769 protein-coding genes, 7 tRNA genes, 7 pseudogenes, 3 riboswitches and 2 other annotated features (2 of these 788 only partly in view) are annotated in these 922,746 nt (G+C 48.2%); of the genes and pseudogenes, 176 read left to right on the forward strand and 607 right to left on the reverse strand.

Annotated features, from left to right (window positions below):
* Window positions 1–54: the 5' end (the start) of a DUF423 domain-containing protein gene (locus AC506A_RS11310; RefSeq protein ID WP_495461114.1), read on the reverse strand. 327 nt of this gene lie to the left of the window's left edge; 54 of the gene's 381 nt are visible here — the first part of the coding sequence; it begins with the start codon at window positions 52–54; the stop codon falls past the left edge of the window.
* Window positions 55–134: 80 nt separating this feature from the next.
* On the opposite strand from AC506A_RS11310, the gene AC506A_RS11315 reads away from it, so the two are divergent.
* Complete coding sequence (locus AC506A_RS11315; RefSeq protein ID WP_495461115.1) at window positions 135–581, forward strand: hypothetical protein; 447 nt, start codon at window positions 135–137, stop codon at window positions 579–581.
* Window positions 582–639: 58 nt separating this feature from the next.
* Here AC506A_RS11315 and AC506A_RS11320 read toward each other — a convergent pair whose 3' ends face one another.
* The 6 genes from AC506A_RS11320 to AC506A_RS11345 all read right to left on the reverse strand — a co-directional run bounded on the left by AC506A_RS11320 (window position 640) and on the right by AC506A_RS11345 (window position 8,971).
* Window positions 640–1,428 carry a phytanoyl-CoA dioxygenase family protein gene (locus tag AC506A_RS11320; protein WP_495461116.1) on the reverse strand — a complete coding sequence of 263 codons (789 nt, stop codon included), beginning with the start codon at window positions 1,426–1,428 and terminating at the stop codon, window positions 640–642.
* A 66-nt stretch (window positions 1,429–1,494) separates the two neighbouring features.
* Entirely contained in the window at window positions 1,495–4,260 is a 2,766-nt protein-coding gene (locus tag AC506A_RS11325; RefSeq protein WP_495461117.1) for an alpha-mannosidase, read from the reverse strand.
* Between the two features lie 47 nt (window positions 4,261–4,307).
* Window positions 4,308–5,198 (reverse strand): carbohydrate ABC transporter permease, encoded by an 891-nt coding sequence (locus AC506A_RS11330; protein ID WP_495461118.1) that lies wholly within the window; start codon window positions 5,196–5,198, stop codon window positions 4,308–4,310.
* An 18-nt stretch (window positions 5,199–5,216) separates the two neighbouring features.
* The gene (locus AC506A_RS11335) at window positions 5,217–6,173 is read right to left on the reverse strand and encodes a carbohydrate ABC transporter permease (RefSeq protein ID WP_495461119.1); all 957 of its coding nucleotides are present in this window, start codon (window positions 6,171–6,173) and stop codon (window positions 5,217–5,219) included.
* On the reverse strand, window positions 6,170–7,585 hold the full coding sequence (locus tag AC506A_RS11340; protein ID WP_495461120.1) for an extracellular solute-binding protein: 1,416 nt from the start codon (window positions 7,583–7,585) through the stop codon (window positions 6,170–6,172). Before AC506A_RS11340 ends, AC506A_RS11335 begins: the two co-directional genes overlap by 4 nt.
* Window positions 7,586–7,795: 210 nt before the next feature.
* Window positions 7,796–8,971, reverse strand: a complete 1,176-nt coding sequence (locus tag AC506A_RS11345) for a GntR family transcriptional regulator (protein WP_495461121.1) — start codon at window positions 8,969–8,971, stop codon at window positions 7,796–7,798.
* Between the two features lie 213 nt (window positions 8,972–9,184).
* Between AC506A_RS11345 and AC506A_RS11350 the strand changes: the two genes are divergently transcribed.
* The 3 genes from AC506A_RS11350 to yhbH all read left to right on the forward strand — a co-directional run bounded on the left by AC506A_RS11350 (window position 9,185) and on the right by yhbH (window position 12,211).
* On the forward strand, window positions 9,185–10,417 hold the full coding sequence (locus AC506A_RS11350; RefSeq protein WP_495461122.1) for a DUF2157 domain-containing protein: 1,233 nt from the start codon (window positions 9,185–9,187) through the stop codon (window positions 10,415–10,417).
* Window positions 10,410–10,934: a GDYXXLXY domain-containing protein gene (locus AC506A_RS11355; RefSeq protein ID WP_495461123.1), complete on the forward strand. Its 525-nt coding sequence runs from the start codon at window positions 10,410–10,412 to the stop codon at window positions 10,932–10,934. Before AC506A_RS11350 ends, AC506A_RS11355 begins: the two co-directional genes overlap by 8 nt.
* Before the next feature lie 116 nt (window positions 10,935–11,050).
* Window positions 11,051–12,211 carry a sporulation protein YhbH gene (gene yhbH, locus AC506A_RS11360; protein ID WP_495461124.1) on the forward strand — a complete coding sequence of 387 codons (1,161 nt, stop codon included), beginning with the start codon at window positions 11,051–11,053 and terminating at the stop codon, window positions 12,209–12,211.
* A gap of 365 nt (window positions 12,212–12,576) precedes the next feature.
* On the opposite strand, the gene AC506A_RS11365 is transcribed toward yhbH, so the two are convergent.
* Entirely contained in the window at window positions 12,577–13,356 is a 780-nt protein-coding gene (locus AC506A_RS11365; protein ID WP_495461125.1) for an SDR family oxidoreductase, read from the reverse strand.
* A gap of 369 nt (window positions 13,357–13,725) precedes the next feature.
* Here AC506A_RS11365 and AC506A_RS11370 point away from each other — a divergent pair, with 369 nt between their 5' ends.
* The 5 genes from AC506A_RS11370 (at window position 13,726) to cyoD (ending at window position 18,253) form a co-directional block, all read left to right on the forward strand.
* The gene (locus AC506A_RS11370) at window positions 13,726–13,977 is read left to right on the forward strand and encodes a hypothetical protein (RefSeq protein WP_495461126.1); all 252 of its coding nucleotides are present in this window, start codon (window positions 13,726–13,728) and stop codon (window positions 13,975–13,977) included.
* 287 nt (window positions 13,978–14,264) lie between these two features.
* Window positions 14,265–15,299, forward strand: coding sequence for a ubiquinol oxidase subunit II (cyoA, locus tag AC506A_RS11375; protein WP_495461127.1), 1,035 nt, complete (start codon window positions 14,265–14,267; stop codon window positions 15,297–15,299).
* 17 nt (window positions 15,300–15,316) lie between these two features.
* Window positions 15,317–17,287, forward strand: coding sequence for a cbb3-type cytochrome c oxidase subunit I (locus tag AC506A_RS11380; protein WP_495461128.1), 1,971 nt, complete (start codon window positions 15,317–15,319; stop codon window positions 17,285–17,287).
* On the forward strand, window positions 17,287–17,916 hold the full coding sequence (cyoC, locus tag AC506A_RS11385) for a cytochrome o ubiquinol oxidase subunit III (protein ID WP_495461129.1): 630 nt from the start codon (window positions 17,287–17,289) through the stop codon (window positions 17,914–17,916). The genes AC506A_RS11380 and cyoC overlap by 1 nt, the downstream gene beginning before the upstream one ends.
* 1 nt (window position 17,917) lies before the next feature.
* Entirely contained in the window at window positions 17,918–18,253 is a 336-nt protein-coding gene (gene cyoD / locus AC506A_RS11390; protein WP_495461130.1) for a cytochrome o ubiquinol oxidase subunit IV, read from the forward strand.
* Between the two features lie 59 nt (window positions 18,254–18,312).
* On the opposite strand, the gene AC506A_RS11395 is transcribed toward cyoD, so the two are convergent.
* The 3 genes from AC506A_RS11395 to AC506A_RS11405 form a co-directional block, all read right to left on the reverse strand.
* On the reverse strand, window positions 18,313–19,578 hold the full coding sequence (locus tag AC506A_RS11395) for a copper amine oxidase N-terminal domain-containing protein (protein WP_495461131.1): 1,266 nt from the start codon (window positions 19,576–19,578) through the stop codon (window positions 18,313–18,315).
* Window positions 19,579–19,985: 407 nt separating this feature from the next.
* Complete coding sequence (locus AC506A_RS11400; RefSeq protein ID WP_495461132.1) at window positions 19,986–22,358, reverse strand: family 78 glycoside hydrolase catalytic domain; 2,373 nt, start codon at window positions 22,356–22,358, stop codon at window positions 19,986–19,988.
* A gap of 152 nt (window positions 22,359–22,510) precedes the next feature.
* Window positions 22,511–23,746: an MFS transporter gene (locus AC506A_RS11405; protein WP_495461133.1), complete on the reverse strand. Its 1,236-nt coding sequence runs from the start codon at window positions 23,744–23,746 to the stop codon at window positions 22,511–22,513.
* Between the two features lie 161 nt (window positions 23,747–23,907).
* Here AC506A_RS11405 and AC506A_RS11410 point away from each other — a divergent pair, with 161 nt between their 5' ends.
* On the forward strand, window positions 23,908–25,767 hold the full coding sequence (locus AC506A_RS11410; protein WP_495461134.1) for an LTA synthase family protein: 1,860 nt from the start codon (window positions 23,908–23,910) through the stop codon (window positions 25,765–25,767).
* A gap of 98 nt (window positions 25,768–25,865) precedes the next feature.
* Here the strand turns inward: AC506A_RS11410 and AC506A_RS11415 are convergent, their stop codons facing one another.
* The 3 genes from AC506A_RS11415 to AC506A_RS11425 form a co-directional block, all read right to left on the reverse strand.
* Window positions 25,866–27,113, reverse strand: a complete 1,248-nt coding sequence (locus AC506A_RS11415; protein WP_495461135.1) for an ATP-binding protein — start codon at window positions 27,111–27,113, stop codon at window positions 25,866–25,868.
* A gap of 117 nt (window positions 27,114–27,230) precedes the next feature.
* The gene (gene abc-f / locus AC506A_RS11420) at window positions 27,231–29,141 is read right to left on the reverse strand and encodes a ribosomal protection-like ABC-F family protein (protein ID WP_495461880.1); all 1,911 of its coding nucleotides are present in this window, start codon (window positions 29,139–29,141) and stop codon (window positions 27,231–27,233) included.
* Between the two features lie 107 nt (window positions 29,142–29,248).
* A complete protein-coding gene (locus tag AC506A_RS11425; protein WP_495461136.1) occupies window positions 29,249–29,392 on the reverse strand; it encodes an RAxF-45 family protein in 144 nt (47 codons plus the stop codon).
* Between the two features lie 149 nt (window positions 29,393–29,541).
* Here AC506A_RS11425 and AC506A_RS11430 point away from each other — a divergent pair, with 149 nt between their 5' ends.
* Window positions 29,542–30,987 carry a SpoVR family protein gene (locus tag AC506A_RS11430; RefSeq protein WP_495461137.1) on the forward strand — a complete coding sequence of 482 codons (1,446 nt, stop codon included), beginning with the start codon at window positions 29,542–29,544 and terminating at the stop codon, window positions 30,985–30,987.
* Between the two features lie 75 nt (window positions 30,988–31,062).
* On the opposite strand, the gene AC506A_RS11435 is transcribed toward AC506A_RS11430, so the two are convergent.
* From AC506A_RS11435 to AC506A_RS11460, 6 genes are all read right to left on the reverse strand, one after another.
* Window positions 31,063–31,635, reverse strand: coding sequence for a Uma2 family endonuclease (locus AC506A_RS11435; protein ID WP_495461138.1), 573 nt, complete (start codon window positions 31,633–31,635; stop codon window positions 31,063–31,065).
* Between the two features lie 276 nt (window positions 31,636–31,911).
* Window positions 31,912–32,796 (reverse strand): transglutaminase family protein, encoded by an 885-nt coding sequence (locus tag AC506A_RS11440; RefSeq protein ID WP_495461139.1) that lies wholly within the window; start codon window positions 32,794–32,796, stop codon window positions 31,912–31,914.
* Entirely contained in the window at window positions 32,793–33,794 is a 1,002-nt protein-coding gene (locus AC506A_RS11445; protein ID WP_495461140.1) for an alpha-E domain-containing protein, read from the reverse strand. The genes AC506A_RS11440 and AC506A_RS11445 overlap by 4 nt, the downstream gene beginning before the upstream one ends.
* A gap of 27 nt (window positions 33,795–33,821) precedes the next feature.
* Window positions 33,822–35,279 (reverse strand): circularly permuted type 2 ATP-grasp protein, encoded by a 1,458-nt coding sequence (locus AC506A_RS11450; protein WP_495461141.1) that lies wholly within the window; start codon window positions 35,277–35,279, stop codon window positions 33,822–33,824.
* Window positions 35,280–35,507: 228 nt separating this feature from the next.
* Window positions 35,508–35,882: a LytTR family transcriptional regulator DNA-binding domain-containing protein gene (locus tag AC506A_RS11455; protein ID WP_495461142.1), complete on the reverse strand. Its 375-nt coding sequence runs from the start codon at window positions 35,880–35,882 to the stop codon at window positions 35,508–35,510.
* Between the two features lie 174 nt (window positions 35,883–36,056).
* Complete coding sequence (locus AC506A_RS11460) at window positions 36,057–37,955, reverse strand: PrkA family serine protein kinase (protein WP_495461143.1); 1,899 nt, start codon at window positions 37,953–37,955, stop codon at window positions 36,057–36,059.
* A 493-nt stretch (window positions 37,956–38,448) separates the two neighbouring features.
* Between AC506A_RS11460 and AC506A_RS11465 the strand changes: the two genes are divergently transcribed.
* Both AC506A_RS11465 and AC506A_RS11470 read left to right on the forward strand, forming a co-directional pair.
* Window positions 38,449–39,204 (forward strand): DUF2161 domain-containing phosphodiesterase, encoded by a 756-nt coding sequence (locus AC506A_RS11465; RefSeq protein ID WP_495461144.1) that lies wholly within the window; start codon window positions 38,449–38,451, stop codon window positions 39,202–39,204.
* 20 nt (window positions 39,205–39,224) lie between these two features.
* Window positions 39,225–39,545: a Rieske (2Fe-2S) protein gene (locus AC506A_RS11470; protein ID WP_495461145.1), complete on the forward strand. Its 321-nt coding sequence runs from the start codon at window positions 39,225–39,227 to the stop codon at window positions 39,543–39,545.
* An 83-nt stretch (window positions 39,546–39,628) separates the two neighbouring features.
* On the opposite strand, the gene AC506A_RS11475 is transcribed toward AC506A_RS11470, so the two are convergent.
* The 3 genes from AC506A_RS11475 to trmL all read right to left on the reverse strand — a co-directional run bounded on the left by AC506A_RS11475 (window position 39,629) and on the right by trmL (window position 42,135).
* Window positions 39,629–40,825, reverse strand: coding sequence for an aminotransferase-like domain-containing protein (locus AC506A_RS11475; protein ID WP_495461146.1), 1,197 nt, complete (start codon window positions 40,823–40,825; stop codon window positions 39,629–39,631).
* Window positions 40,826–41,269: 444 nt separating this feature from the next.
* Window positions 41,270–41,521, reverse strand: a complete 252-nt coding sequence (locus AC506A_RS11480; protein WP_090981926.1) for an AbrB/MazE/SpoVT family DNA-binding domain-containing protein — start codon at window positions 41,519–41,521, stop codon at window positions 41,270–41,272.
* A 149-nt stretch (window positions 41,522–41,670) separates the two neighbouring features.
* Window positions 41,671–42,135 carry a tRNA (uridine(34)/cytosine(34)/5-carboxymethylaminomethyluridine(34)-2'-O)-methyltransferase TrmL gene (gene trmL / locus AC506A_RS11485; RefSeq protein WP_495461147.1) on the reverse strand — a complete coding sequence of 155 codons (465 nt, stop codon included), beginning with the start codon at window positions 42,133–42,135 and terminating at the stop codon, window positions 41,671–41,673.
* 114 nt (window positions 42,136–42,249) lie between these two features.
* On the opposite strand from trmL, the gene AC506A_RS11490 reads away from it, so the two are divergent.
* A complete protein-coding gene (locus AC506A_RS11490) occupies window positions 42,250–42,978 on the forward strand; it encodes a response regulator transcription factor (protein WP_495461148.1) in 729 nt (242 codons plus the stop codon).
* Between the two features lie 123 nt (window positions 42,979–43,101).
* Here AC506A_RS11490 and serC read toward each other — a convergent pair whose 3' ends face one another.
* From serC to liaF, 12 genes are all read right to left on the reverse strand, one after another.
* Window positions 43,102–44,190 carry a 3-phosphoserine/phosphohydroxythreonine transaminase gene (serC, locus tag AC506A_RS11495; protein WP_475782030.1) on the reverse strand — a complete coding sequence of 363 codons (1,089 nt, stop codon included), beginning with the start codon at window positions 44,188–44,190 and terminating at the stop codon, window positions 43,102–43,104.
* Between the two features lie 192 nt (window positions 44,191–44,382).
* The gene (gene glnA / locus AC506A_RS11500) at window positions 44,383–45,807 is read right to left on the reverse strand and encodes a type I glutamate--ammonia ligase (protein ID WP_475782031.1); all 1,425 of its coding nucleotides are present in this window, start codon (window positions 45,805–45,807) and stop codon (window positions 44,383–44,385) included.
* Window positions 45,808–46,079: 272 nt separating this feature from the next.
* Window positions 46,080–47,141, reverse strand: a complete 1,062-nt coding sequence (aroF, locus tag AC506A_RS11505; protein WP_495461149.1) for a 3-deoxy-7-phosphoheptulonate synthase — start codon at window positions 47,139–47,141, stop codon at window positions 46,080–46,082.
* A gap of 144 nt (window positions 47,142–47,285) precedes the next feature.
* Window positions 47,286–47,798, reverse strand: a complete 513-nt coding sequence (locus AC506A_RS11510; RefSeq protein WP_495461150.1) for a DUF2062 domain-containing protein — start codon at window positions 47,796–47,798, stop codon at window positions 47,286–47,288.
* A gap of 20 nt (window positions 47,799–47,818) precedes the next feature.
* Window positions 47,819–48,769, reverse strand: coding sequence for a 4-hydroxy-3-methylbut-2-enyl diphosphate reductase (locus AC506A_RS11515; protein ID WP_495461151.1), 951 nt, complete (start codon window positions 48,767–48,769; stop codon window positions 47,819–47,821).
* A 70-nt stretch (window positions 48,770–48,839) separates the two neighbouring features.
* Window positions 48,840–50,321, reverse strand: coding sequence for a sensor histidine kinase (locus tag AC506A_RS11520; protein WP_495461152.1), 1,482 nt, complete (start codon window positions 50,319–50,321; stop codon window positions 48,840–48,842).
* A 4-nt stretch (window positions 50,322–50,325) separates the two neighbouring features.
* A complete protein-coding gene (locus tag AC506A_RS11525; protein WP_495461153.1) occupies window positions 50,326–51,018 on the reverse strand; it encodes a response regulator transcription factor in 693 nt (230 codons plus the stop codon).
* Window positions 51,019–51,179: 161 nt separating this feature from the next.
* A complete protein-coding gene (locus AC506A_RS11530) occupies window positions 51,180–52,805 on the reverse strand; it encodes a S1C family serine protease (protein WP_495461154.1) in 1,626 nt (541 codons plus the stop codon).
* A gap of 219 nt (window positions 52,806–53,024) precedes the next feature.
* On the reverse strand, window positions 53,025–53,438 hold the full coding sequence (locus AC506A_RS11535; RefSeq protein ID WP_495461155.1) for a YugN family protein: 414 nt from the start codon (window positions 53,436–53,438) through the stop codon (window positions 53,025–53,027).
* 60 nt (window positions 53,439–53,498) lie between these two features.
* A complete protein-coding gene (locus tag AC506A_RS11540) occupies window positions 53,499–54,164 on the reverse strand; it encodes a response regulator (RefSeq protein WP_495461156.1) in 666 nt (221 codons plus the stop codon).
* Window positions 54,151–55,191, reverse strand: coding sequence for a sensor histidine kinase (locus tag AC506A_RS11545; protein WP_495461157.1), 1,041 nt, complete (start codon window positions 55,189–55,191; stop codon window positions 54,151–54,153). The genes AC506A_RS11540 and AC506A_RS11545 overlap by 14 nt, the downstream gene beginning before the upstream one ends.
* 7 nt (window positions 55,192–55,198) lie before the next feature.
* Window positions 55,199–56,323, reverse strand: a complete 1,125-nt coding sequence (gene liaF, locus AC506A_RS11550) for a cell wall-active antibiotics response protein LiaF (protein ID WP_495461158.1) — start codon at window positions 56,321–56,323, stop codon at window positions 55,199–55,201.
* A gap of 262 nt (window positions 56,324–56,585) precedes the next feature.
* Here liaF and AC506A_RS11555 point away from each other — a divergent pair, with 262 nt between their 5' ends.
* Window positions 56,586–57,881, forward strand: a complete 1,296-nt coding sequence (locus AC506A_RS11555; protein ID WP_495461159.1) for an ammonium transporter — start codon at window positions 56,586–56,588, stop codon at window positions 57,879–57,881.
* 106 nt (window positions 57,882–57,987) lie between these two features.
* Here AC506A_RS11555 and AC506A_RS11560 read toward each other — a convergent pair whose 3' ends face one another.
* The 7 genes from AC506A_RS11560 to AC506A_RS11590 form a co-directional block, all read right to left on the reverse strand.
* On the reverse strand, window positions 57,988–58,368 hold the full coding sequence (locus AC506A_RS11560; RefSeq protein ID WP_495461160.1) for a hypothetical protein: 381 nt from the start codon (window positions 58,366–58,368) through the stop codon (window positions 57,988–57,990).
* Window positions 58,369–58,468: 100 nt separating this feature from the next.
* Window positions 58,469–59,857: a methyl-accepting chemotaxis protein gene (locus AC506A_RS11565; protein ID WP_495461161.1), complete on the reverse strand. Its 1,389-nt coding sequence runs from the start codon at window positions 59,855–59,857 to the stop codon at window positions 58,469–58,471.
* 130 nt (window positions 59,858–59,987) lie between these two features.
* Entirely contained in the window at window positions 59,988–60,116 is a 129-nt protein-coding gene (locus tag AC506A_RS11570; RefSeq protein ID WP_494818435.1) for a hypothetical protein, read from the reverse strand.
* Window positions 60,117–60,192: 76 nt separating this feature from the next.
* A complete protein-coding gene (locus tag AC506A_RS11575; protein ID WP_495461162.1) occupies window positions 60,193–60,711 on the reverse strand; it encodes an RNA polymerase sigma factor in 519 nt (172 codons plus the stop codon).
* Window positions 60,712–60,823: 112 nt separating this feature from the next.
* Window positions 60,824–61,405, reverse strand: coding sequence for a 3D domain-containing protein (locus AC506A_RS11580; protein ID WP_495461163.1), 582 nt, complete (start codon window positions 61,403–61,405; stop codon window positions 60,824–60,826).
* 87 nt (window positions 61,406–61,492) lie between these two features.
* Window positions 61,493–63,430: a threonine--tRNA ligase gene (thrS, locus tag AC506A_RS11585; protein ID WP_495461164.1), complete on the reverse strand. Its 1,938-nt coding sequence runs from the start codon at window positions 63,428–63,430 to the stop codon at window positions 61,493–61,495.
* Window positions 63,431–63,868: 438 nt separating this feature from the next.
* On the reverse strand, window positions 63,869–64,867 hold the full coding sequence (locus tag AC506A_RS11590; protein ID WP_495461165.1) for a putative sporulation protein YtxC: 999 nt from the start codon (window positions 64,865–64,867) through the stop codon (window positions 63,869–63,871).
* 285 nt (window positions 64,868–65,152) lie between these two features.
* Here AC506A_RS11590 and AC506A_RS11595 point away from each other — a divergent pair, with 285 nt between their 5' ends.
* On the forward strand, window positions 65,153–66,268 hold the full coding sequence (locus tag AC506A_RS11595; protein ID WP_495461166.1) for a GGDEF domain-containing protein: 1,116 nt from the start codon (window positions 65,153–65,155) through the stop codon (window positions 66,266–66,268).
* 94 nt (window positions 66,269–66,362) lie between these two features.
* Here AC506A_RS11595 and mqnC read toward each other — a convergent pair whose 3' ends face one another.
* The 4 genes from mqnC to metA all read right to left on the reverse strand — a co-directional run bounded on the left by mqnC (window position 66,363) and on the right by metA (window position 71,244).
* Entirely contained in the window at window positions 66,363–67,502 is a 1,140-nt protein-coding gene (mqnC, locus tag AC506A_RS11600; RefSeq protein ID WP_495461167.1) for a cyclic dehypoxanthinyl futalosine synthase, read from the reverse strand.
* A 439-nt stretch (window positions 67,503–67,941) separates the two neighbouring features.
* Window positions 67,942–69,120, reverse strand: coding sequence for an aminotransferase class I/II-fold pyridoxal phosphate-dependent enzyme (locus tag AC506A_RS11605; RefSeq protein ID WP_495461168.1), 1,179 nt, complete (start codon window positions 69,118–69,120; stop codon window positions 67,942–67,944).
* Window positions 69,121–69,126: 6 nt separating this feature from the next.
* Window positions 69,127–70,287, reverse strand: a complete 1,161-nt coding sequence (locus tag AC506A_RS11610; protein WP_495461169.1) for a PLP-dependent transferase — start codon at window positions 70,285–70,287, stop codon at window positions 69,127–69,129.
* Between the two features lie 39 nt (window positions 70,288–70,326).
* Window positions 70,327–71,244, reverse strand: a complete 918-nt coding sequence (gene metA, locus AC506A_RS11615) for a homoserine O-acetyltransferase MetA (protein WP_495461170.1) — start codon at window positions 71,242–71,244, stop codon at window positions 70,327–70,329.
* 102 nt (window positions 71,245–71,346) lie between these two features.
* Window positions 71,347–71,453: riboswitch (SAM riboswitch) on the reverse strand.
* 478 nt (window positions 71,454–71,931) lie between these two features.
* On the opposite strand from metA, the gene corA reads away from it, so the two are divergent.
* Window positions 71,932–72,867 (forward strand): magnesium/cobalt transporter CorA, encoded by a 936-nt coding sequence (corA, locus tag AC506A_RS11620; RefSeq protein ID WP_495461171.1) that lies wholly within the window; start codon window positions 71,932–71,934, stop codon window positions 72,865–72,867.
* Window positions 72,868–72,925: 58 nt separating this feature from the next.
* Here the strand turns inward: corA and AC506A_RS11625 are convergent, their stop codons facing one another.
* Together AC506A_RS11625 and AC506A_RS11630 are read right to left on the reverse strand one after the other, a co-directional pair.
* Window positions 72,926–73,573: a metal-dependent hydrolase gene (locus AC506A_RS11625; protein WP_495461172.1), complete on the reverse strand. Its 648-nt coding sequence runs from the start codon at window positions 73,571–73,573 to the stop codon at window positions 72,926–72,928.
* A 192-nt stretch (window positions 73,574–73,765) separates the two neighbouring features.
* Window positions 73,766–75,040 carry an MFS transporter gene (locus tag AC506A_RS11630; protein WP_495461173.1) on the reverse strand — a complete coding sequence of 425 codons (1,275 nt, stop codon included), beginning with the start codon at window positions 75,038–75,040 and terminating at the stop codon, window positions 73,766–73,768.
* Window positions 75,041–75,226: 186 nt separating this feature from the next.
* On the opposite strand from AC506A_RS11630, the gene AC506A_RS11635 reads away from it, so the two are divergent.
* The 3 genes from AC506A_RS11635 (at window position 75,227) to AC506A_RS11645 (ending at window position 78,010) form a co-directional block, all read left to right on the forward strand.
* Window positions 75,227–76,129: a LysR family transcriptional regulator gene (locus AC506A_RS11635; RefSeq protein ID WP_494818423.1), complete on the forward strand. Its 903-nt coding sequence runs from the start codon at window positions 75,227–75,229 to the stop codon at window positions 76,127–76,129.
* A gap of 13 nt (window positions 76,130–76,142) precedes the next feature.
* The gene (locus AC506A_RS11640; RefSeq protein ID WP_495461174.1) at window positions 76,143–76,952 is read left to right on the forward strand and encodes a histidinol-phosphatase; all 810 of its coding nucleotides are present in this window, start codon (window positions 76,143–76,145) and stop codon (window positions 76,950–76,952) included.
* Window positions 76,953–77,095: 143 nt separating this feature from the next.
* Window positions 77,096–78,010 carry an EamA family transporter gene (locus tag AC506A_RS11645; RefSeq protein WP_495461175.1) on the forward strand — a complete coding sequence of 305 codons (915 nt, stop codon included), beginning with the start codon at window positions 77,096–77,098 and terminating at the stop codon, window positions 78,008–78,010.
* 7 nt (window positions 78,011–78,017) lie between these two features.
* On the opposite strand, the gene AC506A_RS11650 is transcribed toward AC506A_RS11645, so the two are convergent.
* Window positions 78,018–78,857, reverse strand: coding sequence for a DUF695 domain-containing protein (locus AC506A_RS11650; RefSeq protein ID WP_495461176.1), 840 nt, complete (start codon window positions 78,855–78,857; stop codon window positions 78,018–78,020).
* Window positions 78,858–79,086: 229 nt separating this feature from the next.
* On the opposite strand from AC506A_RS11650, the gene AC506A_RS11655 reads away from it, so the two are divergent.
* Both AC506A_RS11655 and AC506A_RS11660 read left to right on the forward strand, forming a co-directional pair.
* The gene (locus tag AC506A_RS11655) at window positions 79,087–79,395 is read left to right on the forward strand and encodes a winged helix-turn-helix transcriptional regulator (protein WP_495461177.1); all 309 of its coding nucleotides are present in this window, start codon (window positions 79,087–79,089) and stop codon (window positions 79,393–79,395) included.
* Between the two features lie 121 nt (window positions 79,396–79,516).
* The gene (locus tag AC506A_RS11660; protein WP_495461178.1) at window positions 79,517–80,731 is read left to right on the forward strand and encodes an acyltransferase; all 1,215 of its coding nucleotides are present in this window, start codon (window positions 79,517–79,519) and stop codon (window positions 80,729–80,731) included.
* A gap of 418 nt (window positions 80,732–81,149) precedes the next feature.
* On the opposite strand, the gene sdhB is transcribed toward AC506A_RS11660, so the two are convergent.
* The 3 genes from sdhB to AC506A_RS11675 are packed head-to-tail and all read right to left on the reverse strand — an operon-like array spanning window position 81,150 to window position 84,374.
* Window positions 81,150–81,917 (reverse strand): succinate dehydrogenase iron-sulfur subunit, encoded by a 768-nt coding sequence (gene sdhB, locus AC506A_RS11665; RefSeq protein WP_495461179.1) that lies wholly within the window; start codon window positions 81,915–81,917, stop codon window positions 81,150–81,152.
* A 14-nt stretch (window positions 81,918–81,931) separates the two neighbouring features.
* Window positions 81,932–83,677, reverse strand: a complete 1,746-nt coding sequence (gene sdhA, locus AC506A_RS11670) for a succinate dehydrogenase flavoprotein subunit (RefSeq protein ID WP_495461180.1) — start codon at window positions 83,675–83,677, stop codon at window positions 81,932–81,934.
* Between the two features lie 25 nt (window positions 83,678–83,702).
* Window positions 83,703–84,374, reverse strand: coding sequence for a succinate dehydrogenase cytochrome b558 subunit (locus AC506A_RS11675; RefSeq protein WP_495461181.1), 672 nt, complete (start codon window positions 84,372–84,374; stop codon window positions 83,703–83,705).
* 230 nt (window positions 84,375–84,604) lie between these two features.
* Here AC506A_RS11675 and AC506A_RS11680 point away from each other — a divergent pair, with 230 nt between their 5' ends.
* Together AC506A_RS11680 and AC506A_RS11685 are read left to right on the forward strand one after the other, a co-directional pair.
* Window positions 84,605–85,498, forward strand: a complete 894-nt coding sequence (locus AC506A_RS11680) for a LysR family transcriptional regulator (RefSeq protein ID WP_495461182.1) — start codon at window positions 84,605–84,607, stop codon at window positions 85,496–85,498.
* Window positions 85,499–85,537: 39 nt separating this feature from the next.
* Window positions 85,538–85,819, forward strand: a complete 282-nt coding sequence (locus tag AC506A_RS11685) for a hypothetical protein (RefSeq protein WP_495461183.1) — start codon at window positions 85,538–85,540, stop codon at window positions 85,817–85,819.
* 439 nt (window positions 85,820–86,258) lie between these two features.
* Here the strand turns inward: AC506A_RS11685 and AC506A_RS11690 are convergent, their stop codons facing one another.
* The 3 genes from AC506A_RS11690 to AC506A_RS11700 are packed head-to-tail and all read right to left on the reverse strand — an operon-like array spanning window position 86,259 to window position 89,580.
* Entirely contained in the window at window positions 86,259–87,500 is a 1,242-nt protein-coding gene (locus AC506A_RS11690) for a cation:proton antiporter (RefSeq protein ID WP_495461184.1), read from the reverse strand.
* 40 nt (window positions 87,501–87,540) lie between these two features.
* Window positions 87,541–88,203 (reverse strand): potassium channel family protein, encoded by a 663-nt coding sequence (locus AC506A_RS11695; RefSeq protein ID WP_495461185.1) that lies wholly within the window; start codon window positions 88,201–88,203, stop codon window positions 87,541–87,543.
* A 15-nt stretch (window positions 88,204–88,218) separates the two neighbouring features.
* Window positions 88,219–89,580 (reverse strand): TrkH family potassium uptake protein, encoded by a 1,362-nt coding sequence (locus AC506A_RS11700; RefSeq protein WP_495461186.1) that lies wholly within the window; start codon window positions 89,578–89,580, stop codon window positions 88,219–88,221.
* 163 nt (window positions 89,581–89,743) lie between these two features.
* On the opposite strand from AC506A_RS11700, the gene AC506A_RS11705 reads away from it, so the two are divergent.
* Window positions 89,744–91,357 carry a CPBP family intramembrane glutamic endopeptidase gene (locus AC506A_RS11705; protein ID WP_495461187.1) on the forward strand — a complete coding sequence of 538 codons (1,614 nt, stop codon included), beginning with the start codon at window positions 89,744–89,746 and terminating at the stop codon, window positions 91,355–91,357.
* Between the two features lie 370 nt (window positions 91,358–91,727).
* On the opposite strand, the gene uvrC is transcribed toward AC506A_RS11705, so the two are convergent.
* Window positions 91,728–93,683: an excinuclease ABC subunit UvrC gene (uvrC, locus tag AC506A_RS11710; RefSeq protein WP_495461188.1), complete on the reverse strand. Its 1,956-nt coding sequence runs from the start codon at window positions 93,681–93,683 to the stop codon at window positions 91,728–91,730.
* 200 nt (window positions 93,684–93,883) lie between these two features.
* Here uvrC and AC506A_RS11715 point away from each other — a divergent pair, with 200 nt between their 5' ends.
* The 4 genes from AC506A_RS11715 to AC506A_RS11730 all read left to right on the forward strand — a co-directional run bounded on the left by AC506A_RS11715 (window position 93,884) and on the right by AC506A_RS11730 (window position 98,625).
* On the forward strand, window positions 93,884–94,030 hold the full coding sequence (locus AC506A_RS11715) for a YqzM family protein (RefSeq protein ID WP_090982007.1): 147 nt from the start codon (window positions 93,884–93,886) through the stop codon (window positions 94,028–94,030).
* Between the two features lie 407 nt (window positions 94,031–94,437).
* A complete protein-coding gene (gene rsgA, locus AC506A_RS11720; protein ID WP_495461881.1) occupies window positions 94,438–95,559 on the forward strand; it encodes a ribosome small subunit-dependent GTPase A in 1,122 nt (373 codons plus the stop codon).
* An 88-nt stretch (window positions 95,560–95,647) separates the two neighbouring features.
* On the forward strand, window positions 95,648–96,286 hold the full coding sequence (locus AC506A_RS11725; protein ID WP_495461189.1) for a TetR/AcrR family transcriptional regulator: 639 nt from the start codon (window positions 95,648–95,650) through the stop codon (window positions 96,284–96,286).
* 77 nt (window positions 96,287–96,363) lie between these two features.
* On the forward strand, window positions 96,364–98,625 hold the full coding sequence (locus AC506A_RS11730) for an MMPL family transporter (protein ID WP_495461190.1): 2,262 nt from the start codon (window positions 96,364–96,366) through the stop codon (window positions 98,623–98,625).
* 88 nt (window positions 98,626–98,713) lie between these two features.
* Here the strand turns inward: AC506A_RS11730 and AC506A_RS11735 are convergent, their stop codons facing one another.
* The 5 genes from AC506A_RS11735 to AC506A_RS11755 are packed head-to-tail and all read right to left on the reverse strand — an operon-like array spanning window position 98,714 to window position 102,947.
* Window positions 98,714–98,938: a YezD family protein gene (locus AC506A_RS11735; RefSeq protein ID WP_495461882.1), complete on the reverse strand. Its 225-nt coding sequence runs from the start codon at window positions 98,936–98,938 to the stop codon at window positions 98,714–98,716.
* Between the two features lie 21 nt (window positions 98,939–98,959).
* Window positions 98,960–100,024 carry an ABC transporter ATP-binding protein gene (locus AC506A_RS11740; RefSeq protein WP_495461191.1) on the reverse strand — a complete coding sequence of 355 codons (1,065 nt, stop codon included), beginning with the start codon at window positions 100,022–100,024 and terminating at the stop codon, window positions 98,960–98,962.
* Between the two features lie 3 nt (window positions 100,025–100,027).
* Window positions 100,028–100,909, reverse strand: coding sequence for a sulfate ABC transporter permease subunit CysW (cysW, locus tag AC506A_RS11745; RefSeq protein ID WP_495461192.1), 882 nt, complete (start codon window positions 100,907–100,909; stop codon window positions 100,028–100,030).
* A gap of 13 nt (window positions 100,910–100,922) precedes the next feature.
* Window positions 100,923–101,771: a sulfate ABC transporter permease subunit CysT gene (gene cysT / locus AC506A_RS11750; RefSeq protein ID WP_495461193.1), complete on the reverse strand. Its 849-nt coding sequence runs from the start codon at window positions 101,769–101,771 to the stop codon at window positions 100,923–100,925.
* A gap of 27 nt (window positions 101,772–101,798) precedes the next feature.
* On the reverse strand, window positions 101,799–102,947 hold the full coding sequence (locus AC506A_RS11755; protein WP_495461194.1) for a sulfate ABC transporter substrate-binding protein: 1,149 nt from the start codon (window positions 102,945–102,947) through the stop codon (window positions 101,799–101,801).
* Between the two features lie 385 nt (window positions 102,948–103,332).
* Here AC506A_RS11755 and AC506A_RS11760 point away from each other — a divergent pair, with 385 nt between their 5' ends.
* From AC506A_RS11760 to AC506A_RS11770, 3 genes are all read left to right on the forward strand, one after another.
* A complete protein-coding gene (locus AC506A_RS11760; protein WP_495461195.1) occupies window positions 103,333–104,352 on the forward strand; it encodes a sulfate ABC transporter substrate-binding protein in 1,020 nt (339 codons plus the stop codon).
* 485 nt (window positions 104,353–104,837) lie between these two features.
* Window positions 104,838–108,407 carry a bifunctional 2',3'-cyclic-nucleotide 2'-phosphodiesterase/3'-nucleotidase gene (locus tag AC506A_RS11765; protein WP_495461883.1) on the forward strand — a complete coding sequence of 1,190 codons (3,570 nt, stop codon included), beginning with the start codon at window positions 104,838–104,840 and terminating at the stop codon, window positions 108,405–108,407.
* Between the two features lie 83 nt (window positions 108,408–108,490).
* Window positions 108,491–110,035, forward strand: coding sequence for an S-layer homology domain-containing protein (locus AC506A_RS11770; RefSeq protein WP_495461196.1), 1,545 nt, complete (start codon window positions 108,491–108,493; stop codon window positions 110,033–110,035).
* A gap of 54 nt (window positions 110,036–110,089) precedes the next feature.
* Here AC506A_RS11770 and dnaI read toward each other — a convergent pair whose 3' ends face one another.
* From dnaI to AC506A_RS11790, 4 genes are all read right to left on the reverse strand, one after another.
* Entirely contained in the window at window positions 110,090–111,046 is a 957-nt protein-coding gene (gene dnaI / locus AC506A_RS11775) for a primosomal protein DnaI (RefSeq protein WP_495461884.1), read from the reverse strand.
* Between the two features lie 21 nt (window positions 111,047–111,067).
* Window positions 111,068–112,588 carry a DnaD domain protein gene (locus AC506A_RS11780; protein ID WP_495461885.1) on the reverse strand — a complete coding sequence of 507 codons (1,521 nt, stop codon included), beginning with the start codon at window positions 112,586–112,588 and terminating at the stop codon, window positions 111,068–111,070.
* 112 nt (window positions 112,589–112,700) lie between these two features.
* Window positions 112,701–113,573, reverse strand: a complete 873-nt coding sequence (locus tag AC506A_RS11785) for an alpha/beta fold hydrolase (RefSeq protein WP_495461197.1) — start codon at window positions 113,571–113,573, stop codon at window positions 112,701–112,703.
* Between the two features lie 84 nt (window positions 113,574–113,657).
* On the reverse strand, window positions 113,658–113,963 hold the full coding sequence (locus tag AC506A_RS11790) for a YuiB family protein (protein WP_495461198.1): 306 nt from the start codon (window positions 113,961–113,963) through the stop codon (window positions 113,658–113,660).
* A gap of 156 nt (window positions 113,964–114,119) precedes the next feature.
* Between AC506A_RS11790 and hemQ the strand changes: the two genes are divergently transcribed.
* Window positions 114,120–114,866 (forward strand): hydrogen peroxide-dependent heme synthase, encoded by a 747-nt coding sequence (hemQ, locus tag AC506A_RS11795; RefSeq protein ID WP_495461199.1) that lies wholly within the window; start codon window positions 114,120–114,122, stop codon window positions 114,864–114,866.
* A gap of 53 nt (window positions 114,867–114,919) precedes the next feature.
* Here hemQ and AC506A_RS11800 read toward each other — a convergent pair whose 3' ends face one another.
* Both AC506A_RS11800 and AC506A_RS11805 read right to left on the reverse strand, forming a co-directional pair.
* The gene (locus tag AC506A_RS11800; protein ID WP_091221092.1) at window positions 114,920–115,174 is read right to left on the reverse strand and encodes a hypothetical protein; all 255 of its coding nucleotides are present in this window, start codon (window positions 115,172–115,174) and stop codon (window positions 114,920–114,922) included.
* Window positions 115,174–116,367: an NAD(P)/FAD-dependent oxidoreductase gene (locus AC506A_RS11805; RefSeq protein WP_495461200.1), complete on the reverse strand. Its 1,194-nt coding sequence runs from the start codon at window positions 116,365–116,367 to the stop codon at window positions 115,174–115,176. The genes AC506A_RS11800 and AC506A_RS11805 overlap by 1 nt, the downstream gene beginning before the upstream one ends.
* 333 nt (window positions 116,368–116,700) lie before the next feature.
* Between AC506A_RS11805 and AC506A_RS11810 the strand changes: the two genes are divergently transcribed.
* Window positions 116,701–117,702 (forward strand): NAD(P)/FAD-dependent oxidoreductase, encoded by a 1,002-nt coding sequence (locus tag AC506A_RS11810; RefSeq protein WP_495461201.1) that lies wholly within the window; start codon window positions 116,701–116,703, stop codon window positions 117,700–117,702.
* A 362-nt stretch (window positions 117,703–118,064) separates the two neighbouring features.
* Here AC506A_RS11810 and sda read toward each other — a convergent pair whose 3' ends face one another.
* From sda to AC506A_RS11825, 3 genes are all read right to left on the reverse strand, one after another.
* The gene (sda, locus tag AC506A_RS11815; protein ID WP_495461202.1) at window positions 118,065–118,208 is read right to left on the reverse strand and encodes a sporulation histidine kinase inhibitor Sda; all 144 of its coding nucleotides are present in this window, start codon (window positions 118,206–118,208) and stop codon (window positions 118,065–118,067) included.
* Between the two features lie 255 nt (window positions 118,209–118,463).
* Entirely contained in the window at window positions 118,464–119,138 is a 675-nt protein-coding gene (locus AC506A_RS11820) for a YheC/YheD family protein (RefSeq protein WP_495461203.1), read from the reverse strand.
* A gap of 243 nt (window positions 119,139–119,381) precedes the next feature.
* Complete coding sequence (locus tag AC506A_RS11825) at window positions 119,382–119,912, reverse strand: accessory gene regulator B family protein (protein WP_495461204.1); 531 nt, start codon at window positions 119,910–119,912, stop codon at window positions 119,382–119,384.
* Between the two features lie 200 nt (window positions 119,913–120,112).
* Between AC506A_RS11825 and AC506A_RS11830 the strand changes: the two genes are divergently transcribed.
* Window positions 120,113–121,057, forward strand: coding sequence for an aldo/keto reductase (locus AC506A_RS11830; protein WP_495461205.1), 945 nt, complete (start codon window positions 120,113–120,115; stop codon window positions 121,055–121,057).
* A gap of 96 nt (window positions 121,058–121,153) precedes the next feature.
* Here the strand turns inward: AC506A_RS11830 and erpA are convergent, their stop codons facing one another.
* Together erpA and trhA are read right to left on the reverse strand one after the other, a co-directional pair.
* Entirely contained in the window at window positions 121,154–121,516 is a 363-nt protein-coding gene (gene erpA / locus AC506A_RS11835; protein ID WP_495461206.1) for an iron-sulfur cluster insertion protein ErpA, read from the reverse strand.
* Between the two features lie 99 nt (window positions 121,517–121,615).
* Window positions 121,616–122,260 (reverse strand): PAQR family membrane homeostasis protein TrhA, encoded by a 645-nt coding sequence (gene trhA / locus AC506A_RS11840; RefSeq protein ID WP_495461207.1) that lies wholly within the window; start codon window positions 122,258–122,260, stop codon window positions 121,616–121,618.
* Window positions 122,261–122,546: 286 nt separating this feature from the next.
* Here trhA and mqnE point away from each other — a divergent pair, with 286 nt between their 5' ends.
* Window positions 122,547–123,650: an aminofutalosine synthase MqnE gene (gene mqnE, locus AC506A_RS11845; RefSeq protein WP_495461208.1), complete on the forward strand. Its 1,104-nt coding sequence runs from the start codon at window positions 122,547–122,549 to the stop codon at window positions 123,648–123,650.
* Window positions 123,651–123,809: 159 nt separating this feature from the next.
* Entirely contained in the window at window positions 123,810–124,877 is a 1,068-nt protein-coding gene (locus AC506A_RS11850) for an NAD(P)/FAD-dependent oxidoreductase (protein ID WP_495461886.1), read from the forward strand.
* 35 nt (window positions 124,878–124,912) lie between these two features.
* Here the strand turns inward: AC506A_RS11850 and AC506A_RS11855 are convergent, their stop codons facing one another.
* The gene (locus AC506A_RS11855; RefSeq protein WP_090984765.1) at window positions 124,913–125,185 is read right to left on the reverse strand and encodes a YuzB family protein; all 273 of its coding nucleotides are present in this window, start codon (window positions 125,183–125,185) and stop codon (window positions 124,913–124,915) included.
* A 90-nt stretch (window positions 125,186–125,275) separates the two neighbouring features.
* Here AC506A_RS11855 and AC506A_RS11860 point away from each other — a divergent pair, with 90 nt between their 5' ends.
* Complete coding sequence (locus AC506A_RS11860; RefSeq protein WP_090578360.1) at window positions 125,276–125,521, forward strand: NifU family protein; 246 nt, start codon at window positions 125,276–125,278, stop codon at window positions 125,519–125,521.
* Between the two features lie 86 nt (window positions 125,522–125,607).
* Here the strand turns inward: AC506A_RS11860 and AC506A_RS11865 are convergent, their stop codons facing one another.
* The 12 genes from AC506A_RS11865 to AC506A_RS11920 all read right to left on the reverse strand — a co-directional run bounded on the left by AC506A_RS11865 (window position 125,608) and on the right by AC506A_RS11920 (window position 138,229).
* A complete protein-coding gene (locus AC506A_RS11865; protein WP_495461887.1) occupies window positions 125,608–126,396 on the reverse strand; it encodes an SDR family oxidoreductase in 789 nt (262 codons plus the stop codon).
* Between the two features lie 27 nt (window positions 126,397–126,423).
* Window positions 126,424–127,128 (reverse strand): Cthe_2314 family HEPN domain-containing protein, encoded by a 705-nt coding sequence (locus tag AC506A_RS11870; protein WP_495461209.1) that lies wholly within the window; start codon window positions 127,126–127,128, stop codon window positions 126,424–126,426.
* 44 nt (window positions 127,129–127,172) lie between these two features.
* Window positions 127,173–128,099, reverse strand: coding sequence for a COX15/CtaA family protein (locus AC506A_RS11875; protein ID WP_495461210.1), 927 nt, complete (start codon window positions 128,097–128,099; stop codon window positions 127,173–127,175).
* Window positions 128,100–128,260: 161 nt separating this feature from the next.
* Window positions 128,261–128,611: a thioredoxin family protein gene (locus AC506A_RS11880; RefSeq protein WP_495461211.1), complete on the reverse strand. Its 351-nt coding sequence runs from the start codon at window positions 128,609–128,611 to the stop codon at window positions 128,261–128,263.
* A 60-nt stretch (window positions 128,612–128,671) separates the two neighbouring features.
* A complete protein-coding gene (locus AC506A_RS11885; RefSeq protein ID WP_495461212.1) occupies window positions 128,672–130,333 on the reverse strand; it encodes a copper amine oxidase N-terminal domain-containing protein in 1,662 nt (553 codons plus the stop codon).
* Between the two features lie 100 nt (window positions 130,334–130,433).
* Window positions 130,434–132,077, reverse strand: coding sequence for a putative polysaccharide biosynthesis protein (locus AC506A_RS11890; protein WP_495461213.1), 1,644 nt, complete (start codon window positions 132,075–132,077; stop codon window positions 130,434–130,436).
* Between the two features lie 21 nt (window positions 132,078–132,098).
* Window positions 132,099–132,821 (reverse strand): ThuA domain-containing protein, encoded by a 723-nt coding sequence (locus AC506A_RS11895; protein ID WP_495461214.1) that lies wholly within the window; start codon window positions 132,819–132,821, stop codon window positions 132,099–132,101.
* A gap of 19 nt (window positions 132,822–132,840) precedes the next feature.
* Entirely contained in the window at window positions 132,841–133,317 is a 477-nt protein-coding gene (locus AC506A_RS11900; RefSeq protein WP_495461215.1) for a DUF456 domain-containing protein, read from the reverse strand.
* 7 nt (window positions 133,318–133,324) lie between these two features.
* On the reverse strand, window positions 133,325–134,077 hold the full coding sequence (locus AC506A_RS11905; protein WP_495461216.1) for a Cof-type HAD-IIB family hydrolase: 753 nt from the start codon (window positions 134,075–134,077) through the stop codon (window positions 133,325–133,327).
* A gap of 343 nt (window positions 134,078–134,420) precedes the next feature.
* The gene (locus AC506A_RS11910; protein WP_495461217.1) at window positions 134,421–136,505 is read right to left on the reverse strand and encodes a peptidoglycan D,D-transpeptidase FtsI family protein; all 2,085 of its coding nucleotides are present in this window, start codon (window positions 136,503–136,505) and stop codon (window positions 134,421–134,423) included.
* A gap of 25 nt (window positions 136,506–136,530) precedes the next feature.
* On the reverse strand, window positions 136,531–137,709 hold the full coding sequence (locus AC506A_RS11915; protein ID WP_495461218.1) for a transglutaminase domain-containing protein: 1,179 nt from the start codon (window positions 137,707–137,709) through the stop codon (window positions 136,531–136,533).
* Between the two features lie 64 nt (window positions 137,710–137,773).
* Window positions 137,774–138,229 (reverse strand): hypothetical protein, encoded by a 456-nt coding sequence (locus AC506A_RS11920; protein ID WP_495461219.1) that lies wholly within the window; start codon window positions 138,227–138,229, stop codon window positions 137,774–137,776.
* 185 nt (window positions 138,230–138,414) lie between these two features.
* Here AC506A_RS11920 and AC506A_RS11925 point away from each other — a divergent pair, with 185 nt between their 5' ends.
* From AC506A_RS11925 to AC506A_RS11935, 3 genes are all read left to right on the forward strand, one after another.
* Window positions 138,415–139,620 (forward strand): MFS transporter, encoded by a 1,206-nt coding sequence (locus tag AC506A_RS11925; RefSeq protein WP_495461220.1) that lies wholly within the window; start codon window positions 138,415–138,417, stop codon window positions 139,618–139,620.
* A gap of 126 nt (window positions 139,621–139,746) precedes the next feature.
* Window positions 139,747–139,875 (forward strand): hypothetical protein, encoded by a 129-nt coding sequence (locus tag AC506A_RS11930; RefSeq protein ID WP_494818377.1) that lies wholly within the window; start codon window positions 139,747–139,749, stop codon window positions 139,873–139,875.
* 108 nt (window positions 139,876–139,983) lie between these two features.
* Window positions 139,984–140,358, forward strand: coding sequence for a DNA primase (locus AC506A_RS11935; protein WP_495461221.1), 375 nt, complete (start codon window positions 139,984–139,986; stop codon window positions 140,356–140,358).
* Window positions 140,359–140,380: 22 nt separating this feature from the next.
* On the opposite strand, the gene AC506A_RS11940 is transcribed toward AC506A_RS11935, so the two are convergent.
* The 3 genes from AC506A_RS11940 to cyoE are packed head-to-tail and all read right to left on the reverse strand — an operon-like array spanning window position 140,381 to window position 142,800.
* The gene (locus AC506A_RS11940) at window positions 140,381–141,307 is read right to left on the reverse strand and encodes an AEC family transporter (protein ID WP_495461222.1); all 927 of its coding nucleotides are present in this window, start codon (window positions 141,305–141,307) and stop codon (window positions 140,381–140,383) included.
* A 1-nt stretch (window position 141,308) separates the two neighbouring features.
* Entirely contained in the window at window positions 141,309–141,929 is a 621-nt protein-coding gene (locus tag AC506A_RS11945; RefSeq protein ID WP_495461223.1) for an SCO family protein, read from the reverse strand.
* A 10-nt stretch (window positions 141,930–141,939) separates the two neighbouring features.
* Window positions 141,940–142,800, reverse strand: a complete 861-nt coding sequence (gene cyoE, locus AC506A_RS11950; protein ID WP_495461224.1) for a heme o synthase — start codon at window positions 142,798–142,800, stop codon at window positions 141,940–141,942.
* 220 nt (window positions 142,801–143,020) lie between these two features.
* Between cyoE and AC506A_RS11955 the strand changes: the two genes are divergently transcribed.
* The gene (locus AC506A_RS11955) at window positions 143,021–143,443 is read left to right on the forward strand and encodes a cell wall hydrolase (RefSeq protein ID WP_495461225.1); all 423 of its coding nucleotides are present in this window, start codon (window positions 143,021–143,023) and stop codon (window positions 143,441–143,443) included.
* A gap of 45 nt (window positions 143,444–143,488) precedes the next feature.
* Window positions 143,489–144,007: a spore coat protein GerQ gene (gene gerQ, locus AC506A_RS11960; protein ID WP_495461226.1), complete on the forward strand. Its 519-nt coding sequence runs from the start codon at window positions 143,489–143,491 to the stop codon at window positions 144,005–144,007.
* Here the strand turns inward: gerQ and AC506A_RS11965 are convergent.
* On the reverse strand, window positions 143,964–144,281 hold the full coding sequence (locus AC506A_RS11965) for a hypothetical protein (RefSeq protein WP_495461227.1): 318 nt from the start codon (window positions 144,279–144,281) through the stop codon (window positions 143,964–143,966). The two genes, gerQ and AC506A_RS11965, sit on opposite strands and share 44 nt — an antisense overlap.
* A 173-nt stretch (window positions 144,282–144,454) precedes the next feature.
* Between AC506A_RS11965 and AC506A_RS11970 the strand changes: the two genes are divergently transcribed.
* Entirely contained in the window at window positions 144,455–145,441 is a 987-nt protein-coding gene (locus tag AC506A_RS11970) for a metal-dependent hydrolase (protein WP_495461228.1), read from the forward strand.
* Between the two features lie 162 nt (window positions 145,442–145,603).
* On the opposite strand, the gene AC506A_RS11975 is transcribed toward AC506A_RS11970, so the two are convergent.
* On the reverse strand, window positions 145,604–145,834 hold the full coding sequence (locus tag AC506A_RS11975; protein WP_475782101.1) for an alpha/beta-type small acid-soluble spore protein: 231 nt from the start codon (window positions 145,832–145,834) through the stop codon (window positions 145,604–145,606).
* Between the two features lie 117 nt (window positions 145,835–145,951).
* Here AC506A_RS11975 and AC506A_RS11980 point away from each other — a divergent pair, with 117 nt between their 5' ends.
* Window positions 145,952–146,128: a DUF5325 family protein gene (locus AC506A_RS11980; protein WP_495461229.1), complete on the forward strand. Its 177-nt coding sequence runs from the start codon at window positions 145,952–145,954 to the stop codon at window positions 146,126–146,128.
* A 41-nt stretch (window positions 146,129–146,169) separates the two neighbouring features.
* Here the strand turns inward: AC506A_RS11980 and trpS are convergent, their stop codons facing one another.
* The gene (gene trpS / locus AC506A_RS11985) at window positions 146,170–147,159 is read right to left on the reverse strand and encodes a tryptophan--tRNA ligase (RefSeq protein ID WP_495461230.1); all 990 of its coding nucleotides are present in this window, start codon (window positions 147,157–147,159) and stop codon (window positions 146,170–146,172) included.
* Between the two features lie 67 nt (window positions 147,160–147,226).
* Window positions 147,227–147,475: a binding site (T-box leader), on the reverse strand.
* 166 nt (window positions 147,476–147,641) lie between these two features.
* Between trpS and AC506A_RS11990 the strand changes: the two genes are divergently transcribed.
* The 3 genes from AC506A_RS11990 (at window position 147,642) to AC506A_RS12000 (ending at window position 149,212) form a co-directional block, all read left to right on the forward strand.
* Entirely contained in the window at window positions 147,642–148,565 is a 924-nt protein-coding gene (locus AC506A_RS11990; protein WP_495461231.1) for a permease, read from the forward strand.
* Window positions 148,566–148,580: 15 nt separating this feature from the next.
* The gene (locus tag AC506A_RS11995) at window positions 148,581–148,907 is read left to right on the forward strand and encodes a DUF1980 domain-containing protein (RefSeq protein ID WP_495461232.1); all 327 of its coding nucleotides are present in this window, start codon (window positions 148,581–148,583) and stop codon (window positions 148,905–148,907) included.
* Window positions 148,908–149,005: 98 nt separating this feature from the next.
* Complete coding sequence (locus AC506A_RS12000) at window positions 149,006–149,212, forward strand: alpha/beta-type small acid-soluble spore protein (RefSeq protein WP_495461233.1); 207 nt, start codon at window positions 149,006–149,008, stop codon at window positions 149,210–149,212.
* A 71-nt stretch (window positions 149,213–149,283) separates the two neighbouring features.
* Here AC506A_RS12000 and AC506A_RS12005 read toward each other — a convergent pair whose 3' ends face one another.
* A complete protein-coding gene (locus tag AC506A_RS12005; protein ID WP_495461234.1) occupies window positions 149,284–149,694 on the reverse strand; it encodes an O-methyltransferase in 411 nt (136 codons plus the stop codon).
* 248 nt (window positions 149,695–149,942) lie between these two features.
* Between AC506A_RS12005 and AC506A_RS12010 the strand changes: the two genes are divergently transcribed.
* The gene (locus tag AC506A_RS12010; protein WP_495461235.1) at window positions 149,943–151,202 is read left to right on the forward strand and encodes a methyl-accepting chemotaxis protein; all 1,260 of its coding nucleotides are present in this window, start codon (window positions 149,943–149,945) and stop codon (window positions 151,200–151,202) included.
* Window positions 151,203–151,297: 95 nt separating this feature from the next.
* On the opposite strand, the gene AC506A_RS12015 is transcribed toward AC506A_RS12010, so the two are convergent.
* Together AC506A_RS12015 and AC506A_RS12020 are read right to left on the reverse strand one after the other, a co-directional pair.
* Window positions 151,298–151,957: an SGNH/GDSL hydrolase family protein gene (locus AC506A_RS12015; protein WP_495461236.1), complete on the reverse strand. Its 660-nt coding sequence runs from the start codon at window positions 151,955–151,957 to the stop codon at window positions 151,298–151,300.
* Window positions 151,958–151,971: 14 nt separating this feature from the next.
* A complete protein-coding gene (locus tag AC506A_RS12020) occupies window positions 151,972–152,931 on the reverse strand; it encodes an alpha/beta fold hydrolase (RefSeq protein ID WP_495461237.1) in 960 nt (319 codons plus the stop codon).
* A gap of 168 nt (window positions 152,932–153,099) precedes the next feature.
* On the opposite strand from AC506A_RS12020, the gene AC506A_RS12025 reads away from it, so the two are divergent.
* Window positions 153,100–154,026: a polysaccharide deacetylase family protein gene (locus AC506A_RS12025; protein WP_495461238.1), complete on the forward strand. Its 927-nt coding sequence runs from the start codon at window positions 153,100–153,102 to the stop codon at window positions 154,024–154,026.
* Between the two features lie 45 nt (window positions 154,027–154,071).
* Here the strand turns inward: AC506A_RS12025 and AC506A_RS12030 are convergent, their stop codons facing one another.
* The 6 genes from AC506A_RS12030 to AC506A_RS12055 all read right to left on the reverse strand — a co-directional run bounded on the left by AC506A_RS12030 (window position 154,072) and on the right by AC506A_RS12055 (window position 159,890).
* Window positions 154,072–154,860, reverse strand: a complete 789-nt coding sequence (locus tag AC506A_RS12030; RefSeq protein ID WP_495461239.1) for a 3D domain-containing protein — start codon at window positions 154,858–154,860, stop codon at window positions 154,072–154,074.
* Between the two features lie 103 nt (window positions 154,861–154,963).
* Window positions 154,964–155,168, reverse strand: a riboswitch (cyclic di-AMP (ydaO/yuaA leader).
* Window positions 155,169–155,234: 66 nt separating this feature from the next.
* Complete coding sequence (locus AC506A_RS12035) at window positions 155,235–156,374, reverse strand: ATP-binding protein (RefSeq protein WP_495461240.1); 1,140 nt, start codon at window positions 156,372–156,374, stop codon at window positions 155,235–155,237.
* 78 nt (window positions 156,375–156,452) lie between these two features.
* Window positions 156,453–157,082 (reverse strand): TetR/AcrR family transcriptional regulator, encoded by a 630-nt coding sequence (locus tag AC506A_RS12040; RefSeq protein ID WP_495461241.1) that lies wholly within the window; start codon window positions 157,080–157,082, stop codon window positions 156,453–156,455.
* A 139-nt stretch (window positions 157,083–157,221) separates the two neighbouring features.
* A complete protein-coding gene (locus tag AC506A_RS12045) occupies window positions 157,222–157,914 on the reverse strand; it encodes a CAP domain-containing protein (protein ID WP_495461242.1) in 693 nt (230 codons plus the stop codon).
* Window positions 157,915–158,030: 116 nt separating this feature from the next.
* Window positions 158,031–158,981 (reverse strand): HNH endonuclease, encoded by a 951-nt coding sequence (locus AC506A_RS12050; protein WP_495461243.1) that lies wholly within the window; start codon window positions 158,979–158,981, stop codon window positions 158,031–158,033.
* Window positions 158,982–159,008: 27 nt separating this feature from the next.
* A complete protein-coding gene (locus AC506A_RS12055; protein ID WP_495461244.1) occupies window positions 159,009–159,890 on the reverse strand; it encodes an AraC family transcriptional regulator in 882 nt (293 codons plus the stop codon).
* A gap of 99 nt (window positions 159,891–159,989) precedes the next feature.
* Here AC506A_RS12055 and AC506A_RS12060 point away from each other — a divergent pair, with 99 nt between their 5' ends.
* Window positions 159,990–162,020 (forward strand): beta-galactosidase, encoded by a 2,031-nt coding sequence (locus tag AC506A_RS12060; protein WP_495461245.1) that lies wholly within the window; start codon window positions 159,990–159,992, stop codon window positions 162,018–162,020.
* 78 nt (window positions 162,021–162,098) lie between these two features.
* A complete protein-coding gene (locus tag AC506A_RS12065) occupies window positions 162,099–162,935 on the forward strand; it encodes a CAP domain-containing protein (RefSeq protein ID WP_495461246.1) in 837 nt (278 codons plus the stop codon).
* 423 nt (window positions 162,936–163,358) lie between these two features.
* Here the strand turns inward: AC506A_RS12065 and AC506A_RS12070 are convergent, their stop codons facing one another.
* Window positions 163,359–164,237: a helix-turn-helix domain-containing protein gene (locus AC506A_RS12070; protein ID WP_495461247.1), complete on the reverse strand. Its 879-nt coding sequence runs from the start codon at window positions 164,235–164,237 to the stop codon at window positions 163,359–163,361.
* Between the two features lie 157 nt (window positions 164,238–164,394).
* Here AC506A_RS12070 and AC506A_RS12075 point away from each other — a divergent pair, with 157 nt between their 5' ends.
* A complete protein-coding gene (locus tag AC506A_RS12075; RefSeq protein WP_495461248.1) occupies window positions 164,395–165,237 on the forward strand; it encodes a phytanoyl-CoA dioxygenase family protein in 843 nt (280 codons plus the stop codon).
* A 57-nt stretch (window positions 165,238–165,294) separates the two neighbouring features.
* Here AC506A_RS12075 and AC506A_RS12080 read toward each other — a convergent pair whose 3' ends face one another.
* The 3 genes from AC506A_RS12080 to AC506A_RS12090 form a co-directional block, all read right to left on the reverse strand.
* Window positions 165,295–168,132, reverse strand: a complete 2,838-nt coding sequence (locus AC506A_RS12080) for an alpha-mannosidase (RefSeq protein WP_495461249.1) — start codon at window positions 168,130–168,132, stop codon at window positions 165,295–165,297.
* A gap of 217 nt (window positions 168,133–168,349) precedes the next feature.
* Complete coding sequence (locus AC506A_RS12085; protein WP_495461250.1) at window positions 168,350–169,369, reverse strand: Gfo/Idh/MocA family protein; 1,020 nt, start codon at window positions 169,367–169,369, stop codon at window positions 168,350–168,352.
* 28 nt (window positions 169,370–169,397) lie between these two features.
* The gene (locus AC506A_RS12090) at window positions 169,398–170,165 is read right to left on the reverse strand and encodes a sugar phosphate isomerase/epimerase family protein (protein ID WP_495461251.1); all 768 of its coding nucleotides are present in this window, start codon (window positions 170,163–170,165) and stop codon (window positions 169,398–169,400) included.
* 158 nt (window positions 170,166–170,323) lie between these two features.
* Here AC506A_RS12090 and AC506A_RS12095 point away from each other — a divergent pair, with 158 nt between their 5' ends.
* The 3 genes from AC506A_RS12095 to sdaAA all read left to right on the forward strand — a co-directional run bounded on the left by AC506A_RS12095 (window position 170,324) and on the right by sdaAA (window position 172,813).
* Window positions 170,324–171,124 (forward strand): helix-turn-helix transcriptional regulator, encoded by an 801-nt coding sequence (locus tag AC506A_RS12095; RefSeq protein ID WP_495461252.1) that lies wholly within the window; start codon window positions 170,324–170,326, stop codon window positions 171,122–171,124.
* Between the two features lie 103 nt (window positions 171,125–171,227).
* Window positions 171,228–171,923 (forward strand): L-serine ammonia-lyase, iron-sulfur-dependent subunit beta, encoded by a 696-nt coding sequence (gene sdaAB, locus AC506A_RS12100; protein ID WP_495461253.1) that lies wholly within the window; start codon window positions 171,228–171,230, stop codon window positions 171,921–171,923.
* Entirely contained in the window at window positions 171,923–172,813 is an 891-nt protein-coding gene (gene sdaAA / locus AC506A_RS12105; protein WP_495461254.1) for an L-serine ammonia-lyase, iron-sulfur-dependent, subunit alpha, read from the forward strand. The genes sdaAB and sdaAA overlap by 1 nt, the downstream gene beginning before the upstream one ends.
* Window positions 172,814–173,213: 400 nt before the next feature.
* On the opposite strand, the gene AC506A_RS12110 is transcribed toward sdaAA, so the two are convergent.
* The 5 genes from AC506A_RS12110 to AC506A_RS12130 all read right to left on the reverse strand — a co-directional run bounded on the left by AC506A_RS12110 (window position 173,214) and on the right by AC506A_RS12130 (window position 181,550).
* Window positions 173,214–175,307 carry a NosD domain-containing protein gene (locus AC506A_RS12110; RefSeq protein WP_495461255.1) on the reverse strand — a complete coding sequence of 698 codons (2,094 nt, stop codon included), beginning with the start codon at window positions 175,305–175,307 and terminating at the stop codon, window positions 173,214–173,216.
* 96 nt (window positions 175,308–175,403) lie between these two features.
* Window positions 175,404–176,984 (reverse strand): ABC transporter substrate-binding protein, encoded by a 1,581-nt coding sequence (locus AC506A_RS12115; RefSeq protein ID WP_495461888.1) that lies wholly within the window; start codon window positions 176,982–176,984, stop codon window positions 175,404–175,406.
* A 106-nt stretch (window positions 176,985–177,090) separates the two neighbouring features.
* Complete coding sequence (locus AC506A_RS12120; RefSeq protein ID WP_495461256.1) at window positions 177,091–177,987, reverse strand: carbohydrate ABC transporter permease; 897 nt, start codon at window positions 177,985–177,987, stop codon at window positions 177,091–177,093.
* 14 nt (window positions 177,988–178,001) lie between these two features.
* Window positions 178,002–178,949, reverse strand: coding sequence for an ABC transporter permease subunit (locus AC506A_RS12125; protein ID WP_495461257.1), 948 nt, complete (start codon window positions 178,947–178,949; stop codon window positions 178,002–178,004).
* A 198-nt stretch (window positions 178,950–179,147) separates the two neighbouring features.
* Entirely contained in the window at window positions 179,148–181,550 is a 2,403-nt protein-coding gene (locus AC506A_RS12130; RefSeq protein WP_495461258.1) for a helix-turn-helix domain-containing protein, read from the reverse strand.
* A gap of 141 nt (window positions 181,551–181,691) precedes the next feature.
* Between AC506A_RS12130 and map the strand changes: the two genes are divergently transcribed.
* Window positions 181,692–182,438 carry a type I methionyl aminopeptidase gene (map, locus tag AC506A_RS12135; RefSeq protein WP_495461259.1) on the forward strand — a complete coding sequence of 249 codons (747 nt, stop codon included), beginning with the start codon at window positions 181,692–181,694 and terminating at the stop codon, window positions 182,436–182,438.
* A gap of 88 nt (window positions 182,439–182,526) precedes the next feature.
* On the opposite strand, the gene pyrB is transcribed toward map, so the two are convergent.
* The 11 genes from pyrB to AC506A_RS12190 all read right to left on the reverse strand — a co-directional run bounded on the left by pyrB (window position 182,527) and on the right by AC506A_RS12190 (window position 204,548).
* Window positions 182,527–183,447 carry an aspartate carbamoyltransferase gene (pyrB, locus tag AC506A_RS12140; RefSeq protein ID WP_495461260.1) on the reverse strand — a complete coding sequence of 307 codons (921 nt, stop codon included), beginning with the start codon at window positions 183,445–183,447 and terminating at the stop codon, window positions 182,527–182,529.
* 80 nt (window positions 183,448–183,527) lie between these two features.
* Window positions 183,528–184,880 carry a TrkH family potassium uptake protein gene (locus AC506A_RS12145; RefSeq protein WP_495461261.1) on the reverse strand — a complete coding sequence of 451 codons (1,353 nt, stop codon included), beginning with the start codon at window positions 184,878–184,880 and terminating at the stop codon, window positions 183,528–183,530.
* A 144-nt stretch (window positions 184,881–185,024) separates the two neighbouring features.
* Window positions 185,025–192,764, reverse strand: a complete 7,740-nt coding sequence (locus AC506A_RS12150; protein WP_495461262.1) for an immunoglobulin-like domain-containing protein — start codon at window positions 192,762–192,764, stop codon at window positions 185,025–185,027.
* Between the two features lie 122 nt (window positions 192,765–192,886).
* Window positions 192,887–196,813: an immunoglobulin-like domain-containing protein gene (locus AC506A_RS12155; protein ID WP_495461263.1), complete on the reverse strand. Its 3,927-nt coding sequence runs from the start codon at window positions 196,811–196,813 to the stop codon at window positions 192,887–192,889.
* Between the two features lie 518 nt (window positions 196,814–197,331).
* Window positions 197,332–199,302: a glycoside hydrolase family 127 protein gene (locus tag AC506A_RS12160; protein WP_495461264.1), complete on the reverse strand. Its 1,971-nt coding sequence runs from the start codon at window positions 199,300–199,302 to the stop codon at window positions 197,332–197,334.
* Window positions 199,303–199,435: 133 nt separating this feature from the next.
* Window positions 199,436–199,801, reverse strand: a complete 366-nt coding sequence (locus tag AC506A_RS12165; RefSeq protein ID WP_495461265.1) for a hypothetical protein — start codon at window positions 199,799–199,801, stop codon at window positions 199,436–199,438.
* Between the two features lie 172 nt (window positions 199,802–199,973).
* Entirely contained in the window at window positions 199,974–203,345 is a 3,372-nt protein-coding gene (locus tag AC506A_RS12170; RefSeq protein ID WP_495461266.1) for a GH36-type glycosyl hydrolase domain-containing protein, read from the reverse strand.
* Window positions 203,346–203,492: 147 nt separating this feature from the next.
* On the reverse strand, window positions 203,493–204,152 hold the full coding sequence (locus tag AC506A_RS12175; RefSeq protein WP_495461267.1) for an HAD family hydrolase: 660 nt from the start codon (window positions 204,150–204,152) through the stop codon (window positions 203,493–203,495).
* A gap of 122 nt (window positions 204,153–204,274) precedes the next feature.
* Window positions 204,275–204,356, reverse strand: a tRNA-Leu gene (locus tag AC506A_RS12180).
* Between the two features lie 39 nt (window positions 204,357–204,395).
* Window positions 204,396–204,468, reverse strand: a tRNA-Lys gene (locus tag AC506A_RS12185).
* Window positions 204,469–204,473: 5 nt separating this feature from the next.
* Window positions 204,474–204,548, reverse strand: a tRNA-Glu gene (locus AC506A_RS12190).
* A 580-nt stretch (window positions 204,549–205,128) separates the two neighbouring features.
* Here AC506A_RS12190 and AC506A_RS12195 point away from each other — a divergent pair.
* Window positions 205,129–206,181 (forward strand): LLM class flavin-dependent oxidoreductase, encoded by a 1,053-nt coding sequence (locus tag AC506A_RS12195; RefSeq protein WP_495461889.1) that lies wholly within the window; start codon window positions 205,129–205,131, stop codon window positions 206,179–206,181.
* Between the two features lie 54 nt (window positions 206,182–206,235).
* On the opposite strand, the gene AC506A_RS12200 is transcribed toward AC506A_RS12195, so the two are convergent.
* The 6 genes from AC506A_RS12200 to AC506A_RS12225 all read right to left on the reverse strand — a co-directional run bounded on the left by AC506A_RS12200 (window position 206,236) and on the right by AC506A_RS12225 (window position 207,611).
* Complete coding sequence (locus AC506A_RS12200; RefSeq protein WP_495461268.1) at window positions 206,236–206,577, reverse strand: DUF952 domain-containing protein; 342 nt, start codon at window positions 206,575–206,577, stop codon at window positions 206,236–206,238.
* Between the two features lie 76 nt (window positions 206,578–206,653).
* A tRNA-Leu gene (locus AC506A_RS12205) sits at window positions 206,654–206,735 on the reverse strand.
* 36 nt (window positions 206,736–206,771) lie between these two features.
* Window positions 206,772–206,846 (reverse strand) — tRNA-Glu (locus tag AC506A_RS12210).
* Between the two features lie 82 nt (window positions 206,847–206,928).
* Window positions 206,929–207,019: transfer RNA gene (locus AC506A_RS12215), tRNA-Ser, on the reverse strand.
* Window positions 207,020–207,027: 8 nt separating this feature from the next.
* Window positions 207,028–207,103, reverse strand: a tRNA-Asn gene (locus AC506A_RS12220).
* A 28-nt stretch (window positions 207,104–207,131) separates the two neighbouring features.
* Window positions 207,132–207,611, reverse strand: coding sequence for a SprT family protein (locus tag AC506A_RS12225; protein WP_495461269.1), 480 nt, complete (start codon window positions 207,609–207,611; stop codon window positions 207,132–207,134).
* A gap of 144 nt (window positions 207,612–207,755) precedes the next feature.
* Here AC506A_RS12225 and AC506A_RS12230 point away from each other — a divergent pair, with 144 nt between their 5' ends.
* Both AC506A_RS12230 and cmpA read left to right on the forward strand, forming a co-directional pair.
* A complete protein-coding gene (locus AC506A_RS12230; protein ID WP_495461270.1) occupies window positions 207,756–208,109 on the forward strand; it encodes a hydrolase/acyltransferase in 354 nt (117 codons plus the stop codon).
* A 123-nt stretch (window positions 208,110–208,232) separates the two neighbouring features.
* On the forward strand, window positions 208,233–208,367 hold the full coding sequence (gene cmpA, locus AC506A_RS12235) for a cortex morphogenetic protein CmpA (protein ID WP_495461271.1): 135 nt from the start codon (window positions 208,233–208,235) through the stop codon (window positions 208,365–208,367).
* A 102-nt stretch (window positions 208,368–208,469) separates the two neighbouring features.
* Here cmpA and AC506A_RS12240 read toward each other — a convergent pair whose 3' ends face one another.
* The 4 genes from AC506A_RS12240 to uptA form a co-directional block, all read right to left on the reverse strand.
* A complete protein-coding gene (locus tag AC506A_RS12240) occupies window positions 208,470–210,674 on the reverse strand; it encodes a Tex family protein (protein ID WP_495461890.1) in 2,205 nt (734 codons plus the stop codon).
* A gap of 111 nt (window positions 210,675–210,785) precedes the next feature.
* Window positions 210,786–211,421, reverse strand: a complete 636-nt coding sequence (locus AC506A_RS12245; protein WP_495461272.1) for an MBL fold metallo-hydrolase — start codon at window positions 211,419–211,421, stop codon at window positions 210,786–210,788.
* A 1-nt stretch (window position 211,422) separates the two neighbouring features.
* On the reverse strand, window positions 211,423–211,989 hold the full coding sequence (locus AC506A_RS12250) for a thioredoxin family protein (protein WP_495461273.1): 567 nt from the start codon (window positions 211,987–211,989) through the stop codon (window positions 211,423–211,425).
* Between the two features lie 80 nt (window positions 211,990–212,069).
* The gene (gene uptA, locus AC506A_RS12255) at window positions 212,070–212,696 is read right to left on the reverse strand and encodes an undecaprenyl phosphate transporter UptA (protein WP_495461274.1); all 627 of its coding nucleotides are present in this window, start codon (window positions 212,694–212,696) and stop codon (window positions 212,070–212,072) included.
* Window positions 212,697–212,857: 161 nt separating this feature from the next.
* Here uptA and AC506A_RS12260 point away from each other — a divergent pair, with 161 nt between their 5' ends.
* Both AC506A_RS12260 and AC506A_RS12265 read left to right on the forward strand, forming a co-directional pair.
* Window positions 212,858–213,304: a cupredoxin domain-containing protein gene (locus AC506A_RS12260; protein ID WP_495461275.1), complete on the forward strand. Its 447-nt coding sequence runs from the start codon at window positions 212,858–212,860 to the stop codon at window positions 213,302–213,304.
* Window positions 213,305–213,362: 58 nt separating this feature from the next.
* On the forward strand, window positions 213,363–213,674 hold the full coding sequence (locus AC506A_RS12265; RefSeq protein WP_495461276.1) for a dehydrogenase: 312 nt from the start codon (window positions 213,363–213,365) through the stop codon (window positions 213,672–213,674).
* A gap of 126 nt (window positions 213,675–213,800) precedes the next feature.
* On the opposite strand, the gene AC506A_RS12270 is transcribed toward AC506A_RS12265, so the two are convergent.
* The 15 genes from AC506A_RS12270 to AC506A_RS12340 form a co-directional block, all read right to left on the reverse strand.
* Window positions 213,801–214,163, reverse strand: a complete 363-nt coding sequence (locus AC506A_RS12270; RefSeq protein ID WP_495461277.1) for a hypothetical protein — start codon at window positions 214,161–214,163, stop codon at window positions 213,801–213,803.
* A 104-nt stretch (window positions 214,164–214,267) separates the two neighbouring features.
* Window positions 214,268–214,558 carry a MazG nucleotide pyrophosphohydrolase domain-containing protein gene (locus tag AC506A_RS12275; RefSeq protein ID WP_495461278.1) on the reverse strand — a complete coding sequence of 97 codons (291 nt, stop codon included), beginning with the start codon at window positions 214,556–214,558 and terminating at the stop codon, window positions 214,268–214,270.
* Between the two features lie 67 nt (window positions 214,559–214,625).
* Window positions 214,626–216,734 carry an O-antigen ligase family protein gene (locus tag AC506A_RS12280; RefSeq protein ID WP_495461279.1) on the reverse strand — a complete coding sequence of 703 codons (2,109 nt, stop codon included), beginning with the start codon at window positions 216,732–216,734 and terminating at the stop codon, window positions 214,626–214,628.
* 153 nt (window positions 216,735–216,887) lie between these two features.
* Complete coding sequence (locus tag AC506A_RS12285) at window positions 216,888–217,601, reverse strand: PilZ domain-containing protein (RefSeq protein ID WP_495461280.1); 714 nt, start codon at window positions 217,599–217,601, stop codon at window positions 216,888–216,890.
* 127 nt (window positions 217,602–217,728) lie between these two features.
* Window positions 217,729–217,832: riboswitch (cyclic di-GMP riboswitch) on the reverse strand.
* Window positions 217,833–217,863: 31 nt separating this feature from the next.
* Entirely contained in the window at window positions 217,864–218,946 is a 1,083-nt protein-coding gene (locus tag AC506A_RS12290) for an HD-GYP domain-containing protein (RefSeq protein WP_495461281.1), read from the reverse strand.
* A 36-nt stretch (window positions 218,947–218,982) separates the two neighbouring features.
* A complete protein-coding gene (locus AC506A_RS12295; protein ID WP_495461282.1) occupies window positions 218,983–219,669 on the reverse strand; it encodes a GGDEF domain-containing protein in 687 nt (228 codons plus the stop codon).
* Between the two features lie 12 nt (window positions 219,670–219,681).
* On the reverse strand, window positions 219,682–221,352 hold the full coding sequence (locus tag AC506A_RS12300; protein ID WP_495461283.1) for a histidine kinase N-terminal 7TM domain-containing diguanylate cyclase: 1,671 nt from the start codon (window positions 221,350–221,352) through the stop codon (window positions 219,682–219,684).
* Between the two features lie 139 nt (window positions 221,353–221,491).
* Window positions 221,492–222,685: a class I SAM-dependent methyltransferase gene (locus tag AC506A_RS12305; protein ID WP_495461284.1), complete on the reverse strand. Its 1,194-nt coding sequence runs from the start codon at window positions 222,683–222,685 to the stop codon at window positions 221,492–221,494.
* A gap of 17 nt (window positions 222,686–222,702) precedes the next feature.
* Window positions 222,703–223,359, reverse strand: a complete 657-nt coding sequence (locus AC506A_RS12310) for a DUF6483 family protein (RefSeq protein WP_495461285.1) — start codon at window positions 223,357–223,359, stop codon at window positions 222,703–222,705.
* A gap of 35 nt (window positions 223,360–223,394) precedes the next feature.
* Window positions 223,395–224,234 (reverse strand): alpha/beta fold hydrolase, encoded by an 840-nt coding sequence (locus AC506A_RS12315; protein WP_495461286.1) that lies wholly within the window; start codon window positions 224,232–224,234, stop codon window positions 223,395–223,397.
* A gap of 6 nt (window positions 224,235–224,240) precedes the next feature.
* Window positions 224,241–224,798 (reverse strand): spore protease YyaC, encoded by a 558-nt coding sequence (gene yyaC / locus AC506A_RS12320; RefSeq protein WP_495461287.1) that lies wholly within the window; start codon window positions 224,796–224,798, stop codon window positions 224,241–224,243.
* 95 nt (window positions 224,799–224,893) lie between these two features.
* Window positions 224,894–225,478, reverse strand: coding sequence for a GNAT family N-acetyltransferase (locus AC506A_RS12325; RefSeq protein WP_495461288.1), 585 nt, complete (start codon window positions 225,476–225,478; stop codon window positions 224,894–224,896).
* Window positions 225,479–225,495: 17 nt separating this feature from the next.
* Window positions 225,496–226,644, reverse strand: a complete 1,149-nt coding sequence (locus AC506A_RS12330) for a Gfo/Idh/MocA family protein (protein WP_495461289.1) — start codon at window positions 226,642–226,644, stop codon at window positions 225,496–225,498.
* A gap of 81 nt (window positions 226,645–226,725) precedes the next feature.
* The gene (locus AC506A_RS12335) at window positions 226,726–227,484 is read right to left on the reverse strand and encodes a sugar phosphate isomerase/epimerase family protein (protein WP_495461290.1); all 759 of its coding nucleotides are present in this window, start codon (window positions 227,482–227,484) and stop codon (window positions 226,726–226,728) included.
* A gap of 95 nt (window positions 227,485–227,579) precedes the next feature.
* The gene (locus tag AC506A_RS12340) at window positions 227,580–228,209 is read right to left on the reverse strand and encodes a hypothetical protein (protein WP_495461291.1); all 630 of its coding nucleotides are present in this window, start codon (window positions 228,207–228,209) and stop codon (window positions 227,580–227,582) included.
* A 104-nt stretch (window positions 228,210–228,313) separates the two neighbouring features.
* Here AC506A_RS12340 and AC506A_RS12345 point away from each other — a divergent pair, with 104 nt between their 5' ends.
* Window positions 228,314–228,541, forward strand: a complete 228-nt coding sequence (locus AC506A_RS12345; protein ID WP_475782160.1) for a DUF1128 domain-containing protein — start codon at window positions 228,314–228,316, stop codon at window positions 228,539–228,541.
* Between the two features lie 99 nt (window positions 228,542–228,640).
* Here AC506A_RS12345 and AC506A_RS12350 read toward each other — a convergent pair whose 3' ends face one another.
* The 4 genes from AC506A_RS12350 to AC506A_RS12365 all read right to left on the reverse strand — a co-directional run bounded on the left by AC506A_RS12350 (window position 228,641) and on the right by AC506A_RS12365 (window position 233,109).
* Window positions 228,641–229,099 carry a hypothetical protein gene (locus AC506A_RS12350; protein ID WP_495461292.1) on the reverse strand — a complete coding sequence of 153 codons (459 nt, stop codon included), beginning with the start codon at window positions 229,097–229,099 and terminating at the stop codon, window positions 228,641–228,643.
* Between the two features lie 188 nt (window positions 229,100–229,287).
* Window positions 229,288–230,871, reverse strand: coding sequence for a UDP-glucose--hexose-1-phosphate uridylyltransferase (locus AC506A_RS12355; RefSeq protein ID WP_495461293.1), 1,584 nt, complete (start codon window positions 230,869–230,871; stop codon window positions 229,288–229,290).
* A 32-nt stretch (window positions 230,872–230,903) separates the two neighbouring features.
* Window positions 230,904–231,893: a UDP-glucose 4-epimerase GalE gene (gene galE, locus AC506A_RS12360; protein WP_495461294.1), complete on the reverse strand. Its 990-nt coding sequence runs from the start codon at window positions 231,891–231,893 to the stop codon at window positions 230,904–230,906.
* Window positions 231,894–231,936: 43 nt separating this feature from the next.
* Window positions 231,937–233,109 carry a galactokinase gene (locus tag AC506A_RS12365; protein ID WP_495461295.1) on the reverse strand — a complete coding sequence of 391 codons (1,173 nt, stop codon included), beginning with the start codon at window positions 233,107–233,109 and terminating at the stop codon, window positions 231,937–231,939.
* Between the two features lie 191 nt (window positions 233,110–233,300).
* Here AC506A_RS12365 and AC506A_RS12370 point away from each other — a divergent pair, with 191 nt between their 5' ends.
* Window positions 233,301–234,158 carry an AraC family transcriptional regulator gene (locus AC506A_RS12370; protein ID WP_495461296.1) on the forward strand — a complete coding sequence of 286 codons (858 nt, stop codon included), beginning with the start codon at window positions 233,301–233,303 and terminating at the stop codon, window positions 234,156–234,158.
* Between the two features lie 124 nt (window positions 234,159–234,282).
* Here the strand turns inward: AC506A_RS12370 and AC506A_RS12375 are convergent, their stop codons facing one another.
* The 3 genes from AC506A_RS12375 to AC506A_RS12385 form a co-directional block, all read right to left on the reverse strand.
* Window positions 234,283–234,444, reverse strand: coding sequence for a DUF1328 domain-containing protein (locus AC506A_RS12375; RefSeq protein ID WP_495461297.1), 162 nt, complete (start codon window positions 234,442–234,444; stop codon window positions 234,283–234,285).
* Between the two features lie 415 nt (window positions 234,445–234,859).
* Entirely contained in the window at window positions 234,860–235,000 is a 141-nt protein-coding gene (locus AC506A_RS12380; RefSeq protein WP_495461298.1) for a hypothetical protein, read from the reverse strand.
* Window positions 235,001–235,253: 253 nt separating this feature from the next.
* Window positions 235,254–236,540, reverse strand: coding sequence for an asparaginase (locus AC506A_RS12385; RefSeq protein WP_495461299.1), 1,287 nt, complete (start codon window positions 236,538–236,540; stop codon window positions 235,254–235,256).
* 289 nt (window positions 236,541–236,829) lie between these two features.
* Here AC506A_RS12385 and AC506A_RS12390 point away from each other — a divergent pair, with 289 nt between their 5' ends.
* Complete coding sequence (locus tag AC506A_RS12390; RefSeq protein WP_495461300.1) at window positions 236,830–237,009, forward strand: hypothetical protein; 180 nt, start codon at window positions 236,830–236,832, stop codon at window positions 237,007–237,009.
* A gap of 97 nt (window positions 237,010–237,106) precedes the next feature.
* The gene (locus tag AC506A_RS12395) at window positions 237,107–238,339 is read left to right on the forward strand and encodes an NAD(P)/FAD-dependent oxidoreductase (protein WP_495461301.1); all 1,233 of its coding nucleotides are present in this window, start codon (window positions 237,107–237,109) and stop codon (window positions 238,337–238,339) included.
* A 6-nt stretch (window positions 238,340–238,345) separates the two neighbouring features.
* On the opposite strand, the gene cls is transcribed toward AC506A_RS12395, so the two are convergent.
* On the reverse strand, window positions 238,346–239,773 hold the full coding sequence (gene cls, locus AC506A_RS12400; protein WP_495461302.1) for a cardiolipin synthase: 1,428 nt from the start codon (window positions 239,771–239,773) through the stop codon (window positions 238,346–238,348).
* Between the two features lie 156 nt (window positions 239,774–239,929).
* Between cls and AC506A_RS12405 the strand changes: the two genes are divergently transcribed.
* Complete coding sequence (locus AC506A_RS12405; RefSeq protein WP_495461303.1) at window positions 239,930–240,382, forward strand: bactofilin family protein; 453 nt, start codon at window positions 239,930–239,932, stop codon at window positions 240,380–240,382.
* Between the two features lie 174 nt (window positions 240,383–240,556).
* Complete coding sequence (locus AC506A_RS12410; protein ID WP_495461304.1) at window positions 240,557–240,964, forward strand: DUF3221 domain-containing protein; 408 nt, start codon at window positions 240,557–240,559, stop codon at window positions 240,962–240,964.
* Window positions 240,965–241,019: 55 nt separating this feature from the next.
* Here the strand turns inward: AC506A_RS12410 and AC506A_RS12415 are convergent, their stop codons facing one another.
* The 6 genes from AC506A_RS12415 to galU all read right to left on the reverse strand — a co-directional run bounded on the left by AC506A_RS12415 (window position 241,020) and on the right by galU (window position 245,331).
* Window positions 241,020–241,820, reverse strand: coding sequence for an ABC transporter permease (locus tag AC506A_RS12415; protein ID WP_495461305.1), 801 nt, complete (start codon window positions 241,818–241,820; stop codon window positions 241,020–241,022).
* Complete coding sequence (locus AC506A_RS12420; RefSeq protein ID WP_495461306.1) at window positions 241,813–242,751, reverse strand: ABC transporter ATP-binding protein; 939 nt, start codon at window positions 242,749–242,751, stop codon at window positions 241,813–241,815. Before AC506A_RS12420 ends, AC506A_RS12415 begins: the two co-directional genes overlap by 8 nt.
* Before the next feature lie 108 nt (window positions 242,752–242,859).
* On the reverse strand, window positions 242,860–243,102 hold the full coding sequence (locus tag AC506A_RS12425; RefSeq protein ID WP_495461307.1) for a hypothetical protein: 243 nt from the start codon (window positions 243,100–243,102) through the stop codon (window positions 242,860–242,862).
* Window positions 243,103–243,315: 213 nt separating this feature from the next.
* The gene (locus tag AC506A_RS12430; RefSeq protein ID WP_495461308.1) at window positions 243,316–243,822 is read right to left on the reverse strand and encodes a VanZ family protein; all 507 of its coding nucleotides are present in this window, start codon (window positions 243,820–243,822) and stop codon (window positions 243,316–243,318) included.
* Window positions 243,823–243,841: 19 nt separating this feature from the next.
* Entirely contained in the window at window positions 243,842–244,300 is a 459-nt protein-coding gene (locus AC506A_RS12435) for a PilZ domain-containing protein (protein WP_495461309.1), read from the reverse strand.
* Window positions 244,301–244,431: 131 nt separating this feature from the next.
* Window positions 244,432–245,331 carry a UTP--glucose-1-phosphate uridylyltransferase GalU gene (gene galU / locus AC506A_RS12440; RefSeq protein WP_495461310.1) on the reverse strand — a complete coding sequence of 300 codons (900 nt, stop codon included), beginning with the start codon at window positions 245,329–245,331 and terminating at the stop codon, window positions 244,432–244,434.
* A gap of 286 nt (window positions 245,332–245,617) precedes the next feature.
* On the opposite strand from galU, the gene AC506A_RS12445 reads away from it, so the two are divergent.
* Window positions 245,618–245,986, forward strand: coding sequence for a helix-turn-helix domain-containing protein (locus AC506A_RS12445; protein WP_495461311.1), 369 nt, complete (start codon window positions 245,618–245,620; stop codon window positions 245,984–245,986).
* Between the two features lie 63 nt (window positions 245,987–246,049).
* Here the strand turns inward: AC506A_RS12445 and AC506A_RS12450 are convergent, their stop codons facing one another.
* The 30 genes from AC506A_RS12450 to gltB form a co-directional block, all read right to left on the reverse strand.
* The gene (locus tag AC506A_RS12450; RefSeq protein ID WP_495461312.1) at window positions 246,050–249,514 is read right to left on the reverse strand and encodes a polysaccharide lyase family 8 super-sandwich domain-containing protein; all 3,465 of its coding nucleotides are present in this window, start codon (window positions 249,512–249,514) and stop codon (window positions 246,050–246,052) included.
* A 94-nt stretch (window positions 249,515–249,608) separates the two neighbouring features.
* Complete coding sequence (locus AC506A_RS12455) at window positions 249,609–252,041, reverse strand: polysaccharide lyase 8 family protein (protein WP_495461313.1); 2,433 nt, start codon at window positions 252,039–252,041, stop codon at window positions 249,609–249,611.
* Window positions 252,042–252,275: 234 nt separating this feature from the next.
* Complete coding sequence (locus AC506A_RS12460) at window positions 252,276–253,094, reverse strand: WecB/TagA/CpsF family glycosyltransferase (protein ID WP_495461314.1); 819 nt, start codon at window positions 253,092–253,094, stop codon at window positions 252,276–252,278.
* Window positions 253,091–254,167 (reverse strand): NAD-dependent epimerase/dehydratase family protein, encoded by a 1,077-nt coding sequence (locus AC506A_RS12465; protein WP_495461315.1) that lies wholly within the window; start codon window positions 254,165–254,167, stop codon window positions 253,091–253,093. The genes AC506A_RS12460 and AC506A_RS12465 overlap by 4 nt, the downstream gene beginning before the upstream one ends.
* Before the next feature lie 30 nt (window positions 254,168–254,197).
* Window positions 254,198–254,764, reverse strand: coding sequence for an acyltransferase (locus AC506A_RS12470; protein ID WP_495461316.1), 567 nt, complete (start codon window positions 254,762–254,764; stop codon window positions 254,198–254,200).
* Window positions 254,758–255,927, reverse strand: coding sequence for a glycosyltransferase family 4 protein (locus AC506A_RS12475; protein WP_495461317.1), 1,170 nt, complete (start codon window positions 255,925–255,927; stop codon window positions 254,758–254,760). Before AC506A_RS12475 ends, AC506A_RS12470 begins: the two co-directional genes overlap by 7 nt.
* Window positions 255,927–257,477 carry a class II glutamine amidotransferase domain-containing protein gene (locus AC506A_RS12480; protein ID WP_495461318.1) on the reverse strand — a complete coding sequence of 517 codons (1,551 nt, stop codon included), beginning with the start codon at window positions 257,475–257,477 and terminating at the stop codon, window positions 255,927–255,929. Before AC506A_RS12480 ends, AC506A_RS12475 begins: the two co-directional genes overlap by 1 nt.
* Before the next feature lie 22 nt (window positions 257,478–257,499).
* Window positions 257,500–259,095, reverse strand: a complete 1,596-nt coding sequence (locus tag AC506A_RS12485) for a N,N-dimethylformamidase beta subunit family domain-containing protein (RefSeq protein ID WP_495461319.1) — start codon at window positions 259,093–259,095, stop codon at window positions 257,500–257,502.
* Between the two features lie 25 nt (window positions 259,096–259,120).
* Window positions 259,121–260,536, reverse strand: coding sequence for a UDP-glucose dehydrogenase family protein (locus AC506A_RS12490; RefSeq protein WP_495461320.1), 1,416 nt, complete (start codon window positions 260,534–260,536; stop codon window positions 259,121–259,123).
* 15 nt (window positions 260,537–260,551) lie between these two features.
* Complete coding sequence (locus tag AC506A_RS12495) at window positions 260,552–261,514, reverse strand: NAD-dependent epimerase/dehydratase family protein (RefSeq protein ID WP_495461321.1); 963 nt, start codon at window positions 261,512–261,514, stop codon at window positions 260,552–260,554.
* A gap of 48 nt (window positions 261,515–261,562) precedes the next feature.
* Complete coding sequence (locus tag AC506A_RS12500) at window positions 261,563–262,477, reverse strand: glycosyltransferase family 2 protein (protein ID WP_495461322.1); 915 nt, start codon at window positions 262,475–262,477, stop codon at window positions 261,563–261,565.
* 17 nt (window positions 262,478–262,494) lie between these two features.
* On the reverse strand, window positions 262,495–263,781 hold the full coding sequence (locus tag AC506A_RS12505) for an O-antigen ligase family protein (RefSeq protein ID WP_495461323.1): 1,287 nt from the start codon (window positions 263,779–263,781) through the stop codon (window positions 262,495–262,497).
* Between the two features lie 16 nt (window positions 263,782–263,797).
* Window positions 263,798–265,069: an oligosaccharide flippase family protein gene (locus tag AC506A_RS12510; protein WP_495461324.1), complete on the reverse strand. Its 1,272-nt coding sequence runs from the start codon at window positions 265,067–265,069 to the stop codon at window positions 263,798–263,800.
* Between the two features lie 35 nt (window positions 265,070–265,104).
* Complete coding sequence (locus tag AC506A_RS12515; protein ID WP_495461325.1) at window positions 265,105–265,728, reverse strand: sugar transferase; 624 nt, start codon at window positions 265,726–265,728, stop codon at window positions 265,105–265,107.
* The gene (locus AC506A_RS12520; protein WP_495461326.1) at window positions 265,728–266,507 is read right to left on the reverse strand and encodes a YveK family protein; all 780 of its coding nucleotides are present in this window, start codon (window positions 266,505–266,507) and stop codon (window positions 265,728–265,730) included. Before AC506A_RS12520 ends, AC506A_RS12515 begins: the two co-directional genes overlap by 1 nt.
* 331 nt (window positions 266,508–266,838) lie before the next feature.
* Window positions 266,839–267,312: a Calx-beta domain-containing protein gene (locus tag AC506A_RS12525; protein WP_495461327.1), complete on the reverse strand. Its 474-nt coding sequence runs from the start codon at window positions 267,310–267,312 to the stop codon at window positions 266,839–266,841.
* A gap of 135 nt (window positions 267,313–267,447) precedes the next feature.
* Window positions 267,448–268,401: an LCP family glycopolymer transferase gene (locus AC506A_RS12530; protein WP_495461328.1), complete on the reverse strand. Its 954-nt coding sequence runs from the start codon at window positions 268,399–268,401 to the stop codon at window positions 267,448–267,450.
* 185 nt (window positions 268,402–268,586) lie between these two features.
* On the reverse strand, window positions 268,587–269,963 hold the full coding sequence (locus AC506A_RS12535) for a sugar phosphate nucleotidyltransferase (protein ID WP_495461329.1): 1,377 nt from the start codon (window positions 269,961–269,963) through the stop codon (window positions 268,587–268,589).
* A gap of 55 nt (window positions 269,964–270,018) precedes the next feature.
* A complete protein-coding gene (locus AC506A_RS12540) occupies window positions 270,019–271,125 on the reverse strand; it encodes a glycosyltransferase (protein ID WP_495461330.1) in 1,107 nt (368 codons plus the stop codon).
* Between the two features lie 57 nt (window positions 271,126–271,182).
* Window positions 271,183–271,881, reverse strand: a complete 699-nt coding sequence (locus AC506A_RS12545) for a sugar transferase (RefSeq protein ID WP_495461331.1) — start codon at window positions 271,879–271,881, stop codon at window positions 271,183–271,185.
* Between the two features lie 263 nt (window positions 271,882–272,144).
* Window positions 272,145–272,843, reverse strand: a complete 699-nt coding sequence (locus tag AC506A_RS12550; RefSeq protein WP_495461332.1) for a CpsD/CapB family tyrosine-protein kinase — start codon at window positions 272,841–272,843, stop codon at window positions 272,145–272,147.
* On the reverse strand, window positions 272,824–273,576 hold the full coding sequence (locus AC506A_RS12555; protein ID WP_495461333.1) for a YveK family protein: 753 nt from the start codon (window positions 273,574–273,576) through the stop codon (window positions 272,824–272,826). Before AC506A_RS12555 ends, AC506A_RS12550 begins: the two co-directional genes overlap by 20 nt.
* 526 nt (window positions 273,577–274,102) lie before the next feature.
* Window positions 274,103–274,240 carry a hypothetical protein gene (locus AC506A_RS12560; protein WP_495461334.1) on the reverse strand — a complete coding sequence of 46 codons (138 nt, stop codon included), beginning with the start codon at window positions 274,238–274,240 and terminating at the stop codon, window positions 274,103–274,105.
* Window positions 274,241–274,816: 576 nt separating this feature from the next.
* Window positions 274,817–275,767 carry a GDP-mannose 4,6-dehydratase gene (locus AC506A_RS12565; RefSeq protein WP_495461891.1) on the reverse strand — a complete coding sequence of 317 codons (951 nt, stop codon included), beginning with the start codon at window positions 275,765–275,767 and terminating at the stop codon, window positions 274,817–274,819.
* A complete protein-coding gene (gmd, locus tag AC506A_RS12570) occupies window positions 275,749–276,738 on the reverse strand; it encodes a GDP-mannose 4,6-dehydratase (protein WP_495461335.1) in 990 nt (329 codons plus the stop codon). The genes AC506A_RS12565 and gmd overlap by 19 nt, the downstream gene beginning before the upstream one ends.
* A complete protein-coding gene (locus AC506A_RS12575) occupies window positions 276,735–277,874 on the reverse strand; it encodes a hypothetical protein (RefSeq protein ID WP_495461336.1) in 1,140 nt (379 codons plus the stop codon). Before AC506A_RS12575 ends, gmd begins: the two co-directional genes overlap by 4 nt.
* Window positions 277,875–277,917: 43 nt before the next feature.
* Entirely contained in the window at window positions 277,918–279,048 is a 1,131-nt protein-coding gene (locus tag AC506A_RS12580) for a glycosyltransferase family 4 protein (protein ID WP_495461337.1), read from the reverse strand.
* A complete protein-coding gene (locus AC506A_RS12585; RefSeq protein WP_495461338.1) occupies window positions 279,035–279,841 on the reverse strand; it encodes a glycosyltransferase family 2 protein in 807 nt (268 codons plus the stop codon). Before AC506A_RS12585 ends, AC506A_RS12580 begins: the two co-directional genes overlap by 14 nt.
* A complete protein-coding gene (gene murJ / locus AC506A_RS12590; protein ID WP_495461339.1) occupies window positions 279,842–281,404 on the reverse strand; it encodes a murein biosynthesis integral membrane protein MurJ in 1,563 nt (520 codons plus the stop codon).
* Between the two features lie 467 nt (window positions 281,405–281,871).
* Window positions 281,872–286,476 (reverse strand): glutamate synthase large subunit, encoded by a 4,605-nt coding sequence (gene gltB, locus AC506A_RS12595; RefSeq protein WP_495461340.1) that lies wholly within the window; start codon window positions 286,474–286,476, stop codon window positions 281,872–281,874.
* 321 nt (window positions 286,477–286,797) lie between these two features.
* On the opposite strand from gltB, the gene AC506A_RS12600 reads away from it, so the two are divergent.
* Window positions 286,798–288,138 carry an SGNH/GDSL hydrolase family protein gene (locus tag AC506A_RS12600; RefSeq protein WP_495461341.1) on the forward strand — a complete coding sequence of 447 codons (1,341 nt, stop codon included), beginning with the start codon at window positions 286,798–286,800 and terminating at the stop codon, window positions 288,136–288,138.
* A 480-nt stretch (window positions 288,139–288,618) separates the two neighbouring features.
* On the opposite strand, the gene AC506A_RS12605 is transcribed toward AC506A_RS12600, so the two are convergent.
* The 4 genes from AC506A_RS12605 to kapB all read right to left on the reverse strand — a co-directional run bounded on the left by AC506A_RS12605 (window position 288,619) and on the right by kapB (window position 292,533).
* Window positions 288,619–290,637: a YhgE/Pip family protein gene (locus AC506A_RS12605; RefSeq protein WP_495461342.1), complete on the reverse strand. Its 2,019-nt coding sequence runs from the start codon at window positions 290,635–290,637 to the stop codon at window positions 288,619–288,621.
* 130 nt (window positions 290,638–290,767) lie between these two features.
* On the reverse strand, window positions 290,768–291,352 hold the full coding sequence (locus tag AC506A_RS12610) for a TetR/AcrR family transcriptional regulator (protein WP_495461343.1): 585 nt from the start codon (window positions 291,350–291,352) through the stop codon (window positions 290,768–290,770).
* A gap of 113 nt (window positions 291,353–291,465) precedes the next feature.
* Window positions 291,466–292,032: an orotate phosphoribosyltransferase gene (gene pyrE, locus AC506A_RS12615; protein WP_495461344.1), complete on the reverse strand. Its 567-nt coding sequence runs from the start codon at window positions 292,030–292,032 to the stop codon at window positions 291,466–291,468.
* Window positions 292,033–292,140: 108 nt separating this feature from the next.
* Window positions 292,141–292,533 (reverse strand): sporulation phosphorelay system protein KapB, encoded by a 393-nt coding sequence (gene kapB, locus AC506A_RS12620; RefSeq protein WP_495461345.1) that lies wholly within the window; start codon window positions 292,531–292,533, stop codon window positions 292,141–292,143.
* A gap of 185 nt (window positions 292,534–292,718) precedes the next feature.
* On the opposite strand from kapB, the gene AC506A_RS12625 reads away from it, so the two are divergent.
* Both AC506A_RS12625 and AC506A_RS12630 read left to right on the forward strand, forming a co-directional pair.
* Window positions 292,719–293,834, forward strand: coding sequence for an MGDG synthase family glycosyltransferase (locus tag AC506A_RS12625; RefSeq protein WP_495461346.1), 1,116 nt, complete (start codon window positions 292,719–292,721; stop codon window positions 293,832–293,834).
* Window positions 293,835–293,973: 139 nt separating this feature from the next.
* The gene (locus tag AC506A_RS12630; RefSeq protein ID WP_495461347.1) at window positions 293,974–295,560 is read left to right on the forward strand and encodes a stalk domain-containing protein; all 1,587 of its coding nucleotides are present in this window, start codon (window positions 293,974–293,976) and stop codon (window positions 295,558–295,560) included.
* Window positions 295,561–295,726: 166 nt separating this feature from the next.
* Here the strand turns inward: AC506A_RS12630 and AC506A_RS12635 are convergent, their stop codons facing one another.
* The 6 genes from AC506A_RS12635 to AC506A_RS12660 form a co-directional block, all read right to left on the reverse strand.
* Window positions 295,727–296,710 (reverse strand): C40 family peptidase, encoded by a 984-nt coding sequence (locus tag AC506A_RS12635; RefSeq protein ID WP_495461348.1) that lies wholly within the window; start codon window positions 296,708–296,710, stop codon window positions 295,727–295,729.
* A gap of 329 nt (window positions 296,711–297,039) precedes the next feature.
* The gene (locus AC506A_RS12640; RefSeq protein ID WP_495461349.1) at window positions 297,040–297,276 is read right to left on the reverse strand and encodes a KTSC domain-containing protein; all 237 of its coding nucleotides are present in this window, start codon (window positions 297,274–297,276) and stop codon (window positions 297,040–297,042) included.
* A 101-nt stretch (window positions 297,277–297,377) separates the two neighbouring features.
* Entirely contained in the window at window positions 297,378–297,959 is a 582-nt protein-coding gene (locus tag AC506A_RS12645; RefSeq protein WP_495461350.1) for a class I SAM-dependent methyltransferase, read from the reverse strand.
* A gap of 139 nt (window positions 297,960–298,098) precedes the next feature.
* Window positions 298,099–298,581, reverse strand: a complete 483-nt coding sequence (locus tag AC506A_RS12650) for a double zinc ribbon domain-containing protein (RefSeq protein ID WP_495461351.1) — start codon at window positions 298,579–298,581, stop codon at window positions 298,099–298,101.
* Window positions 298,582–298,822: 241 nt separating this feature from the next.
* On the reverse strand, window positions 298,823–300,445 hold the full coding sequence (locus tag AC506A_RS12655; protein WP_495461352.1) for an ABC-F family ATP-binding cassette domain-containing protein: 1,623 nt from the start codon (window positions 300,443–300,445) through the stop codon (window positions 298,823–298,825).
* Window positions 300,446–300,517: 72 nt separating this feature from the next.
* Window positions 300,518–301,453: an MBL fold metallo-hydrolase gene (locus tag AC506A_RS12660; RefSeq protein ID WP_495461353.1), complete on the reverse strand. Its 936-nt coding sequence runs from the start codon at window positions 301,451–301,453 to the stop codon at window positions 300,518–300,520.
* A gap of 186 nt (window positions 301,454–301,639) precedes the next feature.
* On the opposite strand from AC506A_RS12660, the gene AC506A_RS12665 reads away from it, so the two are divergent.
* Both AC506A_RS12665 and AC506A_RS12670 read left to right on the forward strand, forming a co-directional pair.
* Window positions 301,640–302,821 carry a conserved virulence factor C family protein gene (locus AC506A_RS12665; protein ID WP_495461354.1) on the forward strand — a complete coding sequence of 394 codons (1,182 nt, stop codon included), beginning with the start codon at window positions 301,640–301,642 and terminating at the stop codon, window positions 302,819–302,821.
* A gap of 494 nt (window positions 302,822–303,315) precedes the next feature.
* Window positions 303,316–303,451, forward strand: a pseudogene (locus tag AC506A_RS12670) (IS5/IS1182 family transposase); the annotation flags it as partial.
* A 29-nt stretch (window positions 303,452–303,480) separates the two neighbouring features.
* Here AC506A_RS12670 and AC506A_RS12675 read toward each other — a convergent pair.
* The 8 genes from AC506A_RS12675 to AC506A_RS12710 form a co-directional block, all read right to left on the reverse strand.
* On the reverse strand, window positions 303,481–304,263 hold the full coding sequence (locus tag AC506A_RS12675; RefSeq protein WP_495461355.1) for a transglutaminase domain-containing protein: 783 nt from the start codon (window positions 304,261–304,263) through the stop codon (window positions 303,481–303,483).
* Between the two features lie 116 nt (window positions 304,264–304,379).
* The gene (locus AC506A_RS12680; RefSeq protein ID WP_495461356.1) at window positions 304,380–306,386 is read right to left on the reverse strand and encodes an alpha-galactosidase; all 2,007 of its coding nucleotides are present in this window, start codon (window positions 306,384–306,386) and stop codon (window positions 304,380–304,382) included.
* A 111-nt stretch (window positions 306,387–306,497) separates the two neighbouring features.
* A complete protein-coding gene (locus AC506A_RS12685; protein ID WP_495461357.1) occupies window positions 306,498–307,793 on the reverse strand; it encodes an ABC transporter substrate-binding protein in 1,296 nt (431 codons plus the stop codon).
* Window positions 307,794–307,829: 36 nt separating this feature from the next.
* On the reverse strand, window positions 307,830–308,714 hold the full coding sequence (locus AC506A_RS12690) for a carbohydrate ABC transporter permease (protein WP_495461358.1): 885 nt from the start codon (window positions 308,712–308,714) through the stop codon (window positions 307,830–307,832).
* A complete protein-coding gene (locus AC506A_RS12695) occupies window positions 308,715–309,629 on the reverse strand; it encodes a carbohydrate ABC transporter permease (protein WP_495461359.1) in 915 nt (304 codons plus the stop codon). It lies immediately after the preceding gene.
* A 122-nt stretch (window positions 309,630–309,751) separates the two neighbouring features.
* Window positions 309,752–310,768, reverse strand: a complete 1,017-nt coding sequence (locus tag AC506A_RS12700; RefSeq protein ID WP_495461360.1) for a LacI family DNA-binding transcriptional regulator — start codon at window positions 310,766–310,768, stop codon at window positions 309,752–309,754.
* A gap of 405 nt (window positions 310,769–311,173) precedes the next feature.
* On the reverse strand, window positions 311,174–312,178 hold the full coding sequence (locus AC506A_RS12705) for an alcohol dehydrogenase catalytic domain-containing protein (RefSeq protein WP_495461361.1): 1,005 nt from the start codon (window positions 312,176–312,178) through the stop codon (window positions 311,174–311,176).
* A gap of 1 nt (window position 312,179) precedes the next feature.
* Window positions 312,180–313,127 (reverse strand): zinc-dependent alcohol dehydrogenase, encoded by a 948-nt coding sequence (locus AC506A_RS12710; RefSeq protein WP_495461362.1) that lies wholly within the window; start codon window positions 313,125–313,127, stop codon window positions 312,180–312,182.
* 193 nt (window positions 313,128–313,320) lie between these two features.
* Here AC506A_RS12710 and AC506A_RS12715 point away from each other — a divergent pair, with 193 nt between their 5' ends.
* Window positions 313,321–314,145: a helix-turn-helix transcriptional regulator gene (locus AC506A_RS12715; RefSeq protein ID WP_495461363.1), complete on the forward strand. Its 825-nt coding sequence runs from the start codon at window positions 313,321–313,323 to the stop codon at window positions 314,143–314,145.
* A gap of 114 nt (window positions 314,146–314,259) precedes the next feature.
* On the opposite strand, the gene AC506A_RS12720 is transcribed toward AC506A_RS12715, so the two are convergent.
* The 9 genes from AC506A_RS12720 to AC506A_RS12760 form a co-directional block, all read right to left on the reverse strand.
* Window positions 314,260–315,090: a phytanoyl-CoA dioxygenase family protein gene (locus AC506A_RS12720; RefSeq protein WP_495461364.1), complete on the reverse strand. Its 831-nt coding sequence runs from the start codon at window positions 315,088–315,090 to the stop codon at window positions 314,260–314,262.
* A gap of 183 nt (window positions 315,091–315,273) precedes the next feature.
* Window positions 315,274–316,326, reverse strand: a complete 1,053-nt coding sequence (locus AC506A_RS12725; protein WP_495461365.1) for a Gfo/Idh/MocA family protein — start codon at window positions 316,324–316,326, stop codon at window positions 315,274–315,276.
* 23 nt (window positions 316,327–316,349) lie between these two features.
* Window positions 316,350–317,078, reverse strand: coding sequence for a ThuA domain-containing protein (locus AC506A_RS12730; protein WP_495461366.1), 729 nt, complete (start codon window positions 317,076–317,078; stop codon window positions 316,350–316,352).
* A 99-nt stretch (window positions 317,079–317,177) separates the two neighbouring features.
* Complete coding sequence (locus AC506A_RS12735) at window positions 317,178–318,800, reverse strand: ABC transporter substrate-binding protein (RefSeq protein ID WP_495461367.1); 1,623 nt, start codon at window positions 318,798–318,800, stop codon at window positions 317,178–317,180.
* A 66-nt stretch (window positions 318,801–318,866) separates the two neighbouring features.
* Complete coding sequence (locus AC506A_RS12740) at window positions 318,867–319,751, reverse strand: carbohydrate ABC transporter permease (protein ID WP_495461368.1); 885 nt, start codon at window positions 319,749–319,751, stop codon at window positions 318,867–318,869.
* A gap of 12 nt (window positions 319,752–319,763) precedes the next feature.
* Window positions 319,764–320,738 carry an ABC transporter permease gene (locus AC506A_RS12745; RefSeq protein WP_495461369.1) on the reverse strand — a complete coding sequence of 325 codons (975 nt, stop codon included), beginning with the start codon at window positions 320,736–320,738 and terminating at the stop codon, window positions 319,764–319,766.
* A gap of 434 nt (window positions 320,739–321,172) precedes the next feature.
* Window positions 321,173–322,792, reverse strand: coding sequence for a response regulator (locus AC506A_RS12750; protein WP_495461370.1), 1,620 nt, complete (start codon window positions 322,790–322,792; stop codon window positions 321,173–321,175).
* An 8-nt stretch (window positions 322,793–322,800) separates the two neighbouring features.
* Complete coding sequence (locus AC506A_RS12755) at window positions 322,801–324,543, reverse strand: sensor histidine kinase (RefSeq protein WP_495461371.1); 1,743 nt, start codon at window positions 324,541–324,543, stop codon at window positions 322,801–322,803.
* Between the two features lie 133 nt (window positions 324,544–324,676).
* Entirely contained in the window at window positions 324,677–326,629 is a 1,953-nt protein-coding gene (locus AC506A_RS12760) for a sialidase family protein (RefSeq protein WP_495461372.1), read from the reverse strand.
* Between the two features lie 371 nt (window positions 326,630–327,000).
* On the opposite strand from AC506A_RS12760, the gene AC506A_RS12765 reads away from it, so the two are divergent.
* The gene (locus tag AC506A_RS12765) at window positions 327,001–327,471 is read left to right on the forward strand and encodes a heme-degrading domain-containing protein (RefSeq protein WP_495461373.1); all 471 of its coding nucleotides are present in this window, start codon (window positions 327,001–327,003) and stop codon (window positions 327,469–327,471) included.
* A 27-nt stretch (window positions 327,472–327,498) separates the two neighbouring features.
* Window positions 327,499–328,059 carry a GNAT family N-acetyltransferase gene (locus AC506A_RS12770; protein WP_495461374.1) on the forward strand — a complete coding sequence of 187 codons (561 nt, stop codon included), beginning with the start codon at window positions 327,499–327,501 and terminating at the stop codon, window positions 328,057–328,059.
* A gap of 354 nt (window positions 328,060–328,413) precedes the next feature.
* On the opposite strand, the gene AC506A_RS12775 is transcribed toward AC506A_RS12770, so the two are convergent.
* The 8 genes from AC506A_RS12775 to AC506A_RS12810 form a co-directional block, all read right to left on the reverse strand.
* Window positions 328,414–329,679 carry a Gfo/Idh/MocA family protein gene (locus AC506A_RS12775; RefSeq protein WP_495461375.1) on the reverse strand — a complete coding sequence of 422 codons (1,266 nt, stop codon included), beginning with the start codon at window positions 329,677–329,679 and terminating at the stop codon, window positions 328,414–328,416.
* A gap of 14 nt (window positions 329,680–329,693) precedes the next feature.
* Window positions 329,694–330,542 (reverse strand): carbohydrate ABC transporter permease, encoded by an 849-nt coding sequence (locus tag AC506A_RS12780; RefSeq protein ID WP_495461892.1) that lies wholly within the window; start codon window positions 330,540–330,542, stop codon window positions 329,694–329,696.
* A gap of 54 nt (window positions 330,543–330,596) precedes the next feature.
* Window positions 330,597–331,508 (reverse strand): ABC transporter permease, encoded by a 912-nt coding sequence (locus AC506A_RS12785; protein WP_495461376.1) that lies wholly within the window; start codon window positions 331,506–331,508, stop codon window positions 330,597–330,599.
* An 81-nt stretch (window positions 331,509–331,589) separates the two neighbouring features.
* Window positions 331,590–333,308 (reverse strand): extracellular solute-binding protein, encoded by a 1,719-nt coding sequence (locus tag AC506A_RS12790; protein ID WP_495461377.1) that lies wholly within the window; start codon window positions 333,306–333,308, stop codon window positions 331,590–331,592.
* 92 nt (window positions 333,309–333,400) lie between these two features.
* A complete protein-coding gene (locus AC506A_RS12795; protein ID WP_495461378.1) occupies window positions 333,401–335,083 on the reverse strand; it encodes a response regulator transcription factor in 1,683 nt (560 codons plus the stop codon).
* A gap of 8 nt (window positions 335,084–335,091) precedes the next feature.
* Entirely contained in the window at window positions 335,092–336,831 is a 1,740-nt protein-coding gene (locus tag AC506A_RS12800) for a sensor histidine kinase (RefSeq protein ID WP_495461379.1), read from the reverse strand.
* A gap of 192 nt (window positions 336,832–337,023) precedes the next feature.
* Window positions 337,024–338,106 (reverse strand): Gfo/Idh/MocA family protein, encoded by a 1,083-nt coding sequence (locus tag AC506A_RS12805; RefSeq protein ID WP_495461380.1) that lies wholly within the window; start codon window positions 338,104–338,106, stop codon window positions 337,024–337,026.
* 20 nt (window positions 338,107–338,126) lie between these two features.
* A complete protein-coding gene (locus AC506A_RS12810; RefSeq protein WP_495461381.1) occupies window positions 338,127–339,185 on the reverse strand; it encodes a Gfo/Idh/MocA family protein in 1,059 nt (352 codons plus the stop codon).
* A 633-nt stretch (window positions 339,186–339,818) separates the two neighbouring features.
* On the opposite strand from AC506A_RS12810, the gene AC506A_RS12815 reads away from it, so the two are divergent.
* Window positions 339,819–341,009, forward strand: coding sequence for a GGDEF domain-containing protein (locus AC506A_RS12815; protein ID WP_495461382.1), 1,191 nt, complete (start codon window positions 339,819–339,821; stop codon window positions 341,007–341,009).
* A gap of 233 nt (window positions 341,010–341,242) precedes the next feature.
* On the opposite strand, the gene AC506A_RS12820 is transcribed toward AC506A_RS12815, so the two are convergent.
* The 3 genes from AC506A_RS12820 to AC506A_RS12830 form a co-directional block, all read right to left on the reverse strand.
* The gene (locus tag AC506A_RS12820; protein WP_495461383.1) at window positions 341,243–341,875 is read right to left on the reverse strand and encodes a bifunctional 4-hydroxy-2-oxoglutarate aldolase/2-dehydro-3-deoxy-phosphogluconate aldolase; all 633 of its coding nucleotides are present in this window, start codon (window positions 341,873–341,875) and stop codon (window positions 341,243–341,245) included.
* Window positions 341,876–341,943: 68 nt separating this feature from the next.
* The gene (gene mutY / locus AC506A_RS12825; RefSeq protein WP_495461384.1) at window positions 341,944–343,263 is read right to left on the reverse strand and encodes an A/G-specific adenine glycosylase; all 1,320 of its coding nucleotides are present in this window, start codon (window positions 343,261–343,263) and stop codon (window positions 341,944–341,946) included.
* A gap of 40 nt (window positions 343,264–343,303) precedes the next feature.
* Entirely contained in the window at window positions 343,304–344,140 is an 837-nt protein-coding gene (locus tag AC506A_RS12830) for an AraC family transcriptional regulator (RefSeq protein WP_495461385.1), read from the reverse strand.
* 172 nt (window positions 344,141–344,312) lie between these two features.
* Here AC506A_RS12830 and AC506A_RS12835 point away from each other — a divergent pair, with 172 nt between their 5' ends.
* Window positions 344,313–344,657, forward strand: coding sequence for a c-type cytochrome (locus AC506A_RS12835; protein WP_495461386.1), 345 nt, complete (start codon window positions 344,313–344,315; stop codon window positions 344,655–344,657).
* Between the two features lie 64 nt (window positions 344,658–344,721).
* On the opposite strand, the gene AC506A_RS12840 is transcribed toward AC506A_RS12835, so the two are convergent.
* The 4 genes from AC506A_RS12840 to AC506A_RS12855 form a co-directional block, all read right to left on the reverse strand.
* Window positions 344,722–344,946 carry a hypothetical protein gene (locus AC506A_RS12840; RefSeq protein WP_495461387.1) on the reverse strand — a complete coding sequence of 75 codons (225 nt, stop codon included), beginning with the start codon at window positions 344,944–344,946 and terminating at the stop codon, window positions 344,722–344,724.
* An 83-nt stretch (window positions 344,947–345,029) separates the two neighbouring features.
* Window positions 345,030–345,425 (reverse strand): holo-ACP synthase, encoded by a 396-nt coding sequence (gene acpS / locus AC506A_RS12845; RefSeq protein ID WP_495461388.1) that lies wholly within the window; start codon window positions 345,423–345,425, stop codon window positions 345,030–345,032.
* A gap of 61 nt (window positions 345,426–345,486) precedes the next feature.
* Entirely contained in the window at window positions 345,487–346,263 is a 777-nt protein-coding gene (gene modA, locus AC506A_RS12850; RefSeq protein ID WP_495461389.1) for a molybdate ABC transporter substrate-binding protein, read from the reverse strand.
* A gap of 22 nt (window positions 346,264–346,285) precedes the next feature.
* Window positions 346,286–347,509: an SGNH/GDSL hydrolase family protein gene (locus AC506A_RS12855; RefSeq protein WP_495461390.1), complete on the reverse strand. Its 1,224-nt coding sequence runs from the start codon at window positions 347,507–347,509 to the stop codon at window positions 346,286–346,288.
* Between the two features lie 243 nt (window positions 347,510–347,752).
* On the opposite strand from AC506A_RS12855, the gene AC506A_RS12860 reads away from it, so the two are divergent.
* Window positions 347,753–348,451: a putative endonuclease domain-containing protein gene (locus AC506A_RS12860; RefSeq protein ID WP_495461391.1), complete on the forward strand. Its 699-nt coding sequence runs from the start codon at window positions 347,753–347,755 to the stop codon at window positions 348,449–348,451.
* Between the two features lie 8 nt (window positions 348,452–348,459).
* Entirely contained in the window at window positions 348,460–349,011 is a 552-nt protein-coding gene (locus AC506A_RS12865) for a hypothetical protein (protein ID WP_495461392.1), read from the forward strand.
* 264 nt (window positions 349,012–349,275) lie between these two features.
* Here the strand turns inward: AC506A_RS12865 and nadE are convergent, their stop codons facing one another.
* The 6 genes from nadE to AC506A_RS12895 all read right to left on the reverse strand — a co-directional run bounded on the left by nadE (window position 349,276) and on the right by AC506A_RS12895 (window position 353,610).
* Window positions 349,276–350,085: an NAD(+) synthase gene (gene nadE, locus AC506A_RS12870; protein ID WP_495461393.1), complete on the reverse strand. Its 810-nt coding sequence runs from the start codon at window positions 350,083–350,085 to the stop codon at window positions 349,276–349,278.
* Between the two features lie 20 nt (window positions 350,086–350,105).
* A complete protein-coding gene (locus AC506A_RS12875) occupies window positions 350,106–350,540 on the reverse strand; it encodes a BrxA/BrxB family bacilliredoxin (RefSeq protein WP_475782269.1) in 435 nt (144 codons plus the stop codon).
* Window positions 350,541–350,650: 110 nt separating this feature from the next.
* Window positions 350,651–351,043 carry a DUF3905 domain-containing protein gene (locus AC506A_RS12880; RefSeq protein ID WP_495461394.1) on the reverse strand — a complete coding sequence of 131 codons (393 nt, stop codon included), beginning with the start codon at window positions 351,041–351,043 and terminating at the stop codon, window positions 350,651–350,653.
* Between the two features lie 12 nt (window positions 351,044–351,055).
* Window positions 351,056–351,193 carry a hypothetical protein gene (locus AC506A_RS12885; protein WP_495461395.1) on the reverse strand — a complete coding sequence of 46 codons (138 nt, stop codon included), beginning with the start codon at window positions 351,191–351,193 and terminating at the stop codon, window positions 351,056–351,058.
* Window positions 351,194–351,234: 41 nt separating this feature from the next.
* Window positions 351,235–351,906: a hypothetical protein gene (locus AC506A_RS12890; protein ID WP_495461396.1), complete on the reverse strand. Its 672-nt coding sequence runs from the start codon at window positions 351,904–351,906 to the stop codon at window positions 351,235–351,237.
* 12 nt (window positions 351,907–351,918) lie between these two features.
* Entirely contained in the window at window positions 351,919–353,610 is a 1,692-nt protein-coding gene (locus AC506A_RS12895; RefSeq protein ID WP_495461397.1) for a two-component system sensor histidine kinase NtrB, read from the reverse strand.
* A gap of 258 nt (window positions 353,611–353,868) precedes the next feature.
* On the opposite strand from AC506A_RS12895, the gene AC506A_RS12900 reads away from it, so the two are divergent.
* The gene (locus AC506A_RS12900) at window positions 353,869–355,149 is read left to right on the forward strand and encodes a BaiN/RdsA family NAD(P)/FAD-dependent oxidoreductase (protein ID WP_495461893.1); all 1,281 of its coding nucleotides are present in this window, start codon (window positions 353,869–353,871) and stop codon (window positions 355,147–355,149) included.
* Between the two features lie 64 nt (window positions 355,150–355,213).
* On the opposite strand, the gene AC506A_RS12905 is transcribed toward AC506A_RS12900, so the two are convergent.
* From AC506A_RS12905 to AC506A_RS12945, 9 genes are all read right to left on the reverse strand, one after another.
* A complete protein-coding gene (locus tag AC506A_RS12905; RefSeq protein WP_495461894.1) occupies window positions 355,214–356,530 on the reverse strand; it encodes a carbohydrate ABC transporter permease in 1,317 nt (438 codons plus the stop codon).
* A 6-nt stretch (window positions 356,531–356,536) separates the two neighbouring features.
* Window positions 356,537–357,406, reverse strand: coding sequence for a carbohydrate ABC transporter permease (locus AC506A_RS12910; protein ID WP_495461398.1), 870 nt, complete (start codon window positions 357,404–357,406; stop codon window positions 356,537–356,539).
* 78 nt (window positions 357,407–357,484) lie between these two features.
* Entirely contained in the window at window positions 357,485–358,918 is a 1,434-nt protein-coding gene (locus AC506A_RS12915; protein WP_495461399.1) for an extracellular solute-binding protein, read from the reverse strand.
* A 108-nt stretch (window positions 358,919–359,026) separates the two neighbouring features.
* Complete coding sequence (locus AC506A_RS12920) at window positions 359,027–360,655, reverse strand: response regulator (RefSeq protein ID WP_495461400.1); 1,629 nt, start codon at window positions 360,653–360,655, stop codon at window positions 359,027–359,029.
* Window positions 360,633–362,480, reverse strand: a complete 1,848-nt coding sequence (locus AC506A_RS12925; RefSeq protein ID WP_495461401.1) for a sensor histidine kinase — start codon at window positions 362,478–362,480, stop codon at window positions 360,633–360,635. The genes AC506A_RS12920 and AC506A_RS12925 overlap by 23 nt, the downstream gene beginning before the upstream one ends.
* Window positions 362,481–362,653: 173 nt before the next feature.
* A complete protein-coding gene (locus AC506A_RS12930) occupies window positions 362,654–365,155 on the reverse strand; it encodes an alpha-mannosidase (RefSeq protein ID WP_495461402.1) in 2,502 nt (833 codons plus the stop codon).
* 4 nt (window positions 365,156–365,159) lie between these two features.
* Window positions 365,160–366,146 (reverse strand): ROK family protein, encoded by a 987-nt coding sequence (locus AC506A_RS12935; RefSeq protein WP_495461403.1) that lies wholly within the window; start codon window positions 366,144–366,146, stop codon window positions 365,160–365,162.
* A complete protein-coding gene (locus AC506A_RS12940; RefSeq protein WP_495461404.1) occupies window positions 366,143–366,775 on the reverse strand; it encodes a D-sedoheptulose-7-phosphate isomerase in 633 nt (210 codons plus the stop codon). The genes AC506A_RS12935 and AC506A_RS12940 overlap by 4 nt, the downstream gene beginning before the upstream one ends.
* A gap of 243 nt (window positions 366,776–367,018) precedes the next feature.
* A complete protein-coding gene (locus tag AC506A_RS12945) occupies window positions 367,019–368,245 on the reverse strand; it encodes an ROK family protein (RefSeq protein WP_495461405.1) in 1,227 nt (408 codons plus the stop codon).
* A 778-nt stretch (window positions 368,246–369,023) separates the two neighbouring features.
* Here AC506A_RS12945 and AC506A_RS12950 point away from each other — a divergent pair.
* The gene (locus tag AC506A_RS12950) at window positions 369,024–369,677 is read left to right on the forward strand and encodes a transcriptional regulator (RefSeq protein ID WP_495461895.1); all 654 of its coding nucleotides are present in this window, start codon (window positions 369,024–369,026) and stop codon (window positions 369,675–369,677) included.
* Window positions 369,678–370,215: 538 nt separating this feature from the next.
* Here the strand turns inward: AC506A_RS12950 and AC506A_RS12955 are convergent.
* The 3 genes from AC506A_RS12955 to AC506A_RS12965 form a co-directional block, all read right to left on the reverse strand.
* Window positions 370,216–376,413, reverse strand: a complete 6,198-nt coding sequence (locus tag AC506A_RS12955) for an S-layer homology domain-containing protein (RefSeq protein ID WP_495461406.1) — start codon at window positions 376,411–376,413, stop codon at window positions 370,216–370,218.
* 732 nt (window positions 376,414–377,145) lie between these two features.
* On the reverse strand, window positions 377,146–377,547 hold the full coding sequence (locus tag AC506A_RS12960; RefSeq protein WP_495461407.1) for a hypothetical protein: 402 nt from the start codon (window positions 377,545–377,547) through the stop codon (window positions 377,146–377,148).
* A 66-nt stretch (window positions 377,548–377,613) separates the two neighbouring features.
* Window positions 377,614–378,537 carry a DUF1835 domain-containing protein gene (locus AC506A_RS12965; protein WP_495461408.1) on the reverse strand — a complete coding sequence of 308 codons (924 nt, stop codon included), beginning with the start codon at window positions 378,535–378,537 and terminating at the stop codon, window positions 377,614–377,616.
* A gap of 68 nt (window positions 378,538–378,605) precedes the next feature.
* On the opposite strand from AC506A_RS12965, the gene AC506A_RS12970 reads away from it, so the two are divergent.
* Complete coding sequence (locus tag AC506A_RS12970; RefSeq protein ID WP_495461409.1) at window positions 378,606–379,568, forward strand: helix-turn-helix domain-containing protein; 963 nt, start codon at window positions 378,606–378,608, stop codon at window positions 379,566–379,568.
* Between the two features lie 48 nt (window positions 379,569–379,616).
* Here AC506A_RS12970 and AC506A_RS12975 read toward each other — a convergent pair whose 3' ends face one another.
* The 3 genes from AC506A_RS12975 to xylA form a co-directional block, all read right to left on the reverse strand.
* Window positions 379,617–381,347, reverse strand: a complete 1,731-nt coding sequence (locus AC506A_RS12975; RefSeq protein WP_495461410.1) for a methyl-accepting chemotaxis protein — start codon at window positions 381,345–381,347, stop codon at window positions 379,617–379,619.
* Window positions 381,348–381,623: 276 nt separating this feature from the next.
* On the reverse strand, window positions 381,624–383,123 hold the full coding sequence (xylB, locus tag AC506A_RS12980; RefSeq protein WP_495461411.1) for a xylulokinase: 1,500 nt from the start codon (window positions 383,121–383,123) through the stop codon (window positions 381,624–381,626).
* 21 nt (window positions 383,124–383,144) lie between these two features.
* Entirely contained in the window at window positions 383,145–384,458 is a 1,314-nt protein-coding gene (gene xylA / locus AC506A_RS12985) for a xylose isomerase (RefSeq protein WP_495461412.1), read from the reverse strand.
* Window positions 384,459–384,652: 194 nt separating this feature from the next.
* Between xylA and AC506A_RS12990 the strand changes: the two genes are divergently transcribed.
* Window positions 384,653–390,169: a DUF7507 domain-containing protein gene (locus tag AC506A_RS12990; RefSeq protein WP_495461413.1), complete on the forward strand. Its 5,517-nt coding sequence runs from the start codon at window positions 384,653–384,655 to the stop codon at window positions 390,167–390,169.
* Between the two features lie 72 nt (window positions 390,170–390,241).
* Window positions 390,242–391,405, forward strand: a complete 1,164-nt coding sequence (locus AC506A_RS12995; RefSeq protein WP_495461414.1) for an ROK family protein — start codon at window positions 390,242–390,244, stop codon at window positions 391,403–391,405.
* Between the two features lie 30 nt (window positions 391,406–391,435).
* On the opposite strand, the gene AC506A_RS13000 is transcribed toward AC506A_RS12995, so the two are convergent.
* The 4 genes from AC506A_RS13000 to AC506A_RS13015 all read right to left on the reverse strand — a co-directional run bounded on the left by AC506A_RS13000 (window position 391,436) and on the right by AC506A_RS13015 (window position 397,296).
* On the reverse strand, window positions 391,436–391,573 hold the full coding sequence (locus tag AC506A_RS13000) for a hypothetical protein (protein WP_495461415.1): 138 nt from the start codon (window positions 391,571–391,573) through the stop codon (window positions 391,436–391,438).
* Between the two features lie 115 nt (window positions 391,574–391,688).
* Complete coding sequence (locus AC506A_RS13005) at window positions 391,689–392,819, reverse strand: GntR family transcriptional regulator (RefSeq protein ID WP_495461416.1); 1,131 nt, start codon at window positions 392,817–392,819, stop codon at window positions 391,689–391,691.
* A gap of 432 nt (window positions 392,820–393,251) precedes the next feature.
* On the reverse strand, window positions 393,252–395,183 hold the full coding sequence (locus AC506A_RS13010) for an SUMF1/EgtB/PvdO family nonheme iron enzyme (RefSeq protein ID WP_495461417.1): 1,932 nt from the start codon (window positions 395,181–395,183) through the stop codon (window positions 393,252–393,254).
* A 613-nt stretch (window positions 395,184–395,796) separates the two neighbouring features.
* Entirely contained in the window at window positions 395,797–397,296 is a 1,500-nt protein-coding gene (locus AC506A_RS13015) for a DHA2 family efflux MFS transporter permease subunit (protein ID WP_495461418.1), read from the reverse strand.
* Between the two features lie 203 nt (window positions 397,297–397,499).
* Between AC506A_RS13015 and AC506A_RS13020 the strand changes: the two genes are divergently transcribed.
* Window positions 397,500–398,120, forward strand: a complete 621-nt coding sequence (locus AC506A_RS13020; RefSeq protein WP_495461896.1) for a TetR/AcrR family transcriptional regulator — start codon at window positions 397,500–397,502, stop codon at window positions 398,118–398,120.
* 60 nt (window positions 398,121–398,180) lie between these two features.
* On the opposite strand, the gene AC506A_RS13025 is transcribed toward AC506A_RS13020, so the two are convergent.
* Complete coding sequence (locus AC506A_RS13025) at window positions 398,181–399,506, reverse strand: MFS transporter (RefSeq protein WP_495461419.1); 1,326 nt, start codon at window positions 399,504–399,506, stop codon at window positions 398,181–398,183.
* Between the two features lie 43 nt (window positions 399,507–399,549).
* On the reverse strand, window positions 399,550–400,167 hold the full coding sequence (locus AC506A_RS13030; protein WP_495461420.1) for a cysteine hydrolase family protein: 618 nt from the start codon (window positions 400,165–400,167) through the stop codon (window positions 399,550–399,552).
* Window positions 400,168–400,366: 199 nt separating this feature from the next.
* Here AC506A_RS13030 and AC506A_RS13035 point away from each other — a divergent pair, with 199 nt between their 5' ends.
* Entirely contained in the window at window positions 400,367–400,984 is a 618-nt protein-coding gene (locus AC506A_RS13035; RefSeq protein WP_495461421.1) for a YjgB family protein, read from the forward strand.
* 64 nt (window positions 400,985–401,048) lie between these two features.
* Here AC506A_RS13035 and AC506A_RS13040 read toward each other — a convergent pair whose 3' ends face one another.
* A complete protein-coding gene (locus AC506A_RS13040) occupies window positions 401,049–402,119 on the reverse strand; it encodes a GntR family transcriptional regulator (protein ID WP_495461422.1) in 1,071 nt (356 codons plus the stop codon).
* Between the two features lie 153 nt (window positions 402,120–402,272).
* On the opposite strand from AC506A_RS13040, the gene AC506A_RS13045 reads away from it, so the two are divergent.
* The 5 genes from AC506A_RS13045 to AC506A_RS13065 all read left to right on the forward strand — a co-directional run bounded on the left by AC506A_RS13045 (window position 402,273) and on the right by AC506A_RS13065 (window position 407,992).
* Window positions 402,273–403,595, forward strand: a complete 1,323-nt coding sequence (locus tag AC506A_RS13045) for an ABC transporter substrate-binding protein (protein WP_495461423.1) — start codon at window positions 402,273–402,275, stop codon at window positions 403,593–403,595.
* Window positions 403,596–403,684: 89 nt separating this feature from the next.
* A complete protein-coding gene (locus tag AC506A_RS13050) occupies window positions 403,685–404,569 on the forward strand; it encodes a carbohydrate ABC transporter permease (RefSeq protein WP_495461424.1) in 885 nt (294 codons plus the stop codon).
* Between the two features lie 2 nt (window positions 404,570–404,571).
* Window positions 404,572–405,414, forward strand: a complete 843-nt coding sequence (locus AC506A_RS13055) for a carbohydrate ABC transporter permease (protein ID WP_495461425.1) — start codon at window positions 404,572–404,574, stop codon at window positions 405,412–405,414.
* A 31-nt stretch (window positions 405,415–405,445) separates the two neighbouring features.
* The gene (locus AC506A_RS13060; RefSeq protein WP_495461426.1) at window positions 405,446–406,429 is read left to right on the forward strand and encodes a glycoside hydrolase family 43 protein; all 984 of its coding nucleotides are present in this window, start codon (window positions 405,446–405,448) and stop codon (window positions 406,427–406,429) included.
* A gap of 21 nt (window positions 406,430–406,450) precedes the next feature.
* The gene (locus AC506A_RS13065) at window positions 406,451–407,992 is read left to right on the forward strand and encodes an AbfB domain-containing protein (RefSeq protein ID WP_495461427.1); all 1,542 of its coding nucleotides are present in this window, start codon (window positions 406,451–406,453) and stop codon (window positions 407,990–407,992) included.
* 43 nt (window positions 407,993–408,035) lie between these two features.
* Here AC506A_RS13065 and AC506A_RS13070 read toward each other — a convergent pair whose 3' ends face one another.
* From AC506A_RS13070 to AC506A_RS13125, 12 genes are all read right to left on the reverse strand, one after another.
* Entirely contained in the window at window positions 408,036–408,890 is an 855-nt protein-coding gene (locus tag AC506A_RS13070; RefSeq protein ID WP_495461428.1) for a manganese catalase family protein, read from the reverse strand.
* A gap of 152 nt (window positions 408,891–409,042) precedes the next feature.
* Window positions 409,043–410,116 (reverse strand): alpha/beta fold hydrolase, encoded by a 1,074-nt coding sequence (locus AC506A_RS13075; RefSeq protein ID WP_495461429.1) that lies wholly within the window; start codon window positions 410,114–410,116, stop codon window positions 409,043–409,045.
* Between the two features lie 134 nt (window positions 410,117–410,250).
* Window positions 410,251–411,429, reverse strand: a complete 1,179-nt coding sequence (locus AC506A_RS13080) for an MFS transporter (RefSeq protein WP_495461430.1) — start codon at window positions 411,427–411,429, stop codon at window positions 410,251–410,253.
* A gap of 184 nt (window positions 411,430–411,613) precedes the next feature.
* Window positions 411,614–412,051, reverse strand: a complete 438-nt coding sequence (locus tag AC506A_RS13085; protein WP_495461431.1) for a MarR family winged helix-turn-helix transcriptional regulator — start codon at window positions 412,049–412,051, stop codon at window positions 411,614–411,616.
* 292 nt (window positions 412,052–412,343) lie between these two features.
* A complete protein-coding gene (locus tag AC506A_RS13090; protein ID WP_495461432.1) occupies window positions 412,344–412,823 on the reverse strand; it encodes a GAF domain-containing protein in 480 nt (159 codons plus the stop codon).
* A 159-nt stretch (window positions 412,824–412,982) separates the two neighbouring features.
* Window positions 412,983–414,638 carry an extracellular solute-binding protein gene (locus tag AC506A_RS13095; protein ID WP_495461897.1) on the reverse strand — a complete coding sequence of 552 codons (1,656 nt, stop codon included), beginning with the start codon at window positions 414,636–414,638 and terminating at the stop codon, window positions 412,983–412,985.
* 112 nt (window positions 414,639–414,750) lie between these two features.
* Window positions 414,751–415,650 carry a carbohydrate ABC transporter permease gene (locus AC506A_RS13100; RefSeq protein WP_495461433.1) on the reverse strand — a complete coding sequence of 300 codons (900 nt, stop codon included), beginning with the start codon at window positions 415,648–415,650 and terminating at the stop codon, window positions 414,751–414,753.
* Between the two features lie 13 nt (window positions 415,651–415,663).
* On the reverse strand, window positions 415,664–416,638 hold the full coding sequence (locus AC506A_RS13105; protein WP_495461434.1) for an ABC transporter permease: 975 nt from the start codon (window positions 416,636–416,638) through the stop codon (window positions 415,664–415,666).
* A gap of 246 nt (window positions 416,639–416,884) precedes the next feature.
* Window positions 416,885–419,083, reverse strand: a complete 2,199-nt coding sequence (locus AC506A_RS13110) for a helix-turn-helix domain-containing protein (RefSeq protein ID WP_495461435.1) — start codon at window positions 419,081–419,083, stop codon at window positions 416,885–416,887.
* Window positions 419,084–419,563: 480 nt separating this feature from the next.
* On the reverse strand, window positions 419,564–419,737 hold the full coding sequence (locus AC506A_RS13115) for a hypothetical protein (RefSeq protein ID WP_495461436.1): 174 nt from the start codon (window positions 419,735–419,737) through the stop codon (window positions 419,564–419,566).
* Entirely contained in the window at window positions 419,721–420,845 is a 1,125-nt protein-coding gene (locus AC506A_RS13120) for a hypothetical protein (RefSeq protein WP_495461437.1), read from the reverse strand. Before AC506A_RS13120 ends, AC506A_RS13115 begins: the two co-directional genes overlap by 17 nt.
* Window positions 420,846–420,964: 119 nt before the next feature.
* A complete protein-coding gene (locus AC506A_RS13125; protein WP_495461438.1) occupies window positions 420,965–428,470 on the reverse strand; it encodes an immunoglobulin-like domain-containing protein in 7,506 nt (2,501 codons plus the stop codon).
* Window positions 428,471–428,865: 395 nt separating this feature from the next.
* On the opposite strand from AC506A_RS13125, the gene AC506A_RS13130 reads away from it, so the two are divergent.
* From AC506A_RS13130 to AC506A_RS13140, 3 genes are read left to right on the forward strand one after another with little or no spacing between them, the layout of a single operon-like run.
* Window positions 428,866–429,075, forward strand: a complete 210-nt coding sequence (locus AC506A_RS13130) for a hypothetical protein (RefSeq protein WP_495461439.1) — start codon at window positions 428,866–428,868, stop codon at window positions 429,073–429,075.
* On the forward strand, window positions 429,065–430,330 hold the full coding sequence (locus tag AC506A_RS13135) for a DNA polymerase IV (protein WP_495461440.1): 1,266 nt from the start codon (window positions 429,065–429,067) through the stop codon (window positions 430,328–430,330). Before AC506A_RS13130 ends, AC506A_RS13135 begins: the two co-directional genes overlap by 11 nt.
* The gene (locus tag AC506A_RS13140; RefSeq protein WP_495461441.1) at window positions 430,327–430,791 is read left to right on the forward strand and encodes a YhjD family protein; all 465 of its coding nucleotides are present in this window, start codon (window positions 430,327–430,329) and stop codon (window positions 430,789–430,791) included. Before AC506A_RS13135 ends, AC506A_RS13140 begins: the two co-directional genes overlap by 4 nt.
* A gap of 206 nt (window positions 430,792–430,997) precedes the next feature.
* Here the strand turns inward: AC506A_RS13140 and AC506A_RS13145 are convergent, their stop codons facing one another.
* Window positions 430,998–431,987 (reverse strand): SDR family NAD(P)-dependent oxidoreductase, encoded by a 990-nt coding sequence (locus tag AC506A_RS13145; protein ID WP_495461442.1) that lies wholly within the window; start codon window positions 431,985–431,987, stop codon window positions 430,998–431,000.
* 104 nt (window positions 431,988–432,091) lie between these two features.
* On the opposite strand from AC506A_RS13145, the gene AC506A_RS13150 reads away from it, so the two are divergent.
* On the forward strand, window positions 432,092–432,643 hold the full coding sequence (locus AC506A_RS13150) for a TetR/AcrR family transcriptional regulator (RefSeq protein ID WP_495461443.1): 552 nt from the start codon (window positions 432,092–432,094) through the stop codon (window positions 432,641–432,643).
* 321 nt (window positions 432,644–432,964) lie between these two features.
* On the opposite strand, the gene AC506A_RS13155 is transcribed toward AC506A_RS13150, so the two are convergent.
* From AC506A_RS13155 to AC506A_RS13185, 7 genes are all read right to left on the reverse strand, one after another.
* The gene (locus tag AC506A_RS13155; RefSeq protein WP_495461444.1) at window positions 432,965–434,779 is read right to left on the reverse strand and encodes a right-handed parallel beta-helix repeat-containing protein; all 1,815 of its coding nucleotides are present in this window, start codon (window positions 434,777–434,779) and stop codon (window positions 432,965–432,967) included.
* A 193-nt stretch (window positions 434,780–434,972) separates the two neighbouring features.
* A complete protein-coding gene (locus AC506A_RS13160) occupies window positions 434,973–442,646 on the reverse strand; it encodes a S8 family serine peptidase (protein WP_495461445.1) in 7,674 nt (2,557 codons plus the stop codon).
* Between the two features lie 231 nt (window positions 442,647–442,877).
* Window positions 442,878–444,470, reverse strand: coding sequence for a response regulator transcription factor (locus AC506A_RS13165; protein WP_495461446.1), 1,593 nt, complete (start codon window positions 444,468–444,470; stop codon window positions 442,878–442,880).
* A 13-nt stretch (window positions 444,471–444,483) separates the two neighbouring features.
* The gene (locus tag AC506A_RS13170; protein WP_495461447.1) at window positions 444,484–446,205 is read right to left on the reverse strand and encodes a sensor histidine kinase; all 1,722 of its coding nucleotides are present in this window, start codon (window positions 446,203–446,205) and stop codon (window positions 444,484–444,486) included.
* Between the two features lie 29 nt (window positions 446,206–446,234).
* Window positions 446,235–447,836: a type 2 periplasmic-binding domain-containing protein gene (locus AC506A_RS13175; protein ID WP_495461448.1), complete on the reverse strand. Its 1,602-nt coding sequence runs from the start codon at window positions 447,834–447,836 to the stop codon at window positions 446,235–446,237.
* 176 nt (window positions 447,837–448,012) lie between these two features.
* Window positions 448,013–448,954 (reverse strand): DUF4179 domain-containing protein, encoded by a 942-nt coding sequence (locus tag AC506A_RS13180; RefSeq protein ID WP_495461449.1) that lies wholly within the window; start codon window positions 448,952–448,954, stop codon window positions 448,013–448,015.
* The gene (locus AC506A_RS13185; RefSeq protein WP_495461450.1) at window positions 448,941–449,489 is read right to left on the reverse strand and encodes an RNA polymerase sigma factor; all 549 of its coding nucleotides are present in this window, start codon (window positions 449,487–449,489) and stop codon (window positions 448,941–448,943) included. Before AC506A_RS13185 ends, AC506A_RS13180 begins: the two co-directional genes overlap by 14 nt.
* A 588-nt stretch (window positions 449,490–450,077) precedes the next feature.
* On the opposite strand from AC506A_RS13185, the gene AC506A_RS13190 reads away from it, so the two are divergent.
* Complete coding sequence (locus AC506A_RS13190; RefSeq protein WP_495461451.1) at window positions 450,078–452,468, forward strand: hypothetical protein; 2,391 nt, start codon at window positions 450,078–450,080, stop codon at window positions 452,466–452,468.
* A gap of 51 nt (window positions 452,469–452,519) precedes the next feature.
* Here the strand turns inward: AC506A_RS13190 and AC506A_RS13195 are convergent, their stop codons facing one another.
* From AC506A_RS13195 to AC506A_RS13245, 11 genes are all read right to left on the reverse strand, one after another.
* A complete protein-coding gene (locus AC506A_RS13195; protein ID WP_495461452.1) occupies window positions 452,520–454,892 on the reverse strand; it encodes a hypothetical protein in 2,373 nt (790 codons plus the stop codon).
* A gap of 69 nt (window positions 454,893–454,961) precedes the next feature.
* Window positions 454,962–457,034, reverse strand: a complete 2,073-nt coding sequence (locus AC506A_RS13200) for a DUF5054 domain-containing protein (RefSeq protein WP_495461453.1) — start codon at window positions 457,032–457,034, stop codon at window positions 454,962–454,964.
* Between the two features lies 1 nt (window position 457,035).
* Window positions 457,036–459,477: a glycoside hydrolase family 38 N-terminal domain-containing protein gene (locus AC506A_RS13205; protein WP_495461454.1), complete on the reverse strand. Its 2,442-nt coding sequence runs from the start codon at window positions 459,475–459,477 to the stop codon at window positions 457,036–457,038.
* A gap of 39 nt (window positions 459,478–459,516) precedes the next feature.
* Window positions 459,517–460,401, reverse strand: a complete 885-nt coding sequence (locus AC506A_RS13210; protein ID WP_494820279.1) for a carbohydrate ABC transporter permease — start codon at window positions 460,399–460,401, stop codon at window positions 459,517–459,519.
* Window positions 460,402–460,413: 12 nt separating this feature from the next.
* Window positions 460,414–461,325: an ABC transporter permease gene (locus tag AC506A_RS13215; RefSeq protein ID WP_495461455.1), complete on the reverse strand. Its 912-nt coding sequence runs from the start codon at window positions 461,323–461,325 to the stop codon at window positions 460,414–460,416.
* 82 nt (window positions 461,326–461,407) lie between these two features.
* Entirely contained in the window at window positions 461,408–463,114 is a 1,707-nt protein-coding gene (locus tag AC506A_RS13220) for an extracellular solute-binding protein (RefSeq protein ID WP_495461456.1), read from the reverse strand.
* A gap of 82 nt (window positions 463,115–463,196) precedes the next feature.
* The gene (locus AC506A_RS13225) at window positions 463,197–464,882 is read right to left on the reverse strand and encodes a response regulator transcription factor (RefSeq protein WP_495461457.1); all 1,686 of its coding nucleotides are present in this window, start codon (window positions 464,880–464,882) and stop codon (window positions 463,197–463,199) included.
* Between the two features lie 5 nt (window positions 464,883–464,887).
* Window positions 464,888–466,627 (reverse strand): sensor histidine kinase, encoded by a 1,740-nt coding sequence (locus tag AC506A_RS13230; protein ID WP_495461458.1) that lies wholly within the window; start codon window positions 466,625–466,627, stop codon window positions 464,888–464,890.
* A 152-nt stretch (window positions 466,628–466,779) separates the two neighbouring features.
* A complete protein-coding gene (locus AC506A_RS13235; protein WP_495461459.1) occupies window positions 466,780–467,085 on the reverse strand; it encodes a hypothetical protein in 306 nt (101 codons plus the stop codon).
* 27 nt (window positions 467,086–467,112) lie between these two features.
* Window positions 467,113–467,433 carry a hypothetical protein gene (locus tag AC506A_RS13240; RefSeq protein ID WP_495461460.1) on the reverse strand — a complete coding sequence of 107 codons (321 nt, stop codon included), beginning with the start codon at window positions 467,431–467,433 and terminating at the stop codon, window positions 467,113–467,115.
* A gap of 46 nt (window positions 467,434–467,479) precedes the next feature.
* Complete coding sequence (locus AC506A_RS13245; RefSeq protein ID WP_495461461.1) at window positions 467,480–467,941, reverse strand: response regulator; 462 nt, start codon at window positions 467,939–467,941, stop codon at window positions 467,480–467,482.
* Window positions 467,942–468,081: 140 nt separating this feature from the next.
* On the opposite strand from AC506A_RS13245, the gene AC506A_RS13250 reads away from it, so the two are divergent.
* The gene (locus AC506A_RS13250; protein WP_495461462.1) at window positions 468,082–468,969 is read left to right on the forward strand and encodes a LysR family transcriptional regulator; all 888 of its coding nucleotides are present in this window, start codon (window positions 468,082–468,084) and stop codon (window positions 468,967–468,969) included.
* Window positions 468,970–469,050: 81 nt separating this feature from the next.
* Here the strand turns inward: AC506A_RS13250 and AC506A_RS13255 are convergent, their stop codons facing one another.
* From AC506A_RS13255 to AC506A_RS13300, 10 genes are all read right to left on the reverse strand, one after another.
* The gene (locus tag AC506A_RS13255) at window positions 469,051–469,887 is read right to left on the reverse strand and encodes a phytanoyl-CoA dioxygenase family protein (RefSeq protein ID WP_495461463.1); all 837 of its coding nucleotides are present in this window, start codon (window positions 469,885–469,887) and stop codon (window positions 469,051–469,053) included.
* 42 nt (window positions 469,888–469,929) lie between these two features.
* Window positions 469,930–472,017: a DUF5054 domain-containing protein gene (locus tag AC506A_RS13260; RefSeq protein WP_495461464.1), complete on the reverse strand. Its 2,088-nt coding sequence runs from the start codon at window positions 472,015–472,017 to the stop codon at window positions 469,930–469,932.
* A gap of 18 nt (window positions 472,018–472,035) precedes the next feature.
* Window positions 472,036–472,929, reverse strand: coding sequence for a carbohydrate ABC transporter permease (locus tag AC506A_RS13265; protein ID WP_495461465.1), 894 nt, complete (start codon window positions 472,927–472,929; stop codon window positions 472,036–472,038).
* 16 nt (window positions 472,930–472,945) lie between these two features.
* Window positions 472,946–473,836: an ABC transporter permease gene (locus AC506A_RS13270; RefSeq protein ID WP_495461466.1), complete on the reverse strand. Its 891-nt coding sequence runs from the start codon at window positions 473,834–473,836 to the stop codon at window positions 472,946–472,948.
* 74 nt (window positions 473,837–473,910) lie between these two features.
* A complete protein-coding gene (locus AC506A_RS13275; RefSeq protein ID WP_495461467.1) occupies window positions 473,911–475,623 on the reverse strand; it encodes a type 2 periplasmic-binding domain-containing protein in 1,713 nt (570 codons plus the stop codon).
* A gap of 164 nt (window positions 475,624–475,787) precedes the next feature.
* On the reverse strand, window positions 475,788–477,539 hold the full coding sequence (locus AC506A_RS13280) for a cache domain-containing sensor histidine kinase (RefSeq protein ID WP_495461468.1): 1,752 nt from the start codon (window positions 477,537–477,539) through the stop codon (window positions 475,788–475,790).
* A complete protein-coding gene (locus AC506A_RS13285) occupies window positions 477,536–478,927 on the reverse strand; it encodes a response regulator (RefSeq protein WP_495461469.1) in 1,392 nt (463 codons plus the stop codon). Before AC506A_RS13285 ends, AC506A_RS13280 begins: the two co-directional genes overlap by 4 nt.
* A gap of 63 nt (window positions 478,928–478,990) precedes the next feature.
* Window positions 478,991–479,761, reverse strand: coding sequence for a class I SAM-dependent methyltransferase (locus tag AC506A_RS13290; RefSeq protein ID WP_495461470.1), 771 nt, complete (start codon window positions 479,759–479,761; stop codon window positions 478,991–478,993).
* Window positions 479,762–479,866: 105 nt separating this feature from the next.
* Complete coding sequence (locus AC506A_RS13295; protein ID WP_495461471.1) at window positions 479,867–480,181, reverse strand: MocE family 2Fe-2S type ferredoxin; 315 nt, start codon at window positions 480,179–480,181, stop codon at window positions 479,867–479,869.
* A 14-nt stretch (window positions 480,182–480,195) separates the two neighbouring features.
* Window positions 480,196–481,287, reverse strand: a complete 1,092-nt coding sequence (locus AC506A_RS13300) for a fatty acid desaturase (RefSeq protein ID WP_495461472.1) — start codon at window positions 481,285–481,287, stop codon at window positions 480,196–480,198.
* Between the two features lie 104 nt (window positions 481,288–481,391).
* Between AC506A_RS13300 and AC506A_RS13305 the strand changes: the two genes are divergently transcribed.
* Complete coding sequence (locus tag AC506A_RS13305; protein ID WP_495461473.1) at window positions 481,392–482,282, forward strand: helix-turn-helix transcriptional regulator; 891 nt, start codon at window positions 481,392–481,394, stop codon at window positions 482,280–482,282.
* A 54-nt stretch (window positions 482,283–482,336) separates the two neighbouring features.
* Here the strand turns inward: AC506A_RS13305 and AC506A_RS13310 are convergent, their stop codons facing one another.
* From AC506A_RS13310 to AC506A_RS13345, 8 genes are all read right to left on the reverse strand, one after another.
* Window positions 482,337–483,068: a sugar isomerase domain-containing protein gene (locus AC506A_RS13310; protein ID WP_495461474.1), complete on the reverse strand. Its 732-nt coding sequence runs from the start codon at window positions 483,066–483,068 to the stop codon at window positions 482,337–482,339.
* 12 nt (window positions 483,069–483,080) lie between these two features.
* The gene (locus tag AC506A_RS13315; protein ID WP_495461475.1) at window positions 483,081–483,977 is read right to left on the reverse strand and encodes an ROK family protein; all 897 of its coding nucleotides are present in this window, start codon (window positions 483,975–483,977) and stop codon (window positions 483,081–483,083) included.
* 13 nt (window positions 483,978–483,990) lie between these two features.
* Window positions 483,991–485,280, reverse strand: coding sequence for a Gfo/Idh/MocA family protein (locus AC506A_RS13320; protein WP_495461476.1), 1,290 nt, complete (start codon window positions 485,278–485,280; stop codon window positions 483,991–483,993).
* A 67-nt stretch (window positions 485,281–485,347) separates the two neighbouring features.
* Entirely contained in the window at window positions 485,348–487,003 is a 1,656-nt protein-coding gene (locus AC506A_RS13325; RefSeq protein ID WP_495461477.1) for an ABC transporter substrate-binding protein, read from the reverse strand.
* A 67-nt stretch (window positions 487,004–487,070) separates the two neighbouring features.
* The gene (locus AC506A_RS13330; RefSeq protein WP_495461478.1) at window positions 487,071–487,940 is read right to left on the reverse strand and encodes a carbohydrate ABC transporter permease; all 870 of its coding nucleotides are present in this window, start codon (window positions 487,938–487,940) and stop codon (window positions 487,071–487,073) included.
* Window positions 487,941–487,950: 10 nt separating this feature from the next.
* Window positions 487,951–488,901, reverse strand: coding sequence for an ABC transporter permease (locus AC506A_RS13335; protein ID WP_495461479.1), 951 nt, complete (start codon window positions 488,899–488,901; stop codon window positions 487,951–487,953).
* A 190-nt stretch (window positions 488,902–489,091) separates the two neighbouring features.
* Entirely contained in the window at window positions 489,092–491,320 is a 2,229-nt protein-coding gene (locus AC506A_RS13340) for a helix-turn-helix domain-containing protein (RefSeq protein WP_495461480.1), read from the reverse strand.
* 174 nt (window positions 491,321–491,494) lie between these two features.
* Window positions 491,495–492,367 (reverse strand): helix-turn-helix domain-containing protein, encoded by an 873-nt coding sequence (locus tag AC506A_RS13345; protein WP_495461481.1) that lies wholly within the window; start codon window positions 492,365–492,367, stop codon window positions 491,495–491,497.
* Between the two features lie 122 nt (window positions 492,368–492,489).
* On the opposite strand from AC506A_RS13345, the gene AC506A_RS13350 reads away from it, so the two are divergent.
* Window positions 492,490–493,311, forward strand: a complete 822-nt coding sequence (locus AC506A_RS13350; protein WP_495461482.1) for a phytanoyl-CoA dioxygenase family protein — start codon at window positions 492,490–492,492, stop codon at window positions 493,309–493,311.
* 117 nt (window positions 493,312–493,428) lie between these two features.
* On the opposite strand, the gene AC506A_RS13355 is transcribed toward AC506A_RS13350, so the two are convergent.
* From AC506A_RS13355 to AC506A_RS13410, 12 genes are all read right to left on the reverse strand, one after another.
* Window positions 493,429–494,883: a glycoside hydrolase family protein gene (locus tag AC506A_RS13355; RefSeq protein ID WP_495461483.1), complete on the reverse strand. Its 1,455-nt coding sequence runs from the start codon at window positions 494,881–494,883 to the stop codon at window positions 493,429–493,431.
* Between the two features lie 33 nt (window positions 494,884–494,916).
* Entirely contained in the window at window positions 494,917–496,026 is a 1,110-nt protein-coding gene (locus AC506A_RS13360; protein ID WP_495461484.1) for a glycoside hydrolase family 88 protein, read from the reverse strand.
* A 15-nt stretch (window positions 496,027–496,041) separates the two neighbouring features.
* Window positions 496,042–496,947 (reverse strand): aldo/keto reductase, encoded by a 906-nt coding sequence (locus tag AC506A_RS13365; protein WP_495461485.1) that lies wholly within the window; start codon window positions 496,945–496,947, stop codon window positions 496,042–496,044.
* 21 nt (window positions 496,948–496,968) lie between these two features.
* Window positions 496,969–498,825, reverse strand: a complete 1,857-nt coding sequence (locus tag AC506A_RS13370) for a heparinase II/III family protein (protein ID WP_495461486.1) — start codon at window positions 498,823–498,825, stop codon at window positions 496,969–496,971.
* Between the two features lie 114 nt (window positions 498,826–498,939).
* Window positions 498,940–500,493 carry an ABC transporter substrate-binding protein gene (locus AC506A_RS13375; protein ID WP_495461487.1) on the reverse strand — a complete coding sequence of 518 codons (1,554 nt, stop codon included), beginning with the start codon at window positions 500,491–500,493 and terminating at the stop codon, window positions 498,940–498,942.
* An 80-nt stretch (window positions 500,494–500,573) separates the two neighbouring features.
* The gene (locus AC506A_RS13380) at window positions 500,574–501,470 is read right to left on the reverse strand and encodes a carbohydrate ABC transporter permease (protein WP_495461488.1); all 897 of its coding nucleotides are present in this window, start codon (window positions 501,468–501,470) and stop codon (window positions 500,574–500,576) included.
* A gap of 11 nt (window positions 501,471–501,481) precedes the next feature.
* On the reverse strand, window positions 501,482–502,453 hold the full coding sequence (locus AC506A_RS13385) for an ABC transporter permease (RefSeq protein ID WP_495461489.1): 972 nt from the start codon (window positions 502,451–502,453) through the stop codon (window positions 501,482–501,484).
* A gap of 186 nt (window positions 502,454–502,639) precedes the next feature.
* Window positions 502,640–504,979, reverse strand: coding sequence for a helix-turn-helix domain-containing protein (locus AC506A_RS13390; RefSeq protein WP_495461490.1), 2,340 nt, complete (start codon window positions 504,977–504,979; stop codon window positions 502,640–502,642).
* Window positions 504,980–505,211: 232 nt separating this feature from the next.
* A complete protein-coding gene (locus AC506A_RS13395) occupies window positions 505,212–505,499 on the reverse strand; it encodes an L-rhamnose mutarotase (protein WP_495461491.1) in 288 nt (95 codons plus the stop codon).
* Window position 505,500: 1 nt separating this feature from the next.
* Window positions 505,501–506,601 carry an enolase C-terminal domain-like protein gene (locus AC506A_RS13400; RefSeq protein WP_495461492.1) on the reverse strand — a complete coding sequence of 367 codons (1,101 nt, stop codon included), beginning with the start codon at window positions 506,599–506,601 and terminating at the stop codon, window positions 505,501–505,503.
* Between the two features lie 16 nt (window positions 506,602–506,617).
* Window positions 506,618–507,358, reverse strand: a complete 741-nt coding sequence (locus AC506A_RS13405) for an SDR family NAD(P)-dependent oxidoreductase (RefSeq protein WP_495461493.1) — start codon at window positions 507,356–507,358, stop codon at window positions 506,618–506,620.
* Window positions 507,359–507,549: 191 nt separating this feature from the next.
* Window positions 507,550–509,802, reverse strand: coding sequence for an AraC family transcriptional regulator (locus AC506A_RS13410; protein ID WP_495461494.1), 2,253 nt, complete (start codon window positions 509,800–509,802; stop codon window positions 507,550–507,552).
* A 236-nt stretch (window positions 509,803–510,038) separates the two neighbouring features.
* On the opposite strand from AC506A_RS13410, the gene AC506A_RS13415 reads away from it, so the two are divergent.
* The 3 genes from AC506A_RS13415 (at window position 510,039) to AC506A_RS13425 (ending at window position 513,525) form a co-directional block, all read left to right on the forward strand.
* Window positions 510,039–510,956, forward strand: coding sequence for an ABC transporter permease (locus AC506A_RS13415; RefSeq protein ID WP_495461495.1), 918 nt, complete (start codon window positions 510,039–510,041; stop codon window positions 510,954–510,956).
* A gap of 27 nt (window positions 510,957–510,983) precedes the next feature.
* A complete protein-coding gene (locus AC506A_RS13420) occupies window positions 510,984–511,865 on the forward strand; it encodes a carbohydrate ABC transporter permease (RefSeq protein WP_495461496.1) in 882 nt (293 codons plus the stop codon).
* A gap of 67 nt (window positions 511,866–511,932) precedes the next feature.
* Window positions 511,933–513,525: an ABC transporter substrate-binding protein gene (locus AC506A_RS13425; protein ID WP_495461497.1), complete on the forward strand. Its 1,593-nt coding sequence runs from the start codon at window positions 511,933–511,935 to the stop codon at window positions 513,523–513,525.
* A 333-nt stretch (window positions 513,526–513,858) separates the two neighbouring features.
* Here the strand turns inward: AC506A_RS13425 and AC506A_RS13430 are convergent, their stop codons facing one another.
* Complete coding sequence (locus AC506A_RS13430; RefSeq protein WP_495461498.1) at window positions 513,859–522,411, reverse strand: InlB B-repeat-containing protein; 8,553 nt, start codon at window positions 522,409–522,411, stop codon at window positions 513,859–513,861.
* Window positions 522,412–522,786: 375 nt separating this feature from the next.
* Here AC506A_RS13430 and AC506A_RS13435 point away from each other — a divergent pair, with 375 nt between their 5' ends.
* On the forward strand, window positions 522,787–523,950 hold the full coding sequence (locus tag AC506A_RS13435) for a helix-turn-helix domain-containing protein (protein ID WP_495461499.1): 1,164 nt from the start codon (window positions 522,787–522,789) through the stop codon (window positions 523,948–523,950).
* 72 nt (window positions 523,951–524,022) lie between these two features.
* Here the strand turns inward: AC506A_RS13435 and AC506A_RS13440 are convergent, their stop codons facing one another.
* From AC506A_RS13440 to AC506A_RS13450, 3 genes are all read right to left on the reverse strand, one after another.
* Window positions 524,023–524,724, reverse strand: a complete 702-nt coding sequence (locus tag AC506A_RS13440; RefSeq protein ID WP_495461500.1) for a DsbA family protein — start codon at window positions 524,722–524,724, stop codon at window positions 524,023–524,025.
* 205 nt (window positions 524,725–524,929) lie between these two features.
* A complete protein-coding gene (locus tag AC506A_RS13445; RefSeq protein ID WP_495461501.1) occupies window positions 524,930–526,222 on the reverse strand; it encodes a Gfo/Idh/MocA family oxidoreductase in 1,293 nt (430 codons plus the stop codon).
* Between the two features lie 68 nt (window positions 526,223–526,290).
* Window positions 526,291–527,652 (reverse strand): ABC transporter substrate-binding protein, encoded by a 1,362-nt coding sequence (locus AC506A_RS13450; protein WP_495461502.1) that lies wholly within the window; start codon window positions 527,650–527,652, stop codon window positions 526,291–526,293.
* A gap of 265 nt (window positions 527,653–527,917) precedes the next feature.
* Between AC506A_RS13450 and AC506A_RS13455 the strand changes: the two genes are divergently transcribed.
* The 3 genes from AC506A_RS13455 (at window position 527,918) to AC506A_RS13465 (ending at window position 538,703) form a co-directional block, all read left to right on the forward strand.
* Window positions 527,918–528,655, forward strand: a complete 738-nt coding sequence (locus AC506A_RS13455; RefSeq protein WP_495461503.1) for a response regulator transcription factor — start codon at window positions 527,918–527,920, stop codon at window positions 528,653–528,655.
* A complete protein-coding gene (locus tag AC506A_RS13460; protein WP_495461504.1) occupies window positions 528,648–530,444 on the forward strand; it encodes a sensor histidine kinase in 1,797 nt (598 codons plus the stop codon). Before AC506A_RS13455 ends, AC506A_RS13460 begins: the two co-directional genes overlap by 8 nt.
* A 357-nt stretch (window positions 530,445–530,801) precedes the next feature.
* On the forward strand, window positions 530,802–538,703 hold the full coding sequence (locus AC506A_RS13465) for an S-layer homology domain-containing protein (RefSeq protein ID WP_495461505.1): 7,902 nt from the start codon (window positions 530,802–530,804) through the stop codon (window positions 538,701–538,703).
* A gap of 185 nt (window positions 538,704–538,888) precedes the next feature.
* Here AC506A_RS13465 and AC506A_RS13470 read toward each other — a convergent pair whose 3' ends face one another.
* The 16 genes from AC506A_RS13470 to AC506A_RS13545 form a co-directional block, all read right to left on the reverse strand.
* Entirely contained in the window at window positions 538,889–540,298 is a 1,410-nt protein-coding gene (locus tag AC506A_RS13470) for a sugar phosphate nucleotidyltransferase (protein ID WP_495461506.1), read from the reverse strand.
* Window positions 540,299–540,321: 23 nt separating this feature from the next.
* Complete coding sequence (locus AC506A_RS13475) at window positions 540,322–541,707, reverse strand: GNAT family N-acetyltransferase (protein WP_495461507.1); 1,386 nt, start codon at window positions 541,705–541,707, stop codon at window positions 540,322–540,324.
* 14 nt (window positions 541,708–541,721) lie between these two features.
* Window positions 541,722–542,924, reverse strand: a complete 1,203-nt coding sequence (locus tag AC506A_RS13480; protein WP_495461508.1) for a Gfo/Idh/MocA family protein — start codon at window positions 542,922–542,924, stop codon at window positions 541,722–541,724.
* 107 nt (window positions 542,925–543,031) lie between these two features.
* On the reverse strand, window positions 543,032–543,889 hold the full coding sequence (locus AC506A_RS13485; RefSeq protein ID WP_495461509.1) for a carbohydrate ABC transporter permease: 858 nt from the start codon (window positions 543,887–543,889) through the stop codon (window positions 543,032–543,034).
* Between the two features lie 32 nt (window positions 543,890–543,921).
* Window positions 543,922–544,800, reverse strand: coding sequence for a carbohydrate ABC transporter permease (locus tag AC506A_RS13490; RefSeq protein WP_495461510.1), 879 nt, complete (start codon window positions 544,798–544,800; stop codon window positions 543,922–543,924).
* Between the two features lie 76 nt (window positions 544,801–544,876).
* Complete coding sequence (locus AC506A_RS13495; protein ID WP_495461511.1) at window positions 544,877–546,193, reverse strand: ABC transporter substrate-binding protein; 1,317 nt, start codon at window positions 546,191–546,193, stop codon at window positions 544,877–544,879.
* Window positions 546,194–546,213: 20 nt separating this feature from the next.
* The gene (locus tag AC506A_RS13500) at window positions 546,214–547,863 is read right to left on the reverse strand and encodes a protein O-GlcNAcase (protein WP_495461512.1); all 1,650 of its coding nucleotides are present in this window, start codon (window positions 547,861–547,863) and stop codon (window positions 546,214–546,216) included.
* Window positions 547,860–548,597, reverse strand: coding sequence for an SIS domain-containing protein (locus tag AC506A_RS13505; protein WP_495461513.1), 738 nt, complete (start codon window positions 548,595–548,597; stop codon window positions 547,860–547,862). The genes AC506A_RS13500 and AC506A_RS13505 overlap by 4 nt, the downstream gene beginning before the upstream one ends.
* A 1-nt stretch (window position 548,598) precedes the next feature.
* Complete coding sequence (locus tag AC506A_RS13510) at window positions 548,599–549,579, reverse strand: BadF/BadG/BcrA/BcrD ATPase family protein (RefSeq protein ID WP_495461514.1); 981 nt, start codon at window positions 549,577–549,579, stop codon at window positions 548,599–548,601.
* A 274-nt stretch (window positions 549,580–549,853) separates the two neighbouring features.
* Window positions 549,854–553,465, reverse strand: coding sequence for a hypothetical protein (locus tag AC506A_RS13515; RefSeq protein ID WP_495461515.1), 3,612 nt, complete (start codon window positions 553,463–553,465; stop codon window positions 549,854–549,856).
* A gap of 20 nt (window positions 553,466–553,485) precedes the next feature.
* Window positions 553,486–555,219 (reverse strand): S-layer homology domain-containing protein, encoded by a 1,734-nt coding sequence (locus AC506A_RS13520; protein ID WP_495461516.1) that lies wholly within the window; start codon window positions 555,217–555,219, stop codon window positions 553,486–553,488.
* 275 nt (window positions 555,220–555,494) lie between these two features.
* On the reverse strand, window positions 555,495–556,820 hold the full coding sequence (locus AC506A_RS13525) for an alkaline phosphatase family protein (protein ID WP_495461517.1): 1,326 nt from the start codon (window positions 556,818–556,820) through the stop codon (window positions 555,495–555,497).
* Window positions 556,817–557,527, reverse strand: coding sequence for a 2-phosphosulfolactate phosphatase (locus tag AC506A_RS13530; RefSeq protein WP_495461518.1), 711 nt, complete (start codon window positions 557,525–557,527; stop codon window positions 556,817–556,819). The genes AC506A_RS13525 and AC506A_RS13530 overlap by 4 nt, the downstream gene beginning before the upstream one ends.
* Window positions 557,528–557,619: 92 nt before the next feature.
* Entirely contained in the window at window positions 557,620–558,456 is an 837-nt protein-coding gene (locus tag AC506A_RS13535) for an HAD-IIA family hydrolase (protein ID WP_495461519.1), read from the reverse strand.
* Complete coding sequence (locus AC506A_RS13540) at window positions 558,440–559,780, reverse strand: alkaline phosphatase family protein (protein ID WP_495461520.1); 1,341 nt, start codon at window positions 559,778–559,780, stop codon at window positions 558,440–558,442. The genes AC506A_RS13535 and AC506A_RS13540 overlap by 17 nt, the downstream gene beginning before the upstream one ends.
* 143 nt (window positions 559,781–559,923) lie before the next feature.
* On the reverse strand, window positions 559,924–560,508 hold the full coding sequence (locus AC506A_RS13545; protein WP_495461521.1) for a glycerol-3-phosphate responsive antiterminator: 585 nt from the start codon (window positions 560,506–560,508) through the stop codon (window positions 559,924–559,926).
* Between the two features lie 156 nt (window positions 560,509–560,664).
* Between AC506A_RS13545 and sigV the strand changes: the two genes are divergently transcribed.
* From sigV to AC506A_RS13560, 3 genes are all read left to right on the forward strand, one after another.
* Window positions 560,665–561,180, forward strand: coding sequence for an RNA polymerase sigma factor SigV (sigV, locus tag AC506A_RS13550; RefSeq protein ID WP_495461522.1), 516 nt, complete (start codon window positions 560,665–560,667; stop codon window positions 561,178–561,180).
* On the forward strand, window positions 561,173–562,051 hold the full coding sequence (gene rsiV / locus AC506A_RS13555; RefSeq protein WP_495461523.1) for an anti-sigma-V factor RsiV: 879 nt from the start codon (window positions 561,173–561,175) through the stop codon (window positions 562,049–562,051). The genes sigV and rsiV overlap by 8 nt, the downstream gene beginning before the upstream one ends.
* A gap of 90 nt (window positions 562,052–562,141) precedes the next feature.
* Window positions 562,142–563,113 carry a stalk domain-containing protein gene (locus AC506A_RS13560; RefSeq protein WP_495461524.1) on the forward strand — a complete coding sequence of 324 codons (972 nt, stop codon included), beginning with the start codon at window positions 562,142–562,144 and terminating at the stop codon, window positions 563,111–563,113.
* Between the two features lie 59 nt (window positions 563,114–563,172).
* Here AC506A_RS13560 and AC506A_RS13565 read toward each other — a convergent pair whose 3' ends face one another.
* The gene (locus tag AC506A_RS13565; protein ID WP_495461525.1) at window positions 563,173–563,532 is read right to left on the reverse strand and encodes a YuzC family spore coat inner layer protein; all 360 of its coding nucleotides are present in this window, start codon (window positions 563,530–563,532) and stop codon (window positions 563,173–563,175) included.
* Between the two features lie 227 nt (window positions 563,533–563,759).
* Here AC506A_RS13565 and AC506A_RS13570 point away from each other — a divergent pair, with 227 nt between their 5' ends.
* A complete protein-coding gene (locus tag AC506A_RS13570; RefSeq protein ID WP_495461526.1) occupies window positions 563,760–564,500 on the forward strand; it encodes a C40 family peptidase in 741 nt (246 codons plus the stop codon).
* Window positions 564,501–564,575: 75 nt separating this feature from the next.
* Here AC506A_RS13570 and AC506A_RS13575 read toward each other — a convergent pair whose 3' ends face one another.
* The 3 genes from AC506A_RS13575 to AC506A_RS13585 form a co-directional block, all read right to left on the reverse strand.
* Window positions 564,576–564,950 carry a hypothetical protein gene (locus AC506A_RS13575; RefSeq protein WP_495461527.1) on the reverse strand — a complete coding sequence of 125 codons (375 nt, stop codon included), beginning with the start codon at window positions 564,948–564,950 and terminating at the stop codon, window positions 564,576–564,578.
* A 109-nt stretch (window positions 564,951–565,059) separates the two neighbouring features.
* On the reverse strand, window positions 565,060–565,392 hold the full coding sequence (locus AC506A_RS13580; RefSeq protein ID WP_495461528.1) for a hypothetical protein: 333 nt from the start codon (window positions 565,390–565,392) through the stop codon (window positions 565,060–565,062).
* 101 nt (window positions 565,393–565,493) lie between these two features.
* Window positions 565,494–565,970, reverse strand: a complete 477-nt coding sequence (locus AC506A_RS13585; RefSeq protein WP_495461529.1) for a hypothetical protein — start codon at window positions 565,968–565,970, stop codon at window positions 565,494–565,496.
* A 138-nt stretch (window positions 565,971–566,108) separates the two neighbouring features.
* Between AC506A_RS13585 and AC506A_RS13590 the strand changes: the two genes are divergently transcribed.
* The 6 genes from AC506A_RS13590 to AC506A_RS13615 all read left to right on the forward strand — a co-directional run bounded on the left by AC506A_RS13590 (window position 566,109) and on the right by AC506A_RS13615 (window position 574,158).
* Window positions 566,109–567,005 (forward strand): hypothetical protein, encoded by an 897-nt coding sequence (locus AC506A_RS13590; protein WP_495461530.1) that lies wholly within the window; start codon window positions 566,109–566,111, stop codon window positions 567,003–567,005.
* A 557-nt stretch (window positions 567,006–567,562) separates the two neighbouring features.
* Window positions 567,563–568,507: a ribose-phosphate diphosphokinase gene (locus tag AC506A_RS13595; RefSeq protein ID WP_495461531.1), complete on the forward strand. Its 945-nt coding sequence runs from the start codon at window positions 567,563–567,565 to the stop codon at window positions 568,505–568,507.
* 805 nt (window positions 568,508–569,312) lie between these two features.
* A complete protein-coding gene (locus tag AC506A_RS13600; RefSeq protein ID WP_495461532.1) occupies window positions 569,313–570,986 on the forward strand; it encodes a GAF domain-containing sensor histidine kinase in 1,674 nt (557 codons plus the stop codon).
* Between the two features lie 13 nt (window positions 570,987–570,999).
* Window positions 571,000–571,677, forward strand: a complete 678-nt coding sequence (locus AC506A_RS13605; RefSeq protein WP_495461533.1) for a response regulator — start codon at window positions 571,000–571,002, stop codon at window positions 571,675–571,677.
* 157 nt (window positions 571,678–571,834) lie between these two features.
* Window positions 571,835–572,410: an NADPH-dependent FMN reductase gene (locus AC506A_RS13610; protein ID WP_495461534.1), complete on the forward strand. Its 576-nt coding sequence runs from the start codon at window positions 571,835–571,837 to the stop codon at window positions 572,408–572,410.
* Window positions 572,411–572,619: 209 nt separating this feature from the next.
* On the forward strand, window positions 572,620–574,158 hold the full coding sequence (locus AC506A_RS13615) for a DHA2 family efflux MFS transporter permease subunit (RefSeq protein ID WP_495461535.1): 1,539 nt from the start codon (window positions 572,620–572,622) through the stop codon (window positions 574,156–574,158).
* A 444-nt stretch (window positions 574,159–574,602) separates the two neighbouring features.
* Here AC506A_RS13615 and AC506A_RS13620 read toward each other — a convergent pair whose 3' ends face one another.
* From AC506A_RS13620 to AC506A_RS13630, 3 genes and pseudogenes are all read right to left on the reverse strand, one after another.
* Window positions 574,603–575,700, reverse strand: a complete 1,098-nt coding sequence (locus AC506A_RS13620) for a mandelate racemase/muconate lactonizing enzyme family protein (RefSeq protein WP_495461536.1) — start codon at window positions 575,698–575,700, stop codon at window positions 574,603–574,605.
* Window positions 575,701–575,736: 36 nt separating this feature from the next.
* A pseudogene (locus AC506A_RS13625) lies at window positions 575,737–575,883 on the reverse strand (SDR family oxidoreductase); the annotation flags it as partial.
* Window positions 575,884–576,006: 123 nt separating this feature from the next.
* Entirely contained in the window at window positions 576,007–576,672 is a 666-nt protein-coding gene (locus AC506A_RS13630) for a GntR family transcriptional regulator (protein ID WP_495461537.1), read from the reverse strand.
* A 284-nt stretch (window positions 576,673–576,956) separates the two neighbouring features.
* Between AC506A_RS13630 and AC506A_RS13635 the strand changes: the two genes are divergently transcribed.
* The gene (locus AC506A_RS13635; RefSeq protein WP_495461538.1) at window positions 576,957–577,376 is read left to right on the forward strand and encodes a C40 family peptidase; all 420 of its coding nucleotides are present in this window, start codon (window positions 576,957–576,959) and stop codon (window positions 577,374–577,376) included.
* A gap of 12 nt (window positions 577,377–577,388) precedes the next feature.
* Window positions 577,389–578,093 carry a hypothetical protein gene (locus AC506A_RS13640; RefSeq protein ID WP_495461539.1) on the forward strand — a complete coding sequence of 235 codons (705 nt, stop codon included), beginning with the start codon at window positions 577,389–577,391 and terminating at the stop codon, window positions 578,091–578,093.
* A gap of 268 nt (window positions 578,094–578,361) precedes the next feature.
* Here the strand turns inward: AC506A_RS13640 and AC506A_RS13645 are convergent, their stop codons facing one another.
* Together AC506A_RS13645 and AC506A_RS13650 are read right to left on the reverse strand one after the other, a co-directional pair.
* Entirely contained in the window at window positions 578,362–580,968 is a 2,607-nt protein-coding gene (locus AC506A_RS13645) for a peptidase G2 autoproteolytic cleavage domain-containing protein (RefSeq protein WP_495461540.1), read from the reverse strand.
* A 537-nt stretch (window positions 580,969–581,505) separates the two neighbouring features.
* The gene (locus tag AC506A_RS13650) at window positions 581,506–582,399 is read right to left on the reverse strand and encodes an RHS repeat domain-containing protein (protein WP_495461541.1); all 894 of its coding nucleotides are present in this window, start codon (window positions 582,397–582,399) and stop codon (window positions 581,506–581,508) included.
* 500 nt (window positions 582,400–582,899) lie between these two features.
* On the opposite strand from AC506A_RS13650, the gene AC506A_RS13655 reads away from it, so the two are divergent.
* Window positions 582,900–582,983, forward strand: coding sequence for a putative holin-like toxin (locus AC506A_RS13655; protein WP_495461898.1), 84 nt, complete (start codon window positions 582,900–582,902; stop codon window positions 582,981–582,983).
* Between the two features lie 210 nt (window positions 582,984–583,193).
* Here the strand turns inward: AC506A_RS13655 and AC506A_RS13660 are convergent, their stop codons facing one another.
* The 13 genes and pseudogenes from AC506A_RS13660 to AC506A_RS13720 all read right to left on the reverse strand — a co-directional run.
* A complete protein-coding gene (locus tag AC506A_RS13660) occupies window positions 583,194–584,546 on the reverse strand; it encodes an ABC transporter substrate-binding protein (protein WP_495461542.1) in 1,353 nt (450 codons plus the stop codon).
* The gene (locus AC506A_RS13665; protein WP_495461543.1) at window positions 584,539–586,089 is read right to left on the reverse strand and encodes an ABC transporter substrate-binding protein; all 1,551 of its coding nucleotides are present in this window, start codon (window positions 586,087–586,089) and stop codon (window positions 584,539–584,541) included. Before AC506A_RS13665 ends, AC506A_RS13660 begins: the two co-directional genes overlap by 8 nt.
* Entirely contained in the window at window positions 586,086–586,664 is a 579-nt protein-coding gene (locus AC506A_RS13670) for an RNA polymerase sigma factor (protein WP_495461544.1), read from the reverse strand. Before AC506A_RS13670 ends, AC506A_RS13665 begins: the two co-directional genes overlap by 4 nt.
* 225 nt (window positions 586,665–586,889) lie before the next feature.
* Window positions 586,890–587,828, reverse strand: coding sequence for a TauD/TfdA dioxygenase family protein (locus tag AC506A_RS13675; RefSeq protein ID WP_495461545.1), 939 nt, complete (start codon window positions 587,826–587,828; stop codon window positions 586,890–586,892).
* 53 nt (window positions 587,829–587,881) lie between these two features.
* Complete coding sequence (locus AC506A_RS13680; RefSeq protein ID WP_495461546.1) at window positions 587,882–589,240, reverse strand: LLM class flavin-dependent oxidoreductase; 1,359 nt, start codon at window positions 589,238–589,240, stop codon at window positions 587,882–587,884.
* A 36-nt stretch (window positions 589,241–589,276) separates the two neighbouring features.
* Complete coding sequence (locus AC506A_RS13685; protein WP_495461547.1) at window positions 589,277–590,149, reverse strand: ABC transporter permease; 873 nt, start codon at window positions 590,147–590,149, stop codon at window positions 589,277–589,279.
* The gene (locus AC506A_RS13690; RefSeq protein ID WP_495461548.1) at window positions 590,142–591,020 is read right to left on the reverse strand and encodes an ABC transporter ATP-binding protein; all 879 of its coding nucleotides are present in this window, start codon (window positions 591,018–591,020) and stop codon (window positions 590,142–590,144) included. Before AC506A_RS13690 ends, AC506A_RS13685 begins: the two co-directional genes overlap by 8 nt.
* 29 nt (window positions 591,021–591,049) lie before the next feature.
* Entirely contained in the window at window positions 591,050–592,099 is a 1,050-nt protein-coding gene (locus tag AC506A_RS13695) for an ABC transporter substrate-binding protein (RefSeq protein ID WP_495461549.1), read from the reverse strand.
* A 199-nt stretch (window positions 592,100–592,298) separates the two neighbouring features.
* Entirely contained in the window at window positions 592,299–593,567 is a 1,269-nt protein-coding gene (locus AC506A_RS13700) for an MFS transporter (protein ID WP_495461550.1), read from the reverse strand.
* A gap of 24 nt (window positions 593,568–593,591) precedes the next feature.
* Window positions 593,592–594,008 (reverse strand): GIY-YIG nuclease family protein, encoded by a 417-nt coding sequence (locus AC506A_RS13705; RefSeq protein WP_495461551.1) that lies wholly within the window; start codon window positions 594,006–594,008, stop codon window positions 593,592–593,594.
* Between the two features lie 55 nt (window positions 594,009–594,063).
* Window positions 594,064–594,828, reverse strand: a complete 765-nt coding sequence (locus tag AC506A_RS13710; RefSeq protein WP_495461552.1) for a DUF2087 domain-containing protein — start codon at window positions 594,826–594,828, stop codon at window positions 594,064–594,066.
* A 157-nt stretch (window positions 594,829–594,985) separates the two neighbouring features.
* Window positions 594,986–595,171 (reverse strand): ribosome rescue factor BrfA, encoded by a 186-nt coding sequence (gene brfA, locus AC506A_RS13715; protein WP_495461553.1) that lies wholly within the window; start codon window positions 595,169–595,171, stop codon window positions 594,986–594,988.
* Between the two features lie 700 nt (window positions 595,172–595,871).
* A pseudogene (locus AC506A_RS13720) lies at window positions 595,872–596,414 on the reverse strand (MFS transporter); the annotation flags it as partial.
* Between the two features lie 256 nt (window positions 596,415–596,670).
* Here AC506A_RS13720 and AC506A_RS13725 point away from each other — a divergent pair.
* Window positions 596,671–597,717, forward strand: a complete 1,047-nt coding sequence (locus tag AC506A_RS13725) for an efflux RND transporter periplasmic adaptor subunit (protein ID WP_495461554.1) — start codon at window positions 596,671–596,673, stop codon at window positions 597,715–597,717.
* 70 nt (window positions 597,718–597,787) lie between these two features.
* Here the strand turns inward: AC506A_RS13725 and lacZ are convergent, their stop codons facing one another.
* From lacZ to AC506A_RS13750, 5 genes are all read right to left on the reverse strand, one after another.
* Entirely contained in the window at window positions 597,788–600,907 is a 3,120-nt protein-coding gene (gene lacZ / locus AC506A_RS13730) for a beta-galactosidase, LacZ type (protein ID WP_495461555.1), read from the reverse strand.
* 154 nt (window positions 600,908–601,061) lie between these two features.
* On the reverse strand, window positions 601,062–602,234 hold the full coding sequence (locus AC506A_RS13735) for an ABC transporter permease (RefSeq protein WP_495461556.1): 1,173 nt from the start codon (window positions 602,232–602,234) through the stop codon (window positions 601,062–601,064).
* Entirely contained in the window at window positions 602,200–602,931 is a 732-nt protein-coding gene (locus AC506A_RS13740; RefSeq protein WP_495461557.1) for an ABC transporter ATP-binding protein, read from the reverse strand. Before AC506A_RS13740 ends, AC506A_RS13735 begins: the two co-directional genes overlap by 35 nt.
* Window positions 602,931–604,385 carry an efflux RND transporter periplasmic adaptor subunit gene (locus AC506A_RS13745; RefSeq protein ID WP_495461558.1) on the reverse strand — a complete coding sequence of 485 codons (1,455 nt, stop codon included), beginning with the start codon at window positions 604,383–604,385 and terminating at the stop codon, window positions 602,931–602,933. Before AC506A_RS13745 ends, AC506A_RS13740 begins: the two co-directional genes overlap by 1 nt.
* Window positions 604,382–605,194, reverse strand: coding sequence for a hypothetical protein (locus AC506A_RS13750; protein ID WP_495461559.1), 813 nt, complete (start codon window positions 605,192–605,194; stop codon window positions 604,382–604,384). The genes AC506A_RS13745 and AC506A_RS13750 overlap by 4 nt, the downstream gene beginning before the upstream one ends.
* A gap of 127 nt (window positions 605,195–605,321) precedes the next feature.
* On the opposite strand from AC506A_RS13750, the gene AC506A_RS13755 reads away from it, so the two are divergent.
* Window positions 605,322–605,462, forward strand: coding sequence for a hypothetical protein (locus AC506A_RS13755; RefSeq protein ID WP_495461560.1), 141 nt, complete (start codon window positions 605,322–605,324; stop codon window positions 605,460–605,462).
* Window positions 605,463–606,257: 795 nt separating this feature from the next.
* Here the strand turns inward: AC506A_RS13755 and AC506A_RS13760 are convergent.
* Window positions 606,258–607,037 (reverse strand): phytanoyl-CoA dioxygenase family protein, encoded by a 780-nt coding sequence (locus tag AC506A_RS13760; RefSeq protein WP_495461561.1) that lies wholly within the window; start codon window positions 607,035–607,037, stop codon window positions 606,258–606,260.
* A gap of 143 nt (window positions 607,038–607,180) precedes the next feature.
* On the opposite strand from AC506A_RS13760, the gene AC506A_RS13765 reads away from it, so the two are divergent.
* Window positions 607,181–608,068, forward strand: coding sequence for an AraC family transcriptional regulator (locus AC506A_RS13765; protein WP_495461562.1), 888 nt, complete (start codon window positions 607,181–607,183; stop codon window positions 608,066–608,068).
* A gap of 131 nt (window positions 608,069–608,199) precedes the next feature.
* On the opposite strand, the gene AC506A_RS13770 is transcribed toward AC506A_RS13765, so the two are convergent.
* On the reverse strand, window positions 608,200–609,591 hold the full coding sequence (locus AC506A_RS13770; protein WP_495461563.1) for a sugar phosphate nucleotidyltransferase: 1,392 nt from the start codon (window positions 609,589–609,591) through the stop codon (window positions 608,200–608,202).
* A gap of 102 nt (window positions 609,592–609,693) precedes the next feature.
* Window positions 609,694–610,509 (reverse strand): DUF6492 family protein, encoded by an 816-nt coding sequence (locus tag AC506A_RS13775; RefSeq protein ID WP_495461564.1) that lies wholly within the window; start codon window positions 610,507–610,509, stop codon window positions 609,694–609,696.
* Window positions 610,510–610,772: 263 nt separating this feature from the next.
* On the opposite strand from AC506A_RS13775, the gene AC506A_RS13780 reads away from it, so the two are divergent.
* Window positions 610,773–613,508 carry a response regulator gene (locus AC506A_RS13780; protein WP_495461565.1) on the forward strand — a complete coding sequence of 912 codons (2,736 nt, stop codon included), beginning with the start codon at window positions 610,773–610,775 and terminating at the stop codon, window positions 613,506–613,508.
* Between the two features lie 85 nt (window positions 613,509–613,593).
* Here AC506A_RS13780 and AC506A_RS13785 read toward each other — a convergent pair whose 3' ends face one another.
* The 26 genes from AC506A_RS13785 to AC506A_RS13910 all read right to left on the reverse strand — a co-directional run bounded on the left by AC506A_RS13785 (window position 613,594) and on the right by AC506A_RS13910 (window position 648,036).
* Entirely contained in the window at window positions 613,594–614,391 is a 798-nt protein-coding gene (locus AC506A_RS13785; protein WP_495461899.1) for an ATP-binding cassette domain-containing protein, read from the reverse strand.
* A 2-nt stretch (window positions 614,392–614,393) separates the two neighbouring features.
* Window positions 614,394–615,191 (reverse strand): ABC transporter permease subunit, encoded by a 798-nt coding sequence (locus AC506A_RS13790; protein ID WP_495461566.1) that lies wholly within the window; start codon window positions 615,189–615,191, stop codon window positions 614,394–614,396.
* A gap of 11 nt (window positions 615,192–615,202) precedes the next feature.
* Complete coding sequence (gene ssuD, locus AC506A_RS13795; RefSeq protein ID WP_495461567.1) at window positions 615,203–616,348, reverse strand: FMNH2-dependent alkanesulfonate monooxygenase; 1,146 nt, start codon at window positions 616,346–616,348, stop codon at window positions 615,203–615,205.
* A gap of 48 nt (window positions 616,349–616,396) precedes the next feature.
* On the reverse strand, window positions 616,397–617,428 hold the full coding sequence (locus tag AC506A_RS13800; protein ID WP_495461568.1) for a sulfonate ABC transporter substrate-binding protein: 1,032 nt from the start codon (window positions 617,426–617,428) through the stop codon (window positions 616,397–616,399).
* A gap of 1,108 nt (window positions 617,429–618,536) precedes the next feature.
* Window positions 618,537–620,312 (reverse strand): alpha-L-fucosidase, encoded by a 1,776-nt coding sequence (locus AC506A_RS13805; RefSeq protein WP_495461569.1) that lies wholly within the window; start codon window positions 620,310–620,312, stop codon window positions 618,537–618,539.
* Between the two features lie 72 nt (window positions 620,313–620,384).
* A complete protein-coding gene (locus AC506A_RS13810; RefSeq protein ID WP_495461570.1) occupies window positions 620,385–622,118 on the reverse strand; it encodes a type 2 periplasmic-binding domain-containing protein in 1,734 nt (577 codons plus the stop codon).
* 86 nt (window positions 622,119–622,204) lie between these two features.
* Window positions 622,205–623,113 carry a carbohydrate ABC transporter permease gene (locus AC506A_RS13815; RefSeq protein WP_495461571.1) on the reverse strand — a complete coding sequence of 303 codons (909 nt, stop codon included), beginning with the start codon at window positions 623,111–623,113 and terminating at the stop codon, window positions 622,205–622,207.
* Between the two features lie 26 nt (window positions 623,114–623,139).
* Window positions 623,140–624,078 (reverse strand): ABC transporter permease, encoded by a 939-nt coding sequence (locus AC506A_RS13820; RefSeq protein WP_495461572.1) that lies wholly within the window; start codon window positions 624,076–624,078, stop codon window positions 623,140–623,142.
* Between the two features lie 563 nt (window positions 624,079–624,641).
* Entirely contained in the window at window positions 624,642–626,465 is a 1,824-nt protein-coding gene (locus tag AC506A_RS13825) for a cache domain-containing sensor histidine kinase (protein ID WP_495461573.1), read from the reverse strand.
* Entirely contained in the window at window positions 626,449–628,080 is a 1,632-nt protein-coding gene (locus AC506A_RS13830; RefSeq protein WP_495461574.1) for a response regulator, read from the reverse strand. The genes AC506A_RS13825 and AC506A_RS13830 overlap by 17 nt, the downstream gene beginning before the upstream one ends.
* A 132-nt stretch (window positions 628,081–628,212) precedes the next feature.
* On the reverse strand, window positions 628,213–629,322 hold the full coding sequence (locus AC506A_RS13835; RefSeq protein ID WP_495461575.1) for a kanamycin nucleotidyltransferase C-terminal domain-containing protein: 1,110 nt from the start codon (window positions 629,320–629,322) through the stop codon (window positions 628,213–628,215).
* 16 nt (window positions 629,323–629,338) lie between these two features.
* On the reverse strand, window positions 629,339–630,304 hold the full coding sequence (locus AC506A_RS13840) for a GNAT family N-acetyltransferase (protein ID WP_495461576.1): 966 nt from the start codon (window positions 630,302–630,304) through the stop codon (window positions 629,339–629,341).
* Between the two features lie 438 nt (window positions 630,305–630,742).
* Window positions 630,743–631,354, reverse strand: a complete 612-nt coding sequence (locus AC506A_RS13845; RefSeq protein ID WP_495461577.1) for a M15 family metallopeptidase — start codon at window positions 631,352–631,354, stop codon at window positions 630,743–630,745.
* Between the two features lie 146 nt (window positions 631,355–631,500).
* Entirely contained in the window at window positions 631,501–632,229 is a 729-nt protein-coding gene (locus AC506A_RS13850; protein ID WP_495461578.1) for a nucleoside phosphorylase, read from the reverse strand.
* Window positions 632,229–632,903, reverse strand: coding sequence for a sulfite oxidase-like oxidoreductase (locus AC506A_RS13855; RefSeq protein WP_495461579.1), 675 nt, complete (start codon window positions 632,901–632,903; stop codon window positions 632,229–632,231). Before AC506A_RS13855 ends, AC506A_RS13850 begins: the two co-directional genes overlap by 1 nt.
* Before the next feature lie 33 nt (window positions 632,904–632,936).
* Window positions 632,937–633,860: an ABC transporter permease gene (locus AC506A_RS13860; RefSeq protein WP_495461580.1), complete on the reverse strand. Its 924-nt coding sequence runs from the start codon at window positions 633,858–633,860 to the stop codon at window positions 632,937–632,939.
* Window positions 633,844–634,914, reverse strand: a complete 1,071-nt coding sequence (locus AC506A_RS13865) for an ABC transporter permease (RefSeq protein WP_495461581.1) — start codon at window positions 634,912–634,914, stop codon at window positions 633,844–633,846. Before AC506A_RS13865 ends, AC506A_RS13860 begins: the two co-directional genes overlap by 17 nt.
* The gene (locus AC506A_RS13870) at window positions 634,911–636,407 is read right to left on the reverse strand and encodes an ABC transporter ATP-binding protein (RefSeq protein ID WP_495461582.1); all 1,497 of its coding nucleotides are present in this window, start codon (window positions 636,405–636,407) and stop codon (window positions 634,911–634,913) included. Before AC506A_RS13870 ends, AC506A_RS13865 begins: the two co-directional genes overlap by 4 nt.
* A gap of 76 nt (window positions 636,408–636,483) precedes the next feature.
* Entirely contained in the window at window positions 636,484–637,536 is a 1,053-nt protein-coding gene (locus tag AC506A_RS13875; protein WP_495461583.1) for a BMP family lipoprotein, read from the reverse strand.
* A 382-nt stretch (window positions 637,537–637,918) separates the two neighbouring features.
* The gene (locus AC506A_RS13880; protein ID WP_495461584.1) at window positions 637,919–638,521 is read right to left on the reverse strand and encodes a sigma-70 family RNA polymerase sigma factor; all 603 of its coding nucleotides are present in this window, start codon (window positions 638,519–638,521) and stop codon (window positions 637,919–637,921) included.
* Window positions 638,522–638,628: 107 nt separating this feature from the next.
* The gene (locus AC506A_RS13885; protein WP_495461585.1) at window positions 638,629–641,382 is read right to left on the reverse strand and encodes a discoidin domain-containing protein; all 2,754 of its coding nucleotides are present in this window, start codon (window positions 641,380–641,382) and stop codon (window positions 638,629–638,631) included.
* Window positions 641,383–641,394: 12 nt separating this feature from the next.
* Window positions 641,395–642,861, reverse strand: coding sequence for an ABC transporter substrate-binding protein (locus AC506A_RS13890; RefSeq protein ID WP_495461900.1), 1,467 nt, complete (start codon window positions 642,859–642,861; stop codon window positions 641,395–641,397).
* 130 nt (window positions 642,862–642,991) lie between these two features.
* Window positions 642,992–643,864 carry a carbohydrate ABC transporter permease gene (locus AC506A_RS13895; RefSeq protein WP_495461586.1) on the reverse strand — a complete coding sequence of 291 codons (873 nt, stop codon included), beginning with the start codon at window positions 643,862–643,864 and terminating at the stop codon, window positions 642,992–642,994.
* 1 nt (window position 643,865) lies between these two features.
* Complete coding sequence (locus tag AC506A_RS13900; protein WP_495461587.1) at window positions 643,866–644,738, reverse strand: carbohydrate ABC transporter permease; 873 nt, start codon at window positions 644,736–644,738, stop codon at window positions 643,866–643,868.
* 140 nt (window positions 644,739–644,878) lie between these two features.
* Window positions 644,879–646,183 (reverse strand): response regulator, encoded by a 1,305-nt coding sequence (locus tag AC506A_RS13905; RefSeq protein ID WP_495461588.1) that lies wholly within the window; start codon window positions 646,181–646,183, stop codon window positions 644,879–644,881.
* Between the two features lie 26 nt (window positions 646,184–646,209).
* Window positions 646,210–648,036, reverse strand: a complete 1,827-nt coding sequence (locus AC506A_RS13910; protein WP_495461589.1) for a sensor histidine kinase — start codon at window positions 648,034–648,036, stop codon at window positions 646,210–646,212.
* A 283-nt stretch (window positions 648,037–648,319) separates the two neighbouring features.
* On the opposite strand from AC506A_RS13910, the gene AC506A_RS13915 reads away from it, so the two are divergent.
* On the forward strand, window positions 648,320–649,300 hold the full coding sequence (locus AC506A_RS13915) for an aldo/keto reductase (protein ID WP_495461590.1): 981 nt from the start codon (window positions 648,320–648,322) through the stop codon (window positions 649,298–649,300).
* 768 nt (window positions 649,301–650,068) lie between these two features.
* Here the strand turns inward: AC506A_RS13915 and AC506A_RS13920 are convergent.
* Window positions 650,069–652,318, reverse strand: coding sequence for a peptidase G2 autoproteolytic cleavage domain-containing protein (locus tag AC506A_RS13920; RefSeq protein WP_495461591.1), 2,250 nt, complete (start codon window positions 652,316–652,318; stop codon window positions 650,069–650,071).
* 283 nt (window positions 652,319–652,601) lie between these two features.
* On the opposite strand from AC506A_RS13920, the gene AC506A_RS13925 reads away from it, so the two are divergent.
* Window positions 652,602–653,510, forward strand: coding sequence for an amidoligase family protein (locus AC506A_RS13925; RefSeq protein ID WP_495461592.1), 909 nt, complete (start codon window positions 652,602–652,604; stop codon window positions 653,508–653,510).
* 248 nt (window positions 653,511–653,758) lie between these two features.
* Here AC506A_RS13925 and AC506A_RS13930 read toward each other — a convergent pair whose 3' ends face one another.
* The 3 genes from AC506A_RS13930 to AC506A_RS13940 all read right to left on the reverse strand — a co-directional run bounded on the left by AC506A_RS13930 (window position 653,759) and on the right by AC506A_RS13940 (window position 659,603).
* Window positions 653,759–654,709 (reverse strand): DUF5050 domain-containing protein, encoded by a 951-nt coding sequence (locus tag AC506A_RS13930; RefSeq protein ID WP_495461593.1) that lies wholly within the window; start codon window positions 654,707–654,709, stop codon window positions 653,759–653,761.
* Between the two features lie 82 nt (window positions 654,710–654,791).
* On the reverse strand, window positions 654,792–656,090 hold the full coding sequence (locus AC506A_RS13935) for a C39 family peptidase (protein WP_495461594.1): 1,299 nt from the start codon (window positions 656,088–656,090) through the stop codon (window positions 654,792–654,794).
* Between the two features lie 21 nt (window positions 656,091–656,111).
* Window positions 656,112–659,603 carry a S8 family peptidase gene (locus AC506A_RS13940; RefSeq protein ID WP_495461595.1) on the reverse strand — a complete coding sequence of 1,164 codons (3,492 nt, stop codon included), beginning with the start codon at window positions 659,601–659,603 and terminating at the stop codon, window positions 656,112–656,114.
* 607 nt (window positions 659,604–660,210) lie between these two features.
* Between AC506A_RS13940 and spoVB the strand changes: the two genes are divergently transcribed.
* Window positions 660,211–661,758 (forward strand): stage V sporulation protein B, encoded by a 1,548-nt coding sequence (gene spoVB, locus AC506A_RS13945; RefSeq protein ID WP_495461596.1) that lies wholly within the window; start codon window positions 660,211–660,213, stop codon window positions 661,756–661,758.
* Window positions 661,759–661,867: 109 nt separating this feature from the next.
* Here the strand turns inward: spoVB and AC506A_RS13950 are convergent, their stop codons facing one another.
* Both AC506A_RS13950 and AC506A_RS13955 read right to left on the reverse strand, forming a co-directional pair.
* Window positions 661,868–662,572: a phytanoyl-CoA dioxygenase family protein gene (locus tag AC506A_RS13950; RefSeq protein WP_495461597.1), complete on the reverse strand. Its 705-nt coding sequence runs from the start codon at window positions 662,570–662,572 to the stop codon at window positions 661,868–661,870.
* A 135-nt stretch (window positions 662,573–662,707) separates the two neighbouring features.
* Window positions 662,708–663,976: an alkaline phosphatase gene (locus tag AC506A_RS13955; protein WP_495461598.1), complete on the reverse strand. Its 1,269-nt coding sequence runs from the start codon at window positions 663,974–663,976 to the stop codon at window positions 662,708–662,710.
* Between the two features lie 194 nt (window positions 663,977–664,170).
* On the opposite strand from AC506A_RS13955, the gene AC506A_RS13960 reads away from it, so the two are divergent.
* Entirely contained in the window at window positions 664,171–664,623 is a 453-nt protein-coding gene (locus AC506A_RS13960; protein WP_495461599.1) for a cupredoxin domain-containing protein, read from the forward strand.
* A gap of 426 nt (window positions 664,624–665,049) precedes the next feature.
* On the opposite strand, the gene AC506A_RS13965 is transcribed toward AC506A_RS13960, so the two are convergent.
* Entirely contained in the window at window positions 665,050–665,586 is a 537-nt protein-coding gene (locus tag AC506A_RS13965; RefSeq protein ID WP_495461901.1) for a nucleoside/nucleotide kinase family protein, read from the reverse strand.
* Between the two features lie 232 nt (window positions 665,587–665,818).
* On the opposite strand from AC506A_RS13965, the gene AC506A_RS13970 reads away from it, so the two are divergent.
* Both AC506A_RS13970 and AC506A_RS13975 read left to right on the forward strand, forming a co-directional pair.
* On the forward strand, window positions 665,819–666,958 hold the full coding sequence (locus tag AC506A_RS13970; RefSeq protein ID WP_495461600.1) for a GntR family transcriptional regulator: 1,140 nt from the start codon (window positions 665,819–665,821) through the stop codon (window positions 666,956–666,958).
* Window positions 666,959–667,081: 123 nt separating this feature from the next.
* The gene (locus AC506A_RS13975; RefSeq protein WP_495461601.1) at window positions 667,082–669,829 is read left to right on the forward strand and encodes an alpha-mannosidase; all 2,748 of its coding nucleotides are present in this window, start codon (window positions 667,082–667,084) and stop codon (window positions 669,827–669,829) included.
* A gap of 369 nt (window positions 669,830–670,198) precedes the next feature.
* On the opposite strand, the pseudogene AC506A_RS13980 reads toward AC506A_RS13975, so the two are convergent.
* From AC506A_RS13980 to AC506A_RS14005, 6 genes and pseudogenes are all read right to left on the reverse strand, one after another.
* Window positions 670,199–670,462, reverse strand: a pseudogene (locus AC506A_RS13980) (IS110 family transposase); the annotation flags it as partial.
* Between the two features lie 266 nt (window positions 670,463–670,728).
* Window positions 670,729–670,881, reverse strand: coding sequence for a hypothetical protein (locus tag AC506A_RS13985; protein WP_495461602.1), 153 nt, complete (start codon window positions 670,879–670,881; stop codon window positions 670,729–670,731).
* Entirely contained in the window at window positions 670,868–671,374 is a 507-nt protein-coding gene (locus AC506A_RS13990) for a phage/plasmid replication domain-containing protein (protein ID WP_495461603.1), read from the reverse strand. The genes AC506A_RS13985 and AC506A_RS13990 overlap by 14 nt, the downstream gene beginning before the upstream one ends.
* A gap of 111 nt (window positions 671,375–671,485) precedes the next feature.
* Window positions 671,486–672,154 carry a helix-turn-helix domain-containing protein gene (locus AC506A_RS13995; protein ID WP_495461604.1) on the reverse strand — a complete coding sequence of 223 codons (669 nt, stop codon included), beginning with the start codon at window positions 672,152–672,154 and terminating at the stop codon, window positions 671,486–671,488.
* Window positions 672,155–672,635: 481 nt separating this feature from the next.
* Complete coding sequence (locus AC506A_RS14000) at window positions 672,636–678,743, reverse strand: S8 family serine peptidase (protein ID WP_495461605.1); 6,108 nt, start codon at window positions 678,741–678,743, stop codon at window positions 672,636–672,638.
* A gap of 262 nt (window positions 678,744–679,005) precedes the next feature.
* Complete coding sequence (locus AC506A_RS14005; RefSeq protein ID WP_495461606.1) at window positions 679,006–681,369, reverse strand: hypothetical protein; 2,364 nt, start codon at window positions 681,367–681,369, stop codon at window positions 679,006–679,008.
* Window positions 681,370–681,876: 507 nt separating this feature from the next.
* Between AC506A_RS14005 and AC506A_RS14010 the strand changes: the two genes are divergently transcribed.
* The gene (locus tag AC506A_RS14010) at window positions 681,877–682,080 is read left to right on the forward strand and encodes a hypothetical protein (RefSeq protein WP_495461607.1); all 204 of its coding nucleotides are present in this window, start codon (window positions 681,877–681,879) and stop codon (window positions 682,078–682,080) included.
* Between the two features lie 529 nt (window positions 682,081–682,609).
* Here the strand turns inward: AC506A_RS14010 and AC506A_RS14015 are convergent.
* Together AC506A_RS14015 and AC506A_RS14020 are read right to left on the reverse strand one after the other, a co-directional pair.
* Window positions 682,610–683,542, reverse strand: a complete 933-nt coding sequence (locus AC506A_RS14015; RefSeq protein WP_495461608.1) for a manganese-dependent inorganic pyrophosphatase — start codon at window positions 683,540–683,542, stop codon at window positions 682,610–682,612.
* A gap of 134 nt (window positions 683,543–683,676) precedes the next feature.
* Window positions 683,677–684,201, reverse strand: a complete 525-nt coding sequence (locus AC506A_RS14020) for a hypothetical protein (RefSeq protein ID WP_495461609.1) — start codon at window positions 684,199–684,201, stop codon at window positions 683,677–683,679.
* 152 nt (window positions 684,202–684,353) lie between these two features.
* On the opposite strand from AC506A_RS14020, the gene AC506A_RS14025 reads away from it, so the two are divergent.
* Both AC506A_RS14025 and AC506A_RS14030 read left to right on the forward strand, forming a co-directional pair.
* On the forward strand, window positions 684,354–685,205 hold the full coding sequence (locus AC506A_RS14025; RefSeq protein WP_495461610.1) for a helix-turn-helix domain-containing protein: 852 nt from the start codon (window positions 684,354–684,356) through the stop codon (window positions 685,203–685,205).
* Window positions 685,206–685,335: 130 nt separating this feature from the next.
* Window positions 685,336–686,151: a phytanoyl-CoA dioxygenase family protein gene (locus AC506A_RS14030; protein ID WP_495461611.1), complete on the forward strand. Its 816-nt coding sequence runs from the start codon at window positions 685,336–685,338 to the stop codon at window positions 686,149–686,151.
* A gap of 39 nt (window positions 686,152–686,190) precedes the next feature.
* Here the strand turns inward: AC506A_RS14030 and AC506A_RS14035 are convergent, their stop codons facing one another.
* Window positions 686,191–686,574 carry a hypothetical protein gene (locus AC506A_RS14035; RefSeq protein WP_495461612.1) on the reverse strand — a complete coding sequence of 128 codons (384 nt, stop codon included), beginning with the start codon at window positions 686,572–686,574 and terminating at the stop codon, window positions 686,191–686,193.
* Window positions 686,575–686,667: 93 nt separating this feature from the next.
* On the opposite strand from AC506A_RS14035, the gene AC506A_RS14040 reads away from it, so the two are divergent.
* The 8 genes from AC506A_RS14040 (at window position 686,668) to AC506A_RS14075 (ending at window position 694,490) form a co-directional block, all read left to right on the forward strand.
* Complete coding sequence (locus AC506A_RS14040) at window positions 686,668–686,967, forward strand: Dabb family protein (RefSeq protein ID WP_495461613.1); 300 nt, start codon at window positions 686,668–686,670, stop codon at window positions 686,965–686,967.
* 95 nt (window positions 686,968–687,062) lie between these two features.
* Window positions 687,063–687,803 carry a phytanoyl-CoA dioxygenase family protein gene (locus tag AC506A_RS14045; protein WP_495461614.1) on the forward strand — a complete coding sequence of 247 codons (741 nt, stop codon included), beginning with the start codon at window positions 687,063–687,065 and terminating at the stop codon, window positions 687,801–687,803.
* Between the two features lie 603 nt (window positions 687,804–688,406).
* Complete coding sequence (locus AC506A_RS14050) at window positions 688,407–689,081, forward strand: C40 family peptidase (protein ID WP_495461615.1); 675 nt, start codon at window positions 688,407–688,409, stop codon at window positions 689,079–689,081.
* Window positions 689,082–689,197: 116 nt separating this feature from the next.
* Window positions 689,198–689,998 (forward strand): helix-turn-helix domain-containing protein, encoded by an 801-nt coding sequence (locus AC506A_RS14055; RefSeq protein ID WP_495461616.1) that lies wholly within the window; start codon window positions 689,198–689,200, stop codon window positions 689,996–689,998.
* A 15-nt stretch (window positions 689,999–690,013) separates the two neighbouring features.
* Window positions 690,014–691,006 carry a lipoate--protein ligase gene (lplA, locus tag AC506A_RS14060; protein ID WP_495461617.1) on the forward strand — a complete coding sequence of 331 codons (993 nt, stop codon included), beginning with the start codon at window positions 690,014–690,016 and terminating at the stop codon, window positions 691,004–691,006.
* Window positions 691,007–691,070: 64 nt separating this feature from the next.
* Window positions 691,071–691,295 carry a hypothetical protein gene (locus AC506A_RS14065; RefSeq protein ID WP_495461618.1) on the forward strand — a complete coding sequence of 75 codons (225 nt, stop codon included), beginning with the start codon at window positions 691,071–691,073 and terminating at the stop codon, window positions 691,293–691,295.
* 960 nt (window positions 691,296–692,255) lie between these two features.
* Window positions 692,256–693,872 (forward strand): MDR family MFS transporter, encoded by a 1,617-nt coding sequence (locus tag AC506A_RS14070; protein WP_495461902.1) that lies wholly within the window; start codon window positions 692,256–692,258, stop codon window positions 693,870–693,872.
* Between the two features lie 6 nt (window positions 693,873–693,878).
* The gene (locus AC506A_RS14075) at window positions 693,879–694,490 is read left to right on the forward strand and encodes a PadR family transcriptional regulator (RefSeq protein ID WP_495461619.1); all 612 of its coding nucleotides are present in this window, start codon (window positions 693,879–693,881) and stop codon (window positions 694,488–694,490) included.
* Between the two features lie 84 nt (window positions 694,491–694,574).
* Here the strand turns inward: AC506A_RS14075 and AC506A_RS14080 are convergent, their stop codons facing one another.
* The 4 genes from AC506A_RS14080 to AC506A_RS14095 all read right to left on the reverse strand — a co-directional run bounded on the left by AC506A_RS14080 (window position 694,575) and on the right by AC506A_RS14095 (window position 699,104).
* Entirely contained in the window at window positions 694,575–695,786 is a 1,212-nt protein-coding gene (locus AC506A_RS14080; protein WP_495461620.1) for a PQQ-dependent sugar dehydrogenase, read from the reverse strand.
* 136 nt (window positions 695,787–695,922) lie between these two features.
* Window positions 695,923–697,257 carry an ABC transporter substrate-binding protein gene (locus AC506A_RS14085; RefSeq protein WP_495461621.1) on the reverse strand — a complete coding sequence of 445 codons (1,335 nt, stop codon included), beginning with the start codon at window positions 697,255–697,257 and terminating at the stop codon, window positions 695,923–695,925.
* A 123-nt stretch (window positions 697,258–697,380) separates the two neighbouring features.
* Complete coding sequence (locus tag AC506A_RS14090) at window positions 697,381–698,214, reverse strand: carbohydrate ABC transporter permease (protein WP_495461622.1); 834 nt, start codon at window positions 698,212–698,214, stop codon at window positions 697,381–697,383.
* A gap of 2 nt (window positions 698,215–698,216) precedes the next feature.
* Complete coding sequence (locus AC506A_RS14095; protein WP_495461903.1) at window positions 698,217–699,104, reverse strand: carbohydrate ABC transporter permease; 888 nt, start codon at window positions 699,102–699,104, stop codon at window positions 698,217–698,219.
* Between the two features lie 170 nt (window positions 699,105–699,274).
* Here AC506A_RS14095 and AC506A_RS14100 point away from each other — a divergent pair, with 170 nt between their 5' ends.
* A complete protein-coding gene (locus tag AC506A_RS14100; RefSeq protein WP_495461623.1) occupies window positions 699,275–701,119 on the forward strand; it encodes a sensor histidine kinase in 1,845 nt (614 codons plus the stop codon).
* Window positions 701,116–702,864 (forward strand): response regulator transcription factor, encoded by a 1,749-nt coding sequence (locus AC506A_RS14105; RefSeq protein WP_495461624.1) that lies wholly within the window; start codon window positions 701,116–701,118, stop codon window positions 702,862–702,864. The genes AC506A_RS14100 and AC506A_RS14105 overlap by 4 nt, the downstream gene beginning before the upstream one ends.
* A gap of 347 nt (window positions 702,865–703,211) precedes the next feature.
* On the opposite strand, the gene AC506A_RS14110 is transcribed toward AC506A_RS14105, so the two are convergent.
* The 4 genes from AC506A_RS14110 to AC506A_RS14125 form a co-directional block, all read right to left on the reverse strand.
* Window positions 703,212–704,045 (reverse strand): phytanoyl-CoA dioxygenase family protein, encoded by an 834-nt coding sequence (locus AC506A_RS14110; protein WP_495461625.1) that lies wholly within the window; start codon window positions 704,043–704,045, stop codon window positions 703,212–703,214.
* Between the two features lie 134 nt (window positions 704,046–704,179).
* Complete coding sequence (locus AC506A_RS14115) at window positions 704,180–704,953, reverse strand: helix-turn-helix domain-containing protein (RefSeq protein WP_495461626.1); 774 nt, start codon at window positions 704,951–704,953, stop codon at window positions 704,180–704,182.
* 32 nt (window positions 704,954–704,985) lie between these two features.
* Window positions 704,986–705,351, reverse strand: a complete 366-nt coding sequence (locus tag AC506A_RS14120; protein ID WP_495461627.1) for a VOC family protein — start codon at window positions 705,349–705,351, stop codon at window positions 704,986–704,988.
* A 3-nt stretch (window positions 705,352–705,354) separates the two neighbouring features.
* Entirely contained in the window at window positions 705,355–705,492 is a 138-nt protein-coding gene (locus AC506A_RS14125; protein ID WP_495461628.1) for a hypothetical protein, read from the reverse strand.
* Window positions 705,493–705,595: 103 nt separating this feature from the next.
* Here AC506A_RS14125 and AC506A_RS14130 point away from each other — a divergent pair, with 103 nt between their 5' ends.
* A complete protein-coding gene (locus AC506A_RS14130) occupies window positions 705,596–705,886 on the forward strand; it encodes a hypothetical protein (RefSeq protein WP_495461629.1) in 291 nt (96 codons plus the stop codon).
* Window positions 705,887–706,165: 279 nt separating this feature from the next.
* On the opposite strand, the gene AC506A_RS14135 is transcribed toward AC506A_RS14130, so the two are convergent.
* On the reverse strand, window positions 706,166–706,768 hold the full coding sequence (locus AC506A_RS14135; protein ID WP_495461630.1) for a DnaJ family domain-containing protein: 603 nt from the start codon (window positions 706,766–706,768) through the stop codon (window positions 706,166–706,168).
* 175 nt (window positions 706,769–706,943) lie between these two features.
* Entirely contained in the window at window positions 706,944–709,244 is a 2,301-nt protein-coding gene (locus AC506A_RS14140; protein WP_495461631.1) for a discoidin domain-containing protein, read from the reverse strand.
* A gap of 179 nt (window positions 709,245–709,423) precedes the next feature.
* Between AC506A_RS14140 and AC506A_RS14145 the strand changes: the two genes are divergently transcribed.
* The gene (locus AC506A_RS14145) at window positions 709,424–709,747 is read left to right on the forward strand and encodes a MocE family 2Fe-2S type ferredoxin (protein WP_495461632.1); all 324 of its coding nucleotides are present in this window, start codon (window positions 709,424–709,426) and stop codon (window positions 709,745–709,747) included.
* A gap of 20 nt (window positions 709,748–709,767) precedes the next feature.
* Window positions 709,768–711,000 carry an NAD(P)/FAD-dependent oxidoreductase gene (locus AC506A_RS14150; protein ID WP_495461633.1) on the forward strand — a complete coding sequence of 411 codons (1,233 nt, stop codon included), beginning with the start codon at window positions 709,768–709,770 and terminating at the stop codon, window positions 710,998–711,000.
* A 72-nt stretch (window positions 711,001–711,072) separates the two neighbouring features.
* On the opposite strand, the gene AC506A_RS14155 is transcribed toward AC506A_RS14150, so the two are convergent.
* From AC506A_RS14155 to AC506A_RS14330, 36 genes are all read right to left on the reverse strand, one after another.
* Window positions 711,073–711,279, reverse strand: a complete 207-nt coding sequence (locus AC506A_RS14155; RefSeq protein ID WP_495461634.1) for a CLC_0170 family protein — start codon at window positions 711,277–711,279, stop codon at window positions 711,073–711,075.
* A 12-nt stretch (window positions 711,280–711,291) separates the two neighbouring features.
* Window positions 711,292–712,518: a Ger(x)C family spore germination protein gene (locus AC506A_RS14160; RefSeq protein ID WP_495461635.1), complete on the reverse strand. Its 1,227-nt coding sequence runs from the start codon at window positions 712,516–712,518 to the stop codon at window positions 711,292–711,294.
* A complete protein-coding gene (locus tag AC506A_RS14165; protein WP_495461636.1) occupies window positions 712,487–713,608 on the reverse strand; it encodes a GerAB/ArcD/ProY family transporter in 1,122 nt (373 codons plus the stop codon). The genes AC506A_RS14160 and AC506A_RS14165 overlap by 32 nt, the downstream gene beginning before the upstream one ends.
* A 3-nt stretch (window positions 713,609–713,611) precedes the next feature.
* On the reverse strand, window positions 713,612–715,234 hold the full coding sequence (locus AC506A_RS14170) for a spore germination protein (RefSeq protein ID WP_495461637.1): 1,623 nt from the start codon (window positions 715,232–715,234) through the stop codon (window positions 713,612–713,614).
* A 168-nt stretch (window positions 715,235–715,402) separates the two neighbouring features.
* Window positions 715,403–717,571 (reverse strand): ADP-ribosylglycohydrolase family protein, encoded by a 2,169-nt coding sequence (locus tag AC506A_RS14175; RefSeq protein ID WP_495461638.1) that lies wholly within the window; start codon window positions 717,569–717,571, stop codon window positions 715,403–715,405.
* A 138-nt stretch (window positions 717,572–717,709) separates the two neighbouring features.
* A complete protein-coding gene (locus AC506A_RS14180) occupies window positions 717,710–719,527 on the reverse strand; it encodes a cache domain-containing sensor histidine kinase (RefSeq protein ID WP_495461639.1) in 1,818 nt (605 codons plus the stop codon).
* Entirely contained in the window at window positions 719,505–721,115 is a 1,611-nt protein-coding gene (locus tag AC506A_RS14185; protein WP_495461640.1) for a response regulator, read from the reverse strand. The genes AC506A_RS14180 and AC506A_RS14185 overlap by 23 nt, the downstream gene beginning before the upstream one ends.
* A gap of 86 nt (window positions 721,116–721,201) precedes the next feature.
* Window positions 721,202–722,968 (reverse strand): extracellular solute-binding protein, encoded by a 1,767-nt coding sequence (locus AC506A_RS14190; RefSeq protein ID WP_495461641.1) that lies wholly within the window; start codon window positions 722,966–722,968, stop codon window positions 721,202–721,204.
* A gap of 89 nt (window positions 722,969–723,057) precedes the next feature.
* A complete protein-coding gene (locus AC506A_RS14195; protein ID WP_495461642.1) occupies window positions 723,058–723,945 on the reverse strand; it encodes a carbohydrate ABC transporter permease in 888 nt (295 codons plus the stop codon).
* A 16-nt stretch (window positions 723,946–723,961) separates the two neighbouring features.
* On the reverse strand, window positions 723,962–724,993 hold the full coding sequence (locus tag AC506A_RS14200; protein WP_495461643.1) for an ABC transporter permease: 1,032 nt from the start codon (window positions 724,991–724,993) through the stop codon (window positions 723,962–723,964).
* 131 nt (window positions 724,994–725,124) lie between these two features.
* Window positions 725,125–726,546, reverse strand: a complete 1,422-nt coding sequence (locus AC506A_RS14205) for a glycoside hydrolase family 32 protein (protein WP_495461644.1) — start codon at window positions 726,544–726,546, stop codon at window positions 725,125–725,127.
* 205 nt (window positions 726,547–726,751) lie between these two features.
* A complete protein-coding gene (locus AC506A_RS14210; protein WP_495461645.1) occupies window positions 726,752–728,056 on the reverse strand; it encodes a glycoside hydrolase family 140 protein in 1,305 nt (434 codons plus the stop codon).
* Between the two features lie 205 nt (window positions 728,057–728,261).
* Window positions 728,262–728,576 (reverse strand): cupin domain-containing protein, encoded by a 315-nt coding sequence (locus AC506A_RS14215; RefSeq protein ID WP_495461646.1) that lies wholly within the window; start codon window positions 728,574–728,576, stop codon window positions 728,262–728,264.
* Window positions 728,577–728,603: 27 nt separating this feature from the next.
* Entirely contained in the window at window positions 728,604–730,907 is a 2,304-nt protein-coding gene (locus AC506A_RS14220; RefSeq protein ID WP_495461647.1) for a DUF4962 domain-containing protein, read from the reverse strand.
* A 44-nt stretch (window positions 730,908–730,951) separates the two neighbouring features.
* Window positions 730,952–731,719: an SDR family NAD(P)-dependent oxidoreductase gene (locus tag AC506A_RS14225; RefSeq protein WP_495461904.1), complete on the reverse strand. Its 768-nt coding sequence runs from the start codon at window positions 731,717–731,719 to the stop codon at window positions 730,952–730,954.
* A 27-nt stretch (window positions 731,720–731,746) separates the two neighbouring features.
* On the reverse strand, window positions 731,747–733,600 hold the full coding sequence (locus tag AC506A_RS14230; protein ID WP_495461648.1) for a cache domain-containing sensor histidine kinase: 1,854 nt from the start codon (window positions 733,598–733,600) through the stop codon (window positions 731,747–731,749).
* A complete protein-coding gene (locus AC506A_RS14235) occupies window positions 733,597–734,634 on the reverse strand; it encodes a response regulator transcription factor (RefSeq protein WP_495461649.1) in 1,038 nt (345 codons plus the stop codon). The genes AC506A_RS14230 and AC506A_RS14235 overlap by 4 nt, the downstream gene beginning before the upstream one ends.
* 135 nt (window positions 734,635–734,769) lie before the next feature.
* On the reverse strand, window positions 734,770–736,377 hold the full coding sequence (locus tag AC506A_RS14240) for an extracellular solute-binding protein (RefSeq protein WP_495461650.1): 1,608 nt from the start codon (window positions 736,375–736,377) through the stop codon (window positions 734,770–734,772).
* 152 nt (window positions 736,378–736,529) lie between these two features.
* Window positions 736,530–737,405 (reverse strand): carbohydrate ABC transporter permease, encoded by an 876-nt coding sequence (locus tag AC506A_RS14245; RefSeq protein WP_495461651.1) that lies wholly within the window; start codon window positions 737,403–737,405, stop codon window positions 736,530–736,532.
* A gap of 13 nt (window positions 737,406–737,418) precedes the next feature.
* Entirely contained in the window at window positions 737,419–738,303 is an 885-nt protein-coding gene (locus AC506A_RS14250) for an ABC transporter permease (RefSeq protein ID WP_495461905.1), read from the reverse strand.
* Between the two features lie 211 nt (window positions 738,304–738,514).
* Complete coding sequence (eutC, locus tag AC506A_RS14255) at window positions 738,515–739,444, reverse strand: ethanolamine ammonia-lyase subunit EutC (RefSeq protein WP_495461652.1); 930 nt, start codon at window positions 739,442–739,444, stop codon at window positions 738,515–738,517.
* Window positions 739,445–739,465: 21 nt separating this feature from the next.
* Window positions 739,466–740,830 (reverse strand): ethanolamine ammonia-lyase subunit EutB, encoded by a 1,365-nt coding sequence (locus AC506A_RS14260; RefSeq protein WP_495461653.1) that lies wholly within the window; start codon window positions 740,828–740,830, stop codon window positions 739,466–739,468.
* The gene (locus AC506A_RS14265) at window positions 740,827–742,320 is read right to left on the reverse strand and encodes an ethanolamine ammonia-lyase reactivating factor EutA (RefSeq protein WP_495461654.1); all 1,494 of its coding nucleotides are present in this window, start codon (window positions 742,318–742,320) and stop codon (window positions 740,827–740,829) included. The genes AC506A_RS14260 and AC506A_RS14265 overlap by 4 nt, the downstream gene beginning before the upstream one ends.
* Before the next feature lie 6 nt (window positions 742,321–742,326).
* Window positions 742,327–742,899, reverse strand: coding sequence for an ANTAR domain-containing response regulator (locus AC506A_RS14270; protein ID WP_495461655.1), 573 nt, complete (start codon window positions 742,897–742,899; stop codon window positions 742,327–742,329).
* A complete protein-coding gene (locus AC506A_RS14275) occupies window positions 742,874–744,334 on the reverse strand; it encodes a sensor histidine kinase (RefSeq protein WP_495461656.1) in 1,461 nt (486 codons plus the stop codon). The genes AC506A_RS14270 and AC506A_RS14275 overlap by 26 nt, the downstream gene beginning before the upstream one ends.
* 9 nt (window positions 744,335–744,343) lie before the next feature.
* Window positions 744,344–744,802 (reverse strand): EutP/PduV family microcompartment system protein, encoded by a 459-nt coding sequence (locus AC506A_RS14280; RefSeq protein ID WP_495461657.1) that lies wholly within the window; start codon window positions 744,800–744,802, stop codon window positions 744,344–744,346.
* A complete protein-coding gene (locus AC506A_RS14285) occupies window positions 744,799–745,140 on the reverse strand; it encodes a BMC domain-containing protein (protein WP_495461906.1) in 342 nt (113 codons plus the stop codon). Before AC506A_RS14285 ends, AC506A_RS14280 begins: the two co-directional genes overlap by 4 nt.
* Window positions 745,140–745,433 (reverse strand): EutN/CcmL family microcompartment protein, encoded by a 294-nt coding sequence (locus AC506A_RS14290; RefSeq protein ID WP_495461658.1) that lies wholly within the window; start codon window positions 745,431–745,433, stop codon window positions 745,140–745,142. Before AC506A_RS14290 ends, AC506A_RS14285 begins: the two co-directional genes overlap by 1 nt.
* Before the next feature lie 7 nt (window positions 745,434–745,440).
* Complete coding sequence (locus AC506A_RS14295) at window positions 745,441–746,286, reverse strand: hypothetical protein (protein ID WP_495461907.1); 846 nt, start codon at window positions 746,284–746,286, stop codon at window positions 745,441–745,443.
* Window positions 746,287–746,297: 11 nt separating this feature from the next.
* Window positions 746,298–747,077 carry a phosphate propanoyltransferase gene (locus tag AC506A_RS14300; RefSeq protein ID WP_495461659.1) on the reverse strand — a complete coding sequence of 260 codons (780 nt, stop codon included), beginning with the start codon at window positions 747,075–747,077 and terminating at the stop codon, window positions 746,298–746,300.
* Between the two features lie 11 nt (window positions 747,078–747,088).
* Window positions 747,089–747,376: a BMC domain-containing protein gene (locus AC506A_RS14305; protein ID WP_495461660.1), complete on the reverse strand. Its 288-nt coding sequence runs from the start codon at window positions 747,374–747,376 to the stop codon at window positions 747,089–747,091.
* A 34-nt stretch (window positions 747,377–747,410) separates the two neighbouring features.
* Window positions 747,411–748,892 carry an acetaldehyde dehydrogenase (acetylating) gene (locus tag AC506A_RS14310; RefSeq protein WP_495461661.1) on the reverse strand — a complete coding sequence of 494 codons (1,482 nt, stop codon included), beginning with the start codon at window positions 748,890–748,892 and terminating at the stop codon, window positions 747,411–747,413.
* Window positions 748,889–749,203: a BMC domain-containing protein gene (locus AC506A_RS14315; RefSeq protein WP_495461662.1), complete on the reverse strand. Its 315-nt coding sequence runs from the start codon at window positions 749,201–749,203 to the stop codon at window positions 748,889–748,891. The genes AC506A_RS14310 and AC506A_RS14315 overlap by 4 nt, the downstream gene beginning before the upstream one ends.
* Before the next feature lie 19 nt (window positions 749,204–749,222).
* Complete coding sequence (gene eutL, locus AC506A_RS14320) at window positions 749,223–749,897, reverse strand: ethanolamine utilization microcompartment protein EutL (protein WP_495461663.1); 675 nt, start codon at window positions 749,895–749,897, stop codon at window positions 749,223–749,225.
* A 182-nt stretch (window positions 749,898–750,079) separates the two neighbouring features.
* On the reverse strand, window positions 750,080–750,958 hold the full coding sequence (locus AC506A_RS14325) for a carbohydrate ABC transporter permease (RefSeq protein WP_495461664.1): 879 nt from the start codon (window positions 750,956–750,958) through the stop codon (window positions 750,080–750,082).
* Between the two features lie 15 nt (window positions 750,959–750,973).
* Window positions 750,974–751,873, reverse strand: a complete 900-nt coding sequence (locus AC506A_RS14330) for an ABC transporter permease (RefSeq protein WP_495461908.1) — start codon at window positions 751,871–751,873, stop codon at window positions 750,974–750,976.
* Window positions 751,874–751,949: 76 nt separating this feature from the next.
* Between AC506A_RS14330 and AC506A_RS14335 the strand changes: the two genes are divergently transcribed.
* Window positions 751,950–752,222 carry a hypothetical protein gene (locus tag AC506A_RS14335; RefSeq protein ID WP_495461665.1) on the forward strand — a complete coding sequence of 91 codons (273 nt, stop codon included), beginning with the start codon at window positions 751,950–751,952 and terminating at the stop codon, window positions 752,220–752,222.
* Between the two features lie 448 nt (window positions 752,223–752,670).
* Here AC506A_RS14335 and AC506A_RS14340 read toward each other — a convergent pair whose 3' ends face one another.
* From AC506A_RS14340 to AC506A_RS14360, 5 genes are all read right to left on the reverse strand, one after another.
* Window positions 752,671–754,404, reverse strand: coding sequence for a type 2 periplasmic-binding domain-containing protein (locus AC506A_RS14340; RefSeq protein ID WP_495461666.1), 1,734 nt, complete (start codon window positions 754,402–754,404; stop codon window positions 752,671–752,673).
* Window positions 754,405–754,541: 137 nt separating this feature from the next.
* A complete protein-coding gene (locus AC506A_RS14345; RefSeq protein ID WP_495461667.1) occupies window positions 754,542–756,143 on the reverse strand; it encodes a response regulator in 1,602 nt (533 codons plus the stop codon).
* On the reverse strand, window positions 756,140–757,894 hold the full coding sequence (locus AC506A_RS14350; protein WP_495461668.1) for a sensor histidine kinase: 1,755 nt from the start codon (window positions 757,892–757,894) through the stop codon (window positions 756,140–756,142). Before AC506A_RS14350 ends, AC506A_RS14345 begins: the two co-directional genes overlap by 4 nt.
* A 163-nt stretch (window positions 757,895–758,057) precedes the next feature.
* On the reverse strand, window positions 758,058–759,104 hold the full coding sequence (locus tag AC506A_RS14355) for a glycoside hydrolase family 53 protein (RefSeq protein ID WP_495461669.1): 1,047 nt from the start codon (window positions 759,102–759,104) through the stop codon (window positions 758,058–758,060).
* A gap of 126 nt (window positions 759,105–759,230) precedes the next feature.
* A complete protein-coding gene (locus AC506A_RS14360; RefSeq protein WP_495461670.1) occupies window positions 759,231–763,025 on the reverse strand; it encodes a glycosyl hydrolase 53 family protein in 3,795 nt (1,264 codons plus the stop codon).
* 241 nt (window positions 763,026–763,266) lie between these two features.
* On the opposite strand from AC506A_RS14360, the gene AC506A_RS14365 reads away from it, so the two are divergent.
* Together AC506A_RS14365 and AC506A_RS14370 are read left to right on the forward strand one after the other, a co-directional pair.
* Window positions 763,267–763,728, forward strand: a complete 462-nt coding sequence (locus AC506A_RS14365; RefSeq protein WP_495461671.1) for a DinB family protein — start codon at window positions 763,267–763,269, stop codon at window positions 763,726–763,728.
* Window positions 763,729–764,016: a DUF402 domain-containing protein gene (locus tag AC506A_RS14370; protein WP_495461672.1), complete on the forward strand. Its 288-nt coding sequence runs from the start codon at window positions 763,729–763,731 to the stop codon at window positions 764,014–764,016. It begins immediately after the preceding gene.
* A gap of 62 nt (window positions 764,017–764,078) precedes the next feature.
* On the opposite strand, the gene AC506A_RS14375 is transcribed toward AC506A_RS14370, so the two are convergent.
* Both AC506A_RS14375 and AC506A_RS14380 read right to left on the reverse strand, forming a co-directional pair.
* Entirely contained in the window at window positions 764,079–764,828 is a 750-nt protein-coding gene (locus AC506A_RS14375) for a phytanoyl-CoA dioxygenase family protein (protein WP_495461673.1), read from the reverse strand.
* Between the two features lie 142 nt (window positions 764,829–764,970).
* Window positions 764,971–766,059 (reverse strand): AraC family transcriptional regulator, encoded by a 1,089-nt coding sequence (locus AC506A_RS14380; protein ID WP_495461674.1) that lies wholly within the window; start codon window positions 766,057–766,059, stop codon window positions 764,971–764,973.
* 117 nt (window positions 766,060–766,176) lie between these two features.
* Between AC506A_RS14380 and AC506A_RS14385 the strand changes: the two genes are divergently transcribed.
* Window positions 766,177–766,422 carry a hypothetical protein gene (locus AC506A_RS14385; RefSeq protein ID WP_495461675.1) on the forward strand — a complete coding sequence of 82 codons (246 nt, stop codon included), beginning with the start codon at window positions 766,177–766,179 and terminating at the stop codon, window positions 766,420–766,422.
* 34 nt (window positions 766,423–766,456) lie between these two features.
* Here the strand turns inward: AC506A_RS14385 and AC506A_RS14390 are convergent, their stop codons facing one another.
* The 4 genes from AC506A_RS14390 to AC506A_RS14405 all read right to left on the reverse strand — a co-directional run bounded on the left by AC506A_RS14390 (window position 766,457) and on the right by AC506A_RS14405 (window position 769,481).
* Window positions 766,457–767,011 (reverse strand): DNA-3-methyladenine glycosylase I, encoded by a 555-nt coding sequence (locus AC506A_RS14390; RefSeq protein ID WP_495461676.1) that lies wholly within the window; start codon window positions 767,009–767,011, stop codon window positions 766,457–766,459.
* A gap of 31 nt (window positions 767,012–767,042) precedes the next feature.
* Window positions 767,043–767,501, reverse strand: a complete 459-nt coding sequence (locus tag AC506A_RS14395) for a hypothetical protein (protein WP_495461677.1) — start codon at window positions 767,499–767,501, stop codon at window positions 767,043–767,045.
* Window positions 767,502–767,930: 429 nt separating this feature from the next.
* Complete coding sequence (locus tag AC506A_RS14400) at window positions 767,931–768,908, reverse strand: aldo/keto reductase (protein ID WP_495461678.1); 978 nt, start codon at window positions 768,906–768,908, stop codon at window positions 767,931–767,933.
* Window positions 768,909–769,082: 174 nt separating this feature from the next.
* Window positions 769,083–769,481, reverse strand: a complete 399-nt coding sequence (locus tag AC506A_RS14405; protein ID WP_495461679.1) for a hypothetical protein — start codon at window positions 769,479–769,481, stop codon at window positions 769,083–769,085.
* A 311-nt stretch (window positions 769,482–769,792) separates the two neighbouring features.
* On the opposite strand from AC506A_RS14405, the gene AC506A_RS14410 reads away from it, so the two are divergent.
* The 3 genes from AC506A_RS14410 to AC506A_RS14420 are packed head-to-tail and all read left to right on the forward strand — an operon-like array spanning window position 769,793 to window position 773,519.
* Window positions 769,793–771,274: a spore germination protein gene (locus tag AC506A_RS14410; protein WP_495461680.1), complete on the forward strand. Its 1,482-nt coding sequence runs from the start codon at window positions 769,793–769,795 to the stop codon at window positions 771,272–771,274.
* A complete protein-coding gene (locus AC506A_RS14415) occupies window positions 771,271–772,407 on the forward strand; it encodes a Ger(x)C family spore germination protein (RefSeq protein WP_495461681.1) in 1,137 nt (378 codons plus the stop codon). Before AC506A_RS14410 ends, AC506A_RS14415 begins: the two co-directional genes overlap by 4 nt.
* A 26-nt stretch (window positions 772,408–772,433) precedes the next feature.
* On the forward strand, window positions 772,434–773,519 hold the full coding sequence (locus AC506A_RS14420) for a GerAB/ArcD/ProY family transporter (RefSeq protein ID WP_495461909.1): 1,086 nt from the start codon (window positions 772,434–772,436) through the stop codon (window positions 773,517–773,519).
* Window positions 773,520–773,586: 67 nt separating this feature from the next.
* Here AC506A_RS14420 and AC506A_RS14425 read toward each other — a convergent pair whose 3' ends face one another.
* The 10 genes from AC506A_RS14425 to AC506A_RS14470 all read right to left on the reverse strand — a co-directional run bounded on the left by AC506A_RS14425 (window position 773,587) and on the right by AC506A_RS14470 (window position 786,872).
* A complete protein-coding gene (locus AC506A_RS14425; protein WP_495461682.1) occupies window positions 773,587–774,390 on the reverse strand; it encodes a class I SAM-dependent methyltransferase in 804 nt (267 codons plus the stop codon).
* Window positions 774,391–774,882: 492 nt separating this feature from the next.
* Window positions 774,883–776,451 (reverse strand): ABC transporter substrate-binding protein, encoded by a 1,569-nt coding sequence (locus tag AC506A_RS14430; RefSeq protein ID WP_495461683.1) that lies wholly within the window; start codon window positions 776,449–776,451, stop codon window positions 774,883–774,885.
* A 78-nt stretch (window positions 776,452–776,529) separates the two neighbouring features.
* Entirely contained in the window at window positions 776,530–777,411 is an 882-nt protein-coding gene (locus AC506A_RS14435) for a carbohydrate ABC transporter permease (protein WP_495461684.1), read from the reverse strand.
* 30 nt (window positions 777,412–777,441) lie between these two features.
* Window positions 777,442–778,365, reverse strand: a complete 924-nt coding sequence (locus tag AC506A_RS14440) for an ABC transporter permease (protein ID WP_495461685.1) — start codon at window positions 778,363–778,365, stop codon at window positions 777,442–777,444.
* A gap of 201 nt (window positions 778,366–778,566) precedes the next feature.
* Entirely contained in the window at window positions 778,567–779,700 is a 1,134-nt protein-coding gene (locus tag AC506A_RS14445; protein ID WP_495461686.1) for an alpha/beta hydrolase family protein, read from the reverse strand.
* 3 nt (window positions 779,701–779,703) lie between these two features.
* Window positions 779,704–781,830 carry an alpha-galactosidase gene (locus tag AC506A_RS14450; protein WP_495461687.1) on the reverse strand — a complete coding sequence of 709 codons (2,127 nt, stop codon included), beginning with the start codon at window positions 781,828–781,830 and terminating at the stop codon, window positions 779,704–779,706.
* A 169-nt stretch (window positions 781,831–781,999) separates the two neighbouring features.
* Window positions 782,000–784,234, reverse strand: coding sequence for an AraC family transcriptional regulator (locus AC506A_RS14455; protein WP_495461688.1), 2,235 nt, complete (start codon window positions 784,232–784,234; stop codon window positions 782,000–782,002).
* A gap of 117 nt (window positions 784,235–784,351) precedes the next feature.
* Window positions 784,352–785,599, reverse strand: a complete 1,248-nt coding sequence (locus tag AC506A_RS14460; protein ID WP_495461689.1) for an MFS transporter — start codon at window positions 785,597–785,599, stop codon at window positions 784,352–784,354.
* Window positions 785,600–785,739: 140 nt separating this feature from the next.
* Entirely contained in the window at window positions 785,740–786,273 is a 534-nt protein-coding gene (locus tag AC506A_RS14465; protein WP_495461690.1) for a P-loop nucleotide/nucleoside kinase family protein, read from the reverse strand.
* Between the two features lie 20 nt (window positions 786,274–786,293).
* Window positions 786,294–786,872, reverse strand: a complete 579-nt coding sequence (locus AC506A_RS14470) for an LURP-one-related family protein (RefSeq protein ID WP_495461691.1) — start codon at window positions 786,870–786,872, stop codon at window positions 786,294–786,296.
* Between the two features lie 159 nt (window positions 786,873–787,031).
* On the opposite strand from AC506A_RS14470, the gene AC506A_RS14475 reads away from it, so the two are divergent.
* The gene (locus tag AC506A_RS14475) at window positions 787,032–787,430 is read left to right on the forward strand and encodes a LytA/YqiH family protein (protein WP_495461692.1); all 399 of its coding nucleotides are present in this window, start codon (window positions 787,032–787,034) and stop codon (window positions 787,428–787,430) included.
* 336 nt (window positions 787,431–787,766) lie between these two features.
* Here AC506A_RS14475 and AC506A_RS14480 read toward each other — a convergent pair whose 3' ends face one another.
* The 5 genes from AC506A_RS14480 to AC506A_RS14500 form a co-directional block, all read right to left on the reverse strand.
* A complete protein-coding gene (locus AC506A_RS14480) occupies window positions 787,767–788,372 on the reverse strand; it encodes a pentapeptide repeat-containing protein (RefSeq protein WP_495461693.1) in 606 nt (201 codons plus the stop codon).
* A 117-nt stretch (window positions 788,373–788,489) separates the two neighbouring features.
* A complete protein-coding gene (locus AC506A_RS14485) occupies window positions 788,490–789,617 on the reverse strand; it encodes a hypothetical protein (RefSeq protein WP_495461694.1) in 1,128 nt (375 codons plus the stop codon).
* A gap of 58 nt (window positions 789,618–789,675) precedes the next feature.
* Window positions 789,676–790,797, reverse strand: coding sequence for a Gfo/Idh/MocA family protein (locus AC506A_RS14490; protein ID WP_495461695.1), 1,122 nt, complete (start codon window positions 790,795–790,797; stop codon window positions 789,676–789,678).
* Window positions 790,798–790,870: 73 nt separating this feature from the next.
* Window positions 790,871–791,350: an NUDIX hydrolase gene (locus AC506A_RS14495; RefSeq protein WP_495461696.1), complete on the reverse strand. Its 480-nt coding sequence runs from the start codon at window positions 791,348–791,350 to the stop codon at window positions 790,871–790,873.
* Between the two features lie 50 nt (window positions 791,351–791,400).
* On the reverse strand, window positions 791,401–791,967 hold the full coding sequence (locus AC506A_RS14500; protein ID WP_495461697.1) for a GNAT family N-acetyltransferase: 567 nt from the start codon (window positions 791,965–791,967) through the stop codon (window positions 791,401–791,403).
* Window positions 791,968–792,109: 142 nt separating this feature from the next.
* On the opposite strand from AC506A_RS14500, the gene AC506A_RS14505 reads away from it, so the two are divergent.
* Complete coding sequence (locus AC506A_RS14505; protein WP_495461698.1) at window positions 792,110–793,690, forward strand: putative glycoside hydrolase; 1,581 nt, start codon at window positions 792,110–792,112, stop codon at window positions 793,688–793,690.
* 57 nt (window positions 793,691–793,747) lie between these two features.
* Here AC506A_RS14505 and AC506A_RS14510 read toward each other — a convergent pair.
* The 12 genes and pseudogenes from AC506A_RS14510 to AC506A_RS14565 all read right to left on the reverse strand — a co-directional run bounded on the left by AC506A_RS14510 (window position 793,748) and on the right by AC506A_RS14565 (window position 803,345).
* Window positions 793,748–794,306: pseudogene (locus tag AC506A_RS14510) on the reverse strand (histidine phosphatase family protein).
* Window positions 794,307–794,308: 2 nt separating this feature from the next.
* On the reverse strand, window positions 794,309–795,115 hold the full coding sequence (locus AC506A_RS14515) for a metallophosphoesterase (protein WP_495461699.1): 807 nt from the start codon (window positions 795,113–795,115) through the stop codon (window positions 794,309–794,311).
* A 21-nt stretch (window positions 795,116–795,136) separates the two neighbouring features.
* Window positions 795,137–795,694, reverse strand: coding sequence for an AAA family ATPase (locus AC506A_RS14520; RefSeq protein WP_495461700.1), 558 nt, complete (start codon window positions 795,692–795,694; stop codon window positions 795,137–795,139).
* Window positions 795,695–795,716: 22 nt separating this feature from the next.
* Window positions 795,717–796,217: an NUDIX hydrolase gene (locus AC506A_RS14525; protein ID WP_495461701.1), complete on the reverse strand. Its 501-nt coding sequence runs from the start codon at window positions 796,215–796,217 to the stop codon at window positions 795,717–795,719.
* On the reverse strand, window positions 796,214–797,236 hold the full coding sequence (locus AC506A_RS14530; protein WP_495461702.1) for an aminoglycoside phosphotransferase family protein: 1,023 nt from the start codon (window positions 797,234–797,236) through the stop codon (window positions 796,214–796,216). Before AC506A_RS14530 ends, AC506A_RS14525 begins: the two co-directional genes overlap by 4 nt.
* 40 nt (window positions 797,237–797,276) lie before the next feature.
* Window positions 797,277–797,885, reverse strand: coding sequence for a transglutaminase-like domain-containing protein (locus AC506A_RS14535; protein WP_495461703.1), 609 nt, complete (start codon window positions 797,883–797,885; stop codon window positions 797,277–797,279).
* A complete protein-coding gene (locus tag AC506A_RS14540; RefSeq protein ID WP_495461704.1) occupies window positions 797,882–798,814 on the reverse strand; it encodes a phosphotransferase family protein in 933 nt (310 codons plus the stop codon). The genes AC506A_RS14535 and AC506A_RS14540 overlap by 4 nt, the downstream gene beginning before the upstream one ends.
* Window positions 798,815–798,968: 154 nt before the next feature.
* Window positions 798,969–799,994, reverse strand: coding sequence for a stalk domain-containing protein (locus AC506A_RS14545; protein WP_495461705.1), 1,026 nt, complete (start codon window positions 799,992–799,994; stop codon window positions 798,969–798,971).
* 337 nt (window positions 799,995–800,331) lie between these two features.
* Window positions 800,332–801,081, reverse strand: coding sequence for an ABC transporter ATP-binding protein (locus AC506A_RS14550; protein ID WP_495461706.1), 750 nt, complete (start codon window positions 801,079–801,081; stop codon window positions 800,332–800,334).
* Entirely contained in the window at window positions 801,078–801,974 is an 897-nt protein-coding gene (locus AC506A_RS14555; protein WP_495461707.1) for a LysR family transcriptional regulator, read from the reverse strand. Before AC506A_RS14555 ends, AC506A_RS14550 begins: the two co-directional genes overlap by 4 nt.
* A gap of 38 nt (window positions 801,975–802,012) precedes the next feature.
* The gene (locus tag AC506A_RS14560; RefSeq protein ID WP_495461708.1) at window positions 802,013–802,504 is read right to left on the reverse strand and encodes a hypothetical protein; all 492 of its coding nucleotides are present in this window, start codon (window positions 802,502–802,504) and stop codon (window positions 802,013–802,015) included.
* 85 nt (window positions 802,505–802,589) lie between these two features.
* On the reverse strand, window positions 802,590–803,345 hold the full coding sequence (locus AC506A_RS14565) for a hypothetical protein (protein ID WP_495461709.1): 756 nt from the start codon (window positions 803,343–803,345) through the stop codon (window positions 802,590–802,592).
* An 854-nt stretch (window positions 803,346–804,199) separates the two neighbouring features.
* Between AC506A_RS14565 and AC506A_RS14570 the strand changes: the two genes are divergently transcribed.
* Window positions 804,200–806,632 (forward strand): DUF7948 domain-containing protein, encoded by a 2,433-nt coding sequence (locus AC506A_RS14570; RefSeq protein ID WP_495461710.1) that lies wholly within the window; start codon window positions 804,200–804,202, stop codon window positions 806,630–806,632.
* 26 nt (window positions 806,633–806,658) lie between these two features.
* Window positions 806,659–807,033, forward strand: a complete 375-nt coding sequence (locus tag AC506A_RS14575) for a hypothetical protein (RefSeq protein ID WP_495461711.1) — start codon at window positions 806,659–806,661, stop codon at window positions 807,031–807,033.
* Window positions 807,034–807,092: 59 nt separating this feature from the next.
* On the opposite strand, the gene AC506A_RS14580 is transcribed toward AC506A_RS14575, so the two are convergent.
* From AC506A_RS14580 to AC506A_RS14595, 4 genes are all read right to left on the reverse strand, one after another.
* A complete protein-coding gene (locus tag AC506A_RS14580) occupies window positions 807,093–807,695 on the reverse strand; it encodes a mechanosensitive ion channel family protein (RefSeq protein ID WP_495461712.1) in 603 nt (200 codons plus the stop codon).
* A 575-nt stretch (window positions 807,696–808,270) separates the two neighbouring features.
* Window positions 808,271–809,197, reverse strand: coding sequence for an aminoglycoside phosphotransferase family protein (locus tag AC506A_RS14585; RefSeq protein ID WP_495461713.1), 927 nt, complete (start codon window positions 809,195–809,197; stop codon window positions 808,271–808,273).
* Window positions 809,198–809,593: 396 nt separating this feature from the next.
* Entirely contained in the window at window positions 809,594–810,253 is a 660-nt protein-coding gene (locus AC506A_RS14590) for an alpha/beta hydrolase (RefSeq protein WP_495461714.1), read from the reverse strand.
* 72 nt (window positions 810,254–810,325) lie between these two features.
* Window positions 810,326–810,892, reverse strand: coding sequence for a dihydrofolate reductase family protein (locus AC506A_RS14595; protein ID WP_495461715.1), 567 nt, complete (start codon window positions 810,890–810,892; stop codon window positions 810,326–810,328).
* Between the two features lie 218 nt (window positions 810,893–811,110).
* On the opposite strand from AC506A_RS14595, the gene AC506A_RS14600 reads away from it, so the two are divergent.
* Window positions 811,111–812,364 carry an ATP-binding protein gene (locus AC506A_RS14600; RefSeq protein ID WP_495461716.1) on the forward strand — a complete coding sequence of 418 codons (1,254 nt, stop codon included), beginning with the start codon at window positions 811,111–811,113 and terminating at the stop codon, window positions 812,362–812,364.
* On the opposite strand, the gene AC506A_RS14605 is transcribed toward AC506A_RS14600, so the two are convergent.
* The 7 genes from AC506A_RS14605 to AC506A_RS14635 all read right to left on the reverse strand — a co-directional run bounded on the left by AC506A_RS14605 (window position 812,361) and on the right by AC506A_RS14635 (window position 817,165).
* Window positions 812,361–812,990, reverse strand: a complete 630-nt coding sequence (locus tag AC506A_RS14605) for a hypothetical protein (RefSeq protein ID WP_495461717.1) — start codon at window positions 812,988–812,990, stop codon at window positions 812,361–812,363. The two genes, AC506A_RS14600 and AC506A_RS14605, sit on opposite strands and share 4 nt — an antisense overlap.
* 41 nt (window positions 812,991–813,031) lie before the next feature.
* Window positions 813,032–814,300, reverse strand: a complete 1,269-nt coding sequence (locus AC506A_RS14610) for a glycoside hydrolase family 5 protein (RefSeq protein ID WP_495461718.1) — start codon at window positions 814,298–814,300, stop codon at window positions 813,032–813,034.
* Window positions 814,301–814,323: 23 nt separating this feature from the next.
* Window positions 814,324–814,860 (reverse strand): GNAT family N-acetyltransferase, encoded by a 537-nt coding sequence (locus AC506A_RS14615; protein WP_495461719.1) that lies wholly within the window; start codon window positions 814,858–814,860, stop codon window positions 814,324–814,326.
* Entirely contained in the window at window positions 814,826–815,179 is a 354-nt protein-coding gene (locus tag AC506A_RS14620) for a hypothetical protein (RefSeq protein ID WP_495461720.1), read from the reverse strand. The genes AC506A_RS14615 and AC506A_RS14620 overlap by 35 nt, the downstream gene beginning before the upstream one ends.
* Window positions 815,180–815,255: 76 nt before the next feature.
* Window positions 815,256–815,900, reverse strand: a complete 645-nt coding sequence (locus tag AC506A_RS14625) for a class I SAM-dependent methyltransferase (protein WP_495461721.1) — start codon at window positions 815,898–815,900, stop codon at window positions 815,256–815,258.
* Between the two features lie 269 nt (window positions 815,901–816,169).
* Window positions 816,170–816,673 carry a hypothetical protein gene (locus AC506A_RS14630; RefSeq protein WP_495461722.1) on the reverse strand — a complete coding sequence of 168 codons (504 nt, stop codon included), beginning with the start codon at window positions 816,671–816,673 and terminating at the stop codon, window positions 816,170–816,172.
* A 69-nt stretch (window positions 816,674–816,742) separates the two neighbouring features.
* Window positions 816,743–817,165 (reverse strand): hypothetical protein, encoded by a 423-nt coding sequence (locus AC506A_RS14635; protein WP_495461723.1) that lies wholly within the window; start codon window positions 817,163–817,165, stop codon window positions 816,743–816,745.
* Between the two features lie 1,228 nt (window positions 817,166–818,393).
* On the opposite strand from AC506A_RS14635, the gene AC506A_RS14640 reads away from it, so the two are divergent.
* Entirely contained in the window at window positions 818,394–819,941 is a 1,548-nt protein-coding gene (locus tag AC506A_RS14640; RefSeq protein WP_495461724.1) for a M20/M25/M40 family metallo-hydrolase, read from the forward strand.
* A gap of 59 nt (window positions 819,942–820,000) precedes the next feature.
* Here AC506A_RS14640 and AC506A_RS14645 read toward each other — a convergent pair whose 3' ends face one another.
* From AC506A_RS14645 to AC506A_RS14670, 6 genes are all read right to left on the reverse strand, one after another.
* On the reverse strand, window positions 820,001–820,576 hold the full coding sequence (locus AC506A_RS14645; protein WP_495461725.1) for a GNAT family N-acetyltransferase: 576 nt from the start codon (window positions 820,574–820,576) through the stop codon (window positions 820,001–820,003).
* Between the two features lie 27 nt (window positions 820,577–820,603).
* Window positions 820,604–821,050: a GNAT family N-acetyltransferase gene (locus AC506A_RS14650; RefSeq protein WP_495461726.1), complete on the reverse strand. Its 447-nt coding sequence runs from the start codon at window positions 821,048–821,050 to the stop codon at window positions 820,604–820,606.
* Window positions 821,051–821,062: 12 nt separating this feature from the next.
* Complete coding sequence (locus AC506A_RS14655) at window positions 821,063–821,599, reverse strand: RDD family protein (protein WP_495461727.1); 537 nt, start codon at window positions 821,597–821,599, stop codon at window positions 821,063–821,065.
* Window positions 821,600–821,660: 61 nt separating this feature from the next.
* Window positions 821,661–822,230 (reverse strand): YdeI/OmpD-associated family protein, encoded by a 570-nt coding sequence (locus tag AC506A_RS14660; RefSeq protein ID WP_495461910.1) that lies wholly within the window; start codon window positions 822,228–822,230, stop codon window positions 821,661–821,663.
* 473 nt (window positions 822,231–822,703) lie between these two features.
* On the reverse strand, window positions 822,704–823,189 hold the full coding sequence (locus AC506A_RS14665; protein ID WP_495461728.1) for a cysteine hydrolase family protein: 486 nt from the start codon (window positions 823,187–823,189) through the stop codon (window positions 822,704–822,706).
* A gap of 131 nt (window positions 823,190–823,320) precedes the next feature.
* A complete protein-coding gene (locus AC506A_RS14670) occupies window positions 823,321–823,689 on the reverse strand; it encodes an ArsR/SmtB family transcription factor (protein WP_495461729.1) in 369 nt (122 codons plus the stop codon).
* Between the two features lie 156 nt (window positions 823,690–823,845).
* Here AC506A_RS14670 and AC506A_RS14675 point away from each other — a divergent pair, with 156 nt between their 5' ends.
* A complete protein-coding gene (locus tag AC506A_RS14675; RefSeq protein ID WP_495461730.1) occupies window positions 823,846–825,957 on the forward strand; it encodes a heavy metal translocating P-type ATPase in 2,112 nt (703 codons plus the stop codon).
* 66 nt (window positions 825,958–826,023) lie between these two features.
* Here the strand turns inward: AC506A_RS14675 and AC506A_RS14680 are convergent, their stop codons facing one another.
* From AC506A_RS14680 to AC506A_RS14730, 11 genes are all read right to left on the reverse strand, one after another.
* Window positions 826,024–826,521 carry a GyrI-like domain-containing protein gene (locus AC506A_RS14680; protein WP_495461731.1) on the reverse strand — a complete coding sequence of 166 codons (498 nt, stop codon included), beginning with the start codon at window positions 826,519–826,521 and terminating at the stop codon, window positions 826,024–826,026.
* A gap of 36 nt (window positions 826,522–826,557) precedes the next feature.
* Window positions 826,558–827,352, reverse strand: coding sequence for an SDR family NAD(P)-dependent oxidoreductase (locus tag AC506A_RS14685; protein WP_495461732.1), 795 nt, complete (start codon window positions 827,350–827,352; stop codon window positions 826,558–826,560).
* A gap of 29 nt (window positions 827,353–827,381) precedes the next feature.
* Window positions 827,382–828,053, reverse strand: a complete 672-nt coding sequence (locus AC506A_RS14690) for an O-methyltransferase (RefSeq protein WP_495461733.1) — start codon at window positions 828,051–828,053, stop codon at window positions 827,382–827,384.
* 53 nt (window positions 828,054–828,106) lie between these two features.
* Window positions 828,107–828,469 carry a VOC family protein gene (locus tag AC506A_RS14695; RefSeq protein WP_495461734.1) on the reverse strand — a complete coding sequence of 121 codons (363 nt, stop codon included), beginning with the start codon at window positions 828,467–828,469 and terminating at the stop codon, window positions 828,107–828,109.
* A 5-nt stretch (window positions 828,470–828,474) separates the two neighbouring features.
* Window positions 828,475–829,662 carry an extracellular solute-binding protein gene (locus AC506A_RS14700; protein WP_495461735.1) on the reverse strand — a complete coding sequence of 396 codons (1,188 nt, stop codon included), beginning with the start codon at window positions 829,660–829,662 and terminating at the stop codon, window positions 828,475–828,477.
* 214 nt (window positions 829,663–829,876) lie between these two features.
* Entirely contained in the window at window positions 829,877–834,085 is a 4,209-nt protein-coding gene (locus AC506A_RS14705; RefSeq protein WP_495461736.1) for a fibronectin type III domain-containing protein, read from the reverse strand.
* Between the two features lie 357 nt (window positions 834,086–834,442).
* The gene (locus AC506A_RS14710) at window positions 834,443–834,571 is read right to left on the reverse strand and encodes a hypothetical protein (protein WP_495461737.1); all 129 of its coding nucleotides are present in this window, start codon (window positions 834,569–834,571) and stop codon (window positions 834,443–834,445) included.
* A gap of 154 nt (window positions 834,572–834,725) precedes the next feature.
* A complete protein-coding gene (locus tag AC506A_RS14715; RefSeq protein ID WP_495461738.1) occupies window positions 834,726–835,535 on the reverse strand; it encodes an EcsC family protein in 810 nt (269 codons plus the stop codon).
* Between the two features lie 71 nt (window positions 835,536–835,606).
* Complete coding sequence (locus AC506A_RS14720) at window positions 835,607–837,064, reverse strand: serine hydrolase domain-containing protein (protein WP_495461739.1); 1,458 nt, start codon at window positions 837,062–837,064, stop codon at window positions 835,607–835,609.
* A 134-nt stretch (window positions 837,065–837,198) separates the two neighbouring features.
* Window positions 837,199–837,456, reverse strand: coding sequence for a hypothetical protein (locus AC506A_RS14725; protein ID WP_495461740.1), 258 nt, complete (start codon window positions 837,454–837,456; stop codon window positions 837,199–837,201).
* An 89-nt stretch (window positions 837,457–837,545) separates the two neighbouring features.
* Window positions 837,546–838,679, reverse strand: a complete 1,134-nt coding sequence (locus AC506A_RS14730) for an NADH:flavin oxidoreductase (protein WP_495461741.1) — start codon at window positions 838,677–838,679, stop codon at window positions 837,546–837,548.
* A gap of 227 nt (window positions 838,680–838,906) precedes the next feature.
* Between AC506A_RS14730 and AC506A_RS14735 the strand changes: the two genes are divergently transcribed.
* Window positions 838,907–839,458, forward strand: a complete 552-nt coding sequence (locus tag AC506A_RS14735; protein ID WP_495461742.1) for a VanZ family protein — start codon at window positions 838,907–838,909, stop codon at window positions 839,456–839,458.
* Here the strand turns inward: AC506A_RS14735 and AC506A_RS14740 are convergent.
* The 3 genes from AC506A_RS14740 to AC506A_RS14750 all read right to left on the reverse strand — a co-directional run bounded on the left by AC506A_RS14740 (window position 839,432) and on the right by AC506A_RS14750 (window position 841,538).
* On the reverse strand, window positions 839,432–840,208 hold the full coding sequence (locus AC506A_RS14740) for a hypothetical protein (protein ID WP_495461743.1): 777 nt from the start codon (window positions 840,206–840,208) through the stop codon (window positions 839,432–839,434). The two genes, AC506A_RS14735 and AC506A_RS14740, sit on opposite strands and share 27 nt — an antisense overlap.
* Window positions 840,209–840,327: 119 nt before the next feature.
* Window positions 840,328–841,245, reverse strand: a complete 918-nt coding sequence (locus tag AC506A_RS14745) for a phosphotriesterase family protein (protein WP_495461744.1) — start codon at window positions 841,243–841,245, stop codon at window positions 840,328–840,330.
* Between the two features lie 92 nt (window positions 841,246–841,337).
* Window positions 841,338–841,538, reverse strand: coding sequence for a cold-shock protein (locus AC506A_RS14750; protein ID WP_495461745.1), 201 nt, complete (start codon window positions 841,536–841,538; stop codon window positions 841,338–841,340).
* A 280-nt stretch (window positions 841,539–841,818) separates the two neighbouring features.
* Between AC506A_RS14750 and AC506A_RS14755 the strand changes: the two genes are divergently transcribed.
* On the forward strand, window positions 841,819–842,298 hold the full coding sequence (locus tag AC506A_RS14755) for a DUF2975 domain-containing protein (RefSeq protein ID WP_495461746.1): 480 nt from the start codon (window positions 841,819–841,821) through the stop codon (window positions 842,296–842,298).
* A gap of 51 nt (window positions 842,299–842,349) precedes the next feature.
* On the opposite strand, the gene AC506A_RS14760 is transcribed toward AC506A_RS14755, so the two are convergent.
* The 15 genes from AC506A_RS14760 to AC506A_RS14830 form a co-directional block, all read right to left on the reverse strand.
* Window positions 842,350–842,880, reverse strand: coding sequence for a hypothetical protein (locus tag AC506A_RS14760; protein WP_495461747.1), 531 nt, complete (start codon window positions 842,878–842,880; stop codon window positions 842,350–842,352).
* A complete protein-coding gene (locus AC506A_RS14765) occupies window positions 842,867–843,379 on the reverse strand; it encodes a DinB family protein (protein WP_495461748.1) in 513 nt (170 codons plus the stop codon). Before AC506A_RS14765 ends, AC506A_RS14760 begins: the two co-directional genes overlap by 14 nt.
* 221 nt (window positions 843,380–843,600) lie before the next feature.
* Complete coding sequence (locus AC506A_RS14770; protein WP_495461749.1) at window positions 843,601–844,629, reverse strand: stalk domain-containing protein; 1,029 nt, start codon at window positions 844,627–844,629, stop codon at window positions 843,601–843,603.
* 568 nt (window positions 844,630–845,197) lie between these two features.
* A complete protein-coding gene (locus AC506A_RS14775; protein WP_495461750.1) occupies window positions 845,198–845,542 on the reverse strand; it encodes a hypothetical protein in 345 nt (114 codons plus the stop codon).
* Between the two features lie 466 nt (window positions 845,543–846,008).
* Window positions 846,009–846,689 carry a protein kinase family protein gene (locus tag AC506A_RS14780; RefSeq protein WP_495461751.1) on the reverse strand — a complete coding sequence of 227 codons (681 nt, stop codon included), beginning with the start codon at window positions 846,687–846,689 and terminating at the stop codon, window positions 846,009–846,011.
* Window positions 846,690–846,737: 48 nt separating this feature from the next.
* Window positions 846,738–848,075, reverse strand: a complete 1,338-nt coding sequence (locus AC506A_RS14785; RefSeq protein ID WP_495461752.1) for a phosphotransferase — start codon at window positions 848,073–848,075, stop codon at window positions 846,738–846,740.
* A 104-nt stretch (window positions 848,076–848,179) separates the two neighbouring features.
* A complete protein-coding gene (locus AC506A_RS14790; protein WP_495461753.1) occupies window positions 848,180–848,758 on the reverse strand; it encodes a YjgB family protein in 579 nt (192 codons plus the stop codon).
* Window positions 848,759–848,898: 140 nt separating this feature from the next.
* Window positions 848,899–849,171 carry a hypothetical protein gene (locus AC506A_RS14795; protein ID WP_495461754.1) on the reverse strand — a complete coding sequence of 91 codons (273 nt, stop codon included), beginning with the start codon at window positions 849,169–849,171 and terminating at the stop codon, window positions 848,899–848,901.
* 393 nt (window positions 849,172–849,564) lie between these two features.
* Window positions 849,565–850,002 carry a rhodanese-like domain-containing protein gene (locus AC506A_RS14800; protein ID WP_495461755.1) on the reverse strand — a complete coding sequence of 146 codons (438 nt, stop codon included), beginning with the start codon at window positions 850,000–850,002 and terminating at the stop codon, window positions 849,565–849,567.
* A 360-nt stretch (window positions 850,003–850,362) separates the two neighbouring features.
* Window positions 850,363–851,310 (reverse strand): DUF1861 family protein, encoded by a 948-nt coding sequence (locus AC506A_RS14805; RefSeq protein ID WP_495461911.1) that lies wholly within the window; start codon window positions 851,308–851,310, stop codon window positions 850,363–850,365.
* A gap of 38 nt (window positions 851,311–851,348) precedes the next feature.
* A complete protein-coding gene (locus AC506A_RS14810) occupies window positions 851,349–852,140 on the reverse strand; it encodes a phytanoyl-CoA dioxygenase family protein (protein WP_495461756.1) in 792 nt (263 codons plus the stop codon).
* A gap of 99 nt (window positions 852,141–852,239) precedes the next feature.
* Window positions 852,240–853,967 (reverse strand): DUF3502 domain-containing protein, encoded by a 1,728-nt coding sequence (locus AC506A_RS14815; RefSeq protein WP_495461757.1) that lies wholly within the window; start codon window positions 853,965–853,967, stop codon window positions 852,240–852,242.
* A 71-nt stretch (window positions 853,968–854,038) separates the two neighbouring features.
* On the reverse strand, window positions 854,039–854,932 hold the full coding sequence (locus tag AC506A_RS14820) for a carbohydrate ABC transporter permease (RefSeq protein WP_495461758.1): 894 nt from the start codon (window positions 854,930–854,932) through the stop codon (window positions 854,039–854,041).
* A 28-nt stretch (window positions 854,933–854,960) separates the two neighbouring features.
* Window positions 854,961–855,944, reverse strand: coding sequence for an ABC transporter permease (locus AC506A_RS14825; RefSeq protein WP_495461759.1), 984 nt, complete (start codon window positions 855,942–855,944; stop codon window positions 854,961–854,963).
* 35 nt (window positions 855,945–855,979) lie between these two features.
* Window positions 855,980–857,047 (reverse strand): glycoside hydrolase family 130 protein, encoded by a 1,068-nt coding sequence (locus tag AC506A_RS14830; RefSeq protein WP_495461760.1) that lies wholly within the window; start codon window positions 857,045–857,047, stop codon window positions 855,980–855,982.
* 338 nt (window positions 857,048–857,385) lie between these two features.
* Between AC506A_RS14830 and AC506A_RS14835 the strand changes: the two genes are divergently transcribed.
* On the forward strand, window positions 857,386–858,396 hold the full coding sequence (locus AC506A_RS14835; RefSeq protein WP_495461761.1) for a LacI family DNA-binding transcriptional regulator: 1,011 nt from the start codon (window positions 857,386–857,388) through the stop codon (window positions 858,394–858,396).
* 234 nt (window positions 858,397–858,630) lie between these two features.
* Here the strand turns inward: AC506A_RS14835 and AC506A_RS14840 are convergent, their stop codons facing one another.
* The 5 genes from AC506A_RS14840 to AC506A_RS14860 form a co-directional block, all read right to left on the reverse strand.
* Entirely contained in the window at window positions 858,631–859,083 is a 453-nt protein-coding gene (locus AC506A_RS14840) for a hypothetical protein (protein ID WP_495461762.1), read from the reverse strand.
* 126 nt (window positions 859,084–859,209) lie between these two features.
* Complete coding sequence (locus tag AC506A_RS14845) at window positions 859,210–859,428, reverse strand: hypothetical protein (RefSeq protein WP_495461763.1); 219 nt, start codon at window positions 859,426–859,428, stop codon at window positions 859,210–859,212.
* A gap of 26 nt (window positions 859,429–859,454) precedes the next feature.
* Window positions 859,455–860,858, reverse strand: coding sequence for a beta-propeller fold lactonase family protein (locus tag AC506A_RS14850; RefSeq protein ID WP_495461764.1), 1,404 nt, complete (start codon window positions 860,856–860,858; stop codon window positions 859,455–859,457).
* Between the two features lie 16 nt (window positions 860,859–860,874).
* Complete coding sequence (locus AC506A_RS14855; RefSeq protein WP_495461765.1) at window positions 860,875–861,225, reverse strand: hypothetical protein; 351 nt, start codon at window positions 861,223–861,225, stop codon at window positions 860,875–860,877.
* Between the two features lie 265 nt (window positions 861,226–861,490).
* Window positions 861,491–861,676: a hypothetical protein gene (locus tag AC506A_RS14860; RefSeq protein WP_495461766.1), complete on the reverse strand. Its 186-nt coding sequence runs from the start codon at window positions 861,674–861,676 to the stop codon at window positions 861,491–861,493.
* A gap of 112 nt (window positions 861,677–861,788) precedes the next feature.
* Here AC506A_RS14860 and AC506A_RS14865 point away from each other — a divergent pair, with 112 nt between their 5' ends.
* On the forward strand, window positions 861,789–862,187 hold the full coding sequence (locus AC506A_RS14865) for a MerR family transcriptional regulator (protein ID WP_495461767.1): 399 nt from the start codon (window positions 861,789–861,791) through the stop codon (window positions 862,185–862,187).
* A gap of 430 nt (window positions 862,188–862,617) precedes the next feature.
* Here AC506A_RS14865 and AC506A_RS14870 read toward each other — a convergent pair whose 3' ends face one another.
* From AC506A_RS14870 to AC506A_RS14880, 3 genes are all read right to left on the reverse strand, one after another.
* The gene (locus AC506A_RS14870; RefSeq protein WP_495461768.1) at window positions 862,618–862,911 is read right to left on the reverse strand and encodes a DUF3817 domain-containing protein; all 294 of its coding nucleotides are present in this window, start codon (window positions 862,909–862,911) and stop codon (window positions 862,618–862,620) included.
* A 618-nt stretch (window positions 862,912–863,529) separates the two neighbouring features.
* Window positions 863,530–863,760, reverse strand: coding sequence for a hypothetical protein (locus AC506A_RS14875; protein ID WP_495461769.1), 231 nt, complete (start codon window positions 863,758–863,760; stop codon window positions 863,530–863,532).
* 187 nt (window positions 863,761–863,947) lie between these two features.
* Window positions 863,948–864,352, reverse strand: coding sequence for a hypothetical protein (locus AC506A_RS14880; protein WP_495461770.1), 405 nt, complete (start codon window positions 864,350–864,352; stop codon window positions 863,948–863,950).
* A 656-nt stretch (window positions 864,353–865,008) separates the two neighbouring features.
* On the opposite strand from AC506A_RS14880, the gene AC506A_RS14885 reads away from it, so the two are divergent.
* Window positions 865,009–865,332, forward strand: coding sequence for a hypothetical protein (locus AC506A_RS14885; RefSeq protein WP_495461771.1), 324 nt, complete (start codon window positions 865,009–865,011; stop codon window positions 865,330–865,332).
* 122 nt (window positions 865,333–865,454) lie between these two features.
* The gene (locus AC506A_RS14890) at window positions 865,455–866,126 is read left to right on the forward strand and encodes a hypothetical protein (RefSeq protein WP_495461772.1); all 672 of its coding nucleotides are present in this window, start codon (window positions 865,455–865,457) and stop codon (window positions 866,124–866,126) included.
* Between the two features lie 77 nt (window positions 866,127–866,203).
* On the opposite strand, the gene AC506A_RS14895 is transcribed toward AC506A_RS14890, so the two are convergent.
* The 15 genes from AC506A_RS14895 to AC506A_RS14965 all read right to left on the reverse strand — a co-directional run bounded on the left by AC506A_RS14895 (window position 866,204) and on the right by AC506A_RS14965 (window position 879,862).
* Window positions 866,204–867,019 carry a glycoside hydrolase family 16 protein gene (locus tag AC506A_RS14895; protein ID WP_495461773.1) on the reverse strand — a complete coding sequence of 272 codons (816 nt, stop codon included), beginning with the start codon at window positions 867,017–867,019 and terminating at the stop codon, window positions 866,204–866,206.
* A 235-nt stretch (window positions 867,020–867,254) separates the two neighbouring features.
* Window positions 867,255–868,067: a class I SAM-dependent methyltransferase gene (locus AC506A_RS14900; RefSeq protein WP_495461774.1), complete on the reverse strand. Its 813-nt coding sequence runs from the start codon at window positions 868,065–868,067 to the stop codon at window positions 867,255–867,257.
* 255 nt (window positions 868,068–868,322) lie between these two features.
* Window positions 868,323–869,219, reverse strand: a complete 897-nt coding sequence (locus AC506A_RS14905) for a hypothetical protein (protein WP_495461775.1) — start codon at window positions 869,217–869,219, stop codon at window positions 868,323–868,325.
* Window positions 869,220–869,675: 456 nt separating this feature from the next.
* The gene (locus AC506A_RS14910; protein WP_495461776.1) at window positions 869,676–870,392 is read right to left on the reverse strand and encodes a PIG-L deacetylase family protein; all 717 of its coding nucleotides are present in this window, start codon (window positions 870,390–870,392) and stop codon (window positions 869,676–869,678) included.
* Window positions 870,393–870,578: 186 nt separating this feature from the next.
* A complete protein-coding gene (locus tag AC506A_RS14915) occupies window positions 870,579–871,160 on the reverse strand; it encodes a hypothetical protein (protein WP_495461777.1) in 582 nt (193 codons plus the stop codon).
* 78 nt (window positions 871,161–871,238) lie between these two features.
* Complete coding sequence (locus AC506A_RS14920; protein ID WP_495461778.1) at window positions 871,239–872,039, reverse strand: aminoglycoside adenylyltransferase domain-containing protein; 801 nt, start codon at window positions 872,037–872,039, stop codon at window positions 871,239–871,241.
* A gap of 144 nt (window positions 872,040–872,183) precedes the next feature.
* A complete protein-coding gene (locus AC506A_RS14925) occupies window positions 872,184–872,534 on the reverse strand; it encodes a hypothetical protein (RefSeq protein WP_495461779.1) in 351 nt (116 codons plus the stop codon).
* A gap of 151 nt (window positions 872,535–872,685) precedes the next feature.
* A complete protein-coding gene (locus AC506A_RS14930; RefSeq protein ID WP_495461780.1) occupies window positions 872,686–873,357 on the reverse strand; it encodes a DUF4362 domain-containing protein in 672 nt (223 codons plus the stop codon).
* Window positions 873,354–873,746 (reverse strand): hypothetical protein, encoded by a 393-nt coding sequence (locus AC506A_RS14935; RefSeq protein WP_495461781.1) that lies wholly within the window; start codon window positions 873,744–873,746, stop codon window positions 873,354–873,356. Before AC506A_RS14935 ends, AC506A_RS14930 begins: the two co-directional genes overlap by 4 nt.
* Window positions 873,747–874,174: 428 nt before the next feature.
* The gene (locus AC506A_RS14940; RefSeq protein ID WP_495461782.1) at window positions 874,175–874,414 is read right to left on the reverse strand and encodes a DUF7660 family protein; all 240 of its coding nucleotides are present in this window, start codon (window positions 874,412–874,414) and stop codon (window positions 874,175–874,177) included.
* Between the two features lie 109 nt (window positions 874,415–874,523).
* On the reverse strand, window positions 874,524–874,982 hold the full coding sequence (locus AC506A_RS14945; RefSeq protein WP_495461783.1) for an ankyrin repeat domain-containing protein: 459 nt from the start codon (window positions 874,980–874,982) through the stop codon (window positions 874,524–874,526).
* A 194-nt stretch (window positions 874,983–875,176) separates the two neighbouring features.
* A complete protein-coding gene (locus AC506A_RS14950; protein WP_091222570.1) occupies window positions 875,177–875,365 on the reverse strand; it encodes a hypothetical protein in 189 nt (62 codons plus the stop codon).
* Between the two features lie 197 nt (window positions 875,366–875,562).
* Entirely contained in the window at window positions 875,563–877,443 is a 1,881-nt protein-coding gene (locus AC506A_RS14955) for an alanine--tRNA ligase (protein ID WP_495461784.1), read from the reverse strand.
* Between the two features lie 108 nt (window positions 877,444–877,551).
* Window positions 877,552–877,795, reverse strand: a binding site (T-box leader).
* 143 nt (window positions 877,796–877,938) lie between these two features.
* Window positions 877,939–878,928, reverse strand: coding sequence for a tRNA dihydrouridine synthase (locus AC506A_RS14960; protein ID WP_495461912.1), 990 nt, complete (start codon window positions 878,926–878,928; stop codon window positions 877,939–877,941).
* Window positions 878,929–879,322: 394 nt separating this feature from the next.
* Window positions 879,323–879,862, reverse strand: coding sequence for a GNAT family N-acetyltransferase (locus tag AC506A_RS14965; RefSeq protein ID WP_495461785.1), 540 nt, complete (start codon window positions 879,860–879,862; stop codon window positions 879,323–879,325).
* An 86-nt stretch (window positions 879,863–879,948) separates the two neighbouring features.
* On the opposite strand from AC506A_RS14965, the gene AC506A_RS14970 reads away from it, so the two are divergent.
* Window positions 879,949–880,386, forward strand: coding sequence for a pentapeptide repeat-containing protein (locus tag AC506A_RS14970; RefSeq protein WP_495461786.1), 438 nt, complete (start codon window positions 879,949–879,951; stop codon window positions 880,384–880,386).
* Between the two features lie 159 nt (window positions 880,387–880,545).
* Here AC506A_RS14970 and AC506A_RS14975 read toward each other — a convergent pair whose 3' ends face one another.
* Window positions 880,546–881,415, reverse strand: coding sequence for an alpha/beta hydrolase fold domain-containing protein (locus AC506A_RS14975; RefSeq protein ID WP_475784484.1), 870 nt, complete (start codon window positions 881,413–881,415; stop codon window positions 880,546–880,548).
* A gap of 170 nt (window positions 881,416–881,585) precedes the next feature.
* Here AC506A_RS14975 and AC506A_RS14980 point away from each other — a divergent pair, with 170 nt between their 5' ends.
* Window positions 881,586–882,008 (forward strand): DinB family protein, encoded by a 423-nt coding sequence (locus AC506A_RS14980; protein WP_495461787.1) that lies wholly within the window; start codon window positions 881,586–881,588, stop codon window positions 882,006–882,008.
* Between the two features lie 11 nt (window positions 882,009–882,019).
* On the opposite strand, the gene AC506A_RS14985 is transcribed toward AC506A_RS14980, so the two are convergent.
* From AC506A_RS14985 to AC506A_RS15020, 8 genes and pseudogenes are all read right to left on the reverse strand, one after another.
* Complete coding sequence (locus tag AC506A_RS14985) at window positions 882,020–882,385, reverse strand: hypothetical protein (RefSeq protein WP_495461788.1); 366 nt, start codon at window positions 882,383–882,385, stop codon at window positions 882,020–882,022.
* Window positions 882,386–882,827: 442 nt separating this feature from the next.
* Entirely contained in the window at window positions 882,828–883,781 is a 954-nt protein-coding gene (locus AC506A_RS14990) for a phosphotransferase (RefSeq protein WP_495461789.1), read from the reverse strand.
* Window positions 883,782–883,838: 57 nt separating this feature from the next.
* Window positions 883,839–884,126 carry a DUF1048 domain-containing protein gene (locus AC506A_RS14995; RefSeq protein ID WP_495461790.1) on the reverse strand — a complete coding sequence of 96 codons (288 nt, stop codon included), beginning with the start codon at window positions 884,124–884,126 and terminating at the stop codon, window positions 883,839–883,841.
* Window positions 884,127–884,135: 9 nt separating this feature from the next.
* A complete protein-coding gene (locus AC506A_RS15000; RefSeq protein WP_495461791.1) occupies window positions 884,136–884,483 on the reverse strand; it encodes a DUF1048 domain-containing protein in 348 nt (115 codons plus the stop codon).
* Complete coding sequence (locus AC506A_RS15005) at window positions 884,480–884,788, reverse strand: PadR family transcriptional regulator (RefSeq protein ID WP_495461913.1); 309 nt, start codon at window positions 884,786–884,788, stop codon at window positions 884,480–884,482. The genes AC506A_RS15000 and AC506A_RS15005 overlap by 4 nt, the downstream gene beginning before the upstream one ends.
* Before the next feature lie 219 nt (window positions 884,789–885,007).
* A pseudogene (locus tag AC506A_RS15010) lies at window positions 885,008–885,097 on the reverse strand (class I SAM-dependent methyltransferase); the annotation flags it as partial.
* 816 nt (window positions 885,098–885,913) lie between these two features.
* Entirely contained in the window at window positions 885,914–887,095 is a 1,182-nt protein-coding gene (locus AC506A_RS15015) for an alanyl-tRNA editing protein (RefSeq protein WP_495461792.1), read from the reverse strand.
* Window positions 887,096–887,144: 49 nt separating this feature from the next.
* Window positions 887,145–887,975 carry a PPK2 family polyphosphate kinase gene (locus AC506A_RS15020; RefSeq protein ID WP_495461793.1) on the reverse strand — a complete coding sequence of 277 codons (831 nt, stop codon included), beginning with the start codon at window positions 887,973–887,975 and terminating at the stop codon, window positions 887,145–887,147.
* Between the two features lie 1,268 nt (window positions 887,976–889,243).
* On the opposite strand from AC506A_RS15020, the gene tgl reads away from it, so the two are divergent.
* Window positions 889,244–889,948, forward strand: coding sequence for a spore coat transglutaminase TGL (gene tgl / locus AC506A_RS15025; RefSeq protein WP_495461794.1), 705 nt, complete (start codon window positions 889,244–889,246; stop codon window positions 889,946–889,948).
* A 48-nt stretch (window positions 889,949–889,996) separates the two neighbouring features.
* Here tgl and AC506A_RS15030 read toward each other — a convergent pair whose 3' ends face one another.
* From AC506A_RS15030 to AC506A_RS15040, 3 genes are read right to left on the reverse strand one after another with little or no spacing between them, the layout of a single operon-like run.
* Window positions 889,997–890,779 (reverse strand): DUF817 domain-containing protein, encoded by a 783-nt coding sequence (locus AC506A_RS15030; protein WP_495461795.1) that lies wholly within the window; start codon window positions 890,777–890,779, stop codon window positions 889,997–889,999.
* Window positions 890,779–890,988 carry a helix-turn-helix domain-containing protein gene (locus AC506A_RS15035; RefSeq protein ID WP_495461796.1) on the reverse strand — a complete coding sequence of 70 codons (210 nt, stop codon included), beginning with the start codon at window positions 890,986–890,988 and terminating at the stop codon, window positions 890,779–890,781. The genes AC506A_RS15030 and AC506A_RS15035 overlap by 1 nt, the downstream gene beginning before the upstream one ends.
* Window positions 890,989–890,998: 10 nt before the next feature.
* Window positions 890,999–891,481: a DUF2975 domain-containing protein gene (locus AC506A_RS15040; RefSeq protein WP_495461797.1), complete on the reverse strand. Its 483-nt coding sequence runs from the start codon at window positions 891,479–891,481 to the stop codon at window positions 890,999–891,001.
* A gap of 206 nt (window positions 891,482–891,687) precedes the next feature.
* Here AC506A_RS15040 and AC506A_RS15045 point away from each other — a divergent pair, with 206 nt between their 5' ends.
* The gene (locus tag AC506A_RS15045) at window positions 891,688–892,674 is read left to right on the forward strand and encodes an aldo/keto reductase (RefSeq protein WP_495461798.1); all 987 of its coding nucleotides are present in this window, start codon (window positions 891,688–891,690) and stop codon (window positions 892,672–892,674) included.
* 76 nt (window positions 892,675–892,750) lie between these two features.
* Here the strand turns inward: AC506A_RS15045 and AC506A_RS15050 are convergent, their stop codons facing one another.
* From AC506A_RS15050 to AC506A_RS15080, 7 genes are all read right to left on the reverse strand, one after another.
* Window positions 892,751–894,256: a malate:quinone oxidoreductase gene (locus tag AC506A_RS15050; protein ID WP_495461799.1), complete on the reverse strand. Its 1,506-nt coding sequence runs from the start codon at window positions 894,254–894,256 to the stop codon at window positions 892,751–892,753.
* Window positions 894,257–895,081: 825 nt separating this feature from the next.
* Window positions 895,082–895,357, reverse strand: coding sequence for a hypothetical protein (locus AC506A_RS15055; RefSeq protein ID WP_495461800.1), 276 nt, complete (start codon window positions 895,355–895,357; stop codon window positions 895,082–895,084).
* A 15-nt stretch (window positions 895,358–895,372) separates the two neighbouring features.
* Complete coding sequence (locus AC506A_RS15060; RefSeq protein ID WP_495461801.1) at window positions 895,373–895,666, reverse strand: hypothetical protein; 294 nt, start codon at window positions 895,664–895,666, stop codon at window positions 895,373–895,375.
* 101 nt (window positions 895,667–895,767) lie between these two features.
* Window positions 895,768–896,328, reverse strand: coding sequence for a DJ-1/PfpI family protein (locus AC506A_RS15065; RefSeq protein WP_495461802.1), 561 nt, complete (start codon window positions 896,326–896,328; stop codon window positions 895,768–895,770).
* Between the two features lie 138 nt (window positions 896,329–896,466).
* A complete protein-coding gene (locus AC506A_RS15070) occupies window positions 896,467–896,607 on the reverse strand; it encodes a hypothetical protein (RefSeq protein WP_495461803.1) in 141 nt (46 codons plus the stop codon).
* Window positions 896,608–896,662: 55 nt separating this feature from the next.
* On the reverse strand, window positions 896,663–897,196 hold the full coding sequence (locus AC506A_RS15075) for a GNAT family N-acetyltransferase (RefSeq protein WP_495461804.1): 534 nt from the start codon (window positions 897,194–897,196) through the stop codon (window positions 896,663–896,665).
* A 17-nt stretch (window positions 897,197–897,213) separates the two neighbouring features.
* On the reverse strand, window positions 897,214–897,753 hold the full coding sequence (locus AC506A_RS15080) for a GNAT family N-acetyltransferase (protein WP_495461805.1): 540 nt from the start codon (window positions 897,751–897,753) through the stop codon (window positions 897,214–897,216).
* A 142-nt stretch (window positions 897,754–897,895) separates the two neighbouring features.
* Between AC506A_RS15080 and AC506A_RS15085 the strand changes: the two genes are divergently transcribed.
* On the forward strand, window positions 897,896–898,363 hold the full coding sequence (locus AC506A_RS15085; RefSeq protein ID WP_495461806.1) for a DinB family protein: 468 nt from the start codon (window positions 897,896–897,898) through the stop codon (window positions 898,361–898,363).
* A 200-nt stretch (window positions 898,364–898,563) separates the two neighbouring features.
* On the opposite strand, the gene AC506A_RS15090 is transcribed toward AC506A_RS15085, so the two are convergent.
* Window positions 898,564–898,956: a hypothetical protein gene (locus AC506A_RS15090; protein WP_495461807.1), complete on the reverse strand. Its 393-nt coding sequence runs from the start codon at window positions 898,954–898,956 to the stop codon at window positions 898,564–898,566.
* Window positions 898,957–898,993: 37 nt separating this feature from the next.
* Between AC506A_RS15090 and AC506A_RS15095 the strand changes: the two genes are divergently transcribed.
* From AC506A_RS15095 to AC506A_RS15110, 4 genes and pseudogenes are all read left to right on the forward strand, one after another.
* The gene (locus AC506A_RS15095) at window positions 898,994–899,974 is read left to right on the forward strand and encodes a YusW family protein (RefSeq protein ID WP_495461808.1); all 981 of its coding nucleotides are present in this window, start codon (window positions 898,994–898,996) and stop codon (window positions 899,972–899,974) included.
* A 143-nt stretch (window positions 899,975–900,117) separates the two neighbouring features.
* Window positions 900,118–900,513, forward strand: coding sequence for a YmaF family protein (locus AC506A_RS15100; protein ID WP_495461809.1), 396 nt, complete (start codon window positions 900,118–900,120; stop codon window positions 900,511–900,513).
* Window positions 900,514–901,009: 496 nt separating this feature from the next.
* Window positions 901,010–901,441: pseudogene (locus AC506A_RS15105) on the forward strand (NucA/NucB deoxyribonuclease domain-containing protein); the annotation flags it as partial.
* Window positions 901,430–901,690, forward strand: a complete 261-nt coding sequence (locus tag AC506A_RS15110) for an excalibur calcium-binding domain-containing protein (RefSeq protein ID WP_495461914.1) — start codon at window positions 901,430–901,432, stop codon at window positions 901,688–901,690. The pseudogene AC506A_RS15105 and the gene AC506A_RS15110, both read left to right, overlap by 12 nt.
* Before the next feature lie 25 nt (window positions 901,691–901,715).
* On the opposite strand, the gene AC506A_RS15115 is transcribed toward AC506A_RS15110, so the two are convergent.
* The 22 genes from AC506A_RS15115 to AC506A_RS15220 all read right to left on the reverse strand — a co-directional run.
* A complete protein-coding gene (locus AC506A_RS15115) occupies window positions 901,716–902,468 on the reverse strand; it encodes an SDR family NAD(P)-dependent oxidoreductase (protein WP_495461810.1) in 753 nt (250 codons plus the stop codon).
* A 146-nt stretch (window positions 902,469–902,614) separates the two neighbouring features.
* Window positions 902,615–903,499, reverse strand: a complete 885-nt coding sequence (locus tag AC506A_RS15120; protein ID WP_495461915.1) for an NAD(P)-dependent oxidoreductase — start codon at window positions 903,497–903,499, stop codon at window positions 902,615–902,617.
* 475 nt (window positions 903,500–903,974) lie between these two features.
* A complete protein-coding gene (locus AC506A_RS15125) occupies window positions 903,975–904,178 on the reverse strand; it encodes a helix-turn-helix domain-containing protein (RefSeq protein WP_113035934.1) in 204 nt (67 codons plus the stop codon).
* Window positions 904,175–904,648: a DUF2975 domain-containing protein gene (locus AC506A_RS15130; protein WP_495461811.1), complete on the reverse strand. Its 474-nt coding sequence runs from the start codon at window positions 904,646–904,648 to the stop codon at window positions 904,175–904,177. Before AC506A_RS15130 ends, AC506A_RS15125 begins: the two co-directional genes overlap by 4 nt.
* 383 nt (window positions 904,649–905,031) lie before the next feature.
* Window positions 905,032–905,463, reverse strand: coding sequence for an SRPBCC family protein (locus tag AC506A_RS15135; RefSeq protein WP_495461812.1), 432 nt, complete (start codon window positions 905,461–905,463; stop codon window positions 905,032–905,034).
* A gap of 66 nt (window positions 905,464–905,529) precedes the next feature.
* On the reverse strand, window positions 905,530–906,486 hold the full coding sequence (locus AC506A_RS15140) for a sigma-70 family RNA polymerase sigma factor (protein ID WP_495461813.1): 957 nt from the start codon (window positions 906,484–906,486) through the stop codon (window positions 905,530–905,532).
* A 312-nt stretch (window positions 906,487–906,798) separates the two neighbouring features.
* Window positions 906,799–908,028, reverse strand: a complete 1,230-nt coding sequence (locus tag AC506A_RS15145) for a VOC family protein (protein ID WP_495461814.1) — start codon at window positions 908,026–908,028, stop codon at window positions 906,799–906,801.
* Window positions 908,029–908,069: 41 nt separating this feature from the next.
* Entirely contained in the window at window positions 908,070–909,422 is a 1,353-nt protein-coding gene (locus tag AC506A_RS15150) for a helix-turn-helix domain-containing protein (protein WP_495461815.1), read from the reverse strand.
* A 402-nt stretch (window positions 909,423–909,824) separates the two neighbouring features.
* A complete protein-coding gene (locus AC506A_RS15155) occupies window positions 909,825–910,427 on the reverse strand; it encodes an ankyrin repeat domain-containing protein (RefSeq protein ID WP_495461816.1) in 603 nt (200 codons plus the stop codon).
* A 283-nt stretch (window positions 910,428–910,710) separates the two neighbouring features.
* A complete protein-coding gene (locus AC506A_RS15160; protein WP_495461817.1) occupies window positions 910,711–911,076 on the reverse strand; it encodes a hypothetical protein in 366 nt (121 codons plus the stop codon).
* Window positions 911,077–911,188: 112 nt separating this feature from the next.
* Window positions 911,189–911,653 (reverse strand): VOC family protein, encoded by a 465-nt coding sequence (locus tag AC506A_RS15165; RefSeq protein WP_495461818.1) that lies wholly within the window; start codon window positions 911,651–911,653, stop codon window positions 911,189–911,191.
* Window positions 911,654–911,802: 149 nt separating this feature from the next.
* Window positions 911,803–913,290: a ribosomal protection-like ABC-F family protein gene (gene abc-f / locus AC506A_RS15170; protein WP_495461819.1), complete on the reverse strand. Its 1,488-nt coding sequence runs from the start codon at window positions 913,288–913,290 to the stop codon at window positions 911,803–911,805.
* Window positions 913,291–913,630: 340 nt separating this feature from the next.
* Window positions 913,631–916,006, reverse strand: a complete 2,376-nt coding sequence (locus tag AC506A_RS15175; protein WP_495461820.1) for an immune inhibitor A domain-containing protein — start codon at window positions 916,004–916,006, stop codon at window positions 913,631–913,633.
* Window positions 916,007–916,400: 394 nt separating this feature from the next.
* On the reverse strand, window positions 916,401–917,354 hold the full coding sequence (locus tag AC506A_RS15180) for a sigma-70 family RNA polymerase sigma factor (RefSeq protein WP_495461821.1): 954 nt from the start codon (window positions 917,352–917,354) through the stop codon (window positions 916,401–916,403).
* Between the two features lie 118 nt (window positions 917,355–917,472).
* Complete coding sequence (locus tag AC506A_RS15185; protein ID WP_495461822.1) at window positions 917,473–918,456, reverse strand: phosphotransferase enzyme family protein; 984 nt, start codon at window positions 918,454–918,456, stop codon at window positions 917,473–917,475.
* 203 nt (window positions 918,457–918,659) lie between these two features.
* A complete protein-coding gene (locus tag AC506A_RS15190) occupies window positions 918,660–918,986 on the reverse strand; it encodes a nuclear transport factor 2 family protein (RefSeq protein WP_495461823.1) in 327 nt (108 codons plus the stop codon).
* Between the two features lie 72 nt (window positions 918,987–919,058).
* Complete coding sequence (locus tag AC506A_RS15195) at window positions 919,059–919,556, reverse strand: NUDIX domain-containing protein (protein ID WP_495461824.1); 498 nt, start codon at window positions 919,554–919,556, stop codon at window positions 919,059–919,061.
* Between the two features lie 87 nt (window positions 919,557–919,643).
* Window positions 919,644–920,156, reverse strand: a complete 513-nt coding sequence (locus AC506A_RS15200) for a DUF6886 family protein (protein WP_495461825.1) — start codon at window positions 920,154–920,156, stop codon at window positions 919,644–919,646.
* A gap of 28 nt (window positions 920,157–920,184) precedes the next feature.
* Window positions 920,185–920,334, reverse strand: coding sequence for a hypothetical protein (locus tag AC506A_RS15205; RefSeq protein WP_495461916.1), 150 nt, complete (start codon window positions 920,332–920,334; stop codon window positions 920,185–920,187).
* 242 nt (window positions 920,335–920,576) lie between these two features.
* A complete protein-coding gene (locus tag AC506A_RS15210) occupies window positions 920,577–921,767 on the reverse strand; it encodes a glycosyltransferase family 2 protein (RefSeq protein ID WP_495461826.1) in 1,191 nt (396 codons plus the stop codon).
* Between the two features lie 352 nt (window positions 921,768–922,119).
* Window positions 922,120–922,479 (reverse strand): DUF6886 family protein, encoded by a 360-nt coding sequence (locus AC506A_RS15215; RefSeq protein ID WP_495461827.1) that lies wholly within the window; start codon window positions 922,477–922,479, stop codon window positions 922,120–922,122.
* A 106-nt stretch (window positions 922,480–922,585) separates the two neighbouring features.
* Window positions 922,586–922,746, reverse strand: partial view of a YdcF family protein gene (locus AC506A_RS15220; RefSeq protein WP_495461828.1) — the 3' portion only. Its footprint extends 406 nt past the window's final position; only the last 161 of its 567 coding nucleotides appear in the window; its start codon lies off the right edge, out of view — the gene reads right to left on this strand; its stop codon occupies window positions 922,586–922,588.

Below are 922,746 nucleotides of genomic sequence, written 5' to 3' on the forward strand. Positions count from 1 at the left end.
CGCAACGGCAAGTAACGCGTGGATTGCTCCGTATGCGCCATATTTGTTAAACATCTCATTCTCCATCCTTTCCAATGGCTGTAAAATACGTTAAACTGTACGATAGCAAATGATTGATAAAGGAGATCTAATCCATGAATGAAAACGGCAGCGAGAATCAATTCCCGCAAGACGGTTTTACTCCGATACCGGCAGCTTATGAGGAGCAGCCGCCAAAAACGCAATCCAAGCTTGGTATAGCTTCATTTATCATTGGACTCATCAGCATTATCGGCTTTATCGTCGCCATTATTCTTGCAACATCATTTATTATGAACCACAACTTTGCAGACAGCAACACTCTACAGCAGGAAATTGAGGCGAATATAGCAGATATCGATACATACGCGCCGATTATCGGGGCAGGCTTGCTGATCATCGGCTCGATGGGAGCAAGCATTGTAGGGTTGATCCTAGGCATCATCGGCGTCTGCGCCAAGAATAAACGCAAAGCTTTCTCTATCATTGGGATCGTCACAAACGGATTACTCCCCATCGGGTTTATCGGTTTATTCCTGATCGGTCTTGCTATGGGCGGCTAAATACAGGTAAAAACAAAGAGGAAGAGCGCGATCAACGCGGCTCTTCCTCTTTGTCATTTTAACCCTCAAATGGCGGAACTTCATACCCGCTTCCAAATGGTGCATCAGGGCGGTGGAATTCACCCATCAACGCGCGACGAAGCGGTGTTGTTTGTTCAAGGAACGCCTTCGAGTTCTGCAGCCTGTCGGATGCTCTCACCCAAGGCGGACTATAAATATAGTGCATCGTATACCGATCATAGTCGCCATCATGCGCATAGGTGCGATGCCATACCGCATTATGGAATACCAGCACTGAGCCTGCCGGAGCGCAAATAACATGGCCGATCGAAACATCGCCTTTCTCCTTGCGCAGCGCTTCAGGCATCGGAACCAAGCTGCGATGGCTGCCCGGAATAAGCTCCATATTCCCCATTCGCGGCTGCGTTTGATCGGTCAGAAGATAAGAAGCCCTCAGCTGCAATAATGGAATTTGCGGGAAGCTCAACTTCTTGAAATCATACGCGCCCGAGCCATCCTGATGCCAACCGCCCATACCGCCAAACGCAGGCTGCTTCGTATTCCAGCCGGATTGCATAATAAATCGGTCGCCGTACAGCCCTCTGATCTTAGGAAGCACTGCCGGGTGATCCATTAGCTGCTCCAGCGCCGGCTCTGTTTCATAGCCCCGTCCTACCTGTCCGAACCCTTCCGTATTGGCTGCTTGATGAACACGCCTCGAAGCTTCAAGACATTCCTGCACTTCTTCTGCGTTCAGCACATTCGGAATGACAAAATATCCCCATGATTCAAAAATAAAACGATCCGTTTCTGTTAATTCGCCTGGTGACACTACCGGATTCAACATCGAGCTATCGCTCCTTCGTTAAGTTAGAAATGGAATACAATCAATTATCATAACTATATGCTAGTCTTATGAGCCGAATGTCAGCCGGATCGTCTGAATGCGTTTGGCACCAAGCGAAATCGTGATAGCCTCATTCTTCACATGCAGGTCCGTGAAATCTGCAATCGGCTGCTCATCGAGCGAGACGGCTTCTGCCGCCTCGATTGGGCGATCGAACCGTACAACGGCTGTCTCCGCATTCTCCGACGCATTGAACAATCGAATCGTAACGCCATTCGCCAGCCGCTCTGCTTGCTGAAGCGCACTTATCCGGATAGAGCCATTGTCCACTTGGACGTAAGAATGGACTGCAGGCAGGTCGCGCTCCCGCTGCTGCAGCGATTCATAGCGAATGTCATCTCTTCGCACGGTTAACGACTGCAAGCCGGCGGCGAACTGCTCGCGTTCTGCCCATAGAGCCGGCAGCGATACCGACCGTGCATCGAACGGCCTGATGGCATATTCGAAGTTCATCTCGCACAGCAGCTGCCCGCCATCCCCACCGTCGCTCAGCACTTCCTTATCCGTGCTGCGGTATAACGTAAGTGCAGCTGTGCGCGCCTCGTCTTCTTTCATCGCCATCTCATAGAGCCCCTTCGAGTACAGCGCCAATCCCGTTGTATCATCTCGCAAGGCAACAATGCCGTTATACGGCGCATCACCTCGCGCTGTTTCCAAGTGAGCTGCGGCGTCGATCTGCTTTATCGAGCGCTTAACAAGATCAAACGGCGTGCTCGCATAATAATGATCTGTTTGAATCCCAGACGGGAAGAGCAGTTTCAGCCTATGGTTGCGTGCCGTATTGTTCACGATCGTTTTGCAACGAAGCACGGGATCATCTTTGCGCAGCTCCAGGTAGGTGCGAATCGCCAAGCTAGCTTTGTCATCACGCCGGCTTGTATCATCATGCGAAATGCCAGCCGGCACCATAAAGGTAATTTCTACACAAGCGATGCTGACCAACGGCCCGTCTGTAACCGTAGAAATCACAGCGCGGCAGCCAGCGGAATGAAAGATTGAATTATTAGTTGGCGCCACATAATTCCAGCCTTCACCGATATCAGCCGCATCTTCGAACAACAGCAGCCCATCATGAACCTTGCCGGTTTGCAGATCCTTCACTCGAATCGTGCCGTTCTCATTGACACGCATTTCAATAAGACCGTTATTCCACGTCGTCTCATTGACCTTCATCGTCCCCGGAAGACGACGAGGCTGCACGAGCGTTGTCATGCTGTACTCCCCGGGAGCAGGCACCGGAATAACCACTTTCTCAATCGCATAAGCAGCATAGCCGCAGGGCGGAATGCTCCCTTTGAAAGCCAGTTTGAGGCGATCCACCGTTTCCGCGCCCGGAATATCACGGTATTTGCGGATTCGTCTGACTTTATTTCGCGCGATCTCCACGACTTGGCAATCCAGCAATTGCCCGTTCGCATCTCGCAGCTGCAGGAAACTGCCGCCAAGCACGATGGATTTCAGCCCGCCGGCACTGTCGTGCGGGAGCTCCGCATCTACGATGATGACGCCTTCTCCGGCATCCTGAAGGGGATTATACACGACTAGAATATCAGAGCCGACAAGCCCGCTCGGATCGATATGGTTAGCAAAATAGTGCAGCTGCTCGTGATTCATTTGCTGCGCAATGAGGCGGCTTTGATCGAACCGATAGATCATGTCCCGATGGACCTGATCGATGGAACAGCCGCAGATAGAGTCATGCGGATGATTCTGCAGCAGAAATTGCCAAGCCTTCTCCAGAAAGACGCGCGGATAGGCCCTTCCCTCGAGCATCGCAAAGACACCCCATGGCTCGGCCCATTTCTCAAGCAGAAGCTCGCACTGCTGATTAAGCTGCTTCAAGTGGATACGGGACGACAACACGTTCACTAGCACCCAGTTATTGATCCCGTTATAGCCATTGGTTCGCTGTTCACCTTGATACAGCTTCAAGTTGCTGACTTTGCCGCGCAGCGCCTCCAAATATTGCTCCAGCGTGGCATGCATAAATTTGACGCCTTCAAGAGACTCCGCCTCGTTCAGCGTTTGCAGCAACCATGGCAGACGAGGCTCGATTTCAATATGATCCACGCCGTCCATGCCCATCATGATATCTGTCGTTGCCCGTTTGTTCTTATAAGCGAGCATCGACTTGGCCCGCTCGATAAGCTCCGGTTCCTCATAGCGGAACTCCCGGTCAACGAACGGCCAGCGCAGAAAAAAGTAGAAGTCGCCATAGGCTCGGTCTTCATCCAGCTTAAGTCCAAGTACCCGGCTGCCGTCTGCCCCTTCCCATTCCATCTCCGCCGGATCGGCATCACCGTGAAAGCCGCGGAACAACACGGCATTATCGATACCGAACCCGCGCAGCAGCTGCGGAAACTGGCTGTTATGGCCGAAAATATCTGGGATATACCCCGATTTAACGGGCTCTGTGCCAAGCTTGCGCGATTCCCGGAAGCCTGTCTGCAAATTACGAATAAGCGACTCCCCGCTGACCAGAAACTCATCTGGCATAACATACCAAGGCCCTACTCCTATTCGGGACTCCCTTATATATCGCGTCAGCTGCTCCCTGCGCTCCGGGCGGATGTCCAAATAATCGTCAATGACGATCGTCTGACCATCCATCAGAAAATAGCGATAGTCCGGATTCGCTTCCATCGTATCCAGCAGCTCGTCGATCATATAAACAAGTCTTGTGCGAAACCCTTGATAATCCTGATACCATTCCCGGTCCCAGTGGGTATGGGATACGACATAAACCGTTTTAATAGAAGATAACTTCGTCATGAGTTCCTCCTAAACAGACCTAATAGACGCTATTCCGCAGGGAAGCCCTAACCTTTTATCCCCGCCATCGCATACCCTTGAATGAAATTGCGTTGGAGCAGCAAATACACCAGAATCGGGGGCAGTACAACAATCGCAGTCAGAGCAAAGAAATCGGGATATTCCGGCACTTGGCCGCTTTGCATCATCGTCGTAAGCAAGCTGGTGACGCCAGTATTAATGACCTGAATGTTCGGATTGTTGATGGCCACAAGAGGCCACAAATAATCGTTCCAAATGGTAATAAACGTCGTAATGACAATGACTGCAAGGACAGCGCGAACCATCGGAAAATAGATGCCGAATATCGTCCAGAATACGCCGGCACCGTCAATTCGGGCTGCCTCCTCATATTCGAACGGAATGGACTCCATCGTTTGTTTCACAAGAAAAATGGCTGCAATGTTCACAATCCCGCTTCCGAGCAGCAGCGCTCCCCACGTATCGATCATGCCGTGACCGCCTTGCCCCAGCCAATCATTGCCCCCTAGTAAAGGAAAGCGGGCGAACAGCAAATACGTCGGGATGAGCGTCACCTGACTTGGAATCATCATCGAAGTCAAGAAGATGACAAACACCGTGTCGCGTCCTTTAAACCGAAGCTTGGTAAACACATAAGAAGCGATGAGCGACACCAAACAAGTAACCGCGATATAGTAAATACTTCTAAGCGCCGTGTTGATCAAATAACGGAAAATGAGTGAGTTTTGAAAGAGATTGACGTAGCGGTCCAAATTAATTTCTGTCGGGATCGGGAGCAGAATCGAGTCGTAATAATCCTTGTTCGAGCCGATGGAAGCCATCACCTGAAAGAGAAACGGATAGAACATGACGACACTTCCGACAATGAGCAGCAAGTAGATGGCGAAACTTTCAAGCTTGCTTCTTTCATTAACCATGTCTTAGCGTTCCTCCCTCTAGGTTTGGTTTCGCTGTGAAATGCGGTATTGAATCATCGTTAGCGTGAACGTGAACAACAGCACCATGACGGAGGAAGCACTGGCCATCCCCATATTGAAGGACTGGAAGGCATCCTGATAGATCCGATGCAAAATAATATTGGTATGGCCCTGAGGGCCTCCGTGAGTCAGCAGCTGCACCGGCTCGAAGATCTGAAAGCTTGCGATGATGCCCATTATGGCAATGTACATCGTTATCGGACGGAGCGATGGCAGCGTAACGTACAGCATGATTTTGAACCTCGAAGCCCCGTCAACCTTAGCAGCTTCATAAAGCGTCGTATCAATCCCTTGTAAGCCGGCCAGATAGATAATGACCGTTCCGCCGATACCCTTCCATATGGAAATGAGAATAAGCCAGAATGTCATCCAGAAGACGCTTTGCTGAAAGATAATCGGCTCCATCCCGAATCGTTCCATCACTTTGCGCGCTAAACCGGTAACCGGATCAAGAACCGCGTTCGCAATTTGAGCAACGACGGCAAAGGATACGAGGACAGGCAAATACCAAAGCGTTCGGTATAGGCCGACTGCCTTCACCTTCTGATTCAGCAGCAGCGCGATGAAGAATCCGATCGACATACAGCCAACCAGGATAAGCAGCCCGTACATGCCCGCATGCAGCAAGGTAAGTAAATAATCGCCGGTCGTAAAGAAGCGGTGAAAGTTATCAAGAGCCACCCACTTCGGCAGTCCGAGTACGCCATTCCATTCCGTAAAAGCCAAATAAATAACAAATAGAACTGGAAATAAAGAGAATACAGCGAAAAAAACAAACATAGGCGCAAGTAAGGAATAACCGATCACCCCGTCACGGTGACGGTTATAGAAAGGTCTCAGCCGCTGCATGATGGACGAGGAATTCTCCCCGGGCACCGCCCGGGGAGCTTCATTCTTCATCTGGTCCGTTCTCACTTCAACTGTTCCTCAGCTGTTTTCTGTGCATCCTTCAGTGCGTCCTCGATCGGTTTATCTGTTGTCAGCGTAATATCCTGCGCCTTATACCACGCTTCCCAAATTTGTGGACCGTTCTTCGGATAGACCGGAAGCGGAGCGCTTTGCTCGTTGGCTACGATATCGTTGAATATTTGAAGCTCAGGATAGGCTTTGAGCAGATCAGCATTCTTGCCTGCTTCCATATTAGCCGGAAGCCGGCCTGTCGCATTCGCTTCCAGCTCTTGATATTCTTTGCTTGCCAGAATCGTCAAGAACTCAATTGCCGCCTCAGGGTGTTTCGATTGCTTGAGCGCATAGAACAGCGTGTTCCCTACAATGACGTTTCCTGTATGGCCGGCTTCCGGCACCGGCAGCGGAGCGAAGCCGCAGTTTGCGCAGCCCATTTGCTTGCCCCATGCGATATGCCAAGGACCATTAACGGCGAAAGCCACTTTCCCGCTGTTCAGCAGGTTGAAGAATTGACCTTCATCCGTCATGGACGTGGAACCCGGAGGTGCTGTTTTGGAAAGCTCACGAAGGAATGTGAGTGCTTTGACGTTCTCCGGCGAATTGAAGGTCACCTGCGACCAATCCGCATTCGTGAAGTCTCCGCCTGCTTGGCGCATGAACGGTGCAAGGCGGAACGCTCCGCCAAGACCCATGTTCTGAACGATCGAGCCGAAGTATTCGCCTTTGCCTGCGGCTGTCGCTTTCTTGGACATATCGAGCCATTCATCCCATGTTTTCGGCGGTGTATTCGGATCAAGTCCGACCTTCGCCATAACATCCTTGTTATAAACAAGGCTGAATACGCCCGTCATCTGTGCTACAGCATATGGCTTGCCGTCATGCATGGCTGCTTTCATTGGGCCGGGAGCAAGCTGAGCAGCTACATCCTGAGGAACCTCCAGAAGGGCGCCAATACGCGCAAACTCCGGAATGAAGTCCTCACCATCTGCTACATCCGGCGGATTACCGCCCATTACGGCAACCATGATGGCTTGACGAAGCGTATCCGCCCAGCCTTTGTCGATATATTTAATCGTAATGCCTGGGAATTTCTCTTCCATTTTCTTCTGAATAAAATCATAAATCTTCGTTGCAGTCGGATCATTGGCTTCCGGCATCGCATTGGCCACGTTATGGCTCCAAACGGTTAATTCAAACGGCTCTGCTGCCGGAGCAGCTACCGCATTATTACTGCCGTCATTTTCAGACTCCGTCGACGTTGAAGCTGTATCGGAACTGGTTGTGTTGTTCGTTGTAGCTGCTGCGTTATTTTTGTTACCGCTTTCATTTTTATTGCCTGAATTGTCGGAACAAGCTGATAAAACGAGTGTCAACACCACGAAGATGGACAAGATCGAAGAAACCCATTTGCTCCCCTTCATTGACCCAAACCCCTCTCGCCTCTTAGATTGCTTGTGAACCAAACCAATTTCAAATCATGATGTCAGCGGACTGTCGGCTGCACCTCCTTAGATATGTATTATATGATATGTCGATATATTACTCCCAAAGAAAGTTTATTGTCAACGACTTCTTTTGTCGAAAAATTCCATAAAAAAAGAACTCTTCCACATGAAGAGTTCTGAAGGCGGTTATTGTTTGGCGCGAACCGTGCAGGCAGCCGTCGAAACGCTTGAAACGAGGTGAGGCTCAATCAACAGTTTCCGATATTTGTTCTCCTGTTGGTTCATTTTCCCCTTGTCATCCAGTAGTTCGAGCAGTTGCTCTGCCGCTAATCTGCCGACTGTTTCCTCGTGCTGATCGATATAGGTGAAGAAATCGAACTCGCGACTCGGCGATAAATTATCGAACGTCACAATGGAGACATCATTCGGCACTTCGAGTCCGAGATGACGGACGATACGGTACAAATGAAGCGCCATCGTACCGTTCAGCGTAATATACGCAGTCGCAAGACCGTTCTTCACATAACGGAAGAGCGGATGCTGCTCATCGAGCTCGTCCCTCTCGTAATCCACATAGAAATCGGTCAGCATCATGGCCGGATTGATCATTTCCCCGAGTTCTTTGAGCGCTTTCATATAACCGGACAGCCGCTGCTCAATTGAGGTCGTAGACAGTGGAACATCTGAGCAAATGGCAATATCCCGATGGCCGAGCTCGTAGAGATGATTGACAGCCAGTCTCGATGCCTCTACCCCGTCAGAGCCGATGAAATGCGTCTCGATCCCGGTCAAATACCGATCGATAATGACCAGCGGAAACCGCTCGAGCTTCAACCTTAGAATCTCTTCGTTATAGGTTTCTGCATCGACTGGGAAGATAATTAAGCCGGAAGCGCCCATGTACAGCAGTTCGCGGATGGCCGCGGCTTCACGGTCCTTGGAGTTTTCCGACAGCATGAGCACGAAATTGTAGCCGGATTGTTTCAAAGCCTTGGAAATGCCTTTATTCATTCTCATGGAGAAGAAATCGCTTATATTTGGCAAAATAAGTCCAATCACGTTACGGCTCTCTTCTTCCTCAATAGGCGGAATCGTACCAACGACGGAACCAGGCTGCGTCGTGTTTCGCAGCGACAGCGCCATTTCGTGGACATAACTGCCCTTACCTTGAATCCGGTTCAGCCAGCCTTCCTTGGTTAGTCCCGTCAGCGCGTTGGATACTGTAATTCGGCTCACCTCAAATTTCTCCATGAGCTCCTTCTCCGTAAAGATTTTATCGCCCGGCTTCCAAGCGCCTGTCTGAATTTGATTCTTAATAAAGTCTTGTATGACTTGATAGATCGGAATCCTTCCGTCTTGCATGTGAAAACCTCCAATCTGATCGGATAAATCACCGTACTAACTTGTATAGTTGTATTATAACCAATATGACATATTATGCAATAGTATTTCAATCCATGACATAGGTTTCCTATAACACCCAAGGCTTATCGCCGGTACCAGGTAAAGTTAGTACTATGTTTTGAAATATTGTTGACTATACTGAAAGTAAGAAGAGAGAAAGAGGTGCGGCAGATGAGCAGAAAATGGCTGCAGCAAGAGGGTCCATCTTGGACTCGGCAAGGTATCATCACCCCCGAACAATTACAACGCATTCTCGCTTGTTACCCGGAGCAGAAACGCGCCATCGGGATTATCCCTATACTAGGAAGCATCTTGGTCGGCCTTGGTATCCTCAGCTTCGTTGCAGCGAACTGGGGACAAATTCCGCAGCTGATGCGGCTCCTTATTATCGCGGTCATTATGGTTGGATTTTATGGAACCGGAGAAACCTTCCGTCGGCGAGATCATGAGAAGCTAGGTACGGCTCTTATCGGGCTTGGACTGCTTACCTTCGGAGCAGGCATCGTACTCACCGGTCAAATGTTTCATTTGCAAGCCTATGATGTAACCTCATTTATCGTTTGGGGAACGGTCGGCGTGCTGCTCACTTATCTCGTGAAGAGCCGCTATCTATTCCTGCTAAGTTTGCTGATCTTCACTGGTCTACAATGGTACAATTCGACAGAATTCAACCATTTCAGTTACGCAGCACTTGCGATCATGATGCTCGGACTGGGCTATTACTGGCTGAAGCGTCCCAATACACTGCTTGCCTGGTGTCTTGCTGCCAGTTTTACGATTCAGAGCATCCTTCTTGTCACCGTGAATGAATGGGCCTTCTCATGGTTCTTCATACCGATCTGGCTGCTGTACAGCATCATGGATTGGACAAAAGAACGTAAATCCGTTTATCCGTTTCAAGCGATCCCGCTCGTTGCGGCATTTGTACACAACTTGTTTATCGTGCTGTTCTGGAACGACAGTAACGATTCATCCTTCTTAAAGGATCTTTCCGCACAGCCTATTTGGTTCAACCTTGCGCTTGTCGTTCTGCTTGGCATATCGCTTGCCGGCAAATATCGAAATCACCGCCTCATGTCGAGCCCGGATTGGCTGCTGGCCCTCCCGTTCTTCTACCTGACTCAAGGCGCCGATGCCGCTTATTTGATCGTATTGTTCGCTTTCTCCCTGTACTTGCTGTGGAGAGGTTATGCCGAAGAATGGGCCGTCAAAATCAACCTCGGCACGCTGCTGTTTCTTACGAGTACGATGGCGGCTTATGGTAAGCTCGCATGGGATTTTATGGACAAATCCATCTTTTTCATCTTAGGCGGCATCATCTTGCTTGCTCTTAGCTGGTTCTTGAATCGCCGTAAGAAACAATTTCTGGTTGAGCTCCATGAGGAGGAGAAGCCTAATGACTGAGTTAAAACGAGGCCGCAAAGTTTGGCTGATCATTCTCATTGCGGTTCAACTGCTCTTCCTTGGCGGCATCGCCTGCTTTCATTACTCAGCGCTGTGGGTCGGCAAGGAAATCACGCTTCGCACCGTTCCGGTTGACCCCCGCGATCAGCTTTATGGCGATTATGTGCAGCTCAATTATGCGATTAACAACGCTTCTTGGTCCGCATGGAAAGAAACAGGCGACAAGGCTGATAGTGGCGATACGGTGTATGTGCTGCTTGCGCAAGATGGAAACTCATCTACGTACGAAATCAAAAGCATATATGACAGCAAGCCAGCTCGCGGCACAGGTGAGGTCGTGCTGAAAGGGCGCGTGCAGTATACCACAGACGACACGCTCCGGATTACCTATGGACTTGAGCAATATTATGTGGAAGAGAACACGGGCAAAGAGCTGGAGCAGCGTGCAGGTAACCTCATCGTACATGTAAAAGTAGCTCCATGGGGCAGTGCTATAATTGAAAGAATTCAGCCCTAGACTGCCAGATTGCTAGATATGGGCCAATATTGCCTCACATAACCGTCCGAGACTTGAATAGAATGAATAACAATAAGAATCTTTCAAGCTTAATCGGTATGGGGAGGTGCCCAGGCATGGCAGAAAATGAAGGTACGCTTTACACCGTGTCGCGTGAAGACTGGTCACTGCATCGCAAAGGACATCAAGATCAAGCACGTCACCAGCAAAAAGTGCGTGAAGCGATAAAACAAAATTTACCCGACCTCGTCTCGGAAGAAAACATTGTCATGTCCGACGGGAAGCATGTCATCAAAGTTCCGATCCGCAGCCTTGATGAATATCGCTTCGTCTATAACTTCAACAAAAACAAGCATGTCGGCCAAGGCGATGGCGACAGCCAAGTCGGCGACGTGCTCGGTGTTGACCCCGCTTCTGCCCAGAAAGGCGGCAAGGGCGAGAATGCCGGCGATCAGCCGGGAGATGACATCGTGGAGGCTGAGATCAGCCTCGCTGAGCTTGAGACGATGCTCTTCGAGGAGCTGGAGCTGCCGTTCCTGAAACAGAAGGATCGCGATCAGCTGGAGACCAAAGAAATCCGCTTCAACGATATACGTAAGAAAGGGATCATGTCCAACATCGACAAGAAACGGACGATCCTCGAGAACCTGAAACGGAATGCAACGAGCGGTGTGCCTGGCATTCACGGCATTTCGCCGGATGACCTGCGTTATAAGACGTGGGAGGAAATCATTAAACCGCAGTCTAATGCGGTGATTTTGGCCATGATGGACACGAGTGGATCGATGGGTTCCTTTGAGAAATACGTCGCCCGCAGCTTCTTCTTCTGGATGACCCGCTTCCTGCGGCATCAATATGAGAATGTGGAGATCGTGTTTATCGCGCATCACACCGAGGCCAAAGAAGTTACGGAGGAAGAGTTTTTCACCCGCGGCGAGAGCGGCGGCACGATCTGTTCTTCCGCCTACATTAAAGCAATCGATATTATCGACAGCCGCTTCCCTCCGACGCTCTACAATATATATCCGTTCCACTTCTCAGACGGTGACAATCTTACAAGCGACAACGAGCGCTGCGTGAAGCTAATTGGCGAGCTGCTCAAACGGGCGAACTTGTTCGGCTATGGTGAGGTTAACCAGTACAACCGCTCCAGTACGCTCATGTCGGCTTATAAGCATATCAATTTGCCTAATTTCATGCACTACGTCATCCGCGAGAAAGGCGAAGTGTACAACGCACTGAAGTCGTTCTTCCGTAAACGGGAAGTGCTCGTTTGAATTAGTGGCTGCCTGCAAAAGCGTACTTGTCGCTTTTGCGGCAGCCTCTTTTATTGGGCAGCTACAAGCCATTAGTTGCTCTCTTAGAGCCAACTTTAAATCTGTAACGGTTGTGACAGTGGTTATATGGCCTAAAAAGTCTGTTTTTATTTTCTTACGGTTGCCAAAGAGCTTATTTGGACATTTTCCGGTATAAATCAACCATTATTCTGCAAATAACGATGCTCACAACCGTTAGCATTTTATAAGTCGTTCATTTCAATAAATAGCCACGCTGACAACCGTTAAAGAATCAATAGCAATAACCTAAAAAGGAACCGTCCGTTTTTGTAAACGGCGGGTTCCTCTACAATCTGTCGATTGGTTTACTTTGGTGCTCTCAGCATGTTATCCACGGACTTGCTGAGTAGGCCGAAAATAAACTTCGGTGCGATCCGGCTCATGAGCTTTAAAGTGTTGCTTTGCCCAGGCCGAATTTCGAAATGATCCCGCTCCATCCCCCGAATTGCAGTCCTTACCATTGCGGACACGCTCATCGCCTTCGATCCCGCCATATCTTCCGCCTCGAACGCATTCACCAGCGGAGTCTCTGTCAACGGAGGCGCCAGTTCAAACACCTTTACTTTCGTATTCTTGAGCTGCGCCCTTAGCGATTGGGTATACGAATGAAGCCCTGCTTTTGTCGCGCAATATACGGGCGAGATTGGCAGCGGGACGAATGCCAAGCCTGAGGTGACATTCATGATCGCAGCCGAATCTTGCGTTTTCAGATGGCTCAAGAATTGTTTCACCATTCGGATTGGCCCGCTCAGATTCGTTTCGATCTCGCGGTTAAGATCTTCCAGATCAATCTCCTGATCATGCAGATTAATCCTGCGCATGAGTCCCGCATTATTGATCAGCACGTTGAGTTTAGGGAATTGCTTCACCACGGTTTCAAAGAGTGCTGCAATGGCTTGCGGATCCCCCGCATCACTTTGCAACGTATGTACGGTCGGCAGCTTTTTCTTCGCTTCATCCAGCCTTGCTTGATCCCGTCCCGTTATGATGACGGTATTCCCTAGCTCAAGCAGTTGAACTGCCAATTCGAAGCCTATTCCAGATGTGCCTCCTGTAATTAGAATCGTGTTCCCGCTCATTTTCATTCGGTTTCGCCTGTCCTTTCATAACTCTCTATTTTTGACACGATAGTACGACAAAACTTATCAAAATCTATAATGGGAAACAAATAGAACGCAATAATCACATCATAATCCCTAGCCAGCGTTCGGTCCGTTTTTCCCTATATGGTGAAGCGGTAGAGAATATATCTCTTCGCTTTTTTGCGAGGTATGCAATTCATATTTCCTCCCTCCAGCCATTCATTTTACGCGACTACCTTTCATATTTCCAGATGTGTCCGATTTTTGATAAAACAATGAACAAAGTATGAACAAAAGAAGCAAATTGTGTTATATTGGAGATAATTAATTTTTGGATCCATTCATTCTCTCCGAGGAAGTGAATACTACGATATGGCTAATATGGCAGTAAAGCAGCAGACTGAGCGGGACGGGAAATCGTTGTTTTTCGCAATGAAGATCGCTGCGTGGACGGCACTTTGTGTTGGTCTCTTTCTATGTCTGTACAATATCAATGACTTTAGCGACAGTAACGCCGCCTTGATGTCAGGTGTAGGCTTCATGGTAGGCAGCGTGTTTATCTACATTATTGGTACGGCGATGAGCCTAGTGCTCAAGCGCAGCTCCGAATCCGGATCGGAGTAAGACATAAAGATCAACATCTAGTTTGCTGGAATTATCGTTCAGCAACCCCAAATAAGAGGACTGTTTCCATTCAACTGGAAGCAGTCCTCTTCTTCTTTGTCCAATTAAGTCGAACCGTTGAACAGATTATTACAGAAATAAGTCGTTCTCTTGACGCCTTTGTTAACAGCACACACACGGCGCGCAGAACGTGATACTATTTTTTTGAAAAGGTAGTGAATGAAATCACAAACTATTCGCTTATGAGAATCTCGGTGAGCTTAAAGGTAAGTTAGGAGATGAGAGAAATGAAAATTGCAAAGATCATCCGAAGGTTTGCAGGACTCGCTACGATGGCGGGCATTGCAGTGATGACCTCGGGCTGTCAGTCGATCGCCGTTTTCGACCCTAAGGGCCCGATTGGAGCCCAGCAGCGTGACTTAATTTACTTCACCATGCTGCTTTGCCTAATCGTGATGGTGCCCGTGCTGCTGCTAGCGGCATGGATCGTATGGCGCTACCGCGACAAGAAGGATAACAAAGCGTCTTATCAGCCAAAGTGGGAACACAGCACGAAGCTGGAAACCATTTGGTGGGGCATTCCGATAGTAGTTATTGTAGTGCTGGCAATTGTAACGGCACGCTACACCTACAACTTGGATCCGGCTAAGCCGCTTGAATCCGATGTAAAGCCGATTACCATACAAGTAACTTCGCTCGACTGGAAATGGCTGTTCCAATATCCGGAGCAAGGCATTGCGACTGTCAATTATCTGGTCATACCGGAAGACACGCCGATCAAGTTCGAATTAACCTCTGACGGGCCGATGAACTCCTTCTGGGTCCCTCAGCTTGGCGGGATGATCTACACGATGTCCGGTATGTTGACGACGCTGCACCTGCAGGCTGACGAATTAGGTGAATTTATGGGAAGCGGCGCTAATTTCTCAGGACGCGAATTTGCCAAGATGTCCTTCACCGTCAAATCCGTTTCGCAGGATGATTTCGATAAATGGGAAAAACAAGCGGCAGCAAGCGGCAACGCGCTGACAGAGGAAGGTTATCAGAAGCTCGCGAAACCAGGTACATCCGGTCAAGTCACGTATGCCTCGATTCCCGAAGGGCTTTACCATCGGATCGTGCACGATTATTCCATGAATCGCGGCGCACCGGCAGGTATGGGTCAGAAAGCGAGAACGTTAAGCGATGAGCATGCACTGGGTACAGATGGGGAACCGTCAACCGAGGAAAAGCCGTCAACCGATTCGAAATCTCCAACCGATAAAGCTCCGCAAAATAACCATTCCGACCACGACATGTCTGGGATGGACATGAACGAATAATGAAAGGAGGCAGTACCATGTTTGATAAAATCAAATCATTCGTTTCGTGGTTCTTCGTTACCGGCGACCCGCTGATTTATGGAGCGGATATCGCGATCACGCTAACTGCGCTTTCGATTATATGCGTATTAACGTATTTCAAGAAATGGACCTGGCTTTGGCGCGAGTGGCTGACTACTGTCGATCATAAGAAAGTCGGTATTATGTATATCATCGCCTCATTGCTCATGCTGTTCCGCGGCGGTGTCGATGCCTTAATGATGCGGACCCAGCTTGCTTTTCCGGAAATGAAGTTTCTGACGCCGGAACATTATAACGAGGTGTTTACGACACACGGCGTAATTATGGTTCTCTTCATGGCGATGCCGCTCATGTTCGGTTTATTCAATATCGCCGTTCCGCTGCAATTGGGGGCGCGCGACGTCGCATTTCCATTCTTGAATTCCCTTAGCTTCTGGTTATTCTTCATGGGTGCTATGCTGTTCAACATGTCTTTTGTCATCGGCGGCTCTCCGAATGCGGGATGGCTGTCTTACCCTCCGCTTTCGGAGATGACCGGCAGTCCCGGAGTTGGGCAAGACTTCTACATCTGGGGCATTCAGATTTCCGGTATCGGTTCACTGATGACGGGGATCAACTTCATCGTAACGATTGTCAAGATGCGTGCTCCGGGCATGACCTGGTCGAAACTACCGATCTTCACCTGGTCCGTGCTTTCAAGCTGTATCACCATCATTCTTGCATTCCCAGTATTGACTGTGACGCTTGCTCTCCTGTTCTTGGACCGCTACTTAGGCGCACATTTCTTCACGATGGACGGCGGTGGCAACGCCATGATGTACATTAACTTAATTTGGATGTGGGGACATCCGGAGGTTTATATCGTTATCCTGCCTGCATTCGGGATATTCTCCGAAATTGTAGCGACGTTCTCGAAGAAACGGTTATTCGGTTACGCCTCGATGGTATTTGCCATGATGAGCATCAGCCTGATGTCGTTCTTCACTTGGCTCCATCACTTCTTCACGATGGGCTCGGGGGCGAACGTAAATATCTTCTTTGCCATAACAACGATGATTATCGCAATCCCAACAGGCGTGAAAATCTTCAACTGGCTGTTTACGATGTTCCGCGGCCGAATTCGATTCAGTACACCTATGCTGTGGACCATCGCGTTTATCCCCTGTTTCGTTGCAGGTGGAATGACCGGGGTCATGCTGTCGGTAGCCCCGGCAGATTTTCAGTTCCATAACAGCTACTTCCTGATCGCCCACTTCCACCAAGTCTTTATTGGCGGGGTTGCCTTCGGATACTTCGCCGGTCTTTACTACTGGTGGCCTAAAATGTTCGGCTTCAAGCTGAACGAGAAAATCGGAAAATGGGCGTTCTGGATTTGGAACATCGGATTCTATGTCTGCTTTATGCCGCAGTACTTCCTGGGACTTGACGGTATGACTCGCCGCGTCAACACCTACACGTGGGACAGCGGCTGGTGGCCGCTCAACTTCACGTCGACAATCGGCGGATTCTTGATGGGTCTGGGTTTCCTCTTCCAAGTGTGGCAAATCGCACACAGCATTAAGTTTATGGAGAAGGATACGACCGGCGATCCATGGAATGCTCGAACGCTGGAGTGGTCCATTCCTTCACCGGCGCCACTTTATAACTTTGCAATTACACCTACAGTTTCGGATAGAGACGAATGGTGGGAAGAGAAAGAGCGCATCGCTGCCGGTCAAGCACCAAAAGCAACACCGCCGCTCAAGCCGATTCATATGCCGCGGAACTCGGCAATCCCATTCATTCAATCGATCTTCTGGTTTATGATCGGCTTCGGTCTAGTCTTCCATTGGCTCTGGATCGCTATCCCAGGCTTCGTCGGAGTTGCTGCAACAATGTTCGCGCACTCGTTCAATTACAAAACGGATTATTATATCGAAGTGGATGAAATCAAACGCACGGAAGCTGCGGCAAGGGGGACTGTGTAATGTCGACGAATCACGCTAACCATCCGCATTCGCACGCTCTTGCCCACGAGGCAGGTCATGATGGGCATCATGATCTGGAAGAGCTTCGAAAATTCGGATTCTGGATTTTCCTTATAACGGATTGTATTCTGTTCTCGGTGTTATTCGCCACTTATCTTGTCCTGCACCATAGCACGGCTGGAGGACCAGACGCTAAAGAAATTTTTGAAATGCCTGGCGTTATCGTCGAAACCTTTATTCTATTAACGAGCAGTTTCACAAGCGGTCTGGCGGTTCTGGCTATGAATGCAGGCAACCGTAAAGCATTGATTGGCTGGCTGGTGGTTACTGTTCTACTCGGCGCCTGCTTTATCGGGCTAGAAGTGAGCGAATTTGTGAAGCTCGTTCATGAAGGTCATACCATTAGCACAAGCGCATTTTTGTCAGCATTCTTCACGCTCGTCGGAACACACGGGCTGCACGTAACCGTAGGTATCTTCTGGATTACGGGCATCATTATTCAACTTACAAGGCACGGTATAACACCGGTCACTAAGCGTAAAGTAACGATTACGAGCCTGTACTGGCATTTTCTAGATGTGGTTTGGATCTTCGTATTCACGATCGTCTACCTGATGGGGGTGATGTGACATGGCGCAGCACGGCAACAATTTGCAAGGTGAACACGGCGGTCATACAGGAGGCCACGGCTCGCTGAAGGAATATGTCACAGGTTTTGTCCTTTCCATTATTCTGACGATCATTCCGCTGCTTATTGTGTTAAACCACTGGATGCATGGAAAGGCGCTGGTCGCAGTCCTTCTTGGCACAGCGGTACTGCAATTTGTACTCCAGCTCCTATTCTTTATGCATCTGCGTGAAGAACATGGTCCTCGATATAATCTGATGACGCTCATTCTTGGCTTAGTTGTCGTCATTACGATTGTAATCGGCTCGATCTGGATCATGACAAACAACGGGATGTAGTACATTCTTGGTCATATAAAAAAAGTGCAGGGACTCCTCCCTGCACTTTTTTATTTTTATTAAGGAGACACCACTGTTACATTAACGCTCCTTGAACCGCCATCCCACCTTACAGGCAGGCCGAATGCGGCCGTTACCGCACGAATCGGCACGTAGGCTCTGCCATTGCGGATAATAGGCTGCAGGTCCTCGTCAGCCTTTACCCCATCGATCCACAGCTGCGGGCTCCCGCCGGAGGATCCGTTAACCGCCGCTTGCTTCGTGCGAATCAGAACACTTTTTGTTACAGCATCCCACACGACGTTCTCGTTCGACAATGAAGCAATGGCGCGTACGGGCACGAGCGCATGACCGCCTACGAGCAGAGGCATAAGCGACGGATCGGCTGAAGGCACACCGTTCACCGAGAGAAATACGTTCTTCGCCGCAAGCAGTTTAATCCCGGACGTTGAACCTCCGGTTGCTAATCCTACTCCTACTGAAACAATAACCGAAAGCGTACCGTCCCCTGGAAGCAGCGGCTTCAGCGAGCCATCGATTGCTTCACCATAGCCTGGCATCGTTATCTTTATGTCGTAGCGGCCAAACTCCGAAGTTCCTGAATAAATCAGCAATGACGATTTGTAAGGGAAATTAATACCTTTGGGTGATAAGGCCATGTTTCTGTTATTGAGTGATGTCGTCCAGAAGATATGAACGTCGAATGATTCCAGCCAACCGTTGTTTCCGCTGACATGCAGAGGTTCTCCGAAGTGTACCGATTTGGTTGGAGCAGGCGAATTATCAGGCAGAACCTCAAGGCCAATAAAGTCCTTATATGCCTGTGGGTCATGGATGACTAGACGCTGCTTCCCTTGATCAATAGCCAATTTCCCATTCCAAACTTCATATACAGTTATGTAACTGCCATCCGTAAATTGAATATCCATCTGATTCCGAAAATGATGTCCATCCTCAGGTGCCGGCACCGCTTCGGCCTTGCCCATAGTCGCGATTCGCTGCAAAATGCTGCAGACCACGGTTAGAGATTGTTGATCCTCTTTGCGGGCTCCAAACAACGGGATGTAGGTGTTGTCTCCTAAGCTCGAATAAACCTGCTTAATCAAATCCGGCTTGCAGTCAGTGGCCTTCCCGGCCAAGTTGTTACTTTCCAACACTTGCGCGCTAGTGTCTGCATGCACTACTCCGTCCCCAGCCACAAGCGCAGGAAGCGCTAATAATGCAAACAACGCAGTTCCAAGCATAGTGGCACGCCATCCGGCAAATAGCCTCCACGAGCTCCCCTTCCGCGTTTTATTCCGTGTCGCTCGCTCAAATCGTTTCATTTTCAACCTCCCAACATTCCCAGTACATTCATTTCTATCCTCCTATGACGAGTTCAACCGGGAAAAGTTGCGCAGCATTCCGCAACAGCCGCTCGCTTTCCACATACCGTGAAATTCTAACGAATCGTAGAGACGTTATTAGGCGGAATTTCTCGGCTCAGGGAATCTAACGAATTGTAGAGACCTTATTAGGGGATAATCTGCGCCGAACTCTCCCCAATTCGTTAAATAGGGCCGCTACGATTCGTTAGAATTTTCTTGGAGCTATTTTGGGGCAAATAAGCCTTCTACGATTCGTTAGCATTTTCCGCGCGCACAAAAAAGCTGACCCCTCAAGGTCAGCCTCCCATAATCTAGGCATGTTTTCTTCTCCCACGTAAAGACATTCCTCCCTACCTGGCCGACATTCATGCCATAAAGTGCTCGGTTTCCTCTTGCGGGATAATGCGAAGAGGATAATTGGCTTCGGTTTCAATCCGATAGTTTGAAGGTACTTCTGTAGTACCAGTGAGCCCGTTCGGTCCTGTCTTCCACTTGATGGCGATCGATTGACCGCCCGGCAACGGCAGAACAGCTTCAGCCGCATCTACTCCATCATAAGGGGACTTCAGATGAATGACTCCGCTCCCCAGATCGGATAAATCTGCGCCAAGCACAAGCTCATTGAGTAAGTACGCTGGCGAAGCCCCCCAGCCATGGCAAGCGCTGACCGGAATACCCTCTTGCAGATAAGTCGGTGTATGCCCTTGATAAGTGCTCGGAATGGTACAGGCAGGCATCTCCGCATCGAAGGTTTCCCACCAGGTCGTCGCTCCGCGGCTCAGCATCTCACCCCAATAGTTTCGGATGAGTGACAGCGCTTGTTCTCGGCGTCCGGCGTTGCGCAGTACCTCAAGCACGATATGTTGGAAGAAGGGCCCTCTAACCGGCGGGAGTTGTTTAGCAAAATAATAATCGTCTAGGAAACGGTTCGTCTCCTCTTCGGTCATGATGCCGCACCACGCTGCCATGAAGTTCGTTTGCAGCGAATAATTGCCCGACAGCGACTCACCGTCTAAGCAATCTGCGAACAGCCCTTTCTCTTCTACCCACAGATGTGTGCGAATGGCTTCGGCTAGGTTGATCGCCTCGGCTTCGAATTCTGCTTGCTCCGCTCTGCCGTCAGTTGGATCCAGGGCGCGCATGATGTCGCTGTAAGCCTTCAGCGCTTTGTAGCGTAGGAAAGAGATCGCGGCGACCTTATCTCGGCGGTCAATATCGTCCGTCCAATCGATAAAGCACCAATAACCGGGCCGATCTGCCCGCGCAAACAATCCCGTATCGTCGCTTTGTTGCCTGAACCAATCGATCAATCGTTCGGTAACAGGTTGAAGCTCTGCCAGCAGCGACAAATCGCCGGAATAACGCCAATAATCATGCAAGCCGATCAGCCAATAGGCGCAGAAATCTGGCAGCAGCATGCCGTTATGCTCCGGTCCCGTTCCTGGGATTGAACCGTCCGCCAGCTGAATGCGAGCGCCTTGCAGCAAACATTTGCGCAGCAGCGCAGTGTCCGTGAAGTTGGCGTAGATGATTTTGCCCATAACCATAGAATCCACTACCCATAGCGCCTTCTCGCGCCAAGGGCAGTCTTCTGTATGGTCGTGAGAGTTCATTCGCGTCGTATATAAGCTCACCTCATGGATGCGGTTCAGCAACTCATCCGAACTTCCGAACTGCGTCTGCCTGGTGAACGGATAGCCGACTTTCTCGCAGCTGAGCGAAGTAACGGTGACGGGAACAGGAGTCGCCATGAACGTTAGCTTCAAATAATGAAACACGCGTCTGCCAAATGGTCGAAGACGCTGAAAGCCCCGTTTCAATACAAAAGTGTCCACTTCCTGCAGCTCCAGTGATTCTCCATACGCGATTCGGATGACACCGCCTTCCGGAGCGACGACTTCGAGAATCGGCCTGCCGACAACAATTCGGCCGAAATCGAATACGACAGCAGGCATGGAGCCTGGCTTTGATGCATCTGCCTTAAGGGCGGGGGCAGGCTCGGTTCCAGCATGTGTATCCACTGAAGCTGCAAGAAGTGATTCCGGCTCCGTTACATTGCCGAGGTTTAATTCTGTACGTATTATGGCGGTAGCTTGGCAAGCTTCGCTTGCAAGGAATGGGATTTCACGTGCAATCAGGCGCGGCCATGCGCTGTTCGGGTCGCCCCCTTGTCCAAGCTCCTGCGAGTCCGCCCATGCGGAATCATCATAGTGTGGCTGCTGCCATTCGTCCTCTTGATGTGCCAGATAGATTTCTTTGTAGCCACCCCATAAACTGAGGCGTTCATTCGATGTGCGGAAGCGGGGAGTCAGCCTTGATTTCCATGAACTGTCGGTAGTCGAGATGATGGTTGCATCGTCCGCGGACATGAGCTGGGAGATGAAGCCCGCTTCGCCTTGCATTTGGTTCGTAATAATATTGGACTCGCCAAATTGGTAGCAGAGGACCGAAATGACATTATCCCCGACTTGCAAATAACGACCGACTTCATACGAATCGTAATACTGATACTCCGGCGTACATGGCGATGGCCCGCGGCCGACCCATTGACCATTGATCCAAAGATTATACTCTTGCCTTGCCGACAGATGGAGCACCGGTTGTTGCGCAAGTTCCGATGGTTCAAGGTGAATTTCTTTCCGGAAATCAACATATTGGTTTTTGCAATCACCGCGCTGCTCCAGCCATATCCAATTCGCATTCCATCTCACAGCCGATCTCCCCTTCGTAATTCTCATCCTGGCTCACTCCAATTCATGATTATGAATTATAAGTATACTTTAATCGAAATTACGTCAATTTAAAGTATATATAGGAAAATAAAAAAAAACCTCCGTTACCACTTCAAAAGTGGCCACAGAGGTTTCTCTCCAAACGATTCAAACGCCTATTACCTGCCCAGCTCCAGCTTCTGTCCACCTTTACTCCGGTGGTACAGAACGAATGCCAGCAATCCGATGAGACCGAACAATCCCGCCGTGTAGAGAAGCCCCGAAATCGGCAGTGTCTCCGACAACGAAGTACTCAGCAGCGGTCCGATACTGCCACGGATACCGAACAACATCAGATGAAGCCCGAACACAACAGCTTCACGGCCCGGAGCCAGCCGGAACACGTAAGCCAGAAAGCCGATATCCCATATCGCGTCCCCTAAGCCTTGAATGCCGCTGCCAATCATAACGGCCGGCAAATTGCCGAAGATCGCATACAAGATAGGTACGATCGCGAACGCAGCCAACCCATAGGCCACGGTTTGTTTAGCCGACAGCTTGTCGATCACACTGCCGACAACAAAATAGGAAACAAGCAAACAGGTAAAATAAGTCGCACGCGCATAGCCGATCTCCGTATTCGTAAGCTCCAGCCAATTTACTTGGATGATTTGATACAGCGGTTGAGCAATAATGTTACCGAAGCCCGTAAACGTACAGGCAAGGAAAAAGATCGCCAGCTCACGGTTCTGCTTGATGAGCTGCAGCTGTTCCTTAAGCGAAGCACGCTTCGCGGTATGCAGCCTGGACGGCGCTTCCTTACGCGCTTTGACCTTCGAGAAAACGAGAATGGAGATCACGCCTGTAATAGAAGCAAACAAGAGCGGACCGGACGGACCGGAAACATCTGTCCACTTGCCGATCATGAATGCGGTCGGAATCATAATGATTCCCATCGCTACTCTTGTATTACCCATTAGCTTCCCGCGATGCTCAGGCGGATACATCCGAACCACCATTGAAGCATAAGCAGGTGCCTGTACCCCCATCAGCATATGGAAAGCCAGTGCAACGACGACATAAATCAAGGGGACGCCGAAAAAGGCCGGTAAAATAATAAGAGCCCTTGCGATGAAGTTCGGAATGACAATAAACGGCTTCGGATCACCTGAGCGTTCAATCACGCTTGCCCATATCGGAGATAGCAGCAATCCAATTGCTGGAGCCGCTGACAGCAGTCCTACCTGAATATTGGATGCTCCTTGCTGAATCGCCATCGGGATGTAGAACTGGTTGAAAACAACATTAAAGAAACTAAATAACACCGAGGCTGTGGCATCAAAGCAGAAGTTATGCCAAGCTCTTGGACCGAGCTGCAGACGCAGCGTCGAGACTAGCGATCTAATGGCATTCATATTCTATCGTTACCCTTCATATTCAATCATTTTTCAGAGTATAGTATAACACTCATTGCGTCATTTGGCGTCTATTTTCCATTTTGACAAACCATCTGCCTGGGAGCATAATGAACTATTGAGAGATTACCAGATCAAGTTCGTGTTAGGAGGATTTCAACATGCCACTTTGGCGCCTCAAACGGCTGTTTCAGATGAGGCCGTTTATTTTTTTCACCCTTATATTAGTCATCAAAACAACATTAGCATGGCTCGTAATCTTTGACGGAGGTCCATCTTGGACGCTGCTCGTCACGGAGCTTCCATTCTTCTGGCTGCTATTCTGCTTGATTGAATGGTTTGCGACCAAACGTAAGCTGGCTCTGTATGTGACGGTCAATTTACTTGTAACCGCGATATTGTTTGCCGTTATCATGTATTACAAATATTTTGGGATCATCGTGACTTATCATGCGCTGGAGCAGGTCAATCAAGTGACGGCCGTGAAGAGCAGTGTATTTTCACTTCTGGATCCGTACTATTTATTTATTTTTCTGGATATTATTGTGTTTACTGTTCTGCTCATCAGACGTTCGAAATTACAAGGCTGGAAGACCTTCAGTCAAATACCGCTTAGCCGGTCTGTGATCTCGCTTGTCTTCATCATTTCGCTCGCGCTCTGCCTCTTCAATATACTGCCCAATCGAGCGAGCATGAATGAAATCGTGAAAGCAGAAGAAATGGGCATTCTCAATTATGAGATCTACACGATCTTCGCAGATGACAATACACCGAAAACGCCGATGAATGAGATTACCCGTCAGCTAATCGATGAAACGAAAGGCATTACAGAGCCCGCTGCGCCTAAGTACGCAAACATTGCAGCAGGCAAAAATCTCATCATTCTGCAAATGGAATCGTTACAGAACTTCTTGATCGGACTCAAAATAGACGGTCAAGAAATTACGCCGAATATGAACAAATTGGCTCGCGAGCATATGTATTTCCCGAATTTCTATCAGCAGGTTGGCCAAGGCAACACCTCCGATGCTGAATTCGTTGTGAATACATCGTTCTATATTCCGCCACGCGGCGCAGCAACAATGGCTTACAGCGACAAAGAACTGCCAAGCCTTCCTCGTATCTTGGATCAGAACGGCTATCAGAGCGCAACCTTCCATACGAATGTCGTGGAATTCTGGAACCGTATCGGACTTTATAAAGCACTTGGGTTTGACAAATACTATGATCAATCGTTCTTCGGCAAAGAAGACATGGTTTTCTTCGGCCCTTCCGACGAGGTGTTGTACAAGAAAACAGCAGAACAGTTTGATAAGATGCAGCAATCAGGCAAACCGTTCTACGCCCAAATTATTTCTATGTCAGCCCATCACCCCTTCACGATTCCCGAGGGGAAATACAAAATGAAGCTGCCGGAGCGTTATGAAGGTACATTCGTTGGTGATTATATTCGTGCTCAGAATTACGCCGACTATGCACTCGGGTTGTTCGTGGACGATCTGAAGGCTCGGGGAATATGGGATAACAGTGTATTCGTAACGTATGGTGACCACCTCGGTCTGCCGGTCTATTCGCTGGACAACGATGACAAGAAGCTGATGCGCGAAATCTATGGCCATGAATACGGATTTACCGACATGATCAATATTCCGTTAATTATCTCTTCTCCAGGCATTACTAAACCGGCAAAGCTCCCGCAAGTTGGGGGTCAATCGGATATTATGCCAACGATTGCGAATTTACTTGGCATTTCATTAGCTGACCACATTCATTTCGGTCAAGATCTGCTCAATCAAACGTCGAATATTTTGCCTGAGCGTTACTACTTGCCTACCGGATCGATGATTAACGATCAAGAATTGTTTATTCCGGGTACTGCCTACAATGACGGCACACACTATCCGCTGCATGGAAGTGTACAGAATGGATCGACCGTATCTGAGGATCAATACAATCGTGCGCTGAAGCTGCTTCATCTATCAGACAGTTATGTCAGCCAGCTGCCGCCAGTGAAGCCTTAATTACGAATACCACAAATAAAAAAAAGCACTCTTCTCGCCAGACGGCCATTATGCCGCTAATGAGGAGAGTGCTTTTATTATGGTTAGCGATGAATGATCTATCCATACAGCCCGTATTTGATTTCGCATACGGTGCCCTGACCCGACTTGCTTGTGAACAAGATTTGCCCGCCCATGACTTTGACGAGGCTGACAACGACCATCAAGCCCAGCCCAGTCCCTTTTTCCTTCGTCGTAAAGAACGGCATGCCGATTCGTTTCAATTGCAGTTTACTCATGCCTACACCGGTGTCGGAAATTTGAATGCATACCTGCCCATTCTCAATTCGGGTGGAGATCGATAACACGCCGCCTCCAGGCATCGCTTCAATCGCATTCTTCATCAGGTTCAATAGGCATTGCTGGAACTTCTTCGGTTCGCCCAAAATGTAGAAGGCTTGCTCTTGCTGATGCACAATTCGAATCTCGATGCTGGACATGACAGACAGTGGAGATATCCATGGTATGAGTCCCTCAATCTCCGAGATGACATGAATCGGTCTTGCCTCTTCAATCGTCGGTTTGGCATAATTCAAATAATCCGTTATGATGGCGTTCGCATGCTCCACGCCTTCCATCGCATGCAAACGATACCGTTCCATCGATTCACTGTTAATTCCCGGCTTCGCCATCATCTGAAGAAATCCCTGTGTCGTCGTGAGTGGATTTCGGATTTCATGCGATATGGAAGCAGCCAGTTCGCCGATCATATGGAACTTCTCGGCTTTGAAGAGCTCTTCCTGCAGATTCTCCTGACTCCTTACTTTGCTTGCGGTCAGAATGACAACAACAGCGGAAGTGAGCGTTCCAAGGAGTAGGACAGCCATTTGAGCCACCTTCAGCTTATCACTCTCTGGATACACCAGAAGGAACACTACAAAGTGAATCAAGATGAAGAACAGTGCACTACCCATCGTCCGTGAAAGCTTGCTCTTCCAGAGCATACGGTAATGAAACCATAGGCCTAGCAGCAAGAGAATAGCGTTGCTTGCAAGATTCGCTACGATATTCGTACCCACAAGGAATATCCCGCAAACCGTAACTGCCGCGCCTATTATGATTCCGGGCAGTGCCCCTTCAAATACCGATGCGACCATAATCCCAATCGGCATGAGATGAAGGGAATACACAAGCGGATCTATGGGCTCAATTAATTGATAGCATGTAGAAAGTACCGCCAAGATGACAACAATCATCTGCTTTCGCCGACGAGCCGACATCAACACCCTTGGACTTATAAACAGAAACGTGCAGGCTGCTAAAATATAGAGCAAACCATGTAATTCGTACACTAGGATGGCGGACATGGATGGAAAACACGACTCCCTTTAGTAGGTTCGACCATTTGATAGTAGAATATAACTTTTTTACTACCTACTATACCATATAGCTCCGTATTTCATCTCCATTTTTGGAAAAGATGTTCAGTTTGGCTCCATCCATTTTGTGTAAAATTCATTGAGTTGCTCCTGTACTTGCTCCCGTTCACGCCAGCGCAGCTCAAGCTCATCCATGCTGAGCTGCTCCGACTGCTCTGTAAGCTCCGCATCCATTTCAGCCAGTTGAGTTTCCAGCTGTGCGATTAGCTGCTCCAGCTTCGCAGTATTAGGCTTCTGCGCCGAGGATACAGCAGTATCCTCCTCTTGTTTTCGCTTAACCGGAACTGCTTCCTTCACTTTCACAGGCTGCGCGGTTTCTTCAGACCGAAGTTGCTTACGCTTCTCGGCATACTCATCATACGTTCCAAGGTATACCGTGAGCTTAGCCCGATCGAGCTCCCAGACTTTATTCGCCAGTCGATTAATAAAGTAACGGTCATGCGATATCGCAAGAATTGTGCCTGGGAAATCTTCCAGCGCTTCCTCAAGCGCTTCTCTGGATGCGATGTCCATATGATTGGTCGGTTCATCCAGCAGCAGTAAATTTGGTTTCTTCAGGATAAGTAGTGCGAGCCGCAGCCGCGTCCATTCGCCGCCTGAGAGCTGATTGACGTTCTTAAACACATCTCCTTGGGTAAAGAGATACCGCGCCAAATGCGAGCGAGCCTCGCCTTCTTCCATCTCCGCAGCCTCGCGGAAATAAGCGAGTACATTCTTCTTGTCATCCGCAGGATACTGCTGCTGCGCCAGATAACCGATATCCACGCGTGCTCCAATGTCGATCGTCCCGCTGTCCTGTACTTCCGTTCCGAGAATTAACTTGAACAAGGTCGTTTTGCCCGTTCCGTTAGGACCAAGCAGCATAATCTTCTCGCCATACAGCAGCATGCCGTCAACCTCATGCAGCAGCTTGCGGTCGCCGTAACTCTTGCTTAAGCCTTGAAACTCCACGACCCGTTTCCCAGATCGGTCTGCCAGCTGAAGCTGAAACTCCGCCCCTTTCGGATCAAGCACCGGACGCTTCAGCTTCTCCATCCGATCCAGCGCCTTCTGCATCGAAGCCGCCCTGCGGAAAAACTTCTCATTGCCGGCGACTCTCCCCCACTCCTGCAGCTGCTTGATCGTCTCTTTCATCTTCTTGATGACTTTCTGCTGCTCCTGGTACTCGGCAAACTGCTGAAGCAGCTGCGCTTCTTTCTCTATGACGTAGCCACTGTAATTGCTGTGATAAGTGATCGCTTCGCCGTCTTCTATATCTACAATTTTCGAAACAACATGGTCTAGGAACATCCGATCATGGGATACGATCAAGCACGCACCTTCGTAGCCGCTCAGATATGATTCCAGCCACTGAACACCTTGTAAATCCAAGTGATTCGTAGGTTCATCTAGCAGCAGAAGCTCAGGTTTGCTGATTAACTGCGCGGCAAGGCCGATCTTCGTCTTCTCCCCGCCGGATAAAGTACCGTACCTTCTTTCATACATCGCTCGCGGAATTCGCAGCCCCGTTGTAACGGTATCGATCTTCGCATCGAGCTCGTAGCCGCCTTCATTCTGAAACCGCTCCTGCAGGCCTGAGTATTCACGAAGCAGCTGCTCCAGCCGCTTCTCTCCCATCCCCGCCTGATCGGACATTTCCAGCTCCAGCTTCGTCATTTGCGCTTTGCACGCAAGGAGCTCCGCATATCCTGATGCCAGCACATCGTAAACCGTACCCTCATCCCAAGCAACCGGAATTTGGGCCAAATATCCAATCTTCGTATCCTTGCGAATCATGAGCTGCCCTTCGTCTGGTTTAGATAACTTTGCAATGAGCGAGATCAGCGTAGATTTGCCGCTCCCGTTGCGACCGACCAGCCCTACCCGCTCCCCTTCGTGAATTTCAAATGTAACATCTTCAAGTACTAGCTTTGCACCGTAATATTTCTTTATATGTTGACCATTTACAATAATCATCATGGAATCCTCCTAGTTGTTTTGGAAGATCGCCCTATTTCAAAAACCATGAAAAAAAGAGCCGCAGGAAAATGCCCTGCGACTCTTCGGTCTTTACCGATCGAGGTCTAAGGTAGGCGTCTTCGCTTGAGTGATGGTGCCGTATTGGCAAATTTGGACAGACTTCTCCCGTTAGCTCCAAATGCATGCACGATGCCAGCCATTGCAATCGGCAGCTGGCTAATACGGTTGTTCACCATTTCTGAATTCATCCTACCTCACACCTCCTTCCTCATATTTATCTAACCATAACATATGTAACCGTGAAGCCGCAAGGTGACAAAAAAAAGGCTCATATCACTCTCCGCCGTCCCATACATATAGCTATGAAGCACACTCGCATTACAAGGGGGAAGCGAAATTGCACCAGGATGAGATCAAAGCGTTAGAGCGAGCTATTGACGAGATCACTGAGATTGCACAAGGATTTGGCCTCGATTTCTACCCCATGCGGTATGAAATATGCCCAGCCGATATTATTTATACATTCGGCGCTTACGGCATGCCTACCCGGTTCAGCCATTGGAGCTTTGGCAAAACATTCAATAAGATGAAAATGCAGTATGATTTTGGCTTAAGCAAAATCTACGAGCTTGTTATTAACTCCAATCCTTGCTATGCCTTTCTGCTGGATGGCAACTCACTCATACAGAATAAGCTGATCGTCGCGCATGTATTGGCACACTGCGACTTCTTCAAGAACAATGCGCGATTCAGCGCCACGAACCGCAATATGGTGGAAAGCATGTCCGCCACGGCCGAACGTGTGAGTCAGTACGAGATGGAGTATGGCACCGATGCCGTCGAGAAATTTATCGACGCCGTCTTGGCCATCCAGGAACATGTCGACTCTACCATTATCCGGCCGTATAAGCTGGATAAAGCCCATTACATCGAGCTGCTGAGCAAAGCCAATCAAGTCGACAAAGTACCACGCCAATCGCAATATGACGATTTGTGGACGCTTGATGCAGAAGTACAGGCTGAACAAGCCAGCCTCAAAGCAGCCAATAATGAACCGAAGCGTTTCCCGCCTCAACCGGAGAAGGATCTGATTTGGTTCATTGAAGAATATTCTCCGAACTTGCAAGATTGGCAGCGCGACATCATGTCCATGCTGCGCGATGAGATGCTCTACTTCTGGCCGCAGATCGAAACGAAGATTATGAACGAAGGCTGGGCTTCTTATTGGCATCAGCGGATTCTCCGTGAGATGGACTTAACGAGTGCGGAAACGATCGAATTTGCCTCGCTAAACTCTTCCGTTGTGCAGCCTTCACGCCACTCGCTTAATCCATATTATTTGGGGCTGAAAATCTTCGAGGATATTGAACGCCGCTGGGATAACCCGACCAAGGAAGAGCAGGATCGCTTCGGACGCAAGCCAGGTCTCGGGCGGGATAAAATCTTCGAAGTTCGAGAGTTCGACTCCGACATTTCGTTTCTGCGTAATTATTTGACGAAGAAACTGGTAGGCGATCTAGATCTCTACGTCTTCGAGAAGAAAGGCGCAGAATGGAAAATCACCGACAAAGCATGGGAGTCTGTCCGCGACCAGCTCGTGACCTCAAGGGTCAACGGCGGATTCCCGAGCCTCGTCGTATCCGACGGTGACTTTAACCGCGTCGGCGAGCTGTTCCTCTTCCACCAGTACGAAGGGGTCGAGCTGGATTTGAAATACGTAGAGCGTACGCTTCCTCACGTCGTTCAACTGTGGGGCAAATCCGTTCATCTGGAGACGATCGTCGAGGATAAACGAATTGTGTTCAGCTGTGACGGTAAGAAAACAAGCCGGAAATTCATTTGAGCCGTCCCAGCAAAAAAGATCGCATCCCCGAGCAGCCACCAAGGTGACTGCGGGAATAGCGATCTTTTTGTTGATCTATGAGTTTGCCAGACTGAACAGCTTGTTCAAGGGAACATTCAGGTCGGTAAACACGGTGGATTGTATGTTTTCTAGTTCAGTATATAAATTTCTCACCTGATACGCGCCATCTTGAAGCGCATACACATGAACCGTTCGATTGCCGGGATCAACAATCCAGTATTCCTGAACTCCATATTTCTGATATAAATTAAATTTTTCGTTGAAATCCTTTAACGCAGTGGAAGGTGACAGCACCTCAACGATTAGGGTCGGCGCACCGTTACAGCCATTCTTGGAAATCTGATCCTTCGTGCAAACAAGCGATAAATCGGGCTGCGTGACATGATCAGGTGACTCATAATTTTCACTTTCGCTGAAGAACACATCAAACGGAGCTACGAACACAAAGCAATTCCGATTCTGAAAGTAGGTTCGCAGAGCGAAATGAAGTTCTCCGACAATGAATTGATGCACTGATGTAGGGGCTGGCGACATATTATAAGCTTTGCCGTTTATTAGTTCCCATGTTCCATCCCAGGTCAACCAATCTTGATAACTATGAATGTTCTTCTCATCCGGATTTGACATGATGTTCGACCTCCTTCTGATTTTGCCTATCAGTCTTTTTATTAATTGTACCATGATCACACAAAATGTTGTAATCTACCACCTCTGTCACAACACAAAAAAATCGCATCCCTGAGCAGCTTCGGGGATACGATCTTTAATCTATGTACCAGTTGGTAAGCCTGTCCACCGGATCGGATATATCCACGTCAGCACATCCGCCTTCGCACTATATTCCTGCTCGGCCCGAATGTCTGACGGGACATCCTCCGCTGCGCAGTGCCCCGAAAGCCACTACTAAGCCTCGACCTTCCTCACATCCACTTTCACTTCCAAATTCGCTTCGCTTGTCCCTCGATAGACGCCTTTAACAGGTACGATGTCTTTATAATCACGGCCATGGCCCAACTTCACGTAACGTTCGCCGACCAGCGCATCGTTCGTAGGATCGAACCCGCACCAGCCAAGACCCGGCGCATACGCCTCTACCCATGCATGTGAAGCCTGCTCGAAATCCGCATTGCCGCCCCGCAAATCACCAACAAAGTGATAACCGCTCACATAACGGGATGGAACCCCTTTCGAGCGACAAGCCGCGATCATCAGATGTGCAAAATCTTGACAGACACCGCGACGTCTACGCATCATATCGCCTGCAATGGTGTGTACATTGGTCGCTTCCGGATCGTATACAAACTCGTTGCGGATCCGATTGGATACATATGACAACCAGCTGTACACGCCCTGCTCTTTCTCATTCGGATCACTTTGCAGCGGCATTTCCGCAAATGCCGCAACCTCAGGCGTAATGCCTGTATACTCCGTAGGCAGCAAATATTCAGCAAACCGGTTCATCGCTCCATCCGTCGCCAGCCAATCCCATGCTTGCTTAGGAGTCATGCCTTCCTGACCTTCAACCGGCTTAACGGCTTCCTTCGTAACGACCGTCATCTGCGAGCGAATGATCAACTTGCGATGCTGATCATTGACAGAGAAGGCGTGAACGCGATTGCCGAAATAATCGTCATAGCTGAAGAGCGAAGCGTTCGGCTCCACCGAAATGGAATGCTGATAGCACGACTGCTGCTCATTCGTAAATGGCGTCAGCCGGATTTCATTGACACTGTCCATAACCGGATTCATGTACGAATATTGGGTTGTGTGCGAGATGCAAAGCTTCATGCACTGACCTCCCCCATACGAAAAAAGGTATGCGCAAACGACACCCCGAGCTGTCCCGCAACTTGGAGTAAATGTCCCGTGACCCGCCCTTCTTCATCCCGTTGCAAATCCTCCCGCTCCAAGCAAGCAAGCTCCGCCTTCAGCTTCACCACTTGCCGGATGATCCGGTCATGTGCCGTACGAAGCTGCTTCTCCTGCAGCTGAATGCCGCGCAAATGCTCATCGAGCGCATGCAGAGAATAATGGACCGAACGCGGGAACACTTCATTCAAAATCAGAAACTCCATAATCGCTTCCTGCGAGAAGCCATCCGCGTAATACCGCCTGAACGTTTGGTATCCACTGACGGAACGCAGTACCGCTTGTAGGAATGGATACACGTCATTATTGCCGTCCGTATCCGAAGGAAGCATCGTTCTGGACGTCATCGCGGACTGCATAATCCGAAGCGTATTCTCCGTTCGTTCCAAATAGCGGCCGCATTCGATGAAATGAAATTCGTTCTCGCGCGGCATCACCGACTGCGTAATGCCTTGAAAGAGCGCCGTCCATTCTTTAATTTTGCCAAAAAACTGATGAGGAGACTCACGGGTCCAATCCCCTGCCTGTTTTTCGCGCAGCCACAGGTAGAAGCCATTCGTCACATCCCACAGCTCGCTTGGCAGCTTCTCCCGAAGCGTCCGCACGTTATCCCGAGCATGATTGACGCACGTCACGAGGGAGTTCGCATTGTCACGATCCAAGGTGATATAGAGCACAACGTCTTGCTCCGTATACGTGCCGTACTGCGACTCATAAGCATCCCTGCTGCCGAGTGCATCGACGATCCGCCCCCATTTGCAAAGTGATTGGGCTTTCTCGCCTGGTTCTCCTTTAGGTATCGTATGCGAGTCATCTGACTGAAGGTGATAGTGAACATCGATTAGCCGAGCATGGTTCTCCGCCCGTTCCATGTACCGCCCGATCCAAAACAAAGCCTCCGCATTGCGGTTGAGCATCGTCCATCCCTCCGCTTCCTATAATCGTTACCGACTAAGCACCCACGTATCTTTAACGCCGCCGCCCTGCGAAGAGTTCACGACTAGAGATCCTTCCTGAAGCGCAACACGAGTCAATCCGCCTGGAATAACATGTGTTTGCGCACCCATGAGCACAAATACGCGCAAATCAATATGACGCGGCTGCATAGCCCCTCCGAGCATCACCGGCGCCCTTGACAGCTTCATCGTGGTTTGGGCGATGTAGCGCCCCGGATCGCGGCGAATGGCATCCGCGAAGGCATTGATCTCCTTTGTGGAAGCAGCCGGCCCGATCAACATCCCATAACCTCCGGAGAGTGAGGTCTCCTTAACTACAAGCTGATCTAAATGATCAAGCACATACTCACGTTCTTCCTTGCGCGACAAAATGTACGTCGGTACGTTATGCAGAATCGGTTCCTCACCTAAGTAGTAGCGGACCATATCCGGCACATACGCATAGACCGCCTTGTCGTCCGCTACTCCTGTTCCCGGGGCGTTGGCGATGGCTACGTTGCCTGCACGATAAGCATTCATAAGACCCGGCACACCTAGCAGCGAATCCGCTTGGAATGCTAATGGATCCAAGTACTCGTCATCGAGTCTTCTGTAAATGACATCGACTTGGCGCAAGCCGCGCAGATCACGCAAATAGATTTTGTGATCCTTGTATACCAAGTCTCGGCCTTCCACCAGATGGATACCCATTTGCTGAGCCAGAAATGCGTGCTCGAAGTAGGCGGAATTGTAAGCGCCTGGTGTCAGCAGTACAATAAGCGGATTTTGCTTCCCTGATGGCGCCAAGCTGCGAAGTGAGCTTAAGAAGACATTCAAGCTGCGCTCGATATCCGCCACTGCACTATTCAAGTACAAATCGGAGAACAGCTCACTCATTAAGCTTCTCCCTTTATACAAGTAGGAAAACCCTGATGGTGTACGAAGATTATCCTCCAGTACATAATAGCGGCCCTTCTCGTCCTTAATTAAATCTATGCCGGATGCGGTCATATAGACATTCTGCGGCACTTGCAGCCCTGCCATCTCCGGACGGAAATATTTATTACTTATGATCATCTGTCTTGGAATGATTCCGTCATTGACGATTCGCTGTTCATGATAGACGTCGTGGATAAAGGCATTCAACGCCTTAACCCGCTGCTTCATGCCGCGTTCAATACTCTCCCATTCATGCTTAGGAATAATGCGCGGAATATAGTCAAACGGGATGGTACGCTCAAGCGGCTCGTTCTGATTCTGGGTGTAGAGCGTAAACGTAATTCCTTCCTCCAGCATTCGCTGCTGAATGGTCGTGTGACGTGCTGTCAGCTCCGGCGGCTTCATACGGGCGAACGTTCGATGAACACTTTCATAATGCGGACGTACATTAAGATCTTTATCGAACATTTCGTCGTAGAAAGATTGTGAATCGTAAGGATCGAATTGAGATTTCATCGCCATCGACATGTCAACCGCCTCCAAAGCCATCAGTGTCACTATCATGTCAGTTTTTGTGCTTTTTTGTCTACATCATCTAGCTGAAACTTGGATTATATTACCTAGATCATACTCAAAGACGATATCAGTGTCAACTTATATAACACATAAAGGCCCGAAATAAGCGGCCTTTACCGTTTTTTAATGAATATTATTTTCGGTTGCGCTTACATGTTCCTACCATGCTCCTTTACCACATTACGCAGCGGAAGTGCTGTAGGTTACCCCTTCATTTTCTCGAATGATAAGGTGCTTTACTTTGTCGACGTTCGCTCCTGACACAGTGGCATATAAGCCGCTCCCGCATCCGGCGGAATCGTCGAAATAAACATTGCGGTCGACCGGACTGTAGCACACAGCTGCGGCCATATTAACAACAACGTTGCGATCAAGCCGCTCATAGCCGAATGGTCCGAATACGAGTGCCACCTGCTCCATCGTTTGCGGGTACTGATAGCTTGCTCCACTCTTCGTCACGAATTGTGCCCCTTTCGGAGTGTGCGACACGAAGCATATCTGATCCATCGAAACCCACTCACTTTCCCCGTTCTTGTTAAGCAGCAACAACTGCATGTCCAACACTCCTTCAATCCCAAAATAAGAACTTATGTTCCCATTTTAACAGATGATTGGTTTGCATGTACACAACGGACATGAAGTATTCATCACCATCAGCATGCTTGTACCCCCATAATCAAATGAAGGCCGCAATACGCAACTATCGCGTACTGCGGCTCCATTACTACGTTATCGGTTAAGCAGACTTCCTACGTAACGCAGCAGTTCGTTGGAACAGACCGGGCAGTAACCATGCTCATCCATCAACCGCTTTGTTACTTCGTTAATACGCTTGAGTTGTTTCTCGTCCGGTGTTTTGGTCGAGGTCGTAATTTTGACGATGTCCTTCAAATCCGTAAACAACTTCTTCTCGATCGCTTCGCGAAGCCGTTCATGGCTGTAGTAATCGAATTTCTTGCCTTTGCGAGAGTACGACGAGATCCGAATCAATATTTCTTCACGGAATGCTTTCTTCGCATTCTCGGATACGCCGATTTGCTCCTCGATCGAACGCATCAGCCGCTCATCCGGATCCATCTCTTCGCCTGTAAGCGGGTCTTTAATCTTCGCCCAGTTGCAGTACGATTCGATATTATCGAGGTAATTCTCGAACAGCGTTCTTGCGGACTCTTCGAAGGAGTAAACAAACGCTTTCTGAATTTCTTTCTTGGCGAGTCCGTCATATTCTTTCCTGGCTGTGGAAATAAAATTTAAGTATCGCTCCCGCTCTTCCTTCGTAATCGAAGGGTGCTGATCAAGTCCATCTTTCAATGCGCGCAGCACATCAAGGGCATTGATACATTGCAGGTCCTGCTTTATGAGCGCACTCGAAATCCGATTGATGACATACCGCGGGTCAATACCCGACATGCCCTCTTCGATGAATTCCGACTGCATTTCCTTCAGATCTGCTTCCTTGTAGCCTTCGATCTCCTCGCCGTCATACATGCGCATTTTCTTAACGAGGTCCATCCCTTGCTTCTTCGTCTCTTTCAGACGAGTCAAGATGGAGAAGATTGCTGCTGAGCGCAGCGAGTGCGGTGCGATATGAATGTGCTTCATGTCGCTTTGGCCAATAAGCTTCTTGTAAATCTTCTCTTCCTCTGACACCTTCAGGTTATAAGGGATTGGCATGACGATCATCCGAGATTGCAGGGCTTCATTTTTCTTATTGGCGATAAAAGATTTATACTCCGTTTCGTTCGTATGCGCGATAATGAGTTCATCCGCCGAAATCAATGCAAATCGGCCGGCCTTGAAATTGCCCTCTTGGGTAAGAGAAAGCAAATTCCAGAGAAACTTCTCATCGCATTTGAGCATCTCTTGGAACTCCATTAGTCCACGGTTCGCCTTATTCAGCTCCCCATCGAACCGGTACGCACGCGGATCCGACTCAGAACCGAACTCCGTAATGGTTGAGAAATCGATGCTACCCGTCAAATCAGCAATATCCTGCGACTTTGGATCAGATGGACTGAACGTTCCGATACCGATACGGCTCTCTTCGGAAATCAACACGCGTTCGACCTGAACATTCTCAATATCGCCGCCGTATTCCGTTCTTACTCTCATTTGGCAGGATGGGCACAGGTTGCCTTCGATACGGACACCAAGCTCTCGCTCCGCTTCAGGTCGAAGCTCATTTGGAACGAGATGCAGCGGATCTTCATGCATCGGGCAGCCTTTAATGGCGTAGACAGCGCCTCTCTCTGTACGGGAGAACTGTTCTAGACCTCGCTTAAGCATCGTAACAATAGTGGATTTACCGCCGCTGACAGGTCCCATGAGCAGTAAAATCCGTTTCCTCACATCAAGCCGCCGGGCCGATGAATGGAAATATTCCTCTACAAGCTTCTCAACAGCACGATCCAAGCCGAAAATTTCTTGTTCGAAAAACTTGTATTTCTTCGTTGTGCCGCCATCATCCACAACCCCAAACGACTCAATCATTTCATAGACACGAGCATGCGCAGTCATGGCTGGTGTAGGATCTCGCTTCAGCAGGTCGATGTAGTCCTTGAAAGATCCGCTCCAAGCAAGTTTTTCACTTTCCGCCTTATACGCCGATATCCGTTTCAAAATGTCCATGCCGTAACCTCCTATAAGTTTTGCGACTGCAAAACTCACTTCGTAAGCAGATTCACCATCTAACTGATACCACTTTCTAGAACGCCTCATGCATGCGGGTAATAGTTATCCAGCCATCTTAAGCTGCCCGGCATTTTTTATTGAAGTATTACATTTCTATGCACTTTCGCAAGGGAAGTTGCCCTATTTTTTAAACAAGATTCCGCCAAAATCCGCACTCCGCAGACACTTATTTTACAAAATGTTAATTCCCTCAATACGAGCCTCTGCCCGTCTCAATTTAGCAAAAAGCTATACGTATGAAGACTTGGCTTCATCCTCTGAGATCTCTTGAACCACTGTCGAAAAAAGGCGATTGCGACAAAATTCTAGCGTGACCGACACGAATAAAGTTGTGACACCAGATGTAACCTCTAATTAATGGCTTAAGGGGATGTCCAGAATGTGCTATAATCGTGAACAGACTACCCTCCTACGGAATCGAGGCGATGATGTGGCTGTCAAACACGAAACCGAGCTGTATCCGCCAATCAAGTCTTATTTCGAGAAACAAGGCTTTGAGGTAAAGAGCGAAATCATGCATTGCGATCTCGTCGCCATTCATCCGGATACGAATGAAACCATATTGGTGGAAATGAAGAAGACATTCAATCTCGCCCTGCTGCTCCAGGGCATCGAGAGACTGCGCCTGAACGGCCATGTCATTCTTGCCGTTGAGCGCAACCGCAAGAAGGTCGGTGCGCACAATCAGCGCTTCGGCGATCTAACCGAGCTGTGCCGAATGCTCGGCCTTGGCCTGATGACTGTAACCTTCTTCAAGACCAAATCACCGGTGCTGGAGATGCTTTGTGAGCCGGGCGATCCGCCGGTGCGCGGACAACGACGTGTCCGTCAAGCGAGACTGCTCACCGAATTTCGCGAACGCAGCGGCGACTACAACACCGGCGGCAGCAACAACCGTAAGCTCGTCACCGCCTATCGAGAGAAGGCACTTCGTGTAGCTTGGGCACTTAACCAGCACGGCGAGCTTTCCCCTCGCGCAGCCGCGGAGCTGACCGGAATACCGCGAGCCAACCATTTTCTCCAGAAGGATTACTATGGTTGGTTTGAACGCATACGGCGAGGGCATTATAGCCTGAAACCGGACGGAGCTGCCGCGCTAAAACAGTACAACCATATTATTGAAGCTTGGCTGCAGCAGAAGTCTGCACAAGAGTTAAACAACGCAATTATTCCTACAAACAATTGAATAAAGGAGACAGGTTACAGATGAGCGAAACGAACAACTTTAAGGTCATTGGCAATGTAGAGGATTTCCCGGAATTTCCGGCACATGTTAAATTGAACAACCAGCCCTATTATATTGTTGAAGCACCACGCAAGGCGGAAGAAGAACAGCGCTATAATCTGATCTCGGCTATCTGCCCGCACGCTGGAGGCATTGTCAGACCGCATCTAAATGAGCTTATTTGCCCGCTCCACTACTGGTGCTTCGATAAAGCAACAGGCGAATCCACGAACATTCCGGGAGAGCAGCTGGATTGCTCGCCACTCGAAGTTCGGGACGGTCAGTTTTTGCTTCAAGCCTAATAAATACGCAGCAACAAAAAGAAGCCCAGAATCCTCGAAGTGAGGACGCTGGGCTTCTTCTCATGGACGTCGCATCTCATGGATTAGCGGCGAGCCAGAAATTCATTCAGCGCTTCTGCGAAGCGCGAAATACCGGTTGCCATCCGCTCGCCTTGCGTGTACGTAAAGTTCAGACGAGCCGTGTTGCGTGCAGGTTCTGCCGCATAGAAGGATGAGCCTGGAACAAAGGCAACATTCTTCTTCACAGCTGCGCGAAGCAGTGCCTCGGCATCCAGCCCTTCAGGCAGCTCCAGCCAGAGGAACATGCCTCCTTTAGGCTCGATCCATTTCACATCGCTCCAGCCCTGCTGCGTAAGGAGCTTCTGCATTTGTTTCATACGGTCACCGTATGCCTGCCTGATCACCTGAATATGATCATCCAGCGAGAAGTGCCGAAGCAGCTGGTCCAATGTCTGTTGATCGAGTGAACTGGAATGAAGATCGGCAGCTTGTTTCGCTTTCGCCATCATAGAAATCACGTTGCGATTGCCGATTGCCCAGCCCGTGCGAAGAGCAGGCGCTACTGTTTTGGAGAAGGTACTTGTATAAAGGACATTGCCGCCATCCGCTTTGCCATCAAGCGAGAACAAGGTAGGATAATCGGCATTGACATCGAATTTGATATCGCCGTATGGATCATCCTCTAGGATGGGAACACCATAACGGTGACTGAGTTCAAGCAGCCCTTTGCGGCGTTCCATGCTCCAAACTCGACCTGTGGGATTACCGAATGTAGGCACCACATAGATCAATCTAGGTTTATGCTGCTTGATGAGACGCTCCGCTTCCGCAATAATCATCCCGTCCTTATCACTGGCAACCGGAACAACATCCAAACCGCTCAGATTAAATACCTGCAAGCTTGCCAAATAGGTCGGGTTCTCCACCAAGACGATATCGCCCGGCTCCATCAGAACACGAGTAATCAGATCAATAGCTTGCTGTGAGCCGGTTGTCATAATCATTTCATCTGGCTCTACGTGCATGCCCTTCTGTGCCATACGAACACAAAGCTGCTCACGAAGGGGCATAAATCCTTCCGTAAGCGCGTATTGCAGCGTATTCTTTCCGGAACGGAATACCCGCTCTGATGCCTCTCTTACAGCATCGATCGGAAATAACTCTTCTGCCGGCAGACCGCCTGCAAAAGAAATAATTTCTTTTCCTTGCGTTAGCTTCAATATATCGCGAACAGCAGATGATTGCAGCCGCTCGACATGATTCGAGAATCGGTATTCCATTTCCATTCCCCTCCCCATTTCCTTATCACACATTTTACGCGCAAATGGTGATGGGAGCAACTAGAAGAACGCTCTAAAACGTACGGTTTTGCACACTTTCCTACATTAAGTTACAGCGTTCACCAATGAGTTGCATTTTATGTCTGGGGCTCATTTGCTGTAACAACATGTTCACAACTTTGTTCGTTTTCTTTTTGTATCTCGTTGGGTATAATGAAATGTATGTACTGGCAGCATAGGAGGGAATACGAATGACCATTAATTTTCTTATCGTCCTCACTGTCTCGGCCTTGTTCCTGATCGCCATGTGTACGGCGTCTTACAATGACGACAAGACTAAAGGCTTGTAATGCAATAGGACCTCAAAAAAAAGAAGCTTTCAGCGATTGTTAACAATCGTCGGAAGCTTCTTTTTTTGATGCAAAAATGAGGTTCTACACCGAGTTAACCTCGGCGCAGTCCCGCCATCTCTGTCATACATCCCCCACACAGGTAACGCTCCTTAAACTCGCGTACACCATCAAGTGTGCCACAAAAAACACAACGAGGACGATAACGTTCCAAAATGATATGGTCACCCTGGACAAGAATCTCCACGGGGTCGCCTTCATTCATTTGGTATCTTTTACGTAGCGATTTTGGCAATACGATACGCCCTAATTGATCCACTTTACGCACAACACCAGCCGGTTTCACAAATTCACATCTCCTGTAGTCGCATTTTGCAAGTTAACGTCATATGACAGTTTACTCTCTACTAGGTTCGATAATGGCTGGTCAATTCCTGCAATTATTTCGATTTTCTTAGTATTCTGCAATAATATAAGCCTTTAAAGTAAAGGAAGTCAGCTTAATCCAATAAACCCGTTTTGTCGAAACGCCTCGAAGACCACAATTGCAGCAGAATTCGATAAATTCAGCGATCTCACTTTGTCGGTCATCGGAACGCGAATGCAGGTATCGGGATGCGCATCAAGCACATCCTGCGGCAGCCCTTTGGTCTCTTTCCCAAACACGAAGAAATCACCGTCTTGATACTGATGCTCCGAATACACTTTAGAACTTCTTGTGCTTGCGCAGAAGAAACGACCCTCTGGATACAGTTCCTTCAGCTCCTGGAACGAATCATGATAATGAACCTCCACGGCGTACCAGTAATCCAAACCAGCCCGTTTGAGTGTTTTGTCATCTGTGTTAAAACCGAGTGGTCGAACTAAATGAAGAATAGTGCCTGTCGCTGCACATGTACGTGCAATATTGCCGGTATTTGCCGGAATTTCCGGCTCTACGAGTACGATATGAAATGCCATTTGTTATCAAACACCTTTCACTTTTTACATAGCTTTTACGCTTACTTAATCTATTGAGAAAACTTGCCTGTCATAATACAACTATAATGTTGTATGAAAGGGGAACATAAGCGCTTGAAAAAGAAAATATTAATCGTCGATGACGAGCCATCTATCTCCACGTTGCTTGAGTTTAACTTAAAACTTGCCGGATATGAGGTGCGCTGCGCTTCAGACGGAGAAGCTGTATTCGACTTCTTAAAGCCATTTCGTCCTGATCTCATCGTGCTTGATCTTATGCTCCCCAAGATGGACGGACTACAAGTATGCCGCGAGCTTCGTAAGCAAAATAATGTCGTTCCCATTATTATGTTAACTGCACTCCACGATGTAAGCGACAAGATCGCAGGACTCGATCATGGCGCTGACGACTATATGACTAAGCCATTCTCGCCGCAAGAACTGCTCTCCCGCATTCAAGCAATTCTACGCAGAACGCAAGCGCTGCCAGGATCAGGAGAATCAACTACCCATACAATCGGACCACTAACTGTTCTTTCTGAGCAGCGTGAAGTTCAGCTCGAAGGAAAGGCAGTGGAATTGACACCTAAAGAATTTGAGCTCCTTCTTTACTTGTGCCGTCACCGTGGGAAAGTGCTAAGCCGTCAGCAGCTGCTGCACGGTGTATGGGATTATCATTTCCTAGGCGACACCCGAATCGTCGATGTGCATATCAGTCATCTGCGTGACAAAATCGAGAAAAATGCACGTACGCCTGAATATATCATGACTGTGCGGAACGTTGGCTATAAACTTTCCGGACCTGGAGGCAGCACGGCTAGTGCAGACTCTTCATTAGCTTAAGCTTAACGGATCGTACCTGACCATATCCTATATGCACTCAAGAAGACCGCCGACCTTCCACGAATGGAAGAGCCGACGGTCTTCTTGCTTTGCCCTATAGAGCAGTCAGTAACTTCTATGCTGTTAGCCGTTGCGCTTCTGGAAGTCGCCCATGAAATCTGCAAGTGCCTTGCAGCTCTCAAGCGGCACAGCATTGTATGTCGATGCCCGCAAACCGCCAACGCTGCGATGACCTTTCAAGCCAACAAAACCTTGCTGTTCGGATTCCTTCACGAACTGCTTCTCCAGCTCTTCCGAACCGAGACGGAACGTGAGGTTCATGAGCGAACGGCTATTCACGTCTGCAAAGCCGCGGTAGAAGCCGCCGCTGTTATCGATGGTATCGTAGATCAGCTTTGTTTTGTCGCGATTGAATTGCTCCATCGCCGCAACGCCGCCTCTCTCCTTCACCCATTTCAACATGAGGCCAACCAGATATACCGAGAAAGACGGCGGTGTATTGTAAAGGGAATTGTTCTTCACATGTGTATCGTAGCGAAGCATCGTCGGGATCGTTTTCGGGCTCTCCGAAACCAAATCCTCGCGTACGATAACAATCGTTACCCCGGATGGTCCCAAATTCTTCTGTGCACCGGCATAAATCATACCGAATTTGCTGACATCGACCGGACGGCTGAGAATATCACTCGACATATCGCCTATCAGTGTCACATTGCCGGTTTCCGGATAAGCCGCAAATTGCGTGCCTTCAATCGTTTCATTCGACGTAATATGCAGATATGCCGAATTTGTCGGGAGTTGCAGACTGCTTAGGTCTGGAATGCGATTGAACTTATCCGATTCCGATGAAGCTACGATCGCGGTTTCGCCAAACAGCTTCGCTTCCTTGATCGCTTTGTCTGCCCAGCTACCTGTGTTAACGAAGGCTGCTGTTTGGCCTGCATGCAACAAATTCATTGGAATCATAGCAAATTGCGTACTTGCTCCACCTTGCAGGAATAGTACCTTATAATTGCTTGGAATTCCGAACAATTCGCGAAGGAGCGACTGCGCACCGTCATTAACCTCTTCAAAAATGCTGCTGCGATGGGACATTTCCATAATGGACATGCCTGCACCTGCATAATCAATAAATTCCTGTTGCGCCTGCTGCAATACTTCCAGCGGCAACGCTGCTGGTCCGGCATTAAAATTATACGCACGATTCGTCACTGTAGCTCACTCCACTCTTCAATTTGCTTATCCGTATGATAGCAAGTTTCACGCTTTGCATCAAGTGTAAAAAGTCGAACAAAAACCAACAGTTTTATTACGAACATTCGGATTTAGCGTTTTTTATGAATAATGAAAAGCGAGCTCTCCGTGAGAGAGCTCGCTGAAAGTAATTTGTAGAATAAGTTCGGATTAGCAGTCGAAGTATAGGCTGTACTCGTGCGGATGAACACGGATTGCAACAGCTTTCGCTTCAGCACGCTTCAGTTGTACGAAGTTGTCGATGAAGTCTTTGGAGAATACGCCGCCTTCAGTCAAGAACTCGCTGTCAGCTTCCAAAGCGTCAAGCGCTTCATCAAGCGTTCCTGGAACCGAGCGAATTTCTTTCTTCTCTTCTTCAGGAAGATCATAGATGTTTTTATCGAATGGACCATAACCAAGAGCAACCGGGTCCAGCTTGCGTTTGATACCGTCAAGACCTGCAAGCAGCATCGCTGCGAATGCGAGGTATGGGTTAGCTGTGGAGTCCGGTGTACGGAACTCGATACGGCAGCCTTTCGGCGTAACTGCAGCAACCGGGATACGGATTGCAGCAGAACGGTTACCCTTCGAGAATACAAGGTTAACTGGCGCTTCGTAGCCTGGAACAAGACGCTTGAAGGAGTTCGTCGACGGGTTTGTAATTGCGATCAACGCCGGAGCGTGGTGCAAAATACCGCCGATGTAGTGCATAGCCAGTGGGCTCAGGTTTGCATAAGCACCTTTGTCATAGAACAGTGGGGAATCACCGTCAAAGATGGAGGAGTGAACATGCATTCCGCTGCCGTTGTCGCCGAAAAGCGGCTTAGGCATAAATGTTGCAACTTTGCCCCATTGGCGAGCAACGTTGTTGATGATGTATTTGTATTTCATAAGGTTGTCAGCTGTTTTAGTCAGCGTATCGAAACGGAAGTTGATTTCAGCTTGACCAGCTGTTGCAACTTCGTGGTGATGACGCTCAACGCGAAGGCCGGATTCTTGCATGATGCGAACCATTTCGCTGCGGATATCTTGTTGGGAGTCAACAGGAGCAACCGGAACGTAGCCGCCTTTTACAGGAATTTTGTAACCAAGGTTACCGCCTTCTTCTTTACGAGCTGTATTCCAGCCAGCTTCAGCGGAATCCACTTCGTAGTAGGAAGTGTTCATTTTGCTTTCGTAACGAACTTCGTCGAAAATGAAGAACTCGGACTCAGGTGCGAAGTATGCTGCTGTTCCCACGCCGGACTTCTGTAGGAATTCTTCTGCTTTCTGAGCGATGCCGCGCGGATCGCGCTCATAGCGCTCGCCATCTGGCGTATGAATGTTACACATAATATTCAATGTTGGGTGATCTGTGAACGGATCGATGAAGCTGGACTCTGTGTCCGGAATCATAACCATATCAGACTCTTCAATACCGCGGAAACCCGGGATCGAGGAACCGTCAAAAGCTACGCCGTTAACAAAAGTGTCGGCATCTACTTCCGTGGAAGGAAGTGTGATGTGGTGCGCGTGGCCGGAAAGATCCACGAAACGGAAATCTACAAACATGATGCTGTTCTCTTTAATAGTGCTCAATACGTTTTGAACTGACATTAGGTATTTCCTCCATTTCCGAACATTTGCGATGTGTAGGACATTAATTGTTCAACTTCTGATCTGAAACTATGATTGTTATTATAGGGTTTCAAGTTTAATACCGTCAATAGTCATGTAAGGTATTTTTTAAAGCACTTGTTAGATAACTTCACATAATTGTCAGATTGTTGAAATTCCCTGTATTGACGCCAAAAACAAGAAGCTGCAGCCCCCTTAAATGAGAGGTCGCAGCTTCTTATATTCCGATAATTATACAATGGCATGAATTATTATTTGATCCACGTATTGAAATATTCAGCTGGCTCTTTAGGTGTGTCGAAGCGTCTGCCTACTAATTTTCCCAGCTGTTCCAATTCTTTTAGAAGGTTCGCGAATTGGTCAGGGAACAACGATTGAACGCCATCGCCCGTCATGGAATTATCAGGATCTGTATGCATTTCAATGATCAGACCGTTTGCACCCGCAGCAACGGAAGCTTTCGACATCGGCTCAACCAGCTCACGACGACCTGTTCCATGGCTCGGATCCGAAATAACCGGCAGATGGCTGAGTGATTGCAGCACCGGAATTGCGGCCAAGTCGAGTGTATTTCGAGTATAAGTCTCGAACGTGCGTATTCCGCGCTCGCAGAGCATAACGTTCGGATTCCCGCCCGCAAGAATATATTCGGCAGCGTTCAAGAATTCATCATAGGTTGCGCTGAAGCCCCGTTTTAGCAGAACCGGCGTCTTCACAGTGCCCAGCTTCCGCAGCAAATCAAAGTTCTGCATGTTCCGCGTCCCGACTTGCAGAATATCAGCATACTCACAGCAAACATCTACGTATTCCGGCGTCATTACTTCCGTGATCGTGAGCAGCCCATGCTTGCGGCCCGCTTCAGCCATCATCGCCAGTCCTTCCACGCCAATGCCTTGGAAGCTGTAAGGCCCTGTACGTGGTTTAAATGCGCCGCCGCGCAGCACTTGGCCGCCGGCCGCTTTCACCAGTCTAGCGATCTCGTCGATTTGCTCTGGCGTCTCTACCGCACAAGGGCCGCCCATAATGGCAAGATGCTCCCCGCCGATCTTAACGCCTTTAATTTCAATAACCGTATCGTCAGGATGGAAGTCGCGGCTTGCGAGCTTGTAGGACTTCGAGATCTTGATGACATTCTCGACGCCTTTCATTTGACGAAGATGTTCCGCTAGGGTCGGCTCCGCTTTCCCGATGATACCAATAACCGTCCGGTCCGTTCCGCGGGAAACATGCGCCTGCACCCCCGCTCTCTCGATATGTTGTACGATCTCTCCAATCCGTTCTTCCGTTACATTATTTTGAGTAATAACGATCATAAGTTCGACTCCCTCTCTATCACGCTTAGACGCGTGTTCGCTTCGACGCTTTTATGCTGTTAGGCTTTTATGCTTTTAATCGCTAAAGCAAATATACATGAAAAAACCGGCCTCGTCAAGAGACCGGCTTGCTGTCATTCGCATTTATTCCGTGACTGGTTTCACTTCGACGACTGAGAGGCGGCGAAGCTTTCTTTTCTCCTTGCGTTTGTTGGCCACGTACTGCAGCGTCATCTTAACAGGGAAATAGAATAGCGCGCCAAGCACCATACCATCAATAATTCCGCCCACAATCAGCTTTAAATTAACAAGCAGCATATGGTCGAGCCATTCCGGTGCGAAGGGCACCGAAATTTTGATATGGTTCGGAAGCACCCAGCCGCCTACCATACTATTGATAAACGCGACTGGAATAAAGATTATTTTACCAAAAACAAACCCGATCAACGCACCTGCTAAACTGGCATTCATCATATAGATGAGCGGAAATATCAGGAAAAAAGCTAACCCATAGGTCGGTAATGTAAACATCTCGACAAAAATACCGATTGCAAATCCGAGTGCTACAAACGATGGGCCGCCTGGTGCCCGCATAAGCTGCGTATATTTCAATTTAAGCCAACGTTTAATCGAGCGCGGTTTGCTTGAAGTCGTCATTAGAGTAGCGCCCCTTTCACTCACAGCGACGATTTCACTCGCACAGTAGGCAACAGTTTGTTCATGTTGACTGTACGCCGTGCTTCCCAGGTAGAGGAATCCTCGTCGTTAAACTGCTCCAGGTAAGCGATGACTTCCTTCGTTAACGGTGTTGGTGTCGATGCCCCTGAAGTTACAGCTACCCGCTTCTTGCCTTTCAGCCACTCTAGATCAATCTCGCTTACATCCGAGACGCGGTAAGCCGGCACGCCGGCAATCTCTTCCGAAACCTGCGCAAGCCGATTGGAATTGTTGCTTCTAGGGTCGCCTACCACGATACACAATTCGGCTTCACCGGCTTGTGCCGCAACGGCTTCCTGCCGCACCTGTGTCGCCAAACAAATTTCATTGTGAATTTCGGCTGTCGGGAATGTCTTCAGCAGCCTGCTGATCAAATGCCTGATGTCCCACTGCGACATCGTCGTCTGATTCGTAATAATGATTTGGCCGCTGGCTAGCTGCAGCAAATCAATATCGTCTTCGCGTTCTATTAAATGTACATGCTCAGGTGCAATTCCGATGGCGCCTTCCGGCTCCGGATGCCCTTTCTTGCCGATGTAGATCACTTCATAGCCCTCAGAAACCTTCTCCCGGATCAAATCATGGGTTTTGGTTACATCCGGACAGGTTGCATCCACTACCGTCAAGCCTCTCTCCTTCGCGCGTCTGCGTACTTCCGGAGAAACACCGTGCGCGGTGAAAATGACAGTTCCGCTCGAAATTTGTTCCAATATTTCCAAACGGTTCTCGCCGTCAAGCGTAATAATGCCTTCTTGCTTGAATGCCTCCGTCACATGACTATTATGAACGATCATGCCCAAAATATAGATCGGCCTCGGCAAGTCTAAATTTTTAGCTGTTTGCAATGCCAGAACCATAGCATCGACAACGCCGTAGCAATAGCCACGCGGTGAAATTTTCACAATTTCCATACTGCTTGCACCTGCTTTCCTGCTAAACCAGTCTTCACGGACAGGCCTCTTTAAGACCCAGTTCTATTTATTATACTTCATTCGACTTCTCGTGGAAAGCAATTGGAAGCCACACGATAAATGTCGTTCCTGCACCTTCACGTGTCGAAACCTCGACCGAACCGCCATGCTCATCAATAATCCACTTGGCAATCGACAACCCCAGGCCGGTTCCGCTCGTTTCACCACGCGATTCATCTGCACGATAGAAACGTTCGAAGATATATGGAACTTGGTCATGGTCCATGCCGATCCCCGTATCTTTGATGACAATACCGGCTTGATCGCCGGAAAGTATGGCGCGCAGCTCAACGTGTCCGCTAGGTGTGTACTTGAATGCATTTTCGACGAAAATAAAAAACAGCTGACGAAGAAAATCGGCATGCGCATATACTTCTACGTTTGCAATGGCTTCTAAGTTCCCGATTTTCCATTCTGCTTTTCTTGGAAGCAGCTGCGCCTTACGCGCTACGTCCTCGACCAGCGGAAGCAGCGGCTGAATGGACTTCTCCATTTGGTAGCCGGCATCTGCACGCGCAAGCGACAACAGATCATTCACTAAGCTGGACATTCGCTTAGCTTCACCTGCAATATCCAGCATCGATTCGCGGGTCAGCATCATCCGGCTGAGCTCTTGCTCACTTAATTGCGGCTTCCCATCATCGTCCGAGTCAGTCCCCGGCGTTAATGTCGGCAGCCACATCCTCTCCAGCAGCTCAATGTTCCCGCGAATTGTCGTAAGCGGCGTGCGAAGCTCATGCGATGCATCGGAAACAAACCGCCTTTGCGCTTTGTAAGCCTCATTCAACCCATTGTAGGTCGTTTCAATCCGCCCCAGCATGCCGTTTAACGTATCGACCAGCCGCCCAAGCTCATCGTTAGGACCTTCCCTAGGAATGCGAACGCTTAGATCAGAACCATTCTGGATTCGATCGCTCGCACGAATAACATTCTCTATTGGCCGCAGCGCCTGACGCGCAAGAAATAGCCCAATCGTGAAGGCGATTAGCACTACAATAATCAATGATGATATCAACGTCGTCTTCAGTTCAGTCAGGAACTTATCTTCCCTGCCGGAATAAGCCGCAACCTGCAGCAAGCCAAATACCTCATTCTTTTGCTTCAATATATGCCGGTATACGAGAAACGGATAAGGACCTGCCTTTACATGCTCAAACCCTTCGTAGCTGTCGTTGATTTCCTTAACGTCCGGCTTTGGAAGAAGTTGGTCAATTCTGCGCAGATTCGGCGTTGTCTTGACGACACCATTCTTATAATTATCAACTTGGATAAACATCTCGTCATCTCCGATAACGAAATTAGGCGTTTGATAATTACCGAACATATCCAGCGTGGACGTAATATTGATCGCATTGACCTGCTGCTCGATTTTGGCTTTCATTTCTTTGTACGTATTGTAGTTAACAAAGAAATAGATCGCGACCCCAAATGCAATAAGCGTGACGGCCAAAATGACCGAGTACCATATTGTGAGCCTCAAGCGAATCGACATGGAATCAGCCTCCTTCGCCTCTAAGCACGTATCCGGTGCCCCGTACCGTTTGAATCAGTCGCGGGCTCTTGCCGTCTTCCGTCTTCTGGCGCAGCATGGCAATATAAACCTCCAGCACATTCGATTCACCGCTGTAATCAAAGCCCCATATTTTGTCCATAATCGCGTCGCGTGTCAGTACTCGCCGCGGGTTCTGCATAAGCAGCTGAAGCAGATCGAATTCCTTCGCTGTGAGATCAATTCTGCGTCCGGACCGAATCGCTTCGCGTGAATCCAGATCCAGTGTTAAGTCTTCAAACTGCAAGCTGCTCGTATTCTCCTCGATCTTATCAGATTTACGCCTTAGCAGCGCTCGCACACGAGCGAGCAGTTCCTCAAGCGCAAACGGCTTAACCAAATAATCATCTGCGCCTAGATCCAGTCCACGCACACGATCTGTAATATCATCCTTAGCCGTCAGCATCAGAATCGGCACAGAGCTTCCGCCTTCACGAACCCGGCGGCATACTTCCCAGCCATCCACCTGCGGCATCATGACGTCCAGAATGAGCAAATCCGGATCGCTTACGAGCATTTGCTTCAAGCCCTCTTGCCCATTGTTCGCCGTAGCGACCTCGTAGCCCTCAAACGCCAGGCTTCGGCGAAGCAGAGAAGTGATTTTCTCATCGTCATCCACTACTAATATATGCGCTCTCATCGTATTCCCCCATCATCAAACAACTAGTTTTTCTGCCAAAAGCTGCCTTCATATTATAGCGCAACATGTGTTTCCCACGAAACAGCTTGTCCGTATTCTTCCATAAAAGAGGCGCAGACAGTCTTTACGACTGTTTGCGCCCGAGTAACACTGTTCTGTTGCTATTGCTGGCTTGCAAACTCATTCTTGTTGCCTACGGTTACTTTCAGATCCATCTTCTCACCATTGCGAATAATGTTGAGCGTAGCCGTGTCTCCAACCGTTTTTTTCTGGATTTGAGCGATCAAATCTTCACGATTGTTATATTTGGTGCCGTCCAAGCCAGTGATAACGTCATATTGTCTCAGATCAGCCATGTATGCAGGCGATTTGTAAAGAACGCTCGATACGATCGATCCTTCTTTGCTGGAAAGACCCAGTTCTTTGGCGATCTCATCTGTAATCTCAGCCAAGTTAGCGCCGATAAACGGTACAGGCTTCTTCGGAATTTCTTTATTGGCTTTCAGGTTCTCCAGCACTTCTTGAATCGTACTGGTTGGAATCGCGAATCCAATCCCTTGTGCCTGCGAGCTTACTGCCGTATTAATCCCAATTACTTCGCCTTGAAGGTTCAGCAGCGGACCGCCCGAGTTACCTGGGTTAATGGAAGCGTCTGTTTGCAGCAAATGCTCGTATTGACGTGTGCCCTGGGAGTCCGGAATACTGATTGGACGTTCCTTGGAACTAAGTACACCGACTGTTACCGTGTGGTCAAAGCCGTATGGATTTCCGATTGCAACTACCCAATCCCCAATGTTGATCTTGTCGGAGCTGCCAATTGGAAGTGTAGGGAAGTCTGTTCCTTCTACTTTCAATACCGCTAGATCCAAGTTGTAATCAGATCCGAGTTTCTTAGCAACGAGCGGTTTATTGTGACCTTGTACGGTTACTTGAATTTCATCCGCATCGCCGATCACATGTTGGTTCGTTAAGATATAGCCGGTGGAATCAAAGAAGAACCCTGTGCCAATTCCTTCCGGTGTTAATTCGCCGCTGCCTTGATCGGTGTTTCCTTGTCCGGAGCCATCGTCTTGTCCTTGGCCGCCTTGATTGCCTTGGTCACCGAAGAATTGGCTGAAGAAATCATCCATCGAATTCCCCTGCGTGCCGCCGCCGCTGCGCTGCTTCGTGAAGGTTTCGATTTTGACAACGGCCGGACTTGCCTTCTCGAACAGCTGCGCAATATTATTTGGTCTTACTATATCCGCTGCTGCTGACACCTTGCCGTCATCGCCCGCTTTACCAACAGCGGAGCTCGCTTGCTCCGAAGATTGAGAGAGCGTTTGATCGGCAGTGAACCAGTTCTGCTTATCTGACACGAACATCAGTGAACCAACGACGACAACACCTGCGAGGAACGAAGCGAACATCGCCTTAAATGAGCTGCGTTTGGATTCTTTCACTTGCCATCCGCTGCGTGAAGCGGATTGGGATGGTGCGAAAGCGCGAAGCTGTGTAGGCGGGGTTACTTCAACCGAGTTATGCATGCCATCCGCGCTGCCGCCTACTCCGCCTTGTGCAGCAGCTGTGTCGCCGCTAACCGGTCTTTGTGGTTCAGAATCAGATGCACCGGATTTGAAGGGTCCATATGAATAGTAATAAGAGCTCTTGTCGGTACTTTCTTGCGGCTTACCTTCGTTAGCGTTGTAAGGCTGTTCGTTGTTCCGATTATCCTCGTTTTGGTTATTGTGATGTTCATCGTTGAAGAAATCGTCATAACCGTTATTTTTTTTGTTTTGATCGTCCATACTTTATTCCTCCTCAAATATGTTCCCATGTTTGTTAAGTTTTCAATAAGTGCTTTATGCTGTTGCTTGTGATTGTCTTCGCGAATCATTCATCTTTCATAGTTCTATCATGCACAATCTACCTTAAATCAAACTTAAAATTGTTATAAAGTAACATAAAAAAACCGGGCTTGGCTGAATAATCAGCCAAGCCCGGTTTTCGTGTAATCTGCGACTCTCTCATTGCAGCAATCGTTGTTCTACTTCGCCCAGCACTTCCTTCGCTTTAGTCACCCATTTGGACTCGACTTCGGCATCAGGATCAATCGGTTCCTGAAACTGATCAATTAAACTGCCAAGCGCCCTCGGCTGAGCGTGCTTATCCAGACCCTCATTGTACAAATGCTTAAGTACGAACGGCTGCCCCATTTTGATTTTGGCATCAAGGTCCTGTGTGTCACTGTCGATATTGCCGTTAATCACATCAAAAGGCATGCGCAACCACACTTTATGTTCTTCATCCAAGTAGCGGTCAAAATAACCATGCTCATAATCCCAATTCCCGCCAAGCGAGAATTCGTGCTCCTCCAGCATGCTTTTGACTTCCGTAAATTCCTTCTCATTTGATTCCAGCTTGGATTCAAGGGGGATCATCGCTCTATATTCTCCTCCTGGCCTAATGTTTACCGTTAGCTTGCCCGGAGTGAATGCCTGTTATCCCGTCTTTACCCAACCTTTACGATGCGCGAATACGGCAAGCTGTGTTCTATCTTCCAGTTCGCATTTCATTAGCAGGTTGCTGACATGGGTTTTGACCGTCTTGATGCTAATATGAAGCTCTTCCGCAATTTCCTTGTTGGACATCCCCTCAGCGATGAGAAGAAGCACTTCCTTCTCACGATCCGTCAAACCTTCATCAGCCCCTTGCGCGCTTCGCTGACGCAGTCCTCTCGTAAGTGCTTGCGAGACATCATGCGTCATGACTGGCATGCCTTTAGCGGCCCCGTTCAGCGCATATATGAGCTCCTCTGCCGAAACAGTCTTCAGCACATAACTTACCGCTCCGGCTTCAACAGCTGCTACAACCTTCTCATCTTCAAGGAAGCTTGTAAGCATGACGATCTTCAGCTCAGGAAATTCCTTCATTATATGGCGAGTCGCTTCAACACCGTCCATTACGGGCATCATCAAATCCATAAGGACTAGCTGCGGCGGTCCTTCAGCAATGCCTGCTCTTAACATATCGAGCGCTTCTTTACCGTTAGCCGCTTCAGCGATGACCTCAAACTTCGGATCTAACATCAAATACGTTCGCAATCCCGCTCGAACCATATCATGATCGTCGACAATCATTATTTTCCAACTGTTATTTGAACTCATCGCTAAGGTTCTCTCCCTTATTCAAATAATTGGGCAGTGTCACTCTCACTCTCGTTCCGCTTCCCGGCTTGCTAATAATGGAGGCATCTCCGCCGAGCTTGTTGGCCCGCTCCCGCATGGTCGATAAACCATAGGAGCCCCGCTTCACTTGATCCGCCCGGAATCCGGCACCGTCATCCTGCAGCGTCATCACGATTTGCCTCTCGGTCTCTGCTACCGTTAACAGCGCTGTTTGAGCCCCTGCATGCTTCACGATATTCGCCATCGCTTCTTGGACAATCAGGAACAACTGATGCTCCTTCGCTTCAGACAGTTTCTCCCGCACACGCCATTCAAGTACGCCTTGCAGCCCATTCTGCCGGCAGTAGTCCGGGAACCATTTGTCGAGCGCTTCTTGAAGCGACCTGCCCTCAAGCTCCATCGGTCTAAGCTGAGCAATAAACCCGCGCATCTGCTTCTGCGCCATCGACGACATGGAGATCAACTGCTCCATGACATCACTGGCCCGGCTCGGGTTCAGCTCAAGCAGCTTCGGAAGCGAAGATGCCGACATATGTATAGCGAACAGCTGCTGCGAAACCGTATCATGCAGATCACGTGCAAGCCGTCTGCGCTCTTCCAGCACCGCCGCTTCATTCGAAGCCGTTTCCCTCATGACCTGCTCTTCTCCGGAGCGCTGAATCCAGTGCATCCGCTCATCAAGCGATTCCATCATGTCGTTAAACTCGCGAAACGCCGGCGTGAACGCGCCTTCCTCTGGCAGCCTCGAACTGTAATTTCCGTGCGCGGCCTGCTTCAGTCCAAGTACGAGCAGATCCATCTGACGCTGTATCCGCTGCGCTGCCCAGTAGCCGAATACGGCACTGATCAATAAGAAGAGCACAGCAACGCCGATCCACAGCGCCCTGCTGTACCCTTTTGCCGTCAATTCGGTCCCGAACTGCCAGAGGAACACCGAAATCGTCGATGAAGCCAGGAAAAGCAAAATCATATCCCACTTGCTATTGCGAAACAATCGGACCATCATGTGCGCATCAACCTACTTTCGTAACGCGCACATCACCGATAAACGTACTGACGTGGAGCCTGATTTTTTTGTCATTCTCTTGAAAGTGCGGGGTTTCGATATCCATGTTCTTGAAAATCCCGCCCTCTTTATGTTCCAGTACCGCGACATCGCCGATAAAGGCGCTGGAAACGACGTGCACACCGATTTCGTAATCGTCAGGCAGATATACTTTAACGTCGCCTATAAAGGAAGAGATATTTATAGTAGTCTCACCTGGTAATATTTGTGCCTTTGTCAAATCAAGCACCGTATCACCGATAAAATGCGAGATATTCATCGGCTTGAGCTCCCAATAATCTTGGCCCATATAGATATCACCGATAAAGCCGGATCGTGTCTGTACGTTCGGATCATGATTCCACCACTCTACACGGTCATTCCGGTGATGCTGCCTGGCATTTCGTAAATGCTTCTCTCGATGGTCGTTGACCTGACGTGCGTGCTTCTCTCGATGGTCCTTGACATGACTTGCATGCTTCTCGAAGTGTTCTCTCGCTCTGGCTGCTTGCTCTTCCCACTTCTGTTGTTTCGAATACGCGTCATTTGGTTGAACAGGCGGTATAACCTGCTTTCCTCCCACCTTCATCTCCGAACTCGCTTCACTTACGTCCTCCTGAATAGGCACATCCGAAGGCCTCGTCGGATCCGGATGGAGCGGCGGAGCCGGAGGAATGTCTACATTAACTTGACCGTAATTGTAGGCTTTCCAATCATTACCCGGAACCTCTATCTCTTCTTTCTTCTTCGACTTCGGTTTAAGAATCATCCGCAGACCAAATATTATAAGAATTAACGGGCCAACGAATTGCATCACATCGCCGACAGACCAAGCGAACCAATCTAAATTACGCCCCAGAAACACAAAGCCGATAATGAGCATGATCGATGAACCGAAGAATGATCCGCTGCCATAAACCGCTCGCTGGAGCATACCTTGTATGCCAAGGAAGAGCAGCATTAAAGGCCAGTAGGTGGAAACCACCATTCCGATATCAAAATCGACTACGCCGCTTTGTCTTAACATTAAGCCTACGCCCATTACTATAATGAAGAGGCCCCACATAAACCGACTAATAAAATTCCCGTTCATTGCCGCCACCAGCTCCCAATCGCATCTGCAAAGGTTTGTACTCCAAGTATAACAGGTGCCGCAAGCGACATAAAAGGGTCTCTCGGTTGACCCTTACCTACGTCTAGAGACGGAGCAGATGAGAGCCCTATTCGATTTGAAATCATCCATGTGAGGTCTTGTCACTTCACTCGTTGACATCATTAACACGGCACTTATATAATGGGGTTCGGATTGGATTGAGAGATAAAACCTAACATGACATACTAGAGGAGATGAGAGCATGGATTTAGCCACTCTGTCCACCGGGCTGGATACGATTTGGGTCGTGCTTACGGCTGCAATGATTCTACTCATGGAAGGCGGCTTTGCGCTTCTCGAAGCAGGCTTTGTGAGGCAGAAAAATGCAGTCAGCATTATTATGAAGGTTTTCGTGGACATCGCCTTCGGCGCACTAATCTTTTACTTTATCGGATTTGGCCTGATGTACGGGAAAGATTCAGGCGGTTTGATTGGAACAACCGGCTTCTTGCTCAATGGAGACCTTTCTCACATTGCGATTAATATCTCCCATGAGACTTATTGGCTGTTTCAATGCGCGTTCGTCATCGCCGTTATTTCAATTGTTTCCGGCGCCGTTGCAGAACGCATTCATTTTAGAGCTTATATTTTGTATGCGATCGCGATGACAGGTTTGATCTACCCGGTTGCCGGACACTGGGTCTGGGCGGTAGGCGGCTGGCTTGGCAAGCTCGGCATGATCGATTTCGCCGGCTCCGCAGTTATCCACGCATTAGGCGGTTTCGCAGCACTCGCTGCAGCGATCTTCATCGGACCGCGTATCGGAAAATTCACACCTGAAGGCAAAAGCAACATCGTTCCTCCTTCCAACCTGCCGCTCGCATCGGTTGGCGCATTCATCCTTTGGTTTGGCTGGTTCGGTTTCAACTCCGGGAGCACACTGAGCGCTACGAATGGTTCAATTGGCCATATCGCGGTTACAACTATGCTTTCTGCAGCAGCAGGTGGAGCGATATGTATTCTCTTCACCATGATGCGTTATAAGAAAGCGGATCCACCAATGGTCATCAACGGATCGCTGGCCGGTCTAGTCGGAATTACCGCAGGCTGTTCCTTTGTTTCCGATGGCGTGGCCATCTTGATCGGTTCGGTTTGCGGTGTTGCGATGGTCCTTGCAACCGAGTTTCTTGAAAGCAAAGGCGTTGACGATCCCGTTGGCGCATTCGCCGTACACGGCGTCAGCGGCAGTCTCGGCACGCTGGCCGTTGGACTGTTTGCACTGCCTGAGATGACGAAAGGAATCGGACAAGAGTACTATGGTTTGTTCTACGGCGGAGGCTGGAACTTACTTGGCGTACAAGCACTTGGCCTTGTCATCGTTAGCATCTGGGGTTTCGCATTAACATGGGTTGTACTTCTTCTAATTAAACGATTCATGCCTGTTCGTGTCTCGAAAGATGAAGAGCTTATCGGACTTGACGTCGGCATCCACGGCGTACCGGCTTATAACCAAGACCATGATTTCCTTGATCTGGAGCAGCTAAAGGCTCGCAAATAATTAGATTCAACGAAAGACGCCGCCCTCTCTTGGAGTTCATTCTCCGGAGAAGGCGGCGTCTTCCTTATCTAAACAAAAAAACCGCCCACACTTGGACGGTTAACGGTTAATTCATCTCATCATCCATCTCACTGGAGACTTCGATGATATCAGAAGCATGATTGTTATTATGTAGAATAGCACGTGCTTGCTCCACCTCAAGGCGGAGTGTACGTACTTTCTCCATAGGGCGTTTCACATAATGGATGTATTCAACGGCAAGATGATGATCCGGCTTCTTGCCCGTAAGCATCCGGCGAAGTGTCGACATCGACTGATAGGAGCGCTCTTCATGCAGACGACGCTTCTCATATCGTTCTACCATCTGGACAATTTCCGCTATCTCTTGCTCTCTCTTAGCAATATATGTGTTTAGGAAAGGAATAACTTCTGCTGCTTTACGATGCCTCAAACGAGAAGGTGGCGTGTAAGTAATTGGTTCTGTCATGACAACTCCCCTGCCTTCGCATGTTATCATTCATTACACTACTTATCTTACACGATCATTTCCCGTTTGGAAACACCTTTTTCATCAAAATAAATGGCAATTATTTGACGCGTATGTCAGCTCCTACGACACCAATCAAGCGACCTTCGACAGAACGAATTGGAATTGAGATCGTCAAGCAAGGTTTCTTCGTGATCGCGGAGATATACACAGGCGAAGTGAACGCCTTCCCTTCCATAGCCCGCTTCCACCACTCACGACCTTTGGCATTCAGCAAGCCCGCCTCAGGTAGAGAGAAAATAAACGAGCCATCATCTCGATTCGACCATATCGCCTCGATCTCCGGCATCTGCCCAAGCAGTCGTGAAAGCTGCTCTTGATGCGAGGACTCATCAAGCGAGAAGAGTCTTGAATCTGCCGCCAGCTTGCTCAGCTTCTCTAGTGTCCCGCTTACGTTAATCTCGTTTTCTTTCACTTCGTGCTTGATGCCAACCTGCCCAATTGCTTTGGTTAACTCCGAGGATGATTTATGTAAATTAGTGCTGATCCGGTCCAGCTTCTTAATTTGTCTGCGCTGTTTATGTGTAAGCTCAAGTGTCTCGTCTACGCTTCCAAGTGTCTGGTTCACCGCATCTACAACATCCTTTAGCATGCCTGTCGTAGCGTTCATGCTCTGCGTCTGCTGCTTGCTTGCCGTACTGCTCTTGCTGACCAAACGGTCTACTTCATGAATACGCGTGAAAATTAAATCCATGCGGTTCTTTGTTTGCGCCATTTCCCGAATGCCTTGCTCTACTGCTGTTTTCTCCAAATCAACGGAGGCAACGACTTGCTTGACTCCGTTCTCGATCTCTTCAACCAACCCGCTTGAGCGTCTGACTGCTTCATGACTCTGCTCCGCAAGCTTCTTAATTTGCTGAGCGACAATCGAGAAGCCTCGCCCAAACTCCCCTGCATGCGCAGCCTCGATCGAAGCATTCAGTGCAAGCAGCGATGTTTGCGACACAATTTCTTGGATGAAGCTGTTGATCTCATTGATCCGCGAAGTCTGCTCAATCAGCTCACGGATATGACGGTCCATCGTTCCGTTATGCTGCTGCAAATCATTCATCACTTTATCCGTGTTTGTTAACGAACGGCAAACCTCAAGCACGACTTCTTTCGTTTCTTTACTTTCTGTATCAAGCAGCTGCGCCGTATCGCTGATTTGCTCAGCGGATGCGGCTACTTCTTGCAGCGTCGAGAATGTCTCGCCAATGCGGTCCATTGCACGTTCACTGCATAACCGAAGCTCTCCCTCGGTGACTGCAGATTGATCGGCGATATCCGTCAACTGGCCTATTGACTGATTGACTTCTTCTACCGCAGCGGTCAATTGATCCGAAATAACGAATGACTCATTAATCAATTGCGTGAGCACAGCATTCTGTTCTGCTTCTTTTTGCTTATTCGGCGTATCTTGTGTTCGGAAACGCTGCAATAGCGGCATGAAATGATCCCCCTTTTTTCGACAATTGGTCAGAATTAACTAATAGTATAGTTCACTGCCACACAAATGAAAAGAGGGACCCCAAAGGGTCCCTCTCCGTTTGCTGCTTCGCAAAACATGGAAGCTATGTTTATTTTTCCGCTTTCTGTGATGCGGCTTTCGTCGTTGCATTAGCTGTGTTTGCTGCGTTTTCTGAAGCAAATTCTGCGTTGTATTTACTTTGGGCTGCATTAAATTTATTGTTTTTATTTTTCGCCATCCCTGCTCACCTCCCCGTACAACCAATAGTATGGCAAGGCCGGGAACAGTTTATGTAAGCTGGAAATGAATATTTACTAAATCATTTTGTCGCGTAAATACCGCTTCGTTCGGTGGATTCGGGCTTTAATCGTTCCGATCGGAACCTGCATCACTGCTGCAATTTCTGCATCCTTGAAGCCGTAATAAAATTTATAAAGCAGCATAACCCGAGAAGCCGAATCCAACGTATCGAGCAGCTCGTTTATTTCAAGCATTACCGTCGCTTCATCTCGATAACTGGCTTCTTGAGACCTATACATGTACTCCAATTCGCTTGTGGGGCGATTCCGAGCCGCTTTCTTATTCAAGTTCGATGCGATATTGGTTGTGATCACTTTCGCCCATGAATAGAGCTTGCTGCGCTCCCTAAGCGAGTCTTGCTTCGTGAGCATACGCACCCACGCTTCCTGAACCGCATCCTGGGCATCTGACTTATTATGCACTTTCGCATAGGCTACACGAATCATCTCGTTATAGAGCTCAAGCAGCTTGTCCTCATATACTTCTAATTGGGATAATACATAAGGCTCTGTACGGGATGGTTCATCGTTCATGGATATCCGCCCTTATTATGGATGATAGCGCTTTCAACGTGTATTTTAACATACCTTTTCTGCAAAAAAAAGAGAATATTCAACAAATCGCTGAACATTCTCTCTATGTCGATTAGGACTCAAGCAGCTCTCTTGGAATCGTCTTCTCCGCCGTGACTGCTTCATTCAGCTCATTCAGCCAAGCTTCCGTCAGCTTGCCATTACCTCGCCTCAGCACCCGAACAGTAACCTTCCGCTTCCCCCACTGCTTAAATACTTGCTTCCTGGTCTCAAAATACAGATCGATCTTTTTCCCTTTAATCGCAGAGCCGGTGTCGGCAACGATCCCATATCCGTATCCGGGTACATATAAGAGAGTCCCGATTGGGAACACCTTGGGATCTGCGGCAATTGTCGATACAATGCCTCTTCGTACTCGAACTCCTGAGTACGTAATGCCGTATTGCGGATGCCCCGGCCGTTTACCGGTTGATTCTACACCTGCGGTATAGCCTGTGGCTATCACCTGAATAGGCTTGAATGACTTTGTTGCCGGCTTCCGCTTGCTTTCAGGTTGCTGCGAGAAATGTCGTTCAATCTCAGCCCCTACGCTGCACGCTGCCGTACAGTCGGCGAATAAAAGACCGACTATCATCATCATTCCAGCTATACTGATCGTTATTACACGTTGAAACGACAAAAAGCTTGTCATCATCTGGGTTGTTATCCTCCTTAGTTCGAAGGATACCCAAGTGCGACAAGCTTTATGCGCCAGCTGGCAGCATGTGCCAGCTACATTATATTAGATTTGCTTTTGCGCAATTTGTGCTTTAAGCTGTGCGATTAGCTCGGATACAGGCATGGATCCCAGATCGCCTTCACCGCGTTTACGCACGGAGACGGATTCGGAATTCGCTTCATTCTCACCGATTACGAGCATGTACGGCGCTTTCTCCAGCTGTGCTTCGCGAATTTTGTACCCTAACTTCTCATTGCGAAGATCGGATTCAACCCGAATGCCTGCAAGCTGCAGTTTCGCTTCAAGCTCACGCGCATAAGCTTCGTAGGCAACCGAAACCGGGATGATTTTGGCTTGTATAGGCGACAGCCACAGTGGCAGCGCACCAGCGAAATTCTCCAGCAAGAATGCTGTCATACGCTCCATTGTGCTGATAATGCCGCGGTGGATAACGACCGGACGGTGCTTCTTGCCGTCATCGCCGACATACTCCAGCTCGAAGCGCTCCGGAAGCAAGAAATCCAGCTGTGCAGTCGACAGTGTCTCCTCTTTGCCAAGCGCCGTCTTGATTTGAACGTCGAGCTTCGGTCCGTAGAACGCCGCTTCGCCTTCAGCTTCGAAGAATGGCAGGCCTAGCTCTTCAACAACCTCGCGGAGCATACGCTGCGACATTTCCCACATTTCATCATTTTGGAAGTATTTCTCTGTATCCTGCGGATCACGGTAGGATAGACGGAAACGGTAATCCTTGATGCCGAAATCCTCATAAACTTGACGAATTAGCGTAACAACGCGCGCGAATTCTTCTTTGATTTGATCCGGACGACAGAAAATATGAGCGTCATTCAGTGTCATCGCACGCACGCGGTGCAAGCCTGTCAATGCTCCGGACATTTCGTAGCGGTGCATGGTGCCAAGCTCAGCAATCCGAACCGGAAGATCGCGATACGAACGCATATCGCTCTTGAACACCATCATATGATGCGGGCAGTTCATCGGACGAAGAACGAGTTCCTCGTTGTCCATGATCATTTTCGGGAACATATCCTCGCTGTAATGCTCCCAGTGTCCGCTTGTTTTGTACAATTCAACGTTAGCAAGTACTGGTGTGTAGACATGTTGGTAGCCTAGGCTTTCTTCCAAGTCCACAATATAGCGCTCCATTGTTCTGCGCAGACGTGCACCGTTTGGCAGCCATAGCGGAAGCCCTTGACCGACTTCCCGGGAGAAAGTGAACATCTTCAGCTCGCGGCCGAGTTTACGGTGATCGCGTTTCTTCGCTTCCTCCAGGAAATGAAGATGCTCATCCAGCTGCGCTTTCTTAGGGAATGCTGTGCCGTAAATCCGCTGCAGCATCTTATTCTTCGAATCGCCGCGCCAGTAAGCGCCGGCAACGCTAAGCAGCTTGAATGCTTTAATCTTGCCAGTGGAAGGCAAATGCGGTCCGCGGCATAGATCAAAGAACTCGCCTTGATCATAAATTGTAATTTGCGATTCTGCAGGCAGGTCGCGAATAAGCTCTAATTTGAGTGGATCGGCAATTTCAGTGAAGATGGCGATCGCTTCTTCGCGGCTTACGACACGGCGACGGATCGGCAGATCCTCCTGCACGATACGCTCCATTTCTTTCTCGATTTTGACTAGATCCTCAGGTGTAAGAGACTGCTCCATATCGATGTCATAATAGAAGCCGTCTTCGATAACAGGTCCGATCCCCAGCTTCACATCATTGTTGCCAAACAGTCGTTTAATCGCCTGTGCCATCAGATGTGCAGTACTATGACGATACACTTCAAGACCGTCAGCAGATTCAACCGTTACGATTTCGAGAGCAACATGACCCTCAAGCGGTGTATACACATCCACTACTTTACCATCCACTTTACCGGCAATTGCGTTCTTGCGCAGGCCATTGCTAATCGAACCTGCAACTTCTTCAATTGTTGTACCTTGCTCGTATTCCCGAACTGCGCCGTCGGGAAGCTTGACTTGAATCGCCATATCCTTCGTTCCTCCTGGAAGTGGTTCTTGCAGCTGCATCAGAGTGCACTCGCAATACCGAAATTTGCTATCTATGCGGCATGCAGCCAACAAAAAAAGCACGCATCCCGCAAAGGGACGAGTGCTCTAATAGACCCGTGGTTCCACCCTAGTTCAATCAGCACCTAACGATATGGCAACTGATCCTTGTAGACGTCCTATAACGGGAACGGCCCGGTTTAGCTTACTACCAAGCTTCATAATGGAAGCGCGGGTTCAACTACACAGCTACAAAGGGGTATATCGCCGCTGCATCGCGAGGAAATTTCAGCCTAGGTTCCTCTCTCTGAATCGAGCATTGCTGGTGATACATGTCTTTGTCATTGCTTTTACATGTGAATCATTATAAGCTGACACCGACTGACAGGTCAAGCCCATTTTTGCAGTATACATGTCTTCTCATGGAATGACATTGCGTACCCGCTTCTCCGAAACCACATCTGTTGTCTGCACGATTGGCAGCCCTTGGTCATCGAAGAAGTAACTGCAATGGCCGCATGTGCAGCACAGCCGTACCCGATGCTCAAATATCGTTTCTAATGTGCGCATCACAGGCAGCTCAGGCTGCCGAGTATGAATAACGATTTGCTGCGGCGACACCGTAATCAGCGTACTGACAATCATGTCCTCCATGTTCATTTCAGACTCCAGCATTTCCGCTACGATGCGGTCGGCCGGCACCGTTTCCAGCATTTGAAACTCTTGATCGTAGAGCACGAAATCACTGCCTCCCTTGTGCAGCACATGCACGATCGGGAGCTTAACTTCCTGCATCCGAACAAAATATTTCAGCAGCGAGATAAATTCCTGGTATTGCTTATCCATGACATATTCATCAACCGCATAAGCAACGACTTCCTTCAGTTCTTGCCAGTATGCGGCGAGTCTAAACGTTACAAAGCCATCGAGATGCAGACGGGTATTGCTGCTCAGAAATTGCTCAATCTCATCTGCCACTTTCCCCAATCGACGTTCTCTGTCCGAACGCAGCATAGCTGTATCGGTGGCGTCCTCCTGAACGGCTGGGACAGCGGCGCCGTAAAGTATATTTTGGCAATAACGTTCGAGCACTTCGATCTCTTTGACCACTTCATAATGAAACTGCTTGCGTATGATCGCCTTCAGAAGCATAGGCTCAAGCTCAGACATAATGTAGCGGGCAAACGCTGTAGCAGATCTCCGGTACATCCGCGGGCCGTCCGTAGCGAGTTTGAAATCTGCAAGGTCAACAAGACATGAAATTTCCATCGTTTCGTACTCAGGTCTTGTGAAGCTCACGAACGGAACAACGGTATCCTTATCGCTATGTAAATCGACAAATTCCTCGCTCAAACAATGGTGCAGTCGATCAATCGCTTCACGGGAAGCCGAAAGCAAAGAAACAGTGAACAGTTCCATAGGCTCACTCCTAAAAGTTTTTGCGAATAGTGGCCAGCGGTTAAGCGGGCTGAATATAGTGGCCGGCACTCCGGCAGATTGGGCATTAAACGAACAGACGGGAAGGTCATTCAGGGTTATTTTCACATGTAATCCAGAGGTCAAATCGGGCTTCCTTAACAGTATATGGTTCTATAAAAGCATATATACGATGTAGCCATTGGCACAGCTGGTTGGGGATTGGAATGGAAGGGGATTCATGGTATATTTAGTACCAAATGAAGCTGCATACTCGGAGTGAATCCCATGGATTATGAATCGATAAATTACAACAGATCTCGTTGGAATCGCATGCTCCTAAATGGCTTCTGGGCCATCTTGATCATTACGATCGGATTAGAATGTCTATATTTAACCATTACTGAAGTTCCCACTACTCAGTTCATTATCGAATATATGGTTAGACCCTCGCTGCTTCTGCTCGGACTCCTCTTCCTCGCCGAGACAGGGCTTCGCTTATTTAAAGGGAAATATCAAGACTACATACTCATTCTCACATCCACTGTGCTCGCCTTCATCGTTGTTTATGTCCACAACTCCATCAACTACTTACTGATCGCCCTTTTCTTACCCGTCATGGTATCGATATTTTATTTCCAGACCCCAAAGCTCCTATTTGCATTAGCCAATACGCTGACATCGCTATACATGATGTACTGGACGAATGATCTCATGCATACGGACATTTCGCTCGTAGGACTTACGACCATCACCGTCATGTTCAGTGTATTTACACTTGTGGCTTGGGGAATTCTGAGCCGCGGCCGCGAGCTGCTCGATCATTTGAAATCGTATTTCGAATCCAATCAACAGCTCCTCGTAAAGACGATATGGATGGACAAGCTTGCGAAGACGGACGCCTTAACCGACCTGTACAATCACATTACATTCCACGAATACATGGAAAGACTCATTGACCAGCATGAGCGCAATGGACTGCCACTGCAGCTTGCGATCATCGATATCGATAATTTCAAACTCGTCAACGATACGTTCGGCCACCGTGCCGGTGATGCGGTACTCAAATCCGTCTCAGAGCTCATTCGCAGCAAAGCTTGCGCCAATGATTTCGTCGCTCGTTACGGCGGCGAGGAATTCGCAATTCTCTATACGGACAAATCCAGTACCGAATCCTATATCATAACCGAGCTAATTCGAGAAGAAATCGCCAAACTGACTCATGAGACGCTGGGAGCTAACCCTGTCACCGTCAGCGCCGGATTCGCTGAATATTGTTCAGGCGAAGGGAAAGAGCATTTCTTCAATCGTGTCGATTCGGCGCTTTATAAAGCGAAAACCACCGGCAAGAACCGTATTATGGTTTCCAATTTGGAACAGTATCAGCAAAGTCAGCTCGCTTAAGGTGAAACTTAACTTTCTTATATTTCAAACAAACAAAAGCTTCCCGCCAGGAACAATAATTCCTGAAGGGAAGCTTTTTTATTTGGACTGTCTGTTAGTTTTGCATGATAAAGTCGTTCTGCGCCATTTCGGATTCATCGTTATACATCTTCAGAATCTCATAACGAGTGTTACGCTGTGCAGGGATTTTGCCTGTTTCGCGAATCAAACGAAGAATGGAATCGATATTCACCTTATGCGTTGTACCTGCAGCCGAGACGACGTTCTCTTCAATCATCGTGCTGCCGAAGTCATTACAGCCGTAGGAAAGGGAAAGCTTGCCTACATCCGGCCCCATGGTTACCCATGAAGATTGGAAATTATCGATATTGTCGAGTGTAATGCGGCTGATCGCCAATGTCTTCAAGTACTCTTCAGGCGTCGCCTTCTCCCGCTTCATGTTCGTGTTCTCCGGCTGGAATGTCCACGGAATGAACGCCAGGAAACCTTTGGAGTTATAGCCGTTCGAAATGCACTCATCCTGCGCATCACGGACACGAAGCAAATGAAGCGCACGCTCCTCCATCTCTTCGCCGAACCCGATAACCATCGTAGCCGTCGTGTTCATGCCGATGCGGTGAGCGGTCTTCATGACGTCCATCCAGTCCGTCCAAGAGCCTTTCAATCGGCTGATCTTACGTCTTGTCCGGTCATCGAGAATTTCGCCGCCGCCGCCCGGCAGCGAATCAAGTCCTGCGCGATTCAGCTCACGCAGCACTTCTTCAAGCGAAAGCCCGCCTGAGAGGAGCACCATTTTATGAATCTCCGCTGGGGAGAAGGAATGCATCGTAATGCCTGGATAATGCTTTTTGATCTTACGTAATAAGTCCAAGTAATACGTGAATGGCAGCTCTGGATTTACGCCGCCCTGCATCAGAATTTCGGTTCCGCCGACATCCATCGTCTCTTTAATCTTCTGCAGAATGAGTTCATCCGGAAGCACATACCCTTCCTTCGAGCCTGGTGCGCGATAAAACGCGCAGAAACGGCAGTACACATCGCATACATTCGTGTAGTTGATGTTACGTCCGACAACGAAGGTCGTTATTGGATCAGGATGATGCCGAAGCATAATCTGATTGGCCACATGGCCCATTTTCTCAATTTCATCGGATTCAAATAGTGTCACGCACTCCTCAAGTCCAATCCGTTCTCCTTGCAGTGCTTTATCTAAAATGCGATCTACCTGCTGCATAGTGGAGACCTCCTTCTCTATAAACATATCCGTCACTTGCTTAACGTTCAACTAATACTACCACAAACACTAACCAGCGTCATGCACCGTCAACGGCCGAAAAAGCCAGTCTAAACGGCGAAAAACGCGGCTAGTCCGCCGGGACTGCCGCGTATCGCATTATTTGCGCCTTTAGGCGGATTGGTTTCCGTTCGAAGCCAGAGCTTCGAATGGAGCATTCCGCTTTAGGCGGATTGGTTTCCGTTCGAAGCCAGAGCTTCGAATGGAGCATTCCGCTTTAGGCGGATTGGTTTCCGTTCGAAGCCAGAGCTTCGAATGGAGCATTCTGCTTTAGGCGGATTGGTTTCCGTTCGAAGCCAGAGCTTCGAATGGAGCATTCCGCTTTAGGCGGATTGGTTTCCGTTCGAAGCCAGAGCTTCGAATGGAGCATTCTGCCTAATTACCCCTTAAGCGCCTGATCCAGATCTGCAATCAGGTCATCAATATCCTCAAGTCCAACCGAATAACGAAGCAAACCGTCCGTAATCCCACGTTCATGACGAACCTCACGCGGCATCGCCGCATGCGACATCATAGCCGGATATGACAAAATACTTTCAACAGCACCAAGACTTACCGCTACAAGCGGAAGCTTCACGCGGCTGAGAACGGCTTTGGCGCGTTCGCCGTCGCCCACATCGAAGGACACGACTGCACCGTATCCTTTGGATTGTTTCTCGTGCACCTCGCGGCGAGGGTGGTTCGCAAGCCCCGGATAATAAACACGTGTGACATCCGGATTGCTGTCGAGCCATTCTGCCAGCTTGCGAGCGCTGCGTTCGCTATGTTCCATGCGCGCTTGCAGCGTCTTCATACCGCGAATCAGCAGCCATGATTCTTGCGTGCCAAGAACAGTGCCAAGACCGTTCTGCAGCTGCTTCAGCCTGCGGCCGAGGCTTTCTGTTGCCACAACGGCAAGCCCTGCAAGCACGTCACTGTGGCCGCCCAGAAACTTCGTCGCGCTGTGCAGGACGATATCCACACCAAGCTCGATCGGGCGCTGATGGTATGGTGTCATAAATGTGTTGTCCAGCAGTGTAATCAGCTCATGGTCCTTTGCCCAAGTCGCGATTTCACCGATATCGGTTATTTTCAGCGTCGGGTTAGAAGGTGTCTCCATGAATACGGCTTTCGTATTCGGCTGAAGCGCTGCTTTCACGGCTTCGAAGTCCGTCATATCCACGAAGGTGGACTCAATGCCAAGACGGTTCAGCACCGTCGTCAGCAAACGGTAGGTACCACCGTAAACGTCCTCCGTTACAATGATGTGATCGCCCGTCGAGAACAGCAGGAACGCTGTCGAGATGGCTGCCATACCGGATGCAAACGCAAACCCGCGAACGCCGCCTTCAAGCAGCGTAATGTAATCTTCCAAAGCCTGACGCGTCGGATTGCCAGAACGGCTGTAATCGTAAGTCGGCGGATTAAAGATATCATGATGATGGAAGGTGGAAGCTTGATAAATCGGCACGCTCGATGCGCCGGTATGGCTATCGATTTCGGCACCGAAATGAATCAATTTCGTCGCAAATTGCTTGTCGTTCTTGTCCTTGCCCTTGTCTGGATTCTGCTCTGCCATGATGGTTTATGCCTCCCCAAGCTCACGTTTTGCTGCTTCAAAGGCTTGCGCCAAATCCGCGATCAAATCATTCACATGCTCAATGCCGACCGAGAAACGAAGCAGACGGTCATCTACGCCGATTCGCTGACGAATTTCGAGCGGAATATCCGCATGCGTTTGAACAGCCGGATATGTCATCAACGATTCCACGCCGCCGAGACTTTCTGCGAAAGCAATCAGCTTAATATGACGAAGGATCGGCTCTACATAAGCGGCATTCTTCAAGCGGAAAGAGAAGATGCCCGTGTTGCCGGAGGACTGGCGGTTCTGCACCTCATGTCCCGGGTGATGAGGCAGCGCCGGATAGTACACATCCTCTATTGCTTCATGCGTCAGCAACCAATTCGCGATTGCGGTCGCATTCGCTTGATGGCGTTCCATCCGCAGTGCCAGCGTCTTCATGCCGCGCATCAGAAGCCACGAATCCTGTGGTCCAAGAACAGCGCCCAGCGAGTTGTGGAGGAAGCCCATTTCAGTGGACAATTCCTTGCCCTTCGTTACGATCAAGCCTGCCAGCACGTCATTGTGACCGCCAAGGTACTTCGTCGCGCTATGCACGATGATGTCTGCGCCGAGTTCAATCGGACGCTGGAAGAACGGAGTGAGCAGCGTATTATCTACAATGGACAGCAAGCCTTTGGACTTCGCCCATGAACAAACCCGCTCCAAATCCGTAATCATCATCAGAGGATTCGTAGGTGTCTCAATCAAGATCGCCTTCGTAGCTGGGGTAACCAGCTGATTCAACGCATCAATGTCATTCGTATCTACGTAAGAAGCCGATACGCCGAAGCGAGTCATAATACGCTCCAGCAAACGGTATGTACCACCGTATAGATCCAAGGAAACGAGCAAATGATCGCCTTGACCAAACAGCGAGAAAACAGTCGTCAGTGCAGCCATGCCGCTGCTGCAAGCAAACGCAGCGTCACCGGACTCCAGCTCTGCAGCTGCTTCTTCCAGCACGCTGCGAGTTGGACTCTTGGTGCGGGCATAGTCAAAGCCGGTGCTTTCGCCAAGCTTCGGGTGGCGGAAAGCTGTTGCTTGGTACACAGGGAAGCTCACAGCTCCGGTAACAGGCTCTTTAATGGATCCAATTTGTGCTAAACGGCTTTCTATTTTCATCTGAAGGGACTCCCTCTCGTCGATTAATGAATTTCTTATTTAAATGCCTGCACCCAAATCATAAGGGGTTTGCTGATAAACATAGTAATTCAGCCAGTTTGAGAACAACAGATTGGCATGTGCTCTCCAGCTCGACAGCGGAATCTTCGATGGATCGTTGTTTGGATAGTAATTCTTCGGTAAAGCAATATCCATTCCTTTGGCTACATCGCGATCGTATTCGGCCTTGAGCGACAGCGGATCATACTCCGAATGCCCGGTTACGAATACTTGTCTGCCGTCCTTGGAAGCGACCAGATAAACACCAGCCTCCGGCGATTCAGACAGAATATCGAGATCCGATATATCGGCGATATCATCGCGGCGCACTTCCGTATGGCGCGACTGCGGAACAAGGAATAACTCGTCAAAACCGCGTACAAGCGGAACATTGCGCTTCTCAACTGTATGCGGGAATACGCCGAACACCTTTTCCTCCAGCTCGTACTTGGGAATGCCGTAATGGTGATACAGTCCGGCTTGTGCGCCCCAACAGATATGGAAGGTTGACGTTACACGACGAGCCGACCAATCCATAATATCCTTCAGCTCTTCCCAATAGTTGACCTCTTCGAATGGAAGCGTCTCTACAGGTGCGCCGGTGATAACTAAGCCGTCATAATATTCGTGCTTAATATCCTCGAACGTTTTATAAAACGACTCCAAATGCTCGGACGATGTATTCTTCGACGTATGGGTACGTGGATGAAGCAGCACAACTTCCACCTGCAGCGGCGTGTTCCCGATCAAGCGCAGCAGCTGCGTTTCGGTCGTTTCTTTAGTTGGCATTAGATTGAGAATGGCTATCCGCAGCGGCCGAATATCCTGATGATAGGCTACGCTCTCATCCATGAGAAAGATATTCTCATCAGTCAGAACATCTTTGGCAGGCAATTGGTCTGGTACTTTAATCGGCATGTCAATCTCTCCAGTCTGCTTGAATTGTCACTGATGTCACTGAGGAGCGCAATGAAAATAGCCCCTCTCAAAGAGAGGGGCACAAATGTATCGTTCATGCGCCTCTCATCTCTCAGAAACATACGTTTCCGCAAGAATTAGCACCGTACGTTTACACGCCGGTTGCCGGGCTTCATCGGGCTAGTCCCTCCGCCTGCTCTTGATAAGAAAGCTTGCTTATTTAATTAAGGAAATACCTTAGTTCCTACTTTAAATCATTCCGTTATTCCCGTCAAGAAGACCCCCTGCACCATCGGCAAAAAACGCGTAACCATGGGCTTTTCCCTGCATATGCTGATACAGAACCATAGACGCTACTTTCTTCTTGAATGGAAAGACATTGTCGGAGTATACTAGACAAGAATTACGCTTTAAGTAGTGAATAATTGACCACTAAAGGGGTGTTTACGACTATGGAAGGCGACCCGAGGCCTGCGGGCAACCGCACTGATAACCGGTTAACACGGAAGATAACAGGAAGGCTCACGTCATCCAACCCTATTCGCAAACGCGCCGCTTCTAGATAAATGGACTAGGGCAAGCAGCATGGCACAGCGCGCGATATGGCTTGCTTGATGTTTTCGATTCTGTTCTCCTCCTCTTAACCGGCATCCGGGAATTACTGCAACAACGAGAGGAGGAACGCGGATGAAAATCCGTCACGTGAACCAAGGTGTTTTTGCACCGGTTGATGATATTCATGCAGCCGTCGTGCCGCCTGCCGAGGGCTTCTACTGGATTGATGCCGATGTAGATGATCTCGCTGTGCTCCAGCCGATATTCGCGCTGCACGAGCTGGCAGTCGAAGACTGTTTAAGTGAAGAAGAGCAGCGGCCTAAGATTGAAATTCATGAAGGCCATTATTTTATTGTAATTAACAGCATCCGATTTGATGATGAAGAAATTTTTCTACGTGCCTTGAACATTTTTCTCGGCCGCCATTATATTATTACCGTTACGAAACAGAAAATTAACGAGCTTCGCACGTTGAAACCGGTCCTGCTTGAAGAGCAAGTCAGCCGACCCGACCGTTTCCTCTATCATTTGGTCGATATCGTCGTTGATAATTACTTCCTCGTCGGCGATCGGATTGAAGCGCGGATCGAAAGCTTGGAAGAAGATATTTTGGTCCACACCAAGAAGTCGCATCTGAATGAAATCATTGGACTTCGAAGCGAGATTCTCTGGCTCAAGAAAGTACTTGGACCACAGAAAGAGCTTATTGCGACGCTTAATAAGAAAGACCTGAAGCTGATCGACGATCAATTGCAGAAGTACTTCAGCGATATCTATGAGAATGCCGTCAAAATCGCCGAGACCTTCGAGACCTACCGCGATCTGATGGGCAACTTACGAGAGGCTTACCAGTCTTCGCTTGCGAACCGCGCGAATGAAATCATGCGCGTCTTTACCGCGCTAACCACGATTTTCATGCCACTTACCTTCATTACCGGTATTTACGGAATGAATTTCGACTTTATTCCCGGTCTCCATCTGCATGGCGGCTCATACTTGCTGCTCACGTTTATGCTCTTGCTCGGGTTCGGTATGTTTTTCATTTTCCGCAAGAAAGAATGGCTATAATTAGCTAAAATAAAAGCTCTCCCGGGACGCTCGCGGCCTCAGGAGAGCTTTTATTATGTTAGCCGAACGGAAGCTTAAAGGTCTTCTTGGTCAGCGGATACAGCCATTTGACACCGCTTGGCGTTAACGTATCCGCAACAAGATGAGACAGATAGCCGCTTATTGCGGTATAGGCGATTCCTTCGATCTCAAGCTGCTGCTCCAGCCCCCATCCGATCGCCCCCCATGCAACTACCGCCCAAATGGTATGCGTTAACCCCCTGTGGTTCAGCCAAGGCACCCATGCAACGTACACGCCAAGACCGATCAACCAATGATGACCGATCGTATATCCTGCATACACAAGTCCTAAGCCGATACTACTCACAAGCGCATCTCGGATCATACCATTGCGAGAGATGAGACCCAGAAGGAACACTACCGCTGCGGCAATCGTGAGATATGGATAAAACATAGCTTCAAACCAATACAAGTATGCAGCTGCTGCTCCTGCTGCGACTCCGCCCCACAGCATGAGTGCACGGATTACCCTGGCCGGCTTGCTAAGCTTGCTGCTCAGAAGATTCGTACCATCCAAATCCGCGCTTAAAGCGGAAAATGCCGCAACGATGATGAATGCCGCAGCATTTGTCATCGTAATGGGATGTGTTGCAGCAGCTACCACCCCGATTGCGACGCCAATTGCTAAATGTGTCGTACCTTTCATGCCATACCTCCTCTTTCTGACTGACACTGTAGAAGTTGCAGAACGGATCGAACGTCAGTTCGCTTTTCGGTTGATTATACCCTCTTTTGCATACTCATTCAATAGGAACTCCGACATGGAAAAAGGCATCGCTTGAAGTACTTCCAAACGATGCCTTCGTATGATGTCTCCAATGAAAAGGCAGGCAAGAAGTTACACAGTGCCCTCTCCTGCCAGCGCTTCCTTGCGACCCTTGTCAAAATTAACATAAAACAGCAGGATGATGCCTATGATGAAGAACGCGAGCAGCGCCAATATGCCTAAACGACTGGAGCCGGTTATAGTGCCGACAACCGCGAAAACGGCTGGTCCGGCAACCGCTGCAAATTTGCTGGATAAGCTCAGAAAACCGAAAAATTCGGCCGTTCGCGAAGGCGGTACCAAGGTTGCGTATAGTGACCTTGCCGTAGCTTGGCTCCCTCCTTGAACGAAGCCAACCAATATGGCTAGCGCATAGAAATGAAGCGCACTCGTCATGAAGAAGCCAAGCATGACGATCAGAACATACACAAGCAGCGAGCAATACAGCGAATTCTTCATGCCGATACGCGAAGCGAATCGGATGAAGAGCAGTGTGCTCGGATAGCCGACAAATTGGGTGATAAGCAGCGCGGCAATCAAATCACTCGTTTCAATCCCGATGCCGCTGCCATATATGGTTGCCATAACGATAACCGTACTAATTCCGTCGTTGAAGAACCAGAAGGAAGCCATATATTTGAGCAGCTCCGGGTAATGCTTCAGCGTTTTCAACGTATTATTGATGCGCTGCATCCCGAGCCGCATCATATCGCCGAAACCTTCGGAAGTCCCTTTAGCCGTCTCCTTCACATTGCGCATAATAGGAAGAGAGAATAAGATCCACCAAAGCCCAACCGTAACGAAGACGGTCTGCGTTGCAGCTGTTTTATTGGGAAAGCCCACTAATGACCATTTCTCGATCATGACTAAATTGACCAGCAGCAGTAAACCACCGCCTAAGTAGCCCATTGCATACCCTTTATTGCTCACGGCATTGAGTGTCTCCGGTGTCGAAACCTCCGTAATTAATCCATCATAGAACGTGTTGGACGCGGCGTAGCCGATCGTCCCGATGACAACCAGGATTGAGGCAAGCATCCAGTCATTCGTCCCAACCAACGCCATACAGATCGTAGCGATGGACCCAATGAACATGAATACCGATAAGAAACGCACCTTTGAACCAGAGTAGTCTGCAATCGCTCCCATAATCGGACATAGAATGGCTACGAAAATCATCGCGATGGTTTGCGTATACCCCCAGTAATTCTCAGCTGTATTGCCGCTTAAATCTGCGCCTGCCACCGTCTTGTAGTAAATCGGCATCACCGCGGCCATAATGGTCGTGACAAAAGCAGAATTGGCCCAATCGTACATCATCCAGCTGCGCACTGCCTTCGGATTCATCCTTTTCGCTCCTTTATAGCGCGTGAATTGTCACCTTCAACCAACATTCGACAGCCCATCAATTGAATCCTGCTCCAACTCACGAAGGCTTGCCGGCTGTTCGGTACCTTTTGCCGTCGAGCTGATTTTACATTATAATGATATATAGCTGTGATAAAAATCTTTAATCGCTAAAGGAGGGATTCCGTGAATATTAACCAACTTGAAACGTTGTTAACCATCTCACGCACCATGAGCTTTCGCAAAGCAGGAGAGCTGCTTAATCTAACGCAGCCGGCTGTTTCTGCTCAAATCAAAAGCTTAGAGGATGAGTTTAAAACGGTTCTAATTGATCGGAATCAACCCGTCACGTTAACGGACCGCGGACAAGTGTTTCTTGATCACGCCGAGCGCATATTAGCCATCGTAGAAGAATTGAAGCAGAAGCTCTCAGACCTAAGCCAAACGCCGCAAGGTCATATCGTGCTGGGAACAACCTCTTCCATCGCGATTCAAATTTTGCCTCGGGTGCTGTCTTATTTTCAAAACCAATTTCCGCTTATCAAAACAACGATTCACTCCATGCCCTCTTCCGGGGTTATGGCCAGTGTCGAGAATGGCTCCGTCGATATCGGGATCACCTATCTGTCGGAACGCAATCCGAATGTGGAAACGTCCATCCTGTATTATGACACCTATGAACTTGTCGTCGCTCCCGAGCATCCCATGAGCCATTTGAAGCATACTACCGTAGAATCGCTCAAGGACATACCCATGATTATGCTCTCGCCGGACACATTAGGACGACGTTTTCTGGATCAGATTTTCCGCAAATATAACCTGCACCCTAACATCGTGATGGAGCTTTCGAGCAGTGAGGAAGTGAAACGGATGGTCGAGATCAATTTAGGTGCCGCAGTGGTCTCTAAGCTTTCCATTGCCAAAGAGGTACAGCTCGGAACACTGAAGCGGATTAAAGTAAATGAGCTCGATATGAGCCATCCGGTCGGATTAGTTTATAAGTCAGGACGGTATATCAACTCAGCGATGCAGCAGTTTTTGAGCGATTTGAAGGGTATGCCCGAAGATCATTTCATTAGCAGCGAGTAGGAGGAGATTCAGTTTGAAATTCGACTTACATACGCACCACTTCCGGTGTGGACATGCAGACGACAATATCGAGGACTATATCAAAGCTGGAATTAAGGAAGGTCTGTCCGTCATCGGAATTTCGGATCATTCCCCTTATTTCGCAAGCGAAGAGGAACAACCTAGCCCAGGCATAGCAATGGGAAAAAGCGAATTTGCTCGTTATGTCGAGGAAGTGCTGAGGCTTAAAGCCAAATATGAAGGCAAGATCGATGTTCTGCTCGGCGTCGAGTCCGACTTCTTCCCCCAGCATGCGCAGGTCTATCGCGATGTATATGCCGGTTATCCTTTTGACTATATTATCGGATCTGTCCACCAATCGCGAGGTGTCAGCATCTTCAATCGCAACCGTTGGAAAAAACTCTCCGAGGAACAGCAAATCGATGAAAAACGTCATTATTACGATCTTATCGGCCAATCCGCACGCAGCGGCATGTTTCAAATTCTCGGTCATATCGATGCGATGAAAGGGTACTATCCCGCTTTCTCTGCGCTTGCCGCCGATGATGCAATTGATGATTGCCTGAAACACATTGGGGAGAGCAGCGTTTCCATCGAAATCAACACCTCCGGCAAAACAAAAGATGCAGGCGGCTGGTATCCTTCTGATGCGATATTGGAGCGTGCACTTCACTTTGGCGTGACCGTATCGTTCGGGTCTGATGCGCATAAGCCGAGCCGAGTCGGCGAAGATTGGGAGCTTGTTGCGAAGCGTCTCAAAGAAATCGGGTTTACGGAATGGTTTTATTACAAGAACAAGAAGCCGGTTCGTGTGGCTCTATAGATAAAAAAGTGGACCTGCACGCGGCAGGTCCAAAGTCATATATAATCAAAAGGGGGTCTTGGTTACTATAATACCCCTCCAATATGAAGGAACTATAACAGAACCATTTCATTTGTGTAACATTTATTAAAGGTGGAATTGACATGTGGTTTGCAGCAGCCGTCAGCAGTGCAGTACTGTTCGGGCTCGCTGGCTGGTGGATGAAGGTGTCCCAGATGCAGAGCGGTTCCTCCGCTTACCTGCTTCTGGGTCTTTATATTTCCGGGACCTGCGGATTTGGCATTCACGCCGCTCTGGAGCACACGTTGCTGCCATCGCTGGCTGATCCTCGAATTTGGCTCGCAGGCTTGCTCATCGGTGCAGGCTCCGCTCTCGGGAACGCGCTCTTCATGAAAGCGCTGGAATGGGGACCTGCCAGCCTTACATCACCGCTTACAAATATGAATATCATTCTTGTTATTGCGCTTGGCACCTTCGTCTACAACGAGCAACTCTCGAAGACTGAGCTTGGAGGCGTCCTGCTGCTACTGTCAGCAGTAGTGCTTGTCTCCATGCGTGGCAAGGAAAAGGCATTTCGGATAGCGCCGCGATGGTATTTCTACGTGGGCATCAGCATCCTGCTCTTCGCGATTCGCAACGGAGGTCTGAAAGTCACAGGAGACCTTGGACTGGACAGCGCTCCGATCTTATTCGTCGCTTACAGCTTATCTATAGTATGGTTTGCCGGCGTTGCCCGCCAAGAACGAACACGCAGGACATCACTCGGCAGTTTCCGTGCAGGCCAAGAACAAGTTACAACTCTCATGCAGAAGTCGATTCGCGCTTCTTCGATCGGGATGAAGTGGGGGCTTATCGCCGGTCTATTCTCCTACGGCGGACTCCAGCTCTACGCAATCGCGCTCGAGACGGGGCGTGCCAACATAGCTGGTCCCATCTTTGCTGCCAACAGTTTAGTTGTAGCCGCAGGAGCCATCATCTTATACCGTGAACGATTGAATCCTTATCAGTGGACGGCTTTCCTACTTACCATTGCCGGCCTTGTTCTTATCCGTCTATGATTTGGGATTATTCCGAGTTGCGTCTCAGAAACACTTTGCGCACTGCGGATTCAAACACACTCAGGTTCCGGCGTATATAGCGGCGGAACCGCCCCGCAGCGGACAGCTTCATTACTGAGCCCCATCCATCGTAACGCCCGCCACTTCCTGCGAGCAGGGAATGCAGCTCACGTACGCGCTCATTTACGGTATCGAGCCGAACGTCCTCGAAACGGCTAATTACAAGCGGATAAGGGTAGCCCTGATCCGGGTTCCCTTCCTTCTCCTTCTCAATTACATATCCGAGTCCCTTTAGCATCGACTCAATTTCCCTTCGGTCATCGTCCTGACGAAACATCAGCCAGTGATAGACGTTTCTGGGCTCGCCGATATTATCCCCTTTATGAATAAGCGCATAGATCATCTGTGCATTGTGCACAAACAGTTCCTCAAGCGCATCCGGGAGCATGAACGTATAAAATTCCCACTCCGGATCTGCTTTGCGATATACTTGCGCTCTGAAAGTCCAGTTATGATCCAGCCAAGCATGAATGGCGGGAAGATCAGGCATCTCTTCTTTAGTGTAATAATAAAACTCAAGCCGGGTTGCTGCATTGATGCGTCCAATATAAATGGCACCTACAGTACTGTTCAGCCAATGTTCAAGCTTGGATTCCAACTGCTCCAATTGTTTGACAAAATCCCGATTCGAGCGATTATGCGCACGAACCGGATATAAGTTAATCGTAATCGAAAGCAAATTCGTATACGCTGCGAGTGGTGCGGAGTTTCGATATCCGACATTAATTAACACACGCAGCTGCTCCGATTCCGTCCGGCGTTCATAAAATCCCCAGTTGTCCGACATCCGGCACCTCAATATCGTTGTAAGATAATAGCATTTCTACAGCGTCTTAGAATTATTTCGGCAGTGTTTGCAAAGTTATTAAGTCTTTTGGAAAAATACCCCATGTATATCCAACTAACTTAAGTATAGTATATAATGAATCAAAAGCATTTGTCTTCTCTTGGCGAATAGCCCTCCCTTTTGAAAACGTCATGTGCTACAATAGAATCATTGAAAGTGGGGTGATAACGTGGATTATTCCAAGATGTGCCCAAAGTATGAGTGCGCAACTGAGTTACTAGGGAAAAAATGGACTGGCATGATCGTTCGCGTTCTGCTCGGGGGGCCGAAGCGGTTTAAAGAAATGAAAGAGCAAATCCCGGAGATGAGCGACAAGATGCTGACCGACCGGATGAAAGAGCTCGAACAATTCGGTATCATTAAACGTAACGTCTATCCGGAAATGCCGGTTCGAATTGAATATGATTTAACTGAAAAGGGACGGGGATTAGAACCCGTTATCCAATCGATTCAAGATTGGGGAGAGAATTGGTGTTAGAAGCTGCCGTGGCTTACGGCAGCTTTTTCACTTTTTATTAGGTAGTTCCGGTTGGTTTCGGAAGAGGCGGATATGATAACGGTACACTCTTGTTTCTAGAGGGAGGGAGACCGTAAGCAATATGGCCATCGAATCGATTCCCATCGCCGGAACAGTCAAGAAAGAACGGCTGCAACAAATTGAGATGCTTCGTGGAATCGCCATCCTAGGCGTACTTATGGTGCACACTACTTCGAATGCTGTCTTAACGGTTCAAAACTCCATGATTCGCATGGTATATATTTCCCTCAATACCTTCTCGCTTTTTTGCGTGCCTGCTTTTATATTTCTGTCAGGCTTTGTATTGTTCTATAATCACTTTGATACGCCTTTCACTAATGCCCGATTGCGAACGTTTTACCGGAAACGGCTGAAGGATCTCATCATTCCGTATGTGTTCATTTCGATGTTCTATGAGTTGGCGGATTATATCATGAAGCGCAGCGGGACATGGAATACAGGCGAGATGATTATGCTCATTGCTCAGCATGTGCTTACCGGAAAATCATACACGCATCTGTATTATATCTTGCTTGCGATTCAATTGTACGTGCTGTTTCCGTTTCTGCTCCTGCTGTTCCAGAAGGTTCGGATTTCGGTCAGGCTGGCCGTTGTTCTTGGATTTGCTGTTCAATGGACCTTTTATTTATTGAACCGGAACTATTGGCATCTCGCTGCAAAAGGCAGCTGGTCGTTTACGTATTTCGCCGCTTTCTTGCTTGGAGCTTATCTGGGTATGCAAAGCGATACATTCAACAAATGGTTCTCTGTGGGAAAATCGGATAAGAAAACGGTGTCTCCTACACATACGCTGCTCCTTGTTCTTCTATGGCTGGCGTTAACAGCTGGTTTTATCAGCATGCATTACGCCTATCGCACCGGGGGCGTTGTCCCCAAAGGCTACTGGTTTGAAATGGGCTACAACCTGTTCACGTTGCTGACTGTCATTGTTCTGCTTCGCTTCTGTGTGTGGCTGATGCAGCAGCGCGCTGCACGCCTTCTGGTGGCCATCCTTTCGGATATGGGCCTGCTCTCGTTCGGTATCTACCTCATTCACCCCTTCTTCCTGCTGCTGTATCATCGATATCCTCCCGCGTCAGCGGAGCCGCTCATCTTCCATCTGTGGACAGCGGGCAGCTTCCTGTTCACGCTAAGCACATCCGTAATCGTCATTCTACTGGCACACCGCTTTACAAAGCGATCCTGGCTGTTTCTAGGCCCGGTGCCAGCTAAATTCCAAGCCCCAGCCACAGCTACAGCTAACGCTGAAGTACTAATCCCAAGGATAAACGAATAAAGGCGTATCATGGGAAGCCATGACACGCCTTTTTCGTTATTCTCTTGCGCGACCTCGGAGCGCAAGTCTTTGGTCTGCGCGAATTCGGAGCGGTGGTCTTTGGTTTCACGCGACCTCGGAGCGCAAGTCTTTGGTCTACGCGACTTAGGAGCGGTGGGAGCGGCAGCCGCAGGCTGTACGATTAGGAGCGACTTTGGTGCGAAGCACCACGGGAGCGCTGAATCGTACGGCCTGCACGCAGTGCCCCAGCTCGGAAGAGCGTTTCCCCCTGCGAAGCAGCAGGGATAAATAGGGCGACTTTGGTGCGGGAAACGCAGCAACAGCTATTCCGAATTTGAGCGATTTTGGTACGGAGTACCACGGGAGCGCAAATCGGAATAGCTGTGCGAAGTGCCCCACCACGGGAGCCGTATTTACTCTACATCCCCAACCATTTTTTGAACAAATGCTTAGTCGTATCTTTATTAATCGCTGCAATCGAAGTCGTCAGCGGAATACCTTTCGGACAAGAGCGTACGCAGTTCTGCGAGTTACCGCAGCCTTCGATACCGCCGTCTTCCATCAGCGTTTCCAGACGTTCTTCTTGGTTCATCTCGCCCGTAGGGTGAGCGTTGAACAGTCGAACTTGCGAGATTGCCGCAGGTCCGATGAAGCTGTTGCGGTCGTTGACGTTCGGGCAAGATTCCAAGCAGACCCCACAGGTCATACATTTGGACAATTCATACGCCCATTGACGTTTCGTTTCCGCCATACGCGGTCCGGGACCAAGATCGTACGTACCATCGATCGGAATCCAAGCTTTAACGCGTTTAAGCGCGTTGAACATCCGCTCACGGTTGATAACCAAGTCACGCACTACCGGGAACGTGCTCATCGGCTGCAGACGAATCGGCTGTTCCAGTTTATCGATCAATGCGCTGCACGCCTGACGCGGCTTACCATTGATGACCATGGAGCAAGCACCGCATACTTCCTCGAGGCAGTTGGACTCCCAACATACCGGAGCCGTACCTTGACCGTCTTGTTTCTTAGGATTACGCTGGATTTCCATCAATGCGCCGATTACGTTCATATTCGGGCGATAAGGAATTTCAAACTCTTCGGTATACGATCCAGAGTTCGGAGCGTCTTGACGCGTAATGACCAGCTTTACTGTTTTTGTTTTCACTGTCGTCGCTTCCGCCATCGTTATTCTCCTTTCTATTTTTCCTTGGAGTAGTCACGTTTACGTGGTTTGATTAGAGAAACATCGACTTCTTCGTACGAAATTTGCGGGCCTTCCGGCGTCCATGTCGCTTTCGTCGTTTTCAAGAAGTCATCATCGTTACGATCCGGGAACTCCGGTTTGTAATGCGCGCCGCGGCTTTCGTCTCGCATAAGTGCGCCAAGCGTCATCGCTTCGGATAGTTCCATCATGTTCCACAGCTGACGCGTGAAGGCTACGCTTGCGTTGTTCCAACGCGCGGAATCGTTGATATTGATATTTTGATAACGCTGCTTCAGTTCTTTAATCTTCGCGATCGTCTCTTCGAGCTTCTTGTTGAAACGTACAACGGTCATGTTGTTCGTCATCCACTCGCCGAGTTCTTTGTGCAGGACATATGCGTTCTCTGTACCGTTCATGTTCAAGATGCTTTCATACTTGTCGGTTTGCTGTTTCTTCGCACGATCATAGACAGAGGAAGAGATATCTTCTGCCGATTTCTTAAGGCCTTTGATGTACTCGACCGCTTTAGGTCCAGTAATCATGCCGCCATAAATTGCGGAGAGCAGGGAGTTCGCGCCAAGACGGTTGGCACCATGATATTGATATTCACATTCGCCGCAAGCGAACAAGCCGGGAATGTTCGTCATTTGATTGTAGTCAACCCATATGCCGCCCATGGAATAATGAACCGCAGGGAAGATTTTCATCGGAATTTTACGAGGGTCATCACCCATGAACTTCTCATAGATCTCAATGATACCGCCAAGCTTCACGTCCAGTACCTTCGGATCTTTGTGGGATAGGTCAAGGTAAACCATGTTCTCGCCGTTAATACCGAGCTTCTGCTCTACGCAAACATCGAAAATTTCACGAGTTGCGATATCACGCGGAACCAGGTTTCCGTAAGCAGGATATTTCTCCTCTAGGAAGTACCAAGGCTTGCCGTCTTTATACGTCCAGATCCGTCCGCCTTCACCGCGCGCCGATTCCGACATCAGACGAAGTTTGTCGTCGCCCGGAATTGCCGTCGGGTGAATTTGAATGAATTCGCCGTTTGCATAATGAACGCCTTGTTGATATACCGCGCTCGCAGCTGTGCCTGTGTTAATAACGGAGTTCGTTGTTTTGCCGAAAATAATACCAGGGCCGCCTGTCGCCAAAATAACAGCATCCGCAGCAAAGGTATGTACTTCCATGGAGCGAAGATCTTGAGCGGTTACACCGCGGCAAGCACCCTCGTCATCCAGAATGGAACCGAGGAATTCCCAGTGCTCGTACTTCGTTACAAGACCCGCTGTTTCCCAGCGGCGAACTTGCTCATCCAGCGCATACAGCAATTGTTGGCCTGTTGTAGCGCCTGCAAAAGCAGTTCGGTGATATTGCGTACCGCCGAAACGACGGAAGTCAAGCAATCCTTCCGGAGTACGGTTGAACATAACGCCCATCCGGTCCATCAAGTGAATGATGCCTGGTGCGGCATCACACATTGCTTTTACAGGTGGTTGGTTCGCCAAGAAGTCCCCGCCGTAAACGGTGTCATCAAAATGCTCCCAGGTGGAGTCGCCCTCACCTTTCGTATTAACCGCACCGTTAATGCCGCCCTGTGCACATACGGAGTGCGAGCGTTTAACAGGCACAACGGAGAACAGATCGACATGAACGCCTGCTTCTGCCGCTTTTATAGTAGCCATTAGGCCGGCCAGACCGCCGCCAACGACAATAATTTTGTTTTTAGCCATTACATTATCGCTCCTTGTCTCAAACTTAAACGAGATTCGTCAATTGCAGAGCAGCAGAGGCCGCCTCTTTAAATTCATCGCCGCGGAATGCGCCAAGCGACAACAGGAACATCACCGCTACAATGACGAATACACCCATCCAAAGGAACGAGGAGATGCGTTGTGCACGCGGTCCGACTGTAATGCCCCAGCTAACGAGGAATGCCCACATGCCGTTGCTGAAGTGGAACGTTGCTGCAAGAACACCGATGATATAGAGCACGAAGTATAAACCGTTGCTTGTGATGTCATGCATCAGTCCGCCGAGTTCCTCATGCTTTACTTCACCGAGCATCACTTGCAAACGGGTTTGGTAAAGATGCCAGAAGATAAAAATAAACGTAATTACACCGGTTATACGCTGAACAGCAAATGCCCAGTTACGTCCATATTTGAACTGACCGGTATTCAGGTTCGACTGATAAGCAACATATAATCCATACACGCCGTGGAACAACAGCGGCAACCAAATGCCGAACAATTCCAGGAAGAAAACGAGCGGAAGATCATTTAAGAACTTGATGCTATCCGAAAACCCCTGTGATCCACCCTCATAGGCCGAATAGTTTGTAATCATGTGCTCGATGAGGAACAAACCGAGTGGAATTACTCCGAGTAAAGAGTGGATCTTACGCGATAAATACGAATTTCCTTTCATAACTTGTACGTTCTCCTTTCCAAACTGTGGGGTAGCATTCGCCATAATTCGCCAAAACCATTCTCCATTGTAACTCTAGGCCCAGAAGGCGTCAATAAATAATAGATTTACACTTTATGGTGGCACAGTACACATGATACTCCTTTTTCGCTTATAATGGAATTGCTTATTATTCATTAATTGTTATAACTTTTTTGCATATAGACTCAGAGGTACGAGGTGAATTGCTGATGTTAGATGAGTTACACGTTTTTGCCGTTGTTGTGGAGCAGTCCAGTATGAACAAGGCTTCCGCCGCACTAAATCTATCCCAACCGGCTCTCTCCCGCAAAATCGCCAAGCTGGAACAGGATCTTGGCGCCTTGCTCTTCCGCCGAATCGGCAAACGGCTTGAACTGACCCGAATCGGACAGCTAACGTACGAATACGCCATTGAAGCGAGGCAGCAGCATTTGCGCTATCTCAGCCTAGTCGCAGATTATAAGAGCGCGGGCCGTTCCACGTTAACGATTGGCGCAAGTCTTACGACACTGCAGACGACTTTGCCTGATCTCATTCAAGCATTGACCATTCGCAGTCCCGAGCTCGACATCAAGGCCATCACCGGTAAGACCCATGAAATCGTAACCCTCGTCCGTGAACGCAAAGCCGATCTAGGCATTGTCGCTTCGCGCATCGATGACCCACAATTGAGATGCGTGCCGCTGTTTGACGATCACCTTGTGCTGGTGCTGCCCCGCAATCACTTCGTCATGGATAAAGGCTTGCCTGTTATTAGCGATTTAAACGCGCTGCCGATGATATTGTTCTCCAAAGGCACATGGTACCGAATTCTAACCGATGAATTGTTCGAAAAATACCGCCTGCTCCCCGATGTGCGTATGGAGATCGACTCCTTCGAGGCCATTCTTCGGTTGCTGCATACTTGCCGGGCCGCCACGCTGCTGCCCAAATCCTATTTGCGGCCAGAGATGCTGCAGGATAACGATCTCTTAGTTATCCCGATCCGCGAATTAGTGGAGTCCAAGCGAACAACTTCGCTTATTCATGCGCAGTCGGAGAGCTTGAGTCCGGCGGTGCGGCTGTGGATCGACGAAATCGCTACGCATTATAAGCGAGTTTAGCTTGGTGGGGGAGAAGATGCTCCGCGGTTGGTGGTTGGGATGAAGAAGTGGATTGGACTACGTTTAGGGGATCCGTTTCCGTCGCTGTTGAACCCGGGAATATTGAACTTTACACCTCGCGGTGTATTCCCGGTTTCAAAGGCGATCGCTGGCGCTCTCCAACGGATTCCCCTTTCACTTGTCCAACCATCTTCATCCCTTCCCTCCTTCCCGCTGCGCTTCCTTCTTCCACCAGCGTTCAGCTCCGCATATCCTGCTCCGCTGGGCAGCAGGGTTGAGACGCAATCGCTGCCCCCGCAGCTCTGCGGCACATTCTTTTAGAGATCAACCCGAGCCACGCTTAGTACGCGGCGCGATCCTTTAAAGCCCAATTCGGACCACGCACGGTATGTGGCTCCATCTTAAGACAAATTCGGACCACGCCGGGTATGCGGCTCCATCTTAAGGCCAAAATCGGACCGCGCCGGGTATGCGGCGAGGTGAATCTGTTCCCTCCCGCAACAATAAAGGACAGAGCACCGCTTCGGGTGCCGTCCTTTATTGTGGGTTCGGGGGAAGAGGCGACTGGAGAGGAGCGTGACAGCCTGGAGAGTTTACGTCCTGCCTTTAAAACCGTGATCAAACCTCTACCTAACAAGTTCAATGGTGATCACGGGTTTAACAGCAGGCGGAAGGCTGTCACAGCTCAGCAAAAGGAGTCCTCCTCTTCCCGAACTTCCGAACAACAATAAAGGACAGAAGCCGAAACCGGCTCTGTCCTTTATTGTTTGCCATTTTCCGTATCCAATACCATGCCGAGCTTTCTTGCCATCCATGCGGTCGAACTCGCCTGAAGCAGGATCGTGAGCATAATGGCCATAAACGTGATCGAAGCGATAATATCGGCATGTTTGATCCCCATGCCCGAGAGCATACCGGATAACGCCGCAGGGATGACACCTGTTTCGCGAACCCACATCATAAAGGTCATCTCTCGCATAGACCATCGGGAAGTACGATCGGGCCACGCTGATGCAAGAACGGTAGCCGGTCTTGCGATAACCATCAGTACCAGTACAGCTAGTAAGCTTTGCCACCAATACTCGCGAAGCAGCACGAAGCTGACTTGACTGCCTAATAGCACGAAAATAAGCATACGCAGCATGACGGTCATATTTTCCGAGAAGTGATGCATTTCTTCTTGCTTGCCAGTCATATGTAGACCGAAACTGCCCGCATTTCCCCAAATCAAACCAGCAACGAAGGTCGCCATAAAGCCGCTTACATGAAGCAGTTCCCCCGTTAAGTAAGAACCGATAGCCGTACAAAGCATTGCAATCGTCGTATAATTTCGCAGCACGCCAAGCTTCACATGGGATACTAAGAATACAATAACAATGCCAATTACCAAACCAACAGCAATTCCACCGAACGCTGTCTGTAAGAAATCCATTAGAATAATACCCGGTTTAAGCACCGATTGTCCGGTAGCCGCGCCAAGCAATGCAAACATAATGATCGATCCTGTCGCATCGTTGAAGGCTGATTCACTTTCAACGGTTTCGCGAACCCGCTCACGGATTCGCACTTGGCGAAATACCGGAATAATGGAGGCGGGGTCCGTCGAAGCAATGACCGAAGCCGCAAGCAGAGCGTAAAGCCATTCGATACCGAACAGCCAATGAATCGCGGCACCCACGATCGCTACAGTAATGAGTACCCCGGGAACGCTCAGCAGCCCTACGGTCCAGCCAACTTTACGAAGCCCGCGCAACGAAATATTGCGGCCGCCGTCAAACAAAATAATCGACGAGCCTCCAACTAAGATCAATTGATTCGTAAGCGAACTGCTCGGCTCATTAATCCAGTGCAGGCCCGTCCCAATAACCATTCCCGCAATAATAAAGAGCGCGACATCCGGAAGTCTGAGCTTGATCGCAATCGTGCCTGCCACCATACCTGCAATTACGATAACCAACATAAGTATGAAGAAATGATGAATCCATTCGGACGTGTTCTCCATGTGCCAGTAACGCCCCTTCTGTTCAGATCCAGAATTTCTGCTAGCGAATGACTGTATGTTCAAATTCCTCGATCTGTTGATTCGTACCGATGATGACCATAACATCCTTCTCCGCCAGCACATCGTTTCCGGTCGGCGCAATGATGATGCCCTTCGGCTTATTGATCGCTACGATACTGCAGCCGAAGCGAGCCCGCGGATTCAATTCATGCAGCGATACACCGCTCAAACATTTCGGCACGGCTAATTCAGCAATCGTATAGTCCTTCGACAGCTCGATGTAGTCAAGCAGATTCGGAGAAACCAGTTGATGCGCTACACGGATACCCATATCGCGCTCCGGATAGACGACGCGGTCAACGCCGATTTTCTCCAGTACGCGCCCATGAAGCTCAGTCATCGCTTTCGCCACAACTTTTTTCACCCCAAGATCCTTCAGCAGTATGGCTGTAAGTATGCTCGCTTGAATATCGTCTCCTATTGCCACGACGCCGCAGTCGAAGTTTCGAACGCCAAGCGAACGAAGCACTTCCTCGTCTGTTGACTCTGCTGCGACCGTATGCGTAAGCACTTGGCTCATATCCTGCACGACTTCTTCATCTTTATCGATTCCCAGTACATCGTAGCCCAGCTTAATTAACTCGTGAGCCAAGCTCGAGCCAAACCGCCCCAGCCCGATAATTACAAATTGATTGCTTTTCATGGTTGTATGAATCCCCTATCCAATTGTGATTTTGCCTTCCGGATGCCTGTACAGCACTTTTTCTGTCCGCGGCCCTAATGCATATGCCAATGTAAGCGGCCCAAGCCTGCCTGCAAACATCGTGAAACATATGATGATTTTTCCGACTAACGATAGCTCCGGCGTAATGCCAACTGTAAGACCGACTGTGCCAAATGCAGAGGTCGTCTCGAAAAGAATTTTCAAAAAGGCTTTGTCCTCCGTTGTGGAAAGCACCATCGTCACGAAGATCACCAGCGATAGAGAGAGCATGGTAATCGTCAATGCTTTGAATATCCGTTCCCGAGCAAGACGGTAGTTAAATAGGACGATGTCTTCTCTACCTCTAATCATGGCAATAACAGCACCAATCAGTGTCATGAAGGTCGTCGTTTTGATCCCCCCGCCTGTAGAACCCGGTGAAGCTCCGATGAACATTAGGATGATTATAAAGAACTGCGTGGCTTGCCTTAGAGAAGCTAAATCCAACGTATTGGCACCGGCCGTACGCGGCGTGACGGATTGAAAGAACGAAGACAATATTTTGGTCCCCCAATCAAGCGAGCCAAGCGTCTTAGAATTGGAAAACTCGAATATGAATATGACTATCGTACCGATTGCGATCAGAGATCCGCTCATGCTGAGGACTACCTTCGAATGCAGCGACAATCGCTTTTTCTTGCGGTATTCGAGTAAATCGGACATGACGATAAACCCAATGCCGCCAGTAATGATGAGCAGCATCGAAACGATATTCACTAGTGGATCGCTTACATAAGCCGTTAAGCTCGTATAAGGCACCCCAAATTGGCCGAACAAGTCGATCCCGGCATTATTGAAGAACGAAACCGCATGAAAAATGCCAAAATAGATCGCTTTGCCTACCGGCATGTCAAAGGACCAGCGGATGGCAAATAAGAATGCGGCAATCGATTCTATCGTTAAGGAATAAATGATGACTTTGCGAATTAAACGAACAATCCCCTCCATGTTGCTTTGATTGAACGCTTCCTGGAGAATCAGCCTTTCCTTAAGCGAAATGCGTTTGCGTAAAGCAAGCGCGAATAAAGTAGCCATCGTCATGAATCCAAGTCCGCCGATTTGAATCAGCGTCATAATAATAAGCTGACCCGGCACGGAATAGTGACTTCCGGTATCGACTGTCACAAGACCTGTCACGCAGGTTGCCGTCGTCGCCGTAAACACCGCATCGATGAAAGGAGTAGCTTGGCCATCGCTTGAGGCGAATGGCATGGAAAGAAGTATGCCGCCGCACAAAATAATCAGTGCAAATCCTGTTACAAGAATTCTTGGCGGTGACCATTTGGAAATGCGAAACCAGTGTTTCAATGCTTTCATTCCTTTCCTTCCATTGACTACCAATGAATCACATTATAAACCGTACCTTACCTTAATTCCTAGTAGGACAGCACCCGCGCCATGGATAATATTGTCTCATTTATGTTAAGGTAATGAATAATCGCATATTAGATATTCTACTATCCAAGATAGAGGTGTTCAAATGAATACGACGCAGCTCCAGCCCAACTGGAAATTGTTCTCCTGGCTTGCAGGTATAGGCCTTCTTATTTATTTACTCATTCAAATCGTGCCTTCCACTGCGGAATCGTTCTTCGATTCGAACAGCGAAGCCGTCATCACGAAGAGTAAAGCAGAGGCTGCTGCCGCTTCTTTTATACAGAAGCAGTTCCACGCGCACCCCAAGAATGTACATGCCGTGCATCAATCCGACAGCCTCCTCTACGGTTACTTGGAGAAGAATAAGCTAACCAAGAACTACAATAAGAACTATGATACGGATTACCCTACGGACACGTTTCAAGTAACGGCTGAAATGCCGGATAAGAGCGAAATTTTCGTCTATGTGCATATGCAAAAAGGGACTGTAGTCGCGTGGAATCGGTTGAACGAAACGGATGCCACACCTGCCAAAGGCAAAGAGCTTACAGATGCCGCCCTTGCTTTTGCAGCCTCCAAAGGTTTTGCAAAATCATCGCTTTCCCTTTATAAAATGGATGAGGCAAAAGGCCAAATCGTATACAAAGCAGCCGGTACCTCCATTGGCGAAGCCCCCCTCCTTCTTGGCATACGAGGAGAGAAGCTTACGAATGGCAGCTTCCTTATTGCATCCTATAAACCGCAATTCAAAGTCCCTACAGCGTACTCCAGCTATGTGAACAATCAGAAACGCATCGCTAATTATTTGTCGACAATCGGGAGCTTGTTCCTATCGTTTGTCTTGTTTATTCTAGCTATCATTTATGCGTCTCTTTATCGGAAACATACTTCGTTCCTGCGCGGTATCGTATTAACCGTCATCTTCTTGGCTATGTATTTGGCAAATGATTTCAACATGACAGATGGCATTGTGGCCGGCTACGGCGAAATACTGAATGCGGATACGATCGCCTATGTTGCGGTTATCGTTACGTGTTTGATCACCGTTATTATGGCGCTTGCCGTTTACTTCTCCCTCGTTGGCGGAGATGGCTTATGGAAGGGGATGGGCCGGAATTTATGGCCGAGATTCGGTCAACCCGGCTATGGGGAGCATGTTTGGCGAAGCATGTGGCTTGGCTATTTGTGCGCCTTTATGCTGCTTGGTTTACAAACCATCATTTTTATCGTGCTGATGCAAGTGAACGGCTCTTGGTCCACGACTGACGTCACTCAGTCACCTTATAATCTGGCGGCACCCTTGATCTTCCCCGTTCTCGCTTGGTGTGCGGCAATCTCGGAGGAAGCGGTTTTCCGGCTGTTCGGTATCGGTCTCATGAAGCGTTGGTTCAAAAATTCGTTCGTCGCTTCCCTCATCCCCACCGTCATATGGGCGCTCGGTCACGTCACCTATCCGATCTTCCCTTCGACAACGAGGCTGCTGGAGCTAACCATTATCGGACTTATCTTCAGCTTCTTGTTCCTGCGATACGGCTTTATTACGGTATTATTCGCGCATGCGATCTTCGACAGCGTGATGATGGCGATCTCGTTAATGTTCATGGGCTCTGCCAGCAATATTCTGATAGGCATCGTCTACATTGTACTTCCTATTCCAATTGCTTGGCTCATGCGGTATGTGGACAGAAACAGAAGGCCGAAACCGTATGTAGCTTAGCTTCCGCGTTCATATCGTACAATTCTCATCTTGTACTCCATGAAATCTAACGAACCGTAGGGACGTTATTGAGCCGATTTTCGGGGCTTCGAGAATCTAACGAACCGTAGAGGCGTTATTCGGGGATAATTGGCTCCTAACTCCTCCAAAACCTTCAAATAGACCCCCTACGGTTCGTTAGCATGTTTTCAGTGCCAATAATGGGCAAATAAGCGCCGTACGGTTCGTTAGCGTATTCTGGTTGACGAAGACATCAGACTCCCTAGAGTAACACCGAGAACCAACCAAGATTTGGTGCCGAATAACAATCGTTAAATAAAAGGCTCTCCCGGCAAGATTACGATCCGGGAGAGCCTTTTTTATTTGTATCCTACTGTTCTTCTTTCAGCGCCTCGATAATTTGTGATGCGAGCTTCTCGCCGATCGACAGAGGACGGAAATCTTCAATTGCGGCTTCTCTTATTTTCTTAATGGAGCCAAAATGCTTCAGCAGCGCCTTACGCCGTTTCTCCCCAATGCCCGGTATGGAGTCAAGCTTCGAAGCTACCATGGATTTGCCCCGCTGCTCGCGGTGGAACGTAATTGCAAAACGGTGAACCTCGTCTTGAATCCGCTGCAGCAAGTAGAATTCCTGGCTGTCACGCGGCAGCGGCACCACTTCAGGCGGGTCGCCTGTCATGAGCTGCGCTGTTTTGTGCTTGGTGTCCTTCACAAGCCCGCACACAGGTACCATCAAGCCAAGCTCATTCTCAAGAATATCGAGCGCCGCGGAGATTTGGCCCCGCCCGCCATCGACTATAATTAGATCCGGCAGCTGAAGCTCTTCCTTCAGCACACGCTCATAACGGCGACGTATAACTTCCCGCATCGTCCCATAATCATCTGGACCCACGACCGTCTTCACCTTGTACTTGCGATATTCCTTCTTATCCGGCTTCCCATCCATGAAAACCACCATCGCCGAGACGGGATCCGTCCCTTGAATGTTTGAATTATCGAATGCTTCAATACGCCGGACCTGCGGCAGGCCTAATGCTTCCGCCAGCCCTTCCGATGCTTTGAAGGTGCGCTCCTCGTCCCGCTCAATCAGCTTGAATTTCTCATCCAGCGTAACCTTCGCATTATTCACTGCCATCGTGACCACGTCGCGTTTACGTCCGCGCAGCGGCATAAATACCTTCACCTTCAACCACTTCTGGAGTGAATTTCGCAGCTCGGCTTCCACGGTACCTGCTTCCGGCTCGCCCAGCTCATCGCCTTCGGCATGCTGCTCTGCCGGCGCGGCTTCCACCACGTACTCTGCGCCTGTCTCCTGCACGCTCGCAGCCGTCTCCAGCTCCGCTTCCTGCGGTGGTGAAGGCAAGAAGATTTCCTTTGGCAGCGCCGGATTTTCCGAATAATACTGGGTCACGAATGTCATGAAATCATCGTATGCCGCGCCGTAATACGGAAAGGTCGTGGCTCTTCGTTCGATAAGCTTCCCTTGCCGCATGTACATAATTTGTACGCACATCCAGCCTTTCTCGATCGCATAACCAAACACATCGCGGTCCATGGCATCGTTGAGCGTAATTTTCTGCTTCTCCATAACGGCATCAATGGCAATGAGCTGGTCCCTGTATTCTTTCGCACGTTCGAATTCCATCAGTTCCGCCGCCGATTCCATTTTGGCCTGAAGCGTCTTTTTCACTTCGTCATGACCGCCATTTAGGAAACGGGTGATCTCCTGAACCATGTTCTCGTACGTCCCTGGCTCAATGTCGAACTCGCAAGGAGCTATACACTGACCGATATGGTAGTACAAACACACCTTCTCCGGCAGCGTACCGCACTTGCGCAGCGGATACAACCGATCAAGTAGTTTCTTCGTTTGCGCAGCCGCAAATGCATTCGGATACGGTCCGAAATATTTGCCTTTATCTTTCACGATCCGGCGCGTAACCTCGAGCTTCGGATGCGCTTCATTCGTAATTTTAATATACGGGAAGGTCTTGTCGTCCTTTAAAAGGACGTTATAACGGGGATGATACTGTTTAATCAGATTACACTCCAGTATCAATGCTTCCATGTTGCTCGATGTTACAATGTATTCGAAATCGCGGATCAAAGAAACAAGCCGCAATGTCTTTCCGTTATGACTGCCGTTAAAGTACGAACGTACCCGGTTCTTCAGCACCTTCGCTTTGCCGACATAAATGATGGTGCCTTCGGCGTCTTTCATCAAATAACAGCCTGACTGATCTGGCAGCAAAGCCAGCTTGTTGCGGATTCGCTCTTCGGCAAGACGCTTGTCTGCAGGCGATTCCGTTCTCGGTTGATCCTCCATTGTCGTCCTCCTCCCGGCACATGGCTACCGCTTATTGTACCACAACGAGCCTGATTTTGCGGCAGATCAAAGCTCCCGTACGAGTGGCTTTCGGCACAAATTTGCCTCACAATTGTCACGACCTCCGACTTTACAATTATTCTGGAAGTTGGGTATACTAGGGGGAGCAATCGTTGTTGTCTAAGGAGGAAGTTAAAACGATGGAAAATGTAAGAGACCCACGTGAGCATTTGAACGAGGAACCGCGCGACGATCTATTCGACGTTGCACTTGGCTTTGGCGGATTCTTTGGACTGCTGTTCGTCATTTTCGCCGCTGCGGTGATTATCAAATTCATCATTTCGTAATAATGTGGCCTTGCCTCGGATATCCGGGTGCAAGGCCATTTTAATGGAATGAGTTGACAAGGCGCTGCAATACGCATAGAATGACAACTAACGATAACTAAGGAGGCTGATGTCAAATGGTAGCTAATGTCATGAACGTTCAGGAAGTGTCAATAGTCGCATATGCATCGGTCTCAGACGGAGCAAGTACGGGAGTTTACGCAGGAAGCTAAGGATACAGCCCTAGCTTATTTGCGATCATCCTTTCGCCGCCGCAAGAGACCGTAATACGGTTTCTTGCGGTTTTTTTGTATCCGTTTCGGTACGTACAAACGTATCAAAGCGAAGACCGCAGGAGTTTATTTCCTGCGGTCTTTTTTGTTATCCAAAACCAATCCAACTAATAAAGGGGTCCACCAACTTTGAACATGAACCATCCAATGCAAGTAAGCTCCAACACGAACCATCTGCAAGACTTCGGCTGGAACGAACACTGGGAGAACTGTTTTTCCGGTATCGCCGGGAATAGCGCCACAGGAGTAACCCTAGAGCCCGCACGTGTCGTTGCCCAGTTTACGAATCGTTACCGCATTATGACCGCCGGCGGCGAAATCGCAGCCGAGGTCAGCGGCAAGTTCCAATTCCAAGCTGCGTCACGCAGCGAGTTCCCTGCCGTCGGAGACTGGGTCGCTGTGCAATCATTGCCGGGTGAGCAGCGTGCAATCATTCACAGCATCCTCCCAAGGCGCTCGGCGATGATCCGCAGAGCAGCAGGCAGCGTGCCGGAAGAACAAGTCATTGGCACGAACATCGATACGCTCTTCATCGTTAATGCGCTCAATGGCGATTACAACGTCCGCAAGATCGAACGTTACCTCATCGCAGCCTGGGAAAGTGGCGCAACGCCTGTCGTCCTGCTGACGAAAGCCGATCTATGCACCGACACCGAGCGCCGAGTCGCTGAAGTCGAAGCTGCAGCGCCGGGTGTCCCTGTCCATGCGGTCAGCGCACTGGAGAACGAGGGGCGCGAATCCCTCTCACCTTATTTGGTTCAAGGCCGCACCATTGCCGTAACCGGCTCCTCCGGCGTCGGCAAATCGACGCTGCTGAACTGGCTGGCCGGCGGCGACCTGCAGCGTGTGCAGGGCATCCGCGAGGATGACGCACGCGGCCGTCACACGACTACGCATCGCGAGCTCTTCCCGCTTCCGGGCGGCGTCATCATGATGGATACGCCGGGGATGCGCGAGCTGCAGCTATGGGAGGCCGATGATGGTCGGCAGGAAGCCTTCTCCGATATCGAAGCAATCGCAGAGACATGCCGATTCCGCGATTGCCGTCATCAAGCGGAGCAGGGCTGCGCCGTGAAGGAAGCATTGCGCAGCGGCACCCTCGATGAGCGCCGCTACGAGAGCTATAAGAAAACAGGTCGTGAGCTGGCACATCAAACGCGCAAAGAGCAGTCCGTCAGCAAGCGGCAGAAGAAAAGCGCAGATAAACGGATCGAAGCACGAACAAGCTACGCGAAACACAAACTTGAAATCGACTGATTGACTAACGTCATGCTGCGCTGTAAGATCTTAGCAAGTGACTTATCAACTGATAAGCTGATTTAGCAGGAAAGGAATCTTCTTCGCAATGGCAGCCAACAAATCGAATCAATCGCAAGAGACACGCGCCATGATTATTAGAACGGCGAAGGAACTGTTTATGGAGCTCGGTTACCGCGCCGTATCGACAAGGCAAATCGCCGATGCTTGCAGCTTAACCCAACCTGCGTTATATCACCACTTCAAGGATAAACAGGCTTTATATGTGGACGTTATGCGTTCGGTATGCGACGGAACCCGAAATGCACTCGACCGCATAATTAGAAGAGAAGCCGATGTTCGGCACCGTCTGTATCATGTCACCGCCTATATGCTTGCGAATCACCCCGAGGATCTCAGCCGGATGTTTCACGATATCCGGCATGAGCTTGCTCCGGAGTCGCAGCGAATCATCTACGAGCTGTGGCGCAGCGCGTACCTTGCTCCCCTTCTCACCGTCTTCGAAGAAGGGCAGCTTAGCGGGCAATTGCGCAGCTCTGCTCAGTTTGGAATGGATGCCGAGCGATCAGCCCGGCTGTTGATGGGACTGATTAACCAGACATTGGCCTCTGCCTCTACTTTCTCTGCCGTAGACACTGCCACAGAGAAAGATTGGGATGAACAAGCCCAAATGCTCGTCAACGTATTGTTATTCGGACTATCAGCTGCCCCACCGCCAGCGGTGTAAGGCAGCCTAATAGCCCTTTTTTTCTACTCTTCACTTATCACTTGATAAGTAAAATCGAAGGAGATGAACATGTCCACATGATAGGCAGATGGCTCGAAACATTCACACAAGCAGTCGGGGGCAAACGCGGCAGATGGTTAACGCTTGCCGCCTGGATCTTTATTGTCGCACTGCTTAATATGACGCTGCCGAAAGCATCAGAGCTAAAGGACGATACACTGGCCAACTTTGATGCAAGTAAGCCGTCCGTTCAAGCAGAGAACCTGATCACCGAGCAGTTTCCATCCGAAACCGGCATCCCGGCACTCTTGACTTGGTACCGCACAACCGGACTTACGGATGAGGATTTGGCAGGCATTCAGCAACTGGCAAAACAGCTCGCTGCCAGTCCTGTCCCTCACCAAGAAAGTGTTGTCCCACTCGACAAGCTGCCCCTTCCTGCACTGAAACAGCAAATTTCTGAAGATGGTACGACACTGGTTCAGCCCCTACTGTTCAATAAGACAGCGGGCAGTGATGGACTCAAAGAAGGTCTGACCCAATTAGAGAAAGAAACCGCACTGATCTTCAAGGATGCGAATCCGTTCCAAACCAAGCTTAACGGCGATTCCGCCAGCAACAGCAACAGCAACAGCAGCCTTGCCGTTCGAGCATCAGGACCTGTCGGAATCGCAGTAGATGCAACCGGCTTGTTCAAGAGCGCCGATGTTTCCCTGCTGCTGGCTACTGTAGTTCTCGTTTTACTCTTCCTGCTGCTCATCTACCGCTCGCCTGTACTCGCGCTCATTCCGCTAATCGCAGTCGGATTCGCATACGGTGCGATCACACCGCTGTTAGGGTGGATGGCTGACCAGGGCTGGATTGCCTACGATTCGCAGAGCTTATCCATCATGACCGTGCTGCTGTTTGGAGCGGGAACCGACTACTGTCTCTTCCTCATTGCCAGATTCCGCAGTGAATTAAAAGAAGAAAGCCATACGTTCACCGCTTTGAAACGAGCATTCAGCGGATCGTCAGGTGCAATTGCAATGAGCGGTCTAACCGTTGTCTTCTCTCTTCTCGTGCTGCTGTTAGCTGAATTCGGCAGCATCCAGCGCTTCGCAGTTCCGTTCAGCTTAGCCATTCTAATTATGATGATTGCAAGTTTGACTCTGGTACCGGCATTCCTCGGTCTGCTGGGCAGATCCTCTTTCTTCCCGTTCATTCCTAGAACGCTAGAAATGGCTGCTATTAGGGCGAAGAAGAAAGGAAAACCGGCGCCTGTCCCGCAATCGCGCGCAACTCTTGGCGATCGTCTCGGAGAAATCGTTGTACGCAAGCCGAAGCGGATTGCGGTTATCACGACCATTATTCTGGTCATCTGCGTTATTTTCGCCTCTCAAATCAAATACACGTTCGATACGCTCTCTTCGTTCCCGGCTGATTCTCCTTCGCGGGAAGGCTTCACCCTTATTGCGGATCATTTCAATGCAGGTGAGCTCGCTCCCGTACAAGTGTTAGCAATCGCCAAATCAGCGGAGCAGAGCGAAGCGGTGAAAGCGGCTTTGACTTCACTTCCTTTCGTAAAGAAAGTAACCGAACCGGTCAAGGGAACGACGAATACCGATCTGCTCCGCTTTGAAGTTGAGCTCGGCGTAAATCCTTATTCAATCGAAGCGATCGCTCACATCCCACAGCTTCGCCAGGCGGCAGAGGATGCGCTCGCAGAATCCGGCGCTGCCGATGTCGAGCAGCAGGTTTGGATCGGCGGCCAAACCGCAGAGCAGTACGATACCAAGCAAACAACCCGCGATGACGCGAAACTCATCATTCCGGTCATCCTGATCCTCATCGCGATTCTATTGCTTGCCTACTTGCGTTCCTTCGTCGCCATGCTCTATTTGATTGCAACGGTCTTGTTATCCTATTACAGCGCCTTAGGGCTCGGCTGGGTTGTGCTTCACTACTTGTTTGGTACAGAAGCGATTCAAGGACTCATACCGCTCTATTCCTTTGTCTTTATCGTTGCGCTTGGCGAGGATTACAACATCTTCATGATTTCGAGCATTTGGAAGAAAGCACGTCACATGCCGCTGCGCCAAGCGGTGAAAGAAGGCGTCTCGCAGACAGGATCCGTCATCACCTCGGCAGGACTGATTCTGGCTGGTACCTTCGCCGTTCTGGCGACATTGCCGATCCAAGTGCTTGTGCAATTCGGCACGATAACGGCAATAGGCGTACTGCTCGATACATTTATCGTGAGGCCGTTCCTTGTACCGGCGATTACGGTACTATGCGGCCGCGCTGCCTTCTGGCCTGGTGCCGCTTCGAGATCCAAACAGTCCTTATCGGACATCTAAGGCTGCAACCTCCACTAAACAAGCAAAAGCGCCGTGTCACTCGTTATCTACGAGTAACACGGCGCTTCTTTTGTTCACCTATCCTGTTCTATCCGTTAACAGCCTTCAATTTATCGGTGCTGCTTGGTTCCTGTCGTTGCCCAGTTTGCCCGGTTTTGGCAGTCGCCGCATCGAACCGTTTACGTTCTGTACGGTCGATTTGAACCACTCTTCCGTCATGAACCGTAATGAGAACCGAACCATATTCAAGCCCATTTACCTGTGTTGCTATGCGCTCTAACCATTCTTGATCCAGCACGATTGGCTTTGCCATCATAAATCCCTCCCGGACTAATTAAATATGAACTGGCAGCGGATCGATCTTCAGTGGATTCTCCACGATCGTCGCCGTCTTGTCAGTAATAACGTATAAACGGTGAATAAGGACGGATACTTCATCACCCGGCTGAAGCGGCTCTTGATCCAAAGAACGGTGTGCCGACAATCGGTTGCTGCCCACTTCCACATCAAGCTCCAAATGAGCGCCGCGGAAGAAAATATGACGAACCTTGCCTTTCTCAGCAGCAGAAGGGAAAGGAATTTCCCGCTCGCGTCCTACCTCAACAAACTCCGGACGGATGAGTGCTTTAGCGCCTTCAATCAACGAGGAACCGCCGAAGCCGCGCAGGTCGCTTGGCTGCTCCACCACACTGGAATGACCGATGAACCCAGCCACAAATGCGGATTGCGGATCTGTGTAAATATGAACGGGCGATCCTTGCTGCTCCAGCTTTCCTTGCTGCACGATCAGCATTTCGTCAGCCACTTCGACCGCTTCATCTTGGTCATGCGTGACGAAGATGGAAGTGATGCCAAGCGTGCTGATCAGCTGCTTCAACCAGGTGCGAAGCTCCTTGCGCACTTTCGCGTCAATGGCGGCGAAGGGTTCATCCAGCAGCAGCAGATCCGGCTTAGGCGCAAGCGCTCTTGCGAATGCCACTCTCTGCCGCTGACCACCTGAGAGCTGATGCGGATAGCGATGCTCGAATCCTCGCAGCCCCGTCAAGTCAAGCAATTCCCCGACACGTTCTCTGATCTCAGCTTTACTGGCCTTGCGAATCGTCAGTCCAAATGCGATATTATCGAACACCGTCATATGTTTAAACAACGCATAGTTTTGAAATACAAATCCGATGCCGCGGAGCTGCGGCTGAACATCGTTAACCCGTTTCCCGTTAATGAAGATATCCCCGGAATCCGGTGTCTCGAGCCCGGCTAAGATGCGAAGCAGCGTTGATTTGCCGCCGCCGCTCGGTCCGAGCAGACCGATCAGCTTGCCACGTTCAATCGAGAAGCTGACATCGTTTACGGCTTGGTGGCCATGAAAGGATTTATTGATGTTGCGAACCTCGATATGCATCCTTTAGCCCTCCTCTTTCGGGGTTTTCTGAGCGGTTTTCCATTCGATGAAGCTCTTCACGACCAGCGTCACCAGTGCCAGCATGACCAGCAAGGAAGCTACCGCAAACGATGCAGAGAACTGATATTCGTTATACAGAATCTCAATATGCAGCGGCAGCGTATTCGTCTCGCCACGGATATGGCCGGATACGACGGATACAGCACCGAATTCCCCCATCGCCCTCGCATTACAGAGGATGATGCCGTAGAGCAAACCCCATTTGATGTTAGGCAGCGTGACGCGCCAGAAGATTTGCCAGCCTTTCGCCCCAAGGCTCGCGGCGGCTTCCTCTTCTTGTACGCCCTGCGCCTGCATTAGCGGGATGAGTTCACGAGCAACGAACGGGAACGTAACGAATGTTGTCGCAAGCACGATACCAGGCAATGCGAAGATAATTTGGATATTATGATCCGACAACCACGGCCCGAGGAAGCCTTGTGCACCGAACAATAACACGAAGACCAAACCCGATATAACCGGTGATACGGCAAAAGGCAGATCAATCAGCGTAATAAGTATGTTTTTGCCCCGAAACCGGAACTTACTGATCGCCCAAGCGGCGGCAACGCCGAATACCGTGTTAAGTGGTACCGCGATGACTGCTGTCAATAACGTCAGCCTCAGTGCCGACCAAGCATCGGGATCTTTCAGTGCGGCTACATAGACCTCTGTTCCGCGTTTGAAAGCTTCGATAAAGACCGACATCAGCGGCAGCAGCACCACAAGCACCAGGAACAGCAGCGCGACGGAGATGAGTACTATTCGAATGCCGGCAGACTCGTTAATATGTTTCGGACGCTGCGCGGACTTCTCGGTTAGATGAACCGTAACTGCACCAGCCATAGTTTACACGCTCCTATTCCGCAATAACGCGGCGATTGCTCCGCCACTGCAAGTAGTTGATTAACAGAAGAAGCAGGAAGGATGCGACTAACATGACCATCGCTATGGCTGTCGCTCCTTTGTAATCGTACTGCTCAAGCTTCGTCATAATGAGAAGCGGCGCGATTTCGGTTTTCATCGGCATGTTGCCGGAGATGAAGACGACTGAGCCATACTCTCCAATCCCTCTGGCAAAAGCAAGCGCAAATCCAGTAAGCAGCGGCGGGATCAGCTCCGGCAGAATGACCCGTCGGAATGTCCGCCAGCGGAATGCACCGAGCATAACGGCTGCTTCCTCCACCTCATTATCCAGATCCTGCAGCACAGGCTGCACGGTCCGTACCACGAAGGGTAAACCAATAAAGATCAAGGCTAACGTAATGCCAATCGGCGTAAAAGCTACTTTAATACCAAGCGGTTCAAGCAAAGAACCGATCCAGCCGTTTGGTGCATAGATTGCGGTCAATGCAATGCCGGCAACTGCGGTTGGCAGTGCAAAGGGCAAATCAATCAGGCTGTCGACCAGCTTTTTCCCCGGAAATTTGTAGCGTACCAGCACCCAGGCGACGATGAGTCCGAATACGAGATTGATTAGTGCAGCATAGAAGGATGTAAAGAAACTGATTTTGTAGGATGCGATTACCCGTGCATTAGACACCGTATGCCAGAACTGAGCCGGCGTTAAACCGGATGTTTTGATGAAGATACCGGCTAACGGGATAATGACCAGCACGCTCAAGTAGAAAATGGTAAATCCAAGGGAAAGTCCGAAACCTGGCAGTATACTGCGCGGCTTCGCTTTGCTTGAAGTGGAACTTTTCATAAGAAGAGTCAGCTCCTGTCGATTCGCTTATGAGCCCGGAGCGTAGATTTGATCAAATACGCCGCCGTCTGCAAAATGCTTCTTCTGTGCAACAGCCCAGCCGCCGAAATCATCGTTGATCGTCAGCAAGGTCATTTCCGGGAATTGGTCCACGTACTGCTCCGCTACTGATGCCAGCTGCGGGCGGTAGAAATTCTGTGCAACAAGCTTCTGTGCTTCTTCGGTGTACAGGTAATCCAGGTAAGCTTCCGCAACGGTACGTGAGCCTTTCTTATCGACGTTCTTATCGACAACGGCTACCGGCGGTTCTGCAAGAATACTGATCGACGGGTAGACAATATCGAATTTATCCGGGCCAAGCTCTTTCACGGAAAGGAGAGCTTCATTCTCCCAAGCGAGCAGTACATCACCGATGCCCTTCTCTACGAAGGTTGTTGTGGAGCCGCGTGCCCCGGAATCGAGTACGGGTACGTTCTTGAACAGTGCAGAAACGAATTCTTGCGCTTTCGCTTCATCATCATTGTTCTGCTTGAGCGCGTAGCCCCAAGCTGCGAGATAGTTCCAACGTGCGCCGCCGCTTGTTTTCGGGTTCGGCGTGATAACTTCCACATCCGGCTTCACCAAGTCGTTCCAGTCTTTAATCTGTTTCGGGTTGCCCTTACGTACCAGGAACACGATCGTAGATGTATATGGCGCGCTGTTGTTCTCAAATTGCTGCTGCCAATCAGGATCGATTAGCCCTTTCTCAGAAATTGCATCGATATCATAGCCCAGCGCAAGAGTGACAACGTCGGCCTTCAGTCCGTCAATGACCGCCCGTGATTGAGCGCCGGAGCCGGCATGGGATTGTTTGATCGTTACTTTCTGGTTATGCTCTTTCTCCCAATAATCGGCGAACAGTTTATTGTAAGCTTCATATAATTCACGCGTCGGGTCGTAAGAAACATTCAACAGCTCAATCGGCTCAGTGGATTCCGAGTTGGTCGTATTCGTGGCCGCCGGCTCTGTACCCTCAGCATTCGTATTATTGGTTGCACCTGTGTTGGTATTGGTTTGGTTCGTGTTCGCTCCGGAATTCGAGTCCCAGCCACAGCCGGTCAGCGCGAGGGCGAATACGATAAAGATCAACAGCGTGTGGAGCGTTAACTTGGAATTCTTCTTTTTCATGTTTGTCATGTAAAAGCACCTCTCATCATCTTATTTCAGATAACTAACGCTTTCCCACTCCGTGTTGACCGGTAGTTGAAATAGAATTAATCCTACCTGTTTAGTTGGTTATGGGATGATGATAGCAATGGATAAGCTGTCCTGTCAATCCTTTTTTTTAACATTTTTATGAAATAGATTAGTTTTACTTATTTTAATCTCCATTCAAATTCAGAGTTGACAGGTAGGAATTGTCAGCTTATGATAAATCCATCGAGCCCACCGGTCCACCGGAGGCCCCGGCAAGTAACAGCAGCCTGAAGTTTCTCTTCATGGGTGCATTCTGCCTGGGCCTCCTTTTGTTGTCCAATCAGTCAGATCGGGATGGAGCACTATAATAAAGGGAGAGTTGTATATGAAGAAAAAACTGCTACTCACGATCACCGTACTGGCATTAATCTTATCCTTATCCTCAACCAGCTTTGCAGCCGTAACCAAACCGGCGAAACCGGATATCGAGCTGCTGAACGTCTCGTACGATCCGACTCGTGAGCTGTACGTGCAGTACAATAAAGCCTTCGCCTCCTATTGGAAGGCCAAGACCGGACAGAAGGTTACGATTAAACAATCGCATGGCGGCTCCGGTGCCCAAGCACGTTCTGTCATTGATGGGCTGCAAGCAGATGTGGTCACACTCGCTCTCGCTTATGACATTGACGCCATTCAGAAAGTCGGCCTGATCAATGATGGCTGGGAATCACGTTTTGCGAAAAACAGCTCGCCATACACATCCACAATCGTCTTCCTTGTACGTAAAGGGAATCCGAAGAAGATTAAAGATTGGAACGATCTCGTCAAGGCTAAAGTATCCGTTATTACGCCGAATCCGAAAACAAGCGGCGGCGCACGCTGGAACTTTCTTGCTGCATGGGGCTATGCTTTGAAGCACAATAACAACAGTGAGGCGAAAGCAACAGACTTCGTAACGAAGCTGTTCAAGAACGTTCCTGTGTTGGACTCCGGTGCTCGCGGCTCGACAACAACCTTTGTTGAACGCGGAATCGGCGATGTGCTGCTGGCTTGGGAGAACGAAGCTTACCTTGCGCTGAAGGAACACGGCAAGGATTTCGAAATCGTGACGCCTTCCTACAGTATCCTTGCAGAGCCTCCAGTTGCAGTTGTCACGAAGAATGCGGAGAAACACGGTACACGTGAAGTGGCTAAAGCCTATCTCGACTATCTCTACACGAACGCCGGGCAGCGTATTGTTGCTCAAAACTTCTACCGTCCGACAAATCCGAAAATCGCGGCGGAATTCACGAAAAACTTCAAAAACGTTGAGCTGTCGAACATCCGCGATTTCGGCGGCTGGAACAAAGCACAAACAAAATTCTTTAGCGATGGCGCCGTGTTCGACGATATTTACAAACCATAGGCAGCGCTCATCAAATAGACCGCACATCATAATCGATGTGCGGTTTTTTCTATTGTTTCGCTTATTTACAAGAACAGAACAATATCTTTAACCTACCTTAATAGCTTGATTGCTACAATATTCTTATACCAATTGAAAGGTGGAGTTACTAGAAAATGGTTCAAATTCGCAAGAGAGTGTCACGGGCTGCAGTCGCCGCCTCCCTTCTCACAGGCTTCCTGGCATCATCTTATCTTCCAACCCCTGTACACGCGCAAGCTGACCTTGAAGTCGCAATTCATGAGGCTAACGTTGCCGCCGATGATCGGCCATTTACAATATCAAATGCAGCCATGGATACATCAGGCGGAGTTCTGGCAAGTGTCGTCGTAACGCCTTCTATTGTGGGACATGCCGGGGAAGAAACGGTTATTTTTGAACTGTTTGATGGCGCTGTGCCGATCGGAATTACAGCTTTGACGAAGGATATCGTAGGCAGCGAGAAGATGACGGCGCATTTCAATAAGACAGGAAACAGTCTGTCTATCAAAGTATTTGTCGTTGACTCCTACAGCGGATCGCTGACAGAGGTGGGTACTAGTCTTGCTGATCCGATTACCATCGGCTCGACCTTGAAGCTGCGCATCATGGAAACGACGGATGTGCACACCAATTTCATGAACTACGATTACTACAAGGATGCTCCGGCTGAGAACGTCGGGCTTGTCAAAACAGCCGCGTTGGTGAAGCAAGCACGCTCAGAAGCGAAGAATACGCTGCTTGTCGATAACGGTGATTTGCTTCAAGGCACGCCGCTCGGCACGTATATGGCTAAAGTAGCGCCGCTCAAAGACGGCGACGTACATCCGGCCTATAAAGCGATGAATCTGATGGGCTACGATATTGCAACTTTCGGCAATCATGAGTTCAATTATGGTCTAGATTATTTGAATGAAGCTATTGATGACGCAGCATTCCCTTATGTTAACGCAAACGTTTATGTCGATGATCACGATACCGATCAGAGCAACGACGTCAATAAGTATAAGCCGTACATCATAATGGACAAAACGTTTAAGGATGAGAACGGTCAAACACAGACGGTAAAGGTAGGCTTTATCGGACTCGTTACACCGCAAATTATGGATTGGGATAAAGGGAACCTAGACGGCAAAGTCATTACGAAAGACATCGTAGAAACAGCCGAGAAATTCGTTCCTCTTATGCGTGCCGAAGGTGCAGAAGTCGTCGTTGCCCTTACACACTCCGGCTTCAATGGCAATGCCGAGGCAGGCAAAGGTGCAGAGGATGCGGTTTATCCGCTAAGTAAAGTTGCAGGCATCGATGCCATTACGTTCTCCCATACCCATAAGGTTTTCCCTGCTGCCAGCATCAGCGCGCTTGACCCGCTCTTCAAGGATGCGAGCGGCAACCCGCTTCCCGGCGTCGATAATGCAAAAGGAACCATCAATGGCGTTGCTGCCGTACAAGCTGGTTTCGGCGGCGGCAATCTAGGCATCATCGACCTTACCTTGAACAAAACAAACGGTAAATGGCAGGTTAGCAATTCACAATCTTCCAACAAATATATTTATGACAGTGTCAAGAAGCTGCCACTTGTCGATGCAGACCCTGCTATCGTAAATGCGATTAAATCCGAGCATGCAGCGGCAATCGCCTATGCAAACCAAGCGATCGGTCAAACATCTGCTCCTATTTACAGCTATTTCGCGCTTGTACAGGATGACCCTTCCGTACAAATCGTCACACAAGCTCAGAAATGGTACGTGCAGCAGGAATTGAATACGAAGAACTCACCGGATAAGGATCTTCCGATTCTATCTGTAGGCGCTCCGTTCAAAGCCGGCCGCAATGGCCCAAGCGAATATACGGATATTAAAGCAGGCGATCTCGCCATTAAGAGCGCCAGCGATTTGTATCTCTACGACAATACGCTGAAGGCGATTAAAGTAAAAGGTTCGGTCGTTAAAGAATGGCTCGAAATGTCTGCAGGCATGTTCAATCAAATTGATCCGAGCAAAACAACCGAACAGCCGCTGCTGAATCCACCCTTCCAAGTCTTCAACTTCGACGTCATCGATGGCGTTACGTATCAGGTCGATGTAACTAAACCGGCTAAGTACACCAAAGACGGTACAATCAACGATGCCGCGTCCAGCCGGATTGTTAACTTGAAATACAACAACCAACCGGTTGATCCTAACCAAGACTTCATCGTGATCAGCAATAACTACCGTGTGAACGGTGGAGGTAACTTCCCAGGGGTGAAAGGTTCTCCGCTCGTACTGGATTCCGCTAGCGAGAATCGCCAAGTCCTAATGGACTACATCACGGAGCAGGGTACAATTGATCCGGCCGCAGACAACAACTGGTCGATCGCACCTGTTCAAGGTGATGTTAATGTTACGTTCACGACTTCCCCAGTGGCCAAAACATACTTGAGCGCTAATCCGAAGATCACTTCCCTTGAGCGTACCGACGAGAAAGGATTCGGCATCTACAAGTTTGATCTTCATGGTGATGCAACGCAGCCAAGCGAGAATGTGAAGGTACAGCTGCTTGGGATCAATGACTTTCACGGTCAGCTCGACTACTCCACCATTGCCGGAGGCAACGTTCTGGGCGGGGCTGCCTACTTGGCAACTTACCTCAAGCAATACAAAGCAGCAAACCCGGCAAACACCCTGCTCGTCCATAATGGTGATGCAGTAGGTGCAAGTTCACCGGTTTCATCGCTTGAGCGCGATAAACCTACTCTCGATTTCATGGAAATGCTCGGATTCAAAGTCGGGACGCTGGGTAATCACGAATTTGATCAAGGTGTCCCTGCGCTTATGGCTCAATTAAATGGCGAACAGGATCCGATCAATTCGAGCATCACGTATACAAAGACCAAAATCGATTATATCAATGCCAATGTGATCGACAAAGTGACGGGCGAGCCTATCATTGCACCGTACGTCATTGAAGAAGTCGGCGGGGAAAAAATCGGCTTCATCGGTGTCGTTACGATGCTGACGCCAAGTAAAGTTTCACCATCCGCGCTTGCGCCGGTAAACATCGTGGATCAAGCTCCTGTTGTCAATGCGGCAGTTGATGCATTGACTGCACAAGGGGTCAAAGCAATCGTCGTTCTTGCTCACGATCCTGCTTCACAAAGCGGTACGACAATTACAGGCGAGGCAGCAGATCTCGCAAACGCCGTAAGCGACGAAGTTGACGTTATTTTCGCCGGTGACAACCACGCGAAGGTAAGCGGAATGGTCGACAACAAGCTCGTTTTCCAAGCCTACTCCTATGGTACGGCATTTGCCGACGTTGATCTTGAGATCGATCCACTGACGCATGACATCGTGAAGAAGGAAGCGAACATTGTTGACGTCAATCAAGCCGGCATCACACCGGATGCTGAAGTTGATGCGCTGGTACATGCTGCCCTTGGCAGACATCCTGAGCTTTCACAGCCGGTCGGCTCCACTGAGGCGGCTTACCTGAAAGCGAATGCCTATACGCAAGAAATTGCGCTTGGCAGCTTGATCGCCGATGCCATGAAGGATTCCATGCAGTCCGATTTTGCATTTATGAACCCGGGCGGCATCCGAGCCGATTTGCCGCTTGGCAACGTGCTCTATTCCGATCTGTTCCGTATCCAACCGTTTGGGAACCAGCTCATCAAGATGACACTGACAGGCGCGCAAATCAAGACGCTCCTTCAGCAGCAATGGGGAGAAACAGCAGCCAGTACAAAAACACTGCAAATCTCCGGACTCCGTTATACGGCAGATTTCAGTAAGCCAATTGCTGAGCGGGTCATAGCCTTAACGAAAGAGGACGGCACAGCGATTTCGGACACGGCTGAATATACAGCTGTAGTCAATAACTTCATGGCAGCAGGCGGCGACAACTATACAGTCCTAACACAAGGTAAGAATCCCGCAGCCGGTCCGACCGATATCGATGCCTTCTACAATTATGTACTCGACTCGTTCAATCACGGTACGATTACAGCAGCTGTGAAGGGCCGCATCACGAATATCAATACGACGACCCCATAAAAATCAGGTTATACGTCGGTGAACCCGGACGGAGCTGAATCACCCGCTCCGTTCGGGTCACCACATTAGAAAGGAGCATCAAGTTGAAGAGAAAAGCATTCATCTTAACGGCACTGTCATTGTCATTAGCGATTGCTGTGCCTGTCGCAGCTCCATTAGCGGCCTATGCTGATAGTTCCGCCCCAGCAGCTGGCACGACAATTGACGCTGTCTCCAGTGTCTATGCCGGCAATACGGTTTTGATCAGCGGAACGACCAATGCTGCTGAGGTCATCGTAAAGGTCATAAGCCCGGATGGCACCATCCTTTTCTTTGATATCGTGAAATCGGCCGATGGCCGTTATACGACTTTTTTTCAGCTGTCTGGCACTGTGGCAGTCGGCACAAACTATCAAATTATCGCCGGGCAAGGTACTGACGTCTCGACCAAGACATTTACTGTAGCCTCAAACGGCGGCAGTATTCCCACACCTCCTGCAGATAACGGGAATACCGGTGAACCTACTGCTCCGGAGGGGGTTACGACCGTTCATTTCGAGCTATCCGACGTTTCCTCCGCTGCTAATGGCGTAGCCACATTGGATGCCAGCAAGGTTACTTCCGCCAAATCGGACATCCTGCTCCCCGCGTCAGTAGTTCAAACCATTAGCGATAACAGCTTGCGTATTCTCTTTCCGAATGGTGCCGTTACGCTGCCGAAGGAAGTGCTGAGCGCACTCGCAGCGCTAGCCGGTTCCGATAAGGATGCAAGTCTCTCACTTCAATTCAGCAAGTTGACAAGCAGTGAAGCCGCTTCTGCTGTTGAGAAGATCGGTGAAGCCGGTACAGGTCTCAAGCCGCAAGGACAAGTCATCGAGCTGACCCTTGGTATCGAATACAAGGATGGCACCACGAAGAAATTAAGCAGCTTCACGAAGCCGGTCACGCTCCAGTTACAGCTTACCGAAGGCGCGGATGCCCGTCTCACCGGGATTTATTTTCTCTCGGATCTCGGTACGATCGAATATATCGGCGGTACCCTCAAAGGAAATACACTGACCGCCGAAATTGGGCACTTCAGTAAATACGGTGTTTTTTCGTACACGAAGAAATTTGTTGACGTGCCTGCAACTCATTGGGCCGCCGATGTAATCGAGGAATTGACTGCAAAACATGTCGTGCAAGGGATAGCCGCAGACAGCTTCGGCCCCACAGCGAAAGTAACACGTGCCGAGTTTGTCACCATGCTGGTTCGCGCTCTTGGTCTGAAGGCGACTGGTGCCGCACCGTTTAGCGATGTCAAAGCCGGAAGCTGGTACGCCGATGCTGCTGCTGCTGCTTACGAGTACGACATTACATCCGGTACAAGCGCAGGAAAGTTCGAACCGATCAAGCCGATTACACGCGAAGAGATGGCCCTCATGATCACTCGCGTCTATGAGAAACAAAACGGTCAAGCCGGTGGAAGTGCCTCCGACATCGATTCGTTCAAAGACAAGAATGCAATCAGCAGCTGGGCTAAAGACGCGGTTCAAACCGCCGTTCATGCCGGACTTATGGTTGGCAGTGACAACCTATTCTCCCCTCGCAGCAATACAACACGTGCAGAAGCTGCACAAGTTCTATACAACTTACTGTTCCGCGCTTAAAACAAAGAGCCTGCCGACTATGAACGGCAGGCTCTTCTTATTTGTGGCGATCGATTAACGAAGGCCGCGTTTATTGTGGCCCGTCACGTGAACAGGCTGGACGTAAGGCCGAATCCGATCCATCAGTCTCTGTCCCTTGTGCAGCTCATCACCGTCTTTGTTCGTGAAGCTGAAATGCTGTTCAATCGCATCAAGCCCATAATTAGACGTGTAGAATGTCGGCTTACGGTTCATGCGGTAATTCAGAATGGCACCAAGGACATGATCCCGCACCCATGGATTCAAGTTCTCCGCTCCGATATCATCGAAGATCAGAAGATCCGTCTCTTTCATGAGATCGACCGTTTCCTTCAGTTTGCCCTGCTCCAGCATCAGTGACTTCAAGTCTTCCACAAACTCCGGCATGTACACAATTGCGCCTGTGAAACCCGCTTTAGCCAGCTCATGGAGCATGTAACACATGAGGAACGTTTTCCCCGTACCGAACGACCCTGTTAAATAGAGCCCTTCTTTCTGGAGTCCGCTTTCTTTGGTTACGTTAATGTACTTGATAATCTGACCGACGGCTTTCATCCGTTCGATGTCTTTCGAAACGATCTCATCAGCGGAGTAACCTTGCAACAAAGCCCGATCATCCACATAGAAGCTGCGAATGCGGCTGCGGATCTTATTCTCGCTTTGTCTGGCAATCAGCTTCTTGCATGTTACTTTACGGTCGTTCAGTTGAACGCGGCCGCCGATTGTTTCACAGCTAAGCTCCGTATAATGTCCTTCAAAATCATTCGGACATTGGTCGAGCCCCGGACAGTTGCTGCAAATCCGAAATTCTTTCGTGCATTGATAAATTTTATTTAAGTTCAGCCTTATTGTCTCATTATCCAGCTCCGGATATTTGGATCGAAGCTTGCCGACGAGTGGATCGTTAAGCAGTTCTTCCATTAATTTATCCGCTTGCCTTAGTGCGCTTCCGCCACCCGGCATCTGCTTCAGTAAATCGCCCAGCGATTCCATCGACATACATGTTCACCTCAATTACGTCGTTTTCCCATCCAGCTTGCGAGCCATTCGCCGGATTTCCTCCATCTCCTCTGCCGAGAGCTTCGCTCCGCTTGGCGCATCGGGCATGATCGGAATCGCGGGTTTGCGGCGTCCGCGCGGCGCACCGGACCCGCCTCCCGCATTCCCTCTCGGAGCCTGCTGCACGCTGTCGCGGCGGCGTTCCTTCTCGCTTTCGAGCTTCACTTGTTCCCGCACATAGCCGACTGCTTTCTCGAACGTGTCAATTCCTTTTACAAGCATATTGGATGCTACAGCGTCGATATAGGTCTTCGTGACACGCTGTGCATCGTTAAGACCAAGTACATAATGGATGAGTACGTTAATAACAGAACCTTGAAGACGATAATTATGATCGATGACTTCAAATACTCGAATGAGCCACTCTGGAACAGCCCCTGGAAAAAATCTTGAAATGAAGCGTGTATGCGGTTCATTCCGCATCAGCATATTGTACTGGTGAATATCGCAGCGTCCAGCCAGCTGCGTCGGAACCTCCATGTAGTGCTCAGCCTGTACAGCCACTTCATCCGGAGGCTCTTCACCGTCTTCAGAACCGTTCTCCGCTTTCGAAGCAGCGACTCGTCCAACCAAACGCTGCCGCTCATCGGTACGCTTCCGATCTTGACGATACATCTGATTCGCCCGCAGTTGAAGCTCATCAATGAGCAGTTCGCCTTTACTGGAGAAAACATTGTCTTCATCAAGCAGTCGAACTAAATCAACAACGGTTAAATTATATTTATAAGCTACGTAATTCAACTGGGCAACTTTCTCGTGATCACCGCGCAGCCGTTCGACATGATGTCTGTTTGCCGCATTGCGCGGGAAACGCATGATAATATCGCCGTACCCGATACCTGCGGTTTCCAATTGTGGCTTCGGTGCATGCTGTCTTGCCGGTGCAACTTCTGTCAGTGCCTGTTCAAGCTCCAAATCAATGCCTTGCGTATTCAATCGGAACAGCTCGTAGAAAGGTACCGTTATATTATCGCGCTGGAGTTCCACGCTGGCAAGCTCGTCCGATTCCTTAGCATAGAAGGATTCCCTGAGGGCAATAACGGAATGCTTGCCAACCTTATCGCGGAGCAGCAATGTCAAATGGGGACTTCCGAAAAATTCATCCGGTGATAATGGCTTCATTAACTCGTATTCATAGACGACATCGTCATTGTCTGGTACACCAAGCCTGGACACTTGCAGGAGGCCAACCGCTTCCAGCTTAGAAGCTTGATTGACAAGATCCTGCCTGCCGCGTTCGTTCATTTCCAGGCCAAGCCCCAGCAGCAGTTTGCGCTGCGGTTCAAGCGGGGAATAACCGACTCGATCGTCTGGCACCTGCTGATATAGAAATTGATAGAAACCTGCTGCAAACGCTCCGATCATAGATTGATAGATCAATCCGACCATTTTGCGATCAACAGCACTTAGCGAAAAATCGCGAAAGATGTAGCATCGATGATGCTCTGTAAAGTGGTGCAAATTGCCGATCCGCATCTCATTTGACTCCATCCGCCTTTTATTCTTCCTACTAGTTTACCATAAAAGAGGCCTGCATTTGAGGCACAGAAAAAAGAAAATTCCCCCGCTAGAGGGAACTTTCGCAAACCTAATGATGTGAAGTCGCGTTGGCTGCCCCTTCTTGGACACCTTTGCTGATCAACTCACCGAGCAGTGCTTCTCGTTCTTCGAAGGTATCGGCGATTTCAGGATGCTCCTGTTTCGCCAGCCACTGCGTCATGACGAAAGCTGTCGTGACCGGCTCCTTCATTAGAAGCTGCCTCCCGGCTCCAATGATGCCGTACAGCTCGCTGTTTGGCAGTCTGCGTTTGAGCTCGGACGCGTAGTTCTGCCCCGTTTTGTCGCCTGTTCCATATACTACCAGAATAGGTTGCTTAAGTTGAGGAAGCCGCTTCTGCAAGGAACTGTCCAAGCAAGCAGCTGTATATTCCCGCCACTTCGCAGCATCGCCAAGCTTAGCTTCTGCATGCAGCTCTTCGAAGGAGGACTTGCTTCCTGCTTCCGACCAAGCCGCTTTGAAGGCAATGGGTCCTTTCGGGCTGAGAATGCTTGAAATAAAAGCAGCCTGCAGCTTCGAACGCGTTATGATATCCGTATAAGCGGAAGTGCCGGAAACGATCATGCCTCCGATAAATCGATCGGGATAAGCAAGCAATGCTGCAAGAGCCGGAAACGAACCTGCGCCATAGGAGCACACATACGCTTGCTTCACCCCAAGTCCATCGAGCAGTCTTCTCATATCCTCTGCGATTAACGCTAATGTCAGCTTACCGTTTCCTGCTTCGCTGTATCCATGACCGCGCATATCAAAGCGAATAAGAGAAGATCCCGCCAATTTCTCCTGCAAATGTGCGAACAGGCGACTGGTCAAGCATGGCGGATGCAGACATAGTATTGGCGTTTTCCCGGTACCGTCTTGATGATAATGCAGTGCGGTATCGCCAATAGTCAAAAACGGCATGCGCTACACCTCGGCTTTCGTTGTCAGCTTATAGATGCTGATTGCGATTTCCCTTAGTATAGCCATGCCGTTTGATGTTTCATGTTAGAACATTTTGTATCCGCCTTTGCGCAGCGCACGAATGGTCGCACCACTTACATAAGCGCCGATCAGCGCACCGATTGCCGGCAAAATATCTACAAAGGTAAAGGATGTGAAATTGCCTGAGAAGCTCTTCGTATCGTCCCATGTTTGCCAAACAAACAGCGGAACGAGGATAAGTATGAAGGCATAAATCGGCATAAATGTTGTTTTCAGCAGCATATTCAGAATAAATCCGATTCCAAACATCATGACAAAAAACAAAACTGTTGCAATTACTAACTGTAAAATATTAACGTCACCGTTCATCCCGAGTCGTCTACCCCTTTCGCTACGAATAGTGTAGTAGATGGCACATCCGAAGTCAATTCATTCAGGCGTGTTGTCACAAGTCCGTCATTTGCTCTCCTTTGCTGCGTTACGTTACAATGTAATCGACAATGAAACTGACAGGGAGAGATTAATATGAGTGAAGCAGCACAAACGCTCGAAGGCTGGTATGCCTTGCATGATTTTCGCTCGATAGATTGGACAGCTTGGAAGCTGGCGGATGAAGGCGAACGCGCCATTGCACTGGACGAGCTTCAATCCTTCCTTAGCGAATGGCAAACGATTGAAGATAACAAACAAGGCAGCACGGCCTTCTACTCCATCGTTGGCCAGAAAGCGGATTTCGTGATGATGCATCTGCGCGAAACGTTGGAAGAGCTCAATGCCATTGAGAATGCATTTAACAAAACAACCTTTGCCCAATTCACGATCCCGGCTCATTCTTACGTCAGCATCGTGGAATTGAGCAACTATATGGCACCGGCAGGCACCGACCCGATGCAAAATCCGGAAATTCTGGCGAGATTGAAGCCGATTCTGCCAAAATGGAATCATATCTGCTTCTACCCGATGAACAAACGCCGCGAAGGCAATGACAACTGGTACATGCTCAGCATGGACGAGCGCCGCACGATGATGCGCAGCCATGGCATGATCGGTCGTACCTATGCAGGCAAAGTCAAACAAATCATTACCGGTTCTGTCGGTTTCGACAACTGGGAGTGGGGCGTTACGCTGTTCGCGGAAGATGCGCTGCAGTTTAAGAAACTCGTGTATGAAATGCGTTTCGATGAAGTAAGTGCACGCTTCGGCGATTTCGGCGACTTCTATGTCGGCAACCGGATGACCGATGAGAAGCTCCAAGAGCTGTTCTCGATTTAAAATGATAAAAAAGCGGATGAAACGTCTCAGGACGCCTCATCCGCTTTATTTGTTTAGTCTTCGTCGTCCTCTTCGAGGAGACGCTTCGCTTCAAGATACGCTTCCGTCTGACGGTCGCGCTCCCTGCCTTTCTCTTTAAGCCGCTCAATTCCCGGCAAAATGAGAATATCGACTTCCTTCTGCACCGTATATGCCAAGTCGTAACGGTTCTGCGACTCCAAGAAGGAGCCTACTTCCATCAGCGCGTTGTACCGATCCAGTTCATCACGCGTCAGCAAACCACGAACCTGCACGCTGCAGTGTCGCATTACAGGAATTTACCTTTGCGAAGTACCAGTGGAATCCCACCGATGATGTACAGGTAACGAACGTCAATTGCTTTCTTAAGCAATGCAGCTACGCCGCCTTTGTACTTCTTACCGAATGCAAGACCAACTGCTTCGCCTTTACCAAGGGATGCAACTGTACCTTTGTTCTTGAATTCGAATTTCTTGAGCGGTTGGTTACGAATCGAAGCAACCAAGTTGTGCGCGCAAGTTACGCCTTGCTGCATAGCGATCTGTGCAGTTGGCGGGAACGGACGGCCTTCAGGGTTGAACATCAAAGAGTTGTCACCGACAACATAGATGTTCTCGTGGCCTGGTACGCGAAGCGACTCATCCACTTTAACGCGTCCGCGCATCGTTTCGATGCCTGCTTCTTCGATCAAGCGGTTGCCGCGTACGCCGGCTGCCCAAATGACAGTTGCTGCTTTGATTTCTTCGTTGTCGCCAACGATTACGCCATCAGGAGTACATTCTTTGATTGCTGTTCCGATGCGGAATGTAACGCCTTTCTTCGTCAATACTTGCATAGCGTACTCAACGAGCTCCGGATCGAAACCTGGAAGCGCCGTTGGAGCGGCTTCAATGTTATATAGTTTAACAAGCGAAGGATCCACGTCGTTTTGCTTGCAAAGCTCTGGAAGACGATCAGCAAGCTCGCCCACGAACTCGATGCCTGTGAAGCCGGCGCCGCCGACAACAAAAGTAAGGTAATCTGTGCGGTGTGGTTCGCGTTTGTAACGTGCAAATTGGTACTCAATATGTTCGCGGATTAAACGAACAGAGTTGATGCTGCGAATATTCATTGCATTTTCAAGCATACCTGGAATTCCGAACGTTTCCGGCTCGCCGCCAAGGCCGATTACAAGGTAATCGTAGGAAAGCGTACCATCTTCAAGAATAACTTTCTTGTCTTGCGTGCGGATTTGAACAACCGTCGATTTAACGAAATCGATTTTGAATTCGTCAATCAGCTTGGAGATGCTCACGCGCGCGTTTTCGGTTTTGTCCGTACCTGCTGCAGGCATGTGCAGGTGTGTTGTAAAGTAGTGGTAGTCATGCTTGTTTACAAGCGTTACATCGGCTTCATTGTAGTTCAGTTCTTTTTGAAGACGCAGTGCTGTCAAGATACCGCCGTAACCGGCACCAAGAATAACAATTTTCGGTATGTTGCTCATCGCAGGATCCCATCCATTCGTAATTTCTTTTTCTTTACAGACTTTGTGAAAAATTACACAAACACAGACAATGAATAATGTTAGTGTGTGACCCCTAGCCTACTTTTATGAATAGTCCGTGTCTATTTTCGACAAATCGATTACTAATACCTCACATATTACAAACTTTTCAACTAAAGTTCAAGGGTAATTTATACGAAAATATTTAGAATAACATCCAATTTTCTTATTTCCTCTTAGCTTGTCGAACAGATATAATGTACAAGAAGATTCATCCATGTGTAAGGCAGCATGTGCTCGTTCATTTTGTTACCTTTTTTGGAGGTGTCAACGATGTCCCACTTAGCTAATCCCCAGCATGTCGATATTGCGATTATCGGCGGCGGCCCTGCCGGTATGTTTGCTTCATTCTATGGCGGTATGCGCCAGGCATCAGTCAAGATCATTGAAAGTATGCCTCAATTGGGAGGCCAACTAGCCGCTCTATACCCGGAGAAGTATATATATGATGTGGCTGGATTTCCGAAAGTAACCGCAGGCGAGCTTGTCGAGCAATTGAAGAAGCAAATGGAATTGTTCAAACCGGACATTCACCTGGAAGAGAAAGTCGTCAATGTTATTAAGCACGATGAACGCTCTTTCGAGATTGTGACGGACAAAACTTCGCATTTTGCCAAAGCCGTTATTATTACAGCCGGAGTCGGGGCTTTCGAGCCGCGTCGGTTGGATCTAGAGCAAGCAGCCCAGTACGAGAAGAAAAACCTGCATTATTTCATTAGCGATTTGAATCAATTTCAAGGCAAGCATGTGGTGGTCACAGGCGGCGGCGACTCGGCCGTTGATTGGTCACTTATGCTCGAGCCAATTGCCGCAAGCGTTACGCTTGTGCACCGCAGAGATAAATTCAGAGCTCATGAGCACAGCGTTGAAAATTTATTAAACTCCACTGTCCGTATACTTACACCATATGAAATTACCTCCTTGCACGGTACAAACCGCATTGAACGCCTTACACTGCAGCATGTCAAAACATCCGCTTTCACTGAACTTGCAGTCGTGGATGCCCTCATCGTGAATTACGGCTTCGTCTCTTCCCTTGGTCCGATTGCCGAATGGGGACTCGAGATCGATAATGGTTCCATCGTTGTAGACTCACGAATGGAAACGAGTATTCCCGGAATATTCGCCGCAGGCGATGTCACTACGTATCCCGGCAAGCTGAAGCTTATTGCAGTTGGATTCGGCGAAGCGCCGACAGCCATTAACAATGCCAAGGTTTATGTAGATCCTTCCGCTAAACTCTCACCCGGACACAGCAGCAATATGAAGCTTTAGCTTCGAAATTCAGCACGTATTACAAATCAAAAAAGGGTATCCTAGTCTTTAGCCTGACATGCTGATTTACATCGCAATGGCAAAGGAGGGTACCCTTATCTATGTTATGTCCCATCTGCAATGGCTTGGAGCAGCTTACGGCTATCTGTCCGGTTTGCTCCCTACAAACTGATGATTACGGACGGCTCGAAGACTTTGCCGGTCCCTATGCGCCTTATCAGCCTGACACGTATACAAATAACGAGACGATTCCTTCATTGTCACAATTGGAACAAAGCTGCGGACATATCGTATATTGCTCAAACTGTGTGAAGACATTTGAAGTAATTGTTTCTAAGTGGCACTGAAACGGGGGACGTGTTCTAGGCAGTTATGCGGTATTTATCCGGATTGAGTTGTCTGCGTTTCAGCTCCGCGCTCAGCAATAGAATAAATTCCGGATCTAATTCGAACTTGTGTGCAGCGTCGAAAGCATCGAGCAAAAGGTCGTCTGACAGCTGATCCATATTCTCCACTCCTTCCCTCTTTATTCCAAATTCATCTTAGCATGTCCAAATAGGAAGGAACAAGCGTTCCGATTATCCACAATCACATGTGGACAGCATGTTGGTAAGATGTGGGTAATCGTCGAATAATGAGGAAATACGGATGAGGATATTGTGGATACGGTTATACACAGCCCGACAAAATGCATTTTTGATAAAAAACTTTAATGGCACTCTATCAACCTATTAATCTATTATATTACATCAGGTTAATTACTATTGTGGCCTCGTATTCACTTCAAAAATCCAGATTTTCCCGTTTCTATCAATACCATAATCGAAGCCTAATTGCCCAATCCCCGGAAACCGTCCTTCGAGCACCTCTGTGGAAAGTTGAGTCAGCAGCCGCATTTCACGCTTCTTGGAGCCAACTGCACGACTGGAGAACGATCTTCTAATTCCCTCAGAACCGCTGAGCAGTGTTCCGCCTCGGCAAATATTCGTGACGAATAAGCCAGGTTTAGCTAAGCGCCCAACGATCGCCGTAATCGCCCATTGCCCGGTTGCCTGTTTCACGTACTTCACGCGGTAATCGATTGGTCTGCCGCTGATTGTAGCCAGACTGATCCCTTTCTGAATCAAATAACGACGGGAACTCTTCTTCGACAGCAATGACTGATACATCCCGTCAAACGTACTGAAACGGCTTGTTTTGGAATAGTAGGTATACTTGTAAGTACCTGCTTCTCTGGACACTTTAATGACGCCGTTGCCGCCCGCTCCGCAAACCGGCTTGATGACAACCATCCCATGTGACTGCAGCATGCTGTTCAAATTCACTTTGGAAAACATTCGTGTTGGAGGTATGTGCGGAGCAATGCGACTATGCGATAACAAAGCCTCCGTTTTCGCCCATTTACTCGCCAACTGCCTGCCTTGTTCCGTACTCATTCAGTAATCCCATCCTTTCCTTTTCTACTGTCCTATAGTTCACAGCATATGCCTCGCAGACATCTATCTCTTGGATGATTGTTAGGGTCAACTCGCCTTATTTAATAGGCTGATAGAGCAGAAATCGTGCCCGGTATTACCCGGGCAATGATTGTGGAGACATTTGCCGCATGAAAAACACCCGGTATGGACGCTGGAAGCACGTCTTACCGGGTGTTTGACTGGATGGAATCGTTATAGCGATCAGGACTCTCCTTCTAGCTGCTTACTCTTAAAAGGCAGGAAACAGGATTGAACGGCAAATGCGAGAGCCAGCATCTCTGAGCCGAACCAGAAATTCGATGCCACAATCAGACAAGCGATTACCTTCATGAGCGGATAATAGTTGGGCGAAATTGTCGCATATTTGTCGTAGTTTGCTGGAGCAAAAACAGCCATCATTATGAGCGAGGCGGCAGTAAGAGCGTACATCCCTATCTCCGGAATCGCGATGTGCGGGAGAACTGATAATACAATCGTGGAAGCCGCAATGCAGCTGACATTCGTAGGCAGATGGTAGCCGCCGGATATAAACCGGATCACTGCAAAGACGACCAGCAGCCCGCCTGTCTTGAGTGGCTCCCCGCTCACAAGTCCAATGAGGAGCACAAACGTCGCGATCGAGACCGTGTTCAACATGATTTCAAGAAAATAGACGATAACAGGGACTGATGGCGCTATCGCCCCGCTCTCGGTCATTTTGGCGTGCAGTGACGCGGCTGTTTTCTGAAGCATCTTCACGTTCCTCTCGGGCAGGGGTTACATGTGATGGAGGTCTGGTTAGCCATTTCATTCTAATGGTTACTAGTATAGCAGAGATGCTTCTACCGCAAAATCACAATCCGATCTAAATATCAAGCAGCCTGACGTTCTTTCTTCTTGCTCACCGGTTCATTATAATGGGAATGTAACCCAAATGAAGGAGTGAATCCACGATGAAGTATCGTAAGTTAGGCAAGAATGGTCCTGAGATCTCCGTGATCGGCTTTGGCTCATGGGCAATCGGAGGCGCCGGCTGGGCGAGCGCTTGGGGCAATCAAGATGATGCTCAATCCGTGGACAGCATCCGCGCAGCACTTGATGCAGGTATTAATTTCTATGATACAGCAGCCGTTTATGGGCTTGGACATTCCGAGGTCGTACTAGGAGAAGCGCTGCGGGGCGATCGTGATAAAGTCGTTATCGCGACCAAATGCGGCTTGGTTTGGGATGAGGCTGGGACGATTACGAAGAGCGGCGCTTACGATTCCGTCATCCGGGAAGCGGAAGCCTCACTGAAGCGGCTCGGTACAGATTATATTGATCTTTATCAGATGCATTGGCCGGATAGCGAAGTATCTGCCGAAGAAACAATGCGCGCGATGGACAAGCTTGTACAGGACGGCAAAGTCCGATACGTTGGCGTCAGCAACTACAATATCGAGCAATTGGAACATTCGCTCACGGTTAGACATGTTGACTCTCTGCAGCCTCCCTATTCGATCTTGCGGCCGGCAGCCGAGCAAGAGCTGCTCCCATTCTGCTTGGCTAACGGCATCGGCGTAGTCGCATACAGCCCGCTGACTTCCGGTTTGCTGTCGGGCAATTATACGTATGACACCAAATTCGGCGAAGATGATTGGCGTTCACGCAATAAAGCACATACAGGCGAAGGCCTCCGCAGCAATGTGGACAGAGCCGAGAAGCTCAAAGTGATCGCGGCGCGCTACGATATCACACTGCCGCAGCTGGCTGTCGCTTATGATCTCGCGCACCCTGCGCTCACAAGCGCTCTCGTCGGCGTGCGCAAGCCAAGCCATATTCTCAGTGTCCTTCCGGCCATTGATGTGGTACTCGATGAAGCAGTTATGACGGAGATCCGCGCTATCGCAGTTGGGTAATGATGTGAATTGAGAGCGGTATAGCTGCTCTCTTGTTGCCAAAAACAAAAAACCTCCTGGAGCAAAGCTCCAGGAGGTTTTCTCATTCTTAAAACCTTAGCATTCGCCGGCTTCAGCCGGTTTACCTGCATCTGTTGCTGTACGGAACGACGAGCCACATCCGCATGTTGCAGATGCATTCGGGTTGTTGATGGTGAAGCCGCCGCCCATAGCGGATTCTTTATAGTCAATTTCGAGGCCGTTCAGGTATCTCAAGCTGTCATTGTCCACGACAACCTTCAATCCGCTGAACTCCATTGTTTTGTCCGTATCTTTAAGCTCATCATCAAAGCCCATGCCGTAAGAGAATCCGCTGCAGCCGCCTTCCTTCACGCCAATGCGCAGGAACAACTCAGGTGACTCTTCAGCCTCCAGCATTTCCTTGATTTTCTCATTCGCTGTCTCGCTTATATTAATCATGGTATCCCTCCTGTAATATTGCAATAAACTCACTATATATTTTATAGTATACTCCACTTCGCGGAAGGACTCAATACACGTACAACCCTATTGTGGCGGTTACGCAGGCAGCACATACAGCAGAATCGCGAAGAAATGCAGCACCGAGCCGCCCAGTACAAACAGATGCCAAACGGCATGATGATACTTAAAACTCCGCCAAACGTAGAACAAGGTTCCAACCGTATACAGTACGCCGCCGATAATAAGTAGCTGCAAACCACCCTGCGCCAGATGTGCTTTAAGCGGCCCCCATGCAAAAACGATGATCCATCCCATTCCGATATAGAGCAGCGTAGACGTGAAGAGAAACTTAGAGGCGTAGAATGCTTTAAACACGACCCCGCATAATGCAAGTCCCCATACAATACCAAACAATGTCCAGCCCGCTGCCCCTTGCACAATATGAAGCACGATCGGGGTATACGTTCCGGCTATGAACAAATAAATGCAGGAATGATCCATTATTTCAAAAACGTTCTTCGCTTTCCCTTCCGGAAAGCTGTGTACGAGTGTAGACGAAATATACAGCAGCAGCATCATGGAACCATAAATAGTAAAACTGACTACATGTGATGCATTTCCTTTAATTGCAGCAAATACGATTAGCAGCACCAGTGCAGCAACACTTAATACAGCACCTAAGCCATGCGTGATCGCGTTAGCTACTTCTTCCCTGCGAGAATACGTATATGTATTCGCCATGAAGTTCACCTCATTTTTATTGAACTGTTTCGCTCTGCTCCCTATTGTAACCTAAATTGCACGGCATCAAAAGGAAGCAGCCTCCTCTTTCTTCCAGCCATTAGGTCCTCTGGCATGACTTAATAGTTGCCGCTGTTCATGATGAGGTTTATAATAAGGGAAGTTATTTGTGTGGGGTTTTTGGAGTTAGGGTAAGTAATTTTTTTCACAATGTTGTTTTTTTTCAATTTATACATTATACACCGGACCTGTAAATGAGTGCCCGGCGAACTGGGAGGATGCTCTTATGAATGTCGTAATACCTACAGATGCTACACGCATGCAAGCCATAGTCGAGAAAGTTCATGCTGGCGAACGACTCAATCGGGAAGATGGAGAATTTCTGTATCGTTCCGACGATTTGCTCACCATCGGCCAAATGGCGAACGAAGTCAACTTGAGGAAGAACGGACGGAAAGTATATTTTATCGAGAATATGAGCTTATACTTCACAAATGTTTGTGAAGCTCATTGTGCGTTCTGCAACTTCCGCAAAGATGAAGGCCAAGAAGGTGCTTATACTCTTACCGGCGCACAAATGATCGAATATGTGGAGAAGCATATTCATCCCGATGTACGCGAATTCCATATCGTCGGCGGCCATAATCCGCATGTACCTTTCCAATACTACGTTGATTCGCTGCAAGCGTTGCATGATCGTTTCCCTAATGTGGCGCTCAAAGCGTATACAGCTGCTGAAATCGACTTTTTCTCACGAATTAGCGGCCTGAGCTACAAGGAAGTTATTCAAGAACTTATGAAGGCCGGCCTGCAAAGCTTAACCGGCGGCGGCGCTGAGATTCTGTCTGATGAATACCGCAAGAAGATGCGTGTAGACAAAGCCGATGTTTCCCAGTACCTGGAAGTACATCGCACGGCACATAATCTTGGTCTTAAAACACACACAACGATGCTCTACGGATCTGTCGAGAAAACCGAAGACCGCGTCAACCATATGCTTCAAATTCGTGATCTTCAAGATGAAACGAACGGTTTCCAAGTGTTCATCCCGCTTTCCATGCAGCCAATCAGCCCGAAAGCGAGCATCCGCCGCCGCAACTCCGCCTTTGACGATTTGAAGGCTATTGCGATCAGCCGCTTGCTGCTTGATAATTTCCAGCATATTAAAGCGTATTTCATCAACATCGGTACACAGCTTACGCAAGTTGCGCTTACAATGGGCGCTTCCGACGTACACGGTACGATGGTGAAAGAACGGATTAGCCATGCAGCGGGTGCACTTACGCCTGAAGGCATAACACGCGAAGATCTGATCTGGCTCATTAAAGGTGCCGGTCGTATTCCGGTTGAACGCGATACGTTCTACAACGAAGTGAAGGTTTTCGAATAAACAGGTATTGCCATGGCTTTGATTAGGACAAGCACTGATGGCTAAGGTCGCGGAGGCATATACTACGGGTAAGAGCAAACAGCGGACGCCGGCCTCCGGCGCCGCTTAACGAATGAAATGCAGAAGATTTTATTGCACACAGAGAAGGTTGGGATTTTGATGAAGCGTTTTGTCATTCTTGGCGGCGGTTATGGAGGTCTTACAGTCGCCCATTCATTGCTGGAGGGTGAACTTCCTGACGACACGATTGTCGTTCTAATTGACCGTATGCCTTTTCAAGGGTTAAAAACGGAGTATTATTCTTTAGTGGCGGGAACAGCTGCAGATATCGATCTGCGTGTTGCCTTCCCTTCGGATCCTCGTCTAATTGTAACCTACGGCGAAGTAACCGATATCGATCTGGACGCGAAGCATATCCAACTGGCCGGTCAAGATCCGCTTGAATACGAGTGGCTCGTAGTTGCACTTGGCTGTACGGACAAATATCATGGCATTGATGGTGCGGAACTGCACTCCAACAGCATTCAGACGTTCTCCGGGTCGCGTAAAACGTATTTGGCACTGAACGATGTGAAGCCGTACGGACAAATCACAATTGTCGGCGGTGGTTTGAGCGGCGTAGAAGTGGCATCTGAGCTGCGCGAAGGTCGTCCTGACCTCAATATCCGGATAATCGATCGCGGGCCGAGCATTCTATCTGCATTCCCGGGTAAGCTGCAGGAATATGTTTCTTCGTGGTTTATCGAGCATGAAGTGGAGATGCGGGGACATGTTTCGCTGCATAAGCTTGAAGAAGGCTGCCTGTACGATCTGAACAATCCAAGCCCCATTCTGTCTGACGTAACGGTATGGACAGCGGGCATACAGCCGGTTGCGCTGGTACAACGCATGAACTTGCCGAAGGACAACCAAGGTCGTCTTATCATTAATGAGAATCACCAGCTGCCGGATTACAACGATGTGTTCATCGTCGGTGACTGCGCCTCCCTGCCGTTCTCGCCAAGCGCACAGGCTGCGGAAGGACAAGGCAAGCAAGTTGCAGAAGTCATGCAGGCAATATGGAGCGGCAAGACACCCAAACTTGGCAAAATTAAGCTTAAAGGCGTTCTGGGCTCGCTTGGCAAAAAAGCCGGCTTCGGACTTATGGGTCGCACCCCGCTTATGGGCCGCGTACCGCGTGTTCTCAAAAGCGGTGTCTTATGGATGTCGAAGCATCATTTCGGCTAAACTAGTAAGATATGGAACCTAACTGGTAGTATTGGTTACATATCATCGATAAGTCGATCTAATGCTTCACGGTCAGCTTGTTGCTTCACAATGGCCTTCATCATGAGTTCTTCCAGCTCTTCAATGGTTTCACCGGCGATAATCTCGCCATTCACGAGACCAAATGGAGCCAAATAGCATTCACCGCAATTGCCCAGGCAGCCGTATTCGATCACATCATAATCCGGATTTTCCTCTAGCTTCTTCATGAGACGGTCGGTGCCATGGTGCATATTGCTAGCACAAAATTCAATCATAGTTTTTAACATTTTTATTTGTTCACCTAGCCTTGAGTGGTTGATATCCATTTTCAATTGCTCTGCTTTGTACTATAATAGGGGAGAAAGGAGTGGATTGCAATGAGTGAAAATGCACAAAGCACAATGTACGATGAGGTTTTGGATGTTCTTGACAAGCTGCGCCCGTTCTTGCAGCGCGACGGCGGCGACGTTGAACTCGTCGACGTAGAGGACGGCATCGTGAAACTTCGTTTGGTGGGTGCTTGCGGCAGCTGCCCAAGCTCGACAATTACACTTAAAGCAGGGATTGAACGCGCTCTGCTAGAAGAAGTCGAAGGCGTACAAGAGGTTATGCAAGTATTCTAATCTCTTAACCTCTTCACCCATTATTTACAATAAAGAGTCTTGCCATTACCCAGCTTATTAGGCGGGGTACGGCAAGACTCTTTTGTTTAGCTCGATGAAGTTTTAATGGATGTCTTGATCGGATCGAAACCTCCGGTTACGTCCACGATATTCCCTGTCAAATAATCCGATTGTGGTAAGCATAAGAACGTAATGACCCGGGCTACATCCTCTCCGCTTCCGGGACGGCCTCTTGGAGACTCGTCATCTAGTTCACCGGAGACCTCTGCGATCGTCCGCTCCTTGTTCACGCCGCGAATATCGCCCGGGCAGACCATGTGAACCGTAATGCCATTGCCAGCCTCTTCGACTGCCAGCGTCTTCGTGAAAGACACCAGACCCGTCTTAGCCGACGCGTAAACGGCCCTATGAGGCCATGCGCGCCCTTCTCCGGCATGACCGAAGCCAAAGTGAATGATACGTCCCCACTGCCGCTTACGCATCCCTGCAAGCAAGTGGTGATCGAGCAGCATCACGCCAAGCAAATTACCGTTGACTAAGCCGATTATTTCTTCAGCCGTATAGTCCGCGAATAACCGTCGCTCGCGAATGAATGGGCCTGCGTTATTGATCAGAATATCAATACTGCCTGTTTGCGACCAAGCCTGCGCCTCAGCCGCCAGACGGGCTACGTCACCTTGAATAGCGATGTCAGCACCGATTGCTGTTGCGCGAACGCCGAATTGCTGCGTAATTTCCCCCGCAAGCAATTGTGCCTCTTGCTCGCTTGATTTATAGTTCAGCACGATGTCGCAGCCCATCTGAGCCAGCGACATTGCTGTCATTTTGCCTAAACCCTTCGCACTGCCTGTAATTAAAGCCGTTCGTCCTTTCAGCTCCATGGGCACCCTCCCAAGTTCAGATCATTTTCTCATCTGGCGATAAGCATGGTGAAAGGTCAGCTTAAGTGTATCCAGCACCATATCCATCATTTCATCCAGATCGCTCATCTGCTGAGTAATATTCTCCAATTGGTGCTGCTCTGAATATGATTCATGGCTTTGTCTGAGATCATCCTGCATTTCCGAATTCATGAAGTGGATCTCCGTATTCCGCCGTTTGCGGATTCGGTTCATCGTCGGCTTGATAAGCTCCTTGAGCTCGTATAGAGGCAGCGCCAGCTCTGAATATGCCTTCCGCTGCACCATCGTACGCAGAACGGTAAAATACGAGAAATGCGGCTTTACCCGCTCGGTTTGCAATCCAAGATAATCGTTCATCAGCGTCCCCAGCTTATCAAGCAGCGAGAACAGCCGGATAAAGGCATTTTTATCAAAGTACACATAGCGGTGATAGTTCATCTGCTCTTCAGCCGACATCGCTGAATAAGAAGCGGAACTAATCATAGCGCTGAACTTGCGGGCTGCATATTGACTTTGCTCGAGCTCATCCAGTGAAGATATAAGGCCAAGCGTGTAAATTTCGTATTTACGGAGCTTGTGATTCTCATCGTGACTCTGCTCGATTACCTTATTCAGCTTTGCAGCATACTGCTCCATCGCCTGCATCGTTTCAAGCAGCTTGCCATCCGAGACACGCGGTGGTTCACCAAACAGCATTCTAAGCATTAGGCAGTCCTCCCGAAGTTATATCTAGTCTTCTTAGAAATGCATTAACCCCGACCTTCACGCCACTTCCATGCTCGAATCATAAAGTCGCACAGTATCCCGAACAGGATCGATATGATGATATTGTGCAATATACTGGTGAAAACAAACCAATCTTCATTACCGATCGTCTTCGTGAGCAGCCAGCCGCTCAGCACTTGGCTGATAACGAGTATGAAAACGAGCAGTGCCGTGCTGCGCAGCGCTGTGTTACTGCTTGCGACCCGCTTCACATGAACCATTAACCAGGTAATCAAAATAAACAGAACTGCGGCCGCAACGCGGTGGATAAAGACGTAACGAGTGGCACCCTCCATATCGGGTATGAGGTCGCCGTTACAGAGCGGCCAGCCTATACATCCGCCGGATGAATCTGTATGCCTGATAAAGGCACCTAAGTAAATGACGAAATAGCTGTAAATAAGAATAGCCAGCGATAAGTAGAACACGGATTGAGGTACGCGAGCAGCAGGCTTGTCCGTTAGTTCCCCTCTCTTCATCCTCCCTGTCCATAAGAGGAGCAGCAGCGTAAACATGAAAGCCATAATGGAGAAGCCAAAGTGAAGAGCCAGTACGGCAGGTGTCGTTGGCCATACGACCGCGGCAGCGCCGAGCAAAGCCTGCAAGAGAGTGAAAAATCCTGAGCCTGATGCGTAAATAATCGGTTCTTTGTAATCACGGTACCACTTCAGTGTTGCAATAAAAGTCGCAAGCACAAGCAAGCCAATACCGCCGCTAATCAATCGATGCGAATATTCGATTAACGATTCCAGCGTGTAAGCCGGTATAAATTTGCCGTTACAAAGCGGCCAATCCGTTCCACAGCCGCGGCCGGAGTCCGTATTCGTCACAAGCGCGCCGGCAATCAACACCAAAAACATCCCTATGCACGTTACAATAGCAAGCGCACGATATCGATTAGAATTCAACATATCCACCTAACTTCCGGAAAGAATCACCTCCAATTATAACGAACTACGATGGCAAATACCATGTTCAAACTGTGAACACAGACAGCCCTTACCTCTTGATAGAAAAGCCCGCTCTGTGCCGATTTCGGACACATAGCGGGCTTCCCTTACCCGGGTTTTCGTTATGAAGACGGAAGTACTTCCGCCACTTGTACGGCACGGTCCAGAAACTGCTCAATTTCCTCTCGGGACTTGCGCAGCTTGCTGACGAAACGAACCAGTTCCTGCCCTTTCTTGAAGGCGATAAAGCTTGGAATGCCAAGAATGTTCAGTTCGCTGCAAAGATCCGGCAAATCGTCGCGGTCAATTTGCAGAAACTGAATGCGATCCCCATAACTGCTTTCAATATCAGGCATAAATGGCTCAATATAATGGCAGTCCTTGCACCAAGTAGTCTTGAATACTGCTACCGTTACGAGGTCATCGCGGTTAACGGCATCTCGGAATGCTTGTTCAGTTGTAATCATCTGCATCGTAGTTTCGTGCTCCTTTCAATGTGCAAGCCTTGTTCATCGACTTCTTACAAACAACCGTCAAGGCTCGCGTGAAATGACCAGATAGTCATCGTCATAATCGTCTGTATGCCATTGCAGCGTCCCGCCGAGCGCCTTCACGAAATCCCGTGCCGGTACATAAGTGACACCATTAATGACCGTTGGCGGGAAGCTCCACGTCACGTTCTTTCCGTTTATTACAGCACTGCTGCTGCCCGTTCTCATCCCGACAGTCGTGCCAGTCGCATCATCGTATACGACTAGTGTGCCTGCTTCCTTCCGAATACTTGCATGGAATCCATCAACGGTTCGGCGAAGTGGAATCAGCGTTATGCCGGCAGGCGTAATAATCGGCGGATTTGCACTGTACGTCGCATACATCGTGATCTCTTGTTTGCTAATGTGCCCTTGCTCCCGCAGCAGGCCGTATAGGACGGAATCCGGCTCGAGCGTGCGCAGCACTTCGTATCCTTCCATCTCCATCAACTGCTCACCATCAATCGAAAGTCGAGGGGCTACAGGCTTATCCGGCGTAACGCTGCCGTTCACATTCCAGCGGTCTGACGTCACTTTAAGCCATATACCTTCAAATGGCGCGGAATCTTCCAACTCCTCTATATTACCCGCAGAAAGCATTTCTTCACCATCAACTTCTTCCTCGACAGCTCCGGCTGCCTGATCTGCCTGATCTGCCTTATCAGCTGCTGCTGACGCTAATGCTTCAAGATTCGGTTTAATGGATGCCTCGATCACCGACTTGCGTATATCGAGCTTACTGTCAATAAACAGATCGCCTTTCACATACGTGTCTTTGGTAAATATAGAATCGAGCTGCTCTTGCTCTTTCAGCTCGGTCTGAGCGATTTCATCCTTCAGCTCGGTGAGCATTTCCACCACTTCGTCAATCGCTTCCTCCACGCTTTGCCCCTCGACCTCTTCTTCAGGCAGCGATCCGAAAATACTCTCGGCCCCGGTCGATTGCAGTGCATCGCTTTGCGTTTGAACCAGCTCCAGCAATTCGGTTAGCATCGCTTTCAGCCCTTCCTTATCGCTAAGGAGCGCATCCACATACGATTTCGCCCAATCCCATAGCTCTCTGCCTGCCAGCTCCGCATGAATCTTCATGCCATTCACGCTCTCGCCAGCTATTTGCTCTTGTCCAACGTTCACTGACAAATGCTTCGGATTCGGCAAATTATGAATCGCGTAGTCGCCTGCGACATCCATCATCTGTTTGACGGTCTCCGTCAACTTAGCTTCTGTCGCATCGTTCAGCCCGAGGTCGCCTTCTTCCTCCGAACCAGCCAGACTAGCCATATGTAACACGATCGGATGTTTCGCCCCGTCAAGATCAATGACTGTGAGCTTGTCATCCATTTGAGCGTTAAACGCAATGGATTTCTCGCCAAGCGACAGCTTTCCTGTAACGGACATGGCGCCAGCCTGCGCGAGCTTCACATGATCAATCTGCAGCTTGACCGAAGAAATCAAATCGAGCAATGCCTTCTCCTCGTCGGCAGCATCCTCCAATGCGTTTTCCTTCAACAGCAGCTTGAATTCCACCGTCTGACTGCCTTCATAGGAGGTAACCTTTAGCGACTGTTTCAGCATGGCATTGAAATCCACGCCGCCGAGCGCCTGACATCCGGCCATAATTAATACTAGAAGCGATAATAGCAGTAAGCCTGAATTTCTCCACAACCTAGACCCCTTTTTCAACAAAAAAACTCCTCTCCACGGTAAAAAAGACTAAAGTCAATTTTACCATGAAGAGGAAGTTGTGGGAATAACAATCCATTATCTACGAGCGAGACGCAACTCGCATCAGCGGGTTTAGCAGCTTGCGCAGCGGACCTGGGAACTGGCGGACATCTTCGGACTTCACGACACGAAGCAGCACTAGCAGCGCAATATAAAGTCCGAACGAAATGCCTCCTGCAGCGATACAGGATATCGCGAAGGTCACTTTAGCCGGGATGCCCTCGATATAGTGTCTGCACACATAATCGACGAGCCAGCCTGCTCCTGACGCCACTAAGATCGTAACCGCGTAGCCGGCCCAGCGCCGCCCGAGGATAGAGAGCGTAATTTCCTTGCGGATCGCGCGGAAATTAAGCGATGCGATCGTCATAAAGCAAATCGTGGATGACAGAATTAAACCGTAAACGCCCATGAATGGCGCTAGAGCCAGGCTCGTCACTACCTTCACGACGATACCGATCAAGGCATGACGCATCGGTATGTGCGGCTTGTTCATGCTCGTCAGTACGGTATTGCTCGTCATCATTGTAATTTGGAAAATCGTTCCGGCCGTCAATGCAGCAACAGCCAAACTACCGCCTGTATTAGCGAAGAGCAAGCCGTTTATCGACGTAGCAGCAATTGTCATAATGAGCGCAACCGGTACGCCAGTAAAGACAACTATGCGCATCACGAGCGATGCTTGACGCTCCACCTCTGGCATATTACGCACTGAATAAGCGGCGGATATAACCGGAATCATGGATTGACTGAGCGCAATCGCCAGAATCGGCGGAATGCCTGCCAGCGCCTGCGCCTTTAACCCAAGCCAGTCCAGCGTTTGACGTGCATCAGCGACATTGTAATATCCGTGCGTCAGCTTCATGAACAACGAAGTGTCAAAGAAATAAATGAATTGCACGGTCATCGATGTAATGACGATCGGCACTGATATTCTAAACATTTCTTTATAAATCGTCTTAAATGAAAGCGGTGCACGTCCCGACTGAGCAGTCGATTTCGTCTCCACCACAGGAGTTTTTGCTTTCTCAAGCGCATCGTGTCTCCGCAGTTTCCTCGCGTAATACAACATAACGCAGAAAGCACCCAGACTGCCAAACACACTGCCGAATGTTGCTGCAGCCGCAATCCAGCTCTGTCCCCAGCCCCAAGCCAGTACGATATAGGCAAGTCCTACAGCGGTAATAACACGGAGGATTTGCTCAATGATTTGAGAGATGCCTCCAGCTGCCATAAGCTGACGACCTTGGAAGTAACCTCTCATCATCGCAATGATCGGGAAGAACAGAAGCGCAGGCGCAATGGCTCGAACAGCCAAATCTGCACCAGGGTTCTCGGCGATATGCGTCGCATAGAACGGAGCAAATACGAGCAGCAGCACCGTGATCAATACGCCGGTGATCGAACCGAATAAGAGCGCCGCCTTGTAAATTCGCTTCGCCTCATCAGGACGGCCCTGCGCGTAACGCTCAGAGACCATTTTGCTGATTGCGCTTGGGATGCCTCCGGTCGCTACAATAAGAAGCATCAAATAAATATTATTAGCGACGGTAAAGTAACCGCCGCCGTGACTGTCTGTCATATAATCCAGCGGGATGCGCTGGAAGATCCCGAGAAACCGGGCGACCAGCGCTGCCGCTGCGAGTATGATAGTCCCTTTAATTAAAGAATCTTTTTTAACCATTGGATCTCCTGACCACAAACATTATTTCGCTTTGATTACTTCAAGCGGTTGATGGTGACCGCGAACCGGCACTGCCGCATTCGATGGAGCTGCCCAGCGGATACCGTTCTTAATGACTTGAAGGATCGTTTCGTTGTAGTAAGTTGGGTAAGTTTCGTGACCCGGACGGAAGTAGAACACTTTACCTTGACCGCGGTGCCAAGTGCAACCGCTGCGGAAGACTTCGCCGCCTTCGAACCAGCTGACGAATACCAGATCATCCGGCTGCGGAATGTCGAAGTGCTCGCCGTACATTTCTTCACGTTCCATTTCGAAATGCTCCGGAATGCCTGCAGCGATCGGATGAGCCGGATTAACTGTCCAGATCCGCTCTTTCTCATCAGCTTCGCGCCATTTCAGGTCGCAGCCTGTGCCCATGAGTTTCTTGAAGATTTTGGAGAAGTGACCGGAGTGAAGCACGATCAGACCCATGCCGTTCATTACGCGTTTATGTACACGCTCAACGATCTCGTCTTCCACTTTATCGTGAGCCATATGGCCCCACCAGATTAGAACGTCCGTATTCGCAAGCACGTCTTCAGTCAATCCGTGTTCAGGCTGTTCCAAAGTAGCTGTTGCCACTTCAAAGCCGTCCGTACCGATACCTGCTTTAATGGCGGTATGAATGCCATCCGGATAAACCTTAATAACGGCCTCATTGGATTTCTCATGCATAAACTCGTTCCATACTGTAACTTTAATCAACTTCGTCTGCCTCCTCAAATTAGATCCATAGAATAAAAATAATAATCATAGCCGCTTGCATGATGAATTTGGCGACCATACTGGAAAACAATCCAACTACCGCACCGAGTCCGGCTTTGAGGGCCTTGTCCACTTTCGCGCCGGTAAACAGCTCGCCTATCACTGCTCCAAGCAGCGGTCCAAGAATTATCCCGAAGGCAGGGATCACGAATGGACCGACAATCAGTCCGATCGTACTGCCGATAACCGAGGCTCTAGAGCCTCCATACTTCTTGACGCCCCACGCACTGACGGCATAATCCGCGATGAACAGTGCAATGACAATGAGGGACTGGATCGTCCAGAACCAGAAACCAAACGGAGAGAACGAGATAAAGAAGCCATAAACGAAGAATGCCGCGTAGATCGCAAGCGCACCCGGCAGAATCGGATAAATGGCTCCAGCCATACCAATCACAAACAAGATGATGACTAAGATCCAACCGGCTATCTCCATGCTGTACTCATCCTCTCAGCACATAATCCCGAATCACTTGCGCAACCGCATCCTCATTATGATGCACCGTTACGACATCCGCCGCGGCCTTCACTTCATCCTGCGCATTGCCCATCGCAACGCCTAAACCAACCTCGCGAATCATCGCGATGTCGTTTAAGCTGTCGCCCATTGCGGCGACTTGCGACATGTCAATGCCAAGCAAGGTACACAGTTCACGAATGGCAGAAGCCTTCGAAACACCTTCGGGATTCATCTCCAGATTCCACGGCGAGGAGTTCGTAATCTCGAGCCCGCCCCAGCTTGAGGTTTCTCTCAGAATAGCTTCACGCGTTGCCAAGTCCTCGGTGTGATAACCGAACTTCAGCCAGTGATGATTCTCGTAATCGTCAGCAGGCTCGATCCATTGTTCCTTGTTGTAGATGCCCATCGTGGAATAGGCCCAATACCAGCATTCCGGATACGCCAGTGCCACCTGGTGAAGCCGCTTCAAGGTGGATGCCGACATCAGCGTACGCTTATGAAGCACATGCGGACGCTTCCAAATTTCTCCACCGTTTACCGTAATCATCGGTGTATCCAGCTTCAACTGCTCTGCATAAGGCAATGCGCTCGGAAAACCTCGTCCGGTTGCAAAACAAACGGTCACGCCGGCATCCAGCGCTTTGTGAATCCACTTCGCATTCTCACTGCTAATCTCTTGTCGGTCATTGAGCAGTGTTCCATCCATATCGAGTGCGACTAGCTTGATTGTTCCCATGAAGCCCTCCTAATAAAGCAAACTGCAGCTGCTGCAAGCGATCAATGTACCAATATTAGCACATTCTGAACAGAATCCAAACCTCATCTTGCTGTTATACCCCTAGAAGTGTACCGGTTAGAAATAAAATAGCATACAGCAGGCGGCGAATGGCGGCGTGCTTCTTGGAACGGCGCATATGGATCCCCCCTTACGGTATTGGATGGCATCCTTTCCTATTTTATCTTATGCAAAACTGTTTCTCTGGTGCAACTTTCAGCCCTTACAGCCCACATAAAAAGGTTGCCCCAGAAGCCAATTTGACTTCGGGACAACCTCATTTCTTCTAAGAGAACTTTCAACACTATTGCGTCGTGGCAGCATTACCGGTTCCCGTCGTACCGCCGGTAGTCGTACCTGCCGGAGTGCCCGTAGTACCCGTCGTCGGTGCCTTCGCCGGCACCTTTGGCTTCTTCGGCACGCCGTTCAAGCCGATCGCATCGTCGTACGCGTCGAGAATCTTACGCGCGACAGGCGCGGCCCCATAGGAGCCAAAGCCCCCTTCCGGGATAACAACGGCTACTGCAATAACAGGGTCTTCCGCCGGTGCAGATGCGATAAATACGGAGTTCTCAACGGTTGCTCCGCTTACTTGCTGCTGTGAAGTTCCTGTTTTCCGAAGTACCTTGTAGGGTGCGTTGTTGAATTCCGTTACGCTAACATTCAACATGCCATCCTCGATCTCATCCCAATATTTTTCTGGGAAATTAACAGTATTGAGCACTTCAGGCTGGAAGTTCTGCACAACCTTGCCGTCCGCATCGCGGATTTCCTTCACGAACTGCGGCTTCATCCGTTTGCCGTGGCTGGCAAGCGTTGCTGCATATTGCGCAAGCTGCAGCGTCGTATAACGTCCCATCTGACCGAAAGAAGCCAGAATAAGCGCGGACTGCACACTGGCAGCTTCTTTCTCATGGAAGTATCCGATAACGCCTCTGCTCTCGTTATGGAGCCCGCTTTCGGTATCCACGCCAAGGCCAAATTGTTTGACGTAGGAATCCCAGATTTCTACGCCGTTCTTCGAGTCTTTTCTGTAAAGCGCATCTCCGACCATTTTGGCCATGAAGGGGTTGGAGGATTTCGCAATGGCTCTCGCCGGATCCAGCACACCGTACACATGCCCTTTGGCATTCCCGATTCTGCGGCGGGTAGAACCTTCCCGACCGTAATAGAACGAACCGGTATCCGTATAGGTTTGAGTCGTCGTAAACAGCTTCTCGTTCAGCCCAATCAGGATAGACAACGGCTTCTGCGTTGATCCAAGGAAAACAACGGAAGACGGATGCTTGCGCTGCTCCTTCGGATCACTATAAGGACCGATTACCGAACTGATCGTACCGTTCTGCAGCACGTACTGGATGGTATTATAATCATCCTTGCTGATGGTGCCGCCTTCCCAGATGTTCGGGTCGTAGTCCGGCATACTCGCCATCGCAATGATTTTACCGGTTTTGACTTCCATGGCTACCGCGTAACCGGTCTTTGCATTTTTCTCATAGCGATCCGGATCTGAAGTCGTCTGCAGAAAATGCAGCTGATCCATGATCGCTTGCTCCGTTACTTCCTGAACATGGCGATTTATCGTCAGATAGACGTTGTCGCCTTTCTCCGGCTTCGTAATGACCGGCGGACCAATAACTCGGCTTGCAGCGTTTACCGGATATGTCTTCAATCCGTTCTTGCCCCGCAGCACATCTTGGAACATATACTCCAATCCGTCGTAGCCGACATCCTCTTGCTGCAAATATTTCAGCCGCGGATCATCGGTTTTGGCGCGGTCCTTGTATAGATTGTTTTCTGCGCCGCCGCCGAATTTCTTCAAGTAGCCGACCAGTTGGACGGCAAATTTGCTCGTATCGTAGTGGCGAATACTTTCCTCAACGATATCGATTCCCTTGTACAGATCGCGGTTTTCCATGAAGAAGGCGATTTCCTGAGGAGTCAGTCCGCTCTTTATGCGCCTTGGAACGGTTACCGTGTTCTTCCTATAATCAAGATCCATGTTTTTAATAATTTGTTCAAGCGTCACCTGGGTCTTGGGATTCCCGTATTTTTGAAACACTTCAAACAACTTTTGGGCCATTGCGAGGGAATCGGCCTTTTTCGTTCCTGGCTCAATGCTGTAATGGAGCGATTGCGTTGAAGTCGAATAAGCAATCGGCGCACCGCCTGAGTCATAAATATTGCCGCGAATCGGCGGGATAAGCACATCCTTCGAGCCCCTCTTCTCTTCTTCCTCACGCAGAGACGGCCCTTCAACAAACTGCAAAATAGCTAACCGGACAATAAGAACACTGAACACAAAAAACGTAGCAAAAAAGAATAAGTTCAACCGGAACGAAAAATTTCGCCGGTTTACAATCTCCCGCTTCTGCGGATCATCCTGCACCACTTTAAATCTCCTTTCTACACGGTCAAGTTTCCCTTATATGCGTGCTTGAGAACCCAGCCGGGTTAAACCAATCGCCTGAGGAGGCCCATGTTGCGTCAAGCGGAATCCAAGCACCGCTGTTTGCCAGACGTACCTCATTCCAAGCATGCGGTCCATAACTGCCGTTGCCTGTTGCGCCGAGTCCTGTAACAACCCGCACATCAAGCCCGACTGAACGCGCCATCACTGCATATAATCTAGCCACATCTATACAGACGCCTTTTCGGGTATCAAAAGTTTCAGTTGGCGTTTGTTCTTTCCAAACACCGCGCTCTACATAATTATTAGCTTTATCCCAGTCATATGCAATACGCGAGCCGATCCAATCATAGAGAGCCCGCGCCTTCGCCTCGTCATCATCCGAGTGTTTCGTCACTTCTGCCGCCGCAGCCTCAATGTTGGCTGGTACCGCTGCATCAATAACCTCATATTTGCGCTGAAGCACACGTCGAAACTCCGCCTGAACGGCATCGGTAATAACCGGACCACGCTTCAATACGTCACCGGCAACCGGGTCCAGCAGCTCCGCGGCCGTCTTGGCGTAAATCGCAGATGCCCGTATGGCGTCTGCTCCAAGCGCATGCGGAGCAAGCGTGACATACACAAACAAAACGGCAATGACAAGAAAGGCTCGTCCGCCGCCAAGCAGCGCGCCGATCAATGCCCCGGTAGTCCTGCTCGCTGTTCCAGAGAGCTTGCCGTAAGCGGAAGGCCGATTCCGCGGCATACGATCCGCAGGATTCGATGGCTGCATCCATGCATCATAGAGCATGTAGCACAGCGGCTCTAGCAGTCGAAGCAAGTATCGAACAAGCGAATAAAGCACCAGAAACAACACCCCGAACCGAAGCAGCTCAAAGTCGCGCAGGCTGGTCACAACCGTGTACCATAACTCTTTCACCGCACTGAGCTCTTCCTGCGGCACGATGATGTGCCTGGCTTCCAGCCAATCGCGGATTACCGGCGATAGCCGCGAAGCGCCTCTTCCGGCCAGCACAAGTGCAATCACGACCGAAACTGCCTGCCAAATAAAAAAGAAAAGGTGCTTCGCGGATCCCGACGCACCTCTTCTCATGCCTTGAATGAATGAGCCAAGCAGGATAATCAGCACCATGAGCGCAACCGGTTCCGGTTTCAATAAGGGAGCAACCCAAGCATTCATGATGAAGCCTCCTTCCATCGCCTAAACGTAATCAGGCTTGTCCTTAAAGTTGCCTTCGACCAGACTAGACGTTCTTCTTTGCTTGATCAATTAAGGATTGAATTGTCGCATCAATCTTCCAAGTGCCGAGCGGCGTACCGCGGAAGGTCACTTTCACTTCTTTCTCGCCCGGTGTGCCGTCCAGCTCTAAGTTCTTCGTCTTCACTGTAAACGTGCCGTCGCTGTTCGTTGTAAATGTAGCATCCTGCGCTTCGCCGGCCATCGCTGAAATCGCCTCTTGCTTCACGCTGTCCGCTACCTTCGTACCCAGCTCGGATCCGAGATTCTTCAATTCTTCAAGCGAATGTCCGCTATAAAATACGACGCCGGCAAGAATAGCCACGACGATAAGCCATTTCACGACCGTCTTTACAATACGAACGACGATGAACAGCACAACCAGCGCTATAACCAGAAACAGCCATTTGTCCTTGAAGAATTGTACATACGTGTCCAAATCATAGTTAAAATCCACGCCCATCGATTGGTCTCCTCCATTATACCCGCCAAAAAGTCTACATACAAAACATTATAACCCATGACCCTACGAGCGTAAACCAAGCAGGCATCACGAGACATATCACAGCCCGGCCAAGCGTACAAGTAGTAACATACTGTCCACTGCGATATCGATTCGCGCTTATGTATAACCGAAGGGGGATTCCCGTGAAAACTGCGATTTGGCTGTATTTGTTTCTGTTTGTGGCATTCTTTGATTTACATGCCCAGTATCCCATTCTGACTCCATTTGCCGTGTCGATCGGCGCTGCGCCGTCTTTTATCGGACTCATGATGGGACTCTACTCCATCACCCATCTGCCGGGCAATCTCATTGCCGGCTACGGGGTCGACCGTTTCGGCAGCCGATTATTCATCGTCTTCAGCCTTGCTGCGGCCGGCGGCATCCTGCTTCTGCAAGCATTGGTAACGAACCCTTGGCAGCTGCTTGTGCTCCGTTCGATAAGCGGTTTCGTACTTGCCTTTCTGTCCCCGGCCTGTATGGCGCTGCTCGCGCGCATTGCTACAAGCCAAATTCGGCAGCGAAAGCTTATGGCCGGCAATGGCCTCGTTCACACCATCGCCTCCGTTATCTCACCTGCGGTCGGCGCTTATCTCGTTGCGCAGATTGGCTTCACGACTGCTTTCACCGTACTCGGCTGGATTCTTATCGGAACGGCAGCTTGTGCGATGTTCTTTATCCGCGAATTAGCGCCTCTGAAGGCCACTGCGCCGGAGTCCAACGCGCTGGCGGCGCAAGCAAATGCAGAAGCAATTGGCATGCGGGGAGGTACAGATGAGCAGCCGCCACCGATCCCATGGCTGATCTTCGTACTGCCCATTGCGATGAGCTGCGCTCAAGGCATCCTTTCCTTCGAACTGCCGCTCATGTCGACCACAAAGGAAGGGATGATGACAACTGGGCTCTTGTTCTCCGTTGTCAGCCTCGGTGCTTTGTTTACGCTTAGTATGTTGTTTCTCAACAAGCTCTCGCCGTTTCTCCGCTCGCTCTGGGGAGCCTTCATGCTGGCGCTCACGTATTTCGCTATTGCAGCCGGTGTCCCGCTCCCGTTCATGGTCCTGCTGCTATTCGTCGGCATGGCCAAAGGTGTAATCTTCCCGGCCCTCTCCTCGCTCCTCATCGAACGAAGCGGCGGTACGAGGTATGGCCGCATGTTCTCGATCTTATCTATCGCCTTCTCCATTGGAGCATTCATGGGCCCGATGCTTGCCGGGCAGTTGCGCGAGTTTATCTCGCCTTACTATATTGCTTTCCTGAGCCTCATGATCGCCGTTTGCGTGCTCCCCTTCTATGCATCACCTACAAAAGCGGGTGGATCAAGCTCCAGCGCCCATTTTTCAGGAACTGGGTAATTGCACAGGGCTGTTATCACTCAGGGGCATACATTACAGTGTGGCAAGAGGCTAGAATGCTTACTCAGTGAAGCAGAGCCCCAAACGCCCTGATAGACATCATGCGAAAGAGGGGTGACATTCACAATGTCTCAATTCGTAGATGCTGAACGCGGAGGACATGGCCATCATGGCGCATTTACCTCGGCTGGTTCCATCCTGGTGCTTTTCATCCTGCTCGTCATTGTAATTTGCGGCTGTGGCGGCTGGTACTAATCCACACCCCCAGATCACGGACATAACGGCTTGCCTAGCGGCAAGCCGTTTTTCGTTTTTCATCTTTGCGTAGAATATAATAAAATGGCGGAAGAGGTGAGGACTGCGATGGATGATATCGCCATCATTGTAGAGGGCAAGAACGACAGAAGCCGGCTGCGCCGGGTGCTTGCGGAAGAGACGCCGATTTTCTGCACGATGGGCACGCCGGGTGTCAATCAAATCGAGAAGCTTCGCAGACAGGTCGGCGACCGTCATGCGTACATTTTCACCGATAATGATGCCTCCGGCAGACGAATCAGAGGCATGCTGCGGGATGCGTTCCCAAATGCCGACCATATCCATACCCGGCGCGGGTTTCCCGGCGTGGAGAAAACACCGGAGGAATACTTAATTGAGCAATTAGAAAAAGCGGGCCTCCAGGAATACATCGTGTATCCTGCTCAAGGCACCGCCATTTGGAGTAAAGAAGATGGGTTCTAATGAATCAAATCATAGCGAGAAGCTAAACGTTCAGTACGAAGATCACTAGCGTTACGGTTACGATACTAAGGACGGTTGAAGCCAGAACAGCCTGTGAAGCAAATTCCTGCTCGTTGTCGAACTCCACTGCGAGCAGAACGCTTGAGAGCGATGTCGGAACACTTGAGGAGACGATGAGCGCCTTTGCCATCAGCCCCTCAAGTCCAAGCATCCATACAACAACAAACGCCAGCACCGGCCCCAGCAAAAGGCGCATGCTGCAGGAAATGAGTACTTCCTTCACCATAAAGCTGTGAATGGAAAACTTCATGCTCCCCAGTTGTACGCCAAGCGTAACAAGCGCCGTACCGATAAATGCGTTAGCCGAATAGTCAAGCGGTACGGCTAAAGCATGTGGGATAGGCACATGGAAACCTCTCATCAGAAACCCGAGCGGGATCGCATAGATAACCGGTTGTTTGAGGATCGTCCGCACAATCTCCCTGCCGCTGATTCGATGCGCATTGACGCTGTAGATACCGTAGGTGTTCGGCAGGAGCGCCTGCAGCATCATGATCAGCACTTGAATCGATAACGTGAACGGATTCGAGGCGAATACAAGCTCATTGAGCGGGATGCCGTAGTTGGCACTGTTATAGAACAGCACGCTGTTACGCATCGCCCCGCGCCTTCCCCCTGCAATTCCCCGCAGCCGAATGACCGCTTCCACACAGCCATACATAAGCCCCATAAACACAACGAAGAACAGCAGAACCGTCATCGCCGATTTCAACGTCACTTCCGTCGTATACAATAATTTAAAAATAATAGCCGGTGAAAATAAGTAAAAGTTCAGCTTGGATAATGTTTTGATGTCCAAAGAAAAAACCCGATGCAGCGTGATGCCTATAGCAATCATGACTGACAACGGGATGATGTTGTTCCATAATATCGATAAGAATATAACCATGCTACTCTTCAACCAATGCATCTATGACGTTAACAATCTTCTCCGGACTTTGCGTCTCGTCAATCGAGCCTGTTAAATATTTGCGAACGACGCCTTTCCGGTCAACGAACGTGATCGTGTCCGTATGCGTAAATAGGTTTGTTGCCTCATCTTTGAGAAGTCCAAGTCCAAAGTCCTTCATCAGCTGCTTCGTCTGTTCCTCATTGTCTTCACGGAGGAACTTCCAACCGCTCATATCGATGTCAAACTTCCCTGCGAATTTCCGCATCGCTTCTGCCGTATCTCGTTTCGGATCGAAGGTGATCGACATGAATTCCACGTCTTTGCCGAAGGTTCCGCTCTCCTTCAGCTTGTCCTGCACCTGTGTCATCAGATAAGTCGTTGGCGGGCAGATGTCCGGACAATTGGCATAGAAGAAATAAATGACACGCACTTTACCATCTGAATCGTCAAGCGTTACTTGCTTCCCGTCCAAATCCGTCAGTTGAAAGTTTGGCGCCTTCAAATTCTGATCCAAATTCGGTTTCGCTTCCTTCGTTGACGAGAGGTATAAGTAAATCCCCATGACCAAACATAGCGCCAGTACAGCTATCGTAAATCCGTATTTGCGTAAAATAGGCATGAACGCCCTCCTAACCAATGCCGTTCGTATCGACGATCATGACTAGAAATACGATCATCAAATAGTTAATGGAAATAATGAAATTCATTTTAGCCCACTTGTTGTCATCCTGCGCCTTTAGTCCGATCAAGGTATGAATCAGCCAAAACACGCCGCCGACAAGCGATATAATGAGAAACGCGTAACCAACATAGCCATAAGTGAAGAACAAAATTCCGGTTGGAATCAACAGCAGAATGTACGGGTTCATTTGCAGCTTCGTGCGCTGAACGCCTTTGACGACCGGCAGTAAAGGAAACCCTGCCGCACGATATTCTTCCACCCGTCTAATCGCAAGCGACCAGAAATGAGCAGGCTGCCACAGAAACAGCAGTGCGAACAACAGCCATGCACCTGCATCAACCTCACCGGTTACAGCGCAGTATCCGATGACCGGAGGCATTGCACCTGACACGCCGCCAATGGACGTGCTCCAGGTAGAAGTGCGCTTCAGCCACATGGTGTAAATGACTACGTACACGAAAAACCCAAGCAATCCAAGCCAGCCGCTCAGCGCATTCACCAAGGTAAACAGCACTGTAACGCCTGCAACTCCAAGTACGATGCCATACACCAGTACGTTGGTTGGACTCAGTCGATTTGTCGGAAGCGCGCGATTCTTCGTGCGTTCCATCTTCTTATCCAGCTCTCGGTCCCAGTAATTATTAATGACACATGCCGATGCCATCGTGAGTACCGATCCAATCAGCATGTAGAGCAGCAGCAACCAATCAATATCCCATTTGGAAGCGACCCAAAAACCGCCAAACCCCGCGAAAGCATTTAATCGTACCAGGTTCGGTTTTGTCAGGGCCACATATTCTTTAAACACAGCCAGTCTCCCCGCTTCCAATGCCTATGAGCAACAAAATTAACCCATCTTTTTTGTTTTAAAATCGTTCTTTATCATACCGAAAAAACAAGCTGTTGACAATGTTCGCGGTTCTTGTTCATGAATTTGACACCTTATGGAACCATTTTGCCCATTTCTCAATACACTATCAATGTGGTTAATGGCCCATGTGATCGAAAGGAAGTGGAATCCAAGCGATATGGCAGTTATCAAGTCCAACTCCGAAGAAGTCAAACTGCTGGCAAGGCTCCTCCGCGCTGAAGCTGAAGGCGAGGGTAACCAGGGCATGTTGATGGTAGGAAACGTTGGCGTCAACCGTGTGCGCGGAAACTGTATCGACTTCAAAAACATTCGCACCATTCAACAGATGGTATTCCAAAGCCCCGGAGGATTCGAAGCAACACAGAAAGGCTATTTCTATCAAGCTGCAAGGGACAATGAGATTGCGCTGGCCAAACGCGTCATAAACGGCGAACGTTTGTGGCCTTCAACGAACTCATTATGGTACTTCCGTCCCGCCGGCAGCTGCCCTCCAACCTGGTGGGATCAGAAGCTCATCGGTAAATTCAAGGCACATTGCTTCTATTCTCCGAAAGCGAGCGAGTGCCCAGCGGTTTATTAATGAGCCCTTTAAAGTTGATAACGCGAAAGTGAGGAATTAATTCTTATGTCAAACGGTTATGGGTACAACACAGCGGTTAGTCCAGCAAGTACGGGAGGGTTTCCGGGGGGCTATGGCGGCTACGGCTACTACCAGCATCCGACACCGACACCACTACCGGCACCGGTGCCAACACCTTTCGTAGCAGGTGCATCTATGGCTCCGCCTAGCGTACCGAGTGGTGCATTCGTTACACCGGCAGGCGGAAATGTAGTGACCATTCCGGCTACTGAAGAGTCTTACGTAGAGAATATTCTGCGACTGAACCGCGGTAAAATGGCTACCTTCTATATGACGTACGAGAACAACCGGGAATGGAACGCCAAAGTATTCCGCGGTATCATCGAAGCCGCTGGACGCGATCATATCATCATTAGCGATCCGTCGACAGGAATGCGTTACTTACTGCTTACGCTTAATCTCGATTACGTTACATTCGATGGCCCGATCAACTACGAATATACGTTTAACGGCCAGACCATTACGAATACGACGCCTGTGAGTTCGGCGCCGACTGGCCGCTAATTGGCTTAAACGTCCATGCATGGACTTTTGGGCTGCCGCCTGGCACCCACTGTGACATCGCATGCCAAGAAGAACGCTCCCCGCAGCGTTCTTTTTTGATGTCCAGCGCTTCCTGCTCGCTCTGCGCTTCCCACACCTCAACGAACAGCAGCGGCTGATCGGTGCCTTCGTACAGCTTGAACGCTTCACCATTGCCGGGCTTGTCCACTATCCAGCTTCGGTACACGGCTTCATACTCAGGTGCAATATGATACTCCACAAAACAGATATACATGTACCTTCATCCTTTCGACAACAAAGTAAGCTTCATGAAGCCAAATCCGGCATTAACAAATATTTAGTTATAATCGCCCACGATTCAGAAAATACTTAAGCGTACATATAGAAGTATACACAAAATGAGCATTTCCACACCAAGGCTTATGCTTACACGAGGAGGTTCCCGTTATGGATAGCGGAACGCATTTGGTCATGGGACTAGGAATCGCGGGGCTCGCCTCAGTCGATCCGGTCGTCGCCTCTGACCAAACGCTCTATGCCGCCGTTCTGATCGGCTCAGTGCTTGGATCACAAGCTCCCGATCTCGACGGATTGCTGCGTTTCAAGAGCAATGCGGCTTATATTCGAAATCATCGCGGCGCATCGCATTCCCTGCCGGCCATTGGCATTTGGACCGCGCTAATCACACTGCTGCTCCAATCGATATATCGCTTTCAGCTTCCGTGGCTCCATATCGGCGGCTGGATATTGCTCGCGGTCGTCGTCCATGTATTCGTCGACTTGTTCAATACGTATGGTACGCAGGCGATGCGGCCGTTCAATCAGAAATGGATTTCCTGGAACATTATCCATATTTTCGACCCGATTATCTTCGTGGCTCATCTCATTGCGATTGTGATGTGGGGACTTAAAATCGGTAATCCGCAAATTGTGTTCCCGCTGCTCTACGCTTTCTTAATTGTATATTATTGCTGGCGAACAACAGCCCATCACGCACTGCAGAAGCAGCTCGTTCGCATCGATACCGTGCATGAAGCCGGAGACCGCTATATCCTAATTCCAACCATCTCCTTATATGATTGGAATGTCGTGAAACGCCGCGCCGACGACTCCTTCCTAATCGGTGACTATCGACATGGCAAGCTGCGCTGGATGGACCGCGCCAAATGTTCAGACCATCCTGCAGTTGAGAAGTCTAAGAACGACCATTCCATTCGTGCCTTTCTCTACTTCACCTCTTTCGCCTGTGCCGAAGTGCAGGAGCATCCTTGGGGCTACGAGGTTCGCTGGTCGGATGTACGCTATCGTCATCGTAAGCAATATCCTTTTGTAGGGGTGCTGCTGATGGATACCGAATTTAAAACATTAGGTTCATATGTCGGTTGGTTAAGCGAGGATCGGCTGCAGAAGCGGCTGAGAATGAATACGTATTGACTTAGAGAAGCCTCTTCTTGCACAATAGAAGAGGCTTTTCGCTTGTTTAGGAAGCGCAATCGAAAGAAACAATACGGTTAAACACAAAAAAGCAGAAGCTCAAGGCTGCCCTTGAGCTTCTGACTGTTACTTCGGTAATTATTTTGTTACTTTAGCAGCGCTCTAACGGTAGTTGGATTGACCCGATAGTTGCTGTTCCGCAATTTGGACGAGTTTACGAGTGATGTATCCGCCCAATGATCCTGCGTCTCGAGTTGAGACGTTGCCATAGTATCCATCTGAAGGAATTTGAATACCCAACTCTTGCGCTGCCTCAAACTTCATTTGTTGAAGTGCTGCGGTTGCTTGCGGTACGACCAGCGTATTGCTGCTACGAGATTGTTGTCCTGCCATGTGGAAATTCTCCTTTCATCTCTTACGATGGTGTGTTGCAAACTTATTATGATTCGTTTGCGAGAAGAATATGCTAAAGTTTAAAAACAATTTTATAAGGTTAAGGAGAGTGTTCGAATGTCGAAGCCAATGGCCTTGTTTTTCGCGGTTTTGTCGGTATTGCTCATGAGTGCCACAGCTATTTCCATTAGCTATAATGGGTGGGTCGCCGTGCTGATGTTCATTTTAACCATCTGCAGTATCGGTGCCGGGTTTGTCGTTAATGCCAAAATGAAACGCCGCAAACAAGGTTAGATCCCTTGCCTGCGGCGTTTTCTTTCAAACTAGGAGGAGACTTAAGAACGAGGCAGAAGGAAGCCCATTCTCTCTTTCGCATCGCGAAGTGTCTTGTCTGCGATAACCGACACACGCTCTGCGCCTTGCTTCAGAATCTCATGAATTTCACCAGAGCTGCGGATTTCCGCGTAGCGCTGCTGCAGCGGCTCAAGTTTCGCAACAACATGTTCAGCCAGATCCTTCTTAAAGGCTCCGTAACCTTGCCCCTCATAACGAGCTTCGATTTCATCAAGCGTCAGCCCCGCACAGTGCGAGTAAATGCTCATCAGGTTGCTGACTTCCGGCTTCTCGGCCGGGTTAAACTTCACCTCGCGACCGGAATCGGTCGTTGCACGGCTGATTTTCTTGCGAATCACATCAGGCGGGTCAAGCAGCGCAATATAGCTGGCCGGGTTCGGATTGCTCTTGCTCATCTTCTTCGTGCCGTCATCAAGCGACATGATGCGTGCACCGACCTTCGGAATATACGGCTCCGGAATCGTGAACATATCGCCGTAACGCTGATTAAAACGCTGTGCCAAGTCGCGTGTCAGCTCCAGATGCTGCTTCTGATCGTCGCCAACCGGTACAAGGTCCGCATTGTACATGAGGATGTCTGCAGCCATCAGCGTCGGATAAACGAACAAACCGGCACCAACGGAATCTTTCCCTGTTGATTTGTCTTTGAACTGCGTCATTCGCTCAAGCTCGCCCATGTAGGCGAGTGTTGTAAACAACCAGCCAAGCTCTGCATGCGCAGATACATGGGATTGAACGAATACGCTCGCCTTAGCAGGATCAATACCTGCTGCGATGAACAGCGCCGCAACCGATTCCGTTTGCTCTCTTAGAGCCGCGGGCTCCTGAGGTACCGTAATCGCATGCAAGTCTACAACCATGAAATAGCATTCATGGGTTTCCTGCAGTTTAACAAAGTTTTGAATCGCACCGATGTAATTGCCGAGTGTCAATTGACCGCTTGGCTGAATGCCGGATAATACGCGTGGCATAGTCGGTTCCTCCCTTATGGTTGATGTGTGTAATCGCCAAATTTGAACGCAAAAAAAGCCCTCCGCCGCAAGGGACGAGGACCGTGGTGCCACCCTAATTTGTTTACGAACAGCGCATGATCGCAGCTGGCCTGTAAACCTCAAGCTTCCTAACGCGAAGCGAAACGAAGACGCATACGGCAGATCCACTGGGATCGCTTTCCTCATCTCTGCTCCAGGATCCATTCGGCAGTCGGACGCATGCACCGGTTCGCACCACCCACCGGCTCTCTGAAGCATCAATTCCCCGCTTACTTATTCCCATCATTGCATTTACGTGAATTATACTCCCTCCGGGTGAAATGTCAAGAGCGCTCTTAGCCTATTGGGTCACCGTAAAAATGTCGCTGTGCGGCTGTCCTGCTTGGCTCACTTCAAGCATACCTTGTAACGTAGGGAATAGCCTGGCCTATCCCTCGCCCGAAAGGAGAGCTCGAAACGCCATGCATGATTTCCAGCATATCTTCATCAGCATTATTATAGAAGCCTTCCCCTTCATCCTGCTTGGCGTCTTCTTCTCGGCTCTCCTGCAGGTGTTTGTCTCGGACGCGATGATCGTGCGAATTACACCCCGTAATCCGATCGTTGGTGTCTTATTCGGCTGCTTGCTCGGGCTGCTCCTGCCCCTTTGCGAATGCGGCATGATTCCTGTCGTGAGGCGGTTGATACGCAAAGGAATGCCTCCATATATCGGAATGGTATTTATATTCGCCGGCCCGATTATCAACCCCATCGTGTTTGCTTCTACGCTGAGCGCTTTCCGCTCGCAGCCATCCCTGGCCTACTCTCGAATTGGACTTGCATTCGTGGTGTGCACGCTGCTTGGTCTGCTCATGGTTCGTTTCATGAAGCGTAATCCGCTTAAGCTCGGCATTCACTCCTTTACTGGTGGACGCTCCAGCGAATCCGCCTTTGGTCATAACTACAACTACGGCAGCTTAAACAGCGGTTTCCGCGAACGCATTCAAGCCACCTTCAACCATGCCTCCGATGAGTTTTTTGATATCGGCAAATATTTGATTATCGGCGCCTTCCTAACGGCAGTTGTACAATCCGCAGTCGATCAGAGCGTGCTGATTTCACTCAGCGAGCATCCGGCTGCAGCGAATATCTTCATGATGGGAGCCGCATTCGCATTGTCGCTTTGCTCCACCTCGGACGCCTTCGTCGCCTCGTCGTTTCACGGTCTATTCGGCCCCGGAGCGCTTCTTGGGTTTCTGGTGTTCGGCCCGATGGTAGATGTTAAGAGCTTGGTTATGCTCTTCTCCGCTTTCCGCAGCAAAGTCATTATCGCAATCAGCTTGTACTTGGCTGCAGCCGTATGGCTCTTGTCCATCGTGACTGAGAAACTGATATTCAGACAATAAGGAGGAGGCGTGGATATGCTGTCTACCGTGCAGCGCAGAGCTGTCTTCCACCACCTGATTAGATGCTGCATTCTGACTTGCTTCGGTATATTCATTATTTATCTAGTCCGGACAGGAAGCCTTCTTCAATATGTAGAGCCCGCACTAAGCCTTTATGTGAAGTTCTCTGCAATGGGTCTCTTCGCCACGGCCATATACCAGCTTCATTCCGCTTGGGACAGCTGGCGTGGCGTCGATGCAGCCGCTTGTGACTGCAACCATGACCCCTCTTCCTCCACAATTGCAAATGTGTTCTATTATGGCTTGTTCCTGCTCCCGCTTGCACTCGGCTTTTTATTGTAGTTAAAATTGGAAAAAATTACATCCAAAAAGATGTCATCCATTTCGTATAAAAGCTTCCAGTGAATCCATACTAAGGGTACACAAAGGAGGTGATTACGATGGCTTCCAACTTAGTCGTACCTGGGGCTAGCGCAGCGCTAGATCAAATGAAATATGAAGTAGCAAGAAGTCTTGGCATTTCTTTCGCTCAAGACGGATACTATGGCGACATGTTAACTCGTGATGCTGGCTATATCGGCGGAAACATTACGCGTAAACTTGTTGAAATCGCTGAAATGCAATTAGCTGGCAGATCTTCGCGTTAATCGTTAAATCGCCGAATTAGGCAAATAAAAAGCTGCCCCAGAGTGCGAGGCAGCTTTTTGCTTGTGTTCTATTAAGGAGCATCCCGAAAAGCATGCTGTGCAAATTTAGGCGTATAGCGGAACATGCTGCTGGCCATGTTGTAATTGCTCTCGAACAGAATGCTGGCTGACCATGCTCCAGAGCCGGAGCGAACCGAGAAATCATACATAATCTCACCATGTGTCCAGTTCCGCTTGAGCTTGATGGAATCAATTGCCATCTGCCTGAAGGCTTGCACCTGTTCTTGCGTCATGCCCTGCTCTGACTGCCCGATTTGGCCGTTTCTGCTTTCAATCGGATTATGACGAACGCCATATTTGCCGACCGCATTATTTCGAATTTGAATGATTACAGTTCCTGCTTGAGCGTAAAGGAGCTCCTCTTCCAATTGCTTAAAGACGAAGTCCACTTGACGAGTTAAAGGCATTGTATCCAAATTCATAGGTTTCCGCCTCCCAGATCCATATTTAGATGATTTTTCCATGTCATCCAATAGGCCCATTATATGACAAGAATTTCGATCGCACAATAATAATTATACAAAAACATTACAAATTTTTAGTTCATTCGACATCTACCTTACAACAACTTCTCATACTTTCGACATATTCAGCCCGGTGCAGACGATTATAGACAAAAAGTACTGTGGTGCTATAATATAACTATTCCATATAAAGGAGAGCTTCCACGATGCAATGGTTCCATTCCCTATCTATCCGAAATAAGCTTCTTGTCGGCTGCTACACAATTGTTGCTACATTTTCCATCGCGTTATTGCTTGGCCTTGCACTTTCAGGCGGAAGTCTCCTATTAGGATTAGTCATCATTGTACTTGCCGCAGCTGCTACTTTCCCTCTTGTTCGGGTAATTGAGACAGCGCTTACATCATCGATTGATGAAATGACCTCGATCGCATTTAGTATCGCGAAAGGCGATTTCACTAAGAAGGTAGACGTATCCTCCTCCGCATCTCTCGGAGAGCTCGGCCATTCTTTCAATAGCATGGTGGACAAGCTCCGCGACATATTAAAGGAAACATCGACCATTTCACGAATCGTCAACGATACTAGCCGCAGCATATTTGATAAAAATGTTGATTTGAAGAAAGTCATGGAGCAAGTAGCGGCCTCTGCCGGTGAACTTGCAACCGGTGCGAATCAAATTTCCGAGGATGTCGGCGACATGGCTGACTCCATCCGCGAAATTGAAAACAAAGTATCCTCTTACGCGCACTCCACTAAAATGATGAACGAACGCTCTGAACAGACGTTAAGTTTGGTTGAACGTGGACGGCAAGCCGTTGAGAGTCAGTCGACCGGGATGTCCCGCAACGTAGAGGCAACCTCTCAAGTATCTGAAGCGATTGAAGAGCTTGCACGCAAAGCAGCTGGTATCTCCGCTATCACTCGCACCATCTCAGATTTGGCTGAACAAACAAACCTGTTGTCGCTGAATGCCTCCATTGAGGCTGCACGCGCAGGCGAACACGGCCGCGGCTTCGCAGTCGTTGCTCAAGAAGTACGCAAGCTCGCTGAGGAATCCACTTCCTCGACGAAGGAAGTTTTCAATCTAGTTCGCAGCATTGATACAGGCGTTAAACAAGCCATTCAGAATATTAAAGTAAACGAAGAGGTTGTTCAGCTCCAAATGAAAATGCTTCGCGATTCCGAAGTGATTTTCACAGAGCTTGTAACAAGCGTTGAGTTTATTACCGAGCAGATTGCTCAATTCTCCGGGGAAAGCGATCAAATGATGGAGAGCGCCCACAAAATATCAAGCGCTATCCAAAGCATCTCTGCCATCACGCAGCAATCCGCAGCCGGAACAGAGCAAGTATCTGCTTCGATGAATGATCAAATCGGCTCCGTGCAGGCAGTCGTTACGGAAACGGAGAAAATGCAGCAGACGGTTATGCAGCTGCAGCGCACGATATCGATTTTCAAAATTTAATGCTTACATAGAGAAAACCAGAAAAAAAAGACCTCCCGATCCAGCCTTTGCTGGTGTCGAGAGGTCTTCTTCTTGTCTTGCAGCATCAGATTGAACTATAGCCCCTGTGAGTAATCGTAGCCGACCGCTTGCAGGAATGCTCGCGCAAGTACGGCATGCCCCGCTTGACTCGGATGAACGCGATCCCACGCAATTGTTGCCGGGTAGATATGCTCCATTACCCGGTTGAAGGCAGCTTGCGTGTCTACAAACAGCGCATCATGCTTAGCTGCAATATCACGTACAACTGCACCATAGCGATCCATCTGAGCTCTCATCGCATCGTTTGCATTCGGCTCGAGATAGAAAGGCGTCATCAGTACAAGCCCTTTCAGCTTCGGCTTCGTTTGCACGACGAGTTCTTCCAATGTTGCCGCATACTGTTCCAGGTATACATGCGACTCCGTAATGAGAGGTGTATCAAATTGACGCCATACATCGTTGGTGCCGATCATGATTGAGAGCCAATCCGGCTGCAGATCCATTACATCTGTCTGCCAACGCTCCTTCAAATCAAGCACGGTGTTACCGCTCGTTCCTACGTTGACGACGCGAATTCCGCGCTCCGGATAAGCTGCTGTCAACAAGGCATCGACAAGGCCGACATATCCTTTGCCAATGGCATCGAACAGCCCTTCCCCGACAGGCCGCGCCCGGCCGCAATCTGTGATGGAATCTCCAATCATAACAAGCTTATCTTTCACCTCTAACAACATGAACGCAACCTCCCCTATTCTGCTAAGAAAAACTGCATAATTTTATCATTCAAGCCCGGCAGCCCTTCATGGCCAAAGTCCGGGAAAATTTCTAGACGTTTCTTCGATGTAATCTTGTTATAGGCTGCAAACTGTGTGGACGGCGGGCATATCGTATCCATTAATCCCACGCCCATCAGAACCTCACCTTGAATCCGATTAGCCAAATGCTGAATGTCTATGTAACCCAGTTTCGTAAAAATTTCATCCTCACGCACATGCTGCGGATCGAAATGACGGAAGTACGTACGCAGCTCATGGTAGGCGTCCTTGGCCAGATCCATTTCCCATACGCGTCTATAGTCGCTGAGGAACGGGAATACAGGCGCAAGCTTGGATACTCTTGGCTCAAGCGCCGCGCATGCAATCGTTAAGGCGCCGCCTTGCGAGCCGCCCATAGCATAGACTCGGCTTGGATCCACCTCAGGCATGTCCAAGGCGATGCCTGCAAGCTGAGCCGTGTCGAGGAAGATGTGGCGGAACAGCAGTTGATCCGGTTCATCGTCAAGACCACGGATGATGTGACCTTGATGGGTATTGCCTTTCACACTCCCTGAGTCTTCGGATTTGCCGCCTTGACCGCGGCAATCCATGGCGAACACGGAATAACCAAGCGATACATAAGCAAGTCGCTCCGTCCAATCGCCGGCATGGCCGGTATAACCGTGAAATTGAACAACTGCTGGGTGTGGCGCAGTCGCGTTCCGAGGACGCGCATATTGCGCATGAACACGCGCACCTTTGACGCCGGTAAAGTATAAATCGAAGCATTCCGCCTGTGGCGTTTGGAAAGCGCTAGGAATAAGTTCTACGGCAGCATCTGTCTGGCGCATTTCCGCTAACGCGCGCTCCCAGTATGCATCGAAGTCTGCAGGTTTTGGATTGATTCCTGAATACGTTTTCAATTCATGTAGCGGCATATCAATGGCTGGCATGTTCTATCCCCTTTTCAACTTATTCCCTTACATGTTACGTGTTTGAGACTAACGGTGTAAAGAGGGATCTTTCATGCATGATCAAAGGATGGCAGGGCAAAATGAGAGCGACCGGTTTATGAACGGCTATTCAAGTACATTTTCGCAAGGAGCGGAGGGACGAAGAACATGTTCGGGATGCCTGTAACAAAACGGGTGTTAGTGCTGCTGCTTGCCTGGACCGCATTATTAGGCTCCTCGTCGCAAATGCATGCTGACGATGCCACCTCCTCAGCTGACGGCCTGCCGCATGCCAGTGACTCAAGTCGTCATCTACAGCCTGCAGTCAACCCAGAAGGGCACGGGATTAATACCACTGCCAAGCACGCGGACTCCGTGGCCTTCAACAGTGAGCAGAAACGCAGGAAGAAGAAACGCAGTGCGATGTCATGGGTAACGCTGCAGAAGCAGTTTCCCGGTTCTTTCGTTGTTTGGGGACCACGCGGTGTACGAAGAGTGGCGCTAACCTTCGATGACGTGCCAGATCCGCGCTACACGCCTCAGGTGTTGGAGATTCTCGCTCGTTATAAAGTAAGAGCCACCTTCTTTGTTGTCGGCAACCGAGCAGCCAAACACCCAGCCCTTGTAAGGCGCATGCGTAAAGAAGGCCATATCATCGGCAATCATTCGTATGATCATGCGGTATTCTCACGTATTTCCCGTTATGCCTTCGAGCAGCAAATTTGGCAAACCGATTGGATACTGCGCCCTCTTGCCGGATACAGCCCCAAATTCATACGACCGCCTTACGGTGAAATCACCCCTCAGCAAGTCGATTGGCTGAGGCAGCGAGGCTATATTGTCGTCAATTGGGATGTGGATTCCGTCGATTGGAAAAGTCTAGACAGCAATAGCATTCTCATCAATATCAAACGAACACTGCAGCCCGGTTCGATTATCTTGCAGCATGCCGGCGGAGGCGAAGGTCAGGATTTATCAGGGACAATCGCTGCCCTGCCACGGCTGATTCGACTGCTGCGCAGCAAAGGCTATCAGATTGTAACGCTGCCTGAGCTCCTGAATAAACCTGAGGCTCGCGGTACACGGACAAAGTAAAAACAAAACGGCAGCCCGCCGGGCTGCCGTTTGCATTTGTAACTATTATTCTAGAACGAATACTTTCACGTATTGGAAGCCAAACATGCTGGCTTGCTCTTGTGATTGCGGTACGAAAATATCGATACGATCGCCTTTGATGGCACTGCCTGCATCTGCTGCAATAGCCATCATGCCGCCAGCCGGAAGTCCGCCATGGTCATAGCCTGTAACATAGACCTTGCTGCCAAGCGGGATAACGTTCGGGTCAACTGCAATTGTTCCAAGCTTAAGCGGATTACCGAAGTAGTCTACAGCACCCCATGAGCCGTTCTCAGAAGCGGCTGCTGTATAAGCACTTGCTTTTGCTTGAACAACTTCCGAATAGTTATAATTGCTGCTGCCGATTGTGATGATTTCTTCTTCTCTGTCCACAGAGGTCATTTTCATCGCTTTGCCTACTGCAGCTTTAGACGCTGCTTTTACAGCTTTCGGCGCGGCCTTAGCTTTCGCTTTCGGGGCTGCTTTTGCTTCTGCCTTAGGAGCAGCTTTTGCCTTAGTTGCGGCTTTCGCTTCCGCCTTAGGTGCCGCCTTAGGTGCCGCCTTGGCAGTCGTTGTCTTCTTTACAGCTTTCGAAGCTGGGATAACGATGCTAAGCCCTTCATAGATGTTTTGTGGATCGATCATGGGATTAGCTTTCAGCATCTGCTGAAGTGAAATGCCGAATTGCTTGGAAAGCTCCCAGAACGTGTCGCCATCTTTCGCGCTGTAGGTCGATGCTGCGCTTGCCGTGTGTGTAAGAACAGCAAAGCTAAGCGCTGCAATTATCGCGCTCTTCTTCCATACCTGTTTCATCAAGTTGTATTGCCTCCTTTTGATTTACGGATATCATCCACAAGTGTGCGGATTTATTCCGTCATCGCGATGAAGGACACACAGCTTAATAGCGTGTCATAATCTTCCTTATCGCATGCGGCCTGCGAGGTTAGTTGTCGGATTCGGATTGAGGAGTTCAACCCTACGCTTCGTGAACTAAGCGATTCACCCCAGCGCCAAATGCGCGTTCAGCACTGCATTCCACTTAGGCGGAATGTCAGGCCGGAGGGCAGTGATGCCACTCCCTAAAAGATCCCCCGTACGTTAAGTTTCGGCTCGCGTAATAGAATACCATATCCGGCAAGGCGAATCCTACCGGTAAATACAGGAACAGCCCTCAAAATGACCAATAATTATCCATTTCGCGGAAGAAAGATGCTTACGGTAGTCCCTTTCTCAGGGATGCTCGTAATGTCCATTCGTCCATGGTGGCCTTCGATAATTCGATAACAAATCATAAGTCCAAGACCCGTTCCGCTGTCTTTCGTGGTGAAGAATGGCCCGCCCAGTTTAGGCAGCTGATCCTGCGGAATACCGATCCCCTGATCAATGATTTCGACAATCAGCTCGCTTTGCTGCTGCGCCTTCAAGTCGATCGTAATCATGCCCCCGCTTGGCATAGCCTCGATCGCATTCTTGAGCACATTGACGAACACCTGCTTCAGCTGGTTCTCATCACAGAGCAGCTCCGCTGCAGTCGTATCCGTACGCGAGACGATCTGTACATCGCGCAGAATCGCCTGCGTTTCTAGAAGCGTCAATACGCTTTGAATGATTTTGACCAAGTCATGTTTACGGAACTGATTCGCCTGCGGTTTGGCAAGCGCCATAAACTCCTGCACGATCGAATTAATCCGGTCCAGTTCGACAAGCATAATATCAAAGTATTCATGATACTGGTCAATCTTCGTCTTCAGAAATTTAGAGAAGCCGATCAGCGACGTAAGCGGATTTCGAATTTCGTGTGCGATGCCTGCTGCCATTTGGCCGGCGACAGACAGCTTCTCCGACTGAATCAGCGCTTCCTCTTCCTTCTTTCGCTCACGAATATCGCGAAACACGCTTTGCACGACGGTGCCCCTATTCAAGTAATTGCGAATTCGCGTGCTGGACACCTCGACGTCGATGATCTCGCCGCCTTCTGCAATCAGCTTGCAGTCTAGAAATTCATTGGGCTCATCCGTCTGCATAATCGCTTGAATTCGTGCTGCGGATCGCTCCCAATAATCCGGATGTATGTAACGAAAGCTTCTTTGGCCTGTAATCAAGTCGCTTTCTGAAATGTTCAATAGCTTAAGGCCAGCTTGGTTGGCAAACAAAATATCGTTGCCGTCATGCACAAAAATCGGTTCCGGCAAATATTTGATCAAACGTTGGTAATTGTGCATATCAGACCTGGAATCTACATCGTCAACACCATGATTCATCTTTCCGAGCTTCCTCTTCACGTTCACAGCAAGCGACTTGTTACAATAAACGGCTTTACGCCTCATGTTTCAAACCCTCCGGGTGATGAAGTCTACATTAGGATTTCGCCTCTTATTCTTACAAACCCTGCACGTGAGAAAGTTTTAATGTTGTTTCAAACCGCGAATCATCGTTAGAATGCCTTGCTTGAATATAGGCATCGTCCGCTCAAGCAGCTCATCCGTTGGTTCCGCATGTCCACTGTAAGTGCTGATGAAGCCTTGCAGGTAATAAAACAAGATCCGGCCATTGTTCAATGCAGCCTCTTGTCTCGGTTCCACTGACCCTTCAGAGACGGCAATAAAGAGCACCTGCATAATGTGAGCGAACAGTCTGTTGCGGATAACGTTGACTTCGAGCTCTGGCTGAGGATCATCTACTCGTACCGAGGCGGACATAAACAAGACCGTTTGCAAACTGCCGCTCGTCAGGCTGAATCGAACATATTCGCTGCATACGTCGAGCAGTTTATCCAAGGCTGCCGAATCCGGTTTACCGACTATTAAGTCTAACAGCTTCTGTTCCAGCGTGAGCAGCGAAGGAATCGCAATCTGCTGAAGCAGCTCTTCTTTATTTTTGAAATATAAATAAATGGCGGTATGCGAGCAGCCTGCTGCTTTGGCAATTTCGCGCATCGTCACAGATGAGTAACCCTTCTCTGCGAATAAAGCTGCTGCTGCGGCACGAATCGCTGCTTTCATCTCTTCCGTTAATTGTTTTCTTCTTGTGGTCATAGGACAGCACACCTCATGTTTAGACTCAAGTAATTTGGTAACCATCGGTCACAGAATAACCGACGGTTACAGAATCGTCAACTAGAATGCAAAAAAAGAGCAGCCGATGCTCGGCCGCTCTTATCTTAATTATAAAATATTAGGACGTGAATTCTTGTACCCACTCGCCGTTGTAATAAGCAACGCCGATTTTGTTGAAGTTTTTGCTCAAAATGTTCGCTTTATGGCCCGGGCTGTTCATCCATGCCTGCATCACTTCTGCCGGCGTACGTTGACCCTTCGCGATATTCTCACCTGCATAAGAGTAAGAAACGCCATAAGCACGCATCATATCAAACGGCGAACCGTAAGTTGGCGAATTATGATCAAAGTAATTGTTCGTATACATATCCTTAGCCTTATCCAAAGCGACTTTCGTCAAGAGCGTATCGGATTTCAGTGTACCAAGACCTGCGTTGGCACGTTCTTTGTTAACCAGCGTAACGACTTGAGCGGCAAATGTGCTCTTGTCTGTTGTGCTTGTCCCTGTATTCGTGTTCGACGATCCGTTGTTCGAAGTCCCTGTCGTGCTGCTTACGGGAACCTTAACCGTCATGCCCGGCCAGATGATATTCGGGTTAGCGATGGTTGGATTAGCTGCAATTAGTTTGCTTAGGCTGATCCCGTATTTCGTTGCGATTTTGTACATCGTGTCGCTGCTCGTAACCTTATACGTGACGGAACTGTTCACTGTGGCTGCTTCTGCCTTCTGCAGGGCTGCTCCTCCTCCAACCGCGATCAAACCGGCTGCGAGTACGCTAGCTACACCTATACGAAATGGTTGCATCTTCATGAATATTTCCTCCTTGTTATGGTTATCGTGTGTGCCGACCTTTCGACGCCACCCATGTTAACACGGGGAAACAGCAAAAAACACCTCATAAAATATGGAAACACAACGTTCAGATGCTAAAAATCATCGAAAACAAAGTCCAATTTATCAGCCTTTTTCAAGTTGCAGGCCGCGCATGCGCAGACGCAATTTGCCGGAGAAGAAAGCCCTCCCTTTGACTTCGGCAGTACATGGTCAATCGTATCCCCATAACGGCCGCAATACTTGCAAATATAGTCGTCTCGCTGCAGCACCAGCAGCCGGAAATCCGTTTTCGTATAGAGCTTGTGAATCAAGCCCGGGTTGATAATACCAGCGGCACCTTCCTCCACCATTCGTACCGCCATCTCCGTCGGAATATCTGTAGACCAGCGTTTGCCTGTTTCACGGTGACCGCGCAGCCGAATATGTCCACGACCTCGATCATTCAGGAGCGAAGTTTTATATGTAAAAACACCTTTGATAGGATGTATGTTCCGATCCGGCGGGCGCTCTGCAACCTGTTCGACAGCGCTGATTTCAGCTTTTAAATTTTTGATCTTCGCTGCTTTCGATCGTTTATGACGGCGTTTACGTTTACGTTTCGTTGCAGGGACAGAAATTGCTGCAGATTCAACTGTGACAGCGGCAGATTGTGCTTCAGCTGAATCGCTCTTCTCGCTTTGATCCGTCTCTTTACCTGCAGATACCGCTGCAGCCTGTCCACCTTGTACACTGGCTGGCAGCTTGGATGCTGCACTGCGCTTCTTACGGCGACGCTTCCGCTTCCTTGCCGGCTTAGCAGGAGCAGCCTCGTCTATATCCGGCTCCGATCCATACGTCTCTTCATGCTCATCCTCATGTTCGTGTTGCAGATACTGAACAGCCTCTTCCATGCTGTCAAACGCTGCATCTCCCGCTGCTGTTTCCCGCTTGCGCTTGCGCAGACAAGTCCGGCAAATCCCGCGCCGTCCGCTGCTTCCCGCACGTTTCGTAAACGCTGTAAGCGGCTTCTCTATTTTGCATGCCGTGCATGGCTTCATATCCATTTCAATCACTTCCGCTCCGTTTCCTTATCAGGTCGTCGTCAAGCCGTGCAGTTTACGAAACTGCTCCGGTGTAATGCCTTCCGCTTTGCCAAACGCGGCAATGAAGTGGCTGGGATCGCGGTAACCGGATAATTGCGCAATCTCTTTAATCGACCGTTTATCGCCAAGGCTCATCATTTCCTTGGATTTAATCATTCGCAGTCGAATTAAGTAAGCATAGGCCGTAATGCCGAATGCTTGCCGGAATAGTGAATTTAAATAGCGGGAGCTGATTCCAAGCTGTTCCGCCATATCGGTAAGGCTAATATCCGGATCGCCGTAATGGATATCCAGCCAATGAAGCAGCGGGTCCAGCTTCTCCAAATGCTGGAATACGGAGGAACGTCCGCCCTTCTGCCCATATATTTTGATCATCGTGAGAAAACGGTACAGCTGTGCGGAAGCATTCAGACCTGTTCTGTCCTCATCATGCTGCGCTTGTGTAATCATGCTTTCCAGCTGCGAGGTAATTGGCGCGTCTTCATTCCAATTCAGCCACTCTGTGTGCCGAATGCCCAAGGAGGCCAGCATAGATGCTGCCAAAACACCGCCGAACGTGACATACATCGTCGCCCATTTCTTACCCGGCTTGGCCGTATAGAAATGAGGAACATCTGGGAATAAAAGTGAACCGTTGCCTGGCGGAAGCGAATACTTGATTCCGTTCAGCTCAAATTCACCTTCACCCTCTATAGTTTGCAGCCAATGAAAGCACGGATATCCCTTCGTCCGGTCAACCGCCTCTTGGTCTGGATTGATCCCAATACTATCTACATACAGCGGCAGCTCGTACTCACCAAGCGTGAACATGTATCGGCTGCGCTGCTGACCGTCGATGAACCCTTTATTCCGCTCCATGATCTGTTCCATATTATCATATCCTGCCTATTCTTTTTTATATATCTCTAATCCGCATCTTACCATAAAATAAAGCTGTTATCATTCACTTCACTGGAGGAATTTACGAATATGGATACTACGAAACTGCCCAAAATGTTATATGGCGGCGATTATAATCCCGAACAGTGGGATTCCGGCATCTGGCCGGAGGATATGCGCATGCTGGAGCTTGCCGGCATGAACATCGCTACTATTAATGTTTTCTCATGGGCGATGCTCCAGCCAAGCGAAGATACGTATGATTTTGAAACCCTTGATCGCATTATGGACATGCTCCATGCCAACGGTATTTATGCTTGTCTGGCAACAAGCACCGGCGCCCATCCCGCTTGGATGGCCAAGCGTTATCCCGAAGTGCTGCGTACTGATTTTGAAGGACGTAAACATAAATTCGGCGCACGCCACAATTCTTGCCCGAACAGTGAAGTATACCGGACCTATTCCACTCGTCTGGCGTCAAAGCTTGCAGAGCGCTATCAGAATCACCCGGCTGTGCTGCTCTGGCACGTATCTAATGAATATGGCGGCGAATGTTATTGCGATCAGTGTGAAATGGCTTTCCGCGGCTGGCTTCAGAAGAAATACGGCACATTGGACAAACTAAACGAGCAATGGAACACTCGCTTCTGGGGTCATACCTTCTACGAGTGGGACGAAATCGTGCTGCCAAGCGCTCTGACGGAACAATGGTCGTACGATAAGACTTGTTTTCAAGGCATCTCGCTCGACTTTAGCCGCTTTAATTCAGACAGTATGCTTGAGTGTTACAAGCTGGAATATGATGCCATCAAGGCTTACACGCCTGATATTCCCGTTACTACAAATTTGATGGGAACCTATAAACAAATCGATTATTTCAAATGGGCCAAGCATATGGACATCATCGCCTGGGATAACTATCCATCCATGACTACCCCATCCAGCTTTGTAGCGATGACACATGATTTAATGCGCGGCCTCAAAGGCGGAGCTCCTTTCTTGCTGATGGAGCAAACGCCGAGCCAGCAGAACTGGCAAGCTTATAATCAGCTCAAGCGTCCCGGGATCATGCGCCTTTGGAGTTATCAAGCCGTCGCACACGGATCGGACAGCGTCATGTTCTTCCAACTGCGTCGTTCTGTCGGTGCTTGTGAGAAATACCACGGCGCTCTCATTGAGCATGTCGGTCATGAGCATACCCGCGTATTCCGTGAATGCGCACAGCTTGGAGCTGAGATGTCTGCTATGGGTACGAAGCTGCTTGGATCACGACTTCCGAGCCGTGTAGCCATTATGTTTGACTGGGAGAACCGCTGGGCAATCGAGTATTCGAGCGGTCCGACCGTGGATCTGAAATATGTCGATGAAATTCATAAATATTACCGTGCGTTCTATGACGGAGGATACCAGGTAGACATCGTGTCTTTCGAGGACGAGCTCTCCGCTTATGACATCGTTGTCGCTCCGGTCATGTATATGGTTAAGCCAGGCATGGCTCAGCGAATCGAAGCTTTTGTCAGCAGTGGCGGGACCTTCGTGACGACGTTCTTCAGCGGAATCGTGAACGAGAACGACATTGTAACGTTGGGCGGATATCCGGGAGAGCTGCGCCAGCTTCTAGGCATATGGGCCGAGGAAATCGATGCTCTGCTCCCAAGCAGCACCAACTCAATTGTTATGAAAGATACGCTCGGTTCGCTGCAAGGCACTTATCGCTGCACGCTGCTTTGTGATCTCATTCATAGCGAAGGCGCGGACGTAGTCGCAGAATATGGCGATGATTTCTATGCCGGCATGCCTGTTCTTACACGCAATAAGTTTGGCAGCGGCGAAGCCTGGTATGTCGCTTCGAGTCCTGATGAACAATTCCTGCAAGGTTTCGCTGATGTCTTATGTAAGCAGCACGGAATCGCTCCATTGCCAGGCAAGAAGGCTGGCGTTGAAGTAACCCGCAGAGTGATCGATAATCGGGCTTATTTATTCGTCTTAAACCACAATGCGGAGCCAGTCACGATTGAGCTTGGAAACGAATCAGGCATCGACCTTATTAGCGGAAACACACACGCTGGGCAAACTGTCATTAATGGCCGCGATGTCCTTATCCTTGAGCAATTTGCTTGATATTGCCTAGCTCTAAGATCGAATAGCTCCTTTCCCCGCTGAACATATTAGTGTGTGTGAAAGGAGCTTGATACTCAGATGAAAAGATTTTTCGGAACATTATTCGGTATTGTATTAGCTTTTGGCCTTGGCGCTCTTATCTACAATGGGGTGTCAGATCGCGACGTCACGCCAAACAACACCTACCACTCCGCAAGCAGAACGGACCTTAATCATCAGCGACTGAGCATCAAATCTAATGATGATCTGCTGCCGTTGAATACAGGTCATCGCATGCTGCGGGCGAATCAGCCTGGTACCATGAGAGCTCAGAACACGCAGTGGGGCAATATTCCGTGGTATCAGCTTTATTACGGCGGTACTTGGAATCCAGGCGGCAGCGCGGCGAATCCGGGCACCGGCTATCCAAAAGTTACCTATCCAGGCGGCAATACTGGCAATACTGGCAATACCGGTAATACCGGTAACACTGGTAATACTGGTAATGCAGGCAACACTGGCAATGCCGGCGGCTCCACTTCAGCGGACAGTTCATCCATCCAGCAGCAAATATTGCAGCGGGTCAATGCAGAACGCTCGAAAGCCGGCCTGCAGCCGCTAACGCTGAATGCATCGTTGTCTAAGGTCGCCCAAGCCAAATCCAATGATATGCGGGACAAAGGCTATTTTGACCACAATTCACCAACGTACGGAAGTCCGTTTGATATGATGAAACAATTTGGCATCAACTACTCCTATGCAGGCGAGAACATTGCAGCTGGGCAGAAAGGTGTAGATGCAGTTATGACTGCTTGGATGAACAGCCCGGGTCACCGTGCTAACATCCTAAGCGCTAACTTCACCCAACTGGGCGTCGGTTATGCTCCCGGCGGCAACATGAGTCCGTATTGGACGCAGCAGTTTATCAAACCTTAAGCACTTGTCTAAAGCTGTCCCAAAGCCTGTCAATCGACACTTTGGGACAGCTTTTTGTTCAATGGAAGGGTGCCGAGAATGAATGCCGTGGCACGATGTCACGATTCGAAATTTGAAGTTAGTTTGATGTTGCTCTGAGGTGGTGGTGCGTGGTGATGGCGGCGGTTTATGGAGTACTGAAATTCTAACGAATCCTACAGACCTTATTTCAGTCAATTGGGTCGATTTGAAATTCTAACGAATCGTACAGGTCTTATTAGGCACCAGAATGCTCATTCTTGCTCCATTTTCTATAAATAAGACCCTCACGATTCGTTAGAATAAAATCTTATAGATTTTCGAGTGAATAAGGCCCACACGATTCGTTAGAATAGAATCTCGACGCGTATCGGGAGGGGGAGAGAGGCAGCAGGTACGAGCTTGCTATGACTTTCGTTTGCTGCGGTAGCTTCCCGGTGCTTCACCCACTTCTTTCTTGAACGCTTTCGTAAAATGATGCACATCGGAAAAGCCGCAATAAGCGGCAATCTCTTCAATGGTATTGTCGGATCCGGTCAACAGCTCCTGTGCATGGTGAATGCGCAAATGAAGCAAGTACCTGTGCGGCGAGACGCCAAGCTGCTCTTTGAACTTCGCGCTGAAACGCGAAGGCGACAAATTCGCCCTTGCGGCCATTTCGCTGACTGTGAGCGGCTCGGCCAAATTCAATGACAAGAAGGACGTAATCCAATTCATCCGCTGCGGTGCTGCTTTCTCCGTTTGCTTCAAATCCGTGTGATCTTCCAGAATCGTAAGGATCACTTCCGTCCCTAAGGATTGTGCCCGCAGCTGCATAAGCGGATCGCGATGCTGCCAGCACTCTACCATCGCCAGAAACTTGTCCCGCAGCGCAATGGGGTGCTTTGGCCGCAGCCTGACCGGGATTGCAACGCCATGAAAGTCGTTAAGCCTCGGCTGGATGAGATGGCTGTACGGCTCCAGGTCAATCTGACCGCTTCGCGTCGGAAATCGGTCCTCCCTTAAAGAATCGTAGAAGAAGTCCATGTGGGCAAATGGCGTAATCGTATTCGTTTTCCCCTCTAGCACATTCAAGCTATTCGGTTGAATCAGACAAAAATCGCCTCTTCGAAACTCATAGGGGACACCCTCTACTTGAAACACGCACTCCCCTTCTTGAAAATAAACAAGCAAATAATCGAGCAATCGCCGTTCCGCGGATAACCACGGCTTTCGAACGGCATAATCACTCTCTCGGATATAGGGAACAATCGGCTGCCTTTCCATCAATTCGGATAGGTACATTTATACAAGCTCCTTGGCCATAATCGGGCATGATTTGCTTTTATTATATACGAGACGCAGTTGTTTTTGACAAAAGAATTAAGAGATCGAAACAAAGTCAGCAGATGGAGATGTGCTTTATAATAAAAGCATCTTAGCAGTGATAAGGAGATTGATTATGACCATTAGTAATTCATCCAACCTCACCGAGCTTCCGCAGCTTGACAGTGATTATACGTTAACACCAGAGCAAAGCGCTTCCTATCAGAAAAACGGGCATATTCTTCTGAAGAATATTGTATCTCCTGAAGAAATGAGCTGCTACGAGCCGCTAATTGAACAAACGGTACGTGAGCATAACCATAATACGAAACCCGTTGAAGAGCGCGATACGTATGGCAAAGCATTCATTCAAATTTGCAACCTATGGGAAATGAATGAAGGCATTAAACGTTTCGTAATGGCAAGAAGGTTCGCCAAAATCGCGGCCGAGCTTATGGGCGTGGACGGCGTTCGGATCTATCACGATCAAGCGTTGTTCAAAGAACCGGGCGGCGGTCATACGCCGTGGCATCAAGACCAAGTTTATTGGCCGCTTGATACACCAAACACGATTACACTATGGATGCCGCTTGTACCGATTTCCGAGGAAGTCGGCTCGATGACCTTCGTAGACGGATCGCATACTTCCGGCTACATGAGCCGCCAATTCATCTCCGATGAATCACATAAGACGCTCAGCTCTTATATTGAAGGCAAAGGCCTTCCGAAGACAAACTACGGCGCTATGGCTGCAGGCGATGCAACCTTCCATGCCGGATGGACACTGCATTCCGCACCAGGCAATCCAACGGATACAATGCGCGAAGTCATGACGATCATCTATGTCGCAGATGGTGTCAATACGATGGCAAATCCGGACAGCAGTGCACGTGAATCCGATTTGAAATCATGGTTCCCAGGTGTAAAAGCAGGCGAACCCGCTGTTTCACCGCTCAACCCGCTTGTTTATAAGAAATAAGGTAAAGGCTAGCCCTCAAGCATCTTGATGATGCTGGGGCTAGCCTTTTAAGTTCGTTTAGAAATCAATGCGTACCGCAGCAATCGAATAGGCTCCTACTTCCACGTTCAGCTTATCGCCGGCAAGCGTCACCGCGTTATCTCCCGGAATTAGGTTCTCGTTCACATCTACCGCATATGCTCTTACCGCACCTGTAAAGAGTTTAAATGAGGCCGTTGCTTGCTTCCCGTCCGTTTCGTACATCCGAATAATCCAGCTTGCCCCGTTGTTTCCCTCCGGAACTTTAATCGCCGATACGGCAACCGATTCATCCAACTGCTCGATATACCCCGCATCTGCTGGCTTCGAACCGGGCCGCTTCATCCCCGAGAGCACATTCATCGGATGGTTAAGCCGGTACGCCTTCTCAATGACATCTCGGCTTGACGCCGATGCTTCCGCCAAACAAACCGACAGCTTGATGCGATGATGATTGCCAAGCTCCGGATAAGGATCCGGTTCATACGAACCTCGTATGAGCGAGACGGACATCGAGTTATCTGTTCCCCGGAAACCGTATTTGTTACTAGTTACGATGAATAACGTTGGCTTACTCTTGTTATCATTCCGTAGTGCTTGCACGAAGCTGTTGCCCGGCAATTCAATATCTCTGTCTCCCCGCACAATCGTCCCGAACGGAACATCATACTTGTACGCTTCGCTAGCGTAGCCGATTGGAAAATGGAACTGCAGCTGCGGAATTCCAACCTCTCTGCTGCCCGCTTCCTGCCAATCGCATTCCACATTGAAATCAAGACTTGTACTGCCTGCATCAAGGGAAACGGTAACGCGAAGCGATGAAGAAGCCTTAAACTTCATTTCGTAGCTGATCGTTTGCCGGAGATCGCCGGAAACCGTCTTTTTCAATATTACCCGCTCATGGAGGTTGGCGATTTGCATAAAACGACCGACCCACCATGCCGCCATCCCTTTGCTCGGATCCTCCTGAATCAGTCGGAATAACGCTGCCGGCCTCGCCGGATCAACCAGTTCCTCGCCTGATCTCTTATCGATCAAAGAAATTAGAGTGGCATCTTTCGAATCAAAAGCAGCACGAAGACATTCATTCTCCAGAAGATAAGCCTCATCCCGGTCAACCCGCGGATCACCAATAACAATTTGCGAAGAGTAACCTTCCCCTTCAGCAATCGTCAAGGTGCTGTAGCCGCACGCCGGTACCTGAACACGCGCAAGTAATCGCAAATAGTCATGCGACCAATAAGCATTTCGGCCGCTATCTAGAATTTGGCTTGGCACGGTTTCCCCCGCAGCCGTCTTCACTACAATCGCCTTAATAGGACTCTTCCAATCCCATAGCAGGATCTCGACCGTTTCTTCCCTCGTTTGAAGCGAGGAATTAAAGATATGCACAATGCGTGTGCTTCCGGCTCCGCGCTCAACCTGCGTAATCTTGAAATCACGCGTCCCAAAGCCGACACCTGCTCCTTGCGCTGTATTGGCTGCTGTATGGCCAATTTCAATCTCAGAAGTATCAATATCGGCCGCAATTCGCTCAAGTGCGAGCTTTCGGTTCGTTCCGGCGACCGCCATCGTATTCTGAAACAGTCCAAGGGCATGCTCGCGTGTTTCGATGACGCCCGAGCCTGGCAGGATATCATGGAATTGATTAAACAACACACCGCGCCATGCTTCCTCGAACGTGGCTCCCGGATAAACGGCCCCATGTGCAGCGGATGCCACCGAGGCGAACATTTCCGCTTCATTCAGCGCAGCTTCCGAGACGCGGTTTGCATTCTTGATGCGGGTCTGGGACGTGTAGCAGCCCGTAAAGACGACATTCATTTCACCCTTCACTACAGGCAATTGATCCGCGACCCGCTCCACCTCTTTGAAATAATCCGCATAACCGCCGAAGCGAATCGTTGGACAAATCGGCCATTCCTGCATGGCCCGCAGACGATTCAAGTCGCGTCTAGTCGGCCCCCCGCCATGATCCCCGACACCATAGACGTATAAATAGGAATTCAAGCCGGTTTTCCGACAAATGTCCGGTACATAGGATGTGAATACAGGGCGGACAAAATCGTTATACCAGGTCAGCTCACGGTAAACGATGACCGACTTACCCGAAGGACCTTCCCAGCGAATCAGCGGGTATCCTTCAGCCCCACGGCAATGGTAGTAGTATTTCACACCGCCGCTTGCCAATATTTCCGGCACCTGCAAGCTATGTCCGAACGTGTCCGGCTCGAAATCCAAATTCAAGCTGTCCGGGTCGATAGCAAACAAGCTGCTGAGGTATCGCTTTGTGTAGAGTATATGCCGCGCCAAACTTTCTCCGCTTGGCATGTTCTTGTCCGCTTCGACCCAGTGAGAGGCTGTAATTTCCCAGCGGCCTTCCTTCACCCGGCGTTTAATCTCCTCCAGCATGGAAGGCGCGTATTGTTCCACGATTCGGTAAATCGAAGCTTGGGATTGCGAGAACGTAAACTCCGGATACTCCTCCATCAGATTGAGCATCGTCCGGAACGTATCGATGGTGACGGACACCGTCTCATCCCAGCCCCACATCCAGTTCATATCGATATGCGCATGGGACACCGCAATAACATCGTAACTCTTCGCATCAGCAGCAAGGCTTTCCAGCATACGTTCTGCTTCTAGCGCTGCTTGCTTTACGATGGCTCCATTCTCCGCGATGCGCTGTTCTATGTAATCAAGTGTATCTGCAATAACCGCATCATACTTTAGTCCATTCACCTTCGACAGCTCCTGTGCGAAAACAAGCTGCGAGAGAATGCGATCATTCCATTCATTGCGGCCGCTAAATTCTAGGTCATCCCAGTAAGATTGCGGCTCCGGTCCGATCAGTCGTCTAATTCTCGTTTCGTTCATATTCAATTCCTTTCCTCTCTGAGTAGGATTTGAAAAAATCAGCACAAACGGCACAAGTTTAGCATAGCGTTCCAAGCCCACTTCCACAATTAGGAATTCGTAAATTATGATGAGGTAATCTTAGCGTGTTAGGTCGAAAAAATGACCCGCAAGCAGTCACTTTGAATGTTCAAGTGTGCTGCCTGCGGGTCATCGTAGTTGTATGTGCTCGTTCGTATTAGAGAGAAATAACGCGGCCTGTCGCTTGCGATTCGAATGCAGCCAGAATAACTGCAAGCGATTTGCGACCTTCTTCGCCGGAGATGCTTGGTTTGGTGTTTGTCAGAAGCGATTCGACGAACGCATCTACAACGCCGCTTGACTCTTGCTTATCGTTAGTGCTGATTGCACCCACGTTATAGCGTTCAACTGTGCCGTTGCGAAGTTCAACGATGATTTGATCCTTCGGATCTGTGCCGATCTTCATCACGCCGTTCTCACACCAGAATACTGTGGAGTTGTCTTCGCCTTTGTAGTACGTCCAGCTCGCTACAAGCGTACCGATTGCGCCGCTCTTCATACGAAGCAAGCAAGTCGCGTTATCGTCAACATCTGTACCTTCTTTATCAAGCGTACCGATATAGCCTGTTACTTGCGCAACTTCATCATCAAGCAGGTAACGGATCAAATCGGATTTGTGAACGCCGAGGTCGCCCATTGCGCCCATGATCGCTTCTTCTTTACGGAAGAACCAGCTGCCTTTGCCGTCTACGCTCCAGCCTTCAGGACCAGGATGGCCGAAAGAAGTACGGAACGTCAATACGCGGCCAAGCGCGCCGCTTTGAAGAAGCTGTTTCGCTTTCACGTGTGGAGGCATCAAGCGTTGGTTGTGACCCACCATCAAGTAAACGCCGTTCTTGCTTGCAGCTTCGATCATCGCAGCTGCTTCTTCGTCCGTGGAAGCCATTGGCTTCTCCACAAGCACGTGAGCGCCTGCATTTGCAGCTGCAATAGCAACCGGTGCATGCAGATAGTTTGGTGTACAAACGCTGACTGCCTCAGGTTTGATTGCACTAAGCATTTCTTCATAGCTTGCGAATGCTTTTGCCTTGTATTTCGCTGCAAATTCTTCTGCACGTTCGATTACAGGGTCTACGAATGCCACGAACTCTACGTTCGGGTTAGCAGCGTATTCCGGAATATGACGGCGCTGAGCGATCGCACCGCAGCCTACAACGGCTACTTTAATTTTCTTCATGTTAAGTAACTCTCCCTTTGTTCACTAATTATGCTTTATGACCGTTAGCTTTCAGCCAGTTCATGCTAGTTTGTACAGATTCAAGCGGCGGATTAGCGCAGCTGTCCTGTTCAACAACCAGCCATTCAACGCCTGCTTTGTTAGCAGCGTCGATGATATCGTTAAGCGCAAGGTCGCCATTGCCAAGCTCAACCGTATCGATATGGTTGACAGACGTCTCTTTGCGGAAGTCTTTCAAGTGAAGCAGCGGCAGACGGCCGGCATATTTCGCAATGTAAGCAAGTGGATCTTGACCGGAATATTGCACCCAGCCGATATCCATTTCCACTTTAAGCAGATCAGCATCCACTTTCGTGTACATCGCATCGAAGATGTATTCACCGTCAATTTGGGCTGCAAATTCGAAGTCATGATTGTGGTAGCAGAATTGCAGACCTTCTTCGCGAAGACGAGCGCCGAAAGTAGCGAATTTCGCGATCAACTCGCGCCAGAACGCTTCTCCGCCAGCCAATTGCTCAGGGGACAACCATGGGCAGATCACATAACGTGCACCAACGGTTTTCAAGTATTTGATTTCTTCTTCAAGGCTCTCTTCAAGCTGTTGCAGACCAACATGGCTGCCGAATGCTTCAAGGCCAAGCTCTTGCAGCAGGTCGCGCATTTCTTCAGCCGGGATATCGCCATAACCTGCAAACTCTACGCCTTCATAGCCCATTGCAGCTACTTGACGAAGCGTGCCTCTGAAATCCTTTGCTGTATCGTCACGCAGTGTAAACAATTGCAATCCGATTTTCACTAGTGATCTTCCTTTCATGATGACGGATGAACGCCTGAATGGCGTCAAGCCCGGTTAGTTTACCAATCTGACAACCATTATAGTGGATATAGTGGCTTTCGTAGATGTATTATATAACAGTGACATGTACAATTTTGCTGCAAAATGGAGAGAGACCTTTGAATACCGAAATTATGAGCTGCAATTACTCCTATCACTCACAGCCCTTCCAGATTATCAATCGAGACGGCTTGCGCGCCTATGTGTTTCGCTTGCAAATGGATGGAAGCTGCGAGGCGCTCGTCGACGGACGGATGCAGCGAATCGAAGCCGGTGATCTGCTGCTCTTTAAGCCAGGTGACTACTATCAGCTGAACATTGCGCCAAGTCATGATCAAGATGAAGATGAAGCGCAAACCGAGATCTCAAGCGGGGATTACTATGTCATCTGCCGCGGGAGTTGGCTCGACGAGTGGTGGAGCCGCAAGGATCGCCCCCAGCGGGTAAAAGTTGTACCGGATGAGCGCTGGCTGTCGGTTTGGCAGGCACTTATCTTGGAGAAACGGCGCTTTGAAGCAGAGGATCGCGAGCTTTCCGATTATTTGCTGCGTTCGTTATGCCTCTTCATTGACCGCGCGATTACAACGCAGTCTGTTTTTCAAGGGAAATCGTTCGTTGCTACTCGCATGAAAAACTTCATCGACGAGAACGCCGCACGCTCATTTACAATTGCGGAAGTCGCGGAATGCGCTCGCCTTAGTGTTTCACGCACCGTCCATCTGTTCAAGGAATGCTATGGCATGACCATCATTCAGTATACCCAAAATGTCCGTTTATCCATGGCTATTGACCGCATCAAATACAGCACCATGACCTTGGAGCAGATCGCGATTACATGCGGTTTCGGCAGTTATTCTTACTTTTATCGGGTCTTCCGTCAGAAGTACGGCGTGTCGCCTGCAGCCTATCGGCTGAGTTAAGTCCTGCCTTCTCATGAGTTCGCTGCATTGTACTTGGAAACAATATCATATGACCATGGCCTAATTGTCACTACATTCCTACTAAACGGGGGTCAATTGCCACATGCGTTTCAAAGACGTATTTTCTATTATCGGCCCTTCTATGGTTGGGCCCTCCAGCTCTCATACCGCAGGCGCGGTACGAATCGGACTTGTTGCCAGTCAGCTTCTGGGCAGCGTGCCGGATAAGGCGGAAATTATTTTCTTCGGCTCCTTCGCTGCTACCTATCAAGGACACGGAACGGATATCGCGATTGTGAGCGGTCTCCTTGGATTCGGCACGGATGATTATCGCATCCCGCAAGCACTCGACCTAGCGAATGACCGCGGCATCGCAATTTCCTTTGAACAAGGCAAAGGACTCTACTCACATCCCAATACAGTAAAGCTCGTCTTATCTGTCGATCAGCCTGCTCCTCAGCGGCTGTCCTTGATCGGAACCTCCATCGGAGGCGGCAATATCGAAATCGTCGAATTGAATGAGTTCGCTGTCAAGCTAACCGGAAACTATCCGACACTCGTCATTCGGCATGCCGACCGTCCTGGGGTTATTGCCGATCTGACTTCCCTGCTGAAGGCAGAAAGCGTCAACATCGGTCATATGTCCGTTGATCGCAAAGGCCGCAGCGGCGATGCGCTGACGGTCCTTGAGCTCGATGCCGCCCTGCCCGCTCCGCTGCTTGACCAGATTAAAGCTATTAACCATGTGCAGACCATCTATACCGTTGATCTTAGTCAAACAGAGGGGACGGGTACATAATGAATTTTCGGACGTTAGCAGAGCTTGGCGAGTTGTGCGCGCAGCGCGGACTTTCCATAGGCCGATTGATGCTGGAAGAACAAAGCGCAGAGTCGGGCAAATCGCCTGAAGACGAGTTTGCCAAGATGACCGCCTATTACGGCGTCATGAAAGAGGCTGTTCGCCGAGGCTTGCATGAGAATACCACCTCGCGAAGCGGGTTGACCGGTCTTGATGCGCAGCGCGTGTTATCGAAGAGACAAGAGCTTGAGCCAAGCCTCGGCGGATCGGCCAGCGATGCGATGGCGTATGCGCTCGCGGTGTCTGAGGTTAACGCCTCCATGGGCCGCATTATCGCAACGCCAACGGCGGGCTCCTGCGGCATCATCCCCGGCGTATTCGTCAGCACCCAGGAACGATTTGGCTTGGCTGACGAAGAAATGGTCTATGCTTTATTCGCCGCCGGCGCCATTGGCTATGTCATCGCCAACAATTCCTTCGTCTCCGGCGCCGAAGGCGGCTGCCAAGCCGAGGTCGGCTCCGCCATCGGCATGGCGGCCGGCGCGCTAGTGGAGCTGCGGGACGGTACACCCGCGCAAGCGATTCATGCCGTTGGGCTCGCGCTTAAGAATACGCTCGGGTTAATTTGCGACCCTGTCGGCGGGCTTGTTGAAATTCCTTGCATCGTGCGCAACGGCTTCGGCGCCGTTACGGCATTGGCTGCAGCGGATATGGCGCTTGCCGGTGTGCGTAGCGTCATTCCTTCGGATGAAGTTATTCAAGTGATGCTTGAGGTTGGATCAGCCATGCCTGAGATCCACCGCGAAACGGCTGGCGGAGGCTTAGCCCAGACGCCGACGGGTCGCAAAATAATGAGCGATTTGAAGAACAAGAAGAAACCACAGCAATAGCAATAGCAATAGCAATAGCATGGATGGCAGTGGCCGAGTGGTAGCATTCGCCCGCGCTAACGAACCGTAGGGGTCTTATTTGATCAAAAAACATCGATTTGAAATTCTAACGAATCCTACAGGTCCTATTCGCTCCAAACTCGTTCATTTCTATCGATTTCGGTCCAAATAAGGCCTCTGTGATTCGTTAGAATAATTGAAGTGTCTATTTCTCCAAAATAAGACCTCCACGATTCGTTAGCGTGGTGTGGTCGGGCATGAGAGAAGCGTTAGCGTGGTGAGGTCGGGCATGAGAGAAGCGTTAGCGTGGGGGGGGCAGGCGAGAGGTTCTCGTATGCCTCTCGCATCCCACATCTCGCCTCCTCATGGCCTAGCAACCACGGTAACCCCCACTCCCGCTTCACCCCCGCGGAAACGGAAAGCTATCCTTTAAGCCAATGCTGCTCATATCGATTGCTTCCCAGCCAAGACCATATGCAGGCGATGCTGGATCCAGCGTATATTGAACACCGCCGCCTTCCCCTTCCGTGATCAACAACGGATCGCTATTCAAGGTGTGCGCGTCGAATTTGCCATCCAGTACTTGTCGCCATGCCTTCCATGGCACTGGCACCAGCCCTCTCTTATCATCGCCGTAAATCCCGCTCACCGTGGGCTCCTTCGCCTCATTATCATAGAGATTGAAGTCCGCCTCCTGCAGACGATCGTCCTTCCAGTTGACGAAATGATACAGCTGCTCTCCGGAACGAACTGCGATATTGCGCAGGATCGTTACATCTCGATTCGCCTCGCCAGCCATCTCTTGTGTACCGAAGGCTGCCCGCGCATCGTTTTGCACAAGCAAATTATTCTCCATCCGGTTGCCGATGCCTTTGGAGAAAATGACAAACCACAGCACGCCGCTGCCGGCGCTGTACAAATCATGGATCACATTATGCGAGACATGATAGTAATCCGACGCATCGTCCAAATAAATACAGAAGCCGAAGGAGAAATAGATGCCGCTGTGATGAAACCGATTCGCGATAATTCGGTTGCCCGTTCCCGCTCCCCAGGATTCCAGCATCCCTCCGTCCTGACTGTCTTTCATAACATCCCAGATGTTATTGCGAGTAATCAAATTGTTACGTGTATGGCAGAAATCCCAATGATTCTTCCACGTCACCGCCGTGCCGTAATAGGACGACTCCATCGCGCCTTGCCTTAATCCTTTAAGCGAAATGCCGTACCTCGGCATGCCGTGAATTTCGTTGTGCGACACTTCGTTGCTCCCGCTCTGATAGAGCTGAATGCCGGAGCTGTGACCTACAAGCTCACCGCCAAACCGGATCAAATTGTTCGAAATGAGATTCCCTTTACTCACGTCGGCTTGCTCAGCGCTAGAATAGTCGCCATCTCCCGGAGCGAGGCCGATCACATAGATTCCGTTATAGCCGGTATGTTCGATCAGGTTTCCCGTGATTTCATTGTGCTGACAAAGCCCGTTAAGTACAATGCCGCTGAAGCCGCTGTTCCGAAGCCGGCAGCCCCGCACTGCAATGCCGCTAGCATTTTCGAGATAAACGAGGCCCTGTTTGCTCTCTGCGTGTTCGCAGTTGCTATCCGGCATCCGATATTCCTGCGTGAAATCGGAGCACTCGATCGTCAGGCCTTCCAGCACAATGCCCTTCACCGGACTGTTTGGCGAGCTGCCTATCAGCTCAATCACCCGCTTTATAGCTGGAGCAACAATCAACTGCTCCTCAATCGGCAGTTGTCTCGGATAATAATATAGATCGCCGCTAGTCGCATCGAAGTAATATTCCCCCGGCTCTGTTAAGAGTGACAACGCACCCTGAACGCGGTACCGCGAGCCTTTGTCAATGCCCCACGGTGCCGGTTCTTTGAAGGAAACAAGTCCTTCCTCCCACCGAATACAGTCGATCGTTTTGGTTTCCGTAAACCAATTCCATTCGCCTTCCCCAGGCCAAATATGTACCTGTGCACCATGCGCGCCTTGCGCACCTGGCCCATGCTCGAATCTCGGAATGTCATCCTGATGGAATCGAAAGCCGCTTCTCGGATCACCGTCTCCTTTGCCCGCCACGACATGATAGCCCAGCTTCGGGCTTCTAGCCGCCAACGCCCGCATACCGTTCTCATAGAGCGTATATATGGCGTTTCCCGCACCCACTCGAGCTCGATAGAGGTGACCATTATAAGGCTCCCAGTTCGTAATCGCGCTTCCCCCGCTTATCGTGACACCTTCTTCCCCCGGTGCACTGCGGTAAGTCACCGTGCATCCATCAACAGCGGAGTCTCGCTCATCGAAGCGCAGCGGTTCAGACAATTCATAACGCCCGCCGCTAATCCAAACGGTAATGTCCTCCTTATCGGTTTCTCCCAGCATCAATCGCACCAAATCTCTGGCACGCTCTAAGGTTTGAACGGCTTCCTCAGCAGTCGCCCCCGTGTTGGCATCATCGCCATCCTTAACTGAAACAAACAGCTCCATTCGACTAGCCCTCCCATCCCATATAAAAAGAGGCAGAGGTACCGTATTGCTCCCCCTGCCTCTTTGGCTTTGTTATCTACTACGAATTATTCCGTATTATTTCAAGCCCTGCTTAACAAGGAACTCATCCCATTGCTTCTGATACTCTTGGTCGATCTTCTCTTGCCCTGCTGCTTTGAGCTTCTCAATGTATTTCGGCATAATTTCAGCCGGATCTACAGCACCGGATTCCAGTGCAAGCTCATATTCATTATTAACAGCCGTCGTATTCGCAAGCTCCGATTTAATCGAATCTTGGTTGATCGAGAAGCCGTATGATGCTGCAACCAAAGCGCTGTTGTTCAGATCGATCGTTTTTTGCCATACATCTGCAGGCTGTGGTGCTTTCAAGTAGGCATTGAATTGATCCCCGAATACCCAGTCTACATTCGGTGCATAGCCGGAATCCTTAATTGGCTCGATGTAGTCTCCGTCTTTCTTCGTATAGTGTTTGCCTTCGATACCGTAGCAAATCAGGTTATACAAGTACTTGTCTGAATTGAGCAGGTTGATGAACATCAGTGCGCGCTCAGGGTTTTTGGACGTTTTGCTGACTACCTGCATCGCACTTGCAACACCTGTAAAGTACGATTGGGTAATCGGCGCATAAACAACTTCGTTACCGCCGTTGTTGTTCATTTCATCGATTTCGCCGCCCGGTTTCGTTGTGAAATCGATCGCGACTGCCACGTTCCCTTTTTTCTTCAAATCCCCGAAGTTTTTGAGAATCGGAGCATCTTCATTGATGTAGCCGGCTTTATACCATCTGTGCATGGTATCGAAGTATTCTTTCTTGCTGTTAAGTTGCTCTTCCTTCGTTTGAATGCTGAAATCGTCTTTGTTATACGTAACGGCTAAGCCGTTTGTACCAATCCAGTTCGGATCGGAATAGATGCCCCATGAGTTCTGGCCCATACCGAACGGAACGACATCCGGTTCGCCTTCTTTAACCGCTTTCAAGAATGGCTCAATATCTTTGTACGAATGAATCGTGTTAACGTCGAGGTTGTATTTGTCAGCAAAACGCTTCTGAATAACCAAGCTCTTCGTTTGCGCAGCAACTTGATATACCGGGAAGCCATATACTTTGCCGTCATTGGCTTTCATGTCCGGCCAGAACTTATCCGGAATGTTTGCACGAGCCTCTGGTGCGTACTTGGAGATCATGTCGTCGGTCAGCTCCAGCAATGCGCCTTTGTCAATGTTCGCTTGGTAGCTAAGCAGCCAGTACTTGGAGCCCCATGCCACATCAAACTCTTCGCCTGCAGCCATAATTGTGTTAAGTTTCGGATCGTATTCGTCAAAAGAAAGCGGCTTCAAATCAACCGTTGCGTTGATTTTCTCTTTCACATATTTATTGATTTCGTCATTCACTGCTTGTTGATCCGGTCCTGGCGGGTTACTCGGATAGTAGAACGTCAATTTTACTTCCGGCAGCTCTTCTTTGACCGGCTCTTCCGCTGTATTGTTCGCAGCTGTATCCGTTGCCGTATTTGTTGTATCTGTAGCAGCCGTATTATCGGTCGCCGCACTTGTGTTGTTCGCGTTATTCGTGTTGTTATTGCTGCCGCAAGCTGCAATGATACTGAAGCATAGAAGAAGTACACACCATTTAAGCACAGTAGACGATGATTTCATTTTCACTTTGAAAGACACCTCCGTTTTTAGTTAACCCCATACCTTGTATTTAATCAATAACAACTTTACAGTCCGGCTGCCGCTCACCCCCTCTCATAAAATTCCATTATCCTTTCAAGGAACCGACCGTGATGCCTTTCACGAAATACTTCTGGAAGAAAGGGAAGATCACAAGCATCGGTCCCCCTGCCAATAACGCAAAAGCCATCCGTACCGACAAGGTTGGGAAATTCGCGAATTGCAGCTTACTCGCGGCTTCGGCCAGCGGAGAGTTGGCGAGAAACTCAATCTGCGAAATAATCCGAAAGAGCAGCAATTGAAGCGGAACATACTTCTCATTGTCGATAAAGAGCAGAGATGTAAACCAATCATTCCAATAGGCGAAAGAAATGAACAGTCCAAGCGTTGCAAGCGCCGGTGTTGATAACGGCAGCACGATTTGGAAGAAAATCCTTGTTTCGCGGGCGCCGTCCACTTTTGCGGATTCAATAATTTCAAGTGAGATCTTGTCCAGGAAGCCCTTCATAATGAGAATATTGTAGGGACTGAGCAGCAGCGGAATAATGAGTGCACCGAGCGTGTTTTTGAGATGCAAGTACTGTGTCATCAGCATATAGAACGGAATTAATCCGCCGCTGAACAACAAGGTAAAGAACACATAGAAGGTAAGCGGGCGTTGATATCGAAAATCTCGCCGCGACATCGGATAGGCGGTAAGTGCAGTAAGCAGCAGCGCAAGTACAGTACCGATGACCGTAATTGTGATTGTAACGCCGTAGCCGCGGAGAATGACATTAGGCTCCTTAAATACGATCCGAAACGCCTCTAAACTGAACTCTTTCGGTATGAAGCGATAGCCGTTATGAATGAGACTATCCTCTGACGTAAGCGACACTGCGATAACGAGCAGGAAAGGAAGCACAATGAGCACGCTGACAATAATGAAAAATACATTGATGATCCAACTGGAGCTCTGCATGGATTTCGCATTCACATTCGACATAAATACAATTCCTCCTAGAATAAAGCGCTGTCCTTATCGACTCTACGCACCAGATAGTTCGCTGATACTATCGTCACCAAACCGACAATCGACTGAATGAAGCCGACAGCTGCGCCAGAATTAATGTCACCCAGCTTTGTCAGCGCACGATACACATAAGTGTCGATTACATCTGTCGTTGCGAAGTTAAGCCCCACATTATTAGGAACAAAATAATGCAAACCGAAATCTCCGCGGAAGATATTGCCCAGTCCAAGAATGAACAAAATAATAATAAGCGGCTTTAGCAGAGGCAGTGTGATTCGTGTCATCATCTGCACTCTGGAAGCACCGTCGAGCCTGGCCGCTTCGTAATATTCGCTGTTAATGCCCATAATGCCGGCGTAATAGACGAGTGTGGAGAAGCCGACACCTTTCCAAACCGAAACTAAAGGTAAGATAAATAACCATGGTGTCGTTTCAAAATACCATTTGTGCGGCTCCAGCCCGAATGTCTCGAAAATCCGGTTCAAATAACCGCTCTTATGCTCAAGAAAGGCATAGGCAATGTAGCCGACGAGTACAAGCGATATAAAATAGGGCAGAAACATCGCGGTCTGATAGATTTTGACCATTCGCCCTGATACTTCATTCAGAAGCAGCGCGAAGAATAAGGCTGTTATCGTACCAAGTACGATATACACACAGTTGTAGAGCAGGGTGTTTCGAATGATGCGCAGCGCATCCTGCGACTTAATGAGAAACTCAAAGTTGTCGAACCCTACCCACTTGCTGCCGAAGATGCCTTGATCGTACCGAAAGAACTTAAACGCAAGTATTAATCCGACCATCGGAAAATAACTGATCACTAATTTGTAAAGAATGCCTGGCACGGCAAGCAGCAGCAGCTCCCTGTTCTTGCGCAAATGCATCCATTCTCGACTTAGCCAGTTTCCTTTGCTACTTTGACCCGATTTCCTCATGACTTGTGACCTCCTCCTTCTGACCTTCATGTTGCCACGGCGCGACAAACAAATATAGAATACGATTTTCGAAAAGCTGTATCTGGCACGTGTAAAATGTTCGAATTTATGCAGTTTACTTGCCTACAGACACAATAAAACCGCCGATCCTACAGCCTCGAGAGGCTAAGTAGGATCGGCGGTCATAAGACAAGTCCGTTATGAGATGGATTTCTTCATCCGGTATTCCTTTGGCGTACTTCCAAACTTCGCCTTGAACAGCCGGAAGAAATAGCTCGGATTCGAATAGCCGCATTTCTCCATTATTTCGATGACCGTATAATCATCGGTTTCGAGCAGCAGCTGCGCATGCTTTAAGCGAACCTCGTTCATATATTCCGTAATGGACATCGAAGTGCTGTCCTTAAACATCTTGCCGATATAAGCCGACGAGAGCTTCACTGTAGCCGCAATTGACTGCTGACTTAAATTGATGTCTGCATATTTCTGTTCAACCAACTCCTTGATCGTCTCCAGAATCATGTCGTTTCGTTCCAGCGTTGCCGGACGCTGTCCTTCACAGATCCTCGCGCAGAGCGACAGCAGCGCAATGTACATTTCCTCCAGCGTCTCTTTCTCCTGCGTAATATGAGTCGCGTATTCCAAATCGACATCAAACTTAATGACGCGGTTATTGGCAATTTCCGCTGCCGTATTCTTCACGATCCAAGCCAAGTTGGAGACGGCTCTAAGCATATCGTCATACCCGAACGTTGCTAATACAGTGAATGCCTTTTCCAGCTCGCTTCCCGCCTCTGACATTTGGCCTTTCTTCAGCGCCTCCGACAGCTTGCGCTCAGTAACATCCGGGATAGCGGACTGCTTGTTGAGCAAATTCTCCTTAATCTGATCGGGGGTTATCGTGGCCATATGGCCATAGATAATCTTGTAGCTGCATAATTGCAGTGCCTGATTATAAGCTGACGAAATATACGGAAATTGCGGAATAGGGTCGCTTACTCCGCAAGAGAGCGATATTCCGTAGAAATGAAGAATCGTTTGCTGAATTTCTCGCACAATCGGTACAACCTGCTCTGCAAGCGTCGTTGCTTGATCTTGCGTGCTTTCGGCAGTGCCTTTGCTTGTGCTCGGCGTATTACTCGATACAATCAGCACCACATGGTCGCCTCGCAACTCCACCACTTCGCAGAGATACAGCTTAGCCATGATTTCATGCGCGATGTTGACGATCGCAAAGCTGTACATCTTCTTTGCAGCTCCTGTCGTATTCCGGTCAAACGCATGAAATTCATCGATTCGCAGGACGCATACCAGCAACTCATCCTTTACCGAAATGCCAAGCCCATGCTTCTCGATTACTTCGAGCATATCATGGTGCGTAAACAGACTGCTGTCCGTCAGCAGCTTGCGCAAGTAGTATTTGCTCACAATTTGCTCCGAGCTGATTTCCTGCAGCTTATGTGAGAGCCGCAAATAATTGTCGCTCATCAGATGGAGTTCATCACCGTCAAAGCCTGAAGTTTCCTGATCGTTTCTTGGCACTTGCAGGCGAATACGGCGCAGCATCCGTTCAATCGGCGTGTACAGCTTGTAGGACAGCCAAATCGATAAGCCGATAGACAATACCAGGAAAATACCTGTAATGGCAAACGATTTGGTCCGCGTTGAACGTACATCCTTCATCAGCAAATCGTAGGACTGCACGTAGATGATCGTCCAGTTTCGCACTCCGTCATCCATATACGATACAAGTTGCTTATTGCCATCGATCTTCCCGACAACAAAGCCGGATCGCTGCTGATTCATTACTTTATCTCGCTGCACCAGCTGTTTAATTTGGTCTCTCTTGGCCTTGTCCTGATCGGTTACAGCGTCATCAGAAGAATAGAGATGACCCTCCTGATCGGCAATATAAACTTCATTCCCCTCTTTGTCACTGCTGACTGCATCCATCCTTTTCAAACTCTCGAACACCCAATCGGATTTAATGTACAGAATGATGGCCGATTCCGCTCTTGAGAACGGTTTGAGCGAGTTCGTAACGAGGAAGGCGAAGGCGTCGATACCACCGTCTGCCTTCTCCAAGCTGACGGGAATAAGCCGTGAAGTCGGATGCGGCTTCGAGGCGTCGAACAACCACTCCCGGATATTCGCTTTTGTTTTGCCGCCGTCAAGCAGGAAGGCGCTAGTTGTGCCGTAAATTTCATTTTGCGTGTGATTATAGATTGCTATGGAATGTAGGAAGGAAGCGCTGTCCATAATGCTCGACAGTCGTTGATAGCCGCGTATAAAATCCATTTTGGGCAGCTTCTCGTCGAATAGGAGCGTTGCAAGCTGATTGTCTTTATTCACATAGCTGGATAGATGCGTGATGATTTCATTCATGTAGGTGAGATTATATTGAATTTGCGATAATACTTTGAGGTTGGACTGCTCTTGGTTGCGTCTGACGGAGTCTTCCAGCACATACGTGTTCGCTACAGATAATGCCATCAGCACGATGACCATGGACAGCATGATGGAAATTAAGACTCGCTGCAAATATTTTTTCGATTTGTATATACCGAAGCCTTTCACAGTTGCTCCCCCTTTAGCACGCAAACTTCGCTTATCTCCTATTATGGCAAATGTTGAATCAGTCTGCTATATCAATTTCATGCACTGGAGGAACGAGTGCCGTGAAGTCGGTTTCTTTACGAAGGCCGTTTTTTTCATTATAATTAGCCATTAAAGAGGTGTAACATGATCATAATTAAAACCAAAGATGAAATCGAGCATATGCGCAAAGCAGGCGAAATTCTCGCAGCCTGCCACCGCGAAATCGCGGGCATGATTAAACCCGGCATCACTACAAATGAAATTGACCAATTCGTTGAGAAATTTCTGGAGCAGCACGGCGCGAAGCCTGAGCAGAAAGGCTATAAAGGCTACGCGTACGCAACCTGCGCATCCGTCAACGATGTCATCTGTCACGGCTTCCCTTCGGCTACGCCGCTGAAGGAAGGCGATATCGTCACGATCGACATGGTCGTTAATTTGAATGGCTGGCTGGCTGACTCCGCATGGTCGTATGCGGTAGGCAAAGTAACCGCGCAAGCGAAGAAGCTGCTCAAAGTAACCGAAGAAGCGATGTATAAAGGGATCGAGCAAGCCGTTGTGGGCAACCGCATGGGCGATGTTTCGAATGCGATCCAGAAGCATGCCGAAGCAGAAGGCTTCTCCGTCGTTCGTGAATTTATTGGCCACGGCATCGGGCAGGATATGCATGAAGAACCGCAAGTGCCTCACTATGGCCCTGCGGGACGCGGAATCAGGCTGAAAGCCGGCATGGTCATGACTATCGAGCCGATGCTGAATACTGGCGTATGGCAAAGCAAAATCGATTCCGATGGGTGGACTGCACGGACGATGGATGGCGGGCTCTCTTGCCAGTATGAGCATACCATCGCCATCACGGACGAAGGTCCGATCATTCTTACCAAACAATAGAATGTAAAAAAGGCTGTCTCCGGAAAATGCGCTGCGGCGCATTGGTGGAGACAGCCTTTTTTATTTCTGGTGGAAAATTGCCGCTAGGCTAAGAAAAACATTTCTCTACAAGCGCCATCCGAATATACAATCCATTCTGAGCTTGTCTGAAATACGCCGCCCGTGGATCACTGTCCACTTCAGGATGAATTTCGCCGGCTCGTGGGAGCGGATGAAGAATCATCGCATTCGTCTTCATCTCGTCTAACAGCTTTCGGTCAATAATATATTTACCTTCCGCCTTGCTGTACTCCTCCGGCGAAGGGAAACGCTCCTTCTGAATGCGTGTCTGGTAGAACACATCCGCCGTCTTGGCAATGCCGGATAGATCCGTTGTTTCCTCATAGGATATGCCTTTCTCATCCAAGTACTGTTTTACATAGGAAGGAATTCGCACATTATCCGGTGAGATAAAGGAGAGATGCACATCCTTGTAATTGGCCAGCAGGTAGCTCAATGAATGTACGGTTCTGCCATAAGTCAGGTCGCCGATCATCGCAATATGAAGCCCATCGATCCCGCCAAATTCCTTCTGGATCGTATACAAATCAAGGAGTGCCTGGGTCGGATGCTCACCAGAGCCGTCCCCCGCATTGATAACCGGTACATTCGAAACCGCGGCAGCACGTTTCGCAGCCCCAATATCCGTATGGCGCATGACGATGAGATCGCTGTAGCCCGAAATGATTCGGATCGTATCCTCTAACGTTTCTCCTTTAATCGTGGACGAGAATTGGCTCGCATTCTCCGTACCGATTACGCGGCCGCCCAGTCGGTGCATGGCCGATTCGAAGGAGAAGCGGGTACGTGTGCTCGCCTCGAAGAAAAGCGTGCTCATAATTTTGTTTGGGAAACGCTGGTTGCCGCCTTCCCGCGCTACCTGCTCCATCCCTTTCGCTGACTCGAATAGTTCTTCCAGCTCTCCCCGATCAAACTGCTTCGCTCCGAGTACATGATACAATCCACTCATTCTTCGCCATCCCCTTTTGCGCGTTGTCCATTCGATTATAAGCCAGGCCCTATATCACATTCAAATAGGATCCGCAACAGTTATCCGATAATGAGCTTTTCCTCCGGGTACTTAATATCCGGTTTCTTCTTCCCGGAAGTGAACAAGGAGAAGAACAAGAACATCCCGATTCGTCCGATAAACATCAGCAGTATTAAGGTGATTTTGCCAGAGTCATGAAGTGCTCCCGTAATTCCTGTCGACAGTCCGCAGGTGCCGAATGCCGAAGTGACCTCGAACAGCACAGCAGACAGATCGTAACGATGCGCCTCCGCCATAAGTACGGCGAATATGCCAACGATGACGAGCAGCACGGACATGGCAAAGAACACGAAGCTTTTATATACGTCATCTTTGCTAATCGAGCGCTTGAACAAGCGAATCTCCTTCTCACCTTTCGCAAAGTTGATCATCACGATCACAATAACGGCGATCGTCGTCGTTCTGATCCCTCCACCCACGCTCGACGGACTCGCCCCAATAAACATCAATACCGAAATGAGCATTTGTGACGCCTGATGCAGCGAGGACATATCAATGATCGTAAGTCCGGCGCTGCGAGACGTAATCGAGGTGAACAAAGCATTCATTAATTGCTGATGTAATGGCATATTCGCGAACGAATGGCCTGCTTCCGTCAGCCATATACCAATAAACCCGATCAGGATCAGAATGGCGTGCGTGAGCATCGTAACTTTTGTGAACAGAGAAAACCGAAACCGTTTATTCTTATTTCTTGCCCATTCCGTCAACTCGGCAAGAACGGGAAAGCCTACAGCACCAAGCACAATTAAAGCCATCGTTACAATTTGTACGAAGTAGTCGTCTGAATATCGAATGAGCGAATCTCCAAACAAATCAAATCCAGCATTCGTAAATGCGGATACGGCATGGAACAACCCGTTAAATATTGCGCTCCAAATCGTGTCCGAAGCTCCGCTCGTATAGAAATACACGCTGAATAGGATCGTTCCAAGCAGTTCGATCGCAAGCGTGAGCAGCAGTACAAGCCTCATCAGCTGCATAAGTCCTGACAGCTGGTTGCGGTTCTGATCGATCATAATGAGTTTACGCTCCAGCAGGCCGACCCTCTCTCCAAGAAGGAACCAATAGAAGCTGCCGAGCGTCATGATACCAATCCCACCGAATTGAAAGGCAAAGATAAGCACAGCCGCACCGAAGACACTGAACGAATCGCCTGTGCTAACTGTCGTTAGTCCCGTAACACTCACCGCACTGGCGGCAGTGAATAACGCGTCTATAAAGGAAAGGCGGACGCCTTGCTTCCAGCTGACCGGCAGCATAAGCAGCAGCGTAATGAATAAGATCCCGATTACATAAGCGGATACGATGAGCCTTGCAGGTGACATTTTCCGTATGATTGCACGCAGCATGAACCGACTTCTTCCTCTCTTAATCTTCAATAAGTTCAATTTTACCAGTGTAAGCGAACATGCGATACCCCATACCCTAGTCCCCTAAAAGCAAAAAGCAGTACGTGGGGTTATCACGTACTGCTTTTTATTAATTACGAGCAATTAGTTGATCAGTTTTGCATTTTTTAGCAGCTTCTCTACGATCGAAGCTACTTCTGCTCGGCTGATGTTGTTTTGAGGATGCAGGGAGTGCGTTGCATCGCCGTTAACGATTCCGAACTTCACGTTAATGGCTACTGCCGACTTCGCCCACTCGCTAACTGTAGCTTGATCTTTAAAGCCCGCAAGCGCGCTGGAAATACCGCTTGCATTCATTGTTGTGTCAAAGCCAGCCAATTTCATGGCGCGTGCCAGCATAGACATGGCTTCTTGACGAGTTACGTTCTTATTCGGTGCAAATGTGTCTGCAGTTACACCTGTGATGAGGCCGTATTCATAGGCTGCGGAAACTGGATTCGCATACCATACGTTTGCAGCAACATCTTTGAACTGTGTCGTAGTAGTGCTTGCTTTGATACCCAGCGCATTCGCAAGAATCGTTGCGAACTCTGCTCTTGTCATATTGCCGCTTGGATTAAACTTGCCAGCGGATTGACCTTTTACGATCATTCTGGAAGCTAAGTCCTCAATAGCAGACTTTGCCCAGCCGGACTTCACATCACTGAAAGCAGCTTGCTCATTTTGGTTAACAAGTGCGTACATGCTGTTCGTCAAGCTGTTGATTGTCACAACCGTCTTACCGTTTGTCTGTTCGATGAACGTCGGCACTTGACGCATTGTGCCATCTTCGTCGATGACAACACCAGTGGAAACGTGGTTCGTACCGCCCGGGATCACAATGCTGCGCTGTACATAACCATTGAATTTATCCATGATTACATCTTTGCCTTCGTAGGAAGCAACAATGTTAAATGATACAGGTGCTCCTACGATTGTCGTATTGTGATCGGCTGCAGATTTGTCGATCGTTTGCAGTTCTTCTGCAGTAGGCTTCACAATTTGAATCGAGATTTGAATATCGTTCAGATTCAAGCCATTTCCGAGAAGGATCGATGCCGCATGCAGATCCAATTCGGTTGTATCCAGCGTATAAGATGCGCCTGGAGCCGTGAATGCAATCGTCGCTTGCTTGTTAACAAGCTCTTGTACTGTTTGCGCACTTAGTACGGCTTGAGCAACATCGCTCACTTTGTCCGATTTCAGGTTAACGACTACACCGGTTGCACTATTCTTCAGTGCTTCTTGAAGTGCGGCATCGTCTACTTTAACGGAAGTGATCGTGCGGCCTTCTTCTACTGTTTCAGATACTTTGCTTGGCGCATCGATTGCTTTGACTGGATCCGTTGTTGCTCCTGTGTCTCCTCCGCCAATTGGACCGCCGCCAATGCCACCGTTAGCAGGTGCATCTGCTTTAGCAGGGTCATGCAATACAACAACTTTGATTGACTTCTGCAGTGGAGCTGCATCGTTCTTATGCGTTGTTGCTGTTAGCGTGACTTCTGCATCAGCTTGAGATTTAGACGGTCTTGATACCGCTCCGTTCGATGCGATAACAGACGGATTACTCGACGTCCATGCGATGGAAGTTCCATAATTGCCTGCTGTCGGCAGGTTCAAGTCGGTTGTTACCGCTTGTTGATCCGCATTATCCTTCTTGATCAAATTCCATACGATTGCAGCTTGCGCCGCTTGCACGGATTCGCCGTCATTCGTATCCGCACTTCTGATATAGAAGTCGTATCTTTCCCACATGTAGTAGCCGTTCAACGTAAACCTCGCATAGAGGCTGGCACCTTGGTTGCCTTCTTCTGCAGTCGGTCTTGTTACTTTACCCGCTGCGGAGAGGTATGGAGAAGGATCTCCAACTCCGTATCCGTTATCCGATTCCCAAATAATCGTTCCACCGCCATCGAAGGTTGCAGGCAGTACCAAGTCTTGCGTGACATCAATCTCAGAGACGTTCTTGCCAAGCAATTTCTTAACATCAAGTGCTTGAATGGCTCTGCGGATCTGCGTTTCGATTTGTTTGTCCATATCTGCTTTAATGGTCAGATCAAATGTAATCGTCTTCGCAACAGTGCCATCTGTTACTGTCGCAGTCAGATGTACTACTGCGTCCGGTTCACCAAACGTCGGTTTATAAACGATTCCTTCATTCGTCAGATAGTTAGGCATATCTGAGCTCCAAGTAATCGTCGTGCCGTTTGCTCCATGTGCCGGAAGCTTCAGCGCTTCTGTGATATCCGACTCGTCCGCGTTTCCGCCGCGAATCGTATCCCATGTCAGATAAGAGAGATCCTCATCAACAGGGTCAACCGCGTTGAGAGCTGGAACCTTTACAGTGAAAGGCACTGTAACAGACTCCGTTCCTCTTGTAACTGTTGCAGTCAGCGTAACATCCGTATCAACCGCTTGTCTGGTTACCAGACCTTCATTTGAAATGATATTCGGCGTGCTGCTCCAGCTAATCGTGGTTTGAGCAGCTTTGTCATAAGTCGGCAATGCCAGGTTCGTATAAGCCATATTAGGCAGCTCACTATCCGGGTTCTGGCCTTTAATGCGATCCCACGTCAAACCTGCAGCGACGTCTGCTACGATACCCGCATCGGAAGCGTCTGCCCCTGCGAAACGGAATACATCAATATTGAGTACCAATGGATGATTCCCTGTGAACGATGTCTTAGCGTTCGGCATGACTTTGCCGCCGTCAATCTCAAACATGTTATGACCGGGCTTAAGATCCGTTGCGGTAAAGCTGAACGTATGCACGCCATCAGGCTTGCCATCACCATCGATGTCTGCCGTATCCGCGAGCTTCTGAACCAGTCCTTCAGCCTGTAGATCCCATCCGAATGTTTGTATCCATTGATCGCCAAACAAATTCCTATACATATTTCTGTCTTCAATTGGTGTTTCAAGCGTCCATTCTCTGGCTTTATGCCAATCAACCATGAGTGCATAGATATCGCTCACCGGGTCCGTAACAGTTCCTGTAATGGTGAATGTGTCGTCATTGGTGTAATAGGACACAGTATTGGCCGGATCTTTCATAGCACCGTCCAGATCTACCCTTGTCTCGACATTGTCTTTGTACAGATCGATATAAGACACCGATTTATTCCCCATATAGTCAATGACCGTTACCGGAATTTGACTATATCCTTGACCGTATCCGCCCGCATCCCGATAACCTGTTAATTGGCGGTCGAAGAGATAAGTGCCCGCAGGATAAAAAATTTCCTGACCGTTTTGGCTAGCTCTAAAATCTTTTGAGAGATAATAGAGAACAGCCGACTCCTGCTGATCGCCCATTAACAATATCGGCGCAAAATCAGGATTAGGATTCAAAGGATCACTACCATTTGGCGTTGTCAAAGTTCCGGAAACATACGGATCAGATGACTCCGAATGAGCTTCCCTATCCATTCCGTCGAAGTCTACAACCGCTTCATCAGTCGATAGCGTTCCGGCTGCTTTGATTGGGATACTATCAATTAATGTACCGCCATTCATCACATCAACAGTCGCATCATTGACATTGACATTGTAGCTAACGGTGCTTGTATCACCTACAGCGTCAACGACTGTAAATACGAGTGTATGATCGCCTTCGGCCAATTGCACCGGATAACGCAGATTTTCCGGACCGGCGACCGTATGAATAATGCTTCCCATTACGATCGGAGCATCATTATCCACTTGAACGCTTACTTTGTAGCCTCTTGATAACAAGTACTTATCCGTAATCGTCGTATTTAGCATCAACGACACTGGGCTCTCGCCTGGTGTTACGGAATAAGCTCTCGAAGTCGTCGTTCCCGTCTGACCAGCTGCTTGACTCGTGTTCAATGTGATCGTCGGCGCTTCGTTACTTACATAGGTGTCAATCCCGATGAAAGGAACACCCGGACTGTTCCAAACTTCGCCATTCTTAAGGAACACATAGCCCACTCTGTACATATCGGGCGCTAAGTCGCTCGGAATTGCGATATCCGCTTCAACCGAGTACTTCTTCTCGATATGATTCGTTAATGTCGTCGTCGTAAAGGCAACATCGACCGGAGTAGTCTTCAGTACAGAGAACCTACCATCGGCCTCGCCCATGATTACAGCTTGAACTTTTTCAAGCTCTTCTCCATAGGCATCAATGCTTAGATTCACATTGCCGCCCGGCTTTACATTGGCATCCCAGTAAAGGCTCTTGACACCATGATTGTATGACGCCGAGTGGAGATCGATCGTAACGGCGTTCTGGTTATTCTCGATGACAACCGTTTCATCGTTGCTTGCATTACCTGCACGGTCAAATACATAGAGATTGAACACATTTTTGCCGTTCTTCAGCCACGGATCGCCATAGTTATCCTTGCCGGATAAGTCAATTTGATAGGTGCCGTCTTCATTTTTCGTGATCAACGGCATTTCAGCCGGCGTAAGTTCAATACCATTCTGTGCGAGAACGACATTCCCATAATTATTAGGCGTAATACTCTCGTCAGCCACTGTGAAGTTCAGCGTGTAGCCGCCATTAGCCGAAACTTCAGGACTATTGAAATCCTCGTAGCCTTGGTGCTTCAGAATTGTCACCGCAGGTGCGGTCGTATCCTTGAATACAGGCAAATAGACGGTTGGCTGCGGACGAGCACCCGGATAGTCAGCCGTTGCCGTTACGGCAAAATAATATTGACCGTCAGGGACAGGAACGCCTTCATTCGTGCCATCCCAGATCATGTCACTCGTCATAATTGCGGAAGAACCGGATGTATAAGGATCCGCTTTAGGCTGCCACTCATCATCCGTTAAATGCGTGACCGGAGTGTGAGTCTGATCCACAACATCTACATTCAGATGACGTGCATTCCGCAGCAAAGCCAGAAGCGAAACCGGTGCGATTCCCATACGTCGATCGAAGCTAAAGGAATAGAATTTATCTCCCAACGCTTTCTCTTCATCCGTCTCCGGAAGCGGATGGAAGAACGTCCCAATTGGCGTCGCTATGCCGATAGACGTTGGCTCATTATGCGCCCATACGCCGGTTTCGTCTTGCATGATCGGTGTATCGATGATGCTTGGCTCATCCCATTTGCCGTAGAAACCGTTATACGGAACGCTAAGCGTAGGCAAGTTGGCATTTGTCGGCTCAAGCTTGATATATCCTTCAGCAAATGTATTTCTTGTGAAGCTGTTATCAATCGTCAGTGTAACATCGACTTTCGTCTTCCCATTAGCCGGAACGGTAATGGTGGTTACATCATGACCATTCGAAGTAAATTCTACAGTGGAATCCTTCATATTTTTACTTCGGATATTATCTGAACTTGAATCCGACGCATCGTTTAGGATATCCTCCATAACCGTGCCGCTTAGATCATATACGACCGGTAGGTTCGTCAGATTCGTAGCCGTCAATGTGAACGTCGTATCTTCGTCGATTTCTTTCAGACTGATACCCGCCGTTCCATCTTCTCCTGCAACGACTACAGGCGTTTTCACTGCCAAATCCGGACGGATCATACCGGAACCTTGTCGTCTCGGTTGATATTGGGTCATGTAGTCAGGCGCATCCTCGTCCGTTACATAATCACGTACATCCGGGATCGACGTGTTCATCAACAAATTCTTAACGGTTTGCGCAAACGCTCTCGTACCCGGCGTAAAGCCTTTCGTATCGATAAGAGCTTGCATGACGTCTACAACAGCGCCTGCCACATAGGGAGCCGCCATCGATGTACCGCTCTCCTGCTCGTAGGCATTATCAGCACCGTTGGCAATAGCCGGATCCGAAGATCGGATGGATGACACGATAATATGACCTGGAGCCATAATATCCGGCTTCAAGTTCAAATCGCTTGTAGTTCCCCATGATGTAAAGTCTGTAGGGTGACCCGGATTGGACGCTGAGAAAGCCGAGCCTTCCACATCAGAGACGATTTGGAGTGGAATCGCACCATGTTTCTTGATCGCTGGACCCGCTGCAAGTGTCTGAACTGATTGACCACCAATTCCGACATTACCACCGCCGTCGTATTCGTTAAATAGTGCAATAGCCGCTTCTAATACTAAACCATCAGCATTGCTGATGAACGAGAACGGAGTATCATGCATCATCCCTTGCGGTGACGGCGCTTGGTTCTCATCGCTATTATTGTAGACGATAACGCCAATCGCACCGGCATGCTTCGCATTCGCAACCTTATCATTGAATGACAGCGATCCGCGCTTAATCAGAACGATTTTACCTGCAATATCGGATCTGCCTTCAAAATCAGCCTGTACGCCGACTTTATCCGGACCTAACGAAACGATCGTGTTATTATCCGCTCCGAAGCTATCTAAACCCTCGCCTTGGATAACAACGTTCTGCTCATTCTCATCCATGAATTGGAAGCCTATCGTTCTTTTGCTAATCAGATTGTTCGCTGCAGCTACCGTGAACGAATCCGGATACACGCCCGGGGAACCGATTTTGTTCAAATCAGGCGTTTCACCTAAGCGAATCGTCGATTTCAAATTTTTGGATTGCCCGTCATAAGCGTTAGAAGCATTACCCGCTGCAACAACGACGATATGTCCTGCATCCGTAGCATTGCGGATCGCAATACCGATCGGATCTTGAGGATCTCTCTCATCGAATGTGGAGGATGAGCCCAAGCTCATATTGATGGCATCCGCTCCCAAGGAAGCAGCATGATCAATCCCTTTCACGATGTCTTCTTCCAGAGCGCCCGACAAGTAATCGGAGAATACTTTCTCTCCAATAATTTGTGCTTCCGGTGCAACACCTTCCAAGATCGGTCCTGCACCTGCAGCGATACCGGCTACGTGAACGCCGTGCGAGCTCGTGCTTGTCGTAGGTAATTCTACATGCGGAATAATATCATCGTCTTGGTCAGCCCAGTCGTAGCCAGCGACAACTTTTAACGACGTCGTTCCGTCTGCTCTCTTGTACTTCCCTTTCTTGAACTTCGCCTTCGCTAACGCAGCTGCACTCGGATCCGGGAATGCTTCGTGGTTATAATCCACTCCGGTATCCACGATCGCAACGACCATGCCTTCACCTTTGTAGCCAACATCCTTACCTACTGCAGCTCCGCTCCAAATATCTTCGATATTCGTGAATTCATGCTGTTTATTCAGAGTAGTAGCAGCCGGCATAAAGGTACGCTGAAGCGTGACGGATTTAACGCCCGGCAGTGACTTAATATAATCAATATCGCTGAATTTGATATTACTCACGCTGAAACCTTTGAAAACATTTTCATATGTTTGCTTAAAAGTAACCTGACGAGCTCCTGTCTTCGAGCCTGCATTTAATTGCCCTACAGATACGCCTTGTCCGGACAGACCGCTCTGAATGAGGTCTTGTGTGGCTTGAATATCTTCAAGCACTTGATTTCTTGCATTTGTTAGAGCTTGTTGAGTTGGACGCGGACCGCTGGTGGTAGCCGTCATTTGTGAAACGGTCTGTCCATCCAGCTGTACGATCACATTAACGATATCGTCAGGTTTATACGGATTACCATTAGCATCTAGTAGCTTAACCTTCAACTGGCTTTGCACGTAGCGCTCACGAGCAGCATTAAGGCTATCTGCAGCTTGCTGCTTGAAGGCATCAAGCTCAGATTGCGTTAACGATGTATCGGTTGCATAACTTACGGAGATCCCCTTATGGTCATCTTCGGCCGAAGTGTTCTGGAACAAATCTTGCTGACCCGGAACTGGGCTTGGAAGCACCACTCGATCGCCAAATGCAGTTGTCATGTTCGACATCATCAGCGCTGAAACGGACAAAATAGCGATGTTCTTGGTGAGTCTTTTGGAGAATAATTTAGAATAATTCATCTGTTGCAACCCATCCTCTGACTTTTTTTTGCAAAAAAAATACTAGACTAGCGAAATCACTACAATAGAAGAAAGTAAGACGTCAACGTAAATGCCGACGTCTTCTCTCTAGCGTCATACAACTATGCTTTTTTTGGTAAATCCTTTGAAGCTGCTTCGATTTCACCGAATGCCCAGAAACTAGCCGGTACGTCAGACCATGTTGCTTCAGCTGCGCCGGTTACTTTACTGCGACCCATGAAATGATTGATCATCGTTACCGCTTCTGCGCGAGTAAGCGAGTTCAGCGGACGGAATGTTCCATCCTCGTAGCCCTTAATGATGCCTTTGGCATAGACCAATTCGATGGATGCACGTGCCCAGCTTGACGCGATATCTTTGAAATTGCTTGCTGCGGATGCTTCTGTCGAGCCTAGCAATTTCGCGACAATGGATGCCATCTCTGCGCGTGTAATGATTTGACTGCCGTGGAAGGTGCCATCGTTATACCCCTTCATAAGGCCCATCTTCGTAACGGCAGAGATAGCACTCTTCGCCCAGTAGCTTGCATCAACATCTGAGTACGCAATATCTGTACCATTTGCTTCTACTTGAGCGATTTGCGCGATAATCGTCGCTACCTCAGCACGCGTGATCTGAGCATTCGGACGGAAAGTACCGTCTTCATAGCCATTCACATAAGCTTTCTGAGCGGTTCCTTCCGCTAAGTGGTTGTCAACTCCCGGAATCTTCACGATCGCGAACGTACTGAATTTCGTTACCGTAAACGATAGTCCCTTCTGACCGGACTTGTCATATTGCACTACTGTACCGTGGACAAGTTCTTTCGTTCCATCACCATGCTCAATATAGATGGCAATGTCCTTCAAATCTTCCGCATTAACATCGCCAAGCGGCAATACGAGCGTTACAGGTTGTCCTTCAAGATTAGTCGAGATTTCCACAGGCTTACCGATGACTTTCAATTCATTGCCAACGGCTACTGCTTGTACAACTGCCTGTTTAGCGGCAGTTTTCTCAAATCCTGCCGTATCTTTAACAGGATTAATCGTGAATTCTACATCTTCTTTCGCGCTGTTCAATGATGCACTTGGAATTTGGACTTGAACCTTAGTTGTATTGATCGCTACATCAGCTTTAGCTTCTGTCAGCTTCTTAACTGCATCGCTTGGGAGAGTTACGGACTGGCTGGACACTTTGTCCTGCTCATCCGTTAGTGTAATTTCTACGGATTTCTCACCTGCAGTCAATGCTTTCGCTGCATCTTCAGCGGATAGAACTGCCTCGTCCTTGAATGTTCCATCCGATAGCGTTGTACGAGTATTGGTCGCGTCGCCTGCACGCCCAGTCACTTTCGTTTCACCGTTGCCGACAAAACCGCCACCACCACCGCTCGGCGGTGATACTGGGTCCGGTTGTTTGATCAGGTCTAACGTCACCTCTAGTACTTGCTCGTCGGATGCCGGTTGCAATGCTGTTTCTTTAACGCGAACCTTAATTTCATCATCCTCAGCAACATCATTGATTTCTACCGAAGTTCCTGAGATGGCTGTGTAGGTGCCGTCATTTAACGAATATTCCAATTCGCTCGAAACGCCAGTTAACTTCGTAGAGCCTGTGGTTGAACCAATTGCCAATGTGGCAGTCGGCGCTGCAGCCGGCTTAATGTTTGACAATCCGACTACGAGGTCTTGTGCATCCGATGCAGGCTGTCCATTTGCTTGAGCAACTCGCGCAAAAATATGATCGCCTGCGTTAACTGGAATCTCAACAGTTGTTCCTGTGATTGATGTGTAGGTGCCGCCGCTCCCTACTTTGTACTCCATGCCAGCCGTTACGCCGATCAGCGTTGTTGTTCCACCTGTAGTACCTAGTTGAAGAGCTCCTGTTGTAGGTGCTGCAGCAGCCTTAATATCCGCTAAAGCCACCGTCAATGTTTGCACCGGCGAAGCAGGCGCGTCTTCGGTTGCAGGTATGTAGACTTTGATCGTATTGCCGGCATTGACTGGAATGTCGATTGAAGTTACACCTTCAGCAATGGCTTGGTATTCTCCATCGTTTACAGCGTACTGCATCGTTGCATTTACGCCGCTAAGCTTCGTTGTTCCAACTGCCAAGCCCGGCGATAACGTAGTAGATGGAGCGCCAACCGGCTTAATATTCGCAAGTTCAACAGTCAACGTCTGCTCGCTTGATGCCAGGTGATCTACCGTTGCATCTACGTAAACATTGATGGTATCGCCGACTTTAACGGCGATGTTATCGATTGAAGTCACGCCTTCGGCAATGCTTTCAAAAGCTCCACCGTTAACGGAATACTTCATCGTTGCATCTACGCCGCTTAGCTTCGTCGTTCCGGCCGCAGTACCTTGCGATAGTGCTGCAGCTGGTTCATCAGCCGGCCCCATCTCCGCAAGCGTTCTTGCCACGACGGTGAGGTTAAATGTCTTGGAATCAGGAGTTGCCGCACCTCTGGTGATCGTCGCCGTCAAAGTAACCGATTTGTCGCCTTGAGAAGGTTTTGGACGAGTTATCGTACCGTTAGCAGCTATAACCGTTGGGTCACTGGATGTCCAAGCAATTGTAGATCCATCTACGCCGCTGGTTGGCAGCGATATGTTGCTCTTTACTGCGAATGGCGTCTCATCCGTACGGTAGCCAACTGATAAATTGAATTTATCAAAAGCAACCGCATAGGCATCAGTAACTGCTGCTGCGCTGACTTTGTTGATTACAGTACCGAAATCATTTGTATATACGCCATCCAGACTCTGTGAATCCAAACCAAGTACCGTTTTCATTCCGTTATTGGACAGGGTAGGGTTAGATGGTGTTTTACTTACAAGCGCTCCAAGATTATCGAACTTATAAACCGCATCATTCTCCATCAAATAGACGTTACCTGAAGCATCACTTGAAACAACCGGCATCTTGAATGGACCAGCAACCGGCAATGATGCTTTGATTGCATCTGTCAGTGTTCCGTCAGTTAGACCGGTAGTTGTATCACAAACTAAGAAATAACCATTATCCGATGTTATATAAAGTTTCCCGTTGTTAACGGCAATCTCTTTTACTTTGCTTAAAGTAGTTCCAGCTCCTAAATAGTCGCTGCCATCATAAGCAAACCCGGCATCAAGCGTTCCATCCGGGTTAAATCTTTTAATGCTCGTACCTCCAAAATTGATGTAAAGGTAACCTGCTCCATCCACTGCCAGAGCCTGCATAACGGCTTGATCGCTATCTTCTAGACCTAAGTTAACCGGATCGCCTATTGCTGCGGAAGTAAGCAAGTCATATTTCATGGCATAGTTCGTCGCTGCTCCGAATTCTTCTGTACTGGCTACTTTATAAATACCGTATAGCGTGTTGCCTACAACAATAATATTCATAAGACCAATGTCATTAATTGGATATCTCTTGACGAAATTCCCATTGCCGTCGTACTTCTTGACAACCGTATTAGAAGTTCCCGCGCCAGTAAACCAGTCAAAAACCGAGGCTACATCTACAACATACATGTTTCCAGTGGCATCGAAGGCTACATCAGCGGCATACGAGTACTTATTATTCGGACTAGTCCCGCCCCAGCCATATTGCTGAACCCCGTTGTAGTTCGCTGCCTTCACGATAACCTCGAAGGTTCTCGTTTCCGAAACTGCATTCTTCGTAATCAATGCTGTCAAATGCACCACTTGATCAACTGATGGAGGACGGTTGACGTTACCATTCTGATTATTAAAATCACTTGCGCCATACATCTTTATGTAAGTAGGATTGTCTGTCGTCCATACAATCGTAGTTCCTGAAGCGCCTGTAGTCGGCAACAATAGATTTTGTGTAACGGCAGTGATATCAATAGGAGCATTCGATACATATTGAAGTGCCAGTGCCGCTGCATCAGCTGCAACTGCATCTGCGTCCGTCATAACAGCCAAGGGATTCACTACAGCTGCTGCCGCATGCTGCGGAAGCGTTCCAACGACAGGTCCTAACAGCAGAAGCGCTGCCAGAGAACCTTGCATAACTTTATTTCCTACTCGAATCATGGAAATCAGCCCTCACTCTGTGAATTTTATAAATAATGAATTGATGAATCATGATCAAAAAAAAAAAAACAATTCCATTCGCCTGCATAACCAGCGAAGCTGTTGCATGGCTCCCTTCGTTAAATTATTAAATCTTGGAGAATGTTAATATCATATTAATAGGAGCAGTAATCGGAGTAAACTGGGGGAATTTCACGGTTTTTTATCAATCCACTGGTATATTCATCCATTTAATTGAGCTTTAATCCTATGAAAGCAGCAGTAATTTCCGAAGAAAAGTTGTAAATAGATAAGTTCTGAGTGTCTCCTTTTCTAGAGCGATGATGAATAACTCCGACGAGCCACCAGTAAAATGGGGGGAAAAAACGACTTTTTACAAAAAAAATATTATTTCACCCTATTTCGACAGCTAAATATTTAAAAGATTCTCGTATATCCATTTGTTTGAAACTTTCAATTACGGCAATAAAAAAAGGAGCAGCTTCTCAATTTCTTGAGAAGCTGCTCCTAAAACCTTATTAAGCGAATAAATTGGATTCCTTACGCAGCCATACGACCATATCGCCAACCTCACGGTTAGCCCAAGCAAAGTAGGGGACAGCAGTAAAGGTTACCTTCGAGTACTTGGAGCCGCCGGAGCGATAAAGCGTTTGATCCCATTCCACGTTCGAACGGACCGCAGCCTGTCCTTGCAGCATCACAACCGGTACACCGTTAACATCCCACATATCGGACTTATACTGTGGCTCACGCAGAACCGTCATATCAAATAGATTAAAATCATTGTCCGCCGCTTCCAAGCAGTACACCACGGGTCCGCGCATCAGGGCAACCTTGCCTGCACCTTCCGCTACAAGCGGGTTCGCCTCCAACTCAACAACCGGCATCGGGAAGGTGAGCGTCACGCTGCCTCCCGCAATCAAGCTTGCCGGGATATACAAGTAGCCATGCTTCAGTTCGATTCCCGAAGCCAGCGTATTCGTATCGAATACTACATCCCCGTTGATCGAAGCGCTCGGGTTCGTGCACCATCCCGGCATCCGGAACGCGATCGTTGCATCAGGTGTTTGCTCGGCATTCACATGAACAGCTACCGTTTCCGACCAAGGATAATTTGTCGTTTGCCTGACCGGCATGGTACCGGAAGTCAGCTTAATTTCAGCCTTGCTCTGTACATATTGACTGATGTACAGCGTATCCTTCTCCGTCGCATAGATGTACTCGCCAAGTGAAGCGATGAACCTAAAGATGTTAGGCGGGCAGCAGGAGCATTCGAATACACGCTCGCGACGGTAATGCGGGAACAGATTCCGTGTATCATGGATACCTTTCAGAAAATCATTATGTGCCGGGGCAGACTGCAGCGCATTATCATAGAAGAAAGCCCCTCCGTCCAGCGACAGCCCTGCCAAAGCGCCATTATACATCTGGCGTTCAATGATATCCGCATAGCGAGCATCAGGGTGAATCGAGAACAACCGCTGCGCAAAGAACGCCATTGCGATCGAAGCGCATGTCTCCGCGTAGGAGTCCGCGTTCGGAAGAATATAAGCCGCACCGATCGCCTCACCGAAACGTTCCCCGCTCACACCGCCGGTAACGTACATTTTGCGAAGTGTAGCATCATCCCACAGCCGCAGGCAGGCTTCGTACAGTTCTTGATCGTTATACTCCCTGGCAAGGTCGGCCATCGAAGAGTAGAAGTACATCGCTCTTACGGCATGACCTGCAGCTGCTGGGAGTTGACGCGCCGGCGCATCATCCTGCGCATACGTATCGTTATATAATAATTGGCTGTTAAGCGGCGGGCTAGCCGGCCAAGTTCCGTTCTTCACGGAGAAAATACGATCATGCGCCTGCGTACCGCGGATATCAACAAAATGCTTCGAGAGCTCCAAATAACGATCTTCTCCTGTAGCCTGCCACAACCGAACAAGTGCCAATTCAATCTCTTGGTGACCCGGTGCCGAATATTTAGCTGTTCCTTCAAGCTTGAACGCTTTTTCAATGAAATCCGCAAAACGTGTCATAACGTTCAGAAAGCGCTTACTGCCCGTTGAGTAATAGTGAGCAACAGCCGCTTCCATCATATGACCTGCGGTATAGAGCTCATGTGCGGTGCGGTCATTGAAACGATTCACCGGTTCACATGTCAAAAAATACGAATTGAAATAACCATCTTCGTCTTGTCCCTGCTCGATATAGTCAATTACCGTTTCCAGTTTCTTGCTAACCTCATCATCCGGATGGTAGTACAGAATATACGCAGCGCCTTCCATCCATTTGGCCACATCAGAATCCCAGAAAATATGCGGTTTATTGTCCATTCCTTCTTTCCAGTCCAGACGCATGGCATTAATTCTGCCTGTTTCGTAGAACCGGTCATACACCGCATTAACCGTAGAACGGGCATTGGTTTGCTGCCACTTGCCCCAGAAGCCTTCCTCCAACGAAACATCTTTCCAAGTTACCTGTGCAATGTTATGCATGCCAATCTTTCATTCCCTTCTGACTTTTCCAATGTTTAGGTACGGAACTTCCTAAAACATTGTTCGACATGAAGAGGTTAATCCCTTCCAACTGACAAAAAAACAGCCTTCGATATTCCGGAGACTGTCCCTGTTAGGCACGTACAAAATAATAGCTGTTCCCTTCCACCGAGAGGTACTCCGTCACGAGTTTCTCTCGCATCACGTCCATAAAATAAACCGGATCTGCGATGTATACGGTCCCGGATGCCGCGATTTCGTTAATGCGAACCCGGATTAGCTCCATCGCCTGATCGGGAATGTAATAGTCGCCTTCCTTGCAGGATTGGGCCCATTCCCAAACGGTTTGACATAGGCTATATTGCTTTTCCTGCAGCTCCGCTATCGCTTTAAAGTTGCGAGTATCCAGATAATAATCAATTAATGCTTCATGCATGACTGTTGATGCAGCATCATGCTGAATAACGATCTTGTTGCTGCTGCGTGAATATTCCCTCATCACGGATCCCCCGCATTTATTTTGGTAGGACTTCCACACTATTCCTTTTGAACTACCTTATTATCATATATATCACAATTATTAGGATATCGCTACTATTGAAAATTAAAATATTGTCCCATCAAATAAAAAAACACGCGCACCGATAGTGTATATCGGTACGCGTTGTTAGTTACATATAAATTTCAATCACATTCTGATCCGTTCGCAATCCCGCAAGAAGCGTCTCACGGCTAATCCGTACACCGCCTTGACGGTATCGGTTCGCTGTCGGCTGCAGCGAAGCCTCCATTCCATTCAGGGTTACTCTGCGCTCAGCTCTGCCATCCAGATGATAGACGAATCGGATCGGCTGATCCATCAAGCGGAACTCAAACTGCAGCCCATTCAGATGCTTCGGCAGCACAGGGTCGATGACGAGATCGCCGCCCTCTTGGCGAATGCCCAGACAGTTTGAGATGAGCTGGTTCATGTAGATTCCCGGTCCGCTGGAGTACACTCTCCATCCGCCCTTCACTTGAACCTTGCCTTGTCTTAACTCATCGAATCTCTCCTGCGCCTCGTAACGGTCGCCAAATTTGCCGTCGGAACTGCTGAAGTAGGCGTTGCTTTGACGAATTTCCGCATTTGGCACTACGTCGCGCAGACCAACCGGATTAATCATCTGCAGCCCTTTCCACGCCTCATCCTGGAATCCAAGCTTAGCCATCGCTTCGACAAACCGGATATGTGCATGCACATATTGCAAGCCGATTTCCCGTCCGAAGTTGGAAGCCTGCTCTGCACGCTTGAAGCGCGTACTAACGCCGCCGTTATAGGCAGCCGGTTTGTTCATCAGGCGAACGCCATCTGGGAAATACAGCTTTTCCTTAATGATGTCGTAATGGGCATAGGCTTGCTCTTTCGTAAGCAGCTCGCCGATCATACTTCTAGTCATCGGCAGCAGCCGGTACTGGATGCCTGTCTCGTTCTCATCAGGATGAATCATCAGCTTCACCTGTTCCGGATTCTCCATATACAAGAAGCCCGGTATGGTGCCTGTTGGCAGCATATAACGGTTAAAGTCGGCTTGAATGCCCGATGCCAGCACACAAAGCTCTTCTGACAATTCCTTATTGTAATCAGCGAGCGCCGCAGCTAATTGCTTCATCACTTGATAGGTCAAGGATACCGTCCAGCTGCTGACCAGATACTTCTTCAACTGCGCATTAGCCGGCTGCAGCGTATCGTCCCAATCACCGTCACCGTATGAAGACAAGCTCGTGCCATGCAGGAAATGCGCTTTAATATAATCAATTTCTTTGAGCACATGGCCGAGCAGTGAATCCGTCTGCTCCGTAAACGCAAATGTATGCCGGTTCGTATAAGGAATCTGCTCTTCAAGAATGCTGTAGTCTTTCGTCACATTCAAATACTCGCCGATAACCTTAAGCGGCCAAACGATAATGTCGCCATGACTTTCTTCCGATTGCACTTTGATGTACTTATCGTACATAAACCACTGCGGCCAATTGCCGGTGTCCTCATATTGATGTGAAAACACCGTTTGAAGGATCGTCCGAACGACGTCATACTTCTGTGTGGCCATGAAATATTCAACCGGCCCCTGACATACGTCACGCGAGCCCCAAGCGGCCCCACCATATTGTTCAAGGCCGTGCGGCGTTGAGAAATGGACGAGCATATTGTGCGTATACCACCACGCGAGTGTGTTTACCTTGCTCAGCTCGCCTGAGACTGTTCCATCCGCTAGGGAAAGGTCAAATCCATTCATTACTCTATAATAGAAATCACGGTAACGAGCTGCTTCCTCATCCGTATTGCGGACAACAAAAGGTAGCTCTTCCCCATTCAAAAGCCCTTGAATAACTAAGCTCCAATTGGCGGCAGCATCGACTTGCAGCACAACCAATGACGCATCGCCAGGCTGGACATGCTCAGCCAGCAGCCGCTCATCGCCAACGCTCATCGAAGCGCCTGCGAGCTTCATGCGGTAGCATAGATCAGGATAAACAGAACGGCTGTACGAACGATCATCCGCGCGGAATGTAAGGACATCGCCTTCCTGCTCCATGCGGAATGGCACTTCGTATTCGTTATTATCCATCGTCACTTGGTTCGTCACCAAATAGCGATAGGATTTGCCGCTTTCCGAAACGACCTGCAGCTGCACCTCCGGCGTATCTAATGTCGTAAAGCTCGTCACGACGATTTGATCCTCCGGCAATTTATAAACCCACTTGGCATAGTTGAATCCAATCTCGAAGGCGGACGGCAGTGCCAGCAGACGATAGCTCCCTCCGACTTCGACATAGATGCGTTGACCGGATGTCTTCATCATATTGAGCGAGTTTCGGGCATTGGACATCATTTTGTTAAAGGACGTATTGCCTACAACGATATGCGAATTGAAGATACCGTACATGAAGGAAGTCGTTGCCAGAACCTGCTCATTCATCCGATCATTATTGCCTGTCATCATAATATGACCATGCGGACGTTCTACGCGAAGCTCTTTCTCCTTGAGCACAACATGTTCATGCGTAGGCGTAAAGAAGGACAGCAGTGTCTCTCCATCCCATTCTTCCTGTTCACGCGAAGGATAACGCTGCTCAATTTCGGCTTTGGTCAATGATGCAGATACAAGAGGCTGACCGATATTCGCATGCAGCGAAACCTTCTCTACCTCTTGAACAGCTTCCAGCAGCGTCTGTGAATCTGCCCATGCCCAAGCTTCGGCAACCTCGTCACCATATTCAAGCGCGGCAACCGCATCAGCATGATTGTCCTTATACAAACCATAGAATACGACTCGCGCTGTACCGTTCAATTGTATCCGTTCCGATTGCAGTGCCGCATACGCAAACTCGTATTGGTAGACTTCGTTCGCTAATGATGGCTGCTTAAGGCCTGCCGCTTCATTGCTTTCCTTGTAAGACAATCCGAAGAGCTGGAATCCATCTGTGGAGTAGCCGATCGCGCCAGTTAGCGCCCCCTGCTGCAAATACGGGAATTTCCCTTGCTGCGGTTGATTCTGTCTGGAGCAAATGACGTAGCCTTTGCTCGTGTCTTCAAACACCGAATGACCGATATATTGCGATACGTATGCTTCATTAGAACGGACAGCGCCTCGATTGGCAATGCCGATATCTTGTCCATACACAAGATCCGCTTGAACGCCTTCACCGGTTAAGGCAATATCCCAGAACCAGATGCCGCGATCCGATAGCCGGAAAATGACCTTGTAGGAAACGCCCTTCGCCGCCCCCTCCCACACGGCAGCATGATCGGAATAAGCAAAGCGGCTTTGGGATTGAACGCCCAGCAGTGGAAGAACCTCCGTAATCGTTCCATCCTCGTCGAATAGTCTTAGAAACACATTGTTAAACGATCCATCGATGGCATTGGAGAGGACTTGATTGATAAGTACATCCCCATGAGAGGCCTGGTACAAGTCTCCGCTGTTCAAAAAAGTAAACTGCAGGCTTCCCCCACTTAATGAGATTTTGGAAAGAGATTTGCTCGTTTCGGCTGAGTTGTTCACGTTAGTCCACTCTCATTTCAATTTTATTCGATTGGTGAAACGTATCACCAACTATATAATACCATGTTCGATACCACTCTCGCACGATGGAATTGACAAAAAAAGGAGAAGCAACGTCGTAACGTCACTTCCCTATATTCTGATCTATTAGTCGTCACTATGCTCTTTCTCAAGAAACTCATAAAATTCTGCCACATGGTCAAACACGCCATCCGGTAAACTATCATAAACCGAGCTTTGGTACGTAGATAACCAACGCACTGCGTATGTACGAAGCCCCGCAGCCTTACCTGCGAGTATGTCTGCATTGCTGTCTCCAACAAATACAGCACTCGATTTATCTATACCCAATATGTGCAGCGCTTTATGAATACCCTCGGGGTCCGGTTTCGCTTTGTCGACGTCATCACCGGTAATCGCGATGTCAAAAAATTGTTGTAATTGTAAAGCCTCGGATGAGATCACAAACGCACGTCTGCTTTTTCCGGTAATGACGCCGATTTTCACACCTTGCTCCTTCAGAAAATGAAGTAAATCCACCAGCTTCTGCTCATTAGGGAAATTATGATAATGCCCTTTCTCATATAACGAGTAGTAATCCTCTATAGCCTGTAAAACTGAAGCTTTGTCGGTGAAGTTCTCACCTATTATGCCTTCCTCTGTCGGACCAAACATGGCAATAAGTTGATCGTTGGTAACCTCTCTATGATCGTATTGTTTAAACACTGCTTTAAAGGCACTAAACGATAATGGTAGTGTATCGGCGAGCGTTCCATCAAAATCAAATAATACAGCCTTAATTGACATACCAAGACCCCTCCTTGTGTACAACAGGAAATCATAACCATTGTATCAGATTCAACACACGCTGAAAAAACAAAAAACCCGTAATTCCTCATCTTACAAGGAATTACGGGTTTTTCTTGGGATGCGGTCGGAGGGATTTGAACCCTCACGCCTTGTGAGCGCCACCCCCTCAAGATGGTGTGTCTGCCGTTCCACCACGACCGCGAAGTGATATGTGAATTGCCATATCGAATGAGGTAAAAGTGAGCCATGTAGGACTCGAACCTACGACACCCTGATTAAAAGTCAGGTGCTCTACCAACTGAGCTAATGGCTCTTAAATGGTGACCCGTAGGGGACTCGAACCCCTGTTACCTCCGTGAAAGGGAGGTGTCTTAACCACTTGACCAACGGGCCTTATTTTCGTCGTTTTTCGACATGCTTTTCAAACGACAAGTGTTATTATATCTAAACCAAACGGCAATAGCAAGCATTATTTTTCATTTTATTTCTTGAAGCCCTGCGCATCGATACGTTCCCCTAAAACCCTACAAATCATTCCGCATCATGCGTACTGCAGCCCGCATTCTGTAACGAGCAAATTGCGGGATGGGAAGTGCGGCATTGGGGGTGAGTAAAGCGGTAAGGAGTTACGGAAAATTCTAACGAACCGTAGAACGCTTATTCGCTACCAAAATAGCTCTGAAAAAATTCTAACGAACTGTAGAGCCTCTATTTGACGGTTTGTATGTATAATGAAGCCGTTTTTGCCATAATAACGCCTGTACGGTTCGTAACGTTCTCGGAAGAGGTGAATCTGGCCAAATAAAGCCCGTACGGTTCGTTAGAATTTCGAATCACATGATACATGAAGTAAAGTATCAAGTTTCAAGTTCACCTACTAACTATTCCATATTAGCTTGTTTTTCTTTCGCACATCTGAGTACACTAGTACTAATAAAGGAGGAGAAACAAATTGACCACCACTACTGCGAATATGGAAATAGGAATTAGCACTTTCTTAGAAGCAACAAATGATCTTACAACAGGTAAAGCCGTTAACCATGCGGAGAGATTGCGGCATGCGGTTGAAGAAATCGTTCTCGCCGATCAGGTTGGACTCGATGTCTATGGGGTCGGGGAGCATCACCGCTCAGATTACGCCGGCTCCGCGCCTGCTATTGTGCTTGCTGCTGCAGCAGCAATGACCAAACGCATCCGACTCACAAGTGCGGTGACGGTTCTTTCCTCGGATGATCCGGTCCGTGTCTATCAATCATTCTCAACCCTCGACGGCATTTCGAACGGGCGTGCTGAGATTATGGCCGGCCGAGGTTCGTTTATCGAATCATTCCCGCTCTTCGGTTATGACTTACATGATTATGATGAATTATTTGAAGAGAAGCTTGAGCTGCTGCTCGCGATTCGCGCCTCAGAGAAAGTAAGCTGGCGCGGCGGCCATCGCCCGGCCTTCCAAAACCTTGGCGTCTACCCTCGCTCCGTTCAGGAACCACTCCCGGTTTGGATCGCAAGCGGCGGCAATCCGGAATCCGCAGTGAGGGCCGGTATGCTCGGACTGCCAATTGCGTTCGCTATCATCGGCGGCATGCCCGAGAGCTTCGCTCCATTAGTCAAGCTCTATAAAGAAGCGGCAGTTCGCGCAGGTCATGATCCGGCTACTTTGCAAATCGCGACACATTCACACGGCTTCGTCAGCGATACGACGGAACAAGCTGCTAATGCCTTCTTCCTCCCAACCCAAGCCCAGATGAACGTCATCGGGCGCGAGCGGGGCTGGACCCAGCCTTACAGCCGTGCCACTTTCGATGCAGCACGCAGCCTTCGCGGCGCTCTCTACGTAGGCGATCCCGAATATGTCGCAGAGAAAATCATACTGCTGCGTAAGAACTTAGGCGTGACACGTTTCTTCCTTCATTTGAACGTTGGCACGATGCCTCATATTGAAATGCTTCGCGCCATCGAGCTGCTTGGCACCAAAGTAGCACCAATCGTGCGCAAGGAGCTTGCTCGTTTGGAAGCAAAAGAATAACTAAAATGAGCGTGCCTATTCTCGCAATGACTTCTTTGAGAATGGGCACGCTCTCTATTCTTCACCAATAGGTTGTAATGCAACCTCACCATCAACAATGAATTGCACATGATAGATTTCTTTGACTGCATTTAGATTCAAAGCTCCATATAGATGCGGGAATAGTTGATTCATTTCATATAAGTCTTCATATATAAGTTCAGCCTCTACTGCCTTCTCGTCGATCTCAAGTAAGAGTAAATCTTGTTCATCTTTAAACAACATATTGGCGAGCAGATTGATTTGATCCTTCGTGCAACAATGTATGAAACCATCAGCAGCGATACTTTCCGGTGCATATTTGTGTAACTCTATTGCTGCAATCCACTCATGCCTTGGTATAAAATGATAAATCATCCCGAACTCTCCTTATTCTCAATTACCGTCTAAACAGAAGAAAAACCCTTGAATATTCAAGAGTTTTTCTAGGGAATGCGGTCGGAGGGATTTGAACCCTCACGCCTTGTGAGCGCCACCCCCTCAAGATGGTGTGTCTGCCGTTCCACCACGACCGCGAAGTGATATGTGATTGTCCATATCGAGAATGAAAATGGTGACCCGTAGGGGACTCGAACCCCTGTTACCTCCGTGAAAGGGAGGTGTCTTAACCACTTGACCAACGGGCCTTTTGTTGCAAGCTCCCTCTCGCTGCTAACGAGATTGGAGAATTGAATGTCCACTAAATAAGTGCGTTCCATTCAGAAAAAATGGCGGAGAGAGAGGGATTCGAACCCTCGCACCACTTACGCAGTCTAACCCCTTAGCAGAGGGTCCCCTTGAGCCACTTGGGTATCTCTCCAAAAGTAATGGCTCCCCGAACAGGACTCGAACCTGTGACAACTCGATTAACAGTCGAGTGCTCTACCAACTGAGCTATCAGGGAATAGTAATGAGTGACAAGAAATAATGTATCATGTCTGAGAATTGAAGTCAAGCCTATAAAGCAACAAAATCCCCCGGCATTTTCCGCAAGCATATCGGCGCGGATCGGTCTTTCTTTTGCGCAAATATTCGGTCCCGCAGCTGCGACAAACGAGCTTAAATCGATAGGGTTCCTGCTTGCGCTTCACCCCTTCCGGCAGAGATTTGCAGAATCGCGTCCCGCCCACTCTAGCGAGCAGCTGCTTGAAATCCGCATCTCGATGCTGGTATCCCCGCTTCAAAATATGCAAATGATAATGGCATAGCTCATGCTTGATAATCTTCTCGGTTTCCTCTTCACCATAATTGGTCAGTTGATGAGGGCTGATCTCGATATTGTGCGTCTTCGTAAAATAGCGTCCTCCAGTAGACTTCAGTCTTCCGTTGAAGGTCGCTTGGTGCCGAAACGGAATCCCGAAATATTGCAAGGACACCCGTTCCACCCATTCCTGTAGCAAATTATCCTGCATCCGATGTACTCCCTTGAATTTGTAACCGCATAATACTTGAATTTTAAAGGACGAATACGCTACACTGTCAAGTAGTAAATGATGATTGGTTTGAGGAGACCTTTGGTCGACACAGCATTCATCCATCTAGGGGGAGACGCGATCATGCCAGAAATGCGTTATATCATTATGAAAAACGGACAAGACCTATCGTTCGTAGAAATGCCTGCCTCACATGCTTATCAATTAAGCGCGCTTAATTTGCGCCTGCATAAAGAAATCGACAAGCTAACCGCTTCCGAAGTGCCGGTACTGCCTTATGCCATTGCAGAATGCGCAGATTTAGAGCTTCATGACAAATCGATTGTGATCCACTCCGGGCTCGATTACATGAATCAATTGGAGAAAGAATTCTCGTCCGTTCAAGAGAAAACCTATCCGCTCATCTCGCTGCTCACTGAAATTCGCGCTTTGCAAGCACAATTAGAGCAGTGGTACGAGGAAGAGCTCGACATTTAAGCTTCCGCTTCGCCTGTTTTTGCAAAATCTTGAACATTCGCGCTAGTTGGACCTGCACGGACATTCGCCCACTTCCATACACTTATTAGTACAACAAGTGATGGCTGAAAGGAGGGCGAAGCTATGCCGCAATGGCTGTGCAATCAACTAATGCGCGCTTTTCTGAAGAAAGACCAAAGGCAAATTCGTCTATTGAACGATTGCTGGTATTTCTACCGTACGAGTCAACGGCCTGATGAGGACTCTGCAAGCTTGTAAAAGGTTTGTAGAAAAAGGGTGCTATCTCTTTGCAGTGACGCTTATTGTCGTGACTGCTCGTAGATAACACCCTTTTTGCCGTGACGTGCATTGGTGTGACGATTAATCCGGTTTGCGCATCGTCAAGCTGACTCTGCCCTTCTTAAGGTCGGCGCTAAGCACCCAAACCGTAACGGTATCCCCGACGGATACAACATCCATCGGATGTTTCACGAATTTATTGCTCAACTGCGAAATATGGACGAGTCCGTCATTCTTGATGCCGATATCGACGAACGCGCCGAAATCGATGACGTTGCGTACCGTGCCGTGAAGCTCCATCCCCGGCGTCAAATCCTCGATGCTGAGTACATCCGTATGGAAAATCGGGGCCGGCAGTTCTTCACGCGGATCTCTGCCAGGACGCAATAAGCTGTCCACGATATCTCTCAGCGTCGGAACGCCGACACCTAGCTTCTGTGCAATTTCTTCCGTTTGAATGGCGGAGATGGCCTCTTTAAACGCTTCTGTACCTAAGGCATTCAGCTTCAAGCCAATCGTCGCACAGAGTTTGTCTACGACGGCATAAGATTCCGGATGGATCGGCGTACGATCCAGCGGGTTAGGGCTCTCCGGTATACGGATGAAGCCAATGCACTGCTCGTAAGTTTTGGCACCAAGTCTTGGCACGCTCTGCAGCGTCTTGCGATCGCTGAACTTGCCTTTCTCCTCGCGATATTTCACGATATTCTTCGCCGTCGTTGCATTGATCCCAGCAACGTAGGACAGCAGCGAAGGAGACGCCGTATTAACATCGACACCGACATGGTTAACCGCAGACTCCACGACGCCGCCAAGCGTCTCTTCCAAGCGCTTCTGGCTGACATCATGCTGATACTGACCGACACCGATCGCTTTGGGCTCAATCTTCACGAGCTCAGCAAGAGGGTCCTGTAGACGACGCGCAATCGAAACGGCGCTGCGCTCGGCAACGTCCAGCTTCGGAAATTCCTCTGCGGCAAGCTTGGATGCGGAGTAGACACTCGCTCCCGCTTCATTGACGATAATATATTTAAGTGCATCTGCGCCAGCTAACTTCGCTTTCTTGCGTTTGCCGATTAGCTCCGCGATAAACTGTTCGGTTTCGCGTGAAGCCGTTCCGTTGCCGATTACAATGAGCTCTACACGGTATTGGTCGATTAAGCCGCCAATCAGCTTCTCGGCCTCGGCTACTTTATTGTGAGGCGCCGTCGGGTAGGACACGGCTACTTCCAGCAGTTTGCCCGTTTCATCGATGACAGCGAGCTTACAGCCTGTCCGGAAAGCCGGGTCTACGCCGAGCACCACATTGCCGCGCACCGGCGGCTGGAGCAGCAGATTGCGCAGGTTCGTCGAGAAGATGCTGATGGCATGCTCTTCCGCCTTCTCTGTCAACTCGCCGCGCACCTCGCGCTCGATCGATGGCGCGATCAGCCTCTTATAAGCATCCTCTATCGTTTGCAGCAAGATGGTACGGATAGCAGGCGCTGTCTGAGGACGAATCGTTTGGCGGTCCATATAGTCATGGACTTTATCCGTCTGCAAATCTAACGTGACACGAAGCACTTCTTCACGTTCCGCGCGGTTGATGGCAAGTGTGCGATGCGGCGGCAGCTTCTTGAGCGGCTCTTGGTAGGCGTAATACATCTCGTATACCGTCTCCTGCTTCGCATCCTTTGCTTCTGTGCGCATGATACCTTGATCAAACGTGTAACGGCGAACCCAGGCACGAATTTTGGCATCATCAGCAAGCTGCTCGGCAATTATGTCCATTGCGCCTTGAAGCGCGTCTTCGGCTGTCGGAACGCCTTTGCCTTCGTCTATGTAACGTGCAGCCTCACGCGCTGGATCAGCTTGACGAGGCTGTGACAGCAGCCATTGCGCCAGTGGCTCCAACCCGCGTTCTTTCGCTACGCTCGCACGGGTTTTCCTCTTCTGGCGATACGGGCGGTACAGATCCTCGATTTCCTGAAGCTTCACAGATGCGATAATGGAACTGCGAAGCTCTTCCGTCAGCTTGCCCTGTTCGTCAATCAGACGGATGACCTCACGCTTGCGGCTCTCGAGGTTACGCATGTACTGCAGTTTCTCTTCAATGCCCCGCAGCTCATTCTCATCCAGCTCGCCCGTCATTTCCTTCCGATATCTCGCGATAAAAGGAATCGTATTTCCTTCATCTAGCAGCGATACCGCTGATTTTACCTTGCCAAGCGGCAAGTTTAGCTCTGCGGAGACACGTTTAACGATACGCTCCTGTTCAGCTGCTTTCTCTTCAGGCGACAGCTCGATCTTGCCGGAGGCACTTCCCTCGAATTCTTCATCCTTCAACTTCTGTTTCGTTTCAGCCACGCTTCAATTCCTCCATCAGATTAACGGAATAGAACCCTTAAGGCCAGCTGTTTAAGCCGGCACAAAAGGGTTGTTTGCCATTTCATAGCCGATTGTCGTCTGCGGACCATGTCCGGGATATACCCGAACCGCAGGATCCAGCTTATATAATTTCAAACGGATCGAATCGTACAAATCGCGTTCCTTACCGCCTGGCAAGTCACTGCGACCGACGGATTGCCGGAACAGAACATCGCCGCTGATCAGATGCTCGCCGCACAGTAAGCTAACACTGCCCGGCGAATGTCCCGGCGTGTGCAGAATGCTGAAGGTATGACCAATCAGCACCAGCTTCTGCCCTTCCGACAGCGCAAATTCTGCAGGCTCTGTCGTCAGCGGCTCTGTTACATCAGCCCAGCGGGCAGAGCCGTTCTTGCGTGCATCCGTCAGCCAGTCCGATTCTTCATCATGAAGATAAACCGGACAACTGAAGGCACGGCGCAACTCGTCGACGCCGGCCATATGGTCAAAATGCGCATGCGTCAGAACAATTGCTTCAATAATAAGCCCGCGCTCGCGAATCCGCTCAATGAGTCGCTTCGGTCCCATGCCGGGATCGATGACGAATGCGCGCTTTCCTGTTTCCTCGGTGAGAAGGTAGCAGTTCGTTTGCAGAGGACCCAGTGTAAATGTCTCAATCTTGAACATATTAGACCGATGCTAGCAACGTGCGCAGCTCTTTAATGATATCTTGCTGATAGCCCGTACCTTCACCGTATCGGCGGCCCATTTCTTGACGTGCGATGGCGATTTTCTCTTGGTAATCGGCGGCTTCACGGTCCGGGTTCGCCAGCTTGAATGCTGTCATCGGCTCCTGCACATAGGCAGAACGCGGGCCCCATTGGCCAAGTACATGACCGCCTGTGTCTGCAAGGATTACGATCGGAATCGCCCTTCCGCCCATTGTCAGAAATTCATCCATTGTTTCCATATGCTCTTCAATAACAAGGACGTCAATAGGCATGCCTGTCAGTTCCATCGCTTTGAAAATAACCGGTACATTGCGAACAACGTCGCCGCACCACTCGGCCATTAGAATCAAACAGCGCAGATCATCGCGGTTGTTGATCGATTCGAAAAACTCACGATCGTCCTCGCTAAACCATTCAAATCGTCTTCCCCAATCTTGAAACGCTTCTTTATTTTTCTGCATGGAATCTAAAAATTGCTGAGGGCTAATGCCTTTATTCAACTTGTTCGCTACGTTCTTGGCCATGTGAATTTGCCTCCTCTTGGGATCTTATTCCTAAACTATATTGTATCAAATGTTTCTGCCTGCGCACAAACAGTCTCGTCCTAAATGGACTTCCCTTTACGTTTCATCACTTTAAACAGCACATACACGATCAGCAGCGCAAGCGCGATGAGGATCGCAGGCTGTACGTACGGTGCCGCTTTATCGTCGATATTATGCCAGTTCGCACCCAGCGAGCGGCCTAAGTAAACGAACAGAATGGACCACGGAATCGAAGCCAGTGCAGTGAGTACCGTAAACCTCAAGAAGGACATCCGTGCCATCCCGGCAGGAATGGAAATAACCTGACGCATAACCGGGACAAACCTTGCGGTAAATACGATGCCTGACCCGTAGCGCAGAAACCACCGTTCGGCGATGTCGAGATGCTTCGGTTTGATTTTGATAAATTTGCCGTACTTCTCAAAGAATGGCCGGCCCGCATAGCGACCGATTGCGTAGAGAATCCATTGCTGCGCTACCGCGCCTATCGTACCAAATATGACCGCACCTAGAAACGAAATCTTACCTTCATGCACCAGATAACCGGCATAACCAAGAACAATTTCACTCGGGATAACTTCGATCATAAGGCCGATAACAATTCCAAAATACCCTAAACCTTCTATCCATTGCAGCAATGTATCCACTAATTCATGAAACCAGGCCACTCCGTCAACTCCTATCATTCTCTATATTGAGGACTCTTTTCTTCGATTTCCAGCCAGAAACGAAACCTCTCTTACGATATTCTAGCATACTTCCATCCCCCTCCTCCACCGCAGGCATTCATGGCCAAGCCTCCGCATAGACTAGCTGTAACTTTTGTAGGAAAGCTGGGTGAGCAAATATGTCGAAAGTTTTTGTCGTCAGCAGAAAGCAGCTCTGGTTATTCACCCTACTGGTTCTCATCATCGTGATTGCAGCCGCGAGTTTGAGATGGAACCAATCCAAAGCGGCGAGCGCTTTGCAGCAGGAGTCGCGCGTCTATCAACTTGTAACCGGTGAGTTCAAAACCAAAACCGATGACGGAAAAGAGCTGGAGGTGTACCGCTTCGATCCCGGCACCCTCGTCGTGAATAAAGGTGAGCATGTCGAGCTGCGCATCACGGGCATAAACGGGAAATCGCATCCTTTTGTCATCCAAGAGCTTGGCATTAAAGGAGAAGTGAATAAGGGGCAAACGACGGTGGTGCGCTTCACTGCCGAACAGCGAGGAACATACCCGATTGTATGTCTAACGCATACCTCGCTTGCAAACGGCGGGCCGATGGTAGGGTATATCGTGGTGCAGTAGGGCTGTGACCAGTATGTGCGCTTGTGCATATATAGGGGGTAGAGAGGAGTCGGTTACGATGAAACCTTCCACCCAAAAGCACACCTCGGAGTATCCTTCTGCACGCAAAATCAGACGCGCTTGCGAGAACGAGCTTTACCGCACCGTGAAACGGCTTGGCGTGTACATTCCTAAGGAGAAAATGGAGCTCGCCGAGAAGCTCTACGTCCAAAAGGTTTATCTCAATTTGCCATGGATTCATGAGCATGCCAGCAACCGGAAGCTGCTGTCCGACTGGTTTGACGAGAACGTCAGCGCCGATATTGCCCTGTTATGGGAAGTGGATCAGCCAAAGCTATGTACGGCTTTCCGCGATGCCTTCGGCGGATGATGATTGCCTCACTCACTTCTCGCACCGCAGCAGCACGCCCTGAAACCTAAACAGCAGCACAGCTCTCTCTGAGGAGCCGTGCTGCTGTTGTCGTTATTGAGCGTTTTGCGCGTGATAAGATGCTGCTTAGCCAATGATTGCATAGGTTTGGACACCGGACGGAATGGTACGTGTACGAAACAGAACGCCGTTCGCATTAAAGGTACGGATCGTGTAAGTAACGTTCGTCAATGTGCCAATGTTGTTAAACCGAACTACGCCGAACGAGTCAAAGGAAGCCGTTGCGACGACTTGGTTGTTGCGGAACAAACGAGCGAAGAAGCCGGTTGTAAGGAATGGAACACCGTTTTGAGCTACCCAAACCACGGTTAGTCGGCTGAAAGTCGGGCCTGTGGTAGTCGTTTCATTTAATGTTTTGGGCACAGATGTACGGATGACTTTACCGGAGCTTGGCAAATAATATTTGGGTCTTACGCGTGATAATGCCATAAGCATCACTCCTTTCGGGGGTTGCTTACAGCTTATGCCGCGCCTGTATAGGAAGAGTGGACAATCCTCACGGGCGATGCGCCTGTTTTGACACTGACGATGAACTAACCCCAGGTCCGCTCTTGATTAATCTGCATCTTCTCCTTGAAGGCTTGCTCCAGATCGATCCCCAGCATGTTAGCCAGATCGAATATATTCCAAACCACATCATACATCTCATGGCCCAGGTTCTCTTTACGCTCCGCATCCGGATGGAACGAGACCGACAGCACCTCTTTGGCCAGCTCGCCGACTTCGGTCATCAAGTACAACATCCTCTGCTCAATGGAGCTCTGGTCGAACCCTTTGAGCGCGCTCCATTCTTTCACGTACTGCTGAAATTCGGCCGTATTCATTATCGTTCCTATCCTTTCTACATGTAGAATTGTGCAACATGTAACAGCGCAAATCGAAAAAGCTTGCTTAGCTCTCCACTGGTCCGAGCTGCTTGAGCAGCAGGCGGCTTTGATCCGCCGCTGTCTGAGACTCTGCCGTGACGGCAAATTTGCGGCCGTTCACGCCGGGGTTGTCCTTCTGCGCCTCATAGGCTTCGAAGAAGGCAACGGCCGTTTGCGCGGCCAGCCTTGCATCGGCGAGGCGCGAAGCAGCTCGCATGCCATCCGCGAGCTGCGCCATCGTGACGACCGCGTCCGTCTGCTTGTCGCGGTCGTAACGATCATAGTGCAAGGCGAGGCGCCAATACGCCGCCGCGCCGTGCACATCGCTCCGCTCGGCCGCCAGCTCGCCGAGCGCCCACAAGAGCGGCACGGACTGCGGCTCATAGCGCAGTCCGGCCGCGAGCAGCACCGCCCGTTCCGGCGGCGGTGCCAGTGCTGCAAGCTCGAGTCGAATCCGCGTCCAATACGGATTGAGCTCGAGCGCCGCGCGAAGCGCGGCTGTTTGCGCAGCAGCACTGCGAGTTGCTGAAACAGCCGCCTCGCGGTGCTGCACGGCGCGGTCGAATCGCACGCCGAGCACGGCAGCGGCGATCAGACCTGCCGCTGACGCGACAAGCAGCGCGGTCCGCAGCACGCGTTGCGTCGGCGCTGCAACAATGGCGCGCCTGACTTCCGCTGTGCTCTCGTTTTCACCGGAGTAGTATACCACCCAGCTGAGCAGCAAGAGCCAATAATAGCCGAAGGACATATCAAAGTCCACCAACGCATGCAGCAGCAGTACACTAATAGGGAGAAGGCCGTTCGGATTCGATCGCCAAACTCGCCGGAGCAAGCCAAACATAACCGCGCCAAAAATCAACAGCCCGACAATGCCAAGGTCAAGCACAATTTCAATATAACCGCTATGTACTTCATTCCCCACATAAGGGGCCGATTGCACTTGTGTAAACAACATCCGCCACGCGTCACCGCCACGGCCGAAGAATGGCGCTTCCTTCATCAGCAGCCAGGCATCCTGATAAAATAACCCGCGTGCGCCAGCCGTTTGATACCCGCCGCTTAAGCGTCCTTGAATAACCGACGGAAGCAGCATGACCATACCAAGCAAGCCAGCAAACCAACAGCCCCAAGCTATGCGGCTAAGCAGCTGCACTCGTCCTCTTGCCAGCACCTGCCGCAAACCAATAAATCCGGCAAGCGCAGCCGCACAAATCAGAAGCAGAAGCACGGCCTCCTGTGTTGTCGCTCCATAATGCTCAATCAGAGCCTTATCGCCTGAGCCAGCTCCTGCTGTACCGCTTCGCAAGCCTGCATGAACGACAGCACGATACGCTGCTCCTCCGCCAATCAAAGCCCAGCCGCTATATATTAGCCATGCAATGCGCTCCTTGCTCTGCAGCAGCAGGAGTCCGCCTAGCCATACAACCGCAGTCACGAGCCAAGCCCCTCTTGATTCAGTCAGCAGTAAGACTAACACGACAGGCACTACTGCCGCAGCAGCCCCCATAAATGCGCCTACTGCTCTTGCTCTTATTAGCAACAACAAATCGAACATCAAATAGGCTCCTGCTACAGCACCTAGTAAATTCGGATACTGCATGAACCCGGACAATCGAGCTCCAACAGCGGACAGCCTTACATCGCCGGTAGTCATAATGATCTCGGGGAAAACGATCCATCCCATCCAACCCGAAATCGCACCTGCCAGCACAAAAGCACCGGAGCTCTGAATCGCCGCAGAAAGCCACATCCGACGATGCTGCCGCACCACCGTATCGGTGCCAGTACAGAACCAGCTGTACAATGAGATTGCAAAGGCCGCATAAGCCGTCCATCGCAAAGCCTGCTCGAGGCTGCCAAGCGTGGAAGCCGGTCGTTGGAACAACGCTATCCCGTATAACAGCGCAATCGTAAGCAGTCCATAGAACGCCAGGGGTATAACTTCCCTTAGCCGCCTCTCCTCTATCCGAGAATGAGCAGCTAAAGCCGCTCCTACTACGAATAAGCACACGACCATGATGATCCATTCCCACCGATAGAAGATCGTATCAAAGAACATCCCATACCGGTAACCCGAGCCCGCCAGTACAACAGCCACGACAAGCGCGGCTAATCCTGTCAGCCCACTTCGCATAACAACTTCCCCTTTTGCCCGAACCCCATCGTACTTCATGTGTTATTTTTCCAATTGTAACATATTTGTAGGTCGACTATAAAAAAGAAGGCGCTGCCGGATCACCTTCATCCGATCAAACGCCTTCTTATACTTGCAACGCGGAACTCGCGTTTATCTCCCCTTCTTAGCCGTTGCTTTCTCCTGCTTAAGCTTGAAATAGGCTTCAATTTGCTTGCGCAGCAAATACGCTCGAAGCGCCCGTTGCTGCTGCTCGTCCAAATCCAGAAAACGCGCACCGTAAAACTTCCATTCGCTGCTTTCTTCCTTGCGAATAATTTCAACCTTACAATCCAGCTTAAAGCCAAGTGATAAGCTCGCCATGAGTGTATCACCTTTCGCGAGTGTCGGGGGACTCATTAGGGAGAACCCCATGCCGGTATCGCTAATATTTCTTAGCGCTATATCGTAGGTGTCTGTAGCTTCAATGGTCATTTTTTCTCCCTTGGAGCTCTCAACCTCTTGCGAATACGTACGCGAAATCGTTCCCTTCTCCTCGATTTCAATACGCGGCGATTCCCGTTTCTCTTCAAGTCCCGCTAATGAGCGGGCTGGGAAAATAACAGCGATGGAGCCTTCCGCTTTCGCAATAATCGTCGATTGCAGCCGGTGGATGCCAACAGGTGAATAAACAGTCAAACTAACCGGGTCACCGAGCTCGAAGTTTTTGAACTCCGTCAATTCGATCTCCATCATTTCACCTTCTGCATGGGCGAGCACACCCGTGGAAACATAGCCTTCTTTCTCGACCATCGTTCGGCTGTGCAGCAGTGCTTTCATGGCAAAGGTAGGTTTACTTGATCCCATTCGTTCATTCATGCCTGACATTTACTATTCCCCCTTGACATATGTAGAAACGCTCCCGTAACCTTGGTACGGCGTAAAAACAGAAAAAGCGCTTCCTCATGCAATACTGGAGCCGCTTCATTAACCCCGAGCCAGCTCGGGTGTTCATTTCGGCAGTCAGGCTGTCATTCGTTCGCTTATTTGATGAAGAGCGGACGATTAGACCCTGTAACTTTGCGTCCTTACCTTTCGATAAGTTTGCCAGTATCGATGATATGCAGTTGTCAGCAGAATGCTAACCTATCTACAGTTCTTTCACGATCATTAGCTTATGTTGGTCTTTGAGGTCGATCTGATAGGCTGCAGCAGGCGCCGTTCCGTCAGGCTCTCGGATAATCCGAACCGTTGGACGATGAACCGCGAGTGGGTCGTTCATAGCAACGACGGCGACTTGCCCTGAACTGAGCAGTACCGTTGTTGAGACCGGATAGATAGAAATATGCTTACAGAAAATTTTGATTAACTCTAAATCAAAATAGGTGTTTCCTGCAGCAAACAAAAACTCGATCGCATCCGATGGTGTATATCGTTTTCGATGCGGCCTTGGAGAAGTCAGCGCATCATATACATCTGCAATAGCCACGATTTGCGCGTATTCATGAATGGCTTCCCGCTTAAGCTTGCGCGGATAGCCCGAACCATCATAGCGCTCGTGATGCTGCAGCGCGCAGTGGGCCGATAGCAAACTAATATCATGCTGCGCTCGTATGATGTTAAAACCTTCCTCGGTGTGCTTCTCCATGAGGATCCGCTCACTCGGCGTTAATGCAGTAGTCTTGGTTAGAATCTCTTTGGGCAGCCGTGTCATTCCGATATCGAACAACATCGCCCCCATGCCAAGCTCTTCAAGCTGCGTGCGGTTATAACCTCTGGCTAACCCCATTATGCCTGCCAGTATCGTGACATTCAAGGAATGGTGGAACAAATAGCTGTCCGCCACATGGATGCTGGTCAAACTGACCATAACATCCTCACGCCTAATGAGATCCTGCATAATATCGCCGAATACTTTACGGAAGGTACGGCCAAGCTCAGGGGCAATCGTTCTCCCTTTCGTAACCGGCTGATCCATAAGCGAATTCATAGTCTTGTAAATGGTATCCGATGCTGCTTTATGCGTGCTGTCTTGAATAGCCGTAGTTGGCTCTAAGCCCTCTGTCAGGGGATCATCAATGAAAAGCATGTCAATGCCTAAACTAGCCAATCTGTCGATAAATCGTTGATTTAACTCCACACCGGAGCCTAGCAATATGTTCCCATTCTCCTGCATAATAGGGCGAGCTAACTTTTCTCCCGGCTTAACGGAGTTGATGTGAACTTTTCTCATCGGTGTTTATTCCCGCCTTTACCGCTTGCTCACGGATTAAGCTTGTAACGCTGCCGGTTCGGACAACGGCATCTTACGGATATATTTCTCTGCGTACATCCGTTTGTCCGCAGCCTGCAACAACTGGCTAAGCTCCATACCGTTCTCTGGAAACGAAGCATGTCCAATCGATACGGATAAGCGTAATCCGGTTCGCAATGAAATACTAAAAAGCTGTTCATGAATTAGCTTTACGAATCGATCTATTCCTTTGTCATCTGCATAGGGACAAATAATGATAAACTCATCGCCGCCCCAGCGGCCGATAATTTCGCCGTAGTTCGCGCACTCCGTAAGGGTTCCTGCAATCAGCCACAGTGCATGATCACCTTGGCTGTGGCCCATACGGTCGTTGACTTCTTTGAAATCATTGACATCCAGCATCATGACCGTCATTTTCTTCCGTTGGCGTTTGGCCTTCGTCGCCAACTTCTTGAAATTCGTCTCGATGAACCTGCGATTATACAGTCCTGTTAAGCTGTCCAGTATGGAAGCTTCCTTCAAACGATCGTATTTGAGGCCAAGCAGATAACCGATAGGCAAGGCTGCCGCTGCGAAAGCAGCGGTACCGATGAGAGCAGCGAGCGGCGTAGGTGTCTTACTTGCAAGTAGGCTTAAACCCGCTGCAGCTAGTGTTGCTCCACATGATGCCACACATGCTGTAAGACGTCCGTTACGCGACATTCGCAGCCCTCCTTATAAATTAACTACCCGATTACGACCATTGTCTTTGGCCCTGTATAGGGCGGAATCTACCTTCGAGAACAAATCTTTGATATAACCTTTGACATCTTCAATCTGAAGATCGGACTGCTCTTCTACCACAAGCATTCCCATGCTAATTGTTACCGATACCGGAGAACGCCCGCGACCAATTGCAATCTCATTGTTCTGAACAACCTCACGGATTCGCTGTGCCAGCATTTCTGCCTGCTCTCTGTTCGTATGAGGCAAATAAATCGTAAACTCTTCGCCGCCGTAGCGTGCCAATATATCTGTTCTTCGAAGTGCTCCGCGAGCGGCATCTGCCGTTCTCCGTATCACTTCGTCACCGATCACATGACCATACGTATCGTTTACGAGCTTGAATAAATCGATATCAAACAGTAAGAGTGCAAATGGAATCTTGTAGCGGATGTTCGTCAGTACCTCGTGCTCCAACTGCTGCATCAGAAACCTGCGATTGAAACAGCCTGTTAGACTGTCTGTAATCGCCAGTTGTTCCAGCTTGCGATTCGCCTGAAACAGCTCGTCCTGCATATAGATTAGCGCACGGTTACGCTCTTGCACCGAAGAATACTGCTCCTGCGACTTGAAGATAAGAGACTTAAGCTCGGAAATATCTTGAAACGTAATCACTTTCCCGATCCTGCCTTCATTTACAATGATCGGACCAACATGCAGGGAGAAATACTGTTTGTGCGAGTTGTCGTGTTCAATCACAATTTCGGTTTGAATCCGCTGAGCAGGATTCATCCTGTACGTGTAGAGAAATTCATCTTCATTCACTTTGTCGATATTAAACCAAGAAAGCAGTTCCTCCATATTGAGAGGTTCACCGATAACGATTTGCAGGCGAGGACTGACGATCCGGTTCATCTCAATAACATTGTCATGCTCATCCAGCACGATAATGCCTACAGACAACGTATCCATCACATCCTGCTGCGCGATCTTGACCAAGTCTAACGAACGATGCTTCTTTAAGGAGAATACAAAATAAAGATCAGACAACACGATGCCAAGCGACGTAAGGCCAGGGATAACGGGCAGCCACGGATCAAGAATGACGTTGACCACCAAATCCATTAATGGAAATGCCATCATAATAAATATGCCTGTGAGTGCGTTCGCGATTCGTACCCGATCCTGTGACAGCTTGCGCGAGTGATACGCTTTCAGCAAGATGCGCACCGTGTAGACGTAATACGAAATCAGTAAGCCCACCATCGCCCAAAATATAGGACCATAGACCCTCTCGTCATAAGTACTATCTACCGTAGAAACGAAGCCTTCCCACGGATTCCATAACACGCCGATCGAAATGAGTACGGATGGAAGCAGCATATAAACGAGTGTTCGGCGACTCGGCCTGTAGCTGACGTTCACCAGAAATTTCGTAAACAGGAGCCACCCAAAGCCAAGCATCGATAAACCAACAAAGGAAATATTAATGTATATAATCTGGAGGTGTGGTTGATCCGTTGTGTGGACGCCGACTTGGCCGAGCGGCCAAATCATCATGAAGAAGTGAAATAATAGATACACCTTATGCTGTGTTGTGATTACATTGAATGCAAATACATAGATGAAAATGGTGAATAAAAAAAGAAATAGGCTTAAGTCCAGCCCTGTCATTAGTCCCATTCGCTTCACCCAAATCACAATCGAATTGTTAAACGTATAAAAGAACTGGGACAATCTTCTTAGAAGTAACTATATTCTATCATACTGTTTAATTATTCGACAATAAAGTTGTTATCTTTATTGACATGAGCAACAACTATTATTGACTTGCCTGCTTCAAACGTTCGCCAAGAGCCTGTTCCAAGTAAGGTTTCACCTGCAGCATATCGCGGAAGACGACATACTCCTGCCATTTGCGTGCCGAATCAACTGCTCCTGCCGCTGTGCGGACTGCTCGAATCAGCATGTTTTTAGGTGTATGCTCCGGATCGATAAACTCAAGAAGCTGCGTGCGATAGCCGAGCACTTCCAAGAGCTGTGTGCGGATGGCATCCGTCGCAAGCGCAGAGAAACGTTCTTTGAGTAGACCATGCGATAGAAGCGGCGCCATCGCTTCGTTCTGAATTTGGCGAAACAGCTCATGCTGGCAGCACGGAACGGACAGAATTACAGAAGCTCCCCATTCTACCGCTTTAACAAGAGCCGCATCTGTCGCCGTATCACAGGCATGCAGCGTTACGACCATATCAACTTTGGATTGATCCTTGTATTGCGCGATATCTCCGACTTGGAATTTGAGTTTATCGTAACCAAGCTTCTGAGCAAGCTCGGAGCAGAATGCGATGACATCAGCCTTCAAATCAAGACCGACAACCGAAATGCTTCGCTGCTGCTTCACAGCAAGCAAATGATAAAGGGCAAACGTCAAATAGGACTTGCCGCAGCCGAAGTCCACAATCGTAATTTCGCGATCTGCCGGCAGATGCGGAAGCACATCCGTAACCATCTCCAAGAATCGGTTGATCTGACGAAACTTATCCTGTTTCTTCGCAACCACTTGGCCGTCCTTGGTCATAATGCCAAGCTCAACCATAAACGGCGCCGCCTCGCCCTCTTGCACAACACGCTGCTTCTGCCTGTTATGGGACAGCGATTCCGGCTCTGCTTTAGTCGTAGCAGGCTTCGTGACAACCGCAGCTTTGCCTTTCTTCGAGAATAGGACCTGTACGTCTGCCTCGTTTGTCTTAAATAACGCCTGCCGGTAATGCTGCTCCAGCCAAGCTGCAATGCGATCCGCGGCATCCGCTTGCGGGACATTCTCATGCGTCACTTTATTATCGATATAATATTGAAATTGATAGTGCAGCGTTCCCTTGAGCTCAATCGGACGAATGACCGTCTTAGCCGGCACTTGGCCATCCTTGCGGCGAAGCTGACTAAAGGTCGCCTGCCGCAGCAAACCACTGCCCACCCACTGCTCAATATCCGATTGCCATTGTTCCTTGCTTTCCATCTGTTTCTATTCAGCTCCTAAGCTTGCGTCAATTGTTGCTTCATGCGTTCTAAACCTTCTTTAACCTCATCGCGAGGCAAGCCGCCTTGTAGGAGCGACTCATCCGGCAGCAGCAGCAGTCGGCGATAGAACTCTACCGCTTCCTCTGCCTCTATTGCACCATCCTCCGTGAGCTCATGCAGCACATTCTCGGCCTCATCATAGCGTCCGCCGCTTTCATGCCACTCCCACATCAGCAGCTTTGTCTCTCTTGGAAGCTCATAGATACCGAGCTTCGTTTCAAGCTCTGCCGCTTCTTCCGTAGGCGTGCGCAGAAGCGCCGGCGCATCCAGAATAGCTAGCCGCATGAACAGATGAAAGGACTTCAACTGCAGCGGATAACCCTGTTCCTGCCTGCCAAGTTCGGTCAGAATTTCGGCTTCTTCCTTAATCAGCAGCGCTACGGCATGCAAATTGGCGGTTTCTACGATCCCATTCGTCGTCATCATGCGAACAAGATCGGCATCCGACAGTTGGCGAATCAGCTTCCCGTTCATCCGAAACTGCCGATCGAGCAGCTCGTCAATGACAAGCAGCGCCTCCTCTTGCTTGCGCTGCTGTCTCAGCCCCATAACTTGGCCGACAACTTCGCTCATCTGCTCAATCATCCGCATAAAATAATCCCTTTGAAACAATGATCGCACCCCCTCTCCAGCCTCATGCTTGCCGCTTAAAGCGACTTCAAAAAAGCGACCATCTCACCGGCCAGCTGCTCTGGAGACTCTATCATACTCATATGGCCGGAACCTTCAAGGAGCACTTGCGTAACATGGGGGCCATCTACCGTAAACGTATTCGCTGGGGCGATTACACCATCCTCAGATCCCGCAACAAGCAGGCGCGGTACGTTTAGCTGTTCCAGCACACCGGTCCGATCGGGGCGCGCCTTCATTCCAAGCGCCGTCGCCGCCGCTCCTGCAGCCGAAGTTCCTCGTCCAATCTCGATCATATCCGTTATAGCCGCAGCCATCGTTTCTTTATGGTCAGGCGCAAACAGCTTCGGAACCAGCCCCTCTACAAATGGACCGATGCCATCAGCAAGCAGCGCTTTCGCCGCTTTATCCCGATTTCCTTTGGCTTCCTCGCTGTCAGGCTTAGCGGTAGAGTGCACGAGCGCAAACGATTTCAGTACCTCCGGATGCCTTTCCGCGAAAGCAAGCGACACATAACCGCCCAGCGAATGACCGAATAAATGAACGCGCTCAATGCCAAGCTCGCGCAGCAGCAGCAAGAGATCCTCCGCAAACTGCTCCATTTCATAGGGAGAGTGGTCCGGTGCGGTACTCCCGCCATGACCGCGAAGATCCGGTGCAATCACACGTCCATGTGCCGAAAGCGTGGACACAACTTCTACCCAATAGGCAGAGCTTCCGCAGAATCCGTGCAAAAGCACAATAGCCGTATCGGCCGCGGATTCACCTGTTTGAGGCGCGGAATCATAATAAGCAATCGTTTGACCGTTCGGTAATTGAAAGGCGTTATTCGCCAGAGAGAGCTGCTTCAAAGACATGCGGCCTCATCCTTTCTCATTCTTCATCCATACCTCATTTATTGTATCCGCGAGAATACGAGCCATTCCCATCACTTCAAATAAAGAAGCGTGCTGCAGCACCCAATAGGGTTTTACACTATGCGGCGCTACGATCCCCGCAATGCTGTAATCGCCGATAGGCGGCAGCCTTTTACCGACCGCTTGCGCGGGGAACAGCGGACCTCTGCCAATCATATAACAGGGCTCCTCATTCTTCTTACCCAAACAAGCATCTATAGCAACCACCGTCATGAATGGCGGAATGTCGGCAATGAGCCTTTCATAGTGATCGGCATCGCATGGATGCTCCAGTGTTCCGATTACATTCGGCCAACCGGCCTCCAGCAGCATCGTGCCCACCCATGGACCGAACGAATCGCCTGTTGAGCAATCCGTACCGATGCATACGAAGAGAACCTTCGATTGGTCAGGCTGGCGCACCGCCGCTTCACGCAGCAGCGTTTCAATGCCGTCGATGCTTGCGCGCTCCCGGATAACCGGGTCTTCATTTCGGTGTCTGCGCGCTTTCGCCCGACTTCCCATGATGAACGACTCCTTTGAACATTGCTGAATTCATTGTAACGAAATGCTGCTCACGCTTCAAATCTATCCTCTCAATACGAGGCGGCTGCCTCCGATTAAGCGTTAGGTTCAATAGTAATCGGCGTACCGTCCATCTGAATGGCTTCTATGCGGCATTTCAGTTTGATTGCCAATGCCTGCCACCGATCAAGGTGGCTGCTGTCCGTAAAGACGGGCACAAATCCAAGATTCAAGTAAGTTTTGACGGCAGGTATACGGAAATCATCGGTGTTCAGTACCGCTCGCGTACAGCCTTCCTGCACCATATGCAGCAGCGCTGCCAAGCTGACATACAGCCCCAGCTTCTTCCCGCCTTGCGATTGCAGGAGACCTACCATATGCAAGTATCCTGTCGTTTCACTATATTGGGGACGGAACCAAGCCGATGCTGTAGCGATCGGTACATCCTGTTCATCCGTGATGAACCATACCCGCTCCGGCTTATACGGCTCGTCAGAAGCCATCTCTTTATCGAATGGATGCTCCCCTCCGAAGGAGTCGTTTATGATATGCTCCCAGGCTTCCTCATCACCAGACTGCAAGCTTCGCAAGCCATATCCAGCAGGAAGTGTAAGTGCGGGCAATGCGGAAATATCCTCTCGAACCATAAACAATTGGGATGCATGCTGTTGTTCGCTCATTGGTTGATAACTCCTTTTTATAGTTTTATGATCTGATCCTGGAAGGATGAGCTTGTTTTAAAATTCGGCATGTCGATCGTCCGTCCGCCGTTCATGATCGATAACTCTGATAAGAGCGCAACTGCCGTCCATTCACAAGCATCATACACATCGATGGCAGGCTTGCGATTTCCTTTAACCGCTTCTACAAAGTCCTCTACGATAAAATAATCGCCTCCCCAATGACCTGCGGCCTTCTGTTCTTCCGTCACGTTCTTATAGCGCTCGGGCAAATAATCGTTGTATTCACTGAGCGGTCGCCAAGCTGCATGATCCTCTGGATCACCCATGCTCTCCAGCCAGATTTTATGTGTATCGCCTAATCCGCGAGGTGCCTCGAAGCTGCCTTTTGTCCCTTGGAGGGTGTAGTAGCTCATATTGTGGGGACGCTTCGAAATGCAATCAATCCGCAGCTTTATCAGCTTACCGCTTTCCATCTGGCACATCGTAATGGACGTATCCTCTTGGCGGAAACGTTTGTCCGTATGCCAGCCTGTTCCGAAGCAGGAAACCGATCGTATCCGGTCGCCTTGAAACCACTGCATGACCGGCCCCAGACTATGCGTTGGATAATATGCGCCACGCTTGCCAAGCTGCCAATAGTTGCGCCAGGTCGGCTTCGAGCCCCCAGCAGCGCCTTCCCGGTTGAACCGTGTAGCCAGACTGCGAATGTCATGCAAGTACTCGCCTTCGCCGAAATATACATCGCCGAATAGCCCTTGCTTAACCATATTCAAAATTTGTTGATTTTGCGGGATGTAACAGTAGTTCTCTGCCATCATGTATACCTTGTTCGAGGACTCCACCGTTTCCTTCAGCCACCACAATTCGTCCATCGTAACGCCTGCCGTTACTTCGCTTAATACATGCTTACCTGCATGCATCGCTGCGATTGTTTGCGGAACATGCAATTGCATAGGCGTTGAAACGACAACCGCATCAATATCCGATTCCAGCATATCTTCGAATACGCGGTAGGTCCGAGGAATGCCGTTCTTAGCTGCCGCTTCCTTGACATAGTCGCCATCCAGATCGCAAAGCGCAACTACCTCTGTGTCCTCGATACAGCGAAATCCCTGCAATGTGCTGAGTCCTCGCGCGCCAACGATACCTATTTTAATCGTCATTATTCAGTCGCCTCCACCTGTTGGATTCTCATAAGAAAACGATTGCCTCAGTTCCCCGAAGCAATCGTTCTATTCGTTATATTAGATCAAACCTGCTTCTTTCAAATTCAAGTAGCTCACTGTGATCGTTTCCATCGGAGTAAGATTGCGCAGGTTGTCCTGCTCCACGACCATCCAATCTACACCGATTTCTTTCGCGGTTTGTATGGAATCTGCGATATTGACAACGCCTGTCCCAACTGCGGTCCAGTGGCCCTTCTCACTCGTACTGAACACATCCTTGATGTGAATGGACGGTACGCGTCCGGCCAAGCGGCGCAGCACTTGTACAGGATCTGCTTTGCCCATCGTAATCCAGGCTATGTCCATTTCGAAAAATACGGATTTCGGATCGGTGTACTCCACGAGAATATCCATCGCAGACACACCGTTAAAGGAAGTCAGAAATTCATGCTCATGATTATGGTAGCACAGCTTGATGCCTTCCTCAGCCAGCCTCGCGCCGGCTGCATTGTACAGCTCGGCATCCTGCAGCAGCTCTTCTTTCGAATTGCACGGTCCCCACCATACCGATACATGGGAGGTTTGTACTGCTTTCGCATTAGCGATAATGCTTTCCAGCTCACCGCGCAGCGTTTCACGGCTGGCACTGAGGGTGATGGCATGCAATCCGAGATCTTGGAAACGACGCACATTCTCGGCTGTGTCGCCCGGGAGCAGCAGCTCCGCTCCCTCAATGCCTTTATAACCAATATCCGCGATCCGGCGCAGCGTTCCCCATAAATCCGCTTTCATTTCTTCATGCATAATTCCGATCAAGCCCAGTTTAGGTGCAGTCATGGTTGAGTTAAACCTCCGTATAGTTGAAGTGTAGGAAGTAGATCTATGTTTTTTATTATAAAGCAGCTTCCTTGCTGTTTATTGACTTCTTCTTCTCAAAATTCAGCAGGGTACGAGCGAACGAGCGGCTGCCATTCGATGGATCTAATCCGCACATGACGGATTTGGATGAAGCTTGCGTAAGCTTCGAAGCCTACCTTCGTGTGAAGCTGCGAATCGATCGGATCGTAATCGGTCAGCTCGAGCAGCAGCTTGCCGTCCACGCAAACAAAACAATGTCCGTCGATGCTGCCGGCTTGAATGTGGTAAATACGACCAGGCTCAAAATCAAACAGCGGTGTAGCGGCATTCAGCTTATATTCAGGAGACTTCTCGAGGCCGATTTTGCCTTCCCACCAGCCTTCAAGTCCGGCGACATATGCAGCGCCGCGCATGTTCTTCTCTTCATCCCAGCTGGTATTCCACATCAAGTTAATATCGTGCGTGCTCGGTTGTACGGTTCGACCTTCGAATTCAACAAGCACATTGCCAGGAAAATCCTGCTTGCTCAGCAGCACGCCCGGCGCATTCAGCGGGTTCCTGCCCTGGAGCCAGCCTTCCTCGACCCACCACTCCCCGCTGCAAATCCGCCAGTTGTCCAGTTCGTCTGCATGCTCAAAGCTCGTTTCGTATAAAAGTGGACATTGCTCCGAATCGACTTGTTTATGTAGTAAACGTATCTTCATCCATATCCTCCAGTGTTTAACAACGGTTTATTGGGCGTAGCATGTGCAATATGAGGCATGTTACAATACGAGCACAGACATGTATGGAGAGGAGCTATTAACCAATGAATAATCTATCGGAAGCAACCCAAGACAACGTCGCGTTTATGATCGATACGATAAAGAACAAGCTGCGCATGGCCTCAGGCGCTGCCATGCAAGCGAACAACTTTAGCTTAGCGAGATACGAGGACTTGAAAGACATTTACGATATTGTGGCTAGTAAAGATAAATTCAGCATTAGTGAAGTGGAAGCGATCGTTTCCGAACTAGGCCAGCTTCGCGAAAAATAAGATGATTTTCTAATTTATTACATTTTAATCGTGATTTTGGATAATAGAAAAACCGAGTCGGAACGCGCTCGGTTTTTTTATTTTTCGTTATGTATGAGTCTAGATGTCTGCGCTTTCATCCCCGCTAGCTTGTACCGCCTTGGAAGCCGAGATGGACAGTTTGATGGAAACCGCCTTATGCTCGCCTTTCAGAAAATGCGCCAGCCGTTCCAGCTTGTCTGCAAGCTCCGGGCCGCTCAGCGTTACATTCAGCTCATAGCCGAATTGATCAGCCGGAACGGAACGTTCGCTATACGTGTAAACACCTGCTGTATATGCTTCTGGGCCTGTTCTGGATGTTAAAACTTGCTCCGGCGAGAATTTGTCCGATTTGTTCACGACGCGCTCATAAATCCGCAGCTTCTTCAGCAGCATATAGTACTGCGCCGAATGCTTGAACCCCCACGCTTCACGAATGTCCTTGAGCGTATAGTCCATTTTCCACTGCTTCAGCTTCTCGACCTGATCATCTGTCGACAACGCCAGAAATTCATCAATAGGAATAATTGGAAGCGGCATTAAACATCCCCCCGACTTTGAATTACGATTACTATAATGTTTTTCGCCATAACAACCGATATCCCTCTTCTATTTCTATAATTATTACAAATAATATGATTATTTTGTTCGAAAATAATGTTTTTCTTACTTCGAAGAATAGAAAAGCCCATCTCCTCTTGTTACAAGGGACGGGCATTTGTCGTCGTTTAGATCCGAGTTAAGCCAAGTGAGAGCAGGAATCGTGCAAAAGCGTCCGCGCCTTGCGGCGTACGTTTATAGACGCCTGCATCCATGAGCACTTCAAGGAACTTGCCGCCGACTTCATCACGAAGAAGTGCCTCCGCTCGTTCTGCTGTAAGCGACGATCCGTGCGTCCGGGCGATGGATGCAATCCAATCCGCATGTTTCTCGAGCGGGCCGCCTGCAAGGGAGGCTCTATCCAAAGCTTGCTTCCCGGTAAGGATACGTGTAATTTCTTCCAACTCAGCTTTGAGACGGCCCGGAAGAACTGCAAGTCCCATCACCTCAATGAGGCCGATATTTTCTTTCTTAATATGGTGCAAATGCTGATGCGGGTGGAAAATGCCATCCGGATGCTCTTCGCTTGTGCGATTGTTACGCAGCACCAGATCCAGCTCGTATTCGCCGCCGTCACGCAATCTTGCGATTGGCGTAATCGTATTATGCGGTATTTGCTCGCCATTCTTCTCAGAGAATGCGACGATATCCGCTTCCGCGTCACTGTATGCACGCCACGCATCGAGGATGCTGCCTGCGGCGCGCAGCACAGCTGCTTTGTCCGTTCCGTTCAAACGAACGACCGACATGGGCCAAGCTACTATACTGTACGTAACCCCATCTCCTTGCGGATGAACAAATACTTGCTCAGCGGCGGCTGTCTCCATGGGGAAGACATGACGCCCGGCTTGGAAATGATCGTGATTGAGAATAGAGCCGCCTACAATCGGCAGATCCGCATTGGAGCCGATAAAATAATGCGGTACGGCTTCAACGAAATCCAGCAGTCGTGCGAATGTAAGTGCCGATATGCGCATAGGGACATGCTTGCTGTGGAACACGATACTATGCTCGTTGTAATACACGTATGGCGAGTATTGGAAGTACCAAGTTTCGCCTTGCAGCTCAAGCGGCACAATGCGCAGATTCTGACGAGCGGGATGGTCCGCTCGGCCGGCATAGCCTACATTGTCGGCGCAGAGCAAACATTTGGGATAGTTGCTGGGCGCCAGTGTCTTAAGTAATGCGATCTCCCTCGGATCTTTCTCAGGCTTGGAGAGATTAATGGTAATCTCCAAATTTCCATATTCCGTCGGCTGCTCCCAATATTGATTCTTCGCGATCCGATCCATTCGAATATAGTTGGAATCGATGCTCAGTCGGTAGAACTCATCGGTTGCCTTACTTACACTTTCGTTCTCTGATGTACGGCGAAACCTCGCAGCCGTTTCCGAAGGACGCGGCATCAGCAGACCCATAATACGCGCATCCAGTAAATCGCGGTAGGTTGTTGTATTATCTGCCATTAATCCGATCGAAGCACCGTAATCCAGCAGCGGTTCAAGCAGTGGGACGGCACTCTCAAGCCGTTCCTCCGGTACGATGCCTTCATACGCTTCGTTTAACCCAAATAATTCAAGCAGCGCATTACGGGATGCATAGACATCCAGCGGAGGCTCGATCATACCGCGCTGCACCGCAAATTGCACAAGCCTTTCTATATGAAGCAGCACGGTTTCCGTGCTCGTATCGGGTGAGTGATGGTCAGTCATTGCACTTGCTCCTCTCGCGGCACTCGTTCATGCTAGTCTTTGTTGTAGCCGCTTGGATTTGCTTGATGCCAAGCCCATGCGCTTCCGATGATGTCTTCCAGTTTGTTGCGGGAAGGGTTCCAGCCAAGCTCTTGGCGTGCACGGTCCGAAGAAGCAACTAGCACAGCCGGGTCGCCGGCGCGGCGCGTTTCCATAACAGCAGGAATCTCGCGTCCTGTTACTTGACGAGCGATATTAATGACCTGCTTCACGGAGAAGCCTGTTCCGTTGCCAAGATTGTAGATGGCGCTGTCGCCGCCATTGCGCAGTCGTTCAACGGCAAGTACATGCGCGTCAGCCAGATCGCTCACGTGGATATAGTCACGTACGCATGTGCCGTCTTCGGTCGCATAATCATCCCCGAAAATCGAGATGTGACTGCGCTGGCCAAGCGCGGTTTGGAGCACGAGCGGCACCAAGTGTGTCTCCGGATTATGGTCCTCACCGATTCGGCCGCTTGCATGCGCGCCTGCTGCGTTGAAGTAACGAAGCGACACATATTTCACGTCGTAAGCGGTGTCGTACCACTTCATCATTTTCTCCATCGCAAGCTTCGTTTCACCATACGTATTGGTTGGCAGCGTACGATCTTCCTCGTGAATCGGAACGTTCTCCGGTTCGCCGTAGGTCGCTGCGGTTGACGAGAACACGATTCTTTTGACGCCGTATTGGTTCATTTTCTCAAGCAAGCATAGTGTGCCATAGACATTGTTGTGGTAGTACTTGCCGGGATCCTTCATGCTCTCGCCAACGAGCGAGTTTGCTGCAAAATGGATGACGGCATCGATCGCATTCTCTCCGAATACCGTGTCTAGGAAATCGCCGTCCCGCAGATCGCCTACGTACAACTTGCCGCCAAGCAACGCTTCCTTATGCCCCTGCTGCAAATTATCAATAATTACAATTTCCTCGCCGCGTTCGTGCAATGCCGCAACTGCGTGCGATCCGATGTAGCCTGCGCCACCTGTTACTAGAACTGCCATAGTCGTTTCTCCTCCTCTATATCTGGTTCATGATTGGAAATTATTATTGTTGTTCGACTCCATTGCCGATGGTGCACACGTAGAAGTCTGGTACTAGTCCGGTTGCTTCTGTATAGATACGTCCAACCTCTGCTTTGAAAGTCTCTACGCTGTCTTTATGAACAAGTGATACCGTGCAGCCGCCAAAGCCTGCGCCTGTCATGCGGGAGCCGAGTACGCCGTCAACGGTGCGCGCTGCTGCCACCATCGTATCCAGTTCATCTCCTGTTACTTCGTACAGGTCGCGGAGTGAATCATGCGAGGCGTTCATTAATTGGCCGAATGCGTGCAGATCATTTTCTTTGAGCACTTTCATGGATTGAAGCACGCGGTCGATTTCTTCAACGACATGTTTTGCACGCTTCAGCACGATTTCATCTTGAATGAGGTGTTTATTGGCTTGGAATTGCTCCAGCGAAAGCTGACCGAGCAGCGTGAGCTCTGGGAATGCTGCTTTGAGATCCTGAACCGCTTGATCGCACTGGCTGCGGCGCTCATTGTACTTGGAGTCCACTAGACCGCGGCGTTTGTTCGTGTTGCCGATAACGATTTGATAATCGCCGGACTTAAACGGGATCAGCTCGTATTCAAGCGTGTCGCACATCAGGAGAATCGCGTGATCCTTCTTGCCATTGGCAACTGCGAATTGATCCATAATGCCGCATTGGACGCCATTGAATTCATTCTCGGACTTCTGTGCGAGGCGCGCAATTTGCACGGTGTCCGTCGCTTGACCTTCCATGGTTAGAAGTGCATAAGCCGTTACAACTTCGATGGAAGCCGAGGACGACAGGCCTGCTCCGTTCGGGATTTCACCGTGGAACAGAAGATCGTAGCCGTTGTTGAATGTGATGCCGCGCTGCGCCAGCTCGTTCACGATCCCTTTCGGGTAGTTCATCCAGTCATCTGCCTCGTCATGCACGATCGGTGAAATCGGAATATGTTTATGAAGATCAAAGTTGGTGGAAGCGAGTCCGAGCTGCTGATCCTCGCGTTTGCGAATAAGCAGTGTAGTGCCGAAGGTCAGTGCAGCCGGGAATACATAGCCGCCGTTATAGTCCGTGTGCTCGCCGATCAAATTGACGCGGCCCGGTGCATGGAATACTGCTATTTTCTCTGTCGATTCATTGCCGTATGTGTTCAGAAACCGCTCAGTCAATTCATGGATGTTCGCCATTGTGCTACACCGCTTTCTTGGATTTTAGTTGTTGTTGTTTATAGGTTTAGTATAGCGGAATAGGAGGCTGAACAAAATGGCTTGATGTGAACAGGGCATGGAATTTTGTGACCTGTTAACGATATTAATGAGCGTGTTGTGTTACAATACCTGTAAGCTATTCACTTGGAAAATGGAGGTGTTTCAGCGCGATGTCGCTGCAGCCTACCTATACTGTCCTTTCAAATCCGGTTTCGAACGAACATGGTGATTTATATGTATTGTTCTCGGGGGAAAGTCAGACAAAGCCCGATCATCTGATCGGGCCTAAAGTCTATGACTTCTATTTAATGCATCACATTCTGTCCGGTTCCGGCACCTTCACCTACGCCGGCGGGCAATTTGAACTGCGAGCCGGGCAGACCTTCCTTATTCCGCCCGGGCAGCTTATCAGTTACGCATCGAGCGAAGCTGATCCGTGGCGGTATCGCTGGATCGCATTTGAAGGTCGGCACGCGGAGCCGCTGGTCGCGGGAGCCGGTCTCGATTCGGCGATGCCGATCGTCGATACGGGAGGCAATCCGCGCGTTGCCGTGTTGTTCCGCAGCATACAGCGAACCTTCCGCCTTGGCGGCGGAGCGGCTCATCTGCGCGCAGTCGGTTACTTGTACTTGTTGTTTGCGGAGTTCGGCGCGGCAGGTCCGGATACGGATTCCGGCGCGGCGCAGCGCGGGCAAGACAGCGAAGCGCTTGCCGGCGACGTCATCCGGTATTTGTCGACGCAGTACGCCGAGCCGATCTCGATCGAGCATATGGCCGATGCGCTCGGCTACAACCGCGCTTATTTGTCGCGCATCTTCAAGCAGCAGACGGGCATAACGCCCGTCACATTTCTGCTGAAGCTGCGCATCGACAAAGCGCATCTGCTGCTGCGCGAGCGCCTCGAGCTGACGATCGAGCAGATCGCGGCGTCCGTCGGCTTCCAGGACCCGCTGTACTTCTCAAAGCAGTTCCGCCGCTTCTATGGGCAGTCGCCCACGGCCTATCGCGAAGCGATGCGCCGGCTTTAAGACGCCGGCGCATTGGCGCGAATTGCGCTAGGTGCAAGGCGTGCTGCGCTCGGGGTGCACTAAGCGCTCGAAGCCACGCGCTCGGTGCACCAGAGGCGCTTCACGCTAAGCGCTGGCCGAAGCGCTAGACGCGTCTGCGACCAAAAATAAACGAGATCACGAACAGCACCAGAAACACGACGAACAAAATTTTTGCTACGCCAGCAGCTGCTGACGCGAGTGTGAAAAAACCAAGAAAACCAGCGATTAAAGCAACGATAAAGAACATAAGTGCATATCCCAACATAATTCCTCACCCTTTCGGTTTGATTGTTTTGTATGGTGTAGCACCTTGGCTTACTTTGCTTTAAACCAGCCCGTACTTACTTGAAACGCAAAATAGGATTACCTCCTCATCCGTGTTCCAGGATGAAATGAGGTAACCCTATGTTTTCCCTTGCTTTAGAAGATGCATAATTTTAGAGAGGTATCCATTACCGCTCATTAGAGTAATTTACTTGTTTTCGCCAAATGTGAGGTACAGAGTACCGCTCTTTATACTAAAAATGCTCGATATTGTTGCATGCGCGGTAACAGTTACCTCTCACACCATCCCAAGTTACTCCATTCGCCGCCCTTCAACCAACTTTGCAGTCTCTGAAGTAAGTTTCTCGCACAAATTCCGTGGCTCTTGCTCCCATGTAGATCTCTAGGTTTGCTTCTTACTCGAATTTCACGGCTTTTGGCTTCATGTAGATCACTAGGTGAGCTTCTTGTACGAATTTCGCAGCTTTGGCTCTCATGTAGATCATTAGGTGAGCTTCTTGCACGAATTTCGCAGCTTTGGCACCAATGTAGATCATTAGGTGAGCTTCTTGCACCGGTATCGCAAACTTTTCCGAATGTGTTGCCCTAGAAGCTACTCATTAGACAAGCTCTTCGGTTTCGCATCAAAGTGTTGCTCCCAGGGCTACTCTTTCACCATATCCAACGATTACGCATTTCCGACGGTTTCGCACCAATGTGTTGCTCCCAGGGCTACTCTTCCGCCATTTCCGACGATTTCGCACCCATGTGTTGCTCCAAGAGCAACACTTGCCGGAAGCAAGTTGGCAGTTATAAGTTCACCTTCAGCGTTAAGCAGGATTCGCGTTGACCGACGAGTTGTCCGGCATCGTTGCGAATCTCAGGTGAGATTTGACTGCGGATGCGTGTGATGAGTTCCTCTCCAAGCTTCATTTGTTCGAGGATGGCGCACACCGCTTCTGGCCAAGGAGACTCTCCTCCGTCGGCCAGTTTAATGACAACGGCGAGCCGCTCTTTGCGCAAGCCGAAAACGAAAACACCTTGCGCGCCGCTCTTAGCGACGACATTCCCGTCACCAAGCATAATACTTGCCAGCCGGTCCGGACCCTCCACGAGGGTCGGATGGCTGATCATCGCTGAGGCGATACGCTTCGCAGCCGCTGCAATGGCTTCCAAAGCAGACGTTCCTGCGCCGCCTCCACCTTCAACGCCAGCCCCTGGCGTCCCAGTGACTCCCGCTTCTGCCACTTTCACGGCAGATCCACCAGTTTCGCCGCCGGCCGCCATAATTGGCGTCCCAGTGACTCCCGCTTCCGCCACTTTCACGGCGGCTCCGCCAGCCTCTGCAGCCAGAGCACCGGCTGCTCCGGCTTCCAACTCGCTCGCCACCGTGGCGCCGCTCTCTCCCGCCACAGGCGCAGCCGCTTCGCTGGCCCAAGCGGCAAATCGCGCATAAACCAGCGCGAGTCGCCACATTGGCATCGCGAACACCGGCAGGCCACAGCCGTCGATGGCGCTGCCGATCTCCTCCGGAGGAAGCTCCGCCATCATCGCGACTGTCCGCAGCAGCTCCTGCTGAAGCGGATGCTCCGGCTGCGTATACGTCTCAAGCGGCCAGCCGCGCAGCTTACATAGCGCAAGCATACCGATATGCTTGCCAGCGCACACGTGGTACAGCTTTCGCGGCTTCCCGCCCCGCTCAAGCAGCTCATCGCGAGCTTGCAAGTTAGCCGGAAGCATCGGACCAAATACCAGCTGCTCTTCGTGAACGCCGGTTTGCACCAGCATTTGTTCCAGCACGGCCATATGCGCCGCCGTTCCTTGATGGGATGCGCACATCAGCGCGATAGCCTCATCCTTCAATCCGTATGTGTCAACGACGCCGCCAAGCACGGATGGCAAGGCTTGAATGGGTTTGGCGGTTGAACGCATGTACGTCCATATAGACGCATCCCCAACCTGCGCTATTAGTTCGCCGTCCCATGTCACGACTGCTGCGTGACCGCTATGAACATTTTCTATCCACTCGCCTCGTGTCGTCTGAACGAGCGGAACTCCCAGCACGCTCGCTGCTGTTGTTGTTGCTGTCTGTATCATCGTGCTCACCCCTGGCATTTTTCCAATCCTACTCCCCAATTATGTTTTCCCCTGCCTGTACTTCCGCTCGCTCTATATCCTGTTGTTCCACTCTAGGTGTCTGCGTTTCTTTCCCCTACATTCCCTCAATCCCTACCAGCCTATTCCAAAGCCCAATCTTCGGTTTCAGGTTTCAACTTTTTCTGCCTCGGGTATATAGAAGTCAAGTATACACTTATAGAAATATAAGCTTAAAGCGAGCACACACTGTGCACCTGCTTAATCCAGTATACCAAAGGAGCCATCGATCATGGAAAATCCAATCTGCGGGCAAGCCGGAAGCAAGTCTAAGCCAGTCTCGAACGCAAAAAACGGTTCAATGGTTCAAGACTACCAAGACATGAAACGACTCGGCCATGACATGAAACATATGAAGACGAACAGCCAGCTGCAGGAAGAGGGTCTCATACCCGATCCGATTCAAGAATAGCATGTTTGCACAGCCAAAATAAGGGGAGGGATCCTGAACGATCCCTCTTTTTTCTCGTCCAAAAATGGGCATAGTAGCTACTGGAGGTATGATACTGATGAAAGTACTACATAGAGGAAATCTCTATTGGCCGGAAACGCTGAAGAAGCAAGTAACCTACCCTACTCTGAACGGGGATACGGCAGCAGAAGTTGCAATCATCGGAGGCGGGATGTCGGGCTCGATATGTGCATATAAGCTCGCTCAGAAGGGAATTAAGACCGTACTACTCGAACGGGGTGATGTCGCAGGTGGCAGCACGACTGCAAACACAGGATTGCTTCAATTCTGCAATGACATCATGCTGTGTGATTTGATCGATGAGATTGGCGAGCGGGATGCGGTTCTCTTCTATAAAGGCTGCACCGAAGCGATCGTTCAGCTAGGTGAAATCGCCGCTGAGCTGGGGGCAGACGTTGGTTTCGCTCCAAAAAGCAGCTTATATGTAGCAAGCACCGAGCAAGATCTTCCGAAGCTCAAGCGCGAATACGAGACACTTAAGCGTCATCACTTCGACGTGAGCTACTGGGAGCCGGATCAAATCGCTGCCGCATTCCCATTCCGCAAACCCGGCGCAATCGTGACTCGCGGGGATGCGCAGTTGAATCCGTTTCGATTCGTTCATGCCGTAATCGAAGCTGCGACAAGCAACTACAACCTTGCCGTACATGAACATACCGATGTGATCAGCCATGAAACAGAAGAAGACGGAACTCATGTACTTCGGACTGCATCACAGGCTTCCGTTCGCGCCAAACATGTCATCTATGCAATCGGCTATGAACCGGAGGAGCTGCGCGGGCAGCTGATCAAATCAAATCTCGACCGGACGTATGTCATCGTGACCGAGCCGCAAGAACAACTGCAGCAGCAGTTCAAGGATTATTTTATCTGGGAAACCGCCCGCCCTTATTTCTATATGCGCATCACCGACGATGGCCGGGTTATAGCTGGTGGCTATGATGAGGAATCCCCCATACCGCTGGAAGAGAAAAACGCGAGAAGCAAACATGCTGAGATGCTGCTCACTCGCGTACAAGCATTTTACCCATCGTTAGAAGCTCCGATTGCGCATGAATGGAATGCGACTTTCGGCACCTCACGTGACAACTTGCCCTTTATCGGGGAAGATCCTAATTGGAGCGGTGTTTACTATTGTCTTGGCTACGGTGGCAACGGAACCGTCTACAGCATGATGGGGGCAAGCATTCTTCATGCTCAGATTATGCAAACCGAGCATCCGCTTGCCTCAATCGTGGCATTGAATCGACCATCCTTGCAAAACGTATAAACGCTGCTATAACAGCGGCGAGAGCATGCGTGCGATAACTTCTCCGGCCTTCTGCCGAAGCGGTCGCTTCAGAAACTCCGCGCGACTTACCTCGCCGCTATCCTCCATATCCTTCATGAAATCCGCCTCCAGCCGATCGATCGCTTTCTCATCGAACAGCAGCGCATTAATTTCAAAATTGCTGAAGAAGCTGCGCATATCCATATTTGCCGTCCCAACCGAAGCCAGCAAATGATCGACAATGAGCACTTTGGCGTGCATGAAGCCTTTGCGATACCGATAAATCCGCACGCCGGCAGCAAGCATTTCCTCCACATAAGATAGAGTGGCATAAAGCACCAGCTTCGTGTCCGGCACATAAGGAATGATAATTCGCACATCGACGCCGCTCAGCGCCGCCGTTCGAAGCCCCATTAACAGGCTTGGATCCGGAATGAAATAAGGGGTTTCAATATAGATGCGCGATTTGGCAACCGTCACCGCCGCAAACACACATTCCAGGATGGCTTCATCTCTACTGTTCGGTCCGCTAGGTACGATCTGCACCTGTTCATGACCTGTGCATGGGTGCACAGGCATATAGATCGGGTCCGAGAGCTGCTTCTTCGAGGTATACCACCAATCCTGCATAAACACTTCTTGCAAAAAATACACCGCATCTCCTCGCAGCTGCACGTGGGTATCCCGCCAAAAACCGAGCTTGGGATTGCCGCCGAGGTACTCATCACCGATATTAATGCCGCCGAGAAAACCGACTAACCCATCTACAACGACGATTTTGCGATGATTTCTGAAATTCATCCGTTTATCAAAGAACGCCATTCGCGGCGGCAAGAAGCACGTGATCTCTACCCCTGCCCGCTCAAGCTCCAACACGTAGCCGCTGCTTAAATTCAAACTGCCAATACCGTCATAGATGACCCTCACTTCAATGCCGGCCTTCGCTTGGCGAATGAGTGCTTCCTTGAGCCGCTGTCCGATATGATCATCTCGGATCGTATAGAATTCGACATGGATATGATGCCTAGCTTCTTCTATCGCTTGAAAAATAGCACCATACGCGGCCTCAGCATCTGTCAGCACAGTAGATTCATTACGGCACGTAATCGGCGACAAGGTCAGCCCCTGCAGCATGTGATAGAATCTCTCCTGCTCGGCAAATTCTTCGCCATGCATGTCGCTCAGACGATGCACCTGCTTGCACCGGGACAGCGCCAACCGCCTTGAATCCTCGGTCGAACTGCTCTTCAAACGAAATTCCCGCTGACGCTTGTACGCTTGCGCGAGAAAATAGTACATCACAAATCCGATTACAGGCAGCACAAATATGATCAGCAGCCAGGCGACAGTTTTGGCCGGACGGCGGTATTCAAGTGCAAGAATTGTCGCGATTTGAAAGATAAATATTAGCAGTGCGGCGAGAATCCACCCCATGTCCAGCCCCCTTTTTCTTGCGATAACAGCCATTCCTTCTTAGACTAGCTTTCACCCCCCTTCTAGCGGGTATACATCAGTTATTGGCATGTTTTAAAGCTTCTAAGAATAAATAGCTATATGACCGACCGTAAGAGAGGGAGGATGATCGCAGCGATGTTTAAAGAGTCCAAACGGCCTGGTTCGGCCGAAACTCTGATCGGACTAGGCACATATGTAGAGGGGAAGTTAGTTAGTGAAAGCAGTATCCGGATCGAAGGCGAATACCGGGGCGATATCGATTGTAAAGGCGATGTCATCATCGGGGAATGCGGTGTGGCGAAATCAGGCATCATCGCGCGCGACCTCACGATCGCAGGCAAGGTGTTCGGAGATATTGTGGCCAAAGGAAGGCTGACCATCACCGCCTCGGGTCAATTGTTCGGCAATGTACTCGCTCATACGATGCTGATTCAAGACGGAGGCATTTATAACGGCAACTGCCGTATGGAACGTGCTCTCGAGCAGCGAACTAAGCATCAGCAGGAAGGTGCTGACCCTGTACCTCAGCAGCAACAACAGCAGACCAAGGAATCACAAGCAAAGGAGAAAGCCCGGCAAGCCGGTTGAGGCCCAATGAGTTAGCCTCCTGGACTGCCTTTAGAAACATATAGAGAGCCGCTTCCCTCCACTTACGTGACGGCAGCGGCTCTCTTTCCTATCGAGACCATGCATTGTGATACAACAAAGACGGTGCTACAATTGGCACAGCTAGTACCTGCCATAGAACCTGGGGGATTATTATTGAACAAGTTATTGCTTATACTCGCTTTATGCTTTATTTTGTGTATGGCGGTGACTGGTTGTACCCGCGGAGCTTCTGAAGATACGGATCAACTGACCGGTTACATCGTGAAAATTGATCCTGCGAAAGTAACAATTGTTCTTCTGCCTACCGCACAATCTCTGAAAAAGTGGCCGAAGAACGTAAGAAAGAATATGAAGTCAGGTTTCACGGAACAAGATATTGCAGGAAAGACAATGGAGAAACTCATAGATGAAGGATATACGTTAGATTCGTTGGGGCATAAAAGAATTAGCAACTTGAATCAATTAAAAGTCGGTCAGAAAGTAACCTATGAAATCAATGGCGCTTTGTTTTTAACTAATCCGGGTCAAGGCGAAGCAAAATCAATCGTTCCGGTCAATTGAAAGAGATATTCAAACAAAAAGAGAGAAGGGCGAGTATCCGCCTTCTCTCTTTCCTTTATGTCGCAACATCACGTTTGTTGAAGATTAGCCATGTGATGCCCACGAACACGATATAGTAACCGGCTAGTACCGCTAGCGAGAAGCCCATGGTCAACTCATGAATATTGTGTGTGATGACCGAGCTTTGCAGGTATTGCTTCAAATCCAGGTGAAGGAACAGCAGGTACTCAACCCAGGCATACTTGAGATTGAAGAGCAAGCCGCTCGCAATCAGCCCGAAGAAGTAGATGAACATCGATAAACCGATCGCCAGACCGCCGCTGCGGAAGATCGTCGAGAGCATGAAAGCAAATGTGACGATCATGATAAGCCCGATGTAATCAAGCAGGTACACTTGAATCATGTAGGACAGCGGATGGGAGTTGTTCAGAACACCTAATGCCGCATTCGCCGTTGCACTGTCGTTATAGCCGAACAAGATCAAGTTGAGCACATAGGATGACACCAACATCAGAACTGAGAGCGTCAAGGCGAATAGCAGCAGCGCTATGTATTTCGAAAGCAAGATCTTCGAACGGCTCCATGGACGGATCAGCAGCAGCTTAATCGTGCCTGCCGAGAACTCACCGGCCACACACTCTGCCGATACGACAACGGTAAAGATGGTAATGAGGTAATAGGTAAACTGTTCGATGCCGTTCATTATCGTCCACATCGTATCATGCTCGGAGAACAATTTCGACAATGTGCTGACAACGATAACGATCAGCAATATAATGCCGAGCATGATCCAAGTACCAATACGGCGGTAGATTTTCATATTCTCATTGCGTACGAGCTGCAGGAAATCAAACAACCTGCTCACCTCCTGTCATCTCGAGGAACTGATCTTCCAAGGACTTGTTCAGGACACGAATGCCGTACACTTTAATACCCGCTTGGACAAGATCTGCATTGAGCCGCGCTATCGTTTCCCGATCGGCCCGTACGAGCGCCGCATCGGCCTCACGAGAAGCACCATGCTCTGCCAGAAGCTGAACAGCTGCATCCGGCTGATCCACCTCGAAGAGCACTTGATTCGCCTCATCTGCAAGCGATGTACCGGGACGAATGCCGCGAACATCGATGAGCTTGCCTGCTTGGATGATCGCAACACGATCGCACATCAGCTCCATCTCGCTGAGTAAATGACTTGAGACGAAGACCGTAATGCCTTCTTCCTTAGCGAGTTTCCTTAAGTAATCGCGCAGCTCGCGAATACCGGCAGGATCAAGACCGTTCGTAGGCTCGTCCAATATGAGCAGCGATGGTTTATGCATAATAGCCTGTGCCACGCCAAGCCGTTGACGCATACCAAGCGAATAGGTTTTCACCTTATCGTGAACCCGACTCTTCAGCCCGACAAGCTCAACGACCTCGTCTATGCGCTGCTTCGTAATGCCCGGCACCATCCGCGAGTAATGCAGCAGATTTTGAAAGCCGGTCAAATATTTGTACATTTCAGGGTTCTCTACGATAGCTCCGACATGACGAATGGCATTTTCGTAATCCGTCCGGATGCTATGTCCTTCAATAAGGACGTCACCTTTGGTCAGCTTCATCAATCCTACCATCATCCGAATCGTTGTCGTTTTCCCGGCTCCGTTAGGACCAAGAAAGCCGAATACTTCCGAGCGTGGCAAATCCAATGTAAGATCTTCGATAATGGTACGTCTTCCGATGACTTTCGTTACCTGCTGAAGTCGAACGATCGGCTGTTGCTCGTCTTGCTCGGACCGATAATCCACATCTATCCCCTCCTGCTTTAAGGAAGCTGAATGTTGTCCATCCAAGCTTCACGTCTTCATAAGTATAACGAAGTAAGGAAGGGATTGGAAGTTTGACGATGTGGATCCTTATCCGACCGATACGAAGGTTCGTTCCGCCTGATAGGATAACCTGGGTAAGTCGTGATTCAGGAGTGGATCACTTGCTTGCTCGAAGGCACTTGTCGCAAGCCCGCTCTTGGTATGACAATCATTGCAATAACCGAGGGGATAGATAATCTTGTAAAACCCTGTAAGAAACACAAGCTTCGCTTCTTGTCCCACCCTTAACTGCCCACATTCCACACAGCAAAATTGCTCTTTTCTACCCATTTATTAATACGCCTCCTTTTGATCTCTATATACTATATGTATCAAAATCCAATTATATGTTACGAATTGTATCTAATGAGTATAGATTATGACAGTTTTCGATCCTTGTCAATAGTTGAGACCTAAGCTTCCTATTTGGGACCTGATAAAAACAAAAAAACTGTCAAATCCTGTTGGATTTAACAGTTTAGATCGGACTGTCGCAAACGAACTTCATGATATCGAGCGTGTTCTTCTAAAATATCGCGAATAACAATAGCGGATGCCAGCCAGCACGGATAATGCAATAACCCCGCCTGCTACATCAATCATTACATCTTGAAAGGTTGGCGTTCTTCCAAACGAGGATCGCTGATTAAACTCATCGAAAGCCGAGACCATAAACGCTGCACTAAGGGCCAAGATCCAACGCTTCCATTCTTTATTCACAAACCGAAGTGAGAGGGCAATGAGGACCGTAAGTGAGCCGTACATAAACAAATGTGCTCCTTTACGAAATAAAAACTCCATATATAAGTAGGGATTTAAATCTCTGGAGTAGAACCTGCCGTCATAGTGGATGTTGAACGCCGGCAGCCACTCTCTGAGCGTCGAAGGACTCATCCATTTATGAAGAAACGGTATAATACTTTGCTGCTGGTAGGATTGCGAGGAAAAAATGAATATAAGTGCAATCCAGCCAGCAGTTGTAAGCAGTACATATCTTCTATTCATGTTCATTGAAGAATTTACACGTGAATCAACATGTCTCATCGAATGTCATAACCTTCTTCCGTAAAGAACGCTCCGTAAATCGTTGGTAAAGCTGGTGAATACGATGCTGATTCGGATGCATCGCCCGCAGATTCTGCAGAGTAGCCAGTGCCAAACCTTGTCTGATAGCTTGATCGGCCACAAAGTGACATCCATACACGAACAAATTCTCCTCGCGCCGACGCCACATGATTTCGCCTACTAAACTAAACTCCCATTCCCTGAATTTAATGAAGATTCGAATACGATAATCCGAATTCACCGGGAAACGCAGATGCGTCATAAAATTAAGTCCCTCAAGACTAATATCCTTGAGTATAATCGACACCTTGCCTAACTCCACTTCGCTGCCGCGAACATCGTAAATGGTAACGGAAGCCTCGATTCCTTCTCGTATCGCGATACGAACCTGATGTCTGCCCCCCATCTGAAATTGTGCATCCACTTTGTATCATCCTCCACAAAATAATACATTTCGTATCAATAAGGGGCAAAAAAAAGGGGCATACTTCGCCCTGGAAAATAACAATATGTAGCTTAGCTTGGTATCAGCATAGCTTGATGGTCAGATCTTCACTATTCCCAGTGACTAATTAATCGCCCTGCTTTCTCCTTCTGGAGAAGCTCCTCCATGGCAAGAAGCAGCGGAAACTTCAATTCCTCGTTCTGAATGGCAAAATCGAGCGTCGTCAGAATAAAGCCCAACTTCTCGCCGACATCGTATCGGACCCCGTCAAACTCATAGGCAAGCACGCCGATCAAACGATTAAGCTCCTGCAGCGCATCCGTTAATTGAATTTCGCCGCCGGCTCCGGCTTTCTGACATTCCAGGAAAGTGAATATTTCCGGAGACAGAATATAACGGCCCATAATGGCTAGATTGGATGGAGCGTGACCTCGCTTAGGCTTCTCTACAAGCTGGTTTATGTTATATAAACGACCATCGTTGCTTCTCGGATCTACGATTCCGTACCGATGCGTTTCCTCAATGGAAACCGCCTTGACACCGATTATAGATTTATTGTATTTCTCATATTGCTCAATTAACTGCCTTGTGCACGGCACTTCAGCTTGCACGATGTCGTCTCCAAGCAGAACGGCAAACGGCTCGTCACCGATAAAGTTTCTTGCGCACCACACCGCATGACCCAGACCTTTCGGTTCTTTCTGCCTGATGTAATGGATGTCCACGGATGAGGATTGTCTGACCTTCTCCAGGATATCCAGCTTCCCTTTCTCCAGTAGGTTCAGTTCCAGCTCGAAGGCATTGTCGAAGTGGTCTTCAATCGCCCGCTTCCCTTTGCCTGTTACGATAATGATGTCCTCAATGCCGGACTGAATGGCCTCCTCTACGATGTACTGGATAGTTGGCTTATCCACAATCGGAAGCATCTCTTTAGGCATCGCTTTCGTTGCAGGCAGAAACCGGGTACCAAGTCCAGCAGCTGGGATAATCGCTTTCCTTACTTTTTTCATCTTCCTCACCTATCCTTTTTCTCTTGTTTACTTTAAGCAACATAAGTAATTCAAGATGCAAAGCAAAAGAGACGTATAATCGGGCAAAGTGTCGGGTATACTAGGTGCTAACATAAGATACAAACTGTATCAATTTATATTCTCACTTTACGATACATCCCGTAACACGTCAATAGTTCAAATTTCTCCTATCGTGTTTGCGACATTTTGTTGCATCTCATGCAAAACTATCCATTTCGGTATAAACTGTTGATATATAGCGCTATAAAATGTTAGGAGGAACATAATGAATATTGGCAATCGAATTGCTAAACTGAGGGAAGATCAGAAATGGACGCAAGAGCAGACAGCCTCATCGCTCGGCATTTCGCGCGCCGCACTATCCCATTATGAGAAAAACAGAAGAGAACCGGATTCCGAAACCTTGATGAAATTCGCGAATTTGTTTCATGTTACTGTCGATTATTTAATTGGTCGTACAAGCAGTCCGGAAGCCGAACTCGATGAGCCGGTACGTGAATTTGTAGACAAGCTCGAATTGGCTAATGAGGAACTCCTCAGTCAATTCGATTTCACAATAGACGGACGCAAGCTTACGATTGAAGAAGCTCGTCGATTTATAGCATTTGTGCGTGCAGAGCGCTCAATGGGCTAACCATAACCAACAACAAAAAAACTTGCTGCGGGATTTCCCGCAGCAAGTTTTTTTGTTGTTCCATTATTGAATGACCAGCAGTGGAGGATGCCCATTCTCTTTGCTATCAAACAACACGCCGACTTCGCTTGTCACCACTTGAATCGTAAACGTTACATTTTTGGTGCCGGATGCTTTCTGACTCTTAATGTAAGAGGTAACATCCACATCAAGGTAAGCACCTGTAGAAGGAATCGCAACCGTTCCAAGCTCACTCTTCGCTAGATTAGGCGCCGTATTCCAAGTGAGTTGACTCTCCTGCCAGGTTGACTCGGAGGAACCAAGAATCGAAATAATCGGACTTGTCTTCTCCGCGTAATTAGGGAAAATTCGCAGTACCGCCTTGCTCGTTGTCGATGCAATCGGAGTCAAATCGAATTTAATATTCACTTTGCGCGTGTAGTCGACTTGCTTCGACGTTTTCGCCACGATCGTTTTGTCTGACCCATAATTAACAGTCGCAAATTGACCATCTCGTACAAAAGCATCTGCCGCCGCTGATAAGGTGCTTGTCCCTCCGGTTCCACTTCCAGGTGTTGTTCCTCCAGTCGGAGGACTTGGAGTCGTCGGAGGCAGAGCAGGTGAAGTTGATGGCGTGTACACAATCTGCAGCGTCGGTTTATTCGATGTGCTCTCACGACTGTTAACCTCTGCGAAAAGCGCCTTTCCGGTCTGAATTAAGGCAAAGCTTGTGCGTTTGTCGCCTTGCTGCTCTGCTTTAACAAATGAGGATACATCATAGGTTCGCCATTGCCTTGCACCGGCAAAGCGGACCTCTTGCAGCATGGCAAGCTGCTGAGGTTTACTGTTCCATGTCATCCCTTTCTCCGTCCAACTATCGTTGGCAACCGTATAGGCGGCTATGGTTGAATCGTCACCTTTGCTGTCGGTCGTAGCTCCATTCACCTTTAATGAAGCGGATTGAATTTGCCCATTAATGGCGCTTAAATCAAATTTCAAATACGATTGCCTTGCATAATCGGTTGCTCCGTTGGCCAGCACCAGCATATTCGCTGCTCCGTAATTCGTGTTTGCAAAGGATCCATCACGAACGTAAGTATCTTCGCTTGGAATCAGCTCGACCACGATCGGCGTCGGTGCCGTTTCAACAGCTTTCGTCAGCAGTTTTATCTTATGAGATGCGCCCATGGAACCACTTGTATTTACACTTATGATGGTGGTCGGCGTTGACTGCAAGACCGTAACCGTCGCATCCTTACTGACGACCGTGGAAGCCATCTTGGCGATTTCAATGACGACGCTGCTGCTCAGCTGTGTTGGATCCGAGATCGCAAGATCAAGTGTATCCCCCGTTTGCTGTGCTACAACAGCTGCAGGCGTTCTAGCCGTCAAATAATCAACAGAGCCTGTCCCCCAGAAATTAGCTGCGAGTAAACCAAGCTTCGTTTCCTTTACTGCTTGTACAAGTTTGGTATTCGATACAACCTGAACATCCGGTGCTTCGCTGTACGTCTTCGTTTCTGCGGCGGATTTATTCGGCAGCAGAACATAGGAATACGAAGAATCGACAGGATTCACGCCGTGATTGATCGCCAAGCTCAAATAGTTCTTCTTCTGCTGCGTCGTGGAACCGCCTGCATTGATTTGGTTCCATGAACCGGTGCGTTGTTCTCTCAATCCGTCAATATTCGACGATGCCGGGAAGTAATACCCGATGTCCGAATTCGCCGCTGAGCCTTTCAAATGAGCCCATTTGACCCCTGTCATCGTTTCCGTCCATCCTAATGAGGAGCTCTTCGCCGCATTATTGATCGTCAATAGATTGCTGCCCGTATCATTAAGCTTCCGATTCTCGACAATCGTTTCAACTTTCCGCGAATCTCGACTCGTAATACCTGCGCCTAGAGCAACAATTTCATCATCGAACATAAACCATGACTTCTTGCCCTCAAGCGTGCTGTTATCCGGGTCTAGATCCATCCCCGCCGTGCCGTACAATTCTTGCAGTGATGCACCGCCGACCCAACTCTTCGTGCTTAAATAGGCCGCTTTCCTCGTTGCACCATCCGTCGTCACACCAGCCAACCGGTAGGAATTGACGGTGGGCCAGAAGTTGTCGCTGTACTGGGAGAGATCTCCGTTATACAGATATGTCATTCCTTCACTGGTGTACCATCCCTTTATATTCTCATTGTTCATCAGTTCATAATTGGATGTTCGATTCGAGTACATGCTAAGCCCGAATGCGTAATTTGGCCTCAAATGAACGATCCGATCCATCGAAGGGTACTGCAAATTTTTCACCAAATCAGCTCTTGGGGTGATGGCCGAATTATTCAGCACCGCTTTGACAAGCAGCATGCCGTTTATCGTTAATCCCCAATAGTAATTCTCGTAACGATTCTCTGCCAATATCCAAGATTTCACCATTCTTCGCATCTCCAAAGCCTTATCAGCCGACGAAATCTGCGCCAAACGCAAAATAATAATGCTTAATTCGCGTCCAGTCTTGTAATCTCGCAGATCCTCTCTGGAGATGGAACGCCCGCGAACGGAATCCATCATCGCACCTTTATAAATAAACGGCTCGAAGGAACGGCTAACCCAGTTCTGTACATTCGCCACATTGGGATCTTGTACAGCCCAGGCAGAACCATTCGTCAGGTAGAGCAGGTCTGTCAGGTGATCCAGGAGCACATAACCATAACTGCCCGTATAAGGAACATTCTCATGCTGAATAAAGGAACCGTCCTTATAGAACCCGTCTCCCTTTGTTACGGTTGCCAGTACAAGACTTAACGCATCTCTTCCTTGTTGAATCTTGCTGGTGTTCTTCCCGAGAATCCCGCGAAGTGTCAAGATTAGCGATTTATCTACACGATTCGCTCCCGTTTCAACCCACTGCCCATCCGACTTCATCGTGGCTGTCGGACAGAATTTGTCGACTGCGCGCAAATATTTGGCCACCTGATCAGCGGATAGATCATCATACATGAGTACCACGGTGTCTAATAGAAACAGCGGAACTCCGATTTCCCACTCCCACCAGTTCGTACCGCTGTATTCCTTCTCATTCTCGTTGTACCGTTTGGCATACATCCAATCCATTGCACTGATGATCTCGGACTTTAACGACGCATTCAAATACAGGCTTGAGCCCGGCGATTTAAGTGCAAGCGCCATTGACCTCAGCCTTGAATAATCCCAATACAGATCATTGGAATATAACGGATTGGTGGTAGGACGATTCAGATCCGACCACAAGTATGTTCGTGAGGCTGTCTTATTCAATGTGTCTAACAGGCCTGTCTTACTCTTATTCGTGATTGTACCGGCTAAATTCGACAAGTAGTAGAATATATCAGAATCTGTCGTGCTGTACGTTCCGCCTGTCAGCTTCTGCGACCACTTCGTCCGCAGCGCATCGAAGTTATCTGCTGCGGCCACCTTCTTAAGCGATGGAGTGAACGAAATTGACATGACTATAATAGCTAACATTGCGATGAAAAATCTTCTTAGTTGTTTCAACAGGTTTCTCTCCTCTCGACAACGCATGAAGCGACCCGGCAAAGGGACTGCGACACGTAATGCCGCAAGCTCCTCTGCCGGATCCCCAATTGCGTTACTGTCGAATTTTAATGAAGTATTTGCGTCCAAGCGACTGTTCTGTGTTGATCTCAAGCTTGAGCGTCGGCGTCGATTGAATAACAGTTACCGCACCGTCTTTACTTAGCACTTCAGCATTATCTACCAGAAGCTCAATGACGAGCTTGTCCTGTTTCTGAGTTGGGTCAGATACGGACAGCAATGTGCTTGTACCGCTTTCTTGAAGCATAATAGAAGCCGGCGAAGCTGTACGAACGATCGAATAGGTTCCTGACTTCCAGAAATTCAATCCCGTCACATCCAGCGTCATCTCTTGTACAGCTTGGAGGGAAGACGAATTCTCGATAATCTTAATATCCGGACTTTGGCTGTAATTTGTTACCGCATTAACGGACTGGTTGGGCAGCATGACATAAGCGTATGCAGCATTGCGAGGTGATTCCCCATGTGGAATAGAGAGGCTGAGATAAGGGGCATTAACTACACGAGATGACTCACCGCTGCTTAGCAGTTTCCAAGAGCCGGAGCGCATCTCCCTTTTAACTTCTACATTAGCTTGATTAGGAAAATAGTAACCGATATCCGATGATGCTGTATTCCCTTGCAGATGAGCCCAGCTCACTTCTCTCAATAAACTGCTTGCGTTCATTGTGGAGGCTTTGCGGCTTCCATCTACCGTTAACAGATTCGTTCCGCCATTATCGAGCTTGCGGTTATCGACAATCGTTTCGACTTCACGGCCATTATTCGCGTTGATTCCGGCACCGAGCGCGACAATTTCATCGTCGAACATAAACCATGACTTATAGCCCGTAATGCCGCCGCTGTCGATTTCCATACCTACAGCGCTATTGCCGTTTAGTGTCGTACCGCCAACCCAGCTTGCAGAGCTCTTAATACCGGCATTTCGCGTACCACCGTCTGTGGTCGTTCCAGGCAGTCGATAAGGATCGATCGTCGGCCAAAACTTGTCGCTATACTGTGTCAGATCGTCCGTATAGAGATAGGTCATCCCTTCCCCCGTATACCAGCCTCGCAAATTCTCATTATTCATCTTCTCGAAATTCGCGATTCGCTCAGAGGTCATACTGATGGCGAAGGTGAAGCTGCTTCGATGATGAACAGCTCTGTCCATCGATGCGAAAACAACGCTTTGATTGCTCGGAATAGAAGGTACAATAAGCGCATTATTCATTAGCTGTTTGATTTTGCTAATGTGGAAGGCATCTAACCCTTGATAATAATTGGAATATCGTTTGTTTTCTATGATGTCGTCTTTGACGATTTGCTGGAGCTTCTTCTTCATCGCTGCCGGAGCAGAATCAGCAAGCCGCAGAAGTGCCAGCGTTACCTCCCTTCCAATCACAAAGTCCTGCCAGCCTTGTCTGGCGATGTTTCTTCCCCGAACCATATCCATCATGGTCCCTTTATACATAACTGGCAGAAATGCATTGATCGCCCATTGATACACATTCGCTGCATTTGGATTGCTGAGCGCCCATTCCGAGCCATACAGCAAATACATCGAATCTGCTAAATGATCCAGCAGTACATATCCGTACCCACCTGTATAAGCGACATTCACATGCTGCAGGAATGAACCATCCTTATAAAAACCATCTCCGGATGAAACATACTCGAACACTTGATTTAGCGCATCTGCACCTCTGGCAATTTCGCTCGCATTACGCTGAAGCATTCCCTTCAATATGACGATAAGCGACTTATCGACACGATTAGCACCTGTTTCTTCTTGTTCGAAATTGTACTGAATCGTAGGATCAGGAACAAACTTGTCCACCGCTCGCATGTACTTCGCCACTTGAGTGCTGCTTAAGTCGTCATACATCAGAACTACCGTGTCGTTTAGTAGCATAGGTATACCTATCTGCCAATCCCACCAATTGCTCCTTGAATTTGGCTGGATATTCTCATTGTAGCTATTGTCGTACAACCAATCCAATCCACCTAATATACTATTCTTAAGTGTAGCATCATGATACAAATAGGAGCCTTTAGACGCATACGCCAGGGCCATTGTTCTCAATCTGGAGTAAGCCACACTTACTTCCGTGAAATAAAGAGGGTCAGAAGTCCACTTTGTCAAATCCTGCCACAATGATTTCCGAGAAGCACTCATATTCATACGGTCTAAATACCCATTCTTCGAGCGGTTGCTGACCTCCGAAACAATTTGTTGATTCCAGCTTCTGAGTTCACGATCATTCGTTCCTGACTCCCCCGAGCCTACTAAGCGTACTAGCCATTTGTCTCGAAGCTGTTCAAAACGATCCACCGGAGCGGCCGCATAGCTGACCTTCGGCTCCAGAGCAGCAGAATTATTGGCATCCGTGGAAACCGCTTCTTCACTGCGTCTTGGCCAAACTAGAATAGCGATGCTGATCGAGACAATTATAATGGCTACTTTCATTAATTTAGATGCAAACATTTCGAAATCCCCTCCCTTTTTGTGTGCTCTCAACCTTTCACAAGAAGACCCGCTGGGGGCCCAGCGGGTCTTCTTTTTTTTTCTCAAGGTCATTACCGTAGAATAAAGGCAGGTTTCAGATTGCCGCCCTCAGCTGGCAACCATAAAAACAACTCCTCCCTGAAGATAGACTGCTAGCCTCCAACTATTGTAGGGAGCGCAGTAGACCTGACTGGCAGAAGTGTTCTAAATTAATCAACCGTATGATTCTTCTTTCTCTTGATAATTTGGCATCAGCACAGGCATCCTGCGAATTCGCAGCGCTTGCGCCAGCAAATTTATACTGTACAAGGGATTCAAATACAAATATCTTCTCCACAGGCGCTTCGGCTCTTGAATCAGCCGGAATACCCACTCCAGCCCCCGCTTCTGCATCCAAGCAGGTGCTTGCGGCAGAATGCCAGCGTGGAAATCGAACGCAGCCCCAACGGCCAGCAGCGGCATCGAAAGGACATGCTTATATTCATAGACCCACACTTCTTGCCGTGGACAGCCCAATCCGACAAACACGATCTTCGCGCCGCTCTTCCGAATACGCTCTGCAACCTCCAGTTTCTCTTCCGACGTTAGCCGGCGAAATTTGGAAGGCTCTTTACCTGCAATGCGGATGCCAGGATACTTGCGCTTCAGCGCCTCTTCAAACAGGTTGATCGTCTCCAGCTTGCTTCCATACAAGTAAATAGGCAGACCGTGTTTGGCAGCTGCTTCCGCTGTACGCAGCGTCAGCTCCGGGCCGTATACACGATCAGGCAGCTTGATGCCGTGAGCAAGCCTTAATCCCCACCGGACAGGCTGGCCGTCGGGAACGACCAGATCCAGTCCGTTGAGACGGCGCAGATGCATCCTGTCCAGAAACCCAGTCATGACGCCATGTACAGCTAATGCCGACACACCGAATGCCCGGCCAAGTTTGGCGTGCTTCACAATCTCTTGTACAGCGAAGGTGTAATTCACCGCTGCTATATTCACGCCAAGGATTGAATGTTTCCCTTCGTTGATGGACGAATCTTTCATTTCGCCACACTCCATCGTTCTTGATTCGAAAGCACGATCTCTTCCATAATCGCTTTCACGTCAATACGAATATCCCACTGCGGATAATGCGCACGGAATTTGTTGAGCCCGCTAACATACCAAATATGATCGCCTGCTCGCGATTCATCCGAATAAGTCACATTCATTTTATTCCCGGTAAGCTGCTCTGCATGAGCAATGGCTTCGAGCATCGAAATATTGGACGCCCGGCCTCCGCCAAGATTGTACACCTCTCCCCCTCTGCGAGGATTCGAGAAGAAGGTATGGAAAGCCGCTATGACGTCATTGCAATGAATCACGTCGCGGACCTGTTTGCCCTTGTATCCAAAAATCGTGTAAGGCGTCTCTGTCATCGCACACTTCATCAAGTAGTTAATAAAGCCATGCAGCTGCACACCGGATTGGCGAGGCCCACTGAGCACGCCGCCACGGAAGCAAACCGTCTTAAAGTTAAAATACCTGCCGTATTCTTGAACGAGAATATCCGCGGACAGCTTGGAAGCGCCAAATAACGAATGCATGTTTTGATCGACGCTTAGATCCTCTGCAATGCCATCTATGTAGGCATGTCCGTCCTCAATCTCGTAGCGTGTTTCCTTCTCAACCAGAGGCAGACGATTAGGGCTGTCGCCATACACTTTATTCGTGGACGTAAAGATGAATACGGCTTCCGGACAATGCTGACGCATCGCTTCAAGCATATGCAAGGTTCCGTTCGCATTCACGCCGAAATCCATAAGGGGATCCCGAGCGGCCCAGTCGTGGGAAGGCTGTGCCGCTGTATGGATAATGAGGGAGATGTCAGAGCCATATTGCTCGAAAATGCCGCACACCGCTTCAAAGCTCCGGATGTCGATGTCATGATGCTCGTATTTGCTGCCGAAAGCACGCTCCAGCCGTTGACGGTTCCAGTGCGTGGAGCCTTCTTCACCAAAGAAGGTTTGCCGCATATTATTGTCGATCCCGACGACCTTATAGCCTAGGCCTGCATAGAACTCAACGGCTTCCGAACCTATTAGACCTGCAGACCCTGTAATCACTACTATGGACATATGGAATACCTCTTCCCTGCTTATAGTTGGCTAGCCTTTGTTTACGGCAAATGTGACTTCCCGGCCGTACAGCACTTGTTCATGCTTCGCGATTGCATCCTCGGAGAATCGCTGCGTAATCTTTCTTGCCGGATTGCCGGCTACGATGGAGTAAGGCTCAACATCTTTCGTCACAACGGATCCCGCTGCCACGATCGCGCCTCTTCCGATCACGATGCCGGATAGCAGAATCGCTCCGAACCCGATCCACACATCATCACCGATCGAAATTTGAATGCCTTTGCCAGGCCCAGCATATTCTTTCTCGCCGATCCACGGCGCCTGTCTGATCGCGCGCCCGACGACGGCGTAATCATGGTCATAACGGCCAATGATGCCAACTTGATTGGCGATCATGACATTATGTCCAATGCTGCCGTCACACTCTAGTGTGCAACGCTTGCCAATGTAGACGTTGTCTCCGATCCGCAGCCGATTTGGTGCCCAGAGGGTCGAACCAAGTCCAATGTGGACATCCTTCCCGAGCTCGACACCGGAGCGCACCGCGTAACGGAACAACCATTTCTGAATCCACTTTTTCCCCGGGAAGGTTAACATACCGCTGCCTCTGCCGTCCGTTCGCCGAGCGCTTGCAGCACTCCCTCTGCGAACCGATCCGCCATTTCCTCAACGGTGTACACATTGCCTGTCTCTAAGCAGCCTTTCACAAGAGAAGTGTACGCCTTATCATTGTGCAGCAGTGCTACGATCTTCTCCGAATACTCCACGACATCCTCGGAATCCTTACAGATAATACCGTTGTAGCCGTCGACCAAATACTCGATTTCCGGACTATGGTAAGGCAGATCTGTAGTTACGATAGGAACGCCTAGAGCGAAGGTATCAAGGACGGCGAGTCCGACTAATCCCGGCATCAAGAACAGCTTCGAGATGGCGAAGTACGGCACTTTATCGGCATCGAACTTAGGTCCGACATAATGAATCCATTCGTATTTCTTGGCGGCTTCCTTCACCACTCCGTCTTCAGCGCCTGCTCCGATGAAGATCATATGGAAGTCAGGCACTTGCTTACGGATATTCAGGCATGCGCCTAATAGGAACGGCAGTCGCTTCTCTTCATACATGCCACCGGCATAGATACATACTTGATTGCTCGTTATGCCCATGTCCTTCTTAAGCTGCTCTAGCTCGTTGTACTTCAGAGTGGCGTTGACATCAGTCAACTGCTTCGTATCAATGGCATTTTGCACAATCGTGATTCGATCATCCGGAAAGCCGATATCGCGAACGACGTCTGCGCTTGTTTTGTTATAGGAGAACCACCAGTGCACACGCTTGGAGAGAAACTTCTTCAGTTTCTCCCCAAACGAGCTGGCCGTATGGCCTTGAAAGTTTTTGCCGTGTCCCCAGAAAGCCATCTTGCGCTTCCCCATGACATGTGTCGCAAACAAGTAGTAGTTGACGAGCAGTTTACTTGCTTGCTCAACGATGACCATGTCCGCGTTTCTCAGATGTTTCACGCATGGCTGCCAATACAGCTCACGGCCGCCGATCCGAATAATGCGGTTCATAATCTTGTGAGCCCAGGGCAGCTCAACCGTATCTTTCTTCGCCGCATCCTTCTTGCCGGGCTGCCCGTAGATCAGTTTCAGCTCTACTCCGTTGCGAATCAGCCGTTCCCTTAACAGTTCGAAGAACTTGCGCCGGTATTGAGGCAGATTCTTATATACGATTGCAACTTGATATTTGGTGTCTTGCATCAGCTTTCATTCCTTCCGGCTGTTTGCATCGCCAACTGCGCATCACGGTAATTAGGTTTCTTCAGCTTAAGCGTCATTATATATTGGGCTTTGCGTCTGACACTGCGGTAAATTCTGCGCACGTACGTTCGAAGTGTCGGTGGGTTCACCGGCTCTTGCAGTGCTTGCCCCCACAGTGACTTTACGATTTCGCGATAGAGCTTGAAGTTAGGCGGAACCCGATATTTCTCCGGCACGGAGAGCAGCACGGTCAGCAGCTTGCGGTTATTGAACGGGCAAAATTCATCGACGGCGATATCTTGCTCTGCCGCATACATCGCCCCCCAATTGCCCATCCGCATCTCCCAGTAGAACAGATCAAAGATATCGAGTTTGGAGCGCTTCGCAATATCCTCTGTTTGCTCCAGCCATTTGGCATAGATGGCCGTTGGATATTCAAGCTTTTTGAATTTGAACACTTTCGCCAGCAATTCAGGCGACACGTTCTTGGCGGTATGATGCGTGTATACGCATTTCTTCGCGATTTCACTGCAGATGCCGCAAATGTTAATGCGATCCTGCAAGTGTTTGTAATGGCGATAGATGATTAATGATTTCGGCAGATGACGAGCCATCGTGACGTTCTTGTTGTAGATGCGCTTGAAGTTGTCATCCATCTCTTCCGTACACTCGTCGACATGATAATCCAATCCGAGCTTCTTCAAGAGCCTGGATGGTACTTTGACGTCAACACTCTCTGTGGATAAATTCGCATGCTTGCCGATGTAGTAGTACACGGATTGTTTCACGTTCTTACTGGCAGCCAGCAATGACCTGCTTTCCCAGCCGGCGGTAACAGGAATCATAATCTTCTTCCGTTTCGCCATCCCTTCGATCGCGCCTCTGAGAAGCACCGATGCTTCGGCTACTGCTTCCTTGATCGACAACGGCTGAAGCGCTTGATAAGGCCAGTAACGATGCGTAGTGACCCCATTTAAATCCAAGTAATGGTTAGGAAGCAGATGGCGAATCCCTTTATAAGGCGAACCGTCGCCTGGCCAGGCGCATTCCTCAGCTGCAAACTGCGGAGAAGCCATGAACTGCTTCATCTGAGGATCGGTATCTTCCGGGATCTGGAGCATCTCCGCCAACCGGTTGGCTTGCGATGCGCACCATATCCCTTCTTCTGTTTCCACGTAATGGATCTGTCTTAAACCACATGGATCGTGGAATAAACGGATTCCACAGTTGTCTTTATGAATAAGGATCCAGCGTCCGCCGTAAGGTTCACTGCGTCTTGTCAGCTCTTCGAAGGAGGATAGATTATCTTGCAGCCTTGCCAATATGCTCTTGTTCGTTTCATTTGGATGATACGGATCAATTATGTAGCCTAGCAGCGTCAACTGGATGCCGTTCTTCAGTTTAGTCTGCTCGATTTGCAAATCCGGATGGACGGATGCATGGCATTCTCCGTCGATTTCTAGCGTCTTCCATCCCGAAAGCACTACCGGCCGCGGGCCAATAATAAATTGTCTGCGATATAATAATTGATCCTCCATAAGCTGCTCCACCGTCTTATCCCCCTTGAATGAATTAAACTGATAAACCGACATAACGATCCAGCAGATTCTTGGTTACCCCTTGCACAATTGGACTGACAGTCCCTCTTGGATCATTTGCTGGATTCGCTAAGCCGAATCCCCAGTAAATCGTTCCGGAGCTGAATACGATCGCCTTACTCCAATGCTCATATATGGTGCTGTTGGATTCATACGTCTTATCGATCAAATTAACGACTTTAGATGAAGATATAATTTCAAGGTTTGGCGGTGTAAACAAATGATCGGCGACGCCATCGAACTCCCAGCCAATTAGCTTAGGTACCTTATCGCCCTTCTTGACCCGAAGGCCGTTAAACAGCCAATGCTCTGGATTACTGACGACCCAATCCTGCGATTCCTTGACCACAGATCCCCAGTTCTGCCCGATAATCAGGTTCTCTGGTTCATCTACTTCCTCCCATGTCGTCGTAAGCAGCTTACGGTTCGAGATGGTATCTTCATTGGCACGATATTTATAGCAGGTTTGAATCCGAGGCTCCTGTGACGATAACAGGGATGGAGAATCCTCGTATCTGCTTTGCCAGTAAATAGAGTTGGCCCCCAGAAACGCCATATGTACACCATTATCTCTAAATTCTTCCAAATATTCACGCATCGGTCTAGAGTAATATTCGTCATGGCCTATAGATAGAAAAGCTTTCGGTTTCCATTTCACGCGCGACAAATGGGTATCGATGTTCGTTACATAACCGATGTCATATCCATGTGACTCCAACCAATAGACCGTTGGGAATTCGATGAATAAGTCCCCAGCTCCGTTATCCTGTTCATAAGGCCGATTGTAGGAGATGGACACCGCATTGTTCTTCGGATCCTTATCATGGTCTATATACTCATGTGTCTCGTTGTCATAATGCCCGTAGTATCCGTGTCCGCCCCAGGCACTGTATGCATGCCAGGTCGATACAGATGCCTGCACCATAAGATCATGCGCCTTCTTGTCATCTCGCACGATAAAAGGAACATAGGTTTCGAAGCCTGCAGCATCCGTCAATTTGGTCAGATAATAGCCGGATACCGCATCCGCAGGGACGGTCCATTGATAGGAAGCGTTCCAACTTAGATCAAGCAGCTTCGTGACGGTATGAGGCTCCGGCAGCCCGTTTCTTCCTGCCTTACTGGACCACCATCCTTGCGCCATACCTTTGAGCCCTTTGGCCTCATGAACCAGCCGGCCTCCCTTGCCCTGGTAATACCCCAGCCTGAACGTTTGCAATTGATAGAGTGTTCCGGCTTTCTTGGTGCTGATCATATAAGCGATCGTTTCTCCTGCGGCGACGCTTGTCGAAGAAACATACCCTTGTATCTCGCCTAATGCAGCCTTCGTGAATTTCCAGGCACTGGTGCCCGGCTTCTTGTTCTCTTCACTGATTAATGTGTTAACAGGTTTAGTAGGAGCTTGCTTGGGAGTTGAAGGTTCGCCATCGTCCAGCAATTTATTCGCATGGGCGATCACATAGTTCAGTCCCGTCAAGCCAAGGAGGGCACCTCCTCCGACACCTGCCATTAATTTAATGAAATCTCTGCGTGTATACGGTTGGTCTTTATCGAACTTCTTGTTTGTCATACTGCCCTCCTATATGACTGCCAAATTAGATGATGAGCTTCTTGCGTTCCTTACTGATTACTTCTTGCTCCTTAAGCAATCCTAAGCCCTCATAATGGAAGCCGATACGCTGCAGTTCGCTCTGGTTCAACACATTTCGGGTATCGAGCATAACTGGCTGTCTCATGCGCTTAGCCGCTTTCAACCAATCAAGCGCTTGATATTCATCCCAGTGCGTCAGCAGAACGACCATATCTGTATCTTCCACTGCTTCGTATGCGGAGCGGCTGAACTCCACCGATAACGTGCTGTTCAGCGTTTTGAACATCTCCATCCCTTGCGGATCGTGCACCTTCACATGTGCGCCAAGCTCGATCAATCTCGCGATGATGAAGGAAGCTTGCGTCTTGCGGGCGTCATCTGTATTCGGTTTAAAAGTAAGTCCCAGAATGCTGACTGTTTTCCCGTGAAGCGTCTTGAGCTGGCGCTGAATTTTCTCGACGACAAAGGTATGCATCCGCTCATTCGACTGCATTGCCGTCTTCACGATGCTCAGCTCGCTTCCGTACTGCTGGCTCGTATGTAGAAACTCTGCCGTATCCTTCGGAAAGCAGCTGCCGCTCCATCCGCTGGATACTTCCAGGAATCGATCTCCGATTCGGGTATCCATTCCCATTCCCTTAGAGACATCCGGTACATTCGCTCCCAAGGCTTCGCATAAGCGGGCAACCTCGTTGATGTAGCTGATTTTCACGGCAAGGAATGCATTGGCTGCATATTTGATCATTTCCGCGCTCTTGGTGTCCGTCTCAAAATATTTAGCACGAGGTGCATCTATCTTATAGTGGAAACTAAAGTGGCTCTTGATTTTGTCATAGCTCTCTCTCGTAATAATGGAATGATAGAGCTGGCGCATTCGCTCTCTGGCCGCCGGATGATTCGTACCGATGACGATGCGATCCGGGAAGAACACATCTTCAAGCGCATAACCTTCTCTTAGAAACTCCGGATTACTGATGACCGTGAAGTTCTGCTCGGCAACCAACCCTGAATCATGTGCGATAATCGAAGAGACGAGGTCCGCCGTTCCAACCGGAACGGTAGATTTATTGACGATCACGCTAAAGCGATCCCGGTTCAACTGCTTCCCGATATTGGAGGCGGCCGCCTTGATATAAGAGAGGTCTACGCTGCCATCCGGCTTAGATGGCGTCCCAACGCCTATGAAAATCACATCCGCGGTGCGTATCGATTCATAGGAAGTGGTAGCAACCAAGGTTTTCCCTACGCAGTAATGAAGAAGCTCGCTTAAACCGGGCTCGTAAATCGGACTCTGTCCCGCGTTCATCATCGCTACCTTCTGCTCATTAATATCGATAACGGTTGTTTTGTGGCCCACGGCGGCGAAAGCAGCTCCCGTAACACTCCCTACATATCCGGATCCGATACATACTATATTCATTTGCATTCTCCCTCTCTATTGTAAGATGAGATTTGAGCGATACACTTCAATTGTGCGGAGCAGACCTTCTCTCAGACTGACAACCGGCTGCCAGCCTAGTAATTGATTCGCCTTATCGATGACAGGTCTACGCACTTTAGGATCATGCTCCGGCAGCGGATGGTGAACGATGGCGCTCTCCGAACCCGTCAATTCCTTCACAAGATGCGCCACCTCGAGAATGGAATATTCAACCGGATTACCGATGTTTATGATTTGTCCTGTAGCTCCTTCGTGCTCCATCATGAGCTGCAGTCCTCGTATGTTGTCATCAACGTAGCAGAACGACCTTGTCTGGGAGCCGTCTCCATACACCGTAATTTCATTGCCTGTCAGCGCTTGATTGACGAAATTCGAAATGACCCGTCCATCATCGTTGCGAAGCCCGGCAGAATAGGTGTTGAAAATCCGTGCTACCTTCACATCCACGCCGTACCTGGAATAATATTCGTAGCACATGACTTCACCCAGCCGCTTCGCTTCATCGTAACAAGCTCTTGGTCCCCAGGTGTTCACATTGCCATTGTAAGTTTCCGATTGGGGATGCTGCTCTGGATCCCCGTAAGCTTCGCTTGTGCTCGCATATACCAGCTTGGCTGACTTGCGTCTTGCAAGCTCCAGCATATGACGCGTACCGATCGTGTTGACATCGATCGTCTCGAAGGGGGCGCTTTGATAGAACTTTGGCGAAGCCGGCGAAGCCAGATGATAGATACCGTGAATCTCTTCGATTTCCCGCTCCAGCCGTTCAACGATTTCATTATCCGTTACATCGACTTCGAGGAATGAGAATGCGTCGTATTGCAAGCAGGCCTTGAGGTTCGTCATTCTTCCTGTCGACAGGTTATCAATACCGATGACCCGGTTCCCTTTATCGAGCAGCTCCTTAGCTAAATGCGAGCCAAGAAACCCGGCAGCGCCTGAAATAACAACATTCATCGTAACCCCTCCGAAATATTTATTTACACCCAGCTGTGTAATCCCCAGCTATTTGTACTCCTGGTATCTCAAACCGCCCATTCCTGCCAACATGCCTACCCCCTGGCTGATGAGCAGTAAGGATTTCGTTATGGCAATGCTTCCGCCAATGATCGCTGCCGGTATCCGAACAATCCCTTGCAGAATCCGGAACATGCCTTTGCACAGGCGCAGCATGGATACCTTCGGGCTGCCGATGATTTCCCTCTCACACTGCACGTAGGTGATTCCGGTCCGATAGGATCGGCGCATGAGCCAGCTGATTTGAAGCCTGTTCGGCGTAACCGGCTCATAAGCAATGGCTTCGTTAGCCCATACGATCCGATAGCCCGCTTTGCGCAGTCGCATGAAGAAGTGGGTATCCTCGCCGCCGGTCAATGCGAACCGTCCGTCAAACCATTGGGGCAGGTTTCGCAGGATGCTCGAACGGAGCAGCACATTGCCGGATGCGGTGAACGGAAGCTCCTGTCCAGTCGGAAATCGTTCCCGATCATAGAACCCGCCTTCTTTGCTCCATTTGGGTGCGTTCACCGGAAACTCCGGCAGCACGGGACCTGCGACTACATCCGCTTGGAAAAGACGCTGTACATGCAGCAGTTCATCCAGCCAGCCCGGTTCCGGTAACTCATCGTCATCGATAAAGGCGATAAACTTACTATCACCGAAAGCTAAGGACATGGCTGTGTTTCTGGCGTAAGAGATTCCCTTCTCACATTCCACATGATGGGTGACCGGCCATGGGAAATCGATTAGCTCCTTTGATAAATAAGCGATACCCCCACCCTCAGGATCATTGTCTACCACAACCACCTTTATTTGCGGCAGTGGGACTTGACGGAATTGTTGTCGTCTCAATCCTTGGAAGAGGCGCATTAATCCATCATTTCGTTTGTAAGTCAGAATACATATCGCTACATCAAACATAAGTGTCCTCCCCTGCTTCACTTCGCCTTAACCCGTCTTAATGCGATTGACAACGATAAGCTGGTCGAGACATAGATGACCCAGAAAAAACTGTTTGGCCGAAGAATAGTGTTCTCCGTCAAGTTGTATAAGAACATGAACATGAAATAGATCAGTGGGCAGAAGCTGATGACAGTACCGGTGTGCCGAATGTAGCTCACCGCTTTCTTGAAGCCTTTGATGATATGTAGAAGGACGAGCACTAGACCGACAACTCCGATATCCAGCCATACATCGAGAAACCCATTATGCGAATGCGGCGGGTCCCACTTCGTGACGAGCCAAACATAAGCGGATTCTCCTTCAAGGCCAAGCCAGAAACCGTTGAATCCATATCCAAGAAGCGGTCTCTTCGAGATCATTTCCCATACAGCCGCCCATAGCTCGGTTCGGCCAGTGAGTGTAATATCTCGATCCATTAAGGTTAGAATGAGTTCTGCATTGCTGAAAATCAGTGCGACTGCCCCGCCAACCAGCAAGAGACCGAACATCCAGTAGAGTACTGCCACGTTTATATTCCAGCGAAACGATTGCAGGAATGGTAATAACATAATCAGCACCAGCATGATGACCAATGCAGTCTTGGATGTGGAGAGCAGCATTAGGCCAAGCGATCCGACTAGACCCGCCCAGATCCACTTTTTCTTCCTCTCCCGATTAAGAAGAAAGATGAAGAACAGCACAGAACTGAAACACATGATTCTTCCTAACTGATTCTTGTGAGCAAGAACGCCTTGCCATGCCGCCCCTCGATCATCGGTCATGATGCCGTATTGGGGAAGGAAGATCCCAAAGAGGAAGCTGAACGCGATAACGAATAGAAAAACACGGCTTATCATGACGAACTGCTGCTTCAAGCTGTAGCTGACCGCCATGTATAGCGCGAAAAGGTTCGTTCCAATCAGCGCGAATGCTCTGCGAAGCGTTACATCCGGAGCTGCCGACCATACGACAGAGCTTATGACTACGAATGTCAACATGAGCAGCAGCTTATCCTGGCGCAAGACGACTAAGAGTACTCGCCATCTTAAGCAGCAGAGCAGAAACGCAAAAGCGTAAATGACAGCCCACAGCTTCTGAATCAGCGGATTGCCGTCTGAGATCGCTTCGCCGGCGCTTCCTTGCAGGAGTGTGAAGAAGGATTGCGTGAACATGAGGATCGCGAACATCATGTAACCATATTCCAGCTTCTTCAGCATTCCGGTAATGAATGCTCTGTGCTGCGCAAACGTCCGTAAGCCAAGTTGAACTGCATAATGGTTCACATCGCTGTCCTCCTGTTCATTTGGATACCGTGCTGCCAAGAGACAGACTTCGTTGATTGAGCACATAGATCGCGGTCCAATAGCAGATTGCAAGCGATATCTCGGTTGCGATCGTGACCACTACCGTTCCTCGCCAGAGGAAGATCGGAATGACGATCAGATTCGCGATGATATTAAGAATTGCGGCCGAAGCCTGTATGCTGGAGCGAATCCCTTGAAAGCCGGCTCCGGTCAGCGTATCTGCAGCGAAACTCTGGATGCTCTTCAGCAGCGGAATGATCGCGAGCCATTTGATCGCGTCAACCGCCATTGCGTAATCGTCCCCCAGTATCCATGGTAGATAAGGTGCCAGTAAATAAACGCCAATACCTGCGACCGCGCTGTAGCTCATCGCCACGGGCAGCAGCTTCCTTGTGAGCGCTAAGCTTCCGGATATCCCTTGCTCCCCTTCGCGAAAGAACCTAGCATAGGTTGCACTCATCAAGGAACGAAGCGGCGTCAGCGTCACATCCATAATTCGACTTGCTGCAGAGAATATACCGGCCGACTGCAAGTCTCCGAATCTCACAAGCATCGTTTTGTTAATATCGTTGTAGATGACAACTGAGGACAAGCTGATCGAGAAGTAGAAGCCTTGTTTGAGCTCGGTGATCAGCTTTCGAAATTCCACTTTCGGAACGCCCAGCTCGCGAATCACGATAATAATGGCAACCAGCATGCAGAGCATCGTACTGATAAAGTAGAGAAAACCCCAAGTTTCAGGTGTCTTTGCCGGTGCCCAAGCTACGAGCGCAATCGCGCCAAGTAATCTTAACGCGCCTAGTGTGACTTGAATTTGTGCCGTGCGCTTCAGCTTCTGATGTGCCTGAAAGGATTGCCCACTGATGTCGAGCACCCTGTACATGATCAGATCCGAAATCGCAATCCAGAAGATCAGCATGGGGTTAACGGAATCCGGCAACACATACCGGGCGGCAATAAAGACGATGCAGGTCAGCAGCACGCCTGAGATGATCGTCATCATAATGGCGTTTCCTAAGTAAGTGCGGAACACCTTCTGATCTCTAGCCACATTCATAACCAGCAGCTCGCCTCGTCCTAAGCTTGAGAAGGGGGCCAATATGGCGACAAGTGAAACGGTTCCGACGAAAATCCCGTATCCGTTCACACCCAGCGTACGAGCAATGATGATGAAATAGGCCGCCTGCAGCACGATTCGAAAACCCTGTCCAGCAAACATCCACAATGTATTCCGAAGCAATTGGCTGTCCTGGAAGCGGTTTTGCATCTATTCCACATCTCCCTAATTTTGTTACTCCCCAGTTAATGGGTATTGCTGCGAAATATCACTCGCACGGTTTGGTAAAGGATTGACAGATCCAGCTTGACGGACACTTGATTGATATACCTGAAGTCATGATGCAAATTGTAATGAATCGGCTGCTTGCGATCCTCGCTGATTTGCCAAAGTCCGGTTAATCCCGGCTTCACGAGAAATCGCTGCTTCTCATACTCGGTATAGCAGGCATCGACTATGGATTTCTGCTCCGGCCTTGGTCCGATGAAGCTCATCTCGCCTCGCAGAATATTAAGCAGCTGCGGCAATTCATCCAAACTCGTCTTTCTTAGCAGCTTCCCGATTGGTGTGATCCTCGGATCAGCGTCGCTCGTTGGCGAGAAGCCCTCCTTCGGAACATCACTGTACATCGTCCGAAATTTATAGATTTGGAACTCCTTGCCGTCTTTACCGACCCGAGGCTGCTTGAAAATCGGAGACCCCGGCGAAGTCCATTTAATGAAGAAATAAATCATGCACAGAAAAGGCAGCAGTACCAGGAACAGCAGGGAAGCTATCAGATAATCCATAGCCACTTTGAAATACGTTTCATATAGTGTCGATTTCACCTGCGTTTCAGACTCGCCGGTAATCGGCAGCATCGATTTCATTACCTGCTCCGCTCCTCTAGCTTCATCTTTTGCTCCGCTTCCTTCAGCAGTCTCATAAGCCCCTTGATTGCCTCTACCGCAACGATGAGGACCAGACAGATGACAAGGCCCAATACGCCGCCAAGCAATACATTCAATACCATGTTGGGACTGACAGGAGCTGCATTCTTGATCGGTACCGCTTCATCCACAATCATCACGTTGTCTAGGTTGACAAACACGCTCACATTCTTGGAGAACGATCGTGCAACCTCATTAATGACTCGAACTGCGCGCTCTTGATTCGTGTCGGTGAAGGTCAGTGTGATGAGAAAGGTTACGTTTGATGTTTTGACCGTTAAATTCTGCAGCACCTTCTCAGGAGTCACGCTATTGTCCAGCCGACGCGATACGTCAATGGCGATCGTACGTGTTTTAATGAGTCCCTCGTAGGTCTTAATCAGCTGCTGGTTACTCATGATACTGTTGTACATATTTTGGGAAGACATATTTTGTGGCTGCACTAGCAAGGTGGACTTTGCCGCATAAGTCGGAACGACGAAATAATTGCTGTACCCCCAGCCTGCGCTTCCGCAAAGCAGTGGAAAGAGGATGAGCAGTACGATCCATCTCTTGAGCAGTTTTAGCACGAAGATCAACTTCTCGTAGAAGCCGATTTGCTTGCCTCGATTTAACTCCTGCGTCGCAGGCAGGTCATCCAATTCCAGCTGATCAAGCTGAGTCAAATCCTTCGCAGAAAGCGATCGTGGAGGATACAAGTCAGTTGTCAGATCAAGCACCCTAGAACTCCTTACTGTTTCGATCACAAACACCACCTAACTTAATTTGACGGAAAGTATACAATTTGTAACATCACTCATAAAACTAATTTACGATACAAATTGTATCATGTCAAGTGATTTAGACAACTATATCCATCTAAAGAATCTCTAAATTCGACGCGTAATTCGGGATGTTTTTTTACAAATTATTAGCTGTTTCTTCATATACAAAATGTAGCATGTTTCAACAAAATAAAGACAAGCCCCCATTCTCCTATCATTGAATGAAGGCCTGTCCTACCCGCGCTGATGCGATTGCCGTTTCCTATCCACCCTGATCAGGGTGGGGCTAATCATTATCTTTAATTTCAATAATGGCTTGGCCGATCTCGCCGATTTTCGCGCCGCCTTTAGGGTTCTTCAGGCGAATGCGGAACTGCTCATTGGCTTCGACTACATTGTCATCCACGATCTTTAATTCGATCTGCTTATGGGTTTCTCCATTCTTGAACGTAACCGTCTCCAGCTGGCCTAAGAAATCCTTATCCTTAGTCGCCGTGATATCACATAGGCAGTAATCTATGGAGATTTGACCGAATTTACCATCTACGCGATCGATGCTTACCGCTGCGTATTTCTGGCCTTCATTTACCGTGTAAGTAGCCTTATGGAGAATCACTTTGCCTCGGTTTATTTTCAAATGAATGCCGCTGCCGGCGAAGACAGCATTCTGTGTAAGCATGATGCTTAAGATAATAAAAAGGATGAAGCTGATACGGCGAAGTTTCCTAGAATTACGTGTGTTAAATCGACTAGTGAGCAAGAGTTTTCCCCCTCTTAATGATACATTTTGTTTACAAAATCAATTATATGTTACTAATTGTATCATTGTCAACTCTTGTATTTACATAAGAAAACAACCCGGATATCTGCTCTCAGACATCCGGGTTAAGACGTATTACGACACCTTTTTGACATGCGCCACAAGCTCATTATGAATCCTCGAACGCTCTTGATCATCCACGATGTAATACCAAACTTTATTCATGGTTTGCCCTTTTCCTTTAACTTCGATCGTAGTCGTCTTGTTGATTAATGGCCGATAATCGGTTACGAAAGTCTTCATTTCGGCGAATGTAATGTTCGTCTTCACACTGTCGCCAAGCTCGCCCAGCAACGACTGCATATGCTTGACATTCGAAATGTTCATCGCGTTCGTCATCACTTCCTGCAGGATGTCGCGCTGTCGTGTGTTGCGACCAAAATCCCCTCGCGGGTCATCATACCGCATGCGGGAATATTTCAGCGCATCCGTCCCATTAAGTGTGAGGTGCCCCTTCTCGAAGCTATGCCCATCATAATCAAAGGCGAACGGATTATCGACCTCAACGCCGCCGATGAGATCGATCAGACGTGCGAAGCCTTCCATATTCACTTTGACATAGTAATCGATCGGATAATCCAAGAACTGCTCTACAGTCTGGATCGCCATTTCCACGCCACCGAACGCGTAGGCATGATTGATTTTGTCCACCGTATGATGAAGGGCGATGTCCGTCCTCGTATCTCGCGGAATATTAAACATGAGGATGGAATGCTTCGCCGGATTGACGCTAAGTAAGATCATCGTATCAGAGCGTCCCCGATCATTCTTCCGCTCATCGACACCTAGAACGAGTACCGTGAACGGGTCCAGTTCTTTCATTTTCACAGGCTCCGGCACCTTCACCTTCTTCACTTCCACGTCCTTACTAATATAGACCGGTTTCACAGGGGCCAGCTCCTCGTACATCTTGGCAGCTGTTTGCTCGGCAGAGTGGTAGAGATACCAGACACTCCCGCCAACAAGCAATAGGATCGTCGCTAATACCGCCCCTGACCAAACAAGTATACGTTTCATTGGACGCTTCATGCCGCAGAACTCCTTTGGATTATCTCACCGAGCCTGATCTCGATACATATTGTAGGATTAGTGCAGAAAGTCTTTATCAGGCGAGGCGATATCGAAATTTAAGATACATATCGTATCATTTATAACATCACTTTACGTTACAATGTGTATCATGTCAATAATATGAGCAGTAGACTTCGTCTCAATCACACACACTTCTCTACAATTTCTTCCCATACCAAACTGATGCGAATATTGTCTTCTTCCACGAGTTCTGAGCCCGTCTGCACCTCAATAAGTTCAAGGTCCGTTGCTGCTCGAAGGCTGTGGCGGCTGCCTTGAGGAATGATGAGCACATCACCTGCACGTACAAGCTGAGCGACTTCATTGAGGATAAACTCCCCTGCTCCTTGAACAATCGTCCATACCTCGCTGCGCTTCAGATGGTATTGGTAACTGAGATTCTGTCCTGCTGTAATACATATGCGCTTAGTCAGCACTTCATTAGACTCTGCGTATTTCACATAATCCACGACCCGGTAATGCCCCCAGCGTCGCTCCTCATACATAGGTCGGCTCAGCTTGTCATTGCCGAGCATTTCCTTGATTCTTGGACTTGCTGCCTTCTCGCTAACGAGAATGCCATCCGGACTGCTGGCTACGACGATATTAGAGAGTCCGATAATCGTCACAGGGATGTCTAGCTCATTGATGAGATGGGTATTAATCGAGTCCTTCGAGACGATGCCTTTACCCACAATGGCACTGCTCATCTCTTCCGTTAACGTGTTCCATGTGCCGAGGTCCCGCCACTCCCCGTCATACGGCGTAACGACGATCTTGACAGCACGCTCTACAACTTGATAATCGAAGCTAATCTTGGGCAGTTTGCTGTACTGCTTCAGCATTTCGTCGTACTGGATTGGGAGATTCATCGTGAGGAGCAAGTTAATGAGGAAATCAAGCCGGAATGCAAAAACCCCGCAATTCCAAAGCGCAGCCTGTTCAATCATCGCTGCCGCTTCTTCAACACGGGGTTTCTCTTGAAATCGGCTTACCGTCTGGTAAGCTGTTTTGCTATAATCAACGGTTGTTTCCGTTGGAATGATATAACCATATTTCTCAGATGGATACGTAGGCTTGACGCCGATCAGTGCCAAATCCGCATCGGAATCTGTCAGGACACCGTCCAGCTGTTTGATCTTACTGAAGAAATTAGACTCCACGTAAGGATCGACCGGCAGTACGGCAATCGTCTCGCTTAGCCTCACTCCTTGAATGGAGTACAAGTAAGTAGCTGCGAGCGCGATGGCCGGAAATGTATCTCGGCGCTCTGGTTCAACAATGAGCGGGACATGTGTTCCCAGCTGACTTTGAAGCACTTCAACCTGTGGTTTGCTTGTTGCTATGTATGAATGCTGATCGAGACTAGCTTCCTGGATTTGTCTCCAAACCCGCTGCACCATGGACTCCGATTCAACGCCTGGTCCCTCTAGCACCTTTAGAAACTGTTTGGATCTCGAATCGTTGGATAACGGCCATAGCCGCTTGCCTGATCCGCCGGATAGTAAGACGAGTTTCATGGTTTGCAACTCCTTTTAAACTTAAAGACCATTTTAGTTTTATTATTAAACTACTTTAGTTCTCCTTAAGCTGCTTTTTTTGCGTTACTTCATTAATAGCTCTATTTATTCTTTCAACAAATTTTGCTTCATCAAAGCTTTCAGCATGTTTCCTTATTTGTGCGGGATCCCATGAGTAGCTTCTAAACTCCATCAATGTGCTCATCAATCCTTCAATGGTTTGATTATCAAAAAAAAGTCCATTTATTCTAGGAATAACTGTATCTAATGTTCCTCCGCCTTTAAAAGCTATTACCGGTCGTCCGCAGGCATTTACCTCTAATGGTGTTATTCCGAAATCCTCAAGTCCTGGAAATATCAAGGCCTTACATCTTTGCATATACTCTCTAACATCTTGATCTGAAAGTCTACCTTTAAAAGTTATAGTTGATCCAGCAATTGACTCTAATCGTTTGCGATCCGGGCCATGGCCAATTATTATTAGACGACTCTTTAATCTGTTTGCTGCTTCAATTGCTATATCTATTTTTTTATAAGATACGAGACGAGATACAATTAGATAATAGTCCCCAGGTTCCTCAAAATTCAATGAGAACCTGTTTATCTCGACAGGAGGATACACTATTTCCGCTTCTCTATCATAACAATCTTGAATTCTATCTTTAACTATGCTTGAGTTAGCAATGATACGATCCACTTTTTTAGATGTATTAATATCCCATTTTTTAAGTGGCACTATGATCAATTTAACAATTTCTTTTAGAATTCGAGGGATGTTCACAGCATCCATATAGGTGTTAAAATCCCAAACAAATCTCATAGGAGTATGACAATAACATATGTGAACCGCATTTCTTGGTTTCTTCAATCCTTTAGCATATGCGCTACTTGAACTAATAATTAAATTGTAATTTTCCAAACTGTGTGATCTTATTGCAAATGGGTAAAGCCAAAAAAAAAGCTTGAAATTTCTTAATATACCAGGAATTTTTTGCATCCACGTAACTCTTATATCAGCATCCTGTAACTCGTTTAAAAGTTTCTGCTTGTCTAAAATTGTTGTATAAATTGGAGCCTCAGGGAACATTTTATGCAGCACACTGACTACTCTTTCTGCGCCTCCCATTTGGTTTAAGTAATCATGAACGATTGCTACTCTCATAGGTTACTTCTCCTTGATTCTCAATTTTAATGTTGAAGTAATGTGAGAAATAATTAATTAGAATGCATCTTTAGAACCTATCAAAACTTTAATAGTTTTGATTATGATTTTTAGATCTAACCAAATACTTCTACGCCAGATATACTCTAAATCCAACTCTACCATTTGAGAAAAACTCAGTTCATTACGACCGCTTATTTGCCATAAGCCTGTACAACCTGGTAATACGGTTAATCGCTTCTTATCGTGCTTTGTATACTCATTCACTTCTCTTGGTAGTGGTGGTCTCGGGCCAACCAGTGACATATCACCTTTTAGTACATTGAATAGTTGAGGTAGCTCATCTACGCTTGTTTTCCGTAGAAAGCTTCCAACTCTGGTAATTCTGGGATCCTTCTTCATTTTAAACATTGCACCATCTATCTCATTTTTGCTTAGTAATTCAATTAATAATTCTTCAGCGTTGGTTACCATAGAACGAAACTTATACATTTGGAATGCCTTTTCTTTTATACCTACACGTGTCTGACTAAAAAAAATCGGGCCTCTAGGTTCCTCAATTTTCATGAATATAACAATGAGTATAAAAATCGGTACTAATAAAAAAATCCCGATTGTAGATGCAGTAATATCAATAAATCTTTTGATAAATAAGTATAGAAACTTACTACTTGTCTTTTTCTCTCGCATATCATCCGGGTAGTACCCGGAGGTATTTGTAGCAATCTCTACATCATTATGGCGTGAAGGAATCATTATCAAACACCTCTACTGCTCGAATTAGAAATGCATTGTTAAATCTAACTTCCCTAAAAACTCCATATAGTCTAAAACCCATGCTGCGCGTTCTTACATTTAGTTCCGTAAAGTGTGCAGCTTAAATTTTTATAATTGATATCAGGCATTGAACCCTACCTCACGTCACACCCTTGACGATTTACGTCTAAGGCAATTAACCCACAGCATGACCGAGTGCCTCCAGTGATATAGGTTCAGGAGACATTACCTGTAGAACGGTTCTACCACTTATTTCGCTCACCGTAGTAATAATAATTGTAATACCCTTCAGCACTGTTGCGGTTGATGTTATTTAAGACAACTCCAATTATTCTTGCCTTAACTACCTCTAGACTTGCTTTGGCTTTCAGTGCAGCTGCCTTCTTAACCTTCCCTGAATCAATAACTAGGATGACACCGTCACATTGTGCAGCAACGATTTGCGCGTCGGTTACCGCGAGGACTGGCGGTGTGTCAATAATAATAATGTCAAATTGATGCTTCAATTCCTCCAGCAGCATCGCCATACGCCTAGATTCCAGAATCTCAGAAGGATTGGGTGGTACTGGTCCGGAAGGAAGAACACTTAGGTTCATCACAGTTGTCGGGATCAATACATCTTCCAGCCCGTGCTGATGACTTAACAATGAAGTCAGTCCAATCCTATTCGACAATCCAAATATATGATGCTGTGTTGGTTTCCTTAAGTCCGCATCGATGAGCAGTACCTTCTTGTTCGATTGCGCATAAGTAACAGCCAGGTTTGAGGATGTCGTACTCTTCCCTTCGCTCATCTTGCTAGAGGTCACCATAATCGTTTTCAGTTTCGCGTCCAAATTCGAGAATTCGATATTTGTCCTAAGAATCTTGTACGCCTCAGAGATAGGGGATTTCGGATAACTCTCTGTAATTAATTGGTACTCATGTGTCGAGCGTGACATTTTTCTCACCTCTTATTGTGGCTTTAGCTTGCTTCTTTCTAAGTAAAGCTTTGTCTGCTGCTTTCATTCGCGGTATTAGTGTTAAGGTCGACATGCCAAGCAGTTCCGCGACATCGTTTTCTGACTTCACCGTATCGTCCAAATAATCGACTAAGAAGGCAAGCCCCAGTCCAATCATGAGTGACAAGATTAAACTGATTGCGATGTTCAAGCTTGGCTTCGGAGAAACTGGATCTGGATTCTCATTCGGATCGGCTTCGTTTAAAATATTCACATTATCTATCTTCATTAAAGTTGGAATTTCTTTTTGAAATACCTTAGCAACCGCATTAACAATCTCCGTTGCTTTTTTGTAAGACTGATCCGTTACTGTAACTGACATCACCTGCGTATCATTAACGGTAGTAACGCTAATCTTTTCAATTAACTCTTTCTCGGTTAGCTTAATACTGGGAAATTGCATGACGACCTTGCTCATAATTCGGGGGGTCTTAATAATTTCTTTGTAGGTCTTAACCAGTTGAATATTGGTGTTGATTGTACTTAAGTCCATGATTTTATTTAACGTGGCATCTTCGATATTCTGGTTCACGATCAGCTTCGTCGATGCTTCATACTTCTTATCCATCACGTAATAGGAATACAGTCCAGTCGTTGTTCCACTGACGATGATCAACAATAAAATCATCCAAATATTCCTTCTAATAATTGCCCAATAGTGTTTGAGTTCCAATTCGTCTCCTCCGTTTGCAATATATTCCATTAATGCTGTTGTTCCAATTATTAGTTCTTTCGCCCCCCTCTTTACTTATTTATAAGGATGATTTGACTAATATCCATATACGGACGACTTACTTCCTTTAAATCTTTTAAGACTTTTTACAATAAATGATCAATTAATTAGAAAAGAGTGTTACATAATGAGTATTTGGTATGATACAAAATGTATCCTTTTATTAGCCTAACTTTACGATACGATACGTTACGTGTCAATATTATTTTTCAATTTACGCCTTCTTTTGGAAGTTTTTTACTCCTGAAATGTATTTGTAAGGTTTTTGTTAAATACTGTAATTAAACTCAATGGTGGGAGAATGCTATCCACAGGTGCTCGCTGTTGTATTACTGGAACACCAATCGGGGATATTGTATTTTCATCTTCTTCTTCAGACTTGATTCAAGAGGTAATATAACGGTCAAAAAAAAAAAAAAAAAAATAAAGCCACAGTCGCAAAGACTGTGGCTTTTATCGTTGACTATTATTGTTGAAGTGGGGGTAAGTCTGTAGGCCATTTCGTAAGATCAATTCCAAGCTGCTCCATAATGGTGCGGACATCGAGCTCTATTGCGGCTGACGGTGCCTTTGCTTCTTTATGCTGATCTTCAGTTTTTTTCATACCCAGGCTCCTACTCCCTCTATTTATAATGAACCTTACGCTTTCTGTCCGAACATAAACTGCTTCACCAACCACTCCATTCAAAATAACCTCTCCTTTATTATATTCTCTCTCTAGTCTGTACCCTTGTCTTAACTCATTATATCCAAACACTTCCAAAAAGTATGTCGAAAGGCGCGGGCCCATCCTCACTTTTATATTGTTATTTTGTCGATTATTAGTAATTTAGTCCGAGGTGTGGGAACTATGCTTACATTGTGTAAGCGCCTACTCGTCTGAGGCATATTCGTCATGAGCGGGCTTCAAAAATCAACCAATACTTCACGTAAGTGAAGTGAAATGTACGTCAAAATGTTAGTTGTAACTCTGGCTAAGTAGATCTCCCATCTTCTAAGAAAAAACCCTCTATTAAGTGTATTTTCGACATTCTTAAGAAGCCGGCGCAATTACGCCAGCTACTGGTTAGATCAATACATGCGCTGATAACCCCCCCTTTAAACACTTTTATGATGCACTGAACAAGGTTAATGACTATCGATAAGCGCAGAGTCAGTTCAATAATTAGATTGCTACCAACTAGCTGGAAGCAATTTTCTTTCGCCACCATTCCAACGTTTCTTCTAAACTTTCATGAAATTTCCTCTTCGGCTTCCATCCTGTGACTTGGTTCAATTTTAGAGCAGAGCCAATAAATATAGGAACATCAGATGGCCTAAGTTTAGCATGATCGATTTCAATTTTGATTGAAACAGTAGATTTATCTAAATAATACTTTAATATCTCATCGATGGATTTAGGCACCCCGGAGCACACATTATAGACCCCGGTATGGATCTCATTTTCTATTAATAACACATAAGCATCCACTACATCCCTTACATCTGTAAAGTCTCTTATGGCACTTAGATCCCCAACTTTTAGAGTTGGGGGAAGGGACTTATTCTCTATCCGTGCAACCTGGGAAGCAAAATCACTGATAACATATCCTTCATCCTGACCAGGACCAAAATGATTAAACGGCCTAACATGAATGACATTCAATTGATTTTCTTTAGCTCTTTGAAGTGCAACTTGACCTGCTATCAGTTTACTTCCGGCATAGGGGTTTTGTGGAAAGCATCCGACTTCTTCATGAAGTGGCTCTCCATTTTTTCCAGCATGGCCGTATTCTTCACTAGAACCAACTGTAATTACTTTAGCATTAGGTACGTATTCCAAAACGGAGTCTATAAGTACCATAGTACCTCCAACATTTAAGTCCAACGTATATTGAGGGTTTTTCCAAGATTTTTTCACCATACTCTGAGCAGCCAAATGTATAATTACATCTGGTTGTATTTTTTTGATAGTATTATTTAACTCCGTTTTATCGGTGAGATCGAATACCACATTAGTTACTGGAGGATGAAATGCAGATTTAAAATCACGCATACAAGCAAAGACTCGGTGCTCTCTAATTAATAATTCAGCTACTAAGTGTTTACCAACAAATCCACTTGCTCCAGTTATTAGTATACGGATGATAATGCAACCTCTTTCCTTACTCTCTCCATGTCCACGTCAACCATTGTGGTGATTAGTTCTTCTAATGTTGTTTTTGCTTCCCAGCCAAGTTTATTTTTAGCTTTTTGGGGGTTACCTAACAATATATCTACTTCTGCAGGTCTATAGAACTTTGGATCAATGACTACATAATCCTCGTAGTGTAATCCAACGTGATTAAAAGAAATTCTACACATATCTCTTACTGTTGTAGTATGCCCTGTTGCAACTACATAATCGTCTGCTTCTTCTTGTTGAAGCATTAACCACATAGCTTCGACGTAATCACCTGCAAAGCCCCAGTCTCTCTTGACATCTATATTACCTAAATGAAGTTTATCTTGTCTTCCTAGTTTGATTCTTGCCACTGCATCCGTAACTTTTCTAGTGACAAACTCTATGCCACGTAACGGAGATTCATGATTGAATAAAATGCCGCTGCAAGCGTACATACCATAGCTCTCTCTGTAATTCACAGTAATCCAATGGCCATATAACTTTGCTACACCATATGGACTTCTTGGGTAAAATGGTGTCGTTTCTGACTGCATTGATTCTTGAATTAATCCAAACATTTCACTTGTTGATGCTTGGTAGTATCTAACGCTGGGGTCAGTCAATCGAATAGCCTCTAGTATATTAACAACTCCTACAGCGGTAACCTGTGCAGTTAGAATCGGTTGCTCCCATGAGGTTCCAACAAAACTCTGTGCACCTAAGTTGTAAATCTCGGATGGATTTGCAATTTTTATTGCTCTAATTAATGATGATACATCAGCCAAATCTCCTTCAATTAATTCGACTTGTTGTTCAATGCCTAAATACTCCAACCTCCATGTTGTACTAGTACTTCGACGAGCAATAATTCCATAAACTTTATACCCTTTGCTCAGCAATAATTTAGCTAGGTATGCCCCATCCTGACCAGTAATTCCAGTAATAATGGCTGATTTCATAGCTCGTCACTCCTATAATTTATTTTTAAACTACTATTTTTTAGCCTGTATCGTTCTACCATTCTTGACCCAATAATCATTGAAATAATTAATAGCCCTACCGATGAATAGATAATGGTATTTGTCATACATGCAACCAACATCGCGCAGAACGTACTTTTTCGAAGATTATTAGAAAGATATAGTAGAATCAATATCGCTCCAACTATCCCAAAATTATAGAATATTCTTAAAAATTCATTATGAAACGAAAAGGAGTATACACCATTTTTTGTGAATTGTTCAAAATATTTAATGAATCCTAACATCTCGTAAGAAGTGTTGTCACTCATAAACGTGAAATTTTTAAGCGGTACACCTATACCATACCCAAGTAAGTAATTAATTGGCTTGAAGTTTTCTTTCGTATAATGGATAACCGCCGTAAAAATTCGAACCCTATCAATGTCATAAAAACCTCCGTTAAAAAGTGCTCTCCCACGATAATTAAATGCATACCAATATGAAACGCTCAAACCGATTATCAGTGGAAAAATTTTCTTCCAAACGGAAATCCTCATTTCTAAAAGCACTACTATAAAGAAAACCAACACTCCACTACTACTACCAAGTAGTAGCACATCAGCAAAAACGATAATCTTCCATAATAAGTTTGTCTCTGCAAACAAATAACTAAGTAAGAGTGATAAACATACAGATAAATAGATACTATGCTGCATGAAACCTGTATAACGGAATGAACCATAAAAAACTAAACCAAACAACACTGTAAACATGATGATAATAGCCATAAATTGAAAGAATTTATTAAGTACTATTTTGGGATCCGTGTTCTTTAACATCATGAAAATTAAAGTTGGAAAAATGAATACAAGTAGTATTTTTAGTTCAGACGTAAAATAGAACAACGAAATTATAGAAATTTTATTGAGAAATAAGGCCAGTGAAATAATTAAGGTATAAAAAAAGCTTAAAGTAATTGTATTCATTTTTTTATCAAGGTTTAGTACTAATACAACAATCGAAATTCCTCCCAATATAACTACTTGGGCAGATTGAGAAATAATATTAATAATCAAATATAATATAATTAACAAGACAGTAGCTTTTGTTTGCTTATCCGTTAGAATCTGCAAATAATAAACCTTCTCTCTTATATAAAGAATACCGATTATGTATTTAGTTTACTTTATATAATTCAAGTATTTCAGTTGCAGTATTAACCCATGAAAACTTCAAAGCCTGATTTTTATTTCTTTCCCTATTACCTTGCTCACGGTTAACCTGCTGCACAGCCATTAGACACTCCAGTAATTGTTTTTTTGATCTTGGATCGAAGGTTATCCCAACCTCCCCTACTACCTCTGGTAGTGAAGTTACATTTGAAGTAACAACTGTTGTCCCTGTTGCAAGAGCTTCTAATGGCGGCAATCCGAACCCTTCGTACATAGATGGGTAAACCAGACAATCCGCATTTTCCAATAAGAATGGCAGGTCATTATCATCAATATAATTCAATATTTGTACCCTATTCTTATCAATTAAATGTTTCACAATCCCTTGTAGATTCCCATCTAAGTTTAACAAAGGAGTGGATAGTACAAGCGTATGTATAAAATTGTGTTGTGAAAAATCATTAAAGGCCTCTAGCAGTAGGGGTAAATTTTTATGCGGCTTATTACCTCCTAAGTATAAGTAATATGGCTTTGTAATATTGTACTTTTGTCTTATCATGTTTTTCCCATCACTTATGTTTCGCTCTGCTGTATCATGAACATTAAGGAACCTCTCTTCAACCCCTAAATATACTACTTGTATTTTTTCTGCATTCACATTAAAGAAGTCTAATATATCTTTTTTGGAATAAATAGAATCGGTAATTACATATTCTGATTTTTTTATCATTTTACTAACTAATAGCTTGTAGTATATTCGTTTAAGAAACGAATAATCTTTTGGAAACCTCAAGTGAATTAAGTCATGAATCGTAATTAATGTTCTGACTTTTCCAAGTAAAGGAGTAGAAAAGAATGGGGAGTGATAGAGTTCAATTCCGTATTTCTTAATGATTAGTGGCAGCTCTATTTGTTCCCTGAGACTTAATGGTTGAGCATTAATCGAAATACATTTAATATTTTCATAGACCTCAAGAAACTTTAGATCTAATATATCGAGATTTGTAACGAAAAAATAATTGTTTACTTTATCTTGTTCTAAAATTGCTTCGACCAAATTTTTAGTATATCTTCCTATTCCTGTGAATTTTTTTTCTAACATTCTCCCATCTATTGCGATATTAATTGAACTCACCTCTTTTTAATCCTTCTAACTTTACACTAACCACAAAGTCATAAAATGCTGAAAACACCGCTAAATAGAACCCATGTTTCCCATCCAAGATGCCGCGTTTAACGATATACATCCACAAAAACCTTAATATCGGCTTAAAAGGCATGAAATGCCAAATATATTTCAATCTCATTCTTAAACTGTAATTTTTAAAATTCACTTTCTCTTTGTCTTTCATTATTTTGTATCTTTCATTTGCCTCCCAGGTAGTATAAGTATAAAACTTTTTAAGATACGAGTTAACGGAAGTGTAACTATAGTGGTCCATAGGCTGCTCTAAATACCCAGCTTTCCCATCAAGGATGACGTGAGCATGTACTTTTTTATCTTCATATTTTCCGCAATTCACCTTGAATAACCGCAAGTTATAATCTGGATACCAATCGCTATGTTTTATCCATTCCCCTAAAAAGTAGTTTTTTCTCGGGATATAGTAACCAACTTCCTCAAATTCCCCGTTAACTCTCAATAATATTTCTTCTTTTAAAGAGGCAGTGATTCTTTCATCTGCATCAACAATTAACACCCATTCGGTCTCAATATAGTTCAAAGCCCAGTTTTTCTGACTTGCCGAGTACTGATATTCTCGCTGTATATATGGAATATTTCTTTCCTTTATGATGTCTATCGTCCGGTCACTGCTATAAGAGTCCGCCACAATTATCTTATCTATCCAACCCAGCGAATCTAAGCAACCAATAATATTATTTTCCTCATTAAATACAGGGATCAGAGCCGTTATCTTCCCTTTCATTTAATATCCCTCCATTTTAACTTTCTTCCGATTGATTCTCCGTCTGACATTTGAAATGAAATCAATCAACATCACGTTTTTCATTCTATGTAGCAGCAACAAATAGACTATCAACATCGCGATAGCCCCTAGGCCTAATATAAGGATGCATCCAAGCTTTGTATTATAGAAATCCCCAACCAACACATACCTATTTATAATAATAAGTATTGCCGTTATTGGAACACATAGATAAAAAAGCCTTAAAAGTTCTTGACTAATACTATTGAGGGAAATTGTCAGATTGAGTTGCTTAAAGTAAGAAATTAATAATACAAAATTAGCTATTGCTGCAATAGAAGTTCCTAATGCTAAGGCATTGTGGTTTATTACTCGAACAAGGATTAAACTTACAATCACACCTAATAATGTTGCGTACAAGTTGGCCTTCAGTACAGACTTATTGTTCCCATGCACAAAATGGACTTTGTTTAGCAATCCATTCAAACCGATGAATAAGATACCAACGGAATAATACTTTAAAGCTGATGATGTTAACGATAGCGCTTTTGAGTCAAAGGCACCGTATACAAATAAAATTGAAATAATTTGTTTACTGAATATAAACATTAAGATTGCAAAAGGCAAACATAATACAGTTATTAGTTGGATGGACTTAACAATATCCATTCTTAGGCCATCCTTATCTCCATTTGCAGCTCTTTCACTAATGAATGGATAATACACCATCGAAATTGCCTGTGCTATAACACTTGAAGGTAAGAGCATTACTTTATTTGCATAATTTAAAGATGCGATACTGCCAACCATTAAGCTGGATGCAATCATTTTTTCAAATAATACGTTAATTTGCGTAACTGATAGGGATAATGAAATCGGAATTAAATACATAAAGAAGGTTTTTAAATACTTCCATTCGAGCTTATGGATTTGGAGCTTAAGCATTCCTGTTTTTAAGGTATAAATGAGTAACGATAATAAACCTATGCTATATCCGATGACTGTCACAACTGGAATAGTATAAATCGCCATGAATTGAACGCAAAGTACTGTAAGTATAATAGTTATTATACTTCCTATTAATTGGGCTATTTCAATGCTACCAAATTTCTTATTTGCGTTTATTAAAGCATTTAATAGCATGATGATAATATATAAGGGTATAGAAAATATGGTGATCTTAAACAAACTATCCCCCAATTGTAATGCATCGGATCCGAGACCGGGGACAACTATGAATAAGATTTGTTTGGAAAATATACCGAAAAACATAGAAATGATTACTGATGCGATCATAGAGAAAATTATTAGTTGCGTTACAACACCACTCGCTGACTGAATGCCTCTTTCTTTTACTAGATTGATGTAAAATGGAACAAGTGCTGTATATGCAGCTGCACCAATAATTGAAAAGAAAACATTTGGTAATACAAAAGAGATATTTATTAAATCAGCTTCTACATTTGCACCATAATAGATTGCAACAATAGTTTCCTTAGTAAATCCAGCAGCTCTACTAAGCAACCCTAAAACTAAAAGTGTGATAACCGCTTTAGTTTTCAATTTTGCACCAGACTCACTTTATAGTGTTTTTACTCTTCAATATAAATAACTCTCTATTATCAATAGATTATTATTCTTATTAATGTATTAATCTTAAAATATGGATAATCGAAATTGTGGGCATTTAACCCTTCCTCACTTCACACCATTGACGAATAACGTCTAAGGCGAATACACCGCCCACAGCATGATCGAGTATCTACAGTGATAAAGGTACAGTAGATATTACCTGAACTACCAGACAACTTATTATATAAATCTCATAAATCTGCACATATATTATTGTTTTGATACATATCGTAACAATCCCTTCTTTTACATTATGATACAAATCGTATCTAGTCAAGTTAAAATATGACAATTTATCCGATATTTCATTTCTATTAGTTTAAAATCGATTTCAATATAAAACGCAAAAAGACCGATAGCGGACAATGTCCACTATCGGTCTTACGTTTATGAAGCGATTAGTTGCCGCCTACACGAGCGAGCTCTTTCATGTTGGCTTCGAATGCTGCGAGAAGGGCTTCATCGCCGGCAAGGCCGGATTGTTCCATCTTCTCAATTTGCTCCAGCATCCGCTTGTAGTCTTTCGGAATGATCTTCACGAATTTCTTCTTCGACGTCTCCCAATCGGAGAGCAAGCGATCGCCAATCGCACTGCCTGTGTAATCCACATGCCGCTGAATCAACCCTTGCAGCTCTTCGGAATCACGCTCTTCAACGACGCGCTCCAGATGAACCATTTCGATGTTGCAGTGCTTGTAGAAGTCGCCAGCCTCATCGAGGACATAAGCGACACCTCCGGACATACCAGCTGCGAAGTTACGACCTGTGCCTCCGAGAATAACGACGCGGCCGCCTGTCATGTACTCACAGCCGTGATCGCCTACACCTTCGACGACAACCTTCACGCCGGAGTTACGAACTGCGAAACGCTCGCCCGCGATACCGCGGATGTAAGCTTCACCGTTAGTCGCGCCGTAGAAAGCCGTGTTGCCGATAATGACGTTCTCTTCCGCTTTAAATGTTGCTTTCTTAGATGGAGCCACAATGATTTTGCCGCCGGAAAGTCCTTTGCCGACATAGTCATTGGAGTCGCCTTCCAAGGAAAGCGTGATGCCTTTCGGAACGAAAGCGCCGAAACTTTGACCGGCCGAGCCGACAAATTTGAACGAAATCGTATCTTCAGGCAGCCCTTTCGCGCCGTACTTGCGAGTCACTTCACTACCTACAATCGTACCAACAACGCGGTTGATGTTCGTGATCGGCAATGTTGCGCGGACTTGCTCACCTGTTTCGATCGCAGGCAATGCGAGCGGCAGCAATTGCTGCATATCCAGTGATTCTTCCAGTTTATGATCCTGCTCCTGCGTGCAGTAGCGAGCCGCATCCTGCGGAACTTCCATCTGGTGCAGAAGCGGTCTAAGGTCGATGCCTTTGAGCTTGTAGTGCTCAATTAGATCCTTCGTTTGCAAACGATCTACACGGCCGACCATCTCTTGAATGGTACGGAAGCCAAGCTCTGCCATAATCTCGCGCAGCTCACGTGCAACGAACAACATGTAGTTCGCTACATGGCTTGGATCGCCCATGAACTTCGCACGAAGCTCAGGGTTTTGCGTAGCTACACCAACCGGACAAGTATCCAATTGGCAGACACGCATCATGATACAGCCAAGCACAACCAGCGGTGCTGTCGAGAAGCCGTATTCTTCAGCGCCGAGAAGTGCTGCAATCGCTAGGTCGCGGCCGTTCATGATTTTGCCGTCTGTCTCAACAACTACGCGGTCGCGCAGGTTATTGATCATCAGCGTTTGATGCGTTTCAGCAAGTCCAAGCTCCCATGGCATACCTGCATGACGAATCGATGCAAGCGGTGAAGCACCTGTTCCGCCATCGTAGCCGCTGACAAGGATAACGTCTGCGCGGCCTTTGGCAACGCCGGCTGCAATCGTTCCTACGCCTGCTTCGGATACGAGCTTCACGTTGATACGTGCACGAGGGTTGGCGTTCTTCAAATCATGGATAAGCTCAGCCAAATCCTCAATGGAATAGATATCGTGATGCGGAGGCGGGGAGATTAGTCCTACGCCAGGTGTGGAACCGCGAACCTCAGCAACCCAAGGATAAACCTTACGTCCCGGAAGCTGGCCGCCTTCACCTGGCTTCGCGCCTTGCGCCATCTTAATTTGAATTTCATCGGCATTAATCAAGTAGTTGCTCGTAACACCGAAACGTCCGGAAGCAACCTGCTTGATCGCACTGCGGCGGGAATCGCCATTCGCATCCGGAATGTAACGCGCCGGATCTTCGCCGCCCTCACCTGTATTGGATCTGCCGCCGATGCGGTTCATCGCAATCGCTAGTGCTTCATGCGCTTCTTTACTGATCGAGCCGTATGACATCGCACCGGTCTTAAAGCGTTTCACGATGGATTCAACGGATTCGACTTCGTCAATCGACACCGGCGCTGCATCGTAGTTGAAATCAAGCAGCGAACGCAGTGTCAGATGTTTCTTGTCCTCACCTTGAACAAGCGTGGAGAACTTCTTGTAAAGCTTATAGTCATTCGAACGGGAAGCCATTTGCAGCGTATGAATCGTCTGCGGGCTGAACAAGTGGTCTTCGCCGTCTTTACGCCATTGATACTCGCCGCCGGAGTCAAGCTCTTTCACGCGGCCTTCTTGCTCTGCGAAAGCACGGTTATGATGCTTCAGCGTCTCATCTGCGATAACGTCAAGACCGATACCGCCGATACGTGTAGTCGTCCAAGTGAAGTACTCGTCAACGAGCTCTTCCTTCAGACCGACCGCTTCAAAAATTTGCGCGCCGCGGTACGATTGAATCGTCGAGATCCCCATTTTGGATAGAATCTTAACGACTCCTTTCGTTGCTGCTTTAATGAAGTTTTTCACGGCTTTCTCGTGCGTTACGCCTCTGAGCAAGCCTTGACGAATCATATCGTCGAGCGTTTCGAAGGCAAGGTACGGATTCACGGCGCTAACGCCATAGCCCAAGAGCAATGCAAAGTGATGCACTTCGCGCGGCTCGCCGGACTCCAGCAAAATGCTGACTCTCGTACGCGTACCTTCGCGAATCAAATGGTGATGCAGCGATGAAACAGCGAGCAGCGACGGGATTGCCGCATTCTCACGGTCTACGCCGCGATCAGACAGAATAAGAATATTATGGCCTTTGCCAATTACGCGGTCAGCCGCTTCGCACATTTGCTTAATCGCAAAACGCAAGCCTGCTTCGCCTTCCGCTGCATTAAACAGTGTAGGAAGTGTAATGGATTTGAACCCCGGACGGCGCACATGGCGCAGCTTGGCGAACTCTTCGTTCGACAGTACCGGTGAAGCTAATTTAATATGACGGCAGCTTTCAGGCTCGGCGTTCAGCAAGTTGCGCTCTGGACCTAGTGTTGTGCCTGTAGCTGTAATAATTTCTTCGCGAATCGCATCGATTGGCGGATTCGTCACTTGCGCGAACATTTGTTTAAAGTAGTTGAACAAACGCTGCGGACGCTCGGACAGAATCGCAAGCGGTGCATCGTAACCCATGGAAGCAATCGGTTCTACGCCGCTGCCTGCCATTGGCTCAAGTACTTTACGCAGATCTTCGAACGTATAACCGAATGCCTGTTGACGATTCTCAACGGTTTCGTGATCCGGTTCCGGAAGCTCAGGAGCATCAGGAAGCTCATCAAGTCCGATAAGATGCTCATCAAGCCACTCGCGGTATGGGTTCTCCGCTGCGATTTGAGCTTTAACCTCTTCATCCGATACGATGCGGCCTTCTTTGGTATCGACAAGCAGCATCCGGCCTGGGCGAAGACGGTCTTTATAAAGAATATTTTCAGGATCGATTGGAACCGTTCCGGCTTCTGAGCCCAGAATGATTACGTCATCCTTCGTTACATAATAACGGGCAGGACGAAGACCGTTCCGGTCAAGAATGGCACCTATTTGCGTACCATCCGTGAATGCCATTGCTGCAGGGCCGTCCCACGGCTCCATCAAACAGCTGTGGTATTCGTAGAAAGCTTTCTTCTCATCACTCATGCCTTCGTGGTTGGACCAAGGCTCCGGAACCATCATCATCGCCGCATGCGGCAAGGAACGGCCGGACAAGTAAAGGAATTCAAGCGTGTTGTCGAACATCGCCGTATCAGATCCGTCTGGATTGATAATCGGTTTGATTTTGTCCAGATCGTCTCCGAACAGCTCCGATGCAACCATCGTTTGACGAGCATGCATCCAGTTCACGTTACCGCGAAGCGTGTTGATCTCGCCGTTATGAATAAGATAACGGTATGGATGCGCGCGCTCCCAGCTCGGGAACGTGTTCGTGGAGAAACGGGAGTGAACAAGCGCGATAGCTGTTTCCATCGCTTCGTCGTTTAGCTCAACGTAGAACGAGCGAACCTGCTCTGTTGTGAGCATCCCTTTGTACACGATTTTCTTGCTGGACATGCTGGAGAAATAGAAGCTGTCAGCGCCTTCTGCGCCGGAGTAGCGAATAGCGATTTCCGCGCGCTTGCGAATGACATAGATTTTGCGTTCAAAAGCAAGCTCATCTTGAAGCTCAGCGCTGCGGCCAATGAACACTTGACGAACAAACGGTTTAACCGATTTCGCCGAGTGGCCCAGCTTCTCATCATTCGTAGGAACGGTACGCCAGCCAAGCAGCGTCTGGCCTTCCTCACGGATAATGGCTTCGAGCTCACGCTCATGGTTAACGCGAATGTTCTCGTCTTGCGACAGGAACAGCATCCCTACGGCATATTCGCCGCTTGCAGGCAGTTCGACACCGAGCTCTCTGAGTTCACGAGAGAAGAAGCCATGCGGGATTTGCAAAAGAATCCCTGCTCCGTCTCCTGTGTTAGGCTCGCTGCCTTGACCGCCGCGATGCTCCATGTTCTCGAGCACCGTCAGCGCCTGCTGAATAATTGTGTGTGATTTAATTCCCTTGATGTTAGCCACAAAGCCCATTCCGCAGGCGTCTTTCTCAAATTGCGGATCGTATAGACCTTGCTTCGGCGGCAATCCTAAACGGTTCTCTTTCACTTGGATGCAACCTTTCTATGAGAAATTTTTAAATAAACGGATGGAATGGATTCTTATTCATGGAATCCGGCTTCATTTCCAAAGCGATATCGCTTAAAATGAAGGTGTACACGCAGTTTAATGAAAAGGTTGCGTTCCAATAATACATCCCTTGAAAAAAGTTATTATATTATTTTAACACCAGTGCATTACGATATCAATTTAATATTTTTATAATTGCGATAAGTGTTCTTTACCACGGCACAGCAGCAATTCAAAAAAATAACTGAAAATTGATACCACCCAATAAAACGCATAATTATGCAAAAGGATGTGGTGAATATGTATAGTAAATTCAGGAAAGTGCCAAAATGGACAATGACGTTCACGGCTGCTGCATTATTAGTAGGAACAATCGGAAGCAGCGGTGCTTGGGCTTCTGCGGGCGCTTCATTTTCCACACCTATTATGGCTGTATCCGCAATATCGGCTCCACATGCTGAGACGAACCAACCGCTTCGTATCGTTGCCGTTGGGGATTCATTGACGCTCGGTTATGAGTACGGCATGTCGGAAAAATCCGTTCCCTACGGCTATGCCGATCGCGTGTACGAGCAGGCGCTTTATCACGGCCGCGCCGAGCTGCAGAATTACGGCATTCTTGGTTTGAAATCACCCGGATTGCAAAAGCTCCTGGAAGTGTCGGCTGCGGGAACACGCATAACAGCAGATCAGCTACAGCCGAATTTATCGACTTATCCTCTTGCAGAGGCAACAGTCGCGAAGAGCGCACAGCTCGGCGAGGATCTGAAGAAAGCCAATTTGATCGTGCTCACGATTGGTGGGAATGATTTTACACCGATTTTCAATGACATCTTACATGATGAAGAAATCAGTGCTTCAGCACTGCAAACCCGATTGGATACGTTATTGGATAGCTATTATCCTTCATTAGAAGCATCACTGCGCACGATTCTCAAACTGAACCCGAAGGCTACGGTTGTTTTTGCCGACCAGTACTTGCCTGCACCTAAGCCTTCAACACTTAATCAGACGATTACGGAAGAACAATACGCTGTGTTGTTACAAGGCGTCGATAAGCTAAAGACACAAACCGAGGTGATCGCTTCTAAGTTGTCGCAAGAAGGCTACGATGTGCGAACCGTCGATGTGTCGGCACCGTTCCGCGGCAAAGAGCTCAGCTATACCTCCATTCTCAAAGGCGACATCCATCCGAAGCAGTCCGGCTACGATGTGATTGGCAGAGCTTTTGCCAAAGGGATTTGGGGCGAATATCGCGATCCTGACGTACTGGCGGCCGGAACGCCGCTTCACGTTATTGTAAACGGAAAGTCACTGAAGGGCGACAATAAGCCTGTTTTGAAAAATAACACGACGTTCCTGCCGATGCGCGATGTCACGAATGCCTTAAACGCGACGCTTGCTTGGGACGCCAAGACCCGAACCGCGACCATTAAGTCCGGAGACAAGGTCGTAGCCTTCACCATTGGTGCCACTACCATGAAAGTGAACGGCCAAACGGTTCCGCTTGAAACACCTGCGTACTTGCAGCAATCCGGCGGCAACTCGGTGACCTACCTGCCGCTCGCGGCGTTATCCAAAGGCCTTGGTTATCAGGTTGTTTATCGCAAGCCGATCGCGACTGTGTTTATTCAGTCTTAGGCTAGACAGTACTTAATAAGGGCACGAATTCACCGATTAAGTGAATTTGTGCCCTTTTTCTTTGCAGATGGCTGCTGGGTGGATAAAACAAGGGAGTTGCTCGATGTGGATCTGGTGGTGGGCTTCTTGGGGTTAGAAGGTAACTTGTGTGTGGTAATCAGTACCGCTCATTTGGCAATTTGGCCGCTTTTCATCGATTGTGCGGTAGCAGATACCTCTCTTTGTGTTGAAATGCGGTATTTTGGTGAATGTGCGGTAACAGGTACCTCTCATTAGTTAAATGCCCCACAGCTATTGCCGGTAGCAGAAGTGTGTAGCTCCAGAAGCTACACTTAACCTACGTTCCACTGTTACATACTGAAAGAGTAGCTCTGAGAGCTACTCTTTCGTTAATTTCGCGGTTTTTTCGCCCAAGTGTTGCTGTGAGAGCTACACTTAGGTTGATTCCCACGGTTTTATGCTGATGTGTTGCTCTGGGAGCTACACCGTTGCTCCGAGTTCTGCGGTGTCGCTTTTTGTTTTGCGATGCAGCAGTAGGAAGACGATTAGTGTTAGTCCTGCGAATACTACTGCAAAGCTTGCGGTATGCATTGCTTTGCTGCCTACTGTCAGCAGCTCGTTCCCTGTCACGATTTCGCGGAATGCGCTGATCGTGTAGGTCATTGGCAGCCAAGCGCTGATATGCTGCAGCCATGATGGTACAAGCTCAGATGGATACGTGCCGGCACTGCCGGTCAACTGCAAAATGAGCAGCATCACAGCGACGAAACGTCCAGGCTGATCGAGCAGTGTTACAAGGAACTGTACGATCATCATAAAGGTGACACTGGCCAGCATCGACATGCCGATGAATGCGCCTAAGTGATTGACCTTGAGGCCGATTCCGTAGAGCAGAATCGCATCCGCAATCAGCGCCTGCACAACACCAACCACGACAAAGAGCAATACTTTGCTGACGAACCAGCTCCAGCCGGAGTGTGGTTTCAGGCTCGTTTCGCGCATCGGGATAACCATTGTGGAAAGCAATGCACCTACAAACAGACCAAGTGATAAGAAATACGGAGTGAAGCCCGTACCGTAGTTCGGCACGTCGGTCAGTTTCTCTTCATCGACATGGACCGGATTCGCGAACATGTCATACAGGGCATCGGTTCCCGTGATGCCCCCGGTTTGCTTCGCGGCATCGCCGAGCTTGCCTGACAGCTCGGCCGTGCCGCCTGCGAGCTGCTCTGCGCCGCTCGCAAGTGCGGCGGAGCCGCTGGCCAGCTTGCCGGAGCCCCCGGCAAGCTCGGCCGCACCGCGGCCTGCGGCGGCTGCGCCGTCCGCCAGCTTCGCGGCACCGGCCGCGGCGCTCTCGGCGCCTGCGGCTAGCTTGGCGCCGCCTTGCTGCGCGGCTGCGAGCTGCGCGTGCAGCGCCGCCAGCCCTTGCTGCAGCTGCAGCTGGCCCTGCTGCAGCTGCGCGCCGCCGGCGGCAAGCTTCGCGCTGCCGCCAGAGAGCTCGGCTGCGCCCGCGGATACCGCGCGGGCTGCGCCGAGCAGCTCCTGCAGCGCGGGATCCTGCGCTGCATCCGGCGAAGCTGCGGCGGCGTACGCCTCAAGCGCCGCCGACAGCTTCGCGGCTGAGCCGGCAAGCTGCGCGCTGCCTTGCTCCGCCGAGGCAAGCCCCTCGGCCAGCTTCGCACCGGCCTCCGCTGCTTGCGCGGCTCCGCCGCCGAGCTGCGCCCCGGCGGCCTCGAGCTTGCCAAGCCCGGCTGCGAGCGCCGCCGAGCCGTCTCGAACCGCGGCCGTTCCGGCCGCCAATTGACCGGCGCCGCTGCCAAGCGCCTTGACGCCTCCGGCGAGCTGCTCCGTGCCGGAAGCCAGTTTCGCTACATTATCGCGCAGCAGCTTGGCACCTTTCTCCGCATCCGAAGCACCGTCACTGAGCTTGCCTGCGCCTTCGCTCGCTTTTACAATGCCATCTGATGCATCGCCGATGCTGGCGAATACCGCCTCCGCATAAGCTTTCGTCACCTGCTGCGAAATTTCAGTTTGCAGCTTCTCGATTGCAGCTTGCCCGATTTTGGCGGCTAAATAGTTGCCGCTATCATTTGACACATAACGGATAGCCGCTGGCTGCGGCTTCTCATCCAGCAACGTGGTCGCTTGCTTGGAGAATGACTCAGGAATTTCAATCACATAATAGTATTCACCGTCCTGAACGCCCTTCTCGGCTTCAGCTCGGCTTACAAAAGCCCAATCGAATTGCTTATTGACCTTTAATTCGTCCACCAAATCCCGACCAACAGCCAGCGGTTTTCCTTCAAACTGTGCACCCGCATCCTCATTCACGACTGCTACCGGCAGATCACTTAGCTTGCCGTAAGGGTCCCAAAACGACCCAATCAACATGCCGCTGTACATAATCGGAATGAACAACACACCAACAATCGGAATAAGAAGCTTTGGACTTCGGACAATCCGGCTAAACTCCTTGCCAAACAATGATAAACCTCGCATAGCGATTCCCCCTCCATGAATAAACATTTATGAATAATTGACCAATTTGGTTTTTTGGTCAATTCATTTCAAAAAAAAGGACTAGTTCATCTTACCCAACTAGCCGTTTCCATCGACTTAAGCCTAGCCGCTACTTCACCCCAACACCCTCACGCAGCAAACCCGTAAAATATGCCGCAAGCTCTTCACGCGACAGCTGGTTGCTTCTGGTCCACTCGACGCCGATTGCAACATACAGCTTCAAAATCACAAATGCAGTTAGTGCCGAGTCAACACCGCGCAGCTCGCTTTTCTCCATTGCAAGTTCAACCTCATGCTGGATAAAAGCTTGAATGGCCTGTTCGAGCCTCGCAACGCCATCTTTCGCCATCGGCGTACCCAAATCGCGAATCTCCTGGGACAATTTCACGATGAGCTCATGTTTCTCGCGAAACAGCAGCAGCTCATGAAGGACAGCCGCCAAATTATCGAAAAAATTCCGTTTTCGATCAATCGTGCGCTCCGCCAAGCTCCGAAGCTCGGCAGCCAGCTGCCCGATGATTTCATTAAACAGGTCTTCCTTCGTTGCAAAAAACGTATAAATCGTTCCTTTGCCGACTGCAGCGATTTTGGAAACAAGCTCCATCGTCGTCGCCTTATAACCAAACATGGCAAACGATTTTCCCGCCGCCTCCACAATTTGCATTCTGCGATCGACCGGTTTCTTCTGTTCCACCCCGCTGCAGCCTCCTTCTTCAACATGATATAGGTCATAATAACACCAACTGACCAGAATCGCAATATGGTCAATCAGTCATATTTGCGAAACAAACTATGTGGAGGTAGGACTCAATCACTCCAACCCTCACCCGAAACCGCAACATCGTCCTTACTGCCAGCAGCCTCAAGTTCCTCGATCGTAAACAAAGCATGGAGCTTCAGTCCCGCTTCCTCCAGCTTCTTGCGACCATCCGGGTGCCGTTCGATGACACAAACGACGTCCTCAACAATCGCGCCGGCTGCGCGCAGTTCTGCAACACTAAGAAGAATTTGCCCGCCGGTCGTGACGACATCTTCCACTATGCACACGTTCTGGCCGCGCACTTCGGCGCCTTCGGCAAGCTTGCATGTCCCATAGTTCTTCGCCTGCTTCCGCACGAAAGCCGCAGGGATGTTCGTTTCCAGCGACAGTGCTGTGGCAACCGGAATACCGCCCATCTCGAGTCCGGCAAGGACGTCAATCCCAACCGGTATGCATAAGGCCAGCTCGCAGGCTATCGCGCCAAGCAAACGAGGGTTCGCTTCAAATAAATACTTGTCAAAATACGTCTCCGAAACTTGACCGGATCGCAGCGTAAAACTTCCCGACAAATGTGAGCTGCTGTAAATCCCCTTCGCCAATTCGTTCCTATTCATAACGCGTCCCCCTCCAGCGAACCTGAGTCATATACCAATCAGCTGCTTTGTTGTGCTCTGTTTCCACTACTCTCCCAACCGCTGTCCCGCTGTCTATTCGTTCACAATTTAGTTGTACTCTTTCTCCAACTGTCTCAGCTGCTCAAGACCGCGCTCCGCCCAACGCTTCAAACGGTCAATTGCCTCGATCTCTGCGGCAATCGCACGTGTAAGGGACTCTTTGTAGGAAGGCACTTCTCCGAGAAATGGTCCGCTGATATCGCCATAGGGTACGTTCGTTTTCTCCGTGTAGCTCAGTGCTCTGCGCTCGTGAAACATAGGCACATCGGGATTGTATGGATTATGCAAATCGCCTTGTTCCGGGTGTTTCAGTACCGCAAGCACTTTAATCAATGCACGCGGCCCGCCTGTTTCCATTACTTCCCCTGCATAATCGCCTGATTTATAGGTAAACGTTACGATAGAGCCTTGTTCCGGGATAAACTTTTGTTTTTGCTGCATTTTACAACCACTCCATTCTCGTCCGTATTCGCTTCTTTCGCGAACCGCCTAATTTTTAGCATAAAATAAGGATGCAATCATACGCAAGTCTTAATTCCAATCTTGTGCTTCAACGGGGAAACAGCGTAATATTAGAAAGAGAGTTCTTATGGATTCCTGAACCGGTAGAAGAAGCAGGTGAGAATGTGCGAAAAAAAAGAGTATTGCTCCTTTCCGAAGGGTTCGGTTCCGGGCATACCCAGGCAGCTTACGCGCTTGCGGTAGGTCTTCGTTCACTTGATTCTACAATTCAGACTCGTGTCATAGAGCTGGGCAATTTTCTTAACCCGGTCATCGGTCCGCTGATTGTATCCGCTTATCGCAGAACAGTGACTAAACAGCCGAAACTGCTCGGAAAGCTATACCGCAGACAATATAAAAAATCACTTAACCGATTCGCGCAATTGGCGCTGCATCGTCTATTCTATACACATACCTCGCAGGTCATCGCCCAATTAAAACCGGATTTGATCGTATGCACGCACCCTGTTCCTAACGCAGTCGTTTCGCGGCTGAAGAGGCTTGGGCTGCAAGTTCCTCTTTATACGCTCATTACCGATTATGACGCGCATGGCACTTGGACAAGCTCAGAGGTGACCAAATATTTAGTGTCTACCAATGAGGTGAAAACCAAGCTGACCGACCGCGGCATCTCGCCGGGTCGAGTCGAGGTTACCGGGATTCCGGTACATCCGAACTTCTGGCAAACGCATGACAAATCGGAGCTGCAGGCGCAGTTTGATTTGAAACCTTTGCCAACCGTCCTTATTATGGGCGGTGGTTGGGGGATTATGTACAGCGATGATCTGCTCAGCTACATGACCCGCTGGCGTGATCGGATTCAACTGATTTACTGCGTAGGCAACAACGAGAAGGTACGCGAGCGGATGCTAGCCGATCCGAGCTTCCAGCATCCGAACATTAAGGTGCTTGGATTTACCAAAGAAATCAATAAACTGATGGACGTCTCCGACCTGCTGATTACGAAACCCGGCGGCATGACCTGTACAGAAGGCTTGAGCAAAAGCATCCCGATGCTATTCTACGAACCAATTCCGGGACAAGAAGAAGTGAACTGCGAATACTTCGTCGCGAGCGGTTTTGGCGAGATGCTGATCTCCTCTGAAACGATCGATAAATGGTTCGCCCTTATTCAAGAGCCTTATACCTCCGGACAGCACCGGCTTGATCTCATAAACAAACGCAACCAACAATATAATCCTATGGAATGCTCCCGCGCCGTCCTGCAGTTTCTGCAGTGACGGTTTTTCTTTTTCGCAAAACAATTGGAAGAAAAAGGCTGTTCTATCAAACATGGCTCTTGTAAAATTATCCCTAGTCATGATGACGCATACCGTTTAAATCAAACTGGGACTTGAGTCTCGCAAGAAGGAGATTGCCATGAAGAAATTTGCAGCAGCGTTAGCTATCCTTGCCATGCTTGGATTAAGCCCGCACCTCCCGCTACATGCAGAAGGAAACGAAGGATACACGGGGGAGTTCTATCGCTCGAGCGTAGGCGGATTCTCGCCATCCGGGTATGAAAAAACGACGACGACACCGCTGATCAGCTGGCCGATGCATCCTGCCGAAGGGCAGGAACTCATCTCGTACGAGCTCTACCTCGACGACAAGCTCATACCCGCCGATTATGACAAAAACAACGGTAAGATTACCTATCAGGTCACAAGTCCGCTCAGCGTCGAATTTCATAAACTGAAAGGCGTTGCGAACTTCACCGACGGCACGATGAAGTTCGACGGGGGATTCTGGATTACGACCAACGCTGTGTCGCATGATCAGCTGCGCAAGGCGGAAGAGAAGAAGAATCTAGCGTATGTGATCACCAAGGAGCATAAGGAATATCTCGCCTATTTCAATCGCATTCGAAAAGCATTCAATCTCCCGCCAGTGGAATTGCTGCCCTCCGTCATGCGTGCCGCGGAAGCACACGTACGTTATTTGACCCAAAACAGCAACTGGTGGGAAGCTGACTCGCCTCATAAGGAACTCTCGAAAAGCATCGGCTTTACAGGCGAGAATCCCACTGAACGCATCCAGGCCAGGCTGGGAGATTACTCACTCGAAAGTAGCTTTGAAAGTCATGGCGTTTACACAAGCGAAGGCATCGTAATCAACGAGAGTGATCCCTTCCTCGGCACTATGAGCCTCATGAGCGTCCCTCGACACAGGCTAAGCATCATTGACCCGAATCTGAAGTATGTCGGCTTTGCATCCAGAAATGATCTTGTCATCGACTACTTATACGTTTATAACGCTGCGCTGAAGGATCCGGTTGTTTATCCGCAGAACGGAAGCAGCAATAACGATATCGATTTCGTGTCCGGGGAAGAGTTACCCGATCCGCTTGCGGAATTCGGTGTGAGTAAATCAGGAACACCTATCAGCTTTACGGCCAACGACGCGGAGATCAAAGACGTCAAGCTGACGAATTCGGCCGGCAAATCGCTCCCTTACTTCCGGTCGGGAGAAGTGATTTTCCCGAAACAAGCACTCGCGTTCGACGATCTGTATACGGTATCCGTCAATTACGTCCAGGACGGTGCAACGCGTAATATGACCTGGAGCTTCGACACGTACAACACGTACGATGATTACAAGCTCGGCGTTAATTTCCGTAAAGGGAACAAACATTTTTTGCATGTGGATTACTTGAATTACTACAACGACAATGATAAGCAAGTTCGCGTTTCCGCGTCGTGGTTGTTCAATTTGCGCCAGTTTAAGGTAACAAACAATCCGAAGACCAAAACGCTCGTTGCCTCTCAGCCGGGAAGGACGGTGCAGGTGACAATGGGCAGCAAGACCGCTTATATCAACGGCAAGAAGATCGCTCTCTCGAAAGCGCCAACCGCAAGCCCGATCGATAAAAACAAGCTTTACATGCTGACCGTCAAAGACATGGAACTGCTCCTTGGCCAGAAACTGACTTGGGACAGCACGCGCCGTATCTTGGATGTCCTATAAGCAACAAACAAGCCCCTGTTCCTTTACTGGAACGGGGGCTTCTCATTTTCTCGCAAAAGGCGGCAGCCATTTTTGCAAATGACTGCCGCCCATATCTTCACGTCAACGTTCTATTGAAGAACAATTGACATTATCAGTATGACCAAATTGTACGAATATCATTCAATTACAACACGCTTCCGCCAAACAAGAAACGGTTCTCCCACTGTCCGCCTGCGATGTCGCTTGTGCGAACGCCGCCGGATTCTGTGGAATAGGTATGCAAGATTTGGCCGTTACCTAGGTAGATGCCTACGTGTGTAATGGTTTCGGTCGCTTTGTTGACGCCTGCATAGTTGGAAGCCTTCGAGCCTTTGTATGCCATGAAGAACATCAGGTCGCCGCGTTTCAGTGAACGCCAATCTGTCTTCGTAGCGCCTTTCGCTTTCACATAGTCGCCTTGCTTGCGCGAATCAGCCGGGAGCGTCAAGCTTGCTCCTTCGCGGAATGCAGTGCGCACGAAGTCGGAGCAATCGAAGGTTGTTGTCGTGTCGCGATCGGAGCCGAACTCATACGGTGTACCCCAATATTTCATACCTGCCGCAATGGTTTTCTCGATTAATTGTGCGCCACTTGGTGTAGTTGAGCCGCCGCCTGTATCAGGCTTCGTGCCGCTTGGCAGTGAGAAGCTTGCGCCAGTCGATATGTATTGGCTGCTTGTGCTGACATAACCCTTGACCCCATTCGAATCCGTAACGGCAAACCATGCACTGTTCGGCTGACCTGTTATCAGGACCGACTCGCCCTTGCTCAGATAGCGTAAACGTGTGCCTTCTGTGGAAGCAGATTTGCGGAACGAAACGGATGAAACGATCGATGCGTTATAGATGATTTCAATATATTTATCGGAAGAAGAGACATAAGCGATCGTGCCGAAAACGTCTTGTACTTTGTACCAACTTGCGTTCGTTTTCTCCAAGATGACAACGTTATCGCCCGCCTTCAAGTATTTGTAGACGGTTGAAGATGTAGACGGTGCGCTGCGGAAACTTACACTGGATTGAATTTCGCCGACGACAGGTGCAGGAGCCGATGAGGCGCCCATCACTGCTGGCATGACGAGCAAAGCAGTTAGAATCAGAACAAGCAGTGATGCTGTAAACTTTTTCATTTTGATCCTCCTTGTGTTGGTCGTGCTGTAGTAGGCGTTTTGCCCTAATTCCAATTGTACGGCTCTGCGTATGATGCATATATCGTCCACATGTCTCATTTGTCATCCTGCTTACTAGTCGAATAGCCCTATCTTAGAAACTGTACACGCAAAAAAGACATCCCTTCACAGAGATGTCATCGCGCGGACCCCCGCACATTTCCTATGCGAACACTTCCTTTCACGACGAAGTGCTTCGGTCCTATATGAATGCCTAAAGTACTAGTTTCTTCTGCGCCTTCCTCAATCTTGTAAATAATACCAATGGGCTTTTCCGATGAAGTTTGTCGCTAACTCTTTTCCAATTCCGGGAAAAAGGGAGAAAGCTCCGATTCGCTCTGGCTTTTCTTCATAATCAACATGAGGGTGTCATAACGGTTAGGAGAATCGATGACCGACTGGTATTCAAGCTTCCCGATCGACGAGAAAATGGCCACATCCCCTGTATGATAATACAGATACAAAGAAGCCTCGTCCTCATTATACGAACAGAATGCGATTTGTTTGGATTCCACGGGCACGAGCATAGCCAACGCCTCCCAAGTGTAGGATATCGCAAGGACATTACTATATATATCCAAATAGTAACCATAACAGCACTATTATGAATCGATATCGTTGCAAAATATTAGTTATCCAAATACTTAATGGCCAGCAGCGCATCAATAGGCGTATGCTCCAAGCCAAACGCGTGAACAAATGCAGGATTGCGCTGGTCGTGCATCCCTTTCATGATCGTTACCTCATAGCCCAGCTGCTCCAGTTCCGCCGGCTCCCAGCCGCTGCGATGCGTTTGGAACTGCTCGCCGTTCAGCCCAAAGTGATCCACATACTGCTGCGGAAAGAAGCCTCGCGGCGTATAGATGATAACATGGTGCTTGGCAATCATCTCCGCCTTCTGCAGGAGCAAATGGGCATCATGCTTCGTGAAATGCTCAATCGAATCGATGAACGACACCGCTGAGAACGACTTTGGCACAAACAGCTTGTTCATCTCCCTCGCATCGGCATTTACGGGGATGATATGACTGGCATTCGTCGCCCGGTTAATCAAATAAGGCCGATGAATCTCAAGCGCGACAATGTGTTGATATGGAAAAGTGTCCAGCAGGACACAAGGCCCACTCCCGATATCGAGCAAGCTTTCCCTATTTGTAAGTTTCTGATGAAGCATAGCGTTGAAATCTCGGTCCGTTGTTTCGTATGCCACTTCTACTACCTCCTTCGCCTGACGCTCTCCTGTTAGTTTATGAGCATGTCCCTGCAACGTAACGGCACCTGTACATAAAAAAAGCAGTCCCTCTACACCGATAGGCGCATAGGGACTGCTCTCATTACATGATCTGCTGTTAGTATCCGGAACCTGAGGCGGATAAGCCGGAGCCGCAGGACACGCAAAATTTCGCGTTCAATTCGTTCTCGGTTTTGCAAGTGTTGCAAATGACGACAATTTCACCGACAGTCGTTTCATTCTTCGGTTCATCGCCCAGAGAAGAGCCGCAATCCGGGCAGAACTTCGTATCCAGCGCAACTACTTTACCGCAGCTGCATGTCTTCTCGAAACGAATCATCTTAATTCGCTCTTCAAGCTGGCCGATTTCCACATGCAGTTCATCCACCTGCGTGCAGCAGCCTGATACTTCATGCTCAGCGGAAGCCATGTCATGCGCTTGATGCGCACGGTAAACCGCTGCTCCGATGGTTGCAAATACTTTATCGATTTCTCTCTCCTTACCGGAGATCTGTGCTTTCAATTTCGTGATTTCAACCGTTTGCTGTGCTTTCTTCGCCGCTTCCGATGCACCTTGTTTTACTTTATCGAAAAAGGACATAAACTATCGACTCCTTCAACTATTCATCTACTATTGTCATTTTAACATAAACCGCCCTGACAGGTCATGCACATCCTAAGACCTAATAAACGACATAACACTACACAGGCTATTGCTATAGTTTATGTACTGGGCAGGTGTGGAAGAACAACAAATAACGCTTTACACAGCAAAAAAGGACCGCCGAGTCATCACTCGGACAGTCCTTTCGCTATACTGCCAAACATTTTTAAGATAATGCTTATTCCGCTGGGTACATACGCTCACGAATCGCTTTAATTTCAGCGCTTTCGAGATAATCATCGTATGTCATCATACGATCGATAACCCCGTTAGGCGTAATTTCAATGATACGGTTAGCAATCGTTTGAACGAACTGATGGTCATGCGAAGTGAAGATCAGCGTGCCATCGAAATCGATCAAGCCGTTGTTAAGCGCCGTAATGGATTCAAGATCCAAATGGTTCGTCGGTTCGTCCATAAGCAGAACGTTCGAGCTGGACAGCATCATTTTGGACAACATACAGCGAACTTTCTCGCCTCCGGAGAGTACACTTGCTTTCTTGAGCGCCTCATCACCGGAGAAGAGCATACGACCAAGGAAGCCACGAATGAAGCTCTCATCCTGATCCTTCGAATACTGGCGAAGCCAGTCGACAAGGTTCATCTCTACACCGTCGAAATATGCCGAGTTTTCTTTAGGGAAATACGCTTGCGTCGTTGTAATCCCCCATTGGAACGTACCTGCATCCGGCTCCAACTCGCCTGTAAGCAATTGGAACAGGATGGATTTCGGCAACGTGTTCGGTCCAACAAGTGCGATTTTGTCGCCTTTGTTAACCGTGATCGTCAGGTTGTCGATCAGATTCACGCCGTCAACGGTCTTCGTCAAACCTTCAGTCAGCAGCAATTGTTTGCCTGCCTCACGCTCCGGCTTGAAGTTGATAAACGGATATTTACGGCTCGATGGACGAATGTCATCAAGCGAAATTTTATCAAGCAATTTCTTACGGGAAGTCGCTTGCTTGGATTTGGATTTGTTCGCACTGAAACGTTGAATGAACGCTTGCAGCTCCTTGACTTTGTCTTCCTTCTTCTTGTTGTTGTCGCGCATGAGCGTCAACGCCAATTGGCTGGACTCGTACCAGAAGTCGTAGTTACCGACATACATCTGGATCTTACCGAAATCGATATCCGCAATGTGCGTACACACTTGGTTCAAGAAGTGACGGTCATGGGATACTACGATGACAGTGCCTTCGTAGCGGGAGAGGAAATCCTCAAGCCAACCGATGGATTGCATGTCAAGATGGTTGGTAGGCTCATCGAGCAGTAGAATGTTCGGTTCACCGAACAATGCTTGTGCCAAGAGTACACGAACTTTCTCGTTACCGGATAGCTCCGCCATTTTCTTGTCATGCAGATCCGGCGTAATGCCAAGGCCGTTCAGCATGCCTGCTGCTTCGGACTCCGCTTCCCAACCGTTCATGTCTGCGAATTCCGCTTCCAATTCGCCTGCACGCATGCCGTCTTCATCCGTGAATTCCGCTTTCGCGTAAATCGCGTCTTTCTCTTTCATCACTTCATATAGCTTCTTGTGCCCCATAATAACCGTTTCGAGTACGAGGAAATCATCGTATTCATAATGGTTCTGTTTCAGGACCGCATAGCGTTCACCTGGTGTAATATGAACCTCGCCGCTTGTTTGTTCTACTTCGCCGGAAAGAATCTTCAGAAACGTCGATTTGCCTGCGCCGTTTGCACCAATCAAGCCGTAGCAGTTGCCAGGCGTAAATTTAATATTTACATCTTCAAATAGCGCACGCTTACCGAAACGAAGCGTTATGCCGCTTGTACTAATCATTTTAAACAATCCCGTCCTTCACTAAATGTTCTACTCATCACACCATTATAGCATAAAAACGCATATGATTGCCTACTTGTAATCATTTAATCGAACAGTTTCTCCATGCGGAAGGATCATCACGGTTCCCCTTGCCAGCGTGAGCCGCTTGCTCTCCGCTTCCAATCGGTCCAGCGCTTCGCGCGGCGTGTCATCGGCTAGTTTATAGGAACCGTAGTGCATCGGCACAAACCGCTTAGCGCGCACATCAAGGAAGGCTTGCAGTGCTTCTTCCGGTGTCACATGCTGCTGTCCCATGAACCATTCAGGCTCATAAGCTCCGATCGGCATAAGTGCAATATCGATATCGAAACGGTTGCCGATTTCCTTGAATCCATCGAAATAACCACTGTCCCCGGCAAAATATACTGTTGGTGCCAATTCCGATTCTATGATGAATCCGCCCCAGTGCGACGTGTTCGTGTCCGTCAAGGTACGGCGTGTCCAGTGCTGTGCAGGTACAAAAGTAAACGTGATGCCGCTGATTGTAGCCGATTGCCACCACTCCAGCTCGATGATGGAGGAGAAGCCTTTGCGGCGCAATTTAGCAGCAAGTCCGACAGGCACGATCATCGTTTTACTGCCTTTGAGCTGTTCGAGTGATTTCATATGAAGATGATCATAATGAGAATGAGAAATCAAGACGACATCGATTGGCGGAACGTCTTGAACCGCAAGTCCCGGTGGAGACAGACGACGTTGCAGCGCAAGCTTCTCGGCCCAAATCGGATCCGTAATAATATTAAGTCCGGCATGCTGGATGAGAAATGTAGAGTGACCGATCCAAGTCAACGATGGCTCGGCCGAATTGGAATGCAAATAAATCAAGTCCGGGTCCGCAGTCGGAACCGAATAAGAGTAGTCTTTAAGCTTCATCTTGCCCGCACGTTCTCGACGCCATTGTCTGACTTCCTTGAAGGTTTTGGGCATGGCCTCCGGATTTAAGTTTTCAAAGCGCATGGTGCTCACGTCTCCCGTCGTGTTGTCTGTTTCGTCTCTCTATCGGCTGCATGATACAACCATTCTCTATTTCAAAGATACCAAGCTTAAATCGATTAAGCAAACGGCGTTCAACGTCGTGAATGTCAATTGTGGTTACCCTGCCAAATGGTTTACAATATAGTCTAACGATGAACGGGAATGGGGGAAAACCACATGAAATTACTTGGTATTGAACCGACGCCAAGTCCAAATACAATGAAATTGAATGTGAATGAGAAGCTTCCTGCCGGACAGCGTTTCAGCCTGGCATTAGGTGATGCCGACAGCGCGGCTGAACCGCTGCGCAGTTTGCTTCGCATCGACGGCGTGCGCGGCTTGTTCCGCACGACTGATTTTATCGCGCTCGACCGGAAGCCGGGGGCTGACTGGGAGCGGATTCTGGCCGAAGCGCGGCGCATCTTGCAGAGCGGCGATGAGGCCGGCTCAACCGAAGGCTCTGGCGGCGGCACGGGCGCAGCTGTGCCCGGCGCAGAGAGCTTCGGCGAGGCGCACGCGTTCGTGCAGCTGTATCGGGGCATCCCGATGCAGGTGCGCGTGCGCACGCCAGGCGGCGAAGCGCGTGCGGCGCTGCCCGCGCAGTTCACGGAGGCGGTGACGCGCGCAGCCGCCTCTTCGATGATCCGCGAGCGAATGCTGGAGGAGCTCGGGGTCCGCTATGGCGAGCCCGATGAGATTGCAGCGGAGCTCGTGAGGGAACTTGAAGCCGCTTATCCGCAGGAGCGGCTGGAGGCACTTATCGCGGCAGCGATCGCGCTCGGCGCGGCCAGCGGCGATGCTCCCGCGGCGCCGGCGGCGCGGCCTGCGCCGCTCACGGCAGAGCAGCTCGCCGAGCGGCTCGCATCGCCGGAGTGGAGCGTGCGCTACGAGGCGCTCTCGCGCACGGCGCCGGAGCCGGCGATGCTCCCGTTGCTCGCCAAAGCCATCACCGACGACAACGTCTCCATCCGGAGACTGGCCGTCGTCTATCTCGGCGAGCTGCGCCTGCCGGAGGCAATGCCGCTCTTGATCGCGGCATTGCGCGATGCATCCGCGTCCGTGCGGCGCACCGCCGGCGACACCTTGTCCGATCTAGGCGACACCGCCGCGATCCCAGCCATGATTGAAGCGCTGCGCGACCGCAACAAGCTCGTCCGTTGGCGGGCCGCCCGCTTCCTCTACGAGGTCGGCGACGACTCCGCGGCAGACGCGCTGCAAGCGGCCGCGGCTGACCCGGAATTCGAGGTCAGCCTGCAGGCGCGCATCGCCCTGGAACGGATCGAGCGCGGCGAGGAAGCTGCCGGTTCCGTCTGGCAGCAGATGACGGCGCAGCGAAACAACAAACCGAACAACGAATAACCATAAAGGGCTTCCCGAAGCGATCCGTTTAACGGTGCGCTTCGGGAAGCCCTTCTGACTGCCGTCGATAAACTCTCGACGGCATTTTATCTATATAAATGAACACATTACAACTCGCCTCCCACTCCTCTTCTAGCATTCCTCTTCTTGCATTGCATTTGTCTTCTCGCACCTTCTCTTCTCGCATTCCTCTTCTCGCTCCACATCACCCACTTCTCGCATACCGCTATAATCTAACGAATCGTAGAGGTCTTATTAGGCCGAATTTAGGGGCTTTGAGAATCTAACGAATCGTAGAGGCCTTATTCGGGAAAATTCGGCCCCCAACTACGCCAAAACCGTCAAATAGTGCCCCTACGATTCGTTAGAATTTTTCCGGTGCCATTACTGGGCAAATAAGCCCCGTACGGTTCGTTAGCGCATTCCGCACTTTCATGTTGCAGACTCCACAAGGTCGAAAAACAAAAAACGCATACTCACTAGATATGCATGGAAGTTTCGCGGATGCCAAAGAGCTCCACGGACTTCGCTATTGCCGGTTTCGTGGAAAGAAAACAGTGTTGGAGTATACAACGATGACTGCGGTCTAAAAAACATAAAAAGATCGCTAACCACCTGTCCAAGCAGGCAGGTTTTCATTGTCCCTATTCATTCACTTACTATCGCGTCAACGGATACACTTTATCCCAACTGTGATCCTGTCTCATGAATCGATCGTTCTTCAAGAAATACGTATGACTGACTTTACCCGGCCGATCCGGAAGCGGATCATCCCAAGTTACATCCATATGATGCCAGCCGTCATTCAGGCGCACCAAATTCCAAACATGACTGCCATCATTGACCTTGCCTTCTACAATTCTCGACTCCACACCTGCACGCGACAGCATCCGGTAGGCAAGCAGTGAGTAGCCTTGACAGACGGCTGTCCCGTTTTCAAGCGCATCGATCGCCGTATATCGCTGCAGCGTTGTATCGTAAGCCACATGTTTCACGATCCAATCGTGAATATAAGTCACCTTCTCGAGTGGATCCATTTTATCCGAGGCAACAACAGGAAAGGCTTGATCAATGAGTTGATCCACGCGGCTCGTTTGCTCCGCTGTTTCACGGTACGTAATGGTCAGCTTAATCTTGGCGGACGTGCCCCATGTACGAATCGTATAGAGATAGGAATCTACAATATAGGCAATATAATCATTAGCGGCAAAGGTTTCTCGGAGAAGAGCCGGAAATTGCTTGGACAGTTCCGTGCGATCCCCGTTGTAGGAAATCGAAATTTCCGGTTTCTGCATAAGCAGCTGCTGCATGATCTCGGCTTTAAGCTCGTGCAATGTTGAACTATTCGACGCCACTTGGGCATTACTCTCTCGAAAATCCGAACCAAGTCCCACGAATAGAATCAAAGAGACGAGGGCCAATCTTATCATGAATCGGTACATGCCTGTTTGACTCCCTTCTACCTGACTCTTGCCTTCCATGTATAGCCATTATAGCAACTGGAATGGATGGAATAAAGCAAAAGAGGAAAATATGGGAAATCAGTAGGAATCCGATATTACAACGTTGTATGCCTTTTAAGGGTTATCAATGCAGACTCTTCGATCTCAAGTCCGCTGAAATGAACCCCCTCCGCCATCAACTGCTCCCCTGTTCGCACAACCGGCTCCACTTGATCATCGCCTGATTGCCAGGTGAGCCGATACGACGCGGCGGCATCCAGACCCTGCATGCGAATCGAACGAGACGCTTCCGCACCCGGCAGACGGAATACGAACAGCAAATGTTCCTCGCCGCCTTGCTGGCTGTATTGATAAGCAGACCAGCAATCGCCTAGGCCGCCTCTCACCGGCTGCCCAGTCAACCGGTACAAATCAGCTGAGCGGACAAAAGGCTTCACCGTCTGTTGATACACCTCAATGTGGTTTGCAAGCCGTTCACGCATCCACTCCGGCATCTGCGGAAGCTTCTGCGAAATGCCGAAGCCGCGAAGCATGGCAACTCTCGTGTAGTAGTCGAATTGATGAGGCTTCAAATCCGGTGAATTCGGATGAAATTGCTGCTTCTCATAATTCCACAGAAACTCGGAATAGCTCCAGTGCAAGCAGACATCCGCCGCCAGCATTGTGGTTGCTCCCCAGAAGACTTGCAGACTATGCTCCGGCCAATCCGGGTCACTTAGGAAGGTCGTATGGGTATGTCGCATCATCCCGAGGTCAATACGTAGTCCGCCGGAAGAGCAGTTTTCCAAAATCACTTCCGGATGTTTGGCCCGAATGCGATCCAGCATGCAATAGTAGCCGTTATAGTGCTCGAATAGCCCATCTCCGGCGCCGTGTCCATGGTCGGTACAATTACAGCCTGCCTGCGGATCCAAATTAAAGTCCAATTTGACCCACTGGCAGTTATAGCCGTCGATCAACCCATCCAACGTGTTGAACGCCCACTCCTGCACCTCGGGATTGCCAAAACAAAGATAACCTAGCTGCTCCCCATCTCGGCGCGCCGGAAAGGATGGATGGCGCTGCGACAGTTTTGCGGATTTCCCCAGCGCTTCAATCTCGCACCACAATCCAAACTTCATGCCAAGGCTATGTACGTAATCCGAGAGTGCACGAATGCCGCTTGGAAAGCGCGTTGTATTGACCATTTCCCAATCGCCGCGGTTCTCAAACCATTCTGAAGCTGCTTCAGACGGACCAAACCAACCGGCATCCAGCGTACAAATCTCAATGCCGAGCTTCGCCGCTTCCGCCGCGTTCGCACGAAATACATCCTCGTTAATGGTCTTATCCTCGTAGCTCCACCAATGATTCCACTCTGCCGGAAGCGAACGGGAGAACTCATTGCTCACATACCAATGCTTGCGCCCCACGCGAGCAAACTGGATCGACGTACTATTAAGATCACCGCCGCTGCCTGCCGCAATGGCGACATGAATGCCCTCCATGGATTGCCCCGGTTGCAGCACCTTGGCGAACTCCCAATCATTCAGCCCACCGCTCACATCGAAAAGCTTGCTGCTGGCGCCTTCTTCACTCGCTCCGCCTCGTTCACAGCGCAAAATCCAGTTGCCGGACCACATCGGCGATACCGTTAACAGGTCGCCTTCGCTCCCAATGAGACTCATCCAAGGATGCATGTCCTTCGACGAACGTCCTTGCCTTGTTTGCAGGATAACGTCCTCATCTGCCAACTGAAGTCGAACCGGTTCAAACTCCGCTCCCCATTCACTCTTGTAGTGCATCAGGGTCCACGAATCCTCGGGAAGCTTCAACCGGAAGGAGTCCACACGTTCAATCGTCACCGCATCCGTTCCTTCATTGCGGATCGATACCCACCGCTCAACGAGCGATGTACCCTCATAAGCTATTACATGACTCTCCATAATCAGATCAAGCGAGCCGTAACGGTAAATGGCAGCATTATGAAGCGCACCGTCCTCGGCAGCTCTCTCCTCTATCCCTTCTAAAATAAGCCCGTCCGTCTGACCGTCAATCCTCAGCCCATTTACAACGATCGCAAAATCCGTCCCAGCAATTACTTGCGCTAATCTATTCAACATTTACACGCTCCTATTTATAGCATTGCACCAATTGCACCTACCGCTTCAACCGCAGGCAAAAGGCCGCACTTTAAAGTAGAAATTCTACTTTAAAGCACAGCCTCCTCTTATCTATTTCTTCGAAATAATTTCATTGACTTGCTCATCCATTTTCTTCAGCGCATCATCGACTGTAATTTTGTTCGCAAAAATTTGATCGACCAGCGGAGTGATTGCTTTGTCCTGTGCTTCACGCCATCTGAGGTGATAGATATCGCCGATGTTGCCGTATTTCATCCAGTCGAAACGAGCGGTTTGGTAGCCTTCCGGCGCCCATGCCGGTGTTTCGACCTTCGACAGAGCTGTTTTGTTAATCGGAATCCACGATTGCTGCTTCGCCAGCGTATCTTGGTTCTCCGTCATTGTCCATTTAATGAATTCCCACGCTTGATCCGGATGCTTCGACTTCTCTGTCATGGCATAACCGCCCATCCAGTAAGGAACGACACGTTTGTCTTCCCACTTCGGCATTGGCGCCATATCCCAGTGCAGATCCTTCTTCTCTTTGAGCGAGCCTAGATCCCAGTCGCCGCCAACATACATCGCGATTTTGCCTGTCATGAAGTCGCCGCCAAGTGCGCTCGATTGTGCCGCATCCGGCGCAACATGATGCTTGTAGATCAGATCCTGCAAGTATTGCAGCGCATTCTTCGTCTCCGGCGTATTAAACGTCAGCTTCTCCGGATCGTGAATGTTCGGTGCCAGTGCCCCGCCTTGCTCTTGGCTTAGCGCCATCCAACCCCACCATGCGCCGAGGGACATACTCGTGCCGAACTGCACCGTTTTGTCGCCTTCTTTGACAGTCAGCTTCTGGGCTGCCGCGAGGTAATCGTCCCAATTCCAGTTCTCGTTCGGGTATGCGACATTCGCTTTATCGAACATGTCTTTGTTATAGTACATCACGAGCGTTTGATAGTTTTCCGGTGCAACATACATGTTGCTGCCATCAAATTTGAAAGGCTCGAATAGTTTCTCGTCGTAGTCGGCCATTTTCAGATCGCGGTCGAAGTAAGGTTGAAGATTTTTCATAAGTCCTTTTTTGTACCAAGCATATGCAGGCACATCCCAGTAGAACAAGTCTACAGGCGAGTTCGAAGCAAGAGACAGCTCAATTTTCTTGAATGTTTCGTCCCATGGCAGGAGCGTCATTTTCACTTGAATATTCGGGTGCGTATCATTAAAGCGTTTCACTTTATCTTTCTCTTCTTCATCTAAAGCGGGGCCGTTCGACCAACGGATGAAATTCAGTTCTACCTTCTCATCCTTGCTGCCTGTGTTGCCGTTGTCATTCCCGCCGCAGCCATACAAGACCGTCGACAATGCCATGACGAGCGTCATAACTAGAGCCAGCTTACGTTTGCGAAACATACAGATCCCTCTTTTCTCTGTTTTACGTTATGGTTGTCAACCTTTAACGCCGGTAAATACCATTCCCTTGACGAAAATCTTCTGGCAAAGGAAGTACAGAATGACGCATGGAGCGATCGCATAAAGCGATGCCGCCATCAGGAGATGTAGATCGGGTGCGCTTCTTGCCGAACCTTGGAAGTAGGACAGACCAAGCGCCAGTGTGCGCTTATTCTCATCCGTCAAATAAATGAGCGGGCCCATAAAATCATTCCATGTCCCCATGAACGTGAACACGCCTACAGTAACGAGAACAGGCTTGCTGAGCGGAACCATGATTCGCGCCCATATGCCATACGTGCTGCATCCGTCGATCCGGGCCGAATCTTCGAGCTCGTAGGGGATGCCCAAGAAGAACTGGCGCATCATGAAGATGAAGAAGGCGCTTCCAAACCAAGCAGGAATGATAAGCGGCAGGAATGTATCCACCCAGCCCAGCTTGTTGAAGAACAGATAAATCGGCACCATCGTTACCGCGCTCGGCAGCATCATGGTTGCCAGCAGCACGAGGAAGATGAAATTGCGTCCAGGTGCATTCAGCCGCGAGAATCCATATGCAGCGAAGGAGCACGAGAATAACGTTCCAATCATAACGAATACGACAATAATGACCGAGTTCTGCGTATATAAGCCAAACGGAAATGTCGTAAATGCTTCCACGAAGTTATGCCATTGCATCGGCTGCGGGATCCACTGCGGCGGGAAGATATATACATCCGCTTTGAGCTTCAATGAAGTAGACAGCATCCACGCGAATGGAATGAGAATGACGATAGAGCCAATGCAGAGCAGCAGATAGCTGAATATTTTGGACATCAGCTCTGACTGACTGCGGGAGAGCTTTCTACGGACAGGCGCATCGTTTTGTGTGATCGTGTTCATTTATTTTCCCGACCTCCTGTTCCCTTCGTAGAAGACCCACATCGGCGATGACTTGAAGATGATTAACGTAAACGCCAGAATGATCAGGAAGAGCACCCAAGCCAGCGCAGACGCATACCCCATTTGTAAGTAGTCAAACGCATTGCGGTATAAGTACAGCACGCTGAACAGTGTAGCGTTGTTCGGCCCGCCTGCCGTCATGATGAAGCCTTCCGTAAATACTTGAAGCGCTCCGATGATGCCGGTAATCAGATTGAAGAAAATAACCGGTGAAAGCATTGGGAGTGTAATATGCCGGAATTGCTTGCGTTTGTTCGCTCCGTCGATTTCCGCTGCTTCATACAGGTCCGTTGGAATGCCTTGCAGACCGGCCAGATAGACCAGCATGCTTCCGCCAACACCCCATAGTCCCATAATAATGATCGGCGGCAATGCCCACTGTTCATCGATAAACCATTTGGGTCCCTCGAAACCGATCAGGCTGATAGCCCAGTTAATTAACCCGAAATCCGGATTGAAAATCCACTTCCACAGCAGCGCTACCGCTACCCCTGACATGACTGCAGGTAAGTAAAAGATCGTTCGGAAGAAAAAGATCCCCTTAATGTTCTTATTAAGCAGCAGTGCCAGCGCTAAGGATACGACCAACCCGAGCGGTACGCTCACAACGGAGTAGATCATCGTTACCTTGAGCGATTGCCAGAACAGCGAATCCTTGAACAATTCGATATAATTGTCCAGCCCCACCCATTTTGGCTTACTCAGAATATCGTAGTCCGTAAAGCTGAAATAAGCAGAAGCCGCAATTGGTCCCAGCATGAAGAATAACAGGCCGAGTATCGCAGGACTCATAAACACGTAACCATCGAGCGCTTCGCGCCTGGACCTGGTCCACCACTTTTTCTTCGTATTCATACTCGTCGTTCACCTCCAAGATCGTTGGATTTAAACTGATTTGCGGTTGTCCGAAACGTTTCGGGAACCCTCCTGAAAAAGAGCGCTGCTGCTCTCCTCAATCGCTCCCTTGCATTAGCTTCCTAAGGTATCGCTCTCGTGCTCTCGCGGATAATTAATTCATTTTGCAATTCAATTTTACGATCGATCTGCCGGTTTTCCATCATATCAATTACGAGCTGCGCAGCCTGATAGCCCATTTCATATTTATCCTGCCGGATCGTTGTCAGCTTCGGCGAGCAATATGCGGCTACAGGGATGTCGTCATAACCGACGATGGACAGCGTTTGTGGTACCTGTCGCTTCAGTTTCTCCATCGCACGGAGAGCGCCGAGCACCATAAGGTCGCTCGCCGAGAATACTGCCGTAACATCGGGATGATTGAGTAAGATGCGATACATCGCCTCGCATCCGCCGTCTTCTGAGAAGTTGCCGTCGAAGACTAAATCCGGATCGTAGGGGATTCCGGCTTTCTCCAGCGATTGCTTGTAGCCCTGCAGCCTTCTGATACTGACCGCTGCTTCGTTATGACCGTTGATCATGGCGATCTTGCGGTGCCCCAGCTCAAGTAAGTGATTGACCGCGAGCATTGCGCCGTACACATTGTCAGTCGTGACATGGCCTGCGTTCTTGCTTTCTACCGGAATGTCGATCAGCACACATGGGAAATCGGCCTTGCGCACTATTTCCTCCAGGTACGGATCATTCACTCGTAAGCCGAACACAATCGCGCCGTCTACGCCCCGCTCCTTGCACAGATCCGAATACGACTTCTTCAGCTGTTTCTTGGAGCTCGTGCTGAATAGCAAAATATCATAATCGAGCATCGTCGAGCGGTCATTGATGCCGCACAATATCTCATATGCGAGCGCATCCTTAACGCCTTCCCGGTTAATGTCGGAGATAATGACGCCGATCGTTCTTGATTTCTTCATCACAAGACTTCTGGCAGCAGCGCTGGGACGATAGTTCAAATCTTCGGCAGCCTGCTTAATTTTCTTACGAGTTTCCTCATTGACGTCGCTGTATCCGTTAAGTGCTCTTGATACAGTCGTAACCGACAATCCGGTTGCTTTAGCCAGGTCTTTAATGGTGGTCACAACTTGCACATCCTCTATTCGAAACGTTTCGGATTGATTATGGACTCAGTATAGGCCAAAATGATAGCGTTTGCAAGAACTAATTTAGAGGACAAATCCCCCTATAAAGACCTAATAAATTACCCGCTTAAATGCTGAAATGTGGCTCTGGGAGCTACGCTTTCTCTCCTTCACCCACTAACTGCTGATGTGTAGCTCTGGGAGCTACTCTTTCCTGATTTCCTGCCAATGAGCGGTAACTGATACCTTTCCCTCTGTATCCCCCAACTCCAGCGATACCAGCCACATTGCCACATTGCCACATTGCCACATTATCTTTCCTTCTATCTTCAGAGCTAACTAAAAAAAGAGCCATCTCGAAAAGTCGCCCTGCACACTTTTTGAGATAGCCCCTCAAAGGACAATCTATACTTGCCGCCAATCCAAAATTACGCCCAAACACGGACTTTTGGGGGCTGTTATCAGCTCCCAAGCCTCGGCAGCGTCTGAGGCAGGAAACCGATGCGTGATTAGCTGCTCCGTCGTCAACCACCCTTCTTCAATGGCTGAAATCGTCGCTGCCATACGATCTGCTGACCAGCCTGATGGGGTATGAAGCGTGATCTCCTGCTCGCGAAGCTTCTGAATATCGATCATGCCAGCTTCACCTAAGTAGCCTGCCGAAACGAGATGGCTGTCGTGTTTCATCAGCGGCTGCAGTTTTCGGAAAGTTTCGAGGCTCCCCACCGTGTCGATCACAATGGCAAGCTGCTTGTTCTCGCTCTGCAGGAATTGAGCAGGATCGCTGGTATGTCCATTGATCGGAATTGCATAGCTTCCTGCGACGGCCAGCCCCAGCCTTTCCTCTCTATGACCGAGCAGATAGACCTGCGCACCGCGGTGAGCCAGCGTCTGTGCCGCCCATTGCCCAACAAGTCCATCGCCGATAACCACCGCGATGTCGCCCGCTTGAACCGGCGGTCGCATGCCGCAGTTATAGCCGACCTGCGTCAGCACCGTGCCGGAGTAGGCCAGCGGCTCCGGCCCATCCTCCGAAAGCTTCCACACTTGAGAACCGTCTGTGATTGACGGGTTAATGTGACCGCCAAAATCGAAGTACATGCCGTCTACTTTGCTGACGGAGGCAAATACGCGATCACCGGCTTTGACATGAGTCACTGCTGTGCCTGCAGAGGTGACACGTCCTACCTTCTGATAACCGGGTACATGCGGGAATGGCCATGGTCCTCCTTCCGTATACGGAACCTCGCCTGAAATACGCTCCCCGCGGAAGAAGGACGATTCGGTTCCGATGCTGATCCAAGAATATTCGAGCTCTATGACCACATCGCGATCAGTTGGTTCAGGCACTTCTACGGTTCGAACGCTCACAACTTCTTTCGTTTCAAAAACGACCGCCGTTGCTTTCATGTTAGAAATCCCCCTGTAGGTTGAAGCAGATTTTGATCGCTTGCTGCGCCTTTAGAAGCTCTACGCCGCGTGTGTACTCCCTGAAGGAGAGCTCTTCTGTTTGCAGACATTCTGTATTGAAGGAGGGATTGCTAAGTGCATCCAACAGCAGATGACGGTCGCGCTTCGTAACGGTGTGATAGCGGTAGGATTCCAGCTTTGTTCCTTTGTACCAATACGATTCCGGGTATGTGATATTGCCCTTAAGCACGCCGAAGATGATGACATGCTCGTCGGTACGGTCAAGCACATTCTGCACGGATGCCGCGTAGCCTACGCAATCATAACCTAGATCGAATCTGCGGTCTCCTAGATCATCCGCATGTATCGCCTCGCCCAAAGATAGTCCGTTTACAAATTCAACGCGCTCTCTGTTTACATCAATGGCAGTCACCTTCGCTCCCCAAAGTGAAGCAAGCTGCATCGCCAGAATGCCTGCAGGGCCAAGGCCTGCAACTAACATCGTCTTGCCTTGCAGGTCATCAAACTGATCCAACCCGTACATCACGCATTTGAGCAGCTCCGACGATACGGCGCGTTTATCCGATATGTGGTCCGGCAGCTTCAATAAGTCGTTCTCTCGGTAAGCCATGAACTGTGCATAAGCACCAAAGCCCGTTGAAATATGCTCCAACGCCACAACGCGATCGCCGGGAACAAAGCCTTGCACGCTCGATCCGACTGCCTCCACCACACCTACCGCTTCATGGCCGGGAAACCCCGGGGGCAGTGGATAATCCGGCTGGCGATTCGCAATGAACATGTCCTTACCGCCCATCATGTGCAGATCCCAGCGAGGGCAGGTCGCTACAAGATTGATTCGAACAAGCACCTGATCATCTTTAATATCAGGCACCGGCACTTCAATGGATTCAACCTGGTTAATACCTGTAATTTGGATCGCTTTCATGTGTGCTCATCTCCTTTTGGCCAAGCCATGTTCGGCTGGTCCTACTACTTCATAGGATAAGCGCTTACAACCCGAATGTCTTTGCACTCTATTGAGATGGTGAGGAATATATGGCGTGATTCAACCGTTTACGGGCATCGTACTGCATGATATGATTTGCACATCATTGACATGTTGAAAGCGGGGGCATCAGGTGAGGATCAGGAAGCATGGATTGGCTGAGGTTGAAGGTGCTGTCGGAAGCCGCGCAGGAGGTATCCATCCATACGGTGAACTGCTTTGCATTACGGAAGGCAAAGCTGATCTGGAATGGTCGGGGATGACGTACCATGCGAATGGAACGGCCTTGTTTGTCATTCTCCCGAATACCCCTCATCAGCTCGTTCAGCGGTCGAATCGGCTCTGTTATTGGTTCGTTGAATTCCATGAAGCCGATGCTGCTAAGCTGCCGAGCGTTGATCTGATTTATCGTTGGAACAGCATGCAATCGGCGATCAGCTGGGACATCGCGCCGTACCCGGCGCTGCGCGCTGCATTCGATGCAGTACGCATGCTATTGATGGCGGAAGCCTCGCTTGCTCCGGCGATTTTCCAAGAAGCACTCCTCTCCGATTTGCATAAGCTGCTTGTGTTCATCCCGAATATAACGGCATTGACGGAGCAGTCTTCCAGCTACTCCTCTGGTGAGATGCTCGTAACAGAGGTACTCCGTTTCTTGGAATCGGTATTCCCGCAATCGATTTCGCTGCAAACAATTGCCGACTATACCCACTATAATCCTTCGTATCTCGTGCGCCTGTTCCGGCAGCATACCGGAAAGACGCCATTCAGCTATTTAAACGAGCTTCGCCTTGCAGCAGCCTCTCAGTATCTGCTTCATTCCGATATGACAGTGCAGCATGTGTCACAAGCATGCGGCTTTCAGAGCATTCACTATTTCAGCCGGACCTTTAAGAAACAATTTGGCGTGTCGCCAAGCGAGTGGCGTAAACCGGCGCGGACCAATGTAGATCTCTAGGTGAGCCGGCGTAACACCGCTGAAATATCGATTGTTCGCAGAAGAAGTGTAGGGGTAGAAACGCAGAAAGAACCTGACCGCATGGTCAGGTTCTTTCTCAGCTTGAATCTGCTATTAGAACGGCTTGATGACTTCAGAGCCGATTTTCTGCTTGCGAACCAGCTGCTTCGTGCGATCCGAGAACTGATCGTACGTCTCTTGCGGGATCTGAAGTCCGCCTTGGTAAGGAGCAGTTGCTGTAGACGAGTAGATCAGTGCAATGTTCGGTCTTGGCTTGTCAGAACGGTTCGGCGTACCGCGGTGCCACATACGGTCGTCACGAATCATAATGGAGCCGGCAGGCATATGTGCTTTGAAGGAAAGCATATGCGGGGCGAGCTCGGACTTATTTACCACTTTCGAGCTATACCAGTTGTCCGGGTGCAGGTGCGTTCCACCAGGCCATACTTCCATCGGGCCGTTCTCATCATTGACGTCTACAAGCGGGTAGTTAACGACAAGATTGGAAATAGGCACGTTCACGCCAAAGCGGCTTCCGAATCTTGGGCCCGTATCAGCATGAACGTCTTGTGATGTGGTGCCTTTAGGCATCGATGTGTTCGATGCAAAATAAGTAAGCTCGCAATCGGAGCCTAGAATTTGATCCACAATATCCAGGACAAACGGATGCGCAATGAGCGATTCATCGCAGAACGGCTGCTCAAACGGCAAATACATGCCGATATGATTCGTGCCATCATGGAAACCCTCTTCGAGAGTGAACCCGTTCTTCGCCATGAAGCCTTCAAGGTAATCACCAATTCTGTTGTTCAATTGATCGATTTGCGTCCGCGGCATTACTTCTTCAATCAACACATAACCATTTACTTGAATCAACTGTACAGCCAGCTCAATTGTCGCGGGCGATAATTTACCGGATGCTAATTCTTCTGCACTAACTCTCACTTTATCCCATCCAATCTGTTTAGCTTTGGTAACAATGCGCTTGCTAAGCTATAAAATAACAAATTCATGCCCACTTGGAAAGCATTAATTGGTGAAACCGCGTTCACCAACCTTCCCGCAATGGCAAAAAAAGAGAGCTTCAACAAGCTCTCTGCTTCCTATATCGTAACCTTAGCGATTCTATTATAAACGTACAACCGTCCTCGTCTCACTCGCACGGATGATGGCATCGAGCACCTCTTGATTGCGATAACCGTCCATGAAGCCTGGCAGGCCACTCGGCTCCTTGCCACCTAGCATCGCCAGGAAATCCGAATATTGGGAGACTTTGCATGAGTTTGGCACGTCGAGTGTCGATCGGGAAAGCTGGCCTGGCTCCTCCTCGCGGATCCAAATCAGCTTATCCGGATTTTCCGTGGAAGCGTGGATCGTTCCGAAGTCCCCATAGATGGATACCTCATGCTGGTTGCCCGATCCGATCGCATTGCGCGACGTTTGGAAGACGCCCATCACGTCACCGGTCATCCGCGCCTGGAAGCTGGCAAAGTCATCGACTTCGATTGGAACCATTTGCCCAGTCGCCGCATCCGGACGTTCCGTAATAATCGTCTTCAGCTGTGCCGACAGCTCTTCGAACTCACCGAACAGAAAACGCGCCAAGTCGATCATATGCGAGCCGAGATCGCCGAGTGTTCCCGTGCCGGTAATGCTCTTATCGAACCGCCAAACATATGGAACCTTGTACTGCGCCGCGCCCCAGCCCTGCAAATACTGGACGGAGAAGCTGCGGATCGCTCCCAGCTTGCCCTGCAGTACGAGTTCACGAGCATAACGGAAAGCCGGTGTGTACCGATACGTAAAACCGATCATCGCCGCAACAGGCTGCTGCTTATACAGCTCAAGCAGCGGTCCCGCTTCCTCGAACAGGCGAGTGAACGGCTTCTCTGCCATGAACGGTTTGCCTGCCTTCAAGCATGCACGGATAATGTCTGCGTGTACATGATTCGGCGTTGCCGATACGATGGCATCAACATCCGGGTCCTCAACCAGCGTGTTGAAGTCGGCGTATCGTTTGCTTTCATCAAGGCCGAGTTGATTGCCAACACGCGTCAACGCCTCCGAACTTACATCGCTGACAGCCACGACCTCGAACCGCTCGCCTTCGTCAGCCAGCCCGCGGATATGCGCGTTTGCCATGCCGCCAAGACCTATCAATCCAATGCGAAACTTGCTCATCGCTGCTCCCCTTCCCAAATCCATTATGCCTTCACTGTAATCGGCTCCAGCGGTGCCGAATGACCGTATACCGGAGCAGCCGTCCCGCTTGGAGCTGCCCAATGCACGCCATTCTTGATTACGCGAAGAATTTCTTCATTGTAGTAGGTCGGATACGTTTCGTGACCCGGACGGAAGTAGAAGATTTTGCCCTGTCCACGATTGTACGTAACGCCGCTTCGGAACACTTCCCCGCCCTCGAACCACGAGACGAATACTAACTGCTCGGGAGCCGGGATATGGAAATGTTCACCGTACATTTCTTCTTTCTCCAGCTCAATGTACTCCCCGATTCCAGCAGCGATCGGATGCGCAGGATCGATAACCCAGATGCGCTCTTTGTCATCGGCTTCGCGCCACTTCAATTGCCCTGTCGGGGTTCCAAGCAGTTTTGCGAAGATCTTGGAAGCGTGGCCGGAATGCAGAACAATAAGCCCCATGCCTTTCAAAACCCGTTCGTATACCCGCTCCACAATCGCATCGTCCACTTGATCATGCGCCAGATGTCCCCACCAAATAAGCACATCGGTATTCGCCAACGTTTCCTCGGATAAACCGTGCTCCGGCTCCGCAAGCGTTGCCGTCTTCACGCTGATTTGCTCGCTGGACAAGCCTTCTGACAAAGCGCCGTGAATGCCTTTCGGATAAATGGACGCCACGGTAGGATTATTGATTTCATGCAAAAATTCATTCCAAACCGTTACTTTAATCATGTATGAACACCATCCTGTTAGTTGTACCGGCTAATCGATCGACCGGTTTGAAAGAAGAGGGGGTATAATCGCTTGGATTATACCCCCTGGTTGTAATCCTTACTTCCCGTTTGCTGCACGCCATTCGTCCAGCTGTTTTTGCGCTTCGGCAATGATTTTGTCAATGCCTGCACCGTTCAGCTTCTCAATCAATTTCGGAATTTCAACCTCCGGATCAAGCTGACCGGATTGCAGACCCGGATCGAACGTGCTTTGTACTTTGCTAACGGCAATGAGCTCGTTCTTCACAGGCTCAGAGTTAAATACGAAGCCTAAGATCGGCGAAGGATTGCTCGATACCTTCTGGTTAAATTCTTCATAGTTTTTGTACTTATTCGGGTCTTCGCCAACACGAGTGTAGTTCAGCATTTGGTTACCGATTTGCCACATGTTGTCGTGATAGAAGCCGACAGTATCCTGCGTTTTGCCATCAGGCAGCGCAACTTGACCGTCCTTCAGCACGTAATGCGTTCCTTCGACGCCGAAGTTGAACAAGCTCAGCAGCTTCTGGTCTTTGTAGAACAGATTAAGCAGCATCATCGCACGAGCAGGGTCCTTCGATGTTTGCGAAACACCTTGCATCGTTGCAGCCAGCTTCGTGGTTTGCAATCTGTCGATGTTCAGCGGCACTTGAATAATATCGCTGCCTACACTGCTTGTTTTGCTCGGCATCAGCTGCGATAATCCGATTTCCGTACCTGCAAGAATGTCCAGGTCACTTCCGATGGAAGCAAACGCCGTCTTCGCTTGGAACTTCTTCCAGATATCAACGCCAGGCGTTGTTGCGTCCTTGTTAATGTAGCCGGCTTTGAACCATTCACGCGTCAGCTTCGCAAGCTCCATATAACGCGGCGTTGCATAGGTATTCACGACTTTGTAGGTGTTGTTCGGATCGGTATCTCTCAGATCGAGCCCAATCGGGCCAACGATATTCGCTGTGCTGCCTGAACCGTAGTAAGCGCCAAGCGGGAAAGAAGGTCCAACGGCAGGCGTTACGCTCGGCTCATTTTCCTTGATTGTTTTCAAGATAGGCCCGAGGTCTTTGAACTCGCCGGATTTCAACGTGCTTAGATCCAAGTTGTACTTGTCGACGAGTGCTTTGCTGATTGCGACGCCTTGCGGATTGCCCAGCTCCTGATGCACATGGACACCATAGATTTTGCCGTTGCGCAGTGCGCCGTCATGGAACTTACCTTCAACTGCTTCGATATCCGGTGCGTTCTGAGCCAGCAGCTCATCTAGCGGAAGCAGTCCGCCTTTATTCACCTGTGCATCGAAATTCATCCAGTTTGCCGTCCAGATCAAGTCGAACTTTTGTCCGGAGGACATCATCAGATTCGTCTTGTCTGCGTAGGCACTCCAATCGATCGGGTTCAGCTTAACCGTCATATTCATGTCCGGATAGGTTTGTTTTAAGTAATCATTCATCGCCGTCTGCACGACACCAAGGTCATTTTGTTTGCCATCGGGATAAACCATGACAACCTCGTAAGGCTCGAGTGCTTTGGGTGCCTCGGTATTAGCGGTGTCCGTGTTGGCATTCGTGCTCTCTTGAGCCTGGTTCGCAGGCTTCTCGTTATTTGCTGCATTGTTGTTGTTGCCGCTGGAGCAGCCTGCCGCTACGAGTGAGAGTGATAGGAGCAGCGATGATAGAACGAAAGTTCCTTTTGATACACGTTTCATTTTCTGTAACCTCCCATAATGAATGCTCTGTATGATGTCTCTATACTAAATCGGCAAATGCCGAATTCAGCCTTTCACAGCGCCTACCGTCAGGCCTTTTACAAAATATTTCTGCAAGAACGGGAATACCATCGCAACCGGCAGCACCGCGATAATCGCCATTGCCATCTGCAGTTCCTCTAGTGGAAGGATTTGCGTGGAAGATGCGTCAATATGCGCTTTGCTTGCAATCGCTTGCAGGTATTGTGCATTCATAAGCGTGTTGTAAAGGAAATATTGCAGATTGTAGAACTTGTCGTTGTTGATAAACACCAAGCTCGTGAACCAGTCATTCCAGTAGGTCACGATGACGAACAGTCCAATCGTTGCAAGCACCGGAAGCGATAGCGGCAAAATAATGCTGAAGTACGTTCGATACTCGCTTGCTCCGTCAATTTGCGCTGAATCCACTAAGGATGGCGGGATGCTGGTCGTGAAATACGTCCGCATAATGAAAACATTGAATCCGCCGAGTAATCCGGGGATGATGAGTGCCGGAAGCGTGTCCTGTAAGTGTAGAAATTTCGTATATACGAGATACCATGGGAGCAATCCTCCGCCGAAGAGCATCGTGAACAGCACGTAGAAGCTGAGCAAATTGCGGAACGGAAAATCATTCCGTGATAAGGTGTAGGCTAACGCCGATGTGACAAACAAGCTCACGATCGTACCGACTACAGTGACGAATATCGAAACGCCATAAGCGCGAAGAATGGGTTCCGCATCATGCATGAGGAAACGATAGGCGGCCAGATCGAAATCTTTGGGCCAGAAGCTGTATCCATATTTGACTAGTGCATTTTGACCCGTAAGCGACACCATGAGGATGAGCCAGAACGGAAGCAAGCTCGCCAGACTGACGATGATAAAGAATACAATGATGATCGGGTTCGTCCGATTGCTGTTGTTCATGCTCTCCCACCTTTAAAATAAAGCTTTATCACTACTGACTCGTTTCACAAGCATATTGACCGACACGACCAAAATAAATCCGATAACCGACTGAAGCAGCCCAGCCGACGACGCCAAATCCGTGTCACCTGAGACAAGCAGCGCGTTGTACACGTAGGTATCGATGACTTCCGTGACATCCTTCAGCATGCCCGAGTTCATCGTCACCTGATAGAACAATCCGAAGTCCGCATTGAAGATTCGGCCGATCGACAGCAGCGTAAGGATGATCATGATCGGGATCAGGAACGGAACGGTTATCTTCGTCATTTGTTTCCACTTCCCGGCTCCGTCAATCATCGCCGCCTCGTAATATTCCTTATCGATTCCGACGATCGTCGCCAAGTAGATAATTGATCCAAAACCGACTGACTTCCAGCTGTTAACGATGATCAGAATATACGGCCAGTACGTAGGTGACATGTACCATGAGACGGCTTCATGACCCGACGGCTCCAGAATCGCTTTGTTGATGAACCCGAGATCCGGATTAAGAAAGCCGAACACGAGGTAGGCCACCACCACCATCGAAATGAAGTGCGGCAGGAGTATCGAGCTTTGGAAAAACTTCGACAGCACCTTGCTTCTCACCTCATTGAGCAAAAGCGCGAGCAGAATCGAAAGCGCCGTATTGATGACGATAAAAGCGATATTGTACAGCACCGTATTCGCGATAATGCGCCAGATGTCGTTGGTCGCGAATAGAAACTTGAAGTTATCGAAGCCGACCCAGTCGCTGCCCCATATGCCTTTGGAGAAATTCAAGTTCTTGAATGCGAGGAAAATGCCGAACATCGGCAAATAATTATTAATCAGCAGCAGCAAAATGCCGGGTAAAGCCAAAATCCAGAGCGCGTGATATTTCAGCAGCGCCCGAAATGGATTGCCCGCCCTTGCCTTTACTTTCTCTCTTGTTGCCACCACCGTAGTCGGCTGACCTGCTCCCATGCTGTTCACCATCCTGTTGCTTGTTGATGTGACCATCATACCGAGAATCCAACTTGGGCCATATCGATTTTGTCACCCTCGCCTAGTCGATTTGTGACATCTTCACGTGGACATGCAAAAAAACGGCTGTCGCCTGTTTGGGCTGCTGTGTAGATCTCCTGGTGTGCTTCTTGCACGAAATTTGCTGGTTTGACTACTATGTAGACCTCTGGGTGAGCTTCCATGTGTTGCTCTGAGAGCTACTCCTGCGCTAAGTTCACCGGTTTCCCATCCATGTGTTGCTCTGAGAGCTACTCTTGTGCTTATTTCCCCAGCTAACTGCCGATTTCATCGCTGTTCTGCCGGGGCCGCCTGCTGCCAGCGCATAGCAAAACACAAAAAAACATGGCCACCATCGGCCATGTCCCCTTTCACTCCCTATTTCACACGCTCCACTAAGACTGCTTCCGATATTCCTGCGGATTCACTCCCGTATGCTTCTTGAACGTCCTCGTAAAATGCGAGAAGTTCGAATACCCCACCTGCTGGGCGATGGCACTGACGGTCATATCCGTTGCATCGAGCAATTGCTTCGCGCGGTTTACTTTAATTTCAATGAGATAATCGATCAAGTTCCGATCTGTCTCCTTCTTGAAGAGCCGGGAGAGGTAGGCCGGATTGAGGTTCACATATGCGGCCACATCCTCGCGGGAGATATCCTCCTCGACATTCTCTCGCATGAAATAGATCGCTTTCTGCACGAAGCCATCCGCTTCCTTATCGCGAAACACGGTATCCATCACCGCGGATACCAAATGGACAGCCCAATACCTAAACTGGGCGAGCGTACGAATCTGTGCTGTTGACCACATCGTGAAATTCGGAATTTGGCTGACAGCAATGCCGCGGCCATACAGAAAATGATAAATAACCTGCAAAAACTCATGCAAATACGCCTCAAGCTGCTTTGGCGTACTATTCGGATTTTGCTCCAGCTTCGCCACATGCTGCCCGATTAATTGGATCACTTTTTCACGGTTGCCGCTCGAGATTGCGCTCATCCACGCGGAGATAGTAGTACTCACACTCTCACTCGAAGCGCCTCCCCCCTCCGCCAACGCCGTTGCTGCCTTAGCCTCGCTGTACAGCAGCACCGAATGCGGCTTCGTCACATTGTTACGCTCCATATCCTTCAGACCGTCGCACAAGCCCGGCAGCTCCTGAAGCGGCGCGCAATATCCGATATAACAAGAGATTTGACAATAGAAGTAGGAAAGACAAGCTTCTTTGAACCGCTCCGCCGCTTGAACCCAGCCATCTGGGCCATCCCGATCGCCTTCCCCATACACTAATACGAATAGGAAACCATTCCTATCCATAACCGCATGGCCGCGCTTACCCTCCAGAAGCATTTCCTCCGCCGCTTTCTTCACCGCATACTCCAGAATTTCCTGATCCCGCTCCGGAAGCGCCTTCTTCCACTCTTCCAGACTGATCAGAATAGGCTGCACATAATCGCCGGCTGACAGCGCAATTTGAGCATCTTGCAGCGCCCGGTCCAAGAAATCCCCGTAGGACAGGATTCGGCGGGACAGCAAGTCCTGCCAGAAATGCTCCACCAGCAGCGGCTGCTGCTTGTTATATAACGAGTAATATTTCTGATACTTCTCGTTGTAATCCGACTGCTCTCTTCGTTCTTGAATGGATTCGATCATCCGATCGACAACCAGTGCCAATTCCTCGCTGTCGACCGGTTTGAGCAAATAATCGAAGCTCCCTAGATGTACCGCCTGCTTCGCGTATGTAAATTCGCTGTGACAAGTCAGAAACACAAATTCCGTCTGCGGATAATATTCCTTGACCGAGCGGACAAACGAAAGACCGTCCTCGTCAGGCATCTCGATATCGCAAATCAGAATATCAATCGGCTTCTCCAGCATGACCGCTCTGGCCTCATCAGCACTACTGGCCGAGTACACAGCATCAATGCCCCGTGCCTCCCAATCCTGGCAATTCATAATGCCTTCAATGGCAAACTTCTCATCATCGACAATCAGCATATTACACCGTTTCACCGCAAACCTCACTCCTCCGCATATTCAACCGGCAGCAGAAGACGAATCCGGACGCCACTTCCCTCATTCGGATAAAAACCCAGCTCAGCCTTATCCCCGTATTGCATCGTTAATCGCTTCTTCACATTCCATATCCCGATATGATTGTCTTCTGAATCTGGGGCATACCCGTCATTATTTAATTCTGCCAACTTCTCGGCCGTCATGCCTTTGCCGTTATCCTCGATTTCAATCTCCATCATGGCCAGCTCCCCTTGAACACGCCTTGCTGACAACTGCAGGATAAACGGCGCGTTCTTCACGCTCATGCCGTGTATCATCGCATTCTCCACGAACGGCTGTACAATCAGAGAAGGCAGCTTCGCGGGCAGCAAGTCATCCGGCACGTGAATCTCGAAGGAGAACGAATCTTGGAATCGCATTTTTTGAATTTCCAAATAGTTTCGAATATGCTCCAGCTCCTGCTCGAGTGTGATCGCATCCCGCTTCGTCCGCAGACTGAACCGGAAATACTGGACCATATGGCGAACCGTTTTCTTCACGAGCTCGTTACGCTTCAAATCTGCCAATTGGAAAATGATATTCATCGTGTTTAGGAAGAAATGCGGGTTGATCTGCGTCTGCAAATGCTTCAGCTCGGCTTGCTGCGCCCGCAGGTTCTCTTCGTACACGTCGATTTTCAAATGGGTAATCTCTTCGACCATGTTGTTGAACGTATGGTTAATGATCGCGAACTCCGCAATTTGCGAATTCGGCAGCCTCGTACTCATATCGCCCTCTTTAATTCTCCGAATGGCGCCAAGCAGGTGACGAATGGGATTGAAGAGGATATTTCGAAAAATAAATAAGTAAAGCACCAGTATAGCGAACACGAGCAGCGGAAGAAAGTTGATGACGGCTTGAAAACGGCTTAACCCGCTAAGCAGCTCAGAGTTAGGGACCACGACCGCGTAGCTGATACCGGCTGTCCCGGAATGTTTGTTTACCGCGAGCAGCTTGGACTCCCCATCCTCCACGGTGAAGGAACCGGTCACCTTGATGTTGTCCGGAGGCAGCTTCGTAATCGTAGATAGCGGTGCAGATGGGTTCGATAGTACGCTGCCGTCATCGCCTATAATAATGACACCTCCGCCACCTTTTACATCCAAGTTGCCAAGCGGTGTCTTCAAGCTGTTGATGTTGATAATGGCGCCGATGTACGCATTGTTCGTTAAGTCATCGCTGACCAGCCGATATAAGAAATATTGGTCTTTGATGCGAATAACCGACCATTTGTACAAATATTGCTTGAGTAATTCCGGACGCTGGAACGAGTTGTCGATCCACGCCCGAACCGGTTCATAGTATCCCGAGGCTGCACCGACCAGGTTCGTGGAATACAATGCGGCATTCGGCATCGAGTAAACGAAGAACATATCTACCGTATGATAGTACGATTGATAGGTCGTGTTGCGGTGAATCAGTTCCATCTGAGCAAAATAATAATCCGAGTCCGTTAATCCCGGCTGTCCGAATCGCTGAAACTCATCGCTGTTATTCACGATATCCACCATATTCGTCGTGATATCTTCCAGGCTTCTGTCGATCATATTCAAGTTGGAATTCACCAGCGTCTGATAGGAATTCGCCACTTGAGTGAGCACGACACTCTTCGCATAGCTCCCTGCGAGGAACAGAATGATTAGCAGCGGAATGGTAATCGCGCAGAACAGCAGGATAAATCGGGAACCGAGCGTGTTCAGTTTGTTCATATCGATGAGTCCTCCAATCCGCGTCACTAGGCAGTCTTCCCATAATTACTCTAGGAATGATCATAGCGGCAGGCTGCGAATCAATCAAGATAAATAGAAGCCCACAGTTCAGATCGCAACTGTGGGCTTCGTATTATTTCTTCTCTCCTACAAGTAACACTCCATCTGATCCTACTGCGAAGAATCGGTTCCCATCTGTTGTAATATCAACCAGCCCCTTGTTGGTGGGCGAAGGCTGTTTGCGCCACGTCTTACCATCTTCACTCAAATAAATCATCCCATCGGCTAGTCCGACTACAGCTACTGCACCACGGCCGTTCATAGCAATACCGCTATTTGTGACCCCCGTATTCACACTGGTTTTCCAATTCACTCCATCTACTGACTCAATCACCCGAAAGCGACTGATTGCGATAAATTTCTTACCTGTCCATACGGCTTCCTCAGTAAATACGGTCTCCAAATCGTACTGACCAGCGCTTTTGCCATCCAATGTAATCTTCTTAGGTTTCGTCCAAACAATACCGTCTTTCGAGATATACATCTCTCTATCTTGATAGCCGTGCCCCACCCAAAGCTTGCCGTTTGTCGCCACAGGAAGAACTCGATTGCCGGAGAGCTGCTTCCAAGTGACTCCATCTTTGCTGGATGCAACAATTTTCCTAGCTCCGAATGCGATTATATCTCCATTTATCAGATGGAGCTCTTCTATCTCCTCCGTATACGGCCATTTGATAGCTTGAAGCTTATCGTTCCTGTACAGATAATTGAGATCTACCGACGTTTGCCCCTCAATTCGTTGGATGCCGTGCATGACAATCATTCCATTAGCCGATTCCATATCGTATAGCGATGACTCCTCGGTAATCTGCTTTTCATCTACTGGCTTCCAATCCTTACCGTTACCCGACACAAGGAATGTTCCTTTCCCGGTCAAGAAGAAGCGCCTGCCTGCATAGGCAATATGGGCAAAATCATGGTATTTCCCAGCGGCTTCAAGCTGCCAAGCTTCGTCCAGGCTATGGGTCGTGCGTATGGTGCCTAGATTACCCACCGAGAAATAAGTATCATTTATTTTATCAAGCTTCCTGATGTCAGCTTTCAACCCTTGAAATTGAACATGTTGAAAGATAAGCCTTTCCACTGCAGGTGTCTTTCTTACCCATTGTTTACCGTCAGTAGACTGAAAGATTTGACCGTAGCTGCCGCCTACTGCAAACTCTTTGCCGTCCCATGATATCTTGCTTAGAGAAGTATTATGAAACATAGAGGGCTGCTTTAGTTGGAAGGTCAAACCATCCGTAGAAGTGAAGAGATATCCACCGACTCCCCCGGAAATATGACCCGTCCCATCCCAGCCAACAGCGACGATCGTCTTCCCATCAGTGGCCATGTCGGTATACTCGGCTCCTGTATTCGACTGGTGAGTGCTCCAGTTCTTAAGGTCTTTGGATACATAAACGCTATTCTGAGTGACCGCAATCCACTTGTCTTTGAATTTCACAAGCTGAGGGGCCCCTCCAAATATGCTGTCTTTATCCTGTTTGAGTCGGGTTAGCGTCCATTCTGTGCCGTTCGTAGAAACAGCAATAACCGGACATGAGCCATATCCGGGGATGCCGGCACTGGCGGAAGCAACGAACTGTTTGCCATCCCAGATCACATCATTCCATCCTATATCGTCAATCGTGGACTTCAGTTTGCCTTCTTTTTTACCTTTCCAATTGGGAATGAACTCTTCCAGCATAATAAAGTTAGTGAGCTTTGTTGTCGTCCAAGTTAAGCCATCCTTGGAGGTCATCAACTTACCCGCTCCACCAACGACTGCAACTTTGCCGCTTGAGGCAGCCACTGTCAGATTGACCTTTCCTGGAAAAGGAACAACGCTCCACTTGCCATTCCCTTTACTTCGCTGCACCGTGGAGTTATCGCCTACAGCCAGTAGAACACCGTTGTCTAAAGCTGTTATATCGTTTAGCCTGTAATTTGTTTTACCGAATGCATGGGTCCACGTCCACATCGGCGCTGCCGCCTCACCTTTGTTAAGGTGCGGATACTCGGTCTGAATCAGCAATACTACTAACATCAACCATCCTAATTTACGATATAGAGACCTACCCTTTGTCATGCAAACACTCTCCCAGATTCTATGATGAATATCTGTATGAATATCGGGTTTTTTCCATAAAAAGTTAACGGTAATGACAAAAAAACCGCTCATACAGAGCGGTTTAAGTGCAATCTATGCGTGGAGAAGATTATCGTTTCTCCGTCATCGCGAAGGAATCAGGTCGTCCTCTATTTCATCCTATTCGAGTACCGGAAGTCCATTCCTGCCTAATCGTTTATCCGAATAGACCATGTCAAGGCGCGATTAACGACTGCCCCCGGTTTGACGAGGCCTAGGTTAAGGCATAGTATTAAGGGTGAAAAATCAGCCGATAGGATGTGCTACATATGAGTGAATTTCAAGCTCTGCTAGAGCGACTGCAGCAACAGGAGACCGAGCTTCAATTCTCCACGTTTACCAACGAAACCGCTTTTCAAATCGGCACTAAGATCATTGAGAGAGCGCAGCAAGAGAACAAACTTATCGCAGTCACGATTGTAAGAAACGGCGAGCTATTATTCCATAGCAAAATGAACGGCACAAACGCAAACAACGATCAATGGATTCAGCGTAAACGGAACGTTGTTCACCATTTCGGTCACAGCTCGTACTTCATGCATGTCGAGTTTAAAGCAAACGGTTCCTCCATTGAATCATCTCACCTTGATCCTAAGGATTATGCGGCTGAAGGCGGCTCCTTCCCGCTTATCATTAAGAATGTCGGCATAGTAGGGACGATTACAGCCTCCGGACTGCCCGGCGAGCTGGATCATCAAATTATCGTGGATGTATTGCAAGAGTTTCTACTCGGAAAATAATGGCGTCACAAGGAGTGTTTGTTCGCAGTGATTACGCGTATCGCAGCAAGAGACGATGCCCCGGAGGTCATTCCGCTGCTGCTCGAAGCGATCGGTTCGATTGCTTATTTGCTTACAGGCGCATCGGATGAAATCGAGGCGGCAGAGCTGCTGACCGACTTTTACAAACAGCCGGGCAATCGAGTCAGCTCGGGCAATGTCATCGTCGCCGAACAGGATGGCCGAATTGCCGGCATGGTCGTGGCCTATTCCGGTAACGAAGCAGGGCTGCTGGACGAGCCTTTCCTAGCACAGCTTCGTAACAGACCCGGCAAAGAAAACAGCGTTATTATCCGTGAGGCAAGAGATGGCGAGTTCTATCTGGACGCGCTTGCCGTGGCGGAACAATATCGCGGACAAGGTATCGCCAAGCTTCTGATGGCAGCCGCCGAGCAGCGCGCAGCTGGGCTTGGGTTCGAACGCGCGTCGCTAATCGTCGAAACCTATAACGAGCGGGCTTACCGCCTTTATATCGCGAGCGGCTACGAGGAAGACGACATGCTGCGCATCGGCGACAGCGACTACCGCCGCATGGTGAAGCGAGTTTGAGTAATAGTTACAAGAGGACTGTCTCAAAAGTGTGCATGGCGACTTTTGAGTGGTCTTTTTTGTTGTGCAGGTAGGATAACGGTGATGCTTAAGCTCTAACGAACCCAGCAGCCCTTATTTACTCGAAAATAGCCGTAAATGAAATCTAACGAACCGAGTGGACGCTATTTAGGGGAAATGGAACTAAAAAGGGGCTCTCGACACATAATAGCGCCCGTAGGGTTCGTTAGATTTTCAAATGCAGTTATTTTGCTAAAATAAGGTCTCTACGGTTCGTTAGATTTAGCCCGGCGTTCGGCGTTCTTCTTTCAACAAAAAAAGCCGCCGAGTCTATCTCTCGGCAGCTCCCGAAACTCAAACCCTCAAACCCATTCCCCTGAATGCATCCAGCTCAATCACGCGTTTCTCTAAGCGCGATGTTTCCGCGGCGAACGCCATCATATGGCTTTGCACCGATTTGGCCGCAGAAGTAAGGCTGTCACTCGCACCGCCGGACTTCACGAGTCCGATAAAGTCGCTCATTAAGCCATAATCTCCGCCGCCATGACCCGAATGACCCCCTGGCATTTCAAGTGAAATCTTCTCCGGCGCGTGCCCTCCGAAACGAATCAGTTCGATCTCATTCTTCTCCATAGCGGCTCGTATTTCGCCCTTCGTGCCCATCAGCTTCAACGTTCGGCTGCATTCTTGTGTAAATGCGCTCATCGTGAAAACAGCCGTCACTTCATTCGAAAACTCCATATTGACGACCTGATGATCCACCACATTATTATCGCAATGATACACACAGCGTCCATACGGCCCTTCCTGTAAAGCCTTAAGCCTAGCTTCAGGACTTGGATCATCACTAATGGCCGCCGCCATCCAGCTTTCTGAATCCCCCAGATACACATCAGGCGCATAGTATAAACACGTATCAGCCACTGGACAGACATCTGTACATCGCTTTGGCGCCCCCTCAGGAGCATTCGAAGCATTGAAGTAAGAAAGGGATCCGAAGGAGGATAATCGTGTACAATCTGCCCCTGCCAGCCATAATAGGATATCCATATCATGACAGGATTTCGCCAGAATCATCGGACTCGACTCCTCGGCGTTACGCCAATTGCCGCGAACGAAGCTGTGCGCCTGATGCCAATAGCCTACATTCTCATTATGCTGGATCGACATCAACTGACCGATCTGCCCTTCGCTCAGCAGCCGTTTCACCGTGCGGAAGAAATTCGTATAACGAAGCACATGGCAGATCGAGAAAATGAGCCCAGTCTGCTGCGCTTTCGCCCCCATCTCCAAGCATTCCTGCGGGTCCGGTGACATGGGCTTCTCAAGCAGAACATGATACCCCGCATCCAGCGCTATCATCGTCGGCTCGTAGTGCATCTTATCCTGCGTACAAATCAATACGGCATCCGCAAGCTTCGGCTGTGCTAGTAAATCGCGCCAATCGTCAAAACACTTGCTATCCTCTACCCCGTGACGCTGCTTCAAGCGATCACGCCGATCAACGTTGGGGTCGGCCACTGCTACTAATTCCATCTCATCCGGATGTGCCATCGCATAATCGACGTAATTTTGTCCGCGCAGTCCCGCTCCAATTAAGGCAATTTTCACTTTGCTCATCAGACGCTCATCTCCTACTCTTTTACACTGCCAACCGTAATCCCTTTGATGAAGTAACGCTGCAGGAACGGATAAACAAGCATGATCGGCAAAGCGCCTAAGAAAATTTGAGCGGTGCGCAATGTTTTCTCGCTGACCTCTTCCAAGCGCTTCAGATCGTCGATGGATATGGCTGCTTTATTAATCGATGTTACCAAGGTCGATAAATAGGTCTGAAGCGGATACTTCTCCGGTGAATTCATGTACAGGATACCGTCAAACCACGAGTTCCAATGAGCGACGATCGTGAACAATAGAATGGTCGCAAGCGACGGTAACGAAACCGGCAGATAGACGCGAATCAGAATAGCCCATTGGCCTGCCCCATCAATCGTTGCCGCTTCTTCCATATCCTTCGGGATATTGCGGAAGAAATTGAGCAGCATCACCATATTCCATACATTGAGTGCTCCTGGGACAATCAACGCCCAAATGCTGTTAATCAGACCGGTTTCTTTGACCACGATATAGGTCGGAATCAAGCCGCCGCCGAAGAACATCGTAATCGCGAAGAACCACACATATGCGGTACGAAAATCAAACTGTTCCCTGCTTTTGGATAGCGGATACGCCGTAATGATCGTCAGAAACATGCTGATCGCGGTGCCGAGAATAACGCGCTCCAGCGATACTTTGAGCGAACGAATAAACTCTACCTTTTGCGATAAGTATTGATAGGCATCTAACGTAAACCCGACCGGCCACAGCTTAACCTGTGCAGCCACCGCTGCAATATTGGAGCTTAAACTGACGGAAAGCAGATGAATGAACGGTAATATGCCCAGCAGTGTCACCGAAACCAACACAATCGTATTAAGAACCATGAACAGGACTCTGCTCCACGATGCCCGATAAACCACGTCATCTCCCCCAGTCTATTAGAAGATTCTATACTTGGTGAACCGATAAGCTAAATAGTAAGACAAGCCTACCAATCCTAATGAAATCGCGGACTTGAACAATCCGACTGCAGCTGCAGGCGCATATTGCTGGTTGAAAATACCGAGCCGGTAGACGAACGTATCGAGAATATCCGCGCTCTCATAAACGACCGGATTATACAGGATCAGAATTTGATCGAAACCCGCATTCAGAATATTGCCTAGGCTTAACGTAGCAAGCAATATAATAATCGGCGCCATTCCCGGCAGCGTGATATGAACAACCTGCTTCCATTTGCCCGCCCCGTCCACTTCGGCCGCTTCATACAAATTTGAATTGATCCCGGCGATAGCTGCCAGGAAAATAATCATATTGTAGCCCATGCCCTTCCAAACCTCCGAGCCTACAATGATGGCCCGAAACCATTCCCCTTGGCCCATAAACATAATCGGTTCGATCCCCGTTCCGGAGAGCAGATCATTAATCGGCCCTTTCAAGGAGAACAGCTCCAGAATAACGCCGCCAAGCACCGTCCACGAGAGGAAGAACGGCAGAAAAATACTCGTTTGAATGATACGCTTAAACCAGTCTCTGCCCAGCTCATTGAGCAATAAGGCGAGGAGAAGCGGAATGGCCAGCCCAAAGCCGATCTTGAGAACCGATATGACCACCGTATTCCAAATGACTTGATTCATATCCGGCAGATGAAACATGTATCGGAAGTTCTTCCAGCCGACGAATTTGGATTTCCAGAAGCTGAGCACAGGATCAAATTTCTGAAAGGCCATGACGATTCCGAACATCGGGCCATAGGCATAAATGAGCGTAATGATGATTCCGGGGATAAGCATGATATGGAATGGCAATTGCCGAATAAACCGGCTTCTTCGCATGGTCTGCTGTTTCATCAAGGTTCCGCCTCCAGTAAGAAGCAGCGGGGAAGACCCTTACTTACGCGTAAGCGCCCTCCGCCGATTCTGCCATTCTCGTTATTTCGATGCGCTGCTATACCAATCGTTCACTTCTGCCGTCACATCGTCGCCGCCGAGCGCCTTCCAGCTGCTGACGAATTTATCGAAGCTGTCGATGGATTCGCCCATAATGATCTTCGTGAACGTTTCATTCATCAGCTTATCAAGCTGCGCACCGTTCTCGACCTGCGATTCCGTTGCAGAGCCGTAAAACTCGTTATACACGAATTGATTGCTGTCGCGGATTTGACTCGTGAGGCCCCAGCCTCCGTCTTTCGAAACACGGCTGGAGTAGAGTCCCCATCCGGTTTTGTCGCCTGCTAGGAATTTCTGCGTTGCTTCCAGCGGCTTCTGAATGTTGACGTAATACGGAATGTCCTCGCTCACCGAATTCAGCTTGTTCGCAACCGCATTGTTGACTTCATCATGAATCGTTTGAATTTCGACCGGATTGTAAATCCGCGGTACGAACCAGTTGTAGACGTAGCCATTCTCCGGTTTGTTCGTGTCGTAATGGGCTTTCGTATTCATCTCGATATAGAAGTTGATCATCTTAATCGCGGCTTCCGGGTTGCTGAATTTGCTGTTTACGACAACGATATGTCCCATGCGCACTTTCGGTACAAGCGACTTACCCGGGGATCCGTCAAGGGACGGAATTTGTACGCAAATCCATTCTGCATTTGGATCGGCATCCTTGTTCAAATTCAGCGGCCAGTTCGGGAGCCACCATTCGCCGTAGAGCATGCCGACTTTACTGCCGACGATATCTTCGACAACCTTGTTCTCGTCTTTGAGCGCGAATTCCTTATCGAGAATGCCGTTCTTATACCAGCTTTGCAGCTTGCTCAGCGCTGGCTTCATCTCCGGCTGAATCTCGCCCGGCACCAGCTTGCCGTCGCTGCCTTTGATCCATCCGCTCGGATAGGCATTAAATCCGAAGAATAGGCCGCGTGTGTCAAAGCCCCAGTTCACAATATTCTTCTGAAGCGCCAGGCCGTACGTATCCTTCTTGCCATTCTTGTCTGGATCATTATTGACGAAAGCGGTTGCGATTTTCTCTAAATCGTCGATTGTCTTCGGAGCTTCCATGTTCATGTTCTTTAACCAATCGGCGCGAATCCAGAGGATTTGAGTCGATAGGAACGGTTCTTCGAAACCCGGGATTCCGTACAGCTTGCCATCCGAAGTCAATGACTTCATCGCTTGCCCGCCGTCGGATTCCATAAACTTTCTTAATGTCGGTGATGCGTATTTCTCGTAGGCATCCGTTAAGTCAGCCAGGACGCCCTGCGTCTTAAACTTCTCAAAGTTGCGAATGTCGACATCCATGATATCCGGCAAATCACCCGAAGCAATGGAAAGCGAGAACTTCTGCTCGTATTGATCGGTTGGCACCGTCCATTTGTATTTCAGATCAATGTTCAGTTGATCCTTCAAGTCTTTCAAGTATGCATTCTGCTCCGGTGTTAGACCTGATGGTGTCTTCGGATCCTCCGGAGGACCGTACCCGAGTACTTCGGTTACCGTTAACGTCTCGGCATATTTACCTAGCGGATCAACGTTCTCTGTTGCTGCAACATCTGTCGTTTCCGTTGTTGTGTTTGCATTGTCTGTTGCGACTGCGTTGTCTGTCTTGTCGGCTTGATCTGTTGCAGGGTCGTTATTATTGCTTGAGCATGCGGTCATGGTGGCGATTAATGAGATAATCAGAAAAGAACTTGCCCATCTGTTCATTTTGTTTCCCCCCATTAAAGTTGTTTTCACTGCGTTTGACCTTGCTATTTCATCATAAGGTGAGCGGCAGGGGGCTCGCTCTATAAACATCTTTACATGCTTCTGTTTTCTTTACGATCTCTTCGCAATAGGACCGATTCCCGATATTCTTGAGGTGTACTGCTCGTCATTTTACGGAAAAAGGCCGTGAAATACGAAGGAGATTCGAAGCCCAGCCGCAGCGCAATTTCATTCACTTTCATCTGCGTTTCCTCTAGCATTTGCCTCGCAGCATCTGCTCTTGTCGCATTCATATAATCCGACAGCGTCCTTCCAGTCAGCTGTTTGTAGAATCTAGACAGATACGAAGGGTTAAAATAAACCGCCTCCGCAATTCTTGCCAGTGACAGGTCGCGGCCTAAATGCTCGGCAATGAATCGATGAATGCGTTCGATAATGAGATGCTCGCTCTTATTCTGCTGCTGCTTCTTCTGTTCACATAGCTTATGTACAAGCTCTAACAGCTGCTCCCTGGAAGCATTGAGGTCTAGCGTCCATGATCCTTCATCCATTGTCCCCGAAGGGCGAACCTGCGTCATTTGCGTAATAATAACAAGGACGAACTGATAATATCTTTCCATGCCAATGAGGGAATTCGAAGATAGATTCACCTCAACATGGGCATAGAGCTCCGAAGTCAGCTTGGCAGCAGATGGCTCGTCCCCTGCCTCCAAACTGCGTTGCAGCGCATCCAGCTGCTTGTTAAACATCCCCGTGGACAGCTCCGCTGATGGATGCGGCCTCTCTGACTGGATGACTTCATCCATATCGCCCAAATGAATGATCGACATGGGCTGACCGAATAGCGAGCATTTCTTCATCGACGACTTCAAACGTTCAAATTCCGCTGCCGCACCATCCCATTCCACTGCAGCACGACTAATCGCAAATGATACATCCGCGTTTAATGCGATACGACATTGATCTTGTACAGGCTCCAGCATCCCTTTCAAATACGCCGAGATGTCTTCCCACTGCGTGCTGCCCTCGCCATTCTTAAACATACCTGCTTCCTCTGCAGGCTGAACAAACCAGACGAGCAAGGAAGAATCATGTACGACAGACTCCATCTGAAAGTGCGGCGGCAATTGATGCCGTAGTACATCTTGAATGGACATGTACAGATTTAATTTATCTGTATAGGTTGGAACGTGATCATAGCGATCCATCCTTCCGACGATCATCATCACGTTGTCCGTCCTGCTCAGCTGCATGGATAGTCCTGCAAAATAAGGAGCCTGCCACAGATCCAATGCTTTCTCACCGAGCAGCAGCGCTTCAAAAAACTGCTTCTTAAGGTGGGGCTCTGCAATCGTCAACTGCTGCTTAGCCTGCTCAAGAGCAATCTGCACTTGATTAGCCTGATCCAGCTTGTCGATTGCAGCATGGACTGCGGCAACGATCGTTTCGATGCCTTCAGTCTTCAGAATATAGTTGTCTATATTCTTCTGAATGGCACTATACACATAGTCAAACTCGCTGTATCCCGTAAGCAGAATGATCCGGCAAGCCGGCCAGTAGAAGAGAATATCGTCTGCCAATTGCAGTCCGCTCTTCCCCGGCATTCGAATATCGCTGATGACCAAATCAATCTTTGTTTTCTTCACAATGGCGAGCGCTTCTATAGGTGAATAGGCTTTACACACGTCCAGTTCTAACGATTCCACATTCTGAAAGTGCTGTACTAAGCCGTCAACGATAGCCGGTTCATCATCTACAATGAGTAATCGATACATGGAATCTCTCAAACTCCCATCTCGTTAAAGTGAATGACAATATCGGCCTTTAGCCCGCCGAGGGCACTGCGAGAAACAAAGATACCGCTGCTCTGCCCGAATTTGAGCCGGATACGCCGGCAAACGTTGAACAAACCTGTCTTCTCTTGCGAAGCTGAAACATCGTCAAGACGGTCATGAAGCAGCTGAAGCGCTTCGTCCGATAAGGTATCTCCGTCATCTTCAACGGAAATGCGCAGTGTATCAGCTTCATATGCCACTTCAACGGCTACATTTCCTCGCCTCATCCCATCCTCGAAGGCATGCTCGAAGGCATTTTCCACAACAGGCTGAATCAGTAACCTTGGTACCAACAATGACTTACACGCCTCAGGCAGCTCCGCAGCATCAATGTGAATACGATTCGAGAACCGGATGCCCTGAATGTCGCAATAATCTACTGCGTGACGATATTCTTGTTCCAAGGTGACCTCGTCACTCCCGCTGCGGGTTATAAATTGATAGTAGCTGCCGAGCCTTTGTGCCAGCGTTGCCGCATTCTCGGCATCACCGCTTCTGCTGATCATGTAGATATTGAAGAAGCTGTTATATAGAAAATGGGGATTTATTTGCGATTGGAGCTGCTTTAATTCGGAGTGCTGCAGGGCGATTTTCTGCTCGTAATTTTCTTGAATGGAGCCTCTTAGCTTGTCTACCATACGGTCGAAGCTTCGGTACAGATAGCCGAATTCGATATCACCTTGCGGGCGAATGGAAATATTCAGATTATCGGTTTCCAGTATTTTGAAGGCTTGGATTAATCGCTTGAGCGGCCGATGTATCATGACGTTGACCGAGAAGGAGAAGACAACCAGAACCCCTACGGAAACAGTGGACAAAATAATATACCAGAAATTGAATGTCCGAATCGGCCCGAGCACTTCGTTCTGATTGATGTAAGTGAAGATTGTCATCCCAAACATCTCAATACCGCTCGATGTAATCAGATATTTATGCTTGCCGAGCCTCAGCGTATCGGTACGAATGGGATCTTCCAACGTACCTCTGCTGCCGATATGCTTCTGAATCTGATTGAAAATGTTCTCGTCCATTTTCACCGCTATCGTGGTTGTAAAATCATCATTCGTGAGTGCCGCGCCGGAATCCTCATAACTCTCTACAAACCGGCGCAGCGTCTCTTCCAGCTTCGGCTTCGAAATCTCCATGTACGAAACAATTCTGCCGTTGTTGCTCGAAGCAATAAAGTACAGCCTGCCGCCTTTACTGTAGAAGGGTTGTGTCTGATCGGACTCTCGGTATGATGCTATCGCCTCGTATTCCGCGTTAGGCAGGTCTTTAATGCCGGCCCTGACTGAAAATGTTTTCTCAAGCGACTTCACGTACACACCGCTGTTCACTAGGAATTCACTTGAGTTCTGAATCAATAACAGCCGCTCCCGCACGCGATTCACAAGCTGAAATTGTTCGTAGCCTTCCAGTCTTTTTCCAATAAAACTGAGCTTCTGCAGATCGGAATCATTCATGAACTGAAGCTGCAAATTACGGATAAAGGCAATTTGGTCATTCAGCTGACGGGAATAAAACTTCACGTTTGAATTGATCGAGTTTGTATATTCTTTCTTAAGGAATGACGCGCCCGTTGTATTCATCCTCAGGTTAATTAAGAGCAAGGGGACAATCAGCAAGATGAAAATAAGAATAACCTTCTGATACACATGCAGATTTGATCGTCTAAATTTCGTTTTCACGGGCGACTCATCCCCTCAAGGTTCTCCTATAGCGAATAGATTCAATAGATTCCTGTTGCCTTTTGTCACATTATCACTCATTTACAAATAATTTGCACTTGGATTTCTTCGTTAAGGCTGCAAGCCAAAAAAGGCCAGCCTTCGAACCATAGGTTCTCAGCTGACCTTGCGTACTTCAACGTGCATTAGACATTAACGAGTCATAGCATTCGCCCATGGCTGTGTTTCTGTTTGTACCGGCACGCCTGATTCGAGCGCTTCATTGATCTTCATGCTTAAATAATGATCCTGCGACGCTTCTGCTAAGCTATAAAAGCTTGGCCCGCCAGCCGCATAGTCAGCCATCTTCGCAAGAGAGGTCGCAATCGCGATTTCATCATCCGTCAATCTGCCCGGAGCAAACGGATTGCGATAAACCCACTCTTCACCGGCAAGGATGCCTTTGAAATAATAGCCTTCGAGATTCCCGTTCTCCCCTGCGTTCTGTCTGCGCAGCTCGATCTCAATTGGCGTAAGGTAATCCTTCAGATAACGGATTTCCTTATTGTTGATTTCGCCGGATTCGCCGCGCACCAGCAGACGCTGACTGCGTATCCACGAGAAGTATTGATCACCTGTGAAATCATAGATGCCAAGCTTGCCATCGAATGCAAGAGAGGCAATGACCTGTTCGGACGAAATGAGCCGGTGCTCCTTCGGCGCACCTTCTCTACCGGGTCCATTCACCAGCGGGGAACGGAAACGTGAAGCTTGGATAACCGCATTCTCGAAGGTAATGCCGAGAAATTGGCGCAGCAGGCTTACTCCGTGATAACCATGAGCCGCAGAAACTTGTGCTTGCGACACCATTCCGAGCTTCCCTGACCTTGCAATTGCAAGGCGTGCAGCATGAAACGGTTGAAACAGATACTGCTCCGCGACTTGAATTCGGCTGTCGCCAAACTTCTCATTTAATCGAATAAGTGCTTCTACATCCGGTGCCGGCGGTGTCTCGGACAGAACCGGCATTCCTGCTAGTGCTAATTCTTCGATTACGCCAGGATTCGCATCCCATGGAACCGACGACACGACAAACAGCGGATCGGCCTGCTCCAGCATCGCAGCAGTGGAGCTGTAAACAGGCACTTGCCACGCTGCTGCCAGCTTCTTGGCTTTCTCTTCATTTCGGACTACGACACCGCTCACTTCAAACTGTTCAGTCAGCTCCTTGGCAATGCGAAGATAAAACTCCGTACGCCACCCCCCGCCAACAATTCCAAATCGAATTCGACTCATCTATAATCCCTCCTTCATGATCAGAGCTTCCTGCCGTCTCGGCCTCCGCCGGTCCCACTGTACGCAAGACCCGGATTCCAATCCGGTTCAGCCGGTGCTTCGAATAAATCGACGGGAAACGTTACTTTGCAGCGATGTCTGCTGGATATGTATGCCCCTTCCACGATTTCAAGCGCCAGCAAGGAGCTATCCGGGATTGAATAATCCGTCTCGCCGGTCTCGATCCTGCGAGCCATATTCTCAAGATGTGCCTGATGCCCCGTAACCGCCAGCTTTTCAGGGATAATAAACTCGCCTTTGGGAAACTGAGCATTCAGAATATGATAGCCGTTCTCCCAGCCCCAGAATTCTATCTGCCCCGCGGTACCCACTAGACGGAATAAGGTATCTTTCCCCTCGGTGTTAATCTGAACATGGTCTCCCGTATTCATGACAACACGGACTCCGCTCTTCGTTTGCCCATAGGTGACAGCCGTAGTTTCCACCTGCATGCCGTCGCGATATGTCCGCGTACTGGATTCACAAATCCCCATCACATTGTCCATCGGCTCGTTCCCCGTCAATTGCACGAAGAAATGAAGCCAATGAATACCGGCGTTGATGATATCCCAATTCGTATTTTGAATTTCTACGAGCTTTAGATCGCCAATCTCACCGCGCTTCACTCGCTCTATGATTTCCACAGGAGTCTTCTTCGCTAACAGGCCATGCGGCACAGCCATTGGCAAATTACGTTTCTTGATTTCCTCCAAAATCCGCCGACCGGACGCGACCGTATGTCCAAGCGGTTTCTCCACGAGAATTCCTTTGAGCGGTAGCTTAAGCGCATCCATCGCCACTTCTTCATGAGAAGGCGGGAACGTGCTTACACATACGACATCCGTCGGACAATCCTTAAACATCTCGTTATGATCCAAATAAGTTCGGATGCCGGGAAATTGTTTTTGCAGTTTCTCACACACTTCTGGCCGAAGATCTGCAATCGCTACTAACTCGTAATGCTCTGAGTTGTGTAAGGCATTCATGCTGAGCTGCCCGCCGGCTCCTCCGCCAACGACTGATGCAGTCATTTTCTTCATGAAGCTCCTCCTCATTTTCCTAGCATAATTTCACCCAAGCCGCTTCCGTTTAGCTGCACTTGGAACCCCTTTCAATTTAACATACCGAATCTCCCAAAAAATAGTAGGAGCCATAAATATTTCAGGTCAAAAAAAGGCGGCGACCACTCTCCCGCCTGATTCCGGAAGTGTGATCGCCGCATATGGACTTTTTTCAAAATGACCTATTTCAACTGCCAGTCTTCCCAGTCGCCTACATAAGTTACATATTCGTGCGAGATAGAGGCTTCCATAACATCATCATAAGCCCAGTAATCGTGGTACTGTTTAGTCTCCAAATTTTAACTTTGTAATGTAATTGTAATATTTCCTTCATATTCCTTTCATATTTAACCCTTATAATAAACACATGACCCCCCTTTATTATATATTTTCTCTTGTGCCTGCGGATATGCCGCAGGCCTCTTTGTTTTCTACGAGACTTTTCGCTGATAACAGTAGAAATCACAGTAAATGAGTAATGATTTTGTAAGGAATTAGACTGCTTCATGTTGAACCGGAATAAGCACTCTTCCTATTCGGAAGTATATACACTCCCCCAGTATTTGTTATAATCAGAGGGATTGGATATTCCTACTTAAGCAGGTGCACAACATGAATTTATATTTAGATTCACGTACGATTATCATAGCGCTTGGAATCGGTTATTTAGCGGCTCTCGTACTTGCTAGTTCATATTGGTTGAACCGCACTAATTTAGCATCGATCAAAACGTACTTTGTTGCGAAATGCTTGCAAATTCTGTCCTGGTTTTGTATGGCGCTTCGGGGAGATCTATTACCGGACTTTCTCTCCATCGGTTTTGCCAACTCTATTCTATTAATAGGGACTTCCTTGGAAATGGTAGCCCTCTTGAATCTTCATAAACCTATTCAACACAAGACCAAGAAAATATATATGCTCTTGACGATATGCAGCATAGTTGGCTTTCAAGTGATCCTCCTCTTGCACAACAAGGAAGATATGCGAATTGCCTATATCTCTTTCGTCACAGCGGCAATGCTAATCCCAGCCTATCGGCTCGTTCTGGCGCGAGGCGCGACTGTCCTTATGAGAGTCACGGGCAGTCTCTATCTTTTTGCCATTATCGTTTTCTTGGTAAGAGGGGTAATCGCATTACAGTCCGCGGAAAGGGCCAGCTTCTTCATTCCGGGGATCTTTCAATTGATTTCCTTATTGGGTATCTTTCTACTCACGGTTCTTGGGAGTACAGCATTTGTATTGTTATTGAAGGAGAAGACCAATCAAGAATTAGTCCAGCTAGCAAGTTACGATGATTTGACTGGTACGCTTAACCGCAGAACGTTTAAGCTCCATGCGAGGCAGGCTCTCGCGCATTATGCGAAGAAGGGTAAACCTGTATCTTATCTGCTCTTCGATATTGATTGGTTCAAAACGATTAATGATACCTATGGCCATCATATCGGCGATCTGGTTCTGCAGGACCTGTCATCACGGATCAAGCAGCATTTGGACAGCGAGGATTTGTTTGTGCGGTATGGAGGTGATGAGTTCGGTCTCCTTCTTCCCGGAAAGAACGAAGCGGAATCCACCGAAATAGCTGAACGGATTATACAATCACTAAGCGGCTCGCTCAGCGAGAGTCCACCGGTACCTTATACGATCAGCATGGGTGTACTCACCGTAGTTCCGAATAAGCACACGCAGCTGGAGACGTTATACGCAACATGCGACAAAGCGCTTTACACTGCAAAGAGTAATGGGCGAGATGGCATGTTTCGCAGCCAGTCCGAACTGCTACATGAGGCGATTGCATCGTTCTGATGGTCGTAATCCAATTGTAATATTCCCTTCATACTTCTTTCATACTCTCCTCATCTTTTCTTCATATTCGGTCTATATAATAAGTCACATGACCCCCCTTTTAAAATATATTTTTCTCTAGTGCCTGCGGAGATGCCGCAGGCCTCTTTTTTGCCCTCGTGCTTCTCACAGTTCTGCAGAGAGCAATAAAAAAAGCGCGGCAAGATGCCGCGCTTCCACTTCTATTATTTGTCCTACAGCGCTTTAGCCGCGTCTGCAAACTGGCGCGCACGCTCTGTCAGCAGATCAAACCGCCCGCTGCGTACCCAATCCAAGTTCACAAGCTTGCTGCCCATACCGACTGCACATGCTCCGGCTTTGAAGTAATCCGCAATGTTGTCCAGATCGACGCCGCCCGTTGCGAGCATCGGGATTTTGTCTAGCGGAGCGCGAATTTCGGACAAGTATTTCCACCCCAGTGTACCCATCGGGAAGATCTTCACCGCTTCGGCACCGGCTTTCCAAGCACGGACAATTTCTGTCGGTGTCATAACGCCGGGCCATACAGGCACACCGTTGGCATATCCATATTCAACGACTGACTCGTCCAAGTTCGGGGAAATCAGAAACTGGGAACCTGCTGCCACGGCTTCCTTCGCCATATCCAGATCAAGAACGGTTCCGGCACCAATTCCGGCTTGGCTGCCGTATTTCTCGCGCCAGCGGTTAATCATTCCGGCAGCACCTTCGGTATTCATCGTAATCTCCATCAGGGTAATGCCGCCGCTGATTAGCGCTTCGGCCGCTTGGTCTGCATATTGATCCTCGATATAACGAAAAATAGCTACAACCTTCTCTTGCTGTAATCGTTCCAGCATTTGACTCACGTTTTAGCAGCCTCCTCATTCACTATGGACAATCCTATAGATCATTGTAGAACGAGACCTTTACTTAATCAATCCAAACCATTCCAATAATCCCGCAAAATACGTAAAAATACGTTCGGAAACGCAAGCTCCTTCATCTGCTCAGGCCCGATCCAGCGATAGTTGGCCGGGGCTTTCCCTTCAGGCAGTCCATATGCAGCAGCAGTTTCTGCAGCTACAAGTGCTTCCGTACCTGCAGCCGCAACCTCACCTTGCTGCTGCCAGAATCCGAATTCTGCTCGGAATACCTGTACGTCCCACACGATGTGGCTAAACACATGCTCCGTTTCTCCCCACCAGCCTGTCGGCCTGACAAGCAAGCCCTCATCCGCAGATAACATGCGGCTCAAATAATCGGCTTGGACCGCGTGGCGGTCCATCGTGCTGCCTTCGCCGGTCGGTATTGCAGCTTCGGCGATGGTGCCGGCGGCAACAGCTGCTGCCGTTTCAAGCTCAGCCGCAACAACAACTGCGGCAGCGGCTTTGCCTCGGCCTTTGCGCTTCGCAGCAGCGCCGCCGCTATCCCCCGGCAACGCGAGCACATGCGGCAGCTCCCACATCTGGGCGAGCAAGCCGCTCTCCGGCCGCTGCCGCACAAGCAGCTTGCCTTCATGCGCGCCGCTGCCTGTAATAATGGCGGCGAGCCGCGTTTCCGGCCGCGGCGGCTTCGCCTTCGTCTTGATCGGCAGGATATGCTCTTTCCCAGCCATCCTGCCTTCGCAGTGCATCATAACCGGGCAAGTAAGACAGCCCGGTGACTTCGGTGTGCACACAAGCGCTCCCAGCTCCATGAGCGCCTGGTTGAAGTCTCCCGCTGATCCTTCGGGAATCAGCGACGACGCCAGCTTCTCGATGCCGATACGCGTTGATGGCTTCGCAATATCTTCTTCCAAGCAAAAATAGCGAGACAACACGCGCATGACATTGCCGTCCACGGCCGGCTCCGGCCGATTGAATGCGATGCTCATGATCGCACCTGTCGTATACGGCCCTACACCGCGCAGAGCGGCTACCGCTTCTTTATTATCCGGTACGACGCCGCCGTAGAGATTCAGCACCTCGCGCGCGCCAGCCTGCAAATTCCGAGCACGTGAATAATAGCCAAGCCCTTCCCAGCTTTTCAACACCTCAGGCTCCGGCGCTTCTGCAAGTGCAGCTGCTGTCGGGAATTTCTCCATAAACCGTTCATAATACGGAATAACCGTATCCACTCGCGTTTGCTGCAGCATGATTTCCGAGACCCATACCCGGTAGGGATCACGGTTCATCCGCCATGGCAAAACACGTTTATTTGCTAAATACCAATTCAGCAGCTCTTTGCTGAAATATCGGGAAGCTTCCGACTCCATGTTTGTTTCATCCTCTCAACCACTCAGCAATGCACGACTTTTATGATTTGTTTTGTTTTTTGCTCAAATAAATTTGCCGATATCGGCTTGGCGTTACGCCTGTATATTGCTTGAACATGCGCGATAAGTAATGATTCTGCATGCCAACCTGCTGAGCAACCTCAGAAATATTGCAATCCGGCTGCTCAAGCAGCTGCTTGGCGCGCTCCACACGGCGCATATTCACGTATTGTGTAGGTGCGTAGCCGACGATATTTTTAAAGTAGCCGATAAAATAATTCGGATGGAGATAGGCCAGCCTAGCCAAATCTTCCACGCTGATCTGTTCGGACAGATTGTGCTCGATATAATCCAGCACGCGGTCGATTTTCTCCAGCGGTTCGACCTGCTGAAGCGATTCTTCACTGATGCCGCCGTATTCCAAATAGATGGCCATAATATCAAACAAAGCTGCCCGAATGCGCAGCTCCCTTGTCAACATCGACGATCTGTAGACGTCGATCAACCGTTCAAACAACGTCCTCAGGTAAACTTGCTCCCTCGGCTCTACGATAATTGGCAGCTTTAGCAAATCGAACATCTCCATATCCCCGATGGATGCTCGAAAATTACACCAATATACCGCATTCGGCGCTGTCCCTGTATTAAAGGATTGCTTGCCGGGAGGAAGAAGCAGCAGCTGACCCGGTTTGGTATGATACAAGCGGCCGCTTTGCATCAGCTCGCCTTCACCCTCTATAATGAACCAGAGCCTGTAAAATTCAGAAACTTGCTCCATGGCCTGTCCGTTCTTCGGTGCTGAGAATGCCGCTATGGTTACATCCGCTTGAAAGCGGTGAAAATAATTTTGTATGATGGTCTTGTAGGTGTGTTTCATTATTTTTCACCTGCGTCTCCCACTTTTCAGATTTTGCGAGTGTACACGCATTTCATTATTATAGCGCACTATTCGGCAAAATGAACACCTCCGCACGAACCGCGCTTCCCGGGATTCGGCAACGGTAGATTCGATTGTAAGTCCATCAACAGGAGGAGGATTACGCTCATCTATGCGCACTTCTACTAGCAAAAACATTGATTTAACACGCTTTTTACCGCTGTTTGCATGGCTAATCATCATGCTGTTGACCGGGTGCGGCTCGTCCTCACCGACTTCGACCGCAGCCTTAAACGTACCAAAGGTATATAAATCCAATTGCATCTCCTGCCACGGATCGGAGCTCCAAGGCCGGATGGGCCCTACCACGAATCTACAGCATGTCGGTAAACGGATGACGAAGGAGCAAATCACCGCGCAAATTAATAAAGGCGGAGGCGGCATGCCTGCTTTCTCAGGGAAGCTTACCGCGGACGAAGTACAGGAGCTTGCAAACTGGCTCAGTGCCAAGAAATAATAAAAAAGACCCTTGCCACAGCGACATGATGCATCACGCTGCTTGAGCAAAGGGTCTTTTATGTTTATTTGCGAATGTTTCGCCTGCCGATACGCATTTGAGGCAAACCAGAAGCCAAGGTTCCTTCATAATACCATTTGGATGCGCCCATCTTCGGATGAGTCGGAAACAGATCGCCTGCAAGCAGCGGCAGCCAGCAGCCCCAAGCATCACCGTACACGCCATCTGCCGGAACAAGCTGTCCGCTCTTATAGTAGCGCTTATCGTTTTTTTCAGAGTGAGCTGTCATCCTACCACCGTCCCTCTACCCTGTTTTCTGTTAATGGTGTATTCCAATTATGGGCAAAGGGTGACGATATTATGCATACGTTTTCAGTCGAGCTGTTCCACAATCACAAACGCTGAGGCCAGCGACTGATCATGCGTAATCGTGACATGGATGCTCGTCTTCGACTGCAACAAGCCAAGCCGCTCCCAGGCGCCATCTGCCAGTCGGCACAGTGGCTTTCCACTTTCATGTCGATCCACTTCGATATCGCGAAAAGAAAGCTTGCTTCCAATTCCGCAGCCAAACGCCTTGGACACCGCTTCCTTCACCGCAAACCGGCCAGCTGCAAACTCTACCAAACGTTTCCCGCCTGCTGCTTCGGCAAGCTCGAGCTCACGCTCGGTCAGAATTCGGCGCATAAATTTTACGCCGCTCTCGCCTTGTATCATTTTCTCCATCCGCACAAGGGATGAAATGTCATGTCCAATTCCGATAATCACTTCTGTCTACCGCCTTACTTGTCGATGTGGAGTCCATTTTTACTGCAAGCCTTTTTCTGCACTAAGGCAGCATAAATCCGTATTTTCTCCATACTTTCCCCGCTTCTTCGCTTTGCAAATAACCTAACAGCTCCAAGGCTTGCACTTGATGCTTCGTTTCCTTTATTACGGCTGCTGGGTACACGATTGGCTTATGCGTTTCGGCCGGCACTGTTAGAGCGATAGTAACGTTCTTGGATGTCATGGCATCCGTCAAATAGACGAAACCTGCGTCTGCGTTGCCGGTTTCAATGTAGGACAGTACCTGTGTTACATCTTTTGCGTATACCACCCTGGGCTCGATTTTGTCCCAAATACCCGCTTCTTCCAACGACTGTTTCGTATAACTCCCGACTGGAACGCTCTCGGGTTCGCCGATGGCAATTGTCTTGAATGCGGCATCGGTTAATAACGTTAGCTTAGTAGGCACTGCCGTTGTATCCACGGGAACGATTAAAACCAGCTCATTTCGCAGCAAAATCGGGCTTACTCCCACCAGTCCCTTGTTCTGGAGGGCCTCCATTTGTTTCTGTCCCGCGGAAATGTACAGGTCCACCGGAGCACCTTGCTCGATCTGCTGCTGCAGTGTACCCGAGGCTCCGAAATTGTACGTAATTCGCACATCGTGATGCTGCTCTTCGTATGTCGTTTTCATTTCGGTAAGTGCGTTCTTCAAGCTCGCGGCTGCCGACACAGTCACCTCGACTGGTTGATGCGGCTGCTTGCTTCTGCAAGATGACAAGATTACGCTCAGTAGTACGACAATGATCATCGTTAATAATCGATTCGTTCTGTTCATGTTCAACTCCGATATATGGACGCTAGCGGATTACCCCGATATGTGCCAATCTGAAATTCGTCCCTCTGCATTCCGGACTGTCGCCATGCGTGACTTCAAGCTCCAATTTGTGATTGCCAAGCGGCAGCTCATCGCCCAAGAAGCAGGCTCGATACCAGCCGTCATCACCGCACCATTCCGGACGTTCGCGCTGCATGGTGACCCAGTCTCCACCGTCAATCCGGTAACGAAATTCAGAGGATAATTTGCCAAAATCAAACCCCAATGACAGTCCGCGACCCTCAAAAGAGAAGGACAGTTTCGCGCCTACTGCGGCTGTCTCCAGCACTTGGTCGATCCATTCGTAGAACGGCCAGCGGCGGATGACCCATGGGCCTTCCGTTTGTACTTGAGTGAGCGGCAGCAGCTCAGCGTCGCCCCAGTGCTGCGGATGCAGCGGTGCAGGGAGGGAAGCGGAAGACGACGAGTCTAGTTCAGCGAAGCGCTCGGCATGCGCCGCGATGGTGGAGTCGAAGCGCTCAGCGGGCTCGAAGTGCTCGGCATGCGCGATGGTGGACTCACTTTGTTCCGAATTTTCCGTGCGCTCCGCAGGGTTCGCGATGTCCGTCTCCCCCAGCAGCTCTTTCTCTAGAAAAGTGATGATGCTTTGCCCGTAGCTCATGCTGCCTCTATGAGTCGGGTGCAAGCCGTCTGGCAGCCACTCTTCCCAGCGCATTCGGCCTTTACGGACTTCTTCAAGTGCATACAGCCCCATCCACACTGAGCCTATCCCGTAGTGGTCGGCGAGTTCTTCCAACTCGGCGATGGAATCCGGTACGCCTCCTTCGCTCATCACCGCATACATGTTCTGCATAAACGTATGAGCGAGCACGATATCGCGGTCTCCATCTGCAAGCAGCTTTCGGAGTAATCCTTCTCTCGTACGCCGTCTTTGGTCCGACGGATCACCATAGTCATTTACTGCATAATCGATAAAAACGAGCTGGCATCCACGATCCATGAGATCGCGCTTTGCACGGAAAACGGCAAGCTCGCTGCCTGTTGCACCAATCGCTGCATTTTCAACGAGGATTCTTACACCTGGGTATTGCTCCACCAGCCAAGCAATGACAGGCTCCGGCCAATTGTGCCGTGGACGCGCATCCGTGATCGATCCACCGATGAAACCTACCGTCAACTGTCCCTCAGACAGTGCCTTGCGCGTATGTAGTAATGGATTGCGATGTTTCCACACTGCTGCATTCATTTGTTGAGCTTCCTCCCCATGAGGTTCATTTGAACTCACACAACTTCAATTGCGGTGCTGCATATCCATGATGGTTGGTTTGCATTACTTTCCTTATCATACCACTTGTCCTGTAGAGTTTCATGCCACTTCTATGATACAATCATAGCAATAGTTAGGTTGTGAAGCACACACCGCTCGATTGGGCTCTTCTGTCCGATTGTGGCGGTTTTTTTATGTTCATTTTGAGGGAGGATGAGTGGGATGTCGTTTCAAGCAACGTATCAACTATGGATCGATCGTCAGTTGCAGGGGCAGAAGGGGGAGGGGGAGGGGAAACACAGGCTGGACGAAGGGCAAGGCCATGCGGAGCGATTGTTTCTGCAACAAGTGTGGTACCCGGCATTTCGAAATTTCGACCATTTATTCGGCGAGTATGAAGTGGCAGATTTCAAGGACGGTTCTCGGTATTTGGACTTCGCTTACATCCGTGAACCGATCAAGCTGGCTATTGAAATCGACGGGTATGGCCCCCATTCATCCAAAGTCACCCGCTGGCAATTCTCTGACTCCCTCATGCGCCAAAATCACCTCATCATCGACGGCTGGCAGCTTCTGCGTTTCTCCTACGATGACATCAGCGACCGGCCCCGCATGTGTGAACAAATTCTCCAGCAATTTATGGGCTGCTGGCTTGGAGGCGCCCACGACCGCGGACGTTCGCGCGGAGCCTCGGAGCTTCTCGAGGCGGAGGTTCTCCGCTGCGGCCTGCGCCTTGATCGGCCATTGCGACCACGTGATGTGATGGAGCTTTTGCAGATTAGCAAAGACTGGGCATATGACATTTTGCATCAAATGCACCGGAAAAACATGCTGACTCCACTAGGTAAAGGCACAAAAAAGATCCGCAGCTACGCTGTTAATCGGGAACAATTTGGTGATTCTCCACTACATCCTAAGTGAACTGGCTGATGAGGTATATCCGCTTTCAGCTCACAGAATGGACGAGTTTACTCGGGTTTCGGCGATTGTCCCCCATCGAGAGCGGTATATCCGCTTTCGATGCCACAATCGACCACGTTTGGCTGCTGAGAGCGGCATATCCGCTTTCAGCTCACAATAAGGGCGAGTTTACTCTGGTTCGGCGATTGTACCCCTTCGAGAGCGGTATATCCGCTTTCGACGCGACAATCGACCACGTTTTGCTGCTGAGAGCGGCATATCCGCTTTCAGCTCACAGTAATGGCGAGTTTACTCGGTATCGCCGATTGTGCCACTTCGAGAGCGGTATATCCGCTTTCGATGCCACAATCGACCACGTTTGGCTGCTGAGAGCGGCATATCCGCTTTCAGCTCACAGTAAGGGCGAGTTTACTCGGTATCGCCGATTGTGCCACTTCGAGAGCGGTATATCCGCTTTCGATGCCACAATCGACCACGTTTGGCTGCTGAGTGCGGCATATCCGCTTTCAGCTCACAGTAAGGGCAAGTTTACTCGGATTTCGGCGATTGTGCCCCTTTGAGAGCGGTATATCCGCTTTCGATGCACAATCGACCACGTTTGGCTGCTGAGAGCGGCATATCCGCTTTCAGCTCCCAGTAAGGGCGAGTTTACTCGGTATCGCCGATTGTGCCACTTCGAGAGCGGTATATCCGCTTTCAGCTCCCAGTAAGGGCGAGTTTACTTGTGTTTCAGCCTATTTAGGGCAATTAGTGCTTGGCGCAACTGTGCCATAAAACAAAAACCCGCCCCGCCGGCAGAAGCCGGCGGGGCGGGTTGCAAAAATTTAGATACCCGGGATCGGGTCACGTTTGTGGGCGGTTTTGATGAATTGCTTCTCGAGTTTCTCGCGAGTAGCATCGTCGATTTGTTTGCCTTCGAGATACGAGCTGTTGTCATCATAGGTGATGCCAAGCTCGTTCTCATCGGTTTGGCCGTCCCAGAGGCCGGCGGTCGGTGCCTTGGTGACGATTGCGCCCGGTACGCCGAGTGCAGCTGCCAGCTGGCGAACCTGCCGCTTGTTCAAGGAGGTGAGCGGCGTAATATCGACCGCGCCGTCGCCCCATTTGGTGTAGAAGCCGGTGACCGCTTCGGATGCATGATCTGTCCCGACAACGAGCAGATTAAGCTCGAATGCGAGCGCATATTGTGCCACCATGCGGGTACGGGCTTTTACATTGCCTTTGCCCCCACGGCTGATGTGGCGCGAGATGCCAATCGACTTCATGCTGTGTTCCACTTCAAGGGCAATCTCATCGACGGCCTCTTGAATGTTGGTTTCCACGCGATGTTTCAGATTAAATGCTTCCGCTACCGCGTAGCTGTCTGCAATATCAACCTGCTCACCATAGGGCTGGAACACGCCGAGTGTCATATATTCTTTGCCCGTCTCAGCGGACAATTCATCTGTTGCTTTCTTGCAGAGACCTGTCGCTACCGCGCTATCGATCCCGCCGCTGATCGCAATGAGCAGCCCCGTCGTGCCGGACTTGCGCACGTATTCTTTGAGGAAATCAACGCGACGGCGAATTTCCTGCTCTGGATCGATTTCAGGCTTAACGCCCAATTGCTTAATGATTTCGTCCTGCAAGCTCATCCCCATGTCTCCTGCACCTCTTAACGGCAGAAACGCTCGAAAGCAGATGTCAAATCTGCAGCAATATCAGCAGCCGAACGGTTCTCGATTTGATGACGTTCAATAAAATGAACAAGCTCTCCGTCTTTCATGAGTGCGATGGAAGGTGAAGACGGCGGGTATGGCGCGAAGAATTCACGCGCTTTCGCAGTTGCTTCTTTATCTTGACCGGCAAATACCGTATACAGGTGATCCGGAGTAATATCATGTTGCAGCGCCTGAGCAACGCCTGGACGACATTGACCTGCAGCACAGCCGCAAACGGAGTTAACCACGACAAGCGCAGTTCCCTTGGAATCTGTCAGCTTAGCAGCAACATCGTCAGGTGTACGAAGCTCCTCAATTCCGATTCGAGTTAAATCATCGCGCATTGGCTGCACCATATCCACCATGTATTTTTCAAAAGACATCGACATGTATAATCGCTCCTTAAAAGTTCATTTTTCTTTCTATTATACGCCCCGCTCAATTTGAAAGCAAAGAAAAAGCAACCGGACCCGCGCCCGATTGCTTCCTATTTACCTCTTTACTTATCCTCAGCAGGCTCATTCTCCGCGATTCCGGAAGCCGCATTCTTATCTTCATGCAGAAAAATGCCGCCTTGCGGAGGGATCCCTTGTTCAAAATAGTCCCGGTTCTCGCTTGTCAGAAAACCGATATCCTTAAACGGATGTACCCACTCGCTGCCCGCCATAACGGCCGGATCCGTTTCCTCCGTCCATTGATTGAGCGGAGAATTCGGCGACTCATAATTATGATCGCCGATAACGACGCCGCTGCTGTTCACAAACGGCCCCCGAGGCCCCCGATTATTGCGAAACTCGGGCAGAAAGTTAATTTCAAAAGGATCCAAGTCCGGATCATCCTTGCTGAAAGCAAGCGGATGGGAATCCAAATCCCGCTCTTTATCCTTGCTCATACTAAGTCCCCCTTAGTCCGCAGGGCGATTAGGGCCGTCTAATTTCTTGTCGTAACCTTCCGATTCCGGTGCTTTACCGCTGCTGCGCTGCTTGTTGCTTGCTGCGGCATCCTGTGCCCCTGCATTGTGCTGCTGTTGTTTGTTTCCCAATACTGGCACCCCCTTCCACCGCTAGTATGTGCGGGGGGCAATCAGCTTATCCGTACCTTCCGAGGCATGAAAATACCGATAAACGACAACGCGATAAACAACCATTGCAGCATCGTCAACCCTAAGGTTAAGGCGGGTAATGTTCCGGGAGGATATGCCGCAAACAGACTAACGAACAAACCGCCTATCCCCGTACCAAGCAGGCCATATGATGCGGATTCCCCGCTGCCGATTCGACCTGATGCGCCGGTGCGAAACAAAACTCCATACACACAAGCGATTAGCAGTGCGTAAGGAATTCCATAGGGGAAATCCGTTAATAACGTCCACACGAAGCAGCCGGGTAAAATCGCATAAGGCCAAACGTCCAGCAGCTTCATAAGTGGAATTTTACGTTTCCAGCCTGCATAAGCGATATACCCACAAGCGAGGAGAAAGCCGACAGCCGTATCGGATACACTGCCGCGAACAAGAATTAACGCACTTGGCCGTTCCCACAGCAGCTCCGGATCTCGGACAAGGAACGCCAGCTTCCAACCAATAATCGTACAAATAATAGCATTCAGTCCGATATCAAGCCAATAGGTCTCCCCTTGAAGGGATGAACGCGCGATCCATAACTTAAACAGCGCCAGTCCGGCTGCCGCAGATAGAAGACCCGCAAGCAGCATAGCATCCAGGCGCAAAGGGCCGATTTCGATCGCTTCCGACATGTTCTGCTCTCCTTAGTAGCTGCTCAGTGCAGCGGCGGCTTCATTATGATTGCGAGTTCTGTCGATCTTGACGATGAACGTCGTACCTACGCCTTCCTCGGAGTCCACCTGTATACCGCCTCCATGACGCTCGATGATGCTCAGACATAGCGGTAAACCAAGGCCGGTACCGCTTGATTTGGTTGTGAAGAAAGGTTCGAACAACCGCTCCAGCTTCTCTTTCGGAATACCGCTTCCATTATCGTTAACTCGAAGCTCCACATAATCAGGATAAGATTCCGTCTGGATCGTCAATACGCCATGCTGATCCATCGCCTCCATCCCGTTGCGGGCTAAGTTCAAAATCAGCTGCTTCATCTCTTTCTCATTCAACATCAACGAGGGAATCCGCTCAGCCAAACGGAGCTCAATCGACTGTCCGCGCAAATTGGCATCTGCCCAAAGCAAAGGCATAATCTCATTTAGGATGTCGTGCAGCGAGCAGTTTTCTTTCTCAATGATCCGGTTCTGTGCCAGAGAAAGAAAGTCGTTAATAATACTGTTCGCCCGATCAAGCTCATCCATGACAATACGGAAATATTCTTGCTGATGCTCCGGACTGCGCTCCCGCATTAATTGAACAAACCCGCGAATAACAGCCATCGGGTTGCGGATTTCATGGGTAATACTTGCCGCCATTTGGCCGACCAAACTTAACCGTTCCATCCGTCCAATCTCATCTCGCAAACGGCTAAGCTCGGTAATATCATGAGCGATGAGAGCCGCCCCAATGATTTGGTTATTTTGCATATCACGCACACAGATGCCGGAGTTTACATACATTTTGCCCTGCTCCTGGACATACTCCGTCGTAAGTCGATGTCCATTGAGCGCCTGATAGAGAAGCCTGCCGAGAACGTCCTTCTCAATATGATCGTACATGATCGTAAACGGCTGACCTAGCAGCTCATGACGCTGCTTACCGCCTACTTTGTCACGCAGCAAATGGATCGCCATTTCGTTGATATGCGTAATTGTTCCCTGCTGATCAACGAAGATGACGCCAAGCGGTGTTTCATCAATAAATTGCTGCAGCTTCTGGACTTCGATGCGATAGTTGTTGGAAATGTCATTGAGCTCGTAAGCGATCATTTGCCTGCGGATGAAATTCTCAGCGAACGTTAGAATCATCCACATGACTAAGAAGTAGAGAAGCTCATGGCCGATGAAGTAGATGAGGTCAGTTGAGGATAAACCAGGTTGTTCGGCCCGATCATAATATAAGAAGGCGCTTGCGCGAATCAATAGAATGCTACCAGTCGAAGCCATCACGATCTTAAGCTTTCGTTGTCTTGAGAAGTTCAGAAAGCCTTTATGATACTTATAGATAATGGGGAAAAGCAGCAGCAACATACCGATGACATCGATCCAAACCCATGGCCCATCCATCAGATACAATTCCGATACGATGAATATGGTTGCTAACGGAATCAATACTCCGATACCGCCATATAACGATCCGATCAAGAGCGGTGCATAATGATAATCCAGATAGAAGTCTTTAATTTCGACACAAACTCCCAGTCCGAGCAGGACGCAGGCTCCACAAATGAGGACGAGAATGATAGGGATATTTTTGCGTGGTTTCGAATAGTCATACCAAACTTGAAAGGCGAATACGGGCATTACAGCTACGATAATTTGCAGGAGTATTGGCTGCCACACAAAAACAAGTCCCACCTTCCTACTAGCACCTAGAAACCCAGTATATGTAATAGTAAAAACCTGTTAATCCGATTAAAGCATAGGTCTTGGAAATTTACAACGTTTCAAAATGGTAGTTTTCAAACTGACTAATGAGTAGACGCGGCCAGAACGGGGTAGTATGATAATTAACGGTAAATTAACGGTAAATTGCAGTTTAATTCATTAAATAATTAGCGAAACTAGTGGATATTTTCCCACTCTAATAAAGGCGGAATAATAGAAATGAAACCCTATGATATTATCATCGTCGGCGCAGGCTCTGCCGGTTTGATGGCTGCTGTGGCAGCCGGCAAGCTCGGTGCCAGAATACTGCTGCTCGATAAAGGAGACAAGCTTGGGCGCAAGCTCGGCATCTCCGGCGGCGGACGCTGCAACGTAACGAACAATAAAGATACCGACGAGCTGATCAAAAACATCCCAGGCAACGGACGATTCCTCCACAGCGCGCTGAGTAATTTCTCCAATAAACAGATTATCGAGTTCTTCGAAGGACTTGGCATCGCGCTCAAGGAGGAGGATAACGGCCGCATGTTCCCCGTTTCGGACAAAGCCAAGACAGTAGTCGATGCCTTGGTAGGCGAAGTGAAACGCTGCGACGTCGACTTACTTGTCAACTCACCGGTTGCGAGTGTGCTATATGATGAGGAGAAAGTGCTTGGCGTTAAGCTTGCCAGCGGCAAACGAATCGAGGGCAAAGCTGTTATCGTCGCTGTCGGCGGCAAATCGGTGCCTCACACAGGCTCGACCGGAGATGGCTATGCATGGGCTGAGGCAGCTGGACACACCATAACGCCGTTATTCCCGACGGAGGTTCCGCTGACATCGAAGGAAGATTTTATCGTGAAACGGGAGATTCAAGGACTTGCTTTGAGAGACGTGGCGCTCAGCGTTCATAATGAGAAAGGCAAATCGATCATTACGCACCGAGGCGACATGCTGTTTACGCACTTTGGCATTTCCGGCCCGATTGTGCTGCGCTGCAGTCAATTCGTCGTGAAGCAGCGAGTGAAAACCAAGTCACCCGTTCAGCTGACGATTGACTTCTTCCCTGATTTAACCGTAGAGACTCTCTATAATCAAACCTTGAATGCTGCGAAATCGGAATCCAAGAAAGCCATTATCAATGTGCTCAAAGGGTATGTGCCTGAACGAATTCTACCGATCGTGCTCGGACGAACTACGCTAGATCCCTATGTCACCTACGATAATATTCCAAAGCAAGAATGGCGCGATCTTAGTATCCTGATGAAGGCATTCCCCATTTACGTGAACGGGACTTTATCGATTGAGGAAGCATTCGTTACGGGCGGCGGCGTGAATTTGAAAGAAATCGATCCGAAGACGATGCAGTCCAAATGCAAGGAAGGACTCTACTTCTGCGGCGAGATATTGGATATCCACGGCTATACCGGCGGCTATAACATTACAGCGGCTTTCTCCACCGGTTACACTGCGGGCAGTCATGCTGCGATGCAAACTGGTGCGAGCGGGCAATAAGTGCAAGTAATAAAAATGGTGGCAATAGGGATTCCCCTAATGCCACCATTTTTTCATCCTCTCATCAGCCCTTCACACCGCTAAACAAAATCCCCTTCTCCAGCGCACCTTGAGTACCCATAAATACAAGAAGCAGCGGAAGAATCGAGATGACACCACTCGCGCTAATCCAGTTGGGACGCGGGTTCTGCCCGTTTTGCATATCGTTCATCGCCACTGTAAACGTCCAATTATGCGGCGACCTTGATACCACGTAGGGCCATAGGAAATCATTCCATACCGGAATGAAGGTCAGCACAGCCACGATCGTAAAGACCGGAACGGACATCGGGACGACGATGCGCAGAAAAGTCCGAAGCTCCGATGCGCCATCTACGCGTGCTGCTTGGAGCAGTTCTTTGGGCAGCTGATCAAAGAAGCCTTTGAACAGAAAAATAACGAAGCCCCATGCAAAATGCGGCAGAATAATCGCCCAAATATTATCCACAAGGCCGAGCTTCTGCATGAGCAAATATTGCGGAATGAGCACGGATACGCTCGGGATCATAATGGTCGCGAGGAAATACATCAAGACGATGAATCGAATTCTGCGATTCGGAATCAGCTGCGACAACGCATAGCTGGACAACGCCCCGAAGAAAAGCTGCCACGCGATGACCACCAGACAGATGATAAGGCTGTTCATGAAGAAATGATAGAATCCAAGGCTGCCCGCTGTCTCCACAGCCAGTAGATTCAAGCTTCGAAAGCTATCGAACAAACGCACCCAATTACGAGACTGCTCCATCTCCACTACTTTGCCGTCCAGCAAACCGATGTCGTCTATATACGCTCTCAGCTGCGTACTCAGTGGCTGATTCGATAGCACAGACTTCCTTTGATAACGATCACCTTCCGCAATCCCGTACCACGTGAAGTCCGATAAGCGGCGCTCTCGAATTTGGGTCAGCTTTGTATTCATGATTTTGTCGGAGAAACGATCCGTGGATACGATGAAGGGCTGACCGACATAGAATTCCGCTGCGGTCGTCTTCGCCCGGTACAGCTTGAGCCCGTCCTTAATGCCGATTACGGTAATCTCCCCGATATTGTCCCGCATGAAGGCTCGCCACGGATACCAAATCGCTTTCATCGCATCTTTCTCATAGAACGTCTGCTCATTGCTTGCCTGCCCGGAGTAATCCAGTGTCAACTCGATCGTATGCGGGATTCTCGGTAGAAACTTAGGTGTCGTCGATTCGATCGATTCATTATCCATGATGGCTGTCACGAGCAGCCAAACCAGGGGAAGCAGTCCAAGCACGACGAACACGATCGTAACCAGATAGGAAGCGACGTCCAGCTTGCGTTCGCCCTTTTCCACAATGCGGTTAGGTCTCATCACCTTTCAGTCGTCCTCTCTTTGCAAGCGGAATTGAATCACGGTCAATACGGCGATCAAGAGGAACATGAAGAAGGAGAGCGCTGCCGAAACGCCGAATCTCGATTGTTCGAAGGCGGTCTTCTGAATCATGAGCGCTACAACAAGCGAGGCATCGGCCGGTCCGCCTTGCGTCATTACAAAAATAGTGTCAAACGACAGCAGAACACCTGACATAAACCCGACGAACTGAATGATAATGACAAACGAAATGTTCGGCAAAATCATAATCAGCATACGCCGCCAAGGTCCGCAGCCGTCAATTTTCGCTGCTTCGAATAGCTCGGATGAAATGGATTTGATGGCTGCATAGTAGAGCAGCACACCGATGCCTCCGCTGGCGAAGAAACCGGGCAGCACAATTGCGAGCTTGGTCATGCGAAGGTCGTTCAGAAAGCCAAATGGGCCAAGCCCAAGCTTACCAAGCAGATAGTTGAACAATCCATGATCGGGATTGTACATCCACTTCCACAGCAATGCTCCTGCAACAAGCGGCAGGACATTGGGGATTTGATAGAGCACGAGATAGAGTCCGCTCAGCCGCTTCATATGACTGAGGAAAAGCGCCTGCACGATCGGAACCCAGAATACAAGCAGCACCGACAAGCCGAAGAATATAAAGGTGTTCTTCATCGCAACCCAGAACGTGTGACTGCTGAGAAATTCGAAATAGTTGCCAAGACCGACAAATTTGCCGGGCGGGGTCATGATATCGTAGTTAAAGAGACTGATATAGACCGCTTTAAACAGCAAATAATATTTAAATATGAAAAACACGACGATAGAAGGAAGCAGGAACAAAATCGGTGTCCACGGGATCTTCCATTTATTCACCATTTCCTCACCACCTACTTGCTGCACCGCGCTCTCTGCTGAATCACGAAGTACGGTGCAGTAATGAATTGTTGAAATCAGCTATTTGCCTGCCATGATATCGTTGTTATATTTATCGATCACTTCCTTCTGGGCAAGTGTTTCGGCCGCTTTAAGCTCTGTAGCAGGGTCGGCGTTTGGATCGAGCAGAATCTTCTGAATCGGCTTTACAAGGTAGCTGCTCAGGCTGCTTTTCAGGTAATATTCCAAATGTTTGTCCTTCGCCGTGGCCTGCACAGCTGCTACATAATCTGCAGGTAAATCCTTTATCCATTTCGTTACGTCGAAGTCATTGACGATCGACAGCGGATTAATGGCAAAGCCGTTGTCCAAGCAGAATTGCGCCCATGCATCCATGTGCTCCTTCGACAGGAAGAACATCGCATATTCGAATGCTGCCTTCTGCTGCTCCGGCGCCGATTTGGGATTCAGCATCCAGAAGTTCCCTCCCACTTGTGAAGGTGCTCTGCCGGAAGGTCCGACCGGGAAAGGCGTAAACCCGATATCCTCTGCTTTCATCCCTTGCTTCAAGAAGTTGCCGAAGCTGTCGGAGCTGCCAAGAATCATAGCTGAACGTCCGGTGTAGAAGTCTCGCAAATTCTCGTTGTAATCTTGAACGACATTCTTCTGGGTCACTTTATGGGTCCATTTCAAATCTTTATAATATTGAAGCGCCTTCACTGCCGCTTCCGAGCTGAACTTCAGCTTAACGGTTCCGTCTGGCTGAAGCTCCGTCAAGTCCCCGCCTGCTTGCCACACATAATATTCGAAATGCCAGTCTGCCCAGTCCATGCCCAGAATATCGAAACCGATCGTATCGGGATTGTGCTGCTGCACTTTCTTGGCTGCCTCTGCAAATTCATCCCATGTCTTCGGCGGACTGTCGATCCCTGCTTTCTTGAACATCGACTTGTTATAGAGTAAGCCGGACGAATACATAAAGCTTGGAATGCCGTAAATACGGCCGTCCTTCGTTGCCAGATCAAACGCGCCGTCAATGAAACGCCCCTTATCCGGCGAGTTATTCATCATGTCCGTGATGTCTGCGGCAATTCCCTTCTGCATATAAAGCTGCATGTCCGGGAACGGCTGCTCCATCACATCAGGTCCTTCTCCTCCTGCAACCGCTGTCATAAATTTCTCGCGGACATTCGTCTGGAACGCTTCGACATGCTTGACCTTGATATTCGGATGAAGCTCCTCGAACCGCTTAAACCGGCTTTCGATGAATGGCTTGCCTGGATCGTCAGGCGCCGGTTGATCCCATGCCGTAATCTCGATGATGGGTTCCGTCTCTTCCAGCGTAGTTTCTGCAGCAGCGTCGTTACTCTCTGCAGCTACAGCCCCATTGTTATCCTCATGTACAGCCGTGTCCGATAGATTGTTATTGGAATTGCACGCGCTAAGCAGTACTGAGCATAAGGCGGCTGCCAGCAATCCAGCGGCCGTCCTGTTAGGAATCTTGTGCTCTCTCATTCCTTACCTCCTGAGCATAAATAGCACGGTTACTACCGCCGCCGTTTACAGGTTAATCATAGCTGGATCGGCTGAACTCGTTAATGGAAATAACGAACTTATGCGCTATTAAATTTTTGATGAAACCGTTGCGCGGAATTGTACCGGTGTCATGCCGGTAGACTTGCGGAATACGCTGCTGAAATAAGCAGCATCCTTGAAGCCGACCAGCTCGGCTATCTCTTGGATTTTCAAATTGGAATCTCGAAGAAACTGTTCAGATTTGCGCAGTCTGGCAGCGGTCAAATAGTTGACGAAGCTCTCACCGAATCGTTCTTTAAAGCGCCTGGAGAAATAGCTGGGATGAAAGAAGAAACGGTCTGCAATCGTTTGCAGGTTAATCGGCTCGTGCAGGGAGCTGTCGATGAAGAGCTTCACCTCATCGATAACACTGTAATCGGAGGAATGTCGCAGTTTATACAAGTGGCCTACGATATTGTGGACCATTTCACTTAGATGTCCTTGAATGTCCTGCCACTGCGTGAGACCGTGCAGCCAAGTCAGCAGATCATCAAGCTCGCCGATAATCCATTCCGGGATGCTCGTTTGCGTAAGCAAATATTTGCGCAGCAGCAGATGAAACTCTACGCAGAAGCTTTCCAGATGGGCGAAGTACACCTGCTTGCCTGTCGCTATGACCTCGACACGTTCATCAATCCAGCTTGTCAGCGCGGAGACATTGCACTCGCTCAGGTAACGCAGCAGCAGTGCCTCATCTTCTCTGGAAATTACGGAATGTAAGCCAGCCTTAACTTGTTCGCCGGCGTCAATCATATAAATACGGCCATTGCCATGAATAATGCAGTTGCGGAGCGCCTGCTTCGCTTGCTGGTACGATTGCTGTATGGTTTCCATCTGATTAACGGCGCCGCCGCATCCGATGGTCGCTTGCAGCTTAAGATGACGCTGAATACCGCCTAGTATCTCTTCCAGCTCTCGATGAAGCGTTTCCGATTCAACTGGCGAGTGACCGCCAAGCACATACACAAGCTCATTTTCCAGCATCGCATGACGGAATAACACGCCTTTGCGCTCCGTTGATTCGAGAACGGTAGAAATCATATTTTGAATGGCGAACGAAAGCAGCTTCTCGTCCCCTTGCCGAAAGGACAGATGCGGCAGCTTCACCGACTTTAATACGAAGACAACTGCTACAAAATAACTGCAGCTCTGGCGAAGCGCCAGCAGCTGCTCGTCTCTCTCCGCTTGAGGCTCACCGCCTGGTCCATACTGGATCAGCTTGCTCAGCATCCGTTCACGGATCGATTCCTCCGCACTGCTCTGCAGGTGCTTAATCTGCTCTCCTGCTTCGGATTGCTCCAGGCGCTGCTGGATTTTGCCCATCACTCGCATTAAGCTCTCCTTCAGCTCCTCCTTGTCGACTGGCTTCAGCAAGTAATCGGTTACGCCAAATTGAATCGCTTTGCGGGCATAATCGAACTCCCCGTAGCCGCTTATGACAATGAACTGCAGCTCGGGCATCACCTGCGCCGCTTCCTTCAAGAAAGTGAGCCCATCCATAAGCGGCATCCGAATATCGGTGATGACGATATCGGGCCTCACCTCGTGCAGCACTCGTAACGCTTCCACGCCGTCTCCCGCTTCGGTGAACGATGTAACCGGCAGGCCGGACATCTGAATCTTCTTCATAATGCCTTGCCGCATCAGCTGTTCGTCATCTACGACTAGCAATTTCATAGGAAGGCTCCTCCACTCGCGTTTTTTTGATCAGAACCGTTACCGTTGTCCCCTGATCTTGGCTGCTTTGAACGGTTAACCCATAGCTGCTGCCGAAGACTAGCTTGATGCGGTAAAGCACATTGAACAGGCCGATGGATGAAGCCGTATGATCCGAATAATTAAGCTGATGACATTGCTCCAGCTTCCCTTGAAGTACAATTAGTTTCTGCGGATCGATAGCAGGGCCGTTGTTCCATACCGTAATAGCTGCGTCGGTATCCGACAGGCTGCAGGCCCGTATTCGAATTTCCCCGCCTTGCGTAAGGTGGTCAATCCCGTGAATGAAGCTGTTCTCGACAAGCGGCTGAAGGAGCAGCTTTGGCGTCAGCGTGGCATGAAGTCCCTCCTCGATCTCAATGGAATAACGAAGCCGTTCCCCGAAACGGATTTGTTGGATCGACAGATAGATTTCGAGCTGGCGAATTTCGGTTTGCAGCGTGGACATGTGGCCGCCGCTGATGTTATACCGGAACATTTTGGCAAGTGAGGAGCTGATCAGACTGATTCGATCATCCTCGTGAAGCGAGGCCAAACTATCAATCATCCCAAGCGTGTTGTATAGAAAATGCGGATTGATTTGGGATTGCAGCGATTTGATCTCTGCATCTTTCTTCACAAGCTCCGTCTCGTATACTTTCACGATGAGCGAGTTGATCTCCTTCGCCATTTGATTGAAATGTCGGATAAAATAGCCGATTTCGTCCTTAGAAGTAACCGGCACGGAAACCTCGTAATTCCCTTGCTCGATGGAAATGATCCCATTCTTCAACAGCTTAAGCGGCGTAATAATGCGACTGGCCAGAAGGCTCGCGATCACCATCGCGCCTAGCAGACAGATCATCCCGATTACAAGCGTTCGGAGAGCAAACGTATTCAACTGCTTCAGCAGCACCTGCAGCGGAACTTTCCCAATGAGCGCCCAGGACGTATTGTTAAGCTCGTTGGAAACGAATAACGTCTCCACGCCGTGGTCATCGCCGAACATGTATCTGGACGATATGCCATAGCTGAACTTGAAAAGTCCGTTCAATCCTTGCAGCTGCGCGTCTGTCCGTTCATGATCCGAGAGCATGACTTGCCCGTTTGCCGAGTCGACCAGCATGTAATTCCCCTGTTCGTCGCTGGCAATATCGCCGAGCCACTTCTTCAAATATTCCGGCGAGAGCCGGATATAGAGGACACCGACGATCGGGGTGTCGATATTGAAATTGATGATTTTGACCGCTTGCGCGAACATCAATGTATTCACTTGTTGATTCGTAGCCGAGTCAATCGTATGCGTTGGCACCCATATCCCCTTGCCGTCCTTGGCGACAGCTGCCGCTTCGATCGGTTCGAAATCAAAGTCTAGGTCGTTACTTTCATTCATTCTGCCGCTTGATAGCGTATAGCCGTCCAATTGGCTGACCATGATATAGTCCACCACCGGGTTGTCGGTCAGAAACTGGCTGAATTTCGCAGAGTAATGGGAGTATGCATCGGGATCGGCCCCCATTTTGCTGACAAACTGCTGGAAATCCTTATTTCCAAAATAGTCCCACGCGAAGTTCTTCACGTTCAGCATGTAGGATTCCAGCGTGGCGGCTGATTGATTGCTGATCTGCTCCATGTTGCCGACCGCTCGCTGCTTGATGTCTGAGGAGGTTTGCACATAGTAATCGAGCCCCAGAGCTGAGACGGTGATCGAGATGGTGATGAAGAAGCAGAACCAAATCTTCCGATAGAGCGACTTTGTTATCCAATGGTAGGGAAATAGCAGCACCTTTGTCCGCATCTTCTGCATCCTGAACACCTTCTCACCTTAATTACTTAAATTATAGATGGAAGAGTGCCTTTCTTTCATTAGTTTTTAGACTTCTTTCTACTAAAATCGTGATCATTTGCACCATACACAGCACAAACAGTCCGTTCCTGCCAGTTGGGAACGGACTGTTTGTAGGATCAGACTGTTTCTCGCTACATAGGGAACTCAATCATATTAACCTCGGTCACGTCCAGATCCGGGTCAGAAGGAATTCGGAACGTCTTAATCTCGCATTGGCCAAACTGCAGCGTCCACGTTCGCTTCAGTGATGGAAGCTCTATTACAGCCTCGCCGCTGCGCCCGCACGCTTCATAACATCGCAGCACATAACCGTCTCCATCCTCTGCAGGCTTAAACGCCGTAACGATCAGATTATCTGCGGAAACTCGAACGCCCTCAGAGGATTGAGGCAGCGAGCCTTTATGGTACGTTTCCACGATGTGAATAGGCGGTACATTCAGCTCAAGCGCCTTCTTGGACACCTGCGCTTGCCGCCAATCACCTTCATGGGGAATGAGCATATAGCGGAACTGCTGCAGCCCTTGATCCATATATTCGCAGTATTCATCTCGTTCGCCAAAGTGGTCCGCATAGATCGGGCTGCGAACGACAGTCATTCGCAGATCGTTATCTTTCACATCCGAGCTGTACTTCGAATCGTTCAGCAGGGTTAAACCATATTGCTGCAAGCCTGTTGCTTCGTCCGGTTTGCCGCTCACATCCAACCACTGCTGGCCCGGCTCTTCCTCGCCGTTCACCGGCCGCTCGATATAGCCGTACGGGATTTCGTACGTCGCCTTTGGCTGGCTGACACGTACAGGGAACGACAGCTTGAGCATCTTATGCTTCTCTCGCCAATCCAGCTTCGCTCGCACTTCAATGCCCGACTTGTCGCGATATAGGATGAAATCCTGCCGCAGCTCGGACTGGCCGCTGCGATTCGTCACTCTCATGACAGCGCGGAGCGGCCCCGCTTCCAGCAGCTTCACCTGCGCATCGCCGAATCTCGCAACTTCGTTACGGAATTCAAAAACGCCATGCGCCCATGTATCGCAATGATGCTCATCGATGACAATCGGTACAGCACCATTGCCGCTTAGCACTTCGACCGCATTCTTCTTGTCATACAATCTGCGGATATGGCCGGTATGCGGTTCAAACTCAACCCGGTACCAGTCGTTCTCAAGTGCAGCCGGCTCGGCGAGCAACTGATGCTGTGATGCCGCTGCTTCTCCAAGCTCCTTCTCTTTGTAGATCCAGTACACACGGTAACCCATTGCCGGAATACTTGCCATGAAAGCCGTATCGAATTTGTCATCACTGCCATTGGTCCGCGATCCACGGACGATCTGATGATGGATGACGGTACCTTGATCATCGGTGACGCTCGTCACTTTCTTGTTCACCTGGATCAGCTCATTCACTTCCCAAGACAACGGATTAAACACGACGACCGGAATGCCTGCGTCCTTCTGCTCCCAGAGCACCCAATCCATATCTTTGCTGAGCGACTGGATCTCGTCCTTCATCGTATCGATCGACCACGAGATTCGCTGCAGCGCCGCATTCAGCGTCACGGCCGCAATATTCAGCGACTCCCCATACGCCTCCCGTGCATCTGTAAAGGCCTCCTGGATGGAGCAGCCGCCCATAATATCGTGGAACTGATTGAACATGACATTTTTCCAGCCCCGCTGAATCTCATGTGCGGAGTAATCGTAGCCTGCGAGCAAGTGAGCGAGTGTACCGAACTTCTCCGCTGTGATGAGCCGATGCTCGGCTTTGCGGTTCAGCGCCTTGGACTCGGAATGAGTCGAGTAGCAGCCGCTCGCATGATGCTGCAGATCGTCCTCGAATACCGGGAACTGTACCCCGCTTTGCATCATTTCGTCAAAATAAGCATTCGGAGAGCTGAAACGGAAGCGTTCGCTGCCTAGATCCGACTGCAGTCGGTGAATGGACTGGATGTTAGCGATGGTCGGACCGCCGCCGTGATTGCCCACGCCATAGAAGCCCATGAAATTGTGCTCATGCTGCTCAGCCAGCTCCATGACCTCCAGTGATTTGCCATAGACAGGGTCGGCATGGTTGATAGGGGAATAGTTGCTATAGCTGATCGGATTACGGAAGGCCAGCACTTGGCTGCCATCTAGGCTCTTCCACCAGAACACATTGCGCTCCATGCTCTTCTCTTGTTCTTGCGGGCGCATATAGACATAGCTGTCCATACCGCTCTTCTTCAAGATTTGCGGCAGCATATTGTGATGTCCGAAGGAATCGACATTGTAGCCAACCTTAGCCATTACACCAAATTTCTCTTGAAAATACCGCTGGCTGTACAAGCCATGCCGAACGAAGGATTCACCTGAAGGCAAATTGCAATCCGGCTGTATCCACCAGCCTCCTACGATAACCCAGCGGCCTTCGCTCACTCTGGCGCGAATCTCTTCGAACATATCGGGGGCATTTTGCTCAATCCATTCGTAATACGCAGCCCCTGCACAAGTAAATATAAAGTCCGGAAACTCATTCATTCGATCAAGCGCGGAGCGGAACGTCGCCTTAATCTCCGCATAACCTTCCTGCCACTGCCACAACCATACCGGATCCAAATGCGCATTGCCGATCATATGCAGCTGAATGCTGTTAGTCATCGATTCAATCCCTCTTCTCCATCAGATTCCCGGCAACGGATAACGCGGCATAATCGCCGACATGCTCTCCGAGTCCGGCAGGAACGATTTCACAAACGGCTGCGGAACCGCTCAGTGCTTCCCGGCGCAGCTCTTCAAACATATAGGGATCAAGCAAATCCTGCTGCCTTGCATAGATACTGCCAATGACGATGCGCTCCGGATTGATAATATCGATCAGCACAGCGGCACCTCGCCCAAGCATGCGTCCAACCTCGGCGAAAATCTGTAAGGCCAGCGGGTCCCCCTGCCTTGCTGCTTCTGCGACCGCTTTAGTTGTTATTTCTTGTGGTGGTTGGTAGTAGGACGGAAGCGTATCTCCAGCTTCAAGCCGCTCCGTTACCTTCGACTGCGCAAGTCTGGCAATCCCGCCCCCGCTGCAAAATCCTTCGAAGGAACCGGTCTTGTTGTATCCAACCGGCCCTCCCTCCGCAAGCCGTATATGACCAACCTCGCCTGCATTATCGTTCGTTCCGGAATACAGGCGGCCATCCAGAATGAGTCCGGCTCCCATGCCGGTGCCGAACGTCAAGAAGATCATGTTTCGCGTCCCTTGTCCCGCTCCCCACTGCCATTCTGCCAACGCGCATGCATTGGCGTCGTTTTGCAAACCGACCGGCACGCCGAATCGTTGCTTCATCGGCGTAATGACATCAACGCGATCCCAATTCGGTAGATTCGGCGGCGAAAGAATCAGCCCATTCCGGCTGTCCAGTGGACCGCCGCAGCTAATGCCGATCGCCCCCAGCCGCTCCTTCTCCGATGGATGCCGTTCAAGGAGCAGCTCCAGCTCTGCCATAAGCCGATCAAGTGTAGCTTCGGGAGTTGGTTCGGTTGGAAAAGCAACCTTATCTACCAATTCGATTTGTTCGCCATCTGCCCCTGCTGTACGCCCCAGCGTAACCGCACATTTCGTGCCTCCGATGTCGAGTCCGGCATATGTCATCCTCATCCGAAGAACGCCTCCTCTAGCATCATGCACAAGGTATGATAGATTGGCAGATGGCGCTCCTGGATGTCCGGTGTCACTGCATGGGGGACAACGATCGTGCAGTCGCTAAGCGCTTTCATTTCTCCGCCTGTGCCGCCGGTTAACCCGATGCTGATCATCCCTTTCGCTTTGGCTACTTGAATCGCTTGGATGATATTGCGGGAATTACCCGATGTGCTGATGCCGAGGAATATATCCCCTGGCCGGCCATATCCGTACACCTGCTGGGCGAAGACCATATCAGAAGCCACATCGTTGGCGAATGCCGTCATAAGTGCGCTGTGGCTGACAAGCGAAATTGCCGGAAGCGCGCCTTGCAAATTGTCGCACAGCGAATCCCCTTCTGCCGGGAACAACTTGATTAACGATTCTCGGAATGACTGCGGAACTGGACGCGGAAGCATAAATCCTTTCATCAATTCCCCTACGATATGCTCGCTGTCTGCAGCACTGCCTCCATTGCCGGCTACCAATACTTGACCGCCTTGTCGATAGCAGGCTTCCATCAGCTCGAAGCTGCGCTGGATGTCAGTGAGGCATCCTGCAAGCTCCGGATATTTGCTTTGAAGCACGTCCAGATGCTGTTTCATAAGCAATCGATTCCTTTCGCCGTGGCTTTCATGGCTTCGTGGCTCCGTGACACTCATAGCTTCGCAGCCTCACTCAATCGCCAGCGAAACTTTTTAATATAATATTAATAAGTAGTGATTATAGGATAGATTTTACAACTGATCTATTATTGCGTCAATGTTATTTTTCCATCTTATAAATATGAATTTAAGAAGTATCCAACATAAAAGCCGCCCTCAACTCAGCAGCGGCTTCCTATCTGTCTATTCGCTCAAATCTTTTTGAAAAAACTGCTCCAGCACCAGCGTCCCAGCGCCGATTGCCCCGCCTAACACACCTAATTCGGCTTTATAGATTCGAATGTGGTCGGCAAAGGAAGCGAAGATTCGGCTCATCGCAATATCCTTTGTATGCTCGAAGTATGGAGGGTACGCATGTGTAAGCGCCCCGCCAATAATTATGATTTCCGGCATTAGTAGATGAATGACATTGCCTATCGCAATGCCGACATAGCGAGCTGATTCCGTTAACAGCTGCTTCGACAACGGATCACCATCACTCGCCGCATTCAGTATTGCAGCGATCGAAACCGACTTCTCATCTGCAAGGTAACGTTCTCGATACGAAGCCTCTGCACCTCTGCGAATCTCCTCACCTGCACGCCGCTCAATCGCAAGGCCTGACGCTACCGCCTCGAGACAGCCATAGTTTCCACAGTTGCAGCGAGGACCATCGATGTTGATCGTTCCGTGTCCGACTTCACCTGCACCATAGGGTGATCCGTGGAGCAGCTTACCGTCAATAATCATGCCGCTTCCGATCCCAACGTCAGCATCGAGATAAAACACATTTTGCTTCCCCTGCGCGGCGCCATGCCAATATTCACCGAGTGCGATCAGGTTAGCATCCTTCTCGATAAAAGTCTCGATTTGAAAATGGTCCGTAATCAGCTGCTTAAGCGGCAAACCCGCAAGCCCCCTCATGTTTGGCGGCGTTAGTACGACACCTCCGAAAGGATCAAGCGGTCCGGGAATGGCCATGCCAATACCGAGTATTCGAGTGCGGTCCACACCTGACTGTACAAGTGCTTCTTCGATGCAGTCAATCAGTTGATCTACGATAGCAGTCGATAGAAGAGCATCCGGATTTGTTTCCGACTCGTAATGTGCATGCACGCCGCCTGATAGATTCAGAACGACGACATGAATGCGAGCGACACTAAGATGAAGACCAACCGAGTAGAATCGGTCTTCCTTGAGCTTATATAGGAGCGGCTTCCTGCCGCCTGTTGATTCATCGTAGCCTACTTCGCTGATGAACGAATAAGAGAGCAATTCATCAATGATGTTCTTAACCGCTGTAAAACTCAGATGCGTTTGCGCCGCAATGTCGGCTTTGGACGTTTGTCCCTGCTTGCGGACGTATTGGAGCACCGCGCTGCGGTTAAGGCTCTTAACCCGCCTGTTGTTGGCTCCTCTCATTTGATTCATTTCAACCAACGCTCCTTAGGCTTACATCGTTATCGGAATTATAGCATAAAAGGCTCATTGTTGGAGAAGCGCCTAACCCCACTCCCCACCAATCCGCTATTCCGCAACTATACTCATCCAATATTCAACTAATCTGCACCCCACACCTCTTGGAATCATCCCCGCAAACATCCACCACCTCAGCTCCACCTCACCACCTACCAATCGACTTTGCAACTCTACTGGTTTAATAACTCACTCCCCCGTTAATAGCTCTTATATCCTCTTATACGCGCAATCCCACCGACCTCGCACCATCACTACCTCCACAACCCTGTAACTTCGAAACCTCGCATCCCCACTGATCCTGCAACCTGTCACCCCAAACCTCGCATCCCCGCTAACCCTGCATTTTCCCCGCCATCTCAACCTCACCACCACCTCTAACGAATCCTACAGGCCTTATTTGATCAAAAAGCATCGATATGAAATTCTAACGAATCCTACAGGTCCTATTCGCTCGAAAACGCGTAGATTTCTGCCTATTTCGGTCCAATAAGGCCTCTGTGATTCGTTAGAATATTTGAAGTGCCTATTTCTCCAAAATAAGACCTCCACGGTTCGTTAGAAATCTCGTTATGACTTTTCTATGACATTCACTTCCAGTTTTGCTATACTAGTCGTATATTATCGGTCGTGAAGCACACGCCGCTTTAGCACATGCACCTCATTGGGAGGTGTACATGTGTTGAGGCGGCTTTTTCTGTTTGCGCGGCTAATAGGAAGGATGCGAGGAGCTATTACTAGATTTGAGCAAGCCTACGAGGAATGGATAACGTCCAACATTACCCAAGAACAGAATCATAGAAGACGCGAAATATTGGAGAATGGACTCGGTCACGGCACAATTGAGTTTTTGCGCACCGTTTGGTTTCCTGCTGTACGCAACTTCAACCATCTACATCCCGAATGGGAGGTGCGGGATTCTAACAATGGGTATCGTTACCTCGATTTGGCTTATATGCCAGGCGGCGATGTAAAAGGCGGAATCGAGATTCAAGGATACGGCCCCCACGCGAGGGATCTCGATGTTCGCCGCTTTAAGGATTTATGCTGGCGGCATTGTTTATTAGCGCTTGACGATTGGATCTTCATGCCGATTGCTTATCTTTCCATTACAGATGAACCCAAGCGCTGTCAGCAGCTCATTCTTTCCTTTATTGGCAAGTTCATTGCCATGGACGTGCCCGATGGTTTGAATTGTTTTGAAGCCGAGACCATCCGTTTCGCGAGAAGGCTATTTCGTCCATTTACTCCATTAGAATTGGCCTCCCATCTACGAATTTCAGACAATCATGCACGGCTTGTTCTACACAACCTAGTCGAACATCAGCTTCTTATTGTGGCCAACGGTAAACTGCGGTATCGCACCTACACCTTACTGACTTCCTAATTCTAACGAATCGTACAGGTCTTATTTGATCAAAAAGTAACGATTTGAAATTCTAACGAATCCTACAGGTCCTATTCGCTCGAAAACTCATGCATTTCTGCCTATTTCGGTCCAATAAGCCCTCTGTGATTCGTTAGAATAATTGAAGTGCCTATTTCTCCAAAATAAGACCTCCACGGTTCGTTAGAGTGGTGAGGGATAGCGAATGGTCGGCTTTTAGCTGCTGGCGTGGGACTGATGAATGGTTGGCGAAGGGTTTAGCTGCTGGCGTGGGGTTGGTTGGTGGGGGGGTTGCGAAGGGCTGGCTTTTAGCTACCGGTGTGCGACTGATGAGTGGTTGGCGAAAGGCTGGCTTTGGGCTGCTGGCGTGGGACTGATGAGTGTTGGCGAAGGGTTGGCTTTGGGCTACTGGCGTGGGACTGATGAGTGGTTGGCAAAAGGTTGGCTTTGGGCTGCTGGCGTGGGACTGGTCGGGGACTAGCCACCAAATGAAAACAAGTCCACGACATTCATCGTGGACTTGTTCTATACGCTGCTACTATTCTCTAGTAAATAGTCGGTAGAGCACGACAGCAGCTTGCGCTCTCGTTACATGTCCTGTTGGGGAGACTTTGCTTCCATCGCCTACCAGGATCCCTTCTTTCACTAGGGAGGCCATACTTGAAACCGCATAGCCGGCAATTTGCGAAGCATCGGCAAAAGCTTTCAGGTCGCTGTCCGAACCTGCAGCCAGCGAAGATTTCGCCAGCTTCATCGCTCTGACAACGAGCGCAGCCATCTCTTGTCTAGTGATTTGACCGTTCGGATTGAATTTGTTGCCGCCTGTTCCGAGTGACAAGCCAATCGCCTTCGCGATGCCAAGCGACTCGTAATACGCAGCCGACTTGTCGATATCGCTGAAGTTCGTTTCGAACTTCGCAGAAAGTCCCAGCACTTTCACCAGACCATCGACGAAATCTGCTCTTGTAATGTTTTTGGCAGGACTAAACTGCGTGTCACTTGTTCCGTTCAAGACACCTTTGGATGCCATAACCTCAATGGCTTGCAGTGCCCATTTGTACTTAGCCGCATCTTCAAAAGTCTTGAAGCTGTACGCGACCGCGTATTTGCTGAAATGCGTCGTCGTAAAGACGACCTTACCTGACTCAGCATCATACTTGGCATTCGGTACAGGAATCGCATGACCGGCCTCGTCGAGATACCAAATTACGATGTGATCCGGATGCTCCAGTTCTTCCTTGGTCGGCGTGTACGGGATCGATACGACCACCGGCGCATTCGGATTGTTCCAATGAAGCGACTTGCCATCCGCTGTGATGCTGATATCGACAACTGGTTTGCCATCCTTCAGCACGCGGCTGATCGACAGCGTAATTGTCTTCGCACCAGCAATCTCTTTATCCGCAAACATATCAAGTGGAAGCACTACCTCAGCGTCACCTGTTTGGATCGCCACTTTCGTCGCAGCATTCTTCTCGGAGAATAGAGAAGCCGGCTGTTCCAGCACGTAACCATTTGCACCTGTAAGAGCACTGATCGCAACGGTCACGATGCTATTGCCTTGCTCATCCTTCTTCGCCGCTTTAAGAGCTGTAGCAAAATCACCTTCCGATACAGCAGCTGCAGCTTTGCCATCTTTCAATGAAGGTGTCACCTTAATGACGGTGTCCTTGACCTCAGTTTGGTTTTGGCTGCCTCCTACTGTTACAGGAGCAGTTGGACCCACATCTTTGAGTTCAAGTGCTAGCAAGTAAGGTTTCTCCAGCGCAACCGTGAAGTTATTCGTATCAACGGCACCGCCATTGATCAATTCCTGCGCGTTCACGACCGCTTTGCCATTTACTTCAATTTTAATTGTTTTGGAGGCTGTAGTCGGGTCATAGTTAGCAATGTTGACAAGCAATTTGCCGTCATAGTTCGTGCTCAGCCATTCTACGCCATCGATCGGCTGGCCTGTAGCCTTATCCTTCAGAACAACGTTCATTAGGCCTAATTCAGTCAAGCTCGCTCTGACAGATTGCTTCAACGCGCCGCTGTCGATGTCGTCGCCGAGTACCTTCGAACCTGCAACAACAACATCTCTGACTGCACCACTCAGCGGCTTATTGTTCTCGTCTGCACTCAGTGAATGGTCACCAATCATAATGACCTTCCCGCCTGCAGCTACAAAATCTTTAATAGCCGCCAACGTAGAAGCCGAAACATTCGTAGCTTGCGGAACGATTAACAGCTTGTAATCAGCTAAATCGCCATCTTGCGATTGCTTCTCGGACACAAAGCCTACTCGTTGGCCGTTGAACGTCAGCGCTTCGTACGCACGGTCCATTGTATCTAAATATGCACTCGAGTAAACCATGGAAGGAAGCGAGTAGAGAATAGCTGCCTTCGGCGCAATATTTTGCAATTCCGTTACCTCATAAGCCAATCGGTTTAAGTCCAAGTTCACTTTCCCGATCGATTGTACAACATCCGGGCGCTGTAACACGCTGCCGTAGAAATCGCTGCTCGGATCATAGGATCTCTCCCATACCCAAATCGCTGATGCATTCTTACCATGTACGGCAGATTGCCAGAGTGATGTTTCTACGTGCTTGGCTTGCTCCGGTGTGTATACCGTATCTCTGTCAGCAATAACATGGGTCTCAGAGTTGAAAATCGGTGCTTTTCTAAACGAGCCTTGCAAATCATAGAACCGGTTCTCGCGAATAAATCCGCTGATTCCGCTTCCGAGGTAGTTCCAGTTATCATTGCCGTTCATATCCGAGAACTCACTGAAGTCCTCCGGATCTACGCCATAGGATGTTGCACCGTTCAAGTTAGCCATAATTTTGGCGCTGACAGGTACATCAGGTGCAAGCTCCTTTACCAGCTCAGCCATCCACTTATGCCATGATGAGAAGTACTCATTGTTAAACACGGTCCAGTCGTAGTAATAAGGCGTTGCATCCTTAACAGAAGGCATCGCAACTTCGTCAAATGAACCGTAATCCTTACCATAATTCGCATTCAAGCTTGCGATTGTCGTGTATTTAGCGGCAAGGAATTGATGCCAAGGCACAACTGCAGTCGAATCCGTTCTTGTATCGTACATCGGCTCATTGCTGATGATGATACTGTGCAGCGAAGGCAAATCCTTCACTAGTGGAACTAAGGTTCTGATGTAAGCTTCAACGATTTCACGCGCTTTCGGAGCGTTAACGTTATATTTCAGGAAGCCCGCATTGTTGCCATTGACCAAATCCGACCACTTATCCTTCGCCCACTGTGGGAAATAATGCGGCGAGATGAGCAGGCTGACTGCGATATTATGCTCTGCTGCATTTTCCAGTGTTGGGATAACGCTGGTCGTAATCAAGTCCGTGGAAATGTCGTAATCATCGGTGCTTCCTTCTCCTGGCTCCTCCATCGTACCTGGCGCCAGTACCGTACCGTCCGGACCTAGCTCCATCTGAATGATGTTCGTGCCGTAATCGCTAAACTGTGGAATATCGGCTTTCGCTTGATTGAAGTGACCGTAACCCGTGAAGAAGATCGGTCGTTCAACTGCGTCAGCCGAAGTCGATGTTTTCGTCGGACCGACAAACGAGAAACCTTCCATCTTCGAACGAGAAGTAACATATCGCGGAACGCTTAATGCTGTCTTCTCGCCGCTCAAGTATGCCTGCACATTAGCAGTCGCTTCATTGTAGAGACGATCCAGTTCATTCACGACATAATCGGCTCGTGATAAGAAATTGTTCGTAATGTCGTCTTTGCCGTACTGGATAAAGTTCTTAATGACGGTGTAATTCACCGTTTCATAGTCTACCGGGATGTTCTGCTCTTTGGCTGTCGCAAGCAGATCCTCCAGTGCCGGCAGCTTCTCATTCAGCTCATCCAACAAGCCCAACAAGGCTTCTGCATTCCGTTTTACGGATACAGCGATCGTTTCTTGCTTGGACTCACCTGTTTCTTTATTGATAATGACGGCCTCAAACTGCTGGTTGCCGACAGTTGGGAATGATACCGGAATTGCTTTCTTGAGTACTTTTCCTGCTGGTACGGTGATTTCTTGAACTTCAGAACCGCTGACATTCGGAAGGGAAATTTGGAACGTTTCCGCTTCTTCTCCGAAGTTAGCTACTGCGATCGAATAGTCGTAAGTTGTGTTCTGAAGGGCATCTTGCGGTCCGTGCATCCAAGTGCTCCACGTTTGTTCGTCATCAAGCAGCATCAAGGAACCAAGACTTGTTGCATCCTTGCCGTTACCGATCCCCGGCGTCCATTCGATGTAACCTCTTCTTTCACCGCCATCGTTGTCATTAATGAGCAGTGTGAAAGGAACCTTATCCCCAGGTGCTGCAGGCAATGCTGCAAGCCATGGAATAGCTAGGTCATAGACAGTGACTTTATTCGTATTGTCACGATTCACTTTCAACTTAATCGAATCAACGCCAAGCTTAGCGCTTCCGCTGTTCCAGCTAAACTTGCTGGCCGTGCCGCTGCCATACGAGAACCCGTATTCCGGTCCATAAACCGCGCCATCTTTGGAAAATGCAACCTGAACACTATCTCCCCGCCAGATGACATCGCCAGAGAAATCAAGATGGTCTGCATCTTTAACATCAACATGCACATAGAGATTGTTGTCGTCGTAAGCTAGAGCCGCATTCGCCGACAAATCGTTAACGCCGGCCCAGCCTGGGATTTTCACTTGCTTGCTTGCATTGGACGGCAGAATGAATGAAGCCTGCCCGTTCCAGTCGCTTACAAAACCATCTTCACCGACTGCAGTCGTACGGTGAATTCCCGCAAGCATGCTGCTTCCGATATCTGCCACACTGGAATTAATCCCATAAACCTCTTCTCCCGGTACACCGGTTCCAATTGTGTAGTCGAAGACGGAAACCGCGCTTTTCGGTTTGCCAGGAATCTCAGCATATGCTTTAATCGTCGTTACATCTGCGATTGTAATCGGAGCACTGTACAACGCTTTGGTAGCGGAGGTCTTCGGATCAGACCCATCAACCGTATAGTAAATGCTAGCTCCCACAGACGGCGTAGTAAGGCTTACTGTAGTACCAGGCGTAACTGCCGAGGACCCCGGAGCTGCCATTACGCGCTGTACCTGACTCGTAAGAATCGTCAAGTTATCGAACAAGTAACGCAGTGTTCCTCTGCCTTTGATCACATCGTCCTGGTTAAAGACGTAGAAGATGATTTTATTAATATGTGCCCGGTTTTGTGCCGGTATTGTGGTTAAATCCAGTTTGAAATTCGTCCACTGATCCGCAGTCAATACCGGGAGTGCGTCTTCATAAATAACATTACCAACCGTATCCATCACCTTGAAACGGATAGGTTCATGACTGCCCTCCGTTTGGCTGCCAACCGGACGGATATCGAACGCAATCTCCGTCGCTGGCGACAAGTCCATCGGATTCGCATTCAAATCCCATGAATACTCGACCCATGCATTCCCTTTACTCTTGTCCGGTACAATGTACGTGACATCGGCGGCTTGTGCGCCTTCGGTCTTATTCACTGTATCTGCAGTGTCGGTTGGCCCGTTCCACTCAGATAAGTTCTCAAAACCGTTAATGACGTTCTTCATTAATGGATCCACAGGTTTAATTACTCTTAAATTATCTAGTTGATAGTGAAGCGATGTTCTGCCTTCGAATACGTCATCTTTGCTGAATACATAGAAAGCAATGTGGCTGATCGCTGACTTCTCAGAAGCCGGAATAGCGCTCAAATCCAGCGTAAAGGTGCTCCACTCGTTAGCCGTTTGTACAGGAAGCGCATTCTCGAAAATTGCTTTATTAATAGACTTGTTGTACAGCTTCAATCGAATCGGCTCATGCCCGCCGGTCGTTTGATTGTTCGCCGAGCGAATATCAAGCTTCAACTGAGTTGCCGTTGACAGGTCCAGCGGATTTGCTGAAGTATCCCATTCGATTGTATGCCATGACCCAGGCTCCGGAACAGGCACCGTGAAGTCTACACTAAGCGATTGCGAGCCTTCTGTTTTGTTTGCGGTATCAGCCGCAAGCGTTATATCATCGTAATTTTTCGACCAGTCTGCTATATTCTCGAAGCCTGTAATCACTTGCTCCTGCAGTTGAATCGGCCTTACCACTCGCAAATTATCTAGTTGATAATGCAGTGAGGTTCTGCCTTCGAATACGTCATCTTTACTGAAAACATAGAAAGCAATGTGACTGATCGCTGCCTTCTCAGAAGCCGGAATGCTGCTCAAATCCAGTGTATACGTGCTCCACTCATTGGCCGTTTGTACGGGAAGCGCATTCTCGAAAATTGCTTTATTAATAGACTTGTTGTACAGCTTCAATCGAATCGGCTCGTGCCCACCGGTCGTTTGATTGTTCGCTGAGCGAATATCAAGCTTCAGCTGCGTTGCCGTTGACAGGTCCAGCGGATCAGCCGAAGTATCCCATTCGATTGTATGCCATGACCCAGGCTCCGGCACAGGCACCGTATAGGTCACACTAAGCGATTGAGAGCCTTCTGTTTTGTTTGCGGTATCAGCCGCAAGCGTTATATCATCGTAATTTTTCGACCAGTTAGCAACATTCTCGAAACCGTTGATAACCTCTTCTTGCATAGTCGATTCTGTCGGCGACACGTTAACGTTATCAGCGGCAGATGCCCGGCTCGCCGGAGCGACGCCGAAGCCGATCAATCCGACCAGCATTGTGGTTGTAAGAATAATGGCATTTATTCGTCTGAACATGCTCATATAACCTCCCGTTTATTTGCTCCATCAATCTGTTTGTCCCAACAGCAATATGCGTTTCGGGCCATTTCTTGTCCCCTCTGCAACGCCTCCTTCAATGGTTTCCTTCCCTGCTTAAGCGAATGGCATGTATGTAATATCGCTAGATTGAAGCGCTTTCAAGTTTTCACAGCTATTGTACTGCGATTCGCAATACGCATTAATAGAATATCTTTACTTGTGTCTGTTGTTATTTTGACATCTGAGCTTTCACACGGAAACGAACAGCAACGTGAAACGGCTCAGTATGTTCACATTTCACATGCCAAATGCCGCCTACCCGCGTCCGCGAAAAGCTAACGAACCGTAGGGGCGTTATTGGGCCGAATTTCGGGGCTCCGAGATTCTAACGAACCGTAGAGACGTTATTGTGGGATAATCGCCTCCCAAAACCCCACATACGATCAAATAGAGCCTGTACGGTTCGTTAAAATTTTTTTGGAGCTGTTTTCGGGCAAATAAGCGCTGTACGGTTCGTTAGAGCATTTCGCATTTCGCATTTCGCACCTCACACCTCGCACCTCCATTCCACATCCCGCACCCGCATCGCGCATCGCGCATCGCGCATCCCGCTACCGCATCACACACCCCCCGTGCTGAATTTGAGTACTTTTAATTCTCTATACAGCAAAAAAAGCTGACCAACAGCAGCTGGTCAGCTTATCAAATGAACTCGCATCCCGTGCGAGCTTATGTATGTACATCTCCGGAGAAATACCCGTACGAGCCGTCGTCCGGGAAGAATTCATCCTGCTGCGGGGCGTCGTCGTCCCAATTGGATAATCCGGCTTGCGTTTCTTCTTGTGCGATCAAGTCTTCGTTGACCACATGCGCCGGTATCGTAATATTCTCCATATTGTAAGCGTCATTCGTGAGCTCAATATCCGGGATGGAAGAGTGAACCGCAAGCTGGCCGCCATGCGCCTGAGCAATCTCAAGTGCAGAGGTTAGATCACTGCCGTGCAAATGAATGTGCACCCCCATCTCCTGCTGGATGACAGGTTCATAACCTAGTTCCTGAAGCGTGCTGCACGCGAGCGCGGCGGTCTTGCTGTCACCGAATTGAAAAAATAACGCAGTATCATTCTGCATCTTTCAGGCACACCCTTCTCCGGCAAAATAGTCCATTCCCGTTTAGAATACCCATTTCACGAGAAGTCATTCCTGCCCCTTACCAAATCCATTCACTGCGGGACGAATTTGCCACCTGCTCCATTCAATCGGATGTACCGCAGCATAACCTGGCAGCGGCTCTTCTCCTTCTATACTAATCAGCGCATGATCCCCTGCTGCCATCTTGCTCAGCACAGACCAATATGACAAATCTCCCATCCCAAGCATCGGCAGCTCCGCCGAAACGATGCCGAATAACTTATCCGGGGTCATCGGCCTTTGCCCCTCTGCTAGTGCTTCCAGCGTTAAACGCTCCACAATTCCTAGCTCACCCTCCGCCTCGGAAGGAATCCGCTGGAGTTGGAACCGGAGCGCTGCTGCCATCACGGGAAGCATGGCTCCATCTTGGCTTTGCAGCCAAGCATCAATCGATTCCCTGCTGCCCGCCGCATAAGCCTCCCATGCACGAGCGCCTGCAGCGAGTTCATCACAGGATACCGGCTTTCGCTCCGGCCACAAGCCGCCAATCTGCTCCGCTGTCAGCTGACCAAGGCCGCGAAAATCTGTAACACCGGCGACCTCTTCGGCAATAACCCAACTAAGCTTCGGAGCTTGACCAAGCCGTGATTCACATGCTTCCGAGCGCCACAGCCAATAGAGCAGTGCCGCAAGCATCGCCTGATCGAACAAATCATATTCAAACCAGAGCACAATTTCCTCGCCTTCTTGTACCGCGCTCGTCAGTACCGCTAACTGCACTTCGCACTCACGTCGGTAATGCTCACTCGGTACACCAAAGTCACGTTCTATCCATGCAGCACGCTCGATTGTTTCTGCTTGTCCCCACCATTCCAAAGGCGTTGGACCGTCTATCCAGCTCTCTCTCCAAGGCAGAATCCGATCTGATGCGAATCGCTCGCTTCGCCCTATCAACGCGGCAGCATGATCTCCATTTGTGATGTGAAGCATGATTATCCATTCCCTTCCATAAATAATGTGTTATAATAAACGAACAACAGGTGCAGGGGTGCATAATAGTGGATGATTTATTTACTTATTATACAGATGCAATCATGATCATTCATGAAAATCAAGGCGTACTCACAATTCATACGATTAATAATGCCTTCTCGACTATAACCGGGTTCTCCTCTGAGCAGTTAATCGGGCACGATATAACAAAGATACAACCTCATACTGCTAATACGTTATGGGAGCTTGTTGAACGGCTTTGCGCCGACTTCTCAGATCAGAAGGACAGCGCATATGCGGAATGCAACCTTACTTTGCAGGCAGATAAGCATATCTTCGCCGAAGTTCATATTCAGCAGCTTGAAATTATTAATGCGGTCTACTACACCATTAAGCTCGTTGACCGATCTGAGCACAAATGGATTGAAGACATGGTGCTGAAACAGAACATTGTTTCCTCTGTCATTTATACGAGCGGCGGGTTAATCATGTCGCTTCGCAGCTATCGCAACTCGATTCCGTATGACCGATATAAGCTTTCCCTGAAACAAAACAAAGAGTTTATTGTAGAAGAAGACCAAGTTCGTGTCCACAGCTTTTTTAAATCCCTTCGTGAAAGTCGCCAGTCGGGTCAAATCACGTACACACTGCGGCTTTTTGAAGATCGCTACCTAACGACATCCCTCATCCAACCCTTCTACAATGCAGATGACAGCTTTAAATGCTACGCCATCGTAACCCTTGCCATGAATGCCATTCACCTATCCAAGTTTGGACAAGCCATTCGCAAACAATCACAAGCCTTTAAGAGCGAAATGCGCGATGCTGAGATTGATCCGGCCTATAAGCTTCGTCTGCTCATGGTGGAGAAGAAGCTTTCTGTCACCCAGCTTGCTGAGAACACCCAAATCTCATTAACGACCATATCCAATATCCGCAACGGTAAAATCAAGAAGCCGCAGCGCTTAACCGCCCATTTGATAGCGGCAGAGCTTGGCGTAGAGCCAGGGGAAATCTGGGGAGATTAACTCAAAATAGAACGGGCCTTCTCAAGTTATTGAGAAGGCCCTTTTCTGTTATAGTTTAAACCTCGCCGTCAATTCATTCATCTCAAGCGCAATATCGCTCAGCGAACGTGAAGAATTGGCGATTTGCTCCGCAGATGCGGTTTGCTCTTCTGTCGTAGCCGCTACAGTCATTGCCGTCTCGGAGCTGTTTCTTGCGATCTCCTGCAGACGCTGCATCGAGCTGATGACTTGCTCCGAGCCTGCTGCCATTTGCTCCGAAGCAGCTGCAACCTCTTGCACCTGACCAGATACGCGCTCCGACGCTGCTGCAATGCCAGCGAAAGATGCACCGGCTTCACGCACGCTGCGCAGACCGGCCTCCACCTCTATGGAGCTGGAGCGCATCGTTTCCACCACTGTAAGCGTGTCATTCGTGACATGCTCAATGACTTGTTCTATCTCATCGATGGCCTCCGAAGTTTGAAGCGCCAGCTTCCTCACCTCGTCCGCGACTACAGCGAAGCCGCGGCCGTGCTCACCTGCGCGGGCTGCTTCAATCGCCGCATTGAGGGCGAGTAAGTTAGTGTGTTTCGACACTTCACCGATCAGCTTCGAAATGCCGCCAATGTTGCGAGTATGTATTTCGAGTCGATTGACTTGCTCGGTTGCTTGCTGCACGGTCTCGTGAATGGCCGACATACGTACCATTGCCTGCGACACCGCTTCATGCCCAATCGCAGCCTGACGGCTCGCATCTGCCGATAAGCTCGCGACGAGGGAGGTCGATTCCGCGATGCGATTGATGCCTTCGCCAAGATCCTGCGTCGTCTTGCTTACTTCCTCGAAACGCTGCAGCGTGATCTCTGTTCCGGCAGCCATCTCCGCAACCGATTCAGCAGCTTGCTGTGACGAGCCCGCGTTCTGCTCCGAAATAGCCAGCATCTGCTGAGAAGAAGAGGCAATGCCTGCCGACGCTTCTTGTACGCCTTGCATAGCTGATCGCAATTGCACGATCATACCGGAAAGCGAGTTAAACAAGGCTCCGATCTCATCCTTATTGCGAATCTTAGGCATTTGAGTGACCAAGTTACCGCTTGCGACTTCATTGACGACGACAGCCGCCTGCTTAATTGGCTTCGATATCGTTCTACGTACATACCAGGTTAGGAAAATGACCAGAAGCGTACCGACAACCAATGCAATTTGGCTTGTCCGCTGCGATTGCGAATTGATGGTCATGTTTTGCTCCTTCGCCTCTTCTGCCCCGGTATGGTTGTTACGAACCAAATAATCAATGCTGCTTTGAATAGCGGCATAGGAATGCTCCGAATCTTTCATCAGCGTGACGATCTCTTCTGTGCTCAGCGCTTGCTTGTTGCTCGCGGACACTTTCTTCGTCACGTCCTGATAACCTTTCCACGCTTCTTCGAGTTTCGTGAACAGATCCTGATCCGTCTGATCTCCGGCCGTCATAATGCCTTTGTAAGCGGCGAGGCTCTCATCGACTTTCTTAACCGTAGCATCGGTATCGGATACATATTGCTTCTTCAAACTTGCATTGGTTTCAAGAAGAATCTTGTACTGCAAGGTGAGCACATGATCCGCCATGTAATTGATGTTGTTGATCGTCTCGACGCCTACAAGCCATTTGTCCGCGATCATCTTCGTGTTGTCATTAATTTTGGTCATCATGAGGGAACTCAATACCCCATTCACAAGCAGCAACAGCAGAACGCTGATAAAGGAAATCATCAGCTTGGCTCCAACCGTAAATCTAACCTTACCATTCTTCTTCCCCATGTTGATCTCCGCCTCTGCCCCAGATAGGTTAACGCCATTAATAACAGCAACATTTCCAGTATACTTGGAAAATGATCACTTTAATAATTACATTTTTCGACATTTTCCGTAATTAGGAAACGCCAATTAAAACCTCCATTTTAGCGCCATATGTTTATTTTTTAAATCTACCATATTTTTGCTGAAAGTTAAATATTTAAAGAAAGCTGATGACTACACAACGCAAAAAAGCCGCTTCTCTCAACTTTCGAAAGAAGCGGCTTCAACGATTTCACCCTAAGTTCGATACGGCTGCAAACCTGCATTGAGCGTTTTAGTCTGCGCATAAACGTCCTGATAGACACGGAACAGCCCTGCATATGCATTGACAGCTGCTGGGTCTGGATGATAGACAGCGGCGCGTTTCACGAACAGTTCCGCGCACGCCTCCAAACTATCGAACCATCCACAGCCATAGGCCGCGAGCATGGCCGCACCAAGTCCCGGACCTTGCTCATTCTCCAAGGATACGACATCTGCGCCGAAAATATCAGCCTGCATCTGAAGCCATACCGGATTCTGAGCACCGCCGCCGATGGAAATGATCGTATCGACTGTTTTGCCGGCTTGTCTGAACAGATCCACCGATTCGTTCAGCGAGAACGTAATGCCTTCCATAACAGCACGGGCAAAGTGAATCCGTTCATGCGACCCATCGATGCCGATGAAGCTGCCGCGGATAACCGAATCGGCATGCGGTGTACGCTCGCCAACCAGATAAGGTGTGAACAGCAGGCCGTTAGCGCCTGGTTTCACTTCGCCAATACCGGCAAGCAGCTCGTCGAACGATTCCCCTTTAGCAAAGGTGTTCTTAAACCAGCTGAGACTGTAGCCTGCCGCGAGCGTAACGCCCATCGCGTAGAACGCATTCTCTTTACCATGATTGAAGAAATGCACTTTGCCGCGGAAATCATTGCCGCTGCCTTGCTCGAACGAAAGAATAACGCCGGAAGTGCCGATGCTGCACATCGTCAGCCCCTCTTGCAAAATACCGGAGCCAATGGCTCCGCAAGCATTATCCGCACCGCCCGCGAACACCTTCGTGCTCTCGGAAAGTCCTGATGCTGCTGCTTGATCGGGCAGCAATGTGCCGGTCAACGAATGGGATTCCACAAGCGGCGGCGCGAACGAAGCCGGAAGACCAACTGCTTCTAGTACCTCGCTGCTCCAGCATTTGCCCGCAACATCGAGCAGCAATGTACCTGCTGCATCCGAATAGTCCATGTGAAGTGCGCCCGTAAGGCGATAACGCACATAGTCTTTCGGCAGCAAGAACGAAACCGCCTGCGCGAAAACTTCCGGTTCATGCTTGCGCACCCACAAAATCTTCGGCAGTGTGAAGCCTTCAAGCGCTGGATTACGCGTTACCGTAAGCAGCAGCTCTTGACCCACTAACGCTTCGATCTCCCGGCATTCCGCCGTTGTGCGCGTATCGTTCCATAGAATGGCTTTGCGAACGGGATCTCCTGCCGCATTCAGCAGCACCAAGCCATGCATTTGACCGGAGAAGCTGATGCCTTCAATCGCATCAGCCGGTACGCCGGATTGCTCCACAAGCTCGCGAAGCGCGCCGATTGTACCTTCCACCCAGTCATCCGGCGTCTGCTCGCTCCAGCCGGAGTGTTCATGATACAGCGGATAATCACGGGAAGCTTCAGCAGCTACAGTTCCGCTTCGATCCAGGAGAAGCGCTTTGACGGCGCTTGTACCAAGGTCAATTCCGATAACATAGGACATGCGATGATGGACCCCCTCGACTTAAACGCTGTAGATAACTTCGTTCAGCACCAATTTGATCCGCTCTAGACGGCCGGACTCGTTCTTGATCGTGTTGTTTTGCATTGCGTACTGCTCAAGCGATTGCAGCGTTGCACGGCCAGCAACGATTTCGGCGCCGATGCCGTCGCGGAAGCTGCGGTAACGGTTGTCTACGATGTTGTCGATGATTTTCTCGTCGATCAGCTTCGCAGCTGCTTTCAGACCCCAAGCATAAGTGTCCATACCGGCAATGTGAGCAAGGAACAAATCCTCATCTTCGAAAGAGCCACGGCGTACTTTCGCGTCGAAGTTTACGCCGCCTTTGCCAATTCCGCCTGCTTTAAGCACTTCATACAAGGTAAGCGTTGTGGAGTAAAGGTCTGTCGGGAATTCATCTGTATCCCAGCCAAGCAGCAAGTCGCCTTGGTTCGCATCAAGCGATCCAAGCATGCCGTTAATGGCAGCAACGCGGATTTCGTGCTCGAATGTATGGCCGGCAAGCGTAGCATGGTTCGCTTCAAGGTTCAGCTTGAAGTATTCTTTCAGATCATATTTCTGCAGGAACGCAATTGTCGTTGCCGCGTCAAAGTCATATTGATGTTTTGTCGGCTCTTTCGGCTTAGGCTCAATCAGGAACTGAGCGCCAAATCCGATTTCTTTGGAGTAAGCAACAGCCATGTGAAGCAAACGTGCAAGGTTGTCGAGCTCAAGCGCCATATCTGTATTAAGAAGCGTTTCGTAGCCTTCGCGGCCGCCCCAGAATACATAGTTCTCAGCACCGAGACGTTTACCCACTTCAAGGCTCTTCTTCAATTGTGCACCGGCATAAGCGAACACATCCGCATTGGAAGTCGTACCTGCACCATGTACAAAACGCGGGTTCGTGAACATATTCGCTGTGTTCCAGAGCAGTTTTGCGCCGGAAGCTTTCATGTTCTCTTCCATCAAGTCTACGATAATATCAAGGTTCTTGTTCGTTTCAGCCAGCGTTGCGCCTTCTGGAGCAATATCGCGGTCATGGAAACAGAAATAAGGAATGCCGATTTTGTTCAGGAATTCGAAGTTCGCTTCAACGCGTGCTTTCGCTTGGTCCATCTCATTAGCAGAATCCCAGCCGCGAACCGCAGTGCCAACACCGAACGGGTCGGAGCCGGAACCAGTGAATGTATGCCAGTAAGCTACTGCAAAGCGCAGATGCTCTTCCATTGTTTTGCCGAGTACAACCTCTTTAGGATTGTAATGTTTGAATGCTAACGGATTGTCGGAACCTTTGCCTTCGTAAGCGATTTTACCGATATTTTGAAAATAAGCCATGAATAATTCCTCCTAGAATGGATGTATTGAAAACGCTCTTACAGCTATTCTAGCATCTCCAAACTTAGTTTGTCTACTAAACAAAGTATGTTTTTTTAATAAAATCCGCAATCCAAATACAGGCATTCATCCCTGCTCGCTCGCATACATTGTACATAGTTTATTTTTCATCTACACACAGGAGGCGAACGTGGATGGCCTGCGGCAATTTAGGCGTGGCAAATGATTTTAACGTGTTCGTACTGGGGAACCACACGCAATCCTTCGTTGATTCCGGCGGGCGCGTGGCCGTTGGAGGTAACGCAACGTACAACAGCTACGGGATTGGGAACGCACTTCCCTCATCAACAACGCGTGCCGACTTAATCGTTGGCGGCAATATGAACATTATCGGCGGAACCAATTTCAACGGAAATAGCGTCATCAGCCCGACTGGTACAATTATCAACTATACGATGACGAACAATAACGGCGTCACCGGGCAGCCTTTTCGCGGCACTCCCGTTGATTTTGCATTAGCAACCCAATATCTGACCTGCGCCTCAAGCTCATGGGGCTCACTCAGCCCTAATGGAACCGCCTTCGTCAATTTCGGTCAGATCGTATTAAGCGGAAGCAGCCCGACGCTGAATATTTTCACCATTAACGGCAATAACGTAGCCGGCTCCGGCGTTTCGCTGTCTACCGCGAACGGCATCAATATCATCACGCCTCCTGGCTCCACGGTACTTGTGAACATTACGGGCACCAATGTCGGATTCGGCAGCTATGCGATTTTCATCAATGGCGGTCAATCCTCTCCATCCAACGGTGCCGTTATTCTATGGAATTTCTTTCAGGCGACAACCGCGTTCAACCTGAATCTGTCGATCAAAGGTTCCGTGCTTGCGCCATTCGCTGCGTGGAGCGCATCCGGCTTTGGCAATATCGACGGCTCGATTGTCGTCGGCTCGCTGACCAATACGACTGGTTCCATCGAAGAACATCACGTCCCGTTTACCGGCTGTTTGCCCGAAGTATTCTGCACGCCGAGGCTGCAGCTCGGGAAGACCGTCAATGGAGCGAGCTCCGTAAGCGGTCCTCCCGGAACACCGTTAACTTACGTCATCACGGTCACTAACACCGGCGCCGGAACGTTAACGAACATCGTCGTCGACGACCCTGAACTCAACTTCAATCAAACGATCATGGTGCTGCCGGCCGGACAGTCTGTGCAGTTCACGATCAATTCCGTTATCAAACCCGGTCCGCCCAATAGCAGCTATCAGAATATCGTCACGGCGAAGAGCAATCAAACGCCATTGCAGTCCGCAGCCGTCACCATCAATATTGTCGGCCCGATTGTTGCGGAGCTGATCAAGACCGTTCAACCCACCACTGCAGAACCCGGGGATACGGTAACTTACACTTTTACGCTTGTTGTTCAAAATAATGCCACGCTCTTAAATGTGCATCTGGTCGACCCCGTGCTTGGTCTTGACTTGACGTTTCCTTCGGCGACGAGCGGTGAGCTGGCTTCTGTTCCTTTCGTCATTCCTGCGAACACGCCCATCGGCAGCAATTTCGTCAATACCGCAACGCTGACCGCGAGCAATTTGCCGCAGCCCTTAATCGATTCGGCATTCGTCTTCATCACAGAAACGCCGTCTGTCGTCTTAACCAAGTCAGCGGACACCACAACAGCCGTTCCCGGACAAACGATTACGTACACCCTAACTGTCAGCAATGAATCCAAAGCAACGACGCTGTTCAATCTCGTACTGACGGATCCGCTGCTTCAAGTCGATCAAACCATCGCGAAGCTCGACCCGCAAACGTCTGTAGTCTTTCATGGGATGTACACGGTTCCGGCTGGAACGCCGGCCGGCACTGTTATTCACAATACCGCGACACTCGTATCTTCACTTGGCACACAAACAGCGAGTACAGATGTCACCATCGCCGCTGCTCCCAGCATTGCAATTACGAAAACACCAAGTGCGACGCTGGTAACGCCAGGCGAGACGGTCTTCTACGACATTACGGTAACGAACACGGGCAATATTCCGCTTACGGACGTCTTTATTTCAGATCCGGTGTTGTCATTTTCCGTTACAGTGCCCATTCTCCCGCTCGGCGGACAGTATGCCGCAAACGCCTCTTATTTGGTTCCGCTTGGAACAGCCGCAGGAACGAAGATTATCAACACCGCTACCGTAACAACCGATCAAACCCCTGCTGTTTCTGCATCCGCCGAAGTTGTAGTCGCCGCTGTTTATTCTTTATCGCTGGATAAGAAAGCGGATGTGAGCACGGCAGTGCCTGGCGAAATTATCAATTACACCATTATTGTCACCAATACTTCCAACGCCGATTTATCGAATATCACCATTACGGACCCTCTGTTGTCCTTCAGCACAACGATTGCCTTGCTTCATCCCGGCGTCTCGTTTATGTGCGAAATTCCGTACACGGTACCCGCCGGTACGCCTGCCGGTACCATTCTGACGAACACCGCGACAGCCGACTCTGACCAAACGGAGCCCGTAACCGCAACCACGATGGTTATTATCACTGCCGTGCCATCGCTTAGTTTAGCCAAAACCGTTTCGCCGACCAGCGGTCCGGCCGGCACGCCGCTCACCTATACGTTCACGGTTACCAATACAGGCAATACGGACTTGACGCAAGTACGCGTTCAAGATCCTCTCCTTGGCGTGGATACCATCATTCCGCTAATCGCGCAAGGCGGGCAATCAGCGTTCAACTTCCCTTCGGTCATTCCAGCCTTGCCGCCGGGAACGATCATTCATAATATCGCTAATGCGACGTCAACCGAGACGCCGATTCCGGTATTCGCCGACGCGTATGTAACCGTCGGTACTCCGCCAACCATCTCGCTGACCAAGACCGTAAGCGAAGCTTCCGCTCTTCCGGGCGAAACCGTGACCTTCACGATTATACTGACGAATACGTCAGCGGTCGTATTAACGAATGTGCTGCTCGTGGATGAATTTTTCAATTTAAACTATACGTTTGACAGCCTCGCACCGGGCGAATCCCGGACAATCGAAGCTGATTTCACGATTCCGCTAGATACACTCGGAGGAACTGTATTTGTTAACACCGTAACGGTTTCTTCCGACCAGACGCCGCCTGTCTCAGCAACAGCTTCCGTGACCACCGAGAATGTGTTTGACATGACCATCTCGAAGCAGGTCAATTTCGCCACAGCACTGCCCGGTCAAACCATCACCTATACCATCGAAGTCGAAAATACAGGCAACGTCTCACTCTTCAACGTCCAGGTGTCGGACCCTTTCCTTGATCTGCTGACGGTAATCGCAGAGCTTCAGCCTAACTCCGTTCAGACGTATATGCTTCCGTACACCATTCCGGATGATGCCGCTCCCGGCTCCATAATTGTGAACACCGCAACTGCAAGCAATGTACAGACCGGCGATCGCACGGCAAGCGCCAGTGTCGAGATACTGCCTATTCCTGCCGGAGATATTAAAGTGCAGAAGCTTGTGAGCACCTTAACCGCTGATCCGGGCGATACAATCTTTTACACGATTGTTGTATATAACGACTCCACAGGGCTCGTGACAAACATTCAAATTACGGACCCCGTTCTTGGTGTCAGCGAGACGTTGGCCGAACTTCCGCCGCAGAGTTCTTATATACTGAGCGTGCCTTATACCGTTCCGCTTGGTACGCCCGGAGGCACGGTAATCGTCAATACGGTCTTCGTCGATGCACTTGGTGAAACACAGACGGCCAGTGCAACTGTCACTGTGAACGGGATTCCGGCGGTCGCCTTGACCAAGACGGCCAGTCAGCAGACCGCCATGCCCGGCGACCTTGTGAACTACACCATAACGGTGCAAAATACCGGAAACGTACCGCTGACGAATGTAACGGTTACCGATCCGTCACTCGGCTTCGTAGAAGTAATCCCATCGCTTGCGATCGGCCAAAGCGTGCCAGCCATTGTGCAGTTCCTAGTCCCGGCCGTACCTTCCGGTACGATTATTACCAATACGGCATCTGTGACCTCAGACCAAATTCCGACGCCTGTCACTGCCTCCGCATCGATCAGCGTAGATACGCCGGCAAGCATTTCCATTACAAAGACGGTCAGCCCTGATTCTGCTGCTCCAGGCGAGACCGTTACATTCACCATCGAGGTGATCAATACCTCGTCCATCGATATAACGAACGCTGTGTTGACCGATGAACTGCTTGGCTTATTCATTCAAGCGCCTGTTATTCCGGCAGGTGTGACACGAACCATTACGGTTGACTACACAATTCCACCGCAAACGGCTGCAGGCACAGTTATCAACAATGTCGCCGTTGTAACCTCCGACCAGACGCTGCCCGCTTCCGCCGCTGCTGCCGTTACTGTGGCCGCCGCTCCTTCTTTGAGTCTGGAGAAGCTTGAAAGCACGAGAACCGCCAGCCCCGGACAAATCGTCAATTATATGATCACGGTCACGAATACGGGCAATGTGCCGTTAACGGGCATACGGATAACGGATACCTTGCTCAATCTGAACGAAGTCATTTCGCAGTTAGAACCTCAGCACTCCGTTCTGTTGACTATTCCGTATCAAATTCCTCTCGGAATTCAGGCTGGAACCAAGATATTCAATACTGTTGTAGCCTTCTCCGACCAGACCGATCCGCAAGAGGCCATGACGAATCTGGATATTTTGCCGGTCTATTCGATTGATGTTCGGAAGACGTCCGCGCAAACCGAGGTACTGCCGGGAGGAACGATTACGTTCGAAACGACCGTAACGAATACCTCCAACGCGATCTTGACGAATATCGTGCTGCACGACCCGTTTATTTCCGTGGATGAAACGATCAGCTCCTTGGATATCGGCGATTCCTTCACCCTTCTGTTTGACTACATCGTCCCTGCAGGCACACTGGCTGGTACCGTTATTACCAACGTTGTAACGGTCACTTCGAGCGAAACGCCGCCTGCTGTCGCGGAAAGTTCCGTGCTTGTTCTGCCGAGTCCACGGCTTGAGTTAACCAAACGGCTGCCGATCATCGGAGTTCCGGGCGGCAAGCTAAGAATGGAACTGTTCTTCGTCAACAGCGGTAACGTCACCTTGCATAACATTCATTTGTTCGATTCGGCAGCCCGGTATGATTTCCATCTGGAAGAGCTGACGCCTGGCGCGAATCAGCGCGGAGCTCTCTGGTTCACCCTTCCTCAGGATGCGCAGATTGGTTCCCAGGTCGTCAATACGGCTGTCATCACCTCGAATGAAACGGCACCTCTCGAAGCGCGCGCCCTTGTTACGGTCGTTGGCCTGCTCGTTGAGAAAACATCAAGTGCGATATCTGTTGTTGTAGGCGATCGCATCACGTATTCATTCGTTGTACGGAATCCAACGCCATATGCGGCGCATAATGTTGTACTGAGAGATCCGCTTCCGGTGGAAGCCGCCTTTATTCCGGGCAGTGTGACGGTTAACGGCGAACGGCTGCTTGATGCTGCTCCGGGCGGGCCTGGTATTCCGATCGGTACTATCCCTGCCGGCACATTCGCGACGGTTTCGTTCAAGGCTAGGGTGAAGTCGGAGCCGCCGGGCCGCAAATTAGAGAACCAAGCGCATGTCGGATTTACGTTTAGAGAAGGCGGATATTCGGTCAGCGGTACAGCGGAGTCGAATGTGTGGATCATCGACGTGTTCGATGACGAGGAATAAAAAGGTGCAACTTCATCTTCTCCGTGGTAAAATCGTACCCAAATCATCCGCGAGGCGGATTCGGGGGACGTTATGGCCATTAAGAAGACCGGAGATCTGACCTTAGTCAAAAAAATGAATACGGCAATCGTGCTGGAGGCGGTGGTTCGTCATGCGCCTCTTTCACGTGCTCAAATATCGGAGCGTACCGGACTGAACAAGGCGACGGTGTCGAGCCTCGTGCAGGATTTGATCGACCGTCACCTCGTGCTGGACATTGGACCAGGTGAATCGAGCGGCGGACGCAAGCCGTTTCTCCTCTTGTTCCATGCCCGTGCAGGCTACGCGGTTGGCATCGATCTTGGGGTCAATTACATCCGCGGCATTTTGACCGATCTGGAAGGCGTCGTCGTGCTCGAACGCGAGCTGCCGATCGATAACCATGAGGCCGAGATTGTGCTTCCGAAGCTAATGGATTGCATCGAAGAGCTGCAAACATCTATGCCTGCGAGTCCATATGGGCTAGTTGGTATTGGTATAGGCGTGCCAGGTATCGTTAATGGCGAGGGCACGATATTGTTCGCACCCAACTTATCTTGGCCGCAAGTTCCGCTTCGGGCTATGATCGAGGAACGTTTCGGCGTGCCGGCTACGATCGACAACGAAGCGAACGCCGGGGCGCAGGGCGAGCAGAAATACGGCGCCGGACGCGGCATTGCCAATCAAATCTATGTCAGTGTCGGCATCGGGATCGGAACCGGCATTATTTTGAACAAGGAGCTGTACAAAGGGGCGGCCGGCTTCTCCGGAGAGCTTGGCCATCTGTCCGTTATGGCCGATGGCACGCCATGCCGCTGCGGCAATCGCGGCTGTTGGGAGCTCTACGCGTCCGAGAACGCGCTGCTTGAACAGGCGGAACCGCTGGGTTACACGGATTTGGACGCCCTGATCGGCGCAGCCGAACAAGGCGATGAGAAAGTCATCGCCCTGTTTCATCGTATAGGGGAGTGGATCGGAACGGGGATTGCGAACATCGTCAATGTATTCAATCCCAATGTTGTCATCATCGGCAACCGGATGCGCCGCGCGGAACCGTGGATTCGCGAAGCGGTCGCCTCTACGGTCGGCAGCCGCGCGCTCGCTTATCACCGGGAACAATTCCGCCTGCTCTATGCGGAGCAAGGTGACAAGTCCGCTGTGCGGGGGGCTGCTCATTATGCGATTTCCGCATTTCTGACCAAGATGAAGGACAGCTAATAGTTAAACGGATTTCGCAGCACTCGTATGTCATTTAGCCGAACCGATCGGTTCGCCTAGACAGCCAGATTGCGGCGTATAGCAGAATGAACCCAGTACATTCGTCTCGCAGCGGATCATATCGTTAATCGGGAGCGACGATTCTGCACTGCCAAGCCCGATGTTCATGATCGTACCGCCGGACTCCTTTTAGAGGTGGCAGCCCAGCGCCGCTTTCGAATTAAGTATGCAATGTATATTATTTAGTTTAAATAATAGTTTTAATTTATACATAGGTATACTTTTATTGGGTTACGGAGTAATGCGTGGTACTGCTGCGAACCAGCAGCTTCGGCACAATTTCCTCTTTCACAAAAGACTCTTCAATCGCCTTTTCACTCCATGGCTTCAGCAGTAATTCAACGGCCCGCTTGCCCATCCGCTCCGTATTCTGATTGACCGTTGTGAGCGCCGGCGAGGTATAGCGGCTTTGGATGACGTCGTCATAGCCGACGATGCTGAGCTCATCGGGAATGCGCAGCCCGAGTTCTTTGCCAGCGCGAATGGCGCCAAATGCCTTGTAATCACTCGTTGCGAAGATGGCGGTCGGCTTATTCTCAAGCGCCAACAGCTGCTTGGCACCTTCGTAGCCCATCTCCTCCAGTTCTTCATTCGCTTCCATCACCGATACAAGCGACTCATCGAACGCGATTCCATGCTGCGATAATGCCAGCTTATATCCTTGCAGGCGAAGCGAGAACTCTTGGTTGATGTCCATTAGCGAGTGGCCCGTTACAATGATGCCGATGCGCTTGTGACCAAGCGATATCAGATGCTCGGTGGCCAAGTAACCGCCCGTCAGATTATCGACGATGACATACGGAATACGAAGCTGCGGGAAATAGAAATGAGCCAGCACCATGCGCAGTTCGGCTTCTTTCCATGCTTTCAGTAGGGGGATCAATATATTTTGCGCACCCGGTGCGCCTGGCAGCACGATGGCTCCGACCAGCGGATTCGACTCGATTCCATCGCTTTCGCTTACGTCGAGCAGCTGGAATCGGATATTATGTTCTTCGCACGCTGCATGAATGCCACTCATAAAATTGGCATAGAACGGATGGTTGAACAGATGCGGCGAGGCAGACGGATGAATCAACACGATCTGTTCGAGCGCAATCTTGCCGCCGTTCGAAGCATCGGCATGCTGTAGGTCTCGCAGCTGAATGAACGTCCCTTTGCCGCGAATGCGGACAACCAGCCCTTCATTCACGAGTTCACTTAGCGCACGCCGCGACGTAATTTCACTCGTCTCGTACAACTTGGCCAGCTCGATCTGCGTTGGTATCGCATCCCCGTCCTTCAGTTGGCCGCTGCCGATCTTCTCTTTAATGTCTTCCACAATAAACTTGTAAAGCGGCATTGTCTCTCTCATCTCATCCACCCCTTCTGCCAGTTCCTACCCGATGTGCGAACACTACATTATACTTATAAATCCATAACTTGATTATATAGTATACTTTATCGGAAAACCAATGAAAAGTTGGCGGAGAACGCGGTAACCGCTACCTCTCTTTCGCTCAAATCCCCCTATTTCGGCGGATGAGCAGTAACTGTTACCTCTCATCATTCTGCATACCAACAATGTAGATCACTAGGTGAGCTACATTCCCTCTTTCCGCCGATTTTCCGCTAATGTAGATCACTGGGGAGCTTCTTGTCTAGCAAATCACACGATGGCGGCAAGGTGCTGCTTCGAGCAGCCTTCAACCTTTAACCAACCTATACAAAAAAAGTGACCGAGCAGGATGCACTCTCCCTGCCCGCCCACTCTCCTGACTCTACTGCGGTGTGTTCGTCCCCGTTATTAGTCTTCTATTGCCGGCGGAGGCGTAAGCAACCACGCCAAATTAAATGCATAGTGCACGCGACTGCTGATTAGATGAATGACATTGTTTCTAGCCTGAACCATGGCCAGATATCCCTTCGGTTCGGCATTGCTCTTGTCCATCGTAAATTCACCCGTCCATGCGCCGCCATTCCATACTTCACCCACCGAATCTCGGGACACGAGCCGTTTATATGGCCATGTCTTCCCGTCATCATAAGACAATGCCGCGAACAAACCGTTGATTAGGCGCGTCTTCCCGGACGCATCTTCTATCGGCATATTCGTTGCGAATGAGGCGAAGAAGATCGGTCCCTCGTTCAGCCTGCGAAGAACGGCACGCTGTCCCATGCCGATCGGGTCGAATTCCGATGCGCGGTAAGTCCAGCTTTGGCCCAAATTATCGGATAGACTCATTGGCATTTTGCCGTTTATTTCGTCTCCACGTCCAAGTGCCATTAATCGTCCGTCACTCAGCTCCACAACAGGAGCGTGAATGCCAGCAATCAAACCGCCAGCATCGTACCATGAATCGCCATCGTCCTTGCTAATCCATACGTTGGAGCCGCCGCTCCCTCCGGTTTCCGCGTCGCAGGACAGCACAAGCGCGCCTGACTTCGTTCGGAATAACGATGGTATCGGCATCGTCCGTACACCGTGATCGATAGACATCAGCCGACCTTTGCTCCACGTCACTCCACTATCAGTCGAAGTACGTATGACCTGAACCAGTGTCCCCCAAGTACCTGCTGCCCCCAGACCGCAAATATGAAATAGTTTGCCGTGCCCGTCATTCCACAGTGCGCCGCCTGTCATATTTCGGTCAGGAGCATCCCAGAAAACGGAGGCTTCCTCCCATTGCTCTGCCCCGTAACGCAGACGGCTCGCGATTAGCTTCATTTCACGTCCGCTCTCCTCATTCGTCGTGAACCAAACGGCCAATAAATCGCCATTGGGAGCTTGCGTTAATGCGGGGGAATGATGATGTCGAAAGAAAGGTCCTCGTTCATTATTTTCAGCATGAACATAGAGTTTAGGCGGAGTGAAATACGCAATTTCCGGATCATGGCCTGCCTCAATATCCTTCGGTATATCCTGTTTAACGTCCCGCTGATACTGTGCTTTCTGCGGCGCAGGCCGCACCTCAAAGTCCGATTCCACCGCCATAACGATTCGAAATCCAATCATCCAGTGCTTGTCTTGCGGCAGCGTACCCATACGCTCTGCCGAGCGCAAATAATGAACAGGAGTTGAGTGACTGCCCCCTCTGCATACTTTAAAATCCCCGTCTTCCCGACCTATGGGATCCTTCTGCTTGTCCGCTTCGTAAGGTCCGTACCAGTCCAGAACCCATTCCTCCACGTTACCGTGCATGTCGTATAAGCCCCAAGGATTCGCCGGAAATTCGGCAACGGTTAAGGGCACAACCTCAAATTCTTTCTTCGTCTTAACCGGGTCGGGGTACCAGCTGTGACGCTGATGTTTATACTGCTCAATTGGGAATCTATCTCCCATGGAATACGCCGTCTCCGTCCCCGCCCGGCAGGCATATTCCCATTCGGCCTCAGTAGGAAGCCGGTAAGACTTCCCTTCACGTTCGGACAGCCATGCACAATAGGCAACGGCATCATACCAGCTTACAAAAACAACCGCCTCATCATCTTCAATCGAGAATCCTAGCTTGCCGCGGAGCTTACGGTGCTCCGGATCGAACCGCTCATACTGCGCGTTCGTCACCTGGCAGGCACCCATATAGAACGGTTGGCTGATCGTGACCCGGTGCGGCGGCTGCTCATCCAAGTCACCGTGCAGATCACCCATCGTAAATTCGCCGGGTTCAATTCGCATCAATTTCATGCCAACGGAATTGATTAATTCCGCAGCGCTAAATCCAGTGGTACGGTGTGGCATCGCGTCATCATCCTTTTCCCTGAAATCCTATGTACTCTCGTAGAATGAATTCATCTTATCCCATGCGATGCCACGAAATAAATTTGCTTTTTTCTATTAAGAACCAATTTTCGCCAAAAAGAAAAGCCGGCATCCTAGGCCACGGCTTCGAGGGGCTGTTCAAAGCCAAACCTTTTCAATAACAGTTCGAGTCGTTCCAATTAAGGCGTAGAATCATGAACAAAGAAGCCTCACGGTTTTTTTTTGGAGTGCGGAATGTTCTAACGAACCGTATGGCGCTTATTTGCCCATTATTGGCACCGAAAATATGCTAACGAACCGTAGGGGCTCTATTTGACGGTTTTGGCGTAGTTGAGAGCTGATTATCCTTTCATAACGTCTCTACGGTTCGTTAGACTCTCGAAGTCCCGAAATTCGGCCCAATAACGTCTCTACGGTTCGTTAGATTTTCGCGGAATGGAAGATGAGGCGTGAGACTTTACCTACAGCAAAAAGCCGGCATGATAGCCGGCTCAATTACTACTCTATGATTTCAATTAGAATGCATGCCTGATGCTGCCCCTGTAACAACCGCTGCTTGATTTTGAAGTTTCATCGTTGTTCTTCTTCTTTGTTATCTATTAGATACACGAACTTGTTTAGGTTCCAACGTGATTCCAGCTGCTTTCTCTTCGACGACTTGACCCGTACGTTTAATGAAGAAAGAAAGCAAGAGACCGACAACGCCAATTCCAATAATGACTAGATATGCATCATTAATCCCTTGAATCGTCGACTCCATGATCATATGCTCTTGTGTAGCATTTCCACCGGATGCAGCCATATCCTGAAAATGACTCTTTGTTCTGGTTGTCATAACCGTGATCAGCAAGGAGGTGCCAATCGCGCCGGCTACTTGCTTGATTGTATTGGAGATAGCTGTACCATGCGCATTCAATCTAGCAGGCAGTTGGTTCAAACCGGCCGTTGTAATCGGCATTAGGAACATCGCCATACCGAAACGTCTTCCTGTGGACATCAGAACCAGATACGTATAACTGGTGGAATCCGTCAGATTCACGAAGCCGATTGTTGTTGCGATCGTAATGGCCATACCGATAATGGACAACCATTTGGCTCCAAATTTGTCGAAAAGCCTTCCTGTGATCGGCATCATAACGCCCATCAGAAGCGCGCCAGGCAGCATCAGCAAACCAGACTCCAGCGCCGTGTATCCACGTGCATTTTGCAAATACAGCGGCAGCAGCATCATATCCGCATACATCACCATCGTAACCGCAATATTAATAATGGTCGTCAGCGAGAACATACTATATTTGAATGTCCGAAGTTCAAGAAGCGGTTCCTTGGAGATGAGTTGTTTCCAAGTGAACAGAATCAAAGCAATCACACCGACCACGATTGAAAGAATAACTTCCGTGCTTGACCAACCCTTGCTTCCGGCGCTGCTGAATCCGTACAGAACGGCACCAAATCCGACAGTGGAGAGGAGTACGCTCCAGAGGTCAATTTTAGGAAATTGTCGTTCAGCAACATTTTTCAAGAAGATAAAGGCTACTCCGATGACGATCACGGCAAGCGGGATCATGCCATAGAACATCGTACGCCATGAGTAATGCTCCATAACATAACCAGCCAATGTTGGCCCAATTGCAGGTGCGAAAATAATAGCGAAACCGACCATGCCCATAGCTGCTCCTCGCTTGTCAGGAGGGAATACAGTTAAGATGACAGTCATTAGCAGCGGCATAATAATGCCGGCACCGGCTGCTTGAATGAGACGACCGGCCAACAAGACGTCAAAGTTAGGTGCTACTGCCGAAACAATGGTACCTCCGAGAAAAATAATCATTGCGGTCTGGAACAGCTCACGTGTCGTAAACCGCTGCATGAGATAGGCTGTAATCGGAATTAGCACACCGTTCACTAACATATATCCGGTAGTCAGCCATTGCGCGGTAGACGCCGCAATGTCAAAGTCGATCATCAGCTCCGGCATGGCAACGCTCATAATCGTTTGATTCAATACCGCGATAAACGCCCCCAGAATCATAACAAACAACAGAGGACCTTTCTTAATACTGCTGATTTCAAAGCCTGAAGAATGACTCATAGTATTGCTCAACCCCTTCAAAATTCTTTTCTGAACTAATTTACACAGTGTTGTATAATGTACCTAATGTAAGATTATAGTCACCGTACTTCTCGATCACAAGCAACAGCTTTTCGAGAAATGTTAATTAGTTTACGAATGCGCCGATTGTGTCGTCTAAACGAAACATCTTTTACGAAGCGGCCGTTATTGTCGTGAAGAAGATGGTGGAAAAAGGGGTTGAACTTTTGCCGGTAAAATCAACACGGACGGATCCGCGCGTACTTCGAACGCGTCAATTGATTCGTGATGCCTTCATCGATCTGCTTCAGGAGTATGACCTTGAGAAAATAACCGTAAATCGTATTGCAGAACGCTCAACGATCAGTCGGGTTACCTTCTATCTTCATTATCGGGATATTCCGGATTTGATGGATCGGATGGCCGATGACATGATTAATGAAATCCATGCTATTTTGAAAGAAGTGCCGGAGCAGCCCCAAGTGGAGGTGGATTGGACCATTCTGCTGCGAATTCTTGAACATATCGCGGAGAATTCGAAATTCTACACGGTGCTTCTCGCCTCCAAACGGATATCCATTTTCACCGATCGCCTTATGAAGCTAATGGTTGAAATCATCACCAAGCGGGCAGAGAACCGAGACGTTTCCTCATCTGCACCGGCTGTGAACGTTCCCCATGACATTGCCATCTGGTATGGCTCCTCCGCATTCATCGGCACTATAGTCTGCTGGCTTCGCAATGATATGCCCTATACACCGCTTTATCTCGCTAAGCAGCTTTCACTTCTGTTCCGGTTGCATCAAAATCCGACCCGTACATAACGCCATGCAATGACAAAAGCGGCGGACAAGGTTGTAATAAACCTTAGTCCGCCGCTTCTATTAAGCAGGCAATTCTTTTCGCTTACCCGATAGCGAGTACCAGAGCAGCACGCACAATGAGCAAATGCTAACTGCAATTAGAACGCCGTATACGTATTCATAGGCACGCAGGAGCGAATATTTCTTATGGAATTCAAGCAGCATACCGCACACCGCAACAGACAACGATCCGCCGAAAAACTGGATGAGCTGCATAAGTCCCATGCCCGAACCGATCAGCTCGGCCGGTAAAATGCGTGACGTTTCGTTGTTTAACGATGCCAATGTTGCGGAAGCCGCCGGCGAGAAGAACAGGTAACCAATCAAGATGACAAGCGGTGATGCTCCAAGTTCCGACTTAAAGAGGATCATGACGAATGCCAGAAGGCCATGCCCCAGGATCAAGAATCGCACATTGCCGTACTGATCAATCCAGCGTCCGATGAAGCGCGTGAGAAAGGCAGATAATACGGCTCCCGGTGCAATAATAAAACCTATAACCAAAGGTGACTTATCGAAGAGATTCGCAAGGGCCAGCGGCATCAGAAACAAGTTGCCGAGATTCATAACCAAGATGGAGAAACCGACAACAAGCAGCTTCAGGTAGGTTGGTTTTGTTAAGAGCTGCGGATTGATGAACGTTTCTTCGGCACGTTTGAGATGCCAGGCATGAGCGATGATTGATAACAAGCCGGCAATCAGCCAGATAATCGAGCGCTGCGTAACGGCAATCAGCAGTGCCGCGGCATTAACGACGGTGAGGACGGCTCCGATCAAGTCAAACCGAAACGGCTTAGGCTGTTCTTTAGGGAGCAATCGCAGCAGAATCGGGAGCAGGACAAGTACAATGCAAGTGACGGCGAACAATCCGTTCCAGCCGATGTACTCGCTGATCAGCCCGCCGACTATTGGCCCAAGTCCGAATGCCATGGCCGATCCCGCCGAGATCATCGAAATCGTTCTGCCGCGCCTTTCATAAGGAATATACCGGCTGGCAAGCACGAGACCAAGTCCCGCCATCGCGCCGGAGCCGGCGGACTGCGCAATGCGCGCGAGCAGCAGCGTTTGGAAGTTCGTCGCCAGCATCCCGATAACTGAGGAAAGCCCTAGTATCAGAAGTCCGACCGCCACCAATCTTCGAATCGGCAGCACATCGGAGAGTCTGCTGTAAATAACCGTTGATAAGGCATAACCAATGGAGTAACTTGAAACAATCCACGATCCCAGAACGGCCGAAACGCCGATATCTTGAATGATACTCGGAATGGATACGTTAAACATCGTCGTATTCATCACCACGATGAACAGACCGAACGTCCAGACCGGCATTACGATTTTGTCATTCATACTGTTGGTACCTTCCTGATCTTAAGCTTTCCGTGCATGCTTCTTACAATGCAGCAAGAAGTTCTTCTGTTGTTACAATGGCATGCGCGAACGTTGGTCCGTTAATTTCATGCGCCGCATGCATCGCCTCCTTACTGAAAGCCGATGTAGCATCTTTCACAAGCGTCACATGGTAACCAAGCTCCATGCCGAAGCGTCCGGTCGATTCAATGCACGTATTGGCTATCATACCGATAAGAATTATCTTTTGTAAACCGTGCATTTTAAGTTGGTGATCCAGATCCGTGTTCGCAAATCCGCTGCTGCCCCAGTGCTCCTTGATAAGGATATCACCTATCAAAGGTTGAAAATCCGCATGAAATTCCCCTCCCCAGGATCCTTTGGCAAACGACTGTCCGGCTTTGGTTCGGAGCTGATAGGGGGTCGGATGCTTCCACGTTACGTAATCATCCGGTTCCGCTCTATGATGTGGTACGAAAAAAACGCGAATGCCTGCCTTTCGAACCGCAGCAACAATTTCTCTGAGATGGTCGAGCAAGTTCACGGATTCGCTCACTTCTTTCGTTCGCGGATAAATCTTCCCCTCCGGTGCCAAGAAATCATTATAAGGATCCACCAGAAGTAGTCCTGTTGTTGTTTTGTCGTATATCTTGGTGGTCATTTCATTTACGCTCCCTTCCGTATGTTCAGTTTTCCCATAAACGACAAGATGAACCGGAACGTTAATCGTAACTTTATTGTTACTGTTTCGTTACCTATCTGTCATTCATTCGGAGGCTGGGCTGGTTAATATGTAGTTGTAAGGCAAGCCAAGTTGTCAACCGTCCTAGTCTCCAATAAACAGAAGAGGTGAATATAGTATGTTGAAGAATACTAAAGCGAAATCGTCGTTTAAAATAGGAACAAAACTGGCACTGGCCGGATTGATTGCAGTAGGCTCAATGGCTGTCATCTCCCACTCGGATGTAAATGCAGCGGCGGCAAAAGTGGATACCAGCAGCATTAAAGCACAGCAAGGCAGCACTTATATCAAGACGATCTACAGTCTTGCAAAAGAAGGCAAAATTCCCGGACTGAACGCCATCGCAGGCAAAACGCCAATCTCCGCCGTCCATTACAAATGGGGCGATCCGGAAGTAGGCGGCGACTTAAAGGGCAATCATTACGAAATGTATAATTTCGGCATGGGACAAGGTGCCTATGGTTTCGGGATCAACAAATCCGGCGTCATCTACGATCTGCGCAATTTCGGGCAGTCTATCGATCAGAGCGTTGGCATCAAGTCACTGACATTCGAGTCCGTTATCAAAACGCTTGGTATGCCTAAAGAAGTTCGATTCACCGGCACGGACAAAATCTACGTCTACCACCCTTCAACGAAATACGAACTGAAATTCGTCGGCCCGAGCAAAGTCGTGAAAGGCAAAGTCGCTCATATCGATCACGTTAACGTGTACGCAGGCAAAGCGAATCTATAATCCGCCGCAGCTTAGGAAGCCAAACAGCCCGTCCCTTCTCGAAATGGGGCGGGCTGTTTGGCTGTTATTTCTCCGGGAATATGAGTCGGACGGGTACAACGACGCTTGTAGGGGCGTAGGTATGCATGATTTGATCTCGCAGCAGCGAGACGGCGGCGCGTGCCATCTCCCGTTCATCCTGCTGCACATACGCAACGTTCGGGAGGCTGGGATTATCAAAGGAAATCAGCTCCACGTCGGATTGGGTTTCAAAGCTTTGAAGTGCCTTTGACGTCAATTGCGCGATTTCCTCCGTTAACGTGAAGGCAGCGGTAATGGACTTATGCCCTTTCAGGAAATCCGTAATGTAATCAAGCGCTCTGTCGCTTCGGAGAATGTCGAGCGGCACGTGGCACCATAGGCTTTTGTCGATGGAAATTTCTTGATCAATATAGGCCTTCTCAAACCCGGTCGTCCGATCTTCGACGGCCGTGTTTGCGTTCTCCGGGGATATGAGCGCGATTTGACGGTGCCCCTTCGATAGCAGGTACGACACCGTTTCGTAGGCTCCGCCAAGATTGTCGGACGTGATCGTATAGGTCTTAATATTACGAAGATAACGATCAATGAAGACGAACGGGAACTTATCGAGTGACAGGCGGAGCAAGGATTCATTATATTTCTCATCCTCGGTCGGGAAGACGATCAAGCCTTGTACGCCTGCGTCAACCAAATCGCGAATCGATCTCGTCTCTTCGGCTGCTGATTCGCGCGTAATGCTTAATAACATTTGATACCCAGCTTCCTTTAGGTAAAACTCCGTGTAGTCCACGAGCTTCTGGATAACGCTCGTTTTCATCGTCGGGATGTTAAAGCCGATCAACGCAGGTCCCTTCGGCGCTGAACCCCGAGAGGATGAAGCACCGGATTGTGCCACGTCCAAAGAGACAAACGTCCCTTTTCCTTGAATGCGGGTAACAAGTCCTTCATCCGCCAGCTCGGTCAATGCGTTCTTGACAGTGATCTTGCTCACCTTGTATTCATCCATTAATTCTTGTTCGGACGGGATACGATCGGCAGGCCTTAATTGCCCCGAGACGATTTTCTCTCGAATCCGTTGTTGGATTTGCTTATAGAGAGCCGTCTTCTTTATCATGTCATCCACTCCCAATAAAAAATATGATTTTATATCCAATTGGTTATATAAATAATATTTAATACCTATTATAATCCAAAGTGTAAAGCGCTTTCAATACTAATTATGGTAAATCTAGCGCCTAACACTAATCTTTCAAGGGGGATTATCCGAATGAAAAAAGCGCTTCATTATTCGCTTACTCTGGTGCTGCTCAGTTCGATCGCATTAACAGGGTGCAGCTCGAAGAACAATGATAATAATGCTTCTTCCGACTCATCCAATTCATCAAGTGCCCAGTCGGGCACGCCGACCACTTTGGAGTTCTGGACGTTCAACGAATTGCATCAGAAGTTTTTCGAAAGTATGGCCGAGAAGTGGAATACCGCGCATCCGGATATGGCGGTTAAGTTAACCGCCACGACGTTCCCCTACGATGATGCCCACAACAAGCTGCTGCTAGCGCTTCAATCCGGCAAAGGTGCCCCTGATCTGGCAGATATCGAGATTAGTAAAATTGGCAACTTCCTTAAAGGCGATCCACAATTTGTCGCACTGAATGATATTGTAGAGCCGTCGCAAGAGAAACTCGTTATGTCCCGTCTCGACAACTACGCCAAAGACGGCAAGTATTACGGCATCGACTACCACGTCGGCGCACAAGTCATTTATTACAATAAAGAAATTCTTGATCAAGCCGGCGTGAACGCCGATACGATCATCACGTGGGATGACTTTGAAGAAGCCGGCAAGCAAGTGCTGGCTAAGACCGGCAAGCCGATGACGACTGTCGAAACGACTGACCAATGGACCTACTGGCCAATGGTCGTGCAGCACGGTTCCGACTTCCTCGATAAAGACGGCAACGTGACACTGAATGATCAAGTGAATCTGGATGTCCTCACCTACTTGCAGAATCTAGTGAAAGAGAAAGTGGCGATCCCGGCACCCGGCGGCTTCCATCACGCCGAAGAATATTATGGTTTCATGAATGGCGGCGGCGCCGCTTCCATCTGGATGCCAATGTGGTACATGGGCCGATTCACGGACTACATGCCGGATCTGAAAGGCAAGATCATTATCAAGCCGATGCCTGTATTTAAGCAAGGCGAGATGCGCTCCTCCGGTATGGGCGGCACAGGCACAGTTATTACGAATCAATCCAAAAACCAAGAGCTCGCATTGAAGTTCCTCGAATTCGCCAAAATTTCGAAGGAAGGCAACATTGAAATTTGGAAGCAGCTCGGCTTCGATCCGATCAACACAGATGCTTGGACAGATCCGGCGATGAGCGAGCCTAACAAGTATACCGACTACTTCGGCACAGGCGTCTTCACCTTCCTTGACAGCCTGAAGAAAGAGATTGCACCAACGAACATTAAGGAGAGAACACCAGCGGTATCTGACGTCATCAAGACGAAGGCGATGTTCCAAGCCCTGAATGACTTGAACGATCCGAAGAAAGCGCTGGACGACGCGGCAGCTAGCATTAAGTAATTCAATTCGGCCAGAAAACGTTGCCGTAAGGATCGAAATCGGTTCCTTCGGCAACGTTTCTCCTGCCAGGAAAGGAGCGAATGGGCGGTATGAGGTGGATGTATAACCAGCGGCTCGCGCCTTATGTATTCGTATTACCGTTCGTACTCTCGCTTGCGGTGTTCTTCGTCTATCCCGTTCTGTCTACGTTCATCATGAGCTTTCAAGAAGTGCTGCCGGGACAGACGCATTACATCGGCTGGACGAACTATAAGGACTTATGGGCAGATGATTCATTCTACACAGCGCTCTGGAACAGTTCGAAGTATACGTTCTTGACAATCTTCATATTAATTCCACTGCCGCTTGTGCTGGCCGTGTTCCTTAATGCCAAGCGGATGAAGTGGAGCCCCTTCTTCCGCTCTGCCTTGTTCGTTCCGGCTTTGACATCCGTTGTCGTGGCGGGCATCATCTTCCGTCTCGTATTCGGTTCGCTTGACGCCTCCGTCATGAATACGTTCCGCCATCTGTTCGGGTTGGAGACGATCAATTGGCTTGGGGACGGCGTGACGGGCATGCTCGTGCTCGTCATCTTGGCGACATGGCGATATGCCGGCATTAATATCGTCTACTTCTTGTCGGCGCTGCAGTCCATCCCGAATGAACTGTACGAATCAGCGGACATCGACGGTGCGAATACGTGGCAGAAGTTCAGGCGCATCACGCTTCCGCTGCTGAAACCGATTGCGATCTACGTCATCACGATCAGCATCTACGGCGGCTATGCGATGTTTACCGAAAGCTTCATCTTATGGAGCGGCAACCGTTCGCCGAACGATATCGGCCTCACGATGATTGGGCTGCTCTATCGTCACGGTATCGAGAAGAACAATTTGGGGCTCGGCTCTGCGATCGGAATCGTCCTCCTGACGTTCACGATGATCTTGAACGTCATTCAACTTCGACTATTCGGCTTGTTTAAGAAGGAGGATTGATTATGGGTGCCAAACGTTTCCATCCACAAACGTTCCTTCTCCTTGTTTTGTTCCTGATTTTGGCCGCGCTGGCTTTGTTTCCTTTCTACTGTCTGGCGCTCGCTTCACTGAAGCCGTCCAAGGAGCTGCTCCGGTTCGGCCTCAACATCCGTCTGCAAACGGATTTGCTCTCTTTCGACAATTACTCGTTCATCTTCTCTTCGGGTGCCGCCAAGTATGCGAATTGGTACAAGAACAGTCTGATCATAACGGTCGTCTATACGGCTGGCTGCATGCTTCTATCATCGATGGTCGGTTACGGGCTGGCGATGTATCGGTTCGTCGGGCGGAATCTCGTGTTCTTGTGCGTCCTGCTCGTCATGATGGTTCCGGTCGAAATCATCATGCTTCCACTGTACAAACAGCTGATCGCGCTTGATTTGATCGATCGGTTCAGCGGGGTAATTCTGCCTTTCGTCGTCTCGCCGCTCCCGATATTCTTCTTTAGACAGTACGCGTCAAGTTTACCGAAAGACTTCCTCGATGCCGGCAGGATCGACGGTTGCTCGGAATACGGCATCTTCTTCCGCATCTTCGTACCGCTCATGACACCGGCCTTCGGCGCCATGATCATCGTACAGGCGCTTGCCAGCTGGAACAGCTTCGTATGGCCGCTGCTCGTGCTCAACTCAGCCGAGAAGCTGACGCTTCCGATCGGGCTCTCGAGTCTCGTAACGCCATACGGCAATAACTACGATATTCTGATCGCAGGCTCCGTGCTGGCCATCGTACCGATTATGATCATATTCGTTTTCTTCCAGCGCTACTTCGTATCAGGTTTAACCGTGGGCGGCGTTAAGGGCTAACAATTAAAAAAAAGATAAAGCAGGTGACGGGATGGGAGTCCAACAAACGAAGCTAGACGGCGTTAAGCCATTAATCGAACAACGCGCAGATCCGCATATTTTCCGGCATACCGACGGGCATTACTATTTCGTGGCCTCTGTTCCTGAATATGACCGCATCGAAATTCGCAGAGCGAAGACAATCGAAGAACTTCCTCATGCGAGTCCAGCCATTGTTTGGAGAAAACATGAATCGGGCTTGTTAAGTGCGAACATATGGGCTCCCGAAATTCATCATATTGACGGCAAATGGTACATCTATTTTGCTGCCGCCCGCACGGCCGAGACGAACGAAGGCTTGTTCGATCACCGGATGTTCGTGCTGGAGAATGGGAACGCCAATCCATTGGAAGGGGAGTGGGAGGAAAAAGGACAAGTCCGCGCCGAATGGGAAAGCTTCTCGCTTGACGCTACAACGTTCGAGCACCGTGGGACGCGTTATTACGTATGGGCGCAGAAAGATCCTACCATCGACGGCAATTCCAATCTGTATATCTCGAAAATGAGCAATCCATGGACGTTAACCGGAAAACAGACGATGATCACCATGCCGGAGTACGACTGGGAGATCATTGGTTTCAAGGTAAACGAAGGCGCTGCGTTCCTCCGCAAGGACAACTTGATATTCCTCGCCTATTCGGCCAGCGCGACGGACTTTAACTATTGCGTCGGGCTGCTAGAGGCGGACGAAGATGCTGACTTGCTCGATGCTGCTTCGTGGCGCAAGTCTACAGCTCCCTGCCTGACGACCGACGAGGAGCTCGGGCTCTACGGGCCCGGACATAACAGTTTCACTGTAACGGAGGACGGTACGAAAGCATTATTCGTATTTCATGCGAGAACGTACAAGGATATTGTCGGAGATCCGCTATACGATCCCAATCGACATACATTCGTCGCGGAGCTTCAATGGACGAACGACGGAAGGCCGGATTTTCGCAGCTCAGTCGCTACTCTTTCGCGCTTCCGATCTTAATCGGAAAAGAGGAATTCGATAATGGGTTCAAGAATAAGGAGAAAATGGGCAAAAATCTTCGTATTGGGGTTGGCAGCGTTGTTTATGGTATTTGGGGAGGCGAGCGCATTCGGTCCGAGTGTGATGTATACGTCTCCATCGTCTGACCCGGGGCCGGGCACGTTATATCCCCGCGCGCTTCGGCTTCAGTACAGCGGCAGCTCAAACGGAACGCTGCTAGCGACATTCGAGCATTACGTGAATGGCACACCGTCGTTCCCGATTTATCGCAGCACAGACGGAGGCGTCACTTGGACGCATCTATCTGAGGTTACCGATACCGTTAACGGATGGGGGCTTCGTTACCAGCCTTTCCTGTATGAATTACCTCAAGCTATCGGCAGCATGCCGGCAGGTACGTTATTGTGTGCAGGAAACGCAATCCCTTCTGATTTATCCGTGACGAAGCTCGACCTCTACAAAAGCACGGACCATGGCGTAACGTGGTCCTATGTCAGCTCGATTGCCACAGGCGGCAAAGCCGACCCATCGGGCGCTTTCGACCCGGTTTGGGAACCCTTCCTCCTCGTGGCGAACAACAAGCTGATTCTCTACTATTCGGACGAACGGGATGCAGCACATAACCAGAAGCTCGTGCACGTGACGACTACGAACGGCACGACCTGGAGCTCTGCAATCGAGGATATCGCGCTAGCCGACTCTACCAAACGTCCGGGCATGTCGACAGTTGCTAAGCTCGGCAATGGCAACTACATTTTGACGTATGAATACGGCGGTTCTCCGAACGGAAATTTCGCGGTATACTACAAAATCTCGTCCAATCCGGAAAACTTCGGGGCGGCGACCGACCCAGGGACATTGCTTAAAACCCGGGACAACGTCATTCCTTCCAGCTCGCCTTACGTTGTTTGGTTACCGGGAACTGGGCCAAACGGTACGATTGCCGTAACGTCCAACTCCAGCACGGATCTGTTCCTCAACGCGGAGAATGGGGCATCCGATAAGTGGACGAGAGTCAGTACCGTCGTTCCGCAAGGATACAGCCGAGCGCTCGTTCCGCTTGCAGACAACCACAACCTGCTGGTCATCACCGGCGGTCCGCTGGGCAGCGGCCACAACTCGGTCCGGTACGGCAGTATTGATCTTGGCGATGCGGCCTTAATCCGCCAATGGGAATCCAACCGGGTTCCTGGCTCTTATATTCGCCATTACAACTTCGCCGGACGAATTGACTCGAATCCGACACCGGTTAACGATTCCAAGTTTCGAATGGTTCCCGGCCTCGCAGATCCTGCGGGCGTTTCGTTCGAATCGATCAACTTTCCGGGTTATTATCTGAGGCATTATAATTACGTACTTCAGTTGGCCCGAAACGACGGATCGACTACCTTCAAGCAAGACGCGACGTTCTATCAGACGGCTGGACTCGCCAATACGGCGCAAGTATCCTTCAAGTCCTACAACTTCCCGACTTATTACATTCGGCAATCCAGCAATCTGCTGAGGATCGATCCGATCAGCACGACAACGGATAAGCAAGACGCCACCTTCATTTCCCATTAACGTAAAGAACCCCAGGCTGCATGAACTGCGCCTGGGGTTCTTTTCAGCGATTCATGTCTGCCAATCCGGGGCTGTGTTCATTCGGCATATCAGGCAACTCCGGTACCATGTAGCCTTGTGGAGGCGGCGTGACTGATAGATTCCCCCCATTTCGACTCGGTGTCGTGCCAGTAAATATTTCCCCGATTCTAGTTGGATCTAACCTGAAGTTAAATTGAACGTTATGAAAACCCATATCTACATATTTTCGACATTCGGGATACTTATTAATATCGTAATTCGGCACGGGAAACAGCTTGCCCCAATCAACACCTAATACTTCTAAGGCTTTTGCAAATGCATTTTGATGCGCATTATCGCGCACGATCAAGAAACCAAGCGTTTCGCGGAAGGTTTTATTCGAACTCATTTCATAAATCCTAGTTTTCTGCAGCACACCGGTCGATTCGAGCACGACGTTGTTCAACAAATCGCTTATCAGATTTCCATGACTGTACACATAGGACCCACTCCAAGGATTCCCGCCGGCATCTACCGGCAGTGAGCTCTTAGCTCCCATGATGAAATGATGCGGATTAGCATGCTTGACTGCCTCGTCCAAAGGTGCGTGATCGATACCGGCATTGCCCGGCATAGACTCCCCTGCTCCGTTAAGCAATTGATTAATGGTACTTTGGACAAGCTCTACATGTGCAATTTCTTCTAAGAAAACGCCTCGCAGCAAATCACGAAATTGTTTATCTTTGCCCCTAAAGTTGGCACTCTGGAAAGAGTACTGCATCATTGTTCTCATCTCACCGAATTGTCCACCAAGCGCTTCTTGTAATACCTTCGCAGCTGCAGGATCAGGCTGATCGATTTCAATTTTGTTGATTAATTCTTCTTTATAGTAGTACATGGTCTCACTCCTTCTGTAGACTACGTTTTCCTACTTTTAAACACACTATTCGTATGATTCTTGCAATCATAATCCAGGTCTCCAGGTCTGAGTCCCGCAGCATAAAAGCCGCCACTTTCGCATGCAGCGAAGTGGCGGCTTCTTAGTTGAAGTTAATTACCGAAAAACGCATTTAGCAATTTCACGGTTTCTTGCGGGCTCTGCTCTGAGATCCAGTGTCCCGCTTTATTTATTTTGACCATTTTCATGTCAGTTGCATTGAGCTTCAGAAACTCTTCAAGCGTATGTGCAGTGGAATCCCAGCCAGCAATACCAAGTGCAGGTACGGACAGCTTCTTATAGGTTTTCAGATCATCAATATCTTGTCTGAATGTGTTATACCACCCATTGCTTGCGCGAATCGCGTCAGGACTTGAGTATGCCGAATAATAGATATCTTTGGTCTCTTGCGTCATTGGCGGTTTGCCACCAAATGCCAAGTAATTGAAGAGCCAATCTTGAAAAATACGCATTTGTTTTCCTTGCAGCAGCTTCTCCGGCAAGTCCGGCACGGAATTGAGTGAAAACCACCATGGGTAAATAGGACGTTCATTACTGCTTATATCGTATACGCCCGGCGGCGGTAAGAGCGGAAGGTTCAGAAATCCTTCGAAGGGATGAGGAACATCCATCATCACTAGTTTTGTCGTAGCCTCTGGGTATTGAGCTGCATAAGCATAAGCAACCTGTGCTCCGATATCGTGGCCCACCATGTGAACCTTGTCATAACCAAGCTCTTTGACCAAAGCATGAATATCTGAAGACAGGGTCTTCTTATCGTAGCCAGTTGGAGGCTTGTCCGAGCTGCCCATTCCCCGATATTCAACGACATATACGTGATACTTCTTCGCCAGCTCCGGCATAATTTTGTGATACGCATACCAGTTCTGCGGCCATCCGGGAAGAAGGAATAGCGGCTCACCCTTACCGCCTTCAACATAGTGAAGCGTGACTCCATTTACCTTTTTGTATCCGTTCTTGAATCCGGGTACCTTCTTAATGAGCTCCTGATCCGAAAACTTCTTTATGTCCATTTCGGGGTCAGCCGGATGCTGCTTAGCTGAAACCACAGCCATTTCACTTCGACTATCACTTCGACTATCGTAACCTGTGAAAGCGGTAAGAAACACCACCATCATCAACGACATAGCCAACAAGCCGACCACTTTTGCATTCCTTCTTACCATTACTATTCCTCCGCATAAGCGCATCTGTTGATGGCTATTTATTGAAGTCTTTGCAGCCTTCAAGCTACAACGCCATTATTATTGGACAGATGCGCCGCGGTTATTATAATGGGCTCGCATTCCGCGGCTCCATATTATTGTGATGTCATTTTAGTGAAATAACGATTAAACGTTACGGAATACATGAGCACATAGATGACGATTAGTGCAGCAAACAGATTAAAAATAACCAATGACAAGTTCAGATTAAAAAATTGAGTCAGTACGCCTACAGCAACAGGGGGCACAATAAATCCGGAATATGCGCATAGATAAAAGGCTGAAATCACTCGTGGACGTTCTTCCGGCTTGGGCAGCTGACCGGCAAACCGTAATGCAACCTGAAATGTCCATCCGGCGCCAATACCTTGAATGAAGATGCCGGCCCAGAGTAGAAATAAACTCTCTGCCTGACCGGAGAAAACGATGATCCACGATCCAATGGCAAGAGACAAGATTGCGATTCTCATCCGTGTAACAGGGTTATGCGGCCAAGGGAAGTACTGCATCAGCGCTCCGATGCCTAGGAGCACTAAGATTAACAAGCCCGAAATAGACAGATTGTTGGTGTGAATGACATGCTTAACGAATGTTGGAATAAGAGAGAGCACAACTCCGCCTAAGGTAAATACGGTAAAGATCGGAAGTCCGATAAAAGACCAGAATTGAGCAGTAATATTGTCAGGTACACCGAGCGAAATCTTTACTTTAGGTTGCTTCCGCGCTTCCAAGTCTTCGTGTTTGGGCAGCAATTCCAGCACAACCAAGGAACTGAACAACATGACGAGCAAAATCCAAAACGGTAAACGAAGCGGCTGAACATGCAAGTATTGTATGATTAAACCCGAAATCGCCGGGCCTAAGCCAAAACCAATGTTCACCACTGCCCCTGATAACTTAAGTGCTGTGCCCACTTTTTCTTTAGCGGTTTGTTTGATTAGAAACGCACTGGCCGCACCTGTAAAAGCACCATACGCGACGCCTTCCAAAATCCTTGCCGCATACAGCATCCAAGTGTCAGAACTAATGCTAAACAGCAGTGTCGATGCGATTGATATCCAAATGCTGTAACGAAGGACTCGTTTCAATCCCCAGGCATTCCCTCTTGCTCCTACGACAAGTAAAGTTGGCAGCAGGACTGCTGCATAAATGGCAAACAAAATCGTGATTTCCAAACTGCTCAGCCGATAATGCTCCCCATATAAAGGAAATAAAGAAGAAATAAACGTGGCCCCGCAGGACATGATTAATACAACCAAAAGCATTCTTTTCATGAGGTCCGTTCATCTCCTTTTGTAGATTAGTTTGCTACAATATCACCTGTTTATTGCAAGATGCATCAAAAGATTCGACTACACTTAGTCTCATATGCCCTTATTTGACATACATCGAATCGACGATAATAACGGATAATAAGAAGATTATGGCCCTTATCGTCGATATTCCGAATATCATCTGTCATGTATTAAAGCTGAGGCCGACAACTCCATCCATCATGTTTCTCATTGAACCTGCATGTTCTGCGCCGAATTTCTCTTCGAATTCCGCCTGAGCGCGAGCCCAGCCTACTTTTCCTACTTCCATGCGACTCAGACCTTCGTCCGTAATGGATACGATTCTGGCACGCCGATCGCGTTCGCTAACCTGAATACTTACCAAACCATCACGCTCCAGCGGCCGCAGATTATGTCCAATCGTGGCACGATCCATCGTCATCAGCTCAGCGAGTTCATTCATCGTCTGCGCTCCTTGGTTCTTCAGGTAACCTAAGATGGCATATTGCGTAGCACGCAGCCCCGATCCCGACTCTGCCAAGCATGTATCATAAAAACGCGTAACATGGCGTGCTGCCCGTCTTAGCTTCGTACAGTTACAGAGATCCATGTTGGTGATCATGATTTTTCCACCTCCTAAACGTTTGTTTACTCATCGCATAAATTTGATTTTAGTCTCATATTCCCCTAATTGCAAGAGGAAGAACATGGCCCTCATAAAATGCGCAGCCCCAAGCAGCCGCGACAATCGAAGTTTCTGAATGATTTAACGCGAAAAAACTAACGAACCGTAGAGGTGCTCCCAAATACCCATAAACAGTCAATTAGAGCCTCCTCGGTTCGTTAGAATTTTTTTGGTGCTATTTTGGAGCAAATAAGCGTCGTACGGTTCGCTAGAATATTCCGTAACCCACTTACAAATGGGAAACCATCGCATCAACAAACTTCTCTAAGTAATGCTGATCCATCTCGTCAAAACGCTCTATGATCGGACTATCGATATCAAGTACGCCTAACAATTCGCCGTTTTTGATCATTGGAATCACAATCTCCGATTGGGAAGCCGCATCACACGCGATATGCCCGGGGAACTCATGGACATTAGCTACACGAACCGTCGCCCTGTCACTGGCTGCCTTACCGCACACGCCTCGAGATAACGGGATTCGCACACAAGCAGGCAAACCTTGGAATGGACCTAACACAAGTTCATTGCCCTTATATAGATAAAATCCTACCCAATTGATATTATCCAGAAACTGATTAAGCAAAGACGAAGTGTTGGATAAGTTGGCTATAGTATCACTTTCCCCGTCTAGCAACGCATCTAATTGGCGGATTAACATTTCATAATTATCTTCTCGTGACTCGTTGTACGCTTCAGTCTTAAACATCACTTTACTCCTTTATCGCCGTGAAAGGCTGTTTGCTATAGTCATTTTCAAGTATAACATCTTCTGCAATGAGATAAAATTCGCTCCGTTTCAGGGCAAATAGGCTATGCGCCTGAGAGATGCTCACTCAGGGCCGCATAGCCTTTACTCTACCGATTCTTACTTCTTGCTATCGTACGCCTTTTGATAGATATCTAGATAGTGAGCTAGATTCAAGCCCTCAAAGCCCTTCACGTAGCTATCCCACTCGGAATCCGACAGCTGCTTCGAGCCCGTTACAAACTGCGCCATGTTGGAGCGGATGTACTCGTTGATCTGCGTGCGCAGCATGATCGTTTCTTTCGCATCGTTCTCATCCATGAAGATTGTGAGCGGGAACGTCTCTTCCGGCTGCTTGTTCTCGTAATTATTCGCCGTTTCGGTGAAGAGTCGGAATTCATAGCCCTGTTGGGAGAACATATCAGCCGGCGCTGTCCAGGATTCACGGATATCACGCGTCCGTCTCGTGATGCCCATCTGATCCCATGTATCGTTGGACGTCGTCGTAATATCCCAATATTTCGGCTTCAAGCTGTACTTGGCCGGATTGCCGTGCACATCCTTCTCGCCATCCGGTGCTTTCTCCCAGAAGTTACCTTCAAGCCCGTACTCATTCATAATTGCATGCTCTTCGGAATACATGTAATCCGCCATTTTGATCGCTGCAATTGCCTCTTCCTCCGAAGCCTTATTCGTAATGGCGAACTGCCCGTTCCCGTATGCCTTATAATAGCCGGCATAAGCAACTCCGCCCGGACCTGTAAGCGGAGGTACCGTTACATAGTCCTTATGACGGTTCTGACCTTCAGCCAAACTGAAGGCCATGCCGATGTGACCCGCGGTCACGCTGCCAATGACATTGTCGCCTTCTTTATTGCCTACTTGCGCCATTTGGTCGATATTCTGCGTGAATGCTTCTTTGTCGATCAAGCCTTCGCTGAAGAGCTTGTTAATGTAGGTTAAGCCTTCGCGCCACGCCGGCTGATTGGCTGCCAGCTGCACTTTACCGTCCTCCAAGTAGAAGAAATCCTCATCATTATCATAAATAAAGGCATTCATTAAGAAGTTGGACGGAATGGCGTGCCATGTGTTGAATGCGCCGGACAACGGAACTTCGTCCGCTTTGCCGTTGCCGTTCGGGTCCTGCGTTTTGAACGCCTTTAGCACCTCGAAATATTCGTCCGTCGTCGTCGGCATTTTCAGACCCAGCTTATCCAGCCACGTCTTGTTAATCCATAATTTCTGCGAATACCAGCAGTGAAAACAGTCGTTAATATGCGGCAGCGAATAGATGTTACCGTCCGGAGCTGTAATCGCGTCCTTCAGATCCTTGTCCTCTGTGAACGCGCGTTTGATTTCATCGCCATATTTGTCAATCAAGTCATTCAGCGGTCTGAGAATGCCCTGCTTACCGTAATCGATTTGCTCTGCTTGCGTGAAGTTACCAGAGAGGAACACGGCCGGATAATCACCGCTCGCCAGAATCAGCTTCTTCTTGTCCGCTGCGTTGGCACTAGGCGTTGCATCGAACTTGAATTTGATATTGAGCTTCTCCTCCATATACGTCGTTACTGCATTCGTATTAATGTCCTCGATCTTAGGCGAGACGCTAATGAACGTATTCAGCGTGACCGTTTTACCGGTATCTACCTTATCGCCTGATCCGTTATCTGCTCCCTCGCTGCTGTTCCCGTTATTGCCGTTGTTGCTGCTGCATGCCGTGATGATTAACGCGATCATGACTAGTAAAGCTAGCATTTTCGAGCTTCTCTTCATCTTCAAGACAGACGCCTCCTCGATAATTTCAATCTTATCATGCTTCTCTCTTCCCGCACATGCACCCTAACAGCTAACTTCCGGCATCACCTCCAGGACCGAATAAGCGCTATTATCCTTTCAGAGAGCCGATCAGAATACCTTGTACGAAATACTTCTGAACAAACGGATAAATCGCGAGCACCGGTACCGTAGCGACGACGATAAGCGAGAATTTCAACAAATCTCGCAGCCCCTGCATCGCGGACATTTTGTTGGCGTCTATCATCATACTGGAGTCGATAGAATTGAGGATTAGAATATTTCGCAGCACGATTTGAAGCGGAAACAGCTCCTGCGACTTCAGGAAAATAAGCGCTTCAAAGTAGGCATTCCAATGGCCGACCGCATACATGAGCACAAGTACGGCCAAGATCGGCTTTGAGAGCGGCAACACGACCCGCATTAAGAAGCCTAAGTCCGAACACCCATCGAGCTCTGCGGCTTCGCCAAGCTCCTTGGGAATGCTGGACTGGAAGAAGGTTCGGGCAATGATAACCTGCCAGACCGCCATCGCGCCCGGCAGGAGCATGGCCCATCTTGTGTCCAGAATGCCGATATTTTTCACCGTCAAGTAATACGGGATCAGACCGCCGCTGAACATCATCGTAATGACTAAGATAACCATGATGGCATGCCTGCCGTAGAACGTCGATTTAGAGAGTGGATACGCCAGCATGACGGTCAAGGTTACGTTGATTAAGACCCCGAATCCCGTATAGAAGAGCGAGTTGCCGTACCCTGTCATAATCATCGGGTTGGAGAAGATCGCCTTGTATCCGGCTAGGCTGAAGTCCACCGGAAACAACCATACTCTCCCGCTGATTACGGCCTGCGGCGAGCTAAAGGACGAGCTTATGATATACAAGAGCGGATAAAGCACGGCCAGCAGGATGATCGTCAAGAAGGCATAAATCATCGTCAAAAACAGCTTGTCTCCGAACGATTCTCGAATTGCATTTGTACGCGCCATCTGTGAACGCCTCCTACCATAAACTGCTGTCTGATATGCGTCTTGCGAAATAGTTGACGCTTAGCAGCAGAATGAGATTGATGACCGAATTGAATAAATCGACGGCGGCTGAGAAACTGAAGTTCGCGCCAAGCAAACCAATCTTATACACGTAGGTCGAGATAACCTCCGAGGTGCTCGTATTAAGCGGGTTTTGCATTAAGTAAATTTTCTCAAAGCCCACGTTCATGATCTGCCCGACATTCAGTATGAGCAAAATGATCGCCGCAGGCATGATGCCGGGTATATCGATATGCCATACCTTCTGGATACGCGAAGCTCCATCCACTCGGGCCGCTTCGTACAAATCGGTATTAATGCCGGCTAAAGCCGCCAAATAAATAACCGCGCCGTATCCGATGCCCTGCCACACGTTCGACCATACGAAGATACTGCTGAAGTAGCTGGGGATACCCATGAAGTTCATGGCTTCCATGCCAAAAACACTCAGAAAATGATCGATAAAACCGAGTCTGGGCGACAGGAACAGAATGATCATGGAAACCATGACAATCGTCGAGATGAAATACGGCGCGAACGTCACCATTTGCACGATTCGTTTGAAACGCATGCTTCGCACCTCATTTAGTGCAAGGGCCAATATAATCGGCGCGGGAAACCCGATCAGCAGCGAGTAAATGCTGATCACAAGCGTGTTCTTGATCAGCAACCAGAAGTTCGGCGATTTGAAGAAGGTGTTGAAATTCGTTAAGCCGACCCATTCGCTTCCGAGAAAGCCTCGTACCGGGCTGAAATCCCGAAAGGCGATTTGAGCACCGTACATGGGGATATATTTGAAAATAAACAAATATGCGAGCGGCAGCAGAACAAGCAGATAGAGCTGCCAATGCCGCTTCACACGTTTGCCCCGATCCCTCAGCAGGAGCGAGGTGCCGCTGACACGAACTTCCGATTTCTTCCTTTCGATGACCCCTGTCGATGAAGGCATGTTGTCTCATCACATCCCCTATTGAAGTGTTGGCCTTGATTGCTTTTTACGATATAGGACGCAAGGCAAGGCCCGCAACAACCACTAATCCACCTGATGTTCATTTTTCCAAAGCCGCGCCGTTACTGGCTTTCCGCCCTTGATCGCTCAACTTTCCGCAAGCGCTCAACTTTCCGATTTCAGCCTATGAACAACAATAGAGGCCGCCCACGAGCAATGCTTCTGCTCGAGAGCGGCCTCTATCGTTTACATCGCATGGCGCTTACGGAAATCGACTGGTGATATGCCTTCCACTTTACGAAAGACTCGCCGGAACGTTGCCGCATTCAAGTAACCGACGTGCTCGCCGACTTCCTGAATGGAATCCCGCTCCTCGAGCAGCCGTTTCTTCGCTTCGGCAATGCGCAGCTGGGACAAGTAATCGAGGAAGTTCTCGCCGAACTCTTCTTTAAAGAGCTGGCTGATATATTTGGCGCTGATACCGAATTTATCTCCGAGGTATTCGAGCGATAAATCCGGATTGGCGTAGTGTTGTCCGATGTAAACTCGGATGTTTTGCAGAAGCTGATGATGCAGACGACCGGTGTACATTTGCCCCATCTTGTCAGCGAAAGATTGCAGCGTCACGCTGAACAGGCTTTGCAGCTCGTCAAGCGTATCGAACTCGTCTATGATTTGGCGCAAGGACACCGCGGACTCGGACATCCAAACCTCATAATAATCCTTCGAAGCTTGAGAGAGTTGAAGATCCATATGTGCGACAAAATAGCGGCAAAGCTCGTCGATCTCACTCTTGGGCAGACAGCAGCATCGCATGCCGCTAAACATGGCGTCGAAACTTTCCCTCCAGCTCTCTTCGTGCAGGCGAAATTGCTGGATTAATCGATGAATCGCCTGCAAATGTTTGTTGGTTTCTTTCGCCGTCGCTCCCTGCTGCGTTTCGCTGTAGTAGATGACCCGATTGTGACCAAGCGCAGCCTTGAACGTCAGTGCCTCCAGTGCTTGTTTATTGGAAGCTCCCGCCCCTTCAGCGGCCGCCTCCCCAAGACCGATGGTCACCGAGAAGGCTAGATGCTGATGAATCCACGTGGTTATATGCTCGCAGATCGACTCTGCCTTTTCGTTAGAAGTGTCCGGAATGAACAGAATGCCTGTCATTTGCAGCGGAGTTGTCCACTCCAGCCAGATCGGAATATCATGCTGGGTGTATAATTCATGGGCCGCACTGCTAATGACGAATTTGAACAGAGATTGGTCGCGGCTTTTATATTGATTGAACACTTGCTCCGGATGATCAATTTCAATAACGAATACCCGCTGCTTATCATGCTGCGGCAGCGCGGACAGATCACCGGCTTCCGCCTGCGTGCCTCGCTCAACCTGCAGCAGCTCCCTGAAGGTGGCTTTCTGCTTTCGGGCAGCCGATGCTTCGGCTTCTTTGCGAAACAGTTTGGTCTGCTCGGCAAAGTTGTTAATCGCCGTCTCGATGAACGTAAACTCATCCACCGCGAGCCTTCCGAGCGTCGGCTTCCCTGATCCGAATTGATCCTGAATGCGGAAGACGAGCTCTTCGATCGGCTTATAGCTTTTGCGCGTGATGTACACAATTGAGACGCTGCCAGCCAGGAAAATGATCAATCCCAGTACGAGCCAAATGCTCGAGAGGTTCGACATGACGGACACGATTTTCCCGTTCACGATGCCGCTCTCAACCGTCCAGCCGGAATACGGCGATGTCAGGCTTGCCAGTACCTTCCCGGTTTCGAGCGCCTCATCCTTCTTAAACAGCGGCTCCCCATCGTGATCGTACAACTGGACGAACGCTTGCTTCGGATCGTACATCTCTTTGATAATGTTCCGCAGCGATGCGGCACTGACATTTACGACAACAAGCCCATCCGCGCCGCTGCCGACGGAGACCTTGTGTACGAGACTGATGACATTCTTGGGCTTCTGGGCGACCAGCTCACGATAAGGCCGAATCGAACTCCAAGCTGAGGAATTACTCTCCTTGCTGTACCGCTGGCTGCGAATAAAGGCGATGTCTTCAAATTCGTTCAACTTGGTTGTCACCCCGCTGAAGACGATGCCGTCCTTATATCGGACCAAATAATAGGAGTCGATGATCGACATTTCGTGCTGTAATTGCAGCATCCGATTCACAACCTGATAGTTCAGAAATATGTTGTCGCTGCCGTTCTCCAGGAAGAAATCGTTCAGCAGCTTGCTGGATACCAGCTCGCGGATCATCATCGTATCCAGCGTCTTTAAGCTGACATCAACGGTTTGGAGCAGCTGACCTGCGAACACTTTACTGGATTCTTTGGTATTGCGATTACTCTGCTCGACGAGCGTCTGGAAGAAAACGAAGAAGAGAAAGGAGAACATGATGAAGAATATCGGGAGGTAGGACCATATCATCTTTCGCAGCCATGTACGGGTCAAAGTACCATCATTCCTTTATAAGGAAGTTTGCACGCATTCATAGGGAATCCCTTAATGTAACCGCATTCATACATTACTTCTCATTATACCGATAGGCGTATTCATCGTCTATGTTGTGAGTGGAAGGAAACTAACTTAATTTCCAAATTATTGATGGCACAATATTCTATTCCATAACAAAGTCCTGACAATCCACCAATGGACCATCAGGACTTTCTACGATCACCGGAATGGTGATTTTATGATTCTACTTCGTTTTCCGTCTTAATTTCTCGAGTACGGCCTCTCGATTAGCCCGGCGATTATCCAATATTTCTTCTTGGGTTCGGTCTTTGACAGGAACGGGCTTCGGACAAAATGGCACAATCTTCTTTTTACTCATACTATTCACCCTTCATGAGAGAATAGTAGCTAGTGTTGCCAAGGAAACCGTCTATTAAACAGAAAAAGCCTCTTGGTATCTACCAATAGGCTTTAAGATTATCGGGTTAATTGATACAGACGTTCGATGGTTTGCTCTGTCGTGGAAGTCAGCTGACCGATTCGCTTCAGCAGCTGTTCACGCTGTTCACGGCGCTTCTGGATGATCGTTTGTTGAGAAACATCCTTTACCACTCGAATAGGACCAGCAACAACATTATTGGGCTCCGGCATCCAAGTCAACCTCCTTCTGAGTAAGCATTCGTTTCTGAATCGTGAGACAAAACGCATGGATAACTCTACGAATCTGTCTTGACTCTATAATATCATTATCCAAAATCAGAGACAAGGCACGCTCATCATCATCATCAAAGTGAAAACACCACACCCACGTTTCCTCTTCCAGCATGTCCATGCGAAATGCAACGACATGCCTTCCCGGATACGGATTATTGGAGTAGGCTTGTCCCATCTGATCTCTAGCTGCGGCTACAGCAGCAACGTCATGGTCGCTATCCAAATCAAGGTCTCTTTTCTTACCCGTGGTTCCCTTGTCCATTATCAGTTTAAGCGTATTTCCTTCCATGCGGTACAAAGAAAAGCCGGATACGAAATCCAGATCGGTAAATGCGAGCGCGTCATTCACGTAGCGATATTGATTCTCCGTTACGGCCTTAAGAACCTTAGTCAACGTGTAAACCGCGCTATCAGACTCTACCAAATCATCTTTCAGCGTAGCGATTGCCGCTTCCTGCTCGGTAATCGTAGACTTTAACTCAGCAATGCTGGTTTGCATAAAGTCATGCTGACTCTGGGAGTAAGCTACGACATAAGCGACGCTGGAGGGATCTTGATCATTCTGGCTGAATACGGCATTGACAAGCGTATATAAGCCATCGAAGGTAAAGTCGTCTTTCTTAACAAAAGGAGCCCAAACCAGTTCATACTCCCGTGGACGCTTTGCTTTGAATGCTTCCACATGAAACTCCGGTTGTCCGATTGATGCCATCTTATTGATATAGGCTTGGACGAGCAAATAGTAGATGACGAAAATAAGCACCAAGGCTCCGGTCAAACCGATCCAGAGCGGCCACTGCGCGTAGTTCCCAGCTGTAATTCCAGCCGCTATAGGTCCGATTATGGGCAGCGTGGTCCAGGAGAGGCCTTTGACAAGTTTAGCGTGCTTGAAATAACCGCTAACCGTTGTCATCGGCCCTTTCCAAGCTTTGCCGCGCCAGTTCTCCCCGTTTTGGTTTCTCATTGCTTTAATGATCGGGTCAATATCGCCCTTAATCCCGCTTAGGTAGCTATGATAATTGGTCTGAATCGATTTGATTACCATTCCGGATGAATCACCTCAATTCATGATACAACAATCATGCGAAACAAGCATATACCTCAAAAGAAGAAGCCAGGGAGCGCCCCTGGCTTCTTCTCTACATTCCGTTGCCTTAGATTGGTTTAACTCAGGCTCGGGCTCGGCTTTGGAGACACAATATAGATTTCACGGATTTGCGTGTTTCCTTTTGTGTCGACATAGACTTTATATTCGCCTACTTCATACGTACCTTTCGAGTTATTTGCGATAGAGAACGTTTTTTGGATGTCAATAAACGAACCGTCGGAATATTTTTCCCTAACCATGATAATCAAGTTATTTCGATTACCTTTGAGTTTTTCTACGTAAGCCGTTGGCGTCGCGCTGATAACAGTGGCGGGAGGCGCAATTAATGCCATTAACTCTGACTTGACTCTGCCGTCTGCCATAATAGTAACAAAGTTGTGAGCCATAGCGATATCGGCAGCTGATCCAGACTCGAGAGCCTCTGAAACGGCAGCCGTTGCCGATGCTTCCAGCCTTTCATTGTAGTCGCCATCGCTTAACAGAAATAAATCCGTAAATATCTCTGAGTTCTTTAATTGTCCGCTTGCAACTTCGAATGTGCCTCTGGAGCCGTCGGATTCATCCGAGCCGTCGGATTCATTGAACATGATCGATACTCCGATTCTTCCGTCCGCGAGCTCCGATGCAGGATTACGATAGAGCGTATTAAACGGAATTTTTAAATCGTAAATCGTCGTTTTAGTCTCTTCGTCTCGCGTAATCTTTGCGACGATATCCGTAATCGGAGCAGTCGGCGCATTGCCGCCTGAAGGACGAGTCCAAACCCATTGGATCACTTCGTTATCATTGCTCAGCGTGAATCCCAATTCATTCCGCGTAGTGCTGTCGGTTACAGGATTGCGTAAATCAACGCCTAGCTGCAAATTATCCTCTCTCCATATATTCCCGCCCGTCTGGCTATTGAAGTGCACGTCGTCCGTAACGACAATGTACGCGTATAAATTGTCGCCGTCCCATGCGAAACGCGATTCTGCGCCGAGATCTTGCGGACCATCCCACGTTCCCGCCGTTACATAATCTTTGGTGTCCATTACGAATGCCGGAGTCGCGGCGCTCTTGGCCGGATTTTCCGCATTGGCGGAGCTTGCCTTTTCAGCGTAAGCCGCATCGAATTTCACCGTATAGGCGTATTCGTTTCCGTCTTCGAGTTGAAGCTTGAACGTGATCAGACCTGCAACATACAACGGTAAATCTACGGTTACGGATTCGCCTGCCGCAAGGGCGTTGAATGGGATAGGAGTGAATTCTTCGGCATAAGCAGCCGGGGAAACCATCGTCAATGTCCCAGGCGCGGAGGCTTTCCCTCTGACATTATACTTGAAGTTGAATTGTTTCTGATCTCCGTTTTGGATGAAGTTAAACACAAACGGTTCCGCCAATAAATCCGAGCCGTAAATGCCATACGGGTTGTCGGCTGGGGTGCTGTTTCTCAAACCGGATGCGTAATAATTGTTGCTAAGTTCTATCGACGTGCCTCCGTCTCGCAGCATGGCATACACATTATTATTCTGACCGTCCTTTGACGGCTGGAAGTAAGAGGAGTATACTTTCGCTTTTCCGCCGTGGACGTCTATACCCGGATTGTTACCGGGCAGCTGAGTGAAGTTTGCTTGCTGGAAACGAACGATACCGTTATTGACTACCGCGCCTGCGATGCTCGGGCTTCCCCAGAACGCGCTGTTGTACAGAACAAGTTCAGCGTCGGGGTGAATTTTTGCGGTGTTAGGTTCCTCGCCCATTCTGACATACGCTCTGTCCGGCTCCGTCGCGATGTTCGTATTAACCAATTCCGAGTTGATCGCGATGATTTTGGTGTGTTCGTCCGCGTCTTCCACATACAAAGAATACGCGCAGCCATCCGAGCCGTGACCGATCATCGTCAATTTTCCAGGGTACGCATATTCGCCGTTCCCCAAGTCTCTCTTCAGGAAGTGTACGCCGTAAACCGAACCGTAAACGAAATTGTTGAAAATCGTCTCGTCTTCCACGTCGGAAAACTTGAGCGCGCTGAGGTATCTTTGCACGAATCCGTACACATCGCCGGAAGGCGCCGTATAGCCTTGACCTCCCGGAAGTCTCAATGCGTAATGCGGATTGAGTTGCATATTTCTGATGAATCCGCCTTCCGAGCCTCCTCCGACCCAGATGCCCGCTCTCAAGAGCGTACCGCCTAAATAATCTACATAGTGACCGTCGGTACGATAGGAAGCCAGGTCTATGCCTTTATCCCCGATCGGGATCGTTAAGTTGATGGCATATACGCCTGTGCCTTGTCCTTGTACCAAGAACGGCGTTTTAATCGTTTGATCAGGATTGTTGAGGTTGACGCTGGTGATATTCGCTTGCGTAATGTTAAGTCCTCTGAGACCTGCGTTAACCATAAGCTGAATAAGAGAAGCTCCGTTTTCTCCCTCATCGCCGCCTGTGTAAGTAGTGAATATCGCCGTGCCGCCGCCTTGCGTATGGTGTTGTACGTCCCATGTTCCTCTGACTTCTACGCCTTCTGGAACGATTACGGGATTATCCAGTCTATATCTTCCGCCTGGTAAATAGACCGTGCCGCCTCCGTGATGAGCTTTAATATAGTCAAGAGCACCCTGCAGTTTTGCGGATATGTCCACGGTCGGCGCGTTGCCTGTTAACGAGCGCGGGAGGTCAAGTCTAAGCACTGCGTTCGATGCCGGTCTCGGATGTACGTCAATATCTGTTTTTATGTCTTTCGGAATAGGTTCAAACAGATAATCAACGTCTTTAACGATTTGAACCGTAGTGTTATTGCCGTCAGCCTTAACGTCAAGATTAAGGTCGCTGATGTGATCGGCAAGGTTAGCGCTCTCGATGTTAAGGTTATAACCGGAGTTCACCGATTTGAACGATCCGAAGTTTGCTCCGAGATGTGCATGTTTGTCCGCCTGTTTGAAGTTGCTCTGACTGACCAAGGCGTTGCCTCGATTAAGGAAGTTCAGCGCGTAATCGTCATATTCGTCGAATGAACTATCCTCGAAGGAGATCACTCCGCCTCTGGCGTTGCTTACAATCGGACCCTTGAATGCAACTCCGTTGAATTGAACGGAAGTGTCGAAACGCTCGTTGAAGTAGGCTGCGGTGTCGCCTCCGAATTCCGAACTCGAGATCAGCAGCCCGAAACCGTTAACGCTGTCAATATAGATGCCTGTTTGACAGTCTTCTGTCGTTACCCCGTAGAACTGCGCGTTCGGAGATTCGTTGCCGCCTGGTTCTCTTCCGACCCACATCCCCGTCTTATACCCAGAAACGCGCAGACCGGATAAATATTCCCAGTCCGAGCGATGCATCATAAATCCGGTAGCGTTCTCTCTTGTATAGGCTTTCACATTCGCAAGATCCGGTGCGCCGACAAGTCCTGAATTCGCCCAGTATTTCGGGTCGATGTCGACGTTCTCGATACGCCCGATGTCCGTACAGGTGTGAATGACGATGCCCTTGTAGAGAGCCGTTATATTGCTGTTCAGCACATAATGCATTTCGCTGGGCAGGGAGATGAATCCTCCCCAAGAGTTGACGAGTGTCACGTTATCCAGCGTCACGCTGTTTCCGGTTCTTTGATAGAACGTCCACGGATACGGAATGCCATGAATCGTCTCCGTTTCCCCTGTCTTCTGACCGTCATCGCCTCTCACTTCGACTACGGTTGCAGCAGTAAGATCCTGTTCGGGGTACCAGACTGAAAGGTTCGTTACGCCTGTGCCTTGCTCCATGTCGATAAATCTATCGGACACGTTGGCTACCTTTTTCCCGCCTGTTTGATTTTCACGCTCGTCGGAATCCACATACGTGTCATAATTGGCGGTACCCCTGCCGGCATATACCGCGAGTATGGTTCCGTCGATTTTACCGTCGTAATGATCCGCATCCGGATTATCCCATTCGCCGCGGAGCTGTACGCCCGCCCGCAAATTCAAAACTTGTTTATATTCGTAGGTCGTATTGCCGTTCGCGCTTTGAACGCTAACCGTGCCGGTCGTTTCCGTACGGAACGCATAGGTTCCCGCCGGAATATAGACTACGCCGCCGCCGTCATTATATGCCGCGTCGATCGCCGCTTGGAAGGCCTCTCGGTTATCGACGTTCACTAAGTGTTCCGCTCCTGCCATTGCTTCTGTTTTCGCACCGAAAGCTAGGACGTTATAGTCCGATATCGCCCAATCTTTTGCATCGTGTTCCTGCGCGATTGCCGTTCTCATGTAGCTTGCATAATCGTATCTTTCCGGAACCGTCAACACGAACGATTTAGTCTGGGATACGGGAGCGGCTGCCGGGCCTCTTGTAACCGTCGCCTTGAGCGTTACGGTACCGCCGCCGTCCGGACGGTTCGTCGGGATCGCGCCTGCAGCGGTTATGCGAGTAGCGTCGGACGTCGTCCATGTAATATCCGTCATATTCTCGCCCATCGACGGAAGAACGAGGTTCGTCGACACATTAGTCTGATCAGCATTCACGCCTTTGATAGAATCCCATGTCAGTTTGTTGATCATAAGACTTACTGCATTCTCATCGGTACCGATACCCGTTCCGCGAACGACGATAGTAAAGGTTTTAACAACCGGTGCTGCCGTACCTTTGCTTATTGTCGCCGTGAGGGTTACGGCTTCATTGTTCTCTTGACGTGCTACCGCGCCGGTGTTGCTGCTAATTACCGTGTTATTCGTGGATGTCCATACAATGTTCGTTCTCGTCGAACCCGCCGCAGCAAGTGTCAAATCCGTTTCAACCAGATCTTGTCTCGTATTTGTACCCTTGATCGCATCCCAATTGAGCGCGTCCGAAGCAAGTTGTACCGCTTCTGCGTCCGTTGGCGGAATTTCGGTTATTCGTATGCTCTGAATGATTGCTCCCGCCGTAGCGAAACGAAGGTGCGCGCCTTGATTTTGCGCGCCTGTTGCAAAGTTTGCTCCGTTAAGCACAACCTTGGAAGTGACCCAAGCGCTGCCGCTTCCAGTCGCCGGAATGCTGGCCGATCTATAGGCATCAAATCCGGAGAAACTGCCAGGATAGATGGTGTTATAGTGCAAAGAAATACCGCCGGTTGCGCTCGGTCTCCAGTAGGTGACCGCTAGTTCGACCTTGTTTACCTGCTCAAGTCGATCGTCGTCTACAATAACGTAAATAAAGTCGCCAACCTTTACGGCGTCTACAGCGCTTTGAGTTACTCTATCCACCGCTACACTGTCTCCCTCGAGGCTGATGCCTATGCCATTGCCTTGAAGCTTGTTGCCCGATTGAACAAATGAGCCGGAGTCGTTGAAGTCAATGAACACTTCGGCAAGCTCGTTAGCCGTGCTGGCTACTGTCAAAGCCAAAGGTACCTGAACAGGCGTTGCGCTACCTTTGCTTATTCTCGCCGTAAGGGTTACGGCTTTGTCTTCTTCAGGGTCGCGGGTGACGTTGCCCGTTGCGGTATCTATGATACCTTCCGGATCTGCCGACCATGCGATAACCGTATCGTTCGCCCCCGTTGTCGGTAGCGTTAACGCCGTTCTTACGCCGGATTGATTCGCATTCGCATTCTTGATCGTGTCCCATGCCAGATGAGCCGCCGCGTCCGTTACTGCTTGATTGTCGTCAATATGCTCCACTTTAACTCTAGTATGTGTTCCTGCGAATGGATACTGCGTACTTTGAGCCGTGCGTGCGAACGTATAATAGGTGTTGCCTGTTGGTTTTGCAATTGTTGCAGAATATACGCCTGCATGAAGCGTACCCGTCATCCAATCGCCTTCTGCAGGAGCGCTGCCGGTGGTGTTGATAGCGAACTGCACAGCCTGGCCGTTAGTCGGCGCAGACGACGATAACGTAACGCTGTCGGCTGTCTCAACAGCTGCGGGAATCGGTTTCGGCGAATCCAGGGTGCTCTGGAAGCGCGGGTTCTTTATATAGATATCGCCTTGGGGCACAGATGGCCATTGCATTTGCAATCTCCCGGCATCTACCGTGTCCAGATTAACGGGATTGAAACCATTCGAAGAATTTGCCGCCGATAATTGCGCAGATACCGTAATCCATCCGTTAACAGGTCCATTTCTCATTTCGCTAACGTTAAGGTTAAGACGCGAATTGGTGTCAAGATTGTTGCCGCCAGCCGCTATGGCGAGCCAGTTATTCCCATTAAAATTCAATAGGTCCGCATGAGTAACATACATATCAAACACAAAATACTGATTCGCGTAACCTAATAAATCCTGATTGCCGCTGCTAGTAATAAAGCGGGCATCCCAAATCCGTTCAGCGCCTGCGCCGATTCTTCCAGCGCCCAGCTTAAACGCGTTATTTCCGTCCGGCGCAACTGCATTCGCTCCCTCATTTGTATTAGGGAAATACGTCGCAGTCCGAGCGTTGACCGCCGCCGGCACAGCTTTCACCGTCACAGTTATCGCTTTCGCAGCACTTACGGCACCCTTGGTTATTGTCGCCGTGAGCACTACGGTTTTGTCTACTCCTCTATTAGATAAACGATCTACGATTCCGGTGTTGCTTATTGCCGCATTGTCCGAAGACCATGCTACGTTCGTCGTTCCTATTGCTGTCGAGAGACTGAGTGGAGATTTCACATCGCTATCCAGCGTATTACTGCCTTTAATCGTATCCCATGTCAGGGACGACGCCACTGTATCTACCAATGTTTGTTCGTCAATGGTCGTTACGGTGGTTCTTGTTGATGCGCCGATGAAGTTGTAACTGCTGTCTGCTTTCGTGCGCGCGAATACATAATAGGTGTCTGCTGAAGGTAATGTGGCAAATTGATAAGTATAAACGTTACCGTTGTTAATTCCATCCACCCATCCGGATGCGGGAGCGTTCCCGTCTTCGCTTATTGCAAATTCCACGGCTTGCCCGCTAGCCGGTGCGTTCGCAGTTACTGTTCGAGTTGCTGCGTCAAATGTGGGAACCGATGACGGTGAAAGCGGAACGCCTAACGTACTTTTCTGGAAACGCGGGTTTTTAATGAAAACGGGGGTGCTAGGGACGCTGGTATCCCATTGCAGATGCATGGCCAGTCTGGTTACTTTGTCTAGCCAAGCGTCATTGAAATTCCCGGCTACGGTGCTTGTCGACGATAACTTCGTATAGACCGTCGCCCATGTGCCCACCGCTGCACTTGTGACCCCGCTTATATTCAGTTGAAGGCGAGAATCGGTATTAAACTTGTCCCCAGAGGGGTTACTGTCGCTTACGATGACGAGCCAATTATTTCCTTGCATATTTTTAAAGCTCACATTGGGAATGTACATCTCGAAAACGAAGTAGCCGTCTCTATAAGCTGATAAATCCTTTAGAGGCGCCACGCTCGGCGTGAATAGGTTATCCCAAGGACCACCGCCCTTAGAGGTTCCGGTGTTTAAACTCCACGCTGTCTGTCCGTCCGGCGCATTGGTTGCTGTCGCCGTATTACCATCTACACCTGCATTTACGGTCAAAAGCTGTACGGCATCTCCCCATGCCGCACTGACTGACTTAGGTGGAGAAAGCAAAGAAAGCAGCATCGCTGTCACAAGCAAATAGGCTAATAACCGTCTTTTTATCATTCTAAAATTTCCTCCCTATCTAATGTAGTTTAGGTGTGGCCTGACAACACTTTTCCCTTTTCGCTCGCTACCGCATCACCTCTACGATTCCATATGTCCAATCTTGTAAAGCGCATTCGTCAACAATCGACAATATGTTAGCGCTTTCACGAAAACGTGCAAAAAAACGTATTGCTACTTTGTGGACTAGTCTTATCATACGAGTGTTGAAATAGAGTTTCTATGAGGTAATCTTCTCCTTACGAGGGCATTATTGTCCTTGATGAAAACAGACTATGAATTTGTGAAATCGTAAATCGCATTTGTAAAATTCTCCATTATCGTTCACCCATTGCATAACGAACGCATATTCGTATATATTATAAGAACAAATGTTCGTAATCGAGGTGACATTAATGCCAACTACAACACTCCGTAAGTATGTCGGCAAGACTGTCGTAATTATATACGAAGCCAAAGACGGAGCAATAACGAAACGCAGCATCTATATCAAGTCAGTCGATGAGATTTATGTGCGAGCCACTTGCCTGAAATCTAATGCTCCGCGGATGTTTAAACTTGAAAGCATCTTAGCCATGGACCCGGTGATCCGACATGCGGGGTAAAGATCGCGTAATCATGCTCGCGGATTGTCAAAGCTTCTATGCCAGTGTGGAGAAGGCAACGCACACGCAATATGCAGATAAGCCCGTCGTGGTTGCGGCAGACCCTGATCGGCGCAGCGGTATCGTCCTGGCTGCATGTCCCATCGCTAAGGCTCAAGGTGTGTCTACGGCTATGCGTTTAGGTGAGGCCGTTAACAAGTGTCCTCAAGTCGTTGTCATACGTCCTCGGATGCAGATGTATATCACGGTTTCGCTTCTCATTTCGCAGATTTATAAAGAATTCACTGACTTGGTCGAACCCTTCAGCATTGACGAGCAATTTATCGATATCACAGGTTCGATGAACTTGTTTGGCTCACCACTTGAGATTGCCCATCAAATGCAGACCAGCGTGCTTCTCTCTACCGGCGTATGGACCCGCGTAGGCATTGGCCCGACCAAGATACTTGCTAAGATGGCAACGGATAATTTCGCCAAGAAGCATCCTGACGGCATCTTCACGTTATCGAACGACAATATCAGCTCCGATTTATGGCCGCTGACCATAGATAGAATGTTCATGGTTGCCGGTAGAATGACGACTCACTTTGCTCGAATGGGTATCTATACGATCGGCGATCTCGCCAAGCTTGAGCTGCATGAAATCAAGCAGCGCATGCGCATCCGAATGGGGAAACAAAGCGACATTAAAGCAACCTACTACTGGCAGACAGCAAGAGGCATAGATCCAAGTCCTGTAGTTACGAAAGCCTTTGGCACGCCAAAGTCAGTCACCAGAGGTCGAGCGCTGCCTTGGAAGAGGTATCAGTCTTTAGAGGACATCGAGCCTTTGCTGCTGGAGCTGGTCATCGAGGTATGCCGAACGAGCCGGCATTATAACTATCAAGGTCGAACCATTACAGTCAGTGCAGGTACGACGAACGGCGTTTCTTCCAGCGGTTTCAGCCGTCAAACTACATTGGACGATCCGAGCTGTTTAGAACATCAGATTATTAAGACCGCACATAGCTTGTTCATGAAGTACTGGGACGGCAATCCACTGACGCATCTTGCCGTTGATCTGTCACAGTTAAGCGACAACAGCGTTTACCAACTCGATTTATTTGAGGACTTGCCGCGCCAACACAACCTGGCAGCAGCAAAGGACATGATCAAAGACCGCTACGGCGAGGCTGCTATATTAAGCGCCTCTTCATTACTTGAAACAGGTCAGGCGCGCGAGCGAGCTCAGAAGATTGGAGGGCACTACAAATGAGCAAGTTTCTGTCTGGAAATGGGCGCTGGGAAACGAAGTTTGTATCACCGGAACACCGAGAACAGTACAATGAGCAGACTAGTACGAATAAAACACCGGCGCAGCAATTATCTCAAGAAACCTTGAAGCTTGTCCGAGAGTCTGTCCTGCTGCCCATCTTAATGAGTGTCATCGAGAAGAACCGTCAAGAAATCGAGCGTACGAAACATTCCCTCAAAGGCTTATACATGGCTTCAGCAAATGCATTACTGGATGTGATCCATGCGGATTTGGTCACAGTGAGGAGAGAATTACGAGAGCATAAGATCAAAGTCATTGAGGAAGATCGTATCGATGATGCCATGCATTATAGATTTATTTGTCGTGGCTATGAACATAAGTTTTCATTGATGAGATTTGTGGTTCTCTCCGAGATCAATGCCAGATTGGGCAAGTATATTGAACGCTTGTTTAAAAAATAAATGTACGCTATCAATCAAAAATCGGCCTCAGTCCAATGAAATTCAGGACTAAGGCCGATTTATTATTTACAAAAATACTTCGGAAGACTCGTCATTGACCTGGCAAGGTTGTTCTCGAATTGTAACGCAGAAGCGTCATGCCGGCTTTGGTTTCATCTTTAGTATTCTCTTCGTCTTTCTAAGTTATAAATAATTCCTAAGATAAATTAATCACGACTGTTAGGAATCATCCCGTGTGGAATGTGCAGGAGTTCCTCGCTGATTGTCCAAAGCTTCTCAGCCGACACCGGATCAATGGCAAACGGACGGACTCCATGATGGAGTTGGCTGTCTGCCGGTACAACCTCTGCAATATCGCCATCCTCACAATAGACGCCTCCTTTGCCGTTCAGCATTGGACTGACTGCGCACCATACGGCTGTGGCGGCGCCTTGCTCGGCGGTTTTGAAGCCTCCTGAGGATGTATATGTGCCGTCTTCGTTCCGTCTCACACCCCAAGCAGCCAACTCCTCATTGCTCATGTTTCGGGATAAACCCGACAGAATGGCGCCGGGATGAACCGCAAATGCACGCACTCCGTGCTCACGGCCTCGTTTATCCAGCTCAATAGCAAACAACGAGCATGCGATCTTCGATTCGCCGTAGGACACAAACTTGTTGTACGGCCTCTTGGTGGAATGCAGATCGTCGAAATCGATCGGTCCAGTCATATGGCCAACGGACGAATAAGAGACAACGCGAGCGTTCCCAGATTGTTTCAGCGCTTCCCATAAGCCCACAGTTAGTTGAAAATGTCCAAGCGAATTCGTAGCGAAATGGGTATCGAAACCACGGTCGTCATGAATCATTGTAGGAAAGCAAACACCTGCGTTTAGAATCAGAAGATCGAGCGCACGATCGGAACTACGGAATACCGAGATGAACTCGTCTATTGAGGAGGGATTCGCAAGATCGAGCTTGATGACCTCGACATTATTCAAAGGAGCAAGAACTTCATGTGCTTTATTCACATCACGGGCACCGACTATGACAGTGGCACCTGCATTTGCAAGCGCACGCGTTGTTTCCAAACCGATGCCTCCATGTCCGCCTGTTACAATTGCCACCTTTCCGCTGAGGTCATGTCCAGCCAGCACCTCTAGAGCGGTCGTTTCGGGACCGAATCCCGAATGTAACGGTTTTTGTTCAGTCGTCATATGTTGTTTGCTCCTTTAAAAGTGTATTAGACAATAATCATAAAATGTCTATGTGTCTATACTACACAATTGGACAAATCATGTAAAATGTATAAAATGGAAATATGGACGACAAAAAGAAGCTGCATATTGTTGTGACGGCGTTAGAGGTATTCTTTAAGTACGGCTACAAGCGGGTATCGATGAACGAAATTGCGGAGGCAGCGGGCATTTCACGCGCAGGTCTCTATTTATACTTCAAGAACAAGGAGGAAATGTTTAACGCCGCGATTGTTTACCACGGCGACCTCCTCATAGAGGAGATCAAGGAAGGGTTGTCTACTCATTCAACGACGGAAGAAAAAATATTATTCGCCATTGATGTATGGGCGGTCCGTAATTTTGACGATTCATTGCACTCGCCTGAACATAAGGAAATAACGGACAGCTCTTACCAGTTCGCAAGGCAGGCGCTTGACACAAGCTATGGGAAATTAGAAACCATATTGGCCGCCTTGCTGGAGAAGAACGTTACCACTTCAAGAAGTATTACTCCTGCGAGATTGGCGCATCTTCTAATAAGTGCATTACGCGGCTTTAAAACGGTTGCTAAGAGCTCGGATGAGCTTCGCCTAATGATTCAGGACTTGCTCCGAATCGTCATCCAATTCGATTAAGCAACTCTCCTCGTACGCCTCATCTTGCATGCCGCGAAAATCTAACGAACCGTAGAGGCCTTATTGGGCTGAATTTCTGGGCTTCGAAAATCTAACGAACCGTAGAGGCCTTATTGGGGGATAATTGGCTCCCACAACCTCAAAAACCGTCAAATAGAGCCCCTACGGTTCGTTAGAATTTTTTCGGGGCTAATAATGGGCAAATAAGCGCCGTACGGTTCGTTAGAGTATTCCAACCAGATAGAGTCCAAGAGCTCTGGCGCAAGCCATATTCTCGAGCTCGATTTTGCCATCTGTGGCGAGCCGCCCGATCCCTCGTCTTCATGTCTCCTGCCCCTTAACAACAACATCCAACTTCTGCTCCGGCGTAACAGATACATGTTCAGCGCCCATATGCTCTAGACTTACCTGCCGACGTAATCTATCTCCGTGGAAATGGTTATCGGTAATCACCACATCACTGCAGCCAAGTAAGGAAATAACATGCTCATCTAGGGGATTAGAGGTTTCTTCCGTCGTATCTTCAGACTGAATAATCTCATTCTCCTTGAACACTAACGCTCTCGTGCTCTTCGCATGAAGAACAATCGCATCTTGCGTGTGAAAAACGTTCTTCTCAATGACAATATTGCGATGGACGGGGTGCTCTGCATCGATCACCTTATTCTCCGGGACGATATAAATAACAGGATGTTCACGGCCGCCACACTCGATAAACCGATTCCCCCGAATCGTTACATCCTGCACCGGACCGGATTCGTACCAACTCCCGCCGTCGTCTGCGATAAGAATGCCGCTCATTTGCATGCGCTCAAACGTATTATCCGCGATATGCACTTTCCCGCGTGTGGATACGAGTACGCCTCGAGTTGGGATTCTTGCAAAATTGTTATTTACAATTTCAACCTCAGGGTTCCATGTTAGGTTCTCAATGACATCTTTCGAATCTATCTCGATCGGAGCAGGATTCTCCAAAGTGAGTAAAATTTCTCTTGGATCTAAGCTGACAGCTGAAACCACTTTATTGTAGGCATAAGCAGTAAGCGTGTGCTCTTGAACAAAGGCAATCTCATCTCCTGGAAAGAAAGCCTCCATGCCATACGTTTGCGAATGCATAAACCGAACGATTAGCTGATCAGGAGCCGGTCTCCCCATGATACGCAGATGTGTCCCATGAACATTAATGGCATCATCATGGGAGCCCATAAATCGACTATCCGCAATCCTTATTTTCCCCTTACATCCCGAAAGATGAATACAATCGGCAAACGCAGCTGCGCTGCGCCCTGTTTCCAGCCGTGGCGATATTTCCACCTTCTCAAACGTCAAATGTTCCGAGTATTGATTAACGATACCGAGACCATGCATATAGTGCATACCGACATTATTCCATATGATATTGCGACTCTTGAGGACTAGCGATCCTACTTGATCACGTAAGCCATCGCGTACTTGCCATACACGTCCGGGAAACGTTGACGGAACTTGGTTAAAATACAGCCGCAACCGGTTTCTCTCCAACTCTTCCACATGTATAGCCAACGCTATATAATTGTTTGTTCGCCATGTCGCATTGGTTTCCGAATCAAACTCCTGCATATGGCCATCATGAAAGCGCCAGTCCGGACCAGTAAAATACAATTTCCCGTCCACGATCTCATAATGCGAGGCCGGATGAATGCGGACTTCCAAATAGTCATTACCGATACATTCGACAGTCATTTCCGCCATCGTCGGATGCTCGGCATCGAGATGGAAGTTGCGCAGCGCTATGTTCTCACAGCTGTCCAATACAAGCATCGTTTGCCTGCCATGGAAGATAAAGAGCGAGCCATTCCCCTCCACTGTGATGTTTCGAAGTCCCTTAAACAGCATACCGATCGTTTTGATAACATCCGCATTCTCTTCTTCACTGGCCGTATTCGAAATATAATAGGGTACCTTGGCCGCTAACTCCATATGAAACTCATATCGCCCTTTGGGGAAATCTAGTACAACGTTGCCACTCGGCAGCGATGCAGCCTCCAGTGCTAGGCGCACGGCCACAACCGCATCTTCACCGGAGTCCGGCTTAGCGCCATAATCGGTGACACTTATGATTGTTTCATTAATCAGCAGCTTATCTGCAGCATTCATTCATTTGCCACCTTTTCTTATTAGATACTTCTGGCTAACTAGCTTATATTCATAATGCTGGAATCCTGTTTATTCTTCAATGAATTTATCAGTATGACGCCTCCATCTCCTTTTTACTGGAGCTCATAAATATACAAAAATAAATAACCGTCCCCCGGTTGAGTACCGGGGGACGGTTATTTTACAATTCGACTTATTTCATGATTGCCTGTATAAACAAGGTGAAGATCGCCGAAGCTTCTCCTCTTGTAGCCAACCCTTGCGGATCGAATACGTTATTGCCTTTGCCTTTGATAATGCCGGCTTGACGGATTTCCTTCACTGCGTCAACCGCCCAAGTGCTAATTTGAGCTTGATCAGAGAATGCAGCGTCTTCGGAAGCCGATTGCAAGCTGTATTTCTTGTAAGCCGAGTAGTTGCTCATCATGACAGCCATTTCTTCACGAGTAATAAATTGGTTTGGCTCAAATTCATTGTCGCCGGTGCCTTTGATGATGGCGTTGGCAGCTGCCCACTCAACGAATGGAGCGTACCATGCGCTTACACTCACATCGCTGAAACGAGAATCTGTAAACTTGCTTACATCTACTCCATCTACGCGAGCAAGTGCTGCAGCAAACATCGCTCTTGTCATTTTGCCGTTAGGGCTGAACTTATCGTTCGCTTCACCTAAGAAAATATCCCTTGCGGAAACAAAATCAACATAACCCGCTGACCAGTGTCCTGCAACGTCTGCAAAATGCTTCGCGTTGTAAATCACGTCATATTCGCCGGTATTTACAGTCGTCAGGTTTACAAAGCCGTTGTTGAACGAACTTAAAGTCATCGGTTTGTATTTGCCATTCACTTTAACAGCGGCAACAACGCCGTTTGCCGATTCATTCGATTTCAACTGGTACGGCAAAGCAATCGCGAAAGGCTTCGTGTTGCCTTCAAGGTTTGCTTTGTGTCCGTCCACTTGCAGTTCTACAATGAAGCTTCCTTTTCTAATCGAAATTGTAACCGTTTGGCCGTTGCTTGCCAGCGATTTCAGAAGCTCAGAGCTAATTGTACTTGTTCCAAAGCCCGTCTTAATCGTTAATTCAGAGGTGCCAAGTGCAGCTGCAGGAATAACGATGTCTACTTTCTGCTCATTCTTCAGATCAAGCACGATTGCCTCGCCCTTCTGGGACAGCTTCGCATAATCAGAAGCAGCATAAGTGAGCGTAGCTAGACCATCCGCATCCTTCGTCAGCTTCACAGCAACACCGTTCTGCAGTACTTCTACTACATCGGTAGCAGGTGTAACCGGAGGATTAACAATAACAGGGTTTTCTTGCGTTTTAGCCGAAGCAAGCGCAGTTGTAACGTTGCCTGCCGTGTCCGTAACGATGACTTGATAGTTGTATTGCGTATTGGCACTCAATCCGTTATGCGTGAAATTCGCAGTCGTTGCATCAGCAATGTCTGTGAATACGCCGTCTACCATTGTTTGCCACTGATAAGTTGCAACACCGGAAAAGCTGTCTTCGGCAGCAACTGAAAGCTCAATCGCGTTTGGAGAGATGGCTTTTGCAGCTGCTGATGTCGAGATTCCAGGAGCAGTCTTATCTACTTTGTACGGTCCGAACGTTCCGCTATTAGATAGCGTGCCGTCGGAAACGTTCCAGTGTACATACCATGTGCCGTCCGTGCTTAATGTAACCGATGTGTTAGCTGCATTCAGACTTGTAAAGTCAGTCCATGCGCCATCCGTTTGTGCAACCGGGCTATTGCTCACTTGGTATTTAGCTGCTGTTATCGCGTCATTATTCTCATTCTGATGCGCAGTCATCGCAATGGTAACATCGTTCTTCGTCCATGCTGCGTCCGCAACATCGACGGTTACGTATGGCGTATTAACAGGAACCTTCTTCGTTGTTGAGGTAAGCACAGCCGAAGTTGTCGTGTTATTCGCTTTATCCGTCACGATGAGTTGATAGGTGTACGCAGTATTCGGTATCAAGCCGGTTTGTGTAAAGTTCGGTGTTGTACCGCCTGTTACATCTCTGAATAAGCCGTCTACTTTATACTGCCATTGGTAAGAAGCAATGCCCGAAAGGCTGTCCTCAGCAGCAGCAGAAAGTGCAATCGCGTCCGGAGATACCGCTGTTGCAGCAGCCGGTGTTGTCAGTACAGGAGCCGTTTTGTCAAAACGGTATGGACCGAAAGTTCCGGTGTTGCTGTGAGCTGCATCGGAAATCTTCCAGTGGATGTACCATGTGCCCTCCGTTGCCAAACCAACAGGTGTTGTTGCAGCTGTGAGATCAGTCCAAGTTCCGTCTGTCGGATAATCCGAGCTAGAGGTAACTTGATATTTGGCTTCTGTGATCGCATCGCTGCTTGCATTCTTATTCTGTGTCAAGTTAATCGTCAGCGGATTGCTTCGTGTCCATTGATAGCTTGACCATGAGGCGCTATTTGCACTTGATACATAAGGCAAGGTCGTATCAGATGGTGCAGCAGCTGCCGTTGTGAATAAGTGCGTAGCAGGTGCCATAACGTTGCCAGCCTCATCTTTAAATCCTGCAATCGTAACGGTATACGTTCGGCCGGGCTGCAAACCGGCAAGGTTGTACTTCGCTTCTTTATGTGCTAAGAACCATCCAACAAAACCTAGGGTAGCTCCATTGTCGATCGTAACCGTTCCCAGATCGCTATGCATGAATTCGTTGAATCCGACTACAAGTGCATTTGCTGTTGCAGCAACATTCATTCCTGCAAGATCAACGTTGCTTACCTTCGGTGGCTGCTGATCAAGCTCTTTGGTCTTAAACGTAAATGTTTGTGGCTCCATTACATTGCCTGCAATATCTTTAAAACCGCTAATCTCAACCGTATAGGCAGTACCTGCAACTACATTAGGGTTGGCGAACTGAAGCGTTGTTTGGGCCACATCCCAAATGAAGGAAGTATAGAATGACGTAGATCCGTTTACTTTTACGGTTCCACCAATGTTCAAGTTGTCTACCGCCGAACCAAATCCGTCTCCGACCTGCATTTTTTCACCAAAATAAATGCCGAGTACGGTGCTGTTCCGAGGGTCTACATTAAGTCCGATTGGATCAATTGTAGTTACTGTCGGTTTGGTTGTGTCATTAATGACGATCTTCACCTGCTGAAGTTCTCCGGCTTCATTGGAAGAAGTCGCATTATTCTTCTGCAGCCACATTTTAGCGACATATGTACCGCTTGGCAGATCTTCCGTTTTGAAATCGATGGTTCCGTCAGTTGCCGCTGCAATGGAACCAGCCTTTTTGATTACGCGTTTCGCATCATTATTCGGATCATTTCCAACAATCTTGTAGTTAATGGAAAAGTTATCACCGGTCACGCTTGGCGTAATTCCGCTCAACTTCACCGTACCGCCGTCATTGATCGTCCGATCTGCAAAGTCAGCGGAAATCGTTCCGATGCTTGGATTCAGGACTGTCAGCTTATAATTAGCCGAACTCGATGTTCCTGCAGCATAATTGCCATTTTGAACGATCTGACCGTTTGTCGGATTAGCCGTTACGACCTTGGCGGCGAATACGATATCATCCGGATTCACCGTCATTTCCGGGCGTAGTCCATATACGGTCGCAACTGCGCTGTCCGTCGCAGCAATCGTTCCGTCAGCAGCTAAGATCGAACGTGCCATGCCGTCAGTCACGGAAGGTGTACGCAACCACCAATTGACCGAAGCCGTTGTGGAATTACGTAAGAACGCCTTCTGCTGCGTATAGTTGTTGCCGCCTAACGTTTTCATTCTTCCCGTGGTATCTGACCTGGCTGTCCAGAAAGCAAGTGACTCCGTACCCGTCATCTTCCCCCATGGCAAGTAGAAGCTTTGGTTGGCAATCGTTTCCGGGCTGCCTACTGCCGCTCCCGCCGAATCGTATTTACCCGTAACTACAGTAACATCATGCTGGATGAGTCCATTTTCCAGTGCGTTAAAGTTACCGGATAGCGTATCTAGTTTGTTTTTGATAGCTGAATTGGCATACGAGTTGTTTGCTGAGTCAAACGCAGCTCCGTCAAGCACATATTTACTCATGAATGTCACGTTATGACTTGTTCCTTCTTTTCCCATCGCTTGCCACAGAACCGGTTTCTGAGCACCTTCATGGGTAGAGAAATTAGCTGCGTTTACGTGGTCGTACGAGCCCAAATAAACGTTGTTAACGTCGTTGAACAGCGAAGTGAAGTTCACGCCATCGTTAGCAGGCGTCGTCTGAAGTTGCTTGTACTTGATCTTAATTGTCTCTGTTCTCGTATTTCCATATCGGAAAGACATGAACAGATCGGCAGGTGCGTAGTAGTGATAGTCCGGAAGGAACATATCAATCGCATACACTTCCAGCTCATCCGTTTCCGTCTTGCTCTTCTCGGATGGAATGACTGTAAGGGTAAAGTTGCCGTCTTTGTCGATTTTAAATTTATCAGCATTGGTAGCGATACTATACGGCATCTGTTCAGCCCCAACTACCAATGCACTGAAATCATGATAGAAAGGACGGCCTTTAGGGAAGCCCGGCCCCTTAAACAGCTCATAGCCAATGTTATTGTCAACCAGCTTTTGCACGCCTGCGCTGTAGATATTGCCTGTAATCGTAAAGCTGTTAGCGCCCATCGGGTAACCAATGACATCAGATGGATCGGAAACGTCATAATCGTTGATCGTAAGCTCCGGTCGAGTATTGGAAATAACCTTTTTGCCCATATCAACCATACTCGTAAATCCATTTACGTCTACGGAAGTGGCTACAATGCGATAAACACCTTCCGGAATTGGTGTATATTCATCCTCAGGATTACCGTTCGCATCGAACTTAAAGAAGGAGCTGCGGTAGAAGGTGTACAAAAAGTAGAATCCATCCGGAGCAGCTATAGACGTATCCGCCTCATTAATAATACCGAGCGGTTTGTCGACTGCCAGATCGGCATTCTCCTCATAAGCCAGCAGGTCTACTTTCTGAACCGGTCCGGTCCACTGCAGTCCCATAGTTGACGTACTGCCAAAGGAAGAAGCAGCCGTATACGGGTCATTCGTCGTAATCGGTCTGAACAGATAGGTGTTATCCGGATCCAGCTTGCCGTCTGAGTTGCCCATATAACCGGCAAATGGCATCACATAGGATTCGTTTGGATCGGCTGCATTCGCAATTTGAAGCACGCCTTCATAATAACCAGGCTTAGTATTGTTTGTGAAATGCATTTTCGCAGTAACGGTCGCATCGCCATGAGCAGGAACCGTCACAGCTGTGAAAGCCGTACCATCGCCCTGCACCAATTCCACAACGCCCTCAGAGCTGAGCGAGAATCGGCTGTTATTGTGGTAATCAGGCGTTAATAGATACGTCTTCTCCGTGTCCGATTGGTTGTGAATGGTAATCGGGTATACTTTCGAATCCGACGCAGCACCGGTAGCAAAATGTACGTATCCGAAGCTTAAGGAAGCCATCGTTTGATTCGGCAGCCAGCTGTATTCCTCCACATTTCCGCCTTCCATCGCACCATGGGGAACACTGTGCTGTGCCGTAATGAAAGTGGTGGTTTCGATCGCTTTTCTCGGATCAACAAAACCTGCTCCGATTTCAAAAACGCTGTACTTTCTTCCGTTATAAGGAGCAGATTCAATCATATCGGTTCTTGCCGTGTTCATTAATCTGGCTTTGATTTCGCTTGGCCCCCAGCCCTTCTGAACCATGAGCGCAGCAATACCTGCCATATGAGGCGTTGCCATTGACGTACCGTTCAAACGCGTATAAGCACCTTCATAATTCGTTGAATTATGATCTTCATTCGCAACGTCCGCCGGAATGGTGGACATAATCTCGTAACCCGGAGCTACGATATCCGGTTTAATGCCGTAGGTTTGAGCAACTGGTCCGCGGCTGCTGAAGTCGGTAAGCTCGTTTGGCTGATCTTCTTGCTTGTAGTTACTCAGGTTTAAATAACTCGGAGCGCCTTCCAGACCTGCAACGTAAGTCTCCAATACAGCCCCTTCCGTATAAGTAAAAGATAATACCGGAATTCCGCCCATTTTCTCCGTGTTAAGAGGCGTATTTGTAACATGGCCTTCAGTTGGATTGTTATTGATGAGAATGAGCGCACTTGCGCCGAAAGCAATTGCATTATTATATTTCTCGATATAACTGATTTCGCCGCGCTTAATGACGGCGATTTTACCGGCAAGGCTTCCGGCTTCAATGCCGGCGGCATCAAAATCCGTCGTTTTACCCGTTCCCGGAATTAAAACAAATTCATACCCTTTGCCGTCTGCTTTATTCAAATTCGCGTTATCGATTGAATCAGCAGAGAACGTATTTGTCGTTCCTTGTCCCATTACCAAGAGATTAAGCTTTGCGCCATGAGACGTTTCATCTTTCGTTAACTCTGCATCATAGGTAGCGAGTCTTTTACCGCCAAGCTTGCCCGCGGCAACCGTAATCGGAAGATACGCCGTTCCCGGCATGCCAAGCGTATAAATATTGGGACCTGCATTGCCCGCGGCAATTAATACAGTCATCCCGCTTAACACTGCGTTATTCACCGTAATTACGCCTGGGTCAAAAGGAACGTCTTCGTTCGAACCAAGCGACATATTCGCTACTTGAATATGGTCTTGCTTTGCGCGTTCCACGCCGGCCAGAACCGTTTCAATTTGTCCGCTTCCGTAAGGACCTAGTACGCGGTAAACGTGAAGCTCAGCCTTAGGGGCTACGCCAAGCGTAGAGAAGCCTGCTCCTGCCGCGCCTCTTCCCGCAATCGTTCCTGATACGTGCGTACCATGTTCCGTGTAATAGGGTGTATTATCGTCAGGTCTAAGTAGAGGGAATTTATCGTGATCCACTTTTGTTTCCCAATCCTCGTATGTAGCTTCCATGGGATCATTGTCGCCATCAACGAAGTCATACCCTCTGTCTGCTGGGTTAAATGCATCCTTCAAGTCCGGGTGATTGTAGTCCACTCCGGTATCGATGACAGCAACTTTAACGCCTTCACCGGTAAGGCCCATATCGTTAAGAGCGCCGATACCAAGCGCATCACGGCTCTCAGCCATGCCTCCGCCGGCAAAGTCGCTGTATCCGCCAAGTTGATCGAATGCGATCGGATCCGTCTTTACTTCGTAGTTAGGCGTAACCGCGAATACAGAATCCAAACCAGCAATTAGTTTCACCATTTTCGCAGGCACTGTCATAGACATTCCATTGAAAAGATCGCTATACGAAAACTTGATTTGAGGCCCCGGCTGCGGGTTGCCCATAGCGTTGGTACCCTTATTGCCAGCGCTCAATTGAGATAGCTCGCTCATGAAGTCCGCGTGGGAATGTTGCACAACTGTCTCCGGAGATGAAGGCTCAAGTGCAGAGAAAGTTGAAACGGAGCTTGGATCTGCTTGCGTTTGTACTGCGGCAATCTTGTTATATGCTTCCAACGTGCTTATTGGCATCGTATCAAGCTGCACGATAATCGATACCATCGCATCCGGATTGTCATCATAACCTTCTTTGAAACCTTGAACACCGACAGGCGTTTCAAGCTGCTTTGCAAAATCCATGACCCAGTTATAGCTGTCTTGATCATCCTTCGAACCCGCCCCTGCGGCTTTCATAGCCTCCTCAAGCGTCATGTCCGGTTTACGTTCCGGTATATCCAGTCGTGTTCCAATCTTCTCGAACGAATGAGACTCATCGTCAGACAGAAGTTGTGTTCCGGATTCCTTGACTTTGTCGAAGGAACTTGGATTCGATGTTGCTGCTTCAGCAGCATGCACGGACAGTGAACCTTGAGAGAACGTGCCGATGAAGATGGCTGATGCAAGTAAGACACTTACCATGCTTCTACTAAACTTCCTACTCATCCGATTAATCCTCCTATTACTATTAAAAAATTATTGACACAACGTCACATTCCGATAGACCATCTCATAATACGCGAGTAGATCCAGCCTTTGTAATGACGATTCTGACTTTCTTCCCTATGATTTTGACTTCTTTGAAAGGCATAGTAGTAATGATCTAGTGAAAAAAAACTGTCACAGTGAATTACATCACTTATAACAGTTTTCATAGGAAATAGGCGAAGAGATTCGCTAAGTCCTCCGCCTCTGCTGCATATATTCGCCGGGCGTCATACCCGTGTATCGTTTGAAGATCTTCGAGAAATAGTTGCGGTCAGAGAAACCAAGCGCGGCGGTCACCCCTTCGATGGATGCCTCTGGTCGCTCCAAGAGCTTAAAGGCCATCTCCGTTTTGTGTTTGTGCATATAGTCCGTGAACGTCACACCGGTCAGCTTCTTAAAATACCTGGAGAAGTAGCTTGGATTCAGATGCAGAAATTTCGCAACATCTAAGGAAGTAACATTCTCTGACAAGCGCTCCAGTAAGTACTGATTGATAACCTGCAGCTTGAAATTGCACTCGTTCGCCGATAACGTCGCATCATCAGTTATCGAAAGCCGCTTCAATGCCTGCTTGACCAACAGAATCGCATCCTCCGCTCTTGCAACCTCTTGCAAGCATTCTAGTATTCCTTCAATTTCTTGCAGCGGTGAAACTGACTTTTTATCCGCCGTCTTGATAACTCCCTGCAATGACTTTAAGAACGAAGCCGGATCGATCCGCTTATTCGCTGCTATCGTGGCTAGCTGATTAAGGTGGTGCTCGATGCCGACTGCGTCACATTCCTCGATCGCTGCCGCCAAGGCATCGAATAACGACTGAAGGAGGATCTGCGCATTCACGCCGATTTCCGCCTTGGATAATCCGATCTCCACAATGGGGGCAACGGAATAGAACGCGGTCACGATTGTCCTTTCTTTCACGATACGTGCCGCCTGCGCGAGTTCCTCTAGACCCTTGCCATGGGCAACATAATTCAGGCAAAGACGCAGCTTTAAATAAGCGCCGCACTTCTCCATGACCTCTGAAGCAAGCTCGCGGAACCGTTCCGTCGCACTGACATGCAGCGACGGCTCGTAGTTGTAAATAAGCATAACGCCATCCTTCGCAGGAATAACGGTCATCCCTTCGAAATCGCCATGCAATTCTTCTGCAATGTTATACACCCCGTACAAAGCAAGCGAATCTTGATAGGAATAACGTGGCTCATAAGAAGAGTAATACGGAAAGAGCATCCCCACGATAAACCTTGGCTGCGTCCACGCAATACCTAACCGGCTCCCGTAATCCATGTTTTCTTTCGAACGGTCCCCTCTCAGAAACCGGTCCAAGAACGACATTTTCAGCAAATCTCGATGCCGAGAAAGATCTTCTTTATAGGGCTTCTCTTCTTGACTCACTTTCTGAATCTGAAGAAGCTTGACCGCTTTCAGCAAACTGTTCCTTAACTGCTCCGCAGTCAACTCGTCCTTGATCAGATAATCCACGGCTTCCAATTGGAACGCTTGCTTGGCATATTGGAACTCCTCATGACAAGTGAGGAAGATAAGAACAACGTCCGGCTTAATAGCCCTGAACTTGCGGGCTAACTCCAGCCCATCGATTTGAGGTAACCCGATATCCGTCACGACGATATCCGGGAGATGCTTCTGGAAATATTCCAACGCCAGTACGCTTGAGTAGGTTTCAAATACGATCTGTAGACCAAATGCTTGCCAATCCAGCAGGTCGTGCACATATCTCAGTACGAGAACATCATCGTCAATCGTCATTACGCGGTGCATCTAAAGTTCCTCCTTATTGCAGCAGCGCAGGAATGCGCAACATGACCGTCATACCTGGCCCTTTGTTCGTCTTCAGCTCAATGGACGTTTGAACGCCATAGAGCAGCCTCAGCCGTTGCATGACGTTATACATGCCGACTCTATCATATTGCGCCGGTGCATCCGGCTCCCATCCTGAAAGCAGCCGATTTAATGCATCCATCCGGTCTTGCGGCATGCCGACTCCATTATCTTGAATTGTGACAGTCAGTATACCATCGGTGATTTCACCTCTTACCTCAATGCGGGCTTGTCCTCTCCGATCGGCGAAGCCGTGCACGATCGCGTTTTCGATGAGCGGCTGAAGCAGCAGTTTCGGCAAATCGAACACTTTGGCATCATCCGACAAGACAATATCGATCTCCAGCAGCATTTGATTTCGCATCTTCATGATCTCTACGTAATCGCCAAGCAGCTTGCATTCGTGCTGCAGCGTTGCATTTTCGCTTATGTGCAGGTAGCCTCGCAGGAGACGCATCAAAGACTGCATTTTGCCGCTATGGAAGTCATCCTTTGCCAATCCTAGGCTAAGCTTGAAGGAATTCAAGGTGTTGAGCAGAAAATGCGGCCGAATTTGCGAAGCAAGCGCCTGCAGTTCTAAGACTCGATTCTGTTCTTGTTCCCGTCTGTTGTTTGCGATCAATTCGCGTATCTGCTCCAACATATCGTTCAATGTCCCGCCTAGACGAGAGAACTCATCTGGGCTCTGTTCCGGAAACCGACTGTCCAAATTACCTTCACCGACTTGCATGGCAATCAAACTAAGCTTGCGTATCGGGCGGTGCAGCCTTCGGGCGAGCACAACCGAGAATAGTCCGAAAATAATAAGAAACAAAGCCACCAAGCTGCCAGCAAGCATGTAAGCTCGATTGAGCCGGCCGGCAATTTGAGCTTCAGGCGTTTCGAAAATTAACTTCCATTTGTAGCCCTCAATGAAAGATTCGCTGCGGAGATGATTGGAATCCTTTCTTGGCGGGACATAAGAAACGTCAGTATCGCCTGCCACATATTGGCCATTCGCATCAAATAGCGTTATAACCCCCAAATGCTGCTCTGAGAAGAGTTTCTGAAAATACGATTGCGACAAGGCAAGATAAACGATCCCAAGTTCTTCGCCGCTCAGCGGATCTCGAATGACCCGGCAGAAATACAAATTGTTCGGCAGATCTGACTGAAGCCCGGTAGCAAATACGCCTCCGAGAAATTGAAAGGTCGTGAAGTTGTGCGTATTTACTCTGCTCTGCGTAATCGGTAGATCCTTGAGCATTTGCGCATAGGTTTCGGTAGGCATCTGGTCATGAATAATTAATCCTTTACGGTTCACGATCATGAATTGGATGTGGTTATATAAATCTTTGTCGACAGAATACCGGAAAGAAGAGTTTATCTCCTCCGCGCTTTCAAACTGATCGTACGTAGTAATGGCCGTTGCATCCTTTAGCAGCCCCATTCGGCTTAAGATCGCATTATCCTGAACCATGTACCGGGTAGAGAATTCCATGATGTCGATGGACTTCCCTATCTGCCCGGACAGCAGCTGCAGATAGGCGTTATTCCGCTCGTGTATGCTCTGGTTAATATTATGCTGGATATAATAGTAGGCGAATATTGCGCTTCCAGCCATAGGTAAGAGGACTAGCAAAAGCAAAGAAAGCTGAAGTCTCCTGTAAAATGTCATCTCTCTCAGCAATCTCATCTCTGCCGCCCCCTCTACTATTTGATCAATTATTTGCCTAGCATTTGGTTATATGCTTCCGTCCACTGTGCTTCGACTTCCGTTCCGCCATCCTTATAGAACGCTCTCACGTAATCGTCGAAAGCATCAACCGGTTCGGCACCTGTAATGATTTTGAAGTACGTTTCAACGGTCAGTTGTGCCAGCGTGTTGCCCAATTTTGCAAATGCGTCCGTCGAGACTACGGCCAATGGTTCGTAGCCTTCTGTCTTCGCATTCTCCTCGGCGAAATCGAAGATGAAGCGATCCCGCTTGGCTACGAAGCCCCCTCCGGTCGGCGTGAATACGTTCCACCCCTTGGCGTTCAAATTCTTCGCAGGGTCCCTGTCCATGTTGACAAATTTATCGCCGTCTAGCTTCCAATCCGTGCCCTCCACACCTTGGGTCACCGTCAGGAAGTACTTGTAATCCGTGTAGAGTGCATCTATCATCTTCAGCGTCGTTTCCACAACTCGCGGATTCTTGGCACCTTTGGTCGTGAAGATGTAGGAGTTGGAAAACGTAGCCCATTGAGGCGTACCGGATACATGATTCGGACCGATCGGCGCCTTACCAAAGGCAATGTCGCCGTTTGGCTGGGATTTCTTGAAGTTGATGTATTGACCTCCGTAATGATCGCTTGGATTTCCTTCTTCAAGTACATTACGCCAATGGTAAAACATACCTTTGCCCGTCAAACCGATTTTACCGTTATTGAACGTTTGAGATTCCGCCCAATATCCCGTCGTATTCTCGGAAGTCAGGAACTCCGGATCGATTAAACCTTCTTTGTACCATTTGCTGAGCAGCGCAAGCGCTTCTTTCATTTCGGGCTGCGTAGCCGCGGTGACAACTTTGCCATCCTTCAACATCGGCAGCAGCGACCGCCCAGGCTCTTTGGCTGCCGCTTTGACGTCGTCGAATGCTGGACGGCCAAAGGCGCCCATGATCATTGGAATTGCGAAGTCGGACATGCCGTACGTATCTTTCTTGCCGTTGCCGTCCGGATCGTCATTTCGGAATTTCTTAAGAGCAGCTTCTACTTCTTGAATCGTTTCCGGCGTTTTCGTGATGCCTACCTTGGCCAGCCAGTCCAGTCTCCAAATAACGGCTGTCGGATAGACGGAACGCGGATTAGTGCCTGGCAGAGCATACAGCTTGCCATTCACTTTACCGAATTCCCACGCACTTTTATTGAACGTATCGATATAGTTCGCATAGTTCGGCGCATATTTGCGAATTAGCGCTTCGTCGATCGGAGCTGCGATATCCTGTTCGATGAGCTTCGGCAAATAGTGCACACTGGTTATTTTTATGAAGTCCGGCATTTCACCGGATGCGAAGCGCGCATTCAACGTATCGTCCCATTTCTGGGAATCCGCATACCAAAGATTGAATGTAACGTTGAACCGGTCTTCTACGGCTTTTACGACCGGGTTGCTTTCCGGATTTTCAACTTGTGCATTGGAATCGTAACCAAGCCAGTCGATAATTAATGGTTCTGCGGCTTTCCCGCTGCTGGTTCCGTAACCGGAATCACCGCACGCGGCTAACGTCACCGATAAAGCAAGCGTTAGGGTAACCGAGGTTGTTTTCATCCATTTGTCTTTCATTGTTAAGACCCTTCTTCCAGTCAAAACTGCTTGTTTGTTTCATTATACGGACAGTTGTTGTAAATGGGATTTTGCTAAATTCACTCAAAAGAAAAAACCTAGTTCGATAACATCGAACTAGGTTAGGAAATGATAGTCTGTAGTTAACGGACGTTTGAACTAAATCCTCCCATATTTCACTTAACAGGAATCTGCACCGTGTCGCCGGTTTTCTTAATGATTAGCTGCACGGATTGAAGATTGGCCGGCAAGGCAGGAAAGCGCATCGTAAATGCATGAGTTCGGTGCGATACTTCACCGGAGATCTGATGCACCGATTCTCCATTTGCAATCAGATCAAATCCGTCCATACCGATACCTAGTTCTGGTTGAGATGTACCCTCAATCAAAGTCATTGTCGGTGTTGCGGTAATCGTACCAATGAATATCGTCTTGCCATCCATAATAACATTGACGTCCTGTTTGACCTTGGTAGTCATCGCTTCGTCAGGGTGGTAAGGGAATGTAATTTGTTTCTCCCTTCTTTGATCTTTCTCCGGAAGCTCGTCCCAGTACCTAAGCGTTAATTTCTTAGCAAGCGGGCTGACCGGCTCGAAAGTCACGAATCCTTTGGCCTCGGTCTGCCCTTCGATTGGCCCGGAACCACCCGATATAAGTCGGGAATCCGTTCGAAAACCTTTGATCCCAATAGGATTAAATAGGTCGTAACTCTGGAATCCATTCGGATTACTCAAGGTATAGTACACGATAATCTGATTTTCATCCGACATAAGTCCGTTAACCGTAAGCAGTGTTCCGTCTGCGAGTTGGGCTTGCTCGTTAAGCGTTTGCCCCTTCCCTTGTTTGTTCAACTCACTTAAGGTGCCGTCTACGACTCCGTCGAAGCCCAGCAGCGTCATCCCATAATAGGCTAACGCATGATATTGATTGCCTACGAAAAACATAATCGCAAGGACGGCCACAGCGATTCTCGAAACGCCTTTTACATTCCGCATCACTTTTCTTCTGGGAACTGCGGTATGCAACGCTTTTCTCATTCTAGCTTCCAGCTCTTCGGGAGCGGCAAGTTCACTTAGGCGCACTTTCTCATCCAACAACCGATCTTCAATGTTGCTCATCTATATTCCTCCCATATAGCCTTCTCAGCTTCTTCAATCCCTCGAAAATTCTTGATTTTACCGTTCCCGGTGAAACGCGAGTCAACGTGGCAATCGTCCCGTAATCTAGATCAAGATAATACTTGAGACGTATCGCTTCACTTTGATCGTCATTTAATTGAACCATCAGCGATTGAAGATCCAGTTGCTCTTCTACTTGACGGTAATCGGACATCCCTGCTTGGCTGCTGAATCCGTTACGATCTTCAAGCGGATTTTCAAGCGGTATGACCGTTTTGTTTTTTTTCAGCGCTTGCTTGCATCGATTAACCAGAATGGTCTTGCTCCATGAGTAGAAGGATTCTTCTTTCTTTAATTGACCAATTTGCTCGTAGAGCTTCACGATCATATCCTCGAGAACATCCATCGCATCCGCTTCATTCCTCATATATGAATAAGCAAGCCGATAATACGCGTCTTTCTCGGCTAATATCAGCTTCAGTAAAGCCTCCTTGTCCCCTTTTTGTGCGTTTTTCACCTCGTTCACCACTAGCATGTCTTCACCTCTCTTTTCTCTAAGAGCATTGGGCGGCTCAAATCGTTCATTCCTCGAGTAAGGAAAATTTTGTTAGTCGTTCCGCGAGCGATCAACACAGCAAAACCATCAGTTCGTTCAAAGCATGTAAGGGCTGCACTCTAGGAGTGCAGCCATTTTAATATGCTTCATGAACAAAATTTTTAACGGTTGTCAGCGTGGCTATTTGATGAAAATAAGCCTTATTGAAAGGCTAACGGTTGTGACAGACGTTATTTGCAGCAAATGGGTCGATTCCTAGTGGCAAATGTTCAAATAAGCTCGCTGGCAACCGTTACAATTTGAAAAGGGTCTATTTATGCCAAATAACCACTGTCACAACCGTTAGAGTTGGAATACGACAAAGCATGCGCTCATCGCGAGTGTACAATTATATCAAACGTGGGTTTCTCGACACACTGTAAGGGCTGCACTCTACCGAGTGCAGCCCTTCTGCTTTTCTACAAAAACTGTTCAATATTGACATATTTTGATATACTCTTCGAATGTTAGGTTTATCATATTTTGGAATTATAGGATCACAATCAACTAGAAGGAGGCACTTAAGCAATGCTGAGCAAAACGTTTAACAAAGTCATTCTGCTCACGATTCTGGGCATATTCTCACTACTGCCAGCCCTCGCATTTGAACCTGTCCACGCTGAAGGGAAGGCGACGATGGAAGTTTTGCAGACGGACTGGTCGTATTTATACGGGGATGATGCGCCCATTCAACCTCACTACTATGCCTATGGGAACGGAATTTACGTCAGCACAAGTCAGTATACATCGAAGGACGGCGTCCATTGGGCTAACAAGACGACATCCGAGAATGAGAGGGATCTCAGCAAAATCGTCTTTGGTAAAGGACGCTTCGTTGGATTTGACGAAGAGAGCTCAGAGAAAGGTACTCCTGCCTGGACCTCCAACGACGGAATGAGCTGGTCGGAAACTCCGTCCCACATCCAAATAAGCGATGTTGTGGATGCCGTATTTACGGGCAAGCGTTTCGTCGCGGTTAGTTCAGGCAGATCCTATAAGGAGCTATTTAAGAGCGTTCTCGCGACTTCCGAGGACGGCGTGACATGGACGGCTCATCCGGGGCAGCTCGAAACCGGTGTCATGGAGCTTGTGTGGAATGGAAAACTAATGCTCGCCAGGACTGCACAGTCTCTCTTCCAATCGACCGACGGGTTGACTTGGAAGAGAGTATCCGTTCCCGTTAAAGGAGCCTATTGGGACTTGGAGTACATGAATGGAACATTCTATCTCGCGGCAGAAGGCGCCATACTTGTTTCGCAGGACGGAATCAAGTGGTCGGTTACTACTACACCGAATAAAAACTGGACTCAATTTAGATGTTTACCGAAAAGATGCTTCGTATTTGGAAAGACTAAACAGGATAACCGTGTCTATATGACAAGCAGCAATGGAAAGACATGGTCAACGTCAAAAGTGCCAAGCAATGACTTCTATATCGATGGCATTGTCTATGAGAAATCGAAGTATAGGCTCAATCGGTATGATGTGATCTATGAATCTGCAGACGGTATAAACTGGGTAACCAAACCTAAGAAATCGATTCCTCCAGTATTTCTTACCGGTGCAGTGGCAGCAAACGGCAAGCTGGTGACTGTCGGCGGCACAACACCCACGTTAGAAGATAATAATGAGCCCGTCAATTGGCGAGGTTCTACGGTGGTGAACGCAAACGGCAGCTTTCAATATAACAGTGTGAAGGGAAAATTCCCGCTCTTTGATGTCATCTGGACGGGGAAAATTTTCTTTGCAATCGGTCAGCAAGGTTTGATGATGACGTCAACCGATGGATTGACATGGACGAAGCTAATCTCACCTACAAAGCAGACGCTCGTTCAAGCTGTTATGGCGGGAGATACCTGCTACGTCGTTGGTGAAGGCGGAATTATTTTATCATCGAAGGATTTGAAGACATGGCGTAAATACGTGGCCAATCCCTATCTTAATTTCCGCGGCGTTGCATGGAATGGTAAGACGCTGCTCGCTGTAGGCGAGAACGGAATGGCGGTTCGTTCGGACGACGGCCGAAATTGGACGAAGGCGACGCCATGGCCGGGAAATAAAAATGATTATGATTATTCAGGTGTGGCATGGGGCAATGGCTCGTTCGTAGTCATTACGGATATGATGTACGCTAACTCCGACGTTGTACAGCTATTCCGGTCGGAGGACGCCAAGACCTGGAGCTACCACGTGCGCTACAACAGCGGTATCGATGCAGGTGGACCGCATACCGGGTTACACGATATTCAGTATACGGGAGGGTTGTTCGTCGCTGTCGGCTGGGATGGTGTCATCCTAGTCTCGAGAGACGGTATCATCTGGTCACGGCTATCCACTTCGTTCAACTATAACATCTTGTCAGCGGAGTATTACAACGGCCAGCTTTACGTGTTTACTCCTTTCTCCGCCGTGCTGAGAACGAAGCTGGATCCAGAGCTTCTTAAGATCGAGCGTAAAGCCGAACCTATTAAGCAAGAGCCTGTCAAAACAGATGCCAAGGCAACCCGCCTCGAATCCGCAACCCAATATTTGAAAACAAAAGGCTATACGATAAAAGTGAAAACGGCCCGATCGGATTATACGCTGTATGAAATAAGTCAAGAAAATAAGGTCTTGTTTAAATACGGCGATTATCCAAATGGAGCTGAATATAGTGATTACGCCAGCTTCGTGCAGATTGAGAGCTTGCCTGATCAGAATGAGGCAGTGATCGCTGATGCACAAGGGTTCATCGAGCGTGTAACGGACCATTCGCTCACAGGTCTAGCCGATTCCATTGTGCAAACAGCACGAGACAATAACTATAAGTATGACAGTATCAATGATACGGATGTGATGTTTGATGATTATCGCGTCAATTATAGCTTTCTCGACCGTGGAGAGGGCAACCAGACGACGAACATCTTGTTTAATTATTAGAAGGCAAAAGATAGAAGGTACAGGGAGTCCCCTGTACCTTCTTTTTACTACCTATCGCCAATCCGTATGAACCGGTTCAGGTGCACTCCGGGTCGAAATCTTAACACTTATAGAAGGTTTCGGATCTCCCTCAAATTGACAACTGAACGAAAGGGTCTGACTCCCTGCGCGAACGATCGGAGCATCTGATGAAGCCTGCACAGTACGCAGCACATTCCAATTCTTGTCCATTATGATGCCAACGCGCTCGCCGTTATAGGACAAATATTCACCGGCGCGCACTTCCGTTTCAAACGTCAGATAGGTGCCATTCACGCAGATCGTCGGACGCTTGATGAAGCCTTCCTCATTACCGTACGTTGACTGAACGCGCATGCAGAACCTTAACGGCTGCTCATCATGCTTGTTGTAAAACGGCCAATCAGCGCCTCCCGGCTGACCCGGCTGCAGTTCTTCAGTACTGCATTCCAGCGGAGCTGATAGATGGATCGAAAACAAGCTCCAGCGATCTTCATCTATCTCCTCAAGATGCCAATCACTCTTGGGATCCTTCAACTTCTCACGCTGCTCCGGAGAGAATGCACCGATCTGCCGCGCTCTCTCCCAGCTTCTTACGCTCTCAAGCAGGGAGTCGATATTTCCATTCCGACCGAGCACCGCCATTTCGGCAGATAACGCGAACCCGGCGTCAAAGCCGGCCGCCTTCGACAGTACCCATTCGATTTCTTCCGGCGTCGTAGCCTCGAACCGATTCGATGCTGAGCGGATGAGAAACCATCCCAACATCGGAGGGATAAAGTTTCTTTCAAAATAACGCTGATTGCTTAGCCGCCACTCCAGCTGTCCTTCGCGTGTCGCCACTCCCCAAGGCTCGCCCCAATTAAATCTTGTAAATACGTGCCAAGAGTAATTGGAAACGACAATGCTCGCGTCGTTAATCACTTCGTTATTCCAACCGTCGTAGCACCGTTTAACAAAACGATTTACGCCGTAATCATCTTGACCGGTTGCGTAGCAGCCTTCTAGGCCATCGAAGGAAATTTGTTTCAAGCCTGTGTACCGGAAAAGCCGGCCAATCCGTTCGCTATAGTCATCCTGCAGTTCAATGTTCGGAAAAAACACATTATACGGATGATCCCATAAGCGGCTAATTTCAGAACCCGCCGTATGCCCGGCAGCAGCTGTCCGGTTTACTCCCCTTCTGACGTCAAGAAGCTTCCATGGAGCGCTTTCCGATACGGAACCGTATTCGATGAGTTCTTTGCCGATGATTGCCGTTTTACGGTAAAGACTTACTTGGAATGGCTTTGGGTTGTCAATGATCAGCTCGGCGGTTTCGGCTTCACTTACATCTTCGATTAAACGGGCCGTTCCCACGGTTTGCAATCTCTTATCCGGTTCCGGTGTTACGTAGGGATCATTCAGTGTCGTGAAATTCGAAAGGGTATGTACACCGACATGCACGCCTGCCGATTCAGCCGCTGCCACGCTCGCTCGCAGTCCGTCATCCCCGTTCGGAAAGCTCTCCGGCTTTAGCACGAAATGCCCCCATTGCGCGAACGGATCAGGATGATAGACGTATTTGAGCCCAGCCTGTTTCGTGTACCTGACTGCTTCCGTGGTCGTCTCCTCGGTGAAATTGGTGATCAGATACGATTGCTTCGCAGCAGGCGACACTTTCCCCCACACGCCTTCAATCGTTGGATGCGGCAAATTTTCGCCAAGCTCAACCGCTTCAATCATCTCAAGAACGTTCTCTGCAGCGCATCCGAACAACGCGACTTTGGATCCCACGATTGCGGCATCCTCGTGATTTAACGGAGCTACTTCGATATCGTTGATGCCCCATACCGGTCTAATGCCGGCCTTGGCACGATTTCTTGCATACGCCTGCAGCAGACTGCCTTCCTTCGTCGGCCACGCCGTGCACACGTTATATTCGAACTTTCCATCTTCATAGAGGCTTTCGGCAAATGCCAGCGGCTTCAGCTCTGACGGCCATCCGCCTATCGTTTTCGCGTTTAGTGAGAGAAGACCCACCGCGAATTTATGATTATGGACCACCCCGACGGATTCTCCGATCGATCCTGCAAGTGTCGTTTCGTATGGCCCCCAAATAACAGCGTCTACCTCATTTGATTCGGTTATCTCTGTAACTTCAAATGATGTGTAAAGCTCCTTCGAACGGATGGTAACATGCACCCACACGCCGCTGCCTTCAAAATAAAGCGATAACTTGCCCTCTTCTTCGTCATATGCAGCGCGGCATGGACTTTCGATTGTTCCGTTCCTTACGATTCGAAGCAATGGAAAACCCTGGCCAGCCAAGTACCCTGCACCATGAACCGCGTCCTCAAGGCGCGTTAATCTTCCCGCTTCATCTATACCAAAAGACAATGAACCCGCATTAAATTGGGCGTTCATAGATTCTCTCCTCTCAAAAAAGGGCGAAAATGGTTTGACCAAATTTCGCCCTTTGCTTGTATCTATCCCTTATCCGTTCGACATCAAAGTAAGACGGAATCGGTACTTCATATCATCCTCGAACCACATGACGAAATTGGTGCCCCATACATTGTTATGGAGATTAAAGTGAAACCCTCCGTCAAGCGGGGCGAAGTTGTTGTCAAACTGAAGAATTCTCTTCTCTCCCGGACATACGATGGGCGTATCCAACGTTTCAATGACCGCTGTGCCATCCGCTCCTGAATAGAATAATCCGGACTGAACCCCGTGCATATTTCGATTGCCGTTCTTGACTACGGACAACGGCGAAATGCGACGTCCCAGCTTATCCATTTCCCATATATTCGGATTGTCGACAAGCGGCGAGAAGGTAAACCAGCTCGCCTCAGGCAGTCGGCAGGCTTGTTTCCCCTGCCAATCCAACTGGACATCTAAACTCGGAGCACTACGCTGGAAGGTATACAGAATGTTCAACCGTTGCGGAGCTCCGTGATGCTCGCACACGTAATCCGGCAGCTTTAGTTCAACGCTTACAACATCGCACTCCGGCTTTCTGTCCAACTCGATCCTCTCAACACTCGCCTTAAACAGTCTGTGCGCTGGCTTCGGATCAACGAACTCAATCCCCGGCTTGCCTAAATCCGCTTCAGCCCAGCTGTGATGGAGCGGCAAGTTGGTTACATATTCGTTAAAATATTGGTCATAGCTCTCCTTGCTGAACGTTTCATAAATGAAGCTGCCCAGCTGATGCTCTTCATCCGCCCATACCTTCCCTCCTCCATCGATCAAAGAGCAGATGGAGCCATCGGAAGAGAACGTGACGCGGAATGCTCCCAGTTCATAGGATTTACCGATCAGCAAAGGCTCGGCATAATCGAACACTTGGCGTTGCGAAGAAGGATGAAGCTGCTCAAGCGCACTCGCCGCTTCACTAGCCAAAGCTTCCGGCAGAGCGGAAATAGCCCGGGATAAATAGTCACGCTGTTCTTGCCATGAACGCTCCACTTCGCTGAAGCGACGGGTCGGATTCGCCAACTGACGGAGATAGTCGAACTTCTTCCACTTCGTGTCCTCGATCACATCCCGCTCTCTCGCGGCAGCCAAGGAAGATGGCGAATAGCTGCTAAAGTCAACCAGATACACAGACTCATTCAAACCCCACGTATGCTCGGGGATCAGCATTAAATCCTCACAGAACCGTGCGTAAGCTTCACTTTGCGGATCCAGATCGCCGGAACTCACCCACTTGTCACGCAAACGAAGAAGTTCGCGGTAACGGGCGATTTTCCACGGATCAGAGGAAATGCCGTGAATCCAGGAGTCACCAATCTCCTCCGTAACGACCGGCAAGAGATGTTTGATGACCTGCAGCTTCTGGGCATAAGCATCCATTGTTGACGCTACGATATCTGCGCCCTGATAATCATGCTGAAGCTTCTCATATAACGCGCGTACTTCCTCAATCGTAGGTGGACCATCGTTATCCCCCGTATGCGCGAAGTACAGCGCGTCCTCCATCCCTTCCAGATAGAAGGGCCTGCCGTAGGCATCGGCATAATTCACAATCAATTCGGATCCATCCGCGGCGCGCCATACGAACAGCTTCGGAACCGACGGATTCTTGCTTACCGGGTTCACGCCAAGGTGAAGATATTGGATGCCTCGCTCCGCCATCATCGGGACAATGGCGATCGTATGGCCGGGAACGTCCGTCATTTTGGAAGCAATCGTCTTGCGTCCGTACTTCTCATCCAACTCCTGCGCCAGTGACAATCCATATTCAAACAAACGCTCATCCATAATTTCCGTATGGGTCGTAAATGGCAGGCCATGCCATACGATACGACCTTCTCGAATGCCTTCCTCCATTCGAGCGCGCATAGATTCGGACGCATTTTTCAAATACTGCTTGATTAACCATGAGCCAGTCGTCCATACGAACTTCACGGGTCCATCCTCTTGCGCGAGCTTCTCGGATAACTCCAACGCTTGCGGGATAAAGCTGTTCATATACCGATCGAACACATCCTGCGCCATATGGGTAAACCCGATATCCAAATGCGTTTTGAAAATAACGTGGACTCTCTTAATCGCGTTCATCCTACTCGTCCTCTCCAATGCGCCAAGTGGTCAGCCCAGCGCCCATGGTATGGCAATGCCCAATTGCTTCGGCAGCCGATTTGAAATTCTCGTTCCATGCCAAGCTATAGCGGAACTCGTAGAAGCCGCCTAGTGTCGCTTTGAAATTCGTTTCCCAGTAATTCGTCATCGCCCAAATGTAAAGCATAGGCTTCATATCTTCCGTTTGCTGCGTATGCAGCAGACGTTTGCCATACTCCAGCGTGCCCATCTGCAGAAGCGGTGTATCCGGCGTGGCCAACGTAAGCGAGCCTCTCTCACTCACATATGCAAGTCCTTCTTGAATGCAAGTGAAATCTAGGAGAGTGCCTGGTATTTGGTCTACCCATGGACGAACCAGCGCACCCGCTTTCTCAATCCAGAGCGTCTCTTCGCTTCCTGCTCCGGAAGTAAACGGCAAGGAGAAATAGACATTTTCCGGTTCCCAGACGGAATCTTTATGAAGCCGTACCGCGACATCGACACGGTTCATGGTCGCAAACACCTTTAGGAATAAGGAATAATAGCTTATGCCCGGAAGCTCAAACTGCAGCTCTACTGAACCGAACATCGGTCCGTTTTCTAGTAGTTTCACTTTCACTAGGCGGCCGGCTGAACGTCGAACGTTCATCCCTTTCCGATTGCGTCCCATAGAACCGCGAGCCGAAACGCCCGGTGTCACTTCATAAACAGGTGTGAACGCCCCATGGTTTCTGTCTTCGCGAATCTGTTCTTCACCGGTCTCCTTGTTGATCCAAGAATGGATGCCTTCCTCTTCCGACCAGCAAATACGAACAAATGGGGATTCTATCGAAAACTGATTTGCGATAACTGCGCTCTCCGTTCGCCCGCTTGGAAACATGTCGTCAACATCATCTGCGCCATCTGTGGCAAGCAACCTATAATTATTCGTTGTTTTCGCCTTCGCCATCTTAGCCGGACGAAGTCTAAATGACTTCTGCTCCCCTTGCTCAAGACTAGCTTCGATCGTGACACTTTGATAACCGGGCTGATGAGGAACGACAAGTCCCGTGCTTTCATCGATGACTTCGATGCCATCCTTGAAGATTTCATTCTCGAAGCCTTCCCATTCCAATTCTACAAGCTGCCTGGAATGCTGCAGCTCCGTATTCGCGACGCGGTAACGAAGAGCGCGGCCTGGGTGAAGCAGTGTGCCTCCCAGCGCATTACGCACTTTATCTAACGCCGAATGAGCCAGGCGGCTTCCATTCGCGGCATAAGCAAGTTTTCGCACCTCAAGCATTTGAACATTAAAGTGCCACGGCTGGTTAACAGAGGTGTGGAATCCCCATGTATGCTCCGCGTACATGACGAGCTGACGCTCAATTTCATCAAGTTCCCGACGACTTACGATACGCTGCTCCGGATCAAGCCTCTTCACCTTGCGAAGCACGCGCTGACCATCCTTGAAGATTTGCGTATGCATCGGCGTCGAACCCGCGCCATCCGTCCACCAATCCGGCCAATCCCCGGCATGGACAGGAATATCGATCGGCTGACTTTTCAAATGCTGGAAAAATTCGCTTAAAGTCGCCATTTGAATCTGTACCTGTTCCCCGTGACGGGCGTTCCATCTATTGATGACGTCCATAATCGCTCCGTTCGGAGCCCCGTTGTCCGTCGCAAGGCCCGAGACCGTTACCGGCACGAAATCATACGGATAGTTCTCTTGTTCAAGCAGACTTAAATAGCGATCAATTCGTGTATCCATAATTTCATCGTGGTTGCTGACAATCGCCGGCGTATGGAACTCATCGCGAATGATATAGCTGCCTACCGCATCCGGACTCATGCCCAGCTCATTTCCTAAGAAATAATGATCCCCGTTCCAGACAAGCAATTTCTCTCCGCTCGGCGTCTCCCACCAGAAAGGCGTCTGTTTCTTTCCCAAAGCGAACATGCCGTGATGCGTATGGATGCAGGAGAATAAATGCTGCACACCCGAATCCAATAAACTTTGTCCATAACCCCAGCTATATCCGTTAATGTCAGCCGTCATGGCCGAATCCACGTGACGGCCTATGCTCCTTCCATACTCAGCAGCCTTGGAATGAATCGCTTGCAGCAAATCGTAATCGGCGAGCTCCGTCATATTCAGATAGGTGCCGGACAGCTCGATATCGCCGCTGCGAACCGCATCCGCGAAGTCACGCTTTTCCTCCTCGCTCGCTTCCTCCAGAAACTTCTCGACAGCCCAGAAGGTTTCACATGTCCACTTGAAGCCTTTCCATTCTGCTTTCTGCCCTTGTCCAACTTGTTTCGTAATTTGCAGCGCTTGCCGAATGAAATCGACATGGAATTGCTCAATTCTTTCTTGCCTTCTTGTGTAGCCGATATCGGTATGTGAATGATGAATGACGAATATGCGCCACTTGCGTCCCAGCTTTTCCATTTGCATGTTCATTAACAGTCCTCTCAAATCTAATGAATGATGATTCCAGTGCTACTCTTTCACGCTTCCCACAACGATACCTTTGACGAAGAACCGTTGCAGGAAAGGATATACAAGCAAGATCGGCAATGAGCCTACGATAATTTGAGCGGCTTTCGTCGTACGGTCGGAAATCTCGGACATATGCTTCGCCTGCAGCATGCTGATTTTGTTGAAATCGGGTTTGATAATGATCGTCTGCAAATAAGTAGCAAGCGGATATTTATCCGGTGACTTCATCAGAATCAGCCCGTCAAACCAGGAGTTCCATTGACCGACAAAAGCGAACAACAAGATGGTCGCAATCGATGGCATCGAAATCGGCACAAGAATTCGCCACAATGTCGTCCAATGCGAAGCCCCGTCAATGAATGCGGACTCCTCCAGTTCCTTCGGCAGGCCGCGGAAGAAATTCAGCATGAGAACGGCATTAAACACTTGAACCGCTCCGGGCAGCACTAATCCCCATATCGAGTTGTCGAGCGAGAACATCTTAATCGTCATATACCACGGAATAAGTCCGCCGCCAAACAGTACCGTGAACATGAAATACCATGCGTACAAGGTCCGAAACCGGAAATCCTTAACTTCCTTGGACAAAGGATAAGCCAGCAAGATCGTAAAGAATATACTGATCGTTACCCCAAGCACGCAGCGCTCTATCGAAATGAAGAACGACTTCACAAACTGAGAGTTCGATAGAATAAACGAATACGACGCCGCTGTCGCATCGACAGGCCATAGCTTGACTAGACCGGCAGACGCGGCAGTGCTGGTGCTAAACGAAATTGCAAGTACATGCACCATCGGAGCCAGACATAGAAGCGATAACAGAATAAGAAAAACATGATTAAATACGCTAAACGTACGGTATTTAAATGACGGACGATGAATCATAGGTTTGTCCCCCTAAAATATGCGATAGTTAGATAGTCGGTACGCGAGCCAATACGAGATGCTGATCAGCAGTAAGGACACGACGGATTTGAACAGCCCCATCGCCGTTGCAACACTGTATTGCGCGTTGACGATACCGGTACGATAGACGAGTGTATCCAATATATCGCCTGTTTCGTATACGGTCGCATTATACAGGGTGAAAATTTGATCGAATCCGGCATTAAGCACATTGCCTAAGCTTAACGTCATCATCAGGATCACAATCGGGAAAATGGACGGAACCGTAATATGCCTTGTTTGCTGCATGCGTGTAGCGCCATCAATCACAGCTGCTTCATATAAGGACGGGTTCACGCTTGTAATCGCCGCCAGATAGACGATCGTGCTGAAGCCGAACTCCTTCCAAACATCCGATATAATCAGAACTGGCCGGAACCAATCGTTGCTGCCTAAGAAGAAGATAGGTTCAAACCCCAGACTCTTAATAACTTGGTTTACAATACCAGACTCGGGAGACAAAATATCAATTAATATCCCGCCTAATATAATCCAGGACAAAAAGTGGGGCAAATAGATAAGCGTCTGAATGCCGCGCTTTATTAACGCGTTTCGAACTTCATTGAGCAGCAGCGCGATCGCAATCGGTACAATGAGCCCGACAACAATTTTGATAGAAGCAATGATGAGCGTATTCTGTATCGCCAGCATCGTATCCGGCATCATGAAGATATATTCAAAGTTATCGAAGCCTACCCATTTGGAATGGAAGAAGCCCATTAACCCCTTGCCTTTAAGGCGAACAAACTTTTGAAAGGCGAGCACGATCCCAACCATAGGGAAATAACTGAAAATAAGAGCGAAGATAAAGCTCGGAAAGACCATGGCATGCAGCGGAAGTTCCTTTCTCAACCTTCTATACATAGAGGCACCTCCTAGTTTCCGTATAAAGTAAAGAGAGAGGGGAGTGAGGGACACTCTCCTCTCTCTTTCTATTCACTTTCTATTACTGCTTCGCTGCCCAATCATTCACTTCCGATGTAATTTGATCGCCGCCAAGCTTCTTCCATTGCTCGACGAACTTATCGAATTCATCGATCGGCGCTGCGCCCATAATAATTTTGGTAAAGGTTTCATTTTGCAACTTGTCCAGCACGCCTTGTTTCTCCACCATCGTCGGCGTATTGGCGCCTAGGTAACCCGTCGTCAGCAAGGTATCTTTATAACCAGCCAATACCTCGAATGACGATTCCGACGGACCTGCTTGGCGATAAGTCGCCCACTGCTCCTGATCGCCGTTCATGAATGCCGTAATTTTCTCGTACAGCGACTTTTGCTCCGGATTCAGCGCAGCCGTATCTTTGGATTCCACTGCCCCTTTAATCGCAAGGTAGTTATCCGGAACGTCCTTATTAGGAGCGAATACTTGGAATACCGGGTATTGGAAGAGCTCTGTTCCTTTAGCGGATACGGAGTACTTCGCCCAGTCCGCCGTCTCGCCGTAAGCGCGCTCCAGCCACAGGTTTAGCATTTTCACGATAACTTCCGGATGCTCGAAGCCATCTTTAGCCACATAATATTCGTACACCGGGAAGCCTACGCCCGGAATTGCCGGCTTATCATCTGCGGAAACGATTGGGAACGGCTTCCATTCCATGCCCGGATTTTGCTTTCTCGCATCGTTAAACGGCCAGTAAGAATACCAGTTCGCGCCGTAATAGATCCCTACTTTGTTTTGAGAGATGGATTCAATAACCTTACCTCCATCTTTCACGGCAAACTCTTTATCCAAGAAGCCTGCTTTATATAACTTCTGAAGCTCTCCTAATGCTGTTTTCATTTCAGGAGCAATGTTGCCGTTCGTCAGCTTTCCTGAAGCGTCTTTCACCCAAATGCCCGGATACGCGTGGAATCCGTTGTAGAAACCTGTCAATCCGCTAAGCTCTTTGCTGATCGCTAAGCCGAATGTGTCGTTCTTGCCGTTGCCATCCGGATCCTTGGTCATGAATTCTTCGGAAATCTTGAGCAGCTCATCCATCGTCTTAGGCGTCTGCAGACCCAGTTTCTCCATCCAATCCGTACGAATCCAGAGGATATCTGCGCTTGTAATGTTTCCGCCGAACTTCGGAATTGCCATCAGCTTGCCATCGAACGTAGCCGCTTTAAGCGCAAGGCCTCCGTCTTGATTGCCCAATTCCTTCAATGCAGGCGAAGCGTACTTCTCCCATACCTCTGTTAAATCTTGAATTTGCTCGCCTTCTACCAGCTGGTTCATCTGCTTCGTAGTGACGCCGAATGTATCCGGGATGTCATTGGAAGCGATGGAAATATCCAATTTATTGCTATCACCGCTTGGATCGCCCAGCCAGTCGTACACAAGCTTAATGCCTAGAGCGCTTTCATATTCTCTAGTCCAAACATTATTCTCATTCGTATCGCCATTCTCAAAGCGATCTGCCGGGAGGGCCATACGAACAGAATGTACCGTAATAGGCGGATCGTATTTACCGAATGGGTCAACCGTGCCTTCAGCGTCCGTGTTGGTCGATGTCTTGTTTGTATTTACGCTGTTATTTGCGGTTGTCGATTCACTGTCTGTCGACTGCTTCGAAGCTTCATTGCCCGCATTGTTATTTTCCCCGCATGCCGAAAGCATAAGCGAAGTTGTCAGTAAGCAAGCGGCGAAGAGTGTAATCCGTTCCTTTCTTGCCATTACGTAAACCCCCTAGGTTTGAATGTTTTGCTCACAAGTTGATTATAAGTAGACGAAGGGGCGGTCAGCTATTCGCCATTCTTTACTTTGCACTCGCATTTCTAGACATCACGACACTATCTCGATATTCCTGCGGTGTCATCTGCAAGGCCTTCCGGAAGAAGCGAAAGAACGATTGCTCCGATAAGAAACCGACAGAAGTAGAAATCTCATGGATTTTCAAGCGATTTTCTTCCAGCAGTTCTTTGGTTTTCTCAAGCCTCGCCGTCATAATATAGTCGGACAAGCCTTCATTCGTGACTTGCTTGTACAACCGAGATAGATACGAAGGATTGTGTCCAACCACATCACCAATACGATTAAGCGTCAAATCCCCTGCTATGTTCTGTTGAACATAACGCTGCACCATCCGAATCACATCATGCTCCTGATTTCCTTTGCCTGCCTGTTTGTGCTCAAACAGCGCCTCGGCCAGCTTATAGAAGTAATCCACTACTTCCTTCCAGTTATCATGACAATCAAGGGCGGTCATTTTACCCAAATTGACTCGGCCTCCAACCTCACTCTGAACTTCCCAGCGGTTTATATACGATAAGAAGATAGAGACGAGTGTGAAATAAACTTCCGTCTTTATTGCATTCTTAGCAGCCGCACACTCTGTCAACGCTTTCATAATGCCAACATATTCAGCAATAAATTGCTCCTTCTGTCCGTTCTCCAGCAAGGTATGCAGTAAATTAAGCTTCTTGAGCTGCTTCCGTTGATCGTGCTCTATTTGATCGGCTGAGGTAATGGTCATGGTTGGCTCTATAAGCAGCTGCTGCTGACTCAGCCCAAGCCCACGGTTAAGGAGCTGCTGCAAATGTTCGAATTGCTCCGATATGCGATCCCACTCCTTGAACGATGCTCCAATGGCAATGGATAGATTCAACCTCAGCAAGACACTGCAGGAGTCTTGCATCATTTCCGCCGTTCCTTTAAGAAAAACAAGGCAACGCTGCTCCAGCTCAGCAAGCTCGGCGGGTGACAAATCTCCCGATTGCTCATGGGGCTGAATCAGCCAAAGCAGCTTTGTTTTCCTCTCGAAATCAAATGAAAGTAAACGCACCTTCGCCGATAGGTATTCCTTCGCAATGTTTTGAATGGCAAACAGATATAACGATTTGTCGAAAGGGCGCGTATCTTCCTTCCAATCGTCTATCCTACCGATCATGGCAACGACAGGTTTAGCAGGTTCAAGCTCAATGTCAGCTTCCTCGAAGCTTCGGCTCAGCACGCCATTTGCAAGTGCCCCTCCTTGAACAAGCTCCATGAGCAGCTCTTTCTGCAGTAAAGGTGTCATCGCTTGCATCTGCTGTTTCGATTTGGCAATAAACGCTTCAGCCGCGACCGCTTCTGTTAGAGCCGTCAATGCTTTCTGAACGGAAGCGACGATCGCCTCGTCTCCTTCTGTCTTTAATAAATAATCTACGCCTCCGTTGCGCATCGCTTCATGGATATAATCAAAATCGTTGTAGCCTGTCAGAAAAATCACCTTGCATCGCGGCCAATATTTGATGATTTCACGATGAAGCTCTAAGCCGTTCATGCCAGGCATTCGAATATCCGACAAGACAATATCGATCTTAACCGTTCGCATGCAGCTAAGCGCTTCCGCTGAGGAGTAGGCGCTTAGCAGCTCTAATTCCGGAATCGCCTTTCTTTCAAACAAATCGAGTACGCTTTCTACGATGAACGGTTCATTATCTACAATGAGTAATCTATACATCTATCTCAGACCCCTTTAGTCGTTAATCTCATCTCAACCAGAACGCCGCCCTCAGCCCCTCGCGATACAGCAAGTCCATATTGCTCGCCATATCTTAGCTGAAGACGTCGATGCACGTTCAGAATACCGGTTGACTCTGTAGTCAGGACTTGCGATTGCATCCGATTTCGCAAATCGTCCAGTGCCGCCTCCGAAATATTCTCGCCATTGTCCTCTACTCGAATCAGCAGATCCTCGTCCTCTATTTCAAACCTTATCGAAAGCAGACCATCCGAAACCTTATCTTCCAGACCATGCACATAGGCGTTTTCAATAATGGGCTGCAAGATGAGTCTAGGTACAGGTAGTTTGCGGAACGCCTCCGGCAGCTCCTCCCATTCCACTCTGATCTGTCTGGAGAAACGCAGCGTCTGAATTTCTGTATACGACTTGGAATGATTGATTTCCTGATCCAATGTGACGGTTTCATTACCCGTTCGCGTAATAAATTTGAAGTAATCCCCGAGGTGCTGAAGTAGGTGCTCCGCCGTTTGAACATCTCGCATCCGAACAAGACCCTGCAGCATGAAGAAGCTGTTATACAGAAAATGCGGATTAATCTGAGACTGCAGCTGCTTGAGCTCCGCTTGCTGGGAACGGATGCGCTCCTCATAAACTTCGCCGATCAGCTTATTTAATTGACTGACCATGACATTGAATTGTCCGTACAAATATTTGAACTCGTCGCTATAATTGTGATCAAGCTCTATCTGCAAATCTCCTCGTTCTACCTTGCGGAAAGAGCTGACAAGGCGTTTGAGCGGCCTATGAATGATGCGGAAGATCCAATACGAGAACGCCACGATAATCACGATGGATAAGATAGACAACAACCATAGAAACTTGCGGTATTTATCCAGCGGACCCAGCACTTCATCAGCAGGGATATAAACGACCAAATAGGTGTCCAGAAGCTTTGAGTAGCCATAGGTAATGACGTAATCTTTGCCCTTGATGCTTATATTGCTTTGATCGATTATTGTGCCTTTGAGATCTGGGTTGTTCAGAAACGACCTAATCTCAGGTAAGAGCTGATCCTGTTTGCCATCCGAGAATGCCCAGTTCTGTTTGACATTAATAAAGGAGGCTCCTGCGCCGTCCAAGTCGACGATTTGACGCAGCGATTCCTGAATTTTCTTCGTGGATAGATCCACGCCAAGCGCAATCGACAAGGGCAGCTTCTGGAAAGGGTCTGGGTATACTTCGCTTAGAAAGAGCCCCTTCTTCCAGTATGTGATCTTCCCTCCGGTGCGGCCGGACATTTTCAGAGCGTTTAACTCGTCTGGCTGAATGTGATTGTCATAGTTGTTGGAGAATATCCCTCTCTCCATGGATGGGATGTAAACCTTCACATTCTCGACGTATAAACTGGATGTTTTCAATAGATTGAGCCTGTCTTTGACTTTAAGGATCGTTTGAACTCTTGTGTAATCATCCATCTCTGCAGCGATTGTTCTAATTTTCTGAAAATCCTCGTTGAAAATCAGTTCTTTGTTGATTTGGATAATACGCGCCATTTCACTTTCGAACGAACTCATGTAGAAATGGACATTGGATACTACCGATTGCGACAGCTCTTCACGCATGTTCTTCTCTGCGGATTGAATGATATAAATGCTGATACTAAATATCGGAATAATGACGATTAGAAACGCTAACAGAAGCTTGGTAAAAATCCCCGCATTAAACTGCTTCAATACATTCATCTCTGATCCCCCGTGTAGATTGATGTCGAACTACCGTTAAAGACATTCTATACGCCCTGATACATTCCTTCCCAGCAACGGAAATTATTAATGCCCTTAAATATGCACCAAAAAGCACTGCCCCTTTGGAACAGTGCCTTATAACGTTTTCCTCATCCGAGTTGTGATTCGTAATTTAATTTATAAACTAATTCCTCACACCATTCCTCATCTTCTAATTCTAATGCCAAGTCAATCAAGAAGAGCAAGCTGCTTTTGAATGGCAACACTTCAAAACCGTCTTCACTTGAAACGATGATTTTCTGCTTATTCGAATTTTCAAATACATAGCAAGGTGACTGAAAATAATACTCCACGCTTTTAAATACAACCTTTTCGCCATTGTAAATGGGGTTGGTAGCGGTAATCACTTTGCATAAATCCCCTGCCAGTAAATTAATACACCAGTTAATAAGCATCTCTACCACCCTGACCGGTTGCTCTTATTATTCGTACTCGATCGGCAACATGATTGTTGCTACCAGCCCTTTCACGGATTCTTTACCATGATCGGTAATAATGATGTAAAGCGTTTCAGTTACATTCGGATAATCGCTTTCAAGCAGCGTCTCAACCTGCTCCAACCCGCTTGTGAATTGTAGGTTGTCACCGTTCGGTTTAACGACATGAAAAACGTCACCGCCCAATAAGTAGCGAGCAACAGCGATCTTATGCAACTTAAAAAGCTGATTCATTGGAATACTAAGCTCTTGAACCCCATGTGTTACCAGTGGCATTACCTTGCGGCCCGTCTTAAATATACTCATGCTGTTAGCATTCTCCCAAAGATCATGTTGAATTTCAACGCCTCGTCTACAGTTCACGAATCCCATCTGAATAATTCGATTGATAACCATTATAACTAGAGCTCAGTATCACCTGCCGCAGTACACAGAATAGCCTGATGGACTCGAATGGTTTTGATAGATAGACATCCAATTCAGAATTTCTCATCTGCTTTTCTATTCCTTTTATAGCATAAGTTGTCATCCCAATAATAGGTACTCTTCTTCCATTATCCAGTTCTCGTAATTGATGAGCAGTCACGCTCACGTCCAAGGCGGGCATATCCGTATCCAACAAAATGGCATCATATCGCTTCTGACCAGACATTGCGATGGCTTCAGCTTCATTCTTCGCTAGATCAATCGTCATGCCCATTTCCATTAGGATGATTTCGGCCTTCTTTTGACTCATTTCGTTATCATCTACGAATAAGATGCGAGCTTGCCTTAGCGCATCGAATATTTTTTTCTGGGATATTGAGATGCTCATGCTACATCCCCTCTTTGTAATTAATTTACCAAATCAGTATCGGATTGGATCTAATTATAGGGATGAAGAGGCATAATGTATAATACATAAACTGTCATATGATATAGATTCAAAGCTATCATGAAGGAGGATCTCACAAGTTGGAGTTGCTTCAGTTAGAATATTTTAAAATAACTGCCAAGCTAGAGCAGATGACTAAAGCTGCGGAAGTTTTACAAATCGCTCAGCCGTCACTGAGCAAAACCATTGCCAGACTAGAGGAGCAAATTGGCGTCCCCTTATTCGATCGACAAGGCCGCAGCATTCGATTGAACGCGTATGGCAAAGTGTTGCTTAAGCGGGTCGAACACGTTTTCCAGGAGTTGGAGGAAGCCCAGCGGGAAATCCGTGACATGTCCGGATTGGACCGGGGGATCATAACCATTGCCGTCTCACTCACGAACGTTTTGCCGGAATTGCTGGGGGCATTTCTGGCGCTGCATCCGAATGTGCATTTCTCCCAAATTGTAGAGCCAATGTCGGTCATGAAGCAGATGCTCGAGAGTGGGGAAATCGATATGTGTCTCACTTTTGCCCAGGTTGATGGTGCAGATATCGAGTGGAGGCAGCTGCGAACGGAAGAAATCCATCTGCTCGTACCTGATCGTCATCCTTTAGCCGGACGGGAACGTGTATCGTTAAACGAACTACAGCATGAATCGTTCATTAGTTTACGTTCCGGCTATTGGTTCCGAGAATTGACGGATCGCTTGTGCATGCAAGCTGCCGGTTTCACTCCTAATACGACGATTGAAGTGGATGAGGTGGATGCGGTACTCTTGTTACTCAAGAAAGGACATGGCATCGCGTTCGCCCCGGATTTGGCTTGGAGAACCAGAATGGACCTTACACGAAATCGAATTCCGATCTCTGATCTCGGAGGCAGCATGACGCTAGGTCTTGCTTGGTCTAGAAGGCATTACTTGTCAGCTGCAGCTCAGCATTTTCATGAGTTTGTTCTTGACTATTTCGAGTACTTAGAGTGGTGAAAGCACACAACATAGATGCCCCCGAATGATCGGGGGCATTTGCATGACGTGCTTTTAAAGTCCGACTATCTCACCTACTACTCAAGCTTTACTATAAACAACCGGAAACATATCCCCTTGCACGATGTCTCCGTCTTTGCCGCCGGCAGCGATGAACTTCTTGATTTCCGAGTATTCATCGGCGAATCCCGCCCGATAGCGCGTCTCTGCTGTAAGATAATGAAGTGCTGACGATCGACGTACTCGATCGGATACATTAGGCCCGCTTCCGTGAATGGTCAGGCTATGGTGGAAGCTTATTTGACCCGCTTTCATGACAATAGGTACGGTTCGAGCGATTTGCCCTTCCGGAGCCATGTCCTGCAGCTGCTTTTGCATGTTTTGCTCGTAAAAGTCGTTACCGTTCAAAATCCCCCAATAGTTGCTGCCCGGCACCATTTGCATGCAGCCGTTCTCTTCGTCAACATCGTCGTAAGCAACCCATGCCGTGATCATCGTCTCCGGGTTTTGAAAACAGCCCCAGTAATGATAATCCTGATGCCAGCCGACATTCGCCGCATTTCCGCTGGAATGCGCCGGTTTCAGCAGCAGCTGATCCTCCCAGAAACGAATCGTATTCGTTCCTTTCAGAGCTGCGGCGATCTGTCCGATTTGCGAATCGTGGGCGAGTGCGCGGATCGTCAAGTCGGCCAAATTCGCGTTGTCGGTCTTGCGGAGGGAGTTGGGGCGGCTAGTCTCGCGGCTCCACACGGCATCAGGAGCATTCCCGGTTTCGAATTCTCCCTGATACACCCGCTCCATTCTATCGCGCAGCTTTTCCAATCGCTCATCATCAATAATCTTCGGCGAGATCCAATATCCGTTTGTCCTGAAAAAGTCTACGTCTTCTTGTGTTGGGACGAAATTCGTATGCGGCATGCTTTGCCCTCCTAGTTTTGAAATCGCTTCCTTCGGTTCATTCTATTCCAAGCTAATCACGAATCTGAACTTGGTATTCTCCTCATACCACATTCGGAAATTAGTGCCCCAAACATTATTGTGTAGGTTGAAATGCATGCCGCCATCTAAAGGGGCGAATGTTTGATCGAATTGAAGCATTCTCTTCTCCCCCGGAGAAACTACCGGAGCATCCAACGTTTCCAAATGAACAATCCCATCACTTCCGTGGTAATGCACGCCTGAGTTTACCGCATGAAGACTTCGGTTACCGTTCCTCACTACTTCAAGCGGCGAAACTCTCTCGCCTAACTTATCCATTTTCCAAAGGTTCGGGTTATCTACCTTCAATGCAAAAGAGAACCAGCTTGCTTCCGGCAGTCGGTACGCCTGCTTATCGAACCAACTCAATTCGACTTCGATTTTCTTCTCCTGTTTGAAGAACCGATACCGAATATGAAGCTTCTTGGGAGCGCCATGTGTCTGCGACGCTTCTTGGCTCATATAAAGCTGCAAACTAACTTCGTCATACTGCTCGTCTTCCCGGACAACTGCCCCGCTGACTCGCGGTGAGAACCGCTTATGCTCCGGACTGGGCTCCGCAAACTCCATGCCTGGCTTGCCGAAGTCCGGCTCCGACCAGAAATACGTTTCAGCCCAATTCACAACGTAATCTCTATACCAATTGTGGTAATGATCCATACCAAACGTTTCATATTCGAATACACCTAAAGGGTGCTGCTCGTCAGCCCAAACTTTGCCCCGCTCGTCAACAAGCCGAATAATCGATCCGTCGATTCCAAAATCGACATTGAAGCAGCCTAGATACTGCTGCTGTTCCAAGGTGAATTCACGCCCATTCGCAATACACGCTTCATCTGGAGATAACGTCGACAGTGCTCGGCGTGCTTCGATCTGCAGGTCTGACGATAGCATGGATATCGCCTGTGTGATGTAATTCCGTTGTTCCTCCCATGAGCTTTCAATCAGGCTGAAGCTTTTCCCGGAAGCAGCTTCGAACTTCTCCGAGTGGTCGCCGCCATAAATGCCGAAATAGCCATAACGAGGATGGATGGCATCCTTCGTGACAACATCGGCTTCCCTTGCCGCATGAAAGTCAGTGACTGAATAATGCTTGAAATCGGTCAAATGCGTCTTCTCGTCCATGCCCCATGTATGTTCGGGAATAAGCATGAGTTGTTCGCAGAAGTCGGCATATTGTCGGCTGCTTGCGTCCAATCGACCTTCGCTCACCCACTTGCTCCGCAGCCTTAGCAGCTCCCGATAATGGGAGATTTTCAGCGGGTCGGAGGCCGCGCCGTGAATCCATGAATCGCCAATCTCCTCGGTAACAACTGGGAATTGATCTTTCATGGTTACTAATTTCTCGGCGAACGCATCCATAGTCGAGGCTTCTATGATGGCTCCCGGGAATTGTTCGGATAGCTGTTCGAACTTCTTCCGAATATCCTCCGCCTTCGGCGGCCCCATATTATCGTTCGTATGCGCGAACACAAGCACTTCATCCAAACCGTCGATTAACGTCATATTGCCGTAGCTGCCGGCATAGTTGACGACGATTTCCGATCCGTCCTTCGCTCGCCATACGAATACTTCCGGAACGCTCGGCTTCGTCGAAGCATAGTTAACGCCAAGGTGCAAATATTGAATGCCGTACTTCGCCATATATGGGACCATGCCAATCGTATGTCCAGGTACATCCGTCATCTTTGCCGCGATCGTACGTTTGCCATATTTCTCATCCAGCTTTCGCGCGATCGACAAACCATGCTCGAATAACGCCGGATCCATTAATTCCGTGTGCGTTGTAAACGGCAGCCCATGCCAAACGATACTGCCCGCTGCGATCCCATCTTCCATTCGCTTTTTCTGCTCAGGATCAGCCACTTTTAGAAATTCATGAATAAGCCAAGAGCCGGTTGTCCATACGAACCTTGCCGCGCCTTGTTCTCGATGGAACGCCTCAGCCAGATCGAGCGCTTGAGGGATAAAGGAGTGAAAATATTGATCAACAACATGGCTTGCCAAGTCCGTAAACCCGATATCAAGATGCGTTTTAAATACAACATGAACTTTACGTATGGTTTTCATGGAAATGTTACCTCCTACTTATTCCTTAACTGACCCAAGTACGATACCGTGAACGAAATATTTCTGAAGAAACGGATAGATCACCAGAAGCGGAATCATCGCCACGATCAACTTGGCTGAGTTCAACGTTTTGTCGGACGCCTTCGACAGCTCTATTAATTGCTCCGTCGTTAGCGATTGCATTAGCGCCGGATCAATCCGAACAACTAGCTGCTGAATATAGGTTTGAAGCGGATAGTTCTCCGGCTTATTCATATAGATCAATCCGTCAAAGAATGAGTTCCAATGACCGACAATACTGAACAATGTAACAGTTGCCAAAGCAGGCATCGAGACTGGAATGAAAATACGCATTAGCGTATACCACGGTCCGGCGCCGTCAACGACTGCCGCTTCCTCGAGCTCCTTGGGCAAATTCCGGAAAAAATTCATGATGAGAATGACGTTGAAAATCGGGACTGCGCCAGGCAAAACGAGCGACCAAATCGTATTCTGCAAATGTAGTTCCGTAATCGTCATATAGAGCGGGATGAGGCCGCCGGAGAAGAGCATGCTGAACACCAAATACCACACATAATATTTTCTTCCCGGGAACATTTTGTTCTCTCTGGCTAATGGGTAAGCCATGATGACGGTCAATATGAAGTTAATCGCTCCGCCAAGCAGCACTCGTTTCACCGAAATAAGAAAGGCTGCAAAAAATTTATGGTCTTCCAGGATGATTTTGTAAGAAGATAGATTGAAGCCAACCGGCCAGGCGAATACTCTGCCGGCATTTACGGCCGCTTTGTCACTGAAAGAAAGCGCAATCGTATACCAGAGAGGAAATAAAGAGATGCAAGCCACAATGGCTAAGAGAGCAAAGATTAAGATATCAGCACTGCGGGTACCCCAAGATTTTGAAAGAACCATGCCCAGTCCCCTTTCTCTAGAAGATGCGATAGTTTGCAAATTTATCCGCTAATTTATTAGAGATGGCAATTAATAGAATGGCAATAACTGACTTCAGCAGTCCGACAGAGGTGGCCAGTCCGTATTGCGCTTCCACTAAGCCGATGCGATAAACGTATGTATCTACGATATCGCCGGTCGAGTAAACGAGCGGATTGTACAGGTTAAATACTTGGTCAAAGCCGGCATTCAGAATGTTGCCAAGACTTAGCGTGGATAGCAGGACAATGGTAGGCATGATGCCGGGAATCGTCACATGGCGCAATTTGCGGAACCTGGAAGCTCCGTCGATTTCAGCCGCTTCGTAGAGAGAAGGATTAATGCCCGCAAGCGCAGCCAAATAAACAATGGCGCTGAAACCGAACTCTTTCAGCACGTCGCTCCATACGATAATGTGGCGAAACCACTGATTGCTGGCCAAGAACATAATGGGATCGACGTGAAATAATCCTATAATCTGGTTTACAATTCCGTCTATGGATAGCATCGCAATCAATATGCCGGATAAAATAACCCAGGACATGAAGTGCGGCAAATAAACGATCGTTTGAACCAACCGTTTAAATGAACGCACGCGTATTTCGTTCAGCAATAATGCAAAGGCAACGGGGATGATCATGCCAAGGACAATCTTCATGGAAGCGATAACAATTGTATTGACGAACACGCGCCTGCTGTCGGGAAGCTGCAACATAAATTTGAAATTATCAAACCCCGCCCATTCTTGCTTAAAGATCGGAATCCCCGGAATGAAATTCTGAAAAGCGATAACAACGCCAAAAATCGGAATCGTGCTGAATACGATGAGAAGCAATATTCCCGGCAGCAGCATCAAGTGATAGTTGAGAAGCCATTTTTTCGATATCATTCGTGTTCCACCCATCATTTAAGTAATGATAAAAGCAAAGCGCCAGCTATCAGAGTTGGCGCTTTACGATTCTCCTATTTATTTGTTTCTTCTGAAATCTCCTTGAGAATTTGTTTACCTCCAAGGCTATTCCATTGGTCTACGAACGAATCAAAGCTGTCCAGCGGTTGTTCACCCATAATAATTTTGAGGAATGTTTCATTTTCGAGCTTCTCCAGAATCGACCATTTCGTAGCCATCGTCTTTGTTTTACCCCAGAATTGATTCCGAGTAATGGCAACGTGATCGTCATTCATCAATGCAGCACCTTCAAATCTTGCGGTTGCATTGGCCCAAGCGGCCAAGTCTTTCTTAGGATCGGCTTGATTCTTGAAGTAATCCGCATACCAGCCTTTAAGCTCGGTATCTAAAGATGAATCATCTTTGGCATCGACAGCTGCTTGAGCCTGCGCATGCGTATCATATACCGTTGTCTCCGGACCGACTTGCAGTGTAAACGGCCACAATTCCCATTTCGCTATAATCTCTGGGTTATCTTTGTAAAGATTAAGCACATCTGGATCGATTTTTCGAATGCCGTTATATTCAACATTCAGCACACGGACAACAGCTTCCGGATGCTCATAGCCTTTTCTTACAACAAGGAAGCCGCCGGTCGGATCTTGGTCAACGGTATTAAACTTACCATCCGCATCGAGAGGAGCAATAAACGGTTTCCACTCCGCTTTCGGATCGTTCTTAACCGAATCGTTCAGCGGCCAATAGGAGATCCACCATGGTCCGAAGACGATACCGACTTGGTTGTTCGCTACGACTTCAGCTGGATCCTTACGGATTGCGAACTGCTTGTCGATAATGCCTTGCTCATACATTTCGTGCAATTTGCCCAACGCTGTTTTCATCTCCGGCAATGTCGAGCTGTATACAAGATTTCCGGAAGCATCCTTCTGCCATTGGCCCTTGGTAGCATGGAACGTACTGAAGATCGGATCAAATCCGCCAAAATTATTCCATCCAGCTAAGGAGGGAACACCGCTTATGCCAAGCGTATCATGCTTACCATGGCCGGCAGCATCATTCTCAATGAACGTTTTGGCTACTTGATTCAGCTCATCTAGCGTTTTAGGCACTTGAAGATTGTATTTATCGAGCCAGTCCTGGCGGATCCACATAATATTGTATTGCTGACCGATATTGGTATTTGGCAGCGCCATCAATTTCCCGTCAAAAGTCGCTCTTCCCAGAACGCGTTCGCCATAGGAATCATAGTAGCCTTTCATTAACGGACTGATGTTGTCTTTATAAACATCACTCAAGTCTTCAATGAGATCCGCCGCGACCAGCTGCTTGAGCTGCGACTCGTTTACGATGAAGGCATCCGGCAGATCACGGCTCGCCATGGATACACCCATCTTTTGTTCATACGCCTCAGGTGTTTCAACCTGCCAAGCATGCGTAACCTTAACGTTCAATTTCTGCTCGACAAATCGAGTGAACTCGTTGTTTTCAACTGTATCTCCATTGGGAAAAGTAATATTTTTGGAGTTGATCACTTTGGAAATTTTGAGTGAGATCGGTTGATCGAATTTACCGAATGGATCCGGCTTTGCCACATCAGTCGCCGACGTATTTGTCGCGGAAGCTTCATTCGTTGACGAATTGGCGGTGTTGGTAGTTTTGTTACCTGCAGTATTGCTTGCATTATTCCCGTTATTGCCTCCGCAAGCGCTTACCAAAAGCATTAGCGATACTAAACTGAGTGCTGCCCATCTGCCCTTGCCTTTCATCTTTCATCCCCCTTGATGAACTATTTCACTACGACCTCATCTTACCTTTGATGTGGTAAATGTAGAGAGAGAACCCTGCTGTTCTTAGTTAGAATTCGGTTCATCATTTGACTCTGTTATCCAATGAAAATCTCATTTTCTCACCTGCAGTAACCATTTTCATACTATTTCTTACCTGTGGTTACGTTCAGCGGCACCATTAACGTTACAGTCGTACCTTGCCCGATCCGGCTGTCGATCGAGAACCTGCAGTCATCGCCATAATGGGCATGAATGACTCTCTTCACATAGTCGAGTCCAATGCCCAGACCCGAATCCCGCAGCGGATTCTTCTCTTCCAGCATGACTTTGGCGATCTCGTCTTCTGACATACCCTCTCCGTTATCGATCACTTCGATGATCAAATAATGATCGCTGACCTTATGAATATTGAGCGATATTTTGCCATCCTCATCGCTTAAGCCGTGATAAAGCGCATTTTCCACAATCGGTTGAAGGATGAATCTGGGAACATCGGTATCAAGCAGTCCATCATCAATGTCGGCAATCACTTGGAATTCGCAATCGTACCTGACGCGCTGAAGCGCGATATAGTCATGTATGGCTGCCACTTCATCTCTGAGCGCGACGATTTCTCCCTTTTTCCCAAGGTTATAGTGGAGAATGCGGGTGAAAACCGATACAAACTGGTCGATCTCCGTTTGCCCTTTCTTTCTGGCAAGCCATTGAATCGTATTCAATGTGTTGTGAATAAAGTGCGGGTTAATTTGGTAAAGCAGCTTCTCAACCTCTAATTGCCGCTTATTGGTTTCTCTTTGCTCGATATCGCCAATCAGATCCTGAATCCGGGTCCTCATTTGATAGGACTTTTGCATGAGAATATCAAATTCAATAATATTGGTGTAGTTCACCGGGGAATCGAATTTGCTGCTTGCCAATAGCTGCATGTCATGGCCGACCTTCTTCAAGGGCAGATAAACCGTTCGCCACAGCACATAGGCAAACAACAGACTGATAAACAAGCTGCCGGAGCCAATCAAGATATATTTAATTAGCCACTTATGGAATTCTCTCTCGAAATCTTGCTTTGCGATGACGACCATTAGGCTCCAGCCTTGCTCATTGTGCTGCCCGAACAGATAGTAATCCCCGTGCTTCTCTTTAAAAGTGCCGGACGTGCCGGAAATCGCATATTGTTCCCCGAGCTGAAATTTCTCCGGAAAATCGCTGTAAACAATGCTTCCTTGATCATTGATCAATACATTCGAAGCCTTCATGCCATATTGCTGCTTGTCCATGATTTGCTCGAACAATTTATTATTCGTTTCCACGTACAAGTACACTTGGTTTTCTCCCGTTAAATACACAGGACGTACCAAAGAAAATACGATCTTCTTCTTCCCATACCGGTACAGCGTTTCATGAGGTCCGTAGAAAGTAACGGCTTTCCCTGCTGCCAGTCGTGGCAGCTTGTCGAAGCTGAAGCCCGGTTCTACCATCAAATTCTCGAACTTTATCTCGTTCTTCTTCGGAAAATAATAAAACATAACGCCTAGATTAGGATTGGTAAAGTTAACAAGATTTAAGTTTTGCTGGATATCTTGATTCAGCTCCATTTGCTGATAAATGCTCTCCGTCGTCAAATAATCCGTTAATTTCTGACCGACGTTGCCTTCATTGGTGAGCTGAAGCGAAGCGTAATCCATATTATTCAATGTACTGTTCAGGTTATAGCTGCCCTGATTGAGTGAATTGAATAAACCGCTTTCAATTTTCTTGTTCGTGATTTCTTCAATGGATCGATACGATACCCATCCTATCAAAGCTAACGGGATGAATGCGCTGAGCAGCAGAATGAGGATGAGTTTCTTTTTGAGCGATTGTGCTCTTCTTTGTTTGGGTAAGAGTGATTTCACATTGTCCTCCCGCTTTTCATCCCGAATTGCTTTCGATGATCCAGCGGGTTTCTCCCGAACTGTCTGAAGAACACTCGGCTAAAATACTTCTCGTCCTGAAAGCCGGTTTTCTCCGCAATCATATAGATCGGAAGCGGAGTGGACTCGATTAAGACAACCGCTTTCTCCAAACGTAAATGCTTGGAGTACTCGCTGTAGGGTTTCCCAACGATATCTTTAAAGCATCGACTGAAATAGCTGCCGCTCATTAAGAACTTTGCCGCCAATTCATCGCGATTAAAATCATACTCACTGCTTTCATGGATAAGGCGAATGGCCTTCATGACAAGGATGATAATATCTGTGGAGTATGGAAACGTATTCGTTTTCTGCAGCAGCGCTTCTCTGAAGGCTGTGAGCCATGCTGAGGTTTGATGCCAGGAGTTAAAGGCATTCTTATACTCCTGTATGTGCTTATCCTCACTTAAAAAGGGCAACCAATGAACGAGTTGCTCCTCGATTAGCCTTAAGAGCGTATCGCGATTGGGTCTTAATTCAGCAATCCTCCCTAGAATTGCTTGGAATGTTTCTTCTTTGTAAATCCAGTTCATATCTCTCCATTCGTTGTTCAACTTGTCCCATTCATTGGAGAGCGTTGTCTCGTCAGATGTCGGCAGGCTTAGCGAGATAATCCCCATTTGTTGTCCAGGCAGAAAGTCATAATAGATCTGCCCTGGAGCCGCTGAGCGGATTGCTTGGCTGATCGCGTTAACCGATTCTTGATTTACACCTTCAATATCCGCCCATATCCAATTCTGATGATGGGTTACAAATTGTTGGATGGTGAAGTCGATTTCATGACTCTCCTTGCGTAACAACCATATTCCGCTGCATACATCATAAACATGCTCTGATCCGTTTATTTCGCCCGGGAATGCACAGTGATGCTGTGTGACGGCAGCTTCGACATTAACAAGCAGCCCATACTGCCGGCTCCCCGGCTTCTCATTTCGGTACGAGCTAGTACTCTCGTAACCAATACGGTCCACGATTCGAGAGATGATATCTTCGATCTTCTCTGTATCGAGCTGCGTCTTTACGATATAATCCAAAGCACCTAAGCGCAGTGCCTCTTGAATGTAGTCAAAGTCTTGGTGGCAGGTAAGCACAACCATTCTTGTATGGTGAAATCTCTCCCGGATGGCTTTCATAAGCTCAATGCCATTCATAATCGGCATGGTCAAATCTATAAAGATAAGGTCAACCTGATTATGCTGCATGAACTCGAGCGCTATTTTCCCGTTGACAGCTTCACCAACAATTTCAATCCGAAATTGCTCCCAGGGTACGATTGAAATAAAGCCTTTCCTGGCTAGTTTCTCATCATCTACGACTAGCGCTTTAATCATGCAGAACTCCCCTTTGTGGTTGTATCTGAAAAAAACCGCCTTATGAATAGGCGGTCTTTTGAACTATTTTCTCGCAGTTACTATAGGCTGGTAATAGCCGGATTCGGATGGCATACACCACTCGATATCAGAGAATCCTACTCTAATCAAGATGGTAGTTAATTCTTCACGTAATAAAGCTCGGTACCTTGTTTTATTATGCTTTGTTATCCAGTGCCCATCTATTTCCTGCATAATAAAATGGTTGGTCTGATAGGTTCGTGCATCATCTGCCCAATCCCAAACCTGAAAGACCATGCGCTTACCATTATCGAAAATACGCGGCTCAGTAGCTCTGGGCTTTTCTTTCACCAGTTCATCGTAATCCCTCAATGTGAGGAGAAGAACGCCGTCATTTTTAACTTTCGCATACATATTGCTCAAAGCGAGAACTAAATCCTCATCCGTCAGGAGATGTGGGACAGCATTATCTGCGGATAGAACGACTTCAAAAAGGCCGGGGACAGCAAGATTCAACGAACGAAAATCAGCGACCCCAAATGTGATTGAAACTCCGAAAGCTGCTGCCTCTTGTGCTGCTCTCTCTATCGAAACCGGACTTAGATCAGTACCCGTTACTTCAAATCCATGATTCGCAAGTCCAATTGCTTGCGTGCCAATCCCGCAGGAACAGTCGAGAAGCTTGACGCCTCCTTGGCCATGATTCACGATTTTGGAATGTATGATTTTGCTTAAAACCTCGCCCTGCCAGGAAATAGCATGATTCCAATCCACGAAAATAAGGTGGTAATCTTCAGCCAGGTCGTCGTAAAAATCTAATACAGAATCATCCAATGCACTCGCCACCTATTGGGATTAGTGAATTTCTCTAAGTATAGGGAATTAGTGTACTCATGTATAATACATAAAAAGTCATAAGATATAGCTCCAAAGCTATTCTTAGTCGATCTGGATGAAGATTTTATCATCTTCAATCTTTACCGGGTACGTCTTCAAATCTACGCATACCGGCTTGCGCTTTGCAGCGCCTGTTGTGTAATCAAATCGGCCATTATGCTTCGGGCATTCGATGATGCTGCCCATTACTAAACCATCCGCAAGATGAAACTTTTCATGCGTGCAATACCCATCAGTCGCATAAAATTTGCTCTTGTCAGAGCGATAAACGGCAAAGGTTCGATCGGCATAATCAAAGCGGATCACGTCCTCCTCATCGATATCATCGACCGCTCCCACTTCTATCCATTCATTCATGACATTTCCTCCGGTTAGGCAGATTCATTTTTCCCCTCAGGTATAGGGGGGTTCGATTTCGATATACGTTCGGCGAACTCGCGGTATTTGGGAACCACATAGTCCGGTTCATACTGGATCTTAACAAGCGCATATAGCGTTTCGCTGAAAGCGGACCAAAAGCTCGGGGCTGCTGCCGGACAGTCGCTTTTGATTTCTTCATGCAGTTTAGGAAGGTTATAGTAGGGGACCATCGGAAACATGTGATGTTCCATGTGGTAATTCATGTTGGTGTAGATAAACCTTAATAAACGATTCGTATAGAAGGTTCGGACACAAAGTCTATGATCAGTTGTATCTTCATAAAGACCCGTATGCTGCATGACAGAAAGAGTAGATATGAGATAGAATCCATAAAACGCGGGCAATCCGATAAACATGAGCGGCAGAATGCTCTGGATATAAATGCAAAACCCAATGATTCCAATATAGAGCAGCAGCGTAATTCGCGCTTCCCAATAAATCTTCCTCCGCTCGGAAGGTGGGATCAATTCCTTCTCGGCATCACTTAGACGACCGATAGCATGGGTAAAAAAATATTTGATAGCTTGATGAATGGTATTCAGACGTATGATTCCGTATCGAATCAGGGCAACCAAATTCGGTGGACGAGTGGTAGCAATTTCCGGATCGCTTCCTACAATGATTGTATCCGTATGGTGCCTTACGTGGGACCATCGATAACCCGTCCCGAGCGTAAGGGTCAGGAACGAACAGAACTGATACATTACTTCGTTGAGCCATGCCGTTCGAAATGGTGTACCATGACTGAATTCATGCCATCTTGAGATCGCGGATACGGAATAAACCGTTCCATAGACGAGAAAGACCGGTATCGCAAACCAAGTTCCCCAAGATAAATAAGCAAGATAACCTAGTGCACCGAGCAATGCGAACCAGAGCAGCGTGTCGCGTATGGCAGGAAGATTTCTCCTAGCGGTGAGTTCTTTCATGCGCTTGCGTGGAACCGGGCATTGATACCAATTCGCTTGAATTAGCCCTTTCTCTTGTGCTTTCGCACGTTCGGGTCCTGTGATGCTGTAATCCCGCGTTACGATATTATCCATCTCACCACTCCTAAGCTGAATTTTATAGGTCCCTTCCATTACTTCAATATTACTTGATTGTTTCTTTATTGACTTCCCAGATTACATCGAATAGGATTTGAAACATGAGAAAACAACTTGCTGCCCGGCAGCGCTGGGTATATCCCGTCCACTATGAAAATGAAATCAATGAAGACGAGAATCGAATAAGTCTCGTACCAGAGCTGCTATTACTCGGCTATCAGAAGTATGCAGAAGCCTATCCAATTCCACTGCATCTCCATAATCATGGGTATGAGTTTGTTTATATGGAGCACGGCAGCGTGACATGGGAGGTGAACGGCGTTTTATACCCTACCCATGCAGGGCAATGGTTTTATACGCGACCAGGCGAGCTGCATAAAGCGCGGTTTGATCATATGGAACCGAGCCGAATCTGGTGGTTTATCCTGGAGGATCCCCTAGACAACCTAGATTGGTTCGGCCTCAGTAACTCAGATCGTGAAGTCGTGATAGATCTCATATCGAAGCTCCCTAGAGTATTTCGTGCGGATCAACACGTGCAAGAGCAATTCATGCGGTTGAAGTCCACTTTAGAAGCGGAAAGTCAGAATCCAACCTTGTTTGCACGTCACCAGTTATTGGATATTGTATTAAGAATACTGCATCCGGATCATTCCAAAACCAACGAGGTCGAACTTCAGGAGGCCGTCATACAGGCTGTCAATCAAATGGTTCAATCCCCCGAGTTACGCTTCTCTATCGCGGACATGGCCAAAGCTGTACAGGTGAGTTCGTCACACTTCTATAAATTGTTTTATCGCATTTACGGGGAGTCTCCCGCTGCTTATATGATACGAACAAGGATGGAACATGCCTGCGTACTCTTGAGGCAAGACATTTCCATTACAGAAATAGCGCTTAAGCTCGGTTATGAGACCAGCCAGCACTTCTCGACCGTGTTTAAGAAACTGATTGGCAGGTCCCCCAGCGAATGGCGAAAGCATTTGCAATAACGAGAAAAGACAACAAAACAGCCCCCGAATTAACGGGGGCAACTACAGGATACTTCATAAATAACGTATCCGGTTCCGATAACGGTCGATGAGCTCCCTATTGTGCCCGTCTCCTCCATCTCGGTTGGCGCTTACTAATACCGGCGGCTCAAAGCCGCTTGTCTGCAGCTCCTCGACGACTGCCACAGTAAGCGCTTGGATGAGCGCAATGCCGCCAATCGTCGATGTCGCTCCCACTTGTTGCCCGCTGTCATCGTATGACAATACGGCATCGCCGTATACGCCGCAATTATCAAGCACGATGTCGGCGACCTCATGCAGTTTTTTGCCGCTTTCATGACGTGATGCCGTCCTCATCGAATGGTCCATGTTGGTCATCGCGACGACATACAGTCCTCGCTGCTTGCAAGCCAGCGCAACTTCAATCGGGACAGCGTTTATCCCGGAATTGGATACGACGACGATAATTTCGCCGGGGCGCAGATCATATCCGGTCAGCAGCACCTCCGCGTAACCCGGCAACCTTTCCAATAAAGTTGCCCTTCCAACGTTCAGCTCCATTAAGGACGGCTCCAGCATCGCGTTTACGCAGGCGAGGCCTCCGGCGCGATGAAACACGTCTTCTGCAATCATATGGGAGTGCCCGCTCCCGAACACGTGCATAATTCCTCCCGCTGCGATGGAATCTGCAAGTAGAACTGCGATTTCCCTTATCTTCCCTTGTTGAGTCTCGAGAATGCGATCGAGCTGCTCCTGCACATTTCGGATATATTGATTCAGTAACATCTCATTCACCTCTTATTCAGGTTTGAATAGCAATGCCGCAGCACCCAAGATACCAGCCGTTGTCGGAAAGGCAGCTTGCGCGATATGTACGTGCAGCAAATTCAAGGCCGGTATGCGTTCCGTCGCGGTCGCCCGTACCGAATCGAACAGTAAACTGCCCGCTTGGCTAAAGCCTCCGCCGATGATGACCTTTCCTATACCAAATAAATGCATGCAATTGACCAAGCTGATTCCAAGCAGCACGCCGGCATCCTGAAACAGCTTCTTTGCATATAGATCACCATGATGAGCCGCTTTATAGACTTGATAGGCGTCCAGGCCGGTGTTTGCTTCCATTGCCGCTGCGGATACGTAAGCTTCCAAGCAGCCACGATTTCCGCATTTACACGGCTTGCCGTCCGGGATGATGCTCGTATGTCCAATATTGAGAATCGGTCCCCATCCACCTTCAAACATCCTTTGGCCCACAATCAAGCTGGCTCCGACGCCAGTTCCAATACATAGATAAAGAAAGTTGTCCATGCCGATACCGGCGCCAAACTTTCTTTCCCCTTGAGCGCCGGCAACCGCATCGCAAGTCAGTCGCACAGGAAGCTGAAGCTTATCCTGCATAATTGCTGATAGCGGTACCTGCTGCCAGCCTAGATTCACGGCATCATTCACGATGCCTCGCCTTGCGTCCACGATTCCCGGAGAGGCGATCCCCACACCTGCCAACTGATCCTTTTCCGTCCCCAGCATCATGATAAAATCGGCTATTTGTTGGCTAATGAGCGCAACATCCGCCTTATTATCCTTATTGCGTGGCAAGGGAATGGAATGATCGGCGATGATTCGGCCTCGGTTGCTCACAAGCCCCATCTTCAAATTTGTTCCGCCGATATCGACACCGATGGCCATTCTCTCCATTTGCTGCCTCCATCTACATGTTTACGTTCAAACCTCTGGTTAATTCGTCCATATATTCGGAAAGTAGGACCACTCTGCTATCAAGCCGAGATTGCTCCGCTGCAAAAGCCATCAAATGACTTTGTACCGACACTCTCGCTTCCGTGAGCCCCTTTACCTTCCCATCGCTCTGAACCAGTCGAACGAAATCCCGCATAATGCCTGTATCTCCGCCGCCATGTCCGGCAATATCTGCATCCAGATGAATCGTCTCTCGCTCCCTCGTAATGAAGCTCGTCACTTCGATGACGTTCTTCTCCATGTCCGCCCTGATTTGACCCTGCGTTCCCATAAGCTTCACCGAACGGCCGCCTTCATACGTAAAGGCAGTCATTGTGAAGGCTACCGTGACCTCGTTTGCAAATTCCAAATTCACCACCTGATGATCCACGACGTTATTATCGCAGTGGTAGACGCAGCGTCCGTAAGGGCCTTCCTTCAACGCTTTCAGCATTCCCTCGTCGCTTGTGTCGCTGCTGCTGACAATCGATCGAAGGATTTCACCTTCCAATCCTCCCCTTTCGATATACATCTTAGGGGCATAATAAGGGCATTCATCCTGAACCGGACAGCCGTCGATGCATCTCTTAGGCGCACCTGCCGGCGCATTCTCTGAACGAAAATGGGTTAGAGAGCCGAAGGAAGACACTTTGGTGCATTCCGCATCCACGAGCCAAGCTAGAATGTCCATATCGTGACAGCTTTTCGCTAGAATCATAGGACTGGACTCTTCGGCGTTTCTCCAATTCCCTCTGACAAAGCTGTGAGCCTGGTGCCTGTGTTCCACGTTCTCTGTATGCTGGATCGATACGAGTCTTCCGATTCGGCCATCTGCGATGAGCCGTTTGATCGTCGCAAAGAAATCCGTATAGCGCAGAACATGGCAAATCGAGAAGACGCGGTTATGCTTCTCTGCATACTCCCCCATCAGCATGCATTCGAGCGGATCCGGAGACATGGGTTTTTCCAATAGGACATGGTAGCCTTTCTCCAAAGCCTGTATCGCAGGTTGAAAATGCATTTTATCTTGCGTACAGATCAATATGGCATCGGCCAGCTTCGGTTTGCTGAGCAAATCCTCCCAGCTCGAATAACAATTCCCCTCTGGAATATCATGTGTTCGCTGAAAGTCATCCCTCCGGCTGCGATCCACATCTGCTACGGCGACAAATTGAAGTTCATCCGGATACTCCAGTGCATAAGGTGCGTAAGCTCCCGCTCCTCTCTGTCCTGCTCCGATTAATGCTGCCGTTATCTTCTTCATGATTCGTATTCCCCTTCCTATTAAAAAGGCTTTCTCTATGAAGAGAAAGCCTCATTCATCCTTCTTGTTACTGATTAGCCGCTCTCCACTCATCCAATTGCTTCTGCTTCTCCGCGATGATTTTGTCAGCGCCGGCTTTCTTCATTCGATCGATAAATTGCGGCAAATATTTGTCCGGGTCAACGGAGCCGGAAGCAATTGCATAATAAAGCTCATCAATAACCGCATCACAATTAGCTTTCTCGGTTTTCACCGGCGTAAAGTCGAATACGAAGCCAAGCGCATTGGAAGGCGCTGCATTGCGATTCAGATCAGCCCATAGCTTGGTGCCTTTACCGTCAACTTCAGCACCTTGCGGGTCGCCCTCAGAGTAAAATGTTTGGGTCATGTTCCCGAACTCCCAGCCTGAGAACGTTGCATACCCGCCATCCTTGATCGTTTCGATCCGGTTGTCCGCTACTTTCTTGTAATGTTTGCCTTCTACGCCCCATACGATCAAGTTATAAATTTGTGAGTCCGTGTTCAGCAGGTTAATGAACATCATCGCACGCTCTTTGTTTGGCGAGTTCGCGGAAATAGCCGTGATCGTTGCCGCAGCTTTATCCGTTGTAAGCAGCGGTTTCACGAATTGCAGATCATAGGACTGAATATCTTTGTTTGCGTTGCTCATGCGGCCGCCTGCTTGCATGCCAACTGCTTCATATGCCAACGTATCGATATCAATTTGACCGATTGTAGTTGCATTTTTGCCGGCTTTGGCATCGGCAGAGCCATCTTTTAACGTTGGAGCATCTTTACGCACATAGCCCTTCGTGTACCAGTCTCTCATCATGTGGACATAATCGCTAAACTCTTGTGATTCATATTGGTTGACAACCTTATTGCCGTCATTCAGATAGAGCCAGCCCGGCGTCTTGGTATCCCCGAGCGATTCGAAGCCGAACATCGGCGTTGCCAGTAGGAACGGATCCTGCGGCTGGCTGTAGCCGAACGGGATCAGCGTTTTTTCATTCGCCTTAATCGTTTCCAGGAATGGCGTTAACTCCTTCAAGCTCTTAATGGATTTCCAATCCAGATTGTACTTATCGGCAACGGTCTTCTGAATGAGGTAACCGTAGCCTGCCGTTGACTGCTGGAAGTTCGGCACACCATAGGTTTGGCCCTTCACCTTTACCGTTTTCCAGAACGTGTCAGGTACTCCGGTTTTTGTATCAGGCGCATATTTATCGAGAAGGTCGTCAATTGGAGCGAACGCACCATTCGCTACATTCTGGTAAAAATTATTCGTCCATGTTGCAGTAAAGGCCAAGTCATACGGCTCGCCGGAAGCGTTCACGAGCTTCATTTTCTCGTCGTACGCAGCCCAATCAACCAGCTTTAAATGAACGGTGGCATTGATTTTAGGCTCTACAAGCTTATTTAGCTCCGTTTCTACCGTTGCCAAGTCAGCCTGCGGTGAGTTCACAAAATAATACGTGAGATCAACGTGCTCAAGCTTCGGTTCTTCAGTGGCAGTGCTCGTGTTGCTTGAATTGTTGCTTGAAGCGTTATCGGAAGTATCCGAGGAATTCGCAGCAGCCGTGTTATTGGTTGATGAGGCAGATTCATTCTTTGCATTGGCTTCGCTCGCATTATTGTTCGATGAGCCGCAGCCGGATAGAAGAAACGTGGACATGAGACAAGCTGCTGTAACCAGTGTAATCTTGCTCTTTGCTTTTTTCATTCGATTGACCTCCGTTTTATTTGTTTATATGCTGCATCAGGCTGAAGCCTGGTATAGCCGTGGCGGCTTACGATTTAACGGCTCCCAAAGTGAGCCCCTTCACGAAATAACGCTGAAGGTAAGGATAGGCAATTATAATCGGCCCAACGGCGAGCACGCAGGTCGCCATCCGGGCTGTTTCGTCAGGTAAATTCGCCGCGATATCTTCAACCAGCGAATTGCCTTGCAGATAGGCAATGTTGTTCATGATGGACTGGAGAAGAAACTGAAGCGTGTACAACTTACTGTTCTCCACCATGATCGCTGCTGTGAACCAGTCGTTCCAGAAGAACACTCCGACGAATAGAGCGATTGTAGCCAGTACCGGTGTGGATAACGGCACCACCAGCTTCAAGAAAGTGTTAAATTCGCCGGAACCGTCAATTCTCGCAGATTCAATGATTTCATCCGGAATTCCTTTGAAGAAGTTCCGCATGATCAGCACATTGACCGATGACACCAGGTACGGAAAGATGAGCACGAAGAACGTATCTTTCAGGTGCAGATACTTCGATAATAGAATGTACCAGGGTACTAGGCCTCCGTTAAACAGCAGGCAGAAGACAACCAGAAACGATACGATATTACGGTACTTGACTTCATTTCTGGAGAGCGTGTACGCAAACATGGAAGATATAATCAGATGCAGCAGCGTCCCGGTTATCGTCACCGCAATGGTCACCAGATAAGCATGCATAATCGGCGAATTTCCCATTAGAATGTACTCGTAAGCCTTCAGGCTGAAGGACTTCGGAATAAGGCCATAGCCCTCTTGGAATATCGACTCTTCTTGCGACAGCGAGGTCGATAAGATCACGAGCAGCGGAATGATGCAGATCGTGGAATAAATCATAAATCCGGCATTCAGAATAATTTTCGATAGCGAAAATGATTTCACCGTATCCCCCCTAGAATAGCGCGCTGTCACGGTCGTACAAGCGAATGATGGCATTGGATGCAAGAACGAGCACGAACCCTACGACGGATTGGTACAAGCCTGCCGCGGATGACATCCCGAAATCACCCATTGTCTTGAGCGAGCGATAGATATAGGTATCAATGACATCGGTCGCTCCATACAGCACGCCGGATTGCATGGGAAGATTGAAGAACATCCCCCAGTCGCCGAATGCACCATAGAACATCTTGCCTGCTTGCAGCAGAACAAGCGTGATCGTGATCGGTGTCAGCATCGGAATCGTAATGCGCAGCGCTTGTTGAAATTTCGTTGCCCCATCCAGCTCGGCAGCTTCATAATACTCGGAAGAAATACTGGCGATGCCTGCCGCGAATATGACCGCGAAGTACCCTACATTCTTCCATATATAAGCAGCCGGCAAAATGAATCTCCAATAGAACGGCTCCGAATACCACTGTATCGATTCGATGCCAAACGAGCCGAGCAGTTGATTCAGTATGCCTTTATCCATGCTTAGAAACGAGAAAAGCAGGTACTCCGCAACGACCCATGACAACAGGTAAGGCAGAAGCAGAATGCTTTTGTAGGCCCCGGCCAGCAGGCGGTTGCCGATACTGTTGATAAGTATGGCGATGATAAGCGCAAGCCCAATTCCGGTGACAAGGAACACCAAATTGTACACAATTGTGTTCAAGGTAACTTGCAGGACGGTGTCCGACGAGAACATGAACTTGAAATTGTCGAACCCGATCCACGGGCTCCCGGTTATTCCTTTAAAAGGATTGAATTGCTGAAATGCGATGACTACGCCGATCATCGGCAGGTAATACATCACAAGGATGAACAGCAACCCGGGCAGCATCATCATATAGAACGTTTTGTTTCTGATCAGCTCGCTTAAGATCGGTATGGTGGATCTTCTACCTTTTGCGCCTTGCATGGTCTTCCTCCTCCACGTGCTGCAGCAGCGGTTTGATAGGCTCAGCATACGATCATTGCATAGACCCTGAAAACAATGAAAAATCGAAACCACACCGATTTCTGGATGAAAACCGTCTCTAAAAAATGGATCGTTCTTCGAAAAGTGGATTTTACTCATAAAAAAATCCCCTCTTAAGGGGATCAAGCGTTTACTTCATTTCAGTCTCTGAAGGCTTATTAATCATAGTTAGCCGGTACTCTGTAAGGGAGACGCCAAAATATTTCTTGAAAGACGTATAGAAATAATTTGACTTCTCGATGCCGCATTTCTCCAGGATGTCATTGATGGGGAGCGTTGTTGTCTCCAAATAGGTTTTAATTTGTTCCATCCGAATCATGGTGATATAGTCAGCGACAGATTTGCCTGTTACGTTTTTGAACCGCTTGCCAAGATGAATCGCTGAAACCGAGAGCTTCTCCGCCAAGCTGTTCAGCGAGAGGTTCATATCCGGATAATTGGTTTGAATGAGTCCGACAACATTGTGGATGATTTCATGCTTCTTTTTATCCTTATTTTCATCTTTTAGAAGAATGATCTCATCAATCATCTCGCAAAAGTTTTGTTCGATTTGCTCCAATGTCTCGAACGTCGATATGTGATTGAGGAATTCCAGCGTAACCCTATTGATCCGGGCGCTGCTATCGTCTTGATAACGCTGCAGAGAATTGTAGACTGAGAATGCCAGATATAGTGTAGATTTGATAATGTTGTCGTACGTCGTAAGCGCAATAGCATGCATGATGTCTCGATATATTTCCTTAGCCGTTTCTCCGCTGCCTAGTCTTAATGCATCAAGCAACTGCTTTTCTTTGGAAGCAGGGAGAAAATACGGGCCTTCGTCAATCTGCTCCAGAATTTCCGGCGAAATGAGGCTCTGATGGCCGTAGATCAACCGGTATTTGGAGAGATTTAACACTTCCTCATAAATAAGCTTCATCTGGTCGTAAGCGTTGATCCTATAACCAAGTGTCCCTGAAACGGATAAATGGACATATTGCTTGATACTGTCTTGTATTTCTGCGACGATCGAGCGAAATGCCTCGTAGATTCGTATTTCATCGATTTCCTGATCATTCAATTCAACAAGCACTGTAAGCTGATCGGAATCATGACTGATGATTTCGCATTCGTAGTGTGCAGACGTAATTTCTTTCGTAATGTTTTCGATGGAATACTTGAGCAGAACGCGGTCCTTCTCGCTATATTTGCTGACAAAGTCTTGATAAGCATCGATACGGAGAATAAACATAAACATTTTGTTTGTAAAGCAAACATCAAAATTCAGCGCTTTCGCCCTCGCGATTACTTTCTCGAGCGGGAGTGCGGCAGGAGCCGAAATCATATTTTTTAGAAATTCGTTTTTCAAGACGGCTGCACTGTCGCGTTTCTGAATCTCCAACATCGTTGTTTTATCCTGCAGCACGGTGAACGGCCGGTTAAGCTTTTTAGACGCGATAAACGCGAGAATGAGGCCTAGAACGAGAACCAGCAGACATAATACAAGCGTTATCCAGCCGTTTCGCTGCACACTGGAAAATACGTCGCTGTAAGGCGTTAAGCTGACAAACTTCCACTTCAATATAGATGAAGAAACATAGGAAACCACGTATTTCTTTCCACCAACTTTATCGAAGAACGTACCTGACGGCGCAGCGGAGCTTGCAATTTCTTTGGCATAGGACTTCATCGTGACCTGCTGTAAGAACATACTCGCCAATGGGTGGCTAACGATTGTGCCTTCCTCGTCAAAGACGAGAATATCACCGTCCTTGTTCGACTTCTCACTGCCTAGCGATGAAATCGTGAGCCGCAGCCAATCGGCATCGACATTCAGGACAATCGAGTTCGTCAGCTTCCCGGATTTGTCGCTGGTGTCATTGAGAATGTAGGTGTATACATTGTGATTATTGATTTTACGCGGGATCGGATACAGGGCCGGAGCTTTCTTGGCATGCGCCTCGTGTATCAGCTTCAGAGCCTCTTGGTCAGCGAATTGTGGCGTATCAAAAAAAGTACTCGGCGGCGAAGAAATGATCGTATCGATTTTGCTGTTATAGATGTAGGTCGAGTAAATGTAGGTGTTTGGAATCGTTAACGAGTCCAGCGTTCGTATCGCATTGCCCGTGATAATGATATCCAGTGCGTTGCTGTTTGCAAACGCAATGATGTAATTGTTAAGTGAGAGCGATTGGCCAAACTTCTTCACCATATTATCCATGTACACGGAGCTATAACTGATTTTGGAAAGCACTTCCACATTCGATTCCTTCAATAGTGCCATGGACGAGCTTTTGTAATTATAGAATAGAACAGATGTAAGTATGACGATTAACGAGGTTATGCAAACGACAAAGGACAACAGTAGTTTTTTGAACAAGAGGAATCATCCTTATCGGGAGTTTGATACGGCTAGTTTTGTAAGTCGCAGAGTTGATCTAATTATAGTTATTGAGAGTATCCCTGTATAATATATAAACCGTTATATCATATAGATTCAAAGCTATGAACTGAGCCTATCAAATGGCAGCTGACTCCTACCATTCTGCCTACTTCAGAGTGATGTCTTCTCCGTCTGCGAGATTTGCCAGATACGCTGCCGGTAAACCGTAGGGCTGACGCCGAAGTGGACGGTAAATAGCCGGCTAAAGTAATAGGCGGATTCAAACCCCACATCAAAAGCGATTTCGTTAATTCGGAGCGATGATAATTCCAACATCCTGGCTGCTTTTGCGAGCCTCATCTTGTTCAGTCTTACGGTAAGCGTATCACCGGTTTGCTCCTTCATCAGATGACTGAAGCGGGATTCTGACAAGCCTGCCATTGCGGCAAGGTCAGAGAGTCGGTGCTTTCGGTTAAGATGCTCGGACAAATAACGAATAACGATATTAATCCGTTCGTCAATGATGTGTTCGTTCTCTTGCTCACTAATGTAGTGATAGAGCAGCACCAGAATTTCCGCGAGCGCAAGCTTTGCAAGTTCCCGATTTACCGGCGCCCTCATTGAAGAATCACGGATCAGCCGAAAGAAGGTTTGCTCTATTCTGCCCCGCAGTTCCTCACCGCGAAGATGGAGATAGATTAGCCTTTCTCCGGTTCGCGGCAACTCCAGCCATCGCAGCCAATCCGGCAACGGTACAAAATGCGTCCACAAGATGTCCCATTCGCCGGTTTCATTGGAAGCATAGTGATGCGGCACACCCGGTGACAGGATAACGACATCCCCCCGCCCGCAGACGTGCACCTCCCGATCCACCCTAAAGGAACCGCTTCCATTAATCGTGTAGACGATGAGCCAGTCCCGGGTCCCCCTAGAACGATGTCCCTGGAAGCCAAATGGCCGGCGAAAGTGATCAGCGAGCAACACGCCAACCTCTGGTGATTCCGTTTCCGTATCGAAACGAAACAAATGCTCATTCAATGACACTTCGCCACCCTCCTTAAGACAGCAGAATCGTATATCATTTTAGCAAGCGCATTCATTCCTATTGTATACCGAGTATTTTATGCTGAATATGACCAAATCACAATGAGAAAGGATGTCTTGGTATGCAAGCTGAATTTCATTCCAACTATCTTACATTGGATCAAAGAAGACAATTTAGTGAAGAGGGCTACTTGATCATCCGAGGATTGTTCAATAGCGAGGATGTGCAGGCAATCCGTGAAACGTTCATGGACATACAGGCAAAAGGTGCTCTCCCTGGCTATTTTGAACCTGCGTCACACGAAGAGGCGAACGGCGATCCTCTGCTGTTATATCCACGGATCCTCTATCCACATCGAATTCTAGAACTGGCAAAAAAATATATGCTCGACCCGCGCATCATCGATATCATCGCCGAAATGTTAGGAGAAGAGCCGCTCGCTGCCCAAAGCATGTTCTACTTCAAACCGCCAGGCTCACGGGGCCAGGCGCTGCACCAAGATAACTATTATTTGCGCGTGGAGCCGGGTACCTGCATCGCCGCGTGGACCGCGATCGACACATGCGACCAGGGAAATGGCGGACTTGTCGTGGTACCGCAAACGCAGAGCCTCGATATCCAATGCCCACACGAAGCAGACCCTTCCGTGTCTTTTTTCCGTGACGAGGTCGATCTGCCCAAAGGCAGCCGCGTCGTCCCAGCGAACATGGAAGCAGGCGATGTGCTGTTCTTCAACGGGAGTACCATTCACGGTTCCTATCCCAATCATTCCGCAGACCGATTCCGCCGTTCTTTCATATGCCACTATATAGGCGAATCTACACTTCGGCTTGGCCATCATATCCATGATAATCTCCATAACCGGTATGGTGAGATGGTCGTCGTGCAGAAGAATGAAAGCCCCGGACCCTGCGGAATCGAATTCCATGGTACGCCTCATTAGCAGAACGTTACCCCGTCTAAAATTACCATATCATGAGACGAACAGTGCCCCCGAATTGATGGGGGCATTCGACTTTTAGTGGAAGCATCTAGACGCCGTAGATATGGCTAGTCACCGTTACTTCCATATCCCCAAATAGGGAATGTCCGCCGCAATAGACAGCTGCAGATCCTTTTCCATAAACCCGCCGGGCATCAAATAGATGCCTTCATCTGTATTCATGAACGCAGGACGCGGTCCAAACGCGAACTGCGCAGGCAGCGTTCGTTCCCCGCCAACCCAGCTCATATCGCGTCCGAAACGCGCTTCATCTTTCCGTCCAAGAAGCTGATAGATGTCCCTCCCAAAATAATCAGTAATGGTCCACTGTTGATCCCGCTCCATCCACATACAGCCATTGCCGAGCAGCACAGATGTAAGGCTTCCCGCCTCTTCGTCGAAGAGCTCGCTCCAGAATTGATCGTCTGCTCCGTGACGCGCTGCCAGATATAGCAGATCGTGCGTATGCCAGGCCGTCGAAGGTGCGACATCCGCTTCATTGTTCCATCCCGTTGCGGAAGCGAAGAAGCCTCTCGGATTCTGATAAGCGGCATACGTAAGGTCGCTTCCTGCCAGATACTCACTGAGCTCGGAATCCGGCACATGGCGGATATATTGATCCACGCCGTATAAGGTCATTCCCATTCCGGCGATCAGCATGGGTTCATCCAGCTTCATCCATTGACTCCCCGAATGGTACCAGACGCGGTGCATCCTTAGCTGTCCCTTGCTGTCACGCCAAACGCTTCGGGCAACATGGCGGCATAGATTACCTGCATGCGTTAAGTAACGTTCGTCCCCAAACAACTCGTAAGCCAATACGAGCGGGCCGATCAATAAGCCGTAATATTCACCGGGTTCCGTGCTGGTTTTGTCTTTATCGTAACGGTAGGAGGCCTCGCATTCCATATCCGGCAATCCACGGAAGTGAAACTGTCCGATCATATAGTCCAACTGCTTACGAAGGGCTTCTCGCCTATCTTCATCACCGCCAAATGCTTGTAGATGCAGCAGCTTCCCCCAAATTCGAGCATATTCTTGGTTGCTGATGGCTCTACCTTCTTTGTACATAATGCCGAATGGATAAATGCTGTCTATCGCTTCGAAATTGCGCTCCATAGCCGAGCGAATCTCTGCTACTACCTCATCGCTTAAATAACTTTCCCCGTATTTCAGTGTTAGTCCAAGAGAAACGTTCGTTATTCCGTTATGGATTAATCCGAATTTGGCCGTATCACCAATCTGAAATCCGATATGAGCATACTGCCCATCTTCTTGAAAACTGGTCGTCTGGAATCGAATGAGCTGCAGCAGCTGATTCTCTAAGGAGATATCTCGCCTCTCTTTGATCAGCATCGATAGGGCAGCCAGCAGCGGGCTGCCCCATGTACTGTGACCACTCGTGAAATCTCCCCAGCGATACGGGTTTGAACCCCATACAGAATGATTATGAAAGCCATGTATCGCACCGCTCGGCTGAACCCATGATAGCAGCCAATTAGCCAGTTTCCCTGCATGTGGACGTTGATTCATCAACTGTTGCTCCTTCACTACCCGTTATTGTTCTTACCAGAAGGTACCTTGCACGCCTCGCAGCTTGCAGACCGCTTCAGCGAAGAAATAATCTCCATAAATCATCGGAACATTGACATGCGTATTCTTCGGGCGATTAGCCGTCCCCAGCCTCAGAATCGCTTCCTCATTCGGATCGCTCCACGTCGCGCACCTGTCGTTCAGCTTGCGAATCAGCCGCTCTGCAGCGCTGCGGTACAGCTCCGATTCCGCCGCCGGCACAAGAAGGCTCAGCTCCAGCATACCGCTGGCCGCGCATGCCGCTGCACTGGAATCCATCGCCATGTCTGCTTCCCAAGGCGCGCGGAAATCCCACGGCGGCAGTCCGTCTTCCGGCATATTCGCGAGAAAGAAATGAGCGGCGCGTTTAGCCACATCGATATAGCGTTCATCGCCCGTATAACGAGCGCTCAGCGCCATCCCATATAAGGACCAAGCCGTACCGCGCGACCATGCCGAATCCGGCGAATAGCCTTGACCGCCAAGCGCTTCAATCCACTCTCCCGTCTCCGGATCGAAGCACACGATATGGTGCGTTGACCCGTCAGGACGAAGAAACTCACGCAGCGTCGTATCCGCGTGTAAGACAGCAGCATGACGGAAACGTGGATCGTTCGACTCCTCGCTTGCCCAATAGAGCAGCGGAAGGTTCATCATACAGTCGATAATCGCCCAGCCAACTCGCTCCGGTTGGTTCCATGCGCGGATAAACTGTCCTTTCGCGTTATACCGTCCGAGCAGATGGCTTGCGGCAGTCATGGCACGTCTCTTGGAAAGCTCGCTGCCAAGAAGCTTGTACTGTGCGACCGATGACAGACTCCACATAAAACCCACGTCATGATGCAGCGGGTAAAAGTCCAGCAGAACGGCGTCCATTTTCGCTTCGATCTCGGATGCGACGTCTTTCAGCGATTCATCCTTCGTCTCACGGTAAACCATCCATAGCAGACCCGGCCAGAAGCCGTTCGTCCACCAATCTGCTTCCTCGTGATTATACTTGCCGTTGTAGGAGATATAAGGAAACCCGGCTCCGATCGACTTACTCGTACGGCTGACTTTGTCAACAATCTGATTCCATACATCATCTGCCCACTGATTTGTCATTTTTGAATGTCTCCTTTACCAAGCTAGTGGTTGACCCGGGAACAATGCCAGCAGTCGCTCCAAATCCCCCGGAGGCAGATTAACGCCATCACAATACCCTGCATTAAGGGCGAGCGAGCGCAGCGAGGTGGTCCCAGTCAAGGTTACCGCTATATCCGGACTCGCCAGGCTAAACCGCATGGCAGGCTCAATCAACCCTTTGTGCTCCGTCTTCCGAAGAAAAGCAATCTCCCTGATCCTCTGCTCAGCTTCTTCTAAGAGCTGCGCTCTATGTAACATGAATGGCGCCGGAGCATCTGCAAGAAGCCCCATACCGAGCACGCTCCCGTTTATAACGGATACCCCGTGCTTGCGGGCAGCCGGCAGCAGCTCATCCATTGCCGTATAATCGATGAGCATGTAACGGGAAAATGTTTGTACGGAATCGATAGCACCAGACCGAATAAAAGGCAGCAGTAAAGAAGGATCATGAGCATTGACCCCGATCGCCCGAACCTTGCCTTGCTCCTTCAGCTTCAGAAACGCGGGAATCGTTTCGTTCATTCCAATTTCCATGTTCGAAGGATCGAGTTCATGCATTTGGATCAAATCGACGTAATCCGTTCCGAGCCGCTTCAGGCTGTCTTCAACCGATTGCATCACATTGTCGTAGGAATACGGCACTCCGCGCATGACGGCTTTCGTGGCGAGGACAACATTTTCCCTTCTCCCCTGCAGCGCCTTGCCAATTCGCCGTTCGCTCTCTCCTCTGCCATATAGCGGAGCCGTATCGATAAAGTTGATGCCGAGCTCTAGCGCTCGGTCGATCAACTCAATCACTTGCTCATCTGTGACTGGACCAAAATCACCTCCAAGAGGAGCGCCTCCAAGACCGAGCTTTGAGACCCGAATGCTGCTTTTTCCAAATGTCGTATACTCCACAATCTACACACTTCCTACTCATTAGGATTTGATCTCGAACCGGAAATCGCATTCGAAGCTTGCGCTTAACGTTCTCCGGGTCAGCAGCAACCGATAAAACCGCTTCTCGTCTCCATAATGCGAGACGGATCGTTGCTCCTCTACTTCCATATCCCAATCGTTCGGGTCGTAAGCCAATTCCACGCCGCCGATTGTAATTCTGCCGCCACCCGCCTGCTCCGGCATTACACCACAGATGAATACCTCTTGATAGGACGCGGGCGTTTCATGGAACTCGGCTTTATCCGTAAGGATGAGCTGAGGGCTTTCATTCGCCGGACGGCGCCACTCGAATTCGCGCGTTAGACGTTTCAAGGAAGGACATTCGTACGCTTCCGTAAGATCGAGCACGAACAACACTTCGTCTTCCGTCGCCTCGCTATTCAGCAACAGTGCTTTGTATTTTCTGCCGAAGCTTTGCGTGCAACCATCGACGATTGGCACGGAATGTCCATGCGAGCCTGCTTGAATGGTTTGATAGCGAAGTTCGGGTTCAAAATACTGCCTCGTATATACACCGATCCCGATATCGGCCAGTACGGTCGTTCCATCGACATGAAGGATAAAGTGTCCCAAATCGTTATGGTTGTGGGGTTCTTCGTTATATCCGCCTTTAGCTGCGAACGCAGCTAAACGTCCATCCGGTTGCCGAACCTTCGAAATTACCCATTGGTTCCCGGTGAAAATACGCTCCTGAACCCGAGCTTGAAGATCGGGTTCTTTCACGTCCCCGTTAGCCTGATCCAAGGACCAAAGCATATGCCTCGCCGCACCGGTCCATAACGCCTGAATATTGCTCATCCGATATTGCTCAGGAGGCAGACTAAGGGATGGAAAATACCGCCGCAAGCGATGAATCAGTCCGGTATGGAAGCGAACGTCTTCGAAAGCATCGGAGAAATTCAGAACCTTACCGTTCGAGAATAGGCAAAACTGCGGGAATTGTGAAACACGCTCGATTTTCGGTTCATCCAGCAATGTAATTCGTCCGCCGGTACGTTCTCTGAGCAATTCGGCGAAAAAGACGAGATGAGAGAAGCCGAACTGCCAATATACCGGACCTTCCGGCGTTGCTCCCTGCTCGTCGAAGCCAGAGAGGTATTGGCGCAATACGCCGATAACTCGCCACAGCATGCCGGCCAGCTTTTCGCTGTCCTCGGTCATGTAAATCGCCGCGGCCCCGATGCTGGAAGCGCAAACTGCCGGCCAGTTGTTCGTTTTCAGCTCCCAGTTTTGCGGTACGGGGTCATTGAAATAAACCTGGAAAATGCGGCGCTCGATCTCCGCCTTCGCGCGGACGACGACCCAAGGGTGCAAACGGTCGCCCAGTCGGTGAATGACTTCTGCCAGTGCGAGTCCGGCCGTCGCCGAGTCAAGATCGACAGTTTCGCGTGGAGGAACTGGCTGATCCCAGATCCCATTCGGATATTCATTGACGTACAGACCAACATGCGCCGGCAGTACCCACGTATATTCATTGCAGATCGACCAGATCGCGTTCTCTAGTCCTTTCGTCCATTCCGGCCGATCGTTCGTCATGGAAAGCAACCCGAATACATGGAGTCCCGCAAACAATCGGTTCCGCTGATCCTGGTACTTGCTTCTGTCTCCCGTATTCCCGAATAAGGTGAAATCGGAAAACGGCGGAGGCACTGCCGGGGATTCCAGCAGCTGTGCAGCCTGATCCTCCAGCCCTCCCCAGAAGGCCGCGTATTGCTTGTCTTGCCGGACTTGCTTCCACCGTTCAGGCGATGCTGATTCGGCAAATAATGGATTAGCCTCCGAGCGTGATTGCTCCAAAGCAAGCTTTAATTGGCGAAGCGTTAATGTGCTTAACATGAACTCAGCTCCCTTTGTTTGAATTGCCGTGGGACAAGACATCTTCCGTTAGGTGTACGTTATGCAGAAGGACCGAGCAGAATGCCTGCTCAGTCTCGTTTTGCACGACCGTTTTTATTTCGATGCTAACCATGCATCCAGCTGTTTTTGAACTTCGGCAACAATTTTATCGGCGCCTGCTTCTTTCAGCTTCGCTTGGAATTCTGCCAACTTCGTGCTCGGATCGATCGTACCTGTATTTAGGCCGGGACCGTATTCTCCGACGACTGCTGTAACGGCTGCGGTTTCAGCAGAAACCGCTTGTGGATCAAAGTTAAAGCCCATGAGCGGAGACGGTGTTGCTGTTTCATTGTCCTTCTTAACTTGATCGAGAATTTCCACCGTTTTGCCCGGCGTCAGATAGGCGTTGAACGTGTTACCGAGCACCCATCCAGGAGCGCTGTATCCGGAATCCGCGATTGGTGTTGCGACATTGTCTGCGCCAAGCGTGTAGTTCTTGTCTTTAACGCCATTTACCAGAAGGTTGTAGAGATCTTTGTCCGTGTTGATTAAGTTGATGAACATCATGGCGCGTTCCGGATTTTTCGATGTCTTGCTGATCGCTTGCATCGTCGTAATGATTGTTCCCGTCGATGCGTAGGTATCTGACGTGTAAGCCAAGACGACATCGCCCAGTCTTCCCGGTGCTTTCTCGGCGGCATACACATCCGCGCTCAGTACGTTGTGAAATTGCGATACGGCATTGCCGGTTTTGACCACATCAGCCGAGTTCTTAATCGTAGCCGCATCTTCACTGATGATGCCTTTCGTATACCATCTGTGAGCGAGGTCCAGATAGGCTTTGTATTCCGAAGTATCATATAAATTGACGACTTTGTTCGTTCCATCCAACTTGATCGCGCCGAGTGCACCCCAGAATTCATAATTACCGGTGTTGTGCAGGTAGCCGGATGCAAATCCGCGTAGATCGATGGCAAACGGAACTTTACCTGGCTCGCTTTTCTTAACCGTTTCCAGGAACGGTTCCATATCTTCGAAATTCTTGATCGTGCTCGGATCGAACTTATATTTATCGGCAATGGACTTCACGACCTTGAAGCCGTCACGGTTCGTGACCGTCTGGTAGTTGGGAACACCATAGACTTTACCGCCGACTTTCGTTGCGTCCCATACGAATCCGGGCATGCTCTTCTGAAGGTCCGGATATTTAGAAATCAGATCGTCAAGCGGAATGAACGCGCCTTTCGCTACGTTGTCCCCATAAGGGAAGAGCCAGTTGGATGTCCAAATAATATCGGACTCTTCACCGGACGATACGACGACGTTCATTTTGGCTGCATAGTCGCCGAATGCTTGCGGCTTCATATGAATCGTTGCGTTGATCTTCTCTTGCGTGATCTTGTTAACGGCTTCTTCAACTGTCTTCAGATCTGCAGGGATAGCCGGAAGCGGATAATACCAAGTCAAATCTACCGGCTTCAGCTCATCTTGAGCCGGATCGGCTGCTGTTGTGTTCGCGTTCGTGTCTGTGGTTGAGGCTGACGAATTCGCCGCAGCGTTAGTGGTTCCCGAGTTGGCGTTCTCGTTACCGTTGTTGCTTCCGCATGCTGCCAAGAAGATAGCCGATGTCATAAGTACCACACTAAGCTTTGCAACTTGCTTTTTCATCTGTACATGACCTCCCAATATTTGTAGGTATTGCTTATGATAATCGAACCGGCGGAGCTACCGCCGCTTCGGTCTATCCGTTACCCTTTCACCGAGCCGATCGTGAGCCCTTTAACGAAATATTTCTGGAAGAAAGGGAAGACGATCAACATCGGACCTGCGACTAGAATCGTTAGCGCCATCCGTGTCGAAAGACTCGGGAACTCGGTCAAATCGATATTGACGCTCGATTGCATCATGCCATTGGTAAGAAACTCAATTGTATTTAGAACCCGATACAGCAGAAGCTGCAGCGGAACTAGATTGGGATTATCGATGAATAGCAGACCTAACCACCAATCATTCCAGTACATGAAACAGATGAACAGACCTACCGTAGCCAGCGCGGGCTTCGACAAAGGCAATACGATCCTGAAGAAGGTTCTCCATTCGCCGGAGCCGTCAATTTTGGCGGATTCAATGATCTCCATCGGAATCTGATCCAGAAACCCTTTCATGACGAGCGTATAGAACGGACTAACTAAATAGGGAACGATGAGCGCCCAAATCATATCCTTCAGATGGAGGTATTGCGTCATCAGGATATAGAAGGGGACGAGTCCACCGCTGAACAACATGGTGACAACGACATATCTCGTTGTGAAGCCCCGATAGGCATAATCCTTGCGGGACATCGTATAGGCAAGCAAGCTCGTCATCAATAACGCGATTATCGCCCCGACAACCGTGACGGTAATCGTAACCCCGTAAGCGTTAATGAGCTGCTTCGGTGCGTGAAAGATGAGTTTGTAAGCCTGAAAGCTGAATTCCTTTGGAATTAATCGATATCCGTCCAAAAGCAGCGACTTCTCTTTGCTGATCGATATGGATACCAGGAGTAACAATGGAACTACGATACTTAACGAGATGAGAATAAATAAGCCGTGTACGATGAGATCGTATAGTCCAATTTTCTTACGGAAACTTGCTTGTCGCATTCCACTGCCTCCTACCAAAGCGAATTGTCGCGATTAATTTTGCGTATGATGGAGTTGGCTGTAAGCACGAGGACAAATCCAACCACCGATTGATATAAGCCGATTGCGGTCGACGTTCCGATATCTCCCATAACTCTTAGAGACTTGTAAACATAAGTATCGATCACGTCCGTAACCGGATAGAGAAAGCTGGAGTCGTTCGGTACGAAATAGAACAATCCGAAATCTGCCCTGAAGATGTTCCCGATCCCGACGATAACCAGAATCACGATAAGCGGAGCAAGCAATGGCAGCGTTATGCGAGTCAGCATCTGTCGACGGGAAGCGCCATCAATTCTAGCGGCTTCGTAATAAGAGGGATCAATTCCTATAATGCCGGCGTAATAAACCAAGGTAGAGAACCCGACTGTTTTCCATAATTGCGCGGCGATCAAGATGAAAGGCCAGTATTTCGCCTCCATATACCACTTAATCGGCTCTTGACCCATGGAGATAAGCGTATGATTCACGAATCCGTTCTTATGGTCGAGAAACCCTAAGACGATATATCCGATGACGACCCAGGAGATAAAATAAGGAAGAAAGAGGATCGTTTGATAAACCTTCACCCATCGGCCCATCAACTCGTTCAATAGAACGGCGAGAAGAATGGCAATCACCATCGTTAATATAATGAAGGCACCGTTATACAGGATGGTATTGCGAGTGATTCTCCAAGCATTATCCGATTGGAAGAAAAACTCGAAGTTGTTGAAGCCTGACCAATCGCTGCCCCAGATCCCCTTATCAATTCGAAATTGTTTAAAGGCAACGATTAGACCGAGCAGAGGTAAATAAGAAAAGATGAGTTTAAACAAAACGCCTGGCAGCGACATGCTCAGCAAAGGTAAGTTTTTCTTAAAGGTCTTCCATTTTCGCTGTTCTTTTTTCTTTTGAACCGTGTTCGTGATTGTTGTTTCTTCTGTTGCAACCGTTGCATCCATGTGTTCACCTTCCGTCCTAAGCTGTGTTCTCTTCGTGAATTCAACTTACCATCGCGCATGCTTTTTAACGATTGTAGAATCTGCAAAGTACTGTAATCCGGTACTGTACAATATCGAAAACACTGTAATCGCTCCGATATCACCTTGGTTTCATGCCGATTTCGGTTCAAAAAAGAAGACCCCTCGTCACCTCGAGGAGTCTTGATCTTGACTCGGTCTGTCTCCGAGCACCGCCTTTATTCGGTATTCTCTAGGCGTTACTCCGTATTTCTTCTTAAATAACCGGAAGAAGTAGCTCTGGTTCCCGAAACCGACTGTCAGCATGATTTCGTTAACGGAACGGTCGTCGGCTTCAAGGAGCATCTTCGCCCTTTCCAATCTCATTTCGTGTACGTATTCATGGAAGGCAAGTCCTGTCTTCTCCTTGAATATTTTGTTCGTCTGCGCAACCGAGAGACGAAGGGTATCCGCGACGTAAGTGATACTCAGGTTCTGATCCGCGAGCTGGTTGAAGACGATTTCGATGATCGTTTCTGCTAGAAGGGCATTCGTCTGGGACTGCTTGTCCTGCTGCCGCATCGCATTCGTCTCATTCAACAGGCTTCCGAGCACGCGAATCGTTTCCTGAAGCGTTTCCTGCTCAAGCACGGCGTCGTAAAACCGCTTCGCGTCCAGTGAGATTTGCGTGACACTGTTCATGTTGATCTCATGGATCGTGTTCACCACGACAGATACGACATGGAGGATTGCATGGACGATATGATGGTAAGGCATTCTGGAAATCACGCATTCGATTTCCGCCAAATGACCTTCGATTCCATGCGTATCATTTGCCTTCAGGCTGTCCGCCAACTTTTTCTCCAGCTCGGTCAAAGGCTCAAGGTGTACGGTTTCCAGCCGATCGGCAATCATTTCGTACGTAATCAAGGCGCCTTTGCCAAAAACGAAGCGATAATTCGCGTAATCCTGCGCCAACGTGTAAGCTGCGGTCAGTTTTTCTGGCATGACGGCTTCCCGATTTAAGCCAGCCGTCATCGAGAGGCGATAATACCGCATCATCACGCCCTGTATTTCGCGCACCCTTTGCTGCAAGTTCTCGTACCAATCGTCTTCGTTCACGCGGACAACAATGACGATCTGTTCACCGCGCATATCGGCAACGGCGTTCGCGAAGAAGTCACTCACTATTTCTTGGGCGATATTGGAGGCGGCGAACAGCAGCAGGCCCTGCTCTACGTTTGACTTGAAAACACGGAAATCGTCGACTTTGAGCACAGCAACCGCAAAACGTTCATCTGTTTCAAGGGAGGAATTCTTGAACAGGCGGGATAGCTCATCCTGCTTCAAACCGGCGCTGTCCAGAAGCCATTTGCGCAAATAGAAGGCTTTCATGTTGTGCTCCCGGCTCTCCTGCGCGCTGCGCAGCTGCAGCAAGCTGTGCAAAGTCGACGAGTAGCGGTGACGGATGATATCAAATTCGTCTTTGGATTGGATCTGCGCAGGGTCGTTACCAGACAAATCGTTCAGCATAGATTCGACGGGCTTGTACAATCGGCGGGCGACCCAGATGGATACGGAGATCGATAACCCAATGAAAAATAGTAAAAAGGCGAAAAACAAAAACTTCAATTTCGTCGTGCCCTGGTATACGGTATCGTAGTCCTGCACGCTGGCAATATACCAGTCGTTGGGTTGGGAGCTGACGAAAGTAACGATCGATTTCTTACCGCCGATATTCTCGATAAAATAGTCGTTATTAAACTCCTTTTCCTTGCCAGATCGTGCAATGGTTTTCAGCAATTTAGAGCTATCTGCCGACGGTCCCGAGGAGCTCTGTTCAATAATCCCCTTGTCATCGAAAACGATCAAATCACTCGTATAATTCGAATCGACCCTGTGGATGTTGTTTAAGTTATCTGACAGCCATTCCGGCTTGATGCTCAGGATCAGAATGCTCGGCTTCTTCTGACCTGGCAGTGTTTCATACAAAAAATACAAAAAGCGTTCGATTCGACCATTCGCTTCGTCTCCGAACTTTATTGGAATCATTTTCGATTTCGGAGGAAGGAACGCATTCTCGCCCAAGTAGGAGGAGATGATTCCTCCCGATCCGTCGTTTTTGCAGTTGCTCGTATAATTCGTGGAAAAATAACAGTCCAGGTTCGGATTGTAGACGGTCAGCGACTCCAAGATCGGGGACGAAGTCAAGATTTGATTCAGCTTCCTTAGTTTATTCGACAGTTCGAGCCAATTAATGCTGTTCGTATTAGCCAAATAGACGGTTTCGGAATCGAAAAATGCGTTGCTGGCAATTTGTTTCATGACCTGCTTCATATAGTCAACGTTATATTGGATTTGATTCAGTACCTTTAGGTTTGCTTCATTTTGAACAGTCAGCATCGTTTTCTGGGAGTTATAGTAAACGGCTCCGGAAGACACCACGATGAATAGGACCGAGAGCAACGTAATGCTGAGCAGGATCCGCCTTAGATAGGTTCGCTCCGAAAAAAAAGTAAATGGTTTCACAAGCGTCATCTCCTCCGACTTCACCCGAACATAGTAAGCGCTATCATTCTATCCAATTCCAATGGAATCTCAGATTTTAATTATTATAGTGCTTAAGAATAATAATGTATAATACACAAACCGTCATATGATATAGTCTCAAAGCTATCAATACAGAAAACTCCGAATGCACACTTCATCACTCGGAGATTCTGTAATACATCCATCGTGTCAATCAATGTAGTCCTTGATATCAAATAGTTGCGGCACAGGGCTCCCATGGGTGAACAAAACAGCCGCTTGTCAGCTTCTGCCACTCTTCTTCAGCAGCAATATCGCGCTGCCGGTTCGGTACTTGCTTGCTTTCGTCATGCTCCATATAGATGACAAGACTATTGCCGGATCGATAGATCCGCACCTCGGTATATCCATCCTCGATCAACTGCTTAACGATAGCCCCGGGAATATGATGATGAAACCGTTCGTATTCCTCGATTTTGTGCTCGTGCAAGGTAGTCATTAACAATCGAGATGTCTTCATATCAGAAATCCAGTACGGAGAACGACGCGTAAGCTTCCTTCTCAATCCGTTCAATATCAACATGATGCGAAATGCCCGGTTTCTTCGAAACGTGAACATAACCGTCCTTATCTACTTCCGGATTATCATTGAGTGGATTATCCCAGACGAAAGCTTCATAGAAGGACGTGTTGCGGAACGCAGCGATCAAATGCATGCATAGATCTCCGCCGCCATGTACTTCTGCCCGAAGATTGAACGATTCCGCCATATGCGCGATCTTCATCGCTCCGGTAATACCGCCCTTGAGACCTGCGCTGATTCGAACCATATCGCCTTTTCCGAAATGAACGAAATCCGCAGAATTATAGAAGCTTCCCGGCGATGTCTCCGCGACGAGCAGCGGCACCCTCAGCTTATCGGCCAGCTTGCGATAGGCATAAATGCTGTATTCGCGCATCGGCTCCTCATACCAGTAATAATTCGCTTCCTCGAGCGCTTTACCTAGATAAAAGGCATCATGGAAGTCAAAACCGGCAGACCCGTCGTACATGAGATGAACATCGTTGCCGACTCTCGCTCTCAGCGCTTGGCAAAGCTCGGCATCCCGCTTCGCATCTCCCCAAGCATGAAGCTTGATTCCCTTGTACCCTCTCTCGATACACTGATCTGCTATATCCATAAATTCTTCAAGCGTATTGTAGGTAGCCGTGCTGGCATAGGCGAGCGCCTTCTCGCGGAAGCCGCCAATCATCTGATACAGCGGGATCTGTGCCTTCTTGGAAGCAATGTCCCATAGCGCAACGTCAACCAAGCCGAAGAATGGGAGCGGAAAATAATCCAAGCGATCAATCTCCCATATTTTATGGTAGAGAAGTTCCTTCTGAAGCGGATCTGCACCGATCAGGAGATCTTTAAAATACTTCTTCGCGATTACAGCCAAATAATCTGCATTGCTGTAAGAGGCGTAGCCTTCAATGCCTTCGTCCGTAATAATCCGGAGAAGTGCATTGCTCGTGTTATTACCATATACATCAGGCCCGGCCAACCCGTCTCTCCATTTGAACTTCCTGTTGTCCCTCTCCTGTTTTCTCAAATAGATCTTGGCATCAATGATTCTCATCGTTATCACTCCTCGATTAAAGTTGGCTTCCTCCATCTGCAACAAGGCAGGTGCCGGTCAAGACGGATGCTTCTGATCTAAGCAGCAGTGCAACGACCCCCGCAATTTGCGCAGGTGTCTGGACTAGTCCTAGGCGGATCTTCTCTTCGAGCTGCTGCAGGCTTTCTTCAGAAATACCTTCCCTATAAAGCGGCGTATCGACTGCAGCCGGCGCGATCGCGTTCACTCGAATTCGATCCGGCCGCCACTCCTTAGCCAAGACGCGGGTCAAATAATTAACGCCCGCCTTCGTCACGCCATATACGGTGTTGTTCGTGGACAGCAGCTGCTCCCCCATAATAGAAGAAATATTTACGACTGCTCCGGCGCTTTCCTTCAGCAATTGGTGAGCCCCGCGACAGAACAAGTAAACCCCTTTGAGATTCACATCCATTACGAAATCCCACAGCACCGGGGCAGTATCTACCAATGCCTTTCTACTATTCGTTGCCGCATTATTAATGAGAACATCCAATCGCCCATACCGCTGGCGCCATTCCCGGAATAGCGTCTCGATCGCCTGCTCATCTGTCACATCTAAGACCTGCTTATATACACGACGGGCGGATGTGGATGTAATCAACTCTGCTACTTCATCTATTAGTTCCGCGTTTCGGTCTGCTAATACGACGTCATAGCCCTCTTTAGAAAGTCGCAGCGCAATCCCTCTGCCAATTCCTGCTGCAGCGCCGGTCACTAAGGCTACTTTATTGGTCATGCGGATCCTCCTATAAAACTGACTTAAGTCCAATATAAGCAACCCATACTTGGAGTACCATTTCTGAAAGCATAAATAAGTTCGTATTTCGGTAAAAGGCATAGTTCTCAATTCATACATTTGTACGCAAATCCATTTTCCGAGTATAAAAAAAGCCTGAGATGCGAACATACCGCATCTCAAGCTCCTATTTACTGACCTGCCCTGGCATTGCTTCGATATTGGTTCGGCGTAATGCCGTATGCCTTTTTGAATAAGCTGAAAAAGTGGCTCTTACTCAAAAACCCGGCCTTCTCCATAATGTCATTAATGGTTTCCTCAGATGTAGCAATCCGTTCGCTCGCATACGCAAGCCGGATAGTATTGATCAGATCATTAACGGAAATCAATTGGTGTTTCTTGAACAATTTCCTTAAATATTCGGGATTTAAATTCACTTTCTCTGCAAGCGTATCTAAGGACAAGGCAGGATTAGCGAACTCCTTATGGATGATGTTCACGACATCTTCCAGCAGCTTCACGTACTTGTTGTCTTTCTTGGATTCCAGCTCCATCGCCAGATTATCAAACAGCTTGTAATAATCGGCAAGAATTTGATCCAGCGTTTCAACCTTCTGAATGTCGGCAAAGTACTTATTGAAATTAAAATTCACTTTAATGGCATTGTTTACTTCTACGACCTCGATCGCATATCGGATCGTGATCATCAATTGAATGATGACGGAATTAAGGATGGTGTAGCTGTACTTGGAAGCAAGCTGAATGATTGCTGCCAATATTTCCTTCGCTTCATCCGACTGACCCGTAATTAATGCATCCGTCAGACGTTTATCTAGGTTAGACGGATACTTAAACTCATCCGAATGCACCACTAAATTCTCATTCGAGATGATCGACTTATGGCCGTATAGGAATCTGTAATACGACAAATCAACCGTCTTCAAATAATGGAAGTTCATATTCGCTAACGTTTCAAATGGCTCGCTGATGGTACAGGAAGTGGAAATCGCCAAGTACTTCTCTGTCTGTAGTTGTATTTCTCGAATCATCGTGAGCAATTCCTCATTAACAGCCGGCGCTTTCCTCCCGCTATCATTCATCAGCACGACTAGATGGTCTTCATCCATATCGATGCACTCATGCTTAAAGCTCCCTGAAAGCAGCTCCGAAACGATGTTAACCATTCCGAATTTCAGCAGTTTACGGTCGGAGTTGCTGAATTTGGAACGAAACTGGGCGAAATGATCGATTCTAATGAGAATAAGCGCATATCGATCGAGAGGCTCAAGATCGATCTTATACTTGATAAACTGCGGACACATCGATTCAACGGCGATAAGATCACCTGTATGGACCAATTTACGCAGAAACTCTTGTTTCTTGTAATAGAAATCGTTCTTCTTCTCCGCTTCAAGCGCGTTGTAGTTATGAATAACGGATTTAATTGGGGCATATAACCTTCTCGCAAAATAAAACGATAGAATGATGCTTCCAAAAACAAACCCAAATACAAATAAATACGTCTTATGTTTCTTCTTCTCGATATCTTTAATAATGTCATGATAAGGTGTAATGCTAATCAGCTTCCAACCAAACTCTTCCGTTGCTGCGTATGTAATGAAGGAGTCCTCGCCATCCACACTCATCCTCATGCTTCCGCTTTTTTCCTTCGAAGCTCCAATCCTCTGGATATAGTCGTTACCGTTTAAATTGCTTTGCAAAGGATGCTGCTTATCGTCGGAGAGCAAGTTCCCTTCACGATCCACGATGAAGATTCGATTGCTGCTTCCGAGATCGGATGCGCTGATGCTTTTCTTAATCGCCTCTTCCGATATGTTAAGAATAATAGCCTCACTTGCTTTCTCCTTGCTAACCGGAGATTCGAAGAATAAATACGTGTAAACGTTTACAGTTTTGCTTGCATTTGAAACCACGCCGGACAATACATTCGGGATTTGCCTTAATACCATGCTATTGGGTTTATAACGCTTCGTATTATTCAAGATGGGGAAAATGCCTTGATCCAAGAAATTAGTTCGGTCAAAAGCAAAACCCTCGCTTGGACTTGCATAAATTTGATTGCCATTATAAATATAAACGGACTGCAGAAACGGATAAGTGAATTTATAAGCACGCAGTTTATCTTCGTAAAGAATGTAATCCGATTCATTGGCCTTGGAATAGAGCATGTTTTTAATGTCTCTGTCGAAGAACGCAGTGACTGTGAGCGCTTTGGCCGATCGAGCCAGCTCATTTACATTCCGGCTTGTATGGTTCAAGTCGGTTTTTTGCTGATTGTACACGAGCTCCAGCACGTAATTCTCAAAATATCGGCTTAGAAACGAGGATTGCAGAAGCAGCAGCAAGACCGTACTCAATAAGAACGGCAGCAGAATGGATAAAAACAATTGATAGGGGTTCTTCAGGATGAACTTTTTAAACATGCTGAGCAGCTCCTTCTACACGCAGAGTAACACACCAAATCGGAATTGATCAATTTCAAAGAGACAGAAATTCGGTTTTCCGCACAAATATCCGTTTTTAGAACCGCTACAACATAGGTTACGAGCACTTTTCTCGACTATCCGAAATTGTACTCCCGTCATGTGAGCCATAAGATTAGAACATCAACAGCCAAACATCCGGTTACTTAAATAATGGCAGAAGGAGCGTCTGTTTCATGGCAAATAGAGCAATAAAGTCCAAACAGTATAAGAAGCAAATACACATCAGTCTACTGGCACTGCCTGCAATCCTGCTCATCTTCCTCTTCTCCTATCTACCAATAGGCGGCGTTTTCTTAGCTTTCAAAGAAATCAATTATGAGCAAGGCATATTCGGAAGCCCATGGGTCGGCTTCAAAAACTTCAGTTTCTTCTTTACGTCCAGCGATGCATGGCTCGTGATGAGAAACACGCTAGGCTACAACTTAGTCTTTATTGCAATCGGAACGTTCTTCTCTGTCGTATTCGCGATTCTATTGAATGAAGTGCTCAGCAGAAGAATTCTGAAGGCGTATCAGACGATTTTCTTCTTCCCCTATTTCTTCTCTTGGATCATCGTTTCCTACATGGTCTACTCGTTCATTGGGCCCTACGGTATTCTCACTTCCTGGCTCGAACGGGCAGGAACCCCCTTTGATTTCTACACAGAAACATGGATCTGGCCGTTCTTCTTGACGGGCATTAACATCTGGAAAGGCCTTGGTTATATCAGCATCATTTTCTATGCGGGCATACTTGGCATTTCGCAAGAGTATTTTGAAGCCGCTTCCATTGACGGCGCTTCGAAATTTCAAATGGTTCGCAGAATCACCATCCCTTTAATCATGCCGCTCATTACAATTATGACCTTGCTTTCTATCGGTCGAATCTTCTATGCCGATTTCGGACTTTTCTTCTTTGTACCTAGGGAAATTGGCAGCTTGTTTCCTGTCACACAAGTTATAGACACTTATGTATATCGCATGTTGAAGGTTTCCGGCGATATGGGGATGTCTTCGGCAGTAGGCCTCTTTCAATCCGTAATGGGCTTTATCGTTGTGCTGCTCAGTAATTACGTTGTCAAGAAAATGAACGATGAGAACAAATTATTCTAGACCAAGATCAGATCATGAGGTGAACCTATGCTGGCCAGAAAAATCGTTCCTCAACTTTTCATTCACACCCTATTCATCCTGTTCTCTCTCGCTTGCATTATTCCGCTACTATCCGTCATCTCTGTCTCAATCAGCAAAGAAGCAGATATTCTGGAATTCGGATACAGCCTGCTGCCGCGACATATCGATTTCACGGCCTACGCTTACGTTTTATATAATCCGATTCAACTACTGACCGCTTTCAAAAATTCATTCCTAATCAGTGTAATAGGCACCGTAGCAGGCGTGCTGATTATGGCAGGCGTCGCCTATGCGATGTCGCGCGAAGATTACAAATTCAAAAATCCACTCAGCTTCTATGTTTTCTTCACCATGCTCTTCAACGGCGGTCTGGTCCCTACCTACATCGTCATTACCAATTATCTGCATTTAAAAAACACACTGTGGGTGTTGATTCTACCTGCTCTTGCCGCTCCTTGGTTCATCTTGATCTTGCGATCCTTCATGCAGAAGATTCCTTTCAACATTATTGAATCTTGCATGATTGACGGAGCAAGTGAGTTTAGAATCTTCTTCCAGATTGTTCTTCCGCTTGCAAAGCCCGGACTTGCCACCATTGCACTATTCACCTTGCTTCACTATTGGAACGATTGGTGGCTTAGTCTTCTCTATATCGATAATGACAAGCTCGTTCCGCTGCAGTACATGCTTTACCGCATGATGACCACGATCGAATTCCTAACCAATTCGACGAACCAGCTGCCTCCGGATCTGGTCAATCAGGTTCCGCCTTCCGAATCCGCTCGAATGGCAATGGCCATACTTGCTGCCGGTCCTATGCTCGTCGTATTCCCCTTCTTCCAGAAATACTTCGTCAGAGGCCTTACGGTCGGAGCGGTAAAAGGATAGCTTAAACATGGATCATATCCATTTTAAGAATATAAAAAACTAGCAAATACAAAAGGGAGGATTCACCATGTTTAAAAGAATTGCATCTTCCAAGAAAAGCACAGTTGTTACAAGCGTGCTTCTCGCATCCACGCTGCTGTTTACGGCATGTGGCAGCAACTCAGGCAACAATACCGCGAACAACACGGCGGCTAATAACGCGAAGAACAATGCAGCTGCAACAAACGGGGCAGACACTTCTGCTGAAAACACTGCTGCAGAGAATACGCCTGCAGAATTGCCTGAAGCTAAGCTGACCTGGTACTTCCCAGGCGCCTTCCCGCAGCCTGAACAAGATGCCGTATTTGCTGAAGTGAATAAAGTATTGAAAGAGAAAATTAACGCAACCGTTGATTTCAAGCCGCTTGCATTCGGTGAATACGATCAGAAGATGAAAGTAGTCATTGCATCCGGTGAAGAATTCGACTTGGCTTACACAGCGAACTGGATTAATAACTATACGCAGAACGTTGCTAAAGGCGCTTATTTGCCACTTGATGACTTGCTTACGAAATATGCACCGAATTCATACGCTTCCGTCCCAAGCACGTTCTGGGAAGCAACGAAAGTAAACGGCAAAATCTACGGATTTATCAACCAACAAATTTCCGCAAGAACGCCGGATACAATCGTTACGAAAGCATTGGCGGAGAAATACAATCTTGATACAAATGCACTTAAAGGAACGTTAAACCCAACAGGCTTGCGTGCACTAGAGCCGTTCCTAGAGGCTGTACACAAAGACGAGCCAGAGCGGGCGTTCATTACTAGCTTGGTTCAATACAACGAAGCTACGAACTATGAAGCGATTGCAGGCTTTGCCGTTCCTGGCGTTGTCGCTTATGACGATGACAATCTCAAAGTCGTCAATCAGTTCGAAACACCGGAAGTGAAAGAGTTCGCCGCTATCATGAGAGAATGGAATGCGAAAGGCTACTTGAATTCGAAAGAACGGATTTCGAAGAAAACGGATACGAACAATGACTATAAAAAAATCTCTATTACAATGGGTGGAGCTTATAAGCCAGGCGTAGAAGTGGTCATGACAGCGGCAGCCGGCGAGCCAACGATCGACTTCCCTGCTGGGACTGCTCATCTATCTACTGGCGGTATCATTGCTACTATGCATGCAATCAGCAGAACGTCGAAGAATCCGGAAAGAGCCATGATGGTACTTGAGCTTCTGAACACGGATAAAGACCTGTACAACCTCTTGAACTTCGGTATTAAAGGTAAACACTATGACCTTGATGCAGACGGCTTCAAAATCCCAGGTCCGGAAATTAAAAGCTATAACCCGAATGTGCCTTGGATGTTTGCAACCAACTACTTGGCTTATGTGGACAAAGGAATGCCTGCAACGGTATGGGAAGATACGAAGAAAGTGAACAACGAAGCTGTTCCATCCAAATTGCTCGGCTTCTCCTTCGATGGTGAACCCGTTAAAGCTGAAATCGCCAAATCAAGCGCAGTCTTTGATGAGTACGCAAGATCGATTGATCTTGGTATTGCTACTGAAGAGAAATACAATGAGTTTGTAGCGAAGCTGAAAGATGCAGGCTCCGATAAAATCATTGCCGAGATGCAAAAGCAAATCGACGCTTGGAAAGCTTCGAAATAATCACGTTAACAAAAGAGTTGAGCAGGTATCCCTGCTCAACTCTTTTGTGCTATTACGACCATGGATGGATTATTAAAAGCTAGTCTCAGACTGATCTTATTATATGGATTCAGACTAGTAATGTATAATACATAAACCGTCATATGATATAGCTCCAACACTATTAATATAATTCAATTCTATTAGTTGATGTATGGGGGGAATTTTAGGTGTGTGGCATTCTATTTACTAAGTAACTGTAGATCAAAAAAGCCCCGAATTAACGGGGCTTTCACATTTAATGGGAGAGCTGCCTTTGAGACAGCTCCCTCTTTCATTTGTTCATTACTGCTTTTACAATTCCAAACCGAGATCCAGGTTTACGTTCAGTAGACGAAGGATCATCGTGACCGACTCAGCGCGTGATGCCGTGGAATTCGGTTCAAATTTACCGTCTCCCTTGCCACCGATAATTCCCGCAGCAGCCAATTGGTTGATAGGCTCTTCAGCCCAGCTGCCTTGCGTGTCTTGGAACTTCGATGTGCCTGTAACAGGGCTGAGGTTCATAACCTTCGAAAGAATAGCAACGATTTCCGCACGGGAAATTTCGTTGTTCGGCTTAAAGGTACCGTCAGTATAACCGTTAATGATGCCGTTCGTTTTCAGTGCAGCTATTGCGCTTGCTGCCCAGCTTCCTTCCGCATCAGCAAAGTTATCGGAACCTCTGGCAGTGATACCTAAAGCCTTCACAAGCATAGTAGCGAATTCTGCGCGCGTAACTGATGCATTAGGATGGAACGTACCATCCGCATAACCGGATACGAAGCCGATTTGCGTCGCCAATGCCACCGCTTTCGCGCTCCAGCTTGTAGGAGCTTCGTCTGTGAATGTGATTGCAGGAGCGGTTGCAAGATTGGTTTTGATTGCTTCTGCGAGTTTCGCCACATCGACGATCTCATTCTTCAATACTGGTTTTTCCGGTGTTGGAACCGGAGTTGGATCAATCGGATCAGTTGGTTCAATTGGATCAATTGGTTCAATTGGATCAATTGGTTCCGTTGGCGGTGTCGATGTTGATAGCTTCGTCCATTTCGCATACAAGATGGTATCCGCTGTTACCGGTTCCGTTGCAAAATCCCATGAAAGTGTACATGCAGCATCCTGACACCAACCTCCGAAAGAATAACCCTCTCTTACCGGAGTTAATGGTTCTGTGACTACCGTGTTATATTCCACAGAAATACTTGCTACTTCACTTCCGCCCTGGCTGTCAAAGCTAACATTATAGCCATTGATTAGCCATTTGGCATATAGAGTTGTATCTGCTGTTACTACATTCGTTGCAAAGTCCCATGGAAGCGTACCTGCAGCATCCTGATACCAACCTCCGAACGTATAACCCTCTCTTACCGGAGTTGTTGGCTCTGTGATAACAGTGTTGTAATCTACTGCCAGAGTATCAACTAAACCTCCGTCTTGTGTATCGATTGTCACGTTGAATTTATGGAGCGTCCATGTTCCATAAAGCGTACGATCCGAATAAATGGAGCTTGTGAAATCCCAAGGATTAGCAAGAGCCTCATCTGCATACCAAACCAAATCATAACCGTAAACTTCCGGTTGCGAGATTCTGCGGGATACGATTTGATCTTGGACTCCGCCAAATGGAACATCGACCGGAAGTACGAAATGGACTTGATATCCGTTAATGACATCTTGGATAAGTGAAACATCGGCATAACCGGCAGCGCTGATCGTGATACTGAAAGCTGCCGCTTTCGTGAAGAGACTCTTATCCAACGTGATCGTACCTGCAGCAGGATCTACTTTATAAGTCGAGCTATCTACAGGAGTACCGCCAACACTGATGCTTGTAATTGCGTTTGCCCAATCCGAGTCACTGAATTCAAGGGTCATGTCGTTACCCACGGCGTTATCCCAATCATCCGGTGAAACAATAGATGTGGCTAAAGCATATTTGGCATACAGAGTCATTGGTTTCGTAACAATGCTTGCAAAATCAAATGGCATTGTTAAGTCTTGATCCGTATACCAACCGGCAAACCTATACTCAACCTTGATAGGATCAACCGGTCTTGTTACGCTTCTTGTTACAATTTGAGGTGCAATGGAATCACCGCCATTGGACTCAAAGTTTACCAAATAACCGATAACTTGATCCGTAACGATTGCGTCTGCATAACCTTCCGATTGAATCACTACATTCACCTTTTGCCCAGCTGTAAATAGGGAATGGTTAAGCGTGATTGCATCAGCGGAGATCGTGTAGTCCATATCACGAACCAATACTTTAGAACCGATCATAACTTTACTAATATTGCTCTTCCATAATCCGTCATCGGTGAAATGCAGACTAATATCGCTGCCGACCGTGTTCCCAAAGACTTGTTTAAGAACAATTGGCGGCGTTTTCGTCCAGCTTAGATATAACACAGCATTATCTGTCAGCGCTGCATTACCGTTAAACGTATTCCCGATTGAGCTTGCTGCATCCAGATAAAGCAATGGACTTACAGAAAGACCTCCATTGGTTACATGCAATAATGGGCCTGATGTAACGTTCCCCGTAACGGCGTCAACTACTGTTGTCATATTAGGGATGCCGGCTTTGCCGTTTACAAGTGTATCCCAGAAGTAGGTGTCTGTAGGACTCTTTAACGCCCCGCCGTTTAGGTCAATATGACGTCTATAACCCAGCTTGACATCATTGATCAACAAAGTCGTCGTGCCGTCGATGGCTGTAACCTTCAACTGGTAACCGCTATACGGACTTCCGCCAAGGAGACTTGGCGCTTCGCTAAATGCAAACTTTTGACCCAGACTTGTTTGTCCAGCCAGTGCCGCTGCTGCTGCTGTTGCAGTCGTAAAGGTCAGCTTGCCAGCAGTACCATTCGTTACAAAGTCATACGTGCTTGGATCTAGCGTATACGTTGTAAGTGTCGATTCAGTTGCGCCATCACTCTTGATCTTGTAGAAGGAGGCTTCAATTTTTTGAATACTCGCCTTGCTCGTTAACCAAGGAATATTAGCAGCATACTCCGCAATGCCAATATCCAGATTCCCTTCGCCAAGCACCCAACCTTTCCCGCTGACAGCGCCATTCGTTCCGTCGAACTTCAGGCCATCTTGCTTCGCTTTATCAACAAGAGCATAGTTTTGTGTAAAATTCATTTGCCATTTGCCATAAAGGGTAACGTCTGAACTAATATTGGTGCCTGCATCCCAGACCATCGTAAGTGCCGGATCGCTATACCAGCCCATAAAGTTATATCCGGGTCTTGTTGTTGAAGGATTTTTCAACGATGAGTTTGCTACAAGGTTAGTTCCGTTTCTGCTCTTCGCAGGATTAATTCCAACAGCAATGGGTTGAACCGGAGCTCCGCCTTGACTGTCAAATGTAAGGCCGTATCCAACGGCTTGCATAGCACCGTATATCCCTGACGGATCAGAGCCGACCGTTTTAAGAGGGTAAATTGTACCCGTGGTGGCACCTGTTGAACTGAATTCAAACATATACAGCTGAGGCAAATAATTGGCTCCGCCCGGAGCTATAGCCGAAGCTGCAACGACAGGTGATGCATTGGTCTTAAAGAGATCTGCTTTAAACGTAATTTGCCCTGGCTGGCTGATGTCATAATATTTATGACCGCTGCCATCCAACAGATCGGTGATGTCTATACCGGTTGGGTAGTCTCTTGTTTTCACCACGACTTTATTGATACCGCTGCGCCAATCTTCACCACTCGCATCTTCCGTAAATGTAAGTGTTAAATCTTTACCTACATGCGCTTTGGCCGGATCGGTGACTAACGGAATGGTAGGCGTCGGAATCGGTGCAGCGCCAATCGAGAAGCTAGTCGTTACATCTGTATACCCTGCGGCCTGGATTTTGACAGCATAATTACCGGCTGCTGGGAAGAGTGAACCTGGTAAAGTAATCTTAGCCGGCACAAAAGTCAAACCCTTAATTGGATCGAAATAAAGGTAGCCTGCTGTGACTGTTACTTTATCGGTTATATCTGTTGAACCTAGAAGGATCTTCGTAATGCTGGTTCTCCAATTAACGTCATCCAGAAACACACTGTTATTTGGTATTAATGTTATGGTCGCACCACTTTGCAAGTCACTTAACTTTGGAAGTGTCGTAACGGACGTTGTTTGCGATGGACCTGCAAAACCCAGTTTAGCCATTACTTCTTTCATGCCGTCTCCCGCGCTTAGGGTTATGGAACCCGCATATGGCGTTGTAATTGTAGTGGCTTGTTCCACCAAAAGCTGCGGAGTCGGCGCAGTAGGGATTACACCGAAATCTACTGCATTCTGATTCACTTGACCGAAGTTTTTGAAGATGTAATAGAAGTCATAGTAGTCAATTCCATAACCGGAAGATCCCGGTTTCTTCCAGTACACATCGGCATTTCTATTCGCATTCAGGAATACGGTTCTGGATGCTAGATTGCCCGGCGCCGGATTGTTGAGTGAGTTCAGGCTCTTGTAATTTAAATAAACATCGGTTTCTGCAATGAGATCCTTCATGTCAATCACATTATCGCCATTAACGTCTCCGGCTAATAATGAAGGCGTTTGAATAGAAGGGATATCCTTGTACTCTCCCGTCAGATAACCATACTTAGTTGAAGCAACTACAGGGGTTTTAAGATAACCCTTAAAATGTCCCGGCATGGAAAGCTCAACAGAGTAAGGTTTATCGCTTACATCCATTGTAACGGCATAAGTTCCGAGCATATTACCGTAATATTGAATTGAATTGTTCATGGATGTAGGATTATCGGTTACATACGATTTGCCATCTTGATTGGTAACCGTAACCTTTGCGCCTGAATCGGTCGTAATGTTTGTGAACGATCCGCTAAGCGTATTCTGTCTGAACGATTCAGCAAACAAACCGCCTGTAATCATAGATTGAGCCTGTCGCACATAAGGTACATTTGTTGTGAAAGCCGGAACCTGCGACTCTGTACCTGACATCGTAAAGAATGTATTGTAGACGTTGAATTTCCATGGTCCGGAAATCGGGTCAGCATTTGTATACGTTGCATCTAAATCTACTATGTTCATATCACGATCAAGAGCGCCAGCGTCACTAATGCCTGATATCGTAATGTCAGTGGTTAGACCCGCATATTGTGAATGTCTATACGGCTGGCTTACTGTTAAACCAACAGTTGAAGGGTCAATTCCTTTGCTGCTTAAATAGGTTTTATATTCATCTGTAAGTTTGATATTCGCAAATGAATAAAGGTTACTATTGAGCATAAATTTACCGGCTGTCATGCCAATGCCATGCTTCAAAGCGATGGTAACCTTGAATGGTTTATAGGCATCCATTACAATCTTATCTTGATTCTCCATACCTGTGTTTCCGGCAGATGAAACCGTTACATAAGGAGAACCCTTCTTGATGAAATAATACTGCTGCGTGGTGGAATCCACATCAGCTGCACCGGCATAGTCACTTGGGTAAACCCAGAAGTTAGTGCCTTGTGGCGTGATGTCCTCTGGACTAATACCAAAATGGAAACGACCTTTCGCATCCGTATTGAAAAATACAGTTGGCCAAAAGCTATCTTGGTACCCCCAGACCGCGTTCAAAGCTTGATCTACAGGTGCTGGTGCTGGATTACCATCTGGACTTTTTACCGAAGTTTCACCGTTATTCTTCATGATGTCGACGTTATTATCATAAACGGTACCATAGAATCCCTGAATCTCTTGCCCAGGCTGATAACCTGTCGGATCGATTTCATAAATCCCAGGTTTAGAATCGCTGTCCATGGCGATAGTAGGCGCTGTCAAATCCACGTACAGCGTATCTTCTGCTGTGTAACGTTTGCCAGCTGAGTCAATAGCAATCATCTCAACGGAATAAGAGCCTTCCGTAATAATCGCCGGTGTTGTTCCTATTCCGGAATGATCCAGTGATGATGATCCGTCATAGGGCTTGGTAAATGGAAGATATCTGCCTCCAACAAGCATTTGTAAAGGACCATAAATGACACCAGGACCTATCGCGCCGATATTAGCTACATCTTGAACGACACCTAAATAATTACCGTTCTTGTCCTTCAATACCAGGTACATGCTATCCATTGCACTATTGACAGAGAAGGTATAGCCCGAACCTCCGGATCCGTTTGTATCCGGGTTCCAGTTCCCTGTAATGGAGAAAGGAAGTGTAAATGCCTTTATGTCTACATTCATATTGATTCCTTTTTCGGCTACGGTCACCGTAAAGGGAATGCGATAAGACTCTGACGAATCAGCTGCATTAACGAGATGAATATAACCTTCATAAGTGCCATCAATAGCGTTTGAAGGAACCGTAATTTGGGCTGTTGTTTTAACCTTACTGCCTCCGCCAACCGTAATGGATGTCACAGCTGCGTTGCCTGCAGAGAAATCAATCTTGACATCATTGCCGGTCCCCGTACCTACAGGGTGCGAAAGCGCAAATTTAGTGGTAATAAATTCTGTACGGAGTTTAAATGTTTTACTGCTTGTACCATTATTCGATACGTTAAACGTTTTGGATGAAACCACGTCATCCGAGCCGTCCGTTGCACCCTCTCCTCTTCCTTTAAAGCCGAAGAAAAGACTGCCCGTCAGATTATCCACTTGATGAATAGTCGTATAATCCGTAGGGGTATCATACGTAGAGGCTTTTTCCAGCACTTGAATATTAATGTTAGCCCCAATAGCGCGAGCAGGATCGACAACGCCAGCACCTACTTGATATACGCTATAAGTCTTCGAAGCGGTATTCATATCCTTGGCTGTATTCATTAATGCCGTCTTAACATCGGCAGGACTGTAATCAGGGTGAGCAGCCAGAACCAATGCCGCAATCCCCGCTACATGAGGTGTAGCCATGGAAGTACCGGACATTTGCATATACTGATTCGTATAATCAGGCGTACCTGTGTCTTGCGGCTCATAAACGTCGAATGGAGCTGTAGACAGAATGTCAACGCCCGGAGCGACGATATCCGGCTTAATCGTCCAATCCTTCACGGGTCCCGTTGAGCTAAAGCTTGCCAATTCGTCCCCATTCTTTACGAGCGGCGCATCCAGTGCAGCCGGGAACGTAATGGTGGCATGATCGGGATCAGCTGCTATCGCCTTCGCGAGTGCTTCCCCTTGGACTCGCGTCAAGGAAACGGAATAAGCATAATCCATACTGAGGCCCAAGTAATTCGGAATATAACCTTCTGTATCGGCATCATCAACATGATCCCAGATAATCATACCCGCTGCGCCTGCGCGATGAGCACTCGCGATTTTGGTCTGCATATACTCGCCGCCGCGTTTAACAAGGGCGATTTTACCGGACATTTCTTTTCCACTATAGTCATCCATAGTACCTAGACCGACATCAACAATTGGAAGTGTCTGTCCTTTATATTGATCATCGCTTTGGATGAAGCTTCTTCCAAATAAACGAGCCTGGTAAGACTTTGTGCCGTTCTTGAGGGTCATAACCGGAATGTTTTCCGGAATCGTACTGGCACCGATGGTTATTGCAAGCGGTGAAGTTCCCGGCGAGCCAACAGTAGCTTGACCAGGACCTGCATTACCTGCTGCAATTGCACAAACAACACCCTCGATTGTAGCATTGGTAATGGCAATGCTTGTCGGATACATAGGATCGTTCACTGTATTTCCCAGTGAAAGATTGATGACATCCATATGATCCTTAGCGGCTTGATCAATTCCATTCAATACCCCGTCCGAGGAACCGCTTCCACCTGGACCTAATACGCGGTACCCGTAAAGATCAACCTTCGGTGCAACGCCGTTCGCAGAATAGACAGCATTATTCGTTGTCGTATTCGCAGCAATTGTCCCCGATACATGCGTACCATGTTCCGTTATGTAGTCCTTATAGTTCGCTGTAGGACTTACAAGTGGATTCGGTTGCTCCTTTGCAGCCAGCCAATCCCGATAAGTGGTTTCCATCGGGTCAAGGTCATCCACGAAAGTTACATTACCGGAAACATCGACTGTATTATTGACAAAGTCATGTCCGCCTTTATAAACGGCCTTTAAATCAGGATGATTATAATCGATACCGGTATCCAGGACACCGACCTTAATTCGTTGACCTTGACGCGGACCTGATTTGATAATACCTGTATGGCCTGCGGCTTGAAGTTTATCAATGCCCATCCAAGTCAGCGCCGAAGTAGGATTGCCGACAGAACCGCTTGTATCTGCAGTGGATACTGAGCTTTGTTTAGGTACATCGAATTGTACAACAGACCAAACGGAAGCAACTTCCGAATTATCGGCAAGTTTATTCACTTCACTTGCAGGCAAAGATAGAGATACACCGTTAAACGCCTCAGAATATTCTCTAGTAATTCTCATGCTCGTGTTGACAGATTTACCGCCAACGATTGATTGGGTAGGCTGCGTAGTCACAAAGCTTTTAAATCTAGCGTGCGAATCTTTCACTTTTTGTTGCGCATCGGCGTAATCATTCGTAAATGCTGTACCGTTTACCCCAGCACCGCCGTTCGCCAAGGATTGCTTGATGATTTGGATCTTAGCTGGATCCACTTTGAATTGCACGATAACGTTAATAGGTTTGGAGCTGCGCAAATCCTTTGGATCCACATGGATTTTCTGTGAGATGTCCGCTCCGGTCAGTTTGTTAATGCTTGCTTTCTGCTCGGGGGTCAGACTGGCTAGAATGCGATTTACTTCATCTGCATTAAATGTCCCAGTGCTTTGCTGCTGCTGCGGCTCGTTTGCGTCTGCAGCATGTACGCGCGTTAGACTCTGAGGCAGTACACCGTTGAATAGAAGCGTACCTAAAGCAATAACGGACAGCATTTGTTTTGCTTGTTTTGATTTCATTTTCATGATGATCCTCCGTTTAACTATTAATTGCTTGTTTCATGTCTCACAGTTTCCTGAATTTTCAGGTCCTTAAATCTATGGCATTTCATTGACATAGCAAAAACAATAAGATACATTCGCATATGTGAAATTCTAAGATGCGGATTACTCGCAAATTTCTCTTATTGGCCAAAGTTTCCTATTAAACTTTCGTTATGCCTTGAAAACACTCCATGAATAGGCCCGCAGTTCCCCCTTCTCTAAGCTAAATAGAGTATACAATGTCGACCAAATCCGACTGGATACATATATGATGTTTTGGATATGAATTTAGCTGGAATATTTTATTATAGTAAAAAAGAATGCGTTATCACGTACATTGAAGGTGGTGTGACCGTTTTGTCTCAACAATACCTCCGGCAGAATGATTCCTTTATAGAAAAGTCAACAAGCTTAGCCATTTCGATCGGTACGAGCGCGTATGCTTTAGATGATCAGTTGCAAATTACGTTTGCCTATCACAGCTCGGAAATCTCCCAAACGCCTGATAAAAACCAGCATCTTTCTATGCTGATCGATTCCTTGCGTTTGAATCGCCAGCAAATCGAAAAGACGTCGAATGGCATTAGCAGGTTTCCTCTAACATTAAATCGAAGCTTTCTAGTTCTTAATTTTGAAGACAACGTTTCGTATCCATTCTTAGTGTTGGGGCCGATTGAGACAAAGAGCGCAGAAAGAGACAATCATATTGTTAATTTGATTTATTGGTTTTACCATCCGCAGGCAGAAACGGTTCCGTTTCCTTTGCCGTTTGGTGTGCAATGGAATGAGGTCTCCAGACTTGCCAATCTATCGCTCGTTAATATCTATTATGAGAACGAATCGCTTTATCTCCCTGCCGAAGTATTCGCTTTAATCAAAGCTAAAATGGTCGTCGGTGATAACAGTGCGGTCGAGGATATTTTCAATACCAAAATTTATTTAAATTACTTTGTCCGCATCGTTCAGTCCAAAGCTGATCAATTACGTTCCCTTAAAAATCATTTCATATTAGCCTGCTCAGCCCTATCGCAAGTTGCCATCGACAACGGCGTTGAATATACGTACGCCAGAACGATTTCCGAAGAATATAGCCGAATTGCAGAAACCTTTTCGTCCAGTAATGGATTTATTACGCTGCTTAAAGAAGTAACGATTAAATTCACTTCCGCCATTACCCAATTCTCCAGTCAGGTCCACTCGAATCTGGTCAAAGACATTATTCAATATTTGCGGTCTCATATGTTTGATAAGATTACGCTGGAAGATGTAGCTAAGAAATTCGATAAGAATCCATCCTATATTTCAAGTAGATTAAAGAAGGAGACCGGCTTAGCATTCAATGAAAATCTGAATTATCTTCGGATTATGGAAAGCAAGCATCTGCTGCTGCAAACCCGCAAATCCATCAGCGATATTGCGATAGCCGTCGGCTTCAACTATCAGAATCATTTTGCCAAAGTGTTCAAGAAGTTCGTCGGCGTATCGCCAATGGATTTCCGTAATAATCAATTAAAGGAGTAAGCAGTTCCATGAAATAAAAAAACGGTTTCTTTCTAGAAATAGAAAGAAACCGTTTTTGATATGAATAGCTGTTTAATCGTTTAATTGTTCCTCGATCAATTCGACAATAGCGGCATAATCGAAAGGATCTTTAACCATCACTTGATTGATCATGATGCTTGGCGTTTGCGTCACTCTGTAATCCTGTACCAATTTCTCATCTATGCTGACTTCGTTCTGAACCGTATCGCTGCTCATCGCCGCATTCAGCTTGTTCAGGTCTATCGCAGGCTTAATGGTTGCAACGATTTCTTTAATCTTATCCGTTGTTATCCATAATGCATCATGATCTTCCGACGGCTGCGCATGAAACAAAGCTTTATGGAATGGCCAGAACGCCTCTGGATTCTGCGACCACACCGCCTCCCCGGCTTGTGCCCCAAGCCTAGATTCATCACCATGAAATAGAACGTTGATATAAGTAAAATTGGCTTTTCCGCTATCGATATAGGCTTCCTTTAATTTCGGATACAGCTGCTCTCCCCAAGCTTTACAGGACGGACATTTATAGTCGCCAAACTCAACAATGGATACTTTGGCATCTTTGTCGCCTTCAATCGGTTGATTGCTAATCTCAGGCACATCTTTAAACGAATTTCCGGTCTTGTCTGATGCTTGGTTGATGATAAACAATAATACGAATAAGCCTACGATAATCGATGTAAACACAACCAGCTGTTTGCTGGATGGCCCATTGCTTTTGCGGGAAGGTTTTGCTTTTGGTTTTTTTGACATGGTAAACTCCTTCACTATTCTCATCAACAATAATTGATCATGGTAACGACTCCACTCTACCATATGAACACTTGCTCATCAATTGCAGCTGATCGCTAATTGTAAAGGCTTTATGAACGATGCAGTACTTTATGAATTCAAAAAAACGCCTCACTCATACATAACGAATGAGTGAGGCGTTTTCGTCCTAATGGCAATCTCTTCATTACTTAATCGTTACCAAATCTTTCACGTTAACCGGAAGCCCTGTACGTATCGATTGATTCGCTGCGATGCCCGTTAGAATGGATCTGGCGCCGTCAATGTGATTGGCTGCACGCTTGAATCGATCTTCCGCTGGCTCACCGAATAAGTCGCGAAGAAGAATTGGATCGCCACCGCCATGACCGCCCTCTCCGTCCTCCACTTTCACCTCGTACGGCAGCTTGAACATCGGATGAACGATAATCGACTGTTTTTCCAGTGCCCCTTCGTCCGCCTTATTGCCGCCGGAGTTGATGTACGCTTGCTCGAGAATTTCCATCTCAATCCGTCCTTTGGTACCATTAAACGCGATCCGATAGCCTTCATAAGGCAAGTAAGCATTCAGGGAATACGTCAGAATCGCCTTGTTGTCGTAGCGGACCATCACTCCCATCGTATCCTCAATGCTAATGCCGTCTCCAAATACGCTCTGATCCCGTCTGTATCCATCCTCATGCTCGGCATCCAGGTACATATGCTTCAGATGCTCGTTCTCATCAAGCTGCAATGCAAACGGATCTTCCTTGGCAATCGGATTACCTGTACCGCGATCATAGAAGCTAGTTACACCGCGCTGCTCTGCATTCTCTCTGCCGTAGAAAGCCAAATTGCCGAAGGCAAAGACCGTTTCCGGCTGCGCCCCGATCCAGAAATTCACCAGGTCGAAGTGATGCGTCGACTTGTGTACCAACAACCCACCGCTGTTGCGCTTGTCGCGATGCCATCTGCGGAAATAATCCGCGCCGTGTCTCGTATCCAGCATCCATTCAAAATGAACCGAAGTAATGTTGCCGATAACTCCGTCTTCAATCAGCTCCCTCGCCTTTGTATGATGCGGTGCATAGCGGTAGTTGAATGCGACACGCATGCGGCGGCCCGTACGTTCGACAGCATCCAATATGTCCTGGCATTTATTCTCATCCACCGTCATCGGCTTCTCGGTAATGACATCGCAGCCCAGCTCCATTGCACGAATAATATAGATATGATGCGTACGGTCAATGCTCGTCACGATGACAACGTCGGGCTTCTCGGCTTCAACCATCTGGTCAAACTGTTCCGTTTTGTACGTCCGAACCGCCTTCGAGCCATAGCTCTCTGTCAGCAGCGTATTGGCATAATCCATCCGGGTCTGATTCACATCGCAGAAGGCAAGCAGCTCCGATGTATGCTTGTAATCTGTTGCAATCGCCGCGTAGAAGAACTCCGCTCTGCCACCCGCTCCAACGATGACATACTTTTTCTTAGTACTCATTTCTTAATCCCCTCGCATTCCTATAGGTTGACTAGCCTGTTTCTCCATATACCGACACTTCGACCTGTTTAGTCCAAGTAACCTGCCTTCAGCTCTGCAAGCTTCTCATTCAGTCGCTGAATCAGCTCATCGGCTGCTTCTTCAGCCGTCGCTGTCTTGAAACCTACCTTCTCAATGATATCAGTTATGATACTATAAATTTCCTTGTTCGCTTCGACGGCATTCTCATTCGAACCTTTCGTTGCTGATGCAATCTGGATGCCTTTCGCAACGAGTGGATTCATCAATTTGTCATCCAGCAGCAGCTTCTTTGCATCCTCGGTCGCAGGTACACCTCGAACCGTACCTAGCGTTCTGATCGCTTCAGGGTCATGGAAGAAGAAGTTCAAGAAGTTCAGTGCAGTCTCCTGGTTATTAGATTCTTCATTTATCGCAATCAGCTGCGATGGACGCATGACAACCCCTGTGTCCACAGCGCCGGCAAGAATTGGAGCTTGGGCAACATCAAGTGCGCCTTTCGCGAAACTTTGATAGTTTTCCAATTCGCTCACTTGGTCGAGGAAACCCATCAGCTTGCCATTTGCCCACTTCGGATTTTTGGATGGATCCTCATCAAATAGTAATATATCTTCAAATGGCTCTATCACGTGGCTTTCTTCCATTTTCAGCAACAAATTGAACGCGTCAACCGCATCCTGCTTCGTAAAGCCAAGTGTATAATTTTCGTTAATCCAGCGCTTGCCCGTATGCTGAACGGTGTATTTTCTCAGGATGTCCGAGATATTATACAGCTCGGTGTTCAGCACATAAGCCGATTTGTCAACCGACTTCAGCTTCTCTCCATAAGCGAACAGCTTGTCCCAGTCCAGCTTCTCATCTACTTGGATACCTGCTTTCCCCAAGGCATCTTTGTTATAGATAAAGACATCACCGTTCACGCCTGTTGGAAGCGATTGCAATTTGCCGTTAAAAACTGCAAAGCTGTCTAGGAATGACTGATCGAAGCCTGAAACATCAATCTTATCTTTCAAGTCCACGAATATATCAGATTGGCTAGTCAAATCTGCAAGCCAAGGCTGATCGATCTGGATAATGTCCGGCGCCGCATCAGACGAGAGCTGCGTGACCAGCTTCTGATAGTAACCTTGATAACCGCTGTATTCGCCTATAATTTTGACATTCGGATGTTTCTTCATGTAAAGATCAATGACTGCCAGCGTCGCTTTATGGCGCTGATCGCCGCCCCACCACGAGAAACGAAGCGTTACCGGTTCTGTCTTTACGTTTGTATTCCCCGCTGCAGCTGACTCATTAGCTTGAGTGTTTGCTGTTCGATCAGAGGTGCTCTCGCTAGAACATCCTATTATGCTGCCTGCAAGCAACGTAAATGCGAAAGGTATCGTCCATATTCTCTTAAATGACTTCTTCACTTAACCTTCCCCCAGTGATGCCGCTTTCATGCAGTTTGAAAACTTGCTGTCTTTAGTTTAGAACATGTTGAAATGAATCGCTACTAGGGGAAGGTTACAATTCCTATCTTTATATGCGCATTCCCGGTTGGAAATCTATCTCCATTTGTCATAGCTATCCATTATTGATTTTTTCCTATATTATATCAGTATTTAATTCACTCAATTTGTTGTATACTTTCTGGGAGTTTCAACATGCTCGGAGAAGTAATCAGGAGGCATCGCGATGTACAAGTTAATGATTGTCGATGACGAAATCGAAATCCGTACCGGTTTGAAAAACTATTTCCCATGGAATGAGATTGGCTATGAGGTCGTATGTGAAGCGGAGAACGGTCGTCAAGCCTTGGAACTGCTGAAAGAGCAGCAGGTTGATGTTATTCTAAGCGACATTATGATGCCGCTTATGACAGGACTTGAGCTTGCCAAGGAGCTGCATGACAATAAGTCCGCAATCAAATTGGTATTTTTAAGCGGATACACGGACTTCCAGTATGCCAAACAAGCGATGACCTATAGTGTTAAGAATTATCTCGTGAAACCAACCATCTATAAAGAACTGGTTGAGGTGTTCCATGGCTTAAAGATAGAAATGGACAATGAACGCAGCAAAGCCGAGCCGCGAGCTGAAGAATTAGATCCGAAGCAGGAAAACCGGTATATTTCAGCCATTAAAAAGTATATTGATGAGCACTACACGAACGTAACACTTGAAAGCGCATCCAAACATGTACATTTGAACCACTCCTACACGAGCAAACTGTTCAAGCAGCAGACCGGCTTGACGTTCATGGACTATGTCATTCAGATCAAAATGCAGAAGGCAGCCCAGCTGCTGGCAGACCCGTCTTATAAAACCTATGAGATCAGTGAAATGTTGGGTTACACAAATCCACACAACTTCACTCGCTCTTTCAAGCGGATCTTTGGCAAAAGCCCAAGGGATTACCGTAATAATGGATAATAAGCTCAAAACCGTCCATCGTTCCATGCTTGGTCATCTTATCACCTTGTTAATTCCGATGCTGGTCCCGCTGCTGATCTTGGGATCGCTCTCCACTTTTCTTATTAAGCTCTATATCCAGGATCAGATTGATACCAATAATCAAGCGCTCTTATCCCAGACTAAATCATATATTGAGCTTTCTTTCCGTGAGATGGACTCCCTGAGTACGAATTTCTCCGCAAATCCGGGACTAACCGTAACAATGAAGGACATCCTAAAAACAGGACGGATCACGGACAGTACTTTCGATGTTCTTAAAGTTATTCGTAATTTCGTCGATTCAACTGTTTATGCGAACCCTTTCATCTACTCTGTCTATATCTATTTCGATAACAAGGACAAGCGGTTCTTATCGTCGGTAACAGGCTTGAATACAGTGGACAAATTTTATGATCATGAGTGGCACGATTTGTATAAGAATCATTCCAACGAGCGGGTGTGGACTGAAAACCGCATTGTGAAAAGGCGGGCCCCGGAAGGCGAAATCCGAGTCATCTCCATCTATAACAGACTGCATTTGGCAAGCGGCAGCGGCGTTGTCGTCTTGAATGTGAAGGCTGAATTTATTGAATCGCTTCTGCGGCAATTGCCCGCAAACCGCAGCCAGAGCATTCTTCTGATGGATGAACATAACCGTACCATTGCTAAGAATTCAGATCTAAATTATTTGAATGTGTTCAAGCAAAACGATTTAACGAGTAAAGAGCTGCTCTCGGAAGAAATGAAGGTCGACGGCCGTACATACACGGTCGATATGCTATCGTCGTCACGATTTAAATGGAAGTTCGTATCGATTGTTCCCAAAGCAGCATTGTATTCACTTCCCTCCAAGCTGCGAATGCTGACTGGACTACTGCTGCTGATTTCCACCATAATCGGACTTTTTCTCGCTTATTCTTTATCTAAGAAGAAGCACCAGACGCTTCAAACCGTTGTCTCTATCCTTCACGCAGCTGAACGCGGTACATCGTTGCCGCAGGTGCTTCCAGGCGCGAAGAACGACATTTACGGCTATATTACGGAGAATATCGTGAAGAAGTTTGTTGAGAATGAGTTTCTGACTATTCAACTGTCCGAGCGAAAATATAAGCTGCAAGTGATGGAATTTATTGCGCTTCATTCTCAGCTTAATCCGCATTTTTTATATAACACGCTGGAGACGATCTACTGGAAAGTTGCCAGTTATACGGGTAAGCCGAATGAAGCCAATGAAATGATTGAGAATCTCTCCGGCGTGCTGAGGTACTCTTTAGACAGTTCTATGCCCTTCGTGCCGCTTCAGGAAGAAATGAAGTACACCATGCGTTATGTGGATATCCAGCATATCCGATATAAAGAGAAATTCGATGTGATCTGGCGCATTGATGAGGCTGTCGCAGACTATCATGTCATGAAGCTGATTTTGCAGCCGATTATTGAGAACAGTATTTATCACGGTATTCGGATGAAAGACGGCAAAAGTATCATTCGAATTAAAGCAGAGTTAATTGAGGATCATGTACGGCTGACCGTAACGGATACAGGGGTTGGGATGAAGAAGGAGCGGCGGCAGGAGGTACTGGCAAAGCTGGCTTCCGAAATCAAGGGAGGACGGCATATAGGGCTGCTCAATACGCATAAACGGCTCGAGATTACTTACGGTGAACAGTACCGCATTTCGATTCTTAGCAAGCTGGGATGGGGAACCTCGATCAGTCTGACTTTCCCGGTGCAGAAACAGCTGGAGGTGTCATACGAAAGTCTATAAGCGCAGGTTAAGCATCATTCCATGAACAAAGGGCAGCCGATTATCGGCTGCCCTTTTCCATGCTGCAAACGGATGCAGATGTGAGCAATCGGAGAAATATTGACCACAAAATGATTATTATAATCAAAATACGATAGAAAATAGCTATTTAGCATGAATTGAGAATATTAAGCAGTCAATTAATGATTGAATTTGTTAAATGAACGAACTGTGAATGCGTTTAAAAGTTGCCCATAATGAAGTATGGTTCGCAATTGAAAGCGAATTAAAGTCAGTGGGGGCGAATATGAAGCATGCAATTGTAAGCGCTTCAAGCGTCGGTGTAATTCCAGAAAAACAACAAAAGGAGCACAGAGAATGTCGAGAAAAACGAGAAAAACTTCGCAAGTCATTTCTTCTATCGCTATTGGCAGCATGTTGTTATCAAGCACTGCAGCTTTTGCAAGTCCTTCTCAAGATGTCCCGACTAATGTGGCAGCAAACGTAGATGCCTCTACACACTGGGCAGCGAAAGAACTGCAAAAATGGTCATCCATTGGCTTACTAAAAGGTGATGAGAATGGAAATCTTAATCCAAACGAAGCTATAACTCGTGCGGAATTCGTCACGATTCTGAATCGCGTATTCAATCTTCAAAGTACTGTCGGTTCCAAAACGTTTGCCGACGCGAATCCTGGTGATTGGTATTATACAGATCTTCAAAAGGCTTCCGCGGCTGGCTTACTAAACGGCGATGCGAGCAACAATGCAAATCCTAATGCAGCTATTACTCGTCAAGAAGCGGCTGCTCTAATTTCAAGAGGCTTCCAAGTTATTACCGGAAATAAAGACATTGCATTCAACGATTCCTCGAAGATAGCGGGTTGGGCTTTAGAAGCAGTCTCTGCTCTTGCGTCTAAGGGATATCTAAACGGTAGAGGCAATGGGAATTTTGATCCTCATGCTAATATCACGCGCGCCGAATCTTTCGTTATGACGGATCGCGTTATGGGGACATTAGTAAGAACGGCTGAAGATCTCGCTAACCTTCCATCCACAATCGTTGGCAATGTTACGGTCGCTCTTCCTGGCGCTGTACTGAAAGGTCTTACAATCACTGGTGATGTGTATGTGACGGATGCCGCAGCATCAGAACCTGTTGTATTTGATCACACTGCAGTAAAAGGTGATCTTAGCCTTGTCTCTGCAAAAGGTGTAAACCTAATTGCTTCCACAGTTACGGGTACAACAAATGTAACTGACACGCACCATACAACGACGCTAAACCTAGACGCTGATTCGACACTAAACGTACTCACACTTAACTCGCCTTCGAATGTTACAGGTACTGGCAGCATTCAAACTGCTAACATCAAATCAGCCGGCGTAACGATCGCCCAGCAACCTGCAAATGTTAATGTTGCTGCTGGTATCACTTCTACCGTTGCCGGAAAAACCGTAGAAGGTACAACTTCACCTGATACACCGGTAATTCCTCCTATTACTGGCGGCGGTACTGCTCCTACACCTATAGTTCCTGCTGTTTCTACTGGAACTACAGTTGACATGCACAGTACGCAAATCACTCGTTTGCAGCCTGCAGGATTGATAGTAACGGAGCCGATCCAATGGACAACTTCGGATCCTTATGTTGCTTACGTAGATACAATCGGCAACAGCAAAGGCAATTACGCTGGTAAAGTTCTAGGCGTTACAGCTGGAACAGCTACAATAACAGGTAAGCAAGGCGCTGTAACGGTTACGGTTACCGTTACGGTGAAAAATGATCCGAACCTAGCGAAAGAAACGAACTTGGAAAAAATCGTTTACTATTACAACGCTGGAGATGCTAATATCCCTGCTGCTCTTAGTTCAACAGCTTGGAGTACAGCTAATATCCCTACTGCTCCAGAAGGCAAAACTTTCCCATCTAAAACATACGCTGGTTATGTTGAAGGTGAGAAAGGTGTGAAGTGGTTAGTATCGAAAGATACGTTAATCAAATCAACCGACAAAATAAAATTAGGTACAGCCTCAACTCCTGTAACGACTGGCATCATATCCGATGCGGTAACGTTATACGACCCTAACTTAGCTTCTGCTGACCAAATCCAGTACCTTCAAGGTGGAAGATATATTCCTCAAACAGGTGTTGCTGGTCCAGCAACCGGCGCAGAAGAAGTGATTACAAACATTATGCCTGACGGCAATAATGGACTTTGGATATTAGGTGCTGCTGGCAATGCAACTCACATTGTTCGCAAGCCGATGTCTTTGATGGCAAAATCATTGGTTCAAGAAGAAATTTCGAGGAACTTTGCTGATCGATTCGGCTTCCAATCCGGCGCTGTATCTTTCTCAACGCAAGCTGATATGATGAAAGCTGCGATGAACGCGGATAAAGGCGCTGGAGCTTATATCGGTGATACGGACAATGATGGTCTCTGGACAACGATGTACGCTTCCGGTGAAATCTGGAGATACAACTACATGAAGAAAACGTATGGTGATGCTGACGCAAGAACAATAGATGCGAGAGCGTCTGCTACTCGCGCTGTTGAATCCATCGTTACTCTCGGTTATGTCTCTGGAATGCAGCTAAAAGTGCCTTCCAAGGCCAATGTAAACGACCCTTCCATCTACACTGTATTGGGTGCAAATCCGAATGGCTCAGATGAAGGAAAGCCTGTCTACATTGACGCTGCTACAGGTAACTATACGTTAACTGCTGCAGGTAACGCACCTGCTTCTGCCGGCTTCTTCGCTAGAAGCTATAAAGTTGCTGATAAGAACAATGGCGCTACTCTAGCTGACGGTAATCCAGGCGTAAACTCTGCTTGGTTGCAAAAGAAGGCTGGAACAACTACTGATATCAACGGAACAACGGTCAACTATTCGACTCCATCCGGAGCGTTGAAAGCTTATGATACGGTTGCCGTACCTTCCAGACTTGTTCAAGTTTATGCTGCTCTAAACGGTGGAGATACGCAAAACAACCTGGACAGCAGCAATGTTTACTACAAAGCTACAACATCAACGGATGAGTTGGTAGGTCATTACTTTACACTTGATCTGGCATATAGTGCTTTCAAAGACAGCGACCCTGAACTTGCTGCTCTGATCAAGAATGACATGATTAACCATACGAATGCGGTTATCTTGAACAACTACTATCAAGTCAGTGTAACCGGTGAAAACCCAGTTGAGTCTCGCTTTAATCCTGCTGACCCTATTGAGAATGCTGCCAAAGGCAACGGGTTGAACTATCCTTCGGTTCCTACAAAATGGGCCAATATGAACCCTGAATTCCTTGATGGCGTTTCTAATGCATGGGGAAGAAATGATTATGAGGACGGCCCTCTTAATGCGACTCTTGCGCTGCAAATGCTTGCAGTTGCAAAAGATATGGGCAATTACACACAAGCTGAGCAAACTGCTCTTGCTGCTCAAGGTGTAACACTTACCAAGCCGCTTGATTATGCGAACGAGCTAAATGTTATGAACGGCGATACTCCAACTGGAGCTAAAACTGCTCATAACGATTACGAAACAAGATATCCTAAAACGCATTTCTCTACTTCTCTGCTGGATATGAGCCTGGATTACCTCTCAAGATACTTTGGTATTTCTGCTCATAACGGAAATGGAATGGGTGAAAGCGGCACTTCTTACCAATCTTATTTGAACTATTCCGATGAAGAAGAAGCTGCGCTCGCATACTATACATTAGCTCACCATACTGATGCTACTCATGCTGGGGACATTTTATCTGGTATGAATCAATGGTGGTTCCACGAGAAGAGACAGAAAAATCCATTTGTTACTACTTTCTATGCAGCATCTCTTGGTGCATTGAAAAACAAAAGCGTTAACATTGGAAATCCAACTGTCGATCTTGCCGGTTCAACTTGGCAGATGACTCGTATCCCTAATAACTTCATGAACTGGGATGTTCTATCTGCTAACAGAAACGATGTAACGCATGTTATACCTGATGGCATAGTTGACCAACTTATTCCTCGTGATGAAGTTATGATGTCGAAGTACAACACAAATATCTTCGGTACGATGGATAGAAGAACAATTGACACTGGTTTCTCAAGAAGCATGGAATCTTCAACCGTTATTTCGATGCCTTACTGGTTAACTATGAATCCTAAGGATGCAGCTAATGTAGCTGCGCTTGGACAAGCAGTTACGGCCCCTGTAAACAAGGGAACAGAGAGCTTAACTTATCCGACCAATGTCGCGGCTATGAACCCTAATGGTAACTACGATGCTGCAACGCACACCTTTACCATTAACGTTGGAGATTCTGTAAAGCTTGATGCTAAAACTACCGGCTATATCAGAAGCGTTTCTTGGCTGACAGATGCTTGGCACCAGGCAGGTTATGTGGATGGAAAACCTGCTCCAATTAATGCTGATCCAAGCAAATTCCAAGTTATTGACCTGAGAGATTTAGCTGTCCACGGTGAAGTCGGAAATGTTGATGCAACCGGCATCAGCGTAGCAGGCGAATACACTGGCGCTTATGCAACAGGTCTTAAACCGGGAACAGTTACGGTTACTGCCTATGTTATCGACGGATTCTTTAGAACTCCTAAGACACTAACCTATACTATAAACGTCGTTGATCCTAAAGCAAGTGCAGCGCCTGCATCTCTTACCGCTGTAACGGCAAGTAACTTTGCTTATCCAGCATGGTTGACTGCAGAAATGGCTAAACCTAACCTAAATACAGATGGTAACCCGTTTGTAGAAGTTTCCTATCGTTCTTCTTCTGAGGCAGATGGTATGGTTGACCCTGTAACAGGCGAAATTACTTATCTGACCAATAATCCATTCAAAATCATTGCAACTGTTGCCTATTCGGATACAACCGTTAATGCTGACCCTGACGCTGATGCTGGTGCATGGGATGATTTGGGTGCTAGATTTGAAGAAGACAGCCATGTTATGACTTTTGAATGCCCTGTTTCTAACACTTCTACGCCGATTGTTGATCCTGTTACTCCTGTTACTACTGGAACAACGATCAGCATGTACAGCACACAGATCACTCGTTTACAGCCTGAAGGTTTCAATCTGACACTACCTATTCAATGGACAACATCTGATCCATATGTTGCATATGTGGATACCATTGGTAATACGAATGGCAATAATGCCGGTAAAGTTCAAGGCATTTCTGCAGGAACAGCAACAATTACAGGTAAACAAGGTGCTTCTACGGTTACGGTTACGGTTAAGGTTAACAATGATCCAAGCCTAGCGACGAACCTGGAAAAAATCGTTTACTATTACAGCGCTGGTGATGCTAAGATTCCTAGTTTCACTAATGCTACTCTAACCACGGGTACAGTTGCAGCTCCAGCCGGAAAAACTTGGCCTTCTGCTTCTTATGCCGGATACGTTGACGGCACAAATGGCGTTAAATGGATGCTCGCTTCCGACAAGAAATCCGTAACGCTGTATGATCCTAACGCGAGTAATCCGCTCGACCAAATTCAATACCTGCAAGGCACAAGATACATCCCAATTTTAAGTCCGCAAGCGTCAGATGAGATAGCATCCATCTTGTCGGACAATAATGGTGGTCTATGGATTCGTGGCGCTAATGGCGATGTGACTCATATCGTTAGAAAGCAAATGTCACTGATGGCTAAGACACTGCTATTGGATGAGGTTGGAAGAAACTTAAATGACAGATTGGGCTTCCAATCGGGTACAGCTCGCTTTAACACCAAAGAAGATATGTATGCGGCTGTCAATGGCTCGAAAGATCAATCTGATATCGCTCGTTCCTTGGGCAGTACTGACAATGACGGGCTATGGACGACGATGTACGGGGCTGGCGAGCTCTATCGCTATAACTACATGAAAGCTACTTATGGCGCTGATGATGCTCGTACAAAAGATGCTCTTGCATCGGCAACTCGTTCGGTTGAATCGGACTTGCTGTTGTCCTTCATCTCTCAACGACAGCTTAAAGTTCCAGCAGCTTCAAACGTAAATAATCCAGCTATCTACGATCTGTTAGGCGCTAACCCTGATGGTTCTGAAGAAGGGTACCCGGTTTATCTGAATGCTGACGGAACCTTTACGTTGGAGAACACAGGTACTCCGGCACCAGATGGCTTTGTCTCCCGTTCCTACTATGCCTTTGACGATGCTCAATATGGTAATGCAGCTTTCTTGGCTTCCAAGTTGAACGACAAAGAAAGATGGATGGAGATCGCAAGCGGTACAACCGAGGATATTAATGGCACTGAAGTTAACTACGCTAAGCCATATGATGTAACTGCATTTAGCACTAGCACATATGACTACAATTCTCTAAAGGCTTATGCAACAGTACCGGTACCACAGCGACTGGCTGATACATTCGATATTGCTGGCAAGCATATCTTCTACAAAGATACGACTTCCACGGATGAGATGATCGGTCACCTCTACTTCTTGGACATGGCTTATAAAACATTCAAGGATGTAGATCCAGAGCTGGCTTCTCTTGCGAAAACAGCCATTACGAACGTTACAAACCATATTATTATTAACAACTACTATTTTGTAGGCGTAGCTCCTCAACAAAAGAATGGAAATCCTGTCGTTCCATTGCTGCCAGAGTATAGAAAAGATTTGAACGGTACTCCTGGCGCTAAATACTCAGCTGGATATGCAGCTTCCGGTAATGGATTGAATGTACCTTCAACCCCTACCAGATGGTCTTACTATAACCCAGAGTATATGGATGGCAATGTGAATGCATGGGGACTTTCCGATTATGAAGACGCATCGCTAGGCGCAATTCTTGACTTGACGATGCTGCAACAAGGTCAGAACTTTGTGGCTGATTCCAGCATTCCATTGTACACTGGCACTGCTGACGGTTACAAAACGGCTAAAATCGGTATTATTGACTATGTGGATGAGTTTAATGTTCTGACTAACCCAGCTCAATACAAAGCAAGATTTCCAAAAGTCCGCAATTCCAACACGATCGCTGATGTTGCTTCGCAATACCATAACAGATATTTTGGTATCTCCGAGCACGACGGTTCAGGAGTCGGAGAAGACGGTACAACTTTTGAAAATTACTTGAACTACTCTGATGAGGAAATGGCAGCGCTTGGATTTGCAGGTCTTATCGCTTCTGCAAACGCCAACACAACGCCTGCACTGAAGCAAGAGTATCTGAAGGGTCTAAATCAATGGTGGTACAACGAGAAAAGAACGAATAACCCGTTCCTATCGTACTTCTATGCAATGAGCCTTGGTCAACTCCAAGCGCTTGGTGTAGATGTATCCGGCAATCAAGTAGACCTTGCAGGCGCTGATTGGCAAATGCACCGTATGCCAAGTAACTTCCTTAACGTTACTGTTAGCAATGCGGGCAGAAGCGATTTGACAAACAATCTGCCTTCTGATGACTATGATCAACTGCTGCCACGTGATGAAGTTAAAACGGCTAAGTACAATACGAACTGGCTAAATCCAAATACTTCTCGCGGCGATTACAGCATGGAAGCTTCAACTGGAATTTCACTTCCTTACTGGCTCTCGGTGGATCCAACTAACAAAGCGCTCATCAGCTCTTTGGGCAATTCGATTACATCTGTTTCGAGCAGAGTTACGGGCGATATTTCGATTCCTTCTAACCTGACTCAAACGATTACTTTGAATGTCGGGGAGCAACTAGATCTATCTGTTACAGGACAAGAGAATTCTTATATCAAGAACATTTCTTGGAGTACAGATGCTTGGGATGATTCAGCTGCTGCTTACCAAGTAGTTGATCTGCGTACAGGCGAGTCCACTACGAACTTTGACGGTAAGACGTATGGATCGGTTGTTACAGCTAGAAAGGCTGGAATGGCTACTGTAACGGCATGGACGGCAGATGGCGGCGCCGCTGCTCCGCGCACGGTCACATTTACGATCAATGTCGTTGATCCTAATGCTACTGTGGCTGCAGTTCAATTGAATCAAGTCACTGCCGCAAACTTCGCGCTTCCTGTTTGGTTGGCTGCTGCAATTGCTGATCTAAACAAGAATACGGATGGAAATGCTTGGGTTACCGTCACCTATTCTTCAAGTTCAGATGCTGACGGTTCAGTTGATGCTGATACAGGTGTTGTGAGCTATCATACATCGAATGCATTCAATGTGATTGCTACTGTAACATACAGTGATATGACGCTAAATGGAGAACCTATGTTTGAAGCTGACAGTCATGTCATGACATTTGTATGCCAAGTACAACAACAAACTCCTTAAAAATGATTCTGTATAAACGATTCAAAAATTGAAATGCTAAATACCCTGAGTCCGGTGTTAATCGGACTCAGGGTATTTTGTTTGGCCTAGAAGCTGCCAAGCTGAAGAATATGCGCAAAAAGGCGCTGACCGCACTCGGCCAACGCCTTCTTCTATTTACACCTTCTAGACTCCTATAAACTAACTTACCAGCCGTACCTCGACGGCCCCCACTCTTTACGGACAAGATCCTGCTTCACATAGAGCAGCGTCCGGTTAGGGACATCCTCTTCCAGTATGACGCCCGATCCAACGACACTGTAGATGCCTACCTTCACGCCCGGCATGAGAATGGCATTTACGCCTGTGCGGACAAAATCGCCCAAGTAGATGGCATCGCTGTGCTCGCTAGGCGTCTCCTTGCGTCCTTTGATCCGGTGGGTGGTTCTTCCGTCATCGAACCGCAGTGTTCCGCAAACGGTAGCTGCGCCAAGATCCGTAGAGGTACCGATAACCCCGTAGAACTCCATGTAATGGTACAAGTATACGGTGTCAAAAATAACGCCTTCCAGCTCCGCACAGTGATTGATTACGCAATGATCACCGACAGTCGTCCCCTCGGAAAGGAAACAATAGTTGCCAATGTAAGTATCGTTGCCAATGATATGATTGCCCTTCAGAATAGCGCCATTCTCGATGATGGTACGGTCTCCGACAATGATATTTCCTTCAATAATGACGTTGCGGCCGATCTTGCTGCCGGCGCCCAGCTGCACAAAGCCATCGATAGAGGCGCTCGGATCAATGGACGCGCCTTCGCCGAGGATATTGCTCGTCAGCTTCTCACAGCTGCTGCGTGCAACATGCTCATTGGCCAACAGGATATGCCACGGCTTGTCCAGGTCAACAAAAACACCTGTCGTCTCAACGGTCCGAATCGCATAACCGTCATTCATACAATCCAGCAGCGACATCTCTAGATGTGCTTCCAGAGGCGGCATCATCCCTACCTGCACGCTTGTAAACAAGCCTGAGTTGCTGCTCACATAGGACCAGAAAGCATCACTGAAGGCAAATGCGCAGAATCGATGCGTGCAGCCGCCGCGTGGATGCCCTACGATATGCTGGACTAAGCCTTCCTCAAGCTGGCAGCAAATCCAATCCGAGGAGGATTGCTCTTGCAGCGGATTGACAAGCACCGCAGCAAGCTCATGTTCAGTCCGACGATCAAATGAAGCAACCAGTTGCTCTATGTCCGCACGATCAAGTAGCGTATCGCCATAGAGAACCAGGAACGCCTTCTCGTCGCCTACGGCTGAACGCGCAGCAGTAAGCGAAATTGCCGTTCCTTGTGCTTTCTCATCGGCCAACACGATAATTTCCATATCGCGACTGGCGCCTGAGTGCTTCCCGTTCTCGCGGAAATAATTACGAATCTGACCATGCAGCTTTCCGCCTACAATAACTACCTTTGTGAAGCCTTGCTCCTGCAGCAGCTCCACCTGATGCGCGATAATCGGCTTGGCTCCAACAGGCAGCATCGCCTTCGGCCGAATTTCAGCATAGGGCCACATCTTCGTGCCTTGCCCTGCTGCCAGTATAATAGCAGTTTTCATGTTATTGCTTGCTCCCTTCGCACTTATGCGTTGTTGTTGAAATCTATGATCATAGCCGACTTATCATCGGATTTTTTATGTCTGGGGTAGTGCTCGCATTGTGGATCCTGATTCTCGCTGCAAGTCAAATGATCCATATAAGGTTCGATGCCCATGGCATTCAAGAAACGAAGCATGGTTTCCCATTTTGTTGGATCATCGGCGTGTTCGATGAGATGGAACATGCCGTCCGATACGGCATAAATTTTACTAACATTTGCTCTGGAGATGCTCCCATGCTCGATATATAGCTCCAGCTCCGGTTCACCGTTCATAACGGAGTATCCTTCGGGCGTATTCGCCTTATTTCGATTCGCAATACTGTAAGGATACAGCTGCTCGTTCACTTGTTCTTTCGATAGTCCAGTATCTGAGAGTTCCTTCTTTTTATTCAAGGTCATGAGGTCAAAGCCAGCAACTTGATTTCGAGTCAGCACCTGAATGCTCTCATCGGAATAGGCAATGAACAGCATGCAGTCACCGGTTTGCACATACTCAATATGCGTCTCATGAATGCGGACAATAGCAAATACCGCGCCCCACCTCTTCCATTTGCAGGACAAATCGATATCCGCTTGGGCCATGCTTTCACTTAGTTTCCGGTTCGCGGCAAGTACGGCTTGTTTTAAATCCAAATGGGCATCGTGCGCGTTCAATTCCGAAGCCAGCAATTGTGCTGCAAGGTATCCGCCTGTATGGCCTTGCGTATCTTTGTACGCCGCCATGGAGGATACTCCGTCGATTACTCCGTAAACTTGAATAGCGTTATTAATTACAAGTGCATCTTCGTTAAGGTTGGTGCCACCCGGCCTACTGTGGCCTTGCACATCATATTTTGCCTTTTGCGGGTTCAATTGTGGGTACAGTTGATTCCATCTGCCCGCATGATTGTCATGGATATAAATAGCCTTAAAGCCCAGCTTTACATATATCTTTATCGCCGATATGCGAAAATCATCCGTTTCCAGCACCGCTCTTTCGAGCCCTTCGCTGCTCATTTGGAGCAATGCAGCAAGACTTATGGAATAGCCCAACCCTTTCCCGGAATACGCAGGGTCGACAGCTACCATATGCAAATACCCGCAATCTCCACCAAACTTCTCTTCATACCAAGCGCAAGCGGTCGCCACCGGCATATCGTTGTAACAAATAAAGAGCACCCGCTCCGGCTTAAAGAACGGATGATCTTTAATCCCCCTCTGGAAATCTTTCTGCCAGCCAAACGCCGACTGTACAATTTGCTCCCAATGGCGGTCATCACCCGGTTGATACGACCGAAGCTCGTATCCGGGAGGGAGCATCAGCTCCGGCAAATCCGACAGATGCTCTCTGACCATCACTAATTGCGGCAATAATCTTTCTTGGTTCATAGTCATCGCGCCTCCTATCGTTTATTGAACTTCGGGAAGCTCAACACTTTACCATTCTCTGCGACGGATTGCATCGATAGCGGGAAAACCGAGCTCCATGTCACCGCGTCGTAAACATCGATAGTTGGCTCCCGTTCTCCCAAAATAACGGAAACAAATTCTTCAAGCACAAAGAAGTCACCACCGCCGTGCCTGGCCTGTAAAGCATGCTCCGCCCATTTGTTCCAAAGCGGATGGTCGTACTCCGGCTGATAACTGCTGAGCGTACGCCATGTAGTTTGTAATTCTCCATTGTCATGCCATATATCCGTGCTGGAAGGTGACCGGTCTCTTAGCCAAATCAAGTCATCTTCTCCTTGATATCGCCCCGATACGTACGCCCCCTCGGTTCCCTGTAGCACGTAATGCTTCGTATTATGCGGCCTTGGCGACGACCAATCTACACGCAGCGTGATCATCACATTTTGTTTCGTCCGTAATACCGTAACAGCAGAATCACCCTGCTGCCAGAACCCGTCTTGCGCCCCGGGATGATCTTGTCCGAACTGCTCGTTGCAGTAGTTTCTGAGCGCGCGGGATTTGGACACAAAGGTCGCCATGCTCTCAAGCTCGTCTCCGCTTGCTGCGACCCATTGCGCAACAGGGCCAAGTGAATGGGTCGGGTAGTTCATCCCGTTATAGTCTTTATGAAGCCGCCCCCGCCAGTTCAAGGAGCGATCCGGATTGTGGAGGATATGCCGCAGTTCATGGATGTAGGCACCCTCCATATAGGTGATTTCTCCGAACATCCCCTTTTCGGACATATTTTTCACAGCCAAATTAGAACGCGTATAACAATAATTCTCGGCCATCATATAGACAAGACCGGTTTGCTCCACTGTTTCAACCAACTCAAAAGCTTCATCCAGCGTATGCGCCGCAATCACCTCGCTCAGCACATGCTTGCCTGCCTTCAAAGCGTCAATAGACTGCCTTGCATGCATTAGCATAGGACTCGCAATAAGGACGGCATCAATGGAAGGATTCTGCAGCATTTCATCATAATTGTGATACGTAATAATGTCGGGATATTGTGCTTTCCACGAATTCAATACGGCTTCATTCAAATCGCAAATGGCGGTCAACAAAATCTTGTCCGACAATGCCGCAAGCGACAGATTGAAACTGGTCCCACGATTTCCACCAACAACAGCCAACCTCACCGGCTTTACACGCATGAGCATCCCCTCCTCAAACAAAAAGAACCGCATTTTTAACAGTAAGGCCTCCTAAAGCATGAAATCATGCTGCAGGAGGCTTTTGTTTGTACGATCGTGTTCTTACACTATTTGATAGATCCTTCCGTCAATCCACTAACGATATGTTTGTGGAAAAACACATAAATCATGATCATTGGAATGGTAATGATCGTAAGCGCTGAGAACAACAATTTATAATCCGTCACATGCTTGCTTGAGAATGCGAGCAAGCCTACGGGAATCGTCTTCAGACTGTCGCTTTGCACATAGAGCAAGGCGAGCAGCAGCTCGTTCCATGAATTCAACGAAGAGAAAATCGCAACGGTTGCCAAGCTCGGAATCAACAAAGGCATGATGACACTCCAGAACATTCGCAGATCCGTACAGCCGTCAATTCTTGCCGCTTCCATCATTTCTTTGGGAATCGAATCGAGATACGCTTTAAGCAAAAATATCGCTAGCGGAAGTCCCATCCCGACATAGGGCAAAATAAGCGCATAATACGTATTTTTAATATGCAAATGTTCAAAAAGATAATTTTGCGCAATAAAAAAGGACTGCATGGGCATGAACAAACCAAATACAAACAGCGTAAGCATCGTTTTGCTTCCCTTAAATCTTAACTTGCTAAAAGAAAACGACGCTAAGCTTGCAAACAGTAATATACATGCAACCGTTACAGAAGTTACGATTACGCTGTTGAGCACGTAGGTGCTCATGCCTCCGACTTTCCAAGCTTCCACCCAGTTATCGAAATTAAATGTTTCCGGCAGCGAAAATGGCTTATTGAATATTTCTTTATTGTCACGAAATGAAGAAAGCAGCATCCAAATCATGGGATAAAAATAAATAAGGGAGAACAAGCTCATGCATACATAATAAGTTATTCGCCATATGACATTGCTGCCGCTTTTGTGCACTTCGTATGAACTAGACATTTCCATGTTGAGCACCTCTTTCATTCCATCGACTGCTACTAATACTCCAGTGAATCTTTCTCACTAGTCTTTAACTTGTTCAATAATAACCCGATTCCGATGACGACCAGCGTCATGATCACGGCCAGCGCGGAACCGTAGCCGATGTTAGCATTGGTGAACACAACCTTAACCAAATACGTTGTTACTATTTCAGTAGCATTATACGGACCGCCATTTGTCATGATATAGAACAAGTCAAACCCTTGGAAAGCACCAAGTATACATAATGTGAGTGCGACTTCCACCAGGTTTCTAATCATCGGAATTTTGATTTTGAAGAAGATGTCCTTCTCCGTCGCACCATCTAAATAGGCCGATTCATAAATATCATTAGGAATACGCTGAATGCCTGCGTAAAAGATCGTCATATAAAATCCGGCATAGACCCATCCAGACACGATAGATAGCACGTATAGCGCTGTATGTGGGTCGCCTAACCATACATGTGTCCAACTTTCCAAACCAACAAATTTCAATACTGCGTTTAGTAATCCGAAATCCGAATTGTATACAAATCTCCACATGAAGGAGGTAACAAGCATCGGTAGCATAACCGGTGTAAAGAAAGCGATTCGGAATAGACCCGTTCCCTTTAATTTCACAGTAATTAGACCTGCCAGCAAGAGTCCTGCTACTACTTCAAGAACGATAGTCAGGATGATGTAGATGAAGATATGCCAATAAGAGACAAGGTAAATATGATCTTGAAAAGCCCGAATATAATTATCAATACCAGTGAATTTCATCGTTCCGAAACCGTTCCAATCGAAAAAACTGAAGATAAGCGTCATCACAATCGGCAGGAGGATCGTAAACGAAAATAATAGCATTGCCGGTGCTGTGAACAGATAGGGTGAAATGCGTAATTTTTGCACTACTTTCAGACCTCCTCATTTAACAATGCAATAAGCCGGAGCCTTGCTTAAAGACGCCGGCTTATTGGGGTAAAGATTATTTTTTCAGCGGGGCAATTTTGGCATCCAATTTTGCAAGTGCTTCTTCAGGTGTGCTCACGCCGCCAAGGACTTCAGCTGTAGCTGAGTTAAGAGCATCAGCAACCTCTAAGTTATATCCGGTATCCGGAGGGGAGACTACTGTTTTTGTAGTATTCATCATATCTTTCAGCTTAAGATTGATCGGGTTGGTTTCAGGCTCCGATCCCGGTGCAATCATCGAAGAGCCAGCCTGACTCAGCATGGTAACGACTTCAGGTGATTCGTACAACTTCATGTAATCAATCGCAGCTTGAATATGTTTGGAATTTTTGTTGATTACGTATCCTTGCTGAACACCGATCACGCTTCCTTGATCGCCTTTACCGTCAGGAATAGCCGGGATATTGAAGTAATCGTATTCCATATCAGGCGCATGATCTTGAGCTCCGGATACAAACCATGCTCCGATTGGATACATAGCAGCTTTCTCGTTAAAGAACAATGCTGCGCCTTCGTCATCGTTAATACCATTTACGCTGTCGTTAATGTACTGCTTATCCCAAATTTCTTTGGCGTAAGACATTGCCTTTACAAAATCCGGCGTGTTAAATGGCGACTTCAATTCCATCGCATCTACATAGGCTTGTTCTCCAACAACTCTGGAGATCAAATGAGCGTTCCAATTGCCAGCTGTCCACAAATCCTTGTTGCCTGTAGTAATCGGGATGATGTTAGCTGCTTTGATTTTCGCGCAAGCTGCCATAAACTCGTCCCATGTTTTAGGCGGCTGTATCGACAGGTCGTTAAAGATTCTTTTGTTGTACCAAATGACATTCGTTACTTGGCTGTCAGTCGGTATCATATATTTCTTACCGTCGTAAACCATCCCAACAAAATTACCTTCTCCAAATTTGCCTTTAAAGCCTTCCGTCTCAAGCGCTTCCGTTACATCTGCTGCAAATCCATCATTTACTCTCGTCTTGAGTCTGTCGCCAGCCCATTCAAAATAAATATCCGGTGCGTTCTCGCCATTCAGCAAGCTAGGCAGACCCATTGTTTGATACAGCTGAGGATCCTGCAAAACAAATTCTACGGTAACGTTCGGATGCTGCTCTTCGTACATGTCTTTTACTTTATTCCATACTTTAAGCACTTCATCGCCCGGAGATCCATCGGCCAGACGAATCGTGAACTTTTCATTGCTGTCGTTAGTGGCGGCATTGCCGGCCTGCTCTGTGCCTGCTCCGTTATTCGTATCTGAGTTCGAGTTTCCGCAACCTGTAAGTGCTGTAAGGGAAGTAACAACCGCTAGTCCAATGATCGCTTTTTTCATTTGTAATCATCCTCCACATGTTATTTAGCAGAATAATATTCTTCAAGCACTTTACTTAAGAATGAAGAGAGTACATCGGAAAAAACATACGTGAGATCGCTGCGATATAATTCGTAATTATGCCGAACTGTCATAAGGTCATCCATGCTCTGACTTCGAATGTAATGAATGCAGTCCTGCAGCACGGCAACGCCAACGGAGAACTTAAGAATCCAGCGCTTCAGCTCTTGCTGCAAGGCTTGATTTTCCATGCCACCCGATAATAACACGGCAGCAGAATCGTTCATTTTTAATACAAATCTCTCTAAATCATCGATTGCTTGTTTCCGATCCCCATAAAAGTATGCAAAATTAAATCGAGTCAATTCAGCGGCAAGCATCGGCGAGTCTGTGAGATATAGACAGGAATATCTTACATTGTCCGCGAATTGGAGCATGTGCTCGAAATCCGTTTGACCAACCACCTCCTTAAGCGCATCGCGCCAACTCGTTTCCGGATCATATTGCTCAGGATTCCATAAGTAAGATGCGATCGTAGCATAGGATATTTTGGAGCTTTCGGCATACTCCATTCCGTTAGCTATAACCCCTCGAGAGAATCGGTATAAATGACGATCCCTTTGGCGGTATGGGCCGATATGCATTTCGTCGGTCATTTCCACATCATTTACTGGATAGTTGTCCCAATAGAGCGGTTTTCGATACGTATTTTGAGTAAATACGGCCGCTTCGCTGAGCGTAATCTCAGGTGAGCAAATATTGCGTCCGGTCCAAAAGAGATCAATGCTTGGATGGATGCTGCTCCCTAGCAGTGAAATATAACGTTCGTTGCCTTTCCCCCAATATTGCGTAGGGCAGACAACAAGACGAATTCCGGCATCCCAATTCATAATTTCCGTATAGAAGCGATTAACTAACCGAATATGCGCTTCAACAAGATCCGAGTAGATCCGAATATCTTCATGATGCTGAAGCTCCTCCGGAATATCATCGAGCAGCAAGCAGAACTTTTTGACACCAAGTTCGTAGATTTGACTTACTTTTCGAACAAGCGCCTCAAATTGTTCCTCGCTCGAATAACGCATAGACAGCCCTGGTGCAATGCAATAATAAAAGTCGAGCCCAAGTGCTGTTGACTCGGAGAAAACATCGCCTAATTTGGTGTAAGACTCCTCATCGTAAAGATCCTGCCACCGCTCACGATGATAAACATCGTCTTTGGGGCCGTATACGTAGGTATTCATATTGTTCGAGGCAATAAAGCTAAGCATGCTTAGACGCTGCTCCTGATTCCAGGGCTGTCCGTAGAATCCTTCGATAATGCCTCTGATTGGAAATCGCGGGTAATCGAATTCAACGCCTTCCCGCCATTCTCCACGCTTGATCTTGAGAGAAATTGCATTCAAGGCATATCTTAAGGCACGTTCTCCGGAGCAAATGATGTTCACCTCACACCGAGGCAGTTCACCTGATAGCTCCAATTGATAGATCTCATCTGAGACAGAACCCAGTTCCTCCAAATATGTAAATCTGGCTTCCGTTGAATAAGAAGCTGTAATTTGGATTTCGCCGCCCTGATCTCCGAGATAGGAATAGTTATTTCGCTCGCACCAGTTCTGAATAACAGAACTGTTTTCACCTAACGAAGAGATGGAAGGAAAAGTTGTCATAAACTCCGAATCGCTCCTTTGTATTTGTCGATGAGACGTCGATTATGCTCATCCCCGGCATCCATATTGCTGCTGGCGTATAAATCCGGCGTTACTCCCCGCTGCACTAAAAGCTGAACGACTTCCGCCACGATCGCGTTCATAATCAAAGCCCCCGACACCGTTGAGGTTGGTGCTACTCTTATAGCTGAGCCGGGGATCTCAACCGATGCATCGCCGATGCACCCGTGATTATCGATGACCACGTCGCTTACTTCATGCAGCCGTTTTCCGCTGCTGTGCCTTGATGACGAAGCCTCAGCATGTTTCAGGCTCGTAATGGCGATAACCTTTAACCCGTTAGATTTTGCTTCCAGAGCCATTTCAATATTTACTGCATTTCTGCCTGAATTTGACGCGATAATGATAACGTCACCTTCCTTAGCAGATTGCTGCTTAAAGATCACGGAGGCCAACCCTTCGAGCCGCTCCAGATCCGTGCTTTGCACCGCATTTCGGTGCAGCATCAAGCCCTCTTCCAAAATCGGATTTACACTTGCTAAACCGCCGGCCCGATAGAACAGCTCCAAAGCGAGCATGTGAGAATGCCCCGTTCCGAACGCGTGCAAGGTTCGGCCTTGCTCGATCGCATCGGCAATTAGATGTGCAGCCTGACTCAACTGTTCCTGTTCCTCTGTTTTCAACAACTCAACAAGCTTCAATACGCCGTCAATATACTGTAAACCCGCGTTCATGTTACTCCTCCTTCAGCAATTCATAGGTTATTTTCATGCGCTCTTGAATGGAGGGCTCCAATAAAAGCTTATTTTCGTGAAAACATGCGAAGATTGCGCCGAATTCCGGAGGAAAATCGATTCGTGTTACTGTCGATAATGGACACTCTTGTTTGAGTACTCTTTTGAATTCCTCAAATATCATGTTGTTTTTTTTGAATACGCTTCCGCTTGCACCAATGGGCACGCCTTGGATATTCAATCTTTTCACTAAAGCCTTCGCATGATCAGCAAGATCATGCGCCGCCTGCTTCACGATCTTCAGAGCAACCGCATCGCCTTGCTCGGCACAGCTTGCAACCTCAAAGGCAAAACCGGCTATAATATGTTTATCTACCGGAGGATTATAGAATTTATCGATAAGCTCTCCCATATCTCCTACAGCGTAATGCCGTTTAAGCGCTTCCTGAAGCATGGTCGCCGTCGCCATTTGATCCTCGGCTGTTATCGCTGCTTGAATACCCTGGAGCGCAATATGATAACCGCTTCCATAATCACCTAGCACATGGCCCCAACCCCCAATTGTCAGGAGTTCATCGGATAATCCCTTAGCCATTCCCATCGATCCGGTTCCGCTTATGATCAATATCCCCGGTTTACCTGTCGTCATTGCTAATAATGCGATATAGGAATCACTGTGCATATACACGCTTTTACTCTTGATGATGCCTCCGGTCAACTTATCGATCATAGATGCCGCGGCTTTCTCACTTAGAGCTGAATTCCCGATGTACACGCTTTCAAACTTGTCCGTTTTTACTTTATCCACCATCTGATTCATGATAAGCATGAGATGATGACGTGCTCGTTTCATCCCTATAGCATAATAATTAATCGATTCACCAGTCACTTTGGCTAGGACGTTTCCCTCCATATCGACAGCGATCGCGGTCGAATGGGTTCCACCACCGTCAATGCCCAACAAGATTTCTCGGCTTACCATTTACCTACGCTCCCAGTTCATCGATAACACTGCAGTTCCATTGCTTGTTACTACTTCAGTTTAGAACAGGTTGACCTGCGTCGGTACTGAGGGAGAATGGCAATTCCTATCTTTGTTTGCTCATCTGCACAACGGGAATCTATCTCCATTTGTAATAGTCAATCTTATTTTGTTTTTTGATGTCATCTCGTCGGTAAACGCAAATCGGAATGAGCTCTGTAGTCAAACAGCGCTCATTCCGAATTACGTGTTTAATCTTATGAATAAATTTCAGCTAATTGTTATTGGACAGCGTTACATAACCTATAACGCCGCTCGCGCCGCCAAGTACGATTTTGAGTGTAACCGGTTTGGTACCATTGCTCGAAAGCGCTTGGATTGTCGCAGGCTCTAGATTAATCTTGAGCAGGCCATTCTTGCTCACGAAATACTGCGGCGCCGTAAATGCAGTCGTAAAATCAGTGCCGCTGTTGAGCGTCTGAGTCCCTGCGTCCGTGGTAGCAGTGATCGACGATACATACGTTGCGCCCGTGGATCCGCGTCCCGAATTTACATCGATAGCTGCAGGCGCAGAACCGTCAGCACCATAGCTTGCGCTTGTTGCAGCAAACGTCGGCATCACGGAATAAGGCGCTTGAATTTGATTCACAGGGGCTGCATCCGTAATAATTCCGCTATCGACCGCGATCCAATAGCCAGTCGTATAAATAGACGGATCATAAAGCAAGCCAAAGTTATTGCTTTTCACGTGGTTGGTTTGTGCGCCGTTCCAGCCGCTTGCGAACGGCGTGACTATATCATGGTCCTCAACAAATTCCGCGTTTCTATCATCTTCTGTTTGTACGGAATTATACTTGAACGATCCTCGTTCATCCAAAGGCAACACCCTGTTGGACACTGGGGCATGGCCCATGAGCATATCTTCTCCTGCTCCTGAGAAGAAGTAATCTTCTCGATTGGCGTAGTTATTGGTTACCATGTTTCCGTTACCGTATTGAGGAATCCGAGATAGCATCCAAGTATCATGCTTAACTTGTTCATCAATTTTTGGATCGTTCGGATTCATGATCTTTTGCAAATACGTATAAGCAGGTATATCCGAATTAATCAGTACCGTATTATAAACATTGCCGTAAGCCGCTTGAATTGCCGGGTATTGCGGATCATTTTTGGCTGCCATCGCTAACGGATAATAGATTTCGAACATCATCATCGCGTCGCTGTGATTAAAGCTTAATCGCATGGCCTTTTTGTTTGTCAATTGATTAAAGAAATCGATTTGAATCTGCGACATGGTGACGAGTTTTCTAAGATCATCGCCCGTATCGTTTAATGGATCCCCGTACAAAGGTTCCAAGTTCCCGAAGATTAGCATGGAATTCAAATAATAGTTGTTTTTCTCCGCTGGCGGCAACGATTCAATGTATTCCAATACCGAAGTATCGTCATCCACTTGCAATGCTCCGGTCGCAGCTTTAATGAACCAGTTATTGTCTTTAATCCACATCTGCGCTTCTTTATCTTTTAACGCCTTAACGTTTTGCATAAAGGAAATATAGCCGGAACCGTTTCTGATCGCCGCTTTTGGAACCGGATTTCCGAATAGATCGACTGTAGTTGATTCATCGAACGCCGTATGCAGCGGCGAGAACGCAGGCAGCACATAGCCGTTCATTGCATAGTTCGTGCCTGTGAAGATTTTGTTGTACTCGGCAGCGAACTTGTTGTAGAAGTAAGCGTAATTATGCTCTTGAGCCGGCGCGCCGAACCTGGTTACCCAAGCGTCCATATCATGCAATACGTCCACATCGGTCGTATCCGTCTTTACGTCCTCGAGGATCTCCATTGTTACGCGAATAAACATCGTAATTTCTGCTGCATTCAGAGATGCGTCAGCGAAAAACATGTTTTGTTGGATGCCATCGTTGTTGGAATACTCGTTCGGCCCACGATCGTTATTGAAATTGTCCGCGGACCATTTTGCCCAAGACGAGTTTTGGCCGTTAGGATCGATGAGCATATAGCCGCTATCGATAATGGTGTTCAATTCAACAGTTGCGCTATCTCTTAGCAAAGCAAGAAGCTTCTCGTCCTGCTCTCTAATGTTTGCAGGCGTATTCGGATTAGCAAGCTCCGGTTTCAATACATAATGATAAAGCGTGAAGTATTGCGCGAAATCGCCAACAGGCTCCTCAGATGAGGGATGCATGTAGACTTGAAGCCCTTTGTTGGTGGTTGTGCCATCCGTAATGAGTCTGCCAAGCGCTAAATCGCTAATACCGCCATAAGATGCACGCGTTGGATTCACTGGATCCGGTGAAACAATCATCGCCATGAGATCCGGGTATCGATCGCTTACGTTCTGAGTGACTTGGTATTTATAGTTCCACTCTTGAGCTTGAATGCTTGTAGCAGAATTAAAATCTTGTTCGGCATAAACGGTGATACCTGCCGAAGCATGCGCGCCCTTGCCAATCGTCGGATACGGGCCGTTAGGACCTAAAATTTTACCGATCGGGTTAGCTGCGTCATTGCCTTGCGATAGATTGCCTTGCGCAACATCCTTGTAGCCTTGCCATGGTGCAAGCGCATCATTATTCCTTACGAAAGCGTTCGTACCAGGCGTGCCCGGCGACTGTTCATCCGTTAAGCCGTTGTTAGCCGCGAGCTCCGGATTGTACTGGTGAATCGGCAATCCGTTTCCGAAGAACCTTGTGTACGGATACCATTGAATCGGATCTTCTTTTCTATCAAAGTCATAATTGCGGCCAAAGGAGAATACGTCACCGATTTGAATTTTAGAAGCATCGGTATTCTCTGGCGCTTTTGCAAAGTTATACGAATTTCTGCCTGTTAGGTTAGTGGTTCCGATTTCATTGAAGCTTCTGGTCGGAGAACCGTTGTTGAGCCCATTGATCTTCGTAAGCAGCATCGCCATAGAGGCTGTACGAATGATATTAGAGCGAGCTTCTTGCTTGGCCATAACATCGTTAAGCGTAGGATTCGGCATATTGGCTAAATAGTCGTATCTCGCCCCTTCGCCAATGCTGTTGAATCCGGACCAGTAAGCAAAGTTGTTGGTCGGTCTAAGCGTTTCCGCATACGTTCTGCCCGAAGCGTCTTGGAAATAATTCGTTCCGCCGACTCGCGGGCTTGTAGGTAAAGTGGATACATAGCCCGGCCCGTTGTCCGAAGTATCGTTGCCATAATCCAATGTTAAGCCGCTTTGGTCCCCGATCGCGCCTTGACTGTCGAACAAGCCCCGCGTGTACTCCATGTTCGCCGCTTGTTCCGCCAAGGTTTGCAGCACGAACTTAACGTGGGTAGCACCTTGACTGTTTTGAATCCAAATCCCGTGATCGCCGTCGGACATGATGCCCGTGATCGTATTTTTATCGTCGCTGGTAGCGTCAAATATGTACCGGCTTCCCGATAAGTATTGGAATACATCGTTAGCGTCGGAAGCACCGAAATCGATTCTTACCAGACCTTTCGGATTAACGACAACCCAGTACGCCCCATTAGCGTCTTTGAACGCCATGTCGACTTCGCTGCCCAAACCGGTAGCCTCAAGCACGGAATCGGGCATATCAAATGGAAGCACACGGTTGTTGGACAATGCGCTTTGCGATGTGTAATTGTCAGGCGTGATCCAGTCTGCAGAATATTTGCTGTTCGCTCCGCCGGGAATTCGAGGGTCTCCCAGTTTGAAATAGTTGATTTGCTTCGTATAATGTGCCGCAACCTGGTGTACGACAGGTGTCGGTACAACGACGGTATTCCGCTCGGCGAAAGCATTCGCAGGAACCATCAATACCGTGGCTATAGACACAGAAGTTAACGTGACCTTCGATAACATCGATTTAATTGACTTTTGTCTCTTCATCCGAATCTAACTCCTCTCCGTTAGTTGCTTACAGCAGACTTTGTAATGTGAATGACCTTTGTATTGGAGTAGTCGACAGGTGTATCGGGGGTAGTCGGGATCTCAACGTTGCCGACTAAAGCCCATACGCCGCCCAATTCGTCCGGAATAATCATATCGACGTTGCCGTAGCCCAATACGTCCGCACCAAACTCTTTGAATGCACCCGTTGCGTTATCGCGATAGATCAGGTTCGTTGTCGTACCCATCCATAGATTCTTATTGCTGTCCATATAGGAGGTAGTGATGTTCGCACCAAGCTGGATCGGGAAAACATTCGGAGTCACTCCGAACAGATCATCCGTAATGACGTTTTTCTGGCCTCCCATTGGATTGGTAACGCCGCGAATTTCCGTGATGTAGGATTTCACGTTCTGCGGTACAGAACTATCCGCTAAAGAATCTCCCCACGTTCCGTATGCCACGATAGGTGGTTGAGGCGTAATAACCGAACCGCCGGTCCCGCCTATAGCTCCGCCTCCATTGCCCACGCTGCCGGTTACGACGCCTCCAATAGTAGCGGTCAATCCATCCATTAATTTAACATTCGCAGGCGTTTTCTCGATCGTTACGCCGTTGACGTTGATTGTCGCATTTACAATTTCGCCCGATCCCGTAATAGAAGCCTGACCGTTTACGAATATATCCTTAATGGTTCCGCTGCCGAAGTCCAATTCAACCTTCTCTTGCACGTCCACGCTTACATAATCACCCGTAAGCGTTACAGCTTTGCCGACTACATCATCGCCGGTAATAACGACGGTTGGAATCGCATGGCTTGCATGGTTCTCCAGCGTTGCGCCACTGGAAATGACGACCTGCCCAATGTCCGTGCTTCCGGAAGTTACGACTCTGACAGGGGCGTTCTTCTTGAGAATAATCAACTTGCCTTGGATATTCGAATCATCGAGGTGCACGCTATGAATGCCCCCTCCTTCGACGATTACGTCGCCTTTTACTTGTACATGGCTTAACGTAAAGTCTCCTTCACTCACGCCAGGCGCTACATATAAATTACCGTTAATGATCATGCCGTTAAGTTTTACGTCGGCGGTATTTACAACCAGATTCCCGGCCTTATCGCCCTCGTAAGTGCCTGGCTTGTTAATGATTTCTCCCATAATGTTGTCTAACATCTTTACCGCTTCCGCGCGCGTGATGTTGGCCTTAGGAGCAAATTCATTATTCGATCTGCCTGCGATGTAGTGCTTGGCCTCCAAAGCAGCAACCGCGGACTTAGCCCAACTCGCGATTTGGGACGAATCGTTAAAAGAAACTTCGCTTGGAGCACCGACGTCAAGCAGCACAAACAATCTGGCCGAGATAACAGCGGCTTCCTGCCTTGTAATATTGGCATTGGGGTTCATGTTCCCATGCTCGTCTCCCAGTACGATTCCTGAGTCGTAGGCTTTCTGGAACTCCGATGCATACCAAACATTGGAGCTAACATCCGGGAAAGAACGTGCAACAGACGGCGGCTTAAAGCCGAACATATTGTTGATTAAGGTTATGAATTCAGCCCTTGTAATGGCTTTATCGGGATGCAAGTCCCCCTTCTCGTCGCCTTTCAACAAGCCGTCCGATGTCCACTTTTGCAATTCTTTGGCCGCCCAATGTTCGTCGGCATTTGAAGACGGGACTGCGCCGGAAGTACTGGAGAACAGCATACTGCCGATCACAAGCGAAGAAACTAAGCTCGATACTTTTCTTGACATGGTCTCTACTCCTTTTGAAGGTGTTTTGCGATGCGTTTCACATCGACGTTGGAGGCGCTTACATATGAACAGAAAAGTTAAACCGCTTTAACTTTACTGCGTGATTTGTTACAACTTTCAGTTTAGAACAGGATGAAGTGACTCGGTACTGAGGGAGGATGGCAAATCCTATCATTGTATGCACATCTGCAGGTTCGAAATCTATCACCATTTGTAATTGCCAATCTTTTTTTGTTTTTTACTGTCAATTATTCGTATAAAACACTCCTATTTGCTTATGCTGGTCCTCGCAGCGCTTCACTCAGCACACGACCGTCGAAGCCGGTCTCGGCATGGAGGCCCATCAGCCAGCAGACGGTCGGCGCAATATCCTCGATGCCACAGGGGACCTCGGAAACGACGCCTTGGCGGAAGCTGCTGCCGACGGCAAGGCAGAAGGCTTGCCGGTCGTAAGGGCTGGATGTCCCATGGCTGGAGCGAAGGGCCGTAGATGAGGTCAGAGTCAACGTCGTCCCCGGCACGCCATATTCATTCGGCTCGTGTGTCCATACCGGCTGAACGGCGAAGAGTGGAGCGCGGCGATGCGTAATCGGTCCGAGCAGCTGCTCCAGCGGCAACACGCCGGGGAGGTCCCAATAAGCCGGAGAGCCGGCATAAACCCGCTCGCACCATGGCTTTGCCTGCAGCCACGCAACGAGGGCGGCTGCCTCTTTCGGCGAGGGCTCAGTCGACTCATCAGGTGCCGCATACACATAGTGCCCGGCTGTAACGAAGTTAGACGCCAAGCCTAATTCCTCACAGGCTCTCCGCACATGCTCCTGCAGCGAGCCCTGAGCTTGAATCGTCGAGTGGCCGTGGTCGCTGATCAGGAACAGGTCCAGCTCGTCCGACAACCCCTCACGCTTGACAGCTCTGAGCACCTCCGCTACACATGCATCGATAAGCTCCAATGCCTCCAGGCTCTCCGGTGAGCCGAGCCCATAGTCGTGCTGGCTGGCGTCCGGCTCCGACAGCCACAGAACCATAGCCTGATTCTCGGGGTTCCGCAGATGAATCTCCGTTAACGCCCGAGTCGCCCATAGAGCATGTTCCCGCTTCACATGCGACCGCTCCGGAGAACGTTCTCCGAGCTCCGCATGCAGCTGCCGAAGCCGTTCGACGCCGTAAGTCGACGACGGATTGATCACCTGTTCCGGGTGATTCAGGTTCCACAGAAGGGAGGCTCCAGGGGAGCTGGAAGCGGCTACAGCAAGGTTACGCCCATGCTCATGCAGCCTGTCACCCAATGTCGGAGCCAGAATGAATGGCTCCGACATTGCGCCGTTGTAAGCCAAGAGATCCCGGTCGTCACCTGTCTGCAGGAACCCTTTTTCTCCAAAGCCGGGCACCACCATCAGATTATTGACGACCCCGTGACGGCCAGGCAGCACCCCCGTAGTCAAAGTCGTCATGCTGACGCGAGTCTCTGACGGGTAAGCTGCTTGGAAGGAGCTGAATAATGTCCCTCGACTGATCAGCTCCGCATAGGTCGGCATTCGCTTCAAATCCACGTTATCCGGACGCAACCCATCCGTACCAATAATGAGAACACGACGGCTCATAATAATGCTCCTTCGATAACATCATGCTTCACTAGCCTGATCAGTGATTCTCCAATCGACTCGGCCTTCAGCACGAACGGAAATCGATTCAGGCTTAAGCACAAGTCGAAGTCCTCAGGCGGTGCGGAAGCATCCGTCGTATCAAGAAATTTGCCAGTCTTGCTCTCGTGCCGCAGAAAGCGGACGATATCGGGAAAGTCGTTCGGCTTGCCTTCCAGTGCGTTCTTTACATATTGCGCAAACAGTGTGTCCTCGTCTGCCTCATCCACCGCACCCCAGCCCATACAGACCAGAGAAACATGCTTCGGATTCCTTATGCGAATGTAGTCGATAATAGCCTGCGCGTTGACGAAACTGCCCGTAATAATCTCATCCGCATTCACCGCATTGACGAGACCTTGCGTTCCTGCGCTTGTCGTATGCACAATCGTCCGGCCACTGAAGTCAACGGTTTGGATGGAGAACGGTGAGTTACCGTAATCAAAGCCCGGTTGAATCACCCCGCCGCGCTCCCCGATTAGAATATATTCCGGATTGTCCTGCTTCAGCCGATACGCGGTCTCCATGCTCCCGACCGGCAGCAAGTTCTGAACTCCGCCCGCCGTTACATAGCAGGCGACCGAAAAGGCCCGGAATACATCGATAATGACGGTCAACCCTCGCGCTTGCCGGGCTCCCTCAACAAAATGATAAATCTGAATATCCATACGTTCTCAACGCCCTTTCATGGCAGATGGTTAACTTTTGTTTAAATGATATGGTATGGCGTTAACTTGCTAGGCCTTATTGCTGTCTGTGTTCACAGATTGCAGCCCTCCAACAGTTCTGCAATCGTTGCATACACATAATCTGCCATCGGCCAAGCATTAGCAGCACTTTCTTCTCGCCTTGGCATAGTTTCATTTTCCAATCTGATCCATACGGTATGCATGCCCGCATGTTTTCCACCGATTATATCCGTATAATAATTGTCCCCGATCATAACGCTTTCCTTTTCACTACAACCGAATGCTTGCATGCCGTAAAGAAACAAATTCGACTCCGGCTTACCCACATACTCTGCTTTCCGGCCCGTCACCGATTCGATAGCAGCAATGAGAGCACCTGTTTCCGGTACTCGCTTTCCATTGCTGCCAGGATGGTAGCCATCGGCGTTTGCTCCAATTAGAATCGCCCCTCTATCCACTTCTCCAGCAACCTTCTCCAGTGTAGCGTAGGAAAACGTAATATCAAGGCCAACGACAACAACATCGGACTCTTCCTCAGAATCGAGCGGGAGCAGTTCATGTCCTGCTGAAGCTAGCGCGGCACTCAGCCCATCGCTGCCAACCGATTTCACTCGCTTGTTGCCGTATTTATTCTTGATGTATAGACCCGTTAAATCGGTAGCCGTAAATATGTCTTCAGAGGGAATTTCCAAGCCCATTTTATGAAGTTTCATCTTCACTTCACGTGCTGTAAGCCGGGAGTTATTCGTAATAAAACCTACCTTTTTGCCTTCCTGTTTAAGTCTTTCTATTAACTTGCCGGCGCTCGGCGCCAACGTATCCGTAAAATAAATACAGCCATCCAGATCGAAAAAAAACGCCTTTACCTGATCAAAAAGCTCTCCCCCTTTCTTAAGCGTTACTTCCATCAGCTACACCTGCTTTCCAAATTTCATCAAGAGCACGACCATCGGTATCAGGCAGCTCTCCTCCAATCAGACGCATCAAAGTAGGCGCTATATCGACCAGTTTTATTTCCCCCAATTTAACGGAAGGCTGAATGGATTTGCCCGTAGCAGCAAAAATCGCCTTCATTTGTTCATGCTGTGGAAGATATCCGTGCATACCATAAAATTTTCCACCCTCCTGTAACACTTCCTCGCCTGTATGGTCGAAATGTATGAAACAATCGAGTTCAGCTTCGAAAATGAAGTCCGGACAATGATCCGCCATTTCTCCTTCCGCCGGCAAGCCTAATTCTGCATACTGCTGAGGCTCGAATATGCGAGCGATGCCCGGCGTACTATGAAGCAGCTCCCGAACTTCATCCATAAGCCGGGTGCGCTCCTCAGCTTGATCTTCCAGTACATACACATAACCGATTCCACCATTGGATACCGCCGCCACTTTCCCGATTAATGGCGTGGACTGCTCAAACCATCCTTTTTGCTTAAACAGCACATTTGGATAAAATGTTCGTGTTGTATTCACAAAGCCGTGGTCGGAAACGATGAACAAATCCGTATTGTCCCATTTTCCCGTTGACTTCAAAGTTTCAATTAAGTCTCCGATCCGTTCATCAATATATTCGAGAGCCCAGTACACTTCACTCGTAGAAATGCCATAAACGTGCTGATAAGTGTCTGGCATTAAGTAGTGCATGAGCAGCAAATCCGGATTGTGGTTGGTCAGCAGATGTTTGGCAATTTCAGTCGTCAGCCAATCCTGCATTGGGGCATTTTCATGCTCACAGCTCCAAGCTCCATATTTGTCTACCGGAAAACCAGCATTCTTCAGCTCCATCCACCACTCCTGAGTGCTGTAAGATTCAAATAACTCTTGCTGATAAAATTCAGGGATGCACCAGTCCAAAGCTTTTGCCTGACGCGTCTTAGGCCAGCAAATGGCAGCCGTCTTCCAACCTCTAGCCTTGGCCATGTCGTAGATTGTAGGTACACATACACTTTCTTCTTTATTCCATGTCAAGTCTCCGAAGTGCTCCCCCACTCTTCCAGCGGGACGATCGATAACCCAATTGCCCAACACTCCGTGCTTGCGGGGATAAACACCAGTAACCATGCTTGTATGAATCGCCCATGTAGCTGTCGGAGCAATGCTGACCATTGCCTCTGCAGATGCTCCGGTCTCCATGATTTTCCGTAGTACCGGCATTTTCACTTGTGGATCTCGTAAATAGAAAGCAGCCATCCCATCGATACTGATAACTATGATCTGACGATTCTCCTTGTTCACTGGTCGAATCCTTCCTCTCGTAATTAGGTTTGAAATAAAAAAACTCCCAGCAACAAGACACACGTACATAGGGTACATGGCCTCATTGTTGGGAGCTTTCTCTTCGTCATCACTCCAACAGATGAACATAACACGTTATAAGATTAATTTAATTGATCGAAAGTAAGGTTCCAAAGTTCCTTATTGCTTACCGACAAAGAAGTCGCTCCCGCATTCAAGGCCGTATTTACCTCTTCACGGGTTTGGATGAGACCACTGGCGATAATCAGTTTATCACTCAGCAGTTCCGAAAATGTGCGGATCACTTTATCAATAACACCCGGCATTAATTCAATGCCGTCAGGATCGACCTGTCGACTCAGCTTCAGACCATTCTCAAGAGCAACCGTATCGATTACGAACAGGTGAAGAATGCCATACAATCCGAATCGTTTCGCTTCCTTGATGATATGGCTCTTGGGAGAAATAACACCATCAGCTCCGGCGTACTTTGCAATCCATTCCAGACTCTCACGGTCGGTACTAGACAACCCCTTTATCAAATCAAGGTGAACAAAAGCTCCTTTGCCTGCCTCTTTCGTTAAACGAACCGACTGAACAAGTTCCAGAACGGTGCCTCCCATAAAAAAAACATTGTCGACAGGGCTTCTCAAGGCATCATCAAGGTCTTCCGACTTTCGGACTGCTGCAATAATCGGGTTTTTCCCAACTTTATATAATAGTTGCATTATTCAGCCCTCGTCTTCTATGTTTTCAACCAAATCCTATCTTAGGAACTGAATCTTGTCAACATCCTGGTTGGCAAATAATTCTGCAGCAAACTTTTTGCTAACCTGGATCGTCATAGTCTTACGGCCCTTATTGTAAAGGAGAGTTCATTCACCATGTTTGCTTCCCCTTCTTCGAAGGAAGTGCTGCAATGCATCTTACAACACAAAGATAACGCCTATCGTTTGGCCTATACATACGTCAGAAATCCCGATGACGCACTGGACATTATTCAAGAGGCTATCAAGAAAGCGTTAACCGCCTCAAAGTCACTCAAAGATGTTGCCCAAGCGAAAAGTTGGTTTTATCGCATCGTCATAAACGCCGCGTTAGACTTTTTGAGGAAAAAGAAATACGTGGTTACCTTCGACGAGGAGACGCTCGAAACCTATGGATTACATTCACAAGATGCCTATCGGGACCTTGATTTGGAACATGCGATGAGCTTGCTCCCTCCCCTTTATCGCAGTGTAGTCGTGCTCCGCTACTTCGACGACATGAAAATCGAAGAAATCGCCCATGTCTTAAACGAAAATGTCAACACGATCAAGACGCGATTGTATGAAGCGCTTCGTAAATTGCGCTTGTTCATGAACGATGAAAACTTGAATAAGGTGGATGGAAATGGGTAACAAGATGACCGAACTGAAGCGACAATATAACGAAATACCTGTCCCCGAGGGTCTGGACATTATTGTAGAAGAAGCAATTCGCAAGCATGTCCATAAGAAGACGATACGCATTCGATGGGTCGCTGCCGCGGCTGCAATTGTGACCTTGTTTATTTCCGCTCTAAACATAAGTCCCTCGTTTGCGAATGCGTCTTCGAAGTGGCCGGTCATCGGCCCCCTCGTTAAAGTACTAACGATCCGCGAATACAAGGTAGAAGAACCAACTTATAAAGCCCATATTCAAGTACCGGCCATTTCCGATCTTGGTGACACGTCGTTAGAACAACAGTTAAACAGCAAATATGCTGCGGAGAGCAAACGGCTGTACGATGCATTCATGGCAGAAATGGAAGATTTGAAGCAAAGCGGCGGCGGTGAAGCTGGTGTGGAAAGCGGTTATGTTGTCAAAACCGATACGGATCGCCTGTTGTCCGTTGGACGCTATGTCGTCAATACCGTAGGTTCTTCCTCAACTACGTTCAAATACGATACAGTCGACAAAGTGAACCATGCACTCATCACGCTGCCGAGTCTCTTTAAAGGCGACCAGTATATCGATCTCATCAGCAGCAACATTAAGGAACAAATGATAGCAAGAATGAAACAAGACAAAAACTCGTTTTTCTGGGTTACTGGAAATGGTCAGCAAGAGTCGGATTTGAATTTCAGATCCATCGAGAAGGATCAAAACTTCTATATTAACGCCGACAACAAACTTGTGATTTCCTTCGATAAGTACGCTGTCGCCCCCGGATCGATGGGGATCGTAGAGTTCGTCATTCCGACGGAACGATTAGCTGATGATCTGATCAATCAAGCATACGTAAAATAATTTCGGATCGGAGAATTGTTCCAAACTTTCTCGTGAGGTTCCCCGTCATAGCTATGTGTAGATCACAATAAGCTTACGGAGGTCATCTCAATGAAGAAAAAAACGATTATCGCTGCAGGGTTAACCGCAACCATGACGCTCGGGCTCGCGGCTGGTGTATACGCATCCGGGCAATTGACCCAAGTGAAGGCATTCTTAAATCCGTCCGTACAAGTTAATGTCGGCGGCAGCCAAGTCGAGTTAAAAGATGAGGACGGCTCGGCATTGACGCCGCTTGTTTATAACAACCGCACGTATTTGCCCGTTCGCAGCGTAGCCGGACAGCTCGGTTACGACGTCTATTGGGAAGGATCGTCACAGACGGCCTATTTCACCCCAAACAGCGAGTTTCTTGAGTACCGTATGGATGAGCAATTGATGTTGGACAAATACGGCTACTCCTTGCAGATTCCGTCTTCGTTCGGCGGTAAGCTTCGCCCGACTGTTTGGCCGGCGGAATCGATCGCGGACGGAATAAAGTCCGGAGCATTGTCGGCGAATGCTCTAAGTGCGATCGACTTGCTTTACTTGCCGCAAGATGCGGCATCGCCTGAAGCACACGTTGTTGCTACAATCGAAGTGATAGATCAAGCGAAATGGAATGCGGATAATCATGATGCCAAAGATTCCGAATTGGGAAGCAAAGGCGAGTATGTATATGTCCTGCGAGGCGCGAAGGAGAATCCGTTCGGAGCAGGCACTTCGGATAATGCCAGCTACAAGGAGATCGTCGAACATCTGACGGCAAGAGGATATGATCTAGTCCTCTCCCCTGCCGCATCAGCAAGTGCAGAAATCGTTTCTAAGCTCGTCGGATCTTGGACCGAATCACGCAAAGGAACCGTGATGGAACTGACCGCGGACGGCGTCTTCTATCGTGCGGGCCAGGCAGTAGGGAACTACTTGATCGTTGACTCGTCCCATATCCGCATTGTTGCGGACAGGTCCGTTAGTACGGTCGAGTTCATCGTAAATGGCGATACGCTTGAATTGGCCGGTCAAACCTTCACTAGAACGAAATAGAGCGCAATGACAAGAAAGGTGCATGATCCTAAGCGGATATGCACCTTTCTTTATTACGATTACCAACACAACGATAATCGGATCGCGAAACAAGCATTAGAATCCGTTGGTTTAAACGATAACATGATTCCATCAGGATTGAATTCAGTGGTGACAGGAGTTGTTACACCCGCGGCATGGATCAACTTATTAATCTGATCGTGGTCGCTTTCCGAAGCGGCTTTTTTAATTTTCTTAGCCAGGTCAGGGCTATGGGAAATACTGTTTAACAAATGATACATTTCTAAGGTAGGCATCAGAAATTGGATTGCTGAATGTTTAAATTGGTTGACATCCTCCGGATCTGGGGTAGCTGGTCGATAGTAATAGTTCCAATTAGGATACCAATATAATGGTTGATGATAATAATAATATTGCATTCCTATTTCACCCTTCCATACAATAAGCTTCTTAGAATTTCTTTAGTGTATGGCCCATTCTTTTAATGAGTGCGGAACTTTCCTAGCATGTCTGAATAAATTCTCATAAACTTCTAATAAAGGGCTGAAATAGCCGCTCTGACGGAATTTTCTCTCTCAGAGGAAAAGATTAGGCTTTCAGATATGTGATAGAGTGAATCCCGACATCAAACAATGGAGGGACTCACATGTCTGCAAAGCCTATTCTACGTAAAATAATAGCCGTCGGCTTGTGCACCGTTATCGGGTTCGGAGCATTAAGCATCGGACAAGCCTCATTTCTGCCGAAAGCGTCAGCCGCAACCGTCTACGAAACGAAGGTCACGTCCGGAGTAAACTTGCGCGCAAGCGCCAGCACAAGCGGCCGCGTCATTCGCTTAATTCCGACGGGTGAATCGATCCATATCATCTCCGAGGTAAACAGCTATTGGCTTAAGGTCTCCGATAAGCGTGGCAATACCGGCTACATATCCGCGAACGATAAATATACGAGCCACAGCGGTCCAAGTTCGTCGGGTTCGGGTTCATCAAACTCTAGCAGCTCGAATGCCGATCGTGTCGTCGACATCGCCAAAAGCTACATGGGCCGCGTCCATTATGATTTCGGTACGCGCAACCCGTCGAAGCTGATCTTCGATTGCTCTTCGTTTACGGAATTCGTCTTCGCTAAAGTAGGCGTGGATCTGAAGTGGGGCACGAAATCCCAGAAAACCCAAGGCTCCTATACAAGCAAAAGCATCCTGCGCAAAGGCGATCTCGTCTTCTTCGATACGATCGGAAGCAACAACAGCGTCATCAATCATGTCGGAATTTCCATCGGCGGCGGTCAGTTTATCCACAACACCCCGTCTAACGACGGACTTGCAATTAATTCGTTGACTTCCGGCTATTGGTCAACGCATTATGTAACGGCTAGACGAGTACTCTAGAGCTAAATTCAGGTGGAAGAGGTTGTCTTATGACAGCCTCTTTTTTTCCATCAAGATTATTTTCGCCATCGCACATCAGTACTGACCATTTGCTTTCATTAACGCGCGATCATTCTCTTTCAGACGCGGACACGTATAACAATAGTTAAATGCCGTATTCCGGCGATACGGCAGGCGATAAGCAAGGCAGCAAGCCATCTTTAATGCTGTTTTTTTGTTCGGATCCTCAGGATCTTCAATATACCTGCGTTTCCTTGCAAATGGATTTGTCAGAAGTCCGAATGCACTTGCATCGATATCGATAAGATGTGTCTGAAAGTGATCAATGATAGCCTGCCTTCGTTCCTCGTCCGTAACTTCGCCTAGCTCCTCATTCATTTGATCATAAGCGGCATCCACGATTTGACCCCATAATATAATTTGGTTCATTCGAGCCAGACGCGCTAGCATTCGGATCAAAGTGCTCCGGCAACTAAAGGAAGAGTCAAATTAGAAAATGATGCAGCAGCTTTTCTTCGTTTAGTAAATCTGCCATGGGCATGCTGAGCACGACTTAAACTTATGCACGATTCCGCCAAAGCTTGAGCGCTTCGTCAAGTATGAGCTCATGCGTAAACACCGTGTATTCCATCCAAGGATAAGCTGGAATGAACGCTACCCGATTGTCCCCAACCGCCTCCAGCCTGTTCCAATCCGCTGAATTTACTAGTGTTTGCCACGTGAATTGTGATAGCGGATCCTCGTCCAGGACAAGCAAGATTCGGTGGCCCTCATATGCCGCCAGCTGCGCCGGATTCACTTGTTGGTCTGGTTTCATGCGATCTACGCCATACGCGGGCATCAGACGCAGATCATCGTAAAATACCGTGGCTAGACTTCGGCCGGCCAACACGGTGCAGCTCTCTCCTGTAATTCTCAGGATGAGGAGTCTCTCCTCTTTCAACACTTCCTGGACTTCTTCTCTTACGAATCGAGCTTTACGATCATAGTTATTTAATGATTAATCAACATAATTTCTTTGCCTAAGTTATTGTAAAATATAACTTTAAAGTTTGGAGTCGGATTCCATATTCTTTCATCAACTACAATAACGTTATTTCCACTTTTAAACTCAATTTTGCGACCCTTTGCTATGCCATCAATAATAACCGAGTAGCTCCGTATATCATTTGCGATTTCTATATTTTTAATCATGATGGCCACAGATCCCTTTTCCATTCCTCCAATAATGTAGTTTCCTAGTTCCTCTCCAACATAGTGTTCATAATTTGACTTACCTCTAAATACATAAATATTATTTGTGCCAGAAAAGATATAGGACTTATCTTTAAGGGTTACTATCTGCGGATCTTCTATTTGCTGATCCTTAATAAACTGATTGATATTGTAATGGTTGCGAGTTAAAAATGTTTGACCCAAAATCACAACCAATAATAAAGCAATAAAGACTATAAGCATCCTTTTACCCATAAAACACACCCCTATTATCTAAATTTTCCCTAAAGTAAATTGTTTTCGACAAAATTTTACAACATTTTCATAAATAATGTTATATTCTGTCAATTGTACATCGGCCGGTGTCGAATACACAACTTTGGAGGACTAATCATGAACAAACGTTTTAGTATTACTCTTTGCCTTTTACTTTCTCTAGTACTCGCTTGCGGTACTTCAGTATTTGCTGCTGGAGGAAATCAGTCCCAAAATTCCATACTTGATAGAACGGATATTGAGAGGTTAGTATCCTTTGGATTTACTGACAAAGAAATTGAGTTAATGACGCAAGAGGAATACGAAGCCTTTAATTCCAAGTACGGAGCGGATACAACCGGGACATTAATTGCCGTTGATACTAAATATTATCGCGTAAGCACCGAAGACGGAGTGACGGATATTAGTAAGGAACAGGCAGAAAAAGAGGTTAAAGCTTATAAAGAGAAAAAAGAAAAACAAGCACAGGGCGGAATATCGACCTTTGCTACTGACACTGAAACTACTTCTTGGATGAGAATGACGACTTCAAATTCTCTAGTTAGTGGAACAACAACTGAGTATCTGTTGAAGAATTCTTTTGACTGGCTCATAACCCCAACCTATGCACTGACAGATGTTATTGGAATGACCTTTAACTCTAATTTGACTTACATTCAAGATTCTGAGTATGCTGTTTATTCTCGTGATTTTGCTGGTGTAAACCCACCAGCGTCAGAATCGGAATATATTTGGACTGCAGAACATAAGAGTGCAAACGCAGGTATTGCATTTGATATTGACTTAAAGCTATATTCGAACAACGGTTCGAGATCAACTAAAACTCATAGAGGATATATGACGTTCAGAGTTTTGAAGAACAATACTACCTCAACTTCTACAAACGTTTATGGTCATTATTCACATCTGTATAATACTATTACTTTTGATGTTAGCTTTCCTGCAGGCATGGCGATTTCAGGTGCTACTAATCACGACGATATGACTGATACAGGTATTAGCTTTCCCCTGTAATACATTATATTAAAATTTTTTCTAGTGGAAGTCCCATTGGTCATCAGTTAAGACCTTTGGGACTTCCTTTTTCTTATTTCTAAATAGTCGGGGTGGTAAAGTTAGAAATATTATTGGTGATCGTTTGATGGTGGTTTTTAATAAAGAAAACGGTTATCTAAACTCTATCAAAACAGCAATAATGTTAAATTCTATAGCGAAATATACGATTAATAAAAAGTTTGTACATAATGATTCAAATATGGCATCGGTATTGACTATGGAAAATGCTTGTTACAAAAGCTGGTATTATTAATCACGGGCTTGAAAATCTCCGCCACCCTGATTGGTGAATAAACTCTGCCAATTCGCGCAGCCCTGACACATAATTCGCGCGGTGCTGTTGGCAGTGAAGCCTAAACAGACTATTCAAGACCGTTCTTTTTTACAGGTAAGGTTTTTTTTGAGTTTACAAAGGAAAAGGATATAATGGAACTAACTGTATGTTGCAAGAAAATAAAAACCTATGCTTACCATGCATAAATGGCATAGCAATTCTATTAGGAGGCGTCCAGCGGATGCAAAATGTAAAAATATTTTCCGGTTCATCGAACCTCCCGCTCGCGAAAGAGCTATGCAGGCAGCTTAATGTTCCTCTTGGAGACATTGAGATTTCCAGGTTGCAAAGCGGAGAAATCAGCTTACGTTATATCGAATCGATTCGCTCTGCTCATGTCTATATCGTTCAATCCTTGTCTCATCCCGTAAATGAGCATTTAGTCGAACTCATGATTATGATTGATGCTGCAAAACGGGCTTCAGCCAAAACGATTAATATCGTTATGCCGTATTATGGCTATGCTCGTCAGGAACGGAAAGCAGCCCCGCGCGAACCAATTTCCGCGAAACTCGTAGCTGATGTGCTGACAACTGTTGGTGCTGACCGCTTAATTACTGTTGATCTTCATGCCGATCCGATTCAAGGTTTTTTCGATATCCCTGTTGATCATATTACCGCTTTGGATCTTATCACGGATTATTTGAAGTCAATGAACATTAAGAATCCGGTAGTTGTTTCACCTGACGCTGGTCGGGCAACAACCGCTGAGAAGCTCGCCAACTATATGGACTGTCCGTTTGCAATTATGATTAAGAACCGCCCTGCTCACAATAAGACGAAAATCACTCATATTATCGGTGAAGTCGAAGGCATGACTCCGATTATTATAGAGGATTTAATCGATACAGGTGGTACGATTGTGAATGTTGTTGAGGCGTTGCATAAGAGAGGCGCGAATGACGCCTATATTTGCGCAACACATGGGTTGTTCTCGGATAACGCGCTCGAGAAGCTGTCGCATCCCTACATTAAAAAGGTCGTTATTACGGATACCATCGCAATTGACCCGAACCATTCGGATAAGTTCGTTGTACTTCCAATGGCGGAGCTTCTCGCAACTGCGCTCCAAATTATTAATAATGGCGGATCGATAAATACACTGTTTAAGACGAAGCAAATGTAAGGAATCGTGAGAGTGAGAGACAAGAAAAAAAGCAAGCGGCATTTAGTTGCCGCTTGCTTTTTTTGCTTCCGGTACTGGAAAATGTTCGACCAATCATTTTATGGTAGCATGCAAGCCTTCCTAACGGGATAGAGTAAGTTTTAGAACACACCGATTTCCAACATGAACCGAATGCCACGCCGTTTTAACGGGGTTCTCGAAATAATTAAGTTGAACTATCATAAAAAAGTGCTATTACCGTAGAACCAAGTGAGTATTCCAAAAAATAAAAATCGTCCCTCAAACTTAACCTTAGAAACATAACGAATCAGTAGCCACGTTACAATAATAAACAAGCCAAGGCTGTAGATATAAAGGAAGACCCTCAAACTTCAAATAATCACTCTTTTCATATAATTTGAATACATACCTACTACTACTACTAGGACTACTAGTAACTAGTGTTATCTTTCATAATTAGTTATAAAACGGTACCCGCAAACCCGCAAGGTTCCGTTACAGTTATTTCATCATTTGCGTTCACAATCTTTAGATGTACCCTCCTGTGAAAACTATGCAAGGTCCAGCGATATCTACAACTACTTCTTGTTTTGAGACTTCCCGACCTTTTTCTTATCTTGTACCATAGCTACTCTGGGTCAGCTAAACGAGAGAATCCTGCACTGGATATTTCTAAATCGTGTATCTAGTTGTTCGTTAATTTTAAATAAAACGGTGAAGCAGGTTGATACAAGCTTCGCCTTTTTTTTGTGTAGAGGAAATTAGCCTCTTCTTCTCGAACCTAACTGTAAAAGGGGAAATGACGATGACGACCGATCCTCATATACAAGAGCTACTTACACTTAAGATTATCGCCGAAACGTTGAACCAGTCTAACGATCTGACACTCATGCTCAATACGGTGATGGAAAAATTGCTGGAGCTGACTGGGCTGCAAGCCGGATGGATTTTCCTAACCGGTGACCGGATGGACTATACATGCATCGCCGATAGTAATCTGCCGGCGGCTCTGCTGAATGAAGATAAAGCTCCGATGCGCTGTGGTACTTGCTGGTGTCTGGATCGTTTTTGGGAAAATGACTTGAATAATGCTGTTAATATATTACACTGCAAACGATTGGAAGATGCGGTTAAATTCAGCCGGGGTGACACTCGTGGCATTACCCACCATGCCACCGTACCGCTCCGCTCCGGTGATCGACGGTTCGGAGTTCTGAATGTCGCATCGCCCGGCAAGTCGCATTTCTCGAAAGAAGAACTCGCGCTGTTGCAGGCGGTCGCATTCCAAATCAGCAGCGCCGTCGACCGGATGCGTCTCTATGCAATTGAACAACGGCGGGCAGAGTTGTTCGCGCGGCTAGGCAACTTCAGTCGATCGATTGGCATGGTTGTAAGTAGCGGAACGGAATTGGAGCGGCTTAAGGAGCTTATCGTGCAGCAGATCGGAGAACATTTCGAATGGCCGTTCGCCGCTCTGCTGGAAACGGTCAATGACGAACTTTTCCTGCAAGCAGTTTATGCGAACGGACTTACATCCCTGCCGGATACACGGCTCCTGCTGCCGGTAACAAACTGGTTAAGAGAGGCCAACCGCAAACGACGCTATGTCGCGGCAACAACTGATCAGACTTCAGTGCTGGCCGACTGTCACGAGCTGCAGGGGCTGTCTCCTAAGCTATCAACTGCCCAGGCTGTCCCGATTCCGAGCGCTGGTTTAATGCCGCAAAGTATGCTGCTAGTCGGGGATGATGCGACCGGACGTATTATGCGGACAATCGATAAAGAGGTGCTGGAGGCACTCGCTGATCACATTGCGATGGCACTCGAAAGCGCTCAGTTAGAGGAGCAGCGGCGGGAGCTCGCCCGCCTTGCAGAGCGCAATCGGCTCGCCCGTGATTTGCATGACTCCGTCTGCCAAATGCTATTCTCGCTCTCCATGACGGCCAAAGGCGTGGAAAGCTTACTCAGGAACGGTAAGCCCGAAGTGGCGCTTCAGCCGATGGGAGACATTCTATCCCTCTCCCAAACAGCGCTCAAGGAAATGCGCGCCCTCATTATGCAACTTCGCCCGCCTGGCCTTGAGGTAGGCCTTGTTACGGCGCTTCAGACATACGGCGAGAAGCTGGAGCTCCGTGTTCATACGCAGGTGTCCAGTATTTGTGAGCTGCCACGAAATGTGGAAGAAGCGCTATGGCGAATCGGGCAAGAGGCGCTGAACAATGTGTACAAACATTCAGAATCTGCGGAGGCATCGATCGACTTGAAACTGGATGCACAACAAGCGATCCTCCGGATAACCGACAAGGGGCGCGGTGTAAAGAAAACAAAGCGTCATCCGCAAGCTGCGCCTTCGTACGGCCTATCGATAATGAGAGAGAGAGCGGAAGCACTTGGCGGCCGATTTACGCTCACAAGCGTAAACAAGGGCGGAACTACGATAGAGGTTGCGATTCCATGCACAATAAATAGCAATCAATAGGAAGTGATCATTCATGGCAATTAAATTACTGCTGGCTGACGATCATGCGATGGTCCGCAAAGGGTTACAGGTATTTTTAAAGACTCAGCCCGATATTGAGCTGGTAGGTGAAGCCGCTAATGGACAAGAAACGATCGATAAGTCAGCCGAGCTCCATCCGGACGTCATCCTCATGGATCTGAACATGCCGGTGCTAAACGGTATTGAAACGACGAAAAGTCTTCAACTTTCCCATCCCGAGATCAAAGTCATCGTTCTTACTTCATTTTCCGACCAAGATCATGTGCTCCCCGCGATTCGAGCAGGTGCTAAGGGATATCTGCTTAAAGATATCGAGCCGGACGAACTTGTACAAGCAATTAAGCGAGTATACGAAGGAAAGGTCGAACTGCATTCAGAGGCCGCTGGGCTGCTCATGAAACTAGTCGCCTCACCGGAGCTATCCGCCGACTCCCACATGGCAAAAGGACCGACGGCATCGGCTGGGACACCTAATGAGCGACTGACACGAAAAGAGCAGGAGGTACTTCAACTCATCGCACGTGGACGAAGCAATAAAGAAATCGGTGAAGCCCTCTTCATTACCGAGAAGACGGTCAAGACCCATGTCAGTCACCTGCTCGACAAGCTCGGCTTGGCCGACCGGACGCAAGCCGCCATCTATGCCGTTAAACAGGGACTCGGCGACTAAACCCGCTCACTCCGACTAAAGTTGTAGTAAAGTTCAGCCGAAAGGCTGGACTTTTTGTGTTGCTGTCATCATCCTTCCCGATGACGCTGAATTGGCGTTCTCTGCTGTAAGATGAACTCATCGAAAGCAAAACAATCGCCAGGAAGGATTGAATCCTATGAAAATCGTCATTATCGCAGGCAGCAACCGCAAATCATCCACAAGTACACGGCTTGTCGAATATATCGAACGCCTCATCGAGGAGAAGGGGCATTCGGCCGCTCTGTTCGACTTGTATCGCAACCCACTTCCCTTTTATTCTCCTGATGAATCGGAAGATGGCCATAGCGGACTGAGTGAATTGAAAGGCTTGTTGCGCAAAGCCGATGCTGTCATTCTCGCTTCACCCGAATACCACGGAGGAATGAGCGGCGTATTAAAAAATGTGCTCGATCATCTCGGACAGACCTATTTTGGCGGTAAGCCGGTGCTTTCCGTCAGCTCTGCCGGCGGCGCGGTCGGCGTAAGCTCGCTGATACAGCTGCAATCGACTGTCCGTAATTTGCACGGTATAAATGCCCCGGAGTGGTTGTCGATTGGCGGTGCGCAACGCGAATGGTTTGAAACTGGGCGGAACTTTAATGAAATTGGACAAGAAATCGATGACCGTATCCACCGAGTGCTCGACTCGTTCCTCGCGCTCACATTGCTTGTCCGCGGAAACCGCGGGCCTGCTACGGGGACTGTTGTCTAAAGGAGGTGTAGCAGCGATGATTACTCGTTTTGCTGGTTTATGAGGCCGGAATACCTTTTGGAGACTAATAACAATTTTTTAACGAAGCTACAGGATGGTAAGCAGGTGTGGATCGATACCGTTCCAGCTTGTGAGGATGAGTTCTAAGGTATGCCGGTCGTGAAGTGTGGAACTACAACAAACAATGTTACTGGAGGGAACTGCACACAATGAAGGCAGAGCGGAAACATGTTGGCATTGTAATCGCCGGCTTGCTGTTGGGTATTCTAATGGCATCCATGGACAATTCGATTGTCATGACAGCAATGGGTTCGATCGTTCATGATCTCGGCGGCATGGATAAATTCGTATGGGTCACTTCGGCTTATATGGTTGCAGAAATGGCAGGTATGCCGATTTTCGGCAAGCTGTCCGATATGTACGGAAGGAAGAAGTTCTTTATTTTCGGTATTATTACTTTTATAATCGGGTCCATCCTCTGCGGGACGGCGGATTCGATTACTGAGCTTAGCGTTTATCGCGCGATTCAAGGGATCGGCGGCGGCGCGCTTGTGCCGATCGCATTCACCATTATGTACGACACTGTACCTCTTGAAAGCCGTGGCAAGCTTGGTGGTCTATTCGGTGCCGTCTTCGGCATGTCGAGTATATTCGGTCCGCTGCTCGGTGCTTATATTACAGACTATATCAACTGGGAGTGGATTTTCTACATCAACCTCCCGCTTGGCCTGATCGCGTTCGTCATGATTGCATTCTTCTATAAAGAGTCGGTGGAGCATTCCAAGCAGAAGATCGACTGGGGTGGCGCGTTCACATTGGTAGCCGGCATCATCTGTCTGATGTTCGCCCTTGAGCTTGGCGGCAAACCGAATTACGCTTGGGATTCGGCTCGAATCTTAGGCTTGTTCGCTGGCTCTTCGGTGATGATGATCTCCTTTATACTTATCGAGCGTAAAGCGGCTGAACCAATTATTAACTTTAATATGTTCCGTAAGCGGCTGTACTTGACCAGCAATGCGATGGCGATGTTCAGCGGTGCGGCCTATATGACAGCTACCGTGTTCATTCCGATCTTTATCCAGGGGGTACTCGGGGGCAATGCAACGAATGCCGGCCTTGTATTACTGCCAATGATGCTCGGTACCGTTGTAACAGCAACTGGAAGCGGTTTTCTGAACACGAAGATTACGTTCCGTTCGATTATGATTGCAACGCTGGCTGTGCTTGTCGCAGGTAATGTGCTTCTAACAACACTTGGCGTCGATTCCTCTCGTTTCATCGTGACAGTTTTTATGATCATTATAGGTATTGGCATCGGCGCGTCGTTCTCCGTGCTTGGCAATGCCGCGATTTATTCGTTCTCTCCGCGAGAGCGTGGTGCGGCGAGCGCCACGCTGAACTTCCTACGTTCCCTTGGTATGACTATAGGTATAACGGTTTTCGGGATTATTCAAAGTCACGCGATGACGAACAAAATCAAAGATGCTTTTGCTGGCTCTGAAGGCGGCGGAACAATGCCTGCGAACCTAAATCTTAGCGATCCGCGCGCGATTCTAACACCGGAGACGCGAGAGCAAATTCCAAAGGATGTGCTGGACAAAATCGTGTCCGCGCTATCCTCCTCTATCACCTATACCTTCCTGTGGGCGATCATCCCATCCGTGCTTGCGCTAGTTTTCGCGATCTTCATGAGCCGCGAAAAATTAGATGCTATGGCGGAAAGCAGCGAGTACAGCTCGTCGCATTAAATGTGCAGTCGTAAAGCCATAAGAGTTGGATAAACAAGTTTAATGGTCATAGTAGCTTTAAATTGTATAACGAGGGAGCAACTGCTATGACCAAGGATCGGACCACCACTCTACAGGAACGGATCGATATTGTACTCTTCTTCCTTCGGGCGTTATACATAAATATACACTCTAGTGAATGTGCAGTTTATTGAAACAATATTTACAGCTTATGATGAAATATTCACAGCTAATGATGAAATATCACATAGTATGTGTGGTGATTTATCAAGGGCCGTTTTCAATATCATTGAGACTTGTCAGATCATTTTCCCGCTAGGATTTTCACAAATAGTGAGAATATCCGCTTTTGACTAAATGAATAATTATGCAGCGCTATATGAGACAACAAAAATGCCCCCTAATTGACAGGGGCATTCGCATGATCTTCTTATTAAAGTCCTACTATCTCACCCGATACTCTTCAAAATACTTCGGAAGAATCGTCGTAGATGCACCAGGCAATTCAGGCAGCACATAGTGCCCTTCCTTCACGGTAGCCGGCTCTTCAAAAATATGGCGAATCCACGGAATGTACTCCAACATGATTGCATTCTGTGTGGAAGCGACAAGATGCTGATGAATCTGGCCCATATCACCTACGTGGGGGCAGATCGGAATATCATAGGATGCTGCGAGACCCGCCACCTGCAGCCATTCTGTAATACCTCCAACACGTGTAACGTCCACTTGGCAGTACTCTATTGCGCCTTGGTGAATATAATCACGGAACGCATACTTGTTGTAGACATGCTCGCCAAGTGCAATCGACACATTAAGTGCATCGGCCAGCTTCTTGTGCCCCAAAATATCATCCGGATTAAGCGGCTCCTCCAGCCAGAACAGATCGAACTCTTCGAGCTTCTTGCCCCAAGTCATTGCCGTGTTGATGTTCCATTGTTGATTGACGTCGATCATGAAAATCACATCGTCGCCGATTGCCTTCCGTACCGCTTTGCAGCGATCATAATCTTCTCGTGGATCGGGCTTACCAACCTTGATCTTAACCCCTGTAAATCCGGACTCCACAATCTCCGTTACGTCCTTCAGCAGGCGCTCCTTTGACCAATTCAGCCAGCCGCCATTCGTATTGTACGCTTTTATGCTCTTGGACTTCGCTCCTCCAAGATATTGCCACAGGGGCTTGTTCGATGCCTTTGACATGATATCCCACAATGCCACATCCACCGCAGCCAGTGCCATATGCGTAACGCCGGACCTGCCGATCCAATGCATTTTACCAAAACGCATCTCGTCCCATAGTTCCTTAACCATGAAGGGATCCTTGCCCACTAACAACGGCGCATAGTATTTCTCAATCGTGTCGACAATCATATCGTCTCCATTCGCGCAGGTACCAGTGTATCCGTAGCCTACAATTCCTTCGTCCGTATAGATGCGCACGCCTGCTAATCCCCAGTGCGTAGCAACATTGATGGCATCTGTAATCGGCGGCGTAATCGGCACGTGAAGGACAAAGCTTTCTACTTTAGTAATTTTCATTGGTTTCATCTCCCTAGTTTGGATGAGTGAATGCTATTAATAACCAAGCGAAGCCCCGCCGTCGACGGGGAGTGCAACGCCTGTAACGAACCCTGCGGAGGAACTAGCCAGGAATAGTGCTGCTTGCGCAATTTCGTCTGAAGTCGCTGGTCTTCCAAGAGCATGCATATCATTCAAAGCCTGAACAGTCGCTTCTGGGTCATCCTGCTAATGGCCGTTTTTCCAGCTAGAATCATGGCTGCCATTCCTCCTTAAGAGTGTGTTTATAATGTATCGTGTATGATTTTATGTAAAAAAACGAAAAACTCATTCAAACAACTTCCTTGTTCGCTCGTATGAGTTTTTCAGATGGTTCTTCAACGCTTGCTCAGCTGCAGACATATCCCTTGTTGCCAAATTGCTAACGATACACATATGCTCATCCCACTCGTCTTGAATCAGCTTCATGTCGAGATCCTTCTGATTCAAAGATAAGTACCTTTGTATTTTCTCGATGTAAATCTCGATCAGGCTCTTTAAAGAGTGGTTGTCGCAATAATCCAGAATCAATCCGTGCAGACTTGCGTTCATATCGGAGATGATGCGAATGCGGTCTTCACTTTCTATCGCTTCCAGATTAGACCATTGCTGCATATCCAATTGCAACTTATCCAACATCGCTTCCGGTATTCGTAGTGCAGCTTTCCTAATAGCCAGGCATTCCAATTCCATTCGAATTTCAAACATTTCGTCGAGCTCTTGAAGGGACATCTTGGCAACAAACATCCCCTTGAAGGGTACCGTTTCGACCAAGCCTTCCGCCGCTAATCTCGATAATGCTTCGCGAATCGGAATATTGCTGACTTCTAGATCTCGGCCCAATTGATCGATATTGATTTTATTCCCTGGCGCGATGTCGTGGTTTAGAATCTGCCCTTTCAATATGGAATAAATTTCTTCTGTTAATACATACCGGCTTAAACTCTTCTTCATCTACTCACCTTCGCCACTTCATGAATCGTACATGATTTATTATAACCATGTTGAAGTCGAATTGGAATAGTTAACTTTCTACTTCGGTTTGCATTGTTCATGATAGTATTAGTCGTCTTCACCGCTAAGTAAGCAGGGGGAGAGAGTTACTTACTACGTGTTAATTCCAAATCTTCATATCTATAAATCCCTCCAGCAACCTCTACTTCTTATAGTAGTTCACCCATCCCTACAAATTGAATTACACATATAGTACCGAAAAGGACACAACAGGAGTGAATCGTTTGAAACAAGGTAACCTCAACTCATTGGTTCAATACGGAAAGCATTTTGTTGGTGTTAAGTTTAAGTATGGAGCTGCTCCTTACCCCAAGTCAGGAAAGTTTGATTGTTCATCTCTCGCTCAGCATATCTTCGAAAAATATGGGATACATTTACCCCGTACAGCCAGAGATCAGGCTGTACAAGGCGTGGAAGTTAGACTAAAACACATCCAAAAAGGTGATTTGCTTTTCTTTGCTGTTCCTGAACGGTTTAGCACAGACGATATTCCCGGACATGTTGGTCTTTATATTGGTAATCAGGAAATGATCCATTGCATACCGTACCCTAAGAACAAAGTAATCATCTCCAGTATCGATCAGCCACACTGGAAGAAAACATTTCTGTTTGCAAGACGGATGATTCATTTCCCCAATAATTGAGGGAGGGATTTGATGGTACGGAAAACAAGAAGAATGTTACCAGCAAAACCTGTAAGGATTTCACAAACGTTTTCGCGCATCACGGTACCTGTACCAGAAGCTGAAGCCGGTGTAGCACTGCCATCGAATATGACGTTTTTTATTGACAATCGGTTCACTTCTACCCAGAGATCTCGGATTCGCACTTTAATTGTAAGAATCCTGGAAGTCTGGAGGCTCCACTATGCACAAGTAACAGAAGCTGGACGATCCACTTATCAAACCTGCGTTAATACTTATGCTAGATTTAACCTAGCCCCTGTCTGGTTTGATGGAAAAATAGCGAATGGTTCAGCTGCCGCCGCTGTTCAGATGGATGGTTTAACTCGTATGATTGTTGCGAACGGATTTGGAAGAGCTGCACGTGCAAATATCTTATACCAAGTACCCTCGTCAACCGTTCCTAATTTTACGATTAAAGCAGTAAATGCTTCGAATCCCGATGCAAACTCATTATCAGTAACAGTTAATCCTCTTGCTATAGCTAGAACGGACCTTCAAAATATTACTTTAGCAGGTTCGCTCCATCATGCATGGCTCCATCGCGAAGGATATCGTCATCCGACTCGTGTTTTTACTTCCTACATGGCAGGGGAAGCAAGTATGTGTGTGATGCGCAACAATGCAAAGAAAACCCCGGGCGTACCGGATTCCCGTTACACTGTATTTCTGGATTGAAGGAACTGTAAATGTATTGGGTAAATCTGGTTTTGTTCATCGAAGATACCTCAATTCCCATCAGGGATGAGGTATCTTCTTTTTAAATACAACCAATATAAGAATGGAATGAGATACGTAAATGAGTAGTATGAATTGAAGCAACAAGAGTAACAGTCTCGTCGGCTGCTTGTCGGAAATCGGACAATGTTCTTGTCAACAGACATCAGTTGTTGCTATTCTCAAAAAGAGGCGTGCCTGTAGGCTCGCCTCTTGCATTTTATCCGTTCTAGTTTGGTTTATGGTAATGAGGGACATAGAGCACACAGATCTGATTTGCACCAGTACGCTTTAGAACGCGATAGCCATATGCACTGGCAGTCGCTATTCCCTGATCATTTGGTGCACAATAGCCATTTGGCAAGCAAGACCCATCATCCCTTACCAAAATCTTGCCGAGGAGTCCTACAGCAACCCATTCTGGGCGTTCTTTTCTAGGCACATACAAACGCTGTGGATCCCACTCTGGATTCATGACAGGTTGCTTTTCAGTATGCTCAGGTGTAATTACATTCCCGTGTGGATCCTTAACTGCAGGCACTGTAACTTCATGGTAGGTCCGCCGTCCCCATTCATCCAACAAGTAACGTCCCTGCCAACTTAGCTCGGCACTATTTCCGATTAAACTAGGAGTCGCACTACTGATTCCGAGGATGTAATCATCCGAAGAAGTTGCAATTCTAACTTTTTCCCCATCCAACGTAACAAAATAACCGACATCGATAAACGAATCGTCAACGCTCTGGAACATCTCGGCGTAATCCGCACCGCCTGTATTGTAAGAAGCTCCGTCGATAAACATCTGACCATTACTCGCCAGCCATTTGGCTCCCAACCCTCGCGAAACACTGGATGTCCCATTTCCAATAAACCATGAATGTGCTTCCCCTGCATCACCAAACCTTCCCATGATGTGTGCATTTTGGAAACCATTCGTATCCGTACCTTCACCTTCAGCGTGAGATGAGGATCCACTAGCAGTGGAATTTACACCTTCAGCATGCGATGAATTAGCGGATGCGATTGTACCAGTCCCCTCGGCATGAGCAGCTACGGAGGCAGCAAAAGTATTCAATCCTTCAGCATGGGCTGCAATTGCGTTTAAGTTTGCAAGCGTCGATTGCCCTTCTGCGTGAGAAAATGATCCAAGGGCCCGTGGACCAGGCGATATCGTTACATTCAACGTCCCGCCTTCGGCATGGGCTGCAAACCCGCTTGCCTCCGTACCTACCCCCTCAGCATGAGAACTAAATCCACTCGCTATATTAGGAGCAGGATTATTGAGTTGATCTACACCTCCACCTTCTACGTGAGAGGCTCTACCGCTAGCAGTGTTTCCTTCCCCTTCCGCATGGGATTGATTCGCAATCGCTTGAGTCCCAGACCCCTCGGCATGGGCACTTTCACCGCTTGCAAGGGTCGATTGCCCTTCTGCGTGAGAAAATGATCCACCAGCAGTTGAGGTTACACCTTCAGCATGCGAAAATCTGCCGGTTGCTTTTGTTTCCCCCCCCTCGGCATGAGCACCTTCTCTACTAGCAACAGTATCCAATCCTTCGGCATGCGAATAATCCATCATTGACTGAGATCTAAGTCCTTCGGCATGTGAATAATCACCAGCGGCGGTTGAACCATTCCCCTCGGCATGGGAATTATCTCCGCTCGCGGTTGTAAATACCCCCTCGGCATGGGCATTTGCACCGCTTGCAAGCGTCGATTCCCCCTCGGCATGAGAAGTGAATCCACCAGCAATTGAATTTCTACCTTCAGCATGCGAAAAATTGCCGGTTGCGTTTGTTGTTGACCCTTCCGCATGGGAACTAAATCCGCTTGCAAGCGTCGAATGCCCTTCTGCGTGAGAAAATGATCCAAGGGCCTGTGGACCAGGCGATATCGTTACATTATCCGTCCCGCCTTCGGCATGGGCTGCAAACCCGCTTGCCTCCGTACCTACCCCCTCAGCATGAGAACTAAATCCACTCGCTAGATTAGGAGCAGGATTATTGACTTGATCCACACCTCCTCCTTCCACGTGGGAAGCCCTGCCACTAGCCGTGTTCCCTTCTCCTTCCGCATGCGCATTATCTGCGCCTGCTTGCACGATCGTGTTTGCTCCTTCAGTATGTGAATGATGGCCCAATGCCTGCGTGCTCATTCCTTCTGCATGCGAAGCCGAGCCTCCCGCAGTAGTCATGTTTCCTTCAGCATGAGCAGCGACACCGCTGGCGGTTGTACTGTATCCTTCCGCATGCGCGGTATCTGCAGTTGTAATTGACAAATACCCTTCCGTGTGTGAAGCCGAACCTCCAGCAGAGGTTGAATTGCCTTCCGCATGCGCTGTATCCGCATTCGTAGATGTTAGATAACCTTCTGTATGAGAGGCCACTCCGTTGGCGGCTGTAGAACTGCCTTCGGCATGCGAGGCTACTCCATTGGCAGTAGAAGAATTGCCCTCAGCATGAGAAGCCATTCCGTTCGCAGCACTTGATGTCCCTTCGGCATGAGCGGATTCTGCGCTTGCTGCTGAAAGATAGCCTTCGGCATGCGAGGCTGCCCCGCTAGCCAATGTCGTGCTGCCTTCGGCATGCGATGCCACGCCAGTAGCTTGAGTTGAAGTTCCTTCCGCATGCGCGGTATCCGCAGTCGTTGCCGTCAAATAGCCCTCTGCGTGGGATGCCCCGCCTCCCGCTGTCGTTGTACTTCCTTCCGCATGCGAGGCATCGGCGTTCGCGATCGTTTGATAGCCTTCGGCGTGAGAGGCTGTCCCATTCGCAGTCGTATCACGCCCTTCCGCTTCAGAGCATTCCCCCACCGGGTTTTGGTTACAATCGGCCACTAAGCATCTCTCCTTAAATGATTAATATAGATCTGAATGAAAAGAATAATTTACAATAGATCCCAATTATAAAATATGCGAAGTTTTCAAGTTAGCTTGTACAATTCTAAGAATTACTTATCTGTTGTGAAAAAAAGAGTCTTCCATCAGTTCAATAAACCGATGGAAGACCCTTTTAAGTTAGGTTAATCTCCAACTCAACTTCCGAAATAGCTAATACCTAGCTTTATAGATTAAGAACAAAAAAATCTGTAGCCAGAGGCAACCACAATTGCGAGTCCATTTGGCTTCCGGAGACCACCATTGAATCCGAGGATGCCGCGCCTTTGCGGTGTCTTCCTTGCTTTTTCACCTGGATGATAAATAAAGAGCCGGCTACAGTTTAAGTAGCCGGCTCTTCACATTCAAAATAAGTCCGTTAACAAGACCTCGGTTAGAGTATCATAAATGGTAAAAAAACGAGGTAGACCTCGACTGCGTCACTTTCTCTATCTCATGACAATGTGTATGGTCATGACAAACCCGGAAATTTGGGCTTTACACCGCTACAATGTGGAGAAAAAGAACCTGAAGAAGATGATGAGACAGGGGAACGAGAATCGCTACGGTGATGTGGAGACGTGCACATATGGAACAATATGGGTGATGAGTATTCACCCTGCCCGTATAACCAGAAAATCCACTCGCCGTAATTTCTGCAGAAGTATTTCGGCTGAGAATATCGGTCCCGGTAATAATTGTGCCTGAATCACTGCCATCAATGAGGGTCTGAACTTTGGAAAATAGTATTCCGTTACTGCCCACCGTTGTAGAGGACTGCATCGTTTCTGTCGACCCATCCAATGTACGGGTACCCGTCCTAATGATCGGTCGCATTAATTCGTCATATTGACTTGTAAATGTACTACCGTTTCGATCAAATTGCTTTACTAGGAGTCCTAGATTATTGTAATCAGAATAGGAGTCAATTTGATCATTAGCATTCTTCTTGGAGGTGAGTTGCCCTGCTTCATTGTAAGTCTTTGTATAAAGCAACTCCGTTATCCCAGGATCAGTTTTCTGAATAGTTGCTTTCGTAATCTGATCGTTCTCATCATATTCGTATTTGGTAGCTTGGCCCAGTGCGTCTCTGACTGTTGTTAAACGGTTAATAGCATCATATTCGAAGCTAATAAAAACATTATTCAGATCTTTATAAGAAATTACATTATCTTGCAAATCGTATCTGTATAACTCTGTAACTGGTTGGCTAGTACTGGGCCATGTTTTATATGCAGTAGCGGATAATAAATTATCTGATTGGTCAAATTTCTCAACCAAAACATGTGACTTTAGACTGGCATCTACTGGATTGGATCGATATGCAAGAACATCCGCATCCGCTACAAAATAGGTAGTAGATTGACGAGCCTTCTGATCAATCTCTGTCACATACAAATTACCCTCTTCAATTGATTCCTGTTGTTCCCCCCATGCACCGTAAGAGGCGTATGATGTATTTCCTACAGGATCAATCTCATAGTTAGCACGTCCCAAATCATCGATTTCGCTGTTTGATCCAGAACAATACCTTCTCCATCAAGGATCTTGTGAGCGATTCAATCGTATTTGTCGAAGTTCAAGGAATCGATCTGTTACCTCCTCCACGCAACCTGTTGATACATTTTATTAAGTGAATGGTCATCAATCCCGTCATTATTTTGCTTCGTATAAAAATACAACATGATGAATATTCACTTTCATGAAACAAAACTTACACTTTAAGTTGAAACATTTACAGCCAATACTGAAATATCACATACTAGGACCTTCCTACTCCCAACTTGTACCAAAATAAGCATAGACACACGAACGCACGTTCGCTTATAATGAAGAAGCGATGAATGGCTTGCAAGGGCGGTCGGCTATTCTCCCGGAAGGGAGGTGATGCCATGGAGATACAAGACGCGATCACGCTGATGTTTACGTTCGGCATGTTTATTCTCGCGCTGCTATCTTACCTCAAAAAAAAATAGACCGCCCTCTCGCGAAGGTATGCGGTCTACTCTAGAACTCATATCTTGATACAGCCTCCGCCCTTAAAAGCGGTTAATCGCGCCGGGAGTCGGTTGCCGCCGACTCTCTTTGCCTGTATTTGTTTCTTTGCCAATATAATACCATATTCACTCAGGGGTTGAACATATGCATTTCGTAAATGAGACCGCTTAATTGAGCGCGCCGAATAACTATTGACTTCTCGGCTTCGACGCTTCCAACAATGCCTGACCTTCCTTCTGCACAGCCGCGATACATTCGTCTACACTCTTCTCACTATTAACGGCAGCTTTCACTTCACGATCTTGAAGCTGCTGGAATAGTTCTAAGAACTTAGGATCATAACCTTCGAGCGAATAGCTCTGATCGATGCTCGGAAGCGTCTCATACAGCTCCGCCAGCATCGGGTTATGATCATAGCTCATGTAGGACCTGCGAGTCGGCAAACTGTACTCATCCTGAATGCCTGATTTGGCCTTCGCCACATAATCACTCAGCATGAACTCGATAATTTGCCATGCCGCATCGGCATTCCGAGCACCAGTCGGTATCGCCATATAATCGTAAACGCCCAGATGGACGGATCTGCTCGTATCGATGGAGCTAACCGGCGGTGTAACCACACCCGTTTCAAACTTCATTCCTTTGATGCTGTTATATCTGTCGATGGTCATCGCAGATTTGCCTTTCTTAAACAAATCTGCTTCATTCGCATCATCTTCGGTAAAATACAGCGTACCATCGACCATATGCCCTTTGACATCCTGCATCATGAAGGTGCCATTCTTATAGAGATCCACAACGGTCGCGAATAGACTGCGCCAAGCAGGCGTGTCCACAGTCACTTTACCGGTTTGGAAGTTGTAAGACTGGAGCCCTTCCGAACTAGACAGATTGAGGAGCAGGCTGTGCGGCATACTGCTAAACGGCTGATGATAGCCTACTACCCCGTCCTTGCGGCTTCCTGCTTTCGCAAATTGGCTGGCCAGCTGCATCACATCCATGATGGTCATGCCGTTCCGAGGCAGCTCTACCATATACTTGTGAAACAAGTCCGCGTTGTAATAGAGAACGGAAGCTTGGAAGGAAGCAGCTAAGGCATACATATTGCCGCCTCCTTCACGCTTGATTTTATCGATCATCCCGGGATAAAAGTCATCCGCTTTCATCCCGCTTGCTTGCAGCCGTACCGACAGATCTTCCAGTACGCCATGAGCCGCCAATTCGGGATACTTGCCGGAGTAGCCGAGCAGAACAAGATCCGGCTTCTCTTCCTTCAGCTTCTTCTCATACTGCTCCGCCGATATTGACTTATAATTCGGTTCCATCTCGATAAGCTCAACCTCGAAATTCGGGAAAGCAGCGGTTACAAAATCCCCAATTGTAAAGGAATAGCTGCCCTTACTAGACAGCGCTATACGAATCACTTGTTTCTCGTTACCGCCTACAGTCCGATCATCCGCCATACAGCCGCTTAGCAGGAAACTAACCGCCAGCAGGCAGATGACACACGCGAATGAAGCGCGACGCACTCGACTACTCATGTGATCGATCCCCCTTTCCGGCCAGCCTCGTTTCAAGCGTGCTTTGCAATTCCTCAAGCGCTGCATCAACGGACTTTGTTCCTTTCACAACAGCTTCCATCTGTTCACCGCCAAGCGTGGACAAGGCAGCGTCCAGCTCCCCCCTCGCTCGATTGTCGAAAGCAATTAAATAATTCTCAGCCGCTTTTGCCGGATCTACCTTATTCTCATAGAATGCTTTCCAGTGCTTGCTGTCCTTCTCATCCATGACCGACTGATCAGCTAATAATGTAGAGTATAGCTGCGCATTCTCCAAACCACTACGCCAAGAGCCGCTTATAATAAACGAAATCAGCTCCCAGACCGCATCCTCTTGGGTTGAAGCCGCATTGATCGCGTACACGGTATTGGTGCCCAAGAATAACTGTTGGTTCGTAGCGGAGGAGTCCACGCGTAGCGGAACTGTCGACCAATTTACATTCATAACGCCCTCATGCTCAAAATTTTCTAAGTTCGAATAATAGTAGCTCGGTGCTATCTTCATCGCTATTTTGCCTTGAGCAAATGCATCATTCTTGCCCATATCCTTCATCGTGATGCCGTTCTTGCCGTAATCTATCGGTTTCTGCTGCGTAATCCAGCCTTCCTGATAGCCGGCCGCAACCGATTGCCAAACCTTATTCCATGCTTCTGAATTGACTGTGGCCTCCGTTTTGCCCTCATTGCTTTTACTAAAGGTTTGCAGCCCGGATACTTGCCCCAAAAATTCGGTCATCACATATTTATTGCTCTGATCAAGAGCCCCGAGTCCGCTAATCCCTGTACCTTGGAATCGTTTGGCAAGCTGCAAAATCTCCTCCCGCGAAATCTCGCCTTCAGGCAGCGGTATCCCCTGCTTCGCAAAAGCATCTTCATTGATATAGAGAGCCATAGTGCTAAAATCTGCCGGCAATCCGTATAGCTCGCCGCTTCCGCCAAGCTGGTGCAGCAGCTCAATGATTGGCGCATAAAGGGCACCCAACTCAAATTTATGTTCTTTCACAATCGTATCCAGTGACTTGAGTTTCCCATCTGCCGCCAACTCTCGAAACAGCTTCATCGGCAACTGCAGCATGTCCGGCTGCTCCTTAGCCACCCAGGCTTTAAACATATCGGGATCATTATATAAATCTCTAGGCGCATCGATCATATTCAGCTTCACGGATGGGTGACGAATAATAAACGGCCGCTTAATCTGATATTCGATGCTGCCATCCTGCGCAAACTGATGGATCTTGAGCGCATATTCCCGGTCACCAAGCGTATCACCGCGAAGTGCGGCCGGAATGTTTGCCGCCGAGTCCGGTTTCAGCAGCTGCAACACATCATCTCGGAACCACCAGCCACAGCCAAGCAATATGACGATGCTCATGAATGCTGCAACCGCGCGAAACGGTGCTTTTCTTTTCTCATTTTGCATATGAACGCGTTCCCTCACTTTATACTCTAGTTCTGAGGTGAACCCATTCTTCACGGGAGGTTTCCCTGCAAGCTTATGCTCCCAGCTGTTTAACGGTTCCTTCATGTCCATTCTTCCTCCCCAGTCAACGTCGCTTCTTGGGTAAGACTGCGATTGACCGCAGCTCGCGCACGGTGAAGCCTAGACTTCACTGTACCGACCGATACGTGGAGCATGTCCGCCATTTCTTGCATCGAAAGTCCATAATGACTATTCATCAGCAGCACTTCCCTCAGCTTCTGCGGCAGCTTCAAGACGACCGCCCATAGTTCCTCGGTCATCAGCTTATCGAAGCTTTCCCGCTCCGCCGACGGCGAAGTTTGCTCTTGTGGACGGACGATTCCTCCGAAGAAGGTCACACGTCTGATCCATGCCGACCGCAGCACGTCGCGCGCCGTGTTGCGGGTAATGGCCAGCAGCCATGTTTTAATCGACGATTGCCCGCGGAATTCGTAGAGCTGTTGAAACACTTTCACGAATACATCTTGGGAAATATCGTCGGCCAGCTCTCTGGAACGTGTGTAGAAGAAAGCGAAATTCCAAACGTCTTTGCCGTACGCCGCCATAAGCTCATTCAGCACCGCATGCCGGTCTAAGCCGCCTGTTACATGCTTCAAGTAATCAAACTGCAAGTCGTTCACCTCATCAAGTAGACGATAGAGCGCTAGAAAGGTTCCCTATTCAATCCGGAAAATAGAAATCTATGATTTCATGCTCAAATGGCATAAAGTACCATCACATTATACACACGTATGAGCGGCAAGTAGAGTTTCTTTTTTGCAAATAGAAAAAGCCCCGAGCACGAGAGCTGTTTCCAGCTGCTCGTCACCCGAGGCTCCTTCCATAGGAGCTACACGATAACGTTTTTACGCGGATTCCGCTGCCGCTTGATCTGCCGGTCCAACCTTCTTGCGGGTAACGCTTTTCCGGCCATCAATGCTTACCGGCACATCGCCATCGATGGTAACGCGGCGCACGACACGGTGCTGATCGCCATAGTCGTTGACTGCATAATGCTGCGTCGCCCGATTATCCCAGATGACAACATCGCCTTCTGCCCAGCGCCAGCGAACGGTGTTCTCTAGTTTAGTAACATGATTTTGCAGCAGCGAGAACAGTTGAGCCGAGTCCGAGGAAGACAACCCGAGGATACGCTTCACAAAATGACCCAAAACCAGCGTCCGCTCTCCTGTCTCCGGATGGACGCGTACGAGCGGATGCTCCGTTTCATATAAAGTAGACACGAATACTTCGCGATACCTCGTCTCCGCCGCCTCATCGATAGGCTTACTCCGATAAGCTGCATAGTCATATTCATTGGAGTGCACCGCCCACAAGCCATCGACCAGCTTCTGCAATTCGGCAGGTAAATTATCGTAGGCTGTAGCCGTGTTCGCCCATACGGTATCGCCGCCGGACTCCGGCACTACAACCGCCCGCAGGATGGAGGCTTGCGGATAGGCATCCACGAAAGTAACGTCCGTATGCCAAGAATCGGCACGTCCGCCGTGATTGGAATTGAGCTCAAGCACATAATCGGTTCCTTGCTTGATTGGCACCGTCGGGTGAGCAACCGGATTGCCAAGCAATTGGGCAAAAGCTTCCTGCCCCGCATCATCAAGCTGATTTTGCCCGCGGAAGAATACAACTTTATGCTTCAGCAGCGCTTCTCTAATGAAGCTAACTGTTTCTTCATTCAGATTGGAAGAGAGTGTAACTCCTCTAATCTCTGCACCGATTCTACCTGCTACCGGACGTACCTCGAACGATTGACCAATGATTTCGTTTTGTTCTACTTGGCTCATTTTATTGCCTCCTTGGATTTGTTTTAAATTTTATTGTTCCTACATCTATGTGGTTATTGCCTAGCTGCCAACGGAGCCTGAGCCTGGGCTGCATACCGATTGACCGGTCGCCCAAGGCCAAAATGTTCCCGCAATGTCCGCCCTTGATACGCGGTCCGGAACAACCCTCTGCGCTGCAGTTCCGGCACGACCTGCGAAGCAAATTCCTCCAGTCCTGCCGGCAAGTACGGCGGCATTACATTAAAGCCGTCGCTGCCGCCCTGCGTGAACCAAGCCTCCAGCTCATCCGCAACCTGCACCGAGGTGCCTGCGAATACGCGGTGTCCGCGTCCGCCGGCCAGCCGGTGAATCAGCTGGCGAATCGTCAACTGCTCACGCGAAGCAAGGTCGGCTACCAGCTGGAATCTGCTTTTGTTCCCATTAATATCGCTGACGTTCGGCAGTTCAGGCAGCGGCCCGTCAAGCGGATAGGTAAACAAATTAATACCCAGCATGTTGGTGAGCTGATTCAGCCCATACTCCGGAACGGTCAGCTCATTAAGCTGCTGTTCCTTCTCCTTCGCTTCGGACTCCGTTGCACCGATGACCGCGCAGATGCCTGGTAAGATTTTCAGCTCATCCGGATTTCTTCCATACCTGGCGGCGCGTGCTTTCACATCGCTGTAGAACTGCTGCGCCTCGGCAAGCGTCTGCTGCGCAGTGAAGATCGCCTCCGCATATTGCGCCGCAAATTCCTTGCCGTCCTCCGAGGAGCCGGCCTGCACCAGAACCGGATGACCCTGCGGCGATCTTGGAATATTCAGCGGTCCGCGCACTTTGAACGCCTCGCCGGCGTGGTTGATGCTCCGCACCTTCTCCGGCTGCGCGAATACCCCGGCCTCACGATCAATGACGATTGCATCGTCCTCCCAGCTGTCCCACAGACTAGTCGTCACTTCAAGGAACTCCCTTGCACGCTCATACCGCTTGTGATGCTCCAAATGCTTATCGCGACTAAAGTTGCTCGCCTCGAACTCGCTGCCGGAGGTCACGATGTTCCAGCCTGCACGGCCTTTGCTGATATGATCCAGCGATGCGAATTTACGAGCGACATGGAAAGGCTCGTTATAGGTCGTCGATACGGTGCCGATCAAACCGATCTGCTCCGTGACCGCAGCCAGCGCGGACAACAACGTGAACGGCTCCAACCCGACAAAAGCGCCATGCTTAATATTGTTACTAACCGCCAGACCATCTGCCAGGAAGAGCGAATCAAACTTGGCTTGCTCGGCAATCCGCGCTATTTTCTGAAAATACGCAATGTCCGTAATGTTGTGCGGCTCGGTTCCGGGATGCCTCCATGCCGCCTCATGATGCCCGGCATTCATAATAAATACATTCAAATTCATCTGCTTCTTCTGTTTGATACCCATCGTTTCTTCACGCACCTTTCCTCATAACGAGAACGATTAGTCGCCGTAGGTCTGTTTCCACGCCGTTAGTTTCCGCTCGATGTACACGATGACATAGTTGAGAATCAATCCGATGACGGAGATGGACAGGATGCCCGCGTACATCTCAGGGATTTGGAAGCTAAACTGCGTATATTGAATGAGATAACCAAGGCCTGACTTCGCCCCTACCATCTCAGCAGCAACAAGAACAAGAATAGAGGCCGCACCAGATTGACGAATACCGATAAAAATCGTAGGGATCGCTGCCGGAATAATGACTTTACGAAATAGCGCAATAGAGGAGAGCCCCATCGATTTGGCGGATTTGATCAAGAGTGGATCAACATTCTTCACCCCGCTGATTGTATTGAGCAGCAGCGGAAAGAAGCAGGCATAGAAGACGATGGAGATTTTCGACGTTTCTCCGAGTCCCAGCAGCAGGATAAATACCGGCAGAATCGCCAGCGGCGCCGTATTGCGCATCACCTCGAGCAGGGGATTCAAATACGCGGCAACCGGCTTCCACCACCCAACCGCGAGCCCGATCGGTACGCTCACGAGCAGTGCCAGCGAGAATCCGCCTAATGATCGGGTCAAGCTCGCTTCGGTATGAGCGGCCAAATCTCCTGATAACAGCAGCCCCCACCATGCCTTCAGCACTTCTGACAACGGCGGGAAGAAGGTGCTGTCCACCAGTCCGCTGCGGGGAGCGAGCTCCCATAAGGCGAGAAAGCCAACAATGACAATGAGATTGCGAAACCACTTCCGCACATGTACAGCCGCAGCTTGCAAAGCCGCACTTCCCGGCTGCTCCGCCACCTGAGCATGAGCAGCTTCGGTTTCGTAGCGCGCCAGCGCTTTACCGTCTCCTGTCGTTACATTAGCCATCGACAGTCACTCCCTTGTTCATCGATTTCTTGCCGCTGCCTGCTACGAGACTCTTGTTCTTCTCCTGCTCCTGCGCCCTGGACACCTCATCCTTGAGCAAATCCCAGATTTGATGCCGAATACGCACAAACTCGGGATTAGATCTTAGATCCTCTTCCGTAGTTCGAGACTGGAACGGTACGTCGATGATTTGCTTAATTCTGCCCGGCCTTGAAGTCATAACCGCAACCCGCTGCCCGAGGTAAACCGCTTCTTCGATTCCATGCGTGATGAAAATAATCGTCTTCTTCGTCGCTTCCCATATGCGGAGCAGCTCGGTTTGAAGGGTTTCACGCGTCTGTGCATCGAGCGCAGCAAACGGTTCATCCATTAGCAGCACCTCGGGATTGTAAGCGAGGCTGCGAGCAATGGCGATCCGCTGCTTCATACCGCCGGACAGCTCATGGGGATACCGGTTCTCGAAGCCGGCCAAGCCGACGAGATAGATGTATTTGCGGGCGATCTCTCTGCGTTCTTTGCGCGGAACTCCTTTGGTCTCCAGACCAAATTCCACATTGGCGAGCGCTGTTTTCCAAGGGAACAACGCATATTGCTGAAATACGATGCCCCGCTCCAGATTCGGCCCGTTAATCGGTTTGCCATCCATTAGAATTTGCCCGCTGTTTGGTGTCGTAAGTCCTGCCAGCAAATCCAGCAATGTTGATTTCCCACAGCCGCTCGGGCCGACAATGACCATAAACTCGCCTTGCTTTACCTCCAAATTAATATCTTGCAGCGCCGATACCGGCTGCTGATCCGATTTCAAATGGGATAGATTCCGTTGAACGCGAAACGACTTGCGTACGTTCTGGAGACTGATTTTGGCTTCCATGATCCTCATGCTCCTTTCCTGATTCGCGGTTATTTCGTTTCACTCTGATAGGGATTGAACTGATTCGTATAGAGTTCCTTCGCTGTCAGGTCCCCGTCCTTCAGGTTGCCTTCGGCTATAAGCCATTTGATCCACGTATCAAACTCCGTGTCGGCGATCAACCCGCCTTTGCCGGCCACACCTGTACTCTTCCAGAACTTGATCGCTCCGGCGTCTTCCTTGCGGCCGCGTTTGTTGATAATATCCTCGAACTTTGCAACGACTTCTTCTCGTGGTGTTGTTCGTGCCCACTCGATAGCTTTCGCGGTACCTTCCACAAACTTCTTGGCCGCGTTCGGATTGTTCTTAATGAACTTATCCGTCAAAACATAGCTGCCTGCGCTGAATGTCCCGAACAAATCTTTGTCCTTGAAGAGCGGATGGATGCCTCCGCGTTCTTCAGCTTTATCCCGCAATGTGCCGCCCAGAGCCGCAACGTCGATTTGATTCGCACGAAGCGTTTGCTCCGTTGTAACCGGCGGAACAACGACGAGCGTTACTTGCTTGATCTCATCTGCAGTCAGTCCGGCTCTGTGCAAATATTCTTTGATGACAAATTCATGGTGTGCGCCAAGCGTGTTCACCGCGATCTTCTTGCCAATCAGATCCTTAGCTGTCTTAATGGAACTGCCATCAAGGACGTAGTATCCGGTCCACGTTGCATCATCCACACCGTAGTAGGAGATAACGGACTTAATCGGAGCTTTGGCAGCCAGCAGCTTGACGATCGCACCGTTGAATGCACCGCCGAAGTCGGTATCGCCGGTCACGACTGACTGAATATCCTGCGGACCGCTGATCGTATTGCCAATATAGTTCAGCTTCAGCGGGACGAGATAACCGAGATCCTCCGCTAGTTCGGGAAAGGTTACGGCGCCGACCGATCCTTGGTAGCGAAGCTCCGAGACCTCCAGTTCTCCATTGCCTGCCTTGGCTGTGGCACCGGCATCCTTCTCGTTACACCCGGACAATACCAGGGATGAAGCGATGAGCAGCGTGAATGCGGTTAAGGCTGATTTCCTTGCAAAATGCGGTTTCATGGGCAACCCTCCATCGGAATTGAATCACAATCACAGGAAAAAGTGATAAAAAAAAGAGACGCACTCATCTCTCGATGATTGGTCCCTCTCCGGTAATCCGGTGGATTAAAATATTCTTTTCCTATCGACTTACTATGATTTATACATGATAATACCTGTTGACCCTTTCGGTGTCAACAGGTATTTGGTAAATTTTTCTTTAAGCCGATACACTCGTTGCCGCCGGCTCAGGCGCCTGCTGCTTAAAGAGCGGTACCAGCGACATCACGCCGGCAAGCATTAATAATCCGGATATCGTATAAATGGTGGTCAGCGGAAGGATCGTCTTGAGCGGTCCCGCCAATGCCATCATGAGCACCATGGCCCCCATATACATCGGACCTAGTGTGCCGCTGACGCGTCCGATAAATTCGGGCGCCGACCATTTGAGCATAATGGTATTGATCGAAATGTGGACCATCGGGAAAATCATACCCATGATCAACTGCAAACCCAGCGTAAACGGTACATTCATGGAGAAACCAACGCCTACAGTACCGACCGCGCTTACGCCTAAGGCGAGCGCCAGCATTTTGACCGGAGACATTTTCTTCGACACTACCGTGATAAAAGCACCGCCGATGAGCATGCCAATCCCGCTCAGCATAAGTACATATTGCAGAAATTCCTTCGGTTGTCCAAGTCGTTCCGTCACGACAAACAGCCCCAGCGTTTGTGCAATTCCGCCTGACAAGCCTGCCAGAGCAAAGGTGATGCACATGGTCCGAAGTACTCGGCTGCCCCACACATAGCGAAGTCCTTCCTTCATTTCCGTCATCACGGAGGTTGGCTTCGCTTCCGGATCACGCCGTATAATCGCTTGATCTTTCGGGAGCCGGAATAGGATAAGTGCGGATAAGAAACTTGCTACGCCCATAACGCCAATCGAGACATGAATGCCGAAGTTCTGATAGACGATCGTTCCCACGGAAGGCCCGGCAATCAAGAACACCGCCATAAGCGTCTGGAAAATTCCCATCGCGCTTTGCAGCTGCTCTTGCGGTACATGCTGCTTGAACAGCTTCATGGATGAAGGCGCCGAGAATTGAGACAACGTCGCAGATAAGAAGGTGGCAAAATAGACGGCAGCCCATGATTCATACACAAGCGCGATCAGCACCAGCACAACGGATGCGGCAGACATCAGATCGCACCAAATCATCGTTCGTTTCGGAAGCCAGCGGTCCGCGAAGGTGCCGCCAATAAAGGCGAATAGAAATATCGGCGAAAACTCGGCCACGGAGATTAACGATACCGCAATGGGATCGTTGTTGGTTTGATCCGTCACATAGAGTAGGATGGCGAAATTTCGCACCCATATTCCAATTTGCAGCATCATATTCGACATGAGTATCGTTTGAAAAAAGCGGTTCCGCAGCAGCGGAGTTTGGGCTGATATGCCTGAAGCTGCCGCTTGGTTATTATTCATTTCGTTCAAACTCCTTATTCGGATCTATTTGGGCGGACGGTTGTAACCGTTCGGTTCGTACGGCTGTAATTCATCAAGCCACTTCTTCTCTAGTCGCTTGAGGGAATCGCGATAGTTCATCAATGCATTACGGTCCACGATTTCTGTGCCTGGAATGAGCGTATCTTTGTAGTCGTTGCGCACTTCTTCACCAAGATTGAGCTGCTCTAATACCTCATATCTGAAGTCTGCGCCTGCCTGCGCTCTATACTCCTCTTGAAGCGCAGAGTTCATATGACCGTTCATGTCGAGCGAGAACTTCTGGCGCGTCCATGCGGAATCGAGTGTTGGTGACGAGGAGATATAACGTTTTCCATTCCGTTCATTGACGATTTGAAACACGCCCATCGCGCGCTGCTTCATCCCATATTCATTTTGTAATTCCTTACGTCTGTTCATCATTGTAAATTCCTCCTTCTGTCAATTCCCATTTCTTGCATTCGTGCTTCGTGCCAGCTTATAAGCTGAGCCAATATACGCTTCCGTCGCTCTCACGGTCTAGAAACCCGTAGTCCACCAAGTATCTTCTGAGCGTCACATAATCTTCTTCCATAAACCGTTTAAGAAGATCATTAACTTCAATTTCCTTGTACTTGCGGCCTTTCTTGAAGCTTGTTGCAATGTGTCGGAGCAGGGCGACTTTCCGTTTCTCCTTGCGCGGCAGACCGGTAAGCGGTCCTGCCAGACCTTCAGGCAAGTATTTGTTCAGCAGTGCTTTGTACTCATCATGGGTAATGGCAAAACGCTCATCAACGAGCGGAGCAGTGCGGTGCACCGGAACAAATTTAGCTCCTTGCGCTAGACCGCCATCCATTAATTCCATTATGGCAAGAAACAGCTTTGCCTGCTTCGCTTTCTCCTTCAGCGCAAATCGGTGATTTCGAATCGTTGACGCGCTGCCGCTGCCGGTTTGCTTCACGATATCCGCATCGGATGAGCCTGAAGCGAATGCTTCGATAAGCTGTTTCTGCAAATCCGTCAGACCGGTTGCCTTCTTATCTAGTTCCAGAAGATAGCGAAGCATGGATCCGTGCGCGCTGCCGATATGCTTCGCAACTGCTTTATGGGCTTCCATTAGGCGATTATCAATGGTATAGATGATGCCTTCTTCAAATTGTTCCCCACACACTAAGCAGTAATAGCTATCTGATTCCCCGTGATACACATACCCCTGCTTCAGCTCGGAAAGCGATGCGGTATAAAAGGATTCTGAAATATCCATAACAAACAACTCCATCATTCGTTTGATAATTACCTAGATAATATATCATTTTGTTTGGTTTATTTCAATAAACGAATGGTGGTAACAAGTTGAAACCGCTGTAGCCGTCCCATTCGGTGGAGAGGCGCATTAAAAAAGAATGACGATGATCCAATCTTTAAGCTGCTGCAGCACGCTTAAAGCCTCGATCATCGTCATTCTTAGGATACGCATATTTCCGTTTATCCGGCTTCACCCTCGTCACAGGTTTCACACCGTTCCAGTTCCCTCTTAAGCTTCTCGGGTCTATCCCGCCTTGCTGCAGCTTCTTCTCCCGCTGCTTACGCGCTGTACTCTTCGCCATGCTGTGTGCACGCTCCTCTTATTAGGTTGAGACTGCCGGCCTGCTTGCTGTCAAATGCCATGAGCAAGTGCAAGGGCAGCGCCACACCTCTAGCTTATACGATTGGCATGCTTCGTTTCAAGGGGCGGATGTAAGGATGGTAGCAAAGAGTTAGTTGTTCATGTACGCTAACGAACCGTGTGGGCCTTATTTCAGCAAAATGATGAGGTTTGAATTTCTAACGAACCCAACAGGTCTTATTTAGTGTCAAAGGGTCCTTTTTCGCTCCATTTTCTCGTAATAGCGCCTCTACGGTTCGTTAGAATTATTAAATGGCTATTTTCAACCGGATAAGACCCGTAGGGTTCGTTAGCGCGAAATCACGGCAACAATTGCGCTTCAGGCATAGCAAACTCGTGTCCACGTTCACCATTCACATGACCATATAGTAATACGGCGCAAAAAAGCTGCCCGTAAGTCGCATCGCGCGCCTGTGGGACAGATTCGTTCATGCCCATCGGGCGTCCTACTCTTATACTTGATACTCTGTTTCGTTCATGCCAACAGGCATAGTCCTTACTATTTTACGCAGCCTCGCGCCGATCTGGCGGCAGCAAGATGGCTAACAAGCCGATCAACGGAAGGACGCTGGAATAATTCATCACCTTAGCCAGCCCCCAAGCCTCGGCGGCATGCCCCAATATGATAGCGCCTGTTGATCCAGCTGCCCTTTGTACCACGGGACCACACGCAGCAATATGGCTATTGCCGCAGCGGCAAGAAGTGTACCCCAGATCGCGCCTGGCTGTCCGAGCGGCAGGAAGATAAAGATCGTCATCAGCGGAGCGAGCGAGCTTCCGGCATTGCCGCCGACTTGATAGATGGATTGCGCCAACCCCCGGCGTCCGCCAGCTGCAAAATAAACGACACGCGAGCCTTCCGGATGGAATACCGCGGAGCCTAAGCCGATAAACACAACCGCTCCGATGACGGAAAGAAAATTAGGCGCATAGGCAAGTCCGGCCATCCCGAGCAAGCTACTCCCCATTCCGATCGGCAGCATCCAAGGCATCGGCCGCTTGTCAGAGAAATATCCCACGACAGGCTGCATGACGGATGAAGTCATATTCAGCGTAAAGGCAATCCAGCCCATTTGCCCATAGCTTAGGTGAAGTGATTTTTCAAAAACAGGAAATAGTGCGGATACGACCGCCTGCATCGTATCATTCAATAAATGCACTGCACTGATTGCAAACAAAATCATATACAGCGTACCGGTTCGCAAAACAGCTGTACGTGGTGAAGCTGTAGCCAAAATTCCCAACCACCTTTCTAATGCGACTTACCTGGAAACCTTAGCATAATCCGTTACGAAGTGACAATTATCCATTCTTAAGCAAAATTCCCAACTAATATTTGGAAATGTAACCGTTGACATCGCTATACCGTGCCGTTATTCTTTTTATAGTAGTAAAGCTTGTCCTTCCAATTAAGTGCCCAATATGAGGGGAGATTATTTCGTGCCGAAGTTTAAGTTTCGTAATCATACTTCCATTTCGTTGCTGCGCATGTCACTCATGGGATCTATTGCCGCTCTGATGCTCAGCAGCTGTTCGTTGCTGCCTGCTGAAGAAGAGTCGCTCCAGCCTCCTATTCTAAGCAAGAAAGAAGAAATCCATGAAACAGAAGCCGTCAAACGCGGCAATATGGAACTCTATTTATCTTCTACCGCAACCGCAGCTTCCGATACCAATCAGTCCGTCGCGTTCCCGGAATCCGGCGCACGCTTGAAGAAGCTGTACGTGCAGCCCGGGGACACCGTGAAAGCCGGCTCACCGATTGCCGAGCTCGATACCGGTGAGCTGCCGCTCCAGATCAAGCTTCAAGAGCTTACCGTTGAGCAGCGCTCGCTTCGTTACTCCGATGCGGTGAAGGGCGGCGATGAGGAAGAAGCACGTCTTGCCCACATCGACCTTGAGAAAGAGCAGCTTCAACTCGATGCCCTGCGCAAGCAATACCAGAAGTCGCTTCTGATCTCTCCGGCAGACGGAATCATTACGTATCTGAATGAGCTCAAGCCCGGCGAAACTGTAGAAGCGCTGCAAACGATGGCGATCATCTCCAACCCGAATAAAGTCAACTTCATCTACGAGGCAACCGACGCTGCCAAGATCGCAGCCGTGAAGAAGGGTATTGAGGTAGACGTTACAGTCGATAAGAAGACCTACAAGGGAACCGTTATTCAAACGCCTGCAACGGCGCCTAAGAGCGACGTCGATGCGATAAAACGCCGCAATGCAAGAGCACTCATCATCGCGCTGGATGCACCGAAACCGCAGGTCGAGATTGGTAAGCTGGCTGACATTAAACTGTTTATCGAGAAACGAAACGATGTCCTCATTATTCCGCGCGGCAGCTTAAACAGCATGTTTGGCCGCAATTACGTGAAGGTTATCGAGAATGATCGTATTAAAGAAATCGACGTTGAAGTCGGCCTCAAGACAAGTGCTGAGGTCGAAATTAAGAAAGGTATCGATGTAGGTCAGAAGGTCATCATCGATAACTAATAACAGAAGCGTCCCGTGCGCTTGGTGTATGAACTCCATACACCATGCAGCACGGGACGCTTTTTTGTACTTACTTACCTTGCAGCGTGAAGGTGAACGCATAGGTCTTGTTCGCTTGCAGCAAATATTGCGGATGCGGTAGTGCGCCCCAGCTGTCATCTCCGCCTACGCCCATTTGCCTGTAGTTGATCCGTACAACCGTCTTATCGCTGGCTGGCAGTTTATATACATGATCATGCGCTTCAAGCTCAAATGGCGTATACGGCAGCACATTCAGTTCAAGAGACGGTGCGCCGGTAATGTGCAGTGCCGTTCCAGAACCATTGGCAATTGCTGCACGGCGTACGCCCATTTTGTTACCGCACTCCTGCGGTCGCAGATAGGGAACGAATTGCTCCGCCGGCTTGCCGTGGTATAAGCCAAGTTTCGCGCTGCCCTGGCGATCCCAATACGATTCATGCGGCCCTTTGCCGTACCATTCCAGGTTCTCGAAGGAGCCGTCCATGACGAGCATCATCCCGATCTCCGGAATTTCAGGCAGCCCTTCTCCCGGTGCCAGCTGCTGCAGCACTTGAATCGCACCGCTGCCCAGAACCGTGTACGTAATGGAGCAAGTGGATTCCACTGTAGTCGGCAGTAGATATTCCGCGTGCACGATGACACGATCAGCCAGCGCTTCATAGCAGAGCGCGCGCAGCACACGTTCTTCGCCTGCACTCCGCCAAGTAGCACAACGTTCGTGGTGCTTGTTGCCGCGGTCATTGTCGGTGTACGCACGCCAGAAGTTTGGTGCAACCGCGCTCTTCAGCAGCTCCGTTCCACCAACTTTGTAGGACACGAGGCTGCCGGTTGTTTTATTGAAGTCGGCCGAGAAGCCCGCTCCTCTTACAGCCAACAAATTAGCAAGCTCGGTTACTTCCACAGCACCATTGCTCTCCACTCTCACAGAGCCTACAAGAGCTGGCTTTGCAGCAGCAAGAACGAATTGTTCGAACGCGACCTCATGACCGGCAGCAGCCCATTCTGCAGCCTCTGTCGTGACGAAGCTAATGGTCAGGACAGCTTCCCCGGTTTGTTCCTCGCGAGCCGGCAGCGGAAGTGTAATCTCCCCAGCTTCACCCGGCGCCACAGAAACAGTCAAGCTGCCCTCAGCCGAAAGCACGCCATCAAGCGCTACCGTCCACTGCAACGTATAAGCATCCAAATTCGTGAACAAGTTCTTATTCAGAATCCGGTACAGACCTTGCTTGCCGTCTACTTCCGTAATCCCGATATTCTGGTAGCATTTCTTTACTTCCAGCAGCTTAGGCGAGATGGATCGATCCGCGAAAATCAACCCGTTTCCGCAGAAATTGCCGTCATGCGGCTGCTCTCCGAAGTCACCGCCATAGGCCATATAGGAGACACCGTCTTCGCCGGTTGTCCAGATCGCTTGGTCAACCCAGTCCCAGATAAATCCGCCCTGCAGGACGGGATGCTTGTCGAACAGCTCTGTGTAGATATGCAATCCGCCGCAGGAGTTGCCCATTGCATGACTGTATTCACACAGAATATAAGGTTTCTTCGGACGGTGATCATAGGCATACTCAGCCAGCTTATGCGGCTTCGCGTACATGAAGCTCTCGATATCTGTCGCAGCTTCCGATTCCCTCCACATCGTGACCCCTTCATAATGAACGAGACGCGTTGGATCGGCTTCGCGAAGGAAATCATGCATTTTGACAAAATTATCGCCGCCGAAAGATTCGTTGCCGAGCGACCAAATGATGATGGACGGATGGTTCTTGTCGCGCTGCATCATGGAATTAGCCCGGTCAATGACATTCGCCGTCCATGCCGGATTGCTCCCCGGCACATTGCGCGGCACCAGCTCCAGTTGAGCGTAATCCCAGCTGCCATGCGTCTCTAGATTCGTCTCGTCGATGACGTACAGACCATACTGATTGCACAGCTCATACCAGAGCGGATGGTTCGGATAATGCGAGGTGCGAACGGCATTGATATTATGGGTCTTCATTAGCTTCACGTCTGTAATCATATCCTCCAGCCCGAGCGCACGGCCGGTATGACAGGAGAATTCATGACGGTTGGTCCCTTTAAACACGATGCGCTGTCCGTTAATGAGCATGAGCCCATCTTTGATTTCAAATTTACGGAAGCCCGTTTGCGTGCTGATCGTCTCAAGCTGCTGCTGCTCAGCATCTCTTAAGCTAATGACAAGCGTGTAGAGGTTCGGCTGCTCTGCGCTCCATTTTAACGGATTAGGTACATGAACGGAGGCTTCGATGTCCACTTCCGCTTCACTGCTGCCAAGTGTCGTTATCACAATAATGGGCTGAGCCAGAACCGGCTGCTGCTTGCTGTCGTACAGCTGCGCTTCGAGCGTCACCGTCCCGAGATCCGCTTCCCAGTAATTCATGATGGTCGCTCTCAGTTTAAGCTCGGCATCGCGGTAAGCATCGTCCAGCTCTGTCGTGACGAAGAAGTCATAGACATGCGCTTTGGGCGCTGTATACAAATACACATCACGGAAAATACCGCTCATCCGCCAGAAATCCTGATCCTCCAGCCAGCTAGCATCACACCAGCGATACACTTCGACGGCAAGCTTATTGTCACCGGCACGCAGATATGGCGTGAGATCAAATTCAGCAGGCGTAAACGTGTCCTCACTGTAACCGACAAGCTCACCGTTCACCCAGACGTAGAAGGCCGACTCTACACCTTGGAAGCTGATAAATACGGGCTGGCCCTTCCAATCATCAGGTACCGTAAAGCTGCGCACATAGGAACCCACAGGATTATATTTCGTCGGTGCAAAAGGAGGCATAAGCTCCGGCTCCGATGCTTCCCACGGATAGCGGATATTCGTATATTGCGGATAATCGTAGCCTTGCAGCTGCCAGTGACCAGGTACTGCGATTTCGTCCCAGCTGCTCGTATCGAAGCTATCCTCGTAAAAGCTGGTGATTCGTTTGGAAGGCGTTTCGGCAAAAGCGAATTTCCACTTGCCGTTCAGCGATAAGCAGCTGCGGGATGCGTTGCGGTCGCCGCCAAGCGCTTCTTCTATAGAATCGAAAGGCATCAGCGTTGCATGCGCCTTCATTCGGTTCAGTTCGAAAGTCTCTGGGTTATTGTTCCATTCCGGATAACCGTTCGCCGGCGGTGTATAGGTAAATTTCGATTTCAACGCGAGCACCTCTTTCTAGTAGTAGACATCCATAAGGCTACTTTATCGGAGTTGAATCCCTAACGTAAATATAATAAATAGGACGGCAAGGATATAAAAAAGAGGAGGGCAAACGAGAAGGCTCTCCCTCTTGTTTGCGCACTCCTCTTGCGAGCTATTCAAATCGCAATGCTTCTATTGGTCTCAAATTGGAAGCTTTGTTCGCCGGGAACAGGCCGAACACCACACCGATGAAGACCGAGAATCCAAATGCCAAGCCGATGATCGGCAGCGACAAGACGACCGTCATACTCATCATCTTGGATAGTAACTGTGAGGCCCCTACGCCGATGCCTACGCCGAGCAGCCCGCCCAGTCCGCTTAAGGCGATGGCCTCAATGAGAAACTGCGTTAGAATATCTTTTTTCTTCGCGCCGATCGCTTTGCGAATGCCGATCTCCCGCGTCCGTTCGGTGACGGATACGAGCATGATATTCATGATCCCGATGCCGCCAACAAGCAGGGAAATCGCTGCAACGCCGCCAAGTGCCAGCGATAGCGTATCCGAGATGCTGCTGAAGGAATCGAGCAGATCCTGCTGGTTGAAGACGCGGAAGCTGTCCGTATCGCCGCGGAACTTCTTCGTGAGCGCTGTCTCGAGCTCCGTTACGACTGCATCCATTTTGTCCGCATCCGCCACTTGTACGTTGATCGTTTTAACCCCTTTTGATTTAAACAGCCGCTCCGCCGTTGTAATCGGAATGACCACAACCTCGTCGTTCGAGCCTGTCAGCGAGCTCCCCTTGGAAGCCAGCACGCCGACCACTTTGTACCTTACCCCGTTAATGAGAAAAGTTTGCCCGACCGCATTCGTCGTTCCGAACAGATCCGTCGCCGTCGTCGATCCCAGCACCGCGATCTTCTGATAATAATCGAGGTCGATCTGCGCTACGAACCGCCCTGCCGCTACTTCATACTCCTTCACGTCCAGGTAGTCTTCCGTCGTCCCTACTACGCTGACTGACGTGCTCTCGCTTCCGTTCTTAACGGTGGCGTTCGACTGATTGATCGGAGCGGCGAATGCGATATCGTCCTTCATCGTTATTTCTTCCGCTTCCTTATAATCCACGGTCGTCTTGGAGCCGCGCCCCGTAATATTAACAGTGAGCAGGTTGGTGCCTAAGCTCTCCACCTGATCGGTGACCTGCTTCGTTGTCCCTTGGCCGACACCGACCAACGCAATGACAGCCGCTACCCCGATAATGATGCCCAGCATCGTGAGCAGCGATCTCATTTTATTGGAAAGGATGCTTTTAGCCGCCATTTTGAAGGCTTGACTGACGTTCACGTCTCTCACCGCCTTCTTCACTGATTTGACCATCTTGAATGCGCACAACCCGCCGCGCTTGCTGCGAAATCGCCGTATCATGCGTAATGAGGACAATGGTATGTCCTTGCTTGTTCAATTCCTTCATCAGCCCCATAACCTCAACACCTGTACGGGTATCGAGTGCTCCTGTCGGCTCATCGGCTAGCAGAATCGGCGGATTGCCTGCCAATGCTCGTGCGATGGCTACGCGCTGCTGTTGCCCTCCGGACAGTTCGCTTGGCTTATGCTTCACCCGCTCTTCGAGTCCAACCTTGGTGAGCGCCTCGATCGCCTGTTCCTTGCGCTGCTTGGCCGGGATGCCTCGGTAGATGAGCGGCAGCTCGACATTTTCAAGTGCTGACAGCTTATTAAGCAAATTGAAGCCTTGAAAAATAAATCCGATCTTGCTGTTGCGAATTTCGGCAAGCCTATTCTCCCGAAGCCGGCTCACTTCCTCGCCATCCAGCCAATACTTGCCTTCAGTCGGCGCATCCAGACAACCAATGACGTTCATCAGCGTCGACTTGCCGGATCCCGATGGACCGATAATGGCGATAAAATCTCCATAATCGACCTGCAGCGAGATGTCGTTAAGTGCGTGGACGGTTTCCCCGCCCATTTTGTACAGCTTGGACAAGTTCTCGATATGAATGAGTGGTTCACGTTTGGCTTCCATTATCGTGTTCCCCCGCCGCCGGTGCCTCCACCGCCGCCTCCGCCTCCGCCGCCGGAGCGTTGCTGAGTTGTGCCGACGCCTGCGCGTTCGACTCGAACACCGCCGCCTCCGCCGAAGCCGCCTGCTCCGCCAAAACCACCGAAACCGCCTGCTCCACCAAAGCCGGCTTGCGCTCCAGTTGTACCGGTTGAAGCTACAACAGTTGGCACGACAACTTTGTCGCCTTCTTTAAGTCCGGATAGGATTTCAATGAAGTCTTCATTATGAATGCCGACTTCAATCATTTGCGGAATGCCATTGCCGAAGCGGCTGTTTGCACCGTTTCTGGAGCCTGTTCGGCCGGCGAATTGGCCTCCCCCGCCTGCGCCTGCTTGGCCGGTGAATTGACCTCTGCCCTGGCCTTGCTGGCCTTCGCCTCTGGATTGGCCCTGGCCTTGCGTTTGCTGATCGCCGGAGGCTGCTTTATCCGTATTTTTATCCGGCGTTGCAACTTGTTTGCCGCCGCCTGCTGCGGATTGACCGCCTGCAGCACCGGTAGTTGCAGTTTGCGTACCGGTTGGGAGCATTACCATATAGCGCTTGCCTAGAGATTGAACCGCATCAATCGGCAGCATGAGCGTATTTTCTTTCTTCTCGATCTCGATGCTTGCTTCCGCGGACATACCGCTCTTGAGATTTTGCGCTTTATCTAGGGCAACTGTCACATCGAAAGACGCTACTCCGTTGCTTGCCGTACCTTCATCCGCGATTTTGACAACTTTGCCTGTGAAGGTTTGGTCAGCCAATGCTTCAACGGAGATCGTCGCGCTCTGGCCTGCTTTGACCTTAGCAATATCGAGCTCATCGATACCTACAACCATTTGTAAGGAAGCATAGTTTGCGATGGTTAGGATCTCGGTTGAAGGATTTAGTGAATCACCTGCGACTACAGATAGCGTAGTTACTGTGCCACCGATCGGCGCTGTGATGGTGATTCCTTCTTGGCCATCTTCCAAATCAGTAATCGAAGTTCTGGATTGCTGGATCGCCAGCTGCTGTTTCTTCAAGCTTAGTTTAATATTGGAAATGTCGCTCTCCTCTGTCGCTGATTTCAGCTTGGACTGTGTATCCTCCAAGTCCAGCAGCTTACTTTCGAGGTTGAGCTTTTCTGATTTGATTTTGTCGGAGTTGTCGAGGCCTTCGATCGTCAGCAATACATCGCCTTTCTTGACGATATCGCCTTCTTTCACACTGACTTTCTCAACCGTACCTTGCTCCGTCGATTTGACCGTTTGTTTGTCGAGCGGGGCCAAGCTGCCGGTTCCACTCACATGCACCTCAATCGTACCTTTGACCACTTGGGTCGTGGATTGTACCTGTGCTAGCGGCTTCTCCTTCGCATTCATTTTCATATAAACCACAACTGCGGCCGCAACTAGCAGCACACCGATTCCGAGCAGCCACCATTTTCTCATTGCCCGTTTCCTGCCTTTCCTTGGGTTCCCGGATTGAACCGGAGCGTGATATATTGCGCCGTCTTGTTATCGGAGGACATCCATACGGTAAGGATGTCGCCTTCTTTCAAATCCGTGGCTTTGAGCGTATTCGTGGTCATGCCATCTTGACCGCGGCTCATCGTTACGATTTCCGTCTCGGCGTCCACGCCTACCGTTGTCTGCGCATCTTCAAATTTCATTTGATCCATGAAGCCTGCGCCTCCCATTCTGCCACCTTGACGCTTGCCGCCTTCGCCGTTTGGTGTGCCGTTGCCTTGAGGGGTATTGGCAGCGGCTCCGTTCCCGCCATCAGCTGGGGGAGCATCGCCTTGCGGTTCGGCTGCATTGCCGGCTGGGGGAGCATCACCCTCCGGTGCAGCGCCATTGCCGGCTGAGGGAGCATCGCCCCCCGGTGCAGCGCCATTGCCATCTGAGGGAGCATCGCCCCCCGGTGCAGCGCCATTGCCGGCACCTTCTCGGCCTTCGCCTGATTTTCCTTGCCCGTCCCGATTCGGACGTTGGCCACCGCCGAAGCCGCCGCGCGGCATATCCGCTGGAGATAACGTTGATTTCTGCACGATAATCGCATTGCCGGACACCTTCACCACTTTAGCCAAAAAATCCGCCGTCCGGTCCGGCTGATTCACACCGCCGCCGCCATTAAACCCGCCGACTGCCGCTTGTCCGTTATTAGTCGGCTGCTGCTCGTCGTTTTGCGCGCCGCATCCCGTCAGCATCGCCGTCAGCAGCATCGCCGCGGCCATTAATTTCAAACTGGAACGATCCATAAGGTTAGGATTCCACCTCTCTATTTGTTCTCCGCTACTCACAATAGCACGCATAAATGAAGTCCATGTGAAGAGACGTGAACTGGTGGTTTGTAGGAACGAAGTGCACATCTGGCGGGGCTCGTTGGTGCGAGGCAGATGGTGGTGGGGCTTGTTGGTGCGAGGCAGATGGTGGTGGGCTGGTTGGTGCGAGGCAGATGGTGGTGGGCTGGTTGGTGCGAGGCAGACGGTGGTGGGCTGGTTGGTGGCGGGGGCAATATTCGGTTAGTTTGGTTGCTGAGAGTTCGATTCTGGAACTCTCAGCATCTCCTATCGAGCGTTTTTGCTGCTGAGAGTTCGGTTTCCGAACTCTCAGCCTCCAGCTTGCACGGAATTCGGTTAGTTTGGTTGCTGAGAGTTCAATTCTGGAACTCTCGGCTTCCCTATCGAGCGTTTTTGCTGCTGAGAGTTCGGGTTCCGAACTCTCAGCCTCCAACTTGCACGGAATTTGGTTAGCTTGGTTGCTGAGAGGCAGCTTTTCCGTCTCTCAGCTACTTTTTTCGGCGCTTTACAGTCGAGAGTCGGTTTTTCCGACTCTCACACTGCAGTTGCAGTGGTCTCCGGTTTAGAACGACAATGGCGGGAACTGGTTACTGAAAGCGGCATATCCGCTATCGAGTTCAAAAAATGGCTAGTTTGATCGCGATAAGCGGTATATCCGCTATCGCACAGAAAAAACGCGAGGTTGGAGCGAATCAGACGGGATTGCGGTTCTGATAGCGGTATATGCGCTATTGAGCTCAGAAAAGGGCTAGTTTGATCGCGATAAGCGATATATCCGCTATCGCACAGAAAAAACTCGAGGTTGGAGCAAATCAGACGGGATTGCGGTTCTGATAGCGGCATATCCGCTATCGAGCTCAAAAAAGGTTAGTTTGATCGCGATAAGCGGCATATCCGCTATCGCACAGAAAACACGAGGTTGGAGCGAATCTGCCCGGAATTACGTACTGTTAGCGTCATATCCGCTACCGAGCACAAAACAAAAAAAACCGGACAGGGTCGCCCCTGTCCGGCCTCATATTTAGATAGAAATAACCGAATATTCCGGTCTTGCTTTGTTGAAGTTTGGATTCTCGCCGCATACCATGAGGCCCATGCCCCAGTTGATGTGCTCCTGTTTGGATGGGAAGTCTGTCGCGCTGCGGTATTGGAACAATACGTTGCGGCGTGTACGCTCGCTGCGGTTTGCAGGTGAGCCGTGAATGGTCAAGTAGTTGAAGAACAGCACATCGCCCGCTTCAGCAACACATGGCACACCATCGGATACCGGATATTCCTTGGCATTCAGGTAATGTCTGCCCATATGCGGCAGTTCGCCCCATTTGTGCGAGCCCGGCATAACGTGCAAGCAGCCATTTTCCAAGTCCGCGTCATCCAGATGAACGCTTGCAGCCAGCATCGTATGCTGCTCATGCGGGAAGTACGGGTGATCCTGGTGCATCGGGAACGCGGCACCGTTCTCTGGCGGCTTCACCAGCATTTTGGAATGGTGCAGTTGAACGTTCGGCCCAATAATTTGTGACAGCACATCCGTCATGTTCGGGTGCGACAAAGCGCGAAGGAAGGAAGCATCATGGTAATGCACGTCATGGAAACCTTTCAGAACGAGCTTCTTCAAATCTTCTGCCGGCAGGAAGTCACCTTGCCACTGTGCATTGTGGTCCATATTCGCTCTTGCTGCGCGATCGATAATACCGTCAACCGCATTGCGCATCTGTTCAATTTCCGTTTTGTTGAATACGCCTTTAACAAGCAAATAACCATTTTCTTTGTAAAATTCTACATCCTGAGCTGTAATCATGCTACAATCCCCCTATGAGTGAATTCGCTTTCCTATGACCTTATTGTAGTAGAATCAAGGGGTTTCGGTCTTTAGCCAGAGAGGTCAGCTTTTTGTCTTTTCGCGCCATTCCAATATAACCTGTACGGAGGTGCCTGTCTGTCATGTATCTGTGGGAAGAAAGCGACACGTGGCTGAATCAATACGCCCTGCGGCTTAAAACAGCCGAAGCGGTATTTACCGTTCATTACTGGGGTGCGCACGAGCGTCATACGTCCAATTTTCTGCATAAGCATTCCTTCTTCGAAATTTGCTATGTACTTGGCGGCAAAGGCTCCTATCTCGACGACGGCATCACCTACCCTCTGCAAAAAGGGACGATGTTCTGCTCCCGCCCCGGCATCACACACTTCATTCAAGGGGAGCCGGAGAACAGCCTGCTCTTCGTCGCCTTCGAGCTCGACGAGAACGGAAGCTCTGATGCGGTACGCGCCGCATTCCAAGCGCTGGCGGAAACGGAAACCTGCGTCGTCCAAAATACGGACGATATGCCTGCCGCCGAGTTGTGGCGGTCGCTGCTGAGGCGCCCCGCAGATTCGCCCTCTTTGCCGGATTCCGTGCTTCCTCAGCTCGCCGCCTCGCTTCTGCTCGCGATGCCCGGCGTATTCTGCAAGACGATCCAGCAAGCCGAATGGCAATCGCGGGCGCCACGCCGAAGCTCATCGGCCTTGCTGAAGCAAGCGAAGCTGTTCATCACCGACAACCTGAGCGATGAAGAGCTCTCTCTCGATAAGGTGGCGGCACAGATCAACCTGTCGCCGCGCCATCTCTCGCGGTTGTTCTCCTCCGGCGTCCATGAATCGTACACAGACTACGTGCGCAAGCAGCGCGTCCGCCGAGCTGCCGAGCTGCTGAGATTCTCCGATCTGTCGATCAAGGAAATCGCGGAGCAGACCGGATTCGGCTCCATCCATTATTTCGCCCGCACATTCCGCACGCTCATGCATATTACGCCGGCGAAATTCCGCGACAACTCGCGCGCGCATGACTGACACGGAGTTCACGCACTGTTTCATCCATAATGAGTGCGACTGTTGCCGGGCCAAATCCATAAACTCATCACACCAAGCCTGCGGCATGCCGCAAAAAGGCCCGGAAGGCTCTCACCGCCTGCCGGGCCTTTTCAGCTTTGCGCGCACAGCCGAATCGTATCCTCCCACGAAACGGCGATACGCTGGACATCTTCCTCAGCCAAGCCGATGCCAATCTGGATGACCATATATTCGAGCCGGGTAATCGCCAGAACGGCATGCTTCGCGCCTGCGGGAATTTGCAGCACGTTGCCGGTATGAATCGCAGCTTGCACGCCCTCCAATATGAACGTTCCCGTTCCTGAGAGAATGACCCACGTTTCCTGTCTATTCCCATGCAGGTGGTAGCTTGTATGCCTCCCGGGCAGCATGTCAATCTTCTTCGTTAACGTTTCCGAAGCGGCATCGGCCTTGGAATGATCCAGAATGTGATAGGTTCCCCATCGTTTCTCCCCTGACCTAGACTGCTCCGAGCCGCTCAGCAGCTGCTTGATCTGATTGGATTTGCCTTTATCGGCCACAAGTATACCGTCCGTGCTCGCTGCAACAATAACATTCGAAACGCCGATGACATGTATCGGGCATTCCAGCTCATTCACGATATGCGATTGCACGCATTCGCCCGTTAGTTCTCCAAGACCGATGACGCTCCCGCCAAAATACTCCGGAAACACCTTCCAGTCCCCGAGATCCTTCCAGCCTTTGTCATACGGAATGACCACGGCTTTCGCCGTTTTCTCCGCAACCTCGACATCGAAGCTAGCTTCCGGAAGCTGCTCGTAGCAGTTCAGCAGATTCTCATAATCGCTGGGCAGTCCTTTGTTCGTTAAGCAAGAAAGCATGAAGGATAACGGAAAAGCGAAAACGCCGCAGTTCCACATCGCATGATTGTCGATCAGACGAGCAGCATGCTCTTCATCCGGCTTTTCCACGAACCGGGCAATGGGGAGAAACTGGCTTAAGCTCGTGTCCGCCGCATCATCATCGACCGGATACGGAACGATATAGCCAAACTGACTGGAGGGATGACTGGGAGCCGTTCCGAGCAGCGCCAGCTCCGTGCCCGATTGTGACAGGACCCCCGGAAACTTCAAGAGCTGCGTGAAGAAAGCCGACTCGACATAAATATCAGCCGGCATCACGCAGATCGTTTCGCTCGGCGCAGCCTGAAGCTTGTCATGCAGATAGGCTGCTGCCAGCGCAACGGCCGTGAAGGTGCCTCTTCTATGGGGCTCGGCAATAAAGGACAGCTTGTCGCCGACCTGATTGGCCGTAATTTCCGCTTGGCTTTCATGCGCTACTATCGTGGTAGCCGAAAGTAATCCCGCTTCTTCCAGTTGGCTGCATATCCGCTGGATCATCGATTGCTTGCCGCCGTTTCCGCTCTCTTCCGGGAGGAGCTTCAAAAAGAGCTTCGACCGGATTCCGTTCGATAACGGCCACAGCCGCTTCCCCGAACCTCCGCTGAGTAGTACAACTCGCAAATCCATCCCCCCTCGAACATACATTGAAGCTCGCTCGCGGCGAACCTTATTTTCGCTTCCGAATCACCTTCTCTATCACTCCTTGCAGCATGTGACCCGACTTCATTGCTTTCGTGTCCTGCGCGAATAGCCTTTGCGCTTATGAAACGAGACCGACCGGAACTTGCTGGCGAGTGCCCTGGTCCGCTGCGGTGACAGCTGACTTGCGCTCATATTCAAGCTTTTATTCAGCGCTTTCCTAATCCCGACGCCGCCCGGAGTTCGGGTATAGAGATAGTTGCCGTAGGTTTCAAATTCCGAGAAGGCAAACTGCTTCGTTTTGTCCATGCTTCTCAGAATCGCTTTGTACCAGCTTGTGCCGTGCTTCGCCGCAATCGTTCTCTTCATCTGGCGCAGCTTCGATTTCTCGAACAGCATGTAGTGGGTGACAAAGGATGCCGGCCGAGGTGCCTTCCTCCCCATCAGCTTCCTGTAGGTGCGAAAATATTCCGGCTGGCTCCAGCCTCTGCAGTAGAACAGCGTTTTGCCGCCTGAGCGGAATACATGCGGGCGAATGAGCACGGTATCCGCATCGATGACGAGAAAATGGTTCGACGAGCAGACGTTGTCCCCGCCAAGCTTTAATAGCTGCTGGAACATCCAGCCCGAACGCTCCCATTTCTTGGAGCGGTAGTTGATATGCTTCTTCGTAATCGGCAGCACGCGGTTCTCGTTCACGAACCTGCAGCCTTTACGCCTGCACAGCGCCTTAATGCGGCTGCTGTTCGGCGAAACGATATTAATCCGGCCGATCGGATGCTTCACCTGTTTTCGGACGGCATTAATGACATAGGGGAGCGTGACGAGATCCTTCTCGATCGCCGGGATTAACACATCTATCTTTACCTTGCTGCTTCTGATTCGCATGTGGCTTGGCATCGCTTCAACTCCCGTTTAGCAGTAGTGTGATCATGATATGCAGGCACGGGAGCGAGAAACAGGGCGTACGTCCTAGGGGTGAAAACCAAAAAAACTGACCGCATAAGGGATACCCCCCATTAGCCAGCATATTTTTATGTTGAAACTTGTTATAAATTGTAAAATTAAGTCTCCTTTCACATAGACAAGGAAACGCTTGCAGATTATGCTAGCTTTGAATACGCATTCACATGACTTTTTTCCTACTATAAGGAGTGCATCCAATGTCTATCAGACATCAAATGAGAACGATTTTATTGATCTTTTTTGCATTATTGGTAGCTCTAATCTCCCTATCCGTCTATCAAGCGAACGATCTCAAGCAAACGATCCATAAAGTCGATACCAACTGGATGCCGAGTATTGCAAAGATTATGAAGCTCCAAGAAGATTTCACCCAAGTACGCGTCAATTTGCACAAACTATTGCTGTCCTCAAACGATGAACAATTGAAGCAGCTAGCAGGAGAGTTTCACAATGCGCGTGATACCTTCATTGAAGAGTTTACCGGCTACGCCCAACTAAACAATTCAGCAGAAGAGATCGCGCTCTACCTGAAGGTTTCCGAGACCACGGCAACTTATTTTGCATCCGGACAATTGTTGGTGGATACGGTCCAAGCAGGCGACTTCGCTACAGGCTTAGACATGCTAAATCGGCTGTCGCCTACTCGGCAGCAAGCGGATGCCGCTTTGACAGCATGGGTGGATTACAATATTCACGGCACCCAGCGCGATGTAGAGAAATCATCCAGTGGTCAGAACAGAACGCAAACGTTAGGCATTCTGATTAGCCTCATCGCAATTGTGATCGGTGTCATCTTCCTTCTGGTGAACCGTTCGCTTCGCCAGAGGGCAAACCGGGATCTTACGCTTGAGAAGGAAAAAGCGCAGAAGTACCTGGATATCGTGGAAGTTATCATGGTCGCTTACGATGCGGACGGCCGCATCACGATGATCAATCGCGAAGGCTGCCGTATCATCGGGAGCTCGGAGGCCGAGCTGCTCGGAAAGAATTGGTTCCACAACGATTTGTTCGACGGAAGCGATCCGGAATTAATTCAAGCGTACCGGTTAGCAGTGAGCCAGCCATCCTTCAAGGGGTTTGAACATATCGAGAGCACGCTGGTGACGAGATCCGGCGCCAAACGGATCATTTCGTGGAACAACACGATGCTCTATGACGAGAACGGTCAACTAATCGGGACGATCAGCGCTGGGATGGATATCACCGAACGGAAGATGGCCGAAGAGTCGCTGCACCATTACAAAGAGCATCTTGAGGTGCTTGTCGAGGAAAGAACGACGGAGCTGGAGCACAAGAACGCCATGCTGGCGGAAGCCAAAGAGTCGGCGGATTCCGCGAACCGGGCCAAGAGCGAGTTTCTCGCCAATATGAGCCACGAAATTCGTACGCCGATGAATGCGGTGATCGGACTCAGCTACCTGCTGCAGCAAACCGAATTAACCGAGCAGCAGCGTGGATATTTGGACCACACCATTCTATCCGCCAAAAATTTGATTACCCTCATCAATGATGTGCTCGATTTCTCGAAAATCGAAGCGAGAAAAGTCGTGCTCGAACAAGTTGAATTCGATCTTTACGAGATTCTAAACCAGCTCTCGCATCTGATTAGCATCAAGGCGTTCGATAAAGGTTTGAAGCTTTGCTTCTCCATACACCCCGACGTACCGCAAATGCTGATCGGCGATCCGTTCCGATTAAATCAAATCCTGCTCAATCTCTCGAATAACGCCGTCAAATTTACGCAAGAAGGCGAAATCACATTCGAGGTCAAGCTGGTCCAGCAAGCCGATCGAAGCGTTACCTTGTCGTTTGCCGTACGCGATACGGGCATCGGGATATCGAGCGAGCAGCAAAGCAGATTGTTTAGCGAATTTACGCAGGCGGATATGTCGACTACCCGTAAATACGGCGGAACCGGCCTTGGTCTTGTCATCAGCAAAAACCTCGTGACGCTAATGGGCGGCACCATCCAGGTCGAAAGCGAGCACGGACAAGGAAGCTGCTTCTCCTTCACCGCCAATTTCGGTCACCGTCCGGGAGCATCGCTCGCCGTACCGGGGGAAATGAAGCTGACGGCTCTCCGCATCTTGCTTGTATGCGACAATCTGGAAATGCAGCAGGTGCTCCAAAATCAGCTCGAGCAATTCCATTGCATCGTCGGTACGGCTCATTCGGATACGGATGCCATCGAGCAAATTTACAACAACGGGCGGTATGACCTCGTTATTGTGGATTGGAGGCTGCAAGGCGCTTCGGCCATTGAGCTTGCGGAGCGAATCAAGCTTGAATTCTCGGCGCCTCTGCAGGTCATCGTGCTGGTCAGCGCCATTCATGAGCCGAGCTTGCAGCTAGCCGAACAATCGCACGCCATCGAGAAGGTGCTTCATTATCCGATCAGCCAATCCCAGCTCTATAACGAGCTGGTCGGCTTGTTCCAGCATTACTTCTATGCGATGCACGCGACGCCGCAGCACGCCAAGCAATCCGATACGTTCAAGGCGCTTCGCGATACGCGCGTCCTGCTCGTGGAAGATAACGAGATTAACCAACTGGTGGCCAAAGAAATTTTGCGGGAGATCGGTGTCCATGTCGATGTGGCCGCGAACGGCCAAGAAGCCCTCGACTGGGTGCAGCGCCAGCCTTACGACGCCATTTTAATGGATTTGCAAATGCCGGTGATGGACGGCTACGAGGCTACGCAAGCCATTCGCAAGCTTGATGTCGCGAGGCATACCCCGATCATCGCCATGACCGCCGATGCGATGAAAGGCGTCAGCGAACAGGTGCTGCACAGCGGCATGGATGCCTACATCGCGAAACCTTTCGATCCGATTCAGCTCTTCAGCATCCTGCAGCGTCTCATTCAAACCGCGAAGGTTAAGGGGCGCTCGCAACAAGCGATGGTCGCGCTAGAATCGAGGAACGGCGTTTAATCATGATTGAAATATATTAATATACAAAAGAACCCCTTCATGCAGAAGCGTGAAGGGGTTCTTTGCGTTTGAACCTCCGCAATGATTAAATTGAAAATCCGTTGCGATCACCATCCGGCGGCCGCCTCGCAAGTACGCGATTTAATATCGTGTTCTCATAATGGGTAAATCCGCTATCCTTCTCGCGCGGGCGAGCCAATGCGATAGACACATCCTGCGCAAGGGTACCGTTCTCCACAAGCACGACACGATCGGCGAGGGCGACAGCCTCACTGACGTCATGCGTCACGAGAACGGCAGTGAACCGCCTCTCCCTCCATAACCGCTCGATCAGCTGCTGCATCTCGATACGGGTAAGCGCATCGAGTGCACCAAGCGGCTCATCAAGCAGCAGCAGACTCGGGTCTCCGACGAGCGCCCTAGCCAGCGAAACGCGCTGCTTCTGACCGCCTGACAGAACAGACGGCCATTCCTTCGCACGATCTGCGAGTCCAACGAGCTCCAGTGCATCCAAGGCTTTGGCGCGGTCGCCGCCCGGCACGCCAATCCGAACGTTATCGAGCACCGATTTCCAAGGCAGCAGCCTTGCGTCTTGGAACATGACTCGGACATCTGATCTGAGCCCTCTGGAATTTGCACCAACACCGCCAAATGAAACTGAACCTTGCGATGCGGCCTCCAAACCGGCGAGAAGCCGAAGCAAGGTGCTCTTGCCACAGCCGCTTCTGCCTACTACCGCTAGGAATTGGCCGGCTGGAATGGATAGCTCCAATTCCCGCAGAACGGCGAGATCCCCGAAGCGAACTCCGGCATTCCTTACATCCACTTGAAGTCCGCGAGGGGCTTCATGCACAACCAGCGCTGTCTTCTCTTCAGGTTCCATGCTTATTTTCCTGGACGGAAGTGCGAATGCCATTTCAGCCAGCTCCTTTCCATAAGCTTCGCCATCCAATCTGAAAGCTTACCTAACAAGGCATAGATGACGATGCTGAGCACGACGACATCCATCTGAAAAAATTCACGGGCATTCATGGCCATGTAGCCGATACCGCTATTCGAGGATATCGTTTCAGATACGATCAGCGTAATCCACATAATGCCGAGCGCGAATCGAAGCCCTACTAGAATAGATGGAAGAGCGCCTGGGAAAATGATCGTGCGAAAGAGCGAGTAACCTCTCAAACCGTAAGTCCGACCCATCTCAATTAAGCCGGGATCGATAGACCTTATGCCATGGAGTGTATTCAAATAGATCGGAAAAGCGACTCCCAGTGCTACTAGAAAAATCTTGCCTTGCTCACCGATTCCAAACCAAGCAATGATGAGCGGAATAAGAGATAAATGCGGGATCGTACGGATCATTTGGATACTGGAATCCGTCAGCTTTTCCGATAATGGAAGCAAGCCGTTCAGAATGGCCAGGACAAAACCGATGCCGCCGCCAATTGCAAAGCCAATAAGTGCACGACGCGTGCTGTCCCCGATATAGATGAACAAATCTCCGCTTCGCACGAGCTTAGCGCCTGCTTCCATTACAGATAGCGGTGTCGGCAATATGCGGGAGGATATCCATCCCACGCTGCCGAGCCACTGCCACAGCACCACGACCAGGATCGGAATGACCCATTCAAGTCCTACGGATAGCGTTCTGGTTTTCCACTTGTTATCTGCTGGACTCTTCATTGCTTCCCCTCCTAGCTGACCGGTGCTCGTTCCGACGGCTTGATCGAGTTCGCGATGAGTTCGCCGAACGGACTGGTCGAAGTCGGACCTTGCGCCGCAGCAACCCGGTTCAAAGGCAGCAGCGGGAATACGAGATCCGCAAATTGGTACGCTTCTTCGAGATGCGGATAACCTGACAAAATAAAGGTATCAATGCCGAGATTCGCATATTCTTGCATGAGTGCAGCTACTTCGGCCGGATTGCCAACAAGTGCTGTTCCAGCCCCTCCGCGAACAAGGCCTACACCTGCCCATAGGTTCGGGTAGATTTCAAGATGGCTTCGATCCCCGCCGTGAAGGCGCGTCATTCGCTGCTGCCCTTCCGAATCGTAACGGGCAAACACCTTCTTGGCTGCTGCTATTGCTTCTTCATCGACTTTGCTGATTAGGCGATCGGCTTCCTTCCAAGCCTCTTCGGACGTCTCGCGAACGATAACATGAAGACGAATGCCGAAACGAACTTCACGGCCACGCTCCGCCGCCAATTGGCGAACGCGATCCAGCTTCTCGGCTACCTCTTGCGGGGGCTCACCCCAGGTCAGATAAACGTCGATGTGGTCAGCTGCGACTTCTTGCGCAGCCGGTGATGATCCGCCGAAATAGAGCGGTGGATACGGCTTTTGAACCGATGGGTAGAGAACTTTGCCGCCCTCCACCTTCAAGTGAGTCCCTTCGAAGTCAACTGTTTCTCCTGCGAGCTCCCTGCGCCACACGTCTAGAAACTCAGACGTCAAATCGTATCGCTCATCGTGTCCCAGAAACAGACCGTCTGCCGCCAGCTCAACCGGGTCTCCCCCTGTCACAACGTTGACGAGCAGTCTCCCTCCGGAAAGGCGATCGAAAGTAGCAGCCATTCTGGCCGATAAGGTCGGTGACATCAAGCCCGGTCTCAGAGCGACGAGAAACTTAAGTTTCTCCGTAGCCGAAATGAGAGAAGAAGCCACTACCCATGCATCCTCGCATGAGCTCCCTGTCGGCAGTAGAACACCGCTATAACCAAGTCGATCCGCCGCTTGTGCGATTTGCCTCATATACGTTGCATCAACGGCGCGTGCTCCTTCAGCAGAACCCAGATAACGCCCATCTCCGTGTGTCGGAATAAACCAGAATACTTCCATTTCAATCACCCTTTCATCTACATTCACATGTTCGATTATTTCAGTCCATTATTTCAGTGTGGCATCCTTAACATTAATTTCTTTAGGGATCAGCTGTAGGTTGAAGAACGTATCCGCAATCTTCTGCTGTGCTTCGATAATGGCATCGTCGATCGGCGATATGCCGTAATCTCTGCGACCTGATGCGAGCTCAAGCGATGGAATGTCGATTCCGAGCTGTGGTGACAGGAGCGCCGCCACTTCCTTCTGGTTGGCTTTGGACCACTCGTCAACCTTGTTCAGCTCGTCGATGAACGAATCGATAGCCGGCTTATTCGCTTCTGCGAACGAACGCGAAGCCAGATAGAATTCGATATTCGATACAAGTCCTTCTCCATCCGTAAGCAGCTTCGCTCCGGTTGCCGTCTGAGCAGCAGCCAGGAACGGATCCCAGATCACCCAGGCATCTACGCTTCCGTTCTCGAATGCGACCCTTGCATCGCCGGGTTTCAAGAAAACTGTCGTAACATCCTTGTAATCCACTCCTGCTTTCTCAAGTGCCTTGACCAGCAAATAGTGGACATTGGAGCCTTTATTCAGGGCGATCTTCTTGCCCTTCAGATCAGCTAGCGTAGCGATCTTGGAATCCTTCGGTACGATAATACCCTCGCTCTTCGGGCTTACAGGCTCATGGGACAAGTAGACAAGAGGCGTGTCGGCTGCCTGCGCGAAGATCGGCGGCGCTTCCCCGGTATGCCCGATGTCGATGCTGCCGACGTTGAGCGCTTCAAGCAATTGCGGTCCGCCCGGGAACTCCGTCCACGTCACTTTATAACCTTCTGCCTCATATCGTTTCTCCAGCGTACCTTTCGCTTTGAGAATATTAACCGTGCCGTATTTCTGATAGCCGATACGAATTTCTTTGGAGCCTTTAGGAGCATCCGTTGTTGTCTCGCCTGATGCAGTCGTGGATTTGTTCCCTTCCGCAGCCCCTCCGGAATTGTTGTTGCCGCATGCTGATAAGATAAGGACGAAGCTAAGAAGTGAGATCGCGAGCAGGGAGATGGCTCGTAACGATTTAGATTTAGATGGTGTTGTCATCTTTCAAAACCCCTTTTTTCTTGGATTCCAAACGAAAAACCGGAGGCTTCCGCAGTCCAATCCCCATATAGGAGTATCGGCCTCGGAAACCTCCGGTTGTCCGGTAGGTCTCTTGCTATTTGTTATTGGTTTTTATAATAAACGCATTAATCCGATAAGTCAACTATGAATTACTGGCGGAAACAGCCTATTTTGAAAAAACAGGATTATTGCAATACAGAAGCTTTGAACACAGTAGCTAAGCAAACTGAAGCTATGCAAAACAGTAGCTACTAAATATGGCACAGCTTTCACCCTGCGCCATCTCACTCATCGCAAAACGTATCTTTCATCTATCAACACAGCTGAACGCTCGCATTCCGCTTCCCACATCATGCTTCCCTCATTCCCCGAAAAGCTAACGAATCGTAGAGGCCTTATTTGGCCGGATTCCTCGCCTCCGAGAATCTAACAAATCGTGGAGGCCTTATTTTGGGAAAATCGGCTTCAATTTACTCGTAAACCGCCGAATAGGACCTGTACGATTCGTTAGAATTTTTTTGGAGCTATTTCGGCGCAAATAAGCCCTGTACGATTCGTTAGAATTTTTGCGAAAAGCTAACGAATCGTAGAGGCCTTATTTGGCCGGATTCCTCGCCTCCGAGGATCTAACGAATCGTAGAGGCCTTATTATGGGAAATCCGGCACCAAATTTGCTCTAAACCGCCAAATAGGGCCTCCACGATTCGTTAGAATTTTTTTGGGGCTATTTCGGCGCAAATAAGCCCTGTACGATTCGTTAGAACTATCGCGGCTCGCATTCCGCATGTTAGGTCGCTCATGTTAATCCTAAACAACAAAAAACCGAGCGCGTCTCACACGCGTCTCGGTTCTCGGTTCGCGATTAGCGCGTCTCGGCTCTTGATCTTCTCGTTTCTCGCTCTATCCGCTCTTCCCGCTCTATCCGCTCATCCACTCTTCCCGCTCTTCCTTCTCGTCCGCTCTCACCGCTCTTCCCGCTCATCCATTCTTCCCGCTCTTCCCACTCTTCCCGCTCTATCCGCTCTTCTCGCTCTTCCCGATCTTCCGCTCTCCCAGCTCTTCCATCGCTACTCTCTCACAAAAAACATCAAGCATGCACCAGCCTCAAGCTGATCAGCTGGAACGTTTCCGTTCCGCCGTGATTGCTCAACGCGGTCAGCCTGATATAAGTTGCCCCGCTGACCGGCGGGAACGAGATCATCTGCATGCCGCGCTGATTACGCAGCTCACCGCACGCTATTGGCTCGCCCCAATTCGCGCCGTCTTGGCTGACATGAAGATCATAAGCCTTGAGCCGTTCGCCAACTGGAGCCGCATAGCCCCCATCAAGGACAGCGCCGGTCTCGGGCTGCGTGACACAAAGCCCGATCCACTCATACTCAGAGTCGCCCGAAGTCAACTGCACGGTCAACGACTGCGGCCATGTATGCATCGCCGGTCCTCGGAAGTAAGAGTGATAGTTATCGTTAAGCACATTGACGGCCGAGGCATACGGAAGCTCCGAGCTGGCCTTGGCAGCAAGCAGCGCTGTTGGGACAATGCGAACCTGAGAGGCTGCATTCAACTTGATGACCATATCTCCATCAACTCGAACCGTTTCCCATGATGGAACATCGATCATCAAATGCCCATCCTTTTGCTTGAACGACAGCGACTCACCTGTTTTCAAGTCAACGGCCGCAAGCACATCGTAGCCCGCATCATGCAAGACCAGAAGCTGATCACGAGGCGGAGTAAGGACATGCAGATAATGCGTTTCCCCTCCGGGAACTACCGTTGTAACCCCATACGCCCCTTCATTCCAATGTCCCGGAGGAAATCCGCCTTGATCATAACCGCCTCCAACCGTTCCATAGATCGACTCCTCAGCCCAAGTCATGAAACGGTCAAAATGATTCGTGAAGCTGTCCAGTACCTCCGGAAATTCCCCGCCAATCTTCGGACCGTACCCAAGATGGGCATTCCAAGACGTACCTGCAACTGAAACGATCTTCTTCACAATCGTGGCGTTATCCGGCACATCCGCATAGTTATCTTCAAATCCACCCCATGAAGCATTTCCTTCCCCTAGGTACCACCAATCCCATTTGGCCTTGAAGGCAAACTCCTTATCCCCCGGCCCAACCCATGTCCCGCTTGCCCAATCATAGGCCGGATGGCATACCTTGCCGAAATCCTCCAGCGCCATGGCATCCTCGTCTTCGACTGGCCCTGTACTGAAATCATTGTTGATGAGAATGATGTTCTCTCGCTTCCGATGGAGCCTAGCAAATACTTCCTGCGCTTCGAGCTTGTCATGGTAACCATCAAACCAGAAGCCAGCCACACGCGGATAACGATCCAGCAGCTCCTCCATGACTTCTATGCTATAGGCCAGATAGCCCTCACGCGAAGTAATATCAACCACATTATCATTTTTATAAACTTGGTACGCTTCCTTGTTCAACCATTCGATTCCGCCGTGAATGGCATTCTTCGAATCGCGGTTTATATAAACAATAACCCGGATGCCTTCGGCTTCTGCAGCATCGAGCATCTCCTGCAAATAATCCCGCCGCGTGCTCTGACTTCCAGGCACATCCGATTTCCAGATCTTCAAATAACCCTGCTGACAGTGAAACGTAGCCAGCGTTATATACTTGGCACGAAGCTTCACAGCCGTATCCACCCACCGCCGAGCGTTCCAACCTGCCTCTTCCACAGCCTGATCAAAGGCATCAACCGTCTCATAAATGTACCGAAAATCCGGTCCGAACGGATCTGTCTTGTGCTCCCCTGTGTGCATACCCCAATGCACGAACAAACCGATACGCGCATCACGGTACCACTGCTGCAACCGCTGATCTTTCGCTAACGTCCCCATTCCTTCTCTCCCTTTCATCAAACGGGGCACATCGCCGCGTCATGCTTAGCGATGTGCCCCATGTGCGGCTAATTATTGATTGACTGCAGCTTTCGTCTCATCCCATGCCTTAACCCACCATGTGTTGGAGGTTTCGACTCCGTTTGATTTCAAATCATCCAATGTCTTTTGTTTAATCTCATCAAAGTCAGCATCGGAATCCGCCATAATCGCTTTCGCAACTGCTTTGATCATCAATTCTTTCAGTTTGGCATCGATTCTCGCAATATCATCCGGTGTGCTAGGAAGCGCAGCAGGAATGCGAGTATCCATGTTTTGCTGGTTAATGGACTTGCCTGCCTCTACGTTTTTGAGGAAAATTTCAGCAGGGAAGGATACACCGTAATGATCGCTGAAATCTTTCGTAAGCGGATCAAGCAGACCGTTAAACGATTTCCCAGAGCTGAACAAATCCACTTCTGTCTTATCTTCCGGATTGATAACAAAGTTACCCAATCCATTGTAAATACCGGTTTGCGCGGCACGAACACCTGTGTTTCTGAACGCATCGCCGTTCTCAATCTTCGCTTTATTCATCGCATCGCTGATCGTTGGCACGCCTTCTATCAAATCCCAGTCGGTTCCTTTGACACCGCTGTAAGCAAGGCGCGAGCCTTCATACGACCAAAGGAAGTTCAGCAGATCCATAGCGCGATCCGGATGCTTGGAGTTCTTCGTTATGCCGAGCGACTTGTCGAACCAGCCCAATTGGTTGGCACCATTCCACTGATGGCCCCATTCCAGCGGGATCGTAGCATAACCGACTGCATTGGCATTGTTCTTGCCGTTAAACCCGCCGTTAAACCAGCTCGCAGGAGAGTAGAGGATCGACCCGTTTGCCATTTTGGCACTAAAGTCACCGGATTGCATCGTTAAGGAGTCCGGATCTAGCAGGCCCATTTTTCTCGCTTTGTAGTAGAAGTTTACCGTTTTCCATAGTGGGCCTTCTGTATCTGTGAAGTTGTTTACGAGCTCATTCGTATCGGATTTCACGACATAGCCGTTATTGCCCCAATCGGCATATCCGTACAGAATCGCCATTGGCATGTAGTAACTCCACAAGCCCCAGTCATTCCACGCTGCTACCCCGTACGTTTTGTAGCCTTCAGGCGTCTTCGGATGTTTATCCTGCATTTGTTTAAGAATGGTAAGCAGTTCATCTTCACTTGTAATCGCAGGATAGCCAAGCTCTTTATAGTAGTCCCATCTCGTAACCACGCCGAGGCTCGCTTCAAAGCCCATCATATCTGGCCCGGAGTTTACCGGCATGAAGTACAGCTTGTTGGAACCGTTACTGCGGAACTTTCTCATGAAGTCTACGACCTCAGGTACGTTATTCAAGATATTTTGACCCTTCGATTCGATCATGTCATCCATGGCAATGACTTGCCCGCCCTCGATAACACGCGCTTGATCCTCCGGCTTCAGCATAATGATGTCCGGGAGGTCTCCCGAAGCTAGCAGCACTTTAATTTTCTCGTCTTCGGCTACTACCCACTCCACCGTAATGCCCAGCTTCTTCTGAATCTCTTTGCCAACTTCCGTTTCAGCAAACGGAACTGCAGGCGCTTGATTGACCAGCATCGTGATCGTGACCGGCTCCGGCGCAGTCGCTTCCTTTGAATCTGAATTGGTTGATCCCGTATTCGCCGAATCTGCAGTGTTCGAATTGGCATTGTTTGACCCCGAGCATGCAGCAGCTGAGAACAAGAACAACAAAGCGAGCATTGCCATCAAAGTACCCCTGATACCCTTTCTTCTCCTCACTTCGTTTCCTCCTAATTCAATATCGATTATCAGTACGCATCGTACCGGGTAATCCATCCTTAGCCTTTAGCCTTAGCATCTAGCCTTTAACCTTTAATAGCGCCCATCATAATGCCCTTCACAAAATACCGCTGCATGAACGGATACACACAGAGTATCGGCAATGTAACGACCATCGTGATCGTCATGCGTACCGTTTGAGGCGTCATATAAACTGCGTTTGCACCGCCTCTATTAATCTCCATCCCAGATTGCCGCGATAGAGAGGACGCTTGCGTAATATACTTATAGAGCTCATATTGCAGCGTCTGCAGATGTTTATCGCTGACGAGAATATAATTATCGAACCAGCTGTTCCACTGATCGACTGCGGTAAATACAGCAATCGTAGCCAGAATGGACGTTGATATCGGCATAATGATTTTCCAATAAATCGTGAAGTAGCCGGCGCCGTCAATCTTAGCGGATTCCTCTAATGACTTAGGCAATTGCTCGATATAGGTTTTGATCAAAATAATATAAAACACATTGATCGCACCTGGCACGATATAGAGCAGAAAATTGTCATTGAGGTGCAGGTTCTTCATGAGCAAATACCAAGGAATCAGCCCCGCGTTGAAGTAAAGCGTGATGACCAGAAACCTGTAGAAGAACTTTCGCATCGGGAACTGCTCGATCGTCATCAAGTAAGCAAACAGCGAGCATAAGAACGTGGTCAGCAGCGTGCCAAGCACCGTCCTTGAAACCGATATAAACGTTGCACTCAAGATCCCGTCAAACTCGAACACCTTGCTATAGGACACGAGCGTAAACCCTTTGGGAAACCATGTTATCCCTGTCATCGCCTCTTGAGAGCCGCTGATGGAGTAGATGAAGATATAGTAGAACGGATAGATACACAAGAGCATAAACAGAATGAGGATCGTATAATTCACGAGCTGGAAGCCTATATTGGACAAGCCGGATGATGATTTAGCTGAGTTTGACGTTTTCATACTCTCTCTCCTTGTACCAAGCTAAGCTATACAATTCCGTACCCTCTGATCCGTTTGGCAATGCCGTTGGCAGCGAAGAGCAGAATGATACTGATGAAGGTCTTCGACATCCCGAGTGCCGTCGAGTAGGAATAATCCGCGTTCAATATCCCCGTTCGGTACAGATACAGATCAAGCACCGTTATTTTGTCAGCGACCAGTCCGTTATAGAAGACCAGGTATTGCTCCATCCCTACCGAGAGTAAATTGGACATGCCCAGAATCATGAGTACGATAAATGTCGGTGCTACACCGGGTACGGTAATATGCCATATTCGGCGGAACCGCCCTGCTCCATCCACATGCGCGGCATCGTATAGCTCTTGATCAATACCGATTATGGCGGCCAAGTAGATAATCGTTCCCCAGCCAAGTGACTTCCAAATCCCCAGCATCGTTTGGAAGATCCAGACGGCGTCGCCGTTACCGAGCAGATTTGTCGGCTCTTTAATCAGGTGCAGCTTCATCAGCAGCTCGTTCAGCAGGCCATCATTGGAGAAGATCGAGAATGCTAGCGAGAAGACGATAACCCAGCTTACAAAGTGAGGAAGTGTGATGATCGTCTGCACGACTCGCTGAAAGCTGGTATGCTTCACTTCCGATAAGAGAATCGCGAAGATGACCGGCAATGGACTTGTAAGGAGATTTAAGAAGTAGAACGCCAGCGTATTCTTCAGCGCATTCAGCAGGTCGTTTCCGCTCGTCGTAATTAGTTCAAAAAACTTCAATCCGACGAACGGCGTCCTAGCCAGCGGGATGCCCGGTTTGTAATCGAAGAATGCCAATACCCACCCAGCCAGCGGGATATATTGAAAGACGAGGACTAACAGAATGATCGGCAATCCGAGCAAAAACAGCCGCGTACGGTCGGATAAAATCCTCTTCCTAAAGGAAGCCGCGTACGATACTCTGACTTCTGTTTTCATGTGTTGGTTCTCCTTACTCATTTGATAAATTAACTATACAAGGGCAGGAATCGGGCTTGAATAGCGGATTTAACGGATTTATGGTAATATTTGATCCGCTTTGCGAGGCGGTTTGAGCAGATTGAACAATTTTACAATAAAATTGCATAATTATTAGATCGGAAGCTCACGCACAGCAAATATGATCCTTTATCGCTCACGGGGCTGAACGTTCGTATACCGTATCTAACTACCGCAGAGCGCTTCTGGATACCCCATGTCCTATGTTTGGATATTCTAACGAACCGTAGAGGACTTATTTGCCCGGATTTCGGGAATCCGAGATTCTAACGAACCGTAGAGGACTTATTCTGGAATATACGGCCCCCAAATACTCAAAAGCCATTAAATAAGGCTCCTACGATTCGTTAGCATTTTTTGGGGGGTATTTTCATGCAAATAAGCTCTGTACGATTCGTTAGATCATTCCGCACTTCCACAATTCCGAGAATAATCGCAACTTCCCCCTATACATGAAAAAAACAGCGGTTCGAGATGTTTCGACCGCTGTTTGTATGGTTGATTTATCCCATCGATTTGGGAAGTCTGATGAGGACCTCTGTTCCTAATCCCTCGCTGCTGTCTATGCTAATCCCGTACTTCTCGCCAAAGTTGAGCATGATCCTTCGGTTTACGTTGCGCAGCCCAATCCCCGCCACCTTCTCTTTCTCTCTATTGAAGATCGGCTGATACAGACTGAGCTTGATTCCGGTCAGCTTGTCCTGCGCAATCCCTATTCCATTGTCCGAAACATGGACAAGCAGCTCGTCTTTGTCCTCTTCCATCTGAATGACGATATCAATTCGGCTGACCTGCTTACTCAATCCGTGCACAACGGAATTCTCAATAATCGGCTGCAAAATAAACTTGATGATTTGATAGTCCATCAGATGCTCCGGAATATCGAACCGATAACTGATTTTGTTATTAAACCGCCAGTTCATAATTTTCATGTAATTCTCAAGGTAGCTCATTTCTTCTCTGACGGTGCACATCGGTTCGTTGCTGCTGTAGAGCGGATGCAAAATATTTCCTAAAGCGACGACGCTGTCGACGATATTGTCCGCTTTGTTGATCATCGCCATCCACTTGATCATGTTCAGCGTGTTATATAGAAAATGAGGATTGATTTGATTTTGCAGCGCTTCAATCTCCAGCTCCTTCTTCTCGCGTTCCACCTCGGTATTCTTCGTCACGAGCTCTTGGATGTTGAGCGACATCTCATTGAATCGCATGATAACAAGGCCAAGCTCATTCTTCGGGATGTTCGGCAGCGTGATCCCCAAATTCCCTTTGCCCATATCCTTCATCTTGCGTGCCAGACTGCTGAGCGGGTTCGTGATTCTTCGCATCGAGAATACGAATACGACGACAATCAGAATCAAGCTGATGACAAACACGAAGATCACGACTTGCTGCAGTTCAATCACGTCGCTCTGCAGCAGTTCCAGCGGGAATTCCCTTATCACATACCAGCCTGTCTCTTCGATGCGATAATAGACCACCATCTTCTTGGTCCGCCCTTCCGTAATGTTGATACTCTTGAAATCGACGCCGGCCTCCGGTTGAAATACCGCCTTCTGGCCAAGCTCATTATTCCGCGTACTGGAGATGATCGTTCCGCTAGCATCCATGATATACATATAATCGTCAGGCGAGCTGATGAACTTGGAATAGGTCGAGCGCAGCTCCCGTTCGTCGATATTGAATACAACCACCGAGGACAGCTTGGACTCCAGCAGCGCCCTTGCTCCCATCACGAAGCTGACGACATAACCGGGGTCCTTCGTATCTTCGACAATATCGTAGTACCAATTCTCCGTTATGCCGCCGTACCACACCGGATTCGGGTACGTTTGCAGTGCTTGATCGTATAGACCGGACGTAATGAGCTTGTGCTCGTTCCCATGGCTGTTGACGACGCTCCTCGTCTTGCTGCTGCCGATAATACTGTTTTTCGTGAAGACGTAGATGGAATTGAGGCTGTTATTATAGCTGTTTGTAAAATCACTGATTTTCTTAAATACATTTTGCTGTCTTTCGATCGATTCGTAGGTGGACTCGATATTGTCCGCTTTCAGAAAGTCCTGAACCTCCGAATCCACCAAGAAAATGCGATATATTTTCTCGACCTCATTTTGCAGCGTTTGAATGTTGTATTCCGATTGTTTGAACTGCTCATAGATGTACTTCTCGCTTCGTTTCTGCAGAATATGAATCGAAGAATTGTAGACGAGATAAGAACCAAGAAGCATGACAATCATCCAGATCGCAACGAAGTAGACAAGCAGCTCAAACCCGATACTGCGAAAAAAGCCCCTTCTGGTCTTACTAATCGATAATTTCACCCTCCGGTTCCTCCGCCTGCTCCACAAGCCATTGTTTTCGATATTCGCCTGTCGTCATACCGGTTACCTTCTTGAAGATTTTGCAGAAATAGGTGTTTTCCTTAAAGCCGACGCTTTCAGCAATCTCGTAGGATTTGAGGTAGGAGTCCAGCAGCAATTCTTTCGCTTTCTCAATTCGAATCTCGTTTAAGTAATCGACGAAATTAATATTCATCTCTTTCTTAAACAGGCTGCTCAGGTAACTCGGGCTTAAATTCACGTAGGCAGAAGCTTGCTGGAGAGACAGATCACTGCTGTAGTTGGTCTCCATGTAGTCCAGTGCCAGCCTAACTTCTTTGCTGACGACTCTTTTCTTTCTCTTCGCTGCTGCGATGCGCGACAAGAAATCATACAAGCTTCGATGAATTTCATCCAACGTCTCACTTTGCCGAATCGATTGAATGACCGCCAGAATGACCTGCTCGCTGCCTTCTTCTTGGAACTTCAAACTATTGACCGTCCACTGGACGAGGCGACAAAACTTCTCCAGAACCTCTGCTCTGGAGTGAGAAGGCTCGCTCATAATGGAGCGGAAACGGTCGCCGTATTCTTGTAGGAAAGCCGGTGTCATGCCTGCTACTCGCTCGGACATGTTCAGTATTTCTTCTGTTTTCTCTTGCGTTACTGTTCGCCTGTTAAAATCAACATAGCGACCATAGATGCCGGTACCGCCGAAGAATTTGTCCTCTAGTGCGGTTAAGGCTTGGTCATACATGCTCCGCAGGGAAGCATAGCCGGATCGAATTTCGCTTACGCCAAAGGATACGGTTGCATTGAAATAGGTTTTGAAAGGGGTTTCAATTTCCTTTAGCATTTGCAGCACTTCTTCCCGGATGACGCTCTCTTCGTGCGACTTGTTGTAGCTGAAGATGAGGATGTACTTGGCGCCGTCATCACAGAAGGCTTCGCCGTTACGGAAATGGAGGAACATCTCGTCCAGTACATTCAGCATCGTATGCTTAACCAATTGGCCGTTTGTATCTTTAAACAGCTTTTTGATTTTGGCAAAATGGTCCATTTCGAGCACGCACATGATCATACGTTCCGATGCCAGGTGGAAGTCATATTGTGCAACCAACGTTTCGAATTCACGTTCCGAATAGCCGTTGTAGAGGATATAGTCTTTCATAATTTTTTCTTTGATGACATGACGATTCGCATCGCTGATTTTGGGAAGGGATGGCTGCCGGTTCTCGTCCGTGGACAGCTCTTGCTGCATTTTGCTCAGAATCACATTGATTTGTTCAATTGTCATGGTGAGCTTAAGAATATAATCGGACACGCCATATTGGAGTGCTTGCCTGACGAGGTCAAACTCCTCCATGCAGGTTAAGATGACAATTTTCGTGGTCTTGTCTTTCTCTCTGATTCGGGCAATCAGATCCATACCGCTCATGCCGGGCATTTTCAAATCCGTAATGATCAAGTCGGGTTTCTCTTTCTCGTAAATCTCGAGCGCAGACTCCCCGTCAGCCACATCTGCAACGACACACATACCGAAACGATTCCAGTCGATCGCGTTTTTCAGTCCCATTCTGACTAACATCTCATCCTCGACGATCATGACTCCGTACACATTGACCCCTGCCCTCTAGTGTAGAATATGCCCCGGTACAACTTTAAGCTATATTCTATGCTCCCAATGCATTCCTGTAAAGCAATAAAGCATGCCGGTTGTGGCATGCTTCTCGTTTCGTTCCCATGCTGCTTAAACGCGTTCATTCAGAAAATGTGCGAACTGCTCGAGACCGTTAAAGCGGTTAATAGCTACACCTTGGGACTGAAGATGCTGCTCGAGAAGCTGGTCCAAACGCACGACGGCGTCATGAAGCGGGAGTAGATTATGAGGGTCAAGAAGAGCTAGTAAATTAGGGAAGCCTGCTTCGTTATAGTAAGAATGATAGGCTAAGCCCACTTCCAGTGAACCGGGCCAGATCCCTTTCTCAAAAAAGTAGAGAAAACGAGCGACTTCATCCTGCACGCGTATGGACCAATAAGAGACCGTGGAGTACTCATTCTTCTCGCACGCCGTTCGGATTTTGTCGAAGATGCCTTTGATCTCTTCATAGAATCCTATCGCACGATCCGGATATGAAGGGGCGCTTACTAAGGTAGCTCTCTCTTGCGTCAATAGTGCAACTGTATCCGCTGTAAGCTGCTCGCAGGTTCCCCGGATTTCGCTGCATGTGTTTGCGTGCAATATCGTTTCGATCTGCTCTTCCAATCGAACCGGTCGCAGCGGGAATTGCAGCAGCTGCTCGCGATTCTTTCCCCAGCCCCTAGTCATATACGTTCGATTGAGCAGTGCCAGCGCATACACCAGCTTATTCAATACATCGTGGGCTTCAATCTGGCAAACTGAAATGTCGTCCTCGCTAAGCCGGCTCATTTTGTAGAGATGCACGTAGACTTCACGCAGTTGAGACTCTGCCTTCTCGACGAACAGTTGTGTCTGCTGGGGGAGCTCGGAGATGGTCTCGCGCAGCTTGAGAAATCGCGCTCGATCTTCCTCGGAACGTACATACAAGATTTCGCTGTCTGCGATGATCGTCGTGTTCGGCTCCTCGAATTTCGCCATTCGCTCCGCGCGCTCCCAGCTGATTGGCCAGAAGTCAAAGCTGATGTCATTTAGTACAAACTGAATGCTGGCACCGTAGCCTCTGCCAGATGCAGGGATGAAGAAGAAATCCAAGTCCGAACGAGCCGTTGCCGTCCCTTGAGCATACGATCCGTAATAGGCAACAAGAGCAACATCCTCTGAGTAACGCTCTCGTATATGATTGACCAGCGTTTGTGCTACGTCGAATACATTAAGCATGGTATAGCCTCCTATGTTATGTTTCTGATTCTTTGGTCGTTCCGTGAAGAGCAGGTATGTGACAGGTTTGAACTTCAAGTGGCCCTGCCATGAAACCAAGCTTATGATAAACAGACTCCGCATTGTTCCCCTGCATCACATAGAGGCGAAGAATCGGATAATTGTGCTGCTTTAACACATTAAGTGCCCGCCGAAGCATCTTTGTTGCAATACCTCTGCCCTGATGCGATGAGGCAACTGCGATGTTATAGACAGCCGGTATCTCATCTTGGGAAGAAATCAGGCAAATGCCAACTAGCTGCGATGTTGCACGATCATAGACAAGGCTCGATGCCTCGCGCAATTGTTCATTCGTTTGTCCGGGATAATGCGCCATCCAAGAATCATAATCTTTGCGTAATGTCTGTTTTCTGCGCACCCCATCAAGTGTAACGCTGTAGATTCTATAAGAGAGTTCATGGATTGCTTCTGCGTCTCTTAGTCGGATCTGTTCGGAAGCGGTGCTTAATTCAGGCGAGGTTATCTCCAGCGTTTCGTCCCAATCAGTAGGTAGTAGTTCCGTTGGCCGCTGCATCCACCGGCATCTAAATTCACCGGGCCAGAAGCCAGCCTTAGCGAAGAGATCAATCTGATTCGGTAAGATCTCGTAGGCCGTTATCGCCTTTGCTGGGTCTGACCAAGACAGAAGCGCTTGTTTGAGTAACCGCATGACTTGTGGTTCTTGATGAAATGGCGGAATGAAAAACAAGCCAAAGATGATGTTCGGCGCGAGAACTACTCCGCCTATTCGATTCTCCCCCTGATAGATCCAAAACTTTCGACGCCAATGATTCATCGTTAACCCTTGATCTTTAAAGAATCCATTATATTCCATACTATAGTAAATGGAATAATAAATGCCCCAGTCGGCAGAGTCGGCCTGCTCCACATCATACTGTTCAGACAGTGCATATCGCGTTGTTTCATCGGACCACTTTATCATAGCTGGAACCCTCCCTCTATCTGATGAAATCATCCTCAGGAGCAAATTGGAGACAGCAAAAAGCCGTGAATGAACATCGTTCATTCACGGCTTCTTGTAAACGACAACCACAACTAATCACACACAAGTGAGACTAGCCTGTGGAAATCCTTTATAGAGCGATGATGATCAATAGCGTTCATATCAGACAAGCATGAACATCGACAAAGCAAAGAATCCTCACTCTAGAGTAAGTCCGCTGCATCATGTTCATGCGCTATTCAGTTCGTTACTAAACGAGAACTGTTGTCTGGAACCTATTCATCAACAACGCACTAATCCCACCATTCCTTCAAGTTGTTTCCATTGTAGTCAATTGGGTGGTAAATGACAACAACTTATTTTGTGAAGAGTGTCCTATTGCCCAGGAAATACCTCACAAGAAACCACGGTACATTTTTACGTTTTTTTCAAAGTCTCATCAGGCCAATCGCCCCTCTTCAACTCGCGGATCGAATAGCCGAAATCCATCTGCAGATGAGGGTAATCCTTAAAGCTTTTCCAATCTCCGCCCCATGTAAAGCCAAGTTTCTTGGCGAAGAAAACGACCTCCATCCAATCCGACTTTCCGTTCTTATTACCGTCATAGTCCAAATCCCAAATCGCTTTCCCCTTCGGGGTGCGAAGCGCAAAATCGATGGCTAATCCGTAATTGTGAAAGGAGTCGCCTCCCTTAACTTGCGTGACGATCTGTCCGCTGCTGCTTCTCCCCTGCTCATAGAGTACATCCTGCTCCAACTTGCTGCGAAAGCCGTCCGTGATTAGAATCGTGATTCCTGCTTTGGATGTAAGCTTGATCAGCTCCGTCATCTTGGTAACCACCACAGGGTGCAGTGCAGTGACAGGAGGTACATCCTCCGCGTCAATCGATGGCCGGATTCTCTCCTTGATCTGAACGTTAATTATGATAAGGCCAGCCAGCGATAGAAGCATCGCTGCGAACAGCCATTGTCTGCGATTCGTATTTCTTACCCTGGTTTGAGTCGGAACGGAAACGTGAATTTCCGGCATGCTCTTCACATCCTTTGAATCTCGTTAGTCGTAACTATTTTACTAGTTTACCCTAATTTTAAGAGATTAATATACAGGAGCGAAAAAACTTAAAAGCCCGGCATCCACTGGACGCCGGGCTCTATTACATCTATAGGAGGCAGCTGCTACTTAGCAGCCAGCATCACAACAGCGCGCAGCGCCGCTTGGATCTCGCGATCGACGGCATCCGCTACCACGTTCGTGTGTGGATCGTACACCTCGGCGAGGTCGCTGTCGGCGTAGCCGTCGAGAGCGACGATTGCGCCTGCACGAGCACCGCGAAGCGTCGCAACGACATACAGCGCCGCGATTTCCATCTCCACGGCGAGCGCGCCCGCTTGTTTATACTTGCGGTGCGGAATCTCTTCAACGCCGGTGAAGAAAGCATCGAGTGAAACGGTGATGCCTTTCTTCACAATGCCTTCGCTCTCCTGTGCCGCGGCGTACAGGGCGCCGACAACATCGCTGTCGCCGACGGCCGGGAAGCCGTCCGGCACGAGCTGGCGAGTCAATCCCTCTGCACGTACCGCAGCGGTACTGACGATGAGGCTGCCCGCAGGATGGTCAGCCGAATACGAGCCGGCGGTGCCGACGCGGATCAGCGTCTTCACGCCTGCGCGGATCAACTCCTCGAAGCACACTGCCGCACCGGCAGATCCTACGCCATGGCTTGTAACCAAGATGCGTACGCCGCCGATCTCACCGGCGAACGTTCGATATTCACGGCTGAATGCTAGCTCGCGCGCATTATTCAGCTTCTTCGAAATCAGCTCGGCGCGCTTCGGATCACCGCATACAATCGCGTAGTCCGCCGCATCCTCGCTATGAATTTGCAATATAGGCATAAGAGTCATTAGTCGTAGTCCACATCTTTCCACAAATCTTCCGGGAGACCAAGATCTTCCCCGGAGAAACGCTCCTCGCGGAACGGGTCCGCTACATTATGGAAGCCGTTACGCTCCCAGAAGCCCGGACGGTCTTCTTTCATAAATTCGATGCCCGTAATCCACTTCGCGCTCTTCCAGAAATACAAATGCGGCACAACAAGACGGAGCGGGAAACCGTGTTTAGGCGTCAGCGGTTGGCCATCGAACAAGAAGGCGAGCAGCACGTTATCATTCATCATATCTTCAATCGGCAGGTTCGCCTCATAGTCATTGTCTGCATGAATCATCACGTAACGTGCTTCCGGCTTCACGCCGAGCAATGGCAGCAGGTCTTTGAACAAGATACCGTCCCAAGTCGTATCGAACTTCGACCAACGCGTCACACAGTGGATGTCGCACAGTACTTCGGATTGCTTCATCTCTTGAAGTTGAGCAAGCGAGAATTCCATCTCCTTCTCCACTTCGCCGAAGATGCGAAGCCTCCAGTCCGGCAGCGAATAATTCGGCACTTCCCCTTCATGCAAGATCGGGAAGCGCTCTGTTACCGTTTGGCCCGGCGGCAGGCGATGAGCCAGAGAAGCATCAATTTCGACGCTGGTGATCGGTTTCGCTTTTTTCAAACGTTCTGCTTTATTGTTCAATTTGATTACCCTCCTCGAGAGATTCCATATTCATTAACGGGAGCTTTCATTCGCTTTGCGCGCTTCCTGCAGATAGCTCTTATCCTTGAAGAAGAACATCATCACAAGCGTCACCACATAAGGCAGCATATTGGTAAAATTAGTCGGCAGCGCCAAGCCCTGCAGCCGAATACTGATCGCATCCATAAACCCGAACAACAAGCTGGATGCGCCAACGCCAATCGGGTTCGATTGACCAAGCATAGTCGCAACAAGGGCGATAAACCCTCGGCCTGCGGTCATATTTTCCGTGAACATCGTCACTTGTCCAAGCGACAGCTGTGCGCCAGCCAAACCGCACAACACACCGCAAATCAACACTGCTCCATATTGAATGCGTTTGGACTTGATGCCAATGCTGCGCGCGGCAACCGGATTCTCGCCGACAGCGAGCAGTCGGAAGCCGGACACGGTTCTGAACAAGAAATATTGAAACACGAAGACAAGTAAGAAAGCAGCATACACGAGCGGTGAATGCCCGGATAGAACGTCACCTAGCCACGGAATATCTTTGATCAACGGAATATCCCATGCCGGCAAACCTTGCATGTTCTTATCGTAGTAAGCGCCTTTAACATTGAAGATCGCTCGCAGACTGAACGAGGTTAAGCCCAGAGCCAAGAAGTTAAGCGATATCCCGACAATAATGACATTCGCCCTAAGCTGGATGCTTAGATAAGCAAATATCATCGAGAACAGCATGACGCAAACGACAGCAAACGCAACAGCCAGCCACACATTGCCCATTAGATAATTGCCGACAATTGCGAAGAAAGCGCCGAACAGCACAAGCCCTTCCAAGCCTACATTAAACAGTCCAACGCGCGAGCAAATCGCGCCGCCGAGTGCGGCAAGCAGAATGGGTGTCACCATTCGTAGGGCGGAGTTAAACAGTGAAGCATCAAGTAATTGTTCCACCTTGAGCCCTCGCTTTCCTGCGTTTTAAGAAGCCGTAGCTTAATTTAGCCGAGACGAAGAGGATCAGCGTAGCCTGGATGACGCTTGCAATCTCAAGCGGCACCTCCGTATTACGCTCAACGCCCATACCGCCGGTTTGCAAAGCAGCAAGCAATAAAGCAGCGAATGCTGTTCCGAGCGGATGCGAGCTTGCGAGCAGCGTTGCCATGATACCCGACCATGCGTAGCCTGGCGTGGACAATGAGCCATCCAGATAACGGTATTGAGTGCCGAGTACTTCTACTGCACCTGCTAATCCTGCAAAGCCACCGCTTGCAATCATGCTGTAGAGCATCAATTTGCCGCGCTGCACACCGCCATAAGCAGCGAACAGCGGGTTGTTGCCGAGCATGCGGGTTTCATAACCGCTCACCGTATATTTCATGTACAGATATAACAGCACTGCGCCTAGAATCGCAATAATAAATCCGGCATGAAGACTCATACCTTGAAACAATTTAGGAAGCCAGACGCTCTGATCGATCATTTTCGTTTGCGACATCGCCGCCGAACCGGACGTATCCTTAAGCGGATAAGCAACCAAATAACCGGCAAACAAGGAAGCAATGTAATTGAGCAGCAGCGTCGTAATAAGCAAGTTCATGCGGAATTTCGCGTCCATCCAACCGGCGAAAGCAGACCAAACTCCTCCTGCCAGGATGCCGGCAACCAGCGCAAGTATGAGCCTGTACCAACCGGGACCTGGAACGTAAAGGGCGATCAATGCCGCACTCAACCCGCCAAGAATCATTTGTCCTTCTGCTCCGAGGTTAAAGAATCCGGCTCTGAAGGCAAGCGTCGCGCCAAGTCCGACCAAGATTATCGGCGTTGCGCGTGACAGCGTATTCGTGACAAAGTAGAAGCTGCCGAATGCGCCCTTCCACATCTCGGAGTAGGTCTCCATAATGGATCCGCCAACAAGTGTAATGGCAATTGCACCAATCAGCAAGCCAAGTATGACAGCAATAACGGGCTGGAAGAGCGAGCCTGCAAATTGGGTGAGTTTACTTTTCAAGCCTGCTTACCTCCTGCCATCAATAAACTAATCCGTTCTTCTGTCGCTTCCTCTGCACGCAGTTCGCCGACGATCCGGCCTTCATTCATGACCAGGATGCGGTCAGACAGCTTCAGAATCTCCGTCAGCTCCGACGAAACGAGCAGAATAGCGCCTTTCTCTTTCCGTTTCTTGATGAGCTCGCCATGGATGATCTCCATAGCCCCCACATCCACGCCGCGCGTTGGTTCTGCGGCAATTAGAAACGGTGTTCCTTGCGCCAGCTCTCTGGCTACGATCAGCTTCTGCAGGTTTCCACCCGAGAGAAACTGTGCTTTCGTATCCGGCGAGCCGGTCTTGATTTCAAATTGTTTAATCCAGCCTTCTACCATGGAACGAATACTCCGTCCACGCAGCAAGCCGTAACGCTGCTCTCTGCGAGCATGTCCCATCACGCCATTCTCTACAACGGTAGCATCCTTAGCCGCTCCCCATTGATAACGGTCCTCCGGAATATGGGCAAGTCCAAGCTCCCGAATCTTCCGAACCGGCGCTCCCGTAATCTCTTTGCCTGCGAGCATCACTTGTCCGCTGCCAATATCTACGAGACCCGCAATTGCCCCGATCAACTCCGATTGGCCATTACCGGAAATACCTGCAATGCCGACGATTTCACCGGCTCTGACCGATAGATTGACATCGTTCACAAGCGGCTTCCCTTTATCGCCATTCACCGTCAGCGACTTTACTTCAAGCACAGCCGCACCTAGATCAGGCTCTGTTCGGGTCATCTCTACTAAATCGCGGCCGACCATCAGCCTTGAGATCTCCTCAACACTGGTATGCTTAGCATCCACCACGCCGGTCACACGGCCATCGCGAAGCACCGTAATCCGGTCTGCAACGTCCATAATTTCTTGCAGCTTATGGCTGATGATAATGAAGCTTTTCCCTTGCGCAGCAAGCCGTTTAATCGAAATAAGCAGTTCCTTCACTTCAAGCGGCGTCAGTACGCCAGTCGGTTCATCCAGAATAATAATGTCCGCACCTTGATGAAGCACTTTCAAGATTTCAACGCGCTGCTGGACGCCAAGCGAACAAGCCGACGTTTTCTTGCGCGGGTCAACCGGCATGCCATACAAACGCGACAGCTCTTCAACTTCTGCAATTGCAGCCTTGCGATTAAATCCGATACCAGAGCTCGGCTCTCGGCCGATGACGATGTTCTCGGCTACCGTGAAGGAGGGAAACAGCATGAAATGCTGATGCACCATGCCAATTCCGCTGCGAATGGCATCCGAAGGTGTGGAGAAAGACTGCAGGGCGCCGTTAATCTGAATGGAGCCGCTAGTCGGCTTCTCCATGCCGTACAGAATGCGCATGAGCGTTGTTTTGCCAGCGCCATTCTCGCCGACGAGTGCATGAATTTCACCTTTGTTCAGCGTAAAATTAATATCGGTATTGGCTTTTACAGGTCCGTAAGCCTTCGTTATATTCTCCATGCTAAGCAACATTCGGCCGCTCTTCTCCTCTCATACCGTGTAAATAGGAAGAAACCGGCTGTATGTTCATACAGCCGGCAGGTTAACATTATGGGGTCAGCGGGTTCTTAACAACCAGTTTACCGGATACGATATCATCTTTGATTGCTTTTACTTTATCAACGGTTGCTTGGCCGATAAACGGATTCAGAGGAGATTGGCTGTCTCTTGTTACATAAGTAAGACCAACGCCGTCTTCCTTCAAGCCGTAATCAACTGCTCCGTAAGCAAAGTTGCCTTCTGCAAAAGATTTAACCGTTTCATATGCAACTGTGTCTGTACCTTTCAGCTGTGCAAGGACAACATGCTCTGGGTCAACGCCAGTGTTGTCGATGTCTTGACCGGAAGTGTAGAAGCCTTTCTCTTTCGCAGCCTCGAACACGCCAAGGTCGCCTACAGCCGATGCGCCTGCAATGAAGTCAGCGCCTTTGGAGAATTGAAGCAATGCAAGCTCTTTCGCTTTCGCCGGATCCGTAAATCCGCCTACATAGTTCACGAGCATTTCTGCATTAGGGTTTGTATATTTCAAGCCTTGTGCGAAGCCTTCTGTATATTTCTTCAGCAGCGGCGCGTCGATCGCAACTACCATGCCGACTTTATTCGTTTTCGTGGAAAGACCTGCAGCTGCGCCCAAGAGGTACGATGCTTCGTACTCACGGAATACAACGCTGCGTACGTTCGGAAGGTCTACTACCGTGTCGATGATCGCGAATGGTTTATCCGGATTCTCAGCAGCCACTTTCTTCAGTGCATCTTCCGCTTGGAAAGTAGCGGTAATGATCATATCGTAGTTCTCCGCGACGGTCGAACGAAGGTTCTGCTCGAATGCGGCAGGGTCAGTCGATTCGATCGTTTTTACTTCAACGTTAAACTCTTTGCCTGCTTTCTTAAAGCCCTCGTCCATTTGTACGAAGAAGGCGTTAACGCCGATTTTCTCTGGCAGAACAAGTGCGACTTTCTTAGTAGGAGCTTGTTCACTTGCATTGCTCGAATTGCCCGCGTTGGTCGAGTTATCGGCCGTGTTATTGTCTTTCTTACCACATGCGACAAACAATGAAGACATTAAAATAAGTACTACAGCAAGCAGAATCCCTTTTTTCATCTGTTTCTCTCCTAGTCTTATGTGTAATCTCTCTAAATTGCTCAAGAAGAAACGGCTATCGCCGCCCTTACATTGCGAAGTTAGTTTCTTCCCTTAGACATGATAGAAATTTATAGCTACTCCTTATAAATTCTATGATGTATCAAAAATCGACAATTTTCGCGCAATCTGTATGGATATTATACCTCTATGTACCAGAATTGGCTATCCATAAATAAGGCGAACGATTATGTAAATATTACGTAATCCAAATCGATTCCAACCATAGTATCCCAGTACTGGAATTCGCCTATACACGCTGCATAGGATCACACCCACAATCGGCAAGAAGCCGCAAAAAAAGCGTGTGAATGAGCCGTTCCATTCAAACACGCTTTATCGTTTAGAAGAAGCTAAACAACAGCAGAGAATAGATGAGAAGCGTCTTGCCCCAGCGTTTCTTCATAAAGTCTTTCCCGCGGTGGATGCGCGACTTCACGGTATTCACCGGGATATTGTTCGCTCGGCTGATATCCTCCATCGACATCTCGAGCACATAACGCTGATAGACAACGCTTCTATATTTATCAGGCAGTTTATCGATGAGCTCCGCCATCTTCATCGAAAGCTCGCGCTCGATCACTTCCCCTTCCGGAGAGAGTGATGCATGCGGAATGACATCATGTAGAGAGAGCGCTTGATCGGACTGGGCTAAGACAGGTTGGTCCAGCGGCAGCGGAGGGGTTTTGCGGCGGCGAAGAAGATCCAGGCAAATGTTCTTCCCGATATGGAAAATCCACGTCGAGAATCGTTTATTCTCATCAAAGCGGTTCAGGTTCAAATACACCTTCAGAAACGTTTCCTGAACGACATCCTCGGTATCTGTCTTGCTGCGAAGTATTCGATGTGCCATACGGGAAAGTTTATCCTTGTAGAGCTCGACCAATTTGTTAAAGGCCGTTTCATCGCCTTGTCTCGATAACATCACTAATTGCGCTTCATTCACGGCAATTCTCCTTTGCCACCCGTCATCCGTCTTATCTCTTATTATAACAGGAAAAAGAAGAAACGCATCTGTAAAAGCATGCGTTTTTGTGACGATATCTGACGATTTCACGGTCCATATACTTCAAATTCAGAAATTTGAGCCGCCGGCCAGCCGGTGTTACCCTCTACGATGAGCTTGACATAACGAGCGCTCGTTGAATCCATCGCAATTTCAACCGTATTCGCCTTCGAGGGATCAAAGGTATACGTGCTTAGCGCCTTGATTTCAGTATAGCGCTCACCGTCTTCACTTCCTTGCACCGCAAGGGTCTGATCACGTGTTGCCCACGCATCAAGCGGCGGCAGCTTCAGTACGATTCGCTTGATCTGCTTCTTGTCACCGAGATCAACGATCAGCGACTGCGGGAACTTGTTCGAGACACTCTCCCAATAGGTGAAAGGATCGCCGTCTCCTGCCAGCTTCGCCGTCAGCTCCGTATTCGTGTTTGTGCTCGATTGAAGCTCTTGCCCCTGAGCAAGGTTTTCAAGCACCCTCACCTTCTTGAACGGCGAATCCGTTACCGGACTCACCTCGTCCGAAGGGGTGAGCGATACATAGGCTGTTTTCTTGCCGCCCATGTCGGCAATAAAATCTATCATCAGCCACTCGCCTGCTTCAGCAACAGGCAAATCGGCGATCTTCTTACCGTCTGCCTCATAAGCTGAGGCATGGGCATGGGTCCAGCCATTCACCCGCTTAATCCGCAATGTTGTATCGGAACCGATCGGCTGATAGACGCGAATTTCCTTCTCTTCACGAATCTCTGCCAAATAATGCTCGCCCGGATCAAGCTCGTAACCGTTGTATCTTGCATAGCTTCCTGCCCGTACTTCTCCGGACACCGAAGCAATATCGAAACCGCCCGCTGTGAGTGTCGTCTGTTCATCCATCGCATAAGGCTTCTCGGTATCCCAGTTCGCCGTGACGATATGAGTCCCGAAATCCGTCCTCGTCGTGGTCGCATCGATCGCATCATATCGCTGAACGAGAGCATCGACATAATCAGCAAGCACATACTTCTGGAATACACCGGTCAGAGTGATCCATGGATTCGTCGTGCCGGTATATAAGTCGCCGCTTAAGTTGTACCCCATTGCCGCATTCCAGCGGAGCATATCCTTGTTATCCGTCATCGTCTCTGCAGCAAGGTCATGCTGATAGAGCAGCACCTTATCGCGCAGCAGCATACTGGCAAGCGGGTAATAATCGGTGTAGGAAGCGGTATTCTTCCTGTAGCCAAGCAAATCCCACAGGTAATTCGTGCCCATGAATCCAATGCTGTTAGCTGCGAGCACGTCAATGCCGTCTTCCGTATACATACGATGCTTGGTGGAAGCAAAATATTGTCGAACCCCTTCGAAGTAAGCCGACCAAGCATCCGTATCCTCAAGGTGCAGTTCGCCTGCTACGAACGGAGCGTTGCGAATCCCCCACTGATCCTCGAAAATGCCATCCACCCCTGCATCCAGCAGCTTCTGATGTTCCTCCGCAATGCGCTGTGTTACGAAGGGATCGCTGATGTTCATCACATAGCCGCTGTGCTCGCCGTAGTCTTCTTTTAGCGCGGTGCCATTCTGCTGCTCCACAACGATATTCTCCAGCGTCACACCATCCGGCAGTGCCGCCAGCGTCGGAGAATGTACGCCCCACCAGGAAAAATTCGTATACGGCACAACCTGATTGCCCTTCGCCTTCGCATCTGCGATGAAAGAATGAAGAGCATCCTCTCCGCCCCACTTCGGATCAGCAGGAAGGAAATCCGGATAGTTCTCATCATGACCGCCGCTCTGGAAGCCCACCAGATGAAGCATGCCGTTGTACGGCAAAGCATCCACATAGCTGTTCGTCAGCGTACGCCAGTTCTCTTTGCCCAATGCTGCAATATCCAGCTTCATTAAAGGAAGCTCTGCGGTGTGCGCTTTCGCATTGCCGAGTTTATCATCCAACGATTGATACCCGTCAATTCCGTTAAGCGTGCGATAGCTCGCAATGGAGTCAGGATAATCGCCTCCGATTTCAAGCACCACAGTTGGACTCCGCCAGCTCGCTCCCGGTCCCGTCCAAACAGTATATTGATGCACGAAGGCGCTCTTGCCGGCATCATCCGTTTGATTCTTGAACCCAAGCTCTGTCGTCACGACGGGCTTATCACCTTCGACTAAATCATAGAGTGCGACATTACCGCCCGTTGTGCGCAGCGCCGTATAGGAAGCAAACATAACACCGGGATATTGCCCTTCATAAGCATTGTTATCGGTAAAGAAAGAAGGCTTCAGCTTCACGCCCGGCAGCATCGGAAGCAGTCCGTCAACCACTGAATCCGCCGCGAATTTCAGCTCATACGGAAAACGAAACGACTGCAGCGTTTGATGCGTACCATTCTGCACCTCAGCTCGAAGCTGAATGCGATTGCTCTTATCGAAGCTCGCGGTCACATCCACTGCAAGCTTGCCGTCATAATGAAGCAGCAGCTCGGCACGTCCGCTCTTCCACTCATAGTCAAATTTCGCTGCACTCAAACTGTTTATTGAAGAATCGTCTTTCAGAAAAGCCCACCACAGCGCTCCTTTGCGGTTGCCTTGCATCACCTTGCTGCCTGTACTCTTGTCTTTGATATAGGCGATTGCGCCGGCGTCCCGTTGAAAACCGATTTCATAGCTGTCATTGGCAAGCACAAGCAGGCTGCCGGTTTCCTTGAAGCTTACTGCATGCGAGGTAAACAGATCATTTCGGAGGGAGATAAGGGACAGCAGCGCTACTAGAAGTAGCGCTGCTGCGAGGAAGATCCTTGTTCGGGATTCCGGTTTCCAGGCCTTCATAGGGTCGGGATCCTATTCAACCTTAATATTGTTGTAGAACTTCTCTTGCATGTTTTTCGCTGCTGCATCCAGCTCTGCTTTCATGTCGACATCTTTCTTGGAGAAGATTTCTTGCACGACATTCGTCATGGCAGCGTAGTAATCTTGCGTATTGAACTGTGCTTCCGGTTTACCGTCAAGCAAGCTCATGATTTCCGGGCTGTATTGGTATACGTTATCGTATTTGTCGTAAACCGCTTTTACCTTCTGACCGTATTCCGAGTTATCGTTGTAGTACTGGATAACCGGCGGGATGAAGAATTTGTTGTCGGTTTTACGTTGTTTGATGCTTTCTTCAACGGACTCCAAGCCTTTATCGGAGAAGTAGTCGAAGGTTGCGTAGTTGAACGCCATTTCTTGCTCCTCTTTGGAAGCATTCGGATTGATAACAAGGAAGTCGCCGCCGAGGACGCCTGTGTGCTTGCCGCCTTTTTCCGCTGCAGGCATTGGGTACACGAGGATGTCTTCCGGCTTCATGCCGCCTTGGTTCAAGCCTTGGTCGACCGGACCGTCCGGACCTGCGATAACCATAGCCGTTCTGCCTTGCGCGAATGCACCTACCGCATCGCCCCAGCCAAGTGCGAAGTCCTTCGGAATCGCGCTAGCTTCCCAAGCCAGCTTGTGGTAGAACTCAAGCGCTCTAAGACCTGCTTCGGAATTGAAAGCTGCCGTTACTTTGCCGCCGTCAACCGTTTGAATTTCGCCGCCTGCTTCGAACAGGAAGTTGGTCCAGTTCCAGCCTGCTTCATTGCCTTTACCCATTGGTGCGATACCGGAAATCCCCTTCTTCGGCTCCGCAACCGCTTTCGCCGTATTCAGCATGTCGTCCCAAGTCCAGTCGAAGGATGGAACCGCAACGCCTTTATCCGTCAGCATTTTCTTATTCACGACTGTGCCGGTTACATAACCTTGCTGCGCAATGCCGTACACTTTGTCGCCGATAATGAATTGATTTTGCAGAATCGGGTTCATTTGATCTTTGAACTCATAGTTGTTGAACAACTCCGTAATATCCGCTGCCCAGCCGCGCTCAGCAAGGAATTTACCTTCTGTAGCATAAGTATTGAACAGGGTAGGCGCTTCGTTCGCACCCATTTTGATACCAATTTCGTTCGGGTTGTACTGCCATTCGCTCTTCACGATCTCAACGTTTGGATATTTCTCTGTGAACCGTTTGATTTTATCGTCTTCAAGCGCTCTCTTCTCAACCAAATCCGGTGTTGGGTAGTAAATGCTGATCGTTACTTTAGCAGCAGGAGTTTCTTCCGCAGCCGTGTTATCGCCTGTGTTAGCCGCTGTATTCGTGCTGGTATTCGATGAGGCCGCATTGTTCGTCTTTCCGCTGTTCTCGCTGGTGTTGTTGTCGTTCGAGCTTCCGCATGCCGACAGGACGCCTGTCATTAGAAACATGCTGGCCAGAATGAATGAAACCTTACGCATCTTACGCATGTTATATCCCCTTCTCACGTTTATTTACCTTACACGCTCATCATAATAGAGGCGCCGAGAAAGCAGAATGTGTATTCCTATGTCGATCATGTGCAGGTCTACGATTACGATGTAATCCTTTCTATCCTTTGACGCCGCCCATATGCAGCCCGCGAATAATGAACCGTTGGAAAATCAGGAACACGACAATCGGCGGCAGCATGACCATGGTTAACATCGCGAATTTCACGTTCGTATCCAGCCTGCGCACGTTAATGACGTAATTATAGATCGCCGTTGCGAGCGGACGTTTCTGGTCGGTATGCATGACGAGCGATGGCCAGAACCAGTCGTTCCATGCGGTTGAGAAGACGAAGATCGCGAGCGTCGCGAAGATCGGAACCGACAGCGGAAGTGCGATCGCCGCAAACAATCTGAAATCCGATGCTCCGTCGATGCGTCCCGCTTCGAACAGCTCGCTGCTGATGCCATCGAAGAAGTTCTTGAGAAGAAGCAGGAAGAAAGCATTTGCCCCAGCCGGCAGCCAGAACGCTTGGAACGTATTGAGCAAGCCCAAATCCTTCAGGTTGACGAAGTTCGGGATGATGTACGTCGTTGGCGGGATGAACAGTGCCGCAAGAAAGAAGAAGTTAATCGCCCGATTGTACGGGATATTGAGCCTCGACAAGCTAAAGGAAGCCAAGCCGAGCACTAGAACAGTGACAAACATGTTGCCGCCAAAAATAATCATCGTGTTGCGGAAGAACAGCGGCAGCTTAATATAGTTCCACCCTTTGGCGTACGTATCCGCCTGCCAGGTCTGAGGAATAAAATGCGGCGGGAACGAGTTGACCTCCACATTGGATTTGAAGCTGTTCAACAGCGTAACTAATATCGGATAAAGCATGGAGCAGACCATCGCTGTGATGACGAGCAGCATGAGGCCATAAACCAGTTTGTTGGATGTTTTCTGCAGATCATAACGGGATAGTATACCGCGGTCAAAGCTCTTCATCTTAGTTCACCTCTCTGCTGGAAAGTCGGTGCTGGAGGACGGCAAGTCCGCCGAGCACGAGGAACATAAGCACGCCAAGCGCGGATGCCGCACCGTAATCGAGCCTAGTAAAGGCATATTTCACGATGAGCAGCGCATAGGTCAGCGTTGCGTTGTTCGGTCCGCCGTCAAGCATGGCGAACTGCGACTGGAAGCCTTGAGAGGTAGCGATAAGCTGCAAGATGAGCAGGAGAATAACCAGGTTGCGAATAAAAGGAAGCGTAATATGGCGGATGCGATTCCACACGCCTGCTCCATCGATCTCTGCCGCCTCGTATAAATCACGCGGAATACTCAGCACCGCTGCGAGATAAATCAGCATCGCGGCACCGAATTGCTGCCAGGTTTCCATGAAGACGAGTGAAATCATCGACCATTTCGTATCAGTCATGAACGAGATCGGCTCAAAGCCGGCTTGCGTAATGGTAGCGTTGATCGGCCCGACAGGATCGTACATCCAGCGCCATAACCCGTACAAGACCACGACCGGAATGACGTTCGGCAAATACGCCGCGACGCGTACGAAACCCTGAAACCGTTTAAGCTCCGATATTGCAATGGAGAATACAATAGGTACCCAGAAGCCGATCAATAGGCATAGCATCATATAATACAGCGTGTTCTTCACCGCTGTCCATACATCCTGATCATGCAGCACGGTCCGAAAATTATCGAAGCCGACAAACGTATTGCCTTTGACGAAATCAACTTGATAGAAGCTGTAGACAAAACCTTTCACGATTGGCATCCATAAGAACAGAATGAAGATGACAGCTGCCGGTACGACGAACAAGTAACCCCAAATATGTTTTTTAAACCGCGCGGACGTTCCCATATGGTCCCCTCTTTCATGTTGTAGCCTTGAAGAACCGGCTGCCCCCGCTAGGAAGCACGCCGTTTCTACTTGCCTACTTTCATTCTAGAGAAGCGGGTCATGGCTGAACATGTGCAGTTCTATGGGGATCATAGGCGATATTACTTCTTCAGCTCCGTTGGGCTGACACCGAAATATTTTTTGAAAATTTTACTGAAATGCTCCGGCGATTCATAGCCCACCCGCTCCGCAATCTCGTACCTGCGAAGATCCGTCGTGAGGATCAGCTTCCGGCTCTCTTCCATGCGCAGCTTGATGACATATTCCCATAAATTATGGCCGGTGTTCTTCTTGAATAGATAGCTGAGGTAATTCGGGCTGACATGGTTCTTCTGCGCCACCTCATGTAACGTAAGCCCTTTCTGGGCATAGTGCTCATCGATATAGTTCTTCGCCTTCTCGACGATAATGTTATTCTGAGCATCCAGCTCCTCGACCGTCGGATCCTGCTTCGCGTCATAACGGCTCCAATTGAAGTCGCCATAATAGAAGACGCTCAGATCCTTCTGGTCGCGGTTCCACCTGATCGCCTTCTCCGCCTGTTCGCCGAGCTCGCTTAAGAAGTGGACGCCTCTTAACACTTGGCTGATGCCGATAACGCAGTTCAATCCGAGGTATTTGCTAATGTTGAATTGCAAGCTGCGGCCCAGCATGTCGAGCTGGTTGATCCGGGATGTGCCGCTATCCTCGAACCGTTTGTCGTCCCACTGAATAATGATGCTGACCTCATCCTCAGGCGAATAGAAGGCGACCGGATTCCAGGCTTGGTCAAGCAGCTCCATCGCAATGTTAAGCGCAGCATATTGCAGCAGCTCCGAAGAGCGGCTCAGTTTCACGCGCAGCACGGAGAAATACGGTCCCGTGAGAACGGTGGCATGTTCGCGCGACAAGATTGCGGCCGTTGCGAGAGCTTCCGACTCCGACGTATCCGTAAGCAGCTTATTCAGCAGCACCATGCGTTTCGGCGAAGGCTGCTCCATGTGGAACTGCTCTCGAAAGCCTGCCAGCAGCTCATCTTGCGATGGGCTTGTTTTGTTCGTATTCAACAGCACGTTGCGCACCGAGTCGAGGAACTGATCGCTGTTCAGCGGTTTAATGAGGTAGTCCTTCGCACCGAGGCGAATGGCCAACTGTGCATATTGAAACGTCTCATGGGCGGAGATGATGATTGTCTGCACCCAAGGCTTGATCATTTTGGCTTGATGCATCAGTTCAATGCCGTTCATTTCGCCCATCTGGATGTCGGTCACGAGCAAATCAATGTCCTCCAGCCTCAGATAGTCCATCGCTTCGTATCCGTTATGCGCGATGTATAGCTGGGATATGGCCAGACCTGATGACATGAGCAGACTGCTCAGTCCTTTACAAATTAACGGTTCGTCGTCTACAACCAATATGGAATACATATCGTGAGTTCCCTCCTTGCTCTTGCTTATATAGTCGGACCAGCGGCTGCATCTCCGCTTTCGTCGTGGCTGCGAGGCAGTATAATGACAACGCGCGTTCCCCGTTCTTCCCGCTCCTCATAACTAATCCCGAAGCTTTTGCCAAAATGAAGCCGAATGCGCTGATCCAAATTCCGGATGCCATATCCGATTGCCGGATCGCCTTTCTCTTCGTTCAGCAGCCTGTAGATGGCTTCGAAATCCACTTTCTTGTAGCCGTTATCCTCGACGCGAATGATGATTTTGTCATGGTCCAGAAGCGCGCCCGTTATAATAATTTCGCCGTCTTCGCCCATGTTGCGAACGCCGTGAATGATGGAATTCTCGATTAGCGGCTGCAAGGTGATTTTCGGAATCAGGTTGTGCAGCAGCTCCTCCGGAATGTTCCAGATGACGTTGAACGTGTACTCATACCGCTTCTGCTGCAGTTTGATGTACGCCTTCGCATGCTCCATCTCGTCTTCGAGAGAGATGAGTTCCCGTCCGCGGCTTAAGCTGATCTTCATCAGCTTGGACAGCTCCTTGATCATTTCCGCGGATTCGGAATTGCCTTCCAGCGTGCTTTTCCAATAAATACTCTCGAGCGTGTTGTACAAGAGATGCGGATTGATCTGTTGATATAACAGCTGGAGCTGCGACTCCTTCTCCTTGATTTCCATCTGATATTTGTAATGAATCAGCACATTGAGCCGCCGCGCCATGTCATATAAGGAAGAGATGAGAACGCCGACTTCGTCTTTACGTCCTTTGCCCGGTGTCTCCGGCACCCTCTTGCCCGGCTCGTAGGAGCGAACGAAATAAGCCAGTCGTTGAAGCGGTGTCATAAGCGAGCGCCAGAAATAAAGGATAACAATGATACCAAAGATGGTATACACGATCGAGATGAGCTGGATGACGCGCTTGAGTTCATTTTGCTGTTGGAGCAGGGAGTTGACCGGGATCTTATAAATCAGCTTCTGCTGCAGCAGATGATTGTCGTTAATGACGTAGATAAATTCCGGCGTGATGATGTTGCTCATGCCATCCGCTTCATCTAGTTTGATTCCTGCCGCTTCAGGCGGAAGCTGCAGGGTTGTGCCGATTATGCCCGGCGTGGTCGCCGTCAGCACCCGATTAGCGGAATCGGTAAAATAAATCTCGCCGTCCGGCAGCGTCACGCTCTGAAACGACTCTCCAATCTTCTTATCCATCTTCGTTGCGACCAATACGCCGATGACGCCGTGTCCGTTTGAGATGTTGTTAACGGAACGAACGTAAGCCAGCGTTGTCTGCGTGGAGAAGCCGATGTTGTTGCGAATCAGCTTCATATAGCCTTCGCCTTTCTTCTTCACGGCTTCATCGAACCATTCCGGCTTGTCGCGGTCGGAGAAGAAGTATACCCCTGTCTGCGTCATGGGGATTTTGGGTGCAAAATAGTAGAAGTCCTCCGGGTCGTAGACGTAAAGGCTGTAGTAGACCGCTTCGCCGCCATTTACGCTGATCGAGTAGCCGGCGATGAGCTTATCGAGCTTCGAATACTCCTGCACCCGTTCGAAGACGGACTCTCCCGGTGCCGGAACGAGCTGCTGAGTGAGCGGATTTTGAATGATCGTCGTGGTAATCTTGTTGACGGTGTCGATATCGCGGCTCAAGAGGGCCATGTTCTGCTTGTTGAGCTCCACGTAGGCATTGGTCACATGGCGCTTCAGAATAAGCTCCGCCCTCGTGTTCCCGTACCACTGCAACAGTAGAATCGGACTGACCATGATAATAAAAAGTAAAATAATTTGCTGTCTCACGTTCATCCGTGTGAGCGGGTTCGTCATATGGGTCATCGGAACAGTCTCTCCTTCTCGCGTTACTGGTACTATAACGTACTTGTGCCAGGCGTGCGTATGGCTATTTTGATGGAAGTTAGGTGCAGTTCTATCGGGATTGGTTGGGGGGAGTAAGCTAGTCGCGAGTGGTGCAGTCCGCCCCCGTACCCGCTATACTTTTGATTACTATATATACCTTGTATCATTACGTATCAATATTTTCACTACTTTTATTTTGCATGTAGCTGCATCATAATGAAACAGGAGCTTGACCATTCCATATGAAACTTTGGAGGATGCTATGACACAGAAACTTATTCCGCTACAACGCCGTAATATAAACGCCAGCCAGCTCGTTCTCGGATGCATGAGACTTGGAGGCGACTGGAATGCCAACAGCCCGATTACAGCCGAGCATTACCGCGAAGGCAATGAAGCACTTGATGCCGCGCTTGAGATTGGTATCAACATGTTCGACCATGCCGATATTTATACGTCCGGCAAAGCAGAGCGCGTTTTCTCGCAGCTGCTGAAGGAGCGCCCAACACTTCGAGAAGAGATCATCATTCAATCCAAATGCGGGATCCGCTTCGGGGATGAGAGTAATCCGCATCGGTTCGACTTCTCCGCCGATTATATTTTGGATAGCGTCGATGGAATCTTGGAGCGCTTAGGTACGGACTATCTCGATATTCTGCTGCTGCACCGTCCTGATCCGCTTGTTGAGCCGGAAGATGTAGCCAGTGCGATCCATGCGCTGAAAGCATCCGGCAAAGTTCGCCACTTCGGCGTGTCCAACATGAGTCACGGCCAAATCCGTCTGCTGCAAGCCTACAGCGACGAGCCGTTCATCGTAAACCAGCTCGAAATGAGCCTGCACAAAATCGGCTTCTGCGACACCGCCGTCAGCGTGAACCAAGAAGCATGGCGCAACAACGTGTTCCCGGAAGGCACGATGGAGCATTGCCGATTGGAGAACATTCAATTGCAATCGTGGGGGCCGCTTGCGCAAGGCCGTTACTCCGGCGGTTCTTTGGAAGGCCAGAGCGAGAGCGTTGTGCAAACTGCTGCGCTCGTGGCTGAGCTTGCGGAGAAGCATAACACGACTAAAGAGTCCATCGTCCTCGCATGGCTGATGACGCACCCGGCTGGCATTCAGCCGGTGATCGGCACGATCAACCCGCAGCGCATCCGCGCCTGTAAGGATGCTGCGACGCTTCGCCTCGCGCGCGAAGACTGGTATCGCCTGTACGTCGCTTCACGCGGCGTGAACCTGCCTTAAATGTTGATCCTAGCCCGAGAGGAACGGAGCGCACGAATTTGTGCTGCCGGTTCCTCTTGGGTTGTTTTTTTTGTGTGGGGAAGTTTGTGAGGAGGGGGCTGAGAGCGGAATAGCCGCTTTCGGCGCTAGAAATGGGTTAGTTGGTTCGCTGAGAGCGGCATATCCGCTTTCGGCGAGAATACGGGGCGATTTAGTGCCACTTTGGAGGGTTTTAAGGTGCTGAAAGCGGTATAGCCGCTTTCGATAGTGGAAATGGGTTAGTTTGACCGCTGAGAGCGGTATATCCGCTTTCGGCGAGATTTCGGGGCGATTCAGTGCCACTTTGGAGGGTTTTTCGTTGCTGAAAGCGGCATAGCCGCTTTCGGCGAAGATAATGGGTTAGTTTGTGCCACTTTAGGTTGGTTTTTGAAACTGTAAGCGAAATTGAGTTTGATCAGTAGAAGCCAGGAGCTGAGAGTCCGATTTCCGGACTCTCAGCTCCTTTTTACGCGTTTTTCGATGCTGAGAGTCGTGTTTTGCGACTCTCAGCTCTTAGCTCGCTCGATTTAGCCTTGCTTTAGCCGCTGAGTGTTCGATTTTCGAACTCTCAACTCATTTTTACGCGCTAAGCGACGCTGAGAGTCGGGTTCGCCTAGGCTCCCCCCGAACAAAAAGCCCCGCCACAATCATGTGGCAGGGCTCGATAATACTTTTAGTCCAACTGCAGCCAATCTCGAGTTCGCAAACCTGAGAGTGTCATATCCGCTTACGGCGAGAATACGCGCTCCCCTACTTCACGAATATCCGCACCTGATTCGGTCCGGTCCGCTTCATGACGCGATACCCCGCAGCTGCTGCGGTTGCCGTGCCTTCATTGTTAGGCATACAGTAGCCTCCCGGCGTACATGTGCCGTCATCGCGAACGAGCAGCTTGCCGACCACGCCGACAGCTATCCATTCCGGACGCTGTGAACGAGGTACATAGTCGAACGCCTCATTCCAATCCGGATTAAGCACCGGCTCGGTCTTGGTACTGGCGGGTCTCAGTACGTTGCCCGCACCATCAAGCATTTCGGGCACATCCACCTCATGGTACTGGATGCGGTCCCATTCGTCCGTTACAAACAGCTTATGCCAGCGCAAATCGCTGGAATCCGCGAGGACGGCTGGACGAGCACTAACAACGCCGAGAATGTAACTGTCTGAGGCCGTTGCTCGGCGGATTTTATCACATACCTGATCGTCAAACGTAACAAAATATCCGACATCGATCCCAAGCCCATCTGCCGTTTCGAACATCTCCGCGTAATCGGCAGCATTCGGCGCACTGACGGTTCCGTCCAAATACAGATTTCCGGTCAGCCCTTCAATAACAGCCGAGTTCAACGTTGGCCCCACCATCAGTCCATTAGCCAAGTGCCAAGAAAACGGAAATCTGGTTGTCCCATTCTGCCCCATAATGTGTGCGCCGATATGAGACATATCGACAATCGTATTTATACCTTCTGCATGAGAAGACAGCGCTAACGCAGTCGTAGCAGAGCCTTCCGCGTGCGAGGCTTGACCGCCTGCAAGCGTATCGGCTCCTTCTGCATGCGAATAAGGGCCATTCGCGCTTGTACCGATTCCTTCTGCATGGGAGAACGGACCGCTCGCACTGGTATTAGCGCCTTCCGCATGCGTACCGGGACCGCTCGCCGTAGTCTGAAAGCCCTCCGCATGGGCGGCCGTTCCGCTGGCCGTAGTCGTTTGACCCTCTGCGTGTGAAAAAGCAGCCAGTGCTCTTGGCCCAGGTGCAACGGTAAAGTCATTCGTCCCGCCTTCCGCATGGGCAGCAAATCCGATCGCCATAGTACCTACGCCTTCTGCATGAGAGCTGTCACCCGACGCAACTGTTGGTGCAAAATTACCAAGTGAATCCACGGCGCCCCCCTCGGCATGGGAAGCTCTGCCGCTGGCTGTGTTACTCTCTCCCTCGGCATGAGAAGCCTGACCGCTGGCAATCGAATCCGCGCCTTCGGCATGCGAATAAACGCCGCTTGCACTTGTTCCTATGCCTTCGGCATGGGAGAAGCTCCCTCCGGCAGTCGTGTTAGCGCCTTCCGCATGCGCACTGGGTCCGCTGGCGAGCGTTTGGAAACCCTCCGAATGAGCCGCCGTTCCACTGGCGACAGTGGTTTGTCCCTCCGCATGGGCAAAGGCAGCTGTCGCACGAGGGCCGGGAGCTATCGTAACATCTATTGTTCCACCCTCGGCATGAGAGCCATCTCCGCTTGCCTCAGTACCTATCCCTTCGGCATGAGAAGAAGATCCGATGGCTTGGTTTGGTGCAGGATTTCCTATTAGGTCCAAGCCGCCGCCTTCCACGTGGGAAGCCCGACCGCTTGCCGTATTTCCTTCCCCTTCCGCGTGCGAATTCAACGCAAGCGCTTGCGTATTGCTGCCCTCCGCATGAGATGAACCGCCACCGGCTACAGTCTGAGACCCTTCCGCATGAGCCGCGGCCGCAGACGTTAAGGTCTGATAGCCTTCGGCGTGTGAAGCATCACCGGCCGTTGTCGATTGGTAACCCTCCGCGTGGGAGGTATCCGCATTAGCTGTCGTTTGATACCCTTCTGTATGGGAAGCTGCTCCATTCGAAGTAGTTTCCCTGCCTCCGGCATAGGATGCGGAACCATTCGATACCGATGATATCCCCTCCGCATGCGAAGCAAGACCATTGGCTACACTCAGATAACCCTCTGCATGGGCAGCATCTCCATTGGTTACGGATGAACTTCCTTCCGCATGGGAGGCAACTCCGCTCGCAAAAGTCGCCGTTCCTTCCGCATGGGCGGTATCTGCCAACGTTTGCGTCTGATAGCCTTCCGCATGGGCAGCTCCTCCCCCTGCCGTCGTCCCGCTTCCTTCGGAATGTGAAGCATCCCCGTTCGCGGTTGTTTGAAGCCCCTCAGCATGGGAAGCCATACCGTTCGCGGTTGTATCACGACCTTCCGCCTCTGAGCATTCACCGACAGGATTTTGATTACAATCCGCCACTGCATTCACTCCTTTTCCATAGAAAAATTAACTTAATATCGAGATGGATGGAATCCTCTCATCTATTAATCTATGTGGAAAGCGTCAAGTAGCTTGGACACTTAGCTTCCAATCCAGGAGGAATGTATCTCTCAGAGAGCGAATATTGTAGCGATATCCCAAATCCACCAGGAGGCGAGCTCGCAATGCCTAAACTGAAAATCCCCCGGTAAGCCCGTGGTCCACCTCTCCTTTCGGAAGTATGACAAGTTAAACTCATCATACAAACGAGAGGAAGATCGCAATGTGGCCCAAAACAGTAGATTGGAAGCAACTTAAATTCGGCGTTGAAATAGAGTTTATTGGCGGTCAACCCGAGGAGCTGGAATTGCTGCCCGGCTGGGAAATGTCCTTGAATGAGCATCAGTTAGATGAAACCGGAATCGAGTCCGGCAGCGAGCTGAAGCCCCCTCCGATATTGTGGGAGGAGCGGGAACAAATTCGCATTATGCTGGGCCGACTTCAAGCACAGGGTGCAACAGCCAATTGGAGCTGCGGACTTCATGTGCACGTCGGTATCGAAGCATGGGGAGAACAAATGGTGCTCCCACTCCTTGATGCTGCGCTAACCTATCAGGATACGCTGAAGGACTTGCTGCAAACGAGTGAGCATCGACTGCTCTTCTGCCCACCGGTAACGACATCGATGCGTGAGCGATTCGCAATAGATCCTTCCGCCCATGCCGTACACAACCATGGCCGTCCGCAATCTCACCGATGCGGGATCAACGCAGCCGCTTGGTTCGATATCGGTACGGTAGAGATTCGCTACGCCAATGGCAGCGTGCAAGCCCACGAAGTGCTGAACACGATTGAGCTATGCCTTCGATTCGTTGCCGCAATTGGAGCCGGAACAGAGCTTCCGCTTGAACAAAGTCAATTCGCCGCTGCCCTCCAAGCACCGGCAAGCGGCTATCCCGCTTCGATTCCCGTACCTCGGTGGTATCAGGAACGAATCTGGCTCGAAAATATGCTCATCCCTCTCCTAGATCCGATTGCCCAGCAGCTTGTGCCCGGCGGAGAGATTCACAACATGCTGCCAGTATCGGATGGGCTGTTAGTTGTCATTGAGAACCCCGATGGACAGCTGCATCAGTTCGTAATGGATGCTCCAGCAGATGGCTGGCAGCTAAAACGCAAGTACACTGATTGAGCCTGCATAATAGAATAAGCTGTCTTGGGGAGGAGCAATAAAAAAAGCCCCCCGAGGAGGACCTAGAGAACTTACGTTTTTCACTTTCGGTGATCATAAAAGAAAAAGACATCTGCCCTTTGAAAATATGGGCAGATGCTTTTTTTGAGTCAACTTCCTGGATTTTTACTCGTCGAGTTTAATATTCGCTATAGGTTACAGCTATGTAACCTTCATTAACCATTGCTCACTCCCCTTTAAAAAAATATCTATTCACCCAATAATTCTATCTCTTTTGGCGCTTTATCACGATTTAATTGAATACCATACTGGACTTGTCGATTGGGTTGACCTTGATAGAAAAGCCAGTTATTGAAACTATAGATATCAGCTATCTCTTCTTTATGTGTTAATTCTCGATAAGTTTTATGTGCAAGTTGATATTCGATCAACTGATCTCCATTCGAACTATCTTTAATAAAATAGAGTAGATCATCATTGACTTCAAACCCTTTAGCTTTTGAAGCGATGATTTGTTCAGGCGCTATTTTTTGCGTACGAAATTTGTAAATGTAAGAATCTTTCTGAGCGATATAATAGATACTGTCCTGTTCTATACTAAAGTCCCTTATTGCATTTGGGATGACCATGTTTCGTTGATTCGTTGATACATCCAGCATCCACAACTGCCAATCTTCATTCCTATTTCGAAAATAAATACGGTTATCCTTAATTGTGAAACTGTCAAATTGACCTCGCATGACCTCGATGGATTGCCTGTTTTCCGCGTCGAACTTCATCAATATATTCTCATCGCCTGATTGGCTTACAAAGAAAATATAATTGCCCATTTTACCAATAAACTCAGCAGGAGAAGTACTAAGTTGGATTTGTACATGTGTCTTGAGATTTAGAGATTCCAGTGAGTCTTCCAGCCCGTAAAATAACCATTCCCCTTCCATACGAATACTTCTAGCTCTCTGATCAATGACAACCACCTCTTCATTATGATCATTAAATGTATAGATTTTATTATTGTCATCAGGATTAATAAAATACAGCTTATCTCCCTCTATTGAAATCTTATTAAAAATAGTCACATTTCCTTCCATGTTATCTTGCAAGTATCTTAAATCTTCAAATTGTCCCGTTTCTGCATAATCACATCCTCCAAGGAATGCCGTTAAAAAAATTAAACATGTTAACTTCTTCCAGCTCATTTATCTTCCCCCAAGATATGATTTGTATAAGAAGTGCTGTTAAACTTTGGGATTAACAGCACTTCTTATCTTTGATACTGTATTAAATTGTCCCTGTTGGTAGGGTAAAGCCGAAGCTATTCACTTCTGAGCGAAATTGTGTCCAATCGATATAACGATTAGCTAAAGTATAATTATCATATACTTTAATAAACTCCTTATCATCAACTAGTGCACTGTACCATACATCTTTACCATATTCCTGATATCCAACAATTGTAACAGCATGATTCGTGTAATAACCACTATTAATCAAGAACAGTCCAGGGTGATTACTATCGATCTTATCCGTTATTTGAGTCCATGAGTAGGCAAGATCGTGTGCCAATTCCGTACCTAACGAATGATGTACATAAGTAAATGTTCGATAGCCATACTTTTTCCAAAGAGCTATCAAAATATTATTCACTTTAAATGGGCTAGTCCCTCCACCAGGAGTATACCCGTACTTTACAGCAACAGTTCTAACATCACTATATAATGTTGATAGATTACTTGGAATATTTGAGTATCCTCTCCCTCGATAATACTCAAGAATTGTCGTCGTAACAGATAGAACACAGTTATTCACTGAGTTTCCGCTTGCATCTTTCTCAAGATCTTTTTGAAGATGCGGTGTAGCTCCAGTTAAATTCTTCTCATTTTTGAGCACCCAATTACTTCCATACCGATCATTAACATAGTCATATGGATTGGTAATCCCGCCATATCCAGATTGCCCTGATACTTGCCCATTGTAACCAACCATCCATTCTGAAGTTACTAATTCGCCTTTATCTTTAATCTTATCCTTCATTATTTTATTTTTTTGCTTCATTTGTTCATGTTGTTTTTCATTGTCATTTTTCTTTTTCTTAATCTTGTCTTTAGTTACTTCTTTCTTATTTTCATCGTATACTTTTCCATCTTTCTCTACGAAATAAACTAATGGACCAGAGAAATACACCTTTTCAAATATCTCACCATTATTAGAGTAGTATAGAGGTCTTTCATCGTAAGAAAACTCCTGAATGAAATTTCCAGTTTCATCTACTGAAACAATAATATAACCTGAATTATTTTGTTTCGTAGACAACTCAATGGAGTACGCAGTTATTTCATTATTCTCATTGTACAATTTAACTATCTTGCTAATTCTTACATTTTTATTCCATAATGAATCACTATCATACTTAATCTGATTCCCAATAAACCATAATGAGAGAGTAACTGCCTCCTCTTGAGACAATTTTTCATCTTTTTGTTTTGCGAGAGCGGATTGGCCAAATACTCCCATTAACAAGGTGAATATTATAATTATTTTCCAAACATTGCTTTTAGATAATTGCGTCGCCAAAACCATATTACTATCAACCTCCATATTTTATATTTTACTAATATTTAATTGATAAATTCCTGTTTTATTTGAATAATAATGAGAAACAACTAAATAATAGGTTTGATTTGCAATTAAGTTGTAGCTTAAGCGGAAATTCCTGTTTGCAGATCCGCTAATATCATCGTGCGTTAATAGCACTGTTTGAGAAGAATCTAGTATGCTTCCAATTGTGTCCGTCGAACCAGTCGTCTCAAAAACATACGTTCCGTTTGTTGTAGGAATGAATTTAAAATAATCCTTATCCCCTTCATAATTAATCAATTGAGAATAACTCCCTACGCTACTCGTCAAACTTGTACTACTCGAGTTCCCGGCATCATCGGTTGGAGTTTTCACGCTAATTGAATAACTTCCTGCAATATTTCGATCAGGTGAACTATATTTAATAAAATAAGTACTCCCACCTATTAACTCTACAAACATTTTTGTAGTTCCATTTAATATAATACTTTGGTTATTAGAATCATAAACATCTACGTATCCCATTGACATCGTTTTGCTCTCTTCAATCATATAGACTCCTGATTGTGAAGGAACAAATTTAAAATAATCCAGATCGCCACCATAATTAATAATACCGCTTTTACTAGTGTTCAAAGTTAATGTCGAGGCTGATGTACTACTGTTAGAGAAGTCGTCAATTTGAGGATCCAACAGTATAGTTAAATTGTAATTCCCTGTCAATCCACTAGCAAAATGAGCTGCTTTAATATAATAAGTTTGATTTGCACTAAGTGACTGATACATTTTTGAATTAAGATCATATTCTGATATATCGTCGCTATAATTGATCTCTGCAAAATTTGAATCATATAAAATGAGATCAGTATCCATACCAGAAGAATAAATAGAATATAACCCAGATGATGTTGGTGTTATTTTCATGTAGTCAACATCACTAATTGAATAGATACTGGCACTTATTGTAACCCCTATAGGCACCGGAGTAGCATTATTAATCGTGTCGCCATGGTCCGCTAAATTGACTGTAAGATATGCACTGCTGGCACTATCGTTATAACCTCTAAACTTTATATAGTAAGTTTGACCACCAATTAAATCATATTGAATTTCTGAGAATACAGTTCCATTAGAATCATCGCTATAAGCTAATTGGTTTGTTAAATTCTGATCACTATATAAATGTAAATACGTATCACTTGTTGATCCCGATAAAGACGTAAATATCTTATACTTATTACTTGCTGGAGCTGTGAAGCTGAACACTTTGAATTCACCTTGTACTACACTTACATTTATTGGGGCATTTAAATTGATTGGTGCAACTACCACATTTTTCACTACAGTTATTCTTGCATAAACTGAGCCAGTACTACTATAAGGGCGTATTTTGACGTAATAAGTTACACCTTGTGTTAAAGAGACTTGTAATTCGGAAAAGGTATTACCGTTTGAGTCATCATTTGACCCAATTAAACTAGTTAATGAAGAATTAGAATACAATTCCAGTACAGTGTCATTACTTCCACCATACCCACCATACGGACCTGTAAAAAACTTATAAGACCCGGAACTACTTGGACTAAACGAGTATACTTTAGATGCTCCAGTAGTAAGACTTACATCATCTGGAATATTAAGAGTCAGAGTGTAGCTAGTAATAGGAGGAGCAGTTACATTAATTGTCCAATAATCATCATATCCAGGTGCTTCTGGATATTGCCAACGTATAATATAGGTTCCAGGTGGTGTACTCGATGTTGTCTGCCAAAGATATCCAAGGTCCGAATTGGCTGGAGAATTTGTATATGTATGACTTGCAACAATATTGCTTGGATTAGACTGTGGATATACAGTTACATTAATTTGAGACTTTGGTGAGCTTAATTTACATCCAACAAAAGCATAATTTCCTGCTATTACAGTTTGACCATTTCCAACATAGTCATAACTAGAAATGCTTGCTTCATTTCCATGATCTCCAAGCTCTCTCAGAACATAGTTAATAGATTTAATATATTCATTGTTTAAATCATTAAACTCTGACTTCTTTGCTTCATATAAAGAATCTTGTAGATTGTCTAACGATTCAGTATTGTTTTTGTTGATGTGCTCATCACCGATTGGTATATAGCGCAAATTTTTGTTAATCACTAGTAGCACATTGAGTTTAGAATCAATCCATTTGGATAATTCAAAGCTTCCACTCTCAGATGCTCTTTTTTCCAAGTTATATAAATAGGAACTACTTCCATCAATCTGTTGAATAATAAAATCAATATTAGATTCTGTTTCCGTAACAGGTGTTTCATCCATAAACGGCGGTATTTCTTGTTCACTAAGACCTAACGCTTTTGCAATATTTACAATCCCATGTCCATATTCAGTTTGATCACCTAAAGGTGTAGCTGTTGAATATAGAATGTCTATTAATTGTTGGCTAGATAATTCGGGATATTTAGACTTTAATAGTGATAATGCTCCTGTTATGTGAGGTACAGCCATCGAAGTACCTGACTTAACACCGTACTCACCATTAGCAATGGTACTAAGTATTTCTGTACCCGGAGCTACAATATCTAACTGATTGCCCGTACTTGAAAAATCCGCTCTCTTAAAAGAAGGCGTTACGGCACCAACCGAAATAACTTCTGGGTATTGTGCAGGATAAAGTTCGGTTTCCTCACCTTTTCCTCTATTTCCAGCTGCCCCAACTAGAATAATTCCGTTATCCTTCGCTTCTTGAATGGCAGAATGTAATATTGAGCTATTATCGAGACCTCCAAAACTCATGGAGATAATATCGATATCGTGCTCAATACTCCAATAAATGCCTTCGATAACACTACTGTACGATCCATTTCCATTTCCATCCAGCACCTTAACGGAATATATCTCGGAATTTGGAGCTACCCCAACAATTCCATCATTATTATTTAATGCAGCTATCGTCCCTGCCACATGTGTACCATGTCCATTGTCATCAAGAAAACTTGCATTCTCAGGTACAAAAGATACTCCATCCTTTATGAATAATTCATTGTGATTTGAAATTCCAGTATCTAACACTGCTATTCTTACAGCCTGAATATTGTTTTCATGTGGTTGTTGAAGTGCAATATCAGCACCGATTGATCGTCCCCCCCACGGAACTATTTGGAGGCCCTCTACAATGTGATCAATTGGTGTTGCACTTTCGTTTGCATATGATTCGATCGAAACTGAACTATCCGGTTCGATTTCCACGGCTACCTTCTCTGATTTCAGTTCCGCTAGATCATTACCATTTAACTCGGTTTTAATTAACTTTGATTTCCCAATTTTCTTAACCTTAATATTTTTTTTGTTTTTGTCTTTTACAAAATCATCAATATCTATATCTTGATTTAGCTTTACAATGAATGAAGATTTCCCTTCAGTTTCCTTTGTTTTATTGGCACCGTAAACAGGGCTAGCAGTCCCTAATAACAAGATAATAGAAAACATTAGTAGGAGTTTACTTTTATAAAAAACCACCAATAACACATCCTTTTCAATTATTTTATTGAATATGCCCCTCATCCCTGCCAATATCAAACAATTAATCCAAACGCCTCCTAATATCATAATATGATTAATTTGTCAACAACAATTGGTTCCATCCAATTACCATTGACAAATCGTAATCACTTTTCAATTCTATGAAAATAGTATTTTTTTGTCAATATTTATATTTGATGTAACTAATTGATAAAAATCATCATCAATTTTTCTAGTGTGGTATCAGAATTGTTGAGAAAATGAAGTTCAGAAAAAAAAAAAAAAAACAGATTTACCAATAGTCGTTCTATTAATAATCGTCACCTTACTAGTGTCGAGCCAATTATTCAGCAAGTTAAACATTTTGTCTTCCTTCCAGTCCGTTACTTTGCTCTTGAAGAGATTGTGAATTAGCAGTATGGGTATTTTTTGATAACGATACATGACATAAGACTTGCCTGCTCTGACCTCATTAATCTCCCTTTGCACAAGCACGAGCTGCACTTTGATTCATTTCTTCGTCAATGATTGCGCACCAGCTCGTTCGCATGCTTTTCCGAATGATGAATACATTTAAGTATTCGAGGATCAGGAGGAACAAATCATGGCACAAAAGAAGGAATCGTTCATGAGAGGGACGATGGCCTTGTCTGTCGCTGCTTTCATCAACCGCATTCTTGGTTTTATCAGCGGCATGTTTGTCGCTCGCGCACTGGGAGCAGAAGGAATTGGCTTGTTAATGATGGCACACCCTCTCGTGCCTCTTGTCATTACAATTACGGAACTCGGCTTACCTGTTGCCATATCGAAGCTGGTCGCGGAAGCCTATGCGCGAGATGAGAAGGTGAAAGTCCGGCGAATTCTGCACGTTTCACTGGCCGTAACCGGCTTCTTAAGTGTAACGCTAACGACCTTTTCTCTAATTGGCTCTCACTGGATCGCATCCATTCTGCTGAGCGACCAGCGCGCCTATTATGCGATGCTCGCGATTACACCGATCGCGCCGATTGTCGCAGTCTCCGCGGTGCTGAAGGGATACTTCCGAGGCATTCAGCGAATGAAAGTCATCGCCGCTTCAGATGTGCTCGAGTATTCGATACAGATTGCTTGTGTCCTCGCGATGGTGCATTTGCTGCTGCCTTATGGGGTAGCCTACGCCGCTGCAGGTGCGATGGCCGCCTCTGTGATTAGCGAGGCGTTCAGTCTCTCGTTCCTCGTGATCAGCTATAAGCTGCGCGGTGAAGCCAAGCTGCCGGGCGAAACTTGGACCGGCCATCTGAGACAAGGCAAAAAAACGCTCACCGAGCTGCTGCAGATCGGCCTGCCGACAACCGGACAAGGCGTAGTACAATCGATATATAGTGCATTCCAGCCCTTGCTCATCGCTACCAGCCTGGCACTGGCCGGCATAAGTACGGCGCTAGCCACGAAGCAATTCGGGATGTTGGCCGGATATGCATTTCCGCTGCTCTTCATGCCAAGCTTTATTACGCAATCCCTATCCACCGCGCTTGTGCCCGCAATCGGAGAAGCAGCGGCGAATAAGAATGATCGGCTTATGCATGAGCGGATGAATCAAGCACTGAACTTAGGACTGCTGATCGGCGCACCGGCTACCGTTATCCTTTTCGTCTGGGCGACTCCGCTTACGACGCTTGTCTATGGCTCTCCAGAGGCAGGTTTGCTGCTCAAAATATTAGCGCCGATGTTTTTCCTCCACTACTTCGACGCTCCACTGCATGCGATTCTACTCGGCCTTGGCCGCGCGAGTGCTACACTGTGGAATTATGTCGTGTCCACATCGTTCAAGGCGATCGCCATATTCGTGTTTGGCAGCCAATTCGGCATTGTCGGCGTCACCTTCGGCATCGGGATCGGGATCGTCATGCAAACGCTGCTTAATTTCTTCTCGATTTCCGGCTCGATCGGAATTTACATGAGTATTGGACCTTATCTAAAGGTCGGCATCTGCATGCTGCTGATGGCAATCATCGGCCATTGGTCCTTTGATTATCTAACCGTAGTCCAGGGACTTCCGCTCGTATGGAGTGTTGTTAGCTCCATCATTTGCTCGCTGCTGATCTACTTCGCTGCAATTCTATCCATGGATGCTTTGCTTAAAGCAAGCCGATCCATAGTGATTCCGCGATAGGCTCTTCCATCAATCCTGTCCCACCCAAACCTTCGCACGCACGCCAAAAAGCCGTCTCGACCGTTGCACCCAGCAACCCGTTGAGACGGCTTTATTATTTCCCGCGCTATTATTGGCGATAGCCGGATAATACAATCCGATCCTCAAGCAGCTTACCGCTTTCCGCATACCGACAATTAACGGACGCCACTTGGAACGCATAGGCACGGCGTGGCTTATCCGTATGATTTTGCTTGCTGTGATGCAGCGTTTCGCGATGAAAGAACACGGCATCCCCTGGCGCCATCGGCTTGCAGGGTATACCGTTCTCAGGGTCAGCGGCTCGCTTATGGCCGCCCTCCGCATTCAAGTTCGGCTGTCGGCCAAGCCGATGCGAACGAGGAGCAAGCCATAAACCTGCATTATCCTGCGTAATCGGATCAAGCGCGATGAATCCATTCATCATATGCCCTAAGATGTGGGTATATTGATTGTCCTGATGCCACTCCAGCCCGCTGCCATGCGGTTCCACAACGGCGTACATGCCCATCCAAATCCGCACGTCGTCGCCAAGTATGGATTCAAAGATGTTCACAATATCCGGGTCCGTTAGAAAATCAGTCGTCGCCGGAAATCGTTCCTTCTCTTTATCGATATCAATTATGGCCTGACTCTTCCATTTGCCGTCTCCCTGTTGATTGGCGAATTCAACATGCTCGGCATTGATGGCATCCACCGCATGGGCTGACAGAAATCCGGGGGCATAAAAGTAACCTTCGCGATAAAACTGCTCAATCATGTCTGGGGTTAAAACAAAGTCCGTTATTGGTGGCACTAGCTTCCAACCTCCCAGGATTGTTAATTAATAGGATATACACTCATTCTGATCCACCTCAATCCTGCCTGTCAATCAAAACAAAAGAAGCCAGCCGCGATTCCCGCAGCCAGCTTCTTTCCCCTAACAATCCGCTTATCTATGAGCTTTAAATCCCAATGCCTGCATCAACTTATTGAAAATTTCCGTATTCTCGTAGCTGCCTGCGAACAACTGCGCATTCTTGCCCATCACAGTTACAGGAACATCAACTGCTGTATGACCGGAAGTTGTCCAGTCTACCACAAAGTTATGCTTGGAGTTTGCGATGGCGAAAGGACCGTCTTCCTTGGAGATGCCGTCACCAGTCTCATCGTTAGCATCCACTTCTTCAATGGAGAAACCGCCTGTTTCATGGTCGGCAAGCACGAGTACAAGCGTATCCGGATTTTTCTTAGCAAAATCCTTCGCGATCTGTACAGAACGATCCAGCTGCTGGCCTGCTTTAATCGTCATTTTCGCATTGTTTTGGTGAGCGAACTCATCTGTGCCTTCCTCTTCTACCATCAGGAAGAAACCTTTCTTGTTGGCAGACAGCGTATCAATCGCCTTCTTCGTCATTTCCGGAAGCGAGACGATCGGGTTATAGATATCCCCTTCACCCTCTGCACGTTGCTGGAACATTTCCTCGTTAGAGAACAAACCTAGAAGCTTACCGCCTTTAGCCTTCTGCATATCCGTCTTGTTCGATACGTAGCTATAGCCCAGCTGTTTCGCTTTCGTAATGAGATTGCCTTGTGTGCCTTTACTCTTCTCAGACGGATCTTCAGCCGGCTCGTCCTTGAATTTACCTGGGTCGCCAGCCGGATACCAGAAATCTTCGCCGCCGCCGAGGAGGACATCAATCTTGCTCTTCGTCAAATATTGCAGCGCGATATCGCTTTGCTTGGAGCGGTCTTCAACATGGGCACCGAACGCTGCACCGGTAGCATCTGTTACTTGGCTCGTTGTAACAACACCCGTCGATTTACCTGCATCCTTCGCGTATTCCATAACGGTTTTGACTGGTTTCTTGTCGGCATCCATTCCGATAGCGCCATTGTATGTTTTCACTCCGCTGGCATAAGCAGTCGCGGATGCTGCTGAATCTGTTACCGGTACAGTTGAGCTTGTATGAATAAGTCCTACGAAAGGCATCGCATCCATCGCCAGACTGCCTTTCTCACCGACAGTAGCCAGCCGAATTGCGTTACGCTGCGCTGTACCCATGCCATCCCCAACGAACAGAATGACATTTTTCGTTTGCGAGGAAGCTGCTTCTGCCTTGTCAGTCGACGGTGTAGCCAAGATGCTTGTCACAACAAGCGCTGCTGCCGCTGTTGCAGCAAGTGTGCTTTTCAATCCGATTCTTTGTTGCAAACTCATTTCCCTACCTCCTAGTAATCGTTATTTCTACTTGAGTTTACAAATAGTAGATTAAGAGGATGTAATCTGGATATGTATTTCTTGTTAAGATGCCCTAAATCTAAGCGAAATTTAATCCATTCTTTTCATATTCTCTTCATCTACCTATGCTAAGATGGGGAATGATTCCAAAATAGTAGAGGAGTGATAGAAACATGAAAGCCAAATTCGTCACACTTGCGGCGGCATTACTACTTATTGCAGCACTAGCCAGCGCCTGCGGGAACAACAACGGCAATAACGGCAACAACAATGGTAACAGCAATAATGGAGAGAATGAAAGCAAGGCTACTAACGAAACTTCCACGAACACGACAACCGTAGAACCAGCCAGCGGATCCACAGTAGAGATTAAGCTTGAGGCCAAAGATTTCGAATATGATCAGCAGGAAATTCACGTGAAGAAAGGCGATCATGTCAAAATCACCCTTCACAGCGACGACGCTGGTCATGGTTTCTCGATTGCTGATTATAATGTAGACATCAAAGGCGATGGCGAAGGCGAATTCGATGCAGCAAATGCAGGCACTTTCGAATTCCACTGCTCCGTGATGTGCGGATCAGGACATCGCGATATGGTCGGCAAGCTGATTGTTGACGAAGCATAACGATTGATGGTTTACCAAATAGTAATGGCTGCCAGAGAAAGTAGTCTCGGGCAGCCACTTTTTGTCTATACACCATCATGAACAAAACTTTAACGGTTGTCAGCGTGGTTATTTCATGAAAATAAGCCTTTTTGAAACTCTAGCGGTTGTGACAGACGTTATTTGCAGCAAATGGGTCGATTCCTAGTGGAAAACGTTTAAATAAGCTCGCTGGCAACCGTTAGAATATAAAATGAGCAAATGTATGCCAAATAACCACTGTCACAACCGTTAGCGGTGGAAGGCGACAAAGCATGCGCTCTTCGCGGAAGTACAGAACATATAGGACTTTGCTCTCGCGCCATGCCGGAAGCTAACAAAAAGACGTTGTATTAAACGTGGGTTTCTCGACACACTGAATGGCTGCGCATCAATGCGCAGCCATCTTTATTGGAGTGCGTGTAGAATTTGATCGACCATCTGTGATGTATTCTGCGTACCATCAAGGACGATGTCTGAGTTTGGCTTTACGCTTCTTAACATCTCCAGGTAAGCATCCCTGCCGCGGGATAGATAGTTCGTTAACTCATGCCGCAAATCATCCATGGACCGATAATTATAATCACGCAATATCCTTCTGGCTGCTGCAATATCTAGAGGCGTATCTATAAATACCGTCAGATCAATGAACTCGCGGATGTCGTTATTCAGATAGGCAAAAGGATAATCGAGCACAAGATAATGAAGCTCAGCTTCTTGCAAATAGAGCTCGATGTCTTTCCTAAGCGAGGTCAGATTCCATTCGTTATAATCGGCTCCTCGTTCCACCCAATCACAAATGTCCTCCGGGCTATCCTCAAAGTCATAATCGTCAAAATATAAAGCTTGTGCATACTCTAATCGTTCAAGCAGCAGCTCGGTCAGCGTCGTCTTCCCGCCTCCGGAAACTGCAGCAATTGCAATTACATAAGGTTTTCCGTCCATCATTGCCCTCCAGAATTGTGTTCATGTTCATGTTCATGTTCATGTATGTTCCGATATGGGACATTTTTCCCCATACCTTGCAAGCATAACACAACTGTCATAAATTGGAATGGGCTTCCACTCCCTTCAGACGCTTCTTGCGTCATGCATGACCTCTATTGTACAGGTCCTCCAACTTGCATTATACTAATAAAATATATATTAATGAGACGGATCGGTTTGGAGGATCAGCGTGAAAGATCATAGACCCCGCTATCAAATCTTAATCGACTACTATACGGACCGGATTGCATCGGAGGAATTGCGTGCAGGCGATAAGCTCCCGACTGGGCCGGAAATTGCCGAGCAGTTCGGCGTGAGCGCCATTACGGTTACCCATGCGATGCGGCAGCTGGAAACGGATGGTCTGATTAAGCGAATTAAGAAAAAAGGGACCTTCGTAACGGATAGAACGCCGCAGCCCCAGGCTGGTACTAACACGGAACCAGGAGGTGCGGCACCTCAAGCCTCAACGCTGCCCATTCCCGTCATCTCGCTCGTTATGCCGTTTAGCGAAACGATCGGATATGAGATCTTCCGCGGCGTAGAGGAAGAGTGCGCTGCACAAGGGCTGTACGTCACGTTCCACAATTCCAAATATGACGACGTGGTTGAGCGGAGCATTATTCAGAAGCTTGCCAAGGATCGCGTCAGCGGAATCATCATCTATCCGGTGTCCAGCTACAAGAATATCGACGTCTTCAGCCATCTTGCCATCGAGGGTATCCCGTTCACGCTTATTGATCGGAACATCGAAGGGCTGGATGCGCCGCTAGTCGTTTCAAACAATATCGAAGCAGGCTACAGCCTTGCTTCACATCTCATCCAGCTTGGTCACACACGGCTAGCCTTCGTATGCCCATCGTGGAAAGAAGCTGTATCCGTCAGCGATCGTTACAAAGGGTACTGCAACGCACTCATTGAAGCGGGCATTCCGCCTCAGCCCGAATGGCTGATTAACCTGGAGGAGCTGAAGGTGAACAAGGCAGCCGGCAATCCATACGATGTGCTGCTCGACCATCTGCTTGCCCTAACACCAACACCTACCGCCGCTGTGGCCGTGAATGATTTTACCGCAACCGGTCTGCTCAAAGCTGCACTCCAGCGAGGAATCGGGGTACCGGAGCAGTTATCTGTTACCGGCTTCGACAATCACTCCTTCACCGAACATCTAGAGGTACCGCTCACAACAGTCGAGCAGGATTTCTACAGTATTGGCCGTGAGGCGGCGAAGCTCGTCTTAGCTCCGGCACAAGAACGCAGCGGCTCGAAGTTAGTGCTCGGAACGAAGCTGATTGTGCGACAATCGACCAGTAAACCTACCTTCCCATGACGCTTGAGCGTTCATGGGATTTTTTTATATATATTTTAATAAATACGGATTTACAATAATTAGGGATCGACTTATGATTAAAGTATATTTTAATAATCATAAGAAATGAGGTTCTGCCCCTCTATGTCGAAGCCAAAAGCAATTATACATGTTATTTCGCACACCCACTGGGATCGTGAGTGGTATATGCCTTACGAGGCGCATCATGCCAAACTGATTCAAACGATGGATGGCCTGCTCGAAATTATGGATCATGATCCAGAGTTTCGCAGCTTCTACCTTGACGGGCAGACAATCGTGCTCGAGGATTATTTGCAAGTTTATCCCGAGAAACGCGAGAAGCTCATTGCACTTGTCCAAGAAGGCAAGCTCTCTGCCGGCCCTTGGTATATTCTGCAGGATGAGTTTCTGACCAGCAGCGAGGCTAATATTCGCAACATGCAGATTGGACATCGTGACGCGAAGGCGTATGGTCCTGTCTCTAAGCTTGGCTACTTCCCCGACTCCTTCGGTAACATGGGGCAAGCTGCTCAGATATTGCAGCAAGCCGGTATTACGACTGCCGTGTTCGGCCGCGGCGTGAAGGCCACCGGTTTCAATAATAGCGTATCGGAAGCCTTGGACCTCGAATCACCTTTCTCGGAGCTGCACTGGGAATCGCCGGATGGCTCGCGGGTACTCGGCATCTTGTTTGCCAATTGGTACAACAACGGCATGGAGATCCCCGAGGAACCGGCAGCAGCGCGCAAGTTCTGGGACAATGCCATCGCGAGTGCGTCTAAGTATGCTTCTACGCCGCATCTGCTGCTCATGAACGGCTGCGATCACCAGCCTGCTCAGGCGAATTTATCTGCTGCACTTCGGACGGCGCGCGAGCTGTACCCGGACTATGAATTCATTCATTCCAATTATGATGATTACGTCGCAGCCGTGCAGTCTACTTTGCCTGAGACGTTAAGCACAATCAGAGGTGAGCTTCGCGGTCAGCGTACCGACGGCTGGTACTCCCTCGTCAATACGGCCTCATCGCGTATCTATATCAAGCAGCTCAACCAAGAGAACCAGACGATGTTGGAGAAGATCGCTGAGCCCTTGGCTGCTTTTGCCCATGTGAATGGCCGCCCGTATCCGCATGGACTGCTCAATTATGCGTGGAAAACGTTGATGCAAAACCACCCTCATGACAGCATCTGCGGCTGCAGCGTCGATGAGGTTTACCACGAAATGAAAACACGCTTCGAGAAGAGCAAAGGCGTTGCGGCTGCTGTCATCGCAGACAGCTTAGCTCATTTGAGCGCACAGATCGATACGGCTGGCTTCGCTTCCATCGGCTCGGAAAGTGCACCATTCGTCGTATATAGCACGAGCGGATACGCGCAGAGCGGCGTTGTCACAGTGGAACTCGAGCTTGGCCGCCGTTACTTCAAGTCGGGCGAGAGCCCAGCGAATAATGCGAAGTTTGTCTCGGAACACACGACGGCTGAAGGTTATCTCGTGAACCATCTGGGCGAGAAATTGGATTTCACAAGCGCAGACCTTGGCGTACGATTCGGCTATGATTTGCCGGACGATAAATTTAGGCAGCCGTATTTTGCCCGCGTTATTGCTGTAACGTTCGAGACAGAAGCACTGCCTGCGATGGGGTATTCCAGCTTCGCATGGATTCCGGCTGCACAATCGGCAGTAACGCCAGCACTGTCAACTTCGCTCATTGTTCACGAGAACACGATGGGGAATGCCTACCTCCACGTTGCGATCGACGTTGATGGAAGTCTGACGATTACGGACAAACGAAATGGTAAAACGTATACCGGGCTAGGCGTTTACGAGAATGTCGGCGACATCGGCAACGAATATATTTTCAAGCAGCCGGTTGGCGACACTGCCATTACAACGAAAGGGCTATCAGCGCAAGTGTCCGTTGTTGAAGACACGCCATACCGGGCATCCTTTGAAATCACGCATACGTTCGATATTCCAGAACGGGCCGATGAGCGACTGGAGCAGGAAATCGCCACGATGGTGAACTTCCTGGACCGGAAAGCTCAGCGTTCTGCAAAACGAGTACCAATTACCATTGTGACACGCGTAAGTCTCAGCCGTTCCGAGGAAGGTGTTCGTGTTCAAGCGACTTTCGATAATCCTGCGAAGGATCACCGTCTGCGCGTACTGTTCCCATCGGGCGTTACAGCAGCGAAACACTACGCCGATTCCATCTTCGAAGTCGCTGAACGTGCTACAATTCCAGCTGAGGAATGGGTTAATCCAAGCAACTGCCAGCATCAGAGCGCTTTTGTCGATGTGCATGAGAACGGACGCGGTTTGACCATTGCCAATAAAGGTCTCAATGAATATGAAGTGCTGCGTGACGGAAGCGGAACGATTGCGGTGACGATCCTTCGATCAACCGGCGAGCTCGGTGATTGGGGCGTATTCCTGACACCGGATGCGCAGTGCCTCGGCCCAAATGTTGCGGAATGGATGATCCTCCCTCACGGGGGCAGGGATTCGCGATTCGCCGCTTATCAGCAAGCTTACGGTTTCCAAGTGCCGATGCAGGTCAGCCAAACAGGCGTACACGAAGGATCGCTGCCCGCGCAGCAAAGCTTGCTCGCTTGGAGCGCTGCCGGTTCAGGCCTAGGCCTCTCCAGCGTGAAGATCAACGAAGAGCGCGGCGATCTAATCGCCCGCTGGTATAACCTCTCCGGAGAGCACGCTGAGCTTACGGTAAGCTCGCAGCTACAGGGCCGACTTTACGAGAGCACTGTGCTCGAAGACGCGAATGCAACGGGCGACTTAGGGACTGACGGCTATGCTACCGTGCCGGTTCAAGGGTATAAGATCATCAGCATTGGGATGAGCGCTAAGTAATAGAATGTGAACCTAGAAAAGGCAGTCTGGGACGGTTTCGTCCTGGACTGCCGTTATTTGTTATAAATATTTTAACTTTACTTGATATTACGGATATACACGATACCATCAAACTTGTAAAGAACCTTAACCGTCCATCTCGGACGTTTTTTTCTATTAGAACTGTCTTCAACCGCCACGTCGGGCAAAAGATAAACCACATGCAAGTTAGTTACATTCGCATGTGGCTGATTTGTTAATCTTCACTTATATTCAAGTAATCATGAAAAAACAATTTTTCTACAGTAACTTGTGAACCAAATATATTTACGTTTTTCTTTATTGAGGGGTCGCAAATCACTTCATTCATCTCTGAATAACTCAAACAGTGACTTCCTTTACCATACAGCCCTTCTCTGTCAGATACACCGCCATTGCTATGCCAAAGCCGCCCACGTCCTCCAAGCCGTAGACAACGGACATGCCCTTCTTCGTATATTTCTTGACTTCCTTTTCAAGCTGTGGAAACGCTGTTGGCTTATTATCGAACTTGATTTCTCCTAGCTTTTGATTCCAACAGTCAATAATTACTGACGTATGATGTTGTTTGTGCAGGTCTACACCCACGTAGACTAGTTTATCTGGTTGTATCATGCCGTTCACTCCTCGTTGTTGGTTGAATTGAATGGTTACTGATGGGCAAAAATCGAAATTTCTAACCCATGAGTAACCACCCAATAGGGATGGTTTGGAACAAAGTCGATAAATCAAGTCGCATCCTCAGTTCGAGCGGACGAGCCGCAAAGACACGTTAGCGAATCATGATTACCTTCTTTACTCCGATTAAATAATTGCTTGGTGAAACCCCTCGGCTTCTATGCCGCTGTAGCGGTAAATCCTTTGGTAGAAGTCCTTACGGTCTAAAATCCGTTTGGGTGGCAGTGTAGATAATTCGGCAGATAATACGTGTTGTTCTTTCGGCCTTGACTGACTAGAATCATCTTCTTGTCATCAAGTTCCTTGATATGCCGCTCTATTGACTTGGAACTACATCCGACATCACGAGCAATCATTTCGATGGTAGGGTAGCACAACGTAGCTTTTGTTCTTGTATACTACGGTCTGGTCTTGGTTGTACGTAGTCGTATTCTTATAGGCTAGTTGCTGCTTGCCTAATAGTCTTACGTAATCTCCAACATTGCTGCCGACTTGAAAATTCCAGCAAACATCACAACGAATTATAGTCCATTCCTCATGCGGAATCTGAATATGAAATAATTGCTGAATCCTGTCTTGTAAGCTATCTAAGAATAGCGGAATGTCTGCTTCGGTAAGCATCGTCACGTTGTCGCCGTATAGAAACTTAGGTATGGAGACTTGAACATATAGTGTTTGGCTGCTCTCGATATACTTGATGAATGGTAACTTTTCATCGTATATCGTATAGCTTGTACTTAATGCACCTGTTTCCTTGCTAAGGAATGTAACCGACTTGGCATTGTACTGATTCAACAGGTCTGATTCAATGTAGACTGGTCTTGCTTTCAGTTTTACTGTGTCAAACATAAGTAACCTTCTCTCTATTTTGTAGTAATCTAATATCTTGGATGGGATTGGATATGTTATAAGATTAGACAACATGGTTACATCGTCCTCACCTCCCTTCAAGTTTACTTGTTAATCTTTCATCCAAAGCAAATCATACTTTTTCAGAAGCTTAAACAATTCATTATGAAAGCTTACTTCCTCTTCATTCCATACCGTAAACCCTGTAATACCCATGAAATACATCATGGAACGTAACGCTTCAATACGCTTATCATGCTTTCTCTCCCATTGCTGTTGTTGCTCGGCATCCAGATCATTGAGAACAGATTCATTTAACAAATTCGAAGTCCTTTCCAGTATCTCAAGTGCTTTATTTCCCTTATCATCAGCATTGAGTTCATGATATAAAGCACCATGGAGCGTAAGAATAATCCTCTCCATCTTCAACTCATCGTACATCATTCGCTTCTCTTCTTCATAAGGGTCAATCGATCTTGTATATTCATGTTCATTTCCGTCAGTATCGGTAAAATAGTCTGGTATATCAAACGAATCTCTTTTAGAAACTCGATTCAGATAATCCAGTCGTAGCTCAATTTCTTCAATTTTCGTTAACTCTTTTTGGAAAAACTCTGTTTCCAGTTTGAATAGCTTAGATAGGGCATCTAATTTGGCTTTTGGTATGGGTCTACGCTTGCTCAACCAATCCGTAACAGTTGAAGGTGTAATCTCCAGCTTCTCAGCTAACTTCTTATAAGTTCCGTTGTAAAGTTTTACGATGTATTCAAGACCGATCATAGTTATCACTCCATCCAAAAATGACGTATCGTTACGTCTTGAGATAACTACACCACTTGACGTATCGATACGTCAATAAGATATGGAAATATTTTTTCAAAATGAAAAACCACATGGAGTTGTTACACTCACATGTGGTCGTTTGTGGTTCTATTCAAATGTTATTACTGCATGTAAATCCATTGAACATAATAATATAAATATACAACATTCAAGATTATTGATAGTAAACACATTATCACTGAAATTTTCTTTAATACCAATATTAGTATGGATCCAAATACCGCTAAGAAAGATATTAGTCCCGATACTAACATGTAACTTGAAGGAATAACATAAAATATCCAGATTATCCCTCTTACAGTAAGCTCACTTGTTGTTAAAGTACCAATGCTGGAATAAATCAGCATTGCCAATAAGTTTAAACAACCGATATACAAGAATGAATATCTTAGTTTTATCATATTTTTCCTTTCTTACATCACCATATCAAAAGATAGACCCATGTCGGTAATCCTTCAGAAGTATTCCCCCACGAAAACCACGGATCAACATCATACATCTTATGATTGTCATAATCATCAGGTCCAAAATAGTTATAAGTCCCCATATCCACTGAATTATTATTTTCTGTTAATAGGACATTTCCTGGACTGTACACTAACTCGAAGTGACCATCGGCAGAAACATATTTTCGATTATTAGGATCAGTAAATTTATGGAATGCTGCTTGCTGGACAGGTAACTCTTTGAATTTCAGATTATCAGGCACCTTTTCCTGCAATGTTTCAAATTGAGCCCATGTGAAATTTAAGTTTAGTTCATTTCTAAAGTAATGTTCTTCTTGTGTTAATTCCCCTGTTGGTTTAGTTGGCATTGCTTTAATGTTTTCATCAACAGTTGGAAATTCCCCTCCAGTAGTTTTATACTTATTTTTCCTAAAATCCTCGGCTAGTCTGTGAAAATTATCTTTTGAGGCTTGATTATCAGTCAAGTACCACTGCTCGGTCAAATTCATCAAGTGAGAATATGCCGCAGGAGCCATTCCACCATTCTCGTACATATTCATTTCTTCTTGAGTAATGTGTCCTGTCGGATCAACATGCGTCAACGGATTATTATGAACATACGTATACAAATTCAAACTCAGCGGATTATCTATCTGCCCTTCATACGTATCCTCATTAATAAACCGTCCAATACTTGGATCATACCAGCGGGCACGCAGGTATTGCAATTTTGTCGTACCGTCCCAGAACTCCCCGGAGTAACGGAATGGATTTGTAATCGTACCGCTTTCAATTACGGTAAGCGGATTCCCCCATAAATCGTAACTATAGGTGTTAATCTGCTTCCCGGTACTATCTGTTAATCCCGTTACATCTCCATGTTCATTCATCAAATAGTAGGATGTCGTGTTGTTCACATCAACTTGGCTGATTAGCCCACGTCCGCGAACATAACGCTTCTTAAAGGTTACTGTTCCTCCTGTCACCGTACCTTCTGCAATAATGACACTTCCATCGTAGTAGTAGCGAGTTGTAATGCCATTCTCCGTCCGCTCTACCAGCAAATCGTCACCATTATACTTGTACGTTACCACCTTACCATCCAGCATGGTTACTTTCTTCAAGCGATTCCACTGATCATATTCGTACTGCCCTTCCGGCTGGAGGACTGTACTGTCTGATTGCATCGTCAAACGGTTGCCTCGCTTGTCATACGTGTACGCTTCATGAAATAGATCCGATGTCGCGATCCGGTTCAGCGGATCGTAGTTGTAGTTCGCAGTTGTTGTCCCTTCTTTGCGGATTTGCATATTCATATTCGCGTCATAGGTAAAATCATACGTATTAATTGCTGTGCCATCCGGTTTGTTTTGCTGCAAGCCCCCGATTTGAGTGCCCTTATAGCTATAAACCGACATTACGTTGTTGCCTTGTTTGATCGTCTCTAATTTCCCATTCTTCTTATACCCGTAATCCGCGACTAACTGAGTGCCATCGAGTACTGTATCGAGCTGATTTCCGTCATCATACGTGTAGGTGATCTTCTTGTTGAACGGATCGGTTATACTTGTACGATTGTCGCGATCGTCGTAATCGTACGTCATCATTTTACCATCCGGGAACTTCACCGTTTCCGGTAAGCCTGTAGCCGGCTTATATGTAAAATAAGTAATACCTGTATTATCTTCCATACTCAATCGTGCGCCATCTTTAAAGTAGTCATACGTAATCGTTTCACTTGGACTGATTCGTTTTTTCAACCAATTTCGGTCCGTGTATTGGTAGTTTAAGATAATACCATTACGATCAATCTGCTTGAACATGTTCCCGTTCGCATCATAATATTGCGTTGTTATTTGGCCCAGCACATCCGTCTGCTTAATCAGCAGCCCCCGTTCGTCGTACTGCTTTATCATTTGATTGCCATCCGGGTATTGGATATTAGTTAATTGGTTCAACACATAACTGTATTGCGTTAACTCGCCTAAAGGATTGGATACACTGACAAGCTTATTAAGCCCATTGTATCCGTAGGTGGTTATCAAGTTCTTGCCGTCCTGCCTCTGCGTAACATTGCCTGCGTAATCGTAGGTTAGCGTCTCCAGCACCGCTACACTGGATGTCAGTTCTTCATTCTTCCATACCCGCCCTATAACATCGAATGTGGAGCGTATCTTTACACCTTCTGCATCTTCAGCGGTCTGAGTGAGATTAACATCATCATATTGCAAGTTTGATGAGCGGCTCAATCTATTCGTAGTCTTTATCGGTCTGTTCCAAGCATCATACTCCGTACTCTCCCGCTTGCCGGAAGCATCCTCAATCCAATTACTACGCCCAAACTGATCATAGCCGAACTTACTTTTGCTCTTATATTGTCCGTTCTCGTAGACACCCATTTCTACCTTTAATCCAAGCGAATTCCACTTGGTCGTCACTTTACGATTCTCTTCGTTCGTGACGTCCATCGTATTGTTTGCATCGTCGTATGCAATAGAGACCCACGTTGGCGTAGCAGTATTGACATTGTAAGTCGCCTTTGTCGGCCGTCCGAGCACGTCATACTCATACGCTGTTTCTTTCCCATTACCATCCGTTAATTTCTTCAACAAACCGGTTGTCGTATCATATTCGCCAAATGTGGAGACGGTCGAGACGACGTTATCGACATCGCTTACTTGCTGGCTTACTTTCGTTAAAAAAGCATTTTTTAAATTGCTGTTATATTCCGAATTCACGACAATTTCTCTATTCAAGTCTTTGACTCGCGTTACAATGACGTTACCGTATGAATCATAGTCAGTATTCACCTGTTGAAGCAGCTTTCCCGCCGCATCCATATCTTTGACTGTCATCTGCTTCACGCTTCCGTTTGCGTTGCGAACATATTCGGAATATTGCTTTTTACTCGTGCTAAGAGGTACAGTTACATTCGCGAGTAAATGAGAAGTAGGATCGTATCCGTACGTCGTCGTAGCGCCAATCGGATTTGTGCTTGATGTGACATTCCCATAATCGTCATATACATATAAGCTTCTTACTGTCGGAGAAGATTGATTGGTAACCGTGTTCTTGTAAGTCGTCGAAATAGTATTCGGTATAGGAAGCTTCCGCCCCTCATCATACACATAATCTGTCGTCCGCTGACCTGCTCCGGTTACCACAGTTCGCGTATTGAAATAAACAGATGGAGTTGAACTGTTAATATAGGTTTTCTTGGTGTCAAATGTCGTTTGGGTTAGTTGATTATCAACCGTTACTGTAAATGATGCAATAGAGCCGTTCGAACTGCCCATATCCCCCGTATAGGAGAATAGCTCCTGATTATACACATCATAGTTTTGATCTGCTCGCTTTACCTGCTCTCTTCGTGAGTGAATACGGTAGACTTCGTTCACAGCACCAGGTCCTACATACCTAATCACTGGCGATGGCTCATACTCATATACGGTTTCCGCCAACGTTGGATATATAATCTTTTTCAGCAATTTATAGTCATTGGTCGTCGTAGGTGTCGTACCGAGACGATTAAACTTTGCAGGCAACAACAAATACTCGTACTTTGTTTCTCGTCCTTTGACGTCTTTTACTTTCGTAAGCATTTCCTTCTGATCCTGAATTTCTTTGGTATATTCAATCGTTCGACTTCCCTGGGTAATGGTGACTTTGGTTGTAGTATAACTAATTGAGATGCTATTGCCGATGGCATCTGTAATGGAACTAAGCACTTTCCCGTATGTCGCGTTTTGACTGTACTTGAAATCAATCGTGTTCCCGAATGCATCGGCAATCCGGAGAATTTCGCCGCTGCTATTAAAATATTGTTTCATTCCGCTAATAGAAGTGAGTGCATTGACAGACGTTTCTCCGTTGACAACGACTGTGGAATTAGCAGAGTAAGTTAAATCCTTCCAAGGATATCCTTTCAACGTTGTTCCGCTGATTTCATAACTTCCGCCATCTGCAAAATGGAGAATCTTTATGCCATCCTTAGTATCCACATATGGAATATTCCATGACCAGCCTTTACCAATCGGGAATTTCTTCTCCTCCACAGGAATTGGCGTATCGTTTGCAGTTGTGCTTCCTGATACCGGTGTGATCGTCGGATTCGGGCTGGTCGAATAATAATAATGAGTGAAGGTATAACCCGTCGAATCTGAGCCACTTAAAGGCGATATACCTAAATCTAATCCCTTCAGGCTATTGATTCGTTGAACAGCAGCGTCTGCCTCCGATGATGTTAGATACGTGTCGTCTAAAAACGTTGGCCCTGCCGATTTGCTTCCTTCCGTACTGCCTTCGGTAATAGGCGCGGTAGGTGGTCCCGTATAATAATCATGATATCTCCACTTGATATTGCTCGCACAGCTCGAATACGTACCAATTATTTCAGGATGAGCATTTGCAGCGCTAGTTGCGACCGTTTTCATCGCATACGGTCCCGCTGTCACATCGATGTTGGAAATCCATATAGGTGAAGTACTTTGCATAACTCCTGTCGTACAATTGACTTCTTCTACATACCGACTATAAGGCTTATGCACGGTATAGTTTAGAGTGCCAGTCGCCACTTGTGTGTTAAATGTGACATCGTAGCCAACCGTACGTGGGACTAACTTTGTACCTAAATCAAAATACTGGGAAGCTGAGCTATCATAATGTCGAACTAGCGAAAATGAAAGGCCATTACGTCCGGGAATTGAAATATCTTTCTCCGTACGGCTTATCCCACCTGATAAGGTTGAAACGGACTCTTGTTCGGAGCCAATTTTGAAAGGCGCTTCATCCGGATTGACATTTACACTACTAATTTGCTCGTCAGATGCCGATACTTTGTCATTTAAGGTTTCATCATCTATCACCGGAAGATCGATTACGCTGGGCTTCTCCTCTGTCGGTTCTCCATCGTTCACAAAGCCTGCTTTCGCTTGTTGCAGCGATTCGTCCAAGCTCAGATTGAGTCTTTTTAAATAGAACAATGCTCGGTGAACTTCTTCTAAGGTATAGCCTTTATCCAATAATAGCTGAATCCAATCCTGAGTTTCTTCGTAAGCTTCACTTAGCATTAATTTCGTGATTGCAACTGCCGGTTTTGGCAGCTGTGGATCATTAGGCACAGAAGTTTCTTCTCTACCAATCTGATCTTCTGCTGTTGCTTCTTCCCCAAGTACAGCTGCTCCTATATTAACAATACCTCTTCCATACTCTGTTGCGATTCCCAGCGGAGTGGCGGTTTGACTCAAAACTTCTCGTATCTGCTTGTTTGTTAATTCCGGCTTCTTGCTCTTCACAAGTGCAGCCGCACCGACGACTTGGGGCACAGCCAGCGAAGTACCGCTCTTGATACTATACGCCCCATCCAGTGCCAGCCCCCGTATATTGACGCCTGGAGCTACCAATTCCAGTTCATTTCCCATATTTGAGAATAGAGCTCGCCGGTCTAGTTCGTCGACAGCTCCAACTGCGATAACGGAATTAAACTTTGCTGGATAACTAATTTCGCCGCTTCCCTCGTTTCCGGCCGCAGCAACGAGCAGAATACCCTTCTCGTAAGCTAGGTTCATAGCCTCTGCCATTGCGTTAGAATATGCGGTCCCCGAGAAACTCATCGATACAATATCCATATGATTATCAATCGCCCACTCAATACCTTCAATAACTTGACTGTAATACCCTTCTCCGTTCTTATCCAGCACTTTCACGGCATAGAGTTCTACACCGGGAGCGACGCCGATAAGCCCATTGTCGTCCCGAAGTGCAGCCAGAATGCCAGCGACAAAAGTACCATGACCATTCTGATCGGTGTAATCCAGTTCTTCGGGTACAAAAGATATGCCGTTCGATATGTGCAGCTCATTTGATTGAACGTTAATTCCAGTATCCAGTAAAGCCACTTTTACTCCAGTACCCCATACATTAGCTTGGTAGGCTTGTTCGACTTGAATCTGCGAGAAGCCATCCAACACTTCATCTGCCGACTTAATAACCGGATAATCCGGCTCAAGATACTCCACATTCGCGTCCCGTTTTAACGCAGCCACATCTTCTGCATTTAGCTCCGTTCTCGTGAGCGACATGTGTTTATACCTCTTACCGACATGCTTTTTCCTTGTTTCGAGAGTCTGTTTACCTCTATCCGCATTTTTGAACTTGATTATGTATGGTTGCTCGGTTTTGATATTCTTATTGTCGTCTGGCTTAGCCAGCACTTCGGACAAGTTTAACGAAGTTAGCAGGACAGCGAATATTAGTAAGAGTATGCCCGCTTTGGCTACATATCGCTTCATTGTGAATTCCTCCATAAGATTAAGTTGAAATCATCTACATTGCATAATTTGATTAATTCAGACCGAGCTGAATCGCATCTACATATGCAGTGCCTGTAGCATTATCCAAAATACAAGATACTTTTAAAAATCTGGTTCTTGGATCTGTCTGAAGGTCTAACGTTTTATTAATCCATGCCTGTAATCCTCTTGTATCCGAGGCATCGACAATCGTTGTCTTGATAATTTGACCTTCCTTATCTTTTTCAATTAATGAGATGTAAAAATTACCGGGGGCTGTAAGTTCATTATAGAACCAAGCACTAAATTTATAAGATGCTCCCGCTTCCACCGGAAGATCTTGAATTGTCGTAACTGAAGTGGAAGCTTGCCATGGATAATAGTAGCGCATGCTTTGGGATCCATCCTTTTTTTTCACTGAGCTCGTATCCATAATACCGCCATGAGTCCAACCATTCTGTCCACCAGACATGCTTGAACCTTGTTCAAAACTGGCATTTACTACCCCTGGACTTAATTTTATAAAATCCACGTAGGCCGTCCCTTTCGTTCCGGCATCTGCCACAACCTGAACGGTTATCCATGAGGTCATAGCGCTTGTTGTGAATGTGACTGCCTTTCTCGACCATCTACTTTGCCCCCGTGAGGACGAAACAAGCTGGCTTCCCGATCCGACTTGACCATAATAATAATTGTACTCTTTCCAAGTAACGTATACGTTGCCGCTTGTCGTATTATCAAATATTTCAGCGGATAACGAGAAGTTATTCCAGCTGTTTGTGAATATCGGGTACGACTGGGTAATCGATTGCGATGAAGTGGCAGAAGAGGAAGAAAACTTCAAACTGCTATTCCCATCAACCGATAACTCGTTCGTAATATTCATGTTCTCTCCTGTGAGCCATTTCGAGTTCCCTTCACGGAAATCATGATTTTCTAACAGAGTTACATAGGGAGATAATTTTTTTATTGAATTGCCGTTCTTATCATAGAAGGTACTATTAACTAAATGACCCGTAGAAGTACGAACAGAAGATAACTTGCTATTAAGATCGTATTGGTACGTCCCCAAATTAGGTTTAGAAATATAAGTAATTGCTAGAAAAGGTACCGTTCCATAATAGGTCTCTTCAGACATAAATCCACGCGATAGGAACGAATTATACAAACCAAGCTGGATCATTCCTGTCCTAAAATAGGAAGTATCTATCCCCAAGTTACTCCAAACAAAACGTTGACCTGTAGGCGTATATGGGATGTCCGTCGTAACATTATTGCTATTTATTTTCAAAGGAGGATTATTATAATTTAATTGCTCCGTTATGGGGGTAAATAGTTGGCTAACCTTCACACGATATGTAGCTCCGGTATTCCCCATTGAAATCGATGCGTCCATAGCGAAGTCGACATTCGTAACTTGAGCCGAGCTCGGGAGGCGAAAATCTTGAAATTGAATAAAGGACATACAGGTTTTCGTATTGTCATAACCCACCATAATCCCTTGAGTTATGGTATTCGGAGCATCGGAGCACGTATAATATGACCTTGTTTTCACACTGTTGACGCTTGGATCGATCGTAATTGGATAAATTAAACCCGTATCGTCCCAAGTTAGGTCCAAGAACGTCTTGCTGCCTGCCGTACGCTTAGTTGTACTCACTGACCTCTGTTGCCCAGTGCTGTCCACTAACCAAGCAGGAAGTACTGTCAAGCTTCCAAGCTTAAAATCTTTGTCTAACTTTCCTTTCACCTCGAATGAAAAAGAATTTGGCGCTTGCGTACTTGATAGGATAATATCTTCTTTCACACCTGTCGGAGTAGCGGATAGGCTAAGTCTAGTGGATTCCCATACATTCTCATAGAGCATCGTATTCGGCTTGGATGGATCTATCCGCCCCCTGGACGATCTAGCATCTTGAGGGATAAAGGTGAGCTCTTCCTCCCCGTTACCAATCTTGTATCCAGCGACGACATTTTTAGGCAGCTCTGCATTATAGGGAACATGGAAGGGAAAATAAGCTCCTTCTGTATCATCCGCTTTCATTTTTTCTTCACTTTTGCCTTCGCGCTTCTTCTTTAAGTTCTTTAACTTCTGATTGCTCTTAGCCGAAACTTTCTTCACGGTATCAATAAGATTCTCATCTGTTAAATCTGTAGATATCTCGTAAAACTGACCATCCTCGCTTTGATAATGAGCAATGTCGGTAAATACTTTCTGAACGTAAACGCCTGGTTGTTCCGTTTGAAACGTCTTTGAATATTCAGTTCTCATTTCCGTTATCTCAGCCGTTACCTCAGTTGCATTGCTTTGTGATGGATCGGATGTCAGGATCGTTTCAGCGTCAGCATTGGGTACACATAAAATTCCCATAAAAATGAGTAAACCTAAAATCAAACTAGTAGTACGACCCCTCATGTTGATTCCCCTCCGGATTGTTTGAATAATTCCATTCGCAAAATAGGATAAAATATCCAATTAATCTGTATTGTAGAGAAAACATACTTTAGAAGTAAACCCTTTAAACTATAGAGATTTGTAATAACAGGACAGTTAACCTATTAGCGCTGGGATAAACGAACTTGATGTAATAAATATAAAAGTCCGCTGCTCTTGGCTAACGGTAGGCATTCGCCAGCCCCTTGCTGGTGCTTTCTTCATACCAAGAGGGAGAGAGCTTACTTGGGAACGACGATCAGAAATCGATTCATTTTGTTTCCGAGAACCAGCCAGCGACCAAGGGGCTGCAGATCAATAGCCCCACTTCTTATCTTTTACTGCGCGATATGAGGTGGAGTCAAAGTTTCCCTTAATTCGAAGGAATGGGAATCGGTTTGGAATACGGCATCGGAAGCATTAAAGAGAGAGGCGATCGTATTAGAGCAAGAGCCGACAGTGGATGCATTTATTCGCGGAGAAAGGGCCATGATTCTAGCTTCCTACGAAGAATATACACGCAAAATTTTCAGTTTATCGGCCGGGTCGGAGCATCAGACTGAAGCTTGGGAACTTGTTTCTTTTATTGTAGGTGACGGCGATAATATGAAGTCGAATATGCAGGCAAATGTGGAAACAGGTATTCCGGCAATCAGCGATACAACGTTGAATGCAGCCGGACATGACAGTTAGTCCTTATCAAGCCAGATGGCGACCAAACTTAACGTTGCCCCTACAATGACGTTGACTATGAAGTTATTAATGCATTCAAGAAGGTAGGACAACAGATTATGGAGGAGGTCATTTAGGGGCGATTATACATTGTTGATGGATTGCGGCTTACCGAGCAGGATGGGCAAATGGCTGTCGATCAGCATACTGCAACGATTTCGTCGCCCACCATCTGCAGTAACTCCTGCCACTATGGCTCGTCTCGAAGAAAATGTTGCCCGAAAGGCAGCATTTTCTTCGTTTTCATGCCAGTAACTATAAAATGCTGTCGAAAAGACAACATTTCGTCATGGTGAGTTGCTTCGAGGCGGTCATGAGACGAAAATGTTGCAGAATTCGCAGCATTTCATCATTGCGCGGCTGTTTGCCTCTAAAATGTTGCCTAATAGGCACCATTCCCCCATTCTCCTCACCACTCTGCTCGGCGCATAAAAAAAGAGGCCGATGATTGCTCATCGGCCTCTTTCCTATGTCCTAGTTCATTTATATCCTACAGCTTACTAAGTGTTTCAGTCAGAACCGGAACGATTTGCGATTTGCGGGAAACAACGCCCTTCAGAACCGCTTTGTTATCGTCAAGCTTCACGCTGTACGCTTGCTCAACGGCTGCCGCTTGTTTACCAAGTGCCAGCGCGACGGAATCGTTGTTCAAGATGTCGGTTACAACGAATACGAACAGGTCAAGACCTTTGTCCGCGATGATTGTGTTCAGTGCTGCTTCTACTTCTGCTTGGCGGGAAAGTACATCGTTTACGTCAACCGCGTTTACTTGTGCGATTTCCACTTTGTAGCTGCCCATCGAGAATTCTTTCGCATCTAGCGAAATCAATTGCGCGATTGTTTTGTCGCTGAGATCAGCGCCGGCTTTAAGCATTTCAAGGCCGTAAGTTTCAGGCGTTACGCCTGCGATTGCTGCCAGCTCGCGAGCGGCTGCAACGTCTTCCGGCGTGCAAGTCGGCGATTTGAACAGCAAGGAATCGGAGATGATAGCCGAAAGCATCAGACCTGCAATGTTGCTATCAATCGCGATGCCGTTTTCTTTGTACATTTTGTTAAGGATGGTCGCCGTGCAACCTACAGGCTCGCAGCGGTAGTAGAGCGGGTGAGCTGTCTCAAAATTAGCGATACGGTGGTGGTCGATAACTTCAAGGACGCGCACTTTATCGATGTCGCTAGCGCTTTGCTGACGCTCATTGTGGTCAACAAGAATAACGTTGCTTGTTTCGTTCGAAACGGTCTCTACCAAACGAGGTGCAGCCGCTTTGAATTGATTCAGCGCATATTGCGTTTCGCCGTTCACTTCACCAAGACGAACCGCTTCAACCTCTTGGCCAAGCTTTGTTTTCAAGTCTGCATAAGCAATTGCCGAACAGATCGTGTCCGTGTCCGGGTTTTTGTGTCCGAAAATCAATGTTTTTGACATCTTCATACTCCTTATTCGCTGTGTATTGGGTGCTGGCGACCATAAGAACGCCGGTAAGAATAAATCCCTAATCGGTATTATACCGTTTATTGCCCTGAATTCCTATTCCATTACAGGTAAATTCATAAACAGTTCTAGAATTCGTCAAAAAGTTCAGGTGCCTTGTCCGCCCGAAGACGCTTGTCCACCAATTCGAATATCGCGTCGTAGAACATATCCGCCTCATTCTCCCGCAGTGTTCCCAGAACCGGAATGGTTGCCGTGAGCTCGCCCCACTGCTGCTTGAAATACGCTTTGCGCACCGCATTGCCGCCATCGCGTTTCATCGGATTGTACGTCCACCGCAGATGCGACGGATTCCCTTCACGATCATAAACAAGCTTCTGAATCTCGGCATGCGTGGTCGATTTATCCCCTGCGTAGATTACCATATAGTAGTTGTCATTACGGTGCCAGTCGATAAACAACACATATAACGCCCCGCCGATTGTACGAGCAATATGATACGCATTCACAAGCGGTTTGCCATTGGACCATTGGTGAAAATTCGATAGGGGCAATCCGGCTGTGCTAATTCGTGTTACATCATAGGCGCCGACTGTTCCGGCACTTGATCGCTCGATCCATTCCGCGAGTGCGGCTGCTTCCTGTTTCTCCACCTCTATCAACTCCCCTTACAGTTTAACAGTTTAATGCCGCTCCTGTTGATTGGTTTGCGTTCGAAATCAAAGCTTCGAATGCAGCCTTCTACGTTATCGCGTTATAATGAAAGCAACCTATCAATGGCTAGTACAAAAGGAGCTGTGGCATTATGGATTCGGTCGAAATTGTCGGCACGCCAAGCGAGTTTGCAAGGAGCCACCTGTTCTTTGGATTGATTGGCGGTTATGATGCCCCTCGATCGGACTTCTTCTTTGCGCGCGACTATTATCCGGCCTATGAAATTCTGTTCATCACGAAAGGCAAAGGCGCCTTCAAGCATGGCAACCAGTGGATGGAGATCGTCGAGGGCGATTGTGTCGTGCACGACATGCGGCTGCCTCACGCTTATAAGACAGAAGTAAAGAACGCTTTTGAAATGTACTATTTGGTGTTCGACGGTATCGACATGGAGCATTTCTGGCCCAAGCTATTCGGCGATCCTTCTTACTCCATTGTGCAGAACCTTCCGGCAGTCAACGAAATTCATGGTCTTCTTGTACAGATCGCCGAGCTGATGAAAGAACAACATCCGGCTTATGAGATGTCTCTGTCTGCGCACATCTATCAGCTTCTTATGGAGATTTTCCGGAAGCAGCGTGATTTAGGGGGATCTTGGCTGACAAGCCACGGCAGCGAACCTGAGCCGCTGCAGCGTGCACGGGCTTTCATGGATGCGAACTATCTGGAGGTCGAAGAAGTCTCGCAGCTGGCACAAATCGCCAATCTCAGCCTGTATCATTTTATCCGTCAATTTAAGAAGCAATACGGCGTCACGCCGAAGGAATACGTCCTGCTCAAAAAGGTGCACCATGCGAAGCGTTTGCTCATCAGCACGTCTCTCTCAATTGGGGAAGTCAGTGTGCAAAGCGGGTTTGCCAGCTACAACGCCTTTCTGCATGCTTTTCTGAAAGTCCAACATGATTCGCCGCGTGATTTCCGCCGAAGCTTGCGCCGCCTCTAAACGCGTCAGCCCCTTTCTTGCAAACAGCAATTTATTGAGTTTATTCGGCAATTCGCTAGCTTCAATCGCATCTCTCAATGTCGTAAACTAAAGTTAATTAAAGCGTTTACTGACTAGGAGGGTCTATAAGATGAGCCTATACGGATTAACGAGCGAACAGCAATTGATGTGGGAACGTGACGGTTTTCTTATGATTGAGGATTTTCTGAGCAGCCAAGAGGTCGATTCCATTAACGAAGACTTGGATCAAGCCTTTCATGAATTCGAAGTTAACAAACGCGTCAACCCGGCTACCGGCCAGCTGAACCATGTGAAGCAAATTTGCGGCATTATCGAGTATGGTGAGACCTTCGCCGGGCTTTTGGAGCATAAACGTATGATGAACATTTTGCGAGATATGATCGGCAATCAATTCGTTATGATCGATAACGATGCCCTACTCAAGCCACCGGGCAAAATCTCACACACCAACTGGCACCGTGACACGACTACGAAGATCTTCTTTGGTGACAAGCAAGCACCTTTCATGGTCAAAGTGTTCTACTTCCTCTCCGATGTGCCTTACGACGGCGGCTGCCTTGCTTTCTTGCCGGGCAGCATCCACATGAAGGATGAAGATTTGCCTAAAGTGGAGAAACAAGAGGATCTGCCGGGCCATGTCAGAATGAACGTCAAAGCCGGTACGGCCGTTATCTTCAACGGTTACACATACCATTCGGCGCTGAACAATCTGTCCGATGTCACTCGCCGCTCACTCATTTATAACTACGCCCAATCCTGCCTGCGCACATGGCCGGGTTACGAGCCTTCTGAGGAGCTCAAAGCCGGCGCAACATCGAATATGCGCAAAATGCTGCTTGGCGTTACGCCTTGGATGACCGATGCGAAAGCCTTCGAGGAAGAAGATGCCGCCGCTGCTTCCGGAAGCAAAATGATGATGGGCTAATAACGAGAAGGTGTCGGTCGATATGCCGGCACCTTTATTTTATTGCTGTTCGTCCGTTTGCTTCAGCCTTACGATCTTGGACGCTTGGACCGTCATATGCCCTTTGCGTATATTCACGGCATCGGCGAATGTAATCGTAACGGTATCGCCATGCGCCAGTTCTGCGAGCTGAATCCCTTGCCCCGCTTGATCCTCAATAATTGTAGCCTCATCTACCTGCACGTTGCACAAATACCCGATATCAGCAATAGCGCCTTTCTTGCCTCGGTTCACTTCCTTCGAGCAGTCGACCAGAATCATGTCTTCTCGAACGGTATCGATCACCTTCTCCTCAAACGAAGACAGCTTCCCGCTAAAACTCCCGCAAGCGGTTAATGCTAAACAAAGCAGCAATAGACCCATGTAAAGTTTGATTTTGCCCATAAGATCGCTCTGCCTCCATTTTCGCATTCCATTCTGCTATAATGCTATATTGAACCATTACCCTAAAATTTCCCGATTGAAGGAGCGATTCCCTTGTTTGAGCATATCGTTATTTTCAAAATGAACGCTGCAGTTACATCCGAGAAGGAGCAAGAGCTGGTAAACAGCCTTCTTGCGTTCAAAGGCGCTATTCCGGGCATCGTCGATCTCACTGCCGGACAAAACATCACAGAAGAAACTGGCAATATCCACGGTTACTCGTTAGGACTTCGCGTGACATTCGAGAATCGCGATGCATTGCGCGCTTACGGCCCGCATCCTGTTCACCAAGCGTTCGTGAAATCGTTGGACGGTCTGCTTGAAAGTGTTGTCGTGGTCGACTATCACATCTAATATCAATTTCAGATATATTTCTGATAATGTCAGCCATTGTCGCCGACTCTCCTTCGCAGTAAGCTTGAGCTAACACGTGTGAGAGGATGAGAACGATGAACAAGGTAGTCCCACGCTTGACAACGCCAATTACACAAGCCCAAATAGATCAATTTAATGATGAGGGCTTCTTGCTGATTAAGAAAGGCTGCTCTGCTGACCTTATTGATGCCTTTAACGGACATATTTATGATTTGCGCGACGAGAAGCCGATGCCGGAATGGGCTGCTTGCGAAGAGAACAAGAAGTATTCCATTCGCTTGTTTAACCCGCATCTGCATGACGGATTCGCGCGTCAAATGATGAAGCTGCCGATCGTGCGCGGAACGCTCGCTCAGCTTATGGGCCGTGAAGCCGTGTGCGTACAAAGCATGTTTTTCTATAAAGAGCCGGGTTCCCCGGGGCAAGCGGCACATCAGGATTTCTACTACATTAAGAACGATCCGATGACGATGATCGCCGCTTGGATCGCGATGGAAGAGAGCGTCGACGAGGAGAATGGCTGTCTCTGGGTCATTCCGAAGTCTCATCGCCTTGGCCTCCTGCCGCATGGCGCCGTCAAGAATCTTGATGAGCACGAGCCGTGGACGGATGAAACAGAAGGCATTGATCTGAAGCAGCAGGTTCCGGTCATTATGGAGAAAGGCGATATCCTGTTCTTCCATGAGCTGCTCATTCATTCCTCCACCCGCAATCGGAGCACCGACCGCTGGCGCCGTTCTTATGTATGCCATTATATCCGCGAGGATGCGACGACTTCACGCAGCGATCTGCAGAAGAAGTTTCCGCTCTATTAATTCGAGAGAAACCCGGCTATGGAAGACGGGCTCAGGCTGCCCGAGAAAGTCTCGACAGCCTGAAAGCCTTCCCAGATTATAGAGGAACCTAACGTTTTTATAACGTTGGTTTCTTCGTTGTCGGTTTGTATGAGGGCAATCTTCTTCATATTCTGCTTCCGCGGTCTTGAGCGACTGTCGGTCGCAATTCCGTTATTGCCTATTGATTCTTTAACGGTTGTCAGCGTGTCTATTCCATGAAATAAACGTCTTTTAAAATTCTTACGGTTGTGAGCATGGTTATTCGCTGCATAATGGTTGATATCTATCGGAAAATGTCCAAATAAGCCCGCTTACAACCGTAAGCAAATAAAAACGGGCTTTTTAGGCTATATAAGCACTGTCACAACCGTTACAGGTCGGAAGATGGTTCTTATGCAGTTCCGAAAACTAAAAATACCGACTTTTTATAAAATCTTATAGACGTGTGGGTTTCTCGACACTCTTAGCCCGGCTAACGATGCCGGGCTTTTTCTTTTTCCAGCAAAACACAGCTTATTTCTCGCATTAGATGCTGGTATGCTGAAGTGGTGGTCTATACATAAACAGAGATGGAGGACAATCATGAGAAAGAAAACCATACTGACGGCCATCAGCTTTATGCTTCTGTCAGGTGCCGTGCAAGCGACGGCTTTCATTGGAGAAACTCATGCAAGCGCTGTCATCTATTCGATCGGTGCTTCAGGCAGCATTGTGACGAATTTACAGACTGATTTGAAAAAACTCGGCTATTTCAGCTATCCTACTTCAACCGGTTATTATGGCACCGTTACTCGCGATGCTGTCATCGACTTTCAAAGCAAATATGGACTTAAGGCTGACGGAATTACCGGTCCGTTAACACTCGAAGCCGTCCGTCATGCCATCTTGAAGCAAAAGCTCGTAGCAGATACTTCCTCTTACCTCGGCATTCCTTATGCATGGGGCGGAACGAGCCCGGCAAGCGGCTTTGACTGCTCCGGTTTTATCTATTATATGTTCACGAAATTCGGCGTTTCGCAAACGCGGACAACCTCCTCGAACCTGTTCAGCCAAGGTTATGCGGTAAACAAAGCGATGCTGCAACCGGGAGATCTTGTTTTCTTCCGCAACCTATCGACCGGAGAAGTGGATCATGTCGGCTTCTATATGGGCGGCGGTTCGTTTATTTCGGCATTGTCCTCGAAGGGAATTTATGTCCAGCAGCTGGATAACTCTTACTGGGGGCCACGCTTCGCAGGTGCAAGAAGGGTCTATTAGAAATGATGGTCATGCAGACAGTCTGGCGGGATGCCGGACTGTTCTTTTTTTGAGCTGGGCAATGTTCCTGTTTTCCCATTCGAGAGCTATAATGAAAGGAAGGAGGAACGATTGGCATGAGCTCAGGACTCCCTTACGACAAAATCACTTCCGCTTACGCTGGCACCATCGTCTATCCGCCGAAAGGCACTTATGGTCCCCGCTTACAGCATGATGTGCAGCTTGTGCTGCTTCATACCGGTGAGCTCGATCTGACGATTGATGACACTCGCTATCACGTCAAAGCCGGACAAGTCGTTTTGCTGAAACCGCAGCATCACGAATATTTTGCTTTTGCCGAATCACAGGAATCTTGGCATCGCTGGGTCACGTTAACGGCGAATTCGCTCACGGAATCCGAGCTCCACTATTTGGATAGCCTGCCCTTTAGCATGCCAATTCCGGAAGCGCTCAATTCGGTAACCGATATGCTGCTTTCTCTGCAAAATGATTATTTAAAGCAGGACGAGCTCATGATAAGTTTGGGATATTCCGCCTTTCAATTGTTTACCGCCAGAATCGCGCAAACGAAGCAGCAGCAAGAGCTGCATCCCAGCATCATTGCAGCATTAACCTATATTCAGCAGCACTACACCGAGGAACTTTCTCTTCCTGATCTGGCCAGGGCTGCAGGTGTTTCACCGGAGCATCTGGTCCGTCTGTTTCACGTTCATCATCATCTGACACCGATCCGCTATCTGTGGCAATACCGTGTGCTCAAGGCAACCGAATTGCTCTCTCAATCCGGCCTTTCCATCGGAGAAATAGCGTCAAGATGCGGATTCAAGACTGCGTTTCATCTCTCGCGGCTCGTGAAGGAACAAACAGGCAGCACCCCTTCAGAAATCCGTAAAGCCGCGTGGGGAACGACGAATTAGCTTGGAGGACATGCAATGCGATTTATCGATAACGGCAACAACAATGATCCGTCTTGGAATCTTGCACTAGAAGAGTATGCTCTTCGTCATTTGGGCAGCGACGGAGAAGATTATCTTCTCTTCTACATCAATGAACCTTCCATTATCATCGGCAAAAATCAAAATACCGCCGAAGAAGTAAACGGCGCTTATGTCGAGGAGCATGGCATTCATGTCGTGCGTCGTTTATCCGGCGGCGGCGCGGTCTATCATGATCTCGGCAACCTCAATTTCAGCTTCATCACTTCGGATGATGGGCGATCTTTTCATAATTTCCGCAAGTTTACCGAGCCAGTTGTTGAAGCACTTCGCAAGCTAGGCGTTGAAGCGGAGTTGAGTGGTCGCAACGATCTGCAGGTCGGTGAACGCAAAATATCCGGCAATGCACAGTTCGCCTCCAAAGGGCGGATGTTCAGCCACGGTACGCTGTTGTTCAACTCCGAAGTTGATTCCATCGTTTCGGCGCTGAACGTCAACCCGGCCAAGTTCGAGTCCAAAGCGACCAAATCGGTTCGCAGCCGCGTGGCGAACATTTCGGAGTTTCTGCGTGAGCCACTTACAATGGAGCAATTTCGACAGTTCCTGCTGGCGTCGATCTTCGGCAGCAGCACCGAAATTCCGGCGTACAAGCTGACCGACGCGGATCTCGCCGCCGTGCAGCAGCTTGCGGAAGAGCGCTATCGCAGCTGGGATTGGAACTATGGACGGTCTCCGGCATTCAATGTGCGGCAGGTCAAACGTTTAACTGCTGGTACCTTCGATGTTCGTCTTAATGTGCAGGAAGGTGTTATTACCGAAGCATCTGTCTTCGGAGATTTCTTCGGTACCGCTGAGGTATCCCTCGTAACGGATCGACTCGCCGGCGTGAGATACACGGCTCAAGACGTTGCAGAAGCGCTCGCGGATGTCGATCTCACGTTGTGCTTCGGCCCGGTTGAACGGGAAGAATGGCTCGCTTTATTGTTCTGAGTTGGATGGATTAAGATTCAGGGATTAACGGATTCAAATCGAATGAATGGGAGTGGGGAAACGCATGAACAAGTCGGATAATGTCACTTCTCTCAAAGCGCTGCAATCATGGAAAACGATCCCGCAACAAATACGGGACAAGCTCGTCCGCAACGTATTTTGCGGCAATTGCAGCGGCGCGGTGGAAATCGTCGATTACAGCATCCGCGAGGAGAAACACGCCTTGCTGCTGACCGGCAAATGCCGCACCTGCGCCGGCCCTGTGGCTCGCGTCGTTGAGAACGATTAAGGCGGCGACGCTGCCTTAATCGGCTGAGTGATGGTTTAGCAGTACCGGGTATGGGGCCAAGAGTCGAGGTTTTCGACTCTTGGCTTTTTTTGTTGCTCTTCCTGGGTGCAGTAAGCGGATATGCCTCTTTCAGCACCATTTCGAAGGCGATAGTACCACCTTAAGCGAATATACCGCTCTCAAAGTGGAACAAGCGCCGAAACCCAAGTAATCTCGCTATTGCTAGGAGCCGTAAGCGGATATTCCGCTATCAGCAGTATTTCGGAAGCGCTTGTACCACCTTAAGCGGCTATATCGCTCTCACAGTGGAACAAGCGCCAAAAACACAGTAATCTTGCTCTTGCTGGGAGCTGAGAGTTCAATTTTCGAACTCTCAGCCCTCGTCGATGGCGATCCCGAACCTTCGACTGCGATGAGAGTTCGATTTTCGAACTCTCATCATCATTTTTCCGCCAATTCGCCGCTGAGAGTTCGATTTTTAGACTCTCAACCCTCTCCGACGACGATCCCGAACCTTCGACTGCGATGAGAGTTCGATTTTCGAACTCTCAGCATCTTTTATCCGCCAATTCGCCGCTGAGAGTTCGATTTTTAGACTCTCAACCCTCTCCGACGACGATCCCGAACCTTCGACTGCACCGAGAGTTCGATTTTCGAACTCTCGGCATCATTTTTCCGCCGATTCGCCGCTGAGAGTCGCGATTCCGGACTCTCAGCCCATGCCAATCGCGAGCCCGAGCCTTCATCTAAGCCGAAAGCTTAATTTCTCGACTCTCAAGCATCATTTCCCCCGCATCTCCACCTAATCCACATCTCCACGCAACGTATATCCCCCTCCTTCTTCACAAAATAAAAATAACCCCTCCCACATCCAAATATTTCTTGTTGTAAACTCAAATTTGAGTATAATAAAATGAGTGGTATTCAAATTTGAGTACATACTACTCAACAACGAAAGGAATGAACGCAGTGGACGCCAAAAGAAGTAATGTCAAACTCGTAATCGCAGGCCTGCTCCTCGGGCTGTTTATGGCTGCACTCGATCAAACGATCGTGTCGACGGCAATGACTACGATTATCGAGAAAATAGGAGGCTTCGATAAATTCATCTGGGTGTACTCCGCCTATATGATTGCGATGGTCGTATCGACCCCAATCTTCGGTAAATTATCTGATATGTACGGACGCAAACGGTTCTTTCTCGCCGGATTGATTCTGTTCATGGTGGGTTCCATTCTATGCGGAACCGCAACGAACATGGAGCAGCTCATCATCTACCGCGCGATTCAAGGGATCGGCGGCGGCGCGCTGATGCCGATCGTTTTCACCATCATCTTCGATCTATTCCCGGCCGAGAAACGCGGCAAAATGATGGGGCTATTCGGTGCCGTATTCGGCGTATCCAGCGTATTCGGACCGGTAATGGGCGGATTGATCACCGATAATCTCAGCTGGCGCTGGATTTTCTACATCAATGTGCCGATCGGTATTCTAGCCGTACTGTTTATCGCGCGTGCTTATCATGAAACTTCAAACCCGCGTAAACAAATCATTGACTGGGCAGGCGCTATTACGCTGACCGGCTTTGTACTTTGCCTCATGTTCGGCTTGGAGCTTGGCGGCTCAGACGGCTGGGCATGGGATTCGGTGAAAACCATTTCGCTCTTCGTCGCTGCCGGCGTATTGCTGGTTGCCTTCTTATTCATCGAACGTTCTGCGAAAGACCCGATCATCAAACTATCTCTATTTAAGAACAACGTTGTAACCAGCAGCATGGCAATCAGCGTGCTGTACGGCGGTATCATGATGGCGGCCGCCACTTACATTCCGCTCTTCATCCAAGGTGTCTTCCACAAAACAGCTACGGAAACAAGCAGCGTGTTAACACCGATGATGCTTGGCGTCGTGCTGAGCAGTCAAGTTGGCGGCCGTGTCGTCAGCAAATTCAAGTACCGCGATGTGATGGTCATTTCCGCGCTGACGCTGATTGTGGGCACATTCCTGCTCGGATTCGTCATGACGGAAGAGACGTCAAGACTGGTCATTACCTTGTTCATGATCATCATTGGACTTGGCATCGGCGTGTCCTTCTCGCTGCTCAACATCTCTACACTTAACGCGGTACCGCCGCAGTACAAAGGTTCAGCTTCGTCCCTGATTACGTTCTTCCGGACAATCGGCTCCGCACTTGGCATTACGGTATTCGGTGCGATGCAGAAGTCAGCCTTCCAATCCGGCGTTACAGAAATTCCGAATATTAATCCGGAATTAGCTTCCCAGATCAAAGGCGGTCAAGCGCTGCTTAACCCTGATGTTCAAGCTCAAATGGGATTGCCTGCCGATCTCATTACCCAGCTGCTCAGCAAGCTTGGCGACTCCATCATCTTTATTTTCCAATGGACGATTATTCTTCCGATACTGGCGCTTATCTTTGCCATCTTGATGGGACGCGCAAAGCTGGAAGCATCCAAATCCAGCCCGCACGGTACACCGGGCGCACCTGGAAAACCAGGCCCGCAAGGACCGCAAGGTCCCCAAGGCGAAGGCAAACCGTCGCCTTCGTTTCACGGAGGATAACCACCTATGTCAATGAGGCTCTTAATCTTAGGGCTGCTCATGGAGTATGAACGCCACCCCTACGAAATTCGCCAGACGATTAAAGATCGCAACTGGAATGAATGCTTCAAGCTTCGCGATGGATCGCTTTATTATGCAGTAGACCAGCTTCGCGAGGATGGGCTGATCGAGGCGGCTGAGGTCGTCACGATACCTGGGGAGAATCGACCGGATAAGACGATTTATCGGATAACGGATTCCGGACGTGATGCCTTCCAAGAGCTGCTTGTCGCTCAGTTCCAACAAATTTCCTTCCCGCAGCATCCGCTGTTTCTTGCGATGCCATTCGTCCGGCACGGAGATCCGAAGAAAGTCGAGGCGGCGATCATCAAACAGCTGGAAGCCTGTCAAACACGTATTGAGCGTATGCATGCTGTGCTCCAGCTCAAAGGAAACTTCCTTCCTCGCGGCTCCGCGCTGATGATTCAAGGCTTTATCCAATTCGGCGAGACGGAGAAGCAGTGGCTGACAACGCTGCTGGAGGAAGCGCGCTCCGGCAGTCTCTTCGAGGGACATAAGCTGACACCAGCGCAGCTAGAAGCTTTCCTAAAGTATAAGCAACTACCTACAAATGAATAAGATAAACAAGCCGCTAGACGGTGTGGGATAAGAACTGCATCCAGTTCCCCACATGGCCTAGCGGCTTTATTGTTGTTAAAACGGTCAGCTCAATCGCATCAAGCTGCCCTTCTGCGAACAAATATACAGCTCCCCGTCTGCGTCAACGCCAAACGAAGTAATCAGCTGATCGGAATCGATCAGCACTTTGTTCTCTACACTGCCATCCTCATGCTGCCTTAGCGCCCAGATCGTCCCCATCGCATAATCCGCATAGACATACCAACCAACAAGCGCTGGCAACGCCTTGCCCCGATACACGAAACCGCCTGTTATGGACACGCCTTGATCACGGCCATACGTGAAGATTGGTGCAATTAACCCTTCCTCCTTACAACCTTCCTTAGGCTTGAAGCAAAGATCCCCCTCCATGACGTTCCACCCGTAGTTGCCGCCTTTCTCGATGAGGTTAATTTCCTCAAGCCGATCCTGCCCGACATCTGCCGCCCACAGCTTCCCGGTAACCGTATCGAAACTGAACCGCCATGGATTACGCAGCCCAAGCGCATAGATTTCCGGTGCTCCACCACCGCTGGCAAAGGGATTATCAGCCGGAATACTGTAGTGCTTGCCGCCAGCTCCGGTATCCACGTCGATTCGCAGTATTTTGCCGAGCAGGCTTTGCTTGTTCTGTCCGTTGCCATGCGGATCGCCGCCGCTGCCCCCGTCTCCTGCTGCAATATATAAGTACCCGTCGTCCGGTCCAAAAGCCAACTGTCCGCCTTTATGATTCGAGAAAGGCTGCTCGTACGTCAACACCTTCACCTCACTCGCGGGATCCAGCAATTCCGGTTGCTCCGGATCACTCATTACGAAGCGAGCAATGACCGTATGCGTCTTCGTCGTATAATTCACGAACGCGATACCAGGCTTCTTCGGATGAAAAGCCAGCCCTAGCAGCCCTTGTTCATTGCCGTCACTGTAGACCCGGTCCCGAATATCGAGCACAACTTGCGGCTTGGTTGAGGGTTTCATAAGATCCAGCATGACCACTCGGCCCGGCTGCTCGATCACGAACACTTTATCGTGCAGCGCGCTCGTTACACCGAACTCACTGACCATACCAACCGGATTATCCAGCGTCCCTTCCGGGGCAATCGTTTTCAATTTAACCGGCGTCTCTGCTGCCGAAGCAGCTTGTCCGCTCTCGTTCGATGGCTTCACCATTGACTCTTGATCACCTTTGCAAGCCGTAAGCAGTAAACAAAGTCCGAGCAGCCATGATGCCGCGACTGTTCCTCTGCGCCATGTCCTCATTCTCATCCTCCTCTGCATCCTTCTGCTGTGATCATCTCATAACTGGAAGCTCTAGTTCAAATTTCAAGACTATTTGCACCCCTGCGCCAATAAAAAAAAACGGCCAAGCAAGGTCACCCCCTGCTCAGCCATTTCCTTATTTCTTCACGATGTCAGCTACAGCTTTATCAAACTTGCCAAGCAGCTCGTCGGATTTGATGCGTTTGCCCATGTATTCCTGCATCGCAGCACCGAATTGTTGCGTGATGCCGTCTGGGAAACGATCCCACTGCCAGCCCTTCACTTGATCCGGGTGATCTTGGGAGAACGCTGCGAAGTCTGCCGCGATTTTGCCGATTGCAGCTGGATCAGCCGGAATCGAAGTGATCGACGGGATGAATTTGAAATCAGTCGCTACGAATTTCTTACCTGTTTCCGAAGTTGCCATCCAGTTGAGGAATGCTTTTGCTTCGTCCGGATGAGCGGATTTGTTGTTAACAACCCAGTTGCTTGGTACGCCTGTGAACACGTTCGGAGCACCTTCCAGCGGTACCGGCATCATGCCAAGGTTCAGCTCCGGATTCACTTCATCCACCATACCTTGAATCCAGTTACCATGTTGAATCATGGCGTATTTACCTGCGGCAAACTCAGCCACTTGCGTGTTGTAGTCCGTTGTCAGCGCAGCCTTCTGGCCGTTCGCGAACATGATGTCTACAAGGCGTACCCATTGCTTCGTAAGCGAATCGTCTTTGAACGTCTTCGTGCCGGCTTTGATTTCATCGATGAATGCAGCAGGATCAGCCTGCGTTGCGTTCGCGATATTAAATGTATGAATACCGAGCGACCACCACTCGTTGGTCAATGCGAAAGGAATAATGCCTGCTTCTTGCAGCTTCTTACAAGCCGCTTCCAGTTCATCAAGCGTTTGAGGAAGCGTTGTGATGCCTGCTTTTGCAAAGAGATCTTTGTTGTACGTCAAGCCGTACGCTTCAAGCGTCATCGGCATGCCGAGCAGCTTGCCGTCGCGTGAAATTTGTGCACGGGAAGCTTCTACCAGATCTTTCGCCCATGGCTCACTGGAGAGATCAACCGCACGGTCTACATAAGGATCGAAGCCGGCCCAGCCGCTCGATGTAATGATTTCCGGCTCTTCGCCTGCTGCAAGCTCAGCCTTCAGCAATGCGCTGTAATCCTCGCCGCCGCCATGCGTTTCGATTTCAACCTTCACGCCTGTTTCTTTCTCATAAGCTTCCGCCATCTTCGCAAGCGCAGCTGCAATCTCAACTTTGAATTGGAATACTTTAATCGTTACCGGCTCTTTCGGCTCGTTTGTTGTCTCTGTCGTCGCCGAATTGTTTGCAGCAGCGGTGTTGTTAGCTTTCGCGTTCTCCCCGTCTGTGCTGTTGCCCCCGTTATTATTGTTGCTGGAACATCCACTTGCGATCAATGCAGTGGCTAGCGTAAGTGCGAATATCGATCTCTTTTTCATGATTGGCCTCCCAAATGGTATTGGTTACATTTCCAATTATAGATTGCATAATTCTGCTAATACACCGAATAAATTGAACTAGATAGTGTAATATTTTGATTAATTTAGTTAAACATCAATTTATTACCCCTTGACTGATCCTGCCGTAATGCCTTGAATAATATGTTTTTGTAGAAAAAGGAAAAATGCAATGATCGGCAATGTGCTCAGTGTCAGCGACGCCATCGCCAGGTCCCATTTGCGCAAATATTGTCCGAAGAACTTCTGCACCGCCAGCGGGATCGTGGTGAAGTTATCATTGATGACCAGCACCGGCAGCAGATAGTCATTCCAAATCCACAGTACGTTCAGAATGATGACCGTAACGGCAATCGGCTTAAGCAGCGGGAATACGATGCGCCAGAACACGCCATATGGCGAACATCCATCCACAACAGCCGCCTCTTCAATCTCAAGCGGCACGGATTTGATAAAGCCGTGGAACAAGAACATGGAGAGCGAGATGCCAAAGCCGATGTAGCAAATGACGATTCCGTATACATGTCCCCGCAATTCAAACAGCGACGTGATGCGCATCAGCGGCAGCATCACCGATTGGAACGGAATAATCATCGCCGCCACATAGACGGTAAACAGAAACTTATTGAATGTGGTCGGCTTTCTTACCAGTCGGTAAGCACTCATACTGGCTACAATCACCAGGCAGCCTACGCTCAGTACCGTAATAACCAGGGAGTGCATGAACACGACCGGAAAATCAATCGCGATCCATGCTCGCTTGAAATTCCCAAACCCCCAGCTCGTCGGCAGCTCCGCCGCGTTCAAGAGAATAGCGCCAAGCTTTTTGAACGAATTAATGACCAGAAAATAGAACGGCGTCAGGAAAAGCAGCGCCAATAGTACGCATAATAGCTCGAATATGAAAAGGAGTGGCGTATATCGTTGTTTGTCTTCCATCGTTACGCTTCCACCTCTTTCTTCTTGGTGAACCAAACCTGTGTCACGGTGATCAGCGCGACTGCGAAGAAGAAGATCATCGCTTTCGCTGTACCCAGCCCATAACGATTATTCGTCAGCGCCTCACGATAGATGTTGAGTGCGATTGACTCTGACGCATACCCCGGCCCGCCGGCCGTTAAGGACAAATTCAGATCGAACATCCGGAACGCATTCGACGTCGTCAGGAACAGACAAATCGTAATGGCGGGCATGATGAGCGGGATGGTGATCGAGCGGAAAATCTGCCATGGATTAGCGCCGTCAATACGAGCTGCTTCCGTCAGATCCTTCGGAATCCCAATAATTGCTGCTATGTAGATAATCATCATGTAGCCTGCTGTCTGCCACACGAACACATTAACAATGCCCCAGAATGCCGTAGTCGGCGTACCCAGCCAAGGGAGATTGAAGAACTCCAGCCCCGTCGCTTCACCGACAGCCGCGAACCCGCGGACATAGATAAAGTACCAGATGTAGCCGAGCAGCAAGCCGCCGATTACATTCGGCAGGAAGAATATTGTGCGAAGCAAATTTCTACTCTTCAGATTGCGCGTAAGCAGCATCGCCAATAATAGCCCCATCACATTGGTTACTGCAACAGACGCAATTGTAAATCTCGCTGTAAACCAGAAAGCAGTCCAGAACCGTTCATCATCCGTGAAGATCCGATGAATATTCTGAAATCCGACCCACTTCGCATGGTTCAGATCCAGCCCGTCCCACTCCGTAAACGTATAGTAGAAACCCATAAAGAACGGCACCGCGACGATAAGTAGAAAAATCAGAAGTCCCGGTCCGACAAATACGGTTTGCTGCAGCCATTCATGCCATTTGATTTTGCGATTCACGCTCTGCACATAGATGTCCCCTTTCTTAACCCTCGTACCTCAGTATAGCGAATATCGATAACCGCAATCGACAGACGATCGTGAACTTCATGGTGGAATATATTGACCAACTCACAATTCATAGCGTATGTTTATACCAAAATCCAGCCGTCGATTTGGGAGGCGCATCCTTGACCACAACTTTGTTCAAAAACACGACAATCCGCAAAAAGATGATGATGCTCTTCTTAATCGCTACTATACTGCCCATAGCAGCTTCTATCGCAATCTCGTATCATCAGACGAAGTCCTCGTTAACCAAAGAGGCTATTTCGAAGAACAACCGACTGCTCGCGCTCGGTGGTACGAATATCATCAACTATATGAACAATATCAACCAGAAGTCGCTTGCTGTCTACAATTCGATGAATGTCCCTCGCTCGCTCTATTATATTTTGGAGCACAATATGGAGAACGAAGTGTTCCCGAACCAAATCAGCGATGTCATTCAGAACCGTAATTTGCTCAAAGACCATCTCTATAATATCTATCAAAGCGTGCAGGAATTTTATAAAATCAGACTCTATGTAGCAGGTCAGAACACGAGCTACCTACTATGGAATGACGACATCAAAGTCGGCAAGCATCAGAACGGTTCCATTGCGATGGCATCCAAAACCTACATCGAACCGACGCATTTGAGCCACAATTATGGGTTGTCGATCAAGTCTCCTGTGAAGGAAGAACAAGTCTTCACGCTACATCGCCCGATCTTCTTGGCCCCAAGCGATGTGCAGCTCGCGGAGCTCACGATCGACGTGAAGACGAGCGTGCTGAGTGATCTGAACCGTCAACTGTACGATACCGGACATGAGAATTTCTACCTGGTTGACGCCGATGGCGGTGTCCTGATCTCCTCCGATGAATCCCAAGTTGGCAAGCGACTGGATAGTGAATGGTTCAAGACCGTTCGGAGCGCCTCTGCGAAGACGGGGCATTTTGACTGGGATGGGAATGCGTTCTCCGGTATGATCTTCTACCAGCAGGTGAAGACCAACTACATGAATTGGTACCTGATTAAGCAGACGCCTAACAGCCATCTATACGCGACTGCTAATGAAACCGCTTTAATTAATACGTGGGTCGGCGCGGCTTTCCTAGCCATTGCCGTCATCGCCCTGCTGTTCATCTCTTACCGTTTCACGAAACCGCTGCTCGCGCTTATCGGTTATGTCAACAAGATCGATTCCGGAAATTTGAATGTCCAAATCGATATCCAGAGCAATGATGAAATTGGGCTGTTGGCCAAGCGATTCCGCTCGATGATGCAGACGATTAACAATTTGATTTTGAAAGAATACCGGCTGGAGCTTGCGAACAAAACCATTCAGCTCAAAGCGCTGCAAGCGCAGGTGAACCCGCACTTCCTCTATAATGCGCTGCAGTCCGTTGGGACCGTTGCGCTGCAGCATGGCAACATGAAAGTATATCAGCTCGTGACCTCGCTTGGGAAGATGATGCGCTATCAAATGGACATGGCAGATGTTGGGGTAGAGCTAAGCCGGGAGCTGGATTACGTGCAGGCTTACCTCGATTTGCAGAAGGAGCGCTTCGACACCTCGCTCGATATTATTCTGATGATCGACGAGCGGACTCGCAGCATAAGGCTGCCGAAGATGATTTTGCAGCCGCTGGTGGAGAACTTCTTCAAGCATGGCTTCATGCCGTCGGAACAGCCGGCGAAGCTTGTAATAGCTAGTTCTCTTGGCGATGACGGGGCGATGACCATCGTCGTATCGGACAATGGGAAAGGGATATCCGCTGCACGTATGGCAGAGCTAAACAGACTTTTAATGCGGGAGGATGAGGTGGAACGTGATGAGGAAGAAGGGCTCGCAATCGGGCTGCGGAACGTTCTGTTCCGTCTGAGGCTTTACTTCAGGCAGGATGCAGCACTTAGTATTCAGCATTTGCACCCGCATGGATTTTCGGTGACGCTTCACATTCCGCACGCATTGGAGGACCAAACACGATGAAAGCACTCATAGTAGATGACGAACGGCATGTTCGCGAAGCAATCCGGCTGCTAGTGCCATGGCAGCAATTTGGCATTGAAACGGTGCTCGAGGCCGATGATGGAACGACCGGAATGGCGATGATTCAGGCGCAGCGGCCTGCGCTTGTATTTACGGATATGATGATGCCCATGATGGGCGGTGACAAGCTGATGGAGTGGATGGCGGAACATGCGCCGGAGAGCAAAATCATCGTCATCAGTGGACATGATACGTTTGATTTTGTCCGTACAGCCGTGAAGTTCGGGGGCATGGATTACATTCTGAAGCCGATCGATGCGGAACAGCTGACTAGTGCCGTGGAACGGGCGGTAAGCAGCTGGCGCAGCGAGGACGCGAGCCGCTCGCGCGCGCGCGGGCAAGATATTGAGCTGAATCAGCTCAAGCCGCTTTATTCGGAGCAGCTGTTAGCTGCTTTGATGAAGGGAACAGGTTCTGCGCAGGAGTTTGCGCTGGCGATGAAGCCGTTTGGGATGACGTATGGAGCTGCGGTAAGCGCTAATGCTGCGGAGAATGTCGTTAAGGACGGAACCGTAGGCGGAAGTGAAAGTGGAAAGAAGGCCGAAGCTGCGGGCGCAACCGGGAATAATGCTGCGACTTCGGCTGTTTCCGAGACTGTGATTCGGACTGCTGTTGTGGAGCTAAGCTCCACACCGCCGGCGGTTGCCGACAAATTCGGCTCCTCCGGACGGGATCTCTTCGCCTATGCCGTTGCCAACATCGTGAACGAGATGCTGCGCGAGCGCGGCGCGGGTCATGCCTTCCGCCATCATGCCGGAGCCGAGCCAGAGATCGTCTTGCTCTTCTGGGACAACTCGGTTGACGTGCCAGGACTACTCGTCGAGTGCAACGACGCCTTGTTCGTTTCGTTAAAAGCGCGTCTGGCCATAGGCGTCGGACTGCCGGCCGCATTCCCTTCCGGCCTGACCGCTTCCTATCGGCAGGCGCGGACTGCTCTTATGCAGAGGAACCTGCTGCAGACAGGTAAAAGCATTCACTGCTTTGATCCCGGTTTTGCTACTACTGCGGACCCGGCGCTGTTCTTCAGTCCTTACGAGGAACGGGTGCGCTACGCCGTTCAAAGCGGCAGCCCGGATAATATTCGCCGCGCGCTGCAGCTGTGGTTCGATGCACTCGATCAGCGAAACCGGCTTACGCCGGAGAATCTGCTGCTCTGGCAGCGGGAATTTCAGCTTGCCGCTGCTATCTGGGAAGGCAGCCTCAATGTCGTCGCCCGGGCGGACATCCCTTATTCGAGGGAAGGCAGCAGCTCCTTGCCGGTAGATGCAAGCGGTGCATTCCAGTATGCGGCGTGGAAGGAAGCTTTCGTCCGCGAGGCTTGCGAGATCGGAGCCCGGCTGAATGCGGTCAGCGAGCGCGGCAGCACGATCCGCGACATCGCCGCTCATATCGAGAAGTTCGCTCACGAGGACCTGACGCTGCAGAGCATTTCGGACAAGTTTCATCTCAGCCGCGAGTACATCTCACGCAAATTCAAGCAGGAGCTGAACCAGAACGTATCTGACTTCATCACCATCTGCCGCATTAATCGTGCGAAGATCCTACTAGCCAGCGCCCATCTGAAAATCACACAAATCGCCGAAATGTCCGGCTTCCAGGATGAGAAGTATTTTAGCAAAGTGTTCAAGAAGCTAATGGACTGCACGCCAAGCGAGTTCCGCAAGCGGCAGTATGGGATGGAGTAGCGGAGGTGGGCGGGAAACCAAGAAAGCTCGGCGCATGTAGATCACCACGTGTGGATTGATTCTTTAACGGTTGTCAGCGTGTCTATTTCATGAAATGAAATACTTTTATAATTCTAACGGTTGTGAGCATGGTTATTCGCTGCAAAATGGTTGATTTCTATCGGAAAATGTCCAAATAAGCCCTCTTACAACCGTAAGAAAATAAAAACGGGCTTTTTAAGCCAAATAACCACTGTCACAACCGTTACAAGTTGGAAGATGGCTCTTATGCAGTTCCGAAAACTAAACACGTGGGACTCTCGACACTCAAAAAAAAGCTGCCGATCAAACGATCGGCAGCTTTCCCATTATCGAACCAATTCCGGCTGATGCTCCTTAAGCCAGCCCCGCAGCGGGACATCCTCATCCGTCGGGCTGTAGTAGCCGTTGCAATTGACGCCTGCGCCGAGCAGCTGCCGACGAATCGGGTCGGCACTCTCCCACAAATGCTGCACGGTCATATCGTCCTTCGTGCGGATCCAACGATAGCCATAACCGTAGAACAATACTTTGCGCGTATAGTCCGACCAGTTCGGCGAACCGGCGTGCCAGGTGCGTCGATCGAAGAAGACCGCTGACCCCGGCTTCACGCATACCGGAATCGCGCCTTCCGGCTGGCCTTGCCGATCAGCCGGCATATCCAGGGTGTCTTTGAGGTGGCTTCCTGGCACGACCCAGAAGTTACCGCGATCCGGCTCCGATACATCGGAGAGGAAATAGGCGACTTTCAGCGACAAACGTGGACGTGGATGCGACTCCATCTCCATATTCACGCGTCCGCTGTCTTGGTGCCAGCCGAACGTTGCATCACTCTTCGCCTTCCCAGATGGAGGAGTCGCAATCATATGCGCATGGTACAAGTAGATGTTCCAGCCAAGAATATCCCATACCTTGGGCAGCACTTTCTCGTAATCCACCAGATTAAGAAACGAACTGTGATCCGGAATAAAGTTTGGATAAAACAATGCCGTATTCGGGTCATGCCCAGCTTCAAGTTTATCTTCATAAATACGGTCAAATTCCGCAGTCAGTTCCGCAACCTGCTCTGGAGTGAGCGCATTCTCCACAATCAGATAACCCAATTCGTTAAACTGTTTCCGTTCTTCTTCGGTCAATGCATACTGCAAGCATGATGGATCCACGTATAATCCCCTCCGTATGATAGGTACTTATTCTGTCTCTATCATAGAAGGTTTACGGGTGCCTTTCGAGTAACGATCTAGCTTTCTTTTGGACGATTCAACGATTATTGTGGTAACGCTGTCAGTCCAGCAGATCAGCCCGTCCTGCCGTTCATGAACGCCGTAGGGGAGCAGCCTGTCACTTTCTTGAACACGCGGTTAAAATACGCCTGATCGCAGAACCCCGTTTCTTCCGCGATTGCGCTGATCGACATCATTCGATCGAACATCAGCTCCTTCGCCTTCGCGATTCGAACATGATGCAAATAATCGATCGGCGATAATCCCGTGACTGACTTGAACAAATGCGAGACATGATTCGGCGTCCGCTCCGTCAAGCGGGCCAGATCATCCAGCGAAACGGATTCCCTATAGTGATCGAGCAGGTAGGTTTTGATAGCCTCCGCCATCTCGATTTTCTTGGCCGGCAGCTTCCACTTGTCCCGTTCATAATTGATAATGCCAAGCAGCTCCAGCAAAATCGCATAACACGTCGGTTCCGAGTACGGTCCCTTCATCAGCCAATGATGCTTCAAGAGCATGAATCGCTGCTTAAAATATTCAAACCCGCTAATGGTGGTTTTGCAAAAACGATTCTCCGCGAGCAGCGGCAGCAGCTGTCGATCATGATCCTCCAGCGTGAAATGCGTCGCATATCGCTGATGCTCCTCAAGTGAAGTCCCGCCGCGCACCGAGCCGGCCGGCATGAAGAGAACATCCCCCTTTTGCAGCAAAACAGACTCATCATTAACGTAGTAGATGATCTTCCCCTTGGTCACGACGAGCAGGATGTGAAACTGCGTGGGGCTTGGGCTCATTTCCCATTTGCCGTGAAAATCCTTCGCATAACATGAATGAAGTTTGATCAATGCTGACTACCTCCTACATGACAATCATCCCGCTACAAGCTCCATATTTCAATGAAATTGCCATCCGGATCGTAGAACGAGAACGATTTCCCTTGATAATCGAAGAGCTCTCCGACCTTAATCCCTCGCTCAGCAAACTCATGATAAGCAGCCTCCGCATCGTCCACCATGAAGCCATAGGAGGATTGCGGCGCTCCATCCGGATAAACGAAATGCGAATGAAGCTGATGTTCGTTCTGTTGAAATAGGATGCGAATACCCGACTCGTTCACTAATTCGATGTAAAATGGATCCTCTTTCACCACTCGAAATCCCAGATGTTCACCATACCATGCAATGGACTCCGTGAAGCTGCTTACAGGAACCGTCAAATACGTGCTTTTTAATTGAATCGGCATTGGTTATTGCTCCTTCTCTTCCTGATTTGAACACGTCATGCAGACCAGCTTCCCATCTTCCAAAATAGTGCCTTCAAGAAAACCATCTCTGCAGTAAATAGGCTTCTTGCATTGTTCGCAATGTCCGACAAGTTCCTGCATCCGGTAACCTCCTCTGATTCTTCAGCTTCCGTTCCTCGCTTAACCGGGCAATATATAGTAAAATGGGGACTCAGCTACACTAAATGAGTATGGGGTGCCCTACATGTCCATTAATTTCACTAAAGCAATTGTCGATCGATTACAACGAGAAATTGCTGATATAGAGAGCAAGATTCCACAAGCGAAGACCAAGCTGGATAAAACACAAGCAAAGATCAAACAGCTGCAGCGCGACATGAAATTAAGTCAATCCGCCAGCGATTTAAGCAGCAAGATGTCGCGGATGAATAAGTTAAATGAGGAGATCAAAACGATCACTCGTACCCAGGCCGATCTTGCCAAACAGCTGGTCACGAAACAAGCTCAACTCAAGCAGCATGTATCCAAGGAATAGACCTCGTCCTAGTTATTTCCATCTGTAACTTGATTATTAAGCGAGCGCAGATGGGAAGTCAACCTGCATGCCGCGAGAATCTAACGAACCGTAGAGGCCTTATTGAGCCGAATGTCAGGGCTTCGAGAATCTAACGAACCGTAGAGGCCTTATTTGGAGACAATCGGCTCACAAATAGCCACAAACAGTCAAATAGTGACCCTACGGTTCGTTAGAATATTTTCGGTGCCAATAATGAGCAAATAAGCCCCCTACGGTTCGTTAGAATATTCCGTACGCCTAAACAACAAAACGTTGGCTGGGCATTGGGATGCACAGAAAGCCAGCAGCCAGCAGCCGATTCGAGTCGGCTGCTGGCTTTCTATTTCCACAGCTCAAGCTGCTGCTGCTCGTTTCCTTCGTGATCCGCCTCTTTTGCAAAATCGCACTCGGAACCATATTGTTATATTTCATAATTTTCTTGTTGATATCTGTTAGTTCAGATTCGACGACGACGCTGCTGCTACCTTGTTCAGATAATAAGAGCAGCTTCTGCAGCTGATTCCGGATTTCATGCTGAAGCATCAGCCACGCTGGCAAGAAATTCGCTTCTTTCAGGAAACGATTCGTGATGTCGCCTGATGGTACCTCCACCGGCTTACCTTTCCCCGGCAGATGATCGAACGCGCCTTTCCGCTCCTGTTCTCGGTACATCTCGCCGATCCAGTCCTGCGTGGACAGACCGGAATTCCAAAATTGCCTGGATTCAACTGCACGCTCTGCCTGCTCCGTTTCCGCAGTAGATTCCACCTTAGGTTCGGACTTCACAATCGGCACTTCGTCTGCTTGAGGAATATCGACTGATATGAATTGTTTTTTGCTCTTTCTGAACCAAAACCCCATCTCCTGCTCACCACCTATCATAGACTAGTAAACGAAGAAACACTTCTTACTAGCAGTTTACAAATATTGGTGCGAACATGTACCCTAAACCTTTGTAGATTCCTTGAACGACGCGCAATTTCCACGCACAAAAAGGGAAGCAGCCGACCGTGAGAGGCCATCGCTTCCCTTCTTGCTACTGATTGTACACCTCAAACTCATAGATGGATGGCGTATTGGTCGCCGAATTAATCAGCAGCCGCACGCTCGTACCCGTTACCGACGCGAAGGACACCGTCCGGCTCGCCCCAATCGTTGTCCCCGTCGCGCTGTCCACCCATGCAGAACCGTTCCAATAGGAAATCTTGAAGCTCGTAATCCGGGTATCGTACTCCTTGAGCACCACCGTATTAAACGTCGTACTGCTGCCAAAATCGATCTGCAACCATTGCCCCGCACTTGTTCCCGAAGCCGAATTCCATCTCGTTCCCGCCGAGTCGCCGTCGTTGGCTTTGGCTGGCGTATAGCTCGCATCCCACTGGCTTGAGCCCGTGATTGTCTTATTCAGACCCAAGTTCACCGGCGTTAGACTCACATTGTCAAAAGCAATCCAGTTCCCGCCGTTTGCAACGGAGTAGAAGCCAATCTGTACGCTTCCATTGCTGACCGGGACGCTCGGAATCGTGACTGTCGTATAGGTGGAAGACGTCGGAATGTTCACAGACAGCTCTGCGCCTCCGTAATTTTTGGCCACCATTCTCGCTTGGCTTTGGCCGCCGCTTGATCTTACGTTCGCTTTGAGCGTGTACGTTCCGTTCGGCAGGCTGATATCTTGGCTGGTGTAAACCGTATAGGCTGCCGCTTTCCAATGTACCGCCTCGTAGGAACCACCGCTCATTCCGCCTGCTTGCGTGTAATCGGCATCGATATTCGTCCCCTTATAATCCCCGCCCCACGTTATCCAGCCCGGAATGTTCTGACCTGCGACGCTGGCTTCAAAGTTCGGATTTTGCACGAGGTTGCTCGTACCTCCGCTTGTTTGGACGACAAATGTAGAAACCGAATTGGCGGGCAGACTTGTCGTGAAGGTTTTGCCTGACAACGCAATGGTCGATAGTGTGGCGCGATTCTCCGTCGATGACGTCCGGTAAGCTTGCACGGAGCCGGTCACGGTGCCGAATTTGTTCAAGTCGAACGTGTAGCTGGAAGCTGAGGCTGTGTCATTATAAACGATGATGGATACTTTGCCGGTTGCCGGGTCAAGTGCCGTGATCGTCTTGGCATCGTTGTTCGCGATGATTTTGTACCCCGGACGAATGAAATTGCTGTACTGCCGCATTACATGATATTTCTTCGTCATCCAATAATTCTGTGTGCCGTCAGAGGCAAAATGGATCAATCCCCAATTGCCGTTCCCTGCGAGCGATTCCGCTTCGGACTCAATCGCCTGCCAATACACCCACTCTTGGGGGGCAAGATCTTTGAGATCGGTCGTGATGGCAGAAGCTAGACCGAGGTAGGCCGACACCGAATTATGATCATGCGTCCCGGAGGAAGTGGTTACCTCGGACATTTGCAGCCTGCGGCCGTTACCGACAGCCTTCTGGTATAACCCTTGACGATCTCCGCCGCTGTAGGTGTGCGTGTTAAACTGCGTGATAGCACCTGCCGCCGTTGCATCGAGACTGTCCAGTGAGCTGTGTGACATGGCGATGCTCGTTTCATCAAGACCGCTGATTGTTGTGCCCGTTAACGCTTTCGATTGGAGTGCCGAATTGGTCGCGTTAATAAGGGCGATCTGTTTCGCGCCTGCCGAAACCTTCATTCCCTCCTGCTTGCCGCCGGCTGCCCAATAGTTGGAGTTCGCCTCATTCATAGGATTCAGCGTCCGGAACGTAATGCCCCAAGAGTCCCGAAAGTGCTTTACCACCTCGGTCAAATAATCCGCGAACTGAGCTTCGTACCCCGTCTGCAGGTTGTCCTGGCTCGGATCGGAGTTACCTGTCGATTGCCCGCTCTTCGTCATCCAATACGGCGCCGAGTAGGAAATCGCATCCGCCTTGAAATCAGCTGCCGGCACTCTGGACTTGGCCGCTTGCAGCCACCAGCGCTGGTTCGCATCCGCTGTCCAGTCGTAAGCGGAAGCCGATGTCGCTTTATACCCCGGTACCGCTGCGCCGACCCGCATGGAGCTGACATAGGCAGGATCATTGCCTCCGCCAATGTTGTAACGCGCGATGTTGAACATCGCGCTCGGATTAGCATCTGTGTTTGTGGTGCTGTAGAGCAAATCCGCCAGCGTGTCCTTACTCGTCCAATTGCCGGTGTAATTCGCCGACCAAGCAAGCGAGGTGCCCCAACCGCCGAACGGCAGTGAGCGGATACCCGGATCGACAATCACCGTTGTCGCTGCAGCAGCGGGCTGCACCGCCAGCACACTCACCGCAAGTGTCGTCAGCACGGCAAGACTGGCGCTCCTTTTGACCTGTCGAATCATTATAAATTCCTCCTTTAAGTTTGTAATCAGTCAGACGATGTCCGCCTTAAGAACACTTATATGAAAACCCTTACACAATTAGATGTAAGTTTTGTAGAATAGACAGTAGAAGGCCCAATGTTTATAATGGAATGACAAGGTGAAACGTTTCACCATTACGAACAGGAGGAAGTTAACACATGAGTACATTTGAAGGCTGGATTGAAGTTTGTGAAGTTGACGATATTGATGAGGAGGATGTCATCCGTTTCGATCACGTAGACCGGACGTTTGCTGTCTACCATTCCGATAAAGGGAAATTTTACGCAACCGACGGCTTTTGCACCCATGAGAAGGTTCACTTATCCGATGGTTTGGTGATGGGACATACGATTGAATGTCCGAAACATAACGGCAGATTCGACTATACGACGGGACAAGGCAAGAAAGCTCCTGTATGTGAAGATCTCAAAACCTATCCGGTTCTAGTGGAATCGGGCAAGGTCTATATCAAAATTGGCTAATGAAGGGGATTTAAGCTTTTATGACACAACCAGGTATGGTTATCATCGGCGCCGGCGAAGCTGGCGCGAATGCGGCCATGGAGCTTCGTAATCAAGGCTACGAAGGCAGCATTACGCTGATTGGCAAAGAAAATCGTACGCCTTACGAGCGCCCGCCGCTATCGAAGAGCGTCCTGCTCGAAGAAGAAGCACCGGCTCCGACATTCATGCTGGATGCCGATAAGCTCGCCGAGCTTCATATTCAGCTGTTGTCGGACAGCCATGTAACAAGCATTGATCGTGCTGCGCACAGCATTCTGCTGGCAGACGGCAGAGTGCTGTCTTATGAGAAGCTGCTGCTTGCAACAGGTGCAAGTCCGCGTAAGCTGAACATGGAAGGCTCCGATACGTCCGGCGCGCTGTACCTTCGTACATTCTCCGATGCGCTTGCGATTCGTTCGCAGCTGCACCCGGGCAAACATATCGTCATCGTCGGCGGCGGTTTCATCGGCCTTGAGGTTGCGGCGAGCGCTCGCGAGCGCGGCTGCGACGTTACTTTGCTTGAAGTCGGTCCGCGTATTCTGACGCGAGGCGTACCCGAGGAAATTGCGAATGTCGTGGAAGCGCGACATCGCGAAGCCGGCGTTACGTTTAAAATCGGCACGGCAATCAGCCGCATCACGAACGATAACGGCACGCAAATCATTGAAATGGCAGATGGCACGACGATCCGCTGCGACGCCCTCATTATCGGCATCGGAGCTGTGCCTGAGATTGCACTGGCTGAAAGCTGCGGCCTTGAAATCGAGAATGGCATCCGTGCAAACGAGAAGCTCGCCACAAGCGACCCGGATATCTTCGCAGCCGGCGATTGCTGCTCCTTCCCGCTTGCGCTGTACGGCGGCAAGCGCGTCCGTCTTGAATCCTGGCGCAATGCGCAGGATCAAGGCATTCATGCCGCGCAAAATATGCTCGGCGCTGATCAGCCGTATGAAGCTATTCCTTGGTTCTGGTCGGATCAGTACGACGAGTCGCTGCAGGTAGCAGGCCTTGTCGACTTCGGCAGTGCAATCAAGATCAAACGCGAATCGGCCGACAATGTGCATTTCTTCTTCCATCTGGCGGAAGATGGCACGCTGGCAGCTGCCAGCGGCATCGGTCCCGGCATCGCGAAGGACATTCGCTTGGCAGAGATGCTCATCGAGCGCAAAGCCGTCATCGATCCGGCGGTTCTCGCCAGCGCGAGCACCAAATTGAAATCGCTGCTCAAATAATGCAAAATCGCCCTCCATTATGCCTATATGCATAATGGAGGGCGATTTTATTGTGCATGTTTGGCTCCATCATTACAGGAAAAAATAATCCCCTATAAGCAATACAGCTCCTAAACCGAGGTTTGTCCAACCTAACACCTTGGACAGCTTGCGCTCTTTCTCCATTTTCTTGAACCGATATTCCTTAATATCGAATTGCAGAATGAGAATACCCGTTAACCCGAATAAAGGGATGGAGTAACCGATGTAACTAATGGCGACAAAGCCTCCACTGAGCATGCCTTCTCCCCCTTATCTGGATTTCATACCGACTCGTCTTACATTAATTTGGACATCCAAATCGAAATCGACTTCCTTGTACATCTCCTGCCAGCGCTCCTTCGTGCGAACCCGTGAATTCCAATACCCCGGCTTTCTAGCGCGCACATATTCACCAAATCCGAAAATATCGGAGCCATCGTCTTGGGTCTGCTTGAGAAATTTTCGATAAATCTGAACGGCCTTCTTCTTCTCATCTTGTTCAATCCGCTTCAAGATACTCGTATCCGCAATGGCAACTGCCTCGCTAAGCTTCTCTTCCACATTGATCTCAAGGGCGATATGAATGGTGAATCGGGGCAGCCCATTCACGATGTGCACATCTATTTTTTTGTCCCGGTGCGTGATTGTCGTCATCACGTTCTTCGTCGGTCCGCCAAGATCGACAAAGATGCGGTACCCCGCAGGATTAATGCCCTTGATCCCCATGTAGGCTCCGATTTGACTCGCGTTTGTATGGCCAACCATCTTATTTCCTCTAAAATAAGCCAAACCGGTAATTTGGACGTTCTGTTCCTTACGAATAGCAACGTAAGGCAGGAAGCCTTCCTCGCCAAGCTTTACGGAGTTGCTCCAGAAAGTACCGATATAATTGGATGGAAATTTACCCATTCGAATGCCTTCATCCAGCGTTGCTATTAAATATAGCGTCGGTACCCGCTCCAACTTTGGCGCAGCCTTCATGAGCGCCTTCGCGCTGCCTTTCGTTATCATGAGCCATGCCAATCGTCTGACCTCCGAATTACGGTGGAAGAAATCGTTGACATTCTCAAGCCCTCTTCTGGCGATGCTCTCGGACACGACGATGACGCGCAAATGTCCGAAGAACAATCTGCTAGAGAGCTGCTGCTGCAAGTTCATGAGCGCATCATCGACGGAATGTCCTACTGAATCCAGCACCCAAAGTGTTTCCTGCGTGCCGGCGCCGCTGCTGCCTCCGCTTTCTCCCGGTCCCAGCGGAATCCGGCCAGGCAGTGCGATTTGCACCGTTACCCGAACCATATCAATCTGAGGCGCTGTCTGCGTAACCTGTGACTCTCGCTCCTCCTCCGTTCGCTTGCCGGCTTCATCAATCGAAATACCCAGTACAACGGCGCGTTCTTCTATTTCAAGCCGGTCCCAGCAGCCGCTCAGCAGCGGCACTGCCAGCACGATGGCAAGCAATACCTTAACCGATCGGATCCAAGGGCTCTGCCTCATAGCGCTCGCCTCTCTTTCCGCGAATGAGTGAGATGATGTACAGAAGTGCCGGATAGCCAATTGTAATAAATAATCCGATCCGCCCGATATCTTCAATAATGTCATACATTTGCAAAATATTTTGAGGGAGTATCGCCATGATGAAAACAAACGGTAGAAGAAAGAAAGCGAACATATTATGATCCTTCAAACGAAACAAATTGCTGATGAAGCGAATCATCAAATAATAACTCGAAAACAGTGTCGTAAATACCGCCGTTACCCAAACCGCCAGAAACGCCGCATCCATCCGCTCCAAGATATTGGCTGGCAGCGATGTAGCCTTAGCCAGCTCCAGTGTCGGCCATAACAAATTACGAATTTCCTCGGCACCGAAGACGCCTACCGCTGCAATGACAATTGCGACATACAGACCCCCGGAAACGATCATCGCTGCAAGACTCGCTTTCATCGACTTGTTCGGATTATGCATGGCGGGAATGACGATTGTCATGACGAATGAGCCTTGAAACAAGGAGGCAACCGTCAGAATACCAGGCAGCATATGAGCTTGGTTATTTCCCCATATCGGTTGAAGATTGATTACGTCCGCATTCTTTAAGGAAAGCGCGACAATGAGCAGGGCAGGCCCAAGGAGAAACGGAAAATAGAACAAATGGATATAGGTAAAGGTCACTAGATTGTTACGTGTAGAAACGGCTGCCAGCAGCAGCATCACGATGACAGTCACTTCAAGAGGCGTATCTTTGAGTACGGAGGTGACGACAACCTCACCGAACTCGCGCGCGGCAAGCGAAGTCAGTACGGCGAAGAAGGCAATAATCAATAGAGTCCCGATGGCGGCCAGCCATTTGCCAATTATGGCCTCACTGTACTCCACGATGGATTGTTTCGGAAACCGCATACCCAGTATACTGAGCAGACCAAGCCCGATGAATCCAACCAGTGCGCCCAGAAGGGTAACAAGCGGCGCACCTGCGTCTGCCGCACGTACCGCAAACAAAGGAAGCGGCAGCACACCGACACCAATAATGGTGCTGACCAGAATGGCTGCCGACTGAATCGTCGTAATTGAACGGGGGTTCTGCATGGCTTATTGCTCCTCGGTAGAAGGATTGATTTCATTAGGATCAAGCACGTTCTTCGGCAGCTCCTCGGCTGGATTTCCGGTGGAGACCCTTTTCTTGTCCTGTGTATGCAAGGAGGCTGGACGTTCCGTCATCCATTTCAGCGGACTGCGGATGATGAGATCTTTCATCCCCCTGAAGTTGCCCGGAATAAGCGGGCTCAAGTAGGGAACACCGAAAGACCTTAAGGACAGCAGATGGTTGACGATGAGGATGAGTCCAATCACGACGCCGTACAGACCGAATATGCCCGCCATGATTATCAGCGGGAAGCGCAGGAGACGCAAGGCTAGCGCAGCATTATAGGCTGGTGTTGCAAATGAACCGATCGTGGTCAGCGCAATAATGACAACCGTAATCGGACTCGCGAAGCCGGCTGCGACCGCAGCTTGGCCAATAACAAGCACACCAACGATCGACAGCGCTCCGCCCACCTGCTGCGGCAGCCGAATGGTCGCCTCTCGGAGCACCTCCATCGAGATCTCGATGATTAATACCTCAACCATGGCAGGGAAAGGAACGCCCGCCCTGCCGCCGGCCACCGCTACCGCAAATTCCGTCGGAATCAGCTCCGGATTGAAGGAAATGATGGAGACATAGATCGCAGGGAAAACAAGCGAGAAAACAAGTGCCACCAATCTGGCCAGCCGAATGGCGCTCATGAGCAGAAACCGTTCCGTATAGTCTTCGACGGTCTGATAGAACTGGCTGAACACCGTTGGGACGATAAGCGCAAGCGGCGATCCGTTCACTAGGATGGCTACTCTGCCTTCCAGCAAATTCGCAACGACCTTGTCCGGCCGTTCCGTATACTGCACCTGCGGAAACGGGGTAACATGGTTATCCTCGATAAATTGCTCCAGGTAACCGGAATCCAGCACGGCATCAATATCGATCATGGACAAACGACGTTTCACCTCGTCCACAAGCTCTGTGCTGGTTACTCCATCCAGGTAACATACGGACACCTTAGAGCGGCTTCTGCGGCCGATTTCTAACGAATGAACACGAAGATCCGGCGTCTGGAGGCGGTACCGGATCAAGGCGATATTTTTCTCCAGCATCTCGATAAAGCCTTCGCGCGGACCTCGAATAACTTGCTCTGTAGCCGGCTGATCGACAGCGCGCTTCTCGATGCTGCTCGTGCTGATCGAGAACGCTTCCTCCAATCCTTCGATGACCATTGCGGTATCCCCGCGCAGGATGCACGAGATCAGACCGGAAAGCTTTGTTTCCGACTCGACGCCGCTGTGATATAAGACGTCATTGATCACGATATCGCGCAATCCTTGCAGCTCAACGCTTCTGCCTTCCAAGTGCGCAGGCAAGTGCATAAGCGGCCTAAGAATATGATTGTTAATCGTCGCGAGGTCTGACATCGTACTATAGAAAAACAATACCGCATCATAGCGTCCGAATAGATGGAAGCGGCGCATGATAAAATCGCCATCATCCATCATGATGCTCTGTACGGCTTCTATAGCTTCCTCCAACCTGCCTGTAATGCTGATATCTAATTGGTCATCCAAAATCGGGGCTGACGCTTTGGTTATAGATCTCGATTTGCTTTTGCGCTGTGCATGCTTCATCGTTTCCTCTGCCTACTCTCATCAAACCGATGGATAATAGTAGTAATTTACCCTAAAATGAACAAGACTATTATGAGGCGGATCAAAACGAAAAGCGGCAGTGCAGATTATCGTACTCTGCACCGCCGCTTTTTTCTTGAATGACGCATCCTAAATATTCACTTCGTACTATAGTCCCTTAACACGGAATGACGAATATTGCGTACGGCTGCCATTCCTATTCGCGAAGCCGACCATGCCGTTCAAGTAAGGCTCAGTTTCGTCCTCATACCGGATGATAACGGCTCCATCAACAGCTATTTCGAAAACATTACCTGTCGCGTTAATAGCAATCTCATATTCTTGCGCGCAAGTCCAGTCGAAGTCGACACTCGCCAGCTCGCGATAGCCATTCTCGTTCTTGTACAAGCGGAACGTATTCCCTTCGGAGAAGCCTGCGGCATAAGAGCGAATGCCCCCCTGCACACGGAAGAGAACACAATGCTCGCTGCCGGATTGCGGGATGACCGACGAAATGTAGCGGTAATTCTTCCACTGCAGATCTCCCGTATAGCTCTCGGCAGACTCGCCATAATAGCTGCCGCACAGCTTACCTTCATCCAGCGTCCACAAGCCGCGCAAATAGGTGAGTTGGCTTACTTCAATATGCGTGCCATTCCACTTCTCCAGATGTTCCTGCGCAAAGTCGATCGCGTAATCAGGCTTCCCGGCGAAGTGCATGTCGTCCACATAAGCGATCAACGGTCCCCAGCCTCCTTCGGGAATCCACTCTATGCCCGCTTCAAGCAGACAGACGTTTTCCATTGCCGGGATCGAATAGGTAAGCTGCGTCCATTGCCCTGCAATCAACGTCGTTTTCTCGCCGTAATGGCGAACGTCGGCATTACGATCGCGCACGTAAAGTCGTACCTGGATCGGTCTATTCTCCGTCTTCGGCAGCATTACCTTCGCCTCAATCGACTGCCCCGGGTAAAGATTCGGCGAAAAGCATGGATCGTAGCGGCTGTCGTTGAAATCCTCAGGACGGTAATAGGTTTGTCGGTAAGCCCGATAGCCTTGTCCGCCGTGGGAGCGATCGAATACAACTTTGAGCGAACGCTCTCCGCTTGCCGCCGCTTCCGTCGTGTTCTCCACGAAGCTCGTAACATGATGGCTCCGATCGTCCCAATCGGTCCTGAACGCATGCGTTGAGCCCGGAAATTCAAAATGGAATTGCGATTGCTCGCCGCTTAAGATCGGCTTCCATTTGTCCGAAGGCTTGGTGCCTGTGATGCGATAACCCAAATCGGCCACGTACTGGGCGCACCACGGCAAATCAATCGCGTTCAAGGAACCAATGACGCTGGAGCAGCAGAGGAAATCGTTGATTGGCTTGCGCCACGATGGATCGATGCCGTCTAAGCCGACCATCACGCCCATAATCGTACCAACGTTACCGACGTTGCAATCGGTGTCCCATCCGCACATGTTGCATATATTAATCGCCTTGGAGTAATCGCCCCCGGAATAAAGCAAGGATAAGACGATGACTGCGGAGTTCGGGATAATGTGGCAGACGCCGGGATAGCGGTCATAACCGTAGTTGTCAAATACGAACTTAAAGCAATCCCGCCAATTTGCCGGATTGCCGCGATAAAACTCGATCACGTCTTGCGTCATGCGGGTATATTCGCAATCCTCAGGAATAACGGCTAGGCCTGCCGCGATAATCGCTTCGATATCCCGCTCCACAAAAGCGGCTGCGATACATGCCGCAATGAACATGCCTCCGTATTTGCCGTTGCCGTCATGCGATACACTGGCAATTTTCTCCGCATAATGAGCAGCCAATCTCGGATTGCCCGGCGCAATCAATCCCCATGCGTCGATGAATATTTGTCCGCCAATTTGCTCTGCGACAGCGCTTCCATTTAGCTCCATGGAACCGGATCGCGGCGCCATGATGCCGTTCTTCAAGTTCAGGTACGCGGTATGCTCGGTGGATTTACCGTATCCGCCCCACCAGTAGAAGCCGTGGCCGTCTGGTGCGTAATTGAGCCATGCCAGCCCCATCTGCTCTGCAGTGATGTCAGGCGTATGGGTATAATCCTCGAGCGCCCGCAAGAAAAACAGCGGACCGTTCGTGTCGTCGTCCGCCGCGAAGTTTTTGAATTGGTGCAAATAACCGGTAATTTCACCGAACGTACGCTCCAACTGCTCGTATGACCAGCCTTCGACGTTGCCGCCATGGCGGACGCCGATTGTTTTTCCCACCCATCCCGCATAGACGCGTTCCACATAATCCTCAGGCATCGTATGATTCACAAGAGCCGATCTTTCGGAAATCCCCATCGTCATCGTTTCTTTTCACACTCCGTTCTATCATTTTCCATTCCAGCCGTGTTGTCCGCGCCAGAGGAATTGTCCTCATCATACATCAGGGCACCCACATCGAAATATCAAAATAACCGGACATTTGTGCTCGAAAACGTTCCTTTATTCCGTTAGATAAGGCAATCGGATGAATACCGACGTACCCGCATCAGGCTTGCTCTTTACCTCTACACCGTAATCGAGTCCGAATTGCAGCTTAATTCGTTCGTTCACGTTTCGCAGGCCATAACCGCCCTTTTGGTTCAGCTGTGAGTTTTCATCCAGCAACATCGCGACTACCTCTGGCTCCATGCCGACTCCGTCGTCACTCACCTCAAGCAGGACGATCCCCCCGATATATCCGCCCTTAATCAAAATCGAGATTTGTTCTTTCTCATGACTGAGTCCGTGCAGAATCGCGTTCTCGACGATCGGCTGCAGGATCAGCTTCAGTACAGTGGCGTCCATAATGCCCTCATCGAGCGCATAGATCGAGCGGATGCGGTTTTTCATTCGATATCGCTGAATATCAATATAAGCTTTAATACATTCGAACTCCTCCCGCATCGTGATGACGTCCTTCCCCTTGCTCAAGGAAATGCGGTAGAACTTCGCCAAGCTCTCCACGATCTCGCATACGTCGTCATTCCCGTTCTTTCGACCAAGCCAGCTGACCGTGGACAAGGTATTATAAAGAAAATGCGGATTGATTTGGCTTTGGAGCGCCGTCAATTCTGCTTCCTTTCTCTTGATCGTGAGCGTATATACCTCGTCGATCAAATATTTCATGCGTTCCGCCATTTGATTAAAGCTGTGGTCCAGAACGGCGATTTCATCCTTCCCGCTCACAAACCGCCCCGTCTCGATTTCTCCGTTTCTCATTCTTTGGATGCGCTTGAGCAGAATGGTCATACGGGCGAGAATCAAATTCGAGAAAATAACCAGCAAAGTTACTGACAATGCAGCGCTGACCAGAATAAACAGCAGTCCATAATTTCGCATGTTCTTGGTTTCTTCCAGCAGACGGTTGACCGGAATCATATAAACCATTTTCCAGCCGTTCGAGAGTTCGCTGTACATGACTTTGAAATGGTCATCACTCCGCTGCAGCAGAAAATCCCCGCTAGGCTGCATCCCTATTTCACCCTGCACGTCCGCTGCCAGGTTTTGGCCCACGCTAGTCCGATCATTGGATGTAATAATATTCCCATCGGGCTCCACGAGGTAGATCGCCTTGTCCTTCCCCTCTTTGGATAGCAGCTGATAGAACTCCGACTCCTTGATTTCAATCGTCAGCAAACCTACCGAATGATGATCCGTATAAAATTCCAAGGGCCGATTATAGCTGAATACCCGGGTATTCGGTGCGTTGCGTCTTAATTCCACGTCCCAATACAAATTACCATCCGGTACGGACTTCACCTTCCCCCAATATCCTTTATACTTGGATGCTGAAGCTCTCTGGAAGTTAAGCTGACCCGCGATTTTGTCGTCGGCATAGGTCAAATAGGGCTTGGCATTATACAGGGTCGCATTATGAAAATAAATGCCGACGGTTCGCAAATCGTTTTTGAATTTCAGCAATACTTTGACCCGCTCGATAAAATCGCTCTCGACCTCGTATTTGTCTAGGTTCGAGCTATTGCTGTAATCCTTCTGGAGATCCAGGTTCAAATTGGTATCAAAGTAGAAATGATTGGAAAGCTCCTCATACGAAGCAAGCCGGGTTTCCATATTGTACATCAACTGCTGCATCGAGATCCCATAGGTTTGGTTGGTCTGGTTCTCAATAATCTGATTCGCCTTATGCACCAGAAAGAAGCCCATGAACAGAAGCGGCAAAAAGGCAGCAACCATATACGAAGCGATTAATTTCGGCTTCAGTCTGATCCGGTTAAACGTGAGATTAGGTAACTCGTTAAGCCAGGATTTGATACGCATCTTTGAAATCCCCCGGCGATATGCCGTAAAAGTTTTTGAATACCGCACAGAAATATGAAACGTTCTCGTAGCCGACAGCAAGCGCGACTTCATTCACTTTTCGCTCGGGTTGGCGAAGCAGCTCGCTTGCATTTTTCATTCGGGTTTGTATGATGTACTCCTTTAGCGTCATGCCCGTGTGGTTCTTAAATAGCTTTCGGACGTAACCCGGAGCCAGGAATACACGGCCTGCAATGGAATTGATCGTTATATCCGTCATGTACTCGCTTTTCACCCACTGCTTAATCGCTTGCACAATGTGTTCGTTTCTGTTGCCTTGATTCTTCTTGATCAATTCGGCAATGCCTTGAATGTAAGCGACGACCCAAGCTGCCAGCGAATCAATGGTATCCATCAACATCAACTTCTCCCATGGCGCCTTCTCCTGCTCGAACGCGGCTTTCATCAGCTCTTTCTTCTCCGCAAGCGTTTGCAAAGCAGTATTAAGAAGATCGATTGCGACGAACCAGGCTTGTTCCTTCTTCATCGATTTGCCCTGTAAGCAGCTCGTAACAATTTGTTCAATCCTAGCTGGATCGGAGGCGATAATCGCTTCCTCCAATTCATCTTTCGAGCGATGAACGAGAATCGGAAAATCATCCCAACTGCCTTCGTCGTCCTCGTGCCACAGTACATTTTGCGAGCCTGAATAAAACTTGCGGCCGACTGCCGTTCTGGCCATACGGTAATAGCGCGGGCAGCTTCGAATCCCGTCCTCTGCCAACGCAATGCCGATCGCAAGCGTCATCCCCGTTGACCGCTGCAGCTGCTGGATCCAGCTTGCAGCCGTCTGTTCCAAATGCTCTTCCATGTCTTCCTGCGTAAGAATCGGAGAACAAGGAATCAGCACGACATATTCACCTTCACGGGTCATGACAACCGGCAAACTCGTTTCCTCCCCGATCATCCCGCTAAGCTCTCGATAGACAGCGATCGTCTTCAAGTGCTCCGAGTCCTCGCGGTCAGCCCCAAGCTCCTCCGCTTTCACGATCATGACGGCCGTAGGGATCGCAGGCAGCGACAACCCATAGGACCCTGCCCGCTGCATCGTCCTTTCGTCGTCGATCCGTTCGATACCGAGCAGAATGTCCCGCAGCAGCTGCTCTCGCAGCAAGGGCAGGCTCTCTTCTACCTGATGTTTAAGCTGGACCTCCTCTTTCTCGCGATGTTTCTCTTCCTGAATCCGGCCTATCGCTCCGGCAATCGTATCCATCAGGGTCTCTTTATTGATGGGTTTCATTAAATAAGCAACCGCGCTCACATCCACCGCGTTCCTTGCCGCATCGAAATCCTCATAACCGCTAATAAATATAAATTTGACGTTCGGATAATGCCGCTTCAGCCGGCTCGCGAACTCCAATCCATTCATGCCCGGCATCCGCACATCTGTAATCACGATGTCCGGTTCCACGTCGACAAGAGCCTCTAAAGCGGCTTGCCCGTTCCATGCCTCGCCAATGATCGTGATGCCGAGCTGATTCCAGTCGAAGAGCGAACGGATACCCTCCCGTTCCATATCCTCGTCGTCTACGATAAACATGTTGATCATGATGATTCCTCCTTGCCGAAATTGCCCATGAGAAATTCGGAAAGGCTCCTGTTGTGGCAACCGGAGCCTTTCCGAAACTTATCTTCTTATTGTTGCCATTCTGCTTTGCGGTCCTGATACATTTGGTTCATCAAAGCTTCAGCTTGGCCGATGCCCATATCATCCGCTTTCTTCAAGAACTCATCGTAGCCTTTATCGAAATCTGCATCAGACGCGGACAGGATCAGCTTGACGATCGAGTTGTAGGATAACTGATTCACTTTAGTCGCAGCAATGAACTCCTTGCTCTCCGGCTTAAAATTAAGTCCGGCGATATCCGTGAAGTCCCACCCCGTGCTTCTTCCTTCCTCGATCCAATCCGTCCCTTTCTCGCCATAACCCTCGTTTGCCCGCCTTGTCTCTTCGTCCCACCACATGGAGAAGTCCAGTTCTTTGCGCGACATTTGGTACGTGAAGCTAGGGTGATCGTTCATATCCGTGCTGAAGGTCAGAAACCCAAATGTGTTTAATCCGCGCTTCGGCGCAAACAGCTCATCGTTCTGCCATCCGTTCACTTGGAAAGTCGTGCTCTTGATATATTTCTTACCTTCTTCTTCCGTAATAAAGTAATCATAGCCATCTTTATCTTCACCGTCAAAGTTAACGACACCTTTTTGCAGCAAGTTGCCTTCCTGTGTATTCAAGTAATTAACGAACTGCATAAACCGCTCCGGATCTTTCATTTTGCTAGAAATATAGACACCCGAATCGTAGTTTGCTCCGTATGCGTCGTAAGTCGTCTTTGCTACTTCCGGTTTCCCTTTCAACAGGAAGTATTTAAAGCGAAACGGCTTCTTGTCTTGGGTGAAGATACTGTTCGCTTCGTACATGTTGTCAAACCAAGATCCGATGGACGAGAACACTTTCTCCGAAGCCATCTTCGCCTTAAACCCATCTATGTTCTGAACGGCAGACTCCTCGTCGAGAAGCCCTTGCTGATAGAGTTGGTTCAGCCATTTCAATGAATCGCGAATGCCGGCGTCCTTATATTTGTAAATCAGCTTATCGTCAGGTGTCCAGACGTAATCGTTGTAGAGCCTTACGCCCTCAGCTCCTGCCAAGGTTGTGACCATGTTCGTAAAGAAGCTCTCTGTTCCGAGCGCCAGAGACATCGGAATGTATTGCGGATACTTTTCCTTCACTTCTTTGAGCAGCGCCGTGAGTTCTTCGAACGTTTGCGGCTTGTACCAGCCTTTAGCCTCCAGAACGTTGGTCAGAAACTGAAAGCTATAGCCGGTCTCGAGCATTCTTTCCGCACCCGGAAGGATGTAGCCCGAAGGGATTTTATAGATCTTCCCGTCTTCGTTTTTCAGCTGGCCCCATACCGAGTTTAAATTTTCTTTGATTTGTCCGCCGTACTTATCGAACAATTCGTCTAATGGAATCACATACCCGGCGTCGATGAACTTTTGCGCCATCGAGGGGTTGTTAATGACGATCGCGTCCGTCATTTCCCCGCTTGCCAGCATAATATTCAGCTTCTCATCCACATTAGCCGGAGGCGATTCAAGTTTTAAGCGAACCTTCGTTTTATCATAGACCTGTTTCACGATCGGCGCATCCTGAGACGCAAGCTGCGGTACGTTCCAACCAAGCATGACGCTGAATTCAGCATCCGGCAATGCAGACATATCTCCTGCCGCCGCCGCTGTGTTTCCTTCTGTATCCGCCGCTCCGCTTGATTCCGACGCCTGCTGCGAAGAATCGCCCGTCGCGTTGTTATTGTTATTGTTCGAGCAACCCGCCGCTGCGGAAATGATCAACAAAGCGCTCAACATCATACCAAGTACTTTCCGAACCCTTGCTTTTCTCATGTTAAACCTCCCCCATTAGTGTAAATTCTCTTTTGCTCAATTGCTATTACAAATCCTCTTGGAGGACGAACAGCCCCGAACCTAACTGTTTAACCCTTGATGGAGCCAAGCAGCATACCCTTGACGAAATATTTCTGAATGAAGGGGTACACGCACAGTATGGGCACCGTTGCGACCATTGTAATCGCCATCTTGACTGCTTCAGGCGTTACTTTGACCATTCCACGGCGGGCCATGCTGGATTTCATCTGATTGATCATCGCACCGGCCTCGGTTTGATTCAAAATTTTCATGAGCACGTATTGAAGCGTCTGCAGCTTGCCATTGACCGTGAAAAACAGCGTGTCCTGCCAAGAGTTCCATTGGCCGACGGCAACGAACAGGCCAATCGTGGCGATAATCGGCGTAGATAGCGGCAATATAATTCGGAAAAACACATACAGATCGTTCGCCCCGTCTATATAGGCGGATTCAATCAGGGAATCCGGAATGGATTTGAAATTGGTACGAAGCAAGATCATATTGAAGGCGCTGATCAATCCCGGGACAATATAAACCCAGAACGAATTGTAAATGTGTATCGTTTTAAACAAAATAAACGTTGGGATCAAGCCGCCGTAGAGGAACATGGTCATAATGAACAGCGAATTGAAAAACTTGTATCCGATCAGATCCTTCTTACATAACGAATAAGCCAGCATAGCCGTGCATATGACTGAGGTCACCGTCCCGACGACGGTTCGAAGCACACTCATGATGGAAGCATCGATTAATGCATCGTAGCGGAAAATGACGCCGTAATTCGCAAAAGTGAATTTACGAGGCCACACCGTCAGTCCTCCCCGCATGGAATCCACAGCATCATTTAGAGAGAATGCAAGCACATGCAGGAACGGATACAAAGTAACAATCATCAATATCGTAAGGCCGCCTATGTTAAAGAAATCGAACGCAGTATCCTGCCATCTCTGTTTCATCGTCTTGTCCCTCTTTTCATAGCACGTTGTCCTCTCCGAGCTTCTTCGCCATCCGGTTTACAAGATACAATAGCACCAGCGATACCAACAATCGAAACAGGCCAATCGCAGTTGCGTAGGAATACATCGCATTACCTAGTCCCATGCGGTAAACGTACGTATCAATGACTTCGGAATAGTCGTGAACCATCGGATTGCCGAGCAAGTAGGAGGGATCGAAGCCTGCATTCAAGATTCCGCTTGCGCTAAGCACGAGCAGCACCACAATGGTCGGACGGATACATGGTAAAGTGATATGCCACATTTTCCGCCAGCGTCCCGCCCCGTCTACACTGGCTGCGTCGTACAATTCCGTGTCTACGGACGACATCGCTGCAATGTAGATAATGGCATCCCAGCCGATGTTTTTCCAAACGTTGATGAGTACGACGAGCACCCAGAACAGATGCGGCTCGGCGAAGAAGAAGATCGGCTTATCGATCAGGCCAAGCTTCAATAAAATGCGGTTCACTGTCCCATCCGATGGAGAGAGCAGCGTCAAGAACAGGTTGGCGACAACTACATACGAAATGAAATAGGGTAAATACGATACGGTTTGAACCGTCCGCTTGAAGAAAACACCCTTCACTTCATTCAGCAGCAGCGCAAGGGCAACAGCTCCGAACGTACCCACCACGATATTCAAGACACTGATCGCAATCGTGTTCCGAAGCAGCGTATAGAGCATTTCTTCTTGGAAAAAAGCTTGGAAATGCTTGAGGCCAACCCAAGGACTGCCCGTCACTCCTTTACCGGGATTGTAGTCCTGGAAAGCCATGATCCAGCCCCAAATCGGAGCATAGCAGAACACGGCTGCCCAAATCGCAAACGGAAGGCTGAAGAGCAGTAGTATTCTCTGCCTCTTGATCTTCCTCCATATGTGGTTTCGTTGATGAATAGGAGGGGAAGCTGCCGGTAGTAATTCTCCCGGGACATGATTCATATTCTGGTCATCCTCTCTGCCTTTCCTCGCTGCATTGAAAGCGGATTCAATTCCTGTATTCATCATAGCTCACGCCTCTCTCAGGAAATATCCAAATTAACGGACATTCATGTTTGAAAACGCTCTTTTTAAGACTATCGCCGTCCTTTCGAGAGAGAAACGAGTTTCATTCCGGTGAAATAGAAAAACCCGGATGGTTATCCGGGTTCGTGCTGCTGGGGCCATATCGAATGAAGCGTCCAAACCTGCAGCGAACGGAACGTGACGCTGCCGCTGGCTGCAAAGACGCTGATCCTGTCACTGTCCTCCAATGTCGGATAGATCCGTCCAGACAAGCAGGATTCATAGCCGGCAAATATCTCCAACAAGGAATGATCCAGGAAAATATGTACGGTGGCCGTATCTCCGATCTTCCAATCGATCTCACCTTGCAGCTCCATGCGATGTGTCGAAGGAGAAAGGCTTGAACGAGAGCGGTCTAGAATAAACCGACGCTGACTTGGATCAAATAGAAGGAGCGTAGCTTCTTCATCATTCTCCCCATGCAGCAGCTTGAATCCGAAAGTCGAGTCCGAATCCATCAACTCGATTTCTGCAAGCAGCTCGATTGCCCTCCCCCTCGTCTTCAGCGTCCATGTCTGGCCGCCACTCAACGTCAGGTCGCTTGTGCTCTCGCACTCTCCCCGCAGCTGCTTGAGTTCCTTGACCGGCTCCATGCGGAGCGCTCCGCATTCTGTCAACGACAGCGCCCTGGGAACGGTCAGTGCCCCGGCCCAACCCTTCACGCCTTCGAATTGCCCCCTCGCGAATTCCGGCATCCACGCCCAAAGTAATTTTCGCCCTTCGCCATCCTCCATCACATTCGGTGCATAGAACCCTTCCCAACCGCTGGGATCGAGTATCCCATGTCGCTCAGGCGCAAATGTAAAATCGTCGTTTAACGTACCCGTATAATAGCGAACTGCATCCTTAGGCGAGTAGATCAACACATATTTGCCATCCAGCGGGAAGAATATTGGGCACTCCCATAGATACTCTTCTGGGCGCTGAGCTTCCATCAGCTTGTTCAGCAGCTTCCATGACTTCAGATCGTCCGAACCATAGATCATGGCACAGCCCTTGCCGTCATGTTTCCCACCGATGACCATCAGCCAGCTCCCCTCGTGTTTCCAAATGTAAGGGTCGCGCCAATCGCGGATATTCAGCTCTCCATGAACGTCCTTCGACAGGACCGGATTGTCCGGATACTTGATCCAGGTCATCATCCCATCCGTGCTCGCAGCCATCCACTGTTCTGCTCCATCTTCGTATCCCCGCTCCCCGCTGCCAATGCTCGTGTAGAACAAGGTTGGAACGCCTTCCGGTCCGATCACGGCGCAGCCGGAGAAACAGTGCTCTTCCCCTTGGTCCGTCGAGGGGGTCAACGCAACAGGTAGATGCTCCCAATGGACCAGATCCTTGCTCTTCGCATGGCCCCAATGGATCGTTCCCCATGTATCGCCGTTCGGATTGTATTGATAGAACAAATGATATTCACCTTGATAATAAAGCAGGCCGTTAGGATCGTTCATCCAGTTGCTCGGCGGCAAAAAATGATAGATCGGACGATAGAGATTCATGTTAACATGGCTCCTTAATATCAATAGTGAGACACCATCATCATAGAGCACTTCCTTCAGACACGAATATATTAAAATGTGATTTTCCATGTTGCTTTCCGTTCCACTTACACACGGCAAAATGCCTGTCACCATGCCGCGGAGGCATAATGACAGGCATTTAATAGATGGAATATAAGGGTACAAGAGTAGCAGCGCTGCGCTCTTATTTCACGATTTTCAGCACCAGCACCCAGTCATTTCCCCTGCCGCTGATCGGCGGCGTGAACGTTGCTTCCCCGCTGTTATCGTACTCGCCGATAGCGCTGTACTCCCCTGTCCGAGGATCGAACCACGAAGCTTCGATGCGGTTTCCTCCCAAGATACCAAATGCGGCGCGAAATGGGAGTCCATTAGGGCTGTAGATGAATCCATAATCTTCGCCGCGAGTAGCAACCATGTAGTTCGCGCCTTCATAGTTTTCGGCAATCAAACTTTGATCCGGTACCCGGTCAAAGTACGACACCGATTCAATCAGATCGCGCACATGCTGCATTTGCTGCGCGCCCGGACGGTGAAGCGCTTGTCTCCAGTTCATAATGAAATACGGTTCCGGCTTCGTTGTCATCGACCAGATGGAATGGTGCCCGTACGTATGTCCCAAACCACCGGAGAACACCGCATAATACGCACCGGTACGCACATCCGCTTGATCAAAGTAACCGTTTGCCGCTTTGAAATTGATCGGGTGGTCCTCGTAGCATGGCTCTGCATCGAAGGTCGGCTTAACCGGCAGCTTATTATAATCCGCACTTACATGCTTATAATTGACGCGAATGATTTCATGATGACCGGATTGAATCATATTAAAGTCGAGCCACGACGCATCATGCATATGGCGCGAAGAAGACGAATCACCGCATGGATGATACGTAATCAGATTGCGTCCGCCATCCCCTTCACGCAAGCCAGCTGCCAGCGCGTTATTCACTTCAAAATGCTCGATGGTTTGCAGCGGACGGTCACCGCCCAACACCCAAATGATGTTCGAGCGATGCTTGTACCGCTCCCCCAGCCATTGTCCGTAGACTCTTGCATTATCTCCGTTGAAGATGGCCGGCCCTTTGCCCCATGCAACATGATATTTATCGCCCCATGTAGGCAGGAACGCTACATAGATGCCGTACTCCGCCGCACGATCCACAACATAATCAACATGGTTCCAGTAGTTGTCATCTCCGTCCAAATCAGGCAAGGTCGGATCATACTGACCGTCAGCATTCTGCTTAAGCGGACGACGGCCGTAGAAGTTATCGACTGTCAAACCTTCAAACTCGGCCAATGCAACGATTTGCACAACGTTAAACTTCTGCTGCGCTCTGGCACTCAAATATTCATCCGCATCCTCGCGGCTTAATCTATGAAACAGCTCCCAAGCCGTATCCCCAAGCCAAAAAAACGGCGTACCGTCCGCTTGCATCAAAAACCTCTTGTTATCGCTGACCTTCAACTGCTGCAACGTGCTCGACATCCTCTTATTCACGCTCCTGGTATAAGTTATTGTTCGGCAAATTCCTCGCTGTACCCTCAGCCTATCATATATTAATTCTGTGTACAATATGTATACAATATATTAGTAGGGAGATCAGCTCACTTCTCCCTATCATCAAAAAGAAGCCCCGCATTCACGCTACCTGCCGCGAACACCGAGCTTCTTCCACCTTATCGTATAGCTCTTATTTTAACAAATCCTGACGGATCGGCGTGAACGTATCCAGCAGCGCGGACGGCTCCAGCGCCTTCGCACCGTGCCTTGCACCACTAGGGATATAGATCGTTTCGCCTTGCCTTATTACCGTCTCTGTTCCATCGATTGTGAAAGCCATACTCCCTTTGAGGCAATAGGACATTTGCTCGTGCGGATGGTCGTGCTCGTAGCCTTCCGCGCCGCTCTCGAAATGTACTTCCATCATCATCAGACCGCCGTCGGCGCGTAATATTTTGCGTGTTACGCCTGGCTCTGCCGCTTCCCATATTCCGATGTTGCTCATATACGCTTCTGTCCCTCCTTCGTTAGATCAGTACGCTTTAGGCACCGCAATCATACGCGTCGTACCATCCTCATTCGTGAAATAGAGATGAATGCCATGATCTTGATCATCGATGAAATAGGAGACGAACTTTTCCTCCCCCTTCTTCATTGGCACTAGCAGCGTAACAATACGGTGACTCGTCGCTTCCTTCGTTTCAGCCATCAGATGCCACTGGTTCGGAAGCCCTTCATATTCGGAAGGATCCACATCCGTGAACTGATCGTGCTGAATGAGTGTAAGATCACCAGATGAAGCATACACGAATCGACCATCCATTTCCGCATTAGCTCCGATCGTTCGGAACACTTGCCCTTTCAACTCCATGCGGTTAAGCGTATGCATAAGCCAAGTCAGACGGCCCGGCTGTTCAAGGTCAACAGCATCCACAATGACGGCATATGAATCGTCCAGCCAGTATACCTCGCGCACGAATCGCTTCAAATACGGCACCGACTCCCGGTATGCCTCCGTCGCGTTCATACGTACGCAGGCAAATCCAGGCTTCGAGGAGACCTCCTCCACGACGCCATAGGCTTCCTTACAAAGCACTTTATCTGCGCCGGCATACTGTCCTTGGCCATCTATAAGGAGGTTGTTCTTCGAAATCGTCTGCCTCCGCCAATTGCGGTGCATCGTACTTCCGTGAGCTACATAATAGCCGCTGTCTATGGCAATGGGTTCCCCGTAGGCATGAAGCAGGAATCCATTCTGATCCCCATGGCTATGACTAATCGACCCATATGAGCTGCTCTTGACGATCATTTGGATATGCTCACTCGGATCGTCCATCCGCCGATGGAAGGCTACCCAGCCGACATCTCGGAACCACTTGACCGAAGCAATCTTACCCTGTTCAGGCGTGACAGGCTCGATCGCGGGATAATCATGGTGATAAAGTAGATCGTCGAACCTGAAATCCCACCAGCCGTAGTTATAAAATTTGCTGTCGGCGTCCTTATCCCGCTCTTTCACCTGTTCGTAATACCACTGGTACAGCCCGTTGCCCGTTAAGCCAGCGAACTGGCGAATGTTATAGGCGGTCTTGAGGCTCGGCGGCTCACCGAGCGTGGACTGATCGCCGAAGCTGGCTCGTGCCGTATCCGGGCTGTGTACGTAAAGCGGGAAATCACCGGTACTGGCAAAGAATGGCCGCTCAAACAAATCGATTCCGACATAATGCCGAATCAGATTAAAGGCGTCGATCAAATAGGCAAGACCTGTCGTCCAATACATCGGCCCTTCCGCCCATCCGCCGTCTTGACCGCCCCACGGGGAGTACAGACACGCGTAATATTCCAGCGTGTAATCGAGCCATTCCCGGGCTTTCGGCTCTTCGTGCAGCATGGCGATACATGCGGGCACAAGAACGGAGGAAAGCGACCGTACCGCATGGCTGTCATAAGGGACACGATGAATGCGAGATCGTTCAATCACGTGAAAAGCAACCTGTTCTGTGCGGACAAGCAAATTCGCCCGAACCGCTGACCGTTCCTCCTCCGATAAGAATCCGTGCAGCCAGTCGTATCCCCACGCCACTGCCTGGGCGATACGAAATGCTGCTTCATCGTTGTAATCGCGCGAAGTTGTTCCTTGCGGATCCAAGGAGATCACGTGAAGTAACCAACGTTTAGCCTGCTCCACGATATGTGCATCTTCAAGCAGCACGCCGGCTACGCTCAGATGACGAATCGCATAAAGCGTTTCTTGGCAGTCCATGTACATCCGGCGCCACAGCTTCGCGACACGCTTATTATCGGGGTATCGCTCCGGCTCGGCGATGAGCTCCCGTTCCATCCACGGCCTGACCGATTTCTCGTAGAAGAGATCGAAACCGCAGGTCGAAGCATCCTCTCGGATACGGTTTCGGAGTGCTGCTGCTCGTTCGGTATCCAGCCACAGCCGAGGATGAGCGACGCTCGTCTCTGCATATCTAGTCTTCGGTGCAGGCAGCGGTGTCGTTGGAATGAGATCCGGGACGGTGAACGTCCTCACCTGGCTCCAATCCGACTGCGAGGCCGTCCCCTCTACTACCAGCGCATAGCGCCAATAATAGATTCCCGGCTCATAGACATGATCCGGTGTATAGAAGTTATAGGGGATCGGTCCGATCGTCTCTACCCGATCCGCTTCGAAATGCTCAGACGTAGAAACTTGCAGCACATACCGATCTTCATCCGGCTTCGCAGGCATCCACGTAAATCGCGGCGGATTCTCCCGCAGCTCGGTCGCCTCGTTCGGTTCATAAGGTACGGTCAACAAGCCGCTGACCGGTTCGAATAGCTTGGACATGTCAATCCCTCACTTTCGCTCGTCGTTGGTGGACTCTGATGCGTTTAACGCATGAACATGCCGCCATTTACCTCAATCGTCTCGCCGGTCAAATAAGCGGATAACTCGGACACGAGGAACAGCGCTACTCCTGCCACGTCCTCCGGCGTTCCTTCCCTTAGGAGCGGAATGCTCTGAATCGTAGCTTCTCTTGCCGCAGCGGACGTGAATGTCGCGTGAAACGCCGTATTACCGATAAACCCGGGCGATATTGCATTGACGCGAATGCCGCTTGCTGCAACCTCCTTGGCCAATCCTTTCGTGTAAGCGAGCACGGCTGCTTTACTCGCAGCATAGATGGAAGCGCCGGGTCCTCCTCCGTTATGAGCAGCTACCGACGTCAAGTTGACGATACTTCCGCTTCCGGCTACCTTCATGCCTGGAATAACTGCCTTCGAAACGAACACGGCACTCTTGAGGTTCACATCCATAATTCGCTCGTATACGTCCTCCGTCATGTCCTCATTAGGCACTCGCTGCACGAGATGCCCCGCATTGTTAATCAGCAAATCGACCGAACGTCCGAATGTGCGCTCCGATTCGACTACCAACCGCTCCGCTTCCTCTGCCTTCGAGACGTCTGCCCGAATGGCGATCGCCTTACCGCCACTGCGAGTAATGGAAGCGACTGCCTCTTCAGCAGCCTCCTTGCTATTCAAATAATTCAGAACCACCATCGCTCCGGATGCGGTCAACGAGAGCGCAATTGCTCGCCCAATTCCTCCGCTTGCTCCCGTTACGAGCGCGACTTTCCCTGTCAAATCGATTGCCATCCCCATCGCCATCCCTTCTTGTCATCGTTAAGCCTTCACTAGCTCAAGCTCCGGTTTCATATGCGAACGAACCTCATGCGGCATGCGCAGCACGACCCGCGTCCCTTCGCCAAGCGAGCTGTCGATGCGAAGGCCGAAATCATCGCCGTAGACCATCTGGATTCGCCGGTGAACATTCACCAGCCCGATGCCCCCGCGTCGTCCATGGTTTGCTGCCTCAACCTCTACCAACCGATTCCGATCCAATCTCTTACGTAATTTAGCAAGTTTCTCTTCCGTCATCCCCACGCCGTTATCTTCCACAATGACAAGCAGCTCGCCCTCTTCCAGGCGGGTATCGATGCGGATGTAATGCTTTGGCTCGAACCCATCTGCAAACGCGTGCTGAAAAATATTTTCCACAATCGGCTGCAGCGTCAGCCTAACCATCCCCGACAGCAGCAGCGACGGCGGGGTCGCGACTTCGATTTCGAAATCATGTCCGATTCTGTGCTTCTGAATGATCATATAATTGCGTACATGATTCAATTCGTTAGCCAGCGTCACTTCTTCGAGGTTCGTCTGAATCGAGTAGCGCAGCATGAACGCCATCGCCTCGACCATCTCCGAAATTTCATCGGAATCCTGCACGATGGCATAGCAATTGATCGTCTCTAGCGTGTTGTACAGAAAATGCGGATTGATTTGCAGCTGAAGCGCCTGGAACTCTGCCTTATGCCGCTCCAGCTCGATTTCCTGCAGCTGCAGCTTCGTTTTCTGACTGCTAAGCTCCGTATCGTACACTCGTTCAATCATGTCCGAAAGCCGGCTTACCATGAGATTGTAGCTGTGAATAAGTCCGCCAATCTCGTCATCCCGCTGTTTGCTTTCGATGCTGATCCAGTTTCCTTTCTCCGTCTCGCGCATCCCGTTCTTTAGGGTTCGAATGGGACGAACGATGGAATTACCAAACCGGAATGCTAGGAATAAAGCGATTACGAGCGTCGCAAGACCGACCGTTACGATCGTGGAACGAATGCCGGAGATCGGCTCACGCAGTTCATCAAGCGGCATCGAAACTGCGAGACTCCAGCCCGAATAAGTAGATTTATGCGAGACAATCAGCATCTTCTTCCCATTCATCTTCTCGATGAAGCGCGTATTCTCGCCGGTTGCGATTCGCTTCCCAAGCCCAGTCTTCGCCAGTTCGTTCTTCGTGCCGGCAACCGGTGCGTATACGATGGACCCTTCCGAATCGAGAATGAAGAAGAAACCGTTCTCGCCAAGATCGACATTGTTCCATAACGTCGCCAGCTGACTTTCGTTCAGCTCGATCGCAAGAATGCCTTTCACTGCGTAAGAGGAATAACCCCTAATCTTCCGGGCGATCGTAACGACACGCTCGCCATTCATAAGCGCCGTGTTCAATATCGCAATCTTGCCGTTGTCAGGCGTCTTCGCTTTCAATTCCTCGTACCGGTTCGTCGGATCGACCGTGAGCGAAGAGAAGCTTTGATTCTGATCAAAGATGGACCGTCCGTGCTCTCCCAAAATGTAAATCATATGAATCTGCGTCGGATACGTGATGAAGATCTTCTGAAACACATCCTGCCGAATGCCATTGGCGAACCGATAGTACTCATAGCTGTCCGCCGGGTCCATGTCTAGAAACCGTTTGACGGATTGCTGGGACAGAATCGAATTGCTCACCCGCTCAAACGTTTCGAGCTGCAGGTCGGTTTGTGCGCCGGCATTCTCGATCACAGTCGAAATATACTTCTCCACCTGCTTGTCGATCGCAGCAGATGATTTCAAGTACGTGAAGATGCCCACTGTAGATAGGGAGAACAGGATCACGATCAGAAAATAGAAGAAAAGCTTTCGCGATAGACTCAGCTTCATCCGCGGATTCCAAGCGATTCCCGGTATTCGGATGGCGTTTGCCCGCTGTATTTCTTGAAGGTCTTCGTGAAATGCGGATGGTCTGCAAATCCGACTTCCGCAGAAACATCCGTAATCTTATGATGCGGCATCGAGAGCAGCCGTTTCGCCTTCTCCATCCGCCGTTTCGTCCGGTATTGCACGAACGTTTCATTCGTCATTTGTTTGAATAGCTGACTGAAATACGATGCATTCAGCCCCAGCTTATCGGCCACCTCTTCGAGCGATAATTCCCGGCTCAGATGCTGTTCGATATAGTTTTTCGCTTCCTCGACCGGCTCCTTCAGATTGCCTTTTCGTTTGGATCGCAATTGCTCCATCATCAGAGTCGCCGATTTCCCCAGCCAAGCGATTGCAGCCGAATCCCGATCCAAGGCATGCCGAGCCGGCCGCTCAAACGGATACACATCACGCGCATTCAGCCGCTCCGTCAGTTTGCCCGAGAGCTCTTGCATGAGATCATCAACCATCTCAGCATCGAATTTGCACAATGCACAGTACTGCTCTATGCTCGCAATTACTGCCTGGATGGACTCAATGCGTAAGTACCAGATGCCTTCCTGCAGCTGATCCAGCCATTCTTCCGTCAGCTTCAGCGGGATATAGGCGGCTTGCCGCCGCGCCTCAAGACCCGCGATCAGCTTCGCAACGGTTTGGCTTACTGCCGCTTTGGTTACCGGCTTCAGCAAATATTCCTTCACGCCGAAAGACATGCACTGCCTGGCGTACTCGAAATCACCGTAGCCCGATATAATAACGACCGGCATATCGGGAAACCGCTCATTCATCTGGCGGCACAGCTCCAAGCCGTCCATCTTCGGCATTTTGATATCGGTAAACAGCAGGTCCGGACGGTTAGCTGCAATTTTCTCGAGCGCGTCTTGGCCGTTGTCCGCCGTTTCGGCATGGCAAATAGAAGGATCGGCTTCGCCAATCAGCTTCTGCAGTCCTTTGCGAATCATGGGTTCATCATCGACGACTAAGATGCGGTACATAGCTGTGTCCTCCTCGACTGCCGCTTGCAATGCGGCAATCCGGTTATGGAGCAAGATGCTCCCCCGCCGGCTTTAGAAGCGCGTGGCAGGAGGAGCACCCGAATCTCTTACTGTCATTCTAGTGCATCGCGAGTCTTATTCGAAAGCGTTTTCTTTACTATTGAACCGGGATGTAGCTTCCTCAATGACTTCGTTTCCGCCCTTGGAAAGATACTCCTCAAGCACCTTGCCGTAATTGTCGATTGGCTCTTTGCCATAGACCATCTTAAGCACATGTTCCAACACCAGCGGCGGCAGCTGATCGGATAACGGGCTCAAATCCGGGTATTTCATAAGTGCCTCCAGCCGCGGATCAAATTCAATGCCTCTGCGGCCTTCCTTCGTCAGCAGGTTGTCAAATGCATCGACCATTTGTTTTCCCGGCTCCGAGAGCTCAGCGATGCGCTTGTTGTACGTAGTGTCCTGCACCATCCACAGCCAGTAGTTCAAGTACCGCTGCTTGTTCGTGCCTTCCTCATCTGTAGGAGGAGTGTAGGTAATCGTGCCGCCATCATTCTTATAATCTTCGCCTTCGATCCCGTAGCTGAAGAACTCCTGCGCTTGCTCGCTGACCATCCAATCGAAGTACTTGATGATTTCAGCCGCTTTATCCTTAGCACCTACATTGATAAAATAGGACCGCGTAACCGGATTATAGTGGGCGTAACCGCCTTTCCCGTCATCGCCAACCGGAGAAGGAATGAGTGCGACCTTCGCGCCCGGAACGTTCGTTGTAAGCTGCGTGCCCCAGATCGGAAGCTCGTTGGCATTCATCGACCACATGCCTGCTTTGCCGCTAGTGATGATGCTCTTGAAGTCCGCGCTTTCGATAGTGGCGAATTCTTTGCTGATCAAGCCTTCGTCGTACATCGTTTTGTACGTCTGGATTGCTTTCTTCATTGCTGCGTCATCGAAGAAGGTCGGCTTTACTTTACCGTCCGAAAACTGCTTGAATTGGTTCAAATAACCGAGCACATCATACGAACCGAAGAACGTGTCCGCGTACTTGAAGTTTTTGCGGCCCATGTAGGGATGCTCAACGCCGAGCTCTTTGAACGCCCGCAGCACATCGAGGGTTTCTTCTACCGTCTTCGGAATCTGCTTGCCTGCCTTCTCCAGCAAGTCAGTCCGTATCCAAGTCGCCCGCCGTGATGGATTGCTCAGCACTTCCGGAATGCCGTAAATGCTGCCTGTCTTCGCATCCGTCAATCGATCCCATGCATCTTGCGGAAGGAACTTGAGCAAGTTCTGACCATGCTCCTTGAGCAGATCATTCAGAGGCAGGAACACACCGCTTTGCACCGCGCCGCCAAGCTCTTGGCCGCTAATGCCGCCGCTGCCCTGGACAACGTCCGGAATGTCGTTCGTCGCGAACATTTGGATCATTTTGTCTTGATACTCGTTATGCGGAATAAGCCGGATATCGAGATCGGTGTTCGTCATTTTCTCCAATTGGAGCACGTACTTGTCTTTATTAATGTCTGGATTCTGTTCCACGTAAGGCACGTTCAGCGTACGCATGGAAATCGAGAATTTGGTCGGTTCCGCTGCTGCCGGCGTTTCCTCTTTGTTGTTCGTTGCAGTCGCCGAGTTTGCCGGCGCATTCGCTGCCTGGGATGATTCATTGTTGTTATTCTTTGAGCAGGATGACAGCATCGAGATGGATAGTGCAGCAACCGTGGCTAATACGACAAGCTTTCTCATATAATCCCCTCATCTCCTCAGTCGGCGTTTATCGCTCAATAGAGCGCTTTCAAAACTCAACCTCAGTATAGGTATGAACGATACACGGCCACAATGGAGTTTGTTTGGCTCCGTTTGTCATTTTTTTATATTTCTGATTCATAATTCCACGATTAAGATTTGATAGAACCGATCAGCATCCCCTTAATAAAATAACGCTGCATGAACGGGTACAGCATAATGATCGGCAAAGTTGCCACGAGAATGACAGCCATCTGAACGCCTTGTACCGATTGGGAGGCGATATCGAACGGCAAATTGCCGGTATCGACCAAGTCATCGTTAATGAGCAGCTCCCTCAATTTAACCTGCAGCGGGTACAGCCTTCGGTCATTCAAATAATACAAGGCGTCCATGTACTTGTTCCAGTTAGTCACCGAATAGAAGATGCCGATTGTCGCCAGTGCAGGCTTGGACAACGGGAGCATCAAGCTCCAGAGTATCCTCATTTCGCCGCAGCCGTCAATCCTTGCGCTGTCGATCAGCTCCGTCGGAATTTGGACGAAGAACGAACGCAGCACAATCATATTAAACGCACTGATAGCCGTCGGAATCATAAGTGCCCACAGCGTGTTGATCAGATGGATTTCTCTCATCAGAATAAATTGCGGGATCAGCGGTGCCGTGAATATCATCGTCATCAGGACGAAGAGCAGCACGTATTTGCGTCCTACGTATTCCGATCGCGACAGCGGATAGGCCAAGGAGGAAGTAGCGGTCAGATTAATGAGCGTACCAACTACAGTAATATAGACGGTAATGCCGAATGCCCGCCAGATCGAGATGTCATCGAAGACGTAGCGGTAATAATTCAGCGTGAAATCGACAGGCCAGAACATGACATCCCCGCGGTCGATCGCCGCTGCTCCGCTAAACGACTGGGCAATCACGTTCAGAAAAGGGAGCAGCATCGTTAGCGACAGCCCTGTTAGAAACAAATAGTTTGCGATAAGAAATAGCTTCCTGCTCCAATGCTCGCGCCGAATCACGGCAACCCCTCCTTCAGTACAACGATTCTCCGGTTGCCTTGCGGCTTAATGTGTTGGCGACCACCAGCAGAAGCAGACCTACGACCGATTTGAACAACCCAATCGCAGTCGCATAGCTGTATTGCATTTGCTTCAAGCCGGCTTTGTAAATATACGTATCTAAGATTTCGCTATTGGTAATATTCAGCGGGTTCTGGAAGACGAAGACACGTTCAAAGCCATAATCCATGAAATCCCCGATCTTCAGCAGGAACAGCACCGTGATGACTGGCAGAAGGGACGGCAATGTGATTCTGATGGTCTGCTTCCAGCGGCCTGCTCCATCGATTTCCGACGCCTCATACAATTCCGGATTGATGCTGGTCAAAGCAGCCAAGTAAATAATCGTTCCCCAGCCTACGTCGCGCCATAAACCGGAGCCGACCAAGATGGAGCGTATATACGAATCCTCCCCCAGAAAGTAGATCGGCTCGATGCCGAACCAGCCGATGATGACATTCACAATACCGGAAGTCGGAGAGAGCATGCCAACAAAGATCCCGCTCACAATAACCCAAGACAGAAAATGCGGCGCATACACGATTGTCTGCACAATCTTCTTGTACACGACGAGCCGGACTTCATTGAGAAGCAGCGCCAAAATAATCGGTGCCGTAAAGGCGATCAGAATATCGAGGAAACCGAGAATAAGCGTGTTCTTCAGAATCCGCAGAAAGTCGTAATGCTGGAACATGCGCTCAAAATGCTCGAGGCCGACCCACGGGCTCCCGCTGAAACCGGAGAAAATATTATAGTTCTGGAACGCGATGACTGAGCCGAGCAACGGCAAGTACTTGAAAACGATGAAATAGACGATGCCCGGAATTGAAATCAGATATAACGTCCGGTACTTCCACATGAAACCGAACAATAGCCGTCCCTCCCTCGTGAATATCGTTTCTGCATACTCTCATCCTAGCTGTTCACCCGGGGAGCCAACAATGGAATAGCTTTAATAGCGCTTGTGTTTTTTTTAGGTTCCCTAATCGAGTGCCGAGGGTACATACCTCCCGATAGTCACAATAAAAAAGCCTCCGACGCCACTGTATCAGTGGGTCGAAGGCTCTACTCTACTCGAGATGTACGCCGCTTGTTTGCTGCTCTATCATTTTACGGACGATGGTTCCCATATGAGCCCCGGTCTCAACCGGAGCCGTTCCCCCCGCATGGATGTTGGACAACACCGTCCGCTCGCTCTCGACTGTACCTTTGCGGGGGCGATAGCACATGTAGGCACTCATCGAATTTGACGATACGAGGCCCGGCCTTTCGCCGATTAGAAGGACGAGCACCTCTGGTTCGAGCAGCTCGCCGATGTGATCCATCACGGCAACGCGTCCTCCGCGTACGAAGAATGGTGTTCCCGTGGAGAGCCCTTGCCCGCTGAGCGAATCGAGTAAGGAGGGATAGACATCTGCTAGATTAGCCGTGACTGCGTTCGCGCTCAGTCCGTCGGAGACGACGATTTGCACCTGAGGCCGCCTCTTGCACCGCTCTAGAATTATTCGAGCTCCGTCTTCCGTAATGACGCGGCCCATATCGGGACGTTTCAAATAATTCTCCGTATTTACGTAGCAGGTCTCGACCGTAAAAAGCTTATATTCGTCCAGCAGCGACTGGCCGACACTTCCATAGATGGAGTCCACCGCAGCGGCATGATCACAGCGAAAATGGAGCAGCTCTCTCGTGAGCGGACGCGTACCTGCCCGCCATACGCCGATTCGTGCAGGTGTACTCGCGATGAGCTCCGACATGCCTTCCTCCCATTTGGGACTCGGTACATGAGAAGTACGGATTCCGCCGAACACCTCATCAACGTTCGACAAAACTCCGCTTGGTACCATGCCTTCCAGGGGAGAGGGCGAGGGCGGGGACGAGGGTGATGATGAGAGTGCCGAAGGTGAATTTATCGATGGCGAAGGTGACTGTGATCCCATTCGTTTCTCCAGCTCCGCCATGACGCGATCAACCAGCTGATCCACGGCTATTTTGGCATGCATACCGGCTCACCTCCTTTGTACTCAAATCATGAAGAAGCTCGGGTCGCCTGCCAGCGGCGTCAGCCTCCCGTTCTCCATCAGTCCCAGCTTGACGAGCCACTTCTCGAATTCGGGTGCCGGCCTTCGTCCGAGCGTCTCCCGCAGCGTAGCGATATCGTGATAACTCGTAGATTGATAGTTGAGCATGCAATCGTCGGCCATGGCGACGCCGATGATGAAATTCACGCCCGCGGCCGTAAGCAGCACAGCCAAATTATCCATATCGTTCTGATCCGCCCTCATGTGGTTCGTGTAGCACACGTCGACCCCCATCGGCAGCCCATGCAGCTTCCCCATAAAATGATCCTCAAGCCCAGCACGAATAACTTGCCTGCTATCGTAGAGGTATTCTGGCCCGATGAACCCGACAACCGTATTGATCATAAACGGTTGATATCGCCTTGCGAGACCGTAACACCTGGCCTCAAGCGTCACCTGATCCACACCATGATGAGCTTCGCTGGACAGCTCGGACCCTTGGCCGGTTTCAAAATACCACAGGTTCGGTCCCGCTCCCGTACCCTGCTTATGAATCAACTCATGCGCCTCGTCGAGCAGCCCTACGCCGATGCCGAACGCGCTGTTTCCTTTCTCCGTTCCGGCTAAACTCTGGAACATCAGATCCGCAGGTGCGCCGCTGCGAATCGCGCGCATTTGCGTTTTCACATGGGCAAGGACGCAGTTTTGCGTGGGGATATTCCACTTGGTCATCTCTTCCTTCGTCGCTTCGAGCAAGCGCTTCACACTGTCTGCCGTATCAATAACCGGATTAACGCCAATGACGGCGTCCCCAATACCGTAGCTTAATGCTTCGAATAAGGAAGCTTTCATACCCTGGATGCTGTCCGAGGGGTGATTCGGCTGTGCACGTCCTGCGAGAATGCCTCGCTGACCCATCGTACTGTTGCAGCTCGTGACAATCTCCGCCTTCGATGCGGCTTGGATCAGATCCAGATTGCTCATCACTTTCGTAACGGCTGCAATCATCTCGCTCGTTAAGCCGCGGCTCAGCCTTCGGAGCTGCTCTTGACCGGTATCCTGCCGAAGCAGATATTCCCTCAGCTCGCCGATACTCCAATTGCGGATCTCGGCATAGATTCGCTCGTTAACCGCTTCTTCAATGACCCGGGAGACCTCGTCCTCTTCGGGAGCAATGAGCGGATGATCGCGAATATCGCCAAGCGTCAGCTCAGAGAGCACCAGCTTTGCGGCCATTCTCTCTTTGGCATCCTCCGCAGCAATTCCTGCCAGTTGATCCCCCGACTTCTCCTCGTTCGCCTTTGCCATAACGGCCCTCAAATCATGGAATTGAAACGTTCTCCCGAACAGGCTCGTGCTAAGCTTCATCCTTGTATCCCTCCCCCCGAGCCTCCAGGCTGGAAAGCAAGCGTCTTGATGATTACAGGGAGCATCATGCCGGGGAGCGGTTCTCCCAAATCGATATAATCGCCATGCATCACCGTAATTTGATCAATGCAAATAATGGAGAGCCGTCTCCCGAGCAGCTTCCGGAACGACTGTCCGAGCGCCTGTGCCATATCATGTTCGCATACGACGACCAATACCTCTGCTTGGGCGAAAACTTCCGGATAGGATTCGCAGATCGCCGCAGCCAAACGCTGCACCGAAGCGTAAGAGATTCCTCTCATCCCCTGCACCGCAAGGGCAAAGGGTATCGCAGCTTCCTTGTCATACAGGGCTGCGCATGACCGCATCGCAGCTGTTAACAGCACGCTAAGCGAGTAATGATCCGTAAGGGCAACATCCGGCAACTCCAGCTTATATACCGGTAAATTGCGGATCGGCAGCGATTGTGAAGTATCGAGATAGATTGTGGCTCCGCTAATCTCCGTGCTTTGCATGCCGGCCCCAATAACGGTCGCTCGAACCGTCTGATCCGGCTTAACCCGCGCAATATCGTAGTGAGACATGGCTGACTTTAATTCACGCGCGAGTAGAGGGCCGATGTCGCCGTACTCCGCAACTTCAGCAATCGTTGCCGGCTGCGGCAGCTCCATCAAGAGCCCGATGCCCCCTGAAACCATCCATTCTGCGATCAAAGGCATGCCCGCCGGATGCTCATGGCCGAGAAGGAGTTCCCGCAATGTCGAGTCATCCACAGAGCCAGAATTACCTGCCAGATAGTCCAGCATACTGTGACTCATGTCATGGCAGATTCCTCTGACAGCCTCGAAGCTGATCATTTTCCCCTGTGCAATAGAATAGCCCCTCGATGCAAGCCAAGGTCTAATCGAAGGTGAAACAGCCGTAACTGTTCCTGTTCGATCGAGCTCTATTAATCTGCCGCCGATATGAAAGGTTACCGTACCGACTGGCCGCCCCCTCCGAAAAAAAGCCACATTCGCAGTTCCGCCGCCAATATCCAGATTGGCTACCGCTTCTTTGATTTGCATGGATCGCAGATCCGCTCCTGCTCCCCGTCCTGCAAGCAGCGCTTCTAGATCTGCTCCTGCCGTTGCGACAACGAAGTCGCCGGAGCGCTCGGCAAGCCGCTGAACGATCTCGCGTGCATTTCGTTTATTCGCCGTCTCGCCCGTAATGATAACGGCACCGGTCTTCAGCTCGGCAGGCCGAATGCCCGCATTCCGATACTCCTCGGTAATGATGGCCCACACCCCGTCTGCATCAAGCTGATCCCTGCCCATCAGCGGTGTATTGTACATCGGACTTGCATATACCAGCTGCCGTTCCACAATTTCATAACGAGGGATCGACAACGCGCTGGAGGTACGCGCCAGTCGCAGCCGGCTTACGATCAGCTTCGTCGTGCTCGTGCCGATATCGATACCGACACTCGTGATCCACTGGTCCTGCATCGCGGCTCACCCATCTCCGCTTTCGATGATGCGTACAGCCAGCTCAGACAGCGGAATCCGCTCGGTCATGCTGTGCGCTTGTATGCGCTGGTAAGCGGCAGGCTCATCTAGCCCATGCCGCTTCATTACGATTCCTTTCGCCTTCTCAATGAGCTTACGCTCCTCCAGCGATTGCTGAAGCTGCCGGATATCTTGCTTCAGACCATCCAGTCGTTCCTTCTGACTTAGCGCGATTTCAACAGCCGGAATCAAATCCGCTTCTGATACCGGCTTAACCAGATAAGCAATGACACCGGCGTCGCGAGCCTGCTGTACCAGCTCCTTCTGGCTGTAAGCCGTAAGAAGGAGGACTGCAGAACGCTGCATGCCGCGAATGATCACAGCTGCTTTGATCCCGTTCATGACAGGCATCTTCACGTCCATGATGACAAGATCGGGCTTTAACCTAGCTGCAAGTTCAATCGCCTCTTGTCCGTTCTTCCCTTCACCGATAACGGAGTAGTGCTCTTCCTCCAGCATCTCGCGGATATCCATGCGAATGATCGGATCATCGTCAATAATGACAATCGTTTTGCTCACCGTTCATCCTCCTAAGCGGGAATGTAATGTCAACCTGCGTACCAAGCGGGCTTGATGACAGATGGAGCCCACCGTTAAGATTCTCAAACACCAGCGTTTCGGAAATTTGGAGACCGATATGATGACCCTTCTTCTCGGGCGAATAGGCAGCCTCATCTATGCCGATCCCCGTATCCGAAACCCGAACTCTCGCTTCGTCGCCGATGAGCTGCAGTGCAACTTCAACTTCCCCGATGCTTCGCTCCACGAAGGCATGATTGACGCTATTTTGCACCAGCTCGTTCAGAACCAGCCCTAGCGTCATCGCCTGCTCTGCGGACAAAATCAGCTCATCTCCACTGATCCTTGCAGTTATCCGCTGATTCGGCTTGGCGGAGGCGGAAATGATCGTTTTCACGATGCGTGCCGCAACGTCATTGAATAGAATCGTCTCCATCCCCTCGAAAGCCAGCATCTCGTGGATAACGGCAATACTGTTGATTCGATTGATGCTGTCGAGGTAGACGTTCCTTATTTCCTCATGCTTTGTTCTTCGCATTTGCAGCCGCAGGAGACCCGCTACCGTTTGCAAATTGTTTTTGACACGGTGGTGAATTTCCTTAATGACTGCCGATTTGACGAGAAGCTGTTTCTCCTTCTCCTTCAGCTCCGTCAAATCCCGGATCAGGATAAAACCGCCTACCATGCGTTGATCCCGCTGCAGCGATAATGCCTTCAATTCCAACGCCACATTCCTGGACTGGTATTCGCTGCGGTAGACTCCGGTATGCTCCTGCATGGCGACACTGCTTAGTTGGCCGCCAAACAAACTACTAATCCTGCCGCCCTCAATAGGGCCGATATAGCCGATTTCCTTGAGCAGCCGATGTGCTTGGGCATTGGTATAGGTCACGATATGCCTGTCATCGAACAGCACGATACCCTCTTGCATCAGGGACTGCATACCGCCTTCGGACATGGCAAGCGAGAGCAACGTTTCGCCGAGCTGCTCGTTCGACTCTATCAACCTCTCGACATTGCGCTCCTGCTCGACATGCTTGGAAATATCGGATTCGAGGATGAGCGCTCCAATGACAAGCCCCCGTTTGGAGTGGATCGGCACCACATTTTGCTGCATGGCGATCCCTTCTTGCGAGGTGCCGCGCGAGCCTAACATCGGTTTCCCCGATAAGAGGCAGAACATCACGGCAGGCTCATTATGAAAATGCGCAAACTGACCGACAACGGAAGTCTTGTACAGCGAAGCCGCAGTCGTCGGATGCGCCTGCGCAACAACGAGCGCCGTGCGCTCATCGGCGAGCGGGCAATCTATAAAAGCATCAGATTGGGACGCATCGGCAATCCACTGCAGATGGCGCGCCAAATCCTCAATCGTTTCCATGTCATCGCCTGCCATCGTTGTATGGCTGCTGCACAGTTCCTTGACCATACCCATGACTGCTTGTCACTCCTTAAACGCAATTGAACGAAGCTTAACGCGAAGCTCTTCGATCCCTTGAAGCTGCACAGAAGAGGTGAAGAATATCTCATGACTGGCAGAGAGAGATTGCCGCAGCAGCTTGGCAGCTCTGTCGCCGTCCGCGCTTTCGGCATCCATCTTCGTAATTACGCCAATAGCCGGTATAGGAAAGCCACCAGAGAATCCCGGGGGAAAATAGTTCCTTACGCGGGTCGCATCTTGGACGAGAACCAGCGCGCACGCCTCATACGATGTAGCCATTAAAGCGCGATAGAAGAGCGGGTTCTCGCTGTACTCGCCCGGCGTATCGATCAGCCAATCGCGATAGACGAGAGACTGCGTCTTGAGTGCGGAGTCCTGCTCGCCGAAGAGCCTTTTAATCAAAGTGGATTTGCCTGAGCCGATGGCCCCGATGATCATAATCTTCTTCGCTGCCGGCTTCATGATCTCGTTAATGGCGCGATCGTGAATTGAAGCTTCTCGGCCAGAAAAATGTTCACCGCTTCGATCGCCATACTGACGGCCGACACTTCACCGACGATCACAAGCGAACCGGTAAATCGGTCCAAGTAGCCGATGCTCACATGAGCAGCCTTCGTCGCAACATCCGCGGCGATAATGGCTGTTTCCGTTGGCGTCAGCGTCAGAATGCCGATGGCGCTCGCCTCTTCAATGCCAAGTTTCGTGTACAGCATCGGATCGGGGTTCGCAATGACATGCGCAAGCGTCAGCTGCTTCCCCGGTACATACTCCTGGATGACGCGCTGCTTCTGTGGCTCCATCATTCATCCTCCGCTCCATCTTCCGGTGCTACTACGTCGAAGCTGTCGACGATACCGACAACCATGGCGTCGATCGGGACATTCCTGCCGCCGAACAGCGCTCTTGCCGGGCTTCCGCGAGAAATAATCACGTGCTCGCCTACCCCTGCCCCAATGCGATCAACGGCAATAACCGCCATGCCCTTAGGCTTGCCGGTGAATTCGATGGGCTGAACAACCATAAGCTTCAGATTATCCATCCCTTCCTCCTTCTGCGTCGCCCACACGCTTCCGATCACCTTCCCGTAGAACATAGGCTGCTCACCCTTCATCCCGGATTTGGACAGCGATGCCTTTCTCTCTCAGCACATCTTTGGCGAGCGGCGACAGGATCGTCCCTCGCTTCACTTGGATGACGGTGATACGCTTGTTCCTTGACCTCTGATTCACCCAATCCGCAGAAAGGAACTTCCCATCGAAGTGCTCGGCATGTTCCGGCAGTTCGGCTGTTGCGGGAAACTCATTGCTGGCGACAGCCGCATGCGCTTCTTCATTCTTGCTGACAGCAGCAGCAGATTCAGCACGACCCACGCGCTTCACCACCCACTCCGCCAAGTCCTTCGACGGAGCAAACTCCACACCGTACATCTGCATCTCGCTCTTATAGTAGCTGAACAGCTTCTGATACGGCATCGGCAATGTCAGTGCCTTCATCGTGCGCCGGTCAGCGCGCGAAAGCCCGGGACCGTCATCCCCCACGACCACAAACTTCCCCATCACGAGCGCCGCGAAAATAATCTCCGACCTCACCGTCCCCTTCATGCCAAGCGCAACTCGTCCCGCGTCGCCGAGGTCGATCTCCGGAATAACGATACCGTCGTAGCCGCTCGGAATTTCGATTGGAGCAGGCGTGGAATCATCGACGGCGATTGTTCTGCCAAGCCCGCTTGACTCTACTTTATGCATGCCAAGCCATCCCGATGTTACTCCATCCAGAAACAGCCGATCATATTGAATCCCGGTCTTCTGCAGAAGGATAAAATGATCCCTGTAAGCTTCATGCGCGTTACTATCGCAGAACAAATACAACACTTTCGGAGGCGCAGCCGATTCTGCCTGCATCGTGCCGACGAGCTCACGGATGATCGATTCCACCAGCTGTTTCATCTCCACCTGTATCACCTCCTCGCACCCATGCCTGCAATGTCGCCGTTCTTCCCGATTACCCTCACCCTATCGCCTGTTTCCAGTCCAGCAGCATTCGCCTCATCTCGGTCGATGTGCAGCTCGAGCGCGAACCGTTCATCCACTCGAACAATGACATCTGCGAAAATAATCGGTCGCTCCGAGTCCGTCTGCAGCATTAACCGATCGCCTTGTGCAACCTGAAACTCAGCCGCTTCCGCTAGCGACATATGCACATGTCGCTTGGCGATAATCAGACCCTCTTGAAGCACGACCGCCCCCAGCGGGCCGATGATCGTTGCGCCGCTCGTACCGGAAATGTCGCCGGATAACCTTACGGCAGGCTGCAGCCCCAGCGTATGACCATCCGTTCGCGAAATCTCCACCTGCGTCGCTGACCGAATTGGACCTAGAACGCGGACATGCGAGATGGCACCTTTTGGACCGGCGATGGTCACCGTTTCTTTTGCAGCGAACTGCCCTGGTTGAGACAACTCTCGCAGTACCTGCAGCTGATATCCGGTGCCAAACAGTGCTTCAAGATGCTGCTGGGATAGATGGAGATGTCGGCCCGACACGCCGACGGGAATTACGCGTTCTGCCCCCGTAGCACCTCCCGAATCCGAAGAGTCTAGGCGTGCAAGCCGAATCCCTCTTGCTTTCAAGAAATCGGCGGCTGCCGGTGTCAGTTTGTCTCCTTGCTCAAGCGGATAGGGGTTCGGGAGTCCTCCGACCAGTCTCGCGCGCAGCGATGCTTCGGTAATGAATCTCATAGAGGGCAAGGTCAACCTTCAAGCTTCGGCAAAATAAACTCAATATCGGAATGCGGACGCGGAATAACGTGAACCGATACCAGCTCTCCGACCTTCTCGGCGGCTGCCGCGCCTGCGTCCGTTGCCGCTTTTACAGCGCCAACGTCGCCTCGAACCAAAACGGTTACGAGACCGCCTCCAACATGCACTTTACCAACCAATCTTACGTTTGCCGCCTTCACCATCGCATCCGCTGCTTCTATGGAGCCAATTAGTCCTTTCGTTTCGATCATGCCAAGGGCCGTGTGTTCTCCTGCCATTATCCATTCCTCCTTCATAGTTGAATCCTTAGAATTAGAGCTTCATCTGGGAAAGCACGCTCTTCACGATGGCTAGTACTTCTTCTCTAGAGATGCCAGAGCTGAGCGAGCCCGCAACCTGCTCGGCGAGCTGTGACACAGCAGGCGGTTCCGAGGAAATCATCTCGCGAATGCCGAAAGCCACTCGTTTCACATTCATCAGATGCTGCGGCCCGATATTATCCGAGGTTATGTTATGACCAAGCGATCCGCAGCCCAGCGTCATGGATGGCTGAATGCCGGTCGTCGCACCAATGCCGCCGAAGGTCGTCCCCGCGTTTACGACGATTCGCGAAGCGGGAAGCTCCAGACCGAATGCCTCAATAATACGTTCTTCCTCGCAGTGGATGCCAAGCGTATGTCCGAGTCCTCCCAGCTCAAGAAGCTGCGTGCAGAGGCGGCTGCCTTCCTGCCAGTCATCGACCGTATAAAGCGCTAATATCGGCGTCAGCTTCTCCAGCGATAACGGATATTGCAGACCGACATTGGTTTCTTCCGCGATGAGCACTGTCGTGTCCTGCGGAACTGAAATGCCGGCCATACCTGCAAGGACTTGCGGCGACTTGCCGACGATCTTCGGGTTTAAACTCTTCCCGTTAGCTGTCATGATGATGCTTGCGATGCTCTCCTTCTCTTGCCCGCTAAGCATATACGCCCCTTGCCGCCTCAACTCATCGACCAGTTGAGCCTTCACCTGCCGCTCGACCACAATCGCTTGCTCGGAGGCGCAGATCGTACCGTAATCGAAGGTCTTGCTCTGCACGATCTGACCAGCCGTACGCGCAAGATTCGCGCTGTGGTGAACAAAGACGGGAACATTGCCGGGACCTACGCCGTACGCAGGCTTGCCTGAACTATAGGCAGCCTTCACCATGGCCGAGCCGCCGGTCGCGAGAATAACATCCGTCAACTTATGCCGCATAAGCTCCGTACTGGCTTCGACGGACGGGTACGACAAGCAATGAATCAGTCCCGGCGGTGCGCCTGCTTGCTCTGCCGCCTGCCGCATAAGCTTCGCCGCTTCTTGCGAGCAGCGGAGCGCAGCGGGATGAGGGGAAATGACGATGGCATTTCTCGCTTTGAGTGCAATCATGCTTTTGAACAGGACGGTTGAGGTTGGATTGGTCGATGGAACGATGGCTGCTATGACACCGACTGGCTGCGCCACTTCCCATACTCTCCGCTCTTCATCCTTGTGAATGATGCCGACTGTCTTGAGGTTCTTGATCGCCTCATAAACATTGCGGGCAACAAACAGATTCTTCGCCTTCTTACCTTGGATGTTCCCGAAGCCTGTTTCCTCTACAGCCATCCTGCCAAGCCGCTCCGCATGCTCCTCGGCAGCTGCAGCCATCGCTTGGGTGATGCGATCTACTTGAAGCTGTGTCTTAGACTCGTACTGCTTTTGCGCAGCCTTCGCTTCATGTAGACAATCACGAACCTCCTGAATGGCTAGCAGATCCATGTCCATCTTCATTCCGTTCCGTCACCTCCGCCTGGAGGGGACATCAGTGATGCGACAAACTCCGAGATTGCCGCATCCGGCCTTGCAATAACATGAACGCCGAGCAGCTTGCCTACCGCGCGTGCTGCCTGTCCGCCTGCATCTACAGCTGCTTTCACCGCTGCCACATCGCCGAGGATGTAGATGGTCACGATACCGGCATCTATTTTCTCGTATGAAGTAACCCTCACATCTGCTGTCTTGGCCGCAGCATCTGCGGCAGCAAGAAGCGCTGAAAGCCCGTACGTCTCAATCATCCTCAGTGACTGCAAGGGCTGTTTCATGTCCCTTCACCTTGCTTTCTCACAGTTTGATCGGTCTCCCAGCAATCTCCGCTACCACCTCTGCGAAGGCTTCGGCTGCAGCCGTACAAGCCGATTGACTGCCCGTCAATAACCCGCCTGCGAAGTTCGTTTCTGTAGGCGGTCCATAGAAGGTGCACAGTCTCACATCCGCAGCCTTCAGCGCAGCATCCAATCCGCAGACCGCTTCAAGCGGCGGCGCAATTAAATAAGCTAACGGCTCACCTTCCGCAATATTGGCCATGCCGGATAGATAGGATCCGGTTCTGGATATCACATGCGCGTAGTAAGCATGTGTCCCTTCCTCATTCAAGGCATAGAAGCAAGCCCCATTCTGCATCAGTGCTAACGCTGCTTCCAGACCGCTCGTCACCTCGGCAGGCGAAGCGCCGCCGATCATGCCGATGAACTCGCCGGACAACGGGCCTGATGCATGCGATGATCCGGCGTAGAAAGATTTGGCATACACCACTTCTACCGCTGCTTTCTTCGTTGCTTCATCTAGCGCCGTGTAACCAACGTCATCGATTGTCGATGTAAGGAGCCCGATGCTCCGTATGCCAGGCTTCAAGCACAGCTGCGCGGCCAGTCCCGAATCGACATTCGGGATGACCCTGACGGACAGCGGAATTGCACGTATAGGTCGTTGCCGCTGATCGTGCGATTGCCGAATCACCCAACTCACATCCTTGCCGAGAAGTCGCCGACAAACAGAAAGAGCCTAGGTTGAAAATGTGCTCCGCGCACACTTCCTGCCTAGGCTCCATTGCCTAACTGACTATGCTTTTGTTATCAAGATATGACCTCTACTTCTCTTTCATACCAGATAGGTGGATTAATGCGTCCGCATTCACTGTCCTATTCCTTCACAGAACCCATGACTAGGCCTTTCACGAAGAACCTCTGCAAGAACGGATAGACGATCAGAATCGGCAGTGCACCGATGAAAATCTGCGCGGCATTAATCGTCTTCTGCGACAGCAGATCCATCTCTTGCTTGGAGAAATTCATCGAGCTCATATCCCGTGACACGATCACCGTTTGCAGGTACGAGGCAAGCGGGTATTCCCCTTTGTCGCTAATGTACAGAATCCCGTCGAACCAAGAATTCCAATGCCATACCATCGCGAAGAGCCCGAGCGTAGCCAAGGCCGGGAGCGAGACCGGCAGGTAGATGCGAAATAGAATCCCGAAATGGCCGGAACCATCGATCAAGGCTGCCTCTTCAAGCTCCTTCGGCACACCGCGGAAGAAATTCATCAGCAAGATAATGAGCCATACGTTGACGATACCGGGGAGTACGAGCACCCAGAAATTGTCCATGAGGTGAAGCTTCTGGATCACGATATAGAAGGGCACCAGTCCACCGTTGAAAATCATCGTAAACACGAACAGCCACGCGTAAACAGAACGTCCTTTAAACTGCAACGTTTCCTTCGAAAGTGGATACGCAGCCAGACATGCTACGGCGAGAATACCGATCGTGCCAATGACAGTACGCTTGACCGAGACCCACAGGGAATGAAGGAATACCGGGTTATCGATGGTTTTCGTATAGGCGACCGTCGAGAAATCGACCGGCCATAAGCCGACCAAATTGCCGTCAGCTGCCGACTTCGCGCTGAACGAAATCGCGAACACGTGAATGAGCGGGATAATGCAGGCAAGCGACAACAGAATCAGGAGACAGGTATTGAAGATGTTGAATACGCGATAAGGCACCGTTTTGTGATACATCTCTCCGCCCCCTCCTTAGAACACCCGGTAATTGGCCCATTTGTAGGCTAACCGGTACGAGATAATAATCAGGATCATGCTAATGACGGATTTGAAAAGGCCCACTGCCGTTGCAAAACCGAACTGTCCGTCGAGAATGGCGGTACGGAAGACGAAGGTGTCGATAATATCGCCTTTATCCAGCACCAGTGGATTGTATAGGTTGAAAATCTGATCGAAGCCCGCATTGAGTATGTTGCCGAGCGACAACGTGCCAACCACAATCGCAATTGGAATAAGCGACGGAATGGTAATGTGCAGCGTCTGCTTCCAGCGGCTCGCGCCATCCATCTCGGCAGCCTCATATAGAGAAGGATTAATGCCTGCAAGTGCAGCAAGGAACACGATCGTACCGTAGCCGAATTCTTTCCATACCTCGGATACGATGACGGTGAACCGGAACCAATTGCCATCCCCGAGGAAGAAGATTGGCTTGATTCCAAATAGCTGGCCCAGGATGCGATTGACGAACCCTCCGTCAGAGGAGAGGAATTCCACGAGAATGCCACCCAGAATGACCCATGAGAGGAAATGTGGCAGATAGACCAAGGTTTGCACCGAGCGGTTCAAGTGCCGCTGGCGGATTTCATTGAGCAGAATGGCGAACGTAAACGGCGTGATCAAGTTGAAAATGATTTTGAGTAAGGCGATAAAAAACGTATTCCAAATGACCTGCAAGCTATCCTCGCGTTCGAACAACGACCGGAAATTATCAAGCCCGATCCAATCGGATCCGCTGATGTGCAGCCATGGCTTGTAATCCTGGAATGCCATCACAATGCCGCCCATCGGCAGGTAGTTGAACACGATCAGAAACACTAGGGCAGGCAGCAGCATTACATGAAAATACCATGTTCTCTTGAGATAACTTGTCATCATGTACCTCCTAGTGCGTTTCATTGAGTAAAGGCGGCCGTGCAATCTGGCGTCCGCCGCCGGTTGAGTGTTGCAGTTGGAGCTGACAGCACGGCTAAAGGATGCGAGTCGCGGTACGGCTCGCATGGTGCAGCCTTCGGCATCCGAATCGCGTGACGGCTCGCATGGAGTAGCATGCGAGATGCGAGTCGCGGTACGGCTCGCATGGTGCAGCCTTCGGCATCCGAATCGCGTTACGGTACGCATGGTGCGGCATGCGAGATGCGAGTTGCGGTACAGCACGCATGATGCGGCTTTCGGCGTCCTTGTTGCGGCACTAAATCGTGTGATGCAGATTGCGTCAAACTAACTCTAACGAATCGTAGAGGTCTTATTTGCCCCAAAACACCTTCAAAAAAATTCTAACGAATCGTAAAAGCCCTATTTGGGGGTTTTCGAGTAAATTACAGTCCATTTTGCCGAAATAAGACCCGTACGATTCGTTAGAGTCTCGGAGCCCCGAATTCCGACCAAATAAGACCTCCAGGATTCGTTAGATTTTCGCGGCGCGTGACACACGAGATCCAACGGATTACGGTAACCGGAATGCGACACGCGGATGCAGCTTTCGGCACAAACCAGCCCATGCGAGATGCATGTTACTAGATTAGGCACGCGGATGCAGCTTTCGGCACAGGCCAGCCCATGCGAGATGCATGTTACTACTATACTGGGCACGAAGAATGTGAGTTGCGGCTGCATTCTCCAACAACTTTATAAAAAAGAGCAGCCGGTTGCCCAGCTGCCCCGGATTCGGGTTATTTGGTGCTCTTGTACCAATCGTTGACTTCTTGGGTCATTTTGTCGCCGCCTGCGGATTTCCAATCGGCTACGAATTGGTCGAAGCTGTCCAAGCCCTTCTTGCCGTAGATAATTTCATTGAAGGTTTGAAGCTCGATTTTCTTCAGGTAGTCCAGCTTGGATTGCATCGTTTGCGTGGCAGGTCCTGTGAACAAGTCCTTGAACGAGATATCCGGCTGCGACAACAGCACTTTCGCTGCAGCAGGCGTTTCCGCTCCGTAGTTATTCTTAACCTCTTTCTCCAGCTTCGTCGTCGCTTCGCTTCCGTCTGCCAGCTTCAAGAGCGCTTTCATCTGAGCATCCGGAATACGTGCTCCATCCTTCACGAGCCAGTAACGGTTGATATTGACTTCGCCGCCAGGGATTTTGTCCAAGTACAGCGGGTTGCCGCTAGCGTCCAGATCGTAGTCATAGCCTTTGAATACGCCGAGATCCCAGTCGCTGCCCGTTTGCGGATCAGCCAGATGATCAAACAGGTAATTCTGATACGTGAAAATCGCTTCCGGATGTTCCATGTCTTTGTTGATCAGCGTTACGCCGCTCGTGAAGTTCGTGCCGTGGCGTCCTGCTTTGCCATCCGGACCTGTAGGAAGCGCATAGGGCTTCCATACCGCCGTAGGTACGTTCTTCGCTGTATCCGTCAGCGGCCAGCCGCTCATCCAGTAAGGTCCCGGAATGATGCCCGCCGTTCCTGCAACCGCAGGCTCCGCCGTCTTATTCTCATCCCAGATCGCTGCCTCACTAGGAATATAGCCTTTATCGCGCCACTGCTTCAGCTTATCCAGCGCTTGCTTGGACGCCGGATTGATGGAGCCCCACTCCAGGCTGCCGTCAGCCGCTTGATTCCACTGGGAAGGGATCGTGCCATACGCACCGAAGACCCAAGAAGGATCGCCCATCCACGTGTTCATCGTCGTCTTGAAGCCGATGGACAACGGTACAACTTTATCCGGTTTCAGACCGTCCGGATTCTGATTCTTGAACGCGTCCATGATTTTCTCCAAATCATCGAGCGTCTTCGGCGCTTGCAGGTTCAGCTTATCCATCCAGTCCTGGCGGATCCAAAGCAGGTAGTCGTGGTTGTATGCGTAATCAAGAACAGGAATACCCATCTTCTTGCCATCGCGGATGTAGGGATTCCAGACGTTCGAATCAAGACTCATCGCCGTTTTCCACTTCTCATTCGCGTACTGGTCGAACAGCTCGCCCACATCGCGGAACGCGCCGGTTTCGATCAAATCCTGCGCCAGCTGCGAGTCGCCGATTGTTACGACATCCGGCAGATCCTGACCGGAAGACATGGAGAGTCTAAGTTTCGTTGCAAAAGCATTATTCGTATCGGTTACGGACCAGAGCGAATCGATCTTGATACCCAGTGTATCTAGTGCCCACTTCGTCTGGACATTGTTCTCAATGGACTCACCGTTCTTGAATTTTAGTGCAGGGTCAACGCCCCATACGGTAGAGATGGTAACGGCCGGATCGTATTTGTCTTTATAAGCGCTCTCCGGTTTCGCCTCTTCGGTCGTGTTCGCTGCCTGGTTGTTCGTCGTATTGCTCTGCTCTGTGGAAGCCGCATTCTTATTGCCGCTGTTGCCGTTCTCGTTATTGCCGGAGCAAGCCGCCAAGCCGGAAGTAATCAGCATAAGCGCGGACGCTGTGAAAATCCCCTTTTTCCATGTGGTTGTCATGTTCTTCCCCCTACGCGGTTATGTCTTACAAGATTAATTATAGGGAAGTATAGGCCCGGAACCTATGATACTTAGCGAAGATTTCTGCACCTTTGCCAACCTTTCTCTACCTTTGCGATGCCCAAGTTGATACCTGGTTAGTCACGATATTCGTTCGGTGTCATGCCATAGTGCTTCTTGAACATTTTGCTAAAATATTGCGGGTTCTGGTAGCCCAGCTCCGAGGTAATCTCGTAGATCTTCTTATTGGAATGCTTCAGCAGATAGAGTGCCTTCTCCATCCGGATGCGAATGATGAAATCGCCGAGGCTCTCCCCGGTCTCGCTCTTATAAATCTTGGAGAGGTAGACAGGGTGCAGATACACCTTGTCGGCGATGGTTTTGACTGAAATATCAAGCCCGATATCCTGCGTGACGAGCTCCTGCACCTGTTTAATCATATGGCTTTTCGTGTACCGATCCGATTCGGACATCTCCTGCTTCAGCTTCTCGAGCGAAAGCAGCGCCCATTTGCGCAGCCGTTCCGGCGACTGCAGCACGCTCTGGTTCAGCATGAGATCGAACTCCAACCCTTCAATCTGATGAATCAACAGCCCTTGCTTATGAACGAGGTAGAGATAGGCGTTCGTGATGCAGAGGTACACTTCATACAGATGCTCCATCGTAATGAACGCTTTCTCCGCTTCCAGATAACCGAACACTTCGCCAATCTTCTCTTCAGCCGCCGTCCACTGCTTCGACTCTAGCAAATGAATGAGCGTTGGCGGTTTATACAAAGCCTCGATCGATTTCACGGAATAGCGGTTCTCCGGGTAATCCTCTTGAAACAGAATCGACGCTTCATTCGTTCTTCCATGCTGGAGCAAAGCGCCTAGCGCGCTGCGATAGGCAGCTGACAGCTTGCTCGGAAATTCGAACCACGGGCTGACGACGATGGAGATGTCACCTTTGAGATGGGTGCGCACTTGCATGCCGACTTCCCGCGCGAGCTTCTCCATCTCTGCCCGCAGCGGTCTGATCTCGCCGGAGATCAACAGCACGAGGCAATCGTGGGGCGCCTTGCTGTGCCATACTTTAAACGATGAACCTAACACTTCTTCGGCAATATTGCCGACAGCGAATTCAATTAGCCGAACCGACTGCGGATCATAATCGGCAAAATGGCTTCCCAGCTGAATCAACATCAGGAAGGAAGGAGCATCCAAGCTGATCGGAAGCGCATACTGTCGCAGCTTATCGCCGATGGTTTGACTGGATAGCTGTCTGCCGAGCAGCAGATCATTCATGAGGTTTTCTTTGAGCACGGAATGATCTGACTTCATATCGTAGAGCAGCCTGTGATAACGGTCGGCTGCCTCCCACTCATCCTTGAGCGATTCGATCGCACCCAGTATACTTCGCATAAACTCATCATCGTCGACAGGCTTCAAAATATAATCGGACACCTGCAGCTGGATCGCCTTCTTCGCGTATTCGAAATCGGAATAGCCAGTGAGCAGGATTCGCCTCATATCCGGCCATCGCTCGCTGACCAAACGAACCAGAGCAAGACCGTCCATCTCCGGCATCCGGATATCGGTCACGAGAATATCGATTGACTGGCTCTCCATAATCGCAATGGCTTCCATAGCGGAAGCGGCCGTATAGACAGCACGAACGTTCAGCGCTTCCCAAGGTATCGTTTTCTTCAAGCTTTCCGTCACATAGGACTCATCGTCTACGAGTAAAATTTCAATCATGCTCTCATGTCCTTTCCGTCACTGTGATGAGTCCTCCAATGCAGTGTTACGATGAGGCCGCCTTGTTCCCCATTGGCGAAGGTCATGCCTGCTCCTTCACCGTATCGCAGCTGCAATCGCTGATTGACATTCCATAATCCGCAGCCTGTCTCTTCGCCCATCGGCTCATCCAGTTTATTCACAAGGGATCTGATCCCCGCTTCATCAAGCCCTTTGCCGTTGTCTTCGACGCGGATTTGGATTTCTCCGTCCTCCTCCTTCGCGGTAAGCCGGATGATGCCTTCACCTGCTCGGCCTTCGATGCCGTGCAAGACGGCATTCTCCACAAGCGGCTGAATGAGCAGCGGCGGAATGTCCAGATGACGCAGCCAAGAAGGAAGCTCTACTTCAAAATGCAGCCGGTTCATGCGAAGCCGCTGGATTTCCAAATAGCTCGTTACAAAATCGAGCTCTTCCGCCAGCTTTACTTCGCCTCGCTCCTGCCTCGTGGTATAGCGGTAGTAGGCAGATAGATTTTGAGACATCGCCACAATCGCTTTGTAATTCTCTAATTTGGCCATGCTCGAGATAAAGGAAAAGCAATTATAGAAGAAATGCGGATTGATCTGTGATTGCAGCTGCTTGAGCCGCGCTTCCCGCACATGGATTTTCTCTAAATAAACGGTACCGAACAGCTCCTGAATTTGCGCTACCATGGAATTAAACCGCACGAAGACATAGCTGAATTCGCTGTTTCCTTTCGGCACAAGTCGAACGGAATAATCTTCCTGCTTGAGCCGTTGGAAGCTCTGAATGAGCCTCTTCATCGGGACTTGGACCTGTGCGTACAGCAGGTATGCCATGACGCAGCCCATAATCAGCAGTGAACCCAGCGTTGCATAGAACAGATGATTCGACTTTTGAATCGGGCCAATGACATCGCTGTAGGGGATATAGTCTACCAAATACCACTGCGTCAGCGGCGATTGCTTCGTATTGACTAAGTACTTAATGCCCTTCAACTCAATCGTCTGGTTGCTGCTGTCCATCAGATGCTGCTGCTCCAGCTTGCCTACCAGCTCCTGCGCAACGCTTCGGTCTGCCGTGTTGTTGAAGATCGTCCCTACGTCTTGTTTATAGAAGAACGGGTTACGTCTGCCGTCGCTGTTGAATTCATCCAGCATCCCTACGATATTGCTGCTGTTGAAGCGTACCTCGATAATGAGATCGGCATCCTCGGGACGATTCATCGCGTAGTATGGCGTGACGGTTAGCAGCGAGAACTCGTAGCTATTCGTCGAGTCAGGCGCATCCTTCCTCACATGCCAGCCTTGCCGCAGCCGCTGTTTTAACGCAACATCATCGTAACCGCGAACATCATTGACCGTAATAACGCGGCCAAGCCGCGGTGAGTATATGTACAGCGAGCATTTCCAATTGATAGAGCTCTCCTGCGTGCTCAGCTTCTGCTGAATCCGTTTGACAAGGTTGATCCTATCTAGGTCAAGGGAACCTTCCCCAATCGGAGGCATGTCCCTCAGCTCGGAAATATCGGGATCGCGCACGAGCAAATTCGGCCACAGCGTGACGGAATTCATATTCGCGTCTACCTGTGACTGAAAGAAGTCGAGCTTGCTCGTATTCGACTTATTCAGCTCGTTTCGCAGCACATCCGTGCTCGTCTGATTGGAGAGGAAGTAGAGCCCCGCAATCAATACGATCAGAACAGCTAGTGTGATGACGATTTTGCTAAACAAATTAATTCTTGGCATTGCGCGTCCCATCCTTGCCTTAGGTGTAATGACATGCTTCAACATTATAATGGAGCCGCCGCGTTGTTGTCTTCAAGCTTATACATTCTTATATTTGGACAAACGGGGAAGAGGATTCCCCTTCAGACCTTATTACGGGCCTGAGGGAATCCTCTTGTTGAACCTAGTTCAAGAAACCTTCCAGTGCAATTGTCGGCTTCATATCCGCCTGCCAAGCACCCAGATTATAGCCCCCATTGTAGCCCGGTGTCGCCTCAGGCTCCCAGTAGAAGACGCCTAAGCCTTTGCCGCCGGAGATGCCGCGAATCTTGGTTTTGATATCCGTAATGAAGCTCTTCGCGGTGGACGGCGAGCTGTACGACATGCCGATTTCGCAGATCATAACCGGCTTGCCGTACTGGGAAATCATATTGTTCGCATTGCTGAGCGTTTGCGTGTTCTTGGTGCTCCAGTCCGTGGTGGACGGATACAGCGACATGCCGATAATATCGAAGGTCGCGCCTTTACTGATCAAACCTCCGATGTTCCACACGAATAACGAATTGTCGTAGCCGTTAGACACATGTACGATCGTCTTCGTCGTGCTGCTCACCGATTTGACTGCATTGTTCCCGGTCGTAATCAGCGTTGCGTAATTCTGCATGTTCGTGGATGCTTTGCCATCGTTCCAGAGCATGCCGTCATTCGTTTCATTGCCGATTTGTACCCAGTCCGGCGTGACGCCTTTATTCTTCATCGTGTTCATTACGTCTACGGTGTAGGAATACAAGGTACTGGTCAACTGCGTGAAGTTTAAGCTGCTCCATGCAGCAGGTTTCGTTTGCTTGCTGGGATCGGCCCAAGAGTCGCTGTAGTGCAGCGTCAGCATGATGCTCATGCCGGCATTCTTGGCGCGCAGCGCCAGATCGGCAGCGCGGTCCTTGTTCATATACCCATTGCCATAGTCGCTGGATGGATTAACGAATACCCGAATGCGGACGGAATTGATTTGATAATCGGTTTTGAGAATATCAATGATATCCCGCTGCACGCCGTTCTTGTCCTTCCACTTCTTCCCTTGCGCCTCCATGCCCGGCACCCAGCTGATATCCGCTCCCTTAGCAAACGCAGGAGCGGCGGCTTCGGCCACCTGCGGCTTCACCGCCGGCAGCGCCAACAGCGACAAACATAGTGCTAAAACAAGCAATGCTCCAATGCCTTTCTTCAACATCCCATATCCCCCTTGAACGATACATGTAGGGCATTTTCTTTCTGCCCCCATAAATATTGTAAGCGCTTTATACAGGGGGATTGAAGGATGTTATTTAAACATTACCAATGTTTTCATAAACAGGTTTTATGGGGCCAGCAGGTTCCAGACCACTTGAGCAGCCTCGGCTCTTGTTGCCACTCCTTGCGGTGCGAACTTGCCAGCTGCTTGCCCTTGCACAAGTCCCAACGCAGATGCTTGCTTGATCGCTGCCGCAGCCCAAGCGGATATTTCGCCTTGATCGGCGAACGGCTCTGTCGATTCCACTGCTGCGGTGGTAGAAGCTCCATGCAGCACATCGTAAGCACGCATCGTCAGGACCGCCATTTCTTCGCGTGTGATTGAGCTATTCGGGTCGAAAGTTGCAGCGTTTCTGCCAGTAATAATTCCGGCTTGAGCAGCCTTTGCCACGTAAGGAGCAAACCATGCATCAGCCGGAACGTCGGTGAACGTCGGCGCAGGCGCTGCGGAGGAAGTATCAGCGAGCTTCAGCGCTTTCACGAGTAAGGCTGCAAATTCTGCGCGCGTCACTTGTTTATTCGGCTCGAAGCGATCGGCACTTGTGCCGCTCACCACTTGTTTAGCCGCCAATTGGCGAATGGTCTTGTAAGCCCAATGCTGATGGGCCACATCTGAGAAGCTATGGTTCACTTGCAGCAGCGCGTAGCTGCTGAAATGGTGAATCTCGGCTGTAACGGCATCTGCTTCCCGCGTGCCCCCGATATATTCCATTTTGCCGTCATCTCCGATGAAGAAGATACCGGCAATATCTGGATCCGTAATGCCTGCCGATGAGAACCGAATCGTAAGCGGCTCTTCGAATTGCGACAACTTCGTTTCCTTGCCCTCTTTTGAACGAATCGACAGTGTGAAACTGTACACCTCACCTACGAGTGTGATGTCCTTCTCGGTTAGAACTGCCTTTGTGCTTGATGCATCCTTTGCCAATGGCGTGAGCGTCAAGGCAATGGCAGCGTCTGCATTCGAGGAGGCACCGGCAAGAGTCGATAACTGGCTGAACACCGATGATGGAATACTCAGCGAGAACTTCTCTGTCAGTAGTGTAAGTGGGTTAGTTCCGAGCAGCTTCGCTGTATTAGCAGGGAGAGCGATAGCTGTCTTGCCAGCAGGCACAGTAACTTCAACTTTACCGCCCGCATCCGGAGTTAAGCTGCCTGCTGTAATCGCGAACACCTCCGTGTTACTTGGCGGGGTCACGGGTGAAGCTGCCACTGGGCCTGCTTCTTTGGCTGTATGCACAGGTGTCGACGGGCCTGTTGATGTCCAAATCTCACCATCTAAGCTCGCTTCTACTTTGAAGCTATAGGCCGTATCCGCGGTCAGGTCTGAGACTACGTATTCGGTTCCGCTAACCGTAGTAAGCAGTTTGCTGTCCTTATAGATCTTGTAGCCGTTTATTTGATCTGCGTCCGCCGCGCCGGACCAATTCAGTTTGACGCTGCTCGTTCCGATATTCGATGCGGTAAGTGTCTTCCCTTCCGTCCACTGAGCTACAGAGGTTTCCCGGTACAGCTCGAATTCGTCGATCCAGCCCCATGTTTCGGCAGGTGCATCCACAGTCAAACCAATCGTGACTTGACCATTCGTCACCTGAATGTTGCCAATCTCTGCATCATTCCAGTTCTGCCAACCTGTGTTTACAATAGCGCCGCTTTGCATCGCTTCAGCGCCGAAGTCTTGGGCAAACAGATGAATCGCGTTGTCTCCGCCGCCGCCGGAAATCTTCGCTTTGAGCAGATACGTTCCGTTCGCAAGTCCGGTAACGGTTTGTGCCATCGTAAACCCAAACGCTGCGCCGGAGTAGTAATTGACCGCTTTCGAACCTGCGGATGCATTAGCAGCATCCGTCTTCACTTTAGCTGCGCCGCTTGCATCTGTAACGGTCCAGCCCGTGAAGGCTGTGCTGTCTTCGAAGCTTCCGTTATGCAATAGGTTGCGATTGGTCGTTACGTTAACCCGAACCTTAACTGTCAGCTCAGTTCCTGTTATCAGCCCACCGACCTCAAATGTACCGATTCGGCTCAGATCATCCTGTTCAATAGCGGACCACTCTACAGCAGCTGGCTCAATGCTGCCTTCGTTGTAAAGTACATCGGCCGTTGCAGGCAGGAGCGCAGACACCGCATCCGCCTGTTCATTGACCGGAACACTGATGCCTTCAGGATTCGTCGCCGTTAGTGCAGCCTTCGTGTCCAGATCGCCGGGCTCGAATTGGAATGCATCCAGCGATGGGAGTACATTGCCTTGGAAATCAAACAGCGCCTGATTGTCCCATGATGCGCCTTCGCCGCTTTTCCAGCCTGCCTGGAAGTTGCCCTCACTGTCCTTCGGAACCGGAATCCAAGCCGGCTCCCAGTAGAAGACACCTGCTCCTTTACCGCCCGGCACATGCGCTACCGTGTTCATGACGGTGGTGAGCACTTGCTTCTGCCCCTCTACCGTTGCAGGGAAACCCGCTTCATCTGCTTCATCTTGCGAGAAGTTGTTCGGGTGGCCGTCGCCGTCCTCTACTGTGAAGCCGTAGGAGGTTTCGGCAACGATCACTTGCTTGCCGTATCTGTCCGCCATATCGTTCAAATTATCTTTCAGCGACTGAAATGGCCCATGCCAGAATGGATAGAAGGACATGCCGATGACATCATAATCGACATCTGCCGCCTCCATCGCGTCGAAGAAGCTGCGGAAAGCCCAGTTGTTGCCGCCCTCTGCCAGATGCAGCATGATCTTGACCTTATGTTCCGCTGGGGTCGTGTCGCGAACCGCTTGAATGCCCTGTTTCAACAGCGCCGTCAGCTTGCTGAAATCCGAAGTCGATCCGTCAGGCAGCAGCATGCCGGGATTGATTTCGTTCCCGATCTGCACCATATCCGGGTAAGCATCCACGTCCTTCAACCCGTTCATCACATCTGCCGTGTAATCATAGACTGCTTGCTGCAAATCGTCGAAGCTCAGATTCACCCATGCCTCCGGCTTCACTTGTTTGCCCGGATCGGCCCAGAAATCCGAGTAATGGAAGTCGAGCAGCAGTTTCATGCCCTTCTCCTTCACCCGCTGTGCCATCGCAATGATGTGGGCTTTGTCGTTGTAGCCGTCTGCCTCCACCGGATTGTTCCACAGGCGCAGCCGGATGTAGTTCACGCCATGCTCCTTCAGAATATCCAGTAAATCACGCTCTACGCCGCCTTCATAATATTTGCCGCCGGCATCTTCAATGGCCTGGAGGCTTGAAATATCTGCCCCCTTGATGAAAGGCTCGTCAGACTCTTCCGGAACCGTAGGCTCCTCCATCTTCACCAACTCCACATCGTCGAAAAAGCCCCATTTTCCCGCCAAACCATTCACCTCAAACCCAATTGTCGCTTGACCGTTCGTAACGCTAATCCCTTCGATCGTGTAAGGCGTAATCGTCCCCCAGCCGCTGTTGGTAATAGCCGCTGTCCGTTTCTCGCCTCCGAAGTTGTCGGCATAGAGCTTCAAATTGTTATTGTCCGCGTCCCCCGAAGACCATGCTTTCAGTGTGTAGGTGCCGTTCGAAAGTCCGGTCACCGTCTGGCTCAGCTTGAACGCATATGCACTGCCGTTCCAATAGCTTGCTGCGGCTGTCCCCGTGTGCACATCGCTCCCCGAGATCGTAAGCGTGGATGCCGGCCCTGGTTCCGAGCCATCTAAATTTGTATAATCCCAACCTGTCAGTCCATCCTCAAATCCGGGATTTGCAATCAAATTCGTGGCAGCTGCTCCAGCTTTCCCCGGTACAGCAACAGCCGAAATGAGCATAGAAAGAATCATTATGGCGGCGGTCAAGGCCGAGAGCCCTTGTTTCCACCGGTTCAAGCGAGATTGATGATATGAACGATTCAATGTAAATACCTCCCCTGATGAATGTCCTACACTATCAATTATAAGGAAGGCACGCAGCGGAACGTATGGCACGAAACGAACATATCTACAGTTTTGACAAGCAGTTGTATGGTGTGGCGGCACTGTTTGAGCTAAGCGGAGCCAGATTATTCAATTGATAAACGAGAACATTCGTTCTATAATTAGTGTAAAATCATTCCAGTATGGACTGGTCCACAATAGCTAATAAGGGGTGTTTAAGTTGATCAAATTGTTTCCGTATAATTGGAGGGTAAGAGATGAATGGTTCGAACTGCTCAAGCAAGTCCCATTAGAAGAGCTGTTGCAGAATCGAATTGGCGGGGCAGGCAGTATTCTTTATACGCTCTTCCATATTTCAGACGTGGAATATAGTTGGATTCGTGGAATACAAGGGAAACCGGATATCCAAGTCCAGTTTGAGCACTATAAGACGCTTGAACAAGTAAAGGAACTTTCCGATTCATGGCTCCAAGAAACAAAGGCATACCTTGATACTTGGTCAACTGATTTCGAGACTGATAGTGTAACTGTTCCCTGGACTGAAGGACGTTTTACTAAAGGGGAAATATTACGCCATGTCCTTGCACATGAAATTCATCATATAGGTCAGCTATCCGTATGGGCAAGAGAGCTTGGGTTACAGCCGATATCAGCGAATGTGATAGGTAGAGGATTCATTTAAATGAGTAGTGAGCGGATTTCTTGGTGGTTAATTGATATCGTTGATATTCAAGAGATACGACCGAATGTATATTGCGTTCATGATATGTTTATTGATATTTCGGTAAATGTTGATGGAAGTTATCACGTTTACGATATGGATGATTTCGAAACCGCATTAAGCTCGAATGTGATGTCACATGAACAAGTTTCACGCAGTTTGAAGTCTCTTCACGCTATTCTAACTGAACTCAATACGAAGACTTTCCCCGGTACTATCTTGAAGGCAATCGAACATCAGTACATGTAACCATAACATTTCAGAAAAAACAGCTTGTCGGCCTAAGCCAACAAGCTGCTTCACATCGGATTCTATTGAATGGCGCGAATACCCGGCCAATGCCGCCATATATCGGTCATCGGCGCTCTCCAGTCCTGCTCGTGCTCGATATGAGAGACTCGGAAGAAAATCGCATATCTCGTATTAGGAGAAGCGTTCAGCGCTACAGTATGGGCCAGCTGATAGTGAACGAGGAACACATCACCGGGTTCCCCTGTTGTTTGCACAGGCTCCGGCAGCTCTACAGGCGGCATACCTTTAAACAGCGCATCTGGTGTATGTTCTTGGAAATACTTTTCATAGATGGTATGCGTACCCGGCCATACCGTAAAATTACCGGAAAAGACGTCGCGCACCGGACTAAGCAGCACGCCGACAAGCATAGAGAAATTGCCGATTGTCCCTTCCTTCACTCCATTAGTTGGCGTGTACATACCGTCCAGGTGAGGTTTGTTGATGAGTGGCGGATCCTGCAGCGAAGGGAAACGCAAGGCGATCTGTCCGCCCGTAATTGGATGGATCATCCCTTCACCCAGCAGCTCTTCTACGTAGGATTTGATAGGCGTGTCATTGAACAAACCGCTAATCGGCGGCTTGCCAGATAGCTCAGGGCAGTAGGATTGCGCGCGAAATGTAGGCATTAGCTCAAGCGGCATTCCTTGTCCAACGGAATGGTTAATGTTCTTTACAGCATTGTCGATCATGACTTGAGGAATGGCGCCCTTGATCTGAATATAACCTTTGGTCAACATGGACTGCTTCTGTTCGTACGTGAGCTTCATTACGATAGTTCCTCCTTATCGCGATTCATTTCACTTGGCTCTAGTCGGCTTCCAAATTTATACAAGATGCCCTCGATTATCATCATAAAGGACAAGCGGATTTATGCCAATAGAATCTATTCTTTATATGGATTGAACTTAGCTAAGTTGGAATACCTTCCTCTTGCTTGACCACTCTGCGGTACTCCTTTGGCGTGACTCCATACAAGGAATGAAATTTCCTATAGAAAAAGGTTAAATTGTTATAACCGATTTCTTTGGAAATCTCCTCAATCGTTTGATCCGTCAGCTTCAACTGCAGCGCAGCATGTATGAATTTTTGCTCTTGTACTAACGAAGAAAAGGTTTTTCCGGTCACGTTTTTGATGATCCGACCTAAATGCTCTGCCGAATACCGAAAGTGCTCGGCTGTTTGTGCTAATGTCATGTTTAGATAGTTTTTATTGATGTAGGCTAATAATTCTATGACCGAGATATTCGATCTTCTAACTCCTTTGTTCAAGAACAATTCGTAACTATCACTTTCTAAAAGCCTGGTGAATAGAATCGTTAGATAAGCTTTGATAATCTCTCGGTTCGAATTTTCATTGCCTAATGACTCGCATAATAGATTCTGAATCGTTTGTTTGATTTGCCAATTATTCGATGTATGGAATAACAGAAAGTTCTTTTCCCTGGAAGCATTTGAAATAATCGAAGCAATTGTCTTACCGAGAATATTATTCCCCAGTATTTTGTAAATGAAGGAACTGTCAAAAAACTCATTCTTCGCTAAGAAGTTGATGAGGATATCATTTTCGCCAACTTTGTCAATGGAATGCTCCACATTCTTATTGAGGATAATCAAGTCTCCTTCTTTTAATTCAAACCGTTCTCCCTGAATCTCTTGATAAAAGGTACCGCTATAAATGTAATTCATCTCAAATAGGTTATGGGTGTGTTTGACCATTTTGACAAACCGGGTATGTCTGGAGATGGCGAAGATTTCTCCTGTGAGATTCAATCGAAGAACATCCCCCTCCAACGTGTAGCGGTAAGTGGACGGGTGGGTAATTGCCATAGTCGGAGCAGGCACCCCACGAGAATTGTTTTGGCCCGAGGGCTTTTCCTCTGACAAGGAGGGAGAAAGAATCCGACTTCTAATCATTTCATCTGTAAGATCCCTATCTTTTAACTTAATCTCCAAATCCGTTAATTCAAACAAAACACGGTTCAATTCTTCATAGTTCATGCAACCGCCTCCCACTCCGTCAATATATCAGTTTTGGTTAGTCAATACGACGACTATAGATATTGGTGAAAGCCTATTCGTGAGTTAAACTATCCAAAAAGGTTAGGAGGTCATAGTATGAGTCGGAGCGTTGTGGAAGGTGAAGTTCGGATGTTCTCCAACCAAATCATCAGGAGAATTGTCGATGAGGTGCTGATAGAGGGAGAATTGGTGCTTCGCATTCATACAGCATGGCAGCTGCAGCATGGCGCAATCTTGCTCTATGAATATTCGTCCAGAAACCACCCGTCCAGCAATTTTACCATTCACGACAACTTGGACAATTATAATAGGATATGTGAACAAATTGACTGGGTAAAGTAAAGCACGATCAATGTGCAATCAGTGTTTCGATCGCTTATTTATGATAATCACAGTCCAACGTATGATCATCTACCATCCCGCAAGCCTGCATATACGCATAGCAAATCGTCGATCCCACGAACTTAAAGCCCCTTTTCTTCAAATCCTTGCTCATGGCATCGGATTGCGGAGTAGTCGCCGGAACCTCGCTCTTCGTGCTCCAATGATTCCGAATTGGAACGCCGCCGATGAACTGCCAGATGTACGCATCAAAGCTGCCGAATTCCTGTTGAACCTTCAAGAAGCATCTGGCATTCGTGATGGCCGATTGGATCTTTAACCGATTTCGAATAATACGGTCATCAGCCATTAACTCGGCAACTTTGTGCTCTTCGTATGCAGCCACCTTATGGGGATCGAATCCGTCGAACGCTCTCCGATATCCCTCGCGTTTCTTCAGCACGGTATACCAGCTTAGTCCTGCCTGTGCCCCTTCTAATACCAGCATCTCAAACAATTTCTGATCCTCATGTTCAGGTACTCCCCATTCATGATCATGGTATTCGATATATAAAGGGTCCTCATTGACCCAGGCGCAGCGTGCAGTCATATGTTCTAGCTTCCTCTCGTAGTCAGCTCAGTTAAGGGTCGTTCGTTTGTATGCCAAAATCATAATCGGCCGTATTTCTCTCCGCCCATACAGCCGACAGTCGGTATTTATAATAACCCGGCTTGCTTGGAAGGTCATAACGATATTGATTCGGTTTGCCTATCATTACTTGTTTGCCATCATCTGTGTACATGGTTAATGTAAACTCATCCGGATTGACCGGAAACTTAACAGAGATCACATCACCTGGCATCGCCTTGATTGCTCTATCTTTGATCATCTTGTTGTATGTATCCGGCTCTGGCGGATCAGCACAAACTCCGTCTGTTTGCGAACCATACCAACAATAATGCGCCAATAAATAGTCAACATTGTGACCTTCTACGGAAATGATAGGCTTCACTGGCTCGTCCGGTAATTGCGAATTCGTCGTACATCCAGCCAGCAACAAGACTAGCAAGCAAGAATATAGAAACAAGACTTTGCCCATTCGCTTCCCTCTCACTAATCAGGATATCTACTTTATCTGAGACGCAGATAGATCCAAAAAGTTACAACCAACATGATTAACCCAGACTTTACGCTAACCATACTGGTAATACCTGGACGAATTTCTTAGCTCCTAGAATCTAACGAACCGTAGAGGCTTTATTGGGCCGGATTTCTCGCCTCCGAGAATCTAACGAACCGTAGGGGCTTTATTTTGGCAAAATCAGCTCCTATTCTCCCTCAAACCTTCAAATAGCGCCCCTACGGTTCGTTAGATCAAAAAGTCGCTGTTTTCACGTAAATAACGCCTCCACGGTTCGTTAGAACGAGTAAGACGAAATGGAGGCTGTCAGGATCAATCGCGCATTCACAGAAAAAAAGCCGCCTTCGAAAGTGTACTAGACACTGTTGAGAGCGAGCTTTTCACAGCTTAAGCGCCTTGGATCACACTGCGAATGAAGGCTACTTCTTCCGCATTCAATGGATTGCCTGCACCTTGGGCGTTGGATTCAACCTGTTTCGCATTCTTAAAGCCCGGAATGACGCAAGCGTTCGGCGATTGCGCAAGTGCAAACTGAATCGCTACACGCACCAAATCTTGAACCTCCATACCGAAGCGTTCTTTGATCGGTTGAAGACGCTCGCGGATTTCCAGCAGGCGCTCCTTCGTATAGGAGGAGTTGGAAGCCCGAACATCGCCTTCGCCGAATTTCGGCGGATGCTCCGGATCGAATTTGTCGAGAAGCAGTCCCTGTGCAAGCGGCCCGAACAAAACCATACCGATATTTTGCTCATCTGCCCATTGGAATAGATTCGTATCCGGCTTATCGAACGAATTGCCGAATGCATTATAGTGGAATTGCAAGACGTCCGGACGTGTAACCGGGCAGACGCGCATAAAGTCGCTGTAGCCGTAACCGGATTGTCCGATCACGCGCACTTTGCCTTCCTTCTGCAGCTGACGCATCGTATCCGCCGCTTCTTCCAGGTACAGATCATTCGGTCCGAAATTCGTATTATGGAAGAAATGTAGATCCAAATAATCGGTGCCTAAATTCATGAGCGACTGCTCCAGCTGATGTCGAATATGGATCGGCTGCATCGCATTTGGCGCTGTCCCACGGAACCAGCCTACTTTGGACGCAATCACGACTTGATCGCGTGGAACTTCCTTTAGAAAACGTCCAAGAACGCGCTCCGAGTGACCGTCTCCGTAAACATCTGCCGTATCAAAATGATTGATCCCAAGCTCGAAAGCCCGGTTCAAACCGGCAAGAGATTCATTGTCATCATTTCCCGTCCAACCTACTGCCTCACCGTCACGCCACGAAGGTCCGCCAATTGCCCAGCAGCCTAAGCTTACCTCGCTTACTCGTAATCCAGAACGACCAAGAACACGATATTCCACTATATCTACTCCTTTATGATGATTGGTTTGAGTTGACCTATGGTCGACTCAGCATTCATCGATATGATTGGTTTGAGATGACCTATAGGTGACTCACCTTCATATGAAACTATATACAAGATGCGGACAGCTAGGAAGTACGTACATTATTTTCACCTACTTCCCTTTATGTAACTACCCGTGTTGAAGTTCTCGTAGTTGTTGGAGAATCAGCAACGCATTACTCTCCGCATCTTTGATTTCATGTAACAGTTCAATCGCTTGTTTACCAGTTTCAGTATCATTTGGCTTACCGCCCTCCGGATACGGGAAAAGCACTTCCAGTTTTCCATATCGATCGGCTACGATTTGGAATGCTTGTATGGCTCTCTCAAGCAGCAGGATATGATGAGCTTCTGAGAAATCATTCTTCCATGCATGGAGAAACCGGACTGCAGAATGCCGTGCGTTATGTAACACTTTGATAGTAAACGAATTTCCGTAACAATCGACTTTCTTCTTCTGAAATACCTCTATCCATGAATCATAGGCAGGTAGTCCAGCAGAGAATTCCCAGAAATCATGCGCATCCACTAATCCAAACTTCAGAATAAGATCTAGTGTTACCTTGACTCTCTCCTTAACGCTTGGTTCCATTACGTCCGTAAAACGATGTTATAGCCATCCGGATCGGCGAGGTGTGCGTTTCGGAAATCCCAGCCGCCATGCGTCTTTTCCATATTATAACAGTTTAGTTTGGCTTCGAATATGCTTCTCGGAGGTTTAACCATCCTAATCATGAATGGAATGTAATATTCGTATGGATTTCCTTCATTTGGATAAAATATGCACATCAAGAAACTAAGCCGATCTGCATCGTTCAGTAATAGAGGGGGAATTCGACCATGAAACTATCACCCACAGGAAATGCGCATGCAGACTTGTATAGCGATATTCAGGAAAACGAACAGCTTTTCAAACGCATCTTTCTGAATTGCTCGGACGTCTCGTTTCGGGAAATCAAAGCGGACGGCAAGTTACGACTGCTCTTAATTTTTGTGGCTGAATTGGTCAATACGGAAGAACTCAACACGAATATCTTAAAGCCTCTCTTCTACGAAGGGCTGCCGCAAGGTTTGGAATCCGTCAACAGCATCTCCCAAATGCTCGAACAATCGCGGTTTTCCGTATCGCGAGTCATGACTGCTTCGAATGTCAGCGAGATCGCGGAATACGTCTTGCGGGGAAACGTGGCGATTCTGGTTGACGGTGAAGCGTCGGCTATCGTGGCAGACGTTTCTAACATCGAATCCCGTGCAATCGGCGAACCCTCCGAAGAGGCGACTCTTCGCGGCTCCAGAGAAAGCTTCACCGAGCTATTGACTACCAATACAACGATGATGCGCCGTATTTTCGCCACGCCGGACTTGAAAATGGAGCAGCTGACGCTCGGAAAGTATACGAAAACCGAAGTCGTCATTACCTATATCGAAGGCGTCGTTGATACATCCGTTCTGAATGAAGTCCGCAAAAGGGTCAAATGCATCCGCATAGACGGCATTCTGGAATCAGGTTATATCGAAGAATCCATTGAGGATACGCACTTCTCGCCATTCCCGCAAATTTTGAGCAGCGAACGTCCCGATGTCGTTGCCGCCGGACTTCTGGAAGGTAAAGTGGCCATCTTGACGAACGGAACGCCAATCGCGCTAGTCGTGCCCATGACATTCTGGGCCGGTTTACAGGCACCGGACGATTATTTCGAGCGTTTCCTGTTCGTGACGCTAAACCGTTGGATTCGCTACATGTTTGTCCTTGTCTCGGTCTTCCTGCCATCCATCTATATCGCGCTGACCAACTTCAATCCGGAGATGGTTCCTGCCAAGCTCATGCTGAGCATTGCGGCACTACGGGAGAAAGCGCCTTTTCCGACGGTGATTGAGGTGTTCATGATGGAATTCGTATTCGAAGCGCTGCGGGAGGCTGGTATCCGTCTCCCCCGGCAGATCGGTCCTCTTGTCAGCATCGTGGGCGCCTTGGTTATTGGTGAAGCAGCCGTCCGGGCAGGCATTATATCTGCGCCGATCGTCATTATCGTACCTGCAGCCGGTATCTCGTCATTCGTCATTCCAAGGTACAGCTTCAGCTTCCCCATGCGGCTCCTCCGCTTCCCGATGCTGATACTCGCCGGCTTGTTCGGACTGTTCGGGATCGCGATTGGGATCATCGCCGTTCTCATCCATTTGATTCACCTACAGCCGTTCGGAACGCCATATCTGTCCCCTGTTGCTCCGCTCAACAAGGGAAGGCTAAAGGATGTGTTGCTCCGTTGGCCGCAAAAGCTGACCCGAAAAGCCGAACCCGTTCCGGAGGCGGACCAAACATGATCAATGTGGCTAAGATCGGTTTCGTTTTGCTTATTACAGCGCTAATCACGACCGGTTGTTGGAACCTCGAAGAGCCGGATCAACGAGCCTTCGTCATGGGCACGGGCATGGATATCAACAAGGATGGTAAATACTTGCTCAGCACGCTAATCGCGATACCAGCGGGTATCGGCGTACAAGAAGCAAACGAACAGAAAAGCTTCCGGGTATTGACCTCTACAGGCAAAAACAACACGGATGCGGCGCAGAAGATGCAAGCACAATTATCGCGCAGCTTGTTTATTGGCCATCGTGAAATCGTTCTTATCGGAGAGAAGATGGCTGAGCATGGGATTGCTGATTTGGTCGACGAATTTTTCCGAAACCCCCAGTCGGAAGCCAGATCTAGAATATTTGTCGTGAAAGGCACGCAGGCCAAGAACGTCTTCGAAATCAACTCCATGTTCGATCCCTATATCACGACAACGCTCTATGATGAGCAAGCCACGCTTGGTTTAAGAAATTTTTATTTCGCTGCCTTTATGTACGATGCCTTGGGTCAAGGCACAGTGCCCCTGCTGCCTGCGCTCACTATGAATCGGAGGAAGCACTATGTCTATTCCGGATTCGCGATTATGGACAAGGACAACGATCTCAAACTGGCGGGATATTTAAATCCAGAGGAATCCTTCTATACGAATTGGGTCAGAAGGAGAATCAACAATTACTTCATGACCTTCACGGTGTCCGGATACGAAGGAACCTTCAGTTTAAAGCTGAGATCCCTGAACCGGCGGATTCACACGAGCGTGCAAGGTAATCGCGTAAAAGTCGATATCCTGCTGTCTGGAGCAGGCGTAATTGTTGAAAATAATACGAACCTGGATCCGTCCATGGAAAGCCATCTCATGCTGATACAGAAGTCCATGAATGCACAAACCCAGAAGAAAGTTGAGCAGATCGTCGACAAAGCGCAAAAGCAAATTAAACTCGACATCTTCGGGTTTGGTGAACTTGTTCATCATCAGCATCCCGCACAATGGAAATCGCTGCGACCGAAATGGAACGTGATATTTCCGCAAGTCGAGGTGTCCGTGCGCGTTAATCTCAAATGCAAGGATCTGGGTGAAACCAATGCTTCCATATACCGCTAATGTTAGGAGGGATGCACTTGAAAGAGATGAAATTGTCAGGTACGCAAATCATGTGGATATTCGCGACGGTTGAAGTTGTACTGTTCATCTGGGGAATGATTACGCCGTCGATTCATCTAAGCAGACAGGACGCATGGATTACCATGTTAACCGGCGGCATAGTGGCGATGGCTTTAACTGCGCTCATTGTCCGTTTATGCATGCTGCATCCCCGGCAAACACTGGTCGAGTTTAGTCAGGCTATACTTGGAAAGTGGCTGGGAAGGGCGATCGTCCTTCCTTATTTCGCGGTGTGGTTTGGCCTGAATGCAGCCGCGCTTCGCTTGTTTGGCGACTTTATCCATCTGATCATGCTCGACAAAACGCCTGTTTGGCTGATCATGCTGCTCATGACCGTATTAATGACCTATTTAACGTACTCCGTTGGCATTATGGGCATCGGAAGATTTTGCGAAATTGCCGGTCCTATTACTGTGCTCACGCTGATTGTAGGCTTTAGTCTGAATATCGTCGATATTAAGTGGCATTATATTCTGCCGATCGTCAATGATTTCGGTTGGATTGCCATTATGAAGAATTCGATCCAACCCGCTTCTTTCCTGGGCGAATCCTTGATCTTCTTCAGCATCCTTCCTTTTCTCGATCACCCGCGTCAAGCATATTCGAAATCTCTGATTGCCGTTGGCATGACTGCTATGCTGGCTTGCCTTGCGACGACCTTGGTCCTACTCGTCTTCGGGCCGGATGTGGCGGCTAGGATGCGGTTTCCGTACTTTCTGCTCGTACGCTCCATCAATCTCCTCGATTTCATACAAAACATGGATATCTTCGTCATCTTTATCTGGATCTTCGGCTTGTTCGCCCGGTTATCGTTATATTTGTTCATCACGAGCTATGAGGCGGCACGCTGGTTCCGTGTGAAAGATTGGCGGAAATTCATTTGGTTCGGCGCGCCGGCGATGTTTGTTATGGCGCTGCTCATTCCGAACGAGGCGACTATGAATTCCGTGCAGCAGTATTGGCAAATGATCGCATTCCCTATCTGTTCGATCGGGATCCCTCTTCTGCTCCTGCTCGTTTCGGCGTTCCGTAAGAAAACGGTGCAGAACTGAAGCGCGATACATGAGCTGGCCCATTAACAAAAAAGTCCGCCGTATCGTCGGCAGACTTAAATTTCAACTAGTTATTGATCGCTTTAACGGACAGCCATTGAGGGATAGCCGCTAGTGGATTGAGATGCCAATCGCAATAGCCCTTAAGGACTTCTTCAGACAAGTGTTCACCCTCATCGGTTGAATCGTCTATCCAAAATGAGCCATCCTCCGCATACATTTCCTCGATTTGCTTAACGGAGAGCTTGGAGGAAATCATTGCGTTCAGTATATCTTGCATTCGCCACTTATATGTAGGTACTTCGCCAAAGGGACCTGTTAGATCGTATGGTTTTTCTACTGTTAGGGTTTCTTTCGTTGTTGTTCCAAAAGGACGCATGAACGGATGGATATCGAACATGATATAGGCGCCATGTGGCTTAAGTACCCTCTGGATATTGGTGTACATGGCGTTCAAATCGTTAATCCAAACATGAACGCCATTTGAGGTGTAAACAAAGTCGTATTCATTACTGTTGATTTTAGACAATTGCATCGTATCCTCACAAATGAATTCAATATCCCAGCCACGATTTTTAGCTATATCGTATCCACTCTCTATCTGTTTCTCCGAAATATCGCAGGAAGTCACTTGTGCCCCCATTAAATGAAACGCAAAGACAGCATGGTTGTCACCACTGGAAGGAACCAAAATCCGTTTCCCCTTCATATCCGGCATAGCGTCTAGAATCATCGAGTAAGTCATGCGGTGGAATGCTGATTCAGGCGTAGTAACAATCTTCTTGATGGCTTCTTCGGTTCTGTACTTCGTATACCAAGTCTCGGACCATTGGTTCCAAGTCTCCTTAATCACATTACCACTGTTATTCAAATAAGCTCCCCCCTCTATAAACCAGGCATTCAATTCTGCAATATTCTATTTAATTATGCAATTATACCCAATTAAATGAAAGATAAAGTTTTGTGGTTTGATAGCTACTTCTTGGATGTGCGGAATGCTCTAACGAACCGTACGGCGCTTATTTGCCCATTATTGGTACCGAAATCATTCTAACGAACCGTAGGGGCTCTATTTGACGATTTTTGAGTAGTTGGGAGCCGATTATCCCAGAATAACGCCTCTACGGTTCGTTAGAATCTCGAAGCCCCGAAATTCGGCCAATAAGACCCCTACGGTTCGTTAGATTTTCGCGGAATGTAAGCTGAGGCGTGCGAGATGAAATTTGCACCATGTTAATGTTAACGCAGTGATATGTTAATTTAATAGATAAAAAAAATGGCCGTCGAGACTTTCTCGACAGCCTGAGGATCCGCCGTGGGCGGATCCTTTTGGTTGAGTTTATCTAGTTATTAACGCAACGCGTTAAGCTTTGCTCGCAATGAAAGCATCTACTTGCGCTTGCTTGTCTGCGATAATTTTCTCGAGGCCTGCTTTCTTCAGGTCGGCAAGAAATTGGGTATAATTCTTATCCGTATCAGCGCCATACAGCCCAGCGGAAAGGACGTCTTTATATTGGGCAATGACAGCAGCACAGTTCGCTGCCTCGGTTTTGATCTTTGAGTCGTCATAGACGAAGCCCATAAGGACTGAAGTCGTCGCGTTGTCATTCAGCGCCTTCGTTTGTTCCCATACGTCGTCGGCGCTGCTCGCCGGAATGAGGCCGTTAAACTGGTTGCCGAACATCCAATCCGCATTCGGCGCATATTTGGAATCCGTGATCGGCTCATATTTGTTGTCGCCGACCTTCTTGTAGTGGGTGCCTTCAATGCCATGAGCAAGCAAGTTATACAATTCTTTATCTGTATTGATAAGGTCGAGAAACATGACTGCGCGCTCCGGATTCTTTGACGTTGCGGACACGGCTGTCAACGTCGCCGTAACGTTATTCGTTGTGAGCAGCGGGCTGCCCACGCCGTGCATGACTATTTCTTTGATGTTGTCAGCTTGCTCTTCCGCTTGCTCACCGCCTGGCGCAATGCTGGTGACTCCGCCAAACATCTGTGCACGGTCCCAGTTTGCCGCCGTCAGGACATCCTTCGGAATAACGCCGGATGCCTGCAGTTGTTTCGCCAGATCTACGATCTCCTTATACTCCGGTGTCTCGTATTCATTGAACACTTTCGGGTTTGAGTCCGTGGACACGATTGTTCCCGGCGTGTCGGAGCCGCCTACGCTTTCCCAACCCTTCATTTCTTTCAATGATCCGAGCCAGTCCGCTCTCCAGGTCATACGCTCCGTCCGATTCTTCGACTCGCCTGCTTTTACCTGCTCTAAATAGGCGGAGAAATCCTTCAACGTATCAATCTTCGTGATATCAACATTATACTTATCCGTGAACTCCTTGTTGTACCAGAAGCCGGATTGTCTCGCGAAAATTTGCTGGTTAATCGATGCGTAAATCTTACCGTCGATTTTAGCGGCGTTCCATAGTTCGGGCTTGAGCGATGCGTGAAGGCTCGGCGCGTATTTAGGAAGTAGGTCAGTCAAATCGGCATATGCACCATTCGTTGCGTTGGCGACATAATTCAGTACCCAAGGCGCCGTGAAGGCGAGATCGAAATTCTCTTGCGTGTTGATCATGACTTTCAGCTTCTGCTCGTAGTTATCGAAGGAGATCGGATAGAGCTGGATTTCCGTGTTGATCTTGTCCTTTAGAATCTTGTTCATCGCGTCCTGCACAACTTGAAGATCAGGTTGAGGCGCGCCGGGATAATAGTATTTCAACGTGACCGGCTCCAAATTCGCCGTCGGTTCAGCTGCCTCGTTCCCGGTTTCGCTCGTATTTCCGGATGCTGCCGGTGCGTTTCCATTACCATTCGTGCCAGAGGCTGCCGAATCGGAGTTGCCGTTCTTGCCACATGCACTGAGAAGCATCGAAGACATCGCTACCAGCAGAACTGGAAGCACCAACCATTTTCGTGTGTTTTTCATTACTTGAACTCTCCCTTTTCTAGTAAGTGTACAGGCTATATATATATAAGGAGCTTCAGGATAAATGGCTCCATTATATCATTTCACGGCTCCGGCAGTCAGCCCTTTGATGAAATACTTCTGCAGGTACGTGAACAGGAATACCATCGGCAACGTGGCGACGACCATCATAGCAAACATGATAGAATCGGACGGCACTGAGGCAGGATCGATCGTCAAGGTGCTGCCAGGCATTGTATTTCCGCTCTTGATAAAGTTAACCGCCGATACGATATTGTTCAGAATCAATTGAATGGGATACTTGCTCGTATCGTCGATATAGAGAATAGGACTGAACGCTTCATTCCAATAGCCGAGCGCCGAGATGAGCGCCAGCGTCGCCATCGCAGGTTTGGACAGTGGGAGGATGATTCGGAAGAATGTCCTCCAATCCGACGAGCCATCGATTTTTGCCGCTTCGGTCAGCGCCGGCGGAATGTCCTGGAACAGCACTCGCATGAGGAAGATATTGAATGGCAGCGCAAGCCCGGGCACGATAATCGCGGTCAGCGTGTTTTTCCAGTCCAAATACTTCACAATCAAGATGTAGAGAGGAACCAACCCGCCATTGAAGATCATCGTGAGGAAGATAAATCCAGATACGACACCTTTATAACGAAAGTCTCTACGAGACAGCGGGTAGGCGACGAGCGCCGTGATGAACAAGTTGGCCGCCGTCCCGATGAACGTAATAAGGAAGGAATTGCGGTAGCCGTTGATGATATCTTTGGGAACTTTGAACAGGTAGACATAGGCATCCATGGAAATCCCCTTGGGAAACAATTGATACCCGAAGGTCGACAGAACCTTGCTGTCCGTAATGGAGATCATGATCGTCATCACGAGCGGAAACAGCGAGAAGAAGCAAATAACAATCAAGATGACATTAACGATAAGGGCATACCATTTATTAGGGATCATGCCAGAGCTCCTCTCACATGTGACTTCCTCTTAGAACAAGCTGTAATCTTTGTTGACGCTCTTGGCGACTCTATTCGTGACCAGGATTAAGAGAAGGCCAACAACGGATTGGAAAAGCCCAATAGCTGCGCTCATTGAGAAATCACCGTTTTTCGCCAACGCCCTGTAAACGTATGTATCGATGACATCCGTGACTGGGTAGAGCTGGCTTTGATTTTGCGGAACGAAGTAGAAGAGACCAAAGTCCGCGCGAATGATGTTACCGAGCGCCAGTATGGTAAGCACGGAAATCATCGGGATGAGGAACGGCAGCATGATTCGACGAATCGTCTGTATCCGACTTGCCCCGTCAATCTCGGCGGCTTCAAACAATTCTTTATCGATGTTCAGGAGCACCGAGTAATAGATCAGACTGCCGAAGCCGGCTCCTTTCCAGACGGAGACAATGGTTAATATCCAAATCCAGGAGCCGGGACTCGCATAGAAATTCATTTCCACGCCAGTTATTCGTTGAATCAATTCCGTGAGCAAGCCTGACGTAGGACTGAAAAGCGATGTCAGCATCAGGCCCACCAGTACCCAGGAGAAGAAATAAGGAATGAACAGAACCGTCTGGTACACCTTCAGTCTCGTCCGGTTGACGACCTCGTAGAGGAGAAAAGCGAGCGCTACGTTCACGAACGTGGTAGCGAGTATGATCAGCATGTTCAGCCCCATCGTGTTTCGCAGGACAAGCCATGCCGTCTGGGATTTGAAGAAGAACTCAAAGTTGTCTAGACCATTCCAAGGGCTGTACCAAATTCCTTTTGCCGGAACGAATCTCTTGAATGCGATGATGACGCCTATAATTGGAATATAGGAGAAAATGAAAATTTTGAGCAGCGCCGGCAGCGTCATCAATAGCATGTCGCCGTTCTGTTTCAAATGCTTCAGTCTTGCACTCTTCGATGCCAAAGAAAGATCCCTCGTTTCTGAAGTCGTTCGTTAGCGACCCAGGTCTACTTATCGAAGTCGACCAGCCACAACGCAAGCATAGTCCCCCGGAGTCTGGGCCGTATACTTCAATATCCCGCAAAACCACTACAATATCGCCGAATAGAACGAAAAAATCGGGATATCAAAGTACGATATCCCGATTTCAAAGTTCATCATTCTCTAGTTATTATCAGTTAATTCGATGCACGAGCTGACGGTCAACCCTCTGTTGTCCGTAATCGCGAGATAGTAGGCTTGTGCGACAAGCGGAACATCGAATCGCACGATGCCGTCAGTCAAGTCCAGCGGCGTACACACCCATTCCGTTATATTCGCAGTTCCGTCCTCCGTATATTGAATGCCGCGGATCGCATGATAGATTTCAGCCTTCTTCACAGCTACGCCTTCAGGTACCTGCAATTGCGCTTCACCCGATTCCAATGTGACGAATCGAATCAACGGTGCGCCTTTGCCCGTCTGGCTGTCCGCAAACGCATAAATTTCCTCTCGGGACCATCCTTCCTCATGCCCATGCAAGTATCCGTTTATAAGCGCTAGTGTCGCATTCTGACTATTAGCGAAGGAATCGGATGTTGAGCTTGCGCAGAAGAACGGATCACTGTCCCCGTTCAACCACAAGATAGGCAAGTTCGCAAGAGGAATCCAACCAGACGGCTCCCAAACCACTGCAGCCGGATTGCGATTGAATTCCTGGCTCAAGCAACTTCTTCTGCCCACCATATAACCGCTGCCGTAGACAGGAATCGCGAAGGCAAACCGATGATCGATGCCGATCAGAATACTCGACAGGAAGCCTCCCCACGAAATACCAGATAAGCCGATGCGTGACTCGTCCACTCGTGGATCAGACCGGAGCAGCGAATGCGCAAGCATGGCATCGGCCAGAGCGTGATAAATCCATTGCTCGTCCAGCGCCTCCCGTATGTCGTCGAAGAAGCCCTTTCTTGGCGTGCCTCCTGTAGCATGACGCTCCAATTCTTGCGAGCCGGGCAGCTTGGGGCGATTGCCTTCCAAATCCATCGCGATAGCCGCATATCCCCGATCATTCCAAACCTTCACCCAATCTGAGAATGCTGTCCCTCCGCCGCCGTGCAGCAACACGACAGCGGGAACCTTGCCGGAATCTGCCGTTTGCTCAGGATAACCAATATAAGCGAACACTTTCGTGGGTTCGTTCTTATATGCCAATCCTTCATAGTAAATCGCTTTAATCATCCCTACATCCATACCTGGTTCCGTGGAAGTTTGCGGCGATGACCAGACGGTATCCGGCATTTGCAAGCTGTAATACATACACTACCTCCTGGATTCAGGCGTGACGCCGAAATATATAATTGCTGCATCCGGTTTATCAAAAGCTGCCTGGATAATCGCTCTTCCGGCTTCATCGAAGGAAACCGTCACATTAGGCGGGCACCAATAACCGGTGTCGACGCGATGCTTGGTGACGTATCGGTAAACAACCGGACGCGGCGAATCCCAAGGACTGCCGAATGAATTGGCAAATATCGCCACGGCTCCGCGTCCTGACTTGCCGTTGATTTTCTCATGGACTTCCCGGGTCAATCCAACTTGTCCGTCCACGATCGGCGAAGCCTCGGTGATATCGTCTCTAACCTGCTTGTAAAGGTCCAACAGACCAGCCATATGCTCCACTCCTGCCTCCGAGATGGCGGGCAGATCCCCCCAGATGCCGTTATGCCCGAGAATAAGCGAAGCGATCGCGACGTTCTGGTATTCCGCAGGATCATCCGGATAATAATGCGTTAGGAACAGCACGGACGGAATCCACTTGTCATACGCGAGCGTAGTCCTGCATATCCGGCTCCTGGCCGTACCGGGATGAAAAAATACGTTGACGTTATAGTGTTCACCATCGCGCTCGTCCTTCGGCACGTCAAAGCTGGGATAATACGGTCCGTTGTTCATGAAGAAGTATTTTCCTGCTTCTAGGAAGCTTAGACCAACGCTTCGATACCCTTCGGTCACGTCGAAGTCGACAATGGCATCCGGAACAGCAGCGGTCACTTTCCGAATGATGTCCGCCAGCCTTAGTCCCATCTGGAACGCATGATTTTCCGCACGTTCCTCATGACTGTTTTGAACGGATCCGTGATTGTGATGCGGATCGTCACAGCCATATTGTCCGATGCCGTCCCACTTGAAATAGCGGACACCTAGTTCTCTGGCCAAGCGAATCATCTCATCCGCGAAGGCCTCCCCGTACGGGCTGACCAAGCACATGAACGTGCTGTCCTCCGTTTCCCAGATAGGGTGAGAACCTGCTCGTTTCCCTTTCCAAGAGTAGATGCACGTCTCGTATTCCCCCTTCATCCGACTGGTCATGGCCACTGCCTTTGGATCGAACCATAACCCAAGCTTCATGCCGTATTCATCCAGCTTCTGCTTAAGCTGTAGAAACCCGTCCGGGAATTTCTCTAGGTTAATTTGCCAATCCCCTGTTTTCTCGAACCAGCCAACGTCGATAACGAACACTTCGATGCCGATTCGACGGGCGACCTCAATCTCCTCCAACATGCGGGGAAGGGTCAAGGAATCCAGATACATGTTCTTGTTCCAGTGACGGTTTCGCTCCTGATAATTCCAGGTGTTGTAGAAGAGATACGGCTTTCGCGACTCGTTATACTCGCTGAAATCGTTCAGCACGAAGTTTCGGTAGACCTCGGCTAGTTTACTCTCATTCCCGTCCACCGCGGCAATTTGCAACCACAAGGTACGATAACCTTGGCGCAAATCATGTCCGCTGCAATAATTGCCTTTGGCTGCCTGCAGCGTCACGGAACGGTCTGGTTCCAGCTGGAAATGCACATATTCGTCCGGCGCCATCGAGCCGTGCTCATAAGCAAGCAGCAGCGTATGCTCCTTGGACTCTGCGACGAGCATTGGCCCGATTACCCGTTCGCGATTGGAGAAGAGTTCGGTTCCAACGACGCGTTCGGACAACGCGTAGGCGTGGGTAAGCTCGTTATAATCGGACAGCGAGACCTGCTTGACCGGATCGCCGTCGTTCAGTGCGATTCGTGCATAGATGAGGGCATCTCGACCACCTGATTTCGTCAGTCGATGCGAAGCCTCTGTCGACGAGCGCAGCTCGTAAGCAAGCCGGACAACGGGACTGCTCGCCGACAACCTGATAAACATGCGAAGCGTCAACTGCCCGTTCCGCTCACTTATCCCTTCCCAAACGTATTCCGTTGCGCCGTTCTCCAACGTACGTGGTTTCTCCGCCTCACTAAGCATGGTTAGCCCCATAGGAATGAATGCGCCGTCCACCTCGAATGCAGGTGCCTCCATAGTAATCGTCTCACCGGTCGAACGAATTTGATAACGCCAGAAGCTTCCGGCGCAACCTTCCAAGGCGAGCGAAACTTTTTCATTTACGAAAATAGCTTGGTTTATCATATTTTGAGTCTTCCTCCCTGGCCTCCAAAATTTCTCCCATTCCCTTCGTACACTATCCAGTGTAGCGCAGCCATTCTCTCGATTTATACTGCAATATTACGCAATAAGACTTCAATTCCGCGTATTAAAAGCAAAAATCGGGATATCGACGTTCGATATCCCGATCTACTTATCCGTTTAAATTGCGATACTCACTCGGCGTGACGCCGCTGTTCTTCTTGAACAAACTGTAGAAATAGTTGGTATTGCTAAATCCGGTCTTGAGTGCGATCTCTTGGATGGACTCGTTCGTGTTCGCCAACCATTCCTTTGCCTTGTTCAGCCGGAATTTATTGATATGCTCGCTCAACGATTCGCCTGTCGCTCCTTTGAACAGCTTGCGGAGATATTCCGCGCTGATGTCAAAGCGCTGCGCGATCTCGTCCGGATTGAGCGCCGGATTGGCATAGTCCTGCTCCACGAAAGCCAGAATCTCGGCCAGTCGCTGGCTTGTCCGGTCGCTCTTCTTCTCTTGCATGAGATGAGCTTCTGCTATCAGCTGATCGCCGAGCCGGATCATTTCGTCGCCAAGCTGATCCAGACTCTCGAAACGGGAGAGATTCTGCGCAATGTTGAAGAAATGATCAAGTTTGACGAAAGACGAGTTGCCATTCTTGCGATCGAGACCAGCCTTTAGTGAGATCGCGATCTGCAGAACCATGAGTTGCAGGTAGGTGAAAGGGAACACGCGCGAACCGGCCAATAATTCCCGAATGCGCCTTTCCGCTTCCTCCCGTTTCCCCAAAAATAGCAAGCTGGTCAAATGATCGACCTCGGCCTCCGGAATTTTGAACGTTTGCTTGTTTAGTTCCCTAAGCCTAGCCATATAAATGACGGACTGCGGGCCGTTGAAAATCCGATAATTCATGGCTTCCTGGCACTCAGCATAGCTGTACGAGACCTCAGACAATTCCTCCAAGATATCTCCTACTACAGCCGAAAGTTTCATCTGCAAAACCTGGTCCGCTCGGTCGATGACGTTCCTGATCAAATCGGCAACGGCAGCAGAAGATGATTCGAAGTCGTTAAACTCCCCATTCAGTAGAAACGCGACGTACCGGTCGCCGATCGCGAACGATTCAGCCTTGAAGTTCGTTACTGTGGCTAATTCATTCATTACGTTAATAAGTCCGTAAGTGAACAGTTCCTTATCCCTTGAAGAGAACTTCGTGTCGTCCGACTTGAAGCGGTCAATATGGAAAAGCACGAGTTCGAAGCTATCACCCATTCGGAATGAAATGCCATATTGGTCGAATTGACCTTGCTGCGGCAAACGATTGTCTCCCGTCTCCGTCAATCTGCGCAAAAAAGCTTGCTTTGCGTCGTATCGTTTGTTTTTGTCTGAGGCGAATCGCTTCTCCAGCTCGGAGATATAGTTCCGGAAAGCGCCGAACAGGTTGTTCGCGATGAGGTACGCAATCAATAAGAATAAGAGAATAACGCCGATGACAATCAACGATGTCGTAAGCAAAACGTTCTTCGTTTTATCTGTAATGTGCTGATAAGGCGTAATCCGGATATATTTCCAGTCAAGTACGTCGGAGGTCGCGTATGAAATCAACACTTTTTTCCCGTTCAGCTCAGCGATACGATATCCATCTGCTGGTTCATTGCCCCCGAAAACAGCGCTGAATGCCGAAATATTATTGATGTGATCCAAATAGTTGTAATCCCCGTTGCCGAGAATGACCTCTCCCTTAGCATCCGTGACGATGATCTCTTCGCTGATTGCGGAATCCATGGATTGAATGGTATCCTCCAGCCATTTGTTAGAAAAATTGAGAATGATGGCGTTCTGGATCACATCAGGATTGCCTTCATAGAAAACAAATGTATACACATCGTCAAGCTTAGTGGAATCCTTCTTGAAATTATAATAGCTTGGAATGCTCCTGGGAATCGGCGAGAGTTTGTTTACCTTGCCGTCGAGCAGTTTGACAATATCCTGATCCGGAAAATCCTTTACGGGGTAAACAAGACGATTATAATAAAACGCATTTGCATTGCGGTTATAGATGTAAATATTGTTCTCGTACGGCACATTGATATTGACCGCTTGCAGCTGCCGCTGCAGTTCGCTGATCTCAATCTGGTCCATATTGTCGTAATTCAACAGCTTAAGTGCCGCCGGATTTGTATTGTATTGCATCAAGGTGAATCTGGCGTTGTCGAACATCAAATTCGTGCTGTATTTAATCAGAGACAGCTGTCCTTTTGTATAGGATTGGATGAGGTTCGAGTTGGTTTTGTTGAAATTAAAATAGAGTGCCATCGAAAGAATGAGGCCGATCGACAAAATTAAAACTGCAATTGAGGCGTATACTTTTGCGTAGCCCTTCTGAAATTGGAAGTGTTTATTCATCATGGAGACCTCCTGCAGGCGATATGTCTTCCCCAAAAGATACCATAGGTCTCCTACGAAGTTAATGGGTGATATTGTAAACAGTCGATTCTTCGAAAGCGTTGTCAACACTTATCGACTTCATTCCTCTGTCGATGTTACTGTTATCGGATCCGGCGCCGCCGATTTTGCAGGTAACCGCAAGATCGGAAGAACAATGATGATGCCAATAACAAAAAGACACCCGGAAATCAAAAAGGCGACGGACAGCGAAGTCAGTTCTTTAATAAGTCCCGCCAAGCTCATCATGACGACCATAGCGCTGCAAAATATAAAATTCAAAATCCCGGTTACTCTCCCCACGAATGCTTGTTCCGTGTTTTGCATGATCATGGTATTCGTACTAATATGATTGCAAGGCAAAATGAGTCCGAGCAAAAACTTCATAAGAAACGAAAGCCAAACCCATTCGGAAAAACCCAAAACAACAAGGGTAACGGCAGCCCCCGCATTGCCTATGAGAAACAGCATTTGCGGCGAAACCTTATTCGCGATGCCTATCGTAACGCCACTGCCAATCAACAGCGCTGCTCCCTCAACCAGTAAGAACCATTGCAGGTGCGTCTCTTTAAGCCCTAGCTGTTCCGTGATCAGAAAGATCCAAAGCGGTTCGATGATCCCGATCGCGAGTCCTCCGGCAATATAAGTTCCGCCGAGCGTAGCCAGGATTTTATTAGCTCGCAAGTATGTAAAGCCTTGTTTGATATCCGTCCTTACGGAGGTTTCTGCCTCTTTCAAGACGCTTTGATCCGGTGGCAAATTCAACAGAACCAATGCCGACATAATGAAAACAGCGCCTGTAACGGCCAGCGAGACATGGATTCCGAAGCTTACATAAACAAACGTACCGATCATCGGGCCTAGGATCATAAACGTGTAGAACAGCGTTTCGTACATCGCCATCCCCGTCTGCATCAGTGCTTCAGGTACATGCAGTTTGAAAAGCTTCATACCGGAAGGCTGTGAAAACTGGGAGAAAATCGACGATACAAGCGTGGCGAAGAAGATCCCTTTCCAGTTGCCAAACATAATGGTCAGCAACACGACAAAAATCGAAAGCGCGCTTAGAAAATCGCACCACACCATCGTACGCTTTGGGCGCCATCTGTCGGCAAACATGCCGCCTAGATACGAAAGCAGGATAATCGGTACATATTCAGCCACCGAAATTAGCGATATCGCGAAAGCATCCTTGGTTTGATCGTATACGTAAAGCAATATAGAGAAATTCCGTACCCAAATGCCGATTTGCAGGAACAGTCCAGAAAGCAGAATCACCTGTACGAACCGATTGCTTAGAAGCTGTTTCGCATTTGCGTCGGAACCCATGTTATCACCCTTTCAGCCCGGAGAACGGCCCTGGTACATATCAAATGGATATTTTTACTATATGTACTAATAAAGTGATTTAAGTATTCAGCCCGTTAAATGAGAAAACGGCAGCCAATGATGGCAGCCGTCTCTTCTTATTATTGATTAATATATAGCAGAACATCACCAATGTAATCGTCTAAGGGTTGTGCGGTGTTAACTTTCATACATTCCAAGTGCGACGGCTTTTTGGCTCTGTTGATTACATCTTGCCAGCTCTCTTCAGGTATATCGACTGGACCAATTTGCGTAATCATTCGCACGCGGTTTCTCAATCTATCGTTAAGTTCATGAATGTCATGCAATACGCACTCAACATACTTGTATTTCGCATTGTGTTTTGTAGCCAATGCAGTTCCTTTCTCAACCAACACTTCGTACAAGCACGGACTATCTAGTATAACGCTATGTCCTTGCGAGAGATAGAAATCAACTAATGTCCATTCTATATGATAAGCCACTCCGCCAGCACGTTTGGGATCTACCTCCAGTTCCTCTAATCCCAGTCCCTCCAATAATCCTGTTTTCACGATATCATGGTCCAGAATTACGGCTTTCGTGAACTTCGCAATTTCCCTGGCAAGCGTTGATTTACCAGACCCCGGAAATCCAGACATTTGTAGAAAGAACATATTACGCCTCCGTTACGTTTCTATCCCTGACTACCCTCGACGGCGATAAGCAGCACCGCGGCAGCGAGGCCCAAGCGGCGATCAAGCTTGTCGTCATGGTCTACGGAGAAATCAAGGTTTAGCTTTTGGACAAACGGGTTGAAATTTTGTTTAAACACTCCAACCTTGGTCCCGTTCACCTCTATGTTGTAATGCTGAGGAATCAGATTCGTCAGGAATCTTCGCAATAGCGCAAGCAACGCATTATCTTCCTTAATCAAGCCAATCTCTGTCTCACTCGGACTCAAAATCGCCCATTCATCCTTGAAGATCGACTTCATCCCTTTACGTCGCAAAGAACCGATCTTGAACCCGGTCTCGACATCGACTACATCGAAGGTTGAGGAAAAATCAATGACGCTACGCGCTTGAATGGTGATCAACTCTTCTCGCATCGTTTCATCCCCGTATAGTCGGATGTCTTCCTTTAGCTTAAAGGCTTTCATCTTCGAGTACAGCACTGGTTTCTCATCGATGTCGAAAATATCAATTTTAGCGCCAACTAGAGAAAGGATCTGTTTTCTAACCACGTATTTGTGATGTTTGAATTTCGGATTCAAGTCTTCGCCTCCTATGGGATGTACATACTCTCACTGATTGTATCAGCTATTGATATTTTCGGGTATATGGTTAATTCGACGCGATTTACATAACCTTAACAATCATTTATCGAAACTTCCCTACCGTTCGGACGTTTAACCCTTTCGGAGGTGAAAATCATGAAAAACAAAATCGCAAAATACCTGCCTATCCTTGCTGTCGCCCTCTCCCTTACAATTATTGGAACGGCGTGCAGCAACAACAACAATTCCGGTGAGAACGCTTCGGCAACGAATTCCGCAGCCGCTGGTAACAACTCCGCGTCAACGGATTCGGCTGCCGCAAACAATGGCTCATCAGCAGGCGAAACGGTTACGACGGAAGAAGCGCCTGCTGTAATGTCCGGTATATTCAACGGAGTTAATGACGACAAGACCATTGAAATCGAAACCGGTGTCGGGGCGGTCTCCTATAAGGTCAGCAGTGAGATTGCCGATACGGTATCCAAGTGGGACAAAGGTACGAATGTGAAGTTTGAGTACAAGGAAGACACCATCACCAAAATCGATAAAGAGTAAGCATGTTATGAACCATCAAAAAGGGACCGTGGAGCGCTTCTCCACGGTCCCCAGTTTATTAGCTCTCGGAGTGGCACGAGAGCAAATTTCGCAATGAGCGCATGCTTGGTCGCATATTCCAACTCTAACGGTTGTGACAGTGGTTATTTGGTATACATTTAACCTTTTTAAATTTTAACGGTTGCCAGCGAGCTTATTTGGTCGTTTTCCACTGGGAATCGACCCATTTGCTGCAAATAACGACTGTCACAACCGTTAGACTTTCAAAAAAGTTTATTTTCATCAAATAGCCACGCTGACAACCGTTAAAGTTTTGTTCATGAACCATAATGCTCTTCAACCTACTTTGGCACCATGTGATAGCGAAAACAATACCGTTTGCTCCCGATCCATTCTCAATCCTGTAATGGTGAGTGATTTGAAATCCACGCCTTCCATCTTGGCCCCTCTTACATCCGCGCCTTGCAGCTTCGCTTTGGCCAGTATCGCCATTGTTAGGTCCGAATCTCTTAAGTCGGCCTTTTCTAAATTGGCTCCTGACAGGTCGGCTTCATAGAATTTAACCCCGCGTAAATCCTGTCTTACTAATGTGACGTGTCTCAAATTCGTATAGGACCAGTCCCCTTTGATAATAGAGATCCCATCCATAGTGGCGCCCGAGAAATCCGAACCTGTCATTTTGCAGGATTCGAATTTCGATACAAACAGGTTAGCTCCGTTAAAGCTGCAATTCTCAAACGCAGTTTCATTATGAATGGATCCATTTAACAAGGCTCCGCGAAAATCACACTCCATAAACCGGCAGTTACTCGATATAATCTCATTCAATGATCCATTGGCAAACGAGCATCGATCAAACGTACAACTTATTAGCTCACCATACCTTAAATCTTGTGAGCCAAATTTCACTCCTGCATATTGCTGATTACTATACTGGAACATGAGGTGCCTCCGTAAACTACGTATTGTCTCTCATCGTAAAATCACCTTTTTACTATAGCATACGGAAGTCAAGTCCCTGTCTGTTCCCTCTTATTAGTCAAGCCTATTATTTTTTCTTCATCTGTAACGGACAGCAGTAAGCACGGCCTCTGCATCCGATGACCGCCCATACACGATCCAATGCTCAGAAATGAGTGGATTAATCTGCGGCCCTTCTCCCGATACTACGGTTTCGGTGTCCTTGTCCAGATCTCCTAGGTAAATGTCCGAGTTGTGGGATTCAGCTCCGACATCATGCGTGGAGGAACCGTTTCGTTCATCCATCCAGGCGACAAAATGACCGTAAATGACGGGGGTCCTTTGAGCCGCATCCAAATGGGTCACTTGGGTTGTTACTCCTGTACCAATGTCATGGACGAAAACATCTCCTGCGTAGGAATCGTTAAAAACCTCCCAAGTTACAAGGCTGCCCGATACTTGCGGACGTCCTTCCTTGTAGTCTTCTGCAGCAATGGGAATGGTTTTGCCGGTTTCGATCCGATATAGATAGATGTCCGTGTTATTCTCCGGCACATTCTCTCCTGCTCGCAGCACCCTTTTCGTCACACGATGCCCATTCTCCCAAACAACGTTCCCGGCATCAATATCCGGATTCGTGTGGCCGCCGCTCTCTGATGTAATCGTCTTCTGCTCACCTGTCTCCATATTGTACAAGACAAGCTGCCAATGAGAGGGGTACTCTTTGATCGCGTCGCTGGCATTATCCATCCAAACGATGTAGTTCTCCCATATCTTCGGGTTGATCTGCGCCGATGGGTCCTTTGTCAGTTGACGCTCCTCTCCAGTGGACAGATCATAGAGAAAGATATCGGCATTAGAAGCATCGTAGCTGCCCAATTCCCCGAGGGGCGTTTTCTCGTTCCGCAGGTCCGACCACACCACGAAGTTACCCGAAATATCGAAGCCCGCATCATCTTTAATCGAGATCGAGGCCAGTTGTTTATTCGCGGCTAGGTCGGTTACCGTCAATCCGCTCCTGTCTCTTGTGACCACCCTGTCCCCGTCAAGGGCACCTTGCCAGCCTGCTAATTCCCGCTTCTCCAATGGTTGAAATGAATCACCTTTGGCTAAGCCTTTGACTAAATCGCCGGGCTTCGGACTTGCCGCCCCGCATCCGGTTATAACCAATAGCAGCAGTACTAGCACGGAGCTAATAGCCATGTTATATCTATTGCTCATCCTCATAATACAGGTCCCCTCGCAGCATCTTTTGCCATATTAGACGATGATGACCGCTGCAAGGTTACATCGTAATAGAGGTCCAGCCTTTCCCCGCACGAATCGCTTCAATTATACGTTGATCGCGATATCCCTCTCGGAATGTGGGATAGGCTTGATGAGTCTCACCCTTGATATCGGCAACAAAGTCCCGGAAAAATACATTCCATTTATTCTGTTCACCATTCCCCGTATCCGGATATCCTTCCATGAATCGTTCCGGCAGCGGTTTGGAAATCGTTCCCTCAGGGCCAACGATGCTTACATCATAACCAAAGAAACCTATTGCATCTATCGTTCCTCTCTCGCCGTAGATTCGAAAATACGGAGGTGTAGGAGAGAATGGCACCATGCAGTCTAACTGAATAACGCAAGGAAAGCGATCTCCTGATGGAGAACGATATTCCATGATGACATTAAAGGCTGTTTCTGCATCGACCGATTTCCATTCGGCAGCAGCAACTTCCTCCGTACTCGGAATCATAAAGGATTGCCGATGATCATGAAACTCGCCAAGAACAGGGGCCTTCTCTCTACCGAGTCGCGCTTCTCCCATTACGCGGATGGGATCACTGCCGAACACCTTTGTCAGAATCCCAAGAAGATGCGAGAATCCATTGTTCAATGCTCCGCCGCCAAGTGAGAGATCACATGACCAATTCCAAGGCGTATTCGGATGAAATAAGGGAACAAAGGCACTCATTTCTACCGCCTTTATACGTCCGATAGCATCCGTACGAACAAGCTCTTGAATCCAAGAGGTAGAAGGATCATAGGCTTGAGTTGCTGCGTAAGCATGCTTAATACCGGTGCCTTCAAACGCATCCAGGATGCGTTTGGCTTCAGCTGTAGATATTGCGAGGGGCTTCTCACACACAATGTGTGCTCCTTGAGCGATAGCCTCAAGAACAACATCCTCTCGCAGCGAAGCAGGTGTCGCAAGCGAAATGATATCAGGCTTCAATTCACGTAATGCAGCTCGCCAATCCGTGGAGGCCACGGGAACATGGAGCCTCTCTGCAACCTCTTTTACGACAGCGGCATTTCTAGCACAGATTGCGACTACTTCAACGCCTGCACTTCTCAATCCTACGGTATGACCTTCCCCAGCCCAACCGGCTCCAATCACAACTGCCCGCAGCGTCATCCCTATCCACCTCCACATAAGCTCACACCGCTTCCAATATATGCAAGTGAAAAAGGACTATGTATGAACTGCACTAGCTGGATTTCAAGTAAAATATGATCCCTGCTCGGTCGACATCAGAGAATTGTAGAGGGTCATCCTTCATTAGCTCTCTCAATTGATCTACTGCAATCCATCTTGGGTTCTTTGTTTCGTCACCGGCTAGCAATAATTCCCCCTGTACTTTGCAGCGGAAGTACGCTCCAACTGAATCAAAAGGGCCTTTAATGGTCTGGTATACCGCGAACGGTTGTATGCATTCCACTTCAAAGTTCGGATCGATACCCACAGTATCAATCCTCGTTTGCTCGCCTTCAATTTCCACTACATCCAATCCGGTCTCTTCTTTTACTTCTCTAATAAGGGCTTGTACGAATGATTCATACGGCTCGATTCTCCCTCCGGGAAGCTCGATCCGCTCAGGTCCGCCGGGTTTACTCCTTGTCTGAACTACGATTTCGATTACTCCATTTAAAGTTCGTTCTATGATTGCACGAGAATTTACGAAAAACATGCGATTCTCAGCTCCCTACTTTACCTTGAGATTCATTATCTGTCGAACAGCTAGCTAGTAGGATCGGTACAAGTATCCCGTATAGCCACATATTCTCGATCTAAAATGCTCATTAACACATCGCTCTCGAATTGGCCATCGATCAATGCGCCTTCGCGCTCAATACCTTCTTGCCTAAATCCACACTTCTCATAACACGCTATGGCTCTGTGATTATAGGCTAGAACTTTCAGATCTACTCGGTGCAGTTTTAATTCCTCGAAGGCATATTGAAGTACTAATTGAGTGATTTCAGTGCCAAGCCCCTTCCCCCAAACCGAGCTATTAAATAACCCGACCGCATACCGCGCACTGCAATTATCTTCGTCGACGCTAAGTCTCGCCTGCCCTACACATCGGCCTTGATATTCCACGCACCATTCGAGTTTATTTGCTTTTATCCGTTCGACAAACTGCACGGCTTCTTCCATTGTGAGAGGCTGAATATCTCTGGTATCTCCGCCATACATCCTAATAAGCTCCTTGTTTCTTCCGCACTGGAAGCGGTCGATACTATCCGTCTCAATCGGCTGCCTCAGCTTCACCTTGAACCCCTGGATTAAAGGTGCGCCATTCATATTGAACCACGTCCTATTACACTCATAACGATTGATCCCTCCATTTATTTGATTGATTACGTTTAACGAAGCATTGCTATACAGCAAATGCCATATAGTTTAGGTAAGGACGCCACATGAATTACAAAGGAGTGCACCTGCTGTGAAAAAACACATTGCTGCAAGCTTGTTGTGCGCACTGTTGTTGTCTACGTCCGCCTGCACCTCGGATTCATCTACGGAAAAGGATCCGCCAAGTGCGAACACAGCATCAAGCACAACTCCCAACACCACCAACGAACCTACGACAAGTCCTTCTGACAACACGACAGACACGCCTTCCGTTACGCCTGATAATGATCCGTCATCTACACCTGCCAATGAGCCAACGACCAGTCCCTCCAATGATCCATCTACCACGCCTACAGATGATCCATCAACGACTCCATCAGACGATCCTTCTACCACGCCTACGCCAGATCCAGATCCGACCCCGACCTTCCAATCGCCCTATGTCTTTGAGTATCCCGATGCAGTGCGAGGTATCTATGTTACGGGATGGTCAGCCGGCGGCGAGCGCATGAAGTCATTGCTGAAGCTTGTAGATGACACCGATCTGAATGCCATGGTTATCGATATTAAAGACGACGATGGTTATATCACCTTCAAACCTGAAGGGGAATTAAACGCAAACGGGCAAGCCTATATGCGAGATCCTGATGCCATTGTCAAAACCTTGCACGATCACAACATCTATCCGATCGCGCGTATTGTAGCCTTCAAAGACACTGTCCTCGCTAAGAAACATCCAGAGCTCTCTTACGAGCTGGACGGCAAAGTGTGGCGCAACGGGAATGGCGATGGTTTTATCAATCCGTTCTTAAAATCAAACTGGCAATATAACGTGGATGTGGCTATTCTAGCTGCTAAGCTTGGGTTTCAGGAAATTCAATTCGACTATGTGCGATTTCCTGAAGGATTTGAGAAGAAAGATAAGGTCCTTTCCTACTCTATGGGGGAGTACAAAGATAAGAAGCCAACCAAATTCATTGAGGAAGAGAAAGCTTATGCAGAAGAAAAGGCTGCTTATGAGGCGGGTCTCCCACCGCTGCAGAGTGCTTATGATACAGCTACTACGACTTATAACGGTGACAAAACCGATGACAACAAGAAAGCGCTCGATGCCGCCCAAAAGGCGCTTAGCGATTATAAGAAAACCTTGCCGAAATCGCCGGACTTCAGCGAGAAAGCACGTTTTACCCAGCTGCGCGTCGATGCCATTACGGACTTTGTTCATTTTGCGAAGGAGCAGTTAAAGCCATATGGGGTTAAAGTGTCGGTCGATATCTTCGGCTATTCCGCGACGCTGCCCGAAGCTCCCGGTATTGGGCAGAACTTTAGCCGCATATCGGAGAATGTCGACGTCATCTCCTCGATGATTTATCCGAGCCACTGGAGTGATGGCTATTTCGGCATTAAGCATCCGGATATCGAGCCGTACCGACTTGTCCAGGAGTATGCCAAACGCGAGAAGGAGAAGCTTAGTGCGCTCGAATCCCCTCCGATCTCACGGCCGTGGATACAAGACTTTACTGCCTCTTGGCTGGCAAAAGGAAGCTATGTCCATTACGGCAAAGAGCAGGTGGATGCGCAAATTCAAGCATTACACGACTCAGGCATTCATGAATACCTCCTGTGGAATGCCGGTAATAAATATACCGCTGGCGTTAACTATACCCCTTAGTTGGCAAAGCCCCGTTCGAATTCGAGCGGGGTTATTCTTTTGGGAGAGCATAGCTCTTTAGAGATGCTTCGTGCAGTTGAAGAGAGTGCACTCCCACTCATCAGTGTGATTAGCGATGATAGTCAAGGAAGTATTATCGATGTATGTAGATGCAAATCGCTGTGGCATTAGTCGCTGCAGAGATAACCCGATCAACGCTCCGTGGCTAACGATTAATATTCTCTTATCCCTGTACTTAGCTGCAACTTCTTCGATGAACGCTGCTCCCCGCTTCGCCACGTCATCGAACGCTTCGATGCCTAGTTCAAGTGAGCTCCAATTGTCGCCCCATTTTGCAACCCGTTCTTCTTCTGTGGTTCCTTCGATCTGACCGCAATTAATCTCTCTAATTCGTTCTTCCGTTATTAAGCTGTTGATCCCTAACGAGCTGCGTATTGCCTCTGCGGTTTGCTTCGCTCTGGTTAGTGTGCTGGAGATGATGATGTCCCAACTTTCACCCGAAAGCCTGCGCTTGGTTTAGTCCGGCTTCGTTAAGCGGAATATCGGATATTCCCTGAGCCTTCCCAAGCACGTTCCAATCCGTTACTCCATGTCTGATAAGCCCGATTGTAGTCATGTTTATCCCCCTCCTTGTCCAATATGAAAAACAGTGATCTCCGGCGAACAAGCTACACGTATGGGAAGCTTCACCGTTCCTAATCCTCGGTTAATGAAGAAATTCCTACGCCCGTCTACTCGTTTGAGACCAATATGATAATCTTTGTAAGCTCCAACTGTACGATTCAGGAATCTGATCTGACCGCCATGAGTATGCCCGACTAGCAAAAGATCGTAAGGAAGCTGTTGTTCTTGGATTAACTTTATGATGCTTGGTGAATGTGCGAGCAAGATTATGCAGGGGCTGCTCATCAGCTCCTCCATGCTCATGGTCATACGTTCGTTGCCATAAATGGAGTTATCGAATCCGTAGATGAGATATTGCTGATCCTTCATAGCTACTGTGGTACCCCGATTGGATAGCACAGCTATGTTCCGATTCTGAAGGGCTTGGATAATTAGCTCATACTCTTGGTCCGTGTAGGGTCTTTTACGGAATCCTTCCATACATTCACGCTCGTAATTGCCTGGAACAAAGAATAGCTGAGGACATTCTATCCTCTGAATCTCCTTTAGTACTGCAGCTAATTGTCTCTGCCTTGAAACTAAGTCTCCGGTAATAAAGACGATATCCGGCTTCATACGATTCACTTTCTGACTCAATGAGCCATTGATGAATCGGGTCCGTCCATGAAGGTCAGACAAATGAACAAAGGTAAGCTTTGATTCCGAATGACTGCCAATTTGTTGATGGGAGTACTTCACCCAATAAGTCTGAATGATAATAATGAGGCAAATCAGTACAACTGCTAATCCTGCTACGATCATTATGAAGTACCCTTTCTGCAACTATAAAAGAAATGTCACTCTAATCCTCTCAGCAACTTCCTCTGGACTCAAGTTTGTATTGTTGATTTTCATATAATTCTTATGTTCAATCTCTCCGTCCAATGAGTTCAATCGATGCTGTTCCATTGCGATTCTCATTCTCTGCTCGGATTGTTCCACGTTTCGTTTGGAAGGCTTGTGCTCCAGTCGATGAGGCGTCTTATTACGCTCAATTCTCTCTTCCATATCAGCCTCAAGTTCAACTAAGTAAACTTCTCCGCCTTCTCTCTCAAAAATTCCGCCGACATTCTTCACATAATCCCAATCCGCTTGCTGATCAAAAGCCCATACATGCGTGAAGATCAATCCATACGCGTCACTCTTGGCGACTGTTTCGAATATCTTCTGACGAAATAGATTAGTCAGTTCCCACATCTCTGGCGTAAATCCCAGTAACGGAACGAGCAACTCGATCGTCATATGGTTATGAAATAGCTTCAACTCCGTGATCTTCTCTAACTCCTGTCCAACGGTCATTTTCCCCACTGCCATCGGCCCGAATACTAGAACCAGCTTCATTATGTTTCACTCCTATTCACTTCTAAACTCTGACACCTCTGTTTAATACATGCTTAATTCCACCATTACCTTCTAATGCTCTAAGTTCAGGTACTACAAATTCAGGAACGATCTTGTGGTGATCCAGCTCGCCCATGTCTACCCATTTATTTAGGAAACCGTCCTCACAGCCTCGGAATTCACCTTCAAATTGATAGATCGAATGGTCTGCTGGAAACTTCACAAGAAAGAACATTCCGATTTCGTGAACTCGTTGTTCGGGAAATTGAATAAAGTTCTCAACAATCCATATCAGCTGCTTATCCGCTATTGTTACTCCAAATTCTTCTACCATTTCGCGCTCTATTGTTCGTTCAGCACTTTCTCCGAATTCAACTCGTCCACCCGGTATAAACCATAGATGGTTATCTTCAGCACGCTGCATGAGAACCTTATTATTATGAATCACCACACAAGCAGCCCTATATTGAAATTTATCTGTACCGACTTCGTAAGTAATCATCATTCCGAGCTTGTTATTCATAACCCATCCTCCTCGATCAACCAACCTTCAATCTCAGCTTGTTGCTCCGCATAACGCCTTAAGGAGTTAATCGTTCCAATCACTTGCTCCGTCCCCATCTGCTGCTCTTGCTCATCCGTACACTCCAGCCATAATGACCGTTTGAAGTTATATTCCAGCCAGCCAAGCACTCCTGCAAAACCATGATCTAACACGACTTTCCAATTCGCCTCAAGGATCCCGCCCATCTTCTTATATCCCCTTAAGAATGCCAGGAACTTATCGCGATCCAGAGTTCCATCTTCATCCGCGGACCAATAGATAGCTGTCTCGATTACATTTTGCATAGGGTTTATCGGTCCCGAGGCTTCCCAATCTATAAGAATTGGTGCGTCTCCATTCCATAACACATTCTTGGCATCTAAGTCGCAATGGCTAATAACTGTGCTTGCTGCCAGCCACTGCGCAGCATGGTTCGCTTTCGCGTTCCAGTCGTAGAGCTGCTTCACGGTTTCCTTCGCCAAACTAACCCACTCCGACTGATTGATCACGCCTAGCTCTACGTAGTAATTCCAATCCGTCTCTCGCACACCGCCGACGATCCCATTCCCTTCGAGGCCTATTGAAGCGAAGTCCGTCCTATGAATATCTGCGAGAATCTCACCTATTCGTACACAATGAGCTATTCTAATTTCATGCGGCTTCAGACTTCTTCCCTCTACCCAGTCGAATACGAGGTAGTATTGATCATCTACTTGTTGCACTGAATTACCGTTAAATAGCTTGGCCGGAAGTGCAGGTACCTTATTGGCTGCGATCGCAGCAATCATTTCGGAATGGATCATATTTTGCATCGCGGTAGGTCGCAGCATGATTTGCGGGTTTAAAGCTTTAATGGCATACTTCCCCGTTGTTGTTTCAAGTGCATACATTCGATGTAACAGCCCGCCTGCCACCGATACCGGCGGGCCGATCAACTCTCCCAGTTGCAATAGCATGCACAGTTTCTCGAATTGCCAATTGAGTGTTACATCTGTCACGATAGGACCCTCCAAAGTCGGCTGATTTGCTTCGAATAGCCTACAATTCGCATGGTAGTCCATGCAGATACATCGCTTTGCAATCCGTATGTTTCTTTAATGTTTCCATCGTTTTCGGGTTCGGAGCTATATAGATGGTTGAATAATTCACTTCGTCATATTCTGTCCGTATGGCAAAAGCCAACCTCTCCTCATCTAAAGCAAATTCAGCATGGATTCCGGCCTTATTACCTCGAGCATCTAAGCGAATCCATCTCTCTATGGAAGTTAAATAGACAGCGTTTAAGGCATGAATGCAGTACCCCGTATCTGGCGTATCGCCTAAAGTAAGACGCTGATAACAAAATCCAGTCGGAACTCTCTTGCTCCTTAGCAGCGCGCAAAGTAAATTGGACTTCGCATAACATATGCCTTCTTGGTAAAGAAGCACTTCCGAGGCTTTGCATGTAATGCGTGAGCTTAGAATATCCCATGAATGCGAGATTTCATCTCTGACAAATGCATAAGCCCTTCTCACAAAGTCCTCTTCACTTGATGATGCGGAGAATAGTTCGGAAGCTTTCTCTTGAATAGCGTGATGATTAAAATCCACTTCATCTGTTTCCAATACATATTCTTCTATGTCGTTCGACTCGGGAATCATGTTCATCTAAGGTCACCGCCTTGTTTATACCAACTAGGTACGGCACTTTCAAAATTGTTGTGATCGTCCAGCAAAATACGAATACGGTCCATCATCGAATCGAGCTGCTCCGGCACGACCTTGAGCGTCCATGTTATCGTTCCAAATATAGTCATAGCCGAATACAGCGCATAGAGGTTCCAGAAATCATCCGGAATCTTCCCGCCGAAATACCCATCGATTTGCCCAATCGAGAACGGAATGCTGATCTCACGGCTAAAGTAAGCGATTTTCAAAAAATCATGATACGGGTCTCCCCAGTCGTAACGATTGAAATCGATCGCCGCAACATACGCCCCATTATGGACGAGCAGATTGGCAGGATGAAAGTCGTCATGCTGAAACCGGTTCGGACGTCCATCAAGCAGCGGTAATTTCTTTTCGATAAAAGCAATTACTGCCTCCTCCTCAGGAAGCTTGACCCCACAGCGGAAATATTCTGCCATATGGCGTTTATGCTTCGCAGCCCTATGAGTGGACCACGCTTCCATGTCCGCCGGTGCTTCCACTTCGTGCATCATAAGCAGTTCCCGCCCAGCTTCTACGCCTACGTTGTACTGTTGGTCATCCGTCATCAGGGGCAGCCCTTCGAGCGCATCTTCTCCCTCGACATACCGCAAAACCATATAGCACACATCAAGAGATTCTATCGAACCGAATGCAACGGGCTCAGAAGTTCGGACGCCTAGACTATGTATTAGGCCTACTGCTTCAAACTCGCGGCGTTTGTGTTCGGTCTGATTGAAAGTCGCAGTACGAAGGACATAAGCCGGCTTGTCGTCACGGTGCTCGTAAACGAGATATTTCCCGTCATAAGAGAAGCCTTTATGAATCTGAGAAACCGCCGTCGCTTTCTGCAGTTGCGGAATATATGATAGAACCTCGGTAATTTGCATCGGGACGCTCCTCTCGTGAAATGTTCATCTGCCATTAGCAATTCGCCTATTAGCTAGCAAAAGCAGCTGATCTTAGCGATCGCTGCCTTTTCATTGCTTTACAATTATTAGATTATCGTGCATTTGTTCCCATGTAAACGAATAGTTTCTGATCTCAAAATAATCGCCTTGCTGTAACAAATCGATCCTTCCATTGTCCATCAAAGGCTTCGATATGGACGCCAAGCTTGTCCGAATAGGTGTGAAGAATGTTGCCATCCCCGGCATAAATGCCTACGTGTCCGATATCGAGTCCGCGTGCGCTAAAGAACATTAAGTCTCCTTTTCGCAAATCTTCCACTTTAATTTCTTTCCCTTCCTTCGCTTGGTCGTAAGAGAGACGTGGCAGTTCTACGGAGAGCACCTGGTCAAACACATGCTTGACGAAAGAAGAGCAATCAAAGGTGTTTGTTTGGTTAGGAGACGCACCAAATTCATAATGCGTGCCGAAGTATGTGGAACCGAAAGCGATAATTTCATCTGCCTGCATCATGGTCAAGCTCGGGCTCGAATAGTTGGTGTATTTCGGTTTAGCTGAAATAAATCCGATCGTCTTGTCATCCGTCTGAACCTCCAGCCAATTCGCATCGATTTCACGAATGACATGAATCCGCTGGCCTTTTGGCAGCATCCGGACAACAGGCGTTTCCTCGGCTGAATTCGGTACTGTCCGAAGATTTACGCCGTATGTAATCTCTGTTTCATAGGTATTGGCAGAGGATATCGTGATCGTATGCGAGTAGGCATGCCACTTAACGACATTGCCCAGCATTTCGCTAATGAACCGCAGCGGTACCATGGAAGAGCCATTGATTATTTTACCGGGTACGGGAAGCGTCAGCTTGTCGTGATTCTTATAGGCAAACGGGTCACCCATTTGATAGGTGATGAGATTACTATCTTTCGTTGCTGTTACTGTATGTCTAAGCTCGTCCCAGCTAACTTTAGCTCCTTGTGCCTCGAATATCGGACGTAAAGGAACATAGCTGACCCCATTCTCGATCACAGGCTGAACAGGAAATAGCAGCGGTTTTCCATCCAGCAACAAGCCAGGCGATTGTTCTTCTGCAGCATACACGCTATTAGCTTGAATCATCGTCGCCATCAGTACAATTAACGACATGATCGTCATACTTTTCATGGTATTATTTCCCAATTCAATGACATCCTTTCCTTCTGATGTAATTACTAGACGCGGAAAGGGGGTGATTTGTTCTGGTCTGGACTGGTTTATGAACTTATTCTAATGAAAAAAGGGACTGCATTAGAACTATCTTCCGACCTGTAACGGTTGTGACAGTGGTTATATAGCCTAAAAAGCCCGTTTTTATTTGCTTACGGTTGCCACAGAGCTTATTTGGACATTTTCCGAGAGATATCAACCATTATGTAGCGAATAACGATGCTCACAACCGTTAGAATTCTAGAAGTCGTTCATTTCATGGAATAGGCACGCTGACAACCGTTAGCCATTATCCTCAACTATATGTAAATGAAAGGGAAGTATCATTTAGAGGGACAATTTCGTCCGCGATTCTGGCAACATACTTCTCGTTACTGACAGGTAGTAGGATTGACGCTCCGGCATGCTGAAGTATCTTTAAATATCTATGGTTATATTCACTCAATATGTGATCAATACCGTAGGGTTCTAACCATGGTGCACAATATAATTTTTTCTGAAATGCAAAACCTATCGCCAAAGAGGCTCTCCATCGTTCACCACTATTAAATTCAAGCGGTCTATTCATCCGGCCTGAAGACTCATCGATTCCAGTTAGTTCAAATAGATCCGCAATATCCGTAAGGGACAAGGGATTCGAGCTCCGTGCAATCCCTTCTCGAATTTGATCCGCTACTGTTCTTATCTTTCTTAGTTTCCAAGTTAACTTTGATGATGGGAATGACTTATATTTTTTATATGGAATTTCTGAGACACCTTCACCGATATAACAAGAAATGTGTTTAAGTTGTTCATTATTGGCCGGTATCCCGTCAATTGTAATTTGAGAATGATATTCCTTTATCCTGACTTGAGAAAACAACGGGTCTCTTCCTGTGAGCAGATGGCTTAGTAACCACCCTCCCGAACCAATTGACCCGACTAATCCGTATATTTTGCCAGACTCAATAAGCAGGTTGAAATTTCTGATACGGTCAATCATTGAATAGCTATGGAAAAGCGTTGGAGTCGCGCCATAGTTTAAATTCTCAATAAGTAACTTCAAGAGTTTCCACTCCCCTCATGGGACAACTCCTCGAAATATTCCACAACAACCTCACGGAACTCCTGAGCCGCTCGAGATATGTAACGGCTTTTGTTCCATAACAATGCGATCTCCCGTACCAAGTCATGATTCTCTATTTGGAGATAGTGGATATGTTCCCGCGAATGTCTTGCCGTGCTTGGGATGAAAGCTAACCCGATTTCGGCTTCTACAAGATCACTTAGCCTTGCGGGTTCATCGCCCTCATACACATACTTAGGTGCAAATCCGGCCAATTGGCATAAAGCGTCCACGAAATCGCGAACACCGTAGCCTTTCATTACACCGACAAACCATTCATCTCTTAGTTCTGTCAAGGATATGCTGCTTCGGTTTGCCAGCCTATGCCCCTTTGGAACTGCTAAAAGGATTGGATCAATGAAGACGGTCTGGTTCTCAATGTCATCCTCCTGTATAGGAGGCGATGTTAAGCCAAAATCCACCTCTCCTCTGTGAAGAAGCGTAACCATCTTCTGTTCGCTAACCATCTGCACATGAAAATGGATATGAGGCCGTTTCTTCCGAAACTCTCGCAGAATACTAGGCAATGTACTTGCGGTAGTCACCGCCAACTCAAGAGTGCCATGCTCGGGGCTGGACAAATCCCTAATCTCCTGTCTCCCCTGTTCCAATTCAAACAAAGCCCGCTCCGCTCGGCGAAGGAATCTGCTTCCGAATTCATTCAATCTCAGCTTTCTCCCTGTTCGGTTAAAAAGCGGGGCGCCTAGATCCTCCTCCAGACGTTGGATCGTTTTGCTTAGCGACGATTGCGTAACATGCAGACTTCGTGCAGCTTCAGTCACATGCTCCTGCCTTGCTACCTCGAGAAAATATTGCAATTGAAGAAGTTCCATAGTGTCCCCCGATCATTCCATGGTTCATAAATTCTTAGCTATCGTGTCTCGAGGGAGCTTAACAACTGGGTCAATTTCACTAAGTGATTTTGTTGGTCTAATCGATTTAACGCATCATTGACCACTTCTTGCGAGAAGTTCTTCACAATGATTTGATGTTCAATCAAGAAACCATTCCCGTCCATATTCCGATTTATGTAATCAAGCAATCCAGCCTTTGTACAAAGAGAACACCATCTCTTGTCGCCATCACTAAAGGTGACTGTAATCTCAATGTGCTCCAAAGAATTTTCACTTGAATCATCAACTGTATCGTCGAATTTCCATTCACCCATTACAGGTACGCTGCTCCCAACAGGGACGAAATAATACTTTCTAAACCACCTTGCTCGGTTATTATCACCAACGAGCCTGATCTGTTCCTTTGCTTCGTCCTCCGCTATTACTTCATAATGCTTGCCGCGTGTCAGAGCGTCTACATATAAGCCCACATCATTGCATACTACAATCTTATTTTTGTTATCCGTCATCTTCGTACCCTCGTTAAACACTTTATTATTTTTTTATCAAAAACGATTCTTATAACCCTCATGCTAGTTATCGTGTCCCGGTAGCTTAACGTAACAAACGAACACGTAAACACTCTGCCTCATGGGTAAATCCTAATTGAAGAAGTTCATTCGAATGGTGCTCAACTATGATTCTGTTAGTAGAGGCTGTATGTTGCAAGTTCCGAATAGAAGCGAGCAATGCTTCTTTCTCTTGCGGAATTGTAGTGGGTAGAGCCAATATACCTAGAGAATCCTCGGTTAAAGTTGTTACTTGTAAGTTCCGTTCAAACCGAATCTCTTGCAGGTATTGAACAGGGTTCGGTATAGGAGCCAGGTTAAACTTCTCATGAACTTCATTCAGCACCTTCAGTTTATCTCGTTTCCATCGATGATGATCAAACCATTCTGAATTCAGATCTCTGGCTTCTTCCTTACGAACACTCTCAAGATATGCCTCTTCACTCGAATATTCATTCAGTACTATCAGTTCATCGAAGAAGTGTAACGAGAAAAAGTCATGCAGATTTCGAGCAACAAGCCGTATACGATCTGAATCCATTGGTGAAACTCGGATAACTGGTGCTTCATCCAAGTCTTGGACAAGACCAAAATCAGTTAACAACGCGTAATGTATACCGTCCCCTCCAGTACGTGCAAAAGGAAAAGAATCCACTGGAGTGCAAAAATACCCTTCCTTCTCATTAAAATCAATACCGAGGAAAAGCCCTGTTGGAGTCTCTAAATACTCTACTTCTCGGGAAAACTCTCGTTCCCAACGCATTATTCGTTGTAACAGGGTAGGGGCTCGATACTCCTTCATTAACTTACCTCACATTTAGATTATTTTCACCTCAATGAATTCAAGGTTCCCATCGCGTTATCCTGCCACTTACTGCAACGAAAAAGCTGCCGATCGTGCCGGCAGCCTGGTATCGTTATACTATCGTTTACCGAACGGATAATTTCCTTGTCAATCGGCAGCTTTATTATTCGATAGGGGGTTAAACGATTTGTGTTTAACGATTTCACCGGATTTCAAATCAACCTGGTACATGGTAGACGGATCATAAGAGAAATCATCTGCGGCGTGCATAACTTTAAATGAATCCCTCATTTTATGAGCCACGGCTTCTAACGCTTGCTTTTCACGTCTCAATCGATTCTTCCGAAACTAATTTGTCGTATGTAATAAATTGATGCACATGCACGAGCTATCCGTCATTCACCAATATGAAAACGTATCTTCTTCCTCTACGGAAACCAGCATAACATCACCCTAACCCTAGTAATGGATTACCCATCTTGCGTTACGTCTACTGTAAATGTGATACTTGTGGTGTTTTTTCTCGAAACTACGCCTCGAAAACCTCTAAAATCCTCCACCCCAGAATCGCTAACGATTTGGGTAATTTTAACCTCAGATACCGACCACTTCCATACTTCATTATCATAAACAATCGTTCTGATTAAGGCTACTTCAAAGTCGATTACTGTTGAATACTGAATAGTGAAATATTTTTTTGGAACGGAATAAACCTCACGAGGCTCGCTACTCGCGTCGTTAAACAACGCTTCCATTGTAGCGAAACGTCATTTAGAAACATACAATGCTAGTATTCTATGAACAACAAAATCGAGGTGATAGTGATGCCCTTAATAAAGCAGCAAAGCAATGTGGCCTTACAATCATACGGGAAGATTCCATTGTCATTCGTTCCAAACAGAGGACAGATCGCCGATAACCGGATTGCTTATCAGTCGCAGATGCAGGGGTGCCGCTTTGCGTTTGGAGCAGGTACTGCGTGGATGACGTATTGGAAACTGCAAAACAATGACGTAGGTCAACAGAGCAGTGCGGAAGGCGTCACCCTCGCTTGGACTTTCCAAGGTACTCAGTCAGCTATCATGCCTGAGGGACAACAGCCCGGGCAGGGAACCTTTAATCGACTCAGCGGAAATGACCCGTCAAGTAATCACATAGCTCTCCCGCTGTACAAGCGTGTGGTTTACCGAGAGGTATGGGCTGGCATCGACGTTATCTTCTACGGACAAGGCCTACAACTGAAATATGATGTACATTTGAGCCCGGGGTCGCGCATCGAGGACGTTCGACTTCGCTGCGAAGGTGCCGATGAACTGCAGCTCGACATGGATGGAAATCTGTTAATTGCCACTCCTTCCGGTACGCTTATGGACCTGAAACCAGTCGCATACCAAGAGATAGGCGGCAGCACTCGGAGCTTGGCATGTCGCTTCAGCCTTCAACCAGATATAGATGGAAGTTATACTGTCGGCTTTCATCTGGAGGAAGACTACGACGCCGCATTGCCGCTTGTCATCGATCCCATCCTTACTTTCTCAACTTTTCTCGGGGGAAGCGGCATAGACTCAACGGCGAGCGATATTGCGCTAGACTCTTCACAATGCGCGTATATTACGGGCTACTCCAGTTCGGCCAATTTCCCGATCACTCCCGGTGCGTTCAGCAACACCTTAACCGGTGTGAGCGATGTGATTGTAACCAAGATCAACCCGGAAGGAACGGAGATCCTCTACTCTACCTATATCGGAGGAAGGCGATCCGATAATGTTGGCAAGAGCATCGTTGTTGACTCGGCAGGTCATGCCTATGTGACCGGCCACACCATAACACTCATCACCGATACTTTGGATTTCCCCACCACTCCTGGTGCCTTTCAAACATTGCCATTAACGAATTACAGTGCATTCGTCACTAAGCTCAATCCGACTGGAACAGCGCTCGTTTACTCCACATACTTAGGTGGCAGCAACGGTTCATTCGCAAACAGCATCGATATTGATGATTCTGGCAACGCCTACGTGACCGGCACGACAAGATCGGCTGATTTTCCAGTTACGCCCGGTGTGTACCAGCCTACCCTTGCAGGTTTCGGGAACGTATTCGTATCCAAGCTCAATCCCGCTGGCACGGCGCTCGTGTATTCGACTTTTCTTGGTGGTCTGTACGAAGATACCGGGACTGGAATTGCGATTGATTCGGCTGGAAACGCCTATGTGGCGGGGCGCACAACCTCATTGAACTTTCCTATTACGCCCGGCGCTTTCCAAACCATGCAGCTCGGCTATACAAACGGGTTTGTAGCCAAACTGAATGCAGTCGGTTCGGAGCTCATCTACTCCACCTATTTTGGCGGAAACATCACGGATCAGCCGGAAGACATCGTTATTGATGACGCCGGCAATGCCTACCTGACCGGGCAAACCTCCTCCCCTGATTTTCCTGTTACGCCCGGAGCTTATAACACCAATTTTGTACCAACGAATATGGCGTTTATCACTAAAATGAATCCAACCGGCAGCGCGCTCGTCTATTCCACTTTCCTAGGAGGACTCATCGACGGCACAGATTGGGGCATCGACATCGCGTTGGATGCTTTTGGCCAAGTTGCTGTTATCGGTGTGACCACTTCCCCGGACTTTCCAGTTACCCCGGATGCGATTCAGTCCGTATACGGTGGTACGAATGATGCGTTCATCACCGTCTTGAACCCTGAAGGCTCGTCTCTCGTATTCTCAACCTATCTCGGCGGTTCCGGCATAGACGGCGGCTCAGGTATCGCAGTGGATCCTGCTGGCGATCTCTATCTCTTAGGACAAACATGGGCGTCTGATTTTCCCGTTACGCGCCAAGTGTTTCAGCCTTTTTTCGGCGGCCGTGCTGATCTATTCATCGCGAAAATTCAATTCTCCGCTGTATTTTCAACCGGTCTCCTGCACAATGTCGCTTCAGCTTCTCGTGCAGTATCCGCTGTTATGATTCTAATTAGCAACGATAGTCTGATTAACTCGGCATCGATTCACATTACGGCCTTTTTCTTGAGCGGAACAAGACGAATAGCCTTCGCGTCTGAGCTGTTATTCTTACCGCCTGAAAGGACGTTAACCAGAAGGTACAACGTGGAGTCGTACCAAAGCTTTGAAATCCAGTATGAGCTAACCGGTCCGGGGAGCGGCGATATGGTCGTAAATGTCTTCCCGGTGGATGAGCACGGTAATCTTCATGCCGACTTGCGGGTGTTACGGGCAGAAGCGACGCCGATCTTCATGCTCACTCCAACGGACTGACATTTCTTGAGAAAGAGGTTATAGGTATGCCTACTTTTAGCAGCGGGCCAATCCTCAATTCAGGGATAAACCCATCCACCGCTTTGAAAATCATGATTAGCAACGATGACCCTTCTACGGCTGCGACGATCGAGCTGGAGGTTTTCCTTGTAAGCTTGAGTGCAGCTCCGACGCCTAAAATCCCGTATGTCCATCAGCTATTCTCGCTCTTTCCACTCGACGTTATGACGAGAACCGTTGATATTAGCGGAGTTTCCGCATATGAAACGCAACTGAGAGTGACAAGTTCGAACATCGTCATCAACATATTTGCTACCGATGCAGTCGGTAACTTGAACGCTGCCCAGCGGTTGGTGCAAGCGGAGCAATCCATCATTACGGCGATTACGCCTGTAGATTAACTCATTAGCCTCTTTCATCCCGTTCCTCAAATACACCAAATCCTGAATCAAAAAAACCGCTAAAAATTAGCGGTTTTCATTCGTATTTTCTCCTTCGACACTACACTCTTTGAAGTTTCAACTTGCTTCGGCTGAGCATTTGCATAATTTGCAACCTGCGTAATCATGCTGTTTGTTATATAATACATCTCACCATCAATACCTTTAATCTGCGTCGTCCGAAGACCAAGCTCTTCTACCGTTCCCTCAATTGTATTGATTTTTACTTTATCTCCAACTGAAAATTGATCTTCGAATAAAATGAAGAATCCTGTGACTACATCTTTTACCAATCCCTGTGCACCAAACGCCACAGCAAGTCCAACAACTCCTGCTCCTGCTAGGATACCTTTAATATCAATAAAAATTTCTAAAATGGTAATGAGTGCAATAAAATATACCACATAATAAATTACATTTTCACTCAGCTTTACCAAAGTCTGCTCTCGACCTTTGCGATATGCTCGTGTTTTAACTGTTACGATAAAGAACTTGCGCACGAATGCTTTCCCGATTCGAGTCACGATATTCGCCACTATTAAAATAAGAGAAATCTTTAATATTATTCCTCCAAACTCTAGCAGTACTGCTGTATTCCATAAGTTTTCCTGAAACCAATTCATTTATATATCTCCTTTCACACATACAATATATCATAAACTAAATTGGTTAGTTGAGAAACGGCAGCCTTATACCGGCTGCCGTTTTTGATGTTTATTTAGCTATCGTTTCCCGATAACTTAACGCCAAAAGCGACTCCCTTTACCTCGTTTAGCGCTTTTTTGTATCGTTTCTTCCATTCGTTACTCAACTTTTTTGTTTTCGCTTTCGATGTTGGTTCTCGGATTACATTCCACATTCATCCATATTTCCCCTGCTTTTAGTATGCATTATTATTTGAACTATCCTGCCGTTAGCGTAACGAAAAAATGGAGCAGCTGCCACCGGCAAACTGCTCCATTTTTTTCAACTAACGTTTCCCGTTAGCGTTTCAACTTTTGGGCTCAGTTATAACCTGCTTTCAAATACTCCATTCTCGTCCTGAAACATCATTTCTTAATGTTGTTTTATCCCTTGAACATCCTTGGAATTTTTGGGGAACTCCACAATTAGATGGTTTGCAATTTGAAGCTCCTTCGATGTATCGGAATCAAGCTGCCACCGGCAAAATAATCGACTGCCGCTAGTGTCCTGCCCGTCAAGCTTTCAGATTTAAAAGGAAATGTCGCGTACCGTTATAGGCGTCACTCCATCCCATCTTAGCGTAAAATCGAAGTCCATCGAGTCCCTTGAAATAATAGGCGCCGAGCAGCCTCTCCTTAAAATAAGGAATGGGGATTCCAACTTTCGCTTGATAGTCTTGATAAGCCTGAATGACGCCAGTTGACGACATATGACGATCGAGAATCGCCAGATCCACTAGAGAATCGCCATATAGGCAGTTCCCATCGATGATACCGGTGATCCGTTTACCGTCGGACAAAATATTCCACTGGTGGAAATCCCCGTGGATAAAGCCTCTATGCAGTTCGTTATACTGTACATAGGCCAACAAGCGATTATAGATTTCTTCAAATACGTCTCTCTCCAAGCAAGATGTTCGATACAAGTCGTGCCAGTTCTCCCAGAACGTCCCCGTCTGATCTTCCGAATTGAAGGCAACGACGAATTCCTTCCAAGAATCGTAAACTCCATTACCATCAGACCCGATCCACCCATACCCGTTCGTTGCCCTAACGTCCACAGCTGCCATCTTGGTCAAGATGCCAATAAGTTCCGTTAATTGACTGGCCTGTTCCTCTGCCGTGTAATCGCCTAGATTGCGCCCGTCCATTCTCTCCAAGATCATGTAGGCCAACCGGCCTGTTTTCCCCAGCGCGAAACATTTTGGAAAAGGGATGCCCTGACCTACCAGCAAGTCTGAGACATAACCTTCCGTCTTGTACGCTCCTTCCAGATCGCTAAATTTCACGACATAACCTTTGCCTCCGTGGACGAAGGAAAACACGCTGCTCAAATTGCCGCCGATCAATGGCGTAATTTCGGCCGCACCGGGTCCGAGATGTTTCAGTAATACGGTTTCGATTTCTCTTATGTCCAAACCAGGTTTCTCGTAAGCAGTCATTGTTCCATCTCCTATATAATAAAGTCTAGTCTTGAGTCGGTAAAAACAAATGAAATAGTGATCGGACAGAAAAAAGCCGTGAATGAACATTGTTCATTCACGGCTTTTCGAACGTAGCGAAGTCGAAACAAAGTAAACTACTTTATCTCGCTCATTCAGTACGGAAGCAGTGATGATAATGGTGTTCATAAGAGGTGGTACGAACGTAGCAAAGCAAACTCTACTACAAGCAGTAGAGTGCTTTAATCACGCCCGCACGTTATTCGGTTACTAATTAACCTTTAACCTCTGTCAGGAACACAGTCATCATCATCACTGCACATATCCCACCTTCACTATTTGTTACCATAATAAGGTGTTTTAGGGGGATGGTCAATGCTATTACTAGGCGAATGTTTATCGTCCAAACGCCCACGCCACCATCAGCGGGAACTCTTCTCGCCACATCACATCGTCGTGCGACGCGACCCGCTCTCTCATTTCAACGTCCGCACCTGCATCGCGCAGCGCAGCCGCCCACCGGGTCGCATTCTCTAGGAAGAACGGCTCTAGTGTTCCGGCTACGAGGTAGGTGCGCGGCAGCGGGCTTGGCATCACGGCAGGTGGTCGGTAGCCCCCGCCTGGCGATGCGGAGAAGACCGTACCGTAGATGTCCGGATGCCGAAGCCCTATCGCGAGTGAGAGCTCTCCACTCGCCGACACGCCGCATACCGCGGTGCGATTGGCGGGCAGCGCGACGCTGAAGCATGATTGCACCCATCGGCGGATGTCCTCGACGAAGAACCTTTCGTGGGCCGCGAACCGTTCCTGGTCGAACGGCGGTGAATACTCATGGATGCGCACCATCTCATCCTCATCGGGCGTCCGGTAGGCACCGACGATCATCGTGGGCGGTACGTCGGCGGCGGCCTCGAGGTACCTGCCCCACTGCGAGATCAGCTGACCATCACCGGCGAACACGATTGCCTGGGGTGGATCCGGAGGGACGTACACCGTAACTTGCCGACCACCGTCATACTCGAGCGTCTCAGTGACGAGTTCTCCCGCGATCTTCATATCTCACATCTCCTGTGTTCAACATTATACTTTTCTCGTGTAGCACAACGTGGAACACCTTGTACGGCACGGCTATTTCTCCAACTCATAGCGGGCCGCGATAATCCCCGACTTGAACGTTCGGCTGGACAGCAGCTTGAGCCTGTTTTTCTCACCGTCGTGGAATACCGATTTTCCGCCGCCCAAGATGACCGGACAAATCGTCAGCAGGAATTCGTCGATCAGGCCAAGCTCAAGCAACGTCTTCGCCGCCCCCGGACTACCGAAGATAACGAGATTTTTGCCAGGCTGCTCCTTGAGCGCCTTGATTTCCTCTGCGATATTGTCCTTGATCAGCATCGTATTGTTCCATTCTACATTGTCCATCGAGCCGGAAATGACGATTTTCTTAACATCCTGCAGCCATTTGGCATGCTCCGTACCGTGCTTCGACGCATTCGGATCGTCCAGCACCGAGGGCCAGTAGCTCTCCATCATCCGATACGTCGTGCGTCCGTATACGGGAGAGCCGACCTCGGCTACGACCTCCTCGGCGTATTTCTCTAATTCTTCGTTGTACGGAATCCAATCTAGTCCTCCGTTCGAATCCGACGCATACCCGTCCAGCGACACATGCATGAACAATACGAGTTTTCTCATTGTTTGCTTCTCCTCCGATTTCGAATTTAGTTGTTCGCTTGTTGGCAGTAGGCGCCCATGTTTCGTCCTGCTCTTACGTTCACTATAGATCATTAGGTTACGTAAGGGTCAAGTGAAAATCTGAATTTTGGTCATGTAAAAATTATCTCCTCGATTTAAAGGAAACAACGGTCCTTTTCTCGAAAATAAAGGCAAGCCCTCAGAAAAGGAGCAACCCCATGCTCTCTCATTCCGACTTCATCCTCAATGCGTTCATTATTTTCCTGCCTTTGATTTTTTACCGTCATTTCTATAAACACAAGCACCCGCTCTTCGTGTACGTTTTGTTTTTGATTCCCATGATTATTACGATGACCTTTCCTGTCAAAATCTTCGATTCGGTGCTCGACCTAAGAGGGATTCCGCTCGTGATTGGCTCCCTCTACGGAGGCCTTTATACAATGCTGCTCTTATTCGGCAGTCTGCTTGCGTATCGGCAAGTTCTGGGCGGTATCGATCTATTCCATTACTTTCTTTCGCTATTGCCGACAATCGTGCTGCTGCTGTTACTCGTCAAGAAATACGAGAAAGCCGACGCCAAGAAGAGAATGCTGCTTGTAGCCGGCACGTGCTTCTTTTTGCGTGTGACGGTTGTCAATCTGTACGCCTTGCTCGAAGGGAATACTTTATTTTTTATGGCGTCGTTTGTTCCGAGTCTGCCTATCATCTTCGTCCAGAGCATCATGGCGGTGATGCTGGTGTTCATCATTGAAATGATCCGCACGCAGCATCGGATGCAAGAGGACATCATCCATGCGGAGAAAATGAAGGTCGTTAGTGAAATCGCGGCTTCCGTAGCGCATGAAGTCCGCAACCCGTTAACGTCCGTCCGCGGCTTCATCCAACTGCTGTCCGATCCGGCACTAAGCGACCGGAAGCGGAAAGAGTTTTCCGCCATTACACTCGAAGAGCTGGACAGGGCGGAATCGATCATTTCCGATTACTTATCGCTAGCCAAACCGCAGATCGAGAGGCTCGAACCGATCGTCCTGGAGGAGGCGCTCGCCAAGGCCTCCCAAATCCTGAGCTCCTACGCGAATTTGCAGAACGTCGAGATCGTCACGGACATGAAACTCCCCGCAACGGTATACGGCAGCAAGTCCAAGTTCAGGCAAGCCATCATCAATATCGGCAAGAACGCCATCGAGGCGATGCCCGGCGGGGGGATGTTGACCTTGACTTATAAGGTCAACGAGCCTAACCAACTCGTAACGATCACAATCGCCGATACCGGTATCGGCATGAACAAGGAACAGCTTAACCGGCTGGGGTCGCCCTATTACACCACCAAAGACAAAGGAACCGGTCTTGGGACCATGGTCATCTTCAGCGTCATACGGGGCATGAACGGCAAGATCGAGGTCCGCAGCAAAGAAGGCGAAGGTACCACGTATTTCATCACGCTGCCGTTGACGCAAGCCCCGTTAACTTAACAAGGTTCCTCAGCATGAAAAAGATTTTCAATATATTCAAAGTTCTCTTGCAAAGTTTTACTGCCATCTACTTTTAATAGATTTAAATGTAACTCCGAAGCTGCATTCAGAACAAATTCAGAAAATAGTGCATCTCGTGACATCCAATTGTTAAAAGCTTCATCGGGGTTTTCAGTGTTTTTTAAAATCCCTTGTATCCATTCCCTTTTGGAATATTGTGCTCTTTGGAATGGCTCAGTTGGAATAACCCAGACAGCCTTATGATGTTTATTTAAATGAGCTGTTACAAGTGAGGGTAATAATTGATTACCTTCAACAACAACCGGTTTATCGCTACTCTTTGCAAGGTCCTTTATGACAAAAGAAAAGTCTTCAACAAAAGATTGTATATATACATTTAGCTGTTCTTGGACTTCCCTTGAATAGAAAGCTTCATTAGGGCTCATCGTAGTAATTTTATGCATCGCTGGATACTTAGTAGATGAAACATCCTTCAAATGTCTATCGAAATGTTCATCGCAAGAATAAAGTTCCAGTCCATGCTTTTCTGCATACATCCTAGCTAATGTACTTTTACCCCCACATGATGACCCGCCGATCCAATAAACAAATTCATTTCTAAACATTGATTCCACCTCAAATGTTATAACTACCAACTTATTCCACACTATTCCTTATAAGGTATAAGTGCTTCCAGCAATTCCTTCCGATACTGGTTAGCGATTGGGTCATATACGCCGAAGCCCGAGCAAAATTCCCAATAAGACCAGCTGAATCCGCGCTTCTCCGCTTCCTCTCGCACAAAGGTCGTCCAACGTGCTCGTGAAGGCATATCGGCTTTGCTGTACGCGCCGAATTCGCCAAGATAGATCGGGCGATGGTTCTCCTTTGCCCAGTTGCTCGCCTTATCAAATGCTTCCACAATCGAATTGGGACCTGCCGGATTCGTTTCCACCGGATTCGTATTGTAATCTTGGAACCAATCGTCCACCCAGTTTACCTGCTTGGCGGCAGTGCTCGGTTCCACCTTCTGTGCCGGGGGACCTGGCCAAGTGACGCCGAGAGTTCCGATCTCCGGCCCTACCCATTCTGCACCTTGGTGGGTGAAGAGAAAAGGATCGTAATAATGGAACGTAACGATCACGTTGTCTTCGTTAACCGGAATGTCGAGCGACGCAAGTTCAGCATAATTGCTCCAGTTGACGGGGCCGATTATGACCGTATGCCACTGATCCTCGCTCCGAATCGTATCGAGCGTTTTCTTCAGCATTCTATTCCATTTTGACCAGGTCAGAGAACCGTTTGGTTCATTGAGCAGCTCAAAATACACGTTACCGGGAAGCTCCTTGTACCGTGCCGAGATTTGTTTCCATAGCGCCAGAAAACGAGCCTCTTGCTCATCTGGATTCAGATAGATCTCTTCGAAATTGTGCATGTCAAGAACTACGTTCAGCCCCTGCTTCAGCGCTTGGTCGACGACCCAATCAATGCGTTCGAAAAACTTGGCGTCAATAGCGTAAGGAGCCTTCGCGTCCGCATGCGCCGACCACTTGATCGGAACGCGAACCGTTTCGAAGCCTGCATCCTTGATCGTCTTGAAGTAGCTTTCCTGTAAAATGACTCCCCATTGCCCTTCTACCGGCGCCTCAAGCGCGTTGCCAAGATTGACTCCTCTCCCGAGCTGTTTCGCCTGTTGAAATACGTCAAGCGGCGCCGACTGCGGGTCACGCTTCGGCAGCTTCGGGTCCGGCGGAGTCGCGGACAATTCAGCCGGAGACGGGTCGGGAGACGGTAGTTTCTCCTCCGCTTTGCTGGCCGCCGGCGTGGCATTCTCCGTTTTTTTCGAAACCCCCGTTCCTAGGTTTTGCGTGCCAGACTTACACCCCGTTACCAAAACAAACATGAGCAGCAAGAGCGCAATACTCCATATTTTCAATGTCACGGCCCCCCTGAAGTCATTCATTCTAAAACCTTTTCTAAAATGAAGATCACTTCTCTTGGATTGTATGTACGTCTTAGTTCTTCTCTTCGTAAAATCCCGCTTTCATAGTCATCTACTCGAACTCTCTCTATTTCCTCCAGATTTGAACCTTTGACTACCAATTCCGTTGGTTTAAATCCATTTTTTAAATAAAAAGCTTCTACCTTTGGATCGTCCGCTGAACCTACACCAATTTGATAATAGCTTCTTTTCTTCGCCGCTGTTTCAAAGTTCCGCAGCATGTTTGTTCCGAGCCCAACTCTAGCATATTTCTTGGTAACATCCAGATTAACCGCGATCCCATTCAAATTAATGACGGAATCATTTCTCTTAGACGGACTTCCATAGCAAATACCAACCACATCACTACCATCCACTGTTACGAAGTACAAGTCAGGATCACTCTTCACCCGTTGCATAAAATCCTCAACGTTCTCTATATCCAAATACTCGCACTGAAATGCATGCGCTTGTTCATAATCACTTTCCTGAATTATTCGTATCTCTTTCTCCACCGGGCAACCCTCCGTATTGATAATATAATTTCAGATCATCTATCCTGTCATATTCATATAAGCAACGCTCATGAGCCACAAGCTTCATTTCACTGATCAATGAAGTAACTATTCCATAAAGGTAAATAGCAGGTGCGGCATACATCATGTAGACGCTGATAATGCGAAATGCTTCGTGTGAACGAGCACCGATAGTTAGTATAGTACTGTCACCAAAAAGTTCAGGCTCCAGCCAAGCAAAAATGATGGAGAATAAGAAGGTCACTATCGCTGCACTAATAATTTTTCTCTTCATTAGTTGTCTGAAAGGAGTGTCCATAGTCAGTAAGCTCCCTCCCCATTGTCGGCAGCCCCGTTGTAGTGTATTGAGCTAACGTTCTCCGTTAGTTTGGCGCTTACACCTTTACAGCAGCCAGTTCCCAACACCGTTTTGGCTTGCCGTAACGGTGAAGATCCGTCTCTCTGACTGCTTCAATTCCCCAGTTTGCAAAAAGCAGACGCAAATCGCCCTCCTCGAAAAACCGTTTGCACCGCCCACCATGCTCATAATAGTTCGGCTCCAGCTCCACCCCAAGCCCGGCACCATAGTGAACATCACCTACCGAGTTAAAACGTGCGAGTAAAACGCCTCGCGGCTTCAATACCCGGGCGATATCGTTTACGATATTAACGGTATCTTGCCAAGCGAAATAATGGAGCGATAAGTCGGCCACGACCGCTTCGGCGCTTCCGCCCTCAAACGGCAACCCTGCAGTCATATCAACCTGCTTCGTCTCAGCCTCCGGAATGTGTTCGGCGATACGGCGTAGCGCGTTTTCCGAAAAGTCGCAAGCTATAACACGGTAACCGCGCTCCGTCAAGTAGAGCGTATCACAGCCGTAGCCGCAGCCTAGGTCGATAATGGCGCCTTTCTTTGCTCCAGCCAAAAACGGTTCATAGGCATCGAGCCATAAGTCGTAGATCGGCTTGTCAAGGTATAACCTGTTATACACTTGATTCCAATGCTCTTGATCCGATACACTCGAACGTTTCGTCATCATACATTCTCCTCACGTTCTAATTAACACATTAATATGGTAGGAAATTGGTGTATTTGTCCATTTAAGTGTTTACATTCAACTTTGTGATCAATTTTCCTGCCCGTTCTGAACGAAAGGCTACCGATCATGCCGGCAGCCTTGACCTGGTGATTATTCTGCTGTCATTTCTCGTTAGCGTTAACTATTCGCTCCCCCTTAACAAGTCTGCTCGTTAGCGCAATAGGCTACCAATCGTTGGCAGCCTGTTCTTCGTGTACGATCGTTCTCAGTTAGTTGAACGGCGAACCATTTGTAGACAGTACAGGAAAGCCAGCGCGACTCCATAACCAGAGTGGTGTATGGACATCGATTGGCGCCAAGCCACTACCGGAAAGTGCGTTTTCCCATAATTCAGCAACCGTTTGTCTATCCTCTGCAGAGCCGTTTAATACTTCAAAAGAGCAAAGTCCTAATTTTACGGTTGCTTGTAATATGTGTGTATCAGGAGCTACTGTAATAAGATTACGGGATTTCCACTTAACCGCAGTATAAGACTCCAATGCATACAGCCAGTAATTGAAAATTTTAGGACCGGAAAGATAAGGGAACTCATGCTTCCTCTTAATCTGAACAATATCTTTCAACTCTGCTATATTGAAATTAACAGAATCAATTAATCCAAATACATCTCCCCTAAGAGAAGAATCAGCAATCCCATTTGAGACTTTTCCCCATATTTCAGGGTGACGATTGGGTTGTAGAGCAACATGTTGATAAACCAGTACTTTACGCAATTCGTCTATGCTGCTCCCACGGACGCTTCTTGGATTAAAGACCCACCGCGAACTATCATCTGTATAGGCTTATACAATTGACTGCCATAATGCGTATGAATTTCTTTGATAATTTAGAGTCATTCCAAGAGTTAACACGTTCAATAATTCTTCATCAGGAACAACACCTAATAGAACATCCTCAGGCATTACTTCACCGCCAAGATGACCCTCGGAGTGCATTTGTATCAATTGCTTTACGTTCTTTAAGAACTCATCTCTGACCATCATTAGACGTATTCCCCCGTGTAAAAACTCTACAAGTATTTTACCACGTGCTGTCCATTTTTTGGGATATTCTGCATAGACAAAACGTCCCTTGTCTCCAATAAAAATAAGAGGTGAAATTCTATATGTTGAACAAATCGAAATATGGGAAAAGGCGAATACAGCTTCGGCGTCAATAAATCCGGCGTCATCTACGATTTGCGCAATTATCACCGGCACGGACAAAATCTATGTTTACCATCCATCCAAAGCATTCGAACTGAAATTCGTCGGCCCAAGTAAAGTCGCCAAAGGCAAAATCGCGAATATTGACCACATCAACGTCTATGCGGGCAAAGCGAATACGTAACACGCGGCAGAGCGGAAAAAACCGTCCCGGCGCAGCACTCGCTGAGCTTGGACGGTTTCTTTTTTGTATACCTTATTCACAAAAGACCGACAACGGACAATATTGCTACCCAAGTTTTTTCATTGGACAGCTCTTGAAGCGGTCCTATTCCCACATGTGTAAGATTAATACTTCAATTCGTTGAGCCTACCGAGTCCCTTAGCTTAATAAGTTAGTTAAATAAACAATCGGTCACGGATCTATTGGATTTGGAGTATTCACCATATTATATAGCCACCAAAATAAAAGTAAGAGGATGCAACAAGTTATTATTATTAAAATAACAGTAACTTTACTTTTTAATTGATTCTTCATTAATACCTCCGCCGCAAAAGTATGTCCCTTTCTATACGAGTAATTAGAAGGGGTTGTTGCGTTAAACTGCCCGTAGTTGAACAGGCTGCCGTTAAATGCCTGCAGCCTGTTCATGGTTTATTCATTCCTTATTAAAGTCATACTTCGAATCGATCTTTGAACTATCGTGTCCCGATAGTTTAGCGATTTGCGAGTTCGAAATTGTGCCAAGATAGATAAATACATATAACTGCTACTGCAAAGAAGATTAAAGAAAGTTGAAGATTCCTCCGCATTTTGATGCCATACGCACAAAAAAAGATAGCAGCAGCTAATTTGGCACAGCTTTGATAATACGCATTATCCGAAAAAAATGAACTACTAAATATAATTGTAATAAGTAAAGTTGTAGAAATTAGAATTTTGAACCACAATGGTTCCCTCAAGAATTGTCTATACATAAATTTAATCCTCTGCATCACGTCAATATTCCTTCCTAGCTAAGTTGCTTTTATTTCCATAATAGCATTAAAAGACCGCATTAAAATACCATAAGGTGTTAACTCAAAGCTAACGGCACCCGTTTCCTCGTACAATTCACTACTACTCGGTTATCATAACAACATACTTTATTTCATCTGCTGCAATTTCTTCAAGTTCATACCAAGTACACTCCATCATAATTCTCCTCATCTAATTCTACTAAATCCAAACAGGAATACGCCCGACGGACATCGAATTCTCTTCTATCCGTTTTATTTCAGGAGGAATATGATGTCCAGTTTTAAAATAAAAGCACGGGTAATGCCGTTGCTTGCTGCAATCCTGCTGGCCGGCACGATCACGGCGCCGAGCGTTTTCGCGGAAGGATCCGGCGAATTCACACTGAAGGAAGGCGATCCCGGTTATTACGCCTTGCAAACGATGCAATATTTAAGCTCCACGATCGGCACCCGGGTTGCCGGCAGCGAGGCGGAAGCCAAGGCGGGAGAGTTCATTCTGCAAGAGTTCGGCAAAATCGGCTTGTCGGCGCAAATGCAGCCGTTCGACTACAAAGGGGACAACGGTGAAACCATCCATTCAGCGAACGTCGTGGCCACACTGCCCGGCAAATCCACGCGCGTTCTGTATGTTGGGGCCCATTACGACTCAGTAGGCGTCAGCAAAGGCGCCGACGACAACGCATCGGGAGTAAGCGTCATGCTCGAAGCTGCGAAAGCGGTCTTGAAATCGGACGTTCCTTACACGATCAAGTTCCTCGCGTTCGGGTCAGAAGAGGTCGGGCTCGTCGGCTCCAACTATTACGTATCCCAGCTGTCCTCCGAGGAGATCGACAACGCCGTTGCCATGATCAATCTGGACAGCTTGGCGGTCGGAGATCACATGCTTATTTACGGCAACAGCGGCACCGACGGGTTCGTGCGCGACCTTGGCCTCGACATTGCCGGGCGTCTTAACCTGAACATCACGACACAAACCGGCCTCAACCCGCTGTATCCCGCGGGAACGACGATCGATGCCAGTGATCACGTCGCTTTTAAATATGCCGGAATTCCTTACGGGTACTTGGAAGCGACTAACTGGGAGCTCGGCGAGATGGACGGGTACACGCAAACGGAAAAAGACGGTGAGATCTGGCATACGCCGAAAGACACGACCGATTACATTGCCACTACCTATCCCGGACGCATCGAGGAGCATCTCGACTCCTTCACACGTCTGCTTACACAGTTGCTTCTCGAAATGAAAGAACCGCCTGCCGGTCTCGCATTCACCGATATCTCCGCAACTCCTTGGGCGATCGATGCCATTGAATCGCTTGCTTCCATCGATATCGTTCTCGGCGACAGCGACAACGGCTTCCACCCTCACCGGCAAGTAACGCGCGCCGAATTCGTCGCGATGCTGGCAAGAGGCTTAGGTCTGCTCGATCCAACCGCAACCATTCAATTCGCCGACGTCAGTCCCGAAGATTGGTATTATCCGTATATCGCGTCGGTCGTTCAATGGAAGCTCGCCCAAGGCAACGGAAACGGCACGTTTAACCCGAATGCGCCGATTACCCGCGAACAGATGGCCGTGTTAGCCGCGAACGTACTCAAAGCTTACGAGAAGATCGGCGAGGCCGAAGATCCCGAAGCCGCTTTGGCGAAATATAAGGACCGCTCGAGCATTGCGGGGTACGCACAAGGTGCAGTGGCGCTCGTAACGGAGCTTCAAATCATGCAGGGCACGCCGGACAGCGCGTTCGCTCCCCGAAAAGCCGTAACCCGAGCGGAAGCTGCGGTCATGCTGCACAACCTTCTATATCCTCAATAAACCAAACAACCTTAGTCCGGCGAACCACCGAGCTAAGGTTGTTTTTCCATTTGTGGGTATCAGCTTGACGCCAAGCACCTGTTCAAGGAGCGGAACTCATCTTCAAGTAAAGCCATCATAAGCATGTCATGATAGTCCCCGTTCCAATACAGAACATCGCGCTGTACTCCTTCTCTTCGAAAGCCTATCTTCTCATAGACATGGATGGCTCGGGGATTAAAGGTATAGACACCCAAATGGATCCGATGTAGTTTCAACGTTTCAAAACCATATCGTAACATGAGAATCATCGCCTCCGTGCCATATCCTTTGCCACGATGATTCGTCCCTCGTATCCCGATTCGGATATTAGCGCTGCGGTTGATTGAATCGATTTCGTTCAACACGACCTCACCTAACAGCTCGTCTGTTTCCTTCATCACGATCATGAAATCGATACGGTCTTCGTTTACAACGCTAATTTTCGCAATCCATGCGGCAATTTCGTCACGAGTGAATTCTCTCTGCGTACCTGTGAGTCGGTTCATCTCTGGATCTTGCAAAAAAGTATAATAGTCCTCTAGATCGGATAACCGTGCAAGGCGCAAATGAATTGTGCTGCCCTCGATCTGAAGTTCTGTGAATTGTTCTGTCATGGTGCGGCTCCTCCACTATCAGTGTGCTCACGATATCCATTCGTACAGAATATCAGGTAAATTCTCTTCATTCTCATGTCCCCTGCCGATGACTTTAAATCCATGCTTCTCATAGAATCGTTGTGCAATTGTATTGACTTCAAACGTATACAAGGTTAATTTGCCACTTGAATGGGCTTTTGCTTTATTTACTAACAGTTGACCGATACCGATGCCTTGATAATCAACATGAATATAGAGTTGGCTTATTTCACTCTCATTGAAAGCAATGATTCCAACTACGTTCTCGTCAATAAGAACGATTTCAACTTGAAACCGCTCGGGCAATATATAATTCACAAAATAAATGTGATCTTCAACTCTGCGGGTTTCTTTCTGACCGAGTGCCTTTTCCTTGCTATCACGCCACATTTGCACGGTTTGTTCCGCGTACTTGGGGTTGTAAGGAGTAACAACTAATTTGTATGACTCCACTGGAATCCCTCCTTAATTCTTGTACCTAATAACGGTCCCCGCTATCACGTCATATAGCGTTTGTTTGTTTTTACTAAATAATGGACTTATCAAGTAGATGAGCACGAGACCGTAGACTGTCCCGAGTAAAGAGTAGATGAATGAGTCGGGGTACTCAGTAGGAATGACCATATGCCAGATGGTAAAGTGAGCCAGTTCCCAAGGAGCGAATTTGAGAGCAGAACGAAAGAGCGAGGCTCCGAGACCGATTGGTTTATCATGCAGGCTAGTCACCACAATCCCCATTTTACGTTTTCCCCAAGTCGCATGTGCTGCCGCTCCCTCACATATTGCAAAATAAAGATAGACAGGCAGCGTAATGAAAAGAAACCCACTGAATTCCGCCAACAATGGAGTAGTGGTAAACAATGGAGTCAACCAAGGACGAATAATAAAAGATAGTCCGATTAACAGAATGAGATAGCCCGTAATGATCACATAATCCCATAAAAAAGCGATCAGGCGCGTGCCTATTGATACGCTATTTACATTTTCATGCCGATGCATCATGCAACCCCTTTTGATCAAATAACCCCCATCTTGCTTACAAGTTGGGGGCTTTCTGATGCGTCTATTCCTCAATTAGGCGGCCATTATCATGCCATTGTCCGTACATCTTGTTCTCTTTCGTGTTTGAAATAAATTTCTCTAGCCTGCTCTGAAATAATGCCGGCTGATCTTTATAGCTTTGAATGGTGTCGATCCGAATTCTTCGGTACAGGTCCGGAAAAGCCAAGAAGTTATCATATACTTGCTGATTTTCTCTGAGCCTCTGCTCTATAGCCCCATCAATTCGAAAGGAATCCGCTCCCATATCGGGAAGCACCTTTCTCCCTTCGTCTCTCATGAACCCCAAACGTTCGAGCCGGCGAACGCGTTCTTTGTTCAATTCCGTCCATGAACTTTTTTTACTTCTGGGGGACAACCGCTGCGCCAGCTCGGTTTCGGATATTTTTTTCTTAACGCCATCAATCCATCCGAAGCACAACGCTTCTTCGACGGCATCCAAATATAACACTGAATCGGGGGTTGGCGTCATGCTAACCACTACCCAGCACGAATTTTCAATCGTACTATTCTCCAGTAACCAGTCCCGCAAATCTGCTCTCGTTTTTGCCGGAAGTACGTTTTTCATTTCCATCATGTAATTCTCCCTTGACTGCGATGTTGAAGATAATGATCTAGCACAGCATAAATAATGCCAGCAGCTCCGAAGAGCAGCATAGCCGTGCTCCTATTCAGGCCATATTCCTGTATAAATCGATCATTGTACAATTGATTGAACATCATGATTCCACCAATTATACCTATCATGCAATAGAGCAGCGCACGCCCCAGAATAGCCCTCACGAGTTTACTAATTAGTATAGATAAGGGTAATAGCGTAACCGGATAGAGGACACACGAGATAAGAAACATCAATGCAACGAAGGTGAAGCCTATATTTTGAAATCCATAATATTCCGTTGTCGTTATCTTAGATCCTTCAAGTAGTTCGAGGCCTAACACTGCTGCGTTGAATAGGAATATGAATATCATCCATTGCGTGAAGTACCTTACTACCTGCAAAATAAACACCACCAATTTGAGCAAATGGGCCAGAGTTTCGTATTACTAATTCAGTAAGTATTTAATTACAGGGTACGAAATCAGATTTCGATCTCGGTACGTTGAAGTTATGATGTCATCGTGTTTACTTAGAATCCCATTTTGTAAAAGGACAGGTTTAAAGCCTCGTTCGCTAGCACCGTTATAGGTAAACAACACGCATTGCTCTGCCGCAAATCCTGCAAGGATAACTAGTTCTACTTCTTGATTCAATAGAACTTGTTCCAGCTCTGTTTGCCAAAATGCATTCGAGCTTTCTTTGCTCACAATCAAGTCTGTATCCTGAACGTGAATGTCTGGAACTGTATCATATAGCGCTCTATTTGATTCTGAAATACCCTCAACGTCATGAATATGTATGACACAATGATCTTGAGAACGAAGCGCATCTGACACATAGTTTATATACTCACTAGCTCTTTCAATCTTTTGCTTGTCTATACCCTGTAGATGAATGGCTTGCATATCAATAATTAGAAAACCAGTTTTCATCGATGTTACTCCCTCCACATGTATTAAGCCTGATACCCTTTCAATTATACCTAAGGATCTCAAGATAAAGCTACTTTGCGCAAAGCCAAAAAAAACGGTATTCTTCATGGTCTGAAGAGTACCGTTCTTTGTTAATCATGTCTCAAGTGCTGTAAGGTTTGAATAAATATTTGTTCCACATGGTCATCATCTAAGGAGTAAAATACGGTTTTCCCTACTTTACGTCGCTTTACGATACGTAAGTTTCTTAAAAAGCGAAGCTGATGTGAAATCGCTGATTGCCCCATGTCGAGTACTTGCGTCAAATCATGCACGCATAGTTCGCTCTGTGATAATGCATGAATGATCTTAACCCTGGTCGGATCCCCTAGCGTCTTGAATAAATCGGCCATTGCGCTAGCTGCGGACTCATCAACTAAATTTTCTTTAACGACTTTAAAATTAATCTGCGTTCCACTGCATGAATCATCGCAGGTTTCTAGAGAAAGTTTATCAACCACTTGTTCCACCAACCATAGATTATTATGTCCCTCATTATAACATAGTCGGTAGTCGATTGTTGCCCTACTCAGAATGGAGTAAATAAATTTGACAGAAAAATAATTCCAACATATCATATGAATAAGTGCTCATATATTGAATAAAGGAGGATGTTTATGAACGAATATCGCGTCAAAGGGCTCTCATGCGGTAATTGTGCACTAGGTCTTGAACAACACATCAAACAGCTGGAACATGGTGAGAGCGCTTCTCTTAGTTATAATTCAGGCAAACTGAAGCTTGACCCTCGAGTATCGTTGTCCGAAGTCGAGCATATTTTAAAATCGGATCATGCCTATATCGATCGCAGCCATCCTGCCGAAAGCGATGATCATGACCACTCTCACGAGGGCAGTCATACTCATACTCATGAACACGGGAATTCTAAGATGATAAAAATGTTGATTGTTTCAGCAATTCTCTATGGTGCAGCCTATATCTCCGGGGATCAAGTATACAGTGGCATCCAAATCGGAATGTATGTTGCAGCAATCGTTCTCAGCGGCTACTCGACATTTCTAAGAGGGCTAAGGAATCTGTTTGCATTGCGATTTAACATTGACACCCTTATGACAATCGCATTGGTCGGCGCCGTTGCAATCGGAGAATGGAAAGAAGCAACGCTCGTTGCTATTCTCTTCGGCTTGAATGAGCTGCTCGAGGGGCTTGGGATGGAGAAAGCTCGTCGCTCCATGGAGACGCTCCTTAAAGTGGCTCCTAAAGAAGCGGTGAAAATTGAAAATGGCCATGAATTGGTAGTCCCTATCTCGTCTTTGACGATCGGTGACCTGGTCATCGTTAAACCCGGAGAAAAGATCCCATCCGATGGCGTTGTAGTTAGCGGAAAAAGCTCGGTTAATGAAGCTGCCATTACAGGAGAGGCATTACCGATCGAGAAAGAAAATGGAGAGTCTGTTTTTGGTGGAAGCATCAACAATGAAGGTGTACTTCACATCCGTATCGAGAAAGCCTTTAAAGATTCTTCGCTAGCAAAGATTTTGCATTTGGTTGAAGAAGCGCAGGAGACCAAAACACCGACTGAGCTATTTATTAATAAATTCGCAAAGTACTACACACCGATTATTATGATTGTCTCGGTCCTCGTCATTCTGGTTCCTCCCCTTCTCTTCAGCGGTGAGTGGAGCAAATGGATTTATCAAGGATTAGCAGTCTTAATAGTAGGATGCCCTTGTGCACTTATTCTCTCTTCGCCAATAGCCATTGTATCCGGCATAACACGAAGTGCACGGAACGGTATTTTGATAAAAGGCGGCGTCTTCCTAGAGCAGCTAGGCAAAATCGATATCATTGCCTTCGACAAGACAGGGACAATAACCAAAGGCGAACCGTACGTCGAGAAGATGATTGTATACCGGGAAAAACAATTCTTAGAGGTCGCAGGAGCTATAGAAAGTTCCTCTTCTCATCCGCTGGCCAAAGCAATCATGAGAAAAATGGCTGAGCTAGGCATCGAAGTCTCATCACCCGATGAAATCCAGACGATTGCCGGCCGCGGTATTGCAGCCATTGTACAAGGAAAGCCCTATTGGCTCGGGAATGAAAAAAGCATGGAGCATCTCGTTCTTCCTGCCGAAGTCCAAACTCAAATCGATGATTTGAAAAATCAGGGACTTACGTTAGTTCTCCTGGCAGATAAGGAGCAAGTGCTTGGCATGTTCGGTATCGCGGATGAAATCCGACACGAAAGTAAAACTGTCATTGCACAACTCCATCAGGCCGGCATTCGAAACACGGTCATGCTCACGGGAGACCATCAGAAAACCGCAGAGAAGGTGGCTAAGCTAGTTGGCGTTACTTCAACCTTCGGTAATCTTCTCCCCGAAGATAAAGTGAATAAAATCAAAGAACTCGGACTTCGCGGAAAAGTCGCTATGATTGGAGATGGCATTAACGATGCGCCTGCTTTAGCGACGGCTCAACTGGGCATAGCAATGGGAAAAGGAACGGATAGTGCTATTGAAACCGCGGATATCGTGCTCATGCAGGATCATTTAGGCAAACTGCCGGAAGCAATATCCGTCGCTAAACGAGTCAATGCAATCATTCGGTTTAATATTGCAGTTTCACTCGGATTAAAGTTAATCGCCTTGCTGCTTACCGTCCCTGGGTGGCTCACTCTGTGGATTGCCATTTTGTCTGATATGGGTGCAACAATCTTCGTTACATTAGTGAGTCTGACGGTGCTGCTTGGTACAAGTAAACGATGAAGACCTAAACGGCCCCAAATAAACAAACAAGGCAGCCGATCAAATGATCGACTGCCTTTGCTGTTGTTAGCCGCTGGATTTCTTGCGAACCGGAAAATAAATATCCGTTACGGAGTCCTCGGACTCGGGACCATGATTTCGTTCATCATAAACTTCAATATTATATAGGCCTGCGAGCTCGTATTCACTTTGCCTTAACCAAGTTGAGTATAAGTAAGCATGTACGGCGCCGGCATTCTCGAAGGGACCGAGGAATGTAAAGGAGACATACGTATTCGCGGGGATCTCTCTAACAACCATTCCGTCTGGAATGTGCTCATCAGAGGATACCTCTACACCAATAAAGAATTCGAATAGGTCGGTTTCCGGATTGTAGTCCTCAGGGTCCGTACAGAGCCCAAACACTTCTCTTTCATTGATCTCACTGTCAATTTCCGATCGTCTCTCCAGGAACCTCGATGCCAGCTGAATCGTTGTTCTGTTCTGCTGCACATCGTAGAGTGTTACGTTTGTAGCTAATCCGATCAATTTCGCAGCTGCTTTCTCCACTATTAAAGCTTCCATACTCGCCTCCCTACTCTCTCACAATGATCAACGCTGCTAATCCCAGCTATATTGGGGTTTCTTCAGACCGTCTTCGATCCATAGAAATCGACCGGTAATCGAATCCGATTCCGGCTTGAGCAAGTCGGCAATGAGTTGGACAGACTTCGCAGGTGAATCACCGCCGGTCCTCTCCACCCAAGCCACCCAATCCTGCAGCTCACCGGGCACGCGAACGTTATCCCGAATGGCTTCGAACATTTCCGTTTTCACTTCTCCGGGGTGAAACACGTTCGCAGTCACACCTGTGCCGCTAAGTTCAGCAGCCAGCTGTCTCGTAAAATGATTTAAAGCGACTTTACTCGTAGCATAGGCACTGTTCGTCCCCTCAGGCTCGGCCAGCGATGCCGCGGATGTAACGTTAATAATTCGCCCCCATCCCGCCTTCACCATTTCTCCTGCCATTACTCTGCAGATGAAATAAGGACTGATCGTATTAATCATCATCGTTTCCATCCATCCTGTTGGATCGCTTTCCAGAATCGGACCGATTTCTTTAAACACGCCTGCTGCATTCACGACAACGGCCGGAACACCGTAATTCGAGAAGATGTGCCGAGCCATGGCCTCTACCTCATCCAGCTTGGAAATATCCGCCACGACCTTGTAGGCCATTCCGCCTTGTTCACTGATTAATGCTGCCGTGTCTTCCAACTTCGCCGCTCTGCGACCTACCAGTACGAGCTTCGCTCCTTGTTCTACCAATCCGATGGCTATTGCCCGCCCGAGCCCACTGCCGGCACCCGTTACTAGCGCTATTTTGCCATCCAGCAGCCTTGTTGCTTCCGACATGCAATCCTCTCCCATACGATGACTTACATTCAGTTTGTAACTATACCAATCATGAAGCCATCGTATCCTTTGCTGCCAACGGTTTGAATCGCTGTGGCTGTAATTCTAATCTCTTCTGCCAAGAGATCATAGAACTGCCTTATTCCTATTACGCGTGGATCCGGGTTATTCTCGTCCAGGACTTCGCCTCCACGAACGACATTATCGCCAACAATGACAGTTCCAGGGTGGGAGAAGTGAAGGGCCCATTTCAGATAATTAGGATTGTTCGGTTTATCCGCATCGATAAAGATGAAATCAAATGCCTCCACACCTTCGTCCCGCATGAGAGCCAGCTGCACCAAGGCTTCCCCGACACGAATTTCAACCCTATCGTGCACCTGTGCAAGAGATAGATTAGCCGCTGCTATCTGTGCATGATGGGGGTCGAGCTCCAAAGTGACGATTTGGCCATCAGACGGCAGCGCTCTCGCTAACCAAATGGTACTGTAACCGCCCAATGTGCCGATCTCCAGAATTCGTTTGGAGCCATGCAGCTGTACGAGCAAATTCAGAAATTTGCCTTGCATAGGAGAGACATCAATCGCCGGCAGCCCCGCCTCTTGATTGGTGGCTAACACCTTCTCGAGAATAGGATCCTGCTCCATCAGCCGCTCCTCAATATACTGATCAACCTTCCCCCATACAACAGCTTCATTCATAATGATCACTTCTCCTTCTCATAATGAACTTCTGCTTCCAGTGTATTCGATTCCTAGATCGAGCAGGACATCAGCACGTTCCCATCCAAATCTTTAAAATGAATCACTTCTTCATCCCTATGTATAATCTCCACCCCGAGCTGGGTTAGAAATTGGAAAGTCGCTTCATTATCAGGTGCGGTTAAACTGAACAGCGGCTCAGCAGACGGAATCACTTCATCTCTCTTTTTCAGAAAAATATTAGAGCACTGACTTCCACTTAAATCGAAGATATGCATGCCCTCTCTGGTTTCCTCCGGAATCGTTAGACCCAGCAAGTTGCAGTACCAGTCAACTGACTTCCTTACATTCGTTACATTAATGAAGATTGCCGGAACGACTGGTTTAATTGGTGTAGTCACTGCTTGCTCTAGCATTTCGATTACCTCCTACTAATAGATAACTGATCTTGAAGTTTACCGTCCAGCAAGGAAGCCAGATCGTCCAGAGACTCCTTAACTTCAGCGCCCTCAAATAAGATACGTGCCAATGCAGGATTCACGTAATCGTCCAACAATTGAAAGACAGTCGAGTTACCTGCTGAAGTCGGAAGCTGCGCACTATTCGCGAGCTGGGCCAATATAGCATTACGCAGAGGATCTAGGTCGTGGCCTACAGCCGAAAATACAGCATGCAGAGCTGCAATCGACCCTTCCGTTACTAGTCGAGTTAACTCATTGTTGGTGCATATCAATTCACGAAGCAGGGACTGGGCTAATTCAGGATCAGCTGTTTTTGACGAAATGCCGAACCCGCACACCCACGGCTCGTTTACCACTTGTCCCCGTTGAAATTGCGGTAATCCAGCAATACCGAGATCATGCTTCAAATGAGGCTCTATTTCATGCAGCATTACGTAATAATCCAGAATCATCCCGACATCGTTATGAATCAAATCACTATTCACAAAAAAATCCTGGGTTTCCCGTGCAACTTGGTGTTTGCGAACTAGATCAACTGCCCACTGTACAGCTTGTATCGCTTGGGGACTGTTTGTATAGCCGGAGGCTCTGCTTCTGTCAGGTGAAAACCAGCTAGTACCGGCAGTGAGCAGTAACAGCCCAATATACTCATGATGAAACGAGATACGAGCTGCAAAACGATTTTCGCCTTCGTTCACATTCTCGTCTTGCAATCGAACTGCTGCATCTTCAAAATCATTCCAGGTCCAGCCTTCCGCCGGGTAAGGAATACCCGCCTTATCAAACCATCTCTTGTTAAAGAAGATTCCTTTCATGGTAGCACTTAGCGGAAGTACATCGATTCGCCCGCCCTGCTCGATCAGGTTGAAGATCGAAGGCTGAAACAACCCTCTTATCTCGAAGTTCTGATTTAACCATTCTCGTAGATCAAGCAATAGTCCATCTTTGCCGCAGTCGATAATGTCTCCATTGAACAACTGGACAAGATCGGCATCGGATTCCCCCTTGTATAAGGCGGTACGGATCTCTCCGTTAGGCACAACTTCTACTCTAATCCTCACTTCGGGGTGCAACGCTTCGAAACGCCGCGCAACTCCTTCAATTGCTTCTTTTTGCCACGGTTCGTCGATGTGTACAACTAGCTCCATTTTCACTTCTCCTTGTGTTGGGATGCTGGTAGCGGAAATCAAATCTGCTATTTATATTCTACTCTCATAGAAAATTTCCTTTATTTGTAACAAGTTGATCCCCCAGGTGAAAGCGAAATATAACGGAACACGCAGGAAAAAACCTCCGATCCCGCACGAATGCGAGACCGGAGGTCAAGAAGTTAGGCCATCCAGCAGCTAAACGTTCATGAACTTAGTATTGGGATAGATAGCTGGAGCCGATGACCGTAATCGTCGAGATGCCAGGTCCGGTCCAACCGACGGCTAGATTATCCCCGCCGCCACCGTCTTTATGCAAGATTTCAAAATAATAAGGCTGTCCGGCGGTCAATGTAATGGATGCCGACTGCTGGGCACTGTGTTTGTTCCATTCACGAACGCCCGTGTATTCATAGACGCTGGCAATCATTGAAACGTTCGACGGACTGTTGTTCGTGCTGAGCCACAGCTGTGATGAATCATCACTTGCAATGTAGAAGGTGTAGGTACCGCTAGTTGCAGGTGTGATATAACCGCGAATGCGATCACCGTAGTTATCCGCCCAGTTCGTGGCTCCTTCAAGGCTCGTTAACAACGTTGTTCCCGAAGGCGCTGTACCTGTCGGAATGCTGCTGACACTCGTACCGGAGATGCCGGTCCAATACTCGAGAATGACGCTGCCCGCGCCGCTGCCGCCTGAAGCATTCGTCGTCACACTGATCGACGTGCTGGCAGAAGATATATTGCCGACTGCATCCTTGGCTTTCACAGAGAAGGAGTAGGCTGTATTCGGTGATAGACCGCTAACTGTGAACGCTGTTCCTGTAGCGGAACCGACCAAAGTCGTTCCACTGAAGACATCATAGCCTGTCACACCCACATTGTCGGTCGAAGTCGTCCATGACAGACTTACGCTCGTAGATGTCTTCGATGGTGATGACAGATTGGCTGGCGCAGTAGGCGCTTGCGTATCGGCACCGCCGCCTCCGCCTTGGTTCACGTCGCAAGTTTTGTAAGAGCCTGGAATCGGATCGCCGAATGTGCTGTTACCGCAATAGACGGAATTCGTGAAAGTACCGTATGCGTAAGAACCATTCGCCCCATAACGGACTTCTTTCGTTCCACTAAAGGAACAGGTATTGTTCTCCCCTGCGCAGTTCACCCAATTCGCCGCAGCCGAGCTGCTTGTCGTGACGCTAAGCGCGCTGCTGGCCGGAGAGATGTTGCCCGCTGCGTCCTTCGCTTTCACGGTAAACGAGTAGGACGTATTCGCCGTCAAGCCGGAGACAGTAAACGTCGTGCCGGTGGAAGAGCCTGCAAGCACGCTTCCGTTGTAAATGTCATAACCGGTTACGCCGACATTGTCGGTCGATGCCGTCCAAGACAGACTGACGCTCGTGCTCGTCTTCGAAGGCGAAGCGAGGGCTGTCGGCGCGGTTGGCGCCTGCGTATCCGTCGCGGCGTTCGTCGTGACGCTGAGCGCTCCGCTCGCCGCCGACAGGTTGCCAGCCGCATCCTTCGCTTTTACGGTGAAAGAGTAGGTTGTGCTTGCCGTCAATCCGGAATCCGTAAAGGTGGTTCCGGTCGGCGTGCCTACCAGCGTAGAGCCTCTATATACCTCATAGCCGGTCACGCCGACATTGTCGGTCGAAGCCGTCCAGGAGAGGTTCACGCTTGTGCCCGTCTTCGACGGAGAGGTGAGTCCGCTCGGCGCAGTCGGCGCCTGCGTATCCGCCGCGGCATTCGTCGTAACGCTGAGCGTATTGCTTGCGGCGGAGGTATTGCCAGCCGCATCTTTTGCTTTAATGGTAAAGGAATAGGCCGTACCTGCGGTTAGACCGCTAACCGTGAAAGTCGTTCCAGCCGTCGTGCCAGCCAGCGTGGAGCCGTTGTACACATCGTAACCTGTTACGGCTACGTTATCCGTCGAAGAGGCCCAGGACAGGTTAACGCTTGTGCTCGTTTTGGATGGGGACGTAAGACTGCCGGGAGCAGTAGGTGCAGTCGTGTCACCGCTGCCGGTTCCGGCTAAATTCACGTCGCAGGACTTGTAGGCGCCCGGAGCCGGATCGCCGAATTGGTTGTTCGAGCAAACGACCGAGCTCGTGAAAATGCCGTAGTTATAGCTGCCGTTCGCGCCATAACGAACCTCTTTGGTGCCGGTAAAGCTGCATGTTTGGTTCTCGCCTGCGCAAGCGGTCCAGTTAGCGGCTGGATCGGTAGTAGCGGACGCGGTATTGCTCGCCGCCGATACGTTGTTCGAAGCATCCTTCGCTTTGACGGTAAACGTATAGGCCGTGTTAGGCGTCAACCCGATTACGGTTTTGAACGTATTGATGGCACCGGTTGTCGATCCGACCACGGTCGCTCCGGTGTAGATGTCATACCCGGTTACGCCCATGTTATCGGTGGATGGCGACCAGGCGAGGGTTACGGTCGTATCCGTTACGTCGGTGACCGTCAGGCCTGTCGGTGTCGTCGGCGCTTGCGTATCGCCTACGTCCGTCGTGACGTTCAGCGTGTTGCTGGCAGCCGACACGTTGCCTGCCGCATCCTTCGCCTTAACGGTAAAGCTGTAGGCCGTGCTAGGCGTTAATCCGTTGACAGTTAAGGACGTCGCGGACGTGGAACTATAAAGCGTGCCGCCTTTATAGACATCGTAGCCGATGACGCCGACGTTATCGGTCGCGCCGGACCAGGACAGGTCCACGGTTACGTTCGATTTGGAGGGGGAGGAAACCGTCGGCGCCGTTGGCGCTTGCGTATCCGGTGGACCGGCATAGACGTTAATCATCTGCTCCTTCAGGCTTGCCCGGCCCGTATTGTCCCAAACGACGAGCGTCACGCGATAGTTGCCCGCGTTCTGGTAAGTGTACGTCGGGCTTGTTGACGTTACCGGAGGACCTTCGCCTAGATCCCACAGCTTCTCTACGATGGTGCCGTTGTCCGTAGATGAGTTGGTGAATGTAACTGGCTGACCAAGCTGCACGGACAGCGGGGCGCTGAAATTCGCGACGGGCTTCGGATCGCTGAAGCCGCGGCTCGTCAGCTGCGTGTTGGTTCCGTTGCCGCTAACCGTGTTGCCCGACCATTCAAGATCGGCCGCCGAGGATGGATATTGATCGATGGATGCTCCGGCATTGCCCGTAATCGTGTTGTTGATGAAGCTGAGCCGATCCGTGCCGGAGGCCGTCGTAATCTCGATCGCTTTGCCTCCGTTGTTCGTTATAATGTTGCTGTCGAAGGTAAGATTTTTCGAATTGCCGTGAATGCGGATCGCGTTGCCGGCATAGCCGGGATAAGCGGCAGCCGGGTTGTTATTCGGTCCGTTTTTGAACGTATTCTTATAGAAGTATTGGTACTGCTCCGTCTCGCCTGTTCCCTCGCCTTGAAGCTGCATGCCCCACATGACGATGTTCTGAACGGTGTTATAGCCCCAATATTGGTAGCCGGTACCCGGGGATTGCTGCATGCCGACTTGCTGGCCGCCATCGACTAAGTTGTCGGTCGTGACGCCGTGCGTCACCATAACCTCTAGTCCCATGCCCTTGACCGTGCCCGCCGTAGTATGAACGACATTGCGCCGAACCGCGATCGACTCGGATCGAACGGCGCTGATCCAGTGGTCGACGTTGTTGTCTTCAATGACGGAATTATTGCAGTTCGTGTGCAGCTCGATCGAGAGGCCGTGCGCGTTGACGCCCGATCCCGTGATCGTGTTGCCTTTCACGACAACCCCGTTACAGCCGTCGCTTGCAAAGATGCCGCCACGGCCCGTGTTAGAGATCGTATTGTTCAGGAACTTCGTATTGTTCGAGTTCCAGCCGGCACGAATGCCTGCGCCCCATTCGGAGTTGACACCGATATTCGAAATCGTATTATTGGCAATGATCGAGTCCGAGGAAGCCGACAACAGGATGCCAAAAGGAGCGAATCCATCCGATTTGGTCAGATCCTTGATGATGTTATCATGAATATAATGACTGCCGCCGGGCTCGCCCCAGATACCGGAAACAACATGATTGTTGCTGTTGCCGTCGATGGTGAGCTGTGCGATTTCAACGCCTGTTTTACCGCTGAGCGAAATCATATTGTTGTCCGTCGTGCCGTTATATTTGATGATGGTTGTCGATTTGCTTTGACCAATCAGTTTAACGCCTGACTTCGCGACAATAGATCCCGACGTATAATAGGTGCCGGATGGGAAGTAAACGGTGTCGCCGCTGGCCGCTGCCGTGATCGCATTGTTGATGGCCTGCGTATCATCCACAGCATCTCCGCCATTAGCTCCGAATGAGGTAATATTGAAGCTTGCTGCATTGGCTACAGGTACTGCAACGACAGATAAGAATAGCGATAATAACGGAAGCAGCAGAGCTACACTTGAGCATAAATTTCGCTTGCGGAATTTGAATCTTTTCACTTTATCACAACTCCTTTTTCCTCATGTGTACTGCACGATGATTCCTTTGCCGAGCTTCTGCATGAATCATGCTGCATGTGTCGGATGTTTAATAAGCTTGAATCAGCTCCTTTCGCAACTAACAAATGTAAGCGCTTGCCATACGCTTGTTTTACATGCTACAGGCTGATAGCAGAGTCTGAAAGTGTACAATAGTTGAAAGCCTCTCTATGTGGATAGTCCGCGTGTATGATTTTTTCGATTTCATGCACTTTTTTGAATTTCTCCTATAAAATGGACAAATCTACATCCATTTCAACCCATGCGAAAGAAGGGCTATAGGGGATTGATCCCCTACAGCCCTCTTTTTCTTAAACGTTAATAATTGTCCGGTGGAGCGCTAAGCCTTGTTTCAGGTCTGAAATATTTCACATATTGATGGTAGTAATCCATTTCTTTAAACCCTAGCTTCTCATACAAGCTCTTCGCGAAATGACCTTTAGACACTTCAAGTTTAACCTTCTCTTCTCCTCTGCTGAGGATCACATTAACAAGATATTTCACGAAAGCGGTGCCGTATCATTTGAGCTTTATCTCTTAGCTTGTCATATCTCTGAATGGTAACAAGATTCAACTATCTCGCCTCGTTTCACCCGAGTGATCAGACTCCCTCTTTCAATTTCTCGAGAATTCTGCGCTTGCGATACATCATTCTGCCTGCTTCAGCGACGTCTTGAAGGGTGGAGCGGTTCAGATAAGCACCGAATAGAATGCCTGCGATCGGAATCATCTGGAACATCTTTTTCCATCCAAAATTGTCCCTGTACGTAAGCATGACCTCGCGCCAGCCCTGCAGCTGGGACATGACTTGCCCGCTTTTCTCCCCCGAATGGAACGCAGCCAAATCATCCAGTATCGCTTTCTTGCCGACGATGTCTGCGGACGCAAACTGCATGCACTTGACGATAAACACCCGCTCTGACTGCTCGGTTGGGTCATAGCCGTAGCTGATCGCGATCTCCTGCAGCGCTTTAAGTGAGATGCCGAGCAGGAGCGGAATGTCGATGGCCAGTGTGAAAATCCCTCCGATTCCCGTAGTCGCGCCTTGCACCGTCGCCGTCTTGCTGCTTGTTTGGATCACGCGATCGGCCATCTCATCCATTCTGCCCAGCGGAAGCTGACCGATCCGCTCTAAAGCAACCGGTTCATCTCGCTCCGCATTCGGAAAAAATTTGCGGTACATCTGCTCCTTGCTGATCAGATAGCGCCCGCCGCTCTGGACGTAGCTTCCGAGCTCGTCAAGCGCCGTTCCTATTTTCTCCTGAATGAACTTCGGGGTGATCCGGTCCAGGAGGGCAAAGGGCAGCCTGCCGAGCTTTTCCCAGAAAAAGAGACCCTTCTGATCTTGTTCCCATCGTTCGATTTGTCTTAATTCCGTTTTTAAATAATCTGCGGTTTCTGTATTCGTCATTATGGTGTGGACACCTCTTCTGTAATTTCCCTTGAACCATACATACTGTAAAATGCACCGCGAAGTTTCAATTAATTCTGATCGGTATCACGAACCCCGTGGATCTTGACGGCGTGTTGAGGTAACCAATCCCAATAAATATTCGAAGATAGTTCGAGCTCGAGTCTACCCTCTTCCACCCGATAAACCATTCTATGCCTAAACGATGTCTCCACGAAAACCAGATGAATCTCAAGCGTATCGTCGTCAATCCATCTGAATGTCCCCGCGACCTTCTTAGCTACTCCATCACCTGGTTCAGATACACGTAGATCGCTCAGGATCCACGATCCGCGTCCCAATCGGACGGGTTGTTCCCCAAAGTTATTCCGGATAACCAATGCGGTTTCCCGCTCGTCGAACCGTAAAGATACCGTCTTGATATGCTCACGGTTTGGCTCCATCGCATAGACCTTACCTTGGATGAGCCGCTCGACCTTGGACTCGGTTTCCTCCAGGCATACATCGATTCGAAGATCGTTCAACCGAACGGTTAGTTCCCTACAAGCGGCTTCATCCGGGGCCAGTACTCCCTGTGACATACCCGGTAACAGCGTCTCCCATACGGAACCGACCAATTCATGCTTATAATCCGTTCCGGAGAAGACGGCGAGCACTGCATCTTGATCAGGCATCACGAGGCAAAATTGGCCGAATGCGCCGTCCGCCCGATAGGAATTATGCCGGCATCGCCAAAATTGATAGCCATAGCCTTGCGAGAAGTCGTTATTCTCATCGTCGCCATTAGAAACTTGATAAGCGGAAGCCTCGTCGACCCAACTCGCAGGCAGCCGTTGCTTGCCTCTCCACTCTCCGCGTTGCAAGTAAAGCTGTCCGAACTTGGCGATGTCTTCGCTCGTTAAGCTAAAGTTCATTCCAGCGTACGCGATTCCTCGTGGACACAACTCCCACGTCGCTTTCGACAGACCCAGTGGAACGAATAAGCGTTCATCGAGAAAATCTTCGATCGATTGCCCAGTAATACGGTGTATGATGGCACACAGCATGTATGTAGCGCATGTATTATAAGCGAAATACGTACCTGGAACGTGTTCAACAGGCGTTTCTAGGAAATACCTCACCCAATTACCGCTTTCGCATGCCCAGAAGTCGACTCCATTCGTATGTCCAGTCGCCATCGTTAGCAAATGCCGAATCTTCATCGCGGACAAGTTCTCGGACATTGTCTCCGGTAGATCTTCGGGAAAGAGGTCGACGATCCGATCGTCCAATGAGAGCAGCCCTTCTGCTTCGGCGAAACCGATCGCTGTAGACACGATGCTTTTGCTCAGAGAATACAGCGCATGCGGAATGTTATTTTGATACGGTGCCCACCAGCCCTCGGCAATAACATGCCCGTGGCGAAGCAGCATGAAGCCGTGAACCTCCCAATGGTTCTCGCGGATGACATCCAAAAACTTCATAATAGCCTTAGAGGAAACACCTTGTTCCTCCGGCTTTGATCTTGGCAGCTGAAACCTATTTTCCATCTCATCAACCCCCTCTGGATAAGCGACATCATTCATACGCTGTAATATACTGGAAAGTTGCGGCGGTTGTTTCAGCACCAAATCACCTATGAATAGGAAAAAGACAGCCGACTAAAGTCAGCTGCCTTCGTATTTCAGAGGTTTGTGGTTGTATGTGGGGGGGAATGCACGGCAAGCCCGATCACGACAATTCTGCTTCCCTTTTTGTACTTTTGGAGCACTTTGGGAACCTTATTTCCCTTTGCGTTAATAAAGCTAATGGTAAGCGAAGCGTTATTTTTCGTTGCTACATAGACGGCGCGGCCATTCGCAAAAATTCTTCTCCAATTATGATCAAAATAATAAACTTCATTATTCAAATCCGACAAGGTATACCGCCGGGTAAAAGCCAAGAGTACCACCTCCTTAACGTAAGTTATGTCGAGGTGATTGATAATTCTTGGACTTGAACCTGCCGATTATGCCCGCAGCTTCGTCGTAATTAGTACAACCGCCTCAATGCTTCAGCGGAAAATGGAAGTAGTTCATTGAATCGTTCGCCCCGAACCTTCTCAGCCCAAGCAGGATCCACCAACAAGGCGCGTCCAATAGCGACGAGATCGAATTCGTTCTGCTCTAACCGGACAAGCAGTTCGCTGATGTCGGACGTTCCTGCGCTTTTTCCTCTGAAGGAGCCCAAGAATTCATCATCGAGACCGACGGACCCTACAGTGATCGTAGGCTTGTCCGTTAACTTTTTCACCCATCCTGCGAAATTGAGGCTGGATCCTTCAAACTCGGGTTCCCAGAACCTGCGAGTTGAGCAGTGGAATATATCCACGCCCGCTTCCACGAGAGGAGCGAGTAATTGACCGAGCAGTTCGGGCGTAGCAGCGAGTTTGGCCGTATATTCGGATGATTTCCACTGCGACAATCGAATGATGATCGGGAAGTCAGGACCTACTGCGCGGCGGCAAGCTTCGATGATCTCGACGGCAAATCGAGTACGTGCCTTTAAATCGCCACCGTATTTATCCGTGCGTTGATTCGTTTTCTCCCAGAGGAATTGGTCGATCAGGTAACCATGGGCGCCGTGGAGTTCGATACCGTCGAAGCCAATCCGTTTCGCGTCGGCTGCCGATTGTGCGTAAGCTTCTACGACTTGATCGATTTCCGCCTGAGTCATCGGTTCATTCACTTGTTCCCCCAATAGACTGAGTCCTGAAGGTCCAATCGATGGCGCTTCCGGATGAGGGAGCGAACCGTTCTTGCGGGTCATCCCGACATGCCAGAGCTGCGGCACGATACGCCCTCCCGCTTCGTGCACCGCGTCAGCGACGCGTTTCCAGCCTGCAAGCGCTTCTTCTCCATGGAAATTAGGGATATTGGGATTGTCGGTTGCCGCTGGATGATTGATCAGCGTGCCTTCCGTAATGATCAGGCCAACGCCATTTTCCGCGCGTCTACGGTAATAATCCACTACGTCCTGTCCAGGTACACCTCCCGGTGAGAAGGCTCGCGTCATCGGAGCCATCACGATCCGGTTAGCTAAGCTGAGATTACCTAATGTAAAAGGCCTGAACAATACTTCCACGGAATGCGAGTTCGTTGCTTGATTGCTATATTGATTTGTCATGGTTGTTCCTCCATACCACTTTTTTTTCTATAAAGGCTTACTCCTTGTTTAAGGAGATTATCTCCTTCTTCGTGAAGATTTTATTCTATTCCCTCATTAATGTAAAATGGTATCTGGACCACCTTAAGAAATCGTTAAGAAATCGCACCCGAAAAGTTTAAATAACTACGGTATACTCTTCCTATCGAACTGGAAAATCGAATCCGGTGAAAATCAAGGAGATAGCTATGCGTAAACGCGAACGAATAAAAAAAATCTTTTTATATGGTGTTTTCATCTGTTACCTATTTGTGTTAATTAAAATATTGTTCTTATCGCGAGTATCGATTTCGGAGCTATTTAGCAGCCAAAGGACTTTAGTTAGATCCATTAATCTCATCCCTTTTTATAGTATGAGTGAATTTATATCTACCAGCTCTGCTAATATAAGAAGTTTCGCTTTGGGTAATGTGGTTGGCAATATCCTTCTATTTATTCCCCTTGGTGTATATGTGTCATTATTTAAGAACAATTCAAAAGTAATAAGCAATCTGTTGTTTATAGGTATGGTGAGTTTAGTTGTTGAAATCATTCAGGGACTGTTTGGCATTGGAGCAGCAGATATTGATGATATCATTCTAAATGGTTTAGGTGGATGGATTGGTATTGTAGTGTATAAGTTTTTACTTTTACTACTACGAGATGAGAAGAAAGCACAAACTGCAATTACCGTACTTTCTGTTATCGTAGGATTACCGGTTATATACTATTTATTATTCATGATAAAGATGAGATTCTGAATCTTCATAATGAACTCCCTTGATCTCTCCAGATTTGGCGTCCATGTTGATGATAATGCGATCTGACTGACCATCTTTGTCTTTGTTTAAAGTGTGAAACATAACTGTCCACATCCCATCGCTTAGAATGGCATCTTCTGCTTCGATGGACATATTTTCTTTGTCATGTTCGCCAAACCATTCCGTAACTTCTTTATTTTCTTTTGCCTTCGCTTTGGCTTGATCCACAGTCATGATTTCAGGTTCTTTTTCCATTTCCAGTTCAATAGGAAAGGTGGAGAGGAACCTCTCCTTCTCGTGCATTTGGAATGAAAAATTCACATCATACATGCCACTTAATGCTCGCACCGAACTTCCATTCGTTAAGCTAACCTCGCGTTTAAACGTCAACTTTTTTTCTAATGTTTCGCTCGGCTCCATTTCCTTTAAATCATTCGGATCAAATACATCGTCACAAACTACTACTTTTTCACCACTTGCAACAAGGTGAGAATAAGCATCGTCCTTTTTCACAAATACCATAAAGGGAATGCCGCAGCGCCCGTTATAAATAATTGTCTCCCCGCTGTTATTGGTAATCGATGCTTCTACCTTAATATTTTCACCAATCGTTATCTTGGCTTTTAATGCAAGCCCGTTCTGTTCAAAATCGTGAGTGATCGTTTTGTGATCGCCAGATGCCAGGCGCAAATTCGCCCCGCAGCCAGTAAGCGTTACTAGTAGAAAAAGAATCATCACGAATGGTTTCATTCTGCCACCTCCTTATTATCTGACGGACGTATAAGCATCATAGTTGCGCTAATCTCGTCAGTTGAACAAACGAAAGAGGAGCCCCATGAATAGCAAGCTCCTCAGTCCATGTTTATTCCTTAGGATCGCCTGCTCATCGCTTGAAAGGCATGGCTCGTAACGCATTGCTCCAGCCAACGCGGTTCGAGCCCACCTGCCGCTGCCGCTGGGAAGAAGTCAGTAAATAAGTGATGATAAGGACGCAAATTTCCGCCTTTGTGCTGTCCTACGTTGTACCAGCCGGTATCTTGAGACAATAGCACTCGGTCACCGACGCCGCATTCGAGCAGCTGACCTAGTAGACTCACATGCTCCTCATATGTCCCCGGCAAAATGGAGTCGATGGAAATCCAACCTCCTGCCTCCGCAATCCGCTTGTATACATCAGTGACTTTGAATGTTTGTGCATGCACCCAAATGAACCGCTCCTGATCGAACTCCTCTAGTTTCATAATCTCGTAGGCATGCAGGGCGATATCATGGCCTATTGTATGACACTGAATCGGCAGGCCGGTTTCCAGTGAGGTTCGTATAGCGGCACGGAGGATCTTCAATTGCATAGCGTCGATTACCGTTCCGTCATTAAGCGCGATTTTGATATAACCCGGATATACGCCGCTCTCTCCGATTCCGTCCCGCGCTTCACGAATCCATATCTCAGCCAGGTCTCGTTCTGAAATTTCATGAACGAAAGAAGGCAGATACGGCTTCTTGTAAAATCCGGTGTTCGTGATCAGATGGACGCCGGACAATTCCGACAGCCGCCGCAGAACGTACGGGTCCCGGCCCAAATACTCCGGTGCACAGTCCACCATGGTGCTGCATCCGGCTTCCTTCAACTTCAACAGATACGGAAGGATGCACGTGACCACCTCGTCACGGTCATACATCTCCGGTGTAAGCTTCCCCTCTTCCACAAACCCTACGAGCACATGCTCATGTGCCAAAATACGTCCTGCTTCCTGTGCGGTAATTAGACCTGTAACCGTTCGCAGCATTAACAGCACCTCTATTCTGAATTGAATCAACTTCATGGGGTAACAAAAAGCCTGTTCCTGACATATCGTCAAGACCAGGCTTGTTTTCAGCATTACAGTTTTACAACATTCTCCGCTTGAGGTCCACGTTGGCCATTAACGACATTAAATTCAACACGTTGCCCTTCGTCCAAAGCTTTGAATCCTTCGCCCTGAATGGCAGAAAAATGAACGAATACATCGTCGCCGTTTTCCCTTTGAATGAAGCCAAACCCTTTTTCCGCATTAAACCATTTGACAGAACCTGTTTCCATTAACAAATAACCTCCAAAATCAATTTAAACATTATGCCCCTAGATAGCGAGCTATTCACAAGTATATCCCATAAAAGACAAAAAATATGTTGGAATTTGTATTTCTAATTAAAAAATAATTAATGTATTCTGCCCTTGTCTCGTTTGCGTAATCTTAAGCATATTCTTATAACAATAATAATATAGTTATAAACAATACGAATTTATTGCAAAACGATATATCCCATGCTAAAATCATGTTGTCCTTACATAAATGAAATGAAAACGTGAGGTGTTTTTATTGAGAGAAGTTCCAACATTGTTTTTAAAAGCAGCTGTTTTTATTATAGGATTACCGGTCCTTGCTTTATGTATATTTTTAGTTCCCCCTATGGCGAACTTCGCAGCAACATCGTATCCAACTATTGCCCCAATGAAATATCTCGTTTTCATCGTGATGTATGGAGCGGCTGTACCTTTTTACATTGCTCTCTATCAGGCTTTCACACTTTTACGGTACATTGACGCCAATACAGCGTTCTCGGAATTATCTGTAAAGGCATTAAAGAACATAAAATACTGTGCGATTACAATCAGTGGTTTGTATGTATTAGGTTTGCCACTCTTTCGTTTTATAGCGAAGAAAGTTGATCCTCCTATTGGAATAATGGGACTCATCATCATTTTTGCTTCGTTGGTTATTGCCGTTTTTGCAGCTATCCTAGAGCGGCTTCTGCAAGAAGCGATTAACATCAAATCAGAAAATGATATGACGGTCTGAGGTGGGGCTGCCAACTGGCAGCCCTTCGTTTTGTAAATTTTCCCAACAATTTCATGTGTAAAAAAATCGGATTAATCCTAATAGGGCAAACGCGAATAATACAGTGCCGGCACCAATCCCCGTAATCGCGCTGTTTGCCACTCGGAGCTTGGGGGATACAATTACGGCTACAATCGATACGATAACCATAAGCGCTGCCAGAAGCCATAAGCTGGGATCATCGAATACGCTCTTCAAGCTAATAAAATGAATGCCGACGATAAAAGCGATCCATGGCGCGATGTACGCCTTGCGCTTCAATCTGATCAATACAAATGCACCTGCACCGGACAAAACAAATTCGCCATAAAACGCAATCAAATAGTCACGGTAGGAGGACGCCTCATTCAAAGCGGATGGCGCATCCCAATTCTTAATGCTTAAATAGACTCCTGTTAAGCACACTACTAACGCAATACCTGATGCAATGCCAAGATATTTTCGCCAGCTTGCTCTTGGATTTTCTTGTGCCCAGCCAAACCACACGAAACTAAACATGCCAAATACGGATGCATACATGGCGTAGTCCCTAATGTAATCCATTACCAGCCACCTCGATCTGTTTTAGTTGCTTTTTCAACAACATCATTTGCCCGATATGGTACGCATTATGGATGCACAAATTTGAGATGACCCCCCACCACTGAGCATGGAAGTAGGATGGTATTCTTCTTTCCAGTTTTGAAACCTCACAATTCGTGATCATCTCTCGCCATTCTGAAAAGCTATTACTTAATCGCTCTATGGTCTCTTTCCAACCATTGTCGTTCATCTTCGTATGATCCAATTCAAAAGTTTCATCATTTCCTATATCATTTTGCTCACTTATATCATCGTTAATAAATCGCCTTAGCCACATTTCATTCCAGTAAATGAGATGGTTCACAATCTCCCAGATGGAACTTGAGTTACCCTCTGATTTCCAGATTGCTTCAGCCACACATACATCATCTAAAATCGTTTTAGACGATTTAAACCAACTTTCATCGTTATGACAAGCCGCCAACTGATCGAGTAAAACTTCCTTCACGCTAGTCATCATTACCACTCCTAACAAGAGAATTCTCACTTTCCACTGTAAATCCCTGAATGCTTCCGAGGTTTACTATTTCCTGTTTAGTCATGCCTTTAGTATCGAGAAGTAATATTCCTTTTAGCTGTCTGCCCGATACTTCAATGACAACGGCAGCCGATCGAATGGCCAGCTGCCGTCGTGTCCTCATCGAATTCATATTTAGGAAATCGTTTCGGCTGCAAATTTTACTACTTCGAAAACATGGCAAACTCAAAGTCGCTGATAAGTAGGTACGAGATCGTTTGTTGCTTGTTCTCGTTGAACAAAAACGATATGTAATACTTGTTCTTCATCGGATCTTTGGGTAAAGGCGAGGATTCCAGCTTAACTAATGTTTCGTCATCTCCTTGATCCTCTTTCAAAAAGATATAAGTAGCATATTGCTCACTGTCTTCACTGTTCTTTTCAATACTCACCCCATATTTTTGATGGACAACTATCTTCGGAGTGAGAAAGTTAACATTTCTGACCGTAGAAAACCTTGTAGATAAGTTATTTCCCGAACTAACCATTAGTCCTGCCGCTTTGCCATCCCTGTAATATATTTCGAGCCCCTCATAATTATATTTGCCCATGAAGTCCTTTACTGGCTGAATTCCAAACAGCTTATCAATCTCCACTTTCGGCATGCCAAGCCGAATTTGCTTTTTCAAGACCGCATCGTAGATGGATAAATCCTCGGTACTGAAGTGATCAGAGGTAAATGTGTCCTTCAAGGCATTTGTGCTTACTGAAATTTTATTATCCCCGTGCCAATATACCTTCAGGCCGAGGCTTTCAGCCACAAACCTCAGCGGTAACATCGTTCTATTCTTCAAGATGGCCGCTTCTACATTAAGTATTCTTTCTTCGTTATCCACACTGGCCTTTTTATTGCCAATTTGCAAAGTTATGCTCTTACTTTTGTACTTGATGTCAATGATATTCTTAGTTTCGTCCCACTTCAAGGTACCTCCCAGCTTGTCAATAATGACTCTAATAGGTAGTAAGGTAGTCCCTTTTATCAGTACCGGCGCAGTATTAAAACCTGGATCAATCTCTTCTTCCTTCCCATTGAAAATCATCGTTGGACTGCCGATATCAAAAACAAAAAATCCATACACACCTTCTTCAGGAACGAGCTTATTTTCGTTTGAAGGCTCAGCGGCAAATACACTGTTCATTAACAAACAAAAAGTCAGCAAAAATAGTACTACGACACAGATACGTTTTCTCATTTCATCGTCAGCCCCTTATTTTTCCTAATATACCATACTCTATTTATTATTTCGTTGGAAATTTAGGATATAAGGGGGAGGTTAACGCTGACCATAATGTCAATCCACTATCCTGCGCCATTTAGCTTAATGAAAAATGGAGCAGCTGCCACCGGCAAACTGCTCCTTTTTTTTGCTCAACTATCGTTCCTCGTTAGTTTTATCATGAGCTGTGCGAGTTGATTCGCGCTTATTATTTTCTTGCACCTTGACCTAGTATTTCTTGTGAAGACCCCTCAACATATATGACAAATGATCCTAGCATCTCGTCGCGAGTGGAATTAAACGTAACTTGATACATATCATCGTGGTCTTCCCCACGAGCTCGAACGTTTGGTAAGTTGCTCGCTATCACAATTTCGACTTTCCCGGCTTTCCAGTCACCAACAACCTCATCTTTCGCAGAATCGGAAAGGCTTCCACGCCACCTCACGGATGGTCGAAACGTCAGCCGTTGCTGACTCACTTCCATTCGTGCATCCCACGATTCCCCAGACTCCTAACAGAATTAGTAACAAAACAAGTGCGATCAAGATTCTCTTTTTGATTTTTCATGGGGAAGTAAAACGAGACGATGTATCTCCGGTGAAGGAGAATATATCCGCCCCGGTACATACGGCGCCGTCGGTATCTCGCCGTGCATCGTGTCCACGTTGATGACCTGACAGATTACGAGCAGCGCTGCCAGCGGATCACTGAGAAAGCGCGAATGGTAAAACGGCCCTGTCGGTGTAGCTTGGAGCGTAGATCCATCCAGCAATTCCGCCATATGCTTAACAGCTCGCACAGCTGCAGCCGTTCCCTGCAAGCGACCACGGATCCAAACGATACGAACGCGCCGGCCTTCCATTTCCCCCTCAACCGCATAACGCATAGACAAAACCTCCTTCGATCACTTGCGATTTATCAAAATGGAAAGCATGCTTGATTAGCATACGCAGCAGTTAGTTCGATCTCATTCCCATCAGGATCTCTATATATTCACTTCATCCCAATTTTTAATCACATATCCAATCTGACATAGGATAATAAATAGATAACTGATGTTAATAAACAAATAAAACTTAAATCTTCTTGACCTATCCTTCTTGTGCACCTTTAGTAATCTCACAACATCAAATATCCCCATTACACCCCATAGCAAAGTGAATACTAACAATAATGCATTAAAAAGCGACATCATCATACCTATTCCTACGTCTGATGTTCTTACAGCTTTAAAGCATAGATGAACTGCTGCTGTTAGCATGAATAAACCTAAACCAATAATGCTTAATAACGGTGGTTTCGTGTTGTCTTCTATGTTATTCCCGCCTCTCGAATCTGCGCTCCCGCAGCGTTCATTTGCGTTTCCCAAAGAAAAGTTGACTCACTCGTTTAGAGAAGTCTTCTATCCCAAAACTTGCTGTATCAATCCGGTTATACCAGTTTGTGATGGTTTCCAAGATCCATAAAGGTACCTGTACATCGCTGATAAGTGGATAAAAATGTTTGTATGTCCATACCAAATGTTCCCACCGACTATCGTTTCCTTCCTGGATATATTCCGATACATCAAGAACCTTACCTTTACCATCTTGTAAAAGAACATTTTTCAGATGAATATCCCTTGGGTTCAGCCCCAGACTACGGACATACTCCCGGGCATGTTCAACGTCTTCTATGACTTGCTCTGGAACATGGATACCTTGCAGCAGACAATCATATAAGGTAACGCCTTGTTCAAAACTTAATACCAAATAATTGGATCCGGCTCCATAGCATTGAGCGAAATAAGGTGATCCCTTTAAGCGATTGTATATTTCCACTTCCGCTTCCTTCTTCTCTACCGACTGAGCGGAATACACTTTATAGGCGTAATTAGGCGTGTTTGCGTAATAAAAGACCGCAGCATCCGTTCCGATGCCGATGCAGCGCAAATCTTCTGAGAACCCGATGACGGAAACAGGCTTATTGTTTTCATGACCTACGACCTCAATATCCCTCAATGCTTCCTCAACTTGCTTCCAGTCTGCTACCATAACGATCTCCTCCTTCTTGGATGATTCCGATGGTCATTCATTCACCTCTTAAAGATAGAGCAATGCCTTGCGAAGATAGAATGTTGGTGGTCCCAGCTCGCTTCGAGACCTTTCCTCGGTGTGATGCAGGATGGATTGGTAGCTTACTGAATGGTATATGGCATGGACGACCTCGCAGAGCGACCATAGCTCCAGTAGACGATTCATCGGCTCATAACTGCTCCACAGTCTCAAATATTCGTCTCGCATCTCAGTCCGCAGCGTTACATCGCTTTCGTCAAAGATCATGAACATGTCCATGAAGGGATGGGCGACACACGCATCCGTCCAATCAATCAAGGTAATTCTCCCGTTACGGATGGCGGCGTTCCCCATATGCAGATCACCGTGTACGAGTGTAGATGGCACCGCATAGGTCGATATTCGCTTGCACATATCTACAATTAAAGGCAGGTGCCGCCGAAGACCACTGATCTCTTCAGGTGTAAGTTCAGAAACGACAAGCTTATCCTCTAGCAGTGGTTCCACAAAGGGAAGGAGTTTCGCGGGCTTTCGGTCCGCACATCCCAGCTCGATTAACTCATCGATATGGGATACCATCTCAAGTTGAATTTCTCCGAACGTGCGCAGTAGTTCTATTTTGTTCTCCACGATATCGCGGTTTAACTTGTCTCCGGCATCCGCAAGGAGCATCCATCCTTCGGCTGGCTCAGAAGCCATAATAATCGGCAAACGATCAGGAAATATTCCCGCCAAGTAAGCGACAAATGTGGGTTCCTGAGCGAACAGCGGCTGCTTCGCGTTTGTTTTAAAATATACGATTCCCTGTGTGGTGGTAAGCCGGAGCACACAGGAGAGACTCCACCACTTGAGCAGTTCTGGAGGTTCCGTAAGCTCTATTCCGAGATTCCGAAGAGAACTAACGATCCAAGACGTTGCCTTCGAATACCACCCGGTACGCTCCCAAGGCTGCCTTAATTCCGGCACGTCCTGGCTCCCCGCTTCGACCAAGTAATCATGAATAATTCCTTTGTGATCCGGCCGCGATACGGATAACTCTTCAGGGCCAACCCATTGTTCATTGTGATGAAGTGTCCCATTTGAGGATTCGATGCTTTCTAACTCGAAGAATGCTTCATTCCCGCCGTTGTGACTATTAGGTTGCATCCATACGTAACGGCACGCGATGACAGGCCTTCCAAGCAGCTCGGACATCTCTCGCGTTACCAAGACAGGTGAGAGTTCTGCTTGCCCTTTAACAACTATTGTAGGTAAGCACCATTCTACATTTGTTTGATGCTTAACCGTCAGTAGTTGACCGGTGGAGGGGTTGCGGAGCAGTCCGTAAATAACGGATTCAGCTTCATTGTCGCGGATGTTAGTCATGGTCAACCTCCTTATGAGTCGGACGGAATATGTCACTACTATAGCATAAAAAAGCCGCGTTATACGCGGCCTTCAATGCCTTACTATCATCATTTAGACAACCATCAACGTTTAAGCAGGTTAATATGATCGAGATTCGTACTGGAGTTGAAAATAAAATTGAGTTTAAACTTCCCTCGGTTATAGGTGATTTTTTGCTGCACCAAGGAACCATTCCGAATCGTAACCGAACCCGAAGGCATTCCCCATTGTCCGATGAGCATTCGCTTCGTTATTCCGCCAATATTCGTCTCCCGTTCAATATCGGTCCCGAAGTAGCGAATTTCCCGTACCTTGTTTAGCTTATAAGCGATGGCATAACCGGGGTGCCCCATCTCCGAATGATAGAAATCAAACCCATCCGCCTCCGTTCTCGGCGAGCCTGGTTTGCCAACCTTGCCAATGACGTCCTGACGAGTGCTGATCCCAATCTTCAGACCACTCACCGAGCCGGGGAATTGCCCAACCAATGCTGGCTTATAGAAGCTGTTTAACGTCTTCAGAGCCATCGCCGCGTCATTCGCGCTTACTTTCCGCATTTGCCAAGCCACACCTTGAGTATCTGCATGAGCGATAGCACCGGATGTGAAGATAAGACTGAATAGCGTGACGCTAAGTGCAACTTTTGAAACTTGATTCATCATTAAGGTCCCTCCGGCATTAAGTGGTTGAGATTAGTTTTTCTGAGATATTTTACCCTAATGCCTGAATGATTACTCGCAAGCCCGACAATGAAAAACCCACCTTTCCGCAGCAAGCACGGAAAGATGAGCCTAGTCATGCATTAATAGAAATAATCATATCCGCCGTACCCGCCATATCCGTCATAATAACCGCCGTACCCGCCAAACCCTGTGAACAGACCAATTGCGAGTAAATCGAACAGTAATAATGGAAGAAGAAATTTCACTTTTACTGTTTTTCCTTTTTCCTGTGTAAGAATCACACGGTTACCTTGAATTTGCGACAGTGTTCCTGTAACTACTGTTCCGTCCTTCTTGACCACGTAGATCTTCTTACCGTAATACTTTGAAATCTGTTGTTTGCTGACAGCCATTCGTCATTCCTCCCTCTCAACAGCTTGACTACTCTATTACTCTATTCAAGTACACCGGAGGATGTTTGGGATTTTCATAGATTTACATGAACTAAAAAGAAGAGGACACCTTATTAGGTGCCCTCAGGCTGTCGATAAAGTCTCCTCAGGCTTGCATGCCGCGAAAATCTAACGAACCGTAGAGGCCTTATTGGGCCGATTTTCGGGGCTTCGAGAATCTAACGAACCGTAGAGGCCTTATTTGGGGATAATCGCCTCCCAACTACTCCAAATTCGTCAAATAGAGCCCCTACGGTTCGTTAGAATATTTTCGGTGCTATGAATGGGCAAATAAGCGCCGTACGGTTCGTTAGAATTCCATCCCTATTTATTGAAATGAATATTCTCATCCGCTTACCCGATTATGCAAGCTGAATGTCCCATCGTGCCCTCTACGTCATTTCCTTCCTTGCGCCAATACTCGATGCCTCCAAGCATTTCTTTCACTTTGAAACCGAGTCCGGATAAGCGGGCTGCTCCTTTCGTCCCACCATTACAAGCTGGCCCCCAACAATAGACCACGATAACTTGATCTTTGGAGAAAGCGGCTGTCGTCTCGGCGGTAATCAGGTTGGAAGGAAGGTTAATCGCACCTGGTACGTGGCACTCCCCATAGGCATGAGCACTGCGAACGTCGATAAGCAGAAAATCATTTAGGCCATGCTGCATGTCGTATTTTACATCAGATACATCCGTTTCCACGGAAAGTTTGTTCATGTAGTGCTGATGAGTGATCTCCGGCAAAGCGGCAGGCGTTTCAAGTACGAGGGAAAAGCGAGTTTGAATTGTCATTAGGGGTTCCTCCAATGGGTTGTCGTATTCTTGAAATCAATATAACACGACCAGAGACACCGGAGTTATCGATAGAATTCTATACTATATATCAGTCTTTTCGATAATTGATTATGGCTCCAATAACGAGAGCAGCACTCCGCATATATGCGAAGTGCTGCTGGAACTAGATTATTGTGCTACCAAGTAGGCGAAGCATTGACCTCCTTCGTTTCCGTACACTTCAAAATCATAAATCGAGTAGGCATAGGTGGTTCCCCGCACGGTGCCAGACATCCTCACATATTTGGCATTCGTCGCGGCAAAGCTAATGTTCGAAACCCCGCCTGTTCCATAACCCTCCCAGTTTGGATACTTACGTTATAGCTGTTCGTACTCCAGAAAAGGATCGCCAATCTCGATTCGATACGCTTCGGCATCACTCGCGCCTACATATAGATCAGCAAGACCATTAGACTTCCTCACAAGACCTCCGCTGAAAATAACATCTGTCAAATCCGGCCGCTTGGCTGCACCTTCCGGAAAGCTGGACCGCCTTACTATAATTTTCATAGGTGTTTTCTCAAACGTATCCGGATGAATGGCGAACGTCATCGCTTGATAATGTCTGTCCTCGCCTTCAAAGGAAGCAATATGCCCAAGTACGCCTACCAGACCATTGGAGAGCAGATGCGGTTCATTCGCTCCGCCCCACTCCAATGCCAAGAATTGATCTTGAAATACAGGCGCGTCAGCAATTCGATCTGCCGTTATGTCCTCCAGGCTCGCACATTTGAAGAAGCCGATTTTGCCTCTGCCGCCCTTCTCGCCCTGCGGTCTGGTCAGTACACCGATTTCGCCGCTTGCCAGTTCAATAAGACGCACATCCTTCATGTGATCCGGTCCCGTCAAGAACAGCTTCAAACTTGCAATATCCTGCCCCCGGTAAAACTCCGTTACCCAAGAGATGATTTTCTCAGGGTCGCCCGGATCCATGACGAGCTTGACTCCACCGAAGATTAACTCATCCTTAATACGGGTGAAGAACGGATCCTGCAGTTCATAAGGCGCATGAGACGGATGGGGAACCCACGATTCGCCCTGCTGATGAAAGAAGACGACTTCGGACAGCTCGGTTTCACGACTCTCGACGCGGCCCGCGATAATGGACTCTCCGTTATCTAAGAAGGGAGCTGCAATATTGTAAACATCCCGGGGGCCGACACCTTCAAACTTTAGCCGCTCCCCCAGCTGAACACTGCTCGGCTGCCGTTCGAACTGCTCCAGCAATTCCGCGCAGCTCTGCGCTGCTGTATGTTTTAGTAACATCATTCTTTATAGTACCTCCTATATCTACGAATCGAGTGCTACTCCTCGTAAGGCGGTGTCCGGTAACCCCCGGCATAAGTCGAATCCGGTTTGGCGAAATCACCTAGGAGGCCGCGGCGCAGAGGCGTTGTCCGCTCCATAAGCGCGGTGTCATTCTCGAACCGATCTGAATAACGAAGCCATGGCGGACTGTAAATGTAATGCATCGTGTAGCGGTCATAGTCGTGATTGTGCTCGTGCGAACGATGCCAAACGGCATTATGAAATACGAGCGCTGAACCTGCAGGTGCACAAACCACATGGCGCAGCGGACATTCCTCCGTTCCTTTCCGAACACTATCCGGAAGGGGCACACGGCTGCGATGGCTGCCAGGTATCATTTCCATATTTCCTTTGCCTGGTTCGCTTTGATCCGTCAGCAAGTAAGATACTCGAAGCTGAAGAAGCGGAATCGGATGCCCCATCAGCTTAAAGTCGAATGCGCTCGAGCCATCCTGATGCCAGCCGCCATGCTTACCGCCTGCAGGCTGAACGGTGCACCAAGCGGATTGAAGAATGACGTTATCTGATCCATATAAACCGCGTACCTTAGGCATCGCTGCCGGGTGATCAATGAGCTGCTCCAATGCCGGTTCGCTTGCGTAACCTTCACCGACCTGGTGGGCACCACCATTCTTCGGCTGATCGGCATGCAGACGCTGCGAAGCTTCCAGACATGCCGCAACCTCCTCCGGACTCAGTACGTTCGGAATGACAAAATAACCCCATGATTCAAACATGAACCGGTCAAGCTCCGTAAATGCACCCGGTTTAACGATGGGTTCCAGCATATCGATCTCCTCCTTGGGAAAGCTTAAAGCTTCCATAATCATACAAACAGGCCCCCAAGTAACTGAGAGCCTATTCGCCTTTGCTGCGACCTGCGTATGTTATTGACCTTCGTATGGGTTTGTTTTCAAGAACTCGTTAAATTGCTTCTCTACTTCAGTAACTACTTTCTGATACCCTGCTTTATCGAGCGCCTTCTGGATCTTGGTCAAGTTGCCTGCGGCATCATCCAGTACGCCATGACCGATGGTATAAAGCTGCGAGCGAACTTCACTTACCTTCGCAACTTCCGTCTTCACGCTGTCCGGCACGAAGCTGAATCCAGCATTCGGCGCCTTATAGAAGAAGTTTGTATCGCCCATGTTGTTGAGCATCGTTACAATGTTATCCGGTGTCTTGCTGTCATAACGAACCATTGTTGGGTTCCAAGTAAGCGTGAAGCCCGGGAAGTTGTAGTTCGTTGCTGCATCAACCGTTGCTGGGTAGGAGTATTTCGTATCGCCTTCCGCCTGCCAGTGCTTACCTGCAATACCGAACTCGAACAGGTCATGATTCTCTGGGCTCGCAAACAACCAGTCAAAGAATGCAAGTGTGCGGTCAACGTTCTTGGAATTAGCAGGAATAGCCGCAAAGTTCCACGCTTTAAAGTCGCTTCCCACTGCTTTTGCCGTTCCGTCCATAAGGCCCGGTGTAATCACGAATGCACCGATCTTCGCGCCTGGAATCGATGTCTCGAGCTGTTGGCTTTCCGAAGAGTAAATATCAAGCGTACGGAACACCGATGCTGCCTTGCCGGACATAAATTGGCCATCCGGATCCTTCTGTGCCAGGATATCCTTCTCTAGGTAACCTTTCGTGTACCATTCGCGAACCATTTTGAACCCTTTAAGCGGATCCATGGTATTCATCGGCTCAGGAAGCAGCTTCAAGAATTCCGGATCGCTGTAGCCATCGATTGTCTTTGCTGCATATGCCGTTCCGTCTGGTTTAATGGCGACGCTGACACTTGTACCACCCATGTTCACCATGTAGTTATGTTTTGCTGTAAGCGGCTGTGTCATCGTGAGCAGCAAATCCGAAACGTAGTCGGTGCTGCCATTGAACGTAAATGGAACGATCCCTTTGTCATTGGCAAGCACTGCATCGTAGAACTTCTCCAAATCAGCTAGTGATTTAATCTCGCCGATGCCGTACTTCTCAGCCATGTCTTTGCGGTAGTAGATCGTTGCGCCGCCGCTGAAAGCATGCGTAAACGGAATGCCATATACGTGCGAGCTGCCTGTCTTGTCTGCGAAGCTGTTGTTTTTGAGATATTCCGGTGTAAATGCCTTCTTCAGACCCGGGTATTTATCATTATTGAAGTAAGAGTCCAAATTAACGAGCTGATCCTTCGAAATCATCGCGCTGATGTTCGGATTCGTCCACTGCGCCGTAAATACGCTGTCCACTTGCTCGCCGGCTGCCAGCTTCAAGGAAACCTTTTGGCCAATGTCATCAAATGTCGTGAAGTTGAAATGAATCTTCGTGTTCAGCGTATCTTTCGTTTGTTCGTAGAACTTGTCGAGCACGGCTTCCAGATCGTTGACGTTCGCAGTTGGAGAAGGCATGTAGAATTCAAGCGTTACTTCTTCAGGAGTCGTGCTCTCTGTAGTTTCAGCCGCGTTTGAAGTGTTGTTCGTTGCCGCTGTATTCGCCTCTGTTGCCTTGTTCGTGGTGTTCGCGGTATTGTTGGCGTTATCCTCCGAATTACCTGAACAACCTGCTAATGCTGAAAGAGACAATGTCGCTGCAACAAGAAGCGCCGCGTTTTTATGCAACTTTTTTCTCATTTGTATACCCCTCTCGATCTGATTGGAACGCTATATGCTAACCGGCTTCCCGGTAATAGCCTGAACGAACGCTAACCTTTGACTGCTCCGACCGTTAACCCCTTGATAAAATACTTCTGTAGGAATGGATAGAGTAAAATGATAGGGCCGATCGATACCATCGCTGTCGCTACTCGAATACCGATGGTCGGCACCGTTGCACCGCCAAGAGCTGCCCTTGCCGCTGAGCTTAGTGATGAGTTCAGGAACTCCGCCTGCTGCTGCAGCCGCATGATCAAGTATTGGAGCGTAAACAACTTCTGATCATCAATGAAGAGGAGAACGCGGAACCACTCATTCCAGTACCCCATCGCCGAGAATAAGCCGATGGTCGCGAGAATTGGCGCGGATAGAGGTAGAATGATTTTGAAGTAGATGTAGATATCGCTCGCCCCATCGATCTTCGCTGACTCGGATAATGCCTCCGGCAAGGAAGAGAAGTAATTCTTCATGAGGAAAACGTTGAACCCGTTCAAGGCACCCGGAATGATCAGCACCCAAATGTTGTTATGCAAATGCAGCATCCGAGTCGTTAGAATGTAAGTCGGAACCAGACCACCATTAAATACCATCGTTACATAAGTGAAGAATGTAATGCGATGCCGGTACTTTAAGGTGCTTACCGTCAGCGGGTAGGCCAGCGAGCTCGTAAGGAAGAGCGTCAGGATAACGCCGCCGATCGTCGTGATGATTGTAACGGAATAAGCGCGGTATACACTCGTCGTTCCTGTGAATATCAGCTTGTAGGCGGTCAGGTCAAACTGTGATATCCATAAGCTGTAGCCATTGCGAATCAGCGCCAGTTCATTGGTGAACGATGCGGCAAGTGCAATCCATAGCGGCAGCATACAGATGAGCGCGAATCCGATGATGGTTATGTAGAAGACGGTAAGCAGCGTCCGGTCACCCATCGTCTTGTGATGCATGGCGATTCCTCCTTTCAAGGCTGGCGACTTAGAACAGTGCCGAATCCTTCGATAGCTTGCGTGTGATGCCATTAGCTGAGAGTACGAGCAGGAAGCCGACGACGGCTTGGAACAGACCGACTGCCGATGACATCCCAATATCGTTGTTCATGCGAAGTGCCCGGTACACATACGTATCAATGACATCTGTAGTCGGTCTCAGCACCGGGTTATCCCCGACAAGTGCATAGATCATTCCGAAGTCACCGTAGAATATGCCGCCGATGGACAAGATGAACAGCATAAGTGTTGTTGTCTTCAACATCGGTAGTGTAATGCGGATAATCGACTGGAACCGGCTCGCACCGTCAATTCGGGCCGCTTCGTACATCTCTTGATCCAGTCCGCTAATCGTGGCCAAGTAGATAACAGTGCCGAATCCGACGCCCTTCCAGAGTCGAAGCAGGACTAGAATGAGCGGCCACCAGGAAGCATTCTGATAGTAATTGATCGGTTCCAGTCCTAGCAGACCGAGTACATGGTTGATAACACCCGCATCGGTGGAGAAGAGTGCGATCGAGAAGATCGAGATAACCGTCCAAGAAATAAAATTCGGCAGAAACATAAAGGACTGCGCGATTTTCTTAACCGTCTTGCTGCCAATTTCGTTTAGCCCAATCGCCATAAATATCTGTACAGCGAGCCCTGTAATAATGAACAAGATGTTTAGATAGATCGTATTGATAGTGACTGTAATCCAATCGTTGGAGGTAAAGAAGAACTTGAAGTTCAACAGCCCTACGAACTCGCTCTTCAGACCATAAATGCCTGCCATCGGATTGTAATCCACGAATGCCATGTAGAGCCCGGCCATAGGCAAGTAATTGAAAACAATAAGGAACAGAATACCGGGTAAAGTAAGCAAATACAGATACCGGTTCTTCATGATCTCTCGCAAAAAAGTGTCTTTCTTCTTCCTCTCAGCCGGTGGCTTCGACTGCGTTTGCCGCTCAAGCGTTATGGGAGCTGGCATGGTCGTTCCTCCTCTAATCCATCATTTGTGTACTCTCATAGTTGATTGTTCAGCTGCTTGAGCCCAAGATTGCCTCTTATTGCTTCTATTGTTATCTCTACATAACCGATCGAGGTATCGCTTGCCCCGTAATAGATTTTCACCAGACCATCCTCATGCAGAGCACCGCAAGGGAAGATGACATTCCCGAAAAATCCTTCGAGCTCGTACTCCGTCTCCGGCTCCATGACCGGTTGCTCACTTCGTGCAATGACTTTCCATGGTTCATGCTTATCCAGAAGCAATGCCCCGATGCAGTAGCGGTTGGACTTATCAGCGCCGTGGTAAATTTCCAGCCAGCCCTCTTCGATCTCGAACGGGACTGCGCTGGCACCGATTCGGCCGTCATCCCAGAAGCCCGGTCTTACGCCAATCAGATGGCGATGGTTGCCCCATTGCATGAGATCACTGGATTCTGCAATCCACATCTCAGGCTGTCCATAGTGGGAACAAGATGGACGGTGAAGTGCATAGTAGCTGCCCCCAATCGATGCCGGGAAGATCGCAACGTCTTTGTTATCGGGGTGAAAGATGTTTCCTTGTCTCGTGAAGGTAATGAAATCTTCGGTTGTGATTAGCGATGTACAGATGCCATATTCTGAAATGGCAGAGTAGGTTATGTAATAGATATCTTCTATTAAGGTAATGCGGGGGTCTTCGATGCCATAGCTCTCGTATGGACCGTTTGGCAGAATGGTAGGTTCAGGATCGATGGTGAAAAGAATGCCGTCTGTGCTCCTCGCTACTCTTAAGTGCGAGATGGACGTTAGATAATTACGTTCTGGTGTGCGGATGACTCTTACATCGGAGAAGTCGTATTCCGGCTTGCGTTCAATAGCATGCAGCACGATACGGTCTTCGGAAGGATTATACAGAGGTGTTACGTAAACCTCGGGATCATTGTTAATTGGACGTTCAGCCACGCGGAGAAGCAGGATCGTTTCATCTTGATAGCGGGTAACTCCTGCGTTGAAAACCCCGATGACCTCCATATTCGAATTGGAAGCGTTAACATTTTGAGGTTGAATAATAGGATTACTCGGTGATCGCCTCGGTTTCGTCAAGGGCACTCTCTCCTGTCCATTGCTTCTCTGTTATTTCTGGAAAATTTATTACCTTATGTAAGCGATTATAAATTAGGTTATTTATTCCTGTCAACGGGTAAAATTAAGTTATTTCCTCTCCGTCTCTTTCACCTGTGATTTGTTGGAAGTGTCGATTAAACTTAGTAATATCAAGGATTACCAAGGGATTTCATACTATTGATAGCCTCCAAAATCGTTACTTTATCTTAAAAACAATAAAGAAACCGATAAATCTAATAACTTTACAATTGACTTGTTAAGTAACTTTTTATACTATTTAGTTAGTAGTCAAAATGACAATATTAGGGGAAATTCGCATGCAGGTGGGTAAAGTTACGTTAGATACAATTGCCGCTCAGCTTGGGATTACCAAAGTGAGCGTATCTAAAGCTCTGAATAACCAGCCGGGTGTCAGCGAAGAGTTAAAACGTCGTATCCTTCAATCTGCCCGTGAGCTTGGCTATATAAAGAAGGGGACCGTCAAACCTTCCACTACCGTTTCCAAACTAGGGCTTATTGTACCCAAACGATTCTTTCTGGAATCGGATAACTTTTATACGAAAATCTACTATTATACCAATCAAGAATGCGCTAAGAAGGATATTAGCCTTTCTCTATATGTCCTTGATCCCGAGCAGGAGAAGAGCGGCTCACTTCCGCTTTCGCTCATTCAGGATCAGGGCGAGCTCGATGGACTATTCGTCGCTGGCGAGATAGCGGCGGATTACATGCAAATCCTGCTTGATTGTCCATTCCCTACTGTGGTTATCGACTTCTACAAAGCGGGCATGGCACTAGACTGCATTCTGGCAGATAACTTTCAAGCCGGTTATACCGTAACGAACTACCTTATTCAGAACGGACATACGCGGATCGGCTTCGTTGGAAATCCCCAATTCACAACCAGCGTTATGGACCGTTACTGTGGTTATATTAAGGCACTTACCTATCATCAGCTTGAAATTAACCCAAGCTGGAGGATTGTAAATAACGATATCAACAATTCCTATGTCATTGACTTCCAGCTTCCGGCTGAGCTCCCTACCGCATTCGTATGTCACTGCGATATGGCTGCCTATAAGCTGCTGCTCAAGCTGCAGAAGGAAGGCATTTCCGTGCCCGATGAAGTATCCCTCATCAGCTTTGACAACACGGACCTAAGTCAGAGTGTTACGCCTGCCCTGACTTCTATGAATATCAGCAAGCATGATTTTGCAACCGAAGCCGTTCACCGCATGTTATGGCGTATCAAGCATGACAGCGCGCAGAGCAAGACGACCTATCTGCAAAGTACTTTGATAGTACGAGATTCTATCAAGCGGCTATAATCGATCGATCTCGATGAACGCCTCAATCAAACAATAAGGCTGCCTTCAAATGGATATGCTCCCCAAATAGTAGACAGGTGATATAATAACAACCTGCTGCTAGGAAGGGAGCTTTTTTTCATGCCAGAAAATTCAATACGTTGCTGAAGATAAACTCGCCATAATCAAAGAGAGCGTTCAACAAATGAAAAAGGAGCTGCTACGTGGGCAAGCTCCTCAACTATCGTTTTTAGTTTAAGATGTGCCTGCACAAGCTGAACCAATAAAAGTTATTGGACCTGTAAGCGTTACAGCAGTTGGTTCATCACTTGACAAATACATTGTATACCGAATCTGACCAGTTACAACATCCGTTACTGGAGGGAAGTCGCCAGTAACAACTGAGAAGTCTCTGGATCCTGGGCCAGCAGTTAATTCAATATTTGTAGAGAAGATGAGAATTCCTGTACCGAATACACCAGTACCTCCCCTTTCGATAAGGATGTTGACTGTGTTTGTTGCACTTCTATTGACCCCAACCATTCCCCAAAGTTGAATACGAACATCATTTTCGTTTGGGGTCCCTATAGCGTTAACCGTTTGAAGTCCAATATCACCAAATAAAGTGGGGGTTGCTGTTAAAATTGCAGTGCCAGTACTAGACGTATTATTTAACGATAGACGTGAATCCAAAAATTGAGTAGACATTTTTTGTGCACATCTCGCTTTCTTTTTTATACTAATCTATTCATAGAAAGTTAAAGTGCTTGGACACAAAGAATAATAGAGATATCTGCGGCCTGTTACTTTAATGAAAAACAAGGAGCCCATTCTTCAATCTAACAGATATGGATTTCTCGAAAGTTCGGATGCCGACATGGTGGGCAGTTCCTTCTCTTCATCTAATATTGCTAAATCGTAATGATCGTTTACCTCTTGCAATACCATTGCGAATGTTCCAATTCCGGGGATCAAGACTTGGCATACCGAATTTTCTCTTGTTAGATTAGACAACAGTTCCCATAATTCATTCATCGTTTGAACTTCCTTCATACGAATCACCACCCCATCGTAAGTTCCTAAGGATTTACGCCTATCGCGTATGGACGCGCCCCTGTCGGGATCGTGGCAATTACCGCTTGGGTTTCACCATCGATCACAGACACATTATTATCATCTTGATTAGTGACATAGATCCGATTCGTTATTGGATTTACGCCTACCCCATTCGGATTATTTCCAACAATAATCGTGTCGATAACGGTATTCGTTAGTCCGCTTATTACCGACACGTTATCTGAACCTCGATTGGGGACGTAGATCGCATTCGTCCAGGAATTAACCCCTACTTCAGCTGGAGTAATCCCGACCGGAATACTAGCGACTACGAGATTGGTAGCGCCACTAATAACAGATACAAAGTTACTGGTGAAATTCGAAACATAAATTAGATTTGTATCCGGATCGACTCCTACACGGAATGGATTAACCCCAACTGGAATGTTGACGATTACCGTATTCGTCGTGCCATCGACCACAGTTACGATATCGGAATTGAAATTCGCGATATATATCAGATTGGTCAACGGATTGACAGCTATCCCCGTAGGAAAAGGGCTTCCTCCTACAGGTGTAAAAGTGGTCACCACGGTATTAGTCAAGCCTTCAATCTCCGTGACGTCATTACTATTGAAATTCGCAGTATAAATCGCGTTCGTAGCTGGATTGACAGTCACATCCCCGGATCCATCCCCTGCAGGTATGGTGGCGATTACAGTATTGGTCTTTCCATCAATAACGGAAACTTCACTGCTGTTTACATTCGCAACATAGATTCGATTGGTTAACGAATTAACGTCTATACCCGCGGGACTAATCCCAACCGGAACGGTAGCAATGACCGCATTCGTTATCCCATCTATTACGGATACACTATTACTATTGAAGTTAGTCACATAAATACGATTGACCGATAGGGTACCGGTTGCTCCGGTTTCACCAGTTGCTCCCGTGGCTCCGGTGGCTCCTGTGGCCCCTGTGGCTCCGGTTGCTCCGGTAGCCCCTGTAGCTCCAGTTGCTCCAGTTGCTCCGGTTGCTCCAGTAGGTCCAGTAGTTCCTTGAGGTCCGGTTCCTGATCCCAAAAGTTCATCTGATACAAGACGATGAGCCGTTACTAACTGTCCGGTTAGATCTTTTCCCCAAAAGGAAATTTCAGTACTGTCTGCTGCCGGACCACTTGTTGTAAAAACGAATTGGAATGCGTTATAATTTGCTTGATAGTTTTTTGTAACAACTGCATCAGGTTGGATGGAGAACAATTCCTGTACATACAATGACCGGGTACCGTTTAACACATAACCCTCTAGTAGAACGATAGAGTAATTAACAGGATCGCGGTTATCCATTTTTATCGTGACTTGTTGAGTTGGTCTCATCCCATCTACAGGTTCGTTTGTAATTGGACCCGTTGATAATAATGCCATTCATCCCTTCTTCACGTTAGTCTTGAAGTTCATTTGATACAAGACGATGGGCTGCTACTAACTGTCCGGATAATTTTTTTCCCCAGAAAGAAATTTCGGTGCTGTCTACTGCTGGACCACTTGTTGTAAAAACGAATTGGAATGTGTCATAATTTGCTGGATAGTTTTTTGTAACAACTGCATTAGGCTGGATGGAGAACAACTCCTGTACATACAATGACCGGGTACCGTATAAAACATAACCCTCTAGTAGAACGATAGAATAATTAACAAGATCGCGATTATTGACTTTTATCGTGACTTGTTGAGTCGGTCTCTCCCCATCTACAGGTTCATTTGTAATTGGACCGGTTGATAATAGTGGCATTCATTCCCCCCTCTTTACGTCAGACTTAACAAAACTATATTATCCTTTTTTTGGAAGTTGGTATTAGTTATTATATGTATATTTCATACTATAGCTTGGACACTTTGCACCCAATAAAGTTGTTAAATAGAGTCATTTATACGGATGCGTTATGCCATGGATAACAAGACGCGATTGTTACGTGCGAAATAGATGATAAAACTAAAAAGCCTGATTTCTCAAGCTTTCACTCCATTCATTATGTAGGTGGATTTGTGTCCCTAGATTAACTTTTGTTGTTTTCTTTTTCCAGGTAATCTTGCAATTTCCTTTCAATTTCTTCTCTGCAATCCAAGCAAATTGCAGCTGGATAAGTGTTTGGTCCGAAATATTTATATTGATCTGGATAGGCGGTTATCCATCTTATTTCATGACAACGTGAGCAATAAACTTGTATGGAAATTTTATCCATATAGTTCCCTCCTCGTTCTCCATAACTACTTATGCATTTTCTTAAGCCTCGAATAATATCACTATTTTAATCATAAAACTTAAAGTCAACTTTAAGTCAAGGGGTGAATGAGATGGATGAGCTTAGTATTGGCCAATTAGCTGCAAAGGCTAATGTAGCCGCATCGACTCTGAGGTACTATGAGTCAATTGGTTTATTGCCCTCCCCCGAACGAAAAAACGGTCAACGCCGGTATGACTCAAGGTTGCTTGAACGCATCAACTTTATTAAAGTCGCTCAGCAGACAGGATTTCACATTCAGGAAATTGCGGTACTATTAGAGGGATATGAAGCAGATAGCCCTATTTCTGACCAGTGGGAGCAATTGGCAAAGAATAAACGATTCGAGCTCGAGGATAGAAAGAATCATGTTGATTCGATGATTCAGATTCTAGACAACTGTATAAGCAGCAAAAGTCTTAACTGGACAGAATGTTTGGAGCAGATACAAAAGACAGGCAAGTGTTGTTAGTGATGTTAGATGTAATTTGGGCACATCCAATTCTTCAAAACAAAAAGGATGGCATATTCAATATGCCATCCTTTTTGTTGAACTCCACGCCATGAGCTATCGTTCCTCGTTAGTTCAATCGGCTATGCGTAAATATCTATCCCTACAATACGATTATCACTTGAATCCACTACAAGAATAAGTGAACGTGCAAAAAACAGCCCCTGTATCAGCAAAAAAACATAAACGTCCTAACCTCCAAAAAATCAAGCTTAAAAGCTTTATGATGATGAACAGTTAGCTCAATAAAAAAAGAGGAACCGCCATTTGCAGCAGGTTTCCTCTTGTTGGCTTTCTTAGTTACATATAATTCCCCAAATAAACACAGAAGCTGATCATTACGAAAAATGGGTCGTTCAGTCTGTGTTATTCCGGTTCCGTAGGTTCAACCTTACTTTTTCCGCAGCAAGCGACGGTCCAGCAAGAAATTCCCGAGTGGAAGAAAGGCAGCTGCGAGCGCGAATAACACTTTGCCCAAGGACCAACGATGAGCGAACGTCACATGTGCGACCGCCATCAGATAGAGCACGAAGAACAATCCATGCAACGAGCCAACTACCCTCACGGCTTCCGGCAGATCGGCGGCATACTTGAGCGGCATAGCGATGCACAGCAGGACGATGTAAGAGAGCCCCTCCAAGAGGGTAATAATTCGCAAACGGCCCATTGATGTAGTGAACTGCATGAACTTCGACCTCCTAGTTCGCCCCGACCCGGGACGAGATTTATCTATTTCCAGTATACAATGGTGCCTCGCTCCTGCCCAATGAACATATTGTTACACGCATGCGCTAACTGTTTCTTGTTAAACTATCGTTCTCCGTTAGCGCAATGAGATACATCCTCTCTATTGTTCGCGCGCTAGCTATCTCAATCTTGAATCGTGGTCATGTTCCTTTTGAGCCGCCTGCCTACTCGTCGTTGATGATAACGATTTCTTCACGCGGTTCGGGAGCCAAGCCGTCCAACAGTCCAATCGCCCATTTTTTGGTACCAGCATCGTACGCGATCTTCGTGACGATCGGGACTTGCCCGTGATGCCAAATAAACTTAAGATCAACAGTAACCCGACGACTGAATTTCTTATCTTCTCCCCCATTCGTCCAACGATGCCCAGACCAGATCTCTTTCTAAATTAATCAATATCTCCCTCTAATATGAGACGAAATGTGGTTAATGAAGTTGCGCTAAACTGCCCGTTACTTCAATGAAAAACAGCAGCTGATTTCGTATCCAGCTGCCGTCGTGTTCTGTTGAGCTATTGTTCCTCGTTAGCTTAACGGCGCGCGAGCCATTCTTTTATTTACTTTTTCTCCTTAATAAACAATAAAAGAACACCTAAACAGACAACTATTATTATAAAAGTCAATGAAATGCTTGGAATTGTGGGGTCTCCAGAGCTAATCGAACCACCACCCCGAACAAATACAGCTCCTTTTTTTATGGATTCTGATAGTTGGTCAAAACCATAAGCGATTACACTACTTAGTAAGGAAAATCCAATTAATATAACACCAGCTAATTTGTTATTCATTCTTTTACCTCCTCAATTTCAATGATTGTAACAATCTATAAATTAGGACGCTAAAGAAATACGAATGTTGCGTTAACCTCCCGTTAACGTAATGAAGCCGCCAATCGTGCCAGCAGCTTCATCCTATGTTTATTCAGCTATCGTTCCTCGTTAGCTTAATCATAATATAATTTAAATAAGGTTTTGATTAAGTGTATGGTAAAGCATATTGATACAAGTGACCTTCGGGAAGAAATAGAGGGGAGTCAGGATCGTCTTGGAAAGCACCATGGATTATATTCTGGCCTTCATTAGCTACGATTACGTAGGTCGTTTCATCTCCCCTGTTTTTAACCCAATCTCCTACCTTAAAGGTGGACAAATTAGGGTCGGTAACAGCTATGTTTACTAATTCATCTGTCCAAGTTTCCCCTTGATCCCTACTAACCATAAATAATATCATACGCGGCTCGTGACGACGGTCATTTATATAGGAGAACACTGCGTCCAGAATGACTTGTGCATCACTTTTGTCTACTTCGTAACTATTACTGAGAGCCGCCCTCCGTTTTTGCCTGCGTACTTTCCTTCTATCTATTTTGTCTTTACTCATCTCGGTCTCAACTCCAATAAATTCATAAATGTCATTAAGCCAGTCACTCCATTTACAGGCAGCCTCGGCTTGTGGTGTGATTTAGCTATTGTTCCTCGTTAGTGTAATAAATGGCCGTACATCAATAGTCCAACACCAATACCTAAACTCAGTAAAGAAAAGATCAATAAATGAAACATTACAATTATTCCGGAGATTAATTTAATCCTCCTGCGATTCATATACCATATTAGTAATAAAGTTAACAGACTAAGGAACAAAGCTACGACAGGCCCACCAAAAAAAAAGATAAACATTGAGGCGGGTGCCCCTGCTAATTCATTCTTGGTATCATAAATAGTCGCAAAAAATAGTACGACAAAAAAATAATTTATGATTGATACCACTAAGGCTAGGGTTATTAGTGTTTGTTTATTAAACTTTTCAATGAATAGCTTCATTCATTAGATATCCTTTCAATTCTTATATAGGTAATTTGTCTAACAGCGAATTCTCAAATGCCAAACGAGAGCACTTGCCAAAATTCAGGATCTCAAAATCCCAAATGCTGTAACAAACAAAACTTGTTCTCATAACATATATCATGTCTAATGAAAAAATGGGAGAGAAGCATACTACGTACGTCTTCATAGATGAAAATGATAGGAGTGTTAAGAATGCCATTTACTACAGGATGGGTCACAAACACAAGCGAATTCGGCGTGGCTGCTTCATTCATCGTGGTGAATCTCTTAAACAATAATCCAACTCTTTCAACGACATTCATCATAAAAATTTACGCTTCGGTTAATTTATCTAGTTTTAATCATATTTACTCTCACTCTGTTAATCTTGGACCAAAATCTACTCAAGTCCTGCATTATTTCATCGGTGGTAATACCGCATATGAACTCCAATACGAAGAAGAGATACCTTCTCAAATCGGCGATACCGTAGTAACGGTATACGGGATAGATGAGTCTGTAAATCTCGTTCATTAATGAATTTACTTCACAAGGTTAAGTAATCTTGTTCCTTTTGTTATTCCTGATGGATTTTAAATACTTCACCTTAATCATTCTGAAAAGCTGCGTAGAGTAGAAGTCCGAATGGAGGAATGAGCGTGAATTTGCCGCGCACTATAGACCATGCACGAATATGGAGCAGCGTGAATGCTGAAGCACAAAGACAGGGATACGTAGGAAGCTTTCCTACGTATCACATCGGTATCCCAACAAATGCGACATACGATGTATTAGCGGTATTTTTAAAAGATTTACGCAAGTTAGAGTGGAGCCAAGTAAAAGTTTTCGGAAAAGACACGAAACTCAAACTTCCTTCTATCAATGTCATTTCTCAGGTTGTTCATAAACGAGTCTACTTAAACGTAGCTGACCCCAACGATTTTTGGCAGTTACTTCGAACTGTTCAAGACTATGCAGCATCTCATAACTACGCGGGAGGATTTCCTACCCTTTTAGGTTCGGAAAGTCCTGATAATAAAGGTAGATGGGGTGTTGTTTTAGTAAGAAACTCGTTTGCATATGTAGACTATATAGATCCAGCAGATGTTGAAAATCCGCCATTTGAGGATTTGCATGCTCGTTTCAGATGGGCACATACGTTAGCAAACCAATCCTACCAGACAAAGAGCATAAGTTCGTTCCCCAACGGATATGATGGCTATTATCATTATGATAAGTATCCCTACTATGGGCATGTGTTTCAAACGTTGAGTATTGATAAAAGCATCGGGAAAATGGAACGTGTTGTATTTCAATTACCGCCACCATGAAGTGAAAATAATCTCAGAGAAAGGGGGCGACTTAAGGTCGGTCCTTTTCTTTCAGTTGTTCTAGCTATTGATTGTGTTCAATTTCCTCCGCGCTGATAGCATCGCACGTAATCGATTGCGAACTCGCTTGGATACACAGGCTGTTCAACGTTCCCACTCTCTTGTGATGGAATTTCATAGATATTTAGCATCAGTTGCATTGGATAACCAGGCGATTGTCGCGAGCAATAGACCAACTCATTGTCAATATAAAAGTCGACGCCTTCGGGAGTCCAATCGACCGCATACACATGGTAGAGCGTTGGGTCAATCGCAAACTCCCGTTCGAAAAATTCCTCTTCTATTTTCGGGTCGCCGAACGCATGGATACCAAAGCCAAGAGTACATGATCGGTCCATCACGTTCCACCCCTTCAGTTCGAATGGGCAAATTTCCGCCGAACGTTCAGGCGCATCCTCGAAACCGATCATCCAGAACGCGCAGACGTTCTGCGGCGCGCCTAATCCTCTGGCCCTAATTTCAAAATATCCATATTGTGGGACGAACAACCGCTCCTCAGACTGTTCCTCGCGAACGAGGCAATCATGAGAGAAGCGATGCTGCCCTAACGCGCTAGCAAGTGGTCCGGAGAACACCCCGGTTTGCAGGTTGCTCACTTTCACATTACCATTAAATTCAGGGCTCCATGGCCGTTGGTCTTCGGTAATGCGCAAGAGAAGCTGACTGTCTTCGAACCGATAATTCGCCGCGGCATTCCGGCGGCTACTCCATTGCGGCAAATAATAAGGTAGCCATTTCGTATCATCCAACTCGCTTGTCTCGAAATCGTCATGGAATACGAGGGTATATCCGGCTTTTTCTAAAGGGTTCCTTGGAAAAGCTAGCGTACTCATTGTAGTGCTCACTCCTCTTTCTAAAATCCCCATTGTCCTCCATATATTCGATTGTTGCCAAGATGGAATAGGATCATAATAGATGGTCTTCTTTCATTTCTGTATATTTCGCTCTATCTTCTGGATAAATGGATGCAAGATGCTTCTTCAGTTTGGCGTACTCTAATACTTTTTCTGGATGGTCGGCTGCCGTCGTATCATGATTCAACTATCGTTCCCAGTTAGTTGAATGAGATCACTTACCTCCAATCAAAAAGTTAGGATAATGGTACCAAATGAATTCAAACCAAGGTGGCGCTACATCAGTAAAATGTCCCCAACTCCCAGGCAAGTCCCCAGGATAATTACTTTTTATCTCAGAAAAATATCCTAGAACAAACTGTTCCTTAATCAAACCGTTAATAATTCTACTCAACGTTTGTGTATATTCTCTCGGCTCTTGAATTTTTTCTGGAGACTTAGAACGATCATACACCCAATCCTGATCTGGATAAGATGTGAGCGTTTCATCTTTATACGGATTTCTTAATATGTAACCAATACCATTCCAGTCCTCATGTGATAGTCCAGAGAAGAACGGATTAGCGCACATGAGATGATAAAATCCGCCTGCTTTAATTATTCGAGATACCTCATGAAAAACAACTCGCGAATCAGGAACAAATGTAAGTGAGTAGGGATGCCATACGACATCAAATGAATGATTTGCAAAGCAAGATAAGTCGCGCATATCACCTTGGTAAACATTAACTTCTACTCCATAATGCTCAGCAGCCGCCTTATCTCGCTCTAATTGCGTATGTGAAATGTCCAGAACCGAAACATTAGCTCCAAGCAAAGCAAATGCCGTTGACTGCTGTCCACCTCCACTTGCCAAACAAAGAATGTTCTTTCCTGTCAGTTCATCCATAATCCCCATTCGATCAAGACCTAAATAATCACGAGCGGACTCTTTATTAAGATCAAGATAAGGACGAGTGAAAAGCGCATCTGATTTTGCCAACGACTCCCATCTTGCTTGATTAAATAAATACACCTCATCTTTCATTTTTTAACCTCCTATTTTTTATATCCGTTAGTTGTAAAAGGGCCGCCGAGACATTTCGGTAGCCTTAGATTGAACTATCGTGCCCATTAATCATTTTGAGAAATGTTTTTATTAGTCAGGACCGCTACTATCTTAGAAATAACGCTCACCTATTCCTGTTTATTAACTTATCCACTTTCATAATGGTGCCGCGTGGCATGCTCTTCAACTATCGTATCCCGTTAGTTCACCAAGGTCGAAGTGATATATCTCATTTTATCCATCTAATTTCTTAAACCCACAGAAGTTAAACAATGCATATAAAATTTCTAAACTGCGCAATGGTGAAGCTTCTATTTCTTCTTGTTCCAAAATATCTAGTGCTATCCACGCATCACGGTGGGTTTTATTGAAGAAGCCGTTTTCTAGTCCATAACAGCCCTTTCCGACTGCATAACTGAATGCAATGCACCTATTACGTTTTATGTTTGTGGGGTTGCCTGCCGACATTTTCCAAGCCCACAACTTAGATAATTCAACTATATAATTACAATCATCATTGAACCAGTCGTGGTCCCATGTGAAAAAGCCATCTAAACTTAAATCTTTAAGAAGGTCTCGAACTACAAAGGCATAATTTGAACCGTTTGTCAGGTCATATGCCATTCTATTTCGAATTGTAGGTAAATGAAGTACAAGTGGTTTTGCAAATAAGGGGTCGGAATTCCAAAATTCGTAATCACACTTTAAAGAGTTATCTGGCAGGTATAATGTTTCTTTTATCACATCACTTTCACTAACTACAGGAAAGTCTGTAATTTCCCTTATGGGCTTATTTCTTATTACATCTTGGTATGCATCCCAATAGCCGCTTTCATCATCTATTTTAAGTTTCTTGAAATGCGGCTTGATTTCTAAAAACAATTTGACAACTTGCTCATGAATTTCCGTAGGTGCATAGCTAGTCTTTGTGCAGCCTGAGAATTTCAACTTATCGTTAAAAACAAATGATAACGATTCACATTTAGGGTGTGGAATTACAATTATACTATTTTTATCTATAGCATCAATCTTCCAATTGTTTTCATTAGAGTACAATTCTACCCGGTTGAGTATGCTACTTACGCTATCAGATGATGATGCAGTACCTTCGTAATGAATTGATAAACCCAATTATAAGACCTCCCGCGTACCCTCTTTTCAATAAAACTCGACTATTTTCATCACCAATTACTCCTTAGAATTAAACGCGAAAAATAAGTGAATGTTGCGTTAAACTGCCCGTTACTTCAAAAAAACAAGGACAGCTGCTGCCCGGCAAACTGCTCCTTATTCGTTCAGCTATCGTTTCCGTTAGCTTATTTAAAAGTAAAGTTTTACGGGTGATCTCTTGTTTCCTTATATTCATCTAGGATGAAGCCAGCATACCTTGTCGCTTGTCTTTCATTACCAATTTCAGTTAAGTTTCGTATTAAACTAACCTGCTCGTTAGTTGAGAAAACGGCAGCCATGCCGGCTGCCGATTCTTCATGCTTATTGAACTATCGTTCCTCGTTTCTTCAACAAATTAAAAAGGAGCCGCGCGTAGCAACTCCTCAATAATTGTTCCTCGTTAATGGAGTGAGAAACTTAAGACCTGACAGTTAAACCATGTGTCAAATCATGAAGAACGGGTTTGAAATCTTCTCCGAACAATTCAAAAGCAACACTGCCCTCTGTTTTTGCTACGTCAACCACAACGGCAACAGGAATCGGAGAGGTAGTATAACAGCTAAGAGCTCGAGTTAATGCTTCCAAATCTTGAGGACGGATTGGTAATAAGCAATCGATCCACTCCTTTTGTGAGATAAATAAGCGAGGTCCTCCTTTTGAATCGATCTCCTTCGATAATGTAATAAAAGCCAACCTTTGTAAATAATCCGAACCCTTGTCCTTCATATCAACAAAAACTCGTTTGACAACGAAATGATTCGTTAGATGATCAGGATGATAGCTGATTCCGTGCACTGGTAATGTTACTAATACAGTTGGTTGAATTTCTCTAATATGCTCAGCGATGGCTTGTTCTATGACGCGCGGATCCAATTGTTCCAGCCCGCCATCTGGGAAGTCAAGCACTTTGAGTCCACTAACGCCGAGTGTTGCTGCCGCGTTCTGTAATTGCTTAGACCTAACTTCTCCCATTTCCTCAACAGTTAGTCCGAGCGGAAATCTTTGAGTAGAAGATCCACCTTTTGTGAGCGTCAGCAAAAAGACTTCATGCCCTTGTTCAAGTTGCTGGTTAATGGCTAATGCCGCTCCAAACGATTCATCGTCGGGATGAGGGAACACATATAGGAATTTCACTTCAGATCCCTCCTTCATTTAAAACTCTTGTTTCAAAGGATGTTTTTCCGTTACTCTCTTTCAGAGTATTCGCGAAATGATTATACTATTCTGCACGTTACTTCAATGATAAATAGGAGCAAGTTGCCGCGGCAACTACTCCAAGTTTCGTTGAACTATCGTCTCCCGTTAGTTTAATGAACTAAGTTATCTCAGTTCTTCATTTTTTGTTTCGGAACCAAGAATCTTTCCTGTCTTGTCCATGTAAAGTTTCGTCATCATACCGTACTTGTTCTGCCCAACTACTCCAAAAAACAAGGCACGGTGATCTTTTCTAACGTTGAAATGATATCCTTTAGCCCATCCTTCCCCTGGTTTGACACCGTTTTTAACAGCAATCTGCACCATATTAGTTGAATCAAGTATGAGATCTTTTTGCGGGATAATTTCAAAGTCTTGAATATCTTCTCGAACAGTTCGCGTAATCGCAATCTTACCTTTTTTTATGTTAATGATAAAAGTTTCGTTTCTTTGACCATTGCTGAACAACAAATTCCAAACTTCTCTTTTGCCATCATTACCAAGAGTAGATGGTGGTGCTGGGCCTGTGTCACCAACACTCGTTATCAAGGTTAGACTCGCCTGTGCATCCCATTTTCTTGCTTCAGTAAGACCGATCTGGAAAGCGTCTATTAATGTAATCCCTGAACTCGTGGAGGCTGTGGCTTTACTCATTACATTAATGCAGCTTAACAAGATTATGAAAATCACAACGCCTCTCACTAACATGGACAGATTCCCCCGTAAATGTTTGGGTTATTGTCCGCATAAATGATTAAATTATTCTATCGTTCCTCGTTAGCGTAATTACCAATTTACTTTAGCATTCTCAACTGTGTATCGAATAAAATCAATTGTTTCGTCCATATCACGCTTTGTAATATTACTATTCTCGTCTTTCGATGATAAAGAACGCGTAATCAGCGAATCCCAAGGCTTGCCCAGTTCGTGTCGAGCCCAATTTATAGCTAGAGGCTTTGAGGCTACAGAACCCGTATGCAGTGAGTAAAGCATTCGGCAAAGAGTTTGTATAACAAAAACCTGCCATTTCCTAATTCTAACCCATTCCTGCCAAGAAGAATCGCGTTGGGCACATTCGAGCCACAATCCTGCAATAGCCTTTACTGAAGGTATCATTTCTTTAGGGTCAATAGGATTAATAAAGGAGCATGGTTCAGTACCAAAAACGACAATCCCATTTTCACGTAATGTGTATGTCTGAAAGATCCAGCCATCTTCAAGAGAGTTTTTGAATAACTCAGTCCCATGTTCTACTTGAGGATACTGTGTTGAGGGCGAGTTGTCATTACGAAAGGCTTTTAAAGTAATGTATACCGCATCTATCTTATTAGCCCAGGGCGAACTACTGGAAGCAAACTCAGCATGTATATCTTTCAATCTTTTGAAGAGAGTGTCGCCAATATCAATATTAGTCACAATGACAAAGTCAATATCACTGCTAACTGGGTTGAAATCTCCAAGTGCAAGCGAGCCAATCACATACATGCCAACAAAATTTTCTGCTGTAATGCTCTGAATATTCGTTAGGAAATAATTAAGGACCTCGTTTACATCTTCATAGACTGTTGGTTTGATATTACCATTCATTAGTCTATCCCCCTTTTGTTAATAGTAACTTCAAACAGATTGATTGAATTAAACTGCCCGTTACTTTAACGAAACAAGGAGCATCTGCCGCCGGCAAACTGCTCCTTGTTTGTTCAGCTAACGCTCCTCGTTAACTTAAAGTCATTATACATCGATGTTCAAACTAGAAATAAATATGTTATGAAGATTTAGAATATCCAATATATCGGTGCATAAAAGTGTTAACTCATCAGTGTCATTTGCTTTTCTAACCAATTTTAAATCTACCACAAACTTATTACCTTCACGAGTATAATTAATTAGTTTAAACGGTTTAAACGTCTTACCCTTAACCATATACTCCCAACTATTAAATATGACATCAAATTCAAATGCTCCAGTTACAAATTCATGAAGTTCATCATTAACACAAACTGTTATTTTAATATTGTCACCTTTTTTAATTTCAATATTTTTCTTAGGAAAAATTTTTTTGAAATTTTGAAATTCTGCCATGCGATACACCTCCGTCAATCAATATAATCCGTTTTATTTCCTCTTACGTCAAATTGTAAAGTTCTTATATAAAAATGGAGCATGCCGAAGTGGCTGCCCCGTTGTTATTTTCATCTAGCTATCGAGTCCTGTGAATTTAATCCATTTCCAGCTACAACTTTTCTTTTCTAAACGAAAGAATTCTAAGTTGTTCATCATCCTTGTAATTATTACATTTTGATAATTCAACATCCATAAAATCACTATCTCTTTCGTGTATTCGAATTGATTTACAGACATATTCAGTCTTGATTTTGTTGTTTGGATACCACGGATCCCGTGAATTATCAACAAGCCACTTTATTTCTTTACCATTTGAAATTATGTCATGAATGGCTGGCCCGCTATCCATTCCTGGTTCTATAATCATTAGATTGTCTCCCTGCCCCTCATTAAATCTATTTACCATTTTATCAACTCGTTCTAGGTCAGCTCTGTCAAGATGAAAAATAACTGAGTTGGTAGCAGTATCGCCATTCACTTTATTTGATTGATTTACGAGCACAAAAATGAAGACAATCAAAGCAATAATTATGAATGTCTGAGTTATAATTAAAGTTTGTTTGGATTTAATATTGTTACCTCCTTCAAAGTTATATTTACATTCTCTTACGAATACGGCGAGAATATGTTGCTCTAATCTGCCCGTTAGCGTAATGAAAAAAGAACAGCTGCCACTGGCATACTGCTCCAAGATCGGTTGAACTATCGTGCCCGTTAGCTTAATGTCACTGAGGTCTCCCCGCATACGGGTACCGTGATGAAGTGCTTTCAATCCATTCAATTATTAAACAAATTCATCATAAATAATGTTATAGGCGCAAATGCTCCTTGCATATTTGCTACTACGATGACCATCATTAACAAAGAAAGAACAACCGTGGTATTCCCAAAAACAAAGTAGGCTATTTCTTTAAATCTCCATTTTGAATCATTTGATTTAGCCATTTTTACCAATGTTTTCCAAGTATACACACTAAGTCCCACAGATAGTATCAACACGATTCCACAAACGATAGCTTTTTTAGTATGAAACTCAATGCGTTTATCAATCTTTTCCTGAAGAATAGAAGGGATATTTCCACTACCTGATTGTATCCATTCATTAAACGCATAGCGTAATTCGTCATTATATGTTAATTCATTGGGTATTTTATAAGAAAAATCAACCATTGAAAACCCATGCAACGGATGCAATACATTTGTCAGATTCTTATTTTAGGCGATCCATTAAGTTTAGACCAAAAAATGATACTAAGCCATACGAACAGGGATACCAATACCCCACCAACAATTACGAGTACAGCATGATACTTAGTATAATCACTAATGAGTACATTCACAGCGGGGTTAGCTTTTGAACCTGATTCAATTATCTCACTTAACGTACGTTGTAACTCCTCATTCATTTTAACTTCCTCCAAAATTTCATCTTTGCTTTAAATACCACGATATTATAGCGTATTTTGACCCGAAAAGTGAAGTGATTGTACTATCCTGCCCGTTACTTCAATGAAAACAAGGAGCAGCTGCTGATGGCAAACTGCTCCTTGTTTCGTTCATCTATCGTGTTCCATTAGTGGAACACGATAGATGATACTTTATTCATAAATTTTGGACGCATATAAAATATCAGCTAACACTTTCCACGTTGGTTGCTCTGGTATGGACTGATTAGTGTTTACATAGTACCTTTCCATTCCTTCTATCCATGCTTCCATCGCTTCAAGGTAACTCTCTAATGTTGGATTTTCCCAATTTTCCCTATTTATAACCAAGTCCTTCCTAAATGCAGAAAGGAACTTGAGTAAATCCTCTTTTGTCTTTATTTCGTTTATCATTTCATGTAGCTGCAATTAAACTCACCCGGCTTCCTATTCGTAATCTTTATTGAACTAGAGTCTCCCGTTAGCGTAATGAAAGTCCCAATGGGTGCTGACTCCATATTCGTTAGAAATACTTACTGACTTCATAATTTCCTATTGTTTTTGCAAGATCCAAAGGTGATACGTCATAATTATTTTTAGAATGTTGATCTGCACCATTCATTATAAGCAATTTAATAATTTCGCCATTCCCTCGCGAATTGAATACTGCTTTAAATAAAGAATTATTTCCATGAATATCTTTGATATTTATCTCGGTATTGTACTTTAACAGTAGCCTCACAACGTCTATATGATTATTTTGGCACGCATAATGTAAGGCAGTTAAACCAAGGTTATCTTGATGATTTATTCTCACTTTTTTTTGCAGAATAGATTGTGTAAATTCTAAGTTTCCTTCGATGACTGAGATAATCAAGGGTGTCCTTTGATCGTCATCTTGTACGTTTAAATCGCAATTTGATTCAATATAATCATTAAATTCATGGACACTATTTAATTGAATTGCATCAAATATGTTCATTCGTTTTCCTCATTTCGTAATAATCTCTGATGTTAACTAATCAACGAATTTCGCAAACTCTTCGCGTATGAAGTATTCGTCAAAGTTTTTAAACTATCCTGCCCGTTACTTCAATGACAAACGGCAGCCGGTAAACAATCCAGCTGCCGTCGTTCTATTGTGCTATCGTTCTCCGTTAACGTAATCGAGCGTTTTCACTTGTTTTTGTTATTTCTAAAAATACCGACTGCTAATCCGACTACAATTCCAAATGAAGTTCCATATACAATTCCAAGACCTACATTACCGAATACTGCTCCAAATGCGACACCAAAAGCGGAACCAAAAGCGGCACCTAAAGCAATTCCAAGGCCTATGAAAGAACCATTTCCGTCATCTTTCATTTTCAAATAATCACTCCGCTTCTTAATTTCATTCCAAAGCTTTACTGCTGTGACAGTTTCGCCTCATACAACGACTTTCCAAAAGATGTAGGTATAACTCAATACGTTGCCAACTACTTAATGTTTCGCTACATTATTCTGCCTGGATTCCCGTGCAACTCATAACGTTGTTACAAATAGCAATCCTAAAACATCAGCTATTGTTCCGCGTTCTGGAAATATTTATTAATTACTCCTTTAATCCTTCTAACTCCAGCAGCAGAAGATTGTTCTTTTTTAATACTGAACTTTCCTAAGTTTGCTGTATCTTCTACATGAGGTCCTCCACATACTTCTCGACTCCAAACTTTCCCTTCGTTATCTTTGATTGTATACACCTTAACGATATCCGGATATTTATCCCAAAAATTCCCTTCAACATTACTTTCTTTCGCCTCAATTTTAGGCAGCTCTGAAATATAGGTAACTGCTTTTGATGAAATCGCATCATTCACATACTTTTCCACCTCAGCTATTTGCTCTGGCGTAAGTTTTTCATCATGGTTGAAGTCAAACCGTAATCGTTCTGAAGTAATATTACTTCCTTGTTGATGAACATGATCACCTAAAACTTCCCTTAAACCAGCAAGTAATAAATGAGATACCGTGTGCAGCGCTGTTGTTTCTGTTGAATGTTCAGCTAATCCACCTTTAAATTTACCCGCAGAAGCAGTTCTGCTCTTTTCAGCATGTTTCTTTGCCGCCTCTATATAAGACGCCTTGTCCTCCATGCTATATCCACTTTCAGTTAGAAACTCTTCCGTCAACTCCAAGGGAAACCCATATGTTTCGTAAAAATAAAAGGCATCTGCACCTGTAACTTTACCCTTATTCTTAAGATGTTTTTGTATTTCAAATTCTCCTTGCTGTAAAGTTCTATAGAAAAGATTTTCTTCCTTATTTACTATTTCGATAACTTTCTTTTTATTACCGATCAAATCTTCATAAGCTGTTGCTTCATCTATATAAACTTCAGACAACTCACCCACAAAACTTCCTTGTATACCTATTTTTTTACCTGCACGAATCGCCCTTCTTAATAACCTTCTTGTTATATACCCTGCATCACTATTAGCTGGCTCCGCACCATCATTAATTAGAAAAGTAGCCGCTCTCACATGATCAAGTATGATTCTAAACGACTTTAAATCGTCAGTATATTGTTTACCACTTAACTCCATCAATTTTTTCTTGGGATTAAGGAAGAAAGCCGTATTATAAATATCCTTGTCACCATTAAGGGCTGTTGCAACCCTTTCTAATCCGCCTCCATAATCAATGTTGGGATTTTGCATTTTCACAAATCCGGTGTCTTCTTTTTTGTAACACATAAATACGTTGTTCCCAATTTCTAAAAACCTCTCGCTTACAGAAGCAGGATGATCCAGTGAATCACCGCCTGGTTCAAGATCATAGAACATTTCACTATCAGGCCCACCCGGTTCACCAACAGGCATATCCAATGGACTTCCGGCTCGACTCCACCAATTTTCTTTTTCATCGTATAAGAATATTTTTCCACCTCTAGATGCCCCATATTGATAGGGATCATCTTCAATGATAGGTTCTATACCAACTGATTTATATTTTTCTGACCAGATTTGAATGGCTTCCGTATCTTTCTGTATATTCAAATCAACACTTCCTATAAAAGCACTGATATACAGCCTGCCAGGATCAATTCCTAATTCGATAATATGCCAATTCCAAATGGCATCGATTTGCTTTTTCTTATAGTTATTTTCATTTGCTTTAAACTCCCATCGACCTATCATTTCAAAAAATGTCAGATGCGACGTATCTCCTACTTCATCAATATCCACTGTCCTTAAACACTTCTGAATATTAGCAATCTCATTACCTATCGGATGCTTTTCCCCCAATAAATATGGAACCATAGGTTGCATTCCACTTCCTGTAAACAACGTTGAGGGATCATTTTCTGGTAACAAGCTAGAAGAGGGCACTTGGCTTGCCCCTATTCCTTTCATAAAATCAATATATGATTTTCTTAACTCATCTGGTGTCATTTTCACCATGCTCAATACCTCCATTCAATTATTAATTATTCTCAGAAAATTATTTTGCGAATATTCAAACGAGAAGAAATAAAACAAAAAAGCCCTAAGCTGACATATTTCTTGTCAACTTAGGGCGAACTATTATGTCCGTGTTACCACCTAAATTCAGATTTCTCTGCACTCTATCAATACGGGATATCTCCGATATTGTTTCCTGAATAACGGTGAAACTCCGTTGAAGCCTACTAAGATTCCTCTGTTCGGTTCACAGCTCCGAGACTGCTTCACTATTAGATCAATGAAGATTCGCACCAACCATCTTCTCTCTGTGAGATCCCTAATAGCTACTATTTCTCATCATAGCCTTTTCGTTTTAAGTTAAACCAATGCTATCACACTCAACTTGCTCTGTCAATTAATTCCACTTTTTTATATGGTATAAGTCTGTCGATTCTACCATCAGCTTTCTTAAATATTCTACCCTATCCAATTGTCTGGTGGACCCTTACCCATCTAATTTCCATGTTCCTCAGCCTCATCATGCTCCTTGCTTCCAAATTTATTCAGCAATACATGCACTTCACTTTTTGATTTGGCGTTCATCAAGCTGGTTCTGAGTTCACTTGCCCCTCGAAACCCACGGACATAGATTTTGAAGAAACGGGTAAGCGCACTAAACGAACGTGGTTCCTCTGCTGAGTATTGATCATGCAGATCCAGATGGAGCCGCAGCAGATCAAGCAATTCCGCACTGCTGTGCTCCTTCGGCTCTTTCTCAAATGCATATGGATTTTGAAAAATACCGCGTCCAATCATAATACCGTCGACACCGTATTGCTCTGCAAGCTGCTGGCCGGTCTGACGGTCAGGGATATCCCCGTTAATGGTCAGAAGTGTATCTGGCGCCACCTCATCACGAAGCTTCTTAATCTCCGGAATCAGTTCCCAATGAGCTTTTACTTTGCTCATTTCCTCTCTTGTCCGAAGATGAATGGACAGATTAACAATGTCTTGTTTCAAAATATGGGTTAACCAGTCACGCCATTCGTTTAGGTCACTAAAACCGAGCCTTGTTTTTACACTGACAGGCAGTCCCCCGGCTTTAGCGGCTTGGATGATATCCGCTGCGATTTCAGGACGGCAGATCAGGCCGCTGCCCTTCCCATTCTCTGCTACATTCGCCACTGGACAACCCATATTAATATCGATGCCTTTGAATCCTTCTTTCGCCATGCCGATGCTCATTTCACGGAAAAATTCCGGCTTATCTCCCCAGATATGTGCTACAATGGGCTGTTCATCTGGGGTAAAAGTCAAGCGCCCACGTACACTTTTGTTCCCCTCTGGATGACAATAACTCTCCGTATTCGCAAACTCCGTAAAATACACATCCGGTCTGCCTGCCTCACTTACCACATGGCGAAACACAACATCTGTCACATCTTCCATAGGTGCTAGTACAAAAAAAGGTCGTGGTAAATCGCGCCAAAAGTTTTCTTGCATCATTAATAACCCCTCTATACCTACCAGAACAATCGTTGTCCTTAGAATAGTAAAATACTTGCTGTCAGTGGAACACTGTTCAAACACCATCACAGGTTAACAACAGACATTCCATAAAGTACACGACTTTATTATAAACTGAATAACGTCATGATGGGTATGTCCCCTTCGTACCGTCAACAATGTTTCGTAATTACGCCATGTTTTTTTTGCAATTGGGAATGACTAGCACCTTATACCGCTGTCGCCATTTACCAATAGCTGCCGCCGGCAAACTGCTCCTTGTTTGTTCAGCTAACGTTCCAAGTTAGCGTAATCTGGTATGCTTGAATTATTTCTCATTATCCAACCAAGTGACCTTACCTCGAACCCGGTCTCGTAGCGATACAAATGCTTATTTTCTGTAGCTTCTGTAATAATAGTAACTATCATTTTCCATATAAAATTGGTCATCCCCTATAGGCGTTCTTCTTTCAAGCAACTTAAATCCACATTTTTCAGCCAATTTGTTCGAGGGAACATTGGCACAATTAATTGTCAGGATTAAATACTTAACATCAGATACCTCAAAGCACCATTCTGCCAAGGCACTTATCGCTTCTCTAGTATATCCGTTCCGATGATGTTTTTCCGACATGAAATACCCCAGTTCGATTTCATTTAGCTTCTCTTTAAGCCCCACCCCTATCATACCAATCATCTCATCGTTGTTTGGCAAGGCAATCGCGTAGGAACGGCCAATGGAAATATCCGTATTATCCGATTGTTTTTGATACTGATTAATCAATCCATAATAATCCTGCGGATGTGAACGTCCGTCAGCCCAATCTGGCATATAACGGTATACAGCCGATTCCCTGGCTATTGAATAAAACCTTTCAGCATCTGTTTTTTTCAAGGTTCTTATAACAACATTTTGAGTTTCTATGTGCATAGCGGATACTCCTCCTACTGCAAATTTTGTTCGCTGCTAAATTTTATGGATGGGATTCCAAACTATCGAAAAGTTTGTTCCCTAAAATGAATAAAACTATTGACCTTAAAGTAACTTCAGTTAGAGCTGAGGAGCTTGATATCGATAATGTAAGCTTGGCAAAGACAAAAATTAATAACGTAAACATGAGTGATATGTCTTTGAATGATGTTAATATGGGTGGAATTAAAATCTCGAACGCAAACTTGTCGGGTTTAGGTATTCAGCATGCTAACTTTAGCCACTCTGTTATTGACCATGTCCATCTTTTTGGAACAGAATTTCATAATGTGGTTCTCCCAATGGAAGGGGACGGAAATTACCATCCCGATGGGCATTATAAACCAGTAAGTTTTCATAACTGTAACCTCTCCAATGGGCAATTAAGAAATTGTGATTTATCAAATGTTGATATAACTGATTGCGACATTACTGGATTGAAAATAAACGGTATCTTGATTTCTGATTTAATCAAGAATAAATAAAGATAAAGACTGCGAAAATCAATAAAAGAGAAGTTTTATCCAAAGAAACCACTCCATTATCAGGAGTGAGGATACTTAATCATTTCGAGGGAGCTTAATGATTAATAATGCCTCGAAGCGTAAATTCGGTTTTTAACTGACGTGCGCCATTTCTGAGAATTACTTGCATAAATGTGTTCTTAAAAAATCAACAACATTTTGAAATGCACTTTGAACCATCGGATCATGAAAATTTCGATCAAAATCATGATCCGCTCCTTCAATCGTTATCAACTCAGTATATACTCCATGTTCTTGAAGCTTCTTATACATCATCACCGATTGCTCATATGGCGTTATTTTATCTTTATCTCCATGTAGAAATAACGTAGGCGGATACTCCGCAGTGATATTATGAATAGGGCTATATTGTGTTAATTTATTATAATCATTAGCCGGATCGAATCCGGTCACTTCATTAACCCAAACACCTTGCTGAAAACAATAAAATAATAAATTGCCCCGTTCTTCCCACTGACCATTCGTTATTTCTTTTTCCCCTATGAATTGATAGGCGCTTTGCTTATCAACGATTTCATATTGTTGGCGGAAATGTTCACTCGGTTTCGTCGCCCATTCCCCTAGAATATCATGTCCAAAACAAGAAACTATCGCTTTTGGTTTAATGTCCATAGTGCCTATTAACAAGCTTAGATAACCACCAGAGGCTTTACCAAATAGAGCAATGTTATTTGTATCAAAATCATACCATTCCGTTGCTTTGGTTCGAGCCCATTCAAGTGCATCTCTAATATCTTCTACAATCGATTCCAATTTTGTTTCAGGAGCCAGTCGGTGATCAATATTCACAACACTAAATCCAGCCTGACAAAAATACTCAATTTGTTCTAAAGACATCCAAGCTCTAGTTCCAGCAATTAAGCCACCACCATGAATATAAATAATGACAGGCGAATTTCTCCCTTGGTAATAGATGTCAGCGTTAATAGAACAATTATTCACTTGTTTAAAAATCTTTGTTTCTTTCATCTTCTTTGTCTCCTTCCGAACTTTGCCTCATTAATGCTTTACTTTAAGGTATTCACAAGGTACAAAGTGATTACACTATCCTCCCCGTTACTTCAACGAAACAAGGAGCAGCTGCCTTTGGCAAACTGCTCCTTGTTCGTTTAGCGATCGTCGACTGGAAAAAATGGTTCATGGATGTGTGGGAGGATAATCGGCGTCTGACGAACAACGTGGCCCAAGCGCTAGTAGAAGTAGGCTCTATGGACAAGGTATTAGTGGACGGCATGCGACCATTCCGCGAGTTGACGCTGGAGATTTTGGGTATGGAGCGATGGAATGTCCGTGGTTTGGCATATGACCAATGGGAATATGAAGCCCCACCACAGATGTTGCGCACGTCTTCGATTGCCGAGGTATTGGAATTCGGCAGGAGTGTTCGTGAAGAAACGAGGCAGTTGTGGCCGAGTATCCCATTTGACGCGCTGGCCAAGATGCGCCCTGCACCGGCTCCGTATGTCCCCGAAGGTACTGCGATTGGGTGGTTAACGTACGCCCTGGAAAATGAGATTCATCATCGTGGGCAAGGGTATGAGTTAACTATCGTTTCCCGTTAGTTCAGCCACAACTACAAAAAGAATGGTGGTTCAAGACTATTAATGTCTCTTTGTACCAAAGCAAATCTACGGTCTGTCAGCCATAGCGGCTCTGAGAAAGAAATAACCTCACTCTCCCCTCGAGGAGTAGATTCTATGGTAATCTCTACTTTTAAGTCGCGAAATTCGAAATCTGAGTCTCTGTCCTCGTAATTTTCCAACTCATATTCCTTCGCCATCTCTGCATCATAAAAAGCCGCTGATGCTACCCCTTTAATCTGAATTAATCCACTGTTACCAATCTCCCATTTGAATCGTTCAACAATTTGCTCAAATGGATGATTAAAATACAACCAACCATCTCCCGTTGGACTGAAAGCAACCTCAATGTCCTCCATTGCACCTGGCGCATAAAGCTTGTCCGCTGACCATCGGCCGAGCCAACCATGCATCGGTATCTATAGGTTCTAGCAATGTACCGCCTCTTTTTCGGTATGCGACTTCACATCTCTTACATACTCTAATCCCTTCTCTAGGTTGAGTTTCATATCCAGAGAGGTGTGAACCACAAAGAAGTTGGTCAGTATCAATTTCCATGTAATGAAGCTTCATGCGGCTTTTACCAGCAAATGCTCCTGCTGTAATTAATTTATACTCTCTTGGCATTTCCTCGCCTCTCCAAATCTGTATGTAAAAAAAAAAATTCCTCATTTCCTCACTTACCAATTTTACATCTATCATCAACTAGGAACACATGTAAATTGTTCCACTAGTCTGCCCGTTAGCGTAACGAATAATTGGAGCAGATGCCGACGGCATCAAAAAAACTTCACGCTGGAGTTATAGTTCACCTTTTCCCATAAACATGCCAACAGCTTGTTTCGCGAAAGCAGCATAGGCGTAAGTCCGCTCCGGACAACGATCAATTGCCCATCTGGTATGATCGAAAGCTTTAAGCAACTGTAAACCTCTCATGTCAGCAATATCCTCTTCACTCAACCCGTAACCTTCTAAGAAGGCTTGGAATTCCTCATTATTTGGGCCTTCCTTTAGCCCAAGCATCTGGTACTGCAACACTTGAAGAACCGCTCCATGCGGAACCACGCTCACTTCAGCATTGCCCCAATCCAGCAATATCACTTGATTATCATGGACAATTATATTCTTTAAAGAGATATCCCCATGGATGAGGCCGAAGCGAAGCGTCTCATTCTTCATATCCTCAAAACGTTTTTTTACGCGCTGTGATTCCTCCTGAGTCATTACCCCAAGCGTAATCAAGGGATCATGCTCCGTTAAACAATGGATATTATGCTGCAAATCCCCTTGCAAACTGCCGTCTGATTGGGCATGACCAAATGACTGGAACACACCGTTGACGGGATCGACCAGGTTTCTTCCAAATCCTTCTACTTGAATCAAATCCATTCGCTTGGCATATTCGCCAAGCTGTCTCCAAATAGCAGATCCGTGAGCCTTACTGTCTAACCCGTTGTCGCCATCGATAAAAGTTTGAATCATATAAGCTATTTCATCAACTATGCCAATGGACAACACCTCGGGCCCAGGAATTCCAACTGCGGCTGCTTGCTCGATACACCACTTTTCCTTGATATAAGATGGATAAGTATCTTTATTGTTCATGCGGACAACGACCTTCTGTCTCTTCGTTTCCACTACGATAATTTGATTATCGATACCTTTACCTATAATTGGGTAGGATGATTTAACTTCTTCCTGAAGAAAATCTCCTGCAATTCGTACAGCAGCTTGTGGCACTACTAAGTCTTTCATAATTTCTATCCCCCCTAAAGTCTACCTTAACTAATCCCCCCAAGAAATGGCCGATCCTCAAATGTCAGCGTAAGTTTCTAAATCCTTGATTAGATCGTCGCAGAAAGCCGCTACGTCACTGCCCGTCACTTCGAGCACGCCTTTCCCCGAGGCTGCGCCTTCTTCAAACAGATCGACAATCCCCGAGAGCAAACCAGCCCCGTCGGTTAGCTCAACAGTGCCGACCTTAAAGAGATATTTTTGAATCTCTTTATAAACAATCTGATAATCTTGCGGGAGCGCTTTGATGCGCGCCACGTGTGCTCGCCACTCTTTTTTGCCTTCAATGATATCTTTTATACTCATATTATCCTCCTATTTACCTAATTTTTTAGCGATACTATTGTTGAGTTGCTGGCGCCACTTGTCGCGAAACGACTTTGCCCCTTCTTCGCCGGCGAGCGCTGAACAAAAGCCTTTGATATCGTCACCCAAAACCTCTTGGACACTCTGACCGTCCGCCGCCGTTTCTTCGAGCAGGCTAAGCACACCGTCAAGAATTGGCATGAGGTTACGACCAGTGAAATCCGAGTACGGAAAAAGATTTGCGTTAATTGTTCCCCATGCCGCTTGATAATCAGCTGGCAGCTTTTTGACTCGCGATTCAAATTTCTTAAAATCTCTAGTCATATCGTTGCCGGTGATTTTATCCCAGAAATTCATGATTTATTCTCCTTTAACTCGTTAATTTTTGATGATACGAACTCCCATTTCTCCCAGAACCTCTGCAGCTCCTCGCGCCCCGCGTCGGTGATCGTGAAAAACTTTCGCGGCGGTCCCATATCCGAGGGCTTTTTGGTGATTTCCACCAACTTGTTTTTTTCAAGCCGGATCAGGATGGTATACACCGTTCCATCCACAACATCTGTGAAGCCGAGGGCGTTCAGCCGCCGCGTAATTTCGTAGCCGTAGGATTCTTTACGACTTATTATTTCAAGGACACAACCCTCAAGCGCCCCTTTGAGCATCTCCGTTAGGTTTTCCAGCACTTCCACCCCTTGCTATTCTGTATCACTGGTATGCAGTGATACTTATTACAGCTATAAAGTAACACGTAGTAGTAAGTTAGTCAATAACGAATGCTTTGACACCAATTTCACATTTTGAACTCCCCCTTACTTCAACAAACAAAAAAGAGCTGCTACAAAGCAAGCTCCTCAACTATCGTCTTCTATATTTTTCGTGCCATTCACATAGGTTGATAGTTTACGGTCCGATAATGTTAGCGTACTTTCGCCAAGAGTAACCGAATACCAAGATTCATCGAAATAACATTTTTAAACAGAATTCTTGTCCATGCCGTCATCCTCCCTAAATTAACCAAAAACAACCAAATCGAATCCATCTTATCGCACGTATGTTCTTATGTAAATGCCGTCTATTAGGGATTAGTCAATTAAGCTAATCTTCCGGTTACTTCAGTAAACAAAAAGAGACCCGCAGCAACGGGCTGCGGGTCTAAAGTGTATATATTTAAAAAGGGGGTCGAGTTTTATTATAGATATACTTCATTAAAACGAGATGAAAATAGGATTTCAATCGTGTTACATTTTATAAAACTCTCGTGCCTCGCTAGTTCAGAATGGATGAATCATCCCCGATGACTAACTCTATCAATTCTCTCACTTTCGGCATAGAAATGGAGTAGAGCTTAGACTCGATAGATTTAAAAGGAGGTTATCACATGGGAATACGAGGTCGTTTTGTACAGGTGCGTGTCAGAATAGGTGGTACTCGGCTCGTCGATGAAGAACTGGGCCTTCGGTCTGGTGAAAGGATTCGATCCTGCGATTCCGGCGACCCAAGCAAAGTAACATGTTCTAGTACGGAGAGAGCAGTTCTTCTTAGAGGTTTGTCATTCGGGACTGTAATAGTAAGCGTTGATACCAACTTCGGAGGTATTACAATAATAGCGAGTGCTACCTGATAAAAGGACTGTTATACCAATTTCATATTGGAAATAAGCCCGTTACTTCAACAAAACAAGGAGCAGCTGCTGCCCGGCAATCTGCTCCTTGTTCGTTCTATTTTCGCTCTTTATCTGCACACCATTTTGCAAATCCGGCAATGCGCGACCTACTTGTAACGCGACATCAATCGACACTACTTTGGAAGGTTGCTCTTGCGCATTCGTAAAAAGCCAATGCTTCGTTCATTGTCCCGAATCCAGCCTGTGCCATGGTGCTGCTGCCTCCTCCTTTTCCGCCGTATGTCCCTAGATGTTCCTTGAAAAATGCGCCGCAAGAACGCTCAACTATCCCGCTATGCGATAGCACCACTTTGTAATCCGCAAGATCCGCGAGAAGTACGGGATCGTTGGTCAATGATGTGAGTTTTATCGCCAGGCTTTGCAAATCTTTCAATGACTTGTTTTCAAACTGATGCGCGATCAAGCTTGTTTCCTGTCGTTCCAAGAGCTCGCGCGCGACAAACGAATCATTCTGCTCCTTGAGAGCTGCCATTTCCGTTTGAATCTGTTTCTGCTCTTGCTCCCGCTTCTCAACGCGAGCGACAATATCATCTTTCCCGGTATTGAATTTTAGAGATAGCTTCCCTATTATGCCTAAACAATCGTTAAATTCCGCTAAGGCACGGTTACCGCATTTGAATGAAATTCGCGTATTCCCTTTCATCTTCTCCGTTCTCAGCAGCTTGATCATCCCAATTCCACCCGTAGATGAAACATGCGTCCCGCCGCATGCATTGTATTCCACGCTTTCAATCTCGACAATCCGTACGTTCCCAGACACTTTCGGCGGCTTTACTAGCGGCAAATGGCTAGCCTCCTCCTCTGAAACCATACGACTAGTAATTTGGTAATTATCATAGATGGCCTGGTTCACTTCCTGTTCCAGATGCGATAACTGCTCCAGAGTTAGATCTGACCTTTCCACATCGATAGTTGCGGTTTCGATGCCTAGGTGAAAGCTTAACGTCATCGCGTCAAATAACTTTAGACAAACCGCCGAGAGCAGATGCTGACCGCTATGCTGCTGCATATGATCGAATCTTCGTTGCCAATCAATCCGGCATGATGCTGCCGTACCTTCCGGTAATCGCTCTACTTTATGCAGCACTTCATCTTCCTCGCTTATAACATCCAATACAGGGATACCGTTAATCGTTCCCGTATCGCAAGGTTGACCCCCTCCATGAGGATAAAAGGCACTTTCCTCCATGAGGACGTACCATCCATCCTCTCTCTTGATCGACTTCGTAATCTTTGTTTCCCATTCGGTTACATAGGAAGAATTATAATACAATCTAATCGTCATTGTTCAATCCCTTTTCTTAAGCATAATCACTTCTCATCCTATAGGGCCCCTATTGGGACAGGGAGGCGTTGGATTGAAGCTGCTCCAGAAGCTTTCGTGTCTCGATGTCCGGTTCTGGATAAGAAAGGTCCAATTTCTCCAAGGAACTTAAAATAATCCGGAGCACCAAGTAGTCGCGAAACCAGCGTTCATTGGCTGGGACGATATGCCACGGAGCGTGATTGCTTGCTGTATATCTGAAAGCATCTTCGTATGCGTCAATGTATGAATCCCAGTAATGCCGCTCGTTGAGATCGCTTGGATCGAATTTCCATAGCTTCTCCGGGTTGCTCAGCCGTTCGCGGATTTTCTCGAGCTGAAATTCAGGGGAAATATGCAGGAAAATTTTGATCAGCAACACGCCACTACTCGTTAGAAGTTTCTCGAAATGCCGTATATGCTTCATCCGAGTTGCTGCTTCTTCGTCCTGTATCAAGCCGTGCACCCGGGTAATGAGCACATCCTCATAATAAGAACGATTAAATGCGGTAATATAGCCTTTGGCAGGGACAACCTTATGCGTTCTCCATAAGAAGTCATGAGCAGACTCTTCAAGAGTCGGTTTCTTAAAACTCTCCGCTCGAAAGCCCTTAGGATTCAGGTTGGACAGTACCTTCTTGATGACGCCGTCCTTCCCGCTGCAGTCCATTCCTTGGAACAATACGAGCACAGCATTCGTCTTCGAGGCAAACAACTTGTCCTGCAGATTGCGAAGCTTCCGTTCCATGTGTTCGAACTCATCTTGAATCTCTTCTTTGCTTACAAAACCGCTTGTATCGTTCGGATCGAAGTGGCTCAGACCGCGCTTGACTGCTTTGGTCAGCCGATAGTTTTTCAACATAAGACACCTCCTCAGACACTTCTTTCATTCTCGAGTGTTGTTCAGGTCGATGAACCCTGCAATGTGTTCTTAATAATTTTTAATTTAACCATACGTACTAAAATTGAAGCATTTTTTAGATAATTATCCCACAGTTTGTACTTAGGTATTCAGCAATTTGTTGCGTTAAACTCCAGTTAGCGGAACAGGCCGCCGACTTAAAGCTTTTAATTGGTGTTCCACAACAAAGGCTGCTAGAATGCCTTCATATGATTCAACATTATTTGTTGTTCCCTCCATGTTTTCAATGTTTATACTTTATCAATCATTTCTCGTTGTTTGGGTAAAATTCCATAAATAAATACTTCCAATCATTCATGAAGTCGCTTTGAAAAGTTCTATTATAGTAGTTAATATGTACGTTCCAGAAATCATGTGATTTGCAATAATACTTGCCAAGGATAAATGATGGGTAGTTGTGAACTGAACTTGCCATAATTCTTATCTTTTCTGTATCCTTCTGATCGATGACATGGATTAAACTTTCAACTACATACTGGATCGGACGAATGCTCTGATAGATCCTTTCCATATTTCCTGCCCTACGAAACAACCTTAATTTCTTGAGTTTTGAGATAATAATCGCTTTGTATTGGTGGTCATCAACTAATTGCAATTCATTTATCAAATGACGAATTGAACGATAATTTAGTTTTAAATCTTTATGAAGCCAGTTTTGATACTTATGTAGTATTTGATATAGTACAGGATCCAGTGGATCAACTCTTATAAAAATAAAGAGATAATATAGTGAATCCATTACATTTTTCCCATACATCTTCTCAAGAATGATAATCACCTGCTTCTTTGTGTGTATTGCCAATAAACAAAAAGAGACCCGCAACAACGGGCTGCGGGTCTAAAGTGTATATTTTAAAAGGGGGTTGAGTTCTATTATAGATACACTTCATTAAACCGAGATGAAAATAGGATTTCAATCGTGTTACATTTATAGGTAACCATCCTTATACCCCTATTCATTAAAGGAGATATACGGACTGGGGAAGCCGAATTTCTGCCGGTGGGCTCCAATCCTGTTTGGCTTAACCTGGGGAATTAAAGATCCCGAACCGCCTGCCTCCGGCTTGCTCGGAAAAATCTTCGGAGCCATCACCATAGGCCGCAAATAGAGAAAAGTCGGCATCAATTGTTGCGCTAACGCACAAGCATTCTCCTTTGCCCATACAATGCAATAGGCATTTTGAGCATGATGAGGAGGCAGAGCCGACATGCAGTTTGAACCGACCTTACGGTCGAATATTATCGCGGCAGCCAGGGACTTGCAAAGCAGCCCAGCGGGATTCGCGACGTTTAAGAAGTCGTTTTGTAATGAGGCGTACTGGACGCTAACGAGTGAAGGAGGATTTCAGCTCAAGGAAAACGTTATGCCAGCCGAAGCCATCCAAGATATTTTCTCGAATGGGAAAAAATACGGCTTTGAATGTGCGACAGCCATCATCATCGTTTTGTACAAAGCCGTTCTGGATACGCTCGGAGAAGGTCCATTCAATCGGTTGTTTCAGAAATTGTACCTGTATTCCTGGGAAGCTGACAGCGACCTTGGGCTGATTAACGAAGACGGCCCCAGCGCGAATGCACAGCCAGGTGACGTGTTATACTTCAAGAACCCGGATGTCAATCCAGATAAAATGGAATGGCAAGGTGAAAATGTCATCAAGTTGAGCGACGATCTGTATTTCGGGCACGGAATTGGCATTAAGAGTGGAGAAGGCATCATCGCATCGTTGAATAAACGCCGCATCCAAGATGCAACGAAATCGGCCTATCTGGAAGATCGGTTCGTATATCCCGATTTCTATCATTTGTCCCAATATGCTCCGGCCGATATACGCCTGTACTACAATACAACCAGATGGCCAAACTCCCAAGCAGTAGCTGCAAGCATCGGCGTGCGGAGATATATTCGGCATTAGCATAAAGGCCAGGAAGAGCGAATGCTCCACCTGGCCTTCGATATGGAACTATTTTGTCCTACTTGGGGCTTGCCGGTCTTTCACCCGCTTCAAAGTCGCTACAATCAGAAAGCTGACAATGACAAGCAGCAGCCATGAGCTCACTTTTCCGAAATGTACGATTCGCCACGATCTGGCTTGATCCGGATATTCCCATGCTCCAAAGAAAGTTGCGACATTCTCGGCGATCCAGATAAAGAATCCGATCAGCAGAAATGAAGGCGCGAGCGGCATCCGGTATCTTGTTCCACCAACCTCATAGGTAACCCAAGTCCGCCAAAATACGAGAAGAACAAGTGCTGACAACCACCAACGAACATCGATCCAATAATGGTGAGTGAAAAAGTTTAAATAAATCAGGCCAGCAAGCGTGACCACCACCGGGAACGGCGGCCATCTTACCAGCTCGACGTCCATCCGACGCCAGGCTTGGCATAGATAACTCGCAACGCTCGCATACATAAAGCCGCTGTATAACGGAACGCCAAACACCTTCGTATACCCTTCCCCTGGGTACGACCATGAACCCATATGAACTTTAAATAGTTCAAGTGCCAACCCTATCAAATGAAACAAGGTAATAACCTTAACTTCATCGCGCGATTCAAGACCGGAATGAACCATCCACCACTGCATGGCGAGGCAGATGAGCAGCAGCAAATCATACCTTGGAAGCCAAGGAATCTGGATCATCTGCGTTAAAGCCAGCGAAGCGAAAATAACAACGGGAAACAGGCATGACCATGCCTGCTCCCAGCCAAAACGAACGAGTTGCAGCAAGGCCTTTCTCATTATTCGTCCATTTTGTATTCTAGAATATCTCCGGGTTGACAGTCTAAAGCTTTACAAATCGCCTCCAAAGTGGAAATACGAATCGCTTTAGCCTTTCCATTCTTCAATATGGACAGGTTCGCCATCGTAATTCCGACCCTCTCCGAAAGCTCCGTTACGCTCATTTTCCGCTTCGCCAACATCACATCAATATTTATTATGATCGCCATGTTATTCACCTCAGACCGTTAGGTCGTTTTCTGATTTGATATCTATGGCATTTCTCAACAGCTTCTGAAGAACAGCCGCGAAAACCGCAATCACCATGGAAGCAAATATAATCGCCATCCCGATTACAATAACTCCGGGGGAATCGTCTCTCTCTGCAAAGAGGTAAAAGAGGGGCATTCCCAATATAAATAAGGCACTGATCGAGAGCGCACAAGTTTTGATTTTCTTCAAAGCATCGACAGATAAATCCGAGAAAGCTTGGTTCTTGTCAATATAGCTTAACAGTTTGAAAGCCTGATACAGCGCAAAGTAATACGGGATCACAGTTGCGTACAGATCAACGAAGACCAGAAATTTCAAATAAGTATGATCTGGATACAATTCTGCAATATAATTGGCGATCTCCGGTATCACAAATATGCAAATGGCAAGAATCGGAATTCCGATCAGAAAAACAGTTACCTTTAAGAATAGCGTTGAACCTCGTTCCATTAGATGCACCTCACTTCAATATTCTCATTTTGAATTTAACACATTATTTATTGTTTTTCAATAAATTTAAATCGTTATGCAGACTATTTATATTGTTATATTTCAAGAAGGATGCCTCCATTCGTTTATTGTACATTGCCATCCCCAGCGGAACATGGCATTCTCAAAGGTATTGAATGAGCATTTATGGGGAGGTAATGAGGGGAATGCGTTATAGAGAAATACCTGGTACAACGTTAAATGCCTCTGTCATCTGCATGGGTACAGGTGGGTTCGGGGGAGGAATGTCTCGCGAGGATGCGTTCCGTCTGATTGATCTCTATCTAGAGCTTGGGGGCAACTTTATCGACACTGCTCATTCATATGATAACTGGCTGGGAATCGGGCGAAGTTTAACCGAGACACGGCTTGGCGAATGGATGCAGGAGCGAGGCAACCGCAATAAGCTTGTTCTAGCCACCAAGGGCGGTCATCCGGAGGAGGAGACGCCGCATCAAGCAAGACTTGGGCGAGACGTGCTTCATCAGGAGATTGATGAAAGTTTAAAGCTGCTTCGAACCGACTATATCGACCTTTACTGGCTCCATCGCGATGAGCCAAGCAGACCGGTTGAAGAAATTATGGAGACACTCCACAGCCAAGTCCAAGCAGGTAAAATCCGTCATATCGGCTGCTCGCATTGGACCGTGGAACGGATTAAGCAAGCGCAGAGCTATGCGACTGCCAACGGTTTGACTCCTTTTGTTGCGAATCAACCTTATTGGAATTTAGCTGGTTATTATACCGGCTCCGCGAACGATGATCTCGAAGCAGACAGTCGCTACTATACGGAAAGCGGCCTAGCCGTTATCCCATTCTCATCTCAGGCGAACGGCTTCTTCAGCGGCAGGTATGCGCGAGGGAAAGCAGCGGGTACACATGGAAGCGCAGCACATGTAGAGAGGAACTTCTTTAACGATCGCTGTTTTGATCTTTTGGATCGCGTACAACTACTGGCAAACGAGCTTGGGACAACCGGAACGGTTATTGCTCTAGCCTATCTGACTTCGCAGCCATTCTCTGTATTCCCAATTATCGGCTCAAAGACACCGGACAATATGCGCGACAGCTGTGCCGCAGGGGATCTATTGCTAACGCCTGAGCAGCTTCAATTCCTTGAAAAGGGTACTTCCCCTTCGGCTTCATTCGATTAGATACGCGGCTTGGTCCCACAAGCCAAGAAAAAAGCAGCCGAATAATTTCGGCTGCTTCGTTGTTGTTTCATATGGTTTAGTGCGATGCCTGCAACGATACCTTCTCGCTAAGACCAAGCGCCCGCGCTGTTGAAAGCTGATGTTGACGGATTAACTCCGGATTTTTCAACAGGGACACGCCATAAGAAGGAATCATTTCTTTGATCTTCGGCTCCCACTCTTTATTATGTTCGGGGAAGCATTTCTTAATCACTTCAAGCATAACGGAAACCGCTGTAGAAGCACCTGGTGAAGCACCAAGCAATGCTGCAATGGAGCCGTCAGCGGCACTAATGACTTCCGTACCAAATTGAAGCGTTCCTTTGCCTGCCGCAGTATCTTTAATAATTTGAACACGCTGGCCTGCAACTAGTAATTCCCAATCTGCGCTGTTTGCATTCGGAACAAATTCCCGCAATGCTTCCATGCGTTTTTCTTTGGATAACATAACTTGCTTAATTAGGTAGGTGGTCAGTGAAACGTTCTTCACGCCAGCTGCCATCATCGTCACGAGATTATGTCCTTTAACGGAAGACGACAAATCGAACATCGAACCGAATTTCAAGAACTTCGGTGAGAAACCGGCGAACGGTCCGAAGAACAGAGACTCTTTCTTGTCGATAACCCTTGTGTCCAGATGCGGGACAGACATTGGGGGCGCACCAACCGGAGCTTGTCCGTATACTTTGGCACGATGCTGCGCTACTATGTCCGGGTTCTGACACACCATGAATAGTCCGCTTACCGGGAATCCACCAATCCCTTTTCCTTCAGGAATACCGGATTTCTGCAGCAAATGCAGGCTTCCGCCGCCGCCGCCGATAAAGACGAACTTAGCAGTTTGACGCTCGACCTTGCCGCTTCCAACATCGCGCACTTTCAATTCCCATGAACCGTCAGACGCACGTTTAATATCATCAACGTTATGGTTGAATTTAACATCAACGTTCTCACTCTTCAAGTGGTCAAACAAGATACGTGTTAAAGCGCCAAAGTTGACATCCGTACCCGATTCAATTCTTGTAGCCGCTATAGGTTGATTGACATTCCGGTCTTTCATCATCAGCGGAATCCATTCCTTCAGCTTCGCCGGATCTTCGGAATACTCCATCCCGTCAAATAATGGATTGTGTTCCAATGCTTTAAACCGTTTTCTCAAAAATGCTACGTCTTGTTCCCCTTGAACAAAACTCATATGAGGTACTGGAACGATAAAGTCTTGTGGATTCCGAATCAAATTGCGGTTCACCAGATAAGACCAAAACTGCCTCGACACCTGGTATTCTTCATTTACTTTAATAGCTTTGCTGATATCTATAGATCCGTCCGGTTTCTCGACAGTGTAGTTAAGCTCGCAAAGTGAAGAATGTCCTGTCCCTGCATTGTTCCATTCGTTTGAGCTTTCCTCGCCAGCAGTTGCGCGCCGCTCGAGCACTGTGATGTTCCAGTGCGGTACCAATTCTTTAAGCAGTGAACCTAGGGTAGCACTCATGATTCCGGCACCAATTAAGATAACGTCTGTTTTCGTTTGTCTGTTGCTCATGTTTACCGTCCTTCTACTCTACGATTTGCAGAAAGGATGTGAGCGTTCCTGCTAAAGCGCCACAGCAAGCCAGGGTAAAACCTTATCACACATCTTTTCCGGTCAATTATTTCTCTATCCTAGTGTATCACTATTATTTAGAGATTAAAATAATTGGGTTCAATAATCCTTTACAAATTCGTGTACCAATTACACCTAACATATCCTTTATTCCACTATGCTGGCCGATAGCGGTAAATCCAACAGCTGCATACCTTATTAGCTTATCCATTTCTTCCTATCAAATAACAAAGCCAATTGTCCCCAGCTCTCATTCAACCTGCATCGTAATGATGCCTGCATGATCAGCCACGTAGGTAGTGGTCTGTATTCAAATCCTTATTGCCTTGCAGATTACCGTAATGAGCGCCTCGAGGCAGAGAATGTGATTTCGGATTTCGTAATCAGCTCAACATGACTGAAATTGTGTGATAACTGGTAATATAATACGAAGAAGGTCACGAACATCGTAATCCGTCAAGCTGTTCTCCGAAATCGCAACGTACTTGCATTCCACGAAAATCTAACGAACCGTAGAGGCGTTATTTGGCCGAAGATCGGGGCTTCGAGAATCTAACGAACCATACAGGCGTTATTTGGGGATAATCGGCCCCCAAACACTCAAAAACCGTCAAATAAAGCCCCTACGGTTCGTTAGAATTATTTCAGACCCATTAATGAACAAATAAGCGCCGTACGGTTCGTTAGAGCTTCCCAACAAGCAAACCGCCTGAGCGAAGTTTGCGGATCACCTATTCTAGGCAAGATGTGAAGTGCGAGATGGCGTTATTCCAACCTTCCAACAAAGCCTGTCCCGGTCTGATAATTGCCGTCTTCCATCTGTGGGTTTACTGACCACTGCTTGGCTATAAGCATTACATCTTCTTCACTTGGCAGAACAGGCTCGTCCGCTTTCAAGTCCGTGATAATCAGATTATGCCGGCGTTCTTCTGTGCTAATCTCACCTTCATTAAGAAGGATTTCCCCACTCTCGCCTAAGTAACCGTAACCACGGACTAACGTACCATTCACAGATTTCGCCCAGACATGGTACTCGACCACTCGATGCGTTCCAAACTAACAAGCTTCTCCGAAACGTGAGCTCAGACCAGAAAGGACGGTTAGTGGATCAGTTGAAGACTCCCCTCCACTTAGGTCAGGCATTTGCGAATTGATGACCAGCGTCCAACCATTCACCGGTGGAGTGACAAAATAGTACCCATTGTACGCACCATTGATTCCTGTTCTCCAGTTCGAAGCCTGTACCTCCTTGAGCTGCATGACTTCTATAACAGCCTGAGTGTCACGCGTCTTAATCGCAAACCATTGCGATTTGTAACCAAATGCTACAGGCAAATATACGATTTTCATACGTTGCCCCCTCCCATTGATTCTCCAAACTCCGAAAAAGAAGCTGCCGGCACGATGCACCAGGCAGCTTCTATAATAAACAATCTATGTGTCTACGAGGACTAACGACTGTTCACTTGCTTCAAGAACTCCCGCATGAAGCCGGGGAGATCCGGCCAAGCGTGCCCGGAGATGATATTGCCGTCTACACAAAGGGTATCTTTCGCGTAGGTCGCGCCTAGCGCCTCAACATCCGGACGGCATGCCGAGTAGGCGGTCATGGTCCGGCCCTCAAAGTAGCTGCGATTGTTAACGACGGCTAGAATAAGCGCCGCATGACAGATCGCGCCGACAGGCTTATCTGCTTCAAAGAAATGGCTGACAATTCGAGGCACGTTGTCGTCCAAGCGAATATATTCAGGAGCCCTGCCGCCTGGGATAATAAGTCCGGCATATTCAGAGGGATCAACCTCGGAGAATGAAATATGCGAATTCAGCTGATAACCCGGCTTTTCCGAATACGTATCCCAGCCTTCGAAATCATGAACGACCGTTCGCAGCGTCTTCACGCTCGGGGCAGCGATAACCGCTTCAAACCCTTCCTCCAACACGCGGAAATAAGGATAATAAACTTCCAGCGACTCAGCGGCATCACCTGTGAGGATGAGAATCTTCTTAGACAACTCGATCACGCTCCATGAACAAATTAGAACCCTTATTCATTGTCCATGACTAGGAAATATCTGTAAAGGGACGTAAATTGTTGAATTCTGTTGATGCGTTGTCGTTATTTGGTCAACCGTGTAACTTCGATCACCGATTTAATGTTTTTCCTTTTCAACGATGGTCTGTTCGTACCTAGCAATTTTATCATCCATGCGCGCCAACACCTTCGTCATCTCTTCCATTTTGGCGAAGAGCTGCTGACGCTGCTCAATTAGGATTTCTTTTCTGGCATCCATGCATTCGATATTATCGCACTTGGAGTTAACTCCAGGTCAAGCATTTTATTTGCTGCTACCTTTTCAAGTCGCTTTCCAGAATGGAATATATAACTTCATTGCACCACTTCTGATTGCAAAATCTTGTTTCCCTTAGTATGCCATCCCTATTCATTCCGGCTCTAATCATGACTTGTTCCGATAGTTCGTTCTCGGCGTTGGCGTAAGCCACTACTCGGTGGACACCTAGTTTGTTAAAGGCAAAGTCAATTAGCGCTTTTGCTGCATCGGTTGCATATCCTTTTTTCCAATAATCAGGATGTAGTGCCCAACCCATTTCCCATTCGTTTATTTCGGCCCAGTTTAATTTTATTCTGACTCTGCCAATAGGACGCAAATCGAATTTATCACATAGTAAGAATGCATATAGGACACGCGGATCGGCCTCAGCATCGGATAAAATCGTATCGAAATTCTCTTTGATTTGCTTCGGATCCGGACGACGACTTTCGTATTTGTACGTATGTTCATGTTGTTCTAATTCACTGTAGAATGGAAAATCGTCTGCCATGTACTCCCGAAGTAACACTTTCTCACCTGTGATTTCCATGATCTCCGCTCCCTCAGTTACATAGCAACCTCATGTTGCTTGTCTTTCCTGTATTCTATAAAGTCTAACCGCCCCACCTGATACAAATCATAGATCTGCTGCGAACGATTGATCGATTTATAGAGCTCAGGGTTCAGATCATTCGCTAATTTGGCATATGGCAGTTTCTCAACAGCCTTCTTCGATCGGATATTTTGTTTTCGGATTTTCAAATATACTGTTTCGAGATGATGTTCATGAAATAGTTCAGTCAGAAAGGACGCCTTCGCTTGTTGGTTATACCCTATTCCAAAATAAGGAGCTCCAATCCATGTGGCTAAGAACCCTGTTTTATTCATCATATCATATAGCTCTATCGTTCCAATGGGATGTCCCATTTCATCAAGAATGGTTCTGGAAATACAAGTCCCCCGTTCTTCTTCAACAATCAATTGTTTGGTTATGAATAAATATTCTTCATAACATTGGCATTTGTGGCGAACGTAAGAAAAAACGGCAGGATCCATCATTAAGGTATACAGCAAATGGCATTCATGCAAATCACGTTTTTTTAACATTGTATCTCTACCACCCAGTCCTTGTTGTTCGCCATATCAAAACAACTCAAGTATATAAAAGGACTTGGTGGATTTTATTAAATCTATATTTTGTTTATGTGAAAATGAATTGTAGAATAAACGTAATGGAGGTCGAACTGACATGCAAACCATTCGAAAATTATTCGCGCATATGGATTGGGCAAACCGCCAGCTGATTGAGGGACTGCAAGCCGCGCCGGTGGATGAAGCGAGTAAGGCAACGCGGCTGTTTCTACACGTGCTCCAAGCGGAGCGCGTCTGGCTGACCCGGCTGCGCGGCGAGAGCAGCGAGGGCATCCCGATATGGGTGGATGATGCGGATTCGCTCGACTGCGCAGCGCTGATCGAAGCAAACGGAATTGGTTTTGAGGCTTTGCTCGACGCCGTGTCCGAAGAGGAACTAGACAAGTTCGTCGCATATCGCAGTCAAGTCGGGGCACCGTTTGAGACGACGACTGGGGACATATTGATCCATGTCGCCTTGCACGGTCAGTACCACCGTGGCCAGATTAACACTGCGCTCCGCCAGAGCGGAGCGCAGCCGAAGCCCGTGGATTACATCCTATACGCGCGACTCGGCGAAAGCTGATAGTAATAAGGGCTGCCGATGGCAGCCCTTATTTATTCTCAAAACATGAAATCGATGGCCATGCCTATCCATTTATTCAAATCAAGAGGCCGATGTAAAACTATGCTGGCCATTCATTCCTTATTATGGACTTTAGAAACAAAAAGGAGCAGCTCTAGTAACTGCTCCTTTTGTTTCTTTTCTTCACAATAAAAAGGAGTTTAAGCGAGCACCCAGGCAGACATAGTTACCGGACCATCAATTCCTATATCACCTTCTTCAGTCGAAGCAAATAATTGGATAACGTGATGACCTACCGTCAAGTTTTCAAGAATCGTGTGGAATGTCAATTGCTGCGAGTTTGGTGTAGCAATAAAAACATCGCTCGCACCTCGAGTTACGGAGTCAACATCCACTCTCACAGTGACAAACGCATCATCAAGTGGTGTTTCAAAGCCGACTGAGGACATAATTTCAAGAAATGATACTGGAGCAGCGACGTAAATTCCCATTGTTAATAATAAATACGGTGACACTGCCGGTGTAAGTGTTACAACTGTTCCATTGGTAATGTTGTTTAATCTAGCCCTATTATAGTTAATCACTGTAGGCATAAATTCACCTCTTCTCTGAACGGAGATGAACTATCATATGCAGAATCTTCTATATTGGTTGTCCCAAAAACCCATAGCTTGGGGCGCTTTTCATTTCAGGATTAAGCCCTGTACGGACCAAAATCAAACTTACATGACGAATTCCTATACTGGCTGCCAAGAACCACAAAACTGCAAATTTGAAGGAGGACTATTTTTGAAGAAGAAAATTGCCTATATGCTAATCGGGGCACTATGCTCAATCATACTTTCATATGGATTCGTCGCATACGCGGATCATGATTCGTCTGCAACTACGGTGGACAAACCGACTACTGCAAGCGACACATACGTTGTCCCTCCAAAGGCTGCAGCAACGCCTAAATCCTCGAATGCTCAACCGAGTGCGAGCAAAGGACCGATCAAGATCGATCAGCTGAACGACTTGGATATTAAAATCGCCGGCAATGGCCTAAAGATTGAAATTGAGCTCGAACGAGAACAAGCGAAGGTTGAGTCCAAGGTAGAAATAAACCGCGGCCACGATCAAGAAAACCACCTGACAGGCAGCGAAGCGGCACTTTTTATCCAACAGTTTCTCGATGCCGTCAAGTTGCAAGAAAACATGAGTAAGCAGCAAGTATTGGATGCGCTGTTCAAGCATTTTGCTGTCGAACCGGCCAAGGTGACAATCAAATTCGAAATCAAATTGACGAATCGACCTGATGTTTTGAAATACGAACAAGAAAAAGATGATAACAAAGACAATGCTAAAGTTCAAAACGTGCAAAAGAAGCAAGATAATCAGAAGGAACAAATCGCAAATAAGGATCAGCTAACGCAAAAAGAGCAGAAAAAAGCGCTGATCGCTAAGAAAAAAGCGCTGCAAGAAGCTTGGCAGAAAGCTCATAAAGAGCAGCAAGCGAAGAAACATCAAAAGCATTACGCTCGCGGAGAGCGTGACGGTCACCATGATGACGATCACGGTCAACATGAAGGTCGCGATCATGAAGACCATGATCACGAAGAAGAAGACTAATTATTTTCCTAAGCCCCTTTTCGGGGCTTTTTTTTTAAGCGTGAATCTCTAATTATATCGAAATCCCGCATGCGCCTTGAAGAGTCCTCCTTCTCTCTATCATATAGATATAGAATGATAAGTTAAAAGGAGATGGAAGAACGATGGATATCCCGATTACCGGTTTCATTGTGCATAACGGCAATTCCGATGAGGACCATACTCACATTCTCTACTTGACCAGCTGGGATGGCAGACCGATGCATGTACATGATTTCTCAGGAGTCACTTCAGTGGAAATCGGTCATCATCATCAGTATGCCGGCACAACGGAACCTGCACCTTCCGGCGTACAGCACTGCCACTATTACTGCACGGTAACTTCCGTAAACAGCGGACATAAGCACACGATTAAAGGTACGACAGGCCCTGCCCTGCCGCTGTCCGGCGGCGGTCATTATCATTATTTCGAAGGTTGCACTACGGTCGATGGTTTGACACCGCACGCACATTTCTATTGTGGACATACCGGCAATGCAATAGACGATAATCGCTGCTGACTGGAACATAGAGTATAGCAAAACGGCAACCATGATGCTGGCTGCCGTTTCTTTATGTCCATCCCTTGATATGCTCATGAACGCGAAACCCATCCATCAAGCAGATCTTTTCTTCCTATTAACCATTATTTGTGAAATAAACCACAAATGAGTATATACTATATAATTCCATTGAAGATAAGTCTTTTTTTTACAAATATTGCAATCGTCAGGTATACACTCCTGTAGTAGAATGGTCAATGAGAATTACAAACAGGGGGATTTTATTGTGCGGTTTCTGAAAGTATTAGGTTGGATATGTATTCCTTACATCATGATTATTTTTAATTGGAAGCGGATTAGTCCTACAGTCCGAGTCTTCGCTCTAATATGGGCATTTATTTGCTTCTTACCTGTATTGGGCAATATGTTCCCTGACGGTAATGAAACCACGCCTCAGTTAGCGTCGGCAGGTAATACGACTGTAAAGGAAACCACGACTCCAGTAAAGCAGTCCATTCCTTCCACTCCCGTTACTCCTAAAGAGAGTAAAGAAGAGCCAGTTTCTTCAGAACCAACAAAACAAGAGACTGCAGCAGCAGACACAACTGCGAATAAGAAACAAGAATCATATGATATCAAAATTGTCTTCCCTGCTGAAAAATACCCGGAGACAGCAGCACATATTAAAAATGCAATCAATCATGGAGAAGCCTCCGTTTGCACCATTGATCGTTCCGGCGCGGATGAAAATCGAGATGAGTCATTGGCCGGTATTCCGACTAAGAAAGGCTATGATCGGGACGAGTGGCCAATGGCTATGTGTGCAGAGGGCGGAGATGGAGCAGACATTGCTTATGTCCACCCTTCCGACAATCGTGGATCAGGCTCATGGGTTGGCAATAAATTGGAGGGTTATTCGGACGGCACGAGAGTATTGTTTGTACTTGACGGCGGGAAGAGTTCTTCTAATCCTGAATCAGCTAAGAAAAACACGGTTATCTCGACTAAAAACAGCAGCTCTACTTCAAAAGATTCAACAACACCAACGAAGAAACCAGCAGCACAACCATCTACAGAGGTCTATTATAAAAACTGTACTGCAGTTAGAGCAGCAGGTGCAGATCCGATTTATGAGGGCGACCCTGGATATAGCAGAAAGTTAGATCGTGATGGCGACGGAGTTGCCTGTGAGTAATTAACAATAGATAGCCAATAATGACTCATCGACCACCACTAACATTTATGATTTCTCCTAATATGTAATTCGAGGCATCTGATGAAAGAAAACTTATACATTCCGCGATCTCAATGGGCTGTGCTACTCGTTTAATGGGTATGGAGGCAGACATTCGAGCAATTCGATCGTCTTCTGGCGCAAATTTTTGATGAAACGGCGTATCGACCACACCTGGCGCAACTCCGTTAACAATGATTCCGTATTCTATTAATTCTCGGGACATTCCGATTGTCATCGTATTTAATGCTCCTTTGGCAGAAGCATAATGAATACTTTCTCCCGCGCCACCGTAACGGGCTGCCGTTGAAGAAATATTTATTATCTTACCTTTCTCTTTTGGAATCATGTGCTTTAATACTGCTTGTGAACACAATAGGACGCTAATGATATTCAATTTATAATTTTCTTCCCATAATTTTTCGCTGGCATCCATAAAAGTACTTTGACGTATACCCCCTGCAGCATTATTGACTAAAACATCTATCTTCCCGAAGGTTGAAATGACTTGCTCAACCATCTTATCGACTTGTTCTTTTTGGGTAACATCGGCCTGTACGGACAAGGCCTCCCCGCCTATTTCCCGAATATGGTTAACGACTTCCACCGCGCGATTCTCGTCTGAACGAAAGTTAACGACGACTTTGGCTCCTTTTAATGCAAGTAATTCGGCAGTCGCACGCCCAATGCCTGAGGTGGCGCCTGTAATTAATATGACTTTTCCCAATAAGTCTTTCATGTTTATCCCTCGCAATGAAGTTTATTGAATTTGCAAAAACGGCAGCTGATCCTCCGATCGTCTACCGTAATTTTGGTAGCATCCCAGCAGTTGCCACCGGAAAACCAATGTACTTGTCAACCGACAGAAATAAAGTACTTGCAATATTAAACCTCTCCTGCCAAAAGCTTGTACAATGCTTGAGTGCCGCTGTTCTCTTCTCCTTTGCTTGCAAGCTCATCATATAATGATTTGGCTAATTCAAGCCCGGGTGTTAATAATCCCATTTCTTTGGCAGCATCAAGAGCAATTCCCATATCTTTGATGAAGTGTTTGACATAAAAGCCGGGCTCGAAGTTTCCGTTGATCATTCGCGGTCCCAGATTACTTAATGACCAGCTCCCGGCTGCTCCGGTTTCTATGCTTTTCAATACGGTATCAGGATCAAGTCCAGCTCTTTCAGCATATACGATCGCTTCACAGACACCGATCATAGTGGATGCTATTGCAATTTGGTTGCACATCTTTGTATGTTGTCCGGCACCTGAATCGCCTTGCAATTGGATATTCTTTCCGATGATTTGAAAAATCGGAAGCAGTGCTTCGAAAGCAGAAGCGTCTCCACCAACCATGATCGCTAATCTGGCTTCTCTTGCCCCAATATCGCCGCCGGAAACCGGCGCGTCAACTGCGTAAATTCCATTATTTTTCGATTCCAAATAAATTCTTCTCGCCAATGATGGTGTAGATGTTGTCATATCTATGACATATGTGCCTGCTTTTGCATTAGATATGATTCCGTCTTGTCCAAAATAGATTTCTTCCACATCTTTAGGATATCCCACCATAGTAATAACAACATTTGCTTGTGAAACTACCTCCGCTACAGTATCCTTCCAAACTGCGCCTTGAGTGATCAGTTCATCTGACCGACTTTTTGTCCGATTATAAACCAATAAAGAATATCCTGCCTTCAACAGATGACCGGCCATGCTTTTACCCATTACGCCAGTACCAATAAAACCAATTACAGTATTATCTTTTTTAAGCATCATAAGTGCGCTCCTTTAAATAAGAGAATGTCAAAACGTCCTTAGTTTTCTTTATTTTATCATTTCTGTCTATTCAACTAAACTGCCCGTTACTTTAACGAAACAAGGAGCAGCTGCCGCTGGCAAACTGCTCCTTGATCGTTCAGCTATTGTTTCCGTTAGTAAATCAAGTTTTCAGCCTAAAACTCCACTTCTATATCTTAGAATTCAATTTAGCAATCTTCAAAAGTGAATCTACCACCATTTCAGGAGCGCAGAAGGGGGCAAAATGATTCGTCTATATTTCGGGGGTTTAATGTGCTCAAAACAATGGTCATGAGCAAGCATTATTATTGATGAGTTATTCTTATGGTATAGTGTCATATTGCCGTTAGCCTCAAAGGCGAAGGCTATGTAGTCGTTAGGATTGATATAGCTTTCGAACTCTTCATCATTACTTACATCTACGACGTACGGCGGTTTTTTTTTATTTTATTCAATCCTGCCGATACTCGAGAATATCTCCAGGCTGGCAATCGAGTGCTTTGCAGATCGCTTCGAGTGTTGAGATTCGAATGGCTTTGGCTTTTCCGTTTTTAAGTATCGACAGGTTCGCCATTGTAATGCCGACTTTCTCTGATAGCTCAGTAACGCTCATTTTCCGCTTTGCAAGCATGACGTCAATGTTAACCACTATCATACGGTCAACTCCTGTTCTTCTTTGAGCTCGATCGCGTTTTTGAGCAGTTTCTCAAGAACTGCGGCAAATACTGCGATTACGACTGGCGCACAGGTTATAAATAGCCCGATGACCATGACGCCAGGTGCTTCTGCGCCGTCAGCTACAAAGTAGAAAAGCGGGAGATTACATGCAAACATGAGTGATACGACAACCGCCGCTCGCTTTATTTTCTTAAGCGCTAAAACAGAGGTTTGCGAAAAAGCGGTATTTGTATCGATGTACCTGAGAAGCTTAAATGCCTGAAGTAGCGTAAATGAATACGCAATAGACGCCACATACGCAGCCAAAGCGGAAAGATAAACTTTAATATCCGGGAAATCCGGCATCATACTATGCGCCATCGCTGGGAGTCCATAAAAACACATCACCAATGCAGGAATTGCCATAACAACCAGAACAACTTTTAAAAAGAGCGTCTCTTTTTTCATTTATTTCACCTCATTTTTGATTTTATCACTTCATTTATCGTTTCACAATAAAAATGTATTGATTATTTTGTTTGAGCCCAACAAGTTATTTATAAAGAAGAAGCCATACGGCTTATTTGTTCCTCCTTCAAATTTGATCCGAGATACGGACATATTTATGAACCCACTAATTGAAGTTATTCGCGGGAATGATTAAACTATCCTGTGCCCGTTACTTTAATAAAACAAGGAGCAGCTGCCGCTGGCAAACTGCTCCTTGTTCGTTCAGCTATTGTTACTCGTTAGTTGAACCACATTTAAGATTTTAACCCTGATTGCAAAACGTCAAAATACTCAACTAGTATCTCATCAAAGCTGGGCTCAGCCCTAATGGGCGCCTCGATTTATTCTTTTGATGCTTCCGTATATCGTTTGAAACTATCCATAATCGCTTGCCAACCCGCCTGTTGGAATTCAACGGGGTGAGTGCTCTCGGGGTCGAAGATTTCAACGACCTTAGTGGTCTCGCCTTGATCGACGAACGCAATATCCACTTTCCGTCCGTCTCCCAATGTGTAGGCAATCGTCTCATGCAGCTTCACTTCGTCGTAAATTCCGCTAAAATCAAAACCCATGCTGCCATCCTTCGCTTCCATCCTTGTCAGGAATTCGCCGCCGACCCGCAAGTCGTTCTCCGCTCTTGGCGCATGCCATTCCTCGGAAGGTTGATTCCACTTCGTAATGTGGTTCGGCTCGGTCCAATAGCTCCATACTTTTGCAACAGGGGCTTGAACGACGGTCTCTACGGTTACTTTCGTTGGATTGCTTGTTTCCATTGTGAAGGACACCTCTTTACGGGAATTTTGTTTCTCACTAATATAGACGAATGCCAATCTCCCAATTCATCGGTCTATTTGTTCCGGAAGCCCTAATCGGGAAAATAATTTTGCATTTATGAAATTTTGAACATGGAATATCCGATTATCTTTCACTTCAATCACGTGAATGCCCCAAGGCACCAGGACGGATGCCTCCTTACCCGGCACATACTGCGCTAGAGCGGGATAACCACCATTCACTGTAGTTGGCATAAATTTGGACCCCTCGCAATGCCAGCGCGTAAGCGCAAAAAACGCGGACAAATCTTCTTGCCCGCTTATCCACATGGCGAAAGGCGGCATGGACATACAACCTTCCTCATGGAACAATGACACAAGCGCTTGGATATCGAATTGCTCAAACGCTTCCACATACCGCGAGAGAAGATTTTGGTCGGGATTGACATCCATCTTGCTAAATTCGTCGGAGCGAAGCCGCGTTCGGTCCATCGTCTCCCTGGCTCGCTGCAGGGCGCTGTTCGCCGCTGCCGGCGACATTCCCAACGTTTCCGCAATTTGTTTCGAAGACCATTCAAAGACATCCCTCAGAATAAGAACTGCGCGTTGACGAGGCGGCAAGGTTTGCAAGAGTGCGATAAAGCAGAGCTGAAGGGTGTCCTTGCGAACGAGAGCATCTTCCGGATTTTCCCCGAATTCGGGTGAGGGCCAAATCCAGGACGAATCTGGCAGCATTTCGTTCGGTTCGGCAATCTTGACCGCCGGGTCGGACAGGTCAACGGGAAGCGTACGGCGCTTCGCTTGCCTCAGCTTGTCCAGGCATAGGTTCGACGCTATGCGGTAGATCCATGTTTTAATGGATGAGTCCTGCCTGAATCGATCCCAGCTCTGCCATGCTCGAATATAGGTTTCCTGTACAGCATCGTCCGCATCATCAATGGATCCCAACATTCGATAACAATACGAGGTTAACCCCGGCTTGTAGCTCTCAAATAACTTCATATCAAAAGCGGCTTCGTTCATCTTCGCCTCCTAAGGTCGGTCTACTTGAAACGTCCTCCATCCATCATATTCGAATCATCCGGCAGCCACAAGACGAAACGGCTACGCCGTCCTTTGGCGGCGGGGCACTTTAGTCGATACCATAGACCTTTGAATTAAATGGATCCCATTCTGCAATGATCATTTTATAAGCTTATTCGTCAATATTGATGGATGCTGATAAATCATGGCTACTCTTCCTTTTCGATTGAGCTCAACGCGCTATATGTAACAGCAAGTTTCGAAAAAAGGACATCCTGTGAAAGGATGTCCTTTTTCGTTGAATACTTACTTCTATTGAAATTCTCGATGCACAATAAATTGCGGAGCGTCGTACCAGCCTTCGCGCAGCAGAATCTGGAACGATCGATCCGGAGTGTTATCGCAAAATTGCTCCAATGCAGCCAGCAAATTGCGAACGCCTTCAGGGTCGTGGAATCGCATCTTGTTGTACTCCATCAATACGACACAGGTGGCAGCCTCGCGAAGGCGATTGCTGCTCAATGAATTCAAATAATCGTCGAGCAGGTGCTGCCCCATGTAGTCTTCGAACAAATACCGCTGCTTCCAATCGGAGCTTCCTGCACCTTCTTCCCGCCATAGAACAGTCGTCTGCCTCTCCCAGATGTCCCACTTGTTGCCGTCAGGGTCATAGAGTTGGAACTGCCGACCGCAACCGCCGCGATCCCAGATTTGATAAGTGACCTTAATGCCTTGCTCGATCATGCGCCGATGAACTTTATCCAGCCCGTTAACCTCGAACATGACAAATGCCAAGTGGCGAATGTTTCCCGGCGCCTCGAAATTATAGGTTTTGCCAGGCTCTAGTGATTTTACGAAATAGATTTCCTCTCCTGATTCGGTTACTGGCTGCCCCGCCTCATTAACAGTACCGCCCAAGGTTTCCTTGTACCATAGGTACGACACTTGTGGATCGCTTGCCGGAAAGAAGAGCGCCGTTGCTCTAATAAAAGCTGGCACCCCTTCACGCATCGGCTGCGTTACGGTGTTCGGATGCTGCCATACTTGGAACTTGTGACCCTGCGGATCTTTAAACACGAACATAAGCCCTTTGTGATCCAGATCCTGCAATGGTTCCACTTCCACGCCGGTACTTACGACCCGCTCATACAATTCCTCGATACAGTCCGTCTCCAACCGCGCACAAAACATTTCGTAGATTTGTCCTGGAATCCATTCGTCCGTTAGGAAAGTATTTTTCAACCCCTTTCGTTCCGTGTCCATAACTTTATCCATAAAAAAGTCATGCTCCCGCGTGCCGCCTCTCATGAAGGTACTTTCGTACCAAGGCCATACGAGTCCTTCTCCGTCGTCCACCGGCATATAGAAGCAACTCACTCTTTTGAGCGCGACTTTCACTGCTGTTTCGGCACCTTGAGCGAAATCGTTCGATGATTGCTCGATCATGTCCGAAGGCTTACCCGGTTGGATCATTCTCATGGCTCTTGGAACGGTCACCGGTCGATATATGACTGGTGTGTTTTTCTCCGGCAATTGACTCATAGGAATCCTCCTTAATTTTTGGAGTTAACCCGCGATTAGTCTCATGCGGGTCCTCCTCTGCTCGTTTTCATAATAATTGGTACGTAGCACTTGACCCCCAGCGAACGCGCATTCTCAAAATTTCCGTGTGGGATGTAATGGGCATACCATATACGGCTGTCATCCCATTCATAATCCGCGGACGCGCCGAGCCATCGTTGGATGCGCTCCAGCACGCCTGTCATCAAACCGTATGCAGCCGTAGTGAGGCAGGCATACCAACCGCTTTCCAGGTATATTGTCCGTTGCGAGTCCTTGGGCGAGAGGATGAAGCCGTCCGGCAGCTGCAAGTAGAGCTCGTACGCACTCTTTTCTTCTGGTGGAAAGCTGTAGCTCATGCACAACTGAATCCGGGGATCCCCTGCAAGCCGATTGCGTTTTAGAAAATCAACCGCCGCTTCATCGGCAATCGACGCGCAGCCGTCGCCCTCCGCCCGAAAAACGATCATCGGCTTGCGAAGCGTACGCACGATTTCAAGCGTTTCCTGGTCTTGACCGCGTCTCACTGGGAGATACAGCTTCATTCGCGTAATCAGACCATTGAACCGTTGATACTCTTCCATGAACACACCCTCGTCAAGCGAGAACATGCTTCGCGGAAGCCATTCGGACAACAGCCGATTCCATGCCTCTACGATTCCGCGCTCATCACCGACTGGCGAACGTGTAACCGCATACAAGCCTCCGGTGACCTCGACCTCCCGAAGCTCCGGATGATCTGCCTCTATGACCGTACCTTCGCCGACGGCGACCATCTGGTACCCATGCGGATGAGGACTGTCTTCGAAATCGACGTTCCAACCGAACAATCGGAATTGGCCGATATCGATCTCGAGTTCGGACAGCAGTGCCTGAAACTTGCCGATCGCCGCCGCCTCCAAGCCTCGTTCGCTCTCCGCAACATGCAGATAGCCAACCCCTCGGGCTGCCGATTGCCGAATGACCTGGATACTCGGATACCGATCGAACACTTCGCGCTCTTCCATGTAACTCGTGCGTTCGCTCAGATCGATGCGTTCGAAGCTGTAGATCAGGCTCGACTGACGGTACTGCGCCGGAGTCAACCCCGTATTTCGCTTGAACGTCTTGACGAAAGTCTGGTACGTGTCGAACCCGCAAGCGAAGCAGATCTCGATCATGGGAAGGACCGTGTGGCGGAGCATAATCGCGGCCTCGCTCGTTCTTCTTTTACGTACGTATTCTTTGATGGGGTGACCTGTCGTCGCATAGAACATGCGATACAGATTCGGCACGGACATCGACGCCGACGCCGCTATCTCCTCAAGTGCAAGTGGTTCGGTGAGCCGCGCTTCAATATAATCGATGCCTCGTTGCACGATCTCTGTTTTGTGCATATCTGCTCCTATCCGATCGCGTGATGATAGAAATAACTAAATTCATTATAACGAAATATTCCATGGTGCAATTATCCTTTTTTATCAATAACCATTGCTACACCACATTTAACTAAATGCGACAGCATCCTGTCCCATCAATGTTGAGCGCTCCAATATGGCGTAAAATCACCGTGGAGGACCACTATTCCAGAACGAGAATGAAGCTGCAGTCCCTCCACAAACGATTATTCCGTTGTAGCCAGGTGCTATCCTGCCAATTCTTTATGAAAATAAAGAGCAGTTGCCGCGGCAAACTGCTCCTTATTAGATTCATCTATAGTTCCCCGTTAGCGTAACAACTTTATTTCCGCGAATTCCGTGATTCATTTATTTACGCAATTTCCTATTAGAATTCAAAAATCAATTATTTGTTTTTTCTAAAATATCAACTATACTGGTTAATTCATTTTTTCTTGCTATTTCCAAAGGAGTCTTTCCGTTTTTATCTTTAATATTAATGTCTGCACCGTGTTTAATTAGTAAATTTGTTATGTCTGCATATTTTCCCCCTCTGTTAGGGCGAAATGTTACTTCATACAGAGCGGTATATCCTAATTTATTAATATGGTTAACTTCTACATCTGTTTTTTCTAACAGTATTTTTGCCACTTCATAATAACCTTGTTCGCAAGCAGGTATTAAAGGAGTTCCGCCATAAATATTTAGAAGCTTCATATTTGGTTGATATTCAAGCAATACTTTAACAACATCAAGTAAGCCATTAGCAGAAGCATAATTTATAGGATTTCTGTCTTCAGTATGAATACCATAAGCATTTACATCAGCTTTGTTTTCAAGCAAATATTTCACTACTGCTGGGTAATTATTCATAACTGCAACCATTAGTGCCGTCTGGCCGTTTACATCTTTTTCGTTAATATCAACACCATTTTCAATAAATAATCTAATTTTGTTTAAATCTCCATTTGCTATTTCTTTAAAAAATTCTTCAATCCTGTTCATTTAGCACCTCGTTATTTAATATATTGAGTTAGATTATTGCCAAAATAATTTTTCGATAAATTAGCGACTCACTGCTTTGAAAAGTCTTTTTTATCATTCATGGATCCCCGGCCACCGGCTACTCCAAGATCCTAATTGCGATTTGCTCAACAATAGTTAAGCTGCCTAGAAGAGTAATATTCGTTGCTTATTGGAAGTATCCTGCCCGTTACTTCAACGAAACAAGGAGCAGCTGCCGCCGGCAAACTGCTCCTTGTTCTTTTAGCTATCGTTTCCTGTAAGATCAACGCCAGGTTTCTTCGATGTATGCTTGTTTTAGTGAATCAGCAAGATTGAGCATGATAATACCGGTTGCTTTCCAGGTACCTTTCCATGCGCCTAGTTTAAGACCGTTTAAATTATAAAAATCAAAAAATCTTCCGCAAGAGGAGTTTTGCCCCCCGATGTACCACATGCTGCCTTCGTCAGTATCAGGAGTAAAGAAGCTAATCCAAGTACCGTTTGGAAGAATCATCTCGCCGCCCTTCGGTTCGATATGCCCGAATCCAAGATGCTTAGCATACCACTCTCCGGCTTTCTCAATATCGAGGACTGGCAAGTTATAACTGACAGATTTAATTATTTGCTTTGTTATTTGATTTTCACTCATCTGGAAGTCGCTCCTCATGAAATGCCCTTTCGCTTAATGAAAATGGAGCAGATGCCACCGGCAATCTGCTCCATTTTTTTTTCAATCAACGTGTTCTCCGTTAATTAAGCGATTAAGGCTGCCATATTTCCCAAAGGTTACCGTCAGGGTCATAGAACGGTAAGTTTGGACCGCAAGTTTGCCGAATTTCTCCTACGATGTTCACTCCGTTTTCCTTAAAACGTTCGAAAAGCTCTTGGATACGAGGAGAAACGAAACATCCAACAGCATGGCGTTGACCGCCTTCCCATGTTCCTGTAAATCCTAGTCGTCCACCTTCAGCCCCAGATTCGATTAGGAACAAAGCAGGAATCGACCCTGTAGCAGGGTCATGAGGGTTTCCATTAGCATCGAGGAATCTCATGATTGACATTTTCATCCCAGGCTCTACACGATGGTTGTTCGCAGGTTGGCATCCTAAATTTTTCTGATACCATTTAACGGATTCGTATACATCACTGACTGGAACGTAAATACAAGTCACGCCTGTAATGTCTTGCGGTGTTGCCTCCACTTTGATTGCATCATTCACTTGCATATGTCCACCTTCTCTTCTCTCAATGTGTCATATCAAATTATAATTCTATTTCGAACCAATAATTTCCTCCTGTTAATCATAATTGGAACTATTCATCTTTTATCCTAATGAAAAAGGAGCAGCTGCGACCGGCAAACTGCTCCTTAAATCTAACCCTCACCGAGTTCAATCGTTTTCGTGGCGACACGGTCGTGAAATTCCCGATCATGCTCCACAAACACAATAGTCGGCGCGTACTCAAGCAGTAGCTCCTCAATCTGCATCCGGGAAATCACGTCGACAAAGTTGAGCGGTTCGTCCCAAATATGCAGATGAGCCTCTTCGCATAAGCTTCTCGCGATCAGAACCTTCTTCTTCTGCCCGCCGCTAAACGCCGACATATCCTTCTCAAACTGGATACGGGCGAAATCAAGCTTACGCAACAAGGCCTTAAATAAGCTTTCGTCGATTCCGTGCTCTGCCGCATAATCGGAAAGCGATCCTCGCAGATGAGAGGTACTCTGGGATACATAGGAAACGCGAAGCTGCGGATCCAGACGAAACGTGCCTGTATAGTGAAGTGCCTCACCGTTGAGCAAGCGGAGCAAGCTAGACTTGCCGGAACCGTTTGGACCTGAAATTGCGATCCGATCTCCTTGTTCGATCGTCAAACGAACGTTCTCGCAAACCGGTTTTTCCCCGTAGTAAATCGTGACGTGATCCAGCACGGCCAGTTCGGATTTGGGATATGCGAGCTGAGAGATCATAAGGCTTTCTGACTGTTCAATATTTCGGAGCAGTTTCGACTTCTCCTCTACGGCGGTGTTTTGCCGCTGTTCGATGGATTTAGCGCGCTTCATCATTTTTGCTGCTTTGTGACCAACGTATCCTTTGTCCAGCTTGGAGCCGGAATTTCGTGTGCCGTTTTTCGATTTTTCAATCTCGTGAGACCAGCCGCTCGTGCGTTTGGCAGAAGTCGATAAACGCTGTATGTCTTTGTACAACTTTTCGTTTTGTGCCAATTCGAACGTGTCCTGGCGAGTTTTGTTCGTCCACCAGCTGGAGAAGTTGCCTTTTTGGATTTCGATATTCGTTTTGTTGATCGATAGAATATGATCGACACAGCGGTCGAGAAATGCCCGATCGTGTGAAACAAGAATAAACCCGCGTTTCGTATTCAGATAATCACCAACAAGCTTTCGTGCGTGAAAGTCGAGATGATTGGTTGGCTCATCGATGAGCAGAAATCGATTATCCTGGATGAATAGCACGGCCAGCAGTACCTTTGTCTGCTCGCCTTGGGACAGCGATTCGAATGGCCGGTACAACACGTCTTCCGAAACCTTAAGCAGGTTCAGTTCGCGCATCAACTTCCAGCGCTCATAGCCTGGCACGATCTCTTCGATGACGTCGACGGTCAAATATGCCGGATGTTCGACGGGAAACGGAAAATAATCAAAGGCGACCGGTGCGGAGATCATGCCGCTGTATTCGTATTTCCCCAGCAGCAGGTTAAAGAACGTCGTCTTCCCCCGACCGTTTCGCCCTGTAAACCCCAGCTTCCAGTCTGTATCGATTTGAAAATGAACATTTTCGAATATATAGTCATAACTACCTGGATAGGCAAAAGTAAGATTGGATACCTGTATCGCGGACATGGCGATCATCCTTTCGTAAGGAAATAAAAAGAGACGCAAGAAAGGTGCTTTCTTGCGTCTCTGATCCATACGAGGAAATCCGGCCCCCTTTCCAAGGGGCCGAATGATTGTCCGGATAGGGAGCGCAAACGAAATGCAGACCTTTCTTGCAGAGACGAAATAAACCAACCACAGCCGATAGCTGAGTCCGTTCCTCTCGTGATCTCGCAGCAAGAAAGTTCTACATGTATTCGTTCAACCCCCGTCATCAAAATTAGGTACAGTTTATCACAATCGTAATTTAACTACAATCTGCACCGTCCCGTGCAAATTATGAGGTTACCAGAACTTACTAGTCGACCTATTTAAAAATCAAGACTTTACCGACTGTGCCATCCGCACTTTCACCCACCACTCGGAATTTCAATCCGAAAGTTGGAATGTTACGTCCCGTATCGACAAGACCAGGGTTTGAGAAATCCGCACGGTCATCAAACAATGGGTTGCGAGCAGTATAATTGTCTTTCATCGAAATGCCTAAAAGGTCTTGGTAATCTAAGAACATGGAATTTGTTTTATTCAATCCAAATGCAGCGTCATGGACTTGATAACGAGAAGAAGCAACCGCTTTATCGCTCCAGTTCATTGCACGCTGATCCGCATCGACAACGCCTAGGAATCCGTCACCTGGGTGAAGTCCTGTCCAATTATTGTCAAATGTTTCATCTACATACCAAACCACTAAACCTGGATCATAACTCATAAGACTTGCACCGCGGCGAATATGTCCTAAAGCCGCATCCACCCCGTTATGAGATCTCCATTCTAATAGGTAGTAATGTGTAGCGAAATAAGTTCCTTTATCTCTAACGAAACCTTGGAACGTAAACGTTGTAGTTCCTTCTGCATTATCCGATACAATCGTTTGGTCATCAGACGTGATTTGAATATCGTCCACGTAGAATCCACGCTGGGCGACATAAGGGTCTGTCCAATAGTTAAACTTAATGCTCACTTGTTTTCCTGCATACGCACCTAAATCAAATGCAGCCGGCATCCACCCGTTTGATGTACCGGTAATCCCGTGACCTGGATTTTGGTGGTTCGGATCGCTGTCCTTCGTGATGGTTCCTGGAACAGAAGTCCACACATTAGACCCTTCTTCTTTCACTTGAACAGACGCATAATCCCAATCTTCTTCAATGTCGTACCAAGCTTGGAATGTTAAAGTCGGATGAGCCGCATTTGTCAGGTTCACATTTGCCGTCATCGAATGTTCCATATCATTTCCTGAACCACTATAATACTCATAGGTTCCGCTTGTGGGAATGTTGACGTGATTTTCTTTATCTGGTAAATCCACACGTACCGCGTCATGGTTGGTTCCTTTAGTGGAAGCCTCATCCAATAGAAACGTTGTTCCCGCGCTCGTAACATCATTCGCGTGAATTGTGGTTCCGCTTAGCCAGTTTCCACCATGTAAATGCTGAAGCATTTCTTTGTCATATGGACTGAAGCCAGACGGTTCCGTACCTGGAACGGCTCCTGCCCAGCTTCCTGCAGACATGATAGACCAATACGCGACCGGTTCTCCAGCTCCCGTGTATTGCGTGTCATATTCATCCGGAAGGCCTAAATCGTGACCAAATTCATGAGAGAAAACACCTGCTGCTCCGTCTTCTGGTTCAATCGTATAATCCCAAGCGCCTAATAATCCTCCAAAGCGGTCGCTGTTTGATTTTCCGCCCGGAACCCCAATTGGACCTGAAGCAAGTTTCGAACGATGTGACCAAATCGCATCATAACTTAAGCTTCCGCCACCCGCTTCTTCACCTACTCCGGAATGAATGACCATTAAGTGGTCAATGATGGCGTCAGGCTCATTGTAAATGCCGTTTCCGTTATAATCGTCACGATCCCATACATCGTAATCCGCTAAGTTGATGGAAGGATCTTGAGCGGCTTTTTTCAACGCTTCTATCACCAGGCCTCTGGCGTTAATGTCGCTGCCATCCGGCGTTGGATAGTTCCCTCCGTAGTAAGCAGCCGGATGATCGGCTGTATACCAGCCCGCTACCGTTCCCTCTACGGTATAACTTCCGCCCGATTGTGCTTCATAATATTGCTTCATGGAAATCATCGTTTGACCATTTGGCCCGGTATAACCATTTGGTCCGAAAATCATTGATTGGAAATGTTCATGGGTGTAGTCTTCGTAAAACATATCGGTTTCTTCTTTGGTAATCGAGCTTTTCGGGTAATCCGGAAAATCGATTGCCAATACGAGTACTTTATCCGTACGGACATCCCCGTTATAGTCTTCTTCTTCTACAGAATCAACCTTCGATTTATTTGCTTGTCCTAATTTATTACCTTTGCCTTTGCTCAATCCTTTTGCGCTTGCATTCGATTTATCTTTAAGCACTTCCAAAACATCGGAATCGAAGCCTTTTGGTTTCACTGCTTGATTTTTCGCTTTCAAAAAAACTGTCAACGCTTTTTCAGCTTCTGCTGGACTTGCATCCTTTGCGATTTTCCCTTGCTTTTTTAACAACTCTATTAATCTTTCGTCATTAGCCACACCTAAATCAGTCGTTGTCCATTCCTGTATTGCTGCTTGTGCTGCTTGTCTCTCCTCATGAGCAAAGGCGAACGTTCCACTAAATAAGGTGCTTGTCACCAGGGCACTAGCGGTGATGCTGGAAAGCACTTTCCATCTTGTTGTGTTTTTCGGCAATTCATTTACCCCCTTGTGTTATGTAATAGATTACAAGGTTAGTATACATTAGACGTATTGTAGAAAAATGTGGTGTTTTGTCGAGAGAAAATTCCCCCAATTACGCTTTCCTATAACTGCTTCATTAGTGGAACTTCCCTAATAACGAAGTATTTCTCTTAGAAAATCACTTCAAATTCCCCCAAACTCACTTCCTCTTAGACATTGTAATTCATTAAAAACAAAAAAAAATCCCGCAGCCATAGGGCAAACGGAGGATTTACATACCTATTGGATGTTATAGCTCAATCAACAAATCATTCAGAATTATCTTTTTGAGCATTAATTATCATATCAAGCCTTTCAATGATGAGTTTATCATTCTCTACATGTTTCTTCATCCTATCCTTTTCGGTTATGCCCCGAATGCGATGCAATAACCATCAAGGTCGCGAATTGTGACCTCGCTCCAATGATCATTCCAATTTGGACCTCTGACGATTTCTATGCCGTTTGTTTGAAACGTCTCCACCAGTTGTTGCAGCCCTTCCCGGTCCGTATAGCAAAATACATCAAAGTAGTTTCCGTCCTCAGTGGAGGAATACGGACGCACGTCACTTTCTTGCTTGGCTGGATGCAATATAAACGTAGCACCGCCATGACTGACATGGATATGTCCGCCGATATTTTCGGTAACAAAGCCGAGTCTTTCATAGAATGCGACTGACTCATCCAGCTTCCTAGCCAATAGCACGAACGAGGCACCTTTGATTCGTGCCTTAACTTGCTCAACAAACGATTCGTTCAATTTTCTTTCCGTTGCCTTGTCTTCTACCAATTCAATCAGCTCCTTTTTCAGCAATGCTTTGGCTCTCCGTAGACGGCTCTCGGTTGTTCTTACTGGAACGTCCAGCAGATCACTTATCTCTCTTGCATTAAAGCCTCCTATGTAATACATCAAAGCCGAAGTGCGGTAGATCTCTTCCAATTCCTGCAATGCATCCCACACGGCCTTTTCTTCTAATTTCCGTTCAATTTGTTCATCCAATGACACGGGTTCGGACATATTTACGACTGCTTCAAGAGAACATAAGAGCGGTTGTTGTTTTCTATAACTGTCATTGCATAAATTTCGGGTAATGCTGATTAACCAACTCCCAAGCTTCTCTCTGTCTCGAAGCTTCCCCAAGTTATACCAAGCCTTCACGAAAGCCTCCTGCGCAATATCTTGTGCAGTATAGAAATCATTCACAGTGCTATAAGCAACCCCATAAACAACATTCGAATATTTACGAACCAGTGTTGCAAACGCTTCTTGATCGCCAAATATCGATCGCCTTACAAGTTCAGACTCCGATAGACTGTTCAACCTTTCACCCCCCTCTATTATAATGACGAAACAAATACCGAAAAACATTCAAAACAAAGCAGATTTACTATTGAAAATAATCGGCAGCCTGTTGTCATTGCTCTATCGTGTCCCGTCCCTAATTAAGTACGATCTCGCAGCCATCGAAAGCTTGCCCATTTTCGATTAACATTACGGCATTAGCGATTGCTCCTCGCTGAAAGTCATTCAACTTAGACTCATCTCCGTCCCAGCTACCGAGCCACCAAAAATATGAGCATATGTTTCTATAGTCCATAAACAATGGAATTTGTTTCATCCAATACTCATTTAGGAGGTTATACTTAAGATACCCTTTAAGGAATTCGTTCAAGAACTTGTTTGCGAAGGTATTCTTGGAATGTCTATCGTCCTTTGGAGCCCCCCACCAAACAGCATGTGTTGCCGCAATCGCAATGTCCAGCGCAAACCAACCATAGATGCAATCGTCAAAATCAAAGACCGTAATCGTATTATCATTGATATGGAAATTATAGGGATGGAAGTCGTTGTGAATCAAACCATATGAATTACCATCACGAGGTAGTTTCATAATTCTGGTTTCGAGAGATTTTAATCTCTCTAAGAGCATATGATACTGGCCATGTTGTAAATTTGGGTTCGTAATCTCAGAACTCCGCCATTCATCTCTCCTAATATCTAAGGGCTGATACGATTTTGAAAGCATATGCATCTTCCCCATCGTTTCTCCCCATTGCCTAAATACATATGTCCCCCACAAATTAGGATCGTCTTTATCAAAAAATCTTCCTGGTGCACCCTGAAAAGCTGTTGCAATAAAGCATTTCCCATTCTCTTCATACACAGCAGTTAATTCATTATCTATAGTTCTGATTGGCAATGATGCGCGGACACCGTGGTTTACTAAGTAACCTATCCAATCAAGTTCCGCCTTTATTTTGTCGACATAAGCTTGAGGTTTTTCAGTTATTCTTAAAAATATAGCCTCATTATTCTTTGTGACACGAAAAACCTTATTAGTCGAATCGCTTATAAACTCAGAAGAGTTATGATCAAACGCAAAAGACTTTACCACTTTATCTATAATCTCTGGACTCGCCACAGTGAACCTCCAATATAGGTACTACCGGCCCGGTAAACCAACTTTACATGAAATTTCCAGTCATTTATAGACTTATCTTTTTCTGCGTAATACACTAATAATTGAGTATAAAGCTATTTTCCATCGACTATACGCCAACGAAACAAGGAGCAGCTGCCACCGGCAAACTGCTCCTTTTCCATTCCGTGATTGTGCCCGATAGCTTAAGGGATCAGTGTCCCCTGATGAAAAAACATCCGCCAATTTTCATTTTCATATTTCCAAATCGAACTACGCAACGAAAACTGTCTTTTTTCTTCATTGAAGATCTGATAAGTGGTTAAAACTAGTTCCTCAGATAGAGGATGAATTTCAAAATCACTTAAACTCATTTGCACAGTGCCAATTCCATTCAGACCCCAGCCACTTTTTATACTCCAAACCTTTCCCGAGCTCCCAAATTCAAAAAAATTATCCGCTAGTAACTTAGAAAGTTCAATTGCTGAAGTTCGAACCTCTGGTGTTAATAACTTTTCTTCAAGTCTCAACAATTCATTTCTAATGGAATCGATGTTAATCCTTCATCCCTCCCCTCGTTTGGTCGAATAAAGTTCTCCGTTAGTTTAGCCCGCAATAAATGTAGGCGCTACTATGCTTTCTTTTTTAGTAATCCATTGTGATAAAGCATTTCTCGTCGGTGCTCCCAGAATAAAATGAACATCATTATCGGGATGCAATTCATAGTCGGTAATTTCTTTAAGCGGTATCCATGCTATGCCTACCTGATGCAAGTCAGGTGTGAGTCCAACCTGTGCTTCATTTGTCGAACATATCTTACATAGAAATGTAAAATCAATTTGATGAACATCCGGTTCTAACTCAGGGAATAGAGAGTCTCTTTTAGCAATAAATTCATTTATAAAAAGAAGACCCTCAATTTCGACCTCCAAACTCACTTCTTCAAGCACTTCTCTAACCAAGGTTTCTTGAATGCTTTCGCCATGTTCTTGACCACCACCAGGGAGAACATAAAATTCCCCTTGGACTCCGATTCTTCTTAATAAAAGCAACTTTTCTTCCTTGATAATTATAGCTCTCGCCGCAGTTCGAATTCTCAGCATTATAAGATAACCTCCCGTTAATTTAAAAAAGCCACCGATCCTTTTCGGCAGCCTTTGATTGAACTCGTTCCTCATTAGTTTCCTGAGTCAGAGTATTTTGGCGTTATTAAATCTATGAATCCCATATCCTTTGAAGTCGGAAGCTAATATCGCTTCCCGAAGCGGATATAAATTTGTTGTGAATCTTAATTCAACTCCTTTTAGGAGCAGTCTCTCCAATAAGTTCTCATATTTTTCAACTGAGGTAGGTTTAACTACTTGGCGAGAGATGTAATAGCCAGCTGTTTCATCAAAAAGCTCAAAACCCTCATCGTCGAAGCAATATCTAAACATGGTTTGCTTTGCTATCCTCGTATACCAATCACTTTCCACTGTAACTATGGTATTGGCAATGGAATGATTAAAGAATAATTTTAAATGTTGGTCTGTTGTCGCCTCATCTTTCCTACATACAATGCGGGGACAATCTCTAGGGAAATAGTAAGTAAACTCGTGCTCTTCATCAATTGCCCAAACTACCGCAGGAAGATCCGGACGATTTTGCTTCACTTTTGGTGCAAATATATGGATACTATCGTCTTCGCTGAAGTGAAAAAGCATATGTATCCTCCTTCGCCGAATCGTAACTCTAGATAGACAAGTCCCCGAGCGGCTGAAGTAACTTATATAAGTAATAAATTGCAATCGAGGCCCCTATTATCAAAATTAGTACAAATATTATGACTAGAATAATAAATTGGTTTTTTTTACCTTTAATTTCTTCACCCCGTTTAAAAATGTTTTTTTATTATTTTGAGGGAACTCATAGAATTTTGCAATTTATCCAATAAAGTATTCGTCAAGTGATTAAACAATCCTCCCTTAGCTTAATGAGCGTGTTCCTTAAGTTAATTCCTTTTAGCAGCTGAGTTTGTTCTGCAATCAGCCAATGTTCTTGTCCTCGGGCACGAGTTTCTCCGCATCAAAAAAGAGCCGACAAACGGCTCTTTTTTGATGCCTATCACTGGATCTCCAAACAGCCTACAACGACGCTTGTACAAACGCCTGCATCCTCGAGCGAACGGTCATGGTCTGGTACAAATACGTAATCGTTCCCGATGACGTGATTTCCCCGTTGTAATTGGAGACCGTTGACGTCAAGCTCGCATCCATAAGCTTCGATTCTTTCAGGGTACGGATGACAGTAACATCCATCGGAGCATGCTCACTGTCAAAAATAATACACCACTCCGCCTTCGCTCTCCCAAGTGCCTTGAGCAACGCGTAGTTGATCGAATGATTGACGTAATACAAGATTCGCACACGAGGGTCGTGGAACGGTTCTATAATCTCATCTATTTCTCGTTGCGTCGTCAGGCTGACGATGATCAGCTCGCAGTTGGTCTCGTACTGGTCAATGATGTTTCCCAGCGCAGTATGAGCACGAGCTACTTCGCCCGGTTTTACAATGAACAATACGCTAAACAAAAGCGGTATGCTTCGCCTCTGGCGCGTTTCATAATGGGCCCTGTGAACCTCGTTCCAGCATAAGCGGTGCTTTGAGCTATCATTTGCAATGTGAGTAGACAAGCTAAATGGAGAATTAATCCGATAATCCATCAGCTCGACAGGCAAGTACTTGATGTCGCAAGAATCGGTCATACGCAGCCAATAATCGTAGTCTTGAATATATTTAAACCGATATCCGTCTACGAGTCGGCAATATACCGCACGGTGAATAAAGGAAGGCCCGATGATGCAGCCGTCAAGCAGTGCCTCCTTGGGACGGTTCTGCCAGCTGCGCAGTGTGAGGAGAAACTCCGGTGTATGTGCGGGCTCGCCGTTTTCGAATATTTGATTAAAGCTGCTGTAGACGATACCCACATTGGGATCCGCTTGATCCAATGCGTTCACTAACGTGCCCAAAAATTGCCGGTAATAGATGTTATCTGTCGATACCCATGTCAAGTATTCGTAACCTTGGTCCATTAAGATTTCAAATCCGTAATTAAGCGCAAATGCGACGCCTTGATTAACCGGATAGGAAACGATCGTTACCCGGGGATCTCCTATGGTGCACTCCTGAATAAGCGGAAGTAGCTCAGGCGCTCCATCGATGACAATTAGGAAGGTAAAGTTTCGATAATCTTGATTGCGCATCGTTTGAATTGCCATTCGCATATACGCTTCATTCTGGTAATAAACCGGCATGACAACGCCGACTTTCGCCATTCTAATGCCCCCTTCCATTTATACTAATCTATGAAAAAATCACCATAGATGAGATAGTCAGAGCGCACATTTTATTAAGTCCTCAGTGATAGCTATAATAATCCTGCGCATGGACCACTTTGAATCCAACCGATTCATATAATCTCAGAGCATGGTCGTTTTTCGTTTCTACTTGGACTCCGATTCTTCTTAATAAAAGCAACTTTTCTTCCTTGATAATTATTGCTCTCGCCGCGGTTCGAATTCTCAGCATTATAAGCTAATCTCCCGTTAATTGAGAAAAAGCCACCGATCCTTTTCGGCAGCCTTTGATTGAACTCGTTCCTCGTTAGTTTCCTGATAGTTTCCTAAGTTAGAGTTTTTTGGCGTTATTAAATCTATGAATTCCATATCCTGTTTCATCAAAAAGCTCAAAACCCTCATCGTCAAAGCAATATCTATACATGGTTTGCTTTGCTATCCTCGTATACCAATCACTTTCCACTGTAACTATGGTACTGGCAATGGAATGATTAAAGAATAATTTTAAATGTTGGTCTGTTGTCGCCTCATCTTTCCTACATACAATGCGGGGACAGTCTCTAGGGAAATAGTAAGAAAACTCGTGCTCTTCATCAATTGCCCAAACTACCGCAGGAAGATCCGGACGATTTTGCTTCACTTTTGGTGCAAATATATGGATACTATCGTCTTCGCTGAAGTGAAACAGCATATGTATCCTCCTTCATCACAATTAACTTTATATTCCATACGATAGGTATGGGCCAGTTACAGCAAAACACAGCTATATTATCATGTTAAAGCGAGTTATCAAATGCTCAAACCACTTCTGTTTGTTTGACCCAGTTTGGAATATGATGTCCAAAATATTTTGTTATCTTCTCGGCCTCATTTAGAACAGCGCTTATTCCTGCCTCACTGTAATACCAGTTGGTTCTGCTAATACGACTTTCATCCAGCTTTACTTTAAAACTTACGT

It is taken from the genome of Paenibacillus sp. N22P23 (genome assembly GCF_059383735.1).

Bases quoted from the DNA above. Each gene is read 5' to 3' on its own strand.
- AC506A_RS14695 (WP_495461734.1), bottom strand. From the start codon at position 828,469: ATGCTAGAGCAAGCAGTGACTACACCAATTAAACCAGTCGTTCCGGCA.
- AC506A_RS14160 (WP_495461635.1), bottom strand. From the start codon at position 712,518: ATGAGGCAGAGCCCTTGGATCCGATCGGTTAAGGTATTGCTTGCCATC.
- AC506A_RS12835 (WP_495461386.1), top strand. From the start codon at position 344,313: ATGCGCACTTCTACTAGCAAAAACATTGATTTAACACGCTTTTTACCG.
- AC506A_RS14420 (WP_495461909.1), top strand. From the start codon at position 772,434: ATGAAATTGTCAGGTACGCAAATCATGTGGATATTCGCGACGGTTGAA.
- AC506A_RS13275 (WP_495461467.1), bottom strand. From the start codon at position 475,623: ATGAAAGGCAAGGGCAGATGGGCAGCACTCAGTTTAGTATCGCTAATG.
- AC506A_RS13170 (WP_495461447.1), bottom strand. From the start codon at position 446,205: ATGAGATTGCTGAGAGAGATGACATTTTACAGGAGACTTCAGCTTTCT.
- AC506A_RS13790 (WP_495461566.1), bottom strand. From the start codon at position 615,191: ATGAAGAGTCCAGCAGATAACAAGTGGAAAACCAGAACGCTATCCGTA.
- AC506A_RS11415 (WP_495461135.1), bottom strand. From the start codon at position 27,113: ATGTCCGCCATCCTAGTGTACGAATTACATGGTTTGCTCTATATTTTA.
- AC506A_RS12390 (WP_495461300.1), top strand. From the start codon at position 236,830: ATGGAAAATCCAATCTGCGGGCAAGCCGGAAGCAAGTCTAAGCCAGTC.
- AC506A_RS12070 (WP_495461247.1), bottom strand. From the start codon at position 164,237: ATGTACCTATCCGAATTGATGGAAAGGCAGCCGATTGTTCCCTATATC.
- AC506A_RS13045 (WP_495461423.1), top strand. From the start codon at position 402,273: ATGAAAAAAGCGCTTCATTATTCGCTTACTCTGGTGCTGCTCAGTTCG.
- galU (WP_495461310.1), bottom strand. From the start codon at position 245,331: ATGAAAAAAGTAAGGAAAGCGATTATCCCAGCTGCTGGACTTGGTACC.
- abc-f (WP_495461819.1), bottom strand. From the start codon at position 913,290: ATGTCCGCGATACAGGTATCCAATCTTACTTTTGCCTATCCAGGTAGT.
- AC506A_RS12120 (WP_495461256.1), bottom strand. From the start codon at position 177,987: ATGTCGAATGTGAATGCGAAATCCATGCAGAGCTCCAGTTGGATCATC.
- AC506A_RS11890 (WP_495461213.1), bottom strand. From the start codon at position 132,077: ATGGTTAAAAAAGATTCTTTAATTAAAGGGACTATCATACTCGCAGCG.
- AC506A_RS11325 (WP_495461117.1), bottom strand. From the start codon at position 4,260: ATGACGAAGTTATCTTCTATTAAAACGGTTTATGTCGTATCCCATACC.
- AC506A_RS13535 (WP_495461519.1), bottom strand. From the start codon at position 558,456: ATGGAAGTAACGCTTAAGAAAGGGGGAGAGCTTTTTGATCAGGTAAAG.
- AC506A_RS13150 (WP_495461443.1), top strand. From the start codon at position 432,092: ATGGACGACAAAAAGAAGCTGCATATTGTTGTGACGGCGTTAGAGGTA.
- AC506A_RS12405 (WP_495461303.1), top strand. From the start codon at position 239,930: ATGTTTAAAGAGTCCAAACGGCCTGGTTCGGCCGAAACTCTGATCGGA.
- AC506A_RS11695 (WP_495461185.1), bottom strand. From the start codon at position 88,203: ATGAAAAGCAATCAATTTGTAATTATCGGGCTGGGGCGGTTTGGCTCG.
- AC506A_RS13515 (WP_495461515.1), bottom strand. From the start codon at position 553,465: ATGAAGAGACAAAAGTCAATTAAATCGATGTTATCGAAGGTCACGTTA.
- AC506A_RS11740 (WP_495461191.1), bottom strand. From the start codon at position 100,024: ATGCATATCGAGGTTCGCAACATCAATAAATCCTTTCATGGCCACCAA.
- AC506A_RS14415 (WP_495461681.1), top strand. From the start codon at position 771,271: ATGATCAATGTGGCTAAGATCGGTTTCGTTTTGCTTATTACAGCGCTA.
- AC506A_RS11575 (WP_495461162.1), bottom strand. From the start codon at position 60,711: ATGAACGATGAACCATCCCGTACAGAGCCTTATGTATTATCCCAATTA.
- AC506A_RS12165 (WP_495461265.1), bottom strand. From the start codon at position 199,801: ATGAGGGAATATTCACGCAGCAGCAACAAGATCGTTATTCAGCATGAT.
- AC506A_RS14285 (WP_495461906.1), bottom strand. From the start codon at position 745,140: ATGGAGCCACAGAAGCAGCGCGTCATCCAGGAGTATGTACCGGGGAAG.
- AC506A_RS13370 (WP_495461486.1), bottom strand. From the start codon at position 498,825: ATGTTAAGCACATTAACGCTTCGCCAATTAAAGCTTGCTTTGGAGCAA.
- AC506A_RS12150 (WP_495461262.1), bottom strand. From the start codon at position 192,764: ATGAATTATTCTAAATTATTCTCCAAAAGACTCACCAAGAACATCGCT.
- AC506A_RS14340 (WP_495461666.1), bottom strand. From the start codon at position 754,404: ATGACAACCACATGGAAAAAGGGGATTTTCACAGCGTCCGCGCTTATG.
- cysT (WP_495461193.1), bottom strand. From the start codon at position 101,771: ATGAAAAGTTCCACTTCAAGCAAAGCGAAGCCGCGCAGTATACTGCCA.
- AC506A_RS14690 (WP_495461733.1), bottom strand. From the start codon at position 828,053: ATGAATGAAGCTGTTGTATGGGGGAAGGTTGATCAGTATATTGAGGAG.
- AC506A_RS13240 (WP_495461460.1), bottom strand. From the start codon at position 467,433: ATGAGTATATTTAAGACGGGCCGCAAGGTAATGCCACTGGTAACACAT.
- pyrE (WP_495461344.1), bottom strand. From the start codon at position 292,032: ATGAATAGGAACGAATTGGCGAAGGGGATTTACAGCAGCTCACATTTG.
- AC506A_RS12635 (WP_495461348.1), bottom strand. From the start codon at position 296,710: ATGAAAAAGTTTACAGCATCACTGCTTGTTCTGATTCTAACTGCTTTG.
- trpS (WP_495461230.1), bottom strand. From the start codon at position 147,159: ATGCCACGCGTATTATCCGGCATTCAGCCAAGCGGTCAATTGACACTC.
- AC506A_RS12875 (WP_475782269.1), bottom strand. From the start codon at position 350,540: ATGTCGATGTCTTTTGAAAAATACATGGTGGATATGGTGCAGCCAATG.
- AC506A_RS15165 (WP_495461818.1), bottom strand. From the start codon at position 911,653: ATGCAAGTGAATGATGCAATCAAAGTGGAGGCAACACCGCAAGACATT.
- AC506A_RS14935 (WP_495461781.1), bottom strand. From the start codon at position 873,746: ATGGTTGATTTTTCTTATAAAATACCCAATGAATTAACATATAATGAC.
- AC506A_RS13905 (WP_495461588.1), bottom strand. From the start codon at position 646,183: ATGTATTCCATATTGGTTGTAGACGACGAACCGTTAATTTGTAAAGGA.
- AC506A_RS15215 (WP_495461827.1), bottom strand. From the start codon at position 922,479: ATGCTGTTTCACTTCAGCGAAGACGATAGTATCCATATATTTGCACCA.
- AC506A_RS11630 (WP_495461173.1), bottom strand. From the start codon at position 75,040: ATGAATCCGAAGGCAGTGCGCAGCTGGATGATGTACGATTGGGCCAAT.
- AC506A_RS13520 (WP_495461516.1), bottom strand. From the start codon at position 555,219: ATGTCAAGAAAAGTATCGAGCTTAGTTTCTTCGCTTGTGATCGGCAGT.
- AC506A_RS14235 (WP_495461649.1), bottom strand. From the start codon at position 734,634: ATGTACCGCATCTTAGTCGTCGATGATGAACCCATGATTCGCAAAGGA.
- AC506A_RS13900 (WP_495461587.1), bottom strand. From the start codon at position 644,738: ATGGGAACGTCCGCGCGGTTTAAAAAACATATTTGGGGTTACTTGTTC.
- AC506A_RS13510 (WP_495461514.1), bottom strand. From the start codon at position 549,579: ATGGTAAGCCGAGAAATCTTGTTGGGCATTGACGGTGGTGGAACCCAT.
- AC506A_RS12680 (WP_495461356.1), bottom strand. From the start codon at position 306,386: ATGTTGAATAGATTAGCGCAAGTAATTGCTGGGACGGATTTTGCGATC.
- AC506A_RS14730 (WP_495461741.1), bottom strand. From the start codon at position 838,679: ATGACAAATCAATATAGCAATCAAGCAACGAACTCGCATTCCGTGGAA.
- AC506A_RS13745 (WP_495461558.1), bottom strand. From the start codon at position 604,385: ATGAGAAAATGGTGGCTGCTCGGAATCGGTGTGCTGCTAGTTGCGGCC.
- AC506A_RS14150 (WP_495461633.1), top strand. From the start codon at position 709,768: ATGACACAACCAGGTATGGTTATCATCGGCGCCGGCGAAGCTGGCGCG.
- AC506A_RS11595 (WP_495461166.1), top strand. From the start codon at position 65,153: ATGGATTATGAATCGATAAATTACAACAGATCTCGTTGGAATCGCATG.
- AC506A_RS15000 (WP_495461791.1), bottom strand. From the start codon at position 884,483: ATGAATTTCTGGGATAAAATCACCGGCAACGATATGACTAGAGATTTT.
- AC506A_RS14170 (WP_495461637.1), bottom strand. From the start codon at position 715,234: ATGAAGCATGCACAGCGCAAAAGCAAATCGAGATCTATAACCAAAGCG.
- AC506A_RS12855 (WP_495461390.1), bottom strand. From the start codon at position 347,509: ATGAATGCAGCAGTGTGGAAACATCGCAATCCATTACTACATACGCGC.
- AC506A_RS14625 (WP_495461721.1), bottom strand. From the start codon at position 815,900: ATGATGACGAAACGTTCGAGTGTATCGGATCAAGAGCATTGGAATCAA.
- AC506A_RS12355 (WP_495461293.1), bottom strand. From the start codon at position 230,871: ATGACTGACCATCACTCACCCGATACGAGCACGGAAACCGTGCTGCTT.
- AC506A_RS14050 (WP_495461615.1), top strand. From the start codon at position 688,407: ATGAGAAAGAAAACCATACTGACGGCCATCAGCTTTATGCTTCTGTCA.
- AC506A_RS14680 (WP_495461731.1), bottom strand. From the start codon at position 826,521: ATGGAAGCTTTAATAGTGGAGAAAGCAGCTGCGAAATTGATCGGATTA.
- AC506A_RS13560 (WP_495461524.1), top strand. From the start codon at position 562,142: ATGAAGAAAAAAACGATTATCGCTGCAGGGTTAACCGCAACCATGACG.
- AC506A_RS13805 (WP_495461569.1), bottom strand. From the start codon at position 620,312: ATGGGGACGTTAGCGAAAGATCAGCGGTTGCAGCAGTGGTACCGTGAT.
- AC506A_RS15020 (WP_495461793.1), bottom strand. From the start codon at position 887,975: ATGTTGAAAAACTATCGGCTGACCAAAGCAGTCAAGCGCGGTCTGAGC.
- AC506A_RS13430 (WP_495461498.1), bottom strand. From the start codon at position 522,411: ATGAAAATGAAATCAAAACAAGCAAAACAAATGCTGTCCGTTATTGCT.
- AC506A_RS12040 (WP_495461241.1), bottom strand. From the start codon at position 157,082: ATGACCACAAGAAGAAAACAATTAACGGAAGAGATGAAAGCAGCGATT.
- AC506A_RS11800 (WP_091221092.1), bottom strand. From the start codon at position 115,174: ATGCGACACTGCAGCGTGCAGGTTCGTGGTTTGCTGACGCGTGATGAA.
- AC506A_RS11450 (WP_495461141.1), bottom strand. From the start codon at position 35,279: ATGTCGATGGCGATGAAATCTCAATTCGATCCTTACGATTCACAATCT.
- AC506A_RS14810 (WP_495461756.1), bottom strand. From the start codon at position 852,140: ATGCTGGAACCCATCGTTAAACCGGGTGCATTTACGGAGCTTGACCGG.
- AC506A_RS12005 (WP_495461234.1), bottom strand. From the start codon at position 149,694: ATGAATTTGGATACAATGCCTTTAACTCGTCAAGTGGACTTCGTCTTT.
- AC506A_RS12285 (WP_495461280.1), bottom strand. From the start codon at position 217,601: ATGTCAGGCATGAATGAACGAATGGGATCAAGTAAACCTACCTTTGCC.
- AC506A_RS13245 (WP_495461461.1), bottom strand. From the start codon at position 467,941: ATGAGCATCTCAATATCCCAGAAAAAAATATTCGATGCGCTAAGGCAA.
- AC506A_RS12490 (WP_495461320.1), bottom strand. From the start codon at position 260,536: ATGAATATAGTATGTATCGGATCCGGATATGTAGGGAGTGTTACGGGA.
- xylA (WP_495461412.1), bottom strand. From the start codon at position 384,458: ATGGCTTATTTTCAAAATATCGGTAAAATCGCTTACGAAGGCAAAGGT.
- AC506A_RS13500 (WP_495461512.1), bottom strand. From the start codon at position 547,863: ATGACAACTTTTCCTTCCATCTCTTCGTTAGGTGAAAACAGTTCTGTT.
- glnA (WP_475782031.1), bottom strand. From the start codon at position 45,807: ATGTCAGTTCAAAACGTATTGAGCACTATTAAAGAGAACAGCATCATG.
- AC506A_RS11765 (WP_495461883.1), top strand. From the start codon at position 104,838: ATGACGGCGCATTTCAATAAGACAGGAAACAGTCTGTCTATCAAAGTA.
- AC506A_RS14280 (WP_495461657.1), bottom strand. From the start codon at position 744,802: ATGAAGCCGGCAGCGAAGAAGATTATGATCATCGGGGCCATCGGCTCA.
- AC506A_RS11540 (WP_495461156.1), bottom strand. From the start codon at position 54,164: ATGAGTTCAAATAACAGTTGGAAAATAATGATTGTCGACGATCATGAT.
- AC506A_RS12325 (WP_495461288.1), bottom strand. From the start codon at position 225,478: ATGAGCGAACAACAGCATGCATCCCAATTGTTTATGGTTCGAGAGGAT.
- AC506A_RS14675 (WP_495461730.1), top strand. From the start codon at position 823,846: ATGAACGAATATCGCGTCAAAGGGCTCTCATGCGGTAATTGTGCACTA.
- sdhA (WP_495461180.1), bottom strand. From the start codon at position 83,677: ATGGCTAAAAACAAAATTATTGTCGTTGGCGGCGGTCTGGCCGGCCTA.
- AC506A_RS14565 (WP_495461709.1), bottom strand. From the start codon at position 803,345: ATGAAGGAGTATCGAGCCCCTACCCTGTTACAACGAATAATGCGTTGG.
- AC506A_RS11945 (WP_495461223.1), bottom strand. From the start codon at position 141,929: ATGCCTATTTTACGCAAATACGGATTTACGATAGCTGTACTGGCGCTA.
- AC506A_RS12545 (WP_495461331.1), bottom strand. From the start codon at position 271,881: ATGATTCCTTCACGCCATAATGATGTAGAGATTGCTACAAATACCTCC.
- AC506A_RS12810 (WP_495461381.1), bottom strand. From the start codon at position 339,185: ATGAAGAAAATGACTGCATCAGTCGTTGGCGGAGGAGCCGGCGGGCAG.
- AC506A_RS14995 (WP_495461790.1), bottom strand. From the start codon at position 884,126: ATGAGTATAAAAGATATCATTGAAGGCAAAAAAGAGTGGCGAGCACAC.
- AC506A_RS14355 (WP_495461669.1), bottom strand. From the start codon at position 759,104: ATGTTGAAGAAAGGCATTGGAGCATTGCTTGTTTTAGCACTATGTTTG.
- AC506A_RS11400 (WP_495461132.1), bottom strand. From the start codon at position 22,358: ATGAGAATTACGAAGGGGAGATCGGCTGTGAGATGGAATGCGAATTGG.
- AC506A_RS14970 (WP_495461786.1), top strand. From the start codon at position 879,949: ATGAATAAAACTATTGACCTTAAAGTAACTTCAGTTAGAGCTGAGGAG.
- AC506A_RS13465 (WP_495461505.1), top strand. From the start codon at position 530,802: ATGTCGAGAAAAACGAGAAAAACTTCGCAAGTCATTTCTTCTATCGCT.
- gerQ (WP_495461226.1), top strand. From the start codon at position 143,489: ATGTCAAACGGTTATGGGTACAACACAGCGGTTAGTCCAGCAAGTACG.
- AC506A_RS12775 (WP_495461375.1), bottom strand. From the start codon at position 329,679: ATGAGCAAAGTGAAAATTGCCTTAATTGGAGCGGGACTGCGCGGACAA.
- sigV (WP_495461522.1), top strand. From the start codon at position 560,665: ATGTTTGCTTCCCCTTCTTCGAAGGAAGTGCTGCAATGCATCTTACAA.
- AC506A_RS13140 (WP_495461441.1), top strand. From the start codon at position 430,327: ATGAGCAAGTTTCTGTCTGGAAATGGGCGCTGGGAAACGAAGTTTGTA.
- AC506A_RS14070 (WP_495461902.1), top strand. From the start codon at position 692,256: ATGAACGCAGTGGACGCCAAAAGAAGTAATGTCAAACTCGTAATCGCA.
- AC506A_RS12380 (WP_495461298.1), bottom strand. From the start codon at position 235,000: ATGATCTACATTGGTGCCAAAGCTGCGAAATTCGTGCAAGAAGCTCAC.
- sdhB (WP_495461179.1), bottom strand. From the start codon at position 81,917: ATGGCGGAAGCGACGACAGTGAAAACAAAAACAGTAAAGCTGGTCATT.
- AC506A_RS12650 (WP_495461351.1), bottom strand. From the start codon at position 298,581: ATGTCCTTTTTCGATAAAGTAAAACAAGGTGCATCGGAAGCGGCGAAG.
- AC506A_RS14605 (WP_495461717.1), bottom strand. From the start codon at position 812,990: ATGTTTAGAAATGAATTTGTTTATTGGATCGGCGGGTCATCATGTGGG.
- AC506A_RS13705 (WP_495461551.1), bottom strand. From the start codon at position 594,008: ATGATGAACAGACGTAAGGAATTACAAAATGAATATGGGATGAAGCAG.
- AC506A_RS15070 (WP_495461803.1), bottom strand. From the start codon at position 896,607: ATGGATGCCAGAAAAGAAATCCTAATTGAGCAGCGTCAGCAGCTCTTC.
- AC506A_RS11990 (WP_495461231.1), top strand. From the start codon at position 147,642: ATGCATGATTTCCAGCATATCTTCATCAGCATTATTATAGAAGCCTTC.
- AC506A_RS13955 (WP_495461598.1), bottom strand. From the start codon at position 663,976: ATGAGTTTGCAACAAAGAATCGGATTGAAAAGCACACTTGCTGCAACA.
- AC506A_RS12935 (WP_495461403.1), bottom strand. From the start codon at position 366,146: ATGAGGATGACATATGCCGGACTCGACATCGGAGGCACGAAATGTGCG.
- AC506A_RS14865 (WP_495461767.1), top strand. From the start codon at position 861,789: ATGGATGAGCTTAGTATTGGCCAATTAGCTGCAAAGGCTAATGTAGCC.
- AC506A_RS14120 (WP_495461627.1), bottom strand. From the start codon at position 705,351: ATGCCGATTCAATTAAAAAGCACGTATTTGACGGTTCCTGTAAGCAGC.
- AC506A_RS13070 (WP_495461428.1), bottom strand. From the start codon at position 408,890: ATGTACTACTATAAAGAAGAATTAATCAACAAAATTGAAATCGATCAG.
- AC506A_RS11365 (WP_495461125.1), bottom strand. From the start codon at position 13,356: ATGAAAATGAGCGGGAACACGATTCTAATTACAGGAGGCACATCTGGA.
- AC506A_RS12860 (WP_495461391.1), top strand. From the start codon at position 347,753: ATGTCGTTTCAAGCAACGTATCAACTATGGATCGATCGTCAGTTGCAG.
- AC506A_RS14555 (WP_495461707.1), bottom strand. From the start codon at position 801,974: ATGGAACTTCTTCAATTGCAATATTTTCTCGAGGTAGCAAGGCAGGAG.
- AC506A_RS14815 (WP_495461757.1), bottom strand. From the start codon at position 853,967: ATGAGAAAAAAGTTGCATAAAAACGCGGCGCTTCTTGTTGCAGCGACA.
- AC506A_RS13640 (WP_495461539.1), top strand. From the start codon at position 577,389: ATGGTACGGAAAACAAGAAGAATGTTACCAGCAAAACCTGTAAGGATT.
- cysW (WP_495461192.1), bottom strand. From the start codon at position 100,909: ATGGCTGGTGCAGTTACGGTTCATCTAACCGAGAAGTCCGCGCAGCGT.
- AC506A_RS14125 (WP_495461628.1), bottom strand. From the start codon at position 705,492: ATGCAGGAACTTGTCGGACATTGCGAACAATGCAAGAAGCCTATTTAC.
- AC506A_RS14435 (WP_495461684.1), bottom strand. From the start codon at position 777,411: ATGATCCCTAATAAATGGTATGCCCTTATCGTTAATGTCATCTTGATT.
- AC506A_RS13820 (WP_495461572.1), bottom strand. From the start codon at position 624,078: ATGAAAACAGAAGTCAGAGTATCGTACGCGGCTTCCTTTAGGAAGAGG.
- AC506A_RS13315 (WP_495461475.1), bottom strand. From the start codon at position 483,977: ATGGAGAGAATGGCCATCGGTGTCGATATCGGCGGAACAAATTTGAAG.
- AC506A_RS14375 (WP_495461673.1), bottom strand. From the start codon at position 764,828: ATGAAGCTCACGTACGAACAGAAGCAGTCCATGTTGACCAAAGGTTAT.
- AC506A_RS13910 (WP_495461589.1), bottom strand. From the start codon at position 648,036: ATGACCCATATGACGAACCCGCTCACACGGATGAACGTGAGACAGCAA.
- AC506A_RS14760 (WP_495461747.1), bottom strand. From the start codon at position 842,880: ATGGATTACATTAGGGACTACGCCATGTATGCATCCGTATTTGGCATG.
- AC506A_RS13200 (WP_495461453.1), bottom strand. From the start codon at position 457,034: ATGAACGCGATTAAGAGAGTCCACGTTATTTTCAAAACGCATTTGGAT.
- AC506A_RS14000 (WP_495461605.1), bottom strand. From the start codon at position 678,743: ATGTCGCTCACGAGAACGGAGCTAAATGCAGAAGATGTGGCTGCGTTA.
- AC506A_RS11470 (WP_495461145.1), top strand. From the start codon at position 39,225: ATGAGCGAAACGAACAACTTTAAGGTCATTGGCAATGTAGAGGATTTC.
- AC506A_RS14205 (WP_495461644.1), bottom strand. From the start codon at position 726,546: ATGAATCTCTATCGTCCGATCTATCATTTTTTGCCGCCGAGCAACTGG.
- AC506A_RS12735 (WP_495461367.1), bottom strand. From the start codon at position 318,800: ATGAAACGTGTATCAAAAGGAACTTTCGTTCTATCATCGCTGCTCCTA.
- AC506A_RS14540 (WP_495461704.1), bottom strand. From the start codon at position 798,814: ATGCAAATTACCGAGGTTCTATCATATATTCCGCAACTGCAGAAAGCG.
- AC506A_RS14010 (WP_495461607.1), top strand. From the start codon at position 681,877: ATGATTCTAGCTTCCTACGAAGAATATACACGCAAAATTTTCAGTTTA.
- AC506A_RS12365 (WP_495461295.1), bottom strand. From the start codon at position 233,109: ATGGCGAACATCCATGAATTGACTGAGCGGTTTCTGAACACATACGGC.
- AC506A_RS11530 (WP_495461154.1), bottom strand. From the start codon at position 52,805: ATGGACGATCAAAACAAAAAAAATAACGGTTATGACGATTTCTTCAAC.
- AC506A_RS13210 (WP_494820279.1), bottom strand. From the start codon at position 460,401: ATGATTCATCGTCCGTCATTTAAATACCGTACGTTTAGCGTATTTAAT.
- AC506A_RS12600 (WP_495461341.1), top strand. From the start codon at position 286,798: ATGTATAGTAAATTCAGGAAAGTGCCAAAATGGACAATGACGTTCACG.
- AC506A_RS11920 (WP_495461219.1), bottom strand. From the start codon at position 138,229: ATGGGCGTGGATTTTAACTATGATTTGGACACGTATGTACAATTCTTC.
- AC506A_RS11445 (WP_495461140.1), bottom strand. From the start codon at position 33,794: ATGCTCAACCGCAATGCGGAGGCTTTGTTTTGGATCGGGCGGTACATG.
- AC506A_RS13350 (WP_495461482.1), top strand. From the start codon at position 492,490: ATGCAAGCTGAATTTCATTCCAACTATCTTACATTGGATCAAAGAAGA.
- AC506A_RS12605 (WP_495461342.1), bottom strand. From the start codon at position 290,637: ATGCGAGGTTTATCATTGTTTGGCAAGGAGTTTAGCCGGATTGTCCGA.
- AC506A_RS14525 (WP_495461701.1), bottom strand. From the start codon at position 796,217: ATGAATAACAAGCTCGGAATGATGATTACTTACGAAGTCGGTACAGAT.
- AC506A_RS14485 (WP_495461694.1), bottom strand. From the start codon at position 789,617: ATGAGGATGAGCAATAGATATAACATGGCTATTAGCTCCGTGCTAGTA.
- AC506A_RS14545 (WP_495461705.1), bottom strand. From the start codon at position 799,994: ATGAAAAGTATGACGATCATGTCGTTAATTGTACTGATGGCGACGATG.
- AC506A_RS13780 (WP_495461565.1), top strand. From the start codon at position 610,773: ATGTCTATCAGACATCAAATGAGAACGATTTTATTGATCTTTTTTGCA.
- AC506A_RS13505 (WP_495461513.1), bottom strand. From the start codon at position 548,597: ATGAACGCGGGTTTACAGTATATTGACGGCGTATTGAAGCTTGTTGAG.
- AC506A_RS12080 (WP_495461249.1), bottom strand. From the start codon at position 168,132: ATGAACGAAACGAGAATTAGACGACTGATCGGACCGGAGCCGCAATCT.
- AC506A_RS12315 (WP_495461286.1), bottom strand. From the start codon at position 224,234: ATGTCTTTGAAGCAGCTCTCTCTGGCGAATAACGCCTTTCAATTACCG.
- AC506A_RS14395 (WP_495461677.1), bottom strand. From the start codon at position 767,501: ATGGGCAAAGTCTTGTTTCTATATTCTTGCTTGCTAGTCTTGTTGCTG.
- AC506A_RS13090 (WP_495461432.1), bottom strand. From the start codon at position 412,823: ATGTTTAAGACTGAAGCGTACAACGAGTCACGAGAAGATAATTATGAA.
- AC506A_RS11320 (WP_495461116.1), bottom strand. From the start codon at position 1,428: ATGTTGAATCCGGTAGTGTCACCAGGCGAATTAACAGAAACGGATCGT.
- AC506A_RS11435 (WP_495461138.1), bottom strand. From the start codon at position 31,635: ATGTCAAATCCGGATGAGAAGAACATTCATAGTTATCAAGATTGGTTG.
- AC506A_RS12015 (WP_495461236.1), bottom strand. From the start codon at position 151,957: ATGTTGTTAGAGGTGAAAGATAAGCTTGTTATGATTGGAGATTCCATC.
- AC506A_RS11425 (WP_495461136.1), bottom strand. From the start codon at position 29,392: ATGAATTCAGAAATGGTGAACAACCGTATTAGCCAGCTGCCGATTGCA.
- AC506A_RS14780 (WP_495461751.1), bottom strand. From the start codon at position 846,689: ATGGTAGCAGACTGGAAGCAAGTTGAGGAAGCATTGAGGGATATTGAG.
- AC506A_RS15100 (WP_495461809.1), top strand. From the start codon at position 900,118: ATGGATATCCCGATTACCGGTTTCATTGTGCATAACGGCAATTCCGAT.
- AC506A_RS15095 (WP_495461808.1), top strand. From the start codon at position 898,994: ATGCAGAATCTTCTATATTGGTTGTCCCAAAAACCCATAGCTTGGGGC.
- AC506A_RS14835 (WP_495461761.1), top strand. From the start codon at position 857,386: ATGCAGGTGGGTAAAGTTACGTTAGATACAATTGCCGCTCAGCTTGGG.
- AC506A_RS11690 (WP_495461184.1), bottom strand. From the start codon at position 87,500: ATGGAGAACACGTCCGAATGGATTCATCATTTCTTCATACTTATGTTG.
- AC506A_RS11345 (WP_495461121.1), bottom strand. From the start codon at position 8,971: ATGCAAGACGGAAGGATTCCGATCTATCAAGTCATACAAGACTTTATT.
- AC506A_RS15195 (WP_495461824.1), bottom strand. From the start codon at position 919,556: ATGCTGAGAATTCGAACTGCGGCGAGAGCTATAATTATCAAGGAAGAA.
- AC506A_RS14595 (WP_495461715.1), bottom strand. From the start codon at position 810,892: ATGAGAAAACTCGTATTGTTCATGCATGTGTCGCTGGACGGGTATGCG.
- AC506A_RS12345 (WP_475782160.1), top strand. From the start codon at position 228,314: ATGAATAATCTATCGGAAGCAACCCAAGACAACGTCGCGTTTATGATC.
- AC506A_RS14130 (WP_495461629.1), top strand. From the start codon at position 705,596: ATGTCCATTAATTTCACTAAAGCAATTGTCGATCGATTACAACGAGAA.
- AC506A_RS13455 (WP_495461503.1), top strand. From the start codon at position 527,918: ATGTACAAGTTAATGATTGTCGATGACGAAATCGAAATCCGTACCGGT.
- AC506A_RS14825 (WP_495461759.1), bottom strand. From the start codon at position 855,944: ATGCCAGCTCCCATAACGCTTGAGCGGCAAACGCAGTCGAAGCCACCG.
- AC506A_RS12685 (WP_495461357.1), bottom strand. From the start codon at position 307,793: ATGTTTCGCAAACGTAAGCTGGCTCTAGTTATGACGCTCGTCATGGCA.
- AC506A_RS12270 (WP_495461277.1), bottom strand. From the start codon at position 214,163: ATGGCATTATCACGCGTAAGACCCAAATATTATTTGCCAAGCTCCGGT.
- AC506A_RS11570 (WP_494818435.1), bottom strand. From the start codon at position 60,116: ATGGCGAAAAATAAAAACAATAAATTTAATGCAGCCCAAAGTAAATAC.
- AC506A_RS13695 (WP_495461549.1), bottom strand. From the start codon at position 592,099: ATGAAACCGCATTTTGCAAGGAAATCAGCCTTAACCGCATTCACGCTG.
- AC506A_RS12955 (WP_495461406.1), bottom strand. From the start codon at position 376,413: ATGTTCAGACGAATAAATGCCATTATTCTTACAACCACAATGCTGGTC.
- AC506A_RS14990 (WP_495461789.1), bottom strand. From the start codon at position 883,781: ATGAAAGACTTAGTAGTGCCACAAGCTGCTGTACGAATTGCAGGAGAT.
- AC506A_RS12710 (WP_495461362.1), bottom strand. From the start codon at position 313,127: ATGAAAGCGATCCAAATTACAGGTATTAACCAGGTTGAATCCATTGAA.
- AC506A_RS13685 (WP_495461547.1), bottom strand. From the start codon at position 590,149: ATGGCTAATGTAACGACAGGAGACGGTAAAGCGCTGGCGCGCTACGAA.
- AC506A_RS11680 (WP_495461182.1), top strand. From the start codon at position 84,605: ATGTTAGATGAGTTACACGTTTTTGCCGTTGTTGTGGAGCAGTCCAGT.
- AC506A_RS13875 (WP_495461583.1), bottom strand. From the start codon at position 637,536: ATGAAAAAAGGGATTCTGCTTGCTGTAGTACTTATTTTAATGTCTTCA.
- AC506A_RS14385 (WP_495461675.1), top strand. From the start codon at position 766,177: ATGAGTCGGAGCGTTGTGGAAGGTGAAGTTCGGATGTTCTCCAACCAA.
- trhA (WP_495461207.1), bottom strand. From the start codon at position 122,260: ATGGCGAATACATATACGTATTCTCGCAGGGAAGAAGTAGCTAACGCG.
- AC506A_RS11705 (WP_495461187.1), top strand. From the start codon at position 89,744: ATGAATACGACGCAGCTCCAGCCCAACTGGAAATTGTTCTCCTGGCTT.
- AC506A_RS14345 (WP_495461667.1), bottom strand. From the start codon at position 756,143: ATGATTGAAATTTTACTCGTAGACGATGAGTCCTATGTGACGGAAAGC.
- AC506A_RS13545 (WP_495461521.1), bottom strand. From the start codon at position 560,508: ATGCAACTATTATATAAAGTTGGGAAAAACCCGATTATTGCAGCAGTC.
- AC506A_RS12275 (WP_495461278.1), bottom strand. From the start codon at position 214,558: ATGAATACGGCCGAATTTCAGCAGTACGTGAAAGAATGGAGCGCGCTC.
- AC506A_RS14975 (WP_475784484.1), bottom strand. From the start codon at position 881,415: ATGAAAGAAACAAAGATTTTTAAACAAGTGAATAATTGTTCTATTAAC.
- AC506A_RS14465 (WP_495461690.1), bottom strand. From the start codon at position 786,273: ATGTTCTTTCTACAAATGTCTGGATTTCCGGGGTCTGGTAAATCAACG.
- AC506A_RS14085 (WP_495461621.1), bottom strand. From the start codon at position 697,257: ATGAAAAAGAGATCGATATTCGCACTTACGCTAGCCACTGCATTGATC.
- rsgA (WP_495461881.1), top strand. From the start codon at position 94,438: ATGAACCATCCAATGCAAGTAAGCTCCAACACGAACCATCTGCAAGAC.
- AC506A_RS14885 (WP_495461771.1), top strand. From the start codon at position 865,009: ATGCCATTTACTACAGGATGGGTCACAAACACAAGCGAATTCGGCGTG.
- AC506A_RS14740 (WP_495461743.1), bottom strand. From the start codon at position 840,208: ATGAAACCATTCGTGATGATTCTTTTTCTACTAGTAACGCTTACTGGC.
- AC506A_RS12725 (WP_495461365.1), bottom strand. From the start codon at position 316,326: ATGAGCAAGTTTCGCATTGGATTGATAGGTCTTGGCGGCATGGCAAAC.
- AC506A_RS11905 (WP_495461216.1), bottom strand. From the start codon at position 134,077: ATGGGAACAATCAAGCTAGTCGCACTCGATATGGATGGAACACTGCTC.
- AC506A_RS11460 (WP_495461143.1), bottom strand. From the start codon at position 37,955: ATGGACATTTTGAAACGGATATCGGCGTATAAGGCGGAAAGTGAAAAA.
- AC506A_RS11735 (WP_495461882.1), bottom strand. From the start codon at position 98,938: ATGGCAAAGCCAATCGTGCTGGATCAAGAATGGTTAGAGCGCATAGCA.
- AC506A_RS13155 (WP_495461444.1), bottom strand. From the start codon at position 434,779: ATGAATGCTGCAGATAAGCTGCTGATTAATGAAACAATCATAAGTGTC.
- cyoC (WP_495461129.1), top strand. From the start codon at position 17,287: ATGTCGACGAATCACGCTAACCATCCGCATTCGCACGCTCTTGCCCAC.
- AC506A_RS12280 (WP_495461279.1), bottom strand. From the start codon at position 216,734: ATGCGAAGTGGGCTGACAGGATTAGCCGCGCTTGTCGTGGCTGTTGTA.
- AC506A_RS12535 (WP_495461329.1), bottom strand. From the start codon at position 269,963: ATGAAACTCGTCTTACTATCCGGCGGATCAGGCAAGCGGCTATGGCCG.
- AC506A_RS14015 (WP_495461608.1), bottom strand. From the start codon at position 683,542: ATGTCAAAAACATTGATTTTCGGACACAAAAACCCGGACACGGACACG.
- AC506A_RS13230 (WP_495461458.1), bottom strand. From the start codon at position 466,627: ATGAATGTATTGAAGCAGTTTAATGCGGGGATTTTTACCAAGCTTCTG.
- AC506A_RS13605 (WP_495461533.1), top strand. From the start codon at position 571,000: ATGGCAATTAAATTACTGCTGGCTGACGATCATGCGATGGTCCGCAAA.
- AC506A_RS11645 (WP_495461175.1), top strand. From the start codon at position 77,096: ATGTGGTTTGCAGCAGCCGTCAGCAGTGCAGTACTGTTCGGGCTCGCT.
- AC506A_RS13425 (WP_495461497.1), top strand. From the start codon at position 511,933: ATGTTTAAAAGAATTGCATCTTCCAAGAAAAGCACAGTTGTTACAAGC.
- AC506A_RS12500 (WP_495461322.1), bottom strand. From the start codon at position 262,477: ATGTTTGATGTAGCGATATGTATTCTGACTTACAAACGAAATGATGGA.
- AC506A_RS13225 (WP_495461457.1), bottom strand. From the start codon at position 464,882: ATGTATAGATTACTCATTGTAGATAATGAACCGTTCATCGTAGAAAGC.
- AC506A_RS12470 (WP_495461316.1), bottom strand. From the start codon at position 254,764: ATGTTAACCTTCCCGGGGAAAAAGTGGATTCAGAAATGGTTGTTCCGT.
- AC506A_RS13235 (WP_495461459.1), bottom strand. From the start codon at position 467,085: ATGCTTATTAACTGGTGTATTAATTTACTGGCAGGGGATTTATGCAAA.
- AC506A_RS14585 (WP_495461713.1), bottom strand. From the start codon at position 809,197: ATGACTGCTTACGAGAAACCTGGTTTGGACATAAGAGAAATCGAAACC.
- sdaAA (WP_495461254.1), top strand. From the start codon at position 171,923: ATGAATTTTCGGACGTTAGCAGAGCTTGGCGAGTTGTGCGCGCAGCGC.
- AC506A_RS12630 (WP_495461347.1), top strand. From the start codon at position 293,974: ATGAAGAAATTTGCAGCAGCGTTAGCTATCCTTGCCATGCTTGGATTA.
- AC506A_RS14145 (WP_495461632.1), top strand. From the start codon at position 709,424: ATGAGTACATTTGAAGGCTGGATTGAAGTTTGTGAAGTTGACGATATT.
- AC506A_RS12335 (WP_495461290.1), bottom strand. From the start codon at position 227,484: ATGACTGCACCTAAACTGGGCTTGATCGGAATTATGCATGAAGAAATG.
- AC506A_RS13055 (WP_495461425.1), top strand. From the start codon at position 404,572: ATGGGTGCCAAACGTTTCCATCCACAAACGTTCCTTCTCCTTGTTTTG.
- AC506A_RS14025 (WP_495461610.1), top strand. From the start codon at position 684,354: ATGGATTCGGTCGAAATTGTCGGCACGCCAAGCGAGTTTGCAAGGAGC.
- AC506A_RS13985 (WP_495461602.1), bottom strand. From the start codon at position 670,881: ATGATTGCTCGTGATGTCGGATGTAGTTCCAAGTCAATAGAGCGGCAT.
- AC506A_RS14875 (WP_495461769.1), bottom strand. From the start codon at position 863,760: ATGAATAACAAATTAGCTGGTGTTATATTAATTGGATTTTCCTTACTA.
- AC506A_RS14785 (WP_495461752.1), bottom strand. From the start codon at position 848,075: ATGACTAACATCCGCGACAATGAAGCTGAATCCGTTATTTACGGACTG.
- AC506A_RS11965 (WP_495461227.1), bottom strand. From the start codon at position 144,281: ATGTATATCTGTTTTGTGGAGTATCATATTGCACCTGAGTATGAAGCC.
- gmd (WP_495461335.1), bottom strand. From the start codon at position 276,738: ATGAAATCAGCCATTATTACTGGAATTACTGGTCAGGATGGGGCATAC.
- AC506A_RS14955 (WP_495461784.1), bottom strand. From the start codon at position 877,443: ATGGTGAAAATGACACCAGATGAGTTAAGAAAATCATATATTGATTTT.
- AC506A_RS14080 (WP_495461620.1), bottom strand. From the start codon at position 695,786: ATGAGGACATGGCGCAGAGGAACAGTCGCGGCATCATGGCTGCTCGGA.
- AC506A_RS13895 (WP_495461586.1), bottom strand. From the start codon at position 643,864: ATGAAGAGCTTTGACCGCGGTATACTATCCCGTTATGATCTGCAGAAA.
- abc-f (WP_495461880.1), bottom strand. From the start codon at position 29,141: ATGATTATTGTAAATGGTCAACATATAAAGAAATATTACGGTGCAAAG.
- AC506A_RS14660 (WP_495461910.1), bottom strand. From the start codon at position 822,230: ATGGAAATGAAAAACGTACTTCCGGCAAAAACGAGAGCAGATTTGCGG.
- AC506A_RS14330 (WP_495461908.1), bottom strand. From the start codon at position 751,873: ATGACAAGTTATCTCAAGAGAACATGGTATTTTCATGTAATGCTGCTG.
- AC506A_RS12695 (WP_495461359.1), bottom strand. From the start codon at position 309,629: ATGAATACGAAGAAAAAGTGGTGGACCAGGTCCAGGCGCGAAGCGCTC.
- AC506A_RS14915 (WP_495461777.1), bottom strand. From the start codon at position 871,160: ATGTTAGTGAGAGGCGTTGTGATTTTCATAATCTTGTTAAGCTGCATT.
- rsiV (WP_495461523.1), top strand. From the start codon at position 561,173: ATGGGTAACAAGATGACCGAACTGAAGCGACAATATAACGAAATACCT.
- AC506A_RS13915 (WP_495461590.1), top strand. From the start codon at position 648,320: ATGACACAGAAACTTATTCCGCTACAACGCCGTAATATAAACGCCAGC.
- AC506A_RS12910 (WP_495461398.1), bottom strand. From the start codon at position 357,406: ATGGTGAATAAATGGAAGATCCCGTGGACACCGATTTTGTTCCTGCTT.
- AC506A_RS14105 (WP_495461624.1), top strand. From the start codon at position 701,116: ATGAAAGCACTCATAGTAGATGACGAACGGCATGTTCGCGAAGCAATC.
- AC506A_RS12760 (WP_495461372.1), bottom strand. From the start codon at position 326,629: ATGTTAGTAGTATTGCTGATTCAGACCGAGTATCCGCACCTTAACAAA.
- AC506A_RS12790 (WP_495461377.1), bottom strand. From the start codon at position 333,308: ATGAACAGATGGGCAAGTTCTTTTCTGATTATCTCATTAATCGCCACC.
- AC506A_RS13190 (WP_495461451.1), top strand. From the start codon at position 450,078: ATGCTGAGCAAAACGTTTAACAAAGTCATTCTGCTCACGATTCTGGGC.
- AC506A_RS13060 (WP_495461426.1), top strand. From the start codon at position 405,446: ATGGGAGTCCAACAAACGAAGCTAGACGGCGTTAAGCCATTAATCGAA.
- AC506A_RS14075 (WP_495461619.1), top strand. From the start codon at position 693,879: ATGTCAATGAGGCTCTTAATCTTAGGGCTGCTCATGGAGTATGAACGC.
- AC506A_RS12385 (WP_495461299.1), bottom strand. From the start codon at position 236,540: ATGATACAGACAGCAACAACAACAGCAGCGAGCGTGCTGGGAGTTCCG.
- modA (WP_495461389.1), bottom strand. From the start codon at position 346,263: ATGAACAGAACGAATCGATTATTAACGATGATCATTGTCGTACTACTG.
- AC506A_RS14210 (WP_495461645.1), bottom strand. From the start codon at position 728,056: ATGTCGAGCACGTTGCAGCAGTTGAAGGTCAGCGATAACAAGAGGTTT.
- AC506A_RS11510 (WP_495461150.1), bottom strand. From the start codon at position 47,798: ATGACGACTTCAAGCAAACCGCGCTCGATTAAACGTTGGCTTAAATTG.
- AC506A_RS13710 (WP_495461552.1), bottom strand. From the start codon at position 594,828: ATGGATATTTCAGAATCCTTTTATACCGCATCGCTTTCCGAGCTGAAG.
- AC506A_RS13470 (WP_495461506.1), bottom strand. From the start codon at position 540,298: ATGAAAACTGCTATTATACTGGCAGCAGGGCAAGGCACGAAGATGTGG.
- AC506A_RS13305 (WP_495461473.1), top strand. From the start codon at position 481,392: ATGAGAAAACAACTTGCTGCCCGGCAGCGCTGGGTATATCCCGTCCAC.
- AC506A_RS11315 (WP_495461115.1), top strand. From the start codon at position 135: ATGAATGAAAACGGCAGCGAGAATCAATTCCCGCAAGACGGTTTTACT.
- AC506A_RS13690 (WP_495461548.1), bottom strand. From the start codon at position 591,020: ATGGAAGCCAAAATCAGTCTCCAGAACGTACGCAAGTCGTTTCGCGTT.
- AC506A_RS11730 (WP_495461190.1), top strand. From the start codon at position 96,364: ATGATAGGCAGATGGCTCGAAACATTCACACAAGCAGTCGGGGGCAAA.
- AC506A_RS13130 (WP_495461439.1), top strand. From the start codon at position 428,866: ATGCCAACTACAACACTCCGTAAGTATGTCGGCAAGACTGTCGTAATT.
- AC506A_RS13665 (WP_495461543.1), bottom strand. From the start codon at position 586,089: ATGAAGGAACCGTTAAACAGCTGGGAGCATAAGCTTGCAGGGAAACCT.
- AC506A_RS15130 (WP_495461811.1), bottom strand. From the start codon at position 904,648: ATGAAAAAAGAGACGCTCTTTTTAAAAGTTGTTCTGGTTGTTATGGCA.
- AC506A_RS13835 (WP_495461575.1), bottom strand. From the start codon at position 629,322: ATGCTTAATGTATTCGACGTAGCACAAACGCTGGTCAATCATATACGA.
- eutC (WP_495461652.1), bottom strand. From the start codon at position 739,444: ATGCATGCCAAAATAGCCGTGGATCAGCTGGTTGATCGCGTCATGGCG.
- AC506A_RS12035 (WP_495461240.1), bottom strand. From the start codon at position 156,374: ATGAGGCGTAAAGCCGTTTATTGTAACAAGTCGCTTGCTGTGAACGTG.
- AC506A_RS14590 (WP_495461714.1), bottom strand. From the start codon at position 810,253: ATGAAGATCGCGGGAGAACTCGTCACTGAGACGCTCGAGTATGACGGT.
- AC506A_RS13380 (WP_495461488.1), bottom strand. From the start codon at position 501,470: ATGCGACAAGCAAGTTTCCGTAAGAAAATTGGACTATACGATCTCATC.
- AC506A_RS12395 (WP_495461301.1), top strand. From the start codon at position 237,107: ATGAAAGTACTACATAGAGGAAATCTCTATTGGCCGGAAACGCTGAAG.
- sdaAB (WP_495461253.1), top strand. From the start codon at position 171,228: ATGCGTTTCAAAGACGTATTTTCTATTATCGGCCCTTCTATGGTTGGG.
- AC506A_RS14295 (WP_495461907.1), bottom strand. From the start codon at position 746,286: ATGAAACAGCTGGTGGAATCGATCATCCGTGAGCTCGTCGGCACGATG.
- AC506A_RS13300 (WP_495461472.1), bottom strand. From the start codon at position 481,287: ATGGATAATATCGTAACGCGGGATTACAGCATCACAGGACCCGAACGT.
- AC506A_RS12755 (WP_495461371.1), bottom strand. From the start codon at position 324,543: ATGAACAAACTGAACACGCTCGGTTCCCGATTTATCCTGCTGTTCTGC.
- AC506A_RS13000 (WP_495461415.1), bottom strand. From the start codon at position 391,573: ATGAACATCGGGCTTGGCAGTGCAGAATCGTCGCTCCCGATTAACGAT.
- AC506A_RS13565 (WP_495461525.1), bottom strand. From the start codon at position 563,532: ATGCAATATTATTATTATCATCAACCATTATATTGGTATCCTAATTGG.
- AC506A_RS12640 (WP_495461349.1), bottom strand. From the start codon at position 297,276: ATGCTCGTGCCCGTGGAATCCAAACAAATCGCATTCTGTTCGTATAAT.
- AC506A_RS13445 (WP_495461501.1), bottom strand. From the start codon at position 526,222: ATGAGTACTAAGAAAAAGTATGTCATCGTTGGAGCGGGTGGCAGAGCG.
- AC506A_RS11370 (WP_495461126.1), top strand. From the start codon at position 13,726: ATGGCTAATATGGCAGTAAAGCAGCAGACTGAGCGGGACGGGAAATCG.
- AC506A_RS14195 (WP_495461642.1), bottom strand. From the start codon at position 723,945: ATGAAACAGAGATGGCAGGATACTGCGTTCGATTTCTTTAACATAGGC.
- AC506A_RS11560 (WP_495461160.1), bottom strand. From the start codon at position 58,368: ATGACAGAACCAATTACTTACACGCCACCTTCTCGTTTGAGGCATCGT.
- AC506A_RS14175 (WP_495461638.1), bottom strand. From the start codon at position 717,571: ATGACGATGGGGATTTCCGAAAGATCGGCTCTTGTGAATCATACGATG.
- AC506A_RS15115 (WP_495461810.1), bottom strand. From the start codon at position 902,468: ATGAAAGACTTATTGGGAAAAGTCATATTAATTACAGGCGCCACCTCA.
- AC506A_RS12795 (WP_495461378.1), bottom strand. From the start codon at position 335,083: ATGTATCGATTACTCATTGTAGATGATGAACCGGCTATCGTTGACGGC.
- AC506A_RS13325 (WP_495461477.1), bottom strand. From the start codon at position 487,003: ATGAAAAAAGCAAAGAGCAAGATTACACTGGTTACAGCAGCTTGTCTC.
- AC506A_RS14410 (WP_495461680.1), top strand. From the start codon at position 769,793: ATGAAACTATCACCCACAGGAAATGCGCATGCAGACTTGTATAGCGAT.
- AC506A_RS11580 (WP_495461163.1), bottom strand. From the start codon at position 61,405: ATGATGACAAGCTTTTTGTCGTTTCAACGTGTAATAACGATCAGTATA.
- AC506A_RS14460 (WP_495461689.1), bottom strand. From the start codon at position 785,599: ATGGGTTCCGACGCAAATGCGAAACAGCTTCTAAGCAATCGGTTCGTA.
- AC506A_RS14430 (WP_495461683.1), bottom strand. From the start codon at position 776,451: ATGAAAAACACACGAAAATGGTTGGTGCTTCCAGTTCTGCTGGTAGCG.
- AC506A_RS13415 (WP_495461495.1), top strand. From the start codon at position 510,039: ATGGCAAATAGAGCAATAAAGTCCAAACAGTATAAGAAGCAAATACAC.
- AC506A_RS15120 (WP_495461915.1), bottom strand. From the start codon at position 903,499: ATGCTTAAAAAAGATAATACTGTAATTGGTTTTATTGGTACTGGCGTA.
- AC506A_RS11650 (WP_495461176.1), bottom strand. From the start codon at position 78,857: ATGTCGGACAACTGGGGATTTTATGAACGCCGGACGGAATCGGAGCAG.
- AC506A_RS13610 (WP_495461534.1), top strand. From the start codon at position 571,835: ATGAAAATCGTCATTATCGCAGGCAGCAACCGCAAATCATCCACAAGT.
- AC506A_RS12265 (WP_495461276.1), top strand. From the start codon at position 213,363: ATGAAACCTTCCACCCAAAAGCACACCTCGGAGTATCCTTCTGCACGC.
- AC506A_RS12920 (WP_495461400.1), bottom strand. From the start codon at position 360,655: ATGAAATTGCTAGTCGTAGATGACGAACAGCTGATGCGGCAAGGCATT.
- hemQ (WP_495461199.1), top strand. From the start codon at position 114,120: ATGAGTGAAGCAGCACAAACGCTCGAAGGCTGGTATGCCTTGCATGAT.
- AC506A_RS11355 (WP_495461123.1), top strand. From the start codon at position 10,410: ATGACTGAGTTAAAACGAGGCCGCAAAGTTTGGCTGATCATTCTCATT.
- AC506A_RS12765 (WP_495461373.1), top strand. From the start codon at position 327,001: ATGAGTGAATTTCAAGCTCTGCTAGAGCGACTGCAGCAACAGGAGACC.
- AC506A_RS14135 (WP_495461630.1), bottom strand. From the start codon at position 706,768: ATGGGGTTTTGGTTCAGAAAGAGCAAAAAACAATTCATATCAGTCGAT.
- AC506A_RS13165 (WP_495461446.1), bottom strand. From the start codon at position 444,470: ATGCACCGCGTAATGACGATTGACGATGATGTTCTCGTACTGAGATAT.
- AC506A_RS12250 (WP_495461273.1), bottom strand. From the start codon at position 211,989: ATGGCCAAGAACGTAGCGAACAAGTTGAATAAAGGCATTAGCCCTCAG.
- AC506A_RS12115 (WP_495461888.1), bottom strand. From the start codon at position 176,984: ATGAAATCATCGTCTACTGTGCTTAAATGGTGTGTACTTCTTCTATGC.
- AC506A_RS11980 (WP_495461229.1), top strand. From the start codon at position 145,952: ATGTCGAAGCCAATGGCCTTGTTTTTCGCGGTTTTGTCGGTATTGCTC.
- AC506A_RS11825 (WP_495461204.1), bottom strand. From the start codon at position 119,912: ATGCTTCAGAAAACAGCCGCGTCACTGCACGCCAAAATGACCGAGAGC.
- AC506A_RS11590 (WP_495461165.1), bottom strand. From the start codon at position 64,867: ATGGAACTGTTCACTGTTTCTTTGCTTTCGGCTTCCCGTGAAGCGATT.
- AC506A_RS13785 (WP_495461899.1), bottom strand. From the start codon at position 614,391: ATGGAACCTGAAGAGAAGACAGCGCTGGTTGTGCATGAAGCCCCTCGC.
- uptA (WP_495461274.1), bottom strand. From the start codon at position 212,696: ATGATAGGAGTTGACGGAGTGGCCTGGTTTCATGAATTAGTGGATACA.
- AC506A_RS14310 (WP_495461661.1), bottom strand. From the start codon at position 748,892: ATGAAGATGGACATGGATCTGCTAGCCATTCAGGAGGTTCGTGATTGT.
- AC506A_RS14655 (WP_495461727.1), bottom strand. From the start codon at position 821,599: ATGATGCATCGGCATGAAAATGTAAATAGCGTATCAATAGGCACGCGC.
- AC506A_RS13930 (WP_495461593.1), bottom strand. From the start codon at position 654,709: ATGAGCTGGAAGAAGTTAACATGTTTAATTTTTTTAACGGCATTCCTT.
- AC506A_RS12225 (WP_495461269.1), bottom strand. From the start codon at position 207,611: ATGCAGGATAATTTGCTACAGGAATGGGTGGAACGGGTGTCCTTGCAA.
- AC506A_RS15045 (WP_495461798.1), top strand. From the start codon at position 891,688: ATGCGTTATAGAGAAATACCTGGTACAACGTTAAATGCCTCTGTCATC.
- AC506A_RS13360 (WP_495461484.1), bottom strand. From the start codon at position 496,026: ATGACAAATCAGTGGGCAGATGATGTATGGAATCAGATTGTTGACAAA.
- AC506A_RS14715 (WP_495461738.1), bottom strand. From the start codon at position 835,535: ATGACGAATACAGAAACCGCAGATTATTTAAAAACGGAATTAAGACAA.
- AC506A_RS11830 (WP_495461205.1), top strand. From the start codon at position 120,113: ATGAAGTATCGTAAGTTAGGCAAGAATGGTCCTGAGATCTCCGTGATC.
- AC506A_RS14645 (WP_495461725.1), bottom strand. From the start codon at position 820,576: ATGACAGAACAATTCACAGAACTTCAGATCGAGGGCAGCACAATTCAT.
- AC506A_RS15135 (WP_495461812.1), bottom strand. From the start codon at position 905,463: ATGGAAACAAGCAATCCAACGAAAGTAACCGTAGAGACCGTCGTTCAA.
- AC506A_RS13765 (WP_495461562.1), top strand. From the start codon at position 607,181: ATGTATCTGTGGGAAGAAAGCGACACGTGGCTGAATCAATACGCCCTG.
- AC506A_RS11330 (WP_495461118.1), bottom strand. From the start codon at position 5,198: ATGGTTAATGAAAGAAGCAAGCTTGAAAGTTTCGCCATCTACTTGCTG.
- AC506A_RS14230 (WP_495461648.1), bottom strand. From the start codon at position 733,600: ATGAAGCTGAGTCTATCGCGAAAGCTTTTCTTCTATTTTCTGATCGTG.
- AC506A_RS15075 (WP_495461804.1), bottom strand. From the start codon at position 897,196: ATGGAAATCACAGGTGAGAAAGTGTTACTTCGGGAGTACATGGCAGAC.
- yhbH (WP_495461124.1), top strand. From the start codon at position 11,051: ATGGCAGAAAATGAAGGTACGCTTTACACCGTGTCGCGTGAAGACTGG.
- AC506A_RS15210 (WP_495461826.1), bottom strand. From the start codon at position 921,767: ATGGCGAAAGTCGGCGTTGTCATGCCGGTTTATTACCAGAATGAAGCG.
- liaF (WP_495461158.1), bottom strand. From the start codon at position 56,323: ATGAACGGGAATTTTATTAGTCGGTTTATGTGGGGCCTCTTCATTATA.
- AC506A_RS13185 (WP_495461450.1), bottom strand. From the start codon at position 449,489: ATGCTAGTGGTGAACGAGGTGAAAAACGCACAAAAAGGGGACAAGGAG.
- AC506A_RS12430 (WP_495461308.1), bottom strand. From the start codon at position 243,822: ATGAACATGAATAGAAGATATGTACTGCTTACAACTGCTGGCTGGATT.
- AC506A_RS11520 (WP_495461152.1), bottom strand. From the start codon at position 50,321: ATGTCGATTCGCTTGAGGCTCACAATATGGTACTCGGTCATTTTGGCC.
- AC506A_RS13220 (WP_495461456.1), bottom strand. From the start codon at position 463,114: ATGGCAAGAAAGGAACGGATTACACTCTTCGCCGCTTGCTTACTGACA.
- AC506A_RS13590 (WP_495461530.1), top strand. From the start codon at position 566,109: ATGAACAAACGTTTTAGTATTACTCTTTGCCTTTTACTTTCTCTAGTA.
- AC506A_RS12340 (WP_495461291.1), bottom strand. From the start codon at position 228,209: ATGAAGATACGTTTACTACATAAACAAGTCGATTCGGAGCAATGTCCA.
- AC506A_RS12930 (WP_495461402.1), bottom strand. From the start codon at position 365,155: ATGACTAACAGCATTCAGCTGCATATGATCGGCAATGCGCATTTGGAT.
- AC506A_RS13840 (WP_495461576.1), bottom strand. From the start codon at position 630,304: ATGATAAAGTGGTCCGATGAAACAACGCGATATGCACTGTCTGAACAG.
- AC506A_RS14980 (WP_495461787.1), top strand. From the start codon at position 881,586: ATGGATGTGTGGGAGGATAATCGGCGTCTGACGAACAACGTGGCCCAA.
- AC506A_RS13310 (WP_495461474.1), bottom strand. From the start codon at position 483,068: ATGTTACTGAATCAATATATCCGAAATGTGCAGGAGCAGCTCGATCGC.
- AC506A_RS15035 (WP_495461796.1), bottom strand. From the start codon at position 890,988: ATGGCGATCATAATAAATATTGATGTGATGTTGGCGAAGCGGAAAATG.
- AC506A_RS12960 (WP_495461407.1), bottom strand. From the start codon at position 377,547: ATGCAGAATGATACTGCGTTATTTTTTCAATTCGGTGACAGCAAGACC.
- AC506A_RS11880 (WP_495461211.1), bottom strand. From the start codon at position 128,611: ATGCAGATGATTACAACTGAACAAGCATTCCGAGATGCCGTTAACCGC.
- AC506A_RS11760 (WP_495461195.1), top strand. From the start codon at position 103,333: ATGAAGAAAAAACTGCTACTCACGATCACCGTACTGGCATTAATCTTA.
- AC506A_RS13760 (WP_495461561.1), bottom strand. From the start codon at position 607,037: ATGATTACAGCTCAGGATGTAGAATTTTACAAAGAAAATGGTTATTTG.
- AC506A_RS14490 (WP_495461695.1), bottom strand. From the start codon at position 790,797: ATGACGCTGCGGGCAGTTGTGATTGGAGCCGGTTGGGCTGGGGAAGGT.
- AC506A_RS14090 (WP_495461622.1), bottom strand. From the start codon at position 698,214: ATGGAAGACAAACAACGATATACGCCACTCCTTTTCATATTCGAGCTA.
- AC506A_RS13175 (WP_495461448.1), bottom strand. From the start codon at position 447,836: ATGAAAGACAAATGGATGAAAACAACCTCGGTTACCCTAACGCTTGCT.
- AC506A_RS14800 (WP_495461755.1), bottom strand. From the start codon at position 850,002: ATGACAATTCAAACTCGCTTTTCCCTCGTACTTGAAACGCCTGCCGCT.
- AC506A_RS13015 (WP_495461418.1), bottom strand. From the start codon at position 397,296: ATGAGTCATTCTTCAGGCTTTGAAATCAGCAGTATTAAGAAAGGTCCT.
- AC506A_RS13675 (WP_495461545.1), bottom strand. From the start codon at position 587,828: ATGAGCCAAGTAGAACAAAACGAAATCATTGGTCAATCGTTCGAGGTA.
- AC506A_RS11410 (WP_495461134.1), top strand. From the start codon at position 23,908: ATGCCACTTTGGCGCCTCAAACGGCTGTTTCAGATGAGGCCGTTTATT.
- AC506A_RS14685 (WP_495461732.1), bottom strand. From the start codon at position 827,352: ATGTCGGAAGCAACAAGGCTGCTGGATGGCAAAATAGCGCTAGTAACG.
- AC506A_RS11870 (WP_495461209.1), bottom strand. From the start codon at position 127,128: ATGCTTAGAATGCTGTTTGGTGAACCACCGCGTGTCTCGGATGGCAAG.
- AC506A_RS14390 (WP_495461676.1), bottom strand. From the start codon at position 767,011: ATGACTGCACGCTGCGCCTGGGTCAATGAGGACCCTTTATATATCGAA.
- AC506A_RS13585 (WP_495461529.1), bottom strand. From the start codon at position 565,970: ATGGGTAAAAGGATGCTTATAGTCTTTATTGCTTTATTATTGGTTGTG.
- AC506A_RS14315 (WP_495461662.1), bottom strand. From the start codon at position 749,203: ATGAAACAGCCCTTGCAGTCACTGAGGATGATTGAGACGTACGGGCTT.
- AC506A_RS13975 (WP_495461601.1), top strand. From the start codon at position 667,082: ATGTCGAAGCCAAAAGCAATTATACATGTTATTTCGCACACCCACTGG.
- AC506A_RS12200 (WP_495461268.1), bottom strand. From the start codon at position 206,577: ATGATTTATCATTTTATACCAAGGCATGAGTGGATTGCAGCAATAGAG.
- AC506A_RS13495 (WP_495461511.1), bottom strand. From the start codon at position 546,193: ATGAAAAAAGCGATCATTGGACTAGCGGTTGTTACTTCCCTTACAGCA.
- AC506A_RS12445 (WP_495461311.1), top strand. From the start codon at position 245,618: ATGAATATTGGCAATCGAATTGCTAAACTGAGGGAAGATCAGAAATGG.
- AC506A_RS15030 (WP_495461795.1), bottom strand. From the start codon at position 890,779: ATGAGAAAGGCCTTGCTGCAACTCGTTCGTTTTGGCTGGGAGCAGGCA.
- AC506A_RS13800 (WP_495461568.1), bottom strand. From the start codon at position 617,428: ATGACAACACCATCTAAATCTAAATCGTTACGAGCCATCTCCCTGCTC.
- AC506A_RS12530 (WP_495461328.1), bottom strand. From the start codon at position 268,401: ATGAAGCGTCCAATGAAACGTATACTTGTTTGGTCAGGGGCGGTATTA.
- AC506A_RS14640 (WP_495461724.1), top strand. From the start codon at position 818,394: ATGATGTCCAGTTTTAAAATAAAAGCACGGGTAATGCCGTTGCTTGCT.
- AC506A_RS12030 (WP_495461239.1), bottom strand. From the start codon at position 154,860: ATGAAACAGGTATGGAAGAAGAGCGCGATAATTGCAGCGCTTAGCTTT.
- AC506A_RS13115 (WP_495461436.1), bottom strand. From the start codon at position 419,737: ATGCCGGAGCCCAATAATGTTGTTGCTGGTCCTATTCGAGTGGTAAAG.
- AC506A_RS11970 (WP_495461228.1), top strand. From the start codon at position 144,455: ATGGATAGCGGAACGCATTTGGTCATGGGACTAGGAATCGCGGGGCTC.
- AC506A_RS11525 (WP_495461153.1), bottom strand. From the start codon at position 51,018: ATGAGAGCGCATATATTAGTAGTGGATGACGATGAGAAAATCACTTCT.
- AC506A_RS14860 (WP_495461766.1), bottom strand. From the start codon at position 861,676: ATGGATAAAATTTCCATACAAGTTTATTGCTCACGTTGTCATGAAATA.
- AC506A_RS13085 (WP_495461431.1), bottom strand. From the start codon at position 412,051: ATGATCACCAACATGGATCTCTGTAACTGTACGAAGCTAAGACGGGCA.
- AC506A_RS15155 (WP_495461816.1), bottom strand. From the start codon at position 910,427: ATGAACAGGATTGAAGAATTTTTTAAAGAAATAGCAAATGGAGATTTA.
- AC506A_RS13420 (WP_495461496.1), top strand. From the start codon at position 510,984: ATGCTGGCCAGAAAAATCGTTCCTCAACTTTTCATTCACACCCTATTC.
- AC506A_RS13740 (WP_495461557.1), bottom strand. From the start codon at position 602,931: ATGGAAGCCAAACGTGAACCACTCATTCATATCGAGAACTTGTCCAAG.
- AC506A_RS14225 (WP_495461904.1), bottom strand. From the start codon at position 731,719: ATGGCAATCGATTTGACAGGGAAAGTCGCGCTCGTAACGGGAGCAAGC.
- AC506A_RS11545 (WP_495461157.1), bottom strand. From the start codon at position 55,191: ATGATGGTCCGATTGTTTCGCAATAGCAAGTGGGATATGATTTTGCTT.
- AC506A_RS13120 (WP_495461437.1), bottom strand. From the start codon at position 420,845: ATGGTAATCAAATCGATTCAGACCAATTATCATAGCTACCTAAGCGGG.
- AC506A_RS13040 (WP_495461422.1), bottom strand. From the start codon at position 402,119: ATGATAAAGAAGACGGCTCTCTATAAGCAAATCCAACAACGGATTCGA.
- AC506A_RS12655 (WP_495461352.1), bottom strand. From the start codon at position 300,445: ATGATTAGTACAAGCGGCATAACGCTTCGTTTCGGTAAGCGTGCGCTA.
- tgl (WP_495461794.1), top strand. From the start codon at position 889,244: ATGCAGTTTGAACCGACCTTACGGTCGAATATTATCGCGGCAGCCAGG.
- AC506A_RS12745 (WP_495461369.1), bottom strand. From the start codon at position 320,738: ATGGGAGCAGGTCAGCCGACTACGGTGGTGGCAACAAGAGAGAAAGTA.
- AC506A_RS15150 (WP_495461815.1), bottom strand. From the start codon at position 909,422: ATGCACAAAACAGAGATCGTGCAACGAGGCATCGATTATATTGAAGCG.
- cls (WP_495461302.1), bottom strand. From the start codon at position 239,773: ATGGGGTGGATTCTCGCCGCACTGCTAATATTTATCTTTCAAATCGCG.
- AC506A_RS11515 (WP_495461151.1), bottom strand. From the start codon at position 48,769: ATGGAAATTGTGAAAATTTCACCGCGTGGCTATTGCTACGGCGTTGTC.
- AC506A_RS11780 (WP_495461885.1), bottom strand. From the start codon at position 112,588: ATGCGGATCGGCAATTTGCACCACTTTACAGAGCATCATCGATGCTAC.
- AC506A_RS13600 (WP_495461532.1), top strand. From the start codon at position 569,313: ATGACGACCGATCCTCATATACAAGAGCTACTTACACTTAAGATTATC.
- kapB (WP_495461345.1), bottom strand. From the start codon at position 292,533: ATGCAGCAAAAACAAAAGTTTATCCCGGAACAAGGCTCTATCGTAACG.
- AC506A_RS12230 (WP_495461270.1), top strand. From the start codon at position 207,756: ATGCCAGAAATGCGTTATATCATTATGAAAAACGGACAAGACCTATCG.
- AC506A_RS12915 (WP_495461399.1), bottom strand. From the start codon at position 358,918: ATGAGAGAGCACAAGATTCCTAACAGGACGGCCGCTGGATTGCTGGCA.
- AC506A_RS11955 (WP_495461225.1), top strand. From the start codon at position 143,021: ATGGCAGTTATCAAGTCCAACTCCGAAGAAGTCAAACTGCTGGCAAGG.
- AC506A_RS13775 (WP_495461564.1), bottom strand. From the start codon at position 610,509: ATGCCAAGCCACATGCGAATCAGAAGCAGCAAGGTAAAGATAGATGTG.
- AC506A_RS12965 (WP_495461408.1), bottom strand. From the start codon at position 378,537: ATGCTTCACATCACAAATGGAGATCATGCTGCCGCGTTGATAGGGCGA.
- AC506A_RS14795 (WP_495461754.1), bottom strand. From the start codon at position 849,171: ATGGCTGTCAGCAAACAACAGATTTCAAAGTATTACGGTAAGAAGATC.
- AC506A_RS13065 (WP_495461427.1), top strand. From the start codon at position 406,451: ATGGGTTCAAGAATAAGGAGAAAATGGGCAAAAATCTTCGTATTGGGG.
- AC506A_RS12195 (WP_495461889.1), top strand. From the start codon at position 205,129: ATGGAAATAGGAATTAGCACTTTCTTAGAAGCAACAAATGATCTTACA.
- pyrB (WP_495461260.1), bottom strand. From the start codon at position 183,447: ATGAGTGGATTGTATCATGTACTCGGAGCGAAGCAGTTTGATCGGGGA.
- AC506A_RS14480 (WP_495461693.1), bottom strand. From the start codon at position 788,372: ATGTTCCAGTATAGTAATCAGCAATATGCAGGAGTGAAATTTGGCTCA.
- AC506A_RS11350 (WP_495461122.1), top strand. From the start codon at position 9,185: ATGAGCAGAAAATGGCTGCAGCAAGAGGGTCCATCTTGGACTCGGCAA.
- AC506A_RS13375 (WP_495461487.1), bottom strand. From the start codon at position 500,493: ATGAAAAAGCAAGTTGCAAAGCTTAGTGTGGTACTTATGACATCGGCT.
- AC506A_RS11975 (WP_475782101.1), bottom strand. From the start codon at position 145,834: ATGGCAGGACAACAATCTCGTAGCAGCAATACGCTGGTCGTACCGCAA.
- AC506A_RS13850 (WP_495461578.1), bottom strand. From the start codon at position 632,229: ATGACTCTTATGCCTATATTGCAAATTCATAGCGAGGATGCGGCGGAC.
- mutY (WP_495461384.1), bottom strand. From the start codon at position 343,263: ATGGAGTCGGAAGCTTCCCGATATTTCAGCAAAGAGCTGCTGAATTGG.
- AC506A_RS15085 (WP_495461806.1), top strand. From the start codon at position 897,896: ATGCAAACCATTCGAAAATTATTCGCGCATATGGATTGGGCAAACCGC.
- AC506A_RS14240 (WP_495461650.1), bottom strand. From the start codon at position 736,377: ATGAGAAAGCTTGTCGTATTAGCCACGGTTGCTGCACTATCCATCTCG.
- AC506A_RS13100 (WP_495461433.1), bottom strand. From the start codon at position 415,650: ATGGCGCGTACAAATGCAATTCGAGAATCGTTCGGAGACAAGCTGTTT.
- AC506A_RS14965 (WP_495461785.1), bottom strand. From the start codon at position 879,862: ATGCACATAGAAACTCAAAATGTTGTTATAAGAACCTTGAAAAAAACA.
- AC506A_RS13005 (WP_495461416.1), bottom strand. From the start codon at position 392,819: ATGAGAGAGACAATGCCGCTTTACAAGTTTATTGTGGAAGACATTAAA.
- AC506A_RS13020 (WP_495461896.1), top strand. From the start codon at position 397,500: ATGGTGGAAAAAGGGGTTGAACTTTTGCCGGTAAAATCAACACGGACG.
- AC506A_RS13870 (WP_495461582.1), bottom strand. From the start codon at position 636,407: ATGTTGCTTAGCATGGAGAATATAACGAAGGCTTACGGACCTGTAAAA.
- AC506A_RS11405 (WP_495461133.1), bottom strand. From the start codon at position 23,746: ATGAATGCCATTAGATCGCTAGTCTCGACGCTGCGTCTGCAGCTCGGT.
- AC506A_RS15125 (WP_113035934.1), bottom strand. From the start codon at position 904,178: ATGATAGTGGTTAACATTGACGTCATGCTTGCAAAGCGGAAAATGAGC.
- AC506A_RS11995 (WP_495461232.1), top strand. From the start codon at position 148,581: ATGCTGTCTACCGTGCAGCGCAGAGCTGTCTTCCACCACCTGATTAGA.
- AC506A_RS13285 (WP_495461469.1), bottom strand. From the start codon at position 478,927: ATGATTAAAGCGCTAGTCGTAGATGATGAGAAACTAGCCAGGAAAGGC.
- AC506A_RS15140 (WP_495461813.1), bottom strand. From the start codon at position 906,486: ATGAACGAAGCCGCTTTTGATATGAAGTTATTTGAGAGCTACAAGCCG.
- AC506A_RS12975 (WP_495461410.1), bottom strand. From the start codon at position 381,347: ATGGGGAAGAAGAATGGTAAGGTTAGATTTACGGTTGGAGCCAAGCTG.
- AC506A_RS14580 (WP_495461712.1), bottom strand. From the start codon at position 807,695: ATGAATTGGTTTCAGGAAAACTTATGGAATACAGCAGTACTGCTAGAG.
- AC506A_RS13660 (WP_495461542.1), bottom strand. From the start codon at position 584,546: ATGAGTAGTCGAGTGCGTCGCGCTTCATTCGCGTGTGTCATCTGCCTG.
- AC506A_RS12990 (WP_495461413.1), top strand. From the start codon at position 384,653: ATGGCCTGCGGCAATTTAGGCGTGGCAAATGATTTTAACGTGTTCGTA.
- nadE (WP_495461393.1), bottom strand. From the start codon at position 350,085: ATGAGCTTGCAGGACGAAATCATTAAGCAATTGGGCGTTAAGCCTGAA.
- AC506A_RS15090 (WP_495461807.1), bottom strand. From the start codon at position 898,956: ATGCCTACAGTGATTAACTATAATAGGGCTAGATTAAACAACATTACC.
- AC506A_RS13075 (WP_495461429.1), bottom strand. From the start codon at position 410,116: ATGGTAAGAAGGAATGCAAAAGTGGTCGGCTTGTTGGCTATGTCGTTG.
- AC506A_RS11715 (WP_090982007.1), top strand. From the start codon at position 93,884: ATGGAAAATGTAAGAGACCCACGTGAGCATTTGAACGAGGAACCGCGC.
- AC506A_RS12175 (WP_495461267.1), bottom strand. From the start codon at position 204,152: ATGTCAATTAAGGCTGTATTATTTGATTTTGATGGAACGCTCGCCGAT.
- AC506A_RS13080 (WP_495461430.1), bottom strand. From the start codon at position 411,429: ATGAAAAGAATGCTTTTGGTTGTATTAATCATGTCCTGCGGGGCCACG.
- AC506A_RS12785 (WP_495461376.1), bottom strand. From the start codon at position 331,508: ATGAAACAGCAGACCATGCGAAGAAGCCGGTTTATTCGGCAATTGCCA.
- AC506A_RS12350 (WP_495461292.1), bottom strand. From the start codon at position 229,099: ATGCCGCTTCCAATTATTCCTATTGATGAATTTCTGGCGTTGTCGACA.
- AC506A_RS13890 (WP_495461900.1), bottom strand. From the start codon at position 642,861: ATGCGTAAGGTTTCATTCATTCTGGCCAGCATGTTTCTAATGACAGGC.
- AC506A_RS12330 (WP_495461289.1), bottom strand. From the start codon at position 226,644: ATGACGATTAAAATAGGTATCGTTGGCGCGCGAGGACTCAGCACATTG.
- AC506A_RS14250 (WP_495461905.1), bottom strand. From the start codon at position 738,303: ATGTGGAAGTACCGGACGTTATATCTGATTTCAATTCCGGGCATCGTC.
- AC506A_RS11785 (WP_495461197.1), bottom strand. From the start codon at position 113,573: ATGCCGTTTTTGACTATTGGCGATACCGCACTGCATTATCATCAAGAC.
- AC506A_RS14185 (WP_495461640.1), bottom strand. From the start codon at position 721,115: ATGATCAACATGTTTATCGTAGACGACGAGGATATGGAACGGGAGGGT.
- AC506A_RS12485 (WP_495461319.1), bottom strand. From the start codon at position 259,095: ATGACAAACAAGAAGTTCGATAAAGACCAACCGTATACACGCAGAGAT.
- AC506A_RS13815 (WP_495461571.1), bottom strand. From the start codon at position 623,113: ATGAAAACGTCAAACTCAGCTAAATCATCATCCGGCTTGTCCAATATA.
- AC506A_RS14720 (WP_495461739.1), bottom strand. From the start codon at position 837,064: ATGGAAAATAGGTTTCAGCTGCCAAGATCAAAGCCGGAGGAACAAGGT.
- AC506A_RS13525 (WP_495461517.1), bottom strand. From the start codon at position 556,820: ATGAGCCGTCGTGTTCTCATTATTGGTACGGATGGGTTGCGTCCGGAT.
- AC506A_RS12940 (WP_495461404.1), bottom strand. From the start codon at position 366,775: ATGAAACAGCATCTGGACGTGCTTCAAAGCAAATATCCGGAGCTTGCA.
- AC506A_RS14475 (WP_495461692.1), top strand. From the start codon at position 787,032: ATGAAAAACAAAATCGCAAAATACCTGCCTATCCTTGCTGTCGCCCTC.
- AC506A_RS12305 (WP_495461284.1), bottom strand. From the start codon at position 222,685: ATGGAAAGCAAGGAACAATGGCAATCGGATATTGAGCAGTGGGTGGGC.
- AC506A_RS14600 (WP_495461716.1), top strand. From the start codon at position 811,111: ATGCTCTCTCATTCCGACTTCATCCTCAATGCGTTCATTATTTTCCTG.
- AC506A_RS14735 (WP_495461742.1), top strand. From the start codon at position 838,907: ATGCGTAAACGCGAACGAATAAAAAAAATCTTTTTATATGGTGTTTTC.
- cyoD (WP_495461130.1), top strand. From the start codon at position 17,918: ATGGCGCAGCACGGCAACAATTTGCAAGGTGAACACGGCGGTCATACA.
- AC506A_RS14005 (WP_495461606.1), bottom strand. From the start codon at position 681,369: ATGAGGGGTCGTACTACTAGTTTGATTTTAGGTTTACTCATTTTTATG.
- AC506A_RS12260 (WP_495461275.1), top strand. From the start codon at position 212,858: ATGTCGAAAGTTTTTGTCGTCAGCAGAAAGCAGCTCTGGTTATTCACC.
- sda (WP_495461202.1), bottom strand. From the start codon at position 118,208: ATGGATCAGCTGTCAGACGACCTTTTGCTCGATGCTTTCGACGCTGCA.
- AC506A_RS14750 (WP_495461745.1), bottom strand. From the start codon at position 841,538: ATGGAAACAGGTTCTGTCAAATGGTTTAATGCGGAAAAAGGGTTTGGC.
- AC506A_RS11850 (WP_495461886.1), top strand. From the start codon at position 123,810: ATGAAGCGTTTTGTCATTCTTGGCGGCGGTTATGGAGGTCTTACAGTC.
- AC506A_RS14370 (WP_495461672.1), top strand. From the start codon at position 763,729: ATGAGTAGTGAGCGGATTTCTTGGTGGTTAATTGATATCGTTGATATT.
- AC506A_RS14200 (WP_495461643.1), bottom strand. From the start codon at position 724,993: ATGATGAATACAGGAATTGAATCCGCTTTCAATGCAGCGAGGAAAGGC.
- AC506A_RS14945 (WP_495461783.1), bottom strand. From the start codon at position 874,982: ATGAACATATTTGATGCAATTCAATTAAATAGTGTCCATGAATTTAAT.
- AC506A_RS12830 (WP_495461385.1), bottom strand. From the start codon at position 344,140: ATGAAACACACCTACAAGACCATCATACAAAATTATTTTCACCGCTTT.
- AC506A_RS12740 (WP_495461368.1), bottom strand. From the start codon at position 319,751: ATGAACAACAGCAATCGGACGAACCCGATCATCATTGTATTCTTTATC.
- AC506A_RS14265 (WP_495461654.1), bottom strand. From the start codon at position 742,320: ATGCAGGACCAGTGGATCACGAGTGTCGGTATCGATATCGGCACGAGC.
- AC506A_RS14190 (WP_495461641.1), bottom strand. From the start codon at position 722,968: ATGAGAAAAGCAAGGGTTCGGAAAGTACTTGGTATGATGTTGAGCGCT.
- AC506A_RS11915 (WP_495461218.1), bottom strand. From the start codon at position 137,709: ATGAATGCTTGGGTTGCTCCCTTATTGAAACCGGAACCGGTTGCGCTC.
- AC506A_RS12730 (WP_495461366.1), bottom strand. From the start codon at position 317,078: ATGATTAAAGTAACGGTTTGGAATGAATTTTTGCATGAAATCAATAAT.
- AC506A_RS12300 (WP_495461283.1), bottom strand. From the start codon at position 221,352: ATGGGACTAATGACAGGGCTGGACTTAAGCCTATTTCTTTTTTTATTC.
- AC506A_RS14300 (WP_495461659.1), bottom strand. From the start codon at position 747,077: ATGAGATTCATTACCGAAGCATCGCTGCGCGCGAGACTGGTCGGAGGA.
- AC506A_RS12010 (WP_495461235.1), top strand. From the start codon at position 149,943: ATGCAATGGTTCCATTCCCTATCTATCCGAAATAAGCTTCTTGTCGGC.
- AC506A_RS13385 (WP_495461489.1), bottom strand. From the start codon at position 502,453: ATGGATGCAACGGTTGCAACAGAAGAAACAACAATCACGAACACGGTT.
- AC506A_RS14745 (WP_495461744.1), bottom strand. From the start codon at position 841,245: ATGCTGCGAACGGTTACAGGTCTAATTACCGCACAGGAAGCAGGACGT.
- AC506A_RS11555 (WP_495461159.1), top strand. From the start codon at position 56,586: ATGGATTTAGCCACTCTGTCCACCGGGCTGGATACGATTTGGGTCGTG.
- AC506A_RS14850 (WP_495461764.1), bottom strand. From the start codon at position 860,858: ATGGCATTATTATCAACGGGTCCAATTACAAACGAACCTGTAGATGGG.
- AC506A_RS12495 (WP_495461321.1), bottom strand. From the start codon at position 261,514: ATGAATGTTGTTATTTCAGGCGCTGCCGGGTTTCTTGGCTCGCATTTA.
- AC506A_RS11805 (WP_495461200.1), bottom strand. From the start codon at position 116,367: ATGAGCAACATACCGAAAATTGTTATTCTTGGTGCCGGTTACGGCGGT.
- AC506A_RS14350 (WP_495461668.1), bottom strand. From the start codon at position 757,894: ATGCCAAGAATTAATTTGTTTAGCAAAATCGTCATCACACTAGCTGTT.
- AC506A_RS13570 (WP_495461526.1), top strand. From the start codon at position 563,760: ATGTCTGCAAAGCCTATTCTACGTAAAATAATAGCCGTCGGCTTGTGC.
- AC506A_RS13620 (WP_495461536.1), bottom strand. From the start codon at position 575,700: ATGAAAATTACTAAAGTAGAAAGCTTTGTCCTTCACGTGCCGATTACG.
- AC506A_RS11685 (WP_495461183.1), top strand. From the start codon at position 85,538: ATGAAGAAGTGGATTGGACTACGTTTAGGGGATCCGTTTCCGTCGCTG.
- AC506A_RS11725 (WP_495461189.1), top strand. From the start codon at position 95,648: ATGGCAGCCAACAAATCGAATCAATCGCAAGAGACACGCGCCATGATT.
- AC506A_RS14575 (WP_495461711.1), top strand. From the start codon at position 806,659: ATGCCTACTTTTAGCAGCGGGCCAATCCTCAATTCAGGGATAAACCCA.
- AC506A_RS13925 (WP_495461592.1), top strand. From the start codon at position 652,602: ATGTGGCCCAAAACAGTAGATTGGAAGCAACTTAAATTCGGCGTTGAA.
- AC506A_RS13195 (WP_495461452.1), bottom strand. From the start codon at position 454,892: ATGAACGCCCAATTTAATGCGGGTTCATTGTCTTTTGGTATAGATGAA.
- AC506A_RS13270 (WP_495461466.1), bottom strand. From the start codon at position 473,836: ATGATATCGAAAAAATGGCTTCTCAACTATCACTTGATGCTGCTGCCG.
- AC506A_RS14880 (WP_495461770.1), bottom strand. From the start codon at position 864,352: ATGAGTAAAGACAAAATAGATAGAAGGAAAGTACGCAGGCAAAAACGG.
- lplA (WP_495461617.1), top strand. From the start codon at position 690,014: ATGCGATTTATCGATAACGGCAACAACAATGATCCGTCTTGGAATCTT.
- AC506A_RS12905 (WP_495461894.1), bottom strand. From the start codon at position 356,530: ATGAGACCTAACCGCATTGTGGAAAAGGGCGAACGCAAGCTGGACGTC.
- AC506A_RS13295 (WP_495461471.1), bottom strand. From the start codon at position 480,181: ATGAATGAATGGATAGAAGTGGGAGCGGTCGATGATATCGATGAGGAG.
- AC506A_RS14925 (WP_495461779.1), bottom strand. From the start codon at position 872,534: ATGGCAGAATTTCAAAATTTCAAAAAAATTTTTCCTAAGAAAAATATT.
- uvrC (WP_495461188.1), bottom strand. From the start codon at position 93,683: ATGGAGGATCAACCGAGAACGGAATCGCCTGCAGACAAGCGTCTTGCC.
- AC506A_RS13475 (WP_495461507.1), bottom strand. From the start codon at position 541,707: ATGAACCAAGAAAGATTATTGCCGCAATTAGTGATGGTCAGAGAGCAT.
- brfA (WP_495461553.1), bottom strand. From the start codon at position 595,171: ATGGCGAAGAGTACAGCGCGTAAGCAGCGGGAGAAGAAGCTGCAGCAA.
- AC506A_RS12110 (WP_495461255.1), bottom strand. From the start codon at position 175,307: ATGGAGCTGTTTGTTTCAGTTAAGGATGGCGATGATGCCAACACGGGG.
- AC506A_RS12065 (WP_495461246.1), top strand. From the start codon at position 162,099: ATGAAAAGATTTTTCGGAACATTATTCGGTATTGTATTAGCTTTTGGC.
- AC506A_RS13265 (WP_495461465.1), bottom strand. From the start codon at position 472,929: ATGGTTCTTTCAAAATCTTGGGGTACCCGCAGTGCTGATATCTTAATC.
- AC506A_RS14790 (WP_495461753.1), bottom strand. From the start codon at position 848,758: ATGATGAATCAAGTTTCAAAAGTTGCACTTAGCGTCACGCTATTCAGT.
- AC506A_RS14805 (WP_495461911.1), bottom strand. From the start codon at position 851,310: ATGTTACTAAAACATACAGCAGCGCAGAGCTGCGCGGAATTGCTGGAG.
- AC506A_RS14765 (WP_495461748.1), bottom strand. From the start codon at position 843,379: ATGATGACTAGCGTGAAGGAAGTTTTACTCGATCAGTTGGCGGCTTGT.
- AC506A_RS14500 (WP_495461697.1), bottom strand. From the start codon at position 791,967: ATGAATGGCGCACCTTTAATCCAGGGGTTCAAGGTGAAGCTGAGGCAG.
- AC506A_RS14325 (WP_495461664.1), bottom strand. From the start codon at position 750,958: ATGTATCACAAAACGGTGCCTTATCGCGTATTCAACATCTTCAATACC.
- AC506A_RS14275 (WP_495461656.1), bottom strand. From the start codon at position 744,334: ATGGGTATGGTCAAGGAACTGTGCAGCAGCCATACAACGATGGCAGGC.
- ssuD (WP_495461567.1), bottom strand. From the start codon at position 616,348: ATGGAAGTATTCTGGTTTATTCCGACACACGGAGATGGGCGTTATCTG.
- AC506A_RS14950 (WP_091222570.1), bottom strand. From the start codon at position 875,365: ATGAAAGATGACGGAAATGGTTCTTTCATAGGCCTTGGAATTGCTTTA.
- AC506A_RS12690 (WP_495461358.1), bottom strand. From the start codon at position 308,714: ATGAACACGATCACACAAAACGATGCGCCTGTCCGTAGAAAGCTCTCC.
- AC506A_RS14845 (WP_495461763.1), bottom strand. From the start codon at position 859,428: ATGAAGGAAGTTCAAACGATGAATGAATTATGGGAACTGTTGTCTAAT.
- AC506A_RS12510 (WP_495461324.1), bottom strand. From the start codon at position 265,069: ATGCAAAACCGCTTCCAGGACAGCCAATTGCTTCGGAATACATTGTGG.
- AC506A_RS12050 (WP_495461243.1), bottom strand. From the start codon at position 158,981: ATGGATATGAAGCCATGCACGGCATGCAAAATAGAGAAGCCGCTTACA.
- AC506A_RS11940 (WP_495461222.1), bottom strand. From the start codon at position 141,307: ATGGTTATATTCTTATCGATATTATGGAACAACATCATCCCGTTGTCA.
- AC506A_RS14700 (WP_495461735.1), bottom strand. From the start codon at position 829,662: ATGGAGCTAGTTGTACACATCGACGAACCGTGGCAAAAAGAAGCAATT.
- AC506A_RS11440 (WP_495461139.1), bottom strand. From the start codon at position 32,796: ATGAAGCTTTGCATCTCGCACACAACCCAATATTCGTACATGAATCCG.
- AC506A_RS13205 (WP_495461454.1), bottom strand. From the start codon at position 459,477: ATGAACATGCAAATGGAAAAGCTGGGACGCAAGTGGCGCATATTCGTC.
- AC506A_RS13960 (WP_495461599.1), top strand. From the start codon at position 664,171: ATGAAAGCCAAATTCGTCACACTTGCGGCGGCATTACTACTTATTGCA.
- AC506A_RS11340 (WP_495461120.1), bottom strand. From the start codon at position 7,585: ATGAAGGGGAGCAAATGGGTTTCTTCGATCTTGTCCATCTTCGTGGTG.
- AC506A_RS11605 (WP_495461168.1), bottom strand. From the start codon at position 69,120: ATGGCAGAGCAGAATCCAGACAAGGGCAAGGACAAGAACGACAAGCAA.
- AC506A_RS12370 (WP_495461296.1), top strand. From the start codon at position 233,301: ATGTCGCTGCAGCCTACCTATACTGTCCTTTCAAATCCGGTTTCGAAC.
- cyoA (WP_495461127.1), top strand. From the start codon at position 14,265: ATGAAAATTGCAAAGATCATCCGAAGGTTTGCAGGACTCGCTACGATG.
- AC506A_RS14290 (WP_495461658.1), bottom strand. From the start codon at position 745,433: ATGTTCTACGGGAAGGTGATCGGAAGCGTGTGGGCGACGCAGAAGGAG.
- AC506A_RS15160 (WP_495461817.1), bottom strand. From the start codon at position 911,076: ATGAGTGAAAATCAAATAACAAAGCAAATAATTAAATCTGTCAGTTAT.
- AC506A_RS12245 (WP_495461272.1), bottom strand. From the start codon at position 211,421: ATGTTCAAGATTGAGACATTTACACTGGGTCCTCTGCAAACGAACTGC.
- AC506A_RS14065 (WP_495461618.1), top strand. From the start codon at position 691,071: ATGAACAAGTCGGATAATGTCACTTCTCTCAAAGCGCTGCAATCATGG.
- AC506A_RS12290 (WP_495461281.1), bottom strand. From the start codon at position 218,946: ATGAGAAAAGTTCACATCAACTCCGTTAAGCCGGGAGAAAAGTTAGCT.
- AC506A_RS13700 (WP_495461550.1), bottom strand. From the start codon at position 593,567: ATGAATAATAACCAAGCGGCAGCTTCAGGCATATCAGCCCAAACTCCG.
- AC506A_RS12705 (WP_495461361.1), bottom strand. From the start codon at position 312,178: ATGAAAGCAACGGCGGTCGTTTTTGAAACGAAAGAAGTTGTGAGCGTT.
- AC506A_RS14140 (WP_495461631.1), bottom strand. From the start codon at position 709,244: ATGATTCGACAGGTCAAAAGGAGCGCCAGTCTTGCCGTGCTGACGACA.
- AC506A_RS12475 (WP_495461317.1), bottom strand. From the start codon at position 255,927: ATGCAAGACACCAAATATCAAGTTGCAATCGTATATAAGAATCTGCCT.
- AC506A_RS13035 (WP_495461421.1), top strand. From the start codon at position 400,367: ATGTTGAAGAATACTAAAGCGAAATCGTCGTTTAAAATAGGAACAAAA.
- mqnE (WP_495461208.1), top strand. From the start codon at position 122,547: ATGAATGTCGTAATACCTACAGATGCTACACGCATGCAAGCCATAGTC.
- erpA (WP_495461206.1), bottom strand. From the start codon at position 121,516: ATGATTAATATAAGCGAGACAGCGAATGAGAAAATCAAGGAAATGCTG.
- AC506A_RS12085 (WP_495461250.1), bottom strand. From the start codon at position 169,369: ATGAAGAAAATTAAAGTAGCCGTTGTAGGCTGCGGTGCGATCGCTCAG.
- AC506A_RS14515 (WP_495461699.1), bottom strand. From the start codon at position 795,115: ATGATCGTAGCAGGATTAGCAGTTGTACTGATTTGCCTCATTATTATC.
- AC506A_RS14220 (WP_495461647.1), bottom strand. From the start codon at position 730,907: ATGTCCAAGCTATTCGAACCGGTCAGCGGCTTGTTGACCGTACCTTAT.
- AC506A_RS12020 (WP_495461237.1), bottom strand. From the start codon at position 152,931: ATGCCAGCCATTGATATGCCGCTACATGAATTGAAAACGTATTCAGGA.
- AC506A_RS12055 (WP_495461244.1), bottom strand. From the start codon at position 159,890: ATGGAACAGATCATGGAGCGGAATAAAGGGTTCATCGACGGTCAGCAG.
- AC506A_RS14820 (WP_495461758.1), bottom strand. From the start codon at position 854,932: ATGCATCACAAGACGATGGGTGACCGGACGCTGCTTACCGTCTTCTAC.
- AC506A_RS13575 (WP_495461527.1), bottom strand. From the start codon at position 564,950: ATGCTAGCGCGTCTGGCTCGAATGAACCAAATTATATTATGGGGTCAA.
- AC506A_RS11860 (WP_090578360.1), top strand. From the start codon at position 125,276: ATGAGTGAAAATGCACAAAGCACAATGTACGATGAGGTTTTGGATGTT.
- AC506A_RS13320 (WP_495461476.1), bottom strand. From the start codon at position 485,280: ATGAAGAAGATAACGGCAGCATTAATCGGAGCAGGACAGAGAGGAGCG.
- galE (WP_495461294.1), bottom strand. From the start codon at position 231,893: ATGGCAGTTCTAGTAACAGGTGGCGCAGGCTACATCGGATCGCACGCA.
- AC506A_RS15015 (WP_495461792.1), bottom strand. From the start codon at position 887,095: ATGACGATTAGATTGTATTATAATTCTTCCTATGTAACCGAATGGGAA.
- AC506A_RS15200 (WP_495461825.1), bottom strand. From the start codon at position 920,156: ATGCTTTTTCACTTCAGCGAAGACGATAGTATCCATATATTTGCACCA.
- AC506A_RS12560 (WP_495461334.1), bottom strand. From the start codon at position 274,240: ATGAAAAAAACTGAAGATCAGCATAAAGAAGCAAAGGCACCGTCAGCC.
- AC506A_RS11535 (WP_495461155.1), bottom strand. From the start codon at position 53,438: ATGATCCCCCTTGAATCCAAGCTGGAATCAAATGAGAAGGAATTTACG.
- AC506A_RS12995 (WP_495461414.1), top strand. From the start codon at position 390,242: ATGGCCATTAAGAAGACCGGAGATCTGACCTTAGTCAAAAAAATGAAT.
- AC506A_RS13460 (WP_495461504.1), top strand. From the start codon at position 528,648: ATGGATAATAAGCTCAAAACCGTCCATCGTTCCATGCTTGGTCATCTT.
- AC506A_RS13615 (WP_495461535.1), top strand. From the start codon at position 572,620: ATGAAGGCAGAGCGGAAACATGTTGGCATTGTAATCGCCGGCTTGCTG.
- AC506A_RS13135 (WP_495461440.1), top strand. From the start codon at position 429,065: ATGCGGGGTAAAGATCGCGTAATCATGCTCGCGGATTGTCAAAGCTTC.
- AC506A_RS13335 (WP_495461479.1), bottom strand. From the start codon at position 488,901: ATGCAAGGCGCAAAAGGTAGAAGATCCACCATACCGATCTTAAGCGAG.
- AC506A_RS14895 (WP_495461773.1), bottom strand. From the start codon at position 867,019: ATGAGTACGCTAGCTTTTCCAAGGAACCCTTTAGAAAAAGCCGGATAT.
- thrS (WP_495461164.1), bottom strand. From the start codon at position 63,430: ATGGCGATTCAAGTCAAGCTTCCCGACGGCGCAGTTCGGGAATACGAG.
- AC506A_RS12000 (WP_495461233.1), top strand. From the start codon at position 149,006: ATGGCTTCCAACTTAGTCGTACCTGGGGCTAGCGCAGCGCTAGATCAA.
- AC506A_RS12945 (WP_495461405.1), bottom strand. From the start codon at position 368,245: ATGAATCAAATGAGAGGAGCCAACAACAGGCGGGTTAAGAGCCTTAAC.
- AC506A_RS13095 (WP_495461897.1), bottom strand. From the start codon at position 414,638: ATGAAGAGAAGCTCGAAAATGCTAGCTTTACTAGTCATGATCGCGTTA.
- AC506A_RS14985 (WP_495461788.1), bottom strand. From the start codon at position 882,385: ATGGAGGACATTGAGGTTGCTTTCAGTCCAACGGGAGATGGTTGGTTG.
- AC506A_RS13885 (WP_495461585.1), bottom strand. From the start codon at position 641,382: ATGAAGGCCTGGAAACCGGAATCCCGAACAAGGATCTTCCTCGCAGCA.
- AC506A_RS12075 (WP_495461248.1), top strand. From the start codon at position 164,395: ATGACCATTAGTAATTCATCCAACCTCACCGAGCTTCCGCAGCTTGAC.
- AC506A_RS12805 (WP_495461380.1), bottom strand. From the start codon at position 338,106: ATGAGTCGAATTCGATTTGGAATTGTTGGCGGGGGGTGGCGTACGGAG.
- AC506A_RS14305 (WP_495461660.1), bottom strand. From the start codon at position 747,376: ATGGCAGGAGAACACACGGCCCTTGGCATGATCGAAACGAAAGGACTA.
- map (WP_495461259.1), top strand. From the start codon at position 181,692: ATGATCATAATTAAAACCAAAGATGAAATCGAGCATATGCGCAAAGCA.
- AC506A_RS11380 (WP_495461128.1), top strand. From the start codon at position 15,317: ATGTTTGATAAAATCAAATCATTCGTTTCGTGGTTCTTCGTTACCGGC.
- AC506A_RS14665 (WP_495461728.1), bottom strand. From the start codon at position 823,189: ATGAAAACTGGTTTTCTAATTATTGATATGCAAGCCATTCATCTACAG.
- AC506A_RS15040 (WP_495461797.1), bottom strand. From the start codon at position 891,481: ATGGAACGAGGTTCAACGCTATTCTTAAAGGTAACTGTTTTTCTGATC.
- AC506A_RS11475 (WP_495461146.1), bottom strand. From the start codon at position 40,825: ATGGAATACCGATTCTCGAATCATGTCGAGCGGCTGCAATCATCTGCT.
- AC506A_RS13480 (WP_495461508.1), bottom strand. From the start codon at position 542,924: ATGCGTGTAAAGCCGGTGAGGTTGGCTGTTGTTGGTGGAAATCGTGGG.
- AC506A_RS11675 (WP_495461181.1), bottom strand. From the start codon at position 84,374: ATGAAAGGAAATTCGTATTTATCGCGTAAGATCCACTCTTTACTCGGA.
- AC506A_RS14215 (WP_495461646.1), bottom strand. From the start codon at position 728,576: ATGAGCAACATCGGAATATGGGAAGCGGCAGAGCCAGGCGTAACACGC.
- AC506A_RS13145 (WP_495461442.1), bottom strand. From the start codon at position 431,987: ATGACGACTGAACAAAAACCGTTACATTCGGGATTCGGTCCCGAAACG.
- AC506A_RS11610 (WP_495461169.1), bottom strand. From the start codon at position 70,287: ATGAAAATAGAAAGCCGTTTAGCACAAATTGGATCCATTAAAGAGCCT.
- AC506A_RS11565 (WP_495461161.1), bottom strand. From the start codon at position 59,857: ATGCCGCTATTGCAGCGTTTCCGAACACAAGATACGCCGAATAAGCAA.
- AC506A_RS11930 (WP_494818377.1), top strand. From the start codon at position 139,747: ATGTCTCAATTCGTAGATGCTGAACGCGGAGGACATGGCCATCATGGC.
- AC506A_RS14840 (WP_495461762.1), bottom strand. From the start codon at position 859,083: ATGTCTACTCAATTTTTGGATTCACGTCTATCGTTAAATAATACGTCT.
- AC506A_RS12840 (WP_495461387.1), bottom strand. From the start codon at position 344,946: ATGACAGCTCACTCTGAAAAAAACGATAAGCGCTACTATAAGAGCGGA.
- AC506A_RS12060 (WP_495461245.1), top strand. From the start codon at position 159,990: ATGGATACTACGAAACTGCCCAAAATGTTATATGGCGGCGATTATAAT.
- AC506A_RS12550 (WP_495461332.1), bottom strand. From the start codon at position 272,843: ATGTCACGCTCGACACATGAGTACCAATTAATTACAGAGAGTTATCCG.
- AC506A_RS13440 (WP_495461500.1), bottom strand. From the start codon at position 524,724: ATGTCAAAAAAACCAAAAGCAAAACCTTCCCGCAAAAGCAATGGGCCA.
- AC506A_RS12375 (WP_495461297.1), bottom strand. From the start codon at position 234,444: ATGTTGGGATATGCACTTATGTTCTTTATCGTTGCTTTAATCGCTGGT.
- AC506A_RS13260 (WP_495461464.1), bottom strand. From the start codon at position 472,017: ATGAAAACCATACGTAAAGTTCATGTTGTATTTAAAACGCATCTTGAT.
- AC506A_RS13355 (WP_495461483.1), bottom strand. From the start codon at position 494,883: ATGAATCAACGTCCACATGCAGGGAAACTGGCTAATTGGCTGCTATCA.
- AC506A_RS12815 (WP_495461382.1), top strand. From the start codon at position 339,819: ATGAATTTATATTTAGATTCACGTACGATTATCATAGCGCTTGGAATC.
- AC506A_RS14260 (WP_495461653.1), bottom strand. From the start codon at position 740,830: ATGAAGCTTAGCACGAGCCTGTTCGGGAGAACGTTTCAATTCCATGAT.
- AC506A_RS14165 (WP_495461636.1), bottom strand. From the start codon at position 713,608: ATGCAGAACCCCCGTTCAATTACGACGATTCAGTCGGCAGCCATTCTG.
- AC506A_RS15060 (WP_495461801.1), bottom strand. From the start codon at position 895,666: ATGAAAATCGTATATTTGCCTGTAGCATTTGGTTACAAATCGCAATGG.
- AC506A_RS13400 (WP_495461492.1), bottom strand. From the start codon at position 506,601: ATGAGAATCATTGATGCCAAGATCTATTTGAGAAAACAGGAGAGGGAC.
- AC506A_RS13935 (WP_495461594.1), bottom strand. From the start codon at position 656,090: ATGGTTTTGGCGACGCAATTATCTAAAAGCAATGTTTGGAAAATAATT.
- AC506A_RS11755 (WP_495461194.1), bottom strand. From the start codon at position 102,947: ATGACAAACATGAAAAAGAAGAATTCCAAGTTAACGCTCCACACGCTG.
- AC506A_RS13410 (WP_495461494.1), bottom strand. From the start codon at position 509,802: ATGTTTAAAAAGTTCATCCTGAAGAACCCCTATCAATTGTTTTTATCC.
- AC506A_RS14520 (WP_495461700.1), bottom strand. From the start codon at position 795,694: ATGAAGCTGGTTCTAGTATTCGGGCCGATGGCAGTGGGGAAAATGACC.
- AC506A_RS14620 (WP_495461720.1), bottom strand. From the start codon at position 815,179: ATGGACACTCCTTTCAGACAACTAATGAAGAGAAAAATTATTAGTGCA.
- AC506A_RS13680 (WP_495461546.1), bottom strand. From the start codon at position 589,240: ATGGGTATCAAACAGAAGAAGCAGATGAATTTGAATGTATTTATTATG.
- dnaI (WP_495461884.1), bottom strand. From the start codon at position 111,046: ATGGAATCGCTGGGCGATTTACTGAAGCAGATGCCGGGTGGCGGAAGC.
- AC506A_RS15145 (WP_495461814.1), bottom strand. From the start codon at position 908,028: ATGAGTCAATTGCCGGAGAAAAACACACCAGTCATATATCGACCGGTG.
- mqnC (WP_495461167.1), bottom strand. From the start codon at position 67,502: ATGCAGCAGGTAGATCGCATTTTAGATAAAGCACTGCAAGGAGAACGG.
- AC506A_RS12460 (WP_495461314.1), bottom strand. From the start codon at position 253,094: ATGAAAGATTCGTCCATCAACGAAGGGAAACATTCAATCCTTGGCGTG.
- AC506A_RS14380 (WP_495461674.1), bottom strand. From the start codon at position 766,059: ATGAACTATGAAGAATTGAACCGTGTTTTGTTTGAATTAACGGATTTG.
- AC506A_RS12780 (WP_495461892.1), bottom strand. From the start codon at position 330,542: ATGGTTCTTAATACGATTGTGTTGGTTTCGGTGACACTGCTGGGCATA.
- AC506A_RS14920 (WP_495461778.1), bottom strand. From the start codon at position 872,039: ATGAATGGTAATATCAAACCAACAGTCTATGAAGATGTAAACGAGGTC.
- AC506A_RS13025 (WP_495461419.1), bottom strand. From the start codon at position 399,506: ATGAATGACAAAATCGTAATGCCGGTCTGGACGTTCGGTCTGTTCATC.
- AC506A_RS14870 (WP_495461768.1), bottom strand. From the start codon at position 862,911: ATGCAGTTCACTACATCAATGGGCCGTTTGCGAATTATTACCCTCTTG.
- AC506A_RS12865 (WP_495461392.1), top strand. From the start codon at position 348,460: ATGAGGTATATCCGCTTTCAGCTCACAGAATGGACGAGTTTACTCGGG.
- AC506A_RS13215 (WP_495461455.1), bottom strand. From the start codon at position 461,325: ATGTATAGAAGGTTGAGAAAGGAACTTCCGCTGCATGCCATGGTCTTT.
- AC506A_RS13160 (WP_495461445.1), bottom strand. From the start codon at position 442,646: ATGAGTAGGAAGTTTAGTAGAAGCATGGTAAGTGTCTTACTTGCATCA.
- AC506A_RS12890 (WP_495461396.1), bottom strand. From the start codon at position 351,906: ATGTCGGAAGCGATCGAAATCGGCCCTTTGCGCCTGGATGCTATGCTG.
- cmpA (WP_495461271.1), top strand. From the start codon at position 208,233: ATGCCGCAATGGCTGTGCAATCAACTAATGCGCGCTTTTCTGAAGAAA.
- AC506A_RS13530 (WP_495461518.1), bottom strand. From the start codon at position 557,527: ATGGATATTCAGATTTATCATTTTGTTGAGGGAGCCCGGCAAGCGCGA.
- trmL (WP_495461147.1), bottom strand. From the start codon at position 42,135: ATGGCATTTCATATCGTACTCGTAGAGCCGGAAATTCCGGCAAATACC.
- AC506A_RS14450 (WP_495461687.1), bottom strand. From the start codon at position 781,830: ATGATAAACCAAGCTATTTTCGTAAATGAAAAAGTTTCGCTCGCCTTG.
- AC506A_RS14455 (WP_495461688.1), bottom strand. From the start codon at position 784,234: ATGATGAATAAACACTTCCAATTTCAGAAGGGCTACGCAAAAGTATAC.
- AC506A_RS11700 (WP_495461186.1), bottom strand. From the start codon at position 89,580: ATGAAAGCATTGAAACACTGGTTTCGCATTTCCAAATGGTCACCGCCA.
- metA (WP_495461170.1), bottom strand. From the start codon at position 71,244: ATGCCGATTAAAGTACCAGACCAATTGCCTGCCAAAGATGTTCTGACT.
- AC506A_RS12025 (WP_495461238.1), top strand. From the start codon at position 153,100: ATGTTCGGGATGCCTGTAACAAAACGGGTGTTAGTGCTGCTGCTTGCC.
- AC506A_RS12295 (WP_495461282.1), bottom strand. From the start codon at position 219,669: ATGTCGCGTAACGGACGTCTTACAGCATGTGTGGCATCATGTGGAGCA.
- AC506A_RS15050 (WP_495461799.1), bottom strand. From the start codon at position 894,256: ATGAGCAACAGACAAACGAAAACAGACGTTATCTTAATTGGTGCCGGA.
- AC506A_RS12540 (WP_495461330.1), bottom strand. From the start codon at position 271,125: ATGAGAGTAGCAATCGTTCATGATTACTTAAACCAAATGGGAGGCGCA.
- AC506A_RS13965 (WP_495461901.1), bottom strand. From the start codon at position 665,586: ATGGACGGAAAACCTTATGTAATTGCAATTGCTGCAGTTTCCGGAGGC.
- AC506A_RS13030 (WP_495461420.1), bottom strand. From the start codon at position 400,167: ATGACCACCAAGATATACGACAAAACAACAACAGGACTACTTCTGGTG.
- AC506A_RS11935 (WP_495461221.1), top strand. From the start codon at position 139,984: ATGGATGATATCGCCATCATTGTAGAGGGCAAGAACGACAGAAGCCGG.
- AC506A_RS12160 (WP_495461264.1), bottom strand. From the start codon at position 199,302: ATGCATAACATTGCACAGGTAACTTGGAAAGATGTTTCGTTGGAGGAA.
- AC506A_RS12665 (WP_495461354.1), top strand. From the start codon at position 301,640: ATGAAATTACTTGGTATTGAACCGACGCCAAGTCCAAATACAATGAAA.
- AC506A_RS14560 (WP_495461708.1), bottom strand. From the start codon at position 802,504: ATGACGGATAACAAAAATAAGATTGTAGTATGCAATGATGTGGGCTTA.
- AC506A_RS14035 (WP_495461612.1), bottom strand. From the start codon at position 686,574: ATGGGCAAAATCAAACTTTACATGGGTCTATTGCTGCTTTGTTTAGCA.
- AC506A_RS14180 (WP_495461639.1), bottom strand. From the start codon at position 719,527: ATGCGTATCAAATCCTGGCTTAACGAGTTACCTAATCTCACGTTTAAC.
- AC506A_RS11625 (WP_495461172.1), bottom strand. From the start codon at position 73,573: ATGAAAGGTACGACACATTTAGCAATTGGCGTCGCAATCGGGGTGGTA.
- AC506A_RS14770 (WP_495461749.1), bottom strand. From the start codon at position 844,629: ATGAGAAAACGTATCTGTGTCGTAGTACTATTTTTGCTGACTTTTTGT.
- AC506A_RS13595 (WP_495461531.1), top strand. From the start codon at position 567,563: ATGCAAAATGTAAAAATATTTTCCGGTTCATCGAACCTCCCGCTCGCG.
- AC506A_RS13395 (WP_495461491.1), bottom strand. From the start codon at position 505,499: ATGAAGACATCTCGATTGTTAATGACTACCTTGCACGAGCACAAAATC.
- AC506A_RS13845 (WP_495461577.1), bottom strand. From the start codon at position 631,354: ATGCCGGAAATTCACGTTTCCGTTCCGACTCAAACCAGGGTAAGAAAT.
- spoVB (WP_495461596.1), top strand. From the start codon at position 660,211: ATGGCACAAAAGAAGGAATCGTTCATGAGAGGGACGATGGCCTTGTCT.
- AC506A_RS15080 (WP_495461805.1), bottom strand. From the start codon at position 897,753: ATGTTAAAAAAACGTGATTTGCATGAATGCCATTTGCTGTATACCTTA.
- AC506A_RS13050 (WP_495461424.1), top strand. From the start codon at position 403,685: ATGAGGTGGATGTATAACCAGCGGCTCGCGCCTTATGTATTCGTATTA.
- AC506A_RS14535 (WP_495461703.1), bottom strand. From the start codon at position 797,885: ATGAACATGATTCCCGAGTCGAACGACATAGAAGAATATGTATTGGAA.
- AC506A_RS14495 (WP_495461696.1), bottom strand. From the start codon at position 791,350: ATGTTTTTCGTAAATTCTCGTGCAATCATAGAACGAACTTTAAATGGA.
- AC506A_RS12880 (WP_495461394.1), bottom strand. From the start codon at position 351,043: ATGAGCAAGGATAAAGAGCGGGATTTGGATTCCCATCCGCTTGCTTTC.
- AC506A_RS11820 (WP_495461203.1), bottom strand. From the start codon at position 119,138: ATGAGTACGGAACAAGGCAGGCAGTTGGCGAGTAAATGGGCGAAAACG.
- AC506A_RS12045 (WP_495461242.1), bottom strand. From the start codon at position 157,914: ATGAAGATGCAACCATTTCGTATAGGTGTAGCTAGCGTACTCGCAGCC.
- AC506A_RS14855 (WP_495461765.1), bottom strand. From the start codon at position 861,225: ATGCCACTATTATCAACCGGTCCAATTACAAATGAACCTGTAGATGGG.
- AC506A_RS13180 (WP_495461449.1), bottom strand. From the start codon at position 448,954: ATGAGCAACATTGAAGATCGGTTGTTGGATGAGAAAGTGCGCCTAAGT.
- AC506A_RS12455 (WP_495461313.1), bottom strand. From the start codon at position 252,041: ATGTTTGCATCTAAATTAATGAAAGTAGCCATTATAATTGTCTCGATC.
- AC506A_RS13255 (WP_495461463.1), bottom strand. From the start codon at position 469,887: ATGCCGCATACGAATTTCGTCCCAACACAAGAAGACGTAGACTTTTTC.
- AC506A_RS13750 (WP_495461559.1), bottom strand. From the start codon at position 605,194: ATGGATCGTTCCAGTTTGAAATTAATGGCCGCGGCGATGCTGCTGACG.
- AC506A_RS11790 (WP_495461198.1), bottom strand. From the start codon at position 113,963: ATGAACGGTGACGTTAATATTTTACAGTTAGTAATTGCAACAGTTTTG.
- AC506A_RS14030 (WP_495461611.1), top strand. From the start codon at position 685,336: ATGAGCCTATACGGATTAACGAGCGAACAGCAATTGATGTGGGAACGT.
- yyaC (WP_495461287.1), bottom strand. From the start codon at position 224,798: ATGGGAAGTCGGGCGAAAGCGCGCAGACACCGAAATGAAGACCCGGTT.
- AC506A_RS13485 (WP_495461509.1), bottom strand. From the start codon at position 543,889: ATGGAAATGTCTAGTTCATACGAAGTGCACAAAAGCGGCAGCAATGTC.
- AC506A_RS13405 (WP_495461493.1), bottom strand. From the start codon at position 507,358: ATGACCAATAAAGTAGCCTTAGTGACCGGCGCTGCAGCAGGAATTGGC.
- AC506A_RS13655 (WP_495461898.1), top strand. From the start codon at position 582,900: ATGGAGATACAAGACGCGATCACGCTGATGTTTACGTTCGGCATGTTT.
- AC506A_RS12155 (WP_495461263.1), bottom strand. From the start codon at position 196,813: ATGATTCGAGTAGGAAATAAAGTTATGCAAGGTTCTCTGGCAGCGCTT.
- AC506A_RS13630 (WP_495461537.1), bottom strand. From the start codon at position 576,672: ATGAAGAAGAGTTTAAGCCGGTATGTATTAACAGAAGAAATTTATTCC.
- AC506A_RS14045 (WP_495461614.1), top strand. From the start codon at position 687,063: ATGAACAAGGTAGTCCCACGCTTGACAACGCCAATTACACAAGCCCAA.
- AC506A_RS12125 (WP_495461257.1), bottom strand. From the start codon at position 178,949: ATGAGGAAATCGGGTCAAAGTAGCAAAGGAAACTGGCTAAGTCGAGAA.
- AC506A_RS11660 (WP_495461178.1), top strand. From the start codon at position 79,517: ATGGCCATCGAATCGATTCCCATCGCCGGAACAGTCAAGAAAGAACGG.
- AC506A_RS14155 (WP_495461634.1), bottom strand. From the start codon at position 711,279: ATGCTCAGTGGAGGCTTTGTCGCCATTAGTTACATCGGTTACTCCATC.
- AC506A_RS12675 (WP_495461355.1), bottom strand. From the start codon at position 304,263: ATGTACCGATTCATGATAAGATTGGCCCTCGTCTCTTTGATTCTATTC.
- AC506A_RS11395 (WP_495461131.1), bottom strand. From the start codon at position 19,578: ATGAAACGATTTGAGCGAGCGACACGGAATAAAACGCGGAAGGGGAGC.
- AC506A_RS14960 (WP_495461912.1), bottom strand. From the start codon at position 878,928: ATGCAAGAAAACTTTTGGCGCGATTTACCACGACCTTTTTTTGTACTA.
- AC506A_RS11455 (WP_495461142.1), bottom strand. From the start codon at position 35,882: ATGCAGTTGTTGCTGCTTAACAAGAACGGGGAAAGTGAGTGGGTTTCG.
- AC506A_RS14445 (WP_495461686.1), bottom strand. From the start codon at position 779,700: ATGTATTACAGCTTGCAAATGCCGGATACCGTCTGGTCATCGCCGCAA.
- AC506A_RS12465 (WP_495461315.1), bottom strand. From the start codon at position 254,167: ATGTCCATAGTAGTGATTACAGGGTCTGCAGGTCTAATAGGTTCGGAA.
- AC506A_RS14775 (WP_495461750.1), bottom strand. From the start codon at position 845,542: ATGCGTTATGCGGTTGAGGGGGAAATGGAAGGCCGGCGCGTTCGTATC.
- AC506A_RS12145 (WP_495461261.1), bottom strand. From the start codon at position 184,880: ATGCTGCGTGCAATCATACGGAAAATGTCACCTGCAAGGCTCATCGTA.
- AC506A_RS13990 (WP_495461603.1), bottom strand. From the start codon at position 671,374: ATGTTTGACACAGTAAAACTGAAAGCAAGACCAGTCTACATTGAATCA.
- AC506A_RS13105 (WP_495461434.1), bottom strand. From the start codon at position 416,638: ATGCCTTCATCGACAGGGGTCATCGAAAGGAAGAAATCGGAAGTTCGT.
- AC506A_RS12585 (WP_495461338.1), bottom strand. From the start codon at position 279,841: ATGAAAGGGAAGATAACGGCTCTGATCCCTGTATTTAATGAGGAAAAT.
- AC506A_RS14900 (WP_495461774.1), bottom strand. From the start codon at position 868,067: ATGAAAGATGAGGTGTATTTATTTAATCAAGCAAGATGGGAGTCGTTG.
- AC506A_RS14940 (WP_495461782.1), bottom strand. From the start codon at position 874,414: ATGATAAACGAAATAAAGACAAAAGAGGATTTACTCAAGTTCCTTTCT.
- AC506A_RS13125 (WP_495461438.1), bottom strand. From the start codon at position 428,470: ATGATAAAAAGACGGTTATTAGCCTATTTGCTTGTGACAGCGATGCTG.
- AC506A_RS11810 (WP_495461201.1), top strand. From the start codon at position 116,701: ATGTCCCACTTAGCTAATCCCCAGCATGTCGATATTGCGATTATCGGC.
- AC506A_RS13010 (WP_495461417.1), bottom strand. From the start codon at position 395,183: ATGCCACACCGTACCACTGGATTTAGCGCTGCGGAATTAATCAATTCC.
- xylB (WP_495461411.1), bottom strand. From the start codon at position 383,123: ATGTCCTATGTTATCGGAATTGACCTTGGTACAAGCGCCGTCAAAGCG.
- AC506A_RS14055 (WP_495461616.1), top strand. From the start codon at position 689,198: ATGAGCTCAGGACTCCCTTACGACAAAATCACTTCCGCTTACGCTGGC.
- AC506A_RS12515 (WP_495461325.1), bottom strand. From the start codon at position 265,728: ATGAAATCGATGCTGCCGATTACCGGCGAGTCTGAAACGCAGGTGAAA.
- AC506A_RS12925 (WP_495461401.1), bottom strand. From the start codon at position 362,480: ATGCAGAAGATGCGGACAAAGGTGCTGCTATTTCCCTACCATTGGATA.
- AC506A_RS11855 (WP_090984765.1), bottom strand. From the start codon at position 125,185: ATGTTAAAAACTATGATTGAATTTTGTGCTAGCAATATGCACCATGGC.
- corA (WP_495461171.1), top strand. From the start codon at position 71,932: ATGAAAATCCGTCACGTGAACCAAGGTGTTTTTGCACCGGTTGATGAT.
- AC506A_RS11875 (WP_495461210.1), bottom strand. From the start codon at position 128,099: ATGTTGAATTCTAATCGATATCGTGCGCTTGCTATTGTAACGTGCATA.
- AC506A_RS15005 (WP_495461913.1), bottom strand. From the start codon at position 884,788: ATGCTCAAAGGGGCGCTTGAGGGTTGTGTCCTTGAAATAATAAGTCGT.
- AC506A_RS13995 (WP_495461604.1), bottom strand. From the start codon at position 672,154: ATGATCGGTCTTGAATACATCGTAAAACTTTACAACGGAACTTATAAG.
- aroF (WP_495461149.1), bottom strand. From the start codon at position 47,141: ATGATCGTTATTACTCAAAATAATGTAACGGAAGAACGGATTGGAGAG.
- AC506A_RS11900 (WP_495461215.1), bottom strand. From the start codon at position 133,317: ATGGAGATAGCCGGTTGGATCTTAGTCATCATCTTGTTTGTGATTGGT.
- AC506A_RS12425 (WP_495461307.1), bottom strand. From the start codon at position 243,102: ATGGGTAGAAAAGAGCAATTTTGCTGTGTGGAATGTGGGCAGTTAAGG.